The organism is Streptomyces sp. SudanB182_2057, assembly GCF_964272715.1.
Lineage (GTDB): Bacteria > Actinomycetota > Actinomycetes > Streptomycetales > Streptomycetaceae > Streptomyces > Streptomyces rubradiris.
In genome coordinates this window covers 7286857-8199517 of record NZ_OZ186798.1, presented here as the reverse complement: position 1 = coordinate 8199517, position 912661 = coordinate 7286857, and the positions used below count along the sequence as shown (strand labels likewise).

At 73.7% G+C, this 912661-nt stretch carries 766 protein-coding genes and 17 pseudogenes (2 of these 783 running past the window's edge); 370 read left to right on the top strand and 413 right to left on the bottom strand.

The features are described 5' to 3' along the window. Together ACSURM_RS36385 and ACSURM_RS36380 are read right to left on the bottom strand one after the other, a co-directional pair. Positions 1–396: the 5' end (the start) of a non-oxidative hydroxyarylic acid decarboxylases subunit C gene (locus ACSURM_RS36385; RefSeq protein WP_436960301.1), read on the bottom strand. The gene continues 1035 nt to the left of window position 1, outside the view; only the first 396 of its 1431 coding nucleotides appear in the window; its start codon is at positions 394–396; its stop codon lies off the left edge, out of view. Between the two features lie 65 nt (positions 397–461). Further along, the gene (locus ACSURM_RS36380) at positions 462–1052 is read right to left on the bottom strand and encodes a non-oxidative hydroxyarylic acid decarboxylases subunit B (protein WP_436960299.1); all 591 of its coding nucleotides are present in this window, start codon (positions 1050–1052) and stop codon (positions 462–464) included. A 97-nt stretch (positions 1053–1149) separates the two neighbouring features. On the opposite strand from ACSURM_RS36380, the gene ACSURM_RS36375 reads away from it, so the two are divergent. Further along, positions 1150–2049, top strand: coding sequence for a helix-turn-helix domain-containing protein (locus ACSURM_RS36375; RefSeq protein WP_436960297.1), 900 nt, complete (start codon positions 1150–1152; stop codon positions 2047–2049). Positions 2050–2144: 95 nt separating this feature from the next. Here ACSURM_RS36375 and ACSURM_RS36370 read toward each other — a convergent pair whose 3' ends face one another. The 5 genes from ACSURM_RS36370 to ACSURM_RS36350 form a co-directional block, all read right to left on the bottom strand. After that, positions 2145–3317, bottom strand: a complete 1173-nt coding sequence (locus ACSURM_RS36370; RefSeq protein WP_436960295.1) for an SGNH/GDSL hydrolase family protein — start codon at positions 3315–3317, stop codon at positions 2145–2147. Between the two features lie 130 nt (positions 3318–3447). Next, positions 3448–4092, bottom strand: coding sequence for a response regulator transcription factor (locus ACSURM_RS36365; RefSeq protein WP_436960293.1), 645 nt, complete (start codon positions 4090–4092; stop codon positions 3448–3450). After that, positions 4083–5303 (bottom strand): sensor histidine kinase, encoded by a 1221-nt coding sequence (locus ACSURM_RS36360; protein ID WP_436960291.1) that lies wholly within the window; start codon positions 5301–5303, stop codon positions 4083–4085. The genes ACSURM_RS36365 and ACSURM_RS36360 overlap by 10 nt, the downstream gene beginning before the upstream one ends. Positions 5304–5401: 98 nt before the next feature. Beyond that, positions 5402–6061: a DedA family protein gene (locus ACSURM_RS36355; protein ID WP_436960289.1), complete on the bottom strand. Its 660-nt coding sequence runs from the start codon at positions 6059–6061 to the stop codon at positions 5402–5404. A 413-nt stretch (positions 6062–6474) separates the two neighbouring features. Then, positions 6475–7608 (bottom strand): SGNH/GDSL hydrolase family protein, encoded by a 1134-nt coding sequence (locus ACSURM_RS36350; protein ID WP_436960287.1) that lies wholly within the window; start codon positions 7606–7608, stop codon positions 6475–6477. Between the two features lie 208 nt (positions 7609–7816). Between ACSURM_RS36350 and ACSURM_RS36345 the strand changes: the two genes are divergently transcribed. From ACSURM_RS36345 to ACSURM_RS36330, 4 genes are all read left to right on the top strand, one after another. Continuing rightward, a complete protein-coding gene (locus ACSURM_RS36345) occupies positions 7817–8455 on the top strand; it encodes a helix-turn-helix transcriptional regulator (protein ID WP_436960285.1) in 639 nt (212 codons plus the stop codon). Positions 8456–8487: 32 nt separating this feature from the next. Further along, a complete protein-coding gene (locus ACSURM_RS36340) occupies positions 8488–8958 on the top strand; it encodes a DUF3291 domain-containing protein (RefSeq protein ID WP_436960283.1) in 471 nt (156 codons plus the stop codon). Positions 8959–9505: 547 nt separating this feature from the next. Beyond that, complete coding sequence (locus ACSURM_RS36335; RefSeq protein ID WP_436960281.1) at positions 9506–10696, top strand: cytochrome P450; 1191 nt, start codon at positions 9506–9508, stop codon at positions 10694–10696. After that, positions 10693–10920: a ferredoxin gene (locus tag ACSURM_RS36330; protein ID WP_229926847.1), complete on the top strand. Its 228-nt coding sequence runs from the start codon at positions 10693–10695 to the stop codon at positions 10918–10920. Before ACSURM_RS36335 ends, ACSURM_RS36330 begins: the two co-directional genes overlap by 4 nt. A 474-nt stretch (positions 10921–11394) precedes the next feature. Here ACSURM_RS36330 and ACSURM_RS36325 read toward each other — a convergent pair whose 3' ends face one another. The 22 genes from ACSURM_RS36325 to ACSURM_RS36220 form a co-directional block, all read right to left on the bottom strand. Further along, complete coding sequence (locus ACSURM_RS36325) at positions 11395–12282, bottom strand: peptidoglycan-binding protein (protein ID WP_436960278.1); 888 nt, start codon at positions 12280–12282, stop codon at positions 11395–11397. Continuing rightward, positions 12282–13820 carry a DUF6519 domain-containing protein gene (locus ACSURM_RS36320; RefSeq protein ID WP_436960277.1) on the bottom strand — a complete coding sequence of 513 codons (1539 nt, stop codon included), beginning with the start codon at positions 13818–13820 and terminating at the stop codon, positions 12282–12284. The genes ACSURM_RS36325 and ACSURM_RS36320 overlap by 1 nt, the downstream gene beginning before the upstream one ends. Before the next feature lie 55 nt (positions 13821–13875). Further along, positions 13876–16035 carry a hypothetical protein gene (locus ACSURM_RS36315; protein WP_436960276.1) on the bottom strand — a complete coding sequence of 720 codons (2160 nt, stop codon included), beginning with the start codon at positions 16033–16035 and terminating at the stop codon, positions 13876–13878. Continuing rightward, positions 16035–19820 carry a putative baseplate assembly protein gene (locus ACSURM_RS36310; protein WP_436960274.1) on the bottom strand — a complete coding sequence of 1262 codons (3786 nt, stop codon included), beginning with the start codon at positions 19818–19820 and terminating at the stop codon, positions 16035–16037. Before ACSURM_RS36310 ends, ACSURM_RS36315 begins: the two co-directional genes overlap by 1 nt. Further along, positions 19817–22921 carry a putative baseplate assembly protein gene (locus tag ACSURM_RS36305; RefSeq protein ID WP_436960272.1) on the bottom strand — a complete coding sequence of 1035 codons (3105 nt, stop codon included), beginning with the start codon at positions 22919–22921 and terminating at the stop codon, positions 19817–19819. The genes ACSURM_RS36310 and ACSURM_RS36305 overlap by 4 nt, the downstream gene beginning before the upstream one ends. Further along, positions 22918–23310 (bottom strand): GPW/gp25 family protein, encoded by a 393-nt coding sequence (locus tag ACSURM_RS36300; RefSeq protein ID WP_436960270.1) that lies wholly within the window; start codon positions 23308–23310, stop codon positions 22918–22920. Before ACSURM_RS36300 ends, ACSURM_RS36305 begins: the two co-directional genes overlap by 4 nt. Further along, positions 23307–23642 (bottom strand): hypothetical protein, encoded by a 336-nt coding sequence (locus tag ACSURM_RS36295; RefSeq protein ID WP_436960269.1) that lies wholly within the window; start codon positions 23640–23642, stop codon positions 23307–23309. The genes ACSURM_RS36300 and ACSURM_RS36295 overlap by 4 nt, the downstream gene beginning before the upstream one ends. A gap of 18 nt (positions 23643–23660) precedes the next feature. Beyond that, on the bottom strand, positions 23661–24197 hold the full coding sequence (locus tag ACSURM_RS36290; RefSeq protein WP_436960267.1) for a phage baseplate assembly protein V: 537 nt from the start codon (positions 24195–24197) through the stop codon (positions 23661–23663). A 36-nt stretch (positions 24198–24233) separates the two neighbouring features. After that, the gene (locus tag ACSURM_RS36285) at positions 24234–25373 is read right to left on the bottom strand and encodes a hypothetical protein (RefSeq protein WP_436960265.1); all 1140 of its coding nucleotides are present in this window, start codon (positions 25371–25373) and stop codon (positions 24234–24236) included. Further along, complete coding sequence (locus ACSURM_RS36280; protein ID WP_436960263.1) at positions 25366–25728, bottom strand: hypothetical protein; 363 nt, start codon at positions 25726–25728, stop codon at positions 25366–25368. The genes ACSURM_RS36285 and ACSURM_RS36280 overlap by 8 nt, the downstream gene beginning before the upstream one ends. Before the next feature lie 8 nt (positions 25729–25736). Beyond that, positions 25737–26423: a hypothetical protein gene (locus tag ACSURM_RS36275; protein WP_436960261.1), complete on the bottom strand. Its 687-nt coding sequence runs from the start codon at positions 26421–26423 to the stop codon at positions 25737–25739. A 35-nt stretch (positions 26424–26458) separates the two neighbouring features. Next, on the bottom strand, positions 26459–27028 hold the full coding sequence (locus ACSURM_RS36270) for a HEAT repeat domain-containing protein (protein ID WP_436960259.1): 570 nt from the start codon (positions 27026–27028) through the stop codon (positions 26459–26461). A gap of 13 nt (positions 27029–27041) precedes the next feature. Continuing rightward, positions 27042–33743: an eCIS core domain-containing protein gene (locus ACSURM_RS36265; RefSeq protein WP_436960257.1), complete on the bottom strand. Its 6702-nt coding sequence runs from the start codon at positions 33741–33743 to the stop codon at positions 27042–27044. After that, entirely contained in the window at positions 33740–34024 is a 285-nt protein-coding gene (locus ACSURM_RS36260; RefSeq protein ID WP_289967522.1) for a hypothetical protein, read from the bottom strand. The genes ACSURM_RS36265 and ACSURM_RS36260 overlap by 4 nt, the downstream gene beginning before the upstream one ends. Beyond that, entirely contained in the window at positions 34015–35994 is a 1980-nt protein-coding gene (locus ACSURM_RS36255; protein WP_436960255.1) for an ATP-binding protein, read from the bottom strand. The genes ACSURM_RS36260 and ACSURM_RS36255 overlap by 10 nt, the downstream gene beginning before the upstream one ends. A gap of 36 nt (positions 35995–36030) precedes the next feature. Continuing rightward, complete coding sequence (locus ACSURM_RS36250; RefSeq protein WP_436960253.1) at positions 36031–36939, bottom strand: DUF4255 domain-containing protein; 909 nt, start codon at positions 36937–36939, stop codon at positions 36031–36033. Positions 36940–37063: 124 nt separating this feature from the next. After that, positions 37064–37813, bottom strand: coding sequence for a hypothetical protein (locus ACSURM_RS36245; protein WP_436960251.1), 750 nt, complete (start codon positions 37811–37813; stop codon positions 37064–37066). Next, on the bottom strand, positions 37806–38534 hold the full coding sequence (locus tag ACSURM_RS36240) for a hypothetical protein (protein WP_436960249.1): 729 nt from the start codon (positions 38532–38534) through the stop codon (positions 37806–37808). Before ACSURM_RS36240 ends, ACSURM_RS36245 begins: the two co-directional genes overlap by 8 nt. 39 nt (positions 38535–38573) lie before the next feature. Continuing rightward, on the bottom strand, positions 38574–39098 hold the full coding sequence (locus tag ACSURM_RS36235) for a phage tail protein (protein ID WP_030776674.1): 525 nt from the start codon (positions 39096–39098) through the stop codon (positions 38574–38576). Between the two features lie 35 nt (positions 39099–39133). Beyond that, positions 39134–40993, bottom strand: coding sequence for a phage tail sheath family protein (locus ACSURM_RS36230; protein WP_436960246.1), 1860 nt, complete (start codon positions 40991–40993; stop codon positions 39134–39136). 687 nt (positions 40994–41680) lie between these two features. After that, positions 41681–42220, bottom strand: coding sequence for a VOC family protein (locus ACSURM_RS36225; RefSeq protein WP_436960244.1), 540 nt, complete (start codon positions 42218–42220; stop codon positions 41681–41683). 63 nt (positions 42221–42283) lie between these two features. Next, positions 42284–43468 (bottom strand): Gfo/Idh/MocA family protein, encoded by a 1185-nt coding sequence (locus ACSURM_RS36220; protein WP_436960242.1) that lies wholly within the window; start codon positions 43466–43468, stop codon positions 42284–42286. Between the two features lie 287 nt (positions 43469–43755). Here ACSURM_RS36220 and ACSURM_RS36215 point away from each other — a divergent pair, with 287 nt between their 5' ends. Further along, the gene (locus ACSURM_RS36215) at positions 43756–44982 is read left to right on the top strand and encodes an MFS transporter (protein WP_436960240.1); all 1227 of its coding nucleotides are present in this window, start codon (positions 43756–43758) and stop codon (positions 44980–44982) included. A 53-nt stretch (positions 44983–45035) separates the two neighbouring features. Here the strand turns inward: ACSURM_RS36215 and ACSURM_RS36210 are convergent, their stop codons facing one another. Further along, positions 45036–45356 carry a hypothetical protein gene (locus ACSURM_RS36210; protein ID WP_436961256.1) on the bottom strand — a complete coding sequence of 107 codons (321 nt, stop codon included), beginning with the start codon at positions 45354–45356 and terminating at the stop codon, positions 45036–45038. Between the two features lie 424 nt (positions 45357–45780). Between ACSURM_RS36210 and ACSURM_RS36205 the strand changes: the two genes are divergently transcribed. After that, on the top strand, positions 45781–47076 hold the full coding sequence (locus tag ACSURM_RS36205) for an extracellular catalytic domain type 1 short-chain-length polyhydroxyalkanoate depolymerase (RefSeq protein ID WP_436960238.1): 1296 nt from the start codon (positions 45781–45783) through the stop codon (positions 47074–47076). 182 nt (positions 47077–47258) lie between these two features. Here the strand turns inward: ACSURM_RS36205 and ACSURM_RS36200 are convergent, their stop codons facing one another. Continuing rightward, on the bottom strand, positions 47259–47408 hold the full coding sequence (locus ACSURM_RS36200) for a hypothetical protein (protein WP_436960236.1): 150 nt from the start codon (positions 47406–47408) through the stop codon (positions 47259–47261). A 27-nt stretch (positions 47409–47435) separates the two neighbouring features. On the opposite strand from ACSURM_RS36200, the gene ACSURM_RS36195 reads away from it, so the two are divergent. Both ACSURM_RS36195 and ACSURM_RS36190 read left to right on the top strand, forming a co-directional pair. Beyond that, positions 47436–47633 (top strand): hypothetical protein, encoded by a 198-nt coding sequence (locus ACSURM_RS36195; protein WP_436960234.1) that lies wholly within the window; start codon positions 47436–47438, stop codon positions 47631–47633. A 194-nt stretch (positions 47634–47827) separates the two neighbouring features. Beyond that, entirely contained in the window at positions 47828–48313 is a 486-nt protein-coding gene (locus ACSURM_RS36190) for a hypothetical protein (protein WP_436960232.1), read from the top strand. A gap of 49 nt (positions 48314–48362) precedes the next feature. Here ACSURM_RS36190 and ACSURM_RS36185 read toward each other — a convergent pair whose 3' ends face one another. From ACSURM_RS36185 to ACSURM_RS36140, 10 genes are all read right to left on the bottom strand, one after another. Continuing rightward, positions 48363–48725: a hypothetical protein gene (locus tag ACSURM_RS36185; RefSeq protein WP_436960230.1), complete on the bottom strand. Its 363-nt coding sequence runs from the start codon at positions 48723–48725 to the stop codon at positions 48363–48365. Between the two features lie 61 nt (positions 48726–48786). Beyond that, the gene (locus ACSURM_RS36180) at positions 48787–49860 is read right to left on the bottom strand and encodes a fatty acid desaturase family protein (protein WP_436960228.1); all 1074 of its coding nucleotides are present in this window, start codon (positions 49858–49860) and stop codon (positions 48787–48789) included. Between the two features lie 254 nt (positions 49861–50114). Beyond that, complete coding sequence (locus ACSURM_RS36175; RefSeq protein ID WP_436960226.1) at positions 50115–51383, bottom strand: ABC transporter substrate-binding protein; 1269 nt, start codon at positions 51381–51383, stop codon at positions 50115–50117. Continuing rightward, the gene (locus tag ACSURM_RS36170; RefSeq protein WP_436960224.1) at positions 51380–52504 is read right to left on the bottom strand and encodes a branched-chain amino acid ABC transporter permease; all 1125 of its coding nucleotides are present in this window, start codon (positions 52502–52504) and stop codon (positions 51380–51382) included. The genes ACSURM_RS36175 and ACSURM_RS36170 overlap by 4 nt, the downstream gene beginning before the upstream one ends. Beyond that, positions 52497–53393 carry a branched-chain amino acid ABC transporter permease gene (locus ACSURM_RS36165; protein WP_436960223.1) on the bottom strand — a complete coding sequence of 299 codons (897 nt, stop codon included), beginning with the start codon at positions 53391–53393 and terminating at the stop codon, positions 52497–52499. Before ACSURM_RS36165 ends, ACSURM_RS36170 begins: the two co-directional genes overlap by 8 nt. Continuing rightward, positions 53390–54244, bottom strand: coding sequence for an ABC transporter ATP-binding protein (locus ACSURM_RS36160; RefSeq protein WP_436960221.1), 855 nt, complete (start codon positions 54242–54244; stop codon positions 53390–53392). Before ACSURM_RS36160 ends, ACSURM_RS36165 begins: the two co-directional genes overlap by 4 nt. Beyond that, positions 54241–55029 (bottom strand): ABC transporter ATP-binding protein, encoded by a 789-nt coding sequence (locus tag ACSURM_RS36155; RefSeq protein ID WP_436960219.1) that lies wholly within the window; start codon positions 55027–55029, stop codon positions 54241–54243. Before ACSURM_RS36155 ends, ACSURM_RS36160 begins: the two co-directional genes overlap by 4 nt. A 516-nt stretch (positions 55030–55545) precedes the next feature. Further along, the gene (locus ACSURM_RS36150) at positions 55546–56808 is read right to left on the bottom strand and encodes a PucR family transcriptional regulator (protein ID WP_436960217.1); all 1263 of its coding nucleotides are present in this window, start codon (positions 56806–56808) and stop codon (positions 55546–55548) included. Between the two features lie 409 nt (positions 56809–57217). After that, a complete protein-coding gene (locus tag ACSURM_RS36145) occupies positions 57218–58438 on the bottom strand; it encodes an FAD-dependent monooxygenase (RefSeq protein WP_436960215.1) in 1221 nt (406 codons plus the stop codon). Next, complete coding sequence (locus ACSURM_RS36140; protein ID WP_436960214.1) at positions 58435–59832, bottom strand: MFS transporter; 1398 nt, start codon at positions 59830–59832, stop codon at positions 58435–58437. The genes ACSURM_RS36145 and ACSURM_RS36140 overlap by 4 nt, the downstream gene beginning before the upstream one ends. A 275-nt stretch (positions 59833–60107) precedes the next feature. On the opposite strand from ACSURM_RS36140, the gene ACSURM_RS36135 reads away from it, so the two are divergent. Next, entirely contained in the window at positions 60108–60755 is a 648-nt protein-coding gene (locus tag ACSURM_RS36135) for a TetR/AcrR family transcriptional regulator (protein WP_436960212.1), read from the top strand. 32 nt (positions 60756–60787) lie between these two features. Here the strand turns inward: ACSURM_RS36135 and ACSURM_RS36130 are convergent, their stop codons facing one another. Both ACSURM_RS36130 and ACSURM_RS36125 read right to left on the bottom strand, forming a co-directional pair. Further along, a complete protein-coding gene (locus ACSURM_RS36130; protein WP_436960210.1) occupies positions 60788–61063 on the bottom strand; it encodes a hypothetical protein in 276 nt (91 codons plus the stop codon). Positions 61064–61133: 70 nt separating this feature from the next. Continuing rightward, positions 61134–62813, bottom strand: a complete 1680-nt coding sequence (locus tag ACSURM_RS36125; RefSeq protein WP_436960208.1) for an Ig-like domain repeat protein — start codon at positions 62811–62813, stop codon at positions 61134–61136. A 355-nt stretch (positions 62814–63168) separates the two neighbouring features. Here ACSURM_RS36125 and ACSURM_RS36120 point away from each other — a divergent pair, with 355 nt between their 5' ends. After that, positions 63169–64770: an FAD-dependent oxidoreductase gene (locus ACSURM_RS36120; protein ID WP_436960206.1), complete on the top strand. Its 1602-nt coding sequence runs from the start codon at positions 63169–63171 to the stop codon at positions 64768–64770. 87 nt (positions 64771–64857) lie between these two features. Here the strand turns inward: ACSURM_RS36120 and ACSURM_RS36115 are convergent, their stop codons facing one another. Further along, positions 64858–66057: a PP2C family protein-serine/threonine phosphatase gene (locus ACSURM_RS36115; RefSeq protein WP_436960204.1), complete on the bottom strand. Its 1200-nt coding sequence runs from the start codon at positions 66055–66057 to the stop codon at positions 64858–64860. 249 nt (positions 66058–66306) lie between these two features. After that, complete coding sequence (locus ACSURM_RS36110) at positions 66307–66729, bottom strand: DUF6003 family protein (RefSeq protein ID WP_436960202.1); 423 nt, start codon at positions 66727–66729, stop codon at positions 66307–66309. 282 nt (positions 66730–67011) lie between these two features. Here ACSURM_RS36110 and ACSURM_RS36105 point away from each other — a divergent pair, with 282 nt between their 5' ends. Beyond that, positions 67012–68538: a glycosyl hydrolase family 18 protein gene (locus tag ACSURM_RS36105; RefSeq protein ID WP_436960200.1), complete on the top strand. Its 1527-nt coding sequence runs from the start codon at positions 67012–67014 to the stop codon at positions 68536–68538. 143 nt (positions 68539–68681) lie between these two features. Further along, positions 68682–69593: a Rieske 2Fe-2S domain-containing protein gene (locus tag ACSURM_RS36100; protein ID WP_436960198.1), complete on the top strand. Its 912-nt coding sequence runs from the start codon at positions 68682–68684 to the stop codon at positions 69591–69593. 48 nt (positions 69594–69641) lie between these two features. Here ACSURM_RS36100 and ACSURM_RS36095 read toward each other — a convergent pair whose 3' ends face one another. Then, on the bottom strand, positions 69642–70379 hold the full coding sequence (locus tag ACSURM_RS36095) for a phosphodiesterase (protein ID WP_436960196.1): 738 nt from the start codon (positions 70377–70379) through the stop codon (positions 69642–69644). A gap of 350 nt (positions 70380–70729) precedes the next feature. Here ACSURM_RS36095 and ACSURM_RS36090 point away from each other — a divergent pair, with 350 nt between their 5' ends. Together ACSURM_RS36090 and ACSURM_RS36085 are read left to right on the top strand one after the other, a co-directional pair. Beyond that, complete coding sequence (locus ACSURM_RS36090) at positions 70730–74998, top strand: HAMP domain-containing protein (RefSeq protein WP_436960194.1); 4269 nt, start codon at positions 70730–70732, stop codon at positions 74996–74998. A gap of 37 nt (positions 74999–75035) precedes the next feature. Next, positions 75036–77480: a SpoIIE family protein phosphatase gene (locus ACSURM_RS36085; protein ID WP_436960192.1), complete on the top strand. Its 2445-nt coding sequence runs from the start codon at positions 75036–75038 to the stop codon at positions 77478–77480. Between the two features lie 11 nt (positions 77481–77491). On the opposite strand, the gene ACSURM_RS36080 is transcribed toward ACSURM_RS36085, so the two are convergent. Further along, the gene (locus tag ACSURM_RS36080) at positions 77492–79018 is read right to left on the bottom strand and encodes an alpha/beta hydrolase domain-containing protein (protein ID WP_436960190.1); all 1527 of its coding nucleotides are present in this window, start codon (positions 79016–79018) and stop codon (positions 77492–77494) included. Between the two features lie 272 nt (positions 79019–79290). On the opposite strand from ACSURM_RS36080, the gene ACSURM_RS36075 reads away from it, so the two are divergent. Further along, positions 79291–80922: a flavin-containing monooxygenase gene (locus ACSURM_RS36075; RefSeq protein ID WP_436960188.1), complete on the top strand. Its 1632-nt coding sequence runs from the start codon at positions 79291–79293 to the stop codon at positions 80920–80922. Between the two features lie 121 nt (positions 80923–81043). Beyond that, the gene (locus tag ACSURM_RS36070; RefSeq protein ID WP_436960186.1) at positions 81044–81541 is read left to right on the top strand and encodes an MSMEG_6728 family protein; all 498 of its coding nucleotides are present in this window, start codon (positions 81044–81046) and stop codon (positions 81539–81541) included. A gap of 13 nt (positions 81542–81554) precedes the next feature. On the opposite strand, the gene ACSURM_RS36065 is transcribed toward ACSURM_RS36070, so the two are convergent. The 3 genes from ACSURM_RS36065 to ACSURM_RS36055 all read right to left on the bottom strand — a co-directional run bounded on the left by ACSURM_RS36065 (position 81555) and on the right by ACSURM_RS36055 (position 84967). Further along, the gene (locus tag ACSURM_RS36065) at positions 81555–82406 is read right to left on the bottom strand and encodes a DUF5995 family protein (RefSeq protein WP_436960184.1); all 852 of its coding nucleotides are present in this window, start codon (positions 82404–82406) and stop codon (positions 81555–81557) included. Positions 82407–82620: 214 nt separating this feature from the next. Continuing rightward, entirely contained in the window at positions 82621–84036 is a 1416-nt protein-coding gene (locus ACSURM_RS36060; protein ID WP_436960182.1) for an FG-GAP repeat protein, read from the bottom strand. A 157-nt stretch (positions 84037–84193) separates the two neighbouring features. Then, positions 84194–84967, bottom strand: coding sequence for a histidine phosphatase family protein (locus ACSURM_RS36055; RefSeq protein ID WP_436960180.1), 774 nt, complete (start codon positions 84965–84967; stop codon positions 84194–84196). A 366-nt stretch (positions 84968–85333) separates the two neighbouring features. Between ACSURM_RS36055 and ACSURM_RS36050 the strand changes: the two genes are divergently transcribed. The 4 genes from ACSURM_RS36050 to ACSURM_RS36035 are packed head-to-tail and all read left to right on the top strand — an operon-like array spanning position 85334 to position 88054. Next, positions 85334–85459: a lasso RiPP family leader peptide-containing protein gene (locus ACSURM_RS36050; RefSeq protein WP_189990970.1), complete on the top strand. Its 126-nt coding sequence runs from the start codon at positions 85334–85336 to the stop codon at positions 85457–85459. A 10-nt stretch (positions 85460–85469) separates the two neighbouring features. Then, the gene (locus ACSURM_RS36045) at positions 85470–87302 is read left to right on the top strand and encodes an asparagine synthase-related protein (protein ID WP_436960178.1); all 1833 of its coding nucleotides are present in this window, start codon (positions 85470–85472) and stop codon (positions 87300–87302) included. Positions 87303–87323: 21 nt separating this feature from the next. Then, positions 87324–87776: a lasso peptide biosynthesis B2 protein gene (locus tag ACSURM_RS36040; protein WP_436960176.1), complete on the top strand. Its 453-nt coding sequence runs from the start codon at positions 87324–87326 to the stop codon at positions 87774–87776. Beyond that, a complete protein-coding gene (locus tag ACSURM_RS36035; RefSeq protein ID WP_436960174.1) occupies positions 87773–88054 on the top strand; it encodes a lasso peptide biosynthesis PqqD family chaperone in 282 nt (93 codons plus the stop codon). The genes ACSURM_RS36040 and ACSURM_RS36035 overlap by 4 nt, the downstream gene beginning before the upstream one ends. Before the next feature lie 59 nt (positions 88055–88113). On the opposite strand, the gene ACSURM_RS36030 is transcribed toward ACSURM_RS36035, so the two are convergent. Continuing rightward, positions 88114–88710 carry a GNAT family N-acetyltransferase gene (locus ACSURM_RS36030; protein WP_436960172.1) on the bottom strand — a complete coding sequence of 199 codons (597 nt, stop codon included), beginning with the start codon at positions 88708–88710 and terminating at the stop codon, positions 88114–88116. 139 nt (positions 88711–88849) lie between these two features. Between ACSURM_RS36030 and ACSURM_RS36025 the strand changes: the two genes are divergently transcribed. Continuing rightward, on the top strand, positions 88850–89890 hold the full coding sequence (locus tag ACSURM_RS36025) for a LacI family DNA-binding transcriptional regulator (RefSeq protein WP_436960170.1): 1041 nt from the start codon (positions 88850–88852) through the stop codon (positions 89888–89890). Between the two features lie 20 nt (positions 89891–89910). On the opposite strand, the gene ACSURM_RS36020 is transcribed toward ACSURM_RS36025, so the two are convergent. The 6 genes from ACSURM_RS36020 to ACSURM_RS35995 form a co-directional block, all read right to left on the bottom strand. Next, the gene (locus ACSURM_RS36020) at positions 89911–90621 is read right to left on the bottom strand and encodes a TSUP family transporter (RefSeq protein ID WP_436960168.1); all 711 of its coding nucleotides are present in this window, start codon (positions 90619–90621) and stop codon (positions 89911–89913) included. Continuing rightward, positions 90618–92054 carry an amidohydrolase family protein gene (locus ACSURM_RS36015; RefSeq protein WP_436960166.1) on the bottom strand — a complete coding sequence of 479 codons (1437 nt, stop codon included), beginning with the start codon at positions 92052–92054 and terminating at the stop codon, positions 90618–90620. The genes ACSURM_RS36020 and ACSURM_RS36015 overlap by 4 nt, the downstream gene beginning before the upstream one ends. Continuing rightward, a complete protein-coding gene (locus ACSURM_RS36010) occupies positions 92051–93370 on the bottom strand; it encodes a uracil-xanthine permease family protein (protein WP_436960165.1) in 1320 nt (439 codons plus the stop codon). Before ACSURM_RS36010 ends, ACSURM_RS36015 begins: the two co-directional genes overlap by 4 nt. Positions 93371–93969: 599 nt before the next feature. Next, positions 93970–94941: an L-threonylcarbamoyladenylate synthase gene (locus ACSURM_RS36005; RefSeq protein WP_436960163.1), complete on the bottom strand. Its 972-nt coding sequence runs from the start codon at positions 94939–94941 to the stop codon at positions 93970–93972. 145 nt (positions 94942–95086) lie between these two features. Further along, complete coding sequence (gene cynS, locus ACSURM_RS36000; protein ID WP_436960161.1) at positions 95087–95557, bottom strand: cyanase; 471 nt, start codon at positions 95555–95557, stop codon at positions 95087–95089. A gap of 53 nt (positions 95558–95610) precedes the next feature. Further along, positions 95611–96204, bottom strand: coding sequence for a carbonic anhydrase (locus ACSURM_RS35995; protein ID WP_436960159.1), 594 nt, complete (start codon positions 96202–96204; stop codon positions 95611–95613). Between the two features lie 148 nt (positions 96205–96352). Between ACSURM_RS35995 and cynR the strand changes: the two genes are divergently transcribed. The 5 genes and pseudogenes from cynR to ACSURM_RS35970 form a co-directional block, all read left to right on the top strand. Then, positions 96353–97243, top strand: coding sequence for a transcriptional regulator CynR (gene cynR / locus ACSURM_RS35990; protein ID WP_436960157.1), 891 nt, complete (start codon positions 96353–96355; stop codon positions 97241–97243). Positions 97244–97533: 290 nt separating this feature from the next. Beyond that, a complete protein-coding gene (locus ACSURM_RS35985; protein ID WP_436960155.1) occupies positions 97534–98070 on the top strand; it encodes an EF-hand domain-containing protein in 537 nt (178 codons plus the stop codon). Beyond that, a complete protein-coding gene (locus ACSURM_RS35980) occupies positions 98067–99200 on the top strand; it encodes an isocitrate/isopropylmalate family dehydrogenase (RefSeq protein ID WP_436960153.1) in 1134 nt (377 codons plus the stop codon). The genes ACSURM_RS35985 and ACSURM_RS35980 overlap by 4 nt, the downstream gene beginning before the upstream one ends. Next, positions 99197–99841 carry a cysteine hydrolase family protein gene (locus tag ACSURM_RS35975; RefSeq protein WP_436960152.1) on the top strand — a complete coding sequence of 215 codons (645 nt, stop codon included), beginning with the start codon at positions 99197–99199 and terminating at the stop codon, positions 99839–99841. The genes ACSURM_RS35980 and ACSURM_RS35975 overlap by 4 nt, the downstream gene beginning before the upstream one ends. Next, positions 99820–100704 (top strand): annotated as a pseudogene (locus ACSURM_RS35970) (class I SAM-dependent methyltransferase); the annotation flags it as partial. The gene ACSURM_RS35975 and the pseudogene ACSURM_RS35970, both read left to right, overlap by 22 nt. A gap of 121 nt (positions 100705–100825) precedes the next feature. Here ACSURM_RS35970 and ACSURM_RS35965 read toward each other — a convergent pair. The 13 genes from ACSURM_RS35965 to ACSURM_RS35905 all read right to left on the bottom strand — a co-directional run bounded on the left by ACSURM_RS35965 (position 100826) and on the right by ACSURM_RS35905 (position 125649). Continuing rightward, positions 100826–102622, bottom strand: coding sequence for an eCIS core domain-containing protein (locus ACSURM_RS35965; protein WP_436960151.1), 1797 nt, complete (start codon positions 102620–102622; stop codon positions 100826–100828). Between the two features lie 290 nt (positions 102623–102912). Continuing rightward, positions 102913–103341 carry an OsmC family peroxiredoxin gene (locus ACSURM_RS35960; protein WP_436960150.1) on the bottom strand — a complete coding sequence of 143 codons (429 nt, stop codon included), beginning with the start codon at positions 103339–103341 and terminating at the stop codon, positions 102913–102915. A 97-nt stretch (positions 103342–103438) separates the two neighbouring features. After that, a complete protein-coding gene (locus ACSURM_RS35955) occupies positions 103439–104218 on the bottom strand; it encodes an ABC transporter permease (RefSeq protein WP_436960149.1) in 780 nt (259 codons plus the stop codon). Continuing rightward, on the bottom strand, positions 104218–105108 hold the full coding sequence (locus ACSURM_RS35950) for an ABC transporter ATP-binding protein (protein WP_436960148.1): 891 nt from the start codon (positions 105106–105108) through the stop codon (positions 104218–104220). Before ACSURM_RS35950 ends, ACSURM_RS35955 begins: the two co-directional genes overlap by 1 nt. A gap of 68 nt (positions 105109–105176) precedes the next feature. Next, positions 105177–106871: an AMP-binding protein gene (locus ACSURM_RS35945; protein ID WP_436960147.1), complete on the bottom strand. Its 1695-nt coding sequence runs from the start codon at positions 106869–106871 to the stop codon at positions 105177–105179. Continuing rightward, a complete protein-coding gene (locus ACSURM_RS35940; RefSeq protein ID WP_436960146.1) occupies positions 106868–107767 on the bottom strand; it encodes a 3-hydroxyacyl-CoA dehydrogenase family protein in 900 nt (299 codons plus the stop codon). Before ACSURM_RS35940 ends, ACSURM_RS35945 begins: the two co-directional genes overlap by 4 nt. Next, positions 107764–114570 carry an amino acid adenylation domain-containing protein gene (locus tag ACSURM_RS35935; RefSeq protein WP_436960145.1) on the bottom strand — a complete coding sequence of 2269 codons (6807 nt, stop codon included), beginning with the start codon at positions 114568–114570 and terminating at the stop codon, positions 107764–107766. Before ACSURM_RS35935 ends, ACSURM_RS35940 begins: the two co-directional genes overlap by 4 nt. A 266-nt stretch (positions 114571–114836) precedes the next feature. Then, complete coding sequence (locus ACSURM_RS35930) at positions 114837–118235, bottom strand: non-ribosomal peptide synthetase (RefSeq protein WP_436960144.1); 3399 nt, start codon at positions 118233–118235, stop codon at positions 114837–114839. A gap of 5 nt (positions 118236–118240) precedes the next feature. Next, complete coding sequence (locus ACSURM_RS35925; protein ID WP_436960143.1) at positions 118241–121855, bottom strand: amino acid adenylation domain-containing protein; 3615 nt, start codon at positions 121853–121855, stop codon at positions 118241–118243. Beyond that, complete coding sequence (locus ACSURM_RS35920; RefSeq protein ID WP_436960142.1) at positions 121852–122973, bottom strand: HAD-IIIC family phosphatase; 1122 nt, start codon at positions 122971–122973, stop codon at positions 121852–121854. The genes ACSURM_RS35925 and ACSURM_RS35920 overlap by 4 nt, the downstream gene beginning before the upstream one ends. 83 nt (positions 122974–123056) lie before the next feature. Further along, complete coding sequence (locus ACSURM_RS35915) at positions 123057–124184, bottom strand: 3-oxoacyl-ACP synthase (RefSeq protein ID WP_436960141.1); 1128 nt, start codon at positions 124182–124184, stop codon at positions 123057–123059. Further along, positions 124181–125344 carry an acyl-CoA dehydrogenase family protein gene (locus ACSURM_RS35910; protein WP_436960140.1) on the bottom strand — a complete coding sequence of 388 codons (1164 nt, stop codon included), beginning with the start codon at positions 125342–125344 and terminating at the stop codon, positions 124181–124183. The genes ACSURM_RS35915 and ACSURM_RS35910 overlap by 4 nt, the downstream gene beginning before the upstream one ends. Further along, entirely contained in the window at positions 125341–125649 is a 309-nt protein-coding gene (locus tag ACSURM_RS35905) for an acyl carrier protein (RefSeq protein WP_359041504.1), read from the bottom strand. Before ACSURM_RS35905 ends, ACSURM_RS35910 begins: the two co-directional genes overlap by 4 nt. Before the next feature lie 269 nt (positions 125650–125918). Between ACSURM_RS35905 and ACSURM_RS35900 the strand changes: the two genes are divergently transcribed. After that, the gene (locus ACSURM_RS35900) at positions 125919–127028 is read left to right on the top strand and encodes an acyl-CoA dehydrogenase family protein (protein WP_436960139.1); all 1110 of its coding nucleotides are present in this window, start codon (positions 125919–125921) and stop codon (positions 127026–127028) included. 135 nt (positions 127029–127163) lie between these two features. On the opposite strand, the gene ACSURM_RS35895 is transcribed toward ACSURM_RS35900, so the two are convergent. The 5 genes and pseudogenes from ACSURM_RS35895 to ACSURM_RS35875 form a co-directional block, all read right to left on the bottom strand. Continuing rightward, positions 127164–128342: a M24 family metallopeptidase gene (locus ACSURM_RS35895; protein WP_436960138.1), complete on the bottom strand. Its 1179-nt coding sequence runs from the start codon at positions 128340–128342 to the stop codon at positions 127164–127166. Then, the gene (locus ACSURM_RS35890) at positions 128339–129847 is read right to left on the bottom strand and encodes a pyridoxal phosphate-dependent decarboxylase family protein (RefSeq protein ID WP_436960137.1); all 1509 of its coding nucleotides are present in this window, start codon (positions 129845–129847) and stop codon (positions 128339–128341) included. The genes ACSURM_RS35895 and ACSURM_RS35890 overlap by 4 nt, the downstream gene beginning before the upstream one ends. A 210-nt stretch (positions 129848–130057) precedes the next feature. Then, a complete protein-coding gene (locus ACSURM_RS35885) occupies positions 130058–130282 on the bottom strand; it encodes a hypothetical protein (RefSeq protein ID WP_436960136.1) in 225 nt (74 codons plus the stop codon). A gap of 397 nt (positions 130283–130679) precedes the next feature. After that, positions 130680–131212: pseudogene (locus ACSURM_RS35880) on the bottom strand (cytochrome P450). 171 nt (positions 131213–131383) lie between these two features. Then, on the bottom strand, positions 131384–131839 hold the full coding sequence (locus ACSURM_RS35875) for a hypothetical protein (RefSeq protein ID WP_436960135.1): 456 nt from the start codon (positions 131837–131839) through the stop codon (positions 131384–131386). A 358-nt stretch (positions 131840–132197) separates the two neighbouring features. Here ACSURM_RS35875 and ACSURM_RS35870 point away from each other — a divergent pair, with 358 nt between their 5' ends. From ACSURM_RS35870 to ACSURM_RS35855, 4 genes are all read left to right on the top strand, one after another. After that, on the top strand, positions 132198–133103 hold the full coding sequence (locus ACSURM_RS35870; RefSeq protein ID WP_436960134.1) for a 5-dehydro-4-deoxyglucarate dehydratase: 906 nt from the start codon (positions 132198–132200) through the stop codon (positions 133101–133103). After that, positions 133100–134374, top strand: a complete 1275-nt coding sequence (locus ACSURM_RS35865) for a glucarate dehydratase family protein (RefSeq protein ID WP_436960133.1) — start codon at positions 133100–133102, stop codon at positions 134372–134374. Before ACSURM_RS35870 ends, ACSURM_RS35865 begins: the two co-directional genes overlap by 4 nt. 84 nt (positions 134375–134458) lie before the next feature. After that, positions 134459–135970, top strand: a complete 1512-nt coding sequence (locus ACSURM_RS35860; RefSeq protein WP_436960132.1) for a sodium:solute symporter family protein — start codon at positions 134459–134461, stop codon at positions 135968–135970. A 44-nt stretch (positions 135971–136014) separates the two neighbouring features. Continuing rightward, positions 136015–137316, top strand: a complete 1302-nt coding sequence (locus tag ACSURM_RS35855) for an SGNH/GDSL hydrolase family protein (RefSeq protein WP_436960131.1) — start codon at positions 136015–136017, stop codon at positions 137314–137316. Between the two features lie 171 nt (positions 137317–137487). Here the strand turns inward: ACSURM_RS35855 and ACSURM_RS35850 are convergent, their stop codons facing one another. From ACSURM_RS35850 to ACSURM_RS35840, 3 genes are all read right to left on the bottom strand, one after another. After that, a complete protein-coding gene (locus ACSURM_RS35850; RefSeq protein WP_436960130.1) occupies positions 137488–138798 on the bottom strand; it encodes a glucuronyl esterase domain-containing protein in 1311 nt (436 codons plus the stop codon). 216 nt (positions 138799–139014) lie between these two features. Continuing rightward, on the bottom strand, positions 139015–140586 hold the full coding sequence (locus tag ACSURM_RS35845; RefSeq protein ID WP_436960129.1) for an alpha-L-arabinofuranosidase B: 1572 nt from the start codon (positions 140584–140586) through the stop codon (positions 139015–139017). Positions 140587–140780: 194 nt separating this feature from the next. Further along, the gene (locus ACSURM_RS35840; RefSeq protein WP_436960128.1) at positions 140781–141329 is read right to left on the bottom strand and encodes a TetR/AcrR family transcriptional regulator C-terminal ligand-binding domain-containing protein; all 549 of its coding nucleotides are present in this window, start codon (positions 141327–141329) and stop codon (positions 140781–140783) included. Between the two features lie 147 nt (positions 141330–141476). Here ACSURM_RS35840 and ACSURM_RS35835 point away from each other — a divergent pair, with 147 nt between their 5' ends. Next, complete coding sequence (locus ACSURM_RS35835; protein WP_436960127.1) at positions 141477–141875, top strand: nuclear transport factor 2 family protein; 399 nt, start codon at positions 141477–141479, stop codon at positions 141873–141875. Positions 141876–141882: 7 nt separating this feature from the next. Here the strand turns inward: ACSURM_RS35835 and ACSURM_RS35830 are convergent, their stop codons facing one another. Beyond that, complete coding sequence (locus tag ACSURM_RS35830; RefSeq protein ID WP_436960126.1) at positions 141883–142722, bottom strand: alpha/beta fold hydrolase; 840 nt, start codon at positions 142720–142722, stop codon at positions 141883–141885. A gap of 156 nt (positions 142723–142878) precedes the next feature. Here ACSURM_RS35830 and ACSURM_RS35825 point away from each other — a divergent pair, with 156 nt between their 5' ends. Further along, complete coding sequence (locus ACSURM_RS35825) at positions 142879–143886, top strand: LysR family transcriptional regulator (RefSeq protein ID WP_436960125.1); 1008 nt, start codon at positions 142879–142881, stop codon at positions 143884–143886. Beyond that, a complete protein-coding gene (locus ACSURM_RS35820; RefSeq protein ID WP_436960124.1) occupies positions 143883–145073 on the top strand; it encodes a spore photoproduct lyase family protein in 1191 nt (396 codons plus the stop codon). The genes ACSURM_RS35825 and ACSURM_RS35820 overlap by 4 nt, the downstream gene beginning before the upstream one ends. Positions 145074–145107: 34 nt before the next feature. Here ACSURM_RS35820 and ACSURM_RS35815 read toward each other — a convergent pair whose 3' ends face one another. From ACSURM_RS35815 to ACSURM_RS35765, 11 genes are all read right to left on the bottom strand, one after another. Continuing rightward, the gene (locus tag ACSURM_RS35815; RefSeq protein WP_436960123.1) at positions 145108–146484 is read right to left on the bottom strand and encodes a cryptochrome/photolyase family protein; all 1377 of its coding nucleotides are present in this window, start codon (positions 146482–146484) and stop codon (positions 145108–145110) included. A 5-nt stretch (positions 146485–146489) separates the two neighbouring features. Then, on the bottom strand, positions 146490–148085 hold the full coding sequence (locus ACSURM_RS35810; RefSeq protein ID WP_436960122.1) for an SDR family oxidoreductase: 1596 nt from the start codon (positions 148083–148085) through the stop codon (positions 146490–146492). 208 nt (positions 148086–148293) lie between these two features. Beyond that, the gene (locus ACSURM_RS35805; protein ID WP_436960121.1) at positions 148294–149022 is read right to left on the bottom strand and encodes a DsbA family oxidoreductase; all 729 of its coding nucleotides are present in this window, start codon (positions 149020–149022) and stop codon (positions 148294–148296) included. Next, positions 149019–152792, bottom strand: coding sequence for a multicopper oxidase domain-containing protein (locus ACSURM_RS35800; protein ID WP_436960120.1), 3774 nt, complete (start codon positions 152790–152792; stop codon positions 149019–149021). The genes ACSURM_RS35805 and ACSURM_RS35800 overlap by 4 nt, the downstream gene beginning before the upstream one ends. Before the next feature lie 29 nt (positions 152793–152821). Beyond that, positions 152822–154138: a methyltransferase domain-containing protein gene (locus ACSURM_RS35795; protein ID WP_436960119.1), complete on the bottom strand. Its 1317-nt coding sequence runs from the start codon at positions 154136–154138 to the stop codon at positions 152822–152824. Continuing rightward, entirely contained in the window at positions 154135–155031 is an 897-nt protein-coding gene (locus tag ACSURM_RS35790) for an iron-containing redox enzyme family protein (protein WP_436960118.1), read from the bottom strand. Before ACSURM_RS35790 ends, ACSURM_RS35795 begins: the two co-directional genes overlap by 4 nt. Further along, positions 155028–155825 (bottom strand): dihydrodipicolinate synthase family protein, encoded by a 798-nt coding sequence (locus ACSURM_RS35785; RefSeq protein WP_436960117.1) that lies wholly within the window; start codon positions 155823–155825, stop codon positions 155028–155030. The genes ACSURM_RS35790 and ACSURM_RS35785 overlap by 4 nt, the downstream gene beginning before the upstream one ends. A gap of 11 nt (positions 155826–155836) precedes the next feature. After that, the gene (locus tag ACSURM_RS35780; RefSeq protein ID WP_436960116.1) at positions 155837–156391 is read right to left on the bottom strand and encodes a DUF6190 family protein; all 555 of its coding nucleotides are present in this window, start codon (positions 156389–156391) and stop codon (positions 155837–155839) included. Next, positions 156381–157571: an aminotransferase class I/II-fold pyridoxal phosphate-dependent enzyme gene (locus tag ACSURM_RS35775; protein WP_436960115.1), complete on the bottom strand. Its 1191-nt coding sequence runs from the start codon at positions 157569–157571 to the stop codon at positions 156381–156383. The genes ACSURM_RS35780 and ACSURM_RS35775 overlap by 11 nt, the downstream gene beginning before the upstream one ends. An 848-nt stretch (positions 157572–158419) precedes the next feature. Next, positions 158420–158989 carry a YceI family protein gene (locus ACSURM_RS35770; protein ID WP_436960114.1) on the bottom strand — a complete coding sequence of 190 codons (570 nt, stop codon included), beginning with the start codon at positions 158987–158989 and terminating at the stop codon, positions 158420–158422. Positions 158990–159005: 16 nt separating this feature from the next. After that, positions 159006–159335, bottom strand: coding sequence for a rhodanese-like domain-containing protein (locus ACSURM_RS35765; protein WP_436960113.1), 330 nt, complete (start codon positions 159333–159335; stop codon positions 159006–159008). Positions 159336–159429: 94 nt separating this feature from the next. Here ACSURM_RS35765 and ACSURM_RS35760 point away from each other — a divergent pair, with 94 nt between their 5' ends. Next, positions 159430–159885, top strand: a complete 456-nt coding sequence (locus tag ACSURM_RS35760) for a MarR family winged helix-turn-helix transcriptional regulator (RefSeq protein WP_436960112.1) — start codon at positions 159430–159432, stop codon at positions 159883–159885. Between the two features lie 135 nt (positions 159886–160020). Here the strand turns inward: ACSURM_RS35760 and ACSURM_RS35755 are convergent, their stop codons facing one another. After that, on the bottom strand, positions 160021–160956 hold the full coding sequence (locus tag ACSURM_RS35755; protein ID WP_436960111.1) for a LysR family transcriptional regulator: 936 nt from the start codon (positions 160954–160956) through the stop codon (positions 160021–160023). A 127-nt stretch (positions 160957–161083) separates the two neighbouring features. Between ACSURM_RS35755 and ACSURM_RS35750 the strand changes: the two genes are divergently transcribed. The 4 genes from ACSURM_RS35750 to ACSURM_RS35735 all read left to right on the top strand — a co-directional run bounded on the left by ACSURM_RS35750 (position 161084) and on the right by ACSURM_RS35735 (position 164884). Continuing rightward, positions 161084–162352, top strand: a complete 1269-nt coding sequence (locus tag ACSURM_RS35750) for an MFS transporter (protein ID WP_436960110.1) — start codon at positions 161084–161086, stop codon at positions 162350–162352. 133 nt (positions 162353–162485) lie between these two features. Next, positions 162486–163097, top strand: a complete 612-nt coding sequence (locus ACSURM_RS35745) for a TetR family transcriptional regulator (RefSeq protein ID WP_436960109.1) — start codon at positions 162486–162488, stop codon at positions 163095–163097. A 67-nt stretch (positions 163098–163164) separates the two neighbouring features. Next, entirely contained in the window at positions 163165–163323 is a 159-nt protein-coding gene (locus tag ACSURM_RS35740; protein WP_436960108.1) for an MmyB family transcriptional regulator, read from the top strand. Between the two features lie 160 nt (positions 163324–163483). Next, a complete protein-coding gene (locus ACSURM_RS35735) occupies positions 163484–164884 on the top strand; it encodes a glycosyltransferase family 39 protein (RefSeq protein ID WP_436961255.1) in 1401 nt (466 codons plus the stop codon). A gap of 112 nt (positions 164885–164996) precedes the next feature. Here the strand turns inward: ACSURM_RS35735 and ACSURM_RS35730 are convergent, their stop codons facing one another. Next, positions 164997–166223, bottom strand: a complete 1227-nt coding sequence (locus ACSURM_RS35730; protein ID WP_436960107.1) for an MFS transporter — start codon at positions 166221–166223, stop codon at positions 164997–164999. Between the two features lie 180 nt (positions 166224–166403). Between ACSURM_RS35730 and ACSURM_RS35725 the strand changes: the two genes are divergently transcribed. Both ACSURM_RS35725 and ACSURM_RS35720 read left to right on the top strand, forming a co-directional pair. Beyond that, positions 166404–167042, top strand: a complete 639-nt coding sequence (locus tag ACSURM_RS35725) for a TetR/AcrR family transcriptional regulator (protein WP_436960106.1) — start codon at positions 166404–166406, stop codon at positions 167040–167042. Positions 167043–167188: 146 nt separating this feature from the next. Continuing rightward, positions 167189–167419 carry a hypothetical protein gene (locus ACSURM_RS35720; RefSeq protein WP_436960105.1) on the top strand — a complete coding sequence of 77 codons (231 nt, stop codon included), beginning with the start codon at positions 167189–167191 and terminating at the stop codon, positions 167417–167419. Positions 167420–167422: 3 nt separating this feature from the next. On the opposite strand, the gene ACSURM_RS35715 is transcribed toward ACSURM_RS35720, so the two are convergent. The 8 genes from ACSURM_RS35715 to ACSURM_RS35680 all read right to left on the bottom strand — a co-directional run bounded on the left by ACSURM_RS35715 (position 167423) and on the right by ACSURM_RS35680 (position 173487). Further along, complete coding sequence (locus tag ACSURM_RS35715) at positions 167423–168268, bottom strand: ABC transporter permease (RefSeq protein ID WP_436960104.1); 846 nt, start codon at positions 168266–168268, stop codon at positions 167423–167425. Then, a complete protein-coding gene (locus tag ACSURM_RS35710; RefSeq protein WP_436960103.1) occupies positions 168265–169275 on the bottom strand; it encodes an ATP-binding cassette domain-containing protein in 1011 nt (336 codons plus the stop codon). Before ACSURM_RS35710 ends, ACSURM_RS35715 begins: the two co-directional genes overlap by 4 nt. Next, positions 169275–169709: a lasso peptide biosynthesis B2 protein gene (locus tag ACSURM_RS35705; RefSeq protein ID WP_436960102.1), complete on the bottom strand. Its 435-nt coding sequence runs from the start codon at positions 169707–169709 to the stop codon at positions 169275–169277. Before ACSURM_RS35705 ends, ACSURM_RS35710 begins: the two co-directional genes overlap by 1 nt. Before the next feature lie 108 nt (positions 169710–169817). Further along, positions 169818–170078, bottom strand: coding sequence for a lasso peptide biosynthesis PqqD family chaperone (locus ACSURM_RS35700; RefSeq protein ID WP_436960101.1), 261 nt, complete (start codon positions 170076–170078; stop codon positions 169818–169820). A gap of 32 nt (positions 170079–170110) precedes the next feature. Next, complete coding sequence (locus tag ACSURM_RS35695) at positions 170111–171946, bottom strand: asparagine synthase-related protein (RefSeq protein WP_436960100.1); 1836 nt, start codon at positions 171944–171946, stop codon at positions 170111–170113. A gap of 100 nt (positions 171947–172046) precedes the next feature. Beyond that, the gene (locus ACSURM_RS35690; protein ID WP_436960099.1) at positions 172047–172178 is read right to left on the bottom strand and encodes a keywimysin-related RiPP; all 132 of its coding nucleotides are present in this window, start codon (positions 172176–172178) and stop codon (positions 172047–172049) included. A gap of 353 nt (positions 172179–172531) precedes the next feature. Then, a complete protein-coding gene (locus tag ACSURM_RS35685; protein ID WP_436961254.1) occupies positions 172532–172834 on the bottom strand; it encodes a DUF2267 domain-containing protein in 303 nt (100 codons plus the stop codon). A gap of 206 nt (positions 172835–173040) precedes the next feature. Beyond that, complete coding sequence (locus ACSURM_RS35680) at positions 173041–173487, bottom strand: SPW repeat protein (RefSeq protein WP_436960098.1); 447 nt, start codon at positions 173485–173487, stop codon at positions 173041–173043. 221 nt (positions 173488–173708) lie between these two features. On the opposite strand from ACSURM_RS35680, the gene ACSURM_RS35675 reads away from it, so the two are divergent. After that, positions 173709–175040, top strand: coding sequence for an erythromycin esterase family protein (locus ACSURM_RS35675; protein WP_436960097.1), 1332 nt, complete (start codon positions 173709–173711; stop codon positions 175038–175040). 248 nt (positions 175041–175288) lie between these two features. Next, positions 175289–175501 (top strand): hypothetical protein, encoded by a 213-nt coding sequence (locus tag ACSURM_RS35670; protein WP_359041541.1) that lies wholly within the window; start codon positions 175289–175291, stop codon positions 175499–175501. A 98-nt stretch (positions 175502–175599) separates the two neighbouring features. On the opposite strand, the gene ACSURM_RS35665 is transcribed toward ACSURM_RS35670, so the two are convergent. Both ACSURM_RS35665 and ACSURM_RS35660 read right to left on the bottom strand, forming a co-directional pair. After that, complete coding sequence (locus tag ACSURM_RS35665) at positions 175600–177261, bottom strand: cellulase family glycosylhydrolase (protein WP_436960096.1); 1662 nt, start codon at positions 177259–177261, stop codon at positions 175600–175602. Between the two features lie 144 nt (positions 177262–177405). Further along, positions 177406–178488, bottom strand: coding sequence for an Lrp/AsnC family transcriptional regulator (locus ACSURM_RS35660; RefSeq protein ID WP_436960095.1), 1083 nt, complete (start codon positions 178486–178488; stop codon positions 177406–177408). A gap of 175 nt (positions 178489–178663) precedes the next feature. Here ACSURM_RS35660 and ACSURM_RS35655 point away from each other — a divergent pair, with 175 nt between their 5' ends. The 4 genes from ACSURM_RS35655 to ACSURM_RS35640 all read left to right on the top strand — a co-directional run bounded on the left by ACSURM_RS35655 (position 178664) and on the right by ACSURM_RS35640 (position 183853). After that, positions 178664–179923, top strand: a complete 1260-nt coding sequence (locus tag ACSURM_RS35655) for an MFS transporter (RefSeq protein ID WP_436960094.1) — start codon at positions 178664–178666, stop codon at positions 179921–179923. Further along, on the top strand, positions 179892–181175 hold the full coding sequence (locus ACSURM_RS35650) for an amidohydrolase (RefSeq protein WP_436960093.1): 1284 nt from the start codon (positions 179892–179894) through the stop codon (positions 181173–181175). Before ACSURM_RS35655 ends, ACSURM_RS35650 begins: the two co-directional genes overlap by 32 nt. Continuing rightward, positions 181172–182407: a hypothetical protein gene (locus tag ACSURM_RS35645; RefSeq protein WP_436960092.1), complete on the top strand. Its 1236-nt coding sequence runs from the start codon at positions 181172–181174 to the stop codon at positions 182405–182407. The genes ACSURM_RS35650 and ACSURM_RS35645 overlap by 4 nt, the downstream gene beginning before the upstream one ends. Positions 182408–182527: 120 nt before the next feature. Then, positions 182528–183853 carry a hypothetical protein gene (locus tag ACSURM_RS35640; protein ID WP_436960091.1) on the top strand — a complete coding sequence of 442 codons (1326 nt, stop codon included), beginning with the start codon at positions 182528–182530 and terminating at the stop codon, positions 183851–183853. A 62-nt stretch (positions 183854–183915) separates the two neighbouring features. Here ACSURM_RS35640 and ACSURM_RS35635 read toward each other — a convergent pair whose 3' ends face one another. Then, on the bottom strand, positions 183916–184596 hold the full coding sequence (locus ACSURM_RS35635; protein WP_436960090.1) for a ScbR family autoregulator-binding transcription factor: 681 nt from the start codon (positions 184594–184596) through the stop codon (positions 183916–183918). Between the two features lie 121 nt (positions 184597–184717). Here ACSURM_RS35635 and ACSURM_RS35630 point away from each other — a divergent pair, with 121 nt between their 5' ends. Next, positions 184718–185689, top strand: a complete 972-nt coding sequence (locus ACSURM_RS35630) for a ScbA/BarX family gamma-butyrolactone biosynthesis protein (protein ID WP_436960089.1) — start codon at positions 184718–184720, stop codon at positions 185687–185689. A gap of 240 nt (positions 185690–185929) precedes the next feature. After that, the gene (locus ACSURM_RS35625) at positions 185930–186682 is read left to right on the top strand and encodes an HAD family hydrolase (protein WP_436960088.1); all 753 of its coding nucleotides are present in this window, start codon (positions 185930–185932) and stop codon (positions 186680–186682) included. Between the two features lie 64 nt (positions 186683–186746). Here ACSURM_RS35625 and ACSURM_RS35620 read toward each other — a convergent pair whose 3' ends face one another. The 5 genes from ACSURM_RS35620 to ACSURM_RS35600 form a co-directional block, all read right to left on the bottom strand. Further along, positions 186747–187400 carry a DAK2 domain-containing protein gene (locus ACSURM_RS35620; RefSeq protein ID WP_436961253.1) on the bottom strand — a complete coding sequence of 218 codons (654 nt, stop codon included), beginning with the start codon at positions 187398–187400 and terminating at the stop codon, positions 186747–186749. Between the two features lie 136 nt (positions 187401–187536). After that, the gene (locus ACSURM_RS35615; protein ID WP_436960087.1) at positions 187537–188502 is read right to left on the bottom strand and encodes a dihydroxyacetone kinase subunit DhaK; all 966 of its coding nucleotides are present in this window, start codon (positions 188500–188502) and stop codon (positions 187537–187539) included. 423 nt (positions 188503–188925) lie between these two features. Then, complete coding sequence (locus tag ACSURM_RS35610; RefSeq protein ID WP_436960086.1) at positions 188926–189759, bottom strand: carbohydrate ABC transporter permease; 834 nt, start codon at positions 189757–189759, stop codon at positions 188926–188928. A gap of 6 nt (positions 189760–189765) precedes the next feature. Then, positions 189766–190710, bottom strand: a complete 945-nt coding sequence (locus ACSURM_RS35605; protein ID WP_436960085.1) for a carbohydrate ABC transporter permease — start codon at positions 190708–190710, stop codon at positions 189766–189768. Between the two features lie 11 nt (positions 190711–190721). Then, entirely contained in the window at positions 190722–191960 is a 1239-nt protein-coding gene (locus tag ACSURM_RS35600; protein WP_436960084.1) for an ABC transporter substrate-binding protein, read from the bottom strand. 281 nt (positions 191961–192241) lie between these two features. On the opposite strand from ACSURM_RS35600, the gene yicI reads away from it, so the two are divergent. Both yicI and ACSURM_RS35590 read left to right on the top strand, forming a co-directional pair. After that, positions 192242–194515: an alpha-xylosidase gene (gene yicI, locus ACSURM_RS35595; RefSeq protein WP_436960083.1), complete on the top strand. Its 2274-nt coding sequence runs from the start codon at positions 192242–192244 to the stop codon at positions 194513–194515. 105 nt (positions 194516–194620) lie between these two features. Beyond that, a complete protein-coding gene (locus ACSURM_RS35590; protein ID WP_436960082.1) occupies positions 194621–195199 on the top strand; it encodes a GNAT family N-acetyltransferase in 579 nt (192 codons plus the stop codon). Positions 195200–195220: 21 nt separating this feature from the next. Here ACSURM_RS35590 and ACSURM_RS35585 read toward each other — a convergent pair whose 3' ends face one another. Then, complete coding sequence (locus tag ACSURM_RS35585) at positions 195221–196138, bottom strand: MerR family transcriptional regulator (protein ID WP_436960081.1); 918 nt, start codon at positions 196136–196138, stop codon at positions 195221–195223. 66 nt (positions 196139–196204) lie between these two features. Here ACSURM_RS35585 and ACSURM_RS35580 point away from each other — a divergent pair, with 66 nt between their 5' ends. Then, complete coding sequence (locus tag ACSURM_RS35580) at positions 196205–197689, top strand: alpha/beta hydrolase (RefSeq protein WP_436960080.1); 1485 nt, start codon at positions 196205–196207, stop codon at positions 197687–197689. 235 nt (positions 197690–197924) lie between these two features. On the opposite strand, the gene ACSURM_RS35575 is transcribed toward ACSURM_RS35580, so the two are convergent. Beyond that, the gene (locus ACSURM_RS35575; protein ID WP_436961252.1) at positions 197925–199250 is read right to left on the bottom strand and encodes a phosphatase PAP2 family protein; all 1326 of its coding nucleotides are present in this window, start codon (positions 199248–199250) and stop codon (positions 197925–197927) included. Positions 199251–199554: 304 nt separating this feature from the next. Here ACSURM_RS35575 and ACSURM_RS35570 point away from each other — a divergent pair, with 304 nt between their 5' ends. Beyond that, positions 199555–199923, top strand: a complete 369-nt coding sequence (locus ACSURM_RS35570) for a thioesterase family protein (RefSeq protein WP_436960079.1) — start codon at positions 199555–199557, stop codon at positions 199921–199923. A gap of 60 nt (positions 199924–199983) precedes the next feature. Continuing rightward, on the top strand, positions 199984–200571 hold the full coding sequence (locus ACSURM_RS35565) for an antibiotic biosynthesis monooxygenase (protein ID WP_436960078.1): 588 nt from the start codon (positions 199984–199986) through the stop codon (positions 200569–200571). Between the two features lie 150 nt (positions 200572–200721). Here the strand turns inward: ACSURM_RS35565 and ACSURM_RS35560 are convergent, their stop codons facing one another. Continuing rightward, positions 200722–201342 carry a TetR/AcrR family transcriptional regulator gene (locus ACSURM_RS35560; RefSeq protein ID WP_436960077.1) on the bottom strand — a complete coding sequence of 207 codons (621 nt, stop codon included), beginning with the start codon at positions 201340–201342 and terminating at the stop codon, positions 200722–200724. A gap of 119 nt (positions 201343–201461) precedes the next feature. Here ACSURM_RS35560 and ACSURM_RS35555 point away from each other — a divergent pair, with 119 nt between their 5' ends. Together ACSURM_RS35555 and ACSURM_RS35550 are read left to right on the top strand one after the other, a co-directional pair. Further along, a complete protein-coding gene (locus ACSURM_RS35555) occupies positions 201462–202967 on the top strand; it encodes an MFS transporter (protein WP_436960076.1) in 1506 nt (501 codons plus the stop codon). Between the two features lie 173 nt (positions 202968–203140). Beyond that, positions 203141–203566 (top strand): glutaredoxin domain-containing protein, encoded by a 426-nt coding sequence (locus ACSURM_RS35550; protein WP_436960075.1) that lies wholly within the window; start codon positions 203141–203143, stop codon positions 203564–203566. 114 nt (positions 203567–203680) lie between these two features. Here ACSURM_RS35550 and ACSURM_RS35545 read toward each other — a convergent pair whose 3' ends face one another. Then, positions 203681–204235, bottom strand: a complete 555-nt coding sequence (locus ACSURM_RS35545) for a DoxX family protein (protein WP_436960074.1) — start codon at positions 204233–204235, stop codon at positions 203681–203683. Between the two features lie 713 nt (positions 204236–204948). Here ACSURM_RS35545 and ACSURM_RS35540 point away from each other — a divergent pair. The 7 genes from ACSURM_RS35540 to ACSURM_RS35510 all read left to right on the top strand — a co-directional run bounded on the left by ACSURM_RS35540 (position 204949) and on the right by ACSURM_RS35510 (position 213249). After that, on the top strand, positions 204949–206541 hold the full coding sequence (locus ACSURM_RS35540; RefSeq protein ID WP_436960073.1) for an MFS transporter: 1593 nt from the start codon (positions 204949–204951) through the stop codon (positions 206539–206541). 78 nt (positions 206542–206619) lie between these two features. Next, entirely contained in the window at positions 206620–207996 is a 1377-nt protein-coding gene (locus ACSURM_RS35535; protein ID WP_436960072.1) for a hypothetical protein, read from the top strand. 93 nt (positions 207997–208089) lie between these two features. Further along, the gene (locus tag ACSURM_RS35530; protein ID WP_436960071.1) at positions 208090–209178 is read left to right on the top strand and encodes a 4Fe-4S binding protein; all 1089 of its coding nucleotides are present in this window, start codon (positions 208090–208092) and stop codon (positions 209176–209178) included. Positions 209179–209321: 143 nt separating this feature from the next. Then, complete coding sequence (locus tag ACSURM_RS35525; RefSeq protein ID WP_436960070.1) at positions 209322–210284, top strand: CPBP family intramembrane glutamic endopeptidase; 963 nt, start codon at positions 209322–209324, stop codon at positions 210282–210284. 24 nt (positions 210285–210308) lie between these two features. Further along, a complete protein-coding gene (locus ACSURM_RS35520) occupies positions 210309–211265 on the top strand; it encodes a GlxA family transcriptional regulator (protein ID WP_436960069.1) in 957 nt (318 codons plus the stop codon). Between the two features lie 54 nt (positions 211266–211319). Then, positions 211320–212228: a LysR family transcriptional regulator gene (locus tag ACSURM_RS35515; protein ID WP_436960068.1), complete on the top strand. Its 909-nt coding sequence runs from the start codon at positions 211320–211322 to the stop codon at positions 212226–212228. Continuing rightward, positions 212218–213249: a LysR family transcriptional regulator gene (locus ACSURM_RS35510; protein ID WP_436960067.1), complete on the top strand. Its 1032-nt coding sequence runs from the start codon at positions 212218–212220 to the stop codon at positions 213247–213249. Before ACSURM_RS35515 ends, ACSURM_RS35510 begins: the two co-directional genes overlap by 11 nt. 49 nt (positions 213250–213298) lie before the next feature. Here ACSURM_RS35510 and ACSURM_RS35505 read toward each other — a convergent pair whose 3' ends face one another. Both ACSURM_RS35505 and ACSURM_RS35500 read right to left on the bottom strand, forming a co-directional pair. Then, positions 213299–214504 carry a CaiB/BaiF CoA transferase family protein gene (locus ACSURM_RS35505; protein ID WP_436960066.1) on the bottom strand — a complete coding sequence of 402 codons (1206 nt, stop codon included), beginning with the start codon at positions 214502–214504 and terminating at the stop codon, positions 213299–213301. Between the two features lie 282 nt (positions 214505–214786). Next, positions 214787–215986: an acyl-CoA dehydrogenase family protein gene (locus tag ACSURM_RS35500; RefSeq protein ID WP_436960065.1), complete on the bottom strand. Its 1200-nt coding sequence runs from the start codon at positions 215984–215986 to the stop codon at positions 214787–214789. A gap of 262 nt (positions 215987–216248) precedes the next feature. On the opposite strand from ACSURM_RS35500, the gene ACSURM_RS35495 reads away from it, so the two are divergent. The 3 genes from ACSURM_RS35495 (at position 216249) to gap (ending at position 219077) form a co-directional block, all read left to right on the top strand. After that, a complete protein-coding gene (locus tag ACSURM_RS35495) occupies positions 216249–217442 on the top strand; it encodes a hypothetical protein (protein ID WP_436960064.1) in 1194 nt (397 codons plus the stop codon). A 135-nt stretch (positions 217443–217577) separates the two neighbouring features. Next, positions 217578–217718: a hypothetical protein gene (locus tag ACSURM_RS35490; RefSeq protein WP_436960063.1), complete on the top strand. Its 141-nt coding sequence runs from the start codon at positions 217578–217580 to the stop codon at positions 217716–217718. Between the two features lie 360 nt (positions 217719–218078). After that, positions 218079–219077 carry a type I glyceraldehyde-3-phosphate dehydrogenase gene (gene gap / locus ACSURM_RS35485; protein ID WP_436960062.1) on the top strand — a complete coding sequence of 333 codons (999 nt, stop codon included), beginning with the start codon at positions 218079–218081 and terminating at the stop codon, positions 219075–219077. 72 nt (positions 219078–219149) lie between these two features. Here gap and ACSURM_RS35480 read toward each other — a convergent pair whose 3' ends face one another. Continuing rightward, complete coding sequence (locus tag ACSURM_RS35480; protein WP_436960061.1) at positions 219150–219848, bottom strand: tectonin domain-containing protein; 699 nt, start codon at positions 219846–219848, stop codon at positions 219150–219152. 258 nt (positions 219849–220106) lie between these two features. Here ACSURM_RS35480 and ACSURM_RS35475 point away from each other — a divergent pair, with 258 nt between their 5' ends. Next, a complete protein-coding gene (locus ACSURM_RS35475; protein WP_436960060.1) occupies positions 220107–220877 on the top strand; it encodes an MBL fold metallo-hydrolase in 771 nt (256 codons plus the stop codon). A gap of 97 nt (positions 220878–220974) precedes the next feature. Here the strand turns inward: ACSURM_RS35475 and ACSURM_RS35470 are convergent, their stop codons facing one another. Together ACSURM_RS35470 and ACSURM_RS35465 are read right to left on the bottom strand one after the other, a co-directional pair. Next, entirely contained in the window at positions 220975–221502 is a 528-nt protein-coding gene (locus ACSURM_RS35470) for a DinB family protein (RefSeq protein WP_436960059.1), read from the bottom strand. A gap of 96 nt (positions 221503–221598) precedes the next feature. Then, a complete protein-coding gene (locus tag ACSURM_RS35465) occupies positions 221599–222249 on the bottom strand; it encodes a CatB-related O-acetyltransferase (protein WP_436960058.1) in 651 nt (216 codons plus the stop codon). 244 nt (positions 222250–222493) lie between these two features. Between ACSURM_RS35465 and ACSURM_RS35460 the strand changes: the two genes are divergently transcribed. From ACSURM_RS35460 to ACSURM_RS35435, 6 genes are all read left to right on the top strand, one after another. Next, entirely contained in the window at positions 222494–223456 is a 963-nt protein-coding gene (locus tag ACSURM_RS35460) for a thiopeptide-type bacteriocin biosynthesis protein (protein WP_436960057.1), read from the top strand. A gap of 2 nt (positions 223457–223458) precedes the next feature. Further along, a complete protein-coding gene (locus tag ACSURM_RS35455; protein ID WP_436960056.1) occupies positions 223459–226206 on the top strand; it encodes a lantibiotic dehydratase in 2748 nt (915 codons plus the stop codon). Positions 226207–226265: 59 nt separating this feature from the next. Next, positions 226266–227453 carry a lanthionine synthetase LanC family protein gene (locus ACSURM_RS35450; protein ID WP_436960055.1) on the top strand — a complete coding sequence of 396 codons (1188 nt, stop codon included), beginning with the start codon at positions 226266–226268 and terminating at the stop codon, positions 227451–227453. A 216-nt stretch (positions 227454–227669) separates the two neighbouring features. Continuing rightward, complete coding sequence (locus ACSURM_RS35445; protein ID WP_436960054.1) at positions 227670–228308, top strand: histidine phosphatase family protein; 639 nt, start codon at positions 227670–227672, stop codon at positions 228306–228308. Positions 228309–228488: 180 nt separating this feature from the next. Continuing rightward, positions 228489–229142, top strand: coding sequence for a response regulator (locus ACSURM_RS35440; protein WP_436960053.1), 654 nt, complete (start codon positions 228489–228491; stop codon positions 229140–229142). Then, positions 229139–230239, top strand: coding sequence for a sensor histidine kinase (locus tag ACSURM_RS35435; RefSeq protein WP_436960052.1), 1101 nt, complete (start codon positions 229139–229141; stop codon positions 230237–230239). Before ACSURM_RS35440 ends, ACSURM_RS35435 begins: the two co-directional genes overlap by 4 nt. A 19-nt stretch (positions 230240–230258) precedes the next feature. Here ACSURM_RS35435 and ACSURM_RS35430 read toward each other — a convergent pair whose 3' ends face one another. Then, positions 230259–231266, bottom strand: a complete 1008-nt coding sequence (locus ACSURM_RS35430; protein ID WP_436960051.1) for a 2-hydroxyacid dehydrogenase — start codon at positions 231264–231266, stop codon at positions 230259–230261. Between the two features lie 290 nt (positions 231267–231556). Next, complete coding sequence (locus ACSURM_RS35425; protein WP_436960050.1) at positions 231557–232519, bottom strand: SDR family NAD(P)-dependent oxidoreductase; 963 nt, start codon at positions 232517–232519, stop codon at positions 231557–231559. A 131-nt stretch (positions 232520–232650) separates the two neighbouring features. On the opposite strand from ACSURM_RS35425, the gene ACSURM_RS35420 reads away from it, so the two are divergent. Next, positions 232651–233844, top strand: coding sequence for a sensor histidine kinase (locus ACSURM_RS35420; RefSeq protein ID WP_436960049.1), 1194 nt, complete (start codon positions 232651–232653; stop codon positions 233842–233844). Then, positions 233841–234527 (top strand): response regulator, encoded by a 687-nt coding sequence (locus tag ACSURM_RS35415; protein ID WP_436960048.1) that lies wholly within the window; start codon positions 233841–233843, stop codon positions 234525–234527. The genes ACSURM_RS35420 and ACSURM_RS35415 overlap by 4 nt, the downstream gene beginning before the upstream one ends. A gap of 246 nt (positions 234528–234773) precedes the next feature. Here ACSURM_RS35415 and ACSURM_RS35410 read toward each other — a convergent pair whose 3' ends face one another. After that, positions 234774–235160, bottom strand: coding sequence for a VOC family protein (locus ACSURM_RS35410; protein ID WP_436960047.1), 387 nt, complete (start codon positions 235158–235160; stop codon positions 234774–234776). A gap of 306 nt (positions 235161–235466) precedes the next feature. On the opposite strand from ACSURM_RS35410, the gene ACSURM_RS35405 reads away from it, so the two are divergent. The 3 genes from ACSURM_RS35405 (at position 235467) to ACSURM_RS35395 (ending at position 237293) form a co-directional block, all read left to right on the top strand. Further along, a complete protein-coding gene (locus ACSURM_RS35405; protein ID WP_436960046.1) occupies positions 235467–236099 on the top strand; it encodes a DinB family protein in 633 nt (210 codons plus the stop codon). A 150-nt stretch (positions 236100–236249) separates the two neighbouring features. Further along, complete coding sequence (locus tag ACSURM_RS35400) at positions 236250–236708, top strand: cyclic nucleotide-binding domain-containing protein (protein WP_436960045.1); 459 nt, start codon at positions 236250–236252, stop codon at positions 236706–236708. A gap of 132 nt (positions 236709–236840) precedes the next feature. Further along, positions 236841–237293: a universal stress protein gene (locus tag ACSURM_RS35395; RefSeq protein WP_359041594.1), complete on the top strand. Its 453-nt coding sequence runs from the start codon at positions 236841–236843 to the stop codon at positions 237291–237293. A 21-nt stretch (positions 237294–237314) separates the two neighbouring features. On the opposite strand, the gene ACSURM_RS35390 is transcribed toward ACSURM_RS35395, so the two are convergent. Together ACSURM_RS35390 and ACSURM_RS35385 are read right to left on the bottom strand one after the other, a co-directional pair. Beyond that, positions 237315–237983, bottom strand: coding sequence for a helix-turn-helix domain-containing protein (locus ACSURM_RS35390; protein WP_436960044.1), 669 nt, complete (start codon positions 237981–237983; stop codon positions 237315–237317). Between the two features lie 183 nt (positions 237984–238166). Further along, entirely contained in the window at positions 238167–239891 is a 1725-nt protein-coding gene (locus ACSURM_RS35385) for a GAF domain-containing protein (RefSeq protein ID WP_436960043.1), read from the bottom strand. 179 nt (positions 239892–240070) lie between these two features. Here ACSURM_RS35385 and ACSURM_RS35380 point away from each other — a divergent pair, with 179 nt between their 5' ends. After that, positions 240071–240481, top strand: coding sequence for a pyridoxamine 5'-phosphate oxidase family protein (locus tag ACSURM_RS35380; RefSeq protein WP_436960042.1), 411 nt, complete (start codon positions 240071–240073; stop codon positions 240479–240481). Positions 240482–240517: 36 nt separating this feature from the next. On the opposite strand, the gene ACSURM_RS35375 is transcribed toward ACSURM_RS35380, so the two are convergent. The 3 genes from ACSURM_RS35375 to ACSURM_RS35365 form a co-directional block, all read right to left on the bottom strand. Then, complete coding sequence (locus tag ACSURM_RS35375; protein ID WP_436960041.1) at positions 240518–241216, bottom strand: response regulator; 699 nt, start codon at positions 241214–241216, stop codon at positions 240518–240520. 97 nt (positions 241217–241313) lie between these two features. Further along, the gene (locus tag ACSURM_RS35370) at positions 241314–242162 is read right to left on the bottom strand and encodes an NAD(P)H-binding protein (RefSeq protein ID WP_436960040.1); all 849 of its coding nucleotides are present in this window, start codon (positions 242160–242162) and stop codon (positions 241314–241316) included. Then, complete coding sequence (locus ACSURM_RS35365; RefSeq protein ID WP_436960039.1) at positions 242159–242632, bottom strand: nuclear transport factor 2 family protein; 474 nt, start codon at positions 242630–242632, stop codon at positions 242159–242161. Before ACSURM_RS35365 ends, ACSURM_RS35370 begins: the two co-directional genes overlap by 4 nt. An 89-nt stretch (positions 242633–242721) precedes the next feature. On the opposite strand from ACSURM_RS35365, the gene ACSURM_RS35360 reads away from it, so the two are divergent. Continuing rightward, positions 242722–243306, top strand: a complete 585-nt coding sequence (locus ACSURM_RS35360; protein WP_436960038.1) for a TetR/AcrR family transcriptional regulator — start codon at positions 242722–242724, stop codon at positions 243304–243306. Between the two features lie 73 nt (positions 243307–243379). Here the strand turns inward: ACSURM_RS35360 and ACSURM_RS35355 are convergent, their stop codons facing one another. Beyond that, the gene (locus ACSURM_RS35355; protein WP_436960037.1) at positions 243380–243859 is read right to left on the bottom strand and encodes an Lrp/AsnC family transcriptional regulator; all 480 of its coding nucleotides are present in this window, start codon (positions 243857–243859) and stop codon (positions 243380–243382) included. Positions 243860–243972: 113 nt separating this feature from the next. Here ACSURM_RS35355 and ACSURM_RS35350 point away from each other — a divergent pair, with 113 nt between their 5' ends. Then, positions 243973–244743, top strand: coding sequence for a class I SAM-dependent methyltransferase (locus ACSURM_RS35350; RefSeq protein WP_436960036.1), 771 nt, complete (start codon positions 243973–243975; stop codon positions 244741–244743). Here the strand turns inward: ACSURM_RS35350 and ACSURM_RS35345 are convergent. Together ACSURM_RS35345 and ACSURM_RS35340 are read right to left on the bottom strand one after the other, a co-directional pair. Beyond that, complete coding sequence (locus ACSURM_RS35345; protein ID WP_436960035.1) at positions 244727–247795, bottom strand: amidohydrolase family protein; 3069 nt, start codon at positions 247793–247795, stop codon at positions 244727–244729. The two genes, ACSURM_RS35350 and ACSURM_RS35345, sit on opposite strands and share 17 nt — an antisense overlap. 359 nt (positions 247796–248154) lie before the next feature. Further along, the gene (locus tag ACSURM_RS35340; RefSeq protein WP_436960034.1) at positions 248155–249051 is read right to left on the bottom strand and encodes an MBL fold metallo-hydrolase; all 897 of its coding nucleotides are present in this window, start codon (positions 249049–249051) and stop codon (positions 248155–248157) included. 168 nt (positions 249052–249219) lie between these two features. Here ACSURM_RS35340 and ACSURM_RS35335 point away from each other — a divergent pair, with 168 nt between their 5' ends. The 5 genes from ACSURM_RS35335 (at position 249220) to mgtA (ending at position 255292) form a co-directional block, all read left to right on the top strand. Continuing rightward, positions 249220–249648: a MarR family winged helix-turn-helix transcriptional regulator gene (locus ACSURM_RS35335; protein WP_436960033.1), complete on the top strand. Its 429-nt coding sequence runs from the start codon at positions 249220–249222 to the stop codon at positions 249646–249648. Between the two features lie 184 nt (positions 249649–249832). Further along, the gene (locus ACSURM_RS35330) at positions 249833–251197 is read left to right on the top strand and encodes an alkaline phosphatase (RefSeq protein WP_436960032.1); all 1365 of its coding nucleotides are present in this window, start codon (positions 249833–249835) and stop codon (positions 251195–251197) included. Between the two features lie 237 nt (positions 251198–251434). Next, the gene (locus ACSURM_RS35325) at positions 251435–252142 is read left to right on the top strand and encodes a hypothetical protein (protein ID WP_436960031.1); all 708 of its coding nucleotides are present in this window, start codon (positions 251435–251437) and stop codon (positions 252140–252142) included. Positions 252143–252294: 152 nt separating this feature from the next. Further along, entirely contained in the window at positions 252295–252657 is a 363-nt protein-coding gene (locus ACSURM_RS35320; RefSeq protein WP_391338520.1) for an ArsR/SmtB family transcription factor, read from the top strand. Further along, positions 252650–255292 carry a magnesium-translocating P-type ATPase gene (mgtA, locus tag ACSURM_RS35315; protein WP_436960030.1) on the top strand — a complete coding sequence of 881 codons (2643 nt, stop codon included), beginning with the start codon at positions 252650–252652 and terminating at the stop codon, positions 255290–255292. Before ACSURM_RS35320 ends, mgtA begins: the two co-directional genes overlap by 8 nt. A 12-nt stretch (positions 255293–255304) precedes the next feature. Here the strand turns inward: mgtA and ACSURM_RS35310 are convergent, their stop codons facing one another. The 4 genes from ACSURM_RS35310 to ACSURM_RS35295 all read right to left on the bottom strand — a co-directional run bounded on the left by ACSURM_RS35310 (position 255305) and on the right by ACSURM_RS35295 (position 262556). Beyond that, entirely contained in the window at positions 255305–258862 is a 3558-nt protein-coding gene (locus ACSURM_RS35310; RefSeq protein WP_436960029.1) for a LuxR C-terminal-related transcriptional regulator, read from the bottom strand. Positions 258863–259029: 167 nt separating this feature from the next. Then, the gene (gene bdeA / locus ACSURM_RS35305; RefSeq protein ID WP_436960028.1) at positions 259030–259959 is read right to left on the bottom strand and encodes a bis(hydroxyethyl) terephthalate hydrolase; all 930 of its coding nucleotides are present in this window, start codon (positions 259957–259959) and stop codon (positions 259030–259032) included. Between the two features lie 383 nt (positions 259960–260342). Continuing rightward, complete coding sequence (locus ACSURM_RS35300; RefSeq protein ID WP_436960027.1) at positions 260343–261572, bottom strand: cytochrome P450 family protein; 1230 nt, start codon at positions 261570–261572, stop codon at positions 260343–260345. 420 nt (positions 261573–261992) lie between these two features. Continuing rightward, complete coding sequence (locus ACSURM_RS35295; protein WP_436960026.1) at positions 261993–262556, bottom strand: AMIN-like domain-containing (lipo)protein; 564 nt, start codon at positions 262554–262556, stop codon at positions 261993–261995. A 194-nt stretch (positions 262557–262750) separates the two neighbouring features. Between ACSURM_RS35295 and ACSURM_RS35290 the strand changes: the two genes are divergently transcribed. Together ACSURM_RS35290 and ACSURM_RS35285 are read left to right on the top strand one after the other, a co-directional pair. Next, a complete protein-coding gene (locus tag ACSURM_RS35290) occupies positions 262751–264328 on the top strand; it encodes a hypothetical protein (RefSeq protein WP_436960025.1) in 1578 nt (525 codons plus the stop codon). Positions 264329–264486: 158 nt separating this feature from the next. Then, the gene (locus ACSURM_RS35285; RefSeq protein WP_436960024.1) at positions 264487–266745 is read left to right on the top strand and encodes a glycoside hydrolase family 3 N-terminal domain-containing protein; all 2259 of its coding nucleotides are present in this window, start codon (positions 264487–264489) and stop codon (positions 266743–266745) included. A 126-nt stretch (positions 266746–266871) separates the two neighbouring features. Here the strand turns inward: ACSURM_RS35285 and ACSURM_RS35280 are convergent, their stop codons facing one another. The 3 genes from ACSURM_RS35280 to ACSURM_RS35270 form a co-directional block, all read right to left on the bottom strand. Then, complete coding sequence (locus ACSURM_RS35280; RefSeq protein ID WP_436960023.1) at positions 266872–268041, bottom strand: anhydro-N-acetylmuramic acid kinase; 1170 nt, start codon at positions 268039–268041, stop codon at positions 266872–266874. A gap of 108 nt (positions 268042–268149) precedes the next feature. After that, complete coding sequence (locus ACSURM_RS35275; RefSeq protein ID WP_436961251.1) at positions 268150–269709, bottom strand: sodium:solute symporter; 1560 nt, start codon at positions 269707–269709, stop codon at positions 268150–268152. A 94-nt stretch (positions 269710–269803) separates the two neighbouring features. Further along, complete coding sequence (locus tag ACSURM_RS35270; protein ID WP_436960022.1) at positions 269804–271030, bottom strand: MFS transporter; 1227 nt, start codon at positions 271028–271030, stop codon at positions 269804–269806. A 125-nt stretch (positions 271031–271155) separates the two neighbouring features. On the opposite strand from ACSURM_RS35270, the pseudogene ACSURM_RS35265 reads away from it, so the two are divergent. The 3 genes and pseudogenes from ACSURM_RS35265 to ACSURM_RS35255 all read left to right on the top strand — a co-directional run. Then, positions 271156–271278, top strand: a pseudogene (locus ACSURM_RS35265) (LysR family transcriptional regulator); the annotation flags it as partial. Positions 271279–271336: 58 nt separating this feature from the next. Continuing rightward, positions 271337–272068 carry a LysR substrate-binding domain-containing protein gene (locus tag ACSURM_RS35260; RefSeq protein WP_436960021.1) on the top strand — a complete coding sequence of 244 codons (732 nt, stop codon included), beginning with the start codon at positions 271337–271339 and terminating at the stop codon, positions 272066–272068. Between the two features lie 116 nt (positions 272069–272184). After that, positions 272185–273873: a tetratricopeptide repeat protein gene (locus ACSURM_RS35255; RefSeq protein WP_436960020.1), complete on the top strand. Its 1689-nt coding sequence runs from the start codon at positions 272185–272187 to the stop codon at positions 273871–273873. A gap of 39 nt (positions 273874–273912) precedes the next feature. Here ACSURM_RS35255 and ACSURM_RS35250 read toward each other — a convergent pair whose 3' ends face one another. Then, the gene (locus ACSURM_RS35250; RefSeq protein ID WP_436960019.1) at positions 273913–275904 is read right to left on the bottom strand and encodes a heavy metal translocating P-type ATPase; all 1992 of its coding nucleotides are present in this window, start codon (positions 275902–275904) and stop codon (positions 273913–273915) included. 135 nt (positions 275905–276039) lie between these two features. Between ACSURM_RS35250 and ACSURM_RS35245 the strand changes: the two genes are divergently transcribed. Next, positions 276040–276420: an ArsR/SmtB family transcription factor gene (locus ACSURM_RS35245; RefSeq protein WP_436960018.1), complete on the top strand. Its 381-nt coding sequence runs from the start codon at positions 276040–276042 to the stop codon at positions 276418–276420. A gap of 44 nt (positions 276421–276464) precedes the next feature. On the opposite strand, the gene ACSURM_RS35240 is transcribed toward ACSURM_RS35245, so the two are convergent. After that, positions 276465–278021: an FUSC family protein gene (locus ACSURM_RS35240; RefSeq protein WP_436960017.1), complete on the bottom strand. Its 1557-nt coding sequence runs from the start codon at positions 278019–278021 to the stop codon at positions 276465–276467. Positions 278022–278109: 88 nt separating this feature from the next. On the opposite strand from ACSURM_RS35240, the gene ACSURM_RS35235 reads away from it, so the two are divergent. From ACSURM_RS35235 to ACSURM_RS35220, 4 genes are all read left to right on the top strand, one after another. Beyond that, positions 278110–278598, top strand: a complete 489-nt coding sequence (locus ACSURM_RS35235) for a MarR family winged helix-turn-helix transcriptional regulator (RefSeq protein ID WP_436960016.1) — start codon at positions 278110–278112, stop codon at positions 278596–278598. 11 nt (positions 278599–278609) lie between these two features. Then, on the top strand, positions 278610–279920 hold the full coding sequence (locus tag ACSURM_RS35230; RefSeq protein ID WP_436960015.1) for an alpha-amylase family protein: 1311 nt from the start codon (positions 278610–278612) through the stop codon (positions 279918–279920). A gap of 68 nt (positions 279921–279988) precedes the next feature. Beyond that, positions 279989–280507: an alpha/beta hydrolase gene (locus ACSURM_RS35225; RefSeq protein ID WP_436960014.1), complete on the top strand. Its 519-nt coding sequence runs from the start codon at positions 279989–279991 to the stop codon at positions 280505–280507. Between the two features lie 123 nt (positions 280508–280630). Continuing rightward, positions 280631–281635 (top strand): hypothetical protein, encoded by a 1005-nt coding sequence (locus tag ACSURM_RS35220; protein WP_436960013.1) that lies wholly within the window; start codon positions 280631–280633, stop codon positions 281633–281635. 37 nt (positions 281636–281672) lie between these two features. Here the strand turns inward: ACSURM_RS35220 and ACSURM_RS35215 are convergent, their stop codons facing one another. After that, entirely contained in the window at positions 281673–282740 is a 1068-nt protein-coding gene (locus ACSURM_RS35215) for an L-histidine N(alpha)-methyltransferase (RefSeq protein ID WP_436960012.1), read from the bottom strand. 174 nt (positions 282741–282914) lie between these two features. On the opposite strand from ACSURM_RS35215, the gene ACSURM_RS35210 reads away from it, so the two are divergent. Then, positions 282915–284252, top strand: a complete 1338-nt coding sequence (locus tag ACSURM_RS35210) for an APC family permease (protein WP_436960011.1) — start codon at positions 282915–282917, stop codon at positions 284250–284252. A gap of 73 nt (positions 284253–284325) precedes the next feature. Here the strand turns inward: ACSURM_RS35210 and ACSURM_RS35205 are convergent, their stop codons facing one another. Continuing rightward, positions 284326–285045, bottom strand: a complete 720-nt coding sequence (locus ACSURM_RS35205; RefSeq protein ID WP_436960010.1) for a S1 family peptidase — start codon at positions 285043–285045, stop codon at positions 284326–284328. A gap of 268 nt (positions 285046–285313) precedes the next feature. Here ACSURM_RS35205 and ACSURM_RS35200 point away from each other — a divergent pair, with 268 nt between their 5' ends. Further along, complete coding sequence (locus tag ACSURM_RS35200; RefSeq protein ID WP_436960009.1) at positions 285314–285826, top strand: DUF1203 domain-containing protein; 513 nt, start codon at positions 285314–285316, stop codon at positions 285824–285826. Between the two features lie 90 nt (positions 285827–285916). Here the strand turns inward: ACSURM_RS35200 and ACSURM_RS35195 are convergent, their stop codons facing one another. Beyond that, entirely contained in the window at positions 285917–286756 is an 840-nt protein-coding gene (locus ACSURM_RS35195; RefSeq protein ID WP_436960008.1) for a helix-turn-helix domain-containing protein, read from the bottom strand. Between the two features lie 444 nt (positions 286757–287200). Then, complete coding sequence (locus tag ACSURM_RS35190; protein WP_436960007.1) at positions 287201–287917, bottom strand: TetR/AcrR family transcriptional regulator; 717 nt, start codon at positions 287915–287917, stop codon at positions 287201–287203. 75 nt (positions 287918–287992) lie between these two features. On the opposite strand from ACSURM_RS35190, the gene ACSURM_RS35185 reads away from it, so the two are divergent. The 8 genes from ACSURM_RS35185 to ACSURM_RS35150 all read left to right on the top strand — a co-directional run bounded on the left by ACSURM_RS35185 (position 287993) and on the right by ACSURM_RS35150 (position 295796). Further along, on the top strand, positions 287993–288985 hold the full coding sequence (locus ACSURM_RS35185) for a DMT family transporter (protein ID WP_436960006.1): 993 nt from the start codon (positions 287993–287995) through the stop codon (positions 288983–288985). A 261-nt stretch (positions 288986–289246) separates the two neighbouring features. Continuing rightward, on the top strand, positions 289247–290212 hold the full coding sequence (locus ACSURM_RS35180) for a hypothetical protein (protein ID WP_436960005.1): 966 nt from the start codon (positions 289247–289249) through the stop codon (positions 290210–290212). 115 nt (positions 290213–290327) lie between these two features. After that, a complete protein-coding gene (locus ACSURM_RS35175; protein WP_436960004.1) occupies positions 290328–291338 on the top strand; it encodes a hypothetical protein in 1011 nt (336 codons plus the stop codon). Positions 291339–291406: 68 nt separating this feature from the next. Then, positions 291407–292954, top strand: coding sequence for an S-methyl-5-thioribose-1-phosphate isomerase (gene mtnA, locus ACSURM_RS35170; RefSeq protein ID WP_436960003.1), 1548 nt, complete (start codon positions 291407–291409; stop codon positions 292952–292954). Further along, positions 292954–293613, top strand: a complete 660-nt coding sequence (gene mtnB / locus ACSURM_RS35165) for a methylthioribulose 1-phosphate dehydratase (protein ID WP_436960002.1) — start codon at positions 292954–292956, stop codon at positions 293611–293613. The genes mtnA and mtnB overlap by 1 nt, the downstream gene beginning before the upstream one ends. Then, a complete protein-coding gene (locus tag ACSURM_RS35160; RefSeq protein WP_436960001.1) occupies positions 293610–294185 on the top strand; it encodes a 1,2-dihydroxy-3-keto-5-methylthiopentene dioxygenase in 576 nt (191 codons plus the stop codon). The genes mtnB and ACSURM_RS35160 overlap by 4 nt, the downstream gene beginning before the upstream one ends. Continuing rightward, positions 294182–294901, top strand: coding sequence for an acireductone synthase (mtnC, locus tag ACSURM_RS35155; RefSeq protein ID WP_436960000.1), 720 nt, complete (start codon positions 294182–294184; stop codon positions 294899–294901). Before ACSURM_RS35160 ends, mtnC begins: the two co-directional genes overlap by 4 nt. Positions 294902–295004: 103 nt before the next feature. Further along, positions 295005–295796: an S-methyl-5'-thioadenosine phosphorylase gene (locus ACSURM_RS35150; protein WP_436959999.1), complete on the top strand. Its 792-nt coding sequence runs from the start codon at positions 295005–295007 to the stop codon at positions 295794–295796. A 67-nt stretch (positions 295797–295863) separates the two neighbouring features. Here the strand turns inward: ACSURM_RS35150 and ACSURM_RS35145 are convergent, their stop codons facing one another. From ACSURM_RS35145 to ACSURM_RS35135, 3 genes are all read right to left on the bottom strand, one after another. Beyond that, positions 295864–297186, bottom strand: coding sequence for an AMP-binding protein (locus tag ACSURM_RS35145; RefSeq protein ID WP_436959998.1), 1323 nt, complete (start codon positions 297184–297186; stop codon positions 295864–295866). A gap of 327 nt (positions 297187–297513) precedes the next feature. Further along, on the bottom strand, positions 297514–298869 hold the full coding sequence (locus ACSURM_RS35140) for a uracil-xanthine permease family protein (RefSeq protein ID WP_436959997.1): 1356 nt from the start codon (positions 298867–298869) through the stop codon (positions 297514–297516). Then, a complete protein-coding gene (locus ACSURM_RS35135) occupies positions 298866–299990 on the bottom strand; it encodes an aryl-sulfate sulfotransferase (RefSeq protein ID WP_436959996.1) in 1125 nt (374 codons plus the stop codon). Before ACSURM_RS35135 ends, ACSURM_RS35140 begins: the two co-directional genes overlap by 4 nt. 192 nt (positions 299991–300182) lie before the next feature. Between ACSURM_RS35135 and ACSURM_RS35130 the strand changes: the two genes are divergently transcribed. Beyond that, complete coding sequence (locus ACSURM_RS35130; RefSeq protein ID WP_436959995.1) at positions 300183–300737, top strand: helix-turn-helix domain-containing protein; 555 nt, start codon at positions 300183–300185, stop codon at positions 300735–300737. A gap of 415 nt (positions 300738–301152) precedes the next feature. Beyond that, positions 301153–302169, top strand: coding sequence for a hypothetical protein (locus ACSURM_RS35125; protein ID WP_436959994.1), 1017 nt, complete (start codon positions 301153–301155; stop codon positions 302167–302169). 90 nt (positions 302170–302259) lie between these two features. Here ACSURM_RS35125 and ACSURM_RS35120 read toward each other — a convergent pair whose 3' ends face one another. Further along, positions 302260–303096, bottom strand: coding sequence for a DUF6461 domain-containing protein (locus ACSURM_RS35120; RefSeq protein ID WP_436959993.1), 837 nt, complete (start codon positions 303094–303096; stop codon positions 302260–302262). A 112-nt stretch (positions 303097–303208) separates the two neighbouring features. Here ACSURM_RS35120 and ACSURM_RS35115 point away from each other — a divergent pair, with 112 nt between their 5' ends. The 3 genes and pseudogenes from ACSURM_RS35115 (at position 303209) to ACSURM_RS35105 (ending at position 305478) form a co-directional block, all read left to right on the top strand. Further along, complete coding sequence (locus tag ACSURM_RS35115) at positions 303209–303460, top strand: FadR/GntR family transcriptional regulator (RefSeq protein ID WP_436959992.1); 252 nt, start codon at positions 303209–303211, stop codon at positions 303458–303460. After that, a complete protein-coding gene (locus tag ACSURM_RS35110) occupies positions 303385–303564 on the top strand; it encodes an FCD domain-containing protein (protein ID WP_436961280.1) in 180 nt (59 codons plus the stop codon). The genes ACSURM_RS35115 and ACSURM_RS35110 overlap by 76 nt, the downstream gene beginning before the upstream one ends. A gap of 58 nt (positions 303565–303622) precedes the next feature. Next, positions 303623–305478, top strand: a pseudogene (locus ACSURM_RS35105) (glycoside hydrolase family 9 protein). 156 nt (positions 305479–305634) lie between these two features. Here ACSURM_RS35105 and ACSURM_RS35100 read toward each other — a convergent pair. Continuing rightward, a complete protein-coding gene (locus ACSURM_RS35100; RefSeq protein ID WP_436959991.1) occupies positions 305635–306324 on the bottom strand; it encodes a nitroreductase in 690 nt (229 codons plus the stop codon). A 107-nt stretch (positions 306325–306431) separates the two neighbouring features. Here ACSURM_RS35100 and ACSURM_RS35095 point away from each other — a divergent pair, with 107 nt between their 5' ends. Next, entirely contained in the window at positions 306432–307019 is a 588-nt protein-coding gene (locus tag ACSURM_RS35095) for a TetR family transcriptional regulator (RefSeq protein ID WP_436959990.1), read from the top strand. A 39-nt stretch (positions 307020–307058) separates the two neighbouring features. Here ACSURM_RS35095 and ACSURM_RS35090 read toward each other — a convergent pair whose 3' ends face one another. Beyond that, positions 307059–307673, bottom strand: a complete 615-nt coding sequence (locus ACSURM_RS35090) for a TetR/AcrR family transcriptional regulator (protein WP_436959989.1) — start codon at positions 307671–307673, stop codon at positions 307059–307061. A gap of 127 nt (positions 307674–307800) precedes the next feature. On the opposite strand from ACSURM_RS35090, the gene ACSURM_RS35085 reads away from it, so the two are divergent. The 16 genes from ACSURM_RS35085 to ACSURM_RS35010 all read left to right on the top strand — a co-directional run bounded on the left by ACSURM_RS35085 (position 307801) and on the right by ACSURM_RS35010 (position 325744). Further along, complete coding sequence (locus ACSURM_RS35085) at positions 307801–309252, top strand: amidase (RefSeq protein ID WP_436959988.1); 1452 nt, start codon at positions 307801–307803, stop codon at positions 309250–309252. Positions 309253–309510: 258 nt separating this feature from the next. Further along, entirely contained in the window at positions 309511–310755 is a 1245-nt protein-coding gene (locus tag ACSURM_RS35080) for an amidohydrolase family protein (RefSeq protein WP_436959987.1), read from the top strand. Between the two features lie 401 nt (positions 310756–311156). Further along, the gene (locus ACSURM_RS35075) at positions 311157–312071 is read left to right on the top strand and encodes a phytanoyl-CoA dioxygenase family protein (protein ID WP_436959986.1); all 915 of its coding nucleotides are present in this window, start codon (positions 311157–311159) and stop codon (positions 312069–312071) included. 54 nt (positions 312072–312125) lie between these two features. Further along, the gene (locus ACSURM_RS35070) at positions 312126–314591 is read left to right on the top strand and encodes a B12-binding domain-containing radical SAM protein (RefSeq protein WP_436959985.1); all 2466 of its coding nucleotides are present in this window, start codon (positions 312126–312128) and stop codon (positions 314589–314591) included. A gap of 4 nt (positions 314592–314595) precedes the next feature. After that, entirely contained in the window at positions 314596–314721 is a 126-nt protein-coding gene (locus ACSURM_RS35065) for a hypothetical protein (RefSeq protein WP_267925859.1), read from the top strand. 133 nt (positions 314722–314854) lie between these two features. Continuing rightward, positions 314855–316408, top strand: a complete 1554-nt coding sequence (locus ACSURM_RS35060) for a B12-binding domain-containing radical SAM protein (RefSeq protein WP_436959984.1) — start codon at positions 314855–314857, stop codon at positions 316406–316408. Continuing rightward, the gene (locus tag ACSURM_RS35055) at positions 316401–317234 is read left to right on the top strand and encodes a hypothetical protein (protein WP_436959983.1); all 834 of its coding nucleotides are present in this window, start codon (positions 316401–316403) and stop codon (positions 317232–317234) included. The genes ACSURM_RS35060 and ACSURM_RS35055 overlap by 8 nt, the downstream gene beginning before the upstream one ends. Beyond that, positions 317224–318093 (top strand): hypothetical protein, encoded by an 870-nt coding sequence (locus tag ACSURM_RS35050; protein WP_436959982.1) that lies wholly within the window; start codon positions 317224–317226, stop codon positions 318091–318093. The genes ACSURM_RS35055 and ACSURM_RS35050 overlap by 11 nt, the downstream gene beginning before the upstream one ends. Further along, the gene (locus ACSURM_RS35045) at positions 318086–319021 is read left to right on the top strand and encodes an ABC transporter ATP-binding protein (protein ID WP_436959981.1); all 936 of its coding nucleotides are present in this window, start codon (positions 318086–318088) and stop codon (positions 319019–319021) included. The genes ACSURM_RS35050 and ACSURM_RS35045 overlap by 8 nt, the downstream gene beginning before the upstream one ends. Then, positions 319018–319773, top strand: a complete 756-nt coding sequence (locus tag ACSURM_RS35040) for an ABC transporter permease (protein WP_436959980.1) — start codon at positions 319018–319020, stop codon at positions 319771–319773. The genes ACSURM_RS35045 and ACSURM_RS35040 overlap by 4 nt, the downstream gene beginning before the upstream one ends. A gap of 39 nt (positions 319774–319812) precedes the next feature. Beyond that, entirely contained in the window at positions 319813–321819 is a 2007-nt protein-coding gene (locus ACSURM_RS35035; RefSeq protein ID WP_436959979.1) for an alpha/beta hydrolase family protein, read from the top strand. Next, a complete protein-coding gene (locus ACSURM_RS35030) occupies positions 321816–322499 on the top strand; it encodes a DUF6445 family protein (RefSeq protein ID WP_436959978.1) in 684 nt (227 codons plus the stop codon). Before ACSURM_RS35035 ends, ACSURM_RS35030 begins: the two co-directional genes overlap by 4 nt. A gap of 326 nt (positions 322500–322825) precedes the next feature. After that, complete coding sequence (locus ACSURM_RS35025) at positions 322826–323944, top strand: peptidoglycan-binding protein (RefSeq protein WP_436959977.1); 1119 nt, start codon at positions 322826–322828, stop codon at positions 323942–323944. Positions 323945–324212: 268 nt separating this feature from the next. Next, a complete protein-coding gene (locus ACSURM_RS35020) occupies positions 324213–324563 on the top strand; it encodes a hypothetical protein (RefSeq protein ID WP_436959976.1) in 351 nt (116 codons plus the stop codon). A gap of 99 nt (positions 324564–324662) precedes the next feature. After that, the gene (locus ACSURM_RS35015; RefSeq protein ID WP_436959975.1) at positions 324663–325250 is read left to right on the top strand and encodes a L,D-transpeptidase family protein; all 588 of its coding nucleotides are present in this window, start codon (positions 324663–324665) and stop codon (positions 325248–325250) included. 128 nt (positions 325251–325378) lie between these two features. Further along, positions 325379–325744, top strand: coding sequence for a DUF1330 domain-containing protein (locus ACSURM_RS35010; protein ID WP_436959974.1), 366 nt, complete (start codon positions 325379–325381; stop codon positions 325742–325744). 29 nt (positions 325745–325773) lie between these two features. Here the strand turns inward: ACSURM_RS35010 and ACSURM_RS35005 are convergent, their stop codons facing one another. From ACSURM_RS35005 to ACSURM_RS34990, 4 genes are all read right to left on the bottom strand, one after another. Then, on the bottom strand, positions 325774–326373 hold the full coding sequence (locus ACSURM_RS35005; protein ID WP_436959973.1) for a DinB family protein: 600 nt from the start codon (positions 326371–326373) through the stop codon (positions 325774–325776). An 80-nt stretch (positions 326374–326453) separates the two neighbouring features. Further along, entirely contained in the window at positions 326454–327017 is a 564-nt protein-coding gene (locus ACSURM_RS35000) for a TetR/AcrR family transcriptional regulator (RefSeq protein WP_436959972.1), read from the bottom strand. Between the two features lie 133 nt (positions 327018–327150). Continuing rightward, positions 327151–328542, bottom strand: a complete 1392-nt coding sequence (locus tag ACSURM_RS34995; protein ID WP_436959971.1) for an amidase — start codon at positions 328540–328542, stop codon at positions 327151–327153. Next, positions 328529–328738: a hypothetical protein gene (locus tag ACSURM_RS34990; RefSeq protein WP_249459292.1), complete on the bottom strand. Its 210-nt coding sequence runs from the start codon at positions 328736–328738 to the stop codon at positions 328529–328531. The genes ACSURM_RS34995 and ACSURM_RS34990 overlap by 14 nt, the downstream gene beginning before the upstream one ends. A 271-nt stretch (positions 328739–329009) precedes the next feature. Here ACSURM_RS34990 and ACSURM_RS34985 point away from each other — a divergent pair, with 271 nt between their 5' ends. Further along, positions 329010–329942: an MBL fold metallo-hydrolase gene (locus ACSURM_RS34985; RefSeq protein ID WP_436959970.1), complete on the top strand. Its 933-nt coding sequence runs from the start codon at positions 329010–329012 to the stop codon at positions 329940–329942. A 112-nt stretch (positions 329943–330054) separates the two neighbouring features. Here ACSURM_RS34985 and ACSURM_RS34980 read toward each other — a convergent pair whose 3' ends face one another. The 4 genes from ACSURM_RS34980 to ACSURM_RS34965 all read right to left on the bottom strand — a co-directional run bounded on the left by ACSURM_RS34980 (position 330055) and on the right by ACSURM_RS34965 (position 332966). Then, positions 330055–330435, bottom strand: a complete 381-nt coding sequence (locus ACSURM_RS34980; protein WP_436959969.1) for a VOC family protein — start codon at positions 330433–330435, stop codon at positions 330055–330057. A gap of 170 nt (positions 330436–330605) precedes the next feature. Further along, entirely contained in the window at positions 330606–331064 is a 459-nt protein-coding gene (locus tag ACSURM_RS34975) for a hypothetical protein (RefSeq protein WP_436959968.1), read from the bottom strand. Positions 331065–331100: 36 nt separating this feature from the next. Continuing rightward, positions 331101–332669 carry an ABC1 kinase family protein gene (locus tag ACSURM_RS34970; protein ID WP_436959967.1) on the bottom strand — a complete coding sequence of 523 codons (1569 nt, stop codon included), beginning with the start codon at positions 332667–332669 and terminating at the stop codon, positions 331101–331103. A 9-nt stretch (positions 332670–332678) separates the two neighbouring features. Continuing rightward, the gene (locus ACSURM_RS34965) at positions 332679–332966 is read right to left on the bottom strand and encodes a hypothetical protein (protein ID WP_436959966.1); all 288 of its coding nucleotides are present in this window, start codon (positions 332964–332966) and stop codon (positions 332679–332681) included. Positions 332967–333144: 178 nt separating this feature from the next. Between ACSURM_RS34965 and ACSURM_RS34960 the strand changes: the two genes are divergently transcribed. Continuing rightward, positions 333145–334344, top strand: coding sequence for a polyprenyl synthetase family protein (locus ACSURM_RS34960; RefSeq protein WP_436959965.1), 1200 nt, complete (start codon positions 333145–333147; stop codon positions 334342–334344). 35 nt (positions 334345–334379) lie between these two features. Further along, entirely contained in the window at positions 334380–334958 is a 579-nt protein-coding gene (locus tag ACSURM_RS34955) for a hypothetical protein (protein ID WP_436959964.1), read from the top strand. A gap of 90 nt (positions 334959–335048) precedes the next feature. On the opposite strand, the gene ACSURM_RS34950 is transcribed toward ACSURM_RS34955, so the two are convergent. Both ACSURM_RS34950 and ACSURM_RS34945 read right to left on the bottom strand, forming a co-directional pair. Further along, the gene (locus ACSURM_RS34950; protein ID WP_436959963.1) at positions 335049–335783 is read right to left on the bottom strand and encodes a dienelactone hydrolase family protein; all 735 of its coding nucleotides are present in this window, start codon (positions 335781–335783) and stop codon (positions 335049–335051) included. 220 nt (positions 335784–336003) lie between these two features. After that, positions 336004–336774: a class I SAM-dependent methyltransferase gene (locus ACSURM_RS34945; protein WP_436959962.1), complete on the bottom strand. Its 771-nt coding sequence runs from the start codon at positions 336772–336774 to the stop codon at positions 336004–336006. Between the two features lie 429 nt (positions 336775–337203). Between ACSURM_RS34945 and ACSURM_RS34940 the strand changes: the two genes are divergently transcribed. Next, positions 337204–339513: a beta-L-arabinofuranosidase domain-containing protein gene (locus ACSURM_RS34940; RefSeq protein WP_436959961.1), complete on the top strand. Its 2310-nt coding sequence runs from the start codon at positions 337204–337206 to the stop codon at positions 339511–339513. Positions 339514–339645: 132 nt separating this feature from the next. Here the strand turns inward: ACSURM_RS34940 and rpmF are convergent, their stop codons facing one another. The 3 genes from rpmF to ACSURM_RS34925 are packed head-to-tail and all read right to left on the bottom strand — an operon-like array spanning position 339646 to position 341816. After that, positions 339646–339816 carry a 50S ribosomal protein L32 gene (gene rpmF / locus ACSURM_RS34935; RefSeq protein ID WP_436959960.1) on the bottom strand — a complete coding sequence of 57 codons (171 nt, stop codon included), beginning with the start codon at positions 339814–339816 and terminating at the stop codon, positions 339646–339648. Between the two features lie 59 nt (positions 339817–339875). After that, entirely contained in the window at positions 339876–340430 is a 555-nt protein-coding gene (locus ACSURM_RS34930; RefSeq protein ID WP_436959959.1) for a GNAT family N-acetyltransferase, read from the bottom strand. 27 nt (positions 340431–340457) lie between these two features. Continuing rightward, positions 340458–341816 (bottom strand): alpha/beta hydrolase, encoded by a 1359-nt coding sequence (locus ACSURM_RS34925; protein WP_436959958.1) that lies wholly within the window; start codon positions 341814–341816, stop codon positions 340458–340460. Between the two features lie 298 nt (positions 341817–342114). Between ACSURM_RS34925 and ACSURM_RS34920 the strand changes: the two genes are divergently transcribed. From ACSURM_RS34920 to ACSURM_RS34870, 11 genes are all read left to right on the top strand, one after another. Beyond that, positions 342115–343371: an ATP-grasp domain-containing protein gene (locus tag ACSURM_RS34920; protein WP_436959957.1), complete on the top strand. Its 1257-nt coding sequence runs from the start codon at positions 342115–342117 to the stop codon at positions 343369–343371. Further along, the gene (locus tag ACSURM_RS34915; protein WP_436959956.1) at positions 343368–344201 is read left to right on the top strand and encodes a Rossmann-like domain-containing protein; all 834 of its coding nucleotides are present in this window, start codon (positions 343368–343370) and stop codon (positions 344199–344201) included. Before ACSURM_RS34920 ends, ACSURM_RS34915 begins: the two co-directional genes overlap by 4 nt. Continuing rightward, complete coding sequence (locus ACSURM_RS34910) at positions 344198–345358, top strand: PLP-dependent cysteine synthase family protein (RefSeq protein ID WP_436959955.1); 1161 nt, start codon at positions 344198–344200, stop codon at positions 345356–345358. Before ACSURM_RS34915 ends, ACSURM_RS34910 begins: the two co-directional genes overlap by 4 nt. Next, the gene (locus tag ACSURM_RS34905) at positions 345279–346337 is read left to right on the top strand and encodes a mandelate racemase/muconate lactonizing enzyme family protein (RefSeq protein ID WP_436959954.1); all 1059 of its coding nucleotides are present in this window, start codon (positions 345279–345281) and stop codon (positions 346335–346337) included. The genes ACSURM_RS34910 and ACSURM_RS34905 overlap by 80 nt, the downstream gene beginning before the upstream one ends. After that, positions 346334–347593: an MFS transporter gene (locus ACSURM_RS34900; RefSeq protein ID WP_436959953.1), complete on the top strand. Its 1260-nt coding sequence runs from the start codon at positions 346334–346336 to the stop codon at positions 347591–347593. The genes ACSURM_RS34905 and ACSURM_RS34900 overlap by 4 nt, the downstream gene beginning before the upstream one ends. Positions 347594–347603: 10 nt before the next feature. After that, positions 347604–348407 carry a class I SAM-dependent DNA methyltransferase gene (locus ACSURM_RS34895; protein ID WP_436959952.1) on the top strand — a complete coding sequence of 268 codons (804 nt, stop codon included), beginning with the start codon at positions 347604–347606 and terminating at the stop codon, positions 348405–348407. 46 nt (positions 348408–348453) lie between these two features. Continuing rightward, positions 348454–350049: an ABC transporter substrate-binding protein gene (locus tag ACSURM_RS34890; RefSeq protein WP_436959951.1), complete on the top strand. Its 1596-nt coding sequence runs from the start codon at positions 348454–348456 to the stop codon at positions 350047–350049. Then, positions 350046–350999: an ABC transporter permease gene (locus ACSURM_RS34885; protein ID WP_436959950.1), complete on the top strand. Its 954-nt coding sequence runs from the start codon at positions 350046–350048 to the stop codon at positions 350997–350999. The genes ACSURM_RS34890 and ACSURM_RS34885 overlap by 4 nt, the downstream gene beginning before the upstream one ends. Beyond that, the gene (locus ACSURM_RS34880; RefSeq protein WP_436959949.1) at positions 350996–351781 is read left to right on the top strand and encodes an ABC transporter permease; all 786 of its coding nucleotides are present in this window, start codon (positions 350996–350998) and stop codon (positions 351779–351781) included. The genes ACSURM_RS34885 and ACSURM_RS34880 overlap by 4 nt, the downstream gene beginning before the upstream one ends. Then, positions 351778–353331, top strand: coding sequence for an ABC transporter ATP-binding protein (locus tag ACSURM_RS34875; RefSeq protein WP_436959948.1), 1554 nt, complete (start codon positions 351778–351780; stop codon positions 353329–353331). The genes ACSURM_RS34880 and ACSURM_RS34875 overlap by 4 nt, the downstream gene beginning before the upstream one ends. A gap of 204 nt (positions 353332–353535) precedes the next feature. Then, positions 353536–353850: a DMT family transporter gene (locus ACSURM_RS34870; RefSeq protein ID WP_436959947.1), complete on the top strand. Its 315-nt coding sequence runs from the start codon at positions 353536–353538 to the stop codon at positions 353848–353850. An 81-nt stretch (positions 353851–353931) separates the two neighbouring features. Here ACSURM_RS34870 and ACSURM_RS34865 read toward each other — a convergent pair whose 3' ends face one another. Beyond that, positions 353932–354837, bottom strand: coding sequence for a hypothetical protein (locus tag ACSURM_RS34865; RefSeq protein WP_436959946.1), 906 nt, complete (start codon positions 354835–354837; stop codon positions 353932–353934). Positions 354838–354964: 127 nt separating this feature from the next. Then, the gene (locus tag ACSURM_RS34860) at positions 354965–355900 is read right to left on the bottom strand and encodes an oxidoreductase (RefSeq protein WP_436959945.1); all 936 of its coding nucleotides are present in this window, start codon (positions 355898–355900) and stop codon (positions 354965–354967) included. Between the two features lie 82 nt (positions 355901–355982). Between ACSURM_RS34860 and ACSURM_RS34855 the strand changes: the two genes are divergently transcribed. Continuing rightward, positions 355983–356597: a TetR family transcriptional regulator gene (locus ACSURM_RS34855; protein ID WP_436959944.1), complete on the top strand. Its 615-nt coding sequence runs from the start codon at positions 355983–355985 to the stop codon at positions 356595–356597. Between the two features lie 180 nt (positions 356598–356777). Here ACSURM_RS34855 and ACSURM_RS34850 read toward each other — a convergent pair whose 3' ends face one another. Further along, on the bottom strand, positions 356778–357161 hold the full coding sequence (locus ACSURM_RS34850) for an HGxxPAAW family protein (RefSeq protein WP_436959943.1): 384 nt from the start codon (positions 357159–357161) through the stop codon (positions 356778–356780). 286 nt (positions 357162–357447) lie between these two features. On the opposite strand from ACSURM_RS34850, the gene ACSURM_RS34845 reads away from it, so the two are divergent. The 3 genes from ACSURM_RS34845 to ACSURM_RS34835 all read left to right on the top strand — a co-directional run bounded on the left by ACSURM_RS34845 (position 357448) and on the right by ACSURM_RS34835 (position 360131). Beyond that, complete coding sequence (locus tag ACSURM_RS34845) at positions 357448–358608, top strand: alpha-hydroxy-acid oxidizing protein (RefSeq protein WP_436959942.1); 1161 nt, start codon at positions 357448–357450, stop codon at positions 358606–358608. An 81-nt stretch (positions 358609–358689) separates the two neighbouring features. After that, complete coding sequence (locus ACSURM_RS34840; RefSeq protein WP_436959941.1) at positions 358690–359112, top strand: MazG-like family protein; 423 nt, start codon at positions 358690–358692, stop codon at positions 359110–359112. Between the two features lie 107 nt (positions 359113–359219). Next, positions 359220–360131 (top strand): EamA family transporter, encoded by a 912-nt coding sequence (locus tag ACSURM_RS34835; protein WP_436961250.1) that lies wholly within the window; start codon positions 359220–359222, stop codon positions 360129–360131. 102 nt (positions 360132–360233) lie between these two features. Here ACSURM_RS34835 and ACSURM_RS34830 read toward each other — a convergent pair whose 3' ends face one another. Next, positions 360234–364064 carry an nSTAND1 domain-containing NTPase gene (locus ACSURM_RS34830; RefSeq protein WP_436959940.1) on the bottom strand — a complete coding sequence of 1277 codons (3831 nt, stop codon included), beginning with the start codon at positions 364062–364064 and terminating at the stop codon, positions 360234–360236. Between the two features lie 269 nt (positions 364065–364333). Here ACSURM_RS34830 and ACSURM_RS34825 point away from each other — a divergent pair, with 269 nt between their 5' ends. The 6 genes from ACSURM_RS34825 to ACSURM_RS34800 all read left to right on the top strand — a co-directional run bounded on the left by ACSURM_RS34825 (position 364334) and on the right by ACSURM_RS34800 (position 369742). Next, a complete protein-coding gene (locus ACSURM_RS34825) occupies positions 364334–364480 on the top strand; it encodes a hypothetical protein (protein ID WP_436959939.1) in 147 nt (48 codons plus the stop codon). A gap of 1 nt (position 364481) precedes the next feature. After that, a complete protein-coding gene (locus tag ACSURM_RS34820; RefSeq protein WP_436959938.1) occupies positions 364482–365486 on the top strand; it encodes a peptidoglycan-binding protein in 1005 nt (334 codons plus the stop codon). Between the two features lie 134 nt (positions 365487–365620). After that, the gene (locus ACSURM_RS34815) at positions 365621–366514 is read left to right on the top strand and encodes a DUF6528 family protein (RefSeq protein ID WP_436959937.1); all 894 of its coding nucleotides are present in this window, start codon (positions 365621–365623) and stop codon (positions 366512–366514) included. A 248-nt stretch (positions 366515–366762) separates the two neighbouring features. Next, positions 366763–368235 carry a S8 family serine peptidase gene (locus ACSURM_RS34810; protein WP_436959936.1) on the top strand — a complete coding sequence of 491 codons (1473 nt, stop codon included), beginning with the start codon at positions 366763–366765 and terminating at the stop codon, positions 368233–368235. A gap of 144 nt (positions 368236–368379) precedes the next feature. Beyond that, positions 368380–369051, top strand: coding sequence for an SGNH/GDSL hydrolase family protein (locus ACSURM_RS34805; protein ID WP_436959935.1), 672 nt, complete (start codon positions 368380–368382; stop codon positions 369049–369051). A gap of 49 nt (positions 369052–369100) precedes the next feature. After that, positions 369101–369742: a TetR/AcrR family transcriptional regulator gene (locus tag ACSURM_RS34800; RefSeq protein WP_436959934.1), complete on the top strand. Its 642-nt coding sequence runs from the start codon at positions 369101–369103 to the stop codon at positions 369740–369742. A 439-nt stretch (positions 369743–370181) separates the two neighbouring features. Here ACSURM_RS34800 and ACSURM_RS34795 read toward each other — a convergent pair whose 3' ends face one another. Next, positions 370182–370883, bottom strand: coding sequence for a TetR/AcrR family transcriptional regulator (locus ACSURM_RS34795; RefSeq protein WP_436959933.1), 702 nt, complete (start codon positions 370881–370883; stop codon positions 370182–370184). 290 nt (positions 370884–371173) lie between these two features. On the opposite strand from ACSURM_RS34795, the gene ACSURM_RS34790 reads away from it, so the two are divergent. From ACSURM_RS34790 to ACSURM_RS34780, 3 genes are all read left to right on the top strand, one after another. Continuing rightward, positions 371174–372496, top strand: a complete 1323-nt coding sequence (locus ACSURM_RS34790; RefSeq protein ID WP_436959932.1) for a UDP-glucose dehydrogenase family protein — start codon at positions 371174–371176, stop codon at positions 372494–372496. Between the two features lie 235 nt (positions 372497–372731). Next, positions 372732–373940 carry a glycosyltransferase gene (locus ACSURM_RS34785; RefSeq protein ID WP_436959931.1) on the top strand — a complete coding sequence of 403 codons (1209 nt, stop codon included), beginning with the start codon at positions 372732–372734 and terminating at the stop codon, positions 373938–373940. A 91-nt stretch (positions 373941–374031) separates the two neighbouring features. Continuing rightward, entirely contained in the window at positions 374032–375648 is a 1617-nt protein-coding gene (locus ACSURM_RS34780) for an MDR family MFS transporter (protein WP_436959930.1), read from the top strand. Between the two features lie 61 nt (positions 375649–375709). Here the strand turns inward: ACSURM_RS34780 and ACSURM_RS34775 are convergent, their stop codons facing one another. Beyond that, positions 375710–376702, bottom strand: a complete 993-nt coding sequence (locus tag ACSURM_RS34775; protein ID WP_436959929.1) for a GlxA family transcriptional regulator — start codon at positions 376700–376702, stop codon at positions 375710–375712. Positions 376703–377086: 384 nt separating this feature from the next. On the opposite strand from ACSURM_RS34775, the gene ACSURM_RS34770 reads away from it, so the two are divergent. The 5 genes from ACSURM_RS34770 (at position 377087) to ACSURM_RS34750 (ending at position 382652) form a co-directional block, all read left to right on the top strand. Beyond that, on the top strand, positions 377087–378217 hold the full coding sequence (locus ACSURM_RS34770; RefSeq protein ID WP_436959928.1) for a hypothetical protein: 1131 nt from the start codon (positions 377087–377089) through the stop codon (positions 378215–378217). 828 nt (positions 378218–379045) lie between these two features. After that, positions 379046–379705: a TetR/AcrR family transcriptional regulator gene (locus ACSURM_RS34765; protein WP_436959927.1), complete on the top strand. Its 660-nt coding sequence runs from the start codon at positions 379046–379048 to the stop codon at positions 379703–379705. 212 nt (positions 379706–379917) lie between these two features. Next, positions 379918–381141, top strand: a complete 1224-nt coding sequence (locus ACSURM_RS34760) for a cytochrome P450 (protein WP_436959926.1) — start codon at positions 379918–379920, stop codon at positions 381139–381141. Positions 381142–381186: 45 nt separating this feature from the next. After that, positions 381187–381381 (top strand): ferredoxin, encoded by a 195-nt coding sequence (locus ACSURM_RS34755; protein ID WP_189991444.1) that lies wholly within the window; start codon positions 381187–381189, stop codon positions 381379–381381. After that, positions 381378–382652 carry an NAD(P)/FAD-dependent oxidoreductase gene (locus ACSURM_RS34750; protein WP_436959925.1) on the top strand — a complete coding sequence of 425 codons (1275 nt, stop codon included), beginning with the start codon at positions 381378–381380 and terminating at the stop codon, positions 382650–382652. The genes ACSURM_RS34755 and ACSURM_RS34750 overlap by 4 nt, the downstream gene beginning before the upstream one ends. Positions 382653–382719: 67 nt before the next feature. Here the strand turns inward: ACSURM_RS34750 and ACSURM_RS34745 are convergent, their stop codons facing one another. Continuing rightward, positions 382720–384849 carry a cellulose binding domain-containing protein gene (locus ACSURM_RS34745; protein WP_436959924.1) on the bottom strand — a complete coding sequence of 710 codons (2130 nt, stop codon included), beginning with the start codon at positions 384847–384849 and terminating at the stop codon, positions 382720–382722. A gap of 329 nt (positions 384850–385178) precedes the next feature. Beyond that, a complete protein-coding gene (locus ACSURM_RS34740) occupies positions 385179–385379 on the bottom strand; it encodes an SCO3870 family protein (protein ID WP_189991449.1) in 201 nt (66 codons plus the stop codon). A 125-nt stretch (positions 385380–385504) separates the two neighbouring features. On the opposite strand from ACSURM_RS34740, the gene ACSURM_RS34735 reads away from it, so the two are divergent. Continuing rightward, the gene (locus ACSURM_RS34735; protein ID WP_436959923.1) at positions 385505–386308 is read left to right on the top strand and encodes a DUF1963 domain-containing protein; all 804 of its coding nucleotides are present in this window, start codon (positions 385505–385507) and stop codon (positions 386306–386308) included. 230 nt (positions 386309–386538) lie between these two features. On the opposite strand, the gene ACSURM_RS34730 is transcribed toward ACSURM_RS34735, so the two are convergent. After that, positions 386539–387417, bottom strand: coding sequence for an alpha/beta fold hydrolase (locus ACSURM_RS34730; RefSeq protein ID WP_436959922.1), 879 nt, complete (start codon positions 387415–387417; stop codon positions 386539–386541). A 114-nt stretch (positions 387418–387531) separates the two neighbouring features. Between ACSURM_RS34730 and ACSURM_RS34725 the strand changes: the two genes are divergently transcribed. Then, positions 387532–389469: a BTAD domain-containing putative transcriptional regulator gene (locus ACSURM_RS34725; RefSeq protein WP_436959921.1), complete on the top strand. Its 1938-nt coding sequence runs from the start codon at positions 387532–387534 to the stop codon at positions 389467–389469. Positions 389470–389515: 46 nt separating this feature from the next. Here ACSURM_RS34725 and ACSURM_RS34720 read toward each other — a convergent pair whose 3' ends face one another. From ACSURM_RS34720 to ACSURM_RS34710, 3 genes are read right to left on the bottom strand one after another with little or no spacing between them, the layout of a single operon-like run. Further along, on the bottom strand, positions 389516–390331 hold the full coding sequence (locus tag ACSURM_RS34720) for a nucleotidyltransferase domain-containing protein (RefSeq protein ID WP_436959920.1): 816 nt from the start codon (positions 390329–390331) through the stop codon (positions 389516–389518). Positions 390332–390372: 41 nt separating this feature from the next. Beyond that, positions 390373–390879, bottom strand: a complete 507-nt coding sequence (locus ACSURM_RS34715; protein WP_436959919.1) for an NUDIX hydrolase — start codon at positions 390877–390879, stop codon at positions 390373–390375. A gap of 20 nt (positions 390880–390899) precedes the next feature. Beyond that, on the bottom strand, positions 390900–391601 hold the full coding sequence (locus tag ACSURM_RS34710) for a TetR/AcrR family transcriptional regulator (protein ID WP_436959918.1): 702 nt from the start codon (positions 391599–391601) through the stop codon (positions 390900–390902). A gap of 175 nt (positions 391602–391776) precedes the next feature. Here ACSURM_RS34710 and ACSURM_RS34705 point away from each other — a divergent pair, with 175 nt between their 5' ends. Beyond that, positions 391777–392913 (top strand): FAD-dependent oxidoreductase, encoded by a 1137-nt coding sequence (locus tag ACSURM_RS34705; RefSeq protein WP_436959917.1) that lies wholly within the window; start codon positions 391777–391779, stop codon positions 392911–392913. A 160-nt stretch (positions 392914–393073) separates the two neighbouring features. On the opposite strand, the gene ACSURM_RS34700 is transcribed toward ACSURM_RS34705, so the two are convergent. Beyond that, positions 393074–393730, bottom strand: a complete 657-nt coding sequence (locus ACSURM_RS34700; RefSeq protein WP_436959916.1) for an HD domain-containing protein — start codon at positions 393728–393730, stop codon at positions 393074–393076. A 96-nt stretch (positions 393731–393826) separates the two neighbouring features. After that, on the bottom strand, positions 393827–394477 hold the full coding sequence (locus ACSURM_RS34695) for a TetR/AcrR family transcriptional regulator (RefSeq protein WP_436959915.1): 651 nt from the start codon (positions 394475–394477) through the stop codon (positions 393827–393829). Between the two features lie 185 nt (positions 394478–394662). Here ACSURM_RS34695 and ACSURM_RS34690 point away from each other — a divergent pair, with 185 nt between their 5' ends. Both ACSURM_RS34690 and ACSURM_RS34685 read left to right on the top strand, forming a co-directional pair. Further along, positions 394663–395280, top strand: a complete 618-nt coding sequence (locus ACSURM_RS34690) for a hypothetical protein (RefSeq protein ID WP_436959914.1) — start codon at positions 394663–394665, stop codon at positions 395278–395280. Positions 395281–395639: 359 nt separating this feature from the next. After that, positions 395640–397286 carry a hypothetical protein gene (locus ACSURM_RS34685; protein WP_436959913.1) on the top strand — a complete coding sequence of 549 codons (1647 nt, stop codon included), beginning with the start codon at positions 395640–395642 and terminating at the stop codon, positions 397284–397286. 284 nt (positions 397287–397570) lie between these two features. Here ACSURM_RS34685 and ACSURM_RS34680 read toward each other — a convergent pair whose 3' ends face one another. Then, positions 397571–397756: a hypothetical protein gene (locus tag ACSURM_RS34680; protein ID WP_436959912.1), complete on the bottom strand. Its 186-nt coding sequence runs from the start codon at positions 397754–397756 to the stop codon at positions 397571–397573. 110 nt (positions 397757–397866) lie between these two features. Further along, positions 397867–399108 carry a HEAT repeat domain-containing protein gene (locus ACSURM_RS34675; RefSeq protein WP_436959911.1) on the bottom strand — a complete coding sequence of 414 codons (1242 nt, stop codon included), beginning with the start codon at positions 399106–399108 and terminating at the stop codon, positions 397867–397869. 462 nt (positions 399109–399570) lie between these two features. Between ACSURM_RS34675 and ACSURM_RS34670 the strand changes: the two genes are divergently transcribed. From ACSURM_RS34670 to ACSURM_RS34625, 10 genes are all read left to right on the top strand, one after another. After that, on the top strand, positions 399571–400767 hold the full coding sequence (locus ACSURM_RS34670) for a methyltransferase domain-containing protein (RefSeq protein ID WP_436959910.1): 1197 nt from the start codon (positions 399571–399573) through the stop codon (positions 400765–400767). Positions 400768–401479: 712 nt separating this feature from the next. Beyond that, positions 401480–402907: a nitroreductase family protein gene (locus tag ACSURM_RS34665; protein WP_436959909.1), complete on the top strand. Its 1428-nt coding sequence runs from the start codon at positions 401480–401482 to the stop codon at positions 402905–402907. A 5-nt stretch (positions 402908–402912) separates the two neighbouring features. Next, positions 402913–404352 (top strand): class I adenylate-forming enzyme family protein, encoded by a 1440-nt coding sequence (locus ACSURM_RS34660; protein ID WP_436959908.1) that lies wholly within the window; start codon positions 402913–402915, stop codon positions 404350–404352. Positions 404353–404380: 28 nt separating this feature from the next. After that, positions 404381–404644 carry a phosphopantetheine-binding protein gene (locus tag ACSURM_RS34655; RefSeq protein WP_167513267.1) on the top strand — a complete coding sequence of 88 codons (264 nt, stop codon included), beginning with the start codon at positions 404381–404383 and terminating at the stop codon, positions 404642–404644. Next, positions 404637–405353 (top strand): dihydrodipicolinate reductase C-terminal domain-containing protein, encoded by a 717-nt coding sequence (locus ACSURM_RS34650; RefSeq protein ID WP_436959907.1) that lies wholly within the window; start codon positions 404637–404639, stop codon positions 405351–405353. The genes ACSURM_RS34655 and ACSURM_RS34650 overlap by 8 nt, the downstream gene beginning before the upstream one ends. Beyond that, positions 405350–406099 carry a class II aldolase/adducin family protein gene (locus tag ACSURM_RS34645; RefSeq protein ID WP_436959906.1) on the top strand — a complete coding sequence of 250 codons (750 nt, stop codon included), beginning with the start codon at positions 405350–405352 and terminating at the stop codon, positions 406097–406099. The genes ACSURM_RS34650 and ACSURM_RS34645 overlap by 4 nt, the downstream gene beginning before the upstream one ends. Positions 406100–406282: 183 nt before the next feature. After that, positions 406283–407419, top strand: a complete 1137-nt coding sequence (locus ACSURM_RS34640) for an acyl-CoA dehydrogenase family protein (protein ID WP_436959905.1) — start codon at positions 406283–406285, stop codon at positions 407417–407419. Positions 407420–407488: 69 nt separating this feature from the next. Then, a complete protein-coding gene (locus ACSURM_RS34635; protein ID WP_436959904.1) occupies positions 407489–408865 on the top strand; it encodes a condensation domain-containing protein in 1377 nt (458 codons plus the stop codon). After that, on the top strand, positions 408862–409953 hold the full coding sequence (locus ACSURM_RS34630; RefSeq protein WP_436959903.1) for a polysaccharide deacetylase family protein: 1092 nt from the start codon (positions 408862–408864) through the stop codon (positions 409951–409953). The genes ACSURM_RS34635 and ACSURM_RS34630 overlap by 4 nt, the downstream gene beginning before the upstream one ends. Before the next feature lie 6 nt (positions 409954–409959). Next, positions 409960–411243, top strand: a complete 1284-nt coding sequence (locus ACSURM_RS34625) for an MFS transporter (RefSeq protein ID WP_436959902.1) — start codon at positions 409960–409962, stop codon at positions 411241–411243. Between the two features lie 145 nt (positions 411244–411388). Here the strand turns inward: ACSURM_RS34625 and ACSURM_RS34620 are convergent, their stop codons facing one another. The 4 genes from ACSURM_RS34620 to ACSURM_RS34605 form a co-directional block, all read right to left on the bottom strand. Beyond that, complete coding sequence (locus ACSURM_RS34620; protein ID WP_436959901.1) at positions 411389–412711, bottom strand: tetratricopeptide repeat protein; 1323 nt, start codon at positions 412709–412711, stop codon at positions 411389–411391. 537 nt (positions 412712–413248) lie between these two features. Continuing rightward, entirely contained in the window at positions 413249–414280 is a 1032-nt protein-coding gene (locus ACSURM_RS34615; RefSeq protein ID WP_436959900.1) for a medium chain dehydrogenase/reductase family protein, read from the bottom strand. Positions 414281–414995: 715 nt separating this feature from the next. Further along, positions 414996–415889: a glycoside hydrolase family 19 protein gene (locus ACSURM_RS34610; protein ID WP_436959899.1), complete on the bottom strand. Its 894-nt coding sequence runs from the start codon at positions 415887–415889 to the stop codon at positions 414996–414998. A gap of 306 nt (positions 415890–416195) precedes the next feature. Beyond that, entirely contained in the window at positions 416196–417074 is an 879-nt protein-coding gene (locus ACSURM_RS34605; protein WP_436961249.1) for a glycoside hydrolase family 19 protein, read from the bottom strand. A gap of 184 nt (positions 417075–417258) precedes the next feature. Between ACSURM_RS34605 and ACSURM_RS34600 the strand changes: the two genes are divergently transcribed. Next, entirely contained in the window at positions 417259–417882 is a 624-nt protein-coding gene (locus ACSURM_RS34600; RefSeq protein WP_436959898.1) for an SRPBCC family protein, read from the top strand. A 23-nt stretch (positions 417883–417905) separates the two neighbouring features. Here the strand turns inward: ACSURM_RS34600 and ACSURM_RS34595 are convergent, their stop codons facing one another. Then, the gene (locus tag ACSURM_RS34595) at positions 417906–418802 is read right to left on the bottom strand and encodes a phenylalanine 4-monooxygenase (RefSeq protein WP_436959897.1); all 897 of its coding nucleotides are present in this window, start codon (positions 418800–418802) and stop codon (positions 417906–417908) included. A 656-nt stretch (positions 418803–419458) separates the two neighbouring features. Here ACSURM_RS34595 and ACSURM_RS34590 point away from each other — a divergent pair. Beyond that, the gene (locus ACSURM_RS34590; RefSeq protein ID WP_436959896.1) at positions 419459–420538 is read left to right on the top strand and encodes a zinc-binding dehydrogenase; all 1080 of its coding nucleotides are present in this window, start codon (positions 419459–419461) and stop codon (positions 420536–420538) included. A gap of 34 nt (positions 420539–420572) precedes the next feature. Next, a complete protein-coding gene (locus tag ACSURM_RS34585; RefSeq protein ID WP_436961248.1) occupies positions 420573–420992 on the top strand; it encodes a MerR family transcriptional regulator in 420 nt (139 codons plus the stop codon). A gap of 34 nt (positions 420993–421026) precedes the next feature. On the opposite strand, the gene ACSURM_RS34580 is transcribed toward ACSURM_RS34585, so the two are convergent. Then, positions 421027–422247 carry an MFS transporter gene (locus tag ACSURM_RS34580; RefSeq protein ID WP_436959895.1) on the bottom strand — a complete coding sequence of 407 codons (1221 nt, stop codon included), beginning with the start codon at positions 422245–422247 and terminating at the stop codon, positions 421027–421029. 95 nt (positions 422248–422342) lie between these two features. Between ACSURM_RS34580 and ACSURM_RS34575 the strand changes: the two genes are divergently transcribed. Beyond that, positions 422343–422807, top strand: a complete 465-nt coding sequence (locus tag ACSURM_RS34575) for a winged helix-turn-helix transcriptional regulator (RefSeq protein WP_436959894.1) — start codon at positions 422343–422345, stop codon at positions 422805–422807. Positions 422808–422974: 167 nt separating this feature from the next. Then, positions 422975–423619, top strand: coding sequence for a 2'-5' RNA ligase family protein (locus ACSURM_RS34570; RefSeq protein WP_436959893.1), 645 nt, complete (start codon positions 422975–422977; stop codon positions 423617–423619). 556 nt (positions 423620–424175) lie between these two features. Here the strand turns inward: ACSURM_RS34570 and ACSURM_RS34565 are convergent. Together ACSURM_RS34565 and ACSURM_RS34560 are read right to left on the bottom strand one after the other, a co-directional pair. Continuing rightward, positions 424176–424556 carry a hypothetical protein gene (locus tag ACSURM_RS34565; RefSeq protein WP_436959892.1) on the bottom strand — a complete coding sequence of 127 codons (381 nt, stop codon included), beginning with the start codon at positions 424554–424556 and terminating at the stop codon, positions 424176–424178. 195 nt (positions 424557–424751) lie between these two features. Then, on the bottom strand, positions 424752–425108 hold the full coding sequence (locus ACSURM_RS34560) for a winged helix-turn-helix transcriptional regulator (protein ID WP_436959891.1): 357 nt from the start codon (positions 425106–425108) through the stop codon (positions 424752–424754). A gap of 399 nt (positions 425109–425507) precedes the next feature. On the opposite strand from ACSURM_RS34560, the gene ACSURM_RS34555 reads away from it, so the two are divergent. The 3 genes from ACSURM_RS34555 to ACSURM_RS34545 all read left to right on the top strand — a co-directional run bounded on the left by ACSURM_RS34555 (position 425508) and on the right by ACSURM_RS34545 (position 427121). Continuing rightward, a complete protein-coding gene (locus ACSURM_RS34555) occupies positions 425508–426170 on the top strand; it encodes a LysR family transcriptional regulator substrate-binding protein (protein WP_436959890.1) in 663 nt (220 codons plus the stop codon). Between the two features lie 186 nt (positions 426171–426356). Beyond that, a complete protein-coding gene (locus ACSURM_RS34550) occupies positions 426357–426824 on the top strand; it encodes a hypothetical protein (protein ID WP_436959889.1) in 468 nt (155 codons plus the stop codon). A 6-nt stretch (positions 426825–426830) separates the two neighbouring features. Further along, on the top strand, positions 426831–427121 hold the full coding sequence (locus ACSURM_RS34545) for a hypothetical protein (protein WP_436959888.1): 291 nt from the start codon (positions 426831–426833) through the stop codon (positions 427119–427121). Positions 427122–427576: 455 nt separating this feature from the next. On the opposite strand, the gene ACSURM_RS34540 is transcribed toward ACSURM_RS34545, so the two are convergent. The 3 genes and pseudogenes from ACSURM_RS34540 to ACSURM_RS34530 form a co-directional block, all read right to left on the bottom strand. After that, a complete protein-coding gene (locus ACSURM_RS34540; protein WP_436959887.1) occupies positions 427577–428302 on the bottom strand; it encodes a hypothetical protein in 726 nt (241 codons plus the stop codon). Positions 428303–428567: 265 nt separating this feature from the next. Then, a complete protein-coding gene (locus ACSURM_RS34535; RefSeq protein WP_436959886.1) occupies positions 428568–428702 on the bottom strand; it encodes a hypothetical protein in 135 nt (44 codons plus the stop codon). 202 nt (positions 428703–428904) lie between these two features. Continuing rightward, positions 428905–429247 (bottom strand): annotated as a pseudogene (locus tag ACSURM_RS34530) (hypothetical protein); the annotation flags it as partial. A 318-nt stretch (positions 429248–429565) separates the two neighbouring features. On the opposite strand from ACSURM_RS34530, the gene ACSURM_RS34525 reads away from it, so the two are divergent. Further along, entirely contained in the window at positions 429566–429880 is a 315-nt protein-coding gene (locus ACSURM_RS34525) for a hypothetical protein (RefSeq protein ID WP_436959885.1), read from the top strand. A gap of 41 nt (positions 429881–429921) precedes the next feature. On the opposite strand, the gene ACSURM_RS34520 is transcribed toward ACSURM_RS34525, so the two are convergent. Further along, on the bottom strand, positions 429922–430272 hold the full coding sequence (locus ACSURM_RS34520; protein WP_436961279.1) for a tetratricopeptide repeat protein: 351 nt from the start codon (positions 430270–430272) through the stop codon (positions 429922–429924). Here ACSURM_RS34520 and ACSURM_RS34515 point away from each other — a divergent pair. After that, the gene (locus tag ACSURM_RS34515; RefSeq protein ID WP_436959884.1) at positions 430256–431122 is read left to right on the top strand and encodes an MBL fold metallo-hydrolase; all 867 of its coding nucleotides are present in this window, start codon (positions 430256–430258) and stop codon (positions 431120–431122) included. The two genes, ACSURM_RS34520 and ACSURM_RS34515, sit on opposite strands and share 17 nt — an antisense overlap. A 64-nt stretch (positions 431123–431186) precedes the next feature. Here the strand turns inward: ACSURM_RS34515 and ACSURM_RS34510 are convergent, their stop codons facing one another. Together ACSURM_RS34510 and ACSURM_RS34505 are read right to left on the bottom strand one after the other, a co-directional pair. Then, on the bottom strand, positions 431187–431987 hold the full coding sequence (locus ACSURM_RS34510; protein ID WP_436959883.1) for a GNAT family N-acetyltransferase: 801 nt from the start codon (positions 431985–431987) through the stop codon (positions 431187–431189). A gap of 692 nt (positions 431988–432679) precedes the next feature. Further along, positions 432680–433426, bottom strand: coding sequence for a phosphotransferase family protein (locus tag ACSURM_RS34505; RefSeq protein WP_436959882.1), 747 nt, complete (start codon positions 433424–433426; stop codon positions 432680–432682). 160 nt (positions 433427–433586) lie between these two features. On the opposite strand from ACSURM_RS34505, the gene ACSURM_RS34500 reads away from it, so the two are divergent. Then, positions 433587–434117, top strand: coding sequence for a hypothetical protein (locus tag ACSURM_RS34500; protein WP_436959881.1), 531 nt, complete (start codon positions 433587–433589; stop codon positions 434115–434117). A 144-nt stretch (positions 434118–434261) separates the two neighbouring features. On the opposite strand, the gene ACSURM_RS34495 is transcribed toward ACSURM_RS34500, so the two are convergent. Further along, a complete protein-coding gene (locus ACSURM_RS34495) occupies positions 434262–434744 on the bottom strand; it encodes a cupin domain-containing protein (protein WP_249459194.1) in 483 nt (160 codons plus the stop codon). A 285-nt stretch (positions 434745–435029) separates the two neighbouring features. Here ACSURM_RS34495 and ACSURM_RS34490 point away from each other — a divergent pair, with 285 nt between their 5' ends. Further along, positions 435030–435791, top strand: a complete 762-nt coding sequence (locus ACSURM_RS34490) for an SDR family NAD(P)-dependent oxidoreductase (protein WP_436959880.1) — start codon at positions 435030–435032, stop codon at positions 435789–435791. A 334-nt stretch (positions 435792–436125) separates the two neighbouring features. On the opposite strand, the gene ACSURM_RS34485 is transcribed toward ACSURM_RS34490, so the two are convergent. Together ACSURM_RS34485 and ACSURM_RS34480 are read right to left on the bottom strand one after the other, a co-directional pair. Continuing rightward, the gene (locus ACSURM_RS34485) at positions 436126–437349 is read right to left on the bottom strand and encodes a Cmx/CmrA family chloramphenicol efflux MFS transporter (protein WP_436959879.1); all 1224 of its coding nucleotides are present in this window, start codon (positions 437347–437349) and stop codon (positions 436126–436128) included. A 140-nt stretch (positions 437350–437489) separates the two neighbouring features. Beyond that, positions 437490–438425 (bottom strand): helix-turn-helix domain-containing protein, encoded by a 936-nt coding sequence (locus ACSURM_RS34480; protein WP_436961247.1) that lies wholly within the window; start codon positions 438423–438425, stop codon positions 437490–437492. Between the two features lie 634 nt (positions 438426–439059). On the opposite strand from ACSURM_RS34480, the gene ACSURM_RS34475 reads away from it, so the two are divergent. The 3 genes from ACSURM_RS34475 (at position 439060) to ACSURM_RS34465 (ending at position 441134) form a co-directional block, all read left to right on the top strand. Then, the gene (locus ACSURM_RS34475) at positions 439060–440031 is read left to right on the top strand and encodes an alpha/beta hydrolase (protein WP_436959878.1); all 972 of its coding nucleotides are present in this window, start codon (positions 439060–439062) and stop codon (positions 440029–440031) included. A gap of 63 nt (positions 440032–440094) precedes the next feature. Next, positions 440095–440505, top strand: coding sequence for a RidA family protein (locus tag ACSURM_RS34470; protein ID WP_436959877.1), 411 nt, complete (start codon positions 440095–440097; stop codon positions 440503–440505). A 50-nt stretch (positions 440506–440555) separates the two neighbouring features. Further along, positions 440556–441134, top strand: a complete 579-nt coding sequence (locus ACSURM_RS34465; RefSeq protein WP_436959876.1) for a TetR/AcrR family transcriptional regulator — start codon at positions 440556–440558, stop codon at positions 441132–441134. A 108-nt stretch (positions 441135–441242) separates the two neighbouring features. Here the strand turns inward: ACSURM_RS34465 and ACSURM_RS34460 are convergent. Further along, positions 441243–441455, bottom strand: a pseudogene (locus ACSURM_RS34460) (zinc-binding dehydrogenase); the annotation flags it as partial. Between the two features lie 5 nt (positions 441456–441460). On the opposite strand from ACSURM_RS34460, the pseudogene ACSURM_RS34455 reads away from it, so the two are divergent. After that, positions 441461–441859: pseudogene (locus ACSURM_RS34455) on the top strand (TetR/AcrR family transcriptional regulator); the annotation flags it as partial. A gap of 148 nt (positions 441860–442007) precedes the next feature. On the opposite strand, the gene ACSURM_RS34450 reads toward ACSURM_RS34455, so the two are convergent. After that, a complete protein-coding gene (locus ACSURM_RS34450) occupies positions 442008–442967 on the bottom strand; it encodes an amidohydrolase family protein (protein WP_436959875.1) in 960 nt (319 codons plus the stop codon). A gap of 29 nt (positions 442968–442996) precedes the next feature. Continuing rightward, complete coding sequence (locus tag ACSURM_RS34445; protein ID WP_436959874.1) at positions 442997–443797, bottom strand: arylamine N-acetyltransferase family protein; 801 nt, start codon at positions 443795–443797, stop codon at positions 442997–442999. 258 nt (positions 443798–444055) lie between these two features. Here ACSURM_RS34445 and ACSURM_RS34440 point away from each other — a divergent pair, with 258 nt between their 5' ends. The 11 genes from ACSURM_RS34440 to ACSURM_RS34390 all read left to right on the top strand — a co-directional run bounded on the left by ACSURM_RS34440 (position 444056) and on the right by ACSURM_RS34390 (position 455996). Continuing rightward, a complete protein-coding gene (locus tag ACSURM_RS34440; protein WP_436959873.1) occupies positions 444056–444373 on the top strand; it encodes a helix-turn-helix domain-containing protein in 318 nt (105 codons plus the stop codon). A gap of 414 nt (positions 444374–444787) precedes the next feature. Beyond that, entirely contained in the window at positions 444788–445963 is a 1176-nt protein-coding gene (locus ACSURM_RS34435) for a 3-deoxy-7-phosphoheptulonate synthase (RefSeq protein WP_436959872.1), read from the top strand. 58 nt (positions 445964–446021) lie between these two features. Continuing rightward, complete coding sequence (locus ACSURM_RS34430; protein WP_436959871.1) at positions 446022–446792, top strand: 2,3-dihydro-2,3-dihydroxybenzoate dehydrogenase; 771 nt, start codon at positions 446022–446024, stop codon at positions 446790–446792. A gap of 22 nt (positions 446793–446814) precedes the next feature. Continuing rightward, the gene (locus tag ACSURM_RS34425) at positions 446815–447474 is read left to right on the top strand and encodes an isochorismatase family protein (RefSeq protein WP_436959870.1); all 660 of its coding nucleotides are present in this window, start codon (positions 446815–446817) and stop codon (positions 447472–447474) included. 29 nt (positions 447475–447503) lie between these two features. Then, on the top strand, positions 447504–449396 hold the full coding sequence (locus ACSURM_RS34420) for an anthranilate synthase family protein (RefSeq protein ID WP_436959869.1): 1893 nt from the start codon (positions 447504–447506) through the stop codon (positions 449394–449396). Next, on the top strand, positions 449384–449725 hold the full coding sequence (locus ACSURM_RS34415; RefSeq protein ID WP_436959868.1) for a hypothetical protein: 342 nt from the start codon (positions 449384–449386) through the stop codon (positions 449723–449725). The genes ACSURM_RS34420 and ACSURM_RS34415 overlap by 13 nt, the downstream gene beginning before the upstream one ends. A gap of 435 nt (positions 449726–450160) precedes the next feature. After that, the gene (locus ACSURM_RS34410) at positions 450161–450676 is read left to right on the top strand and encodes a shikimate kinase (protein ID WP_436959867.1); all 516 of its coding nucleotides are present in this window, start codon (positions 450161–450163) and stop codon (positions 450674–450676) included. 90 nt (positions 450677–450766) lie between these two features. Continuing rightward, positions 450767–452062, top strand: coding sequence for a 3-phosphoshikimate 1-carboxyvinyltransferase (gene aroA / locus ACSURM_RS34405; protein WP_436959866.1), 1296 nt, complete (start codon positions 450767–450769; stop codon positions 452060–452062). A 49-nt stretch (positions 452063–452111) separates the two neighbouring features. Then, entirely contained in the window at positions 452112–453314 is a 1203-nt protein-coding gene (locus ACSURM_RS34400; protein WP_436959865.1) for a 3-hydroxybenzoate 6-monooxygenase, read from the top strand. Next, positions 453311–454495 carry a chorismate synthase gene (gene aroC / locus ACSURM_RS34395; RefSeq protein WP_436959864.1) on the top strand — a complete coding sequence of 395 codons (1185 nt, stop codon included), beginning with the start codon at positions 453311–453313 and terminating at the stop codon, positions 454493–454495. The genes ACSURM_RS34400 and aroC overlap by 4 nt, the downstream gene beginning before the upstream one ends. A 265-nt stretch (positions 454496–454760) precedes the next feature. After that, on the top strand, positions 454761–455996 hold the full coding sequence (locus ACSURM_RS34390) for an IS701 family transposase (RefSeq protein WP_436959863.1): 1236 nt from the start codon (positions 454761–454763) through the stop codon (positions 455994–455996). Positions 455997–456196: 200 nt separating this feature from the next. Here the strand turns inward: ACSURM_RS34390 and aroB are convergent, their stop codons facing one another. From aroB to ACSURM_RS34355, 7 genes are all read right to left on the bottom strand, one after another. Further along, complete coding sequence (aroB, locus tag ACSURM_RS34385) at positions 456197–457276, bottom strand: 3-dehydroquinate synthase (protein WP_436959862.1); 1080 nt, start codon at positions 457274–457276, stop codon at positions 456197–456199. Between the two features lie 142 nt (positions 457277–457418). Then, on the bottom strand, positions 457419–459350 hold the full coding sequence (locus ACSURM_RS34380) for a helix-turn-helix domain-containing protein (RefSeq protein WP_436959861.1): 1932 nt from the start codon (positions 459348–459350) through the stop codon (positions 457419–457421). Positions 459351–459484: 134 nt separating this feature from the next. After that, positions 459485–460324: a shikimate dehydrogenase gene (locus ACSURM_RS34375; protein WP_436959860.1), complete on the bottom strand. Its 840-nt coding sequence runs from the start codon at positions 460322–460324 to the stop codon at positions 459485–459487. Positions 460325–460362: 38 nt separating this feature from the next. Beyond that, positions 460363–462492: a transketolase gene (tkt, locus tag ACSURM_RS34370; RefSeq protein WP_436959859.1), complete on the bottom strand. Its 2130-nt coding sequence runs from the start codon at positions 462490–462492 to the stop codon at positions 460363–460365. Between the two features lie 355 nt (positions 462493–462847). Continuing rightward, positions 462848–463705: an AfsR/SARP family transcriptional regulator gene (locus ACSURM_RS34365; protein ID WP_436959858.1), complete on the bottom strand. Its 858-nt coding sequence runs from the start codon at positions 463703–463705 to the stop codon at positions 462848–462850. Positions 463706–464045: 340 nt separating this feature from the next. Further along, a complete protein-coding gene (locus tag ACSURM_RS34360) occupies positions 464046–464681 on the bottom strand; it encodes a ScbR family autoregulator-binding transcription factor (protein ID WP_436959857.1) in 636 nt (211 codons plus the stop codon). 152 nt (positions 464682–464833) lie between these two features. Next, on the bottom strand, positions 464834–465916 hold the full coding sequence (locus tag ACSURM_RS34355) for a PP2C family protein-serine/threonine phosphatase (RefSeq protein ID WP_436961246.1): 1083 nt from the start codon (positions 465914–465916) through the stop codon (positions 464834–464836). Positions 465917–466303: 387 nt separating this feature from the next. Between ACSURM_RS34355 and ACSURM_RS34350 the strand changes: the two genes are divergently transcribed. After that, positions 466304–469087 carry a SpoIIE family protein phosphatase gene (locus ACSURM_RS34350; protein WP_436959856.1) on the top strand — a complete coding sequence of 928 codons (2784 nt, stop codon included), beginning with the start codon at positions 466304–466306 and terminating at the stop codon, positions 469085–469087. 252 nt (positions 469088–469339) lie between these two features. On the opposite strand, the gene ACSURM_RS34345 is transcribed toward ACSURM_RS34350, so the two are convergent. Further along, on the bottom strand, positions 469340–469966 hold the full coding sequence (locus ACSURM_RS34345) for a TetR/AcrR family transcriptional regulator C-terminal domain-containing protein (protein ID WP_436959855.1): 627 nt from the start codon (positions 469964–469966) through the stop codon (positions 469340–469342). Between the two features lie 55 nt (positions 469967–470021). On the opposite strand from ACSURM_RS34345, the gene ACSURM_RS34340 reads away from it, so the two are divergent. The 3 genes from ACSURM_RS34340 (at position 470022) to helR (ending at position 475297) form a co-directional block, all read left to right on the top strand. After that, complete coding sequence (locus ACSURM_RS34340; RefSeq protein WP_436959854.1) at positions 470022–471461, top strand: FAD-dependent monooxygenase; 1440 nt, start codon at positions 470022–470024, stop codon at positions 471459–471461. Between the two features lie 179 nt (positions 471462–471640). Beyond that, entirely contained in the window at positions 471641–472852 is a 1212-nt protein-coding gene (locus ACSURM_RS34335) for a glycosyltransferase (RefSeq protein ID WP_436961245.1), read from the top strand. A gap of 273 nt (positions 472853–473125) precedes the next feature. After that, a complete protein-coding gene (gene helR / locus ACSURM_RS34330) occupies positions 473126–475297 on the top strand; it encodes an RNA polymerase recycling motor ATPase HelR (RefSeq protein WP_436959853.1) in 2172 nt (723 codons plus the stop codon). A gap of 83 nt (positions 475298–475380) precedes the next feature. On the opposite strand, the gene ACSURM_RS34325 is transcribed toward helR, so the two are convergent. The 6 genes from ACSURM_RS34325 to ACSURM_RS34300 form a co-directional block, all read right to left on the bottom strand. Continuing rightward, positions 475381–476064: a response regulator gene (locus ACSURM_RS34325; RefSeq protein WP_436959852.1), complete on the bottom strand. Its 684-nt coding sequence runs from the start codon at positions 476062–476064 to the stop codon at positions 475381–475383. Between the two features lie 91 nt (positions 476065–476155). Next, positions 476156–476788 (bottom strand): potassium-transporting ATPase subunit C, encoded by a 633-nt coding sequence (locus ACSURM_RS34320; RefSeq protein ID WP_436959851.1) that lies wholly within the window; start codon positions 476786–476788, stop codon positions 476156–476158. 5 nt (positions 476789–476793) lie between these two features. Continuing rightward, positions 476794–478923, bottom strand: a complete 2130-nt coding sequence (gene kdpB, locus ACSURM_RS34315; protein WP_436959850.1) for a potassium-transporting ATPase subunit KdpB — start codon at positions 478921–478923, stop codon at positions 476794–476796. After that, positions 478923–480584: a potassium-transporting ATPase subunit KdpA gene (kdpA, locus tag ACSURM_RS34310; protein WP_436959849.1), complete on the bottom strand. Its 1662-nt coding sequence runs from the start codon at positions 480582–480584 to the stop codon at positions 478923–478925. Before kdpA ends, kdpB begins: the two co-directional genes overlap by 1 nt. Positions 480585–480592: 8 nt before the next feature. Further along, entirely contained in the window at positions 480593–480682 is a 90-nt protein-coding gene (gene kdpF / locus ACSURM_RS34305; RefSeq protein WP_016434100.1) for a K(+)-transporting ATPase subunit F, read from the bottom strand. A 252-nt stretch (positions 480683–480934) separates the two neighbouring features. After that, positions 480935–482776 carry an APC family permease gene (locus ACSURM_RS34300; protein ID WP_436959848.1) on the bottom strand — a complete coding sequence of 614 codons (1842 nt, stop codon included), beginning with the start codon at positions 482774–482776 and terminating at the stop codon, positions 480935–480937. A gap of 242 nt (positions 482777–483018) precedes the next feature. Between ACSURM_RS34300 and ACSURM_RS34295 the strand changes: the two genes are divergently transcribed. Continuing rightward, on the top strand, positions 483019–483813 hold the full coding sequence (locus ACSURM_RS34295) for an SDR family NAD(P)-dependent oxidoreductase (protein WP_436959847.1): 795 nt from the start codon (positions 483019–483021) through the stop codon (positions 483811–483813). A gap of 602 nt (positions 483814–484415) precedes the next feature. Further along, the gene (locus tag ACSURM_RS34290) at positions 484416–487211 is read left to right on the top strand and encodes an AAA family ATPase (protein WP_436959846.1); all 2796 of its coding nucleotides are present in this window, start codon (positions 484416–484418) and stop codon (positions 487209–487211) included. Positions 487212–487309: 98 nt separating this feature from the next. Here ACSURM_RS34290 and ACSURM_RS34285 read toward each other — a convergent pair whose 3' ends face one another. From ACSURM_RS34285 to ACSURM_RS34240, 10 genes and pseudogenes are all read right to left on the bottom strand, one after another. Further along, complete coding sequence (locus ACSURM_RS34285) at positions 487310–497875, bottom strand: SDR family NAD(P)-dependent oxidoreductase (protein WP_436959845.1); 10566 nt, start codon at positions 497873–497875, stop codon at positions 487310–487312. A gap of 109 nt (positions 497876–497984) precedes the next feature. Next, positions 497985–508697 carry an SDR family NAD(P)-dependent oxidoreductase gene (locus tag ACSURM_RS34280; RefSeq protein WP_436959844.1) on the bottom strand — a complete coding sequence of 3571 codons (10713 nt, stop codon included), beginning with the start codon at positions 508695–508697 and terminating at the stop codon, positions 497985–497987. A gap of 92 nt (positions 508698–508789) precedes the next feature. After that, positions 508790–510070: a methylaspartate mutase gene (locus tag ACSURM_RS34275; protein WP_436959843.1), complete on the bottom strand. Its 1281-nt coding sequence runs from the start codon at positions 510068–510070 to the stop codon at positions 508790–508792. Further along, a complete protein-coding gene (locus ACSURM_RS34270; protein WP_436959842.1) occupies positions 510067–510519 on the bottom strand; it encodes a cobalamin B12-binding domain-containing protein in 453 nt (150 codons plus the stop codon). Before ACSURM_RS34270 ends, ACSURM_RS34275 begins: the two co-directional genes overlap by 4 nt. Further along, a complete protein-coding gene (locus tag ACSURM_RS34265; RefSeq protein WP_436961244.1) occupies positions 510519–511745 on the bottom strand; it encodes a type III PLP-dependent enzyme in 1227 nt (408 codons plus the stop codon). The genes ACSURM_RS34270 and ACSURM_RS34265 overlap by 1 nt, the downstream gene beginning before the upstream one ends. A 68-nt stretch (positions 511746–511813) precedes the next feature. Beyond that, a complete protein-coding gene (locus ACSURM_RS34260) occupies positions 511814–513340 on the bottom strand; it encodes a class I adenylate-forming enzyme family protein (RefSeq protein WP_436959841.1) in 1527 nt (508 codons plus the stop codon). Further along, positions 513337–514892 (bottom strand): annotated as a pseudogene (locus ACSURM_RS34255) (AMP-binding protein). Before ACSURM_RS34255 ends, ACSURM_RS34260 begins: the two are co-directional and overlap by 4 nt. 25 nt (positions 514893–514917) lie before the next feature. Beyond that, on the bottom strand, positions 514918–515172 hold the full coding sequence (locus ACSURM_RS34250) for a phosphopantetheine-binding protein (RefSeq protein ID WP_436959840.1): 255 nt from the start codon (positions 515170–515172) through the stop codon (positions 514918–514920). Positions 515173–515226: 54 nt separating this feature from the next. Next, on the bottom strand, positions 515227–516165 hold the full coding sequence (locus tag ACSURM_RS34245) for an ACP S-malonyltransferase (RefSeq protein WP_436959839.1): 939 nt from the start codon (positions 516163–516165) through the stop codon (positions 515227–515229). 29 nt (positions 516166–516194) lie between these two features. Further along, positions 516195–517091 (bottom strand): proline iminopeptidase-family hydrolase, encoded by an 897-nt coding sequence (locus ACSURM_RS34240; RefSeq protein ID WP_436959838.1) that lies wholly within the window; start codon positions 517089–517091, stop codon positions 516195–516197. Positions 517092–517798: 707 nt separating this feature from the next. Between ACSURM_RS34240 and ACSURM_RS34235 the strand changes: the two genes are divergently transcribed. Genes ACSURM_RS34235 through ACSURM_RS34225 form a run of 3 tightly spaced genes read left to right on the top strand, consistent with a single transcriptional unit; the run spans position 517799 to position 520535 of the window. Beyond that, complete coding sequence (locus ACSURM_RS34235) at positions 517799–519031, top strand: cytochrome P450 (RefSeq protein WP_436959837.1); 1233 nt, start codon at positions 517799–517801, stop codon at positions 519029–519031. 50 nt (positions 519032–519081) lie between these two features. Further along, a complete protein-coding gene (locus ACSURM_RS34230; RefSeq protein ID WP_436959836.1) occupies positions 519082–520317 on the top strand; it encodes a cytochrome P450 in 1236 nt (411 codons plus the stop codon). Beyond that, on the top strand, positions 520314–520535 hold the full coding sequence (locus ACSURM_RS34225) for a ferredoxin (protein ID WP_436959835.1): 222 nt from the start codon (positions 520314–520316) through the stop codon (positions 520533–520535). The genes ACSURM_RS34230 and ACSURM_RS34225 overlap by 4 nt, the downstream gene beginning before the upstream one ends. A 55-nt stretch (positions 520536–520590) precedes the next feature. Here ACSURM_RS34225 and ACSURM_RS34220 read toward each other — a convergent pair whose 3' ends face one another. The 6 genes from ACSURM_RS34220 to ACSURM_RS34195 form a co-directional block, all read right to left on the bottom strand. Then, a complete protein-coding gene (locus tag ACSURM_RS34220; protein WP_436959834.1) occupies positions 520591–521460 on the bottom strand; it encodes an SDR family oxidoreductase in 870 nt (289 codons plus the stop codon). Continuing rightward, positions 521457–522212 (bottom strand): thioesterase II family protein, encoded by a 756-nt coding sequence (locus ACSURM_RS34215; RefSeq protein WP_436959833.1) that lies wholly within the window; start codon positions 522210–522212, stop codon positions 521457–521459. Before ACSURM_RS34215 ends, ACSURM_RS34220 begins: the two co-directional genes overlap by 4 nt. A gap of 123 nt (positions 522213–522335) precedes the next feature. Further along, entirely contained in the window at positions 522336–522980 is a 645-nt protein-coding gene (locus tag ACSURM_RS34210; RefSeq protein ID WP_359049685.1) for a response regulator transcription factor, read from the bottom strand. Next, the gene (locus tag ACSURM_RS34205) at positions 522944–524242 is read right to left on the bottom strand and encodes a sensor histidine kinase (protein ID WP_436959832.1); all 1299 of its coding nucleotides are present in this window, start codon (positions 524240–524242) and stop codon (positions 522944–522946) included. Before ACSURM_RS34205 ends, ACSURM_RS34210 begins: the two co-directional genes overlap by 37 nt. 86 nt (positions 524243–524328) lie before the next feature. Beyond that, positions 524329–526839: an FtsX-like permease family protein gene (locus ACSURM_RS34200; RefSeq protein ID WP_436959831.1), complete on the bottom strand. Its 2511-nt coding sequence runs from the start codon at positions 526837–526839 to the stop codon at positions 524329–524331. Then, positions 526839–527642: an ABC transporter ATP-binding protein gene (locus ACSURM_RS34195; protein ID WP_436959830.1), complete on the bottom strand. Its 804-nt coding sequence runs from the start codon at positions 527640–527642 to the stop codon at positions 526839–526841. Before ACSURM_RS34195 ends, ACSURM_RS34200 begins: the two co-directional genes overlap by 1 nt. A 333-nt stretch (positions 527643–527975) precedes the next feature. Here ACSURM_RS34195 and ACSURM_RS34190 point away from each other — a divergent pair, with 333 nt between their 5' ends. Then, positions 527976–528230: a hypothetical protein gene (locus ACSURM_RS34190; RefSeq protein ID WP_436959829.1), complete on the top strand. Its 255-nt coding sequence runs from the start codon at positions 527976–527978 to the stop codon at positions 528228–528230. A 94-nt stretch (positions 528231–528324) separates the two neighbouring features. Here ACSURM_RS34190 and ACSURM_RS34185 read toward each other — a convergent pair whose 3' ends face one another. The 5 genes from ACSURM_RS34185 to ACSURM_RS34165 form a co-directional block, all read right to left on the bottom strand. Then, the gene (locus tag ACSURM_RS34185) at positions 528325–532215 is read right to left on the bottom strand and encodes a type I polyketide synthase (protein WP_436959828.1); all 3891 of its coding nucleotides are present in this window, start codon (positions 532213–532215) and stop codon (positions 528325–528327) included. Then, positions 532212–547694 carry an SDR family NAD(P)-dependent oxidoreductase gene (locus ACSURM_RS34180; RefSeq protein ID WP_436959827.1) on the bottom strand — a complete coding sequence of 5161 codons (15483 nt, stop codon included), beginning with the start codon at positions 547692–547694 and terminating at the stop codon, positions 532212–532214. The genes ACSURM_RS34185 and ACSURM_RS34180 overlap by 4 nt, the downstream gene beginning before the upstream one ends. A 67-nt stretch (positions 547695–547761) precedes the next feature. Continuing rightward, positions 547762–552513 (bottom strand): type I polyketide synthase, encoded by a 4752-nt coding sequence (locus ACSURM_RS34175; protein WP_436959826.1) that lies wholly within the window; start codon positions 552511–552513, stop codon positions 547762–547764. Then, positions 552513–557948, bottom strand: a complete 5436-nt coding sequence (locus ACSURM_RS34170; RefSeq protein WP_436959825.1) for an SDR family NAD(P)-dependent oxidoreductase — start codon at positions 557946–557948, stop codon at positions 552513–552515. Before ACSURM_RS34170 ends, ACSURM_RS34175 begins: the two co-directional genes overlap by 1 nt. A gap of 200 nt (positions 557949–558148) precedes the next feature. Continuing rightward, positions 558149–558517, bottom strand: coding sequence for a 5-carboxymethyl-2-hydroxymuconate Delta-isomerase (locus ACSURM_RS34165; protein WP_436959824.1), 369 nt, complete (start codon positions 558515–558517; stop codon positions 558149–558151). 121 nt (positions 558518–558638) lie between these two features. Between ACSURM_RS34165 and ACSURM_RS34160 the strand changes: the two are divergent. Continuing rightward, positions 558639–558944: pseudogene (locus ACSURM_RS34160) on the top strand (murein biosynthesis integral membrane protein MurJ); the annotation flags it as partial. Positions 558945–559194: 250 nt separating this feature from the next. On the opposite strand, the gene ACSURM_RS34155 reads toward ACSURM_RS34160, so the two are convergent. Continuing rightward, a complete protein-coding gene (locus ACSURM_RS34155; protein WP_436959823.1) occupies positions 559195–560130 on the bottom strand; it encodes a LysR family transcriptional regulator in 936 nt (311 codons plus the stop codon). Positions 560131–560201: 71 nt separating this feature from the next. Here ACSURM_RS34155 and ACSURM_RS34150 point away from each other — a divergent pair, with 71 nt between their 5' ends. Both ACSURM_RS34150 and ACSURM_RS34145 read left to right on the top strand, forming a co-directional pair. Next, on the top strand, positions 560202–561155 hold the full coding sequence (locus tag ACSURM_RS34150) for a DMT family transporter (protein ID WP_436959822.1): 954 nt from the start codon (positions 560202–560204) through the stop codon (positions 561153–561155). Positions 561156–561259: 104 nt separating this feature from the next. Then, positions 561260–562033, top strand: a complete 774-nt coding sequence (locus ACSURM_RS34145) for a hypothetical protein (protein ID WP_436959821.1) — start codon at positions 561260–561262, stop codon at positions 562031–562033. Between the two features lie 50 nt (positions 562034–562083). Here the strand turns inward: ACSURM_RS34145 and ACSURM_RS34140 are convergent, their stop codons facing one another. Continuing rightward, the gene (locus tag ACSURM_RS34140; RefSeq protein ID WP_436959820.1) at positions 562084–563319 is read right to left on the bottom strand and encodes a glycoside hydrolase family 88 protein; all 1236 of its coding nucleotides are present in this window, start codon (positions 563317–563319) and stop codon (positions 562084–562086) included. Positions 563320–563501: 182 nt separating this feature from the next. Here ACSURM_RS34140 and ACSURM_RS34135 point away from each other — a divergent pair, with 182 nt between their 5' ends. Beyond that, positions 563502–564161 (top strand): maleylpyruvate isomerase N-terminal domain-containing protein, encoded by a 660-nt coding sequence (locus tag ACSURM_RS34135; protein ID WP_436959819.1) that lies wholly within the window; start codon positions 563502–563504, stop codon positions 564159–564161. A gap of 130 nt (positions 564162–564291) precedes the next feature. Here ACSURM_RS34135 and ACSURM_RS34130 read toward each other — a convergent pair whose 3' ends face one another. Then, entirely contained in the window at positions 564292–565032 is a 741-nt protein-coding gene (locus ACSURM_RS34130; protein ID WP_436959818.1) for an FG-GAP repeat domain-containing protein, read from the bottom strand. 247 nt (positions 565033–565279) lie between these two features. Here ACSURM_RS34130 and ACSURM_RS34125 point away from each other — a divergent pair, with 247 nt between their 5' ends. Next, entirely contained in the window at positions 565280–565891 is a 612-nt protein-coding gene (locus ACSURM_RS34125) for a hypothetical protein (protein WP_436959817.1), read from the top strand. Positions 565892–565934: 43 nt separating this feature from the next. On the opposite strand, the gene ACSURM_RS34120 is transcribed toward ACSURM_RS34125, so the two are convergent. Next, positions 565935–566831, bottom strand: a complete 897-nt coding sequence (locus ACSURM_RS34120) for an NAD(P)-dependent oxidoreductase (RefSeq protein ID WP_436959816.1) — start codon at positions 566829–566831, stop codon at positions 565935–565937. 247 nt (positions 566832–567078) lie between these two features. Next, positions 567079–568341: a CPBP family glutamic-type intramembrane protease gene (locus ACSURM_RS34115; RefSeq protein ID WP_436959815.1), complete on the bottom strand. Its 1263-nt coding sequence runs from the start codon at positions 568339–568341 to the stop codon at positions 567079–567081. Between the two features lie 137 nt (positions 568342–568478). Between ACSURM_RS34115 and ACSURM_RS34110 the strand changes: the two genes are divergently transcribed. From ACSURM_RS34110 to ACSURM_RS34100, 3 genes are all read left to right on the top strand, one after another. Next, positions 568479–570827 carry a histidine kinase gene (locus ACSURM_RS34110; RefSeq protein ID WP_436959814.1) on the top strand — a complete coding sequence of 783 codons (2349 nt, stop codon included), beginning with the start codon at positions 568479–568481 and terminating at the stop codon, positions 570825–570827. Then, on the top strand, positions 570824–571483 hold the full coding sequence (locus tag ACSURM_RS34105; protein WP_436959813.1) for a response regulator: 660 nt from the start codon (positions 570824–570826) through the stop codon (positions 571481–571483). Before ACSURM_RS34110 ends, ACSURM_RS34105 begins: the two co-directional genes overlap by 4 nt. A gap of 99 nt (positions 571484–571582) precedes the next feature. Continuing rightward, positions 571583–572332: an SDR family oxidoreductase gene (locus ACSURM_RS34100; protein WP_436959812.1), complete on the top strand. Its 750-nt coding sequence runs from the start codon at positions 571583–571585 to the stop codon at positions 572330–572332. Between the two features lie 28 nt (positions 572333–572360). Here ACSURM_RS34100 and ACSURM_RS34095 read toward each other — a convergent pair whose 3' ends face one another. From ACSURM_RS34095 to ACSURM_RS34080, 4 genes are all read right to left on the bottom strand, one after another. Beyond that, entirely contained in the window at positions 572361–573506 is a 1146-nt protein-coding gene (locus ACSURM_RS34095) for a YihY/virulence factor BrkB family protein (RefSeq protein ID WP_436959811.1), read from the bottom strand. A gap of 109 nt (positions 573507–573615) precedes the next feature. Further along, positions 573616–574218: an Rv1733c family protein gene (locus ACSURM_RS34090; RefSeq protein WP_436959809.1), complete on the bottom strand. Its 603-nt coding sequence runs from the start codon at positions 574216–574218 to the stop codon at positions 573616–573618. 142 nt (positions 574219–574360) lie between these two features. Continuing rightward, a complete protein-coding gene (locus tag ACSURM_RS34085) occupies positions 574361–575092 on the bottom strand; it encodes a TIGR03943 family putative permease subunit (protein WP_436959808.1) in 732 nt (243 codons plus the stop codon). Continuing rightward, complete coding sequence (locus tag ACSURM_RS34080; protein WP_436959806.1) at positions 575089–576168, bottom strand: permease; 1080 nt, start codon at positions 576166–576168, stop codon at positions 575089–575091. The genes ACSURM_RS34085 and ACSURM_RS34080 overlap by 4 nt, the downstream gene beginning before the upstream one ends. 200 nt (positions 576169–576368) lie before the next feature. On the opposite strand from ACSURM_RS34080, the gene ACSURM_RS34075 reads away from it, so the two are divergent. Next, positions 576369–576782 carry an SRPBCC family protein gene (locus ACSURM_RS34075; RefSeq protein WP_436959804.1) on the top strand — a complete coding sequence of 138 codons (414 nt, stop codon included), beginning with the start codon at positions 576369–576371 and terminating at the stop codon, positions 576780–576782. Positions 576783–576854: 72 nt separating this feature from the next. After that, the gene (locus tag ACSURM_RS34070; protein ID WP_359048122.1) at positions 576855–577052 is read left to right on the top strand and encodes a hypothetical protein; all 198 of its coding nucleotides are present in this window, start codon (positions 576855–576857) and stop codon (positions 577050–577052) included. A gap of 190 nt (positions 577053–577242) precedes the next feature. Here ACSURM_RS34070 and ACSURM_RS34065 read toward each other — a convergent pair whose 3' ends face one another. From ACSURM_RS34065 to ACSURM_RS34050, 4 genes are all read right to left on the bottom strand, one after another. Further along, positions 577243–577764 carry a hypothetical protein gene (locus ACSURM_RS34065; protein ID WP_436959802.1) on the bottom strand — a complete coding sequence of 174 codons (522 nt, stop codon included), beginning with the start codon at positions 577762–577764 and terminating at the stop codon, positions 577243–577245. 129 nt (positions 577765–577893) lie between these two features. Continuing rightward, positions 577894–579513, bottom strand: coding sequence for an ABC transporter substrate-binding protein (locus tag ACSURM_RS34060; protein WP_436959801.1), 1620 nt, complete (start codon positions 579511–579513; stop codon positions 577894–577896). A gap of 5 nt (positions 579514–579518) precedes the next feature. Further along, on the bottom strand, positions 579519–581687 hold the full coding sequence (locus tag ACSURM_RS34055) for a hypothetical protein (RefSeq protein ID WP_436959799.1): 2169 nt from the start codon (positions 581685–581687) through the stop codon (positions 579519–579521). 199 nt (positions 581688–581886) lie between these two features. Continuing rightward, complete coding sequence (locus ACSURM_RS34050; protein ID WP_436959797.1) at positions 581887–583161, bottom strand: FAD-dependent oxidoreductase; 1275 nt, start codon at positions 583159–583161, stop codon at positions 581887–581889. A 158-nt stretch (positions 583162–583319) separates the two neighbouring features. On the opposite strand from ACSURM_RS34050, the gene ACSURM_RS34045 reads away from it, so the two are divergent. Further along, positions 583320–583811 carry a DUF1360 domain-containing protein gene (locus ACSURM_RS34045; RefSeq protein ID WP_436959795.1) on the top strand — a complete coding sequence of 164 codons (492 nt, stop codon included), beginning with the start codon at positions 583320–583322 and terminating at the stop codon, positions 583809–583811. A gap of 205 nt (positions 583812–584016) precedes the next feature. Here the strand turns inward: ACSURM_RS34045 and ACSURM_RS34040 are convergent, their stop codons facing one another. Beyond that, on the bottom strand, positions 584017–584754 hold the full coding sequence (locus ACSURM_RS34040; RefSeq protein ID WP_436959793.1) for an MgtC/SapB family protein: 738 nt from the start codon (positions 584752–584754) through the stop codon (positions 584017–584019). 214 nt (positions 584755–584968) lie between these two features. Here ACSURM_RS34040 and ACSURM_RS34035 point away from each other — a divergent pair, with 214 nt between their 5' ends. The 5 genes from ACSURM_RS34035 (at position 584969) to ACSURM_RS34015 (ending at position 589097) form a co-directional block, all read left to right on the top strand. After that, positions 584969–585451 carry a DUF2267 domain-containing protein gene (locus tag ACSURM_RS34035; RefSeq protein ID WP_436959791.1) on the top strand — a complete coding sequence of 161 codons (483 nt, stop codon included), beginning with the start codon at positions 584969–584971 and terminating at the stop codon, positions 585449–585451. Between the two features lie 236 nt (positions 585452–585687). Continuing rightward, complete coding sequence (locus ACSURM_RS34030) at positions 585688–586197, top strand: ANTAR domain-containing protein (RefSeq protein WP_436959790.1); 510 nt, start codon at positions 585688–585690, stop codon at positions 586195–586197. 186 nt (positions 586198–586383) lie between these two features. Continuing rightward, complete coding sequence (locus tag ACSURM_RS34025) at positions 586384–587562, top strand: AI-2E family transporter (protein WP_436959788.1); 1179 nt, start codon at positions 586384–586386, stop codon at positions 587560–587562. Positions 587563–587694: 132 nt separating this feature from the next. Next, positions 587695–587826 carry a hypothetical protein gene (locus ACSURM_RS34020; RefSeq protein ID WP_436959786.1) on the top strand — a complete coding sequence of 44 codons (132 nt, stop codon included), beginning with the start codon at positions 587695–587697 and terminating at the stop codon, positions 587824–587826. 125 nt (positions 587827–587951) lie between these two features. Further along, positions 587952–589097, top strand: coding sequence for an FUSC family protein (locus ACSURM_RS34015; RefSeq protein WP_436959784.1), 1146 nt, complete (start codon positions 587952–587954; stop codon positions 589095–589097). A gap of 59 nt (positions 589098–589156) precedes the next feature. On the opposite strand, the gene ACSURM_RS34010 is transcribed toward ACSURM_RS34015, so the two are convergent. The 11 genes from ACSURM_RS34010 to ACSURM_RS33960 all read right to left on the bottom strand — a co-directional run bounded on the left by ACSURM_RS34010 (position 589157) and on the right by ACSURM_RS33960 (position 601669). Then, positions 589157–590359, bottom strand: coding sequence for a PP2C family protein-serine/threonine phosphatase (locus tag ACSURM_RS34010; protein WP_436959782.1), 1203 nt, complete (start codon positions 590357–590359; stop codon positions 589157–589159). Between the two features lie 173 nt (positions 590360–590532). Continuing rightward, positions 590533–591372: a lysozyme gene (locus tag ACSURM_RS34005; protein ID WP_436959781.1), complete on the bottom strand. Its 840-nt coding sequence runs from the start codon at positions 591370–591372 to the stop codon at positions 590533–590535. 154 nt (positions 591373–591526) lie between these two features. Next, positions 591527–592180 (bottom strand): maltokinase N-terminal cap-like domain-containing protein, encoded by a 654-nt coding sequence (locus tag ACSURM_RS34000; protein WP_436961243.1) that lies wholly within the window; start codon positions 592178–592180, stop codon positions 591527–591529. Between the two features lie 37 nt (positions 592181–592217). Further along, entirely contained in the window at positions 592218–592889 is a 672-nt protein-coding gene (locus ACSURM_RS33995; RefSeq protein ID WP_359048169.1) for a spherulation-specific family 4 protein, read from the bottom strand. Beyond that, complete coding sequence (locus tag ACSURM_RS33990; RefSeq protein WP_436959779.1) at positions 592886–593785, bottom strand: NAD-dependent epimerase/dehydratase family protein; 900 nt, start codon at positions 593783–593785, stop codon at positions 592886–592888. The genes ACSURM_RS33995 and ACSURM_RS33990 overlap by 4 nt, the downstream gene beginning before the upstream one ends. A gap of 7 nt (positions 593786–593792) precedes the next feature. Further along, a complete protein-coding gene (locus ACSURM_RS33985) occupies positions 593793–594506 on the bottom strand; it encodes a nucleotidyltransferase family protein (protein ID WP_436959778.1) in 714 nt (237 codons plus the stop codon). A 39-nt stretch (positions 594507–594545) separates the two neighbouring features. Then, the gene (locus ACSURM_RS33980; RefSeq protein ID WP_436959777.1) at positions 594546–595547 is read right to left on the bottom strand and encodes a GDP-mannose 4,6-dehydratase; all 1002 of its coding nucleotides are present in this window, start codon (positions 595545–595547) and stop codon (positions 594546–594548) included. Positions 595548–595588: 41 nt separating this feature from the next. Next, positions 595589–596986 carry a hypothetical protein gene (locus ACSURM_RS33975; protein WP_436959775.1) on the bottom strand — a complete coding sequence of 466 codons (1398 nt, stop codon included), beginning with the start codon at positions 596984–596986 and terminating at the stop codon, positions 595589–595591. Further along, positions 596983–598494: a GT4 family glycosyltransferase PelF gene (gene pelF, locus ACSURM_RS33970; RefSeq protein ID WP_436959773.1), complete on the bottom strand. Its 1512-nt coding sequence runs from the start codon at positions 598492–598494 to the stop codon at positions 596983–596985. The genes ACSURM_RS33975 and pelF overlap by 4 nt, the downstream gene beginning before the upstream one ends. Positions 598495–598613: 119 nt before the next feature. Beyond that, positions 598614–600743: a hypothetical protein gene (locus ACSURM_RS33965; RefSeq protein WP_436959771.1), complete on the bottom strand. Its 2130-nt coding sequence runs from the start codon at positions 600741–600743 to the stop codon at positions 598614–598616. 398 nt (positions 600744–601141) lie between these two features. Continuing rightward, positions 601142–601669: a hypothetical protein gene (locus ACSURM_RS33960; protein ID WP_189991656.1), complete on the bottom strand. Its 528-nt coding sequence runs from the start codon at positions 601667–601669 to the stop codon at positions 601142–601144. A gap of 387 nt (positions 601670–602056) precedes the next feature. Here ACSURM_RS33960 and ACSURM_RS33955 point away from each other — a divergent pair, with 387 nt between their 5' ends. Beyond that, positions 602057–602293 (top strand): DUF5133 domain-containing protein, encoded by a 237-nt coding sequence (locus ACSURM_RS33955; protein ID WP_436959770.1) that lies wholly within the window; start codon positions 602057–602059, stop codon positions 602291–602293. A gap of 103 nt (positions 602294–602396) precedes the next feature. Continuing rightward, positions 602397–603329, top strand: coding sequence for an SGNH/GDSL hydrolase family protein (locus ACSURM_RS33950; RefSeq protein ID WP_436959768.1), 933 nt, complete (start codon positions 602397–602399; stop codon positions 603327–603329). Positions 603330–603368: 39 nt separating this feature from the next. Here the strand turns inward: ACSURM_RS33950 and pgm are convergent, their stop codons facing one another. The 3 genes from pgm to proP all read right to left on the bottom strand — a co-directional run bounded on the left by pgm (position 603369) and on the right by proP (position 608295). Next, positions 603369–605009: a phosphoglucomutase (alpha-D-glucose-1,6-bisphosphate-dependent) gene (pgm, locus tag ACSURM_RS33945; RefSeq protein WP_436959767.1), complete on the bottom strand. Its 1641-nt coding sequence runs from the start codon at positions 605007–605009 to the stop codon at positions 603369–603371. 196 nt (positions 605010–605205) lie between these two features. Further along, the gene (locus ACSURM_RS33940; protein ID WP_436959765.1) at positions 605206–606633 is read right to left on the bottom strand and encodes an amidohydrolase family protein; all 1428 of its coding nucleotides are present in this window, start codon (positions 606631–606633) and stop codon (positions 605206–605208) included. 129 nt (positions 606634–606762) lie between these two features. Further along, entirely contained in the window at positions 606763–608295 is a 1533-nt protein-coding gene (gene proP / locus ACSURM_RS33935; protein WP_436961242.1) for a glycine betaine/L-proline transporter ProP, read from the bottom strand. Positions 608296–608528: 233 nt separating this feature from the next. Here proP and ACSURM_RS33930 point away from each other — a divergent pair, with 233 nt between their 5' ends. From ACSURM_RS33930 to ACSURM_RS33910, 5 genes are all read left to right on the top strand, one after another. Further along, positions 608529–608708: a hypothetical protein gene (locus ACSURM_RS33930; RefSeq protein ID WP_436959763.1), complete on the top strand. Its 180-nt coding sequence runs from the start codon at positions 608529–608531 to the stop codon at positions 608706–608708. A 156-nt stretch (positions 608709–608864) separates the two neighbouring features. After that, positions 608865–609350 carry a cation:proton antiporter regulatory subunit gene (locus tag ACSURM_RS33925; protein ID WP_436959761.1) on the top strand — a complete coding sequence of 162 codons (486 nt, stop codon included), beginning with the start codon at positions 608865–608867 and terminating at the stop codon, positions 609348–609350. Between the two features lie 6 nt (positions 609351–609356). Then, complete coding sequence (locus ACSURM_RS33920) at positions 609357–610652, top strand: cation:proton antiporter (RefSeq protein ID WP_436959759.1); 1296 nt, start codon at positions 609357–609359, stop codon at positions 610650–610652. 218 nt (positions 610653–610870) lie between these two features. Continuing rightward, on the top strand, positions 610871–611047 hold the full coding sequence (locus ACSURM_RS33915) for a CsbD family protein (protein ID WP_436959757.1): 177 nt from the start codon (positions 610871–610873) through the stop codon (positions 611045–611047). A gap of 242 nt (positions 611048–611289) precedes the next feature. Further along, positions 611290–611742, top strand: coding sequence for an ATP-binding protein (locus ACSURM_RS33910; protein ID WP_436959755.1), 453 nt, complete (start codon positions 611290–611292; stop codon positions 611740–611742). Between the two features lie 86 nt (positions 611743–611828). Here the strand turns inward: ACSURM_RS33910 and ACSURM_RS33905 are convergent, their stop codons facing one another. Next, the gene (locus tag ACSURM_RS33905; RefSeq protein WP_436959754.1) at positions 611829–613589 is read right to left on the bottom strand and encodes a thiamine pyrophosphate-binding protein; all 1761 of its coding nucleotides are present in this window, start codon (positions 613587–613589) and stop codon (positions 611829–611831) included. Between the two features lie 211 nt (positions 613590–613800). On the opposite strand from ACSURM_RS33905, the gene qcrB reads away from it, so the two are divergent. From qcrB to ACSURM_RS33890, 3 genes and pseudogenes are all read left to right on the top strand, one after another. Then, positions 613801–615468, top strand: coding sequence for a cytochrome bc1 complex cytochrome b subunit (qcrB, locus tag ACSURM_RS33900; RefSeq protein ID WP_436959752.1), 1668 nt, complete (start codon positions 613801–613803; stop codon positions 615466–615468). 119 nt (positions 615469–615587) lie between these two features. Beyond that, positions 615588–615686: pseudogene (locus ACSURM_RS33895) on the top strand (4Fe-4S dicluster domain-containing protein); the annotation flags it as partial. A 197-nt stretch (positions 615687–615883) separates the two neighbouring features. After that, entirely contained in the window at positions 615884–616669 is a 786-nt protein-coding gene (locus ACSURM_RS33890; RefSeq protein ID WP_436959750.1) for an HD domain-containing protein, read from the top strand. On the opposite strand, the gene ACSURM_RS33885 is transcribed toward ACSURM_RS33890, so the two are convergent. From ACSURM_RS33885 to ACSURM_RS33870, 4 genes are read right to left on the bottom strand one after another with little or no spacing between them, the layout of a single operon-like run. Further along, positions 616603–617169, bottom strand: coding sequence for a hypothetical protein (locus ACSURM_RS33885; protein WP_436959749.1), 567 nt, complete (start codon positions 617167–617169; stop codon positions 616603–616605). The two genes, ACSURM_RS33890 and ACSURM_RS33885, sit on opposite strands and share 67 nt — an antisense overlap. Positions 617170–617176: 7 nt before the next feature. Further along, a complete protein-coding gene (locus tag ACSURM_RS33880) occupies positions 617177–617536 on the bottom strand; it encodes a hypothetical protein (RefSeq protein WP_436959747.1) in 360 nt (119 codons plus the stop codon). Continuing rightward, positions 617533–619191 (bottom strand): cytochrome c oxidase subunit I, encoded by a 1659-nt coding sequence (locus tag ACSURM_RS33875; protein WP_436959745.1) that lies wholly within the window; start codon positions 619189–619191, stop codon positions 617533–617535. Before ACSURM_RS33875 ends, ACSURM_RS33880 begins: the two co-directional genes overlap by 4 nt. Next, positions 619188–619829, bottom strand: a complete 642-nt coding sequence (locus ACSURM_RS33870; protein ID WP_436959743.1) for a cytochrome c oxidase subunit II — start codon at positions 619827–619829, stop codon at positions 619188–619190. Before ACSURM_RS33870 ends, ACSURM_RS33875 begins: the two co-directional genes overlap by 4 nt. Positions 619830–619999: 170 nt before the next feature. Here ACSURM_RS33870 and ACSURM_RS33865 point away from each other — a divergent pair. Together ACSURM_RS33865 and ACSURM_RS33860 are read left to right on the top strand one after the other, a co-directional pair. After that, positions 620000–620242: pseudogene (locus ACSURM_RS33865) on the top strand (hypothetical protein); the annotation flags it as partial. Positions 620243–620482: 240 nt separating this feature from the next. After that, complete coding sequence (locus tag ACSURM_RS33860; protein WP_436959741.1) at positions 620483–620845, top strand: hypothetical protein; 363 nt, start codon at positions 620483–620485, stop codon at positions 620843–620845. A gap of 64 nt (positions 620846–620909) precedes the next feature. Here the strand turns inward: ACSURM_RS33860 and ACSURM_RS33855 are convergent, their stop codons facing one another. From ACSURM_RS33855 to ACSURM_RS33845, 3 genes are all read right to left on the bottom strand, one after another. Continuing rightward, positions 620910–621932 carry an MASE1 domain-containing protein gene (locus ACSURM_RS33855; RefSeq protein WP_436961241.1) on the bottom strand — a complete coding sequence of 341 codons (1023 nt, stop codon included), beginning with the start codon at positions 621930–621932 and terminating at the stop codon, positions 620910–620912. 199 nt (positions 621933–622131) lie between these two features. After that, positions 622132–622962, bottom strand: coding sequence for a PP2C family protein-serine/threonine phosphatase (locus tag ACSURM_RS33850; protein WP_436959739.1), 831 nt, complete (start codon positions 622960–622962; stop codon positions 622132–622134). 86 nt (positions 622963–623048) lie between these two features. Beyond that, the gene (locus ACSURM_RS33845; protein ID WP_436959737.1) at positions 623049–623369 is read right to left on the bottom strand and encodes a hypothetical protein; all 321 of its coding nucleotides are present in this window, start codon (positions 623367–623369) and stop codon (positions 623049–623051) included. Between the two features lie 293 nt (positions 623370–623662). Between ACSURM_RS33845 and ACSURM_RS33840 the strand changes: the two genes are divergently transcribed. From ACSURM_RS33840 to ACSURM_RS33830, 3 genes are all read left to right on the top strand, one after another. Continuing rightward, positions 623663–623980, top strand: coding sequence for a hypothetical protein (locus ACSURM_RS33840; protein WP_436959736.1), 318 nt, complete (start codon positions 623663–623665; stop codon positions 623978–623980). Positions 623981–624416: 436 nt separating this feature from the next. Then, positions 624417–625571, top strand: coding sequence for a Cmx/CmrA family chloramphenicol efflux MFS transporter (locus ACSURM_RS33835; protein WP_436959735.1), 1155 nt, complete (start codon positions 624417–624419; stop codon positions 625569–625571). Positions 625572–625674: 103 nt separating this feature from the next. Next, positions 625675–627120 (top strand): glyceraldehyde-3-phosphate dehydrogenase, encoded by a 1446-nt coding sequence (locus ACSURM_RS33830; RefSeq protein ID WP_436959734.1) that lies wholly within the window; start codon positions 625675–625677, stop codon positions 627118–627120. 78 nt (positions 627121–627198) lie between these two features. Here the strand turns inward: ACSURM_RS33830 and ACSURM_RS33825 are convergent, their stop codons facing one another. From ACSURM_RS33825 to ACSURM_RS33810, 4 genes are all read right to left on the bottom strand, one after another. Then, positions 627199–629130, bottom strand: a complete 1932-nt coding sequence (locus ACSURM_RS33825) for a collagenase (RefSeq protein WP_436959732.1) — start codon at positions 629128–629130, stop codon at positions 627199–627201. 230 nt (positions 629131–629360) lie between these two features. After that, on the bottom strand, positions 629361–630725 hold the full coding sequence (locus ACSURM_RS33820) for an alkaline phosphatase PhoX (protein ID WP_436959731.1): 1365 nt from the start codon (positions 630723–630725) through the stop codon (positions 629361–629363). A 266-nt stretch (positions 630726–630991) separates the two neighbouring features. Then, positions 630992–631945, bottom strand: a complete 954-nt coding sequence (locus tag ACSURM_RS33815; protein ID WP_436959730.1) for a LysR family transcriptional regulator — start codon at positions 631943–631945, stop codon at positions 630992–630994. Positions 631946–632338: 393 nt separating this feature from the next. Next, positions 632339–633226, bottom strand: a complete 888-nt coding sequence (locus ACSURM_RS33810; RefSeq protein ID WP_436959728.1) for an NAD(P)-dependent oxidoreductase — start codon at positions 633224–633226, stop codon at positions 632339–632341. A gap of 80 nt (positions 633227–633306) precedes the next feature. On the opposite strand from ACSURM_RS33810, the gene ACSURM_RS33805 reads away from it, so the two are divergent. The 5 genes and pseudogenes from ACSURM_RS33805 to ACSURM_RS33785 all read left to right on the top strand — a co-directional run bounded on the left by ACSURM_RS33805 (position 633307) and on the right by ACSURM_RS33785 (position 636992). After that, positions 633307–633657: a winged helix-turn-helix transcriptional regulator gene (locus tag ACSURM_RS33805; RefSeq protein ID WP_436959727.1), complete on the top strand. Its 351-nt coding sequence runs from the start codon at positions 633307–633309 to the stop codon at positions 633655–633657. Positions 633658–633876: 219 nt separating this feature from the next. After that, a pseudogene (locus tag ACSURM_RS33800) lies at positions 633877–634782 on the top strand (alpha-galactosidase); the annotation flags it as partial. Then, a complete protein-coding gene (locus ACSURM_RS33795) occupies positions 634701–635129 on the top strand; it encodes a hypothetical protein (protein ID WP_436961240.1) in 429 nt (142 codons plus the stop codon). The pseudogene ACSURM_RS33800 and the gene ACSURM_RS33795, both read left to right, overlap by 82 nt. Before the next feature lie 96 nt (positions 635130–635225). Next, a complete protein-coding gene (locus ACSURM_RS33790; RefSeq protein ID WP_436961239.1) occupies positions 635226–635798 on the top strand; it encodes a TetR/AcrR family transcriptional regulator in 573 nt (190 codons plus the stop codon). An 18-nt stretch (positions 635799–635816) separates the two neighbouring features. Continuing rightward, the gene (locus tag ACSURM_RS33785) at positions 635817–636992 is read left to right on the top strand and encodes a GDSL-type esterase/lipase family protein (protein WP_436959725.1); all 1176 of its coding nucleotides are present in this window, start codon (positions 635817–635819) and stop codon (positions 636990–636992) included. A gap of 26 nt (positions 636993–637018) precedes the next feature. Here the strand turns inward: ACSURM_RS33785 and ACSURM_RS33780 are convergent, their stop codons facing one another. Together ACSURM_RS33780 and ACSURM_RS33775 are read right to left on the bottom strand one after the other, a co-directional pair. Next, positions 637019–637681, bottom strand: coding sequence for a class F sortase (locus ACSURM_RS33780; protein ID WP_436959724.1), 663 nt, complete (start codon positions 637679–637681; stop codon positions 637019–637021). Between the two features lie 486 nt (positions 637682–638167). Further along, positions 638168–638758 (bottom strand): hypothetical protein, encoded by a 591-nt coding sequence (locus ACSURM_RS33775; RefSeq protein WP_436959723.1) that lies wholly within the window; start codon positions 638756–638758, stop codon positions 638168–638170. A 307-nt stretch (positions 638759–639065) separates the two neighbouring features. Here ACSURM_RS33775 and ACSURM_RS33770 point away from each other — a divergent pair, with 307 nt between their 5' ends. The 5 genes from ACSURM_RS33770 (at position 639066) to ACSURM_RS33750 (ending at position 643157) form a co-directional block, all read left to right on the top strand. Then, a complete protein-coding gene (locus ACSURM_RS33770) occupies positions 639066–639944 on the top strand; it encodes an SCO6745 family protein (RefSeq protein WP_436959721.1) in 879 nt (292 codons plus the stop codon). A gap of 160 nt (positions 639945–640104) precedes the next feature. Then, on the top strand, positions 640105–640941 hold the full coding sequence (locus tag ACSURM_RS33765; protein ID WP_436961238.1) for a fructosamine kinase family protein: 837 nt from the start codon (positions 640105–640107) through the stop codon (positions 640939–640941). 97 nt (positions 640942–641038) lie between these two features. Beyond that, positions 641039–641230, top strand: coding sequence for a putative ATP-grasp-modified RiPP (tgmA, locus tag ACSURM_RS33760; RefSeq protein ID WP_020938095.1), 192 nt, complete (start codon positions 641039–641041; stop codon positions 641228–641230). A gap of 17 nt (positions 641231–641247) precedes the next feature. Further along, positions 641248–642231, top strand: a complete 984-nt coding sequence (gene tgmB / locus ACSURM_RS33755; RefSeq protein ID WP_436959719.1) for an ATP-grasp ribosomal peptide maturase — start codon at positions 641248–641250, stop codon at positions 642229–642231. A 35-nt stretch (positions 642232–642266) separates the two neighbouring features. Then, positions 642267–643157, top strand: coding sequence for a Gfo/Idh/MocA family protein (locus ACSURM_RS33750; protein ID WP_436959718.1), 891 nt, complete (start codon positions 642267–642269; stop codon positions 643155–643157). 112 nt (positions 643158–643269) lie between these two features. On the opposite strand, the gene ACSURM_RS33745 is transcribed toward ACSURM_RS33750, so the two are convergent. After that, positions 643270–644172: a GNAT family N-acetyltransferase gene (locus ACSURM_RS33745; RefSeq protein WP_436959716.1), complete on the bottom strand. Its 903-nt coding sequence runs from the start codon at positions 644170–644172 to the stop codon at positions 643270–643272. Positions 644173–644647: 475 nt separating this feature from the next. On the opposite strand from ACSURM_RS33745, the gene ACSURM_RS33740 reads away from it, so the two are divergent. Together ACSURM_RS33740 and ACSURM_RS33735 are read left to right on the top strand one after the other, a co-directional pair. After that, the gene (locus ACSURM_RS33740) at positions 644648–645751 is read left to right on the top strand and encodes a PP2C family protein-serine/threonine phosphatase (RefSeq protein WP_436959714.1); all 1104 of its coding nucleotides are present in this window, start codon (positions 644648–644650) and stop codon (positions 645749–645751) included. 131 nt (positions 645752–645882) lie between these two features. Next, the gene (locus ACSURM_RS33735; RefSeq protein ID WP_436959713.1) at positions 645883–647115 is read left to right on the top strand and encodes a cytochrome P450 family protein; all 1233 of its coding nucleotides are present in this window, start codon (positions 645883–645885) and stop codon (positions 647113–647115) included. A gap of 264 nt (positions 647116–647379) precedes the next feature. Here ACSURM_RS33735 and ACSURM_RS33730 read toward each other — a convergent pair whose 3' ends face one another. Next, complete coding sequence (locus ACSURM_RS33730; RefSeq protein WP_436959711.1) at positions 647380–647517, bottom strand: hypothetical protein; 138 nt, start codon at positions 647515–647517, stop codon at positions 647380–647382. A gap of 185 nt (positions 647518–647702) precedes the next feature. Here ACSURM_RS33730 and ACSURM_RS33725 point away from each other — a divergent pair, with 185 nt between their 5' ends. The 3 genes from ACSURM_RS33725 to ACSURM_RS33715 all read left to right on the top strand — a co-directional run bounded on the left by ACSURM_RS33725 (position 647703) and on the right by ACSURM_RS33715 (position 650575). After that, the gene (locus tag ACSURM_RS33725) at positions 647703–648323 is read left to right on the top strand and encodes an L-threonylcarbamoyladenylate synthase (RefSeq protein WP_436959709.1); all 621 of its coding nucleotides are present in this window, start codon (positions 647703–647705) and stop codon (positions 648321–648323) included. A gap of 146 nt (positions 648324–648469) precedes the next feature. Then, positions 648470–649225 carry a dienelactone hydrolase family protein gene (locus tag ACSURM_RS33720; RefSeq protein WP_436959708.1) on the top strand — a complete coding sequence of 252 codons (756 nt, stop codon included), beginning with the start codon at positions 648470–648472 and terminating at the stop codon, positions 649223–649225. A gap of 150 nt (positions 649226–649375) precedes the next feature. Next, positions 649376–650575, top strand: a complete 1200-nt coding sequence (locus ACSURM_RS33715; RefSeq protein WP_436959707.1) for a glycoside hydrolase family 64 protein — start codon at positions 649376–649378, stop codon at positions 650573–650575. 336 nt (positions 650576–650911) lie between these two features. Here the strand turns inward: ACSURM_RS33715 and ACSURM_RS33710 are convergent, their stop codons facing one another. Next, the gene (locus ACSURM_RS33710; protein WP_436959705.1) at positions 650912–651379 is read right to left on the bottom strand and encodes a MarR family transcriptional regulator; all 468 of its coding nucleotides are present in this window, start codon (positions 651377–651379) and stop codon (positions 650912–650914) included. Between the two features lie 171 nt (positions 651380–651550). Here ACSURM_RS33710 and ACSURM_RS33705 point away from each other — a divergent pair, with 171 nt between their 5' ends. The 3 genes from ACSURM_RS33705 (at position 651551) to ACSURM_RS33695 (ending at position 654983) form a co-directional block, all read left to right on the top strand. Beyond that, complete coding sequence (locus ACSURM_RS33705; protein WP_436959703.1) at positions 651551–653068, top strand: metallophosphoesterase family protein; 1518 nt, start codon at positions 651551–651553, stop codon at positions 653066–653068. 66 nt (positions 653069–653134) lie between these two features. Beyond that, positions 653135–654181, top strand: a complete 1047-nt coding sequence (locus tag ACSURM_RS33700) for an LLM class flavin-dependent oxidoreductase (RefSeq protein WP_436959702.1) — start codon at positions 653135–653137, stop codon at positions 654179–654181. Between the two features lie 367 nt (positions 654182–654548). Next, complete coding sequence (locus ACSURM_RS33695) at positions 654549–654983, top strand: cupin domain-containing protein (RefSeq protein WP_436959701.1); 435 nt, start codon at positions 654549–654551, stop codon at positions 654981–654983. A gap of 7 nt (positions 654984–654990) precedes the next feature. Here the strand turns inward: ACSURM_RS33695 and ACSURM_RS33690 are convergent, their stop codons facing one another. From ACSURM_RS33690 to ACSURM_RS33680, 3 genes are all read right to left on the bottom strand, one after another. Beyond that, positions 654991–655458, bottom strand: coding sequence for a peroxiredoxin (locus ACSURM_RS33690; RefSeq protein WP_436959700.1), 468 nt, complete (start codon positions 655456–655458; stop codon positions 654991–654993). Next, positions 655455–655835, bottom strand: a complete 381-nt coding sequence (locus ACSURM_RS33685) for a DoxX family protein (protein ID WP_189991783.1) — start codon at positions 655833–655835, stop codon at positions 655455–655457. The genes ACSURM_RS33690 and ACSURM_RS33685 overlap by 4 nt, the downstream gene beginning before the upstream one ends. Positions 655836–656041: 206 nt before the next feature. Next, positions 656042–656413 (bottom strand): ATP-binding protein, encoded by a 372-nt coding sequence (locus ACSURM_RS33680; RefSeq protein ID WP_436959698.1) that lies wholly within the window; start codon positions 656411–656413, stop codon positions 656042–656044. Between the two features lie 236 nt (positions 656414–656649). Here ACSURM_RS33680 and ACSURM_RS33675 point away from each other — a divergent pair, with 236 nt between their 5' ends. Continuing rightward, complete coding sequence (locus ACSURM_RS33675; RefSeq protein WP_436959696.1) at positions 656650–657417, top strand: IclR family transcriptional regulator; 768 nt, start codon at positions 656650–656652, stop codon at positions 657415–657417. Positions 657418–657460: 43 nt separating this feature from the next. Continuing rightward, entirely contained in the window at positions 657461–658975 is a 1515-nt protein-coding gene (glpK, locus tag ACSURM_RS33670) for a glycerol kinase GlpK (RefSeq protein ID WP_436959695.1), read from the top strand. Positions 658976–658997: 22 nt separating this feature from the next. On the opposite strand, the gene ACSURM_RS33665 is transcribed toward glpK, so the two are convergent. Continuing rightward, positions 658998–659672, bottom strand: coding sequence for a TetR/AcrR family transcriptional regulator (locus ACSURM_RS33665; RefSeq protein WP_436959693.1), 675 nt, complete (start codon positions 659670–659672; stop codon positions 658998–659000). A 242-nt stretch (positions 659673–659914) separates the two neighbouring features. On the opposite strand from ACSURM_RS33665, the gene ACSURM_RS33660 reads away from it, so the two are divergent. The 3 genes from ACSURM_RS33660 (at position 659915) to hemC (ending at position 663865) form a co-directional block, all read left to right on the top strand. Then, positions 659915–661384, top strand: a complete 1470-nt coding sequence (locus ACSURM_RS33660) for an MFS transporter (protein ID WP_436959691.1) — start codon at positions 659915–659917, stop codon at positions 661382–661384. Between the two features lie 462 nt (positions 661385–661846). Next, complete coding sequence (locus ACSURM_RS33655) at positions 661847–662827, top strand: ATP-dependent DNA ligase (RefSeq protein WP_436961237.1); 981 nt, start codon at positions 661847–661849, stop codon at positions 662825–662827. A 102-nt stretch (positions 662828–662929) separates the two neighbouring features. Further along, complete coding sequence (gene hemC, locus ACSURM_RS33650) at positions 662930–663865, top strand: hydroxymethylbilane synthase (RefSeq protein WP_359048278.1); 936 nt, start codon at positions 662930–662932, stop codon at positions 663863–663865. 145 nt (positions 663866–664010) lie between these two features. Here the strand turns inward: hemC and ACSURM_RS33645 are convergent, their stop codons facing one another. Continuing rightward, positions 664011–664535, bottom strand: coding sequence for a hypothetical protein (locus ACSURM_RS33645; protein ID WP_436959689.1), 525 nt, complete (start codon positions 664533–664535; stop codon positions 664011–664013). 402 nt (positions 664536–664937) lie between these two features. Between ACSURM_RS33645 and ACSURM_RS33640 the strand changes: the two genes are divergently transcribed. Continuing rightward, positions 664938–665729 (top strand): RNA polymerase sigma factor SigF, encoded by a 792-nt coding sequence (locus ACSURM_RS33640; protein ID WP_436959688.1) that lies wholly within the window; start codon positions 664938–664940, stop codon positions 665727–665729. 49 nt (positions 665730–665778) lie between these two features. On the opposite strand, the gene ACSURM_RS33635 is transcribed toward ACSURM_RS33640, so the two are convergent. After that, positions 665779–666093 (bottom strand): ANTAR domain-containing protein, encoded by a 315-nt coding sequence (locus tag ACSURM_RS33635; RefSeq protein ID WP_436959686.1) that lies wholly within the window; start codon positions 666091–666093, stop codon positions 665779–665781. 127 nt (positions 666094–666220) lie between these two features. Between ACSURM_RS33635 and ACSURM_RS33630 the strand changes: the two genes are divergently transcribed. After that, a complete protein-coding gene (locus ACSURM_RS33630; protein WP_436959684.1) occupies positions 666221–667036 on the top strand; it encodes a VOC family protein in 816 nt (271 codons plus the stop codon). A 12-nt stretch (positions 667037–667048) separates the two neighbouring features. Here the strand turns inward: ACSURM_RS33630 and glgX are convergent, their stop codons facing one another. Then, complete coding sequence (glgX, locus tag ACSURM_RS33625) at positions 667049–669193, bottom strand: glycogen debranching protein GlgX (protein ID WP_436959682.1); 2145 nt, start codon at positions 669191–669193, stop codon at positions 667049–667051. Next, a complete protein-coding gene (locus ACSURM_RS33620; protein WP_436959680.1) occupies positions 669190–669702 on the bottom strand; it encodes a pep a2 in 513 nt (170 codons plus the stop codon). The genes glgX and ACSURM_RS33620 overlap by 4 nt, the downstream gene beginning before the upstream one ends. Positions 669703–670004: 302 nt before the next feature. Between ACSURM_RS33620 and ACSURM_RS33615 the strand changes: the two genes are divergently transcribed. The 6 genes from ACSURM_RS33615 to ACSURM_RS33590 all read left to right on the top strand — a co-directional run bounded on the left by ACSURM_RS33615 (position 670005) and on the right by ACSURM_RS33590 (position 678908). After that, the gene (locus ACSURM_RS33615) at positions 670005–670304 is read left to right on the top strand and encodes a DUF5133 domain-containing protein (RefSeq protein ID WP_030784425.1); all 300 of its coding nucleotides are present in this window, start codon (positions 670005–670007) and stop codon (positions 670302–670304) included. A gap of 112 nt (positions 670305–670416) precedes the next feature. Continuing rightward, positions 670417–672408 carry an alpha-1,4-glucan--maltose-1-phosphate maltosyltransferase gene (locus tag ACSURM_RS33610; protein WP_436959678.1) on the top strand — a complete coding sequence of 664 codons (1992 nt, stop codon included), beginning with the start codon at positions 670417–670419 and terminating at the stop codon, positions 672406–672408. After that, positions 672405–674123, top strand: coding sequence for a maltose alpha-D-glucosyltransferase (treS, locus tag ACSURM_RS33605; protein ID WP_436959677.1), 1719 nt, complete (start codon positions 672405–672407; stop codon positions 674121–674123). Before ACSURM_RS33610 ends, treS begins: the two co-directional genes overlap by 4 nt. A gap of 32 nt (positions 674124–674155) precedes the next feature. Further along, entirely contained in the window at positions 674156–675520 is a 1365-nt protein-coding gene (locus tag ACSURM_RS33600; protein ID WP_436959676.1) for a maltokinase N-terminal cap-like domain-containing protein, read from the top strand. 3 nt (positions 675521–675523) lie between these two features. Further along, complete coding sequence (gene glgB / locus ACSURM_RS33595) at positions 675524–677725, top strand: 1,4-alpha-glucan branching enzyme (RefSeq protein ID WP_436959674.1); 2202 nt, start codon at positions 675524–675526, stop codon at positions 677723–677725. 94 nt (positions 677726–677819) lie between these two features. Then, positions 677820–678908 carry a glutamate--cysteine ligase 2 gene (locus ACSURM_RS33590; protein WP_436959672.1) on the top strand — a complete coding sequence of 363 codons (1089 nt, stop codon included), beginning with the start codon at positions 677820–677822 and terminating at the stop codon, positions 678906–678908. A gap of 19 nt (positions 678909–678927) precedes the next feature. Here ACSURM_RS33590 and ACSURM_RS33585 read toward each other — a convergent pair whose 3' ends face one another. Then, positions 678928–679161 carry a DUF6480 family protein gene (locus ACSURM_RS33585; protein ID WP_436959670.1) on the bottom strand — a complete coding sequence of 78 codons (234 nt, stop codon included), beginning with the start codon at positions 679159–679161 and terminating at the stop codon, positions 678928–678930. Between the two features lie 150 nt (positions 679162–679311). Here ACSURM_RS33585 and ACSURM_RS33580 point away from each other — a divergent pair, with 150 nt between their 5' ends. The 5 genes from ACSURM_RS33580 to ACSURM_RS33560 all read left to right on the top strand — a co-directional run bounded on the left by ACSURM_RS33580 (position 679312) and on the right by ACSURM_RS33560 (position 686013). Further along, the gene (locus tag ACSURM_RS33580; protein WP_436959669.1) at positions 679312–681225 is read left to right on the top strand and encodes an AMP-dependent synthetase/ligase; all 1914 of its coding nucleotides are present in this window, start codon (positions 679312–679314) and stop codon (positions 681223–681225) included. A gap of 143 nt (positions 681226–681368) precedes the next feature. Beyond that, a complete protein-coding gene (locus ACSURM_RS33575; RefSeq protein ID WP_359046647.1) occupies positions 681369–681803 on the top strand; it encodes an ATP-binding protein in 435 nt (144 codons plus the stop codon). A gap of 212 nt (positions 681804–682015) precedes the next feature. Further along, a complete protein-coding gene (locus ACSURM_RS33570; RefSeq protein ID WP_436959666.1) occupies positions 682016–683392 on the top strand; it encodes an NAD(P)/FAD-dependent oxidoreductase in 1377 nt (458 codons plus the stop codon). A 97-nt stretch (positions 683393–683489) separates the two neighbouring features. Beyond that, on the top strand, positions 683490–683699 hold the full coding sequence (locus tag ACSURM_RS33565; RefSeq protein WP_359046951.1) for a DUF4287 domain-containing protein: 210 nt from the start codon (positions 683490–683492) through the stop codon (positions 683697–683699). A gap of 64 nt (positions 683700–683763) precedes the next feature. Further along, complete coding sequence (locus tag ACSURM_RS33560) at positions 683764–686013, top strand: FUSC family protein (protein ID WP_436959664.1); 2250 nt, start codon at positions 683764–683766, stop codon at positions 686011–686013. Between the two features lie 4 nt (positions 686014–686017). Here the strand turns inward: ACSURM_RS33560 and ACSURM_RS33555 are convergent, their stop codons facing one another. Then, the gene (locus ACSURM_RS33555) at positions 686018–686869 is read right to left on the bottom strand and encodes an RNA polymerase sigma factor SigF (protein ID WP_436959662.1); all 852 of its coding nucleotides are present in this window, start codon (positions 686867–686869) and stop codon (positions 686018–686020) included. Between the two features lie 329 nt (positions 686870–687198). On the opposite strand from ACSURM_RS33555, the gene ACSURM_RS33550 reads away from it, so the two are divergent. Both ACSURM_RS33550 and ACSURM_RS33545 read left to right on the top strand, forming a co-directional pair. Continuing rightward, positions 687199–687441 (top strand): hypothetical protein, encoded by a 243-nt coding sequence (locus ACSURM_RS33550; RefSeq protein ID WP_436959661.1) that lies wholly within the window; start codon positions 687199–687201, stop codon positions 687439–687441. A 288-nt stretch (positions 687442–687729) separates the two neighbouring features. Further along, a complete protein-coding gene (locus tag ACSURM_RS33545; protein WP_436959659.1) occupies positions 687730–688188 on the top strand; it encodes a cyclic nucleotide-binding domain-containing protein in 459 nt (152 codons plus the stop codon). A gap of 11 nt (positions 688189–688199) precedes the next feature. Here ACSURM_RS33545 and ACSURM_RS33540 read toward each other — a convergent pair whose 3' ends face one another. Then, positions 688200–689549 (bottom strand): MFS transporter, encoded by a 1350-nt coding sequence (locus ACSURM_RS33540; protein WP_436959657.1) that lies wholly within the window; start codon positions 689547–689549, stop codon positions 688200–688202. An 85-nt stretch (positions 689550–689634) separates the two neighbouring features. Further along, a complete protein-coding gene (locus tag ACSURM_RS33535) occupies positions 689635–690249 on the bottom strand; it encodes a LysE/ArgO family amino acid transporter (protein WP_436959655.1) in 615 nt (204 codons plus the stop codon). A 66-nt stretch (positions 690250–690315) separates the two neighbouring features. Between ACSURM_RS33535 and ACSURM_RS33530 the strand changes: the two genes are divergently transcribed. Both ACSURM_RS33530 and ACSURM_RS33525 read left to right on the top strand, forming a co-directional pair. Further along, the gene (locus ACSURM_RS33530; RefSeq protein WP_436959653.1) at positions 690316–691203 is read left to right on the top strand and encodes a LysR family transcriptional regulator ArgP; all 888 of its coding nucleotides are present in this window, start codon (positions 690316–690318) and stop codon (positions 691201–691203) included. Between the two features lie 250 nt (positions 691204–691453). Next, complete coding sequence (locus tag ACSURM_RS33525; protein ID WP_359046665.1) at positions 691454–691708, top strand: WhiB family transcriptional regulator; 255 nt, start codon at positions 691454–691456, stop codon at positions 691706–691708. Positions 691709–691784: 76 nt separating this feature from the next. Here the strand turns inward: ACSURM_RS33525 and ACSURM_RS33520 are convergent, their stop codons facing one another. Further along, a complete protein-coding gene (locus ACSURM_RS33520; protein ID WP_436959651.1) occupies positions 691785–692234 on the bottom strand; it encodes a DUF6098 family protein in 450 nt (149 codons plus the stop codon). Positions 692235–692482: 248 nt separating this feature from the next. Between ACSURM_RS33520 and ACSURM_RS33515 the strand changes: the two genes are divergently transcribed. Beyond that, positions 692483–692833, top strand: coding sequence for a DUF488 domain-containing protein (locus tag ACSURM_RS33515; protein ID WP_436959650.1), 351 nt, complete (start codon positions 692483–692485; stop codon positions 692831–692833). Positions 692834–692861: 28 nt separating this feature from the next. Here ACSURM_RS33515 and ACSURM_RS33510 read toward each other — a convergent pair whose 3' ends face one another. Then, positions 692862–694535 (bottom strand): FAD-binding dehydrogenase, encoded by a 1674-nt coding sequence (locus ACSURM_RS33510; protein WP_436959649.1) that lies wholly within the window; start codon positions 694533–694535, stop codon positions 692862–692864. 191 nt (positions 694536–694726) lie between these two features. Continuing rightward, complete coding sequence (locus tag ACSURM_RS33505; protein WP_436959648.1) at positions 694727–695356, bottom strand: TetR/AcrR family transcriptional regulator; 630 nt, start codon at positions 695354–695356, stop codon at positions 694727–694729. Positions 695357–695474: 118 nt separating this feature from the next. On the opposite strand from ACSURM_RS33505, the pseudogene ACSURM_RS33500 reads away from it, so the two are divergent. From ACSURM_RS33500 to ACSURM_RS33490, 3 genes and pseudogenes are all read left to right on the top strand, one after another. After that, positions 695475–696103: pseudogene (locus ACSURM_RS33500) on the top strand (alpha-ketoglutarate-dependent dioxygenase AlkB). A gap of 83 nt (positions 696104–696186) precedes the next feature. Next, positions 696187–696939 (top strand): MBL fold metallo-hydrolase, encoded by a 753-nt coding sequence (locus ACSURM_RS33495; protein WP_436959646.1) that lies wholly within the window; start codon positions 696187–696189, stop codon positions 696937–696939. A gap of 113 nt (positions 696940–697052) precedes the next feature. Then, a complete protein-coding gene (locus tag ACSURM_RS33490) occupies positions 697053–698288 on the top strand; it encodes a DUF4032 domain-containing protein (RefSeq protein WP_436959644.1) in 1236 nt (411 codons plus the stop codon). Position 698289: 1 nt separating this feature from the next. Here ACSURM_RS33490 and ACSURM_RS33485 read toward each other — a convergent pair whose 3' ends face one another. Both ACSURM_RS33485 and ACSURM_RS33480 read right to left on the bottom strand, forming a co-directional pair. Beyond that, positions 698290–699156 carry a universal stress protein gene (locus tag ACSURM_RS33485; RefSeq protein WP_436959643.1) on the bottom strand — a complete coding sequence of 289 codons (867 nt, stop codon included), beginning with the start codon at positions 699154–699156 and terminating at the stop codon, positions 698290–698292. A gap of 201 nt (positions 699157–699357) precedes the next feature. Continuing rightward, positions 699358–701142, bottom strand: a complete 1785-nt coding sequence (locus ACSURM_RS33480; protein WP_436959641.1) for a M4 family metallopeptidase — start codon at positions 701140–701142, stop codon at positions 699358–699360. A 311-nt stretch (positions 701143–701453) separates the two neighbouring features. Between ACSURM_RS33480 and ACSURM_RS33475 the strand changes: the two genes are divergently transcribed. From ACSURM_RS33475 to ACSURM_RS33450, 6 genes are all read left to right on the top strand, one after another. After that, entirely contained in the window at positions 701454–702767 is a 1314-nt protein-coding gene (locus ACSURM_RS33475; RefSeq protein WP_436959639.1) for a serine hydrolase domain-containing protein, read from the top strand. A 71-nt stretch (positions 702768–702838) separates the two neighbouring features. Continuing rightward, entirely contained in the window at positions 702839–703516 is a 678-nt protein-coding gene (locus tag ACSURM_RS33470) for an AIM24 family protein (protein ID WP_436959637.1), read from the top strand. A 144-nt stretch (positions 703517–703660) separates the two neighbouring features. After that, positions 703661–704620: a threonine/serine dehydratase gene (locus ACSURM_RS33465; protein WP_436961236.1), complete on the top strand. Its 960-nt coding sequence runs from the start codon at positions 703661–703663 to the stop codon at positions 704618–704620. Between the two features lie 167 nt (positions 704621–704787). Continuing rightward, on the top strand, positions 704788–705759 hold the full coding sequence (locus ACSURM_RS33460; protein ID WP_436959635.1) for an LLM class F420-dependent oxidoreductase: 972 nt from the start codon (positions 704788–704790) through the stop codon (positions 705757–705759). A 106-nt stretch (positions 705760–705865) separates the two neighbouring features. Continuing rightward, the gene (locus ACSURM_RS33455; protein WP_189992828.1) at positions 705866–706294 is read left to right on the top strand and encodes an SsgA family sporulation/cell division regulator; all 429 of its coding nucleotides are present in this window, start codon (positions 705866–705868) and stop codon (positions 706292–706294) included. A 116-nt stretch (positions 706295–706410) separates the two neighbouring features. Next, entirely contained in the window at positions 706411–707052 is a 642-nt protein-coding gene (locus ACSURM_RS33450) for a DUF2238 domain-containing protein (protein WP_436961235.1), read from the top strand. A 69-nt stretch (positions 707053–707121) separates the two neighbouring features. Here ACSURM_RS33450 and ACSURM_RS33445 read toward each other — a convergent pair whose 3' ends face one another. Continuing rightward, the gene (locus ACSURM_RS33445; protein ID WP_436961234.1) at positions 707122–708078 is read right to left on the bottom strand and encodes a protein NO VEIN domain-containing protein; all 957 of its coding nucleotides are present in this window, start codon (positions 708076–708078) and stop codon (positions 707122–707124) included. Between the two features lie 284 nt (positions 708079–708362). Between ACSURM_RS33445 and ACSURM_RS33440 the strand changes: the two genes are divergently transcribed. Continuing rightward, positions 708363–710324 (top strand): DNA/RNA helicase domain-containing protein, encoded by a 1962-nt coding sequence (locus tag ACSURM_RS33440; RefSeq protein WP_436959634.1) that lies wholly within the window; start codon positions 708363–708365, stop codon positions 710322–710324. 12 nt (positions 710325–710336) lie between these two features. Here the strand turns inward: ACSURM_RS33440 and ACSURM_RS33435 are convergent, their stop codons facing one another. From ACSURM_RS33435 to ACSURM_RS33410, 6 genes are all read right to left on the bottom strand, one after another. After that, complete coding sequence (locus tag ACSURM_RS33435) at positions 710337–710831, bottom strand: DUF6328 family protein (protein WP_436959632.1); 495 nt, start codon at positions 710829–710831, stop codon at positions 710337–710339. A gap of 66 nt (positions 710832–710897) precedes the next feature. After that, positions 710898–711881 (bottom strand): aldo/keto reductase, encoded by a 984-nt coding sequence (locus ACSURM_RS33430; protein WP_436959630.1) that lies wholly within the window; start codon positions 711879–711881, stop codon positions 710898–710900. Positions 711882–711931: 50 nt separating this feature from the next. Continuing rightward, positions 711932–713476 (bottom strand): class I adenylate-forming enzyme family protein, encoded by a 1545-nt coding sequence (locus tag ACSURM_RS33425; protein WP_436959628.1) that lies wholly within the window; start codon positions 713474–713476, stop codon positions 711932–711934. Between the two features lie 88 nt (positions 713477–713564). After that, positions 713565–714452, bottom strand: coding sequence for a LysR family transcriptional regulator (locus tag ACSURM_RS33420; protein ID WP_436959626.1), 888 nt, complete (start codon positions 714450–714452; stop codon positions 713565–713567). A 78-nt stretch (positions 714453–714530) separates the two neighbouring features. Beyond that, a complete protein-coding gene (locus ACSURM_RS33415; protein WP_436959625.1) occupies positions 714531–715352 on the bottom strand; it encodes a lipase family protein in 822 nt (273 codons plus the stop codon). 80 nt (positions 715353–715432) lie between these two features. Beyond that, entirely contained in the window at positions 715433–716629 is a 1197-nt protein-coding gene (locus tag ACSURM_RS33410; protein ID WP_436961233.1) for an FAD-dependent monooxygenase, read from the bottom strand. A 330-nt stretch (positions 716630–716959) separates the two neighbouring features. Between ACSURM_RS33410 and melC1 the strand changes: the two genes are divergently transcribed. Further along, positions 716960–717340: an apotyrosinase chaperone MelC1 gene (gene melC1, locus ACSURM_RS33405; RefSeq protein ID WP_436959623.1), complete on the top strand. Its 381-nt coding sequence runs from the start codon at positions 716960–716962 to the stop codon at positions 717338–717340. Positions 717341–717374: 34 nt separating this feature from the next. Beyond that, positions 717375–718196: a tyrosinase MelC2 gene (melC2, locus tag ACSURM_RS33400; protein WP_436959622.1), complete on the top strand. Its 822-nt coding sequence runs from the start codon at positions 717375–717377 to the stop codon at positions 718194–718196. Here the strand turns inward: melC2 and ACSURM_RS33395 are convergent, their stop codons facing one another. The 4 genes from ACSURM_RS33395 to ACSURM_RS33380 all read right to left on the bottom strand — a co-directional run bounded on the left by ACSURM_RS33395 (position 718197) and on the right by ACSURM_RS33380 (position 720961). Next, complete coding sequence (locus tag ACSURM_RS33395) at positions 718197–718904, bottom strand: ribonuclease H family protein (RefSeq protein ID WP_436961232.1); 708 nt, start codon at positions 718902–718904, stop codon at positions 718197–718199. Between the two features lie 34 nt (positions 718905–718938). Further along, a complete protein-coding gene (locus tag ACSURM_RS33390) occupies positions 718939–719733 on the bottom strand; it encodes a VOC family protein (protein ID WP_436959620.1) in 795 nt (264 codons plus the stop codon). 101 nt (positions 719734–719834) lie between these two features. Next, positions 719835–720317 (bottom strand): VOC family protein, encoded by a 483-nt coding sequence (locus ACSURM_RS33385; RefSeq protein WP_436959619.1) that lies wholly within the window; start codon positions 720315–720317, stop codon positions 719835–719837. A gap of 251 nt (positions 720318–720568) precedes the next feature. Then, positions 720569–720961 carry a helix-turn-helix domain-containing protein gene (locus ACSURM_RS33380; RefSeq protein WP_436959618.1) on the bottom strand — a complete coding sequence of 131 codons (393 nt, stop codon included), beginning with the start codon at positions 720959–720961 and terminating at the stop codon, positions 720569–720571. Between the two features lie 292 nt (positions 720962–721253). On the opposite strand from ACSURM_RS33380, the gene ACSURM_RS33375 reads away from it, so the two are divergent. Next, positions 721254–722144, top strand: a complete 891-nt coding sequence (locus tag ACSURM_RS33375; RefSeq protein ID WP_436961231.1) for an RNA polymerase sigma factor SigF — start codon at positions 721254–721256, stop codon at positions 722142–722144. A 118-nt stretch (positions 722145–722262) separates the two neighbouring features. Here the strand turns inward: ACSURM_RS33375 and ACSURM_RS33370 are convergent, their stop codons facing one another. From ACSURM_RS33370 to mgrA, 3 genes are all read right to left on the bottom strand, one after another. Beyond that, positions 722263–722715 (bottom strand): ATP-binding protein, encoded by a 453-nt coding sequence (locus ACSURM_RS33370; protein WP_436959617.1) that lies wholly within the window; start codon positions 722713–722715, stop codon positions 722263–722265. A gap of 160 nt (positions 722716–722875) precedes the next feature. After that, positions 722876–723286, bottom strand: a complete 411-nt coding sequence (locus ACSURM_RS33365; protein ID WP_436959615.1) for a hypothetical protein — start codon at positions 723284–723286, stop codon at positions 722876–722878. A gap of 311 nt (positions 723287–723597) precedes the next feature. Further along, entirely contained in the window at positions 723598–724593 is a 996-nt protein-coding gene (gene mgrA / locus ACSURM_RS33360; RefSeq protein ID WP_436959614.1) for an L-glyceraldehyde 3-phosphate reductase, read from the bottom strand. 112 nt (positions 724594–724705) lie between these two features. Between mgrA and ACSURM_RS33355 the strand changes: the two genes are divergently transcribed. Together ACSURM_RS33355 and ACSURM_RS33350 are read left to right on the top strand one after the other, a co-directional pair. Then, positions 724706–725587, top strand: a complete 882-nt coding sequence (locus tag ACSURM_RS33355; RefSeq protein WP_436959612.1) for a LysR family transcriptional regulator — start codon at positions 724706–724708, stop codon at positions 725585–725587. Between the two features lie 58 nt (positions 725588–725645). Continuing rightward, positions 725646–726161, top strand: coding sequence for a mycothiol transferase (locus ACSURM_RS33350; protein WP_436959611.1), 516 nt, complete (start codon positions 725646–725648; stop codon positions 726159–726161). Here the strand turns inward: ACSURM_RS33350 and ACSURM_RS33345 are convergent. Both ACSURM_RS33345 and ACSURM_RS33340 read right to left on the bottom strand, forming a co-directional pair. After that, positions 726143–727213 carry an adenosine deaminase gene (locus tag ACSURM_RS33345; RefSeq protein ID WP_436959609.1) on the bottom strand — a complete coding sequence of 357 codons (1071 nt, stop codon included), beginning with the start codon at positions 727211–727213 and terminating at the stop codon, positions 726143–726145. The genes ACSURM_RS33350 and ACSURM_RS33345 overlap by 19 nt on opposite strands. A 37-nt stretch (positions 727214–727250) precedes the next feature. Next, positions 727251–727646, bottom strand: coding sequence for a VOC family protein (locus ACSURM_RS33340; RefSeq protein ID WP_436959607.1), 396 nt, complete (start codon positions 727644–727646; stop codon positions 727251–727253). Between the two features lie 264 nt (positions 727647–727910). Between ACSURM_RS33340 and ACSURM_RS33335 the strand changes: the two genes are divergently transcribed. Beyond that, complete coding sequence (locus tag ACSURM_RS33335; RefSeq protein WP_436959606.1) at positions 727911–728369, top strand: pyridoxamine 5'-phosphate oxidase family protein; 459 nt, start codon at positions 727911–727913, stop codon at positions 728367–728369. A 60-nt stretch (positions 728370–728429) separates the two neighbouring features. Here ACSURM_RS33335 and ACSURM_RS33330 read toward each other — a convergent pair whose 3' ends face one another. Continuing rightward, complete coding sequence (locus tag ACSURM_RS33330; protein WP_436959604.1) at positions 728430–729335, bottom strand: aldo/keto reductase; 906 nt, start codon at positions 729333–729335, stop codon at positions 728430–728432. A 267-nt stretch (positions 729336–729602) separates the two neighbouring features. Continuing rightward, complete coding sequence (locus tag ACSURM_RS33325; protein ID WP_436959603.1) at positions 729603–730925, bottom strand: aldehyde dehydrogenase family protein; 1323 nt, start codon at positions 730923–730925, stop codon at positions 729603–729605. 181 nt (positions 730926–731106) lie between these two features. Between ACSURM_RS33325 and ACSURM_RS33320 the strand changes: the two genes are divergently transcribed. Beyond that, entirely contained in the window at positions 731107–732243 is a 1137-nt protein-coding gene (locus tag ACSURM_RS33320; RefSeq protein ID WP_436959601.1) for an acyl-CoA dehydrogenase family protein, read from the top strand. A gap of 38 nt (positions 732244–732281) precedes the next feature. Here ACSURM_RS33320 and ACSURM_RS33315 read toward each other — a convergent pair whose 3' ends face one another. The 4 genes from ACSURM_RS33315 to ACSURM_RS33300 form a co-directional block, all read right to left on the bottom strand. Next, positions 732282–733424, bottom strand: coding sequence for an LLM class flavin-dependent oxidoreductase (locus ACSURM_RS33315; RefSeq protein WP_436959599.1), 1143 nt, complete (start codon positions 733422–733424; stop codon positions 732282–732284). A gap of 41 nt (positions 733425–733465) precedes the next feature. Next, on the bottom strand, positions 733466–734023 hold the full coding sequence (gene ssuE, locus ACSURM_RS33310; RefSeq protein WP_436959597.1) for an NADPH-dependent FMN reductase: 558 nt from the start codon (positions 734021–734023) through the stop codon (positions 733466–733468). A gap of 210 nt (positions 734024–734233) precedes the next feature. Continuing rightward, positions 734234–734311 (bottom strand): putative leader peptide, encoded by a 78-nt coding sequence (locus ACSURM_RS33305; RefSeq protein WP_362616205.1) that lies wholly within the window; start codon positions 734309–734311, stop codon positions 734234–734236. Between the two features lie 133 nt (positions 734312–734444). Then, positions 734445–734621, bottom strand: coding sequence for a hypothetical protein (locus ACSURM_RS33300; RefSeq protein WP_181794875.1), 177 nt, complete (start codon positions 734619–734621; stop codon positions 734445–734447). Positions 734622–734850: 229 nt separating this feature from the next. Between ACSURM_RS33300 and ACSURM_RS33295 the strand changes: the two genes are divergently transcribed. After that, positions 734851–735285: an SPW repeat protein gene (locus ACSURM_RS33295; RefSeq protein ID WP_436959595.1), complete on the top strand. Its 435-nt coding sequence runs from the start codon at positions 734851–734853 to the stop codon at positions 735283–735285. 191 nt (positions 735286–735476) lie between these two features. Here the strand turns inward: ACSURM_RS33295 and ACSURM_RS33290 are convergent, their stop codons facing one another. The 3 genes from ACSURM_RS33290 to ACSURM_RS33280 all read right to left on the bottom strand — a co-directional run bounded on the left by ACSURM_RS33290 (position 735477) and on the right by ACSURM_RS33280 (position 738040). Beyond that, on the bottom strand, positions 735477–735938 hold the full coding sequence (locus tag ACSURM_RS33290) for an SRPBCC family protein (RefSeq protein ID WP_436959593.1): 462 nt from the start codon (positions 735936–735938) through the stop codon (positions 735477–735479). Between the two features lie 33 nt (positions 735939–735971). After that, complete coding sequence (locus tag ACSURM_RS33285; RefSeq protein ID WP_436961230.1) at positions 735972–736487, bottom strand: GNAT family N-acetyltransferase; 516 nt, start codon at positions 736485–736487, stop codon at positions 735972–735974. Positions 736488–736594: 107 nt separating this feature from the next. After that, positions 736595–738040, bottom strand: coding sequence for an APC family permease (locus ACSURM_RS33280; protein WP_436959591.1), 1446 nt, complete (start codon positions 738038–738040; stop codon positions 736595–736597). 200 nt (positions 738041–738240) lie between these two features. Here ACSURM_RS33280 and ACSURM_RS33275 point away from each other — a divergent pair, with 200 nt between their 5' ends. Next, complete coding sequence (locus ACSURM_RS33275; protein WP_436959589.1) at positions 738241–740958, top strand: glycoside hydrolase family 2 protein; 2718 nt, start codon at positions 738241–738243, stop codon at positions 740956–740958. Positions 740959–741012: 54 nt separating this feature from the next. Here the strand turns inward: ACSURM_RS33275 and ACSURM_RS33270 are convergent, their stop codons facing one another. After that, positions 741013–742455 carry a hydrolase gene (locus tag ACSURM_RS33270; protein WP_436959587.1) on the bottom strand — a complete coding sequence of 481 codons (1443 nt, stop codon included), beginning with the start codon at positions 742453–742455 and terminating at the stop codon, positions 741013–741015. 222 nt (positions 742456–742677) lie between these two features. After that, positions 742678–743049, bottom strand: coding sequence for a MerR family transcriptional regulator (locus ACSURM_RS33265; RefSeq protein WP_436959585.1), 372 nt, complete (start codon positions 743047–743049; stop codon positions 742678–742680). Positions 743050–743108: 59 nt separating this feature from the next. Here ACSURM_RS33265 and ACSURM_RS33260 point away from each other — a divergent pair, with 59 nt between their 5' ends. Beyond that, positions 743109–744374: an MFS transporter gene (locus tag ACSURM_RS33260; RefSeq protein WP_436959583.1), complete on the top strand. Its 1266-nt coding sequence runs from the start codon at positions 743109–743111 to the stop codon at positions 744372–744374. Between the two features lie 4 nt (positions 744375–744378). Continuing rightward, positions 744379–744870 (top strand): nucleoside deaminase, encoded by a 492-nt coding sequence (locus ACSURM_RS33255; protein ID WP_436959581.1) that lies wholly within the window; start codon positions 744379–744381, stop codon positions 744868–744870. 4 nt (positions 744871–744874) lie between these two features. Here ACSURM_RS33255 and ACSURM_RS33250 read toward each other — a convergent pair whose 3' ends face one another. Both ACSURM_RS33250 and ACSURM_RS33245 read right to left on the bottom strand, forming a co-directional pair. Beyond that, positions 744875–745729 carry a GNAT family N-acetyltransferase gene (locus ACSURM_RS33250; RefSeq protein WP_436959579.1) on the bottom strand — a complete coding sequence of 285 codons (855 nt, stop codon included), beginning with the start codon at positions 745727–745729 and terminating at the stop codon, positions 744875–744877. Positions 745730–746115: 386 nt separating this feature from the next. Then, entirely contained in the window at positions 746116–746823 is a 708-nt protein-coding gene (locus ACSURM_RS33245; RefSeq protein WP_436959577.1) for a chaplin, read from the bottom strand. Between the two features lie 283 nt (positions 746824–747106). Here ACSURM_RS33245 and ACSURM_RS33240 point away from each other — a divergent pair, with 283 nt between their 5' ends. Together ACSURM_RS33240 and ACSURM_RS33235 are read left to right on the top strand one after the other, a co-directional pair. After that, entirely contained in the window at positions 747107–748780 is a 1674-nt protein-coding gene (locus tag ACSURM_RS33240) for an alpha/beta hydrolase (RefSeq protein WP_436959576.1), read from the top strand. A gap of 199 nt (positions 748781–748979) precedes the next feature. After that, positions 748980–749507 (top strand): DUF4232 domain-containing protein, encoded by a 528-nt coding sequence (locus ACSURM_RS33235; protein WP_436959574.1) that lies wholly within the window; start codon positions 748980–748982, stop codon positions 749505–749507. A gap of 145 nt (positions 749508–749652) precedes the next feature. Here the strand turns inward: ACSURM_RS33235 and asnB are convergent, their stop codons facing one another. Further along, a complete protein-coding gene (gene asnB, locus ACSURM_RS33230) occupies positions 749653–751494 on the bottom strand; it encodes an asparagine synthase (glutamine-hydrolyzing) (protein ID WP_436959572.1) in 1842 nt (613 codons plus the stop codon). A 438-nt stretch (positions 751495–751932) separates the two neighbouring features. On the opposite strand from asnB, the gene ACSURM_RS33225 reads away from it, so the two are divergent. Beyond that, positions 751933–753027: a chemotaxis protein gene (locus ACSURM_RS33225; RefSeq protein ID WP_436959570.1), complete on the top strand. Its 1095-nt coding sequence runs from the start codon at positions 751933–751935 to the stop codon at positions 753025–753027. Positions 753028–753176: 149 nt separating this feature from the next. Beyond that, complete coding sequence (locus ACSURM_RS33220) at positions 753177–754202, top strand: Gfo/Idh/MocA family protein (protein ID WP_436959568.1); 1026 nt, start codon at positions 753177–753179, stop codon at positions 754200–754202. A gap of 37 nt (positions 754203–754239) precedes the next feature. Here the strand turns inward: ACSURM_RS33220 and ACSURM_RS33215 are convergent, their stop codons facing one another. Then, positions 754240–754653, bottom strand: coding sequence for an SsgA family sporulation/cell division regulator (locus tag ACSURM_RS33215; RefSeq protein WP_436961229.1), 414 nt, complete (start codon positions 754651–754653; stop codon positions 754240–754242). Between the two features lie 350 nt (positions 754654–755003). On the opposite strand from ACSURM_RS33215, the gene ACSURM_RS33210 reads away from it, so the two are divergent. After that, on the top strand, positions 755004–756404 hold the full coding sequence (locus ACSURM_RS33210) for a PP2C family protein-serine/threonine phosphatase (protein WP_436959567.1): 1401 nt from the start codon (positions 755004–755006) through the stop codon (positions 756402–756404). A 39-nt stretch (positions 756405–756443) separates the two neighbouring features. Here the strand turns inward: ACSURM_RS33210 and ACSURM_RS33205 are convergent, their stop codons facing one another. After that, a complete protein-coding gene (locus ACSURM_RS33205; RefSeq protein ID WP_436959566.1) occupies positions 756444–757940 on the bottom strand; it encodes a DNA-binding protein NsdB in 1497 nt (498 codons plus the stop codon). A 334-nt stretch (positions 757941–758274) separates the two neighbouring features. Here ACSURM_RS33205 and ACSURM_RS33200 point away from each other — a divergent pair, with 334 nt between their 5' ends. Together ACSURM_RS33200 and ACSURM_RS33195 are read left to right on the top strand one after the other, a co-directional pair. Beyond that, a complete protein-coding gene (locus ACSURM_RS33200; RefSeq protein WP_436959565.1) occupies positions 758275–759423 on the top strand; it encodes an aminoglycoside phosphotransferase family protein in 1149 nt (382 codons plus the stop codon). Between the two features lie 120 nt (positions 759424–759543). Next, positions 759544–759903 (top strand): annotated as a pseudogene (locus ACSURM_RS33195) (alpha/beta hydrolase); the annotation flags it as partial. 130 nt (positions 759904–760033) lie between these two features. Here ACSURM_RS33195 and ACSURM_RS33190 read toward each other — a convergent pair. Then, positions 760034–761269 (bottom strand): IS701 family transposase, encoded by a 1236-nt coding sequence (locus ACSURM_RS33190; RefSeq protein ID WP_436953732.1) that lies wholly within the window; start codon positions 761267–761269, stop codon positions 760034–760036. Positions 761270–761294: 25 nt separating this feature from the next. Here ACSURM_RS33190 and ACSURM_RS33185 point away from each other — a divergent pair, with 25 nt between their 5' ends. After that, entirely contained in the window at positions 761295–761471 is a 177-nt protein-coding gene (locus tag ACSURM_RS33185) for an alpha/beta hydrolase (protein WP_436959564.1), read from the top strand. A 333-nt stretch (positions 761472–761804) separates the two neighbouring features. After that, positions 761805–763844, top strand: coding sequence for an N-acetylmuramoyl-L-alanine amidase (locus ACSURM_RS33180; protein ID WP_436959563.1), 2040 nt, complete (start codon positions 761805–761807; stop codon positions 763842–763844). A 4-nt stretch (positions 763845–763848) separates the two neighbouring features. On the opposite strand, the gene ACSURM_RS33175 is transcribed toward ACSURM_RS33180, so the two are convergent. The 9 genes and pseudogenes from ACSURM_RS33175 to ACSURM_RS33135 form a co-directional block, all read right to left on the bottom strand. Beyond that, entirely contained in the window at positions 763849–764346 is a 498-nt protein-coding gene (locus tag ACSURM_RS33175; protein WP_030783931.1) for a hypothetical protein, read from the bottom strand. Positions 764347–764404: 58 nt separating this feature from the next. Then, a complete protein-coding gene (locus ACSURM_RS33170; RefSeq protein ID WP_436959562.1) occupies positions 764405–765835 on the bottom strand; it encodes a 3-hydroxybutyrate oligomer hydrolase family protein in 1431 nt (476 codons plus the stop codon). A 140-nt stretch (positions 765836–765975) separates the two neighbouring features. Next, the gene (locus ACSURM_RS33165) at positions 765976–767244 is read right to left on the bottom strand and encodes an extracellular catalytic domain type 1 short-chain-length polyhydroxyalkanoate depolymerase (protein ID WP_436959560.1); all 1269 of its coding nucleotides are present in this window, start codon (positions 767242–767244) and stop codon (positions 765976–765978) included. 193 nt (positions 767245–767437) lie between these two features. Continuing rightward, positions 767438–768340: a universal stress protein gene (locus ACSURM_RS33160; RefSeq protein ID WP_436959558.1), complete on the bottom strand. Its 903-nt coding sequence runs from the start codon at positions 768338–768340 to the stop codon at positions 767438–767440. A 118-nt stretch (positions 768341–768458) separates the two neighbouring features. Beyond that, a complete protein-coding gene (locus ACSURM_RS33155; protein WP_030602884.1) occupies positions 768459–768701 on the bottom strand; it encodes a DUF397 domain-containing protein in 243 nt (80 codons plus the stop codon). A 155-nt stretch (positions 768702–768856) separates the two neighbouring features. After that, on the bottom strand, positions 768857–770023 hold the full coding sequence (locus ACSURM_RS33150; RefSeq protein ID WP_436959556.1) for a thiolase domain-containing protein: 1167 nt from the start codon (positions 770021–770023) through the stop codon (positions 768857–768859). Continuing rightward, positions 770020–771089: pseudogene (locus tag ACSURM_RS33145) on the bottom strand (thiolase domain-containing protein). Before ACSURM_RS33145 ends, ACSURM_RS33150 begins: the two are co-directional and overlap by 4 nt. After that, positions 771086–772027, bottom strand: a complete 942-nt coding sequence (locus tag ACSURM_RS33140) for a Zn-ribbon domain-containing OB-fold protein (protein WP_436959554.1) — start codon at positions 772025–772027, stop codon at positions 771086–771088. Before ACSURM_RS33140 ends, ACSURM_RS33145 begins: the two are co-directional and overlap by 4 nt. 14 nt (positions 772028–772041) lie before the next feature. After that, positions 772042–772842, bottom strand: coding sequence for a crotonase/enoyl-CoA hydratase family protein (locus ACSURM_RS33135; RefSeq protein ID WP_436959553.1), 801 nt, complete (start codon positions 772840–772842; stop codon positions 772042–772044). 180 nt (positions 772843–773022) lie between these two features. Between ACSURM_RS33135 and ACSURM_RS33130 the strand changes: the two genes are divergently transcribed. Together ACSURM_RS33130 and paaK are read left to right on the top strand one after the other, a co-directional pair. After that, entirely contained in the window at positions 773023–774639 is a 1617-nt protein-coding gene (locus ACSURM_RS33130; RefSeq protein WP_436959551.1) for an acyl-CoA synthetase, read from the top strand. 180 nt (positions 774640–774819) lie between these two features. Then, a complete protein-coding gene (gene paaK, locus ACSURM_RS33125; RefSeq protein ID WP_436959549.1) occupies positions 774820–776124 on the top strand; it encodes a phenylacetate--CoA ligase PaaK in 1305 nt (434 codons plus the stop codon). A 127-nt stretch (positions 776125–776251) separates the two neighbouring features. Here the strand turns inward: paaK and ACSURM_RS33120 are convergent, their stop codons facing one another. Continuing rightward, positions 776252–777484, bottom strand: coding sequence for an MFS transporter (locus tag ACSURM_RS33120; RefSeq protein ID WP_436959547.1), 1233 nt, complete (start codon positions 777482–777484; stop codon positions 776252–776254). A 78-nt stretch (positions 777485–777562) separates the two neighbouring features. Here ACSURM_RS33120 and ACSURM_RS33115 point away from each other — a divergent pair, with 78 nt between their 5' ends. Beyond that, complete coding sequence (locus ACSURM_RS33115) at positions 777563–778147, top strand: CGNR zinc finger domain-containing protein (RefSeq protein ID WP_436959545.1); 585 nt, start codon at positions 777563–777565, stop codon at positions 778145–778147. A gap of 110 nt (positions 778148–778257) precedes the next feature. On the opposite strand, the gene ACSURM_RS33110 is transcribed toward ACSURM_RS33115, so the two are convergent. The 3 genes from ACSURM_RS33110 to ACSURM_RS33100 form a co-directional block, all read right to left on the bottom strand. Then, positions 778258–779754 carry an acyl-CoA synthetase gene (locus ACSURM_RS33110; protein WP_436959543.1) on the bottom strand — a complete coding sequence of 499 codons (1497 nt, stop codon included), beginning with the start codon at positions 779752–779754 and terminating at the stop codon, positions 778258–778260. 103 nt (positions 779755–779857) lie between these two features. Beyond that, positions 779858–781408: an acyl-CoA synthetase gene (locus ACSURM_RS33105; protein ID WP_436959541.1), complete on the bottom strand. Its 1551-nt coding sequence runs from the start codon at positions 781406–781408 to the stop codon at positions 779858–779860. Next, on the bottom strand, positions 781405–782514 hold the full coding sequence (locus tag ACSURM_RS33100; protein WP_436959540.1) for an NAD(P)H-dependent flavin oxidoreductase: 1110 nt from the start codon (positions 782512–782514) through the stop codon (positions 781405–781407). The genes ACSURM_RS33105 and ACSURM_RS33100 overlap by 4 nt, the downstream gene beginning before the upstream one ends. A gap of 166 nt (positions 782515–782680) precedes the next feature. On the opposite strand from ACSURM_RS33100, the gene ACSURM_RS33095 reads away from it, so the two are divergent. Then, positions 782681–784471, top strand: coding sequence for a serine hydrolase (locus ACSURM_RS33095; RefSeq protein WP_436959539.1), 1791 nt, complete (start codon positions 782681–782683; stop codon positions 784469–784471). Here the strand turns inward: ACSURM_RS33095 and ACSURM_RS33090 are convergent. The 4 genes from ACSURM_RS33090 to ACSURM_RS33075 form a co-directional block, all read right to left on the bottom strand. Then, the gene (locus ACSURM_RS33090; RefSeq protein ID WP_436959537.1) at positions 784437–786044 is read right to left on the bottom strand and encodes a phytoene desaturase family protein; all 1608 of its coding nucleotides are present in this window, start codon (positions 786042–786044) and stop codon (positions 784437–784439) included. The two genes, ACSURM_RS33095 and ACSURM_RS33090, sit on opposite strands and share 35 nt — an antisense overlap. Positions 786045–786110: 66 nt before the next feature. Beyond that, entirely contained in the window at positions 786111–786971 is an 861-nt protein-coding gene (locus ACSURM_RS33085; RefSeq protein WP_436959535.1) for an oxygenase MpaB family protein, read from the bottom strand. 216 nt (positions 786972–787187) lie between these two features. After that, positions 787188–788366, bottom strand: coding sequence for an acyl-CoA dehydrogenase family protein (locus ACSURM_RS33080; RefSeq protein WP_436959533.1), 1179 nt, complete (start codon positions 788364–788366; stop codon positions 787188–787190). Between the two features lie 120 nt (positions 788367–788486). Further along, on the bottom strand, positions 788487–788858 hold the full coding sequence (locus ACSURM_RS33075) for a ferredoxin (RefSeq protein WP_030783980.1): 372 nt from the start codon (positions 788856–788858) through the stop codon (positions 788487–788489). A 140-nt stretch (positions 788859–788998) separates the two neighbouring features. On the opposite strand from ACSURM_RS33075, the gene ACSURM_RS33070 reads away from it, so the two are divergent. After that, positions 788999–789364, top strand: coding sequence for a DUF6479 family protein (locus ACSURM_RS33070; RefSeq protein ID WP_436959531.1), 366 nt, complete (start codon positions 788999–789001; stop codon positions 789362–789364). Between the two features lie 94 nt (positions 789365–789458). Here the strand turns inward: ACSURM_RS33070 and ACSURM_RS33065 are convergent, their stop codons facing one another. The 14 genes from ACSURM_RS33065 to ACSURM_RS33000 form a co-directional block, all read right to left on the bottom strand. Further along, positions 789459–789653 (bottom strand): hypothetical protein, encoded by a 195-nt coding sequence (locus ACSURM_RS33065; protein ID WP_436959529.1) that lies wholly within the window; start codon positions 789651–789653, stop codon positions 789459–789461. Positions 789654–789739: 86 nt separating this feature from the next. Beyond that, entirely contained in the window at positions 789740–790990 is a 1251-nt protein-coding gene (locus tag ACSURM_RS33060) for an ANTAR domain-containing protein (protein ID WP_436959527.1), read from the bottom strand. A 304-nt stretch (positions 790991–791294) separates the two neighbouring features. Then, on the bottom strand, positions 791295–792206 hold the full coding sequence (locus tag ACSURM_RS33055) for a glycosyltransferase family 2 protein (protein ID WP_436959525.1): 912 nt from the start codon (positions 792204–792206) through the stop codon (positions 791295–791297). Next, positions 792203–793144, bottom strand: coding sequence for a glycosyltransferase family 2 protein (locus ACSURM_RS33050; protein WP_436959524.1), 942 nt, complete (start codon positions 793142–793144; stop codon positions 792203–792205). Before ACSURM_RS33050 ends, ACSURM_RS33055 begins: the two co-directional genes overlap by 4 nt. Positions 793145–793356: 212 nt before the next feature. Continuing rightward, positions 793357–794346, bottom strand: a complete 990-nt coding sequence (locus tag ACSURM_RS33045) for a glycosyltransferase family 9 protein (protein WP_436959522.1) — start codon at positions 794344–794346, stop codon at positions 793357–793359. A 477-nt stretch (positions 794347–794823) separates the two neighbouring features. Next, positions 794824–796248, bottom strand: coding sequence for a PfkB family carbohydrate kinase (locus ACSURM_RS33040; RefSeq protein WP_436959520.1), 1425 nt, complete (start codon positions 796246–796248; stop codon positions 794824–794826). Beyond that, entirely contained in the window at positions 796245–796955 is a 711-nt protein-coding gene (locus ACSURM_RS33035; protein WP_436959518.1) for a D-sedoheptulose-7-phosphate isomerase, read from the bottom strand. Before ACSURM_RS33035 ends, ACSURM_RS33040 begins: the two co-directional genes overlap by 4 nt. Next, positions 796952–798184, bottom strand: coding sequence for a glycosyltransferase (locus tag ACSURM_RS33030; protein WP_436959516.1), 1233 nt, complete (start codon positions 798182–798184; stop codon positions 796952–796954). Before ACSURM_RS33030 ends, ACSURM_RS33035 begins: the two co-directional genes overlap by 4 nt. Then, positions 798181–799143, bottom strand: a complete 963-nt coding sequence (locus ACSURM_RS33025) for a glycosyltransferase (protein WP_436959514.1) — start codon at positions 799141–799143, stop codon at positions 798181–798183. Before ACSURM_RS33025 ends, ACSURM_RS33030 begins: the two co-directional genes overlap by 4 nt. Continuing rightward, positions 799140–800150: a glycosyltransferase family 9 protein gene (locus ACSURM_RS33020; RefSeq protein ID WP_436959512.1), complete on the bottom strand. Its 1011-nt coding sequence runs from the start codon at positions 800148–800150 to the stop codon at positions 799140–799142. Before ACSURM_RS33020 ends, ACSURM_RS33025 begins: the two co-directional genes overlap by 4 nt. Continuing rightward, complete coding sequence (locus ACSURM_RS33015; protein ID WP_436959510.1) at positions 800147–800689, bottom strand: D-glycero-alpha-D-manno-heptose-1,7-bisphosphate 7-phosphatase; 543 nt, start codon at positions 800687–800689, stop codon at positions 800147–800149. Before ACSURM_RS33015 ends, ACSURM_RS33020 begins: the two co-directional genes overlap by 4 nt. After that, positions 800686–801684 carry a glycosyltransferase family 2 protein gene (locus tag ACSURM_RS33010; RefSeq protein ID WP_436959509.1) on the bottom strand — a complete coding sequence of 333 codons (999 nt, stop codon included), beginning with the start codon at positions 801682–801684 and terminating at the stop codon, positions 800686–800688. Before ACSURM_RS33010 ends, ACSURM_RS33015 begins: the two co-directional genes overlap by 4 nt. Further along, entirely contained in the window at positions 801681–803315 is a 1635-nt protein-coding gene (locus ACSURM_RS33005) for a carbamoyltransferase family protein (RefSeq protein ID WP_436959507.1), read from the bottom strand. Before ACSURM_RS33005 ends, ACSURM_RS33010 begins: the two co-directional genes overlap by 4 nt. 33 nt (positions 803316–803348) lie before the next feature. Then, a complete protein-coding gene (locus tag ACSURM_RS33000) occupies positions 803349–804356 on the bottom strand; it encodes an NAD-dependent epimerase/dehydratase family protein (protein WP_436959505.1) in 1008 nt (335 codons plus the stop codon). A gap of 326 nt (positions 804357–804682) precedes the next feature. On the opposite strand from ACSURM_RS33000, the gene ACSURM_RS32995 reads away from it, so the two are divergent. Together ACSURM_RS32995 and ACSURM_RS32990 are read left to right on the top strand one after the other, a co-directional pair. Further along, on the top strand, positions 804683–805576 hold the full coding sequence (locus ACSURM_RS32995) for a polysaccharide pyruvyl transferase family protein (protein WP_436959503.1): 894 nt from the start codon (positions 804683–804685) through the stop codon (positions 805574–805576). 103 nt (positions 805577–805679) lie between these two features. Further along, positions 805680–806243: a hemerythrin domain-containing protein gene (locus ACSURM_RS32990; protein WP_436959501.1), complete on the top strand. Its 564-nt coding sequence runs from the start codon at positions 805680–805682 to the stop codon at positions 806241–806243. Positions 806244–806346: 103 nt separating this feature from the next. Here the strand turns inward: ACSURM_RS32990 and ACSURM_RS32985 are convergent, their stop codons facing one another. Beyond that, positions 806347–806691 carry a DUF3040 domain-containing protein gene (locus ACSURM_RS32985; protein WP_436959499.1) on the bottom strand — a complete coding sequence of 115 codons (345 nt, stop codon included), beginning with the start codon at positions 806689–806691 and terminating at the stop codon, positions 806347–806349. A gap of 395 nt (positions 806692–807086) precedes the next feature. On the opposite strand from ACSURM_RS32985, the gene dhaK reads away from it, so the two are divergent. The 3 genes from dhaK (at position 807087) to ACSURM_RS32970 (ending at position 809158) form a co-directional block, all read left to right on the top strand. Further along, entirely contained in the window at positions 807087–808079 is a 993-nt protein-coding gene (gene dhaK, locus ACSURM_RS32980) for a dihydroxyacetone kinase subunit DhaK (RefSeq protein WP_436959497.1), read from the top strand. 67 nt (positions 808080–808146) lie between these two features. Further along, positions 808147–808755, top strand: a complete 609-nt coding sequence (gene dhaL, locus ACSURM_RS32975) for a dihydroxyacetone kinase subunit DhaL (RefSeq protein WP_436959495.1) — start codon at positions 808147–808149, stop codon at positions 808753–808755. Beyond that, positions 808748–809158 carry a PTS-dependent dihydroxyacetone kinase phosphotransferase subunit DhaM gene (locus ACSURM_RS32970; RefSeq protein WP_436959493.1) on the top strand — a complete coding sequence of 137 codons (411 nt, stop codon included), beginning with the start codon at positions 808748–808750 and terminating at the stop codon, positions 809156–809158. The genes dhaL and ACSURM_RS32970 overlap by 8 nt, the downstream gene beginning before the upstream one ends. 237 nt (positions 809159–809395) lie before the next feature. Here the strand turns inward: ACSURM_RS32970 and ACSURM_RS32965 are convergent, their stop codons facing one another. Continuing rightward, complete coding sequence (locus tag ACSURM_RS32965; protein ID WP_436959491.1) at positions 809396–810265, bottom strand: glycoside hydrolase family 75 protein; 870 nt, start codon at positions 810263–810265, stop codon at positions 809396–809398. A 458-nt stretch (positions 810266–810723) separates the two neighbouring features. On the opposite strand from ACSURM_RS32965, the gene ACSURM_RS32960 reads away from it, so the two are divergent. Continuing rightward, positions 810724–811695, top strand: a complete 972-nt coding sequence (locus ACSURM_RS32960) for a fibronectin type III domain-containing protein (RefSeq protein WP_436959489.1) — start codon at positions 810724–810726, stop codon at positions 811693–811695. 163 nt (positions 811696–811858) lie between these two features. Further along, positions 811859–812491, top strand: a complete 633-nt coding sequence (locus tag ACSURM_RS32955) for a hypothetical protein (protein WP_436959487.1) — start codon at positions 811859–811861, stop codon at positions 812489–812491. A 7-nt stretch (positions 812492–812498) separates the two neighbouring features. On the opposite strand, the gene ACSURM_RS32950 is transcribed toward ACSURM_RS32955, so the two are convergent. Both ACSURM_RS32950 and ACSURM_RS32945 read right to left on the bottom strand, forming a co-directional pair. Continuing rightward, positions 812499–813044, bottom strand: coding sequence for a PadR family transcriptional regulator (locus ACSURM_RS32950; protein ID WP_436959486.1), 546 nt, complete (start codon positions 813042–813044; stop codon positions 812499–812501). Positions 813045–813076: 32 nt separating this feature from the next. After that, on the bottom strand, positions 813077–815092 hold the full coding sequence (locus ACSURM_RS32945; protein WP_436959484.1) for an FAD-dependent oxidoreductase: 2016 nt from the start codon (positions 815090–815092) through the stop codon (positions 813077–813079). A 146-nt stretch (positions 815093–815238) separates the two neighbouring features. Between ACSURM_RS32945 and ACSURM_RS32940 the strand changes: the two genes are divergently transcribed. Further along, positions 815239–815655 (top strand): tautomerase family protein, encoded by a 417-nt coding sequence (locus tag ACSURM_RS32940; RefSeq protein ID WP_436959482.1) that lies wholly within the window; start codon positions 815239–815241, stop codon positions 815653–815655. A 1-nt stretch (position 815656) separates the two neighbouring features. On the opposite strand, the gene ACSURM_RS32935 is transcribed toward ACSURM_RS32940, so the two are convergent. Both ACSURM_RS32935 and ACSURM_RS32930 read right to left on the bottom strand, forming a co-directional pair. Continuing rightward, a complete protein-coding gene (locus tag ACSURM_RS32935) occupies positions 815657–816028 on the bottom strand; it encodes a hypothetical protein (RefSeq protein ID WP_436959481.1) in 372 nt (123 codons plus the stop codon). A gap of 94 nt (positions 816029–816122) precedes the next feature. Beyond that, positions 816123–817004: a hypothetical protein gene (locus ACSURM_RS32930; protein WP_436959479.1), complete on the bottom strand. Its 882-nt coding sequence runs from the start codon at positions 817002–817004 to the stop codon at positions 816123–816125. Positions 817005–817321: 317 nt separating this feature from the next. Here ACSURM_RS32930 and ACSURM_RS32925 point away from each other — a divergent pair, with 317 nt between their 5' ends. After that, the gene (locus ACSURM_RS32925) at positions 817322–819400 is read left to right on the top strand and encodes a SpoIIE family protein phosphatase (RefSeq protein WP_436959477.1); all 2079 of its coding nucleotides are present in this window, start codon (positions 817322–817324) and stop codon (positions 819398–819400) included. Between the two features lie 17 nt (positions 819401–819417). Here ACSURM_RS32925 and ACSURM_RS32920 read toward each other — a convergent pair whose 3' ends face one another. Together ACSURM_RS32920 and ACSURM_RS32915 are read right to left on the bottom strand one after the other, a co-directional pair. Beyond that, entirely contained in the window at positions 819418–820215 is a 798-nt protein-coding gene (locus tag ACSURM_RS32920) for a putative protein N(5)-glutamine methyltransferase (RefSeq protein WP_436959475.1), read from the bottom strand. 204 nt (positions 820216–820419) lie between these two features. Continuing rightward, complete coding sequence (locus tag ACSURM_RS32915; protein WP_436959473.1) at positions 820420–821544, bottom strand: hypothetical protein; 1125 nt, start codon at positions 821542–821544, stop codon at positions 820420–820422. An 85-nt stretch (positions 821545–821629) separates the two neighbouring features. On the opposite strand from ACSURM_RS32915, the gene ACSURM_RS32910 reads away from it, so the two are divergent. Further along, the gene (locus ACSURM_RS32910; protein WP_289969139.1) at positions 821630–822070 is read left to right on the top strand and encodes a MarR family winged helix-turn-helix transcriptional regulator; all 441 of its coding nucleotides are present in this window, start codon (positions 821630–821632) and stop codon (positions 822068–822070) included. Positions 822071–822164: 94 nt separating this feature from the next. On the opposite strand, the gene ACSURM_RS32905 is transcribed toward ACSURM_RS32910, so the two are convergent. Beyond that, positions 822165–822929 (bottom strand): GNAT family N-acetyltransferase, encoded by a 765-nt coding sequence (locus ACSURM_RS32905; RefSeq protein WP_436959471.1) that lies wholly within the window; start codon positions 822927–822929, stop codon positions 822165–822167. Positions 822930–823155: 226 nt separating this feature from the next. On the opposite strand from ACSURM_RS32905, the gene ACSURM_RS32900 reads away from it, so the two are divergent. The 6 genes from ACSURM_RS32900 (at position 823156) to ACSURM_RS32875 (ending at position 828970) form a co-directional block, all read left to right on the top strand. Further along, positions 823156–823761 (top strand): sulfite oxidase-like oxidoreductase, encoded by a 606-nt coding sequence (locus ACSURM_RS32900; RefSeq protein ID WP_436959470.1) that lies wholly within the window; start codon positions 823156–823158, stop codon positions 823759–823761. Next, entirely contained in the window at positions 823754–824509 is a 756-nt protein-coding gene (locus tag ACSURM_RS32895; RefSeq protein ID WP_436959469.1) for a ferredoxin reductase, read from the top strand. Before ACSURM_RS32900 ends, ACSURM_RS32895 begins: the two co-directional genes overlap by 8 nt. 504 nt (positions 824510–825013) lie before the next feature. Continuing rightward, positions 825014–825595, top strand: a complete 582-nt coding sequence (locus ACSURM_RS32890; RefSeq protein WP_436959467.1) for an Rv1733c family protein — start codon at positions 825014–825016, stop codon at positions 825593–825595. Between the two features lie 204 nt (positions 825596–825799). Then, complete coding sequence (locus ACSURM_RS32885) at positions 825800–826768, top strand: acetylxylan esterase (protein WP_436959465.1); 969 nt, start codon at positions 825800–825802, stop codon at positions 826766–826768. A 121-nt stretch (positions 826769–826889) separates the two neighbouring features. Beyond that, on the top strand, positions 826890–828071 hold the full coding sequence (locus ACSURM_RS32880) for a serine hydrolase domain-containing protein (RefSeq protein ID WP_436959463.1): 1182 nt from the start codon (positions 826890–826892) through the stop codon (positions 828069–828071). A 155-nt stretch (positions 828072–828226) separates the two neighbouring features. Further along, positions 828227–828970, top strand: a complete 744-nt coding sequence (locus ACSURM_RS32875) for a GntR family transcriptional regulator (RefSeq protein ID WP_436959461.1) — start codon at positions 828227–828229, stop codon at positions 828968–828970. A gap of 187 nt (positions 828971–829157) precedes the next feature. Here ACSURM_RS32875 and ACSURM_RS32870 read toward each other — a convergent pair whose 3' ends face one another. Then, entirely contained in the window at positions 829158–830906 is a 1749-nt protein-coding gene (locus ACSURM_RS32870; protein WP_436959460.1) for an FAD-dependent oxidoreductase, read from the bottom strand. Positions 830907–831128: 222 nt separating this feature from the next. Here ACSURM_RS32870 and ACSURM_RS32865 point away from each other — a divergent pair, with 222 nt between their 5' ends. The 3 genes from ACSURM_RS32865 to ACSURM_RS32855 all read left to right on the top strand — a co-directional run bounded on the left by ACSURM_RS32865 (position 831129) and on the right by ACSURM_RS32855 (position 833681). Next, positions 831129–831944 carry an SDR family NAD(P)-dependent oxidoreductase gene (locus ACSURM_RS32865; RefSeq protein WP_436959458.1) on the top strand — a complete coding sequence of 272 codons (816 nt, stop codon included), beginning with the start codon at positions 831129–831131 and terminating at the stop codon, positions 831942–831944. Continuing rightward, positions 831941–832930, top strand: a complete 990-nt coding sequence (locus tag ACSURM_RS32860) for an alpha/beta hydrolase (protein WP_436959456.1) — start codon at positions 831941–831943, stop codon at positions 832928–832930. The genes ACSURM_RS32865 and ACSURM_RS32860 overlap by 4 nt, the downstream gene beginning before the upstream one ends. Before the next feature lie 79 nt (positions 832931–833009). Next, the gene (locus ACSURM_RS32855) at positions 833010–833681 is read left to right on the top strand and encodes a TetR/AcrR family transcriptional regulator (RefSeq protein WP_436959454.1); all 672 of its coding nucleotides are present in this window, start codon (positions 833010–833012) and stop codon (positions 833679–833681) included. Here ACSURM_RS32855 and ACSURM_RS32850 read toward each other — a convergent pair. From ACSURM_RS32850 to ACSURM_RS32800, 11 genes are all read right to left on the bottom strand, one after another. Next, positions 833645–834628 carry an LLM class flavin-dependent oxidoreductase gene (locus ACSURM_RS32850; protein ID WP_436959452.1) on the bottom strand — a complete coding sequence of 328 codons (984 nt, stop codon included), beginning with the start codon at positions 834626–834628 and terminating at the stop codon, positions 833645–833647. The genes ACSURM_RS32855 and ACSURM_RS32850 overlap by 37 nt on opposite strands. Positions 834629–834861: 233 nt before the next feature. After that, on the bottom strand, positions 834862–836391 hold the full coding sequence (locus ACSURM_RS32845) for an MFS transporter (protein ID WP_436959450.1): 1530 nt from the start codon (positions 836389–836391) through the stop codon (positions 834862–834864). A 186-nt stretch (positions 836392–836577) separates the two neighbouring features. After that, a complete protein-coding gene (locus ACSURM_RS32840; RefSeq protein WP_436959448.1) occupies positions 836578–837267 on the bottom strand; it encodes a TetR/AcrR family transcriptional regulator in 690 nt (229 codons plus the stop codon). Between the two features lie 91 nt (positions 837268–837358). After that, positions 837359–838738: an LLM class flavin-dependent oxidoreductase gene (locus ACSURM_RS32835; protein WP_436959446.1), complete on the bottom strand. Its 1380-nt coding sequence runs from the start codon at positions 838736–838738 to the stop codon at positions 837359–837361. A 5-nt stretch (positions 838739–838743) separates the two neighbouring features. Then, the gene (locus tag ACSURM_RS32830; protein WP_436959444.1) at positions 838744–839868 is read right to left on the bottom strand and encodes an LLM class flavin-dependent oxidoreductase; all 1125 of its coding nucleotides are present in this window, start codon (positions 839866–839868) and stop codon (positions 838744–838746) included. A 41-nt stretch (positions 839869–839909) separates the two neighbouring features. Beyond that, a complete protein-coding gene (locus ACSURM_RS32825; protein ID WP_436959442.1) occupies positions 839910–840395 on the bottom strand; it encodes a flavin reductase family protein in 486 nt (161 codons plus the stop codon). 53 nt (positions 840396–840448) lie between these two features. After that, positions 840449–841579: a Rieske 2Fe-2S domain-containing protein gene (locus tag ACSURM_RS32820; RefSeq protein WP_436959440.1), complete on the bottom strand. Its 1131-nt coding sequence runs from the start codon at positions 841577–841579 to the stop codon at positions 840449–840451. Positions 841580–841666: 87 nt separating this feature from the next. Next, positions 841667–842641 (bottom strand): LLM class flavin-dependent oxidoreductase, encoded by a 975-nt coding sequence (locus ACSURM_RS32815; protein WP_436959438.1) that lies wholly within the window; start codon positions 842639–842641, stop codon positions 841667–841669. A 71-nt stretch (positions 842642–842712) separates the two neighbouring features. After that, complete coding sequence (locus ACSURM_RS32810; RefSeq protein ID WP_436959436.1) at positions 842713–843792, bottom strand: 2Fe-2S iron-sulfur cluster-binding protein; 1080 nt, start codon at positions 843790–843792, stop codon at positions 842713–842715. Then, on the bottom strand, positions 843782–843997 hold the full coding sequence (locus ACSURM_RS32805) for a ferredoxin (protein WP_436959434.1): 216 nt from the start codon (positions 843995–843997) through the stop codon (positions 843782–843784). The genes ACSURM_RS32810 and ACSURM_RS32805 overlap by 11 nt, the downstream gene beginning before the upstream one ends. Continuing rightward, positions 843994–845151, bottom strand: a complete 1158-nt coding sequence (locus ACSURM_RS32800) for a Rieske 2Fe-2S domain-containing protein (protein WP_436959432.1) — start codon at positions 845149–845151, stop codon at positions 843994–843996. Before ACSURM_RS32800 ends, ACSURM_RS32805 begins: the two co-directional genes overlap by 4 nt. 342 nt (positions 845152–845493) lie before the next feature. Between ACSURM_RS32800 and ACSURM_RS32795 the strand changes: the two genes are divergently transcribed. The 3 genes from ACSURM_RS32795 (at position 845494) to ACSURM_RS32785 (ending at position 848083) form a co-directional block, all read left to right on the top strand. Further along, entirely contained in the window at positions 845494–846246 is a 753-nt protein-coding gene (locus tag ACSURM_RS32795; RefSeq protein WP_436959430.1) for an IclR family transcriptional regulator, read from the top strand. Positions 846247–846321: 75 nt separating this feature from the next. Next, positions 846322–847218 (top strand): tyrosine-protein phosphatase, encoded by an 897-nt coding sequence (locus ACSURM_RS32790; protein ID WP_436959428.1) that lies wholly within the window; start codon positions 846322–846324, stop codon positions 847216–847218. Positions 847219–847312: 94 nt separating this feature from the next. Then, positions 847313–848083, top strand: a complete 771-nt coding sequence (locus ACSURM_RS32785; RefSeq protein ID WP_436959426.1) for a glucose 1-dehydrogenase — start codon at positions 847313–847315, stop codon at positions 848081–848083. 199 nt (positions 848084–848282) lie between these two features. Here the strand turns inward: ACSURM_RS32785 and ACSURM_RS32780 are convergent, their stop codons facing one another. Beyond that, on the bottom strand, positions 848283–848744 hold the full coding sequence (locus tag ACSURM_RS32780) for a hypothetical protein (RefSeq protein ID WP_436959424.1): 462 nt from the start codon (positions 848742–848744) through the stop codon (positions 848283–848285). A 505-nt stretch (positions 848745–849249) separates the two neighbouring features. Between ACSURM_RS32780 and rho the strand changes: the two genes are divergently transcribed. Both rho and ACSURM_RS32770 read left to right on the top strand, forming a co-directional pair. Further along, on the top strand, positions 849250–850398 hold the full coding sequence (gene rho, locus ACSURM_RS32775) for a transcription termination factor Rho (RefSeq protein ID WP_436959422.1): 1149 nt from the start codon (positions 849250–849252) through the stop codon (positions 850396–850398). Positions 850399–850497: 99 nt separating this feature from the next. Continuing rightward, a pseudogene (locus tag ACSURM_RS32770) lies at positions 850498–851379 on the top strand (D-alanyl-D-alanine carboxypeptidase family protein); the annotation flags it as partial. An 11-nt stretch (positions 851380–851390) separates the two neighbouring features. Here the strand turns inward: ACSURM_RS32770 and ACSURM_RS32765 are convergent. The 15 genes and pseudogenes from ACSURM_RS32765 to ACSURM_RS32695 form a co-directional block, all read right to left on the bottom strand. Further along, positions 851391–852809, bottom strand: a complete 1419-nt coding sequence (locus ACSURM_RS32765; RefSeq protein ID WP_436959420.1) for a glycosyltransferase family 87 protein — start codon at positions 852807–852809, stop codon at positions 851391–851393. After that, a pseudogene (mptB, locus tag ACSURM_RS32760) lies at positions 852806–854204 on the bottom strand (polyprenol phosphomannose-dependent alpha 1,6 mannosyltransferase MptB). The gene ACSURM_RS32765 and the pseudogene mptB overlap by 4 nt, the downstream one beginning before the upstream one ends. Positions 854205–854352: 148 nt before the next feature. Beyond that, on the bottom strand, positions 854353–855291 hold the full coding sequence (locus tag ACSURM_RS32755) for a glutaminase (protein WP_436959419.1): 939 nt from the start codon (positions 855289–855291) through the stop codon (positions 854353–854355). 50 nt (positions 855292–855341) lie between these two features. After that, positions 855342–856751 carry an aspartate ammonia-lyase gene (gene aspA / locus ACSURM_RS32750; RefSeq protein ID WP_436959417.1) on the bottom strand — a complete coding sequence of 470 codons (1410 nt, stop codon included), beginning with the start codon at positions 856749–856751 and terminating at the stop codon, positions 855342–855344. A 42-nt stretch (positions 856752–856793) separates the two neighbouring features. Continuing rightward, positions 856794–857810, bottom strand: a complete 1017-nt coding sequence (locus tag ACSURM_RS32745) for an asparaginase (RefSeq protein ID WP_436959415.1) — start codon at positions 857808–857810, stop codon at positions 856794–856796. A gap of 41 nt (positions 857811–857851) precedes the next feature. Continuing rightward, complete coding sequence (locus tag ACSURM_RS32740; protein ID WP_436959413.1) at positions 857852–859291, bottom strand: amino acid permease; 1440 nt, start codon at positions 859289–859291, stop codon at positions 857852–857854. Then, complete coding sequence (locus ACSURM_RS32735; protein ID WP_436959411.1) at positions 859288–860022, bottom strand: FadR/GntR family transcriptional regulator; 735 nt, start codon at positions 860020–860022, stop codon at positions 859288–859290. Before ACSURM_RS32735 ends, ACSURM_RS32740 begins: the two co-directional genes overlap by 4 nt. Before the next feature lie 118 nt (positions 860023–860140). Continuing rightward, the gene (locus tag ACSURM_RS32730; protein WP_436959409.1) at positions 860141–860977 is read right to left on the bottom strand and encodes an undecaprenyl-diphosphate phosphatase; all 837 of its coding nucleotides are present in this window, start codon (positions 860975–860977) and stop codon (positions 860141–860143) included. Between the two features lie 76 nt (positions 860978–861053). Continuing rightward, positions 861054–861428 carry a fluoride efflux transporter CrcB gene (gene crcB / locus ACSURM_RS32725; RefSeq protein ID WP_359046945.1) on the bottom strand — a complete coding sequence of 125 codons (375 nt, stop codon included), beginning with the start codon at positions 861426–861428 and terminating at the stop codon, positions 861054–861056. After that, positions 861425–861805, bottom strand: a complete 381-nt coding sequence (locus ACSURM_RS32720; protein WP_436959407.1) for a DUF190 domain-containing protein — start codon at positions 861803–861805, stop codon at positions 861425–861427. The genes crcB (ACSURM_RS32725) and ACSURM_RS32720 overlap by 4 nt, the downstream gene beginning before the upstream one ends. After that, positions 861802–862263 (bottom strand): fluoride efflux transporter CrcB, encoded by a 462-nt coding sequence (gene crcB / locus ACSURM_RS32715; RefSeq protein ID WP_436959405.1) that lies wholly within the window; start codon positions 862261–862263, stop codon positions 861802–861804. Before crcB (ACSURM_RS32715) ends, ACSURM_RS32720 begins: the two co-directional genes overlap by 4 nt. A gap of 68 nt (positions 862264–862331) precedes the next feature. After that, positions 862332–863291 carry an SMP-30/gluconolactonase/LRE family protein gene (locus ACSURM_RS32710; RefSeq protein ID WP_436959403.1) on the bottom strand — a complete coding sequence of 320 codons (960 nt, stop codon included), beginning with the start codon at positions 863289–863291 and terminating at the stop codon, positions 862332–862334. Between the two features lie 49 nt (positions 863292–863340). Further along, positions 863341–863640 (bottom strand): ArsR family transcriptional regulator, encoded by a 300-nt coding sequence (locus ACSURM_RS32705; protein WP_436959401.1) that lies wholly within the window; start codon positions 863638–863640, stop codon positions 863341–863343. A 215-nt stretch (positions 863641–863855) separates the two neighbouring features. Beyond that, positions 863856–865418 carry a glycoside hydrolase family 53 protein gene (locus tag ACSURM_RS32700; RefSeq protein WP_436959399.1) on the bottom strand — a complete coding sequence of 521 codons (1563 nt, stop codon included), beginning with the start codon at positions 865416–865418 and terminating at the stop codon, positions 863856–863858. Positions 865419–865528: 110 nt separating this feature from the next. After that, positions 865529–867550: a beta-galactosidase gene (locus tag ACSURM_RS32695; RefSeq protein WP_436959397.1), complete on the bottom strand. Its 2022-nt coding sequence runs from the start codon at positions 867548–867550 to the stop codon at positions 865529–865531. A gap of 236 nt (positions 867551–867786) precedes the next feature. Here ACSURM_RS32695 and ACSURM_RS32690 point away from each other — a divergent pair, with 236 nt between their 5' ends. From ACSURM_RS32690 to ACSURM_RS32675, 4 genes are read left to right on the top strand one after another with little or no spacing between them, the layout of a single operon-like run. After that, entirely contained in the window at positions 867787–869103 is a 1317-nt protein-coding gene (locus ACSURM_RS32690; protein WP_436959395.1) for a sugar ABC transporter substrate-binding protein, read from the top strand. Further along, positions 869100–870038: a carbohydrate ABC transporter permease gene (locus ACSURM_RS32685; RefSeq protein ID WP_436959393.1), complete on the top strand. Its 939-nt coding sequence runs from the start codon at positions 869100–869102 to the stop codon at positions 870036–870038. Before ACSURM_RS32690 ends, ACSURM_RS32685 begins: the two co-directional genes overlap by 4 nt. Further along, positions 870035–870940, top strand: a complete 906-nt coding sequence (locus ACSURM_RS32680) for a carbohydrate ABC transporter permease (protein ID WP_436959391.1) — start codon at positions 870035–870037, stop codon at positions 870938–870940. The genes ACSURM_RS32685 and ACSURM_RS32680 overlap by 4 nt, the downstream gene beginning before the upstream one ends. Then, positions 870937–871968: a LacI family DNA-binding transcriptional regulator gene (locus ACSURM_RS32675; protein ID WP_436959389.1), complete on the top strand. Its 1032-nt coding sequence runs from the start codon at positions 870937–870939 to the stop codon at positions 871966–871968. Before ACSURM_RS32680 ends, ACSURM_RS32675 begins: the two co-directional genes overlap by 4 nt. A gap of 95 nt (positions 871969–872063) precedes the next feature. On the opposite strand, the gene ACSURM_RS32670 is transcribed toward ACSURM_RS32675, so the two are convergent. Both ACSURM_RS32670 and ACSURM_RS32665 read right to left on the bottom strand, forming a co-directional pair. Continuing rightward, entirely contained in the window at positions 872064–872747 is a 684-nt protein-coding gene (locus ACSURM_RS32670) for a response regulator (protein ID WP_436959387.1), read from the bottom strand. Further along, positions 872744–873613, bottom strand: a complete 870-nt coding sequence (locus tag ACSURM_RS32665; protein ID WP_436959386.1) for a sensor histidine kinase — start codon at positions 873611–873613, stop codon at positions 872744–872746. Before ACSURM_RS32665 ends, ACSURM_RS32670 begins: the two co-directional genes overlap by 4 nt. Before the next feature lie 140 nt (positions 873614–873753). On the opposite strand from ACSURM_RS32665, the gene ACSURM_RS32660 reads away from it, so the two are divergent. The 4 genes from ACSURM_RS32660 to ACSURM_RS32645 all read left to right on the top strand — a co-directional run bounded on the left by ACSURM_RS32660 (position 873754) and on the right by ACSURM_RS32645 (position 877773). Beyond that, entirely contained in the window at positions 873754–874461 is a 708-nt protein-coding gene (locus ACSURM_RS32660) for an ABC transporter ATP-binding protein (RefSeq protein ID WP_436959384.1), read from the top strand. Beyond that, positions 874458–876767 carry an FtsX-like permease family protein gene (locus ACSURM_RS32655; RefSeq protein WP_436959382.1) on the top strand — a complete coding sequence of 770 codons (2310 nt, stop codon included), beginning with the start codon at positions 874458–874460 and terminating at the stop codon, positions 876765–876767. Before ACSURM_RS32660 ends, ACSURM_RS32655 begins: the two co-directional genes overlap by 4 nt. Positions 876768–876950: 183 nt before the next feature. Further along, positions 876951–877301 carry a VOC family protein gene (locus tag ACSURM_RS32650; RefSeq protein WP_436959380.1) on the top strand — a complete coding sequence of 117 codons (351 nt, stop codon included), beginning with the start codon at positions 876951–876953 and terminating at the stop codon, positions 877299–877301. A gap of 73 nt (positions 877302–877374) precedes the next feature. Next, positions 877375–877773 carry a MarR family winged helix-turn-helix transcriptional regulator gene (locus ACSURM_RS32645; protein WP_436959379.1) on the top strand — a complete coding sequence of 133 codons (399 nt, stop codon included), beginning with the start codon at positions 877375–877377 and terminating at the stop codon, positions 877771–877773. A gap of 72 nt (positions 877774–877845) precedes the next feature. On the opposite strand, the gene ACSURM_RS32640 is transcribed toward ACSURM_RS32645, so the two are convergent. The 3 genes from ACSURM_RS32640 to ACSURM_RS32630 form a co-directional block, all read right to left on the bottom strand. Next, complete coding sequence (locus ACSURM_RS32640; RefSeq protein WP_436959378.1) at positions 877846–878244, bottom strand: SseB family protein; 399 nt, start codon at positions 878242–878244, stop codon at positions 877846–877848. Positions 878245–878611: 367 nt separating this feature from the next. Next, complete coding sequence (locus ACSURM_RS32635) at positions 878612–878935, bottom strand: DUF2795 domain-containing protein (RefSeq protein ID WP_436959376.1); 324 nt, start codon at positions 878933–878935, stop codon at positions 878612–878614. A gap of 8 nt (positions 878936–878943) precedes the next feature. After that, the gene (locus ACSURM_RS32630; protein WP_436959374.1) at positions 878944–879087 is read right to left on the bottom strand and encodes a hypothetical protein; all 144 of its coding nucleotides are present in this window, start codon (positions 879085–879087) and stop codon (positions 878944–878946) included. Positions 879088–879259: 172 nt separating this feature from the next. Between ACSURM_RS32630 and ACSURM_RS32625 the strand changes: the two genes are divergently transcribed. Continuing rightward, positions 879260–879454 carry a DUF2795 domain-containing protein gene (locus ACSURM_RS32625; RefSeq protein WP_030784217.1) on the top strand — a complete coding sequence of 65 codons (195 nt, stop codon included), beginning with the start codon at positions 879260–879262 and terminating at the stop codon, positions 879452–879454. A 147-nt stretch (positions 879455–879601) separates the two neighbouring features. Here the strand turns inward: ACSURM_RS32625 and ACSURM_RS32620 are convergent, their stop codons facing one another. Next, complete coding sequence (locus tag ACSURM_RS32620) at positions 879602–881323, bottom strand: purine-cytosine permease family protein (protein WP_436959372.1); 1722 nt, start codon at positions 881321–881323, stop codon at positions 879602–879604. Positions 881324–881777: 454 nt separating this feature from the next. Here ACSURM_RS32620 and ACSURM_RS32615 point away from each other — a divergent pair, with 454 nt between their 5' ends. After that, positions 881778–882722, top strand: a complete 945-nt coding sequence (locus tag ACSURM_RS32615; RefSeq protein WP_436959371.1) for a CAP domain-containing protein — start codon at positions 881778–881780, stop codon at positions 882720–882722. A 64-nt stretch (positions 882723–882786) separates the two neighbouring features. Here ACSURM_RS32615 and ACSURM_RS32610 read toward each other — a convergent pair whose 3' ends face one another. Further along, positions 882787–884610 carry a sigma-70 family RNA polymerase sigma factor gene (locus ACSURM_RS32610; protein ID WP_436959370.1) on the bottom strand — a complete coding sequence of 608 codons (1824 nt, stop codon included), beginning with the start codon at positions 884608–884610 and terminating at the stop codon, positions 882787–882789. Between the two features lie 182 nt (positions 884611–884792). Next, on the bottom strand, positions 884793–885191 hold the full coding sequence (locus ACSURM_RS32605; protein WP_436959368.1) for a winged helix-turn-helix transcriptional regulator: 399 nt from the start codon (positions 885189–885191) through the stop codon (positions 884793–884795). 107 nt (positions 885192–885298) lie between these two features. Between ACSURM_RS32605 and ACSURM_RS32600 the strand changes: the two genes are divergently transcribed. The 3 genes from ACSURM_RS32600 (at position 885299) to ACSURM_RS32590 (ending at position 888151) form a co-directional block, all read left to right on the top strand. After that, the gene (locus tag ACSURM_RS32600; protein ID WP_436959366.1) at positions 885299–886192 is read left to right on the top strand and encodes an alpha/beta fold hydrolase; all 894 of its coding nucleotides are present in this window, start codon (positions 885299–885301) and stop codon (positions 886190–886192) included. A 177-nt stretch (positions 886193–886369) separates the two neighbouring features. Next, positions 886370–887443, top strand: coding sequence for an NAD(+)/NADH kinase (locus tag ACSURM_RS32595; RefSeq protein WP_436959364.1), 1074 nt, complete (start codon positions 886370–886372; stop codon positions 887441–887443). Between the two features lie 207 nt (positions 887444–887650). Continuing rightward, positions 887651–888151, top strand: coding sequence for a peptidylprolyl isomerase (locus tag ACSURM_RS32590; RefSeq protein ID WP_436959363.1), 501 nt, complete (start codon positions 887651–887653; stop codon positions 888149–888151). A 60-nt stretch (positions 888152–888211) separates the two neighbouring features. On the opposite strand, the gene ACSURM_RS32585 is transcribed toward ACSURM_RS32590, so the two are convergent. Then, a complete protein-coding gene (locus ACSURM_RS32585; RefSeq protein ID WP_436959361.1) occupies positions 888212–888991 on the bottom strand; it encodes a thioesterase II family protein in 780 nt (259 codons plus the stop codon). A gap of 161 nt (positions 888992–889152) precedes the next feature. Between ACSURM_RS32585 and ACSURM_RS32580 the strand changes: the two genes are divergently transcribed. Genes ACSURM_RS32580 through ACSURM_RS32570 form a run of 3 tightly spaced genes read left to right on the top strand, consistent with a single transcriptional unit; the run spans position 889153 to position 892012 of the window. Beyond that, positions 889153–889806 (top strand): helix-turn-helix transcriptional regulator, encoded by a 654-nt coding sequence (locus ACSURM_RS32580; RefSeq protein ID WP_436959359.1) that lies wholly within the window; start codon positions 889153–889155, stop codon positions 889804–889806. A 14-nt stretch (positions 889807–889820) separates the two neighbouring features. Further along, entirely contained in the window at positions 889821–890990 is a 1170-nt protein-coding gene (locus ACSURM_RS32575; RefSeq protein WP_436959357.1) for an alanine racemase, read from the top strand. Positions 890991–891043: 53 nt separating this feature from the next. Beyond that, on the top strand, positions 891044–892012 hold the full coding sequence (locus ACSURM_RS32570) for a threo-3-hydroxy-L-aspartate ammonia-lyase (RefSeq protein WP_436959356.1): 969 nt from the start codon (positions 891044–891046) through the stop codon (positions 892010–892012). Between the two features lie 12 nt (positions 892013–892024). Here ACSURM_RS32570 and ACSURM_RS32565 read toward each other — a convergent pair whose 3' ends face one another. From ACSURM_RS32565 to ACSURM_RS32555, 3 genes are all read right to left on the bottom strand, one after another. Further along, the gene (locus ACSURM_RS32565; protein WP_436961228.1) at positions 892025–892774 is read right to left on the bottom strand and encodes a PIG-L deacetylase family protein; all 750 of its coding nucleotides are present in this window, start codon (positions 892772–892774) and stop codon (positions 892025–892027) included. A 415-nt stretch (positions 892775–893189) separates the two neighbouring features. Then, positions 893190–894287: an enoyl-CoA hydratase/isomerase family protein gene (locus ACSURM_RS32560; RefSeq protein WP_436959354.1), complete on the bottom strand. Its 1098-nt coding sequence runs from the start codon at positions 894285–894287 to the stop codon at positions 893190–893192. 214 nt (positions 894288–894501) lie between these two features. Beyond that, positions 894502–895239, bottom strand: coding sequence for an SAM-dependent methyltransferase (locus ACSURM_RS32555; RefSeq protein ID WP_436959352.1), 738 nt, complete (start codon positions 895237–895239; stop codon positions 894502–894504). A 295-nt stretch (positions 895240–895534) separates the two neighbouring features. On the opposite strand from ACSURM_RS32555, the gene ACSURM_RS32550 reads away from it, so the two are divergent. The 6 genes from ACSURM_RS32550 to ACSURM_RS32525 all read left to right on the top strand — a co-directional run bounded on the left by ACSURM_RS32550 (position 895535) and on the right by ACSURM_RS32525 (position 901517). Continuing rightward, positions 895535–895873, top strand: coding sequence for an antibiotic biosynthesis monooxygenase family protein (locus ACSURM_RS32550; RefSeq protein WP_436959351.1), 339 nt, complete (start codon positions 895535–895537; stop codon positions 895871–895873). Beyond that, complete coding sequence (locus ACSURM_RS32545; protein WP_189993145.1) at positions 895870–896757, top strand: NAD(P)-dependent oxidoreductase; 888 nt, start codon at positions 895870–895872, stop codon at positions 896755–896757. Before ACSURM_RS32550 ends, ACSURM_RS32545 begins: the two co-directional genes overlap by 4 nt. After that, entirely contained in the window at positions 896754–897869 is a 1116-nt protein-coding gene (locus ACSURM_RS32540) for an amidohydrolase family protein (RefSeq protein ID WP_436959349.1), read from the top strand. The genes ACSURM_RS32545 and ACSURM_RS32540 overlap by 4 nt, the downstream gene beginning before the upstream one ends. Then, positions 897866–899110, top strand: coding sequence for a cytochrome P450 family protein (locus tag ACSURM_RS32535; protein WP_436959348.1), 1245 nt, complete (start codon positions 897866–897868; stop codon positions 899108–899110). The genes ACSURM_RS32540 and ACSURM_RS32535 overlap by 4 nt, the downstream gene beginning before the upstream one ends. A 162-nt stretch (positions 899111–899272) precedes the next feature. After that, positions 899273–900190: a thiamine pyrophosphate-binding protein gene (locus ACSURM_RS32530; protein WP_436959346.1), complete on the top strand. Its 918-nt coding sequence runs from the start codon at positions 899273–899275 to the stop codon at positions 900188–900190. Between the two features lie 64 nt (positions 900191–900254). After that, positions 900255–901517 carry an MFS transporter gene (locus ACSURM_RS32525; protein WP_436959344.1) on the top strand — a complete coding sequence of 421 codons (1263 nt, stop codon included), beginning with the start codon at positions 900255–900257 and terminating at the stop codon, positions 901515–901517. A 43-nt stretch (positions 901518–901560) separates the two neighbouring features. On the opposite strand, the gene ACSURM_RS32520 is transcribed toward ACSURM_RS32525, so the two are convergent. Further along, positions 901561–903639 carry a SpoIIE family protein phosphatase gene (locus tag ACSURM_RS32520; RefSeq protein WP_436959343.1) on the bottom strand — a complete coding sequence of 693 codons (2079 nt, stop codon included), beginning with the start codon at positions 903637–903639 and terminating at the stop codon, positions 901561–901563. Positions 903640–904387: 748 nt separating this feature from the next. Here ACSURM_RS32520 and ACSURM_RS32515 point away from each other — a divergent pair. Further along, on the top strand, positions 904388–904957 hold the full coding sequence (locus ACSURM_RS32515; RefSeq protein ID WP_436959341.1) for a TetR family transcriptional regulator: 570 nt from the start codon (positions 904388–904390) through the stop codon (positions 904955–904957). 165 nt (positions 904958–905122) lie between these two features. Continuing rightward, entirely contained in the window at positions 905123–906196 is a 1074-nt protein-coding gene (locus ACSURM_RS32510) for a class I mannose-6-phosphate isomerase (protein WP_436959340.1), read from the top strand. A gap of 72 nt (positions 906197–906268) precedes the next feature. Here the strand turns inward: ACSURM_RS32510 and ACSURM_RS32505 are convergent, their stop codons facing one another. The 6 genes from ACSURM_RS32505 to ACSURM_RS32480 all read right to left on the bottom strand — a co-directional run bounded on the left by ACSURM_RS32505 (position 906269) and on the right by ACSURM_RS32480 (position 911875). Next, the gene (locus tag ACSURM_RS32505; protein ID WP_436959338.1) at positions 906269–906700 is read right to left on the bottom strand and encodes a tetratricopeptide repeat protein; all 432 of its coding nucleotides are present in this window, start codon (positions 906698–906700) and stop codon (positions 906269–906271) included. 161 nt (positions 906701–906861) lie between these two features. Then, a complete protein-coding gene (locus ACSURM_RS32500) occupies positions 906862–908373 on the bottom strand; it encodes a glycoside hydrolase family 43 protein (RefSeq protein WP_436959336.1) in 1512 nt (503 codons plus the stop codon). Positions 908374–908502: 129 nt separating this feature from the next. After that, positions 908503–909390, bottom strand: coding sequence for an ATP phosphoribosyltransferase (gene hisG / locus ACSURM_RS32495; RefSeq protein WP_436959334.1), 888 nt, complete (start codon positions 909388–909390; stop codon positions 908503–908505). Positions 909391–909500: 110 nt separating this feature from the next. Then, a complete protein-coding gene (locus ACSURM_RS32490; protein WP_436959332.1) occupies positions 909501–910208 on the bottom strand; it encodes an SDR family NAD(P)-dependent oxidoreductase in 708 nt (235 codons plus the stop codon). Further along, entirely contained in the window at positions 910198–910935 is a 738-nt protein-coding gene (locus tag ACSURM_RS32485) for a phosphoribosylaminoimidazolesuccinocarboxamide synthase (RefSeq protein WP_436959330.1), read from the bottom strand. Before ACSURM_RS32485 ends, ACSURM_RS32490 begins: the two co-directional genes overlap by 11 nt. 67 nt (positions 910936–911002) lie before the next feature. Beyond that, a complete protein-coding gene (locus ACSURM_RS32480) occupies positions 911003–911875 on the bottom strand; it encodes a 2OG-Fe(II) oxygenase family protein (RefSeq protein ID WP_436959328.1) in 873 nt (290 codons plus the stop codon). A gap of 320 nt (positions 911876–912195) precedes the next feature. Between ACSURM_RS32480 and ACSURM_RS32475 the strand changes: the two genes are divergently transcribed. Continuing rightward, a protein-coding gene (locus tag ACSURM_RS32475) for an acyl-CoA dehydrogenase family protein (protein WP_436959326.1) crosses the window boundary here: on the top strand, positions 912196–912661 show its start. 653 nt of this gene lie beyond the right edge of the window; the window shows 466 of its 1119 coding nt (coding positions 1–466); its start codon is at positions 912196–912198; its stop codon lies beyond the right edge, outside the window.

Sequence of the window (912661 nt, the reverse complement as noted above, 5' to 3'; positions counted from 1 at the left end):
GAGACGGAACAGGGGAAGCACCGAGAACAGGTCGACGTCGTCGCCTTCCTGGGTGTTCTCCCGCCACGGGGCGTCCTCGCGCCGCTCGGGAGCGACGGGGAAGGCGTCCCAGCGCCGGGCGAACTCCTCCACCTGCTCCTTGACCGGGGTGTGCTTGGGCAGACCGAGGGCGAGGGCGTGGTTGGCCCAGGAGCCGTGGACGTTCAGGGCTATACGGGCGTCGGTGAAGCCCTTGACGTTGTCGAACCACAGGGCGGGTGCGCCTTCGCCGATGCGGCCGGCGGCGTTGGCCGCCGCGGCCAGGTCGGGTTCGGGAAGGACTTCCTCGGTAATGCGCAGCAGCTGGCCTTCCTTCTCCAGCGTGCTGAGGAAACCGCGCAGGTCGTCGTAGGCCATGGGTACTCCGTGGGAATCGAGGGGGAGGGTGGGACGTCGGGAAGCGGTTCGCGGCCGGGCGGGCGTCAGGAAGCGGGGCGCGGCAGGCGGGCGGCGCGCATGCCCTCCCACCTCTTGGCGGCGGGGGCGGGCAGGTCGAACTGGTCGAGGATCCGGGTCACGACGTGGTCGACGATGTCGTCCACCGACCGCGGGTGGTTGTAGAAGGCGGGCATGGGCGGCACCAGCCGCGCCCCCATCCGGCAGAGCGCGAGCATGTTCTCCAGATGGATCTCGCTCAGCGGTGTCTCGCGCGGGACGAGGACGAGCTTGCGCCGCTCCTTGAGGATCACGTCGGCGGCGCGAGCGACCAGGGTGTCGGCGTAGCCGGCGCGGATGGCGGCCAGGGTCTTCATCGAGCAGGGCACGATCACCATGCCGTCGGTGCGGAACGACCCGGAGGATATGGCGGCGCCCTGGTCCTGCGGCTGGTGCACGACGTCGGCCAGGTCACCGACCTCGCTCACGGACAGGCCCGTCTCCAGCTCGATCGTCGTGCGCGCCCACCGGCTGAGGACCAGATGAGTCTCCACGTCCGGCAGCTGGGCCAGCACCTGGAGGAACCGGACACCGAACACCGCTCCGGTGGCTCCGGTCATCCCCACGACCAGTCTCATACCGGCCTTCCTTCCCGCGCACACCGCGCTGATCTGCCCTTACGCCTTCACGCTAGGAGCGCGGTGAGGGGGTGCGGCGGTACACTCGGGACTCGCCATGGGGAAAAACGGACAGGTTGCGCGGCGGTCGGTCATCCGGGAGCTCGCCCTGCGGCGCACGGCCGGTTCCCCGCCGGGGCTGGAGCTGGTCGAGCTGGCGGGACTGGCCGAGCGCGCCCGCCGGCACGGCAACGATCCGCACGCGTCGCTGCGCCCGGCCTTCCACCAGATCGTCACCGTGCGGCCGGGCAGCCGTCTGACGGTCTCGGTGGACTTCACCCGCTACGAGCTGTCCGGCGGCGGCTGGCTGTGGATCCACCCCGGGCAGGTACAGCGCTGGGGCACGGACCTCCCGCGGGCCCAGGGCCTGGTGATCGCCTTCCCCGCGGGCTTCCCCGACACCGAGACGGCCGCCGCCTCGGTCGCCGGCCTGGCGACGGCCCGGGCGCCCCTCCAGCCGGACGCCCCGCACGCGGAAGGGCTGCGCCGGGCACTGGAGCACCTGCGGTACGAGTACCGGGCCATGGCCGAGCTGCCCCTGGAATCCCATGTGCAGGTGCTGCGGCATCTGCTGGCGGTACTGCTGGTGCGCCTGGCCAGGGCGTACGGGTCGGAGCCCGGCGGGCCGGCCATGAACGAGACGTTCCGCCGTTTCCACGCGGCCGTGGAGCGTGACTTCACGGTCACTCGCCGGGTGGAGGACTACGCGGCGGCACTGGGCTACAGCCGTCGCACTCTCACCCGGGCCACGCGAACCGCCACCGGTATGCCGGCCAAACGCTACATCGACGAACGCGTGGTGCTGGAGGCCAAACGGGAGCTCGCCCACGGCACGCTGACCATCACCGCCCTCGCCACCCGCCTCGGCTTCACCGACGCCAGCGACTTCACCACGTTCTTCCGGCAACGCACGGGCACCACACCGACAGCCTTCCGCGCGACGGCTCGCGGCACATGACCGCCTGGCCGCGTGATCCCCGTGGCGTCCCGGGCCGTACTACGGAGTGAGCCGGCCTCCCTCCCGCTGGTGTTCACGACATCCGGTGCCGGTGTTCATGTCGTGGTCGCCGGCCTCAGGCGCATCGTGCGCGGGCCTTCTCCGGGGGTGTTGAGACAGCGGTGGTCGCCGGGTGCGCGGTCGAGCTGGAGGCCGAGGCATGCGCCGAGGGCGAGCTGGCCGTAGTAGTTGGGGTGCAGGGACTCCTGGCGCTGTCCCTGGCCGGCGCCGGTGGTCACGAAGCGGACCCATTCGCTGGTGCGGCCCGAGGGCCGCCGGTCGGGTCCGGCCTGGACGGTGGTGGTGGAGCAGACCTCCCGGCCGTCGAAGGCGCGCGACAGGTCGAGGAATTCGGCGCCGGAGGCGCGGGCGGCGGAGGCGAGGGTGGTGCTGATCTCGGGGACGAGTTTGTCGTGGGCCCAGGTGAGGTCCTCGTCGAAGAAGGGGCAGCCGCCCTCGGTCAGGCGGTCGTACTTCTCGCCGGGATAGCGCACCCGGGCGCCGTCGGGCAGCGGTGAGGGGTAGGACTGGAGGATCAGGCGGTAGCTGCCCGCCGGGTGGCCCGCCCGGTCCATGGCGGTGGTGACGTCGGCGAGCGCGTTGACGGCCGCGGTGCGCATCTTGGGCAGCCGGGCCTTGACCTCCGGTGCCTGGGTGGGGGCGCAGGGCGTCGCGCCGAAGGGAGTGAGGAATGCCTTGGAGCAGGCGACGATGACGTCCTCGAAGCCGAGGTCGTTGCCGCCGATGGAGACGACGACAGCCCGTACCGGGTGGCCGGTGACGGCTTTCTGGAGCTGCTGGGCCTGGGACGGTTCGGACTTGAAGGGGCTGCCGCCGTGTCCCGGCAGCAGGATCGCGGTCGAGGTGGCTCCCGAGCAGGCGAGGTTGAGCCGACGGGCCCCGGCCGGGACGGGCGCGGAGTTGACCTCGGCGCTGTCGGAGCGGTTGCACCCGTTGTCGTAGGACGTGCCGTACACCCGGTGCTCGTCCGTCGCGCCGCTGGCGGCGTCGAAGGACCGGTCGGTACCGGAGTAGCCGCCGTCGCCGTCGTTGCTGTTGCCCGACCAGCGGCCCGCCTCGCCGGAGATGAAGCTGTCGCCCAGTGACACCACCCACGGTGTCTCCGCCGCCTTGCTCTGTGCGTGCGCGCCACCGCCCTGCATGAGGCCGGCCCCGCAGAGGGCGGTCACAGCGGCGGTCGCGACCGCGAGGCGTCGTCGGCCTCGCACCCAAGAATTTCGCATACCGTCCGGAATTGCCGCAGAAGAGACGGTATACGCGCCTTCGACCGTGCAGTCCCTCCAACGAGTCAGGCGATCACGGCAGGTTGACGCCGACACACACTGGGGCCCGCACTCTTCACGACTGGAGATAGCGCAGCACCGCGAGGATGCGCCGGTTGTAGCCGGTGGTGTGACTCAGGTCCAGTTTGTCGAAGACGGCGTTGAGGTTCTTCTCGATCGCGCTGACCGAGATGTGCAGCTTCTCCGCGATGGCCGTGTTGGTGTATCCCTGGGCCAGTGCCTCCAGCACGCTGTGTTCGCGCGGGGTGAGCCGGGCGAGCGGGTCGGCGTGCGTGGTGCGGACGAGCAACTGCCGTACGACCTCGGGGTCGATCACGGCCCCGCCCGCGTGGATGCGTTCCAGGGCGTCCAGGAACTCCTCCACTTGGGCCACCCGGTCCTTCAGCAGGTAGCCGACCCGCTCGGCGTTGGACGCCAGCAGCTGGACCGCGTAGGTGCGTTCGATGTGCTGTGAGAGCACCAGCACACCGGTCTCCGGCCGGCGCTCGCGGATCTCCACCGCGGCGCGCAGTCCCTCGACCGTGTGGGTGGGGGGCATCCGGATGTCGACCACGACGATGTCCGGCCGGTGCTTGTCGACCTGCTCCGGCAAGGTCACCGCGTCGCCCAAGGCCGCCACGACCTCGTGGCCTTCGTCGGCGAGCAGGCGTACCAGCCCCTCCCTCAGCAGGGCCGAGTCCTCGGCCAGGATCACGCGCATGGCAGCTCCGCGGAGACGATGGTGGGTCCCCCGAGGGGGCTTTCGACGTTCAGGACGCCGTCGAGCGCGTCGACCCGGCCGCGCAATCCGGTCAGCCCGCTGCCCGCGGGGTCCGCGCCGCCCTCGCCGTTGTCCTCGATCCGCAGGATGAGCCGTTCACCGTCGGCCTCGGCCCGCACCTCGATGGCGGTGGCGGAGGAGTGCTTGGCGGCGTTGGTGACGGCCTCGGACACCACGAAGTACGCGGCCGTCTCCACCGGCCGGGGCAAGGGTGTATCGACCTCGTACCGGATGCGCAGCGGGATGCCGCACCGTTCGGCCACGCCGCCCAGCGCCTCCCGCAGCCCCAGGCTGTCCAGCGCCGAGGGGTAGGCCCGCCAGGCCACTTCACGCAGTTCGGTGAGCACGCCCTGGGACTCCTCGTGCGCCTGCGACAGCAGCGCGTCGGTGCGTTCGGGGTCGCGGCTGCGCCGGGCCCGCCCCAGCAGCATGGCGAGGGCGACCAGGCGCTGCTGGACTCCGTCGTGCAGATCGCGTTCGATACGCCGTCGTTCGGCGTCCACCGCCCGTACCACCGCGGCGCGGCTGGCGGCGAGTTCGTCGATGCGCCGCTGGAGCAGTTCCCGCTCGGAGGGGCCGAAGCACTCGACGGCGGAGCGGGCGTCCAGGGCGGCCAGCGAGCGCAGTCCCTGGAGGTCGAGGAAGAGCAGGACGCCGCCCAGCCCCGCCTGGGTCAGCAGTTCCTCCCAGCCGAGGCTGCCCCGTGTCACGCCGTGGAGGAGCAGTGCGGCCAGTACGGTGCCGAAGCCGAGCAGTGCGATGACGACCGCGCACAGCAGTCCGGTGTAGCAGCGGACGGCGAGGTAGCGCAGGATCTTGTGGTCGGACGCCGTGTAGTGCTCGGGGAAGCGGTCCGCGAAGAACACCGTGCGGCGGCCGCGTTCGAGGGCCGCCAGGGCGCGCGCACCGGTCATGAGGAGGCCGAGGGCGTCCGCCCGGGTGCGCGGCCACAGCAGGAAGGGGCCGAGGGCGACGCCGGCGGCGAGGAAGTAGAGGGAAGCGGGCAGCGCGGTCAGGCAGCCGAGCAGGATGCCCGTACTACGGCGCCACCGGGACGGCGTCGGGGCGGCGCTCGCCTCGGCACCCGGGCCCGGGGCGCCGGGGGCTCCCGCGAGGCCGCGGGACGCCTCGCGTCTCAGGTCCTGGTGCACGGGCCCCGAGCCTAGTGCGACCGGACGGCCCGGGACAAGATCGTCCGAGTCTGCCGGCATGGACATCGCGGGGTCGCCGTGGAGCGGGCCGGGGCGCATCAGACGCGGCGGTGCTGGGCCTTGCGGCGGCCCTTGAGCCGCACGGCCAGGTACGTGACCAAGGCGGCGGCCACCAGGGCCAGAACGACCTTGCTCAGGACACCGACGGAGGTCTCCACCACGTCCCACTGGTCGCCGAGCCAGTAACCGGCCAGGACCAGGACGCTGTTCCAGATCAGGCTGCCGAGCGTGGTGAGCATGATGAAGACGGGCATCCGCATCCGTTCCAGGCCGGCGGGCACCGAGATCAGGCTGCGGAAGATCGGCACCATTCTGCCGAGGAAGACCGCCTTGGTGCCGTGCCTGGCGAACCACGCCTCGGTGCGTTCCAGGTCCGAGGTCTTCACCAGCGGCAGCCTCGCCCACAGCGCGAACATCCGCTCCCGGCCGAAGAGCATGCCGATCCAGTACAGGGCGACCGCGCCGGCCACCGAACCGAGCGTCGTCCAGAACAGTGCCGACCCGAGGCTGAGCACGCCCTGACCCGCGGCGAAACCGGTGAGGGGCAGGATCACCTCGCTCGGCAGCGGGGGGAAGAGGTTCTCCAGCGCGATGGCCAGACCGGCGCCGGGGCCGCCCATCTTGTCCACGAGGTCGGCGGCCCATCCCGCGATCCCGTCCGCGGGCTGCGAGGACAAGGCGAGAGTCAGGTGAGGCATGGCGGGTCTCCCAGGTGGCGGGTCGCGGGGGCGGGTCGTCTCCCCGACGGCTTCCAACCTAGGAATGGCGGTTCGGCCACGGTATGGGGGTTGCCGTCGGACCGCATGCTGTTCTCCGTAGGGCCCGCCCTGTGGTTTTCCGCAGGGTGGGCCCTACGAGGCTGCCGCGCTGTTCCGGCCGCCGAGCACGCGCTGGGAGTCGCCGAGCCGCGGTGAGCCGGAGGCCCGATCCGCGACCGCCCTGGACCGGGCCGCCGGCCTCGGCCGTCACAGATCCGGCCGCCGCCTTGTCTTGTCGATGTGCGCGTTGCCGCACCCGGGACCGGCGGGGTGTCGCCGGTGTCCGACGGGTCGACGCGCACTGTGGCGGACGGTGCCGGTCCCGCCCCGCCCTGCCCGAGTCGTCCTCCCGGTCACCAGTCCAGCGGCACGGTGGCGAGGTACTGGTCGAGCAGACCGGAGATGATCTCGTGGTCGCGGAGTGAGGGGTGCCAGTCGCAGCCGAGCCGGTCCAGGCCGGGGTCGTCGTAGTACCAGTAGCCCACCCGGTCGTCTCCCCGCGCGTTGCGGTCCCGGACGATGCCCCGGGCGGTGTCGGCGAAGGCGGTGCCGGACACCGCGGTGGCGCTGACCACCAGGAATGTCCTGCTGCCGTAGCGGGCCCGCAGCTTGTCCAGGAAGCCGTGGTAGGCACTGGCGTAGGCGGCGATCAGCTCGCTCTGCGTGGCCCAGGGCTCGCCCGGGCGGAGCGGGGTCGAGAAGTCGTTGATGCCGAGGCCGATGACGACGACCTGCGGCCGCCATTCGCGCGGCTTGCGCCAGACGTCGCCCGCGACGTTCAGCAGGGCCCGGTCGTAGTAGGTGCGGTAATCGGTGCCGGGGTCGCCGCCGTTGTAGTTGCGGACCATGCCGCGGCCGGAGAACGCGTTCTGCTGGTAGTCGGCGTCGAGCTTCCGCGCGGTGAGGGCGCCGAAGGCGAGGCCCGCGTGGCTGTTCCGGTCGACTCCGCCGTTGGCCGAGCAGTCACGCGTGTCCGAGGTGTTGCCGTACCCGGCGGTGTAGGAGTCGCCGATGAACTCGATCTGCCTGCTGCGCGCCGCGGGGGCGGCGAGGATCCTTCCTCCCCGGGCGGCGGCGAACCCGCCGAAGCGGCCGACGGCCCACGGGCACTCCGTCCGCTTGACGAGCCGCACGGTGTGCTCGGTGTCGGCGAGGCCTGTGATCCAGGACGTGGTGCGCCCGGGAGTCACCAGTGTGCTCACGGTCGTTCCGTCGATCTGGACGTCGTAGTCGTTGGCGGAGTCGTCGAGCACGATCCCGACTCCCCTGCCATGGAAGCGGCCTTCGAAGACGACACCGGGCCAGCTGTATCGCACCCAGCCGTCGGCTGCCTCCTTGACCCGGCCCACCGTCCGGAAGGACGGCAGGGAGCGGTGGGCGCCGGACGCCTGGGAGGGCGTGGCCGCCGCGGTGGTGACGCCCGCGGTGACGCTCGCGGCGGCGGCCGTGAGCAGTGCCCGCCGGGAGAGGTGGGGAGCGGTACGCATGAGCGGTCCTTCCGGTGTCGGGAGATCTGCGCGTGCGACGAGTACGAGAGCGCTCCCATGATGGCGGTGCGGGTGCGGCGTGGGGAGTGGGCGGTTGCGACGGGTGCGGAAGACACCGGTGTGGTGATGGGGCTGGCGGGCCGGCGAGTGGCGCTCTCCGGCTTCCTCGGCATCGGTGGCAGGCCCTGACGGGTCATAGAGTCGGCGTGTGACTGACGAAGACTCCACCTTCGACATGCTGGCCGTGCTGAGCGATCCCGTGCGCCGCCGCCTCTACCGCTACGTCGCCGCCGCCCCCGAGGAGGTGGGCCGGGACGCGGTGGCGGAGGCGGCCGGGGTCTCCCGGTCGTTGGCCGCCTTCCATCTGGACAAGCTGGTCGAGGCCGGGCTGCTCGCCGTCTCCTTCCGGCGGCTGTCCGGGCGCACCGGCCCCGGGGCGGGGCGGCCGGCGAAGCTGTACCGGCGCGCCGAGGGGGAACATGCCGTCTCCGTGCCGCCGCGGTCGTACGAGGCCGTCGGCCGGCTGCTCGCCGAGGTGCTGGAGAACGCCGGGCTGGACCGGGAGTTGCAGGCCGCGGCGAGGGCGGCGGGCGCGGCACACCCGGACGGGCCCGCCGACGACGTGGAGGCGGTGCTACGGGCCCGGGGCTACGAACCCTTCTGGGACGGGGAGACGCTGCGGCTGCGCAACTGCCCTTACCACGCGCTGGCTACGGAGTTCCCCGCCCTCATCTGCGGGATGAACCTGGCGCTCATCGAGGGCTTGGCGCACGAGCGGTGGTCACCCGCGTTGGATCCGTGCCCCGGCGGCTGCTGTGTCGCCCTTTCTAAAAATAAAAGTGATTGACGATAGAAGTCGGGCCGGGCCATGCTGTGCTCATGACTGACTCTCATCTGGCGCAGGTCAACATCGGCCGCATGGTCGCCCCGCTGGACAGCCCCGAGCTGGCCGACTTCGTCGCCCTGCAACCGGAGATCAACGCCCTTGCCGACCAGAGTCCCGGGTTCGTCTGGCGGATGGTGGACGCCGGCGGCATGGACGCGACCGGCATCCGCCCCGTCGACAACGACACGTTGCTGCTGTTCAACTGCTCGGTCTGGGAATCGGTCGAAGCGCTCCAGAGGTTCACGTACCACAGCGATCACCTTCGCGTACTGAGCCGCCGCCGGGAGTGGTTCCGCCGCATGACCGAGGCGCACCAGGCCCTGTGGTGGATCCCGGCCGGCCACCGCCCGACCGTCGACGAGGCGATGGAGCGGATCGCGATGGTGCGCGAAAACGGCCCCGGCCCGCAGGCGTTCACCTTCCGCGCCCCGTACCCGGCGCCGAGCGGGATGGCGCGGCTCTAGTACGGCTCCGTCAGGTCTGTCTCGATCTTGACGTCGTGTGTGGCCTGCTGGGCAGCGGTTGGTGGCTGGTGGCAGGTGGCGCACAACCGGTCCAGCACCTCAGGGATCCTGGAGGGCGTCGAGGGCTGGACAGCCAGTGGTCGGCGGGCGTCTCCGCGCCCCCGGGCCACTCGACCAGCGGCCGGCAGTCGGGCAGCACTCCGTCCCACCAGCCCCGTTCGGCCGAGGTGACGGCCAGGATGGGACGCTCGACGGCCTTGCCGGCCGGGCGGACGCGCACGACGGCGAAGCGGGACCGTGACTGGCCGCGCGAGCCCTGCCGCCTGGGAAGCCGATTCCCGGCCAGGGCGACGTGGTCGGCGCGGGCTGGACGATGGCGGTCCGCAAGGGCGTAACGCTGAGGTCCAGGCGCCCGGCGGCAGCCACCCCCATTGTCCGGTGGCGCTGCCACGGGGGCCGCCCGATGGCTGAGAAAGCGCTGTTGCCGACGCCGGTGAGCGGACGTGACCATCGAATGGCATCCACCGAGCGACCGGGAGATCACGCCATGACGGTCACGGCCGAACAGCCCGTGCCCTATCCGTTCAACGAGCCCGACGGACTGAGCCTGGCGGACGCGTACCAGGCGGCCCTTGAGGAACCGGGCCTGATGCGCGTACGTCTGGCGTACGGGGAGCCCGCCTGGCTGGTCACCAGGTATGCCGACGCGCGCCTGGTTCTGGGTGACCGCCGCTTCAGCAGGGCGGAGGCGCTACGGCACGACGCACCACGTCATTCGGAGGGCAGCCAGGACAGCGGCATCCTCAGCATGGACCCGCCCGGGCACACACGGCTGCGCACGCTGGTGGCGAAGGCGTTCACCGTGCACCAGGTGGAGAAACTGCGTCCGGCGGTCCGGGACCTGGCGCACCGGCTGCTCGACGAGATGGAGGCCATGGGGCAGCCCGCCGACCTCGTGGAACACTACGCGCTGCCGATCCCGGTCGCCGTCATCTGCCGCATGCTGGGAGTGCCGGAGGAGGACCGCCCCAAGTTCCGGACCTGGAGCGACGCGGCGCTCTCCACCAGCTCCCTGACGGCCGCGGAGTTGGAACGCAGCAGGCAGGAACTGCGGGCCTACATGGCCGGACTGGTGGCGGACCACCGGCGCAACCCGCGACCCGACCTGATGACGGGCCTGATCGAGGCGCGTGACACCGGTGACCGGCTGAGCGAACTGGAACTGGTCGATCTGTGCGACGGCATCCTCATCGCCGGTCACGAGACGACGGCCACCCAGATCCCCAACTTCGTGCACACGCTGCTCGACCACCCCGAGCAGATGGAGTTACTCCGCAAGAACCCCGAGCTGCTGCACGGCGCGGTCGAGGAACTCATGCGCTTCGTGCCCCTGGGCAGCGGCGCGAGCTTCCCCAGGTACGCCACCGAGGACGTGGAGGTCGGCGGTACCCTCGTCCGCGCCGGTGAGCCCGTCCTGGTCGCGATCGGCGCCGCCAACCGCGACGCGCTGAAGTTCACGGACCCCGGCCGGCTCGACATCACCCGGACCGGCGTCCAGCACCTCGGGTTCGGGCACGGGGTGCACCACTGTCTCGGCGCACCGCTCGCCAGGCTGGAGCTTCAGGAGGCTCTGGGGGCCCTGCTCGAACGCTTCCCCGGTCTGCGTCTCGCGGGCGACGTGCGCTGGAAGGACCAGATGCTGGTCCGTGGTCCGCGCGAGATGCCGGTGGGGTGGTGAGGGCGGTGTCCTGGACGACCGGGGTGGACCGCGCCCTGTGCATGGGATCGGGCATGTGCGCCGGTATCGCACCCGAGCTGTACCGGCTGGACGACGAGGGCCGGGCGGAGCCGCTCGCCGCGGACATCCCCGAGGACGAACGCGCGCTGGACGCCGCGGACTCCTGCCCGGCGACGGCGATCTCGGTACGCGCCGGGCAACGGCTGATCGGGCCACGCCCGTGAGCGGCGCGTCCGGAGCTCCCCCCGCCGTGACCGCGATGCCTCGTCGCCCGGCTTCGCGGCCGGGCGACGGCCCGGGCACCACGGCGAGGGGGCGCGGCGAGTCGGCGTAGGCGGAGAACGCTCCGGCCCTGCCGGTCTTGCCGGCTGCGGCGATGAGGAACACGGCGGTCAGCAGTCCGCGCACGCCGTAAGCGAAATAGTTCATCGTCCTGCCAGTACCCCTCCGCGTTGCGGCGCACCTAGCACGTGAGTGCCTCCGCGTCGGCGGAGGGGAGGAACCGCTCCAGCAGGGAAGTGCCGAGGTTTCCGAGCTTGTCGAGCGTGGCCAGTCCTCATTTCGACAGCCCCTCGTGTCCCGGCGGCAGACGTCCGGTGGGAAGGCGAGGGGGTCCGGGCCCGGCCCGGTGATCGGGCCCGTCACACACGAACGCGGACGCCGGGTACGCCGGCGTCCGCGGTCATCTCATCAGGTGGTCAGTCGCCCGACGGGACCTTCAGTCTGTCCCAGCTCGTCCGGCCCGGGATGCCGTCCGCGTCCTTGCCGCGGTAGCCGAGTTTCTGCTGCCAGGCCGCGTAGGACTTGCGATCGGCCTCGGTCCACTCGGGGCCCGGGCCCTTCTCGTAGCGGCCGCAGCCCTCGGCGACGAGGCGGCGGCCCATGGCGGTGATCAGGGGGGACTTCCGCCCGGTGTGGAAGAAGCCGGCGCCGGGGAAGGGCGCGTACTTGGGCTTGGGTCCGGGCTTGGGGCCGCCCGGCTCCTTGCCGCCCTTGCCCGCGAGCCGGTCGGCTATGCGGCGCCGCATGGCGTCCATGGTGAAGCCCCGCGGGTCCTGCTTGCCGGGCTGCCACTCCTTGTGGCCGATGACGGAGCGCTCCGACCACCCGTGGTGCCGGCAGATCGCGGCGGACACCTTCTCGATGGCCTCCTTCTGCACCTCGGGCCAGGGGTCCTTGCCGTCGCCCAGGTTGACGCACTCGAAGCCGTAGAAGTGCCGGTTGCCGTCGGTGTCGGCCTCGTTGTCCGGTGGAAGCGCGCTCTCGTCGACCACCGCCCGCAGCACGTCGCCGTCACCGAGACCGGCGTGGTTGGCGCGGCCGTTGCCGACGAGGTGGACGTGGCCTTCCTTGTCGATGACCCCGTGGCAGAGGGGCCCGGGCAGGCCCGCGTAGCCGTCGTAGCAGATGTTCACGGAGTTCTGGGTGCCCGAGGTGACGGTGTGGTGGATCATCACGCCGTTCACCGGGCCCCAGGGCCCCTTGGTGTTGCGGTTGTGGTTGCGCCAGTCGCGTACCTCGTGCACCGTCAGGCCCTCCGCGCGCAGGACCGCCAGCAACTTGGCCGCGCTCATCGGCTGTGCCATCACTCGTCTCCTTCCGCGGCGGCCCCCGCCGCCGCCGTGGTCTGGGAGGGGCCGGCCTCCGCGGCCCGTTCCTCGTGCGCGGCGCGGGCCTCGGCGTCCAGGGCCGCCTGATCGGCCGGGGGGACGTCCGCGGCGAGCGCGCCGAAGGCCCGGCGCAGGTCGGCGGTGCTGCCCTCGCCGGTGACCAGTGCCAGCGGGGCGAGGTGCCGGTCGATGCCCGCCGGGGCCTTCAGCAGCGGGCGGCGGGCCGCGTCCGTGTCCCACTCGACGCTTCCGGTGGCGGTGCGGGCCGGGATCAGCCAGTGGTCGCCGGTGCGGTAGGTGCCGTTCTCGGCGAAGTAGACCTGGACGCCGTCCTCCAGCGGCAGCCACCGCCCTTCGGCGAGCGGCAGGGCGCCGCCCTTCAGGGACTCGGTGCGGCCCTTGCGCCGGGGCCTTTCGCGGTGGTCCCAGCGGCGCAGGAAGGGGTGCAGGTGCGGCAGGCGTCCCACGCGCGGGTCCGGCTCGGCGGAGAGGCGGACGCGGCGGCCGGGCAGGTCCAGTTCCTCGACCCGCAGCAGGGGCAGCGCCTCCAGCCGGGAGGCGTAGGCGGTGTCGGTGACCTCGACGTGGTCGCCGACCTCCAAGCCGAGCTTGGCGTCGGGGCCCAGGGTGGCCAACTGAACCCAGGTGCCGTCGAGTTCGTCCACCGGGAAGACGGCCGAGCCGTTCTCCCGGGACCACTTGAAGGTGGCGTCGGCCGCCTCGCCGCCCGCGTGGATCTCCACCCGGTACAGCTGGTTCTCCGGGCCCCGGTAGCGGGCGTCGGGGCGGACCAGGCAGGGGTCGTCGTCGGCGTGTTCGGGCCGTTCGCCGCGGGCGGCGAGCCGGGCGGAGGGCGCGGCTTGGGCCCGGGCCCACTTGTCGAAGGCGTCGCGGACGGCGCCCGGGGACGGTTCGGCGTCGCCGAGGTCCAGCGCGGTCAGGGGCAGCGGCAGCACCTGCCAGACGACTTTGGTGCGGACGGCGGTGTCCGGGAGCGCGGCGCCGAGGGCGACCTCGCGGAGCGCCGGGTCCTCGGCCGCCGAGACCGTCCGCTCCCACACCTGGAGGTAGACGAGGAAGGGCGACCGGGCGGGCGAGGGCAGGCGGTCGCCGGGCCGTTCCGGGTCGCGGAAGCCGTCGGGCTGGTTCCAGTAGTCCCAGTGGGCGTCCGTCCCGGCGGGCTGCCGCGGTGCGGTGTCCTCGTCCGGTACGGGGACGCCGGGCGCGGGGCGGTCCGCGTCGCACAGGATGCCGTCCACGTAGTAGCGGCCGCCGTGGATGTGCAGGGTGTCGATGTCGTGCTTGCCGCCCACGTATTCGATGCGGAAGCCGCAGGCGTCGGCGGGTCCGCCGTGCCGGCCGATGAGGTCGGCGGCGAGGGTGCGGGCCTGGTGGAGCTGGATGGCGGTCTGTTCGTTGAGGTCGGCGTCCAGTTGTACCCGGCCCTGCTGGGCGAGGACCGCGGAGTAGTGCCGCTCCGGGCGGAAGGTGGCGCGGGAGAGGTCGGCGTGCATGAAGGGGGTCCCCCCTGGTTCGGAAGTCTGCGGGTGGGTCGTACGGCGGCACCGCTCACGTCACGAAGAAGATCCCGGCGTCCGCGATCGCGGGGGTGTACTCGGCGAGCCGCGCCCTGAGCGCGTCCTCCCGCTGGGGGCGGTACAGGTCGTGGAACGCGCCGAGTTCACCTCCGTCGTCGGCGCCGCGCCGGATCTGTTCGGGGCCTTGGTCGGCCAACTGGCCGTACCACGGCGTCCCGTAGCGGGTGGACACGAACAACGGCCTTACGGACTCCGCCTGTTCGGCGCCGACGAGGTCGGGCTGGCAGCGATGGCGGCGCGGGGTGCGCGAGCCGGGCGGCACATAGCAGTGGCGCAGCCCGCCGATGCCGCGCCGGGCCACGTGCAGTCGGCCGGTGAACACGGAGTTCTCGGCGAACTCGACGGCGTGCGTGTGCACTTCCCCGATGACGGTGGTGCGGCGCAGGTGCAGCACGGCGTGCGCGTGGCGGCAGTCGGGGGCGGACAGGGCCGCGCGGTCGTCGCCGGTGGCGTCCAGGACGCTGTCGTTCAGCTGGATGTGGAGGGGGTCCTGGCTCACCTCGTCGCCGATGACCTCGATGGTGCCGAGGACGCTGTGCTCGATCCGGAGGCAGGCGGTGGTGCGTTCCAGGACGACGCTGGGTTCGTCGGGCGAGTGCGGCGCGCACTCGGGCTCCAGCGACCATCCGGGCACGAGCGTGGAGTGCCGGACGACGACGGCGCCGACGGGGCCGGTGACGTTGATGCCGCGCCCGGCGACGAGGAGCCCGTCCAGGACGATGCGCGGCCGTTCGTGCGGGGCGCAGTCGGCGTCCACGGCGCGGATGTTGAGGGCGTCGGGGCGGTTGCTGTACCAGTCGAGGAGCCGGATCACCGGCCGGGTGCCCTCGGCGGCGCGCAGTTCGAGGCGGTCGCCGGGGTCGAGGTCGAAGTCCAGTTGTTCCTGGTAGGCGCCGCTGTGGGTGATCTCGATGATGCCGGTCCGGCCGGGGCCGCGGTGGTTCTGCCAGGCCCGGTAGGCGTCCATGATCCGCCGGTACGGCCCGCCGGGACCGACCCGGTAGAGGTCGGCGTCGGGGCGGGCGCCGCGGTCGGGGCGCGGGTACTGGCCGCCGCCCATGTCGGCGGCGAAGGCGTGGTGGTAGTCGACCCAGACGCCCTGGCGGGGCGCGCGGCGGGCGCCGAACGCCATCCGGCCGAGCTCCGGGTCGACGGCGATCTGCCCGCGCCCGGGCCGGTAGCGCCAGTCGGACAGGTCGGCGACGACGATGTCCGCCGGCGGTACGGGCCGGTCCTCGCCGTCGCGCCGGATGCACAGGCTCTTGCCGGGGCCGTAGTAGTCGGCGAGCCGGTCGTGCAGCAGCCGGCGGGTGATGAACGCGGGCACGTTGTCCACGGCGGCGATGTGCGCGGGCGAGGGTTCGGGTACCGGGCGGGTGAGCAGCGGGGTGTCGTTGCCGAGGATGGAGAAGGTGTAGAGGTTGCGGGCGCGGTCGACGCAGTAGGCCGGTGATGTGGTGAGCGCGTACGGTTTGAGCCGCCAGACGAAGAGGCCGACCCCGGCCGGTGTCCACCCTCCTTGTGTCCGCGTCGAGTCGGCGCGGCGTACGTCGACGGTGCGGGACGTCGTGTCGAAGGGGCCGCCCGCGGTGGCGAGTGCCGAGCCGTCCCTGAGGTCGAGCAGCCGGCCGCGTTCGGTGCGCCGGCCGGTGCCGTGGAGTCTGACCGGCTGGGTGTGGGCCACGTGCCGGGACAGTTCGACGGCGCGGGCGGGCCAGTCGGCGACCCGGTCGGAGAGTTCCTCCAGCAGGTGCAGGGTGCCCTTGCGGCGCCGTTGGGCGACCGTGGCGGCCACGTCCCGGCGGGGGGCGACGGCCTCGGCGAGCGCCGCCCGGCCACCGTCGTGCAGCCCGGTGGTCAGGACGTGCTCGTAGCCGGGCAGGGTGCGGTAGCCGACGAGGTCGCCGAGGTAGGGCAGCACCCAGGGGGCGGCGGTCTCCACGAACAGGTCCTCGTAGCCCTGGTGCACGCCGTCGCGGACCCGGTCCAGTTGCTCGCCGATGACGGCGAGCAGGGCCCGCAGCGGTTCGCCCTCCTCCGCGTCGCGCGACCGGTGCCGGCGGGGCAGCAGTTCGGCGAGTCCGTCGGGGTGCCGGTCGGCCGGCGTGCGCGGTTCGGCGTCGGGGGACATCACTTGACCTCCGTCAGGATCAGGGTGTCCGCGGCCCGCGCCGACAGCATGGCGAGCTGGGCCGGGCGGATGCCGCGGAAGACGACCACCGTCCGGTCCTTGGGCAGGCGCCGGGTGTCGGTGATGTCCGGGTTGAGGCGCAGCAGCCGGCCGAGCGGGATGCCGTGGCGGGCGCAGACCGACGTCAGGGTCTCGCCGTCGGCGGCGCGGACCGTGTAGGTCCGCTCGTCGTAGGCGGCCGGGTGCGCGGGGACCGTGGGCCGGGGGATGCCGGGGCCGGCGAGCAGGGCGGTGAGCCGGTCCGGGGTGGCGGAGGCGGGCACGCCCGTGAAGACGTCCACGTCCATGTGGTCGACGCCGGGCACGGAGTGGGCGGTGGCGAGCACTTCGGTCAGGCGGGCGGGCCGGCCGAGTTCCCGCCCCTCGTAGCCGAGGCGGCGCAGCAGGGCCTGGCGCAGCCGGGGTTCGACGGTCTCCCAGGTGTGGTCCGGGGCGAGTTTCACCTTGGCGGCGATGAGCAGCAGGACGAGTTCGCGGGCGTCGACCCGGACCGGCAGGCCGGGGTCGCCGTACTCGGTCAGGGCGCGGCGCAGCGGCCGGAGGTTGTCGTCGGCGAGGGGCACGTCGTCGGTGCCGGCGACCGTCACGTGGAGCACGCGCCGCCGTCCGTCGAACAGTTCGCGGGCGGCGGCCCGGCCGATGCCGGCCCGGGAGCGGGCGAAGTCCGCGTAGTCGGCCGGGGAGACCAGCCGGTCCAGGGCGGAGACGGCGAGCGGGATCGTGCGACGGGTCAGGCCCGGCCCGTCCGCGTCCGAACCGCCGGTCGCCGGGAGCGGGTTGGTGACCGCGGTGACGCCGAGTGGGCGGGTGAGCGGCTGGGTGATCCGTTCGGCGGGGACGTCGGCGGCCTTGCCGGTGCCGAAGCGGTAGCGGGCGCGTACGTTCTCGTGTCCGCTGGGCAGCCGGGCGCCGTGGACGCCGTCGCCGAAGGTGACGGTGGTGCGGCCGTCGGCGGCGGTGCCGGTGATGTAGACGCGGTCGGTGGGGCCGCGTCCGGCGAGGCTGTCGACCTCGTGCCAGAGCAGGCCGTCCACGCGGATCTCCAGGACCGGGGTGGCGCCGGGCGGGTTGTCGGCGGCGAGCCAGGTCAGCGGGGACTGCCAGAGGGCGAAGGTCTGGTTGGCGCGATCGGAGTCGCCGCTGCCGAGGGCCTCCTCGCGGCTCTCGCCGTGGGTGGCCTCGACGACGTTGCCGAGGACGCGCACGCTCGCCCGGTCGTAGCGGTGGACCAGGTTCGTGGTCAGGGTGAGGTGGGTGTGGACGTGGTCACCGGGGAGGTGGGGGTCGATGGCCGGGTCGGCGGCGGCGAGGGTGACCACCTCGCTCGCCGTGACCCCGCTCGCGCCGGGTACGTCGGTGCGTTCGCCGCTGACGACGAGGGTGCGGCCGGGCCGCAACCCGTCGTAGAGCTCGGCGAGTTCGATCTCGTTGCCGTGTACGTCCTCGCCGAGCGGCTCGTCGGCCGGGCGCAGCGGCTCGCCGGCCGCGTGCACGGTGGTGTCGCGGATGTGGGAGAGCAGGACGTCGGCCTCGTCCAGCCAGGGGTCGGCCAGGGTGAGTTCGGTGCCGCGGCCGGTGATGCCGTAGTCGGAGTACGCCGCCGTCCGGGCGGCCACCACCTGGGTGGTGACGAAGGCGAGCGAGGCGTCGCCGGGGACGCTCGTGCCCTTGGCCGGGCGCTCGATCGCCACCCAGCTGCCGACGGTGACGGCGTCGTGGACGCTGTCCAGTCGCAGGATGCGGCGGTTGAGGGGGGCGGGTCTGCTCGCGATGACGATCTCGACGTTCGGTGCGGTGCCGCCGACCGTGTAGGTGACGCTCACCCGGTACGCGCCGTGGGGGAACTGCCTGCTGCCGCCGGGCTCCAAGGAGAATTGCTCGCTGGTGCCGCCGGTCACGGCGATGTGTACGGTGCCGTCGTCCTCGGGCCGGGAGACGAACAGGCTGCTCTCGGGCAGGCCGGCGTGGAGGCGTGCGGTGACCCCGGGTTCGCTGTCTGCGGCCGGACGGATCGGCTCGTGGTCGCGGACCGCCTGGGTGGACAGGTCGACCTGGCCGGGTCCCAGGGTGAAGGTGACCGGCCGGGTGACGGGCAGGTTCTCGGCGCGCTGGTCGGAGCCGCTGCCCTCGACGTACTGGAACTCGGCGCGGACCGGCGTCCGGCCCGCGGGGTCGTACACCACGCGCATGCTCGCCAGCGCGGCGCCGGTCAGCGGCCAGTCGGCGGTGCGGATGACGCGGCCGCGGGCGTCCTGGACCGGTTTGAGGGGGGCGGTCGCGCCGAAGGGGGCGGCGGTGACGCGCATCGCGAGGAGGGTGCGCAGCAGTGGGCCGGTGGCCGGGGCGGTGGCGGTGCGCCAGGCCGGGTAGAGGCCGGCCAGCCCTGGGTCGAGGGCGCTCAGCAGGCGGGCGGTGTCGGTGCCGGGACGGCGGGTGCGGGTCTCCTGCCGGGGCTCGGGGGCGGCGGCGCGCAGGGCGGGGAGGACCGTGTTCAGGGCTTGGAGGGCGGCTTCACGGGGATCGGGCCGGGCCTCGTGCCGTGCGGTGGCGTGGAGGCCCGCCCGGGTCCTCGGGGTGGCGTCGCCCTGCGCGGCGGGAGTGCCCGCGGCGGGGTCGGCGGGCCGGGCGGGGGCCTGCGCCAGCGCCCGGCCGGCCAGTTCCGCGAGGACCGCCGCCAACTGTTCGCACCACGCCGCGACGTCCTCGTACGGCTCCGCCAGGACCGCGGCCTCGCGCAGGCGGGCCACCGGCTCGCCCAGGCGGGTGGCGAGCCGCTCCGGGGTGTCGATGGTGTCCAGGTCGGTGCGCAGGGGGGCGAGGATCTGGTCGTCGAAGTCCTCGATCAGGCGGCTGACCGGGCGCGGGTTGGGGACGTCCGGGGTCGGCGGCTCGTCGCCGGGTTCGCCCGGGGCGGCCGGCTCGGCGGTCCAGCGTCGCACCTCCGCCACCAGCTCCTTGAGCGTGGGCGGGGCCGACTGGGCCAGGGTGAGTGCGGTGATCTCCTCCCCGGGGTCGGCGCGGACGCCGGCGATCGTGATCAACTTCCGTTCTCCGCCCGCCTGTTCGCCGAAGACGAAGAGGAGCTTGTCGCCGGTCCGCAGGGAGTTGGCCGTGCCCTCCACGAAGAGTTCGGAGCGGCGGGCGAGGTCGTCGGGGGTGAGGAGGGAGGGCCTGCGGCGCCGTACCGTCAGTTCGTTCCAGTCCCAGCGGGCGGTGAGGTCCCGGGAGGTCTCGAAGGTCAGCGACCGCTCGTCGGCGGAGGCGGGCACGCTGTGGCTGCGGGCCCCGCGCGGGACCGGCACCGGCAGGGTCTCGGCGCGCGGGTCGCGTTCGAGGGTGTACGCCAGATGGGTGGTGGCGGCCAGTCCGGGGCGCGGCCGGTGCCCGACGAGCCGGCCCAGCAGGACCAGGGAGCGGTGGTCGCGGGCGGTGCGGAGGTAGGCCTCGTCGGCGATCCGCTCGGAGTGGAAGGTCAGCAGGTCGCCGAGGACGGCGGCGGCGTCGAGGAGTCCCACGGCCGGGTCGTCGGGGGTGCGTACGGTGAGCCGGGCGAGGGCCGGGTACGCGGGTGAGGCGAGCCGGTCGAGGAGGGCGGCGAGGAAGGTGCCGTACTCGTCGACGCGGTAGTCGAGGGCGGTGCGGCCCGGCGGGTTGTGGAGGGGGGCGGGGGCGAGGCGCTCGTCGTGGCCGCCGCATGCGCCGCCGCAGGGACAGGGCCGGTTCATCGGGCTCCTCCCAGGGTGATCTCCAGCCGGCCCTGTTCGGGCCGGTCGGGGTCGTTGTCGCAGGTGGCGATCTCCAGTGGGCCGAGGCGCAGCAGGCCGTCCGCCCGCTCTCCCCGGTCCGGCTCGAACAGCCGCCGCAGCCGGGTCACTTCGACGCTCTCCACGCCGGGGACGGCCGCGGCGACGGCGACCAGGCGGCTGAGCCGTACGGGTTCGCCGAAGGTCAGGGCGTCGGGGTGCAAGAAGCCGAGCCGGCCGCCGGGCAGCCGGCCGCGGCCGAGGACGCGGTACAGGTCGGCCAGGATCCGCCCGTGCTGGTGACCGGGCAGCGCGCACACCCGCAGCGCGATGTCCACCGGCACCAGCCGGGCGGGGCCGACCACCAGGTCGTGACCGATGCGCCGGTACGTCTCCAGGGCCTGGGTCACCGTGTCGAGCAGGCGCGGCGACGGGGTGCCGCCGTACGCGTCGACGGCGATGTGGGCCTCCTGTGTGCTGCCGGTCCAGCGGAGGTCGGCGGCGGCCCGCTGGACGCCGGGCACAGCGGAGGCGAGTGCCGCGTAGTCGGCGGCGGTGACGGCGCGCAGCCGGGTGCGGCGCAGCTCCAGCGGGGCCAACTGGCGTACCTGTTCCACGGGTTCGGGTTCGGTGCCGCCGGTGGCCGGCAGCGGGTTGCGGACGGTGGCGGCGGGTACCGGCTCGCCGGGCTCGCCCGCCGTCACGACGAGATGGTTGATGGCCTCGGCGCCCACGTTGCCCGCGCTGCCGCCGCCGAGGCGGTAGCGCGCCGTCAGGCGTGTTCCGGGGGCCGGACCGGCGCCGTGCCGTCCGTCGCCGAAGCGCAGGGCGAGCCGTCCGTCGTCCTCCGGTTCGCCGACGAAGTGCCGGTCGCGGGGCGCGCTGTCGAGCAGGTCCCGGCGCGGCTCCCACACCGTCTCGCCGTCGGTGAGGCGTACGGCGGGCAGGGCGCGGCGCGGGTCCTGGGCGAGCGCGGCCCGGGCCGGGCCGCGCAGCACCGGCTCGTCGGGGTGGAGTCCGGTGGCGTACGCCGGGCCCCAGCTGTGCGCGATCTCCCAGGCGATGTGGGCGTCGAGGACGGTGCCGGCGCGGGCCCGCGCGGTGAGGACGTCGATGCGCCGCCGTTTGGCGTGGAGCAACTCGTCACGGCGGTGCAGCAGTTCGCGCAGGGCGCGGACGGGGTGCCGGCGCAGTTCCAGCCGTTCCAGCAGCTTCAGGCCGAAGAGCACGGCGAGTTCGGTGATCTCGTCCTCGGCGAGTCCGTCGGCGTCGCGGGCGCTGCGCCACAGCTCGATCAGCCGCTGCCGGACCCGGTCCGGGATCGCGGCGATCCGCTCCGCTTGTGCGGCGGCGACCGCCGCCGGGTCGGGGAACGGTACGGCCTGGGTGACGGGGGCGTGGCCGAGGACGGGGCGGAAACGCGGCCGGATGCCTGGATAGACGCTCTGGGCGAGCAGCGTCCGCAGGGCCGCGGCCTGCGCGTGCGCCGTTCCGGGCACCACGTGCTCGTGGCGCTGTCCGGCCCCCGCCAGGCCGATTCCGGCGCGGGTGACGGCCCGCTCCCCCACGACGTCGAACAGTTCGCGGACGTCGTCGGGGCGCAGTGCCCGGCCGCTTTCGGCGCGGTCCGTCAGCGAGGTGATGAGCCGTGCCGGCGCGTTGCCCCACGCCGGCTCCTCGCAGCCGTGGCCGGGCGGGCCGCAGGGCGCCACGACGGCCGGGGCCGGCGGCACGGTGACCGTCTCCGCGGTGCCGGAGCGGCCGTGGTCCACGAGGACGGCGTTGCCGCGGGCGAGGGTCACGTCCTCGACGGGCAGGCAGTCGCGTCCGCCCCGGGTGGTCAGGCGGAACGGGACGCGCAGGGCGTCCTCGGCGGCCCAGGTGACCTCCAGCACCGGCTGGTCCTCGACGCGGTCCAGGCCGGGGGTGACGGAGGTGAGGCGGACGGCCTGCCGGTGGGCGGGGTCGGCGTCGCCCGGGGTGCCGGTGCGCGGGCCCTTGACCTCCTCCAGGATCAGCACGTCGCCCGGTTGCAGGGCGAGCCCGCGCTCCCGGCGGGTCGCGGGGTCCGTCCACTCGTCGCGCAGGGTGGCGGCGGTGGCTCCCACGGGCAGCGCGCAGACCTCGCCGTCCCAGGTCCACAACCGGATCGCGTTGTGCGCGACCCGCAGTTCCAGCGGCTCGGCGGCGAGGACGGGTTCGAATACCTCCACGGAGCCGCGCTCGTCCAGGTCGCCGAGGTCGTTGTCGTCGATGACCGTGCCGGGTCCGGGGCGGTCGTGCGGGTCGAGGGCGCGTACGTCGACCGCGGCGAAGCGGTAGGTGCCGGGCGCCAGGGTGCGGTCGGCGGCGGTCTGGACGGTCACGTAGGTGCGGGCGTTGCAGCCGTCGTGCATCGGGTAGTCGATGAGCCGGACGTGCCGGCGTACGGAGACGCGGCGGCGGGCGGTGTCGAGGTATGCCTCGGTGGCGACGGCGTCCTGCTGGTAGCTGATCTGGTCGCCGGTGTAGGCGAGCAGTTCCACCAGGGTGGTGCCCAGGTCGGCCGGGTTGCGCTCGGCCCAGTCGGGGGTGGTCAGCGCGAGCCGGTCGAGCAGGAGCTTGCGGAGGGAGTCGTAGTCGCGGGCCGTGTAGTCGATCACGGGGGCGGCCGGGAGGGCGGTGTCGTCCTCGCCCGCGTCCGCGCGGCCGAAGGGGCTCGGGCAGTCGGGCCAGAAGCGGAACTCCGCGCCGGAGTAGCGCTGGTCGAAGCCGTGGTACGGCTCGGTACCGGGCCTGCCGTAGGGGTCGGCCTCCACCAGCGACAGCCGGTAGCGGGAGGTGTCGCCGGCCCGGTCGAGGGTGACGTGGAGCCGGTCGTCCAGTTCGGGGTCCTCCTCGCGTTCGACGCCGAGGTCCACGGCGGTGAGGCCGGTGACGCGCCGTCCGCCGTCGATGCGGACGTTCTCCGGGCCGAGGCCGCTGGGCGCCTTGCCGAGGAAGGTGACGGTGAGCAGCAGCCCGTCGTCGCTCACCTCGACGGCGTCGATCCCGTTGAGGTGGGCGGCGCGCACCTTGGCCCGCCGGGTGGCTCCCGCGCTCATGCCGCCCTCCCCTCGAAGAGGTCCTCCTGGACGGTGCCCGTGGACCGGACCAGGTAGGACAGTTGGACGCGTACGGTGTCGTCGGCGGCGGCGATGTCGAGGGAGACGACCTCGATCAGGTCGCCCAGCCAGCGCTGGAGGGCTGCCTGGACGGAGAGTTCGAGGGTGCTGACCAGTTCGGGGCCGATCGGCGCGAAGACCAGGTCGAGCAGTCCGCAGCCGAAGTCGGGGCGCATGACGCGCTCGCCGGGGCTGGTGAACAGCAGCTGTTCGATGAGGTCGTGGACGTGTTCGGCGGGGCGGGCGTGCGCGGTGCGGCCGCGGCGGTCGGCGTGGAACGGGAACGCGATGTCGCTGCGCGGGCGGGTGTGTCGGCTCGGCGGTCTCATCGGACGGTGACCTTTCGCTGCGCGGCCTGGACGACGGGTGGTCCCTGCGGGACGAGGGCCGCGCTGAGGCACTGGGCGGCACAGGTGTCGAGCAGCACGGGGGCGCCGTCGGCCGTGACGCCGGTGTCGGCGGCGGTCCAGCGGACGGACACGCACGGCGAGGGCACGCCCTCCACGGTGTGCGGGCAGCCGGTGACGACGTAGGCGTGGGCGGTCGTGGCCACGGTGACGCCGTCGACGCGGACGCCGCCGGAGGGTGCGGTGGCGGGTGCGGCTCGGCCGCCGTGCGGGCAGCCGATCACGGCGCCCGCGTGGAGCAGACTCCCGGACAACTCTCTTCCCCCGTTTGTCTATCGCTTGGACTGTGCGGTCAACTGGCCCTGGTTGATGGTGACTTCCCGGCCGCGCAGGGTGATCTCGGCTCCTGCTCCGGTGGCGATGACCACGGCTTCCTTGGTGATGCGGATGTAGGCGCCGCCCTGGGCCTGCAGGAGGATCCCCTGTTCGGTGCCGGCCGTGTCGTTGAGGACGATCTTGTGGTCCCCCGGGGTCTGTACGACGACGGGTTTGCTCGCCGCGCCGGCCCGCAGCTCGCGCCGGGCGTCGGGCGGCAGTTCGCTCGCGTCGCCGTACCAGCACCCGGTCCACACCGGGAAGCTGGGGTCTCCCTGTTCGAACTCCATCCAGACGCCGGCGCCGGGTGGCGGCACCGCGAACTGCCCGGACTCGGGCCCGGTGAACGGCAGGCAGGGCAGCGCCCAGGTGGACGGCTCGTCCCCGAGGACGTCCGGGACCTCGGCCGTGATCCGGCCGAGCCGCAACGGGTCGTCGTTGCTGACCACCCGGCCGCGGAACTTGCCGAGGTAGCGATTGCTGGGTGCCGCCATGGTCGGGGTGCTCTCCTCGTCGGTGGGTCGGGTGGGTCACGGCCGGACGGTGTCGCCGCGCGCTTCCAGGCCCTCCCGGGAGAGGGTGAAGTTCTGCTGGAAGGAGCCCGGGCGGAGGTTGTGGGTGACGGACTTGACGAAGTAGTCGCCGTCGTACGCGCGTCCGGCGCCGCGGACGCCGACGAGCCGGCGTGGCTGGAGGAGGTAGCCGTGCCGGCTGACGTCGAGCGAGCCGGAGCCGGAGATGACGTCGGCGGAGACGGCGGCGCGGGCGAGGAGTTCGGCCTCGGCCTGCTCGCGCTGCTGCTTGGCGGTGCCGGAGAGGGTCTTGCGTTTGAGCGCGGGGGTGGGCCGGCGGCCGAGCGGCGGGCGCAGGGGGCTGACCGGCGGCTGGGGCAGCAGGGTGGACTGGCGGGTGCCGGGGTCCTGCCAGCGCGCCTGGGGCTCCTCGCGGGCGGTGCCGTCGTAGGCGAAGGTCAGCTGGTCCACGGTGGACAGGGCGTCCATGTTGACGTTGAGGGCGTGCTGGCGCAGTCCGATGCGCACCTCGGGGCCCCAGCGTGCCGAGGAGTAGCCGGGGGCGGGACCGGGCTCCAGGTAGAAGGTGTAGCCGTTGGCGCGGGCCAGTTCGGTGATGTATTGCAGGTCGGTGCCGGTCTGGTAGTGGACGCGGAGGTCCTGGTGCGGGGGCTGGGCGATCTTCTCCTGGTAGACGTCGGGGCGGATGCCGTAGTCGGAGTACCGGCGCAGGATCGCCAGCACCCGCTGGGACGGCGGCAGGTTGGGGTAGCGGGCGGTGCGTTCCTCCAGGTCCATGAGGAGCGTCAGGTCCTCGCCTGTGACGGTCAGGGTAGAGTGGCCGGGGAGGTTGCTGGCGCCGACCTCCTGGCGGACGATCAGCCCGTCGAAGAGCACTTCGGGGGTGCCGCGGACGCTGACGGTGAGGACGACGCGGGTCTTCGGGTCGAAGAAGCCCTCGGGCAGCAGCCGTCTGCTGAGGAGCCCGTTCTTCGTGAGGTCGAAGGCGAACTGGAATCCGCTTCGCTCCCCCGCCGTGGTCGTGATCTGGGCGGACAGCAGTGCCTCGGCGACCTCCAGGGGGACCGGGCGGGCGAGCTTGGGGCCCATGAGGAGCTGGATGTGGACGGGGCCGTGCCCCACGGGCTGTTCAGACACGCTGCTCTCCCCGCGGGAACCCGCCGGCCAGCGGGATGCCGATGACCCGTCCCGGTTCGTCCGTCAACTCCCTGGGGTCCAGTACGGGGTTGGCGTCGGCGATCCGCCACCACTGGCCGGGGTCGCCGAGGAACCGCTGCCCGAGGAGGTCGGGCCGCTCACCGGCACCGACGACGTGCGGTTCGGTCTCCTCGTCCAGCGGCGGCAGCAATCGCCGTTTGGTGTACCGGACTTCCGTGCCGTCGGCGCGCCGGTGCACACCGATCTCGGCGTCGTGGTACCGGCTGGTGCGCGGGTAGGGGTGGGCGCCCGGGATCGAGTCCAGCGCGCTCTCGTACGGCTCGGTCTCCGCCATGTCGCCCCTCATCCCCTTCCGGTCAGGAGGTCGGCTCCGCCGAGGCCCGGCGTGCCGAGGCCGCCACCGCGCGCGGCGGCCGCGAGCCGCTCCTTCTGCGCCAGGTGGGCCATGTACAGGTCGGCGCCCCTGTGTCCGGCCGGCAGGTCGCTGACGGTCAGGATCTTCATCCCGATGCTGAGCGAGGCGCGGATCGGGTTGAGGTGCACGTCGAACGCCGATTCGTTGACGGACAGTTCGGTGAGCCGCACCGGCAGCACCCGCTTGCTCCCCCAGGTGAACAGCGTCAACGGCATCTCGATCGGGCTGATCTCGATGCTGCCCCGCTGCGCCAGCCTGGTCGCGGCGCGTAATTGCGCGGTGGTCGGCTGCACCAGCATCTCCAGCACGGCGAGCTGCGGATGGATCCCGTCCGGCGCGGCGATCTCCAGCTGGTCGGTGGCGTCGATCTCGGCGGTGAACTTCCACGTCTCCTGCGCGGGCCCCTTCAACCGCAACGCCTCGTTCCGGTCCCCACTCCCGGTCCCCCCACCACCGGCGTCCCCACCGTCCCCAGCGGACTGGGGCGCGATGCCGCGCTCCAGGGTGTCGGGGTTGAACTGGAGGACGATGACGCGTTGGGGGGTGCCGTGATCGGGGTCGACCACGACGAGGCCGGAGCGGATGGGTTTGGGGGTGTCGGGGTAGCGGGTCATGAGCGGCCCTCCTTTCTGCCCTGGCGGCTGGCGTTTCAGTTCACATTCGGCTGGTCCAGCCCCTCCAGCAGAAGTGCTGCACTACGTCGGACTTCATCATTCGGGTCGTTCAGCACAAGGGAGTTCGCGATGGACCGCACGGTCGCCCACTCCGCCAAGTAGCCCATACCGACGAGGAGAGCCAGACGCACCTCTGGGTCTTCTTCGCGAGCGACATTCCGCAAGGTCGCGGCAACTTGCGGGTCTTCATCACCAGGAGCGGTAGCCGCAACAAGGTAGACGGCGTGAATCTTCTCATCCGAATGTGAGGATTGCCGAAGAAAATCGAGGGCCTCTTCGCTGGTCCAGCAAGGAAGCGAGGCCCGAAGGAGGTGAACGACTTCGGAGACCTGCGCACCCTGGACAACTACGTAGCGGAGCCCAAGATAGGGATCCTCAAGAAAGGTGATGACCGTGTCACCAGTCTTCGTGATCCAGACCTGGCGCTGCGGTGACTCGCTCTCACGGGTGACCGAATGGATACGCCACTTCGCATCGTAAGCGACATAGCCCACTTGATCCCTGCTCACGTCGCGCTTCAGGACAATACGCGTGGCGTTCGACATGGAAGCCCTTCCCTTACTCAACCAGACCATGGTGCTCGACGATGAACTTTCTGATGAATTCCACGACATCGGCCTGAGTACCGCCCCAGACTTCTCCCCTGGAGCGTAGTTGAACCTCAAGCCAGCGGGTCACCAGGTCGACTTTACGCCACTCAAGCTCGCGCCGGGCTTCTTCCCTCCCGTGGTCGGCCACCCGCAGGCGTTCATTTCTGTCCTCCGCCACCAGGCCCCTGGCAGCGGGTGCCGCGCCTTCCATCGAGGCGGGGTAGCGGCCTCGTCCGCCTGTGCGCGTCCGTGACTCCACCGTGCCATCCTCGCCCTCGAACTCGGCGAATGCCTCGTGGAAGGTCATGTGTCCGCGCGCGATGAGGTCGATGGTCACAGGAGCGAGAGCCACGTTCTCCGGGTCGCGCACGGACTCTCGTACATACATCAGATAGACAACCCTCCCCAGTTTCTCGCGCTCCTTTTTTGTCACATCCTGAGGCCACAGCCCGGTTTCCAGGAATCCCTGTATCATTTGAGCAACTGTTGCATCCTTGCGGTCGAGCGACTCCAACGCCTTGACTGCCTCCGGGGCCAGGCCAGCAGACCTGTCCAGCTTCTTTCTCGCGCGACGCGACACTGTTTGCCAGACCCTTCTCAGGGTTCTGAACAGAGCCGGATAGGAGGTCACCCCCTTCACTTCCGAGTTGGTGGGATGAGGGGTCGCGTGCCAGTCGTAGATCCTCTGCCTGACGTTCCTTCTTCTACCTTGCTCGTTTTCATCTTCGCGACCAATGGTGTAAGCCATCATCGAACGAGGAATGTTCGCTCCCCTGGCCAACATGTGCGTGACCGCGCCGGGAAAGTCCGCTCCATGCGAAATATTGGGAAGTTCCTCGACGGGAATGTCACGCGTGGCTCGGCTGTCGACAGCAAGGAACGCTTCCTCATCAGCGATCCGCTGAGCCGCGTTGTGCACGGCCGTGATCTGAAGTACTCCTGTCACCGCCTCCCGAATTATGAGGCGAATTTCTTGCGGTGTAGGCACATAGGCTGAACCTGCACTGCCCGCTGGGTTCAGCGTCGCCAGGACGTCACGGTGATTCCCTGACTTCGCCGCTTCCAGCGAGGTAAGTCGGTACCAAGCGCGCATCCCGCTCAGCAACATACGGAACGGGACGCCCGTGGTGCCGCGCTTCAGAGTTCCCTTGATACGCGGCCTGATGCGGGCCAGGATCTTCTGGAGTCGCGCATCTTTGGTGTCCTGCGACTCTTCGTCTTTCTTGCGCTGGTCTTTTCTGTCCTGCTTCTCCTTGTCCGGACCCTTCTCAGTGAACCTCCGGCCCTCGTGCGTGTCGCGCTTGTGTCTCGGCCCCTTGGACTCGTGCTTCGCCTTGGACTCCTTCCCGCCCTTGTCTCTTCTCTTCGCCTCGGCCGGCTTGTCGCCCCCCTTGCCCTCAGTCCTCCACCTGCCAGGGCGGTCATCACCCTTTCCCTCGCCTTCCGACCTGTCACGCCTTTCGTTGTCGGCGGGCTTGCTCCTGCCGCTCCCTGGGTCCGCGGTCGGTCGCCGCGGACCAAGGGTGTCCCCGTCACCGGGCCTGGGCTCGGCCGACGCCTTGCCGTCCGGGCTCTTCGGTCTTGGCTCCGGCTCGTTCTTCGGCCTCGGACGCGGTTCCGGCCGGGGTTTCGGCTTCGCCGGTGGGGTGGGCCTGGTGTCCGGCTTTTCGGTGGGGTTCTTCGGGGGGCCGTTTCGGTCCTTGGACGCGGGCTGCCCAGGCTGGCCGTTCGTGGTCTGGGGTGTCTTCGCGTCGCCCGGTGTCCTGGCGGGCGGGGCGGGCTTGCGGCCGGTGGGCTCCTCGGTCTTCGGCTTCTTCGGGGCCCGGCCCTCCGTGTCCTCCGCTCCCGGGCGCCCCCGGTCCCCCGGCTTGCCGGACTTGTCGTTGGTGAGGTTCGCCGCGACGCCCCGCAGGCGGCGGCCCACCTTGGCGACGTACTTGCCGATCCCGCTGAGAAGGGCCTGGTAGAGGACCTCCAGCAGCGCGACCACGCCCGCGGCGACGGCCTTGGCGAAGAGGATGCCGGCGCCGCCCGTGCGGACGGCCTTGAGCCAGGTGAGGACCGCGTCGAGGGAGCTGAGGATGGCACTGAGGGCACCCCAGGCGGTGCGGATCGCGTCGATGACCGCCATCACCCAGCCGGCGCCCGGAATGAGCTTCGCGACGACCTTGGTGATCACCAACTCACCGATGATGAGCGGGAGTTGCGGGACGACCGCGTCCCATGCCTCCTTGACGATCCGGTCGAGGGTGAAGCCGCCCTTGACGAGCTTGTCGATGATCGCCTTCGGGACGCCGATGATCTCCTGGATCTTCTCCTGGAACCACGCCTTGACGGCCGCGGACACCTCGCGGAACAGGTGGTTCTTCGCGCCGTCCACCGCGGAGTTCTTCGCGCCGCCGAGCCAGCCCCCCGGGTCGGAGAGGAAGTCGACAGCGATCATCATCCAGGCGCCCAGCGCGCTCAGGAGCTTCGAGGCGAACTCCAGGACCGCCTTCACCGCCTCGACGACCGCCTTCACCGCCGCCTGGAGCGCCTTCCTCAGGATGTCCAAAAGGCCGCTGAGCAGCTTGCCGATGGCGTCGAGGAGGTCGGAGACGGCCTGCTTCAGCGCCTGGGCGAGCCGGTTGACCAGGGCGATCGCCGCCGAGATCAGGTCGGTGACGAACTTGCGGATCCTCGCGGCGAGTTCGATCACCGCCCGGACCATCGCCACCGCGAACTCGATCAGGTCCTTGATGAGGTTCTTGATCGCGTCGACGATGCTCTTGCGGGCCTCGTTGATCCAGCGCTCGACCGTGTCCTTGAAGTTCCTGATGAAGCCGACGACCGCGTCGCGGGCCGCCCGGATGACCCGGACGATCGCGTTCTTGATGTCGATGACCTTCTGCTTGATCCAGTCGAAGGCCTTGCTGACCCAGTTGCCGGACTCCTGGACGGCGCCGTCGCGCTTCTGGTCCGCTTCGCGTTCGGCCTTGTCGCTCTCGTCCTGGATCTTCTTGTCGCTGTTCTGCTTCTCGTTGTCGACGTCGTCATCGGTCTTCTTCTCCTTGTCCGCGACGTCCTTGCGGACCTTGTCGTGCCGCTCGCTCTTCTTGTCGCCGAGGGACTGGAGTTGCTCGTCCTGCTCCTTGCGCCAGTCCGCCCGCTGGGCGGTGACCTCGCCCATGGCCTTCGCGCGCTCGGCGGCCTGCGACTCGGTGTTCGCCGCGATCTCGGCGTCGACCTTCTGCCGGTGCCGGTCCCGCGCGTCGCGGACGTCGCGGTCCTTGGCCTGCCGGCCCTCGGACATGCTCCGCGTGCCATCGGTGAACGCCGCCTGGAACTGCGGGCCCCGCTCGTGCTCCGCCACCTCGGAGGCGGCCTCCGGGGGTACGGCGCCGGTCGTCCCGCCGCCGTCGGCCGCCGCGCCCTGACCGCCCCGTGCTCCGGGGACCTTGGCGGTCATCGTCTCCTGGGGCGCGTCCGGGTAGACCTGGTCCTCGCCCATCCGCCGGCCGGAGTCCTCCCGGGCGGTGTCGATCGTCTGCCGGCCCTTGGCGTCGACGTGGCCGTCCTGCTCGCCGGCCGACCGCTCCGCCGCCCCGGTCATGCCGACTCCCGGCGCATCGCCCGCCCGGGCCTGCTTGAGGGCCTCGTCCTTCGTCGGCAGCCCCGCGAACTTCGCGGCCAGCGCCTGTGGATCCACCACCGGCTTGTCGGCGCCGAGGAGGTTCGCGACACCGTTCACGATCTTGCCGCCGATGAAGCCGAGGGCCATCTTGAAGGTGTCCCACCCGCCGGGCTCCTCGGCCTTCTCCGCCTCGATCTGGCCCTCGGGCTGCTTGGCGCCGGTGACCTCCGCGTCCTTCTGCTCGGGAGCCTGGGCTTCCTGGGGCCTGTCCTGGGAGTACTCCGCCGGGGCGTCCGTCGTCGGTTTGCCCCGCAGCGTCTGCGGCGCGCCTGCCGGGCGCTGCATCGTGGGGGGCGCGGAGGCCAGGGCCTGGTGCTCGTCGCCGACCGAGCGGTCCACCGCGCCGCCGACCCCGCCCATGGCCTGAAGTGCCTTGTGCGGCTTGAGTTTCGCGGCCGTCGCCAGGCCCGCCTCGGGGGACACCCCGGAGAGGTCGGGTACCGGCGCGCCGTCCTTCTTGCCCTTGGACCGGGCCGGGGCGGCACCCGCGCCACCGCCACCGCCACCGCCACCGCTGCCGCCCCGGGAGGCTCGCCCGTCGGCCGATTCGGGCTCCGGCGCCGGCCGCGGCGCGGGTTCCGGCTCGGCGGGCGATTCCGTGGCCGTCCTCGCCGGTGCCGGTGCTGCCTTCGCGGTGGGCGCGGGCTGCGGAGCCGCCGCCGCGCGGGGCCCCGGCGTCGTACGGGCCTCGGGGGCCGGTGCCTCGCCCGCGCCGGGCGCCTGCGTCACGGGAAGTTCGGACACCGTGCCCGGCGCCGTCGGGCCGGGTACGGCGGCGGACGCGTCCGGCACGGATGCCGGGGACCCGGCGCCCTGCGCGACCGCTGTCGGCCGTCCGGCGGTCCCGGTCGAACCTGCCTCCGCGCCCGCCTCCCGGGCCTCGGCGTCCTTCTGCGCCGACTGGCCGCCGGTCGCCTTCGGGGACTCCTTCTCCTGGCCGCCGGCTCCCTTGTCGCCCGCGGCGGCGGTGCCCTGTTCCTCCTTCGCGGCCGTCTCCCCCGCCGCCCCGCCGCCCTCGGAGGCCCCGTCGGCCCGGCCCGGCGCCTGCTGCACCGTGGTCTGCGCGGCGACCGGGCCCGCCTTCGGGTCGTCTCCGCCCTTGGGGTCACGGGTCCCGGGGGCGGGCGGGACCGCGGTGGCCTGTGCCACCGCCGGTCCGGAGGACCCCGCGCGGTCCGGACCGCCCTCGGTCTCCGGCGCGGACGTCCCGGGTTCGTCCCCGGGGCCGGTCGCGGCCGTCTCCTCCTCCGGGCCGTCCTCCGCCTCCTCCGCGTCCTCCGCGTCCCGCTCGGCCTGTACCTGTTCCGCCCTGGTCGGCGGCGGGGCGGGGAAGGACGGGACCGACGCCGACGCGGACGCGCCCGGGACGAGCGCGTCGGCCGTCGGTACGGCGGACACGTCGAGGTCCCGCTCCGGCAGGAAGTCCTCGGGCCGGAGTCTGACGTCCCAGGCACTCGGCTCCCCGCCCCCGACGTCGACCTCGGACTCGCTGCCGGAGCCGAAGGGGTCCTCCTCGGTCCTCTCCTCGGGACCGTCGATGTCCTGGCTGCGTCTGCCCTCGAGGGTGCTGAACGGCCCCGGGAGCCGGACGTCCGGGCCCGAGGCCGTCGGCGAACCGGTGGGCTTCTTCTGGCCGCTCTTGTCCTGCTGCCGCAACTGCTGCCCGGCGACGGCGGCCTCGGCCGCGCCCGGGCGGTTCCGCGCCGCGGACTCCTCCTTGCTCGCGGCGGAAGTCCGCGTCTCCCCGGTCTGCTCCCCGCCGTCCGGGCCGGCCTTCCCGCTCTGCTCCCGCCCCGCCGTCGGTGTCGTCTCCGTGTCGCTTCGCCGTTCGCCGGCCGGCGCCGCCCCGGGGGCTGCCCGCAGGGTGTCCTGCTCCTGTCCGCCGGTGGACGCCGCCGTACCCGCCGTGCCCACCGCCGGTGCCGGGCCCCGCGCCGGCCCTGGTGACCCCGGTGTCCGCCGCCTCCCGTGCGGCGCCTCCCCACCCTGCGGAGTAGTCCCGTGCTCGGGCGTGCCGCCGTTCTGGGGGGTGCTGCCGGCCGCGCCCTGGTCGTCGGCCCGTTCCTTCTCCGGTCCAGGGGCGATGCCCGGCCGTTCCGCGTCGGCCCGCCGCTGTTCCCGTGACCGCAGCGCCTCCTCCCGTTCGGTGCGCAGCTGTTCGGCGACGTCCGGCTCGATCGCGGGCGCGTCGTGCGCGTTGACCTCCAGGTCCTGGGCATGGTCGTCGTATGCCCCGGTCTCTTCGACGAGGTCGAGCACCCGGTCGTGCTCCGGGGCCAGCAGCCGGTTCTCCAGGCGGACCAGCACGCCGTCGAGCAACTCCTCGGGCAGGCGGGCGAGTTGCTTGCGGGTGCGCCGGGACAGGTCCTCCGGGTCGCCCCGCAGGGACCGTACGACCGAGTTGGCGAGCCGGTCGAGCAGGGTCGCCGGGTCGACGGCCTCGGCCCGGCTGCGGTCGGCGTGCACGGTGGCGTAGCGCAGCCAGCCGGGTGTGGGCCGGCTCTCGGTGACCTGGGGCGCGGTCTGCTCGGTCGAGGGGCGTACGAGGTCCTGGGCGGCGGACTCGGCCTCGCGTTCGATGGACTGCTGGGGCAGGCTGACCGCGCCCGGATCGCGTCCCGCGCGCAAGGCGCCCAGGCCGTGCGGGTTCTGGACGGAGTGCAGCAGTTCGTGGGCGAGGAGGCGGCGGCCGTCGCCGGTGCCGGGCCGGAAGGCGCCCGCGCGGAAGAGGATGTCCTGGCCGACGGCCACGGCGTCGGCGCCGAGCAGCTCGGTGAGACGGTCGGCGTCACGGTCGGTGTGCAGGCGGACGCGGCTCAGGTCATGGCCGAGCTGCTCCTCCAACTCCCGGCGCAGGCCGGGGTCGAGGGGCTGCCCGGCGCCGCTGACGATGTTCTTCGGTTCGGGCGTACGGGACTTGGCGGCGCGTTCCCTGCGTCTGCGGCGCCGCTGTTCGGCCGTCTCCCGGGCTGCCGCGTCCTGGGCCCTGGCGGTCATGGGGTCACCTCCCCGTGGCCGCTGAGCCCGTCGTGGACCGCGCGGGCCAGCTCCTGGCCGAGGCGGCGGGCCGACAGTCCGGCGGGCAGCGGCGGCAGGCCGGTGAGCGCCTCCACGGTCACGGCACCGTTCGCCGCCAACGGCACGCCGTGCTGCCGTACGAGGCGGGCGAGTTCGCGTTCGAACGCGGCCGAGACCCGGGCCGGGTCGGCGTGGAAGCCGTCGAGGACCAGTTCGCCGATCTCCACGCGGATCGCCGAGGGCCGCCTGTTCACACCCATCCGCGCACCTCCGCGGGGGTCAGTGAGCGCTCCAGCTTGAGGTATTCGGTGCGGGCGGCGGCGAGCATGTGCCGCATCCGCAACCGGTCGCCCTCCTCGGCGGCGAGGAACGCCCCGGACAGGGCGATGTTCCGGATGGAGCCGCCCGCGACGGTGAGCCGGGCCAGCAGGTCCGGGTCGATGTCCTTGAGCGGGGCCTGCGGCGGCAGCACGCGGCGCCAGATCTCGGCGCGTTCGTGCTCGGCCGGGAAGGGGAAGTCGACCACGAAGCGGATGCGGCGCAGGAAGGCCGTGTCGAGGGCCTGCTTCATGTTGGTGGTGAGGATGGCGAGGCCCCGGTAGGCCTCCATCCGCATCAGCAGATAGCTGACCTCCAAGTTGGCGTACCGGTCGTGGCTGTCCTTGACCTCGCTGCGCTTGCCGAACAGGGCGTCGGCCTCGTCGAACAGCAGCAGGGCGCCGCCGCGTTCGGCGGCGTCGAAGACACGGCGCAGGTTCTTCTCGGTCTCGCCGATGTACTTGCTCACCACCTGGGAGAGGTCCACGACGAACAGGTCCAGGCCGAGTTCGTTGGCGATGACCTCGGCGGCGAGTGTCTTGCCCGTGCCGGAGCCGCCCGCGAACAGCGCGGTGACGCCGAGCCCCCGGCGCAGGGTGGCGGCGAATCCCCATTCCTGGAGGACGGTCGGCCGCCGGCGCACGTGCGCGACGATCTCGCGGAGCACGGCGGTCTGGCGGTCGTGCAGCACGAGGTCGTGCCAGCCGGCCCGGGGTTCCGTCCGGCGGCCCAGTTCGTCCATGCCGACGCGGGCCTCCTCCAGTCCGGCCCGCCAGGCGAGTTCGGCGGCGCGCGCCTCGTCCTCGTGCGGCAGTCGGCGGCCCACGGCGGCCGCGGTGGAGCGGATCACGTGCGGTGGCAGGTGGAACTGGGCGACCAGGGAGCGCAGTTCACCGTCGGCCAGGTCGGCCACTCCCGTGAACGCGTCGGCCCAGAGGGCGAGTCGCTCGTCGTCGTCCAGGCGCGGCACGGCCACGCGGGTCCCGGGCGGGCGCCCGGTGGGCAGCGGGTCCTGGCTGGAGACGACGACGGGTACGGCGGCCCCGGCGAGGAACGCCTCGGTGGCCGCGCGCTGTTCGCGGTCCAGGTCGCCGGCTTCCACCAGCAGGGCGGCGGGCAGCAGGATGGCCTCCCGCTGCCACAGCCGGGCCAGGCGGTCGCGCTCGGCGGGGTCGGCCGGCAGGTCCTCGGCGCTCATCGCGTAGAGCCCGAGGCCGCAGCGGGCGGCCGCGGTGGCCGCGAGTTCGGCGCGGCTGCGCGGGTCGCCGCCGGTCACCTCGACCACGGGTGGCGCGCCGGGGTCCCGGCCGTCCTCCCGCCAGCCGTCGGCGAGCCGGCTCGCGGCCAGGTCGTACGACGGCGGGAGCGCGTCCGGTGCGGTGGTGCGGCGGAGTCTGCCGTGCAGCCGGGCGTCGAGGTGGGGCGAGTCGAGCAGGAAGTGCAGGACGCGTTCGTCCAGCCGGATCCGGGAGACGGTCAGCCGGGTCTCGTCCTCCAGTTCCACGATCCGCCAGCGGCGCAGCGGTGCCACGGGGGTGAGGGCGCTCCAGTGCGGTTCGCCGAGGGCGGCCAGGGCGAGGGAGAAGGTGGGGTACGCGCGCCGGGGGTCGCCCGCGGCCGCGGCGCACCGGGCGCCGGTGGTGGGGTCGAGTTCGTCGGCGGCGGTGAGCAGGACCAGGTCGCGTTCGAAGGGGGTGAGTCCGAAGAGGGTGACGAGGGCGTCGAGCGGGGTGGCGAGGGCGGGGGCCGGGGCGGGCCCGGGGGTGGGGGCGGTGCCGGGGTCGGCCTGCTCCCCGGTGGCGTGGCCCTGGCCGGTGCGGGCGGCGTGGGCGTCTACGCGGGCCAGGACGCGCCTGATCCCGGCGGTCAGCGCGGTGCCGCCGCCCGTCGTCGGCTCCTGGTCGTCTCCCATGTGTTCACCTGCCCCCGTCGGGTCGTCCGTGCCGGATCAGTCGTGGTCGGTGTTCTCGGTGCCGTCCGCGTCGCGCTTCGTCCCGCGTGCGGGTGGCCGCGCCGCCTTGGCCGTCCTGGGCGTGCTCTTGCGGGCGCGGGCGGGCGTCTTGGCGGCGGCTTTCGCGGGAGCCTTGGCAGTGGTCCTCGCCGGGCTTTTCGCCACGGTCCCGGCCGCCTTCGCCGGCGCGGCCTCCTCCGTTCCGGTCCGGTCCCCGTCCGCCGGCCGGGTGTCCGTCGCTCCTGCCCGGTCCTCCCCCGGGCTGCCACCCGTTCCCGGCGGCACCGGCGCCCCCGGGGCGCCGAACGGCAGTACGCGTACCTCCGGCCGCTGGACCGGCTTGGCCGGTACCGGGGTCTCCTGGCCGTCGATGAAGATCAGGGATGCCTGGTAGACGACGGAGAGGGCGTAGGGGGTCTGGTAGAGCATTCCCCACAGCTTCGACGTCTCGTCGATGTCCATCACGTTCGGTGTGAACCGCACGCGCTGCGCCGTCTCCGCGAGGTCGCTGCCCGCCAAGTAGGGCTTTTCCCCGGCGAGTTCGATGATGTCCTTGGGCAGGACCGGGATCTCGTGCAGGGTGCGCACGACCGAGCCGAGCAGCCGTTGGGCGACGAGTTCGGTCTCGTCGCCGTACGCGCTGATCACGTAGTTGAGGTCGAGCGCCGCCCGCGCCCGGCGCGTCAGGGTGCCGTCGGGGGCGCGGGTGGGCAGGTCGTCGTTGCGCCGGGAGGGGTTGGGGGCGACCTGGTAGAGGAAGACGGAGATGGTGGGGTCGGCCGGCGGCTCGGTGGGCGGCTTGCGCGGCTCCACCTTGACGGCCATGTCGATCTCCGGCTGGAGGTGGGACTCGATCAGCAGGGCGAGGGCCTGGCTGACATGGGCGATGGCGAGTGCGTTGCTCATGACGTCGGCTCCCCGTCCCTGTCGTCGAACGACTCACGCGCGCCCCGGTGTTCACCGGCGACCCCGCGCACCGGCGCCCTCTTGCCCGCCGGCACCGCCGCCCGCTCATCGGCGGCGCGGGTGGTCACTCGCGCTCCCGGGCCAGGTAGTCGGCCAGGCTGAGGGTCGTGCCGGGCCGTTCGGCGGGGCGGGTGCCCGGCCGGGAGCCGGTGCGGGCGGCTGGCTGGGCGGCCGTCACCTCGAGCCGGCCGATCTGCACGCGTACCACCTGCTCGGGTGCCCGGCCGGTGCGGCGTCCGGCGGACTGCCGTACCGCCGTCCGGGCCGCCGTCGCGTCCGCCGCGCTGGGGCGGGCCGCCGTGGGCACGACGGTGGGGGGAGCACCGCCCGCCGCCAGGGGGGTGGGGGTGGCCGCCGTGGTCCGGTCCGCGCCCGGCTCGGGGTCCGGCCGGCCGGTGCCGCGCGCGGTGGTGCGGGGTGCCGGGTGCGGTCCGGCCGTCAGGGGGCCGGCGGGGCGCAGCAGCCGTGCCTCGGGTGTGGCGGCCGGGGCCGCCCGGCCCGACTCCGTCGCGGTGAGGGCCGGTTCGGTGCGGACGACGGTCCGGCGGTGTTCGGTGTGGTGGTGGATCTCGGTGGCGGGCCGGGGGCCGTCCGGCTCGGGCGCCGCCGGGAAAGCGGTGGTCGGCCACGGGGTGTCCGCGGAGTCCGGCTCCGGGGTGCGGGGCCGGACGGCCTCGACGCGTTCGAACGGGCCGGGCAGCCGCGGCCGTACCCGGACCGTGTCCGGTGCGGTGGCGGTGGCGGTGTGCCGGGCGATCAGCCGGTCGAGGAAGTCGGGTGCCCGGGAGGGGTCGGTCACGGAGGAGTCAGACATCCGCACACAGCTCCAGGTAGTAACGGCGGCGCAGCGGGCTCAGGGCCAGGATCTCCGGCTCGCTCCAGCCGTAGGCGGTGGCCAGCAGGTGGACGTCGAGGAGCATGTCCCTGGCCCAGGCGTCGAGTTCGGTCCACAGGTAGGAGGCGATGTCGAGTTCGGCCCGGGTGGTGGTGCCGCACTCGGGGCAGCCGACGTTGAGCGTGATGTCGGCGCCGGGGTCGGCGGCCTCGACGGCCTCGGCGATCCGCCGTTGTACGGGAGGCGGGAGGGAGTCGGCGGTGCGGGGCGTCCCGTCGTGGGCCGCCGTGACCAGGCAGCGGGTGAGCAGCGCGGTGCGCGGGTCGGTGGCGCGGGCGGCGGCCGTGAGGTCGGCGGCGGCGGGCAGCCGGAAGGCGATGTCCCAGCCGTCCTCCGTCAGCCGTACGACCTGCCGCGCGGGCCGGTCGAGGGACCGGGCGAACTCCCCGGCGTCCAGTTCGAATTCCATGTCGGCGCCGCACGCGTGGCACTCCAGCCGCACCTGCATCCGTTCCCCGAACAGGGCGCGGCGCAGGGTGAGCAGGTCGCCCTCGCGCTCGCCGAGCGGTACGGCGGGCAGTGCGGTGGTGTCGAGGTCCGGGCGTGCCGTGCCGTGCAGCAGCAGGGCGCGCCCGGCGGGTGCCTCGGTGAGGCCCGCCTCCCAGGTGGCCAGCAGCGCGGCCGCCCCGGTGTCCGCCATCCGTTCCCCCCGCATCCTGTCGTCTCACCGCGCCTTGCGTCAGGCCGGGTTGAGGAAGGAGGGTTCCTCGGGTTCGGGCACCTCGTAGTCCCGTTCCCAGCCCTCGCACTCGAGTTTCAGCGACTGGATGGCCACCGCGTTGGCGTTGGCGTCGAGTTCGCCGAGGACCTGGTACTCGCTGGGCCAGGTCCGGTACAGCTTGTGCGAGACGGCGACCTGTCCGGCCTCGTTGAGGACCTGGATGACGATGTCCTTGCGGAAGTCGGCGAGGGAGACCTCCGAGCCGAGGCCCGCGCCGACCTGCCAGACCTTGTTGGCCCAGCGGTCGAACTCGGGGTCGTGGGTGACGCCGCGCTCCAGGGTGATGCCGTCGAACTCGGAACGCCCCGGCGACTTGCGCGGGGAGCTGGGGTCGCCGCCGTGGCGGTGCTTGACGACCTCGGTGGTGCGCTTGAGCGGGCTGATCTTGCTGATGCCGGCGACCGTACGACCGTCCCACAGGACCAGGAACTTGAAGTTCTTGTAGGGGTCGAAACGATGGGCGTTGACGGTGAACTCTGCCATCGGATTCCTTCGGCTCTTCCGGAATTCCCGCGGGACTACAGCTCGAACTGGCCGGACGTCTGCTGGATCTTCACGATCACGAACTCGGCGGGGCGGACCGGTGCGATGCCGACCAGGACGTTCACGACGCCGTTCGCGATGTCCTCGTCGGTGGTGGTGTCGCTGTCGCACTTGACGAAGTAGGCCTCGCGCGGGGTGCCGCCCTTGAACGCGCCCTGCCGGAAGAGGGTGTGCAGGTACGAGGAGGCGGCGAGCCGGACCTGCTGCCAGAGGTTCTCGTCGTTGGGCTCGAACACCACCCATTGCAGGCCGCGTCGGAGGCTCTCCTCGACGTGCAGGGCGAGCCGTCGCACGGGCACGTACTTCCACTCGCTGTCCAGCGCGTCGGTGCCCTCCAGGGTGCGGGCACCCCAGACGGTGGGGCCGGTCAGCGGGAACGTGCGCAGGCAGTTGACGCCGAGCGGGTTGAGCAGACCGGTCTCCCGGTCGGTGAGGCCGACGGTGAGGGAGTGCACTCCCGCCAGCCGTGCCTCGGTGCCGGCCGGGGCCTTCCACACGCCGCGCTCGGCGTCGGTGCGCGCGATGACGCCGGCGACCGCGCCGGAGGGCGGGAAGGCGCGCAGCCGTCCGGTGAGCGGGTCGGTGAGCCTCAGGTGCGGGAAGTACAGGGCGGCGTGGTTGCCGCGGACCGCGTCGAAGGCGGCGACGCCGGCGCGTGCGGTGTCGGCGCTGACCCAGGTGGAGGGGGCGTCGACCAGCAGGAAGATCCGCCGCTCGGCGCACAGCCGCTGGGCTGCCGAGACGACGGTGAGGATGTCCTCGGTCTTCTCGTACGCGGCGAGTTCGGGCAGCACGAGGAGGTTGACGTCGGCCACCTGGCGCAGTGCCTGGATGCCGGTCTTGGCGGCCTCGGAGCCGATCAGGTCGCCCGGGCCGGGTGCCTTGCCGTCCTCACCGCCGGTCAGCGGGAAGACGGGCGGGTTGACGGATGCCTCCAGGCCGAGGTCGTTGGCGCATTCGCCGAGGAAGCGGACGACGTCCTCGGGGTCGGTGGAGCCGGCGACGACCTGGAGGCGGCGGCCGAAGACGGTGACCTCGGTGCCGGCGAAGGCGTGCTTGCCGGGGGCGTCGGGCAGGGCGCGCAGCTTGCGTTCGAGCAGCAGCGCCAGCTCGGCGACGGAGCACGGCGCTTCGCCGTCGCAGTCGGGGTCGTAGAGGGTGAACTCGCGCTGCGCGTCGCCGATCTTGACGGTGAGGTCGACGGCGAGGTCGGGCAGCCGGTGGCCGAACGGTTTGGAGACGGTGCCGGAGGGGTCGGGGCGGCCCTCGCCGACCGCGTGGACGCGGATCAGCCGGGAGCCGGCGTTGACGACGGTGGGGGCGTGGCGGGCGCTGGCCGGGTCCATGGACAGGCCGGTGAAGCTCTCGCGGGCCTGGCCCCGGGCGTCGTGGACGCGCAGGTTGAAGGTGTGGTCGGGGTGGGGGGTGTCGTGGTCGACGGCCAGGCGCAGGCCGTTGCCCCATCCGCCGGGCTCCTTGGCGTGCACCTCCAGGACGTCGCTGTCGCTGTGTCCTTCGGTGGACTTCAGGGTGACGCGGGCGGCCTTTCCGCTGCGGGCCTTGGCGACACGGACGACGACGGCGACGGTGCCGCCGTTGCCGAAGAACTGGTGGACCGCGTAGCCGACCGCGCCGCGTGCGCTGAGCCCGCCGAAGCGGCGCTCGAACTCCGCGAAGCTGGTGACGCGCACCGGCTCGTCGAGCGGACCGCGCCGGGTGTGGCCGACGAACGCGGTCACCGACGTGGTCAGGGTCGAGATGGTGCGGGTGCTGCTGGGAAGCTCTTCGACGTAGACGCCGGGATAGGTCGGCTTGGCGGCGCTCACCGAGTTCATCGGCTTTCCCCCTCCTGCCCCTGTCTCGGGCACCGGGCAATGGCACCAAGAGGCAGGCGGGCAAAGAGACAGGTTCCGTTCCGGCGCTGCTGACGACCTCACGTAACCAGACGGTCAACGCTGGGCGTGCACACGCATCGATTTCCCCCGCCAGTTCCCCGTCGGCGGTCGGCCGGCCGGGGCAAGCAACGCTTGTGGCTCCTGATGCTCGTAGACGAACCAACCTTGAGGCATGGGCAGTTCGGGCATCAAGGCGCGTTCCGGCCACCCCGAAGGAAAGTTTCGTGAACGTAAACGCCTGGCATTCGCGCATTACGCCCGCATGTCATCGACAGCAGGCCCGAAGGATCTTCACAGACAACGCCCGGGGAATATGAAGATCATATTCCGCCGTGCTTCGAACCGCGTGCGGAAAGATCCTTTGTTCCGCCACCCGTGCGATCCATGATGGCGGGTTCCGATGTTTACAGCGCCCTATTCGAAAGGTTGTCGGGGCGCAGGAGTACGAGGCGGGAATGTCCCGGTGGTGGAGGCCCCGACCGGTCCCGGAGGCGAGGGGGCCCGCCGGCCCGGGCCCGGTGCACCGGTGTCCGGCGGGTCCCGCGACCGGCGGGCGCGGCCGTGCCGCCTGCGCCCGCCGCGGCGCCCCACGGATCACCGGCGCACCGGGCCGCGTGACGGAGGAGGTCACCGCCCGCCGGGCTGATAGAGGCGGGTCGTGGTCTCCTTCTCGTAGGACATTCCCGGGGGCATCCTGATGAGTTCGAGCTGCATTCCCCAGGGAGACAGGAAGTAGACCCAGCTGTCACCTCTGGTCGACCCGGGTTCCAGGGGCTGCGGCTCGCCCAGTATCCGCACACCGGGCTGAGCCCGCAGATATGCCACCGCCTCGTCCATGTCCTCGACGTGGAAAGCCAGATGATGGCCGCCCCAGTCGCTGTTGCGCGGCATCTCCCTTCGCTGGTCGGGAGCGGAGTACTGGAACAGCTCGCAGTTGGTCACCGGGCCGAGCCTGAGCATGGCCAGGTCCATCACCGCCTTCGGGTCGACGCCGAGGTATCTCTCCATCCAGTCGCTGTCCGTGAATTCCACCGGCCCGAGCCGGTAGGCGAGTTCCGCGCCGAGCACGTCGACGAAGAACGTGACGGCCTGGTCCAGGTCTGGAACGGTGTAGGCGACGTGGTGCACGCCTGACGAGCCGGGAATTCCTCGGGTGTTGCCGTACACGGTTTCCTCCGTTGTGCCGTCCGGCCGGCGGGTGGCTGCCGAAGAGGGCGCGGGTGGGTGGGGTCAGGCGAGGGCGGAGAGCTCGGCGGGCAGCCGGTACCGGTCGCCCCACAGGCGGGTCGCGGAGGGGGCCGGTACGTCGATGTGCTCGTCCGCGGTCGCGGCCGTGGCGAAGCGGAGGCTGACGTCGAGGATGTGCAGGGAGAACTCCGCGCCGAGCAGCGGCTGGTCGCCCGTCAGCACCGCCCGGGCGAGGTCGGCGATGCCCGCGCCGACCGTCAGGTCGTGCGCCTCGTCGTCGTATCCGTGCTCCAGCGGGGGCAGGACGAAGGGGAGTCGCTCGGGCTCGGCCAGGTAACCGGTGTCCCTGCCGGTCGTCCGTACCCGGCGGCGCAGCGTGACCGGGCTCGACGCCTGCCACACGTCATCGACGGACAGGACGCCCTGATCGCCCACGACGAGCAGGGACTTGTCGGCGGGCGCCGCCCAGCCGATCGTGAGGCGGCAGACGGTCCCGTCGGCGAAGCGCAGCGCGCCGAACGAGGTCTCGGGCGCCACGTCGGCTACGACGCCCTCCCACTGGTCCGCGAAGGGGGTGACGGTCTGGCCGGACATGCGCACCACGGGACCGAACATGGCCGTCAGCCAGGTGAGGAGGTAGCCGGCGTGTTCCAGCACGCAGCCGTTGGCCACCTCCTCACGGTACGGCCAGGGGACCCCGCGCTTGCTGCGCCAGTCGCGGTAGGCCATGAACGCGAGCGGCCCCATGTCGAGCGAGGCGTAGGCGAGGCGCGGTGTGCCCACCGCTCCGTCGTGGACGGCACGGATGAGGGTCTGCGCGGACCGGCTGAACACCGTGGCCGGCGCGCCGCACATCAGGAGCCCGCGCTCCGCGGCGAGCGCGGCGAGTTCCCTCGCCTCCGCCATGTTCGTGGTCATGGGCTTCTCGCAGTACACGTGCTTTCCGGCCGACAGGGCGGCCCGGTTCACCGTGTAGTGCAAAGCGGTCGGGGTGAGGTTGACGACGATCTGCACCTCGGGGTCGGCGAGCACCTCTTCCATGCTTCCGAATAACCGCCCGCCGTACTCCGCGACGAAACTTTTCGCCCGGCCCCCTTCGGGGTCGTAAGCGCCTATGAGGTTGATTTCAGGGTAGTTGGGCAGCGTGGGGCCGTAGAAGTCGGCGGCATAACCGCAGCCGAGGAAGGCGACACCGACGCGCTTGCCCCCGCCCGTGGAAGTGGGCATTGCTCCTCCGTGTTCCTTGGAATGACGTGCCGAGAGTCTCCGTAGAGGACATGCGAGAGACAGCCAACACGTCCTCCGTTCGTCGATTCAAGGATCGAAATAGTTTCGGCTGATTCCGCGCTCCTGGCCAAAATGAAGCAACACGCCGCCGTTTACGGGGTGTTTACAGAAATCCGCTTGCACGAGCCATCGGATCATGCATTCATTGACGCCGCCCGGCCTTGTCCCCGGGCTTCCTCCCCGGCCGCACGGAGCGCCGGACACCACCAGAAGGAAAGGCAGTTACAGTGCCCCTCACCGGAACGGGAACGCCCATACGCACCTCGACCGCCGTGGTCGTGGTGGTCGCGCTGGCGCTGGCGCTGTTCTCCCTGAGCACCGTGGAGACACTGCCGGTCGGTCTGCTTCCGCTGATCGCCGACGATCTGGGCGTGTCCGAGGCGTCGGCGGGCCGCCTGGTCACCGGATACGGGATGGTGGTGGCCGTCGCCTCGGTGCCGTTGACCCGCCTGGTCCGCCGGGTGCCGCGCCGAACGCTGCTCTGCGCGCTGCTGGCCCTGTTCGTCATGGCGAATCTCGTCTCCGCCGCGGCCCCGGGCTACTGGGTGCTGCTCGCCGCCCGCGTCACGGTGGCGCTCACCCACTCGGTGTTCTGGTCCGTGATCGCGTCGACCGCCACCACCCTCTTCGCTCCCGAGGTCCGGGGCCGGGTGGTCGCCGGGCTGTTCTCCGGTCTGTCCCTGGCCGCCGTGGTGGGTGTCCCGGCCGGAACGTGGCTGGGGCAGCAGGCCGGTTGGCGGATCCCGTTCGTGGTGATGAGCGGCTTCGGATTCCTCGCCCTTGTCGCGGTCGCCGTCCTCTTGCCGTCCGGGGCCGGCGAGGAGGGCAGCGGAGCGGCCGGCGCCGAGCCCAGCCGGCGCCGGTTCCTGGTCCTGATGGCGGCGACGGCCCTGGTCATCTGCGGTGTCTTCACCGGCTACACGTACATCACCGTGTTCCTCACCGACGTGACCGGCCTCCCCCAGTCAGCCGTGGCGCCCCTGCTCCTGGGCTCGGGCATCGCCGGGATCGCGGGCACCGCCCTGGCGGGTGCGCGGGTGGACCGCCGTCCTCGCGGCACCATGGTGCTGGCCGTGGCCCTGCTGACGGCGACGATGTTCGGGCTGCGCCTGCTGGGCGACCGGTCCGTCGCCGCCGTCTGCCTGGTGGCGCTGCTCGGGTTCGCCATGTCCGCCATGACGACCGCGCTGCAGAGCAGAATTCTTCACGTGGCGCCCGGAAGCACCGAGATCGCCTCGGCCGTCGGCTCCTCGGTGTTCAACGTGGGCATCGCCGGCGGCTCCCTCGTCGGCGGCCTGCTGCTGCCCACCGGTCTCGGGGTGCGGGGCGCGCTGCTCGTCGGCGGGGTGCTCGCGACCGGCGGCCTGGCCGTGCTGCTGTCCGAGTCATGGGTGGTGCGCCAGGGGGAACGACGGGCCGCCGTCCGGGGCGGAGTGCCGGACCTGTCGGCGTAGCCGCAGGCGAGTCCCTGGCACGCTCGCGCAGGAGGGCGGCAGCCGCGTCGGCGTCACGAGGTCAGCATGACGTGCCGGGCCGAGTCGGTCGTGTCCACACACTCCTGGTACGGATTCGGGTCGCCCTGCTGCTCCTGGCAGCGCCACACGGTGTCGTCCGAGCGCACCACGGTGACCGCTCCGCCCTCCCGGAGCCCGGCCTTGGTGTAGGCATCCGCCACCCGCAGGGCGGCCGCGCAGTCCCCGGCGCTGCCGGCCGTCACCGCCAGCCCGGTGGCCGCGTCCGTTCCGCAGACCACGCGCGACACCTCCGGGCCGCCTTCCTCGGCGAAGGCCGCCGTCGGGGCCGACAGCCCCAGCACGCCCAGGCCCATCAGTGTCACTGCTCCCACTGTTCCCATTCGGCTCATCCGCGTTCCCATGATCTCGGTAGTCATCCGCACGACGCTGTCACCGGTCCCGGGAGGGCTGTGAACCCCCAGGACAAGGACCGGGCACCGACCACGATGAGCCGGTCCACCGGGCATCGCCACTCGAACGCTCATATGGCCTACAGCTGATGCCGGGGGACGGGACGCGGTCCGGGCCCCGGTCGGCGCGGTGCGCGGATACGCGTCGAGCTCAATCGAAAGTTTCGTTACCTTGATCGAATGTGGTGAGCAGGTCATGAACCAGAGCCGAGACCGGAGAGAGAGTCGCACTTCGGCGTTAGTGGTTGACGCCGCCCTTCGCTGCCCCTACCGTGGCGCGGCACGTTCCCGAAAGACCTCCGAATGTTTCGAGACGGGAGCCGAGGACATGATCCGGAGAAGGCCGAGACTACGAACCTTGCTGACAGCCGTGCTCGCGGCCCTGGCGCCGCTGCTGGCCATGCTGACCCTGTCCGCGCCCGCCGCCCACGCGGCCTCCCTGACGGAGGTCACCGGCTTCGGCGCCAACCCGAGCAACCTGCGCATGCACGTCTACCGCCCGGACAGCGCGCCGGCCCGCCCCGCGGTCCTGGTGGCCGTGCACTACTGCACCGGTTCCGGTCCGGCCTTCTACTCCGGCACCGAGTTCGCCTCACTGGCCGACCGGTACGGCTTCCTCGTGATCTACCCTTCGGCGACCCGCAGCGGCGGCTGCTTCGACGTCTCGTCGCCACAAGCGCTCAAGCGCGGCGGCGGCAGCGACCCGGTCGGGATCGTGTCGATGGTGACCTACGCCCAGCAGCGCTACGGCGCCGACCCCAACCGCGTCTACGTCACCGGGGCCTCGTCGGGCGCGATGATGACCAACGTCCTGCTCGGCGACTACCCCGACGTCTTCAAGGCCGGTGCCGCCTTCTCGGGCGTGCCCTTCGGCTGCTTCGCCACGACCGACGGCTCCGGCTGGAACAGCGCCTGTGCCAACGGAACCGTCACCAAGACCCCCCAGCAGTGGGGCGACCTGGTCCGCGGCGCCTACCCGGGCTACAGCGGGACCCGGCCCCGGATGCAGCTGTGGCACGGCACCGAGGACACCACGCTGCGCTATCCGAACTTCGGCGAAGAGATCAAGCAGTGGACCAATGTCCTGGGCGTGAGCCAGACGCCCGCGTCCACCGACCACCCGCAGTCCAACTGGACCCGCACCCGCTACGGCGGCACCGGCACCCAGGCCCCCGTCGAGGCCATCAGCGTCCAGGGCGTCGGACACACCCTGCCGGCCGCGGGCATGGCCGCGCGCGTCATCTCCTTCTTCGGACTGGACTCCGGCACCACCCAGCCGCCGACCGAGCCGCCCACGCCGCCGGCCGGCGCGTGCGCGGTGACGTACTCGACCAGCACGTGGAACTCCGGACTGACGGCCGCGGTCACCGTGACCAACACCGGCACCGAGCCGGTCGACGGTTGGACGCTGACGTTCACGCTGCCGGCCGGACAGGCCATCACCTCCGGCTGGAACGCCCAGTTCTCGCCGTCCACCGGCACCGTGACCGCGCGGAACGCCGTCTACAACGCCTCCCTGGCCCCGGGCGCCTCGACCACCCTCGGTTTCCAGGCCACGCACACCGGCGACACCTCCGCCCCGGCGTCCTTCAGCCTCAACGGCGCGACTTGCGCCACGAGTTGAGCCGACGTCGCGGTCGGTACGGGGGATGACGCACCTGGTCGTCATCCCCGCGTGTCCGGACCGTTCCCCGCCACGGGGGCGGTCCGGACAGCGCGGGCCGGCCCCACGGGCACGACCGGCTTCGTTGCCCGGCCGAACAGCGCGGCGCCTGCACCAGGCGCGTACCAAGCGGGTTCCCCGCCTCAGTCGCCCGCGCCGCGCAGCACCGCGTCGAACCCGGCCGGTACCGGCTCCGACGCGGCGTGGCAGACCTCGGTCCCGGCGACGTCGTACTGCGGGGGAACGGTCATGAGGGTGTCCAGCGCCGCGCGAGCGGCCTGAAGGTCGACCACTATCCGGGCACCCTGAGCACGCTGGAGATGAACCTGAACGCGCTGGACCACATCACCCGCACCAGCGAGGAGCAGGGCGTCCACTCCGGTCACCCGCGGCTGATGAAGGAGATCGCCGCGCGCGCCGTCGCCGAGGGCCACGGCGGGGAGAACTATCTGGCCGTCTACGAGTTGTTCAAGAAGGCGGCGCCGTCGCGGGAGGGGGCCTCCGACCCGCGCCCGTGATGCTCGTGCCGCCGTCGCGGCGGGCGGCCTCCGACCTGCGCGGAGGCCGCCGGGCGTAGCGCGCTCGTCCCGCGGTCACCGCCGTGTCCACCGGTCGGCCGCCCGTCACACCATCAGGCCACCTCCACGCAACAGCCCCCCGGCGGCTCCGCGATCACTCGTAGAGTCGGCCCAGCGAACGGGAAGGAGACACGGTGTTCCACGACTTGAGCGAACTGGCGCGCGTCGCCCGGGTGTTGGAGGAGGCGCACGCCCTGCTGGAGGGCGAGCACAAGCGTCTGGAGCGGCAGTACGGACCGACACCGTACGACGCCGTCGCGGGAAGCCCTGCGCAGACGCTCCGCGGCATCTCGGACCTTTCCGGGGCCATGGCCACGGCGCTGAAACAGTTCGCCCTGGCCGTCGGCTACTCCGTCCTCGGCCTGGACGAGCGAGCCGACCGCATGCTCCGGGTGGCGCGGATGAAGCCGGTGTCCTTCCCGTCCGGCGCGGACCGCATGGCGCGTCCGCTCGGCGCGGACACCGTACGGGCGATGGAGCTGGTCCGAGACCTCGGCTTCTTCCCCGAGGAGACCGCGATCGCGACCGACGTGGCCCTCGCCGCCCCGCAGGCGACATATCCGCCGGCCGACTGGAACGCGTACGAACGCGAGCGGCGCGACCGGTCCGAACGGCAGTGACCCTCCGCCCCGGCCGACGGCCGTGCTCTCTCCCGTACGTCGGAGCGGATCAGCGCGGCGCCAACGGGTCGGCCCGGCCGAGCAGTTCCGCGAGCGGGACGCCGGTCCGTGCGGCGACGAGGCGGCGGGCGCGCACCTGGGCACGGGTACGGGGGCGGAACTTCGGATCCCGTCCGCAACCGCACGGCTCGAAGCCCTCGTAGCGCAGTCCGGCGCCCAGGACCGCCGCGACGACCGACCATGCCTTCCGATCGTTGCGGCGGGGGGTCGCGAAGTCATGGCCGGCACACAGCAGCGGCGCGGCGCAGCGCGGACAGGTGTGTCCGCCGTCGCGGGGGTGCCGTTTGAAACCGATCCGGCACGACACGCACGCGTAGTGCAGCTTGTAGTGGACGAAGGCGTAGGTGCACATGGGCACACCGTAGTGGCCGCTTCGTCCAAAGGTGCCGGACACAGCGGCACGCGTGCCTCGGTCAGCCGGCCGTCTCGCGCTGCCGCCTGATGGGTTCCCCCACCCGGTGCAGGTGTGTCAGGGCCTCGCGGTAGGAGCGGATCAGGCCGGTCTCGTGGTACGGCACGCCGATCTCCGCGCAGTACGCGCGCACGATGACCTGGGCGCGGCGCAGATGCGGCGTGGGCATGCTCGGGAAGAGGTGGTGCTCGATCTGGTAGTTGAGCCCGCCGAGCAGCACATCGGTGAGCCGGCCGCCGCGCACGTTGCGGGAGGTGAGCACCTGGCGGCGCAGGAAGTCGGGCCGGTCGTCGCCGCTGAGCGTGGGCATGCCCTTGTGGTTCGGGGCGAAGGTGCAGCCGAGGTAGACACCGAAGAGGCACTGGTGCACGAGGAGGAACGCGACCGCCTTGCCGGGCGGGAGCACCAGGAACAGCGCCGAGAGGTAGGCGGCGAAGTGCACAAGGAGCAGTACCGCCTCCAGCGTGCGGTGCTTCATGGACGGCGAGCGCAGCGCCCGCACGCCGGCGACGTGCAGGTTGAAGCCCTCCAGCGTCAGCAGCGGGAAGAACAGCCATGCCTGGTGGCCGCCGATGAGACGGGCCAGGCCCCGGCTGTCGCGTGCCTGGGCGGTGGACCACACCAGGATGTCCGGGGCGACGTCCGGGTCCAGTTCCTCATGGTTGGGGTTGGCGTGGTGGCGGGTGTGCTTGTTCATCCACCAGCCGTAGCTCATGCCGATCCCCAGGTTGCCGAAGAGCCGGCCCCAGATCCGGCTCGCCCGGCCGCGCCGGAACACCTGACGGTGTGCCAAGTCGTGCGCCACCAGCGCCGTCTGGCCGCTCATCAGCGCGAGGAAAGCGGCCACCGCGAGCTGCCACCAGCTGTCGCCGAGCGCGAGGAAGGCGCCCCAGCCCGCCGCCGTCAGCGCGACGACCAGCCCGAGCCGTGCCGCGTAGTAGCCGGGACGGCGGCGCATCAGTCCGGCCTCGGTGATACGGCGGGACAGCCGGGAGAAGTCGCTCCCGGCTCCGGGGTCGGGGGAAGGCTCGGCGGGTACCGTGATCAGGGCCGTGGCCTGCGGGGAAATCGTCATGCCACCGAGTCTCGGCGTGCGCGTCCCCTCGGGACAGCCAGCCAGGTACCGGTTCGAGCCGGGGGATTTCCCCCGGGCCGCCGGGGTGGTGTCACCCCTGCGACCCTCCTGACCTGCGCGTCTTCGGGAGAGCGTGCCGATGCGGCCGGAACCGGTCGCGGCGGGCGGGACGGGGACGATCCGCCGGGCCGGGGCGGGCCCGGGCTTCTCCGGGTGGGGTTCCGCCCCGGGGTGAGGAGGTCGTCCGGTGGGGGTCAGGAACGCTGCTTGAGGTACTCCTCGACGCCGGGCGCCCGGTGCGCTTCCTCGACGCCGACCGTTCCGCCGACCCCCTTCATGTCCGGCTTGATCACGTAGGTCGACAGGCTGGCCGGCCGGGACGGGTCGGAGAAGTCCTGCGGGGTGCCGAGACCGGTGTCCGCCTCGGTCTGTGCACGGTGTGCCTTGATCACCTCCGCGCGGGTGAGACTGCCGGCCGCGCACGCCTTCTTCAGGTCCTCGCCCATGAGCCGGGCCGCGTTGTAGCCGGAGAGCACACCGGAGTCGACGGTGGAGTCCGGGTACTTCTCCTTGTAGGCGGCGACCATCGCCTTGACGCCGGGCAGGTCGGAGTTCACGCTCGGGGCGGCGCTGACGATGCTCAGCATCGCGACCAGGGCGGGCGCCGCCTGGGTCTTCAGCAGCTGCGGAGCGTAACCCGGCGCGCTGGTGACCACCGGGACCTTCAGCCCGCTCGCGGCGGCGACGCCTACGAGGGAGGCGGTCTGGGCGGGTCCGGCGCTGATCAGCACCGCCTTGACGCCGGCCTTGGCGAGCGCGGCGACCTGCGCGGACAGGTCGGTGTCGGTCGCCTGGATCTTCTGGCCGACGACCGTGATCCCGGCCTGCTCCGCCGCCCAGGTGGAGCCTTCCAGCGCGTTGTCGCCGTAGTCCCCTTCGAAATAGACGTGCCCGATCTTGTCGCCCTTCCCGATGCCTTTGGTGCGGGTGAGGTAGTCGACGGCGGCGAGTGCGTCGACGTCGTACGTGGTGCCGAGGACCTGCACCGCGTCCTTGCCGAGCAGGGACGCCGACCATGCCTGCGGGAAGGTGAGTATCCCGTCCCGCTCGATGTCGTCGAGGAGGGCGGAGACCACCGAGGAGCCGATGACCTGGGGCAGGGCGACGACGTCGGAGGCGATGTCGGCGTAGGCGGTGACGGCCTTCTGGACGTCGTAGCCGTGGTCCTTGACCACGATCTCGATCTTCCGACCGCAGATCCCGCCCTGGGCGTTGACCTGGTCGGCCCACAGCTGCTGCGCCTGCACGTTGCTCTTGCCGAGGGTGGCGTAGGGGCCCGTCAGGTCGGTGAGGGCACCGAGTCTGATGGTGTCGGCGGTGACCCCCGGTCCGGTGCGCACACCGCCGGTTCTCGTGTCGCCGCCGTCGCCGCTCTTCGCCTTGGAGCTGCAGCCGGTGGCCGCGACGAGCACGGCCAGGGACAGGGCGAGGACGGCCCGGGTGGTGCGGTTCCTGGTGTTCACGGGGTGTGCTCCTTGGCTCGTACGGCGGATGCGGCGGGGAGGGGGTCCGCGGCCGGGCGGCGTCGGATCCGGATCCGGGCGCGCAGCCGGTGCGGGAGTCCGCCGAGACCGTCGGGGGCGAAGATCAGGACGAGGACGATGGCGGCGCCATAGAGGTAGCGGGATGCCTCGGTGGGGCCGAGGGTGCCACCGGCCGCGCCGGGTGCGGTGACGAGCGGGAGCTGGTCGGCGTACCGGGTCATCAGCAGGGGCAGCGCGGTGACGAAGACCGCGCCGGCGGTGGCGCCGGCCACCGAGCCGAGGCCGCCGATGACGATCATCGCGAGATAGTCGACGGACAGGGCGAGCCCGAAGTAGTCCGGCACGACCCGGCGGAAGGCGAGTGCCAGCAGGGCGCCGGCCAGGCCCGCGTACATGGAGGACAGGACGAACGCCCCGGCCCGGTAGCGGGCCACCGGTACGCCCATGACGGCGGCGGCGGTCTCGCTGTCGCGCAGCGCCTTCAGGGCGCGGCCGGCCCGGGAGCGCAGCAGGCCGCGCGCGGTGAACCAGGTGAATGCGAACAGGGCCAGGCTCAGGTACCACAGGCGTTCCTCGGCGCCGAACGGGACGCCCAGGACGACGAGTTCGGGGCCGCTCCCGTCGAAGGTGAAGGAGCCGACCGAAAGCGGTGGTACGGAGAGGCCGTTGAAGCCTCCGGTGACCGGCTCGGCACTGACCAGGAGGTGGTGGCCGAGGAAGACCAGGGCGAGCGTGGCCACGCCCAGGTAGACGCCGCGCACCCGGCCGGCGACGGGGCTGAACAGTCCGCCGGCCAGCCCGGCCAGCAGGACCGCCGCGACCAGGGCGAGCGCGGTGGGCAGCCCGGGGCCCGGCTCGTCGCCGCCCAGCCAGGTGTAGCCGTAGGCGCCGATCGCGAGGAAGAAGGAGTGGCCGAGGGAGAGTTGGCCTGCGGTGCCGGTGAGCAGGCCCAGTCCTATCGCGCCGGTCGCGGCCGCCATCGCGAACAGGCCGATGCGCAACCAGAACACGTCGAGGTAGAACGGCGGCGCGCACAGCAGCAGGGCCACGACGAGGATCGCGAGGGCCCGGCGGGTGCGGCGCGGGGGGAGGTCAGACACGGGCGGCACCCTTCGCGCCGAGGAGGCCCTGCGGCCGGACGATCAGCACGACGACCATCACCGCGTACGGCGCCACGTCGCCGAACCCGTCGCCGAGCACGTGCAGTTCGGACTGGTAGCCGGCGGCGAACGCCTCGGTGAGCCCGATCAGCAGGCTGCCGGCGAGGGCGCCGGCGGGTGAGGCGAGACCGCCGAGGATCGCGGCGGGGAACGCGGCCAGCGCGAGCTGGCCGGTGGTGCGCTCCAGGCCGGGGGCGGGGAACGCGGCGAGGAACACGGCGGCCGTCGCGGCCAGGGCCCCCGCGAGGCACCAGGCGCCGGTGCGTACCCGGGAGAGCCGGATGCCCATCAGGGCGGCCGCCTCGGCGTCCTCGGCGGCGGCGCGCAGGGACAGCCCCCAGGCGGTGTATCGGAAGGCGGCGAAGACCGCGCCGATGACCAGGCAGGACACCACGATCGCGGCGAGCCGGCTGTCGGCGACGGTGACCGGGCCGATCCGGGTGACCGAGTCCGCCCAGGGGTCGCCGAGCGACAGCAGGTCGCCGCCGATCCGGCGGGACAGGTCGGTGAGCAGCAGCACGTCCACGCCGATGGTCACGATGGTCTGCGCGGGGGTCGTGTGCGTGCCGGCGTCGCCGCGCTGGAGCAGGAACCGGTCGACGGCTCCCGCGACCGACGCGGTGACCAGCACCGCCGCGGCGAGCGCGCCGGCGAAGCCGAGGTGGGGATGCCAGAGGGCGGTGAGGTAGCCGCCGAGGAGCAGCAGGGAGCCGTGGGCGAAGTTGAGCACGCCGGAGGCTTTGAAGATGACGACGAAGCCGAGCGCGACCAGGGCGTGGACGGCGCCCAGGGACAGGCCGTTGAGGAAGCTGGTGAGGAAGGCGTTCACGCGGTGTCCTCCCGGTCGCCCGCGGTGCCGAGGTAGGCGCGCAGCACCTCCGGGTGGGCACGGACCTCGTCGGGGGTGCCCTGGGCGATGAGGCGGCCGAAGTCGAGCACGGTGACCTCGTCGGCGAGGCGCATCACCAGGCCCATGTCGTGTTCGACCAGCAGCACGGACAGGCCGAGCCGGGCGCGGACCTCGGTGACGACCTCGGCGGTCCGGGCCCGCTCCCCCGCGTTCATGCCGGCCACCGGTTCGTCCAGGAGGAGTACTTTGGGCTCCAGGCAGAGCGCGCGGGCGAGTTCGACGCGCTTGCGGTCGCCGTACGGCAGCGACGCCACCGGCCGGTCGAAGTGGGGTCCGAGGCCGGTGAGTTCGGCGATCTCCCGTACCTTCTCCAGGTGCTCGCGCTGCTCGCGCACGGCGCGCGGCAGGCGCAGCGCCCCGGCGGCGAACCCCGCTCGGGTCAGCGCGTGGCGGCCGACCATCAGGTTGTCGGCGACGGTGCCCTCGGTGGTCACGATGTTCTGGAAGGTGCGGGCCACCCCGAGGGCCGCGATGCGGTGCGGGGCGAGCCGGGTGAGGTCGGTGCCGCCGAGGCGGACGGTGCCGGAGGAGGGTCGGTAGAGCCCGGACAGGACGTTGAAGAAGGTGGACTTCCCGGCGCCGTTGGGGCCGATGAGGGCGTGCACGGTGCCGGGGGCGACGGTGAGGGAGACCTCGTCCAGGGCGGTGAGGCCGGCGAAGCGGACGGTGACGTCGCGGACTTGGAGGGGCGGGACGCCCTGGGCGGCCGGGGCGCGGTGGGCGTGCGGTGGGGCGCCTTCGGCGGCCGGCGGGACCCGCGGGGTGGTCACGCGGCCCCCTGTCCGGGCGCGGCGGCTTCCTCGCCCAGGTAGAGGCGGCGGACCGCGTCGGTGCCGGCGAGTTCGGCGGCCGGGCCGGACAGTCGTACCTCGCCGACGTCGAGCACATGGGCGTGGTCGGCCAACGACAGGGCCATCCCGGCGTTCTGCTCGACCAGCAGCACGCCGGTGCCCTGGCTGTTGATCTCCCGGATGACCTCGGCGATCCGCTCGACCATCAACGGGGCCAGACCCAGGGAGGGTTCGTCGAGCAGGAGCAGGCGCGGGGCGGCCATCAGGGCACGGCCCATGGCGAGCATCTGCTGCTCGCCGCCGGAGAGCAGCCCGGCCGCCTGCCGACGGCGTTCGGCCAGCCGGGGGAAGAGCGCGAACACCCTTTCCGATGCCTGCCGTTGCCGGGCCGGGGAGCGCCGGGCGAGGCCCAGGCCGCCGCTGCGCAGGTTCTCGTCCACGGTGAGACTCGCGAACACCCGTCTTCCCTCGGGCACTTGCACGACACCGGCACGGACCGCGGCGACCGGGTCGCGTCCGTCCAGAACGGTGTCCCCGTAGGCGACGCGACCGGCGGTGATCGCTCCCCGGTGCAGGCGCAGCGTGCCGGACACCGCGCGCAGCAGGGTCGACTTGCCGGCTCCGTTGGCGCCGAGCAGGGCCACCACCTCGCCGGGTGGCACGGTCAGGGTGACGGAGCGCAGGGCGGAGACGGCACGTCCGTAGGTCACGTCGAGGTGCTCCACGGCCAGGGCCGGCCGGTCGTCCAAGGGTGGTGCGGGCATCGCGGCTCCTCGGGTCCGTGCCGGTGCGGCACGGGGGTCAGGGACTGGGGGCAAGGTCACTGCGGGCACAGGACACTGCGGGGTTGAGGCACTGGGGGGAAGGGACCCTGCGGGGTGAGGCACTGGGGGGATGGGACCCTGCGGGGATGGGGCGCTGCGGGGTGGGGCACTCACGACAGCACATCCCGCGCCCGGCGGTACAGGCGTCCCGGCCCGTTCGGTGCGCCCGCCCAGTGCGGGCGGCACGGGGCTGTGCGCGGGCCCAGCGGGTGTGTGCGGGCCCGGTGTCCGCAGGGGCGGACCCGCGAGTGGACGGTCCGGCCCTACGACGGGAGGGGGCGCAGGAGACAGCCCCGCGGAGGCAGGCAGGCGCCGGGCACGGCCTCTCGGATGGAAAGCGGATACCGCTCGTGTCCCGTCCCCACAGGAACCGGTCGCGGGACGGCCCGGCGGCGGGCGGCACGGGCCTGACCGCGGCCCTTCGGCTACGGCGTCACGGGCGCCCGGTGCCGGCGGTCAGAGCGGCGGGAGCCGGCGCGCGGTGAGGGCGAGGCTGATCTCCACCACGTCGGACGGCCGGGCCAGTGAGCGTCCGGTGAGCTGTTCGTAGCGGCGCAGCCGGTTGAGGACGGTGTTGCGATGGCAGTAGAGGCGTTCCCCGGCCCGCTGCGCCGAGCCGTCGCAGGCCAGCCAGGCGGCCAGGGTCTCCACCAGTACGTCCGCGTCGGCCGGTTCGAGAGCGGCCAGCGGTCCGAGGACGCGCTCGGTGAGCGACGCGGCGAGTTCCGGCGCGGACACCACCATCGCGGCGGGCAGCTGCTCCGCCAGCCGGACGGTGCCGCCCTCGGCGGGACACAGGCTCAGCGCCAGGTCGGCCTGGGCCCGGGCTTCGCCGAGCGCCGCGAGACCGCCGACCACGTTGCCGATCCCGACCCGGGTGCCCGGCGCGGGCGGCACCACCGGATCGGGGAGTTCGCCGTCCTCGGTGAGCAGGATGCCGTAGTCCACGTCGGTACCGGTGTGCCAGTGGGCGCGCGGTGACCGCTCCGGCAGCGCGGCGCGCGGGCCGGCCGGTGCGGGGGACCGTCCGCCGGTGACCGCCACGACCACGTACCGCCCCTGCTCGGGCAGTCGGAGCGCCTCGGCCGCCTCGGGGAGGTCGGCGATGCGGCTGGTGCCGTCCAGCAGCGCGGCGGCCAGCAGCCGGACCCGGTTCTCGCGCCGCCATGTCATCTGTCTCTCCACCTGCCGGTAGGCATCGGCCACGACGGTGCAGTGCTCGTCGACGAAGTTCCACACATCGGCCGCCACGTGCACGAGCAGCCGGACGTCCTCGGGTGCCGTCCGGGCGGTCTCCTCCACCAGCCCCTGCCACACCAACGAGCCGCCGAGCCGGAAGGCGTGCAGCAACGCGTCCAGTGGCAGGCCCTGTTCGGCACGCGCGACGCCGATCTTCCAGGAGCAGCGCCGGGCCGCGTCCCGGGTGCCACGCGGGTCGATCAGCGAGGCCACGCTGTGCCGCAGTGAGCGGTGCGCCTCCCGCCAGGTGTCGTGCGGGTCGGTCCGGAGTGCCGCCCGGTACGCCGGTTCCCGGTCCTCGAGCGCCGTGAGCAGGCGGTCGGTGAGGCCCGTCAGATCGGCCAGGAGGGCCCGGGCGGCCCGGTGCAGCACACCGATCGCGTCGGCGTCGATCAGTGAGCGCGTCCGTGGCGGCCTGGGCCGGGGTACGGCCGCCGGGGCGTGGCGGAGCGCCGTCGGTGTCCCTGAAGCTTGGTGCATCGCGGTCATCCCCCGGGGTCGGCTCGGCGGCGGCGCGCCCGGGACACCTCGGCGGCTCACAGCGGGCCGCTGGGTCCGTGCGGTGACTGCCGCCCGTCTGGTCCTGCCCCGAAGAATGGCATACCGTCCGGTCGGTCAATAGGGTTGTGCAACGCCTTTTCACCGCCCGGGCGCGCGACGCGTACCGCCGCGAGCCCGCGTCTCGGGGACCACACCACCGCCGTCGTCCCCTCCCCCACCGAAGACCGTGGTCGTCACCCGCCCGAGGACCGGAAGCGGAACCGAAGCAACCGGTCGGCCGGGCGGGAGCGGGTGGTTCGTGGGCGGCGTGCTCGCCGTCACCGGTGGCGGGTCCGGACCGGCTGTCCCGGCCGCCGGCGAGGTACGTCATCGACGCTCGGGCCCGGGCTCATGTCAGGGGTGGGAAGTCGGGCAGGGTGAGGGCCGAGTGGGCCGGTCGTTCCTTTGCGGGAGGCGTGGTCTTGAGGGCGCGCAGCATGTCGTTGCGCCGCTCCAGGGCCCGGGCCGTGGTGGGGAAGAGTGACGCGTCGCCGTCGCCGACCCGCTGCTGGTTCAGGGTCACGAACTCGCGGGTGTGGCGTTCGTAGGCGGCGAAGCCCGCCGTGTGGTCCCGGTCGGCCAGGGACGCGGCGAGCATGTACGCGCCGACGAGCGCGAGGCTGGAGCCCTGTCCGGTGAGGAACGAGGGTGCGTACGCGGCGTCGCCCACCAGCGCGACCCTGCCGCTGGACCAGCGGGGCATGCGGATCTGGCCGACCCCGTCGAAGAACAGGTCGTCCGCGTCGCGCAGGGCGGCGAGCATGCCCGGGACCTCCCATCCCGCGTCGGCGAAGACCTCGGCGAGAAGGGCACGTTGGGCTCGCGGGTTCCGGAGCGCGTCGGACGGCGGTCGCGGGCGGGCGAAGTTCAGCAAGGCGTGGACTTCGTCGTCGTCCCCCACGGCGTAGAGTGCCGCGGCCCTGCCCGGGACGTTCCACATCACGGTCTCGTGGGAGAGCCCGAAGGTGTTGCGCAGGGTGAACACGGCGAAGCAGTATCCGAGATGGTGGTGGAACCGCTCCTCGGGGCCGAACAGGAGCTCGCGGGTGCGTGAGTGCAGGCCGTCGGCGCCGAACACCATGTCGAACGTACGCGTGCCGCCCCCGTGGAAGGCGACGTCGACCCCGTGGTCCGACGGGTCGAGCATGTCGATGGAGTCGTCGAACAAGAACTCCACGTCGTCACGGACGGCCGTGTGAAGGGCGTCGGCCAGATCCCCGCGCCGCACCTCCAGGTCCCGTCCCGCCGCACCGCCGGTGACGGCGTGCGGGTCGACCGAGGCCACCTCACGGCCGTCCCCGTCCAGGAAGGTCAGCCGGCGCGTGTCGATGTGCGCGTCCCGCAGTCGTGGCAGGATGCCCATCCGTCGGACGACCTCCAGCGCGGTGCCGCGCACGTCGACGGGGTAACCAGCGCCGCGAGGCGCGCCCGCCTTCTCGACCACGGTGACCGCGAACCCGTAGCGGTTCAGCCAGAACGCGAGGGCGGGCCCCGCGATACCGGCCCCGGATATCAGGACCTTGCGCCTCGGAGTGGCATGGCTCTGCCTCGACAGGCCGGTGTGGGTCATTTCTTGTCTCCTTCGCTCATGGTGCGGGCGACCAGCAGGGACAGCGCCGTGACGGCACCGGCTATGACGAAGCCGGTGACGAAGGCCGATTCGGCCGGGACGTCCGAGCCGGAGGGGGTCCCGGCGGTGAGGAGCGCGCCACCGAGCTGCGCCCCCACGGCGAAGCCGATCACGCGGGTCACCAGGACCAGGCCGGTGGCGATGCCGGTGTCGCTCCGGTCGACGGAGGTGGCGGTGCTGGTCACCATCGCCGTGACGCACAGGCCGTTGGCGAGCGCGATCAGCATCTTGCCGATGACGAGGTGCCAGACTTCCGAATGCGCGGCCGCCAGGGCGGTCAGGGCGGCGGCCATGATGACGATCCCGGCGCCGACCACGGCACGCGAGCCGAGCCGCCGTACCCCCAGCCCGCTGATCGGCCCGGCCAGCGACGCGGCCACGGCGCCGGGCAGCAGGTAGAGGCCGATCTCGGTGGCTCCGGCCCCGAATCCGTACGCGTGGGAGGGCACCGCGAACAGCTGCGGGACGAGATAGACGGCCACCGAGGTGCCGACGCAGATCATGAACGTCAGCACGCAGGACTGCCACATCGCCGGCCGTGCCAGCATGCGCAGGTCGACCATCGGCGCGGCCGCGCGACGCTCGACGGCGATCCAACCGGTCGCGAAGGCGGCCAGGACCACGATGAGCGCGCCGAGCACGAGTGGCCGCGCGCCGATGTCGGGCGCCAACGCGAGGACGAGCATGAGGGTGACCAGCGTCCCGCTCAGCAGGACCAGCCCGGGCCAGTCGATTCCGGTGGCGTCCGGCCGTCCCGGCGGATCGTGGGGCATCAGTCCGTGCACCAGTGTGGTGGCCCCGATGACCGCGATCGTAGGCAGCGCGAACATCCAGTGCCGGGACAGCCCTTCGGCCACGGGCCCGGCCGACAGCGTCCCCGCCATCCCGCCCCCCACGAACAGCCCGCTGACCACTCCGATGGCCACCTTCGACGCCCCCTCGGGGAGGTGCGCGCGCACCAGGATGAACGCCAGGGGCAGCGCGCCCACCATCGCCCCCTGAAGCACCTGGCCGAGCAGCAGCACGGGCAGGTTCGGCGCCAGGGCGGACACCAGACCACCGGCCGAGACGACCGCCATCAGCCGGATGAGGACCCGTTTGCCGCCGTAGCGGTCACCTAACTTGCCCGCGACCGGGGTGACGAGCGCCCCGGTGATGAGGAGCACGATGCTGAGCAACGCCCCTTCGGCGGGACTCATGTCCAGTTCGCGTTGCAGGAGCGGGAGCGTCGGTGTCACCACCGACTCCAGGGCGCCGGTGGCGACTGCCAGCACGCCGAGCGCCCCGACAGCGGCCTTCCCGACGCGGGCCGGGGGAGCCAGAGTTGCGGTCATGGACGTTCCTTTCCGTCTTCGCCGGACGAGGAAGGGACCGGTGGTGCGCGAGGCACCGCCGTCTTGCCGGACCCGGCGCGGGCACAGGGGCCTTCACGCGGGGCGGGGTGCGCATGACTCTTCGGGGACGGGGGTCGTCTGTCGGGGCGAACCCGGGGAAGCGGGCGGCGAGTCGGCGCCCGCACGGTCCCGCCGGGCGGATCCGCGTACGAGTGCCGCACGGTCGAGCCGATACTACACTACACCGTGCAGTGTAGAACGGTTACGATGTGGGCATGCCGACCACGAAGACGCCCACCACGAAGACCCTCCGCGAGGGATCCGCGCAAAAGCGGGCCGCCATCCTCACGGCGGCCCGGGAACTGTTCCTCGCGGACGGTTTCGACCGGACCAGCGTCGACGCGGTCGCCGCCCGGGCCAAGGTGTCCAAGCGGACGGTGTACGACTACTTCGGCGACAAGCGGACGCTGCTGCAAGCGGTCGTCGACGCCATCGGCCAGTCGATGGTCGGCATCATCCGGCGCACCCTCGACGACACCCTCACCGGCCTCACCGAGGCCGCCGGTCTGGAGGACGCCCTGGTCACGTTCTCTATGCGGATCGCCACCGACATGCTCGGCTCGGCGGAGTACGCGACGCTGCGCCGACTGGTCCGGGCGGAGTCCGGCCACCTGCCGCATCAGGACTACAACTCCATGGCCGACGCCCCCGACGAGGCGATCGCCGAGCGGTTCGCCGCCCTCGCCGCGGCCGGGCTGCTCGATGTCCCCGACCCCCGTCTGGCGGCCGACCAGTTCATCGCGCTGACCTTCGGCGTGGCGCTGGACAGGCTGGGTTCCGCGAATGCCGCGGAGGACCCCCGCGTCCGGCCGCTCGTCATCGAGGGAGTGCGGACCTTCCTCCGGGCATACCGGACCGCGTAGGGCCTCGGGCGGCGCGGAAGAACCGTGCGCCGTCAGCGCCACCGCGGGTTCGACGGGCGCGGCGGCGCGGCGCGACCGCACCTCGGCACGGCTCCGGGCCACCGCTGACGGACCCGGCCGTCGGGGCGGCGGCGATCCCCGTCCTCGGCGGCATCCGACAGCAACACGCCCTTCTTCACCGCGCGTTGGCGTGCCTGACGGTCGTAGTCGCCGCCGATCACGTGCTGGTCGCCGCCGGTGATGTCGATGGCCTCGGCGCCCGTGTCGACGGCGGACTCGTGGCGGTGGACAACGGGCGGTCGGGGCAAGGCCGTTGTGCCGACGCCGGGAGGCCCGCCCCGCCCCCGGAGGGAGCGAAGCGGGACCGGTGTGCTGACCTCAGCGCCTGACCTGCACCGTGGCCGACGCTGTCGCGCTCGTGTGCAGGTCGTCGCCCGGCCAGCTGACGGTGTAGGTCACCTGGCGCCGGGCGCGCGGCAGGTCGTCGACGGTGAAGGTGCCGTCGGCGGCGACGGTCACCGACGACAGGGTGCCGGTGCCGAGCCGGTCCGAGCGCCGCACGGTGAGCGTGGCCCGCTCGGGCAGGGCCTTGCCCTGTGCGGTGAACGTGCCGGTGAGGTGGACGCCCCCGCTCATGGTGGCCTCTTCCGGCCCGGTCAGCGTGATCGAGGCGGGCGCCTTGCCGACCGTCACGGTGTGGGTGACATCGGTGGCGGGGCGGTGGGTGAGGTCGCCGAGGAACGACAGCCGGTACGTGGCACCGCCGACGAGGTCGGGCTCGTCCAGGACGGTGAAGCTGCCGTCCTCCTTGACGGTCGCCGTGCCGAGCTGGTGGGTGCCGTTCGCGTCCTCGCGCACGGCGGTGACCTTCAGTGGCTGGGCGGGGGCGGGCCCGTCCCACTCCAGCCGGCCGCGCATCGACAGCGGCTCGCCGGCGACGGCTCCGGAGGGGCTGTGGGTGAGCTCGCCGGCGAAGCGGGTGTCGTACTGGACGGCCGGAGGCTGGATGACGTGCAGCCAGTACTCGTAGCCGCTGCCGCCCCGGGTGACCGCGAAGAGCCGGGAGCCGTCCTGGGACCAGGCCAGGCCCCGCGGGGCGACGCCGTTTCCGTCGAGGCTGCCCTGGAAGGCGAACTCCAGCGGCGGTGTGCCGTCGGCCGGGTCGGCGCTCTGCACCAGCAGGTCGGGTGTACTGCCGGCCGCCTGGGCGCCCCGGGCGATGTACTTGCCGTCGCCGCTGAAGGCGACGGCGGTGGACGACGCGCCCGCGGGCAGCGCCGGGTACTGGCCGGACGCGTCCGTCAGGTCGCCGGCGTTCAGCAGCCGGGTGCCGGCGGTGGCGTCGGCCACGGCCACCTTGGTGCCGTCCGCGCTCGCCGCCATGTCCTTCAGGTCGAGGGCGCCCTTGCCGCCGGCGTCCGCGAACCGGCGGGAGGCGTTCCGCACCGGGGTGGTGCCGCTGACGTCGAACGAGGCGAGGAACGGGTCCGCCGCACCGCTCTCCTTGGGCTGGCCCATGAGGAGACGGTTCTGCCCGCCGGCGCCCGGGGCCAGTTGGAGCCGGCCGACGTCGTTCCAGCCGGTCGTGCCGACCGTGCCGTCGGTGAGCATGTTCAGGCTCGTGGAGGCCGTGGCGCACTGGTAGGTCTGGTAGACGTAGGCGCTGGTGCTCCACACCTTGCCGCCGGCGAAGGCGAGTTGCCGGCCGCAGGTGTCGTAGGTGGCGCCGTACGCGCCGTTCTGCTGGAGGGTGCCGGTGTCGTAGGCGACGACGCGGCCGCGCTCGCCGACGTACAGCGTCGCGGCGTCCTCGCTGAGCGCCACGCCCGAGACCGCGTACTGGTGCTGGAGCGTGGCGACCTTCTGGCCTTGGAAGTCGTAGACCAGCACCGTGCCGTCGGAGTTGGTGTCGCGCTGGTCGGCGATGTAGACGCGCTGGTGGACCGAGTCGACGGCCAGGCCCGAGTACGTTCCGATCGGCAGCTTGGCCACCGCCTCGGAGGCCGCCGCGTGGGCCGCGGGCGCGGCGGCGACGGTCAGTCCGGTCCCGGCGAGCACGGCGGCGAGGAGTGTGGCCGCGAGACGTCCGGATCGCTGTGCTGTATTCAACTGTGCCCCCCACAGGCTGAGTAGAGCACCTCACCGGTGTCGGTGAGACGCCTGTGAAGGACATGTAACAGCCGTGAAGATCACTTGGGCAAGGGGGCGCGCCCGGCCGGACCCGCACGCCGTCTGCGGTCGCACGGGGCACGGCGCAACCTCCCCGAGGAGGGGATCGCGTACTCCAAAGGCGGAGGGCCCGTTGGTCATCAGGCACGATGTCCGGCACCGGTCACGCGGTCGATCATGAGCTGGTGATGAGGCATCAGCAGTTCGGCGCCGGTTCCGGCGCCGCCGACGACAGGAGCCGGCCATGGCAGAGGTGACACGACGCGGCGTTCTCGCGGGAGCGGCCGCGGCGGGGGGCGCCGCCGCGGGGCTGGGTTTACCGAGCGCCGCCGCGGCGGCGGACGCCGCGCGCACCGGTGCGCCGGGCGCGGTGACGGTCGGTCCCGGCGACACGCGGTACGCGTCGCTGACCCGCCGGGGCAGCAACGCGCGTTTCGTCGGCACCCCCGACTACGTACGCGTGGCGTCCTCGACCCGGGACGTCGTCGACGCCGTGCAGCGAGCGGTGGACGAGGGCCGGCGCATCGCCGTGCGCAGCGGAGGGCACTGCTTCGAGAACTTCGTCGACGACCCGGCCGTCAAGGCGCTCATCGACCTCTCCCCCATGTCCTCCGTCTCCTACGACGCACGGCGGCGGGCCTTCGCGGTGGAGCCGGGTGCCCTGCTCGGTGAGGTCTACCGGCACCTGTTCCTCGGCTGGGGCGTGACCGTCCCGGCGGGCGCCACGGCCGAGGTCGGCGTCGGAGGTCATGTCCTGGGCGGCGGCTACGGCGCCCTGTCACGCCGGTACGGCCTGTCCGTGGACCACTTGTACGCCGTCGAGGTGGTGGTCGTGGACGAGCGGGGCAGGGCCCGAAGCGTGGTCGCCACGCGGGAGCCCGACGACCCGCACCGCGACCTGTGGTGGGCGCACACCGGGGGCGGCGGCGGCAACTTCGGCATCGTCACCCGCTACTGGTTCCGGTCCCCGGGCGCGCGGGGTTCCGACCCCTCGCGGCTGCTGCCGCGCGCGCCGGAGTCCGTGCTCTCCTTCAGCGCCTCCTGGTCCTGGAAGGACCTGGACCGGCAGTCGTTCAGCCGCCTGGTCACCAACCACGGCGGCTGGTACGAGCGCAACAGCGCGCCCGGCTCCCCCTACGCGGGCCTGTTCGGCGTGCTGATGCTCAACAACCGCCGGTTCGGCACGGTCGATCTGGTGGGCCAGATCGATGCCACGGACGCCGGGGCACGGCGGCTGGTCGACGACTACGTGGCCGCGGTCGGAGCCGGGGTGCGGGCCCGGCCCACGCGGACCACGGCGGTCCGGCCGTGGCTCCAGGCGGCCGCGGCCGTCCAGGAGAGCGAACCGACGTACTACAAGGCCAAGGCGGCCTATCTGCGGCGGCGCTTCACGGACCGGCAGACGGACGTGCTGTACGCGCACCTGTCGAGCGAGGCGGGCGGCGAGGCCGACGGTTCGGTGTGGCTGGTGTCCTACGGAGGGCAGGTCAACGCGGTGGCGCCCGGCGAGACGGCCGTGGCCCAGCGGGATTCCGTCCTCAAGGCGATCTATCTCACCAGTTGGCCGAGCCCCGAGGCCGAGGAGGCCGCCCTGGGATGGGTACGCGACCTCTACCGCGCGGTGTACGCCGACACTGGCGGCGTGCCCGTGCCCGGCGCGGTCAGTGACGGCTCGTTCATCAACTACCCGGACGCCGATCTCGCCGACCCGGCCCTCAATACCTCCGGGACGCCGTGGCACACCCTGTACTACAAGGATCACTACGCGCGTCTGCAGAGCGTCAAGGCCCGCTGGGACCCGCGTGACGAGTTCCGGCACGCGTTGTCGATCCCTCTGCCTGAGTGAAGCGGCGGGCTCGAGTCCCCCGGCGGCGGGGGTGGCCGCCCCGCCCCCTGCACAGTGCCACCCGGCGGGACCGGGTGGCTTGCCGGATCAGGTGTCGGAACCGCCGCTGGTGCGGCGCCGCACCGCGCCGCCGCCGTGCCAGTCCAGCACCAAGAGGGTGGCATCGTCGGGCAGTTCGCCTCCGCACGCGTCGTGCACCGCCGCGGTCAGGATCCGGACCACCTCACGGGGGTGCTCGTCGCGGGTGGCGCCGATGAGGGAGAGGAGGTCGACCGCGGCGGCCGCGCGTTCGTGCATGCCGTCGGTGATCAGGACGAGCCGGTCGCCGGGCTCCAGACGACGCCGCTGCGCCTCGTAGCTGACCGGGGCCGGGACCCCGAACGGCATGTCCACCCGGATGGCGACCTCCTCCGCACGGCCGCCGCGCAGTCGCAGGGGCCAGGGATGGCCGGCGTTGACCAACTCGCAGGCGCCGGTGTCCAGTTCGACCCGCAGCAGTTGCCCGGTGGTCATGCCGCGGCTGTGCCGGCTGAGCGCCTCATGAGCGGCGTACGCCTGGTCGAGGACTCCGCCCCCGGCCCGGCGGGCGCCGCGCAGGGCGTTCACGGTCAGCGTCGCCAGCAGGGCGGAGTCGGTGTCGTGGCCCATGGCATCGGTGATCGACAGGTAGAGGGCGTCCTGGTCGAAGGCGTAGTCGTAGGTGTCACCGCCGATGTCGTCGGCCGGGACCAGGCCACCGGCCAGGGTGAACTGCGCGGCCTCGCAGCAGGCCGCCGAGGGCAGCAGCTGGTGCTGGATCTCCGCGGCCAGGGTCATCTCGGTGGTGCGCCGTCCCCAGTGGTAGAGGTCGGTGAAGCGGCGGTCGGTCACCACGATGTACGCCAGCGCGTGCGCGGCCTGCGCGACCGCCTCGCACAGCGCGTCGTCCACGCGGGGCACCACCAGGTCCAGCACGCCGATGCAGTCGCCGCGGTTGGTGACCGGGGCCGCCAACCGGTGGCCGCCCTCTTCGGCCGGCTCCTGTCGCACGTCCTGGGCACGCAGTACCCGGTCGTACAGGCTGCCCGCCAGCTCCCGTCGCTCCGCCCGACCGAGGGCTTGCCCGGCCGTGCCGGCCCTGGGCAGCCGTACGGCTGCCTGTCCGAGCATGTCCACGAGCCAGAAGGAGACCTCGCTCGCCGAGAACCGCTCTTCCAGTTTCCGGGCGATCACGTCCACCGACTCCACCGGCGCGGCGTCCTCCGCCGCCCGCAGCACCTCGTCCAGGCCCAGGTCCTCATAGCCCACCGCGGGCACCTCCCGATCCTTCCGCCCCGGCTTCCACGCGGACCCTCCCGGACGCATCCGCACCCGGCCAGGACCGACACGCGCCGGACGAGCCCGCTCCCGGCCGAAGCACCGGTCCCAGCAGGGCGCTTCATCCGTTCGGCCGACAGCACGGCGCAGCCATCGGTGCTCCGCACCTTCGCCGAATACCCGGACGTCACGGTCGCTGACGGCAGCTCGGGCGACCGCGCCGTCCGGTCGGCGCGGTCCTCAGCGGACGGCCGCCTCGACGGTGGCCAGGTCCTCGCCGGTGAGTTCCGCGACGCGGTGCGCCGGCACACCGGCCGCCAGGGCGCGGGCGAGCAGGGCGTCACGGCCGTCGGTGCAGGAGCGGTAGCCCAGCAGCTCCTCCTCCAGCCGCGCCCGGTCCGGCGGCGCGGTGTGGTGGCGCAGCCGGCTCAGCTCCTCCTCGGCGAGCGGCACGGACAGCCGCTCGGCGTCCTCGGGGACGGCCGCCGTCTCCTCGGGCGGCACCAGCCGCAGGTCCGGGGAGGTCTCGGTGACCCCGTGGGCCTGGAGCCAGGCCCGCACCGCGGGTGTCTCCAGGCAGGCCAGGTCACCGACAGCCGTCGGCGGCACGCCGGGCGCGGCCATCGCATCGGACTTCAGCACGAGACAGGCGTCGTCGGTCATCGTCTGCTCCTCCCGTCGGAAGACTTGTCGGCTCGGCACCCCGTATACCCGCGTTCGGCGCGCATGGTCATCCCGGTGCCGACCTGGTCGAAGGCGCGGGCCTGGTCCAGTCCACCGCCGGGTGCCCTGTACTGCGACAGGGCGCCCCCGTTCGAGAAATTGGTCTAGTCCCTTTTTGGTCCAGACCATTGACCCGCCTCTGCGGGGGCGCTATCCCAGTAGTCGGCAACTCCTTCCCCGCGCACAACCTTTGCCGCCTGCCCTCCACACACCGGGACTGACATGAGACTCGTGCGTTCCTTCCGCGCGGCCCTCGCCGCTGCCGCCACCACGGCGGCCGCGGTGGGCCTCGCCCTCGCGGGAACCGGCGCCGCCGAAGCCGCGACCCCCCTGCCGAACCACGTCTTCGCCCCCTACTTCGAGGCCTGGACCGGCGAGAGCCCCGCCGCCCTGTCCGCCCAGTCGGGCGCCAAGCACCTGACGATGGCGTTCCTCCAGACCGCCGCCAAGGGCTCCTGCACGCCGTACTGGAACGGCGACACGAGCATGCCGATCGCCGCCTCCACCTTCGGCGCCGACATCAAGACGATCCAGGCGAACGGAGGCGACGTCATCCCCTCGTTCGGGGGGTACACCGCCGACACCACCGGCACCGAGATCGCCGACAGCTGCACCGACGTCCAGCAGATCGCCGCCGCGTACCAGAAGGTCATCACCACCTACGACATCTCGCGGCTCGACATGGACATCGAGGTGGACTCGCTCGACAACGCCGCCGGCATCGACCGTCGCAACAAGGCCATCAAGCTGGTCCAGGACTGGGCGGCGGCCAACGGGCGCAAGGTGGAGATCTCCTACACCCTGCCGACCACCACGCGCGGTCCCGCGGCGAACGGCGAGGCGCTGCTGCGCAACGCGATCAGCAACGGCACCCGGGTCGACGTCGTGAACCTCATGACGTTCGACTACTACGACAACCAGCCCCACGACATGGCGAAGGACACCCAGACCGCCGCCCAGGGCCTGTACGACCTGCTCGCCGAGCTGTATCCGGCCAAGACCCCGGCCCAGCTGTGGAACATGGTCGGTGTCACCGAGATGCCGGGCGTCGACGACTTCGGCAAGGCGGAGACCTTCACCCTGGCCAACGCCCGGACCGTGTACGACTGGGCGGTCGCCAAGGGCATCAACACCCTGTCCTTCTGGGCGTTGCAGCGGGACAACGGCGGCTGTCCGGGAGGGGGAGCCGCGGACAACTGCTCGGGCATCGAACAGAACACATGGGACTTCACACGCATCTTCGCCCCGTTCACCAGTGGCGGCGTCCCCAACCCGGCTGACGACTTCTCCGTGGCGCTCAGCCCGGCCTCCGGGTCCGTGACGGCCGGGCAGTCCGCGACGGCCACGGTGAAGACGGCCGTGACGAAGGGCGAGGCCCAGGACGTGAAGCTGAGCGTCAGCGGCGCCCCGGCCGGTGTCACCGCCTCCCTCAGCCCCGCCTCGGTCACCGCCGGCGGCTCCTCCACGCTCACCCTGGCCACCACCCAGGCGGCGGCGTCGGGCACCTACACGGTCACCGTGACCGGCGCGGGCGCCTCGGGCAGCCACTCGGCGACCTACTCCCTGACCGTCACCGGCGGCTCCGGCAACCAGTGCACGGCCGCCCCGTGGGCCAAGGACACGGTGTACACCGGCGGCCAGCAGGTCTCGCACAAGGGCCACAACTGGAAGGCCAAGTGGTGGACGACGGGCGAGGAGCCCGGCACCACCGGTCAGTGGGGTGTCTGGCAGGACCTCGGCGCCTGCTGAGCCGTACGACCGCCGCGGCACGGGCGGCACGGACACCCCTCGGCGACGAGCCGGCCCCTGTGGTCGGCCCGTCGCCTGCCGGTCGTCCAGGATGTGAGACCGGGCCCCGTTTGCGGTATGCGCGGCGGGGGACCCAGCCACTCATGACGACAACACCACCTCGCCGGATGCGGCGGGACATCGTTCCGCGGCTCCTGGACAGTGTCGAACGGCAGCCGCACGGTGACGCGGTGACCGACACGCTCAGCCGGGGCGTGCGCGCCCTGCCGCTGCGCGGCGGCCGGGACCTGCTGCACGGCAGGTGGCTGGGCCATCCGGTGCACCCGCTGCTGGTGCAGGTGCCGGTCGGCAGCTGGCTGTCGGCCGCGGTGCTGGACCTGTGCCCCGGCCGGGCGCGGGCGGCGGACTCGCTGATCGCGGTCGGCCTGGCCGCCGCCGCCCCGGCCGCGCTGGCCGGAGCCGTCGACTGGGCGGAGCTGCACCCCCGCCAGCAGCGTGTCGGCCTGGTGCACGCGCTGGCCAACACGACGGCCGTCGCGCTGTACGCCGCCTCGCTCGCCTGTCGCGTCAAGGGCCGCACGAAGGCCGGCCGCGGCCTCGGCCTCCTGGGACTGACCGCGGTGGCGGCCGGCGGCCTGCTGGGCGGCCACCTCGCCTACCGGCAGGCCGCGGGCGCCAACCACGCGGAGGAAGTTCCCCAGGTCGTCTCGGACGGCTGGCACCGGGTCGGGGCCGTGGCCGAGTTCCCGACCGGCCGGGCGACCCGGCGCGCTGTAGACGATGTCCCGGTCCTGGTCGTCCGCGAAGCCGACGGGACCTTCCACGCGCTGGCCGACCGGTGCAGCCATCTCGCGGGGCCGCTGTCCGAAGGCACCCTCGAGGACGGATGTGTCCGGTGCCCCTGGCACGGCAGTGTCTTCCGGCTCGCGGACGGCTGGAACGTCCAGGGCCCGGCCACTTCCCCCCAGCCCGCCTTCGACACACGCGTCGTCGACGGCCACCTCGAGGTCCGCCTGCGGGACGGGGACCAGGCGGAGGACGGCACGGCCGGGTGAGCCGACCTCCCGCGTCCGGCGGCTGAGCATCGCCCGGTGGGCACAGCACTACGGTGAGCGGCGGCCGGCCCTCGACCCCCGGTACGCCGCCCGGCGGACGGCGGCGAGCGCGGGGCCGGGGGTGAAACCCCGGGCATCGTGCTCGTAGGCGTCGAAGTCCGCGCTCTCCTTCGGCCCGGCCGGCAGGGCGGAGCGCACGGTGAGCACGGCGAACGGCCGCCAGGAACCGCCGGCTCCCCCGGCGCACAGGTCGAAGACGAGCGGACCGGCGGCCAGCGCCCGCGCCAGGCTCGCCGGGTCACCGTGCACCGGCGCCTGCCCGCACCGGCGGGGAAAGGCGGCCAGGACGCGGGAGCGACCGCCCACCCGGTAGGGCAGGAGGCTGGAGTACGGCCCGCCCAGCGCGTCGGCGCGGAGCCGTGGCAGGTACCGGCCCAGGCGGCCCCGGCCGCTGCTCGTCAGCAGCAGATCGAGGGCCCGGCCGGGTCCCTCGGCGTCGTCCACCCGTACGGCCAGACCCAGCGCGTCGGGCAGGCGCCGGGGCAGCCCGGCCGCCCGGGACAGCCGCACGGTGGCGGTGAACCGGCCCGGTCCGTCCAGCCACGGCGCGCCCCAGCGTGCACCGCCGTCCGGCACCTCCACGTCGCCCGCGCACATCAGCCCGTGCGGGTGCAGGGCGGGCGCCCCGCGCAGCCTGGCGAGCAGCCGGAAAGCCGCCTCGGCCGCTCGGACCCGCCATGACGCCGCCGGCTCACGGACCGGCCGGGCCTGGGCGTCTCTCAGCATGGTGCATCCCGTCCTCGTGGTCGCCGTCCGCCGGCCCGCCCCCGGCGGCCCTGCCCCCGCACGGCGCACCGAGTACCCGGGGCCCGGCCTCCCTCACGTGGGACGCCGGGCATCCCCTCACGTCGAACGGAGCGTCGCCGTCCGGCCCGCCGTGCCCGGGGGCGGCGTGGCGGGGGCGCACGGCGGGGGCGGTTTTGTGCGGCGGGGGCCAAGCGGGTTAGCCTTCGGCGTATTTCTCATCACGCAGATCCGTGAAGTGCGGAAATGCACAGTATTGGGGCCCTCTCGGGCCGCAGGGGTGTTCGGGTCCTCACCGCCGAGGGCCCATGGGGAGCGGGACGAGGTTGCGCATGACCAGCGACAAGTCCGAGACGGTCGACGCCGCGCCGGGCAACCAGGAGCTGCGGCAGCTCCTGGCGGGCCTGACAGCCGTGCGGGACGGCGACTTCGGGACGCGCCTACCGGAAGACGCCCATGGCCTCATGGGTGACATCGCGACCGTGTTCAACGGCATGGTCGACCAGTTGTCCGTGTTCACCTCCGAAGTCACCCGGGTGGCCCGTGAGGTGGGCACCGAGGGGACCCTCGGTGGACAGGCGGAGGTGCCCGGGGTCTCCGGGACCTGGGCCGACCTGACGGACTCGGTCAACGCCATGGCCGGGAACCTCACCACCCAGGTCCGCGACATCGCCCAGGTGGCCACGGCGGTGGCCAAGGGCGACCTGTCGCAGAAGATCGACGTGCCCGCGCGCGGCGAGATCCTCCAGCTGAAGGACACCGTCAACACGATGGTGGACCAGCTCTCCGCCTTCGCGGACGAGGTCACCCGCGTCGCCCGCGAGGTCGGCACCGAAGGACGGCTCGGCGGCCAGGCGAAGGTGCCGGGGGTCGCCGGTGTGTGGCGGGACCTGACCGACTCGGTCAACTTCATGGCGGGCAACCTCACCAGCCAGGTCCGCAACGTCGCCCAGGTGACGACGGCGGTGGCCAAGGGCGACCTCTCACAGAAGATCACCGTCGACGCCCGCGGCGAGATCCTCGAACTGAAGAACACCATCAACACGATGGTCGACCAGCTCTCCGCCTTCGCCGACGAGGTCACCCGCGTCGCCCGCGAGGTCGGCACCGAAGGACGCCTCGGCGGCCAGGCCGACGTCAAGGGCGTCAAGGGCACGTGGCGGGACCTGACCGACTCCGTCAACTTCATGGCGGGCAACCTCACCAGCCAGGTCCGCAACGTCGCCCAGGTGGCGACCGCGGTGGCCAAGGGCGACCTCTCACAGAAGATCACCGTCGACGCCCGCGGCGAGATCCTCGAACTGAAGAACACCATCAACACGATGGTCGACCAGCTCTCCGCCTTCGCCGACGAGGTCACCCGCGTCGCCCGCGAGGTCGGCACCGAAGGACGCCTCGGCGGCCAGGCCGACGTCAAGGGCGTCTCGGGCACCTGGAAGGCCCTCACCGACAACGTGAACGTGATGGCGTCGAACCTGACCGGTCAGGTGCGCTCCATCGCCCAGGTCGCCACCGCCGTCGCCCGCGGCGACCTGTCCCGCAAGATCACGGTCGAGGCCAAGGGCGAGGTAGCCGCGCTGGCGGACGTGATCAACACGATGGTCGACACGCTCTCCGCGTTCGCCGACGAGGTCACCCGCGTCGCCCGCGAGGTCGGCACCGAAGGACGCCTCGGCGGCCAGGCCCACGTGCCGAACGTGGCGGGCACCTGGAAGGACCTCACCGACAACGTCAACTCCATGGCGAACAACCTCACCGGCCAGGTGCGCAACATCGCGCTGGTGACGACCGCGGTGGCCAAGGGCGACCTGTCGAAGAAGATTGACGTGGACGCGCGGGGCGAGATCCTGGAGCTGAAGACGACCATCAACACGATGGTCGACCAGCTCTCCGCCTTCGCCGACGAGGTCACCCGCGTCGCCCGCGAGGTCGGCACCGAAGGACGCCTCGGCGGCCAGGCCGAGGTGGAGGGCGTCTCGGGCACCTGGAAGCGGCTCACGGAGAACGTCAACGAACTGGCCGGCAACCTGACCCGTCAGGTACGGGCGATCGGCGCGGTCGCCAGCGCCGTGGCCGAGGGCGACCTGACCCGCTCGATCACGGTGGAGGCCTCCGGCGAGGTCGCCGAGCTCAAGGACAACATCAACTCCATGGTGGAGTCGCTGCGCGAGACCACCCGGGCCAACCAGGAGCAGGACTGGCTCAAGACCAACCTGGCGCGCATCTCCGGCCTGATGCAGGGCCACCGGGAGCTGCCGGTGGTGGCCGAACTGATCATGGAGGAGCTGACGCCGCTGGTGGCGGCCCAGTACGGCGCCTTCTACCTCTCCGAGGACGGCGACCGCGGCCCGGAGCTGCGGCTCGTCGGCTCGTACGGCAGGCCCGACGACGACCAGCGGCCCGCCCGCTTCCCCGTGGGCCGCTCGCTGGTCGGCCAGGCCGCCCGCAGCCGCCGTACCATCACCGTCGACGCGCTGCCGCCGGGCTACGTCACCATCTCGTCCGGGCTCGGCCAGACCGTCCCGACCGCGCTGATCCTGCTGCCGATCCTGTTCGAGGACCAGGTCCTCGGTGTCATCGAGCTGGCGTCGGTCACCGCCTTCACCTCGATCCACCGGGACTTCCTGGAGCAGCTGCGCGAGACGCTCGGCGTGAACCTCAACACGATCGTGGCGAACGCCCGCACCGACGAGCTGCTGGAGGAGTCGCAGCGACTGACCGCCGAACTCCAGGTCCGCTCGGCCGAGTTGCAGTCCCAGCAGGAGGAACTCCAGCGCTCCAACGCCGAGCTGGAGGAGAAGGCCACCCTGCTCGTCTCGCAGAACCGTGACATCGAGGCGAAGAACCTCCAGATCGAGCAGGCCCGGCAGGAACTGGAGGCCCGCGCCCAGCAGTTGTCGCTCGCCTCGAAGTACAAGTCGGAGTTCCTGGCCAACATGAGCCACGAGCTGCGCACCCCGCTGAACAGCCTGCTGATCCTGGCCCAGTTGCTGGCCCAGAACCCGTCGCGCAACCTGACGCCGAAGCAGGTCGAGTACGCCGGGATCATCCATTCGGCGGGCAGTGACCTGCTCCAGCTGATCAACGACATCCTCGATCTGTCGAAGGTCGAGGCCGGCAAGATGGACGTCGCCCCGGAGCGGGTGCCGCTGCGCCAGCTGATCGACTACGTGGAGGCCACGTTCCGGCCGATGACGTCCCAGAAGGGGCTGGAGTTCGCCGTCAGCACCGCGCCGGGCGCGCCCGCCGACCTGCTGACCGACGACTCCCGGCTGCGGCAGATCCTGCGCAACCTGCTCTCCAACGCGGTGAAGTTCACCGAGCAGGGCAGCGTCGAGCTGGCCATCGAGCCGGCCGCGGACGGGGAGGTCCCGGACGGAGTCGTGCGGGGCGGTGCCGTCGTGGCGTTCCGGGTCCGGGACACCGGCATCGGCATTCCGGAGCAGCACCTGGAGACGATCTTCGGGGCGTTCCAGCAGGCGGACGGCACCACGAGCCGCAAGTACGGCGGGACGGGCCTCGGTCTGTCCATCACCCGGGAGATCGCGCATCTGCTCGGCGGCGCCGTCGCGGTGGACAGCGCCCCCGGCCGGGGCAGCACGTTCACGCTGTACCTGCCGGTGGCCCGGCCGGACTTCGAGCAGTTGCTCGGCAGCGGCCGGCGCGCGGCGAAGGAACCGGCCGAGCTGGACCCGGCGGCCCAGGACGCTCCCGCACCGCAGTCCTCCCCCGCCCGGCAGCGGCCGCGCCGGCTGCTCGTGGTGGAGGAGCGGCCGCGCGGGCTGCTGACCCTGGTCGCCGAGAGCGTGGTCGCGGAAGTGGCCCGGCACAGCCCGGACGACGGTTCCCCGCTGCCCGCCGTGGAGGTCATCACCGCCGTGGGGGCGCAGGAGGCGGCGGGCGCGCTGGCCGCCGAGCCGTGCCACTGCGTCGTACTGGACCTGGACATGCCCGACGAGGAGGCGGGCCGGTTCCTGCGGGCCTTGCAGGGCGATTCGGGGCTGGCCGGCGTGCCGGTGCTGGTCCACAGCGGCCGCCGGCCGGAGGTGGCCCGGGACGAGGCGTTGCGCTCGCACCGGGACAACGGGGCGCTGGAGTTCCTGTCCAGTCTGGACGAGCTGCGCGAGCGCGTCGCGCTGCACCTGTCGGCCGAGGAGCCGGGGGATGTGCTGTCCCTGGTCCGGACCGAGGACCGGCAGGACCTCGCCCCGCCGGTCGACGACAGCTTCCGGGGCCGTACGGTCCTGGTCGTCGACGACGACGCGCGCAACCTGTTCGCGCTGAGCGGGATCCTGGAGATGTACGGATTCCGGGTGCTGCACGCGGAGAACGGGCGCAAGGGCATCGACACGCTGCTCGGCAACCCCGACATCGCGATGGTGCTGATGGACGTGATGATGCCGGAGATGGACGGCTACACGGCGACCGCCGAGATCCGCAAGCTGCCGCAGTACGCCGACCTGCCGATCATCGCCGTCACCGCCAAGGCGATGCCCGGCGACCGGGAGAAGTCCCTGGCCTCGGGCGCGAGCGACTACGTCACCAAGCCCGTCGACACCCACGACCTCATGGCCTGCGTCCGGCGCTGGCTGTCCGCGTGAGCGCGCGAGCGCGCTTCGGCCGAGGAGCAGTACTGTCGTGAGCACGACCGAGCAGTCACAGGAGCCCGAGGACATCGCTCCGGGCCCGGAGCCGTCCGCGCTCGCCGGACGGCCGGCCGTCGGCGATCCGGCGCCGACGGATCTGGCCGGGGTCTCCCCCACGTCTCCCGTCGGCAGGCTCGCCGCCACGGTGGAGCGGCTGCGCCGCGAGGTACGCGCCGCGCAGGCGGAGGCGGAGGGCAGGGCGCTGATCGAGCTGGCCAAGGGCATCCTGGTGGAGCGGCTGGGCTGCGGTCCGGCGCAGGCCGCCCGGCAGCTCGCCGAGCTGACCGAGCAGTCCGGGGCGACGCCGCTGGAGTTCGCGGTGGAGGTCATCAACCAGGCCGCCCGCGACCGGATGTCGGAGATCACCAACACGTTCCTGGCCGCCGCGGCGGGCGCCGCGGAGCGGGACGCCGCGGCCGTACGGCTGCGGGCGGCCGAGAGCGGGGCGCTGGCCGCGGACGACACCCAGGCCGTCGCCGACTCCCTGCTGGAGCACGCGCTGCGCCCGCTCGGCGCGGTGGCCGTGGCCGTCTGGGCCGCGGGTGCCGACGGCTCGCTGACCCTGGCCGGCAGCGCCGGGTTCTCCCCGGCGGAGGCCGCCCGATGGAGGTATGTGCCGCCGGAGGTGGCGACGGTGGCGCGCCGGGGCCTGACCGAGCGCGCCGGTCAGTGGTTCGGCTCCCTCGCCGAGACCGGGCTGCCCACCATCGGCCGGTATCTGCACCCGGACGGGGCCCGGGTGGCGGTGCCCGCGGGCACCGGGGGCCGGATCCACGGGGTGCTGGAGATCGCCTGGCCGGGCCCGCTGGAGCCGCAGCCATCGGGGGTCGTCCGGCAGGTGGAGGCCCTGGCCGAGCTGTGCGCGCACACGCTGGAGACGTACACGCCGCGCCGGGAGGCCGGGCAGGAGCCCCGTGTCCTGCCGGACACCGCCGAGTTGATGGACCTGGCGGACGGGCTGCACGACCCCGCCCTGGTCCTGGTGCCGTACCTCGACGACTCCGGGCAGCTGGTCGACTTCCGCATCCAGCACATCAACAACCACTTCCTGGATCCGGCGGGCCGGCCGCGGGCGGTGGTCAACGGGGCGCTGCTGCTGGAGGCGTACCCGATGGCCGCGGGCAAGAGCGAGCTGTTCCACCGGGTGGAGCGGGTGTACGCCACGGGCGAGCCGTTCCGGGCCCGCCGCATGCAGCTGACCTCGCTGGTCGACCAGGTGTCGCTGTCGGCGGTCGCGGACATCAGCATCAGCCGGCACGGCAACAGCGTGCTGCTGATCTGGCGCATCGAGGACGAGACGGCGCGGCTGGCGAGCCTGCTCCAGCACGCCCAGCGCCTGGGCCGTATCGGCGGGTTCGAGGAGAACCTGCTCACGGGTGAGATCACCTGGAACGACCAGCTGTTCCAGCTCTACGGCCGGCCCCCGACGAGCACGCCGGTCCCGTTGGAGGAGCTGCCGGCGTACGCGCACCCCGACGACGCCGTGCCCCTCGGCCGGTTCCTGCGCACGGTGCTGCACCAGCGCCGGCCCGCCTCGGCGGCCTTCCGGTTGCAGCGGCCCGACGGCGTGACCCGGCACATCCGCGTGGTCGCCGAACCGGTGCTGGACACCGACGGCCGGCTGTTCGTGGTGCGGGGTGCCTACCAGGACATCTCGGCCCAGCACTGGACGGAGGTGGCGCTCGCCGCGACCCGGGACCAGCTCGCCCACACCGAGCAGCAGGCCGCCGAGCGCAACCGGCTGACCCTGCAGTTGCAGCACGCGATCATGCCGCCGACCAGGGCGCCGCTGTCGGTGCCGGGGCTGGAGGTGGCGGTGCGGTACCGCCCGGCGGAGACCGAGCACCTGGTGGGCGGTGACTGGTACGACGCCGTGGTGCTGCCGTCGGGGCTGGTCCTGATGTGCGTGGGTGATGTCGCCGGCCACGGCATCGAGGCGGCCACCAGCATGGTGGTGCTGCGCAACGCGCTGCGCGGGCTCGCCGTGACCGGTGCCGGGCCGGGTCAATTGCTGTCGTGGCTGAACATCGTGGCGCACCATCTGACCGGCGCGGTCACCGCCACGGCGGTCTGCGCGCTGTACGACCCCGAGCGGCACACCCTGCGCTGGGCGCGGGCGGGCCATCTGCCGCCGGTCCTGGTCCGCGGCTCGGAGGCGGCGCCGTTGCCGCTGGTGAAGGGCCTGCTGCTGGGCGCGGTGCCGGAGGCCGTCTACGAGGAGGCCGAGCTGGAGTTCGCTCCGGAGGACACGCTGCTGCTGTACACCGACGGCCTGATCGAACGCCGTGACCGGTCCGTGGAGGAGTCCCTGGCCCACCTGCTGACCACGGCCCGTACGGCGCCGAAGACCCTGGACCAGCAGTTGGACGGCCTGCTGACCTACAGCAGGTCGGACACGGACGACGACACCTGCATCGTGGGCATCCGGGTGGTGTAGCCGCTGCCGGGTCAGCCGCCGATGCCGGAGTCCTGCGCGGCGGCCACGATCGCCGCCGCGTCCTCCGGCAGCAGATAGCCGGCGTCGACGGACGCCCGCGCGGCCGTGCGCACCTTGTCCACGTAGTCGGCGTGGGTCGGGTAGAGCCGGCTGAGCACCGGTTCGGCGGTGGGCGGGAAGTTCGGGTCGGACGGGTCGCCGTCGTCGTGCCGGTCCCAAACGTCGGCGTCGCCGTTCCACGGGTCACGGGCCCCGTACAGGCCGCAGAAGACACCGCTGCCGGTGGTGTCGCGCGCACCGGTGAGAGTACGGGTGGGCACCGTGACGTCCGGCAGCCGGACGCCGCCGGTGGCCAGGCCGGTGGCCGGGTCGCGCAGGAGGGTGCTCAGCGGCTGACCGCTCGGCGGCCGCGCACCGCCCCGCGCCCAGTCGGCCAGGTGGCGCAGCGCCGCGTTCATCGCCCAGTGGCCGGGCCCGTCGTTGAAGGGGGCCGAACCGGGGGCGCAGTCGGCCGACGGCGCGGCCTGGCCCGCCGACTTGCGCACGGTGGGCTCGCCCGTGTCGTAGGCCCACTGGTCGCCGTGCGCGGTGCCGGCCAGTTCCCAGCGCACGACGCTGTCGGTGTCCGGTTGCCGTGCGGCGGCGGCGCCCGGCACGTCGGTCTCGGTGAGCACGACGAAGGTGGGCACCGGCAGATCGGTCCTGATCCGGGACGGGTTCGGCATCCGCAGGGTGTCGGCGAGCTCGCCGCTGATCGGCGCGGCGATCGCGCTGTTGCTGTGCACCATGAAGCCGTCGTAGACCCTGGACACCGGCTGGACGGCGTTGACGTACGTCGTCATGAAGCCCGCCGACTGCGACTCGCCGTCGGCGAGCAGCGTCCGGACCGGGAGCCCGCCGAGCGGGTCGGGCCCGTTCGGGGCGCGCAGCGCCTGGCCCGCCTGGGAGAAGATGTCGTAGGCGTAGGCGTCTCCGGGATGGACCAGGCTGCCGTACCGCGCCGGGTCCCAGCCCTTCAGGCCCTTGATCTCGCCCAGCCCGCCGTTGACGCCGACGGCCTGCGCCGAGACGCCGACCCAGGCGTAGCCCTGGCGCAGCAGTTCGTCCCGCTGGAACCAGTAGTCCGGGGAGAGATCGAGCTGTCCACTGACGTTGAGCCACTCCACGACCACCGTGCCGTTGAACTCGGCCGGGTCGGCGGGGCGGCGCACCAGCAGACGGCTTCGGTAGGGGGCGGTACCGGACGCGCGGACGTCCCACCGGCCGTCCGAGGTCCACAGGCCGGACTTGGCGTACGACGTGGCGGTGCCCGAGATGAAGTACTCGCTCTCGGTGTAGCCGAAGGAGCCGAGGTCCTCCGCCGCGGCGAGGAACGGGAAGCCGTGGCCGCCGGCGGGCGGGACGGTGACCGTGGGGCTCGCGGCCCCGGCGGCGGAGGCCGCGGCCGGGGTGGCCGCGGGAGTGCCGAGAACGCCGCCGCACAGCAGCGTCCCGAGCACGGTGGCGGTGACGGACCGCCGGGATGATCGAGCGGGCATGCGCACGGTTTCCTCCGTGGGTGCGGGTCCCAATGGGCTGAATCCGCAGTGTCGGGGAACGGCGGCGGGCTGCCATCGGTGAATCCACCGGTGCTCCAAGGGCGGTGCGTCGGCGCCGGACGCCGGGCATCCGCAACCGCCGCGCCCCGCTTGACCATTGATTGACCATCTCTTTGCCTTCTAGGCTTCGGCGGAGGCGGCGCGGACCCTCGTGGACCTGGTGCCGGACGACAAGGTGAGCCGCGAGGCGATCCGGAAGAACAGGAGACCCGATGGTTACCCACCCCGGCCCGCCGGTCGCGGCGCACACGGTCGACGCCGTCGTCGTAGGCGCCGGCCTTTCCGGCCTCTACCAGCTCCACCGGCTGCGGCAGCTCGGTCTCACGGCGGTGGTCCTGGAAGCCGGTGACGACGTCGGCGGCACCTGGTACTGGAACCGGTATCCCGGGGCCCGCTGCGACATAGAGAGCCTGTCCTACTCCTATTCCTTCTCCCCGGAACTGGACCAGGAGTGGGAGTGGAGCGAGCGTTACGCCTCCCAGCCGGAGATCCTGCGGTACATCCACCACGTCGCCGACCGGTTCGGCCTGCGCCGGGACGTCGTCCTGCGCACCCGGGTCACCCGCGCCGTGTACGACGAGGACAGTCATCTGTGGCGGCTCTCCACGGACACCGGACGGACCGTCACCGCCCGGTTCGTCATCCTCGCCACCGGCTGCATGTCGGTCCCCAAGGATCCCGGGATACCCGGCGCCGACAGCTTCACCGGCGCCATCCACCACACCGCCCGCTGGCCGCGCGAGGACGTCTCCTTCGCCGGCAAGCGGGTAGCCGTGATCGGGACCGGATGCTCGGGCGTCCAGGCCATCCCCGTCATCGCCGACGAGGCGGCCTCCCTCACCGTCTTCCAGCGCACCCCGGCCTACGTGCTGCCCGCGCACAACCGCCCGCTGCCGTCCGCGGAGACCGCCCGGTTCAAGGCCGGCTACCCCGAGTTCCGGCGCGCCCAGCGGCTGTCCCGGGGCGGGACCGTCTTCGAGCCGCCGACCCGGTCGGCCCTGGAGGCGGACGAGACGGAGCGCACGGCCGCCTACGAAGCCGCCTGGGGCGAGGGCTTCCTGAACGGGCTGCTGCGCACGTACACCGACATCCTGACCGACGAGAAGGCCAACGAGACCGTGGCGGAGTTCGTCCGCTCCAAGATCCGGTCGATCGTCACCGACCCCGCGACGGCCGAACTGCTCTCGCCGCGCACGTACCCGTTCGCGACCAAGCGCCCCTGTCTGGGCACCGGTTACTACGCCGCCTACAACCGGCCGCACGTGTCGCTGGTCGACCTGCGCACGACCCCGATCGAGACGATCACGCCCCGGGGCATCCGGACCTCGGCCGGGGAGCACGACCTCGACATGATCGTCTTCGCCACCGGCTTCGACGCCCTGACCGGCTCCCAGCTCGCCATCGACATCGTGGGCAAGGGCGGCGCTTCCCTCCGGGACAGGTGGGCGGAGGGCCCCCGGAGCTACCTGGGGCTCGTCTCGGCCGGCTTCCCCAACCTCTTCAGCGTCCTGGGGCCGCTCAGCCCGTCCGTGCTCACCAACATCGCGGTGTCCCTGGAACAGCAGGTCGAGTGGATCACCGACTGCATCGGGCACCTGCGGCGGAACGGCGTCACGGAGATCGACGCCCTCCCGGACGCGGAGGCCGGCTGGGGCGCCCACGTGGCCGAGGTCGCCGCCCGTACGCTCTACCCGGCGGTGGACTCCTGGTACACGGGAGCGAACGTCCCGGGCAAACCCCGTGTGTTCCTCGCCTACGCGGGCGGTCTGGACCGGTACCGGGAGGAGTGCGACACCGTGGCCCGCAACGGCTACACCGGCTTCGCTCTTTCTTCCCGTCCCTGAGGGCACCGGACGCCGGGGCGGCGGCGCGCCTGACCCGTTCGGCCGACGACGCACCCGTCGGCGCGGCGGAGCGGGAAGGAGGACGGGTACACGGCACCGGCCATGGCATCCAGGGAGCACCATGCAGACGTTCCTGCCCGACTCCGACTTCCGCCGCTCCGCCCTGCTCCTGGACCGCCGCCGCCTGGGCAAGCAGCGGGTCGAGGCGCTCCAGGTCCTGCGCGGGCTGACCGTGCCCGGCTACGGCTGGCGCAGGCACCCGGCCGTGCGGATGTGGCACGGCTACGACGAGGCCCTGGTCCGCTACGGGCTGGAGATCTGCCGGGTGTGGCGGGAACAGGGACACCAGGACAGCTGCGCCGCGTCACTGGTCGCCGACTACGCCGGAGCCCACCCCGGCGCTCACGTGCGCGACCAGGCCGCGCTCGCCCGCGCGGGGGAACTGCCGCCGTGGCTCGGCGACGCCGCCTTCCACCGCAGCCACCAGTCCGCGCTCGTCCGCAAGGACCCGGAGACCTACGCGGACCTGTTCCCGGGCGTCCCGGACGACCTGCCCTACGTATGGCCGTCCTCGGACCGCGAGGCCGGCGGACCGGCCGGCCTCCCGCCGGGCCCGTAGGCGCCTCGGTTCGCTACGGACGCGTCGGCGCGAGCCTGCGACTGTTGTGCGTGAGGCAGTAGTCGTCGCGGACCGTCCGGTAGCCGGGGAAGCGGACGGCACCCAGCAGTCGCGCCCAGTCCGCGGCGTTCGTCTCGATCCTGCGGACGACACGGTCACGGGCTGCCTGGTCGGGCGCGTCGACGAGCTGCCGGGCGTGCTCCCACGCCTGGGCACGCCAGGACCGGAACAGCTGCCCGGCGGTGAGGCCGGCGATGGGGTTCCAGCGGTCGTCGGCGAGGGCGACGATCAGGTCGTAGCGGTCGGCGACGTCCCGTACGGCAGGGCCGTAGGCGCGGTCCAGGACCGTCTGGAAGCGGTCGTAATCGGGCTTGCGCGTGCCGCCTTGGGGGCGGGTGAGTCCGAGGGCGGCGAGGACGTACGGCATGTCGCGCTGAATGTGCGCGTTGGCTCCCAGGAGCACGTCCTGCCCGGCGTTGACATCGGCGGTGCGCGCCGCCGCGAACGCCGCGTGCCAGGCGGCCGGTACGGGGCGTCCCGCGCGGTCGGCCTCATAGGCGTCGAGGTACAGGTTGACGAAGCCGGTGTTGAGGCTGCCGGCGAGCCAGGACGGCTCGTCGAAGGGTTCGCCGTGGGCGACCGCCGTCTCCAGCGAGCGCTCCAGGTGGACGTAGATGGCGGGGAAGGGGGCGCGGTGGTCGCAGCCCAGCCGGTCCCGGATCCCCTCGAGGGTGCGGCGCGCGTCCCGCACGCATCCGATGACCGGCCCCTGGCAGACCAGGGGCCCGGCCGTGACCGGGGCCGGTGTGGCGGCGGTGGCGGTGCCGCCGCTCAGGACGATGACGGCCGCCATGGCGGCGGCCATCCACATACGGACTCCGCGCGGCCGACGGCCCATGGCTCGTCCCTCCCCCGTACTCCCCGGCGGCAGATGTGTCGCCTGCTGGAACGAGACCGAGGACCGGGAGGTTACGGCCGGTGCGCCGGGGAACGGACGGCCCCTTCGGGCCTGGTGCGCCGCGGAACCGGGGCCGCCGGTGGCCGGTGCGGGACCGCCGCTGTGCACGCGCCCGGTCGGATCACCCGAGGAGCCAGCCGCCGAGGCGGGTGTTCTCCTTCTGCGCGAAGCCGACGGACGCCGCGGTGATCACCCGGCTGCCCTTGGCGGTGGGACCGCCGGTGCCGCCGGGCAGGACCCAGACCGCGCCGGTGGAGAAGTTCTCCTCGGCCGCGCTGACGAAGAGTTCGGGCTTGCCGTCCTTGTTGATGTCCCCGACGGCCACGGTGCTGCCGAACGCGTCCTCGCTCTCGTCGGTGTCAGGGATGTCCGCGGTGTTCTGGGTGAAGGCGTAGGCGCCACCGCCCAGGGCCCCGGTCCGGCGGCCGGGGATCACCGTCACCTGCCCGGCGTTTCTCCTGCCCGTGTCCTCCAGAGGCGCGCCGACCACGATGTCCGCCAGCCCGTCGTGGTTCAGATCGGCCACCGAGAGGGCGCGGCCGAAGCTGTCCTCCTTCTCGCCGGCACCGGGGACACCGGGGGTGTCCTGGGTCAGCTGCACGGGTTTGGCGTCCCGGGCGATGCCGTGCGCCGAGCCGTACCACAGCAGCACCCGGCCGCCGAGCGCGCCGTCGGCTCCGGCCCTGTCCGGCTCGTCCGGGTCTCCGACGACGAGATCGGCGTATCCGTCGCCGTTGACGTCGCCGGTGGCCGGGATCAGGCCGTTGCCCTTCTGCTGGGCGCCCTCGAAGACGGGGCCGATGTACACCGCGCCGCCGCTCAGTCCGCTTTCCCGGATGGTGACGGCCACTTCCTCGGGGTGGCCCCCTCCGTTGAAATCGCCCAACGCGACACTTCCGACGCTGGCGGTCTCCCGGTGTTCCAAGGCCCGGCCGTAGGTGCCGTTGCGACTGAACGGGCCCTGGAAGACCATCGCCCCCTCGTACCCGGCGACGAGCACCTCTGTCTTCACACCGGGGCCGGTGCTCAGCGCGGCCACGTCGAGGCCGTAATAGCTGCCCGCGGTGGCCGCCGGCAGGTCGGTGCCGGAGGTCAGCCCCTTCTTGCCGCCCCACAGGACCGTCACCATGCCGGCGTCCCTGCCCCTCGGGGTGTCCTCGTACGGGGTGGAGACCACCAGGTCCGCGAAGCCGTCCCGGTTCAGGTCGGCCGTCGCGGTGGCAGCACCGAATCCGTCGTCCGTCTCCGCCGCGCCCGGCACCCCCGCGGTGTTCTGCGTGATGGTCGCCCGCCGGGACGTCGACAGCCCCGTCTTCGACCCGTAGAGCACGACCAAGGCGCCGGCTCCCGTCTTGCCGGCGACGTTCGCCCCGGGCGCGGGCAGCACGGCGTCGCGGTAGCCATCGCCGTTGAAATCGCCGGGCACCGCCCCGTGCGCTGCCGCGGGTGCGGCCGACAGCAGCGGAGCGCCCATGACGGCGGCGATCAGGAGCGCCCCCGATCTCCAACCGCCGCGCCGGCCGTGTCTGTTCACCATGTTCCGGATCCCCTCCCCCACGGCGCACCTGGCGCGCGCCGCGATCAGGGCATCGTAGGGGGCACCCGGCGCGGCTCCCACGGTGGCCCCCGGCCGGAGTCGCCGCGCTCGGACGGACCGCAGCGCGTCCCTCCCGGCGCGTTGCCATGGGCGGCGCTCACGCTCGGGCGCTGTCGTCCGGGGAGTCGAGGCCGGTCAGGTGGGCGGTGTCGCCCCAGGACGCGGGGCGCAGGCGCTGTCCGTCGCCGTGCCAGGACGACACCGAGGCGTTCGGGACGGGAGGCAGCCGGTCCGGCGCGGGTGCGCCGACGCCCGCGAGCACGTGGCGCAGGGCGAGGACCACGGCGTCGTGCGCCACGACGAGGACCCTCCGCGAGGGTGCCGCACGCTGGAGGTCGCCGACGAACTGGCCCACGCGCACGGCCACATCGGTCAGCGACTCGCCGCCGGGCGGCCGGTACCACCACTCGCCGAGACGTTCACGGCGGGCGGCCTCCTCGGGCGCGCGGGCCCGCAGCGCGGCGGGGGGATGCAGCTCGAAGACGCCCATCTCCCGGTCCCGCAGCCGCTCGTCGACCAGCACCGGGAGCGGCGCCGCTCCGCCCGGTCGAGCGCGGTCCGCCATCGCCTGCCAGGTCTGCCGCGCCCTGGTGAAGGGCGAGCAGACCACCAAATCCGGCCCGGTGGCGGGCGGTTGGCGGGCCAGCCAGTCGCCCAGGGCGTGGGCCTGCGCGAGGCCCAGCGGGGACAGCGGGACATCGCGGTCGCGTCCGGGCACCGGCGACACAGTGGCCCCGGACCGCTCCGCCAGGGCGAAGGCTCGGTTGGCCGTGCTCTGCCCGTGCCGTACGGCCCACACCGCGCCCAGGGCACATGGCGGCGCCAGACCGGTGCCGGTGTCGCCGGCCGGGTCGGGATGTGCCGGGGACATACCGGCCTCCTGCTGGTCGTCTCGGTGCGATCACTGCCGTTCTGCCGGAATGGCCGGGCCCGTCGGCGGGGCGGCCGCTCGACGTACGCTACGCCGGTCGCGGACGGCGTGCTTCTTCGCCGAGCCGCTGAACGGAGGGCTCCCAGACGTACGTCACCCGTCACGGAAGGTGCTTCGGCACCGGGCGGCCACCGATCTCGCACTCGCGATCTATATACAGAACGGAGCTGACTGGATACGGAAGGTAGTCCCATTCCGGTGCTGCTCCGCCTGTTCATGCGGAAGCATTGTCCTCGCCCTTCATGGCACCAGGCCGCACCAGGCCCCCGTGGCGGCTTTCCGTGAGCCGCTGGAAGGAGGAACGAGATGGACAACCCGGAAGTGACGGTCGAGGAGTACGAGTCCCCGATGATGGTGGAACTCGGGGAGTTCGCCGAGCTGACGAACGGCATCGGTTCCCAGACCTGGGACACCATCTGGCTGTGGGACTGAGGCCCTGGCCGTGCCGGACACGCACGAGCCGGGCGGCGAGGGCGAGTTCGTCGTCGTTCCCGACCGCGACGGCGTCCGCGCCCCCGCCGCCCCGGGCGCCGAGGTCCTGGCCACGCATCCGTCGGGACGCCCGCTGATCGTCGGCCGACTCCACGGCGACCGGCTCCTGGTGAGCCGCACCCCCGAGGGAACCGTCGCGGTGCTGGGCTGCTGCCCGGTGGACCGGCGGCTGCTGGAGAGCCGCCTGGCCGGCTCACGGACGCCGACGGACCTGTACAGAGCCGCGTCGGGGCTCCCCGGCAGCCATCATGTCGTCGTCTCGTCCGGCGGAACGGTCCGCGCCTGGGGCACGTTGGCCCACACCCGGCGGCTGTTCCACGGCGCGGGGCCGCTGGCGTCGAACCGCGCGGACCTCCTGGCCGCCGGCGCCACCGCACTGGACGAAACCGCGCTGGCCCTGCGGCTGCTCCTCCCCGGCGTGCCGCACCCGCTGTCGGAGACGACCGTGTGGCGAGGTGTCCGGTCGCTGCCCGGGGACCACTTCCTCGAACTGCCCCCGGACGGCGGGACACGCACCGGGCGGCGATGGAGCCCGCCCCACCCCGAGCTGACCCGGGCGCAGGCCGCCGTCCTGCTGCGTGAGGCTCTCTCCACCGCCGTACACGCCCGTGTCGAGACGGGCGCGGTCGTCAGCTGCGACCTGTCCGGCGGACTCGACTCGACCCCGGTCGCCTATCTCGCGTGGCAGCGGGCGGCCCGGCTCGTCGCTCTCACCCTCACGGGTCTCACCAGTGAGGACGACGACACGGGAGCGGCGGTACGGGCCGCCGGTCACATGCCGGGAGCCGACCACAGGCTGATCAGCGTGGACGGACTGCCCCATGCCCTGGCCGGCCTCTTCGACACCCGCCCCCGCCACGACGAGCCCTTCCAGGGCCTGCAGAGCGCGCGCTTCCTGGAACTGGCGCGCCTCGCCCGGTCGGCCGGATCCCGGCTGCACCTGACCGGCCACGGCGGGGACGAGGTCCTGACGGCGCCGCCGTCGTACGTGCACACGCTGATCCGGCGGCACCCCTTGACGGCCCTCAACCACCTCTACGGACAGCGGGGGTTGCGGCGGTGGTCGGTGCGGCAGACCTGGCAGATGGTCAGCGACCGCCGCCCGTACGGGGCGTGGCTGGCGCACAGCGCCCGGCACCTGCGCTCGCCGATGCCCGGCCAGTGGCGCGTTCCCCCGCCCCTTTGGCACCAGGCCCTGCGGCTGCCCCCGTGGATCACCGCGCGGGCCGCGCAGGCGGTCGCGGACGCCCTGACCGACGCGGCCCGCCATGCCCGGCCGCTGGCCGGGACCCGTACCCAGCACCTGGCCCTGGAGAACATCAGGACGTCCGGCCGGATCGCCCGGCTGGTCGGCCAGGTGACGGGCGAGGCGGGTGTGCAGACCGCCACGCCCTTCCTCGACGACCGCGTGGTGGAGATCTGCCTGGCGACCCGCCCCGAGGAACGGTCCAGTCCCTGGGAGTTCAAACCGCTCCTGCGGGAAGCCCTGGCCCGGACCGTGCCCCCCGGAATGCTCCGGCGTTCCACGAAGAACGACATGGCCGAGGACGTCCACACCGGCCTGCGCAGTCAGCGACGGAGGCTCGCGGCGCTGTGCGACGACTCGCGGCTGGCCCGGCTGGGGCTGATCGACGCGGGGGAACTGCGGCAGGCGTGCCTGGCCCCGCAGCGGCCAGGTCCCCTGCCGGCTGCCCTCATCCTGACGCTGAACTGCGAATCCTGGCTGCGCGGCCGCGTCCCGCCCACGCCTCGCGGCGCCGTGACCGGCGGGATGGACCCCTGACACACCTACCGGAGGAACACGGTGAGGAAAGCGAGAGGTGCGGCGCTGGCGCGGCCCGGCGATCAGCGGCCCCTGACTCCGGGACGGCATCTGTGCGCGGTGCTGGCCGTCGGCGCGGCACGCCTCCTGACGCGCCGGCCGCCCTACGACGTGCGGCGCGTGCTGACCCGTGTGGCCGAGGGAGCGAGACCGGCGACCTACGAGGAGGCCGCGGCGGCGCGGGCGGCGGTGCTCAGGGTGAGCGTCATGTGCGCCGGTGACGGCTGTCTCCAGCGGTCCGTGGCCATCGCCCTGCTGTGCCGTGTGCGGGGCACGTGGCCGACGTGGCGGGTGGGGGTCCGTACGATGCCCTTCCGTGCGCACGCCTGGGTGGAGGCGGAAGGGACCGCGGTCGGGGAGAGCACCGACACCACCCTGTGGCGGCCACTGATCACCGTCGAGAGCCACTCCCGGTCAGGGGAAGTCCGCCCATGACCCGGAGAGCGCGACTGCGCCCCCACGTGACGACCGTCGCGACCGACGACGGGCTGGTCCTGCTGGACGAGCGCCGCGGACGGTACTGGCAGCTGAACACCACCGCGGCGGCGATCCTGGAACACCTCGCCCGGGGTTCGGACCCACGCACGACCGCCGAGCATCTGGTCTCCCGCTACGGCATCGCACGCGAACAGGCCGAATCCGACATCCACGCCTTCCTCGACCGGCTCCACTCCGCCGGCCTCCTGGACCCCGACTACCGGACCACCGGATAGCGACGCCTCGGACCACCGATACCAGGACACGAACCCGAACCCGCCAAGACCGACTGGGCTCATTCACCGGGCCACTTGTCGCCTCGTACGCGGGCGTGAAGGTGTTCGTCGTGCCACCCGTCCGCGTGCAGGAGGGCACGACGCATAGTGCCCTCCAAGGCGAAGCCGGCCCTCGTCGCCACCCGGCAGGACGCCGGGTTGGCCACGGAATGGGTGAGGCGCAGCCGGTGCAAGCCCAGGTCGTCCACGGCCCACCGGCTGAGACGGACGGCCGCGTCGGTCATGACACCGCCGCCACGGCCGGCCGGCAGCAGCCAGTACAGGATCTCGGCGCTCCCGCCCCTGAGATCGATGTCCCCCCAACCGATCAGCCCCATGGGGCGCTCGCCGGGGCGCGCGACGGCCCAGATCGCCGCCTGCTCGGACGTCCATCGCTCGTGCCAGCGGGCGATCCTGGCTCGGGCGTCCTGAAGGGAGACGTCACGCCCCGGACGGCTCCACTGCTGGACATCCGGGTCGAGACTGGCGTCCACGAGGGCCTGGGCATCGTCTTGTCGCCACGGGCGCAGTTCCACGTCCCCCGTGAGCCGGAACACGGGCTGACCGCTCCGGCTCATCCGGCCTGCGGGCACTACGGCAGGTGTCGAAGAGATCATCGGGGCATCATGCCACCCGGGACCGGACGCTCAGCGGCCCTCCGGGGATCGCTGTGCGGCAGCAGTCGGGGAAGATGGGCGGGTCAGTCGGGGAAGATGGGCGGGTAATCGTTCTCGTCAGCTAGGAGTGTCCGCGCAGATGGCTGTCTCCGCACCCGGTCCGAAGCCGACGACGATCGCGGATGTCGCGCGGGTGGCCGGGGTTTCGCGTACGACCGTGTCCCACGCCCTCAATGGGCGCGGCAAGGTCGATCCCCGGACGCGGGAGCGTATCCGGCAGGTCGCGACCGAGCTCGGTTACCGGCCCAATCTGCGGGCGCAGCGGCTGCGGCGCGGGCAGGCGAAGGTGATCGCGCTCGCCTCCTCGATGCCGTTCGCGGTGGCGGGCGGGCCGTCCCGGCTCGGGTTCTACATGGAGGTCGCGGCGGCCGCGGCGGAGCGCGCCCTGCTGCACGACTACGCGCTCGTGCTCGTACCGCCCGTGCAGTCGGGCTCGGCGCTGTACTCCGTCGACATCGACGGGGCCATCGTGGTCGAGCCGGACGTCGAGGACGCGGCGGCGGCCCAACTGCGTGAGCGCGGGCTGCCGTACGTGGCGCTCGGCCGGCCGGTGTCGCCCGAGGAGGACACCCCGTACGTCGATCTGCGCGGCCGGCTGGTCGCGGAGCTGCTGCTGCGGCACCTGCGCGAGCAGGGTGCCGGCCGGCCGGCGCTGCTGGTGGGCGCCGGTGCGCGGCACTCGTCCGTGGACGCGATCGCCGCGTACAAGCGGCTCGCCGAGGAGTACGGCTGGACACCGATCGTGGCGAGGGTCCCCGAGTCCGGCGGTGAGCGGGCGGGGTACGAGCGGTGCGCCGCCCTGCTCGCCGAGCACCCCGGCATCGACGCGGTCTGCGCGCTGGTGGACGCCTTCGCGGTGGGCGCGGTCCGGGCGGTCCGGGACAGCGGGCGGTCCGTACCGGACGACGTCATGGTGGTCACCCGCTACGACGGCCTGCGTGCCCGTACCTGCGAACCGCCGCTGACAGCGGTCGATCTGCACCTGGACCGGGCGGCGTCCGACGCGGTGGAGCTGCTGCTGGGGCGGCTGCGCGGGGACACCGCCGTACCGTCGGTGGCGGTGTCCCCCGAGCCGCGGGTGATCGCCCGGGCGTCGTCCGTCCGGGCCGCCCGGACCTGAACCCGGCCCCCTCCGGACCGTCAGAAGCCGAGCATCAGGGCGAGCCCGGAGACCAGCGCGAAGACCAGGACGAACAGGCGCATCCTGCGCGCGTCGAGCCGGTGGTGCACCAGCCGGCTGAGCCACGCTCCGGCGGCGATCGCCGGCAGCAGGAGGGCGGCCTGGCCGAGCTCCGTCGCCTGGGCCTTCCCGGTCCCGAACAGCAGCGCCAGGGAGGCCACTTCGCCGACGAGGAAGCACGCGGCGACGGTGGAGCGCAGTTCGGCCGGTGGCCGGTGCTGGTAGACCAGCGCGAGCGGAGGTCCGCCGACACCGGTCGCGGTCTCCGTCAGTCCGGTCACCGCGCCCGCTCCGACGTAGGCGGCCCGGCCGGGTGTGAACGCGGGCGCGGCGAGGCTCACGACGGCCGCGAGCACGGTGGAGACGCCCACGAACACCCCGAGGCCGCGTTCCGGGATCATCCAGAGCACCGCCAGCCCGGCCGGGGTGGCGGCGAGTCTCGCCCCGGTGATCCAGCCCGCGCCGCGCAGATCGAGCGATGCCCTCTCGCGCCAGGCGACGTACAGGTTGAGCGGGATCATCGACGCCAGGACGAAGACCGGGACCAGGTGGGGATCGAGCATCCCGGCCACCGGCGCGACGATCAGCGCGAAGCCGAGCCCGCTGCTGCCCTGGACGAACGCGGCCACGGCCACCGTGAGGGCGAGGACCGTCAGTGTCTGTACCGTCACCGCGCCGTCACCCGCTCCCGCGACCGGTGCAGTGCCCGTGCCTCGGTGGAGGTGCGGTGGGCCCGGGTGATGTCCGCCTTGCCGACGGTGGCACGGGCCAGTTCGGCGGCGCGCCGCACCAGCGCGGCCCCGTCCCAGTCGGCCGGCCGGCCGTGCCACATGCGCAGGCGCCCGGCGACGAAGACGGCCGTGATCTGGTCCCGGTTGCCGCGCCGCACCAGCTCCCAGGGCAGGTCCCAGGAGAGGGCCAGCTCGGGGGTGCCGATGTCGACGAGGAGGAAGTCCGCCGCCAGGCCCTCGGCGATGGTGCCGGTGCGGGCACCGAGGCCGACGGCGTCGGCACCGCCCCGGGTGGCGGTCTCCAGCCATGTCCAGCCGGCGCCGCAGGAGGAGTCGCCGGTGGTCAGCCCGTACGCCAGCCGCTGGGCGAACTCGGCGGCCTCCGCGAGCCGGAAGCCGTCGCCGCGGGTGCCGTCGGTGCCGAGGCCGAAGCGGATGCCGCGCTCGGCCATGGCGGTCGCGGGCGCCACCGCGTTGCCCTTCCAGGCGCTGGCGACGGGGTTGTAGCTGACGGCGGCTCCCGTGTCGGCGAGGAGGGTGAGTTCATGCGGTGTGAGGAGCGCGGCGTGCGCGGCGAGCAGCTGGGGGCCGAGCGCGCCGATGCGGTGCAGGTGTTCCAGGGGCCGCAGTCCGTGCCGTACCAGTGAGCGCTCCACGCCGGCCAGGTGCTCGTTCACGTGGATCTGTACGACGGCGCCGGACTCGGCGGCCAGGCGGGCGGTGCCGCGCAGGGTGCGTTCGGTGGCCGCCTCGGGGATGGAGATGGCGAGGGATGCGTGGACGAGCGGGTCGCCGGCGTATCGGGCGAGGTGCCGCTCCGCGCCGCGCAGCACGGCCGGGTCGGCCGCCGTGGCACCGCCGGTGCCGCTGTTCGCGTCGTCCGCGTCGTTGCAGACGAGTCCCAGTACGCAGCGGATCCCGGCGTCCCGCGCGGCCGCCGCGACCACCTCGACGTCCACACCGGCGCGGGTGCCGGCGTCGGCGACGGTGGTGAAGCCCCCGCGCAGTGCTTCGAGGGCGGCCAGCTTGGCCGCGGTGTAGGCCGATTCCTCGTCCAGCGCGCCCTCGAGCGGCACCCACACCCGGCGGAAGATCTCCGAGGGTTCCCCGAAGGCGAGCGCGGCGCCGAAGCTCTGGGTGAGGTGGTGGTGGGCGTCGACGAAGCCGGGCATCAGGAGGCGGCCGGGCAGTCGCACGGCCCGCGACCGCGGATGGGTGCGCTCCAGTTCGTCCGCCGGTCCGACGGCCTCGAAGCGGCCGTCGTCGATCACGACTGCAAGGCCGTCGACGGGGCCTTCGGGCAGCAGTACCACGTCCGGTACGAGGAGGAGCGGGCCGGGGGCGGTGAGGAGTTCGCGCTCGGGCTGGTTCATCGGTCGCCTTCTGTGCGTACGACGGTCAGGCGGGCGGCGATGCCCGGCCTGATGTGGTGGAAGAGGATGTTGAGGACCGCGGCGACGATCGCGCCGACGGCGACGCCGCTCTCCAGGAGGATGCGGACGCTCGGCGGGAAGTGGCCGTACACACCGGGCACGAGGATCGGCAGCAGTCCCAGCGCCAGGGCGACCGCGCAGATGAAAGTGCTGGTGTGCCGGTCGAGGTCGGAGCGGCCGAGCGTCTGGATGCCGAGCACGGTGATGACGGCGAAGACGACCATGGCGGTGCCGCCCACGACCGCGGACGGGATCACGCTGATCGCGCGGGTGACGGGGGCGAGGAAGCCGATGACGACGAGGAAGACGCCGGCCGCGGCGGTGACGAACCGGCTGCGGACGCCGGTGACGCGGACGATGCCGATGTTCTCCCCGCTGGTGACCATGAGGGGCAGGCCGAAGAACGCGCCGAGGAGCGAGGTGAGGGCGTCGCCCCGGACGGTCTTCGGCACGTCGGTGCGGCGGTCGATCTTCTTGCCGACGGCCTCGGCGTTGATGACGGTCTGGCCGGTGGCCTCCGCCATGGAGGCCAGGCTGTAGAGCATCAGCGGCAGCGCGGCGACGAGATGGAACACGGGTGAGCCGAAGGGCGTCGGCTGCGGCAGGCTGACCAGCTCGCCACCGCCGGCGCCGCCCGCGTCGATCGCGCCGGTCACGGCGGCGAGCGCGGTACCGGCGAGCAGGCCGAGCATCACGGCGAGCTGACGCAGGATGCCGGTGAAGAGCAGGTAGAAGACGACGGTGAACCCGATCGTCGCCATGCCGAGTCCGAGGTTTCCGGGGTCGGCGAAGCCGGGCGTGCCGGGTTGTCCGGTGACGAGGACCGCGCCGACCTTCACCAGGTTGACCCCGACGATCACGATCATGGTGCCGATGACGAGGGCGGGGAAGAACTTGAGCAGCCGGGTGAAGACCGGCAGGACGACGAAGGAGAACAGCGCCGTCAGGATCACCGAGCCGGTGGCGGTGGGCAGGCCGTGCTGTTCGGCGATCGCGAGGAAGAGGATGAGCGGCGCCCCGCCCGGCAGCATCATGAACGGCAGCCGCGGCCCGACCTTCCAGGATCCGAGCGACTGGATCAGCGATCCGACGCCGGACAGCACGAAGGCGGCGGAGAGCAGGTCGACGGTCAGCTCGCTGCCGAGCCGGAGGGTGGCGCTCATCAGGAAGATCGCCGAGATGGGGGTGGCGGCCATGACCAGGACGTGCTGGATCCCGAAGAGCAGGATCCGGCCCAGTGGTCGTGACTCGTCCACGGGGTGGGGCCCTGGGTGATCGTCCGAGGGGTGAGCCCCGGGCCCGTCGTCCAAGGGAGGCGTCTCGGGCTGGGAACCGTCACTGGCCGGGGAGTCGGTGCCGTCACTCACCGGGGAGTCGATGCCGTCGGCGCGGGCGGCCGAGGGAGGGTGGGCACCGGCGGGACGGGCATCGGCGGGATCGGTGGCGGGCGGGGCGGGGTGGGAGGACGTAACGGGGGTCGGGGGCGGGGTCGGGTCCGGGGGCGGGGTCCGGCCGGAGTCGGGTGGTTGGCCGACCGTGGAGCGGCTCTGGCGGGGACTGGACACGTTCGGGCTCCGTTCGGGCGTACGGCACGCTCGGATTTCAGCCGCGATCCGGCCCTGGACGGAGAGCCAAATCGATTTGGCCAAATCGATTTGGCCGCCAGTATGGGAGCCCTCTGATCCGCCGTCAAGGGTGGCCGCACCGACCGACCCGCCCGGAAAACGCCACGGTTCGGTCGGCGTCGGCAGCGAGGGTGACGCAGCGCGGCGGCCCCTGCCGAGGCAGGGGCCGCCGCGCTGTCGAGCGGGCCTTCGCCGGGCGCCGCCGGTTCCGCTCGTTTTGGAACGATCAGTCAGGAACGGGGTCCCGCGGCCCGGCGGAGCCGGTTGGCGATCGCGAGCCCCAGCCCCTCCTCCGTCGGCAGGGACGCCACGATGAGGTCGCAGCCCCGCTGGTCGAGATCGCGCAGGAGCCCGTACAGCCCGCGCGCGTAGGCGGCCATCGAATCGGGGACGGCCTCCACGACGTGCGTCTTCACCGAGGCACCGGCGAGCGAGGGGGGAAGCAGGACACCCACCCGATGTCCCAGCTCCTGGGCTTGCTCCGCCTCGGCGACGACCTGCTCCGGCTCGACCAGGACGACCCGCGCACGCGGCGCGTAGTGGGACGGGTGCTGGCCCGGCACCCGGACGTTGCTCGTGGTGGGGACGGCGACCGGGTGCCCCAGCACCGCTTCGAGTTCCTCGCGGGTCACCCCGCCGGGCCGGAGGATGGTCGGGATCTCGCCCGTGGCGTCGACGATGGTCGACTCGACGCCGACCTCGCAGGCGCCGCCGTCCAGCACGAAGTCGATGGCTTCGCCGAGCTCCGCGCGGACGTGGTGCGCCGTGGTGGGGCTGACCGAGCCGAAGCGGTTGGCGGACGGGGCCGTGACGCCGCCGCCGAAGGCATCGAGCAGCGCGAGTGCCACGGGGTGGTCGGGCACGCGCACGGCCACCGTCTCCAGGCCGCCGGTCGCCTCCAGGGGCACCCGCCGGCCGCGCCGCAGGACCAGCGTGAGGGGACCCGGCCAGAAGTGCTCCGCGAGCAGGCGCGCCGTCGCGGGCACCTCTTCGACCCACTCGTCCAGATGTTCCGCGCCACCGATGTGGACGATCAGCGGGTGGGTGGGCGGGCGCCCCTTGACCTGGAAGATGCGGGAGACGGCGGCGGGGTCCTCGGCGTTGGCGCCCAGACCGTAGACGGTCTCGGTCGGGAGCGCCACCAGGCCCCCGGCGCGCAGCACCTCGGCCGCCTTCTCGATGTCACTGGTTGTTGCCTTCACGCGGGCAATTCTCTCACCGCCCCGCTCGGCCCCGGCCCACGGCACCGCGCGCCCCCCTGCCTGGCATGTCCGGGTCACGCCGGTGCCTGCGGCTCCGCCGGGCGGACGCGGCTCCGCCGGGGCCGGTTCCGTGCGGAGTGAGCGCTCAGAAGGGCTTGGTCGGCAGGTACTTGCCGTCCAGGGTGATCACCGCGCGCTCGCCGCCCTCGGGGTCGGCGACCTTCTTCACGTCGAGCTTGAAGTTGATCGCGGAGATGATGCCGTCACCGAACTGCTCGTGGACGAGTGCCTTCAAGGTGGTGCCGTAGACCTGGAGCATCTCGTAGAAGCGGTAGATCGTCGGGTCGGTGGGGACGGAGCCGGGGATGGAGCCGCGGGTGGGAATGGTCTGCAGGAGCAGCACCGCTTCCTCGTCCAGGCCCAGCAGCTCGGCGACGGCCTCGGCCGGCTCCGCCGGCAGGGCGTGCTGGCCGAGCACGGCGGCGGTGGTGAAGGCCACCGACAGACCCGAGGCGTCGGCGATCTGCTCCCAGGACAGGTTCTTGCGGATCTTGGCCTCGACCGCCTTCGCGGCGAGGGCCTGACGGGCGGCGGGGTCGAACTGGGCGTGCACCATGGGAATCACGTTCCTTACGGGGTATGTCGCGGGATGTCCGCGAGCAGGGGAGGTCAGGACGCCTGGGCGGCCGGGTGACCGGTGGGGGTGAGGATGTCGACGCGGCCGGTGGGGATGTCGTAGACCCAGCCGTGCGGGGTGAGCGTCCGCTCCGCCAGGGCGCGGGCGACCGAGGGGTGGGTGGCCAGGTTCGCCAGTTGCGCGAGCACGTTGTGCCGTACCAGCGCGTCGACGTCGCCGGCGCGGGCGGCACGGGCCTGGGAGGCGTCGGCATGCCGCAGCCAGCCGGCGATCGCCTGGGTGCCGGACAGGTCGTGGCGGCGGGCGAGGGCGGTCATCGCGCCGCACGCCGAATGGCCGCACACCACGACGTCCCGCACGCCCAGCACCGCGACGGCGTACTCGACGCTCGCCGCGACCCCGTCCGGGAAGGGGCCGTGGGCGGGCACGAGGTTGCCGGCGGTGCGGACGACGAACAGCTCGCCCGGCTCGCTGCCGGTGATCAGCTCCGGGACGACACGGGCGTCCGAGCAGCTGATGAACAGGGTGTGCGGGCTGTGCTGTCCGGCCAGGCGGGCGAAGAGGTCCTCCTTGGCCGGGAAGACGTCCCGCTGGAACCGCGCGACGCCCTCGGCGAGATCATGCACGGGGTCACTTCCCTTCACATCGGGTCACCCCCCTTGAACGGAATCGCCGCCCTTACCGGGCCGGCACACCCCACCCTGCACGACCCCTTCCTATAGCGTCCAAGACTTGCTGGGCCTAGCTCCTATAGGTCGCATCTATAGTCATTCCATGGCCCTGGAGCTGCGTCATCTGCGCTATCTGATCGCCGTCGCGGAGAACGGCACCTTCACCCGCGCCGCCGAAGAGCTGCACATCTCCCAGCCCACGCTCTCCCAGCAGATCAAGCAGTTGGAACGGATGCTGGGGACGCAGTTGCTGGACCGCACCGGCCGTACCGTGCGCCTCACGGACGCCGGTGCGGCGTACGTCCACCACGCCCGCCGCGCCCTGCGCGACCTCGCCGCCGCCGAGCGCGCCGTCCACGACGTGCAGGACCTCAGCCGCGGTCATCTGCGCCTCGCCGTCACCCCCACCTTCACCGCCTATCTCACCGGTCCGCTCGCCGCCGAGTTCCACCGCCGCCACCCCGGGATCACCCTGACCCTGCGGGAGATGACCCAGGACCGCATCGAGGCCGGTCTGCTGGCCGACGAGATCGACCTCGGCATCGCCTTCACCGGAACCCACCTGCCCGGCATCACCGCCACCGAGCTGTTCACCGAGTCCCTCACCTTGGTCACCAGCGCCGGGCATGCCGCCGACGACCACCGCGCCCTGCCCGTGGCGCACCTCGCCCGGATGCAACTGGCCCTGCTCACCGGCGACTTCGCCACCCGAACCCACATCGACGACTACTTCGCCGAGCACGGCATCTGCCCCCGCACGGCGGTGGAGGCCAATTCCATCCAGGCCCTCACCGCGATCGTCCGGCGCACCACGCTGGCCACCGTCCTGCCCGACGCCATCGCCCACGACCACCCCCACCTCGCCCTCGTCCCCCTCGACCCGCCCCTGCCGGTGCGCACCGTCGCGCTCCTCGCCCGCGCCGACGCCTACCGGAGCGCCGCCGCGCGAGCCTTCACCGACCTCACCCACGACCTCGCGCGCGGGCTTGACTGAGGGCCATGGTCGACAGCGGTGATTCCGGGGGTGTCACGGAATGGCCGGGCGTGGTCGCGAGGGATGGCCGGGGGTCCTTTCCAGGGTGGCGGCGTTTCATGCGCCGGCCGACGGATTCCCTCCTTTCGTGTGCACGCACCCTGCTTTCCGCGCCGGGGCGACAAGGGCGTGCCGATAGTGGTCGGGCCGCAGGGCCGGGAGCCGTCGGCGTCCGCCGGACGTTCCTCAGCGCTCCGGACAGCCCTTCGGCCATTCCGCCGCACCGCTCTTCCGTCGTAAGGGGACACACCATGCCCACCACCGAGGCGAACGACCGCGTCCAGCTCGTCTTCTCCCTGTTCGACGCCGACGGCAACGGCGTCCTGGAAGCCGACGACTTCGAGCTGATGGGCACGCGGGTCGTCGCCGCGGTGCCCGAGGCCGGCGACAGCGCGCGGAGCCGGTTGCTCGACGCCTTCCGCGGCTACTGGCAAACACTCGTCCGGGAGCTGGACACCGACGGTGACGGGCGCGTCAGCCCCGAGGAGTTCACCGCCGTCGTGCTCGACCCGTCGCGGTTCGACGCCACGGTCGACGAGTTCGCGGACGCCCTCGCCGCCATCGGCGACCCGGACGGGGACGGCTTCGTCGAGCGCGCGCACTTCACCGCCCTGATGACGGCCATCGGATTCCAGCGCCCCAACATCGACGCCCTGTTCGACGCCTTCCAGCCCGTCGACGGCGACCGCGTCCCCGTGGCCACCTGGGCGGACGGCATCAGGGACTACTACCGTCCGGAGAAGGCCGGCATCCCCGGCGACCACCTCACCGCGGGCACCGCCCGATGAGCCTCCCCCAAGTCGCCCCGCGCGAAGGGGAATCGGGCACGGTGCGGCCCGTCGTCGGACTGGCGGTGGGCCGGGGCACCGGGCCCGAGGTCGCGGACGTCTTCGAGCGGGTGCTCGGCGCCTTGACCGCCGGGCACCCGCACGGCGTGACGATCGAGCGTTCCCCGCGCCTGTACCACTCGTACCAGTCGCTGCGCGCCGAACGGGACGTGGCCAAGATTCAGGCGCTGACCGCCGAGGACGCGGACCATTACGAGCGGTTCTGCCGCACCCTGGCCGCCGGGGGCACCCGGGCGGTCTTCCGCACCGCCGTCAACGCCCAGTCGCTCTACCTCGTCCGGCAGCGGCTGCGCTCCGTGAAGGTGGACCTCCTCACCGGCGCCGGTCGCTCGATGCTGCTGGTGCGGGACCAGGCCCAGGGGTTCTACACGGGGGACAACCGGCACACGCACGGCGAGGTCACCCGCACCATGGCCTTCAGCCGGGAGATCACCGAGGCGGTGCTCACGTACGCCCTGCGCCGGGCCCGGCGCGAGTGGCCGGACGGTCCGCCCGACCGCATCGTCATGGCCTACAAGTTCCACCTGCTGGACGGCGCCCTCGACGCCTGGGTGGCCGAACTCGCGGAGCGGCTCGGCATACGCGTCGACCTGTTCCAGCCGGACACGGTCAACCGCAATCTGATCACCCACGGGCTGCCCGACCGCACGCTGGTCGTCGCCGGGAACGAGTGGGCCGACATCATGCACGTCATGCTGCTCGACCGGTTCGGCTCCGACCGGCAGGAGAGCCGCTGCACCGAGAACGTCTGCCTGGATCCCGGGCTGTCCGGCCTGGTCGAGTACCAGACGGTCCACGGGTCCGCCGACGACCTCGCCGGCCGGGACCTCGTCAACCCGGTGGCGACGATCCGCGCCGCGGCACTCGTCGCCGAGCGCCACGCCGGGTGCCCCGGAGCGGTACGGGCCGCCGAGCAGGCCCTGCGCGCCCTGGACGAGCGGGGCGTACGCACCCCGGACCTCGGCGGGCGGCACTCCACCAGCGCCGTGGTCGACGCCCTGCTCACCCTGCTCGACGCCGCGCCGACCGGCGGGGTACCGAAGGACGACGCCCTGGTCGGCGGGTCATGACCGGTACGGAACCGGACAGGACGGCCCTGGTGGTCGTGGACCTGCAGAACGACTTCTGCGCCGGCCCGGCGGCCCTGGCCCGTTTCGGCGAGAACGTCACCGTGCTGGAACGGGCCGTCGCTGGCTGTGTCCGGGCGGTGGCCCGGGCGCGCGAGCACGGCGTGGAGGTGCTCTTCGTACGCTTCGTCGGCGATCCCGAACACCAGGGGCCCGGCTGGCGGCTGCGGGACCGTACGCTCGGCAAGCGGCCCAAGTGCCTGGAGGGTTCGTGGGGCGCGCGGTTCCACGCCGTCGTCCCGGCCCCGGGCGAGCGGGTGTTCACGAAACGCGCCTGCTTCGACGCCTTCCTGTCCGACGGGTTCGAGGAGCATCTGCGCGCGCGGGGCGTGGGCCATGTGGTCCTCGCCGGGCTGTACGCGGACGTGTGCGTGGACACCACCGCCCGCACGGCGTTCCAGAAGGGCTTCCACGTAACGGTCCTGACGGACTGCACGGCCGCGCTGCACCTGCCGTACGACGCCGTGCTGAGGTTCATGCGGCTCGTCTACGGCGCCCGGACCACCGCCGCGGACGACCCCCGGGCGTGGACCGCGCCGGTGTACCGAGCCGAGGAGGCGACGTGCGCGCGGCCGCCGGACTGAACCCCGCCGTCGCGGCGGGGGTGGGTCGCACGGCCCTGCTGGTGGCCGCGGCCCGGGCCATCGAGACGCACCGCCCCGACGCCCTGGCCCGGGACCCGTTCGCGGAGCACTTCGTGCGCGCGGCACCGGCCTCGGCCGGCTGGCCGGTCCGCCCGGAACAGGTGCCCGCCGGTGCTGCCGACCCGCTGTGGGGTCGGCTCGGACGGTACTTCGGCCTGCGCACCCGCGTCCTGGACGACCACCTGCTCCGCGCGGCGCGCCAGGGCGTCCGGCAGGTGGTCCTGCTGGGGGCGGGCCTGGACTGCCGGGCGTTCCGGCTCGACTGGCCGCCGGGCTGTGTGATCCACGAGGTGGACACGGCCGGGATGCTGACGTTCAAACAAGCGGTGCTCGACCGGGTCGGCGCCGCTCCCGCGGCGGGGCGCCGGGTCCTTCCGGCCGATCTCCGGCTCGACTGGTCCGAGGCTCTGCCGAAGGCGGGTTTCGACGCCACCGCGCCCACCGCGTGGCTCGCCGAGGGGCTGCTGCTCTACCTGCCGGCGGCGGCCGAACGCCGTCTGGTGGCCACGATCGACCGGCTGAGCGCCGCGGGCAGTTCGCTGGCCTACGAGGTGAAACCGGGCGTCGAGGCGCCGCGGGTACGGGCCAGTCCGGTCTATGCCGCTGCCAGGGAGCAGGCCGGCATCGACCTGCTCGCCCTGTTCGACGACGAGCCGCGTCCCGACACGGCGGGCGAACTCGCCGCGCGCGGCTGGACGGTGTCCGTCCGCACACCGTACGACTTCACCGCCGTACACGGCCGTGGCCCCCGCCCGGAACCGGACGACGCCCTGGCGGCCAACCGCTGGTGCTTCGCCACCCGTGGTGACGAAGTCCGCGGTCGCGGCCGGATTCAAGCCGCCGAGCACGCCGGCGACGGGGGGCCGCCGCGGCAGCCCGCCGACGGTGTCCGGCTGCCCGAACACGACGGCACTCCTACGAGGATCAGGACATGCCGATCTCCAGCCAGGGGCTCATCATGATTCCGGTCGCGCCGCGCGGCTGTTCGGCGAGTGCCGCGCGGGCCGCTTCCAGGTTCTGGCCCGGCCCCTGCCAGAACGTGTACGGCTGGCCCTTCTGCTCCGGAGGGATCAGCGCCCAGTACTGGTAGTGCGTCAAGGTGAGGTAGACGCGCTTCTGGATGTAGTCCAGCACCACCTTGACGTTGTGTTCCCAGTTGCTTCCCGTGCCGGTGTACTCGGCGAACCCGCGGGGCGCCGTGGCCGCGTTCTGGACCGAGGAGCCCGCACCGGACTGCGAATGGGCGGTGTAATGGGCGTGCAGTGCCTGGGAGTTCGCAGGGACGGCGGCGGGGTCGAACCCGTTGTCGGGGAGCCTGCCGTAGTCGTCCTGGTGCCAGCTGCGCAGGGTCCCGGGCTCGTGCGGGCTCTTGTCCCGGTCCGCCTTCTGGGCTTCGGTCCGCTCGTCGATCACGGGTTGCCGCTGTCCCGCGTCCGGTGCCTCCAGCTGGTAGCGCACGTCGAAGATGAGGTTGAGCAGCGGGCGCGGCAGCATCTCGACGGCCTGACCCAGCGTGAGCCGCTTCAACGGCAGGTTCTCGCCGCCGTGTGCGTGCTGCCCGAGCCTGGGCTGCTCCGTCGGGGCCTTGCCGACGAGCGGGCCGAGCGACTTGGCGGTCTTCTCGCGCATCGTGGTGTCGTCGCCCCAGTACGGCTCCTCCCGGTTGGCGACGAGGGACGTGTGGTAGTAACCGGTTTCGACGGTGTCCGGCTTCGTCGCGTACCGGGTCGCGGCGTTCGGCACCGGGACCATGGCACCGGGGCCGTCCTCGTGGCTCGGAGGGTTGTAGTTGGAGACGTAGGTCTGCTGTGCCTCCAGGACGGTGTTCACCGCGTTGACGAGTTCGGTGGTCAGCCGCAGGGCCTCCGGCACGTCGGGCAGCGTCCGTTTGATCTGCTTGAGTCTCGTCTCGTAGGCGCCCGCGGGGTCGACCTGCTCGGCGCGGTGCACCTCGTCCTCCACCGCGATCGCCAGATACCGACGGAACAGGCGCGGGTCGAGCGTCGTCTCGGTGGCTCCCACGCCCCGCATGTACATGCCGGGGGTGATCTTGACGATGCGCTGCACGGCGGCCGGTCCGCCGGCCCCCGTGCGCACCGCGGAAGCGTCGCCGGGAGCGGGGTCGTGGGCCTTGGCGGTGTGCCCCGCCAGGGCGTGCCGTGCGGTGGCCTCCGCTTCCCGCTCGAACCGGTCGGCGGGGTCCGAGACCCGCAGACCGGACCCGTTGTCGGTGCCGGCGACGGGGCCCTGGCGCTGCTGGATCACGTGTACGAGCTCATGGGCCAGGGTGTGCCGGTCCGCCCCGCCCTCGCCGAGGACGACATGGCTGCCCGAGGTGTAGGCACGTGCTCCCACCTCCGCCGCGGAGGACCGGGCCGCCGCGTCGCTGTGGATGCGCACGTCGGAGAAGTCGGCGCCGAGCCGGGTCTCCATGTCGGTACGGGTGGCCTGGTCCAGGGGACGGCCGGGGGCACGCAGCACGTCGTGGACGGCGGAACGCTGCACCTCGGGCTGCTCGTGTCCACAGCCGGCACCGTGCTGGTGCGGCTCCGCGGGCAGGTGACCGGCCCGGCGCAGCATCTGCACCACGGCGTCGTTCCCGGCAGCCGCCTGGAAGGCCGCGAGGCCCGGCGCGTCCGTCCGCGGTCCGGCGGCGGCCCGCCGGGCCGGTGCCGGGCGGGTGTCCGCCTCGGTCGTCCTCGTCCTGCTGTGGTCGTGCACGTGTTCCTCATCTGACGGCCGAATGCGACTCCTTCCTGGATACAGGGCGCGAGGGGAGGTACGCCAGAGACCCCGGGGCAGCCCGGGGGGACCGAACGGGCACCTCGGTGTGCCCTTGCGGCAACCTGCCGTCAACCGGTGGACGCGCGGCCCGGATCGGTCCGCCGCCGGACGTCGGCCGCCCTTGGTCCGGCCGCCCGTACGGCGACGGGGCCGGCCCGATCGACCCCGCTCCCGCCCGGCCCGGCCCGGCGGCCGCGGTGGGTGCCGCGGCCGCCGGGCGGGGGCCGTCAGGCGAGGGCCGCGTCCAGGGTGATCTCCTTGATGCCGGAGAGAGCCATGGTGACCGGGCAGTTGGTCTTCGCGGTCTCGGCGGCCTCGCGGAAGTCCTCCTGCGAGATGCCGGGGACGGTCGCGCGGACCGTGAGGGCCAGGCGGGTCAGGCCCGCGCCGAGTTCGAAGGTGACCTCCGCCTTGGTGTCCACGGACTCCAGGGTGTGGCCCTTGCTCTCCAGCGTGTGGGTGAGGGACATGTTGTAGCAGGCGCACTGGGCCGCCGCGATCAGCTCCTCGGGGCTGGTCCGGCCGGCCGGCTCCTCGGCCCGGCTCGGCCAGCTCACCTCGTGGGTGGCGGCGTTGGAGGAGGCGAGGGTGACCGTGCCCCGGCCGTCCTGGAGGGTGCCTTCCCAGTGGGAACCGGCGGTACGGATGACTGCCATGATGAACCTTTCGCTCTGTGTTGTGCGTACGGGGACGAGGGGCGCGGAGCCCCCCGGCGGACGCCCGGACGCCCCCGGGCGGGACGCCCGGGCGTCCTCAGGCGGCGACGCGTTCCTGTTCCGTCAGGGACAGGCGGCGTGCCGACAGGGCGACGAGTACGACGGCCGCGCCCAGCAGTACCGCGGCGTTGGGTACCACGTCCGCCAGGCCGTCCCCGGCGCCGAGGACGCCGGACAGGCCGTCCACCGCCCAGTACTGGGGGGTGACATAGGCGACGGCCTGGGTCCAGCCGGGCAGGGAGTCCACCGGCAGGAAGGCGCCGCCGATCACCCCGCCGACGATGCCGACCAGGTTGGTGAACGCGCTGATCTGCTGGCTGGACCCGCAGTGGGCGACCAGGAACAGGGCGATCGCCATGATGACGGCCACCACCGCGATGATCATGAGTACGAGCCCGGCCACGGAACCGCGCAGGTGCAGATCCAGGACGAGCCAGCCGAAGGCCAGCATCAGCAGGATCTGGAGCGTGGAGACCGCCGCGTAGGGCGCGGTCTTGCCCAGCAGCACCTCCGCGGAACGGGCGGAGGAGGCCCGCAGCCGCTGCCAGGTGCCCCAACCGCGTTCCAGGAAGAAGCCGTTGCCCATGAAGCCGGTCATGAAGAAGGCGAACATGACGGTGAAGCCGGGCACGGCGAAGTCGGCGCCGCTCATGGCGGCGCCCGCGGCGAAGCTCTCGCGGACCACCGGGGCGAGCCCGTCCGCCATGATGCCCATCATCACCGCGGGGGTGACGATCAGGAGCATGACGACGGCCTGGTCCTTCCAGAGCATGCGCCACTCGTTGCCGCCGATGACGGCCAGACGGTCGAGCCGCATCACGCCACCTCCTCGACGAGTCCCGCCGGTTCCTCCCCGGTCAGGGCCCAGAACGCGGTCTCCAGGGAGGCCGGCAGCACGTTGACGGACTTCAGTTCGGGGGCGCCGGCGCCGGTGTCGAGCCGGGCCAGCAGCGCGGGCAGCTCGGCCGCCGGGTCGGAGACCTCGTGCCGCTGCCGGGTGCCGTCGCCGAAGGTGAACTCGACGGCGGACTTGGCGTGCCGGCCGATGGTCTCGGCCACGGTGCCGTCGGCGAGCACCCGGCCCCGGTGGATGATCACGACCCGGTCGCAGATGGTCTCCACCTCGGCCAGGTAGTGGCTGGAGAACAGCACGGCGGCGTCGCTCTCCCGCGCCGCCCGGACCACCAGCTCCAGCATGTGGGTGCGGGTGCGGACATCGAGGCCGACGGTGGCCTCGTCCAGGAGCAGCAGGCGGGGTCGGGCCATGAGGGCGACGGCGACGTGGGCGCGGCGCGCCTCGCCGCCGGAGAGGACGCCCGCGAGCCGTCCGGCCTGCTCGGTCAGGCCCAGCAGGCCGATCAGCTCGTCCGCCCGCGCGTCGGCGTCGTGGCGGCTCGCCCCGGTGAGCCGGCCGAAGAACCGCAGGTTCTCCCGCACGGTCAGCCTCGGGTACAGGGCGGTGTCCTGGGCGGCGAACCCGATGTGGGCGCGGGCCCGCTCCGGGTGCGCGCGCACGTCGTGGCCGTCCACCGTGACGGTGCCCGAGTCGGGTGTGACCAGGCCGACGATCGTCTCCAGCGTGGTCGATTTCCCGGCGCCGTTGACTCCCAGCAGCCCTACGATCTCACCGGCCGCCACGTGGAAGGACACACCGTCGACGGCGGTCACCTCGCCGTAGCGCTTGACTAAGTCGATGACTTCGAGCACTTCGCTCCTCTCGCACACGGACCCGATCTCACTTCGAGCGCCTGCCGCCGCCCGGTCGTCCGTCCCGTTCACACGGAGGCGGATCCCTGGCGGTAGAGCGTCACCAGTTCGCCGCGCTCGTACAGGTCGGCGCACCCGGAACGCCGGAGCTTGCCGCTGGACGTTCTCGGGAGCGTGCGCATGCGGACGAGCAGCACATCGGCGGGGGCGATGCCGAACTCCCGCACGATCAGCGCCGTCACCTCGCGGGCGAGGGCCCGGTGGTCCTCGGGAGACGCGGGGCGTACCTCCTGGGCGACGACCAGTTCCTCGCCCTCCACGGTGCGCGCCCCGAAGACCGCGCACTCGCCCTCGTGGGCGCCGGGCAGCGTGCGCACGACGCGTTCCACGTCCAGGGCGTTGAGGTTGCGGCCGCGGGCGATCACCACGTCCTTCAGCCGCCCGGTGACGTACAGTTCGCCGTCGTGCAGGAAGCCGAGGTCGCCGGTGCGCAGGGCACCGCCGGGGAACGCCGCCTCGGTGGCTTCGGGGTCGTCCAGGTAGCCCAGCGCCACGCTGCGCCCCGACACCTGGATCTCACCGATCACGTCGGAGCCGACGGTCGTTCCGTGCTCGTCCACGATGCTCACTTCCTGATGGCCGGCAGGCGTGCCACACGATACTGCGGTCACCACCGGGCCGTCAGAGGTACTCCCGGTCGGCCGGACGGGGCCGCGTGCACCGTCCGGGCGGCGCACGGTGAGGGTGCGCAGCGGCTGTCCGTCCGGTACCGCCGTGACGACGAGCGTGTTCTCGGCCAGCCCGTAGCCCACGCGCACCGCGCGGTCGTGCAGGCCGTAGGGGGCGAGCAGTTTCCGGAACGCCTCGACCGTCTCGGGGACGACGGGGTCGGAGCCGACGACGACCGTACGCAGGCCGGACAGGTCCAGGCCGTCGAGGTGTTCGGCGGGCTCGGTGGCGAAGCGCCGGTTGAACAGGGCGAGGCCGAAGTTGGGCGATCCGGTGACGGTGGCGGCGCCGCGCTGGGCCGCGCGCAGCCAGCCCAGCGGGGAGCGGACGAACGCCTGAGGGGGCATCAGGACCAGGCGTCCGCCGGACAGCAGCGAGCTGAGCAGGCCGCCGATGAGGCCGAAGTCGTGGTAGAGCGGCAGCCAGGAGCAGAAGGGCCGGCCGGGGCCGAGGCCGAACCGCTCGGCGAACAGGGCGGTGTTGTCGAGCACTCCCGCGTGGGTGACCTGGACGCCCTTGGGTGCGCGGGTGCTGCCGGAGGTGAACTGGAGCAGGGCGACCGGGCCCCCCGCCCCGGGGGCGTCGGGCCGGTCCGGGACCGGCGCGGGCCGGTCGGGGACGAGCGGCAGGAACGGGTGCGCGGCGGCGCCGTCGAGCGCGCCGGCGAACTCGCGGTCGGTCAGGCCGAGCCGGGAGGCGCAGCGTTCGGTGACGGCGCGCACGTGCTCCTGGTAGGCGGCGCCCTGGCGGCGGCCCATCGGCGGGGCGACCATGGCCGGGGTCATCCCGGCCAGCAGGGTGCCGAAGAACGCGGCGACGGCGGCGAGGCCGGAGTCGAACACCAGCGGCACCCGGTCGCCGGGCCGGGCCCCGGCCTCCCGCAGCAGCCGGCCGGCCGCGGCCGCGTGCCCGGCCAGCCCGGCGAGGGTGACGGTGCGGTCGCCGCCGGGTTCGACCAGGGTGAGGAAGGGGTCGTCGGGCCGGTTGTGGACGGCGTCCAGGAACGCCTCGGCGAGGGTGCGCTCGCGGCTCACCGGGCGCCTCCCCGGGCCCCGGCCGCCGTGTGGGTGAAGAAGCCGCGCCCGGCCTTGCGGCCGGTCTCGCCGCGCTCCACCATCCCCACCAGCAGTTCGCAGGGGGTGAACTTCGCGTCGCCGGTGTGCTCGCGCAGCACGTGCAGGGTGTCCACGATGACGTCCCAGCCGATGAGGTCCCCGGTCTCCAGCGGGCCCATGGGGTGGCCGAAGCAGTCCCGGAAGATCCGGTCGACGGTCTTGGCGTCCGCGGTGCCCTCCTGGACCACCTGGGCGGCCTCGTTGCAGGTGAGCATGAGCACCCGGTTGGTGACGAAGCCGGGGCCGTCGGCGACCTGGATGCCCTTCTTGCCGGTCAGCTCCAGCAGCCGCTCCGCCTGGCGCAGGGCGGTCTCGCCGGTCCTGGGGCCGCGGACGACCTCCACGGTGTCCTTCAGCGGGGCGGGGTTCATGAAGTGCATGCCCAGCACCTGTCCGGGGCGGCGGGTGCGGGCGGCCAGGCGGTCGACGGGGACCGCCGAGGTGTTGGTGGCGAACACCGTGTCCTCGGGGCAGGCCTTGTCGAGCTGTTCGAAGATGCGTTCCTTGACGTCCGTGCGCTCGGGGCCGCACTCCACGACGAACCACGCGGTGTCCAGGTCGCCGTAGTCGGTGGTCCACCGGATGAGTCCCGCCGGGTCCGTCCCCGGGGCCGGTGCCGTACCGCCCCGGGAGCCGCGCAGCAGGCGGCTCAGCCGCAGTCCGTCCGCGACCCGGCGGCGCCCGCCGTCCAGGGCCTCCCGGCTGGGGTCGACCACCACCACGGGGTGGCCCGCCTGGGCGACGCACTGGGCTATCCCGGCGCCCATGACCCCGGCGCCGACGATCCCCACGGGCCGCTGGGTTTCCTGGCTCACTGTCCTCCTCCAACCGTGCTGGATCCCACGCTGTCTGTGCCGCCGCGCCCGGTCCTCGTCTCCCGCTCGCGCGCGCGGTGCGCGGCGAGCCGCTCGGCCAGGGCGGTGCGGTGCTCGGTGAGCATCGTGAAGTGGTCGCCCGGCACCTCGACCACGGTCAGCCGGCCGCGCACCCGCTCGCGCAGCGCGGCCAGGCCCTGGTCCGTGAGCCGTCCGCCGGCGGCGCGTACGGCCGTCAGGTCGCCGGGGTAGTCGGGCACCTCCCAGGCGGCGAAAGCCGCGTCGTTGGCCCGCAGGACGCGCAGCAGCCGCCGCACCTCCGGGTGTCCGGTGCCGGGCGGCAGCGCCCCGAGGTCGCGGGCCGTGGTGACGGCCTTCTCCAGGGGGGTGCCGGGCAGGCGGGCGCGCAGTTCCCGGGCGGTGTCCGGCGGGGTGAACGGGGCCAGCAGGCCGGCCAGCAGTTCGGCGTCGTCGGCGGTGTGGCGGGGCACGGTGGCGGTCAGGTCCGTGTCGAGCAGCAGGACGGGTGCGACCCGCTCCCCCGCCTGGTGGAGGCGTACGCCCATCTCGTAGGCGACGGCGCCGCCGAAGGACCACCCCGCGAGGTGGTATGGGCCGGTGGGCTGGATCTCGCGGATCTCGGCGAGGTAGCGCTCGGCCATCGCCGCCACGGTGCTGTCGGGTTCGGTGTGCTCGGCGAGGCCGTGGGACTGCAGGCCCCACAGCGGGCGGTCCCCGGCGAGCGCGTCGGCGAGCGGGTGGTAGACGAGGACGTTGCCACCGGAGGGGTGGACGCAGAACAGCGGTTCGCCGGTGCCCCGTTCGCGGACGGGGACGAGGCAGCGGGGGGCTGCCGGGTCCGGTCCGGAGCGCAGCAGGGCGGCCAGGTCGCGGACCGTGGGGTGCTCGAAGAGGGTGGCGAGCGGCAGGGTGCGGCCGGTCAGTTCCCGGACGCGGCTCATCAGCTGGACGGCGAGCAGGGAGTGCCCGCCGGACTCGAAGAACCCGTCGTGCACGCCGATCCCGCCGCGCCCCAGCACGCTGCGGAACAGGTCGAGCAGGTCCGCTTCGAGGGCGTCGGCGGGCGCGGGCGCCGGGGGGCCGGCGGGTGCGGGCGCCTCGTCGCCGGCGAGTTCGCGGCCGAGTGCCGTCAGCCGCCGGCGGTCGGCCTTGCCGTGCGGGGTCAGCGGCAGCGCGGGCAGCAGGGTGAGGTCGGCGGGCACCATGTAGGGCGGCAGCCGGTCGGCGAGCCGGGCGCGCAGCTCCTCGCCGGTGGCGGCCGGGCCGGCGCCGGGTACGGCGAAGGCGCGCAGCACCCCGCCCTCGGTGTCCGTGTCCAGCACCACGGCGGCGTCCTTGGCGCCGCAGGCCCGCAGGGCCTCCTCGATCTCCTCCAGTTCGATGCGGTAGCCGCGGTGCTTGACCTGGTTGTCGGCGCGGCCGACGAAGGCCAGCGATCCGTCGGCCCGGCGGCGTACCAGATCTCCGGTGCGGTAGGCGCGCTCGGTGGTGCCGGGCACGGTGACGAACCGGCGCTCGGTCAGCTCGGGCCGGCCGAGATAGCCCCGGGCCACCTGGGCGCCGCCGATGTACAGCTCGCCGGGGACGCCGGGCGGCACGGGACGGCCCCGTTCGTCGAGCACCCACAGCCGGGTGCCGGGCAGCGGGCGCCCGATGGCGGGGCGGGAGCCGTCGGGCACGCAGTCGCCCATGGTGACGCAGACGGTGGCCTCGGTCGGCCCGTAGGCGTTGACGACCCGGCACCGGTCGGCCCAGCGGCGTACCAGCTCCGGCGGCACCGGTTCCCCGCCGAGCACCATGAGCCGCAGCGCGGGCGGGTCGGCGTCCTCCGGCAGGGAGGCGGCGACGGACGGCGGCAGCATCACGGTGTGCACCCGGTGCCGGGTCATGGCCGCGGCCAGGTCGTCGCCGGCGAGTACGGTGCGGTGGTCGGGCACGCAGAGCACGGCGCCGGCGGCGAGTGCGGTGAAGACCTCCCAGATCCAGGCGTCGAAGGTGGGCGCGGCGAACTGCAGGACGCGCTCGCCGGGCCGCAGTTCCCACTCCCGTCGGGTGGCGCGCACCAGGGTGGCCGCGCCCCGGTGCTCGGCCAGTACGCCCTTGGGCCGTCCGGTGGAGCCGGAGGTGAAGATGACGTAGGCCGGGTCGCCGGGCGCGGCCGGGTCCGGCGGGGGCTGCGCGGTCCGCGGCGGCCGGCCGGCGAGGTGGACGACGGGTCCGGTCCAGGCGGGCGGGGCCGCGCCGTCGGTGATCAGGGCGCGCGGGCGGGCGTCGGCGAGCATGGCGGCGGTACGGGCGTCCGGCTGGCGCGGGTCGAGCGGCAGGTGGACGGCGCCGAGCCGGAGGACGCCGAGCGCCGCCGCGACCATGTGCGCCGAGCGGGGCAGGCGTACGGCGACGAGGTCACCGGGCGCGACTCCGGCGGCGGCCAGCCGGGCGGCGGTGTCGGCCGACCACAGGTCGAGGTCGCGGTAGGTGAAGGTGGCGTCGTCCAGCGCCACGGCGGGCGCGTCGGGGGTGCGCCGCGCCTGGTCGAGGACCAGGGAGTGCAGGGTGGCGTCGGGCGCGCCGGGCAGGGGCGGGGTGTACAGGGGGGCGGCGGACGCCTCGTCCGTCAGCGGGAGCGCCAGGGCCTCGCCCTCGGGGTCGGCGGCCACCGCGCGCAGCAGGGCCAGGAAGGCGTCGCCGATGGCGGCGGCGGTCTCCCGGTCGAAGAGCTGCGTGCTGTACTCCAGGCCGACCGGCAGGTCGTCGTGCCCGTCCCGCTCCCACACGCAGAAGGTCAGGTCGAACTTGGCGGTGCCGGGGGCCAGTCCGTTGTGGACGATGGTACGGTCCTCGGCCTCGAAGGAGCTGAGCTCCAGCCCCGGCATGCGGCCCTGGATGACGGGGATCGTCTGGTGCAGCAGGACCACGTCGAACAGCGGGTTGCGGCTCAGGTCCCGCGCCGGTGCGACGGCTTCGACGACCTTCTCGAAGGGCACCTCGGCGTGTTCCATGGCGTCGAGCACCACGCGGCGCACCTCGCGCAGCACCTCGGTGAACCGCTGGCCGTCGGCCAGCCGGGTGCGCAGGGCCACGGTGTTGTTGAAGAAGCCGATGAGGCCCCGGGTCTCGGGCCGGTCGCGGCCGGCGGTCGGGGAGCCCACGACGATGTCGCGCCCGCCGGTGAGCCGGGCGAGCAGCACGTCGAGCGCGGTGAGCAGCACCATGAACAGGGTGGCCCGTTCCCGCCTGCCCGTCTCGCGCAGCGCGGCGGCGACCGGCGCGGGGACGGTGAAGGTGTGCAGGCCGCCGCCGAAGTCCTTGCGGCGCGGGCGGGGCCGGTCGGCGGGCAGGTCGAGCACGGGCGCGTCGCGCAACTCCGTGCGCCAATGGTCGAGTTCCCGGCGAAGTACGTCCCCGGTCAGCCACTGGCGCTGCCAGTGCGCGTAGTCGGTGTAGCGCACCGGCAGCGGGTCGAGGCGCGGGGCGCGGCGCTCGGTACGCGCGGTGTAGAACTCGGTGAGTTCGCGGTCGAGGATGCCCGGGCTCCAGCCGTCGTCCACGGCGTGGTGGACGTTGAGGCACAGGACGTGGTCCCGGGGTCCGTAGGTGACGATCAGGGCGCGCGTCAGCGGTCCGTGTTCCAGGTCGAAGGGGGCGGTGGCCTCCTCCTCGACCAGGCGGCGGGCGGCGGCGAGCGGATCGGGTTCGCCGCGGACGTCCACGAACCGGCCGAGGCCGGGCAGCGACGGCGCGATGCGCAGTTCGGGCCGGCCGTCGCGGGCCGGGAGGTACGAGCGCATGATCTCGTGCCGCTCCACCAGGTCGTGCAGGGCCCCGCGCAGCGCCTCGACGTCGAGGGTGCCGTGCAGGTGGACCCGGGTGGGGATGTTGTACAGCGGGCTGCCGGGCTCCAACTGCTGGTGGTACCAGAGGCGTTCCTGACCGAAGGACAGCACCGTGGCGTCGGTGCGGGTGATGGGAGGCGGGGTGGTGGGCACGGGGGCCGGATACGCCCGGGTTGCCGGCCGCTGGGGCTCGTGGGGCTCCTGTGGCTCGGTGCCGGTGGCGTGCGGTCGCGGCTCCGGTCGCGGCTGGTACGGCGGGATCGGCTGGGGGCGCGGCTCCGGGACGGTCGGCCGGTGCCGCGCGGGCGCGGTCTCCGGCAGTCCCGCGCGGTCGGCGACGTACGCGGCGAGGCCGGCCAGGGTGGGGTGGTCGTAGAGGTCGACGAGTTTCAGCGTGACACCGAACTCGCGGTCGAGGGCGCTGATCACCTCCAGGGCGGTGATGGAGTTGCCGCCCAGCTTGAAGTAGTCGTCGCCGTCGGCGACTTCCCCCGCGTGCAGGGCGTCGGTCCAGGCCCGGCGGATGCGGTCGATGACGGACTCATCGGTGGGGACGGACCCGTTGACGGAGCCGTCGGCGGACGCGGGGGCGTCGGCGGAGACGGAGCCGTTGACGGGGACGGGGGCGTCGGCGGGGACGGGGGTGTAGGCGGCGACGGAAGCGCCCACGGACACGGGAACGTCGGCGGACGTGGCCGGGGACGGGGTCGGGGCGGCCGGTTCGGTCACGGCGGCCGGCCGGGGTGCGGGTGACGCCTCCGGCCGGGGGCCCGCGCCCGGCCACAGCTCCTCCCAGCGCAGGTACTCGCCCTCCGGACGGGCCCAGCAGCGCTCCTCCTGGAACGGGTAGCCGGGCAGCGGGGTGCGGTGGGCGCCCTCGGGCCGGGGCCAGTCGATGTGCACGCCGAGCGCGTACAGCTCGGCGACCGCGCGGGCCACGGCGTCGGGACCGCCGCCCACGGTGACGAGGGCGGCGCCGGGACGCTCGGCGAGCCGGGCGGCGACGGCGCGGGCCAGTTCGCCGTCCTCGCCCAGGGCGACGAAGACCGGCGGTCGCTCCGCCGTGAACAGCGGGTCCAGCGCGGCCCGCAGCCGGTCGCCGTCCGGGGCCGGGCCGATCCCGTCCTCCGCGGCCAGCGCGGCGTCGGCCTCCGCCCGGGTCGCCTCGCCGTCGATCACCCGGGCGGCCCAGCGCCCGACGCCGGAACTGAGCAGGCTCGCCACGGTGACGCCGTATCCGGACAAACGGCGGTGGGCGTCGAGTTGCCGGTCCACCACGCGGGCCGCCGGTCCGTCCGGCGCGTACTCCGGGCCGGGTGCGTCCCGCGCGGGGTCCGCGAGGGTGATGTCCCGGGAGAGCAGCAGATGGACACCGTCGCGGGCCGGTGCCGGAGCGGCGCCCGCGCCCTGGCCCTGCCGGGTGCGCAGCGCCGCGAGCGCCAGGGCGCCCGCGAGTTCCTCGGTGGTCCGGGCGACCAGGCCCACCCGGTGGTCGTGGTGGTCGCGGCCCGCGGTGAGGGTGAGGACGGTGTCGGCGAGCGGAGGGCGGGTGGTGTCCAGGGCGGCGGCGAGGCGCTCGCAGGTCTCGGCCAGCGTGCGCGGGTCCCGGGCGGACACGCCGACGGCCAGGGGGGCGTCCAGATGGGTGCGCGCGTCCCTCCCGTCCGCCGGTCGCGGGAGCACCGCCGGTCGCGGGGGCGGGGCCTGCTCGATGACCAGGTGGGCGTTGGATCCCACGAGGCTGAACGAGCTGATCCCGGCGCGGCGCGGCCGGCCGTCCGGCTCGGTCCACGCCCGGGGCCGGGTGACCACCTCCACGCCGTGGTCGGCGGGGTCCTGCCCCTGGGGCGGGGCCGTGTAGTGCAGGGACGGGTACAGCTCGCCGTGCCGGACCGACAGCAGTGCCTTGACGAGTCCCGCGATGCCGGCTGCGTGGTCGAGGTGGCCGATGTTGGTCTTCACCGAGCCGACCGGCAGCGGTGCCCCCGGCGCCTGGCCGCGGGCCAGCGCGATGCCGCGCAGCTCGACGGCGTCGCCCAGCCGGGTGCCCGAACCGTGGGCCTCCAGGTATCCGGCGTCGCCCGGCTCCAGCCCCGCCCGCCGCCAGGCGCGGCGGATCACCTCGGCCTGGGCGGTCGGGGACGGGGTGCCCATGGCGCCGGTGCGCGGGCCGTTGTGGGCGACGGCGCCGCCCTTGACGACGGCGTAGACGTGGTCGCCGTCGCGCAGCGCCCGTTCCAGCGTGGTGAGCAGCAGGACGGCGCCGCCCTCGCCGTCGCCCGTGCCGTCGGCGGAGGCGTCGAAGGCGCGGCAGCGGGCGTCCGGGGAGAGGATCTCGGGGAAGTGCGCGTGGGCGTCGCGCGGCTCGTGCAGCACCTTCAGGCTGACCCCGCCGGCCAGCGCGTACTCCGCCTCCCCGTCGGCCAGTTCGCGGCAGGCCTGGTGGACGGCGACGAGGGAGCCGTTGCAGCCGGTGTCCATCGCGTACGACGGCCCGGTCAGGCCGAGCACCTGGGAGACGCGTCCGGGCAGGCCGGCGGGCAGGTTGCCGAGCAGGCTGAGCGTGTCGGGGCGGGGCACCAGCCGGAAGTAGTCGGCGCGCGGGGCGCTGAGGATGACGGCGGTGGGGGTGCCGCGCAGCGAGGCGGGGCTGTGCCCGGCGTCCTCCATGGCGTGCCAGGCGAGCTGGAGGGCGAGGCGGTGCTGCGGGTCGAGCACTTCGGCCTCGCGCCGGGAGAGCCCGAAGAACCGGTGGTCGAAGGTGTCGACGCGGTCCAGGTGGGCGAGTTCCGCGTACTCGCGGTGCGGGTCGATGCCGCTGGTGCGGATCCGCTCCGGGGACAGCGGCCGGACGCTGTCGTGGCCCCGGCGCAGGTTGTCCCGGAAGGCGTCCAGGCTGGGCGCGTCGGGGAAGCGGACGGCGACCCCGATGATCGCGACGTCGTTCATGGCTGCGACGGTCTCCTTGCGGGTCGTCTGGGACCCCGGGGCACGGCCCCGGGTCGTGGCTCCGGTCGGGGATACGGGGTCCGGCCGCCTGGCCGAGGGCCCGGACCGGGAGTCGGGACCGGACGGGGATACGGGGCCGGGCGGGCGTACGAGGCCGGGCGGGGATGCGGGGCCTGGCGGGGATGCGGGGTCCGGGTGCCCGGTCGTGGAGCCGGGCACCGGTGGTGCGGAGCCGAGACGCCCGGCTCGCACGGGAGGCCGGTCCGTCACAGCTCCACCCTCCGCGACCCGGCACCACCCGGTCCGGCACCGTCCGACCCGGCACCACCCGGCCCGGCGTTGTCCGGTCCGCCGCCGTCCGGCGCGGCACCGTCGTCCGGCCCGGCCGGTGTCGTAGTCCCTGCTCGCCGCTCCACCGCCTCGGCCTGTGCCGCCACCGTCGTCAGGTCGAACAGCTCGGCCAGCCGCAGCGCCCCCGGCCAACGGCTCTCCAACCGCTCGTAGAGGGCGACGAGTTTGAGCGAGTCCCCGCCGGAGGCGAAGAAGTCGGCGTCGGTCCCCGGGCCCGGGCGGCCCAGTACCTCGGCCCACAGGGCGGCGACGGCCCGCTGGGCCTCGGTGCGCGGCGGGCCGTCGCCCGGTGCGGGGCGCCGTACCGTCGGCCCGGGCAGCGCGGCGAAGTCGGTCTTGCCGTTCCGGGTGAGCGGGATCCGGTCCAGGGCCACCACGGCTGCGGGCACCATGGCCTGCGGGAGCCGGGCGCGCAGATGGGCGAGCAGGTCGGCCTCGTCGCAGGTGGCGGGGACGGCGTAGGCGATCAGTTCGGTGATGCCGGCGGGTCCGGTGCGCGGGGCGACGACGGCCTGCCGTACCCGCGGGTGTTCCTCCAGGGCCCGCTCCACCTGGGCGGGCTCCACCCGTACGCCGCGCACCTTCACCTGGCGGTCGAGGCGGCCGAGGAACTCCAGTACCCCGTCGGTGCGGCGCCGGGCCAGGTCGCCGGTGCGGTAGGCGCGCCCACCGATGGCGGGGGCGTCGGTGAACCGATGGCGGGTCAGTTCCGGCTGTCCCAGGTAGCCGCGGGCGACGCCGAGGCCGCCGATCCACAGCTCGCCCGGCACGCCCGGCGGGCAGGGGCGGCCCCGCTCGTCGAGGACCTGGACGACCGCGCCGGCGACGGGCCGGCCGATCGGGACGGCGGCCTGTTCCGGGTCGGGGTCGGGGTGGTGGGTGGCGTACACGGTGGCCTCGGTGGGCCCGTACAGGTTGTGCACCCGGGCGCCGGTGGCGCGGGTCAACTCCCGTACCAGCGGCCCGGTGAGGGGTTCGCCGGCCAGGATCAGGGCGCGCAGGCCGCGCAGCCCGGCGGCGGTGTCGCGGTCGGCGAGCAGCAGCCGGGCGGCGGAGGGCGTGACCTGGAGGTGGGTGGGCGCGAAGCGGCGCAGTTCCCCGGCGAGTCCGGGGCGCCCGACGCCCGCGGCGGACACCGCCACCGTGGCGCCCCGGGTGAGCGGCCACAGGAGTTCCGCCAGGCACACGTCGAAGGTGACGCTGGAGGTGGCGAGCCAGGTGTCGCCGGGGCCGATGGGGTCCACCTCGTCCATCACGGCCATCAGTCCGGCCAGCGACCGGTGTTCGATCATCACGCCCTTGGGCCGGCCGGTGGAGCCCGAGGTGTACAGCACGTAGGCGAGGTGGCCGGGTTCCGGTACCGCGATCGGCTCCGGTGCCTCGGGCAGCGGTTCCCCGGCGTCCAGCAGGAGCGTACGCAGGCCGTCCCCGGGCAGCGCGGGGCGCGCGGCGGTGGTGGTGACGGCGAGCCGGGCGCCGCTGTCGGCGCGGATCCGGGCCAGGTGGGCGGGCGGGTGGCCGGGGTCGACGGGGACGAAGGCCGATCCGGAGGCGAGTACGGCGAGCAGGGCGACGGGCAGTTCGGCGGAGCGCGGTACGGCGACGACGACGGGCCGTTCGGGGCCCGCGCCGAGTTCCCGCAGCCGGGCGGCCAGCCGGCGCACGCGCTCCGCGAGCCGCGCGTAGGTCACCTGTGTGCCGCCGCAGGCGACCGCGACGGCGTCCGGGGTGCGCCGTGCCCAGTCCGCGATCTGTTCGGTGACCGGCGGCTGTTCCTCCACGCGGGTGCCGGTGGCGAGCGCGGCCGTCTCCCGCTCCTCCTCGGGGGTGAGCAGGGGCAGTTCGGCGAGCGGGCGGTCGGGGGCGGCGAGCGCGGCGGTGAGCAGGGTGCGGAAGTGGCCGAGCAGCCGCTCGACCCGGTCGGGGCCGAACAGGGCGGTGCGGTACTCCACCGACAGGGCGGCGTCGTCGGCGTCCTCGGTGAAGTAGTACGACAGGTCGTAGCGCGCGGTGGGGAACGGCGGGCGCAGTTCGCGCACGGCCGGCCCGGTGGCGTCCGCCCGGGGGCCGTCGGCGCGCTCGTGGCCGACCAGCACCCGGAACAGCGGGGTGTCCGCGCCCCGGGGCACGTCGGCGGCCCGCACGATCTCGTCGAACGGCAGGTCGCCGTGGGCGACGGCGTCGGCCACGGCCCGGCCGGTGCGCCGCAGCGCCTCCCGGAAGGTCGTCTCCCCCGGCAGGTCCACGCGTACGGGCACGGTGTTGACCAGCATCCCGACGACCTCGGCGAGCGCGGGGTCGTCGCGCCGGGAGACGGGCATGCCGACGCACACGTCCCGCTGTCCGGTGAGACGGTGGAGCAGCGCGCAGACGGCGGCGAGCAGACCGGTGGCGCCGCTGACGCCCTCGGCGCGGCACAGCGCGCGCAGGGCGGCGAGCCGGGCGCCGCCGAGCGCGGTGTGGCGGACGGCGCCTTCGTGGTCCGGGGTGGCGGGCCGCTCCCGGTCGGTGGGCAGCACGAGCGGGGTGACGCCGGTCAGCGCGCTCTTCCAGTGCGCCAGCAGCCGTTCGCGCTCCGGGGCGAGCCGCTCCTCCTGCCAGGCGGCCCAGTCCGCGAACCCGGGACCGTCCGGGGGCGGTGCGGCCGGCTCGCCGCGCCGCACCCGGGCGTACTCGCCGAACAGCCCGTCGACGAGGACGGCGACGGAGGCGCCGTCGCAGACGGTGTGGTGGACGGTGAGCACCAGCACATGCCGGTCCACGCCGGTGCGCAGCAGCAGCGCCCGCAGCAGCGGGGGCCGCGCCAGCGCGAAGGGCCGCCGGAACTCCCGCTCGGCACGCTCCAGCGCCCGGGCGGTCGGGCCGGGGTCGCCGCCGAGTCCCTCGTGGGCCGGAGTCGCGGGGCGGGGTTCGCCGCGGAGGTCCTCGTAGCCCAGTTCGGCACGTACCTGGTCCGGGCCGAGGACGACCTGGAGCAGACGGCCGTCCTGGCGCAGCAGGCCGGTGCGCAGGGCCTCGTGCCGGGCCACCAGCCGGGTGAGGGCGGTGGCGAGCGCCTCCCGGTCCACGGGCCCGGTGAGCTCCAGCACGCACGGCACGGCGTAGAGGGCGCGGCCGGGGTCGAGTTGTTCCTCGAACCACAGCCGCTCCTGGGCGGAGGTGGCGGGCAGCACCTCGGCGGCCGCCTCGCGGGCGGGTACGGCGTCGACGGGGCCCACCTGCCCCTCCACGGAACCCACCCGTCCGTCCACGGAACCCACCCGTCCGTCCACGGAACCCACCCGTCCGTCCACGGCACTCACCTGTCCGTCCACGGAGCTCACCTGTCCTCCGCCGCCAGTACGGTGCCGTCGGCGCCGATCCTGACGGTGGCGCGGGCCGCGGTGCGGCGCGGTGGGACGGCCGGCGCCGGGGTCCGGCCGGTCTGTTCCAGCAGCCGGGCGACGGCGGCCACGGTCGGCTGCCGGAACACCTCGGACAGGGCGAGCGCGGCGCCATGTTGTCGCCGCAGGGTGGCCACCATGCGGGTGAGCAGCAAGGAGTGTCCGCCGCGTTCGAAGAAGTCGTCGTCGGCGCCGATGTCGTCCGTCTCCAGCAGTTCGCGCCAGACGGCGGCGACGGCCCGCTCCGCTTCGGTGCGCGGTGCGGTCCGGGTGCCGCCCGCGCCGGCCGCGGCCAGCGGTACCCGGGCCAGCGCGGCGAGGTCGGGTTTGCCGTTGGGGGTGAGCGGCAGGGTGTCGACGACGGCGTAGTGGCCGGGGCAGGCGGGTTCCGGCAGGGCGCGGCGGGCGATCGCCGTGGCCTGCCGCGGGTCGGGGTCGGCGCCCGGTTCGCGCACGAGGTAGGCCACCAGGCCCTCGGCGGCTCCGCGCGGGTCGGCGACCACCAGGGCCCGGCGCACGCCCGGGGTGGCGGCCAGCACCGTTTCCACCTCCTGCGGTTCCACCCGCAGCCCGCGTACCTGGAGCTGGCGGTCCACCCGGCCGAGGAGCACCAGGTCGCCGCTGTCGAGGAGCACCGCCCGGTCGCCGGTGCGGTACATCCGTTCGCCGGGGGCTCCGGCGACGGTGTCGGGCAGGTACCGCCGGGCGGTCTCGTCGGGCCGGCCCAGGTATCCGGCGGTCACGCCCGCGCCGGCCACCCACAGTTCGCCGGGGGTGCCCCGCGGCACCGGACGCAGGTCCTCGCCGAGCACGTACAGGCGGGTGTTGCGCAGCGGGCGGCCGATGGGCACCTGCTGTTCGTCGGTGCGGCCGGCCGGGTCGCCGGTGAACAGGGCGCTGTCCACGGTGGCCTCGGCCAGGCCGTAGGAGTTGGCGAGGACGGCGTCCGGGGCCATGCGGCGCAGCAGGCGGCGGTGGGCGCCGGCCGGCCAGGCGTCGGAGCCGACGGCGAGGGCGCGCAGGAACGACAGGTCGGCGTCCTGCTCCTCCAGGTGTTCGAGCAGCCCTTGGAGGACCACGGGCACGAACTCGGCGAAGCCGATCCGGTTCTCCCGCAGCAGCCGCAGCAGTGCGGGCGGGTCGAGCAGCGCGTCCTGCGGGCAGAGCACCAGGCAGGCCCCTGAGCACAGCGCGCGCACCAGGTCGGCGTGGAAGACGTCGAAGGACGAGCCGGCCATCTGGAGGTGGGCGTGGACCTGGTCGAGGCGGTAGGCGGCGCTCCAGGCGCGGAAGTTGTTCAGCAGTGCCCGGTGGGTGACCGCGACGCCCTTGGGCCGCCCGGTGGAGCCGGAGGTGAACACGACATAGGCGGCACGGTCCGCCTCTGCGCCGGGCGGGCCGGACAGGTGGCCACCGATGCCACCGGTGCCGCCGCTGTCTCCGATATCGCTGATGTCACCGGTGCCGCCGCTGTCGCCGCTGTCGCCGGGTGGCGGTGTCACAGGAAGGAAGCGGGCCGCGTCGGCGAGTTCCGGTACGAGGCCCGGGTCGCCGACGACGAGCCGGCAGCCGGACTCGGTGAGCATGGCCCGCAGTCGTTCGGCCGGGTAGCGCGGATCGAGGGTGAGGTGGGCACCGCCCGCCTTCCACACCGCGAGGGCGGCCGTGACCAGGCTCGCGGACCTGGGCAGGAGCAGGCCGACCACGGTGCCGGGGCGTACGCCCTCCTGGCGCAGGGTGTGGGCGAACGCCTGTGCGCGGGTGTCGAGTGCGCCGTAGGTCAGCTCGTCGTGCCCGTCGCGGACGGCGGGGGCGTCGGGGTGCTCGGCGGCACGGTCCTCGATGAGCCGGTGGGCGGCGATGTCGTCCAGGGGTCCGGCCGGCCCGGTCAGCACCGAAGGCGGCGCGGCGGACGCGGCGGCGGGCAGGGTGGCGGCGAGGGGCTGGTCCGGGTCCCGGGCCCAGGCGCCGAGCAACCGGGCGTAGTCGGCGGCGAACGCCTCGGCCCAGGGGCGGCTGAAACGCGAGGCCTCGTACTCCAGCGCGCACAGCACCCGTTCGCCGCGGTCCTCGACGGTGAGGGTGAGGTCGAACTTGGCCTCCTCGCCGGCCGCCTCGACGGTGTTGAGGGACACCGGCCGGCCGTCGAGCGAGGACACGCCGACCCCGGGCAGGTCGAGCAGGTCGATGGGCAGGCTGTGCATGTCGAACATGACCTGGAACAGCGGGTTGCGGCCGGGCACCCGCGGCGGGTTGACGGCGCGCACGATCTCGCTGAACGGCTCCTGGTGATCGCGCACGCCCAGTACCGCGGCCCGGACACGGTCGACGGTCTGCCGCACGGTGGGGGTGCCCGACAGGTCGGCGCGGACCACTGCGGTGTTCACGAACAGCCCGATGAGCTGCTGGTAGGCGTGAGTGACCCGGCCGGTCACGGGCGTGCCGACCACCAGGTCGGCACCGGCGCCGCGGGCGCGCAGCAGGGCCAGGAAACCCGCGAGGAGCGTGGTGTAGAGGGTGTTGCCCTCGCCGGCGGAGAACTCCTTCAGCCGGGCGACGAGGTCGGTCGGCAGGTCGAATCCGTGGGTGCCGGCGTGCGGGGCGGCGCCGTCGGTGTCGCCGGGCAGGTCGATGCGCGGCGGCGCCCCCTCCAGGTAGCGCTGCCACCAGGCCAGACGGGATCTGCGCAGCACCGAGCCGCGGCGCTGGGCCCGGGCGAAGGCGTCGTAGCCCTCTTCCAGGCGGGGCAGCGCGGCCAGTGGGTCGGTGCCCTCGCGGTGCGCGCGGTAGGCGGTGGTCAGTTCGCGCAGCAGTACGGCCGTGGACCAGGCGTCGAAGGCGATGTGGTGCATCGCCAGCAGCAGGACGTGCTCGTCGTCGGCGGTGCGCAGCAGCCGGGCCCGCAGCGGCAGGCCCGCGCCGAGGTCGAACGGGGTGTGGCGGTCCTCCTCGGCGGCGGCCCGGACCGCCTGCTCGCGGTCCGCGCGGTCGCGCAGGTCGGTGACGGGCAGCGGGAAAGGGGCGGGCGGGGGCAGGGTCTCGGCGACGGGTTCGCCGTCCGGGCCTTCCGCGTAGCGGGTGCGCAGCGGGTGGTGGCGGGTGACGACGGCAGCGAACGCGGCCTGAAGGGCGGGCGGGTCCAGCGGTCCGCGCAGGCGCAGTCCGCAGGAGAGCAGGTAGCCGGAGGAGTCCTCGGCCAGCTGGTACAGGAACCACAGTCTGCGTTCGCCGTCGGACGGTTCACGCCGTCCGTCGGCGGCCGTGGCGCCCGCCGGCTCCGGTTCCGCCCGGCCGGTGCCGTCCGCGCGCAGTTGCTCGGCGATGCCCTCGGCCGCCTCGGCGACGGTCTCGCGGTCGAGCAGCAGCCACGGGTCGAGGCGTGCGCCCAGGCGTTTCTCCAGCCGGGCGGCGAGTTCCAGGGCCCGCAGCGAGTCCAGGCCGAGGCCCACCAGGGTGTCGTCGTCGCCGACCTCGTCGTCCGCACGGCCGACGGCCTCGGCCACGGTGCGGCGCACCAGTTCGGTCAGCTCGGCGGTGTCGATCCCGGTCACGTGGTCGTCCCCTCCCCGTCCTCGATGCCGGCCGGGCCCGCCGGGTCCGTGTGCTCGTCGTCCTCGTCGTTCACGTCGTCCTCGTCGATGACCCGTACGTGCGGGGAGTCGGCCTCGCCGCGGTCCGGGCGGTGTTCGAGCAGCATCCGGTCGCCGTCGCGCTCGACGGGGACGAAGCCGGCGAAGCCGAGGGTGACGAGTGTGATCCGGTTGTGCCCGGTGGAGACGAACTCGGCGCGCGGCACCCGGCCGGCGGCGCGGGCCCGCTCCACGATGTGTCCGATCAGGACCCGGCCCATGCCGCGGGAGAGCACGCGGCAGGACATGAGCAGCAGCCGCAGCCGCTGCTCGCCGTCCAGCAGGTCGCTGACGGCCAGGCCGATGGTGCCGTAGGAGCCGAACCGGTCGGTGAGCCGGGCGACCAGCACCTCGTGCCGGGGTGAGGCGGCGAGGTCCCGCAGCTCTTCCAGGGAGAAGGTCAGGCCCGTGCTGTTGAGCTGGTGGGTGCGCACCGTCAGTTCGTGGGCGCGCTCCAGGTCGCCGGGGCGGGCGCGGCGCACGGTCAGGGTCAGGCCGAGGGAGGCGAGGAACTCCGCCTGGGAGCCGCTCGTGGACTCCTCGGCGGCCTTGCGGCGCTGCTCGGCCTGGTACATGGCGCGGCGCTGGCGGGACTCGGGGGTGACGAAGGGCGGCCGGAAGTCGTCCAGGTCCGGCAGGGCGCCCACCTGGTCGGCCGGGTAGCAGCGCACCGTGGGGTGGGCGGCGGCGACCTCGCCGCGTTCGAAGGCATCGTTGTCGATGAAGGCGAGGGTGTCGATGCCGATGTTCAGGGATTCGGCCACGGCGGCGACGGCGTCCGATTTCGCGCCCCAGCCGATCTCCAGGGCGACGAAGCGGTCGGCCAGGCCGCACTCCTTCAGCCAGCGTTCGGCGACGTCGCGCTCGCCCCGGCTGGCCACCGCGTGCAGGATGCCGCGGCTGTCGAGGGTGTCCAGGGTGCGCAGGGCGGCGGCGAACGGCTTGGGCCGGTCGCCTTCGAGTACCACCCCGTCCCACAGGGTGTCGTCCAGGTCCCACACCAGGCATTTGACGGTGGGAAGGCCAACGGCCGCGGTCATCTGCGTCCTTCCGGTTCGGGTGGCGCGGGGCGGCCCCGGGCGGACGGCCCGGGACCGGGCCGTCGTACCGGCGGGTCCCCTGCTCAGTCGGGCAGCCGCTCCACGAGCGCGGTGCACCAGGCGGCGACGGGGCTGCTGTTCATCACCAGCACCCTGCCGCCGACGGGCACGGACGGAGCCAGCCTCTCCAGGTTCATCAGCACGTCGGCCGGGCCGAGGTGGCCGTGGCCGGCCAGGTTGTCGCGGCAGACGTCGGCGATCTTCACTCCGAGGGCGTCCTGCCAGAAGGCGAACGCGCCCATGGACAGGTTCTGCATGACCACGGCGGCCAGTTCGTCCTGGGTGGTCGCGCACCGCCGCAGCAGTTCGGCGTTGAGGTCCCGCAGCCGGTTGCGGCTTTCGATGGCGAGCTGGAAGGAGTACGCGTTCTCGTCCGCGCACTCCTCGGCCCACCGCTCGGGCGGCAGCTCGCGGTAGCGGATGCGGAACAGATCGGCGTAGCGGCCGTCACTGCGCAGCTCCTGGCCGAGCAGCCGGTAGCGTGCGGTCCGGCCGCCGACGGGGGCGTCGCCCGAGCTGTAGGACGTACCCCCACCGGTGTCAACGCCCGAGGTGTACGACGCACCGCCGCCGGTGTCAACGCCCGAGGGGTACGGCGCACCGCCGCCGTCGTCGCCGTCCGTGGTGAGCAGGAACGCGGCGCCGCAGTCGCCCAGGACCGTCATCGGTGGGCGGTAGCGGGCGGTGGCCGCGGCCCGCACGCCCATCGCGACGAGGATGCGCCCGCCTCCGCCCCGGCCGCGCAGCAGCGCGGCGCCGATCTCGATGGCGGCGCTGCTGGACACACACCCCAGGTCGCCGACGCCGAGGGTCAGCGCCCGGGTGGCGCCGATCCGGTGCTGGAGCCGGGTGGCCTCGGAGGCCATGAGGTATTCCGGGGCGCGGCCCTGCACCAGCAGCAGCCCGTCCAGGTCGGCGGGGTCGGTGCCGGAGTCGGCGAGCGCGCCCAGCGCCGCGCGCTCGGCGAGGTCGATCTCGGTCAGTCCGTCGGCGACGCGCACCCGGTCGACGCCGAGCGCGAGCAACTGCCGGTCGCGGGCCTCGGACAGGGTGGCCCGCTCGGGGAGGTCGGTGACGGCCAGGGTGTGTTCGGGGTGCCAGAGGTGGACGGGCCCGATGCGTATCCCGGGCGTGCCGGCGTACGCGCTCATCGTGCCGCCTCGTCTCCGGCCGGGTTCGGCCCGGGGACGGCCCGGGCCCGGCGTCCGCCCAGGACGTGCTCGGCGACCCGCAGCAGGGCCACCTCGTCGGCGCCCTCGATGATCTGCATGACCTTGGCGTCCCGGAAGAACCGCTGGGCCAGGCTGCCGGGTGCGCACCCGGCGGCGCCCTGGAGCTGCACCGCGTCCTGGCTGACGGAGGCCGCCGCGCGGGCGGCGGCGTATTTCGCGGCGAACGTCGCCGAGGCCGCGTCCGGGGCCCGGTCGTCCCGCAGCCGGGCCGCCCGCTCGGCCAGCGCCCGGGCCGATTCGGCGGCCAGGTGCATCTCGGCGATCTTCGCCCGCACCAGCTCGTGTTCGGCGAGCGCGACCCCGTTCTGACGGCGGGTCAGCACATGGCCGGCGGCCTCGTCGAGGCACGCGCCCGCCATGCCCACGCAGCCCCAGGCGACCGTGAACCTGCCGTGGTCGAGTGCCGTGCCGATGACGTGGGAGAGGCCGAACCCCGGTGGCGCGACCCGGTTTTCGGCCGACACCTCCACGTCCCGGAGCCGGATGTGCGCGATCCGGGCGCCGCGCAGCCCGAGTTGGCCGGAGACCGGTTCCCGTTCCACTCCGGGGCGGTCGGTCTCGACCAGGACGGCGGTCGGACGGTCGCCGTCGCGACCCAGGACCAGCAGGACGTCGGCCCACTCGCCGTAGGTCACCCAGAGCTTGCGTCCGCTGATCCGCATCCGGTCGCCGACGCGTTCGACGGTGGTCTGGACGGCGTTCAGATCGCTTCCCGCGTCCGCCTCGGTGACGGCGAGGCCCGCGATCCGCTCGCCCGAGGCCAGCGCGGGCAGCCAGGTGCGCCGCTGTTCCTCGGTGCCCCAGCGCAGCACGGCGGCGGCCACCATGGCCTGCACGGTGAGCAGGCTGCGCAGCGAGGTGCACACGGCGCCGAGCGCGGCCGTCAGTTCGCCGAGCCGCAGTGCTGAGCGGTCGGAGCCGCCGTGAGCGGCGGGCAGATCGGCGCCGAGGAGACCGGCCTTGGCCATCCGCTCCGCCATGTCCCGGGGCGGCCCGCCGGCCGTGTCCCACTCCGCCGCGGCCTGCCGGATGCCTTCGATGAAGTCGTTCGGTTCGGTGCGGAGCAGGGGCTCGGTCACCGCCCGCTCCCGCCCGGGGCCACGGCGGCGGCCCCCGGGGAGCCACCCTGTTCACGAGCAGAACGTTTCGCCAGGACGAAGTCGACGATCCTGGTCACCGACCGGAAGTTGTCCAGATCGAGGTCTTCCACCTCGACCGCTATTCCATACTGTCCTTCGAGGAAGGCGACGAGTTCCAAGGCGCCCAGCGAGTTGAGGTAACCCCCGGCGAAAAGATCGTCGTCCGGACCACGGACACTCTCTCGTGCGACAGTTTCGAGAAACTGCAACAGATCCCGCTCGATCACGGCTGCGGAAGACGGCATAACCGATCACCCCCGTATCTCGATCAGAGACTGCGGCACTGTAACAACCGTTATCGCGCGCCACAACGCCCCCGGCCGGCCACCGGGCGCTTTCGGCCAGGCATGACTGGTTGCCAACTCGCCGGGGAATGGCGGTGTTTGATGGTGTGGTCGATGTCCGTGTCCGGGGCCGTGCGGCAGCTCGGCCCGCAGCGCCGTGGCCGACGGCCCCGGGGCCGGGGGACCTTGGAGGAGTGGCACACAACGTGGCTCGAAACGTTCGCCGCTGGATGACCGATGACGTACTTGCGGTCCAGGAACTCGCCCGTTCGTTCTTCACCGACGAGGTCGTGCCCCGGCGGGCCGAATGGGAGCGCCGGGGCGGGGTGGAGAAGGACTTCTGGCGCAAGGCGGGCTCGCTGGGCCTGCTCGGCGCCTCCGTGCCCGAGCGGTACGGGGGCGGTGGCGGGACCCTCGCCCACGATCTGGTGATCTTCCAGGAGCAGGTGCGGGTGGGCGAGCACGGTTTCGGGAACTCCATGCACAGCGGGGTGGTGGCCCAGTACATCGAGCGGTACGGCACCCCGGAGCAGAAGCTCCGCTGGCTGCCCGGGATGTGCTCGGGCGACCTGGTCGGCGCGCTGGCCCTCACCGAGCCCGACGCCGGGTCCGATCTGCGCGGCATGCGGACGACGGCGGTGCGCGGGGACGACGGCTACCGGGTCGACGGCAGCAAGATGTTCATCACCAACGGCTCCAGCGCCGACCTGATCGTCACCGCCGTCCGCACCGACCCGGACGCCGGGACCCGCGGCATGTCGCTGCTGGTGGTGGAGGCCGACCGCACCCCCGGGCTGCGGCGGGGCCGGCGGCTGGCCAAACTCGGCCAGCACACCTCCGACACCGCGCCGTTGTACTTCCAGGACGCGCTGGTGCCGGCGGAGAACCTCCTCGGCCGGGAGGGCGCCGGATTCCTCATGCTCATGCGGCAGTTGCCGCGCGAACGGCTGATCATCGCGGCCGAGGCGGTCGCGGCGGCGCGGCGCGCGGTGGACGTGACGCTGGACCGGGCCCGGGAGGCCGGGCTGTTCGCACAGCAGCACGTCCGCTTCGAGATCGCCCGCTGCGCGACGCGGGCGCGTGTGGCGGAGTCCTTCCTCGACGACTGTGTGGAGCGGGCGCTGGACGGGGAGCTGGACACGGCGACGGCTTCGATGGCGAAGGTCTGGTGCACGGAGACGACGGGCCGCATCATCGACCGCTGCCTGGACGCCCTCGGCGAAACCGCGGCACACGACCCCGACTTCCCGCTCGTACGGATGCGTGACGATCTGCGGGTACAGCGGATCTACGGAGGGACGAACGAGGTCATGCTGGAGATGGTGGCGAGTTCCTTGTGACCGTAAGGACGGCGAACGGCGCGAGCCCACCGGTGTCCGGGCCCGGACGTGTGCGTCGAGGCCGTCGGTGTGGAAGCCCACGGCGAGGCCCCGTCCGCCTCGGTCTGCGGCCGGCGCCGCGGTGGTCTTCCCGACTCAGGCGCGCGTGTGGTGGGTGAGCCGGCGCAGACCGGTCTCGGTGACGGCGAAGTTGTCCTCGATCTTGAGGACGAACAGGGTGCCGTGGTGGTCCACGGCGGTCTCCGGTTCGAGGGCGATGACGTGGCCCGGCCTGAGGACGGCGTCGCTGTCCATGCGGTCGGCGGCGTTGATGGAGGGCAGTTCGCAGCAGCGCAGCCCGACACCGTGCCCTGTTCCGTAGGGCGTCACGGGCAGCTTGTGCCGGGCGAGGCACGCGTTGATGGTCTCGTGGATCACGGAGCAGCGCACCCCCGGGCGCGCCGCGTCCTGCCCTTCCTGATAGGCGGTGAGCAACTGCTGCCAGGCGCGGGCGATGCCGGCCGGCGGCTCTCCGACGAACCCGGTACGGGCGGCGTCGGAGGCGTACCCTCCGCGTCCGTGGCAGCCGATGTCGAGGAAGAAGGGCTCGCCCTCCCTCAGCGGGGCACCGTCGGCGAACCAGCCGCCGCTGCCCTTGCGGACGTTGCAGACCGAGTGGGTGAGGAACTCGGCCCCCGACCGGTGCTGGTGGGCCGCGGCCACGGCGAGCAGGTCGTGGTCGCGCATGCCGGCGTCGGCACCGGCCACGGCCAGGTCGAGGGCCGCCGCGTTGATGCGGCAGGCGGCTTCGACGAGGGCGATCTCCAGCGGGTCCTTGACGGCGCGCAGGGCGAACAGATCGGCGGCGCACGGCCTGAAACGGGTCCCTGGCAGGTCGGTCGCGACGTCGTGGAGGATGCCGGCGTCCAGTGCGTCGTATCCCACGCGTCGGGCGTGACGGGCGCTCAGGGCGGCGGCGAGGGAACGTGCCCACTGCCCGGGCTGGCAGGCGGCCGGGGCCCAGGAGGGAGCCGGCCGGAGGCGTCGCAGCCTGGGCAGCGCCGGGCCCGGCTCGGGCACCTCGGTGTCGGTGACGGTGTCGGTGAAGGGTACGAACACCTCCGCCTCGCCATCGGCGCCGACGATCGCGGCGTACCAGTCGACGCCCTCGCTGACGAGTTGCGCGCGGTAGCCGGTGGCGTAACGGATGTGGTCCGGCCCGGTGAGGACCAGGTGGTCGAGGCCGGCGTCGGTCATCCATCCGGTCAGCCGGGCGGTGCGCCTGTCACCGAGGGCGCGCAGGTCGACACCGGAGTGGGTAGGCGAGTCGGTCATCGTCTTCCCTGCTCCTGGATCGCCCGCTCCTCGGCCTCTCCGGCGGCGACGATCCCGGCGACGAGGTTCTCGATGTCCTGTGTCGTCGTCATCGGGTTGATGACGGTCAGTTTCAGGTGCGTGCGCTCGGCGCCTTCGACAACGCGGGTGGTACGGCCGATGACGGCACTTCCCTCGGTCAGCAGCCTTCTGCGCAGACCGGCGTTGACCTGGTCGTTCAGCTCCGGTCGCCGCGGCAGGTAACGGAAGACGAGGCGGGTGAGGGTGACGGGCGCGGCGGCCCGCAGCCTCGGGTGGCCGGCGACCAGACGTTCGGCGTGACGCGCCATGGCATGGCAGTGGTCGATCAGCTCGGCCATGCCGCGCCTGCCCAGGCAGCGGAAAGACGCCGCGACCTTCAGTACGTCGGCCCGCCGCGTGGTCTCCAGGGTGTGGCCGAGCTGGTTGGGAAGACCGGCCTGCTCGTCGTCCCGGGGGTTGAGGTAGGCGGCTTCGCGCCGCAGGGGACGGAAGTGGCGGCCGTCGCGCACCAACAGCACACTGGAGGAGGCGGGCTGCCAGGCGAACTTGTGCAGGTCCAGGGTGATGGAGTCGGCCTGTTCGATGCCGGCGAACAGCGGTCGCATCCGCGGTGAGAACAGCATGCCGGCGCCGTAGGCGGCGTCGACGTGGAACCACATCCCGCGCGCGTGCGCGAGTTCGGCCAGGGCCGGCAGGTCGTCGACGGCGCCGAGGTCCGTGGTCCCGGCGGTGGCCAGAAGAGCGAAGGGAACGTGATCCGCCGGCAGGGCGGCCAAGGCGGCGTGCACCGCTCCGGCTGACATCCGGCCGTCCGCGCCGGTTTCCACCACCACCGCGGCCGCGTTGCCGAGGCCGGCCGCCGCGATCGCCCGGTCGACGCTGATGTGGGCTTCGCGCGAGCACACCACCCGTAGCCGTCGTGGGGTCGCCTGCAAGCCTTCTTCGGTCAAGCCCACTCCGCACAGGGCTGACCCGCGCACGTCCCGGGCGATGATCACGGCCAGCAGATTGGCGATGGAACCACCCGGAGTCATCACCCCCGTGGTCCCCTCGGGCAGCCCGGTCAGCACACGGAGCTGCTCGAACACCGCCTTCTCCAACTCCATGGGGAAGGGACCGCTGTCCCAGACGTCCACCGACTGGTTGAACGTGCTCACCACCAGGTCCGCGGCGGCGGCGACGGTGAGCGGTGGGCACTGCAGGAACGCCGCGGTCGACGGTGAGGCCAGGTCGACGCTGCCCCAGGCGAACGCTTCCGCGAGCGGCACCAGGGCCTCGGTGTCCGAGAGCCCTTCCAGGGGCAGCACGTGCGCCAGCAGGTCGGAGTTCCGCTCAGCGACCGCGGCCGGTCCACCCGCAGCCACCGGGCCGCCTCGGCGTCGAGCACCGGCCTGCGCGGCCCGCAGAACCTCGTCGACGAGACGTCGCAGCGCGGCCATCCCCTCGGTGCTTCCCGCCAGAGCGGCGGCATCGAGCGGTGCCATCGTGTGCCTCTTTCCACCCACTTGCATGGGCCGTATAACGTGCGGCACGAGCGGTCCGGGACTGTCCCGTCCTGTTAGTGTCCAGGAGAAATCATGGGAGAGCCGATGGAAGAATCCTGAAGGAATCGCTCACTGCTCGACGCGTTGAGCAGCGCACCGAAAGCGCGATACTCAACGCGTCCGCCGGGGTCCCCGGTGAGCAGAGCCCGATCAGTGGTGCTGGCTGTCACCACCGTCGCTCTTGGTCACCTCCTTGGAGCAGTCGGCCGGGTGCTGGTAGAGGGACAGAATGGGAATCGGAAGGATCGGAACCTGCGTACACGGCAGCAGGTTCAGGTTGTAGGAGGATCCCTCGGTGTCCGCCTGTGCCGTCGTCGCGCCTCCGAACAATGCGGCGACGGCGAGTGGGACGGCAACGAGCCGTAGAATCTTCATCGGTTTTCTCCCGGTTTCCGAGAAGCGGCATCTCGCCCATTCACCTTCCGGAACGCAGCCCGGCGAGAAGTGGGAAACACCGTCACTCACGTGGATACTGCCTGAAGAAAATAACCCTGATCCGGCAACACCCGAGAAACCGACACGACCGAAAGTGAATACCGGTCATCAGGTCGTCATCGACACGGACACCTGCCTTCACCGGCAGGCCGAGGGCCTCCGAACGCAATTGCCTGGTGGCGTTTCGCTGCGCGGGGCGCGGCTTCCTGTCCGGCGCGGGACGGCCCGGAGGCCGGGGCCGGCTTCCGGGCCGTCATTGCCGTGGCGCTCAGTACCAGTACCAGCGGCGGGCGGGCTTGTTGCTGAAGATGCGTCGCATCGATGCGGCCATGACTGTTCACCTCCCTTCTCTCTCGCGCTCGTTTCCCCCGTGGCATGGGGTGCGATGGAGAACGAACGGTCGCGGAACATTGCCTTCGGAGATGACCGCGCGGGTGTCGCCGCCGGTGACGGTCAGGCGGGCGTCGCGGGTGAGCGCGGCAAGCGACTCGGTCAGCAGCGTCTGCGCCACCGCCGCGCCTGCACAGATGTAGGGGCCAGCGCCGAACGGCACGTAGGGGCCGTGTTCGCCCGGCTCCTCCCAGCGTTCGGGCCGGAATTCGCCGGGGCCGTCCACCGGCCCTTCTCGTGGTGCATCAGGTACGGGCTGGCGAAGAGGAGGTCGCCGGGGCGGAAGGTGACGCCACCGAGTTCGACGGCGTGCGGGACGGTGCGGCCGAGCAGCCAAGGCGCCGGGCGGTACCGGAGCGCCTCCCGCACGACCTGGTCGGCGGGCCAGGGCCACGGCGCGTCCGACGTGTGGTGCAGGCAGCCCGGCAGCACCGACCACGCCGGCGAAGCGCCGATGGGCACCACGATCGCCCGGTACATCATCAAGTGCGGCTCGGCCGGCGTCCGGTCGGTCACTTCGGCGGGAGGGCAGGCGCCGAGCAGGGCGTCCAGCACATCACGGGGTTCGCCGGCGGGGTGTTCCCGGCGGTGCCGCACCTCCTCGGTCAGGACGGTGAGCAGCCTGGCCCGCGGGAACTCCGCCCGCGCTCGCTACCGGGCTCGCGGCGCGTGGAACACCACTCCCCGGCGCATCGCCTGACCGGTCGACCCTCCCGTCCGCGCCGGGCTTTGGGGATCCAGCAGCAGGTCGGCCAGGCAGCGGTGCACCAGCGTGTTCCCGGCGGCGGGCCAGCGGCTGACCGCCGGGAGGGCGGTCACCGTCCGGGGCAGCCCGGCGCGGTACCGCGGCCGTCCCGCGCGCAGGAAGTTCCGTACCGCGTGGCCGACTTCGACCTGTGCCTCCCGCGTGGACAGCAGGTCACCGAAGAATCCCGACCTCCCCTTGTTGTACTCCGGGCCGCGCAGCAGCGTCTGCGCCAGATCCGCGTCCCGGACGCAATAGCCGCCCTGGGGAAGCCGGAACACTTCCGTCGCGCTGCGGCGACGGAGGATGTCGATGTACTTCAGGGGATCTCGCCGGAACCGGCGCTTTTCTCCGATTCTCATCGAGCCGTCTCCTCGGCGAGTCTCTCGGCGGGGACACCGGGCCTGTCCGCACTGTCCCTCTGTCCGGGCAATCCCCGTCCATGCGTACGGAAAACCGACACAGTGGCGCTTTCACCCATGCGAGGGAAATAACATATATATCAATAAATCCGAGCAGCCCGACCGTCGAAGGCCGTCGAAAGTTTCGCTGGGCGTTCGGCTGGCTGCGGCTCGGCGGTCGAGCGGTCCACGCGCTCCGCAGACCAGACAGCCGCCGCACACACCTTGACCCGACTCGGCGGGCGACCATACATTCCGTCCCACCATTCGTCATCATGACGGCCATTCACATATGTGACAGTCACCGGATGAGGTCAGCGTGCTGAAGGGCATTCTCTTCTTTCCCGTCACCCCGTTCACGGAAGATGGATCGATAGACGCGGCGAAACTTTCGGACCATCTGAGAGCGGGGATCGAGTCCGGGGCCGGTGGGGTCTTCGTGGCCTGCGGGACCGGGGAGTTCCACGCCCTGGACCTGGCCGAGTTCGCCTCCGTGGTGCGTACGGCGGTGCGCGTGACGGCCGGCCGGGTTCCCGTGTTCGCGGGAGCCGGCGGGCCGTTGCCACTCGCCCGGCAGCACGCTCGGGCCGCCGAGGAGGCCGGTGCCGACGGGCTGCTGCTGATGCCGCCGTACCTGGTCGCGGGACCGCCCGCCGGGCTGGTCGCCTATGTGCGCGAGGTCCACGCCGCCGCCTCCCTGCCGGTGATCGTCTACCAGCGCGGCACCGCCCGGTTCGACGTCCCCTCTGCCGTCGAAGTCGCACGCCTGCCAAGGGTCGTGGGCCTGAAGGACGGCACCGGCGACCTGGACCTGCTGGCCCGGATCGTGACCGCGGTCCGGGCGGACCCGGCCACCGGCGGGCGGGACTTCCAGTTCTTCAACGGCATGCCCACCGCCGAAGGGACCCAGCTCGCCTACCGCGGCATCGGCGTGGACCTGTATTCCTCGGCGGCGTTCTGCTTCGCCCCCGAGACAGCTCTCGCCTTCCAACGGGCCCTCGCCACCGGTGACGACGAGCTGGCGCAGCGGCTGCTGGCCGGCTTCTTCCACCCGTTGATCGCGCTGCGCGAACGCGTGCCCGGCTATGCGGTGGCCCTGGTCAAGGCGGCCGTCCGGCTGCGCGGTCTCGATGTCGGGGGCGTGCGTCCGCCGCTGACCGATCCGACGCCCGGGCATCTCGCCGAACTGGAGGAGATCATCGAGAGGGGTGCGGCGATCCGATGAGCGAGGACCTGCGGATCAGCCGCGTCGACATCACACCGGTGGCGTTCAAGGACCCCGCCCTGCTCAACGCCGTCGGCGTGCACGAACCCTACGCGCTGCGCGCCGTGGTCGAGGTGACGACGGACCAGGGCATCGCCGGTCTGGGCGAGACCTATGCCGACGAGGGTCACCTGCGCCGGCTGCGCTCGGCGGCCGACGCCCTCACCGGCATGGACGTCCACGCGCTCGGTGCGATGCGCCGCCGGATCGCCGGGCTGATCGGCGACGACCGTGGCGGCGACGGCCACGGCCTCACCGGCATGATCACCACCAGCAGCACGGTCGACCGGGTCTTCTCCCCGTTCGAGGTGGCCTGCCTGGACATCCAGGGCCGTGCCGCCGGCCGTCCCGTCAGCGATCTGCTGGGCGGTGCCGTCCGCGACGAAGTCCCGTACAGCGCCTACCTGTTCTACAAGTGGGCCGCGCATCCCGGACACGAGCCCGACGAGTGGGGACCCGCCCTGGACCCGGACGGCATCGTGGCGCAGGCCCGGCGCATGATGGCGCGGTTCGGCTTCGGGGCGATCAAGCTCAAAGGCGGTGTGATGCCGCCCGAGGAGGAGGTGGAGGCGGTTCTCGCGCTGCGCCGGGCGTTCCCCGGCATCCCGCTGCGCCTGGACCCCAACGCCGCCTGGACCGTGGAGACTTCGCTGAAGGTGGCGCGGCGGCTGGAAGGCGTCCTGGAGTACCTGGAGGACCCGACCCCCGGCCAGGAGGGCATGGCCCGGGTCGCCCGGGAGGCCCCGATGCCGCTGGCCACCAACATGTGCGTCGTCGCCTTCGACGAACTGCCCTCCGCGGTGCGCGACGACGCGGTCCGGGTCGTCCTGTCCGACCACCACTACTGGGGCGGCCTGCACCGCTCCAAGCTGCTCGCCGGGATCTGCGCCACCTTCGGCATGGGTCTGTCCATGCACTCCAACTCCCATCTCGGCATCAGTCTTGCCGCGATGACCCACCTGGCCGCCGCCACCGAGAACCTCACGTACGCCTGCGACACGCACTGGCCGTGGAAGGACCCGACGGAGGACGTGATCGTCCCGGGCGTGCTCGGCTTCCGGTCCGGCGCGGTCGCCGTCCCCCGCTCCCCCGGCCTCGGCGTGGAACTGGACCGTGACGCGCTGGCCCGGCTGCACGAGCAGTACCTCCGCTGCGGTCTGCGCAACCGGGACGACACCGGGTACATGCGCCGGCTGGATCCGTCGTACGAGAAGAAGTCACCCCGCTGGTGACCCCCGGCGGACCCCGGCGCGCCCCGCTCGGTCCGTCCCTGCGTCCGTACGCCTCACCGCCGTTCACGACAAGAAGGTCCTCCCATGCACTGGCTCGACTGGGCCGCCGTAGGCGGCTACTTCCTGGTGATGCTGCTGATCGGCCTGTGGTCGCACCGGCGTGTCGACGACGTGTCCGACTACTTCACCGGCGGCGGCCGGATGCCCTGGTGGCTGACCGGCATCTCGCACCACATGTCCGGCTACAGCGCCGCCGTCTTCGTCGCGTACGCCGCGGTCGCCTACGACTACGGCATCACCGTCTACGTCTGGGCCTTCCTGCCGCTCGCCCTGGGCACCGGCGTCGGCGCCTGGCTCTTCGCGCCCCGGTGGAACCGGCTGCGCGAGCGCTACCAGGTCGCCTCCCCGCTGGAGTACCTGGTGCGCCGCTACAACCTGCCCACCCAGCAGGCGCTGGCGTGGAGCGGCGCCCTGCTCAAGGTCTTCGACGTGGCCGCCAAGTGGGCGTCGGTGGCCGTGCTGTTGAAGGTGTTCACCGGTATGTCGATGACCCACGGCATCCTGCTGACCGGCGTCGTCACCCTGCTGTACTGCACGGTCGGTGGGCTGTGGGCGGACGCGCTCACCGAGTTCGGGCAGTTCGTCATCCAGGGCGTGGCCGCGCTGTCGATGATGTGGGTCGTCCTCGACCGGCTCGGCGGCGTCTCCGCCCTCGGCACGCTGTGGCACCGGCTGCCGGCCGGGCACACCGACCCCCTCGTGGGCCCCTACACGGCGGGCTTCCTGACCGCGTACGTCGTCGTGAAGCTCTTCGAATACAACGGCGGCATGTGGAACCTGGCCCAGCGGTACATGGCCACCGACTCCCCGCGGTCCGCCCGCCGTTCGGCCGGGCTGTCGGCGGCCCTCTACCTGGTGTGGCCGGCCGTACTGCTGCTGCCGGCGGTCGCCGCGCCGGTGCTCATGCCGCACATCGCCGACCCGCAGCAGACCTACGCGCTGATGGCACAGTCGTACCTGCCCGCGGGCCTGGTGGGGCTGACCCTGGCGGGCATGTTCTCGCACACCATGGCCATGGCCTCCTCGGACGCCAACGCCATCTCGGCCGTGGTCACCCGGGACATCATGCCCGCCGTCCTGCCCGGGTTCCGGGAGGTGAGCACGGCGCGCGGACTGCGGGCGGCGCGGGTGGTCACGGTCGTCTTCATCACCGTCTCCATGGTCGTGGCCATCGAGGCCGACCACTTCGGCGGGGTCCTCGGCATCATCGTCGGCATGGTCGCGGCCGTCATGGGCCCGATCTCCATCCCGATGCTGCTCGGGCTGCTGCCCGCCTTCCGCCGCTGCGGCTCCCGGGCGGCCCTCACGTCGTGGGCGCTCGGACTCGGCGGCTACTTCTTCGTCAAGTACGGCCTGGACGGCGCCTCGCAGACCACGGTGGTCGTCACCCCGCTGGTCACCTCGCTCGTCGTCTACGCGGGCCTGGGCCTGCTCCTGCCCGAACCGGACGCGGAGGCGGACGCAGTGGTGGCGGCGGTCTCCGGCCCGGAGCCCGGATCCGGCACGGCCACGCACGCCGTGGCGGAACGGGCCTGACCCCCACCAGCCCCAGCAATCAGAGCAGTCGGAGGAACCGTCACATGAAACGAGCAGCGTCATTCGTGGCCGCCGCCGCGGCGATCGCCGCCACGGTGGGCCTGTCCCCTCACGCCTCGTCCGGCGGGGCCGCTCCCGCGCGGCCCGCCGCCGTGACGGCCGGGAGCGGGCAGTGGACGGACACCTGGGCGTCCATGCCCCAGCTGACCGAGCCGGGCAACATGCCCCCGGCACCGTTCACCCAGAGCGACCGCGTGTTCGACAACGCCACCGTGCGGCAGACCGTGCACGTCGGGGTGGGCGGCAAGCGCATACGGCTGCGCCTGTCCAACGCCTTCGGCGGGGCCGACCTGCCCGTCACGGCCGTCTCCGTGGCCCGCCCGGCCGACGGCAAGGCGGGGGTCGGCGCGATCGTGCCGGGCAGCTCCCGGCGGGTGACGTTCGGCGGGCAGCCGGGCTTCGACATCCCGCAGGGCGCACAGGCGGTCAGTGATCCGCTGGACTTCGACGTGGCGCCGGGCAGCAACCTCACCGTCACCCTGTACCTCGCGCACGGGCAGGCCTCCACCGCCATCACCTCGCACCCCGGATCCCGTACGACGTCCCACCTGCTCGCCGGCGACCACCTGGACGACGCCGAGCTGCCCGGTGCGACGACCGTCGACCACTGGTACTTCCTGAGCGGGCTGGAGGTGTGGTCGCGGCGCACCGCCTCCGCCACCGTCGTCCTCGGCGACTCGCTCAGCGACGGCCGCGGATCGACGACCAACGGCAACGACCGCTGGCCCGACCGGCTGCGGGCGCGGCTGGCGGCCCGCCCCGGCACCGCGGACATCGCCGTCGTCAACGAGGCGGCGGGCGGCAACCGCGTCCTGCGGGACGGGCTGGGCCCCAACGCCCTGGCCCGGCTGGACCGGGACGTCCTCGCCCGCAGCGGCGTCGACCGGCTCATCGTCTTCGAGGGTGTCAACGACATCGGCACCGCCGGCACCTCCGCGGCGGACGCGCGGCGGATCGCGGCCGAACTCATCGGCGCCTACCGGCAGATCGTCACCCGCGCCCACGCCCAGGGCATCCGGGTCTACGGCGCCACCCTCACCCCCTTCGGCGGCAACGGCTACGACGATCCGGCCGGCGCCCACGAGTCGGCCCGGCAAGAGGTCAACCGGTGGATCCGCACCGGCGGCGGGTTCGACGCCGTCATCGACTTCGACCGCGCGGTCCGCGACCCGGACGCCCCGGCCCGGCTGCGGCCGGCCTACGACACCGGTGACCACCTGCACCTCAACCCGGCCGGGTACCAGGCCCTCGCCGACGCCGTCCCGGTCGCCCTGTTCCACCGGTGAGCGGCGTCTTACGACGGGCCACGAGCACGGACGGCCGGTCCCCCGGGGACGGAGGGGACCGGCCGTCGCCCCGGCGGAACGCCCACGCCCGTCCGTGCCTGCCGCGGGCGCGGCGGCTCCGCCGTGCACGGTGGAGCCGGAGGCGGTGGTGGCGCCGGTGCGTTCCAGGCGTCACCTGGTACCGGTGCCGGTCGCGGACCGTGTCCCGCCCGCACGGGTGAGCACGGGCGTCTGCCAGTCGCGCCACTGTGCGAGGTCGCCGGCCTTGCCGGAGGCGATCCGGAAGACGCCCGAGCCGCCGCCGGAGCCGAACAGGAACTTCGACAGGTTCTGCTGGAGCGGGCTCTTCCACTCGGGCCGGACCGCGCAGTGCGTGCCGTCCCGGACGTCCGACCAGTAGGTGATGTGGCCGCCCGCGCCCAGCGCCCGGTAGATCTCGGCTCCGCCCAGGGCGGCCACGCTGCCGGAGCGGGCACCGAGCCAGCCGACGTGCGGGTTCTCCATGATGAACAGGCCGCGCGGAGCGACCATGCCGACGATCTCGTGGGTGTCCACCGGCAGGGTGTCCGGGGTGCCGGTGTAGGGGCCGAAGGCGTCACCGAGCCACGGCTGCTCCGCGTAGGCGCTGCTCAACGGCTGGGCGCCGCTCTCCCCCGGGACGCTCCGGTAGGCGGGGACGCCGCCGGTCCCCGACTCGATCGGCATGGTGAGGGCGATCCGCTGGTCGAACGCGCCGGCCACGAAAGCGCCTTTGCCGAACCGCGAGCAGCCGGTGACTCCGGTCGCGCCCGCCTTCAGGATCGTGCCGCCCGACTGCTCGATGACGTCGATGATCCGGCTCACGCCCCAGGACCAGGCCATCAGCAGGCCGGTGGGGCTGGACGAGCCGTACACGCTGTAGAAGGCGCCCTGTTCGCTGCCGCGGGACGTGCCCTCTTTGCCGACGGTGTACGGGTCGTAGCTGATGACCGCGACGCCGGATGCCTTGATGGTGCTGGTGTCGGCGCCGAGCCCGCCGTAGACGATGACGGCGGGGAAGGGGCCGGAACCGCCGGGCAGTTCGACGCGCGCGGAGAAACCGGCGCTCTTGCCCTGGTCGCTGACGTTCACCGTGATCGAGGTCGCCGAGACGGTGCCGGTCACACTGGCGGGCTTCGACGGCTTCTGGCCGTAGAGGGAGCGCTCCGCCAGTTCCCTGATCTCGGCCCGGCGGCACCGCCAGTCGGACGCGGTGGCGACGCGGGTGCCGTCCAGTTCGAGGAACGGGTCCGGGAGCAGCGGGCGGGACGGACCCTGTCCGGTGGCGGGTACGGGGCACTCGGCTCCGTCGTCCTCGACGCCGTGAGCGGCCGGTGCGGCGGTGACGGCGCCGGTGGCGGAGCGGGCCTCTTGCGGGGTCGTGCAGGTCAGGGCCACGACCCCGGCCAGGGCTGTGGCCGTCAGCAGTCCTGGGCGGTGGCGACGCGATCGGTCCGGGCGCATGGGACCTCCAAGGCCGAGGAGGCGGGCGGATTACCGTGGGAGCGCTCCCAGGCTAGGAACGCGTCACGGCGACCACAATGCGCGGGACGGAGATTGTCGTGCCGATTCGCCGAATAAGCGAAACTTTCGCCCGCCGGAGGCCGATACGGCGACACACGGCGGCCGTGCCACCGGGGTGGGTGGCACGGCCGGAGTGCGGGTGTCGCGTGGCGGGCGTCAGGCCCAGGGGGAGGTCACGACCCAGCTCGTGTCGTCGGCCCAGGCGGTGGCGCTGTCCCAGGCGTGGGAGCCGCCGTGGCTCGCGACGTAGGCGCCGTATTCGTAGTGGCGCACGAAGTCCCCTGGGTAGTTGGCGGACCGGAGGGAGACGCCCTGGCCGTTGTGGCTCGGCTGCGGGCAGAACGTGGCGTCCAGTCTGGCCAGCGCGCCGCTGTCGATGGTGTCGACGCGCAGCCGGAAGTCGTAGTGGCGCAGGTACTGCCCCGGCTTGTCGGCGGACTCGAAGGAGAGGCACGAGGAGTCGCCCAGGCCGGCGCGCACGATCCAGGTGGCGGCGGCCTTGTCGGTGGATGGACTGGACGAGGAGACGGGGCCGATGGCGGCGTTGTTGTCGGCCGTGTTGTGCCGGAGGTAGTCGGTCGTGCAGCAGGAGGTGGTGGCCCGCAGCGAGACCCTGGAGCCGACGGTGGGCGCGCCCGCCAGCGGGGAGGGGGCGTACCCGGCCGCGTTGATGTTCGCCTGTACGGCGTTCTCGGTGGCGTCCGACGGGTAGCCGGACGTCATCACGCCCTCGTAGAAGGTGCCGGCGGAGCTGTTGCTGTTGTCACCGCCGATGCCGAGGATGATGGCCCCTTCCTTCTTCATCGGGTTGTAGCCCGAGGCGTTGGGGCGCGGTCCGTCGTAGTACGTGGACAGGCCGCCCGACTGGGCGTTGCCGGCCCGGATCGCCCAGCGGTTGGGGCCGCCCTTGACGACGGCGGTGAGGAACCGGTGACTGACGCTGGGGTCGTTGGCGTTGTAGCCGCGGTTGACCCCGGAGAACAGACCGTTCTCCAGGTCGGCCATGACCCAGGGGCCGTTGCCGGTGCCGTAGCCCCATGCCTTGCTGTTGCCGAAGTAGACGGTCTCCATCGCGCCGTTGCCGTTGTTCCGGCTGTTGGTCTCGGCGTTGCCGTAGTCGAAGCAGCAACCGCTGTTGTAGTGGCTGCCGTCGAGGAGCGCGTACATGCCTTCCGGCTGGTCGCCGGTCGCGATGCCGTTGGTGTTGTTGTTCCGGTAGCCGGTGCCGGGGGCGATGAAGACGCCGTACGCCTTGTGGCCGCCCACGGTGACCGGCGCGGCGGACGCCTCGGCGAGGTTGTCGTAACCACCGGCTGCGGGGCCCTGGAAGTCACCGGGCGGTGCCTGGGTGAGGTGGTTGCTTCGGCCCGACTGGTCGTAGATGACGGTGATCAGGCAGCTCGTGCCCGCGCAGAAGGAGTCCTGCGCGGCGGCGTCGGCGTGACCGCCCGCGCCGAGCGCGCCGATGTCCCGCGTGGCGCCGTCGGACGCGCGCTTCACCTGGTAGAGGCGGCTGGTGTACGCGGAGTACAGGGCGCGGGTGGTGCTGTGCGCGGCCACGCAGGGGGTGCCGCCGGACGCGTACAGGTCGCAGGGCAGCGAGCCGGCGGTCACGGCGTCGCCCTCGGCGGAGGCCCGGCCGCCGAGCAGGGCGGTGGCCAGGGCCAGCACGAGGGCCGACAGGACGAGCGGTCTGGCCCGCCCGGGGCGGGCCGGTGTCACAGACATGAGCGATCTCCTGGGGGTTGAGGCGGGTGGCGTCCCACCACCGGCACATGGGTGTAGGTCATGCGCATGACAACCACATGGGTTCGATATTTCGGATATGGATCGCTTCAGCGGACAAGGTTTGATGATAGGAAGCGCCCGAAGGGTGTCAACAGATCGCGCACGTCCGACACTCCGACCGCCGGAACCGGAGGTCAGCGGCGACCGCGAGCACCCGGGGCGTCCAGGCCGGGGGCGCACAGTTCGGCGACCAGGTCGCGCGCGTACCGCTCGTCCGTCCCCGGGACCGAGAACACGACACGGAAATAGAGGGGGGCGACCACCCGGTCGAGTACGCGCTCCAGCGGGGGCGCCGCCTCTCCCCGCTCGGCGGCGGCGTCCAGCGGGGCCCGGAAGCGAGCGCTGACCCGCTCCAGGCAGGCGCGCAGGCCGGCCCGGCGTTCGTCCACATCCGGCGCCACTTCCGCGCGGAAGAACGCCACACCGCCCGGCCGTGACAGGTCCGCGAGCGTCCAGACCGCCACCCGCTCCAGGTCCTCACGGAGATCACCGAGCAGCTCGGGCGCCCCCTCGTCCTGACGCCGGTCGGCCACGTCCGCGAGGAGGGCCGAGACCGTGCCCCAACGGCGGTACACGGAGCTGGGGTTGACGCCGGCGCGGCGCGCCGCCGCGGGGATGGTCACCCTGTCGGCGCCGACTTCATGGACGAGTTCCACCACCGCGCGGTGGACGGCGGCACGCACCCGGGCGCTTCTGCCTCCGGGACGGCTGTCTTTGCTTTTGGCGGACACCCTCCCAGGTTAAAGCAAAGAGTTGTGCTTTAGCCAGCGGGCCACCTACGCTGACTAACGCGAAGACCACTGCTTTAGCCGCTCTTCCGTGGAGGAACCATGCCCCCGCACGAGGACCCGTACCAGGCCGCGCACCAGCTCGGCACGCGGTTCCACGCCTTCCTCACCGCCGGTGACTGGAACGGCATCCGGTCCCTGCTCACCGATGACGCCACCTGGACGCTGCCCGGCGACAACACCATCTCCGGTACGGCCGTGGGCGCCGACGCGGTCGTGGAACGCGCCCGGAAGATCGCTTCCTACGGTCTCGACTTCCGCCTGCTGCACATCCTGGTCAGCCGGGAGAACATGGCGCTGTCCCTGCACAACACCGCCCGGCGGGGCGACGTCCGACTGGACGAACATCTGTCCACCGTCTGCCGTCTGCGCGACGGCCGGATCGCGAGCATCGAGACCTACCTCTCGGATGTTCCCGGCATGAACGCCTTCTTCGTCTGAGAGCGGCTCAGCCGAGGAAGAACCGGGCCAGGGCGCGGGCCACCGCGGGGGCGTCGTTCTCCATCGGGATGTGGCCCGCGCCGGGGATCCGGGCCAGGGTACTGTGCGGGACCTCCGTGACGAACCGCTCGGCGTAGGCGATCGGCTGGAAACGGTCCTCCTCGCCCCACACCAGCAGCTTCGGCGCGGTCGACGCGGTGAGAGCCGGGAGCGCGGCCAGGGTGTGACGGTTGTCCGCGGCGGCGGCCAGGCACAGCCACGAGCGGACGGTGCGGGGGTCGGTCCACGGCTGGAGGTACTCGGTGATCTCGGCCTCCCCGGCCGGGCGGCCCAGCGCGGCCGTGAGGGCGGTCCGCCGCGCGGCCAGCAGCTCCTCGGGGGTGACGGCCGCCCGTGCGGCCGGATCGCGGAACCGGGCCACGCCCGGGACCGGCCAGGAGTCGTAGCTCACCGAGTTCACCAGGCCCAGCCGCTCGACCTCCGCGTCCTGGCCCACCAGCAGGTGCTGGGCGATGGCGCCGCCGATGTCGTGCCCCGCCACCCGCAGCGGCCCGGGCAACGCGAGGGCGGCGGCGAACCGCGCGACCCAGGAGGCCAGGGCCGGGACCGAGGCGGTCGCCACCGTCAGCTCGCCGGCCGAGCGTCCCAGCCCGGGCAGGTCGACGGCGACCGGCCGCAGGCCCGCGGCGGCCAGGTCCCCGAGCACCGGCAGCCAGACACGGCTCCAGTAGGTGCCGTGCAGGAGCAGGACGGCCGGGGCGCCTTCGCCACCGGCGGTCAGGTAGGAGGCGGGCAGGCCGTCCACCTCGACGGTGGCGCGGCGGGCTGCGGCAGGCGCGGTGGTCATGGCGGGGCTCCTGACGACGGTCGGTCGGGGGTCGGTTCTCGGATGCCGACACCCTTCTGCCATGGCGTACCGGCGGGCAAATAATGGTGGCGGTATGCGATCATGCCCGGCCCGGCATGATCGCTGGTGGCGGGCCGACGTCTCTGGGGAAGTGTGATGCGTCTCTCACAACTACGCGTCCTGCTGGCCGTGGCGGACCACGGCGGCTTCACCGCGGCGGCGGAACGGATGGGGGTCTCCCAGCCCGCGGTCAGCCGTGCGGTCGCCTCCCTGGAGCGGGAGCTCGGGGCCCGGCTGGTCGTCCGGGGCCGTGACGGCGTCCGGCTGACCGAACCCGGCCGGCGCGCGGTCGCGCACGCGCGCGAGGCGGTGCGCCACTTCGACCTGGTGCGCACCGAAGTGGCGGCGGCCACCGGCGAGGTGACGGGTGAACTGCGGCTGGCCTCGCTGCCGACCGCCACCGGCACCCTGCTGGCGCCCCGGATCGCGGAGTTCACCGACCGCCACCCGCGGGTGCGGGTCCGTCTGCTGGAGGGTTTCGACCGGGACGTACGGGCCTGGCTGGAGCGGGGCGCCGTCGAGGCCGGGGTGGTGACGCTGCCGGCCCCGGGGCTGGACGTGGTGGAACTGGGCTCGGACGAGATGGTGGCGCTGCTTCCGGCGCACCACGCCCTGGCGGACGCGCCGGCCGTACCGGTGTCCGCCCTGGCGAAGGAGCCGTTCATCCTCTCCACCGGCGGCTGCCGCCCCCTGGTCCGGCACGCGGCCCGGCAAGCGGGGGTCGAACTCGACATCGCGTTCGAGGCGGCCGAACTGTCGGCGATCGCCACGATGGTGTCCAGCGGCCTCGGGGTCAGCATCGCACCGACGCTCGGCCGCGGCGCGTGGCAGGACACCGAGGGTGCCGTCGTGGCCCGGCCGCCGCACCCCCGCCTGCACCGGACGCTGGCGCTGGCCTTCTCCCCCGCCGGTTGGAGGCGGGGGGCCTCTCCCCGGCGGCGCGGGCGTTCCGGCGCCTGGTACGGGACCACGCGGAACCGGGACCGACCCGGCCGGCCCCGGTCTGAAGACGATCACCCAGCGGTCCCGGACGAACGCCTACAGTGGAACGTGGCCCTCCCCCCGCCCACGGCCCCTCCCCTACCGTTCGGCAGACGCGCATGACGTACCCCTCCGCAGACCCCGGTGACGACGGCCTCGACGCCCTGTTCGGCCTCGACGCGCTGGACGCCGCCCCGGGGACACCCGGGCGCGGCCCGGACGGCCGTCCGCCGTTCCGCGAGTCCGCCGCGGCCCGTCGTCTGCTGCCCGTCCGGACGATCTACGCGGAACCGGCCGCCGCGTCCTCCGCGCGCGGCCGCCAGATCCTCGCCCGCTTCCCGGACGCGGAGCTGATCGAGGTGGACTCGCACTGGCGCATCCCCGGGCTGCACGGCAGCGAGGGCAATGTCGAGCGCTGGGTGCGGGTGAAGGGGGAGACGCTGGTCCTGGGCGAGCGGAAGACGCTGGCCACCCGGCCCAACGGCCGGTCCGCCGACTGGATCGCCCCCGGCCCGTCCAACGGGTGCGCCATGGCCTGCGCCTACTGCTACGTCCCGCGCCGCAAGGGATACGCCAACCCCGTCACCGTCTTCACCAACATCGACGCCATCATCGCCCACCTGGCCCGGCACATCGCCCGCCAGGGACGCAAGCCGGAACCCAACCAGTGCGACGAGTCGGCCTGGGTCTACGACATCGGGGAGAACGGCGACTGCTCGGTGGACGCGCTGATCAGCGACAACACCGCGGACCTGGTGCGCGCCTTCCGCGGCTGGCCCACCGCGAAGGCGTCCTTCGCCACCAAGTTCGTCAACCCGGACCTGCTGGCGCTCGACCCCCGGGGCCGTACCCGGATCCGCTTCTCCGTGATGCCCGCCGCGGACTCGCGGCTGCTGGACGTACGGACATCGCCCGTGGGCGACCGGATCGCCGCCGCGGCGGACTTCCTGGACGCCGGCTACGAGGTCCACTTCAACCTCTCCCCCGTGGTGCTGCGCCCCGGCTGGGAGGAAGCCTGGAGCGAGCTGCTCCGGCAGCTGGACGACGTCCTGCCCGACCGGGTCAAGACACAGGCCGCCGCCGAGGTGATCCTGCTCACCCACAACCGGGACCTGCACCAGGTCAACCTGGGCTGGCACCCCCGGGCCGAGGACCTGCTCTGGCAGCCGGAGCTGCAAGAGGACAAGCGCTCGCAGAACGGCGCGCTGAACGTCCGCTACGACGGCCGGGTCAAGGCACGGGCGGTACGCACCCTGCGCGGTCTGGTCGCGGCCCACGCGCCCTGGCTGCGCATCCGGTACGCCTTCTGACCCGCGGCCCGGCATCCACCCCGTGGCAGCCGGCTCAGGGCTGCTTGCCGCGGGCCCGGCGGAAGCGGTCCAGGCCGTCAGCGAGGTCGACGATCGGGTCGGGGTAGTCGAGGGCGGCACGCGCCGGGGCCGGGAGCTTCCACGGCTCATGCACCAACGCCCCCTCTACGTCCGCGAGTTCGGGGAGCCAGCGGCGGATGTACGCGCCCCGCGGGTCGTATCTCTTGCCCTGCGTGACGGGGTTGAGGACCCGGTTGGGGCGGGTGTCCGTGCCGGTGCCGGCCATCCACTGCCAGTTGAGCTGGTTGCTCGCCAGGTCCCCGTCGACCAGCCAGTGCAGGAAGTGGGCGGCGCCGATCCGCCAGTCCACGTACAGGGTCTTGGTCAGGAATCCCGCCGTGAGGAGCCGGGCGCGGTTGTGCATCCAGCCCTCCACGCGCAGTTGCCGCATCGCCGCGTCGACGACCGGGTAGCCGGTGCGGCCCTCGCGCCAGGCGTCGATGTCCGCGGCGGCGGTGCGCTCGGTGCGCCAGCGGTCGTGCCGGGTGCGGTAGTCGCGGTGGGCGCTCGCGGGCCGGGCGGCGAGCACCTGGCGGTGGAAGTCGCGCCAGGCGAGCTGCCGCAGGAACGCCTCGGCGCCGGGCCCGTCGTGCCGGCGGACCCGGTGGACGAGTTCCACCGGGGACAGCGTGCCGAAGTGCAGGTGGGCGGAGAGCCGGGAGGTGGCGTCGGCGGCCAGGTCGTCGCGGGTGCTGTCGTAGGCGTCCAGACCCTGCCGCAGGTACGCGGTCATCCGCGCGCGGCCCCGGCTCTCCCCGCCCGGCGGCAGGGCCGGGGACGGCCCGGTGGTCGCCCCGGGTGCGGGGACCGGTTCGCCGCTCACCCCGTCGGGCACGGGCACCCGGCGCGGGGCGCGCAGGACCGGGCGCGGCGGGATGCGCGTCCAGTGCCGGTGATACGGCGTGAAGACGGCGAAGTGGTCGGAGGCGGCGGGGGTGACCAGGCCGGGCGGTACGGCGACGGTGACGGTGTCGTGCACCGACAGCCGGCGGCCGGCCGCCTCCAGGGCGGACCGCAGCCGTTCCTCCCTGCGCGCGGCGAAACCGCTGTGCCCGGCCGCCAGGTGCACCTCGCCGGCGTCCGCCTCGGCCGCCACGCGGCACACCTCCGCCACCGGGTCGCCGGAGCGCACCACGAGCCGGCCGCCCCGCCGGCGCAGGGAGGCGTCCAGGTCCGCCAGGCAGTCGTCGAGGAACGCGCGGCGGTTGGGGGAGGCGAATCCGGCCGCCTCGACGGCGGGGTCCCGCACGAACAGCGGGACGACGGCGTCCGCCGTGTCCAGGGCCGCGCGCAGCGGCGGGTGGTCGTACAGGCGCAGGTCGGCGGTGAACAGGACGATCGAGACACGCAAGGGTGTCAGCCCCTTCCGGTGGTCCGCCGGGCCTCGGCGCCCCTGTCCCCGGGCGCTGGCGCGGCGCCGGAGGAACCCGGCCGGGACGGTGCCGCGCGCTCGGCGGTGCGGACGATGTTGCGGGCCATGCCGCCGAAGACGACCGCGTGCCAGGGCGAGACGCCCCACCAGTACAGGTGGCCGAGGAGGCCGTGGGGGTGGAACAGCGCCCGCTGCCGGTACCGGACCGGTCCGCCGTCGGCGCCGTCCACGCTCATCTCCAGCCAGGCCAGGCCGGGCAGCCGCATCTCGGCGCGCAGCCGCAGCAGCCGGCCGTGGGCGATCTCCTCGACCCGCCAGAAGTCCAGGGAGTCGCCGGTCCTCAGGTGCCGGGCGTCACGGCGGCCCCGGCGCAGGCCGACGCCGCCCACCAGCCGGTCGAGCCAGCCGCGCACCGCCCACGCGAGGGGGAAGGAGTACCAGCCGTGCTCTCCGCCGATGCCCTCGACGACCTCCCACAGCGCCTCCCGCGAGACGTCCGCGTCGCGTTCGCGTACGTCGGTGTAGAGGCTGCCGCCCGCCCAGTCGGGGTCGGTGGGCAGCGGGTCGCTGGGCGCGCCGGGCACGGCGGCCGACGACCACCGGGTGGTGACCTGGGCGTCGCGTACGCGCTGGAGGGCCAGCCGGACGGCGCGGTCGAAGCCGATCGGGTGTCCCGGCGGGCTGGGCACGTACTGTTCGATGTCGTTCTCGCGGCACACCACCTCGTGGCGCAGGGACTCGGTCAGGGGGCGGGCGATCGAGGCGGGGACCGGCGTCACCAGGCCCACCCAGTAGCTGGACAGCCGGGGGGTGAGAACGGGGACGGGCAGGATGAGCCGTCGGGGCAGATCCGCCACCGCGGCGTAGCGGCGCATCATGTCGAGGTACGTGAGCACCTCCGGTCCGCCGATGTCGAAGGCACGGTTCACCTCGCGCGGCAGGCGGGCGCAGCCGGTGAGCAGGCGCAGGACGTCCCGTACGGCGACGGGCTGGATCCGGGTGTGCACCCAGCGCGGGGTGACCATCACCGGCAGCCGCTCGGTGAGGTAGCGCAGCATCTCGAAGCTGGCGGAGCCCGAGCCGATGATCACGGCGGCGCGGAGCACGGCCGTGGGGACACCCGAGGCGAGCAGGATCCGGCCGACCTCGGCTCGGGAGCGCAGGTGCGGGGACAGCTCGGGTTCGGGGACGGATCCGGGTGTGAGACCGCCCAGATAGACGAGCCGGCCGACGCCGGCCCGGCGGGCCTGGCCGCCGAAGACGCGGGCCGCCGCCCGGTCGGTCTCCTCGAACCCGCGGCCGGTGCCGAGTGCGTGCACGAGGTAGTAGGCCACGTCCATGCCGTCCATCGCCCGGGCCACCGACTCGGCGTCGGTCACATCACCCCGGAGGATCTCCACCCGGCCGGCCCACGGGTGGTCGCGCAGCTTGTCCGGGGTGCGGACCAGGCAGCGCACCCGGTGACCGGCGTCGAGCAGCTCCGGCACCAGCCGGCCGCCGATGTAGCCCGTGGCCCCGGTCACCAGACAGGCCAGGCCGCCACCTGCCGCGTCCCCGGCCGGTGCCGTGTCGTCCCTCATGGCCGCTCCCTCCGCCTCCGCCCGTCGGCGGGTCACCCCTCTCTACCGTGCCCCCGTACGGCCGGAAGCGCCCGGGCGCGGGGTGATCGGGTGAGGGGGCGGGCCGTACGGGCCGAGGCCGGGGAACCGGACGGGCACGGGCCGCCACCGCCGTGGCCGGGGGCCGACGGCCCGGTCGCGGCCGGCGGCCCCCACCGCCCCGGTCGGGTCAGAGCAGCGCCGCCGCCTGGGTCAGGAGTTTCTCGTAGATCTCCGGGCGGTCCTCGTCGATGACGGGATAGCCGACGCCGAAACCGCCGTTGACCCAGTGGGCCGTGATGCCCGGATTGGCGCTGTCCGTGCCGTCGTGGAGGAAGAGGTGCGGGCTGCAGTCGACCCGGCCGCCGCGGGCCGACGCGTACTGGGCCATGATCGCCGGCCGGGCGGTGCCGCTGTCGAACGCCTCGGCCAGCGCCGCCACGTCCACCGCGCCGGTCTCCGCGGCGACGTCGAGGATGACATGGCGCTGGGAGATGCACCGGTTCTCGGCCCAGAAGGCCCGGCGCAGGGCGCGGTCCAGCTGCTCGCTGGCGTGCCAGCCCTGCGCCTTGGCCGCGTGCACCGCCTCCAGCGCGGGCAGTGTGGTCACCGGGTAGGCCCAGTCCGGTCCCTGCCACAGCCGCCAGCCGGCCTCGGGCTCCAGCGCACCCAGCACGGAGATCTCCGAATCCACTCCGGGGCGGGCGTTGACCTCCCGGTTGAACAGCTCCAGCGGGAAGGCCCGGAAATCGAACCAGAGCCGTCCCTCCAGGCCGAGGCGGCGCCGGGTCTCGTGCAGCCGGTGCACGGCGACGTGGGCGAAGGAGCAGTTCAGGTCGGTGTGGACGGCGATGGTGTCGGGTGCGGCGGGCAGCCGGGGATCGGACTGCCCGTCCGTACCGGTGGTCGTGCGGGTCATGGAGTCTCCTCGATGCGGATCAGCCCCCACCAGCCCTCGCTGAGGCCCCAGTGGAGATTGCCGGTGCGGTAGACGTGATCTCCCGGGTGCTGGGCGCGGAAACGCACCGTCCGGGTGCTGCCGGAGGCCAGCGCGCCGATCGTGGACACGTGCCAGCCGAGGCCGGTCTCGGAAGCGTCCCACACCTGCCCGTGCACGGTGAAGCACTGGTTGCGCATCCGGTGGGAGGCGATGGCCAGGTGCACGGCCACCTGGTCGCCGGGCCGGCAGGTGAGCAGCGGGGTCGGCGGGTGGGGGTCGGCGAGCACCGGGTCCAGCGGGTGCAGGGCCGCGGTGCGGTAGTTGTACGCCTTCTGGCCGGCGTCGTCGGGGCTGTCGGAGAACAGGTCGGTGACCGGCTGGGTGAGGTCTCCGTCGTGGTAGAGCCGCAGGCCGTCCTGGGCGAGCAGGACGAGTTCGCGTACCGGTTCGGCGTCCGGGCGGCGCACCACGGCCCGCTCGCCGGTCCACCGCTCCCGTCCGGTGTCCGGGTCGTACGGGGTGGCGTCGGCCTCCTCCACCACCAGCACCCCGGCCAGTCCGCGCCGCGGGTGCGAGATGACGTCCGCGTGGGAGCGCAGCAGCACCACGCCGGGTTCGGCGGCGTACCAGCGGTAGGTGCGGGCGGCCCCGGGCTTGACGGTGGAGTCGGCGTTGCGGCCCACGTGGGCGCCGTCGTCGGTGCGGACGTCGAAGTCGAGCAGGGTGGGGTGCAGGGAGACCCGGCCGGAGACGGTCCGGGCCCCGGGGTCCGCCTCGTTCATCAGGGCCGGGTCCAGCGGGCTGGCGGGCGGCGGCCCGTCCAGCTCGTTGATCAGGGTGACCTCCACCCATTCCCCGGCGCGGCAGCGCAGGACCAGCGGGCCCTCCTCCGGGCCGCCGTCCCCGTCGGCGGTGAGGACGAGCCCGTACGGGTCGGTGCGCAGCGGGCTGTACTCGATGACCTGGGCGCGGGCGCGTACGGTGTACCGGCGCACCCGGCGGCGGGCCGGCAGCTGCGGGACGCCGGTGGTCCGGCCGGGCAGCGGCGGCAGGTCGGCCTGCCGGCGGTCGTGCAGCCGCAGCAGGCCCCAGCAGCCCAGCCACAGGTCGTTGCCCGCGCTGAAGGACCACAGGTGGTCGCCGGGGACCATGGTCGGGGCGAGGGCCAGCTCGGCGACGTTCGAGATGCCCAGCGTCTGCTGGTCGCGCCAGGCGGTGTCGGCGCGGCGGGGCCACTCGCGCCAGCGGGCGCCGGAGAGGGTGAAGCTGTGCTGGAGTTCGTGGGAGCCCTGGAGGACGTGCAGGCGCAGGTCCTCTCCGGGGTAGCCGCGCAGCAGCGGGGTGCCGGGGTCGCCATGGACGGCGCTGGAGAACCAGTGGGCCGGGTCCCCGCCGCGCTCGGACAGCGGTTCGCTGCGGTAGTTGACGCCCATCGCGCCCTGGTCGTCCGGGGCTCCGGGCACCGGCGGCGGGTTGACGGGCTCGCCGTGGTCGCCGTGTCCGTGCTTGACCATGGGCACGAAGTCGCCGATGGCCAGGACCATTTCCCGGTGTGCCGTGCCGTCGGCCTTCTTGATCACGGCCTGGGTGCCGCGCCGCAGTTCCTTGCCGTGGTCGTGCGGCGAGACCCAGACGGCGCCCTCGGGTTCGGCCATGAGCGCGCCGAACAGCCCGTGGCGCTGGCGGTAGTTGGCGAGCAGGTGGTCGTGGAACAGGACGGTGCCGAACTCCTCGTCCACGTACCAGCGGTAGGTCCAGGAGTGGTACCGGCCGTGGTCCTCCTCGCCCTGGTCGGCGGTGGTGGTGGCGGACAGGTAGTTCCAGCCGACCGCGGAGCCGTCGGAGATCAGCGGGTCGTACTTGACCAGGTGGGTGTGGAGTCCGCACTCCGGCTGGAACGGCAGGTGCGGGTCGAAGGCCGACTCCTCCTGCGGTCCGGTCGGCAGCGCGTTGGTCAGGGTGAGTTCGAGGACCTCGCCCTTGTTGGCCCGGATGACCAGTGGTTCGAGGGTGCGTTCGCCGCGCGCGAGCTGCCGCTTGAACTCGTCCAGGCCGCCGGCCTCCTCGATCTCCTCGGCGAGGACGTAGAAGTGGGCGTTGTGGTCGTGCCAGGTCACGGCGTGCTCGTCGGTGGGGTCGCCGTGGTAGTAGAGGGTGCCGTTGGTGACCACCAGGTGGTAGCGGCGCACCGGCGCGTCCGGTGGGGCGATCTTGGTGAAGGCCTCGCCGGGCTGGGGGTCGTCCACGAAGGCGGCGGCTTCCAGGGGGGTGGGCTCGCGGCCCATGCCGGGCGGCTGCAGCGGGGTCCGCGGCGGCCGGGGGTTCTTCTGCGGGAAGGTGGCGGACTGGGCGAGGAAGCCGGGGAAGCCGGGCCGTTCGGGCGTGGGCGCCGGCGGGGCCGGGCGGTGCGGCAGCGGGACGAGGGGCTGGACGGTGCGGCCGTCGGGGTAGCTGCCGGTGCCGTCCTGGAGGGTGTCGAAGATCCGGAACAGTCCCCACATGCCCATGTGGAAGTGGACGTACATGTGGCAGTGCCAGATCGAGTCGCCGACCGCGCCCTGCCGGGAGCCGAGGCCGCCGATCAGTTCGAGGGTCATGGCCTCCTGCGGGCCGATGCTGACGGAGTCCACGATGGGCGCGTTCTCGTCGTCCGGCCGCAGCCGCCACTGGTGCAGGTGGGTGTGGAAGACATGGGTGTCGCGCATGCCGCCGTGCACCAGCCGGATGACGGTGGGGTCGCCGGAGTAGCCGCGCAGGACCGGGGTGGAGGGGTCGCCGAACAGCCAGGAGCTGTGGTGCACCTCCTCGCCGATCACCGCGTCCCGGACCGGGTCGATACGGCCCTCCTCGATGAGCTTCTGGTAGCGGTACATCCGCCATTCCATGGGCTCGATGCGGTGGTTGACCGGCAGCATCGCGATGTTGGGCGGGGTGAGGTCGTCGACGGTGTCCGAGGTGTTCGGGCGCAAGGCGGGCAGCCCGGTGGCCGGCCGCGCGCCGGCCCCGGTGTGTCCGCCGCCGTGTCCCCCGTCCTCGCCGTGTCCCCCACCGTGGCCGTGGCCGGGCATCGGCGGCGGCACCGCCGGGTTGTCGTTGCTCGGGTACTCCATCATGAAGACGACGAACTCGCGGAAGCTGCGGTCCGGCAGATGGACGTCCGCGTACAGGCCGGTGGCCAGCGGCGCTCCGGTCTCGGGGTCGGTCCAGGTCGCCCCGGGCGCCTCGACGACGACCGCGCCGACCATGCCGTGGCTCTGTGTGCCCTCGCCGCGGGCGTCGGACATGTCCCCGAAGTGGAAGACGCCCTCGTGTTCGCAGACCCATTCGTAGACGCGGGTGCCGCCCGGGGGCACGCTGCTGTCCGGGTTGGCGCCCGCCGCGAGTCCGTCCATGGTGCGCACGTCGTAGCGGACACCCTGGAGGGTGATGCCGGCGGGGCGCGGCAGCTCGTTGGTCAGCCGGACCCGCAGGCGTTCGCCGCGCCGGACCCGCAGGACGAGCGGGCGGGCGAGCGGGTGCGGGCCGGGCACCAGCTCGGGCTGGTCCAGATAGCTGGGGAACGGCTGCGGCCAGGAGGCCGCCAGCTCCCTCAGTTCCGGCGCGTCGGAGGCGAGGGTGTACAGGGCGCCGTTGCGGTCGTGGTCGCCGAACTCGTTGTACGCGATGGGCACGTTGAGCGCGACCACGTCGTATGTCCGTACCGGACGTCCGTCCCCGGGTCGCTCGGCCGGTGCCGCTGTGCTGTTCATGTCTGGGTGGACTCCCCCGTGCGTCGTGGTCATGCGGGCAGGTCGATGGCGGGGCCGGTGCTGTGGGCGAACCGGTCCAGCACCCGGGAGCCGGACAGGATCCGGCCCTGCCAGCCGTAGGTCTGGCCGAAGGGGCTGCCGTCCCGGCCGCCGCGGCGGCTGAAGGTCATGGCGATCCGGTCGCCGCGCCGCACCCGCACCGGGCGTTCGACGGGCAGATAGCAGTGTTTCCAGCTGTCGGAGGTGGTGCGTCCCGCGATGTCGTCGCCGGAGATGTCGAGCGCCACCGTGTCCGACAGCCGGGCGGTGAAGTAGCCCTTGAACCCGGTGAACACGCCGTCCCGCCGCACGGTGAACGCCAGCGGCACGTCGTACGAGACGGGGGTGCCGCCCGGTCCGGTCCGCTCGCCTCCCGGCTCGTAGCGCCGCAGCAGGCCCGGTGCGCTCAGGTGGCCGTGGACCGGGAGGATCACGTCGTAGTACAGGGAATAGGGGTCCCGGGCGCCGCGGTCGGCCAGCAGGGCGGCGAACGCGTCCGGTCCGCCCGCGTCCTCGGGCCCGGGGCCGGTCAGCTGCGCGTGCGCGGACTCGGCGGTCACCGGCACCAGGAAGGTGTCCACCAGGCGGGGCAGCATGGTGCCGCCGGGGCGCAGGAAGCGTTCCCGGGCGTCGTCGAGGATCGCGGAGAAGTTCTCGTTGTCGCCGAGGTTGCCCATGATCTCGGAGATGACGATGTCGACCCGCTCGGGCAGCTCCAGGTCGAAGGAGAGGCCCGCGAGCGGGATGAAGCGGTCGGCGAACCCGGCCTCGGCGAGCCGCTCGGTGGCGGTGGCCAGGACCTTCTCGTTCAGGTCGATCCCGTAGACCCGGGCCGCCCCGGCCTCCAAGGCCCAACGGGCCAGGATGCCGGTGCCGGTGCCCAGGTCGAGGACCGTGTCCCCGGGGCGTACCGCCTCGCCGACGGCTGTCTGGAAGGCCGTCATGCGCAGCTCGTCGTCGAGCATCAGCTCGTGGAATTCCTCGCCCCAGTCCAGGAGTTGCTCGGAGACGGGGAGCCAGACCTGCTCGGCGCGGTAGTGGCCGGGCCAGACGCCGCCCCGGTACACGGTCAGCGCCTCCTCGGCGGGGCCGCTCGCCGGGCAGCCGGTGGTCAGGTCGAAGCTGCTGTGGTGCAGCGGGCAACTGATGCGCAGGGTACGGGGGTTGACCTGTCCGTGGACGAGTCTGCCCTTGCGGTGCGGGCAGGCGGCGTCGGTCACGAACTCCTGGCCGGCCACCCGGACGCGCAGGCGGTCGCCGGGCAGTTCCTCCAGGACCGGCTCCTCGGCTCCGGTGCGGCCCGTCATGCCGCCACCCCGCCGGCCGACTCCCTGGCCCGTGCCACGGCCGCGTCGAAGGCGCCGCCGATCAGCCGGGAGAGCAGTCGCGCTCCGGTCCACAGCCGGGTCGGGTCGAGACCGTAGGCGGCTTCGTACTCTTTGATGGCCAACTGCATCTCCCGCATGTGGAAGGTGTCGATGTGCAGGTGTTCGGTGTAGTAGCGGCCGTGCCGGATGCCGAGCCGCTCGCAGGCCCGCGCCTGGTGGGTGAAGGCGTCCGGTATGGATGCCTCCAGGTAGGCCAGGGCGCCCAGGAAGTACTCGACGTGCGGGGCGCGCTGGGTGAGCCAGTAGAAGACGTTGAGGAACTGGAAGGTCTCGTCCGCGGTGGTGTCCAGGAAGTGTTCCGGCTCCTGGGGCAGGCCGAGTTCGGCGAGGAGCATCCGGTAGAGCTGGGAGTGCGCCTGCTGGAGGTTGCCGCAGCCGAACTCGTCGATGAGGACCCGCATCACGGCCATCTGCGCCTTGATCGGCAGCCGGGGCACGGCGGGGAAGAAGTTCTGCGCCTCGGTCAGCCCGTCGAGCGCGAACTCCCGCACGACGAGGGCGAATTCCTCGCGGCTCGCCCGCTCGGCGAGGTAGGCGCCGGCCGGGCTGCCCGCGCGTTCCCTGGCCAGCAGCCCGGCCAGCAGGCGCTGCCAGCCGGCCCGGTCGGCGACCGGTGCGGTGGCCGACTCGATGGACCGCACGAGCGGGAGGATCCAGTCCCGTTCGATCTCCTCGACCCGGGCGAGCAGCCGGGAGTCCAGCGGTGTCCGGTTGAGCCGGAACAGTTCCCGGTGGACCGACCCACCGCCGGGTGGCGCGGTGACCGGCGGCTCGGTGCCGCGCGGCAGGGTGCCGGGTGCCTCGGTGTTCATTCGCCCGCCTCCGCGTTCTCCACGGTCCTGTCGGTCTCCAGTACGCCGCGGTGGTACAGCGCGGTCTTGATCCGGCGGTACCAGTCGTCCCGCTCCAGGCCGTAGCGCGCGCAGGCGTCGGCGAGGCGGGCGGCCGGATCGGCGAGCCGGCCGGCGAACAGGTCGGCGCACAGCTCCGGTTCGGCGTTGGCGAGCGCGACCACGTATCCGTCGACGGGCCCGGACTCCAGCAGCAGGTGTTCCAGTCCGGCGAGGACGCGCGCCCCGGGCCGGGCCCGGACCAGCCGCCGGGTGAAGTCCGCGCTGCCCGAGGAGTCCTTGACGGCCACCACCGAGGGCAGTTCGCAGATCCGCAGCAGGGTGTCGAAGTCGGCTGCGTTTCCCGCGACTTCGGTGCCGTGGTAGACGACGACCGGCAGACCGCCGCGCTCGCCGAGTGCGGTGAAGTGCCGGCGGATCTCGTCCTGGGTGATCCCCGGGCCGTACGGGGTGGTGGCGACCAGCGCCTGGGCGCCGAGGTCCAGCGCGACCCGGGCCCGCTCCAGCACCCGTTCCGTGGTGGGGCGCAGGACGCCGGCGAGGACGGGCAGGCCGCCGGCGTGTTTCACGGTGGCGGTGAGCATGTCCTCCCACTGCCGGTCGCTGAGCCGACGCCCTTCGCCGGTGCTGAGGTTGGGCAGCAGGGCGTCGACGTGGGGTCGGACGGTGTCCAGCAGCCGGGCGACCCCGCTCTCGGAGACCTCACCGGTCTCCGAGAGCGGCGTCACCAGGGCCGCGATCACTCCCTGGTACATGTCGGGCTCCCTCAGGTACGGTCCGGCGCCGGTATGCCCAGCCGGTCCGGGGGCAGGCGCAGGGCGAGCGACGCGTGGTAGAGCCGCTCCAGCGGCGCGGGGAAGGTGGGTTCGGGCGTGCCGGCGGGCCAGGCGGCCACGGCGCGCACGGGGAGTCCCCCGAAGGCGGCCCCGCGGGGGCCGACGGTGTGCAGCAGCCCCTTGCGGTTGACGACCATGGCGATCAACAGCCGGTCGATGAAAGGCAGTTGTCCGGGAAGGGTCGGGTCGGACAGGGCCAGGCCGACATCGGCCCGGTCGTACCCTTCCCGGCTGATGTCCATGACCGTGTGGAGCTGGTCCATGAACGGGTAGTAGAGGTCCTGGAGTTCGCGCGAGTAGCTCCAGATGACGTCGTCGCAGCGGCCCACCTGTTCCAGGTTCATGACCACGCGGGTGTCGAGCCGTTCCACGAAGAACGCCTTGCAGGCGATGCGCAGGCCGTCGTCCTGGCTGTGCATGCCGAGGAACAGCGCCGCGTCGACGAAGACCTCACGGTCCTGTGCGGCGGGGGTGTCAGCGGGCATAGCGGTCCAGCACCTTCCGCAGTCGCCGCATCGCGCCGGCGAACATCTCCGGCTCACGGGCCAGCGCCATGCGGACATAGGGCTCGCCGCGGCCGGGCTGGCTCCAGTAGAAGTACCGCCCGGGCAGCACGTACACGCCCTCCGTGCGCAGTTCCCGCTGGAGTTCGGTCGCGGTCAGCTCGGGGTGGGTTATGCGCGCCCAGGCCACGCTGGTCTTGGCGACCGGTTCCTGGTATTCGAGGACCGTGCCGCGCAGCGCCTCCTCGACGGCGGCCCGGTTGGTGTCGAGCACGTCGCGGACCGAGGCCAGGCCGTCCTTCCGGGAGTTCTCCACGTACTGGGTCAGCATGTTGAGCACGAACGGCGAGACGTTCAGCAGCACGCTGGTGTGCAGGTTGTAGATGTCTTCCTTGATGTCGTCGCTGGCCGTGAGCATGGCGGCCTTGGCGTCCTGCACCGGCCAGGTCTTGCCGGTGTCCTCGATCGCCAGGTAGCTCACCCCGGACTCCTCCAGCAGCTCGTAGACGTCGAACCGGGCCAGTTCGGGGTCGTAGAGGGTGAACGAGGCGAAGCAGAAGTCGATGACCAGCAGTTTGTTGTGGTCCTTGCAGAACCTGACGACCTCTTCCAGCCCCTTGCGGCCGTGCCGCATGAGCGTGAAGCCGGTGGGGTTGTTGGGGTCGACGAGGAACAGCGCGTCGGTGCGGACCCGGCGCTTGAGTTCGGTGTAGATGCGGTCGGGGTCGTGCAGGGCCGACTCCTCGACGGGGTACAGCGGCACGCCCATGTTCGACAGGACGTCGTGCAGGTTGTCGAAGCACGGCTCGACCAGGGTGACGGCGGCGCGGCGCTGCTTGAGGTACATCGCCACGACCATGGTGGAGATGGAGGCGGCGTACGACAGGAGCGTCTTGTTCCTGGCCAGGGCGGTGGGCTGGCGGTGGAGGCGGAAGAACGCCTCGGTGAACCGCTGCTCGTAGGTGGCCTGGAGGCCCTCCTCCGCCTCGTACCACAGCTGGGGAAGGCGGCCGACGATCTCGTGCTGGGCGGCGGACTGGCGCTGGTGGGTGTGGGCGTCGGCGAGGTTGAACTCGGTGCGCAGGGCCTGGATCTCATGCTGTGTCAGATCGAGCAGCTGGTCGTGCGCGGTGCTCAGAGTGGTGCCGGCGTGCATGGTCATGGTTCCTCCAGTCGTACGGCGTACGAGTGCGGGCACGAGCGGGCGCGTCACGGCATGTGAGAGACCCGGCTCGTGTGTCAGAGGACTTCTTGCGCGGACCGCGGCCGAGGGCACGCGGAGAACCGTCCCGGTCGGACGGTGGGAAGGGTGCCCCTACGGAAGGAGGCCAGAGTGCTCGTCGCCGGCTACGACGTGAGTTCGGAAACGAGTTCCAGACATGTATACCCCCGTATACGGACTTCGTCCGGTAGGTGACTGTGCCACAGTCGACGGTGGCGGGACAAGCGACTCACCGTCACAAAGGGCCGCCTTTTGACAGACCGCGCGCCGGCTTCCCGTCGTGCGCCGCGCGGTGCGCGCTTCCGGGCATGGGTCAGGCACCGTACCCGTCGGCACGGCGTGGGAAAACGGTGTCCATGGGCGTCGTCACGTCGGTGCGCAGGTGGGCAACAGCGTTGCCTGGCACCGGAGTTCGTCGGCATGGCGGGGCTTTCCATCGCCCTGCTCCGTGAGTCCGACAGCGAGGAACCGCGCCGTCCGGCGGACCGACGGCGGCCGAGCGGGCGAGCGGGCGCACGGTCAGGACGGGACGGCGCGCGGGAGCACGCGGGCGCATGTCCGGCACGTAACGGGCACGGGTCGGGCCCGTGTCGGGCACATGCGGGCGGACGGCACGCGTCTCGTGCGGCACATGTGGCACGCATGGCGCACATGGCGTCTGTGGCGCACGCGGCACAGGGGCACTCGCGTGGCACACGCGGCAGAGGTGGCACGCATCGCACGCGCCGTCGCATGCCGGACGGGCCCCGGTGCGCGGGCCGGCGCACCGGGGCCTCTCAGGCGGGAGGTCAGGCCTCCTTGATCGCCTCCAGGTCCAGCGACAGCTCGATCTCCTTGGAGACGAGGATGCCGCCGGAGTCCAGGACCATGTTCCAGGTCAGGCCCCAGTCCTCGCGGTTGATCTTGCCGTGGGCGGAGAAGACCGTACGGTCGTTGCCCCAGGGGTCGCGCGCGTAGCCCAGGTAGTCCACCTCCAGGGCCACCGGGCGGGTGACGTCCTTGATGGTCAGGTCGCCGGTGAGGGTGCCGCGCTTGCCGTCCCAGGTGACCGCGGTGGAGACGAAGGTGGCCTTGGGGTGCTTCTCCGTGTCGAAGAAGTCCGCGGAGCGCAGGTGGTCGTCGCGCGTCCGGTCGCCGCTGTCCACACTGGCCATGTCGATGACGGCGGTGACCTTGCTGTCCTCCGGGCGCTCGCCGATCTCGACGGTGGCGTCGACGCCGGTGAACCGGCCGCGCACCTTGGTCAGCATGAAGTGCCGTCCGACGAAGCCGACTTCGGCGTGTCCGGGGTCGATCTTCCAGGTGCCGGCGGCGGGCAGTTCCACCCCGTCGACGGTACGGGTCGGTGACGTGGTCATGTGGTCGGTCCTCCGCTCAGGCCCCGGACTCGGTCGGCAGGCCGGCCCCGACCCAGTCGTCCTTGCCCTCGCCGTATTCCCTGACGTTGACGTATCCCAGTTCCGCCAGCCGCTGGGCCGCGATGCCGGAGTTGGGGCACGGCTCGTTGGCGCAGTAGACGACGACCTCCGCCTCCTTGTCGGGCAGCAGGGCGGGAGCCAGCTGGTCCACCTGGTCGTGCGGCAGGTTGAGCGCGCCGGGCAGGTGCTTGTCGTTGTAGTACTCGGCGGGCAGGGCCTCGACGACCGTCACCAGCCCTTCGTCGATCTTCTTCTTCACCTCGTCGCGCGTGATCCGCTGAACCATGTACGCCTCCCGTTTTCGAAGTGGAAATCAGTGCGTCTGCACACACCTTAATCCGTGCGTGCGCACGCAAGCAAGTCTCGTTACACTCGTCCTTGTGAACGAAGGTGAGCACCGAGTCGAGGCGTGGCGAGCGCTGCTGCTGGCCCACAACTCCGCCGTGCGGGCGATCGAGAGCGACGTCCAGCGGTCCGGCCGTATCCCGCTGACCTGGTACGACGTGCTTCTGGAGCTACGTGCGGGGGGCGAGCGGGGCCTGCGTATGCAGGAAGTCGCCGAGCGCGTGGTCCTCAGCCGGACCCGGGTCAGCCGTCTGGTGGACGAGATGGCCCGGCTCGGCCTGGTGACCAAGCGGTCCGATCCCACGGACAAGCGGGTGACCTGGGCGGTGATCACCGAGGACGGCCTGGCCGCGCTGCGCGAGACGGCGCCGGTCTACCTGCGCGGCATCTGGGAGCACTTCGCCCGGCATCTGAGCGACGACGAGGCCGACGTGATCGCGAAGGCGCTGCTGCGCGTGGCTCAGGCGCACACCGACATCAGCGTGTCCTGAAAGCCCGCGGCCGTCACGGGCCGGCGCGGTGGGCGTACGGGGGACCGGGCCTGCCGATGTCGCGGGTCGCCGCCCCGGCGGCCCCGGGCCGTCGTCCGTGCGCCCGGGAGCGGATGGTCGCGGACGTGGCGGCGGTCAGCGCGGCAGTACCCAGCCCGGTGTCCAGGTCCCGGCGGCGTCGTGGCCGGCCGCCTCGGCGGCGAGGTGGGCGCGGAGCGTGTCCAGCGCCGGGTGGGGGTTGTCGCGGTGCCAGAGGAGGGAGTGCGGGTAGACGGGCGTCGGGTCGGTCACCGGGATGCGGCGCAGTCCGTGGCCGGCGGGCCAGACGAGGCGTGTGTGCGCGCCCATGAAGGTGGCCAGGGCCGGGGTGTCGGCGACGGTGTCGAGGAGCGCGTCGGAGCCGAAGTTGGGGCCGGTCGCCTCGATGGTGAGCCCGAATTCGGCCACGAGGTCGTCGTAGTAGGCGGCCCACTCGGTGCCGGGGACGACGCCGGGCATCCAGATGCGGTGTCCGGCGAGCTGTGCGAGGGGCACGGACCGGGCGCCCGCCAGGGCGTGGGCGGGGCCGGTGAGGAGCTGGAGCGGCTCGTCGAGCACCCGCACGGACTCGATGTCCTCGGGAAGGGGCCGACCGGGCGCGGCCACGGCGCGGAAGGAGGCGTCGATCTCACCGTTCCGGAGAGCGGTGACGGCCGCCTCGATATCGAACAGCCACACGACGTCGAGCTCGGTCCCGGGGTGCGCGCGGTGGAAGTCGCGCATCAGGCCGGACGGCGCGGAGCGCGAGGCGAGCACGTCGACGCGCAGCGGACGGCGGCCGGTGCGCACGGAGGTGACCGCGCGCTCGGCGAGGCGCAGCAGCTCGCGCGCGTGGGGCAGGAACGCCTGGCCGTCGATGGTGAGTTCGGCGCCGCGCGGGGTGCGGGTGAACAGCCGCACGCCGAGGTCGCGCTCCAGCGCGGCGATGCGCTTGGAGACGGCCTGCTGGGTGAGCGACAGCTCGGCGGCGGCCCCCTGGAACTGCCCCGCGTCGGCGGCGGCGACGAAGGTCCGGACGGTTTCGAGGTCCATGCCGACACCCTATGACCACAACCGTTGGTTGTGGTGTGGGGCGCCGCGGTTGTTTGATCCCCGGGCAGCAGTCCCGGTTTGATGCTTCCGATCGCGGGGCGGTGGTACGGATGCGAGGGACGCGGGTATGAGGAGCGGGCGCAGGCTGGGTCATGTGCTCGGCCCTCGGCTGGGGCGGCGGTTCGGGTGGCTCTGGGCGGCGTACGGGACCAGTGCGCTCGGCACCTGGCTCGCCTTCGGCGCGTTCCCGCTGATCGCCGTCCAGGTGCTGGACGCGGGACCGGCCGAGGTCGCCGCGCTGTCCTCGGTGGGGGCCGCGGTGGGTGCGGCCGTGGCGGTGCCGCTCGGTCCGTGGGTGGAGTTCCGCCGCAAGCGGCCGGTGCTGATCGGGATGGACCTGGCGCGGTGCGCGGCGCTGCTGACGGTCCCGGTGGCGTTCGCGTGCGGTGCCCTCACCTTTCCTCAACTCCTGCTGGTCTCGGTCGTCGTCGCGGCGGCCGACATCACCTTCCGCACCGCCTCGGGCGCGTACCTGAAGACGCTGCTGCCCGGCGAGGACCTGCTCGTCGCCAATGCCCGGTTCGAGTCCACGACCTGGACGACCACGATCGTCGGACCGCCGCTGGGCGGCGCGGCGATCGGGTTCCTCGGGCCGGTGGCGACGGTGCTGGCCGACGCGGTCAGCTATCTGCTCTCGGCGCTCGGCATCCGCGCGATGGGCGGACACGAGCCGCGGCCGGAGCACCGGCGGGCCGCGCGCGTGCGGGCCGGGGACCTGCTCGACGGCTGGCGTCACATCCTCGCCGACGCGGCGCTGCGGCCCCTGTTCTTCAACACCGTCCTGTTCAACGGTCTGGTGATGGCCGTCGAGCCGCTGCTGGCCGTGCTGATGCTCGGCCGGTTCGGGTTCGCGCCGTGGCAGTACGGCCTCGCCTTCGCCGTGCCCTCCCTCGCCGGGCTGGCCGGCTCGCGGCTGGCCCGGCCGCTCGTCACCCGGTTCGGGCGGCACCGGGTCCTGGTGGTGTCCGGCGCCCTGCGCGCGCTGTGGCCCGTCGGCCTGGCCTTCCTGGGGCCCGGCACCGGAGGGCTGCTGCTGGTGATGGGCGTGGAGCTGGGACTCATCTTCTGCTGCGCGGTGTTCAACCCCGTCTGCGCCACCTACCGCCTCGAGCGCACCGCGCCCGACCGGGTCGCCCGGACCCTGTCCGCCTGGACGGTGACGACCAGGTCCGCGACCGCGCTCCTGACCGCCGTCTGGGGCGTGCTGGGCGGCCTGCTCGGACCGCGTACGGCCATCGGCCTGGCGGGCGTGCTCGTCCTGACGACCCCGCTGCTCCTGCCCCGCCGTACGGCGACGCCCCTCTCCGAGCCGGACCCGGCACCGAGTCGTCCGTGACCCACCCGCCTCCGGGCCACCGGGCGGCCCGGCATGTCCGCCCTCGGGCCACCGGGGCCCCGGCACACCGGATACGGCCACCGTCGCCGACCGGGCCGACGACCACCGCCTGTCTCGCTAGAGTGCGGGGGTCATGGGTGGGAAACGGGACGGCCTGCGGGAGCTCTCCCGCCGCGCGGTGCGGGAAGAGATCGCCGAAGCCGCCACCGCGCTGTTCCTGGAACGCGGCTTCGAGGCGACGACCGTCGACGACATCGCGGCGGCCGTCGGGATGTCCCAGCGCAGTGTCTTCCGCTATTTCGCCACCAAGGAGGAGATCGTCCTCGGGCACTTCGGTCTCGTCGTGGACGACCTGCTCGCCGCCCTGCGCGCTCGCCCGGCCGACGAACCGGTGTGGACGTCCCTGCGCCGCGCGTTCGACGTGCTGGTGGCCCGCCGGGAGGCGCCGGGGCACCGGCTCACTCCGGCGCCGGTCCACCGGCTGGTCTTCGAGACCCCCGTGCTGCTCGCCGGCTACCTCCAGAAGCTGCAACAGGCGCAGGAGGCCGTCGTCACCGAACTGAGCGAGCGGGCCGCCTCGATCGGTGCCCCCTACTCCCCCGACGACCCGGCACCCCGCGCCCTGACGGCCGCGGCGTTCGGCTGCCTGGTCGCCGCTCAGCACTCCTGGTCCGTCTCGGCCGGGAAGGGGTCCTTCGCCGACGCCCTGGACCGGGCCATGGCAACGGTGGGGCCGCGTGGCTGAGGAACGCCGGGGCGCCGTGCCTGCGGCTCGGGGACGTGTTCCTCGATCCGGCCGAGCGATCCCCCTGGTGGCCACCGTCAGCCTGGTCACCGGGTTCGGCGCGTCGGTCGGCGCGGACGCCGACGATCCGCGGCTCGGTGGGCTGGTGGGCGAACTCCCGCGCGCGAGCGACCGGTTCCGCCGGCTGTGGGCGCCTGCCGGGCGAGATACGGTTGACGGCCGGTAGGTGACTTCCGGCAGTCAGCCCTCATAGACAACTGCTTCGGGAGCCTCCGCTCATGTCGACTGGCCGCAAGTTGGACACCGCCCTCCCGTCTTCCCCTCCCAGGGCACCACGAGCGGCGCCGACGACCCCGCTGCGCACGGCTGTCGTGTGGCTGGTGCCGATGCTGTGGACGTTCGTCTTCGGTCTGTGGGGGCTGTCGCGGCAGGACAGTATGTGGCGGGACGAGGCAGCGACCTGGCAGGTGGCTCAGCGCTCGACGGCGGAGATCTGGCACACATTGGCGAACGTCGACGTGGTCCATGGCCTCTACTACCTGCTGATGCACGGGCTGTTCACGTGTTTCGGGCCCGGCATCACGACCCTGCGGCTGCCGTCGGTGCTGGCCACAGCGGTCGCGGCGGCTTGCGTGGCCGTCATCGGCCGCCGCGTGGCGGGTACATGGGCGGGCCTGGCCGGCGGCATGGTGTTCGGGCTGCTGCCGGCCGTGCAGTTCCATCTCCAGGAGGGCCGGTCGTACGCGCTGGTGGCAGCCGGTGCGGCACTCTCCACCCTGCTGCTCACCACCGTCCTCCGACAGCCCGCCCGGACACGCCATTGGGCTGCCTACGGCACCGCCGTCCTCCTCACCGGCCTGCTGAACTGGCTCTCGCTCATGATCCTCGCGGCACATCTGACCACCTTGCTCTGGACCCGGGCCGGGCGCGCGGTCCTGGCTCGCTGGACGGTGGCGGCCGGGTGCGCCACCGCCGGAGTGCTGCCGCTGATCATGTTCAGCCGGAGCCAGTCCGCGCAGCTGGCCTGGATACCGCCGCTGTCCTGGCACATGCTGATCGGCCCGGCGGTGCTGCTGGCGATCGGCGGCACCTGCGCGCTGCTGGACCGGCCGCGGGCAGGCCGGCCGTCGGCGGCAGCCGTAGGGCTGCCGCTGCTCGCGGTGCCCCAACTCGGCCTGATCGCCCTGTCCTTGATCCAGCCGGTCTTCCTGGACCGCTACGTCCTCTACAGCATGCTGGGGCTGGCCCTCCTGATCGGTACGGCCGTCGGCACGACGATACGGGCGGCCGAGCCCCGCTTCCCGAAGGCGTCGAGGTGGATTCTCCCCGTCACGCTCGCCGTGACCATGACGGCCCTGCTGCCGCAGTCACTGGCCAAGCGGTCCCCGGCGAGCAGGGTGGACGACGTCCTGGCCGTCGCCTCGGACGTACGGCGCCTGAAGCGGCCCGGGAACGCGGTGCTCTTCGTACCCTCGCTCCGCAGGGACACCAAGTCCGTCACCCCGGACGCCTTCGCGGGCCTGCGGGACATAACACTGGCGGAGTCTCCGGAGAAGTCCGGCACTCTGAGAGCTGTCGAGACGGACCCGGACCACATACGCGCCGCGCTCCTCGCCGAACAGCGGGTCCTCCTGGTGACGGACGCGCCCCCGGCGGCCCGCCCGCCGAGAGGCGCCCAGGACACGATGAAGACCGCTGTCCTTGACAGGTATTTCAAACCGGTGGCCGACAAGCAGACCCGCGGCCGCAGGGTCATCGTGTACGAACGCCGGTCGACACCCCGCTGACGCCCCGCGGCGCCGTGCCGCCTGGCTGGAGGAGACGACGGCACCTGCGCTGAGCTGTGCTCCTCGAAGAGGCGCCGGGCGCGGGTCACGCCCTCGGGAGTCCGCCCCTGGGCTACGGCAGCCCCTTCGCGTCGCGCCCGGCCATGTGCCTGCGGAACAGGACGGCCGCGTCCAGCAGGCACAGCACGGACACCACGGCCGCGAAGAGTCGCACGGCCGTCAGGAGACCGGTGGCCGTGGCCAGGAGGCCGACGCCGATGACGGGGACGCCCACGCCGAGGTAGACGACGACGTAGAAGCTGGAGAGCACGTCCGCGCGCCTGCCCTCGGGAGCGGCACGGTTGATCTCGGTGATGCCGCCGAGGAAGGCCAGCCCCTGCCCGGCGCCGCCGACGACGGTGGCCGCCAGCAGCAGCGGGAGGGAGGAGAGGCCGCCGGCCACGGCCAGCAGCACCAGGCCGGCGGCCAGTACGACGAGGCCGGTGGTCTGGACGCCGAGAGTCCGGCGCCCCGCTGCCGCGATCTGGGCGAGTGCTGAGCACGCGAGCATCAACGTGACGGCGCCGCCGGCGAGGGCGAGGTTGTCGCTGCCGGAGAGTTTCGTGACGTAGGCCGGCACCAGGCTCAGGAACAGCCCGATCACGGAGAAGGCGAGGAAGCTCGCCGTGCCGCCGGCGAGGAACAGCCCGCGCATCGAAGCCGGGACGGTGGGACGGCGGGGGCGCCAGCGGGTCGTGGGCCGGGTGGCGGGAAGGGTGACCATGGTGATGGCCGCGGGGACCAGCAGCACGATCTCCAGGGCGTAGGGCAGGACGTAGGGCCAGGGGGCGTACTCGGCGAGCAGACCCGCGATCAGGGGGCCCGCGCCGAGCCCGCCGACGGAGGCGACCGTCGACACCAGGGCGGCCCGGCCCCGGTCGCCGCGGGGCTCCAGCTCGGTCAGTGCCGCGGTGAGCGCGCCGGAGGCGGCACCCACGGCGAGGCCCTGGAGCAGGCGGGCGGCGAAGAGCCAGCCGACGTCGTCGGCGAGCGCGAAGGCGAGCGAGCCGAAGGCGGCCAGCGCCACGGCCGGCAGGAGTACGGCGCGGCGCCCCACGGCGTCGGACAGCGGGCCGGCGATCAGTAAGGAGGGGATCAGCGAGGCCACGTACACCGCGAAGATCAGCGTGACCACGAGCGGGGAGAAGCCGAACTCGCGCTCGTAGCCGCGGTACAGCGGGGTGGGCAGGTTGGTGCCGGTCAGCAGGCAGAGGAGCGTATAGGCGGTGGCCCAGAAGCGGGCCGGGCCGCGCGGGGCGGGCTTGGACTCCGCGGGAGCCGTCAGGCCGTGCGTGGTCATCTGGTGGTCCTTGGGTCGGTGTCGCGGGTGCGTCGTCGCGGCGCGTCGGCCGGTCGCGTATGACCGGCGGTCAGTCAAACAAATGACCGACAGTCAGTCAATGGACGGGAACCGACTGGCGGTCAGATATATTGGGCAGCCCCTACAGGGCTCCACGACACCGCGTGAACGGAGGTGGGCATGCCGGCGACGACGCGGAGGAAGCGAGTCACCAAGAGCCCCGACGACCGCAGGGACGACATCCTGCGCGCAGGGCAACGCGTGTTCGGCACAACGGGCTTCGAACGCGCCACCATCTCCGAACTCGCGGACGCGGCCGAGATCGGCAAGGGCACCTTCTACCTGTACTTCGAGTCCAAGGACCACCTGCTCGGCGCGCTGTGGGAGCGCTATGTCGACGCCATCGTCTCCACCGCACAGGAGATCCTGGACGAGAGCGACGACTGGTGGCCCACCATCGACCGGGTGATGAGCGCCCTCGTCCGGCACGCCGTCGCGAACGCCGAACTGCACCGGATCGTCTACGGCTCGGCCAACGCCAAGGCCCTGGAGCTGTGCCGGCAGGCCAACCAGCGGGTCATCGACCTGATGTGCGCGTTCGTCGAAGAGGGCACGGACGCGGGCGCGTTCCGGGCCGGCGACACCCGCGTGGCGTTCCGCATGGCCTACCACGCGTCCGACGGCCTGCTGGACGACCTCATCGGCCAGGGGGACGGGTGGGCCGACATCGACGAGCACCGAGTGACCGCCATGGTCCTCGAACTGGTGCACCGCGCCCTGGGCGACCACACGTACGCACCCGCGTCGGCACACGGCTGAACCCGGCGGCCCGGCAACCGGCCCGAACGGTGCCGGACCGCTGACTCCGCGCCGGTGAGACACACCGGACGGTCGCGGGAGACGGCCCCGGCCGGTGGTGTGCAGCGGGGTCCCAGCGGGTCACGGGGATCGACAAGTCGCCCCGGATGACCGCCCGCACGGACTTCGAGGCCGCCCTGCTCCGGATACGCGAGTTGCTGCGGCCTGGCGGCACGCTGGTGGTGTTCGGTGAGGGCATGCCGGTCGCCGTTCCCCGGATGAGCTACGGGCCGGTGCGGGCCACCGCACGACGGACGTTGCCCGGTACGCGCCATCGACGCCACGTGCTCCGCCGGTACTCGCTGTCGTGGCGGAAGCCCGGCCGCGGAGGAGCGTGAGGGTCACGTCGCGTCGTCGTCCGTGCTGCCGAAGCGGTGGGCCGTGCAGAGGAGGGCGGTGATCGCGGTCAGCAGGAGGACGCCCGCCTCCAGGGCCGGCGGTGGCTGCCAGGTGCCCCAGTGGACACCGGCGGCAGCGGCGGGGCTGGCGGTGCGGCGCAGGAGGTCGGTGGCGTAGGCGAGCGGGTTGAGGGCGGCCGCGGTGGCCACCCAGGAGGGGAGGGTGGACAGGGGGACGAGCGCGCCCGATCCGAAGAGCAGGGGGGCGCTGGTCAGCGCCAGGAGCGTGCTGAAGGTCTCGGGCCGCCTGGTGTGTACGGCGGGTACGAGGGCGAGCGCGGTCACCGTGAAGGACGCCAGGGCCAGTTCCGCGAGGAGGGCGGCGAGCGGCAGGGGCCGGTAGGGCAGTCCGCCGGCCGGTGCCAGGGCGAGCAGGACGGCGCCCTGGGCCGTGGCCGTGGCGCAGCCGCCGAGGCAGATCCCGCACAGCAGGCTCGACCGGCGGGCGGGGGTGACGAGCAGCTCGCGGATGGTGCCGTTGTACCGGTCGGTGATCAGACGGATGCCCACGCTGATGGCCGGCGCCTGGATGGCCATCAGCAGGATGCCGGGATAGATGAAGGCGCGGTACTGGCCGCCGACGGCGCTGTCGGGGACGAGTGCGGACAGGCCGCCGCCGAAGGCGAGCAGGAACAGCAGGGGCTGCAGGAGCATCAGCACCGTGTTCGTGGGGTTCGCGGTCAGTCGTAGCCAGTCGCGCGTGATGAGTGCGTGGACGGCGCGCACCTCCTGGCGCACGCCGGCCTTCCCGGCCCGGTACGCCCCGGACGAGACGCGTGCCGTCGTCATGGGGTGCCGCTCTCGGGCTCGAAGGGGCGGCCGGTGTGGTGGAAGAAGACGTCGTCCAGGGTGGGCACGGTGGCGGTGGCCGTGTGGATGTGGATGCCGTGGACGCCGAGGGTGGCGCACAGCCTGGGCAGCCACTCGGCGCTGTCGGTCACCGGCACGGTGACCTCCTCGCCGCCGTCGAACGCGGTGCGGCCGTGGTCGGCTCTGAGCAGGGCGGCGGCCCGCCGGTTGTCGCTGGTGCGCAGCCGTACGGTCTCCTGCCCGAGGGCGGATTTCAGGCCGGCGGGCGTGCCGTGGGCGACGATGCGACCGTGGTCGATGATGGCGAGCCGGTCGCAGTACTCGGCCTCCTCCAGGTAGTGCGTGGTGACGAAGACGGTGATGTGCTCGTCCTCGCGCAGGCGGCGCAGGTGTTGCCACAGGCGGGCGCGGGCGGGCGGGTCGAGTCCGGCGGTCGGTTCGTCCAGGAAGAGCACGCGGGGTTCGTGCAGCAGGGCGCGGGCGATGTCGAGGCGGCGGCGCATGCCGCCGGAGAGGGTGCGTACCCGTGCGTGCCGGTGTTCGGCGAGCCGGGCGGCGTTCAGCACCTGGCCGGTGCGGGAGCGGGCGTCGGAGCGGGACAGACCGTGCAGGCGCGCGTGCAGTCGCAGGCTCTGGGCGCAGGTCAGGTCGCGCTCCAGGGCGCTGTGCTGGAAGAGGACGCCGACGCGGCGGCGCACCAGGTGCGATTCGGTGAGCACGTTCGCCCCGGCGACCCACGCCTCCCCCGCGGTGGGTCTCTTCAGCGCGCACAGCATGGACACGGTGGTGGACTTCCCCGCGCCGTTGGGGCCGAGGAAGGCGAACATCTCGCCGGTCGCGACGGTCAGGTCCACGCCCCGTACGGCGTCCTGGCCGCCGGGGTAGGTCTTGGCCAGTCCCCGGGTGTGCACCGCGTACGGCAGGGCGCGCCGGGTTCCCCGGCCACCGGCGGCGGTGTCCGTGCCGGGGCTCGGACGCCCGGTCATCAGCGGTTCCCGGTGAGGGGCAGGGGCGGGACGGTGATGACGGGCGTGTAGCCGCGTTCGTGTGCCGGTTCGCCCACGGGTTCGGAGCCGACGGCGACCCAGGCGTGGGCGCGGAAGGGTTCGGTGCGCACGCCGGTGCACCAGGTGGGCCAGGTTCCCCACGCTCGGCACAACAGGGCGGTGGCCAGGGAGCGTTGCAGGCAGCTGCGGTCGGCGGCGCAGCGCGGGCTGACGGTGATGACGGCCTGCCGGGCCGCGGCGGCCTGCTGCCGGGTGGCGGGGACGGCTCCGCGGCGCAGCAGGTGCAGGACGGCGCGGATGCGGCGCGGTCCGGCGCCGGCCAGCGGGCGGGCGGCGGCCACGGCCAGCCGGGCGAGCAGGCGGCGCAGCGGCGGGACGATGGCCGGTTGTGGTGCTCCGACGGGGTCGGTCATGGTGAGTGCTCCTGGTGCGGTGGCGAAAGTGTCTGTCTCGGGCGTCCGCCGGGCTCCCGGGCCTCCCCCGGGCTCCCGGAGTCCGGGGAGCGGCTGATGCCTGGCGGCTCAGTCACGCAGCAGCCCGGCCCGCCGCAGGGCTTCCACGAGCCGCGCGACGTCCTCCCCGGCGCGCGCGACGGCCTGCGGATAGCGTTCCGCCAGGGCCGCGGCGGCGTCCTCGGCGGTGGCGCCCCGCAGCAGCAGGCGGAGGACGAGCGCACCGGTGGGATTCAACTGGCGGTATTTCCCGGTGCGTTCGTCCAGCAGGACCATGGCACCGCCGTCGGTGTCGACCGCGGTCACGTACGCGGCCAGCGATACGGACATCAACGCGCTCCTCTCATCGCCGTACCCCTTGTTCACCGTGCTGTCGCGGCGGGCGGATCCGGCACCGGGGCCGGGCCGTCGTCGTCCAGCGAGCGGAGCCACACCTCGCAGCCCAACGTGTGGAGCAGCGGGTCGAGTTCGGCGGCGGTGGCGTGGTGGCGCAGGGCGCGGCGCAGCCGTTCGGCGTCGATCAGCCCGGCGTCGGCCAGCAGCGAGTCCTCGGTCAGGGCCAGCAGTTCCCCGCGGTGGCGGCGCAGCCCGTGGTAGAAGTCGGCGTCGTACGGGCCCTTGTCCGGGCGGGCCAGGAGGTGCGCGGGCACGGTGCCGGACAGGGCTGCGCCCAGCAGCGGTTTGTACGCACCGGGCCGTACGGCTTCCAGCGGGCGGACCGACAGGGCGGCGGTGACGACCGCGTCGTCGGTGTAGGGCAGGGCCAGGTCCGGGCCGGCCAGCGTCTGGTTCAGCACGCGGATCGTGTTGCCGCCCTCCCGGACCTGTTGCAGCGCGCAGTGCACGGACCGCTGGGGCGCTAGCGGTTCGGGGCTGTCGGCCGCCGCGCTGCGCAGCGCGTCCGTCATCATCGCCACCGCCTCGGGGGTGGCCCAGCCCGGTGCGCGGGGTTCGGGCTGCCAGCCGAGCGTGTCCGTGAAGCCCGACGGCGGTGGGAGGGTCAGGTGTCCGGCGGCGTCCCGCAGCCACCGCCGGTAGGGGGTCCGTCCGAGGAGGCCGCGGGCCACCGAGAGGTGACCGGCGCGCCATTGGTGGCGTTGCCTGCTCAGCAACCGCCATGCCTGCCACGGCCGGGTGGCGGCCAGGTCCTGGAGGTGGCAGGGGAACGGCGTGAACATCTCGTCGCCGCCGCCACCGCTCAGATGGAGCCGGGAGCCGTGCTCCGTGACCCGCCGCAGCAGGTCGGTCTGTTTGGCGAAGTCGCGTACCCATGCACAGGGTTCCTCGCTGGGCAGCCGTAACCCGCCGACGCCGGCGAACCAGTCGGGAGACTCCTCGCCGGTCAGCACCAGGTGGGTGGCCGACGGCAGTGCCGCGCGGGCGCGCGCGGCCCAGACGGCGTCTTCGTTGTCCGGGTCCCGTCCCTCCCAGTGCACGGTGACCAGCCGGTCCGCTTCCCGTGCGGCCAGGAAGCACAGGCTCGTGGAGTCCAGCCCTCCGGAGAGATCGGCGCTGACCGTGCCGCCGCCGGCCGTGCAGGTGCCGATCGCGTCCGTCAGTGCCGTCCGTACCTCGGCCGCGGCCTCCGTCAGGGACAGGTGCGGTTCGGGCGGACTCCACCAGCGGGCCCGGGGCCCGGGGCGCCCGTCGCGCTCCCACACCAACGCCTCCTGCGGGGGTACGGCACGCACGTCGCGCCAGTAGGTGCGGTCGGCGAGGACCGTGGAAGCCACCGGCGGGTGGAGAAGCCGCACGGCGAGCGCCCCGGGGTCGGGGTCCGCGCCCGACAGGGCTGCCAGCACATCGGCGCGGTCGGCCGCCACCGGTACGCCGTCGATGTGTGTGGTGAAGACACGGCGTACGGCCGATGCCGTACCGCGCGCCCACACCCGTCCGCCGACGGAGGCCAGCACATGGAAGCTGCCCGCCAGGCCGGTCACGGCCCGTTCCGCCTCCGCGGGCCGGCGCACCCGCTCGATCCGCCGCCGTAGCGTCCCGGCCCGCACGCAGCTCCGGCCCAGGAGCACGATCCGTGCCTCGCCCGCCCAGGCCGACACCTCCTGGCCGGCGTCCCACCGGCCCACCAGCCAGGGCCGTCCGGAGGCGTGCGGCACGCGGCGCACGTCCTCCCGGTCCAGCCGCTCCGCGACAGCGGCGGCGGCCGGTGCGTCGGGCAGCATCACCCACCAGTCGTCCACGGCACTCCTTCTCCTCACGGACAGGTCCAGCGCCCCCACGCCCGGTGGGCGCGCACGGTCGCGCGCGCCCACCGGGTTCACAGCACCTGGCTCACTGGCCTCAGGGGTAGCGCCAGTACGGCGGCAGCCCTCCGTCGTAGCGGTTGCCCCACGGCCACCCGAGGGTGACCTCGGCGAAGTCGCCGGCCTCGCTCAGCATCGGCGCCTCGTAGACCTCCTCGTGGTCCTCCATGTCTGTCACCTCCTTCCGTGTCCTTCGAGCCGAAGGGGTGTGGACCGGCGGCCCGTCCGCCGGCATGCGGGGTCCGGTCCCGCAACGGTGATGACCGAACCGGCGTGGGATAACCGGCTGAACCGCATAAACACACCGCACGAATGAACGGGCAGCACAACCCTGACAAAACCGCACCACTCACCACGGAAAGTGCCTACGTCGCGCCATGCGCGTGCCCGCGCACATCACCGGCCGCCCCGCACCACCGCGCGCGGGAGGGTTTCCGCGCATGCCACAGGGGCCCTGCGGACCGTTCCGCAGGGCCCCCGCTCCGCTTCTCAACCCTTCACGAGGTGGCGGGCCCGCCCGGTTCAGGCCGGCTGCAACAGCAGGGCGCAGATGTCGTTCGGGAGCTGGTCCAGTGCCGACTCCAGCGTGCCGGGCGAGACGTGGTCGCGTACGACGGTGGTGACGGCCGCCGCCATCCTCGGCACGTCTTCGGCGTCGACCCTGGCTTCCTGGACGAAGCGGTTCACGTAGCCGTCGGTGTCGTACTTGATGGGCACGGAGCTCGGGGTCCAGCCGTCGTAGTAGGCGCCGCGCAGCAGTTCGGGGAGTTGTGCGGCGAGGTGGGCCGACGCCTCGACGGTGAGCCGGTCCCGGAGGGTGTGCAGCCGGTGCGCAGGACCCGGTGAGCGAGATGGCGGTCGTCCGTTCCCAGGGCTTGCGCGACCGCCTTGAGCCAGATGTTCGCACTGTGGATGGCGTGCTCGAAGTCGGATGAGCGGGTGGTGGGCATCGTCTTACCTTCACTTCGTTCGCCCGGGCATGGAGCGGCGGGGAGCGTGCCGGACCCGGCGGGTGCGGCACGCTCCTCGGCTCAGTGCTTGTCGGGGCGGGCGACGCCGATGGTGAGGCCCATGGCCGCCAGTCCGAGCGCCATGGTGATGATGCCGGTCAGGACGTTGTTCCAGATGACACCGGCCCGTGCGCCGTGCGTGGCGGTGACCACCCAGGGCGCGATCAGGAGCCAGACACCCAGGGGTACCAGCGCCCAGGCCAGACGGAACATCCGCTCCGGCACGAGGGCCAGGCCGAGACCGATCAGGCCGATGGTGATGCCGACGATCAGGTTGTTGGCGGTGATGTTCCGCAGGCCCGCGAAGTGGACGGCCCACGGCGAGATCGCGACGTACAGACCGGTCAGGAGGATCAACCCCTCCAGGGCGATCGCCCTGCCGGTGGAGGCGGTGCGTTCGAGCCGCTCCCGCATCTCCGCCATCTCGGGGTGTCCGGTCATGCCGGTGGAGTATTGCGGATACGACATGGGCGTCGTCTCCTCTCCAGCATTGAGGCTTATGTGCTTTTTATCCGAATTCCCCTACTTGGGTGAGTGAAGCAACACCCACGAGCCCCACACTGTGATTCACGTCACACCTCTCTGTGCGCACCAGCAACCCGGAAACCGTGGGCACCACGGTGACCTCGGGTTTCGGGGCGTAAGGCGGCGGGGACCCGGTGGTGCACCCCGCGGAAGGGAGGCGAGCCGTGCCCGACACCGAACAGGACCGCATTCGGGAGGCGGCCCTGCCGCTGACCGGTCCGGACTCCCTGGACCCCCTGCTGGACCGCATCGGCGACGCCCGCTACGTCCTGCTGGGCGAGGCGTCCCACGGCACCGCCGACTACTACCGGCTCCGTGACGAGCTGACCCGCCGGCTGATCGAGGAGAAGGGGTTCTCCTTCGTCGCGGTGGAAGGCGACTGGCCCGACTGCCACGCCGTGCACTGCTCGGTGGTCGCGGCCCCGGGCGCGCCCGAGGACCCCGGCGAGGTGCTGGCGGGCTTCGACCGCTGGCCGGCGTGGATGTGGGGCAACACCGAGGTCGCGGCCTTCACCCGGTGGCTGCGCCGGCACAACGAGGGGCTGCCCCCCGAGCGGCGCGTCGGCTTCTTCGGGCTGGACGTCTACAGCCTCTGGGAGTCGCTGCACGCCGTCCTCGCCCACCTCCGCGAGCACGACCCCGAACGGGTGCGGCCCGCCCTGGACGCGTACCGGTGCTTCGAACCGTACGCCGAGGACCCGCACGCGTATGCGCTGGCCACACGGTACGTCCCCCAGGGATGTGAGCGGGAGGTGATCTCCCTGCTCACGGAGACACGGCACCGGGCCGCGCGGACGGCCTCCCCGGACGGTTCGCTCACGGAGTTCGCCGCCCGGCAGAACGCCGAGGTGCTGGCCGGTGCGGAGCGCTATTACCGGGCCATGCTGGACAGCGGCCCGGACTCCTGGAACATCCGCGACCGGCACATGGCCGACACGCTGGACCGGCTGATGGAGCACTACGGCCCCGATGCCAAGGCGGTGGTGTGGGAACACAACACCCATGTCGGGGACGCCCGCGCCACGGACATGGCCGACATCGGCGAGATCAACGTCGGTCAGCTGGTCCGCGAACGGCACATGGGCGCGGGCGTGGCGCTGGTCGGCTTCGGTTCGTACACCGGCACGGTGATCGCCGCGGACGCCTGGGGTGACGCGCCCCGGGTCATGGAGGTGCCGCCCGCGCACACCGGCAGCCTGGAGGACCTGCTGCACACGGCGCTGCCCGGCGAGCGGGCCCTCTTCGTCTTCCCCCCTGTGCAGTTCCAGCGGCCGCCCGCCACCGGCCGGCGCGCGTGGTTCCACGAGGAGCGCGGCCACCGGGCCATCGGGGTGGTCTACCAGCCGCGCTACGAACGCATGGGCAACTACGTGCCCACCGTCCTGGCCGAGCGCTACGACGCCTTCTGCTATCTCGACCACACCCGGGCCCTCACCCCGCTGCGCCCGACGGCCGCGGCGACCCCCGAGGCGGACACCTGGCCCGCCGGGGTCTGACGCCGACGGGGCCGTGCAGCGGCGCCGGATGTCTCGCGCCGGGTCTCGTACCGGCCGTTTCCACGCGGATCGCGCCGGAGGAGGCGGACGACCTGACCGCGTGCGGGCCGCGTGCGGGGTCTCAGCGGCTCCGGCCGGGGCCGGCGGAATTACCATGGGCACGGGCCCTGTTCCCACTTCCGTGCCCGACCCCGCGCGGGTATACATCCGCACACCACGGGAAATCCTGCCGTCCACGGGTGGACGCCATGAAAATCGAACTCATTCAACGGGCCGCCAACGTGCTGTTCGACGTCCCTGACGACATGCACGCGGAGATCATCATGCTCATCACGGCCGTCTCCGAGGACCGGCGGGCCCAGGTCCCTGATCTTGCCGCGGCCTTCGGCGAATGGTGCTGGCTGGTGTACACCGTCCACGACGACGTCGTCGAGGTACTGGATGTCGGCTGCGCCGGGTGACCGCGGCCGGCCGCCGACCGGCTGCAGGAGTGACGAAGGGCCGTCCGGCACGACGCGTCGGCCCCCGTGGGACTTCCACGGAGGCCGAGGCAGGTCCGTCAGGTGGTCGTGCAGGCGGTGCCGTTGAGGGTGAACGCGGCAGGCGAGGTGTTGGCGGTCGACTTGCCGCCGGTGAAACCGACCGTGACCGAGCCGCCCGCGGGGACCGTCGACGTGTACGGAGCGGCGGCGACCGTCACCGAGGCGCCGTTCTGGGTCGGGGTGCCGCCCCACATCGTGCCGATGGTCTGGCCGTCGGGGAAGCTGAAGCCCAGAGTCCAGCCGCTGATGGCGGCGGTGCCGGTGTTGCCGATGGTGATCTCGCCCTGGAAGCCGCCGGGCCATTCACCGGTGACGCGGTAGCGCACGGAGCAGCCGGCGCCGGGGGTGCCGGTGCCCTTCTCCGTCCTGACGGTGACCGTCGCGGACCGGGGCGAGCGGTTGCCGGCGGCGTCCTTGGCGTAGACCGCGAAGGTGTACGTCGTGTCGGCGGTCAGGGAGGAGACGGTGACCGTGGTGGCCGTGGTGGAGGCGGCCGTGGTCTCCGTGGTGCCGTTGAGGCGGACCACGTTGTAGCCGGTGATGCCAACGTTGTCACGGGCCGCGGGCCAGGTCAGGGTGGCGGAGGTGGGCGAGACGCCGGAGGCCGTCGGGGTGCCCGGTGCGGTCGGGGCCTCGGTGTCGGGGGCGGTGCCGCCGAAGACCGTGGCCTCGCGCGAGGTCGCGGCGATGCCGTTGGCGCCGTGGAAGATGCGCTGACCCCAGGAGCTGAGCCGGGCCGGGTCGAAGTCGATCGCGAGGTCGAGGACCGGGTCGGTGTTGCCGCTCCAGGACCAGGCCAGGTAGCCGAGGTCGAGCTGCTCGGCGACGGCCATCATGGTGTCCTCGTCCGGGTCGCCGTACTGGTCGGCCGGTCCGCCGAACTCACCGATGACGAGGGGGAGTTTCGCGGTGACGAAGGCGTTGAGATAGTCGGTGATCTCCTGCGCGGTGTCGAAGACGCTGTACATGTGGATCGAGAACAGGAGGTTGCCGGTGGTGTCGGCGTCGTACACCGCGCGGGCGTTGGCGCGCATGACGCCCTGCCAGTCCTGGCCCCAGTTGGGCGCGTCCACCATGATCGTGTGCTGGAAGCCCGCCGCGCGGAGCTTCTTGACCGCGGCGATGGTGGGCTCGGTCCACCCGGCCGGGTTCGTGTTGCCCCACGGCTCGTTGCCGATGTTGACGATGACGTAGTCCTCTTGGCCGGCCAGGACGTCCTTGAGGCTGATCCAGTAGTCGGCGGCGTGGTCGAGCGTGCCGGCGGCCGAGTCCTCGCCGTAGCCGGTGGTGTCGTGCACCTCCAGGACGCAGATCAGGCGGTTGGCCTTGCAGTCCTGGACGACGGACGCGACGTCCTGCGGGGTGTTGCGGGACCAGCGGTGGCCGTCGGAGAGGACGACGCGCACGGTGTTGGCCCCGAGCGCCTTGACGTCGGCCAGTGACCGGGTCTCGCCCGGGTACCAGGTGTGCGCGTGGTTGACGCCGCGCATCACGAAATCGTTGCCGTTGCCTTCGAGGAGGCGGCCGTTGCCGATGTGCAGCCCCGTCGCGGCGGCGGCCGGGCGGGAAACGGCGTGGGCGGGGACCGGGGAGAGGGCGAGCAGGCCGAGCACGGTGACCACGGCGGCCAGCCATACGGCGACCGGGTTCCTCGGTGTCGTACTTGTCGTTGGTCTCACTGCGACTCCATGAGTGGGTGAACAAGTCGGCCGACAACATGTGGGAGCGCTCCCATACAGCCAGTTGCGACAGGGGCACGTCAAGAGACTGGCCAGGATGGGAAAGGGCTTTCTCAATGGTGTTCCGGGCGTCGAGCCCAGCGATCAACGCGGTCGACGGCCTCCTGCCGCCCAGCCGCCTCGGCCGTCCTCCGAGGCCCCCGTTTCCGGTGCCGCGGTGAGCTGGACGTGGGCCTGGGCACGGCCCCACCGGTCCAGCAGCCTGCCCATGCGTTTGGCGGTGTGCAAGGTGATGGTCCGCTCGCCGATCCGCAGCCCGGGATGGCGGTGCAGGATGCGTTCCTCCAGGGTCAGGCAGTCGGCGGGCGAGCGCAGCCACACGGACAGCAGCAGGTTGTCCGGCCCGGTGACCGACGCGCACAGCCGGGTCTCCGGCAGCCCCGCCAGCGCGTGTGCCACGGCCTCGGTGCCGGGCCCCGGGGCGGCGATGCGGAACGCGGCGATGACCGGCCAGCCGGCCAGTTGCTGGGTGAGGTCGCACCGGAAGTAGACCTCACCGCCCGCGATCATGCGCGCCAGCCGCCGGCGTACGGTCGTCTCGCTCAGTCCGCACTCCCGCGCCAGCTCGGCGTGGCCCCGGCGAGCGTCGGCGCCGAGCGCGCGCAGGAGCCTGCGGTCGCCCTCGTGCGGTCCGCCGCCGGGCCGTGCGCGGGTACGGCCGTCGCCGCCGGTGAGATGGGTGCGCTGGCGTTCGTTGAGCGTGTGCACCAGCCATCCGCTGCCCTCGCGGTACACCCGGGTACAGATGCTCAGCCGTACCGACCGCACCCCGTCCAGGCGTCCCAGCCGCCCGGTGACGAAGTCGTCCAGGGACGGCAGGTCGTACGCCGCCACGCCCAGGAACAAGGCGTGGTCGCCCGTGGTGCGTTCCACGCTGAACACCGGTCCCCAGTGGCACAGTTCGGTGGTCAGCGCGTCGACCGCGCCGGGCGCGCAGGCGAGGTCGACGTAGCCGACGACCGAGGCGTGCTGGGCCGGGTAGGCCGTCATCCAGGCCAGGCCGTCGGCGGTGAGCCGCCGCCAGCGGCGTGCGGCGGTGGTGGCGTCGATGCCGATGACGGAGGCGATCTGCGCCCAGGTGGCGCGCGGCCGCAGTTGCAGGGCCTCGACGAGGGCCAGGTCGGTCTCGTCGGGGGCGTCCGGGAGGGCGGGGTCGGTGGGCGGCACGCGTCTCATCCTGTCAGCGCGGACGGCCCGGCTGAAGGGCCCCGGCCCATAACCGGGTTGCCGGATTCCGGCGGCAAGTCCCCTCGGCTGCCGGAATCCTGCGATTGCGCGGTGTGAAGCGGCGGACGGTGCAGGGTGTCCGCCAAGCGTCGCCTCGCACGGCGGGAGGACCCCTTTGCTCAGAACCACCCGGACCACCGCGGTCCTGCTGTTCACCGCCTGGGCCGTCGATTACATCGACCGGCAGGTGATCAATCTGGCGCTGCCGTCGATCGGCGACGCCTTCGGTCTCAGCCACGCGGAGCGGGGCGTGGTCCTCTCCTCGTTCTTCGTCACCTACGCGCTGACGCAGCTTCCCGCCGGCCTGGTCGCCGCGCGCTTCGGCGGTGCGCGGGTGGTGTGCGCGGCCCTCGTCCTGTGGTCGGTGTTCACCGGACTGACCGCCGTCGCCTGGTCGTTCACCGCGCTCGTGGTGTTCCGCTGTCTCTTCGGCGTGGCCCAGGGTCTGTTCCCCGCCGCCGCCATCGACACCCTCAGCCGGCGAAGTCTGCCCGAGCAGCGGCTGACCGCCAACGGCTGGATCCAGAGTTCCAACGCGGTCGGCGGGTTGCTGGCCGCCGTACTGGGCGGGCTGCTGCTGGCCCACTGGGACTGGCGGGTGATGTTCGCGGCCGTGTCCGTGCTGGGCCTGCTGGTGGTGGTCGCCCTCCGGCGCGGGCTGCCCGGACCGCTGCCCGCCGAACAGACCGGTCCGCCGCTGAGCCGGCCGAAGGGAGCCGCGACCGCCCTGCTGCGGTCGCCGGTCGTCTGGGGCTTCGCGGTGATGTTCCTCGCCTACGACGTCGTCGTGTGGGGGCTCAACAGCTGGAGCGCTTCCTTCCTGATGGAGGAGCGCGGTCTGGCGGTGGCCGACGCGGGGCTGGTGTCCCTGGCGCCGACCCTGCTCGCGGCGGTCGCCGCCGTCATCGGGGGCCGGCTGAGCGACAGGTTCGAGGGGCGCCCCCGGCGGATCGTCGTCCCGGCCATGTGCGTGGCGGGCGGACTGCTCGTCCTGCTGCCGCTCACCACCACGCTGGCCCAGTTCGTGGTGGTCGGCACGCTCGTCAGCGGGGCCGTCGGCCTGTGCTACATGCCGTGCTTCTCGGTGCCCCTGCGCAGCCTTCCGCCGGGCCTGACGGGTACGGCCTCGGGAATCATCCTGTTCGGCGGCCAGTTGGCGGGCATCGTCGTGCCGACCCTGTTCGGTCACATCGTCGACGCCTTCTCCTATCGCACCGCGTTCTGGTCGTTGCTCGTGGGTCCCGTGCTCGCCGTCGCCGCCGTGCTCTGGGTGCCCCAGACCTCCCCCCGTTTCCTGGCGCGTCTGCGCGCCGTCGTCACCGACACCCCGAAGGAGGACGACAGTGATAGCTCCGCTGCCGCCCACTCCGCCTGAGACCGGCCTGAGCCGCGGCCTCGCGGCCCACCTCCCGCACTGGGAGGAGGTCTACCGCGATCTGCACGCCCATCCCGAACTCGCCTTCGAGGAGCGACGTACCGCCGCCGCCGTCGTCCGGGAACTGGCGGACGTGGGCGGATGGGAGACCACCGAGCGGGTGGGCCGGACCGGTGTGGTGTCCGTCCTGCGCAACGGCGCGGGTCCGGTGGTCTGGCTGCGGGCGGACATGGACGCCCTGCCCGTGCGGGAGGAGACCGGGCTCCCGTACGCCTCCGTCGAGCCGGGGCTGATGCACGCCTGCGGTCATGACGTGCACGTCGCCGCCCTGCTGGGGGTGTGCCGGCAGCTCGCCGCGCACCCCGGCGCCTGGAGCGGGACCGCGGTGGCCGTCTTCCAGCCCGCCGAGGAGGTGGGCCACGGCGCGCGGGCCATGCTGGACGACGGTGTCCTCGACCGCTTCCCCCGGCCCGATGTGGTGCTGGGCCAGCACGTGGGCCCGCTGCCCGCCGGTGTGGTGACGACCAGGCCCGGCCCCCTCATGGCGGCGGCCGACAGCCTCCGGGTCACCCTGTACGGCGCGGGCGCGCACGCCTCCGCCCCCCATCTCGCCGTCGATCCGATCGTGATGGCGGCGGCCGTGGTGCTGCGACTCCAGACCCTGTCCGCCCGTCTGGCACCGCTGTCCCCGTCACCGCTCCTCACGGTCGGGGCCCTGCACTCCGGCACCGTGGCGAACGTCATCCCGCACACCGCCGAACTGCTGTGCAGCCTGCGGACGTTCGACGAGCAGACCCGCGAGCGGGTCCTGGCCGACATCCGGCGCGTCGTCGACGCGGAGGCCGACGCGCAGGGCGCCACCCGTACGCCGGACATCACGACGTACGACTCCTTCCCCCTGACGGTCAACGACCCGGCCGCCACCGAGCGCGTCCTGGCGGCCGTGGGCGACGCGGGTGCCCTGGGGCACACCCTGCCCGCTCCGCTCTCGGCCAGCGAGGACTTCGGCCGGTTCGCGGCGGCGGCCGGGTGCCCGTCGGTGTTCTTCCACTTCGGCGGCGCTGACCCCGGGGACTTCGACGAGGCGGCCGTGGCCGCGCTGGAACGCGGCACGCTCCCGCCGGGCACGGCCACGAACCACTCCCCGTACTACGCGCCCTCCGACCGGCACGCCGTCGCCGCCGGGGTACGCCACCTCCTGGCCGCCGCCGCGTCCTGGCTGGACCCCCAAAACGGAAGGACAGCCGCGTGAAGTCCTGGAAGCCCGTTCTCCTCGCCGCCGCGCTCGTCCTGGCGGGGGCCGCCCCCGCGGCCGCCGCGCGGACCGGCTCCCCCGTGCCCGCAGTGCCCGACTGCGCCTGGGAACCACTGGGCTACCAGACGTCCAACGTCGCCTATCCGGACACCAATGCCCGGTACTGGCTGCTGCGTTACACCGTGCGCAAGGGCCTGACCATCCGGCTCGACGGCCGCTTCCCGGACGCCCGCTACGCCTCCATCGCCACCTACGACGCCCACCGCAGCAGCTTCACGGGCCCGGACGGAACCCCGTCCGCGCTGACCGACCATCAGCTCGTCCCGGACCGGGGCAGCGGCAACCCGTACCGCCGACCCGCCCGGCCCGGCGGCAAGTTCACCGTCACGGTCACGGAGGCGCCGGCGGGCCGGCCCAACGCCCTGCCGCTCGCCCCCGCCGGCACCCCGGAAGGCGCCGAGGGGACCGTCGTCCACCGGATCTACCTGCCGCACGGGAAGTTCCGCCTGCCGAAGGTCACCTTCGTCCAGGACGGGCACCGCGTCCGGGTGGGGACGTGCGCGGACGCCCTGTCCCCCGGCGCTGCCGCCGTCGGAGCGCCCTCCGGGACCCCGTCACCGGCCGGGGAGGGCACCCCGCCCCGGCCGGCCTTCTCCCGGTCGGGCGGTGCCGGTCTCTACCCCAACCCGGACAACGCGTATCTGAGCGCCGGCTTCGACGCGCCGCCCGCCGGACAGGTCCTCGTCGTCCGCGGCAAGGCGCCCACCGCGACCGCCGGGGACCGCGCCCGGCCCTGGCCCGCCGGGAACGCCCAGGTCCGGTACTGGTCGATGTGCGACAACCTGTGGTGGGGGCCGGGCGAGGTGGTCGCCAACCCGCTGCCCGGCGGCGGGGTGGACCCCGGCTGCCGCGCGGACTTCGACACCCGTCTCTCCCCGGCCGGCACCTACACGTACGCCGTCGGTACGGAGGAACAGCGGGCGGCCGTCGAGCGCGTGCCCGGGGTCACCTTCCTGCCGCTGTCCTCGGCCACACCGACCGCCCGGCACCTGCTGATCCTGCGGAACATGGTGGCCGCGCCCGGCTTCGCCGAGGCGATCCAGCGGGTTCCGGCGGGGAGCGACGCGGCCCGCACCGCCGAGGTGATGGGCGCGTACTACCCCAAGGCGGCCTATTGCGGCCTGAGTCTGCTCGCCGAGTCGGGGCCGGAGGCCTGCCCGGGGTCCTGACGTGCGGCGGAACGCCGGGACTTCGCAGGTCGGTTACAACCTTTCGGCCGGTCCGGCCGTCCAAGGGGAGCCCGGTGATCACCGCACCGGGTTTCACTTCTTTCCGATGTGGGGGATGCGATGAGTTCTGTCTCCGTCGGCCGTGTGCTGCGTCGTGGCGCGTGTGCCGGAGCTGTGGGGGCGTTGCTGGCCGCCGGTCTCGGCAGCGGGGTCGCCTTCGCCGACGAGGCGCAGACCGACCAGCTGTGGATCCAGGCGCCGTACGAGCAGCCGGTCACGGTGGGTGCGGACGGCGCCGCCGGGGAGTACCGGTCGCTGGCGCTCGGCCTGTACCACGACAACTCCAACTTCACCGTGACCGACGGCCGGTTGACCGTCGACGTCTCGGGGCTGGCCGGGGCCGTCGACGTGGTCTGGCCCGGCAACTGCGCGCCGGACGGCGCCGGTACGGTCGCCGTGTGCGACACCGGGGACGTGCCCACCGGTTACACCCCGCAGGTCGAGCTGAAGGTGCGGGCCGCCGCCGGCACCGGCGTCGGCTCGGTGCAGGGCGCCATCAAGTACTCGGCGGAGGCCACCGGCGGCCCCGACGGCAAGCTCGTGGCCCCGGGCACGGAGACCCTCGTCACCGTCGGCTCGGGTCCGGACCTGGGTGTCGACGCCGCGCGGAGCGTGCGGGACGTGGCGCCCGGGACCACCCTCACGGCGCCGCTCTCCGTCACCAACACCGGTGACCAGACGGCCCACGGCTTCAGCGTGCAGTTGTGGGCGACGTACGGCCTCGATCTCGTCACCCGTTACCCGCAGTGCGCCTACGACGGGCCGGACGCCGATGACAACGAGTACTCGCCCATGACGCACGTGACGTGCTCCTTCGACACCGACATCGCGCCCGGCGCCACGGTGGAGCTGCCGGAGCCGCTGCGGCTCGCCGTGACCGGCCACGCGCTGTACGAGCGGTTCGACTACGAGGTGCAGCCGGGCGGCGGCGCCACCGACCTCGACGTCTCGGACAACTACCAGGCGTGGAGCATCAGCGCCCGCAACACCGCCGACTTCGCGGTGCACGGCACCCAGGTGAGCGGCCGGGCCGGGGACACCGTCACCGCCGCCTTCCGCTTCACCAACCAGGGCCCGGCCTGGGTCGGCAACGTCAGTTCCGGTGACCCGGTCGCCGTGATCGACTTCTACCTCCCGGAGGGCACCACCGCCACGTCCGTGCCGGACACCTGCGACGCCGCCGGGGCGTCCCACTACGCCTGCACCCTGCCGATATGGGCCAAGCCCGGCCTGGACGTCGGCTTCCCGTTCCGGCTGCGCGTCGACCGGGTCGTCCCCGACGCGACGGGCCGTGTCGTCGCCCGGCCCGACTACGGCACGTCGTTCGCCTTCGACCCGGACAGCGGGAACAACTCCGCGACGGTGACCGTCAACCCGTCCGCCTGACGGCGACGAGCGGGGCGGGCCGGTGGCCTGCCCCGCTCTCGGGTCTCCGCACCCGTGGCCGGCTACGCCTCGGCGCGGGTGAGCACGGCCTCGTCGGCCCGCGGTCGCTCCGCCGGGGAAGGGGAGGACCGGGCGGCGTGGACGCGGTCGAGCAGGGCCGCTGGGTCCGGGTGGGCCTGGAGGGCGGTGAGGAGCAGCCGCCAGAGGTCGTGCAGGTGCTGCTCGATGTGCTCGCGGCCGTCCAGCGCGTCGGAGACGGTGTGGAGGCCGAAGAACGCGCAGACCACGCTGTGCGCGGCGGTCACCGGATCGACGCCGTCGGCGAGTTCGCCGTCGGCGCGTGCCTCGGCGAGGAGTTCGGTGACGACCCCGATCCAGTCGACGAAGGGCGTGGGCAGCGGAGCGGCGATCGCCTTGCGTTCCATCCACAGGCGTGACCCGGCCCGTACGACGACGTCGTCCCGGAAGGCGCGGGCGACGGTGAAGCTCAGCGCCACCAGTTTCTCCAGGGCCGGGCGGCCGGTGGAGCGGTGGCGTTCGATCATGCGCGGCCAGGACGCGAAGTGCTCCTCGACCACGGCGAGGGCCAGTTTCTCCTTGCTGGCGTAATGGAAATAGATGGCGCCGCTGGTGCGCCCGGAAAGCGCGCTGATATCGCTGATGCTGGTCCCGGCATAACCCCGTTCATCGAACAATTGTGCCGCGGTTTCCAGCAGAGCCCGCCGTGTCAGATTCGCTCGCACGCGTCGCAACCTTTTTCCGAGGTTCCCGTACCTCACCTGCCGCTAGGCAATGTAGTACCCGAGCCCGCCCGGACTGTCGAGTCGGTGTGCGGAACGCGCCGAACTGCGGTCTGCTGGGGGAATGGACGCTCGAATCCGTGGCACCGCCGCAGAGCCGCGGGACCTGAGCTGGTCGCGCACGGTCCCCCGGGAACTGGTCCACCGGGCGTCCGTGGCGGAGGTCCTGCTCACCGACGTACAACGCGTCGACGCGACGCGGTTTCTGGCGGCCGCCTGCTGGTCGCGGTCGCATCCCACCTTTCCGGTCGACGGCCATGCCGCGCATCATCCGCTGATGGTGGTGGAGACATTACGGCAGCTGGGTATTTTCATCCCTTTGCGCTACCTCGGCGTCCCGATGGACACCCGCATGCTCATCACCGACGTCTTCTTCACCACGGACCCAGGAGCGCAGCCACACGCCACCCACGGCGCCACCCAGGTCACCTGCCGGGTGCGGGTCACCGGGCTGCGCGCCGGTTCCGACGGGACCACCGCCGGTTTGCGACTGCACACGGAGTTCCTGGCCGACGGCGCGGTGTTCGCCAGGGCCGGCGGCGGGGCCCGGTTCCTCTCCCCCGAACGGTACGCCGCCCTGCGCGGGCCGCTGACGGGCACCTGCCAGCCCCCGGCGTCGGCCGGGCTGCTCCGGCCCGATCCGGCCCGGCTCGGGGTGTCCCACGCCCGGGACGTGGTCATCGGCCGCGCCGGTCCCGAAGGTGAAGGACAGCGCCGCCGGGGCCGGGGGGACCCTCCGGAGATGCTGGTGGACGCGGCCGACCCCTGGCATCCCTTCTTCTTCGACCACGCCACCGACCACGTGCCCGGGATGGTGCTGCTGGAGGCGGCGCGCCAGGCCGCCGCGCTGGCGAGCGACGGAGCCCTGTCCCGGCCCACCGGCGTCCGGCTGACGGCGCTGCGCTTCACCGAGTTCACTCCGCCCGCGCGGATCGTGTGCGTGCCGCACCACCGCACCTGTGCCTTCCGGTTCGAACAGGACGGAGAATGCCCGGCTTTCGGCGTTCTGCACTACCAATCACCCTTGCGAGCGTAACTTGACGTCACCGCTTGACTGCCATGCGTGACCAATTCTAGCGTAACGATCGTTATGTTCCCTGGTGGGACTAGTCCGTACGGGCGTCAACGGCCGACCGTACGACTTCCGGCCCCGCCCGGAACCCTGCGCCGCCCCGCGCACACGGGTGGCCCGTCGGCGCCGCTCGCACCCTCGCGGTGAGAGGACGTCACACCCCGGTCTGCGCTCTCGCGGCCCATCCGAACGGAAAGCACACAGATGACGCTTCATCGCATCCTTTCCTGGACACCGGCGGCCGTCGTCTTCGACTGCGACGGCACGCTGCTGGACACCGAACGACACTGGGAGACCGCTCGCCGGCGGGTTCTCGACGACGTGGGCCTCACCCCCGCCGCGGGCTTCGCGGAACGGGCCAAGGGCCTGCACTACACCGAGTGCGGGCAGCTCATGGCCGACGAGGGAGGCCGTCCCGAACTGGGGCGGGACCTCGCCGACCGGCTGCTCGGGCACTTCCGCGCCCTGGTCTGCGACCATCCGGTGATCATGCCGGGCGCCCGCGACCTGGTGCGGGCGGCGGCCGCCTTCGCCCCGTTGGCCGTCGCCAGCAACTGCCCCCGTGACGTGGTCGAACCCGGTCTGGAAGAGGCCGGGCTGCTCCGTCACTTCCGCGCCGTGGTGGTGCCCGAGGGCACGATCCGGCCCAAGCCCGACCCGGACGTCTATCTGACGGCCGCCCAGCGCTGCGGCGCCGATCCGGCCGACACGCTGGCGGTCGAGGACACGCACTGCGGGATCCTCGCCGCGGTCCGGGCCGGTCTGACGGTGCTCGGCGCCGGTCCCTGGCCCGGCGAGGAGACCGCCGCCCTGACCGGCCTGTGGGTCGAGACGCTGGACGACCCGCGGATCATCCGCTGGGCCACCGAGCGGACGCCGCTCAGGACCTCGCCGCCGAAGCCCGCCGGGGCCCCGTCGCCGACCGGTTCCGGGCTTCAACAGGCCACGGCTCCGTGACCGCCGTCCCACGGCGGGTCGACGGTGGCCCGGGTCCGTCCCCGGAAGGCGGGTCGCCGCCCGCTCAGTCCGGCCGCCGCGGCGCCGGATCCGTCACGGACGGCGGCAGCGCGGTGACCACGCCGCCGGCCGAGGAGAGCAGCAGGCCGACGCCCACCGCACCGGGGTCCGGCACTCCCCTGCCCCGCTCGCCGACGTAACTGGCCCGGCCACGGCGCGCCCGCAGGCGTGCCGTCAGGCGCACCCCCTCCCATGCGGCGCGCGACGCATGGGCGAGGGCCACCCGGCTGCCGACCTGCTCCGGACACACGCGCAGCGCCTCGCACGCCGGATACAGGGCATCCACGAGTGTCTTGTCCCCCGGCCGCGCCTCGCCGACCCGCTGTACGGCGGCGAGCCCACCGGTGAGTCCGGCGCGCAGCGCGGTCACGTCCAGTACCGGGCCGACCGCCGCCAGCGCCAGTTCCGTCAGCAGCAGCCCGAACAGCGGGCCGCTGGTGCCGCCGACCCCGTCCAGGAAGACGGTCGCCACCGTCCGCAGCGGTCCGCCGGCCCGCCCGGCGGCAGCCGGTGGCACCGGCCCCGCCTGGTCCAGGGCGCGCACGGACGCGTCCAGTCCCGAGCGGAGATTCGTCCCGAAGTCGCCGTCGCCCACCCGTTGGTCGAGCGCGGTGAGCTCGGTCTCGGTGGCCCGGACGGAGGCGGCGAACCTCCGCATCCAGCCTTCGGTGAAGGCCGCTTGGGCGACGGGGATGTCCGTCCACGTCGTGCTCGCGACGGCGCTGTCCGGGGATGCCGCGTCGTCCTGCGCCGAGTAGTGCTCCAGCATGGTGCCACCTCCTGCCCGCCCTTGGTCACCGGGGCCATGAGGGCGTGTGCGCGGGCGCGTCGAACCACTTGACCGTCTCCGGGTCCGCCCGCATCAGCGTGAGCGAGAAGCCGCGCATGTCCAGCGCGGTCACGAAGTCGCCCACGAGGACGCGTTCGAGGACCAGTCCCCACCGGTCCAGGCGTGCCGCGAGTTGCCGCGCCACGCCGTACAACTCCAGGCGCGTCACCCCGCCGAGCCCGTTGACCAGGGCGATGACCGAGTCACCGGCGGCCGGGTCCAGCGCGGCGAGCAGTTCCTCCGTCATCCGGGTGACCAGCTCGTCCAGGGCCGGCCGGGACTCCGTACGGCGGGCCCGCTCGCCGTGGATGCCGACCCCCCACTCGAGGTCCCCCTCGGCGAGGTCGAACGCGGAACGCCCCGTGGCCGGAGTGCGATGCGCGGCCGAGGCGACCGCGAGGCTACGGCAGCGGCTCACCACATCGGTGCCGAGGTCGACGAGTTCGCGCAGCCCGAGGCCGGTGTCCGCGGCGGCGCCGAGGACCTTCTCCACCAGTACGGCGGCCCCGGTGCCCCGGCGGCCCGTGGCCGACTCGGGCGAGTCCGACGCCAGGTCGTCGTCGATCAGCACGCGGGCGCAGTCGATGCCCTCATGGGCGAGCCGCTCGGCCGCGATGCCGAAGTTGATGCGGTCCCCCGTGTAGTTCTTCACCAGGTGCAGCACGCCCGCGCCGCGCGACACGGCACGGGAGGCGTCGAACACCTGCCGGTTGTGCGGGGAGGCCATCAACTGGCCGGGGCACACGGCGTCCAGCATGCCCGCGCCGAGGAAACCGAGGTGCAGCGGTTCGTGCCCGCAGCCGCCGCCCGACACGATCGCCACGCGGCGGCCGGGGGCCGGGTGCCGGGCGTGGAAGAAACCGGCCGCCTCGTCGTGGACGACGAGGTCGGCATGGACTCGGGCGAACCCGGCCAGTGCGTCGGGGACCATTCGGTCGAGCGAATTCGTGAAGTACACCACTGGCCGGCCTCCCAGACGTCCTCGGCCTCGCGGCGCCCCGGAACGGGAAGCCGGAGGCCGGAAACCACGGTGGGTCGATCGGAGGCACGTCATCCGCGGACGCAACCCGAGATGCTGCCTCGTGTGTCTCCGGGTCTCACCTGCCTTACGGCGGTCCGCCTCGCGGCTGTCGCCCTCGGATCCGTCTTTCCGGCCATGCTGCGGCTCCCCGGCCGCGACGGCAAGTCGAGCCCGGCGGGCACCGGCCGCCGGGCGCATCCGAGGCGCTCGGTGCATGCTTGATGTCATCGGCCGGTCGCCCGGTGGGCTGCGCCGGTACAGGAGGAAGTGTCCGTGGCGGGCCCGGGTGCCGCGCCGGTGCTAGGGTGCCGGCACCTTCGCCCTGCCCCGAGGTCACTTGACGGAGCCGCCGGTGATGCCGGCGGCGATGTACTTCTGCGCGAGGACGAGCAGGATCGCGGCGGGCACCGCGGACAGCACGGACGCCGCCATCACCGAGCCCCAGTCGCCCACGTGCGCGCCGATGTACTGGTAGATGCCCAGCGTGACCGGCTTGACGTCGTCGGTGGTGTTCAGGGTGAGCGCGAACATGAAGTCGCTCCACGAGAACAGGAAGGCGAACAGGCCCGAGGTGATCAGGGAGTTGCGGCTCATCGGCAGCACCACCCGCAGGAAGGTGCGCAGCCGTCCCGCGCCGTCCATCTCCGCGGCCTCGATCACCTCGCCGGGTATGGACTGCATGAACGACCGCATCAGCACGATGGAGAAGGGGATGCCCAGCGAGGCGTCCGCGAGCATCAGGCCGAAGTAGGAGTTGACCAGGCCCAGATCGACGTACGAGGTGTACAGGGCGTTGGCGATGACGATGCCGGGCACCATCTGGGTGATCAGGGTGCCGAACACGACGGTGCGTGTGCCGCGCAGCCGGAACCGGGCCAGCCCGTAGGCGGCCGGGGCCGCGATCGCCAGGCAGATGACGACCGCGCCGAGCGAGACCAGCAGCGAGGTGAGCAGATGCCCGCCCTGGTCGTCGAGCGCCTTGGAGAAGCCGGACAGGTCCAGGCGGTGCGGCACCGGATCGACCTCCAGCAGCCCGGCCTCGGGCTGGAGCGCGGTGTCGAGCATCCAGTACAGCGGGAACAGCATCACGGCCAGGACGAGCAGCCCGGCCGCGGTGGAGCCCCAACGGCGGCGCCCCGCACGCGGTTTCACGTTGTCGGCGGCCATCGCCGGTCACTTCCCCTCGGTGCGGTTGGCCCGCAGGTAGAGCACCGCGAAGACCGCGGAGATCAGGATCAGTACGTTGCCGACGACGGCGCCGGCCCCGAAGTCCAGCCGTACGAAGGAGTTCTGGTAGGTGAGCGTGCCCAGGGTCTGGGTGGCGTCGGCGGGGCCGCCGTCGGTGAGGGCGAGGATCAGGTCGAGGATCTTGACCGTCGACATGAAGCCCAGGACGAGGACGACCGTGATGACGGGACGGAGCGTCGGCAGGGTGACGGACCGGAAGGTCCGCCAGGCGGACGCGCCGTCCAGGGCGGCGGCCTCGTACAGCTCGCGGGGAACCTCCTGGAGACCGCCGTACAGGATGACCATGTTGAACGGGATCCCGATCCATATGTTGACCAGGATGACCGAGAGCAGGGCCATGTGGGGACTGGTCAGCCATGGAGTGTGGCCGTCGAGTCCGACGGCGTCCAGGAAGGAGTTCAGTACGCCCGTGTCCTGGTCCAGGATGCGCCGCCACACGATGCCGGAGACCACCATGGGCACCAGCCAGGGCAGCAGGATCAGCGACCGCAGGACGCCGTTCAGCGGGAACCTGCGGGTGAAGAAGACGGCGAGGGCGAGGCCCGCGCAGAACTGGCCGAGCAACGAGCCCGCGGTGAAGACGAGCGTGTGCCACAGGGCCTTGCCGAACAGGGCGTCCTGGAAGACGGCCGACCAGTTGTCGAACCCGTTCAGGGGCGCCTCGCCGGTGAAGAACGTCTTCGGCGTGTAGTGCTGGAAGCTCATCACGACGTTGCGGACGAGCGGGTACCCGAAGAACAGCAGCATGAACAGCACGGCGGGGGCGACGAATCCCCACTGGGCGAGGCGTCGCCGGTACCGCGGCCGGGCGGCGGCCGGTACGCCGGCCGCGGGCGCCGCGCCGCGCGCGGTGACGGTGGGCGTGGTCATCTGCGCGTACCTCAGTTCCCGCTCGTGGCCCGCTGCTGGGCACGCTGGAGGGCGGCCTGACTGGACTGGCCGGTCAGGGCGGCCTGGAAGGCGCTCTGCAGGGCGAGCGACACGGCCGGCCAGCCGGCGCCGAGCCGGGCCGTGCGGGACCGGGCCGCGGCCACCTGGTCGGCCAGCGCGTCCAGTTGGGGCACCTGCCCGCGCCAGACGGCGGCGGCCTTCCCGTTCGCCGGGACCATCCAGCTGTTGCGCGCGTAGGTCAGTTGCTCGCGCTCGCTCGTCAGGCAGCCGACGATCTTCCCCGCCATCCGCTCCCGCCGCTCGTCGCCGGTGTCCGGGACGGTGAGCACGGCACCGCCCAGCGGGGCCACGGACTTCGCGCCGGGCTCCGGCACGGGGATCCGCGCGATGCCCCAGTGCAGGGACTTCTTGGTGTTCAGGGTCTCGACCTGCCAAGGGCCGTTGATCATCATCGCCGCGTTGCCCGCCATGAACTGGTCGTTGACGTCGGCCTGGGTCCAGCCCACCGTCGACTTCGACAGCGAGCCGTCCTTCAGCAGGCTCTTCCAGTAGTCCAGCGCCTCGACGACCCGCGGCCCGTCGAGGCGGGTCTCGTCGCCGCCGTTGGACCACATGAACGGCGTGAACTGGAAGACGCCGTCCTCGGCGCCGCCCGCGCTGAGCGCGAGGCCGTAGCGCTTGCCCCGGGTCAGCTTCCGCGCGGTCTCGCGCAACTCCGCCCAGGTGGTGGGCACTTTCAGGCCCGCCTGGCCGAGGAGGTCCTTGTTGTAGAAGAGCGCGAGCGTGTTCACCGACCGGGCGGCTCCGTAGTACGTACCCCGGTAGGAGCCGAAGTTGACGATGCCGCGCGGCACGCCGTCGGTGTCCAGGCCGAGCGTCCTGAGGTCGGTCAGCCCGCCGGCCTCGGCGAACACCGGCATCTCCGAGGCGTCGAACTGCACGATGTCCGGCAGCGACTTGGAGGAGGCCATGCGCAGTGCCTTGGTCATCACCTGGGCCGCCGGGACGCTCTGCTGCTCGACGGTGACGCCGAGCCGCCTGCCGCACCGGGCCATCGCCTCGGCGTCCCAGCGGTGGTACGTCTCGTCGGTCGAGGAGTTCAGCACGGTGTAGACGGAGCCGTCGCGCTCCCGGCCGCAGCCGGTCAGTGCCGCCCCGGCGAGCAGGGCGCAGACGACGGCGAGAGGTGTCACGGCCTTGCGGGAGCGTCTATTGAAGCGCTTCGACATGTGCGGCCCTTGCTGTCGTACCGTCCGGCAACGACGCCGGACGCCTTTGTTTATGGTGATGACTAATACGCCATGCGCGGGCCGTCGCGCCAGACCCGGGCACACGTCCGTTCCTCCGCGCCGCCGCCGACGAGCGGCTGGAAATCCACAATCAGCCCTGCTCAGAAGGGATTTATCGACGCAGGGACCTGCCCGGCCGGGGGGTGTCCTGTGTACGATCGGACCGCCGGGCGGCGCCTTCGCGCCCTACTCGAACCACTCCAGCTCCCCCGAGGAAGAACATGAAGTTCACCAACGGCTTCTGGCGCGTCCGCGACGGCGTGCAGATCTCCTACGCGGTGCAGCCGCGTGACGTACGGCTGTCATCGAAGCGCTTCACCGCCTATGCGGCCGTGCAGAACGTGGCGCGGAGAGGGGACACGCTCAACGCGCCGCTGCTCACGGTCGACTGCTTCTCCCCCGCCGAGGGCGTCATCGGTGTGCGGGTCACCCACCACGCCGGCAAGCGCCGCCCCGGCCCGGACTTCGCCCTGGGCGGGGACCCGGACGGCGCGGGCGCGGTCCGCCGGGACGGCACGGTCACGGAGCTGACCAGCGGACCGCTGACCCTCCGCCTGGACGAGGCGGCCCCGTGGACCCTGGCGTTCCTCGGCCCGGACGGCCGGGAGCTGACCCGGGCGGGCGCCAAGGGCACCGCCTTCGCCACCACCGACGACGGCGCCCACCATGTCCTGGCCCAGCTCGCCCTCGGTGTGGGCGAGCAGGTGTACGGCCTCGGCGAGCGCTTCACGCCGTTCGTGAAGAACGGCCAGGTGGTCGACATCTGGCAGGCGGACGGCGGCACCAGCAGCGAACAGGCCTACAAGAACATCCCGTTCTACCTCTCCTCGCGCGGCTACGGCGTGTTCGTCAACCACCCCGGCAAGGTCTCCTTCGAGGTCGGCTCGGAGTCCGTCGGCCAGGTGCAGTTCAGCGTCGAGGACCAGAGCGTCGAGTACTACGTGATCGCCGGTCCCACCCCGAAGGAGGTGCTCGCCCGCTACACCGCCCTGACCGGCCGCCCGGCGCTGCCGCCCGCCTGGTCCTTCGGCCTGTGGCTGACCACGTCGTTCACCACCGACTACGACGAGGCGACCGTGATGTCCTTCGTCGACGGCATGGCCGAGCGCGGCATCCCGCTGTCGGTCTTCCACTTCGACTGCTTCTGGATGCGCGAGTACCAGTGGTGCGACTTCCAGTGGGACCCGGCCGTCTTCCCCGACCCGGAGGGCATGCTGGCCCGGCTGAAGGAGAAGGGCCTGCGGGTCAGCGCGTGGATCAACCCGTACATCGCGCAGAAGTCCCCGCTCTTCGAGGAGGCGGCGGCCCTGGGCCATCTGGTGCGCCGGCCGGACGGGGACGTCTGGCAGTGGGACCTGTGGCAGGCGGGCATGGGCCTGGTCGACTTCACCAGCCCCGACGCCCGCGCCTGGTTCCAGGCCAAGCTGAAGGCGCTGCTCGACCAGGGCGTGGACTGCTTCAAGACCGACTTCGGCGAGCGCGTTCCCACCGATGTCGTCTGGCACGACGGCTCCGACGCGGAGCGGATGCACAACTACTACACCCACCTGTACAACCGGACCGTCTTCGAACTCCTGCTGAAGGAGCGGGGCGAGGGCGAGGCCGTGCTCTTCGCCCGCTCGGCGACCGCGGGCGGGCAGCAGTACCCGGTGCACTGGGGCGGCGACTGCTGGGCGTCCTTCGAGGCCATGGCGGAGTCCCTGCGCGGCGGGCTGTCCCTGTCGCTGAGCGGGTTCGGCTTCTGGAGCCACGACATCGGCGGCTTCGAGGGCACCCCCGACCCGTCGGTGTTCAAGCGCTGGCTCGCCTTCGGGCTGCTCTCCTCGCACAGCCGGCTGCACGGCTCCACCTCCTACCGGGTGCCGTGGAACTTCGGCGAGGAGGCCGTGGCGGTCGCCCGGCGGTTCACGCTGCTCAAGCACCGCCTGATGCCCTACCTGTACGGTGCCGCGGCCGAGGCCCACCGCACCGGCGTGCCGGTGATGCGCCCGATGCTGCTGGAGTTCCCGCACGACCCGGCGTGCCGCCCGCTGGACCGCCAGTACATGCTGGGCCCCGATCTGCTGGTCGCCCCGGTGTTCACGGAGGACGGCGAGGTGGAGGTCTACCTGCCCGCGGGCACCTGGACGCACCTGCTGTCCGGCGAGCGGGTCACCGGCCCGGCCTGGCGCACCGAACGGCACGGCTACGACAGCCTGCCGCTGTACGTCCGCGAGGGCGCCGTCCTGCCGCTGGCCGCCGACGACAGCCGCCCCGACGGCGACTGGCTGGACACCCCCACCCTGCTCGTCCACCCCACGGCGGAGCCGGACTTCACCGCCGAGGTCACGGTCCCCGACCTGTCGGGCACCCCCGCCGCCGCCTTCACCGTCCGCCGCGACGGCACCGGGTTGCGGGTCACCGCGCGCGGCACCGACCGGCCGTTCACCGTCCGCGTCGCGGGCGGCGGCGCGAGCGCGACCGGCACGGGCGAGGTGGCCGTGCCCCTGGACTGAGCGGCCGGCCGCCGGCTCCCCCGGAAAAGCGCGGGAAAGGGCGCGCGGTGCCCGGCTAGTCTGTCGCGGCAGGCAGGCCGGGCAGCAGTACCTGGGGGGAACGCGATGACCGCCGTCTCGAAGGACACCACGAAGCACGTCACGGCACCCGTCGTCACCGACCGGCTGGTGCTGCGGCTGTTCACACCCGCCGACGTCGAGGACCGGTACGCCTACCAGCGCCTGCCGGAGGTGGCGCGCTACCTGTACCGGCCGCCGCTCACCCGCGAGGGCTGTGCCGAGTCCGTCGCGGCCCGGGCCGGGGGCACCGGCTGGCGGTCGGACGGCGACACGCTGCTGCTGGCCGTGTGCCGGAAGGAGGAGCCCGGTGTCGTGGGCGAGGTGGTCCTCACCCTCACCGACGCGCACGCGCGGCAGGCCGAGATCGGCTGGGTCTTCAATCCCCGTCACGCCGGGCGGGGTTACGCCACCGAGGCGGCGGGCGCGCTGCTCTCGGTGGCCTTCGGGCAGCTGAACGCCCACCGGGTCTTCGCCCGGCTCGACACCCTCAACACGGCGTCGGCGCGGGTGTGCGAGCGTCTCGGGATGCGCCGCGAGGCCCACTTGGTGGAGAACGACCTGGACGGGGACCGCTGGGGCAGCGAGTACGTCTACGCGGTGCTCGCCCGGGAGTGGCGGAACTGACCCCCGGCCGCGTTCGGTGACTCAGCCCGTCGCCGTGTCCGCGGCCAGCGCCTCGCGGAGCCAGGCGTCGGCCGCGCCGAGGGTGAGGCCGGGGAGCAGCGCCCCCACCAGGTGCCAGTAGCGGCGCATCACCGGGTGGTCCGCCGCGGCGAGGCGGGCCGCCAGTGCCTGGCGGAAGGCAGGGGTGTCCCGGGTGGCGGCGGCCCGTGCGTAGGCGGCGGCATAGCAGTCCAGGGCCTCGCCCGGGCCCGGGGTGCGACCGTCCCGTACGGCGGCCTCCACCAGTCGGTGGGCTTCGTACAGGCCGTCGTAGAGCAGGTCCGGGTGTGTCTCGGTGACGGGCCGGTGGCCGGCGAGGCAGTGGTCGGTGGCGTCCGTGGCCAGCGCGTGCACCCGGGCGAAGGCGAGGACCTGGTCCGGGGTGGGGTCGGCGGGCGGCTGGGGGACGGCCGCCTCGGTGATCGCGGTGCGGAGCCGGGCGGACAGCCGGGTGGGCAGCAGTCGGCGCCAGTAGTGGGCGATCGCGGAGGTGTCGGGCGGGACGCTGACCGCTCCGATCAGCTCCAGGCGCTCCGCCAACTGCCCTGGTTCACCGTCCTGTAGAGCCCGCAGGGCGGCCTCCCGCCAGCGCAGGGCGGCGAGTTGTCCGCCGATGTCGTCCAACCGCCGTGCCACCACGGCTTCCAGGCCATCATCGAGTCCGGGCCCGTCACCGGATTCCAGGACCCGCTTGATCTCGGGCACGGGGACGTCGAGGGCGCGCAGCGACCGGATCGTCCGCAGCCGGGCCAGGGCGTCCGGCCCGTAGCGCCGGTGGCCGCCGCCGCTGCGGGCCGTTTCGGGCAGCAGGCCCTGGTCGGAGTAGAAGCGGATGGTCTTGACCGTGGTGCGGGCCCGCGCGGCCAGGTCGCCGATGCTCAGGGTGCCGTCCGGTGACACAGCTTGAACCTCCCTCAGGGGGAGTTCCTACGTTACCCGCGACGATCTACTTGTCTGGAGGCGCTGATGTCTGCGTTTGTGCTGGTCTCCGGCCCGTTCACCGACGGGCGGATCTGGAGCGCGGTGGTGGGCCGGCTGCGGCGGAAGGGTGCCGGGGCGTACCCGGTGACGCTGGACATGCGGCCGGAGGCGGACCTGGAGACGCATGTCCGGGACGTGGTCCGGCTGATCGACTCCCTGGACGTGCCGCAGGTGGTGCTGGTCGGTCACGACTACGCCATCCACCCGGTGCTGGGCGCGGCCGACCTGCGTCCGGAGCGGGTGGCCCGCGTCGTCCACCTGGACGCCGGGCTGCCGCAGCCCGGCGACCCGGCCCTGGCCCTCGTACCGGACCCCGCCGTGCATCAGCTGCTCGGGGCCGGCGGCGACCCGCGGCCCGTTCCGCCGCCCGGGCCGCAAGACTGGCAGCGCTGGGGCAGCACCGAGGGTCTTACGGCAGACCGGCTGGAGTTCCTGAGCGCTCTGGCCGTCGCCCAGCCGCCGCGCACGCTGACCCAGCCGCTGCGGCTGACCGGAGCGGCGGCGGGCGTGCCGGTCAGCGCGGTGCTGTGCACGGCCGGGGGGACGACCATCGAGGGGATCCAGGAGCTGGTGCGCGTCGGCCCGCCGCAGCTGCGGAAGCTCGCCGACCCGCGGGTGGGCTTCTTCGAACTGGCCACCGGCCACTGGCCGATGCTGTCGAGTCCGCGGGAGCTGGCCGAGGTGCTGTGCCGTGCCGCCGCGGACGAGGGTCACAGGCTGTCCCCGCCCGAGGGCGAGCCCGCCTTCCTGCGCCCGTTCCTGCTGGACCTCCCGGAGCGGCCACGGGTGCGGACCGGCCGCGTGGACCTGCACCTGCCGGAACCGGGGGAAACCGGTGCGCCCCGGCCGGCGGTGCTGTTCGTGCACGGCGGCCCGCTGACGCCCGACGTCGTCCCGGCGCCCCGCGACTGGCCGTTCTACCTCGGCTACGCCCGCCTCGCGGCGAGCCTGGGCGCGGTGGGCGCCGTCGTGGAGCACCGCCTGCACGGCCTCACCGCCTACCCGCGGGCCGCGGACGACGTGGCCGAGGCCCTCGAACTGCTGCGGGCCGACCCGCGCGTGGACCCGGAGCGTATCGCCCTGTGGTTCTTCTCGGGCGCCGGGCTGCTCGTCACCGACTGGCTCACCGCCCCGCCGGAGTGGCTGCGCTGCGTCGCCCTGACCTACCCCGTCCTCGCCCCGCTGCCCGGCTGGGGCGCCGTCCCCCCGCGCTTCCGCCCGGCCGAGGCGCTCCGGACCGGCGGGGCGGAGCCGCCGCCGCTCCTGCTGACCCGGGCGGGCCTGGAGACTCCGCAGATCGCCGCCACGGTCGAACGGTTCCTGGGCGCGGCGGAGGAGTCCGGGACCCCGGTCGAGATCATCGACGTACCGCACGGCGCCCACGGCTTCGAGCTGCACGGTCCGACGGACGAGTCCCGGGAGGCGGTCACCCGCGCGATGGGTACGGTGCTCTCACACCTGGGGATCTGACGCCGAGCGTCCTGCTCACGGTGCGGGGCGCCGCCGCTGCCGCCGGTCCTCGGCGGGCTCGGGCTGTCGGTCGCGGGGGTCGGGCGACGGCCGGCGTGGGCGTGGCGTGGGGGCGTTCGGCGGTCGTGCGCTGATCGCGGCGACCGCCGGGGTCGGTGATCCGGCCGACGGCGGTCGCCGTCGCCGCGGTCCCGGTGCCGACCCCGGGCTCGCGCGTCCGGTGCGGCGCCATGGCTCACACCGGTTCGGGCTGCGGCTCCGGTCGGGGCGCCGGCACGGGCCTCGGTTCCCACCGCGAGGTGGTCCGCAGGTAGCCGTAGATCACCGAGAGCATCGCCAGAATGACGAGCGGCCCGAACAGCCAGGGAAGCCGGGCCATCTCCATGGGCAGGTAGCGGTATGCCACCAGGAGCGCCACGAAGACCGTCGCGCCGTGGGCGACCAGTCGCGTCCCCGTCCGGTCCCAGCCCCGTGCCTGCGAGCGCAGCGCGGCCTCGATCGTGAGCGTGAACACCACGCCGGCCACGATGTCGGCGCCGTAGTGGTAGCCGAATCCCAGGGTCGCGGCGAGCGTGGCGACCAGCCAGAACGCGCCTCCGTACCGCAGGATTCTCGGGCCCTTGCGGGAGTGGATGAAAATGGCGGTGGCCCAGGCCGTGTGCAGGCTGGGCATGCAGTTGCGGGGGGTGATCCCGTCGTACAGCATCGGGTGCGGTGTGGCGACGGGCGTCGGTGTGTGCGGCCAGAGGTTGGCCGCCGCCCACTCCAGGCCGCCGGTGCCGGAGGCGCCCGGGCCGTAGGCGAAGATCGGGCCGACCACGGGGAAGATCATGTAGATGCCCGGGCCGAGCAGGCCGATCACCAGGAAGGTGCGCACCAGGTGGTGGCGGGGGAAGCGGCGCTCGGTCGCCACGTTGCGCAGCTGGTACAGGGCGACGACGACCGCGGCCACCGCGAGCTGCGCGTAGACGTAGTCGAGCAGGTGCGTGCCGACCGGTCCGCTGGCGTTCACCAGGCGGCCGACGAGCCACGACGGGTTGCCCAGCGCGTGGTCGGCGACCGCCACGTACTGGTCGAGCACCATCGGCCGGCTCTTCGACGTGATGAGCAGCCAGGTGTCACCGGTCTTGCGGCCGGCCATGAGCAGCAGGCCCAGTCCGACGCCCTTCAGCAGGAGGGCGCGCTCCTGTCCTGTGCGGCGTACGACGGCGAAGACCGCGGAGCCCAGGAGCACCCACAGCGCGCCGTTGCCGAAGGGGTGGCCCTCGTCGAAGTCGTAGTGGAAACCGGACGCCCAGCGCACCAGCAGGAACACGACGTCGATGCCGACCGCGATGCCCGCGGCGACGAGCCGTTGCCGCCAGGTGAGCACCACCATCATCAGGCCCATGCTGGCGTACAGCAGGAATCCCGACTTGGGCGGAAATATCAGCTCTCGCGCCTCGGTGGTGAGCGGCCCCCGCAGACCGTAGTGATGTGCGGTGATCTCCAGTGCGACCAGGAAACCGACAGTCGTCACAGCCGCCGCGGTCCAGAGGATCACCCGTGGTCGGCGCCACAGGGGGACCTCGGTTCCGCCCTTTGTTCGGGTATTTACCCGTGTTGGTATAGGTATCAATTCTCTGGCCGATTTGTTAGTTGTTGTCTATTTAGGTGTCTTTTCGCGCCGGATAGCACGGTTTTCCGGTGAATGACGAGCGTTGGGTGCGCTCGTCATGAGTTCGATCATGTTAGCCGAGTGGTGCGGCCGGGGTTTGCCTCTTACAGAGCCGTCTCCCGCATTTCCCGCGAGGGTGATCTCCGGGACTCCGGGCGGCGAAGGGGGAGGCGGCCTGGTCGCGTCCGCACGGCGATAGCGTGGTGCCATGCATCATGAGGTGACCGATACCGACACCGCCGTGGCGATGGGCAGCGGCGACGTGCCGGTGCTGTCCACCCCGCGGCTGATCGCGTGGCTGGAGGCGGCGACCGTGCGGGCCGCCGCGCCGTTCACCCGGGACGGCCGGACGACCGTGGGGACCGAGATCCGCGTCAAGCATCTGCGCGCCTCCCGCGTGGGTGCGCGGGTGCGGGTGAGCGCCGAGCCGCCGTCGGTGGACGGCCGGCGCCTCACCTTCCCGGTCCGCGCCGTCGACGACTCCGGCCACCTCGTCGCGACCGGCGAGATCGACCGGGCCGTCGTCGACCGCGAGCGTTTTCTCTCGGGGGTGTCCGCGCGGGAAGAGGATCACTGAAGGGGTGGGCGGAACGCGACCTTGACCTCGAGTGCGGTTGAGGTACCAGAGTCGTCGTTCATGACACGTTTGCGGGACCTCCAGCACCCTCGCGCCGGTACGACGTTGATGAGCGAGTGGCTCACCGGAACCGCCGAGCGCTCACGCACGGCTGCCGACGCCCTGCGCCACGAGTGGGCGGCGGCACAGGCGCCCGCCGGGCGGCTGGCGCAGCACGTCTTCCTCTCCCTGGACGGCACCGGCCTCTTCTTCTACGCCCAGTGGACCAGCGACGAGGAGCACCTGGCCTGGGCCCGCGCCCGGCGCACCGAGGTCGTCGGCCGCGTCGACGCGCTGGTGCCCGGCATCGAGCGCCCCGGGCTCACCCGGACACGCCTCACCCGGAGCGTCGTTCACGACGGCCGGAGCCCGGCCGGCCTCTTCGCCGTGCACACGGTGGCGGCCGGCGACGCGGACACCGCGACCGCTCCCGCGCCGGGCCTGCTCGCGGCGCACCTCCATGTGACGTCCGACGGCGAGCGAACCATCGTCGTCACGGAATGGACCGACGCCGCCGCCCAGGAAGCCGCCTCGGGAGGTGAACCGGGCGTCAAGCGCTACACGCACGCCCACTCGTTCGTCGACGATCACGCCCGGCGCCGGACCTGACGCGCCACGTCAGCGCTCGTGCGGCCAGGCGAGCGTGCCGCGCGTGCCGCCGGGGCGGGGCGGAGGCGCACCACTCCGCTCCGGGCCCGGGGGCGCGGAGTGCCCCCTTCACCGTCGCCCGTCAGGCGCCCGTCGCGGGGCCCGCAGAGCCTAGGCGGCGCAGGTGAGGGCGTCGGGGAGCAGGGCGAAGGTCCGCTCGATGAGGTCCGTCAGGCCGTCGCGCCCCCCCTGGCCGCCCTCGGCCGTCCAGCGCAGGCAGGCCGTGCGCCAGGAGGCGACGAAGATCTCCACGGTGAGCCGGAGGCATGTCTCGTCCACGTCGGCACCGGAACGGCCGGCCAGTGTCTCGACCATGGCCAGGGTGGTGTCCTGGCAGTACCCCAGGCTGTGCGACTGGAGCACCGGAACGGACTCCGACAGCTCACGGGTGGCCAGGAACCGGCGTTCCCAGTCCGGGTCCATGCCCTCCAGGGTGGCGTTCAGGGCCACTCGGAGGGCTTCGAGGAGCGGGCCGTCCAGTTTCGCGGCGGCCACGCGGTCCAGATACGCCGACCACAGGTCGCTGTCGGCGGCGAGCGCGACGTCCTCCTTGGACCGGTAGTTCCGGAAGAAGGTCCGCTTGGACACCTCCACCGCGTCGCACAGGTCGTCGAGCGTGGTGGCGTCATAGCCGCGTTCGGTGAACAGACGGAGCGCGGTCTCGGCCAGGGCCCGGCGCGTGCGCAGCTTCTTCCGTTCCCGTAGCGGCAGTTCGCGCAGATCGTCACTCACACGATGAGCCTACCACCCGGACGCGGTTGCCCTTTGACAGCTAATGCCACTGAGTGGCACTGTCGCCCAAGTGGCTGTTCGGCGCCACTTCTTGCCGTCTCCTGGAGGAGTCCTCCGTCGTGACTACCGTTTCCGCGGGCCGACCACGTCCGGCGATCACGCTGGCCGTGGTCCTGCTCGCCTTCGCCACCGTGCCGATGTCCATCTCCGGTGCGGCCGTCGCACTGCCCGGCATCGGCGAGGACCTGCACACCGCGGGCGCGCCCCTGCAGTGGGTCATGAACGCCTACAACCTGACGTTCGCCTCGTTCATGCTGGTCGCCGGGTCCGCGGCCGACCTGGTCGGGCGCCGGCGGATCTTCGCGACCGGATCGGCGGTCTTCGCCGCCGGTTCGCTGGCCGCGGCGCTCGCACCCGGCGTCGTCATGCTGGACCTCGCCCGCGCCCTGTCGGGCATCGGCGCGGCGGGGGTGTTCGCCAGCGGTGGCGCGATCCTGGCGACGACCTTCGACGGTGCCGCCCGCACCCGTGCCTTCGCGGCCCTCGGCAGTGCCGCCGGTGTCGGTCTGGCGGTGGGGCCGACCCTGTCGGGGTTGCTGGTCGGCACGCTCGGCTGGCGCGCCACGTTCGGGCTGCACGCGGCCTCGCTCGTCGTGGCGTTGAGCGGGGTCGGGTTCGTCGCCGAGTCCCGCGCCCCGCGGCGTCCCCGGCTGGACGCGACCGGCGCGCTGGTGTTCGTGGCAAGCCTGGGCCTGCTCGTCCTGGGCGCGGTCCAGGGCCCGCAATGGGGCTGGACGAGCCCCGGCGTGGCGGCGCTGCTCGCCGGCGGCGCGGGACTGCTGGTGCTGTTCGTCGTGCTGCAGTCGCGTTCCGCGGCTCCCGTCCTCGATCTGACGCTGGTGCGGAACCGCCGGTTCTTCGCGTTGTGCATGGTGCCCGTGGTGACGACGTTCGGCTTCGTGACGCTGCTGACCTACCTGCCCACCTATCTCGTGGGGGCGAGCGGCTTCTCCGCCCAACGCGCGGGAACGGTCCTGCTGTTGCTGACCGCGCCGGTGCTGCTGGCCCCGCCCTTGGCCGGGGTCCTGGTCAACCGGGGTGTGTCCCCCCGTACGCTGATCACGCTGTCCTTGCTGATGTTCGCCGGCGGAAACGCGTGGCTCACCGTGATCGGCCCCGGCGGTTCCGTCGCCGTGATCGCCGGTCCGCTGCTGATGACCGGGCTGGGCGCCGGGATGTCGTTCGGCGTGGGCGACGGTACGGCGATGAGCCTCGTCGAGCCCGAACAGGCCGGTATGGCCGCCGGGTTCCTCAACACCATGCGCATCGGCAGCGAGGCCATCGTCATCGCCGTGTACGGCGCGGTCCTGGTCAGTCTCGTCGAGACCCGTGTCGGATCACGGGAACTGGCCGCGAAGGTGGCCGCGGGCGACCTGTCCGGCGGCGGCTCGGCCGTGCGGGCCGACGCCTTCACCCACGCCCTCCACCTCGCCCTGTACGGAACGGCCGCGGTGTCCGCGATCGGCGCGGTGGCCATCTTCGCCGCCCTGGCCCCACCACGCCGGACCACCACCGCGGCACCCCTCACCCCCGAGCCCGCCCGACAGCCTACGAAGGCGGTCTGACCAGCCCCCGGAGAGAAGTCACCGAGAGCGGCCCGCACCGGCCCGAGACCCATCGGCCCGGTGCGGGCCGCTCCGCGTCATGCCCGGGGGAATCGGCGCGGGTGCGCGCTGGTGGCCATATGCGCTGTCAGCCTGGGCCCACTCGACTCACCCTGCCGATAAGCTGCCTGATCATGATGCGTGCCTGGGCGCTGCCCCTCCTGTTCATCGGCTGCGGCTCGCTCGTCGCGGCGGTGTGGGCCGTGGACGGGTCCGTCGCACCGGCCGTCGCGGTGTGGCCGGTGTTCGCGCTGCTCGCGGTGGTGCACTCCCCGCTGGTGTTCCCCCGGCCGGTCGGCGCGGTGGAGGCGCGGGAGCTCGGCGCGGTCGACGGCCGGCCGGTCGTGTACTGGCGTGCGGGGTGCAAGTACTGCCTGCGTCTGCGGTTCCGGCTGGGCCGGGACGCCCGTCGGCTGCGCTGGGTCGACATCTGGCGCGACCCGGCCGGCGCGGCGGCGGTGCGGGCGGTCAACGGGGGTGCCGAGACCGTGCCGACGGTGGTGGTGGCGGGCCGGCCGTACGTCAACCCCGACCCGCGATGGGTGCGCGCCCAGCTCTGATCGGCACGCGCGGGCGGACGGCCCGGCAGCGGTGCGCGTACGGCGAGTACGGCGTGCTGCCGCCGGTCTTCACAAGCTCCGGTCGACGGTTTCACAGGCTCGGGTCACCGGCCTTCACAGGCTCAGTGTGATCGCGGCGCCGATGCCTCCCAGCAGCAGGGCGACGCCCGCTGCGGGCCAGCCACCGGCGCGCCAGGGGAAGAAGCGGTCGAGGGCCAGTCGGCCCGGGCCGGTCGCGGCCACGGTCAGGGCGACGACGGCGATGGCCACGTTGTACTCGGCGCCGCCGTCCGACTCCCACAGGCCGTGCGCCCCGGTCACGGTCGCCATCGCGTTGATCATCACTCCGACCAGCGCGGCGGCCGCGAGCGGGGTGAACAGTCCGACCGCCAGGCCGAGGCCGCCGAGGAACTCGGAGAGGCCGGCGATCACCGCGAACAGCTTCCCCGGGCGATAGCCGAGGTCCGCGAATCCCTCGCCGGTGGCCGTCAGACCCGGGCCGCCGAACAGGCCGAACAGTTTCTGGGCGCCATGGCCCGCCATGATGAGCCCGAAGGTCAGTCTGAGGAGGAGAAGCCCCCAGTCACCGGCGGTCACACCGGGTGCGAGGGTCCGCCGTGCGGCCGGTCGTGTGGCAGCCGAGGACCGGCCCGTGTCGCGCTTGGTCATCCGAGTGCTCCGGTACGGACGCACGAACAGGAGTCGCTGCCAACCCTACGCGAGAAAGAGGGAACCGACCCTGGGCAGAATTGCCCCGGGGGAACAGGCCATTGTCATTATCGTGATCGCGTTTGTCCCATACAGAGCTTGGTCCGATCCCTCTCGATCAACACACCTGCCATTGCCGCAGGTTGTCCGATCATCCGCATGATGCCCGCCCGGGTACGCGCCTCACCTCTGTCAGTGATCTTCGCCGTCATCGGCCTGCGTTCCGGCGTAAAACGCGTACCTTTTGCCAGGTGATCGCAGTCCTTTTCCCCGGGCGAGGCGCCCATCAGTCCGGTTCGGGCGCGGAATTCTCCGGACAGTGTCCGGAGCCCGCCCACCGCGCCCGGCGGGAAGGGCACGGCTGCCACCGCCATCCCGCCCGGGCTCTCGACCGCGCACCGCGGCTCCGCGCCGAGCGAGCCCGCTGACCGGGTCCGCCCGGCCCGGTCCACCGACCGCATCCCCCTGACCCGACCCACCGCCCGGATCCGCCCGGCCCGATCCGTCGGCCCGAACCGCCCAGGGCGCTCCACCGCACCCGAATCCGCCCGGCCCGCTCCACCCCCGCCCGAAGACGCCGACCCCGCATCCGCCGGGCCCGCTCCACCGGCCCGGAACCGCTCGGCCCGCCCCGCAGACCCGAATCCCGCCCCTCTCCCCGTCTGGACGACGCCATGTCCCTGCCGCGTACCGGCCCGCCCTCGCCCGCCGCCGCCCCCGCCCTGCCCCGACCCCGGCGCCGCCGCCCCGGTGCCGTGCTCGTCGTCGAGTCCGTGGCCGTCTTCATGGTCATGCTCGACAACCTCGCGATGAACAACGCGCTGCCGGACATCGGCCGGGACCTGGCCGTGGGTGTCGGCGGCCTGGAGTGGGTCGTGGCCTCGTACACGCTGGTCCTGGCGGCCTTCCTGCTGCCGGGCAGCATCGTCGGAGAACGGCTGGGGCGGCGCCGGCTGTTCCTCGCCGGACTGGCCGCGTTCACCCTGGGGTCGGCGCTCGGGGCGACCGCGGACAGTTGGGCGACGCTCGTCACCGGCCGGATCGTCCAGGGCGCGGGAGGCGCGGCCCTGCTGCCGTCCAGCGCGGCCCTGCTGCGGCAGGTCTTCCCCGAGGATGCCACCCGGGCCAGGGCGCTGGGGCTGCGCGGCGCCGCGTCCGGCCTGGGGCTCGCCCTGGGTCCGGTGATCGGCGGTCCGCTCGTGGAGCGGTTCGGCTGGCAGAGCGTGCTGTTCATCAACGTGCCGATCGGCGTGTGCCTGCTGCTGTTCGGCGCGTTCTTCCTGCCGTACGCGGCGCCGTGCCGCAGCCGTCCCTGGGACCTGCCCGGACAGGCGCTGGCGGCCGTGGGCGTCGGCGGGCTGATCTTCGCGCTCATCCAGGGGCCGTCGGAGGGCTGGACCGACCCGGCCGTCCTGGCCGGGTTCACCGCGGCCGGGCTGGCGCTGCCCGCCCTGCTGGCCGTGGAGGCGCGCGCCACCGCGCCGATGATCGATCTGTCCTTCTTCCGCGACCGGCTCTGCGCGGTGGCCGCACTGGCCGGTTTCTCCACGAGCCTGGCCCTGTTCGGAGCGATCTTCTTCCTGTCGCTGTACCTCCAGTACATCCTCGGCTGGTCGCCGGCCGGAGCCGGCCTCGTCTTCCTGCTCGCGTCCGCGTTCATCGTGGTCACGGGCCCCGTCGCGGGCAGGCTGTCCGCGCGCGGGAGCGCCTTGCGGCCGCTGCTGATCGGCGTCACGCTGTGCCCGCTCGCGCTGGCGGGGCTCGCCGGGTACGGGGAGCACGCGCGCTACGCCGAGTACTGCTGGGTCCTGCCGGTCATCGGGGTGTGCGTGAGCCTGACGTTCGTACCGGTCAACGTCATCGTCGTGCAGCGGGTACGCGGCCCGCGGGCCGGCATGGCCACCGCGATCGCCGAGACGCTGCGCGAACTCGGCGGTGTCACCGGCGTGGCGGCGCTCGGGGCGGTGCTCAACTCCCGGATGCGGGACTCGTTCCTGCGCCAGGCGGAGGCCGTCCTCCCGGCGGACCAGGCGACCGCGCTGGCCGACCGTGCGCTGGCCCACGGGCCGGCGGCGGCGCTCGCCGGCCCGGGCGCCGGTGCGGTGCGCCGCTGGTTCCACGCCGCGTTCCTGGACGGTCTGCACGCGGCGCTGTACACGGGGGCCGTGGGCACGGCCGTGGTGGCGGTGTGCGTCTACCTGATGGTCCGCACGCCGGCGCCGGCGCCGGCGGACGAGCCGGGCGGGCTGGTACGACCGACGGCGTAGCCCACGCGGCCGACGGCCCAGCCCGCGCGGGCACGGCGCCGAACGCTCCCGCAGGATGGGAAGCGGGAGGAGGCGGACGTGGAGCGCGGCCCGGATGTGACCTTGTGCGACCTGTGGCCCCGGCTGCCCGGTGAGGCCCGCTCGGAGCTGATGCGGCGCGCCGCCGCCGAAGCTGACTGGTGGGTGCTCGACGCGCTGCCGAGCCACTGGGAGGCGCTGCGCCCGCTGGTCTTCGCCGCGGCGGACTACCGGCGGTTCGGCGAGCTGGCGGCGGGCGTGCTGCGGTGCGCGCTCCTCGCCTGCCGGCGCCGGGCCGGGACCGCCGGAGAGCTGTGCCGGGCGCTGGACGACCACCGTGTGCCGCGGCTCCTGGACCCGGCGCAGCCGCTGTCCGACCCCGCGCTGCTGCGCATGGCCCGCCCCGACGCGCTGGTGGCCGGGGGCAGGCCCTGGTTCGTGGAGCTGAACGTGGGTCCCAACATCTACGGCGTCCCGGGCCTGGAGCGGCGCGGTGCGGCGTTCGCCCGTGGCCGGCCGGACGGCGTATGGGCCGAGCCGCCGTCGACCCTGCGCGCCAGGGCGCTGGCCCTCGCCGGAGCGGTGCCGGAGCCGATGCCGGACGGCGGGCGCCGCCGGGTGCTGGTGCCGACCTGGCGGGCGGCCTCGGGCATCGCGGCGAAGCTGGACGGCCCCGGCGCGCTGCGCCGCTATCTGCGGCCGGCCGCGGCGGCCGCGGAGGCGGTAGGGCTGGAGGTGACGGTCGCGGATCTGTCCGAGGTCCGCGGTGGCGCCGCCGGGCTGTGGGTGGGCGGGGACCGCGTCGACGTGGTCTTCAATCAGTTCGTCGGTTCCGTGGTGGCGGACACGGCGGCCCTCGGCGTGCTGCGCGAGGCGGTACGGGCCCGGAGCGTGCGGTTGTTCGTGCCGGAAGCGGCGTGCCTGCTCAGCGACAAGCAGGTGCTGGCCTGGATGCACGAGGATCTGGACCTGTACGCGCCCGAGGACCGGGCGCTGGTCCTGGGGCATGTGCCGTGGACGGCGTGGCTGGGCCCCGGGCAGTCCGCCGAACGGCGCCGGCACGTCCTGGCGCGCGCCGAACGGGAGCGGGCCGGTCTCGTCGTCAAACCGTCGCGCGGCCACGGCGGTACGGGTTTCGTCGCCGGCCTCGAGGTCGCCGCCGGTGACTGGGCCGACCTGCTCGCACGGCGGTCCCGCGAGGAGACGCTGGTCCTCCAGCGCCGGATCGTGCCAGACACCACGTGGATGCGCTTCCGGAGTGCCGACGGCGCGCGGGAGACGGCCCGGGTGCCGTTCGTCGTCTCCCCGTTCCTGGTGAACGGCCGCACGGCGGGCGCCTACGTCCGTCACGGGAGCCCCGGGACGGCCCCCGGTGCGCCGGTGAACACCGCGGCGGGGGCCGTCTCCAACACGGTGCTGCTGCTCCCGAACCCGTGACGAGGCGGTCTCCCGGCGAGGGGGATCTTGCCGACCGGTCCCCTCGCCGGGCATAGTGAGTTTGAAATTCCAACTCACTGGGAGGGTGCCGGGATGCGCGAGTCACATGCCACGGAGGGAGCCGGGCGGCCGAAGCTGCCCGCGAAGCTCGCCGGCCATCCGTCCGTACGGGCCGTCCTCGCGCGCCGGGACTCCGGGGCCGCGGACGGTCCCCCGCCGGTGATCGACGCGGAGTGGCTGCGGGAGCTGTGTCTGGCCGCCGGTGCCGACGACGCCGCGGCGGTGAGCCTCGGCCACCCGGACCTCGCCGGGGAACGCGAGCACGCGCTGGCCGCCCTGCCGGGCACCCGCACCCTCGTCTCGCTCGTGGTGCGGATGAACCGCGACAACTACCGCTCGCCCGCCCGCAGCGTGGCGAACCAGGAGTTCCACCAGGCCGACGAACAGATCAACCACGCCGCCCGGGCGGTCACCCGGGCCCTGCAGGACGCCGGCCACCGCGCGCTGAACCCGTCGGCCGGCTTCCCGCAGGAGATGGAGCGGTTCCCGGGCCGTATCTGGGTGGTGGCGCACAAGACGGTCGCCGTGGCGGCGGGCCTCGGTGTGATGGGGCTGCACCGCAACGTCATCCACCCGAAGTTCGGCACCTTCGTCCTGCTGGCCACCGTGCTGGTGGACGCGGAGGTGAGCGCCTACGGGCAGCCGCTGGACCACAACCCGTGCATCGACTGCAAGTTGTGCGTCGCCGCCTGCCCCGTCGGCGCCCTCACGAAGGACGGCGACTTCGACTTCATGGCCTGCGTCACGCACAACTACCGGGAGTTCATGAGCGGGTTCACCGACTGGGCGCAGACGGTGGCGGACAGCGCGGACGCCGCCGACTTCCGCTCCCGCGTCACCGATCCCGAGAACGCGTCGATGTGGCAGAGCCTGGCGTTCAAGCCCAGCTACAAGTCCGGTTACTGCGTGGCCGTCTGCCCCGCCGGGGAGGACGTCCTCGGCCCCTACCTCGACGACCGCAAGGGGTTCATGGACACGGTGCTGCGCCCGCTCCAGGACAAGACCGAGACCCTGTACGTCCTGCCGGACTCCGACGCCCGGCGGTACGCGGAGCGCCGCTTCCCGCACAAGCCCGTCAAGGAGGTCACCGGCGGCTGGCGGCCCCGGCAGCGGGAGTCCTGAAAGCGCGACGAAGGGTCCGGGCCGGCGCCGGGGACGGCATTCCCGGGGTGGGAAGACCCCCGGCCGGGGTGGTGTCAGAGCCACCCCCGACAGGCGACCCAGCCGCATTCCGTGCCGCCGCGCGGCCTCGTAGCGTCCCCGGCATGACGCTCTCCACAAGATCCCTGCCCCTCGTGAAGGGGCGGCGCGGCCTCCTGGTGTACCTCGGGGTCGCCTACCTCGGCATGTGGGCGGCCATGTCACCGCTGCTGCTCGGCGGTTACCACCGCGGCGACGCACGCGAGGAGACCGGTGCGCTGCAAGAGGTGTGCATCGCGGCCGCGATGCTCGCACCCGCCCTCGCCGCGATCCTCGTCGTCCGCCGGGTCGAGCGCGGCGGCCGGGTCCGGGACACGCTCGCCCTGCGGTGGCCGAGGCCGTGGGGACGTACCGCGCGGGCGTGCCTGACGGCCTTCGCCGTGCCCTGCGGACTCACGGCGGCCGCCCTCGCCCTCGGCACCCTGGCCGGCCGCTACCCGTTCGGCGGCGTGCACTGGAGCGGCCTCGGCGGCTGGGCGGCCGGGGCCGTACTGGGCATGCTGGTGTCGCTCCCGCTGTTCTTCGGCGAGGAGTTGGGCTGGCAGGGATACCTGTTCCCGCGTCTCGCGGGGGACGGCGGCGGCCGGAGCCTGGTCCGGGCGTACGCGGTCACCGGCGCGGCCTTCGCCCTGTGGCATCTGCCCACGCTGCTGATGGGCGGCCAGTACCCGGGCCGGCCCTGGTATGTGTCGGTACCCGCGATGCTGGTGAGCTGCGTCCTCATCCTGCCGGTGTTCACCTGGCTCAGGCTGCGGTCGGGGTCGGTCGTGCCCGCCGTCATCGGTCACGCGTTCGTGAGTTCGATGAGTGTCGGCATGGTCAAGGAGTTCGCCGGTCCCACGGCGGCCCTCGATCCGCTGCACATGGGGATGACCGGCTGGCCCGGCTGGGTCGTCACCGGCGCGTTCGTCGCGTTCCTGGCGCTGACCGGCCGCCTCCGGCCCTCGTCCCACACTCACGCCCGTACCGGCGAACTCCCCGCGGGCCACGTGGATCTCCGCCCCGAGCGGGCCGCCCGCTCCCGCTGAGGCCGCGGCTCGTACCCTGTTCCCGTGTCGTCCTCCCGTACGCGTCGTGTCACCGTCCTGGTGCTGGAGGGTGCCAAGCCGCTCGACGTCGGCATTCCCGCCCAGGTGTTCACGACCCGGGCCAGCATGCCGTACGAGGTGCGGGTGTGCGGCGCCGCGCCCGGTCTGGTCACCGGCGGTGACGGCCTGTCGTACCACGTCGCCCACGGCCTCGACGCGCTGGAGTGGGCCGAGCTCGTCTTCATCCCCGGCTACCGGTTCCCGGACCGCGAGGACCCGCCGGCCGCCGTGGTCGAGGCGCTGCTCGCCGCCCACGCCCGGGGCGCGCGGCTCGCCGCCATCTCGACGGGTGCCTTCGCGCTCGCCGCCACGGGGCTGCTCGACGGCAGGCGTGCCACGACCCACTGGCACTACACCCGGGCGCTCAGGGCGAAGCATCCGCTGGTACGCGTCGACGAGAACGTCCTCTTCGTCGACGAGGGCAGCGTACTGACGTCGGCCGGCGCCGCCTCGGGCATCGACCTGTGCCTGCACATCCTGCGGGGGGACCTCGGGGTGGCCGCGTCGAACCACGCGGCCCGGCGCCTGGTCGCGGCCCCCTACCGCAGCGGCGGTCAGGCGCAGTACGTGCCGCGCAGCCTGCCCGAGCCGCTCGGCGAGCGGTTCGCCGCCACCCGGGAGTGGGCGCTGCACCGGCTCGGCGAACCCCTCACCCTCAAGGCGCTCGCCCGGCACGCGGCGGTCTCGCCGCGCACCCTCTCCCGGCGCTTCGTCGAGGACACGGGGTACACACCGATGCAGTGGGTCATGCGGGCCCGCGTGGACCTGGCCCGCGAACTGCTGGAGCGTACGGAACGCGGCGTCGAGCAGATCGCCGCCGATGTCGGCCTCGGCACCGGCACGAACCTGCGCACCCACTTCCAGCGCATCCTCGGCACCACCCCGACCGAGTACCGGCGCACCTTCGTCCGGCGGGACTAGGATCCGCCGCCGTCGGCGGGGGGATCGCGGGCCGGTCCGGGTACGGTGCGGAGCGTGAACAGTCAGCAGCTGGAGTACTTCCTCGCGGTCGCCGAGCACGGCAGCCTCGGTCACGCGGCGGCGGCCGCCGGGGTGAGCCAGCCGTCGCTGTCCCAGGCCCTGGGCACCCTGGAGAAGGAGATGGGCGCGGCGCTGGTGCGCCGGGTGCGGCGGGGGGCCGTCCTCACGCCGGCGGGACACGCGTTCGTGCCCCACGCGCGGCTGCTGCTGCGTGAGCTGCGCCGGACGGGTGAGGTGATCGGCGGTCTGGACGGCGGACCGGCCGGGGAGCTGGACCTGGTCACCACGCCGGTGCTGGCCGTCGATCCCTGCGCCCCGCTCCTCGGGCGGTTCCGCGGGCTGCACCCCGAGGTGCGCGTGCGCGTCCAGGTCACCGACCGCGACGCGGAGGTGCCCGGGATGCTGGCGGACGGCCGGGCCGAGGTGGGCCTGGCCTATCTGCCCCTCGACACGGACGGCATCGTGGTGCGCCCGCTGGCCGAGCACGAGATCATGGCCGTCTTCCCGCCCGACGAACCGCCCCCGCCCGACCCGTTGCCGGTCCGGTGGCTGGCCGGCCGGGAGACGGTGGGGGTCACCGGGCACAGCCGCCAGCGCGCGCTGGTCGGTGACCATCTGGCGGCCCACGGGGTGCGGCTGCGGGTCACGGTCGAGGTGGCGCACCGGGAGATGGTGGTCCCCCTGGTGCTGGCCGGGGCGGGCATGTCCTTCCTCGCCGGGAAGGCGGCACGGTGGGCCGCCGGGCAGGGCGCGCGGGTCCGCCGGCTCGATCCGCCGCTGCGCCAGCGGTACGGGCTGGCGTATGTGCCCGGCCGGCTGTCCCCGGCCGCCCGGGCGCTGGCCGGCCTGGCGGTGGCACCGGACGACGGAGGGCGCGTGGGTGGTGGGTCCTGTGCCGGGTGAACCGGGCCGGGGCGCGCCGTTCACCGGTCTGCGCCAGGCCGAGTACTTCCTGGCCGTGGTCGACAGCGGCGGTATCACCGCGGCGGCGCGGCGGCTGCACGTGGCGCAGCCGTCCCTGTCGCAGACCGTACGGGCGATCGAACGGCAGGCGGGCGCCGAGCTGTTCGAGCGGACGCCGCGCGGAGTCGTCCCCACCCCGGCGGGCCGGGCCCTGGTGGAACCGGCCCGGCGGCTGCTGGCGGCGCGCCGGGCGGCGGGCCGCGCGGTCTCGGACGTGGCGTCGCTGCGCGCCGGCCGGCTGGAGCTGGTGGCGCACGCCTCGGTGACGGCCGACCCGCTGGCGCCGGCGGTGGGCCGGTTCCGCCGCGCCCACCCGGGGGTCGGCGTACTGGTGGAGGACGCGCCCGACGACGACGAGCTGGTGTACGCGCTCGCCGACGGGCGCCATGAACTGGCCGTGGTCTCACTGCCGTTGCCGCCGTCCCCGGACCTGGTGACGGAGGAGCTGGGGCACCACGACATCTGGCTGGCCATGGCGCCGGGCACCGCCGTCGCACCGGGACCGGTGTCGCCGGCCGAGGTGAGCGCCATGCCGCTGGTGGCGGTCCTGCACGGCGGCTCCGCCCGGCACGCGATCCGCCGGGCCCTCGCCGGTACCGGGCACGAGGAGGACGCGGGGGGCGAGCACGGCGCGGGACGCGGGCAAGGTGGCCTGGAGTCGGCTCAGGAGGTGCGCTCCTGGGCCGGTGTCGTCACTCCGCGTCTGGGTTCCGTCATCCCGCTGGTGCTGACCGGCGCGGGCGCGGCTCTGGTGGACCGCTGGTACGCCGAGCGCATCGCGGAACAGGGCGGGGTCGTACGGCCCCTCGCCCCGCCCGTGCGTGCCCCGTTCGGGGTGGCGCGCCGCAGGGAGCCCCTGTCCCCGGCCTGCCGGGTGTTCCTGGACATTCTCCGGGAGACATGCGCGGCACGCTCCCCCGGCGGTCCGGGTCCGGGGCCGGGGCCGGGGCCGGGAGCGTGAATACGCCTCCCAGTGCGCCTCCGGTGTGCGGCTCCGGTGTGCTTCCCCGTCACCGCCCCGCGTCGGCCTCGCCGGTCACCGCGGCCACCTGCTCGGGGGTGTAGCCGATCTCGGCCAGGACGGACGCCGTGTCCTCGCCGAGTTCCGGGCAGGGCCGCCGTACCCCGGAGGGCGAGCCGGAGTAGCGGACGGGATCGCCGATCACCCGGTAGGCACCGACGTGCGGGTGCTGCTGCACCTCGAGCATGTGCCCGTCGACCCAGTAGGGGTGCTCGCCGGCGTGGTCGAGGTTCATGACCGGGGCGAACGGGATGGAGTGCCGGGAGCAGAACGCGTCCCACTCCGCGGTGGTGTGCCCGTCGGTGTACCGGGCGAGCAGCTCGTACAGCTGGCCGATCTTCGACTGGAAGTTCTCGGGGGTGAAGCCCTCCAGCGCCTCGGGGTGCCCGACGAACGTGAAGAATGCCTCGGCGTCACGGTAGTTGTACGGCAGGACGCACGCGTATCCGTCCTTGGTGGGGAACGCCGCGTGCCCCGGCTCCAGGGAGCGCGGGAAGCCCACGGGTCCGGCCGGGGGCTCGTACGCCTGGCCGCCGATGTGCTCGACCAGGGTGAAGGCGAACATCGTGTCCGCCATCGGCACCTCGACGTGCTGGCCCTTGCCGGTGCGTTCCCGGCCCAGCAGGGCGGCGAGGACGGAGTAGGCGATGGTCATGCCGCAGACCTTGTCGGCCATGGCCGTGGGTACGTAGTAGGGCTGGCCGGTGACCCGCCGCATCAGGTCGACCATGCCGGAGGCGGCCTGGATGACCTCGTCGTAGGCGGCGTAGTCGGCGGCCGGCGAGTCGGAGCGGAAGCCCTGGGCGTTGCAGTAGACCAGGCGCGGGTTGCTCTCGGCCAGGTCCTCGTAGGTGAGGCCCAGCTTGCGCAGGGCCCTTGGGCGCATGTTGGTGATCAGCGCGTCGGCCGTGCCGATGAGCGCGAGCGCGGCCTGCTTGCCCTCGGGCGTCTTCAGGTCCAGTCGGACGCTGCGCTTGTTGCGGTTGATGTTGAGCGCCAGCGCCCCGATGGTGTCGGCGTCCCGCCGGTGCACATGGCGCATCACGTCACCGGTGGGCGACTCGATCTTGATGACGTCGGCGCCGAGGTCGCCGAGGATCTGGCAGGCGTAGGGCCCCATGATGACGCTGGCCAGGTCGATGACGCGCAGGCCGTCGAGGGGGCGGGTGCCGGATGCCGGGGTGGAGTGGTCCATGAACGTCTCATCCCCTTGTGGAGTGACCCGTCCCGGTGCGGGACGGGGAGGTGTGCGGAGCGGGAGGGCTGCGGTGAGGGAGGACCGGCGGCGCGCGGCCGGCCGGCGGCGCGCGCGTGGGTTCGGGGGTTGGGGCAGTTCGGGGCACGGAGCCACGGGCTCCGCGCTCTGGGACGCGAGGCTCGTGGTTCGATGCCAGGGCTCGTGGCTGGGGGCCGGGTTCGCGGCTCGGGGCCGGGGCCCAGTGCTCGGGGCTCGGGCTCAGGGCTCAGGGCTCAGGGCTCAGACGAAGGCGCTGATGCCGGTGGCCGCCCGGCCGACGATGAGGGAGTTCATGTCGCGGGTGCCCTCGTACGAGTAGAGCGCCTCGGCGTCGGCGAAGAAGCGGGCCGCCTTGTACTCCAGCAGGATGCCGTTGCCGCCGAACACCTCGCGGGCCCAGGCGACGGTCTCGCGCATCCGGGTGGTGCAGAACATCTTGGCCATGGCCGCCTGGGCCTCGCTCAGCGCGCCCTCGGCGTGCAGCTGGGCCATCCGCACCGCCATCGCCTGGGAGGCGGTGATGTTGCCGAGCATGCGGGACAGCAGGTCCTGGACGAGCTGGAAGCTCCCGATCGGCTTGCCGAACTGCTCGCGCTCCACCGCGTAGGCGCGGGCCGCCTCGTAGGCGCCGATCGAGCAGCCGATGGCCTGCCAGGCGACACCGCCGCGGGTGACCTTGAGGACGCGCGCGGTGTCGCGGAAGGAGTCGGCCCGCTGGAGGCGGTTCTCCTCCGGGACCCGGACGTCGTCCAGGACGATGTGGGCGTTCTGCACACCGCGCAGGGCGATCTTGCCCTCCAGCTTGCGGGCGGCGAAGCCGGGGGTTCCCTTCTCCACCACGAAGCCCTTGACCTGCCCGTCCGCCTCGTCGCGGGCCCAGATCACCACCAGGTCGGCGAACGTGCCGTTGCCGATCCAGCGCTTCTCGCCGTTGAGCACCCACTCGTCGCCGTCGCGGCGGGCCGTGGTCAGCAGTCCGCGGGCCGTGCCCGAACCCACCAGCGGCTCGGTCAGACCGAACGCGCCGATCTTGCGCCACTCGACCATCTGCGGCAGCCAGCGCTGCCGCTGCTCCTCGGAGCCGCACTCCCGGATGGAGCCCATGCCCAGCCCGCTGTGCACGCCGTAGAAGGTGGCGAACGAAGGGTCGACGCGGGCCATCTCCATGCTGATGAGTCCGCTCAGCAGCGGGCTGCGCGCGGTGATCCCGGGGGCGTCGCCGGGGATGCCGGTGATGCCCAGGTCGCGGACCGCGTCCACCAGGTGCAGGGGGGACTCGGAACGGGCCCACAGCTCACCGGCGGTCGGTTCCACCTTGTCGGCGAGGAAGGAGCGGATGCGCTCCAGCGTCTGCCGCTCCTCGGGTTCGAGCAGGTCCTTGATCCGGAAGAAGTCGCCTTCGACGGCGAACGGATCCATCTTCTTGTGCTGCGTGGCCATGATCGCCCTTCCGTGTCGGAGAAACATGCGGGGCACCGGTCCCGGGTTCCCCGGACAGCCGCCGAGTGAGTCCTCACTCGGGCTTCGGCCCACCGCTGGTTGCTGCTCTTCCAGTGCACGCCCTGGGCACCCCATAGGTCAAAGACGAAAAAACGACCAGTCCCCAAGGGGATACCAATGGCGTGCCCGCGCCGAGCATCCTGTGACATATGCCCGCAGAATGGGATGAAATGTCCGGCGAACCAGCGGAGGCGGCTCGGTGATGCGTGACAGCGCCGAGGACGGTGAGGGGCCGATCGAGGAGCAGCCCGGGCTGTACGACGAGGACGACCCGGCCGGCCCTGAGGACGAGGTCTACGAGGAGACGGCCGACGCGGACGACGAGGTCTACGACGACCTGGCCGGCCCGGACGAGGAGCCCGTCGTCCGCAGGAGGGCGGCCGACGCGGAGCCGGATGTCTTCCTCGATGTCCCGGTGCTCAAGGTGGACCAGATCGACTTGGACGTGGAGGACCTACGGGCGCACGTCTCGCTCCAGGCCGAGGTGCTGGACCTGCTGAGGCTGAACGTGGGCGCCGATGTCGCCCTGGGCCGGGTGCATCTGGGCATCTCGGGGGTGGAGGCGCAGGCCCGGCTGGAGGTGCGGCTCGACAACGTCGCGACGATCATCAACCGCGTGCTCACCACGCTCGACCGCAATCCGCAGATCCTCGAGGAACTGACCCGCGGGGTGGGGTCCGCCGTGCGGGACGTCGGGAGCGGGGCGCGGCAGGCCGTCGGCGAGCTGGGTACGGGCGCGAGCAGGGCGGTCGGCGACCTCGGCAGCGGAGCCGGGGCGGCGGTGCGCGACGTGGGCCGGGGCGCCGGCCGAGGGGTCGAGAGCGTGGCCCGCGGGGCCGGACAGGCGGTGGAGGGGGTGGGCCGTGGCGCCGGCTCGGCGGTGGAAGGGGTGGGCCGTGGCGCGGGCTCGGCCGTGGAAGGGGTGGGCTCTGGTGCCGGCTCCGCGGTGGAGGGCGTCGGGCGGGGTGCCGCGGGCGCTGTCGGGGGCGTGGGCCGTGCGGCCGGGGGCACTGTGACGGGCGCCGCGAGCGGAGTGACCGGGGCGGTCGAGGACGTACCCGGCGTCGTCGGGGAAGCAGCGGATGCCGTAGCGGACGTAGAGGACGCACCGGAGGCCGTTGAGGGCGTTTGGGACGCCGCCGAAGACGTACCCGACGTCGTCGAGGACGCACCCGGCGTCGTCGCGGACGCGCCGGAGGCCGCGCGCGGTGCCGTTCGCCGGACCGCGACGCCGCCCGGAAGGACTCGGACGCGCGGGCCCGACGACGCGTCCCGGGATCCGGCCGACCCTGGTCGCGGTGGCACCCGGGCGCGCCGAGTACGCGGCGAGGACGGGAAAGTGCCGCCCCGTCCCGTGCGTCGCCGTGCCCCCAGGGAGCGGGACGAGCCACCCTGAACGGCCGGCTCCCCGGCAACGGGAGTCGCGCCCCCGCCCTGGGACATCGCGTTCCGGGCGACCGTCCGCGCCGACCGCCTCCGCTTCCTGGAGGAGCCGCGAACGGCGGTCGGTTTCCCCGGCACCGGGAAGCGGATGTCGACGTCCCACAGCGAGCGCACGAACCTTCCCGACGAAGTCGTCGCCGGGAAGGAGTACCGGGACACCCTGATCGTCTACCGCCTCGCGACCCGGCTCACGGGGCAGCGGCCGGAGGACGGCGACGTCACATCTTGACAGGGCGCAACTCGATGTCCCGGTCGGCGAAAAGGTGAGCGAACCGTCCACTGCCCCGCGCGCCGAAAGGCGGCCCCGCCTCACGCGGTCGACCGTGGATTCCCGGAACGCGCCGCCGCCCTCGCACCACCACGGTCGGTCCCCCGCCGACGCTCGCGGCGACGCCGCCAACACGCCCATGTCCTCGCCCCGTACGGCACCGTGCTTCCCAACTGCCCACCGCACGCCCGGGGGATGCGACGACGGGCGGGCACGGCCGGGCGGCGGTCTGGCGCGATCCTTGCGAACCATGGCGCCCGCGCCGTCGGCATGGGCGGACGCGGCGATCCACGATGGTGGCGAACGGAAAGGAGAGCACTCATGACCCGCATAGCCATCAACGGATTCGGCCGCATCGGACGCAACGTGCTGCGCGCGCTGCTCGAACGCGACAGCGCTCTGGAGGTCGTCGCCGTCAACGACCTCACGGAGCCCGCCGTCCTGGCGCGGTTGCTCGCCTACGACACGACGGCCGGCCGGCTCGGCCGGCCGGTGAGCGCCGACGGGGACACGCTCGTCGTCGACGGCCGGCGCATCAAGGTGCTGGCCGAGCGGGAGCCGGCGCGCCTGCCGTGGGCCGAACTCGAGGTGGACATCGTCCTGGAGTCGACCGGCCGTTTCACCTCGGCCAAGGCGGCCCGCGCGCACCTGGACGCGGGCGCGAGGAAGGTGCTCGTCAGCGCTCCGTCGGACGGTGCCGACGTCACGCTGGCGTACGGGGTCAACACCGGGGCGTACGACGCGGCCCTGCACACGATCGTCTCGAACGCCTCCTGCACGACGAACGCGCTCGCTCCGCTGGCCTCGGTGCTGGACGAACTGGCGGGCATCGAGCACGGTTTCATGACGACGGTGCACGCCTACACACAGGAGCAGAACCTCCAGGACGGGCCGCACCGCGACGCCCGCCGCGCACGTGCCGCCGCCGTGAACATCGTGCCGACCACCACGGGTGCCGCCAAGGCGATCGGGCTGGTGCTGCCGAATCTGGACGGCAAGCTGTCGGGTGACTCGATCCGGGTGCCGGTTCCGGTGGGTTCGATCGTGGAGCTCAACACCACCGTCAGCCGGGAGGTGTCGCGGGACGAGGTGCTGGCGGCCTACCGCGTCGCCGCCGAGGGTCCGCTCGCCGGTGTCCTCGAATACTCGGAGGACCCGCTCGTGTCGTCCGACATCACGGGCAACCCGGCCTCGTCCATCTTCGACTCGGCCCTCACCCGCGTGGACGGCCGCCACGTCAAGGTGGTCGCCTGGTACGACAACGAGTGGGGCTTCTCGAACCGCGTGCTCGACACCCTCGACCTGCTCGCCGCGCGCTGACCCCGCCGCGAGGACGGTACGGTCGCGGCGCCCCGGTCTCCGCGTGCGGGGCCGGGGCGCCGCCGTGCCCGGTCAGCCGGGCAGGTCGCCGGTGTAACGGTAGATGTTCCCGGCCGAGTTCACGCCCCACACGGTGCCGTCCGCACCCGCCCCGATGTCGGTCAGCCCACCGGGAATCTGCACCCACGGGCTCGCGTCGTTGTTGGTGTAGTGGTAGATGTTCCCGGCCGAGTTCACGCCCCACACCGTGGTGCGGGAGCCGGCGGCGATCGCCCTCAGTCCGCCGCTGATCTGCTTCCAGTGGCCGGACTCCTGGTCGCCGGTGTAACGGTAGATGTTCCCGGCCGAGTTGACGCCCCACACGGTGCCGTCCGCACCCGCACCGATGTCCGACAGCCCACCGGGAATCTGCACCCACGGACTCGCGTCGTTGTTCGTGTAGCGGTAGATGTTCCCCGCCGAGTTCACACCCCACACGTTCGTACGCGAACCCACCGCGATCCGCGTCAACCCGCCACTGATCTGCTTCCAGTGACCCGACTCCTGGTCACCGGTGTAACGGTAGATGTTCCCCGCCGAGTTCACGCCCCACACGGTGCCGTCCGCACCCGCACCGATGTCCGACAGCCCACCGGGAATCTGCACCCACGGACTCGCGTCGTTGTTCGTGTAGCGGTAGATGTTCCCCGCCGAGTTCACACCCCACACGTTCGTACGCGAACCCACCGCGATCCGCGTCAACCCACCGCTGATCTGCTTCCAGTCGGCCATGCCGCCGACTCCCTTCGCTCGGGAAGCGCTGCCGTCGCATGCTTTCCGAGCGGAACGGTTCACCATGTAAAGCGAATTAAAGAATGAGCTTCTTTATTGTCTTGAAGGGTACGTTTCGCGCCGCGCCGCCGCCCCCCGACCGACCCGTGCCCGCGCCTCGGCACATCGAAGTGACGCGAACCGACGTCATCCGTACGGGTTATCCGCGCACAAGAAATTGACGCTCTCATAAGATCATCCGCTCTATAGACTCCGCGAATGACCAGCGATCTTCTCCGACTCACCGTCCTGGGCTCCGCGACGCCCCACGCCACCGTCGACAATCCGTGCTCCGGCTACCTGGTGTCCCATGGCGCCACCCGCCTCTGGGTGGACGCGGGCAGCGGGACACTGGCGCGGTTGCAACGGCATGTCCGGCTCGACGAGGTGGACGCGATCTGGATCTCGCACCTGCACGCCGATCACAGCGCGGACCTGCTCACCGCGTACTACGCGGTGCTGTTCGCGAACGTCCGGTTCGCCGCGCCCATCCCCCTGTACGGGCCGCCGGGCATCGCCGACCGGCTGGCCCACTTCCTGACCAACACCTCGGAGCGCAGCCCCGTCGAATCCGCCTTCGCCGTCCACGAGTTGCATGACGGGCATCAGGCGAGCGTCGGCGGTCTCACGCTGACCACCCGGGCGGTGGAGCACGGCATCCCGGCCTTCGCCGTGCGCATCGAGGCCGGGGGCCGGTCGCTGGTCTACTCCGGGGACACCGCACCGTGCGCGAACCTCACGCGACTGGCCGAGGGGTGCGACGCGCTGCTGTGCGAGGCCGAGAGCGGCCAAGCCCCGGGCGACGGCCCGCAGGCACACCACACCCCCGAGGACACCGGCGACACGGCCAGGGCGGCCGGGGCGCGCCGGTTGCTCGTCACCCACGTCGGCCCGACCCTCACCCCGGCCGAAGCGGTACGACGCGCCTCGGCCCGATTCCACGGCCCCGTGGACTATGCCGCCCCCGGCACCACCTTCTCGATCGCTTAGGCAGGCGGGCCTCCTCGGCCGGTGAACCGGGGCGCGGGCGCGAGCCACCAGACGCGGCCGGGCGCCCGCGCGGCCCGCCCCGCGCCGCGCGCATGTCTCACGCGCCGGTGACTCCGTCGATCCGCTCGCGAACGAGATCCGCGTGACCGTTGTGACGCGCGTATTCCTCGATCATGTGCACCAGGATCCAGCGCAGGGAGACTCCCCGGTCGCCGACGTGACCGGCCTCCCGCTCGGACAGCCGGCCGCGGTCGTCCAGCGCCGCTCCGGCGATCACCGCACGGCCCCGGGCGACCTCCGCCCGCCAGACGGCCATCGCCCCGTCGAGTCCGCGTCCCGGGTCAAGGCCGAAGCCGTCCGGGTTGCTCTCCCCGAAGACCGGCGGCACGTCCCGGCCGGCGAACACCCGCTGGAACCAGTTGCGTTCCACCTGGGCCATGTGCTGCAGGAGACCGAGCAGCGTCATGGGCGACGGGGGCACCGAGGCAAGCCGTAATCGTTCGTCTGTCAGACCGGAACACTTCAGGGCGAGCGTCGCGCGGTGGAAGTCCAGCCACGCTTCCAGCATTGCGCGCTCGTCGGCGTAGGCGGGCGGGACGGGCCGTCCGTCGGGCGTCGTCTTCATGGCCACACCCTGGCAGCGGCCGCCGGGGCCGGCGACCGTCTTCGCCGACGACGAACACGCGGCGGCCGGCTTCCGGCCCGTCCGTCGGTGGTGCTCTTACGGCCGGCCGTCGCCCGGAGCGGCGGCCTCCAGGTCGTTGATGGTGCCCGACATGATCGTGCGCACGTGCTCGGTGATGTGCTGCGCGGGCCAGTCCCACCAGGCCACCGCCAGCAGCCGGGCGATCTCCTCGTCGGAGTAGCGGGTGCGGATGAGGCGGGCCGGGTTGCCGCCGACGATGCCGTAGTCGGGTACGTCGGCGGTGACCACGGCGCCGGAGCCGATGACCGCGCCGTGTCCGATCCGTACGCCCGGCATCACCGTCGTACCGTGGCCGAACCAGACGTCATGGCCGACGACGGTGTCCCCCCGGTTCGGCAGGCCGGTGAGCAGGTCGAAATGGTCGGCCCAGGAGCCGCCCATGGTGGGGAACGGGAAGGTGGAAGGGCCGTCCATACGGTGGTTGGCGCCGTTCATGATGAACCGCACCCCCGTCCCCAGCGCACAGAATTTACCGATGATCAGCTTTTCCGGTCCGTAGTGGTAAAGCACGTTGCGGGTCTCGAACGCGGTGGGGTCGTCCGGGTCGTCGTAGTACGAGTACTCCCCGACCTCGATCAGCGGGGACTTCACCAGCGGCTTGAGCAAGACCACGCGCGGCTGGTCGGGCATGGGGTGCAGGACGGTCGGATCGGCGGGTACGGGCATGGCGGGTCCCCCGGCGGTGAGAGGCGATCGTGAACCGGTCCATGATCGCGTCGGGACACCGATCCGGCCACCTGTTTCACCGGCGGCGCCGGAGCGGCACCAGCGCGTCGGACGGGCTGTCACCGCGCGCGACATGCCCCCCGCGCACTCCTGTTGATCATATGACCAATTTGCTTCCGTGCTTCGGAACGCATGCCCCATGGACATCACAGGAGTGGATTGCCCTTCCCCGTGAGGAGGTCGCATGGTGCGGGTCGAGCGGTTACTGGCCGACTGCCTGGACGACGTACGTACCGAGCCGCCGGGCACCGTACCCCTCACGGAGGACGACCCCGAATACGCCGCGGCCCGGCGGACCTTTCTGACGGCCGGACTCGAAGCCCTGCGCACCCACACCCCCGAGGCCGCCTGGGTCCAGCTCAACCTGGCCGTCATGCCGCCGCCGTACGGCCGACTCGCTGCCGCGGCACGTGAGTTGCTCGGCACCGGACAGGCCCGCGACTTCTTCTTCATGCACAAGCCCCCGGGGCTGCGCGTACGGTTCCTCGCGGCGCAGCCGTCCCGGGCACCGGAACTGCGCGCCGCCCTGCTGCGCCACCTGACGCCGGAGCGGACCGGCGACGCGGGGACGCCGGCCAGGGCCGGTGTGTACGAGCCGGAGACCTACCTCTTCGGCGGCCCGCGCTCCATGCCCTGGGTGCACGAGCTGTTCACCGCGGACTCCCGGGCCTGGCTGGACGTGCACACCGCCGCGGCCGGTGCTCCCGCGCCGGTCGGCTGGCGGGTGTCCCTGGCCTTGCTGCACGCCGTGTTCGACGGACTGGGCATCGTCGGCTGGGAGCACCGGGGGGTCTGGGAGGCCGTACGGGAGGAGGCCGGCCGGCGGCTGCCGGGCGGCCTCGGCGACCCGGACCTGCGCCGGGCCGCCGCCGGGATCCGCGCCTACTGGGAGCAGAGCCCGGAGGGCCGGCTCCAGGCTCTGCCGAAAGCCTGGCGGGACGTCCTCGGCGAACATCTGGCCGCGGTGGGGCGGGCCGCGGAGCTCTGGCACAACCACTACTTCGCCTCCGGTGAGGCCACGATCGGTCCGCGCCGGGCCGCCGCCCACCACGTGATCTTCCACTGGAACCGGGGCGCGCTCCCCACCGCACGCCAGTGCCTGCTCACCGAGGCACTCGCCGCCGACGGCCGGGAGGAGGCGGACTGAGCATGGAACACGTACCGGCACAAGCGGCCCAGCCGGCCGACAAACAGGACGGGCAGGACGGGCAAGGCGGGCGCGCAACGCACGACACGACACCCAGCAGCACGTCCGTACCGGCGCAAGCTCCCGGACCGGCCGATACGCGCGACACCGCGCTCGGGGCCACGGCGCTGCTGCGGCTGGGCGGCATGCCCGGCGCGGCCTGGACGGCCGGTGCCGCCGAGCACCTCTTCGACGGCGCCGTCCGGCACGCCGACACCGCCGAGCGGCTCGCCGGGCAGGCCCGGGCGCTGGCCGACCGACTGGGTGCCGAGGTCGTGCCGCACCCTTCGCTGGCGTCCGCCGACCGGGGCGCCGTACTCGCGCTGCGGCGACGGCTGCACTCGGGCGCGGCACCGGGGGCGCCGGACTGCGTGCTGCTGGAGCGCTCGTCCGCCGTGCCCGCCGACCTCGCCGGGCAGGCCCGCGCCCTGCTGCGCGGCGCCGAGGCGGCGGAGGCGGCGCTGTCCCGGCTGCGGCAGGAGGTCACGGCCGAGCAGCGGCGGGTCGCCGAGCAGGCGTGGCGTACGGCGTGTTCCAGCCCGGTGCTGCGCGCGTTCCTGGACAGCGCCGCTCCCGCGCTCGCCGACGACATCGAACGGCGGCTCGCCGACGGCCAGTCGTGGTCCGGCAAGCAGTTGCGCAAACGTGCCGCCTATCTGTGGCGCATCGTGGGCCGGGCCGCGGTGAAGACGACTCCGCGCGGCTGGGCGGGCCAGATCGCCGCGCTCCCGGTGACCGACGGCCCGGACGACGGCCGCCGCCCGCTGCTCACGCCCGGTACCCCCCTCGGCGACCTCGCCGCGATCGCCGTGGAGAACGTGCACCTCCTGCGGGCCGGCGGCGCCCCCGCGGACCTGAGCACCGCCGACCCCGCGACGCTGCTCGCGCCGACGCCCCTGCACTTCGCCGAACCGTCCGCCCCCGGCCCCGGCGACCCGCCCGGGCAGGTGCGCTGTTACGTCGTGGACCCCCGTGAACCCGGCCGGCTCCGGCAGGTCGTGCTGCGCCGCACCCGCGTGCTGGAAAGCGTCCTGGCCCTGCTCGCCGACGGGCCGCGCACGCTCGGCGAACTCGACCGCATGCTGCCACCGCTGAGCGCCGCGCCGGGCCGGCCGGCCGTGGCCCCCGCGGTGCTGCGCGGGTTCCTCCAGCACCTGCACGGGCTGGGCGTCGTACAGATCTGCCGGGCGCCCCGGCAGCACTGCTCCGGCTGGGTGCCGGCCGAGACGGTCGCCGCCACCGGCGCGCTGCCGCCGATGCCCGCGGGGGGCGGGGCGGACGCCTGGTTCCTCGACTCCTACCGCCGGCTCGGTGCCGGTGCCGCCGTGCCCGCGGCAGCCGCCGCACGCGTCCGGCGCGGGCTGCGGATCGCGGCCCGGCTCGCCGCCCTCCGGGAGGCCGACCGGCCGGCGGAGCCGCCGGAGCGGCAGCCCTGGCTGGCCGGGCTGACCGAACAGGCGCGGCCCATCAGCGAGATCCTCGCCGACCGGCTGAGCGCGGACGAACCGCCGCCCGTCCGCCGCCGCTACTCGGGCTGGCACGCCGCCCACGATCCCGCCGGCGGCTACGCCCGGCTGCTGGCCCACCTGGACGCCGCCGCCCGCTCCGGCACGGCCTGCGTGGACCTCGACGACGCACTGCTGGACGAGCTGGGCGCACCGCCCGACGGTGCCACGCTGCCGCCCTGGCCGGTCGACTGCCTGCTGCGCCCGCTGCCCCCTTCCGCCGACGGCGGCCCGGTGGCGGTGCTGGAGACCGCCTCGTCCGCCGGGGTGCTCGACGCCCGGTTCGCGGAAGGACTGCGCACCCTGCACGGCGGCTACGGCAACAGCGACGCCCACCGCGCCTTCCTCTCCGCCGTCGAGGAGCGCGCCGGGGTCCGCTTCGTCGACCTGCTCGTGCCGCCGCTCGCCGAGCGGGCCGCCAACGCCGTGCGCCGTCCGGTGACGACCCGCTGGTGGACCGGCGACCCGGACCCCACGCCGTACTACGGCTCGCCCGGCGGGCACGCGCGCTACCTTCCGCTGGACCGCATCAGTCTGCGGCGTGTCCACGGCCGGATCGTCGCCGAGGCGGACGGGCGGCGCGTCATTCCCGTGTACCAGGCCACCCGCTCCCCCGCCCCGCCCTACGACACCCTCGTGCGGCTGCTGCTCGCGGCGAGCCATCCGGCCGCCTCCTATCTGGTGCGGCTGGACGCGCTGGACGCGGCGCTGCCCGACCGGGCCCGGCTGCCCCGGCTGACCGCGGGCGGCGACCTCGTCCTCACCCCGGCGACCTGGCGTATCGACCGCGGCAAGCTGTGGGAGCCCGGCGACGACCTGCTCGCCAAGGTCCGTGTCCTCGCCCTGCTGCGCCGGTCCGCCGGTCTGCCCCGGCACGCGTTCGTGCGCACCGCCCCCGGCGCGAAGCCGGTCCCGGTGGACTTCGCCTCGCTGACGGCCCTGCAGCTGATCGAGCGGCTGTGCGCCCGGGAGGCGGGCACCGCGTTGCTGGTGGAGGAGATGCTGCCCGCTCCCGAAGACCTGCTGGTGCGCGACCCGCTGCACGGCGGCGCGCGAGTCGCCGCGCAGCTCCTGCTCCGGCTCCCCCACGACCAGAGCCCGGGGCGGCTCGCCGAGGCCGCCGCCCAGGCCCTGGTCCACGGTGGCCGGCACGACGCCCCCGGCCCGCCCGCCGACCGGCCCGCCGGGACGGCCGGCACCCGATGAGTGAGCGGCCCGCCCGTGCGGGCCGCTCCGCCCCGCCCCGCGACGACGTTGGGAAGACGATGCCGCACGATACGGCCGCACCGGCCGCCCCGCCGCACGAGTTCGTCCACGACCTCGCCGTCCGCTACTTGCTGGACTGGGCCGAGACGCCCGAGCGGGGCCGGCACCGCTGCGACCCCGGGATCCCGGTGCTGGCCCACCTGGTCGCGGACGAACGGGCGGCGCCCGCCGCCGTGGCCGTCTGGTCCCGCACGGCCGGACGCGGACCGTCCCACCCCGCCCTGTACGACGGGGGCCTGGCCGGCACGTTCGTCGGCCTGCGCCTGGGCGCGCGGGTGCACCCCGGGCTGGGGGCCGCGGCGGACCGGCTCGGCGCCCACCTCGCCGGGCGCCCGCTCAGCTACCGCACCCGCGAGGTCGCCTTTACCGACTACGACCTGATCTCCGGCCCCTCGGGCCTGCTGCTCGCGCTGTGCGCGACGGAACCGGAGCTGCCCGTGCCGCGTGCGGTCGCCGCGCACCTGGCGCTGTTGTGCGACGAGGAGGAACTGGGGCGGCTGCGCGCGGGGCAGTACCGGGACCACGCTTTCCTGGCCTGGGTGCAGGGCCGCGTCAACACCGGTATGGGGCACGGTGTCGCCGGGCTCGTCACCGCGCTCACCGCGGCACTGCGCCGCGCCGGACCGGACCCGGACCTCGCCGGCGACCTCGCCGGGGCCCTCCGCCGGGCCACCCGCTGGCTGGTCCGCCAGGCGTACGACGACGAGCGGGGCATCCGCACCTGGCCCGGCGCCGGGCTCGCCGGGCCGCCCTCCCCCGAGGCCAACCCCCGTCAGGCGTGGTGCTACGGCACGCCGGGGGTCGCGTGGGCCCTGTGGGACGCCGCCGACGCCCTCGGGGACGGGGCCGCCGCCGACTGGGCCGCGACCGCCTTCGCCACGCTCGCCGAGCACTACGACGAGACGTTCCACCTCTTCGGCGACACCCCCGGCGACCATCTCGGGCTGTGCCACGGGGCCGCGGGCGTGCTGGCGGTCGCCGACGCCTTCGACCAGCACGCCCGGCTGCCGGCGGCGAGAGCGCTGAAGGACCGGCTCGTCGGCCATGTGACGTCCCGGCTGGCCGCTCAGCGGCTCGCCGAGTGGCCCGGGGACCTCCTCACCGGCCTGCCGGGGGTGCTGGCGGCGCTGCTGACCGCCGCCCACGGGGCACCGCGCGGCTGGCTGCCCTGCCTGGGGCTGCGCTGACGCGGCCGGTACGGGGCCGCCGCCGCGTCTTTCGCGACCGGCGACCGGATCTCTTCGCGGCGAGGGTCCCGCCACCCGGCGGGGGTGGTCCGGCCATCTGCCGGATGGCTCGACCGGTCCCGCTGCCTGGAGTGTGGTGACTGGCGGGCACCCCCTGCTCGGTGAGCACCCCTGCGCACCGGGCCGGAGAGGTGCCGCTCCGTGAGAAGGAGGCGGATGGTGACCGTGCGACTGACGATGCTGTGCGCGACCGCCGCACCGGGCGGCCCCGACCGGGTCCTCGCGAACGAGCGCGTGGCCACCGCCGTGCGGGCGGCCCTGCCGCCGTACGCGCGGGCCCTGCGGGCGCCCTCGGCCCGCTGCGCGCGGATCGCCGGGGCCCTGGCGGTCGAGGCCACGCCGGAGGAGACCCTGCGGGACCTGGACTACGGCGCGTGGGACGGGCGCCCGCTGCGGGACATCGCGGCCAAGGACCCGCACGGCCTGTCCGCCTGGCTGACGGACCCCGAGGCCGCGCCGCACGGCGGCGAGTCGGTCGCCCGGCTCTGCGACCGTACGGCGGCCTGGCTGACGGCGCTGCCCGGCGGCCCGGGGCTGCTCGCGATCACCGAGGCGGCGGTCATCCGGGCCTCGCTGGTCCATGCCCTGGCGGTGCCCGCCCGCGCCTTCTGGCAGCTGCGGGTGCCGCCGCTGTCGACGGTGACGCTGACGCTGCGCGACGGCCACTGGACGGCCCGGCTCGCGCCGCCCCCGGCACCGCGGCGGCTGCCCCCGGCGGCCGGGGGCAGCGTCCCCGGCGCCGTACTCACCCTGCCCGCCGGCCGGGAGCGGCTGTGTCCCGCCGGACGGCCCTGACCTGACCGCCGCGCGGCCACCGGACGGCAGTCCCCTCCCCCGGTCCGGCGGACACCGGACTGCGACCCCGTACGCGCACGGCACCGGGGCCGTGAAGACGACGCGGGCGCCCCCGGCGGCGCGGTCGCGCCCGGCGTGGTACGAATCGGACACAGTACTCCCACATAGGCTGGAGCACACGTGATCCGGGTACTGGTGGTCGACGACGAGGCCCTGATCCGCACGGGCTTCCAGCGCATTCTGGACGCGGCCGACGGCATCGAGGTCGTCGGGGCGGTCTCCGGCGGTCAGGCCCTGCGGACGGTGCGGGAGACGCGTCCCGATGTGGTCCTGCTGGACATCCGCATGCCGGACGTGGACGGGCTGACCGTGCTCAGCGACATCCGGCGGCTGCCGGAGCCTCCGGTGGTGGCCATGCTGACCACGTTCGACATGGACGAGTACGTGGAGACGGCGCTGCGCTCGGGCGCCGCCGGCTTCCTGCTGAAGGACACCGACCCCGAGGCGCTGCCGCCGGCGGTGCAGAGCCTGGCCCGCGGTGGCACGGTGCTGTCGCCCAAGGTCACGCGCACGGTGGTGGACGGCTATCTGAACGCGGGAGCGCAGGAGCGCCCGCCCAAGGCTCTGGAGCGGCTGACCGAGCGTGAGCGCGAGGTGCTCGTGCTGATCGCCGAGGGTCTGTCGAACGCCGACATCGCGGCCCGGATGCACCTGAGCACCGGCACCGTGAAGGACCATGTCAGCGCGATCCTGACCAAGCTGGAGGTCAGCGGCCGGGTCCAGGCCGCCCTCCTCGCCCAGCGGGCCGGGCTCCTCGCGGAGGGCGCGGGATGACCCGCCGGCCGTCCCCGCTCCTCCTGGACGGCGTGGCCGTGGCCCTGGCGCTGATCGACGTGTGGGCGCACTGGGACATCGAGGAGCCGTTGCGGATGGCGTGCGCGCTGGCCGCCGCGGTCGCCCTGCTGCTGCGCCGGCCGCAACCGCTGCTCACCTTCCTGCTCACGCTGCCCGCGGTCCTGCTGTCCGACGCGGTCTTCGCCTGCCTGGCCGCGCTGTACACGCTCGCCTCGCTCAACCGTCCCCGGGCGCTGCTCGTGGTGTGCGCCCTGGCGTTCGCGGTCAGCGACACGACGTCGCTACCGTCGCCGGACCTGGACCTGACGCGTACCCCGACACTGATCGCCGTCGGGTACAGCGCCGCCACGGCGGCGGCGGCCGTCTTCCTGGGGCAGTTGGTGCGTACTCGTCGCGATCTGTCGCTGAGGCTGGCGGAGATCTCGGAGGCGCGTGACCATCAGCAGTTGCTGACCGCCCAGGCCGTCCTCGCCAAGGAACGCGCTCAGCTGGCACGGGAGATGCACGACGTCGTCTCCCACCAGGTGAGTCTGATCGCCGTACGCGCCGGGGCGCTGCAAGTGGGCGCGGGTGACCCGGACACCAGGGAGGCAGCGGCGACGATCCGGCGGCTGAGCGTGCAGACGCTGGACGAACTGCGCCACATGGTCGGTGTCCTGCGCGCCTCCAGCGGTCACCCCACGGAGCTCACCCCGCAGCCGGCGCTCAGCGACATCCAACGGCTGGCCGACAACTGCGGCATCAGGACCGAGTTGCGCATGGCCTTGCCCGAAGGGCTGCCGCCGACCGTCCAGCGCGCGGTCTACCGCACGGTCCAGGAGGCGCTGACCAACACCCGCAAACACGCTCCGGGCGCGACCGCCCACATCGATCTGAGCCATGCCGACGGCGCCGTCCGGGTCCGGGTCACCAACACGGCGCCGACCCAGCCGCCGCTGCCCCTGCCCGGGGCGCACCACGGCCTGCTCGGTCTGCGCCAGCGCGCCGAACTCCTCGGCGGCACCATGACCTCGGGCCCCACCAGTGACGGCGGCTACGAGCTGTGTGTCGTGCTGCCGACCCAGGACACCAGGTGAGCACACGCGTCAGAGGGGTTCATGGCGCGGCGACGAGTGTGTTGTCGCCACGGCGGCCGGCGAGGTGGTCCTCGACGTTGGACACGGTGGTGCGGACGATCTGGCCGACGGCGTCCTCGGTGAAGTACGCCTGGTGCGAGGTCAGCAGGACGTTGCCGAAGGTCATCAGCCGGGCCAGGCGTTCGTCGGTCATCACCTCCAGCGACTTGTCCAGGAAGAAGACACCGGCCTCCTCCTCGTACACATCGAGGCCCACGCCGGTCAGCCGTCCGGCGCGCAGGGTCGCCAGCAGGGCGTCGGTGTCCACCAGGCCGCCCCGGCTGGAGTTGACCAGGATGGCGTCGTCCTTCATCAGGCCCAGCGTGCCGGCGTCGACAAGGTGATGGGTCTCCGGGAGCAGCGGCACGTGGAGGCTGACCAGGTCGGCCTCGGCGAAGAGCCGCTCGCGCGGAACGTACTCCATGCCGAGGGCGAGGCAGTCGGGATTCTCCGTGATGTCCCAGCCCAGCAGCCGCATCCCGAACCCGTGGGCGATCTCGGCGAACGCGGACCCGATCTTTCCGGTGCCCACCACACCGGCCGTCCGGCCGCGCAGGTCGCGGCCCATCAGTCCGTCGAGCCGGAAGTCGAACTCGCGGGTGCGGTGCGCGGCGCGGACGATCCGGCGGTTGACCGCGAGGGCCAGGGTCCAGGCGAACTCGGCGACCGAGTACGGGGAGTAGTACGAGACGCGGGCGACCGTGACGCCGAGTTCCCCGGCGGCGGCGAGGTCGATGTTGTTGTAGCCGGTGGACCGTTGGGCGATCATCCGGGTACCGCCCTCGGCCAGGGTGCGCAGCACGCCGGCGTCCAGGGTGTCGTTGACACTGCTCAGTACGATCTCGTGGCCGGCGGCCGTCGGGACGGTGTCCCGGTCGAGGAACAGCCGCAGGCAGCGCAGTTCGTGGCGCCCGGCGAACGCCTTGTCGAACGCGGCCCTGAGCAGGGGTTCCTCATCGGAGAGAACACCGTACGCAACGATCTCCACGTCCACTCCTCCCATCGGATCCCCCCACCGTAGGCCGCGACGCCCCGTGACAGCCTCCAGCGGCACGCGCCTGGCGCCCGGGTGGCCCTGGCACCCCGCGGGCTCCCGCTGCGGGAAGCCGAGCGGAGGCCAGGCGTCCGGGGTGCCGGCCCGGCTGTCGTACGCGGCGCGGGCGGCGTCGGTCTTCGGCAGGCGCACGTTCCGGCAGGGGCGCCGTGGCCGTCTCCGCCGGTCCCTGCCGGGCGGCCTCGGCCGGGTCGGTGCATCATCCGATGGCCAAGGCCGCACCGTCAGATACCGCTCGGCCGGGTCATCTCGCGGCCCGCCGTGCTTCCGCCGTCCACGGTGACCGACGCGCCCGTCATGTACGGGAAGTCGTCGGAGGCGAGCCCGAGCACCGCGCACGCGATCTCTTCCGCGTCGGCCATCCGTTCGAGACCGTCGACGTTGAGCGGCCCCCACGCCTGCTTGTACAGGGCCCAGTCCGCGTCCGGGATGCCCGGCGGGCGGACGAAGGGGGTGTCGGTGGTACCGGGCAGCAGGGCGTTGATTCTGATTCCCTTGGGCCCGTAAGCGAGCGCTGCGGACTTCACGATGCCCTGTACCGCCCGCTTGCTCGCGGTGTAGGCGGCGCCGTTCGGCCGCGCCTGTTCGGCCGCTGACGACGAGGTGCAGATGATGACGCCGCGCTGTGCCCTGAGCATGTGCGGGATCTCGTACTTGATCGCGAGGAACACGCCTCGGGCGTTGGTGGCCTGGACGTCGTCCCATTCCTCGACGCTCATCTCATGGGGAAGTCTGCCGCTACCGATGCCGGCGTTGTTGAAGGCTATGTCGATGCCGCCGTAACGGCTCGCGACCCGGTCCACGAAGCTCTGCACCTGGGCGGCTGTCCGGACGTCGGCCTGGATGTACGTGGCTTCGCCGCCCGCGGCCCGGATCTCCCGCTCCACCTGGCGCCCCAACGCGGCTCGCCTTCCACAGAATCCGACATGGGCACCCTCTGCGGCGAACGCCATCGCCGCCGCCCTGCCGATACCCGAGGTGGCGCCCGTGATGAGCACCGACTTCCCCTGGAAGCGGCCGGCCTTGGTCCCGGACCCGGACCGGGTGCCGACCGCGTGGGCGGTGGTGCCGAAGACCGCGCCTGCCAGGCCCAGGGCCCCAGCACCGCTGAGGAGGGTCCGCCGCCCCGTGGCCGCGGAACCCGCACTCGTGCCGGTACTCGTGTTCGTGTTCGCATGCGTATCCATGACGAGCACAGTGGCAGCCCGCCCTGGCGCACGGCTCCCTCCTACCGGCCGTACTTCACGGCCGGTAGGAGGAGTCACCCTCCTCCCACGGCAGGACCCCCGGAGCCGGACGTCCGCCTATCGTGGGCCGGGTGAACCGATCTTGGATCGAGCTTGCGTTCGACAGCAGATACGCCGTCATACGCGCCTTCGCACTCGCCGGCGCGCTGATCGGCGACTTACTGCTGCTGCGGCGGCCGTCCGGAGCGCAGGAATGGGGCCTTGCCGCAGCCGGACTTGTGCTGTGCCTGGCCGCGGGCAAGTGGGCGTTCGGCGCGCTCCTGGCGCAGTCGGTACTGCTCGTCGTCGCCCACGCGCTGGGCACGAGCACCGTTTCCGCGGTGAAGGTGCTGGCCGCCGTGACCCTCTTCGAGCTGGCCGTTCGGCAGCGCGGGCGCCGCCTGGCCGCCGGGGCGACGGCACTGGCGGTCGCCGTCGCCGTGAACCGTCTCGACGACCTGCCCGGCGAGCTTCCTGCGGTGCTCTACAAGATGGGCATCGTCGCAGGTCTGCCACTGCTCCTGGGGGCGTACGTGCGGGTGACCCGCGACGCCACGGTGCACGCCCGTCAGCACGCGGAACAGCAGCGGCTTCGCGCCGAACAGCAGCTGCTGGCCGCCCGCACGGCGGAGCGCGCCACCATCGCGCGCGAGTTGCACGACCTCGTGGCCCACCACGTCTCCTCCATGGTGCTGCGCGTGGGTGTCGCCCGGCATGTCGTCGCCGCCACCGGCACCACCGACCCGCGGATCACCGAAGTCCTCGACGACCTGCACTCCAGTGCCGGCACGGCACTGACCGATCTGCGGCGCCTGGTGGCCGTACTGCGCACCCCGGACGGTGCCGGTCCCGGCACCGGTTCCCTGGTCCTGCCCGGGGCGCTGCCGACGGCACTGGAGTCGGTGGCGGAGCACAGCCGCCAGTCCGGTCTGGCCGTAACCGCTTCCGTGGATCCCCGTGTCGCGCGGCTCGACGCGGTACGTGGCCTCGCGGTCCTCCGGCTGGCGCAGGAAGGCTTGGCCAACGCGGCCAAGCACGGCGGACCCGGCGCACACGCGGAGCTGACCGTTCGGTTGGCCGATGACGCCGTACAGGTGACGATCCGCGACGACGGGGCCGGAAGAATGCGGCCACCGGACCCGGGCCCGTCCGGACACGGCTTGATCGGCATGCGTGAACGCGTGGACCTGCTCGGCGGCCGGCTGGAGGCGGGCCCCGCCGCTCGGGGCTGGCGGCTCACGGCCGAACTGCCCGCCATCGCCACCGGCGTGGAGCCGCTGCTGTGATCCGGCTCCTGATCGTCGACGACCAGCAGCTGGTCCGCATGGGGCTGCGCATGCTCTTCGAGCAGGCCCCGGACATCGAGATCCAGGGCGAGGCGGACAACGGAGCGGAGGCGGTACGACTGGCTGAACGCCTCGCTCCCGACGTTGTCCTCATGGACCTGAGAATGCCCGGAATGGACGGCATCACGGCCACCCGCCGCATCCTCGCCGCGCGCCCTGCCACCCGCGTCGTGGCCCTCACCACGTTCGATGACGACGACCATCTGTACCCGGTGCTCGTGGCCGGAGCCTGCGGTTTCCTCGTCAAGGACACCCCGCCGACCGAACTCCTGGACGCCGTACGCCGGGCCGCCGACGGAGAAGCCCCCTTCAGCCGGAACGTTCTCGGCCGCCTCGTCTCCCATGCCCTGCGCGCCCGTTCTTCCTCCGACACCCCCGTGGCCCTCCCGGTGCCGGCCGTCACCCCGCGCGAGCGTGAGGTACTCGGCCTGCTCGGCGCGGGCCTGTCCAACAAGGAGATCGCCGACCGGCTGCATCTCGGGGTCACCACGGTGAAGACGCACGTGGCGAACCTGATGGCGAAGACGGGCCGGGACAACCGCATCCGTCTCGCCGTTCTGGCCGTCCTCACCGGCATCACTCCGGACCGGTCCGCCCCCGCCGGGGAAGAGCCGCCACGCTGAGCCGGCGCAGCACGGCCCGATCGCCGCGTTCCCGGGTTCTCGATGCGGTCTACGGTCTCCACCAGAACTCGGGCAGCCGCCGGCACTCGTGAAAGACCCCGGCCGTGCCGGCCGTGTACGCACGGCGCCCCGAGCACGCCTGCTGTCATCGTCTCCGACGCCGGCGGCAAGGCCGCAACAAAGTGGTCCCTCTGCGGCACCGTTGTCCCGTCTCTGGCGCGCCCGCTTGGTCCGCCGCCGTAGTGCTCAGGAGGTGTGGACGAGCTGGATCAGGTTTCCGCAGGTGTCGTCCAGGACGGCCGTGGTGACCGTGCCCGTCTCCAGCGGTTCCTGGGTGAACCGCACGCCCAGCCGGCGCAGCCGGTCGTACTCGGCCCGTACGTCGTCCACGGCGAAGGAGGCGGCCGGGATGCCGTCCTGGACCAGCGCGGTCTTGTACGGCCGCACCGCCGGATGGCCGGAGGGCTCCAGCAGGAGTTCGGTGCCGTGGGGGTCTTCCGGCGAGACCACGGTCAGCCAGCGGTCCTCGCCCAGCGGAACGTCGTGTTTCTTCACGAAGCCCAGCGCCTCGGTGTAGAAGCGCAGGGCTTTGTCCTGGTCGTCGACGAAGACGTTGGTCAGGTGGATCCTCATGGAGTTCCCTCCGGGGGACGACGTGGCCTTGGGCCCATCGTCCGCCATGGACGCGCGCCACGCAGGGGCATGCGGCGCGCGTCGTCATTCCTGCGGATTCCTCCGGATTCCCCCGGATACCTCCGACCGCGACCGCGACCGTGCGCCCCGCCCCGGTCCGCGCTCCCCGCGCGCCCGTTCTTCTCCCTCCGCGCCCCGCCCCTCACCGCATCACCGAGCCGCGCGGAAAAGCGAGCGCGGCTCCGGCCACGGCTGTGCCAGTCTGGCGGACCGTCCCGAACCGGTTTTCGACACAGGGAGCCTCCGATGACGGTGCCGTCCCGCCTGCTGCCGCTGCTGGAGCAGTTCGACTTCGCGTACAGGCGTCTCGCCGACCGTATGACAGGGCCCGTCGTGGACAGCGGCGACGGGACGGACACCCCGGTCGGCCCGATGACGGACGACGAGTACTTCTGGGAGCCGGTGCCGGGCTGCTGGTCGGTGCGGCGGCGCGAGGACGGGCCGGGGCCGCGCGCCACGTTCCTGGCGGGCGCGGGTGACTGGGGGCGCGACGCCGCCGCCTACCCGCACCCCTGGCCACCGCCCTTCACCACGATCGCCTGGCGCCTGAGCCACCTCGGCGAGATGCTGACGCTGCGCGCCGACCACACCGCCGGCGGCCGGCGGCTCACCCGGGACGACTACCGGATCAGCGGGGACGCGGCGACCGCGACGGCGGCCTTCGGCAGCGGTGCCGAGGCATGGCGGAAGGCACTGCTCGGCGCCGACGACACCGCGCTCGACACGGTCGGGTACTGCGCCTATCCGTACGGCGGCGATCCGGAAGAGCCGTTCCTCGACATCGTGTGGTGGGTCAACCAGGAACTGCTGCACCACGGAGCCGAGATCGCCCTGCTGCGCGACCTCTATCACGCGCGCGCCCGGGCCGACGGCCACTGAGGACGCCCGGAGAGCGGTGCTCGGCACCGTCACCGGCGGGAGGCGTGCGCGGAGGGGCCGAAGGGCCCCGGGGGTGGGCCGGGCGGCCCGTGGTGGCGGGGGCGGCGACGGCCCACGCTGGGGGCAGACCACACGAAGGGAGCCGGTGTGATGACCTCCGCCACCACCATGAACGCGGCACTCCCCGCCGAGCACCGCGCACGGCTGATGCGGACAGCCGGTGAGGTGTCCTTCGACGCCGGGACCCGGCTGTTCGAGGAGGGCCGGCGTGCCGACCGGCTGTGGATCGTCCGCACCGGCACGGTCGCCCTCGACGTCCGCGTGCCCGGCCGGCGTCCCGCCGTCGTCGCCTCGCTGGGGCACGGCGAGCTGGTCGGCTGGTCCTGGTACCACCCGCCGTACCTCTGGCGCCTGGGCGCCGAGGCGATCAGTCCGGTGCGCGCGTGGGAGTTCGACGCCGGGACGGTACGGGCCATGTGCGCCCAGGACCCGGAGTTCGACCGCGCGATCGCGGTCTGGGTGGGCCGGGTGCTCGTAGAGCGGCTGCTCACCTCCCGCGTCCGGCTGCTCGACCTGTACGCCCCCTACGGCAGCGGAAGCCTGGTCTGACCACGCGGCGCCGTACGGAGGTGCTCACTCCCCGTGCTCACCCCGCGCGGCGGAGGGGACTTCCCGGCTGGCACAGTTCCGTCGTCCCGGGCAGCGTGGAGAGTACCGACAACGACTGCTGGTGAGGTGGCCATGCAACCCCCTGAACCGAAGGCCCGCGTGGTCGCGGGTGTGGACGGCTCCCCGACGTCGTACGCGGCGCTGCGCTGGGCGGCGCGGTACGCGGAGATGGTCGGCGGTTTCGTGGAGGCCGTGTACGCCTGGGACACCCCGTCGGCCATCGGCTGGACCGGGCCCGCGATCGACCCCGAGTTCGACCTGGAGCAGGCGCAGGAGCGGTTCGCGGAGGAGATGCGCGCGGTCTTCCCGGACAGACGGCCCGCCGGTATGCGCGAGATCCTGGTGGAGGGCGATCCCTCGGACGTGCTGATCGCGGCCTCGGAGGGGGCCGAGATCCTCGTCGTGGGCCGCCGGGGGCGGGGCGGCTTCGCCCGCGCGTTCCTGGGCTCCGTGAGCCTGCGCTGCGCCCAGCACGCGGCCTGCCCGGTGGTCGTCGTGCGGGAGGACCAGGACCGGCGGCACTGATCCGGCCCCCGGGGCCGTCGGCTACCAGGTGTCGATACGGCGGCCGGTCAGCGCGGTCATCCCGATCCGCACCCAGACGTCGCGTTCCCCGCCGGCCCAGGGCGCGCTGTAGGCCCGCTCGGCGAGATGACGTACGGCGTCGGGGTCGGTCACCTGTTCGGCGGTGCCGTGCACGACGACGCTCCAGCCCTGGCTGAGCGCGTCGTCCACGCGGTCGACCTCGAAGGCCACTTCCCGGTCGAGCCCCTGGAGGGAGACCGTCCCGGCCTGCGTCCTGAAGACGATGGCGTCGTCGATGACGCTGTAGTTGACGGGTACGACGACCGGGGCGGCCTGGGTGGACACCGCGATCCTGCCCACGCCGTGCGTCGACAGCAGCCGACGGCAGTCCTCCTCGCCCAGCTCGGTGAAGCGGGGTGACCGGGCGGCCTGCCCGAGGCCGGACGGCAGGTCGACGTGTCCGCCGCCGAGTTCCGTGGCGCTGGTGCGCAGGGCCCCGGCCAGCCGGAGCAGCGTGCCGGCCTCCGGCGCGGCGGTGCTGTGCTTCTCCAGGTGTTCGATGTAGGCCGGGGCCATGGCCGCCCGGAACGCCAGGTCCTCCACGCTGAGGCCCAGTTCCCGGCGGCGCTGTTCGATGCGGCGCCCGAGGTCGCCCTGCGGCAGCCGTCCCGGTGGTCTGTCTTCGGCCATGGTTCCTCATTCCTCGGGCTGCGGACCGTCGCCCCGTACGTCCACCATGACCGATGCCACCGGGCCGGGCCCGGTCAAACGGTCCCCGGTCCCGGCGGGCTACGGCCGTTCGGCCCCCGCGCTGCTCCGTTCGGGTGATTCCTGGCGACGGCCGCCGTCCGGCGGCGGGCCCCGGCCGGGGCGCTACCGCCGCAGGGGCGCGTGCCAGAGCAGCCGGGTTCCTCCGCCCTCCGGGCAGCCGAGTTCCAGGTCCCCGCCGAGGTTCCGGGCGCGTTCCGCCATGTTGCGCAGGCCGCTGCGACGGCCCCCGGGCGGGATGCCGACGCCGTTGTCGGTGACCGTGAGCCGTACCTCGGTGCCGTCGGTCTCCAGGGCCACGTCGGCGTGGTCGGCGTGGGCGTGCCGGGCGATGTTGGCGAGGGACTCGGACAGGACGGCCACCACGTGGTCGGCGGTCTCCCTGGGCACGTGGGTGTCGAGCAGCCCCTCCATCCGGACGCTGGGCGCGAATCCCAGCACCGGGGTCGCCTCGCCGGCCACGCGCACCGCGCGGGCGCGCAGCCCGGGTGTCTCGTCGCGGTCGTCGGCGCGCAGGCCGAAGATCGCGGACCTGATGATCTTGATGGTCTCGTCGAGGTCGTCCACGGCCCGCCGCACCCGCTCGGCGGCCTCGGGGTGCTGGATGAACCGGTCCGCGCTCTGCAGCGTCATGCCCGTGGCGAACAGCCGCTGGATGGCCAGGTCGTGCAGGTCCCGGGCGATCCGGTCGCGGTCCTCCAGCAGGGCGATCTGCTCGGCGTCCCGGCGGCGCTCGGCGAGTTCCATGGCGACGGCGGCCTGCGCGGCGAATCCCGTCAGCAGTTCCGTCTCCTTGTCGGAGAAGTCCGCCGCGCCCGTCTCGCGGGCCAGCAGGACGACGCCCCGGACCCGGTCCTCCCGGCCGATCGGGACGGCGACGGCCGGGCCCAGTCCGGCGAACCGTGGCGGGCCCGCCGTGACCCGCTCGTCGCGTGCCACGTCCGGGCTGGTCACGGGGGCGCCCAGGGCGAAGGCGCGGCCGGTGAGGGTGCCCTCCACGGGCAGCACGAGGCCGCGGTGGGCGTCGGCCTGCGAGCCGATGGCCAGTTCCACCGCGAGCGCGCCGGCGTCCTGGACGGGGGTCGCCACGGCGGCGAGCGCCGAGCCGCTGATGTCGCGGGCCCGCTCGGCGATCAGCGCCAGCGCCTCGGGCTGGTCCGCGCCGGACATCAGGCTGCTGCTGACCTCGGCGGTCGCCGCGAGCCAGCGCTCCCGCAGCCGGGACTCCTCGTACAGCCGGGCGTTGTCGATCGCCACGCCCGCGGCCACGGCCAGCGCGGACAGCAGCGACTCGTCGTCCTCGTCGAACCGCAGCCCGCCGCGTTTCTCGGTGAGGTAGAGGTTGCCGAAGACCCGGTCGCGGGCGCGGATGGGTACGCCCAGGAAGGTGTTCATCGGCGGATGGTTGGGCGGGAAGCCGTACGACGCCGGGTGCTCGGAGAGTTTGTCGAGCCGCAGCGGCTCCGGGTGCCGGATCAGTTCGCCGAGGATGCCGTGGCCCTCCGGGTAGGGGCCGATGCGGGCGATGCCGGCGGCGTCGACGCCGTAGGTGACGAACGCGGAGAGCCGTGTGCCGCCGGTGCCGATCACGCCGAGCGCCGCGTACTCGGCGTCGACCAGGACCGCCGCCGCCTCCACGATGCCGTGCAGCACCTGCTCCAGGTCCAGCTCGCGGCCGACGGAGACCACGGCCTCCAGCAGGGTGTGCACCTTGTTCTGGGTGCCGCGGGCGGCGTCCAGGCGGGCCTGCAACTCCCCCAGCAGTTCGTCCAGTCTCAGCTGCGGCAGCCGTACGACGCCTGCCGCACCCGTGCCCTCGGAGCTCTCCACCGCCGTTCCTCCCCGAACCCTCGCCCCGCGCGGCCGCCTCGTCGGGGATCACGGTAGCGGCCGGGGCGGACGGGCGTGGCACGGGGGCGGGCGGCAGGCTCCCCGGCAGCGGTTTCCGGACGCGCGGGCAGGGCCTATCGGCCCTACCCGCCGCGGTCGCCCGGGTCCACGATGGCCTGGTGCTTCAGGACGTCGACTTCCACGCGCTCGGCAGACAGGCCTGCCTGCGCCTGCTGGGCCGGGTGCCGGTCGGCCGCGTCGTGTACACCAGGCGGGCGCTGCCGGCCGTGCTGCCGGTCAACTTCCGCCTGGACGCGGACTCCTCCGTCGTGCTGCGGACGTCGGCGGACTCGGAGCTGGTGCGCGCGGTCGACGGTGCCGTGGTCGCCTTCGAGGCCGACGAGTTCGACGCGGCGGCCCGCAGCGGCTGGAGTGTGGTCGTCACCGGCCGGGCCGCCCTGGTGACGGACCCGGCCGAGCGGGAGCGCCTCGCGCGGCGCGGCCCGGACTCCTGGCTGCCCCTGCCGGGCGGGGTGTTCTTACGCATCGCGCCGGACTTGGTCACCGGCCGCCGGCTGTCGGGCATGTGACCGGCCGGGCACCGGTCGGTTCCGGGGGCCGTCGGCTCACGGCCGGTGGCCGTCGGCGCGCGGGCGGCCGCGGACCTGGGTGGCGATGACGGCCGCCTGGACACGGCGTTCGACCCCGAGCTTGGCGAGCAGGCGCGAGATGTGGTTCTTCACCGTCTTCTCGGCGAGGAACAGCCGCCTGCCGATCTGGCGGTTGGTGAGCCCCTCCCCGATGAGGGTCAGGATCTCCCGCTCCCGCTCGGTCAGTCCGGGCAGCGCGTCCGGCTCGGCCTCCTCCTCCCGCCCGTCCCGCAGTCTGCTCAGGAGCCGGGTGGTGGCGCTGGGGTCCAGCAGCGACTGCCCGCCGGCCACCGTGCGCACGGCGGAGACCAGGTCCGAACCCCGGATCTGCTTGAGGACGTACCCGGACGCGCCCGCCATGATCGAGTCCAGCAGCGCCTCCTCGTCGTCGAACGAGGTCAGCATCAGGCAGGCCAGCTCCGGCAGCTGCGAGCGCAGTTCCCGGCAGACGGTGACCCCGTCGCCGTCCGGCAGCCGGACGTCGAGGACGGCCACGTCGGGGCGCAGGGCGGGGACCCGCGCCAGGGCCTGTGCGACGGTGGACGCCTCGCCGGCCACCGTGATGTCCGGCTCGTCGTCCAGCAGGTCGCGCACCCCGCGCCGGACCACCTCGTGGTCGTCGAGGAGGAAGACCCGGATCGGGTTGCCGGGTCCGGTCTGCGCGCGCTCCGCCATGGTAACTCCCTGTCACTTACTCGGTTCTCCCCGCCGATCCTGGCCCCTTCCGGGACCGCGGAACAGGGCCGTCCGGCCCTTTCGGTGCGGTCCCCGCTCATCCTCCCCGGGTCAGCTCGCGCTCCGCGACCTCCCGGAAGCCGTGCGGCGGGCGGCCGGTGAGGCGCTGGACGGTGTCGGTGGTGCGGTCCTCGACGCCCTCGGCGATGGCGCGGTCCATGCCGGCCAGCATCTCGGCGAATTCGACGGGGAGTTGTTCGGCCAGCCGGTCCCGCATCCGCTCGTACGTCAGCGGCCGGTGGGTCACGGGACGGCCGGTGACCTCGGTGACGACGGCGGCGATGTCGTCGTAGCCGAGCGCCTGCGGACCGGTGAGGACGAGGTCGGTGTCGGGTGCGCGGTCGTCGGTCAGGGCGTGGACGGCGACGGCGGCGATGTCGTCGGCGTCGACGAAGCCGACCCGGCCGCTCCCGGTGGCGGTGAGGATCACGCCGTGCTCGCGGATGCTCCGGGCGTGCATGTGGGTGCCGGTGAAGTTCTGCATGAACCAGGAGGGGCGCAGTACGGCCCACTGGTCGAACAGCTCGGGCAGGGCCCGGTGGACGGCTCCCACGCCCGGCCCGTCCGCGGCGATGGCCGAGGAGCCGAGCAGCACGGCGCGGCGGACGCCGGCGGCCCGGGCCCGCCGGAGGAAGGGCAGCATGACCGTGGCCGGGTCCGGGTCGCCCAGGGGCGGGACGAGGTAGACGCGGTCGGCTCCGTCGAGGGCGCCGTCGAAGGTGCCGGGGTCGTACCAGTCGAAGCGGACCGGTCGCGTGCCCGGGACCGGGGTGGCCCGGCGGCTCGCGGCCCGCACGCGGTGTCCGGCGGCGGTCAGCCGCGCGGCGGTCCGGCCGCCGGTGGTGCCGGTGGCACCGGTGACCAGGATGGTGCCGGAGGTGGTCATCGGGCGTCGCTCCCGCGGGAGTCGGGACCGGGCGTCTGGACGGATCCGCTGAAGTCCAGGCCGGGCGCCTGCAGGGCGAGGGGGCTCCAGTAGTCCCGGTAGGAGGTGAACCGGCCGTCCCGGACGGAGACGACGGCGATGTAGGTCATGTCGTACGGGTCGCCGCTCGCCACGATCCGTCCCACCCCGCGCATCTCGACCACGATGGTGTCCGGCTCGGTGGTCTGGTGGATCCGCAGCTCGGGGAAGTCGTGCAGGTCGATGTGGTCGGGGTAGTGGCGCATGTAGGCGGCGATGGCGTTCCGGCCGGTCAGCCGGCCGGGCCGGCCCGGCGGGGCGAAGGGGAACTCCATCACGCCGTCCTCGGCCCACAGCGCGATCCAGCCGGGGATGTCCTTGTCGAGGAGCAGGCGCAGGCTGTGGCGGTACAGGTCGGCCGGGGAGGCGGTGGCAGGGGTGGTCACGGACATGGCTGTCTCCGTTCCAGTACGATACGGACCGTCGGTCCGCTTCATCGAAGATACGGACCGCCGGTCCGGATTGCAACAGAGGAGGGCCCATGGCCGACCGCAGACCGCGCAAGGACGCCGCCCGCAACCGCGCGGCCGTCCTCGCCGCCGCCGACACGCTCTTCGCCCGGTGCGAGCGCCCGGACGACGTCACCATGGCCGACATCGCGGCGGCGGCCGGCGTCGGCAAGGGGACGCTCTTCCGTGCCTTCGGCGATCGCACCGGGCTGCTCCGGGCGCTGTACGAGGCACGGCTCGAACCGGTCCGCGCGAGCGTGGAGGAGGGCCCGCCGCCGCTCGGCCCGGGGAGCCCGCCGCGCCGGCGGGTGCTCGCCCTGCTCGACGCCGTGCTGTGCTTCAAGCTCGACAACCGCCACCTCGCGCTGGCCCTGGAACAGGTGGGCGACGCCAGCCCGTACCGCACGGAGCACTACGAGCGATGGCACGCCCTGCTGAGGGAACTGCTGGAGCAGGTGCCGGGCAGGGCCGACGCCGAATTCACCGCCCACGCCCTGCTCGCCGCGACCCGGGCCGACCTCGTCGCCCACCTGGCCGACGGAAGCGGACTGTCCCGCGAGGAGATGCGGTCGCGGCTGGCGGAGTTCGCGGCCCGGACACTGGGCACCGACGACTGACGCGGCCGGAAGGACACCGGTTCACCGGCGGGACGACGGAGGATTTCGACCGTGCGTCAGGTACCCGCCCCGGTCACCTCCCCTCACTGTGTTCGGTGCCGGCCAGGGGGCTCAGCACCCGGCTGCTCGTCTGCTGGTAGATCACGGAACTGCGGAAGCTCACCACCTCCCGGCGGGCGCTGAAGCGGTCCATGAGGAAGGCGTGCAGCCGCTCGATGTCCGGCACCGCCACGTGCACCACGAAGTCGTCGTCGCCGGAGACCACGAACACCGAGACCACCTCCGGCAGTTCGGCGAGGTACGCCTCGAAGCCGGAGATCACGTCCCGGCTCAGCGGGCGCAGCCGGGCGAAGACCAGGGCCTGGAGCGAACGGCCCAACAGGCGCGGCTGCACGGCCGCGTGGTAACCGGTGATCACCCCGCGGGCCCGCAGCGACCGGACCCGCTCCAGACAGGTGGACGGGGCGATGCCGACCTTGCGGGCCAACTCCCGGTTGGTGAGCCGTGCATCGCGCTGCAGATGGCCGAGGATCGCCGAATCAATGGAGTCCATGGCCGCCATTTTTCCCCGCGCCCCGAATAGGATTCGGCGGGCACTCGCAACGGCCGTATCACGCTCTAGGTTTCCCTTCACCCACCGGATCCGAAGGGAGCCCTGACCGCCCCATGACGACCGCCGTCGAGCACTACGACCGGTTTCTCGCGGAGCACTACACCTGGATGCTGGGAGGCGATCTCCGCGCGCTCGCCGCCGCCCAGCGCGCCCAGCTGCTGGAGTGGGGCGTGGTGCCCGGCCCGGCCGGGTCGACGGCCGTGGACCTGGGCTGCGGTCCGGGGCACACCAGTCTGGCCCTGGCCGGCCTCGGCTTCGATCCGGTGTTCGCCGTCGACCTGAGCGAACCGCTCCTGGGCGAGCTGGCCGCGCACGCCGCCGGCACCCCGGAGGTGCGCCCGGTGCGGGCGGACGTGCGCACCGCCCTGCCGGAGCTGGTCCGCCCGGGCTCGGTGGGGGCCATCGTGTGCCTGGGCGACACCCTGACCCATCTGCCGACCCGGGGGGCCGTGGCCGCGCTGTGCGCCGATGTCGCCGCCGCGCTCGCGCCCGGGGGAACGGCCGTGTTCGCCTACCGCGATCTGACGGTCCCGCTCACCGGCACGGACCGCTTCCTCCCGGTCCGCTCCACCGAGGACCGGATCATGACCTGTTTCCTGGAGTACCCGGACGACTTCGACGCCTACACGGTCGTGGTGCACGACCTGATCCACACCCGGGACCCCGCGAGCGGCGACTGGTCCTTGAACGCCCACAGTTACCGCAAGCTACGGCTCTCCCACGCCTGGGTGCTGGAGCGGTTCCGCGGCGCCGGACTGCGGGTGGCGCACGAGCGCGGCGGGCCGGGGGGCATGCGGACGGTGGTCCTCAAGCGGGCGTCGTGACCGTGCCCCGGACCGCGGCCACGAGGTCGCTCTGGTGGTGGGCGACGCCGTCCCGGAGGACCAGCGGGGTGCGCGGGAGACTGCCGAAGTCGGTGAAGGGATCTCCGTCGACGACGGTCAGGTCCGCGGTCTTTCCCGGCTCGACGGTGCCCAGGTCGTTCTCGACGCCGAACAGCCGCGCGGGGGCGGCGGTGGCGCACAGCAGGGCCTGGGCCGGGGTGAAGCCGTGGGCGTGCAGGGCGCGCAGGGCCAGGTGGAGCGAGAGGCCGGCCGGGACCAGGGGCGCGTCCGTGCCCACCGCGAGCAGGGCGCCCTCGGCGGCGAGGCGGCGGTAGGCGGCCATCTCGGTGGCGAGGGCCCGCCGTTGCTCGTCGGTGGGCGGTGTGCGGGCGCGTTCACGGACGGCGGTGACGTCCCAGGGCGGCATGAGGGTGAGCACCCGGGGGTCGTCGGCCAGGGCGGGGTCGGCGCCCAGCAGGGCTTGTGCGGTGAACGGGGTCGCGATCAGGGCGAAGTCGCCGTCGGCGTACTGCTGGACGAGGTCCTGGTGGATGTGGCCGGTGGGGGTGGTGGCGTGGCCGTAGGGCAGGCGCTGGGTGGCCTGGAGGTGGGTGGTGAGGTCCTGTCCGGCGACCCGGCCCGGTGCGCACAGGTGGCTGCCGCTGGGCACCCCGAGCCGGTGGGCGGCGTCGGCCGCCCGCGCCATGACCTCCCCGGAGGCGCGGACGTAGGTCTTGACGAAGTCGACGTTCAGGGCGGTGGCCCGCTCCAGGGTGCGCCGCACACCGGCGGCGGTGCGGTGGGCGCGGCCCATGGCGTACGCGGTGCGGGCACCGTCGATGAGTTCGGCGCAGGCCAGCAGGCGCGGGCCGGTGCTGTGCCCGGAGGCGAGGGACTCGCGCAGCCGGATCGCTTCGTACAGGGACGCGCCCATGCAGGCCATGGTGGTGATGCCGTAGGCGAGTGCGGCCAGGCCGTGCCGGGCGCCGTAGGTGGCGCTGTAGGGGTGGGTGTGGCTGTCGAACAGGCCGGGCAGCACGGTGTGCCGCGAGGCGTCCAGGGTGCGGTACCCCGGGCGGCGCGGGCGGTGGGGTTCGACGGCGGTGATCCGGCGGCCGTCGGTGAGGATGTCGACGTCGCGGCGCGGGACGGTGCCGGTGCCGTCCCACAACTGCCCGGCGTGGACGCGCAGTCGCTCCCGGCCGCCGGCCGGACGGTGGGTGAGCGGCACGGACAGCGTACGGGGTTCGGTCCGGGCCGGGTCCAGGAGGCGGAGCCGGCCCGAGGACAGGTAGAGCAGGGTGTTCGTCTCGCGTGCCCAGGTGGGATGGTCGGCCGGTTCGCCGGTGGGCCGGCGGGCGGGACCGGTCGGGGTGCCGTCCCCGGTGACGGGCAGCAGCCAGAGCGCCGACTCGGCGACCAGCGCCATCCAGCGGCCGTCGGGCGACCACACGGGGCCGGCGGCGGCCCGGTCGGACAGCGACTGGTGGGCGGCGGGCAGATGGCGCCGCTCGGTGCCGGTGCGGGTGTCGAGGACCCGGATGAGGTGGTAGCCCTCGCGGAAGCGGTGGTTGAGCCGGTTGCGGTCGCAGAAGGCCACGTACCGGCCGTCCGGTGACCAGGTCGGGGCGCCGGGCGGGCCGTCGGCGGCCAGCGGCCGGGCCAGCACCCGCTCCGCGCCGGTGGCCAGGTCGCGCAGCAGCACGTTGCCCCGGGTGTCCTGGCAGGCGAGGCGGGTGCCGTCCGGGGACGCCGCCGGGTACAGCCGGCCGGGTCCGGTGACCGGCTCGTCGTGCCCGCCGTTCAGGTGGAGCCGGCGTACGGCCGTCAGCCCGTCCCGGTCGGTGCAGTACAGCAGGCTCCGCCCGTCCGGCGCCCAGGCAGGCATCTGCACATGGTGGACGGCGGCGGCCTGGAGCACCTTGCGGGGTGCCCCGCCGACGGGCTGCACCCACAGGGCGTTCAGCGCCACGAAGGCCACGCTGCCGGCGTCGGGTGCGAGGGCGGGCAGATGGATGCCGCGCACCGGCCCCGCCGCCGCCGTGGAGAGCGGCCTGGGGCGCCGCCGTGGGCGCGGCACCGGCATCCGGGCGGTGAAGGGGATGTCCCGCACCGAGCCGGGTGCGCCGAGGGTGCGGAGGCGGAGCCGGCCGTCGGCGACGTACAGGAGGCGGTCGTCGCCGAGCCAGCACGGCGGGGCCGCCGCCAGGTCCTCGCCCTCGGTCACCACCCGGCCGTCCACCAGGAGCGTGGCCCGCGCGGCCGGCAGGGACGGGGAGCCCGTGGTGCCGGACAGGTGCAGGTAGGCGATCCGGCCCGAGGGGGACACCGACGGGCACAGCAGCCGGCCCTCCCCCACCCCGCGGAGCACCTGCCCGGCGCCGCCCCCGGCGGGTACGCGGACCAGTGCCAGGCCGCCGTCGCTGGCGCCGTCGGGCGTGTGGGCGGCGCGGACGCACACCACCGAGCGCCCGTCCGGCCACCAGACCGGGTCGAGGTCCTCGTAGGCGCCGCCGGTCAGCCGCTCGGCCCCGGCGCCGTCCGCGTCCGTCGTCCACAGTCCGAACGACGCACCGGCCACCGGGTCGCCGCCGCGCTCGGAGGCGAAGACCAGGCGGCTGCCGTCGGGTGACCAGGCCACGCCCCGGTCGTCCCAGGGCCCGTCGGTGACCTGGCGCGGCCCGCCGCCGTCGGTCCGCAGCGTCCACAGATGGAAGCCGCCGCCCCGGTAGCCGCCCACCGCCAGCCGCCTGCCGTCGGGGGACAGGGCCGGGCGGGTCGCCTCCAGGTCCCAGTCGGTGATCCGCACCGCCTCCCCGCCCTCCGGCGGCACCCGCCACAGGACCCCTTGCACCTCGGCGATCACCACGGACCCGTCACGGGACGCGGTCACCGATCCACCGGTCAACTGGCGGTAGCACAAGGTGTCTTGTGCTACGGCGGCGGACACGGCCACGGCCGGGGACGTCACCGGGGCCGCGACCGCCGTCAGCCCCGCAGCGGAACCCCGGAGCAGGTCCCGGCGGCTGACCCGGCCGTGTTCCGTCGTCATCGCGCTCTCCTCACCGGGTCGCCGAGCGGCCGTCCCCAGCACGCCGCCACGGTGGGCGGTCGGCACGGCCGGGTCCATGGTGGCGGGTACCGAGGCCCAACGCGGGGAGGGCACGCGGGACTCCGGCGCCGTCCGGCGGATCGCGGGTGCGTCACCGTACGGGTGGGCGTGTTCGCGTCGTACGAGTGGGCCCGTTCGTCGTCGTACGAGTGGCGGGTCCGTCGTCGTACGAGCCGTACGAGTCGTACGAGCGGCGCCCTCGCGGAGCCCCCACACCCTCACCGGCCATCCGCGCCCTCGCGCGGTGCGCCCGCTCCCCGGGCATGCCCCCGCCCGGCCCGTGCGCCCCGCCCTGCGCCTCAGGCGTCCAGAGGCTGCCACGCCGGGCCGTCGCCGTCCCGCCGGACCCGGCCGAACACCGCGTCGGCGAAGTGGACGCCGAAGCCGATCGTGCCGGGCTCCGCCAGCTCGGTGACGAGACGTCGGCGGTGGTCGGCGGCCCGGGCGGGGTCCTGGTCGTAGACACAGGACCATTCCGGGTGGTCCACCTGGATCGGTGAGTGCAGGGAGTCGCCGAAGGCTATGAGCCGGCTCCCGCCGCCGGTGATGACGTACTCCGCGTGCCCCGCCGTGTGGCCGGCGGTGATCCGGACGCGCACGCCGGGGAAGACCTCCTGTCCGTCGGTCACCGTGCGCACGCGCGGTGCCAGCGCCGACACGGTCTCCTCGGAGAGGCCGCCGGCCGCCTCCGGCAGGTCACGCGCGGCCCATTCCGGCTCCGGCACGAGGTGGTCGGCGTGGGCGAACGCGAGTCGGCCGGTGCCCGGGGCGGGGTGGACGGCCCAGCCGGTGTGATCCGGGTGCAGGTGGCTGAAGGCCACGGCCTCGATCTCCTCGGGCGCACAGCCCAGTTCGGCCAGGCTGTCCAGCAGCGCGCCGCCGTACAGCACGCCGTTCGGGGCGCCCGGGACGGCCGGCAGGGACTGGGGGCCGAACCCCGCGTCGATCAGCAGCGCGCGGTCTCCGTGCTCCACGAGAAGGCCGCCGATGCTCGCCACGAGGTACCCGGAGGCGTCCAGATACTCCGGATGCGCGGCCCAGGTCTCCTCGGTGGTGTCCGGCAGCCAGGCGCGCGGCCTGCCCTGCACGGCTCCGTCCGGGATGAAGGACACCTTCGTGTCGCCCAGCCGTACCGAACGGATTCCCGCGGGCCGGCGCAGCCGGTCGTCCTGGGCGAGTGCGGAGTTGGCCACCATGTGCTTCGTCTCCCTGCTTCTTCGTTCCCCGGCCTCGGTCGTCGGCGCCGGGCATCGATGCCGGTCACCGTCATGTCTCCCGGTCGGCACACCACCACGATAAGCATCAAGCTAGAAACATTCAAGCTCTAAATATCCGAACTTGATGGATTTGCTAGGATGGGCCCCATGACGACTGCTCCGGAACCGCAGACCAGCGCCGAACGACAGCTGTGCGGTCTGGTGAACGGACTCGCGCAGCAGATCACCGAGCACGTACGGGAGAGGGCCGCCGCCCTGGGCCTCACCGCCGCCCAGGCGACCGCGCTGCGGGAGATGACCGGCCCGATGACCATGCGCGAGCTCGCCGAGCGCATGAGCTGCGAGCCCTCCAACGCCACGTTCGTCGTCGACAAACTGGAGAAGCAGGGCCTGGTCGAGCGGTGCCCGCACCCCACCGACCGCCGCGCCAAGCAGCTCCTGCTCACCACCGAGGGCACGGCGTTGCGCGACCGGCTCCTCGGGCTCCTCTCCCAGGACTCGCCGCTGGCCGGTCTCAGCCCGCAGCAGCAACGCACCCTTCAGGGCCTGCTGGAGCGAGCCATCGCCCGTCCCTGAGCCCGTACCGCCGGCACAGCGCTGGTCCCGTCGGCATGGGCTCCGCCATCGAGGCCGCCCGGGGGCCACGTGCCCGAAACCGGCGCCCCACCAGGGGTTTCCACGCGATTCATCAACGGGTGATGGGCTGACGCCCGTTGACGCCCGTCCCTCCCGGGACGGGATGCCCCAAGGAGTCGCTTCCATGCACGGACCGTCCCGCCGTCACCTCACCGTCGCCACCGCGCTGCTGGCGTCCACCGCCGCCGTCGTCGCCTTCACCACCGGCGCCGGCGCGACCGACACCAAGCAGCAGGCCGAGGACGCCATCAAGGGCGGCAAGGCGAAGAACGTCATCCTGCTGATCGGTGACGGCATGGGAGACTCGGAGATCACGCTCGCCCGTGACTACACCGTCGGCGCCGACGGCCGCTTGAACATGGACAAGTTCCCGCTGACCGGCGAGTACACCACGTACGCCGTGCACAAGGACGGCACACCGGACTACGTCACCGACTCCGCCGCCAGCGGCAGCGGATGGGCGACCGGTGTGAAGACGGTCAACGGACGCATCTCCAAGACGCCGGGCTCCGACAAGGCCGTCCGCACGATCCTGGAACTGGCACAGAAAAATGGTTACGCCACCGGCAGCGTCACCACGGCCGAGCTGACCGACGCCACCCCAGCCGTGCTCGCCTCCCACGTCACCGACCGCTCCTGCCAGGGCCCGGCCGACATGGCCAAGTGCCCCGCCGACACGATCGCGGCGGGCGGCCCGGGCTCGATCGCCGAGCAATCCGTCAACCACAAGGTGGACGTCCTCTTCGGCGGCGGCAAGCAGCGCTTCGAGCAGAAGGTCACCCAGGGCAGGTACAAGGGCCTGACCGTCACCGAGCAGGCCAGGAAGCTCGGCTACCAGGTCGTCACCGACAACGCCTCGATGAAGGCCGCGAAGCCGGGCAAGCCCGTCCTCGGCCTGTTCGCCTCCGGCAACGTGCCGGTCGAGTGGACCGGCAGGCCGGCCGCCGTCGGCGGCACCGACCCGCAGCGCTGCGTCACCTCGAACCCGAACCGGCCGTCGAACACGCCGAGCTTGGCGGACTCCGCCGCCAAGGCGCTCCAGCTGCTGGAGGCCAAGCAGCGGCAGAAGCACTCCGAGAAGGGCTTCTTCCTGCAGGTCGAGGGCGCCTCCATCGACAAGCAGGACCACGCCGCCGACCCCTGCGGCCAGATCGGCGAGACCGCCGCCTTCGACCGCGCGGTGAAGGTCGCCCGTGCCTACGCGGCCCAGCACCCGGACACCCTCGTCGTCACCACCGCCGACCACGGCCACACCAGCCAGATCGTGCCGCTGGAGGCCACCCCGCCCGGCCTGTCCGCCACCCTGGTGACCAACGAGGGCCAGCAGCTGAAGGTCAACTACTCGACCAACACGCCGGGCCAGTCCCAGGAGCACACCGGCACCCAGGTGCGTATCGCCGCACAGGGCCCGCTGGCCTACCGCGTGCTCGGTGTCACCGACCAGACCGACCTGTTCACCACCCTCCGCGAGGCCCTGCGCCTGAGCTGAGTGCCCTGACGGGAAACCGAACGCCCTGAAAAGGGGAAGGGGAGACCGGGCCGCCGGTCTCCCCTTCCCCTTTTCCCTTCTCCGCGTTTTCCCTTCTTCACGCCCCCTCGACCGACCCCACGATCCGTTCTGTTGGTTGCGCAAGTTTGCGACTATGAGACGCGCCACCCCTCACCGCGCCACGCTGCGACGGGTGGCGGACCTGCTGCCGGCGAACCTTCCGCACCTGGGGGATGTATGACGGACAGTGCCCCGCTCGGGCTTGAACTCGGCGGTGTGTTCGAGCGCGTACTCGACCAGGCCATAAGCCTGGGGCAGGTCGTGGAGGCGATGGAGCGGTGCGGAAACCTCGTCGACCGCGCCGAGCTGCGCGCGAGGGCGCTCGGGGCGATGAACGCGATCACCGCGTTCGCCGACATCGAGTACCGCGAGTATCTGGCGGCCATGACCGCGAGTTCGGACCGGAGGCGGGGCCGACGGGCCCCGCGTGACCCCGCGCCGCCGCCCCCCGGCCCAGGGGTGCCGTCGTGCGCCGCCCCGCCGCCGTCCCGCGACCCCGGGCGGCCGGCCCCTGCCGCCGGGCCGCCGCCCTCGACGTCCGTGCGGCTCGTCCTGTCCTCGGTAGGGCTGGTGCTGCTGTTCTCCGGGTACGGCATGTGGTTCTCCGGCGTTCTGCCCCACGCCGGCGACGGTGTGCTGACGGTCTGCCTGCTGCTGGGCGCGCCGGCCGTCGGGCTCGCGATCGGTCACCTGGTCCGGCGGTCCGGGCCGGTGGCAGACGACCGCCCGGGCGGCTCCCGCACGGCGACGGCGCCCGCGGACACCGTGGCCCGGGCCCGGCAGGCCTGGGAACTGGCCCTGCTGGAGCGGGGGGTGGTGCCCTTCCTCCTCGGCCGTCTCGAAGAAGCACGCCTGCGACAGCGCCGGGACCGGGCGGGACGATGACGGACCGGGCCCGGGAAACCCCGGCAGCACGCGATGACCGGCGTCCCGGCGGCGCACGACGGCCGGTGACCCGGCGCTTACGATGGGCGGGCCCGTGGACGCCGGCCGCCCGCGGGGCGCCATCGGAGAGGACAGGAGAGGACGGGGGAACTGTGACGGACCGCGCCGGTGCCCTGGAGGACCCGCCCGCCGAGGTGCTGGCGGCCGCGGCCGCCGCCTTCGGGCTGCTCGCCTCGACCGCCCGGCTGCACCTGATGTGGGCCCTGTCCCAGGGCGAGAGCGATGTGACCCACCTCGCCGATCGGGTGGGCGGCGCGCTGCCCGCCGTCAGCCAGCACCTGACCAAGCTGAAGCTGGCCGGACTCGTCGGCTCGCGCCGGGAGGGCCGGCGGCAGGTCTACTACATCGACGATCCCGACGTGGTCACACTCGTACGGGTGATGGTCACGCATCTGTCCGGGCCCTCCCGGTACGGCTCCGGCCGGACGCGCGGGCTGCGCGGAACCGGTGCCTGAGGCCGCCGCGGCCTCAGGTCGGGACGCGGCGGATCCGGGTCCGGACGCCACCACGCGGACGGTCCGGGACCGAGACGTCGACGGGGCTCGCCGCGAGGAGCGTTCGGAGCCCGGCGTGCTGGAGGTGCTGCGCGCGCTGGAGACCGGTCCGCGCGGCCTGACGGAGGCGGAGGCCGGGCGGCGACTGGCCCGGTTCGGCGACAACGTGCTCCCGGCCCGGCGGGAGGTCTCCTGGGCGCGCCTGTGCGTACGCAGCCTGCGGGATCCGTTCACCGCGGTGCTGGCGTGCCTGGGGCTGGTGTCGGCGGCCGTTCTCGCCTGGGGCACGGCCTCGGTGATCCTCCTCCTGGTCGCGGTGAGCTGCGTCCTGCGGGCGACCGGGGAGCACCGGGCGGACCGCTCCACGGCCCGGCTGCGTGAGCTGGTCGCCACCACCGCCACCGTGCTGCGCCGCCCGCGGGAGGACGCGGCGCCGGTGAGCCGGGAGGTTCCGGTCGACGAGCTGGTCCCGGGGGATGTCGTCCGGCTGGGTCCGGGCGACCTGGTGCCGGCGGACGTACGCCTGCTGCGGGCCAGTGGGCTGACGGTGCACCAGTCGGCGCTGACGGGCGAGTCGGCGGCCGTCGCCAAGCACGCGGACGATCTTTCCGGCGGGACGGGCAGCGGGGTGTTCGGGCAGTCCCGGTACTGCTTCCTGGGCAGCAGTGTCGCCACCGGCAGCGCCACCGCGGTCGTCACCGCGACCGGGGCGCGCACCCGGTTCGCCGCTGCCCAGGGCGGCCCGGCCGGCCGGCGGGAGGCCGGCGCCTTCGACCGGTCCGTGCACGGTATCTCGTGGATCCTGATTCGGTTCATGCTGCTCACCCCGCCGCTGGTCCTCATGGCCAACGCGGCGCTGCGCGGACGGGGCCTGGAGACGCTGCCGTTCGCCGTCGCGGTGGCGGTGGGGCTGACCCCTGAGATGCTGCCGGTCCTGGTCACCGTCTGCCTGGCCCGCGGGGCGTCGCTGCTGGCCCGTACCCGGGGCGTGATCGTCAAGCGGCTGCCCGCCCTGCACGACCTCGGTGCGATGGACGTGCTGTGCCTGGACAAGACCGGCACCCTCACCCAGGACCGGCCGGTCGTCGACCGGTCGCTCGGCGCGGACGGCCGGGACGATCCCGAGGTGCTGCGCTGGGCCGCCGTCAACGCCTGGTGGACGCTCCAGCTCGCCGACCTGCCCCAGCCCGACGCCCTGGACGAGGCACTCCTGGACGCGGATACGGACGCGCCGACGGCCTGCGACGGAGTGGCCGCCGTCCCCTTCGACCCGGCCCGCCGCCTCGCCACCGCCGTGATCCGCACCCCGGGCCGGCTCGGCACGCACACCCTCGTCGTCAAGGGGGACGTCCACTCCGTCCTGGAGCGCTGCGCCCTGGCCGAGACGGAACGCGAGCGGCAGCGGGCCCTCGCCGCCCACGCGGCCGAGGAGGGGCTGCGGGTCCTGGCGGTCGCCACCGCCGAACGCCCGGCCCGCGCCCGCGACTACACCCCGGCCGACGAACGCGGGCTCGCCTTCCGCGGCCTGGTCACCCTGCGGGACGCGCTCGCGCCCACCGCCGCCGACGCGCTGCGGGACCTGATGGACGGGGGCGTCACCGTCAAGGTGCTCACCGGCGACCACCCGGGCACCGCCCTGCGCGCCTGCCGCGACCTCGGGATCCCCGTCCCGGCGGACGGTGTGCTCACCGCCGGCCGGATCGACGCCCTCACCGACGCCGAACTGTCCGGCCTGGTCCGCCGTACGACCGTCTTCGCCCGCTGCACGCCGGAGCACAAGGCCCGGATCACCCAGGCGCTGCGCGCGGGCGGGCACACGGTCGGCTTCCTCGGGGACGGCGTCAACGACCTGCCCGCCCTGCGCGCCGCCGACGTCGGCCTCGCCCCGCGGGACGCCGCCGACGTGGCCCGGGAGGGCGCCGATGTGGTGCTCGCCGGGAAGGACCTCACCGCGATCGCCCACGCCATCGCCGCCGGCCGGCACGCGGGCGGCAACATCGCCACGTATCTGCGCGTCACGCTGTCCTCCAACCTCGGCAACGTGGTGGCGATGCTCTCGGCCGGTCTGCTGCTGCCGTTCCTGCCGATGCTCCCCGGGCAGGTGCTGGCCCAGAACCTGTGCTTCGACGCGGCCCAGCTCGCCTTCGCCCACGACCGGCCGCATCCGTCGGCGCTGCGCCGGCCGGCCGTGCTGCGCCCGCGGGCCCTCCTGCGCTTCCTCACCGGCTTCGGGCTGCTCAACGCCGTCGCCGACCTCGCCACCTTCGGCGTGCTCGCGTTCGTCCCGACCGGCCCGGGGAGCGGGGACGACGAGACGCTCTTCCACTCCGGCTGGTTCACCGAGAACCTGCTCACCCAGGCCCTGGTCATGTTCCTGCTCCGGGGGGAGCGGGGCGGCGGCCGGGGCCGCCGGCCCGGGCCGGTGTCCTGGGCGGCGCTCGCCCTGGCCGTCATCGGGCTGGCCGTGCCGCCCTCGCCGCTCGGCCCGGTGCTCGGCCTGACCGTCCTGCCGCCCGTCTACTACCTCCCGCTCAGCGCGGTGCTCCTGCTGTACGCGGCGGGTCTCGCGGTGCTCAGGCAGCACCGGGATACCTGACGCACGTTGTGCTCAGGGCTGGGCCACGGCCTGCCCGTCCTGCGCCACCAGGCGGGCCAGCTCCATCCGGGAGCGGACGCCGAGGGCGGCGAAGACGTTGCGCAGGTGGTAGTCGACGGTGCGGGTGCTGACCGAGAGGCTGAGGGCCACCTCCCGGTTGGTGAGTCCCTGTGCGACGCGCCGGGCGATGCGCAGTTGCTGCGGGGTCAGCCGCGCCAGCCCGTCCGGCCGGGCCGCGTCCCCGGGCACGCCGACGGCCGGTCCGTCCGCGCCGAGCACACCGGCGGAGCCGGTCACCCCGGGCAACCCCGTCACCCCGTTCGCCCGGAGTTCCGCCGCCGCCTGCTGGGCCCACGGGCCGGCGCCGCAGCGCTCGAAGCCGAGCAGCGCGGCCCGCAGATGGGTGCGTGCCTCGCGCAGCCGGCGGCGCCGCCGCAGCCACTTGCCGTAGAGCAGTTCGGTGCGGGCGCGTTCGAAGTCCCCGGCGCCCTCCCCGTGCCGCCGCAGCGCCTGCCGGTACAGCGCGTCGGCGGCCTCGGGCGGTGCCAGCAGGGCGCGGCAGCGCAGGAGTTGGGCGGGGGCCTGCGAGTCGGCGTCGCACGCCGCCCAGAGCGCGAAGTCCTCGACCGCGTCCCCGGCGCCCTCCGGCTGCCGGGCGAGCGCGCAGGCCTCCACGTAGCACGGTACGGCGAGCATCCAGACGGCGAAGTGGCCGCGGCCCGAGCCGGGCCGCACCAGGGGTGCGAGCCGTTCGGCGGCCTCGCGGGGCCGGCCGTGCCCCAGGTCGGCGCGGGCCAGCGCCCACTGGGCCAGCGCGGCGGCCTGGGCCAGCCCGTGCCGGCGGGCGGTGTTCATGGCCTCGGTCGCGTGTTCGGCGACGGTGTGCGCCTCACCGGCGATGGAGGCGGCCAGGGCGAGTACGGCGTGATGGTGGGCGGCCGTGTTGCGCAGCCCGGCACGGTAGGAGCTGCGCAGCCCCTCCTCGGCGTGCGCCCGGGCCAGCGCGTGCCGTCCGGCGCGGAGTTCGCCGTAGGCCAGGTACTCCAGGGCGCGTGTCTCGTGCAGGGCGGACCCGTGGGTACGGGCCACCGCGAGCGCCCGGGCACCGGACCGGCGGGCGGCGGCGGTGTCGCCGAGCAGCAGGGCCGCCGAGGCCGCCCGCAGCAGTTCCTCCGGGTCGTCCGCCGTCCACGCGCGCTCCACGACCCGCCGCAGGGGGGCCGCGGCCAGGTCGAACCGCCCTTGCAGGACCGCGCGCATGCCCGCACGGTGGTCCCGCAGGGCCGCCACGGCACCGAAGCCCCGCCCGGCCACGAGCCCACCGGCGACCGGAAGCTGACTCACGGACGGCGCCTGCCCCAGGAGACCGGGGCCGGGGGCCTCCGGGATGCCAGGGCCCCATTCGGCGAGCATGGGCGGTACTTGTCCCAGGGGGCCAGGTGCTCCCGCCGTGCCGAGGCCCCCTTCGTCCCCGGGTGGAACGGCGGACAGCGGCGGTACCTGCCCCGCCGTGCCTAGGCCCCGCTCGTCCCCGGGCCGACCGGCGGACACGGGCGGCACCTGACCCACCGGGCCGGGCGCCTCCTCCCTACCGCAGACCCGTTCATCCCCGAGCGGATCGGCGGACACGGGCCGTGTCCGGCCCACGGAGGCGGCACCGGGCCCTCCCCCCGCGCCCGGCATCCGCTCGGCCGCGGCCCGCTCTGCGGGCGGGGGTGGGATGCCCGGGAGGGTCCGGCCCGTGAGAGCGGTACCGGGGGCCTCTCCCGCGCGGTGGGTGCCGGTCCACCAGCGGCCCTGTGTCAGGGCGCGCAGGCACGCGGCGACGTCGCCCGCCGACCAGGCGGCGTCCGCGGCGGCCAGGGCGGCTTCGGCGGACCGCTCGGGGTCGTGCGGCGCGGACAGGGCCGCGGCGAGCAGCAGGGTTTCGCGGGCGTCGTCGACCGGACCGTCCCAGCGCAGCGCGGTGCCGCGCAGCAGTTCGGCACGCGCGCGTACCGGTGCGGGCGCCGGTCGGCAGCGGGCCGTGTCGAGCAGTCGCAGCGCCCGGGCCGACTGACCGGCGAGCAGAGCTTGTCCGGCGGCGGCCGTGTACCACCGGACGTGTTCGACGCCGTCCGCGCCGAGTTCGGCGGCGCGGGTGTAAGCCGTACAGCGCTGCGCGGGTGTAGCTGCCGACGCCGGGTCAGCGGCGGCGGACGCGAGGGCGGCGGCCAGCGCCGGGGCGGGGCCCGCGACGGCCCAGGAGCGGTGCAGCAGCGCCGGAAGGCCGCGCGCGTCGGGCAGCGTGCGCGCCAGCGCTTCGTGGGCCGCACGGCGCCGCTCGGCCGAGGCGTCGGCGTACACCGCCCGGCACAGCACCGTACTGCGGAAACCGACCCGTCCCTCGGCCGCGTACAGCGCCTCCGGCAGCGCGGTGCCGCCCGACAGGAGCCGGTCGTCGCCGATGCCGTGCGGACCGGGGCCACGGCCGGGCACGAGGTCGCCGTCGGAGTGTGGAGCGGCGAGCGGAACGGGGCCATGACCGGGCATGAGGCCGCCATGGGCGCGCGTCTCCGGCGGGGAATCGAGGCCGCCACCCGGCACGGACTCAGCCCCGGCAGCCGGCTCCGGCAAGGGATCGGTGTCAGGGCGTGGCCCCGGCCAGGGCGGGAGACTTCGGCCCGGCAGGGGGCCGTACTCGGCAGATGGATGCGCCGGTGCGTGTGCGAAGGGATCGGGGCCCGGCCCGGCGGCGGCGAGCCGGGCCGCCGCGCGTCGTACGAGGTCGGCTTCGGCGGTCGGCTCCCCGGAGACCTGAACGGCCGCCGCGGTCACGAGCAGCAGGTCCCGCTGGGCCGGTGGCAGTCCGGCGAGGTGGCGGCCCGCCGACGCGGCGAGGGTCTCGGCCGCGACCAGGGGACACGGCAGCGGGGCGATGCCGCCGAGCTGCGCCGGGGTCAGGCGGTGCACCACGCCGAGCAGCAGGCCGGGGTTGCCCTCGGCGGCGGCCGTGATCTCCTCGCGCACCCGGGGGTCGAGCGCGCCCGGCGCGGCCTCCTCCAGCAGAGCGGCGGCGTCCGGCGCGGACAGCGGGGGGACGCGGAGCAGCGGCAGACCGGCGAACTCCGGGTCCACGGGCCGGTATCCGGCCACGGTGAGCACCAGGGCGACTCCGCCGCCGGGGGCGAGCAGTGCGGCCAGTCGGCCGAGAGCGGCCCGGGAAGCGGTGTCCCACCGGTCGGCGTCGTCGACACAGAGCAGGACCGTCCCGGACGCCACGGTCGCCCGCAGCGCGCCGATCAGGTCCGGCACCGGGCCCGCCGCGTCGGCATCGGGCACCCCGGCCGCCCGGCACAGCGACCGCAGCCCGGCCAGCGGCTGCCGGAACCGCTCGGGACGGGCGGGTACGACCACGGCGGGCCCGGCGTCGAACGCGCGGGCGATCCTGGCGAGGACGGTCGAGCGACCGCTGCCGGGCTCACCGGTCAGGACGTACGCGCCGCCCTCGCGCAGCCGCTCCCCCAGCGTCGCGACCGGATCCGGCCGGTGCCGCGCCGCACCGGGCCCCAGAGTCGTCTCTCCGCTCATTCCCGAAACCTTACTGACGCGTAAGGACGGGCGGAAGGCATACGTCCGGACCCCTGCGGTCCGTCACGGCGGCACCGTGTCCTGGTCGTAGGACGGCGGAGGCGGCCCGGCACGACGCCGGCGGCGACCGCCGTGAGCGACGGTCGCCGCCTGGTCCGCAGGGCCGGTCAGGAGGTGTGCGGGCAGTTGCCCCGGTACTCCTCGATGGTCAGGCTCGGCCGTGGCAGCGGGCAGAGGAACTGGTCGTAGCGGGTGTCGTTGTCGATGAACCGCTTCAGCCACGAGACGCTGTACTTCGCGATCGTCGTGTTCGAGGTGTTGGGCGTGAAGTGGGTCGCGGCGTTCAGCTCCAGGTACGCCCGGTCGAGGGAGCTGGGCAGGGTGCTGTAGAAGGGCTCGGAGTGGGTGGCGACGGGGGCGATGGTGTCACCGTCGGCGCCGAAGATCAGGGTCGGGGTCTTGATCTCGGACCAGGTCTTGTCGAGGTTCCACGGGGTCAGCGGGATCGCCGCCTGCAGCGAGGGACGGGTCTTGGCCGCCTCCAGGCTGCCGCCGCCGCCCATCGAGTGGCCCATGACGCCGAGACGGCTGGAGTCGATGCGGTTCCGTACGGAGCTGCTGCCGGTGAGGTAGTCGAGCGCCGCGAGCAGCTGGTTGCCCCGGGAGTCGGGCTGGTCCAGCGTGGTCAGTGTGTCGATGGTGAAGACCACGAACCCCTGGGAGGCCAGCCGGGGGCCGAGCCAGGCGATGGAGGACTGGGTGCCGGTGTAGCCGGGTGAGACGGCCACCGCGCCGAAGGTGCCGTCGGCGGTGCTGGTCGGGTAGTAGATGGTGCCCCCGCCGAAGCCGGTGACGGCGAGCCGGGAGACGCTGGTCTCCGCGACGGTGTACGGGCCGCGGAGCGCCTCGATGCTGGATTCGGTGGGCGCCGGGCCGCGCTCGTAGGGGTTGTCGGCACCGTGGGCCGCCGGCCCGCCGAGCGTGGTCAGGCCGACGACGGCGGTGACCGCCGCGGCGAGGGTCGCCAGCCGTCCGGCACGACGGGTGGAGCGTGTGCGGGGGGCCGGTGCCGTGGTGCTGGTGCGCGGGTGCTGCACGACGAGTCGTCCTCTCTGTCGTGGCGAGCCGCCCGTCCGGCCCGGATGGCGCGCGTGAGCGCTCCGGCCGGCGGGCTCCGCCAGTGGGGTGAGCAGTGCCACTGTCGGTGCCGCGCGGCACGACCGGACCGGCAATGTCACCGGTCTCGTACAGGAATTCGCCGCCGGAGGCGCGTCCTGGCGTGGGATGACAACGGTGGCGAAGGCCGTCGCTGCGGCCCGTCGGAGCCCACCGGCGTCCCGTACACCGGGCTCGCGCCCGAGCCGTACGAAGGTCGAAACCCCAGGTCAACACCCCCAGGCCGACCATGGACGGCCCGCCGGGTCACCGCCCGCGTCGGTGAGACTCCGGCACCCCGTCGGCGCGAGCGCACCCCCGTGTTTCAGGCCACCGGCCCGCCGGGCATGAACGTGACCGGAAGCCGGGCCAAGCCGCGCAGGCCGCCGGGGCGCCAGGTCAGCTCGGCCGGTGGCACCGCCAGGGCCAGGTCCGGGAGGCGGCGCAGCACCGTGCCGATGGCGATCCGGCCCTCCAGCCGGGCGAGCGGTGCGCCCAGGCAGTAGTGGATGCCGTGTCCGAAGGCCAGGTGACCGCTGTCACCTCGGGTGACGTCCAGCGTGTCGGGGTCGGTGAACCGGGCCGGGTCGCGGTCGGCGATCGCGGACGCGATCACGACGGTGGCCCCGCGGGGAACGGTCACGCCCGCGATCTCGACGTCCTCGCGGGCGAACCGGACGATCCCCGGGTTGACCGGTCCGTCGTAGCGGAGGAACTCCTCGACGGCGTCGGGCAGCAGCTCCGGGCGCTCCCGCAGCAGCGACAGCTGCGCGGGGTGGGCGAGCAGCGCGGCGATGCCCCCGCTGATCAGGTTGACCGTCGTGACGTACCCGGCCACCAGCAGCAGGAAGGTCATGGCGATCAGCTCGTCCTGGCTGAGCCGCTGTTCCTCGTCGTGGGCGCTGATCAGCGCGCTGAGGAGGTCGTCGCCGGGCCGGGCGCGCTTGGTCTCCAGGTGCTTGGTCAGATAGGCGTGCATCCGTTGCCACGCCTCGTTGACGACGGCCGGGTCGGGCATGGTCTCGTCACGGACGAGCATGGCGTCGGTCCACCGCTGGAAGTCCTGCCGGTCGTCCCCGGGCACGCCGAGCAGTTCGCCGATGACGGTGACCGGCAGCGGCAGCGCGAAGTCCGCCACGAGGTCGGCCCGGCCGGCCGGTACCACCGCGTCGAGCAGCCGGTCGGTGATCTCCTGGACGCGGGGGCCCAGCCCGGCGATCCGGCGCGCGGTGAACGCCTTCGAGACCAGGCGGCGCAGCCGGGTGTGGTCCGGCGGGTCGGCGCGCAGCATGCTGCTCATCATCGACTCGCGTTCGAACTCGGGCAGTTGTGCGGTGAGGCGAGGGTCCGAGGCGTCGCGGACATCGCTGCTCAGCCTGGGGTCGGAGAGGGCGGCGAGTCCGTCCTCGTAGCGGGTGATCAGCCAGGCGTCCAGGCCGCCGGCGATCATCGCGCGCCGGACCGGGCCCTCCTCGCGCAGCCGCCGGTACAGCGGGAAGGGGTCCGCCAGGAAGGCCGGATCGGAGTAGGGAAGAAGGACAGGCTGCTGGCTCATCGTGCCTCCCGGGCCGAGGTCGACCGCACATGCCGCTTTGTCGACGCCAGGGAGATATACCCGATATGAGCGCCACGGCAACGGCAGTTCCCCGCGCACCGTCCGGAACACGCCGCCACACGGCCGGGGGGCGCCGGAGGGCTGTCGAAGGACTGTCCGAAGGGCCGCGTCGCGGGGCTTCCCTTCCCGTCGCGGGGCTTCCCTTTCGACCGCCGGAAGGGTAGGTTCCGGCTACCCCGCGCCGGCGTCGCGAGGCGCTCGGCCCGCCCGTCCCGGGCGGCGGGCCGCGCGGGGGCCAGTCGCCCGTCCGCTCTCGCCCGCCGCCCTGTCAGGAACGCGGCACTTCACCAGGCGCGCACGTCGTGACCAGAAGCGCGTCACGTCACCCGAAGCACGTCACGCGCCAGAAGTGCGCCGACGTCACCAGGAGTGCGCCACGTCCACCACGAGCTGGTCGGGCAGCTGGATCACCCGGAACGGCAGCCGGGCGCGGACGCCGAGACCGATCTGCGTCTCCCCCTCGAAACTGGCCGAGAACCGGGCGTCCCTGAAGGTGCTGTACCCGCTGATGTCCACACCCGGAAGCGGCTGGCCGGCCCGCCCCGGGTACGCGGCCGCGCCGGTCGCCGGGTCGTAGGCGGGCGCGCCCACCCGGACGTCGAGCACGGCGCCGCCGCCGACCGGGATGTACTCCCCGCTGGCGAGCTGGTGGAGCTGGTCGACGTAACCCACCGAGTAGCTGAGGGTGCCGCCGCCGGGCACGTCGAAGACCAGGCGGTCGAAGCAGTCGTGCCGGCCCGCCCTGATGTTCTTCAGCGGCACGGCACCCGCCGCGGGACCCCCCTTGTCGCCGCTGCCCCAGCCGGTCGGACAGGCCGTGGCGCCGGTGGTGGCCGCCGACGCCGTGCCCGCGGCGGCCGTCACCATCCCCAGCCCGGTTCCCGCCAGAACGAGCGCCGCTACCGCCGCCGCTGTTCGTCGCATGATGTTGCCCCCTTGATCGTTTGTCACGCCATTACGGAGTGAGACACCTGGGTCCGGTGGAGGGTTGCCCACCGCTGCCGGTACCCCTGTTGCGAGGTCATGAACAACCGTCACCTTCCCCTGGACTCCTCGAGGGCCCGCTCCTATGGTCGCGGCGGCGCGACCACCCGACGCACCCACTCCCGAGGAGCCCCATGTCCCGCAGGACGCCCGGCCGGGCCCTGGCCCTGGCGTTGGCCCTGGCCGCAGGCACCGCCGCCGCGACTCATCCCGCGTCGGCCGACCCGATCCCCAAGGCACCCGGACACCGCCTGGTCGACGCCTACGCCGGCGCCCCGGCCGCCGCGCGGCCACTGCCCGGCACCCCGCCGCCCCAGCACCCCTACCTCGCGCCGAACGGCCGGTCCGGGATGCACGCGGACGGCTGGGGCAGCGCGACCTCCCCGTGGTCCGGCCCGCTCGGTGCTCGCCCGCGGGCCGACAGCGAGCGGATGGCGCCGCTGGGCGGGGAGTGCGCCACCGTCACTTTCGACCGGGCGGGACGGATCGTCACCGTGTGCGGGACGTTCACCGGGTTCCTGGTCAAGCTGCTCGACCCGCGGTCCCTGGCCACGCTGGCCGAGTACGAGCTGCCCCAACGCCCGTCCACCGTGGAGGCGATCACCCGGCTCGACTTCTCCCGGATCTTCAAGGACACCTCGGGCGGGGCCTACGCGTACCTGGACCACGAGGACCGGCTGGTGCTCGCGGACTCCCGGCAGCACATCGTCCGCCTCGCCCACCGGCAACGGGCGGACGGGGGCTGGGAGTTCACCGTCACCGACGACTGGGACCTGGGCGAGTGGGTGCCCCACGACTGCGCGACCTGGGCCGATCCGTACCCCGACGGAAGCTGTGACCCGGTCACCTCCGTCATGCCGGACTGGCAGGGCCGGATCTGGTGGGTCACCCGGCAGGGCCGGGTCGGCACCGTCGACCCCGCCACCGGGACCATCCGTTCCGTCCGGCTGAACGGTGAGGAGATCCAGAACTCCTTCTCCGTCGCCGCCGACGGCGTGTCCATCGTCTCCGACCACGCGCTGTACGAGTTCACCGCGGCGGCGGACGGCACCCCCGCCGTGGTGTGGCGGCAGACCTACGACCGGGGCACCGGCACCAAGCCCGGCTCGGTGAACCAGGGTTCGGGCACCACTCCGGACATCTTCGGCGACGGCGGACGGTACGTGGCGATCACCGACAACGCCGACGACCGGATGCACGTCCTGGTCTACCGGCGCGGCGCGGACGTGCCCGCCGGCCGGCGCCTGGTGTGCGAGGTCCCCGTCTTCGCGCCCGGCGCGTCCACGACCGACAACTCCCTGATCAGCTGGGGCGACAGCCTGGTGGTCGAGAACAACTACGGCTATGAGAACGTCTCGTCCCTCACCTTCGGGCGCAGTGTCGTCGGCGGGGTCACCCGGATCGACGTCCGCCCCGACGGCAGCGGTTGCGAGACCGTGTGGGAGAGCGGTGAGCGGTCGCCGTCCGTCGTGCCCAAACTGTCCACCGGCAACGGGCTGATCTACCTCTACACCAAGGATCCCAACGGCCTCGGCGTGGACGCCTGGTACCTGACCGCGGTCGACTTCCGCACCGGGCGGACCCGTTGGAAGCAGCTCGTCGGCACCGGCGTCGGGTACGACAACAACTGGGCGCCGATCACGGTGGGTCCGGACGGCACCGCCTACATCGGGGTGTTCAACGGCCTGGCCGCCGTACGCGACGACGGCTGAACCTCCGGCCCGCCACCGCGGCCGACTCCTTCGCAAGTTCTTCGGCGGATCGTCTTGTCAGGGGCGTGTGCCTGTCTCTACAGTCCCAGCAGACCGGCGATGGGAGCGCTCCCACCTCCAGGCTCGCCGCCCCTCCCGCCTCCCCGGAGAGGACCCTCATGCGACTGTCACCGCACCCCGACGGCGCCGCCAGGCGCTTTCCGTCCGCCCGCCGCCGGGTGACGGCGGCCGTGGCCCTGTGCGTGGCGGGCCTGGTCCTCTCCGGGCCCGCCACGGCCGCCCCGGAGCGGGCCGCCGCCGCACCGGCCGCCGGACTCCCCTACCAGGACGCCTCGCTGCCCGTTCCGGACCGGGTGAACGACCTGCTGTCCCGGATGACGCTGGACGACAAGCTCGGCCAGATGACGCAGATCGAGAAGGACGCCCTCGTCCCCCAGTCCGACCTCGGCACGTACCGGATCGGGTCCGTGCTGTCCGGAGGCGACTCCACGGTCAGCCCCAACAACGCCCAGACCTGGGCGGACACCTACGACTCGCTCCAGCGCACCGCGCTGGCCACACCCCTCGGCATCCCCATGATCTACGGGATCGACGCCGTGCACGGCCACAACGCGGTGCGCGGGGCCACGCTCTACCCGCACAACATCGGACTCGGCGCCACGCGTGACCCCGCGCTCGTCCAGCGGGTCGGACGCGCGGTCGCCGAGGAGATCTCGGGCACCGGCATCGACTGGGACTTCGCCCCGTGCCTGTGCGTCGCCCGCGACGACCGGTGGGGCCGCACCTATGAGTCGTACGGCGAGAGCCCCGAACTGCCGTCCGCCATGACGACGTTCGTCACCGGACTGCAGGGCGACACCCTGGGCGCGGACCCGGCGTCGGTGCTGGCCACCGCCAAGCACTACCTCGGCGACGGCGGCACCACCGCGGGCGTGGACCAGGGCGACACCGTGCTGTCCGAGGCCGAGTTGCGGGCGATCCATCTGCCGCCGTTCAAGGAGGCGGTGCGCCGCGGGGTCGGCTCGGTGATGCTGTCGTACAGCAGGTGGAACGGCGTCCGGTCGCACGCCCACAAGTACCTGGTCACCGATGTGCTCAAGGGGGAGCTGGGGTTCACCGGGTTCGTGGTGTCCGACTGGGCCGCGGTCGACCAGCTCGACGGGCAGAGCGGTTTCACCGGCGCCGAGATCTCCACGGCCGTCAACGCGGGCGTCGACATGGTGATGGTCCCGCACGACTACAAGAAGTTCCTCGCCCTGCTGCGCGGCGAGGTGACCGCCGGCCGGATCGCGCAGGCCCGGGTCGACGACGCCAACCGCCGCATCCTGACGAAGAAGTTCCAGCTGGGCCTGTTCGAACGCCCGCTGACCGACCGGTCGTTCACCGGCACGGTCGGCTCGGCGGCGCACCGGTCGCTGGCCCGGCAGGCGGTGCGGGAGTCCCAGGTGCTGCTGAAGAACGACGGCGGGGTGCTGCCGCTGGCGAAGTCGGCCAGGCTGTTCGTCGCCGGCAAGTCAGCCGACGACATCGGCAACCAGAGCGGCGGCTGGACCGTGGGCTGGCAGGGCAGCAGCGGTCCCGTCACCGACGGCACCACCGTGCTCCAGGGCATCCGCGCCGCCGTCACCGACCCCTCGCGCGTCACCTACGACCGGTACGGCAACGGCATCGACTCCACTTACACCGCCGCCGTCGCCGTCGTCGGCGAGACCCCGTACGCCGAGGGCCGGGGCGACCGGCCGAACGGCTTGGGACTGGACCAGGAGGACCTGGGGACCCTCGCCCGGCTGAAGGCGAGCGGGGTGCCGGTCGTCGTGGTGCTGGTCTCCGGCCGGCCGCTCGACATTACCGCGCAACTGCCGGACTGGAAGGCGCTGTTGGCCGCCTGGCTGCCCGGCACCGAGGGCGCGGGTGTCTCCGACGTCCTGTTCGGCGACCACGCCCCCACCGGCAAGCTGCCGATGAGCTGGATGCGCGGCGCCTCGCAACAGCCCGTCAACGACGGCGACGGCAAGAGCCCGCTGTTCCCGTACGGGTACGGGCTGACCTACGACGACGCCCCCGATCCGACCCCGACACCCACGCCGACTCCCACGCCGACCCCGACCCCGACTCCGGCCCCGGGCGCGTGCACGGCGGCCTTCCGCACCGTCTCCTCCTGGCAGGGCGGGTTTCAGGCCGAGGTCACCGTGGAGAACACCGGCTCGGGGGCGCTGACGGGCTGGTCGGTCGACTGGGACCTGGCCGGGGCCACCGTGACCAGCCTGTGGAACGGCACCCTGACCACGGCCCAGGGCCGGGCGACCGTCCGCAACGCCGCCTTCAACGGCGCCCTCTCCCCCGGCGCCAAGGCCACGTTCGGCTTCACCGCGACCGGCACCGCGGGCACACCGTCCCCGCACTGCGCCGGCACCTGACCACCGGCCGGCAGGCCCCCGGCGCCCGTCCGGGAGCCCCGCCCGGCGCGGTCCCCTCGTCCTCGCCCGCCCGGGTGGCACCGACCCCGGGCGGGCGGGGCTCCCAGCTCGCCACGGCCGACCGGGTCAGCGGAGGATCCGCAGCAGGCGCGGTGGCCGTGGCGCGGGTTCGGGCAGGCGCAGCGGTGTCCGGCCGGGGGTGATGCTGCCGAGCACGGTCGCGCGGCGGGCCCCGGTGCCCGAGGGCAGGGCGCCGGGCAGGCCGTGGACGGTGAGGAACCCCAGGACGGCGAAGGCCAGGGCCTCCTTGGCGGCCGACGGCAGGCCCAGGTCGTCGCTGGGGCCGAGCGGCACGCCCGGCAGTTCCTCGGCGAGCATGCGCATCAGCACCGGGTTGCGGGTGCCGCCGCCGGAGACGACGAGCCGGGTGACGCCGTGGGCGCGGCAGGCGTCCGCCACGGTGACGGCGGTCAGCCGGGTCAGGGTGGCCAGGACGTCGGCGGCGGCCGGCACGGGTGCGGTGTCGAGGGCGCGCCGCAGGTAGGGCAGGTGGAAGTGTTCCTTGCCGGTGCTCTTCGGGGCGGGCCTGCGGTAGTAGGGGTCGTCCAGCAGGACGCGCAGCAGTCCGGGGCTGACCTGGCCGGCTCCGGCCCGACGGCCGTCCTCGTCGTAGGTGGCGACGCCGTCGGTGAAGTGGTGCACGGCCGTGTCCAGCAGGGCGTTGGCGGGACCGGTGTCGAAGGCGAGCGGCTCGGCGCCGGGTGCGAGGACGGTGATGTTGGCGATGCCGCCGAGGTTGAGCGCGGCGGGTGTGCCGGGCAGTCCGGACAGCAGCAGCGCGTCGGTCAGGGCGACCAGGGGCGCGCCCTGGCCGCCGGCGGCGACGTCCCGGCTGCGCAGGTCGGAGACGACGGGGAGGCCGGTCGCCTCGGCGATCCAGGCGGGCTGGCCGAGCTGGAGGGTGCCACGGACCGTGCCGTCCTCGACCCAGTGGTGCATGGTCTGGCCGTGCGAGACCACGAGGTCGGCGGTCCCGGCGCACAGCTCGCGCAGGGCCCGGCCGGCGGCGCCGGCGAAGGCCTGGCCGATGCCGGTGTCCAGGGCGCAGACGGCCCGCGTGGTGGTGTGGGCGGGGGGCAGGGCGGCGGCGATGTCGTCCCGCAGTTCGTCCGGGCAGGGGACGGAGAGATGGCCGAGGGGCCGCAGGAGCAGGGCGTCACCGTCCAGCGCGAGGTCCGCCGCGGCGGCCTCGATGGCGTCGTACGAGGTCCCGGACATCAGGCCGATCACGCGCACGGCGCCTCCCTCCGGCCGGGGGCGCGCCGGGCGGGCGGGGCCGGGGGCGGCTGGTGCATGGCTCCTCCGGGGGTGTCACGGTAAGCGGTCGGGCTGCCGCCCGCCTGGTCACTCGGGCGCGACGGTGGCCGCCGTACGCTCGGTGCCGCCCTCGTCCAGCGGGGCCGGGGCGCTCGTCGGTGCCCGGTGGAACAGGCTGGTCAGCCCGCCCACAGTCAGGGTGACGGCCACACCGAGGGGGACGAGCCACTGCGCGGCGATCGCGGTGGGCACGGTGCCGCCGCCCGCGCTGACGTCGATCCTGACGCCGCGCACGACGTACGTCATGACGCCGACCGTCACCAGGAACGCGATCACGGCGTCGGTCTCGTTCGCCCGCCGGACGAGCCGGCCGAGGAGGAACGCGCCGAGGAGCGCGCCGTAGGTGTATCCGGCGATGGTGAGTCCGGTGAGGTAGACGTTGCCGGTGCTGGTGCTGAAGGCGCAGGCGAACAGGGCCATCAGCACCGCCCACACCAGGGTCATCAGCCGGGCGAGGCGGAGCAGGAACTCCTCGGTGGGCACGCTCCGGAAGAAACTGTGGATGATGTCGGCGACGGTCGAGTTCGACATGGAGTTCAGCGCGGAGGACAGCGAGCCCATGGCCGCGCCGAGGATGCCGGCCACGAGCAGGCCGGAGACCACCACGGGCAGTCCGTGCAGGATGAAGTCCGGGTAGAGGTTGTCGGAGCTGCTCAGGCCCAGTTCCTGGAAGGTCCTGCCCTGGTTGTGGGACCACAGCAGCGCGCCGACGAGGGAGAACGCGGCGAACTGGACCGTGACGAAGACACCCGAGGCGATCATGGCCTTCTGGCCGTCGCGCAGTGAGCGGGTGGCCAGGACGCGCTGGACGATCAGCTGGTCCGAGCCGTGGCTGGCCATCGCGAAGATGGCGCCGCCGATGATCGCGGTGGGCAGGGCGAACGGGCTGGTGAGGACGTGCGCCAGAGCGAAGTCGGTGTCGAAGAGCCGGAACCGGCCCGCGTCCAGGGCGCGCTGGACGCCGTCCCCGCCGACCTGGGCGGCGAGCACGCCGATGGCGAGCAGGGCACCGCCCAGGTACAGGCCCATCTGGATGGCGTCCGTCCAGATGACCGCCCGGATGCCGCCGAGGTAGGTGTAGACGACGGTGATCGCCGTGAGTACGAGGATGATGACGCGGTAGCCGGCGTGCACGCCGAACTCGTCCAGCAGCAGCTTGATCGGGATGGCGGAGGCGAACAGCCGGACGCCCTCGGCGAGCAGCCGGGTGAAGACGAACGTCACCGAGGCGAGCCCCTGCACCTTCAGTCCGAACCGGCTGCCCAGGTACTGGTAGGCGCTGACGAAACCGCCCCGTTTGTACAGGGGGATGAGTACGGTCGCCACGACGACGCGTCCGATGACGTAGCCGAGGGCCAGTTCGACGTTGCCGAAGCCCTGCCCGGTGTAGGCGCCACCCGGCAGGCTGATGACGGTGAGCACGCTGGTCTCGGTGGCCACGACGGAGAAGGAGACGGTCCACCAGGGCATGTGGCCCTCACCGACGAAGTAGTCCTTCGCCGTCTTCTGCCGCCCGGCCAGGCGCAGTCCGATCACGGCGATGGCCACGAGGTAGACCACGACCACCAGCAGGTCGAGCTGACGCACACTCACGGAAGGAAAGTTTCCTTCGCAAACGCATTCATGCGATGAAAAGTAGTTTCAGCGGTTCCCCTCGTCAACAACCCGGCCGGTCCGCGATTCAGCGCAGCACGAGCGTGGTGGCGAGGGCCGGACCGAGGGCGCCGCCCAGGAGATAGGCGAGCTGGAACAGGCCGATGGCGGCGGGGCGTTGGCGGTCGGGGACGGCGGAGGCGGCGACCACGGACTGGGTGGCGTTGGCGGAGGTGGCCGCGAAGACGGCCAGGCCGACCGCCGCGAGCGGCACGACCGCGCCGTGCGCGAGGGCGGCCGCGGCGGCGGCGAGCGTCCCGGCCGCGAGCAGGACCACCCGTACCGTGCGGGGGCGCAGCCGCGCGGAGACGGCAGCGAAGCCGAGGGTGAGCAGGGAACCGGTGATCATGGCGGCCATCTGGCCCAGGGCCACGGAGGTCGCCGGCCGCTCCGCCCGGTCGGCGAGCAGCTGGGGCACCGCGAACAGCAGCGTGAAGTAGGACCCGGACAGGGTCAGGGCGATGAGGACCGAGCCGCGGAAGCGGCCGGAGCGCAGCGCGGCGGCGGGGACGTAGCCGTCGGGTCGGCGCCGTATGTGCGAGACCAGCAGCGCGGCGGCGACGGCGGCCACGGCCAGGGCGGGCAGCGGGCGGGACGGCAGCAGCGCCAGCCCGCCGGACAGCAGGGCCAGCAGCAGCGCGCCCCGGGCGTCGAAGCGGTCCCCGGGGGGCGGCGGTGCCGGTGCGGTGCGGCGGCCGACCGCGGGGACGGCCAGGAGGGTGACCGCCAGGAGGGACAGCGCCGCGCGCCAGGAGACCGTCTCGGTGAGGCGTTCGCCGAGCAGCGGTCCCACGGCGCCGAGGATGCCGGTCCCGGCGCTGATCGCGCCCATGCGGCGGGCGCTGCCGGCCAGGTTCATGGCGATGGCCGTCAGGCCGGCCCCGCCCGCCGCCTGCACAGCGCGTCCGGCCAGGAGGAGCGGCAGCCACGGGGACACGGCCAGCAGCGCGGTACCGGCGGCGACGCAGGCGGCGGCGAGCCACAGTACGGGCCGGGTGCCGCGTCGCCGCAGCAGCGTCGCGAACAGCGGTGTCGCGACCGCGAGGGCCAGCGCGTACGCGGTGACCAGCCAGGAGGCGGTGGCCGCGGGGGTCCCGAGGGAGCGGCCGAGATCGTCGAGGATCAGCACGGCGGCGTTGCCGGCGGCGGCCACCGGGGCGGCGAGCAACACCAGCCAGAGGGCGGCAACTTGGCGGGCGGGCACAGGCACGGCGGAGGTGGCGCGCGTGCCGGCCGCCCCGGGCGAGGTGGACATGGCTCTTCCGGAGGGTGAGGTGTGGTCGGCCGCCGCCCCGAAAGGGTCCGCGGGGCGGCGCTTCGACCTTGCGCCATCACGCTCGTCAATGGAAATGCTTTGTGTGCATTCGTAGTATTCGCCGTATGGATGAGCTGCGCCGTATCGACCTCAACCAGCTCCTGACGCTGCACGCGCTGCTGGTCGAGAAGCACGTCACGCGGGCCGCCCTGCGGCTGAACAAGAGCCAGCCGGCCGTCAGCCACGACCTGGCCCAGCTGCGTACGCGGTTCGGTGATCCCCTGCTGGTGCGGCACGGCGGCCGTATTGGTCCTGACCGCCCGTGCGCAGGCGCTGGTGCGGCCCCTGGAGGAGGCGCTGACACGTCTCAACGGGCTGCTGAGCGCACCGGACTTCGATCCGTCGCGCACCCGCGGGCGCTTCAGGCTCTGTCTGTCGGACTACGCCTCACGGATCGTGCTGCCGCCGCTGGTGCGGTACGTCCGCGAGCGGGCGCCGGGTCTGGACCTGGCGATCGGCCAGGCGAGCCGGGAGGCGATGCTGGCCCAGCTCACGGACGGCGAAGTGGACCTGGCGCTGGGGGTGTTCCCCCACCCGCCCGAGGACATCCAGGTCCAGGACCTGTTCCAGGAGGAGTTCGTCAGCGTGGCCGACAAGGCCGTACTGCCGGAGAGGGGCGGCCTGTCGCTGGCGGAGTGGCTGGAGCGGCCGCACATCATGCTGGCCATGCGGCCCGACGCGCACGACGAGATCGAGACGGCGCTCGCCGCGCGCGGGCTGCGCCGGCGCCTCGCCGTGACCCTGCCCCACTGGAGCGCGGCCGTGGACCTGCTCGCGGGCACCGATCTGGTCCTGACCGTGGCCGGCCGGGCCGTCGGGCCGCTGCGCCGGCACCGGACGCTGCGCAGGTTCACTCCGCCGCTGGACCTCCCCCGCTTCGCCTACCAGCAGGCGTGGCACACCCGGCGGGCGGACGACCCGGCACACCGCTGGCTGCGCGAGGCCGTGCTGACGTGTGGCCGGCCGGGTGATGGCTGACCGGCCGTGTTGACTTGACGTCAACTGACGCGCTGTGGTGCGGAGTTCACCTGTTTTCCCGGGGACGGACGGGGCAGTGTCCGGAGCATCCGACCGTCAGCCCTGAGGGAGCCCGTATGCAGTACTACGACCTCGGCAGTCACGGCCGGCCCGTGACGACCTCGTCCGCCGAGGCGCAGACCTGGTTCGATCGCGGGCTGAACTGGACGTACGCCTTCAACCACGAGGAGGCCGTGCGCTGTTTCGAGGCCGCCGGCGCGGCCGACCCCGGCTGCGCCATGGCCGACTGGGGCCTGGCCTACGCGCTCGGCCCCAACTACAACAAGCCCTGGGACGCCTTCGACGAACGGGACCTGGGCCACACGGTGGAACGCGCGCACGCCGCCGTACGCAGCGCGCACGCGAAGGCGGCCGGCGCCACACCGGTCGAGCAGGCCCTCATCGAGGCGTTGGGGGCCCGTTACCCACGCGCCCGGACCCCGGACGCCGAGGAGGGCCCGGTGTGGAACGCCGCGTACGCCGACAGCATGCGGGCCGTGCACCGGCTGGCGCCCGACGACCCCGACGTGGCCGCCCTGTACGCCGACGCCCTGATGAGCCTGACGCCCTGGCAGCTGTGGGACATCCGCGCGGGCAAGCCGGCGCCGGGCTCACGCACCACCGAGGCCGGGGCGGTGCTGGAGCGGGCGCTCGCCACCGAGGCGGGGTCCCGGCACCCGGGCCTGCTGCACCTGTACATCCACCTGATGGAGATGTCCCCCACCCCCGAGGCCGCGCTGCCCGCGAGCGACCGGCTGCGGGACCTGATGCCGGACGCCGGCCATCTCCAGCACATGCCGTCCCACCTGGAGGTGCTCTGCGGCGACTACCGCCGGGTCGTCTCCGACAACACCGCGGCCATCGCGGCCGACGAGAAGTTCCTCGCCCGCTCCGGGGCGCTGAACTTCTACACGCTGTACCGCTGCCACAACCTTCACTTCAAGATCTACGGCGCGATGTTCCTCGGCCGTTTCCGGGACGCCCTGGAGACGGCGGAGCGGCTCGAAGCCGCGGTGCCCGAGAAGCTGTTGCGGTTGGACAGCCCGCCGATGGCGGACTGGCTGGAGGGCTTCCTCGCGATGCGGGTGCACGTGCTCGTCCGCTTCGGCCGCTGGGACGACATCCTGCGCCTGCCGCTGCCCGCCGACGCGCGCCTGTACTGCGTGACCACGGCCATGCTGCGGTACGCGCGCGGGGTCGCGCTCTCCGCGCTGGGCCGCACCGGCGAGGCCGACACGGAACGCGAACTGTTCCGCGAGGCGGCCGCCCGGGTCCCCGAAACCCGGACGCTGTTCAACAACACCTGTACGGACATCCTGGCGATCGCCGCGTACATGCTCGACGGGGAACTGGAGTACCGCAAGGGCCGGTACGACACGGCGTTCGCGGCGCTGCGCCGGTCGATCGAGCTGAGCGACGGCCTGGCGTACGACGAGCCGTGGGGGTGGATGCAGCCGGCCCGGCACGCGTACGGCGCGCTGCTGCTCGAACAGGGCCGAGTCGCGCAGGCGGAGGCCGTCTACCGCGCCGACCTCGGGCTGGACGACACGCTGCCGCGCCCGCTCCAACACCCGAACAACGTCTGGGCGCTGCACGGCCTGCACGAGTGCCTCGTACGGCTCGGCAAGGAGGGGGAGGCCCGGATCGTGTCCCGGCAGCTGAAGCTCGCCACCGCGCTGGCGGACGTACCGGTCGAGGCATCCTGCTACTGCCGGCGCGAGACCACCGCCCTCCCCAAGCCCCCGCAGAACTGCTGCACCGGCTGAACCCCGGGCCCGGCGGCGGGCTCCGGCGGCCGGTGAAGGTCAGTTCGGTGCGTCCGTGCGGGACCGCTGCCAGGCTGTCTCGCGCAGCGGCCGCAGTCCGTTGAGGCCGACGAGGACGGTGGATCCCTCGTGACCGGCGACGCCGAGCGGCAGCGGCAGGTCGCCGGCCAGGTCCCAGACCACCAGGCCGGCGATGAAGACACCGGCGACGACGAGGTTCTGGACGACCAGGGCACGGGCCCGGCGGGACAGTGAGACCACGGCGGGCACGGTCGCGAGCTCGTCGCGGACCACGATCGCGTCGGCGGTCTCCAGCGCCAGGTCGGAGCCCGCCCGGCCCATGGCGACGCCGGTGTGCGCGGCGGCCAGCGCGGGTGCGTCGTTGACGCCGTCGCCGACCACCATCACCTTGCGGCCGGCGGCCTCCAGCTCCCTGACCGCGCGCACCTTGTCCTCGGGCAGCAGCCCGGCCCGGACCTCCTCGATGCCGACCTCGGCGGCCAGGCGGGCGGCGGCGCGCGGGTTGTCGCCGGTCAGCAGCGCGGGCGGGGTGCCGGTGAGGGAGGTCAGGGCGCCGACGGTGCGCGCCGCGTCCGGGCGGAGCCGGTCGGCGATGCCGAGCAGGCCCGCCGGATCGCCGTCCACGGTGACCAGCACGGCCGTCCGGCCGTCCGCCTCCAGCTCGGCGGCGACGGCCGCCGCCCGGGCGGCCCGCGCCCCGGTGGCCGCGGCTGGCAACCGGGCCGGTGCGCCGACCGCGACCCTCCGCCCGTCCACGACGGCGGTCACGCCGACCCCGGGGGTGGCGGCGAAGCCGTCCGCCGTCGGCAGGGCCGTCCCCCGCTCCCGTGCCGCGTCCACCACGGCCCGCGCCAGCGGATGCTCGCTCGGACGCTCGGCGGCCGCCGCGAGGCGCAGCAGTCCGTCCGCGTCGACGCCGGAACCGGTCAGCGGACGTACGTCGGTGACGCGTGGGGTGCCCTCGGTGAGGGTGCCGGTCTTGTCGAACGCCACCGCGTCCACCTGCCCGAGCCGCTCCATCACCACGGCCGACTTGACGAGGACCCCGTGCCGTCCGGCGTTGGCGATGGCCGACAGCAGCGGCGGCATGGTGGCCAGCACCACCGCGCACGGCGAGGCGACGATCATGAAGGTCATGGCCCGCAGCAGCGCGCCGGTGAGGTCGTCGCCGAGGGCGAGGGGGACGAGGAACACCGCGAGGGTCGCCGCCACCATGCCCAGCGAGTAGCGCTGTTCGACCTTCTCGATGAACAGCTGCGTCGGCGCCTTGGTCTCGGACGCCTCCTCGACCATGCGCACGATGCGGGCGATGACCGAGTCGGACGCGTCCCGCTCGACCCGGACGCGCAGGGCGCCGGTGCCGTTGAGGGTTCCGGCGAAGACCTCGTCGCCCGGCTCCTTGGTCACCGGGAGCGGCTCGCCGGTGATGGTGGCCTGGTCGACGTCGCCACGTCCGTGGATCACCCGTCCGTCGGCGCCCACGCGTTCGCCGGGCCGTACGAGGATGATGTCGCCGACGGCCAGGTCCGCGACGGCGACGGTCTCCTCCGTGTCGCCGGTGCCCAGGCGGGTGGCCGTGGCGGGCGCGAGGTCGAGCAGTCCGCGTACGGAGTCGGCGGTGCGGGCGGTGGCCAGGGCCTCCAGCGCGCCGGAGGTGGTGAAGATGACGATCAGCAGCGCGCCGTCCATGACCTGCCCGATCGCCGCCGCGCCGAGCGCGGCGACGACCATCAGCAGGTCGACGTCGAGGCTCTTCTCCCGCAGGGCGCAGAGGCCCGCCCAGCCGGGCTCCCAGCCGCCGGCCGCGTAGGTGAGCGCGTACAGCGGGCCCCAGGTCCAGGCCGGGGCGCCGGTCAGGTGCAGGGGCAGCGCGAGCAGGAAGCAGACGGTGGCCGTGGCCGCCCAGCGGGCCTCGGGCAGGGACAGGAAGGGGGTACGGCGGCGGGAGGGGTCCCCGCCGTGCGGGGGTGCCGCGCGGTCGGCCGGGGCCGGGGCGAGTGCGGAGGTCATCGGGGGTGTCCTTCACGACGGCATGACGAGGCAGCGGGCAGCGCATGGCGGTGCCGCTCCCCCACCGTACAGGATCACTTGAAGACCTATTCATGTATTCGCGCCGGGCCCGGGAAGTCTCCGTAGGATGGGGGCATGGGCCACGGAGTTGACGCCAAGACCACCGCCACCGCGCGCCAGCGCCTGGAGACCGTGGGCGCCGCCGATGTGGCCGCCACCCTCCAGGCCCTGGCGACGCCCTCCCGGCTGCGGATCCTGGCCCGCCTCCAGGAAGGCCCGTGCGCGGCGACCGAACTGGCCGAGGCCGTCGGCATGGAGCAGTCCGCCTGCTCCCACCAGCTGCGCCTGCTGCGCAACCTCGGCCTGGTCGCCGGGGAACGCCGGGGCCGCTCGGTCATCTACGCGCTCTACGACAATCACGTGGCCGAACTCCTCGAACAGGCCCTCTACCACGTCGAGCACCTTCGGCTCGGCCTCCGCGACACCGCACCGACGGAAGCCGCCGCGGCTCGCTGAAGGAAGGGGCCGGACCTGTCGTCCCGGCGGAGCGGCAGCGCCCGTCAGCCGGCGGGCGGGGGCGCGAACAGCCGCAGCAGGGCGCACATCCGGGTGTCCAGCGCGGTCAGCGCCTGGACGGCGGGCCGGGCGGCCGGGCGTGGGTCCGGTGCGCTCCGCGGCACGGGGGCGGGGGGCTGGGGCCGGCGGCCGAGGGTACGGCGCACGGCCAGCGCGCGGGCCGCGACCTGGGTACGGCGATGGGTCACCGCCGGGTCGTCGGCGAGGACGGCCGGGGCCGCGGCGATGGCGGCGGCCAGCTCACCGACCGGCTCGGCGCACTCCCTGAGCGCCGTCCAGGCACGCAGCGCCTGGTCCCCGGGGCGCCCCCGGAGCACCGGCAGACCGGCAGCCAGGCGCAGCGGGGCCACGGCCAGGGCCAGTTGCTCGACGCGGTGGGCGAACCGGGCCTGGGCCCGCCGTACGGCACGGGTGTCGTGCCAGTCGGCCTCCAGCAGCTCCCCCAGACCCGCCAGCGCGGCGGCCGTGCGGGCCCGGGCCACGGCGGCCGTACGCAGGGGCAGCACCAGCCAGGCCGCGGCCAGGCCGGTCACCGCGCCGACGGCGATCCCGGCCAGCCGGGTCTGCAGCAGGTCGCCGGAGCTCTGGCCGAACCAGTCGTAGAGCAGCGACAGGACGGCGGTGACACAGGCCGCCCAGTAGGCGTAGCTCAGCTCGCGCAGCCAGGTGGCGACGGCGAGCACCGCGAAGATCACCACGACGGCGGTGTCCGAACGGGGCCCGAAGAAGCCCGCGACGGCACCGGCCGCCAGCGTGCCGGCCGCCGCGCCGGCCGTCCGCCACGCCCCCTTCACCAGTACGTCCCCACGGCTGCGCGCCCCGCTGCCCACCAGGTACGCGGTGAGGACCACCCAGGCCCAGTGGTCCGGCCAGACGTTCCGCCCGACCAGGAAGGCGGCCGTCAGCCCGGCCGCCATCTGGACGGCCATACGGGTGCTGGGCGCGAGCCCCCCGGCGGTGCGGGGCGCCTCCCGCACCACCCAGGCGGCGGGTGGCCGGGGCACGAAACCCGTGCGGTGGGCGGCCCAGGACAGCACCGCGCCCCACACCACCGTGAACAGCGCCGTCAGCGCCGTCCACCCGGCGGCCCGGTGGCCGTCGGCGGGTACGGCGCCGGCCGGGACCACCAGCACGGCCACGAGCGGCAGGACCACGAGCGTGCCCGCCCGGGTGGCGCGCGCGCCGAACCGGCGGACGGCGATCGCCCCGCTCATGCCGAGCACGAAGACCGCGTCCCCCGCGTCCGGGTGATCGCGGATCAGGGCGCCCAGCTCCGTTCCCCCGGCCGCGGCGCACGGCAGCACGAGGCAGGCCAGCAGCCGGTCGGTGCGGTCGAAGGCGCGCTGCACCCGGCCGAGGGCCGAGGCGATCACGACGGCCTGGACGATGCTGTCCACCCGCAGCCCGGCCACGCGCTCGATGAACAGTGACCAGCCGTACGCGCCGAGGACGGTCCCCGTGGTCACGGCCGCCGCCCGCAGGTGCGCCCCGTCCCCGTCCCACCGCAGCACCCGGCGCACAGCCCCGGGAAAAGTACGCATCGCTTAACATCACCGCCGACAAGACGTGTGTTTCGTGGGCTGTTTCAGGGATCAGGTGGTGATTTTTATTGAGTGGTACCTTAACAAAGTGAAGACGAAGCAACCAGATCATCCGGAGCACGGGAACCGCCAGGACCGGTCCACGGAGATCAGGCAGGGTGTCGTCCGGCTCGCGCGCCGGCTGAGCGCGGAGCGCCCCGAGGACGGGCTCAGCCTCAACAAGAGCAGCGTGCTCGCGCATCTGCGGCGGAACGGGCCCATGTCGGCCGGCGCGCTGGCGGCGGCCGACCATCAGCGGCCCCAGTCACTGACCCGCGTCTTCGCCGAACTGGAGAGCGACGGCCTGATCAGCCGCAGCCGGGACAGTCACGACGGGCGGCAGCGGGTGGTGCGGCTGACCGAGGCCGGGCGCCGGGCGCTCGCCCGGGACATGGCGGGGCGCGATGCCTGGCTCGCCGACGCCCTCACCGGTCTGACCGAGACCGAGCAGCAGGTGCTGCTGCTCGCCGCGCGCCTGATGACCCGTCTCGCCGACTCACCGGACGGCCACCCCGTCCGCCCGCCCCGAACCCGTTGACGGAGGCTTCCGTGCCCTGGTCCGACCACGCCATCTGGTGGCACGTCTACCCCCTCGGTTTCCTCGGCGCCGAGCGCGGCGCCCTGCCCCCGGGCACGCCCCCGCGCCACCGGCTGCCGGCCCTGGCCGGCTGGCTGGACCACCTGGTCCGACTGGGCTGCAACGGCCTCGCCCTCGGCCCGGTGTTCGCCTCCGAGACACACGGCTACGACACGGTCGACCACTTCCGGATCGACCCCCGTCTCGGCACCGAGGAGGACCTGACCGAGCTGGTCGCACACGCCGCCGACCGCGGGGTGCGGGTCCTGCTGGACGGCGTCTTCAACCACGTGGGCCGGTCCTTCGGCGCGTTCGCCGATGTACGGCGTGCCGGGGCCGCCTCGCCGTACGCCGACTGGTTCGTGCCCGAGGGCGACGACTTCGCCACCTTCGAGGGGCACCACCACCTGGTCGCCCTCAACCACGCCAGCCCCGCCGTGGCCGACCACGTGGTCTCCGTGCTGGAGTACTGGCTGGACCGGGGCGTGGCCGGCTGGCGGCTCGACGCCGCCTACGCCGTACCGCGGTCCTTCTGGCGGACCGTCACCGACCGGGTGCGCGCCCGGCATCCGCGGGCCTGGTTCAGCGGGGAGGTCATCCACGGCGACTACGCCGCCCACGTCACGGAGGGCGGCCTGGACACCGTCACGCAGTACGAGCTGTGGAAGGCGATCTGGAGTTCGCTCAACGACGCCAACCCGCACGAGCTGGCCTGGGCGCTCCAGCGGCACAACGCCCTGCTGGACACCTTCGCCCCGCAGACGTTCGTCGGCAATCACGACGTCACCCGGATCGCCAGCCGTCTACGGGAGCCCCGGCACCTGGGGCACGCCCTCGCGGTGCTCTTCACCGTCGGCGGGATCCCGTCGGTGTACGCCGGCGACGAGCGCGCGATGCGGGGCGTGAAGGAGGAACGCCTGGGCGGGGACGACGCCATCCGCCCCGCGTTCCCCGCCGACCCGGCCGGTCTCGGCACGGACGGGCTGGACGTGGAACGGCTCCACCAGACCCTGGTGGGGCTGCGGCGGCGTCACCCCTGGCTGGTACGGGCGCGCACCCAGGTCCACACCCTGGACCACGCCGTGCTCGCCTACACCCTCACCGGCCCCGGCGGCGCCCGCGTCGCCGTCGGGCTGAACTTCACTGCCGCGCCCGCCACGGCGGCGGTGCCCGCCGGGCGCTGGACGCGTGCGGCGGGAGCCGGTGACATCGACACCGGGTCCGGGACCCTTTCCCTTCCGGGATTCGGCTGGTGGGCGGCCACGGCCCCACCCGCACGGTGAAACGTTCCGAGGACGGCCAAGCAGCTATTTCGAAGACGCCTCGTCGCCTTTCCCGGCACTGGAATGCCGTGCCCGCTCTCGCCGCAGGCCTGCTGTTCGCCCTGGACCGGATCGACGTTCCGGGCCTGCTGGCCGTGCACCGGCCGCTCACCGCGCTGCTGCGCGCCGAGACCGCGCGGATCGGGCCCGGGCGGACGGTCGTCGCCGGGTTCTCCCAGGGCGCGACCGTCGCCCTGACCCTGGCCCTGCGGTACGGCGAACCGCTCGCGGGTACGGCCCTGTACGCGCCGTTCCTGCCGCCGGACCTGGCAGCACTGCTCCCGGAGGGCGGCCCGTCGCCCGCCAACAGCCGGATGCCGGTGTGGATCGGGCACGGGGCGCGCGACTGGATCGTGCCGGAGAGCAGCGGGGCCGGGCTGCGCGACCTGCTCGCCTCGTGGGGCCATCCGGTGACCTGGCAGCGCTACCCGGGAGGTCACGAGGCGTTCGCCGGGGTACGGGCCTCGCTGCCGGCGTTCCTCAGCGAGGTGCTGGCCACCCCGATTCCGCCTGTCCCCGGCCCCGAGCCCTCGGCCCGGGCGGGCTGAGGAGCCCGCCGCCGTGCCGCCTCCGCCGGCCCCGGTCCGCCCCTCGTGCTCCCGCCTGCTACAGCGCCGCTCTGGGCGGAGGTGCTGGACTGTGGCGATCACGCCAACAGGAGGGTGGAGCCGGTGTCGGAACGACGCGGAAAGCACGCGCTCGCGACAGTGCTGGGCGCGGTGTCGGCGATGGTGTTGGGGCTGGTGACGTTACCCGCGGGCCAGGCCGGTGCGGCGGCAGCGGCCTGCACGTGGCAGAAGAGGGTGTGGGAGCTGCCCGCCGGTGCGGACGTGGGCACGCTCGACGGTTACGACGGCGACCGCTGGGCCGTCGGCATCACCGGCAACCGGTCGTGGATGGGCGGAGGCATCACCGACCCACGGGGCACCCTGTGGGACGACGGGAAGGTCGCGCTGCGGGTCTCCGGTGAGATACCGCACCTCAACGACGTGAACGCGTCAGGACTGGTGGTCGGCGACACCATCGTCGGCAACGAGTTCGTCGCGATCACCGTCGACCACGACGGCACCACCCACCGACTGCCGGGCGACCCCGCGTGGGACAACTACTCCGCCGATCTGGTCAGCGACAACGGCGACATCGTCGGCACGGCCACCGTCGACCGGAAGTTCCGGGTAGTGGTGTGGCCGGCCGGGGCGCCGGGCACGTACCGGGTGCTGCCCACCCCGGACGTCGCTTACCTGCACCTCCAGGACGTCGACGACCAGGGCAGGATCATCGCCCAGAGCGACTCGAGCGTCGGCGGTCTGGTCTGGGACACCGACGGCCAGTGGCGCGAGCTCGCGTCGAACGGCACCCCGTGGGCCGTCCGGGACGGCCGTGTCGTCGGCGGCCTGAACGACACCAACGCCGCGGCCGAGTGGACCGCGCGCGGCGGGCTCGTCCGCACCATCGGCAGCGGCGCCATCAACGCCACGGCCGTCGGTGGCCACGGCACGGTCGGCGGCCACAGGTTCGTGAACTCCCAGCGGCAGCCGGTTCTCTGGCGCGACGGCGTGGTCAGCGACCCGCTGACCGGCGTCCCGTCCGGGTTCGCCCTGAACTGGCTCAGCGACGACGAACGGACACTGGTCGGTGTGGAATCCCGCCGACCGGTCGCATACGACTGCGGCTGACGACGGCTGTCCGCGGCACTGGTGGCCGGCCGGGCCGTCAGCGGTCCGGCCGGAAGAGGAAGGCGCCGTAGCCGAACTCCTCCTCGACCCAGTGCCGTCGGCAGCGCATACCGTGTGCGCCGACCGCGCGCACGAGGCCGTCCACCGTGAACTTGCGGATCACGTCGTGGAGGAGCAGCTCGCCCGCGTCGAAGTCCACCGCGAGCCCCAGCCCGGGCAACGTCACCCGCTGCCGCCGCAGGCTGCGCAGGCCGCCGCGCACCTCGCGCCGTGCCACGTCGTAGGTGAGTTCCGGCTCGAAGGCGTCGACGTCGAAGTCCGCGCCGTAGCGGCGGTTGAGGTGGCGGAGGGTGTTCAGGGCGAACATGCGGCGCACGGGGCGCGGTCCGGTGTATCCGGCCCCGTAGGCGCGCCGCACCACCTCCACGGGTTCGTTCAGGTCCACACAGATCAGCAGGTGGTCGTCCGGGGCGCAGCCGGTCCGCACGGCACGCAGGAACCGCGTCTGCTCGGGTTCGGACAGGTTGCCGAGGGTGTTGCCGAGCAGTGCCAGGAGGCGGCCGCCCGAGCCGTTGCCGTCGTCTCCGGCCGCGGCGCGGTGCGCGATCCGCTCCGCCCGGCCCAGCCAGGCCAGGGCCGCCAGGAAGTCGCCGTGCACGGCGGTGACCCGGACGCCCGGCCACCGCCGCCGGATGCGGCCGGCGGCTTCCCGCATCGGCTCGGGGCTGACGTCCACGCCCGTGTACGCCCGCAGCAGGCCGTGCCCGTCCATCGCCGCGAGCAGGATCTCGGACTTGCGGGCACTGCCCGCCCCGAGGTCCACCAGTTCGGCCGGGTCCGCCAGGCCGACCAGGTCGTCGCCGTGCTCGGTGAGCAGCCGCCGCTCGGCCCGCGGCGGGTAGTACTCGGGCAGCCCGGTGATCTCCTCGAAGAGCTGCGAACCGGTCTCGTCGTAGCCGAAGAGCGACGGGATCCTGCGGTGCCGGACCGGTGCTGGAGCGGCGAGCCCGGCCCGGAGTCCCTCCTCCGGCGAGCCGGACAGGCCGTCGGCCGCCCACGGCAGCGCGACCTCCGTGACCGGCGCCGCCACGCGTGACTCGGTCATCCCGTTCTCCTCTCCGGCGAGTCGTCGCCGAAGGGTGCCAGCACGACAAATGTCACTAGAACGTACATCACGGGACATATTAGCGTCCATGCGGGCGGTGATGGAGCGGGGCCATTCAGCGCACGTCACTTCCGTTCCGTCCATCACCCGCGCCACAGGGGGTAGGCGGCGGTGGTGACTACTCCCCCCGCACAGACGACCGACAGCGCCTCTCAGGACGGGGCCTCCCCGCTCAAGAAGGCGCTGACCACGCCCCTGCTGTACTTCTTCATCCTCGGCGACGTGCTGGGCGCCGGCGTCTACGTCCTGGTCGGCCAGATCGCCGCGGAGTCGGGCGGTGCCGTGTGGTTGCCCCTGCTCCTGGCCCTGCTGCTGTCGCTCCTGACCGCCGCCTCGTACGCGGAACTCGCCACGAAATACCCGCGGGCCGGCGGTGCCTCCCATTACGCCACCCTCGCGTACGGGCCGTTCGCCGGCTTCCTCGCCGGGTACTGCATGCTCGCCGCGGGCATCGTGTCCGTCGCCGCGCTGGCGCGGGGTTTCGCCGGCGACTACCTGACCGCCTTCGTCAGCCTGCCCGTGGTGCTGGTGGCCGCGGTCTTCCTGTGCTGTCTGGCTCTGCTGAACGCCCGCGGCATCAGCGAGTCCACCCGCGCCAACGTGGCGGCGACGGTCATCGAGGTCGGCGGCCTCCTCCTCGTCGTCGGCCTCGGGGCCTGGTTGTTCCTGCGTGGCGACGGGGACCCCGGCCGGCTCTTCCGGTTCGGCACCGCAGACACCGGGGCCGCGGCCGGCGTCCTGAGCGGAACGGTGCTCTCGTACTACTCCTTCGTCGGCTTCGAGACCTCCGTCAACGTCGCCGAGGAGACTCGCGACCCGCGTCGCTCGTACCCTCGCGCCCTCTTCGGCGCCCTGGTGACGGCGGGTGCCGTCTACGTCCTCGTCGGAGTCGTCGCCTCGGCCGCCGTCCCCACCGGAACGCTGGCCGGCTCCAGTGGTCCGCTGCTCGAAGTGGTGAGGGCGGCGGGCGGGGTGCCGCCGAAGCTGTTCAGCGCGATCGCGCTCGTCGCCGTCGCCAACGGCGCGCTGCTCACCGGCATCATGAGTTCCCGGCTGGCCTACGGCATGGCGCGGGACGGCCTCCTCCCCCGCTTCCTGACCCGTGTGCTGCCCCGGCGGCGCACTCCATGGGCGTCGATCGCGGCCACGACCGCCCTGTCGTTCCTGCTGGCTCTCACCGGAGACGTGGCGACCCTCGCCTCCACCCTCGTCCTGCTGCTCCTCGTGGTGTTCTTCCTCGTCAACACCGCCGTCCTGGTCCAGCGGCGCGACCGCGCGGAGCACCCCCACTTCCGGGCGTACACGGGCGTCCCCGTGCTGGGAGCGGTCTCGTGCGTGGTGCTGGCCACGCAGGTCGAGGCCAAGGTCTGGGCGCGCGGGCTGATCGTCATCGCGGTCGGCGTGGTCCTGGGGGTCGTCGCCGCCCTGCACCGCCGCCGCACTTCGTCCTGAGCGGCGAGCTTCGCAGGCGTGGCACCGCCTGCCCCGCTCCGTATCCGTAGGGGACAGGGCAGGCGGGACCGGTTCAGACGCCGGCGATCGACTGGATCCAGGAGCGGTACGCCGTCACGTTGGTGTACGCGGTGTTCGTCTGGCGATCGCTGGTCGAGGCGACACCGACCTGGACGCCGTTCGCCATCATCGGGCCGCCGGAGTCGCCGCCCGCGGTGATCCCGTTGCCCCGGTAGGCGCAGATCGCGGAGCCGCCGTAGGCGTCGGTGCAGCCGCTGGACACGGTGACGTTGGCGACCTTGAGGTAGCGGGACTGGCAGTTGATCTCCGAGCCGCACTGGGAGGTGGCGCCCCAGCCGTACACCTGGACGCTCTGGCCGACCCGCACCGTGCCGGGCTGTCCGAGGGTGGCGTAGGTCGTGGAGACGGAGCGGTCGAGACGGACGAGCGCCAGGTCCGCGCTGTGGGTGTAGGTCTGGACGCCGTTGGCGACCGTGCCGCCGCTGTACTGGTCCAGACTGCCCACGCGGAAGGACAGCGAGCCGCCGGACACGCAGTGCTTCGCGGTGAGCACCCAGGTCGGGGCGATGATCGTCGCCGAACAGGTCTCCTGGCCGTTCGAGTACAGCCGGGCGGCCCAGGGGCCGCTGCCGGCGTACCCGCCGCCGATGATGGGCTGGGAGCCCGTGGTGACGGGGGCGGTCGCCGGCGCGGCGGAGGCGGTGGGGGCGAACAGCGCGAGGGCGGAGACCGCTGCCGCGGCGAGAGCGGGCGCAAGCCTTGATATACGCAAGGTTCCTCGATCCGGAGGGCGCCTGAAGAAGCGCACTTGTGTGGGGTGGACGGCCTCGCGGGCCGTGTCCATGGAGATACGCCGCCACCAGACGGCGTTTACGGCATGGACATGACCTAGCTTCGGTAAGGAGCGGGGCCCCGGGTACTAGCACTTCGCCATAACCTCGCGTTATGCCCGGCGTACCGGCTGCTTCATGTCGCGAGCGGCCGGACTCGACGTCGGATTCCCGCAGGCACCGGCGGGCCCGTTCGCACAGCCTGGACGCATGACACCGTCGACTCATCAGCCGCTCGCCATCGCTCCCCACGTCCTCGACGCACTCCGCGCACGCGACGACGCCGGCGCGGTTCCCCCTGCCCCCGTGCAGGACATGGGCGGGGCGCCGTTGCGCTGCTGTCTGCGCCGCAGCCGTGCCGGTGAGCGGATCTCGCTGGTCTCGTACGCTCCGTTGCGCCGCTGGGCGGCGGAGGTGGGTGCCCGCCCGGGGGCCTATGACGAGGTGGGCCCGGTGTTCATCCACACCGGCCCGTGCCAGGGCCCGGACCCGGAGTGCGGGTATCCGTTCGCCGAGACCGGGGCCCAGCGGGTCTTCCGCCGCTACGACGGCGCGGGCCGGATCACCGGAGGCACGCTCGTACGGCTGCCGGTCGACCCCGCCCGAGCACAGACCGCCGTGGAACAGGCCCTGCACACGGCCTTCAGCGACCCCCAGGTCGCCCTCGTGCACGTACGGGCGGTGGAGTACGGCTGCTACCACTACGAGGTCCGCAGGCCCTGACCCGGGCACGGGTCCGCGGGTGACCCGTGCGGACCGTGATCACCGCCGGGCGGCACGGCACTTCCCCGCCGCCCCCTGCTCGGCCTCCCGTCAGCGGGGGGAGACGCACTCCCGCCGGCCCGCGCCGGACGCCGGCAGGAAGCAGAGGCGCAGGGCGTTCCTGGACGGGGCGCCGATCATCGACGTGAAACGGTAGACACCGGTGTCCGTCGCGTTCTCGATGACGGTCCGGCGCGAACGGGCGCCAGGGGCCGAGAGCTCGATCGCGTCCCCGACCCGCGCATGCCAGATCCGGCCCCACGCGGCGGCGCAGACCGTGCTGTACCGGATCTCCATCCGGGCGCCGGTGGCCGTGCGACGCTCCGGCCCGAGCGAGTCCGCCCGGCCGGGCAGTCCGCAGAACATGCGGTCGGGATCCTTGCCCTCACACGTCTCGCCCTGGCATCCGGGCGCGGGATCCAGTGCGGGCAGCGCCGCGCCCGCCTGCTGCCCGGTGCCCGGGTTCAGCACCGTCAGCGCCACGATCAGCACCCCTGTCATCGCCGCGACCACCACCGCCAGACCCGCGCCCACGACGAGCCAGGAGTCGCGCCGGGCCCTGCCGGAGGCGCCCGTGCCGGCGCCCGTGAAGACCGGGGGCGCCGCGGGTGCGGACGGTGCGGTGGGACGGGTGGACCGGGCCCGTCCGCTCCATTCGGCGTCCGCCAGCTCCCAGAGCGCGAGGAGCCGCGCGGAGGGCTCTCCCGCCATCGCGCACAGCGCCTCGACGGCCTGCCGGGGCACCGGCTTCTTCCCATTGAGGTAACGCTCCCAGGACGATCTGCTGTACGGGGTGCGCTCGGCCAGCCCCGTCAGGCTCAGACCGGTGCGTGCCTTGACGGCGCGGAGTCCTTCGGTCAGCGCCGCGCACTCGGGTGCGGGGACGGTCATCGGCGCGGCACCCGCCGGGTGTGCGGGCTCATAGGGCCATTCACCGACAGTCCGGCCGCCGGCGAATCGGGTAGTTCCCTCCAACGCGGCATGCTTCCCCCATACGCGCCACGGACCTTCCGAGGCTTTCGCCCCGGTACCGCTTCCGTTGATACACCTTGTGCCGTCCGCGAATCCCCGCCCGCGCGTGGCCGACCGCGCGATTCGGCCACGCTCCAGGCGGCCAGGCTTCCCACAGGTGCCGTACTCCTCCGGGCGTCCGAGCAGTTCAGCGCGCGGAACGTGGCACGGTGCCCGGAGAGGCCGACGTCACGGGCCCGGATCCGAATGGCCGACAATCCGTGCGACGCGCCCGGCCCGGTCCCACCCGACCGCCGCCGTCCGGCGCCCGGCGGGGACTCTCGCGTGACCCGGCCGGATGCCGCAGCGGAAGTCAGTGATCGGTCACGTCGTGCCGTGGCCCACGGCGGCGGTCCGTGCGCCCGGTTCGGTGGCGACCGCCCCGTCCCAGTCCTCGCCGGACGGCTTGCCCGGCGCCGCCGAGGACGGATTCACGGCCCACTCGATCAGGACTTCGGCCATCTCCCTGCCGCGGATCGCCGCGTTGTCGACCGAACGCATCGAGTTCGCGATGCAGGCGCCCTCATGGAGGATGAGGAGCTGGTCGGCGAGCCCGGCCGGGTCCGACGCTCCCGCTTCGGCGGCCAGTTGCTCCAGGTACGCGCGCAGCCACGCCTTCTGCTGGAAGGCCACCTCCTGCCCGGGGTGGTCCTCGGGGAGCTCCACGGAGGCGTTGATGAAGGCGCAGCCTCGCGGGTTGCGTTCCTGGAGCCAGTTGTGCAGGGCGTCGAACGTGGCGAGGAGCTTCTCCCTCGCGGGCGCCTCCCGCTCGTTGACGTGCTGGGTCAGGGTGGTCCGCCAGAGCCCGTCGCGCGCCCGGAGGTAGGCGACGATCAGCTCGTCCTTGGAGCCGAAGCGGTCGTACAGGGTCTTCTTGGTGACCCCGGCCTCTTCGGCGATGACCTCGACGCCGACGGCCCTGATCCCCTCCTCGTAGAAGAGGCGGGAGGCGGCATCGAGGATCTTGACAGCGGCGGGCGTCATGTTTCCGGCAGTGCGCCGCTTTCTGACCCCGCCCGGCAGTCCCGAGTCGTCCTTCATGACCTTGACTGTACACCCAACGGTATGTTTACCTCAGTAGGTAAACCGGTATGTATACATCGGCGGGAGGACGTGATGGGCCCCAAGTCACCCAGCGCTTCACGCAACGGTGCCATCGCGGCCCTCTTCGTCGTGATGTGGAGCTCCGGCTTCATCGGGGCAGGTCTCGGGACCGCCGTCTCCAGCGCTGTGACCATCCTGATGTGGCGGTTCATCGCCGTGGCCGCCATGCTGCTTTGCCTGCAGTTCCTCGTCAGACGCCGGCGCATGACACCGCGTGCCGTCGCCGTCCAGGCCTTGATCGGCCTGTTCTCCCAGAGCATCTACCTGTACAGCATGTTCGGCGCGATCGATCTGGGAGTCACGAGCGGCATCGTCTCGCTGATCGACGCGCTGCAGCCGATCTGCGCCAGCGTGCTGGCCGGCCTGGTCCTGGGCGAGCGGACCTCCACGCGGCAGCGGCTGGGTCTCGGCGTGGGCCTCGCCGGGGTCGCGGTGGTCATCGCCGGGGACGTGGGGCTGCACACGGAGGCTCCCGCGTGGGCCTACCTGGTCCCCTTCGCCGGCATGGTGGCGCTCACGGTGGCGACGCTGATCGAGCGCAAGGCCCGCCTGGAGACGCCGCTGATGGACTCGCTGGCCATTCAGTGCGGCACCAGCGCCCTCTTCTTCAGCGTGGTGGGCGTCGCCACGGGGCAGGCGGCGATGCCCACCGAGTCGCAGGCGTGGCTGGCGATCCTGTGGCTGATCGCGCTGTCCACGCTCGCCGGGTACGGCCTGTACTGGTACATCCTCAAGCGGCGGGGTGTGACCTACGTGAGCTCGCTGATCTATCTGACCGCGCCGGCCACCCTCGTCTGGGGCTTCTTCATGTTCGGCGACGCGATCAGCCTGCTCAGCGCCGTAGGCATCGCCGTCTGCGTGGCCGGGGTCGCCCTCGTGCACTCGCGCCATGGGTCCGGTGCCGCTCCCCTTCTCGAAGAGCCGCCGAGCCCGGCGGACGAGCCGGAGGCAGCCCGGTCGACCCTGGCCGCGGGCTCCGACAGCCGGCGCGGACCGTCTTCCTGACCCTGCCCGGGTCCACACGCGCTTCCCGTTGTGCACACATGTCCTGCTGTGCACACATGCTCACACGCTCACGTGCGACGTGTTCACGTACACACGTGATCCGCCGTGAGGTGCGCTCCCAGCGGCTGCGAAAAACTCCTTTTGGTGCCTCAATTACCTCTTCAGGAGGGGCTGTTGACACCTGAAGCAGTGACTCCCTAGCGTGTAACCATACCGGTCAGTGTACTCAAGGGCCGATTCTCTGCCGAAGGAGATGAACGCATGGCGATCGACCTTTCCGGCAACACGAAGAAGGGCGCTCTGGAGCTGCCCAAGACCGCCACGGGATTCGATCAGGTCTTCCACGCCATCCGGGCTCGCAGGCCGAGGTTCGACAACAACCTTCCCGCGGAACCCCGTTGGAGCAGCGATCTCGTCCGGTCCGAGATCCACGCACCGACCGTGAAGCTCCAGGAGTTCGGCTACGACACCGGCGAACTCAACCGCGGCTACGGAGTCATCGACGACACCGCGGTCGTGGGCCCCACCCAGTTACTGACCCCGGAGGGCGTCTCCCGCCTGAAGGAGGTCTGCGACAACCTCGAGGCCTACGCGGGCAAGAGCGAGTTCATCGTCACCCGCCGGGTGCGCAGCGCGGATCTGATGTCTCCCTTCATCAACAACATGATCCGCGACCGCGACTTCCTGCTGGCCTGCTCGCGGATGGTGGGTGTGCCTCTCATACCGCACCCGCTGCGCACCCCGACCGTCCAGATCAACTACTTCGAAGGCAGCCGGACCGGCGCGCGGGAGATCGCGAAGTGGCACCGCGACGGGATGGACTACGTCTTCACCATCCAGCTCAACGAGGGCGACGAGTACGAGGGCGGCCGGTTCAAGTACTTCAAGGGCCGCACCGACGCCTTCGAGGGGGTCACCGAGGACGACGAGCGGATCACGGAAGCGCCCTGTGACGAGCTCGGCGCCACGCTCTTCATCCACGGCAGTCACCTGTACCACGCCGTCACGCCGGTGACCGCGGGCCGCCGCGTGACGTTCGTACTGTCGTTGTTCTGCCCCTACTTCGCGCGGCAGGACTCCAACACCTTCTGGCACCTCGCCGGCGACGACGGCATCGTGGCCACCGTGCCGAACTGGCTGCGCCTGAAGTGGCCGACGCGCAACCCGTCCATGGACTTCAGCCTGCGCGCCGGGAGCCCCGCCATCACGTGGTCCGACCTTCGGTGAGTCCGAGGGCCGTGCGGCCCCGCGGAGCTGTCACCTCCGCGGGGCCGGTCACCGAGCCGACCAGCCCGTCACCTCTCACGCAGCGAACCGCCCACTCGGCGTTCTAGGAGATCACATGTCGCAGCAGCTCGTCGATGCTCCCGTCCGGCAGGCCACCGGCCTCGTGGACCAGATCCGCTCCGGGCTGGCCATGTACCTGCGGGTACCGGAGGAGAGCATCAGTATTCCGCAGAACGTGGACAAGTACCACCACCGTGACGACCCCACGAAGTCGGACCCCGCCCTGGAAGAGGTCTTCCGCCTGATGTGGGCGCTGAACGAACGCGGTCTGTCGGACCGTCGGATCGGCAACACCTCGATGCGCGAACGGCCCCTCGTCGACGCCCTGGACGCGGTGCTCGGCGACATCGCCGCCGAACTCGGCTCCGCGCCCCTCCAGTACACCGAGCTGGGCCCGGAGCCGGTGAAGACCAAGTACATCATCGGCGACCTCCAGCGCCGCGGGCTGGACATCCGGCGGTACAACGGCGTGGACATCAACCCCGCCTCGCGGGAGACGATGCGGCGCGAGCTGGCCGCTCTCGTCCCGGCCGAGCGGTTCTCGTACCACCAGACCCTCTTCGAGAACCTCGGAGAGACCCGCTACCGCCTTCCGGGCGTGCGGAACCTGGTGACCATGCTCGGCTTCGAGGAGGGCAACGAACACCCGGCCGACATCAACGAGATGCTGGAACACATCCTGGAGCCCGGCGACCTGTTCCTGTCGGAGATGCAGATCCTCTCCGACGGCGGCTGGCACCCGATCTTCAACTTCTACCAGAACGACCTGATGCGGCGCTTCTCGAAGATAGCCCTGGAGCGCAGCCGGCCGCACGCGGACTCCGAGTACGGCGTGTACCTGGTGCCGGTGTCCCTCGGCACGGACGGCGCCCCCACGATGGCGGCCGTCACCGCGGAACGCGTCCACGAGTCCGGCGCCGACAGCATCTTCGTCACCAACTACTGTCTGAAGTTCGCCCTCCAGGAGTACCGGCACCTGCGGGAGGAGTCGGGCCGGCTGAAGGTGCTCAGCCAGCGCACCACCGCCGACGGCTCCGTCGTCTTCCAGCTGACGCAGCGGATCTGAGTCCCGATCGCCCGGGCCGGTTCCGGTGCGCCGCAACCACCGGAACCGGCCCCCCTTGCCGTGGGAGCATGCACGTGTCGCGCTCGATCGACTGGCACAACGGTCACATCCGACTGCTCGACCAACGGGCCCTGCCGTACGCCGAGCGGCAGTTGACCATCAGCACCGTGGACGAACTCATCGACGCCATCGGCACCCTGGCCGTCCGGGGCGCGCCGGCCCTCGGCATCGCCGGCGCGCTGGGCGTCGCCCTCTCGGCCGCCCGCCACGGCGGCGGCTGCCTCGGCGAGCGTGCCGTGCGCGCGGACGCGGAGCGGCTCGCCCGGGTCCGGCCGACCGCCGTCAACCTCTCGGCGGGCGTTCACCGGGCCCTGGCCGCGGTCGGCCGCGGTCCCGACGCGGTCCTCGCCACGGCACTGGCCCTGCTGGCGGAGGACGAACGGATCAACCGCTCCGCCGCCCGGAACGCCGCCGACTGGCTGCTGGACCGGCTCGGCCGGCGCCCCCTGCGCATCCTGACGCACTGCAACACCGGCGAGCTCGCCACCGGCGCGTGGGGCACCGCCCTGGGCACCGTGCGCGACCTGCACGCCCGGGGGCTGGTGGCGGAGGTGCTCGCCACCGAGACCCGGCCCCTGCTCCAGGGAGCCCGCCTGACCGTCTGGGAGCTTCAGAGGGAAAGCATCCCGGTACGCCTGTGCCCCGACAGCGCCGCCGCGTTCGCCCTGGCGTCCGGGCGCGTCGACTGCGTCCTGGTCGGCGCCGACCGGATCGCCGCCAACGGCGACACCGCCAACAAGATCGGAACGTACCCCCTCGCCCTGGCCGCGGCCCGGCACCGCGTCCCCTTCCTCGTGGTGGCCCCCACCTCCACCGTGGACGACAGCCTGCCGGACGGGTCCACGATCAGTATCGAGGAGCGGCCCGCCGAGGAAGTGCTCACCTTCGCGGGACAGCGGTCGGCACCGCCGGACACCGCCGTGTACAACCCGGCCTTCGACGTCACCCCGCACGATCTGATCGACGCCGTCGTCACCGAGCACGGCGTGTACGACACCGGCGACGCCCTGGCGCGCCGGATGACGGACGCCACCCGTCTGGTGCCGGACTTCCCGGCGCCCGGGGTCGGCTTCCAGGACCTGGCGGGGGTCTATCGCGCGCCCGGCCTGCTCCGGGCCGCGGCGCGCTCGGTGAGCCGGCGGGCGGGCACCGCGTTCAACGCGGTGCTGGGGATCGAGGCCCGCGGTTTCCCGCTGGCCGCCGCCGTCGCCGCCGAGACCTCCGTCCCGCTGGTCCTGGCCCGCAAGCCGGGCAAGACCCCCGGAAAGGTCCTGTCCGCGTCCTACACCAGCGAGTACTCCGCCGACACCCTGGAGATCCCGGCCGACGCCCTCGGCCCGGGACACGCCGTGCTGATCGTCGACGACGTGCTGGCCACCGGCGGCACCCTGACCGCTGCCCGTTCGCTGGTCGAGGCCGCGGGAGCCGCCGTCGCGGGGTGCGCGGTGCTCACGGAGATCACCCCGCTCAAGGGGGCCGAACGGCTGGCGCCGCTGCGTGTGGACGCGCTGCGCCGCGTCCCGGCCCCCTCCCCGTCCGACGAAGGAACCCCTTGATGAAGCCTGTGACCATCGCAGAGGACACCGAGCCGATGCGCGCGGAACTCGCCGAGGTCTGCCGGCGGCTCTACGGCCAGGGCTGGATGCCCGGCACCTCCGGCAATGTCTCCGTGCGCTCCGGCGACGCCGTCCTCATCACCGCGACCGGATGCGGCAAGGGCACGATCACCGCCGCCGACACCGTGCTCGTGGACCCCGACGGGGGTCTGCCCCTGGTCGGAGAGAGCGCGTGGCCCTCCGCCGAGACCACCATTCATCTCGCCGTCTACCGCACGTGTCCCGGGGCGCGAGCGGTCATCCACGCCCACGCTCCGCACGCCACCGCCCTCGCGACCGTGACCGGGCCCGCCCGGGACGTGGTGTTCGAGGACCTGGAGCTGGCCAAGGGACTCGGCGTCTCCGACCCTGCCCGGGTCCCCGTCCCCGTCTTCGCGAACCGGGCCGACGTGCCCCGCATCGCCGACGAGGTACGCGACCGCCTGAGCGGCCGCACGGACACCGCCCCCGCCCTCCTCATCGACCGGCACGGCGTCACCGTGTGGGGCGATGACCTGGAGCAGGCGTTCAACAGGCTGGAGTGCGTCGAGGAGTTGTGCCGGCTCGTCCTGCTGATCCGCCGTCACGGAGCCGGCCCCGTCGAGGAGCGAACCCCATGACACTTCTCCAGATCATGGCGGACGACGCCCCGGAACGGGTCCGGCTGCGCACCGACGACCCGGAGCGCGTCCGCTCGGCCCTCCAGCCGCTCGGGGTGCGCTTCGAACGCTGGGAGACGGTGGACCTGCCGCCCGACGCGTCCGACGAAGACGTCCTGGACGCCTACCGGCGCCAGATCGAAACGGTCGGCGAGGCCGGGAACTACCGGATCGTGGACGTCGCCCGGATGAAGCCCGCCCCCGACGACCCGGCCTGGCCGGAGAAGGCGGAGGCGGCACGCCGGAAGTTCCTGGACGAGCACTTCCACACCGAGGACGAGGTGCGGTTCTTCGTCGACGGGGCCGGCTGTTTCTATCTGCACGCGGACCGCCACGTCTACGCCACGGTGTGCACGAGGGGCGACCTCATCTCCGTACCGGCGCGGACGGTCCACTGGTTCGACATGGGGACGCGCCCCGACTTCACCGCCATCCGCTTCTTCCAGAAGGAGGACGGCTGGGTGGGCGAGTTCCTCGCGGACAGCGTCGCCTCCCGCTTCCCGACGCTCGAGCAGCTCCTGGCGGCGTCATGAGGGAAGCCGTCGTCCTCGACATCGAGGGCACCACCAGTTCCGGGACGCAGGTGCGCGGCGTCCTCTTCCCCTACGCCCGTGCCCGGCTGTCCTCCTGGATCGCCGCCCACCACGACGAGCCCGAGGTGCGGGCGGTCCTGGCGGAGGTCCGGCTCCTCGGCGGCACGGCGGCCGACGCACGGGACGAGGAGATCGTCGGTCTCCTGGAGCGCTGGTCCGACGAGGACCGCAAGGCACCGCCGCTGAAGCGTCTCCAGGGCATGATCTGGGCCGAGGGGTACGCGCGCGGCGACCTGACGGGACATGTCTACCCGGACACGGTGACCGCGCTCGCCGCCTGGCGACGGCGGCGCACTCCGGTCCACATCTACTCGTCGGGATCGGTCCAGGCGCAGCGACTGTGGTTCCGGCACAGCCCGTTCGGGGACCTGCGCGACCAGCTGTCCGGCTACTTCGACACCACCACCGCCGGGCCGAAGAAGGATCCGGCCTCCTACCGGGCCATCACCGCGGCCCTCGGCGCACCGGCCGACGGCATCACCTTCGCCTCCGACAGCGTCGAGGAGCTCGATGCCGCCCGGGCGGCGGGATGGCGCACCGTGCTGGTCCGGCGCGCCGCCGAGGAGGACTCCGGCGCCGCCAGCGAGGGCCCGGCCGGGCACCGGCACCCGGTGGTCCGGGACCTGCTGGCGGTCGCCCAGGAGGTTCCGGCGTGACGCGGGCACCCACGAGCCCGGCCGCTCTCCCCCTTCCTCCCGGCCGGCTCGACGCCCCCGGCCCGCTCGGCCCCCAGCCCGTTCCCCGCTCGGAGAACACACCATGACCACACCCGTACCGGACATCGCCGTCATCGGAGGGTCCGGCCTCTACACCCTTCTGGACGACGGGCATGACATCACCGTCGACACCCCCTACGGCGCCCCCAGCGCGCCGCCGACCATCGGCACTCTCGGCGGCCGCACGGTGGCCTTCCTGCCCCGTCACGGCCGACACCACGAATTCCCCCCGCACCGTGTCGACTACCGGGCCAACCTCTGGGCGCTCAGGGAACTCGGAGTGACCCGGATCCTGGCCACGGGCGCGGTGGGCAGCCTCACCCGGGACATCCCGCCCGGCAGCCTCGTCGTCCCCGATCAGCTGGTGGACCGCACCACCGGACGCACCCAGACCTTCTTCGACGGCCCGCACGTCGCGCACGCCACCTTCGCCGACCCGTACTGCGAGGAAGGGCGGACGGTGGTGCTGAAGGCCGCCGACCGCCGCGGCTGGGGCGCCGTCGACGGCGGCGTGCAGGTGGTGATCGACGGCCCGCGCTTCTCCACCCGGGCGGAGTCCCGCTGGTACGCCGCCCAGGGCTGGTCGCTCATCGGCATGACGGCCCATCCGGAGGTCGCCCTCGCCCGCGAACTCGGCCTGTGCTGTGTGCCGTTGTGCCTGGTCACCGATCACGACGCGGGCGTGGAGACGGGCACGGGCGTCACCCAGGAAGCGGTCATGGAGGCGTTCCGTGCCAACCTGCAGCGGCTGCGCGACGTTCTCGCCGAGTCGGTCGCGGCACTGCCGAGCGAGCCGATGTGCTCCTGCCGCGGTCTGCGTCCGGCGCCCCTGTGAACGCCTCCCGCACAGCCCAGTGGCCGGCATCGGGTGCGACGCCTGCGGTCGGCCCGACCGCGCGTTGTCAGGGGCGGTCCGCCGGCGTCGTGGCGCGTACCGCACCGCCGGTGGTGTCCAGGACGACGGCGTCGTCGGAGACCAGGTGTCCGGCCATCCCAATGTCCAGTCGCCGGCTGCCGGACGAACCGGCGCCGCTCGAACCGAAGGGGGTTTCCGGCCAGTTGCTCAATCGCACGCAGATGTCACCCGACAAGGGAGATCGCCGTGCGCCGGACGGGATGATCTCCCACTCGTGTCCTGGGAGGATTTCCACCACTCTGCCTTCCCGGTGTCCGGGACGGACGGTACCGGTCAGGGCGACGGTGGACTGACGGTGCCGTATTCCCCACCGCACGGAATCCGACGGAAGGGCCCCTTCCCAGTCGAGGAAGTGCCGGATCGCGGGGTGGTCCACCGGAGCGGAAGTGAAGAGGTCCACGCCCGAGACGGCCTCGGAGACCGCGTCGGCGAATTCGGGAGCTGCGTGGACGCTGCCGACGGACTCGGCCAGGACCAGGGCGTCCAGCCCGGATATCTCGGCGGGGTCGACGGAAACGACTCCGGTTCCCGCCACCAGAGGGCCGAGAAAGGTGTACAGGAGGTAGTCGATGGAACCCGCGGCGGCGACGGAGGCGTAGCCCGCTCCGGGTGTCAGACGGGTGAAGTGCAGGTCCGCCACCCTTCCGACCGTGCTCGCGTAACCCGAATAGGAAAGGGAGGAAACCGCCTCGCCCGTGTTCCGCCCCGCGAAGCAGTCGATGATCATCGGGGAGGCGACATCGGCGGGACGTCCGGGGCGGAAGGTGTGCCAGCGGGAGAAGGCGTCCTCGTAGGGCACCCACCCCGGCGCGTTCCCGCCCGCGGTGATGCCGACCCACGGCGGCGAGAGCGGCGTCTCCTGGGCCACTTCGGGGGTGGCGACGATGACGGTGGCGCCGCTCAGGACGGCGGTCTCCATCATTTCGCCGCTGCTGACGGGAATCGGGACGGGAACGATGATGGCGTTGAGTTTGATGACGGCCAGCATGATCTCCCACAACGCCGCGCCGTTGCGCAGGGAGACCAGGACACGGCTGCCCGGTCCGACTCCGTGACGAACGAGCCAGGCCGCGGCCCGGTCGGAGCGCTCTTTGAGTTCCGCGTAGGAGATCGAGCGCCGTACCCTCTTCTTGTCGTACCAGATCAGCGCGGATTTCCCGTTGCCGTCCGCATGTTCGTCGAACCAGTCGAGTGCCCAGTTGAATTCACCCAGCACGGGCCAGGTGAATTTCTTCACGTTGTCACCGGAAAGCATCCTTTCCAGGACGTCGATCCGTAAGTTTTCGAATATTGCTCCCGGAGAATTCAACCGTATCCTCCCGCGTTGATCGCATGCTTGGCCGACTTGATCAGAACCCTAGCCACACCCGTGCCCCCACGGAAGGGTGAGGGGGTGAATCCAGTCATCTCCCGCCCGCATTCGGTCACTTCACTCAAAGGCGCGGAATTTCATTCCACTGATCATTGACCCGGAGACGGTGCCGCACGACAACGAACCGACGACAACGGTGAAGCCCGTGCACCCTTCATGGACACACGGCAACGTCGGTGGACGCCGCGCCACATACGTGAAGGTTTCGTGGCGGCATCGACATTGAGGCCGAAGTCGCAGGTGCCGACGGGTATGCACCGGGGTTCACGAAGGCTCCCGGGACGGATGGCCGATTCCCGGGGGTTCGTATACAGGGCCGGACCGGCCGAGCAGCGCGGTGAGGAGCACCGCCGTGAGGGTTCCGGCGACGACTCCGCTGCCGAGGATCGTACGGGCCCAGCCGGGGAACCCCGCGTACAACTCCGGGCTGAGCAACGGCAGCAGCCCGACCGTGAGCGCGAGCGCGGCCGTCAGGTTGCCCGTCCCCGGGCCGGACAGGTCGGCTCGGCGGAGCATCTCGACGCCCATGACGGCGATGACGGCGTAGACGACGAGCGCGGAGCCGCCCACGACGGCCTCGGGTATGCCGGCCAGCGCCCGGGACACGGGTGTCGCGAGGCCCACGACGACCAGGAGCACGCCTGCCCCCGCGGTCACGAAGCGGCTGCGGACTCCGGTGAGCCGGCCGATCCCGATGTTCTCGGCACTGGTGATCATCAGGGAGGTGCCGAACAGTCCGCCGGCCAGGGAGACGAGGGCGTCGGCGCGGGCGACGCGCGGAACGTCCCGCTCGGGAGCGGGAGTCCGGCCCACGGTCTCGCTGTTGAGCACCGTCTGCCCGGTGATCTCGGCCAGCGTGGTGAGGCTGAACACGAGCAGCGGAAGGGCGGCCACGAGGTCGAAGCGCGGTGGCCCGAAGGGCAGGAAGGCGGGCAGTGCGAAGCCCGCGCCGGCCGCGGGGGCGAAGGTGCCGAGTCCGGTCGTCACCGCCACGACGGTTCCGGCCGCCATCCCGATGAGGACGGAGGTCTGCCGCCATACGCCGCGCAGCAGCACGTACGCGGCGACGGTCGCCGCGACCGTGAGCGCGGCCAGGAGCACCGCGCGCGGCTCGCCCCTGCCGTCCGGACCGGTCACGAGCCGGGCGGCGACGCGGATCATCGCGATCCCGATGAGCAGGACGGTCACGCCCATGACCAGGGGCGGGAAGAGCCGTACGACACGGGTGTACAGGGGCAGTACGGCGAGCAGCAGCGCTGCCGCCAGGAGCACGGAACCGGTGGCGGTCGCCGCGCCGTGCTCCTGGGCGATCTGGAGGAACAGCGCCGTCGCGGCACCGCCGGGCAGCATGACGAACGGCAGGCGGCCGCCGATCCGCCACACGCCGAGGGACTGGAGCAGGGCGCCCGCGCCGCACAGCAGCAGGACGGCGCTCAGCAGCGAGGCCGTCGCACCGGACGGCATCCTCAGGGTGCCGGCGACGAGGAAGACGGTGGAGACGGGGGCGGCGATCAGTACCAGGACGTGCTGGGCGGCCAGCGGCACGAGCCGCCGCAGCGGCACCCGCGCGTCGACGGCTTCGGCGGAGGGGGCGGCAGCCGGGGCCGGGATGCCCGTCATGCGGTCACGTCCAGCCACGGGATGTCGGCCGCCGGGTAACGGTAGGCGCGGAAGACGGCGTTGGGCTCGGACGGGAAGAGGCCCCGGACCTCGCTCTCCGCATAGCCGGCGAAGTACGGGACGACGTACTCCCAGCACAGGTAGCCGTCCTTCGTCACCTCGAACAACCGCCCGGACGGAGAGTCGGTCACGAGCGTGTTGCCGTTCGGCAGGCGCTGTGCGGAGCCCATGAAGGGCGCGAAGAAGAACTCGCGGGCCGGGTCGTGGTACTCCCACACGATGTCCCCGTCCGCCCGGTCGATCTCGATGACGCGCGAGTACGGCACGTCGTGGCCGGGCCGGAAGACGCCGTTGTCGAAGACCAGCAGCCGTCCGTCGTCCAGTTCGGTGGGCGCGTGCTGCTGGCTGACCGTGCCGGGGCGGCTGCGCCAGAGGATGTCGCCGGTCTCGCGGCTGATGACGACGACGGCCGAGACACTGCGCAGGCTGGCGAGGATGTTGCCGTCCCGCAGGGGCGTGACGCTGTTGATGAGGGGCCAGTGCTCACGGGCGTACGCCTCGTGCAGCGGGAAGGACGCGCGGTCGAGGTGCTCGGCGGCGCGCCAGGACCACAGGAGTTCGCCGTCCGGACCGACCTCCCTGATGGTGTCCGCCCAGACGACGTCGCCCGCGGCCTCGGAACCGGGCACTCCGCCTCGTACGGCCGCCGCCTGGGCCCCGGTCAGGGCCTCCAGGGCCGTATAGAGTATCCGGCCGTCGTCCAGGTGGTGTGCGTCGTGGTGCTGGAGGGGGTCGCGGTGCTCCCGCAGCACCGTTCCGTCGGGTGCCGCGCGGAGCATGACGCCGCCCCGGTACTTGTGCCACATCGGGAAGAGGGCCTTCTCACCCGGGAGCACCCCGTTGTAGGCGAGGGTTCCGTCGGCCAGGAGGCGGGCGTGGCGGCCGGGCCGGTACGGGAGGTCCCAGCGGTGCACGGTGCGGCCGTGGATGTCGATGAGGTAGACCTCGCCGGTGCCGGTGAGCGGCGCGTAGAGGGTGTAGCCGTCGGACACGGCCGTCTCGTCGAGGGCGATGAGGCCGGTGGGACGCCGACGGCGTGAATTCTGGTCGATCGGGGGCACGGCGGAACTCCTCGCTCCTTCAAATTTTCTTTGACGTGATCAATCGACTTTGACGCTAGAGGTGTTGTGTGACGGGCGTGTGTCGGCAGTACGAAACCGCCTGCGGCCGCTCGCCGCGCGCCGCGTAAGGTGCCGTCAGGCACCGTCGACCAGGGAGCACGGCGCCGCGGGGCGGGAGAGGACGGGAGCATCATGGAGGCCGGGAACACACCTCGGGTGGGTGCTGCCGTACGTCGTCGCCGCCGGGCACTCGACCTGACGCTCGCCGAGGTGGCACGGCGCAGCGGGCTCTCTTCCCCGTTCCTGAGCCAGATCGAGAACGACCGGGCGCGCCCCAGCATGCGCTCGTTGCAGCGGATCGCGGACGCCCTCGGCACCACGGCGGTACAGCTCCTCGCGGCCTCGGACGAGACCCGCACGGTCGACGTGGTGCGCGCGGGCGACGACAGCGGCCTAGACCGGGAGGCACGGGTGCGGCCGGTGGTCCGCGGCCGCCATCAGCTGCACGCGCTGGAATTCGTCGGCGCACATGAGGCGGACCGCGAGTTCCGGCACCGCAACGACGAGTTGATGTACGTGGCGGACGGCTCGGTGGAGGTGGAGGCCGAGGGCCGGATCCACCGGCTGGGGCGCGGGGACACGCTGCTGCTGTCCGGCGGCGTCCGGCACCGCTGGCGCTCCACCGAGCCGGGGGCACGGGTCCTGGTGGTCGCCGTGGGTGACCATGTGGAGGTGGTCGAGTCGTGACGGCAGACACGGGGCGCCGGGGACGCCGGCCCGGAGCGCGGCTTCCACGACGGAGATGAGCAGGCAGGAGGTCCTTGTCCGCCTTACCTGCCGTGTCCCAGGCCGTAGACCCGAGGACGGCCGGGAGACGGAGACGCGTTCATCGAGCAGTCCTTCCCCTTCGGCCCCACCCACAGCGCTGCGCCCGGCGGACTCGGGCCAGGCTAGGCCGGTGCCGGCCGGGTCGGTGTTCGCCCGGTGGAACGCGTTGTCCGAGGCTGCGCCTAGGGTGGCTGACCAGATCACCGGCAGGGTGTTGCCGAGGATTTCCAGAGCGATTGTCGGAGTTGGCATGCCTTGGTGGAACAGGAAGCCCGGAACGCGGGCCAACTGGGTACTCGAGCCGTTGGTCGGGGTGGGACCGTTGCGGTTCGGGATGACCCCCGACCAGGTGGCGACGGCTCTCGATGGGGCGGTCGCCTACGTCTCGCAGGGCTTGGACAGCGGGATGGGTTGGGGCCGTTACGGCGACTGGGGTGTGACTGCGGTATACGGGCAGGGTTCTGGTCTGGTCGCGGTGGCCATCGACGCGATGGATGGGCCTCTGGTGCGGCTGCGGGACGTTGAGCTGATCGCCCGTGTACCGTCCGAGGTCCGCTCGGACATCCACGACCTCGCACGCCGGGAGAAGGCCTCGGTGCGGGTGAACTGGAGCGGTGATCCCGAAGTCGAGGCATGGGGGGTTTCCATGGGCGCCGCTCTGGAATGGGGGCTGTCGCCCGAGGGCTACGCGGAACGACGGGACGCAGTGATCACCGATGCCCTCTTCGTCGCCCCCGGCCTGGCTGCGGATCCCTACGGCTCCGAACCGATCATCCAGTGGTGCGATGTCCGCGAGCGGGATTCGAATGCGGGAGCGTGGCCGATGAAGGCCGAGCAGGAACGGCTCTCCTGGGATTGGACACCGCTGGAGAGGATTGGGCCGCTCAGTTTTGGTATGTGCCCGTCACAGGTCGCGGCCGCACTGAATGAGGAGCCAGCCATCCGTCGCGGCCGGCACTCTTACGGAGAGCCGTGGGAAGAGCCCGGCGAGTGGTTCCTACAGGAAGACCGCTACGATACGGCCGGTGTCACCGCGCACTACTCCTACGGACATGGCCAGCATCCTGTTCTAGGTGCCGTCACTGTTCACGGCCGCACTGGCCCGCAGGTCGAGTTCGACGGCATTCGCCTGATCGGCAGGCCGGTTTCCGCTGTTGACGCGGCCTTGACCCGGCATGTCAAGGACAGCGGAACGGGCCTGGTCATCGGCTGCGGAGGAGATCCGGGATTGGACGGTCTCAAAATGTACATCCGAGCCACCAGGGTCGGCGACACGGCAGTGAGTGAGGCGCGGTTCTGCGGAGCGGAGTGGGAAGACCACGGCTGGCCTACGCGCCGTCAGGCCCGTTGATCACGGCCGGCTCCGCAAGCTGGATCGTGGACGACGACCTGTGGGCACTGATTGAGCCGGATAGCCGAGGCACCCCCACGCGCCCGTTCGCTACTCATGCCTCTCGCGCTCCGAACGAGCCTTGGCGGGAGGCTCGTTGTGGGTGATCCGGACCGGCGCGTTCGCCTTCGCCCGTGCGCGGTCGGAAGCCGCCGCTATCTCCTCGTAGGTCCATTCCCTGTACAGACGCTCTCCGTGGGCATCGGTGATGTCGATGACCACGCCGGTCCATTCCTCGGCGGGCTGTTCGGGGACGAGTCCCAGTTCGTATGTAGCGCTCTGGAGCAGGGATTCGGTGACACGTACGCCGGTGAGTCTCTCTGCCAGAGCGAGAACCGCCGCCTTCCCGTCGACGACCGGGGCGCTGTCGTCGTGCTCTCCCTCGGGAGTCAGTGGGAAGCCGACTTCCCGCAACAAGGGAACCAGTTCGTCGGGGCTGCTGCCGTCCCGCACCGAGGGCCACTCGAACGTCGTACGGAGCTGACCGTCCTCGAACCAGTGGAAGAGGTCGATGGGCTTGCCACCGTTGCTCGAGTGCGCCACGACCCGGCCGCCCTCCGACAGCGACTCCGCGTACGGCGACCCAAGGCCACCGTCAAAGCCGAGGACAACCGTCCAGTCGCCGTCCTCACCTGGGACCTTGAAGGCGCCCGCGACGTGGGAATCGTCCCAGTAGTCGTCATCCACCTCGGCACGGTAAGCGTCATCCGCCTCGATCAGCCCGGTCGTGCCCTCCCCAGTGCCGCGCGGTTCCGCCTGCATCGCACGCAGCACCTCCTGCGGGCTCCGCCCCCGAATCAGTGTCAGGGTGTATCCGCTCTCCATCATGTGGCGGAAGAGCGGCGAGGTGCGGACCCATGCGTAGTCGTGTGCGGTCACCAAGTTCATACGACGCAGTCTGCCTGGCACCTCTGACAATGGCTGCCAAACCGATTCTCACGGCTGGAGCTGGGACTCCGACTTCGCCTGTCCTGATCCCGGCGCGCTCCAAGGCGTTCCCGTGGCACTGACCGACGAGGCGATCGCGAAGATCCGGTCCCTGATTCAGTCCGGTGAACTGTCGCCCGGTGCGCGCCTGCCGCCCGAACCCCGACTGGCCACCCAGATGGGCTTGTCCCGCAGTGGTGTGCGGGAGGCGGTGAAGGACCTGGAGTCGGCCCGCGTGCCTCGCACGTCATGCTCGCCGAGCACGAGGCCATCTACAACGCCCTGTGCGCCCGCGACCAGTTGCTCGCACAGGCCAGCGCCATAGTGCACGTCACCACCTCGGAAGTGCGGCTGCGCTCGGTGCTGGCCGGCTCCTCGGATCCGCCCCCCCGCACCGATACCGCACGAGTGATTGACGCAGTGACATGACCATGCAACGCTGCGTGGGAGCGCTCCCACCCCGTCCCGTCCAGCCCAGGAGCAGCCCATGACCTCCCCCTTCCCAGGCGTCCGGCGTCGTTGTCGCGTGGCGGCTGTCGGTCTGGTGACGGCGCTCGCCCTCGCCGGCACGCTGACCGACGCCACCGGCGCCGCGGGGCCCGCGCCCACCGCGGCGGCGCCCACAGCCGCCCCCGACGACTCCCCGGTCCGGATCAACCAGCTCGGGTATCTCCCGGACGGCCCGAAACGCGCCACCGTCGTCAACTCGTCGGCGCAGCCGCTGGCGTGGCAGCTGGTCGACGCCTCCGGCCGGACCGTCGCCTCCGGCTCCACGACGCCGCGCGGCGCCGACGCGGCGTCCGGCGACTCCACCCACCTTGCCGACTTCACGTCGTACCGGGGCGTCGGCAAGGGCTTCCGGCTGGTGGTGGACGGGCAGAGCAGTCCGGCGTTCGACATCCGTGCCGGCCTCTACGGTTCCCTGTTCTCGGACTCGATGTCCTTCTTCTACCAGCAGCGCAGCGGCACGCCGATCGAGGCATCCCTCGCCGGGGCGGCCTACGCGCGGCCGGCCGGACACCTGGGCGTGGCACCCAACATGGGGGACACACAGGTGCCCTGCCAGGCCGGTGTCTGCGACTACTCCCTCGACGTCCGCGGCGGCTGGTACGACGCCGGCGACCAGGGCAAGTACGTGGTGAACGGCGGCATTTCCACCTGGCTGCTGATCAACTCCTACGACCGGGCGGCGCGTGCGGGCACGGCCAAGGCCCTCGGCGACTCCACGCTGCGGGTCCCCAGCGCGGCAACCGCGTACCGGATGTGCTCGACGAGGCCCGCTGGGAGCTGGAGTTCCTGCTGCGCATGCAGGTGCCGGACGGGCGGCCGTACGCCGGCATGGCCTTCCACAAGATCCACGATGCCAACTGGACGGGGCTGCCCACCCGTCCCGAGCAGGACCCGCAGCCGCGCGAACTGCACCGGCCCTCCACGGCGGCCACCCTCAACCTCGCGGCGACGGCCGCGCAGTGCGCCCGGGTCTACGCCCCGTTCGACCGGGCGTTCGCGGCACGCTGCCTGACCGCCGCGCGCAAGGCATGGGCCGCCGCCGAGGCGAACCCCGGGGTGATCGCGCCGGACTCCGACAGCACGGGCGGCGGCGCGTACGGCGACGGTCGGGTGAGCGACGAGTTCTACTGGGCGGCGGCCGAACTGTACGCGGCCACCGGGGAGAAGACGTACCGCGACGCCGTCACCTCCTCCCCCTGGCACACGTCCTCGGACGTCTTCACCTCCTTCGGCTTCGGGTGGGCCGAGACCGCGGCCCTCGGGCGCCTCACCCTCGCCACCGTGCCGAACCGGCTGCCGGCCCCGGACGTGGCCCGGCTGCGCGCCTCCGTCGTCTCCGCCGCCGACGGCTACCTCACCACCTTGGGCACCCAGGGCTACCCGGTCCCGATCCCCTCGTCGGCGTACGTCTGGGGCTCCAACAGCCAGGTCGCGAACAACGCCCTCGTCATGGGCGTCGCCTACGACCTGACCCGGCAACGGCGTTACCGTGACGGCGCCGTCGAAACGATGGACTACCTGCTGGGCCGCAATACGCTGGGGACTTCCTATGTCACCGGCTACGGCACCCGGTACTCCCACAACCAGCACCACCGGTTCTGGGCGCACGCGTACGACGCCTCGCTGCCCAACCCGCCCGCGGGCTCCCTGGCGGGCGGACCCAACAGCGCCCTTCAGGACCCCGTGGCCGAGGAGCGGTTGCCCGGATGCCGGCCGGCTGCCTGCTACGTGGACGACATCGGCTCGTACTCGACCAACGAGGTCGCCATCAACTGGAACGCTCCCCTGGCCTGGCTGGCCGCCTTCGCCGCCGAGGACCGGCACAACTCCTGAGCGAGCGGCGGCGGTTCACGACCTGAACGACCTGAACGGCGTGAAGGGCGTGAAGGGCGTGAAGGGCGTGAACGGCGTCAACGCGGCACAACCGCGGCCGGGCTACGCGGCGACCGACACGGAGGTGTGGATTCGATGGCGACCGCCGGCCGCTCCCTACCCGTGGAAGGTCGTGACCTCTTCGAGCGCGGCCCGCTCGGTCGTGACGTGGTTGACGGGCGCGGCCTCGTCGGCGTATCCGAAGGAGATGCCCACGAGCAACCGGCCCGTGGTGATTGCGAGTTCGGTGCGGACCGTGTCGGCGTAGAAGCTCAGCAGCCCCTGCGGGCAACTGGCCACGCCGTACGCGGTCATCGCCAGGAGCAGCGTCTGCATGTAGGCGCCGACGTCGGCGGCCAGCCGGGGCCCGCCGTCCCCGGTGACGAACAGGAACGCGGCGTGCGGCGCGCCGTAGAAGCCCAGGCTCCGCGCGTCGTAGGCCGCGCGCGCCTCGTGGTCGTCGGGGCCGATGCCCAGCGCTCCGTACAGGCGGGCGCCGAACGCCGCCCGGCGCGCCTGGTGCACCTGCGCGTACATGTCCTCGGAGTACGGGAAGTCGGCCGAGGTGCGGTGTGCGGCGTGGGCGGCCCGCAAGGCATCCGCCAGGCGCTCGCGCGCGGCGCCGCTGACCACCTCCACCCGCCACGGCTGCGCGTTGGAGTTGGACGGCGCGGCGCCGGCCAGCGAGAAGATCGCGCGCATGGTGTCCTCGGGCACGGCGTCCGGGCGGAACGCGCGGGTCGCGTGCCGGCCGCGTATCAACTTCTCCGCGCAGCCGCTCAGTTCGCTGGGGACCAACAGGCTCATGGAACGCTCCTCGACAACATGATGTAAACGTGACCGTTTACTTGCGGACACCGCCGGACCCTAGCAGAGGTCTCCCGTCGAGGTAAACGCAGACGTATACTTGGCGCATGAGTGCGACGACTACCGCCCCCGGGGCGCGCGGGCGTGGCGGGCGGGAGCGCATCCTGGCCGCCGCCGCCCGGCTGTTCGCGGTCCAGGGGATCAACGCGACCGGCATGGAGCAGGTCGCGGAGGCGGCACCGGTGTCCAAGCGGACGCTCTACGCGCACTTCCGCACCAAGAGCGACCTGGTGATCGCCCACCTCCAGGACCTCGCCTCGTCGGGGGCGACCCTGGAGAGCGTGCTGACCCGCGAGGACATCCCGCCGCGGGAACGGATCCTCGGGCTGTTCGACCAGCCCGCGCCGGAGGCGGTACCGGTGCGCGGGTGCCCGTTCATCGACGCCGCGGCGGAGTTCCCCGACCCGGACAGCACCGTCCACTCCTACGCCCGCGAGCAGAAACTACGGATGGTGGAGCTGGTCACCGCGCTGGTGACGGAACTGGGCTGCCGCGAGCCGGCCGCACTCGCCGAACAGCTGGTCACCCTGGCGGACGGGGCGGCCAGCCGGGCCATGGTGCTGGGCGACGCGGACTACGGCCGGCACGCGCGGGCGGCAGCGGAGACGCTTCTCGCGCACGCCCTCGCGGGGTGACCACCGACCTTCGGCAGCAGCCCCTCCCTCACGGGGCGGTCAGCCGGTCGCGCCGGGGGAGGCGCGGTGCCGGTCCAGGATGCCCTCGACGGTCCTCATCAGCCGGTCCCCCGCCTGGTCGATGCTTCCGTTCTGCGTGCTGACCTGCGCGCCTTCGAGTACGAAGGTGATCTCGGCCGCGGCCTGCTCGGGGTCGGACAGTCCGGCCTCGGCACACATGCCGATCAGTCTGCGGGTCTGGTGGGCCTTGTGCTCCTCGATCACTCGCCGCGCCGGGTCGGAGCGGTCGGGCAGTTCGGCGAGGGAGTTGATGAACGGGCAGCCCCGGTGTGAGATGCCCGGCAGTCCTTCGGCGATGAAGCGGGCCAGGCCGAGGATCTGCTCCCTGGGGCGGCCGGGGTGTTCGGCCTCGACCCGGTCGAAGGCCGCCTGGTAGTCGGCGGCGACGATCCGCAGCCACTCCGCGACCAGGGCGTCCTTGGTCTCGAAGTGCCGGTAGATCGCCATTTTGGTGGTCTCGGCCTTCTCGGCGATCGCCTGGACGCTCACCCGCCGGATCCCCTCGCTCTGGAAGAGCTCTTCCGCCGCGTCGAGGATGCGCTCACGAGGCGGCAGTTTGGCCACCCTGCCCGGCCTTCTGGCGGTCGCTGCCATGACTACTCCGTGACGTCCGGTCCGGTGCGGGTCCCACACCCACTGTTACGGTACCAGTCCGTTCCATGCGATACCGTTCGGTCTCATCCGAGACCCATCGGTATCGTCCTGTCTGCTGGGAGTGACAGTGAAAGTTTCCGAGTACGTGAGCTTCGACGCGGTCGGGCTCGCGGAGCTGGTGGCCGACGGCGAGGTGACCCCCGCCGAAGTGGAAGCAGCCGCGCGGGAGGCCGCGCAGGCGGTCAATCCGCGGATCAACGCCATCGTGGAGACGTGGTCCGCCGACGACGCGCCCGTCCCCGACGGCGCGCCGTTGGCCGGGGTGCCTTTCCTGATCAAGGACATCGCGGTCTCCATGGCCGGGAGGCGGATGGAGCTGGGCAGCCGCCTCGCGCTCGGCAACGTCGCGCGCGCCGACTCCTCCCTGATGGCACGCTTCCGCCGCGCCGGCCTCGTGACGTTCGGGCGTACCGCGACACCGGAGATGGCCTACAGCATCACGACGGAACCACTGCTGTACGGCGCGACCCGCAACCCGTGGGACCCGGAGCGGAGCGCGGGCGGTTCCAGCGGGGGCGCGGGCGCGGCCGTCGCCGCCGGAGTGGTCCCGGTCGCACACGCCACCGACGCCGCCGGCTCGCTGCGCATCCCGGCCGCCTGCAACGGCCTCTTCGGGCTGAAGCCCACCCGTGGCCGGGTGTCCATGGGCCCCGACTTCGACGAGGTCTTCAACGGCCTGGCGGTGCACGGCGGCCTCAGCCGCACCGTGCGCGACAGTGCGGCACTGCTCGACCAGATCCGCGGTCCGGAACCGGGTGACCCCTACTCCGCCCAGCCGCCGTCCCGGCCGTACACGGAGGAAGTCACCCGCCATCCGGGTTCGCTGCGGATCGGTGTGCTCGCCCAGGCGTGGGGCGGACGCCGCACCGCCCCCGCCGTGGCCGACGCCCTCTCTCGCACCGTGCGTCTGCTCGAATCCCTCGGCCACCGGGTGGAGGAGGCCGAGGTCGGCCTCGGAGCCGACTGGGAGGAGTTCGTCCTGGCCAACGCCCGCCTGATGACGGCGAATCTGACGGCACAGGTCGACGCACTGGCCTCCGCCTTCGGCCGGCCGGTCGACTCCTCCACCCTCGAACCGCCCACCCTCGCCGGCTACCACTACGGGCAGCGGGTCAGCGGCGCCCAGTTCGTCGCCGCTCTCACGATCCGGAACCGGGTCGCCCGAAGCCTGGCACGGCACTTCGGCACGTACGACGTACTGCTCACCCCCACCCTGCCGGAGCCGCCCGTACCCCTGGGCACCTACGCCGAGGGCGCGGAGGCGCTGGACGGCCTCGGCTGGATCGACCGCCTCAACGACCGCTCACCGTTCACCCTGGTGTTCAACGTGGCGGGCACGCCGGCCATGTCCGTGCCCGTGACGGCCCACTCCGAGACGGGGCTCCCGATCGGCATGCAGTTCGCCGCGGGGCATGGACTCGAAGGCCGACTGTTCCGCCTCGCGGGCCAACTGGAACAGGCGAGCCCGTGGTCGGGCCGGATTCCCACGGTGTGGGCGGCGAGTGCCACCCGGCCCTGAGGAACGCTCCTGAAGAGCCGGGAGCCCACGGGCGAGGACCATGGCATCGCGCGACCGGGAGCAGCACGTCGCGCGATGCCGTCCCGGGCTTCCGGCGCCCCGAGCGGCCGGCGGTTGACCATCGAATTAACTGCAACTACCTTAGTTGCAGTTAGTCATCGGCGGTGACAGGTGCTGGAGTTGGCGGGGCTCGGCAGTCGGAGCGCGGTCGCGATGCCGGCACACCGGCGGCCCCACCTACGCTCCAGGAGGAGAACGGTGCCTCAGGAATCCGAAGCGATCGCGAACGCCGAGACCCGCGACCCCGCCGCCCATGACCTCGTGATCAGGCGCGCCCATGTCTTCGACGGCCACCGGGCGCTCCCCGGTCTGTACGACGTCGCCGTCGACGGCGGGAAGATCGCGTCCGTCTCGGCCGGACCGCTCAGGGGCACACAAGAGGTGGACGCGGCCGGAGGATGGGTGCTGCCGGGCCTGATCGACACGCACATTCATCTCTACGACGTACACACGATCACCGGTCCCGACTCGATGCGGGCCTTCGAGGAGGATCAACTCCCGGGAAAGCTCGGGCTGTTCCTCGACCACGGGGTCACCACGATCAAGTCGGTGGGCGATCCGACGGACGGCATCCTGGACACACGATCCAAGATCGCCTCGGGCGCGCTGAAGGGCCCACGACTGCTGGCGACCGGCTGCGGCATCACCGGACGCGGCGGGCATCCCGCCGTCACGGTCTTCGGCGGCAACCCGTGGGCGCGCGAGCGCTTCACGGGAGAGGTCGACAGCGTGCGGCAGTTCCGCGACCTGGTGCACCACCTCGCCGACCGCGAGGTGGACGCGATCAAACTCCTGTCGGAAGGCGCGTGCGCACATGCCGGCGGGCCGGGGTACCTCTGGCGGAATCCGGTCTTCCCGGATGGTGTCGAGTTGGTGCGGCTCCCCCTCGATCTCCTTCGCGCGGGGATCGAGGCCGGTCACGAGCGGGGCCTCCGGGTCACCGTCCACACCACCCAGCAGGCCGCGGCACGCGAGGCGATCGAGGCCGGGGCGGACGGCCTGGAGCACGGTGTCACCATCGAGCCCCTCACCGACCACTCGCTCATCGACCTGATGCTCGAACACGGCATCACCTACACGCCCACGCTCTGGATCGACGACGCCCACCCGGACGCCCGCGGCAACATCGGGAAAGTCGCCGAGGCCGGCGTGCACATCGCGCTGGGCAGCGACTCCTTCAACGGCCGGGGCCTGTTCGGAGCCAACACCCTGGAAGAGGCCGCACTCATGGTCGCGGCGGGAATGACGCCCACGCAGGTGCTGGCCGCGGGCACCAGCGGCGCCTCACGGCAGTGCGCCCGCCCCGACCTCGGCACACTGGCCCCCGGCAAGCACGCCGACCTCCTCCTACTGAACGCCGACCCCACCGCGGACATCGGCAACCTCCGCGACCTCCGCATGGTGATCCTGAACGGCGAAGTCGCCGTCGACAAACGATCCTGACCGGCGTTGCCCTTCGGTGCGGTGTTCTCAGGCACCGTAGTTGTCACTCGTGCGGGTGATGTTCGGTCGGTGTGGGGCGTGTCTGGGGGGTGATGTACGGCGCACAGCGCTGTGTCCATTCCCGGCGGTGGGTCTGTTCGGCATTGCCTCGGCGACCTGTCGAAAGGAGGGGTGGCGAGATCGCTCGCGTCTCTCCATCAAGGCGGGGAATACCAGGTTTCAGAAGCACGATGTCCGCTTTGTGGAGTTCTGAAGATCCGCAGAGACAGCGCACACTGATGGACGTCGCGAAGTGGGCGCTGCTAGCATCCCACCGCACCGATGATTCAGCGTTCCACCGATGCCTCAGTTCCATCAAAGAACGTTCATCGATGATCGGCGAGGATTGACCACCCTCCCCCATGACTCCCTCATTCGATCCCTTTTTCTTCAGGGTTCAGTCAAGCGAAGTACGGGGGGCTCCGTTGGCTCATGTCTCTCTCGTGTCCTCTTTTCTCCGCAATGGATACGTCCGTGTGCGAAACGCGCTCGACCTCGGCCCCGGATCCCGGCTCCAGGTCTTTTTCGAGACCACGCTCCGCCGGGAGGGGCTCACCGTGGACGGGCGGCTCACGGTGCCCCCGGGCGTCACCTCGCTGCCTCCGACCCGCGTCGCCGACCTCGCCGACGTGGCGCCCGCACTCTGGGCGGCCGTGTGCGCCCTGCTCGGCGGAGCCGCCCGGATCAGGCGGCCGGCCCGGCTCGGCAACGCCCTGATCTGCAACTTCCGTACCACCGGGCTGGCCGACAGCTGGCACGTGGACGGTGACTTCTTCGTGCACCATCCGGACAGCCCGGAACAGGCGCTTCTGCTGTTCGTGCTGTGGACCGACGTGGAGGAGGGCGAGGGCGCCACCCTCGCGGCGCCCTCGGCCACCGCGGGCATTCTCCGGCACCTGGCCCGCCATCCGGCCGGACTGACCAGCGCTCACATTCCCGCCCGGGATTTCGTCGGGGATCCGGCGCGACACCTGGCCCTGACCGGAAAAGCGGGTGACGCCTGGATCCTGCACCCGCTGACCGCTCATCAATCGGCACCCAATCCCCGAGGGCGGCCCCGGTTCATCTCCAACCCGGTCGTGGCCCTCGAAACGCCGATGAATCTCGCCGACGGCCCGGAACCGAAAAGCCCTCTCGAAGAATTGACCCGCCGTCTCCTCGGACAGCCCTGGTCCCCGCACGCGAACGCGGTGCGGCGCACCTTCGTCCCCGGTCGCATCGGCCGCTGGGACGGCGAGGGAACCTACACCGACCGCTCCTCCGTGCCTTCACCGTGAAGTCAAAAAGTCATGAAGGCCGGACCATTTCCCGGCACGGGACGAGGTGAGCCCATGCATCCACGCAATCCCGCACCCCCACCCGGCATTCCCGGCACAGCCCAGGCTCTGGACACCGCCCACTCCTCACCCCGCGTCCTGCTGATCAACCCCCCGCTGTGGAACCCGTACGCCCCCCATCTCGCCGTCCCCCTCCTGCTGGCCGTGCTGCGCCGCCACGGCGTGGCCGCCCGCGCGCTCGACCTGTCCGCCGAGACGATGCGCCTCCTGCTCAGCCGGGACGGGGCCGGCGACTACGCGGCCCACCGGGCTCAGACGCTGACCGGCCGGGCCCGCGACCAGTTCGAGGCGGCACGGTCCGCGGTGGACCGCGCGGCGGCGTTCCTGCGCTCGCCCGCCTCCGTGGAGGACGTCGACGGCCACCGGGCCGCCACCGCCGTGTGCCATGCCGTCCTCGACGGCATGGCCGCCCTCACCCCGGGTGCCCGGCTGAGCTTCGACCGCTTCGACCTGCGCCACCGCCCCGTCTCCAGCGCGCAGGTGATGCGCGCGGTCACCGATCCCGTGCACAACCCGTACCCGCACGTCTTCGAACGCGTCCTGGTGCCCCGGCTGCGCGCGCTGCCGGACCTCGAAGTGGTCGGGCTGTCGGTGTCCGCCGACTCCCAGCTCATCGCCGCGCTGACGGCCGCACGGCTGATCCGGCGCGAGCGGCCCGCCGCGCACATCACCCTCGGCGGCAACTTCGTCACCCGGATCGCCGACCGGCTGCGCCCGGGGCACCCGTTCTTCACGCTGGTGGACTCCCTCGTGTGCTACGAGGGCGAGGAGTCCGTCGTCGCCCTCGTGGACCGGCTGCTGGCGGGCCGGACCCCGCACGACGTGCCCGGCATCGTCCTGCCCGACGGCGACGCCCTGCACCGCCGCCCGCCCGTGACCGCCTCGCTCGGCGAACTGCCCGTGCCCGACTTCACCGACCACCCCCTGACCGACGGCTACCTCGCGCCCGGACCCGTCCTGCCGGTCATCGCCTCCCGCAGCTGCGCCTGGAAGTGCGCGTTCTGCGCGATCCCCTTCGCCTCGGACGCGTTCCGGATGCGCGCCCCCGAGGCGGTCGTCGCCGAGCTGGACGAGCTGCACCGGCGCCACGGCATCCGGCACTTCCAGTTCGTGGACGAGATCCTGACCGTCCGCAGCATGCGCGGCCTGGCCCGCGGGCTGGCCGGCCGCGACCACCGCTGGTACGGCGAGACCCGCTTCTCCCCCACCATCGACCGCCGCCTGACCGACGCGCTGTACGCCGCCGGGTGCCGCCGGCTCGACCTCGGGCTCGAGTCGTACAACCAGGACGTCCTCGACCGCATGCGCAAGGACATCAAGGCGTCCTGGATCGCGCCCAATCTGGACGCGCTGCTCGCCTCCGGCATCAGCGTCCACCTGTTCGGGATCGCCGGGTTCCCCGGCGAGGCGCGCTGGCAGACGGCCCGCACCGTGGAGTTCGCGGCCGCGACCCTCGCCCGGTCGCGGGAGCGGTACGGCGTGCCGGACAGCACCTTCGGCATCGGCCCGTTCGTCCTGGACGCGCTGTCCCCGGTGGCCGCCGCCCCGGAGGAGTACCAGGTGCGCCTGGAGCCCCCGGAGGCGGGCGAGGACCTCCAGATGGCGTTGCGGTACGAGTACGTCGGCCCCATCCCGCAGCCGCGTGACGCGGAGGACCGGGACATCGCCGCCCGGGCGGACCGCATCCTCAGCGGCTCCCCCGACTCGGCGGACCGCCCCGCCGAGGAGGTCGTCTTCCTGCGGGCGGACTCCCGCCGGGGCCACCGGACCGCCCCGCCGCGGGTGCCCTGCCCGGGACCCCACTGGGACCGCATGGTGCTGCGCCCCGCCGACGGCTGGGTCGTCCGGCTGCACGACGGCGACCGGACCCTCCTCTACGAACCCCGGGAAGGAGCCCTCTTCGGCCTGCCGAGCAGACTGCTCGACGCGCTGCCCGGGCGCGCCGTGGACGTGTGCCGAGACCAGGCAGAACGCACGCTGCTGCGGGCAGCGCTGCACCACCGGTGCCTGGAACCCGTCGGCCCGGACGCCCGGACGCTGACCTCGGCCGCCCAGCTGACCGGCGACCTGCGCCTGCGCCTCGGGCCGGGCACGCGGCTCGTCCACGAGGGCACCGACACCTTCCTGACCTCCTGGATCACCGGGCAGCGCCTGCGCCTGTCCGCCTCCGGGGCCGCCGCCGCCCGTCTCGTCGCCGCCGCGGGCGAAGCCGCCCACCCGGCCGGAGCAGGCGGCACAGCCGTAGCCGCCGACCCGGCCGGAGCAGGCGGCACGGCCGAGGACGCCGACGGTGACCGACACGGCGACGGCGGCGGCCTGCGATGGGCCGAGCTGGCCGCGCGCTGCGCCCCAGGCTCCGTACCGCGGCTGCGCGCCTTCGTGTGGCGGCTGCTGATCGCCCGGTTCCTGTCCGTGGAGACCCCGGACAGGTCAGCGCACCGAGTCGCCGGAAGGAGGTGAACCCATGGCAGAGGAGCAGACGGACACCGCCGCGGCGGAGGTCGAGTTCGAGGACGACGGTTTCTTCGAGCCCACGATCGAGGAGGCCATCATGGCCTCCGGCCTGCACAAGCAGTTCGTCGTGGACTGATCCGCCCGCACGGGACGGGTCCGGTGCACCGGGGCCAAGCCGGTGCACCGGACCCGCACCACCCCCTCATCATCGCGCCCCGCCCCCACGACGTCACCTCGCTCCGCCGGACGGCCCGGAGGGACCCTCCCCGATGACGCCAAGCCCCGCACCCCTGCCGCTGACGCCGGTCGCCCGGGCCGCGCCCGCGGCCACCGTCGCCGTGGTCTCGCTGCCCTTCTTCACGCCCTTCGCGACCTGCTACCCGGCCGTGCTCATCACCCGGCGGCTGCGGCAGCTCGGCTGCCGGGCCCGGTTCCTGCCGGCGCACATGGAGTTCTACGCCTTCGCGCGCGGCCGGGGCCTGCCGGAGAGCGCGTACAAGCTGTTCACCAACCGGCACTTCGCCTCCGACGTCGCCCTGCTGCCCCTGTGGTCGCCGCCCGCCCCCGCCCACCGAGCCGAACGCGCCGAACTGGCCCGGACCGAGATCCTCGCCGGCGCCGGGGACGAGGCGCGGCTGCGGGAGCTGTTCGACGCCTATCTGGACCGGCTGGCCGAACGCCTCGTGGGCACCGAGGTGCTGTGCCTGACCAGCACCCACTTCCAGTTGCTGCCCAGCCTGCTGCTGGCCCGCCGCGCGGCCCGCGCCGCCCGGGCCCGGGGTGTGCCCCGGCCGCGGGTGGTGCTCGGGGGCTACTTCGGCTCCTCGCAGGTCGCCCGGGACGTCCTCGCCCGGCACGAGGAGGTGGACGTGGTGGTGTACGGGGAGGCCGAGGACGTCCTCGGCGACGCCGTGCACCACGCCCTGGGCGGGCGGCGCCGGCTCGTGGCCGGCCGGGCGCACACCTTCAAGGAGGGGTACGCCGAGCAGTCCGCCCTCGTCGCGGCCGGAACGCGCCGGCCCTGGCTGCGCGACCGGCTGGTGGTGAGCCTGGAGCTGTCCCGCGGCTGCTACTGGGACCGGTGCGACTTCTGCAACTTCAACGACGCCTACGACGCCCGGTTCAAGATGCACGACCCGGCCCGGGTACTGGCCGAGATGGCCCACCTGGCCCGGACGTACGGGCAGCGCCGCTTCCAGTTCCTCGACACCGCGCTGCCCCCGCGCCTGACCCAGGCGCTGGACGCCTCCGGGGAGCGGCTCGACTACCGCGTCTTCTGCGAGATACGGCCCGACTTCGGCCGGGAACGGCTGCGGCAGCTGGCCCGGCTCGGCCGGGTGACCGTACAGCTCGGCATCGAGACCCTGCTGGAGGACCACCTGGCGCTGATGGACAAGCGGCAGAGCGTCGAGGAGGGCGTGCGGATGCTCCGCGCGGCCCGCTCGCTGGGCATGCGCAGCGTGTGGGGCGTGATGATCGGCCACCCCAAGGAGACACCGGACCACCGCCGGCGCCTGCTCGCGGAGATCCGCGCGCACCGCGGGGCGGGTCTCCCCGCGCCCAAGTACCTGACCGAGTGCGAGCTGCGGCCCGGCAGCGGGCTGTGGGACGAACGGGCCGCGCTCGGGCTGAGCGTGGAGTTTCCGTGGCGGATGTTCGACAGCCTGCTCAGCCCTCGGGAACACGCCTGCTCCCTGATCCCGAGCCGGGTGCGGGGCATGCCCTTCGAGGAGCCCGGTTACCGCGCCGACCGGCGGGCCATCAGCGAGGAACTCACCGCCTGGCAGCGGGAGCAGGGCATGGAGGGTGGTCTCGATGCCTGACCGCACGCCCCCGGCCGTTCGCGCCCGCTTCCTCGGCACGACCGTGGACTTCCACTGCGCGCACACCCGCGACGCCGACCACCTGCGCTACTACCTCGACGACCACCTCGTACGCCAACAGACTCACAGCGACGCGGAGTTGAGCGTACGGCTGGAGGCGGACGGGGACGGCTGCCTCACCGCCGCCCTCGGCACGGCGACACCCAAGCGCGTCTGGTGGCGCACGCCGGGCGGGCCCTGGCTGCTGTACGAGGAGTGGGGCGTCCGGGCCCGGTTGCCCTCGCCGGTGCCGCCCTTCGGACTGCCGCCGCTGCGCGACCGGGTGCGCCTGCGGCACGGTGCCGCCCTGGCCGCACCGGACGACGACGGCCGGGCGCTGGCGGTCACCGGGGCCAGCGGCACCGGGAAGTCGGTCGTCGTCGCCCATCTGCTGCGCCTGGGCTGGCGGTTCGTCTCCGACGACCTGCTGGTGCTGGACCGCCGTACCGGGGGACGGCTGTACTACTACGGCCGGCCCGTCGGTGTCCGCGCGCGCAGCCTGCCGCTGCTGCCCTGGCTCGACGCCTCGCTCCTGGCCGGCGCGCCGTGCGTGCCCACCCGTTGGGGCAGCACCTGGATGGTGCGCCCGCAGCGGCTCGGCCGCTGCGCCCCGTCCGACCGGGCGTACCGGCTGTCCTGGCGCCTCGACCTGGCCCGCGGCGACCGCTTCACCGCGCGCGCCGACGGGCCCGTCACACGCGTCGCTTGGGACCCGCACCGGCACCTGGCGCCCCTGCTGGAGACGTGCGAACAGCTGACCGGAAATGGGGGCGGCCATGCCGGGTGACCGGAACGCCGAGCGCTTCCTCGACTTCTTCGGCACCGTGGTCCGGGTGCGGTGCACGCCCGCGGACGCCGTGGACCTGGACTTCTTCTTCGGTCCGCACCGGGCCCGGGACGGGGCACGGCCCCGGTACCGGGTGGAACTGTCCGCCGGTGAGGGCGGGTTCCTGCGCTCGCTGCTGGCCAAGGACGACGTGCCGAAGTCCTTCCGGCTGTGCGCGGAGCCGGGCGGCGACCTCATCGAGGAGCGCCGCTTCACCCGCTGGTCCTCGGTGCCGTCGCCGCTGCCGCCGTTCCGGGCCCTGCGGGACACGGTCGCCGCGGCGCAGGCCACGGTGCTGGTGCGCGCGGGTCGCTGCGTGGCCTTCTTCGGCGCACCGCACAGCGGCAAGACCAGCCTCGGCCTGGTGCTCCTCGCGCGCGGCTGGGCCCTGGCCTCGGACCAGCTGCTGGTGGTCGAACGCGCCACCGGCGCGGCCCGGCCGTATCTCACGCCGACCGGGGTGCGCGGCCGTACGCTGGCCGCGATGCGCGAGGGCACCCTGTCCGGGCTGGAACAGCGCCGCTCCTTCTGCACGGTGAGCGGTGAGGTGGTGCTCGCCCGGCCGGAGGGCCTGGGCGCGGTCGTGCCCGTCGGGCGACGGCTGCGGCCGGTGCGCCTGGTCGCCGTACGGCGCGCCGCCGCGCCCGCCCCGCCGACGCTGGAGCCGGGCGGGCCGGTGCCGCGGGTGTGGCCGGCCGGGGCCTGGTCGTGGCTGGAGGGCACGCTCGCGACCGACCGAGCACGAAGCCTGCTGACGCTGCCCGCCGAGGGCGGCGAGGAGGCGGGCGCGGACCTTGTGGAGGAGTACTTCGGTGCCTAGCCTGACCGTCGATCACGTCACCAAGCGTTACCGCACGGGGACGGAGGCCCTCGTCGACGTCTCCTTCGCCGTGGAGCCCGGCACCCTGCTGGCCGTGGTGGGCCACAACGGCGCGGGGAAGTCGACGCTGCTGAACATCGTCTCGGGGCTGATCCGCCCCACCTCCGGCTCGGTCACGGCCGACATCGGGCGCGGCCGGGTCATGTGGGCGCCCCAGCGGACCATGGTCGACTGGTCGTTGACGGTACGTCAGAACATCGAGCTGGTGGCGCGGCTGACCGGCACACCGGTCGCCGCCGTGGACCGGGTGCTGGAGCTGCTGGACCTGGAGAAGGTGCGCTCCCGGCAGGCCGAGTACATCTCGGGCGGGCAGTTGCAGCGCGTACAGATCGGGCGGGCGCTGGTGGCCGACGCGGCCGTCTACGTACTGGACGAGCCGACGGCCGGGCTCGATCCGGCGGCCGGTGAGCTGGTGATGGAGCATCTGCGCGGCCGCGCCGCCGCGGGCAGCACGGTGCTGGTCTCCTCGCACGACCTGGACGCCGTCGAGCGGACCGCCTCCGACCTGGTCCTGCTGGACGAGGGCAGGCTGCGCGCCCACCTGCCCGTCGCGGAGTTCGTCCGCCGGGCCGGCGCCACCATGAAGGTGGACGTCGTGTTCGCCGAGCCGATGCCGGACACCATGCCGGAACGGCTCGCCCGCGCGCTGCCGGCGGAGTGGGAGCTGACGACGGCGGCGGACCGCGCGGGGCTGTCGGTACGGGTGCCGCTGGCCACGGGGCTGCGCCCGGTCCTCGCCTGGCTGCCGCCCGAGCCGCGGGTGCGGGACCTCAGCGCCGAGAAGCAGTCCCTGCGCGACGTGTACCTCGCCCGTTACGCCGACCGCACGCCCGCCCCCGAGAACGAGACTGTGACGGTGCAGCAGTGAAGACCTCCCTGACGCTGGCCCGCTTCCACCTGCTCAGCGTGTGGAACTGGCGGACCAGCCACCTCAGCCGGGTCGTCGAGGCCCCCGCCTACTTCCTCTTCATGGTGACCGGACTGGACACCCTGGTCGCCGGTACCCGGGTCGACGGCATGGCCTACGACGACTTCGCCTACGCGGGCGTCCTCGTGGTGATCGCCGTACGCGCCCTGTTCTGGTGCATGGGCGATGTCGCCAACGACCGCAAGTGGGGCGTGTACGCGGTCGCCCGGACCACGGACGTGTCCTTCCCGCAGTACGTCGGCTCGATCCTCGCGGCGAACACCGTGGTCGCGACCGTGCAGATCGCGGCCATCTGCGTCCTCAAGCAGCTGCTGGGGCGCGGCAGCCCGGTCCAGGACCTGAGGATGGCGGGGCTGGCGGTGCTGGTGTGTCTGCTGACCGTGCTGACCGGGTGCGCGCTGGGGTTCGGGATCAACAGCTACAGCAAGCGCGACCTGATGACGTCCCTGTTCAGCCTGCCGCTGGTCATGACGGCCCCGCTGTTCTACTCCCTGGACGGGCTGCCGCTGTTCATGCGGGCGCTGGCCGCGGTGAACCCGTTCACGTACTGCGTGCTGCTGGTCCGCTCCCCCGCCGCGGACAGCTTCCCCACCCAGGCGGTCACGGGCTGCCTCGCCGCCGCGCTGCTGGTCCTGGGCGGGCTGTACCTGGCCGCCGGGCGGCACGAACTCGCCTCCAACGAGCAGGGCTGACGCGGCATGTACGCGCATGGGGAGCGTGGTGCTTCCGGCGTGCCGGAGCCGGTGGCGGTGCACGGACTGCTGGTCGTCGGCGCGGCCGGCTACTGGTGGCAGGACGCGGAGAGCGGGGCACGGCTGCTGCGCGGGGACGCTTCCGGGGTGCGCGAGGTCGCCCTGCCCGAGGCACCCGACGGCCTCACGGTCCTCGCCGTCCACCCGGCGGACACCGAGCCCGGCACCGGGGCCGGCACCGGGGCCGCCGCCGGCCCACACGGCCGTCCCGGAGCCGTTCCGCACGGTCACCCCGGTACCGTCCCGCTCGGCCGTCCCGCCGCCGTCCTGTACGGCCGTCCCGGCGGCGACTACGGCTACCTCACCGAGGCCGGCGCGCCGGACCGCGTGCTCGCCCGCCGCCCCGCCCTGGTCCGGCTGCCCCGTGTGCCGTCGGCGACCGGCGGGCCGGCCGGGTCGGGCTTCGTCTACACCGGCTTCCCGCCGGACGCCCGCCTGGAGGATCCCCCGGTGGACGGGATCAGGGTCTCGGTGCACCGCTGCGGTGAACCCTTCGCGCTCGACCGGCCGGTGCCGCTCGGCGACCCCCCGGACGCCCTGGTCACCCTGGAGCCGACGGCCGACCCGGACGCCGTACTCGTGAAGTCGACGGCGCGCGGTGTGACGGCCCACCGGCTGCTGCGCCTCGCCCCCGGGTCCGGCCGCCCCACCGTCACCGCGCTGCCGGCGGCGTCCTCCCCGCGCACTCGTCTCGTACTCGGCGCACACCGCTGGTGGCGCGGCGAGGCGCTGGGCACGCCCCGCGCCGTCCTGTACGCCCTTCCGCCCGGCGAGACGGACCCGTCCGCCGGGGAACCGGTCGCCTTCCCGGACGGGACGGCACCGGCCTGGTTCTGGGGCACCCGACAGGGGGTGGTCGTCCGCGCCGTGGTCGCGGGCGGGACCGAGGCCCTGTACCGCATCGACGGCACCGGCCCCGCGCCCCGCCTGGTCGCCGGGGGCGCGCCCGGGGACTCGTTCCCGGAGGTCACCGCCGCGCCCGACGCCGACTGCGCGCTGTGGCTGCGGGTCGGCCGCGGGTCCGACGGCGGCACCGCCGGCCACGTCGAACAGCTCCTGGACGGTGCGACGGCCCCGCGCACCCTCCGCGCGCTCCCCTGGCCCGCGTCCGCGCCCCGCACCACCCGGTTCTGCGCGGCGGGCGACGGCCACCGGCTCCCGGTGCGGCTGTCCGGCACCGCGGGCCCCGTGCTGCTGCTGGAGCACGGCGGGCTCACCGCCCTCGCCAACGCCCCGCTGGAACGCGCGCTGGAGGACCTCGCCCGCGCGGGACGGCTCACCCTGGCCCGGGCGGCGACCCGGTCGCTGGTCCCCGCCCATCGGGTGCCGTCCGGCGAGCGCGGGTACGATGACCTGCTGCACGCGGCCCGGCACCTGCGCGAGCACACCGGGCCCGACCGGCCCCTGTTCGTCCTCGGGCACAGCATGGGCGCGGTCGGCGCCGCACGCGCGGTGCTGCTGGAGCCCGGCCTGTTCGACGGCTGGGTCCTGCGCTTCCCCGTCACCGACCTGGTCGGCTTCCCCGCGCTCGGCATCGGCCGGTACTGGACGGCCCTGCTCGGCGACCCGTCCCGCCCCGAGCAGCGCGCCGCCCTCGCCGCGCTGTCGCCGCTCCACCTGCCGCTGCCCGCCGGTCCGCTGCCGCCGGTGCTGATCCAGACCGGCGCCCATGACACCCGGGCCGACGCCCGGCACGGCCGGCGCCTCGCCGAACGGTTGCGCGGCCGGGCGGCGGTGACCCTCAGCGGCTATCCGGTCGGCCATGTGGAGCGGTTCTGCCAGGCCGCCTCGCGCCGGGCCGTGGCCGAGGTGACGGCGTTCGTCCTGGACCACGCCGCGTCCGGTCGCGACCGCGCTCCCGTCCAGGAGGCCACCTCCGTGCGCGAGGGCACCTCCGTGCGCGAGGGCACCTCCGTGCGCGAAGGCACCTCAGGCGCCCATGGCCGCGCCGCCGTCGCCCGTGACCTCGAAGGAGCCCCGCCATGACCGTCACCGGCATCGACCACGCCTCCCTCATCGTCGTCGACGACGTCTACGCGGACTTCGAACGCGCCCGGGCCGCCGCGCTGTCCCGCCCATTCACCCCGCGCACGGACAGCGCTTTCGCCTACCGCACCGCCTCGGCGCCCCGCTGGATGGAGGAGGAGGCCATCGGCCGGATCTGCGAGGTGCTGGGCCCCGGCAGCCGGGCGGAACTGATCGCCAACCATCTGCACATGTCGACGGCGATGGACTGGAAGGTCAACCTGCACCGCGGCGCCCGCATCCACATCGACGAGGCCCGCTGGGCGGGCGTGCTGTACCTGAACACGGCGGAGCAGTGCCGCGGCGGCACCTCCCTCTACGCCCACCGCCGCACCGGAGTGCGTCACTTCTCCGAGCTGCGCGGCCGTCCGGACGCCCAGGAGATCCTCACCGACGGAGGGGACATCACCCGGTGGCGGGAACTGCTCTCCCTGGCGATGGTGCCGAACCGGCTGGTGCTCTTCGACCCCGGCCAGTTCCACCAGGCCCAGGAGTACTTCGGCGACAGCAAGGCCACCGCCCGGCTGATCCACAACTTCTTCTTCCGGCACATCCCGGCACACTTCGACCCCGGCCGGGGGGAAGACCGCGACGGACTGAGCCCGGGCAGGAGTCTCCCCCAGACCGCATCCTCCCTGTGAGTGACCGACGTACGTCAGGCCGGCGCCGTACCGCGCACTCGTCCGGATGAACGCGCGCACGGTCACACCCACTCTCCGTTCGCCCCTCCGGCGGGCGGGGGCCCGCTGCCGCGCCCGGCCGCGCGGTGCCCGTGGCCGCGAGGAGCCGCCGACGGCCGCGCGGCGGGCACGCCGGAATCCGGCTTCCGTATCGCTACGATCTGCGCCGCTGTACGCCGATGCGTCCATGCATGCCGAGGCATGCCCGGCCCGCCTGCCGTGATGCCGTCCATGCACCGGTACGGATGCCCGGCCGACCCACCCGACGACCACTGGGGGACACGGACATGCGTGACCAAGCGGACCCGGAACCGGACCGGGCGCCGGGAGCGCGGTTGGCGCTGTTGCTGCGCCGCTGGTGGGAGGAGGCCGGGAGCGCACCCGGCGGTGCCCGGCCGACTCAGCAGGCACTGGCGGCGAGACTGGGCATCGACCAGACCACGCTGTCGCGCTACCTCAACCCGAAGCACCCCTTGAACGCTCCCCCGCGGGTGGTGGAGGCCCTGCACGCCCGGTTGCGGGCCCCGGCAGCGGAACTGGAACGGGCCAGGGCGCTGTGCCGGGCCGCGCTGGAGGAGAGCGGCCGCCAACGGCCGGCCGGTGGCAGGACCGCGGCCGGCCTCGCGGAACAGCCTGGTGCCGTCCCGGGAACGCCGACGGCCGGAGCACCGGCCGCCCCTGAAGCCGGCACCTCCACCGGGACCGCCCCCGCGACCGCCGGTGCCCCGGCCGGTGCCGGTGACGCGGTACGGGCGGGCCGGTACGGCCGGCGGGTCCGGCCCCGCTCCCGCCGGCTCCTTCCGGTGCTGCTGGCGTCGGCCGTCGTGCTGTCCTTCGCCGCCGGTATCGCCGTACACGCACTGGTCGCCCCGGGCCGCGGCGTCCCGGCCGACGGCGTTCCCGGCGCCTTGCGCGTGAGCGAGTCGCCGTACGAGTGGCCGCTGCTGAGGATGAGGAAGGAGGACCAGTACACCCGTGCCCGCGCGTTGCAGCATCTGCTCAACGCGTACGGCTACAAGGTGAGGACGGACGGTTTCTTCGGTGCGGAGACACGGGACGCCGTCATGCGGTTCCAGAGGGAGCGCCATCTGGTGTCCGACGGCAAGGTGGGCCGGGACACCTGGCCGGAGCTGGTGCGGACGGTCGGGCCCGGTTCCTCCGGGCACACGGTCCTGGCCGTGCAGGAACTCCTCGACAACGTGGGCCAGGGCGGCACGGTGGTGTCGGGGCAGTACACCGCGGTGACCGCCGACGACCTGAGGTTCTTCCAGCGCACCCACCACCTGCCCGTGACCGGCAGGGCGGACCCGGACACCTGGCTGGCCCTGCTGGTGCGGCAGCGTCCTCCCGCCGGTGCCCCGGCGTATCAGCGGTCCACGGGCATGCCGCCGTCCGCGTCCGGCTGAGAGGCGACGGCGCGGGCCCGCCCGCATGGCGAGCCGGCCCGCGCTCCCGAAGGCATAACGACACGTCACAGGTGCTCCGTTCGCCGATGCCCGGACGCGGCATGGATGTGCCTGGACGAGCGGCCGGCATCGGCTTCCGCTGTCGGGCCGCTCCGGCCATGCTGCTGCCGCGACCGGCGCTCCGGCCGACCCGCCTCCGTCGGCGGCGACGTGCCCCGAGCCGCGTTCCGGTCCGGCTTCCGTGACTCTTTCTCCTGGAGGAGCAGCCATGTCCGCTGTCCGCAAGACCCTCACGTCCGCCCTGTCGGCCGCCGTTCTGGCCGGCGGCCTGGCCGTGGCCGCCGCCGGCCCGGCGAACGCGGCCACGTGCCCCTCGTCGTCCGCCCCGGTGATCGACGGGGCCAGGGCCGCCTGGTCCCTGCGCTGCTCGGGCGACAAGGTGACGGTGTCCGGCTGGGTGGAGGACACCCGGGCCGACGCCAAGTGTGCCGTCGTCCGCGTCAACGCCGGCAACGGCGACTACAGGACGAAGTCCGCCTGTGGCTCCGGGGTCCGGGAACAGTTCTCCTTCACCTTCGGCGGGACGAGGTCGGCGCAGGTCCGGCTGGCCATCGCCTGACCCGGCAGCCGAGGGGGCGGGCCGCGGCGCCCGCCCCCGCCACCACTCCCGCATGTGCGCGGCCCGAACAGACCGTGCGGAAAGAAAGCAGGTACACAGATGAGCAGCAACGGACCGCGCGTACGCGGTATCACGGCCGCCGTGGCGGTGGCGGCCGCCCTGACCGCGGTGCCGGCCCTCGCCCCGGCCGCCACCGCCCACGCGCCCGCGCGAACCGCGACCGGGGCGGCGGGACCGGCGACCACCCTGGTGTTCGACAAGAACCCGGCCTCCCCCACCCGCTCGAAGCTCTCCGTCTACGAGGGGGACGAGCTCCGCGCCACCTACCGCGCGGGCTCGGGCACCGGCGTCAAGGACGACTGCGTCCGCGCCAAAGGCTGGATGCCGAACGGGAACTGGAGGATCAAGCTCAAGGACCCCTTCTACGACGGCCGTCTTATCAAGGGGTACGCGATCCGTCTTCAGGACATGAAGTGCTCCCGGGGCACCCTGACGCGCACGGAGATGTTCATCCACTCCGAGATGAACCGTGACGGCGGCCAGGGAAGCACCGAGAACCGGCGCTGGGACGGCGACGGGGACTACAAGTCCAACGGCTGCGTGAAGCTGCGTCCGACGGACATCAAGAAGATGTTCCGCCTGCTGAACCGCATCGGCTGGCCGACCCACCTGCGCGTGGTCTCCTGACCCCGACTCGGCCCGCACGGCGCGGTGTTCCTTACCTCCCTGGTAATCGCGGCGCGATGAGGCTCGCGGTTACGTTTCGGGGCGTCGTCCCGCAGGGGGACGCGAACGACCCGGTGAAGGAACCCGTCATGCCCGCTTATGGCTTCGCGCATCTCCGCAGCCGTCGTCATCATCCCGACGTCCTGGAGTACTTGGAGCGCATCCAAGGCACCCTCGACCCCTTCCACGGGCGCTTCGTCATCCACGGTCCGCCGGCCGAGGTGGTGGAGGGTGCCTGGCCCGGCAGCATGGTGCTGATCGAGTTCCCGGACCTGGCCACGGCCCGTGCCTGGTACGTCTCCCCCGCGTACCAGGAGATCCTGAGGCTGCGGACCGACCACATCGAGGGGGATGTGCTGCTGATCGAGGGCGTGGGCGCCCGTTACGACCCGCGCGAGCGGTCAGCGAGGCTGCGGGCGGAGGCCGGGCGTCAAGGGGATGACAGCGTGGTCTGATCCGGCGGGGCGGCGGCAGCCGGGCGCGGTCAGTCGCCGCCGGCGGCCCGGGCCGCGCGCTCCAGTCGGTGGTAGTGGCTCTCCCGCCATGCCTGGTCCGCGGCCGGCAAGTTGTCGTTGTCCCGCGCGTACCCAGCAGCTCCGTCGATGAGTTCGCGCACGATGTCGGCATGGCCGGCATGGCGCTGGGTGTCGCAGATGACGCGCACCAGGACGTGGTGGAGGGTCACCTCCCGCCGCTCCTCGGGCCACCACGGGACGTGACCGGTCGCGTCGAGAGCCAGCGTCGCGATCGTGCCGTCCGCGTGTTCCCACGCCTGGCGGTACAGCCCCACGATCTCTTCCCGGGACTCCTCCGCGGTGGCCCACATGTCCGCGTTGGGTTCCGCCTCCCGCGTGTACCACCAGGGCGGGGGCTCGTTCTCGAAGAACGGGCGTCCGAAGGTGTCGCCGAAGTAGGCCAGTTCGACACCGGCGACGTGTTTGACCAGCCCCAGCAGGTTGGTTCCGGTGGGGGTCAGCGGACGGCGGACGTCGTACTCCGAGAGCCCGTCGAGCTTCCACAGCAGCGCGTCCCGCGCCTCCTGCAGATATCGGAGAAGGTCCGCTTTCGGATTCGGTTCGATCATGCCGGGCAGTCTTCCATCCGCCACTGACAATCGGACCTGCCACTGCCCACCGGACCTACGACACGGGCGGCGGCCCTTGGTCAGCGACGGTCAGGGGCGAGCACTCCTGCCACGAGCCGTCGGGCGTAGGAGGCGTCGAGTCCGTCCGGGCGGAACAGGATGCGGTACATCAGGGGGGCCACGACGTGGTCGACGACCGTCTCGGTCTCGGGGGTGTGCTCGCCACGTCCGGCGGCCCGGGCGAGGATGACGTCGATCTGCGCGGCGGCGTAGTCGGAGCACCGGCCGGCGTTGCCGCCGTCCGGGTCGCCGAGCAGCGCGTCACGGATGTAGGCGCGGCCACTGGGGGCGGCCATGTCGTCGAGGAACTGCTCGGCCCAGGCGGTCAGGTCGGACGCCAGGGTGCCGTGGTCCTCGGGCTCGGTGTCGGGCCGTAGCCGCTCCACCGCGACGTCCGACAGCAGTTCCTGCAGGTCTCCCCAGCGGCGGTAGATCGTCGAAGGCGTCACGCCCGCGCGCTGGGCGACCAGCGGAACCGTCAGGGCGTCCCGGCCCAGCTCCGACGCGAGTTCGCGTACGGCGGCGTGCACGGACGCCTGGATCCGGGCGCTGCGCCCGCCGGGGCGCACCATCTGCCTGCTCATGACATCCAGCTTAAAGCTCATTCATTGCGTCTGGCGCGGGCCGCCTGTCTCCCCTCGGCCACGGTCCTGAGCGCGCCCGGTCGCGCCTCGGCCCGTCCGCGTGGTCCGGCGGGGCGGGCCGAGGGGCGGGGTCTCAGGCCGCCGGTGCGAGTGCGGGTGCGGGCCGGGTCTGCTGGTAGGCGTGGCCGACCCGCAGGAGCACGCTCTCCCCGAGCGGTCGTCCGAGCAGTTGCATGCCGATCGGCAGGCCCGCCGTGTCGAACGCGACCGGCACGGTGAGGGAGGGCACTCCGGTGATGTTGGCGGGGGACGACAGGCGTACGTAGGCGTCGGAGACGCTCTCCACGGTGCCGTCGGCCCAGGTGATCGTCTCCTGACCGGCCTTGACCGCGGTCGCCGGGACGGTGGGAGCGGCGATCAGGTCGACCTCCCGCAGCATGTGCGCCCACTCCCGCCGCATGAGGGCGCGGGAGCGCTGGGCGCGCAGGTAGTCCCCCGCGGGCATCAGTTCGCCGGCCTCGAGGAGTACGCGGACGTCGGCCTGGTACAGCTCGGGGACCGTGCGCAGGGTGTTCGCGTGGTAGGCGGTGGCCTCGGGCACCATCAGGCCCCACTGGGTGGCCTGGATGTAGCGGGTCATGGGGATCTCGATGTCCACGAGGCGTGCGCCGAGGGCCGCGAGCTGGTCGATCGCGCGCCGGACGGCGGCTTCGACCTCCCCGTCCACGTGGTCGAAGTAGTAGGTGCGGGGCACGCCGACGCGCAGCCCCGTGAGGTCCGGGTCGGCGGCCGGCCGGTAGTCCGTGGCGGGGGTGGTGAGGGAGGCGGGGTCGCGGGGGTCGTGTCCGGCGAGGGCGGTGAGGACCAGGGCGGCGTCCTCGACGGTGCGGGTGATCGGGCCGACGTGGTCCAGTGACCAGGACAGCGAGGTGACGCCGTGGCGGGGGACGAGGCCGTAGGTCGGCTTCAGGCCGACCACTCCGTTCAGCGCGGCGGGCACCCGGATCGATCCGCCGGTGTCGGTGCCGAGGCCGAAGGTGGCGGTGCCCGCGGCGACGGCCACGGCGGAGCCTCCGCTGGAGCCGCCCGCGACCCGCCCGGTGTCCCAGGCGTTGCCGGTCTGCGGGGTGGTCAGGCCGTAGGCGAACTCGTGGGTGTGGGTCTTGCCGACCAGGAGCGCGCCGGCGGCCGAGAGCCGGGCGGCGACCGTGCTGTCGACCCGCGCGCTGTGCCCGGCCCTGACCCGGGAGCTGGCCGAGGTCGGCACGCCCGCGACATCGATCAGGTCCTTCAGGGCCATCGGAATGCCGTGCAGCGGACCGCGGTGGCGGCCGGCCGCGATCTCGCCCTCGGCTTCGCGCGCGGCCCGGCGGAGGTGTTCGGCGGCGACGGCGACGTACGCCTGAAGGTGCGGCTCCACCCGCTCGGCGCGCCGGAGGACGGAGTCCGCCAGCTCGACGGGGGACAGCTGCCGGGTCCGGATGGCTTCGGCCGCGACGCTCAGCGGGAGTTCATACGGCTGCATCGTGCGTCTCCTGTTCCGCGCGGTAGGCGAGGGCGGGCGGGGTGTCCCCGAAGTCCAGCTCCCGCAGGACCGCGACGACGGAGTGGATGTGGCCGGCGGTGGCCGCCACCACGGCGTGCCGGTCGGCGGGCAGCGGGAGCCCGGCGCGGGCGGCCCAGCGGGCCGCCTCCGCTGGGGTGAGTTCGGCGGAGGACATGGGCGTTCTCCCTCGGAGCTGGGGTGGGCTTGGGTGGTCCGGGCTGGTCCGGCGGGGTTCGAACGGCAGGGGCCGCGGAGCAGCCCGGAACCTAAAGCTAAACGTTTGCGTTAGCTGGACTCTAGGACCTACGGTTCCTTAAAGCAAACAGATTGCGTTTAGGGGTGGCGCGGAGCCCCGAACCCGGCGCCCGGCCACGCACCCTCGCGCGCCGTTCCCCAAGAAACGCGCCGTTCCCCGAGGAAGACGACCGACAAGGAAACGACCGATCATGCGCACTCCCCCGGCCACCGGCCCGACCCCCGTCCCCTCCTGGACCGTGGGCGACCTCGTCGTCCACCGTGTCGACGAGGTTCTCCTGCCGCCCGCGACCGGACCGTGGCTGCTGCCCGGTGCCACCCCGGACCTCGTCGCCAGGCAGGACTGGCTGCGCCCGCACTTCGCGGACGACGCGGGGGTCCTGCGCCTGGACAGCCACAGCTTCGCGTTCACCGTCGGCGGGCGGCGCGTCCTGGTGGACACCGGCATCGGCAACGGCAAGGAGCGGGCCAATCCCGCGTGGCACGACCTGGACACCGACTACCTGGAGCGCCTCACCGCCGCCGGGTTCCCCCCGGACTCGGTCGACCTGGTGATCCTCACCCACCTGCACGCCGACCACGTCGGCTGGAACACGCGGAAGGTGAACGGCGAGTGGGTCCCCACCTTCCCCCACGCCCGCCACCTCGCCTCCCGCGCCGAGCGGGAGTTCTGGGCCGGGTACGACATGGACGAGCCGCGCAGGCAGATGTTCCGCGACTCCGTGATCCCGGTGGAGCGGGCGGGGCTGATCGACCTCGTCGACGTGCCCGCCGAGGGCCTCCGTGTCCTCCCCGGCCTGCGTCTGATCCCCACCCCCGGGCACACCCCCGGTCATCTCTCCGTCGAGCTGACCAGCCGCGGACGGACGGCCCTGATCACCGGCGACTGCGTCCACCACCCGGTCCAGCTCGCCCACCCCGCCGTCGGCGCCTGCGTCGACATCGACCCCGAACGGTCCGAGGAGACGCGCCGCTCGCTGCTCGGCATGCTCGCCGACACCGAGGCCCTCGTCCTGGGCACCCACTTCGCACCGCCCACCGCCGGCCGTGTCGTCTCCCATGGGGGCGCCTACCGGCTCTCGCCGGTCCCGGCCGACTCGGACGGGCTACACGTCGGCGGATGACCCGGCAGGAGGTTTCGCGCCGACGCCCGGCAGAGCTGCGGTTCCCGTGTCAGCGGCGGGAGGAAACGGACCGGGCCCGGCACACCGGGCGGCGTGGAGGGGGGCGGAGCCGTCAGAGCGGGTTGAGGCGGGCCTTGAGCAGGCAGAACTCATTGCCCTCGGGGTCGGCGAGGACGTGCCAGGACTCCTCGCCGGTCTGGCCGACGTCGGCCGGACGCGCCCCGAGCTTCAGGAGGCGCTCGAGTTCGGCGTCCTGATCACGGTCGGTGGCGTTGACGTCGATGTGCAGCCGGGACTTGCCCGGCTCCGGCTCGTCCCTGCGGCTGAGGAAGAGCGTCGGCTGCGCACCGCCGAACCCTTCGCGCGGCCCGATCTCGATGCTGCCGTCCTCTTCGCGACCGAGCACCACGAAATCCAGGACCTCGCACCAGAACCGAGCCAGCACCTCGGGCTCGCGGCAGCCCAGCACCAGCTCACCGATACGACATGCCATCGACCAGACCTACTCTCAGCGTGGGAACTGCCGGGCGGCCGCGCGCGGTTCTCGGCCTCCCCACAGCGGGGACACGGTCGAGACCGTACCGGCCGGGGCGAGCGGGTGCTGAGCATTTTCGAACCGCGGGCATCCGCTCACACCTCGTACGACAGCTCGTGACGGATGCCTCACCAGCCGAGCGGGCGGAGTTTCTGGACGGTCGAGGACACCGCGTCCTGCGGGGCGGCTGTCACGGCGTGGGTCGTCTCCTTCGCGGTGGCGGCGGCTGTCGTCGCCGTCTCACGGACGGTGGTGGCCGTGTCGGCGGGGAGGTCCGGCAAGGAGGGGAGGTGGCGCAGGGTCTGGTCGAGCCGGTCGGCGACCGCGGTGAGTTGGTCCAGCAGGCGCGGCAGCGCGGCCAGGCTGTCGGCGAGGGCGGTGGCACCGGTGAGGTTCCCGGCCCCGGCGGGTGTAGTGGCTGGCGGGGTGGTCAGCTCGGCGAGCAGCGCCCACTGGCGCGTGGTGTCGGCCGTTCCGCCGTAGTGTCGTCCGGTGGGGGCGGGGCGGTCCAGCAGGTCGTCGAGCGCCTTCTTGGAGTCGTCCGCCAGGGCGCCGAGAAGTTCCCTGGCGATATGGGTGATGTCCATGATTTCGGTCCATTCGTCAGCTGGGCTTCCGTGCCGTCACCCGTGCTTGTTCGCTCGGCGGTGGACGGCCCACAGCGCGAGCGCCCCGCAGGCCAGCAGGGCGTGCTGCCGTCCGCTGGAGCGCGCGGGCGGCACGGGCGTCCCCCGGCGGGCCGGGCCGGACGGCGGGAACAGGGCCCGATCGGCGAGGCCGTTCGGGTCGGCCCGCAGTTGTTCCCCGGCCATGCTGTAGGCCAGCAGGGATTCCAGGGCCCGGCGGGCCGTGTGCTGCGGGGAGATCATTTCGCGCAGCACGTGCAGCACGATGCCGTGGACCTCGGACTCGAACAGATCGGAGAAGGTCAGGTGGGGTGCCAGCAGCCGTACGCTGCCCTCCAGATTGACCAGGGACTTGCCGATCAGGCCCACGGTGGGGGCCGAGGCGATGCCCCGGCGGGCGGCCTTCTCCAGTACGGCGCCGAACGCGACGCCGAAGTTCAGTTCGGCCATGGACGCCGAGGCGAGTTTCGGGACCAGCGCGGCCATGTCGGCGCAGAAGGCCGGCAGATCGGTCCACGGCGTGCTGCGGCCCATCTCGGCCCACACCTTGGCCAGGCCGTGGCCGTCGTTCTGGCCGACCGCCATCAACAGCAGCAGCATGCGGATGCTGGTCTGCTGGTCGACGCGGCCGACCATGCCCCAGTCCAGCAGGGTGGCCGGCCCGTCGGGCGTCACGAAGACGTTCCCGGGGTGCGGATCGGCGTGGTAGAAGCGGTCGATGAAATAGCCCCGCCCCATGAACGCCGCCAGTTCGCGGGCGATGGCCTCGCGGTGCTCCGGGCTCAGTTCCTCCCGGTCGACGCGGGCCACCGAGCCACCGGGGGCCAGGGACTGCACCAGGACGCCCGGGGTGGCGGCGACGACTTCGGGGATCGCCAGGTGCGGGAACCGGCCGACCGAGGCCCGGGCGCGTTCCATGTTGGCCGCCTCTTTGGTGAAGTCCAGTTCCGCTTCCATCGCGTCGAAGACGTTGGCGAGGATGGCCCGCACGTCGACCACCTCGTTGAACCGGGGCGCGCCGCGCGCCGTCAGCCAGGCGGCACGGCGCAGCAGTGCCATGTCGGCCCGGACGACCCCGCGGATGCCGGGGCGCTGGATCTTGACGACGCCCGGTGCGCCGCCGCGGAGCGTGACCCGGTGCACCTGGGCGAGGGAGGCCGCGCCGAGCGGGCTGGTGACGTCCACGTCGTCGAACATCCGCTGCCAGCCGGGGCCGAGGTTGGCCTCCAGCACGGGGGCGAAGGTGGCGAACGGCTGGGCGGGCACCCGGTCGTTGAGTTTCTGGAACTCGGCGCGCACATGCGCCGGGACCATGTCCGGACGGGTGGCCAGCACCTGTCCCACCTTGACGTACAGAGGGCCCAGCCGTTCGAGTGCCGCGCGTGCCGCCCGCGCCCGGCGCATGGCGCCCGCGGAGACGAGCCCGTCCGCCATGCCGGAGGAGCAGCCGTCGGTCTCCGTGCCGGCCTGCCCGGTGCGGGCGGGGGTGCGTCCCGCCTCCTGGGCGGCCAGCTCGCCGAGCACCCTTACCACGGTGAGCAGTCGCCCGCTTGCCTGGTCCCGCATCGGTTCCTCTCACCCGCCGTGTGCCCGGCCGCCGGAGGGGCGTGCCGTGTCCGCGGGCTCCAGCAGTGACCTGACGAGGTCCAGCCCGCCGAGCACGCCGTCCGTGACCATGCCCAGGCCGCCCGCCTGCCGGAGCGTCGCCGGAAGGAAGAGGGCCAGCGCGAGGGCGGGCGCGGCGAGCATCCGGGCGGCCTTGTCCTCGTCGCCGGCCGCCTGGCCGAGGATGTCGCCGAATGCCTTCTGGTAGTCGCCCGCCACGTTGTCGACGAACTCCTCGACCACGTTGCGCGGTGGCATCAAAGGCCGTCCTTTCGGGGGCGGTTGTTCGCGGAATGAGGAATGTACCGATTGGCACCCGGTTCAAACAAACCGAGCTTTTATACGATTTTCCTATCGAGCTTCACGTTTCGTGTCATCTATGATTGTTCGCTACGTTTAGCCGGTCAGTGCAGTCGTAAATGAAGCGAGTGGTCTCATGTCTGACGGAACGTCACCGCTGCCCGGCCCCGGAACGGGCAGCACCGGGGTGGTGGTGCAGCCGCGGACTCCGCCCGGCCCCGTGACGACGAGCGGCGACACCGCACGCGTGGCGGCGGCGCTGGACGAGGGGCTCGCCCATCTCTGCCCGCCCTCCCCCACGACCACCCTCAGCCTGGAACTCATGGGCAGCGAGGGGCGGCCCGGACCCAAGCAGATCGGTGACGACCGCCGCGACCGGCGGCTCCACGCCGCCCTCGTCGCCCCGGTGCGCCATCTGCTCGACGCGGGCGGCAAACGCTGGCGCGCCCACCTGATGGCCCGGGTCCTGGAGACGTTCGGCGTCAACCCCCGTCCGTACGCGGAAGTGATCGCCGCCTGCGAAGTGGGGCACGCCGGCTCCCTCATGGTGGACGACGTCGAGGACGCCTCCCCGCTGCGCCGCGGCGGTCCGGCCGCCCACGTCCTCTTCGGGGAGAGCACGGCCATCAACGCCGGCACCGCGGCCTACTTCAGCTTCGACCGCGCCGTCCGGCGCACCTTGCCCGAGGACGCGGAACTCCGCCTGGCGGTGTACGAGACGTACCTGGCCGGGCTGCGCGCCACGCACGCGGGCCAGGCCCTGGACCTCCAGGGTCACACGGAGGAGTTGGAGCTGGCGCTGGCCACGCGGGACGCCGGGCCGCTGCTGCGGATGCTCACCCTCACCCACCGGCTGAAGACCGGAGCCCAGGTGCGCGCCCTGTGCGAGATCGGCTCCCTCATCGGCCGGGCCGCACCGGAACAGCGCGCCGCCATCGGGGAGTTCGGTGAAGCCCTCGGGCTCGCCTACCAGATCATGGACGACGTCTGCGACTTGCGGGGCGTGATCCACCGGCAGCGGGTCACCAAGCGGGTCGCGGAGGACTTGTCCAACGCCAAGGTCGCCTTTCCGCTGGCGCACGCCGTCACCCTGCTGCCGCGGGCCGAGGCGGCCGCCCTGTGGCAGTCGCTGCGCGCGGACCCGGACGAGCGGGCCGTCCAGCGGGCCGCGCGGACGATCGAGGACACCGGGGCGGTCCGCGTCTGCGAACAGGAGGCGACCCGTCTGCTCGGGCAGGCCTGGGCCGGCCTCGCACCGCACCTTCCCGACTCACCCCGTACGACGGCCCTGGCAGAGGCCGCCACGGCCGTGATCCACCGCACCTGGAACACCTGAGCCGCTCCCCCTCGCACCGCACAAGGAGAACTTCGATGACGGACACCTTCCGCACCCTGATCGGTGACCTCGCCGACGACGCGAAGAAGGCCTTCGACGACATCCTCGACCGCCCCTCGGCCGCCTCCGCGTCTTCCGGGGCCGACCTGCTCACCCGGCAGCTGCGCCTGCAGGCGGTGGCCAATCTGCCCGCGGAGTCGCTCCAACTGCTGGGCAAACTGGCCGCGTTGCAGAGCCTGGGCGAGGAAGAGGCGGCCCGGCTGCTCAGGGGCGAGCCGTTGTCCGACGTGACCGGCCTGGCGAGTCGGCTGGGCACGGCGGGCGGGGCGGCGGGGGCACCGCTCGCCGGGCTGAGCGGTCTCCTGGCCGGGGCCTCCGGCGCGGCCGGTGCGGCGGGAAGTGCCGTGGACCTCGCCACGGCACTGTCCGGCCTGCCCGGCCAGGTCGCCCAGCTTCAGGAGACCCTCACCTCGCTCACCAAGGCCCTCGAGTCCCTGCAGAACCTGTCCGCCGCCGCCGGCCAGAGCGGCGGCCAGGCCACCGGTGGCACGCAGTCCGGTGGCGGCGCGCAGGCCGGCGGCAGCGGCGGCGGGACCGCGAAGAAGGCCCCCTGATCCGGCGCGACGGTACCCGAAGAGGCGCACCGGCTACGACCCTGGTGCCCCAGAGGCCGTAGCCGGTGCGCGGGACCCGGTGCCGGAGCCTCAGCGGCCGGCCAGGACGCGGTCCAGCAGGGGAAGCAGGCGGTCCCAGTGGCGGCGCAGTCCGGCGGGGCTGAAGGCGTCGGTGTCGGACATGGTGAAGCCGTGGACGGTGCCGGGGTAGATCTCGGAGGTGTAGCCGACCCCCGCGGCGTCCAGGGCCTGGTTGAGCTCGCCGAGGGCCTCGGGGGTCATGTCTCCTTCGGCATGGCCGAAGTGGACCTGTGCGGTGAGCCCGGACAGGAGGCGGGGGCCGTCGGCGCCCACGGGTCCGTGGAACGCGGCGACGGCGGCCACGCGGCCGGGGTGGGCGGCGGCGGTGCGCACCGCCAGGAGGCCGCCTACGCAGTAACCGGTCACCGCGACCGGCCCGGTGGCGGCCTCCGGCCGGGTGGTGAGGAATTCCAGGTAGGAGTCGGCATCGCGCCGGGCGTGTTCGGTGGTGTGCGCTTCGATCAGAGGCATCAGCCGGGCGAAGACCTCGGGCCGGGTCTCCTCTCCGATGTGCTCGGGAAGCGCGATCACCGGTGCCGGGCCGTGCCGGTAGAAGATGTTGGGGACCAGCACGTAGTACCCGTGCCCGGCCAGCTCACGGGCCAGTTCCCGCAGTGCGGGCCGGATGCCGAAGCCGTCCGGGTACATCAGCACCGCCGGGTGCCGCTCGCCGTGGTCGGGGAAGGCGGCGAAGGCGTCGGCCTGGCCGTCGGCGGTGGGGATCAGCAATGTCTTGATGGGCATGAACTCTCCTGTCGTGGTTGATCTTTCGAACCTGCGATCAACACGACGGAGGCGGAGCCCGCGCGGCGGCGGAAGGACCTCGGCCGGACAGTGGGCCCGCACCGGCCCGCACGGCGCTCAGGAGAGCACCGGGTCACCGATCCGTGCGTGGCGCGATGCCGTCCCGGTATTCATCTCGGCATCGTAGCCCACCGAACGAATCCAAGTCGCCGCCGTTCGCTCAGGATGCCGGGCGTTCGATGCTCAGTACGTGCTGGTCGTGGCGGAAGGTGTACGTGCCGTCCTCGTTGTCGAAGTGCCGCCGTACGTACGCCTCGACCGCCTCGCGGGTCGGGGAAGGGGCGTCGGGGACGCTGAGGAGGAAGTCGGCGACCGTGAGGGTCTCCTCCAGACTGCGGCCGTGGTAGCGGGCGGGGAGGACGTCCAGTTCGGTGCGGCCGGCCAGGCCGGGCGGAAGGGCGGCCAGTTCGCCGACGAGTTCCCGCACGTCGAAGTGGCGGCCGGTGAAGTGGCGCACCATGCGCATGCAGGCGCTGTCGGGATTCTGCAGCAGCACGAGCAGGACGCCGCCCGGCGCCACCCACTCCATGACGCGTGCCGTCGTCGCCGCCCACTGGGCACGGGGGATGTAGTACAGCACGTGGGACAGCAGGGCCAGATCGGCCCGCGCGTCCACCCGGGCCTCGCCGACCGGTTCGGCCACCAGCTCCGCCCGCGGGCACGCCCGCGCCAGCGCGCGCCGCATGGGCTCGCTGGGCTCGACGCACACGACCCGCTCGAAGTACGGGGCGAGATAGCTCGTCGTCGTGCCCTGGGCGGCGCCGATGTCCAGGAGCGTCCGCCGGGCGGGCAGCCGGTCCACCACCCGGCGCAGGTAGGCGTGGGTGGTGGTCTTCTCGTCCGTCCCGGAGAGGAACATGTCGAACCCCTTCCGATAGGCGTCGGCGTGTGTCCCCGCGATGCCCGTCCACGCGGCCTTCTCCAGCTCCACTTCCCACGCTCCCTCCGCTACGGCGGCGTGCCCTGCCCGGCGCGCCACCGGTGCCCTTCGGCGACGCCACAGTGGCACGGCGGGGGTGTCCGTCCAGCGGGGAACACGCTTCGGGTGCGCGGCGGAGGGGGCGCACCGGAGCGGACCCGGACGGCGCGGCGTACGCCCCTTGGCGGAGCGGGACTCCGTCAGCCCCCGCGAAGCACAGGAGGGACCGGTCAGTGGATCAGTCGGTCAGTGGCCGACGGAGAACGGCGTTCTCACTTCCGGACCTGCCTTTGAGGTCGGCGGCCGGCGCGAGCGAGGTGGTCGCGGCGGCTCCCGGGAAGAGTCTGGTCGTCGACATTGACGGCCCGTCGGGCGCCCAACTATGTTCTCGACGATTTCGCGAACGGAGTTCGAGATTCCGAACACCGAAAGGGTGTGTCCATGTCCTCCTCCGTCAGCAGACGACGTCTCCTCCAGCTCGCCGGGGCCACCGCCGCGGCGACCGCCGTGGGCCCCGCCCTCGGCGGCTCCGCCGCCCACGCGGCCGTACCCCCCGCCCGGCCCGACATCGGAGCCCAGGTCTTCCCCTTCGAGCTCGGCCAGGTCAGGCTGACCGCGAGCCGATGGCTGGACAACCAGAACCGGACCCAGAGCTATCTGCGGTTCGTCGACGTCGACCGGCTGCTGTACAACTTCCGCGCCAACCACCGTCTGTCCACCAACGGCGCGGCCGCCACCGGGGGCTGGGAGGCCCCCGACTTCCCCTTCCGCAGCCATGTCCAGGGTCATTTCCTCACCGCGTGGGCCCAGGCGTACGCGGTGACCGGGGACGGCGTCTGCCGGGACAAGGCCCTGTACATGGTCGCGGAGCTGGCCAAGTGCCAGGCCAACAACGGCGCCGCCGGGTTCGGCGCGGGGTATCTCTCCGGCTATCCCGAGTCCGACTTCACCGCCCTGGAGGCGCGCACGCTGTCCAACGGGAACGTGCCGTACTACACCGTCCACAAGACGCTGACCGGCCTGCTGGACGTGTGGCGGTACATCGGCAGCACGCAGGCCCGTGATGTGCTGCTGGCCCTGGCGGGCTGGGTCGACCGGCGTACCGGCCGGCTGACCACCGCGCAGCTCCAGGCCATGCTGGGCACGGAGTTCGGCGGCATGAACGCCGTTCTGACCGATCTGTACCAGCAGACCGGCGACGCGCGATGGCTGACCGTCGCCCGGCGGTTCGACCACGCCGCGGTGTTCGACCCGCTGGCGGCCGGCGAGGACCGGCTGGCCGGGCTGCACGCCAACACCCAGGTGCCCAAGTGGATCGGGGCCGTCCGCGCGTACAAGGCCACGGGCACCACCCGTTACCGGGACATCGCCACCAACGCCTGGAACTTCTGCGTCCACGCCCACACCTACGCCATCGGCGGCAACAGCCAGGCGGAGCACTTCCGTGCCCCGGGCGCCATCGCCGCCTACCTGCGGCAGGACACCTGCGAGAGCTGCAACACCGTCAACATGCTCGCGCTGACGCGGGAGTTGTTCGCGCTGACGCCGGAGCGGGCCGAGCTGTTCGACTACTACGAGCAGGCGTGGCTGAACCAGATGATCGGCCAGCAGAACCCGGCCGACCCGCACGGCCACGTCACCTACTTCACCCCGCTCAACCCCGGCGGCCGGCGGGGTGTGGGGCCGGCCTGGGGCGGCGGCACCTGGAGCACCGACTACACCACGTTCTGGTGCTGCCAGGGCACGGGCCTGGAGATACACACCCGACTGATGGACTCGGTGTACTTCCACGCCGGTACCACCCTGACCGTGAACCTGTTCGTGCCCTCGGTGCTCACCTGGACGCAGCGCGGCATCACCGTCACCCAGACCACGTCGTACCCGGCGAGCGACACCACGACCCTGCGGGTCACCGGCGACGTCGGCGGAACCTGGACGATGCGCGTCCGCATCCCCGGCTGGACCGCCGGGGCCACCGTCAGCGTCAACGGCGTCGTGCAGAACATCTCTACGATCCCTGGCAGTTACGCGGCCCTGACCCGCGCCTGGGCGTCCGGCGACACCGTGACCGTCCGCCTGCCCATGCGTACCGTGGTGCGCCCGGCCGACGACAACCCGGGTGTCGCCGCGGTCACCTACGGACCGGTCGTCCTGGCCGGCGACTACGGCGACACCGCGCTCGGCTCCCTTCCCGCCCTGGACGTCTCCTCGATCAGGCGGACCAGTTCCACCGCGCTCGCCTTCACCGCCACGGCGAACGGCTCCCCCGTGGCCCTGGGTCCGTTCCACGACGCGCACGGCCACAACTACACCGTCTACTGGAGGACCGGGGGTGTGGCGTCCGTCCGGCTCGCCAACGCGGCCGCTGGTCTGGTGCTGGGCATCCAGGACATGTCCACCGCCGACGGCGGCCGTGCGCTGCAATGGAGCGACTCGGGCACCGCCGACCACGACTGGGAGCTGGTCCCCGACGGTGACGCCGTCCGCTTCCGCAATGTGCACAGCGGCAAGGTGCTCGGCGTACGGGACATGTCCACGGCCGACGGCGCCGCCGTGCTGCAGTGGTCGGACAACGGCACCGCCGACCACCGGTGGTTCCTGATCGACCAGGGCGACGGCACCTTCAAGATCCGCAACGCGCACAGCGGGAAACTGCTCGGCATCGAGAACAACTCCACCGCGATGGGCGCCTTCGCGGTGCAGGCCCCGGACGACGGCACCGCCGACAACCGGTGGCGCGTCATACGGTGACGGGCGGCGGACGACCACCGGTGGCCGGGGCGCGGGGTACCTGGAGGTGCGCGCCGATCGACAGGGCCGGCGCGCCGGCGCCCATGAAGGGGGCGCCGCGTCCGGCTCGCGCCCCTGGCACCCCGCTGCCGCTCACCCCCTGACCGGCAGCAGGCCGCGTTCGTAGGCCCTGGCCAGCCGCCGCGGTACCAGGTGCGACACCCCGTCGACCGTGACCGGCACCAGGCGGGGCGCGTCCGCCTTCCACCGGGCACGGCGGTGACGCGTGTTGCTGCGGGACATCTTGCGCTTCGGGACAGCCATGGGACCTCCAGGTCGGAAACGGAACTCGGCCACTCTACATGAAAATGATTCCCGTTTTCCTAGTGGCGGTGGAGGGGAATCTCGAAGTGCACGGTGCCGACGCCCGGACCGTGCTCGCCCGTGGTGCGCGCGTCGAACACCTCCTTCCCGATGCCGCGCCAGAAGGCCTCCGCGCCCTCCACGTCGACGTTGGTGTGGAGATAGATGCTGTCGTAACCGGGGGTCCCGGCGACGAAGTCGCACGCCCGCCGCACCAGCGTCCGCGCCAGTCCCCGACGGCGGTGCGGGGCGCGCACGTAGACGCGGACGAGCTGGGCGGTGGTGCCCGACGGGTAGCGTTCGGCGAGCCGGCGGGGGTGCGGCGGATGGGCCGGCCCCGCCGACCGCACGCCGGTCGTGGCCACCACCTCGTCGCCGTGGCGGGCGACGAGCAGGAGGTGGCGGGGGTGGTCCAGATACGTGGCCTCGATGTCGATGACGTCGCGGTGCCATTCGGGGACGTAGCCGTAGCCGAAGTCCCGGTAGAAGGTGTCCAGCATCAGTCGCCGCGCGCCTTCCACGTCGGCCTTCGTGGCGGGGCGGACGGTGTACGCCGGGTGCGGGGGGTGGCTCATCGCTGTCTCCTGGGGTGCGGGGGGGTGTCAGGGGGTCGGCAGGCCGGGTCCGGCGCAGCGCACGTGTGCCGCCGGCACCGTCCCGTCGACCAGGTACGCGGCGACCGTCCGGTCCACGCACGGGTTGCCCCGGCTGGCGAAGACCCCGTGGGAGTAGTCGTCGTACAGGGTGACGAGGCGTGAGCCGGGGAACCGGTGCGCCAGCCGCCGGGCTCCCTCGGCCGGGGTGACGGGGTCGCCTTCGGACGCCACCAGCAGCACCGGCGGGGCGTCCGGACTGCCGAGGCCGGGGCGCCGTCCGGGCCGGTGGTGCCAGAAGGCGCAGGCGGAGGCTTCCATCCCGGTGAGCACGGGCAGCGGATCGATCCGTCGTGTGCGCCGCAGGTCGGCCAGGACCCGGGCGGGTGCGGGACCGGGCCCGTCGGCGCACTTCACGATGCGGTTGGCGGACTCGTAGGTGCGGGAGGCGGCGCCGTCGAACGGCGTTTCGGGGCGCAGCCCGCCGGTGCCGCCGTCGCGCAGGTACGCCCGGATGCCGTCCGCGAGGCCGGTCCAGCGTTCGGTGCGGCCGAGGGCGCGGTAGACGGCGCGGTCGAACTCGGCGGGGCCGAAGCCGTCCACGGGGTGGGCCGCGAGCCCGTCGCGGACGTGTGCGTAGGCCTGGCGCACCTCGTCGGCGCGACCGCCGAGGCCGAAGCGGCTCCGGTGCCGGGCGGCCCAGGCGAAGAACACCTCGCGCTGGCGCAGCAGGGCCCGGCTCTGGCGCAGGTCGAAGTCGTACCAGCTCCACGGGCCCACCACGCTGTCGAGCACCATGCGGCCGACCCGGCGGGGGAACAGGGCGGCGTAGGCGGCGCCGAGGTAACTGCCGTACGAGACGCCGAGGAAGCCGATCCGCCGCTCGCCGAGGGCCGAGCGGAGGGCGTCCATGTCGCGGGCGGTCTCGGCGGTCGACAGCTGGGACAAGGCGTCGCCCGCACCGGCGGCGCAGTCGTCCGCCATGCGCCGCAAGGAGCCGAGGTACGCGGCCTCCGCCGCACGGCCGACGGGGACGGGGTCGGGGGCCGGGCTGTCGAAGAGGCCGCCCATCGCGCCGCAGTCGGCCGGTGCGCTCAGTCCGGTGCCGCGCGGGTCGAAGCCGATGACGTCGTACGCGCGGCGGACGCTCTCGGGGAGTTTCGCCCGCTTGGTGACGGCGTACGACAGCCCCGGGCCGCCGGGCCCGCCGGGGTTCACGAGGAGGACGCCGCGCCGCTCGCCGGGTGTGCCGGAGGCGGGCACCCGGGAGACGGCTATGCGTATCCGCCGGCCGTCGGGGCTCTCCCGGTCCAGCGGGACCTCCAGCCAACCGCATTCCACCCGGTCGGGCGGCGGCGGGGACGGCACGGACCGGGGGCAGGCGCCGAACCGCAGTGGGGCGGGGGCGGCAACGGCCTCAGATGGTACGGGAGTTGCGGCGGAAGGGGCCGCCGGGGCCGGGACGGCGGCGGTGGTGACGAGGGCGCACAGAGCGCTCAGAGGGCGTACGGCAGGGAGCACGAGTCTCGCATTCAGAGAACCGACGTGACATCAGATGACAATGAAAACGAATATCGATAAGGTCCCCCTCGGTCAAGCCGACGCATGCGCGACACGCCGTCGGCACGACAGCAGTCCTTCGTCCACACCGTGAAAAGGGGAAGCCGTGGCTCATCTGCTGATGGTCGAGAGCTGGGTCGGATCGATGAGCAGACTCCTGCCACGGGCGATCCGCGAGGAGGGGCACGAGTTCACCTTCCTCACCCGCGACCTGCACCACTACCTGCGCTCCGCGCCCGAGGGCACCGCACACCCCCTGCTGGCCGCCCGCCATGTGCTCACCGCCGACACGAACGACGACGAGACGCTGCTGCCCTTCGTCCAACGGGCCCACGACAGCCTGTGTTTCGACGGCGTGATCACCTCCTGCGACTACTACCTCCCGGCCGCCGCGCGGATCGCCGGACGGCTCGGGCTGCCCGGCCCCGCCCCCGAGGCGGTGGAGAACGCGTGCCGCAAGGACGCCACCCGCCGGATCCTGGCCGAGGCCGGTGTGCCCGGCCCCCGCTTCGCGGTCTGCGGCGACTGGGCCGAGACCGCCGCCGCGGCCCGGGACCTCGGCTACCCGCTGGTGCTCAAGCCGGTGGACCTGTGCGCCGGGATGTTCGTACGGCGCGTGGACGACGAACCCGCCCTGGCACACGCCTACCGCGCGCTGGCCGGCTTCCCCGTCAACGCCCGCGGACAGCGCCGCTCCCCCGTCGTCCTCCTCGAAGAACTCCTCGAAGGGCCCGAGGTGAGCGTCGAGACCGTCGCCCACGGCGGCACCACGCACGTCGTGGGCGTCACCGACAAGAGCGTCGGCGGCGCACCCGCCTTCGTCGAGACCGGGCACATGTTCCCCGCCGCGCTCCCGCCCGCCGACACCGAGGCGGCCGAACGGACGGCGCTGGACGCGCTGAAGGCCCTCGGACTCGACTCGGGCGTGGCACACACCGAGATCAAGCTGACGCCCGCCGGGCCACGCCTGGTGGAGGTGAACCCGCGCCCCGCCGGCAACCGCATCACCGAGCTGATACGCCATGTGACCGGCATCGACCTGGCCGCCGCCGGAGTCGCGGTGGCCCTCGGCCGCGCACCGGACCTGCGGCGCGCGGACACCGGCCTCACCAGCGCCGCCATCGCCTTCCTCGTGCCGGACGGCGACGGCGTGCTGGAGGCGGTCGACGGCGCCGACGAGGTGCTCGACGCGGCCGGTGTGCTGGAACTCCGGCTCCCCGAGCCCGGCACGGCGGTGCGGGCGGCGGCCAGCAACAACGAGTACCTCGGGCACATCATGGCCGGAGACACCGGCGGGCTCGGCGCACGCGACCGCGTCGAGTCCCTGCTCGCCGGACTGCGGCCCCGGGTGGTGGCCCGATGACCGCCCCCACCGGCATACGGACCACGGCCTCCTCGTACGACGACCTCGTCCGGCGGGTTCTCGACGGCCGCCTCGGACCGGACCCGGCCACCCAGCGCATCACCGTGGCGTTCACCACCCGGCAGGCGGTACGCCACGACGGGCGCGGCGGCGGGTACCGCAACGAGGTGCTGAGCCTGCGCCTGGGCGAAGCCGTCGGCTCGTGCGCGGTCGAGCCCGGCGCGCTGCCGGACGGCGCCGTCGAGGACTGTGTCGGCGCCGACGTCGCCCGGCTCCTCGGGCACGAGCTGCCGCCGGTGCGCGTGGCAGCCCTCGACGCGTACCTGATGCACGTCCGGCCGCACCTCCCCGCCAACGGCGCACGGCCCTGCCCGTTGCCGGCGGGCACCTCGCTGCACAAGTCCCAGGCCCGGGCCCGCGCGGTCGTGGAGCTGCTCGACGCCCCGCCCGGGAGCACCGTGCTCGTGGTCGGCGTCGTCAACTCGCTGCTGGAGGCGCTGCGGCAGCGCGGGCTGGCGTACGTCCCGTGCGACCTCAAGGGCGGCACGACCGAGTGGGGCGAGCCGGTGCGGACCGACGCGCCGGCGGAGCTGGAGCGCTGTGACGCGATCCTCGCCTCCGGCATGACGCTCGGCAACGGCAGCTTCGAGCCGCTGCGGGAGCACGCCCTGCGGCACGGCAAGGAGCTGGTGATGTTCGCCCAGACCGGCAGCGCCGTCCTGCCGCACCTCATCGGCGCCGGGGTCAGCGCGGTGTGCGCGGAGCCCTACCCCTTCTTCTGGCTGGACGGCGGCCCGGGGACCATCCACCGCTATGGAGCCGCCCTGTGACCACGGCCGTCCTGCGCCCGGCGGGCAACCGCGAACTGCTCGGCCTGCTCGGCGGTACGCCGCTCGCCCGCATCACCGTCGACCTGCCGTGTCCGCACCCCGGCTTCTGGGCGAAGCTGGAAGCGCACGGCGTCGGCGGCATGAAGGCCCGCGCTGCCGTCTCCATGCTGCTCGGCGCCCGGGAGCGCGGTGAACTCCAGCCGGGCGCACCGGTGGTGGAGTCCACCTCGGGAACGCTCGGTGTCGGCCTGGCCTTCGCCGGGCAGGCACTCGGGCATCCCGTCGTGCTGGTCGGCGACATCGAACTGGAGCCGTCGATGCGGCAGTTGCTGCGCTCCTACGGCGTCCGGCTGGAGCTGGTGGACCGCCCGGCCGCCGAGGGCGGCTGGCAGGCCGCCCGGCTCGCCCGGCTGCGCGAACTGCTGGCGCTGCTGCCCGGCGCGTACTGGCCCGACCAGTACAACAACCCCGACAACAGCGCCGGTTACGCGTCCCTGGCCGCCGAGCTGGCCACCCAGCTCGACCATCTGGACGTCCTCGTGTGCAGCGTCGGAACCGGCGGGCACAGCGCCGGCATCGTCGGCCCGCTGCGCCGGCACTGGCCGGGGCTGCGGCTGATCGGCGTGGACGCCACCGGCTCCACGATCTTCGGCCAGCCGGCCAGGCCCCGGCTGATGCGGGGCCTGGGCAGCAGCATCCACCCGCGCAACGTCGCCTACGACGCCTTCGACGAGGTGCACTGGGTCGGCCCGGCCGAGGCCGCGGACGCCTGCCGGCGGCTGGCCGCCGGAAACTTCGTCAGCGGGGGCTGGAGCACCGGAGCCGTGGCCCTCGTCGCCGCCTGGGCCGCCCGGGTACACCCCGGCGCGGTGGTCGCCACCGTCTTCCCCGACGGGCCGCACCGCTACCTCGGCAGCGTGTACGACGACGACTTCGCCGCCGCGCACGGGCTCGACCCGGCCCGCGCCGCCACCCGCCCCGTCGAGATCCCGCACCCCGGGGCCGTGGAGGCGACCGGCTGGGCGCGGTGCCGGACCGTCCGCGATCCACTCGACACCCCTACGGAAGAGAACCCCTGTGAAGGCCAGTCAGCGCACCGCACATCTGCGTCTCACCGAGCCGCTGCGCATATCCCGCTCCACGATGGCCGCCCGTGAGGCCGTCTGGCTGACCGTCGAGCACGAAGGACAGCACGGCCACGGTGAGGCCGTCACCAGCGTCTACTACGGCCTCGACACCGAGACCCTGACCCGGCTGCTGCACGCGGAGACGCGGTGGCTCGCCCGGTTCGCCACGCCCGAGAGCGCCCTGGAGGCCCTGCGCGACGGCGAGCGTCCCGGCGCTCCGCCCGCCGTGGTGGCGGCCGTCGAGTCCGCGCTGCTCGACCTCGTGGGCAAGCGCGCCGGGGTCCCGGTGCACGAACTCCTCGGGGCCCCGGCGGCTCCGGCCGCCCGGACCGCCCGGACCATCGGCCTGATCCCGGCCGGCCGGGCCGCGGCACAGGCCGCCCGCCTCGTCCGGGACGGCTTCTCCGTCCTCAAGATCAAGGCCGGTGCCCGGGACCCCGCCGAGGACGTGGAGCGCGTACGGGCCGTACGCGCCGCCGCTGCGCACGCGCGGCTGCTGCTGGACCCCAACGGGGCCTGGGACGCGGACACCGCGCGGCGCCTGCTGCCACTCTTCGCGGAGCTGGGCGTCGAGGCCGTGGAGCAGCCCCTGAGGCCGGGCGACCCGGAGGCGCTCGCCCGGCTCGCCGAGGGGTCGCCGCTGCCGATCGTCGCCGACGAGGACGCGGTCGGCGTCGAGGACGCCCGCCGGCTGGCGGGGCGGGTGCAGGGCATCAACGTCAAGCTCGCCAAGTGCGGCGGCGTGTACGCGGCGCTCCGGATCGCCGGGCTGCTCGAGGGCAGCGGCACCGAGCTGATGCTCGGCTGCCTGACCGCCAGCACCCTCGGCATCGCCCCGGCCGTGCACCTCGCCGACCGCGCCCGCTGGGCCGACCTCGACGGGCACCTGCTCCTCGCCGACGACCCCTGGACCGGCATCGGCGGCCACGACGGCACCGTACGGGCGAGCCGGGAACCCGGCCTGGGCGTGCGGCCCCGCACCCGGCACACCGAGGGGGCGGCGGCATGAGGACGTGGCACGAGATACGCCGCTTCCCGCTCGCGATCCGGCTGCTGCTGGTCAACCAGCTCGGCGTCAACACCGGCTTCTACCTGCTCGTCCCCTACCTCGCCGTCCACCTGGGCGAGGACCTGGGGATGTCGGCGGCGGTCGTCGGCATCGTCCTCGGCGTGCGCAACCTCAGCCAGCAGGGCCTGTTCCTCATCGGCGGCTCGGCCGCGGACCGGCTGGGCGCGCGCGGGGTCATCATCGCCGGGTGCGCGCTGCGTACCGTCGGTTTCGGGCTCTTCGCGCTCGGCGACGGGCTGCCCGTGCTGCTCGCCGCCTCGGTGCTCAGCGGACTGGCCGGGGCGCTGTTCAACCCGGCGGTGCGCGCCTATCTCGCGCTGGCGGCGGGCGACCGCAAGGCGGAGGCGTTCGCCCTGTTCAACGTGTTCGCGACCGCCGGCGCACTGATCGGGCCGCTGCTGGGCAGCGCGCTGCTGCTGGCCGACTTCCGGGTCTCCGCGCTCACCGCGGCGGGAATCTTCGCCGTCCTCACCGTGGCGCAGGCACTCGTCCTGCCGGCCCACGAGGTCGCGCCGGCCCGCGGCAGCGTCCTCGGGGACTGGCGGGAGGTGGCCGGGAACCGCCGTTTCCTGCTGTTCGCCCTGGCCATGGTCGGCATGTTCACCATGGAGAACCAGCTCTACCTGCTGCTCCCCGACGGCGCGCGGAAGGCGACCGGCTGGGACGGGGCGGCGGGCCTGGTGTTCCTCGTCGGCACCCTCACCAACCTCGGCCTCCAGCTGCGGATCACTCGCGCGCTGAAGTCGCGGGGCGCCCGGGCACGCTGGATCGGCGCCGGGCTCGTGCTGATGGCGCTGTCCTTCGTACCGCCGATGGCGGTGACGGGGTACGCGACGGCTCCCGGCGGCCACACGGACGCGGTGCTGCGCGCCCTGCCCGTGCTGGCCGGCGCACTGCTGCTCTACCTGGGCGTGATGACGGCCCAGCCGTTCGTGATGGAGCTGATCCCCGGCTTCGGCCGCGCCGAGCTGACCGGCACCTACTTCGGTCTGTTCTACGTGGTGTCGGGCATCGCCGCCGCCGTCGGCAACACCGTCGTCGGCTGGGCCATGGACACCGCCGGACCGGCGGGCGCGCCCTGGCTGCCCTGGGCGTGCTGCCTGGCCTTCGGGCTCGCCTCCGCCGCCGGTGTCGCCTGGCTGCACCGCCGCCGCGTCCTGCCCGCCGTCGCCGCGCCCGTACCGGCGCCCGCGTGAGGAGACACCCATGGACGACCCGCTCTCGAGGAACCTGCTCACCGACAACCCGGCGCTGTACGAGGCGCGTTTCCCCGATCCCGGACGGCTCGCCGGGCGCTGGGCCGAGGACTGCCTGCGGCGGTACGCGGCCCCCGGCCCCCGCGTGCTGGACCTGGGCTGCGGCACCGGCCGGGACGCCGCCCACCTGCACGCGTCCGGCCGTACGGTCACGGGCGCCGATCTGTCGCGGGCCATGCTGGAGTACGCCCGCGCACACCATCCCGGGCCCGCCTACGTCCGGGCCGACCTGCGCGGCTTCGACCTCGGCAAGGGCGCCTTCGACGCGGTGGTGTGCCTGGACAGCGCCCTGCTGTACTGCCACACCAACGACCAGCTCGACGGCTTCCTGGCCTCGTGCCGCCACGCGCTGGCCGACGGCGGGCTGCTCGTCGCGGAGATGCGCAACGGCGCGTTCTTCCTCGGCCGTACGGAGCTGCTCGACACCCCGGCCGTCAACGGCTTCGAGTGGCAGGGGGTCGGCTACCGCTCCACCACCCGCCTGTACGTAGACCGCACCGCGCAGCTGCTGCGCCGCACCCGCGTGTGGACCGCCGACGACGGCTCCCCACCCGTCGAACAGCGCTCCGCGTGGCGGCTGCTCTTCCCGCAGGAGCTGCGCCGGCTCCTCGCCGCCCACGGCTTCGAGGTGCTCGCCCTGCACGACGGGCCGGGCCCGCGCACCGAGCCCGTGTGGCACGAGGGCGATCCGCCCGGCGAGACGGCCGACGCCGACCGGCTGCACCTCGTCGCCCGCCTGGCACACCGCCCCTGAATCCCCCACGCCGACAACCGCTCGCACGGCACACCAAGGACACGTCATGAACTCCCCTCAGACACCGCTGGACTTCCGCTTCCCCGGCCTGCGCCGCCGGGGCTTCCTCGCCGGGGCCGGGGCCATGGCCGGCCTCGGCGCGCTCACCGTCACCGGTTGCGCCGGTTCCGGCTCCGCCGACACGGCCGGTGAGGGCGACGGCAAGCCCCGGCGCGGCGGACGGCTGCGTGCCGCGTTCGCCGGCGGCGGCGCGTCCGAGACCCTCGACCCGCACCTGGCCAACCTGTTCGCCGACGTGGCCCGCGCCAAGGCCCTCTTCGACAAGCTCGCGGACTACGGCGCCGACCTGTCCGCCCGGCCGCGCCTGGCCTCCGCGTGGGAACCGAACGCGGGCCTGGACCGCTGGAAGGTCACCCTGCGCGAGGCCGCCTTCCACGACGGCAGGCCCGTCACCGCCGAGGACGTCCTGTACAGCTACCGCCGCATCGCCGACCCGGGCGAGGCGTTCCGCGCCAAGGCGTCCCTGGAGCCCATCGACCTGGCCGCGAGCCGGGCCCTGGACCCGCGCACCGTCGAGTTCGTCCTCAAGCGGCCGACCGCCGAGTTCCCCAACGTGCTGGCCGCGTTCGGCGCGTACATCGTGCCGCGCGGCGGCCAGGACTTCGACGGCCGGCCGGTGGGCAGCGGACCGTTCCGCTTCGTCTCCTTCGCGCCCGGCAGGTCGGCCGTCCTACGGCGCAACGAGGACTACTGGGACGGCGCCCCGTACCTGGACGAGGTGGAGTTCGTCGTCGCCAACGAGGAGTCGGCACGGATCAACGCGCTGCTCGGCGGCCAGGTCGAGTACGCCCACGAGCTGAACCCCGCGACCGCCCGCGCCCACGAGGGCAAGGGGCACATCGAGATCGTGCGGCTGCGCAACAGCGTCATGCAGTCCTTCGCGATGAAGACCGACCGGCCGCCCTTCGACGACAAGCGGGTGCGCGAGGCGTTCTTCCTGATCGCCGACCGCGAGGAACTGGTCGACGGCGCCCTGTCCGGCACGGGCGAGATCGGCAACGACCTGTTCGGCAAGGGCTACGAGTACTACGCCGCGAGTCTCCCGCAGCGCGCGCAGGACCTCGGCCGGGCCAAGGCGCTGCTGAGGCAGGCCGGCGCGGAGGGGCTGAAGGTCACCCTGGACACCTCGCCCGTCGCCGCCGGGTTCACCGAGGCCGCCGCGATCTTCCGGGACCAGGCCGCCAAGGCCGGTGTCACCGTGGAGATCAGGACCGGCAGCAAGGACAGCTACTGGAAGGACATCCTCGACTCCGGCACCCTCTGCTCCTACCGCTCCGGCGCCATGCCCATCGAGGCGCACATCTCCCAGCGGCTGCTGACCGGCTCCACCACGAACGCCACCAAGTGGCACCACAAGGACTTCGACGCGCTGTACCAACAGGCCCAGTCCACCAAGGACAAGAAGGAGCGGGCCGCCGTCTACGAGCGCATGCAGCGCCGGCTGTACGCCGAGGGCGGCTTCCTGGTGTGGGGGTTCGCCGACTGGATCATCGGCACCGCCCGCACCGTCCGGGGGGTCGCGGCCGGGGCGCCCGCCAACTCCCTCGACTGGGCGCGCTTCGACAAGGTGTGGCTCGCGTGACCGGACTCCCGTCCTGGATCGCCCGGCGGCTGCTGCTCGGCGCCGCGCAGACGGCGGCCGTCGTGCTGCTGGTCTTCGCGCTCACCGAGGCGCTGCCGGGCGACGCCGCCGTGGCCCTCGCCGGTGACCAGCCGGACCCGGAGCGGATCGCGGCCATCCGGGAGGCCATGCACCTCGACCGGCCGGCGCACGAACGGCTCCTGGAGTGGGCGGGCGGGCTGGCGCGCGGCGACTTCGGCACGTCACTGGCCTCGGGGCGGCCCGTCAGCACGTACATCACCGGCGGTTTCGGCCCGACGCTGCTGCTCGCCTCGCTCACGGTGGTGCTGCTGGTGCCGGCCGGGGTCGGTCTGGGCGTGCTCGCGGCCCGCCACGAGGGGCGGTTCGTGGACCGGTTCGTCAGCTCGGTGACGCTGGGCGTGTACGCGGTGCCGGAGTTCGCCTTCGGCGTGCTGCTGACCACGGTGTTCGCGCTGCGCCTGGGCTGGCTGCCGCCGACCGCCGTCGGGTACGGCACCGACCTGCTGGCCCATCCCGCCGCCCTGGTGCTGCCCGTGCTGGTGCTGCTGTCCCGGCCGGTGTGCTCGCTGGCCCGCCTCGTACGGGCCGGGATGGCCGACGCGCTCGACTCGCCGTACGTCGCGCAGGCCCGGCGTTACGGCGTCCCGGGCGCCCGGGTCCGGTACGGGCACGCCCTGCCGAACGCGATCACGCCCGCCGCCCAGCAGCTCGCCCGGACCATCGACTGGCTGCTGTGCGGGGTCATCGTCGTGGAGGCGCTGTACGTGATCCCCGGGCTCGGTACCGTCCTGATGAACGCCGTCGCCGAACGCGACGTCCCGGTGGTGCAAGGCCTCGCCGTCGTCTTCGGCGTGACGACCGTCGTCCTGAACCTGGGCGCCGACCTGGTCGCCCGCCGCTTCGCGCCGCGATCGGAGGTGGCGGCATGAGGTCGCGTTTCGTCGCCGGGGGGCTCGTCGTCGCCGTGCCGTTGCTGCTGGCCCTGCTCGGGCCGCTGTGCGCGGGGGATCCGGGGCCGCGTGCCGCGTCCTTCACGCTCGGGGGCGGGCACTGGCTGGGCACCGACTTCGTCGGGCGGAACGTGTGGCGGCAGGTGCTGCTCGGCGGCCGGTCCGTGGTGCTCGTCTCGCTCGCGGCGACCGCGCTGGCGTACCTGGTCGCCCTGCCCCTCGGGCTGATCGGCGCGCTCACCCACCGCGCCTGGCTGGAAGAGGTGCTGATGCGGCCCCTGGACGTGCTGCTCGCCGTGCCGTCGCTGCTGATGATCCTGCTCGTCGCCTCCGTCGTCACCCCGGGGACGGCGGGTCTGGCGCTGCTGGTGGCCCTGGTCAACATCCCGGACGCCGCCCGGATCGTACGGGCCGCCGCAGCGGAGGTGGCGTCGCGTCCCGCGGTCGAGGCGCTGCGCATGCAGGGCGAGACCTGGTGGCGCACGGCCGTCGGCTACGTCGGCAGGTCGGTCGCGCGGACGCTCGCCGCCGACGCCGGCGTACGGCTCACCGGGGTGCTCTACCTCGTGGCCACCGCCGCGTTCCTCGGCGTGGGCGTCGAGCCGGACGCCTCCGACTGGGCGGTGATGGTGGACCGCAACCGCACCGGACTGTACGTCCAGCCCTGGGCGGTGGTGGTGCCCGCCCTGCTGATCGTCGCCCTTACCATGGGCGGCAACCTGCTCGCCGACGCCGCACTCGCAAAGAGGAGACGCACATGAACGCGGTCGCCGAGATCAGGGACCTGCGCGTGGAGATCGACGGCCGGGCGATCGTCGACGGAGTGAGCCTGCGGGTCACCGCGGGCAAGGTCACCGCCCTGGTGGGCGCGTCCGGCAGCGGCAAGACGACCACGGGCCTGGCGCTGCTGGGCGAGTACCCGGCCGGTGCCCGCGTCACCGGTGCGGTACGGGTCCCGGACGGGCTGGTCGGCTATGTGCCCCAGCACCCGGGCGCCGTCCTCAACCCGGCGCGCCGCGTCGGCGCGCTGCTGCGGGACATCGCCCGTACGCGGGTGCGCGGACTGCCCCGGCCGGAGCGACGGGCCGCCGCGCGCCGGCAGGTCCTGCGGGCCCTGTCGCTGGCCCAGCTCCCGGACCCGGAGGCGGTGCTGCGGCGCTACCCCCATCAGCTGTCGGGCGGCCAGCAGCAGCGCGTCGTGCTGGCCCAGGCGCTGCTGCTCGGTGCCCGGGTGGTGGTGGCCGACGAGCCGACCACCGGCCAGGACGCGCTGACGAAGCGGCGCATCGTGGACCAGCTGGCGGCCGTCGCCCGCCAGGGCATCGCCGTCGTCCTGCTCAGCCACGACCTGGACGTGGTACGGGCACTGGCCGACGAGGTCCTCGTCCTGCGCCAGGGCCGCATGGTGGAGTCCGGCCCGGCGGACCGTCTGTGGCAGGCGCCGCGGCACCCCTGGACGGCCGAGCTGCTGGCGGCGGACGGCCCGGCGGACCGCGCCGGGCTCCCGGACGCCGGGGAGGAGGTGCTCCGGGTCCGGGGCCTGACCGCCCGGCACGGCCGGACCACGGTGCTCCGCGCCCCCGCGCTCACCCTCCGCACCGGCGAGTGCCTGGCCGTGGTCGGCCGCTCGGGCAGCGGGAAGACCACCCTGGCGCGCTGTCTGGCGGGCCTGCACCGGGGCCACGACGGGGAGTTTCTCCTCGACGGCGCGCCGCTCCCGCGCAGCCTGCGGGACCGTACACGCGCCCAGCTGGCCGCCGTCCAGTACGTCTTCCAGGACGCCCGGGCCGCCTTCGACGAGCACCGTTCCGTCCTGGCGCAGGTGGCGCGCACGGCGGTGCGGCTGCGGGGAGCGGCGGAGGCGGACGCCCTGGCCGAGGCGGTGGCCACCGTCACCGGTCTCGGGCTCACCGAGCGCCAAGTACGGCGCGGGCCGGGGCGGTTGTCCGGTGGCGAGCTCCAGCGGGCCGCCCTCGCCCGCGCCCTGCTCGCCCGGCCCCGCGTGCTGATCTGCGACGAGATCACCTCCGGGCTCGACACGGTGACCCGCCGGGGCATCCTCGACACGCTCGCCGGCCTGCTGCGCGACCGCCGGGACCTGTCGCTGGTCCTGATCACCCACGACCTCGGCACGGCCGCCGCCCTGGCGGCCCGTATCGCCGTACTGGACGACGGCGAGGTCGTGGAGGAGGGTCCCGCGCAGCGGATCCTCGCCTCACCGCAGCATCCGTTCACGGTGTCCTTGCTGGAGACGACGGCCCGGATGACACCTGACGGCGGTCCGCCGTACCGGCGGGCCCGGCCGGGGTGAGCGCGGTGGCCGTCTTCGGCCGGTCCCTCTCCGCCCGCTCCACCACTGGGCGCGTGCTCGAAGTGACGGCCCGGCCCCGGGTGCCGACGGTGACGCGGCCGAACGGGCGCCGACGGCATGCGGGGCCCGCTGCCCGCGCGGAGGATGCCGTACAGGGCGGGTACGGCACGGGCGCCGCCCCCGGACGTCGCGGAGGAGGCCGGCATGGCGTGGGTGGTGCTGTTCCTGTCCGGGATCATGGAGACGGTGTGGGCCGCCGCTCTCGACGCCTCCGAGAACCTCTCCCGGTTCCGGCCCGCCGCGCTGTTCGTCGTCGCGCTCCTGCTCAGCATGGCCGGCCTGTCCTACGCCATGCGGGCCATCCCGATCGGCACCTCCTACGCCATCTGGGTCGGCATCGGCGCCGTCGGCACCGCCCTGTACGGCATGGTCTTCCAGCACGATCCGGTCGGCGTCGCCCGGCTGCTCTGTCTCGCCCTGATCATCTGCGGGGTCGTCGGTCTGAAATTCCTGCACTGACCGGGGCTGGACGAAGTGCTGGGCGAGGTGCTGCGGGTGGCCGACGCGTGCGTGCGCGTGCGCGTGAAGACCGTCTCGCCGTCAGCCGAGCGCCTTCTCCTCCATCAGACCCTTCAGTTCCGCGTCCGAGAGCGGGTGCAGCGTGTCCAGGAGGCGGCGCAGGGCCGGTTCGTCCAGGGTCTGGCTGCTGACCTCGGCCTCCACGGCGCCGTGCCGGCGGGTGAGGGAGGTGTGGCGGCCGCCGGGGAACGTCCGGACCACGCTCATGTCGCCGCGCTTGTCCACCGCGCAGGTCACGTCCTTCTCCGGGGGCGTGGGGCATGAGGGGCGCGGGTCGCGCGGCATCCGGACGCTGAGGCCGACGTAGCCGTCCCTGCGGACGGAGTGGTACTCGACGGCGAAGGCGACGGAGCCGACGTCGGCGCGGGCCACGCGCATACCGGGAGGTGTGTCGATCGTGTACAGGAGTTCCCGGTGCTCCCGGTACCGCGCGACCTCCCCCGTGTGCCGGCGTTGCCGCGCCTGGTCCGGGCCGATGAAGCCGCCGTAGGCCACCGCGGCGGCGAGGACCACCATCGCGCCGAGCCGTACCCGCCGGTTCGGCACGAAGAACGCGGCGGCCACCGTGTACGACGCTCCGGTCAGCGCGACCCGGGTGCCCGCGCTCCCCAGGTGGACGCCGTCGTCGTAGACGGCCAGGCCCGCCAGGACGCCGAGGGTGCCGAGGACGAGGACCAGGGCCGACCAGCCGAACCGCTTCGGTACGGAGGCGCAGAGCGGCACCACGGCCTTCACTGGTGCGCCCATGATGGACAGCAGCACGACCAGCAGCGGCACGCTCACCGCCACTACCGGCACCAGCGCCCCGTACCCGCCGGCCCAGGCCGCCGCCAGCAGCGCGAAGCCGACTGCCGGCATCACGGCCGACATGAGCGCCCAGACCAGGAGGAGATGCAGGGCCGTCAGCGCCCTTTCGTCACTCGTCATGGCGCGGAGCCTGCCAGGGTTCACCCGGGCGGGCATGAGTCGTCGTACTCAGTGTCCCGCTCGACTCGCCGACCGCGGACGGGAGTTGGAACGGCGTTCGCGGAGTGGGGGCAGCGGTGCGGGTGGGTCAGGCCGTCGCCGGGAGCGCGTACCGCACGCCGGTCAGTGCCTCCGACAGCTCCCACAGGCGGGCGGCGGTCGCCGGGTCGGCGGCCCGTGGCGCCAGCTCCACCCGCCTCGGCGCGCCCCGCAGTTCCGCCATGCCGTCCGGCCCGTACAGCTCGCCGCCGCGCGCGTCCTCGGCGGTGGCCGCGTACAGCTGGGGCAGGGCGCCCTGGTCCGGGGTCTGGGCGAGCGGCAGCAGCAGGCGGCCGAAGAGGAACTTCACCATGCCGACGGGGGCGGCCGTCTGGAGGTTGGTGGCCGTGTAGCCGGGGTGGGCGAGCACGCTGCGGACCGGGCTGCCGGCCGCGCTCAGCCGCCGGTGCAGCTCCCGGCCGAAGACGGCGTTGGCGAGCTTGGACTGGTTGTAGTACGCCATCGGCGCGTACGTGCGCTCACCGGTCGGGTCGTCGAAGAAGATCTGGCCCTGGCGGTGGTTGGCGGAGGTCACCGTGACCACGCGGGGGTCGTCGCCCCGGGCCAGCAGGTCGAGCAGCAGGCCGGTGAGGGCGAAGTGGCCGAGGTGGTTGGCGGCGAACTGGACTTCCTGCCCCTGCCCGGTGAGCGTCCTGGGCGGCGCCATCACACCGGCGTTGTTGACGAGCACGTCGGGGCGGACGCCGTCGGCGCGCAGCCGGTCGGCGAACGCGCGGACCGAGTCCGGGTCGGACAGGTCCAGCCGCCGCACCTCCAGCCGGGCCCCGGATCCGCCGGCCGTCGCCTGCGCGACCGCTCGCCGCCCCTTGGCCTCGTCGCGGACGGCGAGGATCACCTGGGCGCCCTTGCGCGCGAGTGCCCGGGTGGTCGCCAGACCGAGGCCGCTGTTCGCGCCCGTGACCACGAACACCCGCCCCTCCTGGTCCGGGATCCGATCGGCGGTCCAGCTCTTCTGTCTCGTCATGCGGCTCACCGTGCCCTACGTGTCACCAAGTGTCAAGTACGACATTGAGAGCCAGACAAGGCACGGCGGATACGATGGGGAGATGACTTCCCGTCCCGTAGGAACCCTGGCCCAGCGCAAGCGGCAGCTCGTCGCCGACGAGTTGACCCAGGCGGCGCTGGGCCTGCTGGCGCGGGGCGGGTTCGACGCGGTCACGGTGGACGAGATCGCCGCCGCCGCGGGGGTGTCCAAGCGGACGTTCTTCCGCTACTTCGCGTCGAAGGAGGACGTCGTCGTCCAGTTCCTGACCGGGCTGGGCGCGGCCATGCGGGAGGAGCTGGCGAACCGCCCGGCAACGGAATCACCGTCCACCGCGCTGCGGCACACGGTGTGGCGGTCCATCGACATGTGCGCGGGTCAGACCGAACGGACCCTGAGGGTCGTGCAGTTGATCCTCGGGACCCCCGCCCTGCTCGCCCGCTTCCTCGAACGCCAGGCCCAGTGGCGCGAGGAGCTGGCGGCCGTGGTGGCCGAGCGCCTCGGCCTCGACCCGGCGACGGAGCTGTACCCGCGCCTGGCCGCCGGGATGGCGCTGACCGCCTTCCACACGGTGCTGCAACAGTGGAGCGAGAGCGACGGCACGGCGGATCCCGCCGCACTGACCGACGGCTGCTTCGCGGTCATCGCGCCGGCGTTGGACGCCGTGGCAGGCGAGTAGACCTCACAGCCGAGCCGTGGCCGGCGGAGTGTGCGGGCACGGGTGAGGGCCGCGGCGGCGCGGCGAGGTGTGGGCACGGATACGGGCGGGGAACGCGCGCTGAGCACGCGTGCGCGGAAGAGGTCGGTCGCCGCGTGTGACAGTGGTCCGGGCCTGGTGGTGCGGGTGCCCCTCGGGCGCTCAGGCCGGCATGTCCGCCCCGGCGCCCGCCGGTGCGGCACCCGCCGGTTCGGGGGCGGGCTCGGGCACCGCCGTCGCGGGGGCCCGGGCCGCGCGTCGTCCGGCGAGTCGGCAGCCGAGGCAGCCCGCGTGGCCCTGCCGAGCGGACCGGTCCCGCACACCCAGGGGGTGCTGGCCGACCGGCCGCACCCCGGGCGGCTTGCCCCAGCCGGCCAGGTGGAGGATCCACGTGACGACCACCGCCGCCGCCGTGAGGGCCAGCCCCAGCCAGATCCCCGGGCGCCAGCCGCAGACGCCGACACCGATGACCGCGGTGCCTATGGTCGCCACGGCGCAGCCGGTCCATCCCGCCACCGTGTGGCCTTCGTCATGGAGTCCGCTCACGTGCCCCCTCCTCGGCCCGGCGCCCCTCTGCCCGAATGACGTGGCGAGCAGGGAATCTATCCGGGGGGCCGGGAAGCCGCAATGGACCCCGGTGGGACGACCGGAAATCAGGGGACACGTGACGTCGTCCTCGCTGAGCGGCTTTGCCGAAATGCTGTGGGCGGGGCTTATGTTGGGCGAGAATTCCGCGTTCCGTGGGTGTGTGGGGCCGTCGCTTCCGCTGTGGGGCTCGGGAGCCCGTGCCGACGGGCCGTGCCGAGACCGCGAAGCACCGGGGAGCCGGATCATGTCCTACGCCGACTACCAGTACGAGATCTACCTCGACGGGCTGCGCGGAGTGATGCCCAGCCTGCCGATGACCTACGCGGACCTCGAAGAACGGGCGCGGGCGGCCATGTCGCCGTCGGTCCGCTCGTACGTGGCCGGCGGCGCCGGCGACGAGTACACCCAGCGGGCGAACGTCACCGCGTTCGAGGGCTGGGGACTCGTACCGCGGATGATGGTGAGCCCCACCCGACGCGACCTGTCCGTGGACCTGTTCGGCATGCCGCTGGCCACGCCGCTGTTCATGGCGCCGGTCGGGGTGATCGGGCTGTGTACCCAGGACGGCCACGGCGATCTCGCCGCCGCGCGGGCCGCCGCCCGTACCGGCGTGCCCATGGTCGCCTCCACCCTCACGGTCGACCCGATGGAGGAGGTGGCCCCCGAGTTCGGCGACACCCCCGGCTTCTTCCAGTTGTACACGCCCACCGACCGGGAGGTGGCCGAGAGCCTGGTGCGCCGGGCGGAGGCCGCCGGGTTCCGGGGCATCGTGGTCACCCTGGACACCTGGATCCCCGGCTGGCGACCGCGCGATCTGGCGGACGCCAACTTCCCCCAGCTGCGCGGCCACTGCCTGGCCAACTACTTCTCCGACCCGGTGTTCCGCTCCCGGCTCGCCAAGTCCCCCGAGGACGATCCGGCGGCCGCCGTGATGCACTGGGCGCAGCTCTTCGGCAACCCGCTCACCTGGAACGACCTGCCTTGGCTGCGGTCGATGACCGATCTGCCGCTGATCCTCAAGGGCATCTGCCACCCCGACGACGCCCGCCGCGCCAAGGACGGCGGTGTGGACGGCGTCTACTGCTCCAACCACGGCGGCCGGCAGGCCAATGGCGGCCTGCCCGCACTCGACGCCCTGCCCGCCGTGGTCGAGGCCGCCGACGGCCTGCCCGTGCTGTTCGACTCCGGGGTGCGTACCGGAGCCGACGTCGTCAAGGCCATCGCCCTGGGCGCCACGGCCGTGGGCATCGGCCGCCCCTACGCCTACGGCGCGGCCCTCGGCGGCACCGACGGCATCGTCCACGTCCTGCGCTCCTTGCTCGCCGAGACCGACCTCCTCATGGCCGTCGACGGCTATCCCACCCTCGCCGACCTCACCCCGGAGGCACTGCGCCGCGTCCGCTGACCGACGGAACCGCCGTGCGCCCGGGGGCCGTCGCCGTGTCCGGCCGCCCGGCCGGAGCAACTCCAAGGAGTACGAACCCTTATGAGCATCCCCGAAGGACACCTCCCCTCGGACGCACCGCCTTGGGACGACATCGGCCGCCTCGCCGCGCTCTTCACCAGCCTGGACACCGGGCGCGGCATGACGCCGGAGCAGCAGTGGACGCTGCAAGCGCTCAAGATCTCCGAGGAGGCCGGCGAGACCGCGCAGGCGGTGATCGGCGCCTGGGGCACCAACCCCAGGAAAGGCCAGAGCCACACCTGGCGGCACGTGCAGGAGGAGGTCGCGGACACCGCGATCACCAGCCTGGTGGCGCTGTACCGGATGCTCGGCGAGGAGGCGCCCGCGTTCTTCGCCGCCGTACTCGCCGAGAAGTCCGCGAAGTTCCTAGCGTTCGAAGCGGCCGGAGACCAGCGGCACGAGGCGCCGGGCGCCCCGACGGCGGACCCACGGGAAGGACGCTGAAGGGGGAATCGGCAGCGCGGATCGGAGCGTGACGCAGCGACCCGGTGCGCCAGGAAAAATCACGTGCCGCGCGAAGCCCGGGCGTCGATAATCCACGCGTGGCCACCATGAGCGTCGACGGGACGGAACCCGGCGCGTCCCCCCGGTCCTCCCTGACCGCACTGGCCGGACGCGGCTTCGGCGCGATCCCGCCAACCGCCCTGGTGCTGCTGGGCGTTGTCAGCGTCCAGGTGGGATCGGCCTTGGCCAAGCACCTGTTCGACACGGTGGGCAGCTTCGGGACGGTCGCATTGCGCCTGTTCTTCGCGGCCGCGGTGCTGATGCTGCTGTGGCGGCCGTCGCTGCGCATGCCTCGCCGCACCTGGGCGGTGGTACTCGGCTACGGCGTGACGCTCGGCCTGATGAACCTGTGCTTCTATCTGGCGCTGGCCCGCGTTCCGCTGGGGATCGCGGTCACCACCGAGTTCCTCGGACCGCTGGCGGTCGCCCTGGCCGGATCCAGGCGCTGGCTGGACGCCCTGTGGGCCCTGCTCGCGGCGGGCGGTGTGGTCCTGCTGATGGAGGGGGGCGGCGACCTCGACCCGGTCGGTCTGTTGTTCGCCCTCGCCGCGGGAACGTGCTGGGGGCTGTACATCCTGGTCGGCGCGGCGCTGGGCCGCCACACCACGGAGGGGCGCGGTCTCGCTCTGGGCATGGCCGTCGCGGCCCTGGTGGCCGTGCCGTTCGGCGTGGCCGACAGCGGAACGGCGCTGGCACGACCATGGATCCTGCTGGCGGGCCTCGGGGTGGCACTGCTGTCGTCGGTGATCCCGTACTCGCTCGATCTGGAAGCACTCCGCAAGGTCCCACCGCACGTGTTCGGGGTCCTGATGAGCCTGGAACCGGCGATGGCGGCCCTCATCGGCCTGGTCGTCCTCCAGGAGTCGCTGCACTGGACGCAGTGGATCGCGGTGCTGTGCGTGGTCGCCGCATCGGCGGGCGCCACCCGCCCCACCGACACCCGCCCCGACGACGCCTAGCCCGCCGGGACCCGCCTCGCCGACGCTCCCCGACGACACCTAGCCCGCCGGCACCTGACCCGCCAGCGCGCACGCCCGCACCCGCGCCCGCGCCCGCGCCCGCTAACAAACCTTCCGGAAAGGAACGTCCGCCACGTACACCCGCCATTGCGCGCGGGACAGCCCGCCCCCGGCGCGGCGGCACACCGTCTCGGCCACGCGGTCCGGGTCCAGGACGACGCGCTGGAACGGCACGTGTTCGCCCGCGACGTGCAGACTGCCGCCGTCGCCGGTGAAGGCGAGGGCGAGGACGCGGTCTCCGGCCGTGGGCAGGTCGGTGCCCAGTCGGCGGCGGGAGTCGACGTCCCACAGCCGTACGGTGCCCTGCGCTCCGGCCGCGGCCAGCACGCTGCCGTCCGGGGAGAACACCAGCGCGGTCGTCTCCTCCTGTTCGCCCGTGGCGCCCCTGAAGTAGCCACCGGGCAGCCTGCCCAGCGAGGTGGCCCGCTCGACGTCCCACACCGTGATGCCGCCGTCGATGTCCGCGAAGGCGGCGCGCTTGCCGTCGGGGCTCAGGACACTCACGCAGGCGCAGTCCATCGTCTCCCGCCGCCTGCCGTGGCCGTCGGCCGTCAGCAGGGTGCCGTCGCTCATCAGCAGGACATCGCCGTCGTAGGACATGGAGTTGACAAAGTCGCCGGCTCCGGCGCCGTCCTGCCCGTTCTCCGTGTCCTGGAAGCGGATGTCCCCGGTCTTCCGGCCGCTGTCGGCGTTCCACACGGTCACCGTCGCGTCGTCGACGCCGGTGGTCAGCAGTGACCGGCCGTCCGGGCTGAGCACCCACCCGGCCGGGGGCATGTCGTCGTCGTAGGGCCTCAGTTCGGTGAGCTTCCGGTTGCGGACGGTGTCCCACACGGTGATGCGCGTCGGCCCCATCGGGTCGGCCGGGCCCGAACCGAAGGCGAGGCGGCGGCCGTCGGCGCTGAGGAACATCACCGTCTCGCCGCCGCTCAGGGCGTCGGACTCCACGGGCACCCCGGGAGCGGTGATCGTGTACCGCGGCCGGCCGGTCCGCGCGTCGTGGATGCGCAGCCGGGCCGGGCCCTTGCCGCCGCCGTCCAGGACGGCCAGCACCGAGCCGTCGGCGCTCAGGGCCGCCGCGGCGGCGGCACGCGTGCTCCAGCGCGGCGACAGCGCGCTGCCGATGTCGACGCCGTGGACGACGGTCACTCCGTCCGAACCGGCGGCGGTGTAGCGCAGGACGCGGGCGGTGGTGTCGATGCGGATGTCGTCCGGCTGGATGTCGGTCAGCGGGTACCGGACCACGGGCGCCTGAGGATGGTCGAGCCGCCACAGCAGGAGGTCGTCGCCGCCCACTCCGGCCACCAGCGTGCCGTCCGCGCTGAACACGTGGCTCAGCGGCGCGACTTGAGCGAGCCGGGGCGGTTGGGCCCCGGTCCGGACCGTGACCCGCCGTATTCCCGTCGTGTCCGTCGTCGTCAGGGTACGGCTGTCGGGCGAGAACTGAAGCCCGGCCTCCGGTCCGCACGCGAACCGCTTGCGCCAGCCCGTGTCGACGCGGCGCCGGGCCGGGATGTCCCAGACCCGCACATCGCCCTGCACGCACGTCGCGACCAGCCGGTTGTCGGGGCTGATGTCGCCACCGCCGGCCGTCTCCAGCTCCTTGGCGGTGTGGCTGAACAGGCGGCGCCCGCTGCCGGTGTCCCACGCCTCCAGGCGGCTGCCGGTGAGGAACAGGTAGGCGTGCCCGCTGGAGCTGAAACCGAACTCCGCCCGCGTGCCGCTCTCGGCCGCGACCAGCGTGCCCTCCTCTCCGGCGCTGTCGGGGTCGCCCTCCGGCAGCGGCTCTCCCGGCGTGCCGGAGCCGTCGTCGGAAGGGCCCAGGACCGGGCCGTGGTACCGGCCGGTGCGGGTGTCCCACATCCGGACGCGCAGGCCGTCGTCCCCGGCCGGCACGGACACATAGCGCCCGTCGGGGCTCATGTCGCCCATGCCGAGGTCGTCCATGCCGGCGGGCAGCCGTCTGCTGTCGATCACCCGGCGCGTCTCCAGGTCCCGGCGGACGAACCTGCCGTCGCCCAGGCCGAAGAGGGTCCGCCCGTCCGGGCTGAGCAGCTGGGTGTCCGTGGGGTCGGGCACGGTGAACGTGGGCAGGTCGCGCTGGGCGAGTGCGCCGATGAGGGCGGACCGGGTCTCCGGGGTCCGGCTGAGCCGCCAGGCCGCGACGCCGAGCCGCAGCGCCGTCCCCGGGTCGGTGGTGCGCAGACCATCGGCGGCGGTGGCCGCGCGGCGGGCGGTGGCGGCCAGGTGCCGGCGTTCGTTCGTGCGGTGCTGCTGCCAGGCCACGGCACCGGCCACCAGGGCGAGCACCAGCAGCACGGACACCGACCCGGTCAGCCCGCGCAGCCGCCTGCGTTCACGGGCGTGCGCGGCCGTGCTGGCGTGCAGGAATTCCCGTTCCCCGGCGCTCAGTTCGCGGTGCCGGTCGGCCGGTTCGAAGGCCTCGTCGGCCTCGGCCAGCCGGGTGCCCCGGTACAACGCGCCCGGGTCCCGGCCCAGTTCCCGCCATGATTCGGCGGCCTCGGTGAGCCGGCGCAGTACCCGCAGCCGGTGCCGGTCGTCCTCGATCCAGCCCCACAGCCGGGGCCAGGCGGTGATGAGGGCCTCGTGCGCGAGGTGGACCGTCTCTCCGTCCAGGGTGATCAGCCGGGCGCGGGCCAGGCGTTCGAGTACCGTGTCGACGGTGCCGGCCGACTGCGGGTCGGTGGTGCGCAGTTCGGCGCGGCGCACCGGCCGGCAGGTGTCGGCGGTGCCCTCGCCCGGGGTGATCAGGCGCAGCAGCACCCGTCGTACGTGGCCGGCCTGACCGTCCGACAGCCCGGCGTACAGGTCCTCCGCCGTCTGGGCGATGGCGCCGCGCACTCCGCCGGCCGCCTCGTAGGCGCGCAGGGTCAGGGTGCGGCCGGAGCGGCGCCGCCAGGTCTCCAGCAGCGCGTGGGACAGCAGGGGCAGGCCACCGGGCTCGCCGGCCGCCTCCTCCACCAACTGCGCGGTCAGGGCCCGTTCGACGGTGAGGCCGCGGGCCATGGCCGGTTTGACCACGGCCTCGCGCAGTTCCTCGCGTCCCATGGCCGGCACCGGCACTGCGGCGTCCCGCAACACGCGGGCCAGTTCCGGGTGTTCGAGGCAACGGCCGTAGAAGTCGGCGCGTACGCCGAGGACCACCCGCAGCCGGCTGCCCGGCTCCCGGGCCGCGAGCAGGGCCTCGATGAAGCGGGCGCGTTCCCGCGGGTCGGGGCACAGCGTGAAGACCTCTTCGAACTGGTCGATCACGACCAGGGTGTCGCCGGTTCCCCCGGCGGGCCGCAGCTTGTCCGCGTGGGAGCGCGCCGGGTGCGGGCCGGGGGTGAGGACGCGGATGGCGGCGAGGGGTGTGTCGGCGTCGCCCGTCCGGCGCAGCCGGGGTATCAGCCCGGCGCGCAGCAGGGAGGACTTGCCGCTGCCCGACGGGCCGAGCACCACCGCGCACCGGTGCCCGCGCACCAGTTCCGTCAGGTCCGCCACGAGCTGGTCGCGGCCGAAGAAGACGGCCGCGTCGCCCGGCTCGAACCGGGCCAGCCCCCGGTACGGGGAGTCCCGGACGTCGTGGTCCTCGTGGGGCAGGGCGGCCAGTTCGTCGGCGGCGGCCTGACGGCGCTTCTCCCACTCGTCCGGGTCGCCGCCGCACGCCGTGACGTACGCCCGGGTCACCTCCGCCGACGGCAGCCGTTCGCCGGCCGCCGCCTGGGACAGCGCCGCCGCCGAGTACGGGGTGCGCTGTGCCATCGAGCGGTACGTCGGACCGCCGGCCTCCGCCCGCAGGGCCCGTAACTCCACCGCGAACCGCTGGACCGGCCCCGCCTCCGGATCGATCGGGTTCTCCGGACGTCCCATCCCCTGTCCCCCCTGTCCCCCCTTGCCGCACCGGCGCCGTCCCCTCGCGCCGCGCCCCACGGTAGGGGCCGGCCCCGGCGACGGCCAGGCGGCGCGTCGGCGCGCGCACTTTGATTACCTGCGCGAACGGGGGCTGCTAACCAACTCCGCGGCGGCTGAACTCGGTGTCCGGCGGCACCGCTGCGGTACGCCGCACGGCGCCGGACGGCCGTCTTCCGGACCGCCCGCGCCGCCATGGATCCGTACGACTCGCACACGAAGGAGCACTCATGACCGAGCCCGTGGAGCAGCCGCCCTATCCGGTGGGCGGTGCGGGGATTTTCGATGTCGACCCCGACCAGGCCGGCGTCAGCCAGGACCCCGATGACGCGGTGACCGGAGACGTCCAGTCCCTTCCCGAAGACGTGGAGTTCTGACATGGGCAACGTTCAGGGCATGCTCGCCGCCGCCCGCAAGCTGCTGGGCACCACCGAGCACCCGCCCGGTTCCAACCGCAACCTGATCACCAAGTGGTACGGATTCACCGGCCCTTGGTGCGACATGGCCGTCAGCTACGCCGCCGCCCACTCCGACAACCTCCAGGCGGTCGGCGGCAAGTTCGCCCTCACCACCGCCCACGCCCGCGCCTTCCAGAAGAAGGGCCGCTGGCACTACGGCATCGGCGGGATCCGCCCGGGCGACATCGTGTTCTTCGACTGGTCCGGCTCCCGTTCCATCGGTGCCATCGACCACGTCGGCATCGTCGAGGCGGTGCACTCCAACCGCACCATCACCACCCTGGAGGGCAACACCTCCAACGCCTTCCGCCGCCGGCGGCGCAGCTCCGCCTGCATAGTGGGCTACGGCCGTCCCGCCTACAAGGGCGGCAGCGCGCCGTTGCCGTCCGGGGACGGCATCCTGCGGCTGGGCTCGAAGGGGCAGGCCGTCAAGACCCTGCAGAAGAACCTCAACACGGTGCAGAAGGCCGGGCTCACCGTGGACGGCCAGTTCGGCCCGGCCACGCAGAAGGCGGTGAAGACCTTCCAGGCCAACCACCGCCTCAAGGCGGACGGCGAGTACGGCCCGCAGTCGGCGGCGATGATGAAGGCGGCACTGGCCGGGAAGAAGGCGCCGATCCGCCCGAAGGCCCTCGTCGCCGCTCCTGCGGTGCTGGAGGTCGACGGGATCTTCGGCCCGGCGACCTGCGCGGCGCTCCAGCGCGCCCTCAACAGCCGGGACAAGGCGGGATTGGAGGTCGACGGGGCGTTCGGCCCGCTCACCATCACCGCCCTCCAGCGCCATCTGAAGGTGACGGCGGACGGCGTCGTGGGGCCCAAGACGGTGACCGCCCTGCAGAACCGCCTGGCCACTCCGGCGGGCGGCGAGTGGGACGCGGCGACCACCCGCGCCCTGCAGAAGGCCCTGAACGCCGGCTCGTTCTGACCGGTCGGCGCGCGGACCGGAGGACCGTCACGGGGGGCGGCCTTCCGGTCCGCACGGTGGGGACGGGCATCGCCCGTCCCCTTCCGGCCGTCCCCGCACCTCGTCTCTTCCCTCACGGACCAGGAGAACCGCAGATGAGCACCTCCCAGGACACCTCCGGTACGGCCGCGGCGGCGACCTACCGGGTGGCGATCACCGAACAGCGCACCGGCCGGATCCTCGTCTTCGACCGCGCCGCCCAGTGGACCGACGCCCAGGTCCGATGGAGTTTCAGCACGGGCAACGCCCCCGGCTGGGACCATCCCTTCGAGATCCGCTTCCGGGACACCCGGCGCTACGGCATGATCGCGCTGATGACGTTCGGCCGCCCCGGCGAGGGCCGGGCCGCGATCGTCAACGTGACCTCGAAGGCGCATCTGACCCGGGCCGACCTGCTGTGGTCGGCGCGCGTCACCAGCTACCCGCACTGCATCGAGCGGGTGCCCGACGCCGGCACGGTCGTGGTCGCGGGGTCACGGGACCGGCTGCACGTCTTCGGGCCGTCCAGCAGCGACCCGGCGACCCTGAAGGAGGTGCAGACCCTCGAGTTCACCAAGGCCCACGCCGTGCTGTGGGACGACCAGAACAAGCTGCTGTGGGTGACCGGCGGCACCGTCGTGCGCAGCTACCGCGTGGCCGGGTCGATGCGCGACTCCCGGCTGGTCAAGCACGGACCGGACATCAAGATCGCGGGCAACGGCCACGACCTCCAGCCGGACTACAGCCGGCCCGGCACCCTGCTGGTCGCCGACAGCCGCCACGTCTACTCCCTGCACAAGACGACCCGCGCCCTCACCACCGTCGCCTCGCTGCCCCACCCCAAGTCCTACGTACGCCACGCGAACGGTCAGGCCATGTGGACCACCGACCCCGACACGGAGGACTCCGTGTGGGGCGGGCCCACCGTCCACTTCTCCGCGGGCGGCGACCGCACCCGTCCAGGCGCCCAGATCTACAAGGCCCGGCTGTACACGACGCGGTTCCACTGAGACCGGCCCGGGGCCGGAGGGCGCACGTCCCGGTCGCCTGGGGCCGGGCGACCGGCCGGCAGAGGGCGCGTCGGCGGCGCGGGCGGGGCGGGTTGTGCGCGGGCGGTCGAGGCGGTACTCCGCGCCTCCACACGGTGGTTCACCCCGCGCGCCGCACGGCGAGACTCCAGGCAACCACCGTGTTCCGGGCCGCGACCACGCAGCGACGCCGCCCCGACTCGCCCTCTCCCCCAGGAAGGCTGAAGTCCGTGCACATCTCCTCAAGACGACGCTCGTGCGTCCTGGCCGCGGCGGCACTGGCCGCCCTGACGGTGCCCATGGCGCTGTCCCCCCACGCCGCGGCGCAGCCGTCCGCCACGGCCGGGGCCCAACACCTGCCCCGGGCGGAGCAGTTGATCGTCGGCTACACGCCCGGCTCACCGAAGGCGCGCTCCGACCAAGCCGTGCGGGACGCCCTGACGTCCCCGAGGGCCGGCACCGCCCTGACCTTCGTACGGCGTCTGGCCACCGGTGCCGTCCTGCTCAAGGTGGCCCGGCGCACCGCCGACAGCCGCCCGAAGCCCCTGGCAGCCGTGGCCGAGCAGATGAAGTCCGAGCCGGATGTCGCCTACGCCGAACCCGACAGCCGGGTACGGCCCATGGCCGCGGTCACTCCCAACGACCCCTTCTACCGCTTCCAGTGGGACCTGTGGGACGACAACGCCGGCATGAACGTGCCGCCCGCCTGGGAACTGGCCACGGGCAAGGGCGTACCCGTCGCCGTCATCGACACCGGCTACGTCACCCACTCCGACCTCCAGGCCGGGATCATCCCCGGCTACGACTTCATCACCGACCCGGGCCGGGCGCGGGACGGAAACGGCCGCGACCCCAACTACCACGACCCCGGCTCCTGGACCGAGCCCGGCCAGTGCGAGCCCGGCTCGCCCGGCAGCGAGACCTACTGGCACGGCACCCACGTGGCCGGGACCGTCGCCGCGCGGACCGACAACGGCGTGGGCGTCGCCAGTACCGCCCACGACGCGGGGGTGCAGCCCGTACGCGTCCTCGGGGCGTGCGGCGGCGAGAAGTCCGACACCATCGAGGCGATCGTCTGGGCATCCGGCGGCACCGTCCCCGGGATCCCGGCCAACAAGACCCCCGCGAAGGTCATCAACCTCAGCCTCGGCGAGAAGGCCCCCTGCTCGGCCGCGTACCAGCAGGCCATCGACTCCGCCGTCCGCCGTGGCAGCACCGTCGTCGTGGCGGCCGGCAACGACAACGCCAATGCCGACGACTACGCGCCGGCCAACTGCGACCGTGTCATCACCGTCGCCGCCGGGGACCGCCAGGGCAACCGCGCCTCGTACTCCAACTGGGGCCCGCGCGTCGACATCACGGCGCCCGGCGGCTCTCAGGGCGCCGGGAACGAGGCCAGGATCCTGTCCACGTACAACTTCGGCACCACCGACCCCGCCGACGAGTCCTACGCCTACCTCCAGGGCACGAGTATGGCCGCCCCGCACATCTCCGCCCTCGCGGCGCTCCTGCTGCAACTGCGCCCCGGCCTCACCCCCGCCCAGGTCGAACGCGTCATCAAGGCGACCGCCCGCCCGATCAGCAGCTGCGGCGGTGACTGCGGCGCGGGCCTGGCCGACGCCGGCGCCGCCGTACGGTCCCTCACTACCGCGGCGGACCGCGACACGGTGCCCGCCGGACGCGGACTGCCCGCGCGGAGCTGAGGCGGTCCTGAGCGGCCGGGCCCGCCGACCGCTCAGGCGAACGCCGACCGCGCGGTCGCGTGGCATCGCGCGTACGCGAGGGTCGCGCCTCCCGGGTGCCGGACGAGCGTTGACAATACATACGGTCGACCGCACTCTTTAATCATGGCTACGACCTTCACCGAGGACACCGATCCCTTCTGCCTCGCCACGCTCGACGCCGCGGCGATGCTGTTCGACGCCCCCTGGCAGCGCTACGCCGTGATCGGGGACAGCCTCTCGGCGGGGACGGGGGACAAGAGCGCCGGCTACGGCGACCAGGGCTGGCCCGACCGCGTCGCGCACATCCTGCGGCAGGTGCGACCCGGGCTGGCCTACCTGAACACGGCGGTGAACGGCGCGACGACGCTCGACACCCTCACCCACCAGGCCGGCGCCATGCGGGAGTTCGCCCCGGACCTGCTGCATCTGCCCTGCGGGGCCAACGACCTCCTGCGCCGCGCACCGGACTTCGGGGAGATCGAGCGGAACCTGCGCACGCTGTACGACCTGGCGGCGGCCACGGGCGCGCAGCTGACGACCTTCACCCTGGGGCGCTCCTACGTGGTGCCGGTCTTCCCCGACTGGACGGAGCGCGTGCTCACCCTCAACGACCTCATCCGCACCCTCGCCGGCGAGTACGGCGCCGTGGTCGTCGACATGTGGGATCACCCCGTCAACTCCCGGGAGAACCTGCTGAGCGCCGACCGCGTCCACTTCTCCACGTCGGGCCAGGCCGTCATGGCCGGCGAGATGGTCCGGGCGCTGGCCGCCGCCCTGGCGCACCGCACGCCCTGACCACCGGCCCGCCCGCCCCGCGCGCCCGCGCCCGAGTACGATCGACCGTATGGACACGGGAGCACGTGCGTTCGCCACGCGAGCGGACACGGTGCCGGTCACCGACAAACGCCTGCTCAAAGGGGCGCGGACGCGTGAGGCCGCGCTCCGTCGCGCGGTCGACATCGCCTCGGTCGACGGACTGGACGACGTGAGCTTCGGCCGTCTCGCGACCGCTACGGGCATGAGCAAGGCGGGCATCCAGACCCTCTTCAGGTCCAAGGAGGTGCTCCAGCTCGCGACCCTCGAGTACGCGCGCGAGATGTTCATCGACGCGGTCGTCCGCCCGGCACGGGACGCGGCGCCCGGAGCCGCCCGGCTGCGCTCGCTGATCGAGCACTGGATCGCGTACGCGAGGACACCGCTGCTCGAAGGCGGCTGTTTCCGCGTCGCGAACATGGCCCGTTTCGACAGCAGGCCCGGACCGGTCCGCGACGCCCTCCTCCGCCATCAGCGGGAATGGCTCGACACCCTCGGGCAGGAACTGCGGACCGCCGTCGGCTCCCACGAGATCGCGGAACTCGACATCGACCTCGCGGTCTTCCAGATCGATTCCGTGCTCTGCGCGGCCAACACTGCCCTGCGGCTGGGCGATGAGGACGTCGTCGCCAAGGTCCGCCGCACCGTGGAAGACCTGCTGAAGGCTCCCTGAGCGTTCCTCGCGCGCCGGACCGTACGCGACAACGGTCCGCCGCCTTCGGGTGATCGCTCCCCGAAGGCACCGGCCGCCCGCCCCGTGCCGTCATGTCTTCGTCGGCGGCGTCTTCGGCAGGAACACCAGCAGGGCCGCGAGCGCCGCGACGGCGCAGGACGTCAGGGACGTCAGCGCGAACGCGCGCCCCGCCGCGCACCCGGTCCCCCGAGGCGGCACCCGCGTGGAAGGCGTGGAAGAACACCGCTCCGACGACCGCCACCCCCAGCGCGCCACCGACCTGCTGAGCGGTGGACAGCGATCCGGAGGCCATCCCCGCGGTCTGCGGATCGATCCGCGCCAGGACCGTGTTGAGCAGCGGGGTGATCAGCAGCGGCAAGGCACAACTGGCTCAGCGATTCCGGGCGCCACAAAGAATACGTACGACCTCACGTTTACTTCAATCGGTTTCTCCCCCGGTCCCGGTCCGCATGGTGGCGCAGCAGTCGCCCGGGACCCGGCCGCCGTCCCCCGCCTCGGGTGCCCCTCCGTCGAGTACGGCCGGACCGAGGAGCGTCGTGATGACCGACCGGAGGTACTTCTCCAGCTTGGCGTCCGGTGCCGACTGGAGCGCCGGGGGGCGGATCTCCGTGAGGACGAGGCTCGTGCCGAGCATCCAGGCCGCCAGGAGCTCCGCCCTCAACTCGGCGTCCGGGCCGCCGAGGCGGGCCGCCAGACGCGTGGAGAACACCTCGCTGAAGTCCGCCCGCAGCCGCGCGACCGCCTCGCCCTTGCCGGAGGACCGCAGCACCGAGAGCACCGGATGGGTGAACTCCCCGTCCTTGGGCGCCCCCAGGAGCATGGCGCAGAGCCAGTCGGGTATCGCCTCCACCGGCTCCTGGAGCAGGGGCTCGAAGATCTTGCCGGCTCCCGTCACATCGTTGAACAGCGCTTCCTTCGAGCCGAAGTACCGGTAGACGAGAGCCGCGTCCACCCCCACGTCACCCGCGATGTCGCGCACGCTGGTGCCCTCGTATCCGTACTTGCCGAACCGGAAGGCCGCGGCGGTCCTGAGCGCCGCGCGCGTGGCCGTGGCCGAACGCCTCCGGGCGGGCCGGTCGGCCACCGCTTCCGACGCCTCGCCGTTCTGTACTCCCGTCACGTCACCAAACCTCCATCGTCAGACGGCCCGCCCGCCAACGGCCCATGTTCCAGCCTGGGGCGGCTGGCTCAAAGTCACCGATCGTTGTCATCAAACGTTGACTTGTCTTCGCTCCACATGCCATACCTGGAACGGGTCAACGATTGATGACTTCAGTTCCTCTCTGTCCCCGGGCCGTACGACGAAGTCGGCCCGTTCCAGGTCGCCCGCACGACGCGGCGGCGCGCGCCCTCCCCGCGCGCCACCGGAACCGTCCCACGGGCCCCATCGACCGGAAATGGTGATCTTCTGTGCCTGCTCAACGCGTCGCCGTGGTCGGTACCGGATACGTCGGACTGACCACCGGTGCCTGTCTCGCCTCCCTCGGCCACACCGTGGTGTGCGCGGACGCCGACCCCCGCAAGGTGGAGCGGCTGCGCGCGGCCCGGGTGGACATCCTGGAGCCCGGCCTGCCCGAGACCGTCCGGGACGCCCTGGAGGCGGGCCGGCTGGAGTTCACCGAGGACACCGCCGCCGCCGTCGCTCAGGCCGAGGTGGTCTTCCTGTGCCTGCCCACCCCCATGGGCGCGGGCGGCGCCGCCGACCTCGCCGCCGTGGAGGCCGTCGCGGAGCAGATACGTGACGTCCTGCCGCCCGGCTGTGTGGTCGTCAACAAGTCGACCGTGCCGGTGGGCACCAGCGAGCGCGTCGCCGCACTGCTCGGACGCGCGGACGTGTCCGTCGTGAGCAACCCCGAGTTCCTGCGCGAGGGCCGCGCCGTCCACGACTTCCTGCACCCCGACCGGATCGTGATCGGCGCCGCCCGGCGGGACGCCGCCCGGCGGGTGGCCGACCTGTACGCCGAGCTGGACGCCCCGTTGGTGCTCACCGACCCGGCGAGCGCCGAACTCACCAAGTACGCGGCGAACTTCTTCCTCGCGATGAAGCTGTCCTTCGCCAACAACCTCGCCACCGCCTGCGAGCGGTTCGGCGCCGACATCGGCGATGTCACGGAGGGCATCGGACGGGACCCGCGCATCGGCTCCTCCTTCCTGCTGCCCGGGCCCGGCTGGGGCGGCTCCTGCCTGCCGAAGGACACCCACGCCCTGCTCACCGTGTGCGAGCAGGCCGGGGTCGACTTCCCCCTGCTGCGCGCCACGATCGACACCAACGTCACCCATCAGCGCCGGCTCGTCGAGCGGATCGCCACCGCGTGCGGCCGCGGCCCGGACGGCTCGCTGCACGGCGTACGACTCGCCCTGTACGGGCTGACGTTCAAGGCCGGCACCTCCGACCTGCGCGACTCGCCCGCGCTCGCCGTCGCCCGGCTGCTGCGCGAGCGGGGTGCCGAACTCACCGCGTACGACCCGGCGTTGTGCGACGAGCAGCCCGACCTGAGCGATCTGGCCGAGCTCTCCGACGACCCGGTGCGGGCGGCGGAGGGCGCCGCGGCCTGTGTCGTCCTCACCGAGTGGCCCCAGCTGCGCGACCTCGACTGGGCGGCGATCGCCGCGCGCATGACGGGCCACGAGGTCCACGACTTCCGCAACCTGCTGGACCCGGACCGGCTCGCCCGGGCCGGACTGAGCTGGCAGGGCATCGGACGCGCGAGCGCTCCGGCACGGGTCGCATGAGCCGGGGGCGGAGGACCGACGCCGTGGCCGTCCGCGCCTGACGCGTCTCACGCGTCTCACGCGTCTCACGCGTCTCACGCGCCGATCGGTCACCCCGCCGTCTTCCGTCGCCGGTCACCGGTCGTCCGTCGTCCGTCGTCCGTCCGCGCCTCCCGTGTGTCCCGCCTGCTCCGGCCGGCCCCACCCTCCTTCGCCCGCCACCGCCGAAACTCCACGAGAGAAAGGCCAACCCCCCATGCGAGTCCTGTGCACCACGCTCGGCAGTCCCTCGCACGGGCGTGCTCAACTGCCCCTGTTGCGCGCCCTCGCCAAAGCCGGACATCAGGTCCTGGTGGTCACCACCGAGGCCCTGGCCCCCGTGTTCCACGACGACGACGTGGAAGTCCGCGCCGCCTTACCGCAGTTCGACCCGGTCGCCCTGCTCGCCCCGCACCTCGACGAGCTCCAGGACAGCGGCGAGCTGACCCTGTCCTCGCCGGTACTGCCCCGCCTGCTGATGCGGGCCCTGGCCGGGCCGGGCGTCAAGCCGCACCTGGACATCCTCGCCCCCATCGTCCGGGACTTCCGGCCCGACCTGATCCTCCGGGACGGCATGGACATGGCCGCGGTGCTCATCGCCGAACAGCTGGGCGTGCCACAGCTGCCGACGCCCTCCGGGTTCACCAACACCATCGAGCCCGAAGTAGTGATGCCCCGGCTCAACGAACGGCGCCGGGAGCTGGGCCTGCCCGAGCAGGACGATCCGCTGTCCCTCGTGGCACACGGCCGGATCGACTACGTACCGCCCTCCCACTCCTTCTGCCGGCACCTGCCGCCGACGCTGTCGTACCGGCAGACGGTGGACGTCGAGCGACACCAGGTACTGCCCGAGTGGGTCGTCGAACTGCCCACGGACCGGCCCCTGGTGTACGCCGCGATCGGCACCGCCCTGCCGGTGGTGCGCGAGCAGATGGGCGCCGGGGCCAACCCGTTGCCGGTGGAGATCCCCGACGTCACCGAGAGCCTGGAGGCGATCCTGGGGGCGGCGGCCGAGCTGGACGACTGCACGGTGATCGTGTCGACCTCCGGGGTTCCGGTGGACACCGAGGGGCTGCCCGGGCACGTCCGCGTGACCGAGCGGGTGCCGCAGCCGCTGCTGCTGGAGTCGGTGGACCTGTTCCTCACCCACGGCGGCTTCAACAGCGTCCGCGAGGCCCTGCGCACCGGCACTCCGCTGGCGGTGCTGCCGCACTTCGGGGATCAGCACACCAACGCTGAGCGCGTGGCGGAGCTGGGCCTGGGCGGCCACATCACCGACCGCGGCGTGCGAGGCATCGCCGACATGTGCCGGACGCTGCTCGCCGACCCGGCGCCCCGGGCCCGGATGCGGGCGGCCCAGCTGGCGATGCTGACGCTGCCCGACATCGAGCGGGCGGTCGGCGACCTGGAGGAGATCGCCGGGTAGCCCGCGGGCCACAGCACACGGGGGCCGTTCCCGCGGCACGCGCGCGGCCCCCGGCACCTCTCCCCCGGCACCCACCCCTCTAGGACGACTCGTGACCTCCTCAGAAACCCAACGGCAGAACGCGGCCGACGACGCGCCCGTGCGGCTCGGCCACCGGCAGATCACCACGGTGATGTCCGGTCTGGTACTGGGCATGTTCCTGGGGGCGCTGGACCAGACGGTGGTCGCGTCCGCGCTGCGGACCATCGCCGACGACCTGCACGGGCTGACGGCCCAGGCGTGGGCGACCACCGCGTACCTCATCACGGCCACCCTCGCGACCCCGCTGTACGGCAAGCTCTCCGACATATACGGCCGGCGGCCCGTGTACCTCGCCGCGATCGGCCTGTTCACGGCCGGCTCGCTGCTGTGCGGATGCGCCACGTCCATCCACCAGCTGGCGGCGTTCCGGGCCGTGCAGGGCCTCGGTGGCGGCGGGCTGATGTCGTTGGCCATGACGATCATCGCCGACATCACCACCCCGCGCGAACGCGGCCGCTACCAGGGCTACTTCATGGCCGTGTTCGGTGGTGCCAGCATCGTCGGCCCGCTGGCGGGCGGGGCCCTCGCGGACCGGGAGACGCTGCTCGGCATCGACGGCTGGCGCTGGATCTTCCTGCTCAACGTGCCGCTCGCGGCCGTGGCCGCCGTGGCGATCGTCCGCGTCCTGCGGTTCCCGCACCGGCGGGTGCAGCACCGGCTCGACTACCGCGGCGCCCTCGCGCTGGCCGTGGGGATCGTGCCGCTGCTGACCGTCGCCGAGCAGGGCCGCACCTGGGGCTGGGGGTCGCCCCCGGCGCTGCTGATGTACGCCGTCGGCGCGCTGGGACTCGTCGCCTTCGTCGTGGTGGAGCGCCGGATGGGCGCGGCCGCGCTGCTGCCGCCGCGGCTGTTCCGCATCCGCGCCTTCCGGCTGGGTGTCGGGCTGCACTTCGTCGTCGGCATCGGCATGTTCGGCGCGATGACGACACTGCCGCTCTACCTCCAGCTCGTGCGCGGCATGAGCCCCATGGAGGCGGGGCTCGCCACCCTGCCCACGGTCGCCGCGAACCTCGCCGTGACATTGCTGGTGGGCCGGCTGATGGCGCGCACCGGCCGCTTCAAGGTGCATCTCGTCGCCGGCATCGGCTCGTTCACCGCCGCGATGCTCGTGTTCGCGACCCTGCGCGTGGACAGCCCGCTGTGGCAGGCGGCCCTCGGCATGGCCCTGATGGGCGCGGGGCTCGGCGCGTCGATGCAGACGCTCACCACGCTCGCGCAGTCCGAGGTGCCCCGTACGGACATGGGCGCGGCGACGGCGTCGGTGAACTTCTTCCGTTCCAACGGCGGCACGGTGGGCACCGCGGCCTTCCTGTCCATCCTGTTCTCCACGGCGGGCGGCAGCATCGCCGAGCGGCTGTCCGAGGCCCGCCACGACCCGGCCTACCGCCGCCTGCTGGCCCAGCCCGACAACGCCCACGCCCTGACGGGTGTGCTGCGACCCGGCGGCGGTGTCGACCTGGAGGACTCGGCCTTCCTGCGGTCTCTCGACCGGGGCGCGGCGCTGCCGTTCCTGGAGGGCTACATCGCCTCGATGCGGCTCGTCTTCCTCACCGGTGCGGCGGTGACCCTGGTGGCCTTCCTCATCGCGGCCTGGCGGGTGCCGAACCTGACGCTCGCCGACGAGTGACCCGCCGTCCGTGTGGGGCGCTCCCGCGGATGCCGGGGCGCCGCACACGGACGGGCCGCGCTCAGCGGGGGCTGGTCCGGAACCGGCGCCGGTAGTCGGTGGGTGTGGTGTCGAGCCGGCGGCGAAAGGCCCTGACGAGGGTGTCGACGGTGCCGAACCCACAGGCGGTCGCGACGCGTTCGAGGGTGGCGTCGGTGGCCTCCAACTGGTTGCGGGCCCGTTCGACGCGTACCGATTCGATGTAGGCGTGCGGTGTCGTGCCCAGCTCGTTCTTGAAGATGCGGGTGAGCTGCCGCTCGCTGACGTGGGCGTGGTCGGCGAGCTGGGCGACGGTGAGCGGTTCGGCGATGTGGCGCAGGATGTAGTGGCGGAGCACCTCGATGCGCCGGGTCGCGGCGACCTGTTCCAGCGGGACGCTGAACTGGCTCTGCCCGCCCGGCCGTTTCAGGTACATCACCAGTTGCCGGGCGACGCGCAGCGCGATGGCTTCGCCGAGGTCCTCGGCGATCAGCGCGAGTGACAGGTCGAGGCAGGCGCTGATGCCCGCGCCGGTCCACACGTTGCCCTCGCGGATGAAGATCGGATCGGAGTCGACCTCGATCGCGGGATGGTCGGCGGCGAGCTGCTGGGCGGTCGACCAGTGGGTGGTGGCCCGCTTGCCGTCGAGGAGTCCGGACGCGGCGAGGATATGGGCCCCGACGCACACGGAGGTGACCCTCCGGGTCCGGGGGGCGAGCTGCTTGACCCGTTCCACCACGGCCGGATCGACCAGCGCGTGCACGCGCCGGTGTCCGTCGACCTCGACCGCGCCCGGCACGACGAGCGTGTCGATGCTCCCTGCCGCCAGCTCGTCGAAGGTGATGTCGGGCAGGATCCGGACCCCGGCGGCGGTGACGGTCGGGGCCATGGTCTCGGCGGCGAGGACCACGCGGTAGCCCGCCGCGTCCTCCGTCTCGCGCCGGGCGAGGGCGAACACCTCCGGCGGTCCCGTGACATCGAGCAGGTCGACGCCTTCGAACAGGACGATCACGATCAGTCGTTCAACGGTGTGCACTAGCTCCCCCAGCCGGCAACGTCGATGTCTGTTTCTGCATGCTAGATGACATTGCCGACGCGTGTGTCGGGCCGTAGCGTCATAGGTGCAGGTCAACGCACCGAATGCGGTGCTTTCCCCACTCCCTTCCCTCAGGTGGTATCCCATGTCCGGAACGACGCCGCGCCGGCTCGACGACTACGACGAGACGTCCGCGAACTCGGCCGGATCTCCGTTGTCCTGACGGCCTGCCGGACCACCTCACCCCACTGAACCTTCCCCCTTTATCGGACTTCCCCCCACGCCTTTCCCCCCGCCCTGAACTCCCCCCACGCCCCCCACCTGAACTCCCCCCACGCCTTTCCCCCCAACCCCACCACCGAACTCACAATGGAAAGACGGGGCATGGCAACTCGTAGAGGATTTCTGGGTACCGTTTCGGCAGCCGGGGCAGCCACCCTCCTCACCACACAGGCGACCACCACCGCGTCGGCCGCACCGGCGGCGACCGACGAGAAGGCGGCACGGGACGCGATACGCAGTGTCAACGCCGGCATGCGCGCCAACTACGCGTCCCTGAAGGCCGAGCTGGTCAAGCACCTCAGTCCGGTCATCGTCGTCGAGAACAACGCGGTCGGCGGACGCTTCACTCTCATCAACAACGGAGTCCAGGTCGAGACCGTCAACCCGGTCCCGGAGTACTTCGAACTGGCCAAGTCCATCGCCCACGTTCCGCTGGGCATCTTCTCGGTGATCGCTTCTTACCTCAGCGACCAGGTGCCGAACATCCCCAACGCGGATCGCATCGACCCGCACGACCTGGACATGGTCGCGTTCAAGACCCCGGGCGACAAGGGCTGGATCACTCCGCTCACCAGCTTCCGTTCCACGCTGAACTCGGCGTACACGAAGCTGCCCACCGCGAACCTCCCGCTGGATCTGGAGAACTCCTGCACCACGATCCTGTCGGAGGCCATGAAGTTCATCGACACCATCGTCAAGGCGCAGTCCTTCGACATGGTGGCGTACAACCGGTTCGCCGCGACCGTCTACCCGTCGATCCGCGTCAACATGACCTTCGCCGCGACCGCGCAGATCACCGGCATCGAGACCCTGATGAAGCGGTGGCGCACGCTGATCGGTGAGGCCGCGTGGAGCGACCTGTACGTCACGGTGCTGTCGATCTGGACGACGTCCGAGCTCAACCAGGCGTCCATCATCATCCGCCGCACCATGAACCAGGCGAAGGTGGACACCCACCTGATCGACCTGCCCACCGTGGAGACCCCCTCGGACCCGATCGCCGTGGCCCTGGACAACCTGGCGCGCATCGTCCAGGACAACGTCGCGGCCGAGATGGTGTTCAACACCGACCTCAAGGTCGCCGACGCCCTCAAGGGCAAGGAGGACCTGCTGTCGGACGAGATCCTCCAGCAGGTCGGCGGGACGGCTCCGGCCGCGAAGACCGCCGCCTTCGGCGCGGCGGGCGCCGCCGCCGGGGCCTGCCCCATCACCGGGCGCACCGCGGCGGTCTGACCCCCGCGCCGTCCCGCCGGCCCTGACCGGCGGGGCACCGGGACCAGCCCGACCGTGACCCACCCGTGCCGCCTCCCGCTCGAGCGACAGCGCTCCGGCCCCGGGAGGCGGCACGGTTCGTCGGTTCCCCTCCCGGCGCGCCCGTGCTGTGACGGAGTCCGCCGCCGCCCGACGCGACCCGGACGGCAGGCGGCCGTCCAGCGGCGGGGCACCCGACCGCTCCCACCTGCCGCCGGCGGACCGACGCGGTCACGGCGGGAGCCCGGACCGCAACCGCGGCGACTTCGGCACCGACGCCGACGACCTGGTGGAACTGCCGGCCCGCCGCCCGGGAGGCGCTCACCTGGTCGGCCACGGCAACGGCGGACCGGCCGCCATGCTCGCCGCCGGCCGCCGCCCCGACCTCGTGCGGTCCCGCCCGCTGATCCAGCCGTCCGCGTTCTCGGCCGCCGTCGGCCATCCGGTGGCCGAGGCGATGCCGTGCGGGGTGCGGGACACCGCGGGCGTCCCGGACCCGGTCACGCCGGAGGGAGGCGGTGGCCGTCGGCGCCCGTGTGCTCCGGGTGCCCGGCTACCACCCGCACACCCAGCGTCCCGCCGCCGTCAACGCCGCCCTGCGAGAGCTGTGGGGGCGACCGCTCCCGCTCCGCCCGGTATCTCCCCAGGCCGCGGGTGATCCGCTCCCCGACACGGTGCCCGGTCCGCGTGTGCCGGTGTGGCGGCCGGTGTCGTGTACGGTTCGGGGCGGCTGCCCTGCGGTGATCGGCGGATGACCACCGGTTTCGGCGGTGCGGTGCGGCCGTCGGCGGTGTGAGGAGGTGTACGGCGGTGGACGAGGCGAAGGGGCGCGGAGACGACTCCGCCGGGGCTCCCGCGGAGCGGACGGCGCGCGTGCGCAACCCCCGCGGGCAGGGCGAACGGCTGCGTGAGGAGATCCTGCGCGCCGCCGGGGGGCTGCTGGAGCAGGTGGGCAGCGAGGACGCCCTCTCGCTGCGGGCGGTGGCCCGGGAGGTCGGCATCGCCACCCCGAGCATCTACCGGCACTTCGCCGACAAGACCGAGCTGGTGTGGGCGGTGCTGGCGGAGCACTACGAGCGGCTGGCCGCGCTGATGGCGGAGGCCGACGCCTCCGCGCCCGCGGGCGATCCGCTGGAGCGGCTGCGGCACCAGTTGCGCGCGTACTGCGGTTTCGCGGTGGCCAATCCGGCCAAGTACCGCCTGATGTGCGAGACCTGGCAGTCCCCGGTGGACGAGGAGCGGCTGCACGGCCACCCGGCCGGGCTGCTCCTGCGCGGGCTGCACGAGGCGCTCACGCACTGCGAGGAGGCCGGCTGGCGGGTGCGCGGCACCCGCGCCGAAGCGCCGTACCTGCTGTGGTGCGCGCTGCACGGCCGGGTCACGCTGTGGCAGGTCATGCCGCGCCGCAAGGACACCGCCCGGCTGAACCGCTTCGTGGACGAACTGCTCGGCCTGCTGCTGGAACGCTGACGCTCCGTCAGCTTCCCTTCGTCACCTTTCTTCTGCCCCCCTTGCCGCGGTCCCCTGCCTCGCGGCCGCCGTCGGCATGCGTCCGGGGCGCCCTCTCCATCACATCACCCGATTTCCTTCACCTCTCCTGCGGCCCGGACCGCACTCCACCCTAAGGAAACGGTCGTAAGCTAACAGGTGTTAGTCGAAGGTCTTCCCCCACAAGGAGTGGCATGACCACCACCGCACCGCTTCCGCCGCTGCCCGCCCGGCCGCCGACCGGGTGCCCCTTCGATCCGCCCGAGGGTCTCGCGCGACTGCGCCTGGAGGAGCCCCTGTCCAAGGTCGCCCTGGAGGACGGCGGCTGGGCCTGGCTCGCCACCCGGTACGCGGACGTCCGGGCGATCCTCGGTGACGCGCGCTTCAGCTCCGACACCTCCGCCCCCGGCTATCCGGTCAGCGGCATGACCGGCGGCAGCCCGCGTCCCGGCGCCACCCGGGGCTTCATCCGCATGGACCCGCCGGAGCACACCCGGCTGCGCCGCATGGTCACCCGGGACTTCATGGTCAAGCGGGTGGAGGCGCTGCGCCCCACCCTGCAGCGGCTCACCGACGAACTGTGCGACGCGATGGAGCGCGTCGACCGTTCCGAGCACCCCGTCGACCTGGTCGAGGCTCTGGCACTGCCGCTGCCCTCGCTGGCCATCAGCCTGCTGCTGGGCGTGCCCTACGAGGACCACGACACCTTCCAGCGGCTCACCGGCACCCTGCTCTCGCGTGACCTCACCGAAGAGCAGCGCGAACCCGCCCGAGTCGAACTCCTCGCCTACATCAACCAGTTGGTGAACGCCAAGAAGGCCGAGCCGGGCGACGACATCATCAGCCGGCTCGCCACCGAGCAGTACGCGCGCGGCGAGCTGACCCACGAGGACCTCGTGGCGTTCGCCGTGCTGCTGCTGGTCGCCGGGCACGAGACGACGGCCAACATGATCGGCCTGAGCGCCCTGTCCCTCATGCTCGACCAGGAGACCGCCGGCCGGCTGCGCGAGGACCCCTCCCTGGTCCGCGGCGCCGTGGAGGAACTGCTGCGTTTCCACAGCATCATCCGCAACGGCCCCCGGCGCGCGGCCCTGGCGAACGTCGAGGTCGGCGGACAGCTCATCCGCGCGGGGGAGGGCGTCATCGTCGCCGTGCCCTCCGCCAACCGCGACGAGGACACCTTCCCCGACGCCGACCGGCTCGACATCTGCCGCCCCAACGCCCAGCACCACGTCGCCTTCGGCTACGGCATCCACCAGTGCCTCGGCCAGGCGCTGGCCCGCGCCGAGCTCCAGGTGGTGATCACCACGCTGCTGCGCCGCTTCCCGGGCATGCGCCCCGCCGTACCGGTCGAGGAGATCCCCTTCCGCACGGACATGGTCATCTACGGCTGCCACGCCCTCCCGGTCACCTGGTGACCGCCCCCCTCTGACCGACCCCACCACACTCCTGGAGGAATCCTGATGCAGATCACCATCGACGAGGCGAAGTGCTGCGGCGCCGGCCAGTGCGTGCTGGTCGCCCCCGAGGTCTTCGACCAGCGTGACGAGGACGGCATCGTCGTCCTGCTGGACGCCGCCCCGGACGCCGGTCAGCACGCCGCCGTGCGCGAGGCCGCGACCATCTGTCCCGCCGCGGCCATCCAGGTGCGCGAATGAGCGCCGCCCGGACCCCCGGTGCCCGTATCGCCGTCGTCGGCGCGGCGGCGGCCGGGCTGGCCGCCGCCGAAGGGCTGCGCCGCCTGGGCTGGGACGGGGAGATCACCCTCATCGGCGACGAACCCCATCCGCCCTACGACCGGCCGCCGTTGTCCAAGCACGTCCTGTCCGGCGACTGGGAGCCCGAGCGCACCGCGCTGCGGGACGCCGGCCAGCTGTCGCAGCTCGGCCTGGACCTGCGGCTGGGCACCCGTGCCGTCGCCTACGACCCCGAGCGGCGCGCGCTCACGCTGGGCGACGCCGGGCGGACCGTGCTGCGCTGCGCCGGCGTCATCGCCGCCACCGGTGTGGCGCCCCGCACCCTGCCCGGCGGCGACGCGGTCGAGGGGGTGCACGTCCTGCGCACCCTGGACGACGCGCTCGCCCTGCGCCGGCGCCTGGCCACGCCCGGCCGGCGGCTGGTCGTGGTCGGCGGTGGCGTGCTCGGTGCCGAGGCCGCCGCCGTGGCGCGTGCGCTCGGCCATCAGGTCACGCTCGTCGGCACCGAGGACACGGTGATGGGGCGGGTGCTGGGCCCGGAGGTCGGCCGGCTCCTCGCCGACGTCCACCGCGCCCGCGGCGTCACCCTGCGCTCGGGACAGGCGGTCACCGGCATCCGCGCCGAGGCCGGCCGGGCGACCGGTGTCGTGCTCGCCGACGGCGCCGTGCTGGAGGCCGACGACGTGCTGCTGGCCATCGGCTCCGTCCCGGCCGTCGACTGGCTGCGCGGCCCCGGCGCCGAGGCGGCGGGCCTGGACCTGTCGGACGGGCTGCGCTGCGACGAGTTCTGCGCCGCGGCCCCCGGGCTCTACGGCGCCGGTGACGTCGCCCGCTGGTACCACCCCGGCCTGGGCCGGGAACTGCGGATCGAGCACCGGATGAACGCCAGCGAGCAGGGCCTCGCCGCCGCCCGCAACCTCCTGGCCGAGCTGGACCCGGAACGCTTCGGCGAGCGGCGCCCGTTCACCCCGGTGCCGTACTTCTGGTCCGACCAGTACGACCTGAAGCTCCAGGCCCACGGTGTACTGGCCGGCGCCGACCGGATCGAGGTCCGCACCCTGGGCAAGGACCCGCTCAAGCTGGCCGCGCTGTACGGCACGGCCGACCGGGCCACCGGAATCCTGACGATCGGCCTGCCCCCGCGTCGGACCCGGTCCCTGCGCGCCCTGATCGCCACGCCCGCCCCCTGGCCGGAGGCGGTCACCGGGCTGACGGAGACGGTGGAGGCCTGACCCGGGCCCGCCCGGAGCAGGTCGGCAGACCCTGCCCCGGGCGGGCCGGACCCTCAGCCGCCGAACCTCAGCCGCCGGAGCAGACCGCGCCGTTGAGGCGGAAGACCGTCGGGTCCGGGTTGGGGCCGTCGTTGGCGCCGACGAAACCGAAGGAGGCCGTCGACGCCCCGTCCGGGGCCAGCGGCCCGGAACCCTCGGGGGCGGTCACCCGTACGTGGGAGCCGGTCTGGTGGAACGTGGCGTTCCAGCCGGAGGACACCGACTGCCCGCCGGTCGGCCAGTCCCAGTCCACGGTCCAGCCGGTGATCGGCGTGTCCGAGAGGTTGCGGACGGTGACCGTGGCGACGAAGCCGTTGCCCCAGCCGGTGTCACGGTGGTACGTCACCGCGCAGGGGGCATTCGGCGGGGTGCTCGTGGTGAACGTCAGCGGGGAGGACGGGGCGGAGAGCCGTCCCGAGGCGTCGGCCGCGAGCACGTTGACCGTGTGGGTGCTGCCCGGGGGCAGGTTGCGCAGGGTCACGGAGGTGCCGGTGGTCTCGCCGACCAGGCGGGTGTACGTGCCGTCGCGCTCCTGGACCAGGTAGCGGGCCGCGCCCGTCGCCCCCGTCCAGGACAGGCGTGCGGAGGTGTCGGTCACCGCCTCCAGCCTCGGGGTGCCCGGGGTCCCCGCGGCCGAGGCGCCGGGCCCGGTGCCGGACCGCGGTTCGAGCGTGACCGTGAGCAGCGCGTACGGGGGCACGGTGACCTGGGACGCGGTCGCGGCCCCGGCACCCGCCTCGGTGATGTCGCTGTCGCCGCGCGCGTAGCGGTGCACCACGGGCGCGCCGGCGGACGGGGTGAAGCCCGCGTAGTCCAGGTCCACGGTGTGCGCGGCGTCCGGGTCCTTGTTGACGAGCAGGACGCTCAGCCGGCCGTCGCGGCGGAGCACGGCGTGCGCCGAGACGTCCTGCGCGGAGGACTGGGCGGCGACCATGGTGTCGCCCGCGGTACCCAGTTGGCTGGTCATCTTCATGCCGTAGTAGGGGTGGAACGGCGTGTTCGGCGCCGGCTCGCAGACGTCGCCGGTGCAGGCGCCGCTGGAGAGCATCCCCATGTCGCCGTAGTCGGTCTCGCCGTCGACGGTGGTGATCTGGCCGGCGCCGTTGTGGGTGTCCCACCAGTCGACGTTGAACACGCCGTTCTCCAGCGCCGTCATGAAGGCGTCGGCGGCGAACAGGCCGTTGGGGCGGGCGGTGAGCCGGGCGCCGCCGGTGTTGGTGTTGATCTCGGTGAGGGCGATGCCGATGCGCGGCGAGTCCGCGCCCGCGTACCGGTCGAGCTGGGCGCGCACCTCCCGCAGTTCACCGGGCAGCCGGGCCAGCCGTGCCATGGCGTCCTGGGCGGTGGTGTCGGACCCGCCCGCGTACCAGTGGACGCTCACGAAGTCGATCACGTCGGTGACTTCGGCGAGCACGGTGTTGTTCCAGTCACCGGGGTCGCCCTCGCCGACCACGCCGTCCGGCCACTCGCCCGGCGCGGTGAGGACCGCGCCGATCTTGACCGTCGGGTCGACGGCCTTCATGGCCTCGGCGTACGCGCGGACCTGGCGGGCGTACTCCCGGGGGCTCTTGTCGGCGTGGTCGTCGTGCTCCCAGCCGCTGCCGTAATGGCCGTTGCCGTAGATCTCGTTGCCGATCTCCCAATACTTCGCGCCGTAGTCCTTGGTGATGTTCGCGTACCTGACCCAGCCGGCCGCCTCCTCGGGCGTTCCCGAGCCGTAGTTGGCGATCAGGATGGGCTGCGCGCCGGTGGCGCGGACGGTGCCCATGAAGGCGTCGAAGCCGGTGCCGGGGGCGACGTATCCGCCGGGCGCCGTGTGCGTCTCCCAGTGGTAGATGTCCGCGTAGGAGCCGCCGGGGTAGCGCATCATCCCGACGTCGGCCGCCTTCATCAGCCGGGAGACCTCGGGGTCGTTCATGTGCGAGTCCCAGATGGCGGCGTTGACGCCCCGGGCGGTGTCGGACAACCGGCCCAGGGCCGCCTGGGCGTTGACCCGGACGTCCACGTCCCCGGCGGCCGCCGTCCGCGGAGCGGCGGGTGCGACACCGGCCAGCGGGGTCAGCAGGGCGAGCGCGGCGGCCAGCACGAACGCGCCGCGCGCGAGGGCGCCGGGGCCCCCGGCGCCGGCCGTGCGGCCGGGTCTGTGCAGTGGTGGCATGGGGTCCTCCCTCAGGGGTCCGGCGGCACGGCGGATGCCGGACGGGACCGCCGGACAGACGAAGTGCCGACGCGGCAGCAGGAGTTCCGCGCCGGTGACACGGAAAGCGGAGCGGGCCGAGCGGGTGCGGTGCGATCGTGCGCGTGCGGGCGGTGCGGGGCGGCCGGAACCCGGCTATGGGAGCGCTCCCATGATGAGAGGGGTGTGACGCCGTGTCAACGCTTGCGACAGGAGGGAGGACCGGGGCCCGCAGTACGCGGGGCCCGGCGCGCGCCTGCCCCGCCCCGGCTCGGCCGGGACAGGGCGGGTGAACCGGAGTCCGGTCCGGCTCAGTTCGAGTGCGGCCGGCCGTCCCGGACCCAGGTCGTCACCACGAGGGCCGCGGTGATGTACATCAGGATGCTGAAGGTGCTGACGGATTCGACGTACTGCTCGTAGCCCTGTGCGCGCAGTTCGAGCGCGAGGGAGCCGAGCGCGGTGCCGAGCGCCGCCGTAGCGACGGACATGGCGACGAACGGGCCCTTCGTCATGGGTACTTCCTCCAAGCCACGAGACTGTTGACCGGGATCGAGACTACCCGCACCACGAAGTCGCCTCCCACTTCACGCGAGTTGGCGCCTGCGACACCCGCCCGCGAGCCCGTTAGGGTGGCCCCGTGACCGACGAGACCATGGACGGACCGAACCGCTTCCGAGCCGAGGCAGCATCCCAGGGCCTGCCGCCGGAGGAGGTGGAGGAGTGGATACGTGTCGCCCTGCCCGCGGTGTACCTGGCCGAGGGCGGTGACGGTCCCCGCGTGGCCCGAGCCGGCGGCGACCCCCTGCTGCCGCACGGCGTGCCGAAGCCGTCCGACCCCTTCGTGGCCTCCGTCGACCTCGCCGCCCTCCCGCCGTGCGCCACCGGCCTCCCCCTCCCCGCCGACGGCCACCTGCTCTTCTTCGCCGACAGCGAAGTGAGCATCGCGGGGCAGGTGCCCGACGCGGTGCTGTACGTCCCCGCCGGCACCCCGACGACCCCGACACCCCTCGAACACAGCTGGCGCAAGCCGTACCGGCCGCGCGAACTGCGCACGGTGTGGAATCAGTTGAGCGCGCAGATGCCGGAGAGCTTCGCCCTCGACAGATGGGGCGACCTCGCCGACGACGAGCAGTTCGAACTCGCCGACGAACTCGACGGCGCATGGTCACACGTGGGCGGCTACCGTCCGCCCTGGTCCTTGCAGATCGGCGGCCATCCGGTCTCGCCCCAGAACGACCCCGTCCACTACGCCCGTGATCCCGGGGAGGCCGACCCCTCGGCCAATGGGGAGGACACCGGCGACTGGACTCTCCTGGCCACCTGGAGGTACGGCGACGACGTCACGGAACTGGACTCCGGCGTGGCCCACTGGGTGATCCGGCACGGGGACCTGGCGGCCCGGCGTTTCGACCGGGTCCACCGCTACGTCGAAATGGCCTGAACGGCGCGGGGCGAGGACGGCCGGCTCCCCGAGGGGTGTCGGCCGTCCTCGCCGCCCCGGCCGACCGCACCGGCTCGGTCCGTACCGCCATCGGGACGGCCCGCCCGGTGCGGGTGCCGAGCGCCCTCGCTTCCCCTCCCCCGGCCGGCTGCTCCCCCGCACACAGTCGAGATGCGGCCGTGGGCTGACGGGAGGGCTTCCCCGCCGCCCGTGGCCCGGTGTCGGCCGGCTCAGCGGAGCAGCAGGTCGCGGAGCGCCCCCGCGATCTCGTCGGGCGCCTCCTCGGCCATGAAGTGCCCCGCACCGGTCAGCCGGTGGTCCAGGTCGGGCGCCCACGCGCGCCAGACGGCGGCGGCGTCGTAGCCCAGCTGCGCGCCCCAGTCCTGCTGGACGACCGTCACGGGCATGGCGAGCTGGGATCCGGCGTCCCGGTCCGCCTGGTCGTGCGTGACGTCGATGCCCGCCGAGGCCCGGTAGTCCGCGACGATCGACGGCACGGCGGCGGCGCTCGCCCGCAGGTACTCGGCCCGGACCGGTTCCGGCAGGGCGGCCGGGTCGGCGGCCCAGGCGTCGAGGAAGGAGCCGAAGTAGGCGTCCGCGCTGTTGGCGATCATCGTCTCCGGCAGTCCCGGCGGCTGCGCCATGAGGAACAGGTGGTAGCCGACCGCCGCCCGGGCGCCGTGCAGCACGTCCCACATGTCCAGCGTCGGCACGACATCGAGGATGCCCAGGTGGGTGAGGGTCTCGGGGTGGTCCAGGCCCGCCCGGAAGGCGACCAGGGCGCCCCGGTCGTGGCCGGCCAGGGCGAAGCGCTCGTGGCCGAGCGCCGCCGCCAGGGCGACGACGTCCGCCGCCATGGCGCGCTTGGAGTACACCTCGGGGCCGGTGGCCGCCGGCTTGTCGCTGGCGCCGTAGCCGCGCAGGTCGGGACAGATCACCGTGTGCTCGCCGGCGAGCCGCTCGGCCACGTGCCGCCACATCAGGTGGGTCTGGGGGAAGCCGTGCAGCAGGACGACCGGGCTGCCGCTGCCGCCGACGGCGGCGGCCAGCTCCACGCCGTCCGCGCCGGGCAGGCGGACGTGGTCGAAACCGGGAATGGTGAGCGTCATGAAAGGGCCCTTTCCAGGGGTCGGTGGACTGACCGGACCAGCGTGGGCGACGCCGATCAGCAGCCGATCAGTGCGCTTCGACACCGCGGACCCGCGGCACGGAAGATGGAGGGCATGCGAATCGACGTGCTCGGTGCCGTGCGGGCCCTCCGCGATGACGGCACCCCGGTTGACCTGGGCGGACCCCGCCATCGCGAGGTGCTTGCCCGGCTCGTCGCCGCCGGGGGGCGGATGGTCGCCACCGACACCCTCGTGGACGACCTGTGGGCCGAGCCACCGGTGCGCGCCGTGGGTGCGCTGCGTACGTTCGTCGCCGCGCTGCGCCGTGCCATCGAACCCGAGCGGCCGCCGCGCACTCCGCCGCGCGTACTCGTCACGGAAGGCCCCGGCTACGCGCTGCGCCTGCCGCGCGACCAGGTGGACGCCCACCGGTTCGAGGATGCCCTGGCCCACGCCCGGCGGAGCCCCGACGCGCTGCCCGGCCTCGACGCGGCCCTCGCGGCCTGGCGCGGCCCGGCCTACGCCGACGTGACCGACGCCGGGTGGGCGCGGCGCGAGCGGGCCCGGCTGGAGGAGCTGAGGCTGGAGGCGCTGGAACTGCGTGCCCGCCTCGTCCTCGACTCCGGTTCGGGGGCCGAGCTCGTCGCCGAACTGGGCGCGCACGTCACCGAACACCCGTGGCGGGAGCCGGCCTGGGGGCTGCTGGCCCGCGCGCTGCACCGGGCGGGCCGCCAGGCGGACGCCCTGGCCACGCTCCGCCGGGCCCGCACGATGCTCGTGGAGCAGCTCGGCCTGGACCCGGGTGCCGACCTCAAGCGCCTGGAGGCGGACATTCTCCAGGGGGCCACGACGCTCCGGCCCGCGCGTACCGTGTGGACCGCCGGCGTACGGCTCGGCCCGCGCACCACCGTGGAACTGGCGCGCACCCTGGCCCTGGCGGGTGGCGACGCCCTCGTCCACTCGCGACGCGACCGCCTCGCCGCCGTTCAGGCGGCGGAGCGCACCGGGGACACCGCCCTGACCGCCCGGGTCATCGGCGCCTACGACGTGCCCGCCCTGTGGAGCCGGGCCGACGACCCCGGGCAGTCCCGCGCCGTCGTCGCGGCGGCGGAGCGTACGCTCGCCGCGCTCGGCGCCGACGGCCCCGCCGAACTGCGCGCCCGTCTGCTGGCAACCGTCGCGGTCGAGAGCCGCAGCGCCGATCTGTCCGGTGCCGAACGGGAGCGTGCCGGGCGGGCGGCGCGTGCGGCCGAGGCGCTGGCCCGGGAGCTGGGTGATCCCGCCCTGCTGGTGTTCGCCCTCAACGGCGTGTTCCTCCAGTCCTTCGCCCGCCCCGGGCTGGCGGCAACGCGGGACGTGATCGGCGCCGAGATCCTCGGCCTGGCCACGCGGCACGAGCTGCCGAACTTCGCCGTGCTGGGCCGGCTCATCCGGCTGCAGTCCGCCTCCGCCCTGGGCGACCTCGATGCCGCGACCGCACATGCCCGGGCCGCCGAGCGGCTCGCCGTCAGCACCGAGGCCTCTCTCGTCCCGGTCCTGACCGGCTGGTTCCGGGCCCGGGCCACGGCCGCCCGCAGCGCGGAACCCGGCGGGCCAACTGCCGCCACGGCCGCGGCGCGCTACCGCGCGGCGGAGGACGCCCTCGCCGGGACGGCGAGCATGCCGGGGCTGCACCGGGGCCTGTTCGCCCTCGCCCTCCTGGGCCTGCGTCTCCTGCACGACCGTCCCGCGCCCACCGATCCCGCCCTCGACTGGGGCCCGTACCGTCCTTGGACGCAGCCCCTGGTGCTGCTCGCCGGAAACCGCGTGGAGGAGGCCCGCGCCGCCCTCTCGGCGGCGCCCGAACCACCCCCGGACCACCTCCAGGAGGCACTCTGGTGCCTGACCGCCCACGCCGCCGCCCGCCTCGGCGAGCCCGCGCTCGCCGCCCGCGCGGCGACGGCCCTGCACCCCGCCCGCACCGAACACGCGGGCGGCGCGAGCGGCATGCTGACCCTGGGTCCGGTGGCCCGCTACCTGGCGGAGGCGGAGGCATGCGCCGCCCAGGGGTGACCGACACCACCCGCGCGCCCGCTCTCCGCGCCATGAGGCGCCGGGGTCACTCCGCGAGTTTCTCGCACACCTCGGCGGTCAGGCGGTCGGCGGCGTCGACGGCGGTGGTGAGGGTGTGCGGGGTCGTGCCGAGGGCGGAGAACAGGCTGTGTGCCCGCTCGGCGAAGTCCTCGGGGGCGTTGGCGAGTTGTCCGGCGGCGCGGACCGCTCCCTTCTCGTTGAGGACCCAGCGGCGGGCGTGGGCGTGGAGGGCGTGCACGAGGAGTCCGACCGCGCGGAAGAGGCAGCCGGCGACGTAGAAGGCGTCACCGCGGGCTGCCCCCTTGCGGGCGCCGGCCAGGATGAACGGCGCCTCCCAGCGGGCGTTGCCGATGAGTGCCTCGCGCAGGAGCTCGGGGTAGTGGCGCGTCTGCTCCCGCAAGGTGCGAAGCTCACCACCGGGGTCGGCGAGGATCCGGCCGAGGGCCAGCTCACCGGCGTAGGCGTGGGAGTACACGCCCAGCGGATGGCCGGGCTGGGTGCCGATCTCGAACCGCCCGGCGCGGCACTGCCGCCAGACCCGGTGCACCCGGTCCAGGTCACGGTAGATCCAGTCCACGCGGTGGCCGTCGATGGTCAGCCAGGCGCCGCCGTCCACCCAGGGCCCCCAGCCGCCCGGCTCGGTCACCTCCACCGGCCCGCCGGTCAGCTCGGCCGCGAGCAGGCGCAGGGCTGCGGTGTCGAGCGGCGGCCGGTAGTACAGGCCGAGGTCGAAGTCGGAGTCGGGGCCGTGGGTTCCGCTCGCGCGGCTGCCGCCCAGGCACACCCCGACGATGCCGCCGACACCGGCCAGCCGTTCCGCGATCTCCGTCAAGCGCTCCACGTTGCCCAGTCTGCTGCGGCGGATCACCCTCCGCGACCGAATTACCCGGCCCGCGGGGAGTGCTCTCGCAGGGTCTTCGCGATCAGGTCGTGGACGAGGTGTTCGCCGGGAACCCGGTTCTCCTTGAGGACGGGCAGGTCACCGGGGCCGAACCAGCGGAAGGCGGTGTTCTTGGACCACTCCAGGACGGGGTGGTCCAGATCGCCGTGGACCTCGACGAGGTAGTCGGCCTCGTGCCGGGGTCCGGCCCCGTCGTCGCCGGTCCAGGTGGTGATCCCGAGCAGGCGCCGGACGCGGCGCAGGCGCCGGCCGGTTTCCTCCTCGATCTCGCGGGCAAGGGCGTCCGGCAACGACTCGCCGGGCTCGACGTGCCCGCCGACGACGTCCCAGCAGTCGGGGAAGAGCCGTCGGCGGGGACCGCGTCTCTGGGCGAAGGCGCGGCCGGCCCGGTCGAGGACGACCGCTCCGACCGTCCACGCTTCGCCCGGGGCGGGGACGGGGAACTCGACGTCGTCGTCCACGGTCACGCGGTGCTGGTCGTCCGGCATGCCCTCACCCTACGGCCGCCTCAGGGCCCTGTCCGGCCGTCGGCCCGGCCGGCGGTGACGCCCGCGAGGATGAGGTCGATCCCGGCGAGGAACTCCGCCCGGTCGTCGTGTTCGCGCAGCTGTCCGGCGACGTCGCGGGTGAACGCGTACTCGTCGGGGTCCAGTTCCCGCCACGCGGCCGCCACGGCGTCGAGGAACGCGGTCCGGTCCGGATTCGCCTGGGCCGCCCGGGTGTTGGCGGCGTTCTGGCCCGCCACTCCGAGGATGTAGCTCAACAGCGCGGACGCCGCGGTGAACTGGGCGGGTCCGGGTACGTGGAGCGCCCGCACCTGGCGTCCGAGGCGCTCGAAGACCCGCAGCATCGGCGACTTCCCCGGCGTGCGGGGGAGTTGGGCGAGCGTGGTGCCGACCCAGGGGTGGGCGTCGATCGCGTCGAACACCCCGAGGGCGAGCGCGCGGATCGCCTCCTGCGGCGTCGCGCCGGTGTCGTCGCCGGCGAGGGTGGGGGTGATGACGGCGTCTATGGCGGCGACGAGGAGTTCGGTCTTGCCCGTGACGTGCCAGTAGATCGCTCCCGGGCCGGTCGCCAGGCGCTCGGCCAGCGCACGGAAGGTGAGGCCGTCCTCGCCGACGGTGTCGAGGAGTTCGACGGCGGCGGCGACGATGCGCTCCCGGGAGAGTGGTTCCTGCCGCCGCTCCGGACGACTCTTCCTGCTTGCCATGTCCGCAGTCTAGGCGCCTGGAACGTCATTCCATCTTGACAAGCCCTGGAACGTCGTTCCAGTCTGGGACTTCTGGAACGACGTTCCAGTCCGACTGGCGGAGGACCGCTCCAGTCGTGCTCCGCCGATCCGCCGGGTGTCCGCCCGACGGTCCGCGCCCCGAAGGGAAACACCCATGACCACCCCCGTCACGATCATCGGAGCGGGACTCGGCGGCCTCACGCTCGCCCGCGTTCTCCATGTGCACGGCATCCCGGCGACGGTCTATGAAGCGGAGCCCTCGCCGACGGCCCGCACCCAGGGCGGCCTGCTCGACATCCACGAGCAGAACGGGCAGCTCGCGCTCAAGGCCGCCGGGCTCCACGAGGAGTTCCTCGGCATCATCCACCAGGGCGCGGAGGCCTCCCGGGTCCTCGACAAGGACGGAAAGGTCCTGCTGGACGAGCCGGACGACGGTACCGGCGGGCGTCCGGAGGTGCCCCGCGGCGAGCTGCGGCGGATCCTGCTCGACTCGCTGCCCGCCGGCACGGTCCGGTGGGGCCGCAAGGCCACCGCCGTACGGGCCCTCGGCGGCGGCCGGCACGAGGTGACGTTCGCGGACGGGGCCACCGTGACGACCGGCCTGCTCGTCGGCGCGGACGGAGCGTGGTCACGGGTCCGCCCGCTGCTGTCCGAGGCCCGGCCCGAGTACGTCGGGACCTGCCTGATCGAGACCTACTTGTACGACAGCGACACCCGCCATCCCGCCGCCGCCCGGGCGGTCGGCGACGGCTCGCTCTTCGCGCTCGCCCCCGGCCGGGGCATCTCCGCCCATCGCGAGCCGGACGGCGTCCTGCACGCCTACGTGACGCTGCGCAAGCCGCGGGAATGGATGGACTCCCTCTACTTCGGGGACGCCGCGGGCACCACCGCCCGTATCGCCGCCGAGTTCCAGGACTGGGCCCCGGAACTCACCTCCCTGATCACGGACGGCGAGACTCCGCCGGTCCCGCGCGCCCTTCACGCCCTGCCGGTCGGACACCGCTGGGACCGCGTGCCCGGCGTCACGCTGCTCGGCGACGCCGCCCACCTGATGCACCCGTCCGGCGAGGGAGCCAACCTCGCCATGTACGACGGCGCCGAACTCGGCGGCGCCCTCGCCGCGCACCCGTACGACACCGAGGCAGCGCTCGCCTCGTACGAGGAGGCCCTCTTCACCCGCGGCGGCGCCGCTGCCGCCGTGGCGTTCCGCGTCCACGACCTGCTCCTCGGCGACGACGCCCCGTACAGCCTCGTCGACTTCTTCACCGGGCACGGGCAGCGGGCCGAGTGAACCACCCGCGTTCCGGCCGGAGCGCCACGGGTGGCGGATCCGGTGCCGCGACGGCCCGTCGGCGAGCACCGGGACGTCTACGACCGGCGGCGCGCCTCCCGGTGTCCTGCGGGGCGACCTGCCGGACGCGCGGCTCCGGACCGGCGGAGGGACTCCCGCGTCAGGGCCGGGGCGCCCCGCTTCTCGACCAGCCACGCGACTCCCCCTCGTCGATGAGGAGCCGTCCGGCCCGCCACAGCGAGGAGGACGCCTCCCCGATCACGGCCTTGCGGGCACGGACGTCGTCCGCCGTGATGCCCGGGGTACGCCATGTGCCGCCCCGGGCCATCCAGTTGAGCAGGAGCGGCTGGAGCCGGTCCATCGCCTTGGCGAACTTCGCTTCGGGGGTGCGGCGTTCCTCGAACTCGTCCCACAGAATGCGCATCCGCCGGGCCTGGTCCGCCGGCAGCAGACCGAACAGCTCGTCGGCCGCGGCCACTTCGCGCTCCCGCTGGTCGACGCCCGCGGCACTGTCGTACAGCGGGGTGTCCCCGGCGTAGATCTCCACCAGATCGTGCAGCAGGACGAGTTGGACGGTGCGCCCGACGTCGATGGGGTCGTCGGAGTGCTCGGCGAGGATCACCACCATCATCGCCAAGTGCCATGAGTGCTCCGCGTCGTTCTCACGACGGTCCGCGGCGGCCAGGGGGGACTGCCGGAGGATGGTCTTGAGCTGGTCCACCTCCACCAGGAAGGTGAGTTGGTCACGCAGTCTTTCCTCGATGCCGTCGGGGAAGGGCGTCTTCTCCGCGAGCAGGCTTCGCCGTTCATCGCTCATGCCCTCATCGTGGCAGAGGCGGCAGGGCCCTGCCGGTTCCCCGAACCGTCCGGCGTGAGAGGGTCCCGGAGGACTGCGTGGGGGTATGCGCCCTGGTCAGTGGGGGGCGACGGACTCGGCCTCGGCCGTGTACAGGTAAGCCGGGTCGAAGCGCATGCCGGTGAACTGGCCCGCGAGTTCGAGGGACAGGACGCCGTGCAGCCGGGTCCAGAAGGCGAGGGCGCGCCGGAGGGCCGACGGGGGTGCCGGGTGCTGTCCGGCCCAGGCCCGGTGGGCTTGCAGGTGTTCCTCCAGGGGAGACGCGGGCGCGTCGGGGACCTGTTCGGCGGCGCAGGCGTCGAGGATGACCGCCATGATCTCCGAGGCGATCCGGGTGGTGTCGTCGGGCGCCCGGTAGCCGGGCACCGGAGTGCCATAGACGAGGAAGTAGCGCTGGGGGTCGGCCAGGGCCCACTCGCGCAGGGCGTGCGCGAGGTCGCGGAGATCGGTACCGGCCTCGGCGCGGGCGCGGAAGGTGTCGGCCAGGCTGCGGTAGGCGTCCTTGATGAGGGCGGTGATCAGCTCGTCACGGCCGGAGAAGTAGCGGTACAGGGCCGGTCCGCTCATGCCCATCCGCTTGGCGATGGCGTTGAGGGAGAGCGCGGAGGCCCCCGCGGTCGCGATCTGCTCCCAGGCGTGCTTCTTGATCTCCTCCCGCACCTGGGCGCGGTAGCGCTCCCTGGGAGTGCTCGCCTCCGGCTTGCTCACGGCCCTCTCCCCGCTCTCTCGGCAACCGACGGTTAGAAGGTATCACCAACACTATGGGGCTTCGCCTCCCCCTCACCTCTTCGGTGGTTCCGGTGGTGAAGGCGGCCGCATCTGCGGCACTGTCGGTGCCGGTACCCCGCCCTGGACGCGCCGGGGGGGTTCGGCATGCGATGCGGGAGGGCTTGATGGGTGTGGGCGAGCGGGAGTCGTGGACGACGGAGGAGTTCGGTGCCTCGCACGAGGGCACGGTCGGTGTGCTGCTGGCCGACGGCAGCGTGCCGGACCCTGTTTTCATCGACATGACCTCTGCGGGCGGCGGGCGGGAAGTGTCGCAGTGGAACGTCTACGACGGGGGCGACGGTTTCGTGCGGGCACCGCGGGCCGCCGCGCTGCGGGCTGTGTGCTCCTGCGGCTGGACCGGTCCGGCCCACACCCTGCGCTGGGAGGAGTACGGCGAGCAGAGCATGGCCGAAGCGGCCGGGGACATCGCGGACACGTGCGCCCAGGAGTGGGACGTACACACCGTGGAGGTGGAGCGGTCGGCCGTCACCGTGCCGGAACCACTGGCCGGCCTGCTCGCGCGGGTCGAGTCGGAGATCGAGAAGCTGGCGAGGACGGCACCGCTCGCGGCCCTGCGAGCCGCACGCCGACTGGAAGTGATCGCCGTGCAGACGGCGTACTGGCCGGCCCTGGACGTCAGCCGCGACGCCACCGCCGAGCAGACGGCCGCGGCCCTTGGCCTGAACGAGGACGCCGCGTACGACCTGCTGGCCCGCTTCGGCCGCCTCAGCCGTTACCACTGAGCACCCGAACTCGCCCTGGACGAAAGCCTCGTGTCACGGAGGCGGCGCTCGGCATCGTGTGCGAGGCCCGGGGCGACGCGCGGGCCCGTCACCGCCTTCCTCGTGCTCGTCTCCGTAGCGCGGTGAAGCGAGGGTGATGGTTGTTCTTCACTGCCGTTGGCGGCGTGGCCGTGGGCTCGGCCCAACCAGTACGGTGCGCGGTACCGAGGAACTGGCCGACAGCGCGGCAGTTGAGGGGGGTTCGCAGGAAGATGCGCCTCTCTCCGGCCGCCTCGGGCCGCTCTGCCGCGGCACACCACGGCGGCCCTCCGCCGCCCGGTGGCTGAGCCACCATCAGTACCTTCAAGGAAAGGCGTCGCATGAGCCGATTGTTGTCACGCACGCGTCTGGCCGCCGGCACGGCACTGGCCGGGGCGTTGCTGTCCGTTCTCCTCCCGGCCGGGGGCACGGCTGCGGCGACGGCCGCGGACGATCCCGTCCCGGTGCACGAGGGCATGCCCGACGACGGCTTCGCCGATGAGCACGAGGGTGAGCAGGACGACACGGTCGGCTCCGGCGGCACCCCTTCGGTCACCGCTTCCGTGTCGGCCGATCCGGTCCCCGGACGGCCGGGTGACTTCCGGCTCGCCAGGGGCTCCGACCTCACGGCGCTGGTGAACCGGCTGGAAGCCGCGCTGCCCGAGCAGGGACTGACCGAGCTGCTGGAGCAGGCCAACCGGTCCGCCGACCGGGACGGCGACTGCGGCGCCACCGGTATCTACGGCCCCGATCTGCTGGTCACCGACCGGGTGTGCTGGGAGAACGACGACGCCACCTCCACGGAGTGGGTCCCGCAGGCGATCACCGGTGTCTCCGACGCCCAGGAGGACGAGGACTGGGGCACCTCGAACGCCGAGCCCGTCGCGGTCGGCTGGTACGACGCGCGAAACCCCGGCCGCAGCGATCAGGTCTCGGGCCGGGACAACTGCCTGGAGGCGAGCGCGTCCGACGCCTGCAACGAGAAGGGCGTGCGGGTCACCTTCTTCAACCAGGCCACCAAGAAGTACCGTCATGTCCTGCTGGTCTGGCCGTACGTGAACTCCAAGGAGCACATCTCCTTCGACGCGCTGCACGCCCGGGAGGGCAAGTGCGCGGGCACGGTCACGACGAGTTGCAAGGCGCAGAACGGCATCCACGCGGGCGGCATGGTCTGGTACGGCAACTACCTGTACGTCGCCGACACGGCCAACGGTCTGCGCGTCTTCGACCTGCGCCGGATCATGGACCTCAACCCGGACGGCGACGCCGCGACCGACGACCCGACGCCCGACGGCCTGGTCAGCGACGTACAGGACAAAAAGCGCGTCGGCCGCCAGAGCAACGTCTGGTACGGGTACGGCTACCGCTATGTCATGCCGCAGGTCGCCACGCTGACGTTCACGACGGCGAGGAACACCGGCGACACGAGCAAGAACCAGTGCTACACCACCGGCCGGCCGAAGGCCTCCTACGTCTCCCTGGACCGCACCGGCACGGATCATCTGGTGCTGGGCGAGTACTGCAACCTCAACGGCGGCGGCACGAGTCCGGGCCGGGTGGGCACCTACCCCATGACGGCACTCACCGCGGCCGTGGAGGGCGCGCCCGGCACGGTCGCGGACGCCGACCTCGCCTACGGGCTGCCGACGGGCGGCTCCTTCGGCGGCGAGCCGCTGTGGCACAAGATCCAGGGCGCCCTGCGGTACGAGGGCAAGTGGTACTTCCACCGCAGCAACGCCTATGACAACGGTCGCCTGCTCCAGGCCACCCCGCGCACGGTCGACGGCACCGTGCGGCTGGCCGGCACCGAGAAGGCGCTCCAGAGCTCCTTCGGGCCGGAGGACCTGTACCTGGCCCACGGACGCGGCGACGGCAAGGCGCCCCGGCTGTGGTCGCTGAGCGAGCACGCGCCGAGCGCCTGCGGGCCGTGTGAACGGGAGGTGTACAGCTACGACATGGACGAGGTAATAGCCGACTTCGCGTCCTGAACCTCGCTTCGCGCGCGGCTTCGAGGCCGTTCCGCGATGACGTGGCCAGTGCCTGGCGCAGCAGGGCGGGGTGCGCGCCGCTGGGACAGTGGTCGGCACCCGGCCCGGCACTCCCGGTTTCCCTTCCGTTCGCACCGTAGGGCTGGTGGGGCACAGCGCAGACCTTGTGCTGTGCCCCACCAGCCGTCAGGGCTTGCGGGTGCCGGCCTCGTTCTGGCCGCCGATGCCTGCGGGCATGTCCCCGGAGTCGCGGCTCGAGGCACAGGCCACCGCTGCCGTCGTCCTCACAGGGCGGTGGGAAGCCGCTTGGGCTCGAAGACGTTCTGCGGTGCACCCGGCCGGGAGGTGGACAGCCAGGGCAGCACCTGTGCCAGGTCGCGGTGTATCCGGTCGGCTTCACCGCGGACCTGGACGGGGACCTCGCCGCGTTCGGCGACGAGGCGGTCGTAGACGGGGGTCTCCTGGAACACGGTGGACGGTTTCCCTTCAGCTGGCGGCTCGCCGGACGATCGCAGCATACGGCCTGCGTGTTCATGACCGCCCACGGCAGGTGGCAGCCGTTCACGCCGTACGGTGCGGCTCAGTCGGTGAGGGGCAGTCCGACGTAGGCGCGCAGGCCGTCCTGGGAGTCCGGCAGGCCGCGCTCGGCGAGGGTGCCCTCCATCCAGCGGACGATCCAGGGGTGGTGCTGTTCCGCCAGGGCGCTGAGCAACTGGCGCTGCCGGACCGGGAGGTCGGCGTAGTCCGGCAGGGGGTGCGGCAACGGCGCGGGGAACAGTTCGTTGAGGGCGGTGCGGGTACGGCGGCCGTCGCGGTCACGTTCGATACGGGGCAGGCAAGCGGCGAGGGCTGTCTGCGGCGCACCCGTGGGGAGGCTGTGCAGGGTCCGTTCGATGTGGCCGTGGAAGTCGCCTTCGTTGTAGTCGGTGACGGGGGTGGGCGCGGGGTTGTCGGCCGCTGTGGTGAGTTCGGCGACGGCGCGGTCGAGCAGCCGCGGTTCGACAGTGCCTTCCCGGTCGCCGGCGATGCGGACGAGTGCGGTGGCTGCCGCCCACCGCACCAGGGGTTCGTCCGCGTCCAGGTACGGGGTGAGGTCGGCGGCCAGCATCGCGGTGCCGATCAGACCGACGGCGACCAGGGCGGTGGCGGCCACGAGGGGATCGTCCTCCCGCGCCGTGCGGGCGAGGAGCAACGGGAGCGTGGTGGCGGCCACTTCGGGGAACCAGGCGAGGAGGTAGGCGATCCGGGTCCGGATGCGCGGATCGGCGTCGTCGAGCAGGACCAGCAGTCCGGGCAGCTCGGCGAGGACCGCGTCGTAGCCGCGCAACGCGCTCCACCGGGCGTCCGGGGAGTTCCCGGCCGCGACCCAGTCCCGGATCTCCCGCAGCATCGTGCGTTTGTCCTCGTCGGTTGCCCCGGCCAACTGCTCCTCGTACCAGGGCAGTTCCTTCTCCGGGGAGTGCTCGGCGGCGGCAGCACGCCAGCCGGCCGTGTTGATGCCGGTGGTCAGGTCGTACTCGTCGTGCCAGTCGACGGCCAGGCGGGTCAGCAGCCACATCGTGTTTTCGCGGGCGGCCGGTGGCCCGGCCACCGCGATCCGGGCCAGGAACGGCACCGCGTGCGCAGAGGCCTGGTAACGCGAGCCTTGGTGGAAGATGCTGCTGAACAGGCTCTGGAACGCCTCCTGCCGCGCCTGGTCGTCGGCCCCGCACAGCGCGCGTATCCGTCCGGGAACGTCCTCGGCCGACCCATAGGCGTGGGACAGGGCCGCCCAGTCCACGTCGTCCAGGCCGGCCAGCAGCCCGTGGTGCTCATCGATCATGGCGGCAGCATGCCAGGGGCCTCTGACAAGAGACGTTCGTGGCGGGCCGATGGAGCGTCGAGGGCGGGCCGTGCCGGACTGTGCCGCGCGCCAGGCCAGGTCTCACCGTGGAATTGATTTCTCGTGTGGCTGCGTGCCGTATATGCCGATGCCATATGCCACACAGGCATTCTCTACGCTCGGTCTTCGCGATTTATCTATAACCCTACTGTCACGCAAATTAACTGCTTGTTTTGTGGGTGAGTTTGGCCGGAAAGTGGCTCGCTGCCGCAATCGGGGATGTCGAAAATCCAGTGGTTGCCTCTTACCGACCCGCAGGAGGAAAAGAATGAGCGAGCGGCCTGCTCCGCCGGTTCAGTCGGGCGGCGACGGTGACGGTCACCCCGGCACTCCGTGGACGCCGCCGGAAGAGCCCCCGAGCCCCGACGGGTCCAGCCCGGAAGGGGACGGGAAGCACCGGAAATGACGTCTTCCGCGCTGCGCACCGACCGCCCCGGCCGCAAAGAGCTGAGGCGGATGCTGGCGGAGATCGGTGCGCTGTCGTCGGACTGGATGCCTTCCTTCTCGGCCGTCGACCGGGCCGCGTTCCTCCCGCATCTCATGTGGCCTTACGACATGTCGACCCGTTCGAGCGTCTGCGTCGACAAACGCGCCGACCCGGACGCCTGGTATGCGGCGGCCGACAGTAACGTGCCCATCGTCACCCAGTGGGACGACGGCGCGCACAGCGGCAGTGATCCCGGAAAGCTGTCCACCAGTTCTTCGTCCATGCCCTCCACCGTTTTCTCCCTGCTGCGGGACCTGGATGTGGAAGCGGGCATGCGCGTGCTGGACGTCGGCACGGGGACAGGCGAGACGGCAGCGTTGCTGAGTCACCGGCTCGGCCAGCGCAACGTGACGAGCGTCGAAGTGGACGCGACGGTGGCCGCGACGGCTCGTGACCGCCTGTTCAAGCTGGGCTTCCGCCCCGAGGTGGTCGTGGGCGACGGGTTCCACGGGCACGCCGCGGCCGCTCCCTACGACCGTATCCTGGCCACGGTCGGCCTGCGCCGACTGCCCATGGACTGGGTCACGCAGACCCGGCGCGGCGGTGTGATCCTCGCTCCCTGGGGCACCTCCTACGGCAATGCCGACGCCGTGGTCCGCCTGGTGGTGGACGGCGGGACAGCCACAGGGCCCTTCACCAGGCTGGTGGAGTTCATGAAGCTCCGCGCGCAACGGGGCCCGGCGATCCGGCCCGCCGACTACCTGTCCGCAGGTCCCCTGGAGGGCGCCGGCCAGAGCACGGTGGCACTCGCTGAAGAAGACTTCCTGACGGGCCAGTTCACGGATCTGCCGTTCGTCCTGGGCCTTCGGGTTCCTCACTGCCGCCAGGCAGTGGCAGACAAGCGGGGCGGCGAGCATCCTGTCTGGTTCTACAGCCTCATCGACACCTCATGGGCCTGCGTGCTCTTCCGCGACGGCCAGGAACACGCCTTGGTGTGGCAGTCCGGGCCCAGACGTCTGTGGGACGAAGTCCGGGACGCCTACGACTGGTGGAAGGAACGCGGGTCCCCGGACGTGACGCGGTTCGGACTCACCATCGACTCCTCGGGCCAGAGAGCCTGGCTGGACGATCCGGCGAAGGAGTCCTGGCCCGTTCCACCGCCGCCCCTCTGACGTCGCCGGTGCCTGTCGCACGCGACTCCGCCCCACCGCCATCCCGGTAGCGACGCCGGTCGGGGTAGTCCAGGCGGGAGAGGATCGCGGAGGTCAGCGTGTCCGCGTCCTCGGTGACGCGGGCGCCGGCCCCGCCGGGCGGGACCAGGACCCTGACTTGTCGGTGAGATGATCCGCCGTTTCTTCGGCGGCCGCAGGATGTGTCGCGGCCTGGAGCATGTCCACACGCGGGGTACCGCTGTCGGACACCCGGGTGGGCAAGCCGACGGCCGCTCGGATGGTGCGCCCCGTGATGCGGTCCGGTGCGACTCGGCTGGTTTGCGACGATTTCGCGGTCGCCGTCAGGGCCGGTCGAGGCGACCCCTCGGCCGCGGGGTGGTCGTTCATTAAACAGCTCTGGCTCATTGGTCTTGACCAATGCGAGGCCGCTTGGCATGCTGGCGATGGCCGAGAACCGATCATGTGTTCCCTTCCTGCACACGCTCTCCCGGATGCGTGCCGCATTCCGGTTCCAGAATCATGCGCTCGTCTCGCGATCCGAGAACGCGTCAGTCCTGATCGAAGAACAGCTGCTATTCCTGCAAGGTGCCATTGCGTACGCAAATGACACATCGTCGCATTGGTGTATCACCTCCGTGCCGTCCGTACGGAGGTCACCGCCCGTCTCAGGCACATCCCGTGGGCTGTCAGACAACAGGAGGCTGGTGCCGACGTGCAAGGAAACCTGACCGTACGTAGACCCGTACCGGAAGCCGACCTGTGGGACCGGGTGGCGCTGCCGTCGGCGCCCCCCGAACCACCCGCCGGGCCCGTCGCCGCGCCCGGACTGCGCCGCGCCCTGTCCTTGCTCGAGGAAGGCGTGCTGACCAGTAAGGCCAACCGCGCCTGCGGTTCGTACGCGGCGCGGGCGGTGCCGTCGGCCGGCGCCCTGTACCCCTACGAGTTCGCCGTCCTCACCGACGAGGACGGCGTGCCGACGGCGTTCCGCGTCGACGCCGACCGGCGCACCTGCGCCCGGGTGGCCGCCGGGGCGGCCGTCGCCGCCGCACTCGACGCGTCCGACCTGGCCGTCCCGGAAGGCGGCGGCGCCCTGGTCGTCACGCTCACCCGCCCCTGGCTTTCCATGCGCAAATACGGTGACCGGGGGTACCTCTACACCCAGCTCGATGCCGGACACGCGGCCGGGAACCTCGTACTGGCCGCGGCCGGCCGTGGCGCGGCGGGGGCGCTACGGCTGCGCTTCCCGAGGGAATCCCTGTCGCGATTGCTGGAGGCGAACGAGAACTGCCGGGAGATTCACTCGGTGACCCTGCTGCCGGCCGGTCCGGCCGACGACTCCTGGACCCGGTGGACCGTACACGACGACACCGACCGGGAACGGCGCGGCCCCACCTGGCGGTCATGGCTGGAACGCACCTGCTGGGACTCCCTCGCCGGGTGGACCGGGCACTTGGAGGCCCCGGCCCTCCACACGGTGGCCGCGCCGCTCGCGCGCGTCCGCACGGGCGGACGGCTGCCCGCCGCGGACAGCGGCCTGGGCGATGCGTCCGCGTGGTCCGAACTGATCGGAACGCGCGCCTCCAGCAAGGCGTTCACCGGCGCCCCCGTCCCCGCCGCCGCCGTCTGGCAAGCGGTCTCGGCCCTGACGACACCGCTGGAGACCGACCTGCCCGACGCCACGGCGCTGTCCGCCACGCTCGTGCTGCGGTCGGCCGCGGAACCCGGACACGACGCGGTGTACCGGCTGGACACCGGCGAGCGGCGGCCAGGACGGCTGCCGTCCACCGACGAGGTGGCCCGAGCCTGCATGCGGCAGCGCGCCCTCGCCGGGGCCGCCGCCATCCTGCTGCTGCACGTGCCGCGCACCTCGCTCGCCGGGGCCGGCTCCGCCGCCGGCGCCGAGAACCTTCGCGAGCTCGCTTTCCGCTGCGGCGCCCTGGGCCAACTGCTCTACCTGGGCGCGCACCGCGCGCGGGTCGGCGTGACCGCCATCGGCGGTTTCGACACACCGCTGTGGCGAACGCTGGCGGGGCTGCCGGAGGACGACGAGATCCTGTACGCCCTGCTGATCGGCCGCCCGGACGACTCGGGCATCAAGTTCGACCGGCTTGCCATGGCGCACGCCCAGAACGAGCGGTGACCCCGATGCGCGCCGTCCTTCCCGAAGTACTCACCGACGTCCTCGCCCGCCACGGCGACCGGGTCGCGGTCACCGACGCCGACGGTCAGCTCGGCTACGCCGACCTGGCCGGCCGGGCCCGTGCCGCGGCGGACCGGCTCGCCCGGTACGACGTGCGCGGCGAGCCGCCCCGGGTGGGTCTGTACGCCACCAACTCCGTCGAATACGTGGTCGCCTACCTGGCCACGCTGTTCGCGGGCGCGGTGCCCTTCCTGGCCGACTCGGCGTCCGGCCCGTTCGAACTCTCCCGGATCGCCGAGGACTGCGGGCTGGACCTGCTGATCCACGCCCCGAGCGCCGACGTACGGGACATCGTGAGCGAACACCTCACGGACGACGGCGAGTTCGGCTACCTCACGGTCAGCCGGGTGCGCCGGTACGAAACCCCGCGTCCGCGCCTGCTGGACGACACCGAGGTGTGCCGGTTCACGTCCGGCTCCACCGGCAGGCCCAACTGCATCGAGTTCTCCGGCACGGCCGTGTCCGCGGCGGCCGCCAACTGGGTGAAGGGCACCGGTCTCACGGCCGAGGACCGGATCGCCTGTTTCGCGGCGCTCTCCAACGGCCTGGCGTTCAACACCTCGTTGCTGGCGGCCTTCCTGCAAGGCGCCTCACTGCACCTGTCCCACGGTCTGCCCACCGCCTCCCGGGTGGTACGGCTCCTGGAGAGCACGGCCGCCACCCGGCTGGTGGCGTTCCCGGCGCTGTACGACTCGATCGTGCGGCGGGCCCCCGAGAAGGGCTTCGCCACCGTACGCACCGCGATCTCCTCCGGTGCCCCACTGCGCGACTCGGTGCGCGAGGAGTTCACCCGGCTCACCGGCGTACCGATCCACAACTACTACGGTGTCGCCGAGACCGGGCCGCTGACGTATGCCGCCGACGCGACCGCCAGCGGGCTCGGCACGCCCCTGCCCGGTGTGCACCTGCTCGCCGAGGAGCACGGCATCCGGGTCAGGAGCGAGTCGATGGGCTCGCGTTACCTCAACGCGCCCGGCCTGTTCGAGCGGCGTCTCGACGGCGAGGGCTACTACCACACAGGTGACCAGGGCCTGTTGCTCGACGGCGCGCTCCACCTGACCGGGCGCACGAGCCGGATGGTCAACGTGGGCGGGCGCAAGATCGACCCGATCGAGATCGCCGACGTACTGCGCGCGGCCCCCGGTGTCCTGGACGCGGTCGCCTTCGAAGCCGAGAACCAGCACGGCGAACCGGCCCTGGCCGCCGTCGTCGCCGCGGAACCGGGCGTGACCGCGCGGTCCCTGCGCGCGCACTGCGCGGCGGCCCTCCCGTCGTTCAAGGTGCCCGGCATCCTGCGCGTGGTGGACCGGATACCGGCGAACTCGATCGGCAAGCCGTCCGTCGAGCGCCTGCGCCGCCTGCTCAGCTCCCCAGACAGCCACTGAACCTCCCTCCGACCCACAGGACTTGCCCATGGACAGCAGCGCGCTCCGCACCAAGATCATCGATCTCGTCATCGCGGCCGGTGACGGCAGCGTCACCGCCGCCGACCTCGCCGCCGCCGGCTACTCCCTGCGCGACGTCGGGTACACCTCGCTCTCCTACATGCGCCTGATCGACAGCATCGAGAACGAGGTCGGGGTCTACCTGGACCCGGAGGCCGCCATCGAGCACTACGAGACCATCGACTCCGTCACGGCCCTGGTGCTCGCCGGCGGCGCGGACGCCGATGCCTGAGACACCCGCGGCGAGCGGCCGCACGATCGGGATCGTCGGCCTGGGGCGACTCGGCTCGGCCGTGCGCGCGGTCTGCCGGGCGGACGGCACCACGGTCTGCCTCACCGCCTCCCGCCGTACCGGCTGGTCCGCCGAGGCGGTCCCCGACGTGCTGATCGACGCGAGCGCCCCCGAGGCGCACCCGGACGTCCTCGACTACTGCGCGGGCCACCGGGTACCGCTCGTCGCCTGTGTCTCCAACCTGTCGGACACCCAGTGGAAGGCGCTGGCGGAACTGGCCGGAACGGTGCCGGTGGTCCGGGCGACCAACCTCTCCTTCGGCCACTACCTCCAGGCGCGCATCGCCGAGTTCACCGCCGCCTACGCCACGGGCCGGTTCGACCCGGTGACCACCGTCCGCGAACGACACCCGCTCGGCAAGGCACACCGGCCGAGCGCCACCGCGCTGGCGCTCGCCGGAACCTGGGCCGGGGCGAGCGGCCGGGAGGTGGCCGACATCGCCGACGAACGGTCCGGACTGCCCGTCAGCGAACACGAGCTGACCCACACCTGGGACGGCGAGTCGCTGCACGTACGACATCACGTCGGGAGCTGGACGGTGCCGGCCCGGGGCGTGCTGGCCGCCGCCGACTGGGCCCGCGCCGCCGCTCCCGGCCTGGTCACCATGCGGACCGTCTACGACGACCTGACAGCGGGGAGCAGGACATGACCACCGAGGAACCGCAGCCGCTGAACCCGGCCGAACGCCGGATCGTACTCCAGGTGGCGCTCGGCGCCCGGATGCTCTCCCTCGACGGGCACGACGACTTCAACCAGGGCCAGATCTCCGCCCGGATACCCGGCCGGGACGAGTTCTTCATCAAGGGCGCCCTGGTCGGCTTCGACGAGGCGGCGCCGGCGGACGTGGTCCGCTGCGCCGTGGACCACACCCGGCCCGCCCCGCCGCAGGCACCGCCGGAACTCCCCCTCCACCAGGCCATCTACCGGGCCCGGCCGGATGTCAACGGCATCGTCCACAGCCACGCGCCGTACACCCTGCTGTTCGGCGCCACCGATCTGGAGCTGCGCCCGGTCTCGCACGACGGCGCCTACTTCCGCGACCGGCTCGGCCTGTTCACCGAGACCAGCAACACCGTACTGGACATCGCGACCGGTGAGCACATCGCCAAGGACCTCGGCGAGCACCCGGCCGTGCTGCTGCGCAACCATGGCGGAGTGATCGTCGGCAAGAGCGTGCGGCACGCCGCCGTCTTCGCCCAGGTGCTGGAGCGGGCCTGCCGCCTCCAGCTCACCGCCGAGAGCACCGGCGTGCCGTACGCCTGGTCCACCGACCGGGACGTGGCCGCCAAGCAGGACTTCGTCTACGCCGACCTCTCCGTCCGCTCGTACTGGGACTACGCCGTCCGCCGGGTCGGCCGGCACTGGCCGGAGACCGCGGGCTGGGACCGCGGCTGACCGCACCGCCCGAACGGCCCGCCGGGGGACGGCCGGCCGCCGCCGAACGGGCACCGTCCCGGGCGCGCCCCGCCGCCACCGGGCCCGGCGCGCCCGCACGCCGGCCGGCCGCCCCCGCACCGCGCCGCGCGCCGCCCGCCCCGCTCCCGCCCACCCGCATCCGACACGCACGGAGGACTTCCGATGAAGGTCCAGCGCATCCTGCCCACCGAGGAGGCGGCCGATCTGCTCGGCCTGGTCCGGGACATCGCTGCCGGCGAACTCGCCCCGCGCGTGGCGGAGTTCGAGGAATCCCACACCTTCCCCCGGGAGATCGTGCGCACCCTGGGCAAGGCCGGGCTGCTGAGCCTGCCGTACCCCGAGGAGTACGGCGGCGGCGGACAGCCGTACGAGGTCTACCTCCAGGCGCTGGAGGAGATCGCCTACCACTGGTTCGGGGTCGCCGAAGCGGTCAACGTGCACAATCTCGCCTGCTTCGGCACCGCCGCCTACGGCACCCGGGCCCAGCGCGAGGAACTGCTGCCCGGCATGCTCGGCGGCGAACTCCTCGGCGCCTATTGCCTGTCCGAGCCGGAGGCCGGGTCGGACGCCGCCGCCCTCGCCACCCGGGCGGTCCGGGAGGACGACGGCTACCGGATCAGCGGCACCAAGGCGTGGGTCACCCACGCCGGACACGCGGACTTCTACACCGTGTTCACCCGCACCGGCGGACCGGGCGCCCGGGGCCTGTCCTGCCTGGTCGTGCCCGGTGATACACCCGGCATGGTGGTGCACGAGCCGGAACGGAAACTCGGCGTGTGGTCCAACCCGACCGCCCAGCTAGGCTTCGACGGCGTCCGGGTGCCGGCCGGGCGGCTGATCGGCCGCGAAGGCAAGGGCTTCCTGATCGCGATGGGCGCACTGGACCGCGGCCGGCTCGGCATCGCGGCCTGCGCGGTCGGCATCGCCCAGGCCGCCGCCGACTACGCCGTGCGGTACGCCAAGGAACGCCGCCAGTTCGGGCAGCGGATCCTCTCCTTCCAGGGCATCGGCTTCCTGCTCGCCGACATGGCCACCCAGATCGCCGCGGCCCGGGCACTCACCCTGGCGGCCGCCCGGCTGAAGGACGCCGGCCGCCCGTACTCGCTGGAAGCGGCGAAGGCGAAGCTGTTCGCCACCGACGTGGCGATGAAGGTGACCACCGACGCGGTGCAGGTCCTCGGCGGCGCGGGCTATGTCCGCGACCACCCGGTGGAGCGCTGGATGCGCGAGGCCAAGCTGCTGCAGATCGTCGAGGGCACCAACCAGATCCAGCGCATGGTCATCTCACAGGGCCTGTAGCCGTCTGGGCACGCCCCCCCCTGTCAGCAGCGCCGAACGAGGCAACCCGAAAGGACGGTTCGGAACACGATGACCACGGTCGAGGAGCGGACCCTCACACTGGACTCCGCCAGATCCGGCACCGGCCCCGCCACCTGGGGCCAGCGGGCGATCTGGGGCGTCGTCACCCGGCTCGGTGACGACGCCCCCCGCTACAATCTGCGGCTGGACCTGCCGCTCGACCCGCCCCGCCCCGCCGCCCGCGTCCTCGCGGACCTGACGGAGCTGCTGCGGATGCACGACAGCCTGCACACCCGTCTCCTGCCGGACGGCGAGGACGGGCTGCGCCAGGTCGTGGACGGGTGCGGCGAACTGCCCGTGGCGGTCCGCACCTGCGCCGCCGCCAAGGCCCCGGCGGTCGGCGAAGCCCTGCTGGAGGAGCTGGCGGGACGCTCCTTCGATCACGCGCGCCAGTGGCCGTTCAGAGTCGGCCTGGTGGAGTGCGAAGGGCTGGTGCACCGGCTGGTGCTGGCGGCCTCGCACACCGCGATGGACCTGTGGGGCGAGGGCCGGATGCTGCGCGACCTGCGGCTGATCGAGGCGGGCGAGACCGCCGAGTCGCTGCTCGCGGCCCGGCCCGCCCTCCAGCCGCTGCAGGCCTCCGAGTTCCAGGCGTCCCCGCTCGGCCGCCGCCGCGACGAGGCGGCCCGGCGCTACTGGTGCGAACGGCTGGCCGCCGGCCCCCGGCGGATCTTCACCGCCCCCGCGGCACCGGAGCTCGCGGACACCGACCCGGGCCGGCTCTTCCCCAACGCGCTGCTGCGCTCGCCCGCGCTCGCGGTCGCCGTCGAGCGGGTCGCGGCCGGGTGGGGCGCGAGCGACGCGGCGGTGCTGCTGGGCGCGGCCTCCCACCAGCTGGCCAGGATGTCCGGGAACGACGACATCCTGTTCCAGGTGGTGGTGAGCAACCGCTTCCAGCCGGCCGCCGCCGAGTCGGTCAGCACGATGGCGCAGGAAGCGGTGTTCCTCCTCCCGGACGCGGGCCGGGACTTCCAGGACGCGGTACGGCGGACGCGGTCCGTCTCGTTCAGCGCGTTCCGGCACGCCGGATACGACAAGTGGGCGCTGGACCGCGAGGTGGCGCGGCTCGTCGAGCGGGGTGAGGCCGCCGACCACTCGTGCTGGTGGAACGACACCCGGGACCCGGGCACCGGCCCCTTCGACACCACCGGACGCCCGCGGGCCGCGCTGACCGAGCTGACCGGCAGCACCGAGCTGAGCTGGCCCACGGAGTTCCTGCCCCGGGCGAACGTCTCCGTGGCGGTGGACGTGCTGACCGCCCCCGGCGCCCTGGAGCTGTGCATGACCGCCGACCCGGCCGTCCTCACCCGCGACGGCATGGAGACCTTCCTGCGCGGGGTCGAGCGGCTGGTCGTCACCGAGGCGATGGCGCTGGGGGAGGCATGAGCACGCGGTACGCGGGCATCGCCTGGACGGGCACGGGCTACCGGGTCGAGGTCATCGACGGCGCGGGCCGCCGGGTGACCGCACCGAGCGGCTGGGGTGCCGCCCAGGTCGCCGAACTCATCACCTGGCTGCGGGAACTGGGCCGGGAACAGCCGCTGGCCGCGGTGATCGACAGCACCAACGGCCTGCTCGACGGACCCTTGACGGCGGCCGGCCTGGAGGTCTACCGCGCCGATCCCTGGCTGCTGCCGCCCCGGCCGCGGTTCGGCTCCGTCCCGGCCCGCCGACTGGCCGAGCAGGCCCACCGCACCCCGGGCGGGCTGGCCCGGGTGACCGCCGAGAGCGGCACCCTGGCCGGCCGCGCCGACGAGTACTTCGAGGGCGTACGGCGCAGCGAACCGCTCCAGGCGGCGCTGACGGCGGCCGGGCGCTGCCTGGAACACGGCGACCGTGACACGCCCCGGATCGCGCTCACCTTCGACGACGGCCCCGACCCGGTGCAGACCCGCCGGATCCTGGAGATCCTGGACCGCTACGGCGTCCGGGCCACCTTCTTCTGCGTCGGCCACCATGTCGCGGCGCTGCCCGACGAGGTGCGCCGGATCGCCGAGGCCGGCCACGAAATCGGAAACCACTCCTGGTCACACCCCTTCCTGCCCGACCTGACCGCGGAGCAACTGCGCGAACAGCTCGACCGGACGGCGGAGGCGGTGGCCCGGGTGACCGGCGAGGCGCCGACCCGGTTCCGGCCGCCGTACGGCGCGCTGAGCCCGGAAGTACTGGCCGCGCTCGACGGGCACCCGACCACGCTGACCCTGTGGGACGTGGACTCCCGCGACTGGGCGAGACCGGGACCGGAGCGGATCGCCGCGACCGTCCTGGAGGCCGCCGGACCGGGCTCGGTGGTGCTGATGCACGAGGGCGGCGGCGACCGGCGCCAGACCGTACAGGCCCTCCCGTCGATCATCGAGGGCCTGCTCGAGCGCGGCCTGGAACCGGTCCCCTTGGCAGAACTGCCCGCGCCGCCCGGCACCGGCGGCAGCCGGCCGCTCGACCAAGAAGAACACGATCTACGGCTGGAGCACTGAAGACCCATGAAGGATCGCTCGGCAGACCACACCCCGGCGGTGACGGCCCCGCACGACCAGGACCGGGCCGCCGGGCCGCCGCCGGCCGGGGAACCGGCGATCTGGTCCCGTAACTTCCAGTACTACTTCACCGCCCGCAGCGCCGGCCTGCTCGGCTGGGCCATGCTGCCGGTCGCGGTCTCGGCCGGACTGCTCAGCTCCGGGTACGACCTCAGCACCGCGGGCTACTCGATGGCCTTCCTGGTCGGCCCGTTCGCCGGGCTGGTGCTCTTCGGCGGGGTGCTCGCCGACCGGTTCACCGCCCGCCGGATGATGATCGCCTCCGACCTGGCCAACCTCGCCACCCATGTGCTGCTCGCCTTCCTGTTCCTGCACGGCATCGACCACCTCTGGCACCTGTACGGCCTGCTGATGGTGGCCGGCACCGCCAACGCGATGTTCCAGCCGGGCGCCTCCTCGACCGTCCCGCTGGTGGCCCGGGACGTGCAGGGCGCCAACGGTGTGCTGCGCATCTCCGAGGCGCTCACCGCGCTCGGCGGCCCGGCGCTGGCCGGCGTGCTGGTCGGCACCGCCGCCACCGGCTGGGTCATGGTGATCTCCGCCGTCGCCTACGGCACCAGCGCGGGCTGCCTGCTCGCACTGCGGCTCGGCGTGGTGCCCGCGCCGCCGGCCGGCGAGAGCCTGTGGCGCAACCTGGTGGCCGGCTGGTACGAGTTCCGCTCCCGGAGCTGGCTGTGGGGCGTGATCGTGATCTGGATGTTCTTCGCCGTGCTCTCCTGGGGACCGCAGCTGTCGGTCGCCGCCGGGGTGATCGTGCCCGCGCACGGCGCCACCGCCTTCGGCCTGCTCAACTGCGCGTTCGGGGCGGGCACCGTGGCCGGCGGGGTGCTGGCGCTGCGCTACAAGCCGGTCCGTCCGCTCGCCGCCGGGGCGGTGGCGATGCTGGCGTACCCGCTCTACCCGCTCGGCATCGTGCTCGACTGGCCGGTGTGGCTGCTCGCCGTCGCCCAGGTCGTGGTCGGGATCGGCATCACCTTCTGGGGCGTCATGTGGGCCACCAGCGTGCAGACCCAGGTGCCGGGCGAGGTACTCAACCGCGTCCACGCCTACGAGGTCGCCGGTTCCGTCGGCATGTTCCCGGTCGGCAGCGCGCTGGCCGGTCCGGCCGCCGGAGCCTTCGGCACCGACCGAGTACTGCAAGTGGGCATCGTGGTCGCCCTGCTCACCGCCACCGCACTACTGCTGACCCGCCCGATCCGCACCCTGCCCCGGGTACCGGACCGCGCTTGAACGGCGCGGGCAGCGTACGACGAGGTCGTCGGAGTGACCGCCATCGACCACACCGGCACGGTCGCCCCCACCTCCCAGTACGGTGATCACGTCGGCATCGGCCGTCACTCGCGCGTCACTGTGATGTCGGCGTGACAGCGCCACGCTAAAAGGGGGGTTCTGCGGAGTACCCGTCCTCCCTGAGAGGGGTGGGGGTGGGTTCGGTCTTTGCCTTGGCGGCGCGCTGTTCGGCGACTGTGGGGTGGGCGGTTATCGCCTCTATCGCCTGTCCTTGCCGGACCAGGACCTCGAACAGTTCCTCACGTGCCGCGATAGTGCCCAGGTCCCGCAGCTCCGCCGCGGCCTCGGCAAGGCGGCCGACGGCGTGGAGGAGACCTGCTCTGACGATGCGGGGGTCGGTCCATGGATCGGGGTGGGCTTCGACCACGGCGATCGCTTCCTCGGCACGGCCGAGGCCGGCGAGGGCGAAGGCCCGCCACCAGTGCTGGAACTCCTCATGACCGTGGTGGGGCACGGTAAGGGGATGGTCCAGGAGATAGAGCAGTTCTGCGGGCCGGCCGAGGAGGGGATGGACAAGCGGGGCCAGGAGGTTGGAGCAGTCGTACCAGCCGAAGCCGCATTCGGCCACGGTGATCGCGTCGTCCAGTCGGCCGTCCTCCAGCAAGACCGAGGACAGCCAGGCCCGGTAGCCGACCCAGTCGTCGGCGGCGATTGCCTCACGCATCACCGTTTCGGCCTCCTCGGCCCGCCCGTGCTCTCGCAGGGCACGGGCGTAGATGTCCAGGACGGCGTGTGCGTCGTGTCCGGTGGCCAGCTCGCGCAGCTCCTCGAGCCGAGCGTGGCGTGCCAGTAGTTCGGCGTAGGCGGTGAGGGTGTTCTCGGAGAGGAATCGGCGCCTGGCCATGTCCTCCCCCAGGATCCGGATCGCCTCGTCGGCGCGGCCCGCACGCTCCAGTACCCGGGCCTGGAGCTCCTGCGCGTCCGAGCAGGAGTGGTCCCGTCGGCCCTCGTCGTGGGCGTGCCGTGCGGCTTCGGCGTGCGGGGCGATCAACTCCAGCACCCGCTCGTCACGGTCCTTGTCCTCGGTGATCTCCACCAGGGCCGTCCGGATCCACGGCTCACCGATGTGCGGCACGAGCAGGTCGATGGCCTCATCCACGCGCCCTGCCTTGGCGAGCAGTTCGGCGACGTCACGGCACACGGTCGGCGAAGCGCGGTCCTCCTCGTCCGGGCACACCAGATCCAGGGCCTCAGCCACCCGGCCCGCCCGCGACAGGATCTGCGCCTTCGCCCACAGAGCTGTCCGCCACCCGGTCGCGGCGAACGGCTCCATCACCTCCAGTGCCCGCCCGAACTCACCCGCCCGGCACAGCTCGCGCACCGCTCCGTCCGCGCAGAACCACTCGCCGCGCTCCTCCGCCGCCTGGATCACAAGGTCCAGGTGACCGTACTCCAGCAGGAGAGTCACTTTCCGGGGAGAAATGCCACCGTAGTTGCTGACCTGCCATGAAAGATCCTCTGTGTTCACGGCTGAAAGCGTAGAAGTAGCCACCGACACCACCGCGTCACGAGGCAGTCGATCACTCGCCTCGGCTTACGGCGATACAAATGGCCTCCACCCCCGGGCGCGGGCTGGCGGATGGTGTTTGGCGACAACTCCTAGCGGCATGCACCCGATGCCGGGGTCCTGGCCGCGGGGAGTGAGCTCCGTGACACGGCGTCGGTGACACAGCGCGGTGTGCACCCGTTCCGCGCGCCGGATCAGGTGCCCGCGGCCTGCGCCGGCACGAACCGGTCCCCCGCGATCCGTTCGGTGGCGCCTGCGGCGCTTCTGCCAACGACGCGGAACATCGAGCGGGACCCGCAGGGTGCCGCACCGCATGCCCTGGAACTCCGTTTCGGAGCGGGGCAGAACGGGGCTCTTCCGAGGCTGTTCGCGCCGCGGCGGGTGCGAGAGAAGTGTGATCGTGGGCGGGGGGAAGCATATGTGACGGTGCCTGATGTGTCAGGCGTGCAGGACGACCTTTCCGGCGATGGTGCCGGATTCGGCCAGCCGCATGGCTTCGGCGACCTGGGTGAGGGGGAGTTCGGCGGCGATCCGGGCGGTGATGTCACCACGGCGCAGAGCTTCGAAGACCTCCGTGAGGTCGTTGCGCAGCCGGGCCCGGAAGCGGTCGCGACTCAGGGCGCGGCCGGCCCAGACGTTGAAGAAGTAGGCGTGGCGGCGGTTGGGCAGCGTGTTCCACAGCCAGACCCGGGCCAGCAGCTTGAGGACGGGCCACTGCTTGGAGCCTTCGGCGTCGCGGGTGGAGGCGCTGCCGTAGGAGACGAGCGTTCCGCCGGGGGCGAGCAGGCTCCAGGAGTCGACGATGCCGCGGCCGCCGACGTGGTCGAAGACGGCGTCCACGCCGCGCGGGGCGAGTTCCCGGACACGGGTGGGGATGTTCTCGGTGCGGTAGTCGATCGGGGTCACCCCTTGTTCCCGCAGGGCGGCGTGGTGACGTGCGGAGGCGGTCCCGATCACCCGCGCGCCCGCGGCCCGGGCGAGCTGGACCAGGACGGACCCCACACCCCCGTTGGCGCCGTGCACCAGAACGGTCTGGCCGGCGCGCACCCGGGCCTTGCGGTGCAGCATCTGCCAGGCCGTGATGCCGTTGATCACCACGGTCTCCGCCGCTGCGGCGCCGATCCCGTCCGGGACAGGCACCAGGTCGGCGGCGTCGAGGAGCACGTGGCTGGCCCATCCGCCGACCTTCAGCAGCGCGGCCACCCGTGTGCCGACCAGCCCCGCGTCGACACCCTCACCGGTCGCCGCCACGGTGCCGACCAGGTCGTAGCCGGGGACGAACGGGAAGGGCGGCTGGTCGTAATAGCGGCCGCGGCGCATCTGCTGCTCCGCGAAGGAGACACCGGTGGCTTCCATACGGACGACGACCTGGCCCGGACCGGCAGCCGGAACGGCCCCGTGCCGCACCTCGAGCCCCTCCGGCTCGACCCTGCCCGGCAGCACGACCTCGACCATCGTTTCGGCGTTCATGAGACCTCCCTCGACTGCCACCCCCGTTAGGGGCTGGCGCTTTCGTTAGAAGTTATAACTCCAATGGCGAGCGAGGGTCAAGAACGTTCGTAATAGGGTCTAACCATGAGCCATGAGCCATGAGCCTGTGCCGAACGGCTCGCCCGGCCGCCGCGTCAGGCGCCGATCCGGCCGGCCCCGGGCGCACGCCGCGCCTCTGGGGCGCCGGCACGATCATCAAGTCCGGGTCGGGCGGCCGACGGCCGAACTCCCTTCGCCGGTAACGGCGAACGATCGGCGGTTCACGGCCGTGGGCAACGATCGGCAACTGGGCCAGGGCCGCCAGGGAGCCAGGCGCCGACCCAGCGCCTCAGGACGTCCTGGAGGGCGTCGAGGGCCCGGTAGAGGGTGCGGGGCCGGCCGTTGCCGGGTGAGAAATGTGTGGGCGGCGGTCACGAGGGTGACGTGGTGGTGCCATGCCCAAGTCGGTCGGCGTGCCGACCATCTCCGAAGCCTTCCGCCACTTCTCTCACTGCACCGGCACCGGGTCCCGAGCGGACCGGTTCACGTACGGCCGGGAGCAGCAGGGAGCAATCGCCCTTGGCATGCCGGTCCTCGCGCGGCACCGAGGCGCACACGTCGGCCACCGGCGTACGCCCCGGCGACGGAGTGCGTGGATCGGGGGCGTACCCGGCCGCCGACGGGCACGCCCCTCCTCCTGAGGATGGGTCCGAGCTCAGCAGCTCAGGTTCGAGCCGGGCGTGGTACCGAGGATCTGGACGAACGCCTGGTACTTGTTGATACGGCTCTGGACCTGGGCGGGGTTGCCGCCGTTGCACTCCAGGGCGCCGTTGATGGAGCGGATGGTCTCACCGAAACCGGCGCCGTTGACCATGGCGTTGTGGGCCGTCATGGTGCCGGGACCGGACTGCGTGTTCCAGTACCACAGGCCGGTCTTCCAGGCCACGGAGGCGTTCTGCTCCACCTGCCAGGGGTTGCCCAGCAGGTCGATGCCGAGGGCGTCACCGGCGGCCTTGTAGTTGAAGTTCCAGCTGAGCTGGATGGGACCGCGGCCGTAGTAGGCGGCTTGGCCGGCCGGGCAGCCGTAGGGCTGGGTGGTGTCACAGTAGTGCGGGTAGTTGGCGGTGTTCTGCTCCACGATGTACACGAGGCCGCCGGTCTCGTGGCTAACGTTGGCGAGGAACGCCGCCGCCTCCTGCTTCTTCACCGTGTCGCTGCCGGTGTTGGCGAAGGCCGGGTAGGCGCTCAGCGCCGCCTTGAGGCCGCTGTAGGTGTAGAAGGAGTTCCGGTTCGGGAACATCTGGTTGAACTGCGCTTCGCTGACGACGAAACCCGAGGGGTCGGGCTGGCCGCCGCCGTCCGATCCGCAGACGCCCTGGTCGGCCCAGACGTCCGAGGCGCCCGGACGCTCGTTCTGCGTCCACCACTTCGCGGTCCAGTTGTGCCCGTTGTACGAGACGGAGCCGCCGCCCGTGTAGACGGACGAGGCGTTCCAGGCAGGCGCGCAGGCGGCCGCGGTGGCCGCACCGGCCGCAGCGGCGGGGAGGATGACGAGCGTCGCGACGACCGCCACGAGGGCGGCCAGCAGGCTCATGACACGTTTGATCACGCGATCAGCTCCTTCGGCGCGGTGTCGCCGACGGGCGACACCGCCATGGGGGGGCCACCACACTTAAGCCGGGTGGTCTGAACCTGTCAAGGTCTAGACCAAAGGCCGTCCTCGACCTGCCGACGAGCGAGGACGCTTCGCCGGAGTGTCGGCCATGTACGCCCGTCACGCTGTCAACTGCGGTGATTCCGTGCGCGGTTCGGAAGTGAGGGCCGTTCGCGGCGCGTCCGCGCGCGATGAATCTTCGCGTCCGTACAACCTGGATGCGCGCGTACGTCACCATGCACACGCCGGGAGCGGTCTGCGTCAGCAGGTGAGCCCGGACCCCGGTGCCGTACCGACGATCGCGGTGATCCGCTCGTACCGGGCGACCCTCGACGCCACCGACTCCGGGTTGCCGCCGTCGCACTCCAGCGCGCCGTTGAGGGAGCGGATGGTCTGGCCGAACCCCGCGCCGCCGACCATCGCCTCGTGGGAGGTCATCGTGCCGGGACCGTTCTGGGTGTTCCAGTACCAGAGGGCGGTCTGCCAGGCCACCGACGGGTCGCGCTCCACCTTCCACGGGTCGTTCAGCAGGTCCAGGCCGAGCGCGTCACCGGCGGCCTTGTAGTTGAAGTTCCAGCTGAACATGATCGGGCCGCGACCGTAGTACGCCTCCCGCCCCGCCGGGCAGCCGTAGGGCTGGCTGTCGTCGCACTTGCGCCAGTAGTTGGCCTCGTTGATCTCCTTGACGTACCGGAGCCCGACCGACTCGAAGTCCGCGTGCGTCAGGAAGGCGGCGGCCTCCCGCGCCCGGGTCTGCGGCGTGCCCGTGTTGGCGAAGCCCGGGTAGGCGTGGAGCGCGTCGATCAACCCCTGGTACGTGTAGAAGGGGTCGCGCTCCGGGAAGATCGCGTCGAACTGCGCCTCACTGATGACGAAGTCCGACACCCCTCCGGCACAGGCGCCCCGGTCCTCCCAGACGCCGGTGGCGCCCGGATTCTCGTTCCGCGTCCACCACTTGGCGCTCCAGTTGCGCCCGTGGTGGGAGACGGTGCCACCGGACGGGTAGGCGGTGGTGGCGCTCCACAACGGTGCGCAGGCGGGCGTGTCCACGGCCGCCGCGGCGGGCGCGGCGACGGGCAGGAAGGCGGCCGTGGCGACGACGGCACCCAGTACGGTCAGAAACCTCTTGATGCGTTTCAGCGCTGCTCACTCCTTCGGCACGGCGCACCGAACACCTCGGCGGGCCCACGTGACGTGACGGTCACTCAAACCCTGTTGGTCTGGACCTGTCAACCGTGGGCTGGGACACTCCCAGGACGGCAGCAGCGGCGGTCAGCGAACCGCTTCGGTAGATTCCCGGAACCGAACCCGCCAAGGAGCGACCATGACCGCGTCCCGCAGCACCGGCGTCCGCGCCGTCTTACGCGTCCTCCCGCTCGTCGCCGGCCTCCTCGCGGCCGCCGTCGCACCGGCCGGAGCCGTCTCACCCGGCAGCCCGGCCGGGCCCCTCACCTGCGAGGGGAAGGGTGTCGATCCCCACGCACAGGTCCGCTACCGGACCGAGACCCTGATCCACGCGCCGTTGCGCACGGTGTGGCGGCTCCAGACCGATGTGGAGCGCTGGCCCTCCTGGCAGCCGTCCGTGACGACCGCGGAACGTCTCGGCCACGGTCCCCTCCGGGCGGGCTCGGCGTTCCGCTGGACCGTCCCGGTACCGCCCAACCCGGCCACGCCCGCCACCGAGTTGGAGATCACCTCCACGGTCGGGCAGCTGCGCCACCACTCCTGCCTCCGCTGGACGGGCCCCGCGGTCGGCGAGGACCTGCGCATCGACGGCGTCCACGTGTGGGACTTCACCGCGACCGAGGACGGTGTCCGGGTCCGCACCGAGGAGACGCATTCCGGGCCCCAGGTCGACGCGGACGTCCCCACCGCGAGCGAGTTGCTGCGCCGGAGTCTGGAGGCGTGGCTGCGCGATCTGAGGACCGCCGCCGAGGCCCGTGGCTGAACCCGCCGGGCGGGCCCGCCCGCTCAGCGGCCGACGGTGGTGCCCGCCGCGCCCGGGGCCGGCCGCCGGCCCGGTGCGCCGTCGTCGTCCAGGTCCTCCAGGAAGCCGGCCAGGACATCGGCCACCTCGTCCAGGGTGCGGGCGCTGAAGAGCACCGGCTGGTAGCCGCGGATGTCGTAGGGGGTGGCGAGCATGGCGCCGATGTCCAGCGGCCGGACGTCGGCCGCGTGCAGCCGGCCGATCTCGCCGTAGGAGGACAGCAGGGCAGCGCCGTACGCCTTGGGGGTCCCGCCCTCGTCGAGGACGCCGTACTCCAGGGTGAACCAGTACACGTCGCTGATCATCTGGAGCACGTCCGCGCGCTCCACCCGCATCGCCGCCTTCCCGATCAGGCGGTAGATCCGGGCGAACGCGGGCGAGGCGAGGTGGATCCCGTGGCCGAAGACGTCGTGGATGACGTCGGGTTCGGGGGTGAACAGCGGTACGGCGGGGTGCCGGACGAACTGCACCGCGTGGAAGTAGCCGTCCGCCATCGATCCCAGGAACCGTTTGTTCTCGACGACTCCCCCGGCGAGGGTGAAGTCGAACCCCGTCGACCGCCGCAGGCGGGCACCGACCTCGGCGTGCTGCGGGATGTGGTCCGCGGGGACCGGGGCGTGCTCCCTGGCGTCGAGGGCGGCACGGCACGCGTGCTCGCCCTGGGCCGCCCACAGCGCCCGGTGGACGGTGCGCCAGGTTCTCTCCTCGTCCTCGGTGTAGTCCACGGGCGGGGACGGGTCGCCCACCCGGTGGCCGCGGGCCCGCGCGGCGATCTCCCCGCGCCGGAGCAGATAGTCCGGATCGCTCAGGCCGGGATGCTCGCCGGCCTCGCCCAGTCGGCCGTCGGCCGCGACGGGCGTTCGCACCTGGATGCCGCTCATGAACCGATCGTTCCTTCCCGGTCCTGGTCGGTCGGGCGGTACTCGTGGCAGCGGATGCGTGTTCCGGCCGGCGTCGCGGCGGCGGACGGCACGGCGCCGGGCGGGCGGTCCGGGTGTGGACCTGCGCGGTCACCCCGGGTGCCGCCTGAGGCGTCTCGGTGCGCGTGGCCGCCTCTCACGGCGGCCGGGGCCCCGAGGGCCCGGGCCGGCCGGCGACGAGTCCCCCGGACCGACTGTTCAGCTAGCTCACTCGTTCGAGTGCATGGAGCATGACGCACGCCTTCCCTGGACAGTCTCCTCTCAGCACGACCGATCGGCCACCGGCGCCGTGCGGCGTCACGCGGTGGTGGCCCTGCCGTCACCGCGGGTGTACGCCGACGGGGAGGTCGGCACCGGGGGCGGGCCGCTCGGCGCCTCCCGCCCGTGTCCGGCACCAACCCCGGCTCGCCGCCGTACTCTCCCGGTCCAGCGCCGCAGGCCGGGCGGCCGGGTCACCGCTCGGGGCGGTCTTGCCTTTGACGTGCGGGTCAGGGTTTAGCGTGTGCGCGCTCGACCGGCCGGAGCCACCGTGTCCCGGCCGCCGGACGCGTCGGCATGCCGCCCGGCGACGTCCCGCCCCTCCCCCGTCGCCGCGCCACTCCCCCAGGAGGTCACCCATGACGTCGGTCCCCCAGCGGATCAGCCGCGAGGTACGGCTCGCCGCTCTGCCCGCGGGGCTGCCCACGCCCGCCGACTTCACCCTCGCCGAAGTCCCGGTGGGGACTCCGGCAGCCGGACAAGTTCTCGTGCGCAACCGGTGGTTCCTGGTCTACGGCGGACTGCGCACCCTGCTCGGCGGGGCGGCGAAGGACACTCCGATGCCCACGCCGCGCCCCGGGGACACCCTGAGCGGGCCGGCCGTCGGCGAGGTGGTCCTCGCTCCGCCGGGCAGCCCGCTGCGCCCGGGCGACACGGTGACGCACCCGCTCGGCTGGCGTGAGTACGCCCTCGTACCCGAGGCGGAGTGCGCGAGGACCGATCCGGCACTGCCCGACCCGGTCGCCCAGCTCGCCTCCGGCTCCGCGGCGTACGGAGCGCTGACCCGGGTCGCCGGTGTGCGCGAGGGAGATGTCGTCCTGGTCACCGGGGCCGCCGGCGGGGTGGGTTCGCTGGCGGGGCAGATCGCCCGGCTGCTGGGCGCCTCCCGGGTGATCGGCACCACCGGATCGCCCGGGAAGGCCGGGCGTCTCGTCGCCGAGCTGGGCTACGACGCGGTACTGACCGCCGGTTCCTGGCGCGAGGGGCGCGGCTCGGGGAACTCCCGGGAGGCGTACCGGGCCTTCGCCGGTCAGCTCGCCGAGGCCGCGCCGGACGGCATCGACGTACTCCTCGACACCGTGGGCGGCCCGCAGCTCACCGCGGCGGTGGACGCCGCCCGGCAGGGCGCCCGGTTCGCCCTGGTCGGGGCGTTGTCCGGGCAGTTGGCGGCGGAGGGCTCCGGCGCCGCCGCCCCGACCGGGATCGACGTTTACCGACTGATCGTCAAGGGGGTGACCATGCGCGGGTACCTCGACGCCGACCATCCCGGTGTGCGGGCGGAGTGGACCGCGCGGTTCGCCGACTGGCTGCGGTCCGGCCGGATCCGGCTCCCCCTCACCCGGGTCTCGGGCATCGATCGTGCTCCATGGGCGTTGCGGGAACTGATCGAGGGCAAGCGATTCGGCACGGTCGTCGTGGAGTTGCCGGACCATGGCTGACGGCCGCTGCCACGGACGGCGGGAGGTACGCACCGTGCGGATCGGCGACGCGGCGGCGGCCGTGGGGACGACACCCAGGGCGCTGCGTTTCTACGAACAACGCGGCCTGCTGCCGCCACCGCCGCGCACGAGGTCGGGACAGCGGGACTACGGCCCCTGGGAACTCGCCGTGCTCCGCGTCATCCGGGAGCTGCTCGCTCTCGGGCTCACCGTCGAGGACCTGCGGGGCGTGGCCGGCCGGCTCCCCCTGCTCGCCGTCCACCCGGCGCCGCGGTGCGGGACCGCGGCGGCGGACCGGGGCGGGCCGGGAGTCGTGGGGGAGGCGGTGGTGGAGCGGCGGATCGCCGCGCTGGACACGGAGATCGAGCGGCTCACCCGGCTGCGGGACGGGCTGCGGGCGGGCCTGTCCGCACAGCGCGGCGGTGACCGGCCACGGCGCTCGCCCGCCGGGTGAGGCGGGCGGTCGTCGAGAAGCCGCGGCGGCGGAATCACGGCGTGCGGGTCGTCGCCCACAGCAGCAGGGCCGCGCAACTGAAGGCCGTTCCCAGGGCGGTCACCCCGGGCCATCCCGCCGCCGCGTACGCCAGTGAGGAGCCGGTGGCGCCGAGGGCGCTGCCGGCCGAGTAGAAGATCATGTAGCCGCCGATGATCCTGCTTCCCGCGTCCGGGCGCACCGCGTGGATGAGGGTCTGGTTGGTGACGTGCACGGCCTGGACGGCGAAGTCCAGCAGGGCCGTCCCGAGGGCGAGCGCCCACAGCGACTGCCGGGTGAAGGCCAGCGGGAGCCACGACAGGGCGAGCAGGACCAGCGCGGTGCCGGTGGTCCGCCCCGCGAGCCCGCGGTCGTTCCAGCGGCCGGCGATGCCCGCGGCCAGCGCGCCGGCCGCTCCGGCGAGCCCGAACGCGCCGATCGCGGTGTGCGACAGCGACCACGGGGGGCTGCTGAGGGGCTGGACGACGCTGCTCCACAGGGTGCTGAAGGCGGCGAAGACGAGGAGCGCCAGCGCCCCGCGCACCCGGAGCAGGCGGTTGTGTGCGAACAGGGTGACGGTGGACGCGAGCAGGCGCCGGTACGGGAGCCGGTCCGCCATCGGCGGACCGGCCGGCAGGGCGCGGCGCAGCAGCACGGCGAGGGTGGCGGTGACGGCGGCCGAGAAGAGGTAGACGGACCGCCAGCCGGCCAGGTCGGCCAGGACGCCCGCCACCGTGCGGGCCAGCAGGATGCCGGTGATCACCCCGCTGGTGACCGCTCCGACGACCCGTCCCCGGAAGGCCGGAGCGGCGAGGTGGGCCGCCGCGGCGACCATCGTCTGGGTGACGACCGCGAGCGCGCCGACCATCACCAGGCCGGCGAGCAGCACGGCGGTCCCGGGCGCCAGGGCGACCGCCAGCAGGGCGGCGGCGAGCAGGCCGAGCTGAAGCGTGATCAGCTTGCGGCGGTCGGCCAGGTCGCCGAGCGGGACGAGCAGGGACAGGCCCGCCGCGTAGCCGACTTGGGTGACGGTGACGATCGCGCCGAGCAGGCCGGAGCCGAGCGAGAACCGCTCGCCGAGGGTGACCAGCAGCGGCTGGGCGAAGTAGACGTTGGCCACCGCGCTGCCGCAGGCGATGGCGAAGAGCAGGACCAGGCGCGCGGGCGGCGGTCCGGTCGGCGCGAGCGCGGTGTTGCGGGCCGTCCGTCCGCTCGTCGCGCAGCGGTCACTCGGCATACGGCACCCTCCCCAGGCGGTTGCAAGTTGCTACCTGCCGGACTCTAGGGGGCACTGGTAGCATGTTGCAACCAGCAATGAAGGAGGGGAGCCCGATGGTCGCCCGCACCCGGCTCGACGCCGATCCCTGCCCCGTCGCCCGGTCGATCGACGCCATCGGCGACTGGTGGTCGCTGCTGATCGTGCGTGACGCCTTCGACGGCAGCCGCCGCTTCGGCCAGTTCCAGCGCAGCCTGGGCATCGCCAAGAACATCCTCACCACCCGGCTGCGCGCGCTGGAGCGGGCCGGGGTGATGGAGACCGTGCCGGCCTCCGACGGCGGCCCCTACCAGGAGTACGTGCTCACGGAGAAGGGCCGCGCCCTCTTCCCCGTGATCGTCGCGCTGCGCCAGTGGGGCGAGTCCCACTGCTTCGCCCCCGGGGAAGCGCACTCGCGGCTCCTCGACCGGCGCGACCGGCGCCCGCTGAGCCCGCTGGAGATCCGCTCCGGCGACGGACGCCCGATCGGCCCGGAGGAGACGGTCGTCGAGAAGCTCGACCCCGCCGACGGCACCCGTTAGCGGACCGGCTTCACCCGCGAGGCGGGTTGCACCGGCCGGCCGGCGGGCGTTCCCTGAACGTACCGGCGGTACGGCGGAACCACGGCTGCGCGACCCGGCCGTCCCGAGACCGCGCAGGGCCCCGGGCACGGCCTCGGGCGCGGACGAGCGAAGGGCGTGTGACGGCGGTGCGAGACGCAGGGGACACGGAGGCCGACGGTCCCGCGGCCTTCGAGGGTGCCGGGCCGCCGGACGTGCTCGCGGTGGCGTCGACGCCCCGCACGGCGGTGGCGTGGCTGCCGCCGCGATGGCTCTGGCCGCCGGTTCAGGACATCCGCTGGGAGCACGATCCGCAGGTACGGCGGTGGCCGCCGCATGTGAACGTGCTGTTCGGGTTCGTGCCGGAGGAGGAGTTCGCGCGGGCCGTGCCGCTGCTCGGCGCCGCGGCGGCGCACATCCCGGCCTTCACGGCACGGCTGTCCGGTGTGCGCTTCTTCCGGCATCGGCACTACGCCACGGTCTGGCTCGATCCGGCCGCCGCCGATCCGGCCCCGTGGGCACGCCTGTACCGGGAGCTGGAGCCGCGGTTCCCGCTGTGTCGCGGGCGTGGCGGGCGGTTCACCCCGCATCTGTCGCTCGGCCGCACCCGGGACCCCGGGCGCCTGGCCGCCGAGTGCGCCGTGCGGCTCGGTGCGCTGTCGGCGGCGGTGGAGGAGGTGGTCGTCCTGTCGCGGCGCGGCGAGGGTCCCATGCGGCCCCGGGCCGTGATCACGCTGGGCACGGGTGAGGTCCGATGGCCGGCGGAGGATGTGGACTGCCCTGGGTACGACTGAGGGTGCGGACGCGCGGACGGCCGGGACCGGGCGTCCGGCCGCGGCGCGGACGGCGGGCGTGAGTCCGTGGGCCCGTGGGCTCGCCGGTGGTCGGGGGCCGGACGACACGGACGGCGGGCGTGAGTCCGTAGGCCCATGGGCTCGCCGGTGGCCGGGCGGCGCGGACGGCCGGGACCGGGCGTCCGGCCACGGCACGGACGGCGGGCGTGAGTCCGTGGGCCCGTGGGCTCGCCGGTGATCGGGCGCCGGGCGGCGCGGGCGGTCGTGACGGGGGCGACCGCCGTCGGCTCGGGGCTCCGGACCGGCGCGGGGTTCACCGCGCGGACGCAGGCCACCACACGGTCGTCCCGTGCGGGGCCGACGACCGGCGCGGTGCTGTCGGCCGGTACCGGCCGGCAGCACCGCATCGGCGGGCACTTCGCCCCCCCGGCACGGTCCGGTGCTGATCGGCCACGCCGGCTCCTCCCCCGCCTCCCGCGGGTCTTCCGGGCCGGTCGCGCGGCCGCGTGGCCGAGGGGCCACGGGGGGTGGGACGGGAGGGCCGGTGCCGGCTCGGTCAGTTCAGCGGCGCGGGGGCCGGTGTGCCGTAAAAGGTGGCCGTCGGCCAGCCCCGGGAAGCCAGGAGGTCATTGATCGCGTCGGCGATCTCCTGCGGGGTGACGGAGTAGGCCGCCGGCGTCTCGGCGTTGACGATGCTGAACTTGATCCACAGCTCGGAGGGCGTGTCCGGGCCGATGTGCCGCTGCGACCGGCCGTCGAAGAGCGTCCCCTCGGGGAAGTTGGCCGCCGTGCTCGCCGACTCGGCCTGAGCGGCCTGGGCTGCCTGAGCGGGCTGGGCCGCCTGGGCCGGCGACGCCGAGGCCGTACCGGCGATCACCGCGCCGGCGGCGGCCGTCCCCGAGTACCCGATCAGGGACCGCCTCGAAATGCTGCTCATAACTCCCCCTGCTTTCCCCGGCCGTCGGGTGTTTCCCGAGGCCACCGCTTGATCGTAAACGCATGCGACGACGGCGGGGGCAGAATGACGCCGTCCGTTTCGCGGCGTCCCGGGCGCGGGTGCGGGTTCGGGCGCGACCGGTCGTAGCCGCTCACTCCTGACCGGCCGAGTGCACGCGTCCACCGCGGCCGGCGGTCAGGCGGAGGCGTCCCGTCGGGCCGTGCCCCACTCCCACATGCCGCGCACCACCGGTTCCAGTGCGCGGCCGAGGCCCGTCAGCTCGTAGCGGACCCGGGGCGGCCAGCCGGGGATCCGGTGGCGTTCGATGACGCCCACCCTGGTCAGCTGGGCCAGCCGGTCCGAGAGGACCTTGTCCGAGAGGACCTTGTCCGAGAGGGCGGGCAGGGCGGCGGACAGCTCCGTGTAGGTGGCCCGGTCACGGCGCAGGAAATCACGGAGCACCAGCGGGGTCCACCGGCCGCCCAGGGCGGCGAGGGTGATGTCGACGGGGCAGCGCGGCTCGTCACCGGGCGGCACGAGGGCGTCGTCCACCTACTGATCCGCCGCAACCCCACCAGCGACGAACTCGCCTTCCACCTTTGCTGGACCCCACGACGAGTGCCACTGCCAGAGCTGGTGCACGCTTGAGAGCCCTCACGCTCGGCCTGGTCGCAGCCATGGGCTCCGTGCTGGGAATTGCCGGGGCATGGGTCGATGCGGGAGTAGCAGTACGCAACACCGTCCTACTCACAGGACTGGCGCTGTGCTCGATCTGGTTGCCGCCCGCTGGCGCGGCCTGGACGCCTCCTGTGCTCGTGCCGGTCGTGATGTGGTTGGTCGGCACCAAACCGCACGGGGCTGCCGAACAGTGGGCAGTCCTTCTGCAACCCAGCACCGCCGCGTACACCTGGGTCACCACCGCAGTCCTGGCCACGGCTGGTGTGTGTGGATATGTCTACTGCGGGTCCCGGGACTGACCAGTACGCCGCAGTCCCGCGGCCGGGGCGCTGCACCGCCCCGGCCAGGTCGACCAGGTTCGCCGGCGCGAGGAACTGGCGGACCTGGTCGCCGCCGACACTCCGCTCGGAACCGAGCAGGCCGGCGCCCGGTTGGGGGTACGCAGATCGAGTTCGATCCGAGTTGCTGCGGGGTCGGCCGGTGGTGTGCGTCCGGCCGGACAGCCCGCTTGCTTCCTGCCCGGTGGTGACGGTGGAGGACCTGGTCACCGAGCCGTTGATCGCGGTGCGCACCGGGTATGTGATGCACCGATACGTGCACCGGCTGCTGGACGGACGGTCGCGCCGCGTCCTTCGCGTACTCGACCGACGGTGCCGAGATGGGCAAGCTGAGGTCGCCGAGGGTCTGGGGGTGACGGTGCTGCCGGACTTCAGCGTGTGCGGGGAACCGCTGGAGCGGCAGGGCCTGATCACGTTCCGGCCGATCGCCGCGGATGCGACGGGGGTGCTGCTAATGCTGCAGCGCCGCAAGACGCAGTCGGAGCCACAGGCGGCCCGGGACCCGCACGAGATGTTCGTGCGCACGGCCCGGAAGCTGGGCGGCAGGCTCACCGGCGCCTGTTCTCAACCAGTCGCCTCCGGACCTTCGCCGCACTGATCGCGTCGCGAGCGGAGGGACTCGCTCCCGAATCGGTCAATAGCGGCCGAGTCGCGGCATCGCACCGGCTGGCGGAACAGATCCGATCTTGGTTGACCGTCATGCGACCCCGACGGCAAGATGATTCCGGCTTTCCCGCGTCAACTGACCAAGGCGCCGGAGCTTCTGACCTTCATTGGGGGAAACATGCGTATGCTCATCCGTCGACGCCGCACCGCGGCCGCCACCGTGATCGCCGCCGTGTGCGTGCTCGGTGCCGCGACCTCGCCCTCGCAGGCGGCAACCAACCCCAATCCTATCGACTGGACCGTCTACTCGACGCACATCGGCCCTGACGGAGAGGACGTTCCGCTGCGCGTCGGCCAGAAGGACGCCGGCGGGATCGACGGGTTCGGAAAGCGCCACATCGAGTCCGGTCATGCCGACCAGATCTCGAGCTGGTCGAACATGAAACAGGACATCGACAAGACGTTGGACCGAGGGAAATGCGCGACCAGTGGTAGTAAGATCACTTGCAAGCTGGACAGCCACACCTTCCGGAACCCCAACGCGAGTGGCATGAAGGTGGTGTTCACGGAGCGAGTCGACTCGCGCTCAAAGGACCACCGCCCCGTCGGTGTCATTACGGCGTACTACTACAATTGCGGGTGCTAGGCACTGATGACGAAGATCACAGAGTATGGGGCGTACCTCGAAGAATTCCACGTCGAGGTCGTTGAAGGGCTGGGATCGGCACTTGCCGAGCACGCCGCCACTCTGATTGATCTCTCGTACTCGGAGGACGATCACGGGGTCTGGGCAGAGGCCGTCGTGGACCTCCCCGGCCGAGAGGCCCCTTGGGTCCGTCGCCGACTGATCATCCCGACGGAGGGCCCCGACAAGGACGCCTGGCTGGCGGGAACCATCTTCTCTTCGGCCCTCGCTGAGGACTTGGACAAACGGCGCGCCTGACGTCCACTGAGGACAAGGGTCTCCGCCCCGCGAGGTGGAGACCCTTTTGGTCTACGAGGGGCGCTCCCCCACGGCTGTGGCGTTGGGGAGCGCCAAGAACTCCGAATGGTCCGGTCGAAGGTGCCCTTCGGGGAGCCGGTCGCCTCGACGACCGGCTCGCCGCCGCTCACGCGGAGCGAGGGTATCCGCAGGCCAGGAACGACCGAGCCGGTGCTTCTCGTGAATCCGCCCAAAGCACCGGGTGGCGGGGGAATCCGGGTCCGCCCGGCGGCCAGCACGTCGATCGCCGGTCCAAGGGCCGCCAGCACCAACGTCGAACACCGGCACCGGACAGGCTCCGCGGGCCGGCGCACTCGTCGCGTCCGCTCCGCTGCGCCGTTCCGGGCCACCGCCGACAGTGCAGGAAAGCCTGGTGGACCACCGACACGGCGGCGGACCACCAGGAAGCACCGAGCCTAGTGACCGACGCTGATCGCCCATCGGACAGTGGACGGCGCGGTCACGCTCACCGTTCCCTGCCCGCGGGTCTTCTCCAGGTCCATCTGGTTGTAGGTGCTGCTGACTTCCCCGGCCACACACTTCAGCGGGAAGCTCAACCCGACCGGTTTGACCTCGACAGTCAGCTCGCCTTTGCCCTTGCAGTTCACCAGAACCGCGAGGGGACCGCTCTTGAGGCCGCCTTTCACCTCCAACTCCCGGTTGCCGCTGGCATTCACAGCCTGTGCGACGACTTCGCCGTCCGGCAGGACCGGTGCCTTGGTCACGGCTTCACCAGGAATGTGCTCGGCACGGTCAGGGGCTGGTGTATGCGCCAATGAGGAGGAGGGGGGAACAGGCCCCTTGCGGCTGGCGTCGGGCGCGTCGCTGTCATCGCCACTGCAGCCAACGGCGAGAACGGCTACGGCGGCCAGCGCGGTCGCGGCTGCGAGGGGGTTCAGCTTTCCCACAGATACCAGCCTACGCGGTAAGGGGAGTAGCTGGTCACGGTCTGTTCCGGCGTTGTGGTGCAGTTGCCGCGCAGCCAGTAGCTCTTGCCTGTGTAACGCGGTGCGTTCGTCATTCTTGGCCGTGGCCATCCGGATCGTCCAGTCAGCGTCCGGTGCCCCGAACCACGCGCGGTCGAAGTCCAGGATCCCGGTGATCACCGGCTCGGCGGCAGTCCGGTCAAGCAGGCAGTTCACGGTCCACAGGTCCCCGGTCAGCAGCCCGGCTCGGTGACCTCATCCAGCCCGGCCCGAAACGCGGCCCCCGCACATCGTGCACGGCCCGGGCAATCTTCCCCAGCTGCCGGAAGAACGCCGACCACATGCTCCGCGGGTACGCCCCCAGATGCTCGGGGGCCGGAACACCGTCCAGCTGGGTCTGGATCATCCAGTCCCGGCCGATCACCTGCCCCGTCCAGTCGGCGGCGATCACCTTCGGCATCAGGTGCGTGATCGGGGCCAGTCACGGCTGGCAGGCGAACTCGTTCCGCATCAGATGCCGCTCACTGCGGAACTGCCGCCGCTCCTCCGGAGCCACCCGCAAGACCACCAGACGATCCCGGCCCGCCAGTCTCAGCCGGTAGACGTTGTTGTACATCCCCGACCCCAGCTCCTCGGCGGACACAACCGGGGCATCGGGGCCGAACGCGCGACGACACATTGCCTGGATTCCGTCAGCGGACACCGACTGCTGGAACGCTTGCTCGCCGCGCTCGATAGTCCGGTACCGGTGAAGGTCGGCGGACGGAGCTCCTTCTTCCGCGCGCTGCCGGCGGGGCCGGGAAATGGATGCAGCAGGGTCAGGTCGGGTTCAGCGGGGTGATGCCGGTGCCCGCGTACAGCCCGGGTTCCCGTGTCAGGTCGAGGACGCGGACCGGCTCACCGATCCACCGGTCGGGGGCGGTGGTGGCGATGATCGCTCCGTCCGGGCGGTCCTGGGTCGGCTGGGCCCGCGTACTGGCAGTGCGCCGCTGCCCAGGTTTCGTGCCGGGCTACGGCCAGAGCGGCCGGGAGGTCCAGGTCGAGCACGGTGATGCCCGGCAGCACGGCCAGGTGCTCCGCCGGGCGCGGTCGGGCACGGTCGGCTTCGACGAGCGCGCACGCGGGGGCGTACAGGCACCAGCCGGCCTGGGTGTGGGCACGTGCCCACATCGCATCCGCGGCCCGGTCCTCCAGGACGCACACGCGCACCAGGTCCTGCGTACGCCGCTCCAGTCCGGCGGCCACCAGCGAGAAGACGCCGGGCCGGGCGGCGCCCTCCGGGACGGCCCGCAGCAGTACCTCGCGGATCGACGTTGGGACTACCGTCCACCGCATGCCGGTGGAAATAAGGACGCGGGCGGCACGGCCGCGCCGCAGGATCGTCCAAGGTTTCCTCAAGCCGCCCCCAGCATGGTGGCACGTGACGGGCCGGACACATCCGGAACCCGACGAACGAGTCTCCGCCGATTAGGAGTCACCATGCGTCTTCGTCACGCCATCGCGGGCAGCGTCTTCACGGCAGCAGTCGTCCTCGGAGCCGTTCCGGCAGCCCAGGCCGCGCCGGCCGGCGAGTCCGGGGCGGCGGCCCCCACTTGCCGCACGTCCTGGTCCGACACCAACACCTACGCGGCGCAGTGCTCCGGCGCCCCGAGCACGAAGTTCTACGCCTGGGCCGAGTGCAACAACGGCGCCATCACCTTCGGTCAGACGAAGTACGCCAACGGGTCGCAGTCGTACGCCTACTGCGCGGGCAAGGGCGGATTCTCCGGCTACGGCGGTTGGGTGGTGTTGTGATCCAGGTGCCCGGCCTGCATCGACGACATTCGGCCGGGTGGTCAGTCGGTCATTGAAGCCCACTTGTCCTCGAGGATGTCGGCCTCCTTCGCACGGTGCTGCACGCGGAAGAGGTCGGCCGCCCGCCTCCACTGGTCCCGGGCCCGGTCGGGCCGACCGAGCGCCAGGTGGACGTCGCCGAGTTCGGCAGGGGTGTTCGCCTCCTCGTAGAGGTTGCCGAGGGCGTAGAAGAGGACGCGGGCGCCCTCGTAGTGGGCCAGAGCTTCATCGCACTGGCCTGTAGCACCAACGACTGTCCGGAAAGTAGTCCGAACAGGTAGGCGCGAGCCGTCGCCCTCGGCTCGACCCGGCGGAACCGGCCGACGATCCTCGAACATGGCCTGGTCGAACATCGCCCGCCAACGGACTGCATGCGGTTCCCTGCGGGAGATTCCACCGCCGCGCGACGAGTCCTCCGGGGCGAGTGCCGTGGACCGGGCACGGCCCCTCGTCTGCCATTGCCTGCTCATCGAGACGGACGCGGACGGGCTGATCCTGGTGGAGACCGGTCTCGGCACCTCGGATCTCCCGGACCCGGTACGGTCGTTGGGGGCGGACTGGGTGGCGTACGCGCGGCCCGCGCTGAACCCGGAGGAGACCGCGCTGCGCCAGGTCGTACGGCTCGGGTACGCGGCGGCGGACGTGCGGCACATCGTGCTCACCCACCTGCACCGCGACCACACGGGCGGGCTGCCGGACTTCCCCCACGCGCGCGTACACGTGCACCCCGGCGAGTACCGGGCCGTCGGCGACCCCGCGGCGGCACACCACCGGCACAGCCTGGACCGCTTCATGCCGGCGCACCGGGCGCACGGTCCGCTGCTGACACCCGCGCCGGTGACGGAGCACGCGGAGTGGTTCGGTTTCCCGGGCGTGGCCCGACCGGTGGGGCTGTCGTGCGAACTGCTGCTGGTGCCGCTGCCCGGTCACTCGGCGGGACACGCGGGGGTGGCCGTGCGCGACGGCGACGGACGGTGGCTGCTGCACGCGGGGGACGCGTACATGTACCACGGGGAACTCGACGCCGACCCGCCGTTCGCCCACCCCGTCCTGGAACCCGTGCAGCACGGCGCGCAGACCGATGCGGCGGCGCGCGTCGCGACCCGGGACCGCCTCCGTTGCCTCAAGCGCGCCCACGCCGACGAGGTCACGGTCTTCAGCGCGCACGATCCCTGGGAGTTCGCCCGCCTCGCCGCCCGGTGAGGGACGGCGGTCGGACCGGCGTACGGGGCAGGACGGCAGCGGGGCCGGAAGCCGCTGCCGGAAGTCACTGCTTGAGGCTGTAGAAACCCATCGGCGAGTTGGGGCGGAAGCCGATCTTGGGGTACACCGGTGCCCCCGCCGCCGTCGCGTGCAGGGTGGCGCGGGTCAGGCCGGTGGCGCGGCCACCCTCGTACAGGGCCTTGCGCGTCACCGCCTCGCCGTAGCCCCGACGTTCCCACTCCGGCGCCGTGGCGACGAGCACGACGAACAGCCGCCCGTCGGCCTCCACCGTCGCCGCGCAGGTCACGGGGACGCCCTCGCGCAGGCCGAGGTAGGCGTGCACCTGGTTCTTCCACAGAGTGGATCCGAGGAGCCCGTCACGGCCGTCCTCCAGCGGGAAGCCGTAGGCCCGCGAGTTCAGGTCGGCGTACGCCCGGAGGTGGTCGTCGGTGGTCACGCGGACGAACGTCAGTTCCGGGTGGGTCGGTTCGGGGAGGGGAAGCAGGTCTCCGGCCATGCCGGTGCCGGGGAAGGCGTACTCCAGCCCCGCCTTCTCCGTCTCCGCCCGGACCTGGGCGCGGGCCTCGTCGCCGAGGAGGTCCTCGAAGAGCCACAGGAACCCGGGGTGCCGCTTCGCGCGCATGATGTCCGCCGCCTGGCGCAGGCGTTCCCCGACCAGCGCGGGGTCCGCGTCGACCTCGGTCAGCGTGACGCAGTTCCAGAAGGCGAACCGGGAGTCGGCCCAGCGGACGGCGATGCCCGGCAGGTCGCGCACGTCGGCGGCCGGATCACGGTCGAGCACCATGGCGCGCCAGACCAGGGCGAGTTGCTCCATCGATTCGATCGACTCCGTACGGTCCGTCATCCGGGCTCCTCGGGTGGTGGAGTTGAACGTCAAGCCCACCCAGTAATACGCCACTTGGCCGTGTATGTCGCGCGCCCGGGCCTCGGCTGCGCCATGCGGCGCGGACGGGTGAGGCGGGGAACGCCGGGCAGCGCGCGCATCGTACGGCGGCTGGTGACCAGCGCCGGGCAGGCCGCGTCCCCGGGGAGCGGCGGTCGAACCTGCTCGGCGTCCGCCGCGTCGCCACCATCAACGCGCCGTTGACCGCGAGGAGTTGCCGGTAAAGGGCGGTGCGGGCGGTGACGCCGTAGGGGGTGCGGTCGCCGGTGACTCCGAACAGCCGCGGGAAGGTCTCCAGCACGGCGGCGGGGGCCGCGGCCGGCCCGGTCGGCGCGAAAGCGCGCAGGCGGGCGGAGAACACGGGTGCGCCGGCGGGGTTCCGGGCGGCGACGCGGCGGGCCACGTCCCGGGCCGGCGAGGTCTTGCCGACACCGGCGACGCCTTCCGGCACCACGGCCCGGCGGGGCAACCGGTCGCAGGCGCGGACGCGGGCGGCCGCCTCGGCTTCCCCGGGGGCCGTGCGCAGCGCCTGCCGCCACAGGGCGGCGGTCGCTTCGTCACCGCCGACGAGGGCCCGTACGACGGCCGGCCGCAGGTCGGGGTCCGGTCTGCGGCGGTCCGGCAGGAGGCAGTCGCCGTTGGGCCGCGCAGCCTCACATCCGGGACCTCAGCACGTCGACCTCACAGCCCGGTGCGAAGGGGTCGAAGCCGTGCTCGATCAGCCAGCGAACCGCCAGCAGGCTTCGCAACGACCACCACGCGTGGATCACATCAAGGTCGATGTCGGTGCCATAGCCGGTGACGACGTCGTCAAGGTGCTCCTCATGTCCGAGCGTGAAGGCGGCGAGGTCGTACAAGGCATCGCCCTGGCCCGCCTCGGACCAGTCGATGATGCCCGTGACCTCGTCGCCGTCGACGAAGACGTGCGCGATCTGCAGGTCGCCGTGCGTGAACGCCGGAGTCCACGGCCGCAGCGCGGCCTCGGCGACCTGGCGGTTGCGGGCGACCAGGTCCGCGGGCAGGACGCCGTTCGTCACGAGCGCCTCGCACTCGTCGGCGAGTTCCTTCGTCAACTGCTCGACGCTCCGCCCGGCCCGGCCGGGCCAGGGCGGCAGCGGCGCGTCGTGCAGCTTCCGGATCGCGGCGCCCGCCGCGGTCCACGCCGCCGGCGTCCCGGTCGACGGCTTACCGAGGCGCCCGAGCGTCGTCCCCGGAAGTGCGGCGAGCGCGAGCACGGGGGGCTTGCGCCACAGAACCTCCGGGGTCGGGATCGGCGCCAGTGACATCGCCTCGACTTCGACGTCGATGCGCGCCTGATCGGCATCCACCTTCAGGAACACATCACCGGCGCGCAGAGTCGCGCGCTCGCGATGGGCGACGACCACTTCGACCTCATTCATGGGCCACCAGTATCCCGGGGACCGTCGTCGCCGTCGCCGGGTCTGTCACGTGCGACCACGCGCCTGACCGCGTCCCGCTGCCCAGCGGTCTCCCGGATGACACCGACCGCTGGCCAGGTCACAGGACCGGTACGCTTGTCGGCAGCCCTAAAGTGGTGGAGTGAGTGACGACGAGCAGATACTGGCGCTGTTCCATGACCTTGATCAGCTGCCCGGCCCACACCACCTGGAGTTCCCGGACACATTCGACCATGCCGCCGCCGAGGCGCGGGCGATCCAACTGCGGAACCGATTGAGCGATGACCTTGGGCATCCGTGTCGACTCGAAGACCAAATCCAGGACGCCAGCTACTACTTCAGGGTCAACGTCCCGGAACAGGCGACCCAAGCCGGTATTCCACTCGGCGTCCGTCTGAGCAATTACGGCGACCTCGCGGTCGTGACCACCCCGTCGCCCGACAGCCACGAGGACCTGGACCATGCCGTCCGCGAGGGCGTGGTCTCCGTTGCCGAGCGTGACCGGATCGTTTCGGCGCTCTCCGCGCTCGGCTACAGACTGGTCCCGCAGCGCCTGCTCCACCGGCGCTACACCGGAGTGACCTGGCTCGGACAGGACGGTTTCGCCTACGGCAGCTACGGGCCACATCAGGGCCTCGCCACTTGGTGGACCCGTTTCTTCGAGTATCTCTGAGCGCCGGGCTCCACGCCCTTGGGGGCGATGCGGGTGCCGGACGCCTCGCCCGCGTGGCCGTCGGCGCAGGTCCTCGTCTTACCTCTTGTCGCCGTGCGGCTCGGCGGGCCGTCGGCGGCGCGCCCCGGCCGTCACCGACGGGCGTCAGACGTACTCCGCCCGGTAGCGGGCCACGATGCTCTGGGCCTTCGCGACATCGGCCGCGTACTGCGCCGCCTCGGGGGCGGGCATGCCCTCCTCGGCGGGGACACCCAGCTCGGTGAAGAAGCGTTCGAAACCGGCGGGCGTGAAGATGATGAGCATCTTGCAGGGCTCGTCGCCGACGTTCTTGAAGGCGTGGACCTTGCCCCTGGGCACGAAGACGAACGCGCCGGCCCCGACGATCTGCTTCCGCTTCTCGTTGGAGATCTCCAGCTCGCCCTCGATGAGGTAGAAGGCCTCGTCGCTGTCGTGGTGGATGTGGAGCGGCGGTCCTCCACCCGGCGGCACCATGGCCTCGATCAGGCCGAGCGAGCCGTTCGTGTTCTCCTTGTCCGCCTTGATCGTGTAGTGATCCCCGAACACCCAGCGTGCCGGCCCGGCCTTCGGCGGGATGTGGACGATGCCCTCGAATTCCTCGAAGCTCAAGGTTTTCCCTTCTCCGCGGGTGTACGCGTGCTCGCTCAACTCCACAGGGCGGCGGGCCCCGTAGGCATCACGTGTTCACGTGGTCTCGCGGCGGCTTCCGTCACCTTCCCGGCGACCGGCAGGGCGGCTGACCGGCGGGGCGGCCGTTTCGCGCGGGCCGGCTTCGCCGGGCGCGAAAACCAGGTGAATACGTGATGGCGCGGGCGGCGGTTGCGCCCATCGTGGTGCGTGCGCGGCGCGTGCGACGTGCGCGTGCACGCAGGTAGCGACGATGGGATGAGAGACATGACTGATCGCTTCACCGGCAAGGTGGCGCTCGTCACCGGTGGCGGTTCCGGGATCGGCCGCGCCACCGCCGTGGCCTTCGCCCGCGAGGGTGCCACCGTGCTGGTCGCCGGCCGCACCCCCGACCGGCTGGTCGAGACGGTCGAGCTGATCGAGAAGGACGGCGGCGAGGCGAGCTGGGCGACCGCCGACATCGCCGTCGAGGCGGATGTGGAAGCGCTGGTCAGGACGGTCGTGGAACGGCACGGCGGCCTGGACATCGCGGTCAACAACGCCGGGTACCTGCCCGAACCGGCCGGGCTCGCCGAGCTCGCCGAGGACGTCTTCGAGCAGACGCTGCGGATCAACCTGCTGGGGACCTGGCGGTCGATGAAGCACGAGATCCGCCACATGCGGGCGCACGGCGGCGGTGTCATCGTCAACGTGGGCTCCGTGGTCGGCGCACACCTGACCATCCCGGGGGCCGGCGCCTACGGGGCGAGCAAGGCGGCGATCGCGGCGCTCGGGCGGAGCGCGGCGCGTGAGTACGCCGCCGACGGGATCAGGGTGAACACGCTCAGCCCGTCCTCGATGGACACTCCCATGTCACTGCTGGAGAACGAGACGCCGGAGGAGCGTGTGGAGCGCGCCAAGGGCATGTTCCCGCTCGGCCGGATCGGTTCCCTGGAGGAGGGCGCGGCGGCGGTGCTGTACCTGGCCTCGCCGGAGTCGGGCTTCGCCCTCGGCCACGACCTGGTGATCGACGGCGGCATCACGGCCTGACCGCCGCCGGGAAGTTTCCGGGCATGACCGTGCCCCGGTCCGTCGGCGGGGGAGGCAACGGGCCGGGGCACGGCGCTTTTCCGATGCACCCGCTGTCAGGTCAAGTGACTCGGCTGACAGAGGGTGTTGGGCGGGGGAAGGGGTCGCGGCTGCGGAGTCCGGAGGCTCCGCGCGCCGCGGGTTGCGAGGACTGTGCGCTCCGGAGGGCGCCGGCTTCCCGGGCGGGGGCGCATGGGCCTGGGCTTGGGGCGCGACGGCCGGGCTTTCGGCCGCGTGGGCCGGGGGCCGAGGGCCGAGCCCCGGTGCGTACGGGAGCCGCGGCCGTCGTCCCGGGTCACACGGGGGTTTCGGTCCGCTCCTGGCCCTGGCGCGTGCCGCCACCCGCGACCACACTGCCCTTGACCGGGCCGGAGCGGTACTGGAGGTGTCCTGCCCACAGGGTCCCGAGAAGACCGGCGGCGGCGAGCCCGGCTCCTACCCAGGCCACCGAGGCGAAGCCGAACCCGGCGTTGATGGTCATGCCGCCGAGGGCCGGCGCGAGCGTGTTGCCGACGTTGAACGCCGAGGTGTTGGTGGCGCCGACCAGGGTCGGTGCGCCGGGCGCGACGACGAAGACCCGGGACTGAAGGATCGGGTTGGTGACGTACCCCGCCATACCGAGGACGAAGACCAGGACGACGGTGACGACGGTGTTCTCCGCCAGGACCGCGAGCAGCGCCGAGGTCACGGCGAGGACGCCGGTGCCGAGCGCCAGCGTGCGGATCGGGTACGCCTCCGCGGTCCTGCCGCCGATGACCATGCCGAGCAGGCCGCCGACGCCGAACAGCGCCAGCAGGACGGGCACCCAGCCGTCGGCCAGCCCGGTGACGTCGGTGAGCAGGGAGGCGAGGTAGCTGAAGGTGACGATGACGGCGCCGAAGGAGAACGCCGTCACCGCGTACGACAGCCACAGCTGCGGCCGGGCCATCGCCCGCAGTTCGGCGCGGACGGTACGCGTCTCCTCCGCGGACCCCCGCCCGCCGGGAATGGCGAACACCGAGCAGGCCAGGCTGATGAGGGTGAGCAGGGCCACGCCCCAGAAGGCCGCGCGCCATCCGGCGAACTGGCTGAGCACCGTGCCCGCGGGGACGCCGATGATGGTGGCGAGGGTGAGTCCGCTGGCGACGACCGCGACCGCCTTGCCCTTGGCGTTGGCCGGGACGAGCGCGACGGCGGTGGCCACGGCGACGCCCCAGAAGCCCGCGTAGGCGAGGGCGCTGATGACACGCGTGGCGAACAGGACTCCGTAGCCCGGGGCGAGGGCGCCGACGATGTGAGCGGCGATGAAGGCGGCCTGCAGGGCGACCAGGGCCGTGCGGCGGGGCCACTTGAGCGTGGCGACCGCGAGGAGCGGCGCCCCGACGACCATGCCGATGGCGAACGCCGAGATCAGCAACCCGGCATCGGGGATGGAGACATCCAGGTCATCCGCCAGATTGGGGAGCAGCCCGGAGAGCATGAACTCCGAAGTGCCTTGGGTGAAGATTCCCAAGCCGAGGATGTAGACGGCAAGGGGCATGGAATGCCTCCAAATGCGGGGATGCGGACCGGTGTTGCGTCCGGCCAAGAGCGGAAGGGCGTCCTCGGGAGCGACGCTAGCACATTTCGGAGCGACTGCTTCAAAACTAAGGAACGATGAGACGCCCCCGAAGTGGCGGCTCAGTTACGCCAGTTGCCGGGAGCGTTCAGCCGCCACAGCAGCAGTGCCGTGTAGGCCCGCTGCCGTTGCGCGGGGTCGCTCAGCGACATGCCCAGGGCCCGTTCGGCCCGCGCCACCCGGTGGGCGACGGAACTGTGGTGCAGGCACAGGAGTTTGGCGGCCTCGCGCAGTGACCGGGTGCGGCAGACGGTCTCCAGGGTGTCCAGCAGTTGCGCCCCGTCCGGCTCGGCTTCGAGGCGGGCGAGCGCCGCCACGTCCGGGTGCGCGAGCGCCGCGGCCCGGGGGATGTCGGCCAGGAGGGCCTCGGCCCCGAGTTCCGCCGTGTCCGCCAGCCGCGGCCAGGTCGGGCCCAGGCCCGCGAACCGCGCGGCGCGCCGGGCCTCGGCCCACGACTCCGGCAGCCGCTCGGGGGCGACCGCCGGGCCCAGTCCGACGGCCACGCCACAGGGCACCGTGGCCGGGCGCCGGCCGGCACCGGCCGCGGGCAGCAGCAGGACACCGACCGTGGGCCACAGCGCCGCCTGGGGCGCCGGACCGCCCGCCCGTGTCGGCGGCGCGAGCAGACCCGCGGCACAGGCGCGCAACGCCTCCGGCAGGGCGGCGGGTTCGGAGACGACCACGGCGGCGGCCCGCATCGGACCGGCCAGGGCAAGCCCGAGCAGGTACAGCGCGCGGGACCGCTGGGCCTCGGGCATCGCGGACGACAGCACCGCCTGGACGAGCGCCGGGTCCCCGAGTCCGCCCGGCCGCCACAGGTCGTCGTCCGGCCCGGCACCGGCCGGACCACCGGACACCGGCCTCGCCTCGGCACCGGTCGCCCAGTCCCATGCGGCGTCGGTCCCCCAGTCCCATGCGGGATCCGCGACGTCCCATGCGGCATCGCCGGCCCGATCGGACAGCGGACCGGTCGCCAGGCCCCCCGCCAGGCCCCACATGGCGTGCACGGGAGCCCCCTTGTGGAGCGCGGCGGACAGCCCGGCGGAGAGCCCCGCAGGCGGCCCGGCGGAAAACCCCGCAGACGGCCCCGCAGGCGGCTCGGCAGACGGCTCGGCAGGCGAGCCCAGCGGACCACACCGACCGGCAGCGGAACCCGTAGGACGACCGTGGCCGGAAACGGGCCCCGCCGGACACCCCTGACCGGAAGCGGGCTCCGCGGGGACCGCCGGGTCCGCAAGGTTCACGGAGTCCGCAGAGTCCACGGAGTCCGCAGGGACCACGAAGTCCGCAGGGTCCGCCGGACAACCGTGCCCGGCAGACGGCCCCAGCCCACAACTCCGGCCGGCGGCGGGGTCCGAGGCCGCGCAGGGGCCTGACCGCGGGCCTTGCCCGGAGGACGTGGCGGAGCCCGGCAGCGAGTTCCGGCCAGATCGAGCCGCGGAGCGCCCGGCGGACGGCTGCGATGGGTTCGGCATCGGTTCGTACACCCGCGCAGGCTAGTTCCGGGTACGCGCCGGCACCCTCCCCCGCGGGACACTCCGTCAGGTCGGCACACCAATCGGCGGTCCGGGTGCCCCAAGTCGCGACAGATGTCGGCGGCGGACTCCTTCGCCCGCAGGACACGATGACCCCATGAGTGACGCCACCAGCAAAGACGCCACGCCCGCCCCCACCCGTATGACGCTCCGGGCCGATCTGGCTCCGCTCGTCGGGGAGATCCCCTACCTCGACGTCGCCCAGCCGGACGTCGCCCGCCGCACCCTCAAGGACCTCGAGGCCCAGTGGGAGCCGGCCGACACGAGCGCCCTCACGGTCACCGAGCGGCTCATCCCCGGTCCCGAGGGGGCGCCTGACGTCACCGTACGGATCTACACCCCCAAGACGACCGGTCCGCACGGCGGCCTGCTGTGGATCCATGGCGGCGGCTTCGTGATGGGCAGCCTGGAGACCGAGCACAACCAGTGCGTGTGGTTCGCCTCGCGGGCGAACGTCGTCGTGGTGAGCGTCGAGTACCGGCTGGCGCCCGAGAACCCCTTCCCGGCGGGCGCGGAGGACTGCTACGCGGCCCTGCGGTGGCTCGCCGCCCACACCGGCGAGCTGGGGGTGGACCCCGCACGCCTCGGTGTCGCGGGTTGCAGCGCGGGTGGTGCCCTCGCCGCCTCCGTCGCCCTGATGGCACGCGACCGCAAGGGCCCCGAGCTCGCCCTCCAGCTGCTCACCTACCCGGTGACCGACGACCGCATGGACACTCCGTCCGCGCGGAGCTTCCACGACACCCCCGTCTGGTCCACGCCCCAGTCCGAGTCGATGTGGCGCCACTACCTCGGCGAAGGGCACGAGCGGCGGGAGACCTCGCCGTACGCGGCGCCGAACCGCGCCGACGACCTCGGCGGGCTCCCCGCCGCGCACATCGTGACGGCCCAGTACGACCCGCTGCGCGACGAGGGAATCCGTTACGGCCTGCGGCTGATGGAGGCGGACGTCCCGGTCACGCTCCACCAGTGGGCCGGCGCCTTCCACATCTTCGACTCCTTCGGCACCGAGTCCGGTCAGCGGTCGATCGACGAGCAAGTGCTCGCCGTGCGGGAGGCGTTGGGCGGCTGACGGATCCGCCTAGACTCGCCTTCCGTCAGTCACCCCGTTTTCCTCGCTCCAAGGAGGAGCCCCATGTCCGACGCATCCGGTGCCCCGCAGCGCGTCCGCGTCACCGCCGATCCCGACTGGTACGCCCCCGCCGGGATCGCGCTCGGCATTCGCGTCGGGGACTTCGTGTTCACCTCGGGGCAAGGGCCCATCGACGAGCACGGCGCGACGGTCGGCAAGGGCGACTTCGAGGCCCAGGCCCGGCAGGCGCTGGCCAACCTCGCCCTCGTTCTGAAGAACGCCGGTTCCGGTCTCGACCAGGTCGTCAAGGCGACCGTGTTCGTCACCGACATCGCCCGGGACCAGGACGCCTTCGCGCGGCTCAGGGCCGAGTACTTCGTCCCGCACACGTTCGCCGAGTCCTTCGTGCAGGTCGCCTCGCTCGCCGATCCCGACTGGCTGATCGAGATCGAGGCCGTCGCGGTCGCCGGCTGATCCGGCCCCGAGTTTCCGTGCGCTCGCTCCAAAATACGTAGAATGCGGGTATGGCCAGGCCAAGGAAGTTCGACGAGACGCACGCCCTCACCGCCGCCATGGAAACCTTCTGGCGGCGGGGGTACGAGGCCACCTCGACCCGGAACCTCTCCGACTCGACCGGCCTCGGCCAGTCGAGCCTGTACAACACCTTCGGTGACAAGCGGGAGTTGTACCTGCGGGCCCTGCGCCACTACTACGAGACGCACACCGCCGAGCAGACCGCGCTCCTTGACCGGCCCGGCCCGGTCAGGGAGCGGCTGCGGGACCTGATGGTCCATGCCGTCGAAACCGACCTGGCGGACCCCGAGGCCTCCGGGTGCTTCACCATCAACGCGTCGGTGGAGAAAGCCGATTCGGACGACGAGGTCCGCGACGAGGTCCGCCGGCACTTCGCCACGGTGGAGCAGGCGCTGGCCGAGACCATCGCGCGGGGGCAGCGTTCCGGGGAGATCTCCTCCGAGCGCGGCGCCGGGGCGCTCGCCCGCCAGATCCTCAGCACGTACTACGGACTGCGCGTACTCGCCCGCATCCAGAAGGACAGGGACGCGTTGCTCGACATCGTGGAGAGCACCGTCTCCGCCCTCTGACCGGCGCCCACGCCAAAGCGGCCGTGCGGCTGGGGCATATGAGAGAGCCCCCTTCGCGCCCGTGTGCACGGGCGGGAGTTCTCAGCCGCTCGAAGGCTCCGTCGTCCGCTAGCGGACGGCGCCGGCCGGCCGTCGGACGACCAGGACGCGGCGCCCGCGCGCGTGACCGGCCCGGCTGTCGATGTGCGCCGCCGCGGCCTCGGCGAGCGGGTACGACTTCTCGACCGGGATGTGGAGCCTGCCGAGCGAGAGGAGACGGACGGTCTAGGCGAGCGCGTCCGGGACGCTGCCGGCCGCGCCGGAGAACCGGACACCGGTCTCGGCGTGAGCGGCGCCTCGCCCGGGCGGTCACCGGCCGGGCGCCGGGCGAGCCGCTCGTCCCCGGGCTGCGCCGTGAGGTCCGGGCCCTGGTGCGGCACCGCACGGGGGACGGCGCCGCCCCGGTCTGGCGCGTGATCGACGGGTCGCGGGCCTTGCTGGAGTACGAGCGGTCGATGCGGCTGCGCCATGCGGAGTCGCCGGCGGCGGCCATCGCCGCCGATCTCGGACTGCCGCCGGCCACGACGTCGTGCCGGACCATCGCGAGGTTCGTGATCGACGCCTGCTCGCCGGCCCGGGAGGCGGCCGACCCGGAGGCCGCACTGGACGAGACCTTCCGCATGATCGAGGCGGCCTGTACCGCCGCCCACCCGCCGGGAGACCCCACCGGCAGGACAGGGGCGTAAGCACGAGGACGTCGGCCGGCGCCTCGTGCCGAGTGCGGCGGCGCCGCCTTACGAAGCCGAGCCCTCCGTGCTCACCCGGCGGACGGCGGTCGCGTGCCGGAGGCCGGGGTGCACCCGCGATACCGCGGGTGTCACCCGTGACGCGGGATCAGGCCCCCGCGAGCCGGGGGAACAGCGCCAGCGCGTTGGTGCGGCCGATGGCCGTGCGCTGCTGGTCGTCCCAGCCCGGGAAGCGGGCGAAGCCCTCGACGTTCTCGGTGGTGTGGGAGGCCGGCATGAACGGGTAGTCGCTGCCGAAGAGGATCTTGTCGGGTGCGGCCAGCTCGGTCAGCGCGGGCAGCGCGAACGAGGTGGCGGACATGGCGATGTCGTAGTAGATGCCGCGCAGTTGGCCGATCACGTCGGCGGGGGCGCGGTCGGTGAGGTACTTGCCGATGGTCGGCCCGTAGGTGAGGCGCTGGGCGAGGAAGGGCAGGGTGCCGCCCGCGTGGGAGACGATGAGCTTGAGATGCGGAAGGCGTCCGAGCACCCCGTTGAAGAGCAGGCTGACCACCGTACGGGTGGTCTCGAAGGTGAACTCGTACAGCGACGGCGGCAGATCGAAGGTCGCCAGGTCCTTGGCGGGCGGCGTGCCCGGGTGGACATGGACCGGCAGGCCCCGCTCGGCGATCTCCGCGAGCAGCGGCTCGAACTCGGGGTCGCCGAGGTAGCGGTTCCCGTAGCTGGTCAGCAGCCCGACCCCGTCCAGACCGAGTTCGTCGACGGCGTAGGCCAGTTCGTCCTTGGCGGCGGCGACGTCGGGCAGCGGCAGGATGGCGAAGGCACCGAAGCGGTCCGGGTGGGCGGCCACGGTCTGGGCGAAGAACTCGTTGACCTGACGCGCCAGCCGGCGGGCCTCGTCGCCTTCCGCGAAGGTGACACCGGGGGCGGTGATGGACAGCACGGCGGCGGCGATGGAGTGACGGTCCATCACATCGAGGCTGGCCTCGGCGCTCCAGGTGGGGTAGTCGACACCGGGGATGGCGACACGGTCGCCCAGCGCCTTGGCGTAGGCCGGCGGGATCGCGTGGTGGTGGACGTCGATGAGACCGGTCGGCTGTTGCGTCATGGTGGGTGTCTCCGTGGATCGGTGGAACGTCAGGAGTGCTCGTGGGCGTCGGCCGTGGGCGGGACGGAGGCCAGCTCGATGCCGAACACGGTGCGGTAGGCGGCCAGCAGCGCGGCGTCGTCGGCGAGGTGTTCCTTGGTCTTCTCCGCGCCCGTGGTCCGGGTGAGGGTCCGCCCGGCCAGCGTGACCCGGCCTTCCGCGGTGGGCAGGGTGCACACCTGCCGGGCGAGGAACGGGGAGTCCTCGCTGCTGCGCAGCCACCAGGTCATGGCGGCGAAGTCCGCCAGCTCGCGCGGGCGTGGCTCCAGGCGGTACTGGAGTTCGCCCTCCCGCAGCAGGTCCAGGTCGCCGTGGTCCGCCTCGGCCAGCCGGAAGGTGCCCTGCCGGTCGGCCTGTTCGCCCCGCTCGGACAGCCGCAGCGGGTGGCGGAAGGCGTTCCCGTAGCCGACGTCGGCCAGGTACGGCCCGTCGCCGTCCTCGGTCAGGACCCGCAGGGCCATGTGTCCCATCGGCGGGGTGAAGCCGTTGTCCTCCATGACCCGGGCGGCCAGGGGCGCGACGTCGAACCCGAGGCTGCGCAGCAACTCGTGGAAGGCTCCGTTGAGTTCGTAGCAGCAGCCGCCGCGGTTACGGCCGATGATCTTTTCCAGGGCGGGGGCGCCGAGGCCGATGGGCGGGCTGGGCCTGCCGTACGCGAAGTCGATGTTCTCGAACGGGACGCTGAGCACATGCCGCTCGTGCAGATGGGCCAGGGCCCTGGCGTCGGCACGTTCGGGGTGTTTGGCGCCGATGCGCTCCAGATAGGCGTCGACGGTCGCTGAGTCGAGCATCAGACCCGCTCCTGTGCACGGTAGGAGGCGCTGTGCGGTGGCGCGGTACGCAAAGTGATGTCCTCTCGACAGGTGAGTGCATCCGGCATTCCAGCGGACCCGGGCGGAGTCCGCATCACGTGTCTGCGGGATGCCCGGCCCGCGAATGCCCGGTCCACGGATGTCCGGCGCGGACCCGGCCCGCCGCGCGGAACCGGAACCTGACGGACTGACCGTCGTGGCGTTGCCGCCCCCGGGTCCGCCGGAAAGAGTCGTCCGGTGACCTACACCATCGCAGCCGACCGGTACACCCGCCCGAACTCCCCCGCCGCCCCCACGGCGGGCCTCTCCCGGCGCACGGCCGCGGTCCACCCCGGCTGGGCGAGCCTGACCCCCGCCGAGCTGCGGGTGGCCCGCCTGGTGGCCGAGGGACTGACCAACCGCGCCGTGGCCCAGCGTCTGTGCATCTCCCCGCACACGGTCGACAGCCATCTGCGGCACGCCTTCGCCAAGCTGGGCATCTCCAGCCGCGTGGCCCTGGCCCGGCTCACCCTGATCCACGACCACATCAGGGCGGACGAGCCGGCCGACCGCTGACGCGCTCCCGACAGCCCCCGGGCCTTCCGGGCAGCGTGCGCGACGAGGCGCCCGCCGACGCACCCGGAAGGCATCCGGCCATCGACACGGTTGCCACAACTCACTTTGCAGAGGCGGGAGTTGAGAGGTTGCCGAGGCAACCCGACCCCCTGCCCCGTACGTGACAGACTACGCGTCGCGGCTTGCCGGACCGCACGCATGTCCCGGACAGTGGTGTCCACAGCGGGGCGCTCACGAGGCACATGCCGGCGCCCCACCCCCACCATCCCGGCCTCAGCGCCGTACACGAGCCGCTGCCGGATGAAACACCGGGCGGTGAACCGGGCCGATGCCCGTGTGCCCTGTGTTGTTTCGCGAACGATCACGCCCACCATCAGCCGGAGTCGCTCCGGCGCGCTCTGCCGAGGGAAACTGATGATCGACGTTGAGTCCCACCTCCGGTCCCTGCCCGCTCTCCAGCAGCCCGACTGGTCCGACCACCCCGGCCTCGCCGACGTCCGCACGCACCTGACGCGCATGCCCGCCCTGGTGGACCTGGAGTCGGTGCGCCGGCTGCACGCGCTGCTGGCCGAGGCCGCCGCGGGACACCTCCAGGTGGTCCAGTCCGGCGACTGCGCCGAGGACCCCGCCGAGGCCACCCCCGAGGACGTCGCCCGCAAGACCGCGCTGCTGGACATGCTGGCGGGCACGATGAAGCTCGCCTCCGGCAAGCCGGTCCTACGGGTCGGCCGGATCGCCGGCCAGTTCGGCAAGCCCCGCTCCAACCCGACCGAGACCGTGCACGGGGTCGAACTGCCCGTCTACCGCGGCCACATGGTCAACCGCCCGGAGCCGGACGCCGAGCTGCGCCGCCCCGACCCCGGCCACCTGCTCACCGGTTACCGCGCCGCCAGCGACACCATGCACTACCTGGGCTGGCTCGGCTCGGCGGGGCGCCGCCCGGAGTTCGGCGCGCCGGTGTGGACCAGCCACGAGGCGCTGCTGCTCGACTACGAACTGCCGCTGCTGCGGCGGGAGCCCGACGGCACGCTGCTGCTGACCTCCACCCACTGGCCGTGGGTGGGCGAGCGCACCCGCCGGCTGGACGGCGCGCACATCGCGCTGCTGGCCGCCGTGTCCAACCCGGTGGCCGTCAAGGTCGGGCCGAGCATGACGCCCGAGGAGATCCTCGCCCTGTGCGAGAAGCTGGACCCCCACCACCGCCCGGGCCGGCTCACGCTGATCTCGCGCATGGGCGCCCAGAACGCGGCCGAGAAGCTGCCGGCGCTGGTCGAGGCGGTCGCCCGCGAGGGCCACCCGGTGCTGTGGCTGTCGGACCCGATGCACGGCAACACCGTAACCGGCCCCGAGGGCCTGAAGACCCGCCTGGTCAAGACCGTGGTGCAGGAGATCCAGGCGTTCCAGGAGGCGGTACGCGCGAACGGCGGCGTCGCGGCCGGCCTGCACCTGGAGACGACGCCCGAGGCGGTCACCGAGTGCGTCTCGCACGACATCAGCCTGGAGCGCATCGGCGACAAGTACCTCAGCTTCTGCGACCCGCGCCTGAACCCGCGCCAGGCCGTCGAGGCGGCCTCGGCCTGGCGGGGCTGAACCCCGGGCCCCGCCCACCGTTTCCCACCGACACCCATCACGTACGGAGGTTCGGACCGTGCAAGAAACCCTCGCCCTGGTCACCGGGGCGGCCGGCGGCATCGGAGCGGCCGTGACCCGGCTGCTGGCCGAGCGGGGCACCACGGTGGCGGCCGTGGACCGCGACGCCGAGCGGCTGGCCGAGACGGCCGCCCTGCTGCGCAAGGAGGGCCTCGCGGTGACCGAGTTCGCCGCCGACGTCACCTCCAGCCAAGCCGTGGAGCGGCTCGTGGAGGAGGTCGAGGCCCGGCTCGGGCCCGTGCACCAGCTGGTCAACGCCGCGGGTGTGCTGCGCCTCGGCCCGGCGCACACCCTGACCGACGAGGACTGGAACGCCACCCTCTCCGTCAACACCACCGGTGTGTTCCACATGTCGCGGGCCGTGGTCGCCCGCATGATCCGGCGCCGCGGCGGCGCCGTGGTCACCGTGGCCTCGAACGCGGCCGGCACGGCCCGCGCCGAGATGGCGGCCTACGCGGCGTCCAAGGCCGCCGCCACCGCGTTCACGAAGTGCCTGGGCCTGGAGGTGGCGTCGTACGGCATCCGCTGCAACGTGGTGGCCCCCGGCTCCACCGACACCCCGATGCTGCGCGGCATGCACACCGCCGAGACCGCCGCCCAGGCGTCCGTGGCGGGCCGTCCGGACCAGTACCGGGTCGGCATCCCGCTGGGCAAGGTCGCCCTGCCCGAGGACATCGCCCGGGCCGTCGCCTTCCTGCTCTCCGACGACGCGGGCCACATCACGATGCACGAACTGACCGTGGACGGCGGAGCCACCCTCGGTGTCTGACGACGAAAGGAACCACCGTACGATGCCCGGCATTCCCCCCGTCGAGCCCTACCCGATGCCCACCGCCGAGGAGTTGCCCGAGAACATCGTCGGCTGGCGGGTGGACCCGCGGCGCGCGGTGCTGCTGCTGCACGACATGCAGGAGTTCTTCCTCGAGCCGTTCCCCCGCGACACCGCCCTCGGCCGGGCCCTGGTGGACAACACGGCGGCTCTGCGCACGGCCTGCAAGGCGCTGGGCGTGCCCGTCGCCTACACCGCGCAGCCCGGCAGCATGACCCCCGAACAGCGCGGCCTGCTCAAGGACTTCTGGGGACCGGGCATGCGGGCCACGCCCGAGCACCGCAAGGTGGTCTCCCCGCTGGAGCCGGACGACGACGACTGGACCTTCACCAAGTGGCGCTACAGCGCCTTCTTCAAGTCCGACCTGCTGGAGCGGATGCGCGCCGGCGGGCGTGACCAGCTGATCGTCTGCGGGGTGTACGCGCACGTGGGCGTGCTGATGACCTCGGTGGAGGCGTACACGAACGACATCGAGACGTTTCTGGTGGCCGACGCGGTCGCCGACTTCTCCGCCGACTACCACCGGCTGGCCCTCACCTACGCCGCCGAGCGGGCCGCGAAGGTCGTGACGTCCCAGGCGGTACTGACCGAACTCGACGCGGCCACCGCGTCGGCCCGCTGACGGCCGTCGCAGGCGAAAGGACCCACACCATGGCAAGGAACGAGGACGCACAGCGCCTGCTGGCGCGCATCCTCGACGGGTCGGCGGGGGCGTTCGCGCTGCTGCGCCGTCCGGAGACCGCGGGACCGGACACGCTGGAGCTGCTGGCCGGCGAGGTGACACGGGCCGACACGCTCGCCGACCTGGAGCTCCAGGGCCCGGCGGGCACCGGCGCCCACCAGGAGCTGCTGGCGCTGATCCCCTACCGGCAGCTGTCCGAGCGCGGTTTCGCCGCCCCCGACGACGGCACCCCGCTGCTGGCGATGCGCGTCGACGAGCAGGCCTCGCTGCCGCTGCGCCCGACGCTCGCGCTGCTGCCCGACCATCCGGTGAAGATGACCGAGGAGCGCTTCGACGTCGACGACGACGCCTACGCCGAGACCGTGCGCCGGGTCGTCGCCGACGAGATCGGCACCGGCGAGGGCGCCAACTTCGTGATGAAGCGGTCCTTCACCGCTGTGCTGCCCGACTTCGACAGCGCCGCCGCCCTGTCGTTCTTCCGCCGGCTGGTGGAGCGGGAAGCGGGCGCGTACTGGACCTTCCTGATCCACACCGGCGAGCGCACGCTGGTGGGTGCCACCCCCGAACGGCACATCAGCGTCCACGACGGCAACGCCGTGATGAACCCCATCAGCGGCACCTACCGCTATCCGTCCTCCGGCCCCGACCTGAACGGCGTGCTGGACTTCCTCGCCGACGAGAAGGAAGCCGACGAGCTGTACATGGTCGTCGACGAGGAACTGAAGATGATGGGCCGCATCTGCCCCGCGGGCGGCCGGGTGCGGGGCCCGTACCTGAAGGAGATGGCGCGCCTCGCGCACACCGAGTACTTCATCGAGGGCCGCACCGACCGCGATGTCCGCGACATCCTGCGCGAGACCCTGTTCGCGCCGACGGTGACCGGCTCCCCGCTGGAGAGCGCGGCCCGGGTCATCAGCCGCTACGAGCCGCAGGGACGCGGCTACTACAGCGGTGTGGCCGCCCTGATCGGACGCGACGCGGCCGGGGGGCGCACGCTGGACTCCTCGATCCTGATCCGCACCGCCGACATCGACGCGGACGGACGGATGAGCATCGGGGTGGGGGCGACCCTCGTCCGCCACTCCGACCCCGCCTCCGAGGTGCAGGAGACACGCGCCAAGGCCGCGGGGCTGCTGGCCGCGCTCGGGGACGCCGAACCCACCCGGTACGGTTCCCACCCGGCGGTGCGCGAGGCGCTGGACTCCCGCAACGACGGCATCGCCCGGTTCTGGCTCCAGGAGCCGGCCGGTCCGGGTGCCTCCGACGGGCCGCTGGCCGGGCGCAAGGTGCTGATCGTCGACGCCGAGGACACCTTCACGGAGATGATCGCCCATCAGATCCGGTCGCTGGGCTGCGAGGTGGCGGTGCGGCGCTTCGACGAGCCGTACGACTTCGACGCGCACGACCTGGTGGTGATGGGCCCGGGACCGGGCGACCCGCGGGAGACGGCGCACCCGAAGATCGCCCATCTGCGGGCGGCGGTGGCCCGGCTCCTGGAGGAGAAGCGGCCGTTCCTCGCGGTGTGCCTGAGCCATCAGGTGCTGAGCATGCTCCTCGGCCTGGACCTGCTGCGCCGCCCGGCGCCCAATCAGGGCGCCCAGCACGTGATCGACCTCTTCGGCAGCACCGAGCGAGTCGGTTTCTACAACACCTTCGCCGCCCACAGCGACTCCGGCCGCTTCGCGCACCCGGAGTACGGAACGGTCGACGTGAGCCGGGACGCGGCGACGGGCGAGGTGCACGCGCTGCGCGCCCGGGGCTTCGCCTCGATGCAGTTCCACGCCGAGTCCGTGCTGACCGTGGACGGGCCGCGCATCATCGGCTCGCTCCTGGAGGAGGTGGCCGGGACATGCACGCGGTGATCGTCTGGTGGGACCTGAGCCGCTCCCGGCAGACCATCGGGTCCCTGCGCGACTTCCTCCGCGACGAGGCGGTGGACCGCTTCTCCCGGATGCCCGGGCTGCGGCTGAAGTTCTGGATCTCGGACGAGGCCACCGACCGGTGGGGGGCGGTGCTGCTGTGGGAGTCGCGCGAGGCGGCCACGGCTCCCCTGCCGAACCGGGCGGCGGAGCTGATCGGTTACCCGCCCACCGAGCGGCACGCCTTCGACGTGGAGGCGACCGTGGAGGGGGACTTCGCCCTCGCCGCGCTCTCCGGCCGGGGCCTGGCACTCACCCCGGCGGCCGGCTGACCGGCCGCGGCCGCGCACATCCCCGAAGCCGCACGAAGCACCCTGGCCGGGACCTCCCGCTCCGGCGCCGACCCCGGTCGGCCCCCGAGGACGGTCCCCGGAACCCGCCCCACCGCCGGGTCACCCCTCCTCGACGGCGGGCGGGAGACCTCCGGCCGCCGCGGGGCCCGTGACCGGGTCCCGCGGCGGCGCGGGAGCGTGCTCGTACGGTACGGCTCCGGCGGGGCGCCCCCGTGCGGTGGGACCCGGCGGTCCGCCGCCCCACAAGTCCCCCGGCCCGTAAGCCTCCTCGGGCGCGCGTAGCCCTGGCCCCGTAAGCCTCCTCGGGCGCGCGTGGCCCGGGCCCGCGAGCCCTCCCCCGACAGCACGGCCGGGCCTTCGTGCCCGCCCCGCCCCGTCGCGGCTCGATGTCCCCGACCCGAAAGGCAGCACCTCATGACAGGTCCCGCGGCCATCCTGATCGGCATGCCCGGCGTGGGCAAGACCTCCGTCGGCCGGGAACTGGCCGGGCTGCTGGGTGTCTCATTCCGTGACACCGACGAGGACGTGACCCGGCTGGCGGGCCGGCCCGTGCCCGAGGTGCTGCGGGAGAAGGGCGAGCCGGCCTTCCGTCTCCTGGAGCACCGGGCGGTCACCGCGGCCCTGGCCGAGCACGCCGGGGTGCTCGCGCTGGGCGGCGGCGCGATCCTGCACGAAGGCACCCGGGCGCGGCTGCGCGGGTGCCGTGTGGTGCACCTGTGGGCCGGCCTGGACACGCTGGCGCACCGGGTCCTGGCCGACGGCGACCGGCCCCTGCTCGACGGGGACCCCCGGGCCGGGCTCGTGCTGCTGATGCGCGCCCGGCTGCCCCTGTACCGGCGGCTCGCGGTGGTGTCGGTGCGCGCCGAGGACCGCGGTCCGCGCGAGATCGCCGAAGAGATCGCCGCCCTGCTCGCCTCCGCCGCCCCCTGACCGTACGGAACCCCTCCGCGGTGTTCCTCCGTGCCGTCGCAGACCAACAGCGCCGCTCTCGATGCCGGCCGCACTCGACAAAGGACAGCCATGACCACCGTCCCCGCGCCGCCCGAGGCGCTGCACGCCCGTGTTCCGGGCTCGAAGTCACTGACCAACAGAGCGCTCCTGCTCGCCGCCGCGGCGGCCGGGACGACTGTGCTCACCGCCCCTTTGATCAGCGACGACACCATGGCCTTCCGCCAGGCGCTCGACGACCTGGGCGTGCGGATCCGGTCGTCGGACGACGACGGCGCCTGGCAGGTGACCGGGCTGGGCCGCGGTCCGCGGGGCACCGGCCGTATCTGGTGCGCGGACGCGGGCACCGCCGCCCGGTTCCTGCCGCCGCTGGCCGCCGCCGGCCACGGCGACTTCGTCTTCACGGGCAGCGACCAGCTCACCGCCCGTCCCGTGGCACCGCTCGCCGACGCGCTGCGCCGCCTGGGCGCCGAGGTGCACACCGGGCCGGACGGCACCCTGCCGCTGCGGGTGCGCGCCGAGGGGCTGGACGGCGGCGAGCTGGAGGTCGACTCCAGCCTCAGCAGCCAGTTCCTGAGCGGGCTGCTGATGGCGGCCCCGCTGCTGCGCGGCGGCCTGCTGCTGAAGGTGCGCGAACTGGTCAGCCGTCCCTACGTCGACATGACCATCGCGCTGATGCGGCACTTCGGCGCCGACGTGGCCGAGGACGCCCCGGGCGCGTTCGCGGTCCGCCCCACCGGCTACCGGGCCGCCGACCTGCGGATCGAGCCGGACGCCTCCACCGCCTCGTACTTTCTGGCCGCCGCGGCCGTCACCGGGCGCACGGTGACCGTACCCGGTCTGGGACACGGCAGCCTCCAGGGCGATGTGCGGTTCGCCGAGGTGCTGGAGCGGGCCGGGGCCCGGGTGCGGCGCACCGAGGACGCCGTCTCGGTCACCGGGACCGGCACGCTCAGGGGCGGTTTCGACGTCGACATGGGTGACATCTCGGACACGTTCATGACGCTGGCGGCCATCGCCCCGCTGGCCGACGCGCCTGTGACCATCCGCGGCATCGGCCACGCCCGGCTCAAGGAGTCGGACCGGATCGAGGCGGTCGCCGGGAACCTGCGCGCGCTGGGCGTGCGCACCGACACCGGCCGGGACTGGATCACCGTGCACCCCGGCGGCACCTCGCCCGCGCGGATCGCCTGTCACCGCGACCACCGCATCGCCATGGCGTTCTCGGTGCTGAATCTGCGCACGGGGAACCTCACGCTCGACGACCCCGGCTGTGTCGCCAAGACCTTCCCCGGATTCCACGAGGAGTTCCACCGGCTCTTCCCCGGCCATCCGCTGCCGGCCGGCCCGGACCGCGCCTCCGCCTGACCCACAGAACAGCGACGCGTTTGCCAGTGAAGGGATTTGAGGATCGGAAATGACACACATACTGATCGCCGGGGGCGGCATCGGCGGACTGGCCACGGCTGTGTCGCTGGCCCGCAACGGACACCGGGTCACCGTGCTGGAACGCCGTGACACCTTCGCCGAGATCGGTGCCGGCATCCAGCTCGGGCCCAACGCCTTCCACGCCCTGGACCGCCTGGGTGTGGGCGAGGGCGTGCGCGAACAGGCCGTGTTCACCGACGAACTGTGCTTCATGGACGGCACCACGGGCGAGAAGGTCGCCGGCATGGAGCTGACCCGGGCCTACCGCGACCGGTTCGGCAACCCCTACGCCGTGGTGCACCGCGGCGACCTCTACCAGCCGCTGCTGGCCGCCTGCCAGGGGCTGGACGCGGTGGAACTCGTCCCCGACGCCTCGGTGGAGCGCTACGAGCAGAGCGCCACGGGCGTCACGGTGCACACCACCGACGGACGGGCCTTCCACGGCGCGGCGCTGATCGGCGCGGACGGCATCCGCTCCACGGTGCGCGCGCAGATGCTCGGCGACGGCGAACCCCGGGTGTCGGGACACACCATCTACCGCTCGGTGATACCGATCGAGAAGGTGCCCGAGGAGCTGCGCTGGAACACGGTCACCCTCTGGGCCGGCCCGAAGTGGCACTTCGTGCACTACATCATCGGCGGCGGCCGGTACCTCAATCTCGCTGTCACCCGCGACGACGGCGCCACGGTGCCGGTGGCCGGACGCGAGGCCGACCGCGCCCATGTGCTCGACCAGTTCCCCGGCATCGGCACGACCGCCCGGCGGCTGCTCGAACTCGGGGAGGGATGGCGCGAATGGGTGCTGTGCGACCGTGACCCCGTTCCGGCCTGGACCGAGGGGCGGGTCGCGCTGCTCGGTGACGCCGCCCACCCCATGCTGCAGTACGCGGCCCAGGGCGCCTGCCAGGCCCTGGAGGACGCGGTGGTGCTCGGCGAGGTGACCGAGACCGCGCGGGAGGACGACCTGGTGCAGCGCCTGGAGAAGTACAACGCCCTGCGCCGCGAACGCGCGGGACGGACCCAGCTCATCGCCCGCCGCATGGGCAGCGAGCTGTACCACCCGGCGGGCGAGCGGGCGCAGGAGCGCAACGCCATGCTCTCCGCGCTGTCCCAGCGGGACATGTACGAGAAGGTCTCCTGGCTGCACGGCGACCGGGCCTTCACCGACAGCGGCACCGGAGGAGAGCGTTGAGCACGCTGCGTTGGCTGACCGCTGGGGAGTCCCACGGTCCCGCACTTGTCGCGACGCTGGAGGGTCTTCCCGCCGGCGTGCCGATCACCACGGAGATGGTGGCGGATCATCTGGCGCGGCGGCGGCTCGGCTATGGCCGTGGTGCGCGGATGAAGTTCGAGCGGGACGAGGTCACTTTCCTGGGTGGTGTCCGGCACGGGCTGACGCTGGGTTCGCCGGTGGCGGTGATGGTGGGGAACACCGAGTGGCCGAAGTGGGAGCAGGTCATGGCGGCCGACCCGGTCGACCCTGAGGTGCTGAAGGAGTTGGCGCGTAATGCTGCGTTGACGCGTCCGCGTCCGGGGCACGCGGATCTGGCGGGGATGCAGAAGTACGGGTTCGACGAGGCCCGTCCGATTCTGGAGCGTGCCTCGGCGCGGGAGACGGCGGCGCGGGTGGCGCTGGGCGCGGTGGCGCGGTCGTACCTGAAGGAGACGGCCGGGGTCGAGGTCGTCTCGCATGTGGTGGAGCTGGCCTCGGCGCGGGCGCCGTACGGGGTGTACCCGACGCCGGCGGATGTGGAGCGGCTGGACGCGGATCCGGTGCGCTGCCTGGATGCGGACGCGTCCAAGGCGATGGTCGCGGAGATCGACCAGGCGCACAAGGACGGTGACACCCTGGGTGGTGTGGTGGAGGTGCTGGCGTACGGGGTGCCGGTGGGGCTGGGCTCGCATGTGCACTGGGACCGGCGGCTGGACGCTCGGCTGGCGGCGGTGCTGATGGGCATCCAGGCGATCAAGGGTGTGGAGGTCGGTGACGGTTTCGAGCTGGCGCGGGTGCCGGGTTCGAAGGCGCACGACGAGATCGTGGTCACGGACGAGGGGATCAGGCGGGTCACGGGCCGTGCCGGTGGTACGGAGGGCGGTCTGTCCACGGGTGAGGTGTTGCGGGTGCGGGCGGCGATGAAGCCGATCGCGACGGTGCCGCGGGCGCTGCGGACGGTGGACGTGGCCACGGGCGAGGCGGCGCAGGCCCATCACCAGCGTTCGGACGTGTGCGCGGTGCCGGCCGCCGGGATCGTCGCCGAGGCCATGGTCGCGCTGGTCCTGGCGGACGCGGTGGCCGAGAAGTTCGGCGGTGACAGCGTCACCGAGACCCGCCGCAACGTCCGCTCCTACCTCGACAGCCTGGCGATTCGCTGAGGTGAGCGGGTGGGTGTGGGGTGCGGCCCCCACACCCACCCGGGTCGGCGGTGGTCCGGCCACACACCCTGGGTAGTCGGCGCAATACTCCGTCAACGGCGCGTCAACCGTGCCGCTGTGTCCTGTGCCCGCGGGGCCCTCACAGGTAGTACTCCACGCAGGATCCGGCATATTCGGGTGGCAGGCACACCTCGTCCCGCCGAGGCCGTACCGGCCATGGTGCTCAGGTAACCGTAGAGAGCTGCCCGAACACGGCTGGAGCATCGTGAACACGTCTGTCCTCGGGAAAGTCGACGCCACCCACGCACCGTCCGTGCCCCACCAGCGCTCCGTCTCCCCCGAGGGCGAGGTGCCCGACGACATCGTCGCGGAGCTGTGCGCCGCCTTGTTCTCCTTACTCGGCCGGAAGGACCAGCGGCGCCAGGCCGAGCAGTACCTGCGCGGACTGCTGACCACCCGGGGCCGCAAGTCCATCCGCAACATCGCCGCCCATCTGGGCCGGCCCGGCCTGGAGCAGAGCCTGCACCACTTCGTCGCCAGCTCGACCTGGGACTGGCAGCCCCTGCGCGCCGCGCTGGCCGGCTATCTGGAACACACCCTCGCACCGCACGCGTGGGTCATACAGCCGATGCACATACCGAAGGCGGGCAAGTACTCGGTGGGCGTGGACGAGCAGTTCGCCCCGCACCTGGGGCAGGTCGTCCGGGGCCAGCAGGTGATCGGCGCCTGGCTGGCCTCGCCGGCGGCGAGCGCCCCCGTCAACTGGCGCATGGTGCTGCCCGAGAGCTGGGTCAACGACCCCGAGCGGCGGGCGCGGGCCGAGGTGCCCGAGCGGACGGCGCCGGAGAGCGCCGAGGAGTGCGCCGTGTCCGTGGCCCTGCAGATGGCGCGGCTGTGGAACATCCCGCGGCGGCCCGCCGTGCTGGATCTGCGCCGCTGCGACGTGGGCGCCGCGGCCCGCCGCCTGGCCTCGGGCGGGGTGCCCTTCCTCGCCCGGATCAGCCCCTCGAGCCCGCTGTCCGTCGCCGACCCGGCGCTGCCCGGGCACCGGGCCGGACCGCTGCCCGCCCGCCGGATCCTGGAACTGCTCAAGGGGATGCGGGTGCCCGCCGGCTGGTACGACCCGGCCGAGCCGCACCTGCCCCGCGCCTCCTGGGCGGCGAAGGTCCCCGTGGTCCTGCCCGGCCCGGTCGGCGGGGCGCCCCGGCGGCTGTTCCTGCTGGGCGAGTGGACCGACCCGGGCCGGCCCCCGTCCGCCCTCTGGCTCACCTCCCTGCCGCGGGTGCCGGCCGCGTCGCTGGTGCGCACCGCGAAACTGGCCGACCGGGTGGAGCGGGACTGCGACGACATCGGCGAGCGGGCCGGGCTGCGCGACTTCGCGGGCCGGTCGTTCCGCGGCTGGCACCGCCACATGACGCTGGCCTCCGTGGCGCACACGGCGATCGCCCTGCACGCCGCGGAGTACGGGCCGCGGCAGACCGGCCGGCTCATCGGGGCCTGACCGGTCCGGCCGCCACCACGGCCCCGGCCGGACGGCGCACCGGCCGTCGCCAGGGCGCCGTGCCCGGCGAGAGGAGGAACTCCGCACAGCAGCCGACGGGTTGAGGTGGATCCGCGCAACGGCGCGTGGAACCTCCCCTTCCCATCGACGTCCGTACCAGGCGGGATTACCCGTCGGGCGCCCTGCCCGGACCGGCCCGGTCAGCCGGACACCCGGGCCCAGGCGGCGGCGAGCCGGTCCGGGCCGGGGTCGGCGAGGACTCGGGTGCGGCCGATGCCGTCGAGGACGATGAAGCGCAGTGTGTTCCCGCGGGCCTTCTTGTCCACCCGCATGGCGTCCAGCAGTTCGGGCCACCGTCCGCCGCGGTGGCGCAGGGGCAGGCCGACCGCGTCGAGCACGGTCCGGTGGCGCCGTACCACGGTGTCGTCCGACAGGCCCGCCAGCCGGGCGAGTTCGGCGGCGAACACCATGCCCACGGACACCGCCTCGCCGTGCCGCCAGGTGAAGCCCTCGCACTTCTCGATCGCGTGGCCCAGCGTGTGGCCGTAGTTGAGGGCTTCGCGCGGGCCCTGTTCGCGCAGGTCCTGGGTGACGACCTCGGCCTTCACCCGGATCGCGCGTTCGACGAGTTCCCGGGTGTGCGGCCCGTGCGGGGTGCGCGCAGCCTCCGGGTCCGCCTCGATCAGGTCCAGGATCGCGGTGTCCCGGATGAAGCCGGCCTTGACGACCTCGGCGAGGCCCGCGGTGTAGTCGGCGGCCGGGAGCGTGCCGAGCGCGTCGAGGTCGCACAGGACGGCGCCCGGCGGGTGGAAGGCGCCCACGAGGTTCTTGCCCTCGCCGGTGTTGATGCCGGTCTTGCCGCCGACCGCCGCGTCCACCATGCCCAGCAGGGTGGTCGGTACGGCGATCCAGGGCACTCCGCGCAGCCAGGTGGCGGCCACGAAGCCGGCCAGGTCGGTGGTGGCCCCGCCGCCGATGCCCACGATCACGTCGGTGCGGGTGAAGCCGCTGCGTCCGAGCGTCTCCCAGCAGCGGGCGGCGGTGTCGGCGGTCTTGGCCTGTTCGCCGTCCGGCAGCTCGATCACGGTCGGCCGCAGGCCCCGCCCGGCGAACAGCCCCGCCGCCGCGGCGGCCGTGTCGCGCAGCCGGGGCGCGTGCAGCACGGCCACGCGCGAGGCCGCCGCCGCGGCGGGGACGTCGGCGAGTTCGCGCAGCAGGCCGTGGCCCACCCGCACGTCGTACGCGCTCGGGCCGGTGCCCACGGGTATGTGTGTGTTCATCCACGGCACGCTAGTGACCGGCGCGGCCGTGCCCTGGTGCGTGCCGGTGAATACGTCACCTCCGGGCGGCCGGTGCGGGCGGACCTGACACATCCGGGGGCCCGTCGTGGACCCGGCGGCCCCGCGGGGCCACACTGCTGTCTCAGGCTTCCGGCGCGCCGGCGGTGTCGGGGCGCAGCAGGGCCCGCATCCGGTGGATCCGCAGGGCGAGCTGGACGTCCAGGGCCCGGTCGGGTTGCTGCCAGCGCGGGCCCAGCAGCACGGCGACCCGTTCCAGTCGCCGCGAGACGGTGTTGGCGTGGATGTGGAGCCTGTCGGCGGCCTTGCTCGGGCTGGCGCCCGTGGCGAAGTACGCCTCCAGGGTCTTCACCAGCTCGGTGTCGTTGTCCCGGTCGTAGGCGAGGACCGGCCCGATGGAGTTGTCGATGAAGCCGCCCACGTCATGGCCGTCGGACAGCAGGAGCCCCACGAAGCCGAGGTCGTCGAGCGCCGCGGCGCTGCCGACGGCGTCGAGCGTGGTCAGCGCCTTCAGGCAGCGCACCGCCTCCTGGTGGAGCCGGCCCGCCTCGGTGGGCCCGCGGCCGGGCCCGGAGGCGCCCACCGTCACGGGGTGGCCCAGCACCGCGGACAGGACACCGGCGACCGAGCGGGCGGTGTCCGAGGCTTCGGTGCCCGGCAGCAGCAGCACGATGTTGCCGTCCCGGGCGGTCTTGAGGCCGCCGTGCCGGTAGGCGTAGGAGGAGGCCCACATCATGGCGCGCCCGTGCGGTCCGCCCTCGATGCGGACGACGAGCAGCACATGGGGCGCCGCCGGGTCCAGGCCCGCCCTGCCCAGGCGCTGCTCCAGGCGGTGCGCCCGGCGTGATCCGCCGGAGGGCAGGGCGATCAGCTCGTCCAGCAGCTCGTCGGGAAGGGGGCTTTCTGCCGCTGCCGTGCCGTGCCGCAGGAGCAGTTGGAGGGCGAAGACCTGGGTGACGAGGTACAGCAGCCGTTCGTCCTCGCCGATCAGCGGGGTGGCGGGGCGCAGCACGGCGAACCCCAGGTTCTCCGCGCCCGCCACCACGGGGGCGATCCAGGTGTCGTCGCCGTACGGTATCGGGGTGCGCTGCGCGTGGGCGTCCCAGGACACCTCGGTCACCGCGTTGTCGTCCAGGTCGGGCAGGGGCGCGGTGGCGGTGACGATACGGCCCGCCGGATTGCGCAGTTGGACGGTGCCGTCGAGCGCGTCGGCGGAAGCCTGGGCGAGGGTCTCCAGGTCCGCGCCGGACAGCAGCAGCCCCATCAAGTGGGAGTGGACGTCGGCGAGTTGTTGCAGCCTGGCCACGGTGGTGCGGGAGCGGAAGCCGTCGGTCTCGAGTTCGCTGACCTCGTCGCTGGCGTCCCGCAGGCGCTCGGCGCGCTCCAGCGACACGGCGCCCAGCGCGGCCAGGGAGCAGGCCAGGCCGATCTCTTCGGGGGTGAGGTGGCGTACGGTGCGGTTCGCGCAGTACAGGACGCCCAGGGTGCTGTCGCCGTGCACGAGCGGCACGGCGAGCAGTGAGGCGATGCCCTCGGCGCGGACCATCTCGTCGGCGTGCGGGCAGTGTTCGAACCGGTCGTCGCGCAGGTAGTCGGCCGTCCAGAACGGGGCCCCGATCGTCATGGCCTGCCGCCCGGCTCCCGTGGACGGGCGCACCTCCGCCCACATGCCGGTGGTGGCCCCTTCGGCGGCGTGCAGGCTGAGGGTGCCGTCGCCCTCGTACAGCCCTATGCACGCCATGTCCGCCTTGGTGATCCGCTTGACCTGGCGGCTGATGACCCGCATCAGCTCGCCCAGGTCGCGCGGCTGGGTCATGTCGCGGGCGGTGTCGACGAGTTCGGCGAGGCCGTCCTCGCGCTGCCGGCGCCGGTGCTGGGAGGCGTGGATGACGTGTGCCAGCCGGACCGCCTGTTCCAGCCGGTCCCGCTCCTCGCGGGAGCAGGTGCGCTCCGCTCGCAGCAGCAGTTCCTCGAAACGGTGGGACGGTACCTCTTCGGCCAGTAGCCGGAGCACGGTGAGCAGGTCCGGACGGTCTCTGTCTGCTGCGTCGGTCATCGCCTTTACCCCCGCCGGCCTGGCCTTTCGCGTGCGCGAACAGAACTTAGGCAGACCGTGACGAAGGAGTCAACCACGGCCTGTCGGGAAGGCCGGACACCGGGGTGGTGCCCGGCACGGACGAAACGCCCAAGTCAGACTGGCTGTTCACGGCCGTCCAGGGCCCGCCGGCCGGCGGCGCGCATGGTGTGCAGCGGTGCCGGCCGGCGGCCCGTCATCAGCTCCACCTGGCCCACCGCCTGGTGGACCAGCAGGTCGAGGCCGCCGACGACGGTTCCGCCCCGGGTCCGCCAGTGGTGCGCGAGCCGGGTGGGCCAGGGATCGTACAGGACGTCGAAGAGCACTCCCGGGGTGGCGGGTACGGATTCGGCCAGGGCGTCGGTGGCCCGGGCGGGGGTGGTGGAGATGACGAGGGGCGCGTCCAGGGCGTCGGCCGCCCGGTCCCAGGGGGCCGTGCGGACGGCGAGTCCGAGCCGCTCGCCCCACCGGGTCATCTCGGCCGCCCGGCCCTCGCCGCGCACGTAGGCCGTGACCTCGGGCGCCCCCATGCGGGCCAGGGCCGCCAGGGCGGAGGCCGCGGTGGCCCCCGCCCCCAGGACGGCGGCGTGCCCGACGCGGGTGATGCCCCGTTCGCGCAGCGCCGACGTCATGCCGGGGACGTCGGTGTTGTGCCCCTCCTTCCGGCCGTCCGCCGTGAACAGCACGGTGTTGACCGCCTGTACGGATCGCGCGGTGTCGCTCACGGTGTCGAGCAGCGGGAGCACGGCCCGCTTCAGCGGCATGGTCAGCGAGAGTCCCGCCCAGCTGTCGTCCAGGCCGCCGAGGAAGGTCTCCAGGGCTTCCTCGCCGATGTCGTGACGGTCGTACGTCCAGGTGTGCAGGCCGAGTTCGCGGTAGGCGGTGCGGTGCAGTACGGGGGAGAGCGAGTGGGCGATGGGGGAGCCCAGAACCGCGGCGCGTCGCCGGGTCGGCATCAGCTGGTTCCTTCCTGTGCTGCGAGGGGCAGGGCGGGTCAGTGGCGCTCGGTCCGCCGGGTCCGCTCCAGGCTGGCGCGCACCGCGGCGGCGACCTTGTGCGGGGTGAAGCCGAACCGGCGGTACAGCGCCTCGGGGGCGGCCGAGGCACCGAACTGGTCCAGGGACACGGCCTGTCCGGCGGAGCCGAGCAGGGCGTACCAGCCGAGCGCGCTGCCCGCCTCCACGGAGACCCGGGCCGTGACCCCGGGCGGCAGGACCGTGTCCTGGTAGTCCTGGCTCTGCTCCAGGAACCACTCCAGGCACGGCATGGACACCACGCGTGCCTCGGTCCCCTCGGCGCGCAGCAGTTCCCGGGCCGCGAGCGCGAGGTGGACCTCGCTGCCGGTGGCGATGATGACCGCGTCCGGGGTGCCGCCCTCGGCGTCGGCGAGGACGTATCCGCCGCGGACCGCCTCGTCGGCGGGGGCGAGCCCGCTGCCCTCCCCGCGGTCGAGCACCGGCAGGCCCTGCCGGCTCAGGCACAGCCCGGCCGGGCGGTCGGTGCGTTCGAGGACACCGCGCCAGACGGCGACGGTCTCATTGGCGTCGGCGGGGCGTACGACGTCCAGGCCGGGGATGCCCCGCAGCGCCCAGAGGTGTTCGACGGGCTGGTGGGTGGGCCCGTCCTCGCCGAGGCCGATGGAGTCGTGGGTCCACACGTAGGTGACGGGCAGCCTCATCATGGCCGCGAGCCGTACCGCCGGCCGCATGTAGTCGGAGAAGACCAGGAACGTACCGCCGTAGGGCCGGGTGCCGCCGTGCAGGGCGATGCCGTTGAGGACGGCGCCCATCGCGTGCTCGCGGACGCCGAAGTGCAGGGTGCGGCCGTAGCGGTGGCCCGGGAAGGCGGCGGTGGCGAACTCCTCGGGGACGAAGGAGGGTTCGCCGCGCATCGTGGTGTTGTTGCTCTCGGCGAGGTCCGCGGAGCCGCCCCACAGCTCCGGCAGCGCCGCGGCCAGCGCGGTGAGCACCTCCCCGGACGCCTTGCGGGTGGCGATCCGCTGCCCGGGCGCGAAGGCCGGCAGGTGCGCGGTCCAGTCCTCGGGCAGCCGGCGGGTGCTGATCCGGTCGTACAGGGCGGCCTTTCCGGGTTGGGCGGCGCGCCAGTCCGCGTAGCGCTTGTCCCAGGTGGCGCGCAGGTCGCGGGCCCGGCCGGCGACCGCGCGGGCGTGGGTCAGCACCTCGGCCGGCACCTGGAACGCCGCGTCGGGGTCGAGGCCCATCGCGCGCTTGGCGGCGGCGGCCTCCTCGGCGCCCAGGGCCGCGCCGTGGATCTTGCCGGTGTTCTGCTTGTGGGGCGCGGGCCAGCCGATGACGGTGCGCAGGGCGATCAGCGAGGGCCGGTCGGTGGTGTCGCGGGCCCGGGCCAGGGCGTCGTACAGGGCGGGGACGTCCTCGCGGTAGCCGTCGGGGGTGGTCCAGTCGACCCGCTCCGTCTGCCAGCCGTAGGCCCGGAAGCGGGCCAGGACGTCCTCGGACTGGGCGATGCGGGTGTCGTCCTCGATGGAGATGTGGTTGTCGTCGTAGAGCACGACGAGGTTGCCCAGTCTCTGGTGTCCGGCGAGGGAGCCGGCCTCGTGGCTGATGCCTTCCTCCAGGTCGCCGTCGGAGGCGAAGACCCAGATGGTGTGGTCGAAGGGCGACTGGCCGGCCTCGGCCTCCGGGTCGAAGAGGCCGCGCTCGCGCCGGGCCGCCATGGCCATGCCGACCGCGTTCGCCAGTCCCTGGCCGAGCGGCCCGGTGGTGGTCTCGACGCCGGGGGTGTGGCCGTACTCGGGGTGGGCGGGCGTCAGGCTGCCGTCCGTACGCAGCGCCTTGATGTCGTCGAGTTCGAGTCCGTAGCCGGAGAGGTGGAGCTGGGTGTAGAGGGTGAGGCTGGAGTGGCCGCAGGAGAGCACGAACCGGTCACGGCCGGCCCATCGCGGGTCCGCGGGGTCGTGCCGCAGCAGCCGCTGGAAGAGGAGGTACGCGGCGGGGGCGAGGCTCATGGCGGTGCCGGGGTGGCCGTGGCCCGCGGTTTCGACGGCGTCCACGGCGAGGGCGCGGGCGACGTTCACGGCACGGCGGTCGAGTTCGTCCCACCGCAGGCCGGCGGCGGACGAGGCGCTGGTGTCCTGGTGCTTCACGAGGGCTCGCGACTCCTTGTTCAGGGACCGGTGGAGGAAGGGCCGTGCACCAGGAGGAGCGGGGTCGCACACAGTCCCCTGTCGTCGCTCCGGCCGGGCAGCACGGCGCCCACCGGACCGCCATCCTGGTGGACCCCGCGATCACCGCCAACGCTCCGCCACCCGCTCCGTCAGGTCACCGGGCAGTCCGTCAAGTCCCCGGGGCGGCAGGCCCGCCGGAAAGGAGCGGACCGGCCGCGACACCGTCAGCCGCCCGCTTCGCTGCTGGTACGTGGCGGGGTCGGTCACCCCCACCCGTGTCCCGGCCTCCTCGGCCGTACGCGTCCTGCCCCTCCCCCGCCGCGTCCGCCGCGCGTCAGGCGCTCTGCAGGGTCCCGAGCGGAACGCGCGGCAGCGTGCCGGCTTCCAGGCCCGCGGCGGTCGCCTGTCGGCCGGGCTCCCGCCGGTCGGGCTCCCGTCGGCCGGGTTCCCGGCGGTCCGGTTCCCGCCGTTCGGCGACGAGGCCCGGCAGCGGCTGGACGGACGCGGTGCGCGTCTCGCGCCGTCCGCGCAGATAGTCCCGGATGACATCGCGGTCCTGGCCCCGGTGGTCCAGGTCCGCCTTCAGCCGCGCGTACGGCGGCGTGTCGGGGCAGTAGCGGGTGAGCACCTGCGTCAGGTCGACGCAGAGTTCCCGCCAGCGCCCGAGCCTGAGTTCCGCGTCGATCCACCGGTCCACGGCACGCTGCCAGGAGCGGGTGAGCCGGACCGCGTGGGCCTGGAGCTGGGGCCCGTGGGGGACGCCGGAGAGCGGGGCGCCGGTCCACAGGGCGAGGGCCTCGCGCAGCCGCCGGCCGGCCAGGTGCAGGTCGCCCGCCTCCATGGCCCGGTACCCGGCACCGGTCAGCCGCTCGAACGTCCTGAGGTCGCTGGAACCGCCGCCGGTGTCCAGCCGGTAGCCGCCGGGCACCGAGGCCAGCACCTGCTCGGCCGGCCGTTCGCTGCCCGACGCCCGCGAGGCCGCGCCGATGACCGCGCGCAACCGGCCGATGTGGTGCTCCAGCGCGTCCTGGGCGCGGTCCGGCAGGCCCTGGGGCCAGAGTTCGTCGGCGAGGGCGTACGCCGGTACGGCGCGGTCGGCCGCCGCCATGAGGAGAGCGAGCACCTGCCTGGTCGGCACCTCGGCCGAGTAGATGGGTAACGTCCCCTCTCGTACCGCCACTTCCCCGAGCATCCTCAGCTCCACGTCGTTCCCCTCCGACTCAGGTCACTTACGGTGCCGTTCGCAGCGCTTGAGCGGGGCGTCCCTCACCTGTATGCAGGCACTCCCCCTTCCCATAATAATAGAATTATTTTTCTTTTTCTTTAACGGGCGCCCGTGATCATGGCGGTTCCGCCTACGAACGGTCCGAGCCCCGAGTCCACCCCATCGCCCCCTCCGGTACGTTGCCGGTCGTTCCGGTTCCCAAACCGTAGCCGGGCAGCGAAAAGGAGGCGTCACGCGCGGACGGGGGCCGCCGTCCGCCGCTCTTCAGCCGCCGTCCCCCGCTCTACAGCCGCCGTCCTCCCGCTTCTCAGAAGGACGCCGCCCTGATCCGCTCCTCGCCGAACACCACCTTCTTGGCCGCGCTGGGCACGGCGAGGGCGGGCAGCAGGCATCGCCACATCTCCTCGACGCGCGCGGGCAGATCCCGGTGCGAGGTCTCCAACTGGGTGTGGATCTGGGCGCCGGTGCAGGAGGTGACGACCAGCCGGGCACACGCCTCGGGGTCCGCGTCGGCCCGCAGCTCGCGGCGGCGCCGGGCCTGCTCGAAGTCGTCCGTCAGGATGCCCGTCCACTGCCGGTAGGAGTTCACCTGCGGCTCGATGAACAGCCGCTGGTCCAGCACCAGGCGCGCCCCGGCCTGGAGCACCGGGTTGTCGAGCAGCTCGTAGGCCCAGGCCAGCGTCAGGTCGACGGCGTGCTGCAACCCCTGCGACTCCAGCGGCGGGACCACCAGTTCCGGCTGGCTGGTGACGATCAGACGCGCCAGCTCTTCCTTGGACTTGAAGTGGAAGTACATCGCGCCCAGGGTCAGCCCGGCGCGCTCGGCGATCCGCGAGACGGTCGTGCCGGCGAAGCCGTACTCCGCGAACGTCTCGGCCGCCGCGCGGATGAGGGCGGCACGGGTGCGGGCCGCCCTCTCCTGTTTCACCACTCGACCTGTCATGTGCAATCGCCGTCCACCGCTGGAAAAAAGTGATTACTATTCTTTAGCTTATAAGAGACAGCATGTCTCACCGCCAAGGTTCGGGCACGTGGAGATCCCAGGGGGGACCCTCACACGACGTCCACGACAGCCACACAAGTCACACGGTGGGGTCAGGGTCCGGCCGGGTCGCCGTCGGGGAGGCAGACCGCGAGCGCCGCGATGTCGTCCTGGAGGCGGTCGCCGCTGTAGTCCAGCAGGTCGTGGTGGAGCTGTTCCAGGAGCGCCTGGGGCGGCAGGGAACGCCAGGCGCGCAGGCGCTCCAGGAGCGGGTAGAAGGAGCCCTCCGGGTCGCGGGTCTCGGTGATGCCGTCCGTGTACAGCAGCAGCTGGTCGCCGGGGCGGAAGGAGTACTCCTCCACGTGGTAGGGCTCCCCGGCCAGCACCCCGAGGTTGAGCGGCGGGGCCGACCGTCCGCTGTCCAGTTCGCGGACCTCCCCGGAGCGGATGCGGACGGGCGGCGGATGGCCGCAGTTGACCACGCGCAGCACCGGCTCCCCGGCGGGGATCTCCACGAAGACGGCGGTCACGAACCGTTCGCCCACCTCGTTCCCGCCCAGCAGGGCCGCCCTGCGGTCCATGCTGGTCTCCACGCGGTCGGCCAGCGCGGGCAGCGCGGGTTCGTCGTGCGCCGCCTCGCGGAACGCGCCGAGCAGGGCCGCGGCGGTCTCCACCGCGAGCAGTCCCTTGCCCCGTACGTCGCCGATGAGCAGCCGGGTGCCGTACCGCGTGGGGACGGCCTCGTAGAGGTCCCCGCCGATGCGCGCCTCCGCCGCGGCGGACAGGTAGAGGCTGTCCAGGAGGAGGTCGCCGATCCGGTGCGGCACCGGCCGCAGCAGTACCCGCTGGGCGATGTCCGCCACGAAGCGCACGTCGGCGAGGGTGCGCTCGCGGTGCGTGCGGTGCGCGGCCAGGATGGTGCCGAGGACGCCCACCAGGGTCGTGCAGACGTAGGAGGCCACGTAGTAGCGGTCCCACAGGTAGCCGACGGGCCGGCCGGCGCAGCACGGGGTGCCGGCCAGGACGCCCTCCAGGAGGACGGCGAACACGGTGGCACCGGCGACGGCCACGGGGCCGTAGGCGAACGCGGTCACCAGGGGCAGGGCGATCAGTACGAAGCTCACCGGCCACTCGACGGGGGTCGCGGGCTCCAGCAGCAGCACGGCAGCGACGTACAGGACCGGCAGCCGGCGCAGCCACCCGGGAGGCTTCGGCAACCGCGTCCGCGCACCGGCGCCGTCCTCCGGCTCCCGACCGGTATGTCCAGGCTTCGGCATACGTGGTCTTCGCACACGGACTCCTGTCACAGCAGCGCACGACAAGGTCCCCAGCCTGGTGCGCCCGTGCGCGGCACACCGGCGATTGCTCCGCTCAGCGGCATGTTTCCGCCCCGGCCGGCACGAAACCCCGCAGACCCGGGACCCGGCCTGCCCGCGGCGGACGGGCGCCGGCCCGCGGGCGGGCCTCAGCGGGCCCGGCCCCGCGGCCCCGTCACCCGCCCGGCCGACACCGCCGCGGCGACATCCCGCCCGGCCGGCGCACAGCGGTCGCCGGTCACCGAGCCGCAGTGCTAGAAAAGGGAGATGAGCGGACGTTTCCGCCGTCCAAGGGCGAAAGCGGCGCCGCCGCCCGGCACCCGGCGGGCCTCCGATCCGCCCCGTCGACGACTGCCGTGGCCGTTTCGCGGGCGCCGGATCCCGCCGTCCCTGAGCGTCCGCACCCTCGCCGCCCAGGTCTTCCTGTTCCAGGCGCTGATCATGCTGCTGCTGGTCGCGGTGGGGGCCGCCGCCCTGGTGCTGCAAGGGCTGTACGACGCCGAGCGCAGCGCCAGGGACCGGTCGCTGGCGGTGGCCGAGGCCTTCGCCCACGCCCCCGGCACGGCACAGGCACTGCGCTCGCCGGATCCGACGGCCCGGCTCCAGCCGGAAGCGGAACAGGTGCGCAAGGGATCCGGTGTCGACTTCGTCGCCGTACTGGACGAGCACGGAATCCGGCTGACCGACCGGAACCCCGATCTGATCGGCACCAAGGCCCAGGGGGTCGGCCGGGCGCTGCTGGGAGAGACGTTCACCGAGACCTTCCACGGCCGGCCGGCCGACGCGGTGCGCGCCCTCGTCCCCGTGACGGACCCCAGCCGGCGCGTGGTCGGCGTCGTCACCGCGGGGATCGAGTACGCGAACGTCGGCGACGTCCTCGTCCGCCAGCTGCCGGTGCTGCTCGGCACGGCGGCCGGGGCGCTGGTCCTGGCGACCGGCGGCGCCGCCCTGGTCAGCCGCCGGCTGCTGCGGCAGACCCATGGGCTCGGCCCGGCCGAGATGACCCGGATGTACGAGCACCACGACGCCGTGCTGCACGCCGTGCGCGAGGGGGTGCTGATCCTCGGCGGGGACGGGCGGGTGCTGCTCGCCAACGACGAGGCGCGCCGGCTGCTGGGCCTCCCCCGGGACGCCGACCGGCGGCAGGTGCGGGAACTGGGGCTGGGACCGGGGCCGACCCGGCTGCTGGAGGCGGGCGAGGCCGCGACCGACGAGGTCGTCCAGGCCGGGGACCGGCTGCTGGCGGTGAACATCCGGCCCACCGCCCCGTACGGCGGTGCCCCGGGGCTCGTGGCCACGTTCCGTGACACCACGGAGCTGCTGGCCCTGTCCGGGCAGGCCGAGCTGGCGCGGGGCCGGCTGTCGTTCCTGTACGAGGCGGGCATGCGGATCGGCACCACGCTCGACGTGCGGCGCACGGCCGAGGAGCTGTCGGAGGTGGCGGTGCCGCGCATGGCCGACTTCGTCACCGTGGAGCTGCTGGACTCGGTGCTGCGCGGCGAGGAGCCCACGAGCGCGGTGCGCGAGATGCGCCGTACCGCGCTGCGCGGCACGCACGCCGGGCACCCGTTGCAGCCGGTGGGCGAGGTGATCCGGTTCGTGATGGCCGACACCCCGATGGCGGCGGCGCTGCGCCAGGGCAAGGCCGTCCTGGTGCCGGACCTGCGCGCCGCCCAGGACTGGCGGGCGCGGGACGCCGGCGGGGCGGAGCGGGCGCTGGACTACGGCATCCACTCGCTGATCACGGTGCCGCTGCGGGCCCGCGGGGTGGTCCTCGGCATGGCCGACTTCTGGCGGGGCGCGGGCTCTCCGCGGTTCGAGGAGGAGGACGTCGCGGTGGCCGAGGAGCTGGTCGCCCGGGCCGCCGTGGCCATCGACAACGCCCGCCGGTACGCCCGGGAGCACGAGATGGCGGTGACGCTGCAACGCAGTCTGCTGCCGGTGGGGCTGCCGGAGCAGGACGTGCTGGAGATCGCGTCGCGGTATCTGCCGGCCCGCTCGGGGGTGGGCGGCGACTGGTTCGACGTCATCCCGCTGCCCGGGTTCCGGGTGGCGCTCGTGGTCGGGGACATCGTGGGGCACGGGATGCAGGCCGCGGTCACCATGGGGCGGCTGCGCACGGCCGTGCTGAACTTCTCCTCGCTGGACCTCACCCCGGACGAGCTGCTCGGGCACCTGGACGAGATGGTGAACCGGCTGGACTCGCAGACCGCGACCGCCGACGACCATGTGCCGCTCACCGGCGCGACCTGCCTCTACGCCGTCTACGACCCGGTCGGCGGGCGCTGCGCCGTCTCCCGCGCCGGGCATCTGGCGCCCGCCGTGGTGGATCCGGAGGGCCGGGTCACCTTCCCGGACCTTCCCCTGTCGCCGCCTCTGGGAGTGGGCGGGCACCCCTTCGAGACCGGTGAGCTGGAGCTGCCCGAGGGCAGCCGTCTCGTGCTGTTCACCGACGGTCTGATCGAGAGCCGGGGCCGGGACGTCGACGAGGGCCTGACGCTGCTCTCCTCGACCGTCGCGCACGCGGACCGGACGCCGGAGGAGACCTGCCGCGCCCTGGTGGAGCGGATGCTGCCCGAGCGCCCCAGTGACGACGTGGCCCTGCTGGTCGCCCGGACCCGGCGGCTCAAGCCCTCCTGCGTGGCGGCCTGGGACGTGCCGTTCGACGTGACGGCCGTGCCCCGGGTGCGGGGCGAGGTGAGCCGGCGGCTGGCGGACTGGGGGCTGGAGGAGACGGCGTTCGCGACCGAACTCATCCTCAGCGAACTGCTCACCAACGCGATCCGGTACGGCGCCCCGCCCGTGCGGGTCAGACTGCTGCTGGGCCGCACCCTGGTCTGCGAGGTGTCGGACGGCAGCAACACCTCGCCCCGGCTGCGGCGCGCGGCCAGCACGGACGAGGGGGGCCGGGGGCTGTTCCTCGTCTCCCAGTTCGCGGACCTGTGGGGGACCCGGTACGCGGCGCGGGGAAAGGTCATCTGGGCCGAGCAGAGCCTGGACCGGGTGGCGGAGCCGGATCCGACCCTCCTGTTCGACGTCATGGGCCTGTGACCGGCACCCGGCGCGCGACGGCCGACGACTGCCCTGCGTAGTGCTGCTCCAGCAGCTTCCACCGGGTGCACTAGCTTTCCGGCGACGCCCACTGGAACCGCCAGCCGCCGGGCGACGACCGGTGTTCGGGGCCCCGGCCACGCTGTGGGCCGGGGCCGTGGGGATGACGGTGAGTGCGCTGCCCGGGCTGCTGTCCCCGTTGCGGGGTCCGGGGGGCGGTGTGGTGTCCGTGCCGCGGGCTTCCGTCTGAGTTCAGCCGCGGGTGAGGATCGCGTCGACGCCGAACTCGAAGCGGGCGTCGAAGGATTCCGCGCCCAGGTGGGCCAGGGTGCGGTACAGGGCGGGGTGGGTGTCCGCGGAGACCGCCCGGGCCAGGCTGCCGTCCCGGGGCCGGGCGGCGGCGGCCGACTGCTCCTCCTGGGCCAGGCCGAGCGTGAAGTAGACCAGGGCCCACATGGTCCAGGCCGCCTCGCGTTCGGCCATGCCGCCGTCGAGCAGGGCGCCGACGAGCGCCTCGGCGAAGCGCAGGGTGTGCGGCTCGGCGGGGTAGGTGCCGGTCACCAGGGCGGCGCCGTCGCGGCGGGCGAGCAGGGCGCGGCGGTAGCGGCGGACGAGTTCGCGGACCCGGTCGTCCCAGGCGTCGGGCAGGCGGTCGAGCGGGGCCTCCCCGACGACGGCGTCCGCCATCAGCTCCAGCAGCCGGGCCTTGGTCTTCACATGCCACAGCACGGTGTTCATCCGGACCCCGAGCCGGTCGGCGACCGCTCGGGTGGACAGGGCGTCGAGCCCGTTCTCGTCCAGTAGTGCCAGGGCCGTACGCACCACCGTGCCGGCGTCCAGCCGGGGGCCGCGCTCCGCATCCGCTTGCTTCTTGGTCACTGACCTAGTTTACTGCACCCACCATCGTTGGTCACTGACCAAGAAGGAGGCAGGCGTGGAACAGCAGGTCGTCATCGCCGGAGGAGGCCCCGTCGGGCTCTGGCTCGCCGCCGAACTGCGGCTGGGCGGGGTCACGGTCACCGTCGTGGAGGAACGCCCGGAGCCCGACCGGCGGTCCAGGGCGCTCACCGTGCATCCCCGCACCCTGGAGATCCTGGCGTCGCGGGGCGCCCACGGCCCCTTCCTGGAGGCGGGGACCCCCATCCCGAGCGGCCACTACGGCGGGCTCGGCACCCGGCTGGACTTCCGCGCGCTGGACACCCCGTTCCCGTACACCCTGGCGCTCCCGCAGGCCAGGACGGAGGAGTTCCTCCAGGAGCGTGCGCTCGCGCTGGGCGCGCGCCTCCTGCGCGGACACCGCGTCACCGGCCTGACCCAGGCGCCGGACGCGGTGACCGTCCGCATACAGGGCCCCGAGGGGCCGTACGACCTGCGGGCCGCGTACGCCGTCGGCTGCGACGGAGTGCGCAGCACCGTCCGCGCGGCGGCCGACATCGGCTTCCCCGGCACGCCCGCCACCGTCCTGGGCTTCCTCGGGGACGTACGGCTGGACAGCCCCCCGCCGCCCGGGTTCAGTGTCTGCGGCCCGTCCGGCGGACTGATGGCCGTCCCGCTGCCCGGCGGCACGACCCGGCTGGTCGGCATCACCCCGGACGACCTGACCGCCACCTGGCCGGGCGATCTCACCCTGGACGAGCTGCGGGCCAAGGTACGGGCGATCACCGGGCGGGACTTCGGGCTGCGCGACCCCGTCTGGCTCTCCCGCTTCGGCAACGCCACCCGGCAGGCCGAGCGCTACCGCGACGGGCGGGTGCTGCTCGCCGGGGACGCCGCCCACCAGCACTTCCCCACCGGCGGGGTGGGCATGAACGTCGGCATCCAGGACGCGCACAACCTCGGCTGGAAGCTCGCGGCCGTCCTCGCCGGCCGGGCCGGCGAGGCGCTGCTGGACTCCTACCACGACGAGCGCCACCCGGTGGGCGCCCGCCTGCTGGAGAGCAGCCGCGCCCAGACCGCCCTGATGACGGCCTTCTCGACCGAAGGGCTCGCGCTCCGCGCGGAGTTGGGCGCACTGCTGGCCTCCCAGCCGGCCCTCAACGCGACGCTGGCCGAGCGGGTCTCCGGACTCTCCGACGGCTACCCGCCCGCGGACCCGGCCGCCCATCCGCTCACCGGCACCCGCGCCCCGGACCTGGCCGTCGAGGGAGCCGAGGGGCTGTTCTCCCTGCTGCGCCCGGGTCGCCCGCTCCTGCTCGACCTCGTCGGGGACACGCCCGACGGGCCCTCGGCACCGGGCGCCCTCCGGCACACCGGCGCCCTCCTCCGGCCGCCGGCCGCCTGGGCCGGGGTGCGCGCCGCGCTGATCCGACCGGACGGCCATGTCGCCTGGGCCAGGACGGAACGGGACCGCGCGGCCGGAGAACACGGCCGCTGAGGGAAGTCGGCGGAAGCCGAGGGAAACCCGAGGGAAAAGACAAAGGCAAGGAGGTCACCCACTCCTTGCCACTCTTAACTTATAGCGCACAGGGGGCCTTGCGGCAAGGCCCCCTTCGTACCGCAGAATCGTCGGCCTGAGCCGGGAAGCCACCGAAACAGGAGTTCTGCGAAGTGCGTGTGCTGTTGTCGACCTTTGGGTCACGTGGGGACGTGGAACCGCTGGCCGGGCTCGCGGTCCGGTTGCGCGAACTGGGCGCCGAGGTGCGGGTGTGCGCGCCGCCGGACGAGGACTTCGCCCGGCGGCTGGCCGGCATCGGCGTGCCGCTGGTGCCGGTCGGCCCCTCGGCCCGCGCGCTGACGCGGGCGGCGCCCTCCCCCGCCTCCCTGCCCGAGCGCGCGGCCCAGCTGATCGCCGGTCAACTCGGGCCGGTCACCGAGGCGGCCGAGGGATGCGATCTGCTGGTGGCGACCGGTGCGCTGCCCGCCGCCGCGGGCGCGCTGTCGGTGGCCGAGAAACTGGGCATCCCCTCGGTGTCCGTCACCTTCCAGCAGCTCACCCTGCCCGCCCCGCACCGCCGGCCGCTGGCGTATCCGGGCCGCCCGCTCCCGCCCGAGGTGACCGACCACGAGACGCTGTGGGAACTGGACGCCCAGAACATCAACGCGCTGTTCGGCGAGGCGCTCAACACCAACCGGGCCTCCCTCGGCCTGCCGCCGGTGGACGACGTCCGCGCCTACGTCGTCGGCGACCGGCCCTGGCTGGCGAGCGATCCGTTCCTGGACCCGTGGCACGAGACCGCGGACCTCGACGTCGTACAGACCGGCGCGTGGATCCTGCCCGACACGCGACCGCTCCCCGCCGACCTGGTGGCGTTCCTCGACGCCGGCGCTCCGCCGGTCTACGTGGGCTTCGGCAGCATGCCCCTGCACGCGGCGGCGGACATGGCGCGGGTCGCCGTCGAGGCGGTCCGCGCGCAGGGCCGCCGCATGGTCCTGGCGCGCGGCTGGGCGGAGCTGTCCCCCGGCGGCGACCGGGACGACCGCTTCGAGGTCGGGGAGGTCAACCAGCAGGCACTGTTCGCCCGGGTGGCCGCCGTCGTGCACCACGGCGGCGCGGGCACCACGACGACGGCCGCCCGGGCCGGAGCGGCCCAGGTGGTGGTGGCGCAGGCGGCGGACCAGCCGTACTGGGCGGGCCGGGTCGCGGAACTGGGCATCGGCGCGGCCCACGACGGCCCCGCCCCCACCGTCGCCTCGCTGTCGGCGGCGCTCCGCACGGCGCTCGCCCCCGCGACCCGCGCGCGAGCGACCTCGGTGGCGGGCCGGGTCCGCGCGGACGGGGCGTCGGTGGCGGCGCGACTGCTGCTCGATGTCGCCACATCCGGCTGAGAGAACCATCGGCCCGGCGGGTACGACCGCTACTCCCCGCTGACGGGAATCGCCAGTCCGGCCGGCGCGACTGCCGCTCCCTGCTGACGGGACGGCCGGTCCGGCACACAGAACCGTGATTCCCGGCGGACCGGGCCGCCGCTTCGTGCTGACAGAATCGCCGGTCCCGGCCAGTTCGGTCACCGGTCCCCTCCGGCTCGACCGCCGGCCCCGACTCCCCCGACGCCCCTACCACTACCCGGCCGAACCCGCGGCCACATCGGAGACTCCCACGTGACACCCCACCTGACCACCAGTGCCTTCGACCTGCCCGACCGGCTGTCCGCCAAGGCCGATCCGGCGCTGATCGCCGACGACGAACGGCACTTCGCGGCGATCGCGGAGTGTCTGGAACAGTCCATCGCCGAACTGTCCGGCCGTCTCGACGCCGAACGCAGGGCGCCCGGCGGCACCGGCCGGCAGGCGATGGACCGGGACGCGGAGATCCACCGGCTGACCGCCCGGCTGCGCACGCTGCGCCGCTTCGGCCTGGACCTGTGCCTGGGGCGCATGGTCGCCGCGGACGAGTCCGAGCCGGTGTACGTCGGACGGCTCGGCCTCACCGACAGCACGGGCCGGCGGCTGCTGGTCGACTGGCGCTCCCCCGCTGCCGAGCCGTTCTTCGGGGCCACCCACGCGAACCCCATGGGCCTGGCGAGCCGCCGCCGGTACCGCTGGACGAACGGCCGGATCGGTGACTACTGGGACGAGGTGTTCACCGCCGAGGGCCTGGTGGGACACGCCGCGCTGGACGACCAGTCCGCGTTCATCGCCGGTCTCGGCGGCAGCCGTTCGGCGCGGATGCGGGATGTGCTCGGCACCATCCAGGCCGACCAGGACGCCGTCATCCGGGCGGACTCCCGGGGCGCGCTCGTCGTGGACGGCGGCCCGGGCACCGGCAAGACCGTCGTCGCCCTGCACCGTTCCGCCTACCTCCTGTACGCCGATCCCCGGCTCGGCCGCCGCCGGGGCAGGGTGCTGTTCGTCGGCCCGCACCGGCCGTACCTGTCCTACGTCTCCGACGTGCTGCCCGGCCTCGGCGAGGAGGGCGTGCAGACCTGCACGCTGCGGGACCTCGTCGCCGAGGGAGCGGAAGCGGTGGCCGAGGCCGACCCGGAGGTGGCCCGGCTGAAGTCGTCCGCGCGGATGGTGCGGGCGATCGAGACGGCCGTCAGGTTCTACGAGGAACCGCCCGCCGAGGGGATGACGGTCACCACCCCGTGGTCCGACATCAGGCTGACCGCCGAGGACTGGGCGGCGGCGTTCGACGCGGCGGAACCGGGCACCCCGCACAACGAGGCCCGCGAGCAGGTACTGGAGGAGCTGCTGACGATCCTTCAGGACAAGCACGACGGCGATGCCCCGCCCGAGCTGCTGCGCAGGTCGCTGCGGGCGAACCGGGAGCTGCTGGCGGCCGTCGACCGGGCGTGGCCGCTGCTGGAGGCGGCCGACCTGGTCGGGGACCTGTGGACGGTGCCCGCCTATCTGCGGCTGTGCGCGCCCTGGCTGGCCCCCGACGAGGTCCGGCGGTTGCGGCGCGCGGACGCCCAGGCGTGGACGGTGTCGGACCTGCCGCTGCTGGACGCGGCGCGGCAGCGGCTCGGCGACCCGGACGTGGCACGGCGCGAACGGCGGCGCGTGGCGGTCCTCGCGGCACAGCGGGAGCGCATGACGCGGGTCGTCGACAACCTGATAGAGGCCGTGTCGTCCTCCGGGGCCGACGGGGACGACGGCGAGGGCCTGGTGCGGATGCTGCGCGGCGAGGACGCGGAGGTCAGCCTGGTGGACGAGGCCGAACTGCCCTCGGCCGACCCCGACCTGCTCGCCGGGCCGTTCGCGCACATCGTGGTGGACGAGGCGCAGGAACTGACCGACGCCGAGTGGCAGATGCTGCTCCAGCGGTGCCCGTCCAGGAGCTTCACCATCGTCGGGGACCGGGCGCAGGCCAGGCACGGGTTCACGGAGTCGTGGCGGGAGCGGCTGGAGCGGGTCGGGTTCGACCGGATCCGGCTGGCCTCGCTCAGCGTGAACTACCGGACGCCGGAGGAGGTCATGGCCGAGGCCGAGCCGGTCATCCGGGCAGCGCTGCCCGACGCCAACGTGCCCGTGTCCGTGCGCCGCGGGGGTCTCCCCGTGGTCCACGGGCCGGTCGCGGACCTGCGCCCCGTCCTGGACACCTGGCTGGCCGCACACGCGGACGGGACGGCCTGCGTCATCGGCGACCCCACGTTCCCGGCGACGTCCCAAGTCCGCTCGCTGCCCCCGGAGCTGACGAAGGGCCTGGAATTCGACCTGGTCGTCCTGGTCGACCCGGACCACTTCGGCACCGGCGTCCAGGGAGCGGTGGACCGCTACGTCGCCATGACCCGGGCCACCGGCCAACTGGTCCTCCTCACCGGCCCGTGACGCCGTTCCGGCACCACCACCGGGGCATGCGCAGGCCGGCTTCACGTGACGAACCGGCGTCGCCGGACACGTGGGCGGCGGTTTCAGCCTTCGAAGCGGTAGCCCATGCCCGGTTCGGTGATCAGGTAGCGCGGGTGGGAGGGGTCGGTCTCCAGTTTGCGGCGCAGTTGGGCCATGTAGACGCGCAGGTAGTTGCTCTTGTCGCTGCGGGAGACCCCCCAGACCTCCTGGAGCAGATGCTTCTGTGTGACGAGCCGGCCTGGGCGGGTGACCAGGATCTCCAGCAGATGCCATTCGGTGGGGGTGAGACGGACCTCCCGGCCGTCGCGTACGGCCTTCTTCGCACACAGGTCGATGGTGAATGCCTCCGTCTCCACCACGGTCCGCTCCGGAACCGGCGGTGCCTCCTCGGTGCGGCGGACGGCGGCCCGTAACCGGGCGAGCAGCTCGTCCATGCTGAACGGCTTGGTGACGTAGTCGTCGGCGCCGGCGTCCAGCGCGGCGACCTTCTCGTCCGAGGCCTGCCGGGCGGACAGGACCAGGACGGGGACGCGGGTCCAGCCGCGCAGGGCCCTGAGCACGTCGACGCCGTCCATGTCGGGCAGGCCGAGGTCCAGCAGCACGACGTCGGGCCGCTGGGCGGCCGCGAGCCGGAGCGCGGTGACCCCGTCGGGGGCCGCGTCGACGCCGTACCGGCGGGCCTGGAGGTTGATCACGAGGGCCCGTACGAGCTGCGGGTCGTCCTCCACGACGAGGACCCGGGTCATGGGTGTGCACCTTTCCTGTCAGGGCCGTGGGAGCCGGCGGCACCGGGACGGGCCATGGTGCCGCCGGCTCCCGTGCGGTCGCGTAAGGCCGTCACCGCCTGGCCGCGAGGTCCTTGAGCGCGATGTTCAACTCCAGGACGTTCACGCGCGGTTCGCCGATGAATCCCAGCGTGCGCCCCTCGGTGTGGTCCGCGACCAGCTCGCGTACCGCGGCGACGGGCAGGTGGTTCCGCGCGGCGACCCGGTGCACCTGGAGGGCGGCGTAGGCCGGGGAGATGTCCGGGTCCAGGCCGGAGCCGGAGGAGGTGACGGCGTCGGCGGGGACGTCCGAGGGACGGACCGGGTGACCGGGCACCGAGTTGTCCCGGACCACCTTGGCCTTGGCGTCCTCGACCTGCCGGAGCAACTCCTTGTTGTCGGCGGCGAGATTGGTCGCCCCGGACACGAGCAGCCGGTACTGGGTGTTGACCGAGTTCTCGGCCAGTCCGTGTGCCGGGCGGGGCTGGAAGTACCGCAGGCTGTAGCCCTGTTGCCCGATCAGCGACGAGCCGACGACCTTGCCGTCCGCCTCGGTCTCCGAACCGTTCGCCGCGCCGCGGAACAGCGCCTGGGCCACACCGGTGACGGCCAGCGGATAGAGGACGCCTGTGAGCACGGTCAGCACCAGCAGCGCGCGCAGGCCCGCGCCGAGCAGACGGCCGGTGTTCACAACGGAGTTCTTCATGTCCTTCACCCGATCCCGGGGATCAGAGAGACGAGCAGGTCGATGAGCTTGATGCCGGCGAACGGCGCGATCAGGCCGCCGACGCCGTAGACGCCGAGGTTGCGGCGCAGCATCCGGTCCGCGCTCATCGGCCGGTACCGCACGCCCTTCAGCGACAGCGGTACCAGCGCGACGATGATCAGCGCGTTGAAGACGACCGCCGACAGGATCGCGGAGTCCGGCGAGGACAGCCGCATGATGTTCAGCTTGTCCAGGCCCGGGTAGACCGCCGCGAACAGCGCCGGGATGATCGCGAAGTACTTCGCCACGTCGTTGGCGATGGAGAACGTCGTCAACGCGCCGCGCGTGATGAGGAGTTGCTTGCCGATCTCGACGATCTCGATCAGCTTGGTCGGGTTGGAGTCGAGGTCGACCATGTTGCCGGCCTCCTTGGCGGCCGACGTACCGGTGTTCATGGCCACGCCGACGTCCGCCTGGGCGAGGGCCGGCGCGTCATTGGTGCCGTCGCCGGTCATCGCGACCAGCCTGCCGCCGGCCTGCTCCCGTTTGATGAGGGCCATCTTGTCCTCGGGGGTGGCCTCGGCGAGGAAGTCGTCCACGCCCGCCTCCTCGGCGATGGCCCGGGCGGTCAGCGGGTTGTCGCCCGTGATCATGACCGTTCTGATGCCCATGCGGCGCAGTTCCTCGAACCGCTCCCGCATGCCCTCCTTGACGACGTCCTTGAGGTGGATGACGCCGAGCACCCGGGCGCCGCCCGCGTCCTCCACCGCGACCAGCAGCGGGGTGCCGCCGGCCGCGGAGATCCGGTCGGCGATCCGGTCCGCGTCCTCGGCGACCGTGCCGCCCCGCTCCTCCACCCAGGCGATGACCGAGGCGGTGGCGCCCTTGCGGACCCTGCGGCCGTCGACGTCCACGCCCGACATGCGGGTCTGGGCGGTGAAGGCGACCCACTCGGCGCCGACGAGTTCGCCCCGGTGCCGCTCCCGCAGCCCGTACCGCTCCTTCGCCAGGACGACGACGGAGCGGCCCTCGGGGGTCTCGTCGGCCAGCGACGACAGCTGGGCGGCGTCGGCGACCTCGGCCTCGGTCGTGCCGCGCACCGGCACGAACTCGGCGGCCTGCCGGTTGCCGAGGGTGATGGTGCCGGTCTTGTCCAGCAGCAGCGTCGAGACATCACCGGCGGCCTCGACCGCACGCCCCGACATGGCCAGCACATTGCGCTGCACCAGGCGGTCCATGCCCGCGATGCCGATCGCGGAGAGCAGGGCGCCGATCGTGGTCGGGATCAGGCAGACCAGCAGGGCGACCAGCACCACCATCGTCAGATGGGTGCCGGCGTGGCCGGCGAACGGCGGCAGGGTGGCGCAGGCCAGCAGGAACACGATGGTCAGCGAGGCCAGCAGGATGTTCAGCGCGATCTCGTTGGGGGTCTTCTGCCGGGCCGCGCCCTCCACGAGGCCGATCATCCGGTCGATGAAGGTCTCCCCGGGCCGGGTGGTGATCCTGACGACGATCCGGTCCGACAGCACCTTCGTGCCGCCCGTGACGGCGCTGCGGTCGCCGCCGGACTCGCGGATGACCGGCGCGGACTCGCCGGTGATGGCCGACTCGTCCACGGACGCGACGCCCTCCACGACGTCCCCGTCACCGGGGATGACGTCCCCGGCCTCGCAGACCACCAGGTCGCCGACGGTGAGCCCGGTGCCGGGGACCCGCTCCTCGGAGCCGTCCGGCAGCAGCCGACGGGCGACGGTGTCGGTCTTGGCCTTGCGCAGGGTGTCGGCCTGGGCCTTGCCCCGGCCCTCGGCGACCGCCTCCGCCAGATTGGCGAACAGCACGGTCAGCCACAGCCAGACACTGATGGTCCAGCCGAACCAGTCGCCGGGGTCCTTGAGGGAGAAGACCGTGGTCAGCACCGAGCCGATCCACACCACGAACATCACGGGGGACTTGGCCATCACCCGCGGGTCGAGCTTGCGGAAGGCGTCCGGCAGCGATGTGACGAGCTGCCGGGGGTCGAAGAGGCCCGCTCGGACGCGGCCCTCGGCGGTCTGGTGCCCCGTCGGTGTGTCGTGGTGGGGCGCGAGGGTGGGAGTGGACATCGAGTCCTCTTGCTTGTGTACGTCGGTGCTCATCACGCCAGGCCCTCCGCGAGCGGGCCCAGTGCCAGGGCCGGGAAGTAGGTGAGACCGGTGATGATCAGGATGGCGCCCACCAGCAGGCCGGTGAACAGCGGCTTCTCGGTGCGCAGGGTGCCCGCCGTCACGGGGACGGGCCGCTGCCCGGCCAGCGAGCCGGCGAGGGCCAGCACGAACACCATCGGCAGGAAACGGCCGAGCAGCATGGCGAGTCCGGTCATGGTGTTGAACCAGTCGGTGTTGGCGTTCAGGCCGGCGAAGGCCGAGCCGTTGTTGTTCGACGCCGAGGTGAACGCGTACAGGACCTCGGAGAAACCGTGCGCGCCCGGGTTGAGCATCGAGTGCGGCGGGGTCGGCAGGGCGAGCGAGGCCGCGGTGAAGACCAGCACCAGCGCCGGGGTGACGAGGATGTAGCAGGCGGCCAGCTTCATCTCGCGGGCGCCGATCTTCTTGCCCAGGTACTCGGGTGTCCGGCCGACCATCAGGCCGGCGATGAACACCGCGATCACCGCCATGATCAGCATGCCGTACAGGCCGGAGCCGACACCGCCGGGCGCGATCTCGCCCAGCATCATGCCGAGCATCGTGATGCCGCCGCCCAGGCCCGTGAAGGAGGAGTGGAAGGAGTCCACCGCGCCGGTCGACGTGAGCGTGGTCGTCACCGCGAAGAGCGAGGAGCCGCCGATGCCGAAGCGGACCTCCTTGCCCTCCATCGCCCCGCCGGCGGCCTGGAGCGCCGGGCCGTGGTGGGCGAACTCGGTCCACATCATCAGCGCGACGAAGCCCAGCCAGATGCCGGCCATGGTGCCGAGGATCGCGTAGCCCTGCCTGACGTTGCCGACCAGTACGCCGAAGGTGCGGGTCAGCGAGAAGGGGATCACCAGGATGAGGAAGATCTCCAGCAGGTTCGTGAACGGGGTCGGGTTCTCGAACGGGTGGGCACTGTTGGCGTTGGCGACGCCGCCGCCGTTGGTGCCCAGTTCCTTGATGGCCTCCTGCGAGGCGTAGGCGCCGCCGCCCCACTGCTGCCGGCCGCCCATGAACTGCCCGACCTCGTGGACGCCGGAGAAGTTCTGCAGCGCCCCGCACGCCACCAGCACCACGGCGGCGAGCGCCGCGACGGGCACCAGGATCCGCAGGGTGCCGCGCACCAGGTCGGCCCAGAAGTTGCCGAGTTCGCCGGAGCGCGACCGGGAGAAGCCGCGCACGAGCGCCACCGCCACCGCCATGCCGACGGCGGCCGACACGAAGTTCTGCACGGCCAGGCCGGCGGTCTGCACGACGTGGCCCATGGTCTGCTCACCGGCGTACGACTGCCAGTTGGTGTTGGTCACGAACGACACGGCCGTGTTGAACGACTGCGCCGGGCTGACCGAGGAGAAGCCGAACGAGCCGGGCAGGACGCCCTGGAGCCGCTGGAGCAGATAGAGGAAGAGGACACCGGCGAGCGAGAAGGCCAGCACACCGCGCAGGTACGCGGGCCAGGTCATCTGGGCGTCGGGGTCGGCGCCGATGCCCCGGTAGATCCACCTCTCCGCCCGCAGGTGCTTCTTCGAGGAGTAGACCCGGGCCATGTAGTTGCCGAAGGGGATGTGGACGAGCGCCAGCACGCCCACGAGGGCGAGCAGTTGCAGCACGCCTGCCAGTACGGGACCCATGTGCGCGCTCAGAACCTCTCCGGGAAGATCAGGGCGAGGACGAGGTAGCCCAGCAGGGCGACGGCCACGACCAGGCCGACGATGTTCTCGGCGGTCACAGCTTCGTCACCCCCTTGGCGACGAGAGCCACCAGCGCGAAACCGGCGAGCACGGTGACGACGAAGGCCAGATCGGCCATCGCGAACTCCTGGAGTGAGGTTCGGTGGAAACGGACGAGTACGAGGAAAGCGCCTCTCTGGCCGGATCCGGCCGCTTGTTGACGCCTCTCTTACGGCCTCGCCCGTGTCTTTGACGGTTTTCTTACGGCTACCGGTCGTCACCGGCGGCCGGTCGCGTGTTCTCGCGAGGCATCAGGCCGGCCGGAACCTCAGGCGGCAGATCACCGCGTCCGTCTCCCGGCGCACGGCGTGCGCGACGACCGCGCCCCGCTGGTTCTGCAGCAGCCGCTGCCACGGCCGCTCCGGCTCGGTCTCCGGGATCAGCACGGTGACCCGGGTGCCGGGCTCGGCGGCGGCCGCCTGGCGGACGTAGGCGGCGATCGGCCGGCCGAGGCCGCGCCGGGCGCAGTGCAGCCGCACCAGCGGCACACCGGGGTCCCACGCGGCCCAGGACCGCTCCAGGGCGTGCAGCGCGGCGCGGTCCTCCGGGTCCGAGTGGCAGACGGTCACGGCCCGGACCTCGTCGCCCAGGGAGGCGGCGGCCGTCAGCGCCTCGGAGGTCAGCCGGGACAGCGAGGACACCGGGACGATCACCAGCGAGCGCTCGCGGTGCGGGGGCTCCGGGACGCGGCCGAGACCGAGCCGCTCCCCGATGCGGTCGTAGGCCCGGCGCACGGCGACGAAGACGGCGACCAGCAGCGGCAGTGCCACGACCACCAGCCAGGCGCCCTCGGTGAGCTTGCTCGCCGTGACCACGCTGGCCGAGACCCCGGTGAGCAGCGCGCCGAGGCCGTTGAGCAGGGCCTTCCCGCGCCAGCCGGGACCTCGTCGCAGGCGCCAGTGCCGGACCATGCCCACCTGGGCGACGGTGAAGCCGACGAAGACCCCGATCGCGAACAGCGGCACCAGCGTGTTGGTGTCACCGCCCGAGAAGACCAGCAGGCCCGCCGAGACCGCGGCGAGGGCCAGGACCCCGTGCCGGTGCACCTGCCGGTCGGCCTTGAGCGCGAAGACGTGCGGCAGGTAGTTGTCCCGGGCGAGCAGCTTCAGCAGCACCGGCAGGCCGCCGAAGGAGGTGTTCGCGGACAGCGCCAGCAGGATCATGGTGGCGAACTGGAGGACGTAGAAAGCCCCGTTGTGGCCGAGGGAGGCGTCCGCGAGCTGGGCGAGGACCGTGACGCCCGCGACCGGCTGGAGGTGGAAGCGGCCGATCAGCACGGCCAGGCCGATCAGCATCAGGCCGAGGACGGCGCCGAGGGCGGCCTCCGCGCGCTGGGCCCGCCGCACCCGGGGGGCGCGGAAGGAGGGCACGGCGTTGGCGATGGCCTCGACTCCGGTCAGGGCGCTGCACCCGGAGGCGAACGCCTTGATCAGGAGCAGCGCCCCGACCCCGCCGGCGTTGTCCGCGACCACCGAGGCGTGGCCGGCCGCGGTCGCCGTGCTGACCGGGGCGGACCGGAACAGCCCCACGACGATCAGCGCGAAGACGGCGCCCACGAAGACGACGGTCGGCACGATGAACGCCTTCGCCGACTCCGCGATCCCGCGCAGGTTGACGCCCGTGACCAAGGCGAGCACGGCGAGGCACAGCCACAGCCGGGCGCCGTACAGGGCGGGGAACGCTGAGGTCAGCGCGGCCACGCCCGCCGTGACGGCGACGGCCACGTTCAGCACGTAGTCCAGGACCAGCGAGGCGGCGGCCACCAGACTGGTGCGGGTGCCCAGGTGCGCCTTGGCCACGGCGTAGGAGCCGCCGCCGTCGGGGAAGGCCGCGATCACCTGCCGGTAGGAGGCGACGAGTACGGCGAGCAGCGCGGCGATGGCCAGGGTGACGGGCAGGGTGAACCCCAGGCCCCGGGCACCCGCTGCGGCCAGTACCAGGGCGATGGCCTCCGGGCCGTACGCCACGGAGGCCATCGCGTCCAGGGACAGCGCGGCCAGGCCGGTGACGGCGGTCAGGCGGTGCCGTTCCCCGGTATCGGGCGGCTCCTCATCGGCGGGGGCGGTGCCGGGCCCGGTGGTCAGGACGGACATGGGTGCGTGCTCCTTCGTTCTTCGGTCGCGCGCGGACCGGGTGCGCGGTGCACCCAGGGTGTGTCCGGTTCCGGCCGCCCCCGACCGGTTCCTTACGGGACCTTGGCGCCCGGCTCCCCCGCGCTGACGGGATCTTGACGCGGCGCGCGGGATCGTGCGGGGAGAAGCGGTCGGCCTCGCCAGGTGCGCCCGCCGGGCACGGGCCGCGGTAGGCCGGCGGGCCGAGGGGAACTCGTGTCCTCATGCGCATCGATCTGACAGGACGTACCGCACTGGTCACCGGCTCGACGCAGGGCATCGGTGCCGCCATCGCCGTCGCGCTGGCCCGGGCCGGCGCCCAGGTGGGTGTCAACGGCCGTGACGAGCGGCGGGTGACCGAGAGCGTGGAGGCGCTGGCGCGGGAGGTGCCCGGCACGGAGCCGGTGGCGGTGGCCGCCGACGTCTCCACCGACGAGGGCGCGGCCCGGGTCGCGAAGCTGCTGCCGCGGGTGGACATCCTCGTCAACAACCTCGGCGTCTTCGGCGCCGCCGACCCGCTGGAGATCACCGACGCGGAGTGGCGGCGTTACTTCGAGGTGAACGTCCTCGCCGCCGTACGGCTGACCCGGCTGTTTCTGCCGGGCATGACGGAGCGCGGCTGGGGCCGCGTGCAGTACGTGGCGAGCGACTCGGCGGTGGTCATCCCCGCGGAGATGATCCACTACGGGATGTCGAAGACCGCCCTGCTCGCGGTGAGCCGGGGCTTCGCCAAGAAGGCCGCAGGCACGGGCGTGACGGTGAACTCGGTCATCGCGGGGCCCACCCACACCGGCGGGGTCGAGGACTTCGTATACGAGCTGGTCGACCGGGAGCTGCCCTGGGCCGAGGCGCAGCGCGAGTTCATGCGCCGGCACCGCCCGCAGTCCCTGCTCCAGCGGCTGATCGAGCCGGAGGAGATCGCCCACATGGTCGTCTATCTCGCCTCTGAGCAGGCGTCGGCGACGACCGGCGGTGCGTTGCGGGTCGACGGCGGGTACATCGACTCGATCCTCCCCTGACCCGGCCCCGGGCGGGGGCCGGTGCCCGAACGGGCAGCGGAAAGGCTTTCGCGTGACCGATCTCACGACGGCCCGCGCCCGGTTCCTTTCATTCATCAACCGGTAAATAAACGGTCTGTAAAACGATGCCTCGTCGGTTCGTCCAGCCAGTAGGCAGGAGGTATAACGAGACCATAAGTGACCGATACATGACGACTGTTGACAACGTTGGCCTGGACAGATAACGTTTCAGTCTGCTATGTCTTTCTGAACTTTAATTCAGGGATCGACCAGCAAAGCCGCGACACCCCGCATGGATTCCGGCCAGCAATTGGCCGGAATCCATGCGGGGTGTCCACAGTACGCGGCGCCAACGGGAGACCAGAGGATGCAACGCCTCTCGCGATGCAGGCAGGGAACACACCGGCGGACACGCGCACGCCGCGCCGCCGGTCAGCAGCCGTCCGCCAGGGCCCGAACCGCTCCGGCGCGCCGCCTTTGCGACGCCGTCGCCGCCCTTGTGAACTCTCCACGCACCGTCGCGTGACACCCCGCCGCCACTCATCACGCGGAAAGCGGAGCATGATCCGGTTCGGAATTAAGAGTCCATGGGGAGAGGCACGATGCACATCTTCGGCCGTTCGAGAGAACTCCAGTCCCTGGCCGAGGCATTACACGACAGTGCACGGGGAAACGGCCGACTCGTGATCATCACGGGGGGTCCCGGATCCGGCAAGACCCAGTTGATGCACGAATTCCTCGCCACACTGAACAGCGCCGACGCCCGGATACTGACCGGTACGGCCAGTGCGGCGGAACGGAACCAGCCGATGAGTCTGGTCGGGCAATTACTCGGCAACGCCGAGACGGAGAACGCCGCATCACCCCACGCCCCCTCCGCCGAGCGCTCCCCGGCGCCGGACCGCCGCCCCCGGGACCCCGGATCCCACCCCCTCCCCGCGTCCGCCGCTCCCCCGGCGGCCGAGGCGGCCGATGCGCTGCTGCGCCTGATCCCCGCCGAACGGCCCCTGGTCCTCGCCCTCGACGACGCCCACGCCATGGACCCGGACTCCCTGACGACGGTCGTCCACCTGCTGCGCCGCAGCCGCTGCCGGCGGGTGCTCGTGGTGTGCGCCACCTCCGGTCATCTCGGCGCGCTCCACACGGCCGCGCACACCGAGCTGCTGCGCCAGCCGCACCGGCGGGTCCGGCTGGCCCCGCTGTCCGAGGCGAGCGTCGGCGAGCTGCTCGCCGCCCAGGCCGGGCGCACCCTGCCGGAACCCGTGTGCGGCGCCTACCACCGGGCCACCGCCGGCAGCCCGCTGCTCGTGCACGCCCTGCTGGACGACAGCGCCGGCCTCGGCCCCGAGATCGGCCCGCCCGTCCCCGGCGCCGCCTACCGCCAGGCCGTGCTGTCCCTGCTGCACCGCGGCGAGGCGGGCCAGGTCCGGGTGGCCCGGGCCCTGGCCGCGCTCGGCACCCCGGCGCCGGGTGCCGCCGTCGCGGAGCTGGCCGGCACCACGCCCGCCGGCACCCAGGAAGCCGTCGCCGTCCTCAACTCCTCCGGCCTGCTGGACGGGCACGCCTTCCGGCACCCCACCGCCGCCGCGGCCGTGCTGGAGGACATGGACGCCGCCGCCCGCGCCGAGCTGCACGGCCGGATCGCCCACCTGCTGTATCGTTCCGGCGCCCCCGCCGTCGAGGTGGCCCGGCATCTGCACGCCGCGGACCTGGTGCCGGCCTCCTGGGGGGCGGGAGTGCTGCGCGCCGCCGCCGAACAGGCGCTGGCCGCCGACGACGTGGAGCGCTGCACCGCCTACCTCGGCATGGTCCTGCGCGGGTGCGCCGACCGGCGCGAGGCCCACGCCCTGTCGGTGGCCCTGGCCCGCGCCCAGTGGCGTACCAACCCGGCGGCGGCCGGCCCCCACCTGGAGCCGCTGCGCGAGGCCGCGCTGGACGGCGAGCTGAGCATGCGGGACACCGCCACCGTCCTGCGCTATCTGCTGTGGCGGGGCGACACCGAGCTGGCGGCCAAGGCCGTGGCCACGCTCGTGCGCGTCCAGTCGCCCGCCGACGCGCAGATCGTCGCCGAGGTGGAGTTCGTACGGCAGTGGTTCTACGGTGTCGCGCTGCCCGGCAGGAGTGTCCCGGTCGCCGGCCTCGACGCGCGCCCCCGCCCGGTGCGCGCCGACGCCGGCGGACTGGCCTCGCGGGTGGCGGCCCTGGTCGGCGGCGAGGCCACCGACGAGTCCGCCGCGGCCGTCGCCCAGGCCCTGCAAGGCCACCGGCTGGACCACCTCAACCTCGAACTGGTCGCGATGTCCCTGCTGGCCATCGCCCACGCCGACCGGCCCGCGCTGGCCGCCGACGCCTGCGACGGGCTGCTGGAGTGCGCCGTGGAGCGCCGGGCGACGACCTGGCAAGCGCTGCTCGGCTCCATCCGGGCCGAGATAGCCCTGCTCCAGGGGGACGTGACCAGCGCGTCGCAGGGCGCGCTCGACGCGCTCGGCATCCTGGGCGCCCAGAGCTGGGGGGTGCTCATCGGCCTGCCACTGTCGACGGCCGTCTCCGCCTACACCGCCCTGGGCCGCTGTGCCGAGGCCGAGGAACTGCTCAAGCACGACGTTCCGGAACCCATGTTCCGCACCGTCTTCGGCATCCAGTACCTGCGGGCCCGCGGCCACCACCACCTCGCCACCGACCGGCCGTTCGCGGCGCTGAGCGACTTCGAGACCTGCGGACGGCTGCTGCGCGAGGGCAACCCGAACCTCCAGAAGGGCATCCCCTGGCGGTCCGACCTGGCCCTGGCCAACCTGCGGATCGGCAAGGCCCGCACGGCCCGCGAATACGCCGAGGAGCAGCTGCGGCTGCCCGGCGGGCACAGCTCCCGGGCCCGGGCCATGGCCCTGCGGCTGCTGGCCGCGACCTGCCGGCCGCACCGCCGGGCCTCGCTGCTGCGGGAGGCGATCGACCTGCTCAAGACGTGCGGCGACCGCTACGCGCTGGCCCAGGCGTACGCCGACCTGTCCGCCGCGCACTACGAACTCGGCGAGTACGCCCGGGCCCGGCTGGTGGCCCGGCAGGCGGCCCGGGAGGCCGAAGCCTGCCGGATCGAGTCGCCGGTCGACGCGCACCTGCTGGAGGACCCGGTACGGCCCGACGCGACCGAGTCCGAGGACGGCCCGGCCCTGCTCAGCGACGCCGAGTGCCGGGTCGCCGGGCTGGCCGCGCTCGGTTACACCAACCGCGAGATCAGCACCCGGCTGCATGTCACGATCAGCACGGTGGAGCAGCACCTCACCCGGGTCTACCGCAAGTTGCAGGTGGCCAGCCGTGCGGAGCTGCCGTCGAAAATGCTGGAGCATCGCATCCCCAAGCTGTCGGACCGCTGGGCCGAGACCCACTCGTCGGCGGGCTGAGCGGCACGGCGGTACCTCGTCGTCGTCCGGGCGGGGCCCGGCGCGGGGAGGGCACGCGGCCCCACCGGAGATCTCCGGTGGGGCCGCGTGCCGTACGGTCAGCTGAAGCTGCCCAGTTCGTCGTCCAGGATGCCGAACAGCTCGTCGGCCGTGGCCGTCTCCAGCCCCGTCCCACCGGTCTGCCCGGTGCCGTTCTCCCGCCACTCCCCGGTGCCGTCCCAGCGGGCGCTGAGGGTGCGCAGCCGGGCGGCCACCCGGGCGCGCTGCTCCTCGTCCAGCGCGGACGACTCCAGCGCGCCGCCCAACAGCTCCTCCAGCCGCACCACTTCAGCCTCGATGTCCACCCGGTCGGCGGCGCCGCCGACGCCCAGCTCCGCGAAGAGGTGCCGGGCGAGGGCGTCGGAGGTCGGGTAGTCGAAGGTGAGGGTGGTGGACAGCCGCAGGCCGGTGTCCGCGCCGAGCCGGTTGCGCAGCTCCAGCGCGGCCAGCGAGTCCACGCCCAGGTCGCCCAGGGGGCGCTGGGGGTCGACGGCGCCGGCGGAGCCGTGTCCGAGGACGTCGGCGACATGCCCGCGGACCGTCTCCACCAGCAGGTTCAGGGCGTCGGCGGCGCCGAGGCGGGCCAGCCGGTCCGGCAGCGCCTCGGCGGTGGCGGGCGCGGCGGTGGCCGCCGGGCGGGCGGTGCGCCGTACGGCCGCGGGGGCGAGGCCCCGTACCAGGGCGGGGGCGTCCTCGGTGACCCGCACGCGGACCGGCAGCAGCAGGGCCCGGTCGGCGGCCGGGGCTTCCCCGGCGGCCGGCGTGTCCCCTGCCGTCGGCGTGCCCTCGGTGGTCAGCGCGCGGTCGAACAGGGCCAGTGCCCGGTCGGCGGGCAGCGGGAGGATGCCGTCGCGGGCCAGGCGGCGCAGCTCGGTCTCGCCGAGCCCGGCCGCCATGCCCTCCCCCGTGTCCCACAGCCCCCAGCCCAGCGAGAGGGCGGGCAGCCCCTCGGCGCGCCGCCGCGCGGCCAGGGCGTCCAGGAAGGCGTTCGCGGCGGCGTAGTTGGCCTGGCCCGCCGCGCCCAGGGTGCCGGCGGCGGAGGAGAACAGCACGAACGCGGCGAGGCCGAGGCCGCGGGTCAGCTCGTGCAGGTGCCAGGCCGCGTCCGCCTTGGGCCGCATGACCTCCGCCAGCCGCTCGGGGGTGAGGTCGGTGACCAGGCCGTCGTCCAGGACGCCCGCGGCGTGCACCACGGCGGTCAGCGGGTACTCGTCCGGCACGGACGCCAGCAGAGCGGCGAGCGCGTCCCGGTCGGTCACGTCGCAGGCGGCCACGGTCACGGTCGCGCCCAGGGCGGCCAGTTCGTCCAGGAGGCCGGGCTCGGGCAGCCGCCCGTTGCGGCCGACCAGCAGCAGCCGCCGTACCCCGTGCCGGGTGACCAGGTGCCGGGCCAGCAGCCGCCCGAGGCTGCCGGTACCGCCGGTGACCAGGACGGTTCCCTCCGGGTCCAGCACGGTCTCCCCGGCGGGTCCCGCCGGGGCCGCGGCGGACCCCGGAGCGGTTTCCGCCGGCTCCGGGTCCGTGACGCGGGTCAGCTCCGGCGCGTACACCGCGCCCGCGCGCAGGGCGAGTTCGGGGGCGCCGGTGGCCACGGCGGCCGCGAGGACGGTGGCCGAGGCGGGGTCGCCGTCGGTGTCGGCCAGCACGAACCGGCCGGGGTGCTCGACGGCAGCGGACCGCACCATGCCCCAGATCACGGCCTGTGCCGGATCGGGCGCGTCGTCGGCGTGGACGGCGACGGCCGACCGGGTCAGCACCACCAGCGGCGCGTCCCCCGGTCCCTCGGCGAGGTGCCGGCGCAGCTCGTCGAGGGCGCGTACGGCGCTCTCCCGGGCCACGGCGGGCGGCTCGGCGCCCGGGCCGGAGGCCGCGGGGACGGTGAGGGTGCGGGGCGCGGGCGCGAAGTCGCCGGTGGGGACCGGCAGTTCGGCCCACTGCACGTGGAACAGGTCGCCGGACTCGGGCGTGGCCGCGTTCAGCCGGTCGGCGGTCACCTCGCGGATGCGCAGGGCGGCCACCTCGGCCACGGGCGCGCCCGTGCCGTCGTACAGGCGCAGGGTCATGTGGTCGGTGCCGTGCGGGGTCAGCCGCAGCCGCACCGCCGTGGCGCCGGTCGCGTACAGGGTGACGCCCTCCCAGGAGAAGGGCAGGGTGAGCACGGTCGGGTCCTGGCCGTCGAGCAGGTCGATGGCGTGCAGGGTGGAGTCGAGCAGCGCCGGGTGCAGGGCGAAGCCGTCGGCCGCGGCCGGGTCGGGCAGGGCGAGTTCGGCCCAGACCTCCGCGCCGAGCCGCCACGCGCCGCGCAGGCAGCGGAACAGCGGGCCGTAGGCGTAGCCCTGCGCGGCCAGGTGGTCGTAGGTGCCGGTGACGTCCACGGGTACGGCGCCGGCGGGCGGCCAGTCGGTCGCGGCGGCCGGTTCCGGTGCGGTGCGCGGGGCGAGGACGCCGGTGGCGTGCCGGGTCCACGCGCCGTCGGCGCTCTCCGGGCGGGCGTGCACGGTGAGCCGTCGCCGCCCGTCGGCGTCGGGGGCCGCCGCGGACACCTGGAGGTGGACGGCGCCGTGCCCGGGCAGGACCAGCGGGCGTTCCAGGGTGAGTTCGGCCAGGTGCGGGCAGCCGGAGCGGTCGCCGGCCTGGACGGCCAGTTCGACGAAGGCGCTGCCCGGGACGAGGACCACGCCCGCCACGGCGTGGTCGCCGAGCCAGGGGTGGGTGGCCAGGGAGAGGCGGCCGGTCAGCGTGACCCGGTCGTCGTCGGCCAGGTCCAGGGCCGCGCCGAGCAGCGGGTGCCCGGCCGGGGCCTGGCCGAGGCCGCCCGCGTCGGTGACCGCGCCGGGCTCGTCGTCCAGCCACAGCCGCCGCCGCTGGAAGGCGTAGGTGGGCAGATCGGTGCGGCGGGCGCCGGTACCGGCGAAGACCCCCGGCCAGTCGACGGGGACCCCGCGGACGTGGGCGGTGCCGAGCAGGGCCGCGTAGGTCCGCTCCTCGTCCCGGTCGCGGCGCAGCGCCGGGACGAACGCGGCCCCCTCGGTGTCGGCGAGGGCGGGCGCGCCCAGGGCCGACAGCACGGCGTCCGGGCCGAGTTCGAGGAAGGTGCGCACCCCGTCGGCCGCCAGCGCGCGGACGGCGTCGCCGAAGCGGACCGTCTCGCGGACGTGCCGCACCCAGTAGCCGGGGTCGCACACCTCGTCCTCGCCCGCGCGGGCTCCGGTCAGGTTGGAGACGAGGGGGATCGCGGGCGGCGCGTACCGCAGTTCCCGGGCGGTCTTCTCGAACTCCGCGAGCATCGGGTCCATCAGCGGGGAGTGGAAGGCGTGGCTGACCCGCAGCCGCTTGGTACGGCGGCCGGGGAAGGCGGCGGCGACCTGGGCCACGGCGGCCTCGGTGCCGGAGACGACCACGGCGCGGGGGCCGTTGACGGCGGCGACGGACACCTCGGGGCCGAGGTGGGGCAGCACCTCGTCCTCGGTGGCGTCGACGGCGAGCATCGCGCCCCCGGCGGGCAGCGCCTGCATCAGCCGGCCGCGCGCGGCGACCAGCCGGGCGGCGTCCGCCAGGTCCCAGACCCCGGCGACGTGCGCGGCCGTCAGTTCGCCGATGGAGTGGCCGGCCAGCAGGTCGGGGCGGACGCCGTGGGACTCCAGCAGCCGGTACAGCGCGGTCTCGACGGCGAACAGGGCGCTCTGGGTGTAGAGCGTGTGGTCGAGCAGCCCGGCGTCCTCGGTGCCGGGTTCGGCCCACATCACGTCGCGCAGCGGGCGGTCGAGGTGGGTGTCGAGCGCCTGGCAGACCTCGTCGAGCGCGTCCCGGAAGGCGGGGTGGGCGGCGTACAGGCCGCGGCCCATGCCGGGGCGCTGGGCGCCCTGGCCGGTGAAGAGGACGGCCGTCCTGCCGCCGGTGGGCCGGCCGCGGACCACGGCGTCGGAGGCGGTGCCGTCGGCCAGCGCGGTGAGCGCGGCGAGGAGTTCGTCCCCGTCGCGGGCGACGACGGCGGCCCGGTGGGTGAGGGCGGCGCGGTCCGTGGCGAGGGAGTGGGCGAGGTCGGGCAGCGGCCGGCCGGCGACCGTGCGCAGCCGGACGGCCTGGGCGGCCAGCGCCTCGGGGGTGGCGCCGGAGACGACGAGCGGCAGCAGCGGGGCCGGGCCCGGCTCCGGTGCGGGCTGTTCGGCGGGTGCCTCCTCGATGATGGCGTGGACGTTGGTGCCGCTGATCCCGAAGGAGGAGATTCCGGCCCGGCGCGGCCGGTCCGCGGCCGGCCACTGCTGTTCCTCGGTCAGCAGCCGTACGTTCCCCGCCTCCCAGTCCACCTTCGTGGACGGCTGGTCCACGTGCAGCGTCCTGGGCAACACCCCGTGCCGCATCGCCATCACCATCTTGATGACACCGGCGACCCCGGCCGCGGCCTGCGTGTGCCCGATGTTCGACTTCACCGACCCCAGCCACAACGGCCGCTCCCGGTCCTGGCCGTAGGTGGCCAGCAACGCCTGCGCCTCGATCGGGTCGCCCAGCGTCGTCCCCGTACCGTGCGCCTCCACCACGTCCACATCGGCGGTGGTGAGGCGGGCGGAGGCCAGCGCCTGCCGGATCACCCGCTGCTGCGACGGACCGTTCGGCGCCGTCAGCCCGTTGGAGGCACCGTCCTGGTTCACCGCCGAGCCCCGCAGGACGGCCAGTACCGGATGCCCGTTGCGCCGGGCGTCCGACAGCCGCTCCAGGACCAGCATGCCGGCGCCCTCCGACAGGGCGGTGCCGTCCGCCGCGTCGGCGAAGGACTTGGCGTGGCCGTCGGCGGCCAGGTTGCGCTGCCTGCTGAAGTCCACGAACGTGTCGACGGTCGACATCACCGACACCCCGCCGGCCAGCGCCAGCGCGCACTCCCCCTGCCTGAGCGCCTGCGCGGCCAGGTGCAGCGCCACCAGCGACGACGAGCACGCCGTGTCGACGGTGAGCGTCGGGCCCTCCAGGCCGAGGGCGTAGGCGACCCGGCCGGAGGCCACGCTGCCCAGGCTGCCGTTGCCGAGGTGGTCGCGCACGGCTTCGGGGACGCGGCGCAGCCGGCTGCCGTAGTCGTGGTACATGACGCCCGCGAAGACGCCGGTGCGGCTGCCGCGCACGGAGTGCGGGTCGATGCCGGCCCGTTCCAGCGCCTCCCAGGACGTCTCCAGCAGCAGCCGCTGCTGCGGGTCCATGGCCAGGGCCTCGCGCGGGCCGATGCCGAAGAAGTCGGGGTCGAAGTCGGCGGCGTCGTACAGGAATCCGCCGAACCGGGTGGAGGAGTGACCGGCCTTGCCGGGCTCCGGGTCGTACAGGCCGTCCAGGTCCCAGCCGCGGTCGGCGGGGAAGGCGCCGATGCCGTCGCCGCCGTCGGCCAGCAGCCGCCACAGCTCCTCGGGGGTGGCGACGCCGCCGGGGTAGCGGCAGGCCATGGCGACGATGGCGACCGGCTCGTCCGCCTCCCGCACGGTGACGTCGGCGGCGGCTTCGGCCTCCTCCCCGAACAGTTCCGTCCTGAGGTGGGCGACGAGCGCGCCCGCGTCCGGGTAGTCGAAGACCAGGGTGGCGGGCAGGCGCAGGCCGACCGCGGCGCCCAGGCGGTTGCGCAGTTCCACCGCGGTCAGCGAGTCGAAGCCGGACTCGCGGAAGGAGCGGCGCGGGTCCAGCGTCATGTCGGCGCCGTGGCCGAGCACGGCGGCGACGTGGGTGCGGACCAGCTCCATGAGGGCCGCGTCGCGTTCGGCGGGGCCGAGGGCGGCGAGCCGGCCGGCGAGCGGGGCGGAGTCGGCGTGGGTGGCGGCGGTGCGGCGGGCGCGGGCGGGCACCAGGCCGCGCAGCACGGCCGGGACCTCCGTGGCGCGGCGCAGCACGGCCAGGTCCAGGCCGATCGGGAGCAGCAGCGGCTCGGCGGCGCCCAGGGCGGCGTCGAGCAGGCTGAGGCCCTCCTCGGTGGCCAGGGGGCGGACGCCGGCGCGGGCCATGCGGGCCACGTCGGCGTCGGTGAGGTGGGCGGTCAGGCCGGTGCGCTGCGCCCAGAAGCCCCAGGCCAGCGAGTGCGCGGGCAGCCCGTGGTGGCGGCGGTGGGCGGCGAGGGCGTCGAGGAAGGCGTTGGCGGCGGCGTAGCCGGACTGGCCGGCGCCGTCGAGGGTGCCGGCGGCGGAGGAGAACAGCACGAACGCGGCGAGGCCGAGGTCGCGGGTCAGCTCGTGCAGGTGCCAGGCGGCGTCCGCCTTGGGCCGCAGGACGGCGGCCAGACGCTCGCCGGTCTGGTCGGTGACCAGGCCGTCGTCCAGGACGCCGGCGAGGTGGACGACGGCGGTCAGCGGGCGGTGTGGCGGTATCTCGGCCAGGAGCCGGGCCAGTTGCTCCCGGTCGGCGGCGTCGCAGCGGGCCACGACGATCTCCGCGTCGACGTCGGCGAAGTCGTCGGCGGCGGTGCCACTGCGGCCGGCCAGCACCAGCCGGCGCACGCCGTGCTCGGCGACCAGGTGCCGGGCGACCAGCGCGCCGAGCACCCCGGTGCCGCCGGTGATCAGCACGGTGCCCTCCGGGTCGAGGGCCGGTGCCGGTCCGCGCGGGGTGGCGCGGGCGAGCCGGGGCACCCGCACGGCGCCGTCGCGCAGGGCGAGCTGGGGTTCTCCGGTGGCCGCCGCCACGGCCACCGCGGTGTCCGGGTCCGCGCCGTCGACGAGGACGAACCGCCCCGGATGCTCCCCCTGGGCGGCCCGGACCAGCCCCCACACGGCGGCTCCGGCCAGGTCGGTGACGTCCTCCTCCCCCGCCGCCACGGCACCCTCGGTGTGGACCAGCAGCCGGGCGGAGGCGGTGCGTTCGTCGGCCAGCCAGTCCTGTACGGCCCTCAGCACGCGCTCGGCCGCCCGGTGCGCGCCGGTGCCCGGGCCGTCGCCGCCGGCGGGCAGCACCGCCCAGGCGGGCACGGTCTCCAGCGCGGCCGGGCCCCGTTCGTCCAGGACGGCGTACTCGGGCGCGGGCGCCTCGGGGGCGGGCAGGGCCGGCCAGTTGAGCCGGTACAGGGCGTCGGTGCGGGCGGCGGCGGTGAGCGCGGCCGGGTCGACGGGCCGGGAGACCAGGGCCTCGACCTCGGCGACCGGGGCGCCCGTGGGGTCGGCCAGCCGGACGGAGAGTGTCTCCTCGCCGTGCAGCCGGACCCGCAGGGCGGTGGCGCCGGCCGCGTACAGCGAGACCCCGGTCCAGGAGAACGGCAGCAGGGCGGTGTCCTGGCCGCCGGCGGTGAGTCCGCCGGCGTGCAGCGCGGCGTCGAACAGGGCCGGGTGCAGGGCGAACGCGTCGGCTTCCACGGGGAGTTCGACCTCGGCGAAGGTCTCGTCGCCGCGCCGCCACAGGGCGCGCAGGCCCTGGAAGGCGGGCCCGTAGTCGTAGCCGAGGGCGGCCAGCCGGTCGTAGGCGTCCTCGGCCGGTACGGGCTCGGCGCCCGGGGGCGGCCAGGCCGTGAGGTCGAAGGCGGGCGTACCGGCCTGGGGGGCGAGCAGGCCGGTGGCGTGCCGGGTCCAGGCGGTGTCGTCGGCGCCCTCGGGGCGGGAGTGGACGGTCAGCGCGCGGTGCCCGGTGTCGTCGGCGGCGGCCACGTGCAGCTGGAGCTGGACGGCGCCCCGCTCGGGCAGGGTCAGCGGTGCCTGGAGGGTGAGTTCGGCCAGGTGCGCGCAGCCGAGCTGGTGGCCCGCGCCGAGGGCGAGTTCGACCAGGGCGGTGCCGGGCAGCAGGGGGGTGCCGGAGACGGCGTGGTCGGCCAGCCAGGGCGTGGTCGCGGTGGCGAGCCGGCCGGTGAACACGGTGCCGCCCCCGGCGACCGGGACGGCGGCGCCCAGCAGGGGGTGGCCGGTGCTCTGCAGCCCGGCGGCGGTGACGTCGCCGCCGCCGGCGGACCGGCCGAGCCAGTACCGCTCGCGCTGGAAGGCGTAGGTCGGCAGGTCGGCGGGGCGCACCGGCAGGCCGTCGAAGACGGGTGTCCAGTCCACCGGGACGCCGGCGACGAATGCCTCGCCGAGGGCGGTCAGCAGGCGCTCGGCGCCGCCGTCGTCGCGGTGCAGGGAGCCGAGGGCGGTGATGCCGGTGTCGGCGGTGTCGGCGGTCTCCTCGACGCTGTGCAGCAGCACCGGGTGCGGGCTGCACTCGACGAAGACCCCGTACCCGGCGTCGAGCAGGGTGCGGGTTGCGGGCTCGAACAGCACGGTCTGCCGGAGGTTGGTGTACCAGTAGCCGGCGTCCAGGCCGGTGGTGTCGAGGCGGGCGCCGGTGACGGTGGAGTAGAACGGCACCTCGGCGGGCCGGGGCCGGATGTCCGCGAGGTCGGTGAGCAGGCGCTCCCGGACCGCCTCGACGTGCGCGGAGTGCGAGGCGTAGTCGACGGGGAGCCGCTTGGCGCGGTGGCCGTCGGCCACGATGGTCTCGCGGAGCGCGTCCAGGGCGTCGGCGTCGCCGGACAGCACCACGGAGGAGGCGCCGTTGACGGCGGCCACCGAGACCCGGCCGTCGTAGGGGGCGAGGAGGTCGCGCACCCGGGCCTCGGGCAGGGCCACCGACATCATGCCGCCGAGGCCGGAGAGCTCCCGGGCGATGGCCTGGCTGCGCAGGGCCACGACGCGGGCGCCGTCGGCGAGGGAGAGCACGCCGGCCACGCAGGCGGCGGCGATCTCGCCCTGGGAGTGGCCGACGACGGCGGCGGGCCTGACCCCGTGGGCGCGCCACACCTCGGCGAGGGACACCATGATCGCCCACAGCACGGGCTGGACGACGTCCACCCGGTCCAGGGGCTGCCGGGACCGTACGGTCTCGAGGAGGTCCCAGTCGGTGACGGGGGCGAGGGCGGCGGCGCAGTCGGCCATGCGCGCGGCGAACACCGGTGAGGCGTCGAGGAGGTCGGCGGCCATGCCGGCCCACTGGGAGCCCTGGCCGGGGAAGACGAAGGCGATGCGGGACTCCGCGGCGGGCCGGCCGTGCACCACGTTCGGCGCGGTGTCGTCGCCCTCGGCGAGGGCGGTCAGCCCGGCGGTGAGGGCGGCGGGGCCGGCGGCGGTGACGACGGCCCGTTCGTCCAGCGCGGCGCGCCCGGTGGCGAGGGTGTGCGCGATGTCGGGGACCGGGTCGGTGGCGGTGGCGAGGTGGTCGAGGAGGCGGCGGGCCTGGGCGGCCAGGCCCCGGGGGCCGTTGCCGGACAGCACCAGCGGGAGCGGGCCGGACCAGGAGGGGTCCGTGGCGCGCGGCTCGGTCTCGGGGGCGGCCTCGACGATGACGTGGGCGTTGGTGCCGCTGATGCCGAAGGAGGAGACGGCGGCGCGGCGGGGCTCGCCGTCGGCGGGCCAGTCCCGGGCCTCGCGGAGCAGTTCGACGGCGCCCGCCTCCCAGTCGACCTGGGTGGTGGGGCGGTCGGCGTGCAGGGTCCTGGGGAGCCGGCCGTGCCGCATGGCCATCACCATCTTGATGACGCCGGCGACCCCGGCGGCGGCCTGGGTGTGCCCGATGTTGGACTTGACGGAGCCCAGCCAGAGCGGTTCGGCGCGGTCCTGACCGTAGGTGGCGAGCAGCGCCTGGGCCTCGATGGGGTCGCCGAGCGGGGTGCCGGTGCCGTGCGCCTCGACGGCGTGCACCTGGTGGGGTTCCAGGCGGGCGTTGGCGAGGGCGGCGCGGATGACGCGCTGCTGGGAGGGGCCGTTGGGGGCGGTCAGGCCGTTGGATGCGCCGTCCTGGTTGACGGCGGAGCCGCGTACGACGGCCAGCACGCGGTGGCCGTTGCGGCGGGCGTCGGAGAGCCGTTCCAGCAGGAGCAGTCCGGCGCCCTCGCCCCAGCCGGTGCCGTCGGCGCCGTCGGCGAAGGACTTGCAGCGGCCGTCGAGGGCGAGACCGCGCTGGCGGGAGAAGTCGATGAAGGTGTCCGGGGTGGACATCACGGTCACGCCGCCGGCCAGGGCGAGGGTGCACTCGCCGGTGCGCAGGGCCTGTACGGCGAGGTGGAGGGCGACCAGGGAGGAGGAGCAGGCGGTGTCGACGGTGACGGCGGGCCCTTCCAGGCCGAGGAGGTAGGAGACGCGGCCGGAGGCGACGCTGCCGAGGTTGCCGTTGCCGAGGTAGCCCTCGACGCCCTCCGGGACCTCGGTGAGCCAGCTGCCGTAGTCGTGGTACATGACGCCCGCGTAGATGCCGGTGCGGCTGCCCTTGAGGGTGTGCGGGTCGATGCCGGCGCGTTCGAATGCCTCCCAGGCGGTCTCCAGCAGCAGCCGCTGCTGCGGGTCCATGGCGAGGGCCTCGCGCGGGCTGATGCCGAAGAAGCCGGGGTCGAACCGGGCCGCGTCGTAGAGGAACCCGCCTTCGCGGACGTGGGTGCGGCCGGGGGCGTCCGGGTCGGGGTCGTAGATCGCCTCGACGTCCCAGCCCCGGTCGTCGGGGAAGTCGCCGACGGCGTCCGTGCCCGCGTCGACCAGCTGCCACAGCTGTTCGGGGGTCTGCACGCCGCCGGGGTAGCGGCAGCTCATGGCGACGATGGCCACGGGCTCGTGCGCCGCCTCGGTGATCCGGTCGTTCTGCCGGCGCAGCCGCTCGTTCTCTAGCAACGACTCGCGCAGCGCCTCGACGATCTGCTCGACGGATGTGTCCACGGTCGGTGTCGCTCCCTGCTGGCTCGGCGGCGCTGGTGACGGCGGTGCGGGTGCGCCGGTACGGGGGCCCGGTGCCGGACGCGGCGCGTCGTCCGGCACCGGGGTGGTGTCACTGGGGGGTGGTGCGGTCGAGGGCGGCGCGTACCAGGTCGGCCACGGCCATGGTCCGGATGTCCCCGGCCGGTTCGGCGGGGGCGGGTTCCGCGGCGGGCTCGGACAGCTTCAGCAGGCTGTCGAGCAGACCGGCGGCGCGCAGGCGGTCGACGGGGATGCGGGAGATCAGGGCGCGCACCTCGTCGTCGTCCCCGGCGGGCGCGGCCGGTTCCGGCTGGGGCCGCAGCCGCTCGAGGAGGTGGCCGGCGAGGGCGGCCGGGGTGGGGTGGTCGAAGATGAGGGTAGAGGGCAGGCGCAGTCCGCAGACCGTGCCCAGGCGGTTGCGCAGTTCCACGGCGGCGAGCGAGTCGAAACCCAGTTCGGTGAAGGCGCGGCGGGGTTCGACGGCGGCGGGCCCGGGGTGGCCGAGGACGGCGGCCACCTCGGTGCGGACCGCTTCCAGCACGGTGTGCTCGTGGTCGGCGGCGGGCAGTTCGGCCAGGCGTTCGCCCAGGGTGCGGGCGTGTTCGGCGCGGTCCGGGCGGGCGGTGACGCCGGCCAGGGTGCGCAGCGGGGCGGGGACGTCACCGGCGCGGCGGCGCAGGACGGCGGTGTCCAGGCGTACCGGGACCAGGGCGGGGGTGTCCGCGGCCACGGCGGCGTCGAACAGCTCCAGTCCCTCGTCCGGGTCGAGCGCGCCGATTCCGGTGCGTTCGATGCGCTGGACGTCGGCCTGGCCGAGGGCGGCGCCCATGCCGCCGCCGGACCACAGGCCCCAGGCGAGGGAGGTGGCGGGCAGGCCGAGGGCGGCGCGGTGGGCGGCGAGGGCGTCCAGGAAGGCGTTGGCGGCGGCGTAGTTGCCCTGTCCGGAGGCGTCGAGGGTGCCGGCGGCCGAGGAGAACAGCACGAAGTGGGCGAGTTCCCGCTCCCGGGTCAGTTCGTGTAGGTGCCAGGCGGCGTCCGCCTTGGGCCGCAGGACGGTGTCCAGCCGCGCCGGGGACAGCGAGCCGATCAGGGCGTCGTCCAGGACGCCGGCGGTGTGCACGACGCTGTCGACGGGGTGCGCGGCGAGCAGGGCGGCGAGCGCGGTGCGGTCGGCCGCGTCGCAGGCGACGATGTCGGCTTCGGCGCCGAGTTCCGCGAGGCCGGCGCGCAGTGCGGCGGCGCCGGGCGCCGCGGGTCCGCGGCGGCTGGTCAGCACCAGGCGGGTGACGCCGTGCCGGGCGGCCAGGTGGCGGGCGACCAGGGCGCCGAGTCCGCCGGTGCCGCCGGTGACGAGGACGGTGCCCCACGGGCGGGCGGTGCCCTCGGTGTCGTCGGCGCGGACCAGCCGGGGCGCGTGCGGCGTGCCGTCGCGCCAGTGGACCTCGGGTTCCCCGGAGTCGAGGAGGGCGGCGAGCGCGGCCCGGTCGGGTACGGGGGCGTCGGGCGCGGTCCGGGTGACGAGCAGGATCCGGCCGGGGTCCTCGGCCTGCGCGGCCCGCACCAGCCCGTGCACGGCCGCGTCGGCGAGGGAGCCGCCGGTGAGGACCACGAGCACCGAGCCGGCGTACCGGTCGTCGGCACTCCAGGCCTGGAGGACTTCCAGGGTGCGGCCGAGCGCGCCGCGCACGGCGCCGGGCACGTCGTCGGTGCCGGGTGCGGTGACGGGCAGGATGACCACGTCGGGCGGGGTGGCGCCGAGTGCGTCCAGGTGGGGGTGGAGCGGGGCGCCGAGGCCGAGGTCGTCGTCGCCGAGGACCGCCCAGCTCCGGCGGTCGGGGCGCCCGGCGGCCTCGGGCAGGGGGGTGTCGGCGACGGCGTAGAGGTGGCGGTGGCGCCGGGTGAGCCGGTCGGCGGCGTAGGGCCGGGTGACGTAGGAGGCGACGGTGGCCAGGGGCCGGCCGTCGGTGTCCGCCAGCTCGATGCGGGTGCCGTCGGGGCCGGAGGTGACGCGGACCCGGGCGGTGACGGACGCCTGGGCGTGCGCGGTGACCCCGGTCCAGGCGAAGGGCAGGGCGATGCCGTCGGCCGGCCCGTCGGGCGCCGGCTCGCCGTCGAGCAGGGAGGTGACGTGCAGGGCGGAGTCCAGCAGCGCGGGGTGCAGCACGTGCCGGGCGGCGTCCTGGGCCGCCTGCGCGGGCAGTTCCAGGTCGGCGAGCAGGGTGTCCCCGTCCCGCCAGGCGGCCCGCACGCCCCGGAAGACGGGGCCGTAGTCGTAGCCCTCGGTGTGCAGGCGCGGGTAGAGGCCGCCGACGTCGAGCGGGGTGGCCCCGGGCGGCGGCCAGGCGCCGGACGCGGGTGCGGGTGCGGCTCCGGAGTCGGTGAGGGTGCCGGTGGCGTGGTGGGTCCAGCCCTCGTCGGCGGGGGCGTGTTCGGCGCGGGAGTGGATGTCCACGGTGCCGTCGGCGCGGGCGGCGACCTGGAGGCGTACGGCGGTGTCGCCGGGCAGCGCCAGCGGGGCGTGCAGGGTGAGTTCCTCCAGGACGGGACGGCCGGTCAGGCGTCCGGCGTGCAGCGCGAGGTCGACCAGGGCGGCGCCGGGCACCAGGACCGTGCCCAGGACGGCGTGGTCGGCGAGGGCCGGGTGGGTGGCGGTGGAGATCCGGCCGGTGAGCAGCACCCCGGCGTCGCCGGGCAGGTCCAGGCGGGCGCTGACCAGCGGGTGTCCGGCGGCGGCGAGCCCGTGCCCGGTGGCGTCGCCGGCGGTGACGGCGGGCGTGGGCAGCCAGTACCGGCGGTGTTCGAAGGCGTACGTGGGCAGGTCGACCGGGCGGCCCGGGTAGTTCTCGTACAGCACGCCCCAGTCGACGTCGAAGCCCCGGGTGTGGACGGCGGCCAGGGCGGCGAGCAGTCCGGGGAGCGGGGCGGTGTCCTTGCGGGCGGCGGGGACGAAAGCGGTGTCGTCGGCGTCCGGCAGGCAGTCGGGGCCCAGGGCGGTGAGCACGGGCGCGGCGCCGAGTTCGAGGAAGGTGCCGGTGCCCTGGGCGGCCAGCGTGGCGACCGCGTCGGCGAACCGCACGGTCTCCCGCACGTGCCGGGTCCAGTAGTCGGCGGAGCCGAGGTCGGCGGCGGTGGCCGGGGCGCCGGTGAGGGTGGAGACGATCGGCAGGGCCGGTTCGGCGGCCCGCAGCCCGGCCATGACCTCCCGGAACTCCTCCAGCACGGGTGCCATGCGGGGCGAGTGGAAGGCGTGCGAGACGCGCAGCCGGCGGGCGCCGGGGAAGTGCGCGGCGACCTCGGCGACGGCGTCCTCGTCGCCGGAGACGACCACGGACCGGGGGCCGTTGACGGCGGCGATGGCGCACCGCTCGCCGTCCACCAGCGCGGCCACCTCCTCCTCGGACGCCTGGACGGCGGCCATCGCGCCGCCCGGGGGCAGCGCCTGCATGAGCCGGCCGCGGGCGGCGACGGCGGTGACGGCGTCCGCCAGCGACCACACGCCCGCCACGTGCGCGGCGGCGAACTCGCCGACGGAGTGTCCGGCCAGCCGGCCGGGGCGCAGCCCGAAGGACTCCAGCAGCCGGTAGAGGGCGACCTGGGTGGTGAACAGGGCGGCCTGGGTGTAGGCGGTCTGCTCCAGGGTTTCGGCGTCTTCGCCGAGGACGACCTCGGCGAGGGGCCGTTCGAGGTGCTTGTCGAAGAGCGCGGCGGCCCGGTCGAAGTGCTCGGCGTAGACGGGGAAGGCGTCGTACCAGTCGCGGCCCATGCCGGGGCGCTGGGCGCCCTGGCCGGAGAACAGGTAGGCGAGGTCGCCGTCGGTGGCGGAGCCGGTGACGAGCAGTCCGGGTGCCTCGGTGCCGTGGGCGAGGGCGCGCAGGGCGGTGGCGGCCTGGTCGTCGCCGGTGGCGAGGAGGACGGCGCGGTGGGGGTGGGTGGCGCGGGTGGTGGCCAGGGCCCGGCCGAGGTCGGCGGGGGCGGTACCGGTCAGGTCCAGCAGCCGCCGGGCCTGGCCGCGCAGGGCCTCGGGTGAGCGGGCGGAGACCGGGAGGGCGAGCACCGGCGGGGCGGTGGCGGGGTCCGGCTCGGCGGGCTCGGGCTCGGCGAACCCCTCGAGGATCACATGGGCGTTGGTGCCGCTGATCCCGAAGGAGGAGACGCCCGCCCGGCGGGCCCGGCCGGTCTCGGGCCACGGGCGCTGCTCGGTGAGCAGTTCCACGGCTCCGGCGCTCCAGTCGACCTGGGTCGAGGGCTTGTCCACGTGCAGGGTCCGGGGCAGCACGCCGTGCCGCATCGCCATCACCATCTTGATGACTCCGGCGACCCCGGCGGCGGCCTGGGTGTGGCCCATGTTGGACTTCACGGAGCCCAGCCACAGCGGCTGTTCGCGGTCCTGTCCGTAGGTGGCGAGCAGCGCCTGCGCCTCGATGGGGTCGCCGAGGGTGGTGCCCGTGCCGTGCGCCTCCACGGCGTCCACGTCGGCCGGGGTGAGTCCGGCGGCGGCGAGCGCGGCGCGGATGACGCGTTGCTGGGAGGGGCCGTTGGGGGCGGTCAGGCCGTTGGAGGCGCCGTCGGAGTTGACGGCGGAGCCGCGCACCAGGGCGAGGACCCGGTGCCCGTGGCGGCGGGCGTCGGAGAGGCGTTCCACGACGAGCACGCCGGCGCCCTCGCCCCAGCCGGTGCCGTCGGCGCCGTCGGCGAAGGACTTGCAGCGGCCGTCGGCGGCCAGTCCGCGCTGCCGGGCGAAGTCGACGAAGGTGTCCGGTGTCGACATGACGGTGACGCCGCCGACCAGGGCGAGGTCGCATTCGCCCTGGCGCAGCGCCTGGGCCGCCAGGTGCAGGGTGACCAGCGAGGAGGAGCAGGCGGTGTCGACGGTGACGGCCGGTCCCTCCAGGCCGAGGGCGTAGGCGACCCGGCCGGAGACGACGCTGCCGAGGCTGCCGTTGCCGAGGTAGGCGGCGAGGTCCTCGGGGACCTCGGCGAGCCGGGTGCCGTAGTCGTGGTACATGACGCCCGCGAACACGCCGGTGCGGGAGCCGCGCAGCCGGTGCGGGTTGATGGCGGAGCGCTCCAGGGCCTCCCAGGACACCTCCAGCAGGAGCCGCTGCTGGGGGTCCATGGCGGCGGCCTCGCGCGGGCCGATGCCGAAGAAGGCGGCGTCGAACTCGGCCGCGTCGTACAGGAAGGCGCCCTCGCGGGTGTAGGTGCGGCCGGGGGTGCCGGGCTCGGGGTCGTAGAGGGCGTCGGTGTCCCAGCCGCGGTCCGTGGGGAAGCCGCCGACCGCGTCGGCGCCGTCGGCGACGAGCCGCCACAGGTCCTCCGGGGAGCGGACCTCGCCGGGGTAGCGGCAGCTCATGCCGACGATGACGACCGGGTCGTCGTCGGTCGCGGTGCGCGCGGGGGCGGTGGGGTCCTCCTGGGGGCCGGTGCCGAAGAGGGTGTCGCGGATGTGGGCGGCCAGGGCGCGGGAGGTGGGGTGGTCGAAGACGAGGGTGGCGGGCAGCCGCAGCCCGGTGGCGGTGTTGAGCCGGTTGCGCAGTTCGACGGCGGCGAGCGAGTCGAAGCCGAGGTCGGTGAAGGCCCGGCCGGGGTCGACGGCGGCCGGCCCGTCGTGCCGCAGGACGGCCGCGACCTCGGTGCGTACGAGGTCGAGCAGGGCGCGGTCGCGGTCGGCGGCGGGCAGCGCGGCGAGCCGTCCGTCCGTGGCCGGTGTGGCGCCGGTGCGTGCCGCGGCCCGGCGGGTGACCGGGCGGACTAGGCCGGTCAGCAGCGGCGGTACGCCGTCGGGGCGGCGGCGGACGGCGGCGGTGTCGATCTCCACGGGCACCAGGTGCGGGGCGCGGGAGCGCACGGCGGCGTCGAACAGTTCCAGGGAGCGGGCGGCGGTCAGACCGGGCACGCCGTAGGCGGCGATGCGGTCCCGGGCGGCCTCGTCCAGGCCGGCGCCCATGCCGCGGTCGGTGGCCCACAGGCCCCAGCCGAGGGAGGTGGCGGGCAGGCCGAGGGCGGCGCGGTGGGCGGCGAGGGCGTCCAGGTAGGCGTTGGCGGCGGCGTAGTTGCCCTGGCCGGCCCCGTCGAGGACGGCGGCGAGGGAGGAGAACAGCACGAAGCGGGAGAGTTCGCGGTCCCGGGTCAGTTCGTGCAGGTGCCAGGCGCCCAGGGCCTTGGCGTGGAAGACCTCGTCCACCATCGCGTCGGTGAGGGTGTCCACGGTGCCGTCGTGGACGGTGCCCGCCGCGTGGACGACGGAGTCCACCGGGTGCCGTTCCAGCAGGCGGCGCAGTGCCTCGCGGTCGCCGGTGTCGCAGGCGGCCACGGTCACCTCGGCGCCCAGCGCGGTCAGTTCGGCGTGCAGGTCCGGTGCGGTGCCGCGGCGGCCGGCGAGGACCAGGCGGCGTACTCCGTGGGCGGTCACCAGGTGGCGGGCGAGGAGCGCGCCGAGGCCGCCGGTGCCGCCGGTGACGAGCACGGTGCCCCAGTCGGCGGCGGGGGCGTCACCGGTGGGCTGCGCGGCCAGCCGGGGCACGCTGAACGCGCCGTCGGCGAGGGAGAGTTCGGGTTCGCCGGTGGCGAGGGCGCGGCGCAGGCCGGTCTCGGAGGGCAGCGCCTCGTGCTCGATCAGGACGTACCGGCCGGGGTTCTCGGCCTGGGCGGAGCGGACCAGGCCGCGGACGGCCGCGTGGGCGGGGCTCTCGGGCGGGGTGACGACGACCAGCCGGGTGTCCGCGAGGCGCTCGTCCGTCTGCCAGGTGCGCAACAGCCCGAGGACGTCGCGGACATGGGCGCGGGCCTGGGTGGCGTCGGCGTCCGCCGGTCCGGGGACGCGGTACACGACGGCGTCCGGGGCGGGCCCGTCCGGCAGCGGTCCGGCGGGGTCGGTGAGGACGGCGGTCCGCAGCGGTTCGGTGGTCGCGGGCCGGGGGTACGGCTGCGGGCGCACGGTGTACAGGACGTCCTGGTCCGGTACGGGCCGGGAGGTCAGGGCCTCGACGGCGGCCACCGGGGCGCCGGTGGGGTCGGCGAGGCGCACGGCGATGGTGTCGCCGCCCCGGCGGGTGATCCGTACCCGCAGGGCGGTGGCGCCGGTGGCGTGCAGGGTGACGCCGGTCCAGGCGAACGGCACCAGCACCTCGGGCCGCTGCGGGGTGTCGAGGTCGGCGGCGTGCAGCGCGGCGTCGAGCAGCGCCGGGTGCAGGCCGAACGCGCCGGCGTCGGCGGTGGCGTCCTCGGGCAGGGCGACCTCGGCACAGACGTCGTCGCCGTGCCGCCAGGCGGCGCGCAGCCCCTGGAAGGCGGGCCCGTAGTCGTAGCCCTGGGCGGCGAGTTCGGCGTAGACGCCGGTGGTGTCCAGCGGCCGGGCGCCCGGCGGCGGCCACTCGGTCAGGGCGGGCGGGGCGGGCGGGGCGGTGGTGGTGAGGACGCCGGTGGCGTGCTGGGTCCAGGGTGCCGCCTGGTCCGCGCGGCTGTGCACGGTGACGGTGCGCCGGCCGGTGGCGTCGGGTTCGCCGACGGCGACCTGTACGGCGATGTCCTCCTCGGCGCGCAGCACCAGCGGGGCGCCGAGGGTCAGTTCCTCCAGGGTGCTCGCGCCGGCGTGGTCGCCCGCGCGCAGGGCGAGTTCCACGAAGGCGGTGCCGGGGAAGAGGATCCGGCCGCCGATGACGTGGTCGGCGAGCCAGGGCTGGGCGCGGGTGGAGAGGCGGCCGGTGAGGACGACGCCCTCGGCGCCGACGGCGACCACGGCGGCCAGCAGCGGATGCCCGGCGGGGAGCTGGCCGAGGCCGGTGGCGTCGGTGCCGGTGCGCTGTTCCAGCCAGAAGCGGCGCCGCTGGAAGGGGTAGCCGGGCAGGTCGATCCGGCGCCCGCCGAGGCCGGCGAAGTGCCGCCGCCAGTCGACGGGGACGCCCCGGGCGTGGGCGGCGGCGAGCGCGGTGAGGGCCTCGCGCGGCTCGGGCCGCTCGCGCCGCAGCACCGGCAGGAACGCGGTGCCGGGTGCGTCGGTGCAGTCCGGGCCCAGGGCGGACAGCACGGCGTCCGGGCCGACCTCCAGGAAGGTGCGGGTCCCGGCGTCGGCGAGGGAGCGGACGGCGTCGTGGAAGCGGACCTTGGCGCGGACGTGCTCCACCCAGTACTCGGGGTCGCGCAGTTCGGCGGTGACGGGGCCGCCGGTGACGGTGGAGACGATCGGCAGCCGCGGTTCGGCGTAGTCCAGGACGTGCGCGATCCGGCGGAACTCGGCCAGCATCGGTTCCATCAGCGGCGAGTGGAAGGCGTGGCCGACCCGCAGCCGTTTGCTGTCGTGGCCGCGCGCGGCGAGTTCGGCGGCGATCAGCTCCACGTCGGCCGCGTCCCCGGAGACGACGACGGCGCCGGGCCCGTTGACGGCGGCGATGCCGGTGCGCCCGGTGAGCAGGGGTGTCACCTGGTCCTCGGCGGCCCGTACGGCGAGCATGGCACCGCCTTCGGGCAGGGCCTGCATGAGCCGGCCGCGGGCGGCGACCAGGATCGTGGCGTCCTGGAGGGTGAGGACGCCCGCGACATGGGCGGCGGCGATCTCGCCCACGGAGTGCCCGGCGAGCTGGCCGGGGGTGAGGCCCCAGCTCTCCAGCAGCCGGTACAGGGCGACTTCCAGGGCGAACAGGGCGGGCTGCGCGTACTCGGTGCGGTGCAGCAGTTCGGCCTCGGGGGTGCCGGGGCCGGCGAACAGGATCTCCTTCAGCGGCCGGGCGAGCTGGAGGTCGAAGTGGGCGCAGATGTCGTCCAGGGCGTCGGCGAACACCGGGTGGGCGGCGGCGAGTTCGCGGCCCATGCCGGGGCGCTGGCTGCCCTGCCCGGTGAACAGGAAGCCGAGTTCGCCGTCGGCGCGGGCGGTGGGCGGGGTGGTGCCGGAGGCCAGGTCACGCAGGGCGGCGCGCAGTTCTTCGCGGTCGGCGGCGACGAGGACGGCCCGGTCGGGCAGCGCGGCCCGGGTGGTGGCCAGCGAGTGGGCGAGGTCGAGGAGGTCGGCCTCGTCCGCGAGGGGCAGCAGGTCGGCGGCGCGGGCGCGCAGGGCGGCCTCGCCCCGGGCGGACAGGGCGAACGGCAGGGGTGTCCCGGCGGGCGGGGCCGGGCGGGCGTCCGGACCGAATGCCTCGGCCGCGGACTCGGGCCCCGGAGCGGGCTCGGGCTCGGGGTGTTCGACGATGACGTGCGCGTTGGTGCCGCTGACGCCGAACGAGGACACCCCGGCCCGCCGGGCCCGGCCGGTGTCGGGCCAGGGGCGCTGCGCGGTGACGAGTTCCACGGCCCCGGACGACCAGTCGACGTGCGGGGTGGGCGCGTCGACGTGGAGGGTGGCCGGTACCCGCCCGTGCCGCATGGCGAGGATGGTCTTGATCAGTCCGGCGGCGCCGGCGGCGGCCTGGGTGTGCCCGAGGTTGGACTTGACGGAGCCGAGCAGCAGCGGCGCCCCGGCGGGGCGGTCCTGGCCGTAGGTGGCGAGCAGCGCGGTGGCCTCGATGGGGTCGCCGAGCCGGGTGCCGGTGCCGTGTGCCTCGACCACGTCGACGTCGGCGGCGGTGAGGCCGGCGTCGGCGAGCGCCCGGCGGATCAGCCGCTGCTGGGCGATGCCGCTGGGCGCGGTCAGGCCGTTGGAGGCGCCGTCCTGGTTCACGGCCGAGCCGCGTATCAGGGCCAGCACCCGGTGCCCGTTGCGACGGGCGTCGGACAGCCGTTCCAGGACGAGCACGCCGACGCCCTCGGCGAAGCCGGTGCCGTCGGCGGCGGCGGAGAACGCCTTGCAGCGCCCGTCGGCGGCGAGGCCCCGCTGCCGGCTGAAGGCGGTGAACACCCCGGGGCCGCCCATGACGGCGACGCCCCCGGCGAGCGCGAGCGAGGACTCGCCCTGCCTCAGCGAGCGGCACGCCAGGTGCACGGCGACCAGGGCGGCGGAGCAGGCGGTGTCCACGGTGACCGCAGGGCCCTCGGTGCCCAGCACATAGGCGACGCGGCCGGAGATGACGCTGTTGGCGTTCCCGGCGAGCAGATAGGCGTCCAGGCCGTCCGGGGCGTCGTGCAGCCGCGGGCCGTACTCCTGGATCTCGGCGCCGAGGAACATCCCGGCCGGGGTGCCGCGCAGCGCCGTGGGGTCGATGCCGGCGTCCTCCAAGGCCTGCCAGGAGGTCTCCAGGACGAGCCGCTGCTGGGGGTCCATGCCGAGCGCCTCGCGCGGGCTGATGCCGAAGAAGTCGGCGTCGAACTCGGCGGCGGTGTCGAGGAATCCGCCATTGCGCACGTAGGTGCTGCCGGGCACCTCGGGGTCCTCGTGGTAGAGGGCGTCCAGGTCCCAGCCGCGGTCCTGGGGGAAGCCGGTCAGCACCTCGCCGCCGTCGGTGAGCAGCCGCCACAGGTCCTCCGGGGAGGCGATGCCGCCGGGGAAGCGGCAGCCCATGCCGACGACGGCGACCGGTTCGCCGGGGTCCGTCTCACCGGCCGGTTCGGCGGGGGTGTCCGGGGTGCCGTGGACCTCGGCGAGCAGCCGGGCCGTGAGGTCCTGGACGGTCGGGCAGTCGTAGGCGAGGCCGACCGGCAGGTCCAGGCCGGTGCGCGCGGTCAGCCGCCGGTGCAGGTCGACCGCGGCGAGCGAGTCGAGTCCCTGCGCGGCGAGGGGGGCGGCCACATCGAGCGGGGCCGCCGTGCCCGGCCGGGCCGTCTCGATCGCCTCGGTCACGGCCGTGCGCACCAGGTCGGTCACCAGCGCGCGGTGCCGGGACGGTACGGCCGTGGCGAGCCGTCGTGCCAGAGCTGAGTCGGATCCGGGCCCGTTCATCCACGCATCTCCACTTTCGGCCGACACCGGTTTTCCTCACCTTTTTCCACACCGTAGTGACGGCCCTGGAAAGGCCACACCCTTAACCACCCCTAGGGGCGGGCGATTTCGACGGCCCGGGTGTTCCGGGGGTCGGGTCCGTCGAACGAACGGCGTACGTAGGACAGGGAATCGAGCAGTTCCGCGGCGGTGACGGCGCGGGCCGGGCGTACGTCGGCGATGCCGTTCAGCGGCATCCTGCCGATGTCGGCCCAGGCCAGCCGGCCGTCCGCGGCGATATAACTCCGGCTGAATCCGGCGTTGTCCGGATGCAGACAGTAGGGGACGTCGAGGCGTCCCTCGGCGAACGCCGTCAACAGGGCCGTACCGGGGTCGTCGTCCAGTTCCAGTACGGCGTCGACCAGGGCGGACGCCTCGGCGTAGGTCTGGGTGCCGGTGGCGTCCAGCGGGGCCCGCGGGGTGCGGGCGGCGACCTCGGCCGCGTATTCCAGGGCGGCGACGTTCTCGGCCACCGTGGGAATGCGGCGGGATTCCGCGACGGTTTTCACGATGAGCCGTTCCGAGCCGCTGGCGACGGCGAGTTCGGCCGCTTTCCCGAGCAGCCGGTAGGCGCCCTGTTCCGTTTCCGGGTACAGCCCCATGTAGGCGTAGACGACGACATGCCATTCGGTGTCCGGCAGATGGTGTGCGCACAGGCGGCGCAACGCGGCCACCGCTTCGGCGTCCTGGCCGGGATGGGTCTGCTGGGCGTAACTGACGGAAATGCTGCGGATGCCGTGCCGGCGGAAGAACAGCGCCTCCAGCACGCTGACGGCGACGAGCAGGCTCGGCGGGCACAACTGGCCGAGGACACAGCCCCCGAAGGTCTCCAGGTGCGGTTCGGCGCCCGACTCGCGGCGGGCGGCGAGCAGTTCGCAGGCGGTGGCCCAGTGGGCGACGGACTCGCGCAGCGGGACCCGCCCGTAGGGCAGGCAGTAGGAGACCGGGCCGCCCTCGGAGGCGTCGAGCCCCACGGCGGTCAGCGCCCGGAAGATGTCCTGGGGCGCGGCGGAGCCGTGCCGGACCTGGACCGGGAAGCCGGGGCCGTGGATCCCGTCGAGGACGCCCGCGGTGGTGGCCGGGTCGTGGCTCACGATCGGGTAGCCGTTGAGGGCCACGTCCTCCAGGACGGCCAGGCGTGCCGACTCCAGATCGCCGACCCGGGTGTAGCTGTCCAGGGTGATCGTGCCGACGGTGGTCGCCCTGGCGTCCCGGGTGGCGAGCAGCCCGGACCGCATCCGCCGCGGGCTGCTCATCCCCATCCGGGGCTGCACCACGAGTCGCCCGGCGTCGTGAGCCCGGCGCACGAACCCGCCGAACCCGCCGCCGGTCACACCAGGGCCCGCTGCGGCAGCGCGTCGAGCATCCGCCGGAAGGCGGCAACGCCCTCGGCGCTGTCGTCGAACACCGCGTCGTACCCGGCGGCGCGCAGCGCGGCCACCTCCTCGGTGCCGCAGGGCCCGGCGATGCCGAGCTTGCCGCCGATGACGGCGGGCACCGCGGCGAGGGCGGGGTGTTCGCGCAGCCGGGTGACGGTCCGCATGCCGTCGTGGTAGCCGTGGCCGTTGACGCTGCTGACCACGATGAGCGCGGGGCGGTGCGCGAGGGCCTCGGCGATGAGCAGGTCCTCGGGGACGCAGGGGCCGAGGTTGACCACCCGGTGCCCGTGCTCCTCCAGCAGGAGCTGGAGGTAGACGAGGTTCCAGGTGTGGGAGTCGGAGATGCCGCCGGCCACCAGTACGGGCCGGTCGCCGGGGTCGGAGGCGTTCGGGAAGGGTCTCATCACAGGGCCTGTCCGTGGTCGTAGGTGCGGGTGTGCTCGATGCGGGAGACGGACACGAGGTCGTCGCCGCGTACGACGATCTCGGCGGGCGCGGGCCGGCCGAGGAACATCAGCAGGCTGGCGGTGGGGCCGTAGGCGCCGGCGTTGGGGACGGTGAGCAGGTCGCCGGGGTCGAGCGCGGGCAGCGCCACGCCCCGGCCGAGCAGGTCGCCCGGGGTGCACAGCGGCCCGGCCAGGCTCGCCGGGGTGCCGTCGGCGCCGACGGACTCATGCGGTTCGACGGACACGGGCAGGATGCGGCCGAGCCCGGACATGCCGCCGAAGGTGTTGATGCCGGCGTCGAGGACGAGGTAGCGGTGGTCGCGGCTGTCCTTGACGTTGACGACGGAGGTGAGCAGGGTGCCGCTGTCGGCGACCAGGTAGCGGCCCGACTCGCAGGCGATCTGCGGGGCGCCCGCGCGCCAGCCGGGGAAGTGCTCGTCCAGCGTCCGGGCCAGGGCGTCGCGCAGTTCCCGGTAGACGGGCCGGGCGCCCTGCACGGCGTAGGGCGCGGCGAATCCGCCGCCGATGTCGAGGAAGCGGAAGGTGACGCCGAGGGCCTGCTGGAGGGCGGCGGCGGTGCCGACGGTGTGCCGGAACTCGGCGATCAGGCTCGCCTCGTCCTTGGCGTTGCTCAGCGGGAAGAAGTGCAGTCCGACGACGCGGGTGCCGGGAACCTCGCGCAGCTCGGCGGCGAGGCCGGGCAGGGTCTCGCTGTCGAAACCGAACTGCGAGGGCACGCCGGTCATGCGGATGCCGGTGGCCGCCGCGCCGGTGGCGTTGTTGACGCGCAGCAGGCAGTCGGCGGTGAGGCCCAGCTTCAGCGCGGTCTCGCCGACGCGGCGCAGGTCGCCGAGGGACTCGGTGGAGAACAGGCCCACGCCCCGGGTCAGCGCCTCGGCCAGTTCGGCGGTGGTCTTGCCGGGGCCGGTGTACAGGATCCGGTCGCCGGGGAAGCCGGCCCGCAGGGCGGCGTCGAGTTCGCCGACGGAGCTGATCTCGGCGCGGCAGCCGCCGGTGCGCAGCTCGCGCAGCAGCTCGGGGTGGGGGTTGGCCTTGGCCGCGTAGAACACCTCGACCTCGTCGGGCAGCGCGGCGAACAGATCGTCACGGGCCGCCGCGACCCGGTCCAGGTCGTAGACGTAGGCCGGGGTGCCGAAGCGCCCTGCCAGCTCGGCGGCGCGCACGCGGCGCTCCTGCCCGGCCGGCTCGGCGGCGGTCGTCCGGTGGTCGCGGCCGGACGGCTCGGTGGCGGTCACGCGGTGGCTCCTTCCAGGAGGCGGGCGAGCGCCTTGCGGTCGTGCTTGCCGTGCGGGGTGAGCGGCAGTTCGTCGACGACCCGGCTCACGGTGGGCACCTTGGCGGGTTCCAGCCGCAGCGACAGCTCCTTGAGCAGGGTGTGCGGGTCGATGTCGCCCTCGGCGAACACCGCGAGGGGGCGGTCCTCCGCGGGCGGCAGGACGGCGGCGGCGCGGACTCCGGGGACGTCGGTGGCGGCGGCCTCGATCTCGGTGGTGCTCATGCGGACGCCCTTGTGCTTGAACATGTCGTCGCGGCGGCCCTCGTAGTAGAGGAAGCCGTCCTCGTCCACGTGGCCGAAGTCGCCGGTGTGCAGCCGCAGTCCGCCGTCGGGAGCGGGCCGGAAGGCGCGGGCGGTCTGCTCCGGGGCCCGCCAGTAGCCGGGCATGACGTGCGGTCCCTCGACCACGATCTCGCCGGTCTGCCAGGGCGGCAGCGGCCGGCCCTCGTCGTCCACGGCGAAGGCGCGGGTGCCGGGCAGCGGACGGCCGACCGACTGGGGCTTGGCGTCCTGGAAGGCGGGCGGCAGCACGGAGACGCGTTTGCACTCGGTCTGCCCGAACTGGACGACCACCTCGGCGCCGGGGAACGCCGTGCGCAGGTCGTCGGCGGTGGACTTCGGCAGCGCGGCACCGGTGTTGGTGAACAGGCGCACCCGGGACTCGCGGGCCGGTTCGCGGGCGGCGAGGGCGCAGATCATGGTGGCCAGGGACGGCACGATCGGGACGATGGTGGCACCGGTCTCGCGGATGCGGCGCAGCAGCACCAGGTCCGACTCGCCGTCGGCCAGGACGAGTTCGCTGCGGCCCGCGGCGGTGAGCAGCACCTTGTACAGGCCGTAGTCCCAGGAGATCGGGAAGCGGCAGAACACCACGTCGTCGGGGCGGTAGCCGAGTTCCAGGCCGATGGCCTCGGTGGCGAACACCATCCGGCCGTGCGGGCAGATCACCGCCTTGGGCGCGGCGGTGGAGCCGGAGGTGTAGACGAGGACGGCGATGTCGTCGGCGCCGACCGGGGCCTCGGCCGGGCGGACCTCGCGCTCGCGCAGCGCGGTGATCTCCGCCCAGGCCGGGCCGAGTCCGAGGACCGGCACCCCGCCGGCCAGGGCGCCGATCCGGTCCACGGCCGGGTCGGCGACGACGATCAGCGCGGGCTCGGCGTTCTCCACGACCGCCCGCAGGTGGTAGTCCTTCATGCCGGTGTTGACGGGCACGAGGACCGCGCCCCGGCGCGCGGTGCCGTACAGCAGCGCCACCAGCTCCCGGGTGCTGGGCAGTTGGACCAGGACCCGGTCGCCGTGGCCGACCCCCTTGGCGCGCAGCCAGGCGTCGACGGCGTGGCTGTGGGCGGTCAGTTCCCGGTACGTCCAGCGGCCCGTGCCGTCGGTCACCGCCCAGGCGTCGGGGCGGTCGGCGGTGGCCTCGTCGAGCAGGTCGTGCACCCGGGCGTCGGTGCGGGCCGGCACTGTCGGTTGACCGTTCACTGCGACTCCTGCCGCCTTTCGTGTGTGCCTCCGGCCGGCTGCCGCATGGCCGCGGCCCGGGAGGCGAGCTTCCTGCGGTCGGTCTTGCGGTTGGCGTTGAGCGGGAGGGTGTCCAGGTGGTGGTAGGCGCGCGGGACGACGGCGGCCGGCAGCAGCTCGCGCAGATGGCGGGCGAGCCGGGCGGGCGGCACGGGCGCGCCGGTGTGGAAGACGGCGAGTTCCACGGTGCCGTCCACGGGTACGGCCACGGTCACGGCGTCCTCGACGCCGGGGCAGGTGCGGGCGGCGGCGTCCACCTCGGCCAGTTCCACCCGGATGCCGTGCACCTGGACCTGTGCGTCCTTGCGGCCCAGGTAGTGCCAGCCGCCGTCGGCGGCGCGCCGGACCCGGTCGCCGGTGCGGTAGTAGCGCCGTCCGCCGTGTTCCAGAAACCGTCCCGCGTCGTCGGCCGGGTCGAGATAGCGGGCGTCAATTGGGGCCCGGCGACGCACAGTTCGCCTTCGTCACCGGTGCTGGGCGCGCCGGAGGGGTCGAGCAGCAGGGTGTCGTGGCCGGGGTGGACGGCGCCGATGGGCACCATGTCGTTCGGCTGGCGTCCCGGTGTCCAGCGGTGTGCGGTGATGGTGATGGTCAGCTCGGTGGGGCCGTAGAGGTTCTCCAGCGCGGCGCCCGGCGCGGCGGCGGCCCAGTCCTCGGCGTCCTTGCAGCCGAGCGCCTCCCCGGCGAAGAAGCTCCAGCGCAGCGAGCCCAGCGCGCCCGGGGCGAGCCCGCCGGTGCGGCGTACGAGGGTGATCGCGCTGGGCGTGGAGAACCACACGGTCAGGCCCCGTTCGGCCACGAACTCCGGCAGGCGCGCGTACGCCCGGGCGGGGACGGGGACGACGGCGGCCCCGGCGCCCCAGGCGCAGAACAGGTCGAACATGGCGCAGTCGAAGTTGAGGTCGAAGGTCTGCGAGAAGACGTCGTGCGGCCCGAAGTCGTAGCGCTCGTCGAGCAGCCGGAAGTAGTGGGCGGTGTTGGCGTGGGTGACCGGCACGCCCTTGGGCCGGCCGGTGGAGCCGGAGGTGAACAGCACATAGGCGATGTCATCGGGGCGGGCGGGCTGGGGCGCCTTCAGGGCGCTGTCCGGGTCGAGGGCGAGCGCCGGCATGGGCTGCCCGCCGGGTGCGAACAGGGTCGGCAGCCGTACCCCGTCCTCGTGCAGCGCGGTCAGGGCGGGCAGGGCGTCGTCGTCGGCGAGCAGCGCGCCGACCCCGGCCGCCTCGATCATCCGCCGGGTGCGGGCGGCGGGGAAGGCCGGCTGGAGCGGGACGACGGTGACGCCGCTGTACAGGCCGGCCAGCAGGCCGGCGTACGCCGTGGGCCCCTTGCCGGCCAGCACCCCCACGGCGGGCGGGCGGCCGGGGAGCTGGGCGAGCAGCGAGCCGGCCCGGACCAGGGCGAGTTCGTGCAGTTCGCGGTAGGTGAGGTCGACGCCGTCGGCGCGCAGCGCGGGCCGGTCGGGGGCGAGGGCCAGGCCGCGCGCGAACCGGCCGGACAGCGTGCCGTCCACGGTGGGGTCCACGGTGACCGTCCCGTCAGCCCGCGGTGCTCTGCTGCATCATGCCCCGCACGGTGTCCCACAGCACGCCGGCGGTGCGGAAGGTGTCCATGGTGAGCGCGCTGTCGCGGAAGCGGACCTGGTAGTCCTCCTCCAGGGTGCCGAGGAGCTGGACGGTGCCGAGCGAGTCCAGGCCGAGGTCCTTCAGGTCGGACTCCGGCGTCAGCTCCTCCTGCGGCGGCAGGAACGGCAGGAAGGGGCGGAGTATCTGTTCGAACCGGTCGTCCCACATGGGGGCCTCCAACGAGTCGGGCGGGGATCGGGCGGCGCGGGTGCGGCGCCGGGGTCAGGCGGCGGCGCGGGTGCGGCGCCGGGGGGTCATCGCCAGCCGTGGCTGGGCCGCGACGACGTCGAACTGGCGGACGGTGCCGGGCACCCGGCCGAAGAGGCTGTCGGGTCCGGCGACGCACAGCCGCCGGGCGCCGGCCTCCTTCAGGGCCGTGGTGACGCTCGGCCAGTCCATCGGGTGGTCGAAGCCGTCGAGGAGCATGGTGCGCAGTTCCTCGCCGGTGCGCAGCACCCGGCCGTCCTGGTCGGCGACGACGGGGAGCCTGGGGTCGGCGAAGGTGTAGCGGGACACCACCTCGCGGGCGGCCTTCTCGCGCAGCGGCCGGAACGCCGAGGCGTGCATGGGGGGCCGCATGGTGTACAGGGGGAGGCTGCCGATGGCGCGCAGCCGCTCCTCCATCCAGCTCACCCGGTGTTCGGAGAGGGACACCATGAAGAAGCCGTCGTCGATGCGGCAGGAGATCTCGTGCCACTCCCCCGCCTCGTCCAGTTCGGCGAGGATCGCGTCGAGGCCGTCGTGCGGGGCGCGGACGAAGGACAGGGTGACGATGTCCCGGTGCTCGGTGGTGAAGTACTCCTCCAGGCAGCGGGCGATCTCGGCGGTGAGGCGGACGGCGTCGGGCAGTTCCAGCGCTCCGGTGTAGGCGAGGGCCGCCTTCTCGCCGAAGCTGGGCCCGGCGACGATGCCGGGTTCCACCCCGAGGTGTTCCTCGGCCCAGTGGGCGCAGGCCAGGCAGTTGACGAAGAAGGCGACCTGGGCGGCCTCCGAGTAGTCGCCCGGGGAGGTGCGGAAGGCGTCCACGAGGGAGTAGCCGAGGGCGTCGTCGGCCACGGCGACCAGGTCCCGGGCGATGGGGTTGGCCACCATGAACCTGCCCACCTCGGTGAACGGCACGGGTCCCATGCCGGGGAAGACGAGGGCGGTGTCGTGTGCCATGGCCGGGTCCCCTTTCACGAACTCTCGATTCACAGGCTCTTGAGGAAGTCGGTCAGCACCGCGCGGAACCGCTCGGGCTCCTCCAGGTGCGGAAGGTGGCTGGACTCCTCGAAGATCTCCCAGCGGGCTCCGGGGATCTCGTCGTGGTACGGCTGGACGACGGCCGGGGTGGCCTCGTCGTGGCGGCCGCTGATCAGCAGGGTCGGGGTGCGGATGCGGTGCAGGTCGCCGACGATCGACCAGTCCTTCAGGGAGCCGATGACGTGGAACTCGTTGGGTCCGTTCATCGCGTAGTAGACCGTGGGGTCGTTGTAGATCTCCATGAAGGAGGACAGGAAGTCCCGGGGCCAGGGTGTCACCCGGCACACATGGCGGTCGTAGAAGACCCGCATCGCGGCGAGGTACCCCTCGCTGTCGTAGGTGCCGGCCGCCTCGTGCCGCCGCAGAGTGTCGTCCACCTCCGGCGGGAGCGCGGCGCGCAGCCGGGCCATCTCCTGAAGCCACAGCGGGTACGAGGCGGGCGCGTTGGCGACGATCAGGCCGCGCAGGCCGGGCGGGGCGGTCATGGCGTGCCGGGCGCACAGCGGGCCGCCCCAGCTCTGGCCGAACAGCACGTAGTCGTCGGCGATCCCCAACCGCTCGATGAGGTTGGCCAGTTCTTCCTCGAACAGCTCGACGGTCCAGAACCCGGGTTCCTTGTCCGGGAGATGGGTCGAGCCGCCGTTGCCGAGCTGGTCGTAGTGGACGACGGGCCAGCCGTCCTCGGCGAGCCGGGCGAGCGGCAGCAGGTAGTCGTGGGTGCTGCCGGGCCCGCCGTGCACGGCGACGACCGCCGGCCGTCCCGCGCCGAGTTCACCGGTCACCCGGTACCAGGTCCGGTACTCCCCGAAGGGGACGGTGCCCTTCGCGCTGGCTTCCGGGGACACGCTGATCACCTCTGCTCGCTGCGGGACGGAACGACGACCGGGCGCGGACACCGGCCGGGACCGGAGGAACCGGGGCGCGGTGCCATCACCGTCTCCCCCGCACTCCGCAGCCGACGCTAACGGCCCCCACCCCGCCACCGGACCCCTAACCGCCCCTAGGCGGTACGTGGGCGACTGGGGGCGTACGGGGGTGGGGGCGGGTCGGGCGACCGGCGAGCGGGGTGACGAGGCGGACCGCGCCAAAGGTGTCCCGCACCGGCACGGTGGCCGGCGACCTCACCGACGCGCGGGGGCCGCGCTCGCCCGGCCCCGCCCGGGGCACCGGTCGTACCCCGCTCCCTAGGTCCTGTCGTCAAACTCCCGCCGTCCGCCCGGAGGGCGGGCCGCGCGGCGTCAGGTGCGTGCTCTGGGGGTCCCCCCGGCCGGAGGCTGGGGGAGTGCCGGGCCCTGACCCTCGTACTGGACGTACTTGGGTCTGGGCCCGGTGCGGCGAGTGGGGGCACCCCCTGCTCGAAGAGCTTGGGGGAGCGTGCATGGCGTCGCGAGGCAGGCGGGAGTTTGACGACAGGGCCTAGGGGCGGCTAGGGGTTGGGTCCCGCCGGGGTGGGTGCCTAGCGTGCCAGGGACGGCCGACAGCGCCGCACGGCGCCGAGCCCGGAGCATCCGTCGCCGGCGCGTCCCGCTCCCTCCCGTGCGAAGAGGACCTGATGACTGCACCTGCCGAACCGGCCGACCAGGCCGCGCCGCCGGACTTCCCGATGCGGCGGGCCTGCCCCTTCAGCCCGCCGGCCGCCTACGCCGAGCTGCGCGAGACCGCTCCCGTCTCCCGGGCCCGGCTGAAGGTCAACGGCAAGCCCGCCTGGCTGGTCACCCGGCACGACCTGTACAAGAAGCTGCTGGGCGACGAGCGGGTCAGCGCGAACCTGAAGCTGCCCGGCTACCCCCTCCAGGTGCCGGTGCCGGACGAGATCCTCCAGTCGGTGCCGCTGACCTTCCTGTCCATGGACCCGCCGGACCACACCGTGCAACGGCGCATGCTGGCCCCGGAGTTCAGCGTGCGCCGGATGCGCGAGCTGCGCGGCCGGGTGCGGCAGATCGTGGACCAGCAGATCGACCACATGCTCCAGAAGGGCGCGGACGGCCCGGTGGACCTGGTCACCGCCTTCGCCCTGCCGGTGCCCTCCCTGGTGATCTGCGAACTGCTCGGCGTGCCCTACGAGGACCACGGCCGGTTCGAGGAGTGGGCGTGGGCCATCATGAACCACGACATCAGCGAGGAGGACCGCGGCCGCGCCCACTACGAGCTGGACCAGTACGTGGACGGGCTGGTCACCGCCAAGGAGAGCGAGCCCGGCGACGACATGATCAGCCGGCTGATCGAGTTCAACCGGCAGACGCCGGCCGTGGAACACTCCGACATCGTCAGCATGTCCAAGCTGATGCTGGTCACCGGGCACGAGACGACCGCCAACATGATCGCGCTCGGCGTGCTGGCCCTGCTGGAGCACCCGGACCAGCTGGCCGCCGTCCGCGCGGAGCCGGAGCTGATGCCGCGCGCGGTGGAGGAGCTGCTGCGCTTCTTCTCCATCTCCGACGCGGGCACCGCCCGGGTCGCCCTGGAGGACATCGAGCTGGGCGGGGTCACCATCCGGGCCGGCGAGGGGATCCTGCCGCTGAACAACGCGGCCAACCACGACCCCCGCGTCTTCCCCGACCCCGACCGCCTGGACGTGCGCCGCGAGGCCCGCAGCCAGCTGGCGTTCGGCTACGGCGTCCACCAGTGCATCGGCCAGAACCTGGCCCGCATGGAGCTGGAGGTCGTCTACTCCGCGCTGCTCGAACGGATCCCGACGCTGCGCCTGGCCACCCCGGTGGAGGAGCTGCGGTTCAAGGACGACGCGATCGTCTACGGCCTGTACGAGCTGCCCGTCACCTGGTGACGCCCCACCGCCCCGCCCCTCCTGTCGTCACCGACGTCCGAAAGGCAGCCATGACCCAGTCCGCCGACGCCGTACCCGGGACGGAAGCGCCGCCGGTGCGGTTCCCGTTGCGGCGCACCTGTCCGTTCGCCGAGCCGCCCGAGTACGCCGGGCTGCGCGCCGACACCCCCGTCTCCCGCGCCGCCCTGAAAGTCAACGGCAAGCCGGCCTGGCTGGTCACCCGGCACGAGCACGTCCGGCAGGTGCTGGGCGACAGCCGGGTGAGCTCCAACCTCAAACTGCCGGGCTACCCGCACCAGTTCCACATCCCCGAGGAACTGCTGGCACAGGTCCGGCTGATGATGCTGAACATGGACCCGCCGGAGCACACCGCCCACCGGCGCATGCTGATACCGGAGTTCACCGCCCGGCGGGTGCGGGAACTGCGGCCGCGGATCCAGCAGATCGTGGACGAGCGCGTGGACGCGATGCTGGCCGCGGGCGGCCCGGTGGACCTGGTCACCGCCCTCGCGCTGCCGGTGCCCTCGCTGGTGATCTGCGAACTGCTCGGTGTGCCCTACGAGGACCACGCCCGGTTCGAGGAGTGGTCGGCGGCGCTGATGAACCACGACCTGAGCCCGCAGGAGTACGGGGCGGCCGTGCAGGCCCTGGACATGTACCTCGACCAGCTCGTCACCCGGAAGGAGAACGAGCCGGGCGACGACCTCATCAGCCGCTTCCTGGAGAAGAACCGCACCGAGGGGGTCGCCGACCACACCGATGTGGTGACGATGGCCCGGCTGATGCTGGTCGGCGGCCACGAGACCACCGCCAACATGATCGCCCTCGGGGTGCTGGCGCTGCTGGAGCACCCGGAGCAGCTGGCCGAGTTGCGGGCCGATCCGGATCTGCTGCCGAACGCCGTGGAGGAGTTGCTGCGCGTCTTCTCCATCTCCGACTCCGGCACCGCCCGGGTCGCGGTGGCGGACATCGAGGTCGGCGACGTCACCATCCGCGCGGGCGAGGGCATCCTCGCCCTGAACAACGCGGCCAACCACGACGAGTCGGTCTTCCCGGACCCGGACACCCTCGACATCCACCGCAAGGAGGCCCGCTCCCACCTGGCGTTCGGCTACGGCGTGCACCAGTGCATCGGCGCCAACCTCGCCCGGGTGGAGCTGGAGGCAGTCTACGGCACGCTGCTGCGCCGTATCCCCGGCCTGCGGCTGGCCGCCCCGGTGGAGGAGCTGCGGTTCAAGGACGACGCCATGGTCTACGGCGTCTACGAACTCCCCGTCACCTGGTGACGGCCGACGCGAACGGACTGCCCCTGATGCGTGTCATCGCCGAACGCGACCGGTGCGTGGGCTCCGGCCAGTGCGCGCTGCTGAGCCCCGAGGTGTTCGACCAGGACGCCGACGGACTGGTCACCCTGCTGACCGGGGAACCGGCCGAGGAACTGCGCGAGCAGGTCGTCCAGGCCGCGGACCTGTGCCCGTCCCGCTCGATCCGCGTGCACGACTGAGACCCGCGCGTCGGCGGCGGGACCGGGGCGACCCGGTCCCGCCGCCGTCGTCGTGCTACCGGGGGCCGGCGGGGCGGGGGCCCGCCAGCGACCCGGCCTGCTCCAGGAAGCGGGGCAGCCACTGCTCGTAGGAGACCCCGTCGAGGAACTGCAGCGCCGCCCGCGCGTCCTCGCCGACCACGGTGTGCAGGGGGGTCGCGGGGTCGTCGGCGGCGGCGAGCACCGCACGGGCCGCCTCGGCGCTGTCGGCGGCGCCCTCCGCGACCCGGGCGAGGAACCGGTCCAGCCAGGCGTGGTCCGCCGCGTACGGGCCGGTCCCGGGCGGCTGCCCGTCGGCCGCGCCGGCCCGGGACGCGCGCTGGATGGCGGTGGCGAAGCTGCCCGGTTCCAGGCACACCACACGGATGCCGAACGGCTGGACCTCCGCGTACAGGGCCTCGCTGAGGGCGCCCAGGGCGGCCTTGCTCGCCGCGTAGAACCCGCCGTGCGGCACGGCGAAGGTGCGGGCGGCGAGCGAGGAGACGTTCACGATGACGCCGGAGCCCCGGGCACGCATCCCGGGCAGCACGGCGCGGGCCAGCCGCAGCGGACCCCAGAAGTTGGTCTCGAACACGGTGCGGGCCTGGTCCAGGGGCATGGTCTCGGCCGGTCCGGTGCGGTCGACACCGGCGTTGTTCACCAGGACGTCCAGGGGTCCGTGCCGGTCCTGCACCGCGGTGACGGCGGCGGTGACGGAGGCGTCGTCGGTGACGTCCAATTGCGGGACGTCCAGGGTGAGTTCCTCCGCGCGGGCGCGCCGCAGCAGTTCCCCGGCGGTGGCGGGGTCGCGCACGCAGGCGTGGACCCGGTCGCCGCGCCGGGCGAACGCCAGCGCCGTCTCCAGGCCGATGCCGCTGCCGCATCCGGTGACGAGGACCGACCTCATGCCCGTACCGCCTTCTCCGCCAGCAGGCCGAGCACCTGCTTCTGATGGTTCGTCAGATAGAAGTGGCCGCCGGGGAACACCCGGCACTCGAAGGACGCGTCGGTGTGCCGGGACCAGGCGCGCGCCTCCTCCACCGTGACCTTGGGGTCGTCGTCGCCGACCAGGGCGACGACGGGGCAGCGCAGGCCCGGTCCGGGCTCGTAGACGTAGGTCTCGGCGGCCCGGTAGTCGGCGCGGATGGCGGGCAGGGCCATGCGGATCAGTTCGACGTCGTCCAGGATGGCCGAGTCCGTGCCGCTGAGCAGCCGCATCTCCTCGATGAGCCCGTCGTCGTCGCGCAGGTGGACGGACTCGTCGCGCGGGCAGGAGGGGGCGCGGCGGGCGGAGACGACCAGCGCCCGGGCCACCACGCCGTGGTCGCGCTCCAGCCGGCGGGCGACCTCGAAGCCAAGCGTGGCGCCCATGCTGTGGCCGAACAGGACCAGGGGGCGGTCGGTCCACGGCAGCAGCACGGGGGTGAGGCGGTCGGCCAGTTCCTGGATGCTCGTCGCGCAGGGCTCCTGGCGGCGGTCCTGGCGGCCGGGGTACTGCACGGCGAGCACGTCCACGGATTCCGGCATGCCCGCCGAGACGGGGTGGTAGAAGGTCGCCGAGCCACCCGCGTGCGGCAGGCACACCAGCCTGGCCGCCGCGTCCGGGCGGGGATGGTAGCGGCGTATCCAGAGACGGTCGTGCTCGGCGAGCGTGGTCATGGGGCGGGCGTTCCCTTCCTCGGGGGCGGCTGCGCCGCGCGAGGGGCGCGGACGGGCCCCAGCAGTCTCACGCGGGAGGGGGACCCCCGGCCACCCCTACCCGCCCCACCTCCCCGCTGCCGCTCAGGCGTTGAGATAGGCGAGCACCGCGAGGACCCGGCGGTTGCTGTCGCTGGACGGCGGGAGCATCAGCTTGGTGAAGATGTTCGAGATGTGTTTCGCCGCCGCGCCCTCGGTGATGGTGAGCCGCTGGGCGATCGCGGTGTTGGAGCAGCCCTCGGCCATGAGTTCCAGCACCTCGCGTTCGCGGGCGGTGAGGGCGGCCAGCGGTTCGTCCCGGGAGTGACTGGTCAGCAACTGGGCGACGACCGCGGGGTCCATGGCGGTGCCGCCGGCCGCGACCCGGCGTACGGCGTCGATGAACTGCTCGTCGTCCAGGACGCTGTCCTTGAGCAGATAGCCGATGCCGCCGGTGCCGTCGGCCAGCAGTTCCCGGGCGTACATCTGCTCCACGTGCTGGGACAGGACGAGGATCGGCAGGCCGGGGCGTTCGCGCCGGGCCCGCAGGGCGGCCTGGAGGCCCTCGGTGGTGAAGGTGGGCGGCAGGCGTACGTCCACGATGGCCACGTCGGGCCGGTGGTCGGCGATCGCGGCGGCGAGGTCGGTGCCGTTGTCGACTGCGGCGGCGACCTCGAAGCCGTACGCCTCCAGTAATTGGATGATTCCCTGCCTCAGGAGGAAGAGGTCTTCGGCGAGGACAACGCGCACGGCAGCTCCAGCTTGATCACGGTCGGTCCGCCCGGAGGGCTGTTGATCTCCAGGACGCCGTCAAAGGATGCCAGCCGCCTGCGGATGCCCTCCAGACCGCTCCCGGCCGAGGCGTCGGCGCCGCCGCGGCCGTCGTCGGTGACCCGGGCGTGCAGGGTGTCGTCCGCGCGCCAGGCGACGACCTCGACCCGCTGGGCGTCGGCGTGTTTGAGGGCGTTGGTGAGCAGTTCGGACACGGCGAAGTAGACGGCCGACTCGACCGGGTCGGGCAGCCGGCCCGGCAGGTCCACCACCACGGTCACCTCCAGCGGGCTGGCCAGGCCCAGGGCGCGCAGGGCGTCGGCCAGGCCGCGTTCGGCGAGGACCGGCGGGTGGATGCCGTGGACCAGGTCGCGCAGTTCGCGCAGGGCCTGCACGGAGGAGCTGCGGGCCTGCCGCAGCAGCCGGCGGGCCTCCTCCGGGTCCTGGCCCAGCTTCCGGTCGACGGCGCCGAGTTGGAGCCCGAGGCTGACGAGCCGGGCCTGGGCGCCGTCGTGCAGGTCGCGTTCGATGCGGCGCAGTTCGGCGGCCTGGATGTCCAGCGCGCCCGACCGGGTCTCCGACAAGTGCTGCACCCGTGAAGCCAGTTGGGATCCCCGGGTCGGGCCGAGCAGGAACTTGACGAAGTAGGCGTACCCCTTGAGCACCAGCGGGGAGAGCAGCAGCCAGCCGGTGAGCACGACGAGCGCGAGCAGGCCGGCGGCGAGCGCGGCCGGCCAGCTGCCGACGGTGACGAAGGCGTACCAGCGGGCCGTTCCCCCGTCCGCGAGCGGCCGCCACAGCCCGCAGGCCAGGAACAGCCCCTCCCCCGCGTAGTAGAGCAGGGCGGCCGGTACGAAACCGGCGAGCCCGACGACGGAGTTGAGCAGCAGCCACAGCAGGTCCCGCCAGGTCGCGGGGTCGGCCAGGATCCACTTGCAGCGGCGCGTCCAGCCGACGATGTCCCGCTCGATCTCCTGCGGTTCGGGCCGGTAGGGCCGCTCCACCGGGACGCCGGAGCGGGCGGCGGCACGCCGGTTGAGGTCGCACAGCCACCGCACGGCCCGGGTGAGGTACGGCAGCGCGAGGAAGCCGATGCCGATCACGCAGATGACGACGAAGTAGGTGGTGGTGACGAAGAGGACGACCGACAGCAGGGCTCCGGTGGCGACGGCCACGCCGACCAGGGTGTCCAGGGCGGCCCGGCCGAGACGGCCGCGCCACGCGACCGGCACAGTCTTCATGCGCTCATGTTCCCATCCCCGCCCGCCGGTCACGCAGGGGCCGTCCCCGCCCGGGGGGAGCGGGGACGGCCCGGTCTGTGCGTGGCTCACGCGGCCTTCACCGTGTCCACGGCGGGGCTGCGCATGCCGCGCCAGGAGGGCAGCAGCGTGGCGCCGAACACCAGCAGCAGGGACCCGCCGACGATGGCGAGGTAGATGCCGAGGGATCCGGAGGGCAGGTACGAGCCGCTCTTGACGAGGCTGTAGGGGACGATGGTCGTGGCGGAGGCGAGGGTGCCGAGGACGGTGGCGACGACACCGATCAGCACGCCCTCCACGGTCAGCATGCCGATCACCTGGGACCGGGTGGCGCCGGTGAGCCGCTGGAGGCCGAACTCCGCGCGCCGTTTGCGGGTGACGGACACCAGGGTGTTGACGACGGTGATGGCCGCGTAGCCGACGATCATGGCGACGATGGTGTAGTTGGCGGACACCAGGATCTGCTGGATCTGGTTGTTCCGGCCGGCCAGGGAGGAGCTGTCGTCCAGTTCGGTGCCGGGCACCCGGGCGGCCAGCGCGGCCAGCCGGTCGTGGACCTCGGTGCCGGTGCCCCGCTCGGCACGGACCAGGATCTGGTGCGGCAGTCCGTCGCCGGTGTGCGGGGCGAGGGTGGCCGCGGGCAGGGTCAGGTACTGCTGCTTGGGGTTGTCGGTGTAGAGGGCCACGACGGTGGGCCGTAGCGGCGTGCCGTCGCCGAGGTGCAGCGGCAGCCGGTCGCCGACCCGCACCCCGTACTCCCGGGCCTTCTTCTCGGACAGGGCCACGGTGTCGCCGCGCAGGTCCTCCAGGGAGCCGGCGACCACGGGCAGGTCGAGGCTCTGGCGCACCCCTTCCGCGGAGACCCCGCGCAGATCGGCGTCGGCCGGGCCGCCGGGGCGGTCCACGAAGCCCCGGCTGGTGACGAACTCGGAAGCCGCGGCCACCCCGGGCGTGGCCCGTACCGTGGCGACGACGCCGGGCGCGAATCCGCCGGTGGTGGAGTCGAGGACGTAGTCGGCGAGGATGTTCGCGTCGTAGGAGGTCCGCGAGACGTGGTTCTCGGTGGACTGCATGTACAGGGTGCCCGTGGCGATGCCGATGAGCAGGACGATCGGTGCGACGGCGCCCGCCATGCGGACGTGGGCGGTGGCGGCGTTGCGCAGCGCCAGTTGGCCGGAGAGCCCGGACAGGGCCCGTACGGGCGGGCGCAGCAGCGCCACCATGGCCTTGGTGAGGCCGGGCGCGAGCAGGGCGAGGCCGACGCAGAACAGCACGGAGGCGGGTCCGGCGGTGCTGGCGAGGGTGGGGCCGTCCTCCATCACGGTGGCGGTGGCGATGGCCAGTCCGATGCCGTTGGCGAGGAAGAACAGCGCGAGCAGCAGCCGGGGCAGGCTGAACCAGCGGCCGGCGGCGGTGGCTTCGGCGAGGGCGGCGACCGGTTCGGTGCGGGCGGCGCGCCGGCCGGCGAACCGGGTGGCGCCGGCCGCGGCGAGCACGGTGACGGCGGCGCCGACGGCCATCGGCAGCGGGCCGGCGTGGTAGGTGATGGCGGGTGCCACCACGCCGCTGGAGGTCAGCACCTTGAACAGCAGCCGCCCGATGGCGTATCCGGGCGCCAGGGCGAGCAGGACGGAGGTCACCGACAGCACGGCCGTCTCGGTGAGGATCATGCGGCGCAGTTGCTTCGGGGTGGAGCCGACGGCGCGCAGCAGGGCCATCTCGCGGGCGCGCTGCTGGAGGGAGAGGCCGAGGGTGGAGGCGACGCCGAACATGACGATCAGGACGACCGAGGAGCCGAAGACCGCCGAGAGGATGACGACGGTGCGCCGGCTGGAGAGGGTGCCGGGCAGCTCGGCCAGTCCGCGGCGCTCGCCGGTGAGGACCTCGGCGCGGTCGCCGACCTCGGCGCGCACCGCGTCCGCGACGGCGGCGGCGCTGGTGCCGGGCTCGGGCAGCACGGCGACGGAGTCGATCCGGCCGCCCGCGAGGGCGCGGGCCCGGTCGTCCGTGAAGAACACGGCGGCGTCGGGGTTGTGGTCGCCGCGCTGTTCGGCGATGCCGCTGACCCGGAACGGGCGGGCGGTGCCCTGGACGACGATGTCGACCGAGGAACCGGGGCGGGCACCGGCCCGCCGGGCCAGTCCGGCGTCGAGTACGGCCTCGCCGCCGGTGACGGGGGATCTCCCGGCGGCGAGGGTATAGGGGGTGAGCCGGGCGCTCGCCCAGCCGTGGCCGTACGACGCGGACTTCTCCGTCAGCGGCTTGCCGTCCTTGAGGACGGCGGCCGGGAACGACACGTCGGGCACGGCCGTACGCACTCCGTCGGCCCGGGCCACCCGGCCGGCCAGGCCGGCGTCGATGCGGTGCCGTTCGGTCAGCGCGCTGGAGTCGTAGGTCTGTTCACCGGTGACGACGACCGGGGCCTCGCGCAGGCGCTGAGGCGCCGCGGCCATGCGGACGCCGGTCTCCATAAGGCCGCCGCAGCCGATGACGATGGCGGCGCCGAGGAACATGGCGAGGAAGGTCGCGACGAAGCTCGTCCGGCGGAACTTCAGGGTGCGCAGTGCCAGGCGCCACATCAGTACCGTCCCCCCGAGTGCTGCGGAGCGCTCTGCCGGTGGGCGTCGTCCTCCCAGGCGCCGAGCCTGGTCATCCGGGCGGCGACCGCGTCGGCCGTGGGCCGGTGCAGTTCGCCGGCGAAGGCGCCGTCGGCGAGGAAGACCACGCGGTCGGCGTAGGAGGCGGCGACCGGGTCGTGGGTGACCATGACCAGGGTCTGGCGGGCGGTGTCGACGGATTCGCGCAGCAGGCCGAGCACGGCGGCGGCGGTGCGGGTGTCCAGGGCGCCGGTGGGCTCGTCGGCGAAGACGACGGCGGGGCGGGTCACCAGGGCGCGGGCGATGGCGACGCGCTGCTGCTGGCCGCCGGAGAGCTGGGCCGGCAGGTGGCCGAGCCGCTCGGCCAGGCCCACGCGCTGGACGACGGTGCGGATCAGTGCCTTGTCGGGCCGCTGTCCGGCCAGTTGCAGCGGCAGCGTGATGTTCTGCATCACCGTCAGCGCGGGCAGCAGGTTGAAGGACTGGAAGATGAAGCCGATCCGGTCCCGGCGCAGCTTGGTCAGGTGGGTGTCGTCCAGTCCGGCGAGGTCGGTGCCGCCGACGGTGACCGTGCCGGAGCTGGGCCGGACCAGTCCCGCGGCGCAGTGCAGGAAGGTGGACTTGCCGGATCCGGAGGGGCCCATCACGGCGGTGAAGGTGCCGTCGGCGAAGCTCATGGTGAGCCCGCGCAGCGCGGCGACCTGGCCGTCCCCCCGGCCGTAGGTCTTCGACACGGCGTCCAGCCGTACCGCCTCCGTCCGGCGGAGGTCGTGTGAAGTGTGCACTGGGGCTCCCTCGGGGGATGACGCGTCTCTCACGCGATGTCTGGGGATCAGATTAGGAACGGCGCGGTCGCGGCACATTGGCATTGTCCGCCCGGTTCGAGGTAGAGGTTTCTCTACCTTCCCGGTCCAGGTTTCGTCAGGATTTAGGTGACCTGTGTACGGCGGTCTCTCCATCTTTGTGCAGGGGTGACGCCATTTTTGTGCAGAGCTGCCACCACCGTGCCCGCATATCTGGCTCCCCCGGGAAAGGGCCGATTGCCACCCGTGTCCCGGGGCGTGACTGCGGGTACGGTCGAAACCGACCGGATAAATCCACGATAGATGGGACGTCCCATGGCCAGGAGGCCTGATCACGAGCTGACCGCGAGCGTCCGGCCCGATGGTTATCTGGAGCTGTTCTGCGAGCGCACCGGGAAGCGCCACCGGTGCGGTCCGCGCGGTACGACGATGTGGCTCGCGCTTCAGCGCGGCGACTGGCAGCCGGAATTGGCGGCGGACGAAATCGCCGCGCGATTAGGGGTCGACCCGGACAGTGTCCGCTGCGATATCGAGGCATGGGTGTCGCATTTCCGCGAGCTCGCCGAATAAGGGAGAAATGCGGGCGCGGGCGGCCTTTCGGCCGCCCGCGCGGGACGACGTACCCACCTCGTCCGCCGTCCGCCGCCTCCGCGGTGGCGCGGGCTCAGCACAGCTCGGCGGACAGCCATGCCTCGACCGCCTCGGCGGTGGTCTCCGCGTGGTCCTCCAGGATCGTGAAGTGGGTGCCGGGCACGTCGGCCGGCCGGTGCTCGGCGGGCCAGAGCGCCCGCCAGTCGCCGGTGCCGGGCCCGGTGGCGAAGGACTCGGTGGGCCGCACGAACAGCACCGGCGCCGTCAGCACGCCCGGCGGGCAGTGCTGGATGAGGTCGCTGTAGCGGCTCATCGCAGCGAGGCGGGCGGTGCCGAACCCGCCGAGGGCGGACTCGCGGGCCAGCATGCCGTCGAACATCTGCCGCCACAGCTCGTCCTTGCCGTCGTCCCCGGGCAGATAGGTGTCCAGCAGCACCACGCCCGCGGCCGGCCGGCCGGCCTTCTCCATGATCTCGGCCGCCGCGTGGGCGAACTGGCCGCCGGAGGAGTAGCCGACGAGCACGTACGGCCGCTCGTCCGGGCAGGCCCGGCGGACGCCCTCGACGACCGCCTCCAGCACCGCGTCCACCGAGCGCGGCAGCGGTTCGCCGGGGCCGAAGCCGGGCATCGCCGGCACCAGCAGGTCGCGGCGGCCCTCGAAGTGCCGGGCGATGCGGGCGTACTGGTGGGCGCCGCCCAGGGCCATCGGCGAGGGCAGGCAGACCAGCCGGTGGGGGGCGGGGCCGGTGGCCAGCCGCACCGGGTCGGTGACGTCGCCGAGTTCGGCCAGGCGGGAGAAGCCGGGGAGGATCCCGGCGACGGTGCGCAGCAGCTCGATGGCCTGGTCCATGTGTCCGGCGGCCGCCGCGCGCCGCACCAGGCCGCCGACCGATTCGGGGTCGTCGCCGGTGCCGTCCGCGGCCGCCGGTGGTCCGGCCAGGTGGGCGCGCAGGGCGGTGGCGAGGGCGGCCGGGGTGCGGTGGTCGAAGACGGCCCCGGCGGGCACGGTGGTGCCCAGGGCGGCGGCGAGGGCGGCGCGGAGTTCGGCGGCGGTGACGGAGTCCAGGCCGATCTCCAGGAAGACGGCGTCGGGCTCGACGGCCTCCGGTCCGGTGTGGCCGAGGACGGCGGCGGTGTGGGCCCGGATCAGATCGGTGAGCAGGGCCTCCTGTTCGGCCGGCCCGGCACCGGCGAGCCGTCGCCGCAGCGGCGCGGTGTCCCCGGGCGCGGTGGCCTGGGCAGGCGGGGCGGGTTCGGTCAGGGGGCCGGCGGTGAGGGGCACGTCGGCATTCAGCCAGTAGCGGGCGTGCTGGAAGGCGTAGGTGGGCAGTTCGGCGCGGGCCGTGCCGGGGAACAGGGCGGCCCAGTCGGGGGTGAGGCCGTCGGTGTGCAGGCGGGCCAGGCCGGAGGCCAGCGCGGCGGGTTCACCGCCGTGGCGGCGGCCGAGCGCGACGAGGACGGCGCCGTCGGCCGCCGGGCAGGCGCGGGCGAGGCCGGTGAGGTGGGCGTCGGGGCCGAGTTCCACGAAGCGGCCGGCGCCCGCGGCGGCGAGGGCGGTGACGGCGTCGGCGAACCGGACGGTCTCCCGGGCGTGCCGCACCCAGTAGCCGGGGTCGCGCAGGTCCTCGTCCCCGGCGAGGCGGCCGGTGAGGGTGGACACCAGCGGGATGCGCGCCGGGTGGAAGGCCAGCTTCCCGGCCACGGCCCGGAACTCGTCGAGCATGCCGTCCATCAGGGGCGAGTGGAAGGCGTGCGAGACGGTGAGCCGCCTGGCCTTGGCGAAGCGCCCGGCGGCGGCGAGCACCGCGTCCTCCTCGCCCGAGAGGACCACCGAGTCCGGGCCGTTGACCGCGGCGAGGGCGACCCGGTCGTCCAGCAGCGGCCGTATCTGCTCTTCGGTGGCGCGTACGGCGACCATCGCCCCGCCCTCCGGCAGCGCCTGCATCAGCCGGCCGCGCGCGGCGACCAGGGCGCAGGCGTCGTCCAGGTCGAGGACGCCGGCGACGTGGGCGGCGGCGATCTCCCCGACGGAGTGCCCGGCGAGCAGGTCGGGTCGCACGCCGAGGGACTCCAGCAGCCGGAACAGGGCGACCTCGAACGCGAACAGGGCGGGCTGCGCGTACTCGGTGCGGTGGACGGCGTCCGGGTCGTCGCCCGCGAGCACCCCGGTCAGGTCCAGGCCGAGCCGGGTCTCGACCGCGTCGAAGGCGTCGGCGAACACCGGGTAGTGGGCGCGTAGTTCGAGGCCCATGCCGGGGCGCTGGGCGCCCTGCCCGGTGAACAGGAACGCGGTGCGGGTGCCGGAGCGCGCCCGGCCGGTGACGGCGCCGGGCGCGGGCGTCCCGGTGGCGAGGGCGCGCAGCCCGGCCAGGAGTTCCTCCCGGCCGGTGCCGGTGACGGCCGCCCGGTGGCCGAAGGCGGTGCGCCGGGTGCCGAGGGCGCGGGCGACGGCCGCCGGGTGCGGTCCGGGCCGGTCGGCGAGGAAGGCGTGCAGCCGTTCGGCCTGGGCGGGCAGGGCCGCCGCGGAGCGGGCGGACAGTGGCCAGACGACGACGGGGGCGTCCGGTTCGTCGTCCGCCAGGTCCTCGGCGGGCGCCTGTTCGAGGATGACGTGGGCGTTGGTGCCGCTGATCCCGAAGGAGGAGATTCCGGCCCGGCGCGGCCGGTCCGCGGCCGGCCACTGCTGCTCCTCGGTGAGCAGCCGTACGTTCCCCGCCTCCCAGTCCACCTTCGTGGACGGCCGGTCCACGTGCAGCGTCCTGGGCAGCACCCCGTGCCGCATCGCCATCACCATCTTGATGACACCGGCGACCCCGGCCGCGGCCTGCGTGTGCCCGATGTTCGACTTCACCGAGCCCAGCCACAACGGCCGCTCCCGGTCCTGGCCGTAGGTGGCCAGCAGGGCCTGCGCCTCGATCGGGTCGCCCAGCGTCGTCCCCGTACCGTGCGCCTCCACCACGTCCACATCGGCGGTCGTGAGGCGGGCGGAGGCCAGTGCCTGCCGGATCACCCGCTGCTGCGACGGACCGTTCGGCGCCGTCAGCCCGTTGGAGGCACCGTCCTGGTTCACCGCCGAACCCCGCAGGACGGCCAGTACCTCGTGGCCGTTGCGCCGGGCGTCGCTCAGCCGTTCCAGCACCAGGACGCCCAGTCCCTCGGAGAACCCGGTGCCGGCCGCGTCGTCGGCGAAGGAGCGGCACCGCCCGTCCGGGGAGAGCGCGCCCTGCCGGCTGAACTCCACGTACGTGCCCGGCGAGGCCATCACCGTCACTCCCCCGGCCAGCGCCAGCGTGCACTCCCCCTGCCTGAGCGCCTGGGCGGCCAGGTGCAGCGTGACCAGGGAGGAGGAGCAGGCGGTGTCGACGCTGAGGGTGGGCCCCTCCAGGCCGAGGGTGTAGGCGACCCGGCCGGAGACGATGCTGCCGGAGCCGAAGCTGCCGAAGTAGTCGTGGTACATGACGCCCGCGAACACGCCGGTGCGGGAGCCGCGCAGGGTCGCGGGGTCGATCCCCGCGTTCTCCAGGGCCTCCCAGGAACCTTCGAGCAGCAGCCGCTGCTGGGGGTCCATGACGAGGGCCTCGTTCGGGGCGATGCCGAAGAAGGCGGCGTCGAAGTCGCCCGCGTCGTGCAGGAATCCGCCCTGCCGGGTGTACGAGCGGCCCGGTGTGCCCGGGGCCGGGTCGTACAGGCCGGGGTCCCAGCCCCGGTCGGCGGGGAAGGCGGTGATGCCCTCGCCGCCGTCCGCGACCAGCCGCCACAGGTCCTGCGGGGAGCGGACATCGCCCGGGTAGCGGCAGGCCATGCCGACGATCGCGACCGGTTCCCGGGCCGCCGCGGTCAGCGCGCGGTTGCGTTCCCGCAGCCGCTCGATCTCCTTCAGCGAGGCGCGCAGCGCCTCGACCATCCTGGTGTCCGGCATCTCGGACTCGGCCATGGTCCTCTTCCTTGTCGCGGGCGTCGTCACAGGGCGTCGTCGTCCCCGCCGAGGCCGTCGAGCGCCATGCTGATCAGGCTCTCGGCGTCCATCGCGTCGATCGGGGCGGGGCCGGCCGCGTCCTCGCCGTCCGGGTGCGGCGCGGGCCGCAGTCCGGCCAGTTCGAGCAGGCCGTCCAGCAGACCGGCCTCCCGCAGCCGGGCCACCGGGATCGCGGCGAGCGCGGCCCGCACCGTGTCCTCCTCGGCGCGCGGGCCGTCCTGGGCGGCCGGGGCCAGTTCGGCGTCCAGGTGGGCGGCGAGCGCGGCCGGGGTGGGGTGGTCGAAGACGAGGGTGGCGGTCAGCCGCAGGCCGGTGGCCTCGTTGAGCCGGTTGCGGAACTCCACGGCGGTCAGCGAGTCGAACCCCAGGTCCTTGAAGGGCAGTCCGTCCTCGAACTCCTCGGTGCCGAGGACCGTACGGGCCTCGTCCCGGACCAGCCGCAGCAGCCGTTCGGCGCGGTCCTCGGGGGCGAGGGCGGCCAGTTCGCGGCGCAGGGCCGGCGCGGCGGCCGGCGCGGCCGGGCCCGCCGGGCGGGGTGTCCGCACCAGGGAGCGCAGCAGCGGGGCGACGCGGGCGGGCTCGCGCGGGGCGAGGTCCAGGCGGGCCGGCAGCAGCACCGGCTCCGGACGGCCGGTCGCCGTGTCGAACAGGGCGAGCCCGGCCTCGGCGTCCAGGGCGAGCACCCCGCCGGCGGCGACGCGCCGGGCGTCGGTGCCGGTGAGCCGGTCGGCCATGCCGCCGCTGCCCGCCCAGGCGCCCCAGGCGAGCGAGACGGCGGGCAGGCCGAGCGCCCTGCGGTGGGCGGCGAGGGCGTCGAGGAAGGCGTTGCCGGCGGCGTACCCGGACTGGCCGGGGCTGCCGAGCAGACCGGCCGCCGAGGAGAACAGCACGAACGCCGTCAGGGGCCGTTCGCGGGTCAGTTCGTGCAGGTGCCAGGCGGCGTCCAGCTTGGGCCGCAGCACCGTGTCCAGCCGTTCGGGGGTGAGCGAGGTCAGCACGGCGTCGGCGAGGACGCCCGCGGTGTGCACGACCGCGGTGACCGGGTGCTCGTCCAGGACCCGGGCGAGGGCGGCGCGGTCGGCGGCGTCGCAGGCGACGAGCGTCACCTCGGCGCCGAGCGCGGTCAGTTCCCGGTGCAGCGCGGCCGCGCCGGGCGCCTCGGGCCCGCTGCGGCTGAGCAGCACCAGCCGGTCGGCGCCGTGCGCGGTGACCAGGTGCCGGGCGACCAGCCGGCCCAGGGCGCCGGTGCCGCCGGTGACCAGGACGCCGCCGGAGAAGCCGGCCGGGGCGGTCTCGGGCAGGCGCGGGGCGCGGACCAGCCGGGGGACGTGCACCGTGCCGTCGCGCAGGGCGAGCTGGGGTTCGCCGGTGGCGACGGCGGCGGGCAGCAGCCGGCGGGAGGCGTCGGTGCCGTCCAGGTCGGCGAGGACGAGGCGGCCGGGGTGCTCGGACTGGGCGGAGCGGATCAGGCCCCACGCGGCGCCGGCACCGGGGTCGGTGACGTCCCCGGGGCCCGTCGCCCCGTGCGTCGCCACCACCAGGGTGGAGTCGGCGGACCGGGGGTCGGCCAGCCAGTCGCGCACCTGGGTGAGCAGGCGGCGCAGGCCGGCCCGGACCGCGTCCGGGTCCGCGCCGCCGGGGTGGACGAGGAGCAGGGTGTCGGGGGCGTGGGCGGCGGCCTCGGCCGGGTCGGCGGCGACGGTGACCTCGGCGACCTCGCCCGCCAGGGCGTCGGCCAGGTCCTCGCGGTCTTCGCCGCAGACGGTCCACCGCCCGGCCTGCGGGGCCGCGGGCACGGCGACGGGCGCCCAGTCCGGGGCGAACAGGTCGTCGTGGCCGCCCGCGGCGGCGGCCGCGATCCGCTCCGGGTCCACCGCCCGCAGCGCCAGCGACGCCACCCGCAGCACCGGCCGCCCGGCGGCGTCGGCGGCCTCGACGCGTACCGCGCCCGCGCCCGCCGGGGCGATCCGCACCCGCAGGGCGGTCGCTCCCGGCGCGTACAGTTCCACGCCGCTCCAGGCGAACGGCAGCGTCATGCGCTCCTCGGTGCCCGCGCGCAGCGCGATGGCGTGCAGGGCGGCGTCGGACAGCGCCGGGTGCAGGCCGAACCCGTCCGCGCCGCCGGTCACGGCGACCTCGGCGCAGACCTCCTCGCCGAGCCGCCAGGCCACCTTCAGGCCCTGGAAGCCGGGCCCGTACTCGGCGCCCAGCTCGGCCAGCCGCTCGTACACGCCGTCCAGGCCGACGGGTTCGGCACCGGGCGGCGGCCAGGCGGCCGGGCCGGGTGCGGGCCGTTCCCCGGCGGGCCGCAGCACACCGGTGGCATGGGTGGTCCAGGGGTCGCCGTCGCCGTGGGCGGCGTACACCCGGAAGGCGCGGGCGCCGGTGGCGTCGGGTTCGCCGACCGTGCACTGGAGGCGGACGGCGCCGTCCTCGGGCAGGATCAGCGGTTCGGTGACGGTCAGTTCCTCCACCGCGGGGCAGCCGGCGCGGGCCCCGGCGGCCAGGGCCATCTCCACGAAGGCGGTGCCCGGCAGCAGCGCCGCCCCGCCCACGCGGTGGCCGGCCAGCCACGGCTGTCCGGCCAGGGACAGGTGCCCGGTGTACAGGATGCCGTCGGCGCCGGCGAGTTCGACGGCGGTGCCGAGCAACGGGTGCCCGTCGGCCGGGTGCGCCGGGACCGGGTCGCCGGTCAACCAGTAGCGGGTGCGCTGGAAGGCGTAGGTGGGCAGGTCCGAGCCGTCGCGGTGGGGCAGCAGGCCCGTCCAGTCGACGTCCGTGCCGTGCGCGTGCAGCGTGGCGAGCCCGGCGAGCAGCGCGTCGGGCTCCTCGCGGTCCTTGCGCAGCAGCGGTACGACGGCGGCTCCCTCGGGCAGGCACTCGCGGGCCGCGGCGGTCAGCGCGCCGCCGGGGCCGATCTCGGCGAAGTGCCGTGCCCCGGCGTCGTGCAGGGCGGTGACGGCGTCGGCGAAGCGGACGGCCTCGCGGGCGTGCCGCACCCAGTAGTCGGGGCCGGACAGCTCGTCGGGGGCGGCCGGGGCGCCGGTGAGGGTGGATACCAGCGGGATCCGCGCGGTCCCGTACGTCACGGCGGCGGCGATCTCGCGGAACTCGTCCAGCATCGGCTCCATCAGGGCCGAGTGGAAGGCGTGGCTGACGGCGAGTTCCCTGGTGCGGGCGAAGCGGGCGGCCAGCGCGCGGGCGGGTCCGGCGGGCCCGGAGAGGACGAGGGACGCGGGCCCGTTGACGGCGGCGATGCCGACGCCGTCGCCGAGCAGCGGCACGACCTCCTCCTCGGTGGCGCGTACGGCGATCATCGCGCCGCCTTCGGGCAGGGCCTGCATCAGGCGGCCCCGGGCGGCGACGAGCGCGCAGGCGTCCTTCAGGCCGAGCACGCCCGCGGCGTGGGCGGCGGCGAACTCGCCGACGGAGTGCCCGGCGAGCAGGTCGGGCCGTACGCCGAAGGACTCCAGCAGCCGGTACAGGGCCACTTCGACGGCGAACAGCGCGGGCTGGGTGTACTCGGTGCGCTCCAGCAGTTCGGCGGAGTCCAGCACCTCGGCGAGCGGCCGGTCCAGCAGCGGGTCGAGGTGGGCGCGGACCTCGTCGAAGGCGGTGGCGAAGGCGGGGAAGGCCGCGGCGAGGCGGGTGCCCATGCCGGGCAGCTGCGAGCCCTGGCCGGAGAAGAGGAAGGCGAGCCGGCCGTCGGTGGCGGTGCCGAGCACCCCGGCCGGGGGCGTGCGGCCCTCGGCCACGGCCCGCAGTCCGGCGGTCAGTTCGTCCCGGGTGCGGCCGAGGACGGCGGCCCGGTGGCCGAGCCGGGTCCGGGCGTGGGCGAGCGCTCCGGCGAGCCGGTGCGGGTCGGTGTCCGGGGCGGCGGACAGGTGGTCCAGCAGCCGGGCGGCCTGGGCGCGCAGGGCGTCCGGGGTGTGCCCGGACAGCAGCCACGGCACGGTGCCCCCGGCCGGGGCGGCGGGCTCTCCGGCTGCCTCTTCGGCGGGTGTCCCGGCGGGTGCGGCCTCGATGATGACGTGGGCGTTGGTGCCGGAGATGCCGAAGGAGGAGACGCCCGCGCGGCGCGGTCGGCCCGGGTCCGGCCAGGGGCGGTTCTCGGTGAGCAGCCGGACGTTGCTCCCCTCCCACTCCACGTGCCGGGTGGGCCGGTCCACGCCGAGGCTGGCGGGCAGGGTCTCGTGGCGCATCGCCTCGATCATCTTGATGACACCGGCGACTCCGGCGGCGGCCTGGGTGTGGCCCAGGTTGGACTTGACCGAGCCGAGCCACAGCGGGCGCTCGTCGGTGTGTTCGCCGCCGTAGGTGGCGATCAGCGCCTGCGCCTCGATGGGGTCGCCGAGGGTGGTGCCGGTGCCGTGCGCCTCGACCACGTCGACGTCGGCCGCGGTGACACCGGCCGCTTCGAGGGCGCGGCGGATGACGCGCTGCTGGGCGGGCCCGTTGGGGGCGCTGATGCCGTTGGAGGCGCCGTCCTGGTTGACGGCGGTGCCGCGCAGCACCGCGAGGATACGGCGGCCGTTGCGACGGGCGTCGGAGAGCCGCTCCAGCAGCAGCACGCCGGCGCCCTCGCCGAAGCCGGTGCCGTCGGCGGCGTCCGCGAACGGCTTGCAGCGGCCGTCCCGGGACAGGCCCCGGTGCCGGCTGAACTCCACGAAGGTGCCCGGGGTGGCCATGACGGTCACTCCCCCGGCCAGCGCCAGCGAGCAGTCGCCCTGCCTGAGCGCCTGCGCGGCCAGGTGCAGCGCGACCAGCGAGGAGGAGCAGGCGGTGTCGACGCTGAGGGTGGGCCCCTCCAGGCCGAGGGTGTAGGCGACCCGGCCGGAGACCACGCTGCCGGAGCCGTAACTGCCGAAGTAGTCGTGGTACATGACGCCCGCGAACACGCCGGTGTCGGAGCCGCGCAGGGTCGCGGGGTCGATGGAGGCGCGCTCCAGCGCCTCCCAGGAGGTCTCCAGCAGCAGCCGCTGCTGGGGGTCGGTGACCAGGGCCTCCTCGTCGTCCATGGCGAAGAACGCGGGGTCGAAGCCGGCCGCGTCGTACAGGAAGGCGCCGTGCCGGGTGTAGCTGGTGCCGGGGCGGTCCAGGGTGGGGTCGTAGAGGCGGTCGAGGTCCCAGCCGCGGTCGGTGGGGAACTCGCCGATCGCGTCCCGGCCTTCGGCGATCAGCCGCCACAGGTCCTCCGGGGAGGCGATGCCGCCGGGGAAGCGGCAGGCCATGCCGACGACGGCGATCGGCTCGTCGGCGGCGGCCCGCGGGGCGGTGCGGGCGGGTGCCGGGGCGAGGGTGCCGGTGAGTTCGCCGAGCAGGTGGTGGGCGAGGACGGCCGGGGTGGGGTGGTCGAAGACGAGGGTGGCGGGCAGCTTCAGGCCGGTCGCCGTGGTGAGCCGGTTGCGCAGTTCGACGGCGGCCAGGGAGTCGAAGCCGAGTTCCCGGAAGGCCAGGGTGCGGCCGACGTCCTGGGCGGAGCGGTAGCCGAGGATGGTGGCGACATGGCCGCGCACGAGGTCGGTGAGGAACGGCTCGCGTTCGGCCGCCGGCAGTCCGGCGAGCTTCTCGCGCAGCGCGTCGGCGCCGCCGGCCGCGCCGCGCGCACCGGCCGCTCCGGCCCGGCGTACGGGCACCAGGACGCGGAACAGCGGGGCCGCCTCGGCGCCTTGGGCGCGCAGCGCGGCCAGGTCCAGCCGCACCGGCAGCACGGCGGGGTCGGCGCCGCGCACGGCGGCGTCGAACAGGGCGACGCCCTCCTCGGTCTCCAGCGGGGCGACGCCGCCGCGGGCGATCCGGCCGAGGTCGCTGTCGCCGAGGGCGCCGGTCATGCCGCCGGCCCGCGCCCACAGACCCCAGGCCAGGGAGTGCGCGGGCAGGCCGAGGGACCTGCGGTGCACGGCGAGGGCGTCGAGGTAGGCGTTGGCGGCGGCGTAGTTGGCCTGGCCGGGCGAGCCGAGCGTGGCGGCGGAGGAGGAGAACAGCACGAACGCCGACAGGTCCAGGCCGGCGGTGAGTTCGTGCAGGTTCCAGGCGGCGTCCAGCTTGGGCCGGAACACGGTGTCGAGCCGCTCCGGGGTGAGCGAGGAGAGCACCCCGTCGGCGAGGACACCGGCCGCGTGGATCACGGCGGTCAGCGGCCGGCCGGCGGGTACGGCGTCCAGTACGGCGGCGAGCGCGGCGCGGTCGGCGACGTCGCAGGCGACGCTCGTCACCTGGGCGCCCAGCGCGGTGAGTTCACCGACCAGGTCCTCGGCGCCGCCGCTCCGGCTCACCAGCAGCAGGTTCCGCACCCCCCGCTCGGCGACCAGGTGCCGGGCCACGATCCGCCCGAGGGCACCGGTGGCGCCGGTGAGCAGGACGGTGCCGGTCCCGAAACCTGTGCCGGTGCCGGTGCCGGTGTCGGTGTCGGTGTCAGCACCGGTGTCGAGCCCGTCGGTGGTGACGCGGACCAGGCGCGGCAGTCTCCACGCGTCCTCGTGGAACGCCACGTGGGGTTCGCCGAGGGACGCCGCCTCCGGGAGGCGTTCGGGGGCCGGGGGCGTGGCGGACTCGACCAGGACGATCCGGCCGGGGTTCTCCGACTGGGCCGAGCGGACCAGGCCGCCGACCGCGGCGCCCGCCGGGTCGGTGCCGGTGACGACGACGAGGGGGGTGTCGGCGAGGCGGTCGTCGGCCAGCCCGGCGCGCAGCCCGTCCAGGACCGCGCCGACGGCCGCCCGGGTCTCGGCGGCGCTCACCCCGGCCGGGGCCCGCACCACCTCCACCGGGCCGGTGGCCGCCGTGACCGGCGGGGCCGGGACCCACTCGACCCGGTACAGCCCGCCCGCGCGGGGCGTCGGGGCCGCGGCGGCCAGCGCGTCGGTGCGCAGGGGCCGCAGGGTGAGGGCGTCGACGGTGGCGACGGGGGCGCCGGTGGGATCGGCGAGCGCCAGGGCGACGGTGCCCTCCCCGGTGGGCCGGACGCGGACGCGCAGCGCGGTCGCACCGGTGGCGTGCAGCCGTACCCCGGACCAGGCGAACGGCAGCAGGGCCTCCTCGCCGGCCGCGTCGGTGAGGCCGACGGTGTGCAGCGCGGCGTCCGAGAGCGCCGGGTGCAGGGCGAACCCGTCGGGCGCGGCGTCGGTGGCGACCTCCGCGTACAGGCCGTCGGCGGCGCGCCAGGCGGCGCGCAGGCCCTGGAACAGCGGCCCGTAGCCGAGGCCGAGGCCGGCCAGGTCGTCGTAGAGGCCGTCGAGCGGAATGGGTTCGGCGTCCCGGGGCGGCCAGTCGGTGAGCGGCTCGGCGGGGACGGGGAGGGTGCCGGTGGGGGCGAGCAGGCCGTCGGCGTGCCGGGTCCAGGGCAGTTCCTCGTCCGGGCTCTCCGGGCGCGACCAGATGGTGACCGGCCGGGTGTCGCCCTCGGGCGCGCCGACGGTGACCTGGAGCTGTACGGCGCCGTGGTCGGGCAGGACGAGCGGCGCGTGCAGGGTGAGTTCGGCGAGGTCCCCGCAGCCGACCTGGTCGCCGGCGCGCAGCGCGAGTTCCAGGTGCCCGGTGCCGGGGAAGAGCAGCCGGCCGCCCACCCGGTGGTCCGCCAGCCAGGGCTGGGTCGCCGCGGACAGCCGGCCGGTGAGCACGGCGCCCTCGGTGTCGGCGCGGACCATCGCGGCGCCGAGCAGGGCGTGGTCGGTGGGGGCGAGGCCGGCGGAGGTGACGTCGGCGCCGCCGGCGGTGCTGTCGAGCCAGTACCGTTCGCGCTGGAAGGCGTAGCCGGGCAGCGGCACCCGGCGGGGCCGGCGGCCCTCGGCGACGGCGGTCCAGTCGACGGCGGCGCCGTGGGTGAACGCCTCGCCCAGCGCGGTCAGCAGCCGGTCCCGGCCGCCCTCGTCGCGGCGCAGGGAGCCGACGGCGGCCACGGCGTCGTCGGTCTCCTGGATGCCGACGGTGAGCACCGGGTGCGGGCTGGCCTCGATGAACAGCTGGTGCCCGTCGGCCACGGCGGCTCGTACCGCCTGTTCGAACAGCACGGTTCCGCGCAGGTTGGTGTACCAGTACTCGGCGCCGAGCGCGGTGGTGTCGAGGGGCCCGCCGGTGACGGTGGAGTAGAACGGCACCCGGGTGGCACGCGGCTCGATGCCGTCGAGGACCTCGGCGAGGCGGGCCCGCAGGGTCTCGACGTGGGCGCTGTGCGAGGCGTAGTCCACGGGCAGGCGCTTGGCGCGGACCTTCTCGGCGCGCAGCAGGGCGAGGAGTTCGTCGAGGGCTCCGGGGTCGCCGGAGACCACGGTGGAGGCGGCGCCGTTGACGGCGGCGACCGACAGCCGGCCGTCGAAGGCGGCGAGCCGGGCGCGGACCGCGTCGGCGCCCTCGCCGACGGACATCATGCCGCCGGTGCCGGACAGCAGCTCGGCGATGGCCTGGGAGCGCAGGGCGACGACGCGGGCGCCATCGGCGAGGGACAGCGCGCCGGTGGCGCAGGCGGCGGCGATCTCGCCCTGGGAGTGGCCGATGACGGCGGACGGGGTGACGCCGTAGGCGCTCCAGGTGTGCGCGAGGGACACCATCACGGCCCACAGCAGCGGCTGGACGACGTCCACCCGGTCCAGGGTGCCGCGCAGTTCGGTGGCGAAGTCCCAGTCGGTCCAGGGGGCCAGGGCGGCGGCGCACTCGGCCATGCGGGCGGCGAACACCGGTGATTCGTCGAGGAGTCGGGTGGCCATGCCGGACCACTGGGAGCCCTGGCCGGGGAAGACGAACACGGGTCGGGTGCGGCCGGGGGCGGTGCCCTGGACGAGGGTGCGGGCGGTGGCGCCGTCGGCCAGCGCGGCCAGCGCGCCGCGCAGTGCGGCCGGGTCGGGTCCGGTGATGGAGGCGCGGTGGGGGAAGCGGGCGCGGGTGGTGGCGAGCGACCAGCCGATGTCGGACGGGTCGAGGCCGGGGTGGGTGTCGAGGTGGCCGAGGAGGGCGGCGGCCTGTCCGGCGAGCGCGGCGGGGGTCTTGGCGGTGAGCAGCCACGGCACGGCGAGGCCCTCGGGTGCGGGGGCCGCGGGCTCGGCGGGGGCGGGCGGGACCTGTTCGAGGATGACGTGGGCGTTGGTGCCGCTGATCCCGAAGGAGGACACCCCGGCCCGGCGCGGCCGGTCCGCGGCCGGCCACTGCTGCTCCTCGGTCAGCAGCCGTACGTTCCCCGCCTCCCAGTCCACCTTCGTGGACGGCCGGTCCACGTGCAGCGTCCTGGGCAGCACACCGTGCCGCATCGCCATCACCATCTTGATGACACCGGCGACCCCGGCCGCGGCCTGCGTGTGCCCGATGTTCGACTTCACCGACCCCAGCCACAGCGGCTGCTCGCGGTCCTGGCCGTAGGTGGCCAGCAGGGCCTGCGCCTCGATCGGGTCGCCCAGCGTCGTCCCCGTGCCGTGCGCCTCCACCACGTCCACGTCGGCGGTGGTGAGGCGGGCGTTGTCCAGGGCCTCGCGGATGACGCGTTCCTGGGCGGGGCCGTTGGGGGCGGTCAGGCCGTTGGAGGCGCCGTCCTGGTTGACGGCGGTGCCGCGGACCAGGGCCAGCACCGGATGGCCGTTGCGCCGGGCGTCGGAGAGGCGTTCCACGACGAGGACGCCGACGCCCTCGCCCCACACCGTTCCGCCCGCCGCGTCGGCGAAGGCGCGGGTGCGGGCGTCGGGGGCGAGCGCGCCCTGCCGGCTGAACTCGATGAACGTCTCCGGGGTGGCCATGACGGCGACCCCGCCGACCAGCGCCAGGCTGGACTCCCCCTGCCGGAGCGACTGGGCGGCCAGGTGCAGCGCCACCAGGGACGAGGAGCAGGCGGTGTCGACGGACAGGGACGGGCCCTCCAGGCCGAGGGTGTAGGCGACCCGGCCGGAGATGATGCTGCCGGAGCCGAAGCTGCCGAAGTAGTCGTGGTACTGGACGCCGGCGAACACGCCGGTGCGGCTGCCCTTGAGGGTGTGCGGGTCGATGCCGGCGCTCTCCAGCGCCTCCCAGGACGTCTCCAGCAGCAGCCGCTGCTGGGGGTCCATGACGAGGGCCTCCTTGGGGCTGATGCCGAAGAAGGCGGCGTCGAAGTCGCCCGCGTCGTGCAGGAATCCGCCCTCGGCGACGTAGGAGGTGTCGGGGCGGCTCCGGGTGGGGTCGACGATCCGGTCCACGTCCCAGCCCCGGTCGGCGGGGAAGGGGGTGATGGCGTCGGTGCCGTCGGCGACCAGCCGCCACAGGTCTTCCGGGGTGCGCACGTCGCCCGGGTAGCGGCAGGCCAGGCCGACGATCGCCAGCGGTTCCCCGGCGCGGGCCGCCCGGGCGCGCCGGGCGCCGCGGGCCGCGGCCGGGGCGTCGCCGACCAGGGTGCCGAGGTGGGCGGCGAGCGCGTCGGGCGAGGGGTGGTCGAAGACCAGGGTGGCACTCAGCCGCCGGCCCAGTTCGGCGGAGAGGGAGTTGCGCAGTTCGATGGCGGCGAGCGAGTCGAAGCCGAGGTCCTTGAAGGCCCGGTCGGTCTCCACGCCGCCCGGGTCGGCGTGCCCGAGGACGGCGGCGACATGGGCGCGGACCGTGTGCAGCAGCGTCTCGGCGCGCTCCTCGGCGCCCAGGGCGGCCAGCCGCTCGGCGAGTCCGGTGCCGGTGCCCTCGGCGGCGGCCTCCCGGCGTACCGGGCGGCCCACGAGGGCGCGGAGGACGGGCGCGAGGCCGGGGCCCTGGGCGCGCAGCGCGGGCAGCGAGAGCCGTACCGGCGCCAGGGCAGGGCGGCCCGCGCGCAGGGCCCGGTCGAACAGCGCGGTGCCTTCCCCGGCGGTCAGGGCGGTCATGCCGCCGCGGGTCATCCGGGCCCGGTCGGCCTCGTCCAGGGTGCCGGTCATGCCGCCGGTGGGTGCCCAGGGGCCCCAGGCCAGCGACAGGGCGGGGGCGCCGTGGGCGTGGCGGTGCGCGGCGAGGGCGTCCAGGAGGGCGTTGGCGGCGGCGTAGTTGCCCTGGCCGGGGGCGCCGACGGTGCCGGCCACGGAGGAGAACAGCACCAGCTTGACGCGCTCGCCCGCCAGTTCGTGGAGGTGGAGGGCGCCGAGGGCCTTCGGGGCGAGGACGGTCTCGACGCGTTCGGGGGTGAGGGAGGAGACCACGCCGTCGTCCAGGACGCCGGCGGCGTGCACGACCGCGGTGAGGGGGCGGTCGGCGGGCAGGCCGGCCAGGACGGCGGCGAGGCGCTCGCGGTCCGCCACGTCGCAGGCGTGGGCGGTCGCGGTGGCGCCGAGGGCGGCCAGTTCGGCGATCAGGTCGTCGGCGGTGCCGGAGCGGCTGAGCAGCGCGAGGTGCCGTACGCCGTGCGCGGTGACCAGGTGGCGGGCGAGGACCCGGCCGAGGCCGCCGGTGGCGCCGGTCAGCAGGACGGTGCCCTCCGGGTCGAAGCCGAAGTCGGGTGCTTCGGCGGGGAGTTCGGCGCGTATCAGGCGGGCGGCGCGGGCGGTGCCCGCGCGCACGGCGAGCTGGGGTTCGCCGGTGGCGAGGGCGCCGGGCAGGACGGTGGCGGCGTCCGCGCCGGGTTCGAGGTCGAGCAGGGTGAACCGGTCGGGGTGCTCGGACTGCGCGGACCGCACCAGGCCCCATACGGCGGCGCCGGCCAGGTCGGGCACGTCCTCGCCGGTGGCGCTCACCGCGCCCCGGGTGACCACGGCGAGCGGTCGGGGGTCGTCGTCCTGGAGGGCGGCGAGCGCGGTGCGCAGGGCCTGGCGGACGGCGTCGGGGGTGGACCCGGGGGCGCTGTGCAGCACCCGGTGGCCGGGTTCGGGTGCGTCGGTGTCCAGGGGCAGCGGCTGCCAGTCGAGGGCGAACAGGGCGTCGGCGGCCGGATCGTGGCCGGCGAGGTGGGTGAGCGGGCGGGAGGTCAGCGAGGCGACCGTGGCGACGGGGGCGCCGTCGGCATCGGCCAGGTCGACGGTGAAGGCGTGGTCGCCGGCGGGCGTGAGCCGGGCGCGCAGCACCGAGGCGCCGGTGGCGTGCAGGGTGACGCCCGCGAACGCGAACGGCAGCCGGGCGGTGTCGTCGGCGGAGCCGTCGCCGAGCAGGGCGAGGGAGTGCAGGGCGGCGTCGAACGCGGCCGGGTGCAGGCCGAAGCGGGGCGCGTCGGCGGCGGGCCGCTCGGGCAGCCGTACCTCGGCGAACACCTCCCCGTCGCGCCGCCAGGCGGCCGTCAGCGCCCGGAAGACGGGCCCGTACTCCAGTCCGGCGGCGGCGTGCCGCTCGTACAGGCCGCTGGTGTCGAGCGCTTCGGCGTCCTCCGGGGGCCAGTCGTCCAGGCGGGTGCCCGGCGCGCCGGGGCCGGCGGTGAGGAGGCCGGAGGCGTGCGCGGTCCACGGGGCGTCGGCGGGCAGGCTCTCGGCGCGGGCGTACACGTGCACCGTGCGGGCGCCCGAGGCGTCGGGCGCGCCGACGGCGACCTGGACCCGTACCCCGTCGTCCGGGGGCAGCACCAGCGGGGTCTCCAGGGCGAGTTCGTCCAGGTGGGCGCAGCCGACCTGGTCGCCGGCGCGGACGGCGAGCTCGACCATGGCGGTGCCGGGGACGACGATCCGGCCGGCGACGACGTGGTCGGCGAGCCAGGGGTGGGTGCGCGCCGACAGCCGGCCGGTGAGCACGGCGCCGTCGGTGTCGGCGAGGACGGTGGCGGCGCCGAGCAGCGGGTGGTCGGCGGAGTCGAGTCCGGCGGAGCCGACGTCGCCGGCGGTCGCGGTGGTCTCGGGCCAGAACCTCTCGCGCTGGAAGGCGGTGGTGGGCAGGTCGACGGTGCGGGCGCCGGTGAACAGCGCGGTCCAGTCCACGGCGGCGCCGCCGGTGTACAGCCGGGCGACGGCGGTGAGCAGGGTCTCGGTCTCGTCGCGGTCGCGGCGGGAGGCGGCGGCCAGGACGGCGTCGGTGTCCTGACCGGCGCCGGTGCCCGTCTCGGTGTCGGTGTCGGTGTCGTCGGCGGTCAGGCAGTCGCGGGCCATGGCGGTCAGCACGGCGTCCGGGCCGACCTCGAGGTAGCGGGTGACGCCCTCGGCGGCGAGGGCGCGGACGCCGTCGTGGAAGCGGACCGCCTCGCGCACGTGCCGCACCCAGTAGCCGGGGGAGGCGATGTCCTGGGTGGCGAGCGCGCCGGTGACGTTGGAGACGACGGGGATGGCGGCCCGGTGATAGGTCAGGGACTCGGCGACCGTCCGGAACGCGGCCAGCATCGGTTCCATCAGGGGCGAGTGGAAGGCGTGCGAGACCGTCAGCCGGCGATTCTTGCCGAAGTGGGCGGCCACCGCCTCGGCCTCGGCGGCGTCGCCGGAGATCACCACGGAGCGGGGGCCGTTGACGGCGGCGATGCCGACCCGGCCGGTGAGCAGCGGGCGGACCTCCTCCTCGGTGGCGCGTACGGCGATCATGGCGCCGCCCTCGGGCAGCGCCTGCATGAGCCGGCCGCGCGCGGCCACCAGCGCGGTCGCGTCCCTCAGGTCCAGGACGCCCGCCACGTGGGCGGCGGCGATCTCGCCGACGGAGTGCCCGGCCAGGTAGTCGGGGGTGACGCCCCAGGACTCCAGCAGCCGGTACAGGGCGACTTCGAAGGCGAACAGCGCGGTCTGGGTGCGGGCGGTGCGGTGCAGCGGCGCGGGGTCGTCGCCGAGGACCAGGTCACGCAGCGCGTCGTCCCCGGTGAGCGCGCAGATCTCGTCGAAGGCGCGGGCGAACACCGGGAAACGGGCGTGCAGTTCGCGGCCCATGCCGGCGCGCTGGGCGCCCTGGCCGGTGAACAGGAAGGCGGTCTGCCCCTTGCGGACCCGGCCCGAGGCGGCGCCCCGGCCGCCCTCGGCCACGCCGGTCAGGGCGGTCAGCAGCGCGTCGCGGCCGGCGCCGAGGACCACGGCCCGGTACGGGTGGGCGGTGCGGGTGGCGGCCAGGGAGTGCGCCACGTCCACCGGGTCCAGTTCGCCGACGGCGGCGGCGAGGCGGGCGGCCTGCTCGCGCAGGGCGCGTTCGGTGCGGCCGGAGACCACCCAGGGCACCAGCGGCGGTGCCGTGCGCGGCTCCGCCTCCCCCGGTCCCCCCGCTTCCCCGGCTTCCCCGGTCTCCGCGGCGGGCGCCTCCTCCAGGATGGTGTGCGCGTTGGTGCCGCTGGCGCCGAAGGAGGACACGGCGGCCCGGCGGGGGCGCCCGGGGTCGGTCCAGGGCCGGTTCTCGGTCAGCAGCCGGATGTCGCCCTGGGTCCAGTCGACCTTGGTGGAGGGCTGCTCGGCGTGCAGGGTCCGGGGCAGGACCCGGTGCCGCATCGCCATGACCGCCTTGATGATGCCGGCGACGCCGGCCGCGGCCTGGGTGTGCCCGATGTTGGACTTCACCGAGCCCAGCCACAGCGGCTGTTCGCGGCCCTGCCCGTAGGTGGCGAGCAGCGCCTGGGCCTCGATGGGGTCGCCGAGGGTGGTGCCGGTGCCGTGCGCCTCCAGCAGGTCCACGTCGGCCGGGCCGAGGTCCGCGGAGGCCAGGGCGGCGCGGATGACGCGCTGCTGGGAGGGGCCGTTGGGGGCGGTCAGGCCGTTGGAGGCGCCGTCCTGGTTGACGGCGGAGCCGCGGACCACGGCCAGTACCTCGTGGCCGTTGCGGCGGGCGTCGGAGAGCCGTTCCAGCACCAGCATGCCGGCGCCCTCGCTCCAGCCGGTGCCGTCGGCGCCGTCGGCGAAGGACTTGCAGCGGCCGTCGGCGGCGAGGCCGCGCTGCCGGCTGAAGGCGATGAAGTTGCCCGGCGTGGACATCACGGTGGCGCCGCCCGCCAGGGCGAGGGTGCACTCCTTGTTGCGCAGGGCCTGCACGGCGAGGTGCACCGCGACGAGCGCCGAGGAGCAGGCGGTGTCGATGGTGACGGCCGGGCCCTCCAGGCCGAGGGTGTAGGAGATGCGGCCGGAGATGACGGCGGCCAGCACGCCGGTGCCGAGCGCGGCCTCGCTGTCGTCGGGCATCCGGGCCAGCAGGTCCTTGTAGTCCTGGCCGTTGGTGCCGGCGAACACCCCGACGCGGGTGCCGTGCACCGCGTCGGGGGCGATCCGGGCGCGTTCCAGGGCTTCCCAGGACACCTCCAGCAGCAGCCGCTGCTGGGGGTCCATCGCGAGCGCCTCGCGGGGGCTGATGCCGAAGAAGTCCGGCTCGAAGGCGGCCGCGCCGTCGAGGAAGCCGCCGCGGGTGACGTAGCTCTTGCCGGTGGCGTCCGGGTCGGGGTCGTAGAGCGCGTCGAGGTCCCAGCCCCGGTCGTCGGGGAAGTCGCCGATGGCGTCGGTGCCGTCGTGGACGAGCCGCCAGAACTCCTCCGGGGTGCTCACACCGCCGGGGAAGCGGCAGCTCATCCCGACGATGGCGATGGGTTCGCGGTCCTGGGTCTCCACCTCGCGCAGCCGCCGGCGGGTCTGGGCCAGGTCGGCGGAGACCCGCTTGAGGTAGGAGAGCAGCTTTTCGTCGTTGGTCATCGGGTGTCGCCACTCCTGTGCGAAGAGGGGGGACCGCGGTGCGGCCGGGGTGTCGTCGGGGGTCGCCTCAGGCCGAGCCGAGTTCGTTGTCGATGAACGCGAAGACGTCGTCGGCGGTGGCGTCCTCCAGCCGTCCGGCGACCGCGTCGGCCTCCTCCTGGCCGAGGGTCTGGTCCAGGTCGCCGAGCAGCGACCGCAGCCGGACGGCGATCCGGCCCTGTTCGATGTCCTCGGCGCTCAGGCCGCCGAGCCGGGCGGCGATCCGGTCGAGGTCGGCGAGGACGGAGTCCACGGAGGAGGTGCCGGCGCCGGCGATCTCGGTGCCCAGGTGCTGGGCGAGGGCGGCGGGCGTCGCGTAGTCGAAGATGAGCGTGGCGGGCAGCGGCACCCCGGCTGCGGCGCTGATCCGGTTGCGCAGGTCGACGGAGGTGAGGGAGTCGAAGCCGAGGTCGCGGAAGGCGGTGGTCGGCTCGACCGCGTCGGCGTCGCCGTAGCCGAGGACGGCGGCGGCCTGGCCGCACACCAGCTCCCGCAGGGCGCGGTCGCGTTCGCCGCCGGTGAGGCCGGCGAGTTTCTCGGCGAAGCCGTCGGCGGCACCGGCCTGTTCGGGTCCGCCGGTGCCGGGGCGGGCGCCGGGCAGCGTGGACAGCAGGGGGCTGGGCCGGGTCGCGGTGAAGGCGGGCGCGAACACCGCCCAGTCGACGTCGGCGACGGTGACGGTGGTGTCGCCGCCGGCCAGGGCGCGGCGCAGCGCGGTGAGCGCGCGGCCGGGGTCGAGGGGGGACATGCCCATGGCGCGGGCGGCGGAGCGGACGGTGCCGTGGGCGGCCATGCCGTCGCCGCCCCAGGGTCCCCAGGCGATCGAGGTGGCGGGCAGTCCGGCGGCGCGGCGGTGTTCGGCGAGGGCGTCGAGGTAGGCGTTGGCGGCGGCGTAGTTGGCCTGGCCGGCGCCGCCGACGGTGGCGGTCAGCGAGGAGAACAGCACGAATGCCGAAAGGTCCCGGTCCGCGGTGAGTTCGTGCAGGTGGCGGGCGGCGTCGGCCTTCGCGGCGAGGACGCGGTCGAAGCGTTCGGGGGTGAGGGCGTCCAGGACGCCGTCGTCGAGGACGCCGGCCAGGTGCAGCACGGCGGTCAGGGGGTGCTCGGCCGGTACGGAGTCCAGCAGGGCGGCCACGGCCCGGCGGTCGCTGACGTCGCAGGCGGTGAGGGTGACCCGGGTACCGGCGTCGGTGAGTTCGCGGACCAGATCGGCGGCGCCGGGGGCGTCCATGCCGCGGCGGGAGGTCAGCAGCAGGTGGTCGGCGCCCTCGGCGGCGAGCCGGCGGGCGACGGCGCTGCCGACGGCGCCGGTGGCCCCGGTGACCAGCACGGTGCCGGACGGCGTCCAGGGGGCGCCGGTGCGGGCGGGGGCGGGCTCCAGGCGCCGGCCGTAGGCGCCGGTGTCGCGCAGCACGACCTGGTCCTCGCCGCCGGGGTCGCCGAGCAGGGCGGCCAGCCGGGCGAGGGTGTCCGGGCCGGGTGCGGCGGGCAGGTCGGCCAGTCCGCCCCAGCGTTCGGGGTGTTCCAGCGCGGCGACCCGGCCGAGGCCCCACACCGGGGCCTGGTCGAGGCCGGTGACGGCGGCGGCCGGGCCGTGGGCGACGGCGTCGCGGGTGACGCACCACAGCGGGGCGGTGATCCCGGCGTCCCCGAGGGCCTGGACGAGGGCGGCGGTGACGGCCGGCGCGGTGGCGGGGGCCAGCAGGGACAGCACGCCGTCGGCGCCGTCCCGTCCGGCGAGCAGCGCGGCGAGTTCGGCGCGGCCGGCCGTGGCGGGCACGGTGAGGGTGTCGAGGGTGAGGCCCCGTTCGGTGAGCCCGGTCAGGACGGCGGTGGTCCACGGGTCACCGGCGGCGGGGACGACGGCGAGCCAGTGGCCGCCGCGCGCCGGGGTGGCGGCGGGCGCCAGCGGCTCCCAGGCGACGCGGTACCGCCAGCCGTCGGCCGCGGCGTCGGCCTGCCGCCGCTCGTGCCAGGCGGCGAGGGCCGGTACGACGGCGGCGACGGAGGTCTCGTCGGCGACGCCGAGGGTGGCGGCCACGGCGGTGACGTCCTGGTCGCGGACCAGGTCCCAGAACGGGTCGGCGGCGTCGCCCGCGCGGGCCGCCGCCGAGCGCTCGGCCTGGAGGATGGGGGCGTCCTCCCAGTGCCGGTCGCGGCGGAAGGGGTAGGTGGGCAGGTCGACCTTGCGGCCGCCGGGGAACAGCGCCGTCCAGTCGGGGCCGGTGCCGGTCAGGTGCAGCCGGCAGACGGCGTCGAGGAGGGCGGCGTCCTCGGCTCGGTCGCGGCGCTGGGCGGCGATGACGACGGGCACCGTGTCCTGGGCCAAGTTGCTGAGGACGGCGTCGGGGCCGACCTCCAGGAAGCGGGTGGCGCCCTCGGCGGCCAGGGTGGTGACCCCGTCGTGGAAGCGGACGGCCTCGCGGACGTGCCGGACCCAGTACTCGGGCGAGGTGAGCCGGTCGGCGAGGCGGCCGGTGACGTTGGAGACGACCGGCAGGGCGGGCTCGCGGAAGGTCAGCTGCGCCAGCACCTCGCGGAACTCCTCCAGCATGGGGTCCATGCGGTGGGAGTGGAAGGCGTGCGACACCTTCAGCCGGGTGGACTTCTCCACCCGGGCGGCGACGGCGAGCACGGCGTCCTCGTCGCCGGAGACCACCACCGCGCGCGGGCCGTTGACGGCGGCGATGCCGACGCCGTCGGTGAGCAGCCCGGCGACCTCCGCCTCGGTGGCGAGCAGGGACACCATCGCGCCGCCGGCGGGCAGTTCCTGCATGAGCCGGCCGCGGGCGGCGACCAGGGCGACGGCGTCCTTCAGGTCCAGCACACCGGCGACGTGCGCGGCGACGACCTCGCCGACGGAGTGCCCGGCGAGCAGGTCCGGGCGGACGCCCCAGTGCTCCAGCAGCCGGTACAGGGCGGTCTCGAAGGCGAACAGGGCGGCCTGGGTGTACACGGTTTGGTGCAGCGGCGCGGGATCGGTGTCCTGGTCCCACATCACCTCGCGCAGCGGCCGGTCCAGGTGGGTGTCGAACGCGGCGCAGATCTCGTCGAGGGCGGCGGCGAACACCGGGAACGCGGCGTGCAGGGTGCGGCCCATGCCGGGCCGCTGGGAGCCCTGCCCGGAGAACAGCACGGCGAGCCGGCCGGGTTCGGGGGCGGTCTCGGCGGGCCGGCTTCCGTCGGCGACGGCGCGCAGCCCGGCCAGCAGCTCGTCCCGGTCGCGGCCGGTGACGGCGGCCCGGTGGGTGAAGACGGTGCGGGTGGTGGCCAGCGAGAAACCGACGTCGTACGGGTCGAGGCCGCCGGCCGCGGCGAGCAGCCGCTCCGCCTGCCGGCGCACGGCGTCGGGGCCCTTGCCGGACAGCACCCAGGGGATCACGGGCAGCGCGGCCCGCTCGGGCGCGGCCTGTTCCGCGGCGGCGGGCGGCGCCTCCTCCAGGATGGTGTGGGCGTTGGTGCCGGAGATGCCGAAGGAGGACACACCGGCCCGGCGCGGGCGGCCGTCGGGGGTGTCCCAGCGGCGGGCCTCGGTGAGCAGCCGGACGTCTCCGGCGCTCCAGTCGACGGCGGTGGAGGGCTTCTCGACGTGCAGGGTGCGGGGCAGGGTGCCGTGGCGCATCGCCATGACCATCTTGATGACGGCGCCGACGCCGGCCGCGGCCTGCGGGTGGCCCATGTTGGACTTCAGGGAGCCGAGCCACACCGGCCGGTGCTCCGGCCGGTCCTGCCCGTAGGCGGCGATGACGGCCTGGGCCTCGATGGGGTCGCCGAGGGTGGTGCCGGTGCCGTGCGCCTCGACCGCGTCGATGTGGTGCGGGGCGAGCCGGGCGTCGGCGAGGGCCTGCCGGATGACGCGGATCTGCGCCGGTCCGCTGGGCGCGGTCAGGCCGTTGGAGGCGCCGTCCTGGTTGACGGCCGAGCCGCGGACCACGGCGAGCACCTCGTGGCCGTTGCGCAGCGCGTCGGACAGCCGCTCGACCAGCAGCATGCCGGCGCCCTCGGCCCAGGCGGCGCCGGCGGCGTCGTCGGAGAAGGAGTGGCAGCGGCCGTCGGGGGACAGCGCGCGGCGCTCGCTGAACTCGATGAACATCTCGGGGCTGGCCATGACGGCGGCGCCGCCCGCGAGCGCCAGGGAGCACTCGCCCTTGCGCAGCGACTGGATGGCCTGGTGCAGCGCCACCAGGGAGGAGGAGCAGGCGGTGTCCATGGTGACCGCGGGGCCCTCCAGGCCCAGGGTGTAGGCGATGCGGCCGGAGACGATGCTGCCGGAGATGGTGCCGCCGAGGTAGTCGTGGTGCATCAGGCCGACGAAGACGCCGGTCGGGGTGCCCTTGACGGTGGTGGGGTCGATGCCGGCCCGTTCGAAGGCCTCCCAGGTGACCTCCAGCAGCAGCCGCTGCTGCGGGTCGGTGCCGGGCGCGTCCTTGGGGCTGATGCCGAAGAAAGCCGGGTCGCACTCGGCGGCGTCGTGCAGGAAGCCGCCGTGGCGGACGTAGGTCTTGCCGGGGGCGCCGGGCTCGGGGTCGTAGATCGCCTCGGTGTCCCAGCCCCGGTCGGTGGGGAAGTCGGTGACGACGTCGATGCCCTCGTCGACGATCCGCCACAGGTCCTCGGGGGTGCGCACACCGCCCGGGTAGCGGCAGCCCATGCCGATGATGGCGACGGGCTCGCGCTCGCGGTCCTCCAGCTCCCGCACGCGGCGGCGGCTGCGCTCCAGCTCGGTCGTGGCCCGCTTGAGGTAGTCGCGGAGCTTGCCGGCCGTGGCCGAGTCTTCCATCACAGGGCTCCCAGTTCGTTGTCGATCCTGGCGAAGAGTTCGTCGTCGCTGGCGTCGCCGAAGTCCTCGGGCGCCGCGGGTGCGGAGTGCCGGCCGTGGGTGTCCTGCCAGTCGCGCAGCAGCGCTTCGAGGCGGGCGGTGACCCGGGCGTGGTTGCCGTCCTCGTCGGGCAGGGCGTGCAGCGCGGCTTCCAGGCGGTCCAGTTCGGCCAGCGCGGACCGGGCCCGGTCGGCGGGGCCGGGCACCAGCGCGGTCTTGAGGTGGGCGGCGAGGGTGGTGGGCGTGGGCTGGTCGAAGACGAGCGTGGCGGGCAGGGTCAGCCCGGTGGCGCCCGCGAGGAGGTTGCGCAGTTCCACGGCGGCGAGCGAGTCGAAGCCCATCTCCTGGAAGGCGCGTCCCGGGTCCACCGACTCGGGCGAGGGGTGCCCGAGCACGGCGGCGACATGGGTGCGTACCAGCTCCAGCAGGGCGCGGTCGCGTTCGGGGTCGGCCAGCGGGGCCAGCCGGTCGCGCCAGGACCCCGCCGGGGTGCCGCCCTCGGTGCCGCGCCGCCGGGCGGGCCGGACCAGGCCGCGCAGCAGCGCGGGCACGCCGTCGGTCCGGGCGCGCAGCGCGGCGGCGTCCAGGCGTACGGGCACCAGTACGGCGTCCTCGCCGCCGAGGCCCGCGTCGAGGGCGCGCAGGCCCTGGGCGGGGGTCAGGGGCGGCAGGCCGAGCCGGCGCAGCCGTTCCAGGTCGGCGGCGTCGATGCCGGAGGCCAGGCCGCCGGTATCGGACCACAGGCCGTAGGCGAGGGAGACGGCGGGCAGGCCGAGCGAGCGGCGGTGGGCGGCGAGGCCGTCGAGGAAGGTGTTGGCGGCGGCGTAGTTGGCCTGGCCGCCGCCGACCAGCAGTCCGGCGGTGGAGGACAGCAGCACGAACGCCGACAGGTCCTTCTCGCGGGTCAGTTCGTGCAGGTTCCAGGCGGCGTCCACCTTGGGCCGCAGCACCCGGTCCACCTGGTCGGCGTCCAGGCCGGCCAGGACGCCGTTGTCGACGACGCCGGCGGCGTGCACCACGGCCCGTACGTCGTGGTCGGCGAGCAGCGCGGCCAGTTGGTCCCGGTCGGCGGCGTCGCACCGGGCGACGGTCACCTCCGCGCCCAGGTCGTGCAGGGCGTCGGCGAGTCCGGCGGCTCCGGGGGCGTCCACGCCGCGCCGCCCGGCGAGCAGCAGGCGCCGTACGCCGTGCGCGGTGACCAGGTGACGGGCGATCAGCGCGCCGAGGCCGCCGGTGCCGCCGGTGATCAGGACGGTGCCGTCCGGGTCCCAGGCGGGCGGGCCGCCGGGCTTGGCGCGGGCCAGCCGGGGCAGCCGCACCTCGCCGTCCCGCACCGCGACCTCCGGTTCCCCGGCGGCGAGCGCGGTGGCGAGGGCCGGTCCGGGGTCGGCGCTGCCGTCACTGTCGACCAGCAGGAACCGCCCGGGATGCTCGGCCTGTGCCGCGCGGACCAGCCCGTACAGGGCGGCGTGCGCGAGGTCGCCGGTGCGCAGCAGCACGGCGAGCCGGCGCCCGGCGTACCGCTCGTCGGCGGGCCAGGAGCGCAGCATGTCCAGGACCGCGTGCACCCGCGCGCGCACCAGCGCGGGCAGGTCCGGTACGGCGTCGGGGGCGGGCGGGACGGCCAGCAGGACCAGGTCGGGGACGGGACCGGCGGCGGTGAGGGCGGCGAGACCGGGGTGGTGCGGGATGTCGGCGCCGATCAGAAGAACACGGTCCGGATCGGCGCCTTCAGGGCCGGTGTCGTCGTGTCCGAGGCCGCACACGGCCGTCAGGGGCAGGGCCGGGGCCGTGGCGGCGGGCGCCGGGACGAGGTCCACCCGGTACAGCGGGTCGTCGCCGTCCCCGGCGAGCTGGTCGGCGGTGACGGGGCGGGCCACGAGGCCGCGTACGGTGGCGACGGGCGCGCCGGCGGCGTCGGCCAGGGTGAGGGCGACGGAGTCGGGGCCGGACGGGGTCAGGCGCAGCCGCAGGGTGTCGGTGCCCGGCGCGTGGAGGGTGACGCCGCCCCAGGCGAACGGCAGGACCGCCTGGCCGCCGGGCAGGTCCAGCAGGTTGACGTGCAGGACGGCGTCCAGCAGGGCCGGGTGTATCCCGTACCCGGCGGCGGTGGCGCGGGCGCTGTCGGGGAGGGCCGCCTCGGCGAACAGTTCGTCGCCGCGCCGCCACATGGCGCGCAGGCCCTGGAAGACCTCGCCGTAGCCGTAGCCGGTGCGGGCCAGCGCGGGGTAGAGGCCGGCCAGGTCGACGGGTTCGGCGTCCGGGGGCGGCCAGTCGGTGAGCCCGGCCGGGTCCGTGCCGTCGGCGGAGGTGAGGACGCCGGCGGCGTGGCGGGTCCAGGGGGCGTCGGGGGTGTCGGCGCGGCGGGACCAGATGGTCAGCTCCCGCTGTCCGTCCCGGTCGGGGCCGACGGCGGCCTGGACGGCGAGGGCGCCCTGCTCGGGCAGGATCAGCGGGGCGTGCAGGGTGAGTTCGCCGACGGTGTCGCAGCCGGTGCGCTCCGCGGCCTGGAGCGCCAGTTCCACGAAGGCGGTGCCGGGCAGCAGTACGGCGCCGTGCACGGCGTGGTCGGCGAGCCAGGGGTGCGAGGCCCGGGAGAGCCGTCCGGTCAGGACCGCTCCCCCGCTGTCGGGCAGGTCGGTCGCGGCGGTCAGCAGGGGGTGGCCGGTGGCGCTCTGCCCGAGGCCGCCCGCGTCGCCGCTGCCGCCGGTGCCGGCGTCCAGCCAGAGGCGGCTGCGCTGGAAGGCGTAGGTGGGCAGGGCGGTGGGCCGGGCCCGGTGCGGGGCGAAGAAGGCCGCCCAGTCGACGTCGGTGCCGGCCGCGTGCAGCCGGGCCACGGCCGTGACCAGGTCGCGTTCCTCGTCGCCGGCGCGGCGCAGCGCGGCGATGGTCACGCTGTCCTCGGGTACGCAGTCGGCGGCGAGCGCGGTGAGGGCGGCGTCCGGGCCGACTTCGAGGAACGTGCGGACGCCCAGGTCGTGCAGGGTGGTCAGGGCGGGGGCGAAGCGTACGGTGCGGCGGACGTGGTCGACCCAGTAGCCGGGGGTGGTCAGGTGCGCGGGGTCGGCGAGGGCGCCGGTGAGCGTGGACACGAGGGGGATGCGGGGCTCGGCGTAGGAGCAGCGGGCGGCGGCCTCGGCGAAGCCGGCGAGCATCGGCTCCATCAGCGGCGAGTGGAAGGCGTGCGAGACGGTCAGCCGCTTTCCGCCGCCGAAGCGGGCGGCGAGGGCGGTGACGGCGTCTTCGGCGCCGGAGATCACCACCGAGCGCGGGCCGTTGACGGCGGCGAGGCCGACGGTGGCGTCCAGGTGGGGGGTGATCTCCTCCTCGGTGGCGCGCAGCGCTGCCATGGCGCCGCCTTGGGGCAGGGCCGCCATCAGGGTGCCGCGGGCGAGGACGAGCCGTACGGCGTCGGGCAGGGACAGCACCCCGGCGGCGTGGGCGGCGGCGATCTCGCCGACGGAGTGGCCGGCCAGGTAGTCGGGGGTGACGCCCCAGGACTCCAGGAGGCGGTAGAGGGCCACTTCGGTGGCGAAGAGGGCGAGTTGGGCGTAGTCGGTGCGGTGGAGCAGGCCGGAGTCGTCGTCGAGCACGTCGGCGAGGGGCCGTTCCAGGCCGGGGTCGGCGAGGGCGCACACCGCGTCGAAGGTGTCGGCGTACACCGGGAAGGCCCGGTACAGGGCGCGGCCCATGCCGGTGCGCTGGGCTCCCTGCCCGGTGAACAGGAACGCGGTCCGGCCGGCGGTCCGGGTGAGCGGGGTGGCGGTGGTGAGCGCGGCGAGCAGTTCGGCGGTGTCCCGGCCGGCGGCGACGGCGCGGTGCTCGTGGCGGGTGCGGGTGGTGGCGAGCGACAGGGCGAGGTCGGCCGGGCGGGCGCCGGGGTGGGTGGCGAGGTGGTCGCGCAGCCGGGCGATCTGCGCGGTGAGGGCCTGGGGGGTGCGGCCGGAGACGATCCAGGGGACGCAGCCGTCCTCCCGCGCGGGCGAGTCGGGTGTGTCCTCGGCCGGTTCGGGGTCGGCGGGCGCCTGTTCCAGGACGACGTGGGCGTTGGTGCCGCTGATGCCGAAGGAGGAGACGGCGGCCCGGCGGGGCCGTCCGGTGGCGGGCCAGGGACGCCGCTGGAGGGCCAGTTCGACGGCTCCGGCGCTCCAGTCCACCTGGTCGGTGGGCGCGTCGACGTGGAGGGTGGGCGGGACCTCGCCGTGCCGCATGGCCAGCACCATCTTGATGACGCCGGCGACGCCCGCGGCGGCCTGGGTGTGCCCGAGGTTGGACTTGACCGAGCCCAGCAGCAGCGGCCGGTCGCGGTCCTGGCCGTAGGTGGCGAGCAGCGCCTGGGCCTCGATGGGGTCGCCGAGGGCGGTGCCGGTGCCGTGCGCCTCGACCACGTCGACGTCGGCGGGGGTGAGCCCGGCGCCGGCCAGGGCCTGCCGGATGACCCGCTGCTGGGAGGGGCCGTTGGGCGCGGTCAGCCGGCTGCTGGCGCCGTCGGAGTTGACCGCGCTGCCGCGGATGACGGCGAGCACCGGGTGGCCGTTGCGGCGGGCGTCGGCGAGCCGTTCCAGCAGCAGCATGCCCGCGCCCTCGCCCCAGCCGGTGCCGTCGGCCGCGGCGGCGAACGCCTTGCAGCGGCCGTCCGGGGCGAGCCCGCGCTGCCGGCTGAAGTCGACGAAGGTCTCCGGGGTGGACATCACGGTGACCCCGCCGGCCAGGGCGAGGGAGCACTCGTCGGACTGGAGCGCCCGTACCGCCCAGTGCAGGGCGACCAGGGAGGAGGAGCAGGCGGTGTCGACGGTGACGACGGGCCCTTCGAGCCCGAAGGTGTAGGCGACGCGGCCGGAGGCGATGCTGGCGGCGCTTCCGTTGGCCAGGTAGCCGTCGAGGTCGTCGGGTACGGAGCCGAGGCGGGTGGCGTAGTCGTTGTACATGACGCCGGCGAACACGCCGGTGCGGCTGCCGCGCAGGGAGGCGGGGTCGATGCCGGCCCGTTCGAATGCCTCGTAGGAGATCTCCAGCAGCAGCCGCTGCTGCGGGTCCATGGCGAGGGCCTCGCGGGGGCTGATGCCGAAGAAGCCGGGGTCGAAGTCGGCGGCGTCGTGCAGGAATCCGCCGGTGCGGGAGTAGGTCTTGCCGGGCCGGGCCGGGTCGGGGTCGTACAGGGCGTCCACGTCCCAGCCGCGGTCGGCGGGGAAGTCGGTCACCGCGTCGGTGCCGGTCGCGACGAGGTCCCACAGGTCCTCGGGGGTGGTGACGCCGCCGGGGTAGCGGCAGCCGATGCCGACGACGGCGACGGGGCCGTGTGCGCGTCGCTCGGTCTCGCGCAGCCGTCGCCGCGCCTCCCGCAGGTCCGCCGTCGTCCGCCTGAGATAGTCGAGCAGTTGCTCTTCGTTGTTCACCAGCGCGCCATCCGATCGGGATCGAAGTGAGGGCCTGGGCCGTGCGGATCGCCTCCGGACGGTTGCCGGTCCGCTTCCCCTTTCGCTGTCGGAGGCTAGGCAGGGGGTGGTGACGCGGGACACCCCTAGGGCCCCCAGGGGCCCCCGCGACGGCTAAGGGGTCCCCCGGTGACGACGGCCGGCGCGGGGCCGCGGCGGGGTCATCCGCCGGCCGTGGTCACGGTGGACAGCCGGTAGCTGCCGGCCAGTTCCCTGACCTCCACCGAGACGACCGCCTCGGGCACGCCGGCCGCGCGCAGCCGCCCCTCGGCCAGGGCCAGTACGCGCTCCGACAGGCGGGCCCGCCGGTGTTCGGGGCGGCCGGCCAGGAGGCCCACCTCGATGTGCAGGAAAGCGGTCTCCCCGCTGGACGTGTCTCCGACATAGGTGTCCACCGGCCGGACCAGCGTCTTGCACACGCCGGTCGATCCGGATTCCTCCAGGACCAGCGGATGCAGCTCCTTCACGAGGACGCTCGCGTCGAGGACCCCGGCCAGACGGGCGGAGTGGTCGATGGTGAGGTGCGGCATGCGGGACCTTTCATCACACTTCCTAGTTTCTCTAGGCAACTATTTTCTCTCACGGCGTCCGGGCTCCGGCGCCCGCCCCGGGCGGCACGGGCCGCCCACCCGGCTCGCATAGGTTGTGTTCATGATCGAGGACGCGAAGACGAGGCCACGGGGTGTGCCGGCCCAGCGCCGGCCCCGGGGCCGGCACGCCGCCCCGGCGGGCCGGGCGGACCGCCGGGCGCGAGGCCGCCGCCGGAAGAGACCGGCGCCGGGCGGACCGGCCCGGGCCTCGATACTGATGGCGGCCGGCACCGTGGTGTCCCGGGCGACGGGACTCGTCCGCACGGTGCTCCAGGCCGCCGCACTGGGCACGGGCCTGCTGGCGAGCACGTACAACACGGCCAACACGGTGCCGACCAGTCTGTACACGCTCCTGATCGGCGGCGCCCAACTGCTGCTGGCCGCTGGCCTCGGCGCGGCCCTGGGCTGGGCCGCCGCCCACGCCTGCGCCGCCGAGCTGGGCACCGGAACGGGGCCCACGGCCCTGTCCCTGACGGCGGGCACGGTGACGCTGGCCGCGGTCTACGTGACGACGGCCCGCCTGCTGCGGGTGGCGGAACTACGACGGCTGCCGGGGCGGCGCTGACGCGGTCGGGGGCGGAACCGTGCGGGCGGTCCCGACGGCGCCGTACGGACGGTCAGGGGGTGCCGGAGTGGGTGGCCGCCGCTCGTTTCAGCAGGGAGTTCAGCAGGTGGATGTCGGGCCTGCGGGCGGTTCCCGAGCGGCTCACGGTGAAGATCGTCCGGCTGACCGGCCTGGTCAGCGGGTGCAGACTGACACCGGCGGTGTCGTCCGGGAGGGCGAGCCGGGGGGCCAGCGCGACGCCCGCGCCGGCGGCGACCAGGGAGGTCAGGACGCCGAAGTCGCTGCTGCGGACCCGGACGTCCGGGACGAACCCGGCGGCGCCGCAGGTGCGCTGGATCATCTCGTAGCAGGAGGTGTCCGGCGCGGGTGTCAGCCAGGGCGCCTGGGCGAGCGCGGAGACGTCCGCGGGCGCTCCGGGGGCCAGCCCCAGCCGGTCCGCGTGATCGAGGCGCAGCACGGCCACCACGGGGTCCTCCATGAGGGCCTCCTGCTCGCTGCCCGAGGGGAAGTCGCGGGGCAGTACGGTGTAGCCGTGGACGACGGCCACGTCGAACTCCCGCTTGTGCAGGGACTGGAGCGCGTCACCGGGTTCCAGGACGGTGAGGTGCAGGGCGAGCCGGCGCGACCACGCGTCGTCCTCCTCGGCGAGCGCCCGGTACACGGCCGGGAACAGGGTGCGGGCGGCCGAGGCGAACGTGGCCACCCGCACCTGTCCGCGCCGGCCGCCGCGCAGCGCCGCGAGGTCGGACTCCGCGGCGGCGAGGTCGCCGAGGACCACCTCCGCGTGCGCGACCAGCAGCTCGCCGGCGGTGGTCAGCCGCAGTGTGCGTCCGTGCTTCTCCACGACGGGCAGGCCGGCCTCCCGTTCGAGGACGGCCAGTTGCTGGGAGACCGCCGGCGCGGTCAGATGCAGGGCCTCGGCCGCCGCCGCGACGGTGCCGTGGATGGCCAGGTGGTGCAGGATCCTGAGCCGACGAACATCAAGCATCATCACATCTTACGCTTTCCGTAAAGAAAGCTAACTGGACCTTCTTGTTTCCGTCTCGGCATCGTAGAGGGATGCGCATACGGTTCGCCTCCCCCCGCTTCCTCGCACTGGCCGGCACCGTGATCCTGTGGGCGTCCGCGTTCCCGGCGATCCGGGTGGGGGTCGGCGGACTCGGTCTGGCGGCGCTCTCGCTGCTGCGGCTGGCCATCGCCGCCGTCGTCCTGGCCGCCATCGCCCCGTTCGCCGGGGTCCGGCTGCCCCGGCGCAAGGACCTGCCGCAGATCGCCCTGTGCGGGCTCACCGGCATGACCGCCTACCAGGTGCTGCTGAACTGGGGCGAGATCCATGTCGAGGCGGGCACCGCGAGCCTGCTGATCGCCGTCGCCCCCGTCTTCAGCGTCCTGCTGGGCAGCGCCTTCCTGGCCGAGCACATCAGCCGCAACGTGGCCATCGGCAGCGTCATCGCCCTCGCGGGCACCGCCGTCGTCACCCTGAGCGAGGGGGTGTCCGGGTTCACCGCCGCCTCCCTGGTGGTGCTGGCCGCGGCCGTCGTCCAGGGCGTCTACCACTTCGCCAGCAAACCGCTGCTGCGGCACTACACCGGGCTGGAGGTGGCCACGTACGCCATGATCGCCGGCACGGTGTTCGCGCTGCCGCTCGTGCCCGCGACGGTCCGGGCCGTGCCCGGCGCCCCCCTGGACGCGCTGCTGTCCGTCGCCTTCCTCGGGCTGCTGCCGTCCGCCCTGGGCTTCGTGATCTGGGGCTACGCCGTCGCCCGCCTGCCGCTCGCCGCGTCCACGGCCGCGCTGTACCTGGTCCCGCCCGTCGCCCTCCTGGTGTCCTTCGTCTGGCTCGGCGAGATCCCGCACCCGGTCGAACTGCTCGGCGGCGCCGTCGTCGTGGCCGGCGTCGTCCTGATCAACCGCCGCTCCGGCCCGGCGGCGCGCTCCCGGGCCGTCGCCGGACGCCTGGGCCACACGAAGGGCGCGGACGAGCGCACCGACGAGCCCTCCGTACACCGCTGAGCCGCCCCCGCCGCCGAAGCCCCTCCCCCGACCGCTGCTGTCCGGACACCGCGTGGTGAAGTGTGGGCCTCTGGCACCTCGGACGGCAAGGAGCGTTTCTTCAGATGACCGCACAGCCCGCACGCCCTGACCGCGGTGGTCCCGGGACCGCCTCGGTCACGGATGTCCCGCCGTTCAAGCCCTCCCTGGTCAAAGCGGTGTTCAGGGACGTGACCCCGCTGCACGTCTCCCGGTCGGCCGCGTGGGCCGCCGCGTCGGTGACGCGGACGGTGCTGACGGAGATCATCGACGGCGCGAGGAGGGCGGCGGCGGAGGCCGGCCGGACGAAGCTGATCCCCGGCGACCTTCTCTCGGCGATCGACCGGAACGTCGAGCTCGAAGTGGGGACCAAGTGGTACCACCACAGCCCGACGTTCAAGGGCCTGACCGGTGTTCTGTACGACGCCGATGGTGTCGTCGTGCCTCCCCATGAGCGCCGTGGGCCGCGCAGGCCGGCTGTGGCCGGTGCCCACCGGTTCGAGGCGGGGGTGAGGAAGCTGCTGCGGAGCCGGGGGGCTACGGCCGTCCCGGCGATGGTCCGCGACCTGGACGGCATCGCGAGCGTGTTCCTGACGGATCTCGCCCGGGACGCGGCCATGGTCGTCCGCGAGGGCGGGGTCAAGCGCTTCGGCACGGTCGCCCTGGTGACGCCGGGCGAACCGGCCCCTCCCCCGCCCCTCAAGGATCCCCTCCTGGCCCTGTCCACCCGCAAGGGGGACAGGCGGACCATCGGCGGGGACGACGTCCTGGCCGCCACCACGATGCGGTTGTTCGGCGGCGTGAGGCAACGAGCCCTCACCGAAGCGCGCGAGGCGACACGGAACGCTCCGGCGGGCTGAGCGGCCGCGACCGGCATCGCCGCCCGGCCCTCATCCGCTCGCGGGGCCCGCTAGGACGGCTGTGACAGGTCGACCGCCCGGTCCACGTCCGCGGGGCGGAGCACGCGCAGGATGCCTTCGAGGAGGTAGTAGTCGGCGTAGGGCAGCGAGATCTCGATGCCGTCCTCTCCCGGGCGGTTGCGGGTGCAGCGGGCCACGACCGCCTCCGCTCGGGCCGAGTGCCTGGTCAGACACGTCTCCGCGAGCGCGGTGAGGATCCGCAGTGCCACGTCCCGGTAGGCGCTCCGGCCGGTCGCCGCGTGCAGGTCCAGCAGGCCGCACGCCATGACGGCCCCGGCGGAGGCGTCCTTGATGTCGTACGGCTGCTGCGGCGCCCGGTAGTCCCAGACGGGGACGTGGTCCGGGGTGAGCGCCTCGATGGCGTAGTCGGCGAGCCTGCGGGCGGTGTCCCGGAACCCGGTGTCGCCGGTCCTGCGGTACATGGTGGTGAACCCGTAGATGCCCCACGCCTGTCCGCGCGACCAGCAGGAGGAGGCGTCGTAGCCCTGCACCGTGCCGGGCCCGAGGGGTGCGCCGGTGTCCGGGTCGAAGTCGTACACGTGCGGGGTCGAGCCGTCCGGGCGGGGGAACACACGCTGGGTGGTCCTCGCGTGCGCCACCGCGATGTCCAGATAGGTGGGGTCACCGGTCTGCTGGCTCGCGAACGCCAGCAGATCCAGGTTCATCATCGTGTCGATGATGACGCGGCCCGCGTTGGCGGTGTCGTCCAGCGCGCCCCACGCCCGGATGAACCCGCCGCGCGGGTTGTAGCGCCGTATGAGGGAGTCCGCCGCGCGTATCGCGCCGGTGCGCCATTCCTCGTCGCCGGTCAGCCGCCAGGCGGTGACCCAGGAGGGGTAGAAGAGGAAACCGAGGTCGTGGGTGGTGGTGTCGGTCTGGCGGGGGGCCAGGTTCCGGGCCGACTCCACCGCCCGGGCGCGGAAGGTGTCGTCCCCGCTGTACAGGTACGCCATCCACAGCGTCCCGGGCCAGAAGCCGCCCACCCAGTCCCCGCCGCGCGAGTACGTCCACTTCTCGAACCTGGTGCCGACCGGGAAGCCGGTCACGCGGGGCGCCACGGCACGGACCTTCGCCACCGCGTAGTCCGCCGCCGCGCTCAGCGTCCGCAGGGTCGCGCCCGTCTCCGCCCGCCCGGGCGCCGCGGGTGCCGCCGACGCCTCCGTGACCGGTCCCACGGCCGCCGCACCCGCCGCCGTGACCAGCAGCGCACGCCGGGAAACGCTCATGCTCGCCCTCCCACTCCGTCGTGTTCGAGAGAAAGTCGGCTGAGCTTGGCACACCCTCGCATGACATGTACACCCACGTGTGCGAAGTTCATGCACATGAACACCCGATGCCCGCCGCCGGGTGGCGAACGGGTCCGGGAAATCGGTCGATGCGCCCCACGGCGCGCTGCTAGCTTGCGGGGGTGGACCTCTTCCAGCACTCCTGGACCGCCCTGCGCACGGCCGTGGCCCGACTCTCCGACGAGGACTTCGCGCGGCCGTCCGGCTGCGCCGGCTGGCTCGTCCGCGACCTGGTGTGCCACCTCGTCATCGACGCCCAGGACGTCCTGATCACCCTCGTGACACCCGCGGCGGGCGAGCCGACACACGACGCGGTGACCTACTGGCACGTCACGGACACACCGCCGACCGGTGACGACCCGCTGGCCGCGCTCACGGTCCGGCTGGCCGCCGCCTACGAAGACCCCGGACTGCTCAAGTTCCATCTGGACGACGTCGGTTCGGCCGCCGGACGCGCTGCGGAACTGGCCGATCCCGAACTGCGGGTGAGCACCCAGGACATGGTCCTCACCGCCGGCGACTACCTCTCGGCGTACGTCCTGGAGTGGACCCTGCACCACCTGGACCTGATCGCACACCTCCCCGGCGCCGGGCGGCCGCCCGCCGAGAGCCTCGCCCGGACGCGCACGATGCTGGAGCGGATCGCCGGGTCCCCCTTCCCCGCGTCCTGGTCCGACGAGGACGCGCTGCGGATCGGCACGGGCCGCCGGGCCCCGACCGACGCCGAACGGACCGCACTCGGCGACCGGCCGGGCAGGAGACTCCCGCTCGTCCTCGGGTGAGTTCCCCATGGGTTTCCGGCGAGTTCCGGGTATGACCTCGTCCCCGGACGCCGGTGAGTTCCTCGGGGCGGCACGGGGAGGCCATGTGTCCGACGCCCTCGTCCCGGACGCCGGGTGGGTTCCTGGCGGGTCACCTCGCCCCGCACCCCGGGTAGAACGGCGTCAGGCCGGCGTGCGGGAGGCGGGCCGGCGGGCGGTGACCGGTGGCCCCTGCGTCCGTGGTGTGCGCGCGGGTGCCGGCCCGCAGTCCGGTGCGCGGGTCGCCGAGCCGGGCCTCGAACACATACACACCGTCGCCCGCGTAGGTGTAGGCCGCCAGGTCGGGGTACCGGTCGTGGTCGTAGTCGGCCACCGCGATGTCCTGCGTGGCGCCCAGGTCGAGTTGTACCGTGCGCCGGCTGCGGCCGGTGCCGGAGAAGGGACCCAGTCGCAGTTCGGCCACGCGGGGCGGGACCGGGTCGTCACCGGCCTGGGCGCGCCCGGCGACGATGGCCAGGTCGCTCCAGCCGTCCTGGTCGAAGTCCGCCACGGCGGCGCGCACATACCGCTGCCGGTTCCCCGGACGGTCGGCCAGTCCCCGCGCCGGGACGGTCCGTTCGCCGGGCGAGCCGGCGCCGAAGGTGATGGCCAGACGGGCGCCGTGGTGGGAGGGGTCGGTGATCCGGTCCGGGCGGCCGTCGTCGTCCACGTCGGCGACGAGGTCTCCGGAACCGGTCAGGCACGCGGCGACGGCGGAGGGTCCGGCCGGTCGCGGCGGGGGCTGCCCCAGGGAGTCCTCGCACCCGGAGCACAGCAGCAGACCGGCCAGGATCACGGCCACGCGGGCACGGCGCCCCGGCCGGGGAGCACCGGTGTGTCCGCGCGTCGCCATGAGCAGGCATCCTAGCCACGCGGCCTACGGCGCACGCCGGTTGGGGCGGTCCGCTCCCCCGGCGCCATCGACGCCGCCCGCTCGGTCGCGGCCTCGGCCCACGGCTGAACCGCCGTGTCCGTGCGTCACGAAAGGTGAGAACGGGTTAACTCACCCGTATCATCCAGGTGTCGCACCACAAGCGGAGGTAGATATGCCGGAAACCGCTGGGCCCGTCACCGAATTGGCCTCTCAGTACGTCAGCCAGGTGACCAAGGACCTAGAACAGAACGTCAAGGAACAGGACCGCGTCACCGCGGAAATCGCCGCGTTGCAGGAGCGGTTGGCCGCACTCCAGCACGACCACGCCATTCTGCTGAACATGCAGCAGGCGCTCGGCATCGCGGCCCCGGCCGCGGCCGCGGTCGTGCCCGCTCCGCGCGGGAAGGACGGCGGCGCCCGGCGCCCCGACACCAAGAAGTCCGGGCCGAAGAAGCCGGCCGCCAAGAAGCCGGCGCCCCGGAAACCGGCGGCCAAGAAGGTCCCCGCGCAGCCCGCGCAGTCCACGGAGCCCGCACAGGCCAAGGAGCCCGCACAGGCCAAGGAGAGCGCACAGCCGACGCTGGTCGAGCTGGTCCGCCGGTATCTGACCGAGCAGAACGAGCCGCGTTCCGCCGCGGAGGTCGCCGAGGCGCTGGGCCGCACTTACCCCGAGCGGGCGGTGCAGACGAAGGTCGTGCGCACCACCCTGGAGAACCTCGTGGCCCGCAACGGCGCGCACCGCAGCAAGCAGGGCTCGTCCGTGTTCTACACCGTGGCCGCCGAACCGGCTCCAGAGGAGACGGCCGGGAACGCGGAAGGCGCCGACCCCGCCCAGTGAGGCCGGGCCGCCTCCCGCGGCACCCCTCGCTCAGGGCCCCCGCTCAGGCGGACGGCGCCTCGGCTTCGCCGAAGCTGGCGAAGTAGGCGGCGGCCATGTCCTCGTCGGCGTGGCCCTGCGCGGCGGCGCGCTCCAGGCGTGCGGCGCTCGCGGCGGCCACGTCCAGGCGCACCCCGTGCTCCTCGCCCGCCCGGACGATGAGCCGGGCGTCCTTGACGGCGGTGGCCACCGAGAACTGCGGGGGCGTCAGTTCCCCGTCCAGGATGAGCCGGGCCTTGGCACGCAGGTAGCCCATGTCGAGCGGGCCGCCGGCGATGGCGTCGAAGAAGTCCTGCGGGTCCACGCCGAGCGCCTTGGCCAGGGCCAGTGTCTCGCCGGTGGCGGTGGTGGCGGCGACGACCCAGCTGTTGGCGACCAGCTTCAGCCGGGTCGCGGCGCCGGCGGTGCCGTCCTCGCCGGTCCACACGGTACGGCTGCCGATCGCGTCGAACACCGGGGCGAGCACGGGCCGGTGCCCGGCCGGGCCCGCGGCGAGGACGAGGAGCTGTCCGGCCTCGGCCGGCTGCCGGGTGCCCAGCACCGGTGCGTCGAAGAACACCAAGCCGTGTTCGCGGGCGAAGGCGGCCAGGTCGTCGAGGGCTTCGGTGCCGGCGGTGCCGCACTGCGCCCAGACGACGCCGGGGCGCAGCGCGGGGGCGGCCTCGCGCATGGCGTCCAGGGCGGCCGGCCCGTCGTAGAGCACGGTCAGCACGACGTCGGCGCCGTCGACGGCCTCGGCGGGCGTGCCGGCGACCAGCACGCCGTCGGCGGCGAGCGGTTCGGCCTTGGCGCGGGTACGGTTCCAGGCGCGCACGGTGTGTCCGGCGCGCGCCAGGTTGCGGGCCATCGCGGCCCCCATGATGCCGGTGCCCAGGACGGTCACGGTGAGCGTGTCGGTCATGACGTCAACTTCCTTTGTGCAGCGGCTATTTGCGAGTCGGCGGGTAGGTCGCCCGGGAGCGGGCACGGCTCCGCCCGCGGAACCGGTCTTCCACCAGCCGACCGCACACCCTCGCACATCACCCGCACCGCTCGCCGTCATGTCCACCGACGGGCCGCGTACGGCGGTCCCATGACCGACGCCGGGCCCGAACCGCGGACCGTCGCCCGCCCCGGTGGGCTGACGGACGGACCCGCCGGTGTCCCGCTCACTGGCTGCCCGGGGTGTCCTCCCCGGTACCCGCCGACCCGGCCGGACCGCCCGTGCCCGGCCACGGCGCGGCAGCCCCCGGGTGAGCGGTCCCGGACGGCGGCGCGGGGGCGCCGACCGTCGGGTGACCGGGCCACTGCCCGGGTATCGCACCGTACGGCTGACCGGGCCACTGCCCGGGTATCGCACCGTACGGGTGAACCGGTCCCTGCCCGGGCGCCGCACCATACGGGTGAACCGGTGCCTGCCCGGGCGCTGATCCGTACGGGTGAACCGGCCATGGCCCGGGCGTCACGCCATACGGGTGCGCCGACCACTGCCCGGGCACCGTGCCGTACGGGTGGGCCGGGGGCAGCGGCGCGGGGGCGGTGCGGTCCAGTCGGCGGCGGCGCAGCCACCACGTCACGGCCGCCGTGTACAGCACGATGCCCGCGACGTCGAGCACGGCCATCTGCCAGCCCGCGTCGGCCGCGGTCTCGTCACTGGCGAGCCCGTCCACCACGGCGGCCGACACACCGAAGGCCAGCAGGTTGTTGACGGCGTGCAGGGCGATGGCCGCCTCCAGTCCGCCCGTGCGCCAGGTCAGCCACCCCGCGCACGCCCCGAACACCAGCAGGTCGGCGAAGCCCCAGGCGGTACCCCAGCCGTGGGCGGCGGCGAACAGCACGGCCTGGGGCACCGCCGCGGCCCACGGCGACCGCAGGAACGCCCCCGCCGTCTGCGTCAGCCAGCCCCGGAAGACGTACTCCTCGGCCGCCGCCTGCAACGGCACCAGCACCAGCAGCATGGCCAGGGCCCGCGCGAAGGCCGGCCAGCCCGCCCACTGGCTCTCCGCCTCGCCGCCGTCCGAGGGCAGCAGGAGCATGGCGCCCATCGCCAGGGCGAGGACCGGCACGGCCGTCAGCGCACACAGCCCGAGCCAGCGCAGGCGCAGCCGCCCGGTCACCGAGGAGACCGTGCCGGCCGGGCGCCGGCCGATCCAGCGCACGGTCAGCAGCAGCACGGGTATGACCACCGCAATCGACAGCAGATCCAGCGCGGTGCCCGAGACGGGCCCGAACTCCGGCCAGCCGTCGGCGTCCTCGGGGTAGCCGAGGGCCACGCCCAGGACCAGGAAGCAGAGCATGAGGACGAGCACGGCGAGCACATAGCCCACGGCCACGACCAGGGTCCCGAGCAGCGGGCGCCACCACTGGTGGCGCGGCGCGAGACGGGCCAGACGGTGGTACGGGAGCTGCTCGGCGAGCGGTGGCTGTGTCATGCCGTCAGCCTGCCAAAGATCCGCAGGTGTGCCATCGGCCCACGGCAGGAGCGGTGTCTCTACCCCTGGGTGGGGACGGACCTCCACCCGTGGGCCGGTGCCCGCCGCATGGAGCGGCCCTTACGCTCGTCGGCGAGATGGAGACGATACGCAACTGGCTTCTGCCCCTGCTGCTTGCGGCCGGGCAGGGCGTCCTGCTGTGGCCCGGGGTGTACCCGGACGGCCGCCCCGGTCCGCTCGCCCTGGCCGCCGTGCTGTGCGCGCTGACCGTGGAGACGGCCGCGCTGGGACGGCGCCGTACCGCACCGGTGCGGTCGCTGGCCGGCACCCTGGCCGCCGGGGTGCTCGGCGGGCTCGCCTGGTCCGACGGCTATGTGGGCCTCGGCTCGCTGATCGCCCTGTACTCCGTCGCCGTGCGCTGCCCGGTGCCGGTCATGGTGCGCGCGCTGGCCGCCGTGGTGGGCGTCGACTGGGTGGGGGCCGCGGTGTCCGAGGGGCTGCGGGCCCCGCTGCTGTCCATGATGGCCGTCTCGCTGGGCACCTGTGTGCTGTGCGCGGGGCTCGGCGAGGCACGGCGCCAGTGGCTCGCCGGCCGGCTGACCGCCGCCCGGCGGCTGGCCGGGGCGGAGCGGGCCCGCCGCCTCGCGGGCGACCAGGAGCGCCGGCGACTGGCCCGGGAACTGCACGATGTGAGCGCCCATCACCTCACCTCCGTCGTGGTGACCGTGGACGCGGCGCTGCGGCTCCGCGACGACCGCCCCGAACTGACCGCCGAGGCGCTGGCGTTCGCGGAGCGCACCGGCACGGAGACCCTCACCGCGCTGCAACGGCTCGTGGGGCTGCTGCGGGACACCGGCCGCCCGGACCACCGGCCGATGAGCGGGCGGATCGAGGAACTCGTCGCGGGTTTCGGCCGGCTGGGCCGTCCGGTCACCGCGCGGATCCCGGACGACCTCGCGGGCCCGGCGGCCGAGGCGGTGCACGGCATCGTCCGCGAGGCCCTGACCAACGCGCTGCGGTACGCGCCCGGCGCCGCCGCCCGGGTGGACGTCCGGCGGGTGCACGGGCTGCTGGAGCTGACGGTGGAGAACGCGCCGCCGCGCGTCACCGCGCAGGGTGCCGGGGGCCTCGGCGCGGGGCGCGGCGTGGCCGGGATGCGCGAGCGGGCCGCCTCCGTCGGCGGCGAGCTGACCGCCGGGCCCACGCCGGAGGGCGGCTGGCGGGTGCGTGCGACGCTGCCCGACGCCGCCGCGGCGCGGCGGCCGGAGGAGACCGGCTGGCGGCGTGACGTCCTGCGGGAGCAGCGGTTCGCCGATCCCGCGCTGATGCTGGCCGCCATGCTGCTGCCGGTGGCGTACATGCTGGCGGACCTGGAGGGCTGGCCGGGCGCCGCGCGCCGGGCCGTGCTGCCGGAGCTGCTGCTCGTGTGCGGCCTGCTGGTGCTGCACGCGCTGCCGCTGCTGTGGCGCAGGCGGGCCCCCTGGGCGGTGTTCGGCGCGGTGCTGGCCACCGCCTGGGCGGGCCCGGTGGCCGTCGTCGCGGTGCCCCTGCCGCCCCAGGCCGCGCAGTTCCTGGCCGCCGGCACACTCGTGGAGACGCTGGCCGTGTACGCGGTCGCGGCCTACGGCCCGGGAGCCGGGCGCACCTGGCCGGCGCCGGCCGTGACCACCCTCGGGGCGGCCGGTGCCGTGTCGGCGATCGCGTGCGCCGACGGCATGGTGGCGGGCGAGCCGGCGGGCCCGGCCGACGCGGTTCTGCTGGCGTTCATGCTGTCCGTGATGACGGGCCCGGTGTTCACCGCCGTGTGGGGTGCGGGGCTGCTGGTGCGCCGCCGCCGGGTACGGGCGGTGGCGTACGACGACTTCGCGTTCGCCAGCTCGATGTGGCAGGCGGACCGGGCGGCCGAGGCGGAACGGCAGCGGCTGGCGGCCACGTTGCGCGAGGCGGTGCTGTCGCACACCCGGGCGCTGGTCGGCGCGGCCCGCCGGGGTGAGCTCGCGGAGGTCGCGGACACGGCCCGGGCGGCGCTGGCCGCGATGCGGGAGATGCTGCGCGGCCTGGCGGACGGCGACGGCGGGCCCGGCGGGCCGCTGGCCCCGTCGCCGTCCGCCGCCGATCTCGACGCGCTGTGCCGGGCGCTGCGTTCGGCGGGCCGGGAGGTACGGCTGCGGGGCCTGCCGGAGGCCGCCCGGGGGCTGCCGCCGTCCACGCAGGTGTCGGTGTACCGGATCGTCGAGGCCGCCCTCGGCGCGGGCGATCCGGGCCCGGCGCGGGTGACCCTGCGGCGCCGCCGCGGCACCCTGCGGATCACGGTGACCGGGGTCCGGCTGGCCGTCGCGGGCCCGGTCGCCGAACGCCTGCGGGTGCAGGTCGCCGCCGGTGAGGGGCGGATCGCGTGCGAACCGGCCGGTAGGCTACGGGTGTCGTTGCCGGCCGGGGCTCCTGGGGCCCCCGTCCAGGAGGTGTCCCCGTCGCCATACGCGTGATCGTCGTCGACGACCAGGCCGTGGTCCGCGCCGGATTCGCGGCCATCGTGGACGCCGAACCCGATCTGACCGTGGTGGCCGAGGCCGGTGACGGGGCGACGGCCGTGTCGCTCGCGGCGGCGCGGGAGGCCGATGTCGTCCTGATGGACATCCGGATGCCGGGCATGGACGGGCTCACCGCCACCCGGCTGATCACCGCGCCGCCCGGCGGGCCCCGGGTGCTGGTGCTCACCACGTTCGACCTGGACGAGTACGTGTACGAGGCGCTGCGGGCCGGGGCGTCCGGGTTCCTGCTGAAGGACGCCCGGCCCGACGAGTTGCTGTCCGCGATCCGGGTGGTCGCGGCCGGCGACGGCATCCTGGCGCCCGCCGTGACCGGCCGGCTCATCCGCACCTTCGCCCTCGGTGGCCCGCCCCCGCCCGTGGCCGGAGGGCCGCTGGGCCGGCTCACCCAGCGGGAGCGCGAGGTCCTGCTGAAGATCGCCACCGGGCTGACCAACGCCGAGATCGGCGCCGAACTCGGCGTCACCACCGGCACGGTCAAGAGCCATGTCAACGCGCTGCTGTCCAAACTCGGGCTGCGCGACCGGGTCCAGGCCACGATCCTCGCCTACGAGACGGGGCTGATCAGTCCGCGCGGCGCCCTGGCGGACTGACCGCGCCCACCCCCCGACAGGCCGCTGTCCGCACACTGCGGGCAGGTCCGTGTCCGTTCCCCGCCGGTGTTCCCGCGCCCCGGGCGGTGGGATGGGCACATGACTTCACGAGAGCAATTGAGCGGCAGGAAGGCCCTGGTGACCGGCGGCAGCCGGGGCATCGGCGCGGCGACGGCCCGGCGGCTGGCCCGGGAGGGCGCGGACATGGCCCTGACATATGTGCGCGACAAGGAGGCGGCCGACGCGGTCGTACGGGACATCGAGGCGCTGGGGCGGCGGGCGGTGGCCCTGCGCGCCGACGCGGCGGACGCGGTGGAGGCGGCGGACGCGGTACGGCGGGCCGCCGGGGAACTGGGCGGGCTGGACGTACTGGTGGGCAACGCGGCCGTCGGGGTCATGGAACCGCTGGAGCACCTGTCCCTCGCCGACATCGACCGGGTCCTCGCGGTGAACGTGCGCGGGGTGTTCCTCGCGGCCCGGTCCGCCGCCGCGCTGATGGGGCCCGGCGGACGGATCGTCACCGTCGGCAGCTGTGTCACCGCGCGGGTGCCGGGGCCGGGGGCCACGCTGTACGCGATGAGCAAGTCCGCCGTGGTCGGGCTGACGAAGGCGCTGGCGCGGGAGCTGGCCGGGCGCGGCATCACGGCGAACGTGGTGCATCCGGGCCCGACCGACACCGACATGAACCCGGCGGACGGCCCCTATGCCTCCGGTCAGGCGGCCATGACCGCGCTCGGCCGGTTCGGCACGGCCGACGAGGTGGCGTCCATGGTGGCGTTCCTCGCCGGGCCGGAGGCGGCCTATGTGACGGGCGCGGAGTTCTCGGTGGACGGCGGCTACGCGGCCTGAGCCGGCCGGGCCGGGGAGGACGCGCGCGTCACGGCCGGTCCAGGCGGCGCACGTCCTCCTCGTCCCACTTCCGGGTGTCACGGGGCCGCACATAGGGCTCGGCGTGGGGCGGGTGACCGCCGGCGATGGCCCGCTGCCGCAGGGTCTCCGCATCGAACTCCAGGCCCAGCAGGATGGCCAGGTTGGTGATCCACAGCCAGACCAGGAAGACGATGACGCCGGCCATCGTGCCGTAGGTCTTGTTGTACGAGGCGAAACCGGCGACGTAGAACGCGAAGCCGGCGGACGCCACCAGCCAGATCAGCAGGGCGAGGACGCTGCCCGGGGTGATCCACCTGAAGCCCCGGACCTTGGCGTTGGGGGTCGCCCAGTACAGGATCGCGATCATGAAGGTGACCAGCAGGACGAGCACCGGCCACTTCGCGATCGACCACGCCGTCAGGGCCGCGCCGCCGAGGCCGAGCGCCTGCCCGGCGCGCTCGGCCAGGCCGCCGCTGAAGACCACGATGAGCGCGCCGGCCACGGAGAGCACCATCAGGACGACCGTGACGCCCAACCGCACCGGGAGGATCTTCCACACCGGACGGCCCTCGGGCATGTCGTAGACGGCGTTGGCGGCGCGGATGAAGGCGGCCACGTAGCCGGACGCCGACCACACCGCCAGCACGATGCCGACCAGTGCCATCACCGAGCCGATGCCGGCCTTGCCCTGTAGTTCTCCCACGGTCCGCACGAGGATGTCCCGGGCGGGGCCGGGGGCGAGGTCACGGACGTTGGCCAGTACCCGGTCCGTGGCCGACCGGCCGACGACGGACAGCAGGGAGACCAGCACCAGCAGGGCGGGGAACAGCGACAGGACGCCGTAGTAGGTGAGCGCCGCGGCCCGGTCGGTCAGCTGGTCGTCCCGGAACTCTCGCAGCGCGCCCCGGAACACCGCGCCCCAGGCCCGCCGGGGCAGCCGGGCCGGGCTGTCCGGCGCCGCCCGCTCGGTCTCCGGCGCGGGCCCGGCCTCCTCCGGCGCGGGCGTCCGGACGTCCCGTTCCTCGTCGCGGTCCGGGGCCGCCCGCCCCGGCTCCGGTGCGGGTCCGGCCTCCTGCCGCGTGGGCGTCGAAGGCTCCTGGTGCTCGTCGGCGGCCTGCCGGTGACGCCGCCGGGGAACGTGCAGCTTGGTCATGGGGGCCGGGTAACCAGCCGGGCCGCCCTCACGCGCGCGGGGCGGATCCGGCCGCCGGGAGGCGGGCCCGGCCGGGGGCCGTCTCCGTGCCCGGGGCGGACGCACCCGGTCAGCCGACGCCCCCGCTGAGGTTCCCCCACCGGGGTCCGATCTGCTTCCACTCCTCGTCCCACTCGGCCATGCGCCGCCGGATCAGCGAGCCGCGGACCAGCCGTACCCCGCCCCAGACCAGCGCGCCGGCCGCCGGGGCGACGAGGGCGCCGGTGAGGGCCGCCTGGACGTCGGCGGCGGTGCCGGTGACGGGCGCGGGCACGACTCGGCCGGCCCGGTCCGTCCACACCGTGACCCGGCTTCCGGCGGGGGCGCCGGGGGCGACCTTGACCTGGTCGGTGCGCACCGCTCCGTTCGCGTCCGTCCAGCGCACGGTCGCCCACACCCGCCCGTCGGCGTGGCCGCCGCCCGCGCCGGGGGTGCGGGGCGCGCCGTCGGTGAGCACGGCGGAAGCGGGGTGCAGTTGGGCCAGCCGCGCCGTGAACGCGGACTCGGAGGCACGGGCCGCCGCCACGCCCGCGACGATCCCGGCGAGCAGGGTCAGCAGCCAGCCGGCGAGCACGATCCATGCCTCGACGACATCGCTGTGCCGCTTGAGCGGGTTGCGCCGCCAGCGCCACAGCCGCACTCGGGTGACCGCCGTGGGGGGTGTCCGGGTCATCGTCACCGCCTCCTTCCGCGCACCGGCGGCCCGCGACCGGGGCGGCCTGACGCGGTGACCGGGGGCCGGTCGCGGAGCGAGCGTCACGACACCATCCTGCACCCGTCCCGGCCGGTCGTACGCCCCGCTGCGGCAACCCGTCTCAGGAAGACGGGGTGAGCGGGAGGTCGTCGGTGTAGGCGTTCACCGGCGGGGCGACGGGCCGGGCCTCCCGGACGTCGAGTGCGGCCTCGGCGGTGGGCGTGCCCAGGGTGCCGCGCGGGTGCCAGGTACCGGTCACCGCCAGCCAGGTGTCGGCGGGCGGCGCCGGTCTGCCGTACACGCGCACCCGGACGGTCCGGGAGTCCGCGGCGCAGCAGGAGAAGACGATCCGGGTCAGGTACCAGCCGCCGTCCCGGCCGGCCGGGGTGACGAAGCCCGTCAGCCGGACGGTGCGGCCCTCGATGGCCAGGCCGCGGTCCTGCCGCACCCGCTTGATGAACTCCGTGAGGGTCAGCGGCAGGGGCGAGGTCGCGGGCAGCGGGGCGAAGCCGTGCTGTACGGCCATCGGTTTGTCGCCGGCGCGGGCCGCGGTGTACGCGCCGAGCGCGGGCGGGGCGTACCAGAGCAGGCTGAGCGCGGGCAGGAGCAGCAGCCAGGCGACCCGGGGAGTGCCGGTGTGGTCGTGCCCGTGGCCGTGGTGCTCGGCAGGCCGCCGGCCGGCGGGGGCGACGGCCGATGTCAGGGCGAGCAGCAGCAGGACGGCGCCGGAGGCGATCAGCAGGGGGCGCAGCCCGGCCTTGACGTAGCGCAGGTAGAGGTCGGTGAAGAGGGCCGTGTGCAGCAGGCCGGCCCCGGTCAGGGCCGGCAGCAGGTTCTGGACGAGGCGTCTCACCACAGCGCTCCCCCGGTCAGGACGCTGCTGGTGACCGCCACGACGGTGGTCGCCGTGCAGAACCGCCAGGCGAAGGCGCGGCCGAAGGTGCCCGCTTGCAGCGCGATGAGCTTCAGGTCGACCATCGGGCCGACCACCAGGAACGCGAGCCGGGCGGTCGGCGAGAACCCGGTGAGGGAGGCGGCGACGAACGCGTCCGCCTCCGAGCAGACGGCGAGCAGCACGGCGAGGCCCGCCAGGAACAGCACCGACAGCCACGGCGAGCCGGAGAAGGTGTCGAGGACGGCGCCCGGCACGGCGACGTCGAAGGTGGCGGCGGCCATCGCGCCCAGCACCAGGAAGCCGCCGGCGTGCAGGAAGTCGTGCCGGAAGCCGAGCCGGAACTCGGTCCAGCGGCTGTGTCCGGGCCGGTGCCCGGTGTGCCGGTGGCGCAGCAGGGGGCGCAGCCACTCCTCCTTGCCGAGCCAGAGCCACAGCCAGCCCATCACGGCCGCCGTGGCGAGGGAGGCGAGCAGCCGGGCGGCGACCATCGCGGGGTTGCCGGGGAAGGCGACGGCGGTGGCGGTGAGCACCACGGGGTTGACGGCCGGCGCGGAGAGCAGGAAGGCGAAGGCGGCGGCCGGTGGCACGCCCCGCCGGATCAGGCTGCTCGCCACGGGCACGGAGGCGCACTCGCAGCCGGGCAGCACGGCCCCGGCGGCCCCGGCGACCGGTACGGCGAGGGCGGGCCGCTTGGGCAGCACCCTGGTGAACAGGCCGGCCGGTACGAAGGCGTTGATGGCGCCGGACAGCGCGGTGCCGAGGAGCAGGAACGGCAGCGCCTGCACGGTGATGGCCAGGCAGACGGTCCGCCAGGCCTGGACGGCCGGATGTTCCAGCCACCGGGTGCCGGCCGGCCCGAGCACGACCGCGGCACCGGCGGCGGACACGAGCACGGCACCGAGCCACCACGGCCGGACGCCGGACAGCCCGACGCCGGACAGCCGGGCGCCGGACAGCCGGGTCCCGCTCCGGCGCTCGGGCGGACCGGCGGTCACGCACCGCGCCACGTCGGCCTTTTCGTCCGTCTTCTCCATGTTCGCTCCGGATGTCGATGTCGGGGCGACCATAAGGCGAGGAGTCCGGCCCGGCCGCGCGCACACGCCGCCGGGAAGGCGAGCCGGGCGGCACGATGCGTCCCATCGGAGGTCCGCGGTCGGCGGCGGGGGCTTTTCGGCCGCCGTGGAAGGGGCACGCGGTCGGGGTACGACTTCCGACCGGAAGGGGCGCTACCGCGATGTCCGAGTACGAACGTTCCCGCACGATGCCCGCGCAGCCCGAGCACGTCTTCGACCAGGCGGCCAACGTCGCCCAGCTCGACGCCTGGCTCCCGGACGCCCTGCACGTGCGCGTCGAGGACCCGCCCGCCGTGACCGTGCACGAGGACCTGTCCGGCCAGGACCTGCCCGCCCTGCTGCGGGCCGAGCCGGACCAGATGCGGCTGGAGTGGGGCACCCGCGAGCAGGGCGCCTACACCGGCTGGCTCCAGGTGGCGGGCATCGGCAGCGGCGCCAGCGAGGTGACCGTGCACCTGTCGTTCTTCGACGAGAGCCACGACCCGGGCGAGCGGGCGGTGGGCGAGGCGCTGGACGGCAGTCTGCGGCGGCTGGAGGAGCAGGTGCGCATGCGGTCCGACAACGCGGCCGGCTGACCCGCGCACCGGGACCCCAAGGGCGTTTGCCGGGGGGAAGGCGCGGGGACCCGGGGGCCGGAGGTGATCGTCGTGCCCGAACCCGGCAGCAAGAAGTACGACACCCGCAGGGCGCGGCTGCGCAAGGAGGCCGAGCGCTCGGGGATCTCCGACCAGGACGCCAATGCCGTCGCCAAGGAGACCTTGCGGCAGGAGCCGGAAGGGCGGAGCGGGGGCCCGAAGACGGAACGCGGTCGCGGTCCGAAGGGCGAACGGCCTGGGAACGAGTAGCCGGACACCGGGGCCCGGCCGACACCGAGCACCGGCCGGCCGCTCCGGCCCGGCACCGGAACAGTCGGAGACCGCGGGCCTCCCCGATCGGCGGGGAGGCCCGCGCGCCGTGCGCCGGTCCGGGCCAGGCCGCGAGGTACCGGGCCGGGCGGCGCGTCCTGCAAGGCGCCCGGGTGGGCTCGTCCGGCGGTCAGGCCGCGAGCGGGCGGTCCGGGGTGAGGCGGTCCAAGAGCTGGTCGTGGTGCAGTGCGGCCACGGGGGCCAGCAGGTCGGGGTGGCGGAGCAGGGCGGCGGCGCTGCGGTCGCGGTCGTCGGGGGCGAGCAGCCGGCGGTACTCGGCCGGCGCGTGGGCGGTGCGGTCGGCGAGCGCGGTGACGGCGAGGGCGGCCAGCTCGGGGTCGGTGAGCAGCGCGGCGGCCCAGCTGGCGACGACCTCGTCCACCCAGGTGCGCCAGGCCCACTCCTCGGCGGCGTGCCCGCCGGCCGGTTCCCCGCCGGTGATCCAGTCGAGGCGGGCGGCGCCGCCGGGGCCGGCCAGGGTGACCAGGCCCGCGTCGATCTCGGTGGGGTAGCGCAGCCGGGCGGCGACCGTCGCCGCCTGCCGGGCCTGCGCCTCGCACAGCGCGGCGGCGAGCGCGCCGCCGCTGGGCGGGTAGGCGACCGTCAGCCAGCGCGCCGTGGCGGCGATCAGGGGGGACAGGTCAGTGGGCACAGCCGGGCCGTTCCGAGGTGAGGGGGCAGGGGGCTCCACGCCACGGTAGCCGGGCGCCCGGCACGCCCGGGAGGGGGTGCGCACCAGGTCATGTGTGAGGTGACGCACGCCCGCGCCGGACAGCGGGGGTCAGGGGGTGCTGCTGGGGATGACGCAGTTCTTCGGCTGGGGCGTGCCGGTGGGCCAGCCCAGGCCGACGTACCTGAGCGTGCCCTCGCCCTTGCGGCCCGGGTCCAGTTCGACCACCGCCACCGGCTTGTCGTACGGGTTGCCGCCGCCGGTCAGGCAGATCAGGCCGCTGGTGCCCGGCACCCGGTGCTGGGCGTTCAGCCGGACCCACTCCTGGCCGACCTCCTCCAGGCTGGGCACCTTCTCGGCGGGGCCGCTCTGCACCTGGTGCAGCGCGGTGCCGATGGTGACCATGCCGTCGTACACGAGCATCGTGCGGGAGTCGTCCAGGCTGGGCGGGGCACCGAGGTCGGTCCCGCCGCGCCGGACTTTTTTGATCAGGTTCGTCAGGATGTCCAGGGCCTCCTTGGGCTCCGCGAGGTACTGGGGCAGTTCCTTCGCGGTGGGTTCCCGGCCGTGGCGCTCGCGCCACTCGTCGCGCCAGGCGGCCAGCTCGGTCTCCCATGCCTTGGGGTGCGCGGGGGCGGCGTACTGCACCGTCACCTTGGCCTCGCCGTCCGTGCCGCGCAGCGCGTCCCAGTCGTCCGCGCTCATGTACTGCCGCAGCGAGGCGGCGTCGGAGCCGCTGATGATGGTGTAGTGCCGTTTCTCGCAGCCGACCTCGGCGAGCTTGAGCGCGAAGAGCCGCAGGTGCAGGGTGCGCCCCGCGAAGTAGACGGTGTCGGGGCCGGAGACGCAGATGTTGTTGGCGATCTCGGTGAACTGGTTGCCGGTGGAGCCCGCCTCGTCGATCGCCGGGGAGGTGAAGGACATCTCGGCGGGACCGGCCGGGCCCTTCTCCTCGATGCTGTCGAACGCCTTCGCCAGCGACTCGTTGTAGCTGTCCTGCCGGGTGTCGTGGACCAGCACCGTCCTGCGGTCCTCCCGGTCCTGTCCCCCGGTGAAGGCGGCCAGCGCCCGGGCGACCTCGTAGTTGGTGGGGATGATCCGGGCCAGGCCGGGGAACTTCGGTTTCGCCGCCGCGTCCAGGCCCTCCTCGTTCGCGATCCCGTCGCCGGTGATCCGGGAGGCGAGCACGGGGATCTTCTGCGCGGTCAGGCGCCCGACGGCCTCGGTCGTGGCGTCGAGGCTGAGGTTGAAGCCGGTGACGGCGCGCAGCCGGTCCTCGGGCGAGCGGGCCATGCGCAGCAGGGTGTCCACCACCGTCTTCTGGTGGGCGTACTCCCGGCCGGGGTTGGCCAGCACCAGCCGGATCTTCGGCGGTTCGCCCTCGCCCTCGTTGGCCCGCAGCTGTCCCAGGTAGGCCCCCTGGAGGTCGCTGCGTATCTGCCGGCGCAGCGCCTCGCTGCCGGACTGGAGCGGCAGCATCATCGCCACCGTCACATGGGGGCCGTCCTCGATCCTCTCGTTCTCCTGGGCGATGGCGCGGGCGACGCCGCCGATCTCCGGGGTGCCGAAGTCGTAGCCCTCGCCGTTGACGCCGACGCACTCGTCGCCGATCCGTGCGACGCCCTCGGCGCAGGTGTCCGGCCGGTGGAGGAAGGTCCAGCCGAACAGGCCCCCGGCCACCAGGGCCGCCGTGCCCAGCAGGGCGTAGAGGATCTTCTTCCACCTGGGCATCCGCGTTATCTCCTTCGCCCGAGCTGATCGGTGCAGGTGCAGCGCAGCAACGGCTGGTCGTTCTCGGCCAGTCCGCTCCACTCGGTGGCGGTCCGGCCCAGTTGCCCGGCGCCCTCGAACTCCATGATCGACAGCAGGTCCAGCAGTTTGGCCAGCGTGCGGGCGGTCTCCCGGCCGGTGGGCCTGGTCCGCTCCTCGCACAGCCAGACCGCGTGCAGCAGTTGGTCGACCGTGCGGCGCAACGCCGGTCCGTCCACCGTGACCAGCCCCTGGGCGCGTTCCCGGCGGGTGTCCGCGCCCGACGGGTACGGCGCCTGGGCGATCTCCAGCAGCTCCGCGCACCACTCCCGGGGGCGGCCGGGCAGCGTGCCGGCCAGATGGCGGACCACGTCGTCGGCCCCGCCGGAGACCAGGTGGTGGTTCATGCGGTGTGCCGTGACGGAGTGGAAGGCGGCCCCGCTCGGCGCCCCGTCGTCCGCCGCGCGTCCGGTGTAGTGGTCGCGCAGCAGGTGGTGGTCGGCGTACCAGGCGGCGCCGTCGGGGAGCAACGCGTACAGCCGGTGCACCAGCAGTTGGCGCAGGCCGAAGTCCCCGATGAAGTGCCGTTCGCAGGTGGGCCATCCGGTGTCGGTGAGCAGTTGCTCGACGTGATGGGCCGTCAGCCGGTGCACGCGGCGCCGCTGATGGTGGCGCAGCAGGACGTCCGCGCACTCCGTGTCGTGCGCCACCGACAGATGGGTGAGCAGGTCGAGCCAGTGGTCGTGGTGCTCGGCCGGCAGCCGCACCGGGAGCTGGTCCAGTACGAGTTCGCGCAGCAGCACCTCGGCCACGGGCAGCTCGGCGGCGCCGTCGCCCGTGCCGGTCAGCGGGGCGTCCAGGATGGCGCGGTCGTTGGCGTCCGCCGGCATGCGGAAGGCGGCGGCGGCCTCGGCCAGCCGGATCACCGTGTGCGGGCGTCCGCCGCTCAGCCGTGCCACGGCGGCGTCGATGCGGCGGCGGTTGGTGCCGCCCTCCGGTTCGGCGCGCCGCTGTCTGCGCTCGGTCTCCCGGCGCAGTTGGTCGCCGGTGAGCAGGGGCATCCGCAGCAGCAGGACCCCGTCGGCCAGCGGTGCCCGGCCCGCCGGGGCGTCGGTGCGCCGGGACCACGCGGGCGGGGAGCCGTCGGCCGGCCGGAACTCCGCCGGGGCCGGTACCTCCTCGGGCGGCAGGCCCTCGTACAGGAAGGCGCCGCCGTCCGCGCGGCGCGCGGTGCCGGCGATCACCACCCGGTCGCGCTGCCCGGCGCGGCGGTCGATCAGTACGGCGCGCAGCAGTCGCTCGCCCAGCGGGGACTCGGCGCGGTCCAGCAGCACCGCGGGGCGGCCGACCCGGCGCAGCCAGCCGACCGCGCCCGTGTAGGCGGCTTCCAGGTCCTCGCGCAGCGCCTGGAAGAGGAAGCGCTCGGCCAGCTCCCGTCCCTCGCCGCCGGCCCTGAAGTCGGCGGCGAGGTCGCGCAGGCCGTGCTCGGGCTGTCCGGCCGCGCCGGGGTAGGCGCCGTAGATGCGGGCCATCTCGGCCTTGCCGCGGGGTGCCAGGCCGGAGACGAGGGCGTCCACGAGGGCGGTGCTGACGGCGGCGGAGTACGGGTCGAGGGCCTGTCCGGACAGCGTGGCCAGCAGGTTCCGGATGGCGCCGAGGAGGGCGCCGCGCCAGAAGTCACCGGCGCCCAGGCCGCGGAAGCGCTGCCGCTGGGGTAACTCCGCGTACCGTTCGACCTCCGCCGCGACCGCTTCGGGGGTGCCGTCCGCGACACCGGTGGCGATCATCGCGAGGCCCGCGAAGAGCCGGGGGAAGGTGAAGGCGCCGCCGGTGCCCTGCCAGGTGGACAGCCGGCGGGCGGCCTCGACCAGGACCTCGGTGGCGGCCGAGCGGGCGCCGGGCTCCGGCTCGGCCCGGTCGGCGTAGACCGGTGAGCCGCAGTCCAGGTAGATCACCGGCAGCTTGGTGGCGAAGCGGTCCCGTACGGCGCGCAGCAGCCGCCCCTTGCCCATGCCGGGGCCGCCGGTGAGCAGCACGACCGGGATGTCGGGCCCGTACAGCGGTTCACGGCCGGCACCCGAGGGTGACCGCCCGAGCATGTGCGCGAAGAAGCCTTCCTCGCCGAGGAGCCTCTCGAACCCCAGGTCATCACACACGGATCCCTCTGGATGGCTCTCCCGCCCGGGAGCGGGTGATCGTTGTGGCGGAAGGAGATTAGTGGAACACGGAGCCTTCTGTTCCGACAACGGTGCTTACACGAAAGAAAGACGGCAATGTTCCGGCCCGGACGGGCGGGCGTGAGGGGGTGGGTGCGCTGGGGTGGGCGGGGCGGGGCCGGTTGGCGCTGATGAGGTGTCAGTTGCCTTGTTCCTGGCGCTCCGTGGCCGGCGGCTGGTGGCCGGGTGCCGGGGCCGGGGGGTGTTCGCGGCGGGCACCGTAGGCGAGGAAGTAGGCGGGGAGGCGGCGCAGCCAGGGCGCCGCGGTGAGCAGGGCCGCGACGCGGCGGGCGCGCTCCGGGCCGCCCAGGGGCGGGCCGCCGCGCAGGACCGGTGCGATGAAGCGGGCGTGGGCGGCGCGCTGGAGCGCCTGCGTGGCGACCGTGGTGGGGCGGCGACGGCGCTGCACGGCGCGTACGTCACGCAGCCGCACCCTCCCCTGCCGCAGCGGCCCGGCCAGAAGGCGGGCGGCGGCGACGGCGTCCTGTACGGCGAGGTTGATGCCGATGCCGAACACCGGGGACATGGCGTGCGCCGCGTCGCCGACGCACAGCAGACCGGGCCGGTGCCAGCGGCGCAGGCGGTCCAGGTGGACGTCGAGCAGCTTGACGTCGTCCCAGGACCCGAGGGCCTGCGCGCGGTCGGCGAGCCAGGGGGCGGCGGCGGTGTAGTCGGCCCGGAAGCGGTCGAGACCGGCCGCGCGGCGCTCGGCGTCGGTGCCCTTGGGGATGAGCGCCGCGCACTGCCAGTAGTCACCGCGGTCGATCATCGCGGTCAGCAGGCCGTCGCCGGCGCCGCCGACGAGCCCGGACGGGTCGCCGTCGCGCCGCGGCAGCCGGAACCACCAGGCGTCCATGGGGCAGGCGAAGCGGCGCAGCCGCAGCTCCGGCCGGGCCCGCGCCAGCGACCCGCGGCCGTCGCAGGCCACGGTGAGGACGGCGCGCAACGTGCCGGCGCCGCCGTCGGCGGTGCGGTAGCGCACCCCGGTGACCCGCCCGGACTCGACCAGGAACCCGGTCGCCTCGGTGTTCATCCGCAGCTCGAAGGACGGTTCGCGCCGGGCCTCCTCGGCCAGCAGGTCCAGCAGGTCCCACTGCGGCACCATCGCCACGTAGTCGTAGGGACCGCGCAGGACCGAGAGGTCGGCGACCGTGACCGGCGCGCGGCCGGCCCCCACCGGCAGCTGGACGGTGCGGACCCGGCGCTGCGGCAGCCGGGCGAAGCGCTCGGCCAGACCCAGCTCGTCCAGCAGGGCCAGGGTCGACGGGTGGACCGTGTCGCCGCGGAAGTCGCGCAGGAAGTCGGCGTGTTTCTCCAGCACCGTCACCCGGACCCCGGCGCGCGCCAGCAGCAGCCCGAGCACCATGCCCGCCGGTCCTCCGCCCACGACACAGCATGTGGTGTTGTCGTCCATGGCCGCGCCGCCCTTCTCAGGAACAGTTATTCATCACATGATGAATAATATGCCCCGAGGACCACCGCCACAAGGCCGCGTGTCGCCGCCGGTCAGGGGGGCACTCGTCCCGCGCCCGGTACGGGGCGGCAGGACACCGGAGGCAATCGGGAGGTCTCATGACGACGGACGCCGAACCCTACGACGAGGCGGACGGCCTGCCGCTGGGCGGGTACGCCACCCTTGCCTCCGTGTTCGCGGCGGGCATCGGCTCCTTCGCACTGCTGGCCCGGCGCCGGGGCGTACAGCTGCCGCCGGACGTGCCGCCCTGGGACGTGCTGCTCATGGGCACGGCGGCGTACAAGGCGTCCCGGGTGGTGACCAAGGACAAGATCACCAGCTTCCTCCGGGTGCCGTTCACCCGCCGCGCCGACGAGGGCGAGGCCAGCGAGGTCATGGACGAGCCCAAGGGCTCCGGGCTCCGGCGGGCCGTCGGCGACCTGGTCTCCTGCCCGTTCTGCACCGCGGCCTGGGCCGCCGGCGCCCTGGCCTGCTCCTACGCCGCGTCACCCCGGCTCACCCGGCTGGTGTGCGCCGGTTTCGGCGCGCTGACCGTGGCGGACTGGCTCCAGTACGCCTGGACGGCGACCCAGCAGTCGGTCGAGGGCTGAGCGGCGCACCGTCCCGCGTTGAGCGGCGCATCACCCCGCGTTGAGCGGCACATCACCCCCGCTGAGCGGCGCACCGCCCCGCGATGGGCCGGCCGAGCGACGCCGTGGGCGCCCGTGGCGAGACCGGGCGCCCGTCATCCCCGGGCACGCGGCTCATCCGGGCGCGCGGCCGTCCCCGGGCACGCGGCCATCCCCGGCCACGCGGTCATTCCTCCTCCGTCGCGGCGGACAGTTCCACGTCCAGCACGCCGTCGTCCCGGAACAGCTCCGACGCCAGCACGGAGGGATCCGCCGTGCCCTCCAGTTGCAGCAGCACCCGCGCGGCGTCGTCGGTGCGGCCGGGCAGCCGTTCCACCTTGACCTGCACGATGCGGAAACCGCGCCGGGTGCACGTCTGCAACAGGCGGGGCAGCAGCGCCGTCCCGGTGCGGTAGGTCAGGCGCGCCTCGAACGCGGTGGCGGCACGGCCGGGGACGAGTCGGGACGACAGCAGCGGGTAACCCCGGACCACCAGGAAGTGCAGGGCCGTCACGGCCAGCGCGAGCACGGGCAGCCCGCCGCCGCAGGCCATGCCGACCGCGCAGGTCAACCAGATGGTGGCGGCCGTGGTCAGGCCCCGTACGGCGTCCCGTCGTACGAAGATCAGGCCGCCGCCGATGAACCCGATCCCGGAGACGATCTGCGCCGCGACCCGTGAGGGGTCGAACGACACGCTCTCCAGGCCGAGCACCGCGTTGAAGCCGTGCTGGGAGACCTCCATCATCAGAGCGCTCGCGATGCCGACCAGGGTGTGGGTGCGCAGCCCCGCGCTCTTCTGCTGGGCCTCGCGCTCCCAGCCGATCAGGCTCGACAGCAGCAGCGCGAGCCCCAGTTCGGCCAGTTGCCGCGGCCCCTGCCCGCTCTGGAGGTCCCACAACGGTGCCGCCAGTTCCGCAGCCGCCACACGCACCTCCTGCTTCCACTGCCTCCGCTGTCGCCGATGCCCCGCTGTCGCTGATGCTCCGCTGCCGACACGTACCCCGCGACGGGTGGCCGACGCAACCGGGACGGCGGCCTGCTCGCCGGTGACCCGGGGCGGGCTCGGGGTACCCGGGCGCACGGGCGCGACGCCCGCGGGACGGGCGTACGCGGCGCATCGTGCGGAAGGGACCGGTCTCATGCGGCACGACGAGATGATCGGAAAGGTCCAGGCGCTGGCCCAGTTGCCGGACCGGGGTACGGCCGAGCGGGCTACGCAAGCGGTCGTCAGCACCCTGGCGGAACGGCTGCCGTCCGGGCTCGCCCGGCATGTGGCCGCCCAGCTGCCGCCGGACATGGCGGCGGCCATGCGGGAGGCGGCCGACGCCTCCGCCGGGCGGGACTCCGGGGCCGCGGGCGAGCGGTTCGGGCTGACCACCTTCACCGGACGGGTCGCGGCCCGGGCCGGCACCGACGAGGACCGGGCCCTGCGGGACGCCGCCGCGGTGCTGGAGGTGCTGGACGCCGCGCTCGCCCCGGAGCTGACCGAGCGGATGGCGAACGCGCTGCCCGGCGGACATCCGGGAACTGCTGCCGGTGGGCCGCGCGACCCAGGACATGGGGCGATTCGGCTGACGCCCGGCGGCTGCCCGGGAACGCGGACGGTGGCGCTGAACGGGTGACGCAGACGCGCGGGCGCTGCGGCCCGCCGCTTGCCGCTTGCCGCTTGCCGCTTGCCGCTTGCCGCTTGCCGCTTGCCGCTTGCCGCTTGCCAGACGAGCATGCGCCGAACCTGGTGCGCCGTCCTCCGTAACCCGCTCCCACAGGACGGCGGTCCGTGAGGCCGATTCGCTTCGTGTGCGGGCGCCCGCCGGGGGCAGGTGTAGGCCGTGACGCCCCCCACCCGAAAAGGTGCTCCATGGCCTTCTTCGCCCTCTCCCGGGTCCAGCCCCTGGTTCTGCTCTCGGTGACCGACCTGGCGGCGGCTTACGACCGGCTGCTGGAGGAGAACCATCACCTGCGGCGCGCCGTGACCTCGCACGCGGTGATCGACCAGGCCATCGGCGCCGTCGTGGCCCTGGGGCAGATCGCCCCGGAGGAGGCCTGGCGGGCGCTGCGGGATGTCTCGCAGCGCACGAACGTCAAGTTGCGCACGGTCGCCGAGCACGTCCTCGGCTACGTCCAGGGCGGCACCCTTCCCGAGCCCGAGCGGATCGAGCTGGCGAAGGCGATCGTCCGCTACCGCCGGTGCGGCGGGCGGCCCGCGCCGCTCGGTGACGGCGTGCCCGCGCCCGCCGGTGACGCCCGGGAACGCGGCGGTGCCGGGAGCGCCGCGCCCCGGCGGGCCACGGCCCCCGCCGGCCCCCGGCCCGGTCCGGCCCGGCCGGCACCGGACGGGGAACGGGGAACGGCGGAACCGAGACGGTGATCACCGGGGGCCTTTTCTCCCCGCCGACGCATTTCCGGATGTCCCCCCCGTACGGCCCACCCCTGAGCGGTATCAGCGTCCCCGGGCGGGATACGGCCACTTGCTCGCCGGGCGCGCCGCCCGCGCCCGGCGTGCTTACGGTGCTGGGGAGGTGACCGGCCGTCAGGCGGAGAGGAGGCGGCAGCGGTGGTGGGCGACGCGCGCCGGCCCGGGGCCGGGCGGCCGGGCCGGGTCCGGGGCACGGTCCTGGGCAGCCGGCCGGCGTACTCGGTGCGGCTGCCGGTCCCGCCCCGCGCGGAGCGTGGAGCGGCGCCGGTGCGGGCGGCGGAGCGGACGGTGCCCTGGCTGCGGGTGGCCGCGGCGTACGCCTGGCGGCTCATCCTGGTCGGGGCCGCCGTCTACGGCGTGTTCAGCGTCCTCGGCAGCTTCCATCTGGTCGCCGTGGCACTGTTCGTGGCGCTGGTGGTGACGTCCGTACTGCGCCCGCCGACCGATCTGCTCGCCCGGTTCCTGCCCCGGCCGCTGTGCGTGGCGGTGACGCTGGTGGGCAGTGTGGTGCTGCTGCTGGGCCTGCTCGCGCTGGTGGGCAGCGCGGTGGCCGACGAGTCGGGGCGGCTGGCGAGCGAGTTCCGCGGCGGGGTGGACCGCATTGAGGAGTGGCTGCGCCGCCCGCCGTTCCGGCTGGGTCCGGACGCGCTGTCCCGGCTCCAGGATCAGGTGGCGCATTACGTGGCCACGCACCGCTCGGCGCTGATCGGCAGCGCGGTCGGCGAGCTGGGCCGGGTGGTGGAACTGGTCACCGGCGCCGCGCTGGCGCTGTTCGCGTCGGTGTTCTTCCTGCACTCCGGGGAGCGCCTGTGGGCCTGGGGGCGGGACCGGCTGCTGCCGAGCGGTGCCCGTCCGGTGTGGGACCGGGTGGGCGGGGCGGCCTGGCGGACCTTCGCGGGGTACACGCGCGGCATCATCATCGTGGCCGCCACCAACGCCGTGCTGGTGGGTGTGGTGCTGCTGGTGCTGAAAGTGCCGCTGGCGCTGCCGCTGACGCTGCTGGAGTTCTTCGCCGCGTTCGTGCCGCTGGTGGGCTCCCCGGTGGCGCTCGGGGTGGCCACGGTGGTCGCCCTGGCCGGGCGGGGCCCGCTGACGGCGGCGGGGGTGCTGGTGCTGATCGTGGTCATCGGCCAGCTGGAGGGGCATGTACTGCACCCGCTGGTGATGAGCTGGGCGGTGCGGCTGCATCCGCTGGTCGTGGCCGTGTCGGTGATCGCGGGCAGCATCGTCGCGGGGGTGATCGGCGCGGTGGTGGCGGTGCCGCTGGTGTCGGTGGTGTGGGCGGTGCTGAACGCGCTACGGGCGGCGCCGCCCTGAGCCATCCACCGACCCGTCGGCCGATCCGTCGGCCGGTCCGATCATCCGAACAAGGGATCAGCTGTTCCCTGGAACAGGTGATCGTCGCTCGTGTGACCACCGTGACCGGTGCGACGGGACGACACTCGTGTTGTGCGAACGGACGGGCTGCAGACCGGAGTTCGCACATGTCCCACTACGGAACACCGCAAGGAGCAGCACGACATGAACGTTCTCACCGACATCCTCGCCGGCCTCGCCCACTTCCTCGGGTGGCTGATCTGACGCCGCGAGGCGTGTGAGGAAGGCGGCGCCGTCTCCCCGTCCCAGGGAGGCGGCGCCGCCGTCGTGTGCGCCGGCACGGATGTGCGTCGGCATGGAAGGGGGCGGGAGGTGGCACCCGGGGCCGCGTGCGTGGAATACGACTGACCTGGCAGGCTCTGCGGCGCGATCTGTCGGCCGCGGCGGGCGCGGCGCGGCGGGCCTGGGCGGGGCCCGGACGGGAACGGGACCTGGCCGTACAGGCCGTGAAGGCGGCGCTGGCCGCATGGGTGGCCTGGGCGGTGGCGGGCTGGTGGCTGAAGGCACCGGTGGCGTTCGTCGCACCGTGGGTCGCGGTGGTGCTGGTGGAGTCGACCGTCTACCGGTCGATCGCACACGGGCTGCAACAGCTCGCCGCGATCGCGGCCGGCACGGTGGCGGCCACGGCGGTCGGGCTGCTGCTGCCCAGCCCGGTGGCCGCGATGGCGGTGGTCCTGCCGCTGGCGATGCTGCTGGGCCAGTGGCGGCGGCTGGGCAGCCAGGGGGTGTACGCGGCCACCGGCGCCCTGTTCGTGCTGACAGGCGGACCGGTGTCCGTGTCCACCTCCGCCGCCCGGCTCGCCGAGGCCCTGTTCGGGGCGGTCGTCGGCATCGCGGTCAACGCGCTGGTCCGGCCGCCGCTGTTCCTGCGCGACACCCAGGCGGCGCTGCGGAACGCGGTGGCGGAGGCGCACGGCATCCTGCGGGACGTGGCGGACGGACTGGCCGCCGGCCGCTGGGACACCGCGGAGGCCGGTGCCTGGCACGACCGCGCCCTGCGGCTGCCCCGGCTGGTGGAGCAGGCCCGCTCGTCGGTGGAGTGGAGCCGGGAGAGCCTGCGCGCCAACCCGCGCCGCCGCAAGGGGGCCGCGCCGCCGCCCGGCAAGGGGTACGAGGACGCGCTGATGGTGCTGGACTACGCGGCCGTGCACACCACCGAGGTGACCCGCACGGTGCTGGAGGCCGCCGCCGAGGACCGCTCGGCGCCCCGGCCGGACCCCGCGCTCGCCCGGCGGTACGGGCAGTTCCTGTGCCGCACCGCCGACGCGCTGCGGCTCTACAGCCACAGCCGGTTCGGCGACGACCACGAGGACGAGCTGCGCGAGGCCGTGGCGGACCTGCGCGACGCCCTCACCGTGCTGCGCCGGGACCTGGCCCGCGCCACCACGGACGATCCCGACGAGGTCGCCACCTACGGCGTCCTCCTGGCCCAGGCCCACCGCCTGGCCGACCAACTCCTCGCCTCGGGCACCTGAACCCTTTCGCCGCCCTCTCCCACGAATGCCGCTCCGGCTGAGCCCGGTCACCACCGCGCCTACCCGACAAGGCGGGTCCCCGGGAGCTGGCTGTTCGGCTGCCATTCGAACATCAGGATCGTGGCGTCGTCACGGAGCCGGCTGTCCTGGGAGTCCAGCAGCGAGTGGATGAGGCGGCGGAGCGTCTCGGGCGCGATCTCACCGGTGGCGCTGGCCCGGATGACGTAGTCCGCGAACCGTTCCAGGCCGAGCAGTCTGCCGTCGGCGGTCCGCGCCTCGGTGACGCCGTCGGTGTAGAGCAGCACGCGGTCCCCGGGCTGGAGCCGGGACTCGTGCACCTGGCGTTCCCGCGTGTGCAGCAGGGAGCGCAGGCCCATGGGCGGGTCGGCGTCGCGGGAGAGCGCGTCGACGATCAGCCGCTGGTCGCGGATCAGCAGCGGCGCGGGGTGGCCGCAGTTGACCCATTTCAAAACGCCGTTGCAGAAGTCGAGGCGGGCGAGGATCCCGGTGCAGAACTGGTCCGGCAGCCACTGGCTGAGCGCCTCGTCGACGCCGTCCACCAGGGCGAGCAGGTCGGCGTCGACGCGCCGGGCGTTGCGGCAGGCGGCCAGGGCGACCGCGCTGGTCAGTCCGGAGAGCAGGTTGTGCCCCATGGCGTCCAGCACGACGGCGTGCAGGGTGTCGGTGGTCAGGGCGTGGTCGAAGGCGTCGCCGCCGAGGTCGTAGGCGGGTTCCAGGACGGCCGTGGAGACGATGTGCGGGTTGCCGATGGTGCGCGGGGGCAGGAAGGCGCGCAGCATCTCGGCGGGCAGGTGCATCGCCCGGGTGCGGGTCCGGCGTACGAAGGTCTCCTTGTACGCCCGCTTGGACGTGGTCATCATGGCGAGCAGGGCGGCCATCGCGCGGCCCTGGCGCAGTGACTCGGCGGTGAGCGTCTGGGTGTGGACGGCGAGGACGCCGAGCCGTTCGGCGCCGTCGAGCAGCGGGAACCACGCGGTCATGCCGTCCCGCTCGGACTCCTCCACCCGCAGCGACTGGGTGCGGTAGCACCAGCCGGCGAGCGTCTCGTCGATGAGCAGGGACTCGGTGACGTCGGTGAGCGGCACGAGGTGCCGTTGCTGGATGTCGGCGAGGTAGACCACGGCGTGCCGCAGGCCCAGCGCCTTCGCGCAGCGGCTGACGGCGCTGGCCATGTCCAGGGTGCAGCTGGCGGGGTCGGCGAGGAACTCCTCCAGCGGGGGCCCGCCCGGTTCTGCGGTCACCTCTGTATCACCATCCAGGCAGCGGTCGTCTTCCCAGCAGTCTCGTCCCGGGGCACGCGCCCCGCAGCACCGGTACACCCGCCCGGGTCAGGCCGCCCGGCCCCGGCGACGAGCGCGCGGACCGGCTCGGGGCGCTCCGGCGCGCGGCCGGAACCGGACGCGGGCGGACGCGCTCAGCCGGTGGCGAACTGCCGCAGCTTGTCCTGGGAGCCGTTGAAGCGGTCGTGGTCGCCGACCGAGGGGCCCGAGGAGGTGTACTGCCACATGGTGTACGAGGGCCAGCCGGCCGGCAGCGTGCCCACCGTGGAGGCGTAGCGGGCGATCCACAGCGGGTTGACCGGTCCGAAACCGGCGTAGTTCCCGGTGCACTCGGACCACCAGCTGGTGGCCGTGTAGACGACCGCCGCCCGGCCGGTGCGGGACTTGTAGCGGTCGAGGAAGTCGCGGATCCAGCCGACCATGGCGCTGGCCGACTTGCCGTAGCAGGCGTCGCCGTACGGGTTCCACTCGATGTCGAGGACGCCCGGGAGGGTCTTGCCGTCGGCCGACCAGCCGCCGCCGTGCGCCAGGAAGTAGTCGGCCTGCGCGGCGCCGCCGGCCGTGTCCGGGGTGGCGAAGTGGTAGGCGCCGCGGACCATGCCGACGTCGAAGGAGCCGTCGTACTGCTGGGTGAAGTAGGGGTTGGTGTAGTACGTCCCCTCGGTGGCCTTGGTGTACGCCCAGCGGACGCCGCTGTCCCACAGCGACCGCCAGTCGACCTCGCCCTGATGGCTGGAGACGTCCACGCCCTCGGTCTGGGTGGCGCGGGGGGCCGGGGGCGGGGTGTCCGAGGCGCCGTCGTGGGTGAGGACGCCGATGCCCATGTAGGCGTTGCCGCGGGTGATCGGGCCCCCGGTCGGGTCGGGTGTGGCGGGCGCGGCCGGGGGGCTGGTCAGGAGAAGGAGGAGGACGGTCAGGGCGCCGGTGAGGCAGAGCCGGGACCGGCCGCGGGGAGGGTGTATGGAGGTTCGCACGAGTCCATCTGACCCGGCGCGGGCATCCGCCGCACGCCGGGCTGCGCCGGGCGAAGCCGTCCGCGGCCGGGAGTTGGCCCGTGCGGGTGACCGTCCTCCGCCGGGCCCGGTGCCGGGGCCGGGGGCAGCCCGCCGGGCGGCGTGGACGCGGGGGTCAGGCCCGGCGCAGCGTCATGAAGACGGCCCACAGCCGGTCGTCGTCCGGGCCCGGCCAGCCCGCGGTGACATGGCCGAGTGCGTCCTGGGGCGCCGGCGGGCGCTGTCCGGCGACGGGTTCGAGGACGCGGTGGAACCGGAGCACCGTGCCGTCCGGCGCGGGCAGCCGCGTGCCGTCGGCGTCGTCGGCCGGCTCGGGCGTGAACCCGTCCAGGGACAGCGGGGCGCCGGTGCGGGAGCTGATCACCTCGCGGTCGGGGGTGTCGCTGACGCTCTGGGCCATCGCCTGGGCGCGGCCCTCGATCAGCGCCAGCACCTCGGTGACCAGCACCGGGTCGTGGCAGCCGTCGTAGACCCAGCGCGTGCCCAGCACCCCGTGCTCCATGGTGCCGACGAGGGCGTGCTCGGCGCCCTCCAGCGGCGCCCCGCGGTAGGTGAGCGGCGCCAGGTACGCCGTCCGCTCGGGGCTCGCGGTGTCGGTGGCGACGATGAACTCGATGCCGACCTCGCCCTCGGGGTCGTCCAGCCGGAAGCCGCCGGACCGCTCCAGCACCGGGGCGGGGCCGCCGCGGTACCACGGGCGGCCGGGCAGCCAGCCGGCGAGCAGTTCGATCTTGGTCGGCTTGAGGGTGGTGTGGTGGATGACGGCCATGCCGGTCGCTGCCTCCAGGGTGCGGATGCTGATCGGCTCAGCCTCGCACACCGTCTCCGCCGGTCAGCGCCGGGGTCAACGCGGCCCACGGGTTGGGGGGTTCGCCGGTCACCGGCCCGCACACCGCCGCGCCCCGCTCGTGCGCGGTGCGCACCGCGAGCGGCACCAGGACCTCGGGGACGCCGTAGACCAGGTGGCACAGCCGCCCGGGCGGCTGCCGGGCGGTCCAGGCCGGGCGGGTGAACGACGACACGTAGGTGCTCCAGTGCCCTTCGAAGGTGACCGTGAGGTCGGCGAGGCGGACGTAGCCGGGTGCCGGGTGGACGCCCGGATTGAGCACGACGGTCCCGGCGCCCGACCGTCTGAGGTCGCGCACCAGCCGTCGGCAGGCGGGCAGTCCGTCCGGGCCGGCCGTCACCCGGTCCAGGAAGCAGCCGTCGGTGGCGTACCACTCCCGGTGCCGGCGCACCTCCTCGGTGATGTGGGCCCGTTCCCGCACGCCGTAGTCGGTGTCGACGTAGCCGAGCAGCCGGGCCCCGGCGGCGCGCAGTGCCCGGGCCGCCGCCGTGAACGCGGGGTCGGGGGCGGTACCGGGCCCGCTCGCCGGGTTGAGGACGACCGCGTAGGTGCGGTCCGCCGCCCCGACCAGCCGGTGCCAGGCGCCCGGGTCGTCGGCCGGATGCACGTACAGCGGCACCAGCAGGCTCACGGCACCCGCTCCCCGGTGGCCGCCCACAGCGCGGCGAGGGCGTCGTCCAGGCTGTGCGCCGGCCGCCAGTCGAGGGCCCGGGCGGCGGCGGAGCTGTCCGAGCACTGCCAGGACACCCGGGCCGAGCGCGCCGAGCCGTCCGCGCTCTCCTCCAGCCGGCCCCGGAACCCGGCGTGCCGGGCCAGGCCGTGCGCCAGCTCCCGTACCGGTACGGCCGTGCCGCCGCCGATGTTGAGCACCTTCGGCAGCGGGGCGGGGGCGGTGACGGCGCGCTCGACGGCCCGGGCCACATCGCGTACGTCGACGAAGTCGCGGTGGGCGGAGAGGTCCCCGAGGCGCAGTACGGCCCGCGGGTCCCGCCCGGCCGTGCGGAGCAGGTCGGCGAGCCGGCCGGGCAGGCTCGCGGCGGGCGCTCCCGGGCCGACCGGGTTGCCGATCCGCAGCACCACCGCGTCCAGGGCGGCGGAGGTCACCGCGAGGGTGCCCGCGAGCTTGGTCGCGCCGTACGGCGCGACCGGGCAGGCGGGTGCCGACTCGGTGACCTTCTCGCCCGGGGTGCCCGGCCCGTACTCGGCGGCCGAGCCCAGGTGGACGAGGCGGGCCGCGGGGGCCGCCGCGCTCAGGGCGGCGCAGAGGGCGGCGGGGCCGCGGGCGTTGACCTCGGCCAGGGTCACGGGGTCGCCGCCGGTGGCGCCCGCGCAGTTGACCACGGCGTCGGGGGCCGCCGCCGCCAGGGTCTCGGCGAGGCGCTCCGGACGGTCGCGGGCGAGGTCGGCGCCGAGTCCGGCACCGGCCGAGCGGCCGGCGGCGAGGACCTGCGCGCCCGGCAGGGCGCGCAGCCGCTCGGCCACGTGGCGGCCCAGGTATCCGGTGCCGCCGAGGACGAGAATGCGCATGTGGTACTCAGGCTCCCTTGAGCAGCAGGGACTTGCGGGTGGTGAACTCGGCGTTGGCGCGGTCGTAGTCGTCGGGGCGGCCGATGTCCAGCCAGTATCCGTCGAACTCGTAGGCGTGCGGCGGGTTCTGGGCCTTCAGCAGGTCGAGGACGAGTTCGTCGAAGCCGAGCGGCAGACCGGGTGTGTAGCCGTCCAGGGTGGCGCGGCTGAGGCCGTAGACGCCCATGGAGACCCGGTAGTCGAGGCTGGGCTTCTCGGTGAACGCGACGACCTTGGTGGCGTCGGTGGTGAGGACGCCGAAGTCGATGTGCACCTTGCGGGCGTAGGTGGCGATGGTGAGCGGGGCGCCGGAGTCCCGGTGGCGGCGCAGTACGTCGGCGTAGTCGAGGTCGGTGAGGACGTCGCCGTTCATCACGAGGAAGTTCTCGGGCAGCCGGTCTCTGAGGCCCAGCAGCGGGCCCATGGTGCCGAGCGGGCTCTCCTCGGTGGCGTAGTCGACGGTCATGCCCCACTGGGAGCCGTCGCCGACGTAGGCGCGGATGATCTCGCCGAGGTGGCCGATCGCGAGGGTGCAGCGGGTGAAGCCCGCGGCCGACAGCTGGCGCAGCACGATCTCCAGGATGGCGTGCTGGTCGCCGATCGGGACGAGCGGCTTGGGCAGCGCGGTGGTGTAGGGCCGCAGCCGGACGCCCTTGCCTCCGGCCAGGATCACTGCGTGCATGGGGCTCCTCCTTGGTGGGGCGATGCGTGCCGGACGGGGTCAGATGTTGTAGATGCCGGTCTTGTAGCGGGCCAGGTTGGCCGGGTCGCGGAAGAACTCCGCGGTCTGGGCGAGCCCTTGCTCCAGGGTGTGCGCGGGCTGCCAGCCGGTGGCCCGGGTGAGCCGGGTGGCGTCGCAGACCAGCCGCATCACCTCGGAGCCCGCGGGCCGGACGCGTGCGGGGTCGGCGCGGACGTCGAGGTCGGTGTCCATCACCTTGCCGATCAGCGCGACCAGGTCGCCGACGGAGATCTCGCCGCCGGTGCCGGCGTTGAAGGTGCGGCCGACGACCTGTTCGGCGGGGGCGGTGCCGACGGCGAGGAACGCCCGGGCGGTGTCCTTGACGAAGGTGAAGTCCCGGGTGGGCCTCAGGTCGCCGAGGGTGATGGTGCGTTCGCCCGCCGCGACCTGGCCGATGACTGTGGGGATGACGGCGCGCATGGACTGCCGGGGCCCGAAGGTGTTGAACGGCCGCAGGGTGACGACGGGGGTGTCGAAGCTGGCGTGGTAGCTGTCGGCGAGCCGGTCCCCGCCGGCCTTCGAAGCGGCGTACGGGGACTGGGTGTTGATGGGGTGGTCCTCGGTGATGGGCACCGTCTGGGCGGTGCCGTAGGTCTCGCTGGTGGAGGTGTGCACCAGCCGGGGGGTGCCGAGGGCGCGGACGGCCTCCAGCACATTGAGGGTGCCGGTGACGTTGGTGTCCACGTAACTGTGCGGTGCCTGGTAGGAGTACGGGATCGCGATGAGGGCGGCCAGGTGGTACGCGACGTCGGCGCCGTCGAGCAGGGCGCGGACCGAGCCGGGGTCGCGGACGTCGCCGAGGACGATCTCCACCTGGTCCAGCACGTCGGGGGCGAGGGTCTCCAGCCAGCCGTAGGAGGAGAAGGAGTTGTACTGGGCCATGGCTCTGACCCGGTGGCCGGAGGCGACCAGGGCCTCGGTGAGGTGGGAGCCGATGAAGCCCTCGGCTCCGGTGACGGCGGCGAGCGGTACGGAGGTCAACTGAGGGGTCCTTCCGGTGGGTTGGCGGGGCGGGGACGGGGTCAGCCGTGCCGGGCGGGCCGGCCGAGGAGCAGCAGCGCGTACGTCACCAGGGCCAGGACGGCGGCGGCGCAGCACAGCGGCAGGACGGGCGGGCCGGGTGGCGGGCGGAGCGTCGGGGCGAGGCCGGCCACCGCGGCGGCGGCCAGGCAGATCACGGCCGGCGGCCAGGCGGTCCCGAACGCCTGGAGGAGCAGCGCGGTCCACAGGGTGGCCGCGAGGAGCAGCAGGGGGGCCGGGGCGGCTCCGGTCAGCCAGGCGGCGGGCAGTAGCGGCAGCAGGTAGGCGCCCAGGCAGCCGGCCAGGACGGCGGCGGAGCGCAGCAGGAACCGGGCCGGGGTGGCGGTGGCGCGCAGCGCGGCCACGGACAGGCCCCGGTAGCGGTACAGCAGCCATTCGGCGGGGCCCATGCTGACCGTCAGTACGATCACCGCGTACGGCTCGTGCCGTCCCTCCAGCAGCACCAGTACCCCGGCGGCCAGGCCGAACAGCCCGTACGGCAGGGACCACAGCGGCCGGGGCCGGGGGCCGCCCGCGCCGGCGGCCGGGGTGGCGAGGGCGCCGCGCAGGACGTGGCCGGTGGCGGCGAGGGTGGCGAGGAGGGCCAGCAGCGGCAGTCCGGCGCGCGCCGGGGCGCCGGGTTCCCACCAGGGCAGGACGGCGGTGCCCGCGATCAGCGGGGTCAGCGCGGCGAGCAGCAGCCGCTCGCGGGCCAGCACGAGCAGGACGCCGGCCGCCGCCAGGTAGAGCGACTGGGCCGCCGCCGCGAGCAGCACGGGAGGGGGGCCGGCGAGCGGGGCCGCGACGGCGGTGGCGAGGGCGGCGCCGAGCGGGGCGCCGGTCAGCAGGGTGCGGGCGGCTTCCCGGCGGCCGGTGGCCAGCCGCAGATGGGCGCGGTGGCCGAGGGCCTGGCCCCAGGCCCAGGAGACCAGGCCGGCGACGATCGGCGCGGTGGCGTGCCGGCCGGGGTGCCACAGTGGCGCGGTGAGCAGGTAGGCGAGGCCGGGCAGGGCGAACAGTACCCCCCGCAGCAGGCAGCGCAGGGTGTCCGGGCGCCAGGGGTCGGCGGCGGGCGGGGGCTCCGGGTAGCTGCGGGGCACCTGTTCGTACAGGGCGGTGGCGAGGGAGAAGAGGTTCGGGTGGCCGTAGCGCTGCTTGATCTGTTCGGCGGTCAGGCCCTCGGCCTCCAGCAGGGCGGCGACCTCGTAGGGGTGGACGGCGGGGCCGATGCGGTCGGCGAGGGCGGCGGCCAGCCGGCTCACCGCCTCCGGGTCGGGGACGTGGCCGGGCAGCCGCAGGGCGAGGGTGCGGTCGTCGCCGCGGGCCGGTGCCTGGGCGAGCCGCAGGGCGAGGGTGTCCTGTTCGGTGCCGCCCGGTTCGAGCGCCATGGGCCCGCTCATCCGGCCAGGCTCCCCGCGGCGGCCCGCGGGCGCTGCCCGCGTGCGGCGGGTTCGGGCAACGGCCGTGCGTGGTAAGGAAGTTCGAGATAGATGGAGCGGAAGGTGTCGATGGTCTGGCGCAGGGTGAACTGTTCGATGACCCGCAGCCGGGCGGCCTCGCCCATCGCCCGGCGGCGCCCGGCGTCGCCGAGCAGTTCGAGCGCCGCCGCCGCCATGCGGTCCGGGTCGCGCGGCGGGACGACGAGGCCGGCGTCGCCGACGGCCTCGCGGACCCCGCCGACGTCGGTGGAGACGGTGGCCCGGCCGCAGGACATGGCCTCGATCAGGGTGAACGGGAAGCCCTCGCTGATGCTGGAGAGCATCACCACGTTCCCGGCCGCGTAGGCGTCCTTGATGTCCTCGACCCGGCCCTCGAAGGTGACGGCGTCGGCGTGGCCCAGGTCGGCGGCGAGCGCCTCGCACCGTTCCCGGTACGCCTCCCCGCCGCGGGGGGTGCCGCCGAAGAGGCGCAGCCGCGCCTCGGGTATCTCCTTGCGGACCAGGGCGAAGGCGCGGATGAGGGTCTCCAGGTCCTTGATGGGGTCGACCCGGCCGGCCCAGCTGAGGGTGGGTGTCTCCGGTTCGGGGCCGGCGGGCGGGAAGGCGGCCGGGTCCACGCCGTTGTAGACGGTGCGGATGGACCGGGGGTCGGCGCCGCCCTGTTCCTCCCACAGCCGGTTGTAGCGGTTGCCGGGGGTGATCAGCGCGGCCCGCCGGTAGCTCTCCTCGGCCAGCAGCCGGAAGAAGCCGAGGACGACGGCCTTCACCGGCCAGCGGTAGGGGGCGGTGCGATAGCCGAGGTAACGTTCCCGCAGGTAGACGCCGTGCTCGGTGAGCAGCAGCGGCACCTGGTGCCGCTCCAGGCCGGCCAGGCCGGGCAGGACGGCCACGCCGCCGCTGACCGCGTGGGCCACGCCGTGCCGGGGCGGGGGCGCGGCGAGCGGGCGCAGGGCGTGTTCCAGCAGGGTGGTGGCGGTGACCGCGTCGTGCAGGGTGGGCCGGGCCTCCCGGACGGGGAGGCCGGGGCGGTTCCACACCCCGGCGAGCAGGGAGACGGCCCGGTCGCCGCGCAGGAAGGCGCTCAGCGTGCCCTCGGCGGCGGCTTGGGCCAGGGCGTACAGCGCGGCCGGGAAACGGTCCTCGGCCCCTGGGTCGAGCAGCGCGGTCAGGAAGCGTTCGTAGGCGTCGGCGAGCCGGGAGGCGGCCCGGCCCCGGGGCGGGCGGCCCTCGGGCGGGGCACCCCACATGGGCACCGACAGCACGCTGTGGACGTGGCCGGGCAGTTCCCATACGACGGGTTCGCGTCCGGTGCCGGTGACGGCGATGACGTCGAAGTCGAGGTCGGGCATGCCCTGGACGAGCTGGTCGCACCAGACGCTGACGCCGCCATGGCTGTGCGGATAGGTGCCTTCGGTGAGCAGGGTGACGTGCGCCGCGCCGGGGCGGCGCGCGCCGTGCTGAACGTGCATCGATGGGGCTCCACGGCCGAGGTGTGGGGTGGTCGTGTGGTTCCGGCGCCGGTGGGCGGGCCGGAGCGGGGCCCGTCCGCCCCGTGCGGGAGCGGACGGGCCCCGGGGCCGGTGCGCGTTCAGCTGCCCGGGGTGGTGGAGACCCGCTGGGTGACGCCCGCCGGGACCTCGGTGCGCGGGGCCGGGGCGGTGGTGGCGGCGGTGCCGTCCGGGTGCGCGGCGGGCGCGGTGGCGGCGGACGGCAGGGTGAAGGTCAGCGGGGTGCCCGGGGAGGCGGTCCAGCCGGAGACCGCGCCCGCGTACGCGGTGCCGTAGGCGGCGTTGCCGAGGGTGCTGCCGGTGGGCAGGGTCGCCGGGACGACGGTGCCGGCCGGTCCCTGCACGGTGACGGTGGTGCCGACGCGGTAGGCGGTGACCCGGCCGGCCTGTACGGCGCTCTTCCAGGCGGCGCGACGCTGGAGTTCGGCGCCGATGGCCTTCATCCGCAGGTTGACGACGGGGGTGTTGTCGGCGAACAGGGCGTCGTAGCCGTCGAGCACGCCGTTCAGGACCGGGTAGGCGATGCGGTCCTCGGCGAGGTTGGACTGGTGGATGAAGTGCGGTTTGGGGTCGTTGGACAGTACGTGGCCGAGGGCGATCCGGGTCTCCAGCGGCACGATGTGGTCGGTGTAGCCGGTGGCGGGGTCGAGCGGGGCCGGCAGGCAGGTGGTGGTGGCCGGGTTGTCCTCGCAGATGCCGCTGCCGCCCTGGGCGCGGCTGGTGTACAGCCAGTTGTACTCGTCGACCTGCTCGGCCGCCCGGCCCGCGTTGTAGAAGACGTTCATCGGGTAGCGCGAGACGGTGGTGGCCGGGCCGATCCGGCGCTGCTCGGGGTCGCGGGAGTTGTCGGAGGCGAGCCACTTGACGCCCTCGACGGTGAGCGAGGGGCCCAGGTTGGGGTTGTCCTGCGGCTGCTGCGGCAGGATCTTCAGGCCGGAGTGCTCGCCGGTGACCAACTCGTCGGTCTCCAGGGGGAGTCCGGCGACCTGGCCCCAGGCGCGGTTGGTGGCGATCTCGTAGTCGATGGTGGCGAGGCTGACCCACTTGGTGCTGCCGTCGACATTAGTGGCGCAGGTCCACGGCACGACGGTGACGTTCTGCTCGCAGCCGAGGTAGGCGTGCGTGTAGGTGTGGTTGATCCAGCGGAACTGGCCCCGGTCGGCGATCAGTTTGTCGGCGAGCCGGTCGACGCCGTTGTTGTCCTCGCGCTGGTCGACGCTGCCGGCGGCGTTGTAGGCCAGGTCGAGGGTGAGGCGGCGGCTGTTCTGCCAGGCGATGGCCTGGTCGACGTCGGCCGGGGTCATCCGGATCGGGTCGGGGGTTCCCTCGCCGTCCGGGCAGTCGACGTCGCCGGGCGTGCAGTTCAGCTCGGTGTCCCAGCGGTCGTCGGCGGCGAACACGTCGTCCACGTGGACGGCGAAGTAGTTGCGGGAGGCGCCGAGGTGCACCCCGCCGGTCATCCACTCCACGATCCCGCGGGCCAGCAGCCGGAACTGCTGCTGGTACTGGTTGTAGACGAAGGTGACGACCAGTTCGCGCCGGCCGTCGTGCCGGTACTCGCCGACCAGCGAGCCCGATTTCGTGGTGCCCGGGACGGGCGCCTGCACGTACGGGGTGAAGTCGGCGCCGGCTGCGGGGGCCGACAGGTAGGCGTAACTCTCGCCCACGGTCGGTGAGTTGTCCTCGAAGGGGACCGCGCCGTCGAGGTAGCCGAAGGGGCCCGCCCGTCCGGCGGCGGTGACCTGGGCGCGGACGCCGTCGACGCTGCCCGAGTAGCCGCCGAAGGTGGGGACCTGGAGGCCGACCTGGGGCCGGGCGTAGGTGTAGGCGTCGACCTGGGGGATCGCGTACGTCTGTTCGTAGGCGGCGAGGGCGCTCATCTCGGCGCTGCCGGCCGCGAACGGGTTGTCGTTGGGCAGGACGACGGCCTGGTACTTGGCGCGCGGCCGGCCGTCGACGGTGTCCGCGAGGAAGGCCGCGTCGATGGTGGGCCGGTCGGCGCGGGTGAGATCGACCTCGGTGTACGGCGTCCCGGCGGTGTCGAGTTCGGCGGCGATGGCGTCGGTGGCCGGGCCCCCGTCGCTCACCACCAGGACTCTGAGGTCGATGCGGGCGGTGGTGGTGGCGGCCTGGGCCGGACCGGCCGGCAGGGCGAGCGCGCCGATGAGCGCGCCCACCGTCAGGGCGGTGGTGCGTATGGTCCGCTTCATTGCGGTGAAGTCCCCTCCCCGGACAGGGGTGAGCACGGCTCCCATGGAGCGGACGCACCCCCTCGCGCGACGCCGGCGTCCCCCTCAGAAGCCGGTCGTCGGCGCATCCGTCGCGTCACATGGTGATGTCTCTGTGGAGCTTTTGTGGTCGAGTTAAGAAAGATGACGGAAAAGAGCACATGTCGGCCGCCGACCGGGGCAACCGGGCGGAACTTTTTTCCGTCGTGACCAGCGCGGTGGTACAGGACACGGTGCGGGTCCGGCTGGCAGGTCCGGCCGCCGTACGACGCACCGGCGGACCACGCGGTCCGCCGGGCGATGTGTCGCGGCACGTCCCGGGTCGAGCGGGCGGCCGGGGCTGTTTCCAGTCACCGGCCGGTGACCGCGACCCGCGTCCGTCAGGCGCAGAGCACCCGGGTCTCGGGGGTGTAGACGGGTCCGCCGTTGGTGTTGCTGCTGTCGCTGAACTCGGCGTAGTAGTACGAGTAGAAGCCGATGTTGCCGTTGCAGCCGGAGTCGGCGGCGACCTGGAGGGTCAGCGTGACGGTACGGCTCTGGCCGGGCGGGATGGTGGCGCCGTAGTTCGCGCCGAGGTTGCTCGGGCCGGTGCCGGAGCACGGGGTGCTGCCGGCCGCGGTGGCCAGGCTGCACCCGGTGAAGCTGTACTTCAGGTCCGGACGCTGGGTGGTCAGCCAGGTCGGGTCGATGGTCTGGTACACGAACCAGACGTCGTAGGTCTTGTTGTTGGTGAGCGTCATCGACAGCTTCACCGTGCCGCCGGGGGTGGTGGTGGCGGAGTCGGTGGCGAAGGTCAGGGTGGTCGGCGCGGGGTCGGCGGCGCTCGCGCTGGGGGCCAGGCCGAAGACGGCGAGGAGGAAGGCGAGGACGGCGGTGAGACCGAGGCGTCTCGGCAGAGGTGATCGCATGGCCCGGGAGGCTAGGCACGGGCCGGGCGCGGCGTCTGCACCCCTGCACCGATCCGGAGCCGGATCGGCCGAAAGTGATCGCCATGTGAAGAAGTTGCGGTGACGGCGTGCTGGCGCGTCGCCTTTCACATCCGCGCACGCCGGGCGCGGTGGACCCGGGGTGAGAGCGGGCCGTCGCGACGCGGTGACACACGGTACGTGGTTGGCGCGTACCCGCCGCCCGGTCGGCCGCCGGAAGGGGGTCCACCGCTTGCGGAGCGGACGAGTTCCGGCCACAGAGCGGTTTCCGGCCGTCGCGCCCGGCGCGGGACGGGGCATGCACCGGTGAAGCGGGGGTATCCGGCCTGCGAATTCGATCGTCCGGCGGATCATCAGGAGGCGAAACGCATGCTCATGGCACACCCCGCGGTACTGAAGGACCTCATCGCCCAGTACGAGACCCTGTCCCTGCTCGGAGCCGAGGAGAGCACCCCCGAGGCCCGGCAGCGGCTCGCGGACATCTCCTACACGCTGTGCGTGGCCACCGGCACCCGGGATGTCGACATGGCCCTGATCGCCGCCCGCCACCGCCTGTCCGGGGCCCGCCCGGAGGACGACTCCCTGCTCCAGGCGTCCGGGGTCTGACCCGCCCCTCCCCCGAACCCGCGGCCTCCCGCTTCTGGTCGGCGGGACGCACCGGACGGTATACAGATCCGGTCGGACCGCGAGGGCGAGCACAGGGGGGCGCATGGCGCGCGAGAGACGACCGGCGAGGCGGCGGGCCGCCGCCGTGGCGGCGGTGCTGGGCGGATGCGTGCTGGCCGCGGCCGGCACTGCACCGCCGGCCGGCGCGCACTCCCCGGGACACACGGGCCCACACCCTCACGGAGGGCACGGCCGCGCGGCCGCCTATGTGGCGCTCGGCGACTCCTACACCTCCGGACCCGGGATCCCGGCGCAGGTGGACGCCGACTGCGCCCGCTCGGACCACAACTACCCCTCGCTCGTGGCCGCCGAGCGGCGCGCGAGCCGGTTCACGGACGTCAGCTGCGGCGGGGCCACGACCGCCGAGATGTGGCGGGCGCAGGGCGGCAACCCGCCCCAGCTCGACGCGCTGGACCGGCACACCGGCCTGGTGACCGTGCAGATCGGCGGCAACGACGTCGGTTTCGGCTCCATCATCGACACCTGCGCCCGCGTCGCCGCCCAGGACCCGGCGGGCAACCCCTGCCAGCGCGCGTACCGGGCCTCAGGACACGACGAACTGGCCGCCGCCGTGCTGCGCACCGCGCCGAAGGTCGACCGGGTGCTGCGCGCCGTGCGCGCCCGCGCCCCGCACGCCCGGGTGCTCGTCGTCGGCTATCCCGCCCTGCTGCCCGACGACGGCAGCGGCTGCTTCCCGCAAGTCCCGTTCGCGGCCAAGGACTTCCCCTACCTGCGGGACACCGAGAGGCGGCTGAACCGGATGCTCCGGCTGGTGGCCGGGGTGAACCGGGCCGAGTACGTGGACACCTACGGCCCCACGGCCGGCCACGACATGTGCCAGGCGCCCGCGGACCGGTGGATCGAGCCGCTCCGGCCGGCCGCGCCCGCGGCGCCCGCGCACCCCAACGCCCGGGGCGAGGCGGCCATGGCGCAGGCCGTCCTCGACCGGCTGGAGCGGGGGCGCGGGCGCGGCTGAGCCGGGGCGGCCCCGCCGGGAGCCGCCCCGCGCGCCCGGTCAGCCGCCGAGCGCGCCCCCCACCACGGCCTGGGCCTCCTCCTGCACCCGGGCGAGGTGGTCCGGGCCGAGGAAGGACTCGGCGTACACCTTGTAGACGTCCTCGGTGCCCGAGGGCCGGGCCGCGAACCAGGCGTTCTCGGTGGTGACCTTGATGCCGCCGATCGCGGCGCCGTTGCCGGGCGCCTCGGTGAGCACGGCCGTGACCGGCTCCCCGGCCAGCGTGTCCGCGGTGACCTGGGCCGGGGACAACTTGCCGAGCAGCGCCTTCTGTTCACGGGTGGCGGGCGCGTCGATCCGGGCGTAGGCGGGGGTGCCGAAGCGGTCGGTGAGGCCGGCGTAGTGCTCCGACGGCGTCTTGCCGGTGACCGCCGTGATCTCGGCGGCGAGCAGGGCCAGGATGATGCCGTCCTTGTCGGTGGTCCACACCGAGCCGTCCCGGCGCAGGAAGGAGGCGCCGGCCGACTCCTCGCCGCCGAACCCGAGGTCGCCGCCGACGAGTCCGTCCACGAACCACTTGAACCCGACCGGCACCTCGACCAGCCGGCGGCCGAGGTCGGCGGCGACCCGGTCGATCATGGTGGAGGAGACCAGGGTCTTGCCGATGCCCGCGGCGGCCGGCCACTGCTCGCGGTGCCGGTAGAGGTAGGAGATGGCGACCGCGAGGTAGTGGTTGGGGTTCATCAGGCCCGCGTCCGGGGTGACGATGCCGTGCCGGTCGGCGTCGGCGTCGTTGCCGGTCGCGATGTGGAAGCTGTCGCGCCGCTCGATGAGGGAGGCCATCGCGTAGGGCGAGGAGCAGTCCATGCGGATCCGGCCGTCCCAGTCCAGGGTCATGAACCGCCAGGTGGGGTCGGTGTGCGGGTTGACCACCGTCAGGTCGATGCCGTGCTGCTCGGCGATCCGGCCCCAGTAGGCGACGGAGGCGCCGCCGAGCGGGTCGGCGCCGATGCGCACCCCGGCCGCCCGGACGGCGTCCAGGTCCAGCACGCTGGGCAGGTCGCCGACGTAGGTGCCGAGGAAGTCGTAGCGGCCGGTGGTGTCCGCGGCGAGCGCGCGGGCGTACGGCAGCCGGCGTACGTCCTTCAGGCCGCCCGCGATGATCTGGTTGGCGCGGTCCTGGATCCAGGCGGTGGCGTCGGAGGCGGCCGGGCCGCCGCTCGGCGGGTTGTACTTGAAGCCGCCGTCGGCGGGCGGGTTGTGCGAGGGGGTGACCACCACGCCGTCGGCGAGGCCCGAGGCGCGGCCCCGGTTGTGGGTCAGGATCGCGTGCGAGACGGCGGGGGTGGGCGTGTAGCCGTCCGCGTCGTCGATGAGCACGCTCACCTCGTTGGCGGCGAAGACCTCCAGCGCGGTGGCCTTCGCCGGCTCGGACAGGGCGTGTGTGTCGGCGCCCAGGAAGAGCGGGCCGTCCGTGCCCTGGGCAGCACGGTATTCGCAGATGGCCTGGCTGGTGGCGGCGATGTGGTCCTCGTTGAAGGCGCTCGCCAGGGACGAGCCTCGGTGCCCCGAGGTGCCGAACGCCACCCGCTGTGCCGGGTCGGCCGGGTCGGGGTGCAGCGTGTAGTACGCCGTGACCAGCCGGGCCACGTCGACAAGGTCCTCGGGACGGGCCGGCCGGCCGGCTCGTTCGTGCGGCATGAGTACCGTTCCTCCGCATCGGTGGGTCGTTCGCTCACCGCACATCTTTCCTCGTGGGGGGCGTGCCGGGCGAGTGCGCCCCACCGGCCAAGACGCCGTGCCGGTCGTGCGGCCGGTGCGCGGCCGGTACGCAGCCGGTGCGCGGCCGGTACGCAGCCGGTGCGCGGCCGGGCGGGCCGGCCCGGCCGCGACGGCCTCAGGCCCCGGCGCGCACGCGGGCCGCGGCGCGTTCGGCTTCCCGCACCACCTCGGCCGTGTCGACGTCCACCAGCTTCCCGCGCTCCTTCCGCGCCCGCCCGTCGATGTACACGTGACTGACGTTGCCGGGCTGGCCGTTGAGCACGATCTGCCCCAGCCAGTCGAAGCGGGGCGCGAAGTTGAGCGTGCCGGGGTCGAGCACGAGCACGTCGGCGCGCTTGCCGGGGGTGAGCGAGCCCACCTGGTCGGCCATGTGGAGGCACTCCGCCCCGCCCAGCGTCGCCATGCGCAGCACGGCCGGGATCGTCGGGTGGACCTCGGCATTCTGGTGCAGGGCGCGTTGCAGTCCGACGGCCGCCTTCATCACGCCGAACATGTCCGAGGTGTCGTTGGTGCCGCCGTCGTGGCCGAGTCCGGTCCGCACCCCGCGCCGCCCGAGCTCGGGGAGCCGGATGATGCCGGAGCCCAGCCGCATGTTGCTCAGCGGACAGTGCGCCACTCGCACATCGGCCTCGGCGACCTGTGCGATCTCGTCGTCGGTGAGGTGGATCGCGTGGTTCATCAGCAGGTCCGGTCCGAACGCGTCCGCGGTGCGCAGGGAGCGGATCGGCTCCTGCGCGCGGTCGCCGCGGTGCTCCAGCACATGCGAGTTGATCATCAGCCCCAGCTCGCGGGCTACCTCGCGGGATCTGCGCAGCGGATCGAGCCGGTCCATACCGGCGTGCACGGCGACCTGGGCGGAGGCCAGCGGCAGCGGGTCGAGGAGTTCCTTCTTCACGCGCGGTACGAGATCGAGGTCCGCGGTGTTCTGCGCCATCGCGTACACGAAACGCAGTCCGGTGCGGTCCAGCGCGCGGATGTACTGCTCACTGGTGTCGAACGGGATGGGGTGCACCCAGTCGACCAGGGTGGTCACCCCGGCCTGGAGGGCGTCGAGCGCGGCGAGCCGTACGAACCGGTACATGTCCTGCGGGCCGATCCTCGGCAGGGTGGCGCGGTTGCAGCCGGCCAGCCAGCCGTACAGGTCCTGGGTGTGACAGCCGCCGCGGATGCTGGACTGCCACAGGTGGTTGTGGAGGTCGACGAAGCCCGGCAGCACCAGCATGCCGGAGACGTCCACCACGCGGGCGCCGGCCGGTGCGGGCAGTCGCCGCCCCACGCCGGCTATCCGGCCGTCGCGCATCAGGACGTCGGCGTGCTCCAGCGTGCCGAGGTCGCCCGCGCCGAGGGCGGGGTCCATGGTGAGGACGAGTCCGGCGCCCCGCAGCAGGGTGGTGGGCGCGGGTCCGGCGGCCCGCCCGGGGCGGGGGGCCTCGCGGGTCACGGTGGTCGCGCCCGTCGCCAGGGGGACGGCGCCGATGCCGGCCAGGACGGTCCGGCGGCGCGGTGGCCGGGGAGACGTGGGGGAGCTCGTGGTGGGGGTCATTGCGGTGTTGTACCGCGGGTAACAGAGCCGCGACACGACCAATTCAAGCCAACGGAACCATTATTCCGCATGGTGGATAGCGTGAGCCTCCGTGGGTCCCACAGCCCCACGGAGGCCCGCGCTGCCCCCTCAGCCCCGTCGCGCCTTCTCCTGCTCCCGCGCGAAGGCGTACAGCTCCTTGGAGGTGGCGATGAGTTCGCGCCGCTCCTCCCGGGAACCGACCATCGGCTGCGAGCCCTTGAGCGGCACCTGGGCGCTCTCCGGCAGGAACCGCACGGTGACCAGGCCGATGACGCCGGCCAGCATCAGGTAGTAGGCGGGCATGAGGTCGTCGCCGCTCAGCTCGACCAGCGCGGCGGTGACCAGCGGGGTGGTGCCGCCGAACGCGGCGACCGCGAAGTTGAAGCCGATGCCCATGGCGGCGTAGCGCACGGCGGTCGGGAACAGCGCGGGCAGGGTGGCGGCGCTGGGCGCGGCGAAGCAGGCCAGCAGCGTGGCCAGGAGCAGCACCCCGGCGATCGGCGGCCAGGTGCCGTCCGCCTTGATCAGCAGGAAGGCCGGCACGGCGAGCACGATCATCGCGGCGGCGCCGACGGCGTACAGCGGCCGTCGGCCCACCCGGTCGCTGAGCCGGCCGAGGAAGGTGATCAGGATGACGATCCACACCATGCCGACGAGCACCAGCAGGTCGGCGGAGCCGCTGGAGCGGTGCAGGGTCTCGGTCTGATAGGTCGGCAGATAGCCGGTGACCATGTAGTTGGTGACGTTGTAGAGCAGCACCAGGCCCATGCAGACAAGCAGGGGCCGCCAGTGGTTGCGGACGATGTCCTTGAACTCGCTGCCGACCGATTCCTGCGCCAGGGCCTTCTCGTGTTCGTCCAACTGCTGCTGGAAGGCCGGGGACTCCTCCAGTTTCATCCGCATGTACAGGCCGATCACACCGAGCGGCCCGGCGATGAGGAACGGCACGCGCCAGCCCCAGGACAGCATCTGGTCGTCGGTCAGGGCCAGGTTCAGCGCGGTGACCAGGGCCGAGCCGAGGGCGTAGCCGGCGAAGGTGCCGAAGTCGAGCCAGCTGGAGAGGAAGCCGCGCCGGCGGTCCGGGGAGTACTCGGCGACGAAGGTGGTGGCCCCGCCGTATTCGCCGCCGGTGGAGAAGCCCTGGACCATGCGGGCCAGCAGGAGCAGCACGGGCGCGGCGATGCCGAGGGTGGCGTAGCCGGGGATGATGCCGATGGCGAAGGTGCCCGCGGCCATCATGATCATGGTGGTGGCGAGCACCTTCTGCCGGCCGATCCGGTCGCCGAGCGGCCCGAAGACCAGTCCGCCGAGGGGGCGTACGACGAAGGCGGCGGCGAAGGTCGCGAACGAGGAGATGACCTGGGCGGCCGGGGAGGCGCCGGGGAAGAACACCTTGCCGATGGTGGCGGCGAGGTAGCTGTAGACGCCGAAGTCGAACCACTCCATGCAGTTGCCGAGCGCGGATGCCCCGACCGCGCGCCGCAGCAACGGGGGCTCGACCACCTGGACGTCGTCGGCGCGGAAGGCCCGCCGGTTGCGGCGCAGCCTGCGGCTCAGTTCCTCGCGGACCTGGTGCGGCAGCCGGGCCACGGCCTTCGGCACCCGCGCCCCGCTCCGCGCACTCCCCTCCCCGTCGGGCATGGACTGCCCGCCGGACGTCTCACCTCTCATGAGCGCCTCCTTCCGCTCGCCGTCTTGATCACCGCCTGCCCCTCTCACCGGGCCGGAAACGGAGCCGTTCCCCGCGCCCCGACGGCGGGGAATATGACGCACGCCACAGACGTAAGGAAAAAGTAGGACATAATGGAGGTCACCGGACGACGTTGTCAGCCCGACCTTCGCGCGACCCGCGATCCCAAGGAGCCGTTCCCCGTATGGCGCACGGAGCCCACCGCAGCCCTCTTCTGCCGCCCCACCCCGACCTGACCCTCGCCCGCGACTGCGAGCAGTGCCTCGGCTGGGGCACCGTCGTCACCGGCGACGGACACCACGAACTGTGCCGCGCCTGCCAGCCGGGCCCCGCCGAGGCGGCCACCGGCAGCCCCCGCCCCTAGCCGGGCCTCCCTTGTGGCCGGGCCTCCCTTGTGGCCCGGCCTCCCGCAGAGCGGCCCCGGCCCCGGCCTCCCCCGCCCCTGGAAGGATCACCTTCCGGATAGGGTCGGGTAACGGTTTCCCCAGGAAACATTCCAGGCCGAGGCAGGGGGGCTGCCATGAGCACCGCACGCACCAGCAGGACGCCGTTGCCGGGCATCGGCGTCCGTTACGACCTGACGACCCGCGAACGCCGCCATCTGTCGGTGGTCGCCCACCGGGACGGTTCGCGCACCCTGAGCGCGTACCGGAACGACGATCCCGACGCCTGCGCGCTGTCGGTCCGGCTCACCGGGCAGGAGGCGGAGGCCCTGGTGGACGCCCTGAAACCGACCCATCACAGCCCCACCCTGCTGTCCACCACGGAGCTGGGCCTGGTGGCCGAGCGGATCGAGCTGTCCGGGACCTCCCACTGGAACGGACGGCTGCTCGGCGACACCCGGATGCGCACGGAGACCGGCGTGTCGATCGTCGCCGTCCTGCGCCGCGCCGAGGCGATCCCCTCCCCCGGCCCCGGCTTCCGGCTGGCCGGCGGGGACACGCTGATCGTCATCGGCACCCGCGAGGGCGTGGACGCCGCCGCCGCCATACTCGGCCGGGAGTGAGAGCCGATGCATTCCTCCGCGGTCTTCCTGATCGAGTTCGGCGCGATCATCCTCGGCCTCGGGCTGCTCGGCCGGCTCGCCGCCCGCCTGCGGTTCTCGCCCATCCCGCTGTACCTGCTGGCCGGGCTCGCCTTCGGCGAGGGCGGGCTGCTGCCGCTCGGCACCAGCGAGGAGTTCGTGGCCATCGGCGCCGAGATCGGTGTCGTCCTGCTGCTGCTGATGCTGGGCCTCGAGTACACGGCCGGCGACCTGGTCTCCAACCTGAAGACCCAGTACCCGGCCGGAATCGTCGACGCCACCCTCAACGCCCTGCCCGGCGCCGCCATGGCCCTGCTGCTGGGCTGGGGCCCGATCGCCGCCGTCGTCCTGGCCGGCATCACCTGGATCTCCTCCTCCGGGGTCATCGCCAAGGTGCTCGGCGACCTGGGCCGGATCGGCAACCGGGAGACCCCGGTGATCCTCAGCATCCTGGTGCTGGAGGACCTGTCCATGGCGGTCTACCTGCCCGTCGTCACCGCCCTGCTGGCCGGGACCGGCATCGCCGCGGGCAGCATGACTCTGGCCATCGCGCTCGGTGTGGCGGGCGTGGTGCTGCTGGTGGCGGTGCGCTACGGCCGGCACATCTCCCGCTTCGTCTCCACCGACGACCCCGAGAAGCTGCTGCTGGTGGTGCTCGGCCTGACCCTGGTGGTGGCCGGGGTCGCCCAGCAGCTCCAGGTCTCCGCGGCGGTCGGCGCGTTCCTGGTGGGCATAGCCCTCTCCGGTGAGGTCGCCGAGGGCGCGCACAACCTGCTGGCACCGCTGCGGGACCTGTTCGCTGCGGTGTTCTTCGTCTTCTTCGGCCTGCACACCGACCCGGCGAGCATTCCGCCGGTGCTGCTGCCCGCGCTCGCCCTGGCCGCCGCCACCTCCCTCACCAAGATCGCCACCGGCTGGTGGGCGGCCCGCCGCGCGGGCATCTCCGGCCGGGGCCGCTGGCGGGCCGGCGGCACCCTGGTGGCCCGCGGCGAGTTCTCCATCGTCATCGCGGGACTCGCCGTGACCTCCGGCATCGACTCCGACCTCGGCCCGCTGGCCACCGCCTACGTGCTGATCCTGGTCGTCCTCGGCCCGCTCACCGCCCGGTACACCGAGCCGCTCGCCCTCCGGCTGACCGGCATCCGGGGCCGCGCCCGCCCGGCGCCGGAGCCGGAGGCCGAGCGCACGGCGACGGCCGGGGACGAGGCGGAGGCGGAGGTGGAGGCCGGGGGCGGCCCGGAGCCCGTCGCCCCGGACCAGGAGAGCCCGGTCAGCCGGTCCTGATCGCCGTACGACGGCACCGACACACGGTGGAAGCACGTCGTCCCCTCCCCTCCGGGACCGCCGGCCCCTCCCGAACCGCTGCCCGGCCACTGCGGCTACCGGGCCGCCACCTCGTGCGGCGGCGCCGCGCCCGCTGATCCTCCGCCGGGTTTGGACGCCTGCGCAGTGGCAATCCGGAGGGGGACCACAGACCGCGTCCTACGTTGGGAAGTGACACGATGGCCGGCAACCAGAAGGCCAAGGCCAAGGCGGAGCAGGCCAAGGGCAAGGCGAAGGAGGCCGTGGGCCGCGCCGTGGGCAACGAGCGCATGGAGGCCGAGGGCCGCACGCAGGGCGCCAAGGGAGACGCCCGGCAAACCAAGGAGAAGGCGAAGGACGTCTTCAAGAGGCACTGAGAAGACGGCTCCGACCACCGAGGTGTGTGCCGGACCGGCCGCCGGACGGGCCCGGGAGTTCCAGCGCGAGCGGAAGTCCCGGGCCCGTTCACGCGCTCGGTACCGGGGCGTTCCTGCCCATCCGGGGGATTCCTCGCAAACGTCCCCTTGACCCGCCGTCCAGCGGGTAGCCGAGCAGGGACGGCACGGCACCCCTGTGCACAGGAAGGGCCCCTGACCCCAGAGGAAAAGGGCAACGAGGTATGGACATCCCGCTCAGGACCCACGCGACGACTACGCAGGACCGCCCGGCGGTGCTGCGGTACAGCCGCACCTGGGACGCCGGCGTCTCCAGCATCGCCGAGGCCAGAGACGCCGTCGCCGACCTGCTCTCGCGGGCACGGCCGACTCCCGCACGGCGTTCGGTGCAGGATGCCCAGCTGGTCGTCAGCGAGCTCGTCACCAACGCGGCCAAGCACGCGCCCGGCCCCTGCGCGCTGGGCCTGGAACTGCTGCCGGGCGCGCGGGCGCTCCGCGTCACCGTCACGGACACCTCCCGGGAGCCGCCCCGCAGGCGTCCCCCCGACCCCCGCCGGATCGGCGGCCACGGGCTGCACCTGGTGGCGATGCTCGCCCCCGACCTGGAGGTGACCTGGCCGTCCCACGGCAAGCGGGTCACGGCGACCGTACCGCTGACGCCGCGAGCGGCCGACTGACCGACTGACCGACGGCACACCACCGCGATCACCGCCCGCCGCCATGGGCGGGAGCCGCCCCGGCCCGTCCCATTGGGCGAGGACGGTCAGCCGGCCGGCCCCATGAGTCTGCTCACGGCCTTCGGGCGGGGCCTGTCGGTGCCCGGTCCGGCCGCCCAGTCCGGTGGTGTCTCACCGTCCACCACGAACTCCAGGAGCAGCGGCCCGCGCCGGCCGAGCGCGTCGTCCCAGGCGGAACCGACGTGCCGGGGCCGGTCGCAGCGTACGGCGGGCAGCCCGGCCAGTTGCGCCCATCGCGCGTACGGCAGCGCGGGGACCTCGGCGGACAGCGGGATCAGCGGATCTCCCTCGGCGGCGCGGCGCTGCCAGGTGAGGCGGTTGAGGTCGCCGTTGTTGAAGACGCAGAACACCAAGGGGGGCAGTCCGGCCAGCCGGTCCAGATGGCGCCGGACGGTGATCAGCTCGTTCAGGCCGCCGCCTTGCAGCGCGCCGTCGCCGACCAGGGCGATCACCGGCCGGTCGGGGGCGGCGAACCGGGCGGCCACGGCGTACGGGACGGCCGCGCCGGGCAGTGCGAGGTGACCCGAGAGCAGCGAGCGCATGCCGGTCCGGAGCCGGAGATGGCGGGTCCACCAGTCCAGCGCGGTCCCGGAGTCGGTGGTGACGACGGCCCGGTCGGGCAGCCGCTCGGACAGCTCGGCGACGACCGACCGGGGGTTGACCGACGTACCGAAGTAACGGCGGGCCCGGGTCTCCCCCGCCGCCCGCCACGCCCGCACCGTGCGCTCCACCCGGACGGCCCAGCCGCGGTCGGGGCCGCCGCGCAGGAGCGGGAGCAGCGCCTCCAGGCAGGCGCTCACCTCGCCGTTCACCCGGAGGGCGGAAGCGTCGGGGTCGAGCGGGCAGTCGTCCGGGTGCCGGTCCACGGTGACGATCCGGCACCGGCCGGGAGCCGGCAGCAGGGCGCGGTCGAGGTCCTCGGCGCCGACGAGGAGCAGTGTGGCGCAGTCCCGCAGCAGGGCCGCGGCCGCCTCGCTGCCGAGCGGGCCCGCCACGCCGGCCAGATACGGCAGGTCGTCCGGCAGCGCGTCCCGGGCCAGGGCGGTCGTGGCGACCCCGGCGCCGAGCACCTGGGCCACCCTGGCCGCCTGCCCGGACGCCGCCCGGCCCGCGTTGCCGATCACGACGACGCCCCGGCCACCGCCCCCGAGTACCGCGGCCGCACGACGAACACCGTCCACGTCGGCCGCCCCGGCCGTCCGCACCGACGCCGACGCCGACGGGGGCCGGATTCCGGGGGAACCCGACAGCCCGGAGAAGTCCAAGCATCGGGGCGGGCCGGGCATGACAGATGGGGCCGGGGCCGTCAGGGTCCCGTGGGGCAGGATCAGGCTCGCCACGCCGCGGTCGCCGAGCGCGGCCCGCACCGCCCGGTCGAGGGCGTCTCCGGCCACCAGCTCCGGCCCGGACACCTCCTCGCACCAGACGGAGACCGCCGCCAGATGGCGTACGGCCGGGCCGCCCCCGCGCCGGGGCTCCGGGTCCGCGCCCACCAGGGCCAGCACCGGCGCGCGATCGGCCGCCGCGTCGTACAGCCCGCCCAGCAGCCGCAGCACGCCCGCCCCCGGCGGGGCGAGACAGCAGCCCGGCCGGCCGGTGAGCTTGGCCTCGGCGCAGGCCATGAGCGCGGCGGACTCCGCGCCCCGCGCCTGAATGAACTCCGGGACACCGGGACCACGGCCGAGGGCCCGCAGCAGCGGGTCGACGGCCGGTCCCGGCACGCCGTACACCCGGCCCACGCCCGCGTCCCGCAGCCGGGCGGCGAGCCTGTCGGACACCTTCACCACGGCGACCTCCCTGAGCCCCGGCGGCCACTGGTCCGGGCCACCGGGTAGCCGCGCGCCGAACGCGGCAAACGGGCCGGAGGACCGGACGACCCGGCGGGCGGCACCGGCCGGGCGGCCGTGCCGGACGAGCGGAGCGGGGGCCGCCGTGCCAGGCTCGGAGGGTAAGCACACACAGTGACTGATCCAGCACCGGGCGGAAGGCGAGCACGCGGTGGAGGAGTCGCGGGACCGGGGGCCGGCCCGGCGCGCGGGACGCGGTGAGCGCCTGGTGACGGCGCTGGACCAGCGGCTGCCGACGGCCGCCGCGGGCCGTGAGTTCCTGCGCAAGTCCTTCCCCGACCACTGGTCGTTCCTGCTGGGCGAACTGGCGCTGTACAGCCTGCTGGTGCTGGTGGTCACGGGCGTGTGGCTGACGTTCTTCTTCCACCCGGGCATGACGGAATCCCCGTACGCCGGCTCGTACGCGCCGCTGCGCGGCACGATGACCACCGAGGCGTACGCGTCCGTGCTGCGCATCAGCTTCGACGTGCGCGGCGGCCTGCTGCTGCGGCAGACGCACCACTGGGCGTCGCTGGTGTTCGTCGCGGCCATCGGCGCGCACCTGCTGCGGATCTTCCTGACCGGCGCGTTCCGGCGGCCCAGGGAGCTGAACTGGACGGTCGGGGTGACACTGTTCCTGCTCGCCCTGCTGGAGGGCTTCTGCGGCTACTCGCTCCCCGACGACCTGCTGTCCGGCACGGGTCTGCGCACCGCGCAGGGCATCGTGCTGTCGGTGCCGATCGTGGGCACGTACCTGTCGTTCCTCCTCTTCGGCGGCCAGTTCCCGGGGCACGAGATCATCCCCCGGCTGTACGTGACGCACGTCCTGCTGGTGCCCGGCCTGCTCCTGGCGCTGGTGGGGGTGCACCTGACGTACGTCGTGGTGCACAAGCACACCCAGTGGGCGCGGCCCGGCCGCACCAACCGGAACGTGATCGGCAAGCCGCTGGTGCCGCAGTACACGGCGAAGTCCGCTGGCCTGTTCCTGATCGTGGCGGGTGTGCTCGCGGCGATGGCGGCGCTGTTCCAGATCAACCCGGTGTGGGACTTCGGGCCGTACCGCGCCGACCATGTCTCCCTGGACTCGCAGCCCGACTGGTACGTGGGCTACCTGGAGGGCGCGCTGCGGCTGATGCCGGCGGCGCAGACGGACGTCGCCGGGCACACCGTCGCCTGGGACGTGTTCCTGCCCGGGGTCGTGCTGCCCGCGGTGCTGTTCCTGGCCCTGTACTCCTATCCGTTCTTCGAGCGCTGGCTCGCCGGTCCCGGGCCGGAGCAGCACCTGTGCGACCGGCCGCGCGACCGGCCCGTCCGGACCGCGCTCGGCGCGGCGGCCGTTTCCGCCTACGCGGTGCTGCTCCTGGCCGGCGGACAGGACGTGCTGGCCTACGTGTTCGACCTGCCGGTGGAACTGATCACCCGCACCCTTCGCGTCGCGCTGTTCGCCGTGCCGTTCGTGGTCTTCCACGCCACCCGACGGGCGTGTCTCGGGCTCCAGGCGGCCGACCGGCGGCGGCTGCTGACCGGGGAGACGACCGGCGAGGTGCGGCGCACGGCGGGCGGCGGCTACGAGGAGGCGCACACCCTGCTGCCCGGCGAGGAGGTCTGCCGCATCCTCGTGCGCGACACGCCCCGGCCCCGGACGGCGGGCGCGGAGGCATGGCGCTGGGTGCGCCGGCACCGGCTGCGCAACGCCCTCAGCCGCTGGTACTTCGGCCGCAGCGTGCGGTTGCCGGCCACGGCGGGGCAGCGGCGCCAGGTGGCGTATGCGCGGGCCGCGCCGGGCGAGGCGCCCGAGGAGAAGGCGGCGGAAGCCGTGAGCGAGGAGGAGACGCCATGACCGAGGGCGCCGACCGGGCGGGAACGCGCCGTACGGCCCGCGGCCGGCTGTCCCGACGCGCGTGGGCTTCTTCACCGACACCTCCGTGCGCATCGACTGCAAGGCGTGCGAGGGGACGCTGCCTGGACGTGTGCCCCACGGGGGCACTGTTCCGCACCGAGTTCGGCACGGTCGTCGTCCAGCAGGACATCTGCGACGGCTGCGGCTACCGCGTGCCCCTGGGCGACGGACGGAGGACCCCGCGTACCCGGTCCGTCCGCAGCGGGAACGCCTGGAGGCGCGCGGGTCGCGCGCCTGACCGGGCCGGATCGGTGCTGGCGGAATCCCGTGACTGGCTGTCACTTTCGCCGCTGTCGGCCCGGCTCCGCCGTTCCTAGGCTCGCGGTGACCAGTCGCCCGTGAGAGGAACGCGCAGATGACCGAGGCACACACCGACGCACGCGATGTCACCCGGCGTACGGTGCTCCAGCGGGGGGCCGGTGCCGCCGCGGCCGGCGCGGCGGCCGCGTTCGCCGGTCCGCCCGCCGCCGCCCACGCCCGGCCCGGCGAGGCCGGCGAGACGCTGCCCGCGACGGTGGCCGGGGTCCGCGTCCCCGACAGCGAGGTGGCCCGGCACACGGTGGCCTTCGCCCGCAGTGTCAGCTCCCCGTCGCTCTTCAACCACGTGCTGCGCAGCTATGTCTTCGGCGCGCTGGTGCTCGACCGGCAGGGGGCGCGCTACGACCGGGAACTGGCGTTCGTCGCCGCCGTGCTGCACGACCTCGGGCTGGTGGAGGCGTTCCAGACCCCGGCCGAGCGCTTCGAGGTCGACGGCGCCGACGCCGCGCGCCGCTTCCTGCGCCGGCTGCGGGTGCCCGCCGGGCGGGTGGACGTGGTCTGGGACGCGATCGCCCTGCACACCAGCGCGGGCATCGCGGCCCGCAAGAGGCCGGAGATCGCCCTGGTCTCCGTGGGTTCCGCGCTCGACTTCACGGGGAACGGGCTGGAGCGGATCCCGTCCGACGCGCTGGCGGAGGTGCTCGGCGCCTTCCCCCGGCTGGAGTTCAAGAAGGTCGCGCTGGAGACGATCCTGTCGCTGTGCCGCACCAAGCCCATGGGAGAGCTGATGCACCCCTTCGCCGAGGTCGGCCGCCGTCACCTGCCCGGCTTCGCGGTGCCCACCGTGGAGGATCTGCTGGTGAACGCGCCGTTCACGCAGTGAGCGTCCCCGGGGCCCGGGGCCGCCGCCCGGGCCTCGCGTTCCTCCCGGTTCACCCACGCCCAGGTGACCGCCGCCGCGGTGACGCCGACCGGCAGCATGCCGGTGATCATGGCGAGGCCCGCCGCCGGCCGTCCGGCGGCGACGACGCCGACGGCGGGCAGGTCCAGCAGCGGCGCCGCGAGGAACAGGTACAGGCACCGGCCGGCGTCGTCCAGCCGGTGCCGGGTGCGGGCCAGGACCGGCAGCCAGAACAGCACGGCCGCCGCGAGCAGCGCGGGCTGGGTGACCAGGACCCCGCCCGGTGGCCGCAGGGCGCCGAGGTCGCCGAGGACCGCCCAGGCGTGCGTCAGCACCAGCAGGGGCAGGGCCACGGCGGCGGGGACGGCGATCCGCTCCCACAGCGGGGAGCGGCGCAGGGCGTGGACGGCGGCCGGGATCACGGCGGCGACCAAGAGCGCCGGCCCGGCCGTCGCCGCGACCGACGCGTGCGCGGGATGCACGGCGCCCTCACCTCTCCCGGGCCGTGGTGCCGCGTACCGCGAGCGCGGCCGAGACACCCAGCAGGGGCACGGCGACGCACAGCAGCCAGTGGCCGTAGACGAAGCCCAGGGCGACCAGCAGCAGGCCGGCCGCGGCGGGCGGCACCGCTGCCGCGCCCCGGTCCGGGACCCGGTAGCGCACATGCTGCTCGGGTGCCGAGCGCGAGGACAGCAGCACGGCGCCGGCCGCGAGGGCGAGGACCAGGACGACGCCGCCCCACAGCCAGTACACCAGCGGGCTCTCGCCGTAGACCGCGAGGACGGCGAGGAGGACGCCGTTGAGCAGCGCCCAGCCCGCGACGACCACGGCGGACGGATGCCGTCTCATGCGCGGCCGCCCTCCCGGCGCTTGAGGTCCAGCAGCGGGGCGAAGCTGGTGACGGGCGGCAGCGGGCGGTGCGCCGGGAAGTTCAGGCGCGGTGGCGGGGACGGGGTGGCCCACTCCAGGGTGTGCCCGTCCCACGGGTCGTCACCGGCGGGGCGGGCCCGGCCCAGGCGGCGGGCGTGCAGGGTGCGGAGCACGTTGACCACGAACACCGCCATGCCGGCGGCGAGGAGGGCCGCGCCGGTCCCGGCGAGCAGGTTGAGGGTGCCGAAGCCGTCGAAGACGGCGTAGGTGGACACCCGGCGCGGCATGCCGAGGTAGCCGAGGGCGAACATCGGCAGGAAGGTCAGATTGGTGCCGGCGACCAGCAGCCAGAAGTGCAGCCGCCCCATGCCCTCGTCCAGCAGCACGCCGGTGACCTTCGGGAACCAGTAGTAGACGGCGGCGAACAGGCCGAAGGCGCTGCCCGCGAAGAGCACGTAGTGCAGGTGGGCCACCACGAAGTAGCTGTCGGTGACGTGATAGTCGATCACCGGGGTGCCCACCATGATCCCGGTGAGGCCGCCGATCAGGAACTGCGGGATGAAGGCGAGCGCGAACAGCATCGGGGTGCGCAGCCTCGGCCGGGCGCCGAGGACGGTGCCGAGCATGCCGAAGTACTCCACACCGGCGGGGACGAGCAGCGCGATGGAGGTCAGGGAGTAGTAGTCGTTGGCCGCCTGGCCGGTGGCGAACATGTGGTGTCCCCACACGCTCATGGAGAGGGCGGCGAACACCAGCAGGGACAGCACGGTGCCCCGGTAGCCGAAGAAGCGGCGCCCGCAGAACACCGCGAGCACCTCGGCGACGGCGGCGAGGTACGGGAAGAACATTACGTACACGACGGGGTGGCCGTAGAACCAGAAGAGGTGCTGGTAGCCGATGTTCCAGGCGTTGGACGCGAAGAGGGAGGCGTCGGCGCGGCCCGCGGCCAGCAGGGTGAGCGCGGCTAGCAGGGCCGGGAAGGCGCCGATCACCATCAGGCAGGTGGCGATCATGGCCCAGCAGAACACGGGCAGCCGCAGCATGGTCATGCCCCGGGTGCGGCGGCGCAGGATGGTCCACAGCACCGCCCAGCCCTGGAGGATCGCCCCGGTGACGGCGAGGCAGACGCCGACGATCCACAGGTCGCTGCCGGTGCCCGGCGAGAACTCGGCGTCGGCCAGCGGCGGGTAGGAGAACCAGCCGGCGGCGTGCGCGCCGGTCGGGGTGGCGAAGCCGGCGAGCAGGGCGAGGGCGCCGAACGCGTAGAGCCAGTAGCCGAGGAGGGTGAGCCGGGGCAGGGCGATGCCGGGGGCGCCGGTCTGCAACGGCACCAGATAGACGCCGAGGCCCAGCGCGAACGGCGTCATGACCAGGTAGATCATCCCGGAGCCGTGGACGGTGAAGACCTGGTCGTACAGGTGCGGGCCGAGGAAGGTCTCCCCGGGGCGGGCGAGCTGGGCGCGCATCAGCAGCGCGAGGACGCCCATGAGGAGCAGGAGGACCAGGGAGGTGCCGGCGGTGAGCAGGCCGACGCGCTTGTGGTCGGTGGTGGAGATCCAGCCGAGCCAGCCGCCCGGCGGGACGGGCCGGCCGGAGTCGTCCGGCCGGGCCCGGGTGGACGGCGTGACCGTCATGCGGTGGCCGTCCCGCCGTGCGCCCAGCGGTCGTACGCGCGCGGCGGCACCGCCTTGATCCAGAAGTCCATGGTGTGGTGGCGCTGCCCGCAGAACTCGGCGCACCGGCCGCGCCAGCGGCCCGCCCGGTCCAGGGTGAGGGTGAGGGTGTTCACGTGGTGCGGGAAGGCGTCGGTCTTGTAGCGCAGTCCGGGCACCCAGAGGGAGTGGACGACGTCCCGGGAGGTGAGCCGGAGCTGGACGGTCCGGCCGGCCGGCACGACGAGGGTGGGCATGTCGCGGCCCTTGCAGGTGCCGGTGACGCTGCGGTGGGCCGGGGAGCCCGGGTAGCGGAAGGTCCAGCACCACTGGAAGCCGGTGACGTCGACGCGCAGCGGGCGCGGACCCGCCGCGGGGTGCTCCCGGTGGTTCTGCCAGGCGGTCCAGGCCACGAGGAAGACCGCGAAGGCGGCCAGGGCGCCGACGTAGTACGCCTCCAGGCGGGGCCGTTCGGCCCGCTCGGCGGCGCCCGCCGGGAGGTGGCCGCCCCGGTGGCGCAGGAGCGTCCAGGCGAGCAGGCCGAGGACGGCGAGGAACACGGCGCCCGCGATGGCCGCCTCCACCGTGAACACCGTTCCGAAGATGTGACGCTGCCTCACGGCGTCACCGCCTTCGCCCCGCCGCCCCTGACCGTCATCCGATCGCTCCCGTCACTCGCTCGGGACCGTGACCAAACGGACATTACGGGCAGCTCCTCTGGTCCGGGTGCCGACACACCGCAGCGGCACGGCCTCGCGGCCGGGGCGCCGTACGCGCGGGGCGGCGGGACATTCGAGGCACCCGAGCGGGAGGAGGAGCCGGGGGCGTACCCGCCTGGGTCGACTCCTGCCCGGTCCACCGGCACCTCACCGGCACGGATCCGCCGGGCCGGGGGGCCGCCGCCAAGAGCGCGGCGAGCGCCCGGCTGACGCCCCGGGTGGCCACGGCCGACCGGGTGGTGAGGTCCGTCCGCCCGTACCGCGCGGTGGGCTGCGGCCGGAACGTGTACGTCGAGGACGGCCGGGCCACCCAGCCGGCTCGCGTCGGGTTCGCCGGGCAGGGCCGGGGTGCGGGACGAGCGGCCCGGAGCCGATGTCGCCGACGACGGGAACCCCGAGTCCGGTCAGCCGGCCGCTGCTCCACGGCGCCCCGCCCCTCGCGGTCCGCCCTGTGCCGTGCGGGTCCGGCCCATCGTCCCGCGCCGCCCACGCGGCACCGTCCGACCGCCGGGACGCACGTTGGCGGTGGCCGCCGCCCGGGTACTCGGCGCCGCATGAACGCACGAGAACACGAGCACGAGCGCGACCGGCGGAGCGAGGACGCGACGGCGGCCGGGCGGGCCGCGCGGCGGCGGCGCGAGGAGGAGCACGAACGGGCCGGTGCCGAGCCGTTCGACTACCCGTACCCGGAGCGCCGGCCCGGGGTCCGCGCCCGGCGCCACATCAGCGAGGCGCAGGCCGCCGCCGATACCCCGCCAGGGATTCCCGGGGGCTACGGCACGACGGGCGGCGGTCAGGCCGGTGCGACCGGCGCCGCCCATCCGCCGGTCCCCGAGCGCCGTACCACCTCGGCCGGGACCCCGGCCGCCGAGCCCGGCAGCGACGACGAGGGGCCGGCGAACCGCTCGGAGCGCTGACGCCGCGGCGCGGGCGGACCGGCACGGGGTCGTCCGGCGTCGTGGGCGGGACCGGCCGGGCCGGTCATGGGATGCCGGACGCGCCGGAGCGGTCCCCGCTGTCGCCGGTGTCGCCGGGGTACGGGCGGGGCCGGGGCGGCGGGGCCTCGCCCGCGGTGAGGTGTTCGAGGACCTCGACCAGCTCCTGGCATGCCTTCTCCACCGAGTCACGGGTGTTGCGCTGCTCGATGATCACGGCGGACAGCAGCAGCGCCGTCAGGGCGGTGGTGCCGTTGAACGCCTGGAGTTTCAGCATCACCTCGATCCGGTCGAGCCCGGTGAACGCGCCGACGCCGTCGGTCGCGGCGACGGTGGACACCACGGTGGTCAGCAGCGCGCAGAGCACGCTGCCCACCAGCTGGAAGCGCAGCGCGGCCCAGATGACGACCGGGTAGACGAGGAAGAGCGTGCTGATGGGGCTGTAGGCGGCCAGTGGCACCAGCAGGCAGGCGACGACGGCCAGCGCGGTGGCCTCCCGCCAGCGGCCCAGGGGCAGCGGCAGGCGCGCGCGGCGCAGCGCCAGCAGCAGCGGGGTGACGATGAGGACGCCCATCGCGTCCCCCACCCACCAGGCGAGCCAGACGGGCCAGAAGCTGCGGACGGGCAGGCCGTCCGTGAGGACGAGGAAGCCGGCTCCGACGGTCGCGCTGATCAGGGTGGCCGCCAGCGCGGCCAGGAACACCAGCGCGAGGCCGTCGCGTAACCGGCTGAGGTCGGTGCGGAAGCCCGCCCGGCGCAGCAGGAGTGCCGCGCACAGGGGCGCCGCGGTGTTGCCGAAGAGGACCCCGAGGATCTCGACGTCGGGCGTGGTCAGGGACAGCACGGCGAGGAAGGCGCCGAGCGTGATGCCGGGCCAGCAGCGCAGGCCGAAGATCAGCAGGGCGGCGACGGCGACGCCGGTGGGCGGCCAGATGGGAGTGACGACGGCGCCCTCGACGGTCAGCTCGCGCAGCAGGCCGAGCCGGGCCGCCGCGTAGTAGCAGGCGGCGACGGCGACCACCCGGACGGCAAGGCCGCCCGGCCGGCGCAGCTCCTCGATACCCACCACAGCAGCCATCTCACACCGGCGGACCGGGGACGGCGAGGCGAGCCACGGTCTCGTCCGGCCCTATGGCTGAACACCGGGCCGTCACGGGACGCGGCCGACCGCACGGCGGACCGCCCAGTGGGCGGGCCGCCGGACGCCGGTCGCGCCACAAGCCCGCCGGCCGGACGCTCCGCCGCCACGGGAGGCGGGCCCGGGCCGGTCAGACGGCGGTGGCGGGGCCGTCGAGGCCCACGACCAGGACGGCGGCGTCGTCCTCGTGGCCGACGCTCTCCGCGCCCTTGATCACGGCCGCCGCGAGCGCGTGCGCCTCCAGACCGGCGACGGCGGCGATGCCCGCGAGCCGGACCACCTGGTCCAGGCCGTCCTCGATGTTCAGCGAGGGCCCCTCCACGACACCGTCGGTGAGCAGCACGAACACCCCGCCGGTGGTGAGCCGGTGCCGGGTGACCGGGAACTCGGCGCCCCGCTCGATGCCGAGCGGCGGTCCGCCCTCGTCGTCGACCACCCCGGACTTCCCGTCGGCCGTGGCCCACACGAACGGGATGTGTCCGGCCCGTGCGCTCTCCAGCACCCCGGTGGCCGGGTCGAGCCGCATGAAGGTGCAGGTGGCGAACAGTTCGCTGCCCAGGGAGAGCAGCAGGTCGTTGGTGCGGGCCAGCAGCTCGCCCGGCTCCCCGGTGACCGAGGCGAGCGCCCGCAGTCCGGCCCTGACCTGGCCCATGAAGGCCGCGGCCTCGATGTTGTGCCCCTGTACGTCGCCGATGGACAGCCCTATCCGGCCGTCGGGCATGGTGAAGGCGTCGTACCAGTCGCCGCCCACGTTGAGGCCGAGGTTGGCGGGGGTGTACCGCACCGCGACATGGACGCCGGGGGCGTCGGGCAGGTCCCGGGGGAGCATGCCCCGCTGGAGGGCGACGGCCAGCTCGACCTGAGTCCGCTGGAGCTGAGCGCGGCGGCGCGCCTGGGCGGTGAGCGAACCGAGTCGGGCGAGCAACTCGTCGCCTTCGTCCGTGGAGCGCTTGCGGGGCATCGTTCACTTCCGGCGGGGCGGTGACTCTCGGCGGGCCGGTAGCCCGATCTTTCAGCAAACGCCTAGATTTTACCTATTTAGGATGATCAGCGGATCTGGGAGTCGATGCCGGTGACCACCGCGGGGCCGAGCGGTGCGCTGCGCTCGTCGAGTCCCGCGTCCCGCAGCGCGTCGTCGGCGAGCCTGCGGGCCGCCTCCTCGGCGTGCGGGCGGGTGTCCGCGTCGACGGTCAGGCGCAGGGTGAAGGTGTTGTCGTCGTTGACGCTGAGCACGTCCAGGTCCTCCGCGCTGCCCATGCGGGTGCCGTGCGGATCGGCGGGCCGGAGCGCTTCGGCCAGCCGGGTACGGGTGTCGGCCCCGATCCCGGCGGTGAAGGTGCCGGGGACGCTGATCACATAGGTCGTCATGAGACGGTCCTTTCCTCGGGCGTCCCCCCGTCTACCCCGTTTCCGGGCCTTCGCACGGCCCCGGCGGGGCGACGCGTCCGGCCGGTCCGCGTTCCGCCGTCTCCGCGGGACGCCCGCCGTCACTCGAACGGTGGACCTGCCCGTGTCGGCTCCGGGGGCGGCCCGGGCCGGGGTGGGAGATTACGGAGGCGGTCCGGGCCGCGCTTCCCGCCTCCCGGGCCCACGCTCGCTGTCTTCCTTGTCGTCTTCCGTTTCCGTCGTCCCCCGATCCCGAAGTATCCGAAGGACACCCCATGCGTCTGTATCGTCGTCCGCTCGCCGCCGTGCTCGGCGGTGTCGTCCTCGCCCTGACCGCCACGGGCTCCGCGCTCGCCGCCGAGGGCACGTTCGCCTGGACCGGCCCCGAGGGCAAGACGTACGGCATCCAGAACCCGCCGGACAACAAGTGCTTCGACATGGCCCAGGAGGCGCGCGGGGCGCGCAACGCGACGAAGAAGACGCTCGTCGTCTACACCGAGAAGCGGTGCAAGGGCACGGCGACGCGGCTCGCCCCCGGCAAGGCGGCGCCCAGCGGCGCCCGCTTCGCCAGCGTCATCTTCAACCCGCGCTGACCCGCACCACCGGCACCGGCACCGGGGCCGTAGACCCACGCGCCCCGGCACCAGGGCCGCACACCCCCGCGGCCCCGGGCGCGCCACCGTGGAAAACCCGGTGGCGCGCGCCCGGGCCCGTGCGTTAGCGTGCGGGACATGTCCAGCCCCGAGGCATCCAGACACTAGCCACCGGCCGTCCGGTGGCTTTTCGTCGTTCGCAGGCCACCACCGGGCTGCCGTCCTCCGGGTTCCGGACCGGCACGCACCTCTTTTTCTCTTCTTGTGCCTCCTCACTCGTCCGTGTGACGCGTCGCCCCCGTGCGGGCGGCGGTGCCGGCCGGGACCGCACGCGATGCCCCGCGCGCTCGGCCGTTCAGGACCGCACCGACCGGTCGTGCCTTCGCGGGTCCGCGTGCTCGCTACCCGTCCGCGACACGGTGTGTGTGGAGTCTTGATGCCTTTCGCTCTCTATCTGCTCGGACTGGCGGTCTTCGCCCAGGGCACGTCCGAGTTCATGCTGGCCGGCCTGGTGCCGGACATCGCCCGCGACCTCGGGGTCTCGGTGCCCACGGCGGGCACGCTCACGTCCGCCTTCGCCGTCGGCATGGTCGTGGGCGCGCCGGCGGCGGCGCTGCTCGGCCGGCGCCGGCCGCCCCGGCAGTCGCTGCTGGTGTTCCTCGGGGTGTTCCTGGCCGCCCATGTCGTCGGGGCGCTCACCTCCGACTTCGCCGTCCTGCTCGCGACCCGGGTGGTCGCCGCCCTGGCCAACGCCGGTTTCCTCGCCGTCGGTCTGACGGCGGCGACCGGCATGGTCGCGCCGGACGCCAAGGGCCGGGCCACCGCCGTCCTGCTCGGCGGCACCACGCTCGCCTGTGCGGCGGGGGTGCCCGCGGGCGCCGCCCTGGGCCAACTGCTGGGCTGGCGCTCGGCGTTCTGGGCCGTGGCCCTGGTGTCCGCCCCGGCGCTGGTGGCGATCGCCCGGGCGGTGCCGCGCGGTCCGGCCGCCGGAGGGCCCGTACCGGGTGCGGGGAAGGAACTGCGGGCGCTGCGCCGTCCCCGGCTGCTGTGGGTGCTCTGCCTCGCCGCGCTCGTCAACGGCGCCACCTTCTGCACGTTCACCTACCTGGCGCCGCTGGTCACGGAGGTCGGCGGACTCGGGGCCGGCTGGGTGCCGGGGGTGCTGGCGCTGTTCGGCGCGGGGGCGTTCGCCGGGGTGACGGCGGCGGGCCGGCTGGCGGACCGGGGCGTCCGGACGGTGCTGCCCCTCGCCGGCGCCGCGCTGCTCGCCGGGTGGACCGCGCTGGCGCTGGCCGCCGGGCGGCCCGGCGTTGCCCTCGCCCTGGTGCCGGTCCTCGGCCTGCTGGCCTTCGGGGTCGGCTCCACGCTGGTCACACGGGTGCTGTACGAGGCGGCCGACGCGCCCTTGCTGGGTGGCGCGTTCGCGACGTCGGCGCTGAACGTGGGCGCCGTGCTCGGCCCGGTGCTGGGCGGTGCCGCGCTAGACGGCGGACTCGGCCACCGCTCCCCGGTGTGGATCAGCGCGCTGCTGGTGGCCGTCGCGGGCCTGGTCGCCCGCTGCCGGACGCGGCGGCCGGAACGGCCCGCCTGACACCGGGCTTCGGCACCCCGGCGCGATGGCCCGCAGGGGGCTACAAACCCGCCACACCCATGTGGTTATCATATGAGCGCTGCCTAGCTCGAAAGATGGATCTGTGACTGTCAACGACGACTCGTTCACCAACTGGAAGATCCGCGAAGAGATCGCGGAGTCGATGATCCCGCTCATCGGGAAGCTGCACCGCGAACGGGACGTGACCGTCCTGCTGCACAGCCGCTCCCTGGTGAACAAGTCGGTGGTCAGCATCCTGAAGACCCACCGCTTCGCCCGGCAGATCGCCGGCGCCGAGCTGTCGGTCACCGAGACCATGCCGTTCCTCCAGGCCCTCACCACCCTCGACCTCGGGCCGTCCCAGATCGACCTCGGCATGCTGGCCACCACGTACAAGGACGACGAACGCGGCCTGAGCGTCGAGGAGTTCACCGCCGAGGCGGTGGCCGGCGCCACCGGCGCCAACAAGATCGAGCGCCGCGAGCCGCGCGATGTCGTCCTCTACGGCTTCGGCCGCATCGGCCGCCTCGTCGCCCGTCTGCTGATCGAGAAGGCCGGCTCGGGCAACGGCCTCAGGCTGCGCGCCATCGTCGTGCGCGGCGGCGGCGCCCAGGACATCGTCAAGCGCGCCTCGCTGCTGCGCCGCGACTCCATCCACGGCCAGTTCCAGGGCACGATCACCGTGGACGAGGACAGCGGCACGATCGTCGCCAACGGCAACGCCATCAAGGTGATCTACGCCGACGACCCGACGTCCGTGGACTACACCGAGTACGGCATCCGGGACGCCATCCTCATCGACAACACCGGCAAGTGGCGCGATCGCGAGGGCCTGTCCCGGCATCTGCGCCCCGGCATCGAGAAGGTCGTGCTGACCGCGCCGGGCAAGGGCGACGTGCCGAACATCGTGCACGGCGTCAACCACGACACGGTCAAGCCGGAGGAGCGGATCCTGTCCTGCGCCTCCTGCACGACCAACGCCATCGTGCCGCCGCTGAAGGCCATGGACGACGAGTACGGTGTGCTGCGCGGTCACGTGGAGACCGTCCACTCGTTCACCAACGACCAGAACCTGCTGGACAATTACCACAAGTCCGACCGCCGTGGCCGCTCCGCGGCACTGAACATGGTCATCACCGAGACCGGTGCCGCCTCCGCCGTCGCCAAGGCCCTGCCCGACCTGAAGGCGAAGATCAGCGGCAGCTCGATCCGCGTCCCGGTGCCGGACGTCTCGATCGCGATCCTCAACCTCCAGCTGGCCCGCGAGACCACCCGCGAGGAGGTCCACGACTACCTGCGCGAGGTGTCGCTGACCTCGCCGCTCAAGCGCCAGATCGACTTCATCACGGCGCCCGACGCGGTCTCCAGCGACTTCATCGGCTCGCGCCACGCCTCGATCGTGGACGCCGGCGCCCTCAAGGTCGACGGCGACAACGCGATCCTCTACCTGTGGTACGACAACGAGTTCGGCTACTCCTGCCAGGTCGTCCGCGTCGTCCAGCACGTCTCGGGCGTGGAGTACCCGACGTTCCCGGCGACGGCGGTCTGATCCGCCCGGCCTCGCACAAGTGTGCGGCCGCCGACCGGGCTCTGCGGTCGGCGGCCGTTCCTTGTGGGCGGTGTGCGGTCAGGGCGAGGCCGGCCTGCCGCACGCGCCCGCGGCGCACTCCGTGAGCCACTGGTCGAAGTCGGCGTCATAACGGGTGCCGATGCCGTCGTGGTAGACGGCGTACCCACCCGCGTAGTCACCGGCGCGGAAGCGGGCGAGCATGCGCCGGACGTCGTCGGGGTGCCGCTCGACCATGTAGCGCGCGGCGAGGTGGCCCCACGGGTAGGTGCGGGTCACATCGCTGTTGTCGTAGGTGCTCTCGAACAGCGTGCTCAGCCGGTACGTGTGCCGGCCGGCCTCCTGGACCGCCTGGTCGTCGGTGCGGCCGCGGTAGCCGTAGGAGACGTACTCGGCGATGCCCTCGATCCACCACACGTCCGGCACCGAGACCTGCCGGTCGAAGTCGCCCCGCATGTCGTCACGGGCGTCCAGGAAGTGCGTGAACTCGTGGTTCAGGTTCCAGATCCGGGCCGGGAAACCGTCGTCGGACGCCTTCTGGTACATGATCGACACGGGCTGGTTGGCGGGGTCCGACGGATCGCCGCCCAGGGTCATGCCGCCGTTGTCGGTACTGATGCCGTACATGGCGCCCGCGTAGGTCTGGTAGTCGGACCTGCTCGCGAACACCACCAGGCGGAGGGTGGACGCGTACTGGCCGGGGATCGGTCCGTCGGACCCCACGACCGAGCGGAAGTAGGCGTCCTGGCCGAGCACGCTCGCGCAGGCGGCGCCGAGGTCGGCGGCCGTCAGCGCCTGGGCGCGGACGGTGATGTCCGCGTCGCAGCGGTGGGTGACCGGCAGGACGGCCTTGTCGAGCTTGCCCGGCAGGTCGCAGACGTCGTAGTACGCGCAGTGCGCGCCGTCGTAGGCGGCGGCCTGGGTGGCGACGGCCACCCACAGCGCGGCCGTCGGCCCGGTCATCGCGGTCCGGTCCAGCAGGTCGACGGCCAACGGCTGTACGGTCTCCCGCAGTTCGGGGTGTTCGAGGTAACGGGCCAGGTTCATCCCGGCGTTGGAGTCCAGGAAGGCCAGTTCGGTGCCGAGCAGGCCGGTGTGGGCCAGCGCGAAGTCGTGGAGGGTGCCGACGATCCGCGGGTCGTCCCGCACCGCCCGCACGTAGGCCGGGTTCCAGTTGCCGCGCCACAGCGGGGTGTGGACGTCGTTGACGGCCCTGACCATGCTGTCGACGGCGTCGTAGGAGCTGTCGTAGTCGGTCAGCAGCCGCCGGTAGACATGCAGATAGCGGTCCTGCTGGTCGGCGCTGTCGGTGAGTATCACCGTCTCGCCGAGGATGCCGCCGTTGGCCTCCGTGACGTCCCGGGAGCGGGGGCGGGCGAAGAAGGCGTCCAGGCCGCCGGTGACGGCGGTGGTGAGCCGGGAGGTGTACGTGCCCACGTCCTGCGGGTGGTTGAACTGCACGTAGTAGCCGGCGCGCAGGAACAGGACCAGTTGCAGCAGGCCGCCGGAGTTGTCGCCCTGGTACTGCCCGGCGGTGCCGGTGAACGCGTTCGCCACGGTCGCCATCTGGGCCTCCCGGAAGACGGCGCGCGCGTCACCGCCGGTCAGGGCGAAGAGGCTGTTGACGCAGTCCGGGGTCGCGGCCTTGACCCGGGCGACGAGGGCAGGGCCGGTACGGGTGCCGAAGTCGGCCGGGGCGCAATCGCCGGCCTTCGCCGCGCGCGGGGCCGGCCGAGCGGACGCCGGCTGCCGCGGCGGGAGCTGGGCCGGGGCGAGCCGTCCGGCCCGGATCGCGGGTCGCTCGGTGGCGGCGGTGGACGCGGCGGCCGGCGACGGCGCGGGAAGGCGCGTGCGGGGGGCTGCGGCCGGCCGGGGCACCGCCTCGGCCGGCAGACCGGCGAGGGCGACGCAGACGGCGACGGCGACGGCACCGGCGATGCGGCCCGCGGCGCCTCTCGGCACACGGGCGGGCGGTGCGAAGCGATAGCGCATCGGGTTTCCTCCACGAAGGGACGCGCCTCTGTGGGGTGTCGAGGCGCGGAGGCACTGTCTCAGCGCACACCGGGACCAACAATGGTGTGTGACATAGCACATGCCACCGCCGCGCCCATAACACCGCGCTGTCTACGGGGAGTTGGGCGGGCATGTGTCCCTCGTGCCGGGGCCGGGCGCGTGCGCCTTCCGCCCGGCCCCGGCACGATCGGGCCGTCAGCCGCCTGTCCTCACCACGGGCCGGTCACGGCGAACGTGGTGCCGGGGGTGTAGCAGTTGACGTACATCGTCGCTCCGCCGGGGGCGAAGGTGACCCCGGCGAACTCGCCCCACTGCGGCCTCTGGTCCGTCCCTGTGTTCTGCCGTCCCCGGGCCAGCGCGTACACCTCGCCCCGGCGGGTCAGCCCGAAGACGTGCTGGGCGCCGTTGCCGTCCTCGCAGACCATCAGACCGCCGCCGGGTGCGAGGCAGATGTTGTCCGGGGACTCGCCGGGCAGCCGCACGTCGGTGTCCGGGCCGAACACGACGGCCAGGGTCAGCCTGCGGTGCGCCGGGTCGTAGCGCCAGACCTGGCCGTAGTGGTCGGCCGCGGAACCGTCGGCGCCGCGCGCGAAGGACGACACGAAGTACACGCCGCCACCGCCCCAGTAGCAGCCCTCCAGCTTCTGCGCGTGGGTGATGCCGCCGGGGCCGTAGTCCTGGAACCTGGTCGGCGTGGCGGCGGCCAGCGGGTCGGGTACGTCCACCCACTCGATGCCGTCGAAGCGCGCCCCGGTCTCCCGGATCGCCGACAGGTCCGCCACTCCGGGCACCCGCATCGCCTGGAGCCGGCCGCCCGCGCGCAGCGAGCCGGTGCCGCCCAGCGGCCGGTGCGGCAGGAAGCGGTAGAAGAGGCCGAACGGCTTCTGGAAGGCGTCCTCCGTCTCGTAGAGGACGCCGTCGCGCGGGTCGATCGCGACCGCCTCGTGCTGGAACCGGCCCAGCGCGGTCAGCGGCACGGCGCCGGTGCGGTGCGGGTCGGTGGGGTGCACCTCGAAGACGAAGCCGTGGTCCTTGGTGTAGCCGTTGGTACCGGCTTTGTCCTCGGTTTCCTCGCAGGTCAGCCAGGTGCCCCAAGGGGTCGGGCCGCCCGCGCAGTTGACGGCGGTACCGGCGATGGCGACCCGCTCGGCGAGCACCCGCTGATGCCGGTCGAGCGTCAGGGCCGTACAGCCGCCCTTGCCCGCCGGATCGTAGGTGAGGCCGCTGACGGCCGGTACCGGGATCCGCGCGGTCGCCCCGTTCTCGTGGTTGCGGACGAGGTGCGTACGACCCGTTCTGCCGGCGAAGGCCGCCATGCCGTCGGGGTGGGAGGGCACCGGGCCCTCCCCGGAGCGGAGCCGGTCGCCCTCGCGGGACAGCACGGTGTAGCGGAAACCTTTCGGCAGATCGAGCAGGCCGTTCGGATCGGGCACGAGCGGGCCATAGCCGGCGCGGCCCAGGCTCTGCGCGGCGGCGGCCGTACCCGCGAAGACCTCGGACAGGGCCCCGGTGAAGGCGACGCCCGCTCCCAGGGCGCTCGCCGCGGACAGGAACTGACGGCGTGTTGCAGACATACGGCGGTGACCTTCCTGCTGGCGGACAGGAACCGTGACCCCGCCGTGTCTACCACCTGGTACGGGCAACGTGAACCATGCGCGGCGCACGGGCCCCGCCGTTCGGGCGACCGCCGGTTCTCCCGCGTCCGGGAGGGACGCGTGTGCGGAATGCCGGTGGCCGGGCACGGCCGGGTGACCGGTGCGGGCCCCGATGGCGGGATACGGCGGGGCGACCGGTGCGGGGCCCGGCGTCCGGGTACGGCCGGGTGACCGGTGTCCGGTACCTACGCCCCGGTGGCGCTCCAGGTGCGGGACGCCCAGGTGCGCAGGTGGGGGGCCTGGGCCACGAGATCGCGGTAGGCGTCCGTGGCGGCCCGGACCACGGTCTCCACGACGTCGTCGAGGACGGTGTCCGGCCGCCAGGCCAGCACATAGCGGCACCACAGCGGGGACCCCGCCAGCGGTTTGACCACGACGTGCGGGATCGGCCGCAGCGTCGGCTGCACCAGGGACACCCCGAGACCGTCGGCGATCATGCTCTGCAACTGGGACTGGTCGCCGAGCCACTCGTGCACGGTACGCGGGGTGAACCCGGCCGCCGCGCACGCGTCGTAGAACACTCCCGGCCAGCCGGCGCCGTCGTCCGGGGTCACGAACCAGGCGTCCTCGGCGAGGTCGGCGAGCTGCACCTGGGGGCTTGCCCGCAGCCGGTGCCTGGCGGGCAGGGCGACGAAGGTGGGTTCGGTGACGATCCCCCGGTGCCGTACGGCGGACGAGTGCCGTAGCTCCATGCCCGGGTAGTCGGCCGCGATGGCCGCGTCCACCGCGCCGTCCTCCAGCAGCTCCACGATCCGCGAGGACGCGTAGACGCTGGTGACGGCCAGGGTCAGTTCGGGCAGCCGGGCACGCACCCGGGAGACCGTGCCGGACAGCATCGGCGAGTTGGTCGCGGCCACCCGCAGGGTGCGGCGGGGGCGGGCGACGGGCGGGCGGTGCCCGATCGCGGCGGCCCGCGCGAGCACGTCCCGGGCCTGCTCGACGACCTCGGCGCCGTACCGGGTCGGCCGGACGCCGCCCGGTCCGCGCTCGAACAGCGGCTCGCCCAGGTGCCGTTCGATGCGCCGGAGCTGGGTGCTCACGGCGGGCTGCGAGTAGCCCAGCTGGGCGGCGGCCCGGCCCACGCTGCCCGCGTCGGCGATGGCGCACAGCACCCGCAGGTGCCGCAGCTCCAGCTCCATCGGTCCACTCCCCCCGTTCGTGCGCGCCCCACCGGGGCCGGGCCCGGTGACGACCGGCGGACCGAAGCGTTCCATGGCGACCCGCGCGGCACAAGTCGCAGGTCCGCCAGGGTGCGGGCGGTCGACGGGCGGGGGCTGCCGCGCCTGGGGGTGTGGCAGCGCCGGGGATCCGGACCCTCCCGGCCCGCTTCGCCCGGGGGGGCCGGCGCGAGTGCGTCCCCCGCTTCCTGCGGGTACCGGCGGGCGGGCGCCCCCGCCGCGCCGATCGCGGACCACGGCCGTGGGCGGCCGCCCCCTGAGCGGGCCGCGGACCACCACGGAAGGCGCCACCCCAGGAGCCCGGCCGGCCGGGGCCCCGGCCCCCGCACCCCGGCCGGGCCCGTGCGCCCCGGATCAGTGCCGTCCCAGGATCTCCGCCACCCGCATGAACCCGTCCCCGCCGTGGCCCAGCCCGATGACGCGGCGGGCCAGCCCCTCGACGGAGCGCATGACGCCCGCGTCGATGCCGTGGGACTCGGAGACGGCGACGACGTGGGACATGCTGGACACCGCCGAGGTGATGGGGTTGATCTCACCGGAGTAGGTGCCGTCGTCGGTGTCCCGCGCGAACTCCTCGAACAGGGGCGGCAGGATCGCGGCGATGCCCTGGGCGAACGGGGCCAGTTCCCCCGCGGTGACGCCCTCCGCCCGGGCGATCGCCACGGCGTGCGCGTAACCCGCCATCGCGGTCCAGAAGATGTCGAGCAGCGCGATGTCGAAGGTGGCCGCGCGCCCGACCTCCTCCCCCAGGTGGGTGTGCGTCCCGCCGAGCGCCTCCAGCACCGGCAGGTACCGCTCGTACAGGTCGCGCGGTCCGCTGTGCAGGAAGACGGCCTCCGGGGTGCCGATGCTGGGGGCCGGCGTCATGATCGCGCCGTCCAGGTAGCCGATGCCGTGGGCCGCCGCCCACTCGGCGGTGTCCCGGGCCCGGGCCGGGGTGTCGGCGGTCAGGCTGACGACGGTACGGCCCTTCAGCGCGCCGGTGACCTCCTCGCGGCGCAGGATCGCGTCCGAGGCGTCATAGTTGACCACACAGATGACGATCAGCTCCGAGGCGGCCACCGCCTCTTCGGCCGTCGCCGCGACGACGGCGCCCCGCTCGGCGAGGTCCCCTTCCTTGCCGGGCGTGCGGTTCCAGACCGTGGTCCGCAGGCCGGCCTCGGCGAACGCGCCCGCCAGCGAGCGGCCCATCGGGCCGAGGCCGAGCACGGTGACGGCAGGAAGATTCACGGCTGTTGACATGTTGCGACTCCCGTATGTGCTGATCGTGAACAGTGGAGAAGAGCGGCCGGAGGGCCGCGGGAACGAAGAAGAGGACGACGATGACGCGCAGCCGTGCCCAGGACCCGACCGTCTGCGGAGTGACCGCCGCGATCGCCGTGATCGACGGCAAGTGGAAGACGTCGCTGTTGTGGCTGCTGGAGTCCGGCCCGCACCGGCCCGGCGAACTGCGCCGCCGGCTGGCCGGGTTGAGCGAGAAGGTGCTGACCCAGGCGCTGCGCGAGATGGAGCAGGACGGCCTGGTGCACCGGCAGGTGCACGACGTGCTGCCGCCGAAGACCGTCTACTCGCTGACCGCGTTCGGCCGCGACCTCGCCCAGGCACTCGACCCGCTGGCCGAGTGGGGGCACCGCCGTCTGGACCTGCTCCGCACGAGCGAGGCTGCGTCCTGACGGGCCTTCGGCCGTCACCTCCTCCGTTCGTTCGCCGGCAGCCCCTGACCTCGTGAAACAGCTTCTCCCGGACGGCCGGGGCTGCCAAGTACCCACAAAAAAGTGGGTGTCGGGCGGCTCCGCCGCGCTCCTTCGTCACCGACCGGGCCCCTCCGGCGGCCGGACCGAGAGGACACCACCGTGGACCGCCCCCTCCCCGCGCGCCGGCTGCGGCCGCCGATGGGCTGGAACAGCTGGGACTGCTACGGCCCCACCGTCACCGAGCGGGAGGTGCTCGCCAACGCGGAGTTCATGGCCCGCCGGCCGCTGCCGTACGGCTGGGACACCGTGGTCGTGGACATCCAGTGGTACGAGCCGACGGCCCGCGCGCACGGCTACAACCCGGACGCCCCGCTGGTCCTGGACGCGTACGGCCGTCAGCTCCCGGCGCCGAACCGGTTCCCGTCCGCCGCCGCCGGGGCGGGCTTCGCGCCGCTGGCCCGCCGGGTGCACCAGCTCGGGCCGCGCTTCGGCCTGCACGTCATGCGGGGCATCCCGCGTCGCGCCGTGGCCGCCCGACTGCCCGTGCACGGCACGGAGTTCACCGCCGACCAGATCGCCGACACCGCCTCGGTGTGCCCGTGGAACACCGACAACTACGGCCTGGATCACGACCATCCGGGCGCCCAGGCGTACTACGACTCCCAGGTGGCGCGGTTCGCCGCGTGGGGCGTGGACTTCGTCAAGGCCGACGACATGCTGTTCCCGTACCACGAACGGGAGATCGCCGCCTACGCGCGGGCCGTCGAGCGCTGCGGCCGGCCGGTCGAGCTGAGCCTCTCCCCCGGTACCGACGTCTCCCTGGCCCCCCTGGACCACCTGCGGGAGCACGCCACCATGTGGCGCGTCTGCGACGACCTGTGGGACCGCTGGGCGGACGTGGCGGCCCAGTTCGCCCGGATGGCCCGGTGGGCGCCCTGGCAGGGCGCGGCGGGCTGGGCGGACGCCGACATGCTGCCCCTCGGCCGGATCGGCATCCGCGCCGAACGCGGCACGGACCGGCTGTGCTCCCTGACCCGCCCCGAGCAGATCAGCCTGCTCACCCTGTGGCTGATCTCCCGGTCACCGCTGATGATGGGCGGCGACCTGCCCACCAGCCCGCCCGAGACCATCGAACTGCTCACCAACGACGAGGCGCTGGCCGTGCTGTGCACAGCACCGGCAACCGCGAGGTGCTCCGCGAGAACGGCCTGGTGCTGTGGACCGCCCGGGACACCGACGGCCGCACCCGGTACGCCGCCGTCTTCTCCCTGGCCGGCGAACCCCGCCGGTACGAGGTGCCGCTCGGCTCGGCCGGCGCCCGCCCCGCCGACCGGATCCGCGAGCTGTGGAGCCACGCCGACGTCCCGCACGACGGCCGGCACCTCACCGTGGACCTGCCCGCCCACGGCGCCGCCCTCTTCCGCCTCACGGAGGACGGCGGGCGGGAGTGAGCACGACGGCGGCCACACCCCCCTAAACCTTGATTCCGTTTGCCTAAAGCCTTTAGGAAGTTACATACTCCTCTCCGGCAGACAGGAGAGAAGATGATGGCGCGTGCGGGCCTGACCACCCAGCGGCTGGTCCGGGCCGGGGCGGAACTCGCCGACGAGGTCGGCTTCGACCAGGTGACGGTCTCGGCGCTGGCCCGGCGGTTCGACGTGAAGGTGGCGAGCCTGTACTCGCACCTGCGCAACTCCCAGGACCTGAAGACGCGGATCGCGCTGCTCGCCCTGGAGGAGATGGCCGACCGCGCCGCCGATGCGCTGGCCGGCCGGTCCGGCAAGGACGCCCTCGCCGCCTTCGCGAACGTCTGCCGGGACTACGCCCGCGCGCACCCCGGCCGCTACGCGGCGGCCCGCCACCCGCTGGACGACGCGACGGCGGCCGGCAGCGCGGGTGTCCGCATCGCCCAGCTGAACCGGGCCGTCCTGCGCGGCTACGACCTGGCCGAACCGGACCAGACACACGCCGTGCGCCTGCTCGGCAGCGTCTTCCACGGCTACGTCAGCCTGGAGACGGCCGGCGGCTTCGCCCACAGCGTCCCCGACTCCGAGGAGACCTGGGTCCGGATCCTGGACGCCCTCGACTCCCTGCTGCGCGACTGGCCCGCCCGCCCCTGATACCCCTTGGCAGACACGATGCACACCATTGCCCTCACCGCCGGCCTGATCCGCGGCGCCCTCGAACTGGAGCGCACCGCCCGCGGGCTACTGCCGCACCGGCTGCCCGCCCGGGCCCGCGCCCAGTGCGCCGACCCGCAGCTGGCCCTGGCCGAGTCCCAGCCCTCCGGCGTACGGCTGGTCCTCCGCACCCGGGCCACCGCCGTCGAGCTGGACACCCTGCCGGTCAAGCGCGTGTACACCGGCGCACCGCCCCGCCCGGACGGCGTCTACGAGCTGCTGGTGGACGGCCGCCCGGCCGGCAGCGCCTCCCTCACCGAGGGCGACACCCTCACCATCGACCTGGCCACCGGCTCCGCCGAGCACCGGCCCGGCCCGGTGGGCACCGTGCGTTTCGCCGGGCTGCCGGACACCGTCAAGGACGTGGAGATCTGGCTGCCGCACAACGAGACCACCGAACTCGTCGCGCTGCGCGCCGACGCCCCCGTGGAGCCCGTACCGGACCGGGGCCGCCGGGTGTGGCTGCACCACGGCAGCTCGATCAGCCACGGTTCCGACGCGGCGAGCCCGACCACCACCTGGCCGGCGCTCGCCGCGTCCCTGGGCGGAGTCGAGCTGATCAACCTCGGGCTGGGCGGCAGCGCGCTGCTCGACCCGTTCACCGCCCGCGCCCTGCGTGACACGCCCGCCGACCTGATCAGCGTCAAACTCGGCATCAACGTGGTCAACACCGACCTGATGCGGCTGCGCGCCTTCGGTCCCGCCGTACACGGCTTCCTCGACACCGTCCGCGAGGGCCACCCCGACACGCCGCTGCTCGTGGTCTCGCCGGTCCTGTGCCCGATGCACGAGGACACGCCCGGCCCCACCGCCATGGACCTGGCGGCCCTGGGCGAGGGACGGCTGCGGTACCGGGCCACCGGGGACCCCGCCGAGCGGGCGGCCGGGAAGCTCACCCTGGGCGTCGTCCGGGAGGAGCTGGCCCGGATCGTGCGCGAGCGGGCCGCCGGGGACCCCCGGCTGCACTACCTGGACGGCCGGGAGCTGTACGGCGAGGCCGACTTCGCCGAGCTGCCGCTGCCCGACGGCCTCCACCCGGACACCGCGGGCCACCGGCGGATCGGCGAGCGGTTCGCGGCGCTGGCGTTCGCCCCGGACGGGCCCTTCGCGGCCGGCCCGGCCGCCCGGCCGTAGCCCGGCCAGGCGGGGGTCGCGGCGGTTCAGGCCAGGTGCGCGAAGACGACCAGGTTGTCGGTGTAGTCGCGCACCGTACGGTCGTAGTCCCCGGCACAGGTGATGAGCCGGGCCTCGGGGCGGTCGGCGTCCGCGTACACCCGCTCGCTGGGGAAGTCGTCCTTGGCGAAGGTCTCGGCGCTGTCGACGACGAACTCCGCCGTGCGCCCGTCGGCCCGCTCCACGGAGAACCGGTCGCCGGCCTCCAGCCGGCCCAGGTTGGCGAAGACGGCCGCCGAGGTCACCGTGTCGACGTGTCCGGCGATGATCGCGGTGCCCCGTTCGCCGGGCGAGACGCCGTCGGCGTACCAGCCGACGAGGTTGGTGTCGCCCGCGGGCGGCGGCTCCAGCTGGCCCGAGGAGCCGAGGGCCAGGGTGGTGAAGGGGGCGTCCACGGAGATCGCCGGGATGCGCAGCCGGGTCGGCGCGGACCGGGGCAGCGTCCTGTCCGGCTGCCGGGGACCGGCCGAGGCGGCGGCGCCGGCGCCCGAGGCGCGGGGCGGCCCGGGCTCACCGGTCGGCTGGTGACCGCCGAACAGGCTGAGGGCGAGGAAGACCGCCGCCACCCCCCACAGCGTCAGCCGCCCTCCGTGACCGGAGCGCCGGTCGTCCGCCGACGCCGGAGAGGCCGCGGAAGAATCTGCTGCCATCGGACACCACCTCACTCGGACACGGCAGCACGGGATCGGGACAGTGAGCACACCGGCGGACGCGGCACGGTCGGTACGTCGGCGGAGCGCCGCCATGGGCTCAGGCGCGCGATGGCGGGCCACCAGCGGAGCCAGTGCGCGGGGGCGAACGGTGGCCACCCCGGCCCCGTACGGGCGGCACAAGCCACCGACGGGACACCGCCGCGCGCGGAGGCGGGCGATGGCGGCCCGCGCACGGCACCGGCGCCCGGGGACGGACAAGGGCCGTCCCTGCGCGATACGGGACCCGGCCCCCGGCGGAGCCGGCACGCGCAGAGGCCGACAGTGGCCGTCCCGGCCCCGTACGGGCGGCACAAGCCACCGTCGGGACACCGCCGTACGCGGAGACGGGGCAGCGGCGGTCCCGGTGCGGTGCGGAGGCGCGGGCCGCCGACGCGGTCGGTGCGTCGGCGGTGTCCGCGGCCCTTGGCGCACGGCGGTGGCCCGTCAGGACGCCTGGCCGGTGGCCTTCTTGCGGCGCAGCGTGTACGCGCCGGTGGCGGCCACGGCCAGCACGGCGACACCGCCCGCGGTGACACCCGGCGTGGCGAGCGCGCCGCCGCCGGTGTGCATGCCGCCGCGCGGCTTGTCGTGCTCGTTGTCCTCGCCCCACTCGCTCTTGCCGCTCCGGCCCCCCTTGCCCTTGCCGCCGCCCTTTTCCTCCTTGTCGCCCTTCTCCTCGCCGTCGTCCTCCTCCTCGCCCTTGTCGCGGTAGCTCTCGGGGTCGAATTTGCTGTCGTCGTCCTCCGAGCCCCAGCCGCCGCTGCGCACCGCGGCGAGCGCTCCGCCACCCGTGTGCATTCCGCCGCGCGGTCCGTCGTGTTCCCCTCCGCTGTCGCGCTTGTTGCCGTATTCGTTGTCGTCGTCGCTGTCGGATCCCTTGTCACGGCCGGAGTCGCTGTCGTGCTCCCTGCTGTACGAGGAGTCGTCACGACCGCTGTCCTGTTCGCCCGGAACGGCGAACGCGGCTCCGGGCGTCGCGCAGGCGAGGGCGGCCGTGGTGGCCGCCGTCGCCAGGAGCATGCGGGCAGAGCGCATAGTGATGTCCTTCCGCCGTGACCGGGCAGCGGATACCTCATCAGCTGGATGGACCCGGTCCCGACATGAACCACCGTCAGCGAGGCCCCCGGCGCACACCATCCGAGCCGCCCAGCCGGGTCACCATGCCACCCGTCTGCCTCAGCGCGCCCGCTTGGCGACCCCTCGTACGGGTCAATCACCGGCGCGTCCCCCGCGTCCGGAACGGCGGGCCGGCTCCCGATGACGCCGGCCCCCTTGTTATGACCGACGTCATAACGCACGCTGGTGCCGACAGCACGGCAGGCCGAGGCGGTGGGAGGAAGCGGTGGCGGACGGACGGGCGCGCGCCCTGTGGGAGCGGTACGAGCCGGTGCACGGCCTCGTGTACTTCGCGCCGGAGGCGCACCGGGCGGCGGACGCCCTCGGGCTGCCCGGGTTCTGGATGGGGTACTTCGCGCTGCGCGCCGCCCCGCTCGGCGCGGTGCCCCCGTCGGTGGTGACGAGCTGCTTCTACGTCTTCCACCCCTCGCGGGTGGCCCGGGCGCTGCCGGACGCCTGGGCGTACGCGGCTCCGGAGGAGGTGCTGGCGGCCCGCCTGGAGGCGATGGACGCGGCGATGTCCCATCTGTTCGGCAAGGAGGTCGTCGGCGGCACCGCCTTCACGGAGGCCGCGGACCTCGCGTGGGAGGCCGCCGCTGCGGCGGACACCACGGGCCGGGTGCTGGGCGCCGCCAACCAGGCGCTCGACCGTCCGGAGCGGCCCGCCGCCCGGCTGTGGCAGGCTCTGACGACGCTGCGCGAGCACCGGGGCGACTCCCATGTGGCGGTGCTGGTCGGCCTGGGTCTCGGGCCGGTGGAGGCCATGGTGCTCAAGGCGGCGGCCGGGGAGTCCGACGGGGACTTCCTGCGCGAGACGCGGAAGTGGTCGCGGGAGGAGTGGGCGGCGGCCGGGGCGCGGCTGCGCGCGGACGGCCGGCTCGCGGCGGACGGCTCGCTCACGCCCTCGGGCGCGGCCCTGCGCGCGGAGACCGAGGCGCTGACCGACGCGGCGGCCGAGCGGCCGTGGACCGCGCTGGGTGCCGAGCGGACCGAGCGGCTGGCCGCGCTGCTGGAGCCGATGGCCGGCGCGGTGGCGGAGTCGGGGCTGCTGCCGGCCGGGAATCCGGTGGGGGTGACCCGGGGCACGCAGCCCCTCGGGCGCTGAGCTCCCCGGCGGCCCCCGGCAGCGGCTCGGGAACCCTCGCCGGTGACCTCATCCGTTTGTCCGACATCAGTCGTATCAATGGTTGAACCGCCTTGCTGGGCATCCTGGTTGGGGGCCTTACCCTGGGGCCGTGGTCAACCGTGAAGAGGATCCAGGACAGGTGGCGTCCCGGCTCACCGGGCGCACCGCCACCGGGACCCGGCCGTCGTCCGGCTCGCCCGCCGAGGTGCTGCTGGACGACGGGACACCGGTGATGGTCAAGCGGGGCGACGGACCCGGGGCGGTGCGCGCCGAGGTGGCGGGGCTGCGCTGGCTCGGTGCCGCGGGCGCGGTCCGGGTGCCGGCGGTGCTGGGGCACGACGAACACTGGATGGTGACCGAGCGGGTGCCGACCGGGTCCGCGAGTCCCGGCGCGGCGCTGCGTTTCGGCCAGGCCCTCGCCGCCCTGCACAAGGCGGGCGCGCCGCACTTCGGGGCGGCGCCGCCCGGTGGGCCCGAGGACGCCCGCATCGGCCTGGCCCCCATGCGCAACGCGCCCGGTACCGACTGGCCGCCGTGGTACGCCGAGCACCGCGTGCTGCCCTATGTGCGCGGCGCGGTCGACCGCGGCACGCTCCGCCCGGCCGAGGCGAGCGTGTTCGAGCGGGTCTGCGCGCGGCTGCCGGAGGTGGCGGGTCCGGCCGAGCCGCCCGCCCGGCTGCACGGCGACCTGTGGAACGGCAATGTGCTGTGGGGCGCCGACGGCGAGGTCCGGCTCATCGACCCGGCCGCGCACGGCGGGCACCGGGAGACGGACCTGGCGATGCTCCACTTGTTCGGCTGCCCGCACCTGGACCGGGTGCTGGCCGGCTACCAGGAGGCGGCCCCGCTGGCCGACGGCTGGCGGGACCGGGTACGCGTGCACCAGTTGTTCCCGTTGCTGGTGCACGCGGTGCTGTTCGGGCGCGGGTACGCCGAACAGGCCCTGACGGCGGCGCGGGAGACCCTCGCGCGATAGGAGTCCACGGCGCTCCGTGCCGTGGTCACGGAGAGTGAGGCAACCAATCACTCGTTCGCTTCGTATAAGGACGTGAAAGCCTAATCAGGGAGAGACCATGCAACCGTTCACGCTCAACTACGCGCGCCCCGCTGTGCAGTTGGACGTCACCACGCCGTATGCGTACGACTCCGGACTGCAACTGAACGTCCTCCCGGACGGGCGGATCGCCGCGACCGACCACGCTACCCTGCGAGCACTGGGGACCACGACCTCGACCGCCGGTTCCAAGACACACTTCGACGACTGAGCCGCGGACCCCCACAGATGACCGTACTCATCCTGACCAGTGAGGAAGACGTGACGGCGGACATGGTGGTCCTCCGGCTGGGCGAGGCCGGCGTGCCCGTCGTCCGGCTCGACCCCGCCGATCTGACCAACGGGGTGGCACTGTCGGGCGAGTACGTGCGGGGCGCTTGCCGGGGGCAGTTGTCCGTCGGCGGGCGCCTGGTGGGCATGGACGGTCTGCGCTCCGTCTGGGTGCGCAGACCGGGCACCCCGGCCGCCCGTGCCGCACAGCCCTCCGCCTGGCTGACGGAGGAGTCGTCGCAGGCGCTGTACGGCATGCTGCGGTGCGCCGACGCCCGCTGGATGAACCATCCGGACGCCGCCCGCCGCGCCCGGCACAAGCCCTGGCAGCTGGGCCTGGCCCAGCGCAGCGGCCTCGCGGTGCCGGCCACCCTCATCACGACGTTCCCGCAGGCGGCGCGGGAGTTCGCGGAACGCTTCCCGGACCTGGTGGTCAAGCCGGTCTCCGGGGCGCATCCGCAGGAGCCGCCCCGGTCCGTGCCGACCAGCCGGGTCGCGCCGGACACCGACTTCACCGCGGTGGCCTACGGCCCGACCCTGCTGCAACGGCGGATCGCCAAACGGGCCGACATCCGGCTCACCGTCGTCGGCGGCACGCTGCTGGCCGCGCGCAAACCCGCCGACCCGGACGCCCACCCGGACGACGTGGACGTCCGTTTCGCCCCGTCCGTCTCTCCCTGGCAGCCGGTGGACGTACCCCCGCGCGTCGCCGAGGGCGTGCTGCGTTACATGGCGGGTGCGGAACTGGCGTACGGCGCCTTCGACTTCGCGGAGGACGCGGACGGCGTCTGGTGGTTCCTGGAGTGCAACCAGTCCGGCCAGTTCGGTTTCGTGGAGCTGGACACCGGGCAGCCGATCGCCGCCACCATCGCGAAGTGGCTCGCGGGGCACGTACCCACGGGCGACGGGTGTGCGCCGGGCGAGCGCGGCGCATCATCCTGAAGAGGCGGGGAACGGCTGTCGGAAGGGAACGGTACATGCGCATCGGACTGCTGGGGACGGGCCCCTGGGCGCGGGCGACCTACGCTCCCGCCCTCGCGGAACACACCGGCCTGGAGTTCACCGGGGTCTGGGGCCGCCGGCCGGAGGCGGCCACCGAGCTGGCGGAGCGGTACGGGGTCACCGCGTACGCCGGCGTGGACGCGCTGCTGGCCGACGTGGACGCGGTGGCGGTGGCCCTGCCGCCGTCCGTGCAGGCGGAGTTGGCGGTGCGGGCGGCCGGCGCGGGCCGTCATCTGCTGCTGGACAAGCCGCTGGCGGTGTCGGCCGCCGAGGGGCGGGCCGTGGTGGAGGCGGTGGAGCGGGCCGGGGTGGCGTCGGTGGTGTTCTTCACCGCGCGCTTCCAGAAGGAGCCGGATGCCTGGATCGAGGAACAGGCCGCCGTGGCGGGCTGGTTCACGGCGCGGGCGCACTGGCTGGGCGCGGTGTTCACGAGCGACAGCCCGTTCGCGGCCTCGCCGTGGCGGCGGGAGAAGGGCGCGCTGTGGGACGTCGGCCCGCACGCCCTGTCGGTGCTGCTGCCGGTCCTGGGCGACGTACGGCAGGTGGTGGCGGCGGCGTACGGTCCCGCGGACACCGTCCATCTGGTGCTCGACCACGCCACCGGCGCGTCCAGTTCCCTCACGCTGAGCCTGACGGCCCCGCCGGCGGCGGCCGGGGCCGAGGTGGAGCTGCGGGGCGAGGCGGGCGTGGCGGTGATGCCCGGGAGTTCGGAGGGTGCGGTCGCCGCGCTCTCCCGGGCCGCCGACGCGCTGGTGCGGGCCGCCGGCACGGGCCGCCCGCACCCCTGCGACGCCGCGTTCGGTCTCCGGGTCACCGAGATCCTGGCCACGGCGCAGGACCGGCTCACGGCCGCCGCCCGGGGGTAGGCGGCCGCTCTCCGGACCCTGGCCCCCGGGCGCTCAGCGCCGCCGGTACCGCTCGGTCAGGGGCGAACCGGGCCCGGTCCCGGCGGCTCGGTGCCGTCGGTGCCTCGGGCCGTCAGCGGGTACCGGGCGTGGCCCAGTAGTTGACGCGTTCGTGCACGACCGGGTACCCGGCCGTGGTGAAGTGCGCGGCCATCGGGAGGTTGCCCTGGTCGGTGGCCGCGGCGATGAACCGCGCGCCCTGTCCGGCCAGGAAGTGGGTGCAGTCGGCGAGCAGGTCGTAGGCGTAGCCGTGGCCGCGCTGTTCGGGCACCACTCCGACGAAGCCGACGCAGGGTCCCGAGGGGTTGCGGGCCGGGATGTGGATGCCGACCGGCTCGCCCGCCGGGGTGCGGGCGATCCGCCACCAGTCGCGGGGCGAGGGGAACCAGTGGAAGACGTCCAGATCCTCCTGGGCCGCCCGGTCCACGCCGTGCTGTTCGGCGGCCCGGCGGGCGTGGGCGTCGAGGGTGCCGCGGTGGATGCGGCGCAGCAGGTCGTAGAAGACGGTGTCGTCCGGTTCGGCGGTGAACACGAGCCGTCCGGGCCGCTCGGGCAGGCCGCGGTCGGGGGTCCAGCGGTAGACGAAGCGTTCCACCAAGGGGGTGTAGCCGGCCCGGCTCGCGGCGTCGGCGCGGGTGTCGGCCGCCGCCCGCAGGCGCGGGTCGTCCCGCCAGCCGGGGGGCAGGTCGAGTTCGAGCTCGGGGGTCCGCCAGGGCGCCGTCCGCAGCAGTGCGGCGCCCGCCTCCCGCTCGCCCTCGGCGACGTCGAACCAGTTGATCACCAGCGGCTCGGGGTCCTCCGGCCGGGCCCACCAGGCGGCGCGCGCCACGGTGCGGCCGTCGCGCAGGGCGACGCGCTGCCAGTCGGGGCGGTAGCGGGTACGGCGGTGCCGGTCGCCCAGGGCGAGCGGGTCGGGCATGGTGTGGAACAGGTGCGCGCTGCTGTCGTCGAGCGCGCGGATGACCAGGCCGGTCATGGATTCCTCCGGGATGCGTGGGATGGGCGACGCTCCCGGTCGGATCATCAGATCCTCGAATTCAGACGTGACACGCCCGGGGCACGGGGAGGGGGGAGCGCCGACTGCTGTCTTCCTGCATGACACTCGCCTCCTTCTTCCGTCCGGCTCGGGCGTGGCGGGCTCAGGCTAGACGGGCGGCCGGGCGGCCGTCCAGCGGTTTTCCGCGCGGGCGCCCGGAGCCGGTGGCGGCCAGGTCCTGTCGTCAGACTCCCGCCGTCCGCCCGGAGGGCGGGCCTGGCGGCGTCAGGTGCGTGCTCTGGGGGTCCCCCCGGCCGGAGGCTGGGGGAGTGCCGGGCCCTGACCCTCGTACTGGGCGTACTTGGGTCTGGGCCCGGTGCGGCGAGTGGGGGCACCCCCTGCTCGAAGAGCTTGGGGGAGCGTGCATGGCGTCGCGAGGCAGGCGGGAGTTCACGACAGGGCCTAGCTTGGGGATGTGGGATCGGTGCGCGGCCGGTGGCCGCGCGGGAACCGGGAGGAGCGCGGCTGGCTGCGGGGCGCGCCACCGCCGTGGTGGATCCGCGTGCTGCCCGTCCTGCTGCTCGCCGCCGTCGGCTCGGCCACGCTGATCACTCCGCACGCGCGTGACCTCGGCTTCCTGCTGGGCGCGATCCCGCCGCTGGCGGTCCTGTCGTACGGCCCGCTGACCACCGGGGTCCTCGGTCTGGGCGTGGTCGCGGTGCTCACGCTGCCGGTCACGCATCTGGACCGCCCCGGCGACACCGATCTGCTGACCGTCGTGTTCGTGGCCGCGCTGAGCGTGTTCGTCTCCTATGTGCGCAGCCGCCGGGACGCCCAGCTGGACACCGAGCGGGCGATCGGCGAGGCGGTGCAGCGGGCCGTGCTGCCGCCGCTGCCGGACCGGGTCGGGCGGGTCGGGTGCGCGGCCCGCTACCGGGCGGCGCAGGACGGGACGCTGGTGGGCGGGGACTTCTTCGACGTACGCGCGGGGCCGTACGGGGTGCGGGCGGTGCTGGGCGACGTACAGGGGCACGGGCTGACGGCGGTGGCCACGGTGGTGTCGCTGCTGGGGGCGTTCCGGGAAGCTGCGCTGGACCAGCCGGACCTGGAGTCGGTGGCGGCGCGGCTGGACCGCCGGCTGGCGGTGGACTCGGCGGCCGTGGGGCACGCGGAGCTGTTCGCGACGGCCCTGCTGCTGGAGTTCACCGACGGCGCGGCCGTACGCGTGATCGCCTGCGGGCATCCGGCGCCCGTGCTGGTGCGTCCCGGAGCGGCCCGGGAGGTGGGTGTCGTCCCCGCGCCGCCGCTGGGCATCGGGCTGGTCGGCGTCGATCCGCCGAAGGAGGTCACGGTGCCGCTGCGTCCGGGTGACCGGCTGTTCCTGGCCTCCGACGGCGTGTGGGAGGCCCGGGACGCCGCCGGCGCCTTCTACCCGCTGCCCGAGCGGCTGACCGCCCTGGCCGGCACCCCGTCCGCCGAGCTGCCCGGCGCGGTGTGGTCGGACCTGCTGCGACGCGGCTACCGCGTCCGCGACGACGCGACCATGCTGGTGCTGACGCCGGGGGCCGGAGGGGCGTAGGGGGCGGGTGTGGGGGCCGAACTCGGCCTGATTCGTGACCTGATGACTTCGGAGCGGTGTGCACGCGGCCGGTGACGCGATGTACTGGTCCGGGACCGTCTCAGGCAAGGCCGACCAGTGTGGAGACCGTCGTGACCGTCATCGACCGTATCGCCCTCGACCCCTTCGGCTCCGACATCCCCGCGGAGAGCGCCCGGCTGCGCGCCCTCGGCCCCGTGGTGCCCGTGGAACTGCCCGGCGGCATCCCCGCCTGGGCCCCCACCGGCTACGACACCCTCAAGACCCTCATCCTCGACGCCAGGGTCAGCAAGGACGCCCGCCGGCACTGGCGGCTGTGGCCGGAGCTGGACCGGCATCCGTCCTGGGGCTGGATGGCCAACTGGGTGGGCGTGGTCAACATGCTGACCACCTACGGCACCGACCACACCCGGCTGCGCAGGCTGGTGGCGCCGAGCTTCACCCACCGGCGCACCGAGGCGATGCGGCCCCGGGTGGCCGCGCTGACGGCCGAGCTGCTGGACGCGCTGGAGGCCGCGGGCGCCGACGGCGGCGTGGTCGATCTGCGCGACGGGCTCGCGCATCCCCTGCCGATGCGGATGATCTCCGACCTCCTCGGCGTGCCCGAGGAGTTGCGGCCGGAGGCGGCGCGGCTCATCTCCGACTTCATGGACACCTCCGACCCGAGCCCCGAGTTCGCGGCCTCCGTGCGCGAACGCGTCGGCTCGGTGCTCGGCGCGCTGATCGCGTACCGGCGGGACCGTCCGGGCGACGACATCACCACGGAGCTGATCCGGGTGCGGGACGAGGACGGTGACCGGCTCTCGGACGAGGAACTGCTGCACACGCTGCTGCTGGTGGTCGGCGCCGGGTTCGAGACCACCGTCAATCTCATCGGCAACGCGGTGGTCGCCCTGCTGACCGATCCGCGCCAACTGGCCGCGGTGCGCGCCGGGGAGACCGGCTGGGGCGCGGTGGTCGACGAGACGCTGCGGGTGCATCCGTCCGTCGCCGCGCTGCCGTTGCGGTTCGCGGTGGAGGAGCTGACGGTCGCGGGCGTGACGATTCCGGCCGGGGACGCGATCATCACGACGTACGCCGCCTCGGGCCTGGACCCGGCGCACTACGGCCCGGACGCGGCCGTCTTCGACGCGGCGCGGGCGGCCGAGGACCATCTGGCGTTCGGCGTCGGCGTGCACCGCTGCATCGGGGCACCGCTGGCCCGCCTGGAGGCACTCACCGCGCTGCCCGCCCTGTTCTCCCGCTTCCCCGCCCTGCGCCTGGCCTGCCCGGCCGGCGAACTGCGCCACGTGCCGTCGTTCATCTCCCACGGCTGGCAGGAGATCCCGGTGCGGCTGGGGAGTTGAGGGTGGCCGGACCGTCGAGACTCTTGAGGTCGAGGGAGCCCGCACGTCCGGCGGACACGTCGGCTCGCTCGGCCGAGTCCGCCTGACCCGAAGGAAATCGGCGCCGGACACGGCTCCGCCGGCGGCCCGGGGGGACGGAGCCGCCGGCGGAGATGCCGCGCCCGGGGTGGGGGGATCCCCGGGCGTCTCAATGCTCCGATGCCCCGGATCGCGGGATGTACGCAGCCGAATTCCGGCCGATCCGGAAAACTTCCGGATCCGGTCTCACTCCTCCTCGATCCGCGCCCCACCCGGCGTCCCCGCCGCCGCGAGGGCCGCGACCGGCGGGCAGAGGAAGCCGGTGACCACCGCGCAGGCGTGGGACGCGGTGGCCATGGGGGTCGCCTCCGTTTCCCCGGACATGCCCGGACACCCTCCGCGCGGCGGTGGCCGAGGGCAGCGGCCGGGTGTTCATGAACGGCGTGCATATACACCTATACAGTCAGGTATGACTTCATAGGCATCTTCCAGGGACCCTCCGCGGACACCGCCCGCGGCATCGCGCCCGTGAGGCGCGTGTGACCTGCGGGACGGCATAAGCTCGACGGGTGGCGAAGTACTTCGACGTGCACCCCGACAACCCGCAACCGCGCAGCATCACCCAGATCGCCGACGCGGTGCGCTCGGAAGCGCTCATCGCGTATCCGACCGACTCCTGTTACGCGCTCGGCTGCCGGCTGGGCAACAAGGACGGCATGGACCGGATCCGTGCCATCCGCCGGCTGGACGACCGGCACCACTTCACGCTGATGTGCCGGGACTTCACGCAGCTCGGTCAGTTCGTCCGGGTCGACAACGACGTCTTCCGGGCGGTGAAGGCGTCCACTCCCGGCAGCTACACCTTCATCCTCCCGGCCACCCGCGAGGTGCCGCGCAAGCTGATGCACCCGCGGAAGAAGACCGTGGGCGTGCGCATCCCGGACCACGTGGTCACCCAGGCGCTGCTGGCGGAGCTGGGCGAGCCGCTGCTGTCCAGCACGCTGCTGCTGCCGGACGAGGAGGAGCCGCTGACCCAGGGCTGGGAGATCAAGGACCGGCTGGACCACGTGGTGGACGCGGTGGTCGACTCGGGCGACTGCGGCACCGAGCCGACGACGGTGGTCGACTTCTCCGGCGGCGGGGCGGAGATCGTCCGGCGGGGCGCGGGCGACACCAGCCGCTTCGAGTGAGCGCCGGGCGCGGAGCCCGCCGGCCGCTCACCACGCCCGGCACCGGTCGGCGCGTCGCCGATCTTGCGTGACAGCATGGTCGCAGCCATGGCGCCGGGAGCCATCACCGCCCGCCGCCCGTTGTCCCGAGGGAGGGCCTGTCCACCATGACCGATGTCCAGCGTGACGATGTCGACATCCCGACCGAGGACGGCGTCGCCGACGCCTACCTCGTCCGCCCCGCCGACGGCCGCCCCCGTCCGGGCGTGCTGTTCTACCAGGACGCCTTCGGCCCGCGACCGCACCTGAAGTCGATGGCCGACCGGCTGGCCGCGGCCGGCTACACGGTGCTGCTGCCGAACGTGTTCTACCGGCTCGGCCGGGCGCCGGTCGTGGACCTGCCCGAGTTCATCGACCCGGCCGCCGACCCGACCATCTGGGAGCGGCTCGGCCCGATGCTGGCCGGTCTGACCGCGGACCTGGTCAAGCGGGACGCGGACGCCTATCTGCGGTGGCTGGCCGACAGCCCGCTGGTGGCGGACGGCCCGGTCGCGCTGACCGGCTACTGCATGGGGTCCCGGCTCGCGCTGTGGACGGCGGGCGCCCACCCCGAGCGGGTCGCGGCGGCGGCCGGTTTCCACGGCGGGGGCCTGGCCACCGACGACCCGGACAGCCCGCACCTGGAGGCCCCGCGGATCACCGCCGAGCTGTACTTCGGGCACGCCGACGAGGACGCGTCGCTGCCCCCGGAGCAGATCGAACGCCTCGAGGAGGCGCTGACCGCCGCCGGGGTGCGCCACACCTGCGAGGTCTACACCGGCGCCCACCACGGCTACACCCAGGCCGACACCCCCGCCTACCACCGGGAGGCCGCCGAGCGGCACTGGGCGGCCCTGCTCGACCTGCTCAAGCGCACATTCTGACGGCGCGGGCCGGCGCCCGCCGACCGGTGGGCGTCGGACCGATCCGGTCCCGGACATTGACATGAACTCGTCGTGGCTGGAATCTGAGAGCGCTCTCAGAACTGGTACGGACCATATCCGTACGACCCCGACCCCACACGGAGGTGGAGAGTGCCGCACACGCTCACGCGGGGCGCGCTGCCCCTGGCCGCCGCGACGACGCTGCTCGGCGGACTGCTCGCGCTCGGCTCCCCCGGCCGCGCCGACGCGGCCGTCCCCGACACCATCCCCCTGACGATCACCAACAACTCGGGCCGTTCCGAACCGGTCTACGTCTACGACCTCGGCACCCAGCTGTCCTCGGGGCGGCAGGGCTGGGCCGACGCGGACGGCGTCTTCCACGCCTGGCCGGCCGGTGGCAACCCGCCGACCCCCGCGCCGGACGCGGCGATACCCGGCCCGGCCGCCGGCCAGTCCAAGACCATCCGCATCCCGAAGTTCTCCGGCCGGATCTACTTCTCCTACGGCCGCAAGCTGGACTTCCGGCTGACCACCGGCGGGCTGGTCCAGCCGGCCGTGCAGAACCCGTCCGACCCCAACCGCGACACCCTCTTCAACTGGTCGGAGTACACGCTCAACGACGCCGGGCTGTGGCTCAACAGCACCCAGGTGGACATGTTCTCGGCGCCGTACGCCGTCGGGGTGCAGCGCGCCGACGGCGGGACGACCACCACCGGGCACCTCAAGTCCGGTGGCTACAGCGGCTTCTTCGCCGCGCTGCGCGCCCAGCCGGGCGGCTGGGGGAACCTCGTCCAGACCCGCTCCGACGGCACGGTGCTGCGCGCGCTGTCCCCGCTGTACGGGGTGGAGACCGGGGCGCTGCCGGCGAACGTGATGGACGACTACGTGAACCGGGTCTGGCAGAAGTACACGACGTCGACGCTGACCGTCACGCCGTTCGCCGACCAGCCGAACACCAAGTACTACGGCCGGGTCTCGGGCAACGTCATGAACTTCACCAACTCCGCCGGCACGGTCGTCACCAGTTTCCAGAAGCCCGACGCTTCCAGCGTCTTCGGCTGCCACAAACTGCTGGACGCGCCCAACGACACCGTGCGCGGACCCATCTCCCGTACGCTGTGCGCCGGTTTCAACCGGTCCACCCTGCTGGTCAACCCCAGTCAGCCGGATGCCACGACGGCCGACTTCTACCGGGACGCGGTGACCAACCAGTACGCGCGCGCGGCGCACGCGCAGATGGCCGACGGCAAGGCCTACGCGTTCGCCTTCGACGACGTCGGCCACCAAGAGTCGCTGGTGCACGACGGCAGCCCGCGGCAGGCGTATCTCACGCTGGACCCGCTCAGCTGACCCGGCGCGGTCCCGCACCCGGCGCACCGGGTGCGGGATCGCGAGCGGTGTCGCGTGATCAGCCGGTTCCCCCTATCGGCGGCGACGGCGAACCGGGAGGTGAACGGCCGTTTCGGTCCCGTACCACCCGCGTACCGTCGAGGCGATCACCTCGTTCTTCGACGGCTTGGAGCCGGTCGGGCCGGGCGTCGTGCCGGTCACCCGGTGACGCCGAACCCGGTGCGCCCGCCCCGGAGACCGTCGCCGAGCACGGGGGCCTCGCCCGCGAGCCGTGACGGCCGCACGGGCGGCGACCCACTCCCCCGGGCCCTTCGCGCAGGGCCCCTCGGCGCATGCCTAGCTCACCGCGCCGCCGGTGTTGCGGATCATCCGCTGGAGGACCTTCACGGTGGTGACGTAGTCGGCGTCGGAGATGCCCTGGTGGACGCGGTCGCGGATCGCGGGGGCGTGCCGCTTGAGGGTGGCGCGGGCCTCGTCCCCGGCCGCGGTGATCCACAGCCGACCGTCGCCGTCGCGGGTGAGCCAGCCGCGCTCCAGCAGGGTCCCGGCCTCGGCCGCCAGGTCGTCCTCGGGCCTGAGGTAGGTGATCATGGCCTGCCGGAGTTCGGCGAGGGTCATCCCGTGGCCGTCGGCCGAGAGGTCGTGCTCCGACAGGTGGCGCAGCAGCCAGTACCCGGGCTGGGTGAAGCCCAGTTCGGCCTGCCGGGCACGGATGAAGGCGATGAGGGACTCGTAGGCGATCTTGGTCCAGTACGCGGCCGGTTCGGCGGCGAGTCCGGCGTCGGCGCGGGGCTGAGCGGTCATGGCGGTACCTCCTGCGGACGATCACTGACCCGGGCACCGTAGAACCTCGACCGCGCTTGAGATCAAGAGCGGCCGGTGGCCCGGCCGGGCGGGAACGCGGCGCCGCCGCACGGGTGTTGGGCGGGACCCCGGCTTCCCCGCGCTGACCGGCGCGTTGTTACCGTGCACCGCGTGTCTGACTCCTCACGCGATACCGCACAGGGCGCCGGCTGGGGCGCGGCCCGGCCCGGCACCTACCGGCGGCTGATGCCGGACCACGTCGAGCAGTTGTCGTGGCTGAACCCCCGCGTCCTGTGGGCCGCCCGCAACGGCGTGCTCGCGTCCTGGTTCGGCGACCCGACCGGCGGTACCCGCAGCCGCTGGGTGGCCCGGCGGATCAAGGCCGGGGTATCGGCCGACATGGTGATCCGGCGGGACGTACCGGAGTCGTTCTCCTTCATGGTCATCGGGGACACCGGCGAGGGGGGCGAGTCCCAGTACGCCGTCGTGCCCGGCTTCCTGAGGGCGAGTCAGGGAACCGACTTCGCGGTGCTCGCCAGCGATGTCATCTACCCCGTCGGCAGCGCCGACGACTACGGCGACAAGTTCTTCCGGCCCTACCAGGACTACCCGGGGCCGATCTACGCGATACCGGGCAACCACGACTGGTACGAGGACCTCGGCGCGTTCATGCGGGTGTTCTGCGCCGACACCCCGCCGCCGGACCCCGGGCCCCGGCCGCGCCCGCTGACCCGCGCCTGGTGGCGCTCCCTGCTGTGGCACCGGGCGCGTCCCGCCGACGAGCAACGCTTCGCCGCCGCACGGGCGTTGCGGTCGGCGCCGGGGCAGCGGGCCGAACAGCCCGGCCCGTACTGGGCGATCGACGCGGGGCCGGTGCGGATCGTCGGCATCGACACCGGCCTGCTGGGCACGGTCGACGCCGAACAGGGCGCCTGGCTGCGGGAGGTATCCCGGGGCCCCAGGCCGAAGATCCTCGTCACCGGTTCGCCGCTGTACGTCGACGGCGAGCACCACCCGTGCCCCATCGAGGGCGGCGGCACGGTGGACGACATCGTCCGGGCCCCCGAGCACCACTATGTGGCCGCGATCGGCGGCGACATCCACAACTACCAGCGCTACCCGGTGACGGTGGACGGCCGCACCATCCAGTACGTCGTGGCGGGCGGCGGCGGGGCGTTCACGCACGCCACGCACACCATCCCGCGGGTGTCGGTCGGCGGCGTCACCGAGCGCGAGTTCCGCTGCTACCCGCTGCGCGGCGACTCGCTCGCCTTCTACAGCGGCCTGTACGGCCGCCGACTGCGGCTGCGCCGCTTCTTCCGGCTGACCGAGGCGGAGGCGGCGGCCGTCGTCGCCGAGCGGCTCGGCATCGAACCGGCCCGCGCCCCGGGCCCCGGCGTCCGGGTCACCCGCCGTACCCGGCTGGTCGCGGGCCTGCTCGGCACCGGCCGCCGCCCCGACCGTCCGGCCCGGTTCCGGCTGCCCGTGCGGAAGATGTACACCCAGTTGTTCTCGCCGTCCTCCGTCACCTACAGCCCGCCGTTCTTCAAGTGCTTCCTGCGGCTGGACGTCACGGCGGACGCCGTGCGGCTGCGCTGCTTCGCCGCGACGGGCAACCTCGCACAGGAACTCGATCCGCCCGTCGAGGACGAGGTCGTGATCCCGCTGCCGGCGGCCCGGGCGGATTGATCACATGGTTGTCACACTCGGCTGCCAGAATCGGGGCGGAGCCGACACACGACCGCTGGAGGACCCGTGCCGCCCACCTCTCGCCCGCTGCGCAAGCTGGGCTTCCTGACCATCGGCCTGTTCGACGCGGCGGATCCCGGCCGGGGTCACGAGTCCACGCTGCGCGTCATCGAACTGGGCGAGCGGCTCGGCTTCGACAGCGCCTGGGTCCGCCACCGGCATCTGCAGTACGGCATCTCGTCCCCGGTCGCGGTCCTGGCCGCCGCCTCGCAGCGCACCCGGCGGATCCAGCTGGGCACCGCGGTGACGCCGCTCGGCTGGGAGAACCCGCTGCGGCTCGCCGAGGACCTCGCGACGGTCGACGTGCTGTCCGGCGGCCGGCTCAACCCGGGCGTCAGCATAGGCCCGCCGACGCACTACGACCAGGTCAAGGGCGCTCTGTACCCGGACACCGCCGACGCGGAGGACTTCGGTTTCGAGCGGGTGCGGCGGCTGCTGGACCTGGTGCGGGGCAAGCCCGTCACCGGCTTCAGCGGGGTGGAGGGGTTCGAGGTCTTCTCCGACATCGTCCAGCCGCACTCCCCCGGGCTCGGGCGGCGGATGTGGTACGGCGGCGGCAGCCTTCGCTCGGCGCGCCGGGCGGCCGAGCACGGCATGAACTTCCTGACCAGCAGCGTGGTGAAGGTGGAGGACACCGGGGACGCCGGGGGCGCGGACGGGCCGCCCGACTTCGCCGCGATCCAGGCGTCCCTCATCCGGGAGTTCCGGGCCCACCATCCCGACGGGGAGGCGGCCCGGGTCTCCCACGGGCTGGTGGTGATCCCGACCGACTCCGCGAGCCCCGCGCAGCGCGCCAAGTACGCGGAGTACGCGGCCCGGCGGCTGCCCCGCACCACCTCCCCGCAGGGCCCGGCGCGGCAGTTGTTCGCACCGGACCTGGTCGGCACCTCGGCGGAGCTGGCCGAGCTGCTGCACGCGCACGCCGCCTTCCGCGAGATCGACGAGGTGGCGTTCGCGCTGCCGTTCACCTTCGAGTACGAGGACTACGTCCAGATCCTGACGGACATGGCGACGAAGCTCGGCCCGGCCCTGGGGTGGCGGCCCGCCGGGTGACCCGGGCATCGCGGACCGGCGAGCCGCCGGGGCGGGCGACGGCGGCGGACGGAGGCGGCCGCGGACGTATCCACGGCGCCGAGCCGCACGGCGCGTACGCCCTCACCCGGTTCCGCGAGGACGGCGCGGACGGGGAGGAGGCATGGCTGCTGATGCGCAAGGGCCCGGCCGGCCGGGCGCGGCACGCCCGATCCCCGGCGCGCCCGCTCGGTGCGCACCGGCCGCACGCCGGCCCAGGCGGCCATCGGCGAGGGCTGAGCCCGGTACCGGCGCCGGGGCCGTTTCCGGATGCGGGCGTTCCGGCCCCGGCGGGCCGGCCGCGCTGCTACGTTCGCGGCGGTATCCGCCCGTACCCCCGGAGGCCGGCATGCGCACCGCACTCCGTACCGCCGTGACCGGCGTCGTCACCGTCGCCGCCCTCGTGACCTGCGGCTCCGCCGGGGCCACCCCGCCGGGGCCCGGCATCACGTCCCGGATCCTCGCCCGGGCCACCGTCGACGGCACCGACTACATCCTGCGGGAGGTCACGCTCCCGCCCGGTCAGACCACCGGCTGGCACTACCACGACGGCCCGCTGTACGGCGTGGTGCGGCAGGGCACCCTCAGCCACTTCGACTCCACGTGCCGCACGGACGGCGTGTACGGCACCGGCGAGACCATCGAGGAACCGGCCGGCCCCGGCTACGTCCACATCGGCCGCAACCTGGGCGACACCCCGCTGGTCCTGGACGTGCTGTACGTGCTGCCGCACGGCTCGCCGTTCTCCGAGGACGCCCCGAACCCGGGCTGCCCGTTCCAGTGACCCCCGCTCAGCCCCGCCGGGCGCGGAGGGCGGCGAGGGCCCGGTCGGCGTGGGTGTTCATGCGCAGCTCGCTGCGGACCACCTCCAGGACGGTACGGTCCTCGGCGATCACGAAGGTGACGCGCTTGGTCGGGGCCAGCGTGAAGCCCCGCCGGACGCCGAACCGCTCGCGGACCGCGCCGTCGGCGTCGGAGAGCAGCGGCATGCCGAGCCGGTGCCGGTCGGTGAACTCCCGCTGCTTGCCGACGGTGTCCCCGCTGATGCCGACGGGCCGGGCGCCGAGGGCCGCGAACTCGGCCGTCAGGTCCCGGAAGTGGCATGCCTCGGCGGTGCAGCCGGGGGTGAGGGCGGCCGGGTAGAAGAAGAGCACGACGGGCCCGTCGGCCAGCAGTCCGGTGAGGCTGCGGGTGGTCCCGGTCTCGTCGGGCAGGGCGAAGTCCTCCGCCGTGTCCCCGACCGTGAGGGGCCTGGTCACGACCGCCCCTTTCCGCCGCGGGCCACGCCGCGCGCCCACAGCACCAGGGGCACCTGGAGGGGCAGCCGGGCCAGGGCCGCCGCCCGCAGCGGGGCCGGCCGGTGGCGCCAGTCCACGGCCATCCGGACGTTGGCCGGGAAGACACCGACGAAGAAGGCGGCCGCCGCCTTCGCGGCCGTCGCGCGGGTGCGGGGCGCGGCGATCCCGGCCGCCAGCGCCAGTTCGACGGCCCCGCTGCCGTAGGTCCAGGCCCGGGGCGGACCGGGCAGCGAGTGCGGGATGATCGCGTCGAACTGCCGGGGTACGGCGAAGTGGGCGGCCCCCGCGGCGGCCAGCAGGCCGGCGAGCAGCAGGGGTGAGCGTTCGGACCGGGGCACGGTTCCTCCTGTGGTGGCCTGCCGCCGGATATTACTGGAGCGTAGGCGGGCTCGGGGCGCCGGTACCGGCGGCATCGGCCCGGTAGGGGGGAACTGCCGGGTCAGGTGGGCGGCCGGCCGCTCGGTGATCCGCCCTTCCGCCGCTTTCCGCCGGGGGCCGTCCGGCCGCCGTGGCGGCCGGGACCGGGGCCCGAGGCGGAGCCGCCTCAGGCCGCGACGAGTTCGGCCCAGCGGGTGACCCGCCCGGGGTGGACCCGTATGCCGTGGCGGGTCGCCAGGGCGTGGACGATCGCCTCGCCCCGGCCGTGCTCGTCCGGGTCGATCCCGGCGCGGGTCGCGCCCACGGCGGGGTCGGGCCCGGCGTCGGTGACCTCGACGCGCAGGATGGCGGGGTGATCGCCGCGCAGCCAGGACAGCCGGAGTTCGGCCGGCGGCCGGGCGTGCACGACGGCGTTGGTGACCAGCTCCGACACCACCAGCAGCGCGTCCTCGACGAGCTCCGGGCACACCCTCCACTCGGCGAGGAGCGCCGCCGCCCGCCGGCGTACGGCGGAGACGGCACCGGCGACGGGGGGCACCGGACACACGTGTTCATGTGCCGCCCGAAGCAGGGCATTGAGCTGGGCCACCATGTTCTCTCCCGATGTGCTGCCGGTCTCGCGCGCTCGTCTCGGCGTCTTCCGGGCCTCAAAGCACGCTAGGGAGACAAAACGGGCGGGTCAATGAACCGGGGTCGGCATTACCGAACGCGCCTCGGCACGCAGTCGGGCGGTCGTCCCGCGCGAAGCCTCCCGGGCGGTAATAGGCTCGGCTCATGGCCGGACCGGTCCAGTCGATCGAGCGGGCGGCGGCGATTCTGCGGCTGCTCGCCGGCGGGCCCCGCCGACTCGGGCTCGGCGAGGTGGCGTCCTCGCTCGGGCTGGCGAAGGGCACCGCCCACGGCATTCTGCGCACGCTCCAGCACGTGGACTTCGTGGAGCAGGACACGGCGACCGGGAAATACCAGCTGGGGGCCGCCCTGCTGCACCTGGGCACCAGCTACCTGGACGTCAACGAACTGCGCTCACGCTCCCTGAACTGGGCCGACGCCCTGGCCGCCCGCAGCGGGGAGGCGGTGCGCCTGGGCACCCCGCTGGAGGGCAGGGTCCTCGTCGTCCACCATGTGTTCCGGCCGGACGACAGCTTCCAGACCCTGGACGTGGGCGCGCTGCTGCCGCTGCACGCCTCCTCGCTCGGCAAGGTGCTGCTGGCCTTCGGCACGGCGACGGCCGAGCCGGACCGGGGGCCGGGGCTGGAGGCGTACACCCGGCACACGCTGGTCGATCCGGAGCGGCTCACCCGGGCGCTCGCCGCGGTCCGGGAGGCCGGATGGGCGGCCGAGCTCCAGGAGATGAGCATGGGCGAGGCCGGGATCGCCGCGCCGATCCGGGGGCACGGCGGGCTCGTCGTGGGCGCCATCGGGCTGTCCGGGCCGGTGGAACGGATCTGCGACGGCCGGGGCCGGCCCCGGCCCGCGCTGATCGGCCTGGTCCGCGAGGCCGCCCGGGCGATCTCCAGAGACCTGGGAGCCGCCCGCTGGTAGCCGGGACGGCCGCCCCCAGATCCGTCGGAAGGCAGACCCGATCATGGCTGAACGGTATGTGATGTCGGTCGACCAGGGCACCAACTCGACCCGCTGCATCCTCTTCGACCACCGGGGGCGGCTGGTCTCGGTCGCGCAGCGGGAGCACCGGCAGCACTTCCCGCGGCCCGGCTGGGTGGAACACGACGCCGTCGAGATCTGGCAGAACCTGCGCCGGGTGATGCCCGAGGCCCTGGCCACCGCCGGCGTCGACAAGGCTCAGGTCGCCGCGATCGGGGTGGCCAACCAGCGGGAGACGACGGTGCTCTGGGACCGGCGGACGGGCGCCCCGCTGGGCCGGGCGATCGTCTGGCAGGACACCCGTACCGCGCCACTGGTCGACGGCCTCCTGCGCGATCCCGGCGAGGCGTTCTTCCTCGACCGGTGCGCCCTGCCGCCCTCCACCTATTTCTCGGCGCTGCGGATCCGCTGGCTGTTCGACCACGTCAAGGGTGTCGAGCAGCGCGCCCGGGACGGCGAGGTGCTGTTCGGGACGATGGAGAGCTGGCTGCTGTGGAACCTCACCGGCGGCGCCGACGGCGGCCTGCACCTCACCGACGCCACCAACGCCGGCCGCACCATGCTGATGAACATCCGCACGCTCGACTGGGACGACGAACTGCTGGACTTCTTCGGTGTGCCCCGCCCGATGCTGCCCGGGATCCGCCCCTCCGCCGAGCGGTACGGCGAGACGCGTGCGCCGCTGCCCGGCATCCCCCTCACCGCCGCCCTCGGCGACCAGCAGGCCGCGCTCTTCGGCCAGACCTGCTTCTCCCCCGGCGAGGCCAAGTGCACCTACGGCACCGGGGGCTTCCTGCTGCTCAACACCGGCGACGAGGTCGTACGCTCCCGGCACGGGCTGCTCACGACCGTCGCCTACAAGATCGGGGACCAGCCCCCGGCCTACGCCCTGGAGGGGTCGATCGCGGTCACCGGCGCGCTCGTCCAGTGGTTCCGCGACCGCCTGGGCCTGATCGGCAGCGCCCCGGAGATAGAGACCCTCGCGCGCACGGTCGAGGACAACGGCGGCTGCTACATCGTCCCCGCCTTCTCGGGGCTGTTCGCGCCGCACTGGCGCAGCGACGCGCGCGGGGTCATCGTCGGCCTCACCTCGTACATCACCAAGGGGCATCTGGCGCGGGCGGTGCTGGAGGCCACGGGGTGGCAGACCCGGGAGGTCGTGGACGCGATGAACGCCGACTTCCCGGTCCCCCTGCCGCAGCTCAAGGTGGACGGCGGCATGACCTCGGACAACCTGCTCATGCAGTTCGTGGCCGATGTGCTCGACGTGCCCGTGGTACGGCCCATGGTCGCCGAGACGGTCTCCCTCGGCGCCGCCTACGCGGCCGGCCTCGCCGCCGGCTACTGGCCCGGCCTGGAGGTGCTGCGCCGCAACTGGCACCGGGCCGCGCAGTGGCTGCCCGGCATGGACGCCGAGCGGCGGGAGACGGAGTACGGCAACTGGAAGCGGGCCGTCGAACGGTCGCTGGGCTGGGCCGGACCACCGCGCGCCCGCTGACCTCGACGCCCTCGCGGCTCCGTCACTCCCGGGGACGCCCCGGTGCGGCCGTCCGCGCGCTGACCGGTGCCAGCCACAGTCCCACGATCGCGTCGGCGAGCCCGGTCGCGGCCGCGCCCCAGGAGGCGTGCGGGGTGGGGGCGGACTCGGCCAGGGCCCGCTCGCGCTCGGCGCAGGTGTGCAAAATCAGCAGCCGGACCATCTGACCGCGTTCGGCGCGGACCTCGGGCGGCAGGTTCGGCAGGGTGCGGTTCAGGCCCTCGACCGCCTCGCGCAGCGCCGGCGAGGCCAGGGACTCCTCGACCATGATCTCGTGCAGCGCCGGGTCGGTCATGACCTGCGCGCAGAACCGGGCGTACCAGGTGGGGCTGCCGAGTCCGGCCAGGTGCTCGGTGACCGGGCGGACCAGGCAGTCGACCCAGTCGCGCACGTCCGCGGAGCCCGTGGTCTCCTTCAGGGCCCGCTCCCGCAGTGTCTCGATGTGCCGGGTGTGCCGCCGGGCGACCGCGCGGACCAGGTCGGCCTTGGTGCCGAAGTGGTAGCCGACCGCGGCGTTGTTGCCCTGGCCGGCGGCCTCGCTGACCTGGCGGTTGGAGACGGCGTACACGCCGTGCTCGGCGAACAGCCGTTCCGCCGCGGTCAGGATCGCCTCCCGCGTCGCGTGCACCTGCTCGGTCCGCGCCGTCCTGCGCGCCATGCTCACCACCGCTCCGGGACGTGCGCCACCCCGGGGGCGGTCCGTCCCGCGCTCCGCCCCACGGGTCCTCGGCCGGGGCGGGCGAGGTCCAGCCGCTTCACAGCCTACGGCGCCCGGACCGCCACCCCGGACCGGGCCCGCGTTCGGGCTCGCTAGAGTAAGTCAAGCAGTTGACTTAAAAGGTGGCCTCACCGCTCCCTGTTCTCTCCGTTCTCCATCTCCGTCCTCCGGAAGGTTCCTTCATGCCCGACGCCCCCGCCCGGCCCGCCGAGGCCGGCCGTTCCGCCCCGTCCCGGCCGGGTGCCGTGGTCGCGGTGCTGGCCCTGGCCGGCATCACCGTGTCGCTGATGCAGACGCTGGTGATCCCGATCGTGCCCGCGCTGCCCGGCTATCTGCACGCCTCGCCGTCCGACGCCGCCTGGGCGGTGACCGCCACCCTGCTGGCCGCCGCCGTCGCCACCCCGGTGGCCGGCCGGCTCGGCGACATGTTCGGCAAGCGGCGCCTGCTGCTGGCCAGCCTGGTGCTGCTGGTGGCCGGCTCGACGGTGTGCGCGCTCAGCGACCGGCTGGTGCCGATGATCACCGGCCGGGCGCTGCAAGGGCTGGCCGCCGCCGTGGTCCCGCTCGGCATCAGCATCATGCGGGACGAGCTGCCGCCGGAGAAGCTGGCCGGCTCCACCGCGCTGATGAGCGCCTCGCTCGGGGTCGGCGGTGCCCTGGGGCTGCCCGCGGCGGCGTTCATCGCCGACCACTACGACTGGCACGTGCTGTTCTGGACCTCCGCGGTCCTCGGCGTCGGCGCCGCCGTGCTGGTACTGGGCCTGGTGCCGGAGTCCGGCGTGCGCACCGGCGGCCGGTTCGACCTGGCCGGCGCGGCCGGCATGGCCGTCGGGCTGGTCGCGCTGCTGCTCGCCGTCTCCAAGGGTGCCGACTGGGGCTGGGGCAGCGGCACCACCCTGGGCCTGTTCGCGCTCGCCGTCGTGGTCCTGGTGGCCTGGGGCTTCTTCGAGCTGCGCACGGCCGAGCCACTGGTCGACCTGCGCACCACCGCCCGCCGCCAGGTGCTGTTCACCAACCTCGCCTCGATCGCGTTCGGCTTCTCCATGTTCGCGATGGCCCTCGTGCTGCCGCAACTGCTCCAGCTGCCCACGCGGACGGGGTACGGCCTGGGCAGGTCCATGCTCGCCGCCGGTCTGGTCATGGCCCCGCAGGGCCTGGTGATGATGGCCACGGCCCCGCTGTCCGCCCTGGTCACCAAGTCGCGTGGCCCGAAGACCACGCTGATGACGGGCGCGCTGATCGTCGCCGCCGGGTACGGGCTGAACATCGTGCTGATGAGCGAGATCTGGCATCTGGTGCTGGTCTCCTGCGTGATCGGCGCGGGCGTCGGCTTCGCCTACGGCGCCATGCCCGCGCTGATCATGGGCGCGGTCCCGCCCTCGGAGACGGCCGCCGCGAACAGCCTCAACACGCTGATGCGGTCGATCGGCACCTCCGTGGCCAGTGCCGTGGCGGGCGTGATCCTGGCCCAGATGACGACCAGCCTGGGCGGCCACGCGCTGCCCTCCGAGAACGGCTTCAAGGCCGTCATGGCGCTCGGCGCGGGCGCGGCGGCCCTCGCCTTCCTGCTCGCCGGGTTCCTCCCCCGGCACCGCCCGGCCGGCACCCCGGCCACGACGCGCACCGAGGCGTCGGCCGAGCCGGTGGGCTGACACGGAGGCGCGTCGGCGCGGGTGGTGGGCGCACGCCGGAAGCTGTGGCCCGATCCGGTCGGCGACGCCGGGGGAGCATGGCGCGAGCCGGTCGGCGATGTCCGGGGGTCATGGCGCGTGCCGGTCGGCGACGCCCGGGGGCCATGGCGCGACCCGGTCGGCCGCACCCGGTGTCATGCGCTGCCCGGCCCGCGACGCCCGGGACGCCTCGTCCCTGGCCGGTCGACCGGCACCCGGGAGCCGCGACGCACGCCGGTCCGCTTGCGCCCGAGACGCCTCGGCGCGAGCGGCTCCGCCGGCACCCCGGCGCCACGTCGCCGGCCGGCCGAGGTCACCCGGACGCCTCCGCGTCAGCCGATCCGTCGGCGTCCGGGAGCCACCGTGCGGGACCGTTCAGGGGAACCGCGGGGGGAAGGCGCGTGAGCGGGCCGGGGGCGGTCGAGATGTTCTGCCGTGACCGCCGTGCCCCTGCCGCTCATCGCGCCGATGCTCGCCACCCCCGGCAGCCTGCCGCCCGCCGCCCAGGACCGGCGGTGGTCGTACGAGACGAAGCAGGACGGCCAGCGGGTGATGGTCTACCTGCCCGGCGACGGCAGCGTGCTGCTGCGCGCCCGCTCCGGCGAGGACATCACCGCGGCCTACCCCGAACTCCGGCCGCTGGGCGCCGCGCTCGGCCCCACGCCCGCCGTGCTGGACGGCGAGGTGCTGGCCCTGGACGAGCGGGGACGGGCCGACTTCCAGCTGTTGCAGAGCCGGATGGGCCTCGCGCACGCCCCGGCGCGGGCGGCGCGCCGGGCCGCTCAGGTGCCGGTGCACCTGGTGCTGTTCGACGTGCCGTATCTGACCGGGCCGCTGCTCCGGCTGCCGTACGCGCGGCGCCGGGCCCGGCTGGAGGAGCTGGACCTGGCCGGGCCGTACTGGTCGACCCCGCGCGCGGTGACGGGGCACGGCGCCGAGGCGCTGCGCGCCACCCGGGAGCACGGGCTGGAGGGCCTGGTGTGCAAGCGGCTGGACTCGGTGTACGAGCCGGGGGTCCGCTCCCGCGCCTGGATCAAGATCCGGAACATGCGCGCCGAGGACGTGATCATCGGCGGCTGGCTGCCCGGGAAGGGCCGGCTGACCGGACTGCCCGGGGCGGTGCTGGCCGGGCAGCGCGACGCGGAGGGCCGGCTGCGCTACGTCGGCGGGGTGGGCACCGGCTGGAGCGAGGCGGAACGCGTCCGGCTGGCGGAGCTGCTGCGGGAGGCGGCGAGCGACCGGTGCCCCTTCGACCCGGTGCCGCGGATCCCCCGGGCACGCTGGGTGGTGCCCCGGCTGGTCGGCGAGGTCAGCTACAGCACCCGTACCCGGCACGGCATGCTGCGCCAGCCGTCCTGGCTGCGCTCGCGCCCGGACCTCACGCCGGAGGAGTCGGCGGCGGACCTGCCCGAGGAGCCGGGGTAGGGGCCGCGGGACGCGCGGCCGGCGGGCCCAACCCCGTGGCACGACGGCTCCTACGGCCGTCCGCGAGCGGTGCCGCACCGGCCCAGGGTCTATCGTGTCCTCATGTCTGCACCGGAATTGATCCGTATCGTCTCCCGCGACTCCCCCATGGCCCTGGCCCAGGTGGAGCGGGTCCGTGCCGAGCTGGCCGTGCTGCACCCGGGGGTGCGGACGGAGGTCGTCCCGGTGAAGACGACCGGCGACAAGTGGCTGGGCGATCTCTCCAAGGTCGAGGGCAAGGGGGCGTTCACCAAGGAGGTGGACGCGGCCCTCCTCGCCGGGGAGGCGGATCTCGCGGTGCACTGCGTGAAGGACGTGCCCGCCGACCGGCCGCTGCCCGCGGGCACGGTGTTCGCCGCGTTCCTGAAGCGGGACGACATCCGGGACGCGCTGGTGCACCCGGGCGGGCTGACCCTGGACGAGCTGCCGGCCGGCACCCGGATCGGCACCTCCTCGGTCCGCCGGATCGCCCAACTGGCCGCCAGCCACCCGCATCTGGAGTGCGTGCCGTTTCGCGGCAACGCCAACCGCCGGCTGGAGAAGCTGGCGGCGGGCGAGGCGGACGCGCTGCTGCTCGCGGTGTCCGGTCTGGAGCGGATCGGCCGGACCGACGTGATCAGCGAGGTGCTGTCGACGGAGGCGATGATGCCGCCTATCGGCGCGGGCATCCTGGCCCTGCAGTGCCGGGAGGACGACACCGGGCTGATCGACGCGGTCAGCGGGCTCGGCGACCCGGACACCCACCGGGAGGCGACGGCCGAGCGGATGTTCCTGCATGTGCTGCAAGGGCACTGCAACAGCCCGATCGCCGGGTACGCGCGCGTGGACCGCGGCGGCGAACTCTCGCTGCGCGCCTGCGTGTTCACCGCCGACGGCAAGACGCGGCTGAACGCCCACGAGTGGGCGGGGCGGCTCGATCCGGCCACCCTCGGCACCTCGGTCGCGGTCGCGCTGCTGCGGCAGGGCGCGCGGGAGATCATCGACGGCATCCCGCACTGACCCGAGGGGCCCGCGCGGGGCCACGTGGAGAACACCCGCGCGGGGCCACGTACGAAGTGATGCGCGGGGCCCGTAGGACGTACTCGCGGGGCCGCGTATGACGTCCCCGCGCCACAACCGGCCACCAGTGCGGCGCGGGTAGGCGTCAGGCTGAGCCCGGCTCCGCCTGGTCCCGCAGGAAGGCGGAGACCTGGTGGGCCAGGCCGCCCTGTCCGGTGGCCGCGGACGTGGCCGTCGGGGCGGGCTCCAGGACGCCGATGCCGCCCGCCCACAGCCGGCGGCCGGCCCAGTCGTCGTCCACTCGCAGCTGCACCTGCACGTCCACGTGGCTGAGGGCGGCCTCGGGCGCGGCGGCGTAGATCACGGCGGTGGCCCGGCGCAGCGGGTAGACGTCGAAGCCCTCGACGAACTGGGAGTTGCGCCAGTCGATGAAGGCGCCCTCGCCGTCCGGGCCCACGCGCACGTCGATCTGGCCGTCCTCCAGGTGGATGCCGTAGGGCCGCGTGCCGCGGTTCTCCACGGTCACCCGGACACTGAAATACGTCAGCCCGGCGGCGGCGTCGTCCCGTCCGCGCGGCGGCTCGGCCGCCTCCAGGCGGTGGACGCGGACCCGCAGACCGGCATGCTCGTCGTACTCCTGCCAGTCACCGACCACGTTCGGCTCGTACACAGTGCCCCTCTCGACCCTCCAGAGCTGCTGTCTATCTGTGCGCCGAGCGCACTGTCAAATGACGGGAACGCAGCGTGGTCAGGGGAATTGGCCCCGTCGGCCGGTGATCAAGCGCTGCCCAGGAAGAACACGTCCGCGGCGGGTCCGGGCCGCCGGGCGGGGCGTGCCGCACATCACGTCCACGACGAGATCGGCGATCTCCGGCACCCCTTAGTCCCTTTCGCCACGTTTACTATAATTTGTTTGGAGGTGTCCCTCGGCGGGAAAGGGCACAGAAGTGCTTCGGACAGGAGGCACGTCCGTGGGAGACGGCATGGCCCGCCCCCGGTGTCCCACTCCATGGTCCGAGCGCACCTCCCACGGTGTCTGTCCCATCAGCACCTGCCGAGAGAGGTGCGCGCGATGCGTGTCACTGGCAGCACGAAATCCCATCCCCACGACGACGCCCCGGACACGGGCGCCGCTTTCGAGCGGCTCGCCCTGCTGGCCGACGGCCCCGAGCGCCGGGCGCTCCGGGACGACCTGGTCCGGTTGTGGCTGCCCATGGCCGAGCGGATCGCGGTGCGGTTCCGCGGCCGCGGCGAGGCACTGGAGGATCTGTACCAGGTGGCCGCGCTGGGCCTGGTCAAGGCCGTCGACCACTACGATCCGGCCCGTGGCCGCGCCTTCGAGGCGTACGCGGTGCCCACCATCACCGGGGAGATCAAGCGGCACTTCCGGGACCACATGTGGACCCTGCACGTGCCCCGCCGGGTGCAGGACCTGCGCAACCGGGTCCGCGCCGCCGTGAAGGACCTGGCGCAGACCGGCACGGGCCGGGCGCCCACCGTCGCGGAGATCGCCGCGTACGCCCGGCTCAGCGAGGACGAGGTGCGCACCGGCATGGAGGCGCTGGAGTGCTTCTCCGCGCTGTCCCTGGACGCCGAGGTCTCCGGCACGGACGGCTACGCGCTCGGGGACTCCCTGGGCGGGCCGGACCCCGGGTTCGACCTCGTCGTGGACCGGGCCGCGGTCAGACCGTGCCTGGAGGCGCTGCCCGAACGCGAGCGCACCATTCTCTACCTGCGGTTCTTCCAGGGCATGACGCAGAGCTGCATCGCCTCGGAGCTCGGCATCTCGCAGATGCACGTCTCCCGGCTGCTGAGCGGCTGCTTCGACCGGCTGCGCGAGGAACTGCTCGCGGAGATCCGCTGACCCCCGCTCCCGCACGGCCGTGGTCCCGCTCCCCCACTGCCCCTCGGTCCTACCGCCCTTCGGTCCCCGGCACCTGCGCGGGCCCGTACCGGTCCAGGGCGTCCTCCAGCTCGGCCCGGATGTGGTCCGGGAGGTCGCCGCGCCGGCCCCAGATCAGGATCAGCTCGGCGATGTGGCGCAGCTTGATGTTGGTGTGCTGGGAGACCTCCTTGAGGATCTGCCAGCCCTGGTCCGGGGTGACCCGGGCGAGGGCCACCACCATCCCGATCGCCTGGTCCACGACCGCGTGCGAGGCCATGGCCTCTTTCATCTGGTCGACCTCCGCCTGCAACGCGGCGATCCGGTCCGGCTCGCTCTCTGCCATCCCTCCATCGTGCGCAGCGGCCTGCACCCCTGCCACCCGGGGTACCCGGCAGGCACGTCGACCCCCTCCGGACGGACACTGGTGTCACCGGTGGCCGCCCGGGCCCCGAGAGCAGGACGCGACTGCCATGAACCACGACAGCACCACCGGCGGCGCACCGCGCGGCGAGGACGTCGTCTCCACCCACTCCGTCTTCGGCGCGCCCTGCTGGGTGAGCCTGACCAGCCGTGATCTCCAGGCCACCCAGGATTTCTACACGGCCGTGCTGGGCTGGCGCTGGCGCACCGGCAAGCTCGGCGAGCACTTCCGGATCGCCCTCGCGGGCGGGGTCCCGGTGGCCGGGATCGCCGCCGTGGCCTCCATGTGGCAGATGGCGGTGGCGTGGACTCCGTACTTCGCGGTGCGGGACGCGGACGTGGCCGTGGCCCGGGTCCGGGAGCGCGGCGGTACGGCGGCGGTCGGGCCGCTGTCCTTCCCGCCCGGCCGGGCGGCGCTGCTCGCCGACCGGGACGGCGCCACGTTCGGGATCTGGCAGGGCGACCTGGTCACCAACTGGGAGGCGTGGCGGCAGGCGGCCCCCACCTTCGCGCGGCTGCACACCCGGGACGCCTTCGACGCCGCGATGTTCTACGGCGAGATCCTGGACTGGGCGACCGGCGAGCCGGGCTGCTGCGAGGTGGAGTACGACGGCGGCGAGGTCCTGCTGCGCAGCGAGGGAGACGTGGTGGCGCGCATCGACTCGGGCGCGGTGGAGGCCGCCCCGGACCCCTCGGTGCGCCCGCACTGGCAGATCCACTTCGCGGTGACCGACGTGCCGGCCTGCGCCCGCGCGGCGGAGAAGCACGGCGGCAGCGTGCTGCGCGAGGACGGCGAGCGGGAGGCGATCCTCCGGGACGCCGACGGCGCCCAGTTCACGGTGACGGCCCGCGGCGTCTGCTGCTGAGGTCCGCCCGGTTCAGCCCGTGGCGCGGGACGGGCGGGACAGCAGGATCAGGCTGCGGGACTCCAGGCGGAGGCGGGTGCCCGCCTTGCGTTCGCGTTCGTCGGGCATGCCCTCGGGGTCGGCGGTGTCGATCAGGGTGGTCCAGCGCTCGCCGAAGGAGTCGTCGGGCAGCCGGAAGACGACCGGCTCCCAGTAGCCGTTGACCAGCAGCAGGAAGGAGTCGTCGACCATGCGGCGGCCGTGGGGGTCGCGTTCGGCGATGGCGTCGCCGTTGAGGAACGCGCCGACGGAGTGCGCGTCCGCGCGCTGCCAGTCCCGGTCGGTCATCTCGCGGGCGTCGGGCCGCAGCCACACCAGGTCGGGCAGCGGCTGCCGGGCGTTGGTCGCGGTCTCGCCGCGGAAGAAGCGGCGCCGGCGCAGCACGGGGTGCGCGGCGCGCAGGGCGATCAGGCGCCGGGTGAACGCGGTCAGGGCGCGCTGTTCCTCCGTCGGCTCCCAGTCCACCCAGGAGATCTCGTTGTCCTGGCAGTAGGCGTTGTTGTTGCCGCGCTGGGTGCGGCCGAGCTCGTCGCCGTGGCAGAGCATCGGGATGCCCTGGGACAGCAGCAGCGTGGCCAGCAGGTTGCGCTGCTGGCGGGCCCGCAGTTCGAGGACGCCCGGGTCGTCGGTGTCGCCCTCCGCGCCGCAGTTCCAGGACCGGTTGTGGCTCTCGCCGTCCCGGTTGTCCTCGCCGTTGGCCTCGTTGCGCTTGTGGTTGTACGACACCAGGTCGCGCAGTGTGAAACCGTCGTGCGCGGTGACGAAGTTGACGCTCGCGCGCGGCCGGCGCCGGCTGTGCTGGTAGATGTCGGAGGAGCCGGTCAGCCGGGAGGCGAACTCGCCGAGCGAGCCGGGCTCGGCCCGCCAGAAGTCCCGTACGGCGTCCCGGTACTTGCCGTTCCACTCCGACCACAGCGGCGGGAAGTTGCCCACCTGGTAGCCGCCCTCGCCCACGTCCCACGGCTCGGCGATCAGCTTGACCCGGCTGATCACCGGGTCCTGCTGGATCAGGTCGAAGAACGCCGAGAGCCGGTCCACCTCGTGGAACTGCCGGGCGAGGGTGGCCGCGAGGTCGAAGCGGAAGCCGTCGACGTGCATCTCGGTGACCCAGTACCGCAGCGAGTCCATGATCAGCTGGAGCACGTAGGGGTGCCGCATCAGCAGGCTGTTGCCGGTGCCGGTGGTGTCGTAGTAGTGCGCCCAGTCGCCGTCGACCAGCCGGTAGTAGGAGGCGTTGTCGATGCCCCGGAAGGACAGCGTGGGGCCCAGTTCGTTGCCCTCGGCGGTGTGGTTGTAGACCACGTCGAGGATGACTTCGAGGCCGGCCGCGTGCAGCGCCTTCACCATCGCCTTGAACTCGTTGACCTGCTGGCCGCGGGTGCCGAAGGCGGCGTAGGCGTTGTGCGGGGCGAAGAAGCCGATGGTGTTGTAGCCCCAGTAGTTGGACAGGCCGCGGTCCTGGAGGATGCCGTCCTGGACGAACTGGTGCACCGGCATCAGCTCCACCGCCGTCACCCCGAGCGAGGTGAGGTGTTCGGTCACGGCCGGGTGCGCGAGCCCGGCGTAGGTGCCGCGCAGCCGCTCGGGGATGTCCGGGTGGGTGCGGGTCAGCCCGCGGACGTGGGCCTCGTAGATGACGGTCTCCGCGTACGGCGTCCGGGGCGGGCGGTCGTCGCCCCAGTCGAAGAAGGGGTCGGTGACCACGCCCAGCATGGAGTGGCCGGCACTGTCGGCCGGGGCCGGTCCGTCCGGGGCGCGCTCGTAGAGCGAGGGGTGGTTGTCGATCTGGCCGTCCACGGCCTGGGCGTACGGGTCGAGCAGCAGCTTCGCCGGGTTGCAGCGGTGGCCGAGCGCGGGCTGCCACGGGCCGTGCACCCGGTAGCCGTAGCGCTGTCCGGGGCCGACGCCGGGCAGCCGGGCGTGCCAGACGAAACCGTCGACCTCGTGCAGCCGGACGGGGGTCTCGGCGCCGGCGTCGTCGACGAGGATCAGGTCCACGCGTTCTGCGACCTCGCTGAACAGGGCGAAGTTGGTGCCCTGCCCGTCGAAGGAGGCGCCCAACGGGTAGGGGTGCCCGCTCCAGACGGGCACCCCTGTGCGTGACGTACGGGCGGTCACCGGCTGCCCTCCAGGGTGGCGCCGTGGACGGGCCCGGAACCGGCCAGCGCGGTCACCGGCTCGTCGCGGGGCACCTTCAGGCCGGTGCGCAGCGTGGAGTCGGGGGCGAGGGGGACCAGCGGGACGCGCTGGCCGGCCCGGGCGCGCTGCGAGAACCAGATGATCGTGCCGCCGGCGCCGGTGGCGCAGCAGCCCCAGCCGTCGCTCATGGCGGCGATGTCGGCCAGGCAGGACCGCAGGTCCGCCTCCGGGCGCAGATCGGGGTCGTCGCCGCCGAGGGCGGTGATGAGGTGCTGGCCGTTCCACCACATCTCGATGGACGTGTGCTTGTTCCTCGCGTGCGCGTCGATCGCCCGCAGCAGCAGTTCGGCGCCGTGGCGGACGGGCTCCACGAGGTTGTCGAGATCCCAGTGGCGCAGATGGGCGGCCAGGATGCGGCCGACCTGTCCCACCCGTTCCGGGCCGACCTCCACGTCGAGGTGGTAGTAGCAGGGCACTGCGGTCTTCATCGTCGCTTGCTCCTCACCGGCGAAGCTCTCGCTCCCCTCGCCCGCCCGGAGGGATTTCCGGACACCCAGCGTGAGCGTTGATCGCTTCAGAGTCACTTCCACGGTGCGGGCACTACGCCATTCGTGCAACACGAGCCACCGACGGCCCCACCCGTTGAAGATCCAACAAGACGCTGCGTCGTCGCGCGTGCACCATGAGTGAAAGCCTCGATCGCCGTAACGGTGCCGCGCCCTCCCCTGCGCGGACGCCACCCGACCGTCGGGAACGCGCCCAGTCGAGAGCGTGGAAGGTGAAGAGGGCCATGCTGCTACCCGCCAAGGCCGAAGTGGCCCGGCAGTTGCGGCGTTACCGGGCGTGGGAGCGCGTGATGCTCGCCGCACCGCACGACCGCACGGTCCGCGCCACCTTCGAGGACTCCGGGTACACCCTGTGCGTGCTGATGGGCAAGCGCTGCGCCCGCGAGGCCGTGGACGCCGCCGAGCGCTATCTCCGCACGAACCTGGTCACCTATCTGCGGGAGCAGGACGGGCGGCCGCAGCCGCGCCGGACGGCGAGAAGAGGGCCGCCGTCGGAGCGGCGTTCCACGGCGCCAAGCCCCTGACCTGGCACCGTACGAGGCGTTCCCTGCGGGTCCGGCGAGACGCCGGACCCGGCTGATCGGATCGCGGAGCCGGGCCGGGCGCCCGGCTCCGCGCACGGCGGAGGTGAGATACATGCGCAGGACCCCGGCCATCGGCCGTGTACCGGTACGTGACGTCCGTCCGGCCGTGGAGTGCGGCAGGCGCCCGGCGAAAGCGGTGGCCGGGGAGACGTTCGAGGTCACGGCCACCGTGTTCCGCGAAGGGCATGACGCCGTGGGCGCGAACGTGGTCCTGCGCGATCCGGCGGGCCGGCGCGGCCCCTGGACCCCGATGCGGGAGCTGTCGCCGGGCAGCGACCGCTGGGGGGCGGAGATCACCCCGGACGTGACGGGGCGCTGGACCTTCCGCGTGGAGGCGTGGAGCCATCCGCTGGCGACCTGGCGGCACACCGCGTCGGTGAAGGTGCCGGCCGGGATCGACACCGGCCTGGTGCTGGAGGAGGGCGCGGAGCTGTACGAGCGGGCCGCCGCCGGGGTGCCCAGGGGCCCCGGGCGGGACCTGGTGCTGGCCGCGGCGCGGGCCCTCGGCGACGACACCCTGTCGGTCCACCACCGGCTGAAGGCGGCGCTGTCCCCGGAGGTGGCGGAGGTGCTGGCCCGGTATCCGCTGCGGGAGCTGGTCACCGCCTCGGATGCGATGCCGTTGCTGGTGGAGCGGGAGCGCGCGCTGTACGGGTCGTGGTACGAGTTCTTCCCCCGTTCCGAGGGGACCGCCGAACGCCCCCACGGCACGTTCCGTACCGCCGCGCGCCGGCTGAGGGCGATCGCGGACATGGGCTTCGACGTCGTCTACCTGCCCCCGATCCACCCCATCGGCACCACCCACCGCAAGGGCCCCAACAACTCCCTGAGCGCCGGTCCCGACGACGTCGGGGTGCCCTGGGCGATCGGTTCCCCCGAGGGCGGCCACGACGCCGTCCACCCCGGCCTGGGCACCCTGGAGGACTTCGACTTCTTCGTCGCCGAGGCCCGCCGGCTCGGCCTGGAGATCGCGCTCGACTTCGCCCTCCAGTGCTCCCCCGACCATCCCTGGGTGGAGAAGCACCCCGAGTGGTTCCACCACCGCCCGGACGGCTCGATCGCCTACGCGGAGAACCCGCCGAAGAAGTACCAGGACATCTACCCCATCGCCTTCGACGCCGACATGGACGGCCTGGTCGCCGAGACCCTGCGGATCCTGCGGCACTGGATGGCCCACGGCGTGCGCGTCTTCCGGGTGGACAACCCCCACACCAAACCCGTCGTCTTCTGGGAACGGGTCATCGACGGAATCAACCGGAGCGACCCGGACGTGATCTTCCTGGCGGAGGCGTTCACCCGCCCCGCGATGATGCACACCCTGGCCCAGATCGGCTTCCAGCAGTCCTACACCTACTTCACCTGGCGCACCACCAAGCAGGAGCTGACGGAGTACCTGACGGAGCTGACGGGTGAGGCGGCGGCCTACATGCGGCCGAACCTCTTCGCCAACACCCCCGACATCCTGCACGCCTACCTCCAGCACGGCGGGCGCCCGGCGTTCGAGGTCCGTGCCGTGCTGGCCGCCACCCTCTCCCCCGCCTGGGGCATCTACTCCGGCTACGAACTGTGCGAGAACACCCCGCTGCGAGAGGGCGGGGAGGAGTACCTGGACTCGGAGAAGTACCAGCTCAGGCCCCGCGACTGGGAAGCCGCCGAGCGCGCGGGCCGCAGCATCGCCCCGCTCATCACCCGCCTGAACACCATCCGCCGCCACCACCCCGCACTCCAGCGGCTGCGCAACCTCCACTTCCACCACACCGACAACGACGCCGTCCTCGCCTACAGCAAACGCACGGGGACGGACACGGTCGTCGTGGTCGTCAACCTCGACCCGCACCACACCCAGGAGGCCACGGTCTCGTTGGACATGCCTCGACTCGGGCTGGACCGGCACGCGTCCGTGCCGGTGCACGACGAACTGACGGGCGAGACCTACCACTGGGGCGGCACCAACTACGTGCGGCTCACGCCCGGCCGGGCGCCCGCGCACGTGCTCCACGTCGGGCGCTCGACGCCCCGGATCGGAGGGCCCGCAGCGTCATGACCGTCAACGACCCCGTACCGGACACCTTCGAGGACACTCCGGCCAAGGACCGGGACCCCGAGTGGTTCAAACGCGCCGTCTTCTACGAGGTCCTGGTCCGCTCCTTCCAGGACAGCAACGGCGACGGCATCGGCGACCTGAAGGGTCTGACCGCCAAGCTGGACTACCTCCAGTGGCTCGGCGTGGACTGCCTGTGGCTGCCGCCGTTCTTCAAGTCACCGCTGCGGGACGGCGGTTACGACGTCTCCGACTACACCGCCGTCCTCCCGGAGTTCGGTGACCTCGCCGACTTCGTGGAGTTCGTGGACGCCGCCCACCAACGCGGCATGCGGGTGATCATCGACTTCGTCATGAACCACACCAGCGACCAGCACCCGTGGTTCCAGGAGTCCCGCAAGAACCCCGACGGCCCCTACGGCGACTACTACATGTGGGCCGACGACGACAAGCGGTACGAGGACGCGCGGATCATCTTCGTCGACACCGAGGTCTCCAACTGGACCTTCGACCCGGTGCGCGGCCAGTACTACTTCCACCGCTTCTTCTCGCACCAGCCGGACCTCAACTACGAGAACCCGGCCGTCCAGGAGGAGATCCTGGCCGCCCTCAGGTTCTGGCTGGACCTCGGCATCGACGGCTACCGCCTGGACGCGGTGCCCTACCTGTACGCGGAAGAGGGCACCAACTGTGAGAATCTGCCCGCCACGCACCAGTTCCTGAAGCGGGTGCGCCGCGAGATCGACGCGCTCTACCCGGACACCGTGCTGCTGGCGGAGGCCAACCAGTGGCCGGAGGACGTGGTCGACTACTTCGGCGACTACTCCGTCGGCGGCGACGAGTGCCACATGGCCTTCCACTTCCCCGTCATGCCCCGCATCTTCATGGCCGTCCGGCGCGAGTCCCGCTACCCGGTCTCCGAGATCCTCGCCAAGACTCCCGCCATCCCCTCGAACTGCCAGTGGGGCATCTTCCTGCGCAACCACGACGAGCTCACCCTCGAAATGGTCACCGACGAGGAACGCGACTACATGTGGGCCGAGTACGCCAAGGACCCCCGCATGCGCGCCAACATCGGCATCCGCCGCCGCCTCGCCCCCCTCCTCGACAACGACCGCAACCAGATCGAGCTGTTCACCGCCCTGCTGCTGTCCCTGCCCGGCTCACCGATCCTCTACTACGGCGACGAGATCGGCATGGGCGACAACATCTGGCTCGGCGACCGCGACGCCGTCCGCACCCCCATGCAGTGGACCCCCGACCGCAACGCCGGCTTCTCCTCCTGCGACCCCGGACGCCTCTTCCTGCCCACGATCATGGACCCCGTCCACGGCTACCAGGTCACCAACGTCGAGGCGTCCATGTCCTCCCCCTCGTCACTGCTGCACTGGACCCGCCGGATGATCGAGATCCGCAAACAGAACCCCGCCTTCGGGCTGGGGTCGTTCACGGAACTGCCGTCGTCCAACCCGGCGGTGCTGGCGTTCCTGCGCGAACACGGCGACGACCTGGTGCTGTGCGTGCACAACTTCTCCCGCTTCGCCCAGCCCACCGAACTCGACCTGCGGGCCTACGACGGACGGCACCCCGTCGAGCTGATCGGCGGGGTGCGCTTCCCCGCCATCGGCGAACTGCCCTACCTGCTCACCCTGCAGGGCCACGGTTTCTACTGGTTCCGGCTCACCCGAGTCGCATCCCGCATCGGCCGCCGCCGCTGACCCGTCCGGCGCCGAGGAAAGGACGCGTCACCATGCCGAAGACCATCACCCTCCGACCGCGCACCGCGACCGGGCTCAACGGGCCCCTGGACTCGCTCGGCGGGCTGCTGCGCGACTGGCTGCCGAGGCAACGCTGGTTCGCGGGCAAGGACCGGCCCGTCACCGAACTGTCGGTGCTGTCCGTGACCGAGCTGTTCCCGGGCTGTCTGCACCTGTTGGTGCACGCCTCCCACGTGCCGGTGCCCACCCCCGGCGGCACGCCCCCGCCCGGCGACTGCTACCAGCTGCTGCTGGGGGTGCGCCCGCACCTCGTGCCGCGGCTGGAGCGGGCGTTCATCGGGCGGGCCGTGGACGGACCGCTGGCCGGACTCGCGGTGTACGACGCGCTGCACGACCCGCGCTCGGCCCATCTGCTGCTGGAGCGGCTGCGGCACCCCGGCACGGCGGGCCCGCTGCGGTTCGAGGCGGACCCGGCCGCCCGGGTGCCCGGCGGGCTGCCGCCGCGGCTGCTGGACGCCGAGCAGTCCAACTCCTCGATCGTGTACGGCGACGCGTACATCCTGAAGCTGTTCCGCCGGATCCAGCCGGGCGTCAACCCGGACCTGGAGGTGCCGGCGGCGCTGGCCGCCCTCGGCTGCTCCCGGGTGCCGGCGCCGGTGGCCTGGTTCACCACGGCCGACCCCCGCCCGGCCACCCTCGGGGTGCTCCAGCCGTTCCTGCCGGACGCCACCGACGGCTGGTCGCTGGCGCTGGCCGCGCTCGCGGCGGGTGACGACTTCACCGCCGAGGCCCGCGCGCTGGGCCGGGCCATGGCCGAGGTGCACCTGGCGCTGGCCGAGGCCTTCCCGCCGGCCGGGCCGGGCGAGAACGGCCGTACGGCCGAGGCGATGCGCGCGCGGCTGGACGCCGCCGCGCACGCCGTGCCCGGGCTGCTGCCCTTCGTGCCCGGTCTGCGGGCCGCGTTCGCGGCGCTGGCCACCTGCGACACCGGGCCGCCCGCCCAGCGGGTCCACGGCGACCTGCACCTGGGGCAGGTGCTGCGGGCCGGCCGCGACTGGTTCGTCATCGACTTCGAGGGCGAGCCGTCCCGTCCGCTCGCCGAGCGGCGCACCCCGCAGTCCCCGGTGCGGGACGTCGCCGGGATGCTGCGCTCCTTCGACTACGCGGCCCGGCAGCGCCGCCCCTGGCGGCCCGAGTGGGCGCGCCGCTGCCGGGAGGCGTTCTGCGCGGGCTACGCGGCCCGCGCGGGCTGGGATCCACGCAAGAAGCACGCGCTGCTGCGCGCGCACGAGACGGACAGGGCGGTGTACGAGGTGCTGTACGAGGCGAGACACCGGCCGGACTGGCTGCCGGTACCGATGGCGGCGATCAAGCGGCTCGCCGTGTGGGGAGGCTGACCCATGGCACTGCGCGACACCACGCGCCCCGAGGCCGCGGGCCCTGTGCCGCCCGTCGCGGTCCCGCTGGACCCGGCCGACCGCGACCGGCTGCTGGCCGGGACGCACCACGATCCGCACGCCCTGCTGGGCGCCCACCCGGTGCCGGGCGGCACGCTGCTGCGGACGCTGCGGCCGAACGCCCGCGCGGTGAGCGTCCTGGCCGACGGCGACCGCACCGAGCTGCGTCCGGAGGGCGACGGGCTGTTCGCCGGCGTGCTGCCCCGCCCGGACATCCCGTCGTACACCCTGCTGGTGGCGTACGACGACGGGGAGCGGGAGGTGCACGACCCGTACCGCTTCCTGCCCGCGCTGGGCGAGCTGGACCTGCATCTGATCCGGGAGGGCCGGCACGAGCAGCTGTGGCGGGCGCTCGGGGCGGAGCCGATGGTCCACCAGGGCGTGGCCGGCACCCGGTTCACGGTGTGGGCGCCCAACGCCCAGGGCGTGCGGGTGGCCGGGGACTTCACGTACTGGGACGGCACGCAGTACCCGATGCGCTCGCTCGGCGCGTCCGGGGTGTGGGAGCTGTTCCTGCCGGGGATCGGCGAGGGCACCCGGTACAAGTTCGAGATCACCTCCCGGTACGGCCACCGGTTCCTGAAGGCCGACCCGATGGCGCGGTGCACCGAGGTCCCGCCGGACACCGCGTCGGTGGTGACGGCCTCGCACTACGCCTGGGGCGATGCCGAGTGGCTGGCGCACCGCGGGGACACCCCCGTGCACCAGGCGCCGTTCTCGGTGTACGAGGTGCATCTGCCGTCCTGGCGGCCCGGCGCGACCTACCGGCAGCTCGCCGACGAACTGCCCGCGTACGCGCGGGAGATGGGCTTCACGCACATCGAGCTGATGCCGGTGGCCGGACATCCGTTCAGCGGTTCGTGGGGGTACCAGGTCACCTCCTATTACGCGCCGACGCCCCGGCTGGGTTCCCCGGACGACTTCCGGTACTTCGTGGACGCCTGTCACCGGGCCGGGCTCGGGGTGATCATGGACTGGGTGCCGGCGCACTTCCCGAAGGACGACTGGGCGCTGGCCCGGTTCGACGGGGACCCGCTGTACGAGCCCGGGAACGCCTCCCGTGCCGAGCACCCGGACTGGGGGACGTACGAGTTCGACTACGGCCGCACCGAGGTGCGCAACTTCCTGGTCGCCAACGCCGTCTACTGGTGCGAGGAGTTCCACATCGACGGGCTGCGGGTGGACGCCGTCGCCTCCATGCTCTACCTGGACTACTCACGCGACTCCGGGCAGTGGGAGCCGAACGTGTTCGGCGGCCGGGAGGACCTGGACGCGGTGGCCTTCCTCCAGGAGATGAACGCCACCGTCTACCGGCGCTGCCCGGGCGTGGTGACCATCGCCGAGGAGTCCACCGCCTGGGACGGGGTGACCCGGCCGACCGACGGCGGCGGGCTGGGCTTCGGGCTGAAGTGGAACATGGGCTGGATGCACGACTCGCTGGAGTACATCCAGAAGGAACCGGTGCACCGCAAGTACCACCACCATGAGATGACGTTCTCGATGGTGTACGCCTACAGCGAGAACTACGTCCTGCCGATCTCGCACGACGAGGTGGTGCACGGCAAGCGGGCGCTGGTGTCGAAGATGCCCGGCGACTGGTGGCAGCGGCGCGCCAACCACCGTGCCTATCTGGGCTTCATGTGGGCCCACCCCGGCAAACAGCTGTTGTTCATGGGGCAGGAGTTCGCGCAGGGGGCGGAGTGGTCGGAGGCGCACGGGCCGGAGTGGTGGCTGCTCGGTGACGGCTACCACTCGGCGGGCGACCACCAGGGCGTACAGGACCTCGTCCGGGACCTGAACACGGTGTACCGGGCGACCCCGGCGCTGTGGCAGCGGGACACCGACCCGGGCGGCTTCCGGTGGGTGCTGTGCGACGCGGCGGACGACAACGTGCTGGCGTTCCTGCGGTTCGCCGCGGACGGCGGCCCGCTGCTGGCGGTGTCGAACTTCTCCCCGGTCGTCCGGCACGGCTACCGCCTGTGGGTGCCCGACGGCGGCGCGGCCTGGCGGGAGGAGCTGAACACCGACGAGGTGCGCTACGGCGGCAGCGGTGTCGGCACCGGGGGGCCGGTCAGGGCCGAGGACGGGTTCCTCACCCTGACGCTGCCTCCGCTGGCCACGGTGTGGCTGGTGCCGGAGGGCTGAGCCGCCGCGCAGGTGTCGGTGGCCGTTCGAGGGGCATTCGGGGTCGTACAGAACCCGACTGCCCTCGCGGCACGACATGGAAGGGCGGCACCACGTGCGCACCGTTGGAGTGGAGGAGGAACTCCTCCTGGTCGATCCGGACAGCGGCGACCCGAAGGCGCTGGCGGCGGCCGTCCTCGCCCGCGCCGCCCAGGACGATCCCGGACAGCAGGTCTTCGAGAAGGAGCTGTTCGGGCAGATGCTGGAGTTCGCCACGCATCCGCAGTCGGACATGGCCTTGCTCGGGGACGAGATCGTCCGCTGCCGCAAGGAGGCCGGCCGGCACGCCGGGGAGATCGGCTGCGCGGTCGCCGCGCTGGCCACCTCGCCGCTGCCGGTCAGCCCCTCGCTCAGTGTGAACGGGCGCTATCAGTGGCTGGCCGAGCGGTACGGGATACCCACCTGGGACCAGCTCACCTGCGGCTGCCATGTGCATGTTTCGGTGGCGTCGGACGAGGAGGGGGTCGCCGTCCTGGACCGGCTCCGCCCCTGGCTGCCGGTGCTGCGGGCGATGAGCGCCAACTCCCCCTTCTGGCAGGGCCGCAACACCGACTACGCCAGCTACCGCAGCCGGGTGTGGAACCGCTGGCCGTCGGCCGGGCCGACCGAGCCGTTCGAGACCCCCGAGCGCTACCACCGGCGGGTGACCGAGATGGTGGACACGGGAGTCGTGCTGGACGAGGGCATGGTCTACTTCGACGCGCGGCTGTCCGCCCGCTACCCGACGGTGGAGGTCCGGGTCGCGGACGTGTGTCTGGGCGCGGAGACCGCCGTCCTGCTCGCGACGCTGGTCCGCGCCCTGGTGGACACGGCCGCGGCCGAGTGGCGGGCGGGCCGGCCGGCACCCGACACCGGGGTGAGCCTGATCCGGCTGGCCGACTGGCAGGCCGCCCGGTTCGGCCTGGAGGAGGACCTGCTCGACCCGGTCACACTGCGGCCCCAGCCCGCCGCACGGGTGCTGGAGTCCCTGCTGGAGCACACCGGGGACGCGCTCAAGGCCAACGGCGACGCCGACCGCGCCGCCCGGGGCATGGAGGAACTGCTGCGCCACGGCAACGGCGCGCGGGAACAGCGCCGGCTGCTGGAGCGCACCGGCAGCCTGCGGGACGTCGTCACCGAGTGCGTCCGGCGCACCCAGGGCTGAGCGTCCCGCCCGGCGGCGGTCACAGGATCAGGGTCAGCGCGTAGGCCAGGAAGAACGCCGCGATCAGGATCACCAGGACCAGGATCACGGTCAGCGGCGCCTTCCCCCAGCCCTTCGACGTGTTGTGCGTCTCCCGGGGCCCGGCCTCGGGCATGCTGCTCTCGGCGGGCGGGGTCTCGCCGGGCGGGACCGAGCCGCCGGGTTCCAGCCCGGTGCTGCGCTCGGGCTCCGGATCGGGGTTCACATGACTCATGTCCCCCGAGTCCCCCCAACCCGCCCACATCATCAGCCGATCACGACTTCTCCGATCCCGGTCACCGAACGCTGTCCCCTGGGCTACATTCGAGCACCGCCGACACCGAGCCGGTCGGCGGAGTGACCCTCCGTACCCCGGGAGCAGCGCATGCGGAACGTCGCCCCCGCCCCGGCCGCCGCCCCGCCGCTCACCGCCGCCCCGCCGCTCACCGGCGGCCTCGCCGACAGCGTCTTCGCCGCGGCGGAGCGCGATCCCGCGCTGCCGGTGCTGGCGCACCGCGCGGAGACCGGCGGCGGCTGGCGCACGGTGACGGCGGCCGAGCTGCGCGACGAGGTGGCGGCCGTGGCCAGGGGCCTGGTCGCCGCCGGGATCTCCCCCGGCGACCGGGTGGCCCTGATGGCCCGGACCCGGCACGAGTGGACGGTGCTCGCCCACGCGCTGTGGGCCGTCGGCGCCGAGCTGGTGCCCGTCCACCCGGCCTCCGCGCGCGACCAGGTCGAGTGGATGCTGCGGGAGACGCACTGCGTCGCCGTGATCGTGGAGGACGAGCAGGGCGTCATGACCGTCGGCACGGTGTGCGCCCGGCTGCCCCGGCTGCGGCACGTCTGGCAGCTGGACGCGGGCGCCCTCGCCGATCTGGTCGCGGGCGGCGCCGCGGTGCCGTACTCCACCGTGGAGTCGCTGCGCCGGCTCGTGCCGCCGGACACCACGGCGGCCGTCGTCCACACCTCCGGCACCTCGGGCCGGCCGGTGGGCTGCGCGCTCAGCCACCGCGGCCTGGCCTACCCGTGCGACACCCTGCTGGCCGGCTGGGCGCACACCGCCGCGCCCCCGGGGCAGCGGCCGTCCGTGCTGGCCTTCCTGCCGTTCTCCCATGTGTACGGCCTGACGATCATGCTGACCTGTGTGCGCGGCGGGGTGCTGCTGGCGCACGAGCCGGAGGTGACCGGGGCGGCGCTGGCGTCGGCGCTGCGCACGTTCCGGCCGACCTATCTGTACGGCGTGCCGTCGGTGTTCGAGCGGCTGTACAAGACCTTCCTGCGCACCGCCCGGCAGGCGGGCCGGGGCGCGCTGTTCGAGCGGGCCGCGCGCACGGCGCGGGAGTTCGCCGCGGCCGAGGAGCGCCGGCGGCTCGGCGCCGGGCCGGGTCCGGGGCTGGAGCTGAGACTGCGGCACGCCAGGTACGAGCGGACGGTGTACCGGGGACTGCGGGCGGCGCTCGGCGGCCGGGTGGTGCGCGGCGCCTCCGGCGGTTCCCCGCTCGGCCGCGAACTGGGCCTGTTCTACGAGGGCATCGGCGTGTTCGTGCACGACGGCTACGGACTCACCGAGACCGCCGGTGCGATCACCATGCAGCCGCTGGGCCGGGAGAGGGCCGGGACGGTGGGGACCGCGCTGCCGGGCACCGGGATCCGGGTGGCCGGCGACGGGGAGATCCTGGTCCGCGGGCCCTCGGTGTTCCAGGGCTACGTCGGCGACGAGCGGGCGACCCGGGCGGCGCTGCGCGACGGCTGGCTGGCCACCGGGGACCTCGGCCGGCTGGACGCCGACGGCTGTCTGACGATCACCGGGCGCAAGAAGGACGTCATCGTCACCAGCGGGGGCAAGACCGTGTCGCCGGCCCTGCTGGAGGAGCGGCTGCGCGCGCATCCGCTCGTGCACGAGGCGGTGGTGATCGGCGACGGCCGGCCCTGTGTCGGCGCCCTGATCACCCTGGACCCGGACTTCGCCGCGCACTGGCGGACCGCGCTCGCGCTGCCCGGGGACGCCCGGGCCCGGGAGGCCCGGGAGGAGAACGCGGTGCGGGAGGAGATCGCGCGGGCGGTGGCCGCCGCCAACAGCGCGGTGTCCCGCGCGGAGTCCATCAGGGTCTACCGTGTCCTTCCGGAACCGTTCGCGGCGGTCGGCGGGTTGCTCACGCCGTCCCTGAAGCCGCGCCGGGACGCCGTGGTGCGGCACTACGCCGCCGAGATCGAGGCGATGTACGCGGCCCGGTCCCGGCCGCGGCCGGTGGGGCGGGAGCCGGCCGAGTGGGACGAGCCGGACGACGTGTTCCGCTGAGGAGGTGGCGCCCCGCGGGAATCGTGGGGGCGGGGAGGGCAGACGGATAGTCCGCGCGGCAGGGGGAACCCGCAGCGCAGCGAAGAGATCAGTTGACGACGACCGCCCGGACCGGCGGGGCCGGTCGGGGCCGGGGAAGCGAGATGGCGACGGAGCCGCGTTGGGACGACACACCACCTTCGGAGGAGAGGTACGAGCGGACATTCTCCTTTCCGGGTGAGCTGCGCAACGTCACGGGAGCGCGGCTCGCCGCGGAGGACTTCCTGCGTGCCCTCTCCCGTCAGGCGCCGCCGGGCGCGCAGGAGTACTGGGACGACATCCTGCTGGTGGTGACCGAACTGGCGGCGAACGCGATCCAGTACGCGCCGGGCCCGTTCGACCTGCGGATGCGCCGCACCTTCGACGGGGTGCACGTGACGATGCGGGACACCAACCCGGCCCGCCCGGAGCCGCGGCCCTTCCATCCGCGCACCGGTGGCGGCGGGATCGGCTGGCACCTGGTGCACACGCTGTGCAGCCAGGTCAGCGTCGTCGTGCACGACAGCGGCAAGGACATCCACGCGTTCCTGCCCTGGTGACGCCGGGACGGCGGACGGCCGTACGACGTGTAGGCGGGCGCGCACCGGTTACTCCACCGGACAGCGGGGGCGAGGCCGCCCCCCACGCGTTCGTCTGCCTGCCGCACCCGGCTGGCGGGGTGGCCGCGGGCGCGGTGGGATCGAAGTTGGCGCACGGCGGTCCAGGGCATGCGAAGAGCGTCGAGCCGGACCGCCCGGAGCCGCAGAAAGGGATGAACACCGTGACACGACCCAGGATCCTGGTGGTGGGCGCAGGCTTCGCCGGAGTCGAGTGCGTCCGCCGTCTGGAGCGGAAACTCGCCCCCGACGAGGCCGACGTCACGCTGGTGACGCCGTTCTCCTATCAGCTGTACCTGCCTCTGCTGCCCCAGGTCGCCTCCGGTGTGCTCACGCCGCAGTCGATCGCCCTGTCGCTGCGCCGCAGCAAGAAGTACCGCACCCGGATCATCCCGGGCGGTGCCATCGGGGTGGACCTGAGGTCCAAGGTGTGCGTCGTCCGCACCATCACCGACAAGATCGTCAACGAGCCGTACGACTACATCGTGCTGGCCCCGGGCAGCGTGACCCGAACCTTCGACATCCCGGGCCTGACCGAGCACGCCTTCGGGATGAAGACGCTCGCCGAGGCCGCCTACATCCGCGACCACGTCATCTCCCAGCTGGATCTGGCGGACGCCAGCGACAACCCGGCCGAACGGGCCGCGCGGCTGCAGTTCGTGGTGGTCGGCGGCGGCTACGCGGGCACGGAGACCGCGGCCTGCCTCCAGCGCCTCACCCACGCCGCGGTGCAGCGCTACCCGCGCCTGGACCCGGGCCTGATCCGCTGGAACCTGATCGACATCGCGCCCAAGCTGATGCCGGAGCTGGGCGAGAAGCTGGGCCGCAGCGCGCAGGAGATCCTCGGGCGGCGCGGTATCGAGGTCTCGCTGGGGGTGTCCATCGACAAGGCCGGCGCCGAGGAGGTCACCTTCACCGACGGCCGGGTGGTGCCGACGCACACCCTGATCTGGACGGCCGGGGTGGTCGCCAGCCCGCTGATCGCCACGCTCGGCGCGGAGACCGTCAAGGGACGGCTGGCGGTGACCGCGGAGATGTGCCTGCCGGGCCACGACGGGGTGTTCGCGCTCGGCGACTCCGCGGCCGTGCCGGACCTGGCCAAGGGCGACGAGGGCGCGGTGTGCCCGCCCACCGCCCAGCACGCCATGCGGCAGGGCAAGGTGGTCGCCGACAATGTCATCGCGACGCTGCGCGGACAGCCGATGCGGCCCTACGAGCACAAGGACCTGGGCCTGGTCGTCGACCTCGGCGGCAAGGACGCGGTGTCCAAGCCGCTCGGTGTGGAGTTGCGCGGGGTGCCCGCCCAGGCGGTGGCCCGCGGCTACCACTGGTCGGCGCTGCGCACCAACGTCGCCAAGACCCGGGTGATGACCAACTGGCTGCTGAACGCGGTCGCGGGCGACGATTTCGTGCGCACCGGCTTCCAGGCCCGCAAGCCCGCCCGGCTGAAGGACTTCGAGTTCACCGACGCCTATCTGACACCGGAACAGGTGCGGGCCCGGGTGGAGGGCGCGGCCGTCGGACCGTCCTGATGTGACCGTGATCACCGGTGACCGCCGATGAGTCCGTGCCGGGCCGGCCGTCCTACCAGGTGATCACGGAACACCGCACGGAGGGACACACACCACCATGACCGAGAAGACCGTCAAGGGCCCGGCGAGCTACTTCCCCTCGATCGAGAAGAAGTACGGCCGCCCGGTCGGCGAGTGGCAGGAGCTGATCCGGTCCTCGCCGCTGACCCGGCACATGGAGCTGGTCGGCTGGCTGAAGTCGGCGCACGGGATCGGCCACGGGCACGCGAACGCCCTGGTGGCCGCCACCCTGGCCGAGGGCAGGTAGTCCGGGCGCGCGTGCGATGCTGGATCATGGAAATGACGGCTGGCACGGGAGAGAGCGCGGCTAAGTGAGGGCAGCGGGACGGTCGGGACGGGTACGGCTGTGGGACCGGCTCGCGGCGTCGGATCCCGGGCTGCTCCGGCTGACGGCGGGACTGCGCACGGTCACCGCCATCACCCTCACGCTCGCCGTCCTGGCCGGTATCGGCGTCCCGGTGCCCCATCTGGTCGCCGGGGCCATGACCGCGATGGTCGCCACCTTCGCCATCCGGGAGAAGCAGCCCGCCCGGCAGGCGGTCACCCTCGCGCTGGGTCTGCCGGTGGCGCTGGCCTCGGTGTCGCTGGGCGCGCTGCTCAACCAGCACGTCGTCGTCGGCGACCTGTTCTTCGTCGCCCTGATCTTCAGCGCGGTCTACGGACGCCGGTTCGGCGACCGCGGCACCGCGCTCGGGCTGATCGGGTTCCAGATCTACTTCCTGTCGCTGTTCGTGCAGGCCACACCGGCCGTGCTGCCCGCCTTGTACGGCGTCATCGGCGTGGCGTTCGTGTGCGGCGCCGTCGCCCGGTTCGTGCTGCTGCCGCAGACCCCGGCGGGCACCCTGGACCGGTTGCGGCGGGCCTTCCGCGCCCGGCTCGCCCAGCTGATCGCCAGCCAGGCCAAGCTGCCGGACGCCGGGCCCGAGGAGGTGGAGAAGGTGCTGGAGGAGCTGCGCACCCGCACCGCCCGGCTGCACGAGACGGCGCTGCTGATCCAGGGCCGGCTGGAGGACGGCACCTCGGACCCGGCGGTGGCCCGGCTGCTCCAGCGCCGGGTCGCGGACGCCGAGATCGCGGCCGAGCGGCTGGGGCTGCTGCTGCTCACCGCGCGCAGCGCCGAGCGGACCGACACCCTCACCCTGCACCTGCCGGGCGCCCCGGTGCCCTCGGGGGTCGAGTCGCCGGTGCGGGACGGGGCGGCTTCCGCGCTGCGCCGGGATCTGCGGGCGCTGCGGGTGCTGATGCTGCGGCCGGCCGGGGAGGCGTCCGGGACCGCGCTGGCCCAGGTGCGCAACCGGCTGCTGGGCTATCGCGAGGAGGAGAACCTGCCCGAGGCGTCCCCGGCGGTGCAGGACGTCTTCCGGGGGCTCGGCGAGGCGGCCCGCGCCTCGCTCGGTCTGCGGCTGGCCCTGGACGGCCCGCAGGACGACGAGTCCGCCGACACCCCGGCGACCACCCGCTCGCGCGAGGAGCTGGACGCGGAGGACGCCGCGATCGAGATCAGCGAGGAACGGACCCCGGAGACGGCCGAGCCGGCCGGGCTCGCGAGGCCCACCACCCGGGCCGCCCTCCAGGTGGCCGTCGGCTCCTCGCTGGCCATCGCCGGCGGTGAGCTGCTGTCCAGTCAGCGCTGGTACTGGGCGGTGCTGACCTGCTGGATCGTGTTCCTGAACACCGCCTCCACCGGCGAGATCCTGGTGAAGGGCTACCGGCGGCTGCTGGGCACGGTGCTCGGCGTGGTGGCGGGCATCGGGCTCGCCGGGCTGGTCGGGCACCACACCTGGCTGGCCTTCGGCCTGGTGCTGGTGTTCATCTTCGCGATGTTCTACAGCGCGCCGCTGTCGTACACCCTGATGTCGTTCTTCGTCACCGCGATGCTGGGGCTGCTGTACACCCTGCTGAACACCTACAGCGCGGACGTGCTGGTGCTGCGGATCGAGGAGACGGCGCTCGGCGCGGCCTGCGGGGTGTTCGCCGCGGCGGTGGTGCTGCCGGTGCACACGGCCCGTCGCACCAACGAGCTGCTGGTGGCGGTCCTGGACCGGCTCGCCGACGTCACGCGGGGCGCCGTCGACCAGCTGAGCGGCGGGACCGGCGGCGATCTGGTGGAGCGGGCGCGGGAGCTGGACCAGGCGCTGGCGGACCTGCGGGCGGCCACCCAGCCGCTGACCCATCCGATCACGCCGCTGCGCTCGCGCCGGGACTCGGTGCGGTACGTGGTGGCGCTGCTGGAGACGTGCGCGTACCACGGGCGGTCCCTCGCGGCGACGGCGGAGCTGCTGCCGACGCACCCCTCGATCGCGGCCGATCCGCGGCTGCGCGGGGCGTGCGGGCGGATCGTGCACAACATCGAGGCGATCGCGGCGCATGTGGCGGACCCGCGGGCCGCCGTGGAGATGGAGAGCGGCCCCAGCATCGCGTCGATGCTGGAGCCGGGAACCCTGCGCACCCCGCGCTACGGCCGGGTGACCGACCGGGTCCTGCGCCATCTTCAGCGGCTGGACGAGGCGGTCTCCGGTCTGGCGCGTCCGCTCGGTGTGACCGGCGGTCCGGCCGGCTGAGCGGCTACCGCCTGGCCTGGCCGGGCCGGTGGGTGCCGAGCGCCTCCTCGCGGATGCGGGCGCAGCTGCGGCTGATCAGCCGGGAGACGTGCATCTGCGATATGCCGAGCCGGTCGGCGATGCGGCTCTGTGTCATGTCCTCGAAGAAGCGCATGTAGAGGATGGCCCGCTCGCGTTCGGGCAGCCGGCGCAGCCCCTCCTTGGCGGCCTCCCGGTCCACGACGACGTCGTAGGAGGTGTCGGTCTCGCCGAGGGTGTCGGCGAGGCTGTAGCCGTCGTCGCCGGCGGACAGCTCGGCGTCCAGGGAGAGCGTGCTGAAGCTCTCCAGCGCCTCCATGCCGGCGCCGACCTCCTCCTCGGTGAGCCCGGTGTGGGCGGCGATGTCGGCGACGGTGGGCTCGGGGCTGCCGGGGTTCTGGGTGAGTTCCCGCCGGGCCACCCGGACCCGGTTGCGCAGCTCCTGGACCCGGCGGGGCACCCGCAGGGCCCACATCCGGTCGCGGAAGTGCCGCTTGACCTCTCCGGTGATCGTCGGCACGGCGTAACTCTCGAAGGCGCCGCGGGACGGGTCGAACCGGTCGATGGCCTTCACCAGTCCCAGCGCGGCCACCTGGCGCAGGTCCTCCACGGACTCGCCGCGGTCGCGGAACCGCCCGGCGATCCGGTGGGCCATGGGCAGCCAGGCGGTGACGAGTTCATCGCGTACGGCGTCCCGCTCGGGGCCGTCCTCCAGCTCCGCCAGCCGGGCGAACAGCGCCGCGGTGTCCGGGGCGTCGTCGTGGTTGCGGCGGGCGGGCGTCCCGCCGGTGGCGGGGGCGGTCGTGCCGGGACGGCTTGTCGACATGTCGGTCAGCATGCGGAATCGCTCCTGAACGTGTTGCAGGGCACCTCCGGAAACAGGGGTTCCGGGTTCTGGCCCGAACGGTGGTGTCAGGGTTTCGCCGCGGGTTCGCCGCCGGGCCCGGCGGAAGGGGCCCAGGCAGCGGGTCTTCTCCCCGCTGGGCGCGCGCCTCCGGTCCGAAGCACGAGACTCCGCCTGCCCCCTCGCCCAGCGGGCAAACACCGCCGTGAACGGAACTTCGGAAACCGCTTCTGTACAAGCGGAACGCGGGCCGGGGCACGTTCCGGGCCGGGCACGCTCGGTACGGGTGTCATCACCCGGGAACTCGCGGGTACCCGCCGGACATGACGGATGTCGTGGACGCGGACGAGTTGTTGCGCCGCATCCGGCGCGGACGGGAGCAGGCGGCAGCGCAGGAGCGGGCATGGCGGGAGCGGGCCCGGAGCCTGGCGGCGACGGATCCGGAGGGCGCCGCGGAGGCGGCCGACCGGGCGCGGGCCTTCGAAGCGGTGCTGCGAGTGCTGGAGGAGATCGTCCGCCCGGGCGGGGACCCCGTACGGGCGGACGGAGTGAAACAGGTCACCTGACCCGATAGGGGCTGGGGGAAGGCCCGGTAAATGGTTTATCGTTCATCCATACGTGATGCGGGAGTCGCGCCGGACCGCGCTGTGCTCCGCCTCGCGTCACCACATACGGCCCTGGCTGGCTTCCCCCGTCCAGCCAGGGCTTTTCCCTGCCCGGAAGCGGCCGGGGGCCGACCGGCGCCCCGTCTCGAGGTGCCCGGGGCGGCGGCAGCGGCTGAAATGGGCTTGAGACGCCGTTCGTCCCAGCACAGCACCCGCACCGCAACCGCCGCCGGCGAGGAGCCCCGCGCCATGACCAAAGCGATCAAACTGCTCACCGCCCTCCCCCAGGCGCAGCGCGAGCGCCTGATGGAGGTGGCCAAGGAGGTCTCCTTCCCGGAGGACAGCCGCATCTTCGAGGCGGGCGGCACGGCCGACCGGTTCTGGGTGATCCGCTCGGGCGCGGTCCACCTGGACACCCAGGTGACCCCCCGGCAGGGGGTGACCGTGGCCACGCTCGGCGCGGGCGACCTGCTCGGCTGGTCCTGGCTGTTCCCGCCGTACGAGTGGGACTTCGGCGCGGTGGCCTTCACCGACGTGCGCGCCTACGAGTTCGACGGGCCGTCGGTGCTCGCCCTGTGCGTGGAGGATCCGCTGCTCGGGCTGTCGGTGGTGCGCACGGTGGCCGAGATCCTCGCCCACCGGCTGGAGACGACCCGCGGAAAGCTCATGGAGCAGTACACGATGCGACGACGGGTCGGCCCCCTCTAGTAGTCCTGGCGTCAGACGCGGTACCGGCGCAGGGCCGGGACCGCGCCGGCCAGGGCCAGCATCCCCACCACGACCAGGGCGCCGCCGCCCGCGACGGCGGCCCGCGGGCCGAAGGCGGCTCCGGCGGTGCCGTGCAGGACGTCGGCCAGCCGCGGCCCGCCCGCGACGACCACGGTGAACACCCCCTGCATCCGGCCGCGCATCTCGTCGGTCGCGGCCGAGAGCAGGATGGCGCCGCGGAACACCATCGAGACCATGTCGGCGACGCCGGCCGCGGCGAGGAAGACCACCGCCAGCCACAGGCTGCCGCTCAGTCCGAACCCGGCGATGGCCACGCCCCAGCCGACGACCGCCCCGGTGACCATCCAGCCGTGCCGGCGGGCCCGCGAGAACACACCGGAGAACAGGCCGCCCAGCACCGCGCCCACCGGGATGCCGGCGAACAGCACGCCCAGCGCCAGGCCCTCGCCGTAGGAGCCGTAGGTCTCCGCGGCCAGCTGCGGGAACAGGGCGCGGGGCATGCCGAACACCATGGCGACGATGTCGGCGAGGAAGGACAGCAGCAGCACCTTGTGCCGGGAGATGTACCGGAACCCCTCGGCGATCTCGCGCAGCCCGGCCCGGCGGGCGCCGCTCCCGCCGAGCGGCGGCAGGGCGGGCAGCCGGACCACGGCCCACACGGTCACGCACAGCGCGAGCGCGTCGATCAGATACAGCTCCGCCAGCCCGATGAGCGGTATCAGCGCACCGGCCAGCAGCGGGCCCGCCACCAGCGCGGTCTGCATCACCGTCGAGCCGAGCGCGTTCGCGGCCGGCAGCTGCTCGGCCGGGACCAGCCGGGCTATGGAGGCGCTGCGGGCGGGCGCGTTGAGCCCGAAGAACGCCTGTTGCAGCGCGAGCAGCACCATGAGTACGGGGACCGACTCCAGGCCGGTGACGGCCTGGACCCAGAACAGCAGCGAGGTCACCGCGATGCCGCTGTTGGTCACCAGCATCAGCTTGCGCCGGTCGACGGCGTCGGCGACCGCCCCGCCCCACAGCGCGAAGGCGACCATGGGCACGAGCCCGGCCAGGCTCGCGTAGCCGACCCAGGCCGAGGAGTGGGTGATGTCGTAGATCTGCTTGGGTACGGCGACGGCGGTCAGCTGGCTGCCGACGGAGGTGACGATGGTCGACGTCCACAGCCGCCGGTAGGCGGGGATGCGCAGGGGGCGGGTGTCCATCGCCCAGCGGCGCCAGCCGCGCCGGGGCGCTTCCCCGGCCGCCGGCGTTCCGGTCCTGGTCTCGCTGCCGCCGCTGTCGCCGGTCTCGGTGCCGCTGCTGTCGCCGGTCTCGGTGCCGCTGCTCTCACTGGTGTCCACGGGTGTCCTGGTTGCTCGTTACATCTTTTCGCTTCGAGAGGCTAACTATCTCAGCGGCAACCGGTGGACATCGAGCGGGTCCCGGTCAGGCCCCGGCGACCAGGCTCACGCCCAGCACCAGCATGGTGGCGGCGACCAGCCCGTCGAGCACCCGCCAGGCGCCGGGCCGGGCCAGGTACCGGCCGAGCAGCCGGGCGCCGAAGCCGAGGGCGGTGAACCAGCACAGGCTGGCGAGCACGGCGCCGAGCCCGAACGTCCAGCGCAGCGGGCCCCGGTCGGCGGCCAGCGAGCCGAGCAGGAACACGGTGTCCAGATAGACATGCGGGTTCAGCCAGGTCATCGCCAGGCAGGTGAGCACGGCCCGGCGCCGGGAGCCGGCCGCGTCGCCCTCCGCGCGCAGCCCGGTGCCCGGCCTGAGCACCCGGCGGGCGGCCAGGACGCCGTAGCACAGCAGGAAGAGCCCGCCCACGACGCCGACCGCGCGGAGCGCGCCCGGCCAGGCCACGACCACCGCGCCGACCCCGCCGACGCCGAGCGCGATGAGCACCGCGTCGGACAGGGCGCAGATGCCGACCACGGTGAGGACGGCGTGCCGGCGCACCCCCTGCCGCAGGACGAAGGCGTTCTGGGCGCCTATGGCGACGATCAGGGAGAGGCCGGTGCCGAATCCGGCGGCAGCGGTGGTCAGGGCGTGGTTCATGCCGCCGACGTTAGACAGACCGCGGTCTCAAGTACAGCTAATGATTTTTACGTACCCTTAGTGCGCGTGATGACAGAGCTTCCCGTGGAACAGGTGCGGACCCTGCTGGCCGTGGTGGACGAGGGCACCTTCGACGCCGCCGCCGCGGCCCTGCACGTGACACCGTCGGCGGTCAGCCAGCGGGTCAAGGCCCTGGAACAGCGCACCGGCCGGGTGCTGCTCCAGCGCACCAGACCGGTACGGCCCACGGAGTCCGGCGCGGTGCTGGTCCGGTTCGCCCGGCAGCTCGCCCGGCTGGAGCGGGACGCCTGGGGCGAGCTGGGGCTGGACGGCACCGGGGAGGCCACCCGGGTGTCGGTCGCGGTGAACGCGGACTCGCTGGCGACCTGGTTCCTGCCGGCCCTGACCCGGGTCGCGGACCTCTGCTTCGAGCTGCACCGGGAGGACGAGGACCACACGGCGGCGCTGCTGCGCGAGGGCCTGGTGATGGCGGCGGTGACCTCCTCGCCCGACCCGGTGCCCGGCTGCGCGGTCCGCCCGCTGGGCCGGATGCGGTATCTGCCGGTGGCCGCACCGGAGTTCGTCGCGGACCGGCTGGCGGGCCGGCCGGCGGCGGAGGCGCTGGCCGGGGCGCCCGTGGTGGTCTTCGACCGCAAGGACGACTTCCAGGACGGCTTCGCCCGCCGGCTCGGCCACGCCTCGGCCGGCCCGTTCCGGCACCAGGTGCCCACCTCGGAGGGGTTCCTCGACGCGGTCGTCGCGGGGCTGGGCTGGGGCATGGTCCCGGAGGTGCAGGCCGGGCCGCTGCTGGCGCGCGGGCGGCTGACCGTGCTGGTCCCGGGCGAGCACACCGACGTCGCCCTCTACTGGCAGCAGTGGAAGCTCCAATCCCCCGCGCTGGCGGCCCTGGCCGACGCGGTGACGGCCACGGCGGCACGGGCGCTGCGCCGCTGAGCGGCGCCGGAAGCCGTCCGAACTGCCCTGCGGGGTCTGCCGCTAGCGTTCGCGGGGCCCCATCCGCCCCCGCCGCCCTGCCCGTTGGCCGGTCACGGCCGTGCGCGCGGCCGGTGCCCGGGCCGCCGGGAGGCCATCTTCCCCGGATCGTCGGGCGGTTGTGCCGTTTCACGTCCTCCCGACCGGTCACCCGGACGCGAGAACGCTTACGACAGGCACGGACGACTTCCACCGATCCAGGAGATTTCCGATGGACAACTGGCGCGACCATGCCGCGTGCCGTCACGAGGACCCCGATCTGTTCTTCCCCGTCGGGACCACCGGCCCGGCGCAGGTCCAGACCGAACGGGCGAAGGCGGTGTGCGGGCACTGCCCGGTCCGCGAGCAGTGCCTGGACTGGGCACTGGACACGGGTCAGACCATCGGCGTCTGGGGCGGCACCACGGAGCTGGAGCGCCGGGCGCTGCACCGGCGCCGGGCCCGCTCCCGGCCCCGCTCCGGCTGACCGCCTCCCCGGCCGGTCCCGGCGCTGTCCGGGGACGTCGGCGGGCCTCCCCGGCGCGGGGCCCCCGCCGCGCGGCTCAGCCGCCCTTGCGACGCAGGGTCCCCCACTCCCGCTCCTGGCGGGTCACCTCGTCCCGGGCCGCCTCGATCACGTTCTCGGCGATCCAGCACAGCGGCTCGACGTCGGCCACGAGCGGCTCGTTGTCGGGGCCCCGGCCGGTCTCCCGGCCCCTGAGGACCCAGGGCCGCACGCCGGGTCCCTTGTCGTGCGGCAGGTGCGCGTAGTCGTAGAGACGACGGGCCACCCACAGCTCGACCGACCGGCCGTTCCACCACTGCTCCACGTCGAGCGGGTTGGCGGACAGCCCGGGCATGGACACGCCGGTCAGCTCGTCGGTGCTGGACACCTTGTGGAGATCGGTGCCGGGCCCCTTGGACCACCGCACGTACAGTCCCTGGTGGCGTCGCACCAGACCGGCCGCGTCGGCGAGCGTGGTCACGACCGGCAGGTCGTCCGGTGCGCTCATGGCTTGACCTCCCTGTGCTGCGCGTACGCGACGCGACCGGAGTACCCCGGCCGAGCGCCGGAAATCGGACGCCGACGCTCCGCTCCCGTTCCCGGGGCTCGCCGCCCGCCTGCCACGGGGGCGGCGGCGCGGGCGCCGGTCCGCCTTCCGGTTTCCTCCGGTCAAGTCGTGTCGCGTCGCCGCCGGTGGGCGGTGGGGTGCGCAGTACGCTCGCGGCACCGTCCCCGTCCCGGAAGGAGCCCCGTACCGTGAGCGTGCGTCTGCGCCGGATCTACGAACCGCCCGAGCCCGACGACGGTCTGCGCGTGCTGGTGGACCGGCTGTGGCCGCGCGGCCTCGCCAAGGACGAGGCACATGTGGACGAGTGGCCGAAGGGGCTGACGCCGTCGGCACAGCTGCGCGAGTGGTACCACGCGGGCGAGGGGTCGTACGAGGAGTTCCGCCGCCGCTACGAGGCGGAGCTGGACGCGCCGGAGGCCGCCGGTCTGCTCGACGGCCTGCGCGCGTCGGTGGGCAAGGGGCCCGTGACCCTCCTGACGGCGTCGAAGCGGCCGGAGGAGAGCCACGCGCGGGTCCTGCTGGAGCTGCTCCGGGGCTGAGCCGCCGGTCCGCGCCTGGTGCCGGGGTTCAGCCCGTGTGCCGGGCCGCGTGCCGGCCCGCCGCCCGGCCGGAGAACAGGCAGCCGCCGAGGAAGGTGCCCTCCAGGGCGTTGTAGCCGTGCACCCCGCCGCCGCCGAACCCGGCGACCTCGCCCGCCGCGTACAGCCCCTCGATGGGGGTGCCGTCGGTGCCGAGGGCCCGGGAGTCCAGGTCGGTCTGGATGCCGCCGAGGGTCTTGCGGGTCAGCACGTGCAGCCGGACGCCGATGAGGGGGCCCGCGGCCGGATCGAGGATGCGGTGCGGGGCGGCGACCCGGCCGAGCCGGTCGCCGATGTAGCGGCGGGCGTTGCGGATGCCCTGGACCTGGGCGTCCTTGCTGTAGGGGTTGGCGATCTGCGCGTCCCGGGCCTCGATCTGGCGGCGCACCTCGGCGGCGTCCAGCAGTCGCTCGCCGGTCAGGCCGTTCATCTTCTCCACCAGCCGTTCCAGGCTGTCCGCGGTGACGAAGTCCTCGCCCTTGTCCAGGAAGGCGCGCACGGGCGCGGGAGCTCCCTTGCCGAGCAGCCGGTCGCGCAGCACGGCCCTGCGGTCCTTGGCGGTGATGTCGGGGTTCTGCTCGGAGCCGGAGAGCGCGAACTCCTTCTCGATGATCTTCCGGGTGAGGATGAACCAGGAGTGGTCGTAACCGGCGATGTCCTCGGTGGTCCGCAGGTACTTCAGAGTGCTGAGCGTGTCGTAGCCGGGCAGGCAGGGGTCGGGCAGGCGGCGGCCGCGGGCGTCGAGCCAGACGGACGACGGTCCGGGCAGGATGCGGATGCCGTGGCCGGGCCAGATCGGGTCCCAGTTGCGCAGGCCCTCGGTGTAGTGCCACATGCGGTCGCGGTTGACGAGCCGTACGCCCGCCTCGGCGCTGATGTCGAGCATGCGGCCGTCGACGTAGGCCGGGACGCCGGTGACCATCCGGGCGGGGGGCGTGCCGAGCCGCTCGGGCCAGTACCGGCGGACGATGTCGTGGTCCGCGCCGATGCCGCCGGTGGTCACGACGACGGCCTGGGCGGTCAGTTCGAAGTCGCCGGCGCGGTCGCGGCCGGAGGCGACGCCGCGCGGGGAGTCGTCGGGGGTGAGGACGGTGCCGCGCACCCCGCGTGCCGTGCCGCCCTCGACGACCAGTTCGTCCACCCGGTGCCGGTGGTGGAAGGTCAGCAGCCCGTCCCGGGCGGCCTGCCGGGCGGAGCGGACGAAGGGTTCGACCACGCCGGTGCCGGTGCCCCAGGCGATGTGGAAGCGGGGCACGGAGTTGCCGTGCCCGTCGGCCCGCAGGTCGCCGCGTTCGGCCCAGCCGACGGTGGGCAGCAGCTCGATGCCGTGCCCGGCGAGCCAGGACCGCTTCTCCCCCGCCGCCCACTCGACGTACGCGCGGGCCCAGCGCACCGCCCAGGAGTCCTCGTCGGCTCGTCGGTCGAAGCGCGCGCTGCCCTGCCAGTCGGTCCAGGCGAGGTCGAAGGAGTCCTTGATGCCGAGGCGGCGCTGCTCGGGCGAGTCGACGAGGAACAGGCCGCCGAAGGACCAGAACGCCTGGCCGCCGAGGTTGGCGGCGTTTTCCTGGTCGACCAGGGCCACCCGGCGGCCCCGGCTGGTGAGTTCGTGCGCGGCGACGAGCCCGGCGAGGCCCGCTCCGACGACGATGACGTCCGCGTCCATGGTGTGTGTCCTTTCCTCGGGGGTGCTCGTCGGGGACCTCGGGAGCGCCCTCCGGCGGGCCTCCCGGGGCTCGGGGCTCAAGAGCGCTGTTCGGCGGGCCTGCCGGTGCTCGGACTCGAAGGCTCAGGAGCGCTCTTCGGCGGGACTCGGGGTGCTCGTCGGGGATGCCCGTCGGCGGGCTCGGTCCGGGGTCACGACGGGACGCGGCTGCCGTCCGTCAGCAGCGCGGTGAGCAGCCGGGCCAGCCAGGCCCGGGCGGCCTCGACGTCCCGGTCCAGCAGCAGTTGGGTGGTGACGCCGTCGTAGGCGGCGACCACGGCGCGCGCGGCGGCGTCCGCGTCGCCGAGGGCGGCGGGCAGCGCGGTGTGTCCCCGGACCCGGGCGAGCCGGTCGGCGACGGCCTCGCGGAGCCGGGCCCGGTGGTCGAGCAGGGTGCGGGCGACGGCCGGGTCCCGGGCGGCGTGCACCAGGAAGTCGGTCTTCACCAGCAGCCAGTCCACGTCGAGCAGCAGCACCTCGGTGACCCGGTCCACGGAGGCGGGCACGTCCAGGTCCGGGCCGTCCTGGGCGAGCGCGTCGGCGACCTGGCCGGCGATCAGGTCCGCGCGCTCCCGGTAGAGGGCGAAGAACAGCTCGTCCAGGGTGGCGAAGTTGGAGTAGAAGGCGCCCCGGCTGAATCCGGCCGCCTCGCAGACCTCCTCGATGGTGACCCGCCCGAACCCCTTCGCCGCGAACACGGCGAAGGCCGCGTCGAGCAGCCGGGCCCGGGTGTGCGCCCGGCGCCGGGTGACACGCGCGGGTGACCGTTCCGCCGGTTCCATCCGACCGTCCTCTCGTCCGATACGCGAATGTATCGAATACATCCGTGTATCGAAAGGGTTCGAACGCGGCCGGTGATCAAATGGAACAGATTTTCGATTCACGGAGTAGGCTGGTCTCATGGCCACGCACCTCCAGGGCTCCCTGTTCGACCAGACCGACGAGCTGCGGCTCGGCCCGCTCGACGGGCTGCGCCGGACCGAGCTGGGCGCGGGGGCCTGGATCGACGTCCTGCCGGGCTGGCTGAGCGGGGCCGACGCGCTGTTCGAACGGCTCGCGGCCGAGGTGCCGTGGCGGGCGGAGCGCCGGAAGATGTACGACAACGTGGTCGCCGTACCCCGGCTGCTGGCCTACTACGGCGAGGGCGACCCGCTCCCCCACCCGGTGCTGGACGAGGCCCGCGCCGCGCTCTCCCGGCACTACGCCGAGGAGCTGGGCGAGCCGTTCACGACCGCCGGGCTGTGCTTCTACCGGGACGGCCGGGACAGCGTGGCCTGGCACGGGGACCGCATCGACGGGGCGCCCGCGAGGACACCATGGTCGCGATCCTCTCCGTCGGCGCGCCCCGCGACCTGCTGCTGCGCCCGGCGGGCGGTGGCGGCCCGACGGTGCGCCGGCCGCTCGGGCACGGCGATCTGATCGTGATGGGCGGCTCGTGCCAGCGCACCTGGGAGCACTGCGTCCCCAAGACCGGCCGGGCCGCCGGACCGCGCGTCAGCGTCCAGTTCCGGCCGCACGGCGTACGGTGAGCGGCCGGGCCCCGCCTTGCGCGGGGAGGCGGCCGGTCTGATTGGCTGTCCTTCCACGACGATCACAGGGGCGCGGGGAGAACATGCGGGCAGAGGTACGCGAAGTCGCCGACGGCACTTACCTGGTGCACGGCAACAACGTCAACTGGGTGATCCTCAAGGAGGGCGACGCCGTCACCCTCGTGGACACCGGCTACCCGGGGGACCGCCCGGCGCTGCTGGAATCCCTCGCCGAGGTGGGCGCCTCCCCGGAGGCGGTCACCGCCGTACTGATCACCCACGCGCACAACGACCACCTGGGCTCGGCCGAGTACCTGCGCGCCGCCCACGGCACTCCGGTGTATCTGCATCCGGCCGAAGTGCCGCACGCGCGGCGGGACTTCCTCCAGCAGGCCACCATCGGCGACGTCATACGCAACGCCTGGCGGCCCGGGGTCGTGCCCTGGGCGGTACACGTGATCAAGGCCGGCGGCACCGAACAGCACCCGGTCACCGCGCCCGAGCCGTTCCCGGCGGCCGACGGCGCCCCGCTGGACCTGCCCGGCCGTCCCGTGCCCGTGCACACGCCCGGCCACACCGACGGCCACTGCGTCTACCACCTGCCCCGGGCGGGCATCGTCATCTCCGGGGACGCACTGGTCAGCGGGCACGCCACCTCGCGGATCAAGGGTCCGCAGATCCTGCCCGACTTCTTCCACCACGAACGCGCCCGGGTCGTCGCCTCCTTGGACGTGATCGGCGCACTCGACGGCGACGTCCTGCTGCCGGGCCACGGGCCGGTGCACCGGGGCCCGGTGCGCGCGGCGGCCGAGCGGGCCCGGGAGCGGGCCGCCTAGGGTCTGTCGTCGAACTCCCGCCGTCCGCCCGGAGGGCGGGAGTTCGACGACCGGGCCTGGAACCCGCGCCGCGGCCTCCTGGAACACCCGTACGGGGCCTTAGGGTTCGTGTCATGTCCTTGCAGATCAGCGCCACGAACCCGGAGCACCCCGCGCTCCTGCTCGCCCTGCCCTGGGACACCCCGCTGGAGGAGTGGCCCGAGGAGTACCTCGTGCCGCTCCCGCGCGGCATCTCCCGGCACGTGGTGCGCTACGCGCACGCCGGTGACGAGGTGATCGCCGTGAAGGAGCTGGCCGAGCGGCCCGCGTTGCGCGAGTACGGGCTGCTGCGCGACCTGGACCGGCTCGGCATCCCGGCCGTCGACGCGCTCGCCGTGGTCACCGGCCGCACCGACCGCTCGGGCGCCCCGCTGGAGCCGGTCCTGATCACCCGGCACCTGCGCGGCTCGATGCCGTACCGGTCGATGTTCGAGACGACCATGCGCCCGGCGACCATGCACCGGCTGATGGACGCCCTCGCCGTGCTGCTGGTCCGTCTCCACCTGGCCGGGTTCGCCTGGGGCGACTGTTCGCTGTCCAACACCCTGTTCCGGCGCGACGCGGGCGCCTACGCGGCCTACCTGGTCGACGCCGAGACCGGCGAGCTGCACCCCCGGCTCAGCCCCGGGCAGCGGGACTACGACCTGGACCTCGCCCGCGTGAACATCAGCGGCGAGCTGCTGGACCTGGAGGCGTCCGGCGCGCTGCACCCGTCGGTGGACCCGGTGGAGTTCGGCCACGAGATCTGCACCCGCTACCAGGGGCTGTGGCGGGAGCTGACCCGCACCTCGGTGTACCCGGCGGGCAAGTACCACTACATCGAGCGCCGGATCCGGCGGCTGAACGACCTCGGTTTCGACGTGGCCGAGATGCAGATCGAGCACTCCTCCAACGGCGACACGGTCATCTTCGTGCCGAAGGTCGTGGACGCCGGCCACCACCAGCGGCAGCTGCTGCGGCTGACCGGCCTGGACACCGAGGAGAACCAGGCCCGGCGGCTGCTGAGCGACCTGGAGAGCTGGATGGCCACCCAGGACGACTACGCCCCGAACGATCCCCATGCCGCCCGCCCGGAAGTACTCGCCCACCGCTGGGTCCGGGACGTGTTCCGGCCCACCGTGCGCGCCGTCCCGCCGGAACTGCGCGGCACGATGGACCCCGCGGAGATCTACCACCAGTTGCTGGAACACCGCTGGTACCTGTCCGAGCGCGCCCAGCACGACATCGGGCTGGACACCGCCGTCAAGGACTACATCGAGAACGTCCTGCCCCGGGCCCGCGCCACGCTGGAACCGGCCGAGCCCGAGTAGGTCAGTCGTGCGGGACCACGGCCACCGGGCAGCCCGCGTGGTGCAGCACCCCGTGCGCCACCGAGCCGATCCGGGCGCCGACGGCCGTACGGCGCGCCCGGCGCCCGACCACCATCAGCTGGGCCCGGTCCGCCGCCGCCAGCAGCACCTGCCCGGCGCTGCCCATCTCGACGTGCTCGGCGACGGGCACCTCGGGAAACCTCTCCCGCCAGGGCCCCACGGCGTCGGCCAGCGCCTGCTTCTCGTACGGTTCGAGCCCGCCCGCCTCGTCCAGCAGCCGCAGCGAACCCGGGCTGTAGGCGAAGACCGGCGGCAGGGTCCAGGCCCGGACGGCCCGCACGGCGGCGCCCCGGGCCGCCGCCGCCTCGAAGGCGAACCGCAGCGCCGCCGCGCTGTCCTCGGGGCCGCCCTGCTGGCCGACCACCACGTCCCGGCCGGCCGCCTCCGCCGCCGGTTCGTCCCCGGCCCGCACCAGCACCACGGGCCGGGCGGCCTCGACGATCACCTGCTGCCCCACCGAGCCGAGCAGGAACCCGACGACGGGCCCGTGCCCGCGCGAGCCGAGCACCAGCATCTCGGCCCCGGCCGCGGCCTCGGCCAGCGCGTCCGCGGCCCCGCCCTCCACCAGGTCGGTGGTCACCGCGAGCCCCGGGTGCCGCTCCGCGACGGAGCGCACCGCGTCCTCCACGCCCTGGGACACCCACCCGTGCTGGGTGTCCCGGTCGGCCGCGGCCAGCGCCTCGGCGTACCGCCAGGCGTGCACCACGCGCAGCGGCAGGTCCCGGCGCACGGCCTCCCTTGCCGCCCAGTCCAGCGCGGCAAGACTCTCCTCCGTACCGTCCACACCTGCCGTGATCGGGCGTGTCATCCGTGGGCCTCCTCGTCGTCCGGCGCGCACGAGCCTGTCGTCGTGCGCCCATGATCATGGTGCCCGATCCGGCCCCCGGGTACCGCCGTGCGCCGGAGCGGACCCGGGCGACCGGCGAGTCCGCGCCCGACACCGCAACGGACAGACGGATGCCCCGCGCGGGGCGGGGCATCCGGTGGTGCGGGGTCGCGGCGCCGTCCGTCAGCGGCGGGCGCGCGGGGTGTTGGCGGCGGTGACGTTCACCGCGGCCCACGACCTGTCGACCGTCTTGTACTCGGTGCTGTTCGCGCCGTACAGGTCCTTGGCCGCCTTCAGCGTCGCGGTGCGCGCCTGGTGGAAGTCGGTGCTGGAGACCATGTAGCGGGTGAGCGCCCGGTAGTAGACGGCGGTCGCCTTGGCCCGGCCGATGCCCTTGACCTGGAGGTTGCGGTAGGTCGGCGAGTTGTACTCGACACCGCCGATCTTCTTCTTGCCGCTGCCCTCGGCGAGCAGGTAGTAGGCGTGCGAGGAGACACCGGAACCGGCGTGCACCTCGGTGTAGTAGGTGTCCGGCGACCAGTAGTCGATGGTGCCCTCGAGCTTGTCCAGCGACGGGCGGTCCAGGCGGCGCAGGAACTTCTGCGCGAGGCCCAGCTTCTCGCCGACCAGGTAGTCCGGGGTGTCCTTCGCGTTCTTGGCGTAGAACTCGACGTTCGAGCCGAAGATGTCCGCGAGCGACTCGTTCAGCGAGCCGGGCTCGCCGTACTGGTTGCCGTCGGCGTCGACGAAGGTCGGCTGGAGGTTGGCGGTCGCCTCCACCACGCCGTGGGTCAGCTCGTGGCCCGTGACGTCGAGGACGACGAGCGGCTTCTTGAACATCTGGCCGTCGCCGTCGCCGTACAGCATGCAGTTGCAGGTGGGGTCCCAGAAGGCGTTGGCGACCTTCTTGCCCCAGTGGACCATCGCCTGGGCGGCCTTGCTGTTGTTGCGGATGCCCTTGCGCTGGAACGTGGACTTGTAGAAGTCCAGCGTCTTGGTGACGCCGTACTGCGCGTCGGCGGCGACCGTGACCCGGCTGCTGGTCTTGCCGTTGCCCCACACGTTGGTCGTGTTGGTGAACTTGGCGCCGGCGCTGAACTTCTCGGTGTACGAGCCCTTGGCGTCCCGGGTCTCGGTGCCGTACCGGTTCGGGTCCTTGAGCTGGTAGTGACCGCGCGAGGTCTGCGTCGTGGTGAGACCGACGTTGCCCACGAAGAGGGTCTTGCCGGTGCCCTTGGCGGCCGACGGGTAGCGCGTGGCGCCGGTGGCGCCGGAGCCGGTCAGGCCGGAGGCGGCCGCGGCGGAGGCGGTGCCGGTGGCCGGGTCGAGGGTCTCGCCGCGCTCGCGCAGGGCGTCGAGCAGCTTCGGCGACAGGAACTCGTCCCGGGTGGGCGTGTTGCTGCGCACCTTGCCGGTGACCGCGTCGACGACGACCGTGCGGGCGGTGTCCTGGTCGGTGACGGTGACCTGGTAGGCGAGCGCGGAGGCGCCGGCCCGGGCGTCCACCACGAGCTGGGCGCCGCCCGCGTCGCCCTTCGCGGCCTCGGCGGCCTTGGCGGCGGCCTGGGCGGCCGTCAGCCTGGCCTTGGCGGCGGGCTTGACGGTGTGGCCGGCCGCGCGGGTCACGCCGGTGTAGCCGAGCTTGCCGTCGAGGTGGACGACGAGGTCGCCGCCGAGCAACGGCAGGCCGCCGTGGGTGCGGACGAAGCGGACGTGCCGCGCGCCCTCGGGGTCGAGCAGGACGTCCTGGGCGTGCAGTTCGTCGCCCTTGGTGACGCCGGTCGCCGAGGCGTGCGCGAAGGCCGCGGCGCGCGCGGCCTCCACCACCACCGCGGCGTTCGAAGAAGCCGAGGCGGCGGCGTGCCGCTCCCCCGTGCCGGGACCCGCGAAGGCCGTACCGGCCAGGCCCGTCGCAGCCGTCGCCACCGCGACGGCGACCGCCACGGTGCGTATGTGCGGTCTACGCAATCTGATCAGGGTTCCTTCGTACACAGGCGGCCGAGGTCGTCAACCGCCTTGGGACATGGCGCGGTTGGGCGCCACGGGGGCTGGTCTGGCCCCCAGAGGTAACCCTTGCCGATCAGTCATGGACACGTAAAGCCGGAATGATCCATTTCGTGAACCTCTATGACAATCCTTTACACATGGAAGCCACAGAGTGATCACGACGTGACCCATCGTGTGTCGACTGGGGAGACGGGGTTCTCATCCCCTAGGTTCCCAGGGCGGGATGTGACCGATATCGCATCAGGAACCGACCGGACGGAAGTGGGCAGGGGATGGACTCGGCAACTGTGGGGCGGGCAGGGGTACTCGGCGCGGTCGCGCTGTCGCTGCTCGCGGTCCCGGCGCGGGCGGCGACGGGAACACCGGACCCCCAGGCGGCGGCACGGCAGGCAGCGGCGACTCCCGCGGCGGTGGGACGGCAGGCTGCGGCGGCTCCGGCGGTGGTGGGGCGGCAGGCAGCGGCGAAGGCGGCACGGCAGGCGGCGACGGCGGCGGCACGGCTGGCAGCGGCCACTCCGGCGGCGGCGCCGCGCGGCCCGGCCGTGGCGGCGCTGCCGGCGCCGAACACCACCGGTCTGGCAACGGTGTTGCGCTCGGTAGTGGCCAAGGGGGCGCCGGGGGCGCTGGCCCGGATCGACGACCACGGCCGGACGTACCGGGTCACCCGCGGCGTCGCCGACCGCGTCACCGGACGGGCCATCAGCACCGGTGACCGGTTCCGGATCGGCAGCGTCACCAAGACCTTCACGACGGTGGTGCTGCTCCAACTCGTCGACGAACACCGGCTCTCGCTGGACGCGCCGGTCAACCGCTATCTGCCGGGCCTGCTGCCGGACGACCGGATCACGGTCCGCCATCTGCTGAGCCACCGCAGCGGGTTGTACGACTACAGCGACGACATGTTCGCCGCGAGCGTCTCCGGCTTCGAGGCGGTCCGTGAAAAGGTCTTCACCTACCGGCAGTTGGTCGCCCTCTCCCTGAAGAAGCCGCGCACCGACGCGCCCGGCGCCGCCTACTCCTACTCCAACACCAACTTCGTCGTCGCCGGGCTGCTCGTCGAGAAGCTCACCGGCAAGCCGGTGCGGACCGCCTACCGGGACCGGATCGTCAAGCCGCTGAAGCTGACCGACACCTTCTACGTCCATCCGGACACCGCGATCCCGGGCCGGTACACCCGCGGCTACCTGACTCCGGACCGCGCGGGCGCCCCGCTGGTCGACGCGACCGCGCAGACCGTGTCCTGGGCGCAGAGCGCCGGGGCGCTCATCTCCAGCGCCCGGGACCTCGACGTCTTCTACGGCGCGCTGCTGGGGGGCAGACTGCTGTCCGCCGCGCGGCTCGCCGACATGGAGCGGTTCACCGAGGTGAACGGCACGACGGCGTACGGCCTCGGGCTGCGGCGGCGCGATCTGTCCTGCGGCGTGTCGGTGTACGGGCACACGGGGGCGGTGCAGGGCTACTACACCTATGCGTTCGGCACGAAGGACGGCGGGCGGACCCTGACGGCCATGGCGAACACCTCGAACAACGCCGGGGTGCTCAACACCCTGGCCGGGGCGCTGGAATCGGCGTTCTGCGGGAAGTGACCGGCGCGCGGGCCGGCCGGCACGTTCGGTGATCTTGGCAGAACCGGTCCGTCCGGGACACCATGCCCTGCATGAAGGGTGATCTCTTTTCCAGTCAGCACATGGTGCGGCCGGCCGCGGCGCCGGGCATGTCCGTCGAGAACGCCAAGTGCGTCAAGTACGCGGTGCACGGCGAGATGTACGCCCGGCAGGGCGCGATGGTCGCCTACCGCGGCGACTTGGCGTTCGAACGCAAGGGGCAGGGCGTCGGCGGCATGCTCAAGCGGGCGGTGACCGGTGAGGGACTGCCCCTGATGGCGGTGCGCGGACAGGGCGAGGCATGGTTCGCGCACGAGGCGCAGAACTGCTTCATCGTCGAGGTCGAGCCCGGTGACCAGTTCACCGTCAACGGCCGCAACGTGCTGTGTTTCGACGCGTCGCTGTCGTACGAGATCAAGACGGTGAAGGGGTCGGGCATCACCGGCGGCGGCCTGTTCAACAGCGTGTTCACCGGGCAGGGCCGGCTCGGCCTGGTCTGCGACGGCGACCCGCTGGTCATCCCCGTGTCCGAGCAGGCGCCGGTGTACGTCGACACGGACGCGGTGGTGGGCTGGACCACGCATCTGCGGACCTCGCTGCACCGCTCGCAGTCCATCGGCTCGATGCTGCGCGGCGGTTCCGGCGAGGCCGTGCAGCTGATGTTCCAGGGCGAGGGGTTCGTGGTGGTCCGCCCGAGCGAGCTGACGCCCCAGAAGAGCCAGCAGCACTGAGTCCCGCGCCGCCGGGACGCGGACCCGGCCATGATCCGGAACGGCGTTGACCAGCGCCCTCCCGGCGGGTCAAGGTGCGAGCGGTACGGCTCCCGACCCGTGCCGGAAGGATGAAGCGCCTTGATCTCCCACTCGGACAGCACCCTGATCGGCCTCGCGGACATCGAAGCCGCCGCCCGGCACATCGCCGGCCACGTCGTACGCACGCCGACGGTGCCGAGCCCCGGGCTCACCGGCCTGCTCGGCGTCCCCGTCACCGCCAAGCTCGAACTGCTCCAGCGCACCGGCTCGTTCAAGGCGCGCGGGGCCACGGCGAAGCTGCTGTCGCTGAGCGCGGCCGAGCGGGCGGCGGGCGTGGTCGCGGTGAGCGGCGGCAACCACGGGATCGCGCTCGCGGTGATGGCGGCGGCCCTCGACGTGAAGGCCACCGTCGTCATGCCGCGCACCGCGCCCGCCCGCTCCCTCGCGCTCGCCGAGGAGGCCGGGGCGTCGGTGCGCTTGACCGACGGCATGGACAGCGCCTTCGAACTGGTGACGCGGTTGCGGGACGAGGGGCTGACCCTGGTCCACCCGTTCGACGACCCGGCCGTGATCGCCGGACAGGGCACGGTGGGTCTGGAGCTGGCCGAGGACGCCGGGGACCTGACCGACGTCGTCGTCAGCGTGGGCGGTGGCGGCCTGATCGCCGGGGTCGCGGCGGCCCTGCGCGCGCGGCGGCCGGGGGTACGGTTGTGGGGCGTGGAGACCGAGGGCGCGGAGGCGATGTCCGGCGCGCTCGGGGCGGGCGGTCCGGTGCGGGTGCCGTTGTCCTCCCTGGTCACCACGTTGAGCGCGCCCTCGGTGTCACGGCTGACGTACGACCATGTGTCCGCCCTCGTCGAGGAGGTCCTGGTGGTGCCGGACCGGGAGGCGGTACGCGGTTGTCTGGATCTCGCCGACCACGCCAAGGTGTGGGCCGAGCCGGCGGCGGGCTGCCTGCTGCCCGCGGCCCGCCAGGTGACGGAACGGGTCGGCTCGACCGCCCGGATCGGGCTGGTGGTGTGCGGCGGCAACACGACACCCACGGAAATCATGGGGTGGGCCAACCGGTTCGGGCTCCTGTGAGAGGCTGCCGGAGATCCACGCCGACCGCCTCCGCCTCCCGTACCCCGCGCTGCCGGCCGGCTACCGCCCGTACGCGAAAGCGCCCTCCCTGACCCCGTTCCGGGTGCCGCGGCGGCGACCCGCGCCGTGGGCCGTTTTCCGGACGCCGAGCCGGGGACTCGCCGGATATGGTGCAAATCGGCTACACAATGATGACCGAGCAGGCAGGCCCCCGGGACCTGGTGGAGCACGTGGTGGGCGCCGAGGAGGTGGGGTTCGACTTCTCGGTGATCTCGGACCACTACTTCCCGTGGCTGCGCGCGCAGGGGCACGCCTCCTACGCGTGGAGCGTGCTGGGCGCCGCCGCCCAGGCCACCTCGCGGATCCCGCTGATGACCTACGTCACCTGCCCCATCCTGCGCTACCACCCGGCGATCGTGGCGCAGAAGGCGGCGACCGTGCAGTTGCTGTCGGAGGGCAGGTTCCGGCTCGGTCTGGGCGCCGGCGAGAACCTGAACGAGCATGTCGTGGGCGGCGGCTGGCCCCCGGTGGACGTCCGCCACGAGATGCTGGAGGAGTCGGTGCGGATCATCCGCGCGCTGTTCGAGGGCGGGCATGTCACCCACCACGGGCAGCACTACGACGTGGAGTCGGCCCGGCTGTGGGACCTTCCGGAGCAGGCGCCGCCGATCGGCATCGCCGTCTCCGGCGACCAGTCCTGCGAACTGGCCGGGCAGCTGGCCGATCTGGTGATCGCGACCGAGCCGAAGGCGGGCCTGCTGGAGGCCTTCGACCGGCACGGCGGCAGCGGCAAGCCCAGGGTCGGGCAGCTGCCGGTGAGCTACGACCCCGACCGGGACACGGCGGTGAAGCGCGCCCACTCCCAGTTCCGCTGGTTCGGCCTGGGCTGGAAGGTGAACGCCGAACTGCCGCACCCCGACTCGTTCGAGGCGGCGACGCAGTTCGTGACCGAGGACGACGTGGCCTCCTCCATCCCGTGCGGTGACGACCCGGATGCCTTCGTGGAGGCCGTACGGCCGTACGCGGAGGCCGGGTTCGGGGAGGTCGCGCTGGTGCAGATCGGCGGTGACGCGCAGCGGGAGTTCCTGGACTGGTCGGCGAAGACCCTGCTGCCGGCGCTGCGGGAGGCGTTCGGCTGACGGGCCGTCCAGCGCCGCGGCGCGGGAATCAGCCCCACGGGTGAGCATCCTGGGCGATGCCGGGGTACTAGGAGTCTCTACGCCGATCGTCTGCCGGAGGCCCCGCGTGAACCCGTTCGTGCACAAGACCCTGGTGGTGCAGCTGCTCGCGCCCGGCACCGGGCGGTGTCCGGTGCTGGCCCATCTCGGCTACGCCGCCGACGACCCGTTCGCCGTCACCGCCGCCTTCGCCCACGACGGCCGGGTGCTGGCCTGCTGGCGGCTGGACCGGGAGATGCTCTCCGCGGGCCTGGCCGGACCGGTCGGCGTGGGCGACGTACGGCTGCGGCCGCAGGGCAGCGGGCCGTGCCACGAGCTGCGGCTGGAGTTCCTCGGGGACAGCCGGCCGGACGGCAGCCGGCACCGGGCGGTGGTGCTGGCGTGGGCGCCCGCGGTGGCGGCCTTCCTGCGCGAGACGCACCAGGTCGTGCCGCCGGGCCGGGAGCGGGTCGACGTGGACGAGTTGCTGGCGGAGATCCTCTCCGGGGCTGAGTAGCCGTACTCATGTCCGGGGACCCGGCCCGGCGCCACCATGGGGGCCCTACGACGCCTCAGGCAAGGAGCCCCGTTGTGACCGCAGTGCATCCCGCCCCGCTCCGGGCGCCGCGCCGTGTGCCGCCCGCCGTCTTCGCCGGCGTGGTGGCCACGGCGCTGGCCGTGTCGGCGATCGGCGCGCACGACCGCACCACCTGGTTCCTGGAGACCGTGTGGGCGCTGGCGGGGCTGCCGCTGGTGGTACTGGCCTGGCGGCGCTTCCCGCTCACCGGGCTGCTGTGCGGGCTGCTCACCGCGCACGCGCTGGTCCTCGCGGTCGGCGGGCACTACACGTACGCGCAGGTGCCGCTGGGCGACTGGGTGCGCGACGCCTTCGGCCTGGACCGCAACCCGTACGACCGTTTCGGGCACCTCGTGCAGGGCTTCGTCCCCGCCGTGCTGGTCCGCGAACTGCTCACCCGCACCTCACCGTTGCGCGGCAGCCGCTGGCTGGCACCGCTCACCGTGTGCGCCTGCATGGCCTTCAGCGCCTGCTTCGAACTGCTGGAGTGGCTGGCGGCCGAGATCGGCGGCCACGGCGCGGACGCCTTCCTCGCGACCCAGGGCGACGTCTGGGACACCCAGTGGGACATGTTCTGCGCCCTGACCGGCGCCCTCCTGTCCCTGACCCTCCTCAGCCGCCTCCACGACCGCCAACTCGACACCCTGCAGGCCCGTGCGACCGGCCGCAGGGAGACCCGTGCCCAGGCGGTCCGGTAGCGATCAGCCGGTGGGCCCGGGGAAGAGGCCCCGCGGTGAGGCTCCGGACCCGCGGCCGGCCCCCCTCGGTCAGCCGCTGGTCAACGGCAGGCGGTACTCGTACCTGCGGGGCCTGAGGTCCTGCTCGGCCGGTTCCCAGTCCGGGTAGAGGCTGACCTCCCCCCCGCTGGTGTCATAAGGGTCCGTGCGTGTGTCGACCTTGATGTCGCTGACGACGTACAGGTCCACCGTGTTGTCCTTGTCCCGGGCGTGGAGCACCTCGTTGATGGTCAGTTCGACGCTGGTGGGCGCGCCCGTGGTGCCCTTGACCTCCACATGGCGTTCTTCGGTGCCGCGCGTGCAGCGCAGGTCGTACGGCTTGCCGAGGCGCTCAACCGTCCAGCCCTCGGCTTCGTAGTGAGCGACAGCCATGTCTTCGGCGTGCAGTTCGATCACTTTGCGCTTCTTGGGATCGGATATGTAGCCGGCGCCGCGACGCCGGCGCTGGGGCTTCTTCTTCCCCTCGACCTGGTCGCCGGTGAAGCCGGGGGACTTGTCCAGCGGGACCCTCTCCGGCTCGTCCGCGTCGACCGGGATGCCCGCGAGGTCCAGCAGCGGCAGGGCCGGCATGTCGACGATCTTGCCCATGCCACGGTCGGTGCCGGAGCGGCGTATCGCGTCACTGCCGGCCTCGGTCAACGGACCCTCAGGCCCCAGCGGTACGTCACGAAGGACCGCCAAGGGCTCGATACCGAAGCGCAGCGGGTACTTCACGCGCATCTCCGCCTCTTCATCCGGCCAGTGCGGTGCGTGACCGGTGTAGAAGCCCTTCCGGACCTCGAAGAGGTAGAGGGTCGCGGTACCCGTCAGCCACTGCTCGAGCGGAACCCGCGGCGACGCCCCCGTCGCCAGCACGGCGAACCTCGGGCGCGCCCCCTGGTACTCGGCCTTGGCCGCGTCCTTGCGTTCGGGGAACCCCCACGAGCGCGTTTCGATCCCGTGCACCAAGTTCCGCTGGGCCTCTGTGCTTTGACCCACATGAACCATCATGAACTGCGAAGCCTTCATCATGCAGATCATCATAAGATCACGCTTACGCAGAGGTCTATAGAGGGGTGTTGATTGCGGTCTGGCTCGTCCGAAGCCCCGGACGTCAACGACCAGGTGCATACAACCCCCTGACGAGGTGTGGATTCAGGGTCCCGCAGAGCTGGGCAGGGCCCGTCCGGGGAAGTGTGCGAACGAGGAGATGGAACGTGGACGAATTGAAACCGGCTGTCACACTGCCCCGCCATGCGGCAGAGAAGGAACCACGGGTCACCGACCGGGCCTTGCCCGCGGGAGCGTGGTCGCATGTCGCGTGCGCCGCCGCGGGGCGGGTACGAGAGGTCGCCGACGAGCTGAAGGACCGCTCGTTCATCGACCGGTGCGTCGCGCGGTACCGGGCAGCGGGGTTCGGTGAGCCCGGCGAGGCGGAAGTGCGTGCCTGGCGCCGGTCATGGCCGCCGCTGCTGGAAGCCCTGGTGCGGGCGGAGTTGTCGGATGTGCAGGTGTACCTGGAGTACGGCACCCCAGGAGGAGGCCGGCGCCTGGACGCGTTGCTGGTCGGCACCGGTCCCGGCGGTGAACTGGTCCTGGTCGTGGTCGAGCTCAAGCAGTGGCATGAGTGCCGCGTCCTCGACCATGAGCAGGTGATGCGCGCCGACGGGCAGGTAACGGTCCATCCCGTGTTCCAGGTGGCGTCCTACCGGAGCTTCTTCCAGCACTGGCGGCCTCGGAGCGCCCCGCATCTGGATGTGCGCGCCGTGGTCCTGCTGCACAACGCCACCGCCGCCGAGGCCCAGGCGCTGCGGCGGCCGGACGCTCCCGCGGTCGCCGACATCCCGGTGCTCAGCGGCGAGGACCTGTCGGCGCCCGCCGGGACCCTGGCAGGACTGCTGCGGTGCGGGGACGTCCGCGCGCCGTCCAGCGACGACGTAGCCGCTTTCGAGGGCATCCGGTGGACACCCTCCACCCGGCTCCTGGACCACGTCGGCTCCGTCCTGGAGGGGAATGTCGCGTTCGCGCTGGTGGGTGACCAGCAGGAAGCGTACGTACGGATTCGTGCCGCTGCCGCCCGTCACCTGCGCGCGCTTTCCGCCGACGCCGTCCGGGCCCCGGACAGCCGGGGCGGAAGGACCGGCGGCGCGGTCGTCACCGTCAGCGGCGGCCCGGGCAGTGGCAAGACAGCCCTCGCCGCACGGCTGCTGGGTCACCTCATGCGGGCCCACCCCTCCTCCCGTCCCCGCTTCATCACTCCCTCCGGCACCCTGCGCGCCCACCTCCTGGACGCCACCCGCGATCACGGCGCCGCCCGCGAACTGTTCCCCGCGGCGAGTCTGATGCGCAGCGTGGCGCGGCAGGCCGGCACGCTCGTCATCGATGAGGCGCAGCGCATCAAGAGGGGCGGTGCCCGTGGCCTGCCACGGGACCTGGCCGCAGTGGTGGACCACGTACCGCTGACCGTGATCTTCCTGGACGAGCGGCAGATCATCCGCCCCGACGAAGGCACCACCGTCGAAGAGATCGGTGCCGCCGTCCGTGCCGTGGGCCGGACCCACCACCACCTCGAGCTGACCGGCTCCTTCCGGTGCGGCGGCTCAGCCGCGTACACCGCTTGGGTCGACGCCCTGCTGTACGGCAGGCCCGTCCCCTGGACCGGATCCGCCGGATACGACCTCGGCCTGTCCGACGACCCCTTCCAGCTGCAGGAATGGGTCGAGCAGGCCACCGCCGCCGGGCACACCGCCCGCACCACCGCCGGATTCTGCTGGCCCTGGACCCGCACCCGCCCCCGCGGCGCCACCACCCTCCCCCTCGACATCGAGATACAGGTCCCCGCCGGCCCCTCCACACCCGCCCGGACCTGGCGCGCCGCCTGGAACGCCGAAACCGCCCTCACCGACCCCCATGACGGCCACGTTCTCGCTCCCCGCAGCCAGCTCTGGGCCAGTCACTCCGGCGGCCACCAGCAGATCGGCTGCATCTACACCGCCCAAGGTCTCGAGTACCACCACGCCGGCGTCATCATCGGCCCCGACCTCGTCTGGGACAACGGCCGCTGGCAGGCCCGCCCCGATCAGAGCGAGGACCGCCAACTCCGCGGTCTCACTCCCCAGCAGTACCTCCGCTACGCCCTCAACACCTACCGTGTGCTGCTCACGCGCGGCACCCACGCCACCCGCATCCACGCCACCGACGCCGCCACCCATCGCATGCTGAAGACACTGTTCCGCCCCGCGGCCGCCGTCTGACCCCAGCCCCCGCTAGTCCCCCGACCCGTCCGTGTTCCGGCGGCGGGCCCACAGGGGCAGGGCGTACCAGCACAGGACGTACCAGGCCACGACGGCTGTCACCAGGTAGGGGACATAGCCGTCGTGGGTGGCCACGCGGAGGATCAGGAGGAGGGACGAGGTCATCGTGGCGAGGAGGAGGGCGAGGCCGGCCAGTGTCATGCGGGAGGCCAGCCGTACCGCTCGCGGTTTGACCCGGTGGCCGGAGACCAGGCGGTGCAGGGAGACCGGTCCGATGAGGGCGCCGGTGGCGCAGGCGCCCATGACGACGGTCACGATGTAGATCATCCGGTCGGTGTCGGCCAGGCGGCCGTACTTCGGCTGGAAGACCACGGTCAGCAGGAAGCCGAACAGGATCTGTACGCCCGTCTGGGCGACGCGGACCTCCTGGATGAGTTCGCCCCACATCCGGTCGGCCCGCTCCTCCTCCGTCTCGTCGCGCCCCCGGCGCCGCCCATCACGCGTCATGGGGTGCCGTGTAACCGTCCGCCCGTTCGTCAAACGGCGGCAAACAACGCGGGGGCGTGCGGACCGCTACCAGCGGTGTTCGACCTGGTCCTTGATCCGGCGGTCGTACAGCTCGCGGATCGCGTCGAAGGTCTGCCGCGGCAGCGGCGGCAGCTTGGCCGCGGCGGCGTTGGCGCGGGCCTGCTCCGGGTCGCGGGCGCCGGGGATGACGGTGGTGACGCCCTCCTGCTCGATGATCCAGCGCAGCGCGAGCTGGGCCGGGGTGTACCCCTCGGGGGCCAGCGCGGCGAACTCGGCGGCGGCCTCCACACCGGTGGCGTAGTCGACCCCGGAGAAGGTCTCGCCCTGGTCGAACGCCTCGCCGTGCCGGTTGTAGGTGCGGTGGTCGTCGGCCGCGAACACCGTGTCCTTGGTGTACTTCCCGGACAGCAGCCCGGAGGCGAGCGGTACCCGCGCGATGATGCCGACGCCGGCCTCGCGGGCGGCGGGCACCACCTCGTACAGCGGCTTCATGCGGAACGGGTTGAGGATGATCTGCACGCTGGCCACGCCCGGCCGGGCGATCGCGGTGAGCGCCTGCTCACAGGTCTCCACGCTCACCCCGTAGGCGGCGATCCGCTCCTCCGCCACCAGGGTGTCCAGGGCGTCGAACACCTCGTCGGAGGAGTAGACGGGGGTGGGCGGGCAGTGCAGCTGCACCAGGTCGATGCGGTCGACACCGAGGTTGCGGCGCGAACGGTCGTTCCAGGCGCGGAAGTTGTCCAGGACGTAGTTCTCCGGGAGCTGCTCGACCCGGCGGCCCATCTTGGTGGCCACGAGGACGTGCAGGTCGGGCCGGCCGCGCAGGAAGGAGGCGATGGTCTGTTCGCTGCGCCCGTCACCGTACACGTCGGCGGTGTCGAAGAAGGTCACCCCGGCCTCGGCCGCCGCCTCAAGCACGGACAGGGCCACCTTGTCGTCCACGTCGCCCCAGTCGGCGCCCAGCTGCCATGTGCCGAGCCCGACCACCGATGCCCACTGACCCGACCTGCCGATCACGCGTTCGTCCATGGCCTCAGTCTGTCATCCGGTACGGCATCCCGTGCACGCAGCAGGCCGGTTCAGCCGGTCAGCAGGGTGCGCAACCGCCGCTTGTCCGGTTTGCCGGCCGCCGTCAGCGGGATGTCCGGCACCAGGTGCACGGTGTCGGGGGCGTAGAGGCGCCCCTTGCGGGCGATGACGAAGTCCCGGATCTCCGCCGGCGTGGGCCGCTGTCCGGCGGCGGGCACCACGGCGGCGTGGACGTGTTCCACCGCGTCGTCGTCCCGGCTGCCGAACACCGCGCAGCGGCCGACGGCGGGGTGGCCCAGCAGCAGTTCCTCCAGCTCCGCCGGGTAGACGTGGCCGCCGACGACCACGATCATCTCCTTGATCCGGTCGACCAGGTAGAGGTAGCCGTCCTCGTCGAGGTAGCCGACGTCGCCGGTGTGCACCCAGCCGTCCCGCAGCACCTCGGCGGTCAGCTCCGGCTGCTTCCAGTAGCCGCCCATCACATACGGCGAGCGCACCCGCACCTCGCCCCACTCCCCGGGCGGCAGGACGGTGCCGTCGGCGTCCCGGACGGTGATCTCCACACCCGGCAGGGCCCGGCCGACGGTCAGCTGGCCGCCGCGGCCGGTCACCTCCTGCTCCTCGGGGCCGGTCTGGGTGATGAGCTGCGTCTCGGCCTGCCCGTACATGCCGTGCAGCACCGGCCCGAGGACCCGGGCGGCCTGCCGCATCCGGGCCGGTGAGGCCGGCGTGCCGCCGTAGCTGATCCGGCGCAGCGCGGACAGGTCGGTGCCGGGCAGGCCGGGGTGGTCCAGCAGCCGGTAGAGCAGGGGCGGCAGCAGCCAGGTGTGGGTGACGCGCTCGCGCTGCATCGTGGCCAGCACGTCCCCGGGTTCGAAGCCGTGCCGCAGCACCACCGAGCCGCCCTGGTACAGCGCCAGGTCGGCGAAGATCCCGGCGAGGTGGGCGAGGGCGGTGCAGGCCAGGAAGCGGGGCGGGTCGCCGGCGACCGCGAAGCCCTGGTCCATGCTCAGCCGGTAGGCGCCGTGGGTCATGCGGATGCCCTTGGGAACGCCGGTGGTTCCGCCGGTGTGCCGGACGCACCAGTCGTCGTCGGGGCCCACCCGGCCGCCCATCGGCAGGGCCGGGCGCCGCGCCGCCGCGGCGAGCAGGTCCTCCGCGTCGCCGTCCGGCCCCAGCGAGCGGACGTCGGGGGTGCCGGGGAGCCGGGACAGCTCCCGGGCCGCCTCCCGCTGCCGGCCGTCCACCAGCAGCAGGGAGCAGTCCACGCTCGCCATCACCCGCGCCATGACCGGCGGGCTCATGCCCTCGTAGAGGACGACCACCCGGGCGCCGGCCAGGTTGGCGGCGTAGCGGGCCACCAGGGCCTCCACGGTGTTGCCGGTGAGCAGGGTCACCGTGGTGCCGCGGCCGACCCCGCGCCCGGCCAGTTCCCAGGCCAGCCGGTGCACCTGGTCGCGGAACTCGCCGGCGTCGACCACCCGCCCCTCGGCGGTGGTGACCGCCGCCCGTGACGGCTGGGCGGCCAGCACGTCGAGGACGGCCTCCGCGTAGCTGCGGAACCCGGCCGGTACTTCAGCATGTCGCTGGCTCATCGCTGTTCTCCTTCGTCCGGAGCGGTGGGCACGGTCCGACGCTAAGGGGGAGGCGTTCATGCCTTCCACGACCGGTTCGGCCATGTGTTCATGGCGCGAGGGGCATGAGCCGTTCCCGGGCCAGCCGGCGGAAGTCCCGGGCGGCGGGCGAGAGATAGGCGTTCTGCCGCCACACCAGGGTCAGCGTGCGGTGGCAGTCCGGGGCGTCCAGCCGCAACCAGGCCACCGGCCCGTCCTCGCCGATGGCCCGCCGGGCGACGGCCGGCAGCAGGCAGAGGCCGAGTCCGGCGCCGACCAGCTCCGGGGTGGCGGCCGCCTCGTCGCCCTCGCAGACCACCCGCGGGGTGAGGCCCTCGCGGGCGAACAGCCGCTCCAGCAGGACCCGTTGCCAGTGGCCGGCGCGGGTGCTGACGAAGTCCTCGCCGGCCAGCTCGGCCACCGCGACGCTCTCCCGGCCGGCCAGCGGATGCCCGGTCGGTACGGCCAGCAGCACCTCCTCGTGAGCCAGGCGCAGCGTGGACAGCCCGGGTCCGGCGAGCGGCTGGGAGGCGATGGCGAAGTCCACCTCGCCCGCGCGCAGATGCCGGTGCATGGCGTCCGCCGGGGCCTGGAACAGGCGCACCCGCGCCCCGGGCCGCAGCGCGCGGAACGCGGACAGCACGCCGGACAGTTGGAGCAGGGTCTCGGCGGCCACGGCGACCCGGCCGGGGCCGGGACCGGCGGCGTCGGCCAACTCCCGTCGGCCGTCCTCGAGTTCGGCCAGCGCCCGGTCGACCCGGGCCAGGAAGGCGGCGCCGTGGTCGTTGAGCCGTATGCGACGGCCCTGACGGTCGAACAGCGGGACGCCGAGTTCGGTCTCGAGCCGGAGGATGGTCCGGCTCACCGACAGCTGGGCGACCCGTAGTTCCTCGGCGGCCCGGCTGATGTGCTGGTGCCGGGCGACGGCCTGGAAATAACGCAGGGACAGCAGATCCATGCCGGTCAGTGTCGCCGGACCCGCGCGCTCGCCCCGCCGGGCGCCGGACGCCGACCGGACGGACCGGCGCCGGGCGGCTCAGGCCAGGTTGTGTTCCAGGGCGGCGAGGTAGTGGTGCATGAGGTGGTCGCGGACGCCGTCGGCGGCGGGGGCGAAGGGGTCCGCGGTCAGGCCCCTGGCCCGGTCGCCCAGCGCCGACAGCAGCGGCATGGACTCGTGCAGCCTGCCCTGGGAGTCGAAGTAGCGCAACGCCCTGACGTGGGTGTAGACCGGCTCCGGCGGGAGCTGCGGGACGATGTCGTTGTTGTTGACGAAGCGGTACATCCGGCCGCCGAAGCCCTGGTGGAATGCCTCCGCCAGCAGCCGGTCGCAGGTGCGGGGCTGACCGTAGGTGTAGACGCCGTCGGCGGCCAGGTACGGCTCCTCCAAGTACAACCGCGCGCCGGCCAGCATCGCGAGGGCGCCGCCGAGGCTGTGCCCGGTGAAGTAGACGGCCTGGCCGTCGGTGCGCAGCTCGGCGAGCGCGTCGTGGACGGCCGGGTAGACGGACTCCAGGGCCTGGGCGAAGCCGTGGTGGACGTAGCCGGTGCCGCCGGGGCCGGGCAGCGGCGGGGTGGTGGCGTCGGAGAGCCAGTCCTTGATCTGCGTCGGTTCGGTGCCGCGGAAGGCGGTGATGATCATCCGGTCGCCGGCCAGCGTGTACGCCTGGGTGTCCTGGAGCGGGAAGGGCGGGGTGAAGCGGGTGTGGTGGTGACGGACCTCCTCGAAGCCCCACTTGGCGGCCTGTTCCTCGATGGCGGCCTCGTCCTTGTAGGCCAGCGCGGCGGCGCGGGCCAGCCAGTAGGCGCGCTGGAGGCTGTAGCCGGCCGAGGTGTGGTCGAACCGGGCGGGTACGGCCATGGGGGCTCCTTGTCTGTGTGCGCAGGCTCTGCGCGGGGAGGTGCGCCGGGGCGGGGGGAGGCGGTCAGCGGGCCCTCGGGTCAGCGGGGGCGCTCGGTGCGGGCGTGCAGGGCGCGGGCGGCGCGGGGGCCGAGCCAGCGCTTGAACCTGCGCAGCGGCTCCAGCCGTCCGGCCGCCTTGTCCAGGCCGTAGTACAGCTGCGGCGGGACGTACGGCAGCAGGGGCGAGTGGCGCTGGCCGAGCAGGGCGAACATCCGGTGCGGGGGCAGGTGGATGTAGCGGGGCAGGTTCTCGTACCAGCGGGCGCTGTAGCGGGCGGCGCTCTGCGCGGACAGCAGTGCGGTCCGGCGCCGGCGCTCGTAGACGGCGAGGGCCTCGGGCAGGGGGTGCGCGCGCAGGGTGTCGGCCAGGCACATGGCGTCCTCCAGGGCGAGGGTGGTGCCGGCGCCGATGGAGTAGTGGGTGGTGTGAGCGGCGTCGCCGAGCAGGACCACGTTGCCGTCGTGCCAGGTGCGGTTGGTGACGGTGCGGAAGGTCCCCCAGGTGGCGCCGGGGCGGGCGACGAGGGGGTGGCCGTCGAGGACGCGGGCGAAGAGCTTCTCCAGCGGGGCGAGGTCCGCGCCGGGGCCGGTCCGGTCCAGTCCGAGTCCGGTGAGGGTCTCCGGGGAGCACTCGACGACACAGGTGCTGTGGTCGCCGCTGTAGCCGTAGCCGTAGGCCCAGATCCAGCCGTGCGCGGTCTCGGTGAAGGCGAAGGTGAAGGCGTCGAAGACCTTGGTGGTGCCGAGCCAGAGGTAGGGGTTGCGGCCCGGGGTGACGCGGGTGCCGAAGTGCTCGGCGCGGCGGGTGCGCAGGGCGCTGTGGAGGCCGTCGGCCGCGACGACGAGGTCGGCGCCGGCGGGCGGCCGGGTGGGCGCGCTGCCGTACTCCAGGCGGACGCCGAGGGCGCGGGCCCGGGCGGCGAGCAGGCCGAGCAGCCGGTGCCGGCCGATGCCGAAGCCTTCGTCGCCGTGGTGCCGGGTGGTCAGGTCGCCGATGTGGGCGACGCCGTCCGTCCACCGCACGGAGTGCGCCTCGATGGCGCGGGCGGTCTCGGGGTCGTGGGCCCGGAGCCGGTCGAGCAGGCCGCGCCAGTACGTCACGCCCCAGCCGTAGGTGGAGCCCTCGGGGTCGCGTTCGTGGACGGTGATGTCGTGGGCGGGGTCCTGCCGCTTGAGCAGGAGGGCGAGGCAGAGGCCGGCGGGCCCGCCTCCGACGCAGACGACCTTCACACGCACACCCCTGTCAGTCACCGTTCGCAGCCGAACGGCACCGGAGGGTAGCAGGGTCGCGCCACATGATCGCGTCAGTCTGGGGTGGTGAGCCGCGCCACTCGGCCGGGCCGCCCCCGGAAAGGATCAAGGAAAACCGGGGCGCTCCGGCAAGGAATTTCCCGTTCCGGTGCTGATCGGGCCACCACCCCAGCAAGATCATCTTTGTTGAACTCTGTATGACATGTGGTTAATTGTCCGGATCACAGCCAACCGGTTCTGGCGGATTTCTTCCGCTCCGGGTGCTGTCGATAGGCATGCGTCGTCACGAAATCTTCACTCTTCCGGAGGACACGCATGCCCGAGATCACCCGGCGCCGCGCACTCACCGCGGCAGCGGCCGTCGCCGCCACCGCCTCGGCGGCCGTCACCCTCGCCGCCCCCGCCGCGTCGGCCGCGGGCCACCACGAGCCCACCGCGCCCGAGTCCTTCGACGAGGTCTACAAGGGCCGCCGGATACAGGGCCGTCCGGTGGACGGCGGCGCGCACCACCACGAACACGGCGGCGGATACGAGGTGTTCATCGACGGCGTACAGCTGCACCTGATGCGCAACGCCGACGGCAGCTGGATCAGTGTCATCAGCCACTACGACCCGGTGCCCACCCCGCGCGCCGCCGCCCGCGCCGCGGTGGACGAGCTCCAGGGCGCCCCGCTGCTGCCCTTCCCCGCCAACTGACCACCCCAGCAAGGACTTCGGAGCACCACGCACCATGACCGTACGCAAGAACCAGGCCACCCTGACCGCCGACGAGAAGCGCAGGTTCGTCGCCGCCGTCCTCGAACTGAAGCGCGGCGGGCGCTACGACGAGTTCGTCCGCACGCACAACGAGTTCATCATGTCGGACACCGACAGCGGGGAGCGGACCGGCCACCGCTCCCCCTCGTTCCTGCCCTGGCACCGCAGATTCCTGCTCGACTTCGAGCAGGCGCTGCAGTCCGTGGACTCCTCCGTCACGCTGCCGTACTGGGACTGGTCCGCCGACCGCACCGTGCGGGCCTCGCTGTGGGCGCCGGACTTCCTCGGCGGCACCGGGCGCAGCACCGACGGCCGGGTGATGGACGGGCCGTTCGCCGCGTCCACCGGCAACTGGCCGATCAACGTGCGTGTCGACGGGCGGACGTTCCTGCGCCGCTCGCTCGGCGGAAGCGTGGCCGAACTGCCCACGCGCGCCGAGGTGGAGTCGGTGCTGGCGATATCGGAGTACGACCTGCCGCCGTACAACAGCGCCTCGGAGGGCTTCCGCAACCATCTGGAGGGCTGGCGCGGGGTCAATCTGCACAACCGGGTCCACGTGTGGGTGGGCGGACAGATGGCCACCGGGGTCTCCCCCAACGACCCGGTGTTCTGGCTGCACCACGCCTACGTCGACAAGCTGTGGGCCGAGTGGCAGCGGCGGCACCCGGACTCCGCGTACGTGCCGACGGGCGGCACGCCGGACGTGGTGGACCTGAACGAGACCATGAAGCCCTGGAACACCGTGCGCCCGGCGGATCTGCTGGACCACACCGCGTACTACACGTTCGACGCCTGATCAGGCCTCGGCGGTACGGCACTCCGGGTGGCCCCAGCCCTGCGCGTTCTTGGCGATCTTCTCACCGGCCGCGTAGGACCGGCCGCACAGGCAGCGGCCGGGGAACTTGGCCTTGATGGTCCGGGAGGACGAGGACGACGAGGTCGCGCCGGTGCGGCGGGGTGCCTTGCGGCGCGGCGCCCCGGCCGCCGCCGGGGTGTCGGGCGACGGCGGGGGCTCCGGGGAGCCCAGTTCGCTGCCCGCGGACTCCTGGACGGAGGCCGCCTGGCTGGCCGCGCGGTCGGCGAAGTCGTTCAGCGGGTCGCCGTCGACCTGGTGGGCGGGTACGTAGCGGAACTCGACGGACCGGCCGCCGAGGAGTTCGTCGATGCGGACCACCAGGTCCTGGTTGGCGACGGGCTTGCCGGCGGCGGTCTTCCAGCCGTTGCGCTTCCAGCCGGGCAGCCAGGTGGTGACGGCCTTCATCGCGTACTGGGAGTCCATCCGGATCTCCAGCGGCACGTCCGGGGCGACGGCCGTGAGCAGCCGCTCCAGCGCCGTCAGTTCCGCGACGTTGTTGGTGGCCCGGCCGAGCGGGCCCGCCGCCCATCGGGCGGGGGTCCGCTCGTCGCCGTCCGAGACCACCCACGCCCATCCGGCCGGTCCGGGGTTTCCCTTCGAAGCCCCGTCGCACGCGGCCACCACACGTTCACGCATGCGCTCGATGATGCCATGGCCGCGGGAGGGTCCGTGCCGGGGCCGGTCAGACGTCCCTGATCGCGGGCATCCGTCCCTCGGTGGTGGTGATGTCGATCACCGAGAAGTCCGCGCCCTGCGGGTCGCTGAGTGCCGCGAACCGCCCGAAGGGGCTGCTCACCGGGCCGAAGCGGAGGACGCCGCCGAGTTCGACGGCGCGCGCGACGGCCGTGTCGCAGTCGTCCACGGCGAAGTAGACGTTGATGTACGAGGGCACCTCGGGCGGGAAGTCCTCGGTCATCCGCATCCGGCCGAGCACGGTGTCCTCGCCGATGTCGAACATCCGGAAGTCCACCGCGTCGTCCTGGAGTTCCCTCATCCGGTAGGGGAAGACGGAGGCGAGGAAGGTGTCCGCCTGCTCCGGCTCCCGGGTGAAGACCTCGGCCCAGCAGTAGGCGCCGGGCGTGGCCGTCGCCCCGAAGCCCTCGTGGGTGCCGGCCTGCCACACGCCGAACACGGCGCCGCTGGGCTCACGGGCCAGGCACATGGTGCCGAAGTCGGCGACCCGCATCGGTTCCAGCAGCACCTCGCCGCCGCACTCCCGGATCCTGCGGGCGGTGGCCGCGGCGTCCGGCGAGGCGAAGTACAGACACCACTGCGACCGGCCCTCCTGGCCGGGCATGGGCGGGACGACGGCCGCGACGGCCTTGCCGTGGGCGTAGGCCTGCGTGTAGTTGCCGTACTGCGGCGAGGACTCGCCGAAGGTCCAGCCGAGGACGTCTCCGTAGAACCGCTTGGCCCCCTTGAGGTCGCTGAACATCGCGTCGGCCCAGCAGGGCGTTCCTTCGGGTTGTACGGCCATGCCGACGGCCCTCCTGAAGTGGTGTGGCCCCGTTCGTTCACGCTAGCCACCGGGGGTCCGGCCCGCGCGCCGAGCCGGGCCGGTGACGGCGCGGGCCGCCGCTACTCGCCCGCGTACGCCCGCTCCAGCCCGGCCGCGTCCAGCTTGCCCATGCCCATCATGGCGCGCAGGACGCGTCCGGCCCGCTCCGGGTCCGGGTCGGCGATCATGCCGGGCAGCGGGGCGTAGACGACCTGCCAGGACAGGCCGTACCGGTCCTTGAGCCAGCCGCAGGGTCCGTCCTCGCCGCCGTTCTCGGTCAGTTTCGTCCAGTAGTGGTCGATCTCCTGCTGGCCGGCGCAGTGGATCTGGAAGGAGACGGCCTCGTTGAACGTGAACTCGGGGCCGGCGTCGAGCGCGACGAACCTCTGGCCGCCCGCCGTGAACTCCACGGACAGCACGGAACCGGCCGGGCCGGGCCCGGACTCGGGCGACCGCACGACGCGCCCGACGGCGGAGTCCTCGAAGACGGACACGTAGAAGTGCGCGGCCTCCTCCGCCTTGCCGTCGAACCAGAGACAGGTGGTGAACGCGTCGGTGGTCATGAGCGCCTCCCGGGGCGGGGAACGGGTCGGGGAACTCGGTCGTGGAGGCAGACCGTGCCGCGCCGCGGAACTCATCGGCCCGGCCACAGGTTCCCTCGAACTGGTGACGGATTCCGCGCGCCGGGGCCCGGCCGGGTGACCGGACCCCGGTACATCCCGTGCCGGGCTCGGGCGGCGGAGCCAGGCCCCCGATACGCCCCGTGCCGGGCTCGGGCCGCGGGGCGGAGCCCGGTACGCCCGGTGTGTCGCGCTCAGGCGGCGAGGCAGAGACCGCGGTACGAGCGGTGCGGCGCGGCCGCCGTCCGGTGGTGGCCGGCCGTACGGCGGGACAGCTCGCCGTGCACCCGCGCCAGCAGGTCCCCCAGGCTCAGGCCGAGGGCGTGCGCCGCGGCCGCGAGGACCTCGGACGACGCCTCCTTGCGGCCCCGCTCGATCTCCGACAGATACGGCAGCGAGATCCGGGCCGCGTCGGCCACGTCCTTCAGGGTGCGCTCCTGCTCCCGCCGCTCGCGGCGCAACACCTCGCCGACCAGATCACGCCACAGGGGCTCCCTGGCGGCGGGCTCGCTCGCCGGCGCCTCCGGGCGGGCCGGCGCCGGTCGCAGGGGAATCACTCGGGCTTCGTCGCTCACCGGGTTGCTCATCCCGTCAGCCTAGGAGCGGAGCCGTCCGGGGCAAGGACCGGGTGTTGCGCCCTGAGGGAAATCCCCGGCCGCACCACGCCCGACCGGCCGTTTCGCGCCACTGCGGCGCGGCGGGGGCATGCGATGCGTCACCATGGGTACCCGCGCCGTGAGCGGCTCCGCGAGGAGGCATGATCCGCCGCGCAGCGGGTACCCGCCGGAGAAGCTGCCTGGACACCGGGGTCGGCCGACCGGGTGCCGGGCCGCAGGCCGTACAGGGAGACGTCGTACCGTGACTTTCGTGGGAGAGGTAATGAACACCGCCGCCGGGATCCGATCGGAAGCCGAGGTCGTCGAGCAGACCGAGCAGGACACGACGGGTGAGGGGTCACTGCCTGGCATCACGGACCCGGCGTCCGTCGCCCCGCGCGACGCTCGCGAGCTGTCCCGCCAGTTCTTCCGCCGCCTGGCCGAGCTGGAAGAGGGAACGCACGAGTACCAATACGCGCGCAACACACTCATCGAGATGAACATGTCGCTCGTGCGCTTCGCGGCCGGACGGTTCCGGGGCCGCGGCGACGACATGGACGACATCGTCCAGACCGGCATGATCGGCCTGATCAAGGCCATCGACCGGTTCGAGCTGTCGCGCGAGGTGGAGTTCACGTCGTTCGCGCTGCCGTACATCGTCGGCGAGATCAAGCGCTTCTTCCGGGACACCACCTGGGCCGTCCATGTGCCGCGCCGGCTCCAGGAGCTGCGGGTCGAGCTGGCCAAGGCGCGCGAGGAGCTGTCCAGCCGGCTGGACCGGGACCCGACGGTGACGGAACTCGCCACCCTGATGAACATCCCCGAGAAGGAGGTCGTCGAGGCCCAGCTGGCCTCGAACGGCTACAACTCGGCCTCCCTGGACGCCGCGCTCACCGGTGACGGCCCCGAGGACGGCGAGGCGGTGCTCGCCGACTTCATCGGCGTGGAGGAGGAGGGGCTGCGGCTCGTCGAGGACTTCCACGCGCTGGCCCCGCTGATGGCGGAACTGAGCGAACGCGACCGGCAGATCATCCACCTCCGGTTCGTGGAGGAGGCCACCCAGGCCGAGATCGGCGAGCGGCTGGGCTGCTCCCAGATGCACGTCTCCCGGCTGATCAAGCGGATCATCACCCGGCTGCGCCAGGGGATGCTCGGCGAACTGGGCTGCGCCTGACATCCAGCATTCGGTCCCGGTCCGGTTCCTCCGGCGGAGTCGCTGGAACCGGACCGGGCGAAGCTTGAGCGCATCAGCGGCCTTGAGCGCATCAGCGGCTCAGCGACTCATCAGAGGCTCAGCGACTCAGGGGAAAGACGGCCCGTACCCGCTTGCCCACGGGCACGCGTTCCACCGTGACCTCGGTGGCCAGCGCGTGCACGATCTCCAGCCCGTGCCGCCCGATGCGCTCGGGATTCTTCGGGAAACGGCGGGGCAGGGCCGTGCTGCTGTCGTAGACGGACACCACGACCGAGCTGTCCGTGCCCTCCAGCTCCAGGATGTAGGGGCCCTTGCTGTGCTGGTCGGCGTTGGTGATCAGTTCGCTCACCACCAGCAGCAGCTCGCCGTCGGCGCGGTCGTCGACGCCGGCGCACCACTCGGTCCGCAGCTGCTGGAGGAACCGGCCGGTGAAGGCGCGCGCCTCCGCGATGCAGCCGGGCGCGCCGGTGTAGTGCGCCGCGCGCCGCAGCGGCTCCACGGGTACGTCGAAGCCAGTCGGTATCACTGCCTCGCCCAGGTGCTCGGTCATGCTGTTCTCTCTCGGAAAGGCCCGGTGCGGCCGGTCGCCGTCGCTCCAGTGCTGGTACCCCGAGCCCGGCCCCGCAGTCCCTCCGATGCGTTCGCCGAGCGCGCGCGGCGGCACCGGTCACGACGGGGCGCGCGCGACGGCGTGCCCGGCGGCGCGGCGGTCAGGCCACGGGGGCGACCAGCGCCGGTATGGTCCGCTGCATCCGCACCGCGTCGACGGACTCCGCGAGCAGCTCGTACTCCGTGGTCTCGTCGCCGGTCGCGAGCCGTACCAGCCTGCCCGCGGCCAGCTCGTCGGCGACCAGTTCCTGCCGGTCCGGGTCGCCGCACCAGGAGCGCAGCACGGCCGGCACGTCGGGCACCGTGTCCGCGACGGGGACCAGCGCGCCGGGCGGGAAGTGCGCGGCCTCCGGGCGGGGGTCGAGCCGGTCGGCGATCCAGTTCGCCCGGTCGCGCAGCCACCACAGGGCGAGCGCGAGCGTGGGGGCCCGGTAGGTGCCGAGCGGTACTCCGATACGCTGTCCGCCACAGGTGCCGTAGGCGGTGACATGGCACAGGAACTCGTCGTGCATGCGCACTCCCCCGTCGCGTCGTCCGCCTGCGGGCCGGCCTCGCTGTCGCTGCGGCTCGTGTGCGGTGCGTGATCGGGGCCTCGCTGGAAGTGAAGCCCGCACTGTCGAGTATGTTCACTACTTAACCACTGTCACCATGGCTTTCCGGCCAGTCTCCCGGCATATTCCGCGCCCGCGCTGACCGGAACGCGACGGTACGGCGACGGCCCCGAGCGGGGTGTGCCGCCCGGCGGCGCCCGAGGACCGCGTACGCGGCGAGCCCGGCGCCGGGGCGGGCGGCCGGGCTCGTGCGGTTCGGGTGGGTCAGGGCGTTACGACGACTTGACGATGGCGTCGATCCGCGCCAGTTCCTCGGTGTCGAACTCCAGGTTCTGGATGGCCGCCACGCTGTCCTCGATCTGGCGGGCGCTGCTCGCGCCGACCAGCGCGGACGTCACCCGGCCGCCGCGCAGCACCCACGCCAGCGCCAGCTGGGCCAGCGTCTGGCCGCGGGACTTGGCCACCTCGTCCAGCGCGCGCAGCCGGGCGACCAGGTCCTCGGTCACCGCGTCCGAGTTCAGGAACGGGCTGTCGCTCGCGGCCCGGGAGTCCTCGGGGATGCCGTCGAGGTAGCGGCCGGTGAGCAGGCCCTGCTCCAGCGGGGAGTAGACGATGGAGCCGACCTGGAGTTCGTCCAGGGCGTCGAGCAGGCCCTCGTCCTCGGGGCGCCGGTCGAGCATCGAGTAGCGCGGCTGGTGGATGAGGAGCGGGGTGCCGAGGTCGGCGAGGATGCGGGCGGCCTCGCGGGTCTGCTCGGCGGAGTAGTTGGAGACGCCGACGTAGAGCGCCTTGCCCTGCTGCACCGCCGAGTGCAGGGCGCCCATCGTCTCCTCCAGCGGAGTGTCCGGGTCGGGGCGGTGCGAGTAGAAGATGTCGACGTAGTCCAGGCCCATCCGCCGCAGGCTCTGGTCGAGCGAGCCGAGCAGGTACTTGCGGGAGCCCCACTCGCCGTACGGGCCGGGCCACATCAGGTAGCCGGCCTTGGTGGAGATCACCAGCTCGTCGCGGTAGCGGGCGAAGTCCTCCCGCAGCGCCGCGCCGAAGGCGGACTCGGCGGCGCCGGGCGGCGGGCCGTAGTTGTTCGCCAGGTCGAAGTGCGTGACGCCGAGGTCGAAGGCGCGGCGCAGGATGGCCCGCTGGGTCTCCACCGGCCGGTCGGGGCCGAAGTTGTGCCACAGGCCGAGGGACAGGGCGGGGAGCTTCAGGCCGCTGCGTCCGGTGCGCCGGTAGGGCATGTCGGCGTAGCGGTCGGGGTGTGCGGTGTACAACGCGACTCCATGAGGGGTGGGCACGGGATCTACCGGTTCCACTGTTCCCCGGGCGGTGGGCAGCGGTCCAACAGAAGAATCCGATGAGATTCAGCGACTAGGCTGCTCAATCATGGAACTGCGCCATCTCCAGCACTTCGTGGCGGTCGCCGAGGACCGGCATTTCACCCGGGCCGCCGAACGCCTGATGGTGTCCCAGTCGGGCCTGTCGGCGTCCATCCGGGCGCTGGAGCGGGAGTTGCGGGCACCGCTGTTCGTGCGGACCACGCGCCGGGTGACGCTGACGGAGGCGGGGCGGGCGCTGCTGGTGGAGGCCGAGCGGATCCTGGCCCAGGTGCGGGCGGCGCACGACGCGGTGGCGGCGGTGCAGGGGGTGCTGCGCGGCACGCTCGCCCTCGGCACCGAGCAGTGCATCGCCGGGGTGCGGGTGGCCGAGCTGCTGGCGGCCTTCCGGGGCCGGCACCCCGATGTGGAGATCCGGCTGCGGCAGGCGGGCTCGGGCGAGCTGGCGGAGGAGGTCGCGGCCGGGCGGCTGGATCTGGCCTTCGCCTACCGCACCCGGGCCGACAGCGACCAGCTGCGCTCGGTGTCGCTGGCCGACGAGCCGATGACGGTGCTGTGCCACCCCGGCCACCGGCTCGCCGCCGCGCCGGCCGTGCTCGGCCCGCGCGACCTCACCGGTGAGGTGTTCGTGGACTTCCACCCCGACTGGGGTCCGCGCCGCACCACCGACGCCGCGTTCGCCGCGGCCGGGGTCCGGCGCACGGTCGCGCTGGAGGTCAACGACGTGCACAGCCTGCTGGACCTGGTGGACGAGAACCTGGGGATCGCGGTCGTACCCCGGCACTTCCGGCACAAGCGGCCGTCACTCACGGCGCTCCCGCTGAAGGGCACGGGCGGGACGCGGTACGAGACGGTGGCCCTGCTGCCGCCGGAGCGGGCCACGAGCCCGGCCGCCCGGGCACTGGTCACCCTGCTCGAGACGGGAACCTGACGCACCGGCCGCCGGATTCGGGGCGCGGGAGCGGCGGCGGTTTGCGATGGTGGGCGGTATGCATGCCAAGGACATCCTCATCGACGGCTACGGCCGCATCCGGGAAGAGGTCCACGCCGTCCTCGACGGCCTCGGCCCCGAGGAGCTGCACCGCCGCCCGGCCCCCGACGCCAACAGCGTCGCCTGGCTGGTCTGGCACCTCGCCCGGGTGCAGGACGACCACATCGCCGACGCCTTCGGCCTCGACCAGGTGTGGCTCGCCCAGGACTGGCAGAAGCGGTTCGGGCTCGACCTGCCCCGGCACGACACGGGCTACGGGCACACCCCGGCGAAGGTCGCGAAGGTGCGGGTGGAGTCGGCCGGTCTGCTCACCGGGTACTACGACGCCGTCCACGAGCAGACCCTCGGGGCCCTGCGCACCCTGACCGCGGGGGATCTGGACCGCGTCGTGGACGAGCGCTGGGATCCCCCGGTCGGGCTGGGCGTGCGCCTGGTGAGCGTCCTGTCCGACGATCTCCAGCACGTCGGACAGGCCGCCTACCTCAGGGGGCTGGTTCAGAGCGCGGCGGCGTAACCCGGCAGGACCACGTCCTCGATCAGGGCCGTGCGCTGGTCGAACGGGACGAACGCGCTCTTGAGGGCGTTCACGGTGACCGTGCGCAGGTCCTCCACCGTCCAGCCGGCCTGCTCCACCAGCAGGGACATCTCGCGGGTCATCGACGTCCCCGACACCAAACGGTTGTCGGTGTTCAGGGTGACCCGGAAGCCCAGGTCCTTCAGGGCGGTGATGGGGTGCTCGGCGATCGAGGCGGCGCAGCCGGTCTGGAGGTTGGAGGTGGGGCACATCTCCAGGGCGATCCGGCGGTCGCGCACCCAGGAGGCGAGACGGCCGAGCTTGCCGTCCACGATGTCCTCGGTCAGGCGTACCCCGTGGCCGATGCGCTGGGCGCCGCACACCTGGAGCGCCTGGTGGATGCTGGGCAGGCCGTACGCCTCGCCGGCGTGGATGGTGAAGGGCATGCTCTCGGCGCGCAGGTAGGCGAAGGCGTCGAGGTGGTCGGCGGGCGGGAAGCCGTCCTCGGCGCCGGCGATGTCGAAGCCGACGACTCCGGCGTCCCGGTAGGCGACGGCCAGTTCGGCGGTCTCGCGGACCCGGTCGAACATGCGCATGCCGCACAGCAGGGTGCCGACCCGGACGGGGGTGCCGGCCGCGGCGGCCTTCGCCATGCCGGCGGCGAGGCCCTCCTGGACGGCCTCGACGACCTCGGCCAGGGTGAGCCCGCCCTTGAGCATCAGCTCGGGGGCGTAGCGCACCTCCGCGTAGACGACTCCGTCGGCGGCGAGGTCGAGGACGTACTCCTCGGCGGTGCGCAGCAGGCCCTCGCGGGTCTGCATGACGGCGAGGGTGTGCTCGAAGGTGGCGATGTAGCGGACCAGGTCGCCGGAGTCGGCGGCCTCGACGTACCAGGCGGCCAGCTCGCCGGGGTCGGTGGTGGGCAGGGTGTGGCCGACCGCGGCGGCGAGCTCGACGACGGTGGCGGGGCGCAGGCCGCCGTCGAGGTGGTCGTGCAGGACGGCCTTGGGGAGCCGGCGGAGGGTCTCGGTGTCGATGCGGGACGCGGTCATGGGCGTGTCGTTTCCTCGGCTGGTGCTGTGGGTGGGGTCAGTGGGCGGCGGGCTGGAGCAGGTCCCAGCGGTTGCCGTACAGGTCCTGGAAGACGGCGACCGTGCCGTACGGTTCGTGGCGCGGCTCCTCCAGGAAGGTCACGCCGGCGGCGGTCATCCGGGCGTGGTCGCGGGCGAAGTCGTCGGTGTGCAGGAAGAAGCCCACGCGTCCGCCGGTCTGGTCGCCGGCCCGGGCGCTCTGTGCGGCGCCCTTGGCACGGGCCAGCAGCAGCCCGGTGCCGGGCCCTTCGCCGCCGGGCTCGACGACGACCCAGCGCGAGCCGTCGGGCCGCGGGGTGTCCTCGGCGAGGCGGAAACCCAGGGCCTCGGTGTAGAAGCGGATCGCCTCGTCGTAGTCGTGGACGACGAGGGTGACCAGGGCGACGCGGCGCATGGTTACCTTCCGGCGGGGAGCGGTTAGCCGGTGAGGTTATACGTAAAACGTTACGGGCGCCAGTCCCGTTTCTACGCGCGTCACGCGGGGTGGCTGGCGGGCTGCCGCAGGGCGTCGGAGGCGGGGCCGTGCGGGGCGGCGGCGAGGGCGCGGGCCGTGTACGGCGGGGACCGACCGGGGCCGCGGACCTACGCCCGGGGACGGAGGCGGGCACGGGCCCGGGCCTCAGGTGCCGGTGGGCGGGGGCCGGTAGCGTCGGCGGGCATGACGATCGACGAACGGGTCCGCACCCCGGCCCGGCGCAAGAGCGACCTGCTGGCCCGGCTGGAACGGGAGACCGACATCTGGGTGGCGACGGCGGACGCGCACGGTGTGCCGTGTCTTGTACCGCTGTGGTTCGTCTGGCACGAGGAGTCGTTCTGGCTGTGCACGCGCGGCACCAACCCCACCGGCCGCAATCTGCGCGACGGCGGCCGCACCCGGCTCGCCCTCGGCCACACCCGGGACGTCGTGCTGGTCGACGGGGAGGTACGGGCCTACGGCGCCGGGGAGGTGCCGGTGGCGGCGGCCGAGGCGTTCACCGCGAAGACGGGCTGGGATCCGCGCGCGGACAGCCCGGCCTACGCCTACTTCCAGGTCCGGCCGGTCGCGGTGCAGGCGTGGCACGAGGAGCGCGAGCTGCGCGGCCGGCATCTGATGCGGGACGGTGCCTGGACCGTGTGACGCCCTCCGGCACGGCCGGCGGGCTTGAGCAGGGCCCTGGTCGAGCCGTGGCCACGGCGGTCAGCCGGCTTGGGCGCGGGCCTGGTCGAGCCGGGCCGACTCCCCGGCGGTGAGCCGCAGCGCCCCGGCGGCGACGTTCTCGGCCAGGTGGCCGGGGTCGCCGGTGCCGGGAATGGCGAGGACGTGCGGGCCCTGGTGCAGCGTCCAGGCGATGCGGACCTGCGCGGGAGTCACGCCGTGGGCGCGGGCGACGGAGAGCACCGCGTCGTCGTGCGCGGCCGTCGCACCGCGCTCCCCGGCCTCTCCGGCCACGGTGTAGAAGGGGACGAAGGCGATGCCGTGCGCGCCGCACAGCCGCAGCAGCTCGTCGCCGACGGGGTCGGGACGGTCGAGGGCGTACCGGTTCTGGACGGCCACCACCGGGGCGATCCGCAGCGCCTCGGCGAGGTGGTGGGGCTCCACGGCGGAGATCCCGAGGTGCCGGACCAGCCCCGCCGTGCGCAACTCGGCGAGGGCGCCGAAGTGTTCGGCGATGGACTCCTGGCCCATGCGGCGGAGGTAGACGAGGTCGAGATGGTCCCGCCCGAGCTGGCGCAGGTTCTCCTCGACGTGGCCGCGCAGTTCGTCGGGGCGGGCGGAGGTGCCCCACGCGCCGTGGTAGTCGCGGTAGGGGCCGACCTTGGCGGCGATGACGAGGTCATCGGGATACGGGGACAGCGCGGTGTTGACGAGTTCGTTGGCGGAACGCAGCGAGGAGAAGTAGAAGGCCGCCGTGTCGATGTGGTTCACGCCGAGTTCGACGGCCTTGCGCAGCACGGTCAGCGAGCGTTGCCGGTTGCTCGGGGTGCCGTGGTGGAAGGCGGCGCTGCCCGTCAGCCGCATGGTGCCGAAGCCGATGCGGCGGACGGGCAGATCGCCCAGCGCGAAGGTGCCGGAGGCGTCCGCGGTGATCGTTTCCGTGGTCATCGGCGGAGTCTCGCACACGGCGCGCCCGCCGCACGTCAGCAGCAGGCCGGCTCCCGGCGTGACCCCGAGGATCCCGGCGAAGCGCCGGCAGGCGGAGACCCAGCTCCGCACCCGCGCGGGGTTCTTACCGTGTGTTCCGGTACGGCGACGGTGAACTTCCTTGTGGCGCACGCCTCTCGGGCCCCGGGAGCGCGTGGCCGGGGCCCGAGAGGCGCGCGGTCGGGGCCCGAGAGGCGTGCGGTCGGGGCCCGAGAGGCGCGCGGTCGGTCAGCTCAGCGGCTTCGCCAGGACGGCCTTGCGGTGGCTGAACGTCTCGATCGAGTAGCGGCCGTGGTAGTTGCCCATGCCGCTCTCCCCCACCCCGCCGAACGGCAGGTCGGAGACGGTGAGATGGGCGACGGGCAGGCCGTACCCGAGGCCGCCCGAGGAGGTCTCGGCGGCGATGCGCGCCCGGGTCTCGTCCGACTCGCTGAAGACGTACAGGGCCAGGGGCTTGTCGCGGTCGTTGATGAAGCCGATGGCCTCGTCCAAGCCGGACACGGTGACGATCGGCAGGATCGGGCCGAAGATCTCCTCCCGCATGACGGGCGAGGCGGGGTCGACGTCGGCGAGGACGGTCGGCGCGAGGTACTTCGCCGCCCGGTCGCCGACGCCGCCGACGGCGACCCGGCCGGAGCCGAGCAGGCCGGACAGCCGGTCGAAGTGCCGCTCGTTGACGATCCGGCCGTACTCCGGCGAGCGCGCCGGGTCGGCGCCGAACAGCCTCTCCACCGCGCGGACCAGCGCGGCCTCCAGGACCGGCGCGGTCTCCGGGTCGGTCAGGACGTAGTCGGGGGCGACGCAGGTCTGGCCCGCGTTGAGGAACTTGCCCCGGGCCAGCCGGTCGGCGACCGCTTCCAGGTCGGTGCCGCGGTCCACGAACACCGGGGACTTGCCGCCCAGTTCGAGGGTGACCGGGGTGAGGTGCTCGGCGGCGGCTCGCATGACGATACGGCCGACGGTGCCGTTGCCGGTGTAGAAGATGTGGTCGAAGCGCTCGGCCAGCAGGGCCGTGGTCTCCGGGATGCCGCCCTCGACCACCGCGACCGCGTCCGGGTCCAGGTAGGCCGGGATCAGCTCGGCCAGTACGGCGGAGGTGGCCGGGGCCAGCTCGCTCGGCTTGGCGACGACCGCGTTGCCGGAGGCCAGCGCGCCGACCATGGGCGCGAGCAGCAGCTGCGCCGGGTAGTTCCAGGGCGCGATGACGAGGACGACGCCGAGCGGGTCGTACTGCGTCCAGGCCGTGGCGTCGGCACCCAGGTGCGGCGGTACGGGCGCGGGCTCGGGGCGCAGCCAGTCCGCCAGGTGCTCCAGCGTGTGGTCGATCTCGCGGACGGTGAAGTCGATCTCGGTGCGATACGCCTCGGTCTCGCTCTTGCCGAGATCGGCGCGGAGGGCGGCGGCGAGGTCGGCGCCGCGTTCCGTGAGCAGGGCGCGCATCCGGCGCAGCTGATCGGTACGCCAGTCGACGGACTTCGTCCGGCCGGTGGCGAAGGTGGCGCGCAGCCGGGCCACGACGTCGGCGGGCCGCTCGGGCAGGGAGTGGTTCACGGTGCCTCGGTGGATCACGTAGGGGTAGTCGATGCATATGGCAACCTTTCATGTCCTCAAGTTCATTCCGGCGGGGCGGGTGGAGTGACGAGGGTCACGGCACCGCCGGCTGAGCCGGGGCTGGGCCGGGCCGGGCCGGGCGCACGGAAACACCGTCCGAAGGCCCGGAAGAATCTCCCGCATGGACCTCACTCCGCATCCGCTCGTCGTCCGCGCCCGCCGCCTCGCCGCTGACCTGCTCGCCCCCGAGGCCGAGCGGGTCGACCAGGAGGGGGTGCCCCCGGGCCACATTGAGGCGGTGAAGCGGTCGGGCCTGCTCGGGGTGACCGCCCCGGCGGACCACGGGGGCGCGGGCGCGCCGCCCGCCGTGGCGCGGGAGGTCGCGGAGATCCTGGCCGGGGCGTGCGGTGCCACCTGGTTCGTGCAGACCCAGCACCACACACCGGTGCAGACCCTGGTACAGAGCGAACACCCCGTGCGGGAACGGCTGTTGGGCCCGTTGTCCCGCGGGGAACTGCTGTCCGGGGTGGCGTACGCGCACCTGCGGTCGTATCCGCGCCGCCCGGTACGGGTCCGGCCGGAGCGCGGCGGCTGGCGGTTCGACGGGACGGTGCCCTGGTACACCGGCTGGGGCCTGAACGACGTGATGCTGCTGGCCGGGGTCACCGACTCCGGCGAGGTGCTGTTCGCCTTCACCGAGGCCCGCGAGCGGCCGGGCCTGCGGGCCTCGGAGCCGATGCGGCTGGCCGCCCTCACCGCCGCGCGCACGGTGTCCCTGGAGCTGGCCGGCCTGTGGCTGCCCGCGGACACGGTGGCCCTGCGCATGCCGTACGACCGCTGGGCCGCCGGGGACCGGGTCAAGACGCCGCACACCAGCCCGGCCGTCTTCGGCGTCACGCAGACCGCGCTCTCCCTGCTGGACACGGGCACGGCCGCCCCGCTCCGCGCCCGCCTCGCCGGGATCCGCCGCAAGGCGTACGAGCTGGCGGACGCGCCGCCGCCCAAGGGGTGGACGGGGCGGCCGACCACGGCGACGCGAGCCGGAGCGGCCGGGGCGGAGCCGTCGGCGGACGCGGTGGACGCGTGGGTGGGGGAACGGCTGGCGGTGCGCGCGGCGGCCTACGAGCTGCTGCGTACGGCCACCACGGCGGCGGTGGTGGCCGGCGGCGGCCGCGCGACGGCCCTGACCAGCCGCGCCCAACGCCTTGCCCGGGAGGGGCTGTTCCTGCTGGTGCAGGGCCAGACCGCCGAGTCGCGCGAGGCACATCTGCGGGCCCTGAGCGGGGCACCCGCGGACACCGGGGAACGGAACGCCTGAGAAGCGCCCCGCGTTTCCCACGGGTGGCGCTCGGCCGGTCAGAGGGCGACCGGCACCTTCGGGGCCGCGGCGGGCGCGCGCCCGTCGGGGTGGGACCACAGACCCCGCGCGGCGAGCCGGGGCAGCACGCCCTCGCCGAACCAGTACGCCTCCTCCAGGTGCGGATAGCCGGAGAGGACGAACTCGTCGATGCCGAGCGCGTGGTACTCCTCGATCCGCTCGGCCACCTCCTCGTGGCTGCCGACCAGCGCCGTCCCCGCACCGCCCCGCACCAGTCCGATCCCGGCCCACAGGTTGGGGTGGATCTCCAGGCCGTCCCGGCTGCCGCCGTGCAGCGCGAGCATGCGCCGCTGCCCCTCCGACTCGCTGCGGCCGAGCCCCTCCTGCACGGCCCGTACGGTCTCCGGGTCGAAGCCGTCGAGCAGCCGGTCCGCCTCCGCCCAGGCCTGCGCCGCCGTGTCCCGCGTGATGACGTGCAACCGGATGCCGAAGCGCGGGGTACGGCCGTGCGCGGCGGCGAGCCCACGGACCCAGGCGACCTTCTCGGCGACCTGTGCGGGCGGCTCGCCCCAGGTGAGGTACACATCGGCGTACCGGGCCGCGACCTCGCCGGCGGCCGGTGAGGAGCCGCCGAAGTACACCTCGGGCACCGGATCGGGCACCCGGCTGAGCCGCGCGTCCTCCACCCGCAGGTGGTCCCCGGCCAGGTCGACGCTCTTGCCCTCCCACAACTCCCGTACGACATGCAGGAATTCGCCGGTACGCCGGTACCTGGCGTCCTTGTCGAGGAAATCGCCGTAGGCCCGCTGTTCCCGGCTCTCCCCGCCGGTGACGACGTTGAGCAGCAGCCGTCCCCCGGTCTGCCGCTGGAACGTGGCCGCCATCTGCGCGGCGAGCGTCGGCGAGACGAAGCCGGGGCGGAAGGCGACGAGGAACTTCAGCCGTTCGGTGTGCTGGCTGACCATGGCGGTGGTCAGCCACGCGTCCTCGCACCAGGCGCCGGTCGGGGTGAGCGCGGCCACGAAGCCCAACTCCTCGGCGGCGCGCGCGATCTGGCTCAGATAGGCGACCGTCGGCGGCCGATCCCGGCCGGACGCGGTCGCCGGGCTGCCGTGGCCGCCGCCGACGACATCACGGCTGTCGCCGTTGGTGGGCAGGAACCAGTGGAAGGTGAGGGACACGGGGTCTCCGATCGCTTGTGTCCGTGGGGTGGCCGGGCCGCTCAGCTCGCGGCCGCCGCCAGTACGGGCGTGCGGTCCAGGGCGGCGGCGAACTGGTCCACCACGTGCCCCAGGGCCTCGGCGGTGGCCGGTGCGACGGTCAGGGAGCCGTCCTCCCGCACGGTGATGTCCTTGTCGAGGGTGAACCAGCCCTGGACTATGTGTGCGGCACCCATGGAGTTCAGCACCGGCCGCAGGGCGTAGTCGATGGCGAGGACGTGCGCGGTGGAGCCGCCGGTGGCCAGCGGGAGCACGGTCTTGCCGGTGAGCGCGTACTGCGGGAGCAGGTCCAGGAGCGCCTTGAGAACCCCGGAGTACGACGCCTTGTAGACGGGCGTGCCGACCACGACGCCGTCGGCGCGGGCGAACGACTCCGCGGCCCCGGCGATCGCGGGGTGCCGGAAGTCCGCGCCGAGCAGGGCCTCGGCCGGGAGGGTGCGGATGTCGAGCGGGATCACCTCGTGGCCCTGGGCGATGAGCCGCTGGTCCAGGTGGCGCAGCAGGAGGCTGGTGCGCGAGGAGGCGGAGGGGCTGCCGGAGACGGACAGGACGGTGGCCATGGGTGTCTCGTTTCTGAGGTGCGCCGGGCGGCCGTACGCGAATGGGCGCCCGGGGAGAAGGCGGTCGAGGTCACCGCGTCCCGAGCCGGAGCGGGCACGCGGAACCCCTGTCGGGGAATCGCTCGACGGGAGCCGGGCACGCCGAATCCGGTGAAAGGGAAGGAAGTTCGGTCGCGCCGGACGCCCGGAGGAAAGGAAGAGGAGGGCGGGTCAGGCCGTGGCGCGACAGGAGGCGCTGGAGACGCGTGCGAGATCGACATGGCGTCGCCGCGTGAGGTCCAGTCGCATGGTCATGCCATCGATCGTGGCAGCAGCCCGCGACGGCAGTCAAGGAGATCCCGGCCGTTCTCGTATCGCGGACCCACGCGCGCCACGGCCGCCGCGCCGAGTCGCGCGGCGGCCGGGTGCGTACGGCCGGCCCTCAGGCCCCGCCGTCCTCCTCCCGCCCCTCGACCACCACGAGGAAGGCGTCCGACTTCAGGTCCATCACCACGGTCGCCGGTTCACCCTCGGCACGTCGGGCGGCGGCGTACTCCTCCGCGGGCCACGACCCACGTGGAGCCCCGGCGGGGAAACGCTCCAGCACCCTCGCACTCATGACGGCGGCCACCTCCTCTTCACCGGCCCCAACGGGACGCGCCATGGAATGTACGGGTTGTACCGATCCGCTTGCCCCCGACAGGCGCGGACATGCCACCGACAGCGCCCACCACCCCCGCCCACCCTCTACACATAAGCCGGAAGCAAGGGCAAAATAGACCATACGGCGCACTCGCCATGCACCGGACCAGACCCCGTCTGGCCTGCGAAGTCAAAGGAGACGACTCATGGCCGACTTGCACAGGGGTGACATCTCGAGCCACCCCGATGTCTCCGAAATGCGGGACCGCTACTCCCGTGTACTCGGTGGTCGTGATGTGGCGCTCGTGGACGGGCCGGTGTTCCTGCTCGGCCTGTACTGTGCCGCGTCCCCGTGGATCCTGCACTACACGGCGAGCCAGCCCGCCCTCGTCGCCCACAATCTGATCGTGGGCACAGCGATCGCCCTGCTGGCCCTGGGATTCACCCGGGCGCCCGAGCGGATGTACGGCCTGAGCTGGGCCATGTGCGCCATGGGCATCTGGATGATCATCGCCCCGTGGATCGTGGGCAGCCGCCCGGACGCGGGCGTCATCGTCAACAACATCATCATCGGAGCCCTGGCCCTCGTCCTCGGACTGGTGTGCGCCGGTACGGCCGCGAAGAGCACTCCCAGGCCGTAGAACGCGGGGTCCGGAACCCCGGGGACCGGCCCGGCCCCCGGGCCGTGGAGCCCGGACCGCGGATCCCCGGACCACGAAAGAGATCCCCAGACCACGAAAGAGGAGACCGAGGAAAGGAGACGAGGAGATCGGCAAGGAACAAGAACAACGAGGCCGGTCCGCCGGACGGACCGGCCTCCCCTTGTCCCCGGTCAGCCGGCCGGCACCCGCCACGGCTCCTGGGGCAGCGGCCGGCCGGTCTCCAGCAGCGACTTGAGGTTGGACAGCACGGCCGGCCAGCCGGACGCGACGGCAGAACGCTCACCCTCGTCGGCCAGGTCGTCGTGCGTGACGGTCAGCCGGACGATGTCCTCGTACGGCCGGATCCCGAAGGCGACCCTGGAGTGCCGGTCCTCGCGCCCCTCCTCGCCGGGCGCGGCCCAGGTGGTCACCAGCCGGGCCGGCGGCTCGCTCTCCACCACCCGGCCGACCACGTCGGCGACGCCGGAGCCGTCGGCGCGCACATGCTCCCAGCGGGAACCGGGCCGCCAGTCGGAGACGTTCCGGTGCCCCCAGTAGACGGCCGTCAGGTCGGCGTCGGTGAGCGCCTCCCAGAGCCTCTCGGGAGTGCTCGCGATGTAGGTGACGTACACGAAGCCGGGTTGCTCGGTCATGGTTGCCCAAGCTGGCGAGGTGATCGTCCGCTGTCAAAGGTCCGCGTCGGGCCGGGCCGGCACGGTGAAGGAGATCCACACGTCCGGCGGCAGCTCCGGCCGGCCCGGCACCGGGCGCGGCTCGCGGGTCCAGGCGTCGCCGGCAAGGTCCGCGGCGACCCGTGGCCAGAAGCGCGCGGCGGCCGGGTTGTCCTCCTGGTAGGCGATCTCCCACGGCCCGGGGTGCCGGGTGAGCACCTCGCGCGCGGCCCGCAGCCCGATGCCCCGGCGCCGGGCGCCGCGCACCACGAAGAAGCTGTTCAGCACGCGCACCGGGCCGTCGAGCCCGCGGACGAACGCCAGCCCGGCAAGGCGGTCGTCGCGTATCAGCAGGTACGGCGCCCAGCCGGGTCCGGTGAAGGCGGACGTCACCCAGTCGTCGCGGAAGCGGCCGTCGGCGGCGGGCAGGCCGCCCTGGAACTCGGACAGGTCGTGGCGGAACATCAGCCACAGCCGTTCCACGGCGGGCCGGTCGGCGGGGGTCGCGGGGCGGACGGCGAGGTCCGCGATCGTGTTCTCGGCCGTGTTGTCGGCCATGTTCTCGGTCGTGTTCTCGGTCATGAACGAGAGCGTCCCCGGCGGATCGCGGTCCGGCCGGGGAGGTGGTGTCCGTAACCCTAGCTCATCTCAAGGGCGTTGCGGGTCCCCCCGGTGTCCTCGGCGGTCTCCTTCGGGCCGAACGGCCAGACCCGCTCGCGCCACGCCCACCCCAGGAAGGCCACGCAGCCCAGGGCCAGCCAGGCCAGGGACCACTCGACGGGGTGGCGGCCCGGGGAGTTGTGGTCGGCGTAACCGTAGATCACGCACCAGCCCGTGAAGGCCAGGACGCTCGGCAGCGGGTAGAGCCACATGCGGTAGGGGCGGGGCAGGTCCGGCCGGCGTCGGCGCAGGACCGTCAGCGCGACGATCTGGGCCAGCGCCTGCACGATCACCATCACCGTGGTGAGCAGCTGGATCAGGGTGGCGAGGTCGGTGTGGCGGCCGACCAGGAAGCCGACGGCGGTGATCACGCCCATGGTGGCCAGGCCGGACACCGGGAAGCGGTGCCTGGGGTGCAGCTTGCCGTACGCGCGGAAGAAGACCCGGTCACGGGCGGCGTCGTAGGGCACCCGGGAGCCGCCGAGCAGTCCGGTGAAGACGGAGGCGAACGCGGTGACGAGGATCAGCACGGTCACCGTCTCCGCCGCCGCCCTGCCCCAGGTGCCCTCCAGCACCGCGGAGGCCACCGAGGTGGAGGCGATGTCGTGCGGGTCGGTCATCCGGTGCCAGTCGACCACGCCGAGCGTGCCGATCTGGAGCAGCAGGTAGATCGCCATGACACCGAGGATCGAGAAGAGCACGGAGCGCGGGAGGGTCCGGCCGGGGTTCTTGATCTCGGCGCCCATGTAGGCGGTGGTGTTGTAGCCGAGGTAGTCGTAGATGCCGATGGTCAGGCCCGCGGCGAACCCGGGCCAATAGTGGTCGCTCATCACATTGAACGCGCCCGGTGGGTAGGTGAAGGCCATATGTGGGCTGAAGTGGGTGGCCGCGGCGGTGATGACCAGCAGCACGGAGGCGATCATCACGGTCCACAGGACGGCCGTGATCCGGGCGATGTGCTCGATGCCGCGCCAGAGCAGGAGCACCACCAGGGCGATGACGCCGAGGCCGGTCAGGTCGCCGGCCGTCCGCCCGAGGCCGGGGGTGAGATAGCCGAGGTACTGGACGAAGCCGACCACGCCCGTGGACATGATCAGCGGGATGAACAGCATGGCCGTCCACACGAACAGAAACGGCATCAGCCGTCCGGTGCGGTGCCGGAAGGCCTGGCGCAGATAGACGTAGCTGCCGCCGGAGCCGGGCAGGGCGGCGCCCAGTTCGGCCCAGACGAGCCCGTCGCACAGGGCCAGGACCGCGCCCGCGAGGAACCCGGTGACCGCCTGCGGGCCGCCGAACGCGGCGACCATCAGCGGGATCGTCACGAACGGGCCGATGCCGCACATCTGGCTCATGTTGATCGCGGTGGCCTGGAACAGGCCGACACGGCGGACGAGACCACCCGTGGGTGGCGGGCTACCGGACAAAGGGGCCTCCTGACACGGCGGACATCCGACGCACCCGGCAGCGGCTGATCTACCGTCAGACGCACGACGGCGAAACGATCCTTCACAGGCCGACGGCGTCCCCCGCCGGTCTCCGCGAGGCTCGTTGACAGTGTCCGGGGCGCGACCTAGCGTGACGCAGGTTAGTAAAGTTTCCTAACTTTACGAGGCTGGAGACCGCCGTGTTCCCTCGCCCCACCCGCCGGCTCCCCCTGGCCGCCGCGGCGCTGCTCGCCCTGGGCGGCGCCCTGACCACCGGCGCCTGGGCCGGCCGCGGGGAGGCGACCGACCCCTACCGGCCGGACCGGATCACCCCCGTCCCCTCCGCCGCGGGCACCAGCACCCCGCTGTCCCGCTATGTCATCCAGTCCGCCGCGAAGGTGGGCGACTCGGCGGCGGTCGTGTCCTCCCCCGGCTACCCGGCGCGGAACTGGTATCCGGCCGGTCCCCGCTCCACCGTGCTGGCCGCGCTGCTGGCGAACGGCGTGTATCCCGACCCGTTCCGCTCCACCAACCAGCGGCAGATCCCGCGCGCCGACTTCGAGGTGCCGTGGTGGTACCGCTCGGACTTCGCGGTCGAGGACACCGCCCGGCGCACCTTCCTGGACTTCAGCGGCGTCGTCTCGGCGGCCGACGTCTATGTGAACGGCCGTATGGTGGCACCGGCCTCCCGGGTCACCGGCGCCTACACCCGTCATGAGCTGGACATCACCTCGCTGGTCCGGCCGGGCACGAACACGGTCGCCTTCCGGGTGCGGCCCAACGACCCGAACCGGGACCTGACCATGGGCTGGCTGGACTGGCTCCAGCCGCCGCCCGACCGGAACATGGGCCTGGTCCGCGACGTCCTGGTCCGTCGGGGCGGCCCGGTCGCGCTGCGCGACGCGCACGTGGTCACGAAGCTGGCGGTGCCCTCGCTCGCCACCGCCGACCTGACGGTCAGGGCCCAGGTCCGCAACGACACGGGCTCCACGGTCACCACGCGGATCACCGGCAGTGTCGGCGACATCCGGTTCGCCCGGACGCTGACGCTCGGCGCGCACGAGTCGAAGACGCTCTCCTTCTCCCCCGCCGACGTCCCCGGCCTGCGCCTCACCCGCCCCAAGGTGTGGTGGCCGGCCGGCCTGGGCAAGCAGCCGCTGTACGACCTGGACCTCACCGCCACCGTGGACGGCACGCCGTCGGACACCGCACACGAGAGCTTCGGCATCCGGGACGTGCGGGCCCCGCTGAACGCCGACGGCGCCCGCCAGTACCGCGTCAACGGCCGCCCGCTGCTGATCAAGGGCGGCGGCTGGTCCCCGGACGAATTCCTGCGCTGGGACCGCGCCTATACCGAGGACCGCCTGAAGTACGCCCTCGACCTGGGCCTGAACACCCTCCGCCTGGAAGGCCACCTGGAGCCCGACGAGTTCTTCGACCTCGCCGACCGCTACGGCGTGCTCGCCCTGCCGGGCTGGGAGTGCTGCGACAAGTGGGAGGGGGACTTCAACCCCAACGGGTCCGGCGAGCCGTGGTCCGGCGCGGACCACGCCGTGGCGCGGGCGTCCATGGCCGCCGAGGCCGCCCGGCTGCGCGGCCATCCCAGCGTGCTGTCGTTCATGATCGGCAGCGACGCCGCGCCGGACGCGAAGATCGAGGAGGGCTACCTGGACGCGCTGGAAGCGGCCGACTGGCCCGTCCCCGTGGTCCCCGCCGCGTCCGACAACTCCTCCCCGCGGCTCGGCGACTCGGGCATGAGGATGACGGGCCCCTACGACTGGGTGCCGCCCGGCTACTGGTACGCCAAGCAGGAGGGCGGGGCCACCGGCTTCAACTCCGAGACCAGCGCGGGCCCGAGCATCCCCACCCTGGACACGCTCCGCCGGATGATGACACCGGCCGAACTGGACACCCTCTGGAAGGACCCGGACGCCCGGCAGTACCACCGTTCGCCGTCCGCCACCTTCGGCACGCTCAAGATCTACGACGAGGCGCTCACCGGCCGCTACGGCGCTCCCACGGGCCTCACCGACTATGTGCGCAAGGCCCAGCTCGCCCAGTACGAAACCGTGCGCGCCCAGTTCGAGTCGTACCGGCGCAACGCGACCGACACCGACCGGCCCGCCACCGGTGTCGTGTACTGGATGTTCAACAGCGGCTGGCCCTCGCTGCACTGGCAGCTGACGGACCGTTACCTCGACCAGAACGGCGCCTACTTCGGGGCGAAGAAGGCCAATGAGCCGCTGCATGTGCAGTTCTCCTACGACGACCGCTCCATCGTGGTGGTGAACAACCGCACCGCTCCCGTCCGGGGCCTCACCGCGCGGGCCACGCTGTTCGATCCCGACGGCACGCGCCGGTTCGACGAGAGCGCCGGCGGGGTCGCGGTGAACGGCGGCGGCGCGCATGCCACCGCCCTCACCCTGCCGCCCTCGGTGGACGGGTCGGCGCGCACCCAGCTGCTGCGGCTGGTGCTGACGGACGCGGCCGGCAGGGAGGTGAGCCGGAACGTGTACTGGCTCTCCACCCGGCCCGACACCCTCGACTGGGACGACACCACCTGGTACTACACCCCGACGACGGAGTACGCCGACCTGACCGGGCTGGCCTCGATGGCCCGGGTGCCGGTGTCGGCGAAGGCGGTCACCCGGGCGTCGGAGGGCGTCTCGACCACGACGGTGACCCTGCGCCACCACGGGCGCGGGACGACCCCGGCGCTGCTGACGGACGTCGACGTGGTGGGCGCGGAGGGCAAGCCGGTGCTGCCGGTGCGCTGGTCGGACAACCAGGTGAGCCTGTGGCCGGGCGAGTCGGTGACGCTGACCGCCACCTACCGGACGGACGGCCTGCGCGGCTCGGCACCGCGCGTGCGCGTCTCCGGCTGGAACACACCGGAGACGACGATTCCGGCGCGCTGACGGGACGGGGAGCCGAGCCGTACGACGACCCGCCCCCACCGCTCCCGGCCCGGCTCAGCTCACGTCGAGCGCGGTGTCGTCCACGACGAACGAGGTCTGGTACTTCGTGCCCTCGGTGCCGGTGAACCTCAGGGTGACGGTCTGCCCGGCGTAGCCGCCGAGGTCGAAGGCGCGCTGGGTGTAGCCGGAGGCGGCGTCGAGGTTGGAGTACGTCGCCAGGGTGCGCAGCACGGTGCCGGAGCCGTTCAGGAGCTGGACCTTGAGGGTGTCGTAGGCCGTGCTGGTGGTGGTCTCGGCGGTGTCCACGTGGAGTTGGAAGGTCAGCCTGGCCGCGCAGCCGGACGGGAGGGTCACCGACTGGGCGAGGGTGTCGGTGGTGGCGGTGCCGTTGCCGGCGAGCCAGGCGTAGTACGAGCCCGAACGGGCCGCCTTGGTGGTGGAGTTGGTGATGACCCCGCTGGTGGTGGTCCAGGCGGTGGTGCCGGACTCGAAGCCGTTGTTGCGGAGGAGCTGGGCGGCGGTGCAGGTCGTCGAGCCGCCGCCGGTGCCGGTGCCGCCCGCGCCGGACAGCCACGCGGTGGCGTTGAGCGCGAGGGCCTCGTTGGTGGCGCTGGTGTCGTTCCAGCCGTCGTAGAGGGTGTTGCCGGACTGGCCGGTGCCGTCGTCGACCGGGGAGCTGTCGCCCCAGAAGGCGACCCGGCCGCTGCCGAAGGTGCTGGTGGCGAAGAAGACGCCGGTGTTCCCGGAGTAACCGGTGCGGTGGAGCAGGCCCTTGACGGCGGGGTTGTCCGCGGGCTTGAGGGTGGCGGTCGTACCGCTGGCGATCAGGCTCTTGGTGACGGTGCCGAAGGAGCCGTGCAGCACCGGGTCGGTGGCGTCACTGATCGCGGCCGGATGGTCGGAGCCGACACTCAGCGAGTCGACGGAGAAGCCGAACGGGTCGGTGGAGTCGACGCCGTTGTTCGTCATCAGGTCGTTGAAGATCTCGACCGCGTCGTAGCCGTCGTTGTTGCGGTCGGCTCCGGTGTGGTCGGCGATCATGAACAGTCCGCCGCCGTTCTTGACGAAGTTCATGATCGCCGTCTTCTCGGCGCTGGTGAAGAGGGTGTTGGGTTCGGGCAGGACCAGCGTGTCGAAGTTCGACAGGTCGGTGGCGGAGGCGCCGCCGTACGCGAGGTCGGAGCCCGACGGCAGGGTCTTCAGGTTGTAGTCGCCGGTCTTCTGCAGCGCGACGCCCCAGGAGGACAGGGCCCCGGTCCAGTCGGTCTCGGCGGACGGGGAGGAGTCCTGGCCGAGCGGGTCGGGCTGGCTGGTGGAGATGATCCAGTCGGCGTTGCCGGCCGTCTCGGCGTGGGCGTTGTCGAACAGGACGCGGTGGGGGGTCGCCGCGTGGGCGGGGGTGCCGGTGCCGGTCTGCACGGCGGCCGAGGCGAGCAGCAGCGCCGCGCCGGCCAGGGCGGTGGTGCCGCCGCGGCGGGATCTTTTCCGTCCGAGCATCCGTCGAACCTCCGTGAAAGGGTGGGAAGAGGCGGTGCGGGCGCCAAGTCTGCGCGCGTAGAACCGGCTTGGGGTGTCCTCCGCGCGACGGTTGGCTGAAATGTACATGGCGGTGAAGGCGGGTGAACAGGGGGTTCGGGCGCCGGACGGGAGCGCGCCGGATCACCACCGGAGGCACTTGAGGCGCGGGAACGACGCGACGCGCCGGCCGCGCCGGGGAGTTCAGCCGCCGTCCGGCCGTACCGCCGCCAGGTAGGCGGTGAGCCGGTCCCGGTTGCGGGCCAGGCAGTCGATGCGGGCCTGGATGCGGTCGATGTGCTCCTGGAGCAGGTCGGCCGTCCCGGACGGCACGCTCTCCGGGGGAGGCACGAGACGGCCGGGCCCGCACAGGTACGGCAGGATCGCTCGGATCATCTCGGTGGTCAGCCCGGAGTCCAACAGGCCCCGGATCTGCCCCACCCGCGCGACCGCGGACTCCGGGTAGCTGCGGTAGCCGTTGCCGGCGCGGCCCGGGTGCAGCAGGTCCTGTTCCTCGTAGTAGCGCAGCAGCCGGGTGGCGACGCCCGTGCGCCGGGACAGCTCACCGATGCGCATCGCGCCTCCCGGGCTCCGGCTTGACTTTCACACTGATGTGAAGCTTCCACCATGGTCGCATGACCCCGTCCTCCCAGGTCAAGGGCGGTCGCCTGCCGTGGTCCGGGCTGCTCGCCCTGTCCTCGGCCGCGTTCACCGCCGTACTGACCGAACTCCTCCCGGCCGGGCTGCTGCCCGCCATGGCTCCCCCGCTCGGGGTCGCCGAGTCCCGGATCGGCTTTCTCGTCACCGCGTATGCCGCGGCCTCCTTCGTGGCCGCGGTCCCGGTCACCGCGGCGCTGCGCGGGCTGCCCCGGCGGCCGGTGCTGTGCGGCGCGCTGCTGGGGTTCGCCCTGAGCAACACCCTGGTGGCGCTGTCGTCGTCGTACCCGCTCACCGTCGCGGCCCGGCTGCTGGCCGGGGCGATGGGCGGCACGCTGTGGGCGATGCTGGCCGGTTACGCGGCCCGGATGGTGCCCGCCGAGCGGCGCGGCCGGGCCATCGCGGTGGTCCTCGCCGGGATCACCCTGGCCCTGGCGCTCGGCGTGCCCGCCGGTACCGCGCTGGCCGGTGCGGTCGGCTGGCGGGCCGCGTTCGCCGTCCTGGCCGTCCTCGCGGTGCTGCTCGTGGGCTGGATACGGCTCCGGGTGCCCGGTTTCCCCGGCGAGCCGCCGCACGCGCGCGTCCCCCTGGCCCGGGTCGCCCTCCGCCCCGGCATCCGCCCGGTGCTGTGCGTGACGTTCTTCCTGCTGCTGGGACATCAGGCGATGTACACGTACGTCGGCCCGTTCGCCGCGCACACCGGGTACGGCCGCACGGGCGTCCTGCTCGCGGTGTTCGGGACGGCCACGGTGGCGGGGATCTGGCTCACCGGACTGCTGGTCGACCGGCGTCCCCGGGCCGCTCTGCTCGGGGCCCTGGCGCTGGTCGCGGCCGTGCTGCTGGTCCTGGGCCCGGCCGGCCGGGCGCACGCGCTCCTGGTGGGCGCGGTCGCGCTGTGGGGGGTGGCCTTCGGCGGGGCGCCGACACTGATCCAGACCGCGCTGGTCACCGCCTCCGGGCCCGGCGACGCCGATGTGGCGACCTCGTTGCAGACCACGGTGTACAACGCGGGGATCGCCGCCGGTTCGCTCACCGGCGGCCTGGCACTGGACGCGCTGGGAGCCGGCGCACTGCCGTGGACCGCGCTCCCGCCGGTGCTGCTGGCGCTCGGCACGGTCGCGCTGGGCCGGCGGTACGCCTTCCCGGCCGGGCGGCGCGCCGTTGCCCCGGAGGCAAAGCCGCTGGCCGGGCCCGGTGCGGTGGCCGTAACGTGCCCGGCCGGAGATCATGACGTACGGAGGTGAGCCGATGGTCCGGGACGATGAGCTGCGGTATCTGCGCCGCTGTGTCGAACTGGCCGAGGAGGCGCTGGACGCCGGTGACGAGCCCTTCGGGTCGGTCCTCGTGGCCGGGGACGGGACCGTGCTGGCGGAGGACCGCAACCGGGTGGCGGGCGGGGACCGCACCCGGCATCCCGAGTTCGAGCTGGCCCGCTGGTCGGCCGCGCGGCTGACCGCCGAGGAGCGGGCGGCGGCGACCGTCTACACCTCCGGCGAGCACTGCCCGATGTGCTCTGCGGCGCACGCCTGGGTCGGGCTCGGCCGGATCGTGTACATCGTCTCCTCTGTGCAATTGTCCGGCATCCTGGCCGAGTTGGGCGTGCCCGCACCGCCCGTGCGCACCCTGCCGGTGCGGGACGTCGCACCCGGGGTGGCCGTGGCGGGACCGGTGCCGGAGCTGCTGGACGACGTGCGGGAGCTGCACCGGCGCTTCCACTCCGGGCGGCCCCGACTCGGTTGACGGGTCAGCCGAGTTCGAGCGTGGTGACGCCGAACACCCGTTCCCGGGCGTACGCGCGCACCGGGCCGGTGTACATGCGGGCGGTCTCGAACGAGGGCCGCAGGCCCGCCTGTTCGGCGAGGGCGACGGCCGCCGCGTTCGGCTCGGGCACGTCGATCGCGACCTCTCGGTCGGCCACGTCGGCGGTGAGGGCGGCGAACAGGGCCCGGGCGTCGGCGGCGGTGTCCGCGAAGAGGGGGCCAACGCGCAGCGTGTCCCGGCCGGGGCGGATCACGCCGTAGCCGGTCAGGTGCCCGTCGTTGTCGCGGACGACGGCGCGGTGGCCGGGTGTGGTGAGCCACTCGGCGAGGAACCGGGGGCGGTCGGCGGGGTGGCAGGCGCTGTCGTAGGCGGTGATCGCGGCGAGGTCGGCGGGGCCGGCCGGGCGGACGCCGGCGGGCGGCTCGGCCTCGGGAGCGGGGCCGGTGAACCGGATGGTGCGGTGGGCGAGGCGGAAGCCGGACTGGCGGTAGTTGTCCTGCTGGGCGACCACCCCGTCCAGGCCGATCGTCCGGTTCCCGGCGTGCGCCAGCGCGGTCTTCCAGGTGGTGAGGCCGTGTCCGCGGCCGCGCAGGCCGGGGCGGACCAGGTAGCAGCCGAGGAAGGAGTAGTCGGGTCCGTGGTTGACCACGGAGATGGCGGAGACCGGTTCCCCGTCGATCCGGCCGAGGAAGAACCCCTCGGGGTCCTGGGCGAAGAAGGCGGGGCCGTCGGACAGTCCGGGGTTCCAGCCCTCCGCCGCCGCCCACCCGCTGATCACCGGCCAGTCGGCGAGGGTGGCCTGGGTGACGACGAGGTCCTGGGGGGCCGCAGAGGTCATCGGTGCGCTCCGTTTCCGTCGGGGTCGGGCTGTCGTGCGGCGCGGCCCTCGGCCGGCCGCCCGCAGCATCCTTCCGGATCAACGCGAGCCGCGCCACGGGGAGATCGGCCGACGCGCAGGCGGGGGCTCGGCAGGGCCGGGGCCCATCCGGGCCGGGGCTCGCCAGGGCCGGGGCTCGCCCCGGCCGGGCCCCGTCGCCGGTGGGGTGCATGCGTATGTCTCCGTCCGGGTCGGGGTCACTGTCATGGGCGTCGCCGCGCCGCCGCGCGGGTGGCGGCGCCGGGAACCGTGGCCGCGCCCCGGAACCCGGTCACGCCCCGGGCCCGTAGCCGCGCTCGCCCTGGGAGGCCAGGCGCACCGGGCCCGGTCCGCGTCAGGGCGGTGGGTCAGTAGTGGCGGGCCGGGCGGAAGCGGCGGTAGAGGAGGGCACCCGCGACGATGAGCGCGGCGCTGCCGGCCATCGCGGGGGCGGTGGCGTCCGCTCCGGTGTGGGCCAGCGTGGACACGCCCGGGCGCGGGTCGTGCGGGGCGGGCTGGGCCCGGGTGGGGGGCTGCGGCTTCGGGGCCCGGGGCTTCGGGGCCGGGGTGTGCCGGGCGGGGGTGTGCGGGGCCGGCCGGTGGGCGTCGCCGGGGCCGTTGACCGACTGGTTGCCGAACACCGGGTTGCCGATGCCGACCACGTTGACGCTGTTGCCGGTGATGTTCACCGGCAGGTCGACGGGGAGCTGGATGCCGTTGCCCGAGACCACGCCGGGCGAGTCGGTGGCCGCGCCGTGGGCGGTCGCCCCGCCGGACCGGGACGGCGCCCCGCCGTGTCCGGCGCCGCCGGCCCGCGCCTTGCCGGTGTTCGCGCAGGCGTTGCCCGCGGCCGGGTTGAGCAGCCCCACGATGTCGACCGTGTTGCCGCAGACGTTCACCGGCACGTCCACGGGGAGCTGGATGCCGTTGCCGGAGATCAGTCCGGGTGAGCCGGCCGCCGTGCCCCGGGCTCCGGCCCCGTCGGCCGCGAAGGCGGCGGACACCGGGAACGCCACGGCCATCGCGCCGGATGCGGCGGCGACGGCGATCACACCGTTTCGGGTAGCCCGTCTCATAGGTTCCCTGCCTTCCAGACATCGCGCGGGCACTCGCCCGCACCTCCTCAAACGCCCGTGAACCATCCGAGTTATGGCCTATCGGCCTTTCACCCCATCGAGCGGCACTGTTATCGAACCGCACGCAAAGCCGTCGAATGATCACCAACGGGCACGGAGGGTGCGCAGAATACGGCGGCGGGTGCCGTCCCGCTCGCCGGGAGGCGGGCCCGCGGGGGGCCGCTTATGGTGATCCGAGGGCGCCGCCCCCGGCCCGTGGCGGGCGTGCCCCGGGAGGCGATCGATGCTGGCCATGCTGTCCACACGGCCCTTGGCGCGGCGCTGCGCGGGTGCCTCGGCACTCGCCCTGGCGCTGCTCGGCGCCGGGCTGCCCGCGGCCGCCGCCGACCGGCCGCAGCCCGATCTGACCCGCTTCTACGAGCAGCGGCCGGCCTGGGCCGCCTGCCCGGGCCCGGACATGCCCGAGGACCTCGAGTGCGCGAAGGTCACCGTCCCGCTCGACTACGCGAGGCCGGGCGCGGGCACCCTGGACCTGGCGCTGGCCCGCTACCGCGCGACGGGGCCGTCCCACGGTTCGGTGGTGCTGAACTTCGGCGGCCCGGGCGGCGCCGGCATCCCCGGACTGGCCACCGAGGGCAGGCAGTTCATGGATCTCACCGACGGCTACGACGTGGTCACCTTCGACCCGCGCGGCGTCGGCCGGTCCTCCCCCGTCAGCTGTGGCGAGGGCGGTGTCGTGGTTCCCGCGGTGCCCAGGCAGGACGCGGGGGCCGGCCAATCGCGGGCTCTGTTCCGGCAGTTGCGGCAGATGGCCGAGGAGTGCGCCCGCAACTCCGGCCCGGTGCTGCCCCACATCGGCACCGTGAACGCCTCGCGCGACCTGGACGTCATCCGCCAGGCACTCGGCGACGAGAAGCTCAACTACCTCGGCTTCTCCTACGGCACCCGGCTCGGCGCGGTGTACGCGGCGCAGTTCCCGGACCAGGTCGGCCGGCTCGCCCTGGACGGCGTGGACACGCTGACCGAGTCGTCGGCCGAACAGGGCCTGGCGGGCGCCGAGGGGCAGCAGCGGGCACTGGACGACTTCCTGGACTGGTGTACGACGGACGTCGGCTGTCCGTTCGGGCAGGACCGGCGCCGGGCCGGGGACGAGGTGCTGCGGCTGGTGCGCTCGCTCGACCGGGACCCGGTTCCGACGGAGTTCGGCGCCTCGTTCACCGGTCAGGATCTGGTGGGCGCCCTCGCGCAGGGCCTGTACAGCAAGCGGACGTGGCCCTCGCTGGAACGCGCGCTGGCCTCGTTGGTGGAGGACGGCGACACCCGCCGACTCCTCGGCTTCGCCACGGGCGGCGTCGGCCTGCCGCACGTCCCCTACGGCGCGGACCGCACCGGCCCGTCCCGGGAGCGTGAGCGCACGGACCGCGCCGGTGCGTCCCCTGTCCGCCATCGCGGGGACGGCGGGCTGGTGGACGTCGCCGACGTCCCCGTGGACAACCTGCCGGCCGCGCTGATGGCGATCAACTGCGCGGACGACCCCGAGCGGCCCGACGCGGCGCGGCTCACCGAGGAGATGAGGTCGCTGCGGGCCGCGTACGACCACGCCTCACCGGTCTTCGGCCGCTACCGGCTCACCCAGCTGCTGCTGTGCTACGGGCGTCCCAAGGGCACCGACTTCATCCGCGAGCGGGTCAAGGACGTGCACACGGCGAAGATGCTGCTCGTCGGCACGCGCGGTGACCCGGCGACCCCGTACCGGTGGACCGTGGAGACCGCCCGCCGGCTGGGCTCCTCGGCGGTGGTGCTGGACAACAAGGGTGAGGGCCACACCGGGTACTCCTCATCCATGTGTGTGCACCACACGGTCAACGACTTCCTGCTCTACGGCACGCTGCCGGCCGGCGGCGGCTCCTGCCCGGCGGACGCCCCCGCGGCCGTCGGCCCGGAGGGCGCCGGCTGACGGCCGCCGGTGCCGGACGGACACGAACACGACCGGGTGAGTGCCGTGGACCGGGGCAACCTCCCGGCCGCGCCGGCCGTCACACAGGGCAGGCGGGTTCCGGCCGCCGATCGCCCACGGCGTCCGGCCCGGGGCCGTCGTCCAGTTCCGCGAGCCGGGCGCAGCGTCCCGCTCCCGACCACGACAGGGGGACACCCCAATGCCCATCCGCGCCGCCATCGCCGTATCCACCGCCGTCTCGGCCGCCGCGGCGGCCCTGCTGCTGACCGCGCCGCAGAGCCAGGCCGCCGCCGGCCAGGAGCGGGCCGCCCACTGCGCCGAGCGGGCGCTGACGGTGCGGGCGAAGGCCGCCACCGGCCGGCCGACCGTGCTGCGGGTCAGCGTCACCAACCGCACCGCCCGGGCCTGCGTCGTCGACCGCGTGCCCACGGTGACCTTCGGCGGCCTGGACGGGGCCGCGCTGCCGGTGCCCGAGGGCGGCACCGGCGGCTACCGGCTGGCGGCGGGCGGCACCGCCTACGCCGCCGTACGGACCATCGGCGACCCGGCGGACCCCGAGGCCCGCCGGGCGGACTCGGTCACGGTGGCGGCGTCGGCCGCGCACTGGGGCCGGTCCTTCACCGCCGGGCGGCTCGGCACCGGACGGGAGGTGCTCGTCTGGGAGCCGGTGACCACGTGGTGGCAGCCGACGGCCCGGGCCGCGGACCGGATCATCGGACTGGACTGAGCGCCGGTCTCGCCCCGGCCGGGGCCAGGGGCACCGGACTCGCCTCCACCCGGTCCGGGGGCCCGGCCCGGTTCCAGTCGGGCCAGGCACCCGGCCCGGTCCCGGTCGGGCCAGGCTCCCGGACCGGTTCCGGCCGGGCCGCGGCTCAGCCGAGCACCAGGTCCGGCGAGTACAGGTCCAGCCACCCGGCGAGGTCCAGGGCGCGTTCCAGTCCGCGCCGGGCGGCCTGCGTGCTGACCGGTGTGTCGCGTTCGGAGGCCGCCCGCACCCGGTCCCGGTCGAGCAGGTCGAACACGGGGTGGGAGGGCCGGGCCAGCAGTTCCTTGACCTGCTTCTGGAGCGCGCGGGCGTACCCGGGGTCCTGGGTGGACGGGTACGGGCTCTTGACCCGGTCGTACACGGACTTCGGCAGGACGTCCGCCGTCGCCTCCCGGAGCAGGCTCTTCTCCCGGCCGTCGAAGGATTTCAGCGCCCAGGGCGTGTTGTAGACGTACTCGACCAGCCGGTGGTCGCAGAACGGCACCCGGACCTCCAGGCCGACGGCCATGCTCATGCGGTCCTTGCGGTCGAGCAGCATGCGTACGAAGCGGGTCAGGTGCAGATGGCTCATCCGCCGCATGCGGTACTCGAAGTCGCTCTCGCCGTCCAGCCGGTCGATGCCGGTGACGGCGGTGCGATAGCCGTCGGCCACATAGCCTTCCAGATCCAGGGACTTGGCTATATCGGCGCGCACCACATCGGCGTCCTCCCCGAAGTGGCGGTTCATGTTCGCCAGCCACGGGAAGGTGTCGGCGTGGCGCGCCTCCTCGTCGAAGAACTGCAGATAGCCGCCGAAGACCTCGTCGGCGGACTCGCCGGACAGGGCCACCGTGGACTTCTCCCGGATCGCGCGGAAGAGCAGCAGCAGCGACGTGTCCATGTCGCCGAGGCCGGACGGCAGGTCGCGGGCCCGGATCACCCGCTCGCGCACACCGGGGTCGGAGAGGGCGTCGGTGTCGAGCACGATGTCCTGGTGCTCGGTGCCGGCGAGCCGGGCCACGTCGTGCACGAAGGGCGTGTCGGGCGTGCCGCGCAGCTCGTCGGCCACGAAGTTGTCGGTCTGCCCGACGAAGTCGACGGCGAAGCTGCGCACCTTCTCGCCGTGGACGGCGAGCTGCCGGGCGGCGAGCGCGGTCATGGCCGAGGAGTCGAGTCCGCCGGAGAGCAGGGTGCAGCGCGGCACGTCGGCGACCAGCTGGCGGCGCACGATGTCGTCGAGGAGCGAGCGCACGGTGGCGATCGTGGTGTCCCGGTCGTCGGTGTGCGGGCGGGTCTCCAGGCGCCAGTACACGCGGGTGGACAGGCCGGAGCGGTCGACGGTGACGACGGTGCCGGGTTCCACCTCGGCCATGCCGTCCCAGACGGCGTGGCCCGGCGTCTTGATCATGACGAACAGCTCGCGCAGGCCGTCCAGGGTGACGCGGGCCCGGGCCAGCGGGTTGGCGAGGATCGCCTTGGGCTCGGAGCCGAACAGGACGCCGTCGGGGGTCCGGTAGTAGTAGAAGGGCTTGATGCCCATGCGGTCGCGGATCATCACCAGCTTGTCGTGCCGGCCGTCCCAGACGGCGAACGCGTACATGCCGTTGAGCCGCTCGGCGACCGCGTCGCCCCACTCCAGATAGCCGTGCAGCACCACCTCGGTGTCGGAGTCGGTGGTGAACCGGTGGCCGCGGTCGGTGAGTTCCCGGCGCAGTTCCGTGAAGTTGTACGCCTCGCCGGAGTAGACCATGGCCACGGTGCCCTCGGGAGTGGGCACGGACATCGGCTGGCGGCCGCCGGGCAGGTCGATGATGGCGAGCCGGCGGTGCCCCAGGGCGGCGGGCCCCTCGCTCCAGGTCCCGCGGTCGTCCGGGCCGCGGCAGGCCATCGTCTCGGTCATCGCGTCCAAGGCGGCGGCCTCGGTGGTCAGATCACGGTCGAAGGAGACCCATCCGGTTATGCCGCACATGCGCTACCTCCTGCCTCCGGCCGCCGACGGACCCCCGCTCACCTGCGTTTTCCTCGGGAACGGGAGGCCGGCCGGGCAAACCAGTTGTATCGAGCATCTATATCGAGCGTCCGTCAGGCGTCCGGCCGAGTCAACGCGCCGGAAACACCGGCCGGGTATCCGGCTCCACGGTTTCGGCCGCGTTTTGCCTCAGCAAAATCGACGGATCCGCATGTTGTCGCACATCAACCGGCGAGAACCGGCCACAGGCAAAAACTTCCTCAAGTTAACGGCGTGTTACGTCTTCGCGATCAGAAACCTGGCAGGCGGACCCCGAGGGAGGGTCCGGGGGTGTTCGGAGGGTGTACGGCGGTGACGCCGGGTCGCGGACGCGAGGCCGCCGCGAAGGTCCCGATTACCCCGAATGCCGTAATGGTGATTCCGCCCTATCGTGCTGTCATGGAGCACGCACTGAGTCCCTCGACCCTCGCCGAACTGCGCCGCCCGCGCCCCTATCCGGCGGTCTCCGTGCTGACCCCGACGCACCGCCGGCAACGCGGGAACGGCCAGGACCAGGTCCGGCTGCGCAACGCGCTGACCGAGGCGCGCCGGCGGCTGGAGTCCGACCCGGCCGTCACCCGTGAACGGCGTGCCGACGTCGAGGCGCAACTCGACCGGGCCCTGGCCGAGGTCGATCTGTCACACCCCGAGGACGGCCTGGTGATCTTCGCCGCGCCGGGTGAGCACCAGGTGTGGTCGCTGGCCCGGCCCGTTCCCGAGCGGGTGGTGCTGTCGGACACCTTCCTGACCCGCAACCTGGTGTCGGCCCACGCTGCCGAGCGGCCCTTCTGGGTGCTGTCGCTCTCCGCCGACCGCGTCACGCTGTGGAACGGCGGCGCCGGCCGCGTCGTGGAGGAACGCTGGGGCGGCTTCCCGCTGACGCGCGCCCGGGAGAACTTCGACGCCGAGCGGCTCATGCGGATCGGCGACCAGCCGAGCACCTTCCGCGACGAGGGCACGCGCCGGTTCCTGCGCGAGGCGGACACCGCCATGAGCAGGGTCCTGCGGGAGGCGCCCCGGCCGCTGTACCTCACCGGCGAACAGGCGGCGCTGTCCCTGATGGAGGAGGCCGGCACCGTCGCGCGCCACGCCGTGCCGATACGGCGTGGCGGGCTCGCCCACGCCGGTCCGGAGGCGGTGTGGCAGGCCGTCCGGCCGGTCCTGGAGGAGGAGTCCCGGGAGAACGCCGCGTCCGTCATGCGGGAGCTCACCTCGGCGCGCGGGCGCCGGGCCTACGCGGCCGGGGTGGACGAGCTGTGGCAGAGCGCCCGGGACGGCCGCGTCCGGCTGCTCGCCGTGGAGGAGGACTACCGTACGACCGTCCGCGAGACCGGCGACCACCTGGAACCGGCCCGGCCCGGCGACCTGGACGCCCGCGACGACATCGTGGACGAGATCGTCGAGCGGTGCCTGGAGACCGGAGCCGACGTGCGCTTCGTCCCGGACGGCGCACTGGGCGACGCGGACGGCATCGCCGGGGTGCTGCGGTACTGAGCCCGGGGACCCCGCCCTCGCTCCCTGCTCCCTGCTCCCAAGCCCCGGCTCCCGGCTCCCGGCTCCCGGCTCCCGGCTCCCGGCTCCCGGCTCCCGGCTCCCGGCTCCCGCGTACGCTACGCGTGATCGTCGGCGTGAGGAGCGTGCGCATGGGTGAGTTGCTGGGTGTGGCCGTACTGGGTGCCGGACACATGGGTGCGGACCATATACGGCGCCTCGATCGGGTGGTGAGCGGCGCCAGGGTCGCGGCCGTCGCCGATCCCGATCCCGCCCGGGCCGAGGCGTCGGTGGCCGGTCTGACCGGGGTCACCGTGCACACCGACCCGCTGGCGGCTCTGGACGCGCCGGGTGTGGCGGCGGTCCTGATCGCGTCCCCGGGTCCCGCGCACGAGGAGGCCCTGCTCGCCGCCTTCGCCCGCCGGCTGCCGGTGCTGTGCGAGAAGCCCATGGTGCCGGACTCCACCGGCGCCCTGCGGGTCATGGAGGCCGAGGCCGCGCTCGGCCGCCGGCTGGCGCAGATCGGCTTCATGCGCCGCTACGACGCCGAGTACCTGCGGCTGAAGGCCCTGCTGGACGGCGGCGGTCTGGGCCGGCCGCTGATGCTGCACTGCACCCACCGCAACGTGTCCTCACCCGACGGTTTCACCAGCGCCATGCTGATCAACAGCTCGGTGTCGCACGAGATCGACGCGGCCCGCTGGCTGCTCGGACAGGAGCTGACGGCGGTCACCGTGCTGCGGCCGGCGCCGTCCCCGCGCGCGCCCGAGGGGCTGTCCGACCCGCAGTTCGTGCTGTTCGAGACCGAGTCGGGGGCCCTGGTGGACGTCGAGGTCTTCGTCAACTGCGGATTCGGCTACCAGGTGCGCTGCGAGGCGGTGTGCGAGGCGGGCAGCGCGCGGATCGGCGAGGCGCACACCATGGTGGTCACCACCCGGGACGGGGCCCGCGAGGAGGTGGCGCGGGACTACCTCGTCCGCTTCGCCGACGCCTACGACCGGGAGGTGCAGGCCTGGGTGGATGCCACCCGGCGCGGCGAGGTGACCGGTCCGAGCGCCTGGGACGGGTACGCGGCGTCCGTGGTCGCCGAGGCGGGCGTACGGTCCCTGGAGACCGGTGCCCGGGTGACCGTCGAGGCGGCCCCCCGTCCGGCGCTGTACGCCCGGCCCGGCGGCTGACGCCGCGACCGGCGCGGCCGAGGCCCGCCGCGCCGGGTCACACGCCGCCGAACAGCGCGCTCAGCCCCCGTTCCACCACCCCCCTCACGTCCTCCTCACCGCCCGGCACCACCTCGTACGTGCGCCGCAGGAAGTCGCGCAGCGCCGGGGCCGGGAAGAGCAGCAGGGCCATGCCGTGCGGCGAGTGGAGTTCCAGGACGGTCCCGGTGCGGCCGTAGGGCCATATCCGTACGTCCCCCTGGCCGGCCGGGGCCCCGAGCCCCTCGTCGAGCAGGGAGCGCGCGAAGGTCCAGGTGACCTCCTCGCCGTGCAGGGCGGCCTCGGCGGGGAAGTCCAGGTACACCGCGAGCGGGTCGTCCGCGGTGTAGCGCAGCGTGGCGGGCACCGGGACCTCGTGGTCGTCGGCGGCGACGAGGCGGGCGTGGGCGAGCTGTGCGACGGTGGTCTCCATGCTCATAAGGAGTCCGTGAGGGCCGGTCGCATGCCGTCAATTCCGGTCAGAGTTCGGTGGGTACCGGCCGCTTCGCCACCCCTTGGAGCACGGCGCTGTCGAACGCCCGCCCGAGCCCCGGGCCCGGACCGCCCGTCTCACCCAACACACGTACGATTCCTACGACTTGGGCACCGCTGCGGGCAGGCTTTTCGTCCCCATGGATCCCGCCGGGAGGACTCTGGCATATGCCTGAGGCACCACCGTAACGTGTGTTGCCAAATCCCTTACAGGCGGTCGCGGGCTGTGCGAGAGTCGTAACGGTCCCCGCCGTCGCCCGCCGTACCGTTCCCCCCATTCCGGAGTGCGTCATGCCGTCCCCAGTCTCCGCGGACCGCCCAGCCGCCCAGCCGCCCGGCCGCGGGTCGGTCGAGGCGCTGATAAGGCAGACGCGGCGGCTCAAGGGCGATGTGGACGCCGTACGGCGTGACACCCGAGGCGACGGCGCGGACCCCGAGGAACGCTGGCAGCGCGCCCTGTACGACCTCGCCCTGCGCCAGCTGAACGACATCGACGCACACCTGGCCCAGCTGCGGGACGGCCCGCCGCCCGGCCCCGCCCGGCCCGAACCGCCGCCCGCCGCCCCGGACGGCTCGCTGCTCGCCCGCGTCGGCAGCGCCGAGTGGGACCTGCTGACCGACCGGGCCACCTGGTCGGCGGAGCTGTACCGGCTCCTCGGCCTCGACCCGGCCGGCCCCGCCCTCACCCTGGACGAGCTGCCCGGTCTGATCCTGCCGGAGGACCGGCCGAAACTCACCGAGATGGTGACGGCCTGCCTGGTCGACGCCAAGCCGATCGATGGCGAGTTCCGCGTCGTGCGGCCCGACGGCACCGTACGCACCGTGCACATGATGGGCGAGCCCGTGCTCGGCGCCGACGGCGGCACGACCTCCATGTGGGCCGTGCTGCGCGACATCAGCGAACTGCGCCGCAGCCAGCGGACGGTGACCGAGACCCGTGACTCGCTGCACCGGCACCGGCAGACCGGGCGCGGGATCGCGGACGGGTCACAGGAGGCCGTGCCGCCGCCCTGGCACGGCTCCCTGCGACTGCCGCACCAGGGGCCGGCGGCCCTGGACCTGGCCGCCCACCGCCTCCCCGCCGCGACCGCCACCCTGATCGGCGCGGACTGGCACGACGCGCTGGAACTGGCCGACGGCCAGACCCAGCTCACCGTGGGCGGCCTCACCGGACAGGGCGTGGCCGACGCCTCCGGCACGGCGATGCTGCTCGGTGCCGTACGCGGCATGGCGATGGCCGGCACCCGGCCCGGCCGGCTGCTCACCCTGCTGAACCGGTTGCTCGGCACCGCCGCGCGGCCCGCCGTCGGCAGCGCCGTCTGCTGCCGCTACCAGCCCTCGACCCGCACCCTCCTGTGGGCGCGTGCCGGACACCCCGCCCCGCTGCTGTACCGCGACGGGACGGGACGCCCGCTGGACGCGCCGGACAGCACCCCCCTCGGCACCTCCTCGGAAGCCCGCTACGAAGAGTCCGCCGTCACCCTGCGGCCGGGCGACCTGCTCCTGCTGCACACCGGCGCACTGCTGCCGGAACACGACGGGAGGGCGACCGTGGACCGGCTGCTCGGCCTCGCCCCCCGGTTCGGCCCCGCGCAGACCGCACGGGACTGTGTGCGCACGGTCGTCGAGGCGTTCGGCGGCCCCGGACGCGAGGACGACGCGTGCGTGCTCGCCGCCAAGGTCACCGCGTAAGGACAACCGACCCCTCGGGCCGGGCGGCGCGCAGGTCCCCTACACCTGCGCGCCGGCACCGTCCTTCTTGGCCCGCTGCTTGGGCAGGGCGATTCTGATCTCCTCGCGCAGCTCCCGGATCCCGGGGTAGCCGGCGTACTGCGCGGTCAGCCGGTACATCTGCCGCAGCCGGTCCCAGGTGCGGCGCGAGGAGTTGGAGCCCATCGCCATCAGGGCCAGCCGCGCGTAGCGGTCGGCCTGTTCGGGGTCGTCGGCGATGAAGCAGGCCGACGCCATGGAGAGATGGTCGAAGATCTTCGACCGCTCCCGTCCGTCCACCCGCAGGGCGAGGGCCTTCTGCGCGTAGTGCTGGGCGGTCCCGGCCGCGTTCGGGTCGAACTCCGCCAGGGTGCGGTAGGCGAGCGCCTGCATGCCGTACAGGTCCTCGTCCTTGAAGGTCTGCATCCAGTCCGGTGTCGCCGCGTCCTGCCGGTCGCTGACGAACAGGTCCTCCGCCCGGCCGAGCGTGCGGCGCATCGCCTGCCCCTTGCCCATCGCCGCCTGCGCCCAGGCCTCGATGGTGTGGAACATCGCCTTCGTACGGGGCTGGAGACCGTCTCCCGCGCCGGACTGGGCCAGTTTCATCAGGTCCAGGGCCTCGTCCGGGCGGCCGAGGTGCACCATCTGCCGGGCCGCCCGGGACAGCGCCTCGCCCGCGCGCGGCCGGTCACCGCCCTCCCGGGCGGCGTGGGCGGCGATCACGAAATACTTCTGCGCCGTGGGTTCCAGGCCGACGTCGTGCGACATCCAGCCCGCGAGGACGGCGAGGTTGGCGGCGACGCCCCACAGGCGCCGCTGGAGGTGGGGGGGATGGTGATAGGCGAGCATGCCGCCCACCTCGTTGAGCTGGCCCACCACCGCCTTGCGCTGGAGGCCGCCGCCACGGGCCGCGTCCCAGGCCCGGAACACCTCGACCGAGCGCTCCAGCGCCTCGATCTCCTGGGATCCGACGGGGGCGGCCTCGTACCGGTCGAACCCGGCCGGGTCGACGTGCAAAGGGTCGTCGAGAACAGGGGCGTCGGCCCTGAGGGCCGGGTCGGTGTGCAGCCATTCGTACATGGCACCGCTGAGTGTGGATCCCGTGGCGAGCGCGGCGCCCGCGCCCACCAAGCCGCGTCGGTTGAGCATGAGGTCCATTCCCGTGAATTCGGTGAGGACCGCGGCGGTCCGCTCGGGCGGCCAGGGCAGGCCGTCGGGGTGTTCCTCGATCCCGTCGCCCTGCCGTTTCCCCGCACGCCCCTGCCGTACCAGACCGAGGTCCTCGATGGTCACGACACGGCCGAGACGCTCGGTGAACAGGGCCGCCAGCACCCGCGGCACGGGATCGCGCGGGATCTCTCCCATGTCGATCCACCGCCGCACCCGGGAGGTGTCGGTCGCCAGCTGGGGGTGGCCCATGGCCGCCGCCTGCCGGTTGACCAGCCTCGCGAGTTCGCCCTTCGACCAGCCGGCCAGGCCGAACAGGTCCGCAAGGCGGGTGTTGGGTCGTCCGCTCACGTCAAGCCCCCAGGTTCTCGGCTGAGTTGACAGTAGCCGGGTGCGGGTTGCCGGGCGACTATTCGCCACGGTTCGCCAGGGTGCGCCAGATGGTGTGCCACCACTCATCGGGTGTCAGGTAGGAAAGCGCCACCCCGACCTGGTCCGCCACCTCCCGGTGACGGCCATCCGGTCGCACATGCCGGGCACATTCCCCAGGGTGTGCCCGGAGGGCCGGGTCGGGTGGGCGTACGCTCCCGAAACCACGCTCACGGGGCACGCATCCGCGAGCACGGGTTCGGAGTGCGGACGTACAGGCAGGCACAGCAGGCACACGAAGGGATCTGTCTTTCCCATGTACGCAGCATCGTCCTCCGTGTCCGCCCCGGCCCGGCCGCTGCGCACCCGTCCTGCGGGTGGCGGGCCGTACCTGGACCCGGTGGCGCGTCCCGGTGTCCCGGTACCGGGGGTGGGCCGGCCGCGGCGGGTTCCGGGCCGGCCCGGGACCCAGCCGCTCAGCGGACGGCTGGACCTGTCCGGCCCGCAGGGCGCGCGGCTGCGGACCGCACTCGCCTCGGTGCAGCAGATCTGCCCCGAGTTCGTCCCGGTGCAGGTGCTGCGTCCGGGCGGGCGGTCGGTCCTCCTGGTCGGGACGACGGGACGCGGTACGGCGGTGGCCAAGTGCCTCCTGGACCACACGCCGGCGTGGGTGGAGCGGAGCCGTCAGGAAATAGCCGCATACCGCTCGTTCGTCCGGCACCGCCCGCCGGTGCGGGTGCCGAGGCTGATCGCGGCGGACCCGGACAACTGCACGCTGGTGATCGAACGGCTGCCGGGCCGTCCGGTGGCGTTCCAGCGGCATCCGATGGAGGCACCGCCGCGCGCGGATCTCCGTGCCGCGCTCGGTGCCATCTGCCGGGTGAACGCCTGGCGGCCCCCGGCGGGCACCTTCGACATGCCGCTGGACTACGCGGCCCGCATCTCCCGGTACCACGAGCTGGGCCTGCTCACCGACCGGGACCTCGGCGACCTGCAGAAGCTGCTGCACGGCATCGCCCACGAGGTGGGCCGGCAGGGCATGCTCCAGTTCTGTCACGGCGACGCCCTGCTGTCGAACATCCTGCTGTCCCCGGCCGGTCCGATGCTGGTGGACTGGGAGCACGCGGGCTGGTACCTGCCGGGCTACGACCTGGCGACGCTGTGGCTGGCCCTCGGGGACTCCGCTCCGGTGGCCCGGCGCCACATCAGCCAGCTCGCCCAGTCGGCGGGCCCGGCCTCCCGGGACGCCTTCCTGGTGAATCTGATGCTGCTGCTGACCCGTGAGATCCGCACCTACGAGACGGCCGTGCAGCGTTCGATGCAGGAGGCGGCCCCGGTGCCCCCGGGCGCCACGCCGCCTGGTGGCGTGCCGTCCGGTGAGGAACAGCGGCTGCTGCTGCGGCGGTTGCACGACGACTGCCAGATGGCCCGCAGGGCGGTGCGCGCGGCGGTCGGCACCCGCTGACGACGGAGAACGGCTCGTGGTGCGCCACCGGCGGTGGCGCACCACGAGCCATGTGCGGTGTCCCATGTGCGGTGTCCCGGGCCCTCGGTGACACGCTTGCTGAATGCTTGAGCGGTGAACAAGGCCGACTACGCGGGCCTGGCCACGGCGATCGCGGGTATGGAGGCCAGTGAGCCGCTCCCGGCGTCACCCACCTCGATAGCGCCGCTGCCTCCGGCCACCCCGGTCTTCTGCTCGGACTGGCACCTGCCGGTGCGCGACTACGCGGAGTACGCCTCGCTGGTCGCCATGATGCACACGACGGCGCCCGATCTGCCTTACCTGCTGCCGGTCCACATGGCGGCGGCATGCCTGGGCGCGCCGACCACCAACCCGCAGCACCGCCTGGACGTACACGGCGCCCCGCCCATCCTGGTGTCCAACGCGCTGCACGACCCCGCCACCGGCTACCCGTGGGCGGTCTCGGTGGCCCGGCAACTAGTAGTGCTTCGTTAGGTTCTGGGCTGTCTGCGGCTTCTCCGAGGGCTGGGCAGGGGTCGTCCGCAGGTGGCGCAGGTACCGGTCCAGCACCTCAGCAGGTCCTGAAGAGCGTCGAGGACCTGGTAGAGGGTCAGGCCGGTATGCGGGCTTTTGGGTCGTGCCGCCTGAGGGTGAGGAAGGCTTGTGCGGCGGTGACGAGGGTGACGTGATGGTGCCAGCCGCGCCAGGTGCGGCCCTCGAAATGGTCCAGTCCGAGGCCGTGCTTGAGCTCGCGGTAATCGTGCTCGATCCGCCAGCGCATCTTGGCCCACCGCACCAGGTCAGCGACTGGTGTGGTGGCGGGCAGGTTCGATATCCAGTAGTCCGTCGGGGTGTCCTGGCCGTCCGGCCATTCGATGAGGAGTGTCTGGACGGGCAGGACGCCGTCCCACTGGTTGCGGCCGCCGCCGGCCTCCTGAGCTGCGGCCAGGGACTGCTTGCCCGCGGGCCGCACGGTCAGCACCGCGAACCGTGAGGTCATCGCGCCTTTGCTGCCCTGCCTCCAGGTCACCTCGGTGAACTGCTTGGCACCCGCCTGCGCGGCGAGGACGCAGACGGCTCGCGGTGGGGTGCGGTAGCGGGGAAGGGTGGGTGGTCCGAGCCCGCCATAAGCAGGCTGGTGCGGCTCGGCATCCTCCAAGTGAGCGACTTCCTTCCCGTTCAGGGCCAGGACATAGGACAGCCCTCGCGCCTGGAGGCCGAGCCGGAACGGGGTACTGACGCCGTAGCCGGCGTCGGCGACCACGACCGGCGCCTTCAACTGCCACTGGGCGAGCGTGTCCAAAAGGCCGAGCGCCAGACGCCACTTCTCCCGGTGCACCACGTCGTCGGGGACTCCTGCCCTGCGGCACCGGTCCGGCTCGTCCGTCCACTCACGCGGCAGATACAACTGCCACTGCAGCGGGCATGAGGCGGTGTCGGTGGCGGCATGGACACTGACCGCGACCTGGCAGTTCGCCCGTTTGCCGACCGCTCCGCAGTACTGGCGGGCCACACCCACCGACGCGGTGCCGCACTTGGGGAACGACACGTCGTCGATCACCCACACCTCAGGGCGGATGGCCTCGCACAACCGCTCGGCGATCCGCCGCCTCACCGGTAAGGGATCCCACGGCGACTGGTTCACGAACTGCTGCAGGGCCTGCATGTTCCCGTCCGGCAGACGCTCGGCCATCGGCTGGATGGACTTGCGCCGGCCATCGAGCATCAAGCCTCGCAGATAGCACTCGCCCCACCGCCGCTGATCCCGCCGCGGAAACGACCCGAACACATCGGCAACGAACTCCGCCAACTCGCCCCGGAGCCGTTCCACTTCCCCCAACCTCACTCCAGGAAGCTGCCCACCATCAGCCGTGATCACTCAACGTAACGAAGCACTACTAGGCCGCAGCGGCGTGCTCCTCACCTACGAGGGCCACGGCCATGGCAGCGTCACCAACGGCCCGTGCATGGAGAACACCGTGGACAGCTACCTCACCGACCTGACAGTCCCACCCCGGCACACCCACTGCCCCGCCGTGCCGTCCTGACGACTCGGCGCTCCGGCTGGAGGTGTGGGTCCACCGGCGGCCCACCCCTCGGGCGGCGCGGAGCTACCGGAGCGGTCCCCGCTCGTCGACGTGGCCAGTGGGCTCCGACAAGAACACGTCGGCACCCACTGGCCCGTAGGCGACGCGCGCGGCTTCTCCGGCCCGCGCCAAGGCCGTCGGCGACCCGAGCGGCAAGCCCAACGAATCCCTCACCAGGAACAGGCTCGTAACGTGCGAACTCCCCCTACTGGCGGCGTCGTTGACGGGTCGTCGGTGAACCGGTACGACTGACCCACCCGGTGCCGCACGCCCCGCCCTTCACTGGAGGCCGCCTTGCGAAGACACGCCACCGCTCCCCCAGCCCCGGCCGGCCCCGGACGTCCGCTGCGGAGCGCCGTCCCGTTCGTCTCCTCGGCCCTGCTGCTGTCGCTGCTCGGCGCGGCCCCCGCGCATCCCGCCCCGGACTCCTCCGCCGGCCGTCTGCAGCGGGCGTTCGCCACAGCGGCGGCCGACTACCACGTGCCGCAGAGCGTGCTGCTGGCCGTGTCCTACCTCCAGTCCCGCTGGGACAGCCACGGTGGTGCGCCGAGTGTGACGGGCGGCTACGGCCCGATGCACCTCACCGACGCGCGTACCGCGCTCGCCACCGCCGCGCGGTCCGCCCCGGAACACTTCACCGGGGAGCACCTCGCCGGGGAGCATTTCGCCGGGGGCGCGGAGGATCCCCGCGGCGACACCGGCCGTGCCGCGCTGCGCCCCGCGGCGTCTCGCCCCGCCGCCGGGGCTCCCATACCCTCGGCGGTCCCGGCCCGGCTGCGGACCCTGCCGAAGGCCGCGGAGCTGACCGGTGTCCCGGCCGCGCGGCTGCGTTCGGACCCGGCCGCGAACGTGGCCGGCGGTGCCGCGCTGCTCGCCGCCGCGCAGAAGGAGCTGGGCGGACCGGCGAGCGCCGACCCGGCCGACTGGTACGCCGCGGTGGCCCGGTTCTCCGGCGCCGACGACACGGCGACCGCCACCGCGTACGCCGACGACGTGTACGACGTGCTGCGCACCGGCGAGGAGCGGGTCACGGACGACGGCCAACTGGTGACCCTGGCCGCCCGGCCCGGGACCGTCCCCGACACCGGGCGGCTGCGGCGGGCGGGCCTGCGCCCGCCGCCCGCGGACGGCACCGAGTGCCCCCGGTCGGTCTCCTGCACCTCGGTCCCGGCACCGTACGAGGAGTTCGGGGACGACGACTACGGCAACCACGACCTCGGCGACCGCCCGGCCTCCCAGCGGATCAAGTACATCGTCATCCATGACACGGAGGGCTCCTGGGAAGGGGTCATGAACCTGATCCAGGACCCCACCTATGTGTCGTGGAACTACACGATTCGCTCGACCGATGGGTTGATCGCCCAGCACGTGAAGGCGAAGGACGTGGCCTGGCACGCGGGCAACTGGGATGTCAACGCCCGCTCGATCGGCATCGAGCACGAGGGGTTCCTGGCCGCTCCGGACGCCTGGTACACGGAGGAGATGTACCGTTCCTCGGCGCGGCTGGTGCGGTACCTGGCCAGGACGTACGGCATCCCGCTGGACCGGCAGCACATCCTGGGCCACGACAACGTGCCCGGGCCGACCGCCTCCACCGTCCCCGGGATGCACACGGACCCGGGCCCGTACTGGGACTGGCGGCACTACTTCCGGCTCCTGGGCCGGCCACTGGGGCCCACGGCCGGCCCGCACTCGGGCGTGCTGACGGTGCTGCCGGACTACGACGCGAACCGGCCCGTGTACACCGGCTGCGCCGCCAAGGGCGAGCCGTGCCCGGCGCACGGCTCGGGCGAGGTGCGGCTGTACACGGACCACGACGAGAGCGCGCCGCTGGTCAGGGACATCGGGCTGCGGACGGACCCGACCGACGGTGTGAACGATCTGTCCTCGCGGGTCTCCACCGGCCAGCAGTACGCGGTGGCCGGCCGCTGGGGCGACTGGACGGCCATCTGGTACCTGGGGCAGCGGGCCTGGTTCCGCGACCCGGCCGGACGGCGGACGGCGGTGCCCGCGAGGGGCCTGGTGGTGACCCCTCGCGAGGGTCTGGCGAGCGTCCCGGTGTACGGCCGTGCCTATCCGGAGAGGGCGGCCTATCCGGCGGGCGTCCCCGCCCAGTCGGTGGTGCCGCTGCCGTACACGATCCCGGCCGGGCAGCGCTATGTGGTCGGTGACGAGATGCCGGGCGAGTACTACTACGCGGTCACCTTCACCCCGGACGCGCACCGGGTGGTGGTCGGCGAGGACCGGTACTACGAGATCCAGTACGGCCACCGGATCGCCTTCGTCCGGGCCGCGGACGTGACGGTCGAGGACGGGGCCGCGGCGGGCCGGTGAGGACTCAGCCCTGCTGGAACAGTTCCGCCGGGAGCGGCTTCAGCAGGGCGTACAGGTCGTCGGTGATGGGCCGGTCCCAAGCGGCGATGGTCACCAGCACGCCGTCGCTGCGGTCGAACTGGACGCAGGAGATCCGGCTCTCGGAGAGCTTCAGCCGCCGCACGATGAGGAGGTTGTCGCCCTGGAGCACCGGGGTGTCCTCGGTGCCGACGACGGTGACCTCCTCGTCGTTCTCCAGCGCCAGCAGCAGCTGTCCCACCTCGAAGGGGATCTCGCCCTCGGCGACGTCGCGGGCCGGGGAACCCTCCGGGAGATTGCCGATGATCATGGCGGGGCCGCGTCCGCCGAACAGGTCGTAGCGCAGGAAGACACCCTGGCAGGTGCCGTCGGGAGCGGGCAGCAGGCCCGCGCCGAGATTGCCCGGCCAGTCGCCCGGGTCCATGGCCAGCACGTCGAAGTCGGGTCCGGCGGGGGTCGCGCTGCGGCGGCGGAGGAACGACATGCGGCCATGGTACGTGCCCCTGCCCCACCAGGTGACCTGTGGGCGCCCGGGAGACCGGCTAGCCCAGCGGGCAGCTGGTGAGCAGGGTGGCGGGGTCCGCGCCGGGCGGGCGGGGGACCGTGTGGTCCGCCGGTGGGCGGCCCGCTCCGGCGATCCAGCGTTCCAGGGCGGTGAACGCGGCACGGTGGCAGGGCACCATCGGGCGCAGCCGGTCCGGGAAGGCGTCGGCCAGGGCGTCGGTGTGGGTGCCGTCCTCGATGCGGTAGTAGCGCAGCAGGAAACCTCGGCCGGCCGCGTGGACCATGCGGGCGTAGACGTCGGAGCCCTGGCTGATGGGGAGCAGCACGTCGAGGGTGCCCTGGAGGGTGATCAGGGGTTTGCCGATGCGGCCGGTCAGGGCGATGCGGTCGACCGCCCGGTGGACGGCGGCGGGGCGGGCCGGGTAGGCGTAGTCGGCGTCGCAGCCGGGGGTGCCGGAGGCGCAGTACGGGGTGCCCGCCTCGGTGGCGCCGTCGTAGCCGGGGTCGAGTTCCTCACGGTAGAGGCGCTGGGTGAGGTCCCAGTAGACCTGGTGGTGGTACGGCCACAGGAACTCGGAGCCGGCCGGGTAGCCGGCCCGGTGCATCGCCGCCGTGGCCTCGGCGGCGCGGGGGCCGCCGGCGGCGTGGTCGGGGTAGTGGCGCAGGGCGGCCGGCAGGAAGGTGAGCGGGTTGGGGCCGTCGGCGCGCCACAGGGTGCCCTCCCAGTCGACCCCGCCGTCATAGAGCTCGGGGTGGTGTTCCAGTTGCCAGCGCACCAGGTAGCCGCCGTTGGACAGGCCGGTGGCGAGGGTGCGGGCCGGGGGCCGGTGGTAGCGCCGGGTGACGACGGTGCGGGCGGCGCGGGTGAGCTGGGTGAGCCGGGTGTTCCATTCGGCGATGGCGTCGCCGGGCCGGCGGCCGTCGCGGAAGAAGGCCGTGCCGGTGTTTCCCTTGTCGGTGGCGGCGTAGGCGTAGCCGCGGGCGAGGACCCAGTCGGCGATGGCCCGGTCGCCCGCGTACTGCTCGCGGTTGCCGGGGGTGCCCGCGACGACCAGGCCGCCGTTCCAGTGGTCGGGCAGCCGGATCACGAACTGGGAGTCGTGGTGCCAGCCGTGGTTGGTGTTGGTGGTGGAGGTGTCCGGGAAGTAGCCGTCGATCTGGATGCCGGGGACGCCCGTGGGGGTGGGCAGGTTCTTGGGGGTGAGGCCCGCGTAGTCGGCCGGGTCGGTGTGGCCGGAGGCGACGGTGCCTGCGGTGGTCAGCTCGGCGAGGCAGTCGGTCCGCTGTCGGGCGGCGCCGGGTACGCGCAGCAGGGCGCGTGCGGCGCAGTGGGCGTCGGGGTTCCCGGGGTCGGTGGTCGTGGCGCCGGCCGGGGTGGCCGGGGTGGCCAGGAGCGCGCAGACGGTGGCGAGCGCCAGGGCGCCGAGCGGGGTGCGCCGGGCGCGGTGTTCTCTTCGGTGCGGAAACATACGGCTCCTCCGGCGGGTTGGGGACGCGCTGGAGGCTAGGGGTGGTGTGGGTGTTCCGGACATGTGTGGGGTCGCCATGATGGCGGCCCGTTCGGCGGTGCCGACCACCATGGCGGCGTTGTACAGGCGCTGACGTGTGGTCAGGGGCACGCGGTGTCTGCGAGGGTGAAGTAGCCCGTGGGTGATTCCTTCAGGGTGTGGGTGACGAACGTGTTGTACAGGCCCATGTTCTGGCCGGAGCCGACGGCGTAGGTGTAGCCGCCGCTGGTAGTGGCCCGTCCCGCTTGGACGTGGGCGTAGTTGCTCGCCGTCCAGCAGGCGGCGGGGTCGGGGTCGCCCGGATCCGGGTCGCCCGGGTCGGGGTCACCGGGGCCGGTGGTGTCCAGGCCGAAGAACCGGGCGATCCAGCGGCTGGAGCAGATGGAGTCGAGGAAGTACGGGGCCCCGGTACCGCCGCACTGCTCGGCGCCGGTGCCGGGGTCGACCGGGGTGCCGTGGCCGATGCCGGGGACCCGGGCGACCTCGACGGCCACGGTGCCGTCGGCGGCCAGGTACTGCTCCTGCCGGGTGCCGTCCGGCCCGATGGCCGTGGTCCGGGTGGGCGTCTGGGACAGGCCGTGCAGGGCGGTCCACTGGTCGCGCAGGTCGGTGGCGTTGCGCGGTACGACGGTGGTGTCCTGGTCGCCGTACCAGATGGCCGCGCGCGGCCAGGGCCCGGTGTACGACGGGTGGGCGTCGCGCACCCGCTGGGCCCACTCGGCGGGGCTCCGGTCGACGCCGGGGTTCATGCAGAGGTAGGGGCTGTTGTCCTTGGTGCAGTCGTAGGGCAGGCCGGCGACGACGGCGCCCGCGGAGAAGACGTCGGGGTAGGCGGCGAGCATGACGGCGGTCATGGCGCCGCCGGCGGACAGGCCGGTGACGTGGACGCGGCCCGGGTCGGCGCCGTAGGCGGTGACGGCGTGGCTCACCATCTGCCGGACGGACAGGGCCTCGCCCTGGCCGCGCCGGTTGTCGCCGGACTGGAACCAGTTGAAGCACTTGTTCACGTTGTTGGCGGTGCCGGTCTCGGCGAGCACCAGCAGGAAGCCGTCCTCGTCGGCGAGCCGGGGCAGCCCGGAGTGGTCGGCGTAGAGCTGGGCGTTCTGGGTGCAGCCGTGCAGGGCCACCACCACCGCGGGGTGGGCCGGCAGGGTGGCGGGCCGGTACACGTACATGGTGAGGGCGCCCGGGTTGGACCCGAAGCCGCTCACCTTGGTGAGGGTGACGGCGGCGCGGGCCTCGGGGGCCGGGGCGGCGAGCGCGGTGCCGAGGACGACGGCGAGGACGGCGAGCAGGCGGGGCAGGAAGCGGGGCAGCGGCCGGGTGCGCGGGCGCGCTCCGGGGGCCCCGCGCAGCGGGGGCAAGGACATGGCGGCTCCTTCGGTGGACACACGGACCCCGGCCGCTCCGGCACGGACGGTGCCGGAGCGGCGGGGGTGGCGGAACCGTAGGCGCGGGTGTGTCCGGGCACCATGGCGTCGCACCCCACAGCCGACGGAGCGCCGGTCGGCTCCGGGGGGATTGCGGGGCGCGGTGCGGTGTGCTAGGTCGCCTGCCCGGGCCTCATTCCCGGTGCGGGGCGGGCGGTACCACCGCGACGGGGCTCGCCGCGTGCAGCAGTACGGCCTGGGTGACCGAGCCCATCATGCGGGCCGGGGCGAGCAGTCGCCGCCGGTGCCGGCCGACGACCACGAGTGCGGCGTCCTTGGAGGCGGCGACCAGGTGGCCGGCCGCGTCGCCGGGCAGTGCCTCGGCGCCGGCGCGGACTTCGGGGTGGCGCTCACGGTGCGGGGCGAGGAAGCCGTCGGCGAGGGTGCGGATCTCCTCGGCCACGGCGTCCTGGTCGGCCGGCGGCGGCACCGGCTGGCCGGGCGCGGACCAGGTCGGCGCCGGCCAGGGATAGGCGGCGATCACCTGGAGCCGGGCGTGGCGCAGGGCGGCCTCCGCGAAGGCGAAGGCGAGGACGTCCTCGTCGGGGCTGTCGGCGTGCAGTCCGACGACCACCCGGGGCCCGGGCTCGGCGGGGGCCTCCCCGTGGACCTCGCGGCCGGGCGGGGGCACGACGACCACGGGGCACCGGGCGTCCCGGGCGGCGGCGAGGCCGTTGGAGCCGAGCAGCAGGCTGGCGAAGCCGCCGCGGCCCCGGGAGCCGAGCACCAACAGCTGGGCGTCGTCGCCCAGTTCGGGCAGGACGGCGCCGGGTACGCCTTCCAGGGCGACGTACTCCACGGCCGGTTCCCCGGCGTGGTCCCCGAGCCGGGTGCGCACCTCGCCGAGGACCGGGTCGTCCTCGGTGTCGGGCGGTCCGGCGACCAGTACGCCCGCCTGGCCCCAGGCGGCGTACTGCCGTACGTGCACCACTCGCAGCGGTGCCGCGCGGTGGCGGGCGGCGTCCAGGGCCCAGTCCAGGGCACGCAGGCTGTCGGCGGACCCGTCGACCGCGGCGATGACCGGCGTGGCGTTCATCCTTCTCACCTCCGGAACACGACCTTCCCCTTTTGCTGGGGCCAGCCTGGCTCAGGTCCGGCCCCGGCGGGGTTGCTGCCGGTCGCGTGTCCGGAAATCCGTGGGTGACACCCCCGGTTCAGGTGAGATCGAACTCGCCTTCGCGCGCGCCGGAGACGAAGGCGCCCCATTCGGCGGGGGTGAAGATCAGGGACGGGCTCTCCGGCCGGCCGCTGTTGCGCATCGCGATGAAGCCCTCGACGAAGGCGATCTGGACATCGCCCAGCCCTCGGCTGCTGGACTGCCACTCGGCCTTGCTGAGGTCCAGCTCCGGCTTGTCCCAGCCCGCGAGCGGCTTGTGCTGGGTGGTGCTCTCGGCCACGTCCGTGCTCCTCCCGGTTCGTCGTCCGCGGGTCAGCCTAGCGACCGGTCGCTACGGCGGACAGGGCGCGCGAGGGCGATCTTTGCGGCGGTGCGGCCCCGGTCGTCCCGCTGCCCGTCCGCCGGGCGGTCGCCGGGATTGCCCGGCCGGGGCCGTCAGGAGTCGGGGGGCTCGGAGCCGACGAGCCACATGGCGAAGAACTGCGAGCCGCCGCCGTAGGCGTGTCCGAGCGCCCGGCGGGCCCCGTCCACCTGGTGGTCGCCGGCCCGGCCGCTCACCTGGAGGGCGGCCTCGGCGAAGCGGATCATGCCGGAGGCACCGATGGGGTTGGCGCTGAGCACGCCGCCGGACATGTTGACGGGCAGGTCGCCGTCGAGCGCCGTCACCCCGGACTCGGTGAGTTTCCAGCCCTCGCCCGGCGCGGCGAAGCCCAGGTTCTCCAGCCACATCGGCTCGTACCAGGAGAACGGCACGTACAGCTCGACGGCGTCGATGTCCCGGCGCGGGTCGGCGATCCCGGCCTGCCGGTAGACGTCGGCGGCGCAGTCCCGGCCGGCCCGCGGGGAGACGAAGTCCTTGCCGGCGAAGAGGGTGGGTTCGCTGCGCATGGCGCCGCCGTGCAGCCAGGCGGGCGGCCGGGGGGCGCGGGCTGCTCCGGCGCGGTCGGTGAGGACCATGGCGCAGGCGCCGTCGGAGGACGGGCAGGTCTCGGAGTAGCGGATGGGGTCCCACAACATGGGGGACGCCACCACCTTTTCCAGGGTGATGTCGTGTTCGTGGAGGTGGGCGTAGGGGTTCTTCAGGGCGTTGCGGCGGTCTTTGCAGGCGACGAGGGCGCCGATGGTGTCGGGGGCGCCGCTGCGTCGCATGTAGGCGCGCACATGGGGGGCGAAGAAGCCGCCGGCTCCGGCGAGCAGCGGCTGCTGGAAGGGGATGGGCAGGGACAGGCCCCACATGGCGTTGGACTCGGACTGTTTTTCGAAGGCGAGGGTGAGGACCGTGCGGTGGACGCGGGCGGCGATCAGGTTCGCGGCGACGAGCGCGGTGGATCCGCCGACGGAGCCGGCGGTGTGCACGCGCAGCATGGGTTTGCCGACGGCGCCGAGGGCGTCGGCGAGGTACAGCTCGGGCATCATCACGCCCTCGAAGAAGTCGGGTGCCTTGCCGATGACGACGGCGTCGATGTCGGCCCAGGTCAGCTCCGCGTCCTGAAGGGCGCGCGTGGCGGCCTCGCGGACGAGTCCGGCGATCGAGACGTCCCGGCGGGCGGCGACGTGCTTGGTCTGGCCGATCCCGGTGACGGCCACGGGCTCCTTGCTCATCGTGGATCCCCTTCGAGTACGGCGACCAGGTTCTGCTGGAGACAGGGGCCGGAGGTGGCGTGGGCGAGGGCCCGGTCGGAGTCGCCGCGGTGGACGCGGGTGGCGGCCTCTCCGACGCGGACGAGCCCGGCGGCCATGACCGTGTTGGCGGCGAGGGCGCCGCCGGAGGGGTTGACGCGGACACTGTCGTCCAGGCGCAGGGCCCGGCGCAGGACACCTCCTGGGAGCTGAACGGGGCGTGCAGTTCGGCGGTGTCGACGGGCCGTTCGAAGGCGCCCGCCCGCTCGGCGGCGAGCCGGGTGGAGGGTGAGTCGGTGAGGTCGCGTACGCCGAGGGAGTGGGCCTCGACGCGGTGGTCGATGCCCCGGATCCAGGCGGGGCGTTCGCACAGGTCGCGGGCCCGGTCCCCGGCCGCGAGGAGCACGGCGGCGGCGCCGTCGCCGATGGGTGGGCAGTCGCCGGTGCGCAGCGGCCGTACGACGTAGTCGCCCTGCGGGACACGTCCCGTGAGCTGGGCGTGCGGGTTGGCCGCGGCGTCGGCCCTGCTGCGGGCGCCGACGGCGGCCAGCGCGGCTTCGTCGGTGTGCCCGGCATCTATGAGTGCCTGGGCCTGGAGGGCGGCGAGGGCTATGGAGTCGGGCCACAGGGGGGCGACGTAGTAGGGGTCGAGCTGGCGGGTGAGGACGTCCCGTACCGAGCCGGGTGAGCACTTGCCGTAGGAGTAGACGAGCGCGGTGTCGGCGTCCCCGGTGAGGAGTTTGGTCCATGCCTCGTACAGCGCCCAGGCGCCGTCCATCTCGACGTGCGACTCGGAGATGGGCGGCCAGGCGCCGACGCCGTCGAGGGCGAGGGTGAAGGAGAAGGCGCGGCCGGCCAGGTAGTCGCTGGAGCCGGAGCAGGTGAAGCCGATGTCGGCGGTCTTCAGGCCGGTCCGCGCCAGGACCTCGTGCAGGACCGGCATCACCATCTCGACCTCGGAGGTGTCCTCGGTGGAGCGCCGGTGGCCGGTCTGGGCGAAGGCGACGACGGCGATGTCCCGGGGGCCGGGCGTGTGACGGCCGGTCACAGCAGCTCCTTGTACGTCTCGTAGGGGGCGTCGGGTTCGCCGGTGGGCCGGTAGTGGTCGGGGTGGCGGGCCCCCTCGGTCCACACCGGCTCCACCCGCAGGCCCATGCGGACCCGGTCGTAGGGGATGCCGCCGATCCGGGCGTGCAGGGCGAGGTCGGCGCCGTCGAGGGCGATGTGGGCGTAGACGTACGGCACCTCGATGTCGAGGTTCTTGGCCTTGATGTTGACGATGCAGAAGGTGGTGACTGTGCCCCGGGGACCCACGTCGACCTGTTCCGCTGTGGCGACGCCACATGTGGGGCACGCACCCCTGGGCGGGACGTACACCTTGCGGCAAGAGGGGCAGCGTTCGCCGACGATGCGCCGGGCGGCGAGGGCGTTGATGTAGGCGGACTGGGCGCGGCCGGGCGAGTAGGTGTAGTCGAGGCGGGCGGGGGTGACGATGCCGGTGAGCGGGTGCTCGAAGGCGCCGGTGTGGCCGGCCGGTCGTACGGGTTCGCCGTCGTGGGGCTCGAAGCAGGCGATGTCGGTGATGGCCCCGGTGCGTTCCGCCGCCCAGCGGACGCGCACCCGCATGCCGGTACGGACGGCTTCGGGGCCGGGGGCGTCGAGGGCGTGCAGCAGGGCGGTGTCGGCGCCGTCGAGCCGGACCAGGACCCAGGCGAAGGGAGTGGCGAGGGGCTGGCCGCGGCGGGGGGCGTGGTTCCAGGCCCAGGTGGTGACGGTGCCGGTGGGGGCGACCTCCACCAGGTCGCGCAGTTCGGCGGCGGTGACGGGGTCGTACTCGACGGGCGGGACGAGGGTGCGGCCGTCGGTGGTGCGTACACCGAGGACGACGCGTTCGCGCAGGCCGGTGAGGAAGGCGCTCTGGACGGGGCCGAGGGAGCGGGTGAACGGGAACTCCACGACGAGCGGCGCGGAGAGGACTTCGGGCATGGGGGCTCCTCGGGTCAGGCGCGTTTGTAGACGGGGGGCCGCTTCTCGGCGAAGGCGCGGGCGCCTTCCTTGGCGTCGTCCGTGCCGAAGACGGGCATACCGCGGGCGAGTTCGGCGGCGAGCCCGTCGGCCTCGGTCATCTCCGCCGTCTCGTAGACGGACGCCTTGACGGCCTCCACGGCGAGCGGGGCGCAGGCGTTGACCTGCTCGGCGATCTCCAGGGCCTTGGCGAGGGCGGTGCCGTCGGGCACGACATGGCCGATCAGGCCGATGCCGGCGGCTTCCCGGGCGGTGTAGGGGCGCCCGGTGAGCAGCATCTCCAGGGCGTGGGTGCGCGGGATCTGGCGCTGGAGGCGGACGGTGGAGCCGCCGACGGGGAACAGGCCGCGGCGCACCTCGAACAGGCCGAAGGTCGCGGATTCGCCGGCCACCCGGATGTCGGTGCCCTGGAGGATCTCGGTGCCGCCCGCGACGCAGTGGCCCTCGACGGCGGCGATCACCGGTTTGCGGGGGCGGTGGTGGCGCAGCATCGCCTTCCAGTGCAGGTCGGGGTCGGCCTCCAGCCGGTCGCGGTAGTGCTGTCCGGCCATGCCGTTCCCGGCCAGCGCCTTCAGGTCCATCCCGGCGCAGAAGACGCCCTGGGCGCCGGTGAGCACGATCGAGCGGACCGTGTCGTCGGCGTCGGCCTCCCGCCAGCCGTCGTAGAGGCCGACGAGCATCGCGAGGGACAGCGCGTTGCGGGCGTCGGGCCGGTTGAGCGTGAGCACCAGGGTGGCGCCCTCGCGCCGCACGGTGAGGTGTTCGGTACCGGTCATGGGCCAACTCCCCTCGGTCAGAACGAGAACAGGTTGCAGTAGGCGGGGAGGCACTGCAAGGGTTTTCTGACAGCCAGTCAGATTCTTTGGCGCCGGGCCTTCACAGTCGCGCCGCCCTTTGCTCTGATGACCGGCGAGCCGGCGGATGCCGGGCACGGGCGCCCGGGGTCAGGAGGAGCGGTGGAGTACAACCTTGCCGATCTGTTCGAGTCGGTCGTCGACGCGGTGCCGGACCGCGAGGCGCTGGTCTGCCTCGACCATCCCGGGACGGGCGCCGAACGCCGGCTGACGTACGCCGAGCTGGATGCCGCCGCCAACCGCGTCGCGCACCACCTGACGGACAGCGGTGTACGGCCCGGGGAGCACCTCGGCCTCCACCTGTACAACGGGGTCGAATATCTGCAGACGGTACTGGCCTGCCTGAAGGCCAGGATCGTCCCGGTGAACGTCAACTACCGCTATGTCCAGGACGAGTTGGCGTATCTCTATCGGGACGCGGACCTGGTCGCGCTGGTCTTCGACGGGGAGTTCGAGGACCGGGTGGCGGGGGCGCTGCCGCGGGCGCCGGGGCTGCGGCATCTGCTGCGGGTGGGGGAAGGCACGGGCGGGGTGCCGGGAGCGGTGCCGTTCGACCGGGCCGAGGCGTCCGGGCCGCCCGGGCGCGGCTTCCCGGCCCGCTCCGGTGACGACCTGTTCATCATCTACACCGGCGGCACCACGGGCATGCCCAAGGGCGTGATGTGGCGCCAGGAGGACCTCTTCTTCGCCGGGCTGGGCGGCGGGGCGCCGACCGGGGATCCGGTGAAGGCACCGGAGGAACTGGCCGAGCGGGTCGCAGCGGGCGGCGCCGGAATCACCTTCTTCCCCGCTCCCCCGCTGATGCACGGCACATCGACGCTCACCGCGTTCATCGGGTTCGACTTCGGCCAACGCGTCGTGCTGCACCGCAAGTTCGACCCCGAAGCGGTGCTGCGGACGGTACAGCGGGAGCGGGTCACCAGCATGTCGCTGGTCGGCGACGCGATGCTCCGCCCGCTGCTCGACGCGCTCGCCGGGCCGCTGCGGGGCACGGACTGCTCGTCGCTGTTCAGCGTCTCCTCCTCGGGCGCGATCCTGTCGGAGACGGTCCGCCGGCAGTTCCGCGAACTGCTGCCGGACACCCTGCTGCTGAACAACTTCGGCTCCTCGGAGTCCGGCTTCAACGGCACCGCCACCGAGGACGCGGGGCCCGGACGGGGTTTCCGCATCCGGGTCAACTCCCGTACCCGGGTGGTGGATCCGGTGACGCGGGAGCCGGTCGCGGCGGGCGCTGTCGGCCGGGTCGCGCAGTGCGGGCACGTGCCGCTCGGCTACTACAACGACCCGGTGAAATCGGCGGAGACGTTCTTCGAGCGGGACGGGCGGCGCTGGGTGCTGCTCGGCGACATGGCGACCGTCGACGCGGACGGCGTGGTCACCGTGCTGGGCCGGGGGTCCCAGTGCATCAACACCGGTGGCGAGAAGGTGTACCCGGAGGAGGTCGAGCAGGCTCTCAAGGCGCATCCGGACGTGTACGACGCGCTGGTGGCCGGCGTGCCGGACGCCCACTGGGGCAATCACGTGGCAGCCGTGGTCCAGTTGCGCGCGGGCGCGCCGCGCCCCTCGCTGGCCGACATCCAGCGTCACTGCCGCACCCGCCTGGCCGGCTACAAGGTGCCACGCCAGTTGGTGATCACGGACACCGTCCAGCGCTCCCCGAGCGGCAAGGCCGACTACCGGTGGGCCCGGGAGGTGGCCACGGCGGCGGAGTCGCCATGACCGGCGGGACCGTGCCGGCGGGCGGTCAGGCCCCGCCCGGCCGCCCGCCACTCGTCGGCCGCCGGGAAATTCCCGCAGACCCCTTGCCCTCGGGCCCGGTGGCCTGAATTACTTGCCCCAGCGGCGACGACCGAATGATCGGTCGTCCGGAATGTACGGCTGGGCAGGGAGAACGTTCCGATGACGGATGCGGTGGATCCGCTCGACGCGGGCGAACGGCTCGGGACCGAGGAGCTGCGGGCGCTCCAGCTGGAGCGGCTGCGGGCCTCGCTGCGGCACGCGTACGAGCACGTGCCGTTCTACCGGGAGTCCTTCGACAAGGCGGGCGTCCGCCCGGAGGACTGCCGTACGCTCGCCGACCTGGCCCGCTTCCCCTTCACGACGAAGGCCGACCTCCGGGCGAACTACCCGTACGGCATGTTCGCCGTCCCCCGGGAGCGGATCCGCCGGCTGCACGCCTCCAGCGGCACCACGGGACAGCCCACGCTGGTCGGCTACACCGACCGCGACCTCTCCATGTGGGCCGACCTGGTGGCGCGGTCCCTCCGGGCGGCCGGCGGCCGGCCCGGCGATGTCGTGCATGTGGCCTACGGCTATGGGCTGTTCACCGGCGGCCTGGGCGCCCACTATGGTGCCGAGCGGCTTGGCTGTACGGTCGTCCCCGCGTCCGGCGGCATGACGGCCCGTCAGGTACGGCTGATCCTGGACCTGGAACCGTCCGTCATCATGGTGACCCCCTCCTACATGCTCACGCTGCTGGACGAGTTCGAGCGGCAGGGCGTGGACCCGCGCGGCACCTCGCTGCGGGTGGGTGTCTTCGGGGCCGAGCCGTGGACCGAGCCGATGCGGCGGGAGATCGAGGAGCGGTTCGCGATCGACGCCGTCGACATCTACGGACTGTCCGAGGTGATCGGCCCCGGCGTCGCCCAGGAGTGCGCGGAGACCAAGGACGGGCTCCATGTGTGGGAGGACCACTTCTACCCGGAGATCGTGGACCCGGTCACGGGCGAGGTACTGCCGGAGGGCGAGCGGGGCGAGCTGGTGTTCACCTCGCTGACCAAGGAGGCCATGCCGGTCGTCCGGTACCGGACGCGGGACCTGACCCGGCTGCTGCCCGGCACGGCCCGGGTGTTCCGGCGGATGGAGAAGATCACCGGGCGCAGCGACGACATGGTGATCCTGCGCGGAGTGAATCTCTTCCCGACGCAGATCGAGGAGATCGTGCTGCGCACGCCCGGGGTGGCGCCGCACTTCCAGCTGCGCCTGACCCGGGAGGGCCGCCTCGACGCCCTGACCGTCCGGGCCGAGGCGCGCCCGGACGCGCCGCCGGAGGCGCGGGAGGCGGCGGCCCGGTCCATCGTGGCGGCGGTCAAGGACGGGATCGGGGTGTCGGTGCGGGCGGAGATCGTGGAACCGGAGTCGCTGGAGCGGTCGGTGGGCAAGATCCGCCGGATCGTGGACCTACGGTCCGGGGGCGACGGGTAGGCGGGACCGAGCCGGGCCCACCGGGGCCGGGTACAGCGGGACCGGGTCCAGCGGGCGACGCGCCCCGGATCCGGGCCTCACGGCACCGTGCTCGAACATGCCTCACGGCACCGTGCTCGATCCGGCCTCACGGCACCTTGCTCGGTGCCGCCGGGCCCCCGGCCGGTACGACCGGCGGGCGCGGCCTGGTCAGGTGCCGGGCCAGCGCGATCGCGGCCATCAGGGCGACCAGCCCCGTCACCCCCGGCCAGCCCAGTCCGCCGTACGCCCGTACCCCGAGCCAGGACCCGGCGCTGCCGCCGAGGAACGCGCAGGTCATGTAGGCGGTGTTGACGCGGGCCCGGGCGTCCGGGCGGAGCGCGAAGTTGCGGGCCTGGTTGGCGACCTGACCGCCCTGCACGGCCACGTCGAGGAGCAGCATGCCGGCCGCCAGCACGATCAGCCCGGCGGTGCCGCCCGTGCCGCCGAGGACCAGCACCCCCGCCGAGCCGATCGCCCCGAGCAGACACCACAGGCTCACCGCGTCCGGTCCCCGGCGGTCCGCCGCGCGTCCGGCGATGGGGGTGCAGAACATGCTCGCGGCGCCCACGAGTCCGAGCACGCCCACGGTCTGGGCGCCCATGGCGTACGTCGGCCCGGTCACGAGGAGGGTGAGCGCGGTCCAGGCGGCGCTGAAGCCGGCGAAGACGGTCGCCTGGTAGAGGCAGGAGCGCCGCAGGCCGGGTTCTTCGCGCAGCAGGCGCAGCGGGGCGGATATCAGCGCGGGATACGGCTGCCGGGACGTCGGTGTGGTGTCCGGCACCACCCGGGCGAGCAGCAGGGCGAGGGCGAGGACCAGGGCGGCGGCGGTGAGGTAGGGGGCGCGCCAGCCCAGCCACTCGCCGAGGGCGCCGCCGAAGGTGCGGGCCAGCAGGATGCCGCCGATGAGTCCGCTGAGGAGGGTGCCGGTGACGGCGCCGCGCCGTTCGGCGGGGACGAGTCCGGCGGTCATCGGGATGATGATCTGCGGGACGACCGTGGTGACGCCGGTGACGGCGCTCGCGGCGACGAGGACGGGGAGGGTGGGCGCGGCTCCGGCGAGGAGCAGGCCGGCCGCGGTCAGCGCGAGCAGGGTGACGACGAGCCGGCGGTGCGGGAGCCGGTCGCCGAGCGGGACCAGCAGGAAGATGCCGCCCGCGTAGCCGAACTGGGCCGCGGTCACGACAAGGGCCGCCTCGCCCGCCGGGACGCGCAGGTCGGCGGCGATCAGCGCGCTGATGGCCTGGGGGAAGTAGACGGTGGCGACGCTCACTCCGCAGGCGAGCGCGAGCACGAGGATCACCCGGCGGGGTGGGGTGGGCGGTGCGGGGGACGCGGACACGCGGCACCTCTTCGGGAACCGGTTTGAACGGTTGCCGCACGGTACCAGTCAAACCGGTTCGCCTTGTAGGGTGAGGGGGTGCCGACGACGCTCCGCTTCCGCCAGGGTTCGGGCCGCCTCTGTCTGGATTTCGCCCGGACGCTGCGCTTGCGGGGCACGGCCGAGGCCGTGGAGGAACTGCCCGACGCCGAGGCCCTGGCCGCCTGGGTAGGGCAGTGCGGCCCCTGCCCGGCCGGGGCCGGCGACGTACCGCCCGGCCTGGTGCGCGCGGCGCGGGAACTGCGCGAGGCGGTCCACCGGCTGATCACCGCCGCCCGCGCCGGCGCGGCCCCGGACGAGCGGGCGCGCGCCCTGGTCAACGAGGCCGCGGCCCGTCCCGTGCCGGTTCCCGCGCTCACCGCCTCGGGCCGGCTGGCCTGGCACGCCGGGGACCCGGTGCGTGCCACGCTGGCCCTCGTCGCCCGGGACGCGCTGGACCTGGTCACCTCCCCGGCCGTGGGCCGGGTGCGCGACTGCGCGGGGACCTCGTGCGGGGCGCTGTTCCTGGACACCTCGCGGCCGGGCACCCGGCGCTGGTGCTCGATGGGCACCTGCGGCAACCGCGCGAAGAAGGCCGCACTGCGCCGCCGGGCCGCGGGCGGGCCAGGGCCGGCCGGAGGGTGACCGGGGCCGGAGGGTGACCGGGGCCGGCCGGCGCCCGGTGACCGTGGCGGTGCCCCGTACCGGAAGTGGTCCCCGGCCGTCGTAGCGGTCTCCAGTCGCCGTAGCGGTCTCTAGTCGCCGAAACGGTCGCGGAGTTCGCGTTTGAGGATCTTGCCGCTGGCGTTGCGTGGCAGCTCGGGGACGAACAGCACGCGTTTGGGCGCCTTGAACGGGGCGATCCTGTCCTTCACATGGGCGATGAGCTGATCCTCCGTCACCTCGGCGCGCGGCACGACGACCGCGGTGACGGCCTCGATCCACCGTTCGTCGGGCAGGCCGATCACGGCGGCCTCGGCGACCGCCTCGTGGGTGTAGAGCACGTCCTCGACCTGGCGTGAAGCCACCAGTACGCCGCCGGAGTTGATGACGTCCTTCACCCGGTCCACAATGGTGAGGTAGCCCTCGGCGTCCCGCACCGCGAGGTCCCCGGAGTGGAACCAGCCGCCGCGGAACGCCTCGTCGGTCTCCTCGGGCCGGTCCCAGTAGCCCTCGCACAACTGCGGGGAGCGGTAGACGATCTCGCCCGGGACCCCGACGGGGACGTCCGTGCCGTCCAAGTCGACCACCCGGGCGTCCACGAACAGGACGGGGCGGCCGCAGGAGTCCGGCCGCGCGTCGTGCTCTTCGGGGCCGAGGACGGTGGCCAGCGGGCCGATCTCGCTCTGGCCGAAGCAGTTGTAGAAGGCGAGGTGCGGCAGCCGTGCGCGCAGGCGCCGCAGTACCGGGACGGGCATGACCGACGCGCCGTAGTAGGCCTTGCGCAGCCCGGACAGGTCGCGGGTCGCGAAGTCCGGGCGGCCCGCGAGGCCGATCCAGACCGTCGGCGGGGCGAACAGGCTGTCCACGCGGCCGGTCTCGATCAGGTCGAACAGCCGGTCCCCGTCGGGCGCGTCCAGGATGAGGTTCGTCGCGCCGACCGCGAGGTACGGCAGCAGGAAGACATGTGTCTGCGCCGAGTGGTACAGCGGAAGCGCGTGCACGGGCCGGTCGCCGGCCTTGAGGTCGAGGGCCGTGATGGCGCTCAGGTAGGCGTGCACCAGGGCCCGGTGGGTCATCATGGCGCCCTTGGGCAGGGCGGTGGTGCCGGAGGTGTACAGCAACTGCGCGAGGTCCTCGGCGCGGGGTTCCGGGCCGTCGTACGGCGGTGCCTCCGGGAGCAGGGCGAGCAGCGAGTCGCCGGTGTCGCGCAGCGGCAGCGTCCGCGTCCCGTCCGGCAGCCGCCCGGTGAGGCCGGGATCGGCGAGGACGAGCGCGCTGCCGGACTGGCCGAGGACGTAGGCCAGGTCGTCGCCGGTGAGGTTGTGGTTGATCGGCACATGGACCAGGCCCGCGCGGGCGCAGGCGAGGAAGGCGATCAGATAGGCGTCGGAGTTGTGGCCGTAGGCGGCGACCCGGTCGCCGGGCGTGCGGCCCTCGGCGAGCAGCAGCGAGGCCGCGCGGGAGACGGCGTCGTCCAGTTCCTCGTACGTCCACGCCCGGTCGCCGTACTCGACGGCGACGCGCGCCGGGGTGCGCCGGGCGCTGCGCCGCAGCATCCCGTCGACCGTGCTGCCCTGTGCCTGCGTCATGCCTCAGGATCCTCGGCATACCGCCCGGGGCGGGTCAAGCACCCGGGAGTGCCGAACGTCCGGCACATGGTTCCGGCGCACATGTGGCGAGCCCACAGTGAGGTCACACCGGGCGTGTGCGGCCCTGCCAGTACGGCTCCCTCAGCCGCCGTTTGTAGAGCTTGCCGTTGGGGTCGCGGGGCATCTCGGCGGTGAAGTCGACGGTCCTGGGGCGCTTGTAGGGGGCGAGCCGTCCGGCGCAGTGGTCCAGGATCGCGGCGGCGAGCGCGGGCCCGGGTGCGTGGCCCGGGGCCGGTTCGACGACGGCCTTGACCTCCTCGCCCCAGTCGTCGTGCGGGATGCCGAAGACGGCGGCGTCGGCGACGGCGGGGTGGCCGAGGAGCACGGACTCGATCTCGGCCGGGTAGATGTTGACCCCGCCGGAGATGATCAGGTCGATCTTGCGGTCGCGGAGGAAGAGGTAGCCGTCCTCGTCCAGGTAGCCGAGGTCGCCGACGGTGAAGAAGTCGCCGATGCGGTTGTTGCGCGTCTTGGTCTCGTCCTTGTGGTACGAGAAGCCGCCGGTGTTCATCTTCATGTAGACGGTGCCGAGCCGTCCGGGCGGCAGCCGTTCGCCGTCCTCGTCGAAGACGGCGAGTTCGCTGATGGGCCAGGCCTTGCCGACGGTGCCGGGCTTCTTCAGCCAGTCCTCGGCGGTGGCGAAGGCCCCACCGCCCTCGCTCGCGGCGTAGTACTCCTCCACACACGGGCCCCACCAGTCGATCATCGCGCGTTTCACATGGTCGGGGCAGGGCGCGGCGCCATGGATGGCGTGCCGCAGGGACGAGACGTCGTAGCGGGCCCGGATGTCGTCGGGGAGGGCCAGCAGCCGGTGGAACTGGGTCGGGACCATATGGGTGTGGGTGCACTTGTGTGTGTCGATGAGCCGGAGCATCTCCTCGGGCGTCCACTTGTCCATCAGGACGAGGCGGTGGCCGAGGTGCAGGGACGCGCCGGCGAACTGGAGGACGGCGGTGTGGTAGAGCGGCGAGCAGACGAGGTGCACGTTGCCGTCATGGGGCCGGATGCCGAAGATGCCGAGGAAGCCGCCGAGGTGGGCCTCCTCGGGGCGTTTGCCGGGCAGCGGGCGGCGGATGCCGCGGGGCCGGCCGGTGGTGCCCGAGGTGTAGTTCATGACCCAGCCCAGTTCCCGGTCCGCGGGTGCCGACGCGGGCTGTCCGGCGAAGAGGCGGTCGTACGGCCGGAAGCCCTCGGCCGTGCCGACGGCGTACAGGTGGCTCGCCGGGAGCCCGGCCTCGTCGGCCGCCCGGCGGGCCGGGCCGGCGTACCGCTCGTGGGCGAGGAGCACCTTGGCGCCGGAGTCGGCGACGATCCAGGCGATCTCCGGGCCCACGAAGTGGTGGTTGACCGGCACGAGGTAGAGGCCGGCCTGGGTGGCGGCGAGGTAGGCGGTGAGGAACTCGGGCCCGTTGGGCAGGACGACGGCGAAGGCGTCCCCGCGCCGCAGGCCGGCCGCGCGCAGGCCGTGGACCAGGCGGTTGGCGGCGGCGTGCAGCCGGCCGGCGGTCCACTCCTCACCGTCCGGCGCGATCAGGGCGGTGCGGTCGGGGTCCTGGGCGGACTGGGCCCAGAAGCCGGCGGGGGGTGTGGTCACCGGCCGCTCCTTCCGGCGATGCGGCTGATACGGTCCACGGCCTGTTCGAAGCCGCGGGTGAGGTCGTCGAGGACGGCCTGGACCGAGCGTTCGGCGGTCATCCGGCCGACGATCTGGCCGACGGGCGTGCCGAGCAGCGGTTCCACCTCGTACTTCTGGACACGGGAGACCGCCTCGGCCACCAGCAGCCCCTGCAACGGCATCGGCAGCGCGCCGGGCCCGGCCGGGTCGTCCCAGGCGTCGGTCCACGCGGTGCGCAGCTGGCGTGCGGGTTTTCCGGTCAGGGCGCGGGAGCGGACGGTGTCCCCGGACCCGGCGGCGAGCAGTTTGCGGGTCAGGGCGGGCGAGTGCAGGTCGGCTTCTGTGGTGGTCAGCCACAGGGAGCCCAGCCATACACCTTGGGCGCCGAGGGTGAGTGCCGCCGCCACCTGGGCGCCGCTGCCGATGCCTCCGGCGGCCACGACGGGCAGCGGGTCGACGGCGTCGACGACCTCGGGGGTGAGGACCATGGTGGCGATCTCGCCGGTGTGTCCGCCGGCCTCGTAGCCCTGGGCCACGACGATGTCGATGCCCGCGTCCCGGTGCTTCACGGCGTGCCGGGCGCTGCCGGCGAGCGCGGCGACCGGGATGTCCCGGTCGTGGGCGCGCGCGACGACGTCGGGGGGCGGGGCGCCGAGGGCGCTCGCCAGCAGCCGGATCGGGTGGTCGAAGGCGACGTCGAGCTGGGTGCGGGCGACCTGCTCCATCCAGCCGGTGATGCGCCACCCGGACGTGTCGCCCGCGGCCAGTTCGGGCACGCCGTGCGCGGCGAGGGTGTCGCGCACGAACCGCCGGTGCGCCTCGGGGATCATCGCCTCGACGTCGGCCTCCGTGACCCCTTCGACCTTCTTGGCGGGCATGACGACGTCCAGCCCGTAGGGGTGGCCGCCGGTGTGCGCGTCGAGCCAGTCGAGGTCGCGTGCGAGGTCGTCGGGGGCGGTGTAGCGGACCGCGCCGAGCACGCCGAAGCCGCCGGCCCGGCTGATGGCCGCGGCGACGGCGGGGAACGGCGTGAAGCCGAAGACGGCGTGCTCGATTCCCAGTTTCCTGCTCAGCTCCGTCTGCATGGGCGCAGGATGGCGCAGCCGGGCGGAGGACGGAAGACCTTTCCTGATGACTCGTCAGATTCTGCGGAGGGCCTCGCGCCCCGTTGACACGCCCCGCGCCTGACAGGAAAGTTTCACGGTGCGGGACGGGTCCGGAAAGATACTTTCAGGCGGGAGGCCGCGGACGATGACGGACAACCTGGCAGGCGGAAGAGCGGGCGGGCCGACCCGCAGGCGGCTCGTGGCCGGCTCCCTGGCCGCGGGCGGCGCCCTGGCCCTCGGCGCGTTCCCGGCGGGCCCGGCCGCCGCCGCGCCCGATGCGTCCGGCCGCCGCACCACCCTGCGGTACGGCTCCCCCGAACGCGCCGGGCTGCTCCCCGCGCAGCTGCGGCAACTCGTCGCGGACGCGGAGGCGTTCCTCGCCCCCTCCCCCCGGCACCCGTGGTACGCGGGCGCCGTCCTGCTCGCCGGGCGCGGCGGCACGGTGGCCCTGCACGAGCCGATCGGCATGGCGGTGCGCTACTCGGCGTACGACGAGAAGACCGACACCGGCGTCGAGTTGCCGCCCGACCGGCGACTGCCGATGACCCGGGACACCGTGTTCGACCTGGCGTCGGTCTCCAAGCTGTTCACCTCGCTCCTTGCCGTGCAGCAGATCGAGCGGGGCGCGCTGGACCTGGAGGGCGCGGTCGCCTCGTATCTGCCGGACTTCGGCCGCGCGGGCAAACAGCGGGTGACGATCCGTCATCTCCTCACGCACACGTCCGGTCTGCGGGCGTGGCTGCCGCTGTACACGGCGCCGGGCCACGCGGACAGGCTCCGGCTCATCTGGGACGAGGCACTCCTCGCCCCGCCGGGCTCGGCGTACCTGTACTCGGACCTGAACATGATCACGCTGGGGCTGGTCCTGGAGACGGTCACCGGCCGCCCGCTGGACGCGCTGCTGCACGAGCAGATCACCGGTCCCCTCGGCCTGGACGGCACCCGTTACCGCCCGCCCGCCTCCTGGAAGCCGCGGATCGCGGCCACCGAGGACGCCCGCAAGCCCTGGTCGGGGCTGGACCGCGGGCTGGTGTGGGGCGAGGTGCACGACGAGAACGCCTACAGCCTGGGCGGTGTCGCGGGCCACGCCGGGGTGTTCTCCCGCGCCTGGGACCTGGCGGTCCTCGGCCGGACCCTGCTCAACGGCGGCCGCTACGGCCGGAGCCGGATCCTGCGGCCGGAGTCGGTGGAGCTGATGTTCACCGACTTCAACACGGCGTTCCCCGGCGACGAGCACGGCCTCGGCTTCGAGCTGTACCAGCACTGGTACATGGGGGCGATGGCCACCCCGCGCACGGTCGGCCACACCGGCTTCACCGGCACCTCGCTCGTACTGGACCCCACGACCGACTCGTTCCTGGTCGTGCTCGGCAACTCCGTGCACCCGGTGCGCACGTGGCGCTCCGGTTCCGCGCCCCGGGTGGCGGCCGGCGACCGGCTCGCCCGCGCGGTGCCGGTCCGTCCGGCCCGGGGCCGTACTGCCTGGTTCTCGGGCATGGCGAACGCCACGGCCGCCACGCTCGCGCTGCCCGCGCTGGACACCTCCGCGGGCACGGCCCGGCTGCGCTGCGCCCTGTGGTGGGACACCGAACCCGGCGCCGACCAGCTGGTGTTGGAGTCGACCACGGACGGCGGCGCCACCTGGCAGCCGGTCCCCTTCACCACCGTCCGGCCCGGCGGCGGCCCCGAGGAGCATCCGGCGGGCGCGGTCTCCGGCTGGTCGGGCCGGGTGTGGCACCGGGTGTCGGCCGAGCTGCCGGCCGGCCCCGGCCTGGGGCTGCGCTGGCGGTACGGCACCGACGCGCGGTACGTGGGCCGGGGCGCGTACGTGGACGCGCTGCGCGTGGCGGCGGGCGGGATGGTGCTGTTCGACGGGGCGCGCCCGGCGGACGCGGCGCGGATCACGGCGGTGGGCTGGCGGAAGTCGGCCGACTGAGCGGGGTGGGGCGGTCCCGTTCCAGTACCGCCATCGCCGCGTTGTGCCCCGGCACCCCGCTCACCCCGCCGCCGCGCACCGCGCCCGCCCCGCACAGCAGGACGTTCGCGTGCCGGGTCTCCACTCCCCAACGGCCCGCCCCCTCCTCGGCCCAGGGCCAGGACAGGGCCCGGTGGAAGATGTGGCCGCCGGGCAGCCGGAGGTCCCGTTCCAGGTCCAGCGGGGTCTTCGCCTCGACGCAGGGGCGGCCGTCGGCGTCGGTGGCCAGGCAGTCGGCGAGCGGCTCGGCGAGATGGGCGTCGAGCTGGGCGAGGGTGGCCGCCAGCAGTTCCTCGCGTACGGCGTCGTTGTCCCGGTCGAAGAGCCGGGCCGGGGTGTGCAGGCCGAACAGGGTGAGCGTGTGCCAACCGCGCTCGGCGAGGCGGGGGCCGAGGATGGTGGGGTCGGTCAGGGAGTGGCAGTAGATCTCCGACGGCGGGGCGGTCGGGAGCCGGCCGGCGGCGGACTCGGCGTGGGCGGTGGCGAGTTGCCGGTAGCCCTCGGCGATGTGGAAGGTGCCGGCGAACGCCTCGCGGGGGTCGGCGTCGGGGTCGCGCAGCCGGGGCAGCCGGGTGAGCAGCATGTTCACCTTGAGCTGGGCGCCTTCGGCGGGCTCGGGCGCCGGGTCGCCGGTGAGCGCGGCCAGTTGGTGCGGGGAGGCGCCCGCCAGGACGTACCGGGCGGCGGCGGTGCCCTCGCCGTCGGCCGTGCGGTAGGTGATCTCGGCGGTGTGTCCGTCGGTGTCGATCCGGACCGCCTCGTGCCCGGTGGCGATGCGCGCCCCCGCCGAGCGGGCCGCCGCGGCCAGCGCGTCGGTCAGCGCGCCCATGCCGCCGACGGGCACGTCCCAGGCGCCGGTGCCGCCGCCGATGACGTGGTAGAGGAAGCAGCGGTTCTGGACCAGGGTGGGGTCGTGGGCGTCGGCGAAGGTGCCGATGAGCGCGTCGGTGAGGACGATGCCGCGGACCAGGTCGTCGGTGAACGTCTCCTCGATGGCGACGCCGACCGGTTCCTCGAACAGGGCCCGCCAGGCGGCCTCGTCGTCGATGCGGCGGCGCAACTCCTCCCGGCCGGGCAGCGGTTCGGTGAGCGTGGGGAAGACGCGCCGGGCGACGTGGCCCGTCATGCCGTAGAAGCGCCGCCAGGCGGTGTACTCGCGGTCGCCGCCGGTCAGCCGGGCGAACGCCTCCCGGGTGCGCTGCTCGCCCCCGCCGACCAGCAGGCCCGTGGGCCGGCCCGCCCGCTCCGCCGGGGTGTACGAGGAGATGGTGCGCGGGCGGATGCGGAAGTCCAGGCCGAGGTCGCGCACGATCTTCCGCGGGAGCAGGCTGACCAGGTAGGAGTAGCGGGACAGCCGGGCGTCGACGCCGGCGAAGGGGCGGGTGGAGACGGCGGCGCCGCCGGTGTGGTCCAGCCGTTCCAGGACCAGCACGGAGCGGCCGGCCCGGGCCAGGTAGGCGGCGGCGACCAGGCCGTTGTGGCCACCGCCGACGATCACGGCGTCGTACGCGCGGGTCGGCTCGTTCGCGGACATGGTCCTTCGTAGCACGCGCTGATCCACGAGGGCCAGAGCCGGCCCCGGCCCGGATGCGGGGGCCGGTCAGGGACGGAGTCTCTCCGGGGCCGGACGGGCGGCGGGGCCGAGGCGGGCCATGGCGCGCAGGATGTGCTTCGGGGGGAGCTGCCAGCGCACCCGGGCGGGTATCGCGCGCAGCACGGCGCCCGTGGCGCGCAGCCTCCGGGTGACGGCGGCGGGCGCGGGGGCGGGCCTGCCGTACAGCTCGTGGGCGTACGCGGGCAGGGAGGCGTACGCCAGGTGTGCCACCCACCGCCACAGCACCTCCCGCGCCGGGATCAGGAGCGGGTGGGCCGGCGGGCGGCGCAGGAAGCTCTCCACCTCGCGGGCTTCGGGGCCGGCGGCGAGTTCCGGCCGTACCTTCTCGAAGTAGGCGGCCAGTTGGGCGCGGCTCGCCGGTACGGTCTCCGGGTCGAGCCCCACCAGCCGGGCGCCGGCGCGGTGTTCGGCCACGTACCGGTCGGCCTGGGCGTCGGTGAGCGGGAACCCCGAGCGGCGCAGGACGTGCAGATAGGAGTCGATCTCCGCGCAGTGCACCCACAGAAGCAGGGCGGGCTCGTCGAGGCCGTAGCGTTCGCCGGTGTCCGGGTCGGTCGCGGTCAGCCTGGCGTGGATGCCGCGTACCCGGGCCCCGGCCCGCTCGGCGGCCTCGGTGGTGCCGTACGTCGTCGTCCCCACGAAGTTCGCGGTCCGCCGCAGCCGCCCCCAGGCGTCCCGCCGGAAGTCGGAGTTCTGCGTCACCCCCCGTACCGCCCGCGGATGCAGCGCCTGAAGATACAGCGCCCGCACCCCCGCGACCCACATCATGGGGTCACCGTGCATCTGCCAGGTCACCGAGCCGGGCGTGAACAGCCCGGGATCACCCGCGGACGCGTCCACGACCATCGCACGTCACCCCTCATCGGTCCGTCGACCCCGCCGACGGAAGGTCTCCGGTGGCCCGCACCACCCGAAACCACGCGGCACGGACCCTCGGCTCATTCTCCCAGGCCCTTCGAAATAAACGTCCAGGTCCTCTGGGCCGGGCCTCGCCCTCGTCGCCCCGACCGTTTCAAAGCCCTCGTGCGTGACCGGCTCGACGGCTTCGGTGTCCGAGCGGTCCTACCGCCGCACCCTCGGCATCCGCAGGCCCAGCCAGGAGATGATCTCGCGTTGGATCTCGTTGTTGCCGCCGCCGAAGGTGAAGATGACCGCGGAGCGGTAGCCGCGTTCCAGTTCGCCGTGGAGGACGGTGCCGGCCGAGCCCTCCTTGAGGGGGCCGGCCGCGGCGAGGATCTCCATGAGCCAGGCGTAGGCGTCCCGGCGGGCCTCGGAGCCGTAGACCTTGACCGCGGAGGCGTCCTGCGGGGTGAGGGTGCCGTCCTGGACGGCCGTGACCATCTGCCAGTTGAGGAGTTTGAGCGCGTCGAGCCGGGTGTGGGTGCGGGCGAGCAGCCGGCGCACCCAGGGCAGGTCGGCGACCCGGCGGCCGTCGGCGAGCTTGGTCTCCAGCGCCCAGCGCCGTACGTCGTGCAGCGCGCGGATCGCCATGGTGCCGTGCGCGGCCAGGGTGACGCGTTCGTGGTTGAGCTGGTTGGTGATCAGCCCCCAGCCCTCGTTCTCCGCGCCGACGCGGCGGGAGACGGGGACGCGCACGTTCTCGTAGTAGCTCGCGGTGGTGTCGTGGGAGGCGAGGGTGCGGATCAGGGTGCAGGAGTAGCCGGGGTCGGACGTCGGCACCAGCAGCATGGTGATGCCCTTGTGCGGCGGTGCCCCGGGATCGGTGCGCACGGCCAGCCACACCCAGTCCGCGGTGTCGCCGTTCGTCGTCCAGATCTTCTGCCCGTCGACGACGTACTCGTCCCCCTCGCGCACCGCCCTGGTCCTCAGCGATGCCAGGTCGGTGCCGGCGCCGGGCTCGCTGTAGCCGATCGCGAAGTCGATCTCGCCGGAGAGGATGCGGGGCAGGAAGTACGCCTTCTGCTCGTCGGTGCCGTACCGCATGATCGTCGGTCCGACCGTGTTCAGCGCCATCAGTGGCAGCGGCACCCCGGCCTGCGCGGCCTCGTCGAAGAAGATGAACTGCTCCATCGCCGTCAGCCCGCGCCCGCCGTACTCCTCGGGCCAGCCGACGCCGAGCCAGCCGTCCGCGCCGAGCCGGCGGATGGTGGCGCGGTAGAACCGCTTCTGCTCGGCCGGGTCGGTGTACCGGGCGTAGGCGTTGTCCGGGACCAGCTCGGCGAAGTAGGCCCGCAGTTCGGTGCGCAGCCGCTGCTGCTCGGGCGTGTGGTCGAGGTGCACGGCGCCTCCAGGCTCCCCAAGGGCGGTCCTGACGGCGCACACCGTAGAACGTGTTCCAGAAATTGGGAATGGCGGGGCCCGGGGATTTCACCCGCGGGCCCGCGCTCGGGGGTACGGTGCTCAGCCGAGCAGTTCCAGGAAGTCCGCGCAGGCGTCGGCGCAGGCCCGGCAGCTGGCCGCGGCCGACTCGGCGCCGGGGTGCCCGTCGAAGGCCCGGGCGCACTCCAGGCAGACCGAGCGGCACCAGTCCACCCGGGCGCGGATGCCCTCCTCGTCCTGCTGGTTCTCCTCGCTCAGCACCCGGCAGGTGGCGTCGCACGCCTCGGCGCACATGATGCCCAGCCGGCGCACGCGCTCCTGGTCCTCGCTGCCGTCCGGGTCGACCAGGCTCGCGCGCACGGCACAGGCCCGGGCGCACTCCGTGCACGCCTGGGCACACGTGAAACGGTCCTCTAGGAACCGGTACAGCTGCTGGGAAGTCGGCGATGTCACGCCGGTCGGGTAGCCGGGGCGACCGGGCGCAAACCACTGTCCCGGGGCGTACGGTCACCGGTTCGCACGGCGCCCACACCCATCACCATTGGGTCGCATTGTCCGGATTTGCACCCTTATCAGAGGGGTATTCCTGTTCTATGAACATCGCATCGATGCAGCTGGCCGCGCCGAGCGGCCTGATGAGCCTTGTCCTGTTCGTCGTGGCCGTGGCCGTGCTCGCGCTGCTCGGCGGCGGCTTCTGGATGACCTCCCGCGTCCGGTACCGCGAATCCCCGCGCCCGCGCCCCGAGGAACAGCCCAAGATGCCGCCGGGCGGACCGGTGCACGAGGTCCGGCAGAACCGGGAGTCCGCGGAGATACCCCGGATCCCCAAGGGCGAACGCCCGCTCACCCCGTACGACCTGTCCAACATGGACACCCGGCCGAGCACGTCGAAGGACCGCCCGCGCTGGAGCAAGGGCTCCAGCGGCTCGTTCGGCGGGGGCGGGCTCGGGGCCCACTGAGACACGTGGCAGCCGGACGCCCCTGGGACGCTGAAGCGTCCCAGGGGCGTCCGGCGGTGGGCCATGGCTGCGCGGCCCGCGCGGAAGCGTGCCGTCAGGGGTGGTCCGGCCGCTGTGCCGGAGGCACTCCGCCGCCCTCTCCCCCGCCCTTGCCGCCCTTGTCCGAGCCGTGCGGGCGGGCGCCCGAGGCGCGCTCGGCCTGCTGGCGGGCCTTCAGCTCGCCGCTGTCCTGCGGGGTGGCGCCTCCCTTGTCGCTGCGCCGCTGTTCGGGCTGCTGCGGATTGGACATGCGCCGGCCTCCCTCCGGTGGTACGGGTACGTGCCCGGTCCGGGTTCCCACGCCCGCGCCGGTGACGCACACCGGGGCGGGCCGGGTCACCGCACGGTGCGCGTCAGGGCCCGGTGGAGGTCTTTCAGGGCGTCCAGGAGCACCGAGCGGTGGTACCAGCTCAGCCAGGCCGAGGTGTCCGCGGCCAGCACGGCGAGCGCCTCGGTGTGCGCGGCGGTGGGCCGGTGGCCGGCGCCGGTCCAGTGCAGGCTGATCACGCCGGTGCACGAGCCGGCCGAGGAGAGCACCGGAACGCTGTGCACGGCGCGGGCGCCGCCGGCCAGCAGGGCGCGCCGGCATTCGTCGGCGAGCAGCGGGTCCGTCGCCACGTCGGGGACGCTCACCTGGCGGCCCAGGGTGCGGGCCGCCGCGTCGGCGGTGCCGTCGCCCCGGCCGCGCGCCAGGTGGTCGAGGACCGGCTCCGCGCAGCCGTGGTGGGTCTCCAGCGTCAGGGCGTTCACCGCCGGGTCCACGCACTGCACGTGCCCGGCGGGTGCCCGGCCGACGGCCAGCGCCTCGCGCAGGACGGCGTCGATCATCTGTCGGCGGTAGCGGGGGTCCCGGCCGCCGCGGGCCAGGATCCGCAGCCGCGGCACGGGCAGGGGGCGGCGGCCGGGGAACCACACCTCGCCGGCCGGGGCGCGGGCCACCACCACGGCCGACACCAGGACGCGCAGCGGCACGTTGAACCGCTGGGACGCCTCGCGCAGCGCCCGGAAGGCGGCGCCGGAGTCCGGCAGGCCGTAGCGGACCATGAGCACGCCCTGGGCCATGCCGATCACCGGGGCGGTGCGCACCCGGGCGCGCAGCGCGCGGACCTCCTGGTACAGGTCCTCGTACGAGGGCCGGACCGGGTCGGCGATCTGGGACCGCCAGGCGGGCAGCTCCTCCACCCGGGAGGCGGCGCGGGCCAGCTCGCGCAGCGCCTCGTCCAGGGTGGCGTAGAGCCGTACGCCGGTCAGCCGGGCCAGGTGCACCGCCTCGCGCACCCCGGGGCGGGCGCGGACGATGATCAGGTCGGGGCGTCCGGTGCGGGCCCGGGTCGTCTCGCTGAGGGTGCGCAGTACGGCGGCGCCGCCGAGCTGGACGTGGGCCATGTCGAGCACGGGGCGCAGTCCGGCGCGGTCGGCCTGTTCCAGATGGCCGCGCAGTTCCTGCGACCAGAGCTCGGCGCCGTGCGCGTCCAGGCTGCCGGACATGCGCAGCAGCAGGGCTCCCTCGGCGGGCAGCCCCTCGACCACGGAGGACTCGATGACGAGGCGAGCGGGTGCGGCCGGCCGGCCGGAGGAAGGTTTCATCGCATCACCCAGACAGGACGTCACAGAGGTCTCGCCCGGCCTCTCGCGGGCCCCGGCTCACCTCGCACGGTAGGCGCGGGCGGCCGGGCGCGCCATCCACCGCGCCGGGCGGGGGACGGCGGCCGGCAGGCACCGGCCGGCCGCGCACGCGACCCCGTCCCGGGCTCCGGGGCGCGCAGCGCGGGGAGGCGGGGTGGCGTGGGTGCGGAGGCCCGGCGGACCGCTTCCCGGCCGGGGGGTCACCGTGCCCGCGTCCCGGTGCCGGCTGCGACGACGGGCCCGGGCGGGTCGTGGCGCCGGCCGGTCAGCCGACGTACCGCCGCGCGGGTGAGTCGCGGCGGGCGCGTTCCAGCGTGGCGATCCGGTGTTCCAGGTCCGGCGGTACGGGGTCGCGCTGGCGCAGCACCCACGGCAGCCCGGCGGTGGCGTGGGCGAAGGCGCGGGCGGAGGCGGCGTCCCGGGGCACGGTCCGGATCAGGTGCCCGGTGCGGCGCAGCGCCGGCAGCAGGGGGCGGCGCAGCCAGGTGAACCACAGGGTGTTGCGCAGGCCGAGGACGCGGCGGGCGGTGCTGTCGCGCAGCCGGGAGGCGTGGTGGTGGACGGTGAGTTCCCCGGCGTAGGCGAGCCACCAGCCCTGGCGCTGGAGGTCGCAGGCGAGCAGTTCCTCCTCGCCGCCGAGCCACAGGCCGGGGTGGAAGCCGCCGGCGGCCCGGAAGGCCTCGGTGCGCAGCACGGTGGCGGCGGCCAGGAAGGAGCCGAGGGCGGGTCCGGGCAGCCAGTCGGGGCCGGTCAGCGGGGAGTCGCGCAGCTCCGGCACGACCGGGTCCTCGGTGCCGCCCGGTTCGACCAGGATCCGGGCGGTGACGGCGGCCAGCCGGGGCCGGGGGTCCAGCAGGTCGGCGGCGCGGCGCAGGCTGCCCGGCGCCCACCAGGTGTCGTCGTCGCAGAAGGCGACGTAGGGCGTGCGCACCCGCTGGACGGCCAGGTTGCGGCCGATGGCGCCGAGGTTGCGGCCGGGGCGCAGCAGGGTCATCTCGGGGAAGTCCCGGGCGACCGCTTCGGCGGTGCCGTCGGTGGAGGCGTTGTCGGTGACGATCACGGGCGGCCGCTCGGGGAGCCGGCGCAGCAGGCCGAGGGTGCGCAGCAGTTCCTCGCGGCGGTTGTGGGTGATCACGACGACGGTCGTACGGTCGTCGGGGCCGGTCCGGGCGGTCATGATGCGGTGCCTTCCCGGGGGTGTCCGGTCGCCTCCCGGTCGAGCAGGCGGGCGGCCCGCTCGACGTGCGGGGGCAGGGGCCGGCGGCGGGCGAGCGCGGCCGGGAGCCGGACGACGGCCTCCTTCAGGGCGCGGGGCGCGCCGGGGCGGCCGGTCGCGGCGGCGAGGGCCAGGCCGGTGCCGGCGCGCAGCGCGACCGGCCAGGGGCGGCGCAGGCAGGTGGTGAGGACGTGGTTGCGCCGGACGAGGGCGGAGCGGCCGGTGCGGGTGTGGTCCCCGGGGTGGTGGCGGGCGCACAGGGTGGGTTCGTAGGCCACGCCCCAGCCGGCGGCGGCCAGGTCGTAGGCGAGCAGGGTCTCCTCGCCGCCGAAGAAGAGCAGGGGGTGGTAGCCGCCGACGCCGAGGAAGGCTTCCTTGCGGACCACGCAGGCGCAGCCGAGGAAGCCGAGCACCGGACGGCCGGGCAGGTCGGGCTCGGGCGGCAGGGGGGAGGCGGCGAGTACGGCGTTGAGCGGGTCCTCGGCGGCCTCGTCGCCGACCAGGGTGCGGGCGGCGAGCAGGCCGAGGCGCGGGTGCCGGTCGAGGAGGTCGGCGGCGCGGGTGAGGCTGCCGGGCTCCCACCAGGAGTCGTCGTCGCTGAAGGCGACGTAGGGGGTGCGGGCGTGGCGGGCGGCCAGGTTGCGGCCGAGGGCGCCGGTGTTGCCGGCCGGGCGCAGCAGGCGGCTGATCGCGGGGTGGCCGGCGACGGCCCGGCGCGTGGTGTCGTCGCGGGAGTTGTCGACGACCACGACCGCCGGGCGTTCCGGGAGTGCGGCCAGGGCGTCCAGGGTGCGCAGCAGGCTGGCGGCGCGGTCGCGGGTGATGACGGCGACGGTGATCCGCGGGTCGCCGGAGGTGGTGGGCCGGCGGGTGCGGGCGGGGGCGTGCTCAGTGGACATGCGCCACCTCCCGCCCGGCGGGACGGCCGGTGCGAGCGGGGATGTGTTCAGCGGACATGCGCCACCCCCCACCCGGCGGGTCGGCAGGTCGGCGGACGCGAGGCGGAGTGTGCTCAGCGGACATGCGCCGGCTCCGGACCCCTGGAGTGGCGCACATATGCCACCTTCCGTCCGGCAGGCCGGTGGGCCGCCAGGCCCGGGCGGGGATGTGCTCAGCGGACATGTGCCACCTCCGGGCCGGTGGGCCGGTGCCGGGCGCGGGTGTCCCGCAGGAGGGTGAGGCAGGCCGCGGCGACCTCGCCGGTGCCGATGCGCAGCAGGCGGGCGTCGGGGGCGTGGCCGTGCGGGTCGCCGGGCGGGCCGGGTTTCCACAGGGCGAGGTGGTCCGGGCCGGGGGGCGGCCCCCACAGGCGGGGGGAGACAGGGCCGAACAGGGTGACGGAGCGGGTGCCGTGGGCCACCGCGAGGTGCGCGAGGCCGGTGTCGCCGCTGAGCAGCAGGGAGGCGCCGGCGACGAGGGCGGACAGCCGGCCGGGCGGCAGACCGCCGGTGAGCACGTCGGTGCCGGGCCGGCCGCTGCGTTCGGCGACCTCGCGGACCAGGGTGTCCTCGCCGGGGCCGCCGGTGAGGACCACGCGGTGGCCGGCGGCGCGCAGGCAGCGTACGACGGCGGCGAACCGCTCCGGCGGCCAGCGGCGGGAGCCGGAGGCGGCGCCGGGGTGCACGACGACCGCGCCGGGCGCCGGGGAAGGTGTGGCCGGCCGGGGCAGCCGGAGGTCGCGGGGGTCGGCGGGGATGCCGTAGCCGCGCAGGAAGGCGCACCAGCGGTCGCGTTCGTTGACGTGGGCGGCCCAGGGCGGGCCGTCCGGGCAGGCGTGGGCGAGCAGCCGGCGCGGACGCAGGGCGGCCAGCGCGTCACGGCTCTCGGGTCCGTTGCCGTGCAGGTCCACGGCCACCTCGGGGGGCGGTCCCGGCCAGTGTCGGAGGTCGGGCACCGCGCGGCCCGGCGCCTCGGCCGGGAACACGGTGTCGACCGCCCCGGTGGCCAGGGCGAGTTCGGTCAGGCCCGGTGGCTGGGCGAGGACGACCTGGTGCCCGGGAAAGGCCCGGCGGATCCCGCGCAGCGCGGGCACACCGGCCAGCAGGTCGCCCAGGCCCAGCGCACGCAGGACCAGGACACGCGGGGTCTGCTCAGTGGTCACCGGGTGAGTCCTTGGGAGTGGAGGCGGAAGGGCGGCGCGGGAACGGTGCGGCCCGCGGTGGGCGGAGGGCCGGTGCCGGTCATCGGGCGGCCTTTCGGGACGGGGGCGGAAACGTGAGGCGGGCGGTGAGTGCGCCGGGGCGGGCCGGGTGCGCCCGCACCGCCGGACGGCCGGGCGGAAGCCGGCACGCAGGGGGCCCCGGGGCCCGGCCCACCGAGGGACGCGGCCCTCGGGCACACGGTGGGCCTGACCCGGGCACGGAAGACGGGCGCGGGAGTCACTGGTGGTCTCCCACGGCCCGCGGAAGGCGGGTGCCGGTCATCGGGCGGCCTTTCGGGACGGGGGCGGAAACGTGAGGCGGGCGGTGAGTGCGCCGGGACGGGCCGGGTGTGCCCGGACGGCCTGACGCGAGGCACGCGGGGAGTGCCGGGGCCCGGCCTTCGGGCGTGCGGTGGGCATGGATGGCGGGTGCTGGGGTCACTGGGGGTCTCCCGGCGCGGGGGTCAGGGCGGCCCGGCGGGCGAGGACGGTGGTGGAGCGGCCGTCGAGGTAGGGCAGCAGCAGGACCTGGCCGCCCCAGCTCTCCACCAGGGGCTGTTCGGGCAGCCGGGTCCGCGCGTAGTCGCCGCCCTTGGCCCAGATGTGCGGGCGGAGTTCGCCGAGGATGCGTTCGGGGGTGTCCTCGTCGAAGACGGCGACGGCGTCCACGCACTCCAGGGCGCGCAGCACCCGTACCCGGTCGGCGGCCGGCACCAACGGGCGGCCGTCGCCCTTGCGGCGGCGGACGGAGTCGTCGGAGTTGAGGCAGACGATCAGGCAGTCGCCGGCCCGGCGGGCGGCCTGGAGCAGGGCGACGTGCCCGGCGTGCAGCAGGTCGAAGCAGCCGCCCGCGGCGACGACGGTGCCGCCCGCGGCCCGGACCCGGCCCGCGGTGCGCACGGCGTCGGCGGTGGTGTCGCCGTCGGCCGGGGTCTCGGCGGGCGGCTCCGGCCGGTCCGGGGTGGCGACGGCGCGGGCGCCGCCCTCGGCGACGTAGCGGGTGGCGGCGTGCACGGCGGCCTGCACGGCGGCCTCGGTGAGGGTGCCGTCGGCGAGCAGTCCGGCCGCGGCGGCGGCGAACCGGTCGCCGGCGCCGCACGGGTCGCCGGTGGCGGCGCCCGGGGTCGGCACCAGCAGCGGGGTCTCGCCGTGCGAGAGCAGGGCGCCGCGGTCGCCGAGGGTGACCGCGACGGCCTGGGCCCGCCAGGCCCGGACCAGGGCGCGGGCGTCGCGGGCGGCGGTGCGCAGTCCGGCCGTGTCGCCGGCCGTCTCCTCGTCGTCCCCGGCCAGCCGCCGGGCGAAGGCGCGGGCCTCCTGGGCGGAGGGGGTGACGAGGCGGACGCCGGGCACGGGGGGCCGGCCGCGCACGTGGGGGTCCCAGACGACGGGGGCCGCCGTGTGGGCCAGCGCGTCCCGCAGGACGTCGGCGGTGCCCCGGCCGTAGTCGGCGACGAGGACTCCCCCGGCCTCCGCGACCGCCGCCACCGCCTGCCCGGTGGCCTCGCGGGCGCGGCCCTCGCCGTCGTCCAGGCGCAGCAGCGGCCGGTCCCCGGCCAGGACGCGGGTCTTGCTGCTCAGGGTGCCGTCCAGGGGGATCTCCACCAGCCGGACCCGGCCCGCGAGCAGCTCGCGCAGTGTGTCGCTGGCGGGGTCGGGGCCGAGGGCGGTGACCAGGGTGACGGGGCGTCCGTCGGCCGCCGCGAGGCAGGCGGCGAGGGCCGCGCCGCCGGGGCGGGAGCTGCGCCGGGTGCCGTGCACGACGGGCACCGGCGCGTCCGGGGCGAGCCGTTCGGCCCGGCCGCACAGGTCGTGGTCGAGCAGGGCGTCGCCGACGACGACCAGGGGCGTGGGGGTGCCGGTCATGCCTGTCCCTTCCGCGGGGCGACGGGTGCGCCTGGCGTGGTGCGGCCGACGGTGCGGGCCCGGTCGACGAGCCGCCCGACCACCCCCGGTTTGCCGTCGACACCCGGTGTGGCGTCGGCGGCCACGCGCCCGGTCGCGCCGTTCTCCACCGCCCGGTCGAAGGTCTCGCAGAGCATGTGCACCGCGACCAGGTGGAGTTCCTGGACGGTGGCGGCCAGGGGGGCGTCGACGCACAGGGAGTCGTCCGCGCCGAGTTGTAGCGGGTTGGGGGACCGTCCGGTCAGCGCCCACACAGTCATGCCGAGCCGGTGCGCGTGCTCGGCGGCGGTCAGCAGGTTGGCGCTGGCGCCGCTGGTGGACAGCAGCAGGAGCACGTCTCCGGGGCGGCCGTGGGCGGCGGTCTGGCGGGCGAACACCTCCTGCACGCCGTAGTCGTTGGCGATGGCGGTGGTGGAGGAGGTGTCGGCGTGCAGGGCGAGCGCGGAGAACGGCGGGCGGTCCTCGCGGTAGCGGCCGACGAGTTCGGCGGTGAGGTGCTGGGCCTGGGCGGCGCTGCCGCCGTTGCCGGCGACGAGCAGCCGGGCCCCCGAGCCGAGCCGCCGGGCCAGTTCGGTGCCCCAGCGCTCGATGAGCGGGGCGTGGTCGCGGAACGCCTCCAGGGCCTTGGCGAGGTCGTCGCAGTGCGTGGTGCCGGTGGCGGTGTTCATCGGACGACTCCCGAGAGCGAGCGGATCGGGGACACGGCGCCGTACACCCCGGCCACGCCGTCGGCGACCCGGTCCCAGGTGTAGTGGGCGAGGACCCGGGCGCGGCCGGCGGCTCCGTAGCGGGCGAGCCGGGCGGGGTCGGCGAGCAGGGCGCGCAGGGCGGCGGCGAGGTCGTGGTCCTCGTCGGCCGGGACGAGCAGGCCGGTGGTGCCGTCCACGACCGTGTCGAGCTGGCCGCCGACGGCGGTGGCGACGACGGGTGTGGCGCAGGCCATGGCCTCCAGCGGGACGATGCCGAAGGGCTCGTAGCGGGGCAGGGACAGCACCAGGTCGGCGCTGGACATCAGCCGGGGCATGCGGGCCCGGCCGACCCCGCCGAGCAGGGTGACCCGGTCCAGGACGCCGTACTCGCGGGCGATGCCGTACAGGCGGGCGGCCTCGGGGTCGGTGCGCAGCAGGTCGGCCTCGGGGCCGCCGGCGATGAGGAGTTCGGCGTCGGGGACGCCGGCCAGGGCGCGGATGGCGCGGTCGAAGCCCTTGCGGGGCACCAGCCGGCCGACGGCCAGCAGCCGCCTGCGGGCGCCGGGCGGGCGGGTGTGGGCGACCGGGGTGAACTGTTCGGGGTCGACGCCGCAGGGCACGACGCCGATCCGGTCCTCGGGCAGGCCCATGGCCTTCAGTTCGGCCACCTCGTCGCTGCACGTGGCGATGATCCGGGCGCACTCGTGCCCGATGGCCTCCTCGACGGCGAGGCGTTGCGGGGGGCTGGTGTCGGCGGTGCCCTGGTAGCGCTTCTTGACGGTGCCCAGCGCGTGGTACGTCTGCACGACGGGGATGTTCAGGTCGCGGGCGCCGGCCAGGGCGGCCAGCCCGGACATCCAGAAGTGGGCGTGCACCACGTGGGGCGGCCGCTCGGCCCACTGCCGGGCCAGGAACTCCCCGAACTCGTGCATGTGGGGCAGGAGTTCGTCCTTGGGGACGGGGGCGGGCGGCCCGGCGGGCACGTGCACCACCTGGACGCCGTCGATGAGGGTCACCCGGTCCGGCAGCCCCACCGAGTCCCGCCGGGTGTACACGGTGACCCGGTATCCCTTTCTCGCGAGCTGCCGGGCGACCTGTGCCACGTACACGTTCTGGCCGCCCGCGTCCGGCCCGCCGAGCGCGGCCAGCGGGCTGGCGTGCTCGGAGACCATGGCGACGCGCCCGGCCGAGTGCGGAATGCGGCTCATCGGGTGACCTCCTTGATCAGGCGCTCCCAGTCGTCCAGGAAGCGCCGCTCTCCGTAGCGGGCGCGGGCGGCGGCCCGGGCCGCCGCGCCGGTCGCGCGGGCCTGCTCGGGGTCGGCGAGGAAGGTCCGCACGGCGTCCTCCAGTACGTCGAGTCGGTTCGAGACCACTCCGGCGCCCTCGGGGACGGCCTCGCGGACCTCGGTGGTGTCGAGGGCGACCACGGGCATGCCGAGGAACATGGCCTCCAGCAGGGACAGGCCGAGCGAGGTCCAGCGCACGGGGTGCAGGTACAGGCGGCACCGGGCCATCTCCCGGTGCAGCTCGCGCTGGGGCAGGTCCCGGGTGCGGCAGCGCCCGGGCGGCAGGCCGAGGTGGTCGGCGAGGCCCTCGGTGCGCATGCCGAAGACGTCCAGGGGGGCGCTGCGGGCGAACCGGGGCAGCAGGTCGGTGCCGGTGGTACGGCCCCTGCGTACGGGTTCGTTGACGACGACGGCGGCGCGCCGCTCGGTGCCGGTCCACAGCGGGCCGGGGTCGATGACGCCGTGCTCGACGACCTCGGTGGGGGCCCGGCCGTTGTCCCACATCAGCCGGTTGAAGTGGGTCACGTGCACGACGGGGACGGCCGACTGCCCGGCCAGCGGGTGGCGTTGGCGTTCGGGTGCGGCGTCGGGGCTGTTGTGCTCGACGTAGACGGCGGGGACGTCCGGGCCGGGCCGGCGGCCGGTCCAGCGCAGGGCCAGGTCAAGCTCGTGCGGCCGCTGAAGGACCATCAGGTCGATGTCGGCGTCCCGCAGTTGGGCGGGGGTGAGTTCCCGGACGGACCCGGGCCAGTCCCAGGTCCTCGCGCGGCCCAGGCCGTCGGGTCCGCGGTCCTCGGTGACCGGGACGAGGTAGGTGTGCGGGCCCTGGACGAAGGTGGTGAGCCAGGATCCGTGCACGTGCCAGACGAGGATGTTCATGAGGGCCGCTCCTGGATGAGCTTGTGGACCGCGCGCACCACGTCCTGGCCGGTGACCTCGTCCAGGCAGGGGTGGCCGGGCACCGGGCAGGTCAGGGCCCGGGTGTCCGCGCAGGGCGCCGACTGGTCGCCGAGCAGGATGACGGGGACGCCGTGGGGCGCCCAGCGTTCGGCGGGTACGACCGGCGCGAACAGGGAGACGACCGGGGTGCCGACGGCGGCGGCGAGGTGGGCGGGGCCGGTGTTGGCGCTGATCACGACGTCGGCCAGGCGCAGCACCCCGGCGAGGGTGCGCGGGGAGGTGCGGCCGCCGAGGTCCACGGCCACGTCGCCGCTGACCCGCCGGGTCAGGTCGCGTTCGCCGGGGCCGCCGGTGACGACGACGCGGTGTCCGGCGTCGGCGAGCAGGGTGACCGCCTCGGCGCAGCGGTGCGGGCTCCAGGCGCGGGCGGGGGCGCTGGCGCCGGGGTGCAGGACGACGTAGGGGCCGTAGCCGGTCAGGCCGCCGGTGTCGGGGGGCGGCAGGACGCGCAGCCGGCCGTCGTCGTTCGGGGGCGGGGTGAAGCCCATGGCGGCGGCGGTGTCCAGGGCGGCCTCGGCCTCGTGCCGGCCGGGCAGCCGCCGGTGGCGTACGTCGAGGAGCCGGCCGGGGTGGTCGGTGCTGTCGGCGCCGATCCGGCCGATGCCGGCGAGGCGGAGCAGCAGGGCGGTGGGCAGCGGGCTCTGGTGGAAGGAGGTGAGGACCAGGGCGCTGTCGTAGGCGCCGGCGCGCAGCCGTCCGAGGAGGGCGTCGATGTCGGCGGGGCGCACCGGGGGCGGGTCGAAGCCCTCCCAGGGCGCCTCCCACACCAGGACCTCGTCCACGCCGGGCAGCAGCCGGGCGGCGTCCGCGCCGCGCGGGCCGCACAGCAGGGTGACATGGGTGCTGTGGGCGGCGACGGCGCGGACGGCGGGCCCGGCGAGGAGCACGTCGCCGAAGCTGTCCAGGCGGACGACGAGGGATTTCATGCCGGTGCCCTCCCCGCGGCGGCGCCGAGGGCGCCTTGGACGGCGGTGAGCACGTCGGGGGCGCTGTGGCCGGCGAACCGCCGGGTCTCCTCGGGGGCGGTGGCCGCGTTGGGCACGAGCACGCCCCGGGCGCCGGCGGCGCGGGCGGCCAGCACGTCGGCGGCGATGTCGCCGACGACCAGGCAGGCGGCGGGCGGGACGCCCAGCCGGACGGCGGCGGCGCGGATCAGGCCGGGGCGGGGCTTGCGGCAGGGGCAGCCGTCCTCGGGGGTGTGCGGGCAGAACAGCCAGAGGTCCAGCCCGCCCAGCAGCGCGTCGGCGCGCTCGTTGACCCGCCGGACCTGTCCGGTGGTGAGCAGTCCGCGGCCGATGCCGGACTGGTTGCTGACCACGGCGGTGGCCAGGCCGTGGGAGCGGGCAAGCGCGACGGCCTCCCGGGCGCCGGGCAGCGGCCGGACCCGTTCCGGGTCGCCGTTGTAGGGCACGTCCGCGACGAGGGTGCCGTCGCGGTCGAACAGGATCGCGGAGACGGTGGTCATCCGGCACCCCCCAGCGGCCGGGCGTTGCGGTGCCGGACGACGCCGCGCAGCCAGTGCCGTACGGCGAGCGGCGGTATGAGCACGCTGGTGCCGAGCATTCCGGCGATCTCCCGGGCGGTGCGCGGGCCGGGCAGGATCCGGGCCAGGGCGAACTCGGCGGTGCCGAGGGTCCACAGGGCCGCGCAGGCGGTGGCGGTGCGGCGCCGCCCGGCCAGTGCGCAGGCGGTGGCGGCGAGGGCCGCGCCGGTGACCGCCAGGTGGCGGGGCAGCCGGCCGCGGGGCGCCTGGGCGCGGTCCCACCAGTCCCGGCCGTGCAGCCGGTTCATCAGGGCGTCGTCGGCGTTGCCGCGCTGGGCGGGCAGCGAGGCCCACCAGTGGGCGGGGCGGACCGGGTGCCGGGTGATCCGGGTGCCCCGGGTCAGGTTCCAGCCGGCCCGCCGGACCCGCAGGGCGAGGTCGGCGTCCTCGCGGAAGGCGCGCGGGAAGCGTTCGTCGAAGCCGCCGGTGCGCTTGAGCGCCTCGGTGCGGTAGGCCATGTCGGCGGTGGCCCAGGCGGCGTTCTCCAGGCCCTTGGTGGTGCGTTCCCAGTCGGTGGGCCGGCGGTCCGCGGGGAGCGGGACGCGCAGCCTTCCCTGGACGCCGCCGGTGTCGGGGCCGGCCGCGCGCAGGTCCTCGGCGAGCCGTCGGGACCAGTCCGGCAGCACCTGGACGTCGTCGTCCAGGAAGACCGTCCAGGGGGTGCGGACGGTGCGCCAGCCGGCGTTGCGGGCGGCGGCCGGGCCTTTGCCGCCGGTGCGCAGGGTGCGTACCCGGTCCAGGAGCTGTCCGGCGGTCTCCAGCGGCAGGCCGCCCTCGGGCGCCGGCCGGTCGTCCACCACGACCACCTCGTGCGGGGTGTGGTCGGCGGTGCCCTCGGCGAGCGCGCGCAGGCACTCGGCGAGGCAGGGCCGGCCGATGGTGGGGACGACGACGGTGTAGGCGGGCGCGTCGGTCATGCGAACGCCTTTCCCCGGCGGATCGCGAACGGGCCGAGGACCAGCAGGTCCACGGGGGCCGAGCCGAAGCACTCCAGGGCGTCCCGGGGGTCGTCGACCATGGGCCGTCCGGCGGTGTTGAGGCTGGTGTTGACCACGACCGGCAGCCCGGTGCGGCGTTCGAAGCCGTCGATCATCCGGGCCACCAGGGGTTCCCGGGCGCGGTCGACGGTCTGGATGCGGGCGGTGCCGTCGACGTGCACCACGGCCGGGATGCGGGCCTTCCAGTCGGCGGCCACGTCGTGCACGAACAGCATGTGCGGGCTGGGCAGCGGCCCGTCGAAGATCTCGGCGGCGCGTTCGGCGAGGACCATGGGGGCGACGGGCCGGAACTCCTCGCGGCCCTTGACCGCGTTGAGCCGTTCCAGGTTCTCGGCCTTGCCGGGGTGGGCGAGCAGCGAGCGGTGCCCGAGCGCGCGCGGCCCGTACTCGCTGCGGCCCTGGAACCAGGCCACGATTCCGTCGGCGGCCAGTGTCCCGGCGGCCGTCTCGGCGATGTCGGCGGGTTCCTCGTAGGGTACGGCGGCCCGCTCCAGCCAGGCTCGCAGTTCGGCGTCGCTCCAGCCGCGGCCCAGGGCGGCCGTCTCCATCGGCTCCAGGGTGTCCTTCTGTCCGGCGATGTGCGCGGCGGCGCCGAGCGCGGTGCCGGCGTCGCCCGCGGCGGGCTGCACCCAGACGCGGGTGAAGCCGCTCTCGCGCCACAGCCGGGTGTTGGCGACGCAGTTCAGCGCGACGCCGCCGGCCAGGGTGAGGGTGTCCTCGCCGGTGCGTTCGCGCAGGTGCCGGGCGAGCGCCAGCATGGCCTCCTCCAGGCAGAGCTGGGCGCTGGCGGCGAGGTCGGCGTGGTCCTGGTGCCAGGTGCCGCCGGCCGGGCGGGGCGGGACGAGGTCGGCCCAGGGCACCGGGCGGGCGCGGAAGCCGCCCCGGTCGTCGGCGTGGACGTAACTGCGCAGCCGGGCGGCGAAGCGCGGGGTGCCGTAGGAGGCGAGCGCCATGACCTTGAACTCGTCGCTGCTGCGCAGGAATCCGAGGTGCTGGGTGAGGTCCTCGTAGAACAGGCCGAGGGAGTCGGGCAGTTGCTGGGTGGCGAGGACGGTCAGCTCGCGGTTGGTGTACCGGCCGGCCAGGTGGGAGCCGCACTCGCCGCGGCCGTCCAGGACGAGCACGGCGCAGTCGGGGTAGGGGGAGACGGCCCCGGCGGAGGCGGCGTGCGCCACGTGGTGCGGGACGAACCGCACCTTGGCCGGGTCGAGTCCGGGCAGCGCCTCGGCGAGGAAGCCGGGGGCCTGCCGGGCGTACTCCTGGCGCAGGTGGTCCCAGGGGTCGTGCAGGCCCATCTCCTCGGCGGGGCGGGCGAGGACGGGATCGTAGGAGTAGGCGACGGCGTCCAGGTCGGACGGGGTGAGGCCGGCCTGCTCCAGGCACCAGCGGGCCGACTGCTCGGGCAGCTCCCAGGCGGAGAAGGGTACGGGCCGCTTGCCGTGCTTGCGGCGGGAGAACCGCTCCTCCTCCGCCGCCGCCACGACGGTGCCGTCGGTGATCAGGGCGGCGGCGGGGTCGTGGAAGAGTGCGTTGATTCCGAGGACGTGCATGCGCTGTCTCCAGGGCCGGGGAGGGGCGGGGGGTCAGGGCCGCGGGGCCGGGTCCCGCGCGGGCGCCACCGGTTGCGGGGGCAGGGCGGTGAAGTAGGCGATGGTCTGCTTCAGCCCCTCCTCCCAGGGGACCTGCGGCGACCAGCCGAGCAGCTCGCGCGCGAGGGTGGTGTCGGGGCGGCGCCGGCCGGGGTCGTCCACGGGCCGGTCGATGAAGGCGATCGGGGAGCGGGAGCCGGTGAGGGCGACCACCCGGCGGGCCAGGTCGGCGACGGTGATCTCGTCGCTGCCGCCGATGTTCACCGGCCGTACGGACCTGCTCGCGGCGACCCGCAGGATGCCGTCCACGGTGTCGTCGACGTAGCACAGGGAGCGGGTCTGGCTGCCGTCGCCGGTCACGGTGAGCGGTTCGCCGGCCAGGGCCTGGCAGATGAAGGTGGGCACGGCGCGGCCGTCGTGGGCGCGCATCCGCGGCCCGTAGGTGTTGAACAGCCGCACGATGCCGGCGTTGGTGCCCCGGGTGCCGGTGTGCGCGGTGACCAGGGCCTCGGCGAACCGTTTGGACTCGTCGTACACGCTGCGCGGCCCGACGGGGTTGACGTTGCCCCAGTAGCCCTCGTGCTGCGGGTGGACCTGGGGGTCGCCGTACACCTCGGAGGTGGAGGCGAGCAGGAAACGGGCGCCGTCGCGTTCGGCGACGGCCAGCGCGTTGCGGGTGCCGGTGCTGCCGACCTCCAGGGTCTCCAGGGGCAGGCGGAGGTAGTCGGCGGGGGAGGCGGGGCAGGCGAAGTGCAGGACCAGGTCGTACGGGCCCGGGAGGCGTTCGGGGCAGTCGGCCGCGCTGACGTCGCAGTACACGTACCGGAAGCCGGGCCGCGCCTCCAGGTGCGCGATGTTCTCGCGCCGCCCGCAGACGAGATTGTCGGCGCAGTCGACTTCGACGCCCGAATCCAGCAGCCGTTCGCACAGGTGGGAGCCGAGGAAGCCGGCACCGCCGGTCACGAGGGCGCGCCGCCAGGAGAACGGTGTGGCACCAGTCATGGGGCTTCTCCTTCGTCGTCCTTCGTCCACGTCGTCCCGCGGCCGGAAACGCGCGGTGGAAGGCACCGCTCGTCTACGGCCGGGCGGTGTACGGGTGTTCGGCGCGTGCCGCGTCACCGGGACCGGCGTCACCGGACCGTCGGGGAGGAAGAGGACAGGGCCCGGGCCCCGGAGACGTCCGGGGCCGCCTTGCCGGGCCGCCACTGGCTGGACGGCGCTGGCAGCTGGGTTCCCCTGCCAGTTGGATTCACACGTTGGATTCTTATTCTCCGGACTCAGGGGTACTCGCGCGACTCAGGCGCCTCGGTACCACGGTGGAGGCATCCATGCACGACGACGTCCCCACGGCCGTGCTGCGCACCCTCGGCAAGCCCGGCCGGCCTCCGGGGAGACTGCTGCTCACCGGCTGGTTCAGCTTCCGGGACGGGGAGGCGACGGCCGGGGACGTGCTCGCCCAGCGGCACATGTCGGCGGCGCTGACCGGGGCCGGCATCCCCCACGACACGGCGTGGAGCCCCGGCTTCCGGCCCGGGGCGCTGTCCCTGGAGGCGGCCGACCCGGCCGCCTACGACACGCTGCTGTTCGTGTGCGGCCCGGTGCACGGCCGCCAAGTCGCGGCCCTCCATGCACGGTTCAGGTCCTGCACACGACTGGCGGCCGGGGTCTCGGTGGTCGACCCGGCCGACCCGGCGGCCACCGGTTTCCATACGATCGTCGCCCGGGACGGCACCGCGGCCCCGGCCCGCCGGGACCTCGCGGCGGACGCCCCGCTCGGCCCGCTGCCGCCGGTGGCCGCGGTGGTGCTGTCCTCGGGCCAGGGCGAGTACGGCGCGCGCCGACGGCACGCGGAGGTCAACGACACGCTCACCGGCTGGCTGGCCGGCCAGGACTGTGCGCGGGTGCCGGCCGAGACCCGGCTGGCCGTGGACGACTGGCGGCTGTGCGCCACCGCCGAGCAGTTCCTCGCCCTCGTCGCCCGCTGCGACGTGGTGGTCACCACCCGGCTGCACGGTCTGGTGCTGGCGCTGCGGACCGGCACCCCGGTGATCGCGGTCGACCCGGTGGCGGGCGGGGCCAAGGTCACGGCGCAGGCGCGAGCCCTGGACTGGCCGGCGCTGGTGGCGGCGGACGCGCTGTCCCCGTCGGTGCTGGACCACTGGTGGGCGTGGGCGCTGTCCGGGGCGGGCCGGACGGCCGCCGCCCGGCACTCGGGGCGCTGACCGTACGTGGCGGTCCGTGTAACGCGCGGTGCCCGGGGCACTCGGCGCGGCGACGGCACGGCCCCTTCCCGGGCCCACGCGTCCCACGCAGGAGGTAACGACCATGGGTCACGGCGGAAACGTCATCCAGGAGCTGACCACCGACCACCGCGAGGTCGAGGAGATCTTCGGCCGTTTCGAGGCGCTGCCGCCCGGCTCGCCGGACCGCAAGACCCTCTGCGACCAGGCCACGATCGAGCTGGTCCGGCACTCGGTCGCCGAGGAGGCCTACCTCTACCCGGCGGTCCGCGAGCACGTGGCGGGCGGTGACGCGCTGGCGGACAAGGAGATCGAGGACCACGCCGAGGCCGAGCGGATCATGAAGGACCTGGAGGGCTGCCAGGCGGACGACCCTCGGTTCGACACGCTGATGACGCGGCTGATGAGCGAGATCCGGTCCCATGTGACCGACGAGGAGCAGAACCTGTTCCCGCGGCTGGAGGCGGCCTGTCCCCCGGACGCGCTGATGGAGCTGGGCGACAAGGTCCGCCGGGCCAAGCGGATGGCGCCGACCCGCCCGCACCCGTCGGCCCCGGACACTCCCCCGGCCGACAAGCTGCTGGCACCGGGCGCGGGCCTGGTGGACCGGCTGCGGGACGCGCTGTCGGGGCGGGGCAAGGAGAGCTGACGGTGTCCTGACGCGCCGCCCGGGCTCGTGGCCCGGGCGGCGCGTGTACAGGGGTTACGGGGGGATGGGCGGCGTGGGTTCAGACCCACGGTGTGGGGTGGGTTCAGAGCCACGGTGTGGGCCGGGGGCGGCGGTGGCGCCGTCGGGGACTGGGGCGGGTGGCCCGGCACAGCAGCCGGAACGCCTGGATGAGGGTGACCGGCCACAGCAGCGCGAAGCACCACAGCAGCGCGGGGTCCGAGGTGCGGATGCCCATGACGGCGACGAACGCCGACGCGACCGCCAGCAGCAGCACCGCCACCGGCAGCCAGACGCCGTACCGTACGTCGCCCATCCGGCGCGCGAACCGCCGGTCCTGCCTGAGGCCCGCCTCGATCCGCGCCAGCGTCAGCCGCTCACGCGCGGACAGTCTCACCCCGTCGTGCTCCCACATCTTCCACTCGTCCACGGCGACGGCACCTCCTCGGTCGGCGGCCTGCGGCCTGCGGGCTCCGTGCCACCGGGTTCCCCGGACGCGGCGGCCGATGCGGTACCCGAGGGGAGGAGAGCCGTACGACCGGTGACGATCTCCTCGCTGCCCCTCCCCCGTGGTCAACGGACGCGGTCCGGCGGGGCAGTTGGTGCCGGAGCGGGCCCTGTGCGGTGCGGTTGGCCGGGTAGAGTGCTGTTCCCCTTGGTCGACAGTCCGCTACGGACCGTAAAGCCGGGCGGTCGCACGTGACCTCGGCTGCCGCAGGGCAGATACTGCCCATAGGCGGGACGAACGGCTGTCTCCACCGGGTGACCGTCGGCACCTGACGCCCCGTCACGGCAGTCGAGGGCCAGGTTCGCGAGGAGACACCTATGAGGATGCTGATCAACGTACCGGAGACGGTCGTGGCGGACGCGTTGCGCGGTCTGGCGGCCGCGCATCCCGAACTGACCGTGGACGTGGAGAAGCGGGTGATCGTCCGCCGGGACGCCCCCGTGCCCGGTCAGGTCGCGCTCGTGTCGGGCGGCGGCTCCGGGCACGAGCCGCTGCACGGCGGTTTCGTCGGCCCGGGCATGCTCTCCGCCGCGTGTCCCGGCCCAATTTTTACGTCGCCAGTGCCTGACCAGATGGCGCGCGCCGCGGCGGCCGTGGACAGCGGCGCGGGCGTGCTGTTCGTCGTGAAGAACTACACCGGTGACGTGCTGAACTTCGACATGGCGGCCGAACTGGCCGAGGACGAGGGCATCCAGGTCGCCAAGGTGCTCGTCGACGACGACGTCGCGGTCACCGACAGCCTCTACACGGCCGGCCGGCGGGGTACGGGCGCGACGCTGTTCGTGGAGAAGATCGCGGGTGCCGCCGCGGCCGAGGGGCAGCCGCTGGAGCGCGTGGAGTCCATCGGCCGCCGGGTCAACGACAACTCCCGCAGTTTCGGCGTGGCCCTCAGCGCCTGTACGACCCCGGCGAAGGGCAGCCCCACGTTCGATCTACCGGACGGCGAGCTGGAGTTGGGCATCGGCATTCACGGCGAGCCGGGCCGGGAGCGGCGGCCGATGATGACCTCGGGGGAGATCGCCGACTTCGCGGTCGACGTCATCCTGGAGGACCTGCCGCCGCGCGCTCCCGTCCTGGTACTGGTCAACGGCATGGGCGCGACCCCGCTGCTGGAGCTGTACGGCTTCAACGCCGAGGTGCAGCGGGTGTTGCGGGAACGCGGTGTCGCCGTGGCCCGCACCCTCGTCGGCAACTACGTCACCTCGCTGGACATGGCGGGCGTCTCGGTGACGCTGTGTCAGGTGGACGAGGAGCTGCTGCGGCTGTGGGACGCACCGGTGAAGACCCCGGCCCTGCGCTGGGGCATGTGAGCCCGCGATGTGCCCGCCCCACCATCCCGGCCGCGTGGTCGACGGCCCTGTCACGCAAGGAGATCCAGTGCTCGACGCCGATTTCTTCCGCCGTTGGATGACGACGGCGGCCGCGTCCGTCGACCGGGAGGCCGAGCGGCTCACCGCCCTCGACTCGGCCATCGGGGACGCCGACCACGGCAGCAATCTGCGACGCGGGTTCACGGCCGTGGCGGCGGTCCTGGAGAAGGAGACACCGGACACCCCGGGCGGTGTCCTGATACTCGCCGGACGGCAGTTGATCTCGACGGTCGGGGGTGCGTCCGGGCCGCTGTACGGCACCCTGCTGCGCCGGGCGGGCAAGGCGCTGGGCGACGCCGCCGAGGTCGGCGAGGAGGAGCTGGCGGCGGCGCTGCGCGCGGGCGTGGAAGGGGTGATGGCGCTCGGCGGGGCGGCACCCGGCGACAAGACCATGATCGACGCCCTGGTGCCGGCCGTGGACGCGCTCGGCACGGGCTTCGCCGCCGCGCGGGCCGCCGCGGAGGAGGGCGCGGCGGCCACCGTACCGTTGCGGGCCCGCAAGGGCCGGGCGAGTTACCTGGGCGAGCGCAGCGTCGGTCACCAGGATCCGGGGGCGACCTCGTCGGCGCTGCTGATCGCGGCGCTGGCCGAGACGGCGGAGGCGGACGGTGAGTGAGGACAGGCCGGTCGGGATCGTGCTGGTGTCGCACAGCGCCCAGGTGGCCGAGTCCGTCGCCGAGCTGGCGAAGGGCCTGGCGGGCGGGGCGGCCGGGATACCGGTGGCCCCGGCGGGCGGCACCGAGGGCGGCGGGCTCGGCACCAGCGCCGAGCTGATCTCCGCGGCGGCGGCCTCGGTGGACCGGGGGGCCGGCGTGGCGGTGCTCACCGACCTGGGCAGCGCGGTACTGACGGTGAAGGCGCTGCTCGCCGAGGGAGACGAACTCCCGGAGGGCACCCGCCTGGTGGACGCGCCGTTCGTCGAGGGCGCGGTGGCCGCGGTGGTCACCGCCGCCGCGGGCGCCGACCTGGACGCGGTGGAGGCCGCGGCGGCGGAGGCGTACGGCTACCGGAAGACATGAGAACGACCGGCAGGAGCGCCGGCCCGGCCACTCCCACCGGGCCCGGCGAGACCGAGCACTCTTGGAAGGCGGCCCCGGCGGGAGCGACGGTCGCCGGAAGGCGGGACCCGCGCAACTGACGGGTTCCGGCACCGGTCACGGTCCAGAAGACGCGGACCGGCCCGAGTGACGGCCGCCGGACAGCGGGAGCCGTCCCGAGTGACGGCCGTCGCAACCGGGCGCTTCCGTGCGCGGGGGTCAGTGCCGGGCGAGGAAGCGCCGGGCCAGTCGCTCCCCCTCGGCCACCGCCGCCTCGCGGTTCTCCACCGCGGTGATCCGGGAGTCGCGGAAGACGATGTAGGTGACGCCGGAGGACACCCCGCCGGAGCGCGGGTCGGGCCGGATGCCGAGGGCGCGCGCGGTGGCGTAGGAGGCCTCGCCGATGAGGTCGCGCGGGCCGGTGTCGCCGACGACGGCGTACCGGACCCGGTCCCCGTAGACGACGGCGGCGACCGAGCCCCCGCGCACCCCGGAGGCCCGGTGGTCCCAGCGGCGGCTGGGCGCCGGGACGACGATGTAGGGCAGGGTCTCGGCGTTCAGCCGGCGGCCGTCGGACCCCAGGACCGCGGTGGCGGGGGCGAACACCGGGTCGGTGCGGCGGTTGCAGCGGGCGGTGGGGCGGCCGTCGCAGTCGATGTCCAGGTCGGCCTTCCAGAAGACGGCGTCCCGGGTGCCGCAGACGGGAACGGTCGCGGGGCGGCCCGCGTCGGTGCGGTACCGGCCCCGGGAGATCCGGGTGCACCGGCCGGCCCGGGCGAGCAGCCGGGCGGCGGTGACCGCGTCCCCGGCACGGCGCGTCCGCTCGTCGGGAGCCGCCTTTCCGGCGCGGCCCGGGCCCTCGGGACGGCCCGCGCCGCGGCTGGGAGCCGCGTCCCCGCGACGGGCCGCGCCCTCGCCCCGGGCGGCACCGGCCGCACCGCCGCCGTGCGTCGCGCCCCCGTCATGGGCCGCGCTCCCCTCACGGGCCGCGACCCGTTCGGCGGGCGGGACCGCGGTGGCCGGTGCGGGCAGTGCCGGAGCGATCAGGGCGGCGCCGGCCGCGGCCAGCGTCAGGGACGGGACACGCACGATGGGGGACCCTCTCGTCGGGGACATAGGAGGACGTCCGGCCCGTGGTGTCGCGCGGCCCCGGACGCCGACCCCACTGTGCTGTGACCTCGGGTCCACGGCCACGGGGTGCGCCGCGAAGAGGCCGGATGGAGCACGCAGCTGACACCCTGTCAGGCGAACGGTCCGGCTGCGCCGGCCGGGGCGGAGAAGGGGACAACAGGGGCCGGGGGTCCGGAGCGGGTACCGTCCCGGATCCCCGGCCACCCGCGCCGGCGCGGGATCGGCGACGACAGCGTGTCCGCGCCACAGGCATGAACTCCCTGGCTCTCGGGGGCAGTTCAGCCGTAGGGAACCTCAGCATACGTAACCGCGGGGGATGGTCACCAACGCGGCCCCCTTGCTGCGCTCCCACCGGCCGGGCCACTATTGGTCCGGACCTTTACGTGATGCCGAGGACGTCCGGGGAGGGCAGTGCCGTGCGACGCGTTCCCTTTCCGCCCGTGCTGGTCTGCGGGGCCGTGCTGCTGGTCGCCTCCTGCGGCTGGAACCGGGCGGACGACGGCGACGGCCGGGTGCCCGGCGCCCCCGTCGGGATCACGGCCTCGGCGGGCAGCGCCACCAGCGTGCACGTGATGTGGAACGCGGCCCCTGCCGACGCCGGGGTCCGCACCTACGAGGTATACCGGGACACCACAAAAGTGGCCGAAGTACCGGGTGCCCAGCACATGGTGGACGTCACCAGGCTCAGGCCGTCCACCCTGTACGCCTTCACCGTGCGGGCCCGGGACACCGCGGGCCGGCTGGGTCCGCCGAGCCGGACGGTGCGGGCGCGGACGTCGGCCGTGACGGCGGCGGACCGCTCGGCTCCGGCCCGGCCGGGGGCGGCCACCGGACGGGCCGTGGGCAGCCGAGCCGTCCAGCTGTCCTGGGGCGCGTCCCGGGACGACCGGGGCGTGTCGTCGTACGAGGTCCACCAGGGCGGTGTGAAGATCCACAGTGTCGGCGGGAACCAGACCGCCACCGTCGTCACGGGCCTGCGCCCCGGCACGCGTTATGTCTTCACCGTCCGCGCCCGGGACGCGGCCGACAACGTCTCCCCCGCCGGGCCGCCGGTCCGCCTGACCACACCGGGCGCCGACGACGGCCGGGCGACCGCGCCCACCGGGTTCACCGCCGCCACCCACCGCGCCGACGGCGCCTACCACATCGACCTCGCCTGGGACCCGCCGCGTGTGGACGGGGTGATCACCGAGTACCAGATCGGGCTGGACGGCGCCGCGGCCACCTCGCTGGTCTGGGGCGGCACTCCCCCGCGCGGCCGGGCGCACCACAGCTTCTACGCGGGCACCGCCGCCGGGGAGGAACACCGGGTACGGCTGCGGGCCCGGCTGCCCGACGGCACCTGGGGCGGCTGGTCGGCGGAGCGGACGGTGACCACGGGCGGCTGAGGGCACCTCAGGGCCCCGCGCGGGGTTCCGTCACCTGATCGGGCCGCTCCGGGTGCGGCCGTGCCCGGCGGGGCGTTGGCTGCGGTTGAGGCAGCACGGGCGCTTCCCGACCCCCGGCGGCGCATGGGACGTACCGCCGACCGTGCCGCCGGAGGGCCCGTCCATGGACAACTCGCGACTCCTGCTCCGCTCCGGCCTGACCCTGGCGGCCGCCGCCGCGCTCCCGGCCGCGCTCGCCGGGCCGACCGCCGCGGTCTCGGGCATCTCGGTCAGCACCATCGGATCCACGGTGTCGGTGGTCACCGGCGCGTGCACCCAGGTCAACGGCAGCTGGGGCACCGCGGCCCTGCTCACCAGCCGGCAGGCCAACTTCTCCCAGGGCCGGCAGGTGGCCCTGGCCGGCACGTCGGTCAGCCAGTCCGCGGCCTGGACCGGGGTGAGCCCGGGGACCTACACCGTGGTCGTGCTCTGCTCCAGCGGCACCACCGCGGGCAGCCAGTCGGTGATCGTCTCCGGGGCGGCCGTCCCCACCCGGCCGGCCCCCGTCCCGACCCTGCCGACGACCGTCCCGGCCAGGCCGACGCCCGTCGCTACCCAGCCGGCACCCGTCGCGACCCGGCCGGCGGTCTCCGCGACCACCGGCCCGGCCCCGTCCCGGGGCGTGATGGGCGGCCTCGGCGGCGCCGCCCGCGACTACGGCACGCTGACCCTCGGCGTCGGCGCGGCCCTGGTCGGCACCGGGGTCGTCGCCACCGGCTGGGTCCTGCGCCGCCGCTCCCGGCCGTACCGGCTCTGAGGCCCCTTCAGTCGGTGTCCGGCAGGTCGGCGAACTCCGCCAGGGCGTGGGTGAGCCACTGGGTCCAGAAGGTCTCCAGGTCGATCCCGGCCCGCAGCACCAGGTGGCGCAGCCGGTCCTGCGGGGCGTCCCGGCCGGGCGGGAAGTCGCGCCGCTCGATCTCCTGGTACTCGGCGAGCTGCCGCCGGTGCAGCTCCAGGTGGCGGCGCAGGTCGGCCTCCAGGCCCGCGGTGCCCACCACGGCCGCCGCGCGCAGCCGCAGCAGCAGCACGTCCCGCTGCGGCTTCGGGTCCTGCGCGGCGGCGGTCCAGCGGGCCAGTTCGGCCCGGCCCGCGGGCAGCACCTCGTAGCTCTTCTTCTGCCCGCGGGCCGGCTGCTCGGCCGGCAGCGCGCGGATGAGCCCCTCGGCCTCCAGTCTCCCGAGCTCGCGATAGATCTGCTGGTGCGTCGCGGACCAGAAGTAGCCGATCGACTTGTCGAACCGGCGGGTCAGTTCCAGTCCCGACGACGGCTTTTCCAGCAGGGCGGTGAGGATCGCGTGCGGGAGTGACATGGGCTCATCCTAGGGAGGGAGGTCCCCGGCCCCTACAGGGTCGCCGCCAGCTCCGTGCCCTGCTTGATCGCCCGCTTGGCGTCCAGCTCGGCGGCCACGTCGGCGCCGCCGATGAGATGGACGCTGCGGCCGGCGGCGACCAGCGCCTCGTACAGGTCGCGGCGCGGCTCCTGACCGGTGCACAGCACGACCGTGTCGACCTCCAGGACCATGCTCTCCTCGCCGACGGTGATGTGCAGGCCGGCGTCGTCGATCCGGTCGTAGCGCACGCCCGGCACCATGGTCACGCCCCGGTGCTTCAGCTCGGTGCGGTGGATCCAGCCGGTGGTCTTGCCGAGGCCGGCGCCGACCTTGCTGGTCTTGCGCTGGAGCAGGTGCACCTGGCGCGGCGGGGCGGGCCGCTCGGGGGCGGTGAGGCCGCCGGGCGCCCGGTAGTCCGGGTCGACGCCCCAGTGCCGGAAGTAGGTCCGCGGGTCCTCGCTCGCCTTGTCTCCGCCGTCGGTGAGGTACTCGGCGACGTCGAAGCCGATGCCGCCGGCACCGAGGACGGCGACGCGGTCGCCGACGGGGGCGCCGTCGCGGAGCACGTCGAGGTAGCCGAGGACGCGGGGGTGGTCGACGCCGGGGATGTCCGGGGTGCGCGGGGTGACGCCGGTGGCGACCACGACCTCGTCGAAGCCGTCCAGGTCGGCGGCCGCCACCCAGGTGTCCAGGCGGACGTCGACGCCGTGCGCGTCGAGCTGGTGGCGGAAGTAGCGCAGCGTCTCGTCGAACTCCTGCTTGCCGGGCACCTTGCGGGCGACGTTGAGCTGTCCGCCGATCTCGCCCGCCGCGTCGAACAGGGTGACGGCGTGGCCGCGTTCGGCGGCGGAGACCGCGCAGGCGAGGCCGGCCGGACCGGCGCCGACCACGGCGACGCGCTTCTTCAGCCGGGTCGGCGCGAGCACCAGCTCGGTCTCGTGGCAGGCGCGCGGATTGACCAGGCAGGAGGTGATCTTGCCGCTGAAGGTGTGGTCGAGGCAGGCCTGGTTGCAGCCGATGCAGGTGTTGATGGCCTCGGGGGTGCCGGCGGCGGCCTTCGCGACGAAGTCGGGGTCGGCGAGCATCGGGCGGGCCAGGGACACCATGTCCGCGCAGCCGTCGGCGAGCAACTCCTCGGCGAGTTCCGGGGTATTGATGCGGTTGGTGGTGACCAGCGGGACGGACACCTCGCCCATGAGCTTCTTGGTGACCCAGGTGTAGGCGCCGCGCGGCACGGAGGTGGCGATGGTGGGGATGCGGGCCTCGTGCCAGCCGATGCCGGTGTTGATGATCGTCGCCCCGGCGGCCTCCACCGCCTTGCCGAGGGCGATCACCTCCGCCAGCGACGAGCCGCCCGGGACCAGGTCCAGCATGGACAGGCGGTAGATGACGATGAAGTCTTCGCCGACGGCCTCGCGGACCCGCTTGACGATCTCGACGGGGAAGCGCGTCCGGTTCTCGTACGAGCCGCCCCAGCGGTCGGTGCGCCGGTTGGTCGGCGCGGCGATGAACTCGTTGATCAGGTAGCCCTCGGAGCCCATGATCTCGACGCCGTCGTAGCCGGCCTGCCGGGCGAGGCGGGCGGCGCGGGCGTAGTCGTCGATGGTGCGCTCGATGTCGGCGTCGGTCAGCTCGCGGGGCACGAAGGGGCTGATCGGCGCCTGGAGGGGGCTCGGCGCGACGAGGTCGCGGTGGTAGGCGTACCGGCCGAAGTGCAGGATCTGCATCGCGATCCGGCCGCCCTCGCGGTGCACGGCCTCGGTGACCACCCGGTGCCGCTCGGCCTCCGCGTCGGTGGTGAGCTTGGCCCCGCCCTCGTACGGCCGCCCCTCCTCGTTGGGGGCGATGCCGCCGGTGACGATGAGGCCGACGCCGCCGCGCGCGCGGGCCGCGTAGAACGCCGCCATCCGCTCGAAGCCGCGCTCGGCCTCCTCCAGGCCGACGTGCATGGAGCCCATCAGCACGCGGTTGGGCAGCGTGGTGAAGCCCAGGTCGAGCGGGGTCGTCAGGTGCGGGTAACGGCTCATCGGGCCCTCCGTACGCGGTGTCGTCGCCTCTTGTTGTAGAGGAAGCCCGAGGCTTTGTGCAACTAGTTGCACAAACGGTCGCCACTGTAACTACTAGTATGTACATTCAGACGTGACCGATCCGCCGCCCGAAAGGACGCCCCGTCATGCCCTTCGTCCGCATAGACACGCTCGGCACCGACCCCGCCCGCCTCGACGCGCTCGGCCGGGCCGTCCAGGACGCCCTCGTGGAGACGCTGGGGATACCGCCCGGGGACCTCTTCCAGGTACTGAGCGGCCACGACGGCACCGGCAGCATCCTGCGCTACGGCGACTACCCGGGCGTCCCGCGCGACGACTCGGCCGTGTTCGTCGCGATCACCCTGCGGGCCGGACGCGACGCCGGCCGCAAGCGGGCGGTGTACCGGCGGATCGCCGAGCTGGTGCACGAGCGGACCGGTACCGAGCCGCGCGACGTGCTGGTCACCCTGACCGAGAACGGCGACGCCGACTGGTCCTTCGGGTACGGGCTGGCGCAGTACGCCCCGGCCGGTCGGGGACCGGCCGGGGCGTCGCCTCGGTGACTCAGCGGCTCTCCAGGCGCAGGTGCAGATCCCGCTCCTGGTCGCCGGAGGCCGTACAGGTCTCCCGCACGGTGAACATCGAGTCCAGGGTGGTGCGGAACCGGTCGACGGCCCAGTAGCCGCCCTGGACGTCCGCCTGGACCGGCTGCCCGAGACGGACCGGCGGGCAGCCGGAACCCCGGGCCTCGGCGACGTCGTAGGTGCCGAGCCAGACCATCGGCCGGGTCTCGTGGAGCTGCTGTGGCTCCTCGTCCGCGCCCCGGTCGGAGGCGAAGCAGGACCTGAGCGCCTCGAATACCAGGCGGGCGTCCTCCTTCGAACCGCTGATCTCCACCGTGACGGTTTCCGGATGCGACCGCTCCGTGTCTGCCATGATCGCTCCTTTCGTGGCCGCGCTGCGGTGGAACGGGGTACCCCGCCGAACCGCGTCCACCCCCAGGAAAACACCACGCGCCGTCGCGCACACCTCAGCCGCGGGTGAACTTGTACGTCTTGCTGTCCGTCAGCACGCAGAAGCCGGGCGAGACGACGATCACGCGCAGGACGCCGTCGCGGCGGTCGTAGTCGATGCCCTCCGCCTCGAAGGAGCCCTGGCAGGAGCTGCGCAGCGGCAACTGGCGCACCGCCGTGACGTGCCCGGTGACGTCGGCGGTACCGTCCGGCGGCGCGGAGAGGTCGACCTGGAGCAGCGGCTTGGTCAGGCCGAAGAGGCTGCCCTCGGGGTCGTCGGAGGAGCACAGCAGGGTGGTGGGGCCGGTGAAGTCGCAGCCCTGGACGTCGCGGACGGCGTGGTCCAGGCGGACGGTGGAGACCTGCGGGAGGTCCGCCGAGGGCGAGGTGGCGGGGTTGACGCCCGGGGTCGGGAAGACCAGCAGCCGGGTCATGGTGCCCCACTCGCCGGACAGCATCCACCGGCCGTCGGGCGAGACGGCGGCCCAGGAGTTGTTCAGCGCCTCGCCCGGGCCGAGCGTGTGGACGTACTCCGACCACGCGCCGCCGGGCGCCCGCACCCGGAACATCTTCGAGTTGCCGGAGTCGCGCTGGTAGGGCTCGATGTAGAAGCCGTCGTAGGAGGCGTCGGGGTCGCCGACGTGGTTCCAGCCGCGGCCGGCCAGGCCGAGCGGGATAGTGCCGACGCCGGTGTACCGGTTTGGGCTGTTCGCCGGGACCTCCACCGAGGCCAGCCCCTGGCTCTCGGTCAGCGGGTCGGCGCGGTCGGAGCCGGTCTCGGTCCAGGTGCCGGCGGCCATGGCGGGCACGGGCGCGGCGAGGGACACGACGGCGGCGGTGACGAGGGTGACGAGTCCGGCGAGGACTGTGTGACAGCGTTGCCGGGCGGACGCGGGCATGGCCGGCTCCTCGGACGGGCGGCGGGCACTCGGACGGCGGACAGTCTGGCGTGGCGTCATAGTCATGTACAGACCAATCACGCAACATGAGCGTGAACTCTCACGGCTCCGTGGGACCGCGCGGTACGGTCCAGGCGGGAGTTTCGAGCCCCCGCGCACCACCGGCGCACGGCTTCGGCGGACGTCCGCCGCCGTGTTGAGGGATGGTGGAGGGAGAACGGCGTCGGCGGCGGAGAGTCGGGTGTGAGCGCGGTAGAACGAGGTCGGTCGGCACGAGGCACGGCGTGCCGTGCGGACGGGCGAAGGCGGTGCGTGGCATGAGTGCGGCCGAGGCTCCGGCGACGGAGAGCGGCGAGCCCGCGCGCGGTCCGGTTCCCCCGGGCGGCCTGCTGGACGTCCTGGGCGTGGCGTCGGTGGTGCTGGACACGGACGGCCGGATCGTGCTGTGGAGTCCGCAGGCGGAGGAACTGTTCGGGTACACCGCCGAGGAGGCCCTCGGCCAGCACGCCGCCCGGCTCATGGTGCACGAGGAGCACAGCCGGCTGGTGGGCAGGCTGTTCGCCGACGTGATGCGCACCGGGCAGAGCTGGGCGGGCGGCTTCCCGGTGCGGCACAAGGACGGCAGCACCCGCCTGGTGGAGTTCCGGAACATGCGGCTGCTGGACGACCGCGGGGACGTCTACGCGCTCGGGCTGGCCGCCGACCAGTCGACCGTACGGCGGCTGGAACAGGACGTGGCGCTGTCCGAGCGGATGGTGAAGCAGTCGCCGATCGGCTACGGCGTCCTGGACACCGAGCTGCGGTTCGTCTCCGTCAACCCCGCCCTGGAGCGCATCAACGGGGTGCCGGCCGCCGAGCACGTGGGCCGGACGCTGCGGGAGGTGGTGCCGCTGCTGAACGTGGGCGACCTGGAGGCCGCGGCCCGCCGGGTGCTGCGGACGGGTGTGCCGCTGATCGACGACACGCTGGTCGGCCGCACCCCGGCCGACCCGGACGAGGACCACACCTGGTCGCACTCGCTGTACCGGCTGGAGGACACCCTGGGCCATGTGCTCGGGGTGGCCGTCTCGCTGGTCGACATCACCGAGCAGCACCGGGCCTCGGTGGAGGCGGAGACCGCGCGCCGCCGGCTGGCGGTGATCGCGGACGCCTCGGCCCGGATCGGCACCACGCTGGAGCTGGAGCGCACCGCCTGCGAGCTGGCCGAGGTCGCGGTGCCGGAGCTGGCGGACGTGGCGGCGGTGGACCTGCTGGACGCGGTGGTCGAGGGCCGGCCCAGCGCGCTCGGGCCCTCGGAGTCCGCGGTGATCCGGGCGCTGGCCGTGCGTCCGGCGGAGGGCAGCGACGCGGTCCGGGCCGCCGACCCGCCCGGCCAGATCGCCCTGTACGGGCCGGACCGGCTGGTCACCGAGTGCGTGCGCACCGGCGAGGCGGTGCTGGTGCCGCGGGTGAAGGACGAGGACCTGCCGCTGATCGCCCGCTCCGCGGAGGCGGCCGTGCTGCTCGGCCGGGCGGGCCTGCACTCGTACCTCGCGGTGCCGCTGATCGCGCGCGGCGAGGTGCTGGGCGCGCTGGACCTCAAACGCACCCGCAACCCGGCCCCCTTCGACGAGGACGACGTGCTGCTGGCGCGGGAGCTGGCGGCCCGCGCGGCCGTGCAGATCGACAACGCGCGCTGGTACCAGAACGCCCGCAACACCGCGCTCACCCTCCAGCGCAGCCTGCTGCCCAGCCATCCGCCGGTCACCACCGCCCTGGAGGTGGCCTCCCGCTACCAGCCGGCCGGGGCCACCAGCGAGGTGGGCGGCGACTGGTTCGACGTGATCCCGCTGGAGGGCGGCAAGACCGCGCTCGTCGTGGGCGATGTGATGGGCAGCGGGGTCGCCGCCGCCGCCACGATGGGCCGGCTGCGCACCGCGACGGCCACCCTCGCCGGGCTCGACCTCGACCCGGCCCGGCTGCTGGAGCACCTGGACAAGACGACCTCCGCCCTGGACCACTCCATCGCCACCTGTGTGTACGCCGTCCACGACCCGCGTCTGCGCCAGTGCCGGATCGCCAACGCCGGCCATCTGCCGCCGGCCCGGGTACGGCCCGGCGGCCCGCCGGAGCTGCTCGACCTGCCCACCGGGGTGCCGCTCGGGGTGGGCGGGGTCGGCTTCTCCACCGTCACGGTCGACTTCGAGCCCGGTGACGAGCTGGTGTTCTACACCGACGGGCTGGTGGAGACCCGCTCCGACTCGCTGGACGAGCGGCTGGCCCTGCTGCTGTCGCTGCTGGACGACCCCGCCCGCCCGCTGGAGGAGACCTGCGACCACCTCCTGCGCACGCTGCGCCACCCGGACAACCACGACGACGTGGCGTTGCTGATCGCGCGGGCGCAGGAGCTGGAGTAGCGGGCGGGCGGGGCCGGTCACCGCGCCGGTGCGGGGCGCACGCCGATGACCACGTACGCGTACAGGTTCTCGTCGACCGCCAGACGGGTCGTCAGGCCGGCGTCGGTGAAGGCGCGTACGGCGGCGGGTGCCTGGCGTTCGCTGGTCTCGGTGAGCAGGCTGCCGCCGGGGGCGAGCCACTCGGACGCCCCGGCGGCGACCCGGCGCAGCACATCGAGTCCGTCCGCCCCGCCGTCCAGCGCGATCAGCGGTTCGTGGTCGCGGGCCTCCGCCGGGAGCAGGGCCACCTCGGCGGTGGGGACGTAGGGCACGTTGGCCGTCAGCAGGGCCACCCGGCCGCGCAGGCCGGGCGGCAGGGCGTCGTAGAGATCCCCTTGGTGGGCCCGGCCGCCGAAGGGGGCGAGGTTGCGGCGGGCGCAGCGTACGGCGGCCGGGTCGATGTCGGCGGCGTGCACCTCGGCCCCGGGCAGGGCGTGGGCGAGGGCCGCGCCGAGCGCGCCGGAACCGCAGCACAGGTCCACGACGACGGTCGCGTCCGGTGCGGCGGCCAGCGCCTGGCCGGCCAGGAACTCGGTGCGGCGGCGGGGGACGAACACCCCGGGTTCCACGGCGATGCGCAGTCCGTGGAACTCGGCCCAGCCGAGGACCTGTTCGAGGGGAAGCCCGGCGGCGCGCCGGTCCACCATGCCGGCCGCCTCCTCGGGGGTGCGGGCGGTGGCGAGGATCAACTCGGCCTCGTCCTCGGCGAAGACGCATCCGGCGGCGCGCAGCGCGCGGACGACGGCGGAGGGGGCCATGGGAGCGGGTACGGACATGGGAGCGGAAAGCCTTCCGGGAGCGCGAGACTTCAGGGCGCTCCCGCGGTCACCGCTGCCGGTGTACCGCGCCGTCACGAGGAGAGAGCACCCCAGCCGACACAGCGGTAATGGGTCTCACCTCCTCGCCCTCGGGGCCGCGGGTCTCCGCGGCCGGACGGCCACCATACCCCACGGCCCGACGGGCCCTCCGCCCCGGCGAGTTCAGACGCCGACCGACTCCTCGACCTCTTCCTCGGCCTCCCGCTCCGCCTCCCGCTCGGCTTCCCGCGCGGCCTCGTCCTTGGCGTGCCGCGGGCCCGTCCGCCCGGACTCGGTCCCGGCGGACGCGGCAGCGGCCTCGGCGCCGGCCGCGGCGTGGGCGGCCTCCCGGCGGGTGCGGCCCTCGTACAGGGCGGCCACCGCGGTCACCAGGACGCCGGCCAGCAGCCAGACCACCAGGGTCCACACCGTGCGGCCGAGGCCGTCGTTGCCGAAGTACAGCAGGCTGCGGACGCCCTCGACGAAGCCGGCGCCGTTCCAGAAGGCGTGCAGGGTGCCGAAGAATCCGTTCTGCAGCTCGGGCCGGAACAACCCGCCGGAGCTGGTGAAGTTCAGCATCACGAACAGCACCATCATGGTCAGCGTGGTCCACCGCTTCAGGAAGGTGTGCAGGCCGACGCCGATCAGCAGGATGCCCGCCGAGTACAGCCAGGCCATGCCCCACACGCCCGCGAGGTCGTGGTGGGCGAGGTGGAACACCGGCCCGGCGAGCACGGCTCCGACGCAGCTGACCACCGCGGAGACCCCGACGGCGAGCAGCGCGCGGACGCGCATCGGCAGGGCGGCACCGGCGGCGCCGAGGGCGGCGACCGAGGCGTAGGAGCCGATGCTGACGGCGATCATCAGGAAGAACAGGCCCTGCCCGGTGGGGTCGTCGGCGACCGGCCGGGCCACGTCGGTGACCTTCAGCGGCACACCCTGTCCGGCGGCGAGCGGGGTGAAGACCTTTTCGACGGCCATGGCGCCCATGTCGGAGGCGGCGCTCGCCACCAGCAGCTCGGGCGCCTTGGCGCTGGGCACGTAGGCGCCGGTGACGTCGCGGGACTCGAGCAGGCCGACGGCGTCGGCGCGGGTGGCCACCGTGCGCACGTCGAGCTTCTCCCCGGCGGTGTCCTTGACCGTCTGCGCGAAGACCTTGGCCTCGGGGGTGGTGCCGACGACGGCGACCGGCAGGTGGTGCGGCTCGGGGGTGACGAACGCCCCCATGTAGGCGAGCCCCATGCCTACGCACATCAGCAGCGGGGTGATCAGGTGCGTGAGCACATGGCGCAGTGCCGGTGACCTCATCGCGCGCGACCTCCAAAGGTTGGCTTATGCAACTTTCACTTCAAGTTGTACTATACAACTAGAAACCCCGGAGGAGGTACTTCCCGTGAGCGCAGCGGAGTCGGCCGTCGAGACGATCCAGCGCGAGATGACCATCTTCGCCCGCCGGGCCCGCGCCTCGGCGGGCCGTATGCACCCCGAGCTGTCCCTGGTGTCGTACACCCTGCTCGGACACCTGGAGGAACGCGACGGCTGCCGGGCGACCGACCTCGCGGCCCACTACGCCCTGGACAAGTCCACGGTGAGCCGGCAGGTGGCGGCGCTGGAGCGGGCCGCGCTGATCGAGCGCCGGCTGGACCCGGAGGACCACCGGGTCCAGGTGCTGCACCTGACGGAGGCGGGCCGGGAGATCCTGGCCCAGGTCACCCGCAGCCGCCGGGCCGCCTTCAGGGAACGGCTCGCCGAGTGGCCGGAGGAGGACCTGGTGCGGTTCGCGGCGTACCTGGAGCGGTACAACGCGGGGGCGACGGGCGCGGACGGGGAGTGAGGGGGGTGTGCCTGGCTGTCCGCGCCGGGTTCCTCATCGGCTCCGGCCCGACCACCGGTCACTGGTCACCGCGAGCGCCGTCCCGGTACTGGTACTAGGGAACCGGTACCGCCGCGCGGTCGTCCGGCTGGTCCTGGGGTGCCCGTGCCTCCAGGAACACCGTGCGGCGGCGCAGCCGGAAGCCGAGGGACTCGTACAGCCGGATGGCTTCGGTGTTCCCGGCGCTGGTGTGCAGGAACGGCGTCTCGCCGCGCTCCCGGACGCCGTGCGCCACCGCGAGGATCAGCCGGGTGGCCAGGCCCTGGCCGCGGAAGGCGGGATCGGTGCAGACCGCGCTGATCTCCGTCCAGCCCGGCGGGTGCAGCCGCTCCCCCGCCATGGCGACCAGCGCTCCCTCCCGGCGGATGCCGAGGTAGGTGCCGAGTTCCACGGTGCGCGGCAGGAACGGGCCGGGCCGGGTGCGCGCCACCAGGTCCAGCATCTCGGGCACGTCCGCCGGCCCCAGCCGCACCGCCTCGGCGTCCGGCGCGGCGGCCAGCCCGTCGTCCACCAGCTGTACGCCCTCCAGCCGGAAGGTGACCTCCCATCCCGCCGGGAGCCGGCCGCGGAAGCCGGGCAGCGGGACCTCGGCGCCGGGGCCGGCCAGCGCGGCCAGGTCCGCCCAGTCCCGTTCGTCCGGGTCGTCCGGCAGCGCGAGCCACGGCGAGACGTCGACGGGGTAGCGCAGTACCCGGCCGCGCCGCTCGGCGAAATGGGCGTGCGGGCCGGTCAGGGAGGCGAGGGCCGGGTTGTCGAGGACATGCGGGACGTCGGCGGCGGTCCGGCCGGGCCCGGCGTCCGGGCTGCTCACGACGCTCATGCGACCCCCTCGATCACGGCGTCGGACACATGGGCCTGGGGCATGCTCGTTTCCTCGCTTCTCTCGACCGGTCTCTGAGGTGTCACCGGCCCACCAGGGCCGGCACCGATCGGCAAGGAAGTGCGCGGAGGCGGTATTCCCGGGCCCCGGCAGAGTTCATACAGCCGCAACGATGGGGGCCCCGGCCAGGGACGGAGCATCCGGAACGACAGCGTACGGTTGAACCATGAACGTCACGCGAGGCTTCACGGGCCGCCCGCGCGCCCACCGTCCGGGGCTGCCGCCCGGGCAGTACGACGCGCGCGAGGACTGGCCCGTCCTGTCCGCCGAGGTCACCCCGGACCTCTCCCCCGCCGACTGGACCTTCCGCGTGGACGGCCTGGTCGAACGCCCGCACACCTGGGACTGGGACGCCGCGCACGCGCTGCCGGCGTCGGCGTACGAGGGCGACATCCACTGTGTGACCGGCTGGTCGAAGTTCGGCGTGCGGTTCGGCGGCGTCTCGCTGGACGCCTTCCTCAATGTGGCCCGGCCACATGGGTCCGCCACACATGCCCTCGCCTACTCGCACACCGGCTACACCACCAACCTGCCGCTCGCCGACCTCACCGGCGGGCGGGCCTGGATCGTCTGGGAGTACGACGGCGCACCGCTGCCGCCCGAGCACGGCGGCCCGGCGCGGCTCGTGGTACCGCACCTGTACTTCTGGAAGAGCGCCAAGTGGATCGCGGGCATCACGCTCCTCGACCACGATGAGCCGGGTTTCTGGGAGCGCAACGGCTACCACGCGCGGGGCAACCCGTGGGAGGAACAGCGGTACTCCGGTGACTGAGACGACGACTCCCGCGACACGGTTCGCGGTGCCCGGGCGGATCGCCGTGAGCGGCCAGGCGGCGTCGCGCTGGCAGACCGCCACGCTGACGGAGATCCGCCGCGAGACACCGCGCGCGGCCACGTTCCGCCTGGCGGTGCCGGGGTGGGCGGGACATCTGCCGGGTCAGCACCTGATGCTGCGGCTGACCGCCCCGGACGGCTACGTGGCGCAGCGCCACTACTCCATCGCGTCGGCGCCGGACGCGTCCGGGCACATCGAGCTGACCCTGGACCGGGTGCCGGACGGCGAGGTCTCCGGCTGGTTCCACACCGTGGCCCGGCCCGGGGACACCGTCGAGGTGCGCGGCCCGCTCAGCGGCTTCTTCGCCTGGCCGGGCGACCGGCCCGCGCTGCTGCTCGGGGCCGGCTCCGGGGTCGTACCGCTGATGTCGATGGTCCGGCACCACCGGGCGCGCGGCCTCGCCGTCCCGCTGCGGATGCTGGTGTCGGCGCGCAGCCCCGAAGAGCTGATCTACGCGGCCGAGCTGGGCGCGGAGACGACGCCCGTGTTCACCCGCAGCGCTCCGTCCGGGGTGCCGGTGGGGCGTATGGCGGCCGCACATGTGGCGCCGCTCCTCGCCGAGCGGCCCGCAGGTGGGTGGGAAGCCTATGTGTGCGGCTCCAACGCCTTCGCCGAGCACGCTTCCCGGCTGCTGGTCGCCGCGGGCCAGCCGGTGGAGCGCATCCGCATCGAGCGCTTCGGCTGACGACGGCCGCCGGAGCCCGGGAGCGGGCGGGCGGGAGCGTACCCGGCTGAGCCCCGGAGCGCACCCGGCTGGGCGTCCGTACCGTCCGCCGGGCGGCGCGTCCGCCGGGCACGCCGATCGCCGGTGAGCGGCGGGGCCCTCCGCCAGCAAGCGCGTCCGAGGGGAGCGCGCGTCTCCTCGACCGCGCGCAGTCTCCCCGGCGCCCGGGCCGCACGGCGGTGCGGCGGCCTACCAGGGCCTGCGGCCCCGGTGCCCCGGGGGCCCGGCCCGCACCGCGGTACCCGGCGCCCGGGTCGCGCGGCGGCGCTCGGCGCGCGATCGTGGGGCGCGTGGTGTCCGACGCGCTTCACATGGGCCGGAAGTCGCGGTTCACGGCGTGCGCGAGGTGCGCCGAACGGGGTACGAGACGGGTGTGGACGTTCGTGCGCGTGAGCGGCGCGGGCGGTGGGCCGGGCAGCCCGGCCCCGTCGGCTCGGCGGCTCCTGCGGTGGCGAGGAGGTGGACATGCGTACCCGGGTGCGTGGCTGGCGCTGGCGGCGCAATCCGCTGCGGCGCCGGGCGGACGTGGTGGAGGCGTGGACGGTGCTGGTGGTCACCGTCCTGCTGTGTGTGGCCGCCCCCCTGGTCGGGGTGTTCGCCGGCCTGCACGCCCACGACCGGGCCCGGGCACTCGCCGCGGTCCAGCGGGCCGAGCGCCACGAGGTGCGCGCCGTCGTGGTGGACGATCCGGCCGAGCGGCCCGCCGCGCCCCAGGGCGACCGCCGGGTCCACCGCGCCCAGATCCGCTGGACCGAACCGGGCAAGGGCGTCCGTACGGAATGGGCGCAGGTGCCCGCCGGGGCCCGCGCCGGGGAGCCGGTCTCGGTGTGGTTCGACTCCCGGGGCCGCAGCGTGGCGCCGCCGCCGGGCGAGGTGGCGGTGTGGCAGCACGCCGTGACCATCGGGCTGTGCGCCGCGGGCGGGACGGCGGTGGCGGTGTACCTCGGCCGGTTGATCGAGCGCCGGATCGCCCTGCGCCACCGGCTCGCCGAGTGGGAGCGGGAGTGGGAGCGGACGGGTCCGCGGTGGACCCAGCCGCGCATGTGACCGGCGGGTGATCCGACCTCCGGGAGGCCGCCGCGTCCGCTCGCGACCCCCGGGAACAAGCGCTTACTCAACCCTGGACCTGCGTCGTTGCCTCATCGGCGGAGCGGTGGGAAAAGGCCATCACGCCGATCGTTCCCTGGCCAAGGATCCGATCATCGACGTACCGTGAGACCGCATACCCCTCCTCCGCAAAGGCGGTTGTCGATGGCCCTGTTCGATCTCCCCCTGGACGAACTCCGCGCGTACCGCAGCGAGTCCACCGAGCCGGAGGACTTCGACGCCTTCTGGGACAAGACCCTCCAGCAGGCCCGCGAGCACGAGCTGGACGCGCGGTTCGAGCCGGTGGAGACCGGCCTGACCACGGTCGAGGTCTACGACGTGACGTTCGCCGGGTTCGGCGGCCACCCCGTCAAGGGCTGGCTGCGGCTGCCCGCCGGGGCCACCGAACCGCTGCCGCTGGTGGTGGAGTTCCTCGGCTACGGCGGCGGGCGCGGCCTGCCGCACGAGAGCCTGCTCTGGGCGTCGACGGGCCGGGCGCACTTCCTGATGGACACCCGCGGGCAGGGCAGCGCCTGGGGCGGCGGGGGCGGCACCGCGGACCCGGTGGGCGCCGCACCGGCCTACCCCGGCTACATGACCCGGGGCATCGACGCGCCCGAGAACTACTACTACCGCCGGGTGATCACCGACGGCGTGCGCGCGGTGGAGGCGGCCCGCTCGCACCCGCTGACCGACGCGACGCGGACCGTGGTGCTCGGCGCCAGCCAGGGCGGCGGCCTGTCGATCGCCGTCGGCGGCCTGGTGCCGGACCTGGTCGCGGTCGCCCCGGACGTGCCGTTCCTGTGCGACTTCCCGCGCGCGGTGACCCTGACGGACCGTCACCCGTACCGAGAGATCGGCCTGTTCCTCAAGACGCACCGCGGGCGCTCGGCGGATGCGCTGCGCACGCTGTCCTACTTCGACGGGGTGCACTTCGCGGCCCGGGGCCGGGCGCCCGCCCTGTTCTCGGCGGCCCTGGAGGACCAGACGTGCCCGCCGTCGACGGTGTTCGCGGCGTTCAACGCCTGGGGTCACGAGGACAAGACCGTCGAGGTGTACGACTTCAACGACCACGAGGGCGGCGGCCCGTTCCACGAGGCGGCCAAGGTGCGCTGGCTGCGCTCGTACGCCTGAGCACTCCCGGCGGCAGGGCGGCCGGGACTCCCCTTCCCCGCAGACCGGGCAGTCGGTACGTTCGGAGCCACCCGGGCCGCGGCCGGCGCGGACCCGGGTTCCCGGCGACGACGGAGGCCGCATGTCCACGCAGGAGACACCGCGCACCACCCCGCACATACACGGGCACTGCGACCCGCGGTTCACCGCCGTACGGGATGCCTTCGAGGAGAACTTCCGCACGCGCGGGGAGCTGGGCGCCGCGGTGGCCGTCACCGTCGCCGGACGGACGGTGGTGGACCTCTGGGGCGGCTGGGCGGACCCGGCGCGGACCCGGCCCTGGGAGCGGGACACCGTGGTCAACGTGTGGTCGACCACCAAAGGGGTCGTGGCCCTGTGCGCCCATCTGCTGGCCGACCGGGGGCTGCTCGACCTGGACGCGCCGGTGGCCGCGTACTGGCCCGGGTTCGCCGCCGAGGGCAAGGAGAAGGTGCTCGTACGGCATCTGCTGTCGCACCGCGCCGGACTGCCCGGTCTGCGCGAACCGCACACCCTGGAGCAGTTGTACGACTGGGAGGCGACCACTGGCCGGCTCGCCGCCACGGCGCCCTGGTGGGAGCCGGGGACCCGGTCCGGGTACCACGCGCTGACCTACGGCTTCCTGGTCGGGGAGCTGATACGGCGGGTCTCGGGGCTGATGCCGGGGGCCTTCCTGGAGCGGGAGCTGGCCGGGCCGCTCGGGGCCGGCTTCACGGTGGGCCTGCCGGCGCGGGAGGCCGGCCGGGCGGCCGAACTGGTGCTCGCGCCGGCCCGGCCGGCCGCCGAACAGGCAGCGGCCTTCAGCGCGTTGACGCCGGTCGCGCGGGCCGCGCTGGCCAATCCGGCCACCGGGCCCGCGCAGGCGAACAGCGCTGGCTGGCGGGCGGCGGAGATACCCGCGGCCAACGGGCACGGCACCGCGCGGGCGGTGGCGGCGCTGTACGGCGTCCTCGCCGGGCGCGGCGCGTTCGGCGGCCGGCGGTTCCTGTCGGCACGGGCCGCGGAGCGGGTGCGGGAGAGCGAGGGACCCGGCCGCGACCTGGTGCTCGGCGCGGTCTTCGAGGGGGAGACCGAGATCGGCCTCGGTCTGTGGCTGAGCGGCCCCCAGGGACTGTACGGGCCGAACCCGCGGGCTTTCGGCCATGACGGCTTCGGCGGCTCCTGCGGGCTCGCCGACCCGGAGGCCGGGGTGTCGCTGGGCTACGTGATGAACCGCATGGGGCACCGCCTCGCCGATGATCCACGGAAGACGGCGCTGGTCGACGCCCTTTACAGCGCCCTGTGAGCGGGCGTCACCGGGGGTCCGCGACCGCCGTGGCGGGCGGGTGGATTTCGGTCGAAACCCCCGGCCGCCCTTCCCTCGTGGTTTAGACCAATGCTAATTGTGGTCGCGCAACGAACCCGGACGACTACGTCTTGTCACCGACAGGAGGGCGCGGCATGGCCCGCACCACCCCGAACGATCCCCCGCCCGTCGACGGCCGTCCCCTGTACGGACGCATAGCGGCGCTGTTACTCGACGAGCTGCGCGACGGCACGATTCCGCCGGGCGAACGGCTGCCGGGCGAACGGCACTTGGCGGCGCACTTCGGGGTCAGCCGGGAGACCGTCCGCCAGGCGCTGGAGGTGCTGCGCCGCAGCGGTGCGGTCGCCACCGACCGGCGGGGCAGCCACGCCGTGCTGCCCGGCCGGCCGGTGGAGTCGCCCGACTCGCTCGCCTTCCCGGTGGGCGCCCGGCCGGCGGACCCGTGCGCGGTGGACCAGGCCACGGTGGTGTGGGAGGTGCCGCCGCCGGAGCACGCGCGGGAACTGGGTCTGGCCCCGCACCGGCCGACGCTGGTGCACCACTACCGGTCGGTGACACCGGACGGCCGGACGCTGCGGACGGCGGTGACGTCGTTCTCGGCGGTGGCGCTGGCCGAGGTGGCGGAGCTGGCGCGCTACCGGGACCGGGCCGACGGCGCCACGCCCGCGCAGTTGGGGCGGGCCTACGACTGGATGCGCAAGGCCGGGCTGTGCCTGCACCACCGGGATTGCATCAGCCAGGTCTCGCAGGCCGCCTCGGTCCGGGTGACCCGGCGCGTGCACGACCAGTACGCGCGCCCGCTGGAGATTACCGACCTGGTGGTGCACGCCGAACAGGACGCGCTGGTCTACGAGTTCACCCTGCCCGCCGCGGTGTGACCGCCGCCTCCGGCGCGCCGTCGCCCCGGCCCGCCGCCGGCCGGCCGCGCGGGCCGCCGCCGGCTCGCCGGCCGGGACCGGGCGGCACGCGCGACTCGACCGTGCACGCGGCACGCGTCAACTCGCCGAGATCGACGCGGAGTCGGAGTGCCGGAGTACCTGACGAGAGCCGGTCGCTCCGCGTGGCTCACCGCCCTGCGGCGAGGTCGTTGACGGCGATGTAGGCGAAGGTCATCGCGGGACCGATGGTGGCGCCCGGGCCCGGGTAGGTCTCGCCCATCACGGACGCGGCGGCGTTGCCCGCGGCGTACAGGCCCGCGATGGCGGTGCCGTCCTCGCGCAGCACACGGGCGTGGGCGTCCGTCCGGAGTCCGCCCTTGGTGCCGAGGTCGCCGGGGAGGACGGGGACCGCGTAGTAGGGCGGCTTGTCCAGGGCCGCCAGGTTCGGGTTGGGGAGGGTGGGGTCGCCGTAGTAGTTGTCGTACGCGCTCTCGCCCCGGCCGAAGTCGGGGTCCTTGCCCTCGTGGGCGCGGGAGTTGAAGCGCTCGACGGTACGGGCGAGACGGTCGGGGTCGACACCGGTGAGAACGGCCAGCTCCCGCACGGTGTCCGCCTTCTTCACGAAGCCGCTCGCGAGCATCGGGCGCGGGAAGGGCTGCCCGGGGAGCAGGCCCATGAAGAGGTAACGGGCGCGGGAGCGGGCGTCGATGACGAGCCAGGACGGAGCCGTCTCCGCGCCCGTGGCCTCGCGGTGGGCGTACATCGTGTCCACGAACTCGTGGTAGGGGGCCGCCTCGTTGACGAAGCGGTCGCCCCGGCCGTCCACGATGATCATGCCGGGGATGGCGCGCTCGGCGACCAGGAAGAAGGGGGCACCGGCACCGGGCGGGACGACGGAAGGCGCTCCCCACACCTTGTCCATCAGGTCGACGGCCGCACCGAGCCGCAGTCCCTCGCGCAGCGCGTCACCGTCCTGCCCCTCCGGGGAGGCGGTCCAGTTTGCCGAGGTGGGGGCGGGCAGGTAGCGGTCCCGCAGCGCCTGGTTCCTGGAGAAGCCGCCGGAGGCGAGGACCACGCCCCGTCGCGCACGCACCTCCACCGGGCGGCCCGCGCGGTACGTCCGCACCCCCGTGACGCGGCCGGCGCCCTCGTCGTACAGCAGTTCCTCCAGCGGCGCGTCGAGCCAGAGCCGGCCGCCGAGCCTGGCCAGGGAGAGGCGGAGCCGGGCCACCAGTGCCTCTCCCAGGGCGACCGGCTTTCGGCCGAGGGCCAGGTCCCGTACGGCGCGCAGGCCCACCTTGGCCGCGACTCGCCGGCCGGCCCAGGTGCGGGCCGCCATGTTCAGGTGGCGGAAGTCGTAGGAGGTGATGGTGACGCCGTGGGTGGGCAGATGGGCGCGGCGCATCCGGCGGCGCTCGGCGGGCGGCAGCCGGCGCAGGTCGAAGACCTCGGGCTCGATCGACCGGCCGCGGGCGAAGCCGCCGGGGCGCTCCGGGTAATAGTCGCTGTATCCGTCGATGTGGACGAAGCGGACGTCGGTGCGGTGGTGGAACTCCCGCACCATGCGCGGCCCGTGCTCCAGGTACGCCTCCTTGCGCTCCGCCGGAACGCGGTCGCCCACGGTCGCGTCGAGGTAGGCGCGGGCGTGCGCCCGGCTGTCACCGAGGCCGGCGGCGGTGAGGTGGAAGTTGCCGGGCACCCAGATGGCCCCGCCGGAGAGCGCGGTGGTGCCGCCGTAGTGGCCGGTCTTCTCCAGCACCAGGACGCTCAGGCCACGCAGCCGTGCGGTGAGGGCGGCGGCGAGACCGGCGGCGCCCGATCCGGCCACCACCACGTCGTACTCGGCCGTGGTCCCGGCCGTCCCGCCGTCGGCGGCGCTCGGGAGGGCCCCGCGCTCGCCCCGCTCGCCCCGTGTGCCGTGCAACGCTTCCGTCATGTCAGCCGCCTCTCCACTCGCCGTCATGGCGTGACGGTACGGACCGGGTGTCGCCGGGAGCAGTCCTCGTCCCGCTGAGCGGAATTCCCGGCCCGTGGCCCGCCGGGCCCTGTTAGGAAGGCTCCGCCCCGGATCGCCGGGGCTCCGGGCACCCGTCGCGACGCGCGGCGCGGCCGTCCCGTCGAACCCGAGGAACCCCGAGGAGATCCGGTGGAGCTCTCGATGCCCGAAGACACCCTGCCCGCGGCCGGGTCGCCCGCGGGGGCGCCGCCCCCGGCCGCTTTCGATCTGACCGGGCGGGTGGCCCTGGTCACCGGTGCCGCGCGCGGCCAGGGGGCGCGGCACGCGCGCACGCTCGCCGGCGCGGGCGCGTCGGTGGTGCTGACGGATGTCGACGAGCGGGGCGGTGAGGCCGAGGCGGAGGCGATCCGCCGGGGGCTGGGGCGTGCGGACGCCGCGCATTTCGTACGCCACGACGTCTCGTCCGCCGAGGACTGGGCGCGCGTGGTCGGGTACGCCCGGGAACGGCTCGGCCGACTGGACGTCCTGGTCAACAACGCCGCGCTGTGGCGCACGGCGCACGTGGGAGAGCAGTCCGAGGAAGAGTTCCGCACGCTGTTCGCGGTGAATCTGCTCGGTCCGTTCCTCGGTATCCGGGCCGTGCTGCCCGCCATGCGTGCCGTGGGCGGCGGGTCGATCGTCAACATCTCCTCCACCGCCGGACTGAAGGGCATCCCGGGGCACACCGCGTACGGGGCCACGAAGTTCGGGCTGCGCGGAATGACCAAGTCGGTGGCGCTCGACGTGGCCGCCGAGGGCATCCGCGTCAACTCGGTCCACCCCGGCGTGATCGACACCCCCATGATCGCCGCGGTGACCGGCGGCGGCGCCGGCCGCGAGGAGTGGCCGCACGTCCCCGCGCGGCGGATCGGTACGCCCGACGACGTCACCGGCTTGGTGCTCTTCCTCGCGTCCGACGCCTCCGCCTATGTGACGGGCGCGGAGTTCGCGGTCGACGGCGGGCTGGCGGCGCAGTGAACGGCCCGTCCCCGGCCCCGGCCGTCCTCACCCCGGCGGCCCGCGCCCTCGCCGACGCCCTCACCGCCGGCTTCCCCGTGCTCGGCCCCGGCACGGACGCCGCCGCCGTACGGCGTGCCATCGCCCGGCCGCCCGCCCGGCTGCCCGCGCTCGCGTCGGTCACCGACCGTACGATCCCCGGCCCGGCGGGAGCCCCTCCCCTGCCCGTGCGGATCTACCGTCCGTACGGGCCGCCGCATGGCCGGGCGGGGGGCGAGCCGGGCCGTGCGCTACCGCTCGTCCTCTTCTTCCACGGCGGCGGTTTCGTGCTGTGCGGGCTCGACAGCCACGACGGGCTCTGCCGTCTGCTGGCGGCCGGGACCGGCGCCGTGGTGGTCTCCGTCGACTACCGGCTGGCCCCCGAGCATCCGGCCCCGGCGGCGGTCCGGGACGCCCGCGCGGCGTTCGACTGGGCCGTGCGCCATGCCGCGTCCCTCGGCTGCGACCCCGCGCGCATCGCCGTGGCGGGCGACAGCTCGGGAGGCAACCTCGCCACGTCGGTCTGCCTGGCGGCGCGCGACCGGGGCGGCCCCCGGCCAGCCGCCCAACTGCTCGTCTACCCCGCGCTCGACCCGCGTCTGGACACGGCGTCGATGCGGGACTTCGGTGAGGGCCACTTCCTGACCGCCGCGGCGATGCGCTGGTACTGGGAGCGGTACCTCGGCGGCGCCGAGCCCACCGCGGAGGTCGCGCCCGCGCTCGCGGAGGACACCGGCGGGCTTCCCCCCGCGCTGCTGGTGGAGGCGGAGTGCGATCCGCTGCGGGACGAGGGGCGGGCCTACGCGGCCCGGCTCGACCGGGTCGAGATCCACCGGGCCCGGGGGATGTTCCACGGCTTCATCGACTTCGCCGACGAGCTGCCCGAGGCGGCCGCCGCGCAGGAGCACGCCGTGGCCTGGCTGCGGGAGCGGCTCGGCATCGACGGCACCCCGGCGCCGGGCACCTGAACCGCGGGCCGTCGGTACCGCACGCCTCCTGCGGGGGCCTGCGGTACCGCCCCCGGAAGCGTGCGGTTACGCTGCCGCGATGAGTGACACGGCAGCGCGCGACACCCCCGCCCCCGTTTCCGTACCCGCTCCCGTGGGCGGCCCGGCCGGTGCCGGCGGCTCCCCGGGTGAGGGGTGCGTGCACCGGGCCATCCTGCGGGGCGCGGCACACGCGGTGCGCACGCACGGCCGCGGCGTGGGCATGGCCGAGATCGCCCGGACCGCCGGCGTCGGCCGGGCCACGCTGTACCGCCATTTCGCCGACCGGGAGGCGCTGTTCGCGGAGCTGACGCAGTTCGCCGCGGACGAATGCGTACGGGCCCTGCGCCGGGCGGACCTCTCCGGCGCGCCGGTCCGGGACGCCGTCCTGGCCGCGACCCGTGCGCTGCTCGCCGTGGGACGCGAGTACTGGGTCGTCGGCCTGCCGGGTCCGGCGAGCGAGCCGACACGGCGCGAACTGGCCGTCGCCCGCCCCCTGTCGGAGCTGGCCGCGCGTGGCCAGCGCGAGGGTGTCCTGCGGTGCGACCTCCCGGCGGAGCGGCTCGGCGCGCTGCACGGCGCCCTGATCCAGGGCGCCCTGCTGTACCCGCAGTTCATCGGCGAGGAGCTGGAAGAGGCCGCGCGGTCCGTCACGGCCCTCTACTTCGACGGGGCGGTGCGGCGGCGGCCGGAGCCTCAGCCCGCGGCCATGACCTCGGCCACGAGCGCGTAGGAGCGCAGGCGGGCCCGCTGGTCGTGGACGCAGGTGTTCACCATCAGTTCGTCGGCACCGGTCGACTTCATCAGCTGGTCCAGCTCGTCCCGGACCATGAACGGGTCGCCGACGACGGCCGAGGCGCCGAACGGGGTGGCGCCGCCGCCGAGCCGGGCCGCCGCCTCGTCGGCGGGCAGCAGCGCGTCCGGCAGGCCCCGGGCGATCCGCAGCTGGACGAGTTCCTGGGAGGCTGCGTGGCGGCGGGCCTCCGCGGCGGTGTCGGCGGCGACCACGGTCACGGTGATGAGGGTACGAGGCCGGTCCCGCGCCGCCGAGGGGCGGAAGGTGTCGCGGTACAGCCGGAGGACGGGCTCCGCGTCGCCGCCGCCGAAGTGGTGGGCGAAGGCGAAGGGAAGCCCCGCGGCGGCGGCCAGGCGCGCGCCGTACATGCTCGAACCGAGGATCCACAGGGGCGGGGGCGCGACCGGCTCGGGTACCGTGCGGATGGTGCCGTACGGGTGCCCCGGCGGCCACTCCCGCCCGCCCAGGAACGCCTGCAACTCCGCCACCGCCTGCGGGAAGTCGTGCGCGTCGGCGCGGCGGAGCGCGTGGGCGGCGGCCGGATCGGTGCCCGGCCCGCGCCCCACGCCGAGGTCGATCCGGCCGGGATGGAGCGCGGCGAGCAGGGCGAACTGTTCGGCCACGGTCAGCGGGGCGTGGTTGGGCAGCATGACGCCACCGGAACCGATGCGCAGCCGGCTGGTCCGCGCGGCCAGGTGCGCCATCAGGACGGGCGGGGTCCCCATGGCGAGACCGGGGTGGTTGTGGTGCTCCGTCACCCACAGCCGCCGGTAGCCGAGTTCCTCGGCGTGCCGGGCGAGACCGACGCTCGCGGCGACGGTGTCCGCGGCGGTGAGACCGCTGGGGATGACGGTGGGGTCGAGGACGGACAGGGCGGTCGTCACGGGTGGGACTCCAACCGGTGGGCGGATGGGCGTGGGGTGGGGTGGGGTTGAGGTGGGCCCCGGCCGTCGTACGAGGCTGAGCGCCCCGCCGCCCCGCCGGGTGCGGGACGGCGGGGCGGCGGGGCGGCATCAGGGCGGCCGGCGGAGGCGGCGGGCGTCGCCGACCGGCGAGCGACGCCCCCGGCGGCCCGGCCCCGGGCGGCCCGGAGCCGACGGTTCCGGCGGCGCGGGCGTCAGGCCTGCTGCGCCGGTTCCGCCGTCCCGGACGGGGCCGGGGAGGAGGGCTCCGCGTCCTGCGGGCCGGCCTCCGGGCCGCCGGGTGCGCGGGCGTTGACGGCGGCGAGGACGACGACGGCGGCGACGAGCAGGATGCCGACCGACCACCAGAAGGCGGTGGTGAAGCCGTCCACCATGCCGGCGGACAGGGCAGCTTCCTCCCCGGCGTGGGCGTCGACGTAGGCGGCGGTGACGCCGGCGGCGATGGTGTTCAGCAGGGCGGTGCCGATGGCGCCGCCGATCTGCTGCGCGGTGTTCACCATGGCCGAGGCGACACCGGCGTCGCCCGGGCGTACGCCGATGGTGGCCAGGGAGATGGCGGGGATCATGGCGGTACCGAGGCCGAGTCCGAACAGGAGCTGTCCGGGCAGGACGAACAGGGCGTAGGAGCTGTCCGTTTCGAGCTGGGTGAGCAGCAGCAGCCCGAGGGCGGCGAGGAGGAAGCCGGGGCCCATGATCAGGCGGGGCGGTACGCGGGGCAGCAGGCGGGCACCGATCTGGGTGGAGCCGGCCATCAGGCCCACCGTCAGGGGCAGGAAGGCGACGCCGGTCAGGACGGCCGAGTAGCCCTTGACGACCTGCAAGTAGTAGGTGAGGAAGAGGAACAGGCCGAACAGGCCGATGATGGCCAGGCCCAGGGAGAGGAAGGCGCCGCCGCGGTTGCGGTCGGTGACGACGCGCAGCGGGAGGAGCGGGGTCTTCACCTTCGCCTGGAGGACGACGAAGAGGACGAGGACGACCACGGCGCCGGCCAGCAGGGCGATGGTGGTGGTGTCGTCCCAGCCGTGGGACTCGGCGCGGGTGACGCCGTAGACCAGGCCGGCGAGGCCGAGGGTGGAGAGCACGGCGCCGGGGAGGTCGAGCGGGGAGCGGTTGCGGGCGCCGGCCGGTTCGCGGATGACGGCCGCCGCTCCGGCGGCGGCGAGGAGCGCGACGGGGGCCAGGACGTACAGCGTCCAGCGCCAGTCGAGGTACTCGGTGAGGACGCCGCCGAGGAGGAGGCCGATGGCGGCGCCGCTGCCGGAGATGGCGGCGTAGAGGCCGAACGCCTTGCCGCGTTCCTGGGGGTCGGTGAAGAGGACCGCGAGGAGGGAGAGGGCGGCCGGTGCGAGCAGTGCGCCGAAGGCTCCCTGGAGGGCGCGTGCGGCGAACAGCAGGACCTGGTCGCCGGCGGCGCCGCCGAGGACGGAGGCGGCGGCGAAGCCGATCAGGCCGGTGAGGAAGGTGCGGCGGCGGCCCCACAGGTCGGCGATCCGGCCGCCGAGCAGCAGGAGACCGCCGAAGGTGAGGGCGTAGGCGGTGACGATCCACTGCCGGTTGCCGTCGGAGATGCCCAGATCGGCCTGGGCCGAGGGCAGGGCGATGTTGACGATGGTGGTGTCCAGGTTGACCAGGAGCTGCGCCATCGCGATGAAGGCGAGGGCTTTCCAGCGCCGTGGGTCGGGGGTGGTGGTCGGTGTGACGGGTGATGCCGTCGTTTCGGACATGGCTGTGCTACCTCGGCTCTTCACGAGAGGAACGGTCGACGCCAGGGGTCGACCAGGCGTGACAGATGTGACAGATATGACATGGGCATGACAGGTTGACGCATCCGCCGGGCCGGCGGCCCGCGGCGGGATGCGTACGGCTTCACGGTGGAACGCCGCGTCAGGCAGCGCTCCGGGGACCCGGTCTCAGCGGCGGAGGTCCTCCAGGGTCGCCGGGCGGCCCGGCAGTTCGGCGCTCGGCCATCCGGGCCCGCCGTCCGGCAGGCCACCGCCGCCCGGGAGTTCGAGGCCGGCCAGGAAGAGCCGGACATGGCGCTCCGTGAGGCGCTCGATGTCGGCGCAGACGCCCTCGGGGAGCGGGCGGGCGAGCTGACTGAGGGCCACCATTACATCGCCGACCCCGACGTCGCCCCGCATGCGGCCGGCTCGCTGCGCCCGCCGGACCACCTCCTCGGCCACCGCGTCGACGCGCCGCCGGGCCGCGTGCAGCTCGACGTCGTCCACCCACAGGTGGTCGGGGAGCATCAGGCACAGTGCGCCGATGCCCTCCTCCACCGCGCCGACGGCGAAGCGGCGCAGCGCCTCGAAGGGGTCGGCCTCCTCGGCGAGGGCGGCCCGGCCCCGCTCGGAGATCCGGTCGGCGACATCGAGGCAGACGCCGTGCACCAGGGTGTCCCGGTCGGGGAAGTGGCGGTAGAGCGTGGCGCTGCCGACCCCCGCCGTGCGGGTGATCAGGTCCATCGGGGCGCCCGTCCCCCGGACGGCGAAGACCTCGCGCGCGGCGGCGACGATGCGCTCCCTGTTCCGGGCCTGATCGGCCCGCCGTACGGGCTTCGCCTCCCGGGCCCGTACCGCACCGGCGACATCGTCCGCCATCGCGCTCACCCCACCCCTCTCGACTCGGCCCCGCACACGGGACCGCGACCTACAAACGGAGAATATCTCTCCTCTTCGCGAAGGCATAGAGCTAAACGGAGAAAATCTCTCTGTTTTTTGCGCGGCGGTACGAGGCCGCGGGATGACGCCCGGGGAGCCGGGGCCCCGATCCGGGACGGAGCTTCTCGCGAAGGGTCCCCGGCTCGTAGGCGCGGCGCATGAGTCCGCGTTCCTGCAGCACGGGCACCACGTGGTCGATGAAGTCCTCGAAGGTGCCGGGGGTGATGACATAGGTGATGTTGAAGCCGTCGACCCCGGCGGCGGCCCAGGTGCCCAGCTCGTCGGCGATCTGCTCGGGGGTGCCCACGACGCGTGTGGTGGTGATCAGCCGGGCCAGGTCGGCGAACGTCTGCGTCTGGTCGGGAGCGCCTTCGATGATGCCCCGTACGGCACCGTGCGCGACCTCCGTGCGCAGCTCGCTCAGCGGCTTCTCCGGGTCGATGGCGCTCAGGTCCACCCCGATGTTGCCGCTCATGTGGGTCATCAGACCCTCGACGCTGATGTGGTCGTCGATCTCGTCGTTCTTGCGCTTGGCCTCCTCCTCCGTGCTGCCCACGACGAACGACAGCCCCTGGAAGAACGCGATGTCGTCGGCCCGGCGGCCGGCGGCGACCGCCCTGGCCCGTACGTCCTCGATGTTGGTCCGGGCCGCCAGCGGGTTGGGAGCGAGGATGAAGGTGCCCTCGGCGTGCCGGGCCGCGAAGGAGCGGCCGGCCTCCGAGGAGCCGGCCTGGAAGAGCACCGGGGTGCGCAGCGGCGAGGGCTCGGAGAGGTGCGGTCCCGCGACGCGGTAGCGGGCTCCGGCGTGGTTGACCGGGTGGACCCTGGCGGGATCGGCGTAGACGCCGTTCTCCTTGTCGCGCAGGACCGCTCCGTCCTCCCAGCTGCCCTCCCACAGCTTGTAGACGACCTCCATGTACTCGTCGGCCCACACATAGCGCTCGTCGTGCGGGACCTGCTCCTCGAAGCCGAAGTTGCGGCCGGCGGAGGACTGGAAGGAGGTGACGATGTTCCAGGCGACCCGTCCCTTGGTGAGGTGGTCGAGCGTCGACACCTTGCGGGCGAAGGTGAAGGGATGCTCCTGGAGCACGGAACCGGTGAAGGCGAAGCCCAGGTGTTCGGTGGCGTGGGCGAGCGCCGGTATGAGGACGGACGGATCGTTGTTGGGGAACTGGGTGGCCTCACGGATCGCGGTGTCGAGGCCGCCCCGGTAGACGTCGTACGTACCGATGACGTCGGCGAAGAACAGCGTGTCGAAGCGCCCCCGTTCCAGCATGCGGGCCAGCTCGATCCAGGTGTCCAGGTCGGTGTAGTCGGTCTGCCGGGTCGCGGGATGCCGCCACAGGCCGTGGTTGATGAAGGAGACGCAGTTCATGGTGAACGCGTTGAACAGCAGGGGCTTGTGCGTCATGGCGGTCACTCGCCCCCCGCCGCGCGGAAGTGCGGAATGACCTTCTCGCCCCACTGGCGGATGGTCTCCATGCACGCCTCCTGCGGCACGGTGCCCATCTGGATCAGGCACATCACCTCGTCCACGCCGATCCGCCGCAACTCCTCGACGTAGGCGATGGCGTTCTCGGCGGAGCCGTAGGCGTGGTCGGCGTTGTAGGTGCCGGTGTCGCTGGGCGTGACCGGGATCTCCGCCTCGTGGAGCTTCGCGACCAGGCGCTCGCGGCCCTGCTCCAGGGCGGCGGCGTCGTCGCCCGCGTCCGGGCGCTGGTCGGGCACGGGGCCGTCGCCGTACCAGTGGGCGATGGACTCGGCGAAGTAGCGCTGGCCGCGCAGGCCGATCCGGCGGGCCCGCTCGGCGTCGTCCAGGACGATCGTCGGGCACAGCGCGGAGAAGTGGTCGTTGACCTCGGTGGAGACCAGCCTCTCGCCGGAGCGCCCCGCGATGGCGTCGTCGTAGATCCCGCGCAGGTGCCGGATGTTGTCCGCACCGGCGAAGCCGAGGACCAGCGCCCCGATCCCGTACTCGGCCGCCAGGCGCAGGGACTCCTCCTTGGAGCAGGCCATGAACAGCGGAGGGTGCGGGGCCTGCACCGGTCTGGGCAGGATCGCGCCGGGGCCGATGTCGAGCGAGCCGTGCCACTCGAACCGCTCCTCGCGCCAGGCGCTCGCGAAGATGCGCAGAGCCTCCTCCATCTGCGGACCGGTGTCCTCCGGCCGGACGCCGTACATGGACATCTCCTGCCGCGTGGCGCCGCGCCCGGAGCCGATGTCGACCCGGCCGCCGGAGAGCACGTCGAGCATGGCGGCGCGCTCGGCCACCCGTACCGGGTGCTGGTAGCCGAAGGGCATGGTGACCACGCCGTGGCCGATACGGATCCTGGAGGTGCGGGCGGCGACCCAGGTGAGGAAGATCTCGGAGGCGCTCATGTGCGCGTACCACTTCAGCGCGTGGTGCTCGACGGCCCAGATCCGGTCGAAGCCCATCTCCTCGGCGAACACCGCCTGTTCCACGCAGTCGTGGAGGACCTGGCGCTCGTGTTCCGGGGTGGGATCGGCCATCTGGGCCTCGAAGATCATGGAGAACTTCACGTTCCTGCTTCCTTCTTCGGGAGGTGGGCGGGCGGGGCCGTTCAGGCGGGGGTGAGCCGCCGGTACGTCCGGCGGAAGTAGAGGAGGGGGTCGGCGTCGCGCAGCGACCGCGCTCGGGTGACCCGGCCGATCACGATCGTGTGGTCGCCGCCCGGGAGTTCGTCCTCGATGTCCGCCTCGAAGCAGGCGAGGACACCCTCCAGGACCGGCGCGCCGTTGTGGCCCGGCTGCCACGCGATCCCCGCGAACTTGTCCCCTCCGCTGGCGGCGAAGCACCGGGACAGCTCGCACTGGTCGGCCGCGAGCACGTTCACCGCCAGCCGGCCCGCCGCACGGATCAGCGGCCAGCTGCGGGAGGTACGGGCCGGGGAGAAGGTGATGTACGGCGGGTCCAGCGAGAGCGAGGCGAAGGACTGCACGGCCATGCCCGCCGGGCCGTCCGGGCCCTGGGCGGTGATGACCGCCACGCCGGTGCCGAAGGTCGACGCCGCGTCACGCAGGGCGGATTCCTCGATCAGTGGGGACATGCGGGTTCCTTTCCAGGGCGGTCGTGGGCGTGGGGGGCGGTTCCCGAAGGCGCTCAGGGCGTGCCGGTCCGGGCGAGGTTGGCGGCCATCTCCCGCTCCCACGCCTCGCCGGCGCGCCGGGTGTCTACCTCGAACTCGAACCGGGCCGTCATCTCCGGCCGGATGTCGGCGGCGTCCACGTAGAACTGCTCGTACCAGCGACGGAGTTGGTAGACGGGACCGTCGCCGTCGGACAGCAGCGGGCTGTCGACACGCGTCTTGTGCCGCCAGATCTCGATGTCCTGGTCGAAGGCCACCCGCATGCCCCGGGCGGTCCGGGCAGCCATGTCCTCGGCCTCCCGGGCGGTCGTGCCCGGAAGCCTGCGGACCCTGACGCCGTACATCAGCACGAAGCTGTCCGCGGTGACCGGGTAGTGGCAGTTGACGAGGACGGTCTCCGCCTCCGTGCCGTCGCCCAGGGGCTGCCAGATGCGGTCGATCATGTAGGAGGGGCCGTAGTACGCGGCGTCCGAGCGCAGGCTCAGATCGGCGCCGATCAGCTCCATCCCGGAGTCCCGGCGCGGGGTGCTCTCCACGTACATCGAGGCGACATGGCCCTCGAAGACGTTGGTGAACCGGGTCGGCACCGAGTGGTGCACATAGAAGAAGTGCGCCATGTCCACGATGTTGTCGACGAGTTCGCGGCAGTGCGCGCCTTCGACCAGGACACTGTCCCAGGTCCAGTCCGACCACTCGGCCGCCTCGGAACCTCCGGACGGCCCGTCCTCGATCCAGTCCATGCGCGGGATGGTCACGCCGGGGCCGGGCGGGTTCCCCTCCGGGTCGTACCAGACGAACAGCTGCCCGTTCTCCTCCAGCGTGGTCCACGCGCGGGTCCTGGCGCGAGGCGGGACCCGCTGCGCGTACGGGATCGCGGCGCACTTGCCGTCGCCGCCCCACCGCCAGTCGTGGAAGGGGCAGGCGAGGGTGTCGCCCTTGACGGTGCCGTGGGCCAGATTGCCTCCCATGTGCCGGCAGTACGCGTCCAGGACGTGCAGGCGTCCGTCGTCCCGACCGCGGAAGACGGCCAGTTTCGTGCCGAACGCCTCGATCTCGTGCGGTCGGCCGTCCGCGAACCGCCGGGCGAGGCCCAGGCAGTGCCAGCCACGGGCGAACCGGGTGGGGGTCTGACGGGGTGTGCTCATGAGGGACTCCTCCTCTGGGGCGGGCTGGGACCGGTGGGCAGGGCGGGACCGGCCGGGGGGTGGCCCGGCCGGGTCCTGTCCGCCGGGTCAGGAGCGCATGGCTTCGGCGATCAGCTCGTAGGAGCGCAGCCGTGCCTCCTGGTCGTGGACGCAGGTGACGATCATCAGTTCGTCGGCGCCGGTGGACTCGGCGAGCCGCTCCAGTTCCTCGGCGACCGCGTGCGGCTCGCCGACCACGGACCTGGCGCCGAAGGGGGTGGTCGCGCCGCGGAGCAGCGCGTTGGCCTGGTCGGCCGGCAGCAGGGCGTCCGGCAGGCCGCGCGAGATCTTCAGCTGGGCCAGTTCCTGGGACGCGGCGTGGTACCGCGCCTCGGCGTCCGTCTCCGCGGCCATCGCGGTCAGGCTGATGACGGCGTAGGGCTCGGCGAGTGCGGCGGACGGCCGGAAGCCGTCCCGGTAGAGGCGGATCGCGGCGGCGGTGTCACCGCCGAAGTGGTGGGCGAAGGCGAACGGCAGCCCGCGTTCGGCGGCGAGGCGCGCGCCGTACGGGCTGGAGCCGAGGATCCACAGCGGCGGGGCGGGCACCGCGTCGGGAACGGTACGGACCTGACGGTAAGGGTGTGCCGGGGGCCACGCGTCGATGCCGAGGAACGCGGCGAGCTCCCCGACCTGGTCGGCGAAGTCCGCGGCGTCCGAGCGGCGCAGGGCGTGGGAGGTGGCCCGGTCGGTGCCCGCCCCCCGTCCGACGCCGAGGTCGATCCGGCCCGGGTGGAGCGCGGTGAGCAGCGCGAACTGCTCGGCGACGGTCAGCGGGGCGTGGTGGGGCAGCAGGACCCCGCCGGACCCGAGGCGTATCCGGTCGGTGTGCGCGGCGAGGTGGGCGATCAGGACCGCCGGGGTGGCGGCGGCCAGCGTCGGGTGGCTGTGGTGCTCGGTCACCCACATGCGGGCGAGGCCGAGCCGCTCGGCGAGCCGGGCGACGGCGACGCTCCCGGCCAGGGCTTCGGTGACGGTGGAGCCGGTGGGGACGAAGGTGGTGTCCAGGACGGACAGACGGGGCACGGAAGGGGTCTCCCAAGCAGATGGAGGGACAAGCGGACGGAGGGCCGACGGGTGGCGGCGCGGGAGGGTGGTCAGTCGTAGCTGACGTGGACGGGCGGCCCGCCGTCCACGGGCCGGGCGCGGCAGGCCAGGACGTAGCCCTCCGCCCGGTCCTTTGGCGTCAGTGCTCCGCCCGTGCCGTGGTCCACCTCCCCGCGTACGACGCGGCAGGCGCAGGCGCCGCACGAGCCCTCACGGCAGGAGAAGGGGGCGTCGACCTCGGCGGCGAGCAGCGTGTCGAGGAGGGTGGTCCCGGCGGGCCAGGCCAGGGCGTGGGACCGCGCGTCGATGTCGACGAGCAGGTCCACGCCGCCCCCGGAGGGGGCCGGCGCGGGCCCGCCCGTCCCGGCCGGGGGCGGCGGAGCGGGCGCCTCGGCGAAGACGTCGCCGGAGAGCGAGACGAACACCTCGCGGCGCACGCGCTCGCGCGCGGCTCCCTGGGCACGCAGGACGTCGTCCGCGGCGGCCATGAAGCCCTCGGGGCCGCAGAGGAACACCTCGCGCCCGGCGTACGGGGCGACGAGCTGGGCGAGTTGCTCCCTGCGCGGCCGCCCCTGGACGGACGACAGGAGGTGGTGGACGAGCAGGCGCGCGGGGTGGGCGGCGGCGAGCCGGCGCAGTTCGTCGCGGAAGATGACGGAACCGGGGTCCCGGTTGGCGTAGAGGAGCACCACCCGGCCCGTGCCCCGCTCCAGTGCCGACCGGGCCATGGGGAGGAGGGGGGTGATGCCGCTGCCCGCCGCGACGAGCAGCAGGTCGGCGTCCGGGGAGGACGGTGTGAAGGTCCCGGCGGGCGGCAGCACGGTCAGCCGCGTCCCCGCCGTGGCCGTGTCGCACAGCCAGTTGGAGCCGATTCCTCCGGGGACGCGTTTGACGGTGATGGCCGGCTCGGGCCCGGTACGGGAGAAGGAGTAGCAGCGCGCGTGTCCGCCCGGCACCCGTACGGTCAGGAACTGGCCGGGCAGGGGCGCCAGCCGACGGCCGGCCTCGGGCCGGAGCACCAGGCTCACCGCGTCCGCGGTCTCCTGGACCACCCGCTGGACGATCACCGTCGTCGCCGTCCCGGCCCGCTCGTCGTCCCGGCCCCGGGCTCGGGGCTGTTCAGTCGTCATGGGCAACCGTCAGCCTTCCCTCACGCACCTCCCGCTCGATGGACGCGCGCAGCCGGACGCACCCCGCGATCCGCGCGCCGCCGCCCGCCAGTTCCGGGCAGCGGTCGGTCGGCCCCGTCCACTGGACGCTGGTGTGCGGAAGGCTGCGCTTCTCCACGAGGACCCCGGTGCCGCACGCCTCGCAGGACACCGGCCGCATGCTCACGCCTCACCCCGGGCGGCTTCCGCGCGCCGGGCGAGGTTCGCGTCGACCTCGGCCTGCCACACCTTGACGGCCCGCTCGGTGTCGATCTCGAACTCGAACCGGTCCGTCATCTCCGGCCGCACGTCGGCGACGTCCACGTAGAACTGCTCGTACCAGCGGCGCAGTTGGTACACCGGCCCGTCCTGGTCGCAGAGCAGCGGGTTGTCGATCCTGGTCTTGTTCTTCCAGATCTCGATGTCCTGCTCGAACCCGGCCGCCAGGCCCTGCGCGGCCATGGCCGCCGACTCGGCCGCCATCTCGTCCGTCATGCCGGGGAGCTTCTTCACCAGCGCCCCGTACATCAGGACGAAGGAATCGGCGCCGACCGGGTAGTGACAGTTGATCATCGCCGTCTCGACGGTCGTGCCGTCCACGTCCATGTCCAGGTACACGACCATGTACGACGGTCCGTAGTACGAGGCCACCGACCGGGTGTCGCCCTGGGCGGAGACCGTCTCGGCAGCGGTCATGTCACCGCGCGGCGCGGTCGCCTGGTACTGGGTGGCGATGTGCCCCTCGAAGACGTTCTTGAAGTACGTCGGGAAGGAGTTGTGGACGTAGAAGAAGTGCGCCATGTCCACGACGTTGTCGACGATCTCGCGGCAGTGGGAGCCGTCGATGCGCAGCGAGTGCCAGGTCCAGTCGCTCCACTCGTCGCTGAACGCGCCCTCGATGCGCGGGATGGTGACGTCCTCCGGCGGGGGCGCGCCCTCGGGGTCGTACCAGACGAAGAGCTGCTTGTTCTCCTCCAGCGTGGTCCAGGCCCGCGTCCTGGCCCGGGGCGGGACCCGGTGGGCGTACGGAATGTCGGCGCACCGCCCGTCGCCCTTCCACAGCCAGCCGTGGAAGGGGCAGACGACCGTGTCGCCCTTGACCGTGCCGCGCGCCAGGTTCCCGCCCATGTGCGGGCAGTAGGCGTCCAGGACGTGCAGCCGCCCGGTGTCCTGGGCCTGGAAGACCACGAGCTTGGTGCCGAACGCCTCGATCTCGTGGGGCTCGCCGTCCTGGAACGACTCGGCGAGCCCCAGGCAGTGCCAGCCCCGCGCGAAACGCTCCGGGGGGCTGCCCGCCTCGATGGTTCTGACCTCGTGCTCCGTGGTGCTGGGCGCACTCATGGGACGTCCTCTCAGACTCTGCGCCGCCGGCCGGCCGTCAGCCGCGGCGCCGGCTCGGATGCCGGTGCGCCAGAGTCTTGGTGGGCGCTTCGCGGCTCACCAGAGGGGCTCCCGCTGAACGGGACACCGGCGGAGGCGGAATCACGCCCACCGGTTGGCCGAAACGTATAACACTGGCGTGGCGTGCGTGGCTTGAGTTACACATAGGGCCCCGACGTACGAGACACATGTGTCTCGCCGGTACCGCCGAGGAGTCCCATGTCCCCTTCCGCCCCCTCTCCGGCGCCGCCCTGCCCGCGGCCTTCCGCGCCGCCGCCCGGCTCGTCCCCCGCGTTACCTTCCATGGCGGAGCGGACCCACTCCCCCGTGTCGATGATCGACCGGGTGGTGTCCATCTTCGATGTCCTGGAGCAGGCGGACGGCCTGACGCTGTCGCAGGTGGTACGGCGCACGGGACTGCCGCGCTCCTCCGCGCACCGCATCCTCGAACAGCTGGTGGAAGTCCGTTTCCTGCGCCGGGACGACAACGACTACCGGCTCGGCATGCGGATCATGGAGCTCGGTTCGGTGATGTACCACCAGGACCGGGTCCGGGCCGCCGCGGTGCGCCACCTCCACCAGCTGCACGCCTGGACCGGGCTGGCCGCGCAGCTCGCGGTCCTCGACGAGGGGAAGGTCGTCTACCTCGTCCAGGTCGGCGGACGCTCCGGCATCCCCTCCCGGTCACTGGTGAACGGGCGGCCGCAGGCCCACCGGACCGTGGTGGGCAAGGCGCTCATGGCCCACTCCCCCGCCGCGTGCCGCGAGGTGGAGCTCGCCCCGCACCGCTTCCGGGCCGAACTCGCCGACATCCGCGAGCGCGGTGTCGCCTACGGTCACGAGGAGACCATGCCGGGCGTCGGCTGCGTCGCCGCGCCGGTCATCGGCGCGGGCGACACCGCGGCGCTCGCCGCCGTGTCGGTCAGCGGCCCGCTCGAGCACATGCGCTTCCCGAAGCTCGCGGCCATGGTGCGGCGTACGGCGGCGAACGTACGGCGCGGAGCCGCGGAAACCGGCCGCGATGACGGCGACGGTGACGCACCGGCCGCCTCCTGACGCCCGCTCACGCGGGGCCCCCACCCCGAAGCCCCGCCACTCCCCTTATCCCTCTCTTCCTGTAGCGGAGTTCCCTTGGACATCCCCAGACGCACCTTCCTCGGCGCCGCGGCGGCCGTGGCCGTCACCGCCGGGACCGCAGTCGCCGCCGCTCCCCCGGCCGCGTCCGCCGCCTCGACCACCATCCGCCAGTTCCCGCTGCACGGCGCGGCCAACCTCCGTGACCTGGGCGGCTACCCCACGCAGTGCGGCCGGCAGGTCGGTTACGGCCGGGTCTACCGCTCCGACGCGCTGAACAAGCTCACCCCCGACGACCTGGTGACCCTCGACGGCCTCGGCCTGCGCACGGTCCTCGACTACCGGATACCCCTGGAGGTCGACTCCGACGGCGCGGACATCCTCCCCGCCAGCCTCACCTGCACTTCCCACAGCATCACCGACTCCGGGCTGTACGCCTACACGCAGGACGCCATCGCCTGCGCGGACCCGGTCAGGCAGCGGCAGCTGCTCGGTGACGGCAAGGCAGCCGAGTTCCTGACCGGGGTCTACCGCGCCTTCGTCACCGTCGCCGGCAACCGCGCGCGGTTCGCGGAGGTCCTGCGCGCGATCGCGGGCGGCGACGGCCTCCCGCTCCTCTACCACTGCACGTCCGGCAAGGACCGTACCGGCTGGGCGGCCTACCTGATCCTGCTGGCCCTCGGCGTACCGGAGGCCACGGCACGCGAGGACTACCTGGCGTCGAACACCTTCCGGGCCGCCGCGGACGCGCGGACCCGCGAGGGGCTCAAGGCGGCCGGGATGATGGCGGACCCGGATCTGCTGATCCCGCTCCAGGAGGTACGCCCGGAGTACCTGGACGCCGCGCTGGCCGAGGTCAAGAAGGGCTACGGCTCCCTGCGCTCCTACTTCGCCGACGGCCTCGGCCTGGACTCCCGCACCGTGGACGAGCTCCGCGAGCGGATGCTCCTGTGACGGCACGTCCGCTCACGCGCGGCAGTGACCGCCCCGACCCTGTGGATCGACACCGCCCCGCGTTCCCCGCGGCGGCGCACGGCACGGAGGAACCATGACGAACGACCTGTCCGGCAAGACCGTCATCATCACCGGCGCGGCCCGCGGCCTGGGCGCGGAGGCGGCCCGGCAGGCCGTCGCGGCCGGCGCGCGGGTCGTCCTCACCGACGTACGGGAGGAGGAGGGCAGGGCGACGGCCGCCGCGCTCGGGGAGCGGGCGGCGAGGTTCCTCGCGCACGACGTGACGTCCGAGGAGGACTGGGAGCGGGTGGTGGCCTGCGCGGTGACGGAATTCGGCGCCGTGCACGGCCTGGTGAACAACGCCGGCATCGCCACCGGGGCGTTCCTGGAGGCGGAGTCGGTCGAGCACTTCCGCAAGGTCGTCGACATCAACCTCACCGGCGTCTTCATCGGCATGAAGGCCGTCATCCCGGTGATGAAGGAGAACGGCGGCGGCTCCATCGTCAACATCTCGTCGGCCGCCGGCCTGATGGGCCTGGCGCTGACCGCCGGTTATGGCGCGTCCAAGTGGGCGGTGCGGGGGCTGACCAAGATCGGCGCGGTGGAGCTGGGAACGGCCGGGATCCGCGTCAATTCCGTCCACCCCGGCATGACCTACACCCCGATGACCGCCTCGGTCGGCATCGAGCGGGGCCCCGGCAAGTACCCGAACACCCCCATGGGGCGGGTCGGCGAGGCCGAGGAGGTCGGGGGCGCGGTGGTCTTCCTGCTGTCGGACGCGGCGGCCTACGTCACGGGCGCCGAGCTGGCGGTGGACGGCGGCTGGACGGCCGGCCCGACGGTCCGGTACGCGATGGGCGACTGACCGCGCGGGCGCGCGGGCCAGGGAAGGACCGGCCCGCGGGCGCGTGCGCCCCGACAACAGCGGACGGGGAATACCGGACCGCAGCCGGCCGGGCACACCGCCGGCCGGCGGAACCGCTCCGGGTGACCCGCGAACCGTGAGGTCCGCCGCGCCCGAGACGCGCGGGCACCCCTCGCCGGACCCCCAGGGCCGGTCGGGCTCAGCCGTAGGTCTCGTGGCACAGGCGGACGATCTCGGGCGCCGCCACGCCGTCCGCGCGGCGGCACAGGTCGCGCATCACCACGGCGGGCGGGCGGGAGGCCGTACGGGGGCGGGGGGCCGGGTGCGCGGGCGGGCGGCGCTTCGCGCGCGGCTGGGGGGCCGGTGCGGCGGGGGCGGTCCGGGGCGCGGCGGGCGCCGGTCCGCCCCCGGAGGCGGCTTCTCGGGTACGGGCCGCCGGGCCGGGCGGCCGGCCGGGGTGCCCGTCGTCGGTGCGCACGAGCGCCGCCCCGGTGCCCGGCTCGCTCACCGGGGCCCGCAGGACCGACGGTGTCGTCGCGGCGTCCGGCGGGAGGGCGCGGCGGGAACCGGCGGCTCCGGGGTGGGGGACGGGGTCGACGGTGGTGCAGCCGGCGACGCTCACCAGAGCGGCGACCACCAGCGGAAGAAGTCGGCGAGGCACGCGCCCACTGTGCCGCACCGCCCGCGGCGGCGGTCCGCTCCACGCCGGATCACCACCCCCACGAGCGACCGGCCGGGGTGACGGACCCGTCACGATGATCGGGTGTCCGCACCGGGCTCCGGCAACTCACCGCCGGTCCCTCGCCGTTGCGTGGTGCGGTCGGCGGGCCCCGCGGGCGCCCCCGGCCCCGCGGGAATGCCACGATCCGGTGGTTTGTCGCCCGCGTCACGGACGCCGCGCCCCATTCAGTGGTAATGTGCTATCAGCACTCGTGCACGCCCAAGGTGGGCGCCGGTGCCAGTCTCCCTTTCTCAGCTGATCGGTTCGCCGCCGTCCCGGAATTCCCGGCCCCCGGCGCCTCAGCTTCCCGGTACCGCCTCGTGACGGGCCTTCTCCGCCCGCATCCGAGGCACCGTCTCCGCCGCCCGGAGGCAGTCGCAGACGCCTCCCGCTCGCGGCCGCACCCCGCTGCTCCGCCCTGTCCCGTCCGCGAAAGGACACCCGCATGACCACCACACTCGCACCCCCTCCCGAGGCCCCGCAGACACCGGCCGCCCCGCTCGTCACCGGCGTGCTGGACATCGACGCGCACGGGAAGGGACATCTCAGGGCCGCGAGCCTGCTGCCCTCCCCCGCCGATCCGCAGGTCCCGCCGGCGCTCGTGCGCCGTCACGGACTGCGCAAGGGCGACCTGGTCGAGGGCGTCCGGGGCGCCCAGCGGTCCCTTATCGGGATCGCGCGCGTCAACGGACGCGCCCCCGGGGAACCCCGCGCGCGCCGCCGGTTCCACGAGCTCACCCCGCTCCATCCGCACCGGCGCCTGCGTCTGGAGCACCCCGGCGCCGGACTGACCGGGCGCCTCACCGATCTGCTCGCGCCGGTCGGCAAGGGCCAGCGCGGCCTCATCGTGGCGCCGCCCAAGAGCGGCAAGACCGTGCTGCTCCAGCAGCTCGCCGCCGCCGTGGCCGGCAACCACCCCGAGTGCCGGCTGATCGTCCTGCTGATCGACGAACGGCCCGAGGAGGTCACCGCGATGCGCCGCTCGGTGCACGGGGAGGTGTACGCCTCCACCTTCGACCGCTCGCCCAAGGACCACATCGCCCTCGCCGAACTGGTCGTGGAGCGGGCCAAGCGGCTGGTCGAGGCCGGCGAGGACGTCGTCGTCCTGCTGGACTCGCTGACCCGGCTGTGCCGCGCGTACAACAACACCTCCGCCGCCGGCGGACGCACCCTGAGCGGCGGCGTCGACGCCGGTGCGCTGATCGGCCCCAAGCGGTTCTTCGGCGCCGCGCGCCAGGCCGAGGAGGGCGGCTCCCTGACCATCCTCGCCTCGGCCCTGGTGGACACCGGCTCCCGGGCCGACGGCTACTTCTTCGAAGAGCTGAAGAGCACCGGCAACATGGAGCTGCGCCTGGACCGGGAGCTGGCCGCCCGGCGGGTCTTCCCCGCCGTGGACATCGACGCCAGCGGCACCCGCCGCGAGGAACTGCTGCTCACCCCGGCCGAGTTGACCGCCGTACGCGGACTGCGCCGGGCCCTGCGCGCCCGGGAGGGCGGCCCGTCCGCCGTGGAGACCCTGCTCGAACGGCTGCGCGGCACCCCGGACAACGCCGCGTTCCTGCGGCAGGTCCGGCCCACCCTCCCGGCCGGCTGACCCCGGCCCCGGGCGCCCCGGTGCGGCATCCGGGTTACTCCGCGCCCCGAACGGCCCCGGCGGGGTGAGGGATGCGCACCCTGTTCGTAGGTTGATCGTATGATCACCGGATTCTCGTATCGCGTGGCAGTGTCGGCCTGCTCCCTCTGTGTGGCGGGCCTGCTGGTGCTCACACCGGCCGCTGCCGCCGCCGGACCCCCGGCCGGGGAACCCGCCCCGCCCCGCCCCCCGGCGGCGATGCCCGGGCCGTCCCTGCTGTACAGGTCCGGCACCCAGGTCCGGCCGCACCGGAGCGCCCCCGGACTGCCCGACGTCTCGGCGCTCTCCTGGCTCGTCGCCGACGCGGGCAGCGGCGAGGTGCTGGCCGCGCACGACGCACACCGCGAACTGCCCCCCGCCAGCACCCTGAAGACCCTGTTCGCGCTCACCGTCCTGCCCCTGCTGCCCGGCGGGCTCCAGCACACCGTGCGCTACGACGAACTGGCGGACGTCGGCGAGGGCAGCAGCCTGGTCGGCGTCGAGGAGGGGCACACCTACCAGGTCGCCGACCTGTGGCGGGGGGTCTTCCTCAGCTCCGGGAACGACGCCGTGCACGTCCTCGCCCGGCTCGGCGGCGGCTGGGAGGCCACCGCCGCCCGGATGCAGGACAAGGCCCGCTCACTCGGCGCGCTGGACACCCATGTCGTCTCCCCGGACGGCTACGACGCCCCCGGCCAGGTGTCCTCCGCCTTCGACCTCGCGGTGTTCGGCCGGGCGGGCCTGCGCGACCCCGACTTCGCCCGGTACTGCGGCACCGCCGAGGCCAGCTTCCCCGGTGACGGCTCGTCGTACCCCATCGCGAACACCAACCGGCTGCTGACCGGCGAGGACGGCGTGGCACCGTACCCCGGGCTGATCGGCATCAAGAACGGCTACACCAGCGACGCGGGCAACACGCTCGTGGCCGCGGCGCGCCGGAACGGGCACACCCTCGTGGTGAGCGTCCTCAACCCTCAGGCAGACGGCGGGTTGACCGTGTACGAGGAGGCCCGCGCGCTGCTCGACTGGGGCTTCACGGCGGCCGGGCAGGTGGACCCGGTGGGCTCGCTGGACGGACTGCGCCCGCCCTCCCGCACGGAGCCGTCGGCCGCGCCGGTGGCGGCGGCCGGCGCACCGGCCTCGGACGACGACTCCGGCTGGTCGCCCGCCGCCGTCGTGGCGGGGCTCTCCGGACTCGGCGCGGGAGCCGTGGCGCTGGCGCTGCGGGCCAAGGGGAGCCGCACCGCCCGCGGCTGACCCACCGGCAGGCCGAGCAGCAGGCCCAGCGAGACCCAGACGTAGGCGTTGGCACCGAGGAACCCGTCGAGGCCCGCTGCGTCACCGGCCCACAGCCACACCACGCTGGTGCACAGCACCGCGTACAGGGCGCCCGCGATCCGCGGGTGCCCGGCGCGGACCAGGACCGCGAAGGACGGCAGCAGCCACACCAGATGGTGCACCCAGGTGATCGGGCTGACCAGGCAGGCCGCGGTGCCGGTGAGCGCGAACGCCGCCGGCCAGTCGCCGGCCACGACCGCCCGGCGGGCCCGCCACGCCCAGACGCACAGGGTCAGCAGGACCACCGACGCCCACAAGGGGCGGCCGGTCTCGCCGAGGCGCGCCAGCACCCCTTGCAGCGACTGGTTCGACACGTAGTCGAGCCGCCCCACCCGGCCGGTGTCCCACAGCGCCTCGGTCCAGTAGAACTGGGAGGCCGCCGGGTCGGCCCAGGCGGCCAGCGCGGTCGCGGCGGCGGCGACCGCCGTCGCGACGGCCGCGGCCCGGCGCCGCCCGGCGAGCAGCAGCAGCCCGATGAACAGGACGGGCGTCAGCTTCACCGCGGCGGCCAGCCCGGTCCCGGCGCCCGCCCAGCGACCCCGGCCGGTCGTCAGCAGCAGGCAGTCGGCGAGGACCAGCGCCAGCAGCACCAGGTTCACCTGGCCGAAGCTGAAGGTGTCCCGCAGCGGCTCGAACAGGGCCAGCAGGCACAGGCACAGCGCCCACCGGTACCAGCCGCGGCGCGGCCGGCCGGTCCCGGCCAGGATCCGCAGCACCGCCGCGAGCGCGGACAGGTTCACCAGCAGGGACACCACGATCGCCGCGCCCCGGCCGAGCACGGCCAACGGCAGCATGGCGACGGCGGCGAACGGCGGGTAGGTGAAGCCGTACACCGTGCCCGGCACCCGGTAGTCGTAGATCCGGCCGCCGTGGTGCGCCCAGGTGTGCACGGTGCCGTAGTACACCCGCAGGTCGAAGAAGCCCCGCAGCAGCGGCACGGTCGCCGTGAACGCGGTGACGGCGGCCACCAGCAGCAGGACCAGCAGCAGCCGGCCCCGGTCCGTGCGCGGTCCCAGCCGTTCCAGCCGTGCGCGCGCCCGGTCCGGCCCCGTCATGCCGGGCGTCCCGGGACCGGGGCCCGGGCGGCCAGGAGGGCCTGCCACAGGACGACGACGCCGAGGACCCAAGGCCGCCAGCACCAGCTGCCCCGGTCCGGCGGGCCCGCCGCTGGGCAGCACGGCGAGGGCGAGCACCCCGGCCAGGGCGGCCGACCGGTGCCGTACCGGGGTGCCGGGCGCGGCGGCGGCGACGAGGAACAGGCCCCACAGCGCGTACCAGGGCCGGATCGCCGGGCCGAGGACCGCTACCGCGAGCAGGGACAGGCCGAGCGCGTACACCGGCCGGGCGCGCAGTCTGCGCCCGGTCAGCAGCACGGCGACGGCGGCGGCCGCGAGCCCCAGCAGGTGCCAGGCGGGGACGGCCAGCGGGGCCAGTCCGCTGTCGAGGCGGGCCAGCAGGGCGCCGGTCGCCCGGCCGAGCAGGCTGGTCAGCGCCCAGTTGTGCGGGGAGACCGGCGTGCCCAGGGCGCCGATCCAGCCGTAACCGGTGCCGGCCACGGCCGTGGCGGCGACCGTGGTCGCCGCGGAGGCCGCCGCCGTGGTCAGGACGGCCCGCAGCGGGCGGTCCCCGGAGCGGATCCGCAGGGCGACGACGACCGGCAGGCCGAGCGCCGCCGGTACCTTCACCAGCGCGGCGAGGGTGACGAGAACGGCACCGGCGGCCCCGACGGCGGGCCGGGGGCCGTGCGCGGCGACCAGGCCGAGCCCGAGCAGGCCGAGCATCAGGGCGTCGTTGTGGGCGCCCGCGACCAGGTGCAGCAGCACCAGCGGGTTGAGCGCGCCGAGCCACAGCGCGGCGGCCGGGTCGGCGCCGTTGTGCCGGGCGAGCCGGGGCAGCGCCACCGCCATGAGGGCCACGCCGGCCAGCGCGACCAGCCGCATGCCGAGCAGGCCGGCGGGGAGCTCGCCGTGGGTCAGCCCGGACAGCGCGGAGGCCAGCGCCAGGAAGGCGGGGCCGTAGGGGGCCGCGGTGTGCCGCCACATCGGGGCGACCTCGTCGGCGAGCGGGCCGCCGAGCCGGTCCGGGCCGTGGGCGTAGACGTCCATGTGGGCGTCGGCCATGGCGCCCTGCGCGAGGTAGCTGTAGACGTCCCGGCTGAACAGCGGGGGTGCGAGCAGCAGGGGGGCCGCCCAGAGGGCCAGGACGAGGAGCAGGGCGCGCGGGGTGGGCGGACGCGGGCCGCGTACCAGCCGGCCCAGGAACAGCCAGGCCGCCGTCAGCAGGACGATGCCGAAGTACACCCCGACCAGGCCGAGGGCCGCGTGCACCGAGGCGGGCGCCCACAGCTCCCGGACCGGCAGGGCGCCGGCCGTCTCGCCGCCGAGCGCGAGGAAGGCGGTGCCGGCCAGGCCCAGGGCCTGGCAGTGGCGGAGGTCGACGGGGAATGCCATGGCCAACACCGGGGCAGCGTGGCAACGCCGGGTGGCCGGCGGGCGACGCCGGTCCTGCCGGGCGGGAGCGGCTGTGTGACCGGCAGGGGACGGGGCGGGGCGGTCGGCGGCACGTGCGTGCCCCCGGGTGCCGCGCGGGTGTCCCGGTTCAGAAGATCGACAGGCCCGTGAGTGTGGTGAAGCGGTCCAGGGCCGCGACGCCCGCGACCGAGTTGCCGCGTTCGTCCAGGCCCGGGCTCCACACGCACAGCGTGCACCGGCCGGGTACGACGGCGATGATGCCGCCGCCGACCCCGCTCTTGCCGGGCAGGCCCACCCGGTAGGCGAAGTTGCCGGCCGCGTCGTAGGTGCCGCAGGTCAGCATGATCGCGTTGACCTGCTTGGCCTGGCTGCGGCTGAGCAGCCGGCTGCCGTCGGCGCGGATGCCGTGCCGGGCGAGGAAGCCGGTGGCGAGGGCCAGGTCGGCGCAGGAGGCGGCGATGGAGCACTGCCGGAAGTACTGGTCGAGCAGGACCGGTATGTCGTTGTCGATGTTGCCGTAGGACGCCATGAAGTGGGCGAGGGCGGCGTTTCGGTCACCGTGCGCGGTCTCGGAGGCGGCCACCTCCGTGTCGAAGTCGAGGGCGGGGTTGCCGCTCTCGGCGCGCAGGAAGTCCAGCAGTTCGCCGGCCGCGTCCCCGGTACGGGTCTGCAGCCGGTCGGTGACGACGAGGGCGCCCGCGTTGATGAACGGGTTGCGGGGGATGCCGTTCTCGTACTCCAGCTGGACCAGCGAGTTGAACGGGTTGCCGGAGGGCTCGCGGCCCACGTGCTCCCAGAGTTCGTCGCCCTCCCGGGCCAGGTCCAGGGCGAGCGTGAACACTTTGGTGATCGACTGGGCGGAGAACGGCTCCCGCCAGTCCCCCACCCCGTACACCGTGCCGTCCGGCTCGGCGACGGCCATGCCGAAGCTGCGCGGGTCGCGGGCCGCGAGGGCCGGGATGTAGTCGGCGGGACGGCCGCGCCCGGGCGTGTGGCTGATCTCCTCGGCGATGCGCTCCAGGACCGGCAGGTAGGTGGCGGACGACGTCGTTGTCATGATCACCATTGTGCCTCCCGGCCGGTCCCCGGGGCTCGTCGAGGTGGCCTTGCCGCAGGTCAGGCGGCCGGTGCCCCGCTGCCCGCGACGATCTCCGGGCGCAGCAGCTCGGCCAGCCGGCCGGCCGGCAGCAGGCCCTTCTCCAGCACCAGTTCGGCCACGCCGCGGCCGGTGGCGAGGGCCTCCTTGGCGATGTCGGTCGCGGCCGTGTAGCCGATGTGCGGATTGAGCGCGGTGACCAGGCCGATGGAGTTCTCCACGGTCGCGCGCAGCCGCTCGGTGTTGGCGGTGATGCCGGAGACACAGCGCTCGGCCAGCGTGCGGCAGGCGTTCCGCAGGTGCGTGATCGACTTCGACAGGGAGTGCAGGATGATCGGCTCGAAGGCGTTGAGCTGGAGCTGCCCGGCCTCGGCGGCCATGGTGATGGCAACGTCGTTGCCGATCACCTCGAACGCGACCTGGTTGACGACCTCGGGGATGACCGGGTTGACCTTGCCCGGCATGATCGACGAGCCGGCCTGCACCGGCGGCAGGTTGATCTCGCCGAGGCCCGCGCGCGGACCGGAGGACAGCAGGCGCAGGTCGTTGCAGCTCTTGGAGAGCTTGACCGCGATCCGCTTCAGGACGCCGGACATCTGGACGAAGGCGCCGCAGTCCTGGGTGGCCTCGACCAGGTTGGCGGCGGTGACCAGCGGAAGGCCGGTGATGGCGGACAGATGGCGGCGGGCGGCCTCGGCGTACCCGGCGGGCGCGTTGAGGCCGGTGCCGATGGCCGTGGCGCCGAGGTTGATCTCGTGGATCAGCTCGACGGCCTCGGCGAGACGGCTGCGGTCCTCCTCGATCATGACGGCGAACGCGGAGAACTCCTGACCCAGCGTCATGGGTACCGCGTCCTGCAACTGTGTACGGCCCATCTTGAGCACGTCACGGAACTCGACGGCCTTGCCCGCGAAGGCGTCCTGGAGTACGGACATCGCCTTGAGCAGTCCACGTACCGCGAAGACCGTCGCTATCTTGACGGCGGTCGGGTAGACGTCATTGGTTGACTGGCTCAGGTTGACGTCCTCGTTGGGATGCAGATGTGTGTACTGCCCCTTGGCGTGGCCGAGCAGTTCCAGCGCGCGGTTGGCCACGACCTCGTTGGCGTTCATGTTGGTGGACGTGCCGGCGCCGCCCTGGACGACGTCCACGACGAACTGGTCGTGCAGCTTCCCGGCGCGGATCTCCCGGCAGGCGGCGACGATCGCGGCGGCCTTCTCGGGCGCCAGCAGACCGAGTTCCTCGTTGGCGAGGGCGGCGGCCTCCTTGACGGCGGCGAGGGCGTCGATCAGGTGCGGGTAGGCGGAGATCGGGGTGCCGGTGATGGGGAAGTTCTCCGTCGCGCGCAGGGTGTGGATGCCCCAGTAGGCGTCGGCGGGGACGTCACGGTCGCCGAGCAGGTCGTGCTCGCGGCGGATGGCGGCGGTCATGAGGGTGCGGGTCTCTTTCTGGGGGTACGGGGTCCGGCGGGACTAAGCGCGGGCGGCGGCCGGGGCGGGGGCCAGGGCGGGGGCGGGGCGCACGCTTCCCACCGGCTCTCCGCCGCCGAGCAGCGGCTCCCCCGCGAACTCGGTGAGCAGCGCGGGGTCGACGCCGGCGCGGGCGAGCGCCGCCGCGGCGACGGGGATCCGCGCCCGGTTCGCCCCGTCGGCGATCTTCACGGCGACGGCCCTGCCGTCGGGCAGCGCCGCGACCTGGACGCCCTCGAAGCCGTCCTTGGCGAGCAGTCCGGGCACGGCCCGCATGAGCGCGGCCACGTCCCGGCCGGAGCCGGAGGCCATCTCGGCGTGCTCGCGCATCGCGTCGGCGACCCGGGCCTCGGGGGTGCCGGGGGCGGCCGTGGTGATCCGGGCGAGGGCGCGGGCGAGGCCGTGCAGGGAGATGGCGAACAGCGGGGCGCCGCAGCCGTCCACGGTGACCCGGGCGGCCGGCTGGCCGGTCAAATCCTCGACGGTGGCGGCGATCGTCCGCTGGAGCGGGTGCGCCGGGTCCAGGTAGTCGTCCAGGGACCAGCCGTTGAGCTTGGCGGTCCACAGCATGGCGGCGTGCTTGCCGGAGCAGTTCTGGGCGAGCCGCGAGGGCATGCGGCCCTCCCGCACCCAGGCGTCCCGGACGACCGGGTCGAACGGCATGTCGGGCACGTTGCGCAGGTCGTCCTCGGCGAGACCGGCGAGTTCCAGGATGCGCCGGGTGCCGGCCAGGTGCCGCTCCTCGCCGGAGTGGCTGGCGGCGGCCAGCGACAGCAGTTCGCCGTCGAGCGGCAGCCCGGCCCGCAGCATGGCCACGGCCTGGACGGGCTTGACGGCCGAGCGCGGGTAGAAGGCCGCCTCGATGTCGCCGAGCTGGAAGCGCACCCGGCCGTCGGTGCCGAGGACGACGACGGATCCGTAGTGGATGCCCTCGACGACCCCGCCGCGTACGAGGTGGGCGACGGGGGCGTGGAGGGGTTCGCGGACGAGGGGGGCGTCGGCGGGGGAACTGCTGTACATCACTGCCTGTATCAAGGGGTCGGGGTCGGCCGGCACGCGGGTCACGCGCCGGCGCCGGTGGAGGTGCGGGTCACCCGGGCGCGGACGGCGTACCAGCCCGCGACCAGCGCCGCGACGATCAGCGGCAGACAGAGCACGGTGGTGCGTCCGGCGCCGCCGTCGGCGTACATGAGGACCACGACGGCGGCGAGGAACGCCAGCGTCACGAGTTCGGTCCAGGGGGATCCCGGCAGCCGGTAGGCCGGCCGGGTCAGGTCGCCCTGCCGCGTCTTCCGCCAGAAGAGCAGGTGACAGACCATGATCATGGCCCAGGTGGCGAGGATGCCGATCGCCGCGAAGTTGAGGACGATCTCGAACGCCTCGGCGGGGACCACGTAGTTCAGGCCGACGCCGAGGACGCAGATCCCGCTGGTGAGCAGGATGCCGCCGTAGGGGACCTGGCTGCGGCTCATCCGGGAGGTGAAGGCGGGGGCGGAGCCGCTCATCGCCATGGAGCGCAGGATGCGGCCGGTGGAGTACAGGCCGGAGTTCAGCGACGACAGGGCCGCGGTCAGGACGACCAGGTTCATCACGCCGCCGGCCGCCGGGACACCGATGTTCGACAGGACGGTGACGAAGGGGCTCTCGCCGGCGGAGTACGCGTTCCACGGGAGGAGCATCGACAGCAGGACGACCGAGCCGACGTAGAAGACGCCCACCCGCCACATGATCGAGTTGATCGCCTTCGGCATGATCTTCTCGGGGTTCTCGGTCTCGCCGGCGGCGACGCCGACCAGCTCGACGGAGGCGTAGGCGAAGACGACGCCCTGGATGATCAGCAGCATGGGCAGCAGGCCGTGCGGGAAGACGCCGCCGTTGCCGGTGATCAGGGCGGGGCCGGGGTGGTGGCCGTCGACCGGGTGCTGGGTGACCAGCAGGTAGATGCCGATGCACATGAACACGAGCAGCGCGCCGACCTTGACGATCGCGAACCAGAACTCCAGTTCGCCGAAGATCTTGACCGATATCAGATTGACGGTCAACACGACCGCGAGGGCGATCAATGCGATCAACCATTGCGGGATGTCGGAGAACATTCCCCAGTAGTGGGTGTAGGTGGCGACCGCCGTGATGTCGGCGATGCCGGTCGTCGCCCAGTTGAGGAAGTACATCCAGCCCGCGGTGTAGGCGCCCTTCTCGCCCAGGAACTCCCGGGCGTACGAGACGAAGGCGCCGGAGGACGGGCGGTAGAGCACGAGTTCGCCGAGGGCGCGGACCACCAGGAAGGCGAAGGCGCCGCAGACGGCGTACGCGATGAAGAGGGAGGGCCCGGCGTCGGCGAGCCGGCCGCCCGCGCCGAGGAAGAGGCCGGTGCCGATGGCGCCGCCGATGGCGATCATGTTGACGTGCCGGTGCTTCAGGCCCTTGCTGTAACCGGCGTCTCCGGCGTCGACGTGGCCGGTGGTGGGGCGCGTCCCGTCTTCGAGGTGCTGTTCGCTCACGCCGCGGGTCCGCCTTCTTCCGTGAGGGGGTTCGCCCGCTGCGGGCGGACGATGTCGGTGAGGGTCGTCTCGACGCGGTCGAGGTGGTGGCTCATGGCCTGGACGGCGTCGTGTTCGCTGCCGTCGACCAGCGCCTCGACGATCGCCCGGTGCTCGCGGTTGGACTGCTCGCGGCGCCCGCCCAGCTCGTTGAGGAAGGCCGACTGACGCGCCAGTGCGTCGCGGATCTCCTCGATGACCCGGCGGAAGACCGGGTTCTGGGCGGCCTCGGCCACGGCGAGGTGGAAGAGGGTGTCCATCGCGACCCAGGCGGTGGTGTCCGTCTCCCGCTCCATGCGGTCGAGCAGGTGGGCCAGGTGGTCCAGGTTCTCCGGGGTGCGGCGCACGGCCGCGTAGCCGGCGACCGGGATCTCGATGTGGCGGCGCACCTCCAGCAGGTCGCTGGCCGCGTAGTCGCCGAAGGTGGGGTCCTCGACGGTGTTCGCGACCACGAAGGTGCCCTTGCCGGTGCGGGAGACCGTCAGGCCCATGGTCTGCAGCGCGCGCAGCGCCTCGCGGAGCACGGGCCGGGACACCTCGAGGGTGCGGCACAGCTCGGCCTCGGAAGGGAGCTTGTCGCCGACGGCGTACCGGCCGCTCTCGATGGCGCCGCGGAGGTGGTCGAGTACCGCTTCCATGGCGCTGACGCGCCGGGGGACGAGACCACCTGTCTGGCTGTCTGACAGGTTCACGGGTGCGATCCTGCGGGGTGCGGGCGGACGCTGTCAAGGCGTGCGGCAAGAAACGATTCACGGGGTGCGGCGCCTGAATACAGGCATCCGCACCCCGTGGCAGAACCGCGGCGGCGGTTCAGCTGCCGAGCGTGCCGGTGGCGAGCAGGCCGAGCAGGAGCACGCCGACGACGATCCGGTAGAGCACGAAGGCGTTGAAGGAGTGCTTGGCGACGAACTTCAGCAGCCAGGAGATGGAGGCGTAGGCGACGGCGAACGACACGACCGTGCCGACGGCGAGCGGGGCGGCGCCGACCCCCGCGCCGAGGGCGTCCTTCAGCTCGTACAGGCCGGCGCCGGTCAGGGCGGGGATGCCGAGGAAGAAGGACAGCCGGGTGGCGGCGACGCGGTCCAGGTCCAGGATGAGCGCGGTGGACATGGTGGCGCCGGAGCGCGAGAAGCCCGGGAAGAGCAGGGCGAGGATCTGCGAGCAGCCGACCCACATCGCGTCCTTGAAGGAGGTGTCGTCCTCGCCGCGCTTGTGCCGGCCCATCTGGTCGGCGGCCCACATCACGCCGGAGCCGAGGATCAGCGAGCCGGCGACCACCCACAGGGAGGCGAGCGGGCCGTCGATCAGCGGCTTGGCGGCGAGGCCCACCAGCACGATCGGGATGGTCGCGGCGATCACCCACCAGGCGAACTTGTAGTCGTGGTGGTAGCGCTCCTCACGGTCGGCCAGGCCACGGAACCAGGCGGTGACGATCCGCCGGATGTCCTTGAAGAAGTACACGAGGACGGCGGCGATGGCGCCGACCTGGATGACGGCGGAGAACCCGACGACGGAGGAGTCGTCGACGGGGATGTCCATGAGCCCTTCGGCGATCTTGAGGTGTCCGGTGGAGGACACCGGGAGGAACTCGGTCACCCCCTCGACTACTCCGAGGACGACGGCCTGACCGACGGAGATGGCGCTCATGGGATCCCGTTCTGGGGAGGGGTGGATCGACAGTGCTGTGGACGGTACTCACTGTTCCGGGCCGCGCGGCACACGCTCAGGCCCACAGGAGACCGGCGAGTGAGACTCCGGTGAAAGCCGCGGCGAGCCCCGCCGCCACACTCGCCACGACGTTCCCGGCAGCGTAGAGGCCGGAGCCGGCCTCGGTCAGCCGGAGGGTCTCGTAGGAGAAGGTCGAGTACGTCGTCAGCGCGCCGCACAGCCCGGTGCCCAGCAGGAGCCGCAGGTGGGGCCCGGCGGCCCCGGCGGAGGCGGCGCCCGTGACCAGGCCGAGGACCAGGCAGCCGACGACGTTCACCACGAAGGTGCCCCAGGGGAAGAGCGAGTCGTGCCGGGCCTGCACGGCGCGGTCGGTGAGGTAGCGCAGGGGCGCGCCGACCATGGCGCCCGCGACGACCAGCAGCCAGTTCACAACGACTTCTCACCCTCCGGGTCCGTTTCGTCCGGGCCGTCACAGGCCCCTGTCCACCGGACGACCTCGCACGTGTCCAGGGTCACCAGGCCCTCGCCGGCCAGTTCGCCGAGCCGGGGCAGGAAGGCCCGGATCCGCTCCTCGGTGTCCACCACGACCACCGCGACCGGCAGGTCCTCGCTCAGGGACAGCAGCCGGGAGGTGTGGATGCGGGAGGAGGCGCCGTAGCCCTCGATGCCCCGGAAGACGCTGGCACCGGCGAGTCCGGCGGCGTGCGCGCGGCGCACGATCTCGGAGTAGAGGGGCCGGTGGTGCCAGGTGGCGTTCTCGCCGACGTGGACGGTCAACCGGAGAGCGCGGCTGGTGTGGGGGGTCATCGCCGTCTTCCGGCGAAGATCCGGCGGGCGGCGGCCGAGGCCAGCCACACCGCGGCCAGGGCCGCGCACAGCGTCGCGGCCAGATAGGCGAGTGCCGGGCCGGGGCGGCCGGCGTCGGCCAGCCCGCGGATGTCGACCGCGTAGGTGGAGAAGGTGGTGTAGCCGCCGAGCACGCCGGTGCCGAGGAACGGCCGCAGCAGGCGGTGGGCGGCCCACACGTCGGTGACGAGCACCATAAGGACACCCATGGCGGCGCAGCCGGAGACATTCGTCCAGAAGGTCGCCCAGGGGAAGCCGCCGGGGGGTGTGGGCCAGGCCAGCGTGAGGGCGTAGCGGGCCGTCGCGCCGAGCGCGCCGCCGGCCGCCACGACCGCGACGACGGGCGCCTGCGCACGCCACTCGGACCGCCGGGATGGTGCGGGGCGGGAGCCGCGGGTCCGTGTCTCCGGGGCTGTCATCCGTTACGTCTCCTCTTTCGGCCCTGCCCCGTCGGGCGATCAAGGCCGGAACCCAGCGTACCGCCGGGTCAGGGGACGGCAGGCCGGGCGCAGACCGCCACTCCGGGCTCCCAGAGACTGCCCAGCACCAGGTGGCCACCGGTGGCGCAGACGCTGGTGACCATGCGGAAGCCGGACCGGCGGCGGGTGAGGTGGTGGACGACGCGCCCCTCGTCGTCCACGGCGACGACGCCGGCGGTCCCGCTCGGACGGTACGGCAGGCGTACGGCGGCCCGGGCGGCGGCGCGGCGGACGGCCCGCGGAGCGCGGTGCAGCAGGTCGAGCGCGGGGACCCGGGGACTGGCCAGGGCGACCCAGACCGGGCCGTCGGGGCCCTCGCGCCAGAGGTTGTCCGGCATGCCGGGCAGGTCGGCGAAGGGTTCGGCGTGACCGGCGCGGGGGCCGGTGAGCCGGTAGCGGACGAGGCGGCGGGCGCCGGTCTCGGCGAGCACCAGGAAGGAGCCGTCGGCCGCGACGGCGAGACCGTTGGCGAACCGGAGCCCCTCCAGCAGGACCTCGGGCTCTCCGCCCTCCGGGGGCAGCCGCAGCAGGCGTCCGGTGCCGGTCTGCTCGACGATGTCGCCGATCCACCGGTCCAGGGGGTGACGGCGGCTGGAGACGGTGAAGTACAGGGTGCCGTCGGGCAGGGCGACGGCGTTGCTGCAGAAGCGGAGCCGCTCCCCCGCCACCGAGTCCGCGAGGACGCGGACGGTGCCGTCCTCCGTGCCCACCCGCAGCAGGCCGCGTTCGGCGTCGCAGACCACCAGGTCGCCGTCCAGGAGGAGCTCCAGCCCGAGGGGACGGCCGCCGGTGCGGGCCAGCTCCTCGGTGCGGGCGGTGCGCGGGTCACCGAGGTGGTGGACGCGGAGGATGCGCCCGTCGGCCACTCCGGTCAGCACGCGCCCGTGCGGGTCGGCGACGACGTCCTCGGGGCCGCGCGCGCCCAGGGAGACGTAGTGCAGGGGCACGAGTTCCGCGGGCCGGTCCATGGGCGTCACCTCACGCCCGCTGACGTCCGCCCAGGACGATGAGAACACGTCACCAGCCCTTCTCGAAGATCCGGGCCACCTCGGCGATGCGGACCTCGTCGCGCCGGTAGTGGGTGCGGCAGCGGATCCGGCGGGTGCGCAGGACGCCGAGGCGGGCGAGGAAGTCCAGGTGGGCTCGGACGGTCCGCGGGGGCAGGCCCAGCTTGGCGGCGACGGCCCGCGCGGTGACGCCCGTGGCGGCGAGGTCACGGCGGTGCCCGGCCGGGAAGTGGGCCGCCGGGTCCTTGAGCCACTCCAGGATGGTCTGCCGTATCCGGCCCGTGGGGATCCCCGGGGAAGTCACCGTCATCCGTCCGCCTCCCGTCCCCGGCCTCCTCGTACGCAGTGTTCCCACTGTGGCCCGGGCGACGCCGCCGCGTCCGGGACTCGGCGGCCGTTGTCCGGTAAGGAACGGCCCTGTTCCCGGGGGTCGGTGTAACGCCCCAGGCCCGTGGCGCGGGCCCGGTCGCCGCGCGGCGACCGGGCCCCGTCCGGAGGGCTCGGCGGTGGCCGAACCACGTCATGTCAGCGGTGGCCGAACCATGTCATGGAGGAGAGTGCCCTGTCGTCGTAACCGAAGAGGGCCTGGTTCTCCCAGCCGTTGCCGGAGCCCGGGTCCGCCGGGTCCCAGCCGTTGCCGGGGACGGCGGTCCAGGTGGCCTCCCAGTAGAAGACGCCGAGACCGCGGCCGTTCGGGACGGCCTCCACGATGCTCGTCACGTCGTTCAGCCACTTGGTCTGGCCGGCCGCGGTCGCCGGGTAGCCGGGGACGAGTTCGCCGGTGGTGTCGATCTGGTTGGTGAGCGCGTCGTCGCTGTCGAGACGGAAGGGGTAGGCCGTCTCGGCGACGAACACAGGCTTGCCGTAGCGGGCGGCCGCGTCGTCCAGGGTGGTCTGGAAGTCGGAGAGCGCGCCGTGCCAGTAGCCGTAGTAGGACAGGCCGATCGCGTCGAACTTGACGCCGTTGGCCACCGCGTTGTCGAACCACCATTCGGTGCCGGCCTTGTCCCCGCCCTTGGCGAGGTGCAGTGCGACGGAGGTGGACGGGTTGACCGCCTTGACGGCGCTGTAGCCGGAGTTGATCAACCCGGCGAGCTGGGTCCAGTTGTCCGTTGATCCCTCGGACCACAGCATGCCGCCATTGATCTCATTGCCCACCTGGACCATGTCGGCGGTGGTGCCTTGAGCCTTCAAGGCGTTCAACACGTCGTACGTGTGGTTGTACACGTCGGTCTTCAGTTGACTGTACGTATGGCCCGCCCATGCGGCCGGTTTCTTCTGGGCGCCCGGGTCGGCCCAGGTGTCCGAGTAGTGGAAGTCGACCAGCAGCTTCATGCCCTGTGCCTTGACGCGCTTGGCCATGGCCAGGACGTGCGCCTTGTCGTTGAAGCCGTCGGCGGGGTTCACCCACACCTTCAGGCGCGCGTAGTTCATGCCGTACGACTTGAGGAGGGGCAGGGCGTCACCGGCGCTGCCCGAACTCGTCCGGTAGACGCCGCCCTTGGCCTCGCTCTTGGCGAGGGAGGAGATGTCGGCGCCGTGGATGGAGGTGCCCGTGGTGCCGGCTGTGAAGGTCACATCGTCAACATTGATCCAGTTGCCCGCGTTCGCGTCACTGTTGATGCTGATGGTGCACTGGTTGTTGGTCACATTGACCGGCGTGACGATCCGGATCCATCCACTGGACGAGACCGGCAGATCGGTGCGCTGTTCGGCGCCCCCGCAATTCTTGAGCGCTATGTACGCGGCCTTCTGCCCGCCGCTGGACCGCACCCACGCGGTCAGCTTGTAGTTCCCGTTGGCCAGCCCGGACAGGTACTGGTAGGTCTCCGCCTTGTAGGCGGAGGCCGAGTAGTGGCTGAGGCGGTGGCTCCCGCTGTGGCCGCCGGCCTCGCTGTAGGAGGCGCCGGTGTCGCCGTACTCGGACCAGCCGGCGGGCACCGCCGCGCCCGTGCCGTCGGACTCGAAGCCGCCGTTGGTCAGCGTGCTCGCGGCCTGGGCGCTCTGGGCGGGCAGGGCGGTGAGGGCGAGCCCGGCCGCGAGCGGCGGCAGCAGGGCGGTGATGGTGCGTCTGGGATGGAACTTCATCGTCCGTCGTCCCTTCGACGTAACTGGGGAGAGGCTCCTCCCGTGAGGGGCCTCAGGAGGCCCCCTCCGCCCGCGGCTCCCACGGCTCACGCGGGCGGAGGGGAGTCGGCTCAGCCGTCGAGTCGCACGACCCGGACGGCTCCCGCCGGGACCGCCAGGCGGCCCGCGGCGCGTTCGCCCGTCAGCAGCTCGGTGCCGGGCGAGGCCAGCGGCACCTTGGTGTCGCCGGCGGTGTGGTTGATGACGAAGAGGAAGGTGCCCGACTCGCCGCTGCGGCGCACGACCTCGACGTCGCGGGGCAGTTCGGCGCGCGGGGCCAGTCCGGCGTCGTCGGCCGCCCGGCCGAGGAGCGCGTCCAGGCCCTGGGTGCCGAGGCGGGTGGACACGTACCAGGCGGTGCCCCGGCCGAGCCGGTGCCGGGTGACGGCCGGGTGGCCCGCGGTGAGTCCGTCGGCGTACCGCCACACGGTCTCGGCGCCGCGCGGGACGACGAACTCCGTCCACACGTCACCGTCGGGCCCGGGCCCGTCCGGGCCGGTCAGCCGCACCCGCTGGTCCTTCAGCAGCGGCGAGAACTCCTCCACGGTCAGTCCGAGGACATCGCGCAGCGCGCCCGGACTGGCGCCTTCGTGGACGGCGTCGTGCTCGTCCACGATCCCGGAGAAGTACGACACCACGAGCGTGCCGCCGTTCTCGACGTAAGAGCGGAGGTTACGCCCGGCGGCCTCGGTCATCAGGTACAGGGCCGGCACCACGACCAGGGGGTAGGCGGACAGGTCGGCTTCCGGGTGGGCGAAGTCGACGGTGAGGTGGCGGTCGTAGAGGGCCTCGTAGAAGGAGTCGGCGCGCTCGCGCGCGTCGTGGTCCTCGCTGGGCCGCCAGTCGAGTCCTTGCGCCCACCAGGACTGCCAGTCCCACAGCATGGCCGCGTCGGCCTCGGTACGGGTGCCCCGGATCTCGCTCAACGCCTCCACCGACGCGCCGAGTTCGACGACCTCGCGCCAGACCCGGGTGTCGGTGCCGCCGTGCGGGACCATCGCGGAGTGGAACTTCTCGGCGCCGCGCCGGGACTGGCGCCACTGGAAGAACATCGCGCCCTCGGAGCCGCGGGCGACATGGGCGAGGGAGTTGCGGGCCATCTGCCCGGGCGCCTTGGCGGGGTTGCGGGCCTGCCAGTTGACGCCCGAGGTGGAGTGCTCCAGCAGCAGCCAGGGGGCGCCGCCGGCGACCGAGCGGGTGAGGTCGGCGGCCATCGCGAGGTTGACGTGGGTACGGCGGCCGTCGGTGATCAGGTAGTGGTCGTTGGTGACGAGGTCGACCTCGCGGCCCCAGGCCCAGTAGTCCATGGAGTCGCACTGGCTGAGGGCGGTCATGAAGTTGGTGGTGACCGGGACGCCGGGTGAGAGGCGGTGCAGGATGTCGCGCTCGGCGCGGAAGTTCTCCCGGATGAGGGCGTCGGCGAACCGCTTGTAGTCGAGGGCCTGGCCCGGATTGCCGACGGTGGGGGTGGTCCGGGGCGGGTTGATCTGCGCGAGGTCCGTGTAGCGCTGGCCCCAGAAGGCCGTTCCCCAGGCCTCGTTGACCGCGTCCACGCTGCCGTAGGTGTCCGCGAGCCAGCGGCGGAAACGGGCCGCGCAGGAGTCGCAGTAGCAGGCGGAGACGGGGACGCCGTACTCGTTGTGGACGTGCCACATCGCGAGCGCGGGGTGGTCGGCGTAGCGCTCGGCGAGCCGGGTGGTGATGTTCGCGGCGGCGGCGCGGTAGTCGGCGTTGCTGTGGCAGATCGCCCCGCGCGAGCCGAATTCGTAGCGCACGCCGTCGGCGGTGACCGGCAGGGCCTCGGGGTGGGCCCGGTAGAACCAGACGGGCGGCACCACCGTGGGCGTGCCCAGGTCGACGCGGATGCCGCCCTCGTGCAGCAGGCCGAGGACCCGGTCGAGCCAGCCGAAGTCGTACTCCCCCGGCGCCGGTTCGAGCAGGGCCCAGGAGAAGATGCCGACGCTCACCATCGTGACGCCGGCCTCCCGCATCAGCCGGACGTCCTCCCGCCAGACGGATTCCGGCCACTGCTCGGGGTTGTAGTCCCCGCCGAAGGCGAGCCGCGTAAGACCCCTGGGGGCGGTGTCCGGCATGGATCTCTCCCGGAAAATCGATCAGATGGGAACGTGCACACACAGCCGCTGCGGTGCGGGCCCAACATAACCGCACAGCAACAACCATTGACAAGTGTCCGGGATGTTTCTCTACTGTGAACGCTCACAGAAGCATGGCAGGGGTTCCCGGCAGGCGGGCGCCCGGGTCATGTGAGCGTGCACAACCGCACGACAGGTCCCCGCAGCGGGCGGGGGCCCGGGTCAGGGGAGAAACCATGCCGCACACGAAGCGCCGTCGCCTCGTGACATCCGCCGTCGCCGTGTCGCTCGGCGCCACCGCCCTCGCCGCCTGCGGGTCCGGGGACGACAGCAAGGCCGAGTCGGGTCCCGTGTCGCTGACGTACTGGACCTGGACACCCGGCATGGACAAGGTCGTCGACCTGTGGAACAAGGGGCCGGGGAAGAAGGAGCGGATCACCGTCACGGTGAAGAAGCAGGCGTCCGGCGACACGCTGGTCACCAAGATCCTCACCGCGCACAAGGCGAAGAAGGCCCCCGACCTGGTGCAGGCCGAGTACCAGGCACTGCCGACCCTGGTCAGCAACGACGCCCTGGCCGATGTGTCGGACGACGTCGAGGACGTCAAGGAGAAGTTCGCCGAGGGTGTCTGGCAGCAGACCACGCTCGGCACGGACGCCGTCTACGCGGTGCCGCAGGACATCGGCCCGATGATGTTCTACTACCGCGAGGACCTGTTCAAGGAGTACGGCCTCAAGGTCCCCACCACCTGGGAGCAGTTCGCCGAGACCGCCCGCGAGCTGAAGAAGAAGGCCCCCGGCAAGGACCTGACCACCTTCTCCGCCAACGACTCCGGTCTCTTCGCGGGCCTCGCCCAGCAGGCCGGCGCCAAGTGGTGGAGCACCTCCGGCGACAAGTGGAAGGTCGGCATCGACGACGCCGCCACCCGGAAGGTCGCCGAGTTCTGGGGCGGTCTGGTCGAGGAGGGCGCCATCGACAACCAGCCGATGTACACCCCGTCCTGGAACAAGGCCTTGAACACGGGCAAGCAGATCGCCTGGATCAGCGCCGTGTGGGCGCCCGGCACGCTGACCACGGCGGCGCCGGACACCAAGGGCAAGTGGGCCATGGCCCCGCTCCCCCAGTGGTCGGCGGAACAGGACGTCACCGGCAGCTGGGGCGGCTCCTCCACGGCCGTCACCACCGACTCCGCGCACCAGGAGGCCGCCGCCGAATTCGCGGTCTGGCTGAACACCGACCACGACGCCCTGAACGCGCTGGCGAAGGAGGGCGGCATCTACCCGGCGTCCACCTCCGCCCAGCTCAGCGGCGCCTTCTCCAACCCGCCGGCGTACTTCTCCAACCAGCCGGACTTCTACACCAAGGCCGCCGGCATAGCGAAGACCACCGCGCCCGCCGCCTGGGGCCCGAACGTGAACGTGGCCTACACGTCCTTCAAGGACGCGTTCGGCGCCGCCGCCAAGAACAAGTCGGACTTCGCCGCCGCCCTGAGGAAGATGCAGGACGACACGGTCGCCGACATGGAGAAGCAGGGCTTCGGGGTTTCCCGGTGAGCAGCCCGACCAGCCGGAGGGGGTACGGGGTCAAGGCGGCCCCCTACACCTTCCTCCTCCCCGCCACGATCCTGTTCGCCCTCTTCTTCGCGCTGCCCATCGGCTACGCGGTGTGGCTCAGCTTCCGCAAGGTGCGCGTCTCCGGGCTCGGCCTGGGCTCGGGCGCCCGGCGGGAGGTCTGGGCCGGCTTCGAGAACTACCGCGCGGCCTTCCAGGACAGCGAGTTGCTGCACGGCGCGCTGCGCGTGCTGGGCTACGGCTGCGTCGTCGTCCCGGTGATGCTCGGCCTCGCCCTGCTGTTCGCGCTGATGCTGGACTCCGAGAAGGTGCGGCTGGCCCCGTTCACCCGGCTCGCGATCTTCCTGCCGTACGCCATCCCCGGCGTGGTGGCCGCGCTGCTGTGGGGCTTCCTGTACCTGCCGGACGTCAGCCCGTTCTACTTCGTGCTCGACAAGCTGGGCCTGCCGCAGCCGGACCTGCTGGACGGCGGTCCGCTCTACCTCGCCCTGTCGAACATCGCGGTCTGGGGCGGCACCGGCTTCAACATGATCGTGATCTACACCTCGCTCAGGTCGATCCCGGCCGAGGTGTACGAGGCGGCACGGCTGGACGGCGCCACCCCGCTGCAGATCGCGCTGCGGATCAAGATCCCGATGGTGGCGCCCTCGCTGGTGCTGACCTTCTTCTTCTCGATCATCGCGACGCTCCAGGTGTTCAGCGAGCCGATGACCCTGAAGCCGCTCACCAACTCGGTCAACACGACCTGGAGTCCGCTGATGAAGGTGTACCAGGACGCCTTCGGCCGCAACGACATGTACTCGGCGGCGGCCGAGGCCACGCTGATCGCCGTGGTCACGCTGCTGCTGTCGTTCGGGTTCCTGCGGGCCTCCAACCGCCGCGACAAGCAGGACGTCAGTCAAGGAGGGGCGCGATGAGTGCTCTCGCCGTCCACGAGGCGGCCCCGGCCGCCGGCACCTCCCCGGGTACGGCCCGGCGCCCTCCGCTGCGGCGCCGGATCGCGTTGCTGCCGACGGTCACGCTGCTGCTCGGCGCGGTCTACACCCTGCTGCCGGTCGCCTGGGTGGTGATCGCGTCGACCAAGTCCGGGCAGGAGCTGTTCTCCACGTTCACCTTCCTGCCCGGCACCGGCTTCGCCGACAACATCAGGGACCTCGACGCCTACCGGGGCGGGGTCTACTGGACGTGGATGGGCAACTCCGCGCTGTACGCCGTTCTGGGCGCCCTGCTGTCCACCGCCGTGTCGGCGTTCAGCGGCTACGCGCTCGCCACGTACCGCTTCCGGGGCCGCGAGACGGTGTTCAACGTCCTGCTCGCGGGCGTGCTGATGCCGCCGGTGATCCTCGCCATCCCGCAGTACCTGCTGCTGGCGAAGGCCGACCTCACGGACTCCTACCTGTCCGTGCTGCTGCCGCAGATCCTCTCCCCGTACGGGGTCTACCTGGCCCGGATCTACGCGGCCGCAGCCGTGCCGGCCGACGTGGTGGAGGCCGGGCGGATGGACGGGGCGAGCGAGTGGCGGATCTTCACCCGGATCGCACTGCCGATGATGATCCCCGGCATGGTGACGGTGTTCCTGTTCCAGTTCGTCGCGGTCTGGAACAACTTCCTGCTGCCGTACATCATGCTCAGCGACGACGAGAAGTTCCCGCTGACGCTGGGCCTTCACACGCTGCTGGAGCAGGGGGCGAACACACCCGCGCTGTACACGCTGGTGATCACCGGAGCGTTCCTCGCGGTGCTTCCGCTGATCGCGCTGTTCCTGGTCATCCAGCGGTTCTGGAGCCTGGACCTGCTGTCCGGGGCCGTAAAGTCATGACCATGAGCAACACGGGGGGCCGGCGCAGGGCACCGACGATCCACGACGTGGCGCGCGAGGCGGGGGTCTCGCGCGGCACCGTCTCGCGGGTGCTCAACGGCGGGCACTATGTGAGCCCCGCCGCCCAGGAGGCGGTCAACGCCGCAATCCGCAGGACCGGGTACGTCGTGAACCGGCACGCCCGTTCGCTGATAACGGGGCGTTCGGACTCGGTCGGCTTCCTGCTGACCGAGCCGCAGGAGCGGTTCTTCGAGGACCCGAACTTCAACGTCCTGCTGCGCGGCTGCACCCAGGCGCTGGCCGCGCACGACATCCCGCTGCTGCTGATGCTGGCGGGCACGCGGGACGAACGGCGGCGGATCACGCGGTACATCACCGCCGGGCACGTCGACGGGGTGCTGCTGGTGTCCAGTCACTCCGGCGACCCGGTCGCCGAGGAGCTGCGCGCGGCGGGGGTGCCGCTGGTCGCCTGCGGCAAGCCGATCGGCCTGGGTTCGAAGGTGAGTTACGTCGCCGCCGACGACCGGGACGGCGCCCGGGACATGGTGCGGCACCTGCTGTCGCTGGGGCGGCGCCGGATCGGCGTGGTCACCGGTCCGCCGGACACCCCGGGCGGGGTGGAACGGCTCGCCGGGTACCGGGAGGTGCTAGCCGAGGCGGGCCTTCCGGCCGACGAGCGGCTCGTCGTCTCCGGTGACTACAGCCGGGCGAGCGGTGAGGCGGGCGCGGAGCAGCTGCTGGAGCGGGCGCCGGACATGGACGCCGTGTTCGTCGCCTCCGACCTGATGGCTCAGGGCGTGCTGGCGGCCCTGCACCGGGCCGGGAAGCGGGTGCCGGAGGACATCGCCGTGGGCGGTTTCGACGACTCCCCGGCGGCGACCGCCGCCACTCCGGCGCTCACCACCATCCGGCAGCCGTGGGACCGGATCAGCACCGAGATGGTGCGGGTGCTGCTCGCCCAGCTGGGCGGCGAGGAGCCGGCGGCGGTGATCCTGCCGACGGAGCTGGTGCGGCGCGAGTCCGCGTGAGCGGCGGGCCGACGGCCCCGGGGAAGTGCCGGGTTCCGTCGACGGGCGGCCGCTGCTCCGCCGTGGCCGGCCGCGCGGCTCCTCGCGCCCCTTCGTCACCGTCCGCCCGGTCTCACCAGGCCCGTCTCGTACGCGACGACCACCGCCTGGGCGCGGTCACGCAGGCCGAGTTTGGCGAAGACGCGGGCCACGTGGGATTTCACCGTGGCCTCGCTGAGGGTCAGTTCGGCGGCCAGTTCGGTGTTGGACAGTCCCCGGCCCATCAGGGTGAGCACCTCCCGCTCGCGCGGGGTGAGCGCGGCCAGATCGGCGGGGACGTCCGCGGCCGTCCGGCCGGCCTCGGCCGCGTACCGCTCCACCAGGCGCCGGGTGATCTGCGGGGCCAGCAGGGCGTCGCCGGTGCCGACGAGCCGTACGGCCGCCGCCAGGTGCTCCGGGGTGACGTCCTTGAGCAGGAAGCCGCTGGCCCCGAGGGACAGCGCCGCGTACACGTACCGGTCCAGGTCGAAGGTGGTCAGCATGAGCACCCGGCAGCCGGGTGTCTCGGCCAGGACGCGCCGGGTGGCCTCCAGTCCGTCCATGACCGGCATGCGGATGTCCATGAGGACGACGTCGGGCCTGAGTTCACGGGCCGCGGCGACCGCCTCGGCCCCGTCGGCGGCCTCGCCCGCCACCTCGATGCCCCGGGCGGTGAGGATCAGCCGGAAGCCGGTGCGGATCAGCGTCTGGTCGTCGGCGATCAGGACACTGGGCGCCCGCTCGGGCGCGTCCGGGGTCACGGCCGGTCCAGGGGTATGCGGGCGCGCACCCGGAAGCCGCCGCCGAGTCTGCGCCGGGCGTCCAGCTCCCCGCCGTGGACGGCGACCCGTTCCCGCAGGCCGAGCAGGCCGCGTCCGGTGCCCTCGCCGTGCGGCCGCGGGGCGGGAGGCGGGCTGCCGCCGGTGGCGGGCGTCGCGGTGCCGGTGAGCACGCTGGGGCCGGTGCTGAGGATCTCGACGCGCAGGGCGTGACCGGCGTAGCGCACGGTCACCCGGGCGGTGCCGCCGTCGCCGTGCCGGAGCGCGTTGGTCAGGGCCTCCTGGATGATGCGGTAGGCGGTCACGTCGACGCCCTGCGGCAGCGGGCACGGCTCGCCCGAGACGTGGACCTCCACGGGCAGCCCGGCGAACGATATCCGGTCCACCAGCGGGCCGAGCCGGTCCAGGCCGGGCTGCGGGGCGAGCGGCGCGCCGACCGCCCGCGCCCCCGGTCCCGGGTCGCCGTCCGTGCCGTCCGGTGCGGGCGCCAGCAGGCCCAGCAGGTGTCTCAGCTCGGTCAGCGCGCCCCGCCCCGCGTCCTCCACGGCGCGCAGCGCGGTGGCCGCCTCGTCCGGCATGGTGCCGAGCACCTCGCGGGCGGCGCTCGCCTGGACGACCATCAGGCTGACGTTGTGGCTGACGATGTCGTGCAACTCCCTGGCGATCCGGTCGCGTTCGGCCGCGATGGCGGCCTCGGTGGCGTTCTCCCGTTCCCGCTCCAGCAACCAGCCCCGCTCGCCGACCGCCGCCCGCCAGCGGCGCCGGGTGCGTGCCAGCGCCACGGCCAGCCCCAGCACTGCCGCGCACGCCACCGCGAGCGCCGCTGTCAGCACCTCGTCCTCCCCCATGGCCACCACTGTCGCAGACACCACTGACATCCGCATCGACCTGGGGATCCAGCCCACTGCATCCACGGGATGAGTCCCGCGGCCGAGTGCCATCCGGGGAGGGATGCCCGGGGGCCCGGCCCGCGTCTAGCGTCCTGCCCATGGTCACCGAGGTGAGAACGGAAGACGCCGTCATACGGCTCGACGGGGTGCGCAAGGAGTACGGCGAGACGGTCGCGCTCGACGGGGTGTCGCTGGAGATCCGGGCCGGTGAGGCGGTCGCGGTGATGGGCCCCTCGGGGTGCGGCAAGTCCACGCTGCTCAATATGATCGCCGGGCTGGACCGGCCGTCTGCCGGGCGGATCGTCGTACACGGCGAGGACGTCGGGAAGTTGGGCGAGAAGGGGCTGGCGCTGTACCGGCGGCGCCGGATCGGGATGATCTTCCAGTTCTTCAACCTCGTCGACGACCTGTCGGCGCTGGACAACGTCGCGCTGGCGGCCCAGTTGACGGGGACGCCGGCCCGGCAGGCCCGGCGGCGGGCGCTGGAGCTGTTCGAGGAGCTGGGGATCGCGGACCGGCGCAACGCGTATCCGGCGGTGCTCAGCGGCGGTGAGCGGCAACGGGTCGCGGTGGCGCGGGCGTTGATGAACCGGCCCGCGCTGCTGCTGGCCGACGAGCCGACCGGCGCGCTGGACAGCCGGGCCGGGGAGCAGGTGATGGACCTGCTGATCGACCTGAACCAGATCGGCCAGACCCTGGTCGTCGTCACCCACGACGAGCGGCTCGCGCAGCGTTGCGCGAGCCGTCTGGTGCTGCTGGCCGACGGCCGGGTGACCGGCGGGCACGCCCTGGAGCCGTCCGCGTGAGGGCGGTATGGCGGGCCGCGCGGGCGGCCGTGCGCCGGCGGCGGGTGCAGACGCTGGTGATCTGGCTGGTCACCCTGGTGTCGACGGGGTCGACGGTGGTGGCGCTGGGGCTGGTCGACGCGGCGTCGGCGCCGTTCGACCGCGCCTTCGAGGAGTTGCACGGACCGCACGTCGTGGCCGCCTTCGACAGCGGCAAGGTGTCGGACGCCCGGCTGGCGCGCGCGGCACGGCGGCCCGGGGTGGAGGCGGTGGCGGGGCCGTTCGCGCGGGCGACGGTCAGTGTTCCGCGGGGTGCGGCGGACTTCGGGCTCGGCGGTGAGATCACGGTGGTGGGCCGCCCCGGCCCCGGCGGGCCGGTGGACCGGGTGGATCTGTGGGCGGGCCGCTGGCCCACCCGGCCGGGCGAGATGATTCTGAACCGGCAGCGCGACTGGACCGCCGACGACCTCGGCAAGGAGTTCCAGGTGCCGTCCGGCCCGCGGCTCACCGTCGTCGGGTTCGCCTTCGACCTGAGTCACACGGCGGACGCCTGGGTCGCCCCGGAGCAGATCGAAGCGCTGCGTCCGTCCGGGCGGCAGATGCTGTTCCGGTTCCGGGACGCGGCGACGGAGCGGGGACTGCGCTCCGGACTGGCCGAGGTGACGCGGGAGTTGCCGCCGGGCTCGCTCGCCGGGTCGCAGACGTATCTGGCGCTCAAGCACCGGATCGGCGGCAACGCGCGCGCGTACGCGCCGTATCTGATGGCGTTCGGGGTGCTCGGCATCCTGGTGGCGGTGCTGATCGTCGCGAATGTGGTCGGCGGGGCCGTGGTCTCCGGGTTCCGGCACATCGGCATCCTGAAGGCGCTGGGCTTCACCCCGGGGCAGGTGCTGGGTGTCTACCTGACGATGATCTCCGTCCCGGCGGTCCTGGGCTGTGGGCTCGGCACCGTGGCCGGCAATCTGCTGGCGGAGCCGTTCCTGGACTTCGTGTTCTCCGGGCCGGCCTCGGGAGTGCTGCACGACAGCCTCGGGATCCCGCTCTGGGTGAACCTGGTGGCCCTGCTCGGCATGCCCCTGGTCTGTGTGCTCGCCGCGCTCGGCCCGTCGGTGCGGGCGCGGCGGCTGCCGGCAGCGCGGGCCATCAGCGCGGGCAGCGCGCCCCGGGCCGGACGGGCGCTCGGTCTTCAGCGGCGCCTGGCGGGGACCCGGCTGCCCCGCTCGGTGAGCCTCGGCGCCGGGCTCCCGTTCGCCCGGCCCGCGCGCAGCGGGCTCACGCTGGCCGCCGTGGTCCTCGGGGTGACGACGGTGACCTTCGCGACCGGCCTCGCGGCGACGCTGAGCAGCTTCGGGGACGGCGGTGACCGCACCTATGACGTCACCGTCTACGTGGGGACGTACCGGCACGGCAAGGAGGTGCGTCCGGTCCGCGGCGACCGCGAACTCCAGGCGCTGCTGGGCTCGTTGCCGGGGGCGCGGCATGTCACGGCTCGGTCGGACGACGAGGTGCTCCTCGTGGGCAGTACGAACGTGGTGATGTTCGAGGGGCGGCGCGGCGGCCGGTCCCTGGACACCCCGCTCGTGAAGGGCCGTTGGATGAGCCGGACGGGCGAGGTGGTGGCCGGGTCGCCGTTCCTGCGCCGCAACGGGGTGCGGATCGGGGACCGGTTGCGGCTGCGCAAGGACGGCCGCGAGGAGCGGGTGACCGTCGTGGGCGAGACGCTGGACACCGACGACCGGCTGGTCATCGGCGACTGGCCGACGGTCACCGCGCTGATGCCGGCGGTGCGGCCCATCGCCTATCACGTGAAGCTGGGCGACGGCGTGGACCGGGAGGCGTACGCCCGTGCGGTCCGGGCCGCCGACCGGGGGCTGTCCGTCCAGCCGAACGGTGCGAACAGCGTCGCCGGGACCATTGTCGGCTCCGCGACCGCGCTGACCCTGATGCTGGCCCTGGTCGCCTCCCTCGGTGTCTTCAACACCGCCGTGCTCAACACCCACGACCGGCGCCGTGACCTCGGCATGCTGAAGTCGATCGGGATGACTCCGCGCCAGGTGACGGTGATGACGGTGACGTCGATGGCGGTGCTCGGCGTGCTGGGGTCGCTGCTGGGGGTCCCGCTGGGCATCGCCGCCCACCGGGTGGTGGTGCCGCGCATGGCGGCCGGGCTGGACATCACGCTGCCCGGCTCCATGACGGCGGTCTGGCATCCGCCTCTGCTGGCCGTCCTCGCGCTCGCCGGGGTGGTGATCGCCGTCGTGGGCGCGCTGGTGCCCGCGCGCCGGGCGGCCCGGCTCACCGTCGCCGAGGTGCTGCGCAACGAGTGAACGCCGCGACCGGCCGGGACGGGCGCCGCCGCACGGCGAGGCCCGGCGGACGGTACGGCAACCGGTCAGGATCGGAGAAGCCGTGGTGGGCTCTCCCGTCCTAGCGTGGGGGCATCGACGAGGAACCCCGTCGGTGCCCCGGCCCGGGAAGCCGGGGCACCGCTGTGCGAAGGAGCGAGCATCATGGCCGCAGGCATGCAGACGATCATCTACCCGGTGAAGGACCTGGACCGCGCCAAGGCCCTGTTCGGTGCGCTGCTGGGCGTGGAGCCGTACGCGGACGAGCCGTTCTACGTGGGCTACAAGGCCGCCGGCCAGGACGTCGGGCTGGACCCGAGCGGGCACGCCAAGGGCATGACCGGGCCGGTGCCGTACTGGCACGTGACGGATCTGCGGGAGCGGCTCGCGGCGCTGCTGGCGGCGGGCGCCGAGCTGCTCCAGGACGCGCAGGAGGTTGGCGGCGGCCGGTTGATCGCCTTCGTGAAGGACCCCGACGGCAACCACCTGGGGCTGCTCCAGGACCCGTCGGCCTGAGCGCGGAGCGACCGCCCGCCCCGGCGCTGGTTGCACACTCAACGAGTGGCCGGGGCGGTGCTACCGTGCGGTTATGGCAGTCGAAACGGTCGAGACCCGGCTGGAGGAACGCTGGCGGGACATCCTCGCCGTACACGCGCGCACGATGTGCGAGATCGACCGCGTCCTGCACCCGTACGGGCTCGGCGCCAGCGACTTCGAGGTGCTGGACCTGCTGGTCACGGAGCCGCCCGAGCAGGGTGAGCAGTGCCGGGTGCAGAACCTGGTCGGCCAGGTCCACCTCAGCCAGAGCGCGCTGTCCCGGCTGATCGGCCGGCTGGAGAAGGACGGCCTGGTGGAACGCTCGGTGTGCGCGGAGGACCGGCGCGGGGTGTGGGTCGCGCTCACCCCCAAGGGCCGGGCCCTGCACGCCGAGGTACTGCCGCTCCACCGGGCGGTGCTGCGGCGCATGCTGGCCGGGCAGGAACTCTAGGCGGCACGACCGCGGGCGCCGCCGGGGGCGGTGCCCCGGCGGCGCCCGCGCAAGGTGTCCGCGGTTCCGCGCTCAGCGGGCCAGCAGCGTGCGCACTCCCTGTGACGTGAGCGTCAGGGCGTGGGAGGAGCTGCCGTCGATGGCGAGGGACAGGTTCTCGTCGGGCCACTGCGCGGCGAGCGCGCCGAGCGGGATCAGACGGTAGCGCGAGACGAAGGGCAGCAGATCGGCCATCTCGCCCTCCGTGGTGAACACCGGGACGACCGCGTCGCCGCCGGGCTGTTCCAGGACGGGCAGGGCCACCGTCGTGGCATCGGCGCCCTCTCCGTCCAGCGCGTCGTCCGGCACCGGGACGAGTACGTCACTGCTGGCGAGGGTGTCCAGGGCGGCCTGGTCCTCGGCGTTCTCGGTCAGCGCGTCCAGCGCCTTCTGGGCCGGCGTGGGCGGGTCGGCGTGTGCGGGTGTCTCCATGGCTGGTCCCCAGGTTCGGCGGTCGTACGGGCTGCCGGGACGGCTCGGCGCCCCGGGCGTGCTCCCGCCTCGCGTACCCGGTGGGGTGCGGGGCATGCGTACGCGGCACATGTGGATCCATGACACATGGAATGCCGGAATGGTGGGTCCCCAGGACATGGGATGCCGGGCGGAGTGGGCTCCTGACATGGACCGCACGCCCTGGACCGGGTCTGTGCTCCGCACGCGACGCAGACCACTGTTCCGGGCGGGCATCTGCTGCCGCAGGAGGCTCCGGAGGCGGTCGCCAGGGCGCTGAGCGGCTTCCTCGCGGGCCTGCGCGACTGAGGGCGGCCGCACGGGACGTGCGGCCGCCCTCTTGGCCGGCTCAGCGGTCGAACTCCTCCTGGATGGGGTTCTTCGGCTCTTCCCGCAGGTGCTGGGAGAGGCCCGGCTTGCCGCCGTGCCGCGCCTGTCCGGCCCGCCGGCCGGCGTCGAGCCCGAGATCGGAATCCGGGTCCACCCGGACCGACCTCGCGACCTCGGCCCGGCCGGCGTATTCCTCGGCGGGCATGCCACGCAGGGCCTTGACGACCTCCTCCGTGGCCCCGGCCTGCCGGGCGGCCGAGACCAGCTGTTCCTTGCCGGCCGGGTAGGTCACGTCCTTCAGCGCGTCCAGCACCTCCGGGACGCTGGTGTGTGCCGTGCTCATGACGCCTCCTACGCGTCGTCCTCCTCGTCCGAGGTCTCCTCAGCGGTGTCCGCCCCCTCCGCCTGGGAGGGGGTGGTCCGGGCCGGCTGCTCCGTGTCCGGGGCGTCCGGCTCGCGCTCGCCCTCGGCCTGCGATGGGGTGTTCTCGCTCATCGGGTCCTCTCATCCGCGTCCCGTACCTGCTTCCGGAACCGTCGGGTACCCGCGCGCGCCGCTGCCCATCACCAACCGGAATCTCTGAATCCGCTTCCGTGGGATGGGTACCTGAGCAGTCCCGGCGCGCCATCCGCGCCGTCCGATCACCGACTCACTGCCAGGAGGAGCCATGGCGGGCATCACCCCACCTGATCTGCAGAAAGCGCTGCACGGCGTGGAGTACCCGGCCGGTACCGACGACCTTCGGAAGGCGGCCGAGAAGAACCACGCGCCGAAGGAGATCACGGAGCGGATCTCCCACCTCGGGAAGAAGAAGTTCGAGAACCCCGCCGAGGTCAGCAAGGCCGTCTTCCGGAACGAGTGACGGCGCACGGCCGACGGTGTGGAAGACGCGTGCGCGGCGGCCGGCCGCCCAGGCCCGCCGCCGCGCACGCCGTCACACAGTTACCGGATGACCCAACAAACCGGTAACCTCCGGCCACGGTCATCCCACCCCATCACCCGGTTTCCGTCAGACGCCCCCACGAGCGGGGCCGTCACCGGTCCGGACGGTGGGCAGGCCGAGGGCGACCGGCCCCGGTGCTCCGGCTCCGCGCTTGCAGGAGTCGTGGCAGTCCTTCTCCAGGCTGCAGCACAGCGAACAGACCGGGCCCTGGTGGAAGGGGCAGCCCGCCATGTCGGGCCGTTCGAAATCGGTCGCGCAGACGGCGCAGGTCAGCACGGCGGCCGAGGGCAGCCCGTCCGCGCCGAACAGCGGCTCGTCCAGGCTGTCGGGGCGGGCGAGGTAGTAGCGGCCCTTGGTGAGCACCGCGAACAGCGGCGACAGCGCCATGGCCAGGAACAGCGCGATGAACGGCGAGAACGCCTTGCCGTAGGCGCCGAACGCCTCGAAGTAGGCGGCGATGGACACCCCGGAGGCGATCAGCATCGAACCGAAGCCCACCGGGTTGAAGTGGTACAGGTGGGCCCGTTTGAACTCGATGTACGACGGGCTGAGTCCGAGCGGTTTGTTGACGATCAGGTCGGCGACGACGGCGCCGATCCAGGCGATGGCCACGTTGGAGTAGAAGCCGAGCACGGTGTTGAGGAAGCCGAAGACGCCGCCCTCCATCAACGCGAGCGCTATGCCGACATTGAGGAAGATGTAGACGACGCGGCCCGGGTGACGGTGGGTCAGGCGGGAGAAGAAGTTCGACCAGGACAGTGAACCGGAGTACGCGTTGGTCGAGTTGATCTTCACCTGGGAGAGGATGACGAAGAAGGTCGCCAGCCCCAGGGCGACCGGTGCCGCGAACGTGCCGAACCCGTGGACGTACTGCCGGATCGGCTCGTCGGCCTTGCCCAGCCCCGCACCGTCGGCGATGCAGAAGGCCAGGAAGGCGCCGCCGATCTGCTTCAGCGCGCCGAGCACCACCCAGCCCGGTCCGGCGCCCAGCACTGCGGCCCACCAACGCCTGCCGTTCCGCGGGGTCTTGTCGGGCATGAACCGCAGGTAGTCGACCTGCTCGCCGATCTGCGCGATGAGCGACAGCGCGACACCCGCGCCCGCGCCCACACCGAGCGCGCTGAGCGTCGAGCCCGTGGGCGAGTCGCCCGCGAAGTGCGTGAACTCCGCGTATTTCCCGGGCTCCTGGATCGCGATGGACACGAACGGGGCGACCATCAGCACCAGCCAGACCGGCTGCGTCCACACCTGCATCCGCGACAGGGCGGTCATGCCGTAGACCACGAGCGGCAGGATGACCAGCGAGCAGACGACGTACCCGACGGCGAGCGGGATGTGCAGGCCGAGTTCCAGCGCCTGCGCCATGATGGAGCCTTCGAGGGCGAAGAAGATGAAGGTGAAGCTCGCGTAGATCACCGAGGTGAGCGTCGAGCCCAGGTACCCGAATCCCGCGCCCCGGGTCAGCAGGTCCATGTCGATGGAGTACTTCGCGGAGTAGTACGAGATCGGTATGCCGGTCAGGAAGATGACCACCGCGGCGGCCAGGATCGCCACCAGGGCGCTGGAGAAGCCGTGCGCGACGGCGATCGAGCCGCCGATGGCGAAGTCCGCGAGGTAGGCGATGCCGCCGAGGGCGGTGGTGGCCACGACGTACGGCGTCCAGCGGCGGAAGGACTTGGGCGCGTAGCGCAGCGAGTAGTCCTCCAGCGTGTCGTTCCGCGTCCAGCCGTTGTACGTACGACTGCCGGGCGGGGCCGGTGGCGCTTGGCTGTCGACGATGTCCGTCACGGCGCTCCCCTCGTCCTGCGCTGCGCCCGGACGCGCCGGGCCGGTTGCAGGGAAGGTTCGTGCCGCCGTGTTGCCCCGCGGTTTCCCCGTCTTTAAGAACGGTGTCCCGGCCGGAGGTGACAACCGTCACAGGGCTGTGGGCGACTAAGGGTGCCGGATAGTAGATGCCGCTCCCGCGACATATGGGATTTGTCCGTCTTGCCGTGGGCGTGTGGTCCGGTCGGCGTGACGCCGGGACGGTCTGTGGGCAGCTCGCCGTATCCCCCGCCGGTGTCGGGTTCCTGAGGCGCCGACAGCACCGCGCAAACGTCGCGGTCGCAATCTTCTGCATCTCCCGGCGTGGCTGGCAAGGCCCGGGAGGGTCTACGAGGCGGCGTAGTAGCCAGTGCCTTTGCGTCCCGTGTGAGGCCGTCCCAAGAATGGGCGCTCCGCGATCACCGAGTGAGGTTGACGTATGGGACAGCACCGCAAGACCAAGCACCACCGGCGCATAGTCATCGCCGCCGTCGCCGTCGGCGCCGTGGGCGTGCCGTCCGTCGCCCTGGCCTGTACCGACTGGCCGTACGGCACGGACCCGCGACCGCGGGCCGGCGCGACGAGCGCGCCCGGGACGCAGGAGCAACGCCTTCACAGGCATCACCACCGCAACGGAGTGGACGCGGCCGCGGGGCGGATCACCGCGCCGCGCGGCACGGAGCCGGTCACCACCACACCGTCCCCGTCCGCGCCGTCGTCATCCAAGCCGTCGTCGCCCACGCCGGTCCCGTCCAGGCCGTCGTCATCCGCGCCGTTCCCGTCCACGCCGGTCACCACCCCGGCCAAGGAGCGGCCCGCGCACGCGCGTCCGGCCGTACGGCCCGAGACGCGTCCGGCGGTGTCGGCCCGGCCCATCGCCCAGCGGCCCCAGTCCGCCGCCGCGCCCGGCACCCCCGCGGCCACCGCCACGACCCCCACGACCGGCACCGCCCCCACGGCCCCGGCGACCGCCGAGCCCACCTCCCCGGCGCCCGCCGCCACGGCGTCCGGAGTGACCGCCGAGGTCCTGCGGCTGGTGAACGCCGAGCGGAACAAGGTCGGTTGCCGGCCGCTGTCCCTCGACCCGGTGCTCACCAAGGCCGCGCAGGAGCACAGCGCGGACATGGCCGCCCACCAGAACATGTCGCACACCGGATCGGACGGCTCCGACCCGGGCCTGCGCATCACGCGCGCCGGCTACACCTGGAGCAGCTACGGCGAGAACGTCGCCTACGGCTACTCCACGGCGGAGCAGGTCATGGCGGGCTGGATGGCCAGCCCCGGCCACCGGGCCAACATCCTCAACTGCGGGTTCCAGGAGATCGGCGTCGGCCTGGCGCAGCCCGGCAGCTACTGGACGCAGGACTTCGGCACCGCCCGCTGAGCCGGGCCGGCCGGCGGAACAGCGGCCCCGAACACCCGCGCCCGCACGCCGAGTCGGCCGCCGTTCAGAGTTTCGCGCCGAAGTTCTGGGTCCACCAGGGGCCGCCCGAGCCGTTGTGGACGCCCACGCCGATGTTCTTGAACGAGCAGTTGAGGATGTTGGCGCGGTGTCCGGGGCTGTGCATCCAGGAGTCCATCACCGCCCGCGGGGTCTGCTGGCCCCGGGCGATGTTCTCGCCGTACGTGGACCAGCGGTAGCCCGCGGCCGTGACGCGTTCGCCGGGGCCGGCGCCGTCCGGGTTCGTGTGGTCGAAGAAGCCGCGCGCGGCCATGTCGTCGGAGTGTCCCTGGGCGGCCCGGTCCAGTCGCGGGTCCTCGGTGACCGGGCCGCATCCGGCGGCCGCCCGCTCCTCGTTCACCAGCGCGACCACCTGTGCCACGGTGCCGGCGGGCGCGGGACGCATCCGCGGGGTCGTCCGGGAGGGGCTGGGCGTGGCGGGCGCGGGCGCGGATCGCTGGGCCTTCGGGGTGCCGGTCGTGCGTGCGGGGCGGGGGCTCTTGGCGGGGCTCGGCTTCTTCGACCGCGAGGGGGACGGCGACGGGGAGGCCGAGGGCGGCGCCGAGGTCCGGACGGGGCCGGGTGCTGACAGGTCCGCCACGACGGCGTCGGCGGTGGGTGCGGCGGTCGCCTCCCTGGTCTCCGGTCCGGAGCCGGTGCCGAAGTACCACAGGCCGCCCCCCGCCACACAGGCCGCCACCACGGCACCGCCGACGGCCCGGCGCCGGATCCGCCGCCGTCGCCGGGCCTCGCCGCGGGCGGTCGCACGGCGCCGGGAGGCACGCACCCCGACGGGACCCGCCTGCTCGGTCCGGGGGTGCGGGACCTTGTCGCCGGGCTGCTCGACCCGGGTGCGCGCAAGGCCATCACCCGCCGGCTCGGTCCGGGAGTGCGCAAGGCCATCACCCGCCGGCTCGGTCCCGGGGTGCGGAAGGCTGTCGCCCGTCTGCCCGGTCCCGCTGTGCGCGGCATCCGGGCCGGTGGCCCCCGTGTCCGGCGTGGCGGAGGCGGCGTACGCGGTCGGGCGGAGGCCGGCCGCCACGGCGGACCGTGCCGCCGCCGTCAGCGCCGAGGACACCGCGACGAGCGCGAGCCCGGCGAGCAGCCCCTCCGCCGGGAGCAGACCGCTCCACAGGCCGCCGCAGCGCGCACACTCGCGGGCGTGCCGGGCTATCCGCTTGCGCCAGAGGGCGGAGGGCAGGCCGTCCCACGAGGCCAGCACGCCACCCAGTTCCGGGCAGGCGGGCCGGGTGCCGAGCGCCCGTACCACCACGCGGGCCGACTCCAGGCGGGCCTTCATCCGCTGCACCCGGACCGCCGTGTGCTGCGGTGACACCCCGAGGGCCGTGGCGACCTCGGCGCGGGTCAGCTCGCCGGCGCACTCCAGCCACCACAGCGAGAGCACCTCGCGGTCCTCCGGCTCCAGCCAGCGGGTGGCGCGCGCGGTCTCCTGGCGCTGGCCGGACAACTGGAGCCGGACGATGGTCAGGTCGACGAAGTCGGCGCCCGGGTCGGCGACGCCGGCGGCCTCCTCCACGGTGCCCGGGGCGAGTTGGCGGTCCCGCCAGTGCGCGCGGACCCGGTTCATCGCGATGGCCACGAGCCAGGAGCGGAAGTTCTCCGGGGTGCGCAGGTCGCCGAGCGAGCCGAGGGCCCGGAGCATGGTCTCCTGGACCACGTCGTCCACGTCGACCGAACCGTTCAGGGCCCGCCCCACGATGTTGTACACCAGCGGGAGGTACGCGCCGACCAGGGCGTCCTGGGCCGCCGGGTCTCCCGCCCGGGCGGCGTCCACCAGTGCCGCCGTGTCCACCGTGTGCTGTGTCCTCATCAAAGCTTCCCTGTCCTCGGCGCCGAACGATGCTGTGCGTCACCTGGGAGACCGTCCGGCGCGGTGCCGATAACAGTTCTTCGCAGGGCAGTTCTTCAGAGAATCGTTCGAGGGGAGGCTCACAGGGCGGTGCGGCGGCCGCAAGGAGGGAGATCACACCGGGCGGACCGGAGCGTCGCGGCTCACCTCTCCAGCCGGTCGTCCAGCGAGTTGGCCCGGTCGATCTCGGCCATGTGCTCCTCGGCCCAGTCGCGTACGGCGGCGAGCACGGTGTCGAGCGACAGGCCGAGCGGGGTGAGCCGGTAGTGCACGGCGGGCGGCACGGAGGGCTCCACCCGGCGTTCGGCCAGGCCGTCGCGGACGAGGCTCCGCAGGGTCGCCGAGAGCATCTTCTGCGAGACGCCCGGCATCCGGCGCAGCAGTTCGGCGAAGCGCACCTCGCCCGGCGCGGCCTGAGCCAGCACCTTCACCGCCATCGACGTCCACTTGGTGCCGATCCGGTCGAGCAGCCGGCGGGTCGGGCACGCGGGGTCGAACAGGTCACCGCGCACGGCGGGGGCGTCCTTGGCCTGGGAAGTCACCTGAAGCTCACCAACTCACGGGAAAGTGCGGTCTGCCGCTCCCGAGGCTAGTTTCCTAGCGTTCCCTTGTCACCATTCGTTACTCGCGGAACTCCGAGGGATCGCTCATGACTGTCACCTCCCTGCCCGGTGTGCGGCTGCGCCGGGTCACCGTCAACGGGACCGGACTCAACGTCGCCACGGCCGGCTCGGGTCGGGCCGTGCTGCTGCTGCACGGCTTCCCGCACACCTGGCGGCTGTGGACCGAGGTCATCGGGCCGCTGGCCCGCCGGTACCGGGTGATCGCCCCGGACCTGCGCGGGTTCGGCGACAGCGACCGGCCGGCGGACGGCTACGACGCCGGGACCCTCGCCGCCGACGCCGCGGGTCTGCTGGAGGCGCTCGACGCGGGACCGGCCGCCGTGGTCGGCATCGACCTCGGCACCCCGCCCGCGTTCCTGCTGGCCATGCGGCGGCCCGGCCTGGTACGGCGGCTGGTGCTGATGGAGTCCCTGCTGGGCGACCTGCCGGGCGCCGAGGAGTTCCTCGCGGCCGGCCCGCCGTGGTGGTTCGGGTTCCACGCGGCGCCGGGGCTGGCCGAGTCGGTGCTGACGGGGCACGAGGAGGCGTACGTCGACTGGTTCCTCCGGCGCGGCACGCTGGGCCGGGGCGTACGGCCGGACGTCCGCGCCGAGTTCGTCCGCGCCTACACCGGTACCGAGGCGCTGCGCGCGGCGTTCGGCCCCTACCGGGCGCTCGCCACCAGCGCCCGGCAGATCCGGGAGGCGGTGTCCGGCGCACGTCTCACCGTGCCCGCGCTCACCCTCGGCGCCCACCCGGTGGGCCGCTCGCTGGAACGGCAACTGCGGCCGTACGCCGACCGGTTGACCGGCCGGGTGATCCCGGACTGCGGCCACATCATCCCGCTGGACCGCCCGGCGGAGCTGCTGGCCGCGCTGGAGCCGTTCCTCGCGGCGGACGACGACGAGGGGTGCACCCCCGCCGGCTCCGGGCGCGGCTGAGCAGCCCCGCCGGCTCCCGGTGCCCGTTTCCCGTACGGCATGCCCCGGGACGGCGGCTCTCCGCACGGCACGCGCCCGGGACAGTGCCGCCCGGCGGCGTGGCGCGCGCCGGGTCGGTGCCGTGCGCGGCGAGGATGACGCCGGGCAGGAAACCGGCTGGGAGGCGGGTGTACGGGTATGACGGTGAACCGTGTCGGGCTGGTCGTGCACGGCGGGCGCGCCGAGGCGGTCGCCGCCGCGCGCGAGGTGCGCGCGTGGTGCGCCGGGCACGGGGTGGGCTGCGCCGACATCGACGTGTGGCGGGCGGGCGCGCGGCACAGTGCCCGCGAGGAGTTGGACAGCGCGGGCGATCCCGACCTCATCGTCACCCTGGGCGGCGACGGCACGTTCCTGCGCGGTGCCCGGCTGGCGGCCGAGAACGACGCCCTGGTGCTCGGTGTCGACCTGGGCCGGGTCGGCTTCCTGACCGAGGTGCCCGCCCCGGCGGTCCGGGCCGCGCTGGACGCCGTGCGGGAGGGCCGGATCCACGTGGAGCACCGGATGCTGCTCACCCTGCGCGCGTCCTGCCGGCTGGAGGTGCCCGCGCAGATGGAGGCGCTGCTGAGCTACGGGCGCGGGCCGCTGCTGCCCCCGCCGCCGGTGCGCACGGAGTGCGAGGCGGGCGGGGACTGGGGGGTCGCCCTGGACGTGACCGCGCTGAACGACGTGGTCCTGGAGAAGCTCTCCCGGGACCGGCAGGTGTCGGTCGGGGTGTATCTGGCGGGCCGGCTGCTCGCCTCGTACTCGGCGGACGCGCTGCTGGTGGCCACGCCCACGGGGTCCACGGCGTACAGCTTCGCCGCGGGCGGCCCGGTGGTCTCGCCCCGCGCGGAGGGCCTGGTGTTCACGCCGGTCGCGCCGCACATGGTGTTCAACCGGTCGGTGGTGGCCGCGCCGGACGAGCCCGTCGCGCTGCGGGTGCTCCAGGGGTCGGGGCGGGCCGCGGTCAGCGTCGACGGCCAGTTGCGCGGGGTGCTCGGCCCCGGGGACTGGATCGGGGTGTACGCGGCTCCGCGCCGGCTGAAGGCGGTCCGGCTCGGTCCCATGGACTTCTACGGCCGGCTGCGGGAGCGGATGAACCTGACCGACGCGCCGGCCGCGCTCGCCGACGGGGAGGCCGCCCCGCTGTGGCCGGTGACCACGCCGCCGCCGGGTGATCTCGCCCATCTGGCGCTGCCGCCGACGCCCGGCGACGCGCCCCGGCCGTCCTGACGCCCGGGGCCGGCCGGGGGCCTCGCCGTGACCCGGATGGCCGTTCGGGGCCCGGGGCGCCGCAGCACCGTACGCGTGACCTGTGGTCGTATATTCCATGGTGCGCTCGGGCTGCCGGTCGGCAGCCCGTCGGTCGCACCGGAGAACGGCCGGCCGGGCCGTACCTGTAGCGTGGGCGAGTCCCACCGGAATGAGGAGATTTTTACGATGTCGACAGTCGAGCTGAACACCAGCGCCGGCCGGATCGTGCTGGAGCTGAACGACGCCGAGGCGCCCAAGACGGTCGAGAACTTCCTGGCGTATGTGCGCAGCGGCCACTACGACGGCACGATTTTCCACCGGGTCATCAACAACTTCATGATCCAGGGCGGTGGTTTCACGCCGGACATGAAGCAGAAGTCCACCCTGGCGCCGATCCAGAACGAGGCCGACAACGGGCTGAAGAACGACAACTACACCGTGGCGATGGCGCGGACGAACGACCCGCACTCCGCTACGGCCCAGTTCTTCATCAACGTCTCGGACAACGCGTTCCTGAACCACTCCTCGAAGACCCCGAACGGCTGGGGCTACGCCGTGTTCGGCCAGGTCACCGAGGGCCAGCAGGTCGTCGACGCCATCAAGGGCGTGAAGACGGGCAGCCGCCAGGGCCACCAGGACGTCCCCACCGAGCCGGTGGTCATCGAGTCCGCCAAGATCCTCGGCTGACACACTCCGGCGGGCGGCACCGGCTCGGCCGGTGCCGCCCTTCCCGTGCGCCCGGCGCGCTCAGAGGGCCGCCCCGGCGCCGGGCGCGAACCGCCGCAGCGCGGCCTCGATCCCGGCCAGGACGTCCTGCTGCCGCGCGACCAGGTAGAAGTGGCCCCCTGGGTGGACGTGGCACTCGAACGGGCCGTCGGTCTCCCGGGCCCAGGCACGGGCCTCGTCGGGGGTGACCCTGGGGTCGGCGTCGCCCGTCAGGACGACCAGCGGGCAGCCCAGCCGTGGTCCGGGGGTGGGCCGGTAGGTGTCCACGACGCGGTAGTCGGCCCGCAGCGGGGGCAGGATCAGCCGGCGCAGTTCCTCGTCCTGGAAGACGGCCGCGTCGGTGCCGTCGAGCCGGACGACCTCCTCGATGAGCCGCGCGTCGTCGTCCACGTACAGGCTCTCGGTCCGCCCGGCGGACGGGCCCCCGCGGCCGGAGAGGAAGAGCACCGCGGGGGGCCGGCCGGCGTCCTCCAGCAGCCGGGCCAGCTCGAAGGCGACCAGCGCGCCCATGCTGTGCCCGAACAGTGCCGTCGGCGTCCGGTCCCGCTCGTCCAGCGCGTCGTACACCCCCTGGGCGAGTTCCCGCATGGAGCGCGCGAAGGGTTCCCCGGCGCGGTCCTGGCGGCCGGGGTACTGCACCGCGCACACGTCGACCGCGGGCGACAGCGCCTTGGAGACGGGGAAGTAGAAGCTCGCGGAGCCGCCGGCGTGCGGCAGGCACAGCAGCCGCGGCGCGCCCGGCTCCGGCTGGTGGAAGCGGCGCAGCCACTTCGGGTGCCCCGCGCTGGGCCGGTCTGCCATGCGTCCCCCTCGTCGGTACGTGCCGGGTGTGAAACCCGCTGGTACGGAGGGTAGTTGACGCCCGGCGGCGGTGCGGTCCGGTTCCCCTGGACAGCGGACACCCCGCGACTTAGACTCCCCGTCCAGAAGTGGACCATATGTCGAGGCCGTCGGGGAGGCCCATGGACCGCCGGGTGGATGCCACGGGTGAGGACGGCGCGGACGAGCACCTCCTGAAGGAGGTGGAGAAGATCGCGGTCGCGCTGGGCCGCATGTTCCCCGGCCTGTGCGAGGTCGTGCTGCACGACCTGCGCGACCCGGAGCACGCGATCCGGGCCATCGAGAACAATCTGTCGGGCCGTCAGGTCGGCGACCCCGCGACGGAGTTGGGGCTGGCCCGCATCGCCGACCCGGACTACCCCGGTGTGGTGCAGAACTACCCGAACCGGTTTCCCGACGGCCGCCCGGCCAAGAGCACGTCCATCGGCATCAAGAACGCGGCGGGCGAGTACGTAGCCGCCCTGTGCCTGAACCTCGACGTGTCCGTGCTCTCCCCCGTCACCCTCGCCCTGTCCAACCTCGTGGCGACGGACTCCGAGCACCGCGAGCGCCCCCTGGAGACCCTGCGCGACCGCACCGCGCGGGAGCTGCGCGAGGCGGTGGAGGCCCGGGCCGCCGAGCGCGCCGCCACCCCGCGCTCGCTGAGCCGGGAGGAGAAGAAGGCGCTCGTACGGCGGTTGCAGCGCGACGGCTACTTCGACTCGCGCGACGCCGCGCAGACCATCGCGGACCTGCTCGGCGTGTCCCGGGCGACGGTCTACAACTACGCGAAGTGAGGGGTCACCCGCCCATGAGCACCGCCTTCTCCCCCGCCGCCGTCCGGACGCTGGCCGATCCCGACACGCCGTTCGCCGTCGTGGACGCGCACCGGACGCGGCGCAACATCGCCCGTCTGCGGGCCCGGGCGGACCGCCTCGGGGTCGGGCTGCGCCCGCATGTGAAGACGGCCAAGAGCCTGGACGCCGCCGCCCTCCTGCACGACGGCACGTTCGGCCCGGTCACCGTCTCCACGCTCGCCGAGGCCGAGGCGTTCGCCGGCGCCGGCTACCGCGACCTGACCTACGCCGTCGGCATCGAACCGCGCAAACTCCCGCGCGTGACCGCCCTGGTGCGGCGCGGCGTCACCCTGCGCGTCCTGCTGGACAGCACCGAGCAGGCGGAGTTCGTCGCCGCGGCGGCCCGGGAGGCGGGGGTCGCCCTGCCCGCGCTGGTCGAGATCGACTGCGACGGCCACCGCGGCGGCCTCAGGCCCGACGCGCCGGGGCTCACCGGCATCGGCCGGATCCTGCACGACGCGGGCTGCCTGGACGGCGTCCTGACCCACGCGGGCGAGTCGTACTCCGCCTTCACCGCCGGGGAACGGCGCGCGGCGGCGCGGAACGAACGCGACGCGGCGGTCACGGCGGCGCGGCGGCTGCGCGCGGCCGGCCTGCCCGTGCGCACCGTCAGCGTGGGCTCCACCCCCACCGCGCACGCCGCCGACGACCTCACCGGGGTCACCGAACTGCGCGCCGGGAACTACGTCTTCTTCGACCTGGTGATGGCCGGACTCGGCGTCTGCGCGCCGGCCGACATCGCCCTGTCGGTGGTGGTGACCGTCATCGGGCACCGCCCGGAGTACGGGTGGATCGTCACCGACGGCGGCTGGATGGCGCTGTCCCGCGACCGCGGCACCGCCGGGCAGCCGCAGGACCAGGGCTACGGCCTGGTCACCGACCTGTCCGGCACCCTGATCCCCGGCCTGGTCATGACCGCCGCCAGCCAGGAGCACGGCACCCTCACCGCCCGGGACGGCGCGGCCCTGCCCGAGCTGCCCATCGGCACCCGGCTGCGCGTCCTGCCCAACCACGCCTGCGCCACGGCCGCCCAGCACCACGGCTACCACGTCGTCGACAGCGGCCGCGGCACGTCGGCGTCCCCCGTGATCGAGGCGTACTGGCCCCGCGTCTCCGGCTGGTGACCGCCCCGCTCCCCCGTTCCCCGTCCCGTCTCCCGTCGCCCGAAGGACCCGCCATGGCCGCCGCACCGCCCCTCACGCTCGCCGACGTCCGCGAGGCCGCCGCCCGCATCGAGGGCGTCGCCCACCGCACCCCCGTCCTCACCTCCCGCACCCTCGACTCCCTGGTCGGAGCGGAGGTGTTCATCAAGGCCGAGAACTTCCAGCGGGTCGGCGCCTTCAAGTTCCGGGGCGCCTACAACGCCGTCGCCCAGCTTCCCCCGGAGCAGCTGGCGAAGGGCGTGGCGGCCTACTCCTCCGGCAACCACGCCCAGGCCACCGCGCTGGCCGCCCGCGAACTGGGCACCCGCGCGGTCATCCTGATGCCCGAGGACGCCCCCCGTTCCAAGCGGGAGGCGACCGCCGGGTACGGGGCGGAAGTCGTCACGTACGACCGCTACACCGAGGACCGCACCGCGCTCGGCCACGCCCTGGCCGAGGACCGCGGTCTGGCCCTGATCCCGCCCTACGACCACCCGCACGTCATGGCCGGCCAGGGCACCGCCGCCCTCGAACTGCTGGAGGAGACCGGCCCGTTGGACGCGCTGGTGGTGCCGGTGGGCGGCGGCGGCCTCATCGCCGGCAGCGCCACCGCCGCCACCGCGCTGCACCCCGGCATCCGGATCGTCGGCGTCGAACCGGAGGCGGGCGACGACACCAGGCGTTCCCTGGCGGCCGGCGCGCGCGTCACCGTCCCGGTGCCCCGCACCATCGCCGACGGGCAGGCGCTGGCCACTCCCGGCGAACTCACCTTCCCCGTCAACCAGCGCCTGGTCGACTCCATCGCCCTGGTCACCGACGCCGAGATCGTCACCGCGATGCGGTTCGCCTTCGAACGCCTGAAGATCGTCCTGGAACCGAGCGGGGCCACGCCGCTGGCCGCGCTGCTGGCCGGGCGCGTCGACCGCCTCCCGCGGCGGATCGGCGTCATCGCCTCCGGCGGCAACATCGACGCGGCCCGCTTCACCGCCCTCGTCGGCGGCTGAGGGGGCCTGTCGTCACACCAGGTACGCGCCGTCGGTGAGGCCGACGCGGGTGTAGTACTCGGTGCCCAGCAGGCGGTCGCGGGTCTCCTCCGGGAGGCGGGCGAGGAGCGCGGGCAGCGCCCGGGCCCGTGCCACCTCGCTGCGGTGGGCCTGGATCGCCGCCCACTTGCGCTCCCGCCACGGCCGTACGTCCACGGTGTCGGTGACGTGCGCGTCGGGCACGCTCAGCACGGACTTGCCGACGCCGTCCAGGAGTTCACCCAGCTCGGCCACGGCCGAGTGGGGGTGGGTCGCCAGATACAGGGCGCCGGGCCGCCAGGGCTCGCCCGCCTCGGGATAGAGCTGCCCGAGCCCTGCGGCGGTCACCGCGAGCAGGGCCATCCGGTGGGTGTGGCGGTGGTCGGGGTGCCCGGTCAGCTGCCCGTAGGCGTCATGGGTGACGACGATCCCGGGCCGCACCTCCCTGATGTGGGCGACCAGCCGTCCGACGGCGTCGTCCACCGGGGCGTCGCACCAGCGCGGCCGGCCGGGGGCGGAGGCCGGGACCCGGTGGTCGGCGTAGCCGAGCAGGCGCGGCGGCCCGGGAACGCCCAGGGCCGCCACGGAGTCGGCGAGTTCACCGGCGCGCGTGCTGCCGGGCGCCCAGGTCGCCGTGACGACGGCCGTACGGGCGCCCTCGGCGGCGTACCGGGCGAGGAGCCCGCCGGCGAGGAGCGCCTCGTCATCGGGGTGGGCGAACACGGCGAGCAGACTGGGCGGCACGGCTTCCTCCACGGCGTCCGGGTGCCTCGCGGCGGCCCCGGCCGGCCCGGCCGCCGGGGCCGGCTCCATGGTCACATCTCTTCCCGGTGCCGGGCGCGGGAGTACCCGGGGCCGGTGCCGGGCGCGGGAGTACCCGGGGCCGGTGCCGGGCGCGGGAGTACCCGGGGCCGGTGCCGGGTGCGGGAGTACCCGGGGCCGGTGCCGGGCGCGGGAGTACCCGGGGCCGGTGCCGGGCGCGGAATTGTCCGGGACCGGTGCCGGGTGCCGACGTACCCGGCCGCACCGGCGCGGTGGGCCTCCGGCACGAGCCGCCGGTCCCGAGAAGCCCCGTCCGGCGGCACGCGCACCTCTTCGTGTTCCTCCGGAGCCGCGTCCGGTCGCTCGCCCGCCGGGCGCGGCCGGGCCGGCGGGGTGTTCAGCGTGGGCCGACTATGGCCGCGTCGTCCCCGAGCCCCAACTCGCGGTCGCCGAGCGGGGCGAAGAAGCGTTCCACGTCGGCGTCGGTGACCTCGGCGAGGGTCGCGGGGGACCAGCGCGGACGGCGGTCCTTGTCGATGATCTGCGCCCGGACGCCCTCGACCAGGTCGGGTCCGGACAGGGCGGCGCAGGAGACGCGGTACTCCTGGTCGAGGACCCGCTCCAGCGAGCCGAGCCGCCGGGCGCGGCGGATCGCGGCCAGGGTGACCTTGAGCGAGGTGGGCGACTTGGCGAGCAGGGTCTCGGCCGCCTCCTTCGCCTCCGGGCCACCGTGGGCGAAGAGCCGCGCGACGATCTCCTCGACGGTGTCGGCGGCGTAGCAGGCGTCGATCCAGGCGCGCTGACCGGACAACGTGCCCAGCGGCGGCCGCTGTTCGTGGCGGGCCAGGGCGTCGGTCACCGGGCGGGTGGCGAGGTCCGCCAGGAAGGAGGGGAGGGACTCGGACGGCAGGTAGTGGTCGGCGAGCCCGCAGAGCAGGGCGTCCCCGGCGCCGACCTGGGCGCCCGTCAGCGCGAGGTGGGTGCCCAGTTCGCCGGGGGCGCGGCCGAGCAGGTGGGTGCCGCCGACGTCGGGGACGAAGCCGATGCCGGTCTCGGGCATCGCGATCCGCGAGCGTTCCGTGACGACGCGGACGTCGCCGTGCGCGGAGACGCCGACCCCGCCGCCCATGACGATGCCGTCCATGACGGCGACGTACGGCTTGGGGTAGCGGGCGATGCGGGCGTTGAGGTGGTACTCGTCGCGCCAGAACGCGGCGGAGGCGGTGCCGTCGCCGTCGCGGGCGTCGTCGTGGACGGCGCGGATGTCGCCGCCCGCGCACAGGCCGCGCTCCCCCGCGCCGGTGAGGACGACGGTCTCCACGGCCGGGTCGCGCTCCCAGGCGGTCAGGGCCTCGTCGATCCGGCGGACCATGACATGGTTCAGGGCGTTGAGCGCCTCGGGCCGGTTGAGCGTGAGGTACGCGGCCCGTCCCTCCGTGCGCAGCAGAACGGGTTCGGCGGTGCGGGGCGCGTCGGTCCGCGCGCTGCCGGTCATCCGGACGCCTCCAGCAGGCCGCCGGCCACGATGACACGCATGATCTCGTCGCTTCCTTCCGGTCGGGTGCACCCACGGTCGCGAACGATCTTCTCAGTGCCGTGCCCGCCGGGGTGGCGGCAGCCCCCCTCTCGTCGCCGACGGGGTGTCACGGGCGTACCGGGGCCGTCCGGGGCGACGCCGACCGGGGCCGGTGGCCGCGCTGCCCCGGCGTTCAGTCCGCCGTCGGCCGCAGCACGAGGCAGACGAAGCCGAACACGTCCCGGTAGACGCGCAGCCACTCGTCGCGGTGGGCCGTGGCCGCCGCGAGGGCCTCGGCGCTGTCCGGGTGGCCGGGGTGGTCCAGCGCCCAGGAGGCGAGCGTCCCCGTCCACGCCCACTCGTAGTCGTCCAGCTCCCGGCGGGTGCTGACGTGCCCGTGGACCGGTGTCCAGCCGTCCGCGACGACCCGGTCCAGCGTGCCCGGCAGGTCGTCGAGGTCACCGAGCAGCGCGACGGCCCCGGCGGAGGGCTCGCGGTCCCAGTACCCCTCGCCGACGAGGACGCGTCCGCCGGGCGCGAGGTGCCCGCGTGCCGCCGCCAGGGCCGGGAGCAGGCCGCCGAAGGCGTGGGTGGCCCCCACGCACAGCACCAGGTCGAAGGCGTGCGGGGCGGTGAACCGGGCGGCGTCCTCGCGGTGGAGGACCAGGCGGTCCTCGACGCCGAGCCGGCGCGCGGCCCGGCGGGCGTCCGCCAGCGCGCGCTCGGAGAGGTCGACGCCCTCGGCACGCGGTCCGGGGCGCGCGGTCAGGGCCCGCAGCAGCCACTCCCCGCCGCCGCAGCCGAGGTCGAGCACGCGTCCGCCGTCGCGCGGCAGGGCCCGTTCCAGCAGCCCGCGCACCGCGTCGTCGTCGAGCGGCGCGGCTATCGGGTGATCCGCGTGGGCGCGCCTGGAGATCTCCTCACGGTCCATCGGCGGAGCCTGACACGTACGGCGGCAGCCGCGCACCCGGGTTTCCGCCGGGCGGCGCGCGAGGGCGGGCCCAAACACGTCCCCACTCGAAAGGGGCATGCGCCGCGCCCCGTCCGGGTCCGTCCCGGCGGCCCCGCGACCGGGTCCCGGCCGGGCCCCCGCTCACTCGAAACGACTAATGACGCAGCGTGCACCCCTTGTGCCCATTGGGGCCTCCCCCGTTCGGAGTTGCGGCCGTACGGGCGACGTGAGTCCGTGGGAGTCGTGTCCTACCGGATCTCACCCAGGAGGAGACATGGGCACCAACCACCAGGGCCGATCGGCCGACAAGCTGGGCGTCGTCTTCGCGGTCCGCGTCATCGAAGGCCGTGAGCAAGGCTTTCTGGACCTGTACGAGCAGCTCCGGAAGTCCGTGGCCGGCACGCCGGGTCACATCGTGGAGAGGCTCGGCCGGCCCGCCGACGACTCCCGTCAGTGGGTGATCACCAGCGAGTGGCAGTCGGCCGAGCAGTTCTTCGCCTGGCAGCAGAGCGAGGAGCACCGTGAACTGGTCGCGCCGCTGCGCGAGTTCGTCGACCAGCGGCAGTCGCTGCGCTACCGGGTCATCAAGGAGACGCGGGGGGTGGAGTCGTGACGCGCACCGCCCACGGCCCCGTCGCCGTGCTGGGCCTCGGCGCGATGGGCGCCGGGCTGGCCCACCGCCTGCTCGACCAGGGCATACCGGTCCGGGTGTGGAACCGTACCCCGGACCGGACCGCGCCGCTCGCGCAGGCCGGCGCGCACGTCGCCGCCCACCCCGCCGAGGCGGTCGCGGGCACGAGCGCCGCCATCTGCGTGGTGGCCGACGGCCAGGCCCTCGGCACCGTGCTGCGCGGCCCGGACGGCGTGCTGGCGAACGGCCCCTACCCGGGCACGCTGCTGTGCGCCAGCACCGTCGCCCCCGAGGAGATCGTCCAGATCGCCGGGGACCTGCCCGCGGCGCTGGACGTGGGCATGCTCGGCAACCGCGACCACGCCCGCGACGGCGAGCTGCGGCTGTTCGTCGGCGGCACGCCGGAGGCGTTCGCCGCGGCCGGCCCGCTGCTGCGGGCGCTCGGCAAGGACGTCGTCCATCTGGGCGCACTCGGGTCCGGCATGCGGATGAAACTGCTTCTGAACCTGCTGATGGGCATCGAGGTGCAGGCGCTGGCCGAGGCCACCGAACTGGCGGAGGCCAGCGGACTGGACCGGCAGCTGGTCCTGAAGACCGTCGCGGGCAGCGGTTTCGCCTCGCCGGTCATGGCGTTCAAGTCGCGGCGGCTGGCGGCGGGCCGCTTCGACGAGCCGGACTTCCGGCTGCGGCTGATGGCGAAAGACCTCATGCTCGCTACCAAGCAGGCGGCAGCCGCCGGCCTGAGCCTGCCGCTGGCGACCGCCGCGGCGGAGACCCACGTCCGCGCCACCGAGCAAGGACTGGGCGACCAGGACTGTGCCGCGATCACCCGCGCACTGAGACCGAAACCGGGAACCGACACGTGATCATCGACATCCACGGGCACCTGTCCCCACCGGAAGCCGCCGAGCGCTTCCCCATGCCCCCGGCCCTGACCGACGTCGACGGCATGCTCGCCGCCCGCGCCGAGGCCGGCATCGACCTGACCATCATCGGCAGCCCCGTCGGGGCCGGGGCGATGGCGCGGGTGCCGGGCGTGGACAATTACGCGCAGCCGCGTGACCGGCTGCGCGCCTTCCACGCCTGGATGTCGGGCCTGATCCGCCGGTTCCCGGACCAGTTGCGCGGCTATGTGTACGCCAACCCGTTCGGGGACGACGATCACCTGGAAGGGGTGCGGGAGACCCTGGCGGACCCCGCGTTCGTCGGTCTGATCACCACCTCCAGCGTCAACGGGGAGCTGCTCGGCTCGCCCCGCGCGGACCCGTTCTTCGCGCTGGCCGCGGAGGCGGGGGTGCCGGTCCTGGTGCACGCCCCGGCGGAACCGGCCGGCACCGAACGGGTCGGGCAGACGCCGTTCGTGGAGCAGATCGGCCGCTTCGGCGACGTCACCCTGGGCATGGCGATGATCGCGTTCGCCGGGTGGCTGGACAAGTACCCCGGCCTGCGGCTGATCGGCGCGACCGGCGGCGGCGCGCTGGCGCTGCTGCCCGAGCGCCTGCAGACCGCGGCGCGCCCCCGGCACTGGGCCGGGGGCGCCCCCGGCGCCGGCCGGCCCGGAACGCCCAAGGCCCCCGGCGCGACCGGTGCTCCCGGTGTTCCCGGTGCCCACAGCGCTCCCGGCGCACCCGGCGCACCCGGCGCACCCGGCGCACCCGGCGCACCCGGCACCCACAGTGCTCCCGGCGCCCACGGCGCTTCAAGTGTTCCCGGTGCTCTCCCCCCGTCCGCCGACCCCGCCGCCGCCCTGCGGCGCATGTACGTCGACACCAGTCCGTTCAGCGCGGCGCACCTGAGCCTGAACGCGGAGGTGCTGGGGCCGGAGCGGATGCTGTTCGGCACCGACTCGCCGCCGATCGCCGCTCCGCTGGAGGACTTCGTCCACATGGTCGAGAAGCTGCCGCTCGACAAGGCGTCCCAGCAGCTCATCCTCGGCGGCAACGCCCAAGCCCTCTTCGACCTGAGGAGCCGTCCGTGACCACCACGCAGGAGGCCGTCGCCGCGGCCGAGCGGTGCACCCCCGAGTTCCGCCGCGACCCCCACGCCGTGTACGCCCGGCTGCGCGCCGAGGCGCCGGTCTGCCCCATGCGACCGCCGCACGGCAACGAGACGTATCTGATCACCCGGTACGAGGACGCGCGGGCCGCGCTGTCCGACCCGCGTCTGAGCAAGGACATGTACGGGGCCATGGACGCCTACCGGAGGATCTTCGGAGACTCGTCCATCGCGCTGGACGACAACATGCTCAACTCCGACGCGCCCAAGCACACCCGGCTGCGCAGGCTGGTCAACTCGGCTTTCACCCCGCGACGGGTGCAGGCGCTGCGCCCGCGCATCGAGCAGATCGTCCGCGAGCTGCTGGACGCGTGCCCGCCCCGGGAACCCGTCGACCTGCTGCCCGCGTTCGCGTTCCCGCTGCCGATCATCGTGATCTGCGATCTGCTCGGCGTACCGGCCGAGGACCGGACGCGGATGCAGCGGCTGTCCACCACGGTCGCGCAGACCGGTTTCGGCGAGGAGTTCAAGCGGGCCCAGCAGCGGGCGGAGGAGGAGCTGCACGGGTATTTCACCGAGCTGATCGACGCCAAGCGGGACCGCCCGGGCGACGACCTGCTGAGCGCGCTCATCGCGGTGCGGGACGGCGCGGACGGCTCGCTCACCCAGAGCGAACTGGTCTCCACGGCCTTCCTGCTGATGTTCGCGGGGCACAAGACGACGGCGTACCTCATCGGCAACGCCGTGCACCATCTGCTGTGCCACCCCGAGCAGTGGAGCGCCGTACGGGAGAACCCGGAGCTGATCCGCGCGGCGGTCGAGGAACTGGTGCGCTACGACGGCTCGGTGGAGACCGCGACGTTCCGTTACGCGACCGAGGACGTGGAGTACGGCGGGACCCTGATCCCCAAGGGCGCCCTGGTCCAGATCGCGATCAGCTCGGCCAACCGCGACCCCGCCAAGTTCGACTCCCCCGACGCGCTGGACGTGCGGCGGCCCGGCAACGCGCAGGACGCCCACCTCGGCTTCGGGCACGGCGGCCACTACTGCCTGGGCGCCCCGCTGGCCCGGCTGGAGACCCAGCTGGCCCTGACCCTGCTGTTCGACCGGTTCCCCCGGATGGCCCTGGCCGACCCGGCCGCCGGGCCACGGTGGCTGGAGGTGCCGTTCCCCGCCTTCCGCGGCCTGGCGGAACTGCCGGTCGTCCTGGACCCCGCCGGGTAGGCGCGCGAACGCGCCGGAAACCAGGGGCGACCGGCGTATGGCGGCCCGGGCGCGCGCTCCCTACTGTGTGCCGCGTCACCATGTGGCGCGGCACCATGTGCGTGCCGGTCACCGTGTGGCGCCTCGCCCCGTGAGGGACCGCCCGGCCGGAAGGGGCCGCCCGTGCCATCCGTGCGTCGCATCGCCCACGCGTTCCTGGAGCGCCAAGGGCTCACCACCGTCTTCGGCAACCCGGGCTCCGACGAACTGCCCTTCCTCGCCGGTCTCCCCGACGGGTTCCGCTACGTCCTGGGCCCGCACGAGGGCGCGGTCGTGGGCATGGCCGACGGTTACGCGCAGGCGTCCGGCCGTCCGGCGCTGGTCAGCCCGCACTCGGCCGCGGGGTCCGGCAACGCGCTGGGCGCACTGACGAACGCGGTGGCCTCGCGCACCCCGCTGGTCGTCCTGGCCGGTCAGCAGGTACGGCCGGCGATCGGGCCGGAGGCCCACCTCACCAACGTGGACGCCCCGGCCCTGATGCGGCCGCTCGTCCGCTGGGCCGCCGAGCCGGCGTGCGCGCGGGACGTGCCGCGCGCGCTCGCCCAGGCCGTCTTCGAGGCGCGGTTGCGGCGCGGGCCGGCCTTCCTGTCCGTGCCGTACGACGACTGGGCGGCCGACGCGGACGAGAACGCGCCGGCCGTGCCGGAACGCCGGGTCGAGCGGGCCGGGGCGCCCGGCGCGGAGCAGGGGCGCCGGCTGGCCGAGGCGGTGGCCGGGGCCCGGCGGCCCGCCCTGGTGCTGGGCGGTGACATCGACGCGGACGGGCTCTTCGACGACGCGGTACGGCCGGCCGAGCGGCTCGGCTGCCCGGTGTGGGCGGCGCCCTCGGTCTTCCGGCTGCCGTTCCCCAACCGCCATCCGCTGTTCCGCGGGGTGCTGCCCGCCGGCATCGAGCCCGTCTGCCGGGCGCTGAGCGGCCACGACCTCGTCCTGGTGCTCGGCGCCCCGGTGTTCCGGTACCACGAGCATCTGCCCGGCCGGTACCTGCCGGAGGGCACCCGGCTGGTCCAGGTCGACACCGCGCTCACCGCTCCCGCCTAGCCACCCGCCGCCGGTCCCGGTCGTCCGTCCCGTCGTCCCGCAGCCGCTCAGGGGGTTCGCCGTCATGTCATCCGCCGCCTCGTCCAGCGCGTCCGGCGCCTCCGCGGGGACCGGCGGCGCCGGGCGCGCCGCCTGGACGGTGGTCCTGTGCTGGACCACCGTCCTGCTGGAGGGCTACGACCTCGTCGTCCTCGGTGCCATCATCCCGACCCTGCTGAAGACCCGGCACCTCGGCATGACGGCGGGGGACGCCACCACCATCGCCACGCTGTCGCTCGTCGGCGTGGCCATCGGCGCGCTGCTGGTCGGCCCGCTGGCGGACCGGCTCGGGCGGCGGCTGCTGCTCATCGCCTCGGTGGTGGAGTTCTCGGTGTTCACCCTGCTGGTGCCGCTGGCCGGCTCGGTGGCGGTGTTCGCCGCGCTGCGCCTCGCGGCCGGGGTGGGCCTCGGCGCGTGCATGCCGGTGTCGCTGACCCTGATGGCCGAGCGGCTGCCGGCCGAGCGGCGGGCGCGGGCCGGCACGCTGACCATGACCGGCTACCACACCGGCGCCGTGATCACCTCGCTGCTGGCCCTGCGGATGGCCGGCGACTGGCAGGTGCTCTTCTACGTCCTCGGCGCCGCCGGACTGGCCGTCGCGGTGGTCCAGTGGTTCCGGCTGCCGGAGTCGGCGGCGTTCCTGCGGGCCAAGGGGACGTCCGGGTCGCCGCGGGTTCCCTTCACCGAGCTGCTCAGGCCCGCGTATCTGCGCGCGGGCGCCGGGATCTGGGTGGCCTCGTTCATGGGGCTGCTGCTGGTCTACGGCCTGAACACCTGGCTGCCCAAGCTGATGAACGACGCCGGGTATCCCGTGCCGGCGGCCGTGACCCAGCTGCTGGTGCTCAACGCGGGCGGGGTGGCCGGGCTGGTGCTGGGCGGCTTCGTGGCCGACCGGCGCGGCATCAAACCGACCACGCTGGCCTGGTTCGCGGGCTCGGCGGTGCTGCTGGCCTGCCTCGGCGTCAGGATGCGCAGCGACCTGCTGCTCGACACGGTCGTCTTCCTCACCGGCGTGTTCGTCTTCTCCGCGCAGGTGCTCGTCTACGCGTACGTCACCCACTTCTACCCGGCCGCCGTCCGGGGCACCGCGCTCGGCTCGGCGTCCGGCATCGGCCGCGTCGGCTCCCTCGTCGGCCCGTCGGTCACGGGCGCCCTGGTGACCGCCGGGATCGGCCATCCCTGGGGTTTCTGGTTCTTCGCCGCCGTGGCCGGCTGCGCCGTCCTGGCCGTCCTCACCCTGCCGGGCCGTCCCCCGGTCCGGGAGACCGGGGACGGTCCGGCGGCCTGACGGCTCTCCCCCGCTGACTCCGGCCGGGCGGCCCCGGGTGTGCTCAGGCGGGCGCGAGGGGTTGCGCGCAGGCGATGAGGAGGGCGACGTCGTCGTGGTCGGCCGGGTGCCGCAGCAGGCGCAGGAGCCGGTCGCAGGTCTCCTCGGCGGACTGGTCCTGCGGTGCCAGCAGACGCAGCAGGGCCTCCAGCCGCTCGTCGATGGGGTCGTCACGGGTCTCCACCAGCCCGTCGGTGTAGAGCACGAGGCGGTCGCCGGGCTTCAGCTCGACGGTGGTGCTCTCGAAGGGGACGCCGCCGACCCCGAGCGGCGTGCCCGTGGGCAGGTCCAGCAGCCGCGGCTGCTCGCCGGTGCGCACCAGGGCCGGGGGCAGATGGCCGGCGGACGCCACGTGCAGCCGGGCCCGGTGGGGGTCGTAGACCGCGTACACGCAGGTGGCGATGTACGGGTCCAGCTCGCGGGTGGTCTTGTCCAGGTGGGTGAGGATCCGTGCCGGGTCGAGGTCGAGGTCGGCCAGGGTGGCGGTCGCGGTGCGCAGCCGGCCCATGGCGGTGGCGGCCTGGATGCCGCTGCCCATGACATCGCCCACCGCCAGCGCCGTGCGGTCGCCGTCGAGCGGGATCACGTCGTACCAGTCGCCGCCGACCTCGTCGCGGGCCTGGGCGGGGCGGTAGCGGACGGCGATCTCCAGGCCGGGGCGCCGGGGCGGGGGCTGCGGCAGGAGGCTGCGCTGAAGGGTTTCGACGGCGCTGCGGATGTGCTGGTGCAGCACGGCGTTGTCGATGCTCAGCGCGGCGGAGGAGGCCAGCTCGCAGGCGAGGGTGAGGTCGTCCTCGTCGAACGGCAGCGGGTTGCGGGCCCGGGCCAGGCTCATGACGCCGAGGATCTTCTCGCGGGCGATGAGCGGGACGGTCATGTCGGTGTGGACGCCGGCCCGGGCGAACAGCGCGGCGGCCTCGGAATCGGCGGCGATGCGGGAGTGGTCGCCCCCGCCCAGGTGGGTGATCAGCAGGGGGCGGCGGCTGCGGATGCAGTGCGACGCGGGGTGGTCGGCGTGGTAGGTGGTGAGGCGGCCGGGCGGCACCATGGCCCGGCCGGCGTCGGTGAGGTAGGCGGTCTTCACCGCCACGACGCGGAACAGCGCCGGTCCGTCACCGAGGGCGGTACGGCCGGTCTGCAGGACCGAGTCGAGGAGGTCCACCGAGACCATGTCGGCCAGGCCGGGCACCAGGACGTCGGCCAGTTCCCGCGCGGTGCGGTCCACCTCCAGGGTGGTGCCGATGCGGGCCGAGCCGTCGGCGATCAGCCGCAGCCGCCGCTGGGCCTGGTCGGCCTTGCGCGCCGCCCGGTACCGGTCGGTGACGTCGACGACCACGTTGGCGATGCCGAGGGCCCGGCCGCGGTGGTCCTCCAGCCGGTAGACGGACACCGCCCAGGCGTGGTCCTGCTCCCGGTCGGCGGCCGTACGGCCCACCACCTGCTGCTCCACCACGGGGGTGCCGGTCTCCAGGACCCGCCGCATCAGGTTCTCGGCGTCCTCGAAGTCCGGGTCGGAGAGGATCTCGCGGAAGCCGCGGCCCACGTGGTCGGCCTCGGAGACGCCGTGCATGGCCGCGAGGGCGGGGTTGACGGCGAGATAGCGCAGCTCGGTGTCCATGACGGCCAGCCCGATCGGCGCCTGGCTGACCAGCCGGTTGGACAGGGCCAGCTTGCGTTCCATCTGCCGCAGGGCGACGCGGTCGACGGCCAGCCCGAGGGCGTAGTGGTCGCCGAGGTTGTCCGTCAGCCGGACGTTGCGGAACTCGATCATCCGGGTGCTGCCGTCCTTGTGCCGGACGGGGAAGGCTCCCGCCCAGCGCCGGCCGGTCTCCATCACGTCGGCGAACAGGGTGACCGCCGCGTCCTGGTGTTCGGGGTGGAGGAGCAGCGGTGCCGCGTACTGCCCGACCGCCTCGCCGCGGGAGTAACCGAAGAGTTCCTCGGCCTGGGGGCTCCACATGTCGATCTTGCCGTCGGCCTCCAGCAGGACGGCGGCGACGCCCAGCAGGTCCAGCAGCCCGCTGGGGTCGGCGGCGCCCGCCAGGGAATCGGCCTGCTCCGGGCGCGGCTTCTGTCGTCTCATGGAAACGCGCTCCTTCCCTCGGCCGCACCACCGGCCACCACCGGTGCGGCCGGCTCGCCCACGGCTCGGACGAGACGGCCTCCCTCACGGACCGCCGACCCTCTCCACGATGCGACACGGCGCCGGAGACGGCCACGGCGGCGGGTGGGGGGTGGCTGTGGCGGGGGCGTTGGGGGCGGCTACGGCGGCGGGTTAGGGAGGGGACACGACGGCGGGTTGGTGGCGGCTCTGGCGGGGGGGCCGAGGGCAGCCACCACGGCGGGTTAGGGAGGGGCCACACCGGCAGGTTGGTGGCCGCCCTTGGCGAGGGAGGCCGAGGGCGCCCACGGCGACGGGTTGGGGAGGACCGCTGCGGCAGGCCGGGGGCGACTACGTAGGTGGGCCGAAACGGCCACGGCGGCGGGTCGATGACGACCCCGGCAACAGGCCGAACCGGGCCCCACGGCCACAGGCCGGAGACGCCTGCGACAGCGGCAGCGGGCCCAGGACGGCTGCGGCAGCGGGCCGGGGAGGATCACGGCAACAGGCCGGGCAGGGCCGCGGTCGCAGGCCGGGGACGGATGCCGCAGCAGGCCGGGGGTGGCGTCCCGGCCGGGGACGAGCCTCGCTCCCCTCCTCCTCAGCGGTCCCGCCCGCAGGTGCCGCCGTCGGTCCCGGGCAGGTCGTCCGCTGGACCGTCGGACGGCCGTCCGGGCCGGGTCGGTGTAGGGGTCAACAAACGTGATCGTCACTGGTTAGGGTGGCGGGCATGCCTCGGGATTCGAACGCGACCAAAGCCCGGCTGCTCGACGCCGCCTTCGCCGAATTCGCCGCCCACGGCAGCGCCGGCGCCCGGGTGGACCGGATCGCCTCGGCCGCCGGTGCGAACAAGCGGCTGATCTACGCCCACTTCGGCAGCAAGGACCAGTTGTTCGACGAGGTACTGCGCCGCGCGGCGGAGGCGGGCGCCGAGTCCGTGCCGTTCGACCCGAACGACCTGCCCGGATACGCGGGCGCGGTCTTCGACCACCTGGTGGCCCGGCCGGACCTCCTGCGGCTGCGGCTGTGGCAGCTGCTGGAGCGCCCCGCGGGCCCCGGCTCCGCGACGGAGGACTTCCGGCGCCGGACCGCCGAGGTGGCCGACGCGCAGGCGCGCGGCGCACTGTCCCGGACGCTGGCGCCCGCCGACCTGCTGACCATGGTCCTGGCCGCGGCCCAGGCCTGGTTCTGGGCGGACGAAGCAGGCCGACCCCAATCGCCGGAGCGGCTGGCCCGGCACCGCGCGGCCGTGGTGGAGACCACCCGCCGCCTCACCGAACCGCGCCCACCCGAGCGGTGACACCACCGGGCGCCGGGCGTTCCCGCCACCGAGAGCTCCGTGTGTCCCGCCCACCGACGCGCCGTTGGCCCGCCGGACAGCCGCACGTCCCCGAGACCAAGCGTTGCCCGGCCCGGTTTGCGTGCGGGGGCGGTGGGAACCCCCGGTGCGGAGGATGCCCGGCCGGTGCGGGAGGCGTGGACTGTGGACTGGTACCCGTTGCGCCTCACCGCGCCGGTCAAGCAGCACGTCTTCGGCGGGCGGGTGCTGGCCGACCGGTGGGGCCGTGCCGGGCTGCCGGACGGCCCGGTCGCCGAGACCTGGGAGGTCAGCGACGTGGACGGCGAGGGCGGGGTGGTGACCACCGGTCCGCTGGCCGGGCGCTCCCTGCGCGATCTGGTACGGGAACACGCCGCGGACCTGCTCGGGCGCGGCCAGCACGGCGAACGCTTCCCCGTGCTGACGAAGTTCATCGACGCCACCGGTCCGCTCCCGGTCCATCTGCACGCCGACGACGAGACCGCCCGCCGTCTCGAGGGCGAGCCCAACGGCAAGACCGAGGCGTGGCACATCCTGGAAGCGGCCCCCGGAGCCACCGCCCTGGCCGGTGTCCGGCACGGGGTCGACCGCGACCGGCTGCACCGGGCGCTGCTGGCACAGGACTTCGACGCCGTCCTGCGCCGCCTGCCGGTACGCGCCGGGCAGACCCTCTACGTCCCCGGCGGCACCCTGCACAGCTTCGGCCCGGGCACGCTCGTCTACGAGATCGAGCAGACCTCCGACATCCAGCAGCACGCCATGCGCCACCGGATGGAGGACGGCACCCCGATCCCCGACCGGGAGTGGCACGCCGCCCTCGAACGGCTCCTGGAGGAGTGGCGGCCCGAGTCCCGCCCCGACTTCCACTCCGGTCTGAGCGTGCCGGTGGACGACGGTGTGGAACGGACCGTGCTGTGCGCGGGGCGCTATTTCGCGCTGGAGCGGTGGCGGGCCGGGACCGCGGCGCCGCTGGTGCACGAGTTCTCCACGGCGCTGGTCCTGAGCAACGCGGGCGCGCCGGTCACCGTGTCCACCCCGGGGGGACGGGAGCGGCTGGCCCGGGCGGAGAGCCTGCTGCTGCCCGCCGCGCTGGGCCGGCTGCGGATCGAGGGGCCGGCCGATGTCCTGCTCGGCTACCTCCCGGACCTCGACACCGACATCCGCGCACCCCTGCTCGCCGCGGGCCACGGCCCGGACGCGATCACCGCGCTCGGCGCGTGAGGGACCTGAGAGACGTGAGAGAGCCGTCGGCCCTGTGACGTGCCGCCCGCCCCGCCGCTCCGCCCGGGCCCGTCAGCCGTCCGCGGGAAGCTCGCCGGCGAAGGCCGCGGCCATGCGCAGCCACGGCGTGGCCTCCTCGTGCCGGCCCTGCCGCTCCAGGGTGCGGCCCAGCATCAGATGGGCGTAGTGCTCCACCGGATCCCGGTCGATGATCCGCCGCAGTTGCTCCTCGGCCCGCCGCAGCTGTGCCGAGTGGTAGTAGGCGCGGGCCAGCAGCAGCCGGGGCCCGGTCTGCTCGGGGGCCTCCTCGACCACGGCGGTGAGCAGCTTGGCCGCCCCGGCGTAGTCCTTGGCGTCGAAGAGCAGCAGGGCGCGTTCCCAGCGTTCGGCCGTGGTCTCCTCGTGCGGGACGCCCGGGCCGTCGTCGAACAGGTGCAGGGCGCTCGCCCAGCGGTCCGGCGCGACCCCACCCGTCGCCGGGTAGTCGTGGAAGGTGTCGCTCATCAGTGCTCCCTCGGTACTGAGCGGCCCGTTGATTGATACATCAACCAACTACTGCCCCGAACCGGTGCGGGCCGACGGGTATTCCCGGCACGGCCGACCGGCCGGGCCCGAAGCGAAGTCACGGGCCCGGCCGACCGGCACCAGCCCCCACCCGCCCCGCGTCAGCCCTCGTACGGCTCGTAGTCGAACCAGTCGAAGTGGACGGTTCCCGTGGCGGCGTACAGGCCGATCACGCGGCCGGTGAAGCCGCCGGCGACCTCCGTGGACAGGTACCGGCCGTCGAGCCTGGCGAGTTCGGCGAACGTGCCGTCCGCCTCCCGCACGCCGAGCGCGACGGTGTCGGGTCCTTCGCGAGGGTCGGTGACCTCCCGGGCGGGGGCCGTCTCCACGGCCAGCACCACCGGGCCGCCGGCCGACGGGCGGGAGGCCACCACCGACCGCAGCGGGCCGATCCGGGCGATCACCCGTACCTCGTCCGCCGTGGCCTCGATCTCGTAGTGGTGCCGCTCGTCCAGGCGGACGGCCAGGCCGCCGCTGCCCCCGGCCGGGTCGACCAGGGTCGCCGCGCGGCAGGCCGGGTGCTGCTGGCGGCGGCCGGCGAAGGTGACGTCGGGGTCGTCCGGCGAGGCTCCGCGGGCCCGCAGGCTCAGCCAGCCGGCGCGTTCCCCGGTGGTGCAGTCCTCCTCGTGGCGGAAGCGCGGCGAGATCCAGCCCGGGGCGAGGCCGTCGCCGTCGAAGTCGTCCCGGACCGGCACGGCGGCGGGCCGCTGGAGCGGCCACGGCGGCGGGGCCGGGGCGGATGTCACCTCGCCGACGACCGGCCAGCCGTCGACCCAGGTCACCGGGGCCAGGAACGTCTCCCGGCCCAGGACGTGCCAGCCGGGGGACCCGCCGTGCGGCCGGACCCCGAGGAACACCATCCACCACGAGCCGTCGGGGCCCTGGACCAGGTCTCCGTGGCCGGTGTTCTGGATCGGGTGGTCGGTGCCGCGATGGGTCAGGACGGGGTTGGCCGGGCAGGGCTCGAACGGGCCGCCGGGGGTGCGGCCACGGGCGACCGAGACGGCGTGGCACCGCTCGGTGCCGCCCTCGGCGATGAGCAGGTACCAGTACTCGCCGATGCGGTACAGGTGCGGCGCCTCCGGGGCCTTGGCGCCGGGCGGCCCGGACCACACGCGCCGCGGCTCGCCGAGGGTCTCCCCCGTGTACGGGTCGATGCGGACCTGGCTGACTCCCGCCACGGTGCACCAGCAGTTGCCCTCGTCGTCCCAGGCGAGGTCCGGGTCGATGCCCCGCACCCCGGGCAGCCGGACCGGATCGGACCAGGGGCCGGCCGGGTCGGTGGCGGTGAACAGGAGGTTTCCGTCGCCGCTGACGTTCGTCACGATCAGCCAGAAGCGGCCGTCGTGGTGGCGCAGCGTGGGGGCGTAGAGGCCGCCGGAGGAGGGGGCGCCGGGCGGCAGCCGCAGTTGCTCCGGCCGGTCCAGGGCGTTGCCGATCTGCGTCCAGTGCACCAGGTCGCGGCTGTGGAAGACGGGGATGCCGGGGTAGTACTCGAAGCTGGAGCAGGCGAGGTAGTAGTCCTCCCCGGCCCGGCAGACGCTCGGATCGGGGTGGAATCCCGGGATCACGGGGTTGCTGGGGCTGAGGCCGCTGCCGGGCGCGCTCGGCACATCGAGTCCTTTCGGGATGACCCGCACCTGCGTGGAGCGAAAGTTTCGCTCGAAGGTTCGAATGATTCCCGGCGAGGCTATAGACAGCGGTGGGAATGGTCAACGGATGTGTCCCGGCGCGGTGGCGCCTCACGCCGGACGGTCGCGGATCAGTTTGCGGATCGGGGTCTCCACGATCTCGATCGCGCCGGCCCGCTCCACCAGGGACGTCACCACGCCGGCCACCTCGGGGGCGGCGCAGACCCCCTGGAGGACCATCAGGCCCGGGGCGGCGCCGGCGTCGAGGCGCCACCAGCGCGCCGGCAGCAGGGGTTCGGCGTGGGCCCAGCGGTCCACGGGCAGGACGATGGTCAGCAACCGGTGCAGGGGGCCGGTGTACGCGGCGCGCAGCAGGGTGGCGAGAGTGCGGATCGTCGCCCGGGTGGCCGGGTCGGCCCAGGCGGAGGGGTTGGCGACGAGATTCACCCCGCACCGTCTGACCGTGTCGAGCACGCGAAGGTTGTTCTGCCGCAGCGAGGAGCCGGTCTCCACGACCTCCACCACCGCGTCGGCGAGGTCGGGGATCTTGGCCTCCGTGGTCCCGTGCGAGTGCAGGACCGCGGCCCGTACGCCCGAGCGCCGGAAGTACTCTCGGGCCAGGGCCGGGTACTCCGTAGCCACCCGCACCCCGTCCGCCAGGTCGGCCACCGTCCGCGCCGGGTGGTCCTCGGGCACGGCCAGCACCACCCGCCACCCCGAGCGGGTGGACTTGGAGTAGTCGAGGGTGTCCACCACCTCGACCTTCGCGCCCGTCTCGGCGACCCAGTCGGCGCCGGTGAGTCCGATGTCGCAGGTGCCGCCCGCCACCACCCCGGGGATCTCCCGCGGCTTGTAGAAGACCACCCGGTCGACGGCCGGGTGGCCGACGGTCGCGCGGTAGGCGCGCGGCGCGTGTCTGCTCACGGGCAGGTCGGCGGCGGCGAGGAGTTCGAGCGTCGGCGCTTCCAGGGAACCGGTGGGGAGCGCGAGAGAGACCATGTCTTCACCCCGGGCGTGTAAGCGGTCTGCGGGCGTGCGTTGCGGAAACAGGACGGTGCGTCCGCGCCCGCGCCGTCGGCCGGGTGCGGGGTGGGCGGGCGCCCTCGGCCTCAGACGTGCAGCAGCCGGTCGATGCCGGTCACCGGGGGCGCGGGGAGCCTGGCCGGGCGGATCTCCAGCTCTCCGACGACCACGTCGCGCGGCCAGCCGTCGATCACGGCCGCGACGCAGTCGCCGACCGACTCCGTGCTCATCTTGTACGGCGCTTCGTCCCCGTCGAGATTGGCGATGGCGCCGGGAGAGATCAGGCAGGCGCGGACGCCGTTCCCGCGCTCCTCCAGCAGCAGGGTCTCCACCAGCGCCTTCAGGGCCGCCTTGGTCGCGCTGTAGGCGGCCCCGCCCTCGAAGAAGCGGGTCGCCGCGTGGCTGCCCATCGCGACGAACAGGCCGCCGCTCGCGCGCAGCGCCGGCAGGGTGTGCCGGATCAGGTGGAACACCGACGTCAGGTTGATCGCGACGAGCCGGTCCCAGTCCTCCGCGGGCAGGTCGGCCAGCGGGGCGAAGGCCCGGTCGACGGCGTTGGCGACGCACACGTCCAGCCGCCCGGCGCCGGCGACCGCCTCGGTGACGCACTCGGCGATCCGCCGCGGGTCGGTCAGGTCGCAGCGCAGCTCGCCGAGCCAGTCCTCGCCGCTCGGTGTGCGGTTCAGCGACCGGATGCGGTACCCGCGCCCGTGCAGGGAGGCGGCTACGGCCCGGCCGGTGCCCCGGTTGGTGCCGGTCACCAGCGCCACGGGGCGCTCCGCCTCAGAGGGCATCGAAGGCCCGCTTCCACTGGTGCACGATCTCGGCGCCCGGCACGCCGGCCCGGAACAGGTCCTTGTCGAGGGGCGTACCGTCCGCGTGCCGCAGCCGCATGCAGTCCTGGGAGACCTCCGAGATCAGGCACAGCTCGCCGTCGGCGCCGGTGCCGAAGATGAGGCAGAAGTCCCACACCTGCAAGGGGGCGAGCCAGTCGCGCAGCACGTCGTTGACGACGAGTGCCTGGTCCCGCATGGCTCCGACCGGCAGGCCGAGCGCCCGCAGGTAGTCCTCGCCGATGGGCTGGTCCTCCGGGTCCACCCGGTAGTCGAACTTCACGACCGGGCGGGGCAGGGGCCGGCCGTCCGGGAACAGTCCGGGGTACTTGCGGGTGGTGGAGCCGTTCGCCACGTTCTTGACGATGACCTCGAACGGCGGCGCGGGGCGGTACTCCGCCAGGTACAGGATGTCGGCGACCCGGCCGCGGAAGGCGCAGCGCACGCCGGCCTCGGTGAGCCGGGCGGCGGCACGTTCGTAGAAGTCCAGGCGCAATGGCCCCGTCTCGTCGACGATCTCGTCCCGCGCGTAGGTGAAGCTGCGCAGGCTGGGGATGAGTTGGACCAGGCAGAGGTCGTCGGGCAGCAGCCACAGGCGTTTGCTGCGGCCGGTGATGTCGGGCGGCTTCGTCTCCGTCAGCCGCGTCAACTGCTCGGTGTCGTACGGGCCGAGGGGGCCGGTGCTCATGTCGTTGCCTCCCGCTCACGGGTCTGTTCGGGGGGTGCCGGGCGGCGCCGGTGCGCTGTGCGGGCGGTCAGGGGGTGGGGGTGCCGCCCAGCCCCGCGAACCTGTCGGCGATGAAGTCGGCCCAGGTGGAGTCCAGCACGGTCAGGCGCCCGTCCGCGGTGATCCGCCACTGGCGGGCGTCGTGCGGCGGGTAGGCGAACAGCACGGCCGACAGCCGTTCGTAGCCCGGCCGGGTGTCCGTGCGGTGCACCCGGTGGGTGGAGGGGCGGAAGCGGCCGTCGGAGGCCGCGGCGAGCATCCTGCCGACGTTGCACAACACGACGTCCGTGTGCGCGATCACCGGTTCGACCCAGGTGCCGTCGTGCAGGACGTACTGCAACCCCTGGTCGTCGGGCGGCAGTTGCAGACCCAGCAGTTGGATGCCCGAGTGCTCGTGGGCGAGGACCTCGCGCCCGCCGGTGTCCCGGTAGCGGATGACCCGGAGGTTGGCCGCGTCCCGCGCCAGTTCGAGCGGGGGCGCGTTCGGCGGCAGCATGCCGTGGATCACCTCGGCGAACAGCCGGACCAGGGTGAAGGCGGTGTCGAAGACGCCGGTGGCCGCCTCGCCGAACCCGGGGAAGGCGCGCAGGACCGCCGCGGCGCCGGGCGGGCGGTCGGCGATCATGGCGCCGCTCACATGGATGAACTCCTTCGGATCGGCCACGCCGGCCGCCAGGCGCGGCACCTCCGACAGATAGGGGAAGAACCCGTGGGTGCCGCCGCTGGAGATCTGGGGCACCCGCTCGTAGGCGTAGTCGGACAGCGGGGGTGCGGCCGAGTCGCATGCCTCGGAGAAACCGCGTGTCAGCGTTTCGACACGGGCGCCGATGCCCGGTACCTCGACGGCCATGAAACCCCAGTCGGTGAGCTGGGTTCTGATTTCCCCGGCCGCGGACCGCATGTCCGCTTCCGTATTTCCGGTGCTTATCGAAGGGATACGGCCGCTGAGCTTCATGGGAGGAACACCCACTGGCACTCCAGACGAGCGTTTGCGGAACACTCCGATGGCCTCGCACAGGGCAAATCAGTCTACCGGGGCCGGTGCACCCGTCAAGGAGTCTGCTTTCGGCGATCACCGCCCGTTCGCCATTGGCCGGATCGGCACCGTCGACAGGCCCCCGGGCAGCGACAACCGGCCTGATGCGGCGGCGTACTTCCGCCCCGTCCGGCCATCGATTACGTTGCTGGCACGAATTGCCGCGGACGGCGGGAGTGGTTGCCGTGACCCACCCGTTCAGTGACGATCACGAGCAGTTGCGCGCAGCGGTACGCCGTTTTCTCGCCGACAAATCACCGGAAACCGAGGTCCGGCGTCTGATGGAGCAGACGGAGGGCTTCGACCGGGCCGTGTGGCGGCAGATGGCGGAACAACTGGAACTGATGGCCCTGATCATTCCGGGGGAATACGGCGGGGCCGGTCACTCGTATGCGGAATTGAGCGTGGTGCTCGACGAGATGGGCCGGGTGCTGCTGTGCGCGCCGTACTTCGCGACGGTGGCGCTGGCGGCCAATCTGCTGCTCGCCTCGCGCGACGAGCCGGCCAAGGAGGAGTATCTGCCCGGCATCGCGAGCGGCCGTACCATCGCCACCGTCGCGCTCGCCGAACGGCAGGGGGACTGGGGCGAGAGCGGCATCGCGCTGGAGGCCACCCGCACGCCGGACGGGGGGTGGCGGCTGTCGGGCGAGA

What these genes read in the sequence shown, in the direction of transcription:
- ACSURM_RS34550 (WP_436959889.1), top strand. Translation starts at nt 426,357, where the DNA reads ATGCGTATGCTCATCCGTCGACGCCGCACCGCGGCCGCCACCGTGATC.
- ACSURM_RS35830 (WP_436960126.1), bottom strand. Translation starts at nt 142,722, where the DNA reads ATGACCACCGCGCCTGCCGCAGCCCGCCGCGCCACCGTCGAGGTGGAC.
- ACSURM_RS36235 (WP_030776674.1), bottom strand. Translation starts at nt 39,098, where the DNA reads ATGGCAGAGTTCACCGTCAACGCCCATCGTTTCGACCCCTACAAGAAC.
- ACSURM_RS32680 (WP_436959391.1), top strand. Translation starts at nt 870,035, where the DNA reads ATGAGTGCTCTCGCCGTCCACGAGGCGGCCCCGGCCGCCGGCACCTCC.
- ACSURM_RS33355 (WP_436959612.1), top strand. Translation starts at nt 724,706, where the DNA reads ATGGAACTGCGCCATCTCCAGCACTTCGTGGCGGTCGCCGAGGACCGG.
- aspA (WP_436959417.1), bottom strand. Translation starts at nt 856,751, where the DNA reads ATGACCGCCGCCATCCGCCGCGAGCACGACCTGCTCGGCGACCGTGAC.
- ACSURM_RS33170 (WP_436959562.1), bottom strand. Translation starts at nt 765,835, where the DNA reads ATGTTTCCGCACCGAAGAGAACACCGCGCCCGGCGCACCCCGCTCGGC.
- ACSURM_RS36120 (WP_436960206.1), top strand. Translation starts at nt 63,169, where the DNA reads ATGGCAGAGGTGACACGACGCGGCGTTCTCGCGGGAGCGGCCGCGGCG.
- ACSURM_RS34400 (WP_436959865.1), top strand. Translation starts at nt 452,112, where the DNA reads ATGACACACATACTGATCGCCGGGGGCGGCATCGGCGGACTGGCCACG.
- ACSURM_RS33235 (WP_436959574.1), top strand. Translation starts at nt 748,980, where the DNA reads ATGCCCATCCGCGCCGCCATCGCCGTATCCACCGCCGTCTCGGCCGCC.
- ACSURM_RS33810 (WP_436959728.1), bottom strand. Translation starts at nt 633,226, where the DNA reads ATGTCAACAGCCGTGAATCTTCCTGCCGTCACCGTGCTCGGCCTCGGC.
- ACSURM_RS34140 (WP_436959820.1), bottom strand. Translation starts at nt 563,319, where the DNA reads ATGAGCGTTTCCCGGCGTGCGCTGCTGGTCACGGCGGCGGGTGCGGCG.
- ACSURM_RS32925 (WP_436959477.1), top strand. Translation starts at nt 817,322, where the DNA reads ATGAGTGCGGCCGAGGCTCCGGCGACGGAGAGCGGCGAGCCCGCGCGC.
- ACSURM_RS36275 (WP_436960261.1), bottom strand. Translation starts at nt 26,423, where the DNA reads ATGACCCGCTACCCCGACACCCCCAAACCCATCCGCTCCGGCCTCGTC.
- ACSURM_RS36075 (WP_436960188.1), top strand. Translation starts at nt 79,291, where the DNA reads ATGGTTACCCACCCCGGCCCGCCGGTCGCGGCGCACACGGTCGACGCC.
- ACSURM_RS35005 (WP_436959973.1), bottom strand. Translation starts at nt 326,373, where the DNA reads ATGATCGAACCGAATCCGAAAGCGGACCTTCTCCGATATCTGCAGGAG.
- ACSURM_RS33635 (WP_436959686.1), bottom strand. Translation starts at nt 666,093, where the DNA reads ATGGCAGAGAGCGAGCCGGACCGGATCGCCGCGTTGCAGGCGGAGGTC.
- ACSURM_RS35495 (WP_436960064.1), top strand. Translation starts at nt 216,249, where the DNA reads ATGCGTGACAGCGCCGAGGACGGTGAGGGGCCGATCGAGGAGCAGCCC.
- ACSURM_RS35915 (WP_436960141.1), bottom strand. Translation starts at nt 124,184, where the DNA reads ATGAGCGCGTACGCCGGCACGCCCGGGATACGCATCGGGCCCGTCCAC.
- ACSURM_RS33710 (WP_436959705.1), bottom strand. Translation starts at nt 651,379, where the DNA reads ATGACCGCTCAGCCCCGCGCCGACGCCGGACTCGCCGCCGAACCGGCC.
- ACSURM_RS33225 (WP_436959570.1), top strand. Translation starts at nt 751,933, where the DNA reads ATGGAGCACGCACTGAGTCCCTCGACCCTCGCCGAACTGCGCCGCCCG.
- ACSURM_RS34035 (WP_436959791.1), top strand. Translation starts at nt 584,969, where the DNA reads ATGCGGCACGACGAGATGATCGGAAAGGTCCAGGCGCTGGCCCAGTTG.
- ACSURM_RS34520 (WP_436961279.1), bottom strand. Translation starts at nt 430,272, where the DNA reads ATGTTCGACCAGGCCATGTTCGAGGATCGTCGGCCGGTTCCGCCGGGT.
- ACSURM_RS35160 (WP_436960001.1), top strand. Translation starts at nt 293,610, where the DNA reads ATGACACTTCTCCAGATCATGGCGGACGACGCCCCGGAACGGGTCCGG.
- ACSURM_RS32650 (WP_436959380.1), top strand. Translation starts at nt 876,951, where the DNA reads ATGGCCGCAGGCATGCAGACGATCATCTACCCGGTGAAGGACCTGGAC.
- ACSURM_RS35960 (WP_436960150.1), bottom strand. Translation starts at nt 103,341, where the DNA reads ATGGCAGTCATCCGTACCGCCGGTTCCCACTGGGAAGGCACCCTCCAG.
- ACSURM_RS34200 (WP_436959831.1), bottom strand. Translation starts at nt 526,839, where the DNA reads ATGTGGCGCCTGGCACTGCGCACCCTGAAGTTCCGCCGGACGAGCTTC.
- ACSURM_RS33025 (WP_436959514.1), bottom strand. Translation starts at nt 799,143, where the DNA reads ATGAACATCCTCGTCTGGCACGTGCACGGATCCTGGCTCACCACCTTC.
- ACSURM_RS33005 (WP_436959507.1), bottom strand. Translation starts at nt 803,315, where the DNA reads ATGCACGTCCTCGGAATCAACGCACTCTTCCACGACCCCGCCGCCGCC.
- ACSURM_RS36110 (WP_436960202.1), bottom strand. Translation starts at nt 66,729, where the DNA reads ATGACCGACGACGCCTGTCTCGTGCTGAAGTCCGATGCGATGGCCGCG.
- ACSURM_RS34955 (WP_436959964.1), top strand. Translation starts at nt 334,380, where the DNA reads ATGACGGACACCTTCCGCACCCTGATCGGTGACCTCGCCGACGACGCG.
- ACSURM_RS35475 (WP_436960060.1), top strand. Translation starts at nt 220,107, where the DNA reads ATGACCAGCGATCTTCTCCGACTCACCGTCCTGGGCTCCGCGACGCCC.
- ACSURM_RS32905 (WP_436959471.1), bottom strand. Translation starts at nt 822,929, where the DNA reads ATGAGCGTCGTGAGCAGCCCGGACGCCGGGCCCGGCCGGACCGCCGCC.
- ACSURM_RS35445 (WP_436960054.1), top strand. Translation starts at nt 227,670, where the DNA reads ATGGTGACCGTGCGACTGACGATGCTGTGCGCGACCGCCGCACCGGGC.
- ACSURM_RS33990 (WP_436959779.1), bottom strand. Translation starts at nt 593,785, where the DNA reads ATGCGCATTCTCGTCCTCGGCGGCACCGGATACCTGGGCCGCCACGTG.
- ACSURM_RS32705 (WP_436959401.1), bottom strand. Translation starts at nt 863,640, where the DNA reads ATGACGGTGACTTCCCCGGGGATCCCCACGGGCCGGATACGGCAGACC.
- ACSURM_RS33370 (WP_436959617.1), bottom strand. Translation starts at nt 722,715, where the DNA reads ATGACCGAGCACCTGGGCGAGGCAGTGATACCGACTGGCTTCGACGTA.
- ACSURM_RS35110 (WP_436961280.1), top strand. Translation starts at nt 303,385, where the DNA reads ATGCTCGCCGAGCACGAGGCCATCTACAACGCCCTGTGCGCCCGCGAC.
- ACSURM_RS35850 (WP_436960130.1), bottom strand. Translation starts at nt 138,798, where the DNA reads ATGCGCCCGGACCGATCGCGTCGCCACCGCCCAGGACTGCTGACGGCC.
- ACSURM_RS32580 (WP_436959359.1), top strand. Translation starts at nt 889,153, where the DNA reads ATGGACCGCCGGGTGGATGCCACGGGTGAGGACGGCGCGGACGAGCAC.
- ACSURM_RS35770 (WP_436960114.1), bottom strand. Translation starts at nt 158,989, where the DNA reads ATGACCACGTCACCGACCCGTACCGTCGACGGGGTGGAACTGCCCGCC.
- ACSURM_RS36220 (WP_436960242.1), bottom strand. Translation starts at nt 43,468, where the DNA reads ATGCCCACTTCCACGGGCGGGGGCAAGCGCGTCGGTGTCGCCTTCCTC.
- ACSURM_RS32855 (WP_436959454.1), top strand. Translation starts at nt 833,010, where the DNA reads ATGAGTGACACGGCAGCGCGCGACACCCCCGCCCCCGTTTCCGTACCC.
- ACSURM_RS34915 (WP_436959956.1), top strand. Translation starts at nt 343,368, where the DNA reads ATGACCGCCCCCACCGGCATACGGACCACGGCCTCCTCGTACGACGAC.
- ACSURM_RS34480 (WP_436961247.1), bottom strand. Translation starts at nt 438,425, where the DNA reads ATGTGGGGCCTGGCGGGGGGCCTGGCGACCGGTCCGCTGTCCGATCGG.
- ACSURM_RS33640 (WP_436959688.1), top strand. Translation starts at nt 664,938, where the DNA reads ATGCGTGTCACTGGCAGCACGAAATCCCATCCCCACGACGACGCCCCG.
- ACSURM_RS36375 (WP_436960297.1), top strand. Translation starts at nt 1,150, where the DNA reads ATGGGGAAAAACGGACAGGTTGCGCGGCGGTCGGTCATCCGGGAGCTC.
- ACSURM_RS36335 (WP_436960281.1), top strand. Translation starts at nt 9,506, where the DNA reads ATGACGGTCACGGCCGAACAGCCCGTGCCCTATCCGTTCAACGAGCCC.
- ACSURM_RS35375 (WP_436960041.1), bottom strand. Translation starts at nt 241,216, where the DNA reads ATGGCGGAGCGCGCGCAGACCGGACCCGGCAACCCGATCCGGGTCTTC.
- ACSURM_RS35190 (WP_436960007.1), bottom strand. Translation starts at nt 287,917, where the DNA reads ATGAAGGACGACTCGGGACTGCCGGGCGGGGTCAGAAAGCGGCGCACT.
- ACSURM_RS35735 (WP_436961255.1), top strand. Translation starts at nt 163,484, where the DNA reads ATGCTGTGGACGTTCGTCTTCGGTCTGTGGGGGCTGTCGCGGCAGGAC.
- ACSURM_RS35670 (WP_359041541.1), top strand. Translation starts at nt 175,289, where the DNA reads ATGAAAATCGAACTCATTCAACGGGCCGCCAACGTGCTGTTCGACGTC.
- ACSURM_RS35935 (WP_436960145.1), bottom strand. Translation starts at nt 114,570, where the DNA reads ATGAACGACGTCGCGATCATCGGGGTCGCCGTCCGCTTCCCCGACGCG.
- ACSURM_RS35765 (WP_436960113.1), bottom strand. Translation starts at nt 159,335, where the DNA reads ATGGTTCAGCGGATCACGCGCGACGAGGTGAAGAAGAAGATCGACGAA.
- ACSURM_RS33425 (WP_436959628.1), bottom strand. Translation starts at nt 713,476, where the DNA reads ATGAGCCAGCGACATGCTGAAGTACCGGCCGGGTTCCGCAGCTACGCG.
- ACSURM_RS34685 (WP_436959913.1), top strand. Translation starts at nt 395,640, where the DNA reads ATGAGCCGATTGTTGTCACGCACGCGTCTGGCCGCCGGCACGGCACTG.
- ACSURM_RS35570 (WP_436960079.1), top strand. Translation starts at nt 199,555, where the DNA reads ATGCATCATGAGGTGACCGATACCGACACCGCCGTGGCGATGGGCAGC.
- ACSURM_RS35425 (WP_436960050.1), bottom strand. Translation starts at nt 232,519, where the DNA reads ATGGATACGCATGCGAACACGAACACGAGTACCGGCACGAGTGCGGGT.
- ACSURM_RS33925 (WP_436959761.1), top strand. Translation starts at nt 608,865, where the DNA reads ATGAGCACCGCACGCACCAGCAGGACGCCGTTGCCGGGCATCGGCGTC.
- ACSURM_RS32825 (WP_436959442.1), bottom strand. Translation starts at nt 840,395, where the DNA reads ATGTCCCCACTGATCGAGGAATCCGCCCTGCGTGACGCGGCGTCGACC.
- hemC (WP_359048278.1), top strand. Translation starts at nt 662,930, where the DNA reads ATGTCTGCACCGGAATTGATCCGTATCGTCTCCCGCGACTCCCCCATG.
- ACSURM_RS35300 (WP_436960027.1), bottom strand. Translation starts at nt 261,572, where the DNA reads ATGAGCCAGCAGCCTGTCCTTCTTCCCTACTCCGATCCGGCCTTCCTG.
- ACSURM_RS35015 (WP_436959975.1), top strand. Translation starts at nt 324,663, where the DNA reads ATGAGCAGCAACGGACCGCGCGTACGCGGTATCACGGCCGCCGTGGCG.
- ACSURM_RS35150 (WP_436959999.1), top strand. Translation starts at nt 295,005, where the DNA reads ATGACCACACCCGTACCGGACATCGCCGTCATCGGAGGGTCCGGCCTC.
- ACSURM_RS36350 (WP_436960287.1), bottom strand. Translation starts at nt 7,608, where the DNA reads ATGCGTACCGCTCCCCACCTCTCCCGGCGGGCACTGCTCACGGCCGCC.
- ACSURM_RS35435 (WP_436960052.1), top strand. Translation starts at nt 229,139, where the DNA reads ATGACCCGCCGGCCGTCCCCGCTCCTCCTGGACGGCGTGGCCGTGGCC.
- ACSURM_RS32810 (WP_436959436.1), bottom strand. Translation starts at nt 843,792, where the DNA reads ATGACGACTGAACAGCCCCGAGCCCGGGGCCGGGACGACGAGCGGGCC.
- ACSURM_RS35470 (WP_436960059.1), bottom strand. Translation starts at nt 221,502, where the DNA reads ATGAAGACGACGCCCGACGGACGGCCCGTCCCGCCCGCCTACGCCGAC.
- ACSURM_RS35700 (WP_436960101.1), bottom strand. Translation starts at nt 170,078, where the DNA reads ATGTCCGTATCGCTGGCCGCGTACGTGACCGCGGTCGACACCGACGGC.
- ACSURM_RS35090 (WP_436959989.1), bottom strand. Translation starts at nt 307,673, where the DNA reads ATGGCAGCGACCGCCAGAAGGCCGGGCAGGGTGGCCAAACTGCCGCCT.
- ACSURM_RS33490 (WP_436959644.1), top strand. Translation starts at nt 697,053, where the DNA reads ATGTCCTTGCAGATCAGCGCCACGAACCCGGAGCACCCCGCGCTCCTG.
- ACSURM_RS33550 (WP_436959661.1), top strand. Translation starts at nt 687,199, where the DNA reads ATGACGGATGTCGTGGACGCGGACGAGTTGTTGCGCCGCATCCGGCGC.
- crcB (WP_436959405.1), bottom strand. Translation starts at nt 862,263, where the DNA reads ATGACAGCCCCGGAGACACGGACCCGCGGCTCCCGCCCCGCACCATCC.
- ACSURM_RS34990 (WP_249459292.1), bottom strand. Translation starts at nt 328,738, where the DNA reads ATGTCCTCCGCCGAACTCACCCCAGCGGAGGCGGCCCGCTGGGCCGCC.
- ACSURM_RS34705 (WP_436959917.1), top strand. Translation starts at nt 391,777, where the DNA reads ATGACCACCCCCGTCACGATCATCGGAGCGGGACTCGGCGGCCTCACG.
- ACSURM_RS33615 (WP_030784425.1), top strand. Translation starts at nt 670,005, where the DNA reads ATGCTGCTACCCGCCAAGGCCGAAGTGGCCCGGCAGTTGCGGCGTTAC.
- ACSURM_RS32755 (WP_436959419.1), bottom strand. Translation starts at nt 855,291, where the DNA reads ATGGTGATCATGACAACGACGTCGTCCGCCACCTACCTGCCGGTCCTG.
- ACSURM_RS35640 (WP_436960091.1), top strand. Translation starts at nt 182,528, where the DNA reads ATGAGTTCTGTCTCCGTCGGCCGTGTGCTGCGTCGTGGCGCGTGTGCC.
- ACSURM_RS32635 (WP_436959376.1), bottom strand. Translation starts at nt 878,935, where the DNA reads ATGAGCACGGCACACACCAGCGTCCCGGAGGTGCTGGACGCGCTGAAG.
- ACSURM_RS36025 (WP_436960170.1), top strand. Translation starts at nt 88,850, where the DNA reads ATGGCTGTCTCCGCACCCGGTCCGAAGCCGACGACGATCGCGGATGTC.
- ACSURM_RS33495 (WP_436959646.1), top strand. Translation starts at nt 696,187, where the DNA reads ATGCGGGCAGAGGTACGCGAAGTCGCCGACGGCACTTACCTGGTGCAC.
- ACSURM_RS33915 (WP_436959757.1), top strand. Translation starts at nt 610,871, where the DNA reads ATGGCCGGCAACCAGAAGGCCAAGGCCAAGGCGGAGCAGGCCAAGGGC.
- ACSURM_RS33385 (WP_436959619.1), bottom strand. Translation starts at nt 720,317, where the DNA reads ATGACCACCGACGCGTTCACCACCTGTCTCTGGTTCGACGGCAAGGCG.
- ACSURM_RS33135 (WP_436959553.1), bottom strand. Translation starts at nt 772,842, where the DNA reads ATGACCGGTACCGAACACCTCACCGTGCGGCGCGAGGGCGCCACCCTG.
- ACSURM_RS32935 (WP_436959481.1), bottom strand. Translation starts at nt 816,028, where the DNA reads ATGGCAGACACGGAGCGGTCGCATCCGGAAACCGTCACGGTGGAGATC.
- ACSURM_RS33200 (WP_436959565.1), top strand. Translation starts at nt 758,275, where the DNA reads ATGTACGCAGCATCGTCCTCCGTGTCCGCCCCGGCCCGGCCGCTGCGC.
- ACSURM_RS36280 (WP_436960263.1), bottom strand. Translation starts at nt 25,728, where the DNA reads ATGGCGGAGACCGAGCCGTACGAGAGCGCGCTGGACTCGATCCCGGGC.
- ACSURM_RS35340 (WP_436960034.1), bottom strand. Translation starts at nt 249,051, where the DNA reads ATGGTGGCCAACTCCGCACTCGCCCAGGACGACCGGCTGCGCCGGCCC.
- ACSURM_RS34470 (WP_436959877.1), top strand. Translation starts at nt 440,095, where the DNA reads ATGTCCGACGCATCCGGTGCCCCGCAGCGCGTCCGCGTCACCGCCGAT.
- ACSURM_RS32730 (WP_436959409.1), bottom strand. Translation starts at nt 860,977, where the DNA reads ATGAGCGCCATCTCCGTCGGTCAGGCCGTCGTCCTCGGAGTAGTCGAG.
- ACSURM_RS33545 (WP_436959659.1), top strand. Translation starts at nt 687,730, where the DNA reads ATGACCAAAGCGATCAAACTGCTCACCGCCCTCCCCCAGGCGCAGCGC.
- ACSURM_RS36245 (WP_436960251.1), bottom strand. Translation starts at nt 37,813, where the DNA reads ATGTCTGACTCCTCCGTGACCGACCCCTCCCGGGCACCCGACTTCCTC.
- ACSURM_RS34090 (WP_436959809.1), bottom strand. Translation starts at nt 574,218, where the DNA reads ATGACCCGGACACCCCCCACGGCGGTCACCCGAGTGCGGCTGTGGCGC.
- ACSURM_RS36305 (WP_436960272.1), bottom strand. Translation starts at nt 22,921, where the DNA reads ATGAGCGCGGGAGCCACCCGGCGGGCCAAGGTGCGCGCCGCCCACCTC.
- ACSURM_RS35885 (WP_436960136.1), bottom strand. Translation starts at nt 130,282, where the DNA reads ATGAAGATTCTACGGCTCGTTGCCGTCCCACTCGCCGTCGCCGCATTG.
- ACSURM_RS34380 (WP_436959861.1), bottom strand. Translation starts at nt 459,350, where the DNA reads ATGACCGACGCAGCAGACAGAGACCGTCCGGACCTGCTCACCGTGCTC.
- ACSURM_RS35820 (WP_436960124.1), top strand. Translation starts at nt 143,883, where the DNA reads ATGACGTACCCCTCCGCAGACCCCGGTGACGACGGCCTCGACGCCCTG.
- rpmF (WP_436959960.1), bottom strand. Translation starts at nt 339,816, where the DNA reads ATGGCTGTCCCGAAGCGCAAGATGTCCCGCAGCAACACGCGTCACCGC.
- ACSURM_RS33095 (WP_436959539.1), top strand. Translation starts at nt 782,681, where the DNA reads ATGACGGACAACCTGGCAGGCGGAAGAGCGGGCGGGCCGACCCGCAGG.
- ACSURM_RS34655 (WP_167513267.1), top strand. Translation starts at nt 404,381, where the DNA reads ATGGACAGCAGCGCGCTCCGCACCAAGATCATCGATCTCGTCATCGCG.
- ACSURM_RS35365 (WP_436960039.1), bottom strand. Translation starts at nt 242,632, where the DNA reads ATGTCCGTGACCACCCCTGCCACCGCCTCCCCGGCCGACCTGTACCGC.
- ACSURM_RS33525 (WP_359046665.1), top strand. Translation starts at nt 691,454, where the DNA reads ATGGACAACTGGCGCGACCATGCCGCGTGCCGTCACGAGGACCCCGAT.
- ACSURM_RS34770 (WP_436959928.1), top strand. Translation starts at nt 377,087, where the DNA reads ATGGCAACTCGTAGAGGATTTCTGGGTACCGTTTCGGCAGCCGGGGCA.
- ACSURM_RS33730 (WP_436959711.1), bottom strand. Translation starts at nt 647,517, where the DNA reads ATGTCCGGGGAAACGGAGGCGACCCCCATGGCCACCGCGTCCCACGCC.
- ACSURM_RS35450 (WP_436960055.1), top strand. Translation starts at nt 226,266, where the DNA reads ATGCCGCACGATACGGCCGCACCGGCCGCCCCGCCGCACGAGTTCGTC.
- ACSURM_RS35805 (WP_436960121.1), bottom strand. Translation starts at nt 149,022, where the DNA reads ATGACCCGCACGACCACCGGTACGGACGGGCAGTCCGATCCCCGGCTG.
- ACSURM_RS36290 (WP_436960267.1), bottom strand. Translation starts at nt 24,197, where the DNA reads ATGGCGGCACCCAGCAATCGCTACCTCGGCAAGTTCCGCGGCCGGGTG.
- ACSURM_RS33010 (WP_436959509.1), bottom strand. Translation starts at nt 801,684, where the DNA reads ATGACCGACGCGCCCGCCTACACCGTCGTCGTCCCCACCATCGGCCGG.
- ACSURM_RS34950 (WP_436959963.1), bottom strand. Translation starts at nt 335,783, where the DNA reads ATGCCCATCAAGACATTGCTGATCCCCACCGCCGACGGCCAGGCCGAC.
- ACSURM_RS33790 (WP_436961239.1), top strand. Translation starts at nt 635,226, where the DNA reads ATGGCGCGTGCGGGCCTGACCACCCAGCGGCTGGTCCGGGCCGGGGCG.
- ACSURM_RS34155 (WP_436959823.1), bottom strand. Translation starts at nt 560,130, where the DNA reads ATGCTTGATGTTCGTCGGCTCAGGATCCTGCACCACCTGGCCATCCAC.
- ACSURM_RS32490 (WP_436959332.1), bottom strand. Translation starts at nt 910,208, where the DNA reads ATGCCCTCTGAGGCGGAGCGCCCCGTGGCGCTGGTGACCGGCACCAAC.
- ACSURM_RS34630 (WP_436959903.1), top strand. Translation starts at nt 408,862, where the DNA reads ATGAGCACGCGGTACGCGGGCATCGCCTGGACGGGCACGGGCTACCGG.
- ACSURM_RS36135 (WP_436960212.1), top strand. Translation starts at nt 60,108, where the DNA reads ATGCCGACCACGAAGACGCCCACCACGAAGACCCTCCGCGAGGGATCC.
- ACSURM_RS32870 (WP_436959460.1), bottom strand. Translation starts at nt 830,906, where the DNA reads ATGACGGAAGCGTTGCACGGCACACGGGGCGAGCGGGGCGAGCGCGGG.
- glgB (WP_436959674.1), top strand. Translation starts at nt 675,524, where the DNA reads ATGGCACTGCGCGACACCACGCGCCCCGAGGCCGCGGGCCCTGTGCCG.
- cynR (WP_436960157.1), top strand. Translation starts at nt 96,353, where the DNA reads ATGGCCCTGGAGCTGCGTCATCTGCGCTATCTGATCGCCGTCGCGGAG.
- ACSURM_RS35865 (WP_436960133.1), top strand. Translation starts at nt 133,100, where the DNA reads ATGAGCGAGGACCTGCGGATCAGCCGCGTCGACATCACACCGGTGGCG.
- ACSURM_RS34205 (WP_436959832.1), bottom strand. Translation starts at nt 524,242, where the DNA reads ATGAAGACTGTGCCGGTCGCGTGGCGCGGCCGTCTCGGCCGGGCCGCC.
- ACSURM_RS33720 (WP_436959708.1), top strand. Translation starts at nt 648,470, where the DNA reads ATGACCGATGTCCAGCGTGACGATGTCGACATCCCGACCGAGGACGGC.
- pgm (WP_436959767.1), bottom strand. Translation starts at nt 605,009, where the DNA reads ATGCCGCACGAACGAGCCGGCCGGCCGGCCCGTCCCGAGGACCTTGTC.
- mtnA (WP_436960003.1), top strand. Translation starts at nt 291,407, where the DNA reads ATGCACGTGTCGCGCTCGATCGACTGGCACAACGGTCACATCCGACTG.
- ACSURM_RS33215 (WP_436961229.1), bottom strand. Translation starts at nt 754,653, where the DNA reads ATGGAGACCACCGTCGCACAGCTCGCCCACGCCCGCCTCGTCGCCGCC.
- ACSURM_RS32640 (WP_436959378.1), bottom strand. Translation starts at nt 878,244, where the DNA reads ATGGAGACACCCGCACACGCCGACCCGCCCACGCCGGCCCAGAAGGCG.
- ACSURM_RS32900 (WP_436959470.1), top strand. Translation starts at nt 823,156, where the DNA reads ATGAACGTCACGCGAGGCTTCACGGGCCGCCCGCGCGCCCACCGTCCG.
- ACSURM_RS32885 (WP_436959465.1), top strand. Translation starts at nt 825,800, where the DNA reads ATGGCCCTGTTCGATCTCCCCCTGGACGAACTCCGCGCGTACCGCAGC.
- ACSURM_RS34895 (WP_436959952.1), top strand. Translation starts at nt 347,604, where the DNA reads ATGGACGACCCGCTCTCGAGGAACCTGCTCACCGACAACCCGGCGCTG.
- ACSURM_RS35410 (WP_436960047.1), bottom strand. Translation starts at nt 235,160, where the DNA reads ATGAGGATCCACCTGACCAACGTCTTCGTCGACGACCAGGACAAAGCC.
- ACSURM_RS34830 (WP_436959940.1), bottom strand. Translation starts at nt 364,064, where the DNA reads ATGGGACGTCCGGAGAACCCGATCGATCCGGAGGCGGGGCCGGTCCAG.
- ACSURM_RS33265 (WP_436959585.1), bottom strand. Translation starts at nt 743,049, where the DNA reads ATGCGCATCGGTGAGCTGTCCCGGCGCACGGGCGTCGCCACCCGGCTG.
- ACSURM_RS33845 (WP_436959737.1), bottom strand. Translation starts at nt 623,369, where the DNA reads ATGACGACCTATGTGATCAGCGTCCCCGGCACCTTCACCGCCGGGATC.
- ACSURM_RS36090 (WP_436960194.1), top strand. Translation starts at nt 70,730, where the DNA reads ATGACCAGCGACAAGTCCGAGACGGTCGACGCCGCGCCGGGCAACCAG.
- ACSURM_RS34565 (WP_436959892.1), bottom strand. Translation starts at nt 424,556, where the DNA reads ATGAGCAGCATTTCGAGGCGGTCCCTGATCGGGTACTCGGGGACGGCC.
- ACSURM_RS33365 (WP_436959615.1), bottom strand. Translation starts at nt 723,286, where the DNA reads ATGCACGACGAGTTCCTGTGCCATGTCACCGCCTACGGCACCTGTGGC.
- ACSURM_RS33030 (WP_436959516.1), bottom strand. Translation starts at nt 798,184, where the DNA reads ATGAGCCGCATTCCGCACTCGGCCGGGCGCGTCGCCATGGTCTCCGAG.
- ACSURM_RS34845 (WP_436959942.1), top strand. Translation starts at nt 357,448, where the DNA reads ATGTCCTACGCCGACTACCAGTACGAGATCTACCTCGACGGGCTGCGC.
- ACSURM_RS35790 (WP_436960118.1), bottom strand. Translation starts at nt 155,031, where the DNA reads ATGAACACCGAGGCACCCGGCACCCTGCCGCGCGGCACCGAGCCGCCG.
- ACSURM_RS34030 (WP_436959790.1), top strand. Translation starts at nt 585,688, where the DNA reads ATGGCCTTCTTCGCCCTCTCCCGGGTCCAGCCCCTGGTTCTGCTCTCG.
- ACSURM_RS34660 (WP_436959908.1), top strand. Translation starts at nt 402,913, where the DNA reads ATGCGCGCCGTCCTTCCCGAAGTACTCACCGACGTCCTCGCCCGCCAC.
- ACSURM_RS35500 (WP_436960065.1), bottom strand. Translation starts at nt 215,986, where the DNA reads ATGGCCACGCAGCACAAGAAGATGGATCCGTTCGCCGTCGAAGGCGAC.
- ACSURM_RS33110 (WP_436959543.1), bottom strand. Translation starts at nt 779,754, where the DNA reads ATGACGCAGGCACAGGGCAGCACGGTCGACGGGATGCTGCGGCGCAGC.
- ACSURM_RS33305 (WP_362616205.1), bottom strand. Translation starts at nt 734,311, where the DNA reads ATGCGACTGGACCTCACGCGGCGACGCCATGTCGATCTCGCACGCGTC.
- ACSURM_RS35955 (WP_436960149.1), bottom strand. Translation starts at nt 104,218, where the DNA reads ATGCGGCTCGACCGTCTGGCCGTCATCGGCGGCAACGAGTGGCGCATG.
- ACSURM_RS33850 (WP_436959739.1), bottom strand. Translation starts at nt 622,962, where the DNA reads ATGCCCCGCAAGCGCTCCACGGACGAAGGCGACGAGTTGCTCGCCCGA.
- ACSURM_RS33430 (WP_436959630.1), bottom strand. Translation starts at nt 711,881, where the DNA reads ATGGACGAACGCGTGATCGGCAGGTCGGGTCAGTGGGCATCGGTGGTC.
- ACSURM_RS34270 (WP_436959842.1), bottom strand. Translation starts at nt 510,519, where the DNA reads ATGAGACCCTTCCCGAACGCCTCCGACCCCGGCGACCGGCCCGTACTG.
- ACSURM_RS33375 (WP_436961231.1), top strand. Translation starts at nt 721,254, where the DNA reads ATGAACACCGCCGCCGGGATCCGATCGGAAGCCGAGGTCGTCGAGCAG.
- ACSURM_RS36315 (WP_436960276.1), bottom strand. Translation starts at nt 16,035, where the DNA reads ATGTCCCCCGACGCCGAACCGCGCACGCCGGCCGACCGGCACCCCGAC.
- ACSURM_RS36340 (WP_436960283.1), top strand. Translation starts at nt 8,488, where the DNA reads ATGACTGACTCTCATCTGGCGCAGGTCAACATCGGCCGCATGGTCGCC.
- ACSURM_RS33880 (WP_436959747.1), bottom strand. Translation starts at nt 617,536, where the DNA reads ATGAGACGGCATCCGTCCGCCGTGGTCGTCGCGGGCTGGGCGCTGCTC.
- ACSURM_RS33020 (WP_436959512.1), bottom strand. Translation starts at nt 800,150, where the DNA reads ATGAAATCCCTCGTCGTCCGCCTGGACAGCTTCGGCGACGTGCTCCTC.
- ACSURM_RS33745 (WP_436959716.1), bottom strand. Translation starts at nt 644,172, where the DNA reads ATGACCGGCCTGGTCATCCGCGCGCTCGACGACAGCAGCGCGCACCTG.
- ACSURM_RS33475 (WP_436959639.1), top strand. Translation starts at nt 701,454, where the DNA reads ATGGACTCGGCAACTGTGGGGCGGGCAGGGGTACTCGGCGCGGTCGCG.
- ACSURM_RS34150 (WP_436959822.1), top strand. Translation starts at nt 560,202, where the DNA reads ATGCGCATACGGTTCGCCTCCCCCCGCTTCCTCGCACTGGCCGGCACC.
- ACSURM_RS34165 (WP_436959824.1), bottom strand. Translation starts at nt 558,517, where the DNA reads ATGCCGCACCTCACCATCGACCACTCCGCCCGTCTGGCCGGGGTCCTC.
- ACSURM_RS34580 (WP_436959895.1), bottom strand. Translation starts at nt 422,247, where the DNA reads ATGCCGAGTGACCGCTGCGCGACGAGCGGACGGACGGCCCGCAACACC.
- ACSURM_RS33340 (WP_436959607.1), bottom strand. Translation starts at nt 727,646, where the DNA reads ATGCGCCGCGTCGCCCTGGTCACCCTCGTCGTCCACGACTACGACGAG.
- ACSURM_RS33040 (WP_436959520.1), bottom strand. Translation starts at nt 796,248, where the DNA reads ATGACCGGCACCCCCACGCCCCTGGTCGTCGTCGGCGACGCCCTGCTC.
- ACSURM_RS33415 (WP_436959625.1), bottom strand. Translation starts at nt 715,352, where the DNA reads ATGGCCGTACCCGCCCGGTTCGACCACACCTCGGCCGGCTACAGCCTC.
- ACSURM_RS35140 (WP_436959997.1), bottom strand. Translation starts at nt 298,869, where the DNA reads ATGACGGGCATCCCGGCCCCGGCTGCCGCCCCCTCCGCCGAAGCCGTC.
- ACSURM_RS32520 (WP_436959343.1), bottom strand. Translation starts at nt 903,639, where the DNA reads ATGAGACGACAGAAGCCGCGCCCGGAGCAGGCCGATTCCCTGGCGGGC.
- ACSURM_RS33320 (WP_436959601.1), top strand. Translation starts at nt 731,107, where the DNA reads ATGGACCTCACTCCGCATCCGCTCGTCGTCCGCGCCCGCCGCCTCGCC.
- ACSURM_RS33950 (WP_436959768.1), top strand. Translation starts at nt 602,397, where the DNA reads ATGGCGCGCGAGAGACGACCGGCGAGGCGGCGGGCCGCCGCCGTGGCG.
- ACSURM_RS33460 (WP_436959635.1), top strand. Translation starts at nt 704,788, where the DNA reads ATGGTGCAAATCGGCTACACAATGATGACCGAGCAGGCAGGCCCCCGG.
- ACSURM_RS33820 (WP_436959731.1), bottom strand. Translation starts at nt 630,725, where the DNA reads ATGTCTGCAACACGCCGTCAGTTCCTGTCCGCGGCGAGCGCCCTGGGA.
- ACSURM_RS34675 (WP_436959911.1), bottom strand. Translation starts at nt 399,108, where the DNA reads ATGATCGATGAGCACCACGGGCTGCTGGCCGGCCTGGACGACGTGGAC.
- ACSURM_RS34420 (WP_436959869.1), top strand. Translation starts at nt 447,504, where the DNA reads ATGGCAAGGAACGAGGACGCACAGCGCCTGCTGGCGCGCATCCTCGAC.
- ACSURM_RS34750 (WP_436959925.1), top strand. Translation starts at nt 381,378, where the DNA reads ATGAGCGCCGCCCGGACCCCCGGTGCCCGTATCGCCGTCGTCGGCGCG.
- ACSURM_RS33910 (WP_436959755.1), top strand. Translation starts at nt 611,290, where the DNA reads ATGGACATCCCGCTCAGGACCCACGCGACGACTACGCAGGACCGCCCG.
- ACSURM_RS35335 (WP_436960033.1), top strand. Translation starts at nt 249,220, where the DNA reads ATGACGACTGCTCCGGAACCGCAGACCAGCGCCGAACGACAGCTGTGC.
- ACSURM_RS33140 (WP_436959554.1), bottom strand. Translation starts at nt 772,027, where the DNA reads ATGCCCGAAGTCCTCTCCGCGCCGCTCGTCGTGGAGTTCCCGTTCACC.
- ACSURM_RS35875 (WP_436960135.1), bottom strand. Translation starts at nt 131,839, where the DNA reads ATGAGAATCGGAGAAAAGCGCCGGTTCCGGCGAGATCCCCTGAAGTAC.
- ACSURM_RS34755 (WP_189991444.1), top strand. Translation starts at nt 381,187, where the DNA reads ATGCAGATCACCATCGACGAGGCGAAGTGCTGCGGCGCCGGCCAGTGC.
- ACSURM_RS33825 (WP_436959732.1), bottom strand. Translation starts at nt 629,130, where the DNA reads ATGCGCTATCGCTTCGCACCGCCCGCCCGTGTGCCGAGAGGCGCCGCG.
- ACSURM_RS34295 (WP_436959847.1), top strand. Translation starts at nt 483,019, where the DNA reads ATGCGCATCGATCTGACAGGACGTACCGCACTGGTCACCGGCTCGACG.
- ACSURM_RS35175 (WP_436960004.1), top strand. Translation starts at nt 290,328, where the DNA reads ATGTCGCAGCAGCTCGTCGATGCTCCCGTCCGGCAGGCCACCGGCCTC.
- ACSURM_RS33260 (WP_436959583.1), top strand. Translation starts at nt 743,109, where the DNA reads ATGACCCCGTCCTCCCAGGTCAAGGGCGGTCGCCTGCCGTGGTCCGGG.
- ACSURM_RS35000 (WP_436959972.1), bottom strand. Translation starts at nt 327,017, where the DNA reads ATGAGCAGGCAGATGGTGCGCCCCGGCGGGCGCAGCGCCCGGATCCAG.
- ACSURM_RS32845 (WP_436959450.1), bottom strand. Translation starts at nt 836,391, where the DNA reads ATGTCCGAAACGACGGCATCACCCGTCACACCGACCACCACCCCCGAC.
- ACSURM_RS36240 (WP_436960249.1), bottom strand. Translation starts at nt 38,534, where the DNA reads ATGGCGGACACCGGGGCGGCCGCGCTGCTGGCCACCTGGGAGGCGGGC.
- ACSURM_RS33435 (WP_436959632.1), bottom strand. Translation starts at nt 710,831, where the DNA reads ATGACGCGTGATGGGCGGCGCCGGGGGCGCGACGAGACGGAGGAGGAG.
- ACSURM_RS33610 (WP_436959678.1), top strand. Translation starts at nt 670,417, where the DNA reads ATGCGCAGGACCCCGGCCATCGGCCGTGTACCGGTACGTGACGTCCGT.
- ACSURM_RS35215 (WP_436960012.1), bottom strand. Translation starts at nt 282,740, where the DNA reads ATGACCGAGTCACGCGTGGCGGCGCCGGTCACGGAGGTCGCGCTGCCG.
- pelF (WP_436959773.1), bottom strand. Translation starts at nt 598,494, where the DNA reads ATGCACGTTCAGCACGGCGCGCGCCGCCCCGGCGCGGCGCACGTCACC.
- ACSURM_RS33035 (WP_436959518.1), bottom strand. Translation starts at nt 796,955, where the DNA reads ATGAACACCGCCACCGGCACCACGCACTGCGACGACCTCGCCAAGGCC.
- ACSURM_RS34145 (WP_436959821.1), top strand. Translation starts at nt 561,260, where the DNA reads ATGACCGCACAGCCCGCACGCCCTGACCGCGGTGGTCCCGGGACCGCC.
- ACSURM_RS35745 (WP_436960109.1), top strand. Translation starts at nt 162,486, where the DNA reads ATGGGTGGGAAACGGGACGGCCTGCGGGAGCTCTCCCGCCGCGCGGTG.
- ACSURM_RS36380 (WP_436960299.1), bottom strand. Translation starts at nt 1,052, where the DNA reads ATGAGACTGGTCGTGGGGATGACCGGAGCCACCGGAGCGGTGTTCGGT.
- ACSURM_RS34475 (WP_436959878.1), top strand. Translation starts at nt 439,060, where the DNA reads ATGAGTGACGCCACCAGCAAAGACGCCACGCCCGCCCCCACCCGTATG.
- ACSURM_RS34820 (WP_436959938.1), top strand. Translation starts at nt 364,482, where the DNA reads ATGGGCAACGTTCAGGGCATGCTCGCCGCCGCCCGCAAGCTGCTGGGC.
- ACSURM_RS34280 (WP_436959844.1), bottom strand. Translation starts at nt 508,697, where the DNA reads ATGAACGGGCCCGGATCCGACTCAGCTCTGGCACGACGGCTCGCCACG.
- ACSURM_RS34510 (WP_436959883.1), bottom strand. Translation starts at nt 431,987, where the DNA reads ATGACGGACCGTACGGAGTCGATCGAATCGATGGAGCAACTCGCCCTG.
- ACSURM_RS32590 (WP_436959363.1), top strand. Translation starts at nt 887,651, where the DNA reads ATGTCGACAGTCGAGCTGAACACCAGCGCCGGCCGGATCGTGCTGGAG.
- ACSURM_RS32835 (WP_436959446.1), bottom strand. Translation starts at nt 838,738, where the DNA reads ATGACGCACAAGCCCCTGCTGTTCAACGCGTTCACCATGAACTGCGTC.
- ACSURM_RS34235 (WP_436959837.1), top strand. Translation starts at nt 517,799, where the DNA reads ATGACTGCACCTGCCGAACCGGCCGACCAGGCCGCGCCGCCGGACTTC.
- ACSURM_RS34435 (WP_436959872.1), top strand. Translation starts at nt 444,788, where the DNA reads ATGATCGACGTTGAGTCCCACCTCCGGTCCCTGCCCGCTCTCCAGCAG.
- ACSURM_RS35715 (WP_436960104.1), bottom strand. Translation starts at nt 168,268, where the DNA reads ATGACGACGGCACGCGTCTCGTCCGGGGCGTACCGGGCCGGGAAGGCC.
- ACSURM_RS33555 (WP_436959662.1), bottom strand. Translation starts at nt 686,869, where the DNA reads ATGCTGACCGACATGTCGACAAGCCGTCCCGGCACGACCGCCCCCGCC.
- ACSURM_RS35290 (WP_436960025.1), top strand. Translation starts at nt 262,751, where the DNA reads ATGTCCCGCAGGACGCCCGGCCGGGCCCTGGCCCTGGCGTTGGCCCTG.
- ACSURM_RS36080 (WP_436960190.1), bottom strand. Translation starts at nt 79,018, where the DNA reads ATGCCCGCTCGATCATCCCGGCGGTCCGTCACCGCCACCGTGCTCGGG.
- ACSURM_RS32745 (WP_436959415.1), bottom strand. Translation starts at nt 857,810, where the DNA reads ATGTACAGCAGTTCCCCCGCCGACGCCCCCCTCGTCCGCGAACCCCTC.
- ACSURM_RS34855 (WP_436959944.1), top strand. Translation starts at nt 355,983, where the DNA reads ATGACTTCCCGTCCCGTAGGAACCCTGGCCCAGCGCAAGCGGCAGCTC.
- ACSURM_RS32485 (WP_436959330.1), bottom strand. Translation starts at nt 910,935, where the DNA reads ATGAGCACCGGCCCCCTCGGCCCGTACGACACCGAGCAGTTGACGCGG.
- ACSURM_RS33065 (WP_436959529.1), bottom strand. Translation starts at nt 789,653, where the DNA reads ATGTCCAATCCGCAGCAGCCCGAACAGCGGCGCAGCGACAAGGGAGGC.
- ACSURM_RS34940 (WP_436959961.1), top strand. Translation starts at nt 337,204, where the DNA reads ATGTCCTCCTCCGTCAGCAGACGACGTCTCCTCCAGCTCGCCGGGGCC.
- ACSURM_RS34365 (WP_436959858.1), bottom strand. Translation starts at nt 463,705, where the DNA reads ATGCTCGGGGAAGTGGCGGTACGAGAGGGGACGTTACCCATCTACTCG.
- ACSURM_RS32630 (WP_436959374.1), bottom strand. Translation starts at nt 879,087, where the DNA reads ATGAGCGAGAACACCCCATCGCAGGCCGAGGGCGAGCGCGAGCCGGAC.
- ACSURM_RS32720 (WP_436959407.1), bottom strand. Translation starts at nt 861,805, where the DNA reads ATGACCCCCCACACCAGCCGCGCTCTCCGGTTGACCGTCCACGTCGGC.
- ACSURM_RS35975 (WP_436960152.1), top strand. Translation starts at nt 99,197, where the DNA reads ATGACCGGTACGGAACCGGACAGGACGGCCCTGGTGGTCGTGGACCTG.
- ACSURM_RS34995 (WP_436959971.1), bottom strand. Translation starts at nt 328,542, where the DNA reads ATGCAGCCGTATGAACTCCCGCTGAGCGTCGCGGCCGAAGCCATCCGG.
- ACSURM_RS34900 (WP_436959953.1), top strand. Translation starts at nt 346,334, where the DNA reads ATGAGGACGTGGCACGAGATACGCCGCTTCCCGCTCGCGATCCGGCTG.
- ACSURM_RS32690 (WP_436959395.1), top strand. Translation starts at nt 867,787, where the DNA reads ATGCCGCACACGAAGCGCCGTCGCCTCGTGACATCCGCCGTCGCCGTG.
- ACSURM_RS34250 (WP_436959840.1), bottom strand. Translation starts at nt 515,172, where the DNA reads ATGTGGGACGACCGGTTCGAACAGATACTCCGCCCCTTCCTGCCGTTC.
- ACSURM_RS35360 (WP_436960038.1), top strand. Translation starts at nt 242,722, where the DNA reads ATGGCCGACCGCAGACCGCGCAAGGACGCCGCCCGCAACCGCGCGGCC.
- ACSURM_RS32940 (WP_436959482.1), top strand. Translation starts at nt 815,239, where the DNA reads ATGCCCTTCGTCCGCATAGACACGCTCGGCACCGACCCCGCCCGCCTC.
- ACSURM_RS33630 (WP_436959684.1), top strand. Translation starts at nt 666,221, where the DNA reads ATGAACCACGACAGCACCACCGGCGGCGCACCGCGCGGCGAGGACGTC.
- ACSURM_RS35980 (WP_436960153.1), top strand. Translation starts at nt 98,067, where the DNA reads ATGAGCCTCCCCCAAGTCGCCCCGCGCGAAGGGGAATCGGGCACGGTG.
- ACSURM_RS32700 (WP_436959399.1), bottom strand. Translation starts at nt 865,418, where the DNA reads ATGAAGTTCCATCCCAGACGCACCATCACCGCCCTGCTGCCGCCGCTC.
- ACSURM_RS34120 (WP_436959816.1), bottom strand. Translation starts at nt 566,831, where the DNA reads ATGACCGACACGCTCACCGTGACCGTCCTGGGCACCGGCATCATGGGG.
- ACSURM_RS35855 (WP_436960131.1), top strand. Translation starts at nt 136,015, where the DNA reads ATGAAACGAGCAGCGTCATTCGTGGCCGCCGCCGCGGCGATCGCCGCC.
- hisG (WP_436959334.1), bottom strand. Translation starts at nt 909,390, where the DNA reads ATGGTCTCTCTCGCGCTCCCCACCGGTTCCCTGGAAGCGCCGACGCTC.
- ACSURM_RS33485 (WP_436959643.1), bottom strand. Translation starts at nt 699,156, where the DNA reads ATGACACGCCCGATCACGGCAGGTGTGGACGGTACGGAGGAGAGTCTT.
- ACSURM_RS36260 (WP_289967522.1), bottom strand. Translation starts at nt 34,024, where the DNA reads ATGGGTGTGAACAGGCGGCCCTCGGCGATCCGCGTGGAGATCGGCGAA.
- mtnC (WP_436960000.1), top strand. Translation starts at nt 294,182, where the DNA reads ATGAGGGAAGCCGTCGTCCTCGACATCGAGGGCACCACCAGTTCCGGG.
- ACSURM_RS35600 (WP_436960084.1), bottom strand. Translation starts at nt 191,960, where the DNA reads ATGTCGAAGCGCTTCAATAGACGCTCCCGCAAGGCCGTGACACCTCTC.
- ACSURM_RS34960 (WP_436959965.1), top strand. Translation starts at nt 333,145, where the DNA reads ATGTCTGACGGAACGTCACCGCTGCCCGGCCCCGGAACGGGCAGCACC.
- ACSURM_RS33570 (WP_436959666.1), top strand. Translation starts at nt 682,016, where the DNA reads ATGAACACCGTGACACGACCCAGGATCCTGGTGGTGGGCGCAGGCTTC.
- ACSURM_RS33160 (WP_436959558.1), bottom strand. Translation starts at nt 768,340, where the DNA reads ATGAACGCCACGCCGGTCATCGCCGCGGTCGACGGGTCCGCCGACAGC.
- treS (WP_436959677.1), top strand. Translation starts at nt 672,405, where the DNA reads ATGACCGTCAACGACCCCGTACCGGACACCTTCGAGGACACTCCGGCC.
- ACSURM_RS34600 (WP_436959898.1), top strand. Translation starts at nt 417,259, where the DNA reads ATGACCGCGTCCCGCAGCACCGGCGTCCGCGCCGTCTTACGCGTCCTC.
- ACSURM_RS32800 (WP_436959432.1), bottom strand. Translation starts at nt 845,151, where the DNA reads ATGAGTGCGCCCAGCACCACGGAGCACGAGGTCAGAACCATCGAGGCG.
- yicI (WP_436960083.1), top strand. Translation starts at nt 192,242, where the DNA reads ATGAAGTTCACCAACGGCTTCTGGCGCGTCCGCGACGGCGTGCAGATC.
- gap (WP_436960062.1), top strand. Translation starts at nt 218,079, where the DNA reads ATGACCCGCATAGCCATCAACGGATTCGGCCGCATCGGACGCAACGTG.
- ACSURM_RS34000 (WP_436961243.1), bottom strand. Translation starts at nt 592,180, where the DNA reads ATGGCCGTCATCCACCACACCACCCTCAAGCCGACCAAGATCGAACTG.
- ACSURM_RS32585 (WP_436959361.1), bottom strand. Translation starts at nt 888,991, where the DNA reads ATGGCAGACCGGCCCAGCGCGGGGCACCCGAAGTGGCTGCGCCGCTTC.
- ACSURM_RS33695 (WP_436959701.1), top strand. Translation starts at nt 654,549, where the DNA reads ATGCGCACCGCACTCCGTACCGCCGTGACCGGCGTCGTCACCGTCGCC.
- ACSURM_RS32785 (WP_436959426.1), top strand. Translation starts at nt 847,313, where the DNA reads ATGACGAACGACCTGTCCGGCAAGACCGTCATCATCACCGGCGCGGCC.
- ACSURM_RS35750 (WP_436960110.1), top strand. Translation starts at nt 161,084, where the DNA reads ATGAGGAGCGGGCGCAGGCTGGGTCATGTGCTCGGCCCTCGGCTGGGG.
- paaK (WP_436959549.1), top strand. Translation starts at nt 774,820, where the DNA reads ATGACGGATGCGGTGGATCCGCTCGACGCGGGCGAACGGCTCGGGACC.
- ACSURM_RS35845 (WP_436960129.1), bottom strand. Translation starts at nt 140,586, where the DNA reads ATGTCTGTGACACCGGCCCGCCCCGGGCGGGCCAGACCGCTCGTCCTG.
- tgmA (WP_020938095.1), top strand. Translation starts at nt 641,039, where the DNA reads ATGCAACCGTTCACGCTCAACTACGCGCGCCCCGCTGTGCAGTTGGAC.
- ACSURM_RS35905 (WP_359041504.1), bottom strand. Translation starts at nt 125,649, where the DNA reads ATGCCGTCTTCCGCAGCCGTGATCGAGCGGGATCTGTTGCAGTTTCTC.
- ACSURM_RS33520 (WP_436959651.1), bottom strand. Translation starts at nt 692,234, where the DNA reads ATGAGCGCACCGGACGACCTGCCGGTCGTGACCACGCTCGCCGACGCG.
- ACSURM_RS36050 (WP_189990970.1), top strand. Translation starts at nt 85,334, where the DNA reads ATGGACAACCCGGAAGTGACGGTCGAGGAGTACGAGTCCCCGATGATG.
- ACSURM_RS33350 (WP_436959611.1), top strand. Translation starts at nt 725,646, where the DNA reads ATGCATGCCAAGGACATCCTCATCGACGGCTACGGCCGCATCCGGGAA.
- ACSURM_RS34760 (WP_436959926.1), top strand. Translation starts at nt 379,918, where the DNA reads ATGACCACCACCGCACCGCTTCCGCCGCTGCCCGCCCGGCCGCCGACC.
- ACSURM_RS34290 (WP_436959846.1), top strand. Translation starts at nt 484,416, where the DNA reads ATGCACATCTTCGGCCGTTCGAGAGAACTCCAGTCCCTGGCCGAGGCA.
- ACSURM_RS34115 (WP_436959815.1), bottom strand. Translation starts at nt 568,341, where the DNA reads ATGACACAGCCACCGCTCGCCGAGCAGCTCCCGTACCACCGTCTGGCC.
- ACSURM_RS36325 (WP_436960278.1), bottom strand. Translation starts at nt 12,282, where the DNA reads ATGGCACAGCCGATGAGCGCGGCCAAGTTGCTGGCGGTCCTGCGCGCG.
- ACSURM_RS33535 (WP_436959655.1), bottom strand. Translation starts at nt 690,249, where the DNA reads ATGAACCACGCCCTGACCACCGCTGCCGCCGGATTCGGCACCGGCCTC.
- ACSURM_RS36140 (WP_436960214.1), bottom strand. Translation starts at nt 59,832, where the DNA reads ATGACCGCAACTCTGGCTCCCCCGGCCCGCGTCGGGAAGGCCGCTGTC.
- ACSURM_RS32515 (WP_436959341.1), top strand. Translation starts at nt 904,388, where the DNA reads ATGCCTCGGGATTCGAACGCGACCAAAGCCCGGCTGCTCGACGCCGCC.
- glpK (WP_436959695.1), top strand. Translation starts at nt 657,461, where the DNA reads ATGGCTGAACGGTATGTGATGTCGGTCGACCAGGGCACCAACTCGACC.
- ACSURM_RS35120 (WP_436959993.1), bottom strand. Translation starts at nt 303,096, where the DNA reads ATGAACTTGGTGACCGCACACGACTACGCATGGGTCCGCACCTCGCCG.
- ACSURM_RS35835 (WP_436960127.1), top strand. Translation starts at nt 141,477, where the DNA reads ATGCCCCCGCACGAGGACCCGTACCAGGCCGCGCACCAGCTCGGCACG.
- ACSURM_RS34490 (WP_436959880.1), top strand. Translation starts at nt 435,030, where the DNA reads ATGACTGATCGCTTCACCGGCAAGGTGGCGCTCGTCACCGGTGGCGGT.
- ACSURM_RS35200 (WP_436960009.1), top strand. Translation starts at nt 285,314, where the DNA reads ATGACACCGTCGACTCATCAGCCGCTCGCCATCGCTCCCCACGTCCTC.
- ACSURM_RS35525 (WP_436960070.1), top strand. Translation starts at nt 209,322, where the DNA reads ATGACGCTCTCCACAAGATCCCTGCCCCTCGTGAAGGGGCGGCGCGGC.
- ACSURM_RS35405 (WP_436960046.1), top strand. Translation starts at nt 235,467, where the DNA reads ATGACGGTGCCGTCCCGCCTGCTGCCGCTGCTGGAGCAGTTCGACTTC.
- ACSURM_RS34325 (WP_436959852.1), bottom strand. Translation starts at nt 476,064, where the DNA reads ATGACCCGGGTCCTCGTCGTGGAGGACGACCCGCAGCTCGTACGGGCC.
- ACSURM_RS34860 (WP_436959945.1), bottom strand. Translation starts at nt 355,900, where the DNA reads ATGACGAGACAGAAGAGCTGGACCGCCGATCGGATCCCGGACCAGGAG.
- ACSURM_RS35125 (WP_436959994.1), top strand. Translation starts at nt 301,153, where the DNA reads ATGACCCCCGACCAGGTGGCGACGGCTCTCGATGGGGCGGTCGCCTAC.
- ACSURM_RS36205 (WP_436960238.1), top strand. Translation starts at nt 45,781, where the DNA reads ATGATCCGGAGAAGGCCGAGACTACGAACCTTGCTGACAGCCGTGCTC.
- ACSURM_RS34740 (WP_189991449.1), bottom strand. Translation starts at nt 385,379, where the DNA reads ATGACGAAGGGCCCGTTCGTCGCCATGTCCGTCGCTACGGCGGCGCTC.
- ACSURM_RS33445 (WP_436961234.1), bottom strand. Translation starts at nt 708,078, where the DNA reads ATGGTTCATGTGGGTCAAAGCACAGAGGCCCAGCGGAACTTGGTGCAC.
- ACSURM_RS33090 (WP_436959537.1), bottom strand. Translation starts at nt 786,044, where the DNA reads ATGTCCGCGAACGAGCCGACCCGCGCGTACGACGCCGTGATCGTCGGC.
- ACSURM_RS33860 (WP_436959741.1), top strand. Translation starts at nt 620,483, where the DNA reads ATGAACGCACGAGAACACGAGCACGAGCGCGACCGGCGGAGCGAGGAC.
- ACSURM_RS36105 (WP_436960200.1), top strand. Translation starts at nt 67,012, where the DNA reads ATGAGACTCGTGCGTTCCTTCCGCGCGGCCCTCGCCGCTGCCGCCACC.
- ACSURM_RS35460 (WP_436960057.1), top strand. Translation starts at nt 222,494, where the DNA reads ATGGTGCGGGTCGAGCGGTTACTGGCCGACTGCCTGGACGACGTACGT.
- ACSURM_RS35480 (WP_436960061.1), bottom strand. Translation starts at nt 219,848, where the DNA reads ATGGCCGACTGGAAGCAGATCAGCGGTGGGTTGACGCGGATCGCGGTG.
- ACSURM_RS32610 (WP_436959370.1), bottom strand. Translation starts at nt 884,610, where the DNA reads ATGAGGACACAGCACACGGTGGACACGGCGGCACTGGTGGACGCCGCC.
- ACSURM_RS35095 (WP_436959990.1), top strand. Translation starts at nt 306,432, where the DNA reads ATGAGTGCGACGACTACCGCCCCCGGGGCGCGCGGGCGTGGCGGGCGG.
- ACSURM_RS33585 (WP_436959670.1), bottom strand. Translation starts at nt 679,161, where the DNA reads ATGAGTCATGTGAACCCCGATCCGGAGCCCGAGCGCAGCACCGGGCTG.
- ACSURM_RS36195 (WP_436960234.1), top strand. Translation starts at nt 47,436, where the DNA reads ATGAACCTGAACGCGCTGGACCACATCACCCGCACCAGCGAGGAGCAG.
- ACSURM_RS32550 (WP_436959351.1), top strand. Translation starts at nt 895,535, where the DNA reads ATGGGCACCAACCACCAGGGCCGATCGGCCGACAAGCTGGGCGTCGTC.
- ACSURM_RS33000 (WP_436959505.1), bottom strand. Translation starts at nt 804,356, where the DNA reads ATGACTGGTGCCACACCGTTCTCCTGGCGGCGCGCCCTCGTGACCGGC.
- ACSURM_RS32660 (WP_436959384.1), top strand. Translation starts at nt 873,754, where the DNA reads ATGGTCACCGAGGTGAGAACGGAAGACGCCGTCATACGGCTCGACGGG.
- ACSURM_RS32555 (WP_436959352.1), bottom strand. Translation starts at nt 895,239, where the DNA reads ATGGACCGTGAGGAGATCTCCAGGCGCGCCCACGCGGATCACCCGATA.
- dhaK (WP_436959497.1), top strand. Translation starts at nt 807,087, where the DNA reads ATGAGGATGCTGATCAACGTACCGGAGACGGTCGTGGCGGACGCGTTG.
- ACSURM_RS33835 (WP_436959735.1), top strand. Translation starts at nt 624,417, where the DNA reads ATGCCTTTCGCTCTCTATCTGCTCGGACTGGCGGTCTTCGCCCAGGGC.
- ACSURM_RS34710 (WP_436959918.1), bottom strand. Translation starts at nt 391,601, where the DNA reads ATGGCAAGCAGGAAGAGTCGTCCGGAGCGGCGGCAGGAACCACTCTCC.
- ACSURM_RS33060 (WP_436959527.1), bottom strand. Translation starts at nt 790,990, where the DNA reads ATGAAACCTTCCTCCGGCCGGCCGGCCGCACCCGCTCGCCTCGTCATC.
- ACSURM_RS34975 (WP_436959968.1), bottom strand. Translation starts at nt 331,064, where the DNA reads ATGGACATCACCCATATCGCCAGGGAACTTCTCGGCGCCCTGGCGGAC.
- ACSURM_RS36320 (WP_436960277.1), bottom strand. Translation starts at nt 13,820, where the DNA reads ATGCACGCCGACCTCTCCCGCGCCACCTTCCGCCCGGAGCGGCACTAC.
- ACSURM_RS35725 (WP_436960106.1), top strand. Translation starts at nt 166,404, where the DNA reads ATGCCGGCGACGACGCGGAGGAAGCGAGTCACCAAGAGCCCCGACGAC.
- ACSURM_RS32480 (WP_436959328.1), bottom strand. Translation starts at nt 911,875, where the DNA reads ATGCGGTCCGCGGCCGGGGAAATCAGAACCCAGCTCACCGACTGGGGT.
- ACSURM_RS33380 (WP_436959618.1), bottom strand. Translation starts at nt 720,961, where the DNA reads ATGAGCAACCCGGTGAGCGACGAAGCCCGAGTGATTCCCCTGCGACCG.
- ACSURM_RS35370 (WP_436960040.1), bottom strand. Translation starts at nt 242,162, where the DNA reads ATGACCACCTCCGGCACCATCCTGGTCACCGGTGCCACCGGCACCACC.
- ACSURM_RS35505 (WP_436960066.1), bottom strand. Translation starts at nt 214,504, where the DNA reads ATGGACCACTCCACCCCGGCATCCGGCACCCGCCCCCTCGACGGCCTG.
- ACSURM_RS35680 (WP_436960098.1), bottom strand. Translation starts at nt 173,487, where the DNA reads ATGTCGTATCCGCAATACTCCACCGGCATGACCGGACACCCCGAGATG.
- ACSURM_RS33270 (WP_436959587.1), bottom strand. Translation starts at nt 742,455, where the DNA reads ATGCTCGGACGGAAAAGATCCCGCCGCGGCGGCACCACCGCCCTGGCC.
- ACSURM_RS34985 (WP_436959970.1), top strand. Translation starts at nt 329,010, where the DNA reads ATGCGCACTCCCCCGGCCACCGGCCCGACCCCCGTCCCCTCCTGGACC.
- ACSURM_RS34875 (WP_436959948.1), top strand. Translation starts at nt 351,778, where the DNA reads ATGAACGCGGTCGCCGAGATCAGGGACCTGCGCGTGGAGATCGACGGC.
- ACSURM_RS32945 (WP_436959484.1), bottom strand. Translation starts at nt 815,092, where the DNA reads ATGAGCCGTTACCCGCACCTGACGACCCCGCTCGACCTGGGCTTCACC.
- ACSURM_RS34880 (WP_436959949.1), top strand. Translation starts at nt 350,996, where the DNA reads ATGAGGTCGCGTTTCGTCGCCGGGGGGCTCGTCGTCGCCGTGCCGTTG.
- ACSURM_RS36250 (WP_436960253.1), bottom strand. Translation starts at nt 36,939, where the DNA reads ATGAGCAACGCACTCGCCATCGCCCATGTCAGCCAGGCCCTCGCCCTG.
- cynS (WP_436960161.1), bottom strand. Translation starts at nt 95,557, where the DNA reads ATGGTGCACGCCCAGTTCGACCCCGCCGCCCGTCAGGCCCTCGCCGCG.
- ACSURM_RS36270 (WP_436960259.1), bottom strand. Translation starts at nt 27,028, where the DNA reads ATGTCGAACGCCACGCGTATTGTCCTGAAGCGCGACGTGAGCAGGGAT.
- asnB (WP_436959572.1), bottom strand. Translation starts at nt 751,494, where the DNA reads ATGTGCGGCATAACCGGATGGGTCTCCTTCGACCGTGATCTGACCACC.
- ACSURM_RS33565 (WP_359046951.1), top strand. Translation starts at nt 683,490, where the DNA reads ATGACCGAGAAGACCGTCAAGGGCCCGGCGAGCTACTTCCCCTCGATC.
- ACSURM_RS33780 (WP_436959724.1), bottom strand. Translation starts at nt 637,681, where the DNA reads ATGGCAGCAGATTCTTCCGCGGCCTCTCCGGCGTCGGCGGACGACCGG.
- ACSURM_RS36055 (WP_436960180.1), bottom strand. Translation starts at nt 84,967, where the DNA reads ATGTCCCCGGCACATCCCGACCCGGCCGGCGACACCGGCACCGGTCTG.
- ACSURM_RS34535 (WP_436959886.1), bottom strand. Translation starts at nt 428,702, where the DNA reads ATGTACAACAACGTCTACCGGCTGAGACTGGCGGGCCGGGATCGTCTG.
- ACSURM_RS35920 (WP_436960142.1), bottom strand. Translation starts at nt 122,973, where the DNA reads ATGACCGCGGCCGTTGGCCTTCCCACCGTCAAATGCCTGGTGTGGGAC.
- ACSURM_RS36100 (WP_436960198.1), top strand. Translation starts at nt 68,682, where the DNA reads ATGACGACAACACCACCTCGCCGGATGCGGCGGGACATCGTTCCGCGG.
- ACSURM_RS32880 (WP_436959463.1), top strand. Translation starts at nt 826,890, where the DNA reads ATGTCCACGCAGGAGACACCGCGCACCACCCCGCACATACACGGGCAC.
- ACSURM_RS32600 (WP_436959366.1), top strand. Translation starts at nt 885,299, where the DNA reads ATGACTGTCACCTCCCTGCCCGGTGTGCGGCTGCGCCGGGTCACCGTC.
- ACSURM_RS34525 (WP_436959885.1), top strand. Translation starts at nt 429,566, where the DNA reads ATGCGTCTTCGTCACGCCATCGCGGGCAGCGTCTTCACGGCAGCAGTC.
- ACSURM_RS34515 (WP_436959884.1), top strand. Translation starts at nt 430,256, where the DNA reads ATGGCCTGGTCGAACATCGCCCGCCAACGGACTGCATGCGGTTCCCTG.
- ACSURM_RS33245 (WP_436959577.1), bottom strand. Translation starts at nt 746,823, where the DNA reads ATGAGACGGGCTACCCGAAACGGTGTGATCGCCGTCGCCGCCGCATCC.
- ACSURM_RS35055 (WP_436959983.1), top strand. Translation starts at nt 316,401, where the DNA reads ATGCCTGACCGCACGCCCCCGGCCGTTCGCGCCCGCTTCCTCGGCACG.
- ACSURM_RS34625 (WP_436959902.1), top strand. Translation starts at nt 409,960, where the DNA reads ATGAAGGATCGCTCGGCAGACCACACCCCGGCGGTGACGGCCCCGCAC.
- ACSURM_RS34645 (WP_436959906.1), top strand. Translation starts at nt 405,350, where the DNA reads ATGACCACCGAGGAACCGCAGCCGCTGAACCCGGCCGAACGCCGGATC.
- ACSURM_RS33875 (WP_436959745.1), bottom strand. Translation starts at nt 619,191, where the DNA reads ATGACGGTCACGCCGTCCACCCGGGCCCGGCCGGACGACTCCGGCCGG.
- ACSURM_RS36030 (WP_436960172.1), bottom strand. Translation starts at nt 88,710, where the DNA reads ATGATCTCTTCGACACCTGCCGTAGTGCCCGCAGGCCGGATGAGCCGG.
- ACSURM_RS34805 (WP_436959935.1), top strand. Translation starts at nt 368,380, where the DNA reads ATGGCTACGACCTTCACCGAGGACACCGATCCCTTCTGCCTCGCCACG.
- ACSURM_RS33805 (WP_436959727.1), top strand. Translation starts at nt 633,307, where the DNA reads ATGACGCGCAGCCGTGCCCAGGACCCGACCGTCTGCGGAGTGACCGCC.
- ACSURM_RS35730 (WP_436960107.1), bottom strand. Translation starts at nt 166,223, where the DNA reads ATGACCACGCACGGCCTGACGGCTCCCGCGGAGTCCAAGCCCGCCCCG.
- ACSURM_RS35355 (WP_436960037.1), bottom strand. Translation starts at nt 243,859, where the DNA reads ATGGACTCCATTGATTCGGCGATCCTCGGCCATCTGCAGCGCGATGCA.
- ACSURM_RS34640 (WP_436959905.1), top strand. Translation starts at nt 406,283, where the DNA reads ATGAAGGTCCAGCGCATCCTGCCCACCGAGGAGGCGGCCGATCTGCTC.
- ACSURM_RS34050 (WP_436959797.1), bottom strand. Translation starts at nt 583,161, where the DNA reads ATGGACGACAACACCACATGCTGTGTCGTGGGCGGAGGACCGGCGGGC.
- ACSURM_RS34840 (WP_436959941.1), top strand. Translation starts at nt 358,690, where the DNA reads ATGAGCATCCCCGAAGGACACCTCCCCTCGGACGCACCGCCTTGGGAC.
- ACSURM_RS34075 (WP_436959804.1), top strand. Translation starts at nt 576,369, where the DNA reads ATGTCCGAGTACGAACGTTCCCGCACGATGCCCGCGCAGCCCGAGCAC.
- ACSURM_RS32525 (WP_436959344.1), top strand. Translation starts at nt 900,255, where the DNA reads ATGTCATCCGCCGCCTCGTCCAGCGCGTCCGGCGCCTCCGCGGGGACC.
- ACSURM_RS33055 (WP_436959525.1), bottom strand. Translation starts at nt 792,206, where the DNA reads ATGACCGCCCGGACCGGCCCCGACGACCGTACGACCGTCGTCGTGATC.
- ACSURM_RS35580 (WP_436960080.1), top strand. Translation starts at nt 196,205, where the DNA reads ATGTCTGCGTTTGTGCTGGTCTCCGGCCCGTTCACCGACGGGCGGATC.
- ACSURM_RS36310 (WP_436960274.1), bottom strand. Translation starts at nt 19,820, where the DNA reads ATGAACCGGCCCTGTCCCTGCGGCGGCGCATGCGGCGGCCACGACGAG.
- ACSURM_RS36230 (WP_436960246.1), bottom strand. Translation starts at nt 40,993, where the DNA reads ATGAACTCGGTGAGCGCCGCCAAGCCGACCTATCCCGGCGTCTACGTC.
- ACSURM_RS33665 (WP_436959693.1), bottom strand. Translation starts at nt 659,672, where the DNA reads ATGGCGCGCAGGACGGCGCGGACCGAGCAGGTGCACGCGACGCGGGAG.
- ACSURM_RS35180 (WP_436960005.1), top strand. Translation starts at nt 289,247, where the DNA reads ATGGCGATCGACCTTTCCGGCAACACGAAGAAGGGCGCTCTGGAGCTG.
- ACSURM_RS36070 (WP_436960186.1), top strand. Translation starts at nt 81,044, where the DNA reads ATGCAGACGTTCCTGCCCGACTCCGACTTCCGCCGCTCCGCCCTGCTC.
- ACSURM_RS35610 (WP_436960086.1), bottom strand. Translation starts at nt 189,759, where the DNA reads ATGGCCGCCGACAACGTGAAACCGCGTGCGGGGCGCCGCCGTTGGGGC.
- ACSURM_RS34095 (WP_436959811.1), bottom strand. Translation starts at nt 573,506, where the DNA reads ATGACCAAGCTGCACGTTCCCCGGCGGCGTCACCGGCAGGCCGCCGAC.
- ACSURM_RS35065 (WP_267925859.1), top strand. Translation starts at nt 314,596, where the DNA reads ATGGCAGAGGAGCAGACGGACACCGCCGCGGCGGAGGTCGAGTTCGAG.
- ACSURM_RS35195 (WP_436960008.1), bottom strand. Translation starts at nt 286,756, where the DNA reads ATGACCGTCCCCGCACCCGAGTGCGCGGCGCTGACCGAAGGACTCCGC.
- ACSURM_RS33660 (WP_436959691.1), top strand. Translation starts at nt 659,915, where the DNA reads ATGCCCGACGCCCCCGCCCGGCCCGCCGAGGCCGGCCGTTCCGCCCCG.
- ACSURM_RS34575 (WP_436959894.1), top strand. Translation starts at nt 422,343, where the DNA reads ATGGTCGCCCGCACCCGGCTCGACGCCGATCCCTGCCCCGTCGCCCGG.
- ACSURM_RS34590 (WP_436959896.1), top strand. Translation starts at nt 419,459, where the DNA reads ATGACGTCGGTCCCCCAGCGGATCAGCCGCGAGGTACGGCTCGCCGCT.
- ACSURM_RS35780 (WP_436960116.1), bottom strand. Translation starts at nt 156,391, where the DNA reads ATGCCCGCTGACACCCCCGCCGCACAGGACCGTGAGGTCTTCGTCGAC.
- ACSURM_RS35020 (WP_436959976.1), top strand. Translation starts at nt 324,213, where the DNA reads ATGTCCGCTGTCCGCAAGACCCTCACGTCCGCCCTGTCGGCCGCCGTT.
- ACSURM_RS33930 (WP_436959763.1), top strand. Translation starts at nt 608,529, where the DNA reads ATGGCGCACGGAGCCCACCGCAGCCCTCTTCTGCCGCCCCACCCCGAC.
- ACSURM_RS35900 (WP_436960139.1), top strand. Translation starts at nt 125,919, where the DNA reads ATGACCGATGACGTACTTGCGGTCCAGGAACTCGCCCGTTCGTTCTTC.
- ACSURM_RS35455 (WP_436960056.1), top strand. Translation starts at nt 223,459, where the DNA reads ATGGAACACGTACCGGCACAAGCGGCCCAGCCGGCCGACAAACAGGAC.
- ACSURM_RS36300 (WP_436960270.1), bottom strand. Translation starts at nt 23,310, where the DNA reads ATGAGACCGCCGAGCCGACACACCCGCCCGCGCAGCGACATCGCGTTC.
- ACSURM_RS34450 (WP_436959875.1), bottom strand. Translation starts at nt 442,967, where the DNA reads ATGACGCAACAGCCGACCGGTCTCATCGACGTCCACCACCACGCGATC.
- ACSURM_RS33015 (WP_436959510.1), bottom strand. Translation starts at nt 800,689, where the DNA reads ATGACCACCGTCTCCGCGATCCTGTTCGACCGCGACGGCACCCTCGTC.
- ACSURM_RS33510 (WP_436959649.1), bottom strand. Translation starts at nt 694,535, where the DNA reads ATGGACGCGGACGTCATCGTCGTCGGAGCGGGCCTCGCCGGGCTCGTC.
- ACSURM_RS33050 (WP_436959524.1), bottom strand. Translation starts at nt 793,144, where the DNA reads ATGTCCACTGAGCACGCCCCCGCCCGCACCCGCCGGCCCACCACCTCC.
- ACSURM_RS36060 (WP_436960182.1), bottom strand. Translation starts at nt 84,036, where the DNA reads ATGGTGAACAGACACGGCCGGCGCGGCGGTTGGAGATCGGGGGCGCTC.
- ACSURM_RS33955 (WP_436959770.1), top strand. Translation starts at nt 602,057, where the DNA reads ATGCTCATGGCACACCCCGCGGTACTGAAGGACCTCATCGCCCAGTAC.
- ACSURM_RS35810 (WP_436960122.1), bottom strand. Translation starts at nt 148,085, where the DNA reads ATGAGGGACGACACGGCACCGGCCGGGGACGCGGCAGGTGGCGGCCTG.
- ACSURM_RS35490 (WP_436960063.1), top strand. Translation starts at nt 217,578, where the DNA reads ATGTCGACGTCCCACAGCGAGCGCACGAACCTTCCCGACGAAGTCGTC.
- ACSURM_RS36265 (WP_436960257.1), bottom strand. Translation starts at nt 33,743, where the DNA reads ATGACCGCCAGGGCCCAGGACGCGGCAGCCCGGGAGACGGCCGAACAG.
- ACSURM_RS34320 (WP_436959851.1), bottom strand. Translation starts at nt 476,788, where the DNA reads ATGAAGAACTCCGTTGTGAACACCGGCCGTCTGCTCGGCGCGGGCCTG.
- ACSURM_RS34505 (WP_436959882.1), bottom strand. Translation starts at nt 433,426, where the DNA reads ATGAATGAGGTCGAAGTGGTCGTCGCCCATCGCGAGCGCGCGACTCTG.
- ACSURM_RS32595 (WP_436959364.1), top strand. Translation starts at nt 886,370, where the DNA reads ATGACGGTGAACCGTGTCGGGCTGGTCGTGCACGGCGGGCGCGCCGAG.
- ACSURM_RS36035 (WP_436960174.1), top strand. Translation starts at nt 87,773, where the DNA reads ATGACCCGGAGAGCGCGACTGCGCCCCCACGTGACGACCGTCGCGACC.
- ACSURM_RS33250 (WP_436959579.1), bottom strand. Translation starts at nt 745,729, where the DNA reads ATGACCTCTGCGGCCCCCCAGGACCTCGTCGTCACCCAGGCCACCCTC.
- ACSURM_RS33300 (WP_181794875.1), bottom strand. Translation starts at nt 734,621, where the DNA reads ATGAGTGCGAGGGTGCTGGAGCGTTTCCCCGCCGGGGCTCCACGTGGG.
- ACSURM_RS34230 (WP_436959836.1), top strand. Translation starts at nt 519,082, where the DNA reads ATGACCCAGTCCGCCGACGCCGTACCCGGGACGGAAGCGCCGCCGGTG.
- ACSURM_RS32920 (WP_436959475.1), bottom strand. Translation starts at nt 820,215, where the DNA reads ATGTCCGTACCCGCTCCCATGGCCCCCTCCGCCGTCGTCCGCGCGCTG.
- ACSURM_RS35625 (WP_436960088.1), top strand. Translation starts at nt 185,930, where the DNA reads ATGACGCTTCATCGCATCCTTTCCTGGACACCGGCGGCCGTCGTCTTC.
- ACSURM_RS35620 (WP_436961253.1), bottom strand. Translation starts at nt 187,400, where the DNA reads ATGCGGAGGTTCGCCGCCTCCGTCCGGGCCACCGAGACCGAGCTCACC.
- ACSURM_RS34360 (WP_436959857.1), bottom strand. Translation starts at nt 464,681, where the DNA reads ATGACAGGTCGAGTGGTGAAACAGGAGAGGGCGGCCCGCACCCGTGCC.
- ACSURM_RS35860 (WP_436960132.1), top strand. Translation starts at nt 134,459, where the DNA reads ATGCACTGGCTCGACTGGGCCGCCGTAGGCGGCTACTTCCTGGTGATG.
- tgmB (WP_436959719.1), top strand. Translation starts at nt 641,248, where the DNA reads ATGACCGTACTCATCCTGACCAGTGAGGAAGACGTGACGGCGGACATG.
- ACSURM_RS34700 (WP_436959916.1), bottom strand. Translation starts at nt 393,730, where the DNA reads ATGAGCGATGAACGGCGAAGCCTGCTCGCGGAGAAGACGCCCTTCCCC.
- ACSURM_RS36065 (WP_436960184.1), bottom strand. Translation starts at nt 82,406, where the DNA reads ATGGCCGCCGCCATGGCGGCCGTCATCGTCCTGAGCGGCGGCACCGCC.
- ACSURM_RS35590 (WP_436960082.1), top strand. Translation starts at nt 194,621, where the DNA reads ATGACCGCCGTCTCGAAGGACACCACGAAGCACGTCACGGCACCCGTC.
- ACSURM_RS34485 (WP_436959879.1), bottom strand. Translation starts at nt 437,349, where the DNA reads ATGCCCCTTGCCGTCTACATCCTCGGCTTGGGAATCTTCACCCAAGGC.
- ACSURM_RS33815 (WP_436959730.1), bottom strand. Translation starts at nt 631,945, where the DNA reads ATGGAGCTGGAGCTGCGGCACCTGCGGGTGCTGTGCGCCATCGCCGAC.
- ACSURM_RS33750 (WP_436959718.1), top strand. Translation starts at nt 642,267, where the DNA reads ATGCGCATCGGACTGCTGGGGACGGGCCCCTGGGCGCGGGCGACCTAC.
- ACSURM_RS35030 (WP_436959978.1), top strand. Translation starts at nt 321,816, where the DNA reads ATGACCGTCACCGGCATCGACCACGCCTCCCTCATCGTCGTCGACGAC.
- ACSURM_RS34815 (WP_436959937.1), top strand. Translation starts at nt 365,621, where the DNA reads ATGAGCACCTCCCAGGACACCTCCGGTACGGCCGCGGCGGCGACCTAC.
- ACSURM_RS35255 (WP_436960020.1), top strand. Translation starts at nt 272,185, where the DNA reads ATGCAGTACTACGACCTCGGCAGTCACGGCCGGCCCGTGACGACCTCG.
- ACSURM_RS35785 (WP_436960117.1), bottom strand. Translation starts at nt 155,825, where the DNA reads ATGTACCAGGGAGTGATCGCGGCCCTGGTGACGCCGCTCTCGGAGACC.
- ACSURM_RS32665 (WP_436959386.1), bottom strand. Translation starts at nt 873,613, where the DNA reads ATGGGGGAGGACGAGGTGCTGACAGCGGCGCTCGCGGTGGCGTGCGCG.
- ACSURM_RS35395 (WP_359041594.1), top strand. Translation starts at nt 236,841, where the DNA reads ATGCAACCCCCTGAACCGAAGGCCCGCGTGGTCGCGGGTGTGGACGGC.
- ACSURM_RS35630 (WP_436960089.1), top strand. Translation starts at nt 184,718, where the DNA reads ATGGACGCTCGAATCCGTGGCACCGCCGCAGAGCCGCGGGACCTGAGC.
- ACSURM_RS36355 (WP_436960289.1), bottom strand. Translation starts at nt 6,061, where the DNA reads ATGCCTCACCTGACTCTCGCCTTGTCCTCGCAGCCCGCGGACGGGATC.
- ACSURM_RS33675 (WP_436959696.1), top strand. Translation starts at nt 656,650, where the DNA reads ATGGCCGGACCGGTCCAGTCGATCGAGCGGGCGGCGGCGATTCTGCGG.
- ACSURM_RS34425 (WP_436959870.1), top strand. Translation starts at nt 446,815, where the DNA reads ATGCCCGGCATTCCCCCCGTCGAGCCCTACCCGATGCCCACCGCCGAG.
- ACSURM_RS34180 (WP_436959827.1), bottom strand. Translation starts at nt 547,694, where the DNA reads ATGACCAACGACGAAAAGCTGCTCTCCTACCTCAAGCGGGTCTCCGCC.
- ssuE (WP_436959597.1), bottom strand. Translation starts at nt 734,023, where the DNA reads ATGGCCACCGTCCTGTCCGTCTCCGGCAGCCCCTCCGCCTCCTCGCGC.
- ACSURM_RS33295 (WP_436959595.1), top strand. Translation starts at nt 734,851, where the DNA reads ATGGCCGACTTGCACAGGGGTGACATCTCGAGCCACCCCGATGTCTCC.
- ACSURM_RS32930 (WP_436959479.1), bottom strand. Translation starts at nt 817,004, where the DNA reads ATGCCCGCGTCCGCCCGGCAACGCTGTCACACAGTCCTCGCCGGACTC.
- ACSURM_RS36155 (WP_436960219.1), bottom strand. Translation starts at nt 55,029, where the DNA reads ATGCCCGCACCACCCTTGGACGACCGGCCGGCCCTGGCCGTGGAGCAC.
- ACSURM_RS33960 (WP_189991656.1), bottom strand. Translation starts at nt 601,669, where the DNA reads ATGCGATCACCTCTGCCGAGACGCCTCGGTCTCACCGCCGTCCTCGCC.
- ACSURM_RS32950 (WP_436959486.1), bottom strand. Translation starts at nt 813,044, where the DNA reads ATGTCACTCCCGCACGCGATCCTCACCGCCCTGCTGGAAAAGCCGTCG.
- ACSURM_RS32765 (WP_436959420.1), bottom strand. Translation starts at nt 852,809, where the DNA reads ATGACGGGGCCGGACCGGGCGCGCGCACGGCTGGAACGGCTGGGACCG.
- ACSURM_RS33150 (WP_436959556.1), bottom strand. Translation starts at nt 770,023, where the DNA reads ATGAGCAAGGAGCCCGTGGCCGTCACCGGGATCGGCCAGACCAAGCAC.
- ACSURM_RS35390 (WP_436960044.1), bottom strand. Translation starts at nt 237,983, where the DNA reads ATGGCCGAAGACAGACCACCGGGACGGCTGCCGCAGGGCGACCTCGGG.
- ACSURM_RS35025 (WP_436959977.1), top strand. Translation starts at nt 322,826, where the DNA reads ATGCGTGACCAAGCGGACCCGGAACCGGACCGGGCGCCGGGAGCGCGG.
- ACSURM_RS35070 (WP_436959985.1), top strand. Translation starts at nt 312,126, where the DNA reads ATGCATCCACGCAATCCCGCACCCCCACCCGGCATTCCCGGCACAGCC.
- ACSURM_RS33470 (WP_436959637.1), top strand. Translation starts at nt 702,839, where the DNA reads ATGAAGGGTGATCTCTTTTCCAGTCAGCACATGGTGCGGCCGGCCGCG.
- ACSURM_RS33620 (WP_436959680.1), bottom strand. Translation starts at nt 669,702, where the DNA reads ATGAAGACCGCAGTGCCCTGCTACTACCACCTCGACGTGGAGGTCGGC.
- ACSURM_RS35985 (WP_436960155.1), top strand. Translation starts at nt 97,534, where the DNA reads ATGCCCACCACCGAGGCGAACGACCGCGTCCAGCTCGTCTTCTCCCTG.
- kdpA (WP_436959849.1), bottom strand. Translation starts at nt 480,584, where the DNA reads ATGGGTCCCGTACTGGCAGGCGTGCTGCAACTGCTCGCCCTCGTGGGC.
- kdpB (WP_436959850.1), bottom strand. Translation starts at nt 478,923, where the DNA reads ATGAGCACCGACGTACACAAGCAAGAGGACTCGATGTCCACTCCCACC.
- ACSURM_RS32840 (WP_436959448.1), bottom strand. Translation starts at nt 837,267, where the DNA reads ATGGCGGACGATGTCGCCGGTGCGGTACGGGCCCGGGAGGCGAAGCCC.
- ACSURM_RS33085 (WP_436959535.1), bottom strand. Translation starts at nt 786,971, where the DNA reads ATGGTCGTGGACGCGTCCGCGGGTGATCCCGGGCTGTTCACGCCCGGC.
- ACSURM_RS34215 (WP_436959833.1), bottom strand. Translation starts at nt 522,212, where the DNA reads ATGACCACGCTCGCCGAGCACGACCGTCTCTGGATACGCCGCTACCAT.
- ACSURM_RS34715 (WP_436959919.1), bottom strand. Translation starts at nt 390,879, where the DNA reads ATGCCGGACGACCAGCACCGCGTGACCGTGGACGACGACGTCGAGTTC.
- melC2 (WP_436959622.1), top strand. Translation starts at nt 717,375, where the DNA reads ATGACCGTACGCAAGAACCAGGCCACCCTGACCGCCGACGAGAAGCGC.
- ACSURM_RS35540 (WP_436960073.1), top strand. Translation starts at nt 204,949, where the DNA reads ATGTCCCTGCCGCGTACCGGCCCGCCCTCGCCCGCCGCCGCCCCCGCC.
- ACSURM_RS34800 (WP_436959934.1), top strand. Translation starts at nt 369,101, where the DNA reads ATGGACACGGGAGCACGTGCGTTCGCCACGCGAGCGGACACGGTGCCG.
- ACSURM_RS35800 (WP_436960120.1), bottom strand. Translation starts at nt 152,792, where the DNA reads ATGAACAGCACAGCGGCACCGGCCGAGCGACCCGGGGACGGACGTCCG.
- ACSURM_RS32675 (WP_436959389.1), top strand. Translation starts at nt 870,937, where the DNA reads ATGACCATGAGCAACACGGGGGGCCGGCGCAGGGCACCGACGATCCAC.
- ACSURM_RS34445 (WP_436959874.1), bottom strand. Translation starts at nt 443,797, where the DNA reads ATGCTCGACTCAGCGACCGTCGACGCCTATCTGGAGCGCATCGGCGCC.
- ACSURM_RS33985 (WP_436959778.1), bottom strand. Translation starts at nt 594,506, where the DNA reads ATGCACGCAGTGATCCTGGCCGGAGGCAAGGGCGTCCGGCTGCGGCCC.
- ACSURM_RS33335 (WP_436959606.1), top strand. Translation starts at nt 727,911, where the DNA reads ATGACGATCGACGAACGGGTCCGCACCCCGGCCCGGCGCAAGAGCGAC.
- ACSURM_RS35010 (WP_436959974.1), top strand. Translation starts at nt 325,379, where the DNA reads ATGCCCGCTTATGGCTTCGCGCATCTCCGCAGCCGTCGTCATCATCCC.
- ACSURM_RS35710 (WP_436960103.1), bottom strand. Translation starts at nt 169,275, where the DNA reads ATGACCGGGCGTCCGAGCCCCGGCACGGACACCGCCGCCGGTGGCCGG.
- ACSURM_RS35720 (WP_436960105.1), top strand. Translation starts at nt 167,189, where the DNA reads ATGACCGCCCGCACGGACTTCGAGGCCGCCCTGCTCCGGATACGCGAG.
- ACSURM_RS34825 (WP_436959939.1), top strand. Translation starts at nt 364,334, where the DNA reads ATGACCGAGCCCGTGGAGCAGCCGCCCTATCCGGTGGGCGGTGCGGGG.
- ACSURM_RS35075 (WP_436959986.1), top strand. Translation starts at nt 311,157, where the DNA reads ATGACTCCCTCATTCGATCCCTTTTTCTTCAGGGTTCAGTCAAGCGAA.
- ACSURM_RS34595 (WP_436959897.1), bottom strand. Translation starts at nt 418,802, where the DNA reads ATGAGCGGCATCCAGGTGCGAACGCCCGTCGCGGCCGACGGCCGACTG.
- ACSURM_RS36210 (WP_436961256.1), bottom strand. Translation starts at nt 45,356, where the DNA reads ATGGGCCTGGGCGTGCTGGGGCTGTCGGCCCCGACGGCGGCCTTCGCC.
- aroB (WP_436959862.1), bottom strand. Translation starts at nt 457,276, where the DNA reads ATGAACACACACATACCCGTGGGCACCGGCCCGAGCGCGTACGACGTG.
- ACSURM_RS34130 (WP_436959818.1), bottom strand. Translation starts at nt 565,032, where the DNA reads ATGGCGACGCGCGGACACACCGGTGCTCCCCGGCCGGGGCGCCGTGCC.
- ACSURM_RS36180 (WP_436960228.1), bottom strand. Translation starts at nt 49,860, where the DNA reads ATGACGATTTCCCCGCAGGCCACGGCCCTGATCACGGTACCCGCCGAG.
- ACSURM_RS33600 (WP_436959676.1), top strand. Translation starts at nt 674,156, where the DNA reads ATGCCGAAGACCATCACCCTCCGACCGCGCACCGCGACCGGGCTCAAC.
- ACSURM_RS34555 (WP_436959890.1), top strand. Translation starts at nt 425,508, where the DNA reads ATGTCTACTGCGGGTCCCGGGACTGACCAGTACGCCGCAGTCCCGCGG.
- ACSURM_RS33255 (WP_436959581.1), top strand. Translation starts at nt 744,379, where the DNA reads ATGGTCCGGGACGATGAGCTGCGGTATCTGCGCCGCTGTGTCGAACTG.
- ACSURM_RS32820 (WP_436959440.1), bottom strand. Translation starts at nt 841,579, where the DNA reads ATGAGCACACCCCGTCAGACCCCCACCCGGTTCGCCCGTGGCTGGCAC.
- ACSURM_RS35185 (WP_436960006.1), top strand. Translation starts at nt 287,993, where the DNA reads ATGGGCCCCAAGTCACCCAGCGCTTCACGCAACGGTGCCATCGCGGCC.
- ACSURM_RS33165 (WP_436959560.1), bottom strand. Translation starts at nt 767,244, where the DNA reads ATGTCCTTGCCCCCGCTGCGCGGGGCCCCCGGAGCGCGCCCGCGCACC.
- ACSURM_RS35465 (WP_436960058.1), bottom strand. Translation starts at nt 222,249, where the DNA reads ATGCCCGTACCCGCCGATCCGACCGTCCTGCACCCCATGCCCGACCAG.
- ACSURM_RS34635 (WP_436959904.1), top strand. Translation starts at nt 407,489, where the DNA reads ATGACCACGGTCGAGGAGCGGACCCTCACACTGGACTCCGCCAGATCC.
- ACSURM_RS35545 (WP_436960074.1), bottom strand. Translation starts at nt 204,235, where the DNA reads ATGACCAAGCGCGACACGGGCCGGTCCTCGGCTGCCACACGACCGGCC.
- ACSURM_RS34300 (WP_436959848.1), bottom strand. Translation starts at nt 482,776, where the DNA reads ATGTCCGTCCTGACCACCGGGCCCGGCACCGCCCCCGCCGATGAGGAG.
- ACSURM_RS34045 (WP_436959795.1), top strand. Translation starts at nt 583,320, where the DNA reads ATGACGACGGACGCCGAACCCTACGACGAGGCGGACGGCCTGCCGCTG.
- ACSURM_RS35285 (WP_436960024.1), top strand. Translation starts at nt 264,487, where the DNA reads ATGCGACTGTCACCGCACCCCGACGGCGCCGCCAGGCGCTTTCCGTCC.
- ACSURM_RS33070 (WP_436959531.1), top strand. Translation starts at nt 788,999, where the DNA reads ATGAACATCGCATCGATGCAGCTGGCCGCGCCGAGCGGCCTGATGAGC.
- ACSURM_RS36365 (WP_436960293.1), bottom strand. Translation starts at nt 4,092, where the DNA reads ATGCGCGTGATCCTGGCCGAGGACTCGGCCCTGCTGAGGGAGGGGCTG.
- ACSURM_RS33890 (WP_436959750.1), top strand. Translation starts at nt 615,884, where the DNA reads ATGACCGAGGCACACACCGACGCACGCGATGTCACCCGGCGTACGGTG.
- ACSURM_RS35100 (WP_436959991.1), bottom strand. Translation starts at nt 306,324, where the DNA reads ATGAGCCTGTTGGTCCCCAGCGAACTGAGCGGCTGCGCGGAGAAGTTG.
- ACSURM_RS35295 (WP_436960026.1), bottom strand. Translation starts at nt 262,556, where the DNA reads ATGCGACGAACAGCGGCGGCGGTAGCGGCGCTCGTTCTGGCGGGAACC.
- ACSURM_RS33775 (WP_436959723.1), bottom strand. Translation starts at nt 638,758, where the DNA reads ATGCGCTCTGCCCGCATGCTCCTGGCGACGGCGGCCACCACGGCCGCC.
- ACSURM_RS35615 (WP_436960087.1), bottom strand. Translation starts at nt 188,502, where the DNA reads ATGGTCCCCGACGCACTGGCCGGGTTCGCCCGAGTCCATGCCGACCTC.
- ACSURM_RS34930 (WP_436959959.1), bottom strand. Translation starts at nt 340,430, where the DNA reads ATGAGCCACCCCCCGCACCCGGCGTACACCGTCCGCCCCGCCACGAAG.
- ACSURM_RS33505 (WP_436959648.1), bottom strand. Translation starts at nt 695,356, where the DNA reads ATGGAACCGGCGGAACGGTCACCCGCGCGTGTCACCCGGCGCCGGGCG.
- ACSURM_RS35250 (WP_436960019.1), bottom strand. Translation starts at nt 275,904, where the DNA reads ATGACCTCCGCACTCGCCCCGGCCCCGGCCGACCGCGCGGCACCCCCG.
- ACSURM_RS34190 (WP_436959829.1), top strand. Translation starts at nt 527,976, where the DNA reads ATGGCCAGGAGGCCTGATCACGAGCTGACCGCGAGCGTCCGGCCCGAT.
- ACSURM_RS32570 (WP_436959356.1), top strand. Translation starts at nt 891,044, where the DNA reads ATGGCCGCCGCACCGCCCCTCACGCTCGCCGACGTCCGCGAGGCCGCC.
- ACSURM_RS33210 (WP_436959567.1), top strand. Translation starts at nt 755,004, where the DNA reads ATGCCGTCCCCAGTCTCCGCGGACCGCCCAGCCGCCCAGCCGCCCGGC.
- ACSURM_RS34415 (WP_436959868.1), top strand. Translation starts at nt 449,384, where the DNA reads ATGCACGCGGTGATCGTCTGGTGGGACCTGAGCCGCTCCCGGCAGACC.
- ACSURM_RS34375 (WP_436959860.1), bottom strand. Translation starts at nt 460,324, where the DNA reads ATGCCGACCCGGCGACGCGCCGCGGTTCTGGGCTCCCCCATCGCCCAC.
- ACSURM_RS36185 (WP_436960230.1), bottom strand. Translation starts at nt 48,725, where the DNA reads ATGTGCACCTACGCCTTCGTCCACTACAAGCTGCACTACGCGTGCGTG.
- ACSURM_RS35530 (WP_436960071.1), top strand. Translation starts at nt 208,090, where the DNA reads ATGCGCGAGTCACATGCCACGGAGGGAGCCGGGCGGCCGAAGCTGCCC.
- ACSURM_RS34650 (WP_436959907.1), top strand. Translation starts at nt 404,637, where the DNA reads ATGCCTGAGACACCCGCGGCGAGCGGCCGCACGATCGGGATCGTCGGC.
- ACSURM_RS33290 (WP_436959593.1), bottom strand. Translation starts at nt 735,938, where the DNA reads ATGACCGAGCAACCCGGCTTCGTGTACGTCACCTACATCGCGAGCACT.
- ACSURM_RS35825 (WP_436960125.1), top strand. Translation starts at nt 142,879, where the DNA reads ATGCGTCTCTCACAACTACGCGTCCTGCTGGCCGTGGCGGACCACGGC.
- ACSURM_RS34410 (WP_436959867.1), top strand. Translation starts at nt 450,161, where the DNA reads ATGACAGGTCCCGCGGCCATCCTGATCGGCATGCCCGGCGTGGGCAAG.
- ACSURM_RS33100 (WP_436959540.1), bottom strand. Translation starts at nt 782,514, where the DNA reads ATGCAGACGGAGCTGAGCAGGAAACTGGGAATCGAGCACGCCGTCTTC.
- melC1 (WP_436959623.1), top strand. Translation starts at nt 716,960, where the DNA reads ATGCCCGAGATCACCCGGCGCCGCGCACTCACCGCGGCAGCGGCCGTC.
- ACSURM_RS35895 (WP_436960138.1), bottom strand. Translation starts at nt 128,342, where the DNA reads ATGACCGACTCGCCTACCCACTCCGGTGTCGACCTGCGCGCCCTCGGT.
- ACSURM_RS34545 (WP_436959888.1), top strand. Translation starts at nt 426,831, where the DNA reads ATGACGAAGATCACAGAGTATGGGGCGTACCTCGAAGAATTCCACGTC.
- ACSURM_RS35890 (WP_436960137.1), bottom strand. Translation starts at nt 129,847, where the DNA reads ATGGCACCGCTCGATGCCGCCGCTCTGGCGGGAAGCACCGAGGGGATG.
- ACSURM_RS35245 (WP_436960018.1), top strand. Translation starts at nt 276,040, where the DNA reads ATGGGCCACGGAGTTGACGCCAAGACCACCGCCACCGCGCGCCAGCGC.
- ACSURM_RS35705 (WP_436960102.1), bottom strand. Translation starts at nt 169,709, where the DNA reads ATGACCGACCCCGTCGGAGCACCACAACCGGCCATCGTCCCGCCGCTG.
- ACSURM_RS32560 (WP_436959354.1), bottom strand. Translation starts at nt 894,287, where the DNA reads ATGACCGGCAGCGCGCGGACCGACGCGCCCCGCACCGCCGAACCCGTT.
- ACSURM_RS35350 (WP_436960036.1), top strand. Translation starts at nt 243,973, where the DNA reads ATGACGACCGCCGTCGAGCACTACGACCGGTTTCTCGCGGAGCACTAC.
- ACSURM_RS34100 (WP_436959812.1), top strand. Translation starts at nt 571,583, where the DNA reads ATGACTTCACGAGAGCAATTGAGCGGCAGGAAGGCCCTGGTGACCGGC.
- ACSURM_RS33240 (WP_436959576.1), top strand. Translation starts at nt 747,107, where the DNA reads ATGCTGGCCATGCTGTCCACACGGCCCTTGGCGCGGCGCTGCGCGGGT.
- ACSURM_RS35690 (WP_436960099.1), bottom strand. Translation starts at nt 172,178, where the DNA reads ATGGAGGACCACGAGGAGGTCTACGAGGCGCCGATGCTGAGCGAGGCC.
- ACSURM_RS34865 (WP_436959946.1), bottom strand. Translation starts at nt 354,837, where the DNA reads ATGACGAGTGACGAAAGGGCGCTGACGGCCCTGCATCTCCTCCTGGTC.
- ACSURM_RS34785 (WP_436959931.1), top strand. Translation starts at nt 372,732, where the DNA reads ATGCGAGTCCTGTGCACCACGCTCGGCAGTCCCTCGCACGGGCGTGCT.
- ACSURM_RS34080 (WP_436959806.1), bottom strand. Translation starts at nt 576,168, where the DNA reads ATGGAGAAGACGGACGAAAAGGCCGACGTGGCGCGGTGCGTGACCGCC.
- ACSURM_RS35310 (WP_436960029.1), bottom strand. Translation starts at nt 258,862, where the DNA reads ATGAGCGGAGAGACGACTCTGGGGCCCGGTGCGGCGCGGCACCGGCCG.
- ACSURM_RS36015 (WP_436960166.1), bottom strand. Translation starts at nt 92,054, where the DNA reads ATGAACCAGCCCGAGCGCGAACTCCTCACCGCCCCCGGCCCGCTCCTC.
- ACSURM_RS34725 (WP_436959921.1), top strand. Translation starts at nt 387,532, where the DNA reads ATGCGAATCGACGTGCTCGGTGCCGTGCGGGCCCTCCGCGATGACGGC.
- ACSURM_RS34745 (WP_436959924.1), bottom strand. Translation starts at nt 384,849, where the DNA reads ATGCCACCACTGCACAGACCCGGCCGCACGGCCGGCGCCGGGGGCCCC.
- ACSURM_RS32865 (WP_436959458.1), top strand. Translation starts at nt 831,129, where the DNA reads ATGCCCGAAGACACCCTGCCCGCGGCCGGGTCGCCCGCGGGGGCGCCG.
- ACSURM_RS35240 (WP_436960017.1), bottom strand. Translation starts at nt 278,021, where the DNA reads ATGCGTACTTTTCCCGGGGCTGTGCGCCGGGTGCTGCGGTGGGACGGG.
- ACSURM_RS36095 (WP_436960196.1), bottom strand. Translation starts at nt 70,379, where the DNA reads ATGCTGAGAGACGCCCAGGCCCGGCCGGTCCGTGAGCCGGCGGCGTCA.
- ACSURM_RS33390 (WP_436959620.1), bottom strand. Translation starts at nt 719,733, where the DNA reads ATGGCCGTACAACCCGAAGGAACGCCCTGCTGGGCCGACGCGATGTTC.
- ACSURM_RS33840 (WP_436959736.1), top strand. Translation starts at nt 623,663, where the DNA reads ATGCGTCTGTATCGTCGTCCGCTCGCCGCCGTGCTCGGCGGTGTCGTC.
- ACSURM_RS33965 (WP_436959771.1), bottom strand. Translation starts at nt 600,743, where the DNA reads ATGAAGCGGACCATACGCACCACCGCCCTGACGGTGGGCGCGCTCATC.
- ACSURM_RS32955 (WP_436959487.1), top strand. Translation starts at nt 811,859, where the DNA reads ATGGACAACTCGCGACTCCTGCTCCGCTCCGGCCTGACCCTGGCGGCC.
- mtnB (WP_436960002.1), top strand. Translation starts at nt 292,954, where the DNA reads ATGAAGCCTGTGACCATCGCAGAGGACACCGAGCCGATGCGCGCGGAA.
- ACSURM_RS34615 (WP_436959900.1), bottom strand. Translation starts at nt 414,280, where the DNA reads ATGAACGCCGAAACGATGGTCGAGGTCGTGCTGCCGGGCAGGGTCGAG.
- ACSURM_RS34175 (WP_436959826.1), bottom strand. Translation starts at nt 552,513, where the DNA reads ATGGAAGACTCGGCCACGGCCGGCAAGCTCCGCGACTACCTCAAGCGG.
- ACSURM_RS34980 (WP_436959969.1), bottom strand. Translation starts at nt 330,435, where the DNA reads ATGGCATGTCGTATCGGTGAGCTGGTGCTGGGCTGCCGCGAGCCCGAG.
- ACSURM_RS33420 (WP_436959626.1), bottom strand. Translation starts at nt 714,452, where the DNA reads ATGGATCTGCTGTCCCTGCGTTATTTCCAGGCCGTCGCCCGGCACCAG.
- ACSURM_RS35130 (WP_436959995.1), top strand. Translation starts at nt 300,183, where the DNA reads ATGGAGGCCGGGAACACACCTCGGGTGGGTGCTGCCGTACGTCGTCGC.
- ACSURM_RS33580 (WP_436959669.1), top strand. Translation starts at nt 679,312, where the DNA reads ATGCGGAACGTCGCCCCCGCCCCGGCCGCCGCCCCGCCGCTCACCGCC.
- ACSURM_RS35345 (WP_436960035.1), bottom strand. Translation starts at nt 247,795, where the DNA reads ATGACGACGGAACACGGCCGGGTCAGCCGCCGGGACCTGCTCCGGGGT.
- aroA (WP_436959866.1), top strand. Translation starts at nt 450,767, where the DNA reads ATGACCACCGTCCCCGCGCCGCCCGAGGCGCTGCACGCCCGTGTTCCG.
- ACSURM_RS35270 (WP_436960022.1), bottom strand. Translation starts at nt 271,030, where the DNA reads ATGTCCACCTCGCCCGGGGCGGCCGGCACGCGCGCCACCTCCGCCGTG.
- ACSURM_RS32875 (WP_436959461.1), top strand. Translation starts at nt 828,227, where the DNA reads ATGGCCCGCACCACCCCGAACGATCCCCCGCCCGTCGACGGCCGTCCC.
- ACSURM_RS33575 (WP_359046647.1), top strand. Translation starts at nt 681,369, where the DNA reads ATGGCGACGGAGCCGCGTTGGGACGACACACCACCTTCGGAGGAGAGG.
- ACSURM_RS34465 (WP_436959876.1), top strand. Translation starts at nt 440,556, where the DNA reads ATGGCCAGGCCAAGGAAGTTCGACGAGACGCACGCCCTCACCGCCGCC.
- ACSURM_RS34965 (WP_436959966.1), bottom strand. Translation starts at nt 332,966, where the DNA reads ATGCCACCGCGCAACGTGGTCGAGGAGTTCGTCGACAACGTGGCGGGC.
- ACSURM_RS34110 (WP_436959814.1), top strand. Translation starts at nt 568,479, where the DNA reads ATGGAGACGATACGCAACTGGCTTCTGCCCCTGCTGCTTGCGGCCGGG.
- ACSURM_RS33175 (WP_030783931.1), bottom strand. Translation starts at nt 764,346, where the DNA reads ATGTCGTTCCTCCGCCGCCGCAGCGCGACCCCCGCCGGACCCGACTTC.
- ACSURM_RS35400 (WP_436960045.1), top strand. Translation starts at nt 236,250, where the DNA reads ATGACCTCCGCCACCACCATGAACGCGGCACTCCCCGCCGAGCACCGC.
- ACSURM_RS32795 (WP_436959430.1), top strand. Translation starts at nt 845,494, where the DNA reads ATGGCGGAGCGGACCCACTCCCCCGTGTCGATGATCGACCGGGTGGTG.
- ACSURM_RS35060 (WP_436959984.1), top strand. Translation starts at nt 314,855, where the DNA reads ATGACGCCAAGCCCCGCACCCCTGCCGCTGACGCCGGTCGCCCGGGCC.
- ACSURM_RS35330 (WP_436960032.1), top strand. Translation starts at nt 249,833, where the DNA reads ATGCACGGACCGTCCCGCCGTCACCTCACCGTCGCCACCGCGCTGCTG.
- ACSURM_RS34220 (WP_436959834.1), bottom strand. Translation starts at nt 521,460, where the DNA reads ATGAGGTCGGTCCTCGTCACCGGATGCGGCAGCGGCATCGGCCTGGAG.
- ACSURM_RS34730 (WP_436959922.1), bottom strand. Translation starts at nt 387,417, where the DNA reads ATGACGCTCACCATTCCCGGTTTCGACCACGTCCGCCTGCCCGGCGCG.
- ACSURM_RS36255 (WP_436960255.1), bottom strand. Translation starts at nt 35,994, where the DNA reads ATGGGAGACGACCAGGAGCCGACGACGGGCGGCGGCACCGCGCTGACC.
- ACSURM_RS34870 (WP_436959947.1), top strand. Translation starts at nt 353,536, where the DNA reads ATGGCGTGGGTGGTGCTGTTCCTGTCCGGGATCATGGAGACGGTGTGG.
- ACSURM_RS32990 (WP_436959501.1), top strand. Translation starts at nt 805,680, where the DNA reads ATGGGTCACGGCGGAAACGTCATCCAGGAGCTGACCACCGACCACCGC.
- rho (WP_436959422.1), top strand. Translation starts at nt 849,250, where the DNA reads ATGACCACCACACTCGCACCCCCTCCCGAGGCCCCGCAGACACCGGCC.
- ACSURM_RS33785 (WP_436959725.1), top strand. Translation starts at nt 635,817, where the DNA reads ATGCACACCATTGCCCTCACCGCCGGCCTGATCCGCGGCGCCCTCGAA.
- ACSURM_RS32645 (WP_436959379.1), top strand. Translation starts at nt 877,375, where the DNA reads ATGGCAGTCGAAACGGTCGAGACCCGGCTGGAGGAACGCTGGCGGGAC.
- ACSURM_RS32615 (WP_436959371.1), top strand. Translation starts at nt 881,778, where the DNA reads ATGGGACAGCACCGCAAGACCAAGCACCACCGGCGCATAGTCATCGCC.
- ACSURM_RS34890 (WP_436959951.1), top strand. Translation starts at nt 348,454, where the DNA reads ATGAACTCCCCTCAGACACCGCTGGACTTCCGCTTCCCCGGCCTGCGC.
- ACSURM_RS35605 (WP_436960085.1), bottom strand. Translation starts at nt 190,710, where the DNA reads ATGACCACGCCCACCGTCACCGCGCGCGGCGCGGCGCCCGCGGCCGGC.
- ACSURM_RS34350 (WP_436959856.1), top strand. Translation starts at nt 466,304, where the DNA reads ATGAGCGGACGTTTCCGCCGTCCAAGGGCGAAAGCGGCGCCGCCGCCC.
- ACSURM_RS35550 (WP_436960075.1), top strand. Translation starts at nt 203,141, where the DNA reads ATGATGCGTGCCTGGGCGCTGCCCCTCCTGTTCATCGGCTGCGGCTCG.
- ACSURM_RS33940 (WP_436959765.1), bottom strand. Translation starts at nt 606,633, where the DNA reads ATGACCCCCACCACGAGCTCCCCCACGTCTCCCCGGCCACCGCGCCGC.
- ACSURM_RS32915 (WP_436959473.1), bottom strand. Translation starts at nt 821,544, where the DNA reads ATGAGGTCACCGGCACTGCGCCATGTGCTCACGCACCTGATCACCCCG.
- ACSURM_RS32995 (WP_436959503.1), top strand. Translation starts at nt 804,683, where the DNA reads ATGCACGACGACGTCCCCACGGCCGTGCTGCGCACCCTCGGCAAGCCC.
- ACSURM_RS34835 (WP_436961250.1), top strand. Translation starts at nt 359,220, where the DNA reads ATGAGCGTCGACGGGACGGAACCCGGCGCGTCCCCCCGGTCCTCCCTG.
- ACSURM_RS35565 (WP_436960078.1), top strand. Translation starts at nt 199,984, where the DNA reads ATGACACGTTTGCGGGACCTCCAGCACCCTCGCGCCGGTACGACGTTG.
- ACSURM_RS33330 (WP_436959604.1), bottom strand. Translation starts at nt 729,335, where the DNA reads ATGACCACGGAAACGATCACCGCGGACGCCTCCGGCACCTTCGCGCTG.
- ACSURM_RS36150 (WP_436960217.1), bottom strand. Translation starts at nt 56,808, where the DNA reads ATGCACCAAGCTTCAGGGACACCGACGGCGCTCCGCCACGCCCCGGCG.
- ACSURM_RS34060 (WP_436959801.1), bottom strand. Translation starts at nt 579,513, where the DNA reads ATGCCCAGGTGGAAGAAGATCCTCTACGCCCTGCTGGGCACGGCGGCC.
- ACSURM_RS32625 (WP_030784217.1), top strand. Translation starts at nt 879,260, where the DNA reads ATGGCGGGCATCACCCCACCTGATCTGCAGAAAGCGCTGCACGGCGTG.
- ACSURM_RS33975 (WP_436959775.1), bottom strand. Translation starts at nt 596,986, where the DNA reads ATGAGCGGGCCCATGGCGCTCGAACCGGGCGGCACCGAACAGGACACC.
- ACSURM_RS35325 (WP_436960031.1), top strand. Translation starts at nt 251,435, where the DNA reads ATGACGGACAGTGCCCCGCTCGGGCTTGAACTCGGCGGTGTGTTCGAG.
- ACSURM_RS33920 (WP_436959759.1), top strand. Translation starts at nt 609,357, where the DNA reads ATGCATTCCTCCGCGGTCTTCCTGATCGAGTTCGGCGCGATCATCCTC.
- ACSURM_RS34245 (WP_436959839.1), bottom strand. Translation starts at nt 516,165, where the DNA reads ATGGCACACGACACCGCCCTCGTCTTCCCCGGCATGGGACCCGTGCCG.
- ACSURM_RS33345 (WP_436959609.1), bottom strand. Translation starts at nt 727,213, where the DNA reads ATGACCGCGTCCCGCATCGACACCGAGACCCTCCGCCGGCTCCCCAAG.
- ACSURM_RS34970 (WP_436959967.1), bottom strand. Translation starts at nt 332,669, where the DNA reads ATGCGGGACCAGGCAAGCGGGCGACTGCTCACCGTGGTAAGGGTGCTC.
- ACSURM_RS36145 (WP_436960215.1), bottom strand. Translation starts at nt 58,438, where the DNA reads ATGACCCACACCGGCCTGTCGAGGCAGAGCCATGCCACTCCGAGGCGC.
- ACSURM_RS35755 (WP_436960111.1), bottom strand. Translation starts at nt 160,956, where the DNA reads ATGGACCTCGAAACCGTCCGGACCTTCGTCGCCGCCGCCGACGCGGGG.
- ACSURM_RS34670 (WP_436959910.1), top strand. Translation starts at nt 399,571, where the DNA reads ATGACGTCTTCCGCGCTGCGCACCGACCGCCCCGGCCGCAAAGAGCTG.
- ACSURM_RS34690 (WP_436959914.1), top strand. Translation starts at nt 394,663, where the DNA reads ATGGGTGTGGGCGAGCGGGAGTCGTGGACGACGGAGGAGTTCGGTGCC.
- ACSURM_RS35050 (WP_436959982.1), top strand. Translation starts at nt 317,224, where the DNA reads ATGCCGGGTGACCGGAACGCCGAGCGCTTCCTCGACTTCTTCGGCACC.
- proP (WP_436961242.1), bottom strand. Translation starts at nt 608,295, where the DNA reads ATGCCCGACGGGGAGGGGAGTGCGCGGAGCGGGGCGCGGGTGCCGAAG.
- ACSURM_RS35775 (WP_436960115.1), bottom strand. Translation starts at nt 157,571, where the DNA reads ATGACCATGCACGCCGGCACCACTCTGAGCACCGCGCACGACCAGCTG.
- ACSURM_RS35795 (WP_436960119.1), bottom strand. Translation starts at nt 154,138, where the DNA reads ATGACGGGCCGCACCGGAGCCGAGGAGCCGGTCCTGGAGGAACTGCCC.
- ACSURM_RS33220 (WP_436959568.1), top strand. Translation starts at nt 753,177, where the DNA reads ATGGGTGAGTTGCTGGGTGTGGCCGTACTGGGTGCCGGACACATGGGT.
- ACSURM_RS32890 (WP_436959467.1), top strand. Translation starts at nt 825,014, where the DNA reads ATGCGTACCCGGGTGCGTGGCTGGCGCTGGCGGCGCAATCCGCTGCGG.
- ACSURM_RS32505 (WP_436959338.1), bottom strand. Translation starts at nt 906,700, where the DNA reads ATGAGCGACACCTTCCACGACTACCCGGCGACGGGTGGGGTCGCGCCG.
- ACSURM_RS32710 (WP_436959403.1), bottom strand. Translation starts at nt 863,291, where the DNA reads ATGGACCGGCCCGCGGAACTCGTGCCCCTGCACTACGTCTCCCTGGGC.
- ACSURM_RS32695 (WP_436959397.1), bottom strand. Translation starts at nt 867,550, where the DNA reads ATGCCGGACACCGCCCCCAGGGGTCTTACGCGGCTCGCCTTCGGCGGG.
- ACSURM_RS32575 (WP_436959357.1), top strand. Translation starts at nt 889,821, where the DNA reads ATGAGCACCGCCTTCTCCCCCGCCGCCGTCCGGACGCTGGCCGATCCC.